Origin of the sequence: Mitsuaria sp. BK037, from assembly GCF_014193045.1 — a bacterium.
Lineage (GTDB): Bacteria > Pseudomonadota > Gammaproteobacteria > Burkholderiales > Burkholderiaceae_C > Roseateles.
The window spans coordinates 1-910072 of record NZ_JACHYS010000002.1 but is presented as its reverse complement, the minus strand read 5'-3'; the positions used below and the strand labels follow the sequence as shown (position 1 = coordinate 910072).

At 69.3% G+C, this 910072-nt stretch carries 780 protein-coding genes, 5 tRNA genes, 1 other RNA gene and 1 pseudogene (1 of these 787 cut by a window edge); 416 read left to right on the top strand and 371 right to left on the bottom strand.

Annotated elements, in window-relative coordinates; translation table 11 throughout:
* The 8 genes from tnpB (FHT37_RS25800) to FHT37_RS25795 form a co-directional block, all read right to left on the bottom strand.
* Positions 1-89, bottom strand: partial view of an IS66 family insertion sequence element accessory protein TnpB gene (gene tnpB, locus FHT37_RS25800; protein WP_221211106.1) — the beginning only. The gene continues 118 nt to the left of window position 1, outside the view; the window shows 89 of its 207 coding nt (coding positions 1-89); its start codon is at positions 87-89; its stop codon lies beyond the left edge, outside the window.
* Positions 86-451, bottom strand: coding sequence for a transposase (locus FHT37_RS16015; RefSeq protein WP_183482807.1), 366 nt, complete (start codon positions 449-451; stop codon positions 86-88). The genes tnpB (FHT37_RS25800) and FHT37_RS16015 overlap by 4 nt, the downstream gene beginning before the upstream one ends.
* A gap of 896 nt (positions 452-1347) precedes the next feature.
* The gene (locus FHT37_RS16010) at positions 1348-1632 is read right to left on the bottom strand and encodes a hypothetical protein (RefSeq protein ID WP_183482805.1); all 285 of its coding nucleotides are present in this window, start codon (positions 1630-1632) and stop codon (positions 1348-1350) included.
* 203 nt (positions 1633-1835) lie between these two features.
* Positions 1836-2036, bottom strand: a complete 201-nt coding sequence (locus FHT37_RS16005) for a hypothetical protein (RefSeq protein ID WP_183482804.1) — start codon at positions 2034-2036, stop codon at positions 1836-1838.
* The gene (locus FHT37_RS16000; protein ID WP_183482802.1) at positions 2008-2454 is read right to left on the bottom strand and encodes a two-component system response regulator; all 447 of its coding nucleotides are present in this window, start codon (positions 2452-2454) and stop codon (positions 2008-2010) included. Before FHT37_RS16000 ends, FHT37_RS16005 begins: the two co-directional genes overlap by 29 nt.
* Positions 2455-2650: 196 nt before the next feature.
* Positions 2651-3085 (bottom strand): hypothetical protein, encoded by a 435-nt coding sequence (locus tag FHT37_RS15995; protein WP_183482800.1) that lies wholly within the window; start codon positions 3083-3085, stop codon positions 2651-2653.
* Between the two features lie 348 nt (positions 3086-3433).
* Positions 3434-3928 carry a methyl-accepting chemotaxis protein gene (locus FHT37_RS25455; RefSeq protein WP_255489698.1) on the bottom strand — a complete coding sequence of 165 codons (495 nt, stop codon included), beginning with the start codon at positions 3926-3928 and terminating at the stop codon, positions 3434-3436.
* A 34-nt stretch (positions 3929-3962) separates the two neighbouring features.
* Complete coding sequence (locus FHT37_RS25795; RefSeq protein WP_409072711.1) at positions 3963-4166, bottom strand: HAMP domain-containing protein; 204 nt, start codon at positions 4164-4166, stop codon at positions 3963-3965.
* Between the two features lie 244 nt (positions 4167-4410).
* On the opposite strand from FHT37_RS25795, the gene FHT37_RS15980 reads away from it, so the two are divergent.
* On the top strand, positions 4411-4938 hold the full coding sequence (locus FHT37_RS15980; RefSeq protein ID WP_183482794.1) for a hypothetical protein: 528 nt from the start codon (positions 4411-4413) through the stop codon (positions 4936-4938).
* Positions 4935-5867 (top strand): PHB depolymerase family esterase, encoded by a 933-nt coding sequence (locus tag FHT37_RS15975; protein WP_183482792.1) that lies wholly within the window; start codon positions 4935-4937, stop codon positions 5865-5867. The genes FHT37_RS15980 and FHT37_RS15975 overlap by 4 nt, the downstream gene beginning before the upstream one ends.
* Before the next feature lie 425 nt (positions 5868-6292).
* On the opposite strand, the gene FHT37_RS25790 is transcribed toward FHT37_RS15975, so the two are convergent.
* The 3 genes from FHT37_RS25790 to FHT37_RS15960 all read right to left on the bottom strand — a co-directional run bounded on the left by FHT37_RS25790 (position 6293) and on the right by FHT37_RS15960 (position 8596).
* Positions 6293-6763, bottom strand: coding sequence for a universal stress protein (locus tag FHT37_RS25790; protein ID WP_183482790.1), 471 nt, complete (start codon positions 6761-6763; stop codon positions 6293-6295).
* Positions 6764-6947: 184 nt separating this feature from the next.
* The gene (locus tag FHT37_RS15965) at positions 6948-7169 is read right to left on the bottom strand and encodes a hypothetical protein (protein ID WP_147241321.1); all 222 of its coding nucleotides are present in this window, start codon (positions 7167-7169) and stop codon (positions 6948-6950) included.
* A 119-nt stretch (positions 7170-7288) separates the two neighbouring features.
* Positions 7289-8596: a sodium:proton antiporter gene (locus FHT37_RS15960; RefSeq protein WP_183482788.1), complete on the bottom strand. Its 1308-nt coding sequence runs from the start codon at positions 8594-8596 to the stop codon at positions 7289-7291.
* Positions 8597-8979: 383 nt separating this feature from the next.
* Between FHT37_RS15960 and FHT37_RS15955 the strand changes: the two genes are divergently transcribed.
* Positions 8980-9726, top strand: coding sequence for a Crp/Fnr family transcriptional regulator (locus FHT37_RS15955; protein WP_147241325.1), 747 nt, complete (start codon positions 8980-8982; stop codon positions 9724-9726).
* Positions 9727-10310: 584 nt separating this feature from the next.
* The gene (locus FHT37_RS15950) at positions 10311-10652 is read left to right on the top strand and encodes a hypothetical protein (protein ID WP_183482786.1); all 342 of its coding nucleotides are present in this window, start codon (positions 10311-10313) and stop codon (positions 10650-10652) included.
* Between the two features lie 102 nt (positions 10653-10754).
* Here FHT37_RS15950 and FHT37_RS15945 read toward each other — a convergent pair whose 3' ends face one another.
* From FHT37_RS15945 to FHT37_RS15935, 3 genes are read right to left on the bottom strand one after another with little or no spacing between them, the layout of a single operon-like run.
* A complete protein-coding gene (locus FHT37_RS15945; protein WP_183482784.1) occupies positions 10755-11480 on the bottom strand; it encodes a serine protease in 726 nt (241 codons plus the stop codon).
* A complete protein-coding gene (locus tag FHT37_RS15940; protein WP_183482782.1) occupies positions 11477-12253 on the bottom strand; it encodes a GGDEF domain-containing protein in 777 nt (258 codons plus the stop codon). Before FHT37_RS15940 ends, FHT37_RS15945 begins: the two co-directional genes overlap by 4 nt.
* Positions 12243-12539: a CrpP-related protein gene (locus FHT37_RS15935; RefSeq protein ID WP_183482780.1), complete on the bottom strand. Its 297-nt coding sequence runs from the start codon at positions 12537-12539 to the stop codon at positions 12243-12245. Before FHT37_RS15935 ends, FHT37_RS15940 begins: the two co-directional genes overlap by 11 nt.
* Positions 12540-12752: 213 nt before the next feature.
* On the opposite strand from FHT37_RS15935, the gene FHT37_RS15930 reads away from it, so the two are divergent.
* Both FHT37_RS15930 and FHT37_RS15925 read left to right on the top strand, forming a co-directional pair.
* The gene (locus tag FHT37_RS15930; RefSeq protein WP_183482778.1) at positions 12753-12986 is read left to right on the top strand and encodes a hypothetical protein; all 234 of its coding nucleotides are present in this window, start codon (positions 12753-12755) and stop codon (positions 12984-12986) included.
* Positions 12987-13373: 387 nt separating this feature from the next.
* Entirely contained in the window at positions 13374-13622 is a 249-nt protein-coding gene (locus FHT37_RS15925) for a hypothetical protein (RefSeq protein WP_183482776.1), read from the top strand.
* 611 nt (positions 13623-14233) lie between these two features.
* Here FHT37_RS15925 and FHT37_RS15920 read toward each other — a convergent pair.
* The 4 genes from FHT37_RS15920 to FHT37_RS15905 all read right to left on the bottom strand — a co-directional run bounded on the left by FHT37_RS15920 (position 14234) and on the right by FHT37_RS15905 (position 16436).
* Positions 14234-14584: an RNA-binding protein gene (locus tag FHT37_RS15920; RefSeq protein ID WP_183482774.1), complete on the bottom strand. Its 351-nt coding sequence runs from the start codon at positions 14582-14584 to the stop codon at positions 14234-14236.
* A 125-nt stretch (positions 14585-14709) separates the two neighbouring features.
* Positions 14710-14919, bottom strand: coding sequence for a hypothetical protein (locus FHT37_RS15915; protein ID WP_183482772.1), 210 nt, complete (start codon positions 14917-14919; stop codon positions 14710-14712).
* A 138-nt stretch (positions 14920-15057) separates the two neighbouring features.
* On the bottom strand, positions 15058-16041 hold the full coding sequence (locus FHT37_RS15910; protein ID WP_183482770.1) for a PHB depolymerase family esterase: 984 nt from the start codon (positions 16039-16041) through the stop codon (positions 15058-15060).
* Between the two features lie 161 nt (positions 16042-16202).
* Positions 16203-16436 carry a hypothetical protein gene (locus tag FHT37_RS15905; RefSeq protein ID WP_183482768.1) on the bottom strand — a complete coding sequence of 78 codons (234 nt, stop codon included), beginning with the start codon at positions 16434-16436 and terminating at the stop codon, positions 16203-16205.
* A 240-nt stretch (positions 16437-16676) separates the two neighbouring features.
* Between FHT37_RS15905 and trhA the strand changes: the two genes are divergently transcribed.
* The 3 genes from trhA (at position 16677) to FHT37_RS15890 (ending at position 19777) form a co-directional block, all read left to right on the top strand.
* The gene (trhA, locus tag FHT37_RS15900; RefSeq protein WP_183482766.1) at positions 16677-17291 is read left to right on the top strand and encodes a PAQR family membrane homeostasis protein TrhA; all 615 of its coding nucleotides are present in this window, start codon (positions 16677-16679) and stop codon (positions 17289-17291) included.
* A gap of 100 nt (positions 17292-17391) precedes the next feature.
* Entirely contained in the window at positions 17392-17634 is a 243-nt protein-coding gene (locus tag FHT37_RS15895) for a hypothetical protein (protein WP_183482764.1), read from the top strand.
* 640 nt (positions 17635-18274) lie between these two features.
* A complete protein-coding gene (locus FHT37_RS15890) occupies positions 18275-19777 on the top strand; it encodes an ATP-binding protein (protein WP_183482762.1) in 1503 nt (500 codons plus the stop codon).
* 302 nt (positions 19778-20079) lie between these two features.
* On the opposite strand, the gene FHT37_RS15885 is transcribed toward FHT37_RS15890, so the two are convergent.
* The 5 genes from FHT37_RS15885 to FHT37_RS15865 all read right to left on the bottom strand — a co-directional run bounded on the left by FHT37_RS15885 (position 20080) and on the right by FHT37_RS15865 (position 28090).
* The gene (locus FHT37_RS15885; RefSeq protein ID WP_183482760.1) at positions 20080-22308 is read right to left on the bottom strand and encodes a response regulator; all 2229 of its coding nucleotides are present in this window, start codon (positions 22306-22308) and stop codon (positions 20080-20082) included.
* A gap of 246 nt (positions 22309-22554) precedes the next feature.
* Complete coding sequence (locus FHT37_RS15880; RefSeq protein WP_183482758.1) at positions 22555-24729, bottom strand: bifunctional diguanylate cyclase/phosphodiesterase; 2175 nt, start codon at positions 24727-24729, stop codon at positions 22555-22557.
* Positions 24730-24752: 23 nt separating this feature from the next.
* Positions 24753-25361 carry a response regulator gene (locus tag FHT37_RS15875; RefSeq protein WP_183482756.1) on the bottom strand — a complete coding sequence of 203 codons (609 nt, stop codon included), beginning with the start codon at positions 25359-25361 and terminating at the stop codon, positions 24753-24755.
* A 304-nt stretch (positions 25362-25665) separates the two neighbouring features.
* Complete coding sequence (locus tag FHT37_RS15870) at positions 25666-25902, bottom strand: hypothetical protein (RefSeq protein WP_183482754.1); 237 nt, start codon at positions 25900-25902, stop codon at positions 25666-25668.
* A gap of 61 nt (positions 25903-25963) precedes the next feature.
* On the bottom strand, positions 25964-28090 hold the full coding sequence (locus FHT37_RS15865) for a PAS domain S-box protein (protein ID WP_183482752.1): 2127 nt from the start codon (positions 28088-28090) through the stop codon (positions 25964-25966).
* A 330-nt stretch (positions 28091-28420) separates the two neighbouring features.
* On the opposite strand from FHT37_RS15865, the gene FHT37_RS15860 reads away from it, so the two are divergent.
* Entirely contained in the window at positions 28421-28909 is a 489-nt protein-coding gene (locus FHT37_RS15860; protein ID WP_183482750.1) for a response regulator, read from the top strand.
* Between the two features lie 412 nt (positions 28910-29321).
* Here FHT37_RS15860 and FHT37_RS15855 read toward each other — a convergent pair.
* Positions 29322-30689 (bottom strand): annotated as a pseudogene (locus tag FHT37_RS15855) (IS3 family transposase).
* A 58-nt stretch (positions 30690-30747) separates the two neighbouring features.
* Here FHT37_RS15855 and tnpA point away from each other — a divergent pair.
* The 4 genes from tnpA (at position 30748) to FHT37_RS15835 (ending at position 33501) form a co-directional block, all read left to right on the top strand.
* Complete coding sequence (gene tnpA / locus FHT37_RS15850; protein ID WP_183482748.1) at positions 30748-31092, top strand: IS66-like element accessory protein TnpA; 345 nt, start codon at positions 30748-30750, stop codon at positions 31090-31092.
* 5 nt (positions 31093-31097) lie between these two features.
* Positions 31098-31421, top strand: a complete 324-nt coding sequence (gene tnpB / locus FHT37_RS15845; protein ID WP_310739751.1) for an IS66 family insertion sequence element accessory protein TnpB — start codon at positions 31098-31100, stop codon at positions 31419-31421.
* Between the two features lie 115 nt (positions 31422-31536).
* Positions 31537-33006 (top strand): IS66 family transposase, encoded by a 1470-nt coding sequence (gene tnpC, locus FHT37_RS15840; protein WP_221211134.1) that lies wholly within the window; start codon positions 31537-31539, stop codon positions 33004-33006.
* 105 nt (positions 33007-33111) lie between these two features.
* Positions 33112-33501 carry a hypothetical protein gene (locus tag FHT37_RS15835; RefSeq protein ID WP_183482742.1) on the top strand — a complete coding sequence of 130 codons (390 nt, stop codon included), beginning with the start codon at positions 33112-33114 and terminating at the stop codon, positions 33499-33501.
* Between the two features lie 186 nt (positions 33502-33687).
* Here FHT37_RS15835 and FHT37_RS15830 read toward each other — a convergent pair whose 3' ends face one another.
* Together FHT37_RS15830 and FHT37_RS15825 are read right to left on the bottom strand one after the other, a co-directional pair.
* Positions 33688-35307 (bottom strand): TniQ family protein, encoded by a 1620-nt coding sequence (locus FHT37_RS15830; protein ID WP_183482740.1) that lies wholly within the window; start codon positions 35305-35307, stop codon positions 33688-33690.
* A 119-nt stretch (positions 35308-35426) separates the two neighbouring features.
* Positions 35427-36533 carry a tyrosine-type recombinase/integrase gene (locus tag FHT37_RS15825; protein ID WP_183482738.1) on the bottom strand — a complete coding sequence of 369 codons (1107 nt, stop codon included), beginning with the start codon at positions 36531-36533 and terminating at the stop codon, positions 35427-35429.
* Between the two features lie 107 nt (positions 36534-36640).
* On the opposite strand from FHT37_RS15825, the gene FHT37_RS15820 reads away from it, so the two are divergent.
* On the top strand, positions 36641-37600 hold the full coding sequence (locus tag FHT37_RS15820) for a DNA-binding protein (RefSeq protein WP_183482736.1): 960 nt from the start codon (positions 36641-36643) through the stop codon (positions 37598-37600).
* A 129-nt stretch (positions 37601-37729) separates the two neighbouring features.
* Positions 37730-42061 carry a hypothetical protein gene (locus FHT37_RS15815; protein ID WP_183482734.1) on the top strand — a complete coding sequence of 1444 codons (4332 nt, stop codon included), beginning with the start codon at positions 37730-37732 and terminating at the stop codon, positions 42059-42061.
* Positions 42062-42250: 189 nt separating this feature from the next.
* On the opposite strand, the gene FHT37_RS15810 is transcribed toward FHT37_RS15815, so the two are convergent.
* From FHT37_RS15810 to FHT37_RS15795, 4 genes are read right to left on the bottom strand one after another with little or no spacing between them, the layout of a single operon-like run.
* Positions 42251-43975 carry a TnsD family Tn7-like transposition protein gene (locus FHT37_RS15810; protein ID WP_183482732.1) on the bottom strand — a complete coding sequence of 575 codons (1725 nt, stop codon included), beginning with the start codon at positions 43973-43975 and terminating at the stop codon, positions 42251-42253.
* Positions 43976-43980: 5 nt separating this feature from the next.
* On the bottom strand, positions 43981-45564 hold the full coding sequence (locus FHT37_RS15805; RefSeq protein ID WP_183482730.1) for an AAA family ATPase: 1584 nt from the start codon (positions 45562-45564) through the stop codon (positions 43981-43983).
* Complete coding sequence (locus FHT37_RS15800; RefSeq protein ID WP_183482728.1) at positions 45561-47774, bottom strand: DDE-type integrase/transposase/recombinase; 2214 nt, start codon at positions 47772-47774, stop codon at positions 45561-45563. Before FHT37_RS15800 ends, FHT37_RS15805 begins: the two co-directional genes overlap by 4 nt.
* Complete coding sequence (locus tag FHT37_RS15795) at positions 47752-48546, bottom strand: hypothetical protein (protein WP_183482726.1); 795 nt, start codon at positions 48544-48546, stop codon at positions 47752-47754. The genes FHT37_RS15800 and FHT37_RS15795 overlap by 23 nt, the downstream gene beginning before the upstream one ends.
* A 220-nt stretch (positions 48547-48766) precedes the next feature.
* On the opposite strand from FHT37_RS15795, the gene FHT37_RS15790 reads away from it, so the two are divergent.
* Positions 48767-49261, top strand: coding sequence for a DUF488 family protein (locus FHT37_RS15790; protein WP_183482724.1), 495 nt, complete (start codon positions 48767-48769; stop codon positions 49259-49261).
* Here the strand turns inward: FHT37_RS15790 and FHT37_RS15785 are convergent.
* The 5 genes from FHT37_RS15785 to FHT37_RS15765 all read right to left on the bottom strand — a co-directional run bounded on the left by FHT37_RS15785 (position 49218) and on the right by FHT37_RS15765 (position 56081).
* A complete protein-coding gene (locus FHT37_RS15785; protein WP_183482722.1) occupies positions 49218-50042 on the bottom strand; it encodes a hypothetical protein in 825 nt (274 codons plus the stop codon). The two genes, FHT37_RS15790 and FHT37_RS15785, sit on opposite strands and share 44 nt — an antisense overlap.
* A gap of 49 nt (positions 50043-50091) precedes the next feature.
* Complete coding sequence (locus tag FHT37_RS15780; RefSeq protein WP_183482720.1) at positions 50092-51717, bottom strand: restriction endonuclease subunit S; 1626 nt, start codon at positions 51715-51717, stop codon at positions 50092-50094.
* Complete coding sequence (locus FHT37_RS15775) at positions 51714-53183, bottom strand: class I SAM-dependent DNA methyltransferase (protein ID WP_183482718.1); 1470 nt, start codon at positions 53181-53183, stop codon at positions 51714-51716. Before FHT37_RS15775 ends, FHT37_RS15780 begins: the two co-directional genes overlap by 4 nt.
* Before the next feature lie 77 nt (positions 53184-53260).
* Positions 53261-55648, bottom strand: a complete 2388-nt coding sequence (gene hsdR / locus FHT37_RS15770; RefSeq protein WP_183482716.1) for an EcoAI/FtnUII family type I restriction enzme subunit R — start codon at positions 55646-55648, stop codon at positions 53261-53263.
* Positions 55649-55706: 58 nt separating this feature from the next.
* Positions 55707-56081 (bottom strand): helix-turn-helix domain-containing protein, encoded by a 375-nt coding sequence (locus FHT37_RS15765; protein ID WP_183482714.1) that lies wholly within the window; start codon positions 56079-56081, stop codon positions 55707-55709.
* A 360-nt stretch (positions 56082-56441) separates the two neighbouring features.
* Between FHT37_RS15765 and FHT37_RS15760 the strand changes: the two genes are divergently transcribed.
* Positions 56442-57368 (top strand): MHFG family PEP-CTERM protein, encoded by a 927-nt coding sequence (locus FHT37_RS15760; protein WP_183482712.1) that lies wholly within the window; start codon positions 56442-56444, stop codon positions 57366-57368.
* A gap of 38 nt (positions 57369-57406) precedes the next feature.
* Entirely contained in the window at positions 57407-57802 is a 396-nt protein-coding gene (arr, locus tag FHT37_RS15755; RefSeq protein WP_091727691.1) for an NAD(+)--rifampin ADP-ribosyltransferase, read from the top strand.
* A 58-nt stretch (positions 57803-57860) separates the two neighbouring features.
* Here arr and FHT37_RS15750 read toward each other — a convergent pair whose 3' ends face one another.
* Positions 57861-59300, bottom strand: a complete 1440-nt coding sequence (locus FHT37_RS15750) for a chloride channel protein (protein ID WP_183482710.1) — start codon at positions 59298-59300, stop codon at positions 57861-57863.
* An 84-nt stretch (positions 59301-59384) separates the two neighbouring features.
* Entirely contained in the window at positions 59385-60443 is a 1059-nt protein-coding gene (locus FHT37_RS15745; protein ID WP_183482708.1) for a glucokinase, read from the bottom strand.
* Between the two features lie 239 nt (positions 60444-60682).
* On the opposite strand from FHT37_RS15745, the gene FHT37_RS15740 reads away from it, so the two are divergent.
* The 14 genes from FHT37_RS15740 to FHT37_RS15675 all read left to right on the top strand — a co-directional run bounded on the left by FHT37_RS15740 (position 60683) and on the right by FHT37_RS15675 (position 86013).
* A complete protein-coding gene (locus FHT37_RS15740; RefSeq protein WP_147240070.1) occupies positions 60683-61978 on the top strand; it encodes a sugar MFS transporter in 1296 nt (431 codons plus the stop codon).
* Entirely contained in the window at positions 61975-63174 is a 1200-nt protein-coding gene (locus tag FHT37_RS15735) for a LacI family DNA-binding transcriptional regulator (protein ID WP_183482706.1), read from the top strand. Before FHT37_RS15740 ends, FHT37_RS15735 begins: the two co-directional genes overlap by 4 nt.
* Before the next feature lie 7 nt (positions 63175-63181).
* On the top strand, positions 63182-65443 hold the full coding sequence (locus FHT37_RS15730; RefSeq protein WP_183482704.1) for a glycoside hydrolase family 2 protein: 2262 nt from the start codon (positions 63182-63184) through the stop codon (positions 65441-65443).
* A gap of 24 nt (positions 65444-65467) precedes the next feature.
* Positions 65468-67156, top strand: a complete 1689-nt coding sequence (locus FHT37_RS15725) for an alpha-L-fucosidase (protein WP_091727667.1) — start codon at positions 65468-65470, stop codon at positions 67154-67156.
* A gap of 48 nt (positions 67157-67204) precedes the next feature.
* Positions 67205-68284 carry a glycosyl hydrolase family 18 protein gene (locus FHT37_RS15720; RefSeq protein ID WP_183482702.1) on the top strand — a complete coding sequence of 360 codons (1080 nt, stop codon included), beginning with the start codon at positions 67205-67207 and terminating at the stop codon, positions 68282-68284.
* An 11-nt stretch (positions 68285-68295) separates the two neighbouring features.
* Entirely contained in the window at positions 68296-70737 is a 2442-nt protein-coding gene (locus FHT37_RS15715) for a family 20 glycosylhydrolase (RefSeq protein WP_221211104.1), read from the top strand.
* 16 nt (positions 70738-70753) lie between these two features.
* Positions 70754-73429 carry a glycoside hydrolase family 2 protein gene (locus FHT37_RS15710; RefSeq protein ID WP_183482700.1) on the top strand — a complete coding sequence of 892 codons (2676 nt, stop codon included), beginning with the start codon at positions 70754-70756 and terminating at the stop codon, positions 73427-73429.
* 183 nt (positions 73430-73612) lie between these two features.
* On the top strand, positions 73613-76285 hold the full coding sequence (locus FHT37_RS15705) for a TonB-dependent receptor (RefSeq protein WP_183482698.1): 2673 nt from the start codon (positions 73613-73615) through the stop codon (positions 76283-76285).
* 73 nt (positions 76286-76358) lie between these two features.
* Positions 76359-77735 carry an alpha-L-fucosidase gene (locus tag FHT37_RS15700; protein WP_183482697.1) on the top strand — a complete coding sequence of 459 codons (1377 nt, stop codon included), beginning with the start codon at positions 76359-76361 and terminating at the stop codon, positions 77733-77735.
* Entirely contained in the window at positions 77732-78433 is a 702-nt protein-coding gene (locus FHT37_RS15695) for a copper homeostasis protein CutC (protein WP_183482695.1), read from the top strand. The genes FHT37_RS15700 and FHT37_RS15695 overlap by 4 nt, the downstream gene beginning before the upstream one ends.
* Positions 78434-78441: 8 nt before the next feature.
* Positions 78442-79506 (top strand): sialidase family protein, encoded by a 1065-nt coding sequence (locus FHT37_RS15690; RefSeq protein ID WP_221211103.1) that lies wholly within the window; start codon positions 78442-78444, stop codon positions 79504-79506.
* 118 nt (positions 79507-79624) lie between these two features.
* Positions 79625-82204, top strand: coding sequence for a glycoside hydrolase family 3 C-terminal domain-containing protein (locus tag FHT37_RS15685; protein WP_221211102.1), 2580 nt, complete (start codon positions 79625-79627; stop codon positions 82202-82204).
* Positions 82201-83685: a glycoside hydrolase family 125 protein gene (locus tag FHT37_RS15680; protein WP_221211101.1), complete on the top strand. Its 1485-nt coding sequence runs from the start codon at positions 82201-82203 to the stop codon at positions 83683-83685. Before FHT37_RS15685 ends, FHT37_RS15680 begins: the two co-directional genes overlap by 4 nt.
* Positions 83686-83688: 3 nt before the next feature.
* A complete protein-coding gene (locus tag FHT37_RS15675) occupies positions 83689-86013 on the top strand; it encodes a GH92 family glycosyl hydrolase (RefSeq protein WP_183482692.1) in 2325 nt (774 codons plus the stop codon).
* Between the two features lie 3 nt (positions 86014-86016).
* On the opposite strand, the gene FHT37_RS15670 is transcribed toward FHT37_RS15675, so the two are convergent.
* Both FHT37_RS15670 and FHT37_RS15665 read right to left on the bottom strand, forming a co-directional pair.
* Positions 86017-87276, bottom strand: coding sequence for a sugar MFS transporter (locus FHT37_RS15670; protein ID WP_183482690.1), 1260 nt, complete (start codon positions 87274-87276; stop codon positions 86017-86019).
* A gap of 137 nt (positions 87277-87413) precedes the next feature.
* Positions 87414-88403 carry a LacI family DNA-binding transcriptional regulator gene (locus FHT37_RS15665; RefSeq protein WP_183482688.1) on the bottom strand — a complete coding sequence of 330 codons (990 nt, stop codon included), beginning with the start codon at positions 88401-88403 and terminating at the stop codon, positions 87414-87416.
* 306 nt (positions 88404-88709) lie between these two features.
* Between FHT37_RS15665 and FHT37_RS15660 the strand changes: the two genes are divergently transcribed.
* The gene (locus FHT37_RS15660) at positions 88710-89417 is read left to right on the top strand and encodes a bifunctional 2-polyprenyl-6-hydroxyphenol methylase/3-demethylubiquinol 3-O-methyltransferase UbiG (RefSeq protein WP_183482686.1); all 708 of its coding nucleotides are present in this window, start codon (positions 88710-88712) and stop codon (positions 89415-89417) included.
* Between the two features lie 181 nt (positions 89418-89598).
* Here FHT37_RS15660 and FHT37_RS15655 read toward each other — a convergent pair whose 3' ends face one another.
* From FHT37_RS15655 to FHT37_RS15555, 21 genes are all read right to left on the bottom strand, one after another.
* Positions 89599-90105 carry a hypothetical protein gene (locus FHT37_RS15655; protein WP_183482684.1) on the bottom strand — a complete coding sequence of 169 codons (507 nt, stop codon included), beginning with the start codon at positions 90103-90105 and terminating at the stop codon, positions 89599-89601.
* Between the two features lie 138 nt (positions 90106-90243).
* Positions 90244-91626 carry a glycoside hydrolase family 5 protein gene (locus tag FHT37_RS15650; RefSeq protein WP_183482682.1) on the bottom strand — a complete coding sequence of 461 codons (1383 nt, stop codon included), beginning with the start codon at positions 91624-91626 and terminating at the stop codon, positions 90244-90246.
* A 122-nt stretch (positions 91627-91748) separates the two neighbouring features.
* On the bottom strand, positions 91749-93209 hold the full coding sequence (locus tag FHT37_RS15645; protein ID WP_091727621.1) for an MFS transporter: 1461 nt from the start codon (positions 93207-93209) through the stop codon (positions 91749-91751).
* An 8-nt stretch (positions 93210-93217) separates the two neighbouring features.
* On the bottom strand, positions 93218-94621 hold the full coding sequence (locus FHT37_RS15640) for a GH1 family beta-glucosidase (protein WP_221211100.1): 1404 nt from the start codon (positions 94619-94621) through the stop codon (positions 93218-93220).
* 51 nt (positions 94622-94672) lie between these two features.
* Positions 94673-96010, bottom strand: coding sequence for a GDSL-type esterase/lipase family protein (locus FHT37_RS15635; RefSeq protein ID WP_183482678.1), 1338 nt, complete (start codon positions 96008-96010; stop codon positions 94673-94675).
* Between the two features lie 44 nt (positions 96011-96054).
* Positions 96055-98607, bottom strand: a complete 2553-nt coding sequence (locus FHT37_RS15630; RefSeq protein WP_255489682.1) for a glycosyl hydrolase family 95 catalytic domain-containing protein — start codon at positions 98605-98607, stop codon at positions 96055-96057.
* Positions 98604-100883, bottom strand: coding sequence for an exo-alpha-sialidase (locus FHT37_RS15625; protein ID WP_183482675.1), 2280 nt, complete (start codon positions 100881-100883; stop codon positions 98604-98606). Before FHT37_RS15625 ends, FHT37_RS15630 begins: the two co-directional genes overlap by 4 nt.
* A gap of 16 nt (positions 100884-100899) precedes the next feature.
* On the bottom strand, positions 100900-102600 hold the full coding sequence (locus tag FHT37_RS15620; RefSeq protein WP_091727605.1) for a DUF5597 domain-containing protein: 1701 nt from the start codon (positions 102598-102600) through the stop codon (positions 100900-100902).
* 81 nt (positions 102601-102681) lie between these two features.
* The gene (locus FHT37_RS15615; protein ID WP_183482673.1) at positions 102682-105720 is read right to left on the bottom strand and encodes a TonB-dependent receptor; all 3039 of its coding nucleotides are present in this window, start codon (positions 105718-105720) and stop codon (positions 102682-102684) included.
* Between the two features lie 148 nt (positions 105721-105868).
* Positions 105869-107185, bottom strand: a complete 1317-nt coding sequence (xylA, locus tag FHT37_RS15610) for a xylose isomerase (RefSeq protein ID WP_183482672.1) — start codon at positions 107183-107185, stop codon at positions 105869-105871.
* Positions 107186-107286: 101 nt separating this feature from the next.
* Complete coding sequence (gene xylB, locus FHT37_RS15605; protein WP_183482671.1) at positions 107287-108771, bottom strand: xylulokinase; 1485 nt, start codon at positions 108769-108771, stop codon at positions 107287-107289.
* Positions 108768-110030, bottom strand: a complete 1263-nt coding sequence (locus tag FHT37_RS15600; protein ID WP_183482669.1) for an ROK family transcriptional regulator — start codon at positions 110028-110030, stop codon at positions 108768-108770. The genes xylB and FHT37_RS15600 overlap by 4 nt, the downstream gene beginning before the upstream one ends.
* A gap of 164 nt (positions 110031-110194) precedes the next feature.
* Positions 110195-112030 carry a glycoside hydrolase family 9 protein gene (locus FHT37_RS15595; protein ID WP_255489679.1) on the bottom strand — a complete coding sequence of 612 codons (1836 nt, stop codon included), beginning with the start codon at positions 112028-112030 and terminating at the stop codon, positions 110195-110197.
* Positions 112030-114300, bottom strand: a complete 2271-nt coding sequence (gene yicI, locus FHT37_RS15590; protein WP_183482667.1) for an alpha-xylosidase — start codon at positions 114298-114300, stop codon at positions 112030-112032. The genes FHT37_RS15595 and yicI overlap by 1 nt, the downstream gene beginning before the upstream one ends.
* A gap of 100 nt (positions 114301-114400) precedes the next feature.
* Complete coding sequence (locus FHT37_RS15585; protein WP_255489678.1) at positions 114401-115987, bottom strand: GH39 family glycosyl hydrolase; 1587 nt, start codon at positions 115985-115987, stop codon at positions 114401-114403.
* A 22-nt stretch (positions 115988-116009) separates the two neighbouring features.
* Complete coding sequence (locus FHT37_RS15580) at positions 116010-117650, bottom strand: family 43 glycosylhydrolase (RefSeq protein WP_183482665.1); 1641 nt, start codon at positions 117648-117650, stop codon at positions 116010-116012.
* A gap of 182 nt (positions 117651-117832) precedes the next feature.
* On the bottom strand, positions 117833-119866 hold the full coding sequence (locus FHT37_RS15575) for an autotransporter (RefSeq protein ID WP_255489675.1): 2034 nt from the start codon (positions 119864-119866) through the stop codon (positions 117833-117835).
* Positions 119867-120050: 184 nt separating this feature from the next.
* Positions 120051-121103: a LacI family DNA-binding transcriptional regulator gene (locus FHT37_RS15570; protein WP_183482663.1), complete on the bottom strand. Its 1053-nt coding sequence runs from the start codon at positions 121101-121103 to the stop codon at positions 120051-120053.
* Positions 121100-122287, bottom strand: a complete 1188-nt coding sequence (gene galK, locus FHT37_RS15565; RefSeq protein WP_183482661.1) for a galactokinase — start codon at positions 122285-122287, stop codon at positions 121100-121102. Before galK ends, FHT37_RS15570 begins: the two co-directional genes overlap by 4 nt.
* A gap of 94 nt (positions 122288-122381) precedes the next feature.
* Positions 122382-123461 carry a UDP-glucose--hexose-1-phosphate uridylyltransferase gene (locus FHT37_RS15560; RefSeq protein ID WP_091727573.1) on the bottom strand — a complete coding sequence of 360 codons (1080 nt, stop codon included), beginning with the start codon at positions 123459-123461 and terminating at the stop codon, positions 122382-122384.
* A gap of 93 nt (positions 123462-123554) precedes the next feature.
* A complete protein-coding gene (locus tag FHT37_RS15555) occupies positions 123555-125600 on the bottom strand; it encodes a beta-galactosidase (RefSeq protein WP_255489673.1) in 2046 nt (681 codons plus the stop codon).
* Positions 125601-125886: 286 nt separating this feature from the next.
* Here FHT37_RS15555 and FHT37_RS15550 point away from each other — a divergent pair, with 286 nt between their 5' ends.
* The 5 genes from FHT37_RS15550 to malG are packed head-to-tail and all read left to right on the top strand — an operon-like array spanning position 125887 to position 133319.
* Positions 125887-128451 carry a beta-galactosidase gene (locus FHT37_RS15550; protein ID WP_183482659.1) on the top strand — a complete coding sequence of 855 codons (2565 nt, stop codon included), beginning with the start codon at positions 125887-125889 and terminating at the stop codon, positions 128449-128451.
* 3 nt (positions 128452-128454) lie between these two features.
* Positions 128455-129642, top strand: coding sequence for an ABC transporter ATP-binding protein (locus FHT37_RS15545; protein ID WP_183482657.1), 1188 nt, complete (start codon positions 128455-128457; stop codon positions 129640-129642).
* Entirely contained in the window at positions 129627-130868 is a 1242-nt protein-coding gene (gene malE, locus FHT37_RS15540; protein WP_183482655.1) for a maltose/maltodextrin ABC transporter substrate-binding protein MalE, read from the top strand. Before FHT37_RS15545 ends, malE begins: the two co-directional genes overlap by 16 nt.
* Positions 130868-132409: a maltose ABC transporter permease MalF gene (gene malF, locus FHT37_RS15535; RefSeq protein WP_091727556.1), complete on the top strand. Its 1542-nt coding sequence runs from the start codon at positions 130868-130870 to the stop codon at positions 132407-132409. Before malE ends, malF begins: the two co-directional genes overlap by 1 nt.
* Positions 132410-132440: 31 nt before the next feature.
* On the top strand, positions 132441-133319 hold the full coding sequence (gene malG / locus FHT37_RS15530) for a maltose ABC transporter permease MalG (RefSeq protein WP_254783458.1): 879 nt from the start codon (positions 132441-132443) through the stop codon (positions 133317-133319).
* Between the two features lie 9 nt (positions 133320-133328).
* Here the strand turns inward: malG and FHT37_RS15525 are convergent, their stop codons facing one another.
* The 6 genes from FHT37_RS15525 to FHT37_RS15500 form a co-directional block, all read right to left on the bottom strand.
* Positions 133329-134381, bottom strand: coding sequence for a glycosyl hydrolase 53 family protein (locus tag FHT37_RS15525; RefSeq protein WP_254783457.1), 1053 nt, complete (start codon positions 134379-134381; stop codon positions 133329-133331).
* A 140-nt stretch (positions 134382-134521) separates the two neighbouring features.
* The gene (locus FHT37_RS15520) at positions 134522-137209 is read right to left on the bottom strand and encodes a TonB-dependent receptor (protein ID WP_091727549.1); all 2688 of its coding nucleotides are present in this window, start codon (positions 137207-137209) and stop codon (positions 134522-134524) included.
* Positions 137210-137325: 116 nt separating this feature from the next.
* Positions 137326-138663 (bottom strand): glycosyl hydrolase 53 family protein, encoded by a 1338-nt coding sequence (locus FHT37_RS15515; protein ID WP_183482653.1) that lies wholly within the window; start codon positions 138661-138663, stop codon positions 137326-137328.
* Positions 138664-138866: 203 nt separating this feature from the next.
* Positions 138867-140120 (bottom strand): DEAD/DEAH box helicase, encoded by a 1254-nt coding sequence (locus tag FHT37_RS15510; protein ID WP_183482651.1) that lies wholly within the window; start codon positions 140118-140120, stop codon positions 138867-138869.
* Positions 140117-141553: an ATP-dependent RNA helicase DbpA gene (dbpA, locus tag FHT37_RS15505; RefSeq protein ID WP_091727538.1), complete on the bottom strand. Its 1437-nt coding sequence runs from the start codon at positions 141551-141553 to the stop codon at positions 140117-140119. Before dbpA ends, FHT37_RS15510 begins: the two co-directional genes overlap by 4 nt.
* Before the next feature lie 100 nt (positions 141554-141653).
* Positions 141654-142163 (bottom strand): DUF6265 family protein, encoded by a 510-nt coding sequence (locus tag FHT37_RS15500; RefSeq protein ID WP_091727534.1) that lies wholly within the window; start codon positions 142161-142163, stop codon positions 141654-141656.
* Between the two features lie 114 nt (positions 142164-142277).
* Between FHT37_RS15500 and FHT37_RS15495 the strand changes: the two genes are divergently transcribed.
* A complete protein-coding gene (locus FHT37_RS15495) occupies positions 142278-143219 on the top strand; it encodes a LysR family transcriptional regulator (RefSeq protein ID WP_091727530.1) in 942 nt (313 codons plus the stop codon).
* A gap of 15 nt (positions 143220-143234) precedes the next feature.
* On the opposite strand, the gene FHT37_RS15490 is transcribed toward FHT37_RS15495, so the two are convergent.
* Together FHT37_RS15490 and FHT37_RS15485 are read right to left on the bottom strand one after the other, a co-directional pair.
* Positions 143235-145106, bottom strand: a complete 1872-nt coding sequence (locus tag FHT37_RS15490) for a DUF885 family protein (protein ID WP_255489672.1) — start codon at positions 145104-145106, stop codon at positions 143235-143237.
* A gap of 86 nt (positions 145107-145192) precedes the next feature.
* Positions 145193-146323 carry an NAD(P)/FAD-dependent oxidoreductase gene (locus tag FHT37_RS15485; RefSeq protein ID WP_409072714.1) on the bottom strand — a complete coding sequence of 377 codons (1131 nt, stop codon included), beginning with the start codon at positions 146321-146323 and terminating at the stop codon, positions 145193-145195.
* A gap of 252 nt (positions 146324-146575) precedes the next feature.
* On the opposite strand from FHT37_RS15485, the gene FHT37_RS15480 reads away from it, so the two are divergent.
* Complete coding sequence (locus FHT37_RS15480) at positions 146576-147604, top strand: amidohydrolase family protein (protein WP_091727526.1); 1029 nt, start codon at positions 146576-146578, stop codon at positions 147602-147604.
* 76 nt (positions 147605-147680) lie between these two features.
* Positions 147681-148364 carry a YitT family protein gene (locus FHT37_RS15475; protein WP_091727523.1) on the top strand — a complete coding sequence of 228 codons (684 nt, stop codon included), beginning with the start codon at positions 147681-147683 and terminating at the stop codon, positions 148362-148364.
* Positions 148365-148373: 9 nt separating this feature from the next.
* On the opposite strand, the gene FHT37_RS15470 is transcribed toward FHT37_RS15475, so the two are convergent.
* The 3 genes from FHT37_RS15470 to FHT37_RS15460 form a co-directional block, all read right to left on the bottom strand.
* Positions 148374-150290 (bottom strand): reverse transcriptase family protein, encoded by a 1917-nt coding sequence (locus FHT37_RS15470; protein WP_183482646.1) that lies wholly within the window; start codon positions 150288-150290, stop codon positions 148374-148376.
* Positions 150291-150609: 319 nt separating this feature from the next.
* Positions 150610-152391: an SWIM zinc finger family protein gene (locus FHT37_RS15465; protein WP_310739747.1), complete on the bottom strand. Its 1782-nt coding sequence runs from the start codon at positions 152389-152391 to the stop codon at positions 150610-150612.
* Positions 152343-155585 (bottom strand): hypothetical protein, encoded by a 3243-nt coding sequence (locus tag FHT37_RS15460; RefSeq protein ID WP_183482644.1) that lies wholly within the window; start codon positions 155583-155585, stop codon positions 152343-152345. The genes FHT37_RS15465 and FHT37_RS15460 overlap by 49 nt, the downstream gene beginning before the upstream one ends.
* Before the next feature lie 150 nt (positions 155586-155735).
* Between FHT37_RS15460 and FHT37_RS15455 the strand changes: the two genes are divergently transcribed.
* Positions 155736-156278, top strand: coding sequence for a hypothetical protein (locus tag FHT37_RS15455; protein WP_091727512.1), 543 nt, complete (start codon positions 155736-155738; stop codon positions 156276-156278).
* Between the two features lie 43 nt (positions 156279-156321).
* Here the strand turns inward: FHT37_RS15455 and FHT37_RS15450 are convergent, their stop codons facing one another.
* Both FHT37_RS15450 and FHT37_RS15445 read right to left on the bottom strand, forming a co-directional pair.
* Entirely contained in the window at positions 156322-156558 is a 237-nt protein-coding gene (locus FHT37_RS15450) for a 4-oxalocrotonate tautomerase family protein (RefSeq protein WP_091727508.1), read from the bottom strand.
* Between the two features lie 10 nt (positions 156559-156568).
* Positions 156569-157315 (bottom strand): SDR family NAD(P)-dependent oxidoreductase, encoded by a 747-nt coding sequence (locus tag FHT37_RS15445; protein ID WP_183482642.1) that lies wholly within the window; start codon positions 157313-157315, stop codon positions 156569-156571.
* Between the two features lie 131 nt (positions 157316-157446).
* Here FHT37_RS15445 and FHT37_RS15440 point away from each other — a divergent pair, with 131 nt between their 5' ends.
* Complete coding sequence (locus FHT37_RS15440; protein WP_183482640.1) at positions 157447-158349, top strand: LysR family transcriptional regulator; 903 nt, start codon at positions 157447-157449, stop codon at positions 158347-158349.
* A gap of 31 nt (positions 158350-158380) precedes the next feature.
* Here the strand turns inward: FHT37_RS15440 and FHT37_RS15435 are convergent, their stop codons facing one another.
* From FHT37_RS15435 to FHT37_RS15420, 4 genes are all read right to left on the bottom strand, one after another.
* On the bottom strand, positions 158381-158899 hold the full coding sequence (locus FHT37_RS15435) for a hypothetical protein (RefSeq protein WP_183482638.1): 519 nt from the start codon (positions 158897-158899) through the stop codon (positions 158381-158383).
* A 44-nt stretch (positions 158900-158943) separates the two neighbouring features.
* Entirely contained in the window at positions 158944-159669 is a 726-nt protein-coding gene (locus FHT37_RS15430) for a hypothetical protein (RefSeq protein WP_183482636.1), read from the bottom strand.
* A 175-nt stretch (positions 159670-159844) separates the two neighbouring features.
* Positions 159845-160741, bottom strand: a complete 897-nt coding sequence (locus tag FHT37_RS15425) for a hypothetical protein (RefSeq protein ID WP_183482634.1) — start codon at positions 160739-160741, stop codon at positions 159845-159847.
* A gap of 110 nt (positions 160742-160851) precedes the next feature.
* Positions 160852-161511 carry a peroxiredoxin gene (locus tag FHT37_RS15420; protein ID WP_091727483.1) on the bottom strand — a complete coding sequence of 220 codons (660 nt, stop codon included), beginning with the start codon at positions 161509-161511 and terminating at the stop codon, positions 160852-160854.
* Between the two features lie 344 nt (positions 161512-161855).
* Between FHT37_RS15420 and katG the strand changes: the two genes are divergently transcribed.
* Positions 161856-164051 carry a catalase/peroxidase HPI gene (gene katG, locus FHT37_RS15415; RefSeq protein WP_183482632.1) on the top strand — a complete coding sequence of 732 codons (2196 nt, stop codon included), beginning with the start codon at positions 161856-161858 and terminating at the stop codon, positions 164049-164051.
* A gap of 162 nt (positions 164052-164213) precedes the next feature.
* Complete coding sequence (locus FHT37_RS15410; protein ID WP_183482618.1) at positions 164214-164786, top strand: CAP domain-containing protein; 573 nt, start codon at positions 164214-164216, stop codon at positions 164784-164786.
* Positions 164787-164811: 25 nt separating this feature from the next.
* Here the strand turns inward: FHT37_RS15410 and FHT37_RS15405 are convergent, their stop codons facing one another.
* Positions 164812-165474 (bottom strand): PQQ-binding-like beta-propeller repeat protein, encoded by a 663-nt coding sequence (locus tag FHT37_RS15405; protein ID WP_183483045.1) that lies wholly within the window; start codon positions 165472-165474, stop codon positions 164812-164814.
* A 90-nt stretch (positions 165475-165564) separates the two neighbouring features.
* The gene (locus FHT37_RS15400; RefSeq protein ID WP_183482617.1) at positions 165565-166785 is read right to left on the bottom strand and encodes a helix-turn-helix domain-containing protein; all 1221 of its coding nucleotides are present in this window, start codon (positions 166783-166785) and stop codon (positions 165565-165567) included.
* A gap of 42 nt (positions 166786-166827) precedes the next feature.
* On the opposite strand from FHT37_RS15400, the gene FHT37_RS15395 reads away from it, so the two are divergent.
* Complete coding sequence (locus tag FHT37_RS15395; RefSeq protein ID WP_091727472.1) at positions 166828-167070, top strand: glutaredoxin domain-containing protein; 243 nt, start codon at positions 166828-166830, stop codon at positions 167068-167070.
* 71 nt (positions 167071-167141) lie between these two features.
* On the opposite strand, the gene FHT37_RS15390 is transcribed toward FHT37_RS15395, so the two are convergent.
* The gene (locus FHT37_RS15390) at positions 167142-167747 is read right to left on the bottom strand and encodes a chalcone isomerase family protein (protein ID WP_183482615.1); all 606 of its coding nucleotides are present in this window, start codon (positions 167745-167747) and stop codon (positions 167142-167144) included.
* Positions 167748-168134: 387 nt separating this feature from the next.
* Between FHT37_RS15390 and FHT37_RS15385 the strand changes: the two genes are divergently transcribed.
* The gene (locus FHT37_RS15385) at positions 168135-169163 is read left to right on the top strand and encodes a transporter (RefSeq protein WP_183482613.1); all 1029 of its coding nucleotides are present in this window, start codon (positions 168135-168137) and stop codon (positions 169161-169163) included.
* Between the two features lie 36 nt (positions 169164-169199).
* Here the strand turns inward: FHT37_RS15385 and FHT37_RS15380 are convergent, their stop codons facing one another.
* Together FHT37_RS15380 and FHT37_RS15375 are read right to left on the bottom strand one after the other, a co-directional pair.
* On the bottom strand, positions 169200-169583 hold the full coding sequence (locus FHT37_RS15380) for a VOC family protein (RefSeq protein WP_091727460.1): 384 nt from the start codon (positions 169581-169583) through the stop codon (positions 169200-169202).
* 8 nt (positions 169584-169591) lie between these two features.
* A complete protein-coding gene (locus FHT37_RS15375) occupies positions 169592-170050 on the bottom strand; it encodes a hypothetical protein (RefSeq protein WP_183482611.1) in 459 nt (152 codons plus the stop codon).
* Between the two features lie 325 nt (positions 170051-170375).
* Here FHT37_RS15375 and FHT37_RS15370 point away from each other — a divergent pair, with 325 nt between their 5' ends.
* From FHT37_RS15370 to FHT37_RS15350, 5 genes are all read left to right on the top strand, one after another.
* On the top strand, positions 170376-171815 hold the full coding sequence (locus FHT37_RS15370; RefSeq protein WP_183482609.1) for an efflux transporter outer membrane subunit: 1440 nt from the start codon (positions 170376-170378) through the stop codon (positions 171813-171815).
* Between the two features lie 25 nt (positions 171816-171840).
* On the top strand, positions 171841-173046 hold the full coding sequence (locus FHT37_RS15365; RefSeq protein ID WP_183482607.1) for an efflux RND transporter periplasmic adaptor subunit: 1206 nt from the start codon (positions 171841-171843) through the stop codon (positions 173044-173046).
* 2 nt (positions 173047-173048) lie between these two features.
* A complete protein-coding gene (locus FHT37_RS15360; RefSeq protein WP_183482605.1) occupies positions 173049-175004 on the top strand; it encodes a MacB family efflux pump subunit in 1956 nt (651 codons plus the stop codon).
* Positions 175005-175111: 107 nt separating this feature from the next.
* Positions 175112-176017, top strand: coding sequence for an SDR family NAD(P)-dependent oxidoreductase (locus tag FHT37_RS15355; protein WP_183482603.1), 906 nt, complete (start codon positions 175112-175114; stop codon positions 176015-176017).
* A gap of 61 nt (positions 176018-176078) precedes the next feature.
* Positions 176079-177134 (top strand): nitronate monooxygenase family protein, encoded by a 1056-nt coding sequence (locus FHT37_RS15350; protein ID WP_183482601.1) that lies wholly within the window; start codon positions 176079-176081, stop codon positions 177132-177134.
* A gap of 12 nt (positions 177135-177146) precedes the next feature.
* Here FHT37_RS15350 and FHT37_RS15345 read toward each other — a convergent pair whose 3' ends face one another.
* Positions 177147-178142, bottom strand: a complete 996-nt coding sequence (locus FHT37_RS15345; RefSeq protein WP_183482599.1) for an aldo/keto reductase family oxidoreductase — start codon at positions 178140-178142, stop codon at positions 177147-177149.
* Positions 178143-178481: 339 nt separating this feature from the next.
* Here FHT37_RS15345 and FHT37_RS15340 point away from each other — a divergent pair, with 339 nt between their 5' ends.
* The 4 genes from FHT37_RS15340 to FHT37_RS15325 all read left to right on the top strand — a co-directional run bounded on the left by FHT37_RS15340 (position 178482) and on the right by FHT37_RS15325 (position 186502).
* Entirely contained in the window at positions 178482-181484 is a 3003-nt protein-coding gene (locus FHT37_RS15340; RefSeq protein WP_183482597.1) for a two-component regulator propeller domain-containing protein, read from the top strand.
* 228 nt (positions 181485-181712) lie between these two features.
* A complete protein-coding gene (locus FHT37_RS15335) occupies positions 181713-181949 on the top strand; it encodes a hypothetical protein (protein ID WP_183482594.1) in 237 nt (78 codons plus the stop codon).
* Between the two features lie 262 nt (positions 181950-182211).
* Positions 182212-183756 (top strand): methyl-accepting chemotaxis protein, encoded by a 1545-nt coding sequence (locus tag FHT37_RS25700; protein ID WP_183482592.1) that lies wholly within the window; start codon positions 182212-182214, stop codon positions 183754-183756.
* A 73-nt stretch (positions 183757-183829) separates the two neighbouring features.
* A complete protein-coding gene (locus FHT37_RS15325) occupies positions 183830-186502 on the top strand; it encodes a 2-oxoglutarate dehydrogenase E1 component (protein WP_183482590.1) in 2673 nt (890 codons plus the stop codon).
* Positions 186503-186536: 34 nt separating this feature from the next.
* On the opposite strand, the gene FHT37_RS15320 is transcribed toward FHT37_RS15325, so the two are convergent.
* The 3 genes from FHT37_RS15320 to FHT37_RS15310 form a co-directional block, all read right to left on the bottom strand.
* Positions 186537-187439 carry an NAD(P)-dependent oxidoreductase gene (locus FHT37_RS15320; RefSeq protein WP_183482588.1) on the bottom strand — a complete coding sequence of 301 codons (903 nt, stop codon included), beginning with the start codon at positions 187437-187439 and terminating at the stop codon, positions 186537-186539.
* A gap of 56 nt (positions 187440-187495) precedes the next feature.
* Positions 187496-188632, bottom strand: coding sequence for a PilT/PilU family type 4a pilus ATPase (locus FHT37_RS15315; protein WP_147241816.1), 1137 nt, complete (start codon positions 188630-188632; stop codon positions 187496-187498).
* Positions 188633-188709: 77 nt separating this feature from the next.
* Entirely contained in the window at positions 188710-189753 is a 1044-nt protein-coding gene (locus FHT37_RS15310; RefSeq protein WP_091731552.1) for a type IV pilus twitching motility protein PilT, read from the bottom strand.
* 25 nt (positions 189754-189778) lie between these two features.
* On the opposite strand from FHT37_RS15310, the gene FHT37_RS15305 reads away from it, so the two are divergent.
* The 10 genes from FHT37_RS15305 to ylqF all read left to right on the top strand — a co-directional run bounded on the left by FHT37_RS15305 (position 189779) and on the right by ylqF (position 200313).
* Positions 189779-190492, top strand: a complete 714-nt coding sequence (locus tag FHT37_RS15305; RefSeq protein ID WP_183482586.1) for a YggS family pyridoxal phosphate-dependent enzyme — start codon at positions 189779-189781, stop codon at positions 190490-190492.
* Positions 190493-192028: a diguanylate cyclase gene (locus FHT37_RS15300; protein ID WP_183482584.1), complete on the top strand. Its 1536-nt coding sequence runs from the start codon at positions 190493-190495 to the stop codon at positions 192026-192028.
* A gap of 370 nt (positions 192029-192398) precedes the next feature.
* Positions 192399-193961 (top strand): methyl-accepting chemotaxis protein, encoded by a 1563-nt coding sequence (locus FHT37_RS15295; protein WP_183482582.1) that lies wholly within the window; start codon positions 192399-192401, stop codon positions 193959-193961.
* A 76-nt stretch (positions 193962-194037) separates the two neighbouring features.
* Complete coding sequence (locus tag FHT37_RS15290; RefSeq protein ID WP_091727391.1) at positions 194038-194376, top strand: energy transducer TonB; 339 nt, start codon at positions 194038-194040, stop codon at positions 194374-194376.
* A 78-nt stretch (positions 194377-194454) separates the two neighbouring features.
* The gene (locus FHT37_RS15285; RefSeq protein ID WP_183482580.1) at positions 194455-194979 is read left to right on the top strand and encodes a hypothetical protein; all 525 of its coding nucleotides are present in this window, start codon (positions 194455-194457) and stop codon (positions 194977-194979) included.
* 385 nt (positions 194980-195364) lie between these two features.
* Positions 195365-195745 carry a hypothetical protein gene (locus FHT37_RS15280; RefSeq protein ID WP_183482578.1) on the top strand — a complete coding sequence of 127 codons (381 nt, stop codon included), beginning with the start codon at positions 195365-195367 and terminating at the stop codon, positions 195743-195745.
* Between the two features lie 10 nt (positions 195746-195755).
* Entirely contained in the window at positions 195756-197186 is a 1431-nt protein-coding gene (locus FHT37_RS15275; RefSeq protein ID WP_183482576.1) for a TolC family protein, read from the top strand.
* 25 nt (positions 197187-197211) lie between these two features.
* The gene (locus FHT37_RS15270) at positions 197212-198633 is read left to right on the top strand and encodes a multicopper oxidase family protein (RefSeq protein WP_183482574.1); all 1422 of its coding nucleotides are present in this window, start codon (positions 197212-197214) and stop codon (positions 198631-198633) included.
* A gap of 104 nt (positions 198634-198737) precedes the next feature.
* Entirely contained in the window at positions 198738-199145 is a 408-nt protein-coding gene (locus tag FHT37_RS15265) for a copper-binding protein (RefSeq protein ID WP_183482572.1), read from the top strand.
* A gap of 148 nt (positions 199146-199293) precedes the next feature.
* Positions 199294-200313, top strand: a complete 1020-nt coding sequence (ylqF, locus tag FHT37_RS15260) for a ribosome biogenesis GTPase YlqF (RefSeq protein ID WP_183482570.1) — start codon at positions 199294-199296, stop codon at positions 200311-200313.
* Here ylqF and FHT37_RS15255 read toward each other — a convergent pair.
* Entirely contained in the window at positions 200307-200924 is a 618-nt protein-coding gene (locus FHT37_RS15255; RefSeq protein ID WP_254783452.1) for a trimeric intracellular cation channel family protein, read from the bottom strand. The two genes, ylqF and FHT37_RS15255, sit on opposite strands and share 7 nt — an antisense overlap.
* Before the next feature lie 128 nt (positions 200925-201052).
* On the opposite strand from FHT37_RS15255, the gene htpG reads away from it, so the two are divergent.
* A complete protein-coding gene (gene htpG / locus FHT37_RS15250; protein ID WP_147241429.1) occupies positions 201053-202945 on the top strand; it encodes a molecular chaperone HtpG in 1893 nt (630 codons plus the stop codon).
* A 26-nt stretch (positions 202946-202971) separates the two neighbouring features.
* Here the strand turns inward: htpG and FHT37_RS15245 are convergent, their stop codons facing one another.
* From FHT37_RS15245 to FHT37_RS15235, 3 genes are all read right to left on the bottom strand, one after another.
* Positions 202972-203970, bottom strand: a complete 999-nt coding sequence (locus FHT37_RS15245; RefSeq protein WP_091727366.1) for a serine/threonine protein kinase — start codon at positions 203968-203970, stop codon at positions 202972-202974.
* Between the two features lie 74 nt (positions 203971-204044).
* The gene (locus FHT37_RS15240; RefSeq protein WP_183482568.1) at positions 204045-204959 is read right to left on the bottom strand and encodes a DUF2726 domain-containing protein; all 915 of its coding nucleotides are present in this window, start codon (positions 204957-204959) and stop codon (positions 204045-204047) included.
* A gap of 188 nt (positions 204960-205147) precedes the next feature.
* On the bottom strand, positions 205148-205912 hold the full coding sequence (locus FHT37_RS15235) for a GNAT family N-acetyltransferase (RefSeq protein WP_255488858.1): 765 nt from the start codon (positions 205910-205912) through the stop codon (positions 205148-205150).
* 290 nt (positions 205913-206202) lie between these two features.
* Between FHT37_RS15235 and rplM the strand changes: the two genes are divergently transcribed.
* The 3 genes from rplM (at position 206203) to erpA (ending at position 207610) form a co-directional block, all read left to right on the top strand.
* On the top strand, positions 206203-206631 hold the full coding sequence (gene rplM / locus FHT37_RS15230) for a 50S ribosomal protein L13 (RefSeq protein WP_067065533.1): 429 nt from the start codon (positions 206203-206205) through the stop codon (positions 206629-206631).
* 9 nt (positions 206632-206640) lie between these two features.
* Complete coding sequence (rpsI, locus tag FHT37_RS15225) at positions 206641-207033, top strand: 30S ribosomal protein S9 (protein WP_091727356.1); 393 nt, start codon at positions 206641-206643, stop codon at positions 207031-207033.
* 202 nt (positions 207034-207235) lie between these two features.
* A complete protein-coding gene (gene erpA, locus FHT37_RS15220) occupies positions 207236-207610 on the top strand; it encodes an iron-sulfur cluster insertion protein ErpA (RefSeq protein ID WP_091727353.1) in 375 nt (124 codons plus the stop codon).
* A gap of 81 nt (positions 207611-207691) precedes the next feature.
* Here the strand turns inward: erpA and FHT37_RS15215 are convergent, their stop codons facing one another.
* Positions 207692-208822 carry an anhydro-N-acetylmuramic acid kinase gene (locus tag FHT37_RS15215; RefSeq protein WP_183482566.1) on the bottom strand — a complete coding sequence of 377 codons (1131 nt, stop codon included), beginning with the start codon at positions 208820-208822 and terminating at the stop codon, positions 207692-207694.
* A 34-nt stretch (positions 208823-208856) separates the two neighbouring features.
* Positions 208857-210242: a M23 family metallopeptidase gene (locus tag FHT37_RS15210; protein ID WP_091727345.1), complete on the bottom strand. Its 1386-nt coding sequence runs from the start codon at positions 210240-210242 to the stop codon at positions 208857-208859.
* 379 nt (positions 210243-210621) lie between these two features.
* On the opposite strand from FHT37_RS15210, the gene tyrS reads away from it, so the two are divergent.
* On the top strand, positions 210622-211800 hold the full coding sequence (tyrS, locus tag FHT37_RS15205; protein ID WP_404932665.1) for a tyrosine--tRNA ligase: 1179 nt from the start codon (positions 210622-210624) through the stop codon (positions 211798-211800).
* Positions 211801-211980: 180 nt separating this feature from the next.
* On the opposite strand, the gene FHT37_RS15200 is transcribed toward tyrS, so the two are convergent.
* Both FHT37_RS15200 and FHT37_RS15195 read right to left on the bottom strand, forming a co-directional pair.
* Entirely contained in the window at positions 211981-215451 is a 3471-nt protein-coding gene (locus tag FHT37_RS15200; RefSeq protein ID WP_183482564.1) for a S41 family peptidase, read from the bottom strand.
* 108 nt (positions 215452-215559) lie between these two features.
* Positions 215560-216459: a 5'-nucleotidase gene (locus tag FHT37_RS15195; protein WP_183482562.1), complete on the bottom strand. Its 900-nt coding sequence runs from the start codon at positions 216457-216459 to the stop codon at positions 215560-215562.
* Positions 216460-216668: 209 nt separating this feature from the next.
* Between FHT37_RS15195 and FHT37_RS15190 the strand changes: the two genes are divergently transcribed.
* Together FHT37_RS15190 and FHT37_RS15185 are read left to right on the top strand one after the other, a co-directional pair.
* Positions 216669-218894, top strand: coding sequence for a TonB-dependent receptor (locus tag FHT37_RS15190; protein WP_183482560.1), 2226 nt, complete (start codon positions 216669-216671; stop codon positions 218892-218894).
* A complete protein-coding gene (locus FHT37_RS15185) occupies positions 218894-220171 on the top strand; it encodes a histidine-type phosphatase (protein WP_183482558.1) in 1278 nt (425 codons plus the stop codon). Before FHT37_RS15190 ends, FHT37_RS15185 begins: the two co-directional genes overlap by 1 nt.
* Positions 220172-220265: 94 nt before the next feature.
* On the opposite strand, the gene gspF is transcribed toward FHT37_RS15185, so the two are convergent.
* The 11 genes from gspF to gspG form a co-directional block, all read right to left on the bottom strand.
* Positions 220266-221477 (bottom strand): type II secretion system inner membrane protein GspF, encoded by a 1212-nt coding sequence (gene gspF, locus FHT37_RS15180; protein WP_183482556.1) that lies wholly within the window; start codon positions 221475-221477, stop codon positions 220266-220268.
* Between the two features lie 77 nt (positions 221478-221554).
* Positions 221555-222988 carry a type II secretion system ATPase GspE gene (gene gspE, locus FHT37_RS15175; protein WP_091727319.1) on the bottom strand — a complete coding sequence of 478 codons (1434 nt, stop codon included), beginning with the start codon at positions 222986-222988 and terminating at the stop codon, positions 221555-221557.
* Positions 222989-223001: 13 nt separating this feature from the next.
* On the bottom strand, positions 223002-225284 hold the full coding sequence (gene gspD, locus FHT37_RS15170) for a type II secretion system secretin GspD (protein ID WP_255489669.1): 2283 nt from the start codon (positions 225282-225284) through the stop codon (positions 223002-223004).
* Positions 225285-225286: 2 nt separating this feature from the next.
* Complete coding sequence (gene gspN, locus FHT37_RS15165; protein WP_183482552.1) at positions 225287-226147, bottom strand: type II secretion system protein N; 861 nt, start codon at positions 226145-226147, stop codon at positions 225287-225289.
* 3 nt (positions 226148-226150) lie between these two features.
* Positions 226151-226648, bottom strand: a complete 498-nt coding sequence (gene gspM / locus FHT37_RS15160) for a type II secretion system protein GspM (protein ID WP_183482550.1) — start codon at positions 226646-226648, stop codon at positions 226151-226153.
* The gene (gspL, locus tag FHT37_RS15155; RefSeq protein WP_091727302.1) at positions 226645-227868 is read right to left on the bottom strand and encodes a type II secretion system protein GspL; all 1224 of its coding nucleotides are present in this window, start codon (positions 227866-227868) and stop codon (positions 226645-226647) included. The genes gspM and gspL overlap by 4 nt, the downstream gene beginning before the upstream one ends.
* 164 nt (positions 227869-228032) lie before the next feature.
* Entirely contained in the window at positions 228033-229037 is a 1005-nt protein-coding gene (gene gspK, locus FHT37_RS15150; RefSeq protein ID WP_091727298.1) for a type II secretion system minor pseudopilin GspK, read from the bottom strand.
* Entirely contained in the window at positions 229034-229711 is a 678-nt protein-coding gene (locus FHT37_RS15145; RefSeq protein WP_183482548.1) for a prepilin-type N-terminal cleavage/methylation domain-containing protein, read from the bottom strand. The genes gspK and FHT37_RS15145 overlap by 4 nt, the downstream gene beginning before the upstream one ends.
* Entirely contained in the window at positions 229711-230118 is a 408-nt protein-coding gene (gene gspI, locus FHT37_RS15140; protein ID WP_183482546.1) for a type II secretion system minor pseudopilin GspI, read from the bottom strand. The genes FHT37_RS15145 and gspI overlap by 1 nt, the downstream gene beginning before the upstream one ends.
* The gene (locus tag FHT37_RS15135) at positions 230115-230597 is read right to left on the bottom strand and encodes a type II secretion system protein (RefSeq protein WP_091727289.1); all 483 of its coding nucleotides are present in this window, start codon (positions 230595-230597) and stop codon (positions 230115-230117) included. Before FHT37_RS15135 ends, gspI begins: the two co-directional genes overlap by 4 nt.
* Before the next feature lie 64 nt (positions 230598-230661).
* Positions 230662-231093, bottom strand: coding sequence for a type II secretion system major pseudopilin GspG (gene gspG / locus FHT37_RS15130; protein WP_091727285.1), 432 nt, complete (start codon positions 231091-231093; stop codon positions 230662-230664).
* Positions 231094-231154: 61 nt separating this feature from the next.
* On the opposite strand from gspG, the gene FHT37_RS15125 reads away from it, so the two are divergent.
* Positions 231155-231772: a hypothetical protein gene (locus FHT37_RS15125; RefSeq protein ID WP_183482544.1), complete on the top strand. Its 618-nt coding sequence runs from the start codon at positions 231155-231157 to the stop codon at positions 231770-231772.
* Between the two features lie 25 nt (positions 231773-231797).
* Here the strand turns inward: FHT37_RS15125 and FHT37_RS15120 are convergent, their stop codons facing one another.
* Both FHT37_RS15120 and ilvA read right to left on the bottom strand, forming a co-directional pair.
* The gene (locus FHT37_RS15120; RefSeq protein ID WP_091727278.1) at positions 231798-232916 is read right to left on the bottom strand and encodes a nicotinate-nucleotide--dimethylbenzimidazole phosphoribosyltransferase; all 1119 of its coding nucleotides are present in this window, start codon (positions 232914-232916) and stop codon (positions 231798-231800) included.
* A 158-nt stretch (positions 232917-233074) separates the two neighbouring features.
* On the bottom strand, positions 233075-234661 hold the full coding sequence (ilvA, locus tag FHT37_RS15115) for a threonine ammonia-lyase, biosynthetic (RefSeq protein WP_183482542.1): 1587 nt from the start codon (positions 234659-234661) through the stop codon (positions 233075-233077).
* 457 nt (positions 234662-235118) lie between these two features.
* Between ilvA and FHT37_RS15110 the strand changes: the two genes are divergently transcribed.
* Positions 235119-235541 (top strand): OsmC family protein, encoded by a 423-nt coding sequence (locus FHT37_RS15110; protein WP_091727272.1) that lies wholly within the window; start codon positions 235119-235121, stop codon positions 235539-235541.
* A 62-nt stretch (positions 235542-235603) separates the two neighbouring features.
* Here the strand turns inward: FHT37_RS15110 and coq7 are convergent, their stop codons facing one another.
* Positions 235604-236221 carry a 2-polyprenyl-3-methyl-6-methoxy-1,4-benzoquinone monooxygenase gene (gene coq7 / locus FHT37_RS15105; RefSeq protein WP_091727266.1) on the bottom strand — a complete coding sequence of 206 codons (618 nt, stop codon included), beginning with the start codon at positions 236219-236221 and terminating at the stop codon, positions 235604-235606.
* A 314-nt stretch (positions 236222-236535) separates the two neighbouring features.
* Between coq7 and FHT37_RS15100 the strand changes: the two genes are divergently transcribed.
* The 7 genes from FHT37_RS15100 (at position 236536) to FHT37_RS15070 (ending at position 244494) form a co-directional block, all read left to right on the top strand.
* Entirely contained in the window at positions 236536-237597 is a 1062-nt protein-coding gene (locus tag FHT37_RS15100) for a porin (protein WP_091727262.1), read from the top strand.
* 298 nt (positions 237598-237895) lie between these two features.
* Positions 237896-238957, top strand: coding sequence for a porin (locus FHT37_RS15095; RefSeq protein ID WP_091727259.1), 1062 nt, complete (start codon positions 237896-237898; stop codon positions 238955-238957).
* A gap of 246 nt (positions 238958-239203) precedes the next feature.
* Positions 239204-240181 (top strand): ABC transporter permease, encoded by a 978-nt coding sequence (locus FHT37_RS15090; protein ID WP_091727255.1) that lies wholly within the window; start codon positions 239204-239206, stop codon positions 240179-240181.
* A 1-nt stretch (position 240182) separates the two neighbouring features.
* A complete protein-coding gene (locus FHT37_RS15085) occupies positions 240183-241415 on the top strand; it encodes a M20 aminoacylase family protein (protein WP_183482540.1) in 1233 nt (410 codons plus the stop codon).
* A gap of 58 nt (positions 241416-241473) precedes the next feature.
* A complete protein-coding gene (locus FHT37_RS15080) occupies positions 241474-242436 on the top strand; it encodes an ABC transporter permease (protein ID WP_091727247.1) in 963 nt (320 codons plus the stop codon).
* Between the two features lie 19 nt (positions 242437-242455).
* The gene (locus FHT37_RS15075; RefSeq protein ID WP_183482537.1) at positions 242456-243451 is read left to right on the top strand and encodes an ABC transporter ATP-binding protein; all 996 of its coding nucleotides are present in this window, start codon (positions 242456-242458) and stop codon (positions 243449-243451) included.
* Positions 243452-243477: 26 nt separating this feature from the next.
* Positions 243478-244494: an ABC transporter ATP-binding protein gene (locus FHT37_RS15070; protein WP_255489667.1), complete on the top strand. Its 1017-nt coding sequence runs from the start codon at positions 243478-243480 to the stop codon at positions 244492-244494.
* A gap of 248 nt (positions 244495-244742) precedes the next feature.
* Here the strand turns inward: FHT37_RS15070 and lptM are convergent, their stop codons facing one another.
* Positions 244743-244880 carry an LPS translocon maturation chaperone LptM gene (gene lptM / locus FHT37_RS25785; RefSeq protein ID WP_147239798.1) on the bottom strand — a complete coding sequence of 46 codons (138 nt, stop codon included), beginning with the start codon at positions 244878-244880 and terminating at the stop codon, positions 244743-244745.
* Between the two features lie 117 nt (positions 244881-244997).
* On the opposite strand from lptM, the gene cyaY reads away from it, so the two are divergent.
* Complete coding sequence (gene cyaY / locus FHT37_RS15065) at positions 244998-245345, top strand: iron donor protein CyaY (protein WP_404932647.1); 348 nt, start codon at positions 244998-245000, stop codon at positions 245343-245345.
* A gap of 122 nt (positions 245346-245467) precedes the next feature.
* Here cyaY and FHT37_RS15060 read toward each other — a convergent pair whose 3' ends face one another.
* On the bottom strand, positions 245468-247909 hold the full coding sequence (locus FHT37_RS15060; RefSeq protein ID WP_091727244.1) for a penicillin-binding protein 1A: 2442 nt from the start codon (positions 247907-247909) through the stop codon (positions 245468-245470).
* 441 nt (positions 247910-248350) lie between these two features.
* Here FHT37_RS15060 and FHT37_RS15055 point away from each other — a divergent pair, with 441 nt between their 5' ends.
* From FHT37_RS15055 to FHT37_RS15000, 12 genes are all read left to right on the top strand, one after another.
* Positions 248351-249430 carry a pilus assembly protein PilM gene (locus tag FHT37_RS15055; RefSeq protein WP_091731533.1) on the top strand — a complete coding sequence of 360 codons (1080 nt, stop codon included), beginning with the start codon at positions 248351-248353 and terminating at the stop codon, positions 249428-249430.
* Positions 249427-250035, top strand: coding sequence for a PilN domain-containing protein (locus tag FHT37_RS15050; protein WP_183482535.1), 609 nt, complete (start codon positions 249427-249429; stop codon positions 250033-250035). The genes FHT37_RS15055 and FHT37_RS15050 overlap by 4 nt, the downstream gene beginning before the upstream one ends.
* A 7-nt stretch (positions 250036-250042) precedes the next feature.
* The gene (locus FHT37_RS15045) at positions 250043-250750 is read left to right on the top strand and encodes a type 4a pilus biogenesis protein PilO (protein WP_183482532.1); all 708 of its coding nucleotides are present in this window, start codon (positions 250043-250045) and stop codon (positions 250748-250750) included.
* Positions 250750-251301 (top strand): pilus assembly protein PilP, encoded by a 552-nt coding sequence (locus FHT37_RS15040; RefSeq protein ID WP_147239785.1) that lies wholly within the window; start codon positions 250750-250752, stop codon positions 251299-251301. Before FHT37_RS15045 ends, FHT37_RS15040 begins: the two co-directional genes overlap by 1 nt.
* A gap of 26 nt (positions 251302-251327) precedes the next feature.
* Positions 251328-253520, top strand: coding sequence for a type IV pilus secretin PilQ (gene pilQ, locus FHT37_RS15035; protein ID WP_183483039.1), 2193 nt, complete (start codon positions 251328-251330; stop codon positions 253518-253520).
* Between the two features lie 167 nt (positions 253521-253687).
* A complete protein-coding gene (locus FHT37_RS15030; protein ID WP_183482530.1) occupies positions 253688-255967 on the top strand; it encodes a hypothetical protein in 2280 nt (759 codons plus the stop codon).
* Complete coding sequence (locus FHT37_RS15025; protein ID WP_183483038.1) at positions 255964-256569, top strand: shikimate kinase; 606 nt, start codon at positions 255964-255966, stop codon at positions 256567-256569. Before FHT37_RS15030 ends, FHT37_RS15025 begins: the two co-directional genes overlap by 4 nt.
* Positions 256550-257692 (top strand): 3-dehydroquinate synthase, encoded by a 1143-nt coding sequence (gene aroB / locus FHT37_RS15020; protein ID WP_183482528.1) that lies wholly within the window; start codon positions 256550-256552, stop codon positions 257690-257692. The genes FHT37_RS15025 and aroB overlap by 20 nt, the downstream gene beginning before the upstream one ends.
* A gap of 22 nt (positions 257693-257714) precedes the next feature.
* Positions 257715-258848, top strand: coding sequence for a deoxyguanosinetriphosphate triphosphohydrolase (locus FHT37_RS15015; RefSeq protein WP_183483036.1), 1134 nt, complete (start codon positions 257715-257717; stop codon positions 258846-258848).
* Positions 258849-258850: 2 nt separating this feature from the next.
* Complete coding sequence (locus FHT37_RS15010; protein WP_310739746.1) at positions 258851-259636, top strand: transposase; 786 nt, start codon at positions 258851-258853, stop codon at positions 259634-259636.
* Between the two features lie 147 nt (positions 259637-259783).
* On the top strand, positions 259784-264604 hold the full coding sequence (locus tag FHT37_RS15005) for a glutamate synthase-related protein (RefSeq protein WP_183482526.1): 4821 nt from the start codon (positions 259784-259786) through the stop codon (positions 264602-264604).
* 50 nt (positions 264605-264654) lie between these two features.
* The gene (locus FHT37_RS15000; protein WP_091727211.1) at positions 264655-266130 is read left to right on the top strand and encodes a glutamate synthase subunit beta; all 1476 of its coding nucleotides are present in this window, start codon (positions 264655-264657) and stop codon (positions 266128-266130) included.
* A 137-nt stretch (positions 266131-266267) separates the two neighbouring features.
* Here FHT37_RS15000 and FHT37_RS14995 read toward each other — a convergent pair whose 3' ends face one another.
* From FHT37_RS14995 to FHT37_RS14970, 6 genes are read right to left on the bottom strand one after another with little or no spacing between them, the layout of a single operon-like run.
* Positions 266268-270125, bottom strand: coding sequence for a pilus assembly protein (locus FHT37_RS14995; RefSeq protein WP_183482524.1), 3858 nt, complete (start codon positions 270123-270125; stop codon positions 266268-266270).
* A gap of 13 nt (positions 270126-270138) precedes the next feature.
* Complete coding sequence (locus tag FHT37_RS14990) at positions 270139-270744, bottom strand: hypothetical protein (protein WP_091727204.1); 606 nt, start codon at positions 270742-270744, stop codon at positions 270139-270141.
* Positions 270745-270788: 44 nt separating this feature from the next.
* Positions 270789-272000, bottom strand: a complete 1212-nt coding sequence (locus FHT37_RS14985) for a PilW family protein (protein WP_175538346.1) — start codon at positions 271998-272000, stop codon at positions 270789-270791.
* 2 nt (positions 272001-272002) lie between these two features.
* The gene (locus FHT37_RS14980; protein ID WP_091727198.1) at positions 272003-272410 is read right to left on the bottom strand and encodes a prepilin-type N-terminal cleavage/methylation domain-containing protein; all 408 of its coding nucleotides are present in this window, start codon (positions 272408-272410) and stop codon (positions 272003-272005) included.
* Positions 272407-273042 (bottom strand): GspH/FimT family pseudopilin, encoded by a 636-nt coding sequence (locus FHT37_RS14975; protein WP_147239778.1) that lies wholly within the window; start codon positions 273040-273042, stop codon positions 272407-272409. Before FHT37_RS14975 ends, FHT37_RS14980 begins: the two co-directional genes overlap by 4 nt.
* A complete protein-coding gene (locus FHT37_RS14970) occupies positions 273036-273494 on the bottom strand; it encodes a type IV pilin protein (protein WP_091727192.1) in 459 nt (152 codons plus the stop codon). Before FHT37_RS14970 ends, FHT37_RS14975 begins: the two co-directional genes overlap by 7 nt.
* A gap of 379 nt (positions 273495-273873) precedes the next feature.
* On the opposite strand from FHT37_RS14970, the gene FHT37_RS14965 reads away from it, so the two are divergent.
* From FHT37_RS14965 to FHT37_RS14940, 6 genes are all read left to right on the top strand, one after another.
* Positions 273874-274716, top strand: coding sequence for an ABC transporter ATP-binding protein (locus FHT37_RS14965; RefSeq protein ID WP_183482518.1), 843 nt, complete (start codon positions 273874-273876; stop codon positions 274714-274716).
* Positions 274713-275492 carry a lipid asymmetry maintenance ABC transporter permease subunit MlaE gene (gene mlaE, locus FHT37_RS14960; protein WP_183482516.1) on the top strand — a complete coding sequence of 260 codons (780 nt, stop codon included), beginning with the start codon at positions 274713-274715 and terminating at the stop codon, positions 275490-275492. The genes FHT37_RS14965 and mlaE overlap by 4 nt, the downstream gene beginning before the upstream one ends.
* A 61-nt stretch (positions 275493-275553) precedes the next feature.
* Positions 275554-276042: an outer membrane lipid asymmetry maintenance protein MlaD gene (mlaD, locus tag FHT37_RS14955; RefSeq protein WP_091727179.1), complete on the top strand. Its 489-nt coding sequence runs from the start codon at positions 275554-275556 to the stop codon at positions 276040-276042.
* Positions 276039-277100 carry a VacJ family lipoprotein gene (locus tag FHT37_RS14950; RefSeq protein WP_091727174.1) on the top strand — a complete coding sequence of 354 codons (1062 nt, stop codon included), beginning with the start codon at positions 276039-276041 and terminating at the stop codon, positions 277098-277100. The genes mlaD and FHT37_RS14950 overlap by 4 nt, the downstream gene beginning before the upstream one ends.
* Before the next feature lie 104 nt (positions 277101-277204).
* Positions 277205-277849, top strand: a complete 645-nt coding sequence (locus FHT37_RS14945) for a phospholipid-binding protein MlaC (protein ID WP_183482514.1) — start codon at positions 277205-277207, stop codon at positions 277847-277849.
* A 4-nt stretch (positions 277850-277853) separates the two neighbouring features.
* A complete protein-coding gene (locus FHT37_RS14940) occupies positions 277854-278168 on the top strand; it encodes an STAS domain-containing protein (protein WP_091727166.1) in 315 nt (104 codons plus the stop codon).
* Between the two features lie 102 nt (positions 278169-278270).
* Here FHT37_RS14940 and FHT37_RS14935 read toward each other — a convergent pair whose 3' ends face one another.
* A complete protein-coding gene (locus FHT37_RS14935; protein ID WP_183483032.1) occupies positions 278271-279131 on the bottom strand; it encodes a MurR/RpiR family transcriptional regulator in 861 nt (286 codons plus the stop codon).
* Between the two features lie 10 nt (positions 279132-279141).
* Positions 279142-280587 carry a glucose-6-phosphate dehydrogenase gene (gene zwf, locus FHT37_RS14930; protein ID WP_183482512.1) on the bottom strand — a complete coding sequence of 482 codons (1446 nt, stop codon included), beginning with the start codon at positions 280585-280587 and terminating at the stop codon, positions 279142-279144.
* A gap of 228 nt (positions 280588-280815) precedes the next feature.
* Here zwf and tal point away from each other — a divergent pair, with 228 nt between their 5' ends.
* From tal to FHT37_RS14915, 3 genes are read left to right on the top strand one after another with little or no spacing between them, the layout of a single operon-like run.
* Entirely contained in the window at positions 280816-281766 is a 951-nt protein-coding gene (tal, locus tag FHT37_RS14925; RefSeq protein WP_091727162.1) for a transaldolase, read from the top strand.
* Positions 281763-283391 (top strand): glucose-6-phosphate isomerase, encoded by a 1629-nt coding sequence (pgi, locus tag FHT37_RS14920; protein ID WP_183482510.1) that lies wholly within the window; start codon positions 281763-281765, stop codon positions 283389-283391. Before tal ends, pgi begins: the two co-directional genes overlap by 4 nt.
* A 34-nt stretch (positions 283392-283425) precedes the next feature.
* Entirely contained in the window at positions 283426-284046 is a 621-nt protein-coding gene (locus tag FHT37_RS14915) for an HAD family hydrolase (protein ID WP_147240033.1), read from the top strand.
* 37 nt (positions 284047-284083) lie between these two features.
* Here FHT37_RS14915 and FHT37_RS14910 read toward each other — a convergent pair whose 3' ends face one another.
* The 9 genes from FHT37_RS14910 to FHT37_RS14870 form a co-directional block, all read right to left on the bottom strand.
* Positions 284084-284293: a DNA gyrase inhibitor YacG gene (locus tag FHT37_RS14910; RefSeq protein ID WP_091727156.1), complete on the bottom strand. Its 210-nt coding sequence runs from the start codon at positions 284291-284293 to the stop codon at positions 284084-284086.
* A 13-nt stretch (positions 284294-284306) separates the two neighbouring features.
* A complete protein-coding gene (zapD, locus tag FHT37_RS14905) occupies positions 284307-285062 on the bottom strand; it encodes a cell division protein ZapD (protein WP_091731524.1) in 756 nt (251 codons plus the stop codon).
* A gap of 76 nt (positions 285063-285138) precedes the next feature.
* A complete protein-coding gene (coaE, locus tag FHT37_RS14900) occupies positions 285139-285732 on the bottom strand; it encodes a dephospho-CoA kinase (RefSeq protein ID WP_091727154.1) in 594 nt (197 codons plus the stop codon).
* 20 nt (positions 285733-285752) lie between these two features.
* On the bottom strand, positions 285753-286694 hold the full coding sequence (locus FHT37_RS14895) for an A24 family peptidase (protein ID WP_255489737.1): 942 nt from the start codon (positions 286692-286694) through the stop codon (positions 285753-285755).
* Between the two features lie 3 nt (positions 286695-286697).
* Positions 286698-287936, bottom strand: a complete 1239-nt coding sequence (locus FHT37_RS14890; protein WP_147240031.1) for a type II secretion system F family protein — start codon at positions 287934-287936, stop codon at positions 286698-286700.
* 125 nt (positions 287937-288061) lie between these two features.
* Entirely contained in the window at positions 288062-289795 is a 1734-nt protein-coding gene (gene pilB, locus FHT37_RS14885) for a type IV-A pilus assembly ATPase PilB (RefSeq protein WP_091727150.1), read from the bottom strand.
* A gap of 173 nt (positions 289796-289968) precedes the next feature.
* Positions 289969-292794: an autotransporter outer membrane beta-barrel domain-containing protein gene (locus tag FHT37_RS14880; RefSeq protein WP_183482508.1), complete on the bottom strand. Its 2826-nt coding sequence runs from the start codon at positions 292792-292794 to the stop codon at positions 289969-289971.
* Between the two features lie 272 nt (positions 292795-293066).
* Positions 293067-293143: transfer RNA gene (locus FHT37_RS14875), tRNA-Pro, on the bottom strand.
* A 26-nt stretch (positions 293144-293169) separates the two neighbouring features.
* Positions 293170-294099 (bottom strand): polyprenyl synthetase family protein, encoded by a 930-nt coding sequence (locus tag FHT37_RS14870; RefSeq protein WP_091727143.1) that lies wholly within the window; start codon positions 294097-294099, stop codon positions 293170-293172.
* A 366-nt stretch (positions 294100-294465) separates the two neighbouring features.
* Here FHT37_RS14870 and rplU point away from each other — a divergent pair, with 366 nt between their 5' ends.
* The 4 genes from rplU to proB all read left to right on the top strand — a co-directional run bounded on the left by rplU (position 294466) and on the right by proB (position 297756).
* Positions 294466-294777, top strand: coding sequence for a 50S ribosomal protein L21 (gene rplU / locus FHT37_RS14865; RefSeq protein ID WP_067065598.1), 312 nt, complete (start codon positions 294466-294468; stop codon positions 294775-294777).
* Between the two features lie 37 nt (positions 294778-294814).
* A complete protein-coding gene (rpmA, locus tag FHT37_RS14860) occupies positions 294815-295072 on the top strand; it encodes a 50S ribosomal protein L27 (protein WP_091727137.1) in 258 nt (85 codons plus the stop codon).
* Between the two features lie 230 nt (positions 295073-295302).
* Positions 295303-296547: an Obg family GTPase CgtA gene (gene cgtA, locus FHT37_RS14855; protein WP_175538345.1), complete on the top strand. Its 1245-nt coding sequence runs from the start codon at positions 295303-295305 to the stop codon at positions 296545-296547.
* Between the two features lie 63 nt (positions 296548-296610).
* Positions 296611-297756 carry a glutamate 5-kinase gene (gene proB / locus FHT37_RS14850; RefSeq protein ID WP_091727132.1) on the top strand — a complete coding sequence of 382 codons (1146 nt, stop codon included), beginning with the start codon at positions 296611-296613 and terminating at the stop codon, positions 297754-297756.
* Positions 297757-297854: 98 nt separating this feature from the next.
* Here proB and FHT37_RS14845 read toward each other — a convergent pair whose 3' ends face one another.
* Positions 297855-298565 carry an RNA pyrophosphohydrolase gene (locus FHT37_RS14845; protein WP_255489666.1) on the bottom strand — a complete coding sequence of 237 codons (711 nt, stop codon included), beginning with the start codon at positions 298563-298565 and terminating at the stop codon, positions 297855-297857.
* Positions 298566-298699: 134 nt separating this feature from the next.
* Between FHT37_RS14845 and FHT37_RS14840 the strand changes: the two genes are divergently transcribed.
* The 3 genes from FHT37_RS14840 (at position 298700) to FHT37_RS14830 (ending at position 302259) form a co-directional block, all read left to right on the top strand.
* Positions 298700-300442: a proline--tRNA ligase gene (locus FHT37_RS14840; RefSeq protein WP_183482506.1), complete on the top strand. Its 1743-nt coding sequence runs from the start codon at positions 298700-298702 to the stop codon at positions 300440-300442.
* Positions 300439-301539, top strand: coding sequence for a DUF418 domain-containing protein (locus FHT37_RS25695; protein WP_183482504.1), 1101 nt, complete (start codon positions 300439-300441; stop codon positions 301537-301539). The genes FHT37_RS14840 and FHT37_RS25695 overlap by 4 nt, the downstream gene beginning before the upstream one ends.
* A 78-nt stretch (positions 301540-301617) precedes the next feature.
* A complete protein-coding gene (locus FHT37_RS14830) occupies positions 301618-302259 on the top strand; it encodes a lytic transglycosylase domain-containing protein (protein ID WP_254783449.1) in 642 nt (213 codons plus the stop codon).
* 91 nt (positions 302260-302350) lie between these two features.
* Here the strand turns inward: FHT37_RS14830 and FHT37_RS14825 are convergent, their stop codons facing one another.
* The 6 genes from FHT37_RS14825 to hemA form a co-directional block, all read right to left on the bottom strand.
* Positions 302351-302944, bottom strand: coding sequence for a UbiX family flavin prenyltransferase (locus tag FHT37_RS14825; protein ID WP_175538343.1), 594 nt, complete (start codon positions 302942-302944; stop codon positions 302351-302353).
* Complete coding sequence (grxD, locus tag FHT37_RS14820; protein WP_091727119.1) at positions 302944-303258, bottom strand: Grx4 family monothiol glutaredoxin; 315 nt, start codon at positions 303256-303258, stop codon at positions 302944-302946. The genes FHT37_RS14825 and grxD overlap by 1 nt, the downstream gene beginning before the upstream one ends.
* 149 nt (positions 303259-303407) lie before the next feature.
* Positions 303408-304025, bottom strand: a complete 618-nt coding sequence (locus FHT37_RS14815) for a hypothetical protein (RefSeq protein WP_091727117.1) — start codon at positions 304023-304025, stop codon at positions 303408-303410.
* A 212-nt stretch (positions 304026-304237) separates the two neighbouring features.
* Positions 304238-305119: a peptide chain release factor N(5)-glutamine methyltransferase gene (prmC, locus tag FHT37_RS14810; RefSeq protein ID WP_183482502.1), complete on the bottom strand. Its 882-nt coding sequence runs from the start codon at positions 305117-305119 to the stop codon at positions 304238-304240.
* Complete coding sequence (gene prfA / locus FHT37_RS14805) at positions 305116-306207, bottom strand: peptide chain release factor 1 (RefSeq protein ID WP_183482500.1); 1092 nt, start codon at positions 306205-306207, stop codon at positions 305116-305118. Before prfA ends, prmC begins: the two co-directional genes overlap by 4 nt.
* A gap of 131 nt (positions 306208-306338) precedes the next feature.
* Positions 306339-307667 carry a glutamyl-tRNA reductase gene (hemA, locus tag FHT37_RS14800; protein WP_183482498.1) on the bottom strand — a complete coding sequence of 443 codons (1329 nt, stop codon included), beginning with the start codon at positions 307665-307667 and terminating at the stop codon, positions 306339-306341.
* 130 nt (positions 307668-307797) lie between these two features.
* Between hemA and FHT37_RS14795 the strand changes: the two genes are divergently transcribed.
* Positions 307798-308070, top strand: coding sequence for a hypothetical protein (locus FHT37_RS14795; RefSeq protein WP_091727104.1), 273 nt, complete (start codon positions 307798-307800; stop codon positions 308068-308070).
* A gap of 15 nt (positions 308071-308085) precedes the next feature.
* Here FHT37_RS14795 and miaB read toward each other — a convergent pair whose 3' ends face one another.
* The 3 genes from miaB to FHT37_RS14780 form a co-directional block, all read right to left on the bottom strand.
* The gene (miaB, locus tag FHT37_RS14790) at positions 308086-309426 is read right to left on the bottom strand and encodes a tRNA (N6-isopentenyl adenosine(37)-C2)-methylthiotransferase MiaB (protein ID WP_147240005.1); all 1341 of its coding nucleotides are present in this window, start codon (positions 309424-309426) and stop codon (positions 308086-308088) included.
* Positions 309427-309480: 54 nt separating this feature from the next.
* Complete coding sequence (locus tag FHT37_RS14785; protein ID WP_183482496.1) at positions 309481-309996, bottom strand: hypothetical protein; 516 nt, start codon at positions 309994-309996, stop codon at positions 309481-309483.
* Positions 309997-310063: 67 nt separating this feature from the next.
* The gene (locus tag FHT37_RS14780) at positions 310064-310888 is read right to left on the bottom strand and encodes a hypothetical protein (protein WP_255489665.1); all 825 of its coding nucleotides are present in this window, start codon (positions 310886-310888) and stop codon (positions 310064-310066) included.
* Between the two features lie 485 nt (positions 310889-311373).
* On the opposite strand from FHT37_RS14780, the gene FHT37_RS25425 reads away from it, so the two are divergent.
* Positions 311374-312828 carry a polysaccharide lyase family 1 protein gene (locus FHT37_RS25425; protein WP_255489664.1) on the top strand — a complete coding sequence of 485 codons (1455 nt, stop codon included), beginning with the start codon at positions 311374-311376 and terminating at the stop codon, positions 312826-312828.
* 167 nt (positions 312829-312995) lie between these two features.
* Here the strand turns inward: FHT37_RS25425 and FHT37_RS14770 are convergent.
* Positions 312996-313072 (bottom strand) — tRNA-Met (locus FHT37_RS14770).
* A 99-nt stretch (positions 313073-313171) separates the two neighbouring features.
* Here FHT37_RS14770 and ftsY point away from each other — a divergent pair.
* Positions 313172-314464 carry a signal recognition particle-docking protein FtsY gene (gene ftsY / locus FHT37_RS14765; protein ID WP_183482494.1) on the top strand — a complete coding sequence of 431 codons (1293 nt, stop codon included), beginning with the start codon at positions 313172-313174 and terminating at the stop codon, positions 314462-314464.
* A gap of 85 nt (positions 314465-314549) precedes the next feature.
* On the opposite strand, the gene ffh is transcribed toward ftsY, so the two are convergent.
* Entirely contained in the window at positions 314550-315944 is a 1395-nt protein-coding gene (ffh, locus tag FHT37_RS14760) for a signal recognition particle protein (RefSeq protein ID WP_183482492.1), read from the bottom strand.
* Positions 315945-315990: 46 nt separating this feature from the next.
* Between ffh and FHT37_RS14755 the strand changes: the two genes are divergently transcribed.
* The 7 genes from FHT37_RS14755 to FHT37_RS14725 all read left to right on the top strand — a co-directional run bounded on the left by FHT37_RS14755 (position 315991) and on the right by FHT37_RS14725 (position 326403).
* A complete protein-coding gene (locus tag FHT37_RS14755) occupies positions 315991-316824 on the top strand; it encodes an inner membrane protein YpjD (protein WP_183482490.1) in 834 nt (277 codons plus the stop codon).
* Positions 316825-316870: 46 nt separating this feature from the next.
* Positions 316871-317161 (top strand): PP0621 family protein, encoded by a 291-nt coding sequence (locus tag FHT37_RS14750; RefSeq protein ID WP_183482481.1) that lies wholly within the window; start codon positions 316871-316873, stop codon positions 317159-317161.
* A 12-nt stretch (positions 317162-317173) separates the two neighbouring features.
* Complete coding sequence (locus tag FHT37_RS14745) at positions 317174-318910, top strand: PAS domain-containing sensor histidine kinase (RefSeq protein WP_183482479.1); 1737 nt, start codon at positions 317174-317176, stop codon at positions 318908-318910.
* Entirely contained in the window at positions 318900-320582 is a 1683-nt protein-coding gene (locus FHT37_RS14740) for a sigma-54 dependent transcriptional regulator (protein ID WP_183482477.1), read from the top strand. Before FHT37_RS14745 ends, FHT37_RS14740 begins: the two co-directional genes overlap by 11 nt.
* A 559-nt stretch (positions 320583-321141) precedes the next feature.
* Positions 321142-324069, top strand: a complete 2928-nt coding sequence (locus tag FHT37_RS14735) for a ribonucleoside-diphosphate reductase subunit alpha (protein ID WP_183482475.1) — start codon at positions 321142-321144, stop codon at positions 324067-324069.
* Between the two features lie 315 nt (positions 324070-324384).
* Positions 324385-325557, top strand: a complete 1173-nt coding sequence (locus FHT37_RS14730) for a ribonucleotide-diphosphate reductase subunit beta (protein ID WP_183482473.1) — start codon at positions 324385-324387, stop codon at positions 325555-325557.
* 222 nt (positions 325558-325779) lie between these two features.
* The gene (locus FHT37_RS14725) at positions 325780-326403 is read left to right on the top strand and encodes a histone (RefSeq protein ID WP_091727062.1); all 624 of its coding nucleotides are present in this window, start codon (positions 325780-325782) and stop codon (positions 326401-326403) included.
* Positions 326404-326572: 169 nt separating this feature from the next.
* Here FHT37_RS14725 and FHT37_RS14720 read toward each other — a convergent pair whose 3' ends face one another.
* The 11 genes from FHT37_RS14720 to FHT37_RS14670 form a co-directional block, all read right to left on the bottom strand.
* Positions 326573-328075 (bottom strand): zinc-ribbon and DUF3426 domain-containing protein, encoded by a 1503-nt coding sequence (locus FHT37_RS14720; protein ID WP_183482471.1) that lies wholly within the window; start codon positions 328073-328075, stop codon positions 326573-326575.
* 188 nt (positions 328076-328263) lie between these two features.
* Entirely contained in the window at positions 328264-329160 is an 897-nt protein-coding gene (gene prmA / locus FHT37_RS14715; protein ID WP_091731503.1) for a 50S ribosomal protein L11 methyltransferase, read from the bottom strand.
* Positions 329161-329328: 168 nt separating this feature from the next.
* Positions 329329-330678, bottom strand: coding sequence for an acetyl-CoA carboxylase biotin carboxylase subunit (accC, locus tag FHT37_RS14710; protein WP_091727054.1), 1350 nt, complete (start codon positions 330676-330678; stop codon positions 329329-329331).
* 11 nt (positions 330679-330689) lie between these two features.
* A complete protein-coding gene (gene accB / locus FHT37_RS14705; RefSeq protein WP_183482469.1) occupies positions 330690-331160 on the bottom strand; it encodes an acetyl-CoA carboxylase biotin carboxyl carrier protein in 471 nt (156 codons plus the stop codon).
* Positions 331161-331233: 73 nt separating this feature from the next.
* Positions 331234-331686: a type II 3-dehydroquinate dehydratase gene (gene aroQ / locus FHT37_RS14700; RefSeq protein ID WP_091727046.1), complete on the bottom strand. Its 453-nt coding sequence runs from the start codon at positions 331684-331686 to the stop codon at positions 331234-331236.
* Between the two features lie 167 nt (positions 331687-331853).
* Positions 331854-332414, bottom strand: coding sequence for a TlpA disulfide reductase family protein (locus tag FHT37_RS14695; RefSeq protein ID WP_183482467.1), 561 nt, complete (start codon positions 332412-332414; stop codon positions 331854-331856).
* Positions 332415-333011: a hypothetical protein gene (locus FHT37_RS14690; protein WP_091727039.1), complete on the bottom strand. Its 597-nt coding sequence runs from the start codon at positions 333009-333011 to the stop codon at positions 332415-332417.
* 50 nt (positions 333012-333061) lie between these two features.
* On the bottom strand, positions 333062-333808 hold the full coding sequence (locus FHT37_RS14685) for a transglycosylase domain-containing protein (RefSeq protein ID WP_183482465.1): 747 nt from the start codon (positions 333806-333808) through the stop codon (positions 333062-333064).
* 36 nt (positions 333809-333844) lie between these two features.
* Positions 333845-334762: a shikimate dehydrogenase gene (gene aroE / locus FHT37_RS14680; RefSeq protein WP_183482463.1), complete on the bottom strand. Its 918-nt coding sequence runs from the start codon at positions 334760-334762 to the stop codon at positions 333845-333847.
* A gap of 53 nt (positions 334763-334815) precedes the next feature.
* A complete protein-coding gene (locus tag FHT37_RS14675; RefSeq protein WP_091731498.1) occupies positions 334816-335673 on the bottom strand; it encodes a TonB family protein in 858 nt (285 codons plus the stop codon).
* 20 nt (positions 335674-335693) lie between these two features.
* The gene (locus FHT37_RS14670) at positions 335694-337757 is read right to left on the bottom strand and encodes a ribonuclease catalytic domain-containing protein (protein ID WP_183482461.1); all 2064 of its coding nucleotides are present in this window, start codon (positions 337755-337757) and stop codon (positions 335694-335696) included.
* Between the two features lie 198 nt (positions 337758-337955).
* On the opposite strand from FHT37_RS14670, the gene lplT reads away from it, so the two are divergent.
* Positions 337956-339194 carry a lysophospholipid transporter LplT gene (gene lplT, locus FHT37_RS14665; RefSeq protein WP_183482459.1) on the top strand — a complete coding sequence of 413 codons (1239 nt, stop codon included), beginning with the start codon at positions 337956-337958 and terminating at the stop codon, positions 339192-339194.
* A 162-nt stretch (positions 339195-339356) separates the two neighbouring features.
* Here the strand turns inward: lplT and FHT37_RS14660 are convergent, their stop codons facing one another.
* Complete coding sequence (locus tag FHT37_RS14660) at positions 339357-340757, bottom strand: glycosyltransferase family 1 protein (protein WP_310739745.1); 1401 nt, start codon at positions 340755-340757, stop codon at positions 339357-339359.
* Between the two features lie 43 nt (positions 340758-340800).
* On the opposite strand from FHT37_RS14660, the gene FHT37_RS14655 reads away from it, so the two are divergent.
* A complete protein-coding gene (locus FHT37_RS14655; protein ID WP_091727019.1) occupies positions 340801-341442 on the top strand; it encodes a hypothetical protein in 642 nt (213 codons plus the stop codon).
* A gap of 88 nt (positions 341443-341530) precedes the next feature.
* The gene (locus tag FHT37_RS14650) at positions 341531-342427 is read left to right on the top strand and encodes an alpha/beta fold hydrolase (protein WP_147239835.1); all 897 of its coding nucleotides are present in this window, start codon (positions 341531-341533) and stop codon (positions 342425-342427) included.
* 18 nt (positions 342428-342445) lie between these two features.
* Here the strand turns inward: FHT37_RS14650 and FHT37_RS14645 are convergent, their stop codons facing one another.
* Complete coding sequence (locus FHT37_RS14645; protein WP_255489662.1) at positions 342446-344116, bottom strand: aminotransferase class III-fold pyridoxal phosphate-dependent enzyme; 1671 nt, start codon at positions 344114-344116, stop codon at positions 342446-342448.
* Between the two features lie 79 nt (positions 344117-344195).
* On the opposite strand from FHT37_RS14645, the gene asd reads away from it, so the two are divergent.
* Complete coding sequence (gene asd, locus FHT37_RS14640) at positions 344196-345089, top strand: archaetidylserine decarboxylase (RefSeq protein WP_183482457.1); 894 nt, start codon at positions 344196-344198, stop codon at positions 345087-345089.
* Positions 345076-346116: a transporter gene (locus FHT37_RS14635; protein WP_255489661.1), complete on the top strand. Its 1041-nt coding sequence runs from the start codon at positions 345076-345078 to the stop codon at positions 346114-346116. The genes asd and FHT37_RS14635 overlap by 14 nt, the downstream gene beginning before the upstream one ends.
* A gap of 32 nt (positions 346117-346148) precedes the next feature.
* Here FHT37_RS14635 and FHT37_RS14630 read toward each other — a convergent pair whose 3' ends face one another.
* Positions 346149-346769, bottom strand: a complete 621-nt coding sequence (locus tag FHT37_RS14630) for a YqiA/YcfP family alpha/beta fold hydrolase (protein ID WP_183482455.1) — start codon at positions 346767-346769, stop codon at positions 346149-346151.
* 258 nt (positions 346770-347027) lie between these two features.
* On the opposite strand from FHT37_RS14630, the gene FHT37_RS14625 reads away from it, so the two are divergent.
* Positions 347028-349784, top strand: coding sequence for a zinc-dependent metalloprotease (locus tag FHT37_RS14625; RefSeq protein WP_183482452.1), 2757 nt, complete (start codon positions 347028-347030; stop codon positions 349782-349784).
* Between the two features lie 147 nt (positions 349785-349931).
* Here FHT37_RS14625 and FHT37_RS14620 read toward each other — a convergent pair whose 3' ends face one another.
* The 4 genes from FHT37_RS14620 to FHT37_RS14605 all read right to left on the bottom strand — a co-directional run bounded on the left by FHT37_RS14620 (position 349932) and on the right by FHT37_RS14605 (position 354968).
* Positions 349932-351011, bottom strand: coding sequence for an AI-2E family transporter (locus tag FHT37_RS14620; RefSeq protein WP_183482450.1), 1080 nt, complete (start codon positions 351009-351011; stop codon positions 349932-349934).
* A gap of 148 nt (positions 351012-351159) precedes the next feature.
* Positions 351160-352524: a UDP-N-acetylmuramate:L-alanyl-gamma-D-glutamyl-meso-diaminopimelate ligase gene (mpl, locus tag FHT37_RS14615; protein WP_091726979.1), complete on the bottom strand. Its 1365-nt coding sequence runs from the start codon at positions 352522-352524 to the stop codon at positions 351160-351162.
* 122 nt (positions 352525-352646) lie between these two features.
* On the bottom strand, positions 352647-353933 hold the full coding sequence (hemL, locus tag FHT37_RS14610; protein ID WP_183482448.1) for a glutamate-1-semialdehyde 2,1-aminomutase: 1287 nt from the start codon (positions 353931-353933) through the stop codon (positions 352647-352649).
* Between the two features lie 75 nt (positions 353934-354008).
* Entirely contained in the window at positions 354009-354968 is a 960-nt protein-coding gene (locus FHT37_RS14605; RefSeq protein ID WP_404932646.1) for a hydroxymethylpyrimidine/phosphomethylpyrimidine kinase, read from the bottom strand.
* Positions 354969-355101: 133 nt separating this feature from the next.
* Here FHT37_RS14605 and FHT37_RS14600 point away from each other — a divergent pair, with 133 nt between their 5' ends.
* From FHT37_RS14600 to FHT37_RS14550, 11 genes are all read left to right on the top strand, one after another.
* Positions 355102-355293, top strand: a complete 192-nt coding sequence (locus FHT37_RS14600; RefSeq protein ID WP_084452486.1) for a rubredoxin — start codon at positions 355102-355104, stop codon at positions 355291-355293.
* Positions 355294-355388: 95 nt separating this feature from the next.
* Entirely contained in the window at positions 355389-355784 is a 396-nt protein-coding gene (locus FHT37_RS14595) for a PleD family two-component system response regulator (protein ID WP_091726969.1), read from the top strand.
* A 122-nt stretch (positions 355785-355906) separates the two neighbouring features.
* The gene (locus FHT37_RS14590; protein ID WP_088406380.1) at positions 355907-356272 is read left to right on the top strand and encodes a response regulator transcription factor; all 366 of its coding nucleotides are present in this window, start codon (positions 355907-355909) and stop codon (positions 356270-356272) included.
* Positions 356273-356276: 4 nt separating this feature from the next.
* Positions 356277-356795, top strand: a complete 519-nt coding sequence (locus FHT37_RS14585; RefSeq protein ID WP_091726964.1) for a chemotaxis protein CheW — start codon at positions 356277-356279, stop codon at positions 356793-356795.
* A 61-nt stretch (positions 356796-356856) separates the two neighbouring features.
* The gene (locus FHT37_RS14580) at positions 356857-359121 is read left to right on the top strand and encodes a methyl-accepting chemotaxis protein (RefSeq protein ID WP_091726960.1); all 2265 of its coding nucleotides are present in this window, start codon (positions 356857-356859) and stop codon (positions 359119-359121) included.
* Between the two features lie 84 nt (positions 359122-359205).
* Complete coding sequence (locus FHT37_RS14575) at positions 359206-366054, top strand: Hpt domain-containing protein (protein WP_183482446.1); 6849 nt, start codon at positions 359206-359208, stop codon at positions 366052-366054.
* A gap of 65 nt (positions 366055-366119) precedes the next feature.
* Positions 366120-367178, top strand: a complete 1059-nt coding sequence (locus FHT37_RS14570; RefSeq protein ID WP_183482444.1) for a GGDEF domain-containing protein — start codon at positions 366120-366122, stop codon at positions 367176-367178.
* Between the two features lie 4 nt (positions 367179-367182).
* The gene (locus FHT37_RS14565) at positions 367183-368241 is read left to right on the top strand and encodes a hypothetical protein (RefSeq protein ID WP_221211098.1); all 1059 of its coding nucleotides are present in this window, start codon (positions 367183-367185) and stop codon (positions 368239-368241) included.
* Between the two features lie 418 nt (positions 368242-368659).
* Positions 368660-370084, top strand: a complete 1425-nt coding sequence (locus tag FHT37_RS14560; protein WP_183482443.1) for a CHASE3 domain-containing protein — start codon at positions 368660-368662, stop codon at positions 370082-370084.
* Positions 370065-370703 carry a response regulator transcription factor gene (locus tag FHT37_RS14555; protein ID WP_091726945.1) on the top strand — a complete coding sequence of 213 codons (639 nt, stop codon included), beginning with the start codon at positions 370065-370067 and terminating at the stop codon, positions 370701-370703. The genes FHT37_RS14560 and FHT37_RS14555 overlap by 20 nt, the downstream gene beginning before the upstream one ends.
* Before the next feature lie 155 nt (positions 370704-370858).
* Positions 370859-371743 carry a response regulator gene (locus FHT37_RS14550; RefSeq protein ID WP_175538339.1) on the top strand — a complete coding sequence of 295 codons (885 nt, stop codon included), beginning with the start codon at positions 370859-370861 and terminating at the stop codon, positions 371741-371743.
* A gap of 16 nt (positions 371744-371759) precedes the next feature.
* Here the strand turns inward: FHT37_RS14550 and FHT37_RS14545 are convergent, their stop codons facing one another.
* Positions 371760-373286, bottom strand: a complete 1527-nt coding sequence (locus tag FHT37_RS14545; RefSeq protein ID WP_183482442.1) for a deoxyribodipyrimidine photo-lyase — start codon at positions 373284-373286, stop codon at positions 371760-371762.
* Between the two features lie 35 nt (positions 373287-373321).
* On the opposite strand from FHT37_RS14545, the gene FHT37_RS14540 reads away from it, so the two are divergent.
* From FHT37_RS14540 to FHT37_RS14510, 7 genes are all read left to right on the top strand, one after another.
* On the top strand, positions 373322-373900 hold the full coding sequence (locus tag FHT37_RS14540; protein WP_091726932.1) for a YqgE/AlgH family protein: 579 nt from the start codon (positions 373322-373324) through the stop codon (positions 373898-373900).
* A 76-nt stretch (positions 373901-373976) separates the two neighbouring features.
* Complete coding sequence (ruvX, locus tag FHT37_RS14535; RefSeq protein ID WP_183482439.1) at positions 373977-374402, top strand: Holliday junction resolvase RuvX; 426 nt, start codon at positions 373977-373979, stop codon at positions 374400-374402.
* Positions 374399-374911: a bifunctional pyr operon transcriptional regulator/uracil phosphoribosyltransferase PyrR gene (pyrR, locus tag FHT37_RS14530; protein ID WP_183482437.1), complete on the top strand. Its 513-nt coding sequence runs from the start codon at positions 374399-374401 to the stop codon at positions 374909-374911. The genes ruvX and pyrR overlap by 4 nt, the downstream gene beginning before the upstream one ends.
* 4 nt (positions 374912-374915) lie before the next feature.
* Complete coding sequence (locus FHT37_RS14525; RefSeq protein ID WP_091726920.1) at positions 374916-375878, top strand: aspartate carbamoyltransferase catalytic subunit; 963 nt, start codon at positions 374916-374918, stop codon at positions 375876-375878.
* Entirely contained in the window at positions 375875-377203 is a 1329-nt protein-coding gene (locus FHT37_RS14520; protein ID WP_183482434.1) for a dihydroorotase, read from the top strand. The genes FHT37_RS14525 and FHT37_RS14520 overlap by 4 nt, the downstream gene beginning before the upstream one ends.
* Positions 377203-377940 carry a 1-acyl-sn-glycerol-3-phosphate acyltransferase gene (locus FHT37_RS14515; protein WP_183482431.1) on the top strand — a complete coding sequence of 246 codons (738 nt, stop codon included), beginning with the start codon at positions 377203-377205 and terminating at the stop codon, positions 377938-377940. The genes FHT37_RS14520 and FHT37_RS14515 overlap by 1 nt, the downstream gene beginning before the upstream one ends.
* Positions 377941-378172: 232 nt before the next feature.
* Complete coding sequence (locus tag FHT37_RS14510; RefSeq protein ID WP_183482428.1) at positions 378173-379045, top strand: ribose-phosphate diphosphokinase; 873 nt, start codon at positions 378173-378175, stop codon at positions 379043-379045.
* A gap of 38 nt (positions 379046-379083) precedes the next feature.
* Here FHT37_RS14510 and gpmA read toward each other — a convergent pair whose 3' ends face one another.
* The gene (gene gpmA, locus FHT37_RS14505; RefSeq protein ID WP_183482425.1) at positions 379084-379827 is read right to left on the bottom strand and encodes a 2,3-diphosphoglycerate-dependent phosphoglycerate mutase; all 744 of its coding nucleotides are present in this window, start codon (positions 379825-379827) and stop codon (positions 379084-379086) included.
* A gap of 206 nt (positions 379828-380033) precedes the next feature.
* Here gpmA and FHT37_RS14500 point away from each other — a divergent pair, with 206 nt between their 5' ends.
* The 8 genes from FHT37_RS14500 (at position 380034) to FHT37_RS14465 (ending at position 386921) form a co-directional block, all read left to right on the top strand.
* A complete protein-coding gene (locus FHT37_RS14500) occupies positions 380034-381242 on the top strand; it encodes a porin (protein ID WP_183482421.1) in 1209 nt (402 codons plus the stop codon).
* A gap of 29 nt (positions 381243-381271) precedes the next feature.
* Entirely contained in the window at positions 381272-381688 is a 417-nt protein-coding gene (locus tag FHT37_RS14495) for a hypothetical protein (RefSeq protein ID WP_255489660.1), read from the top strand.
* Positions 381689-381797: 109 nt separating this feature from the next.
* A complete protein-coding gene (locus FHT37_RS25690) occupies positions 381798-383312 on the top strand; it encodes a methyl-accepting chemotaxis protein (RefSeq protein ID WP_183482415.1) in 1515 nt (504 codons plus the stop codon).
* A gap of 72 nt (positions 383313-383384) precedes the next feature.
* A complete protein-coding gene (locus FHT37_RS14485; RefSeq protein ID WP_091726892.1) occupies positions 383385-383804 on the top strand; it encodes a rhodanese-like domain-containing protein in 420 nt (139 codons plus the stop codon).
* 72 nt (positions 383805-383876) lie between these two features.
* Positions 383877-384134, top strand: a complete 258-nt coding sequence (gene grxC, locus FHT37_RS14480; RefSeq protein ID WP_091726888.1) for a glutaredoxin 3 — start codon at positions 383877-383879, stop codon at positions 384132-384134.
* Positions 384135-384254: 120 nt separating this feature from the next.
* Positions 384255-384725, top strand: coding sequence for a protein-export chaperone SecB (gene secB / locus FHT37_RS14475; protein WP_091726883.1), 471 nt, complete (start codon positions 384255-384257; stop codon positions 384723-384725).
* 110 nt (positions 384726-384835) lie between these two features.
* On the top strand, positions 384836-385846 hold the full coding sequence (locus FHT37_RS14470; RefSeq protein WP_183483018.1) for an NAD(P)H-dependent glycerol-3-phosphate dehydrogenase: 1011 nt from the start codon (positions 384836-384838) through the stop codon (positions 385844-385846).
* A 130-nt stretch (positions 385847-385976) separates the two neighbouring features.
* A complete protein-coding gene (locus FHT37_RS14465) occupies positions 385977-386921 on the top strand; it encodes a tripartite tricarboxylate transporter substrate binding protein (protein WP_255489732.1) in 945 nt (314 codons plus the stop codon).
* A gap of 9 nt (positions 386922-386930) precedes the next feature.
* On the opposite strand, the gene FHT37_RS14460 is transcribed toward FHT37_RS14465, so the two are convergent.
* Complete coding sequence (locus FHT37_RS14460) at positions 386931-387401, bottom strand: tRNA (cytidine(34)-2'-O)-methyltransferase (protein WP_091726872.1); 471 nt, start codon at positions 387399-387401, stop codon at positions 386931-386933.
* A 32-nt stretch (positions 387402-387433) separates the two neighbouring features.
* Positions 387434-387925: a ComF family protein gene (locus tag FHT37_RS25415; RefSeq protein ID WP_255489659.1), complete on the bottom strand. Its 492-nt coding sequence runs from the start codon at positions 387923-387925 to the stop codon at positions 387434-387436.
* Positions 387926-388366: 441 nt separating this feature from the next.
* Here FHT37_RS25415 and FHT37_RS14450 point away from each other — a divergent pair, with 441 nt between their 5' ends.
* The 7 genes from FHT37_RS14450 to FHT37_RS14425 all read left to right on the top strand — a co-directional run bounded on the left by FHT37_RS14450 (position 388367) and on the right by FHT37_RS14425 (position 394465).
* Complete coding sequence (locus tag FHT37_RS14450; RefSeq protein ID WP_254783443.1) at positions 388367-389284, top strand: biotin synthase; 918 nt, start codon at positions 388367-388369, stop codon at positions 389282-389284.
* 290 nt (positions 389285-389574) lie between these two features.
* Positions 389575-390759, top strand: a complete 1185-nt coding sequence (coxB, locus tag FHT37_RS14445; RefSeq protein ID WP_183482408.1) for a cytochrome c oxidase subunit II — start codon at positions 389575-389577, stop codon at positions 390757-390759.
* A gap of 85 nt (positions 390760-390844) precedes the next feature.
* Positions 390845-392476, top strand: a complete 1632-nt coding sequence (gene ctaD / locus FHT37_RS14440) for a cytochrome c oxidase subunit I (RefSeq protein ID WP_091726864.1) — start codon at positions 390845-390847, stop codon at positions 392474-392476.
* A gap of 25 nt (positions 392477-392501) precedes the next feature.
* The gene (locus FHT37_RS25135) at positions 392502-392621 is read left to right on the top strand and encodes a cytochrome oxidase small assembly protein (RefSeq protein WP_217648442.1); all 120 of its coding nucleotides are present in this window, start codon (positions 392502-392504) and stop codon (positions 392619-392621) included.
* A gap of 31 nt (positions 392622-392652) precedes the next feature.
* Positions 392653-393273, top strand: coding sequence for a cytochrome c oxidase assembly protein (locus FHT37_RS14435; protein WP_183482404.1), 621 nt, complete (start codon positions 392653-392655; stop codon positions 393271-393273).
* 30 nt (positions 393274-393303) lie between these two features.
* Entirely contained in the window at positions 393304-393555 is a 252-nt protein-coding gene (locus FHT37_RS14430; RefSeq protein ID WP_183482401.1) for a DUF2970 domain-containing protein, read from the top strand.
* Between the two features lie 25 nt (positions 393556-393580).
* The gene (locus FHT37_RS14425; protein ID WP_091726853.1) at positions 393581-394465 is read left to right on the top strand and encodes a cytochrome c oxidase subunit 3; all 885 of its coding nucleotides are present in this window, start codon (positions 393581-393583) and stop codon (positions 394463-394465) included.
* 84 nt (positions 394466-394549) lie between these two features.
* On the opposite strand, the gene FHT37_RS14420 is transcribed toward FHT37_RS14425, so the two are convergent.
* Entirely contained in the window at positions 394550-394759 is a 210-nt protein-coding gene (locus FHT37_RS14420) for a DUF2909 domain-containing protein (protein WP_091726850.1), read from the bottom strand.
* Between FHT37_RS14420 and FHT37_RS14415 the strand changes: the two genes are divergently transcribed.
* Genes FHT37_RS14415 through FHT37_RS14395 form a run of 5 tightly spaced genes read left to right on the top strand, consistent with a single transcriptional unit; the run spans position 394725 to position 399175 of the window.
* On the top strand, positions 394725-395618 hold the full coding sequence (locus FHT37_RS14415) for an SURF1 family protein (protein WP_255489658.1): 894 nt from the start codon (positions 394725-394727) through the stop codon (positions 395616-395618). The genes FHT37_RS14420 and FHT37_RS14415 overlap by 35 nt on opposite strands.
* The gene (locus tag FHT37_RS14410) at positions 395611-396369 is read left to right on the top strand and encodes a hypothetical protein (RefSeq protein ID WP_255489657.1); all 759 of its coding nucleotides are present in this window, start codon (positions 395611-395613) and stop codon (positions 396367-396369) included. The genes FHT37_RS14415 and FHT37_RS14410 overlap by 8 nt, the downstream gene beginning before the upstream one ends.
* Before the next feature lie 27 nt (positions 396370-396396).
* Positions 396397-397605 carry a heme A synthase gene (locus tag FHT37_RS14405; protein WP_183482398.1) on the top strand — a complete coding sequence of 403 codons (1209 nt, stop codon included), beginning with the start codon at positions 396397-396399 and terminating at the stop codon, positions 397603-397605.
* Positions 397602-398510 carry a heme o synthase gene (gene cyoE / locus FHT37_RS14400; RefSeq protein WP_183482395.1) on the top strand — a complete coding sequence of 303 codons (909 nt, stop codon included), beginning with the start codon at positions 397602-397604 and terminating at the stop codon, positions 398508-398510. Before FHT37_RS14405 ends, cyoE begins: the two co-directional genes overlap by 4 nt.
* Positions 398511-398557: 47 nt before the next feature.
* The gene (locus FHT37_RS14395; RefSeq protein ID WP_183482392.1) at positions 398558-399175 is read left to right on the top strand and encodes an SCO family protein; all 618 of its coding nucleotides are present in this window, start codon (positions 398558-398560) and stop codon (positions 399173-399175) included.
* Positions 399176-399274: 99 nt separating this feature from the next.
* On the opposite strand, the gene rpoH is transcribed toward FHT37_RS14395, so the two are convergent.
* From rpoH to ychF, 3 genes are all read right to left on the bottom strand, one after another.
* Complete coding sequence (rpoH, locus tag FHT37_RS14390; RefSeq protein WP_091726835.1) at positions 399275-400189, bottom strand: RNA polymerase sigma factor RpoH; 915 nt, start codon at positions 400187-400189, stop codon at positions 399275-399277.
* 158 nt (positions 400190-400347) lie between these two features.
* A complete protein-coding gene (locus FHT37_RS14385) occupies positions 400348-403113 on the bottom strand; it encodes a CHASE domain-containing protein (protein WP_183482389.1) in 2766 nt (921 codons plus the stop codon).
* Between the two features lie 113 nt (positions 403114-403226).
* Positions 403227-404321, bottom strand: a complete 1095-nt coding sequence (ychF, locus tag FHT37_RS14380) for a redox-regulated ATPase YchF (protein WP_091726829.1) — start codon at positions 404319-404321, stop codon at positions 403227-403229.
* 147 nt (positions 404322-404468) lie between these two features.
* On the opposite strand from ychF, the gene FHT37_RS14375 reads away from it, so the two are divergent.
* The 7 genes from FHT37_RS14375 to FHT37_RS14345 all read left to right on the top strand — a co-directional run bounded on the left by FHT37_RS14375 (position 404469) and on the right by FHT37_RS14345 (position 411325).
* On the top strand, positions 404469-405578 hold the full coding sequence (locus FHT37_RS14375) for an FAD-dependent monooxygenase (protein ID WP_183482387.1): 1110 nt from the start codon (positions 404469-404471) through the stop codon (positions 405576-405578).
* Between the two features lie 40 nt (positions 405579-405618).
* The gene (locus tag FHT37_RS14370) at positions 405619-406398 is read left to right on the top strand and encodes a DsbC family protein (RefSeq protein WP_147241596.1); all 780 of its coding nucleotides are present in this window, start codon (positions 405619-405621) and stop codon (positions 406396-406398) included.
* A 4-nt stretch (positions 406399-406402) separates the two neighbouring features.
* Entirely contained in the window at positions 406403-406870 is a 468-nt protein-coding gene (locus FHT37_RS14365; RefSeq protein WP_183482384.1) for a DUF3429 domain-containing protein, read from the top strand.
* A gap of 75 nt (positions 406871-406945) precedes the next feature.
* Positions 406946-408712: a M61 family metallopeptidase gene (locus tag FHT37_RS14360; RefSeq protein ID WP_183482381.1), complete on the top strand. Its 1767-nt coding sequence runs from the start codon at positions 406946-406948 to the stop codon at positions 408710-408712.
* Positions 408697-409854, top strand: a complete 1158-nt coding sequence (locus FHT37_RS14355; RefSeq protein ID WP_183482376.1) for a DUF3108 domain-containing protein — start codon at positions 408697-408699, stop codon at positions 409852-409854. Before FHT37_RS14360 ends, FHT37_RS14355 begins: the two co-directional genes overlap by 16 nt.
* 60 nt (positions 409855-409914) lie before the next feature.
* Positions 409915-410724 (top strand): enoyl-CoA hydratase, encoded by an 810-nt coding sequence (locus FHT37_RS14350; protein ID WP_091726808.1) that lies wholly within the window; start codon positions 409915-409917, stop codon positions 410722-410724.
* A gap of 265 nt (positions 410725-410989) precedes the next feature.
* Positions 410990-411325, top strand: coding sequence for a DUF4148 domain-containing protein (locus tag FHT37_RS14345; RefSeq protein WP_183482374.1), 336 nt, complete (start codon positions 410990-410992; stop codon positions 411323-411325).
* Positions 411326-411497: 172 nt separating this feature from the next.
* On the opposite strand, the gene lysS is transcribed toward FHT37_RS14345, so the two are convergent.
* The gene (gene lysS / locus FHT37_RS14340; protein ID WP_183482371.1) at positions 411498-413039 is read right to left on the bottom strand and encodes a lysine--tRNA ligase; all 1542 of its coding nucleotides are present in this window, start codon (positions 413037-413039) and stop codon (positions 411498-411500) included.
* A 52-nt stretch (positions 413040-413091) separates the two neighbouring features.
* On the opposite strand from lysS, the gene FHT37_RS14335 reads away from it, so the two are divergent.
* From FHT37_RS14335 to FHT37_RS14265, 15 genes are all read left to right on the top strand, one after another.
* Positions 413092-414156 carry a Gfo/Idh/MocA family protein gene (locus FHT37_RS14335; protein WP_183482367.1) on the top strand — a complete coding sequence of 355 codons (1065 nt, stop codon included), beginning with the start codon at positions 413092-413094 and terminating at the stop codon, positions 414154-414156.
* 1 nt (position 414157) lies between these two features.
* Positions 414158-414754 carry an acyltransferase gene (locus tag FHT37_RS14330; protein ID WP_183482363.1) on the top strand — a complete coding sequence of 199 codons (597 nt, stop codon included), beginning with the start codon at positions 414158-414160 and terminating at the stop codon, positions 414752-414754.
* Positions 414751-415854: a DegT/DnrJ/EryC1/StrS aminotransferase family protein gene (locus tag FHT37_RS14325; RefSeq protein WP_183482359.1), complete on the top strand. Its 1104-nt coding sequence runs from the start codon at positions 414751-414753 to the stop codon at positions 415852-415854. Before FHT37_RS14330 ends, FHT37_RS14325 begins: the two co-directional genes overlap by 4 nt.
* A gap of 71 nt (positions 415855-415925) precedes the next feature.
* A complete protein-coding gene (locus tag FHT37_RS14320) occupies positions 415926-416486 on the top strand; it encodes a DapH/DapD/GlmU-related protein (protein WP_091726783.1) in 561 nt (186 codons plus the stop codon).
* Entirely contained in the window at positions 416483-417736 is a 1254-nt protein-coding gene (locus FHT37_RS14315) for a DegT/DnrJ/EryC1/StrS family aminotransferase (RefSeq protein WP_183482356.1), read from the top strand. Before FHT37_RS14320 ends, FHT37_RS14315 begins: the two co-directional genes overlap by 4 nt.
* Entirely contained in the window at positions 417733-419037 is a 1305-nt protein-coding gene (locus FHT37_RS14310) for a lipopolysaccharide biosynthesis protein (RefSeq protein ID WP_091726776.1), read from the top strand. The genes FHT37_RS14315 and FHT37_RS14310 overlap by 4 nt, the downstream gene beginning before the upstream one ends.
* Positions 419034-420170, top strand: coding sequence for a glycosyltransferase (locus tag FHT37_RS14305; RefSeq protein ID WP_183482353.1), 1137 nt, complete (start codon positions 419034-419036; stop codon positions 420168-420170). The genes FHT37_RS14310 and FHT37_RS14305 overlap by 4 nt, the downstream gene beginning before the upstream one ends.
* Before the next feature lie 37 nt (positions 420171-420207).
* A complete protein-coding gene (locus tag FHT37_RS14300) occupies positions 420208-421440 on the top strand; it encodes a glycosyltransferase family 4 protein (RefSeq protein WP_183482350.1) in 1233 nt (410 codons plus the stop codon).
* A gap of 21 nt (positions 421441-421461) precedes the next feature.
* Entirely contained in the window at positions 421462-422187 is a 726-nt protein-coding gene (locus FHT37_RS14295) for a class I SAM-dependent methyltransferase (RefSeq protein ID WP_091726767.1), read from the top strand.
* Entirely contained in the window at positions 422184-423362 is a 1179-nt protein-coding gene (locus tag FHT37_RS14290) for a DegT/DnrJ/EryC1/StrS aminotransferase family protein (protein WP_091726763.1), read from the top strand. Before FHT37_RS14295 ends, FHT37_RS14290 begins: the two co-directional genes overlap by 4 nt.
* A 34-nt stretch (positions 423363-423396) precedes the next feature.
* On the top strand, positions 423397-423990 hold the full coding sequence (locus FHT37_RS14285) for a sugar transferase (protein WP_091726760.1): 594 nt from the start codon (positions 423397-423399) through the stop codon (positions 423988-423990).
* Positions 423991-424024: 34 nt separating this feature from the next.
* Positions 424025-425905: a nucleoside-diphosphate sugar epimerase/dehydratase gene (locus tag FHT37_RS14280; protein ID WP_183482347.1), complete on the top strand. Its 1881-nt coding sequence runs from the start codon at positions 424025-424027 to the stop codon at positions 425903-425905.
* Between the two features lie 98 nt (positions 425906-426003).
* The gene (locus tag FHT37_RS14275) at positions 426004-426171 is read left to right on the top strand and encodes a hypothetical protein (protein WP_221211097.1); all 168 of its coding nucleotides are present in this window, start codon (positions 426004-426006) and stop codon (positions 426169-426171) included.
* Positions 426172-426209: 38 nt separating this feature from the next.
* On the top strand, positions 426210-427517 hold the full coding sequence (locus tag FHT37_RS14270) for a class I SAM-dependent methyltransferase (protein WP_221211096.1): 1308 nt from the start codon (positions 426210-426212) through the stop codon (positions 427515-427517).
* A gap of 19 nt (positions 427518-427536) precedes the next feature.
* Complete coding sequence (locus FHT37_RS14265; RefSeq protein ID WP_091726745.1) at positions 427537-428931, top strand: hypothetical protein; 1395 nt, start codon at positions 427537-427539, stop codon at positions 428929-428931.
* A 32-nt stretch (positions 428932-428963) separates the two neighbouring features.
* On the opposite strand, the gene FHT37_RS14260 is transcribed toward FHT37_RS14265, so the two are convergent.
* From FHT37_RS14260 to FHT37_RS14190, 15 genes are all read right to left on the bottom strand, one after another.
* Positions 428964-429773, bottom strand: a complete 810-nt coding sequence (locus FHT37_RS14260) for a glycosyltransferase (protein WP_091726742.1) — start codon at positions 429771-429773, stop codon at positions 428964-428966.
* 7 nt (positions 429774-429780) lie between these two features.
* Positions 429781-430710, bottom strand: a complete 930-nt coding sequence (locus FHT37_RS14255; RefSeq protein WP_091726738.1) for a glycosyltransferase family 2 protein — start codon at positions 430708-430710, stop codon at positions 429781-429783.
* Entirely contained in the window at positions 430697-431995 is a 1299-nt protein-coding gene (locus tag FHT37_RS14250; protein ID WP_091726734.1) for a hypothetical protein, read from the bottom strand. The genes FHT37_RS14255 and FHT37_RS14250 overlap by 14 nt, the downstream gene beginning before the upstream one ends.
* A complete protein-coding gene (locus tag FHT37_RS14245) occupies positions 431992-432777 on the bottom strand; it encodes a glycosyltransferase family 2 protein (RefSeq protein WP_091726729.1) in 786 nt (261 codons plus the stop codon). The genes FHT37_RS14250 and FHT37_RS14245 overlap by 4 nt, the downstream gene beginning before the upstream one ends.
* A gap of 26 nt (positions 432778-432803) precedes the next feature.
* Positions 432804-434051 carry a glycosyltransferase gene (locus FHT37_RS14240; protein WP_183482338.1) on the bottom strand — a complete coding sequence of 416 codons (1248 nt, stop codon included), beginning with the start codon at positions 434049-434051 and terminating at the stop codon, positions 432804-432806.
* Entirely contained in the window at positions 434048-435055 is a 1008-nt protein-coding gene (locus tag FHT37_RS14235) for a glycosyltransferase (protein ID WP_091726722.1), read from the bottom strand. The genes FHT37_RS14240 and FHT37_RS14235 overlap by 4 nt, the downstream gene beginning before the upstream one ends.
* The gene (locus tag FHT37_RS14230; RefSeq protein WP_175538336.1) at positions 435052-436362 is read right to left on the bottom strand and encodes a flippase; all 1311 of its coding nucleotides are present in this window, start codon (positions 436360-436362) and stop codon (positions 435052-435054) included. The genes FHT37_RS14235 and FHT37_RS14230 overlap by 4 nt, the downstream gene beginning before the upstream one ends.
* Before the next feature lie 61 nt (positions 436363-436423).
* Complete coding sequence (locus tag FHT37_RS14225) at positions 436424-436831, bottom strand: hypothetical protein (protein WP_091726715.1); 408 nt, start codon at positions 436829-436831, stop codon at positions 436424-436426.
* Positions 436821-437729, bottom strand: a complete 909-nt coding sequence (locus tag FHT37_RS14220) for an NAD(P)-dependent oxidoreductase (RefSeq protein ID WP_183482335.1) — start codon at positions 437727-437729, stop codon at positions 436821-436823. The genes FHT37_RS14225 and FHT37_RS14220 overlap by 11 nt, the downstream gene beginning before the upstream one ends.
* A gap of 19 nt (positions 437730-437748) precedes the next feature.
* Positions 437749-438822 (bottom strand): CDP-glucose 4,6-dehydratase, encoded by a 1074-nt coding sequence (rfbG, locus tag FHT37_RS14215; protein ID WP_183482332.1) that lies wholly within the window; start codon positions 438820-438822, stop codon positions 437749-437751.
* Positions 438819-439592 (bottom strand): glucose-1-phosphate cytidylyltransferase, encoded by a 774-nt coding sequence (gene rfbF / locus FHT37_RS14210; protein WP_091726703.1) that lies wholly within the window; start codon positions 439590-439592, stop codon positions 438819-438821. Before rfbF ends, rfbG begins: the two co-directional genes overlap by 4 nt.
* A gap of 63 nt (positions 439593-439655) precedes the next feature.
* The gene (gmd, locus tag FHT37_RS14205; RefSeq protein WP_091726700.1) at positions 439656-440780 is read right to left on the bottom strand and encodes a GDP-mannose 4,6-dehydratase; all 1125 of its coding nucleotides are present in this window, start codon (positions 440778-440780) and stop codon (positions 439656-439658) included.
* Positions 440781-440804: 24 nt separating this feature from the next.
* Complete coding sequence (locus FHT37_RS14200; protein WP_091726697.1) at positions 440805-441731, bottom strand: GDP-L-fucose synthase; 927 nt, start codon at positions 441729-441731, stop codon at positions 440805-440807.
* A 131-nt stretch (positions 441732-441862) separates the two neighbouring features.
* Positions 441863-442984: a Wzz/FepE/Etk N-terminal domain-containing protein gene (locus FHT37_RS14195; protein WP_091726693.1), complete on the bottom strand. Its 1122-nt coding sequence runs from the start codon at positions 442982-442984 to the stop codon at positions 441863-441865.
* 24 nt (positions 442985-443008) lie between these two features.
* A complete protein-coding gene (locus tag FHT37_RS14190) occupies positions 443009-445006 on the bottom strand; it encodes an SLBB domain-containing protein (protein WP_175538335.1) in 1998 nt (665 codons plus the stop codon).
* A 184-nt stretch (positions 445007-445190) separates the two neighbouring features.
* On the opposite strand from FHT37_RS14190, the gene FHT37_RS14185 reads away from it, so the two are divergent.
* Both FHT37_RS14185 and FHT37_RS14180 read left to right on the top strand, forming a co-directional pair.
* On the top strand, positions 445191-446315 hold the full coding sequence (locus tag FHT37_RS14185; protein ID WP_183483010.1) for a glycosyltransferase: 1125 nt from the start codon (positions 445191-445193) through the stop codon (positions 446313-446315).
* A 107-nt stretch (positions 446316-446422) separates the two neighbouring features.
* Entirely contained in the window at positions 446423-447961 is a 1539-nt protein-coding gene (locus FHT37_RS14180) for a DEAD/DEAH box helicase (RefSeq protein ID WP_183482329.1), read from the top strand.
* Between the two features lie 125 nt (positions 447962-448086).
* On the opposite strand, the gene FHT37_RS14175 is transcribed toward FHT37_RS14180, so the two are convergent.
* Together FHT37_RS14175 and FHT37_RS14170 are read right to left on the bottom strand one after the other, a co-directional pair.
* Positions 448087-448878 carry an SAM-dependent methyltransferase gene (locus tag FHT37_RS14175; RefSeq protein ID WP_183482324.1) on the bottom strand — a complete coding sequence of 264 codons (792 nt, stop codon included), beginning with the start codon at positions 448876-448878 and terminating at the stop codon, positions 448087-448089.
* Positions 448879-448915: 37 nt separating this feature from the next.
* A complete protein-coding gene (locus FHT37_RS14170; protein ID WP_183482321.1) occupies positions 448916-449518 on the bottom strand; it encodes a Maf family nucleotide pyrophosphatase in 603 nt (200 codons plus the stop codon).
* A gap of 50 nt (positions 449519-449568) precedes the next feature.
* Between FHT37_RS14170 and FHT37_RS14165 the strand changes: the two genes are divergently transcribed.
* The 24 genes from FHT37_RS14165 to FHT37_RS14050 all read left to right on the top strand — a co-directional run bounded on the left by FHT37_RS14165 (position 449569) and on the right by FHT37_RS14050 (position 475252).
* A complete protein-coding gene (locus tag FHT37_RS14165) occupies positions 449569-450129 on the top strand; it encodes a DUF177 domain-containing protein (RefSeq protein ID WP_183482318.1) in 561 nt (186 codons plus the stop codon).
* A gap of 276 nt (positions 450130-450405) precedes the next feature.
* A complete protein-coding gene (gene rpmF / locus FHT37_RS14160; RefSeq protein ID WP_091726670.1) occupies positions 450406-450591 on the top strand; it encodes a 50S ribosomal protein L32 in 186 nt (61 codons plus the stop codon).
* A gap of 246 nt (positions 450592-450837) precedes the next feature.
* Positions 450838-451971, top strand: coding sequence for a phosphate acyltransferase PlsX (plsX, locus tag FHT37_RS14155; protein ID WP_147239911.1), 1134 nt, complete (start codon positions 450838-450840; stop codon positions 451969-451971).
* Positions 451968-452957 carry a beta-ketoacyl-ACP synthase III gene (locus FHT37_RS14150; protein ID WP_183482315.1) on the top strand — a complete coding sequence of 330 codons (990 nt, stop codon included), beginning with the start codon at positions 451968-451970 and terminating at the stop codon, positions 452955-452957. The genes plsX and FHT37_RS14150 overlap by 4 nt, the downstream gene beginning before the upstream one ends.
* 171 nt (positions 452958-453128) lie before the next feature.
* On the top strand, positions 453129-454070 hold the full coding sequence (fabD, locus tag FHT37_RS14145; protein ID WP_183482312.1) for an ACP S-malonyltransferase: 942 nt from the start codon (positions 453129-453131) through the stop codon (positions 454068-454070).
* A 41-nt stretch (positions 454071-454111) separates the two neighbouring features.
* The gene (fabG, locus tag FHT37_RS14140; protein WP_183482309.1) at positions 454112-454849 is read left to right on the top strand and encodes a 3-oxoacyl-ACP reductase FabG; all 738 of its coding nucleotides are present in this window, start codon (positions 454112-454114) and stop codon (positions 454847-454849) included.
* Between the two features lie 183 nt (positions 454850-455032).
* On the top strand, positions 455033-455272 hold the full coding sequence (gene acpP, locus FHT37_RS14135) for an acyl carrier protein (RefSeq protein ID WP_058936430.1): 240 nt from the start codon (positions 455033-455035) through the stop codon (positions 455270-455272).
* 9 nt (positions 455273-455281) lie between these two features.
* On the top strand, positions 455282-456529 hold the full coding sequence (gene fabF / locus FHT37_RS14130; protein WP_091726647.1) for a beta-ketoacyl-ACP synthase II: 1248 nt from the start codon (positions 455282-455284) through the stop codon (positions 456527-456529).
* A gap of 29 nt (positions 456530-456558) precedes the next feature.
* Positions 456559-457038, top strand: a complete 480-nt coding sequence (locus tag FHT37_RS14125; protein WP_183482306.1) for a hypothetical protein — start codon at positions 456559-456561, stop codon at positions 457036-457038.
* Between the two features lie 69 nt (positions 457039-457107).
* Positions 457108-458622 (top strand): DegQ family serine endoprotease, encoded by a 1515-nt coding sequence (locus tag FHT37_RS14120; protein ID WP_255489656.1) that lies wholly within the window; start codon positions 457108-457110, stop codon positions 458620-458622.
* A gap of 543 nt (positions 458623-459165) precedes the next feature.
* A complete protein-coding gene (lepA, locus tag FHT37_RS14115; protein WP_091726633.1) occupies positions 459166-460974 on the top strand; it encodes a translation elongation factor 4 in 1809 nt (602 codons plus the stop codon).
* Positions 460971-461951, top strand: coding sequence for a signal peptidase I (gene lepB / locus FHT37_RS14110; RefSeq protein ID WP_183482303.1), 981 nt, complete (start codon positions 460971-460973; stop codon positions 461949-461951). Before lepA ends, lepB begins: the two co-directional genes overlap by 4 nt.
* Positions 461952-462010: 59 nt before the next feature.
* Positions 462011-462367, top strand: a complete 357-nt coding sequence (locus FHT37_RS14105) for a DUF4845 domain-containing protein (RefSeq protein WP_091726626.1) — start codon at positions 462011-462013, stop codon at positions 462365-462367.
* 26 nt (positions 462368-462393) lie between these two features.
* On the top strand, positions 462394-463101 hold the full coding sequence (gene rnc / locus FHT37_RS14100) for a ribonuclease III (protein WP_091726622.1): 708 nt from the start codon (positions 462394-462396) through the stop codon (positions 463099-463101).
* A gap of 265 nt (positions 463102-463366) precedes the next feature.
* The gene (gene era, locus FHT37_RS14095) at positions 463367-464290 is read left to right on the top strand and encodes a GTPase Era (protein ID WP_091726617.1); all 924 of its coding nucleotides are present in this window, start codon (positions 463367-463369) and stop codon (positions 464288-464290) included.
* Positions 464291-464322: 32 nt separating this feature from the next.
* A complete protein-coding gene (gene recO / locus FHT37_RS14090; RefSeq protein ID WP_091726612.1) occupies positions 464323-465099 on the top strand; it encodes a DNA repair protein RecO in 777 nt (258 codons plus the stop codon).
* Positions 465096-465878: a pyridoxine 5'-phosphate synthase gene (locus tag FHT37_RS14085; RefSeq protein WP_183482296.1), complete on the top strand. Its 783-nt coding sequence runs from the start codon at positions 465096-465098 to the stop codon at positions 465876-465878. The genes recO and FHT37_RS14085 overlap by 4 nt, the downstream gene beginning before the upstream one ends.
* Before the next feature lie 70 nt (positions 465879-465948).
* Complete coding sequence (acpS, locus tag FHT37_RS14080) at positions 465949-466344, top strand: holo-ACP synthase (protein ID WP_183482293.1); 396 nt, start codon at positions 465949-465951, stop codon at positions 466342-466344.
* 90 nt (positions 466345-466434) lie between these two features.
* Positions 466435-467520, top strand: a complete 1086-nt coding sequence (gene nagZ / locus FHT37_RS14075) for a beta-N-acetylhexosaminidase (protein ID WP_183482290.1) — start codon at positions 466435-466437, stop codon at positions 467518-467520.
* Between the two features lie 83 nt (positions 467521-467603).
* The gene (locus tag FHT37_RS14070) at positions 467604-469013 is read left to right on the top strand and encodes an SWIM zinc finger family protein (RefSeq protein WP_183482287.1); all 1410 of its coding nucleotides are present in this window, start codon (positions 467604-467606) and stop codon (positions 469011-469013) included.
* The gene (locus FHT37_RS14065; RefSeq protein WP_183482284.1) at positions 469010-470578 is read left to right on the top strand and encodes a DUF5691 domain-containing protein; all 1569 of its coding nucleotides are present in this window, start codon (positions 469010-469012) and stop codon (positions 470576-470578) included. Before FHT37_RS14070 ends, FHT37_RS14065 begins: the two co-directional genes overlap by 4 nt.
* The gene (locus tag FHT37_RS14060) at positions 470575-471681 is read left to right on the top strand and encodes an AAA family ATPase (protein WP_091726592.1); all 1107 of its coding nucleotides are present in this window, start codon (positions 470575-470577) and stop codon (positions 471679-471681) included. Before FHT37_RS14065 ends, FHT37_RS14060 begins: the two co-directional genes overlap by 4 nt.
* Before the next feature lie 20 nt (positions 471682-471701).
* On the top strand, positions 471702-474071 hold the full coding sequence (locus FHT37_RS14055; protein WP_183482281.1) for a DUF5682 family protein: 2370 nt from the start codon (positions 471702-471704) through the stop codon (positions 474069-474071).
* Positions 474068-475252, top strand: coding sequence for a VWA domain-containing protein (locus tag FHT37_RS14050; RefSeq protein ID WP_147241043.1), 1185 nt, complete (start codon positions 474068-474070; stop codon positions 475250-475252). Before FHT37_RS14055 ends, FHT37_RS14050 begins: the two co-directional genes overlap by 4 nt.
* Before the next feature lie 30 nt (positions 475253-475282).
* Here the strand turns inward: FHT37_RS14050 and FHT37_RS14045 are convergent, their stop codons facing one another.
* The 3 genes from FHT37_RS14045 to FHT37_RS14035 are packed head-to-tail and all read right to left on the bottom strand — an operon-like array spanning position 475283 to position 476917.
* Positions 475283-475918, bottom strand: coding sequence for a DJ-1/PfpI family protein (locus FHT37_RS14045; protein WP_183482278.1), 636 nt, complete (start codon positions 475916-475918; stop codon positions 475283-475285).
* A 49-nt stretch (positions 475919-475967) separates the two neighbouring features.
* Entirely contained in the window at positions 475968-476408 is a 441-nt protein-coding gene (locus tag FHT37_RS14040; protein WP_183482273.1) for a GNAT family N-acetyltransferase, read from the bottom strand.
* A complete protein-coding gene (locus FHT37_RS14035) occupies positions 476405-476917 on the bottom strand; it encodes a GNAT family N-acetyltransferase (RefSeq protein ID WP_183482270.1) in 513 nt (170 codons plus the stop codon). The genes FHT37_RS14040 and FHT37_RS14035 overlap by 4 nt, the downstream gene beginning before the upstream one ends.
* 106 nt (positions 476918-477023) lie before the next feature.
* Here FHT37_RS14035 and FHT37_RS14030 point away from each other — a divergent pair, with 106 nt between their 5' ends.
* Complete coding sequence (locus tag FHT37_RS14030; protein WP_183482267.1) at positions 477024-477566, top strand: demethoxyubiquinone hydroxylase family protein; 543 nt, start codon at positions 477024-477026, stop codon at positions 477564-477566.
* Between the two features lie 145 nt (positions 477567-477711).
* Here the strand turns inward: FHT37_RS14030 and FHT37_RS14025 are convergent, their stop codons facing one another.
* The gene (locus FHT37_RS14025) at positions 477712-478515 is read right to left on the bottom strand and encodes a TlpA disulfide reductase family protein (protein ID WP_183482264.1); all 804 of its coding nucleotides are present in this window, start codon (positions 478513-478515) and stop codon (positions 477712-477714) included.
* A gap of 35 nt (positions 478516-478550) precedes the next feature.
* Positions 478551-478964, bottom strand: a complete 414-nt coding sequence (locus tag FHT37_RS14020) for a VOC family protein (RefSeq protein WP_183482261.1) — start codon at positions 478962-478964, stop codon at positions 478551-478553.
* Positions 478965-479064: 100 nt separating this feature from the next.
* On the opposite strand from FHT37_RS14020, the gene FHT37_RS14015 reads away from it, so the two are divergent.
* The 5 genes from FHT37_RS14015 to FHT37_RS13995 all read left to right on the top strand — a co-directional run bounded on the left by FHT37_RS14015 (position 479065) and on the right by FHT37_RS13995 (position 483425).
* Positions 479065-479712, top strand: a complete 648-nt coding sequence (locus FHT37_RS14015) for a LysE family translocator (RefSeq protein WP_297383098.1) — start codon at positions 479065-479067, stop codon at positions 479710-479712.
* Positions 479713-479725: 13 nt separating this feature from the next.
* Positions 479726-480133, top strand: a complete 408-nt coding sequence (locus FHT37_RS14010; RefSeq protein ID WP_183482254.1) for a VOC family protein — start codon at positions 479726-479728, stop codon at positions 480131-480133.
* A gap of 49 nt (positions 480134-480182) precedes the next feature.
* Positions 480183-480758 (top strand): putative glycolipid-binding domain-containing protein, encoded by a 576-nt coding sequence (locus FHT37_RS14005; RefSeq protein ID WP_183482251.1) that lies wholly within the window; start codon positions 480183-480185, stop codon positions 480756-480758.
* Between the two features lie 83 nt (positions 480759-480841).
* Positions 480842-481180 (top strand): nuclear transport factor 2 family protein, encoded by a 339-nt coding sequence (locus FHT37_RS14000; protein WP_183482248.1) that lies wholly within the window; start codon positions 480842-480844, stop codon positions 481178-481180.
* 172 nt (positions 481181-481352) lie between these two features.
* Positions 481353-483425, top strand: coding sequence for a TerD family protein (locus FHT37_RS13995; protein ID WP_183482245.1), 2073 nt, complete (start codon positions 481353-481355; stop codon positions 483423-483425).
* A 34-nt stretch (positions 483426-483459) separates the two neighbouring features.
* Here the strand turns inward: FHT37_RS13995 and FHT37_RS13990 are convergent, their stop codons facing one another.
* Positions 483460-484701: an MFS transporter gene (locus FHT37_RS13990; RefSeq protein WP_183482242.1), complete on the bottom strand. Its 1242-nt coding sequence runs from the start codon at positions 484699-484701 to the stop codon at positions 483460-483462.
* A 148-nt stretch (positions 484702-484849) separates the two neighbouring features.
* Here FHT37_RS13990 and FHT37_RS13985 point away from each other — a divergent pair, with 148 nt between their 5' ends.
* Both FHT37_RS13985 and FHT37_RS13980 read left to right on the top strand, forming a co-directional pair.
* On the top strand, positions 484850-485812 hold the full coding sequence (locus FHT37_RS13985) for a LysR family transcriptional regulator (protein ID WP_183482239.1): 963 nt from the start codon (positions 484850-484852) through the stop codon (positions 485810-485812).
* Positions 485813-485939: 127 nt separating this feature from the next.
* Positions 485940-486146, top strand: coding sequence for a hypothetical protein (locus FHT37_RS13980; protein ID WP_091726538.1), 207 nt, complete (start codon positions 485940-485942; stop codon positions 486144-486146).
* 75 nt (positions 486147-486221) lie between these two features.
* Here FHT37_RS13980 and FHT37_RS13975 read toward each other — a convergent pair whose 3' ends face one another.
* The 3 genes from FHT37_RS13975 to FHT37_RS13965 all read right to left on the bottom strand — a co-directional run bounded on the left by FHT37_RS13975 (position 486222) and on the right by FHT37_RS13965 (position 492150).
* On the bottom strand, positions 486222-487247 hold the full coding sequence (locus FHT37_RS13975; protein ID WP_183482235.1) for a hypothetical protein: 1026 nt from the start codon (positions 487245-487247) through the stop codon (positions 486222-486224).
* Positions 487248-487276: 29 nt separating this feature from the next.
* Positions 487277-488800 (bottom strand): oligopeptide:H+ symporter, encoded by a 1524-nt coding sequence (locus FHT37_RS13970; protein ID WP_183483006.1) that lies wholly within the window; start codon positions 488798-488800, stop codon positions 487277-487279.
* Between the two features lie 284 nt (positions 488801-489084).
* Entirely contained in the window at positions 489085-492150 is a 3066-nt protein-coding gene (locus tag FHT37_RS13965) for an Rne/Rng family ribonuclease (protein ID WP_183482232.1), read from the bottom strand.
* 854 nt (positions 492151-493004) lie between these two features.
* Between FHT37_RS13965 and FHT37_RS13960 the strand changes: the two genes are divergently transcribed.
* The 5 genes from FHT37_RS13960 (at position 493005) to FHT37_RS13940 (ending at position 497251) form a co-directional block, all read left to right on the top strand.
* Positions 493005-493973, top strand: a complete 969-nt coding sequence (locus FHT37_RS13960) for an RluA family pseudouridine synthase (RefSeq protein ID WP_183483004.1) — start codon at positions 493005-493007, stop codon at positions 493971-493973.
* Positions 493974-494006: 33 nt separating this feature from the next.
* A complete protein-coding gene (locus FHT37_RS13955) occupies positions 494007-494663 on the top strand; it encodes an HAD family hydrolase (RefSeq protein ID WP_091726530.1) in 657 nt (218 codons plus the stop codon).
* Between the two features lie 36 nt (positions 494664-494699).
* Positions 494700-495086 (top strand): Rieske 2Fe-2S domain-containing protein, encoded by a 387-nt coding sequence (locus FHT37_RS13950; protein ID WP_091726528.1) that lies wholly within the window; start codon positions 494700-494702, stop codon positions 495084-495086.
* Positions 495087-496169 carry a S49 family peptidase gene (locus tag FHT37_RS13945; RefSeq protein WP_409072710.1) on the top strand — a complete coding sequence of 361 codons (1083 nt, stop codon included), beginning with the start codon at positions 495087-495089 and terminating at the stop codon, positions 496167-496169. It begins immediately after the preceding gene.
* A 146-nt stretch (positions 496170-496315) separates the two neighbouring features.
* Positions 496316-497251 carry a ChaN family lipoprotein gene (locus FHT37_RS13940; RefSeq protein ID WP_183482229.1) on the top strand — a complete coding sequence of 312 codons (936 nt, stop codon included), beginning with the start codon at positions 496316-496318 and terminating at the stop codon, positions 497249-497251.
* Positions 497252-497283: 32 nt separating this feature from the next.
* Here the strand turns inward: FHT37_RS13940 and FHT37_RS13935 are convergent, their stop codons facing one another.
* The 5 genes from FHT37_RS13935 to FHT37_RS13915 form a co-directional block, all read right to left on the bottom strand.
* Positions 497284-498102 (bottom strand): DeoR/GlpR family DNA-binding transcription regulator, encoded by an 819-nt coding sequence (locus FHT37_RS13935; protein ID WP_183482226.1) that lies wholly within the window; start codon positions 498100-498102, stop codon positions 497284-497286.
* A 96-nt stretch (positions 498103-498198) separates the two neighbouring features.
* Positions 498199-499209: a BadF/BadG/BcrA/BcrD ATPase family protein gene (locus tag FHT37_RS13930; RefSeq protein WP_255489645.1), complete on the bottom strand. Its 1011-nt coding sequence runs from the start codon at positions 499207-499209 to the stop codon at positions 498199-498201.
* 6 nt (positions 499210-499215) lie between these two features.
* Positions 499216-500385 (bottom strand): SIS domain-containing protein, encoded by a 1170-nt coding sequence (locus FHT37_RS13925; RefSeq protein WP_183482223.1) that lies wholly within the window; start codon positions 500383-500385, stop codon positions 499216-499218.
* Positions 500386-500422: 37 nt separating this feature from the next.
* Positions 500423-501772 carry a D-tagatose-bisphosphate aldolase, class II, non-catalytic subunit gene (locus FHT37_RS13920; protein ID WP_409072709.1) on the bottom strand — a complete coding sequence of 450 codons (1350 nt, stop codon included), beginning with the start codon at positions 501770-501772 and terminating at the stop codon, positions 500423-500425.
* Between the two features lie 73 nt (positions 501773-501845).
* Positions 501846-502727 carry a DMT family transporter gene (locus FHT37_RS13915; protein WP_091726514.1) on the bottom strand — a complete coding sequence of 294 codons (882 nt, stop codon included), beginning with the start codon at positions 502725-502727 and terminating at the stop codon, positions 501846-501848.
* A 289-nt stretch (positions 502728-503016) separates the two neighbouring features.
* On the opposite strand from FHT37_RS13915, the gene FHT37_RS13910 reads away from it, so the two are divergent.
* From FHT37_RS13910 to FHT37_RS13895, 4 genes are all read left to right on the top strand, one after another.
* Entirely contained in the window at positions 503017-505881 is a 2865-nt protein-coding gene (locus FHT37_RS13910) for a TonB-dependent receptor (RefSeq protein WP_221211095.1), read from the top strand.
* A gap of 76 nt (positions 505882-505957) precedes the next feature.
* Positions 505958-506773 (top strand): endo alpha-1,4 polygalactosaminidase, encoded by an 816-nt coding sequence (locus FHT37_RS13905; RefSeq protein ID WP_255489644.1) that lies wholly within the window; start codon positions 505958-505960, stop codon positions 506771-506773.
* Between the two features lie 24 nt (positions 506774-506797).
* Positions 506798-507952 (top strand): amidohydrolase family protein, encoded by a 1155-nt coding sequence (locus FHT37_RS13900; RefSeq protein WP_221211094.1) that lies wholly within the window; start codon positions 506798-506800, stop codon positions 507950-507952.
* Positions 507949-510783 carry an alpha-galactosidase gene (locus tag FHT37_RS13895; protein ID WP_221211093.1) on the top strand — a complete coding sequence of 945 codons (2835 nt, stop codon included), beginning with the start codon at positions 507949-507951 and terminating at the stop codon, positions 510781-510783. The genes FHT37_RS13900 and FHT37_RS13895 overlap by 4 nt, the downstream gene beginning before the upstream one ends.
* Positions 510784-510817: 34 nt before the next feature.
* Here FHT37_RS13895 and FHT37_RS13890 read toward each other — a convergent pair whose 3' ends face one another.
* Positions 510818-511537 carry an SH3 domain-containing protein gene (locus FHT37_RS13890; RefSeq protein WP_183482220.1) on the bottom strand — a complete coding sequence of 240 codons (720 nt, stop codon included), beginning with the start codon at positions 511535-511537 and terminating at the stop codon, positions 510818-510820.
* Between the two features lie 37 nt (positions 511538-511574).
* Positions 511575-512441: a CsgG/HfaB family protein gene (locus FHT37_RS13885; protein ID WP_183482217.1), complete on the bottom strand. Its 867-nt coding sequence runs from the start codon at positions 512439-512441 to the stop codon at positions 511575-511577.
* Positions 512442-512618: 177 nt separating this feature from the next.
* Here FHT37_RS13885 and FHT37_RS13880 point away from each other — a divergent pair, with 177 nt between their 5' ends.
* Positions 512619-513881, top strand: a complete 1263-nt coding sequence (locus FHT37_RS13880; protein WP_183482214.1) for an MFS transporter — start codon at positions 512619-512621, stop codon at positions 513879-513881.
* A 61-nt stretch (positions 513882-513942) separates the two neighbouring features.
* Here the strand turns inward: FHT37_RS13880 and FHT37_RS13875 are convergent, their stop codons facing one another.
* The 12 genes from FHT37_RS13875 to FHT37_RS13820 form a co-directional block, all read right to left on the bottom strand.
* Positions 513943-514794, bottom strand: a complete 852-nt coding sequence (locus FHT37_RS13875) for a class I SAM-dependent methyltransferase (protein WP_183482211.1) — start codon at positions 514792-514794, stop codon at positions 513943-513945.
* A 102-nt stretch (positions 514795-514896) separates the two neighbouring features.
* A complete protein-coding gene (locus tag FHT37_RS13870) occupies positions 514897-515442 on the bottom strand; it encodes a DUF2867 domain-containing protein (RefSeq protein ID WP_183482208.1) in 546 nt (181 codons plus the stop codon).
* Positions 515443-515483: 41 nt separating this feature from the next.
* The gene (locus FHT37_RS13865) at positions 515484-516635 is read right to left on the bottom strand and encodes a carbohydrate-binding protein (protein WP_183482205.1); all 1152 of its coding nucleotides are present in this window, start codon (positions 516633-516635) and stop codon (positions 515484-515486) included.
* Between the two features lie 254 nt (positions 516636-516889).
* Complete coding sequence (locus tag FHT37_RS13860; RefSeq protein ID WP_091726485.1) at positions 516890-518008, bottom strand: ABC transporter substrate-binding protein; 1119 nt, start codon at positions 518006-518008, stop codon at positions 516890-516892.
* A gap of 125 nt (positions 518009-518133) precedes the next feature.
* On the bottom strand, positions 518134-519984 hold the full coding sequence (locus FHT37_RS13855; protein WP_183482202.1) for a bifunctional diguanylate cyclase/phosphodiesterase: 1851 nt from the start codon (positions 519982-519984) through the stop codon (positions 518134-518136).
* The gene (locus FHT37_RS13850) at positions 519981-520556 is read right to left on the bottom strand and encodes a YfiR family protein (protein WP_183482199.1); all 576 of its coding nucleotides are present in this window, start codon (positions 520554-520556) and stop codon (positions 519981-519983) included. The genes FHT37_RS13855 and FHT37_RS13850 overlap by 4 nt, the downstream gene beginning before the upstream one ends.
* A gap of 10 nt (positions 520557-520566) precedes the next feature.
* Positions 520567-522531, bottom strand: coding sequence for a TonB-dependent siderophore receptor (locus FHT37_RS13845; RefSeq protein WP_183482196.1), 1965 nt, complete (start codon positions 522529-522531; stop codon positions 520567-520569).
* 205 nt (positions 522532-522736) lie between these two features.
* Positions 522737-523855: an ABC transporter substrate-binding protein gene (locus FHT37_RS13840; protein ID WP_183482193.1), complete on the bottom strand. Its 1119-nt coding sequence runs from the start codon at positions 523853-523855 to the stop codon at positions 522737-522739.
* A gap of 124 nt (positions 523856-523979) precedes the next feature.
* Positions 523980-524756 (bottom strand): arsenical resistance protein ArsH, encoded by a 777-nt coding sequence (arsH, locus tag FHT37_RS13835; protein ID WP_183482190.1) that lies wholly within the window; start codon positions 524754-524756, stop codon positions 523980-523982.
* A gap of 140 nt (positions 524757-524896) precedes the next feature.
* Entirely contained in the window at positions 524897-525400 is a 504-nt protein-coding gene (locus FHT37_RS13830; protein WP_183482172.1) for an arsenate reductase ArsC, read from the bottom strand.
* A gap of 45 nt (positions 525401-525445) precedes the next feature.
* Positions 525446-525772 carry a helix-turn-helix transcriptional regulator gene (locus FHT37_RS13825; RefSeq protein WP_183482169.1) on the bottom strand — a complete coding sequence of 109 codons (327 nt, stop codon included), beginning with the start codon at positions 525770-525772 and terminating at the stop codon, positions 525446-525448.
* Positions 525773-525852: 80 nt separating this feature from the next.
* Positions 525853-526728 carry an alpha/beta fold hydrolase gene (locus FHT37_RS13820; RefSeq protein ID WP_183482166.1) on the bottom strand — a complete coding sequence of 292 codons (876 nt, stop codon included), beginning with the start codon at positions 526726-526728 and terminating at the stop codon, positions 525853-525855.
* A gap of 94 nt (positions 526729-526822) precedes the next feature.
* On the opposite strand from FHT37_RS13820, the gene FHT37_RS13815 reads away from it, so the two are divergent.
* The 4 genes from FHT37_RS13815 (at position 526823) to FHT37_RS13800 (ending at position 529241) form a co-directional block, all read left to right on the top strand.
* Positions 526823-526999: a hypothetical protein gene (locus FHT37_RS13815; protein ID WP_175538331.1), complete on the top strand. Its 177-nt coding sequence runs from the start codon at positions 526823-526825 to the stop codon at positions 526997-526999.
* A 68-nt stretch (positions 527000-527067) separates the two neighbouring features.
* Entirely contained in the window at positions 527068-528030 is a 963-nt protein-coding gene (locus tag FHT37_RS13810) for a hypothetical protein (RefSeq protein ID WP_183482162.1), read from the top strand.
* A 13-nt stretch (positions 528031-528043) separates the two neighbouring features.
* Positions 528044-528712, top strand: a complete 669-nt coding sequence (locus FHT37_RS13805; protein ID WP_183482159.1) for an SH3 domain-containing protein — start codon at positions 528044-528046, stop codon at positions 528710-528712.
* 25 nt (positions 528713-528737) lie between these two features.
* The gene (locus FHT37_RS13800) at positions 528738-529241 is read left to right on the top strand and encodes a GNAT family N-acetyltransferase (RefSeq protein ID WP_183482157.1); all 504 of its coding nucleotides are present in this window, start codon (positions 528738-528740) and stop codon (positions 529239-529241) included.
* Between the two features lie 31 nt (positions 529242-529272).
* Here FHT37_RS13800 and FHT37_RS13795 read toward each other — a convergent pair whose 3' ends face one another.
* The gene (locus FHT37_RS13795) at positions 529273-530145 is read right to left on the bottom strand and encodes an NmrA/HSCARG family protein (RefSeq protein WP_183482154.1); all 873 of its coding nucleotides are present in this window, start codon (positions 530143-530145) and stop codon (positions 529273-529275) included.
* A gap of 113 nt (positions 530146-530258) precedes the next feature.
* Here FHT37_RS13795 and FHT37_RS13790 point away from each other — a divergent pair, with 113 nt between their 5' ends.
* From FHT37_RS13790 to FHT37_RS13775, 4 genes are all read left to right on the top strand, one after another.
* Complete coding sequence (locus tag FHT37_RS13790; protein WP_183482151.1) at positions 530259-531137, top strand: LysR family transcriptional regulator; 879 nt, start codon at positions 530259-530261, stop codon at positions 531135-531137.
* A 274-nt stretch (positions 531138-531411) separates the two neighbouring features.
* Positions 531412-532023 carry a YdeI family protein gene (locus FHT37_RS13785; RefSeq protein ID WP_183482148.1) on the top strand — a complete coding sequence of 204 codons (612 nt, stop codon included), beginning with the start codon at positions 531412-531414 and terminating at the stop codon, positions 532021-532023.
* A 46-nt stretch (positions 532024-532069) separates the two neighbouring features.
* Positions 532070-532666 carry a 2OG-Fe(II) oxygenase gene (locus FHT37_RS13780; protein WP_255489641.1) on the top strand — a complete coding sequence of 199 codons (597 nt, stop codon included), beginning with the start codon at positions 532070-532072 and terminating at the stop codon, positions 532664-532666.
* A 93-nt stretch (positions 532667-532759) separates the two neighbouring features.
* On the top strand, positions 532760-532990 hold the full coding sequence (locus tag FHT37_RS13775) for a DUF3606 domain-containing protein (RefSeq protein ID WP_183482145.1): 231 nt from the start codon (positions 532760-532762) through the stop codon (positions 532988-532990).
* A gap of 77 nt (positions 532991-533067) precedes the next feature.
* Here FHT37_RS13775 and FHT37_RS13770 read toward each other — a convergent pair whose 3' ends face one another.
* From FHT37_RS13770 to FHT37_RS13760, 3 genes are all read right to left on the bottom strand, one after another.
* Entirely contained in the window at positions 533068-533982 is a 915-nt protein-coding gene (locus FHT37_RS13770; protein ID WP_183482142.1) for a hypothetical protein, read from the bottom strand.
* Positions 533982-534368 (bottom strand): response regulator, encoded by a 387-nt coding sequence (locus FHT37_RS13765; protein ID WP_183482139.1) that lies wholly within the window; start codon positions 534366-534368, stop codon positions 533982-533984. Before FHT37_RS13765 ends, FHT37_RS13770 begins: the two co-directional genes overlap by 1 nt.
* Positions 534369-534497: 129 nt before the next feature.
* Entirely contained in the window at positions 534498-534953 is a 456-nt protein-coding gene (locus FHT37_RS13760) for a RidA family protein (RefSeq protein WP_147239949.1), read from the bottom strand.
* A gap of 164 nt (positions 534954-535117) precedes the next feature.
* On the opposite strand from FHT37_RS13760, the gene FHT37_RS13755 reads away from it, so the two are divergent.
* Entirely contained in the window at positions 535118-535618 is a 501-nt protein-coding gene (locus tag FHT37_RS13755) for an endonuclease V (RefSeq protein ID WP_183482136.1), read from the top strand.
* Between the two features lie 39 nt (positions 535619-535657).
* On the opposite strand, the gene FHT37_RS13750 is transcribed toward FHT37_RS13755, so the two are convergent.
* On the bottom strand, positions 535658-537157 hold the full coding sequence (locus FHT37_RS13750; RefSeq protein WP_091726412.1) for an efflux transporter outer membrane subunit: 1500 nt from the start codon (positions 537155-537157) through the stop codon (positions 535658-535660).
* 104 nt (positions 537158-537261) lie between these two features.
* On the opposite strand from FHT37_RS13750, the gene FHT37_RS13745 reads away from it, so the two are divergent.
* The 7 genes from FHT37_RS13745 (at position 537262) to FHT37_RS13715 (ending at position 545257) form a co-directional block, all read left to right on the top strand.
* The gene (locus FHT37_RS13745) at positions 537262-537879 is read left to right on the top strand and encodes a TetR/AcrR family transcriptional regulator (RefSeq protein WP_091726409.1); all 618 of its coding nucleotides are present in this window, start codon (positions 537262-537264) and stop codon (positions 537877-537879) included.
* A gap of 86 nt (positions 537880-537965) precedes the next feature.
* A complete protein-coding gene (locus FHT37_RS13740) occupies positions 537966-539081 on the top strand; it encodes an efflux RND transporter periplasmic adaptor subunit (RefSeq protein WP_091726406.1) in 1116 nt (371 codons plus the stop codon).
* Positions 539078-542191, top strand: coding sequence for an efflux RND transporter permease subunit (locus tag FHT37_RS13735; protein WP_091726401.1), 3114 nt, complete (start codon positions 539078-539080; stop codon positions 542189-542191). The genes FHT37_RS13740 and FHT37_RS13735 overlap by 4 nt, the downstream gene beginning before the upstream one ends.
* The gene (locus FHT37_RS13730) at positions 542184-542990 is read left to right on the top strand and encodes an oxidoreductase (protein ID WP_183482133.1); all 807 of its coding nucleotides are present in this window, start codon (positions 542184-542186) and stop codon (positions 542988-542990) included. Before FHT37_RS13735 ends, FHT37_RS13730 begins: the two co-directional genes overlap by 8 nt.
* A 54-nt stretch (positions 542991-543044) precedes the next feature.
* Positions 543045-543353 (top strand): hypothetical protein, encoded by a 309-nt coding sequence (locus FHT37_RS13725; RefSeq protein WP_183482130.1) that lies wholly within the window; start codon positions 543045-543047, stop codon positions 543351-543353.
* Positions 543354-543603: 250 nt separating this feature from the next.
* Positions 543604-544812, top strand: coding sequence for a C2 family cysteine protease (locus FHT37_RS13720; protein ID WP_183482126.1), 1209 nt, complete (start codon positions 543604-543606; stop codon positions 544810-544812).
* A 127-nt stretch (positions 544813-544939) separates the two neighbouring features.
* A complete protein-coding gene (locus FHT37_RS13715; protein WP_183482122.1) occupies positions 544940-545257 on the top strand; it encodes a protease inhibitor I42 family protein in 318 nt (105 codons plus the stop codon).
* A 375-nt stretch (positions 545258-545632) separates the two neighbouring features.
* On the opposite strand, the gene FHT37_RS13710 is transcribed toward FHT37_RS13715, so the two are convergent.
* From FHT37_RS13710 to FHT37_RS13675, 8 genes are all read right to left on the bottom strand, one after another.
* A complete protein-coding gene (locus tag FHT37_RS13710; RefSeq protein WP_183482119.1) occupies positions 545633-547333 on the bottom strand; it encodes a hypothetical protein in 1701 nt (566 codons plus the stop codon).
* Positions 547334-547354: 21 nt separating this feature from the next.
* Positions 547355-548641, bottom strand: coding sequence for an HlyD family efflux transporter periplasmic adaptor subunit (locus tag FHT37_RS25685; protein ID WP_183482116.1), 1287 nt, complete (start codon positions 548639-548641; stop codon positions 547355-547357).
* A gap of 26 nt (positions 548642-548667) precedes the next feature.
* On the bottom strand, positions 548668-548985 hold the full coding sequence (locus tag FHT37_RS13700; protein ID WP_183482113.1) for a hypothetical protein: 318 nt from the start codon (positions 548983-548985) through the stop codon (positions 548668-548670).
* Positions 548985-549296, bottom strand: coding sequence for a hypothetical protein (locus FHT37_RS13695; RefSeq protein ID WP_183482110.1), 312 nt, complete (start codon positions 549294-549296; stop codon positions 548985-548987). Before FHT37_RS13695 ends, FHT37_RS13700 begins: the two co-directional genes overlap by 1 nt.
* Before the next feature lie 59 nt (positions 549297-549355).
* Positions 549356-549628, bottom strand: a complete 273-nt coding sequence (locus FHT37_RS13690; protein ID WP_183482107.1) for a hypothetical protein — start codon at positions 549626-549628, stop codon at positions 549356-549358.
* Between the two features lie 2 nt (positions 549629-549630).
* Complete coding sequence (locus FHT37_RS13685) at positions 549631-549894, bottom strand: hypothetical protein (RefSeq protein WP_183482104.1); 264 nt, start codon at positions 549892-549894, stop codon at positions 549631-549633.
* A gap of 218 nt (positions 549895-550112) precedes the next feature.
* Positions 550113-551648 carry an ankyrin repeat domain-containing protein gene (locus FHT37_RS13680; protein WP_183482101.1) on the bottom strand — a complete coding sequence of 512 codons (1536 nt, stop codon included), beginning with the start codon at positions 551646-551648 and terminating at the stop codon, positions 550113-550115.
* An 866-nt stretch (positions 551649-552514) separates the two neighbouring features.
* Positions 552515-553291, bottom strand: coding sequence for an alpha/beta fold hydrolase (locus FHT37_RS13675; RefSeq protein ID WP_183482097.1), 777 nt, complete (start codon positions 553289-553291; stop codon positions 552515-552517).
* Positions 553292-553417: 126 nt separating this feature from the next.
* Between FHT37_RS13675 and FHT37_RS13670 the strand changes: the two genes are divergently transcribed.
* The gene (locus tag FHT37_RS13670; protein WP_183482094.1) at positions 553418-554323 is read left to right on the top strand and encodes a LysR family transcriptional regulator; all 906 of its coding nucleotides are present in this window, start codon (positions 553418-553420) and stop codon (positions 554321-554323) included.
* 93 nt (positions 554324-554416) lie between these two features.
* The gene (locus tag FHT37_RS13665; protein WP_183482091.1) at positions 554417-555301 is read left to right on the top strand and encodes a hypothetical protein; all 885 of its coding nucleotides are present in this window, start codon (positions 554417-554419) and stop codon (positions 555299-555301) included.
* 18 nt (positions 555302-555319) lie between these two features.
* Here FHT37_RS13665 and FHT37_RS13660 read toward each other — a convergent pair whose 3' ends face one another.
* The 9 genes from FHT37_RS13660 to hemP form a co-directional block, all read right to left on the bottom strand.
* The gene (locus FHT37_RS13660; RefSeq protein WP_183482088.1) at positions 555320-558904 is read right to left on the bottom strand and encodes a hypothetical protein; all 3585 of its coding nucleotides are present in this window, start codon (positions 558902-558904) and stop codon (positions 555320-555322) included.
* A gap of 164 nt (positions 558905-559068) precedes the next feature.
* The gene (locus FHT37_RS13655) at positions 559069-560523 is read right to left on the bottom strand and encodes a DUF2325 domain-containing protein (protein WP_255489639.1); all 1455 of its coding nucleotides are present in this window, start codon (positions 560521-560523) and stop codon (positions 559069-559071) included.
* Between the two features lie 12 nt (positions 560524-560535).
* Complete coding sequence (locus FHT37_RS25680; RefSeq protein WP_183482085.1) at positions 560536-561378, bottom strand: energy transducer TonB; 843 nt, start codon at positions 561376-561378, stop codon at positions 560536-560538.
* Positions 561375-562163, bottom strand: coding sequence for an ATP-binding cassette domain-containing protein (locus FHT37_RS13645; protein WP_183482082.1), 789 nt, complete (start codon positions 562161-562163; stop codon positions 561375-561377). Before FHT37_RS13645 ends, FHT37_RS25680 begins: the two co-directional genes overlap by 4 nt.
* Positions 562163-563236, bottom strand: a complete 1074-nt coding sequence (locus tag FHT37_RS13640; RefSeq protein ID WP_183482079.1) for an iron ABC transporter permease — start codon at positions 563234-563236, stop codon at positions 562163-562165. Before FHT37_RS13640 ends, FHT37_RS13645 begins: the two co-directional genes overlap by 1 nt.
* A gap of 22 nt (positions 563237-563258) precedes the next feature.
* Complete coding sequence (locus tag FHT37_RS13635; RefSeq protein WP_183482076.1) at positions 563259-564140, bottom strand: hemin ABC transporter substrate-binding protein; 882 nt, start codon at positions 564138-564140, stop codon at positions 563259-563261.
* Positions 564134-565228, bottom strand: a complete 1095-nt coding sequence (locus FHT37_RS13630; protein WP_091726343.1) for a hemin-degrading factor — start codon at positions 565226-565228, stop codon at positions 564134-564136. The genes FHT37_RS13635 and FHT37_RS13630 overlap by 7 nt, the downstream gene beginning before the upstream one ends.
* 15 nt (positions 565229-565243) lie before the next feature.
* On the bottom strand, positions 565244-567469 hold the full coding sequence (locus FHT37_RS13625) for a TonB-dependent hemoglobin/transferrin/lactoferrin family receptor (protein ID WP_183482073.1): 2226 nt from the start codon (positions 567467-567469) through the stop codon (positions 565244-565246).
* Between the two features lie 148 nt (positions 567470-567617).
* On the bottom strand, positions 567618-567842 hold the full coding sequence (gene hemP / locus FHT37_RS13620) for a hemin uptake protein HemP (RefSeq protein ID WP_183482070.1): 225 nt from the start codon (positions 567840-567842) through the stop codon (positions 567618-567620).
* Between the two features lie 202 nt (positions 567843-568044).
* Here hemP and bfr point away from each other — a divergent pair, with 202 nt between their 5' ends.
* Positions 568045-568521 (top strand): bacterioferritin, encoded by a 477-nt coding sequence (gene bfr / locus FHT37_RS13615; protein WP_067068504.1) that lies wholly within the window; start codon positions 568045-568047, stop codon positions 568519-568521.
* Positions 568522-568750: 229 nt separating this feature from the next.
* Positions 568751-568990 carry a bacterioferritin-associated ferredoxin gene (locus FHT37_RS13610; protein WP_091726330.1) on the top strand — a complete coding sequence of 80 codons (240 nt, stop codon included), beginning with the start codon at positions 568751-568753 and terminating at the stop codon, positions 568988-568990.
* Between the two features lie 141 nt (positions 568991-569131).
* Here the strand turns inward: FHT37_RS13610 and FHT37_RS13605 are convergent, their stop codons facing one another.
* Entirely contained in the window at positions 569132-569404 is a 273-nt protein-coding gene (locus tag FHT37_RS13605; RefSeq protein ID WP_091726326.1) for a hypothetical protein, read from the bottom strand.
* Between the two features lie 188 nt (positions 569405-569592).
* On the opposite strand from FHT37_RS13605, the gene FHT37_RS13600 reads away from it, so the two are divergent.
* The 3 genes from FHT37_RS13600 to FHT37_RS13590 all read left to right on the top strand — a co-directional run bounded on the left by FHT37_RS13600 (position 569593) and on the right by FHT37_RS13590 (position 573621).
* Complete coding sequence (locus tag FHT37_RS13600; protein ID WP_183482067.1) at positions 569593-571224, top strand: gamma-glutamyltransferase family protein; 1632 nt, start codon at positions 569593-569595, stop codon at positions 571222-571224.
* Positions 571225-571604: 380 nt separating this feature from the next.
* Positions 571605-572999 carry an MFS transporter gene (locus FHT37_RS13595; protein ID WP_183482064.1) on the top strand — a complete coding sequence of 465 codons (1395 nt, stop codon included), beginning with the start codon at positions 571605-571607 and terminating at the stop codon, positions 572997-572999.
* A 7-nt stretch (positions 573000-573006) separates the two neighbouring features.
* Positions 573007-573621: a GNAT family N-acetyltransferase gene (locus FHT37_RS13590; RefSeq protein ID WP_183482061.1), complete on the top strand. Its 615-nt coding sequence runs from the start codon at positions 573007-573009 to the stop codon at positions 573619-573621.
* 58 nt (positions 573622-573679) lie between these two features.
* On the opposite strand, the gene ugpQ is transcribed toward FHT37_RS13590, so the two are convergent.
* The 5 genes from ugpQ to ugpB all read right to left on the bottom strand — a co-directional run bounded on the left by ugpQ (position 573680) and on the right by ugpB (position 578731).
* Positions 573680-574456: a glycerophosphodiester phosphodiesterase gene (gene ugpQ / locus FHT37_RS13585; RefSeq protein ID WP_183482058.1), complete on the bottom strand. Its 777-nt coding sequence runs from the start codon at positions 574454-574456 to the stop codon at positions 573680-573682.
* 81 nt (positions 574457-574537) lie between these two features.
* Positions 574538-575623, bottom strand: a complete 1086-nt coding sequence (locus tag FHT37_RS13580; protein WP_091726304.1) for a sn-glycerol-3-phosphate import ATP-binding protein UgpC — start codon at positions 575621-575623, stop codon at positions 574538-574540.
* Between the two features lie 20 nt (positions 575624-575643).
* Positions 575644-576492, bottom strand: coding sequence for a sn-glycerol-3-phosphate ABC transporter permease UgpE (ugpE, locus tag FHT37_RS13575; RefSeq protein WP_091726300.1), 849 nt, complete (start codon positions 576490-576492; stop codon positions 575644-575646).
* 1 nt (position 576493) lies between these two features.
* Positions 576494-577381 carry a sn-glycerol-3-phosphate ABC transporter permease UgpA gene (gene ugpA / locus FHT37_RS13570; RefSeq protein ID WP_183482055.1) on the bottom strand — a complete coding sequence of 296 codons (888 nt, stop codon included), beginning with the start codon at positions 577379-577381 and terminating at the stop codon, positions 576494-576496.
* 27 nt (positions 577382-577408) lie between these two features.
* Entirely contained in the window at positions 577409-578731 is a 1323-nt protein-coding gene (gene ugpB / locus FHT37_RS13565) for a sn-glycerol-3-phosphate ABC transporter substrate-binding protein UgpB (protein ID WP_183482052.1), read from the bottom strand.
* Between the two features lie 409 nt (positions 578732-579140).
* Between ugpB and FHT37_RS13560 the strand changes: the two genes are divergently transcribed.
* A complete protein-coding gene (locus FHT37_RS13560; protein ID WP_409072713.1) occupies positions 579141-583043 on the top strand; it encodes a DUF3683 domain-containing protein in 3903 nt (1300 codons plus the stop codon).
* Between the two features lie 216 nt (positions 583044-583259).
* Here the strand turns inward: FHT37_RS13560 and FHT37_RS13555 are convergent, their stop codons facing one another.
* The 4 genes from FHT37_RS13555 to FHT37_RS13540 form a co-directional block, all read right to left on the bottom strand.
* A complete protein-coding gene (locus FHT37_RS13555) occupies positions 583260-585194 on the bottom strand; it encodes a Cache 3/Cache 2 fusion domain-containing protein (protein WP_183482046.1) in 1935 nt (644 codons plus the stop codon).
* 280 nt (positions 585195-585474) lie between these two features.
* Complete coding sequence (locus FHT37_RS13550) at positions 585475-586512, bottom strand: tripartite tricarboxylate transporter substrate binding protein (RefSeq protein WP_183482043.1); 1038 nt, start codon at positions 586510-586512, stop codon at positions 585475-585477.
* 73 nt (positions 586513-586585) lie between these two features.
* On the bottom strand, positions 586586-587101 hold the full coding sequence (locus FHT37_RS13545) for a hypothetical protein (protein WP_183482040.1): 516 nt from the start codon (positions 587099-587101) through the stop codon (positions 586586-586588).
* 432 nt (positions 587102-587533) lie between these two features.
* Positions 587534-589570, bottom strand: a complete 2037-nt coding sequence (locus FHT37_RS13540) for a M13 family metallopeptidase (RefSeq protein WP_183482037.1) — start codon at positions 589568-589570, stop codon at positions 587534-587536.
* A 412-nt stretch (positions 589571-589982) separates the two neighbouring features.
* Between FHT37_RS13540 and FHT37_RS13535 the strand changes: the two genes are divergently transcribed.
* The 3 genes from FHT37_RS13535 to ubiE all read left to right on the top strand — a co-directional run bounded on the left by FHT37_RS13535 (position 589983) and on the right by ubiE (position 593240).
* Positions 589983-591791, top strand: a complete 1809-nt coding sequence (locus tag FHT37_RS13535; RefSeq protein WP_183482034.1) for a S8 family peptidase — start codon at positions 589983-589985, stop codon at positions 591789-591791.
* Positions 591792-592003: 212 nt separating this feature from the next.
* Positions 592004-592438 carry a gamma-butyrobetaine hydroxylase-like domain-containing protein gene (locus FHT37_RS13530; RefSeq protein ID WP_091726263.1) on the top strand — a complete coding sequence of 145 codons (435 nt, stop codon included), beginning with the start codon at positions 592004-592006 and terminating at the stop codon, positions 592436-592438.
* Positions 592439-592508: 70 nt separating this feature from the next.
* Positions 592509-593240, top strand: a complete 732-nt coding sequence (gene ubiE, locus FHT37_RS13525; protein WP_183482032.1) for a bifunctional demethylmenaquinone methyltransferase/2-methoxy-6-polyprenyl-1,4-benzoquinol methylase UbiE — start codon at positions 592509-592511, stop codon at positions 593238-593240.
* Between the two features lie 116 nt (positions 593241-593356).
* Here ubiE and FHT37_RS13520 read toward each other — a convergent pair whose 3' ends face one another.
* Positions 593357-593611, bottom strand: coding sequence for a hypothetical protein (locus FHT37_RS13520; protein WP_091726258.1), 255 nt, complete (start codon positions 593609-593611; stop codon positions 593357-593359).
* 63 nt (positions 593612-593674) lie between these two features.
* A complete protein-coding gene (locus FHT37_RS13515; protein ID WP_091726253.1) occupies positions 593675-594739 on the bottom strand; it encodes a flavodoxin family protein in 1065 nt (354 codons plus the stop codon).
* A gap of 360 nt (positions 594740-595099) precedes the next feature.
* Here FHT37_RS13515 and FHT37_RS13510 point away from each other — a divergent pair, with 360 nt between their 5' ends.
* A complete protein-coding gene (locus FHT37_RS13510; protein WP_183482029.1) occupies positions 595100-595819 on the top strand; it encodes a PEP-CTERM sorting domain-containing protein in 720 nt (239 codons plus the stop codon).
* 22 nt (positions 595820-595841) lie between these two features.
* Positions 595842-598316 carry a CehA/McbA family metallohydrolase gene (locus tag FHT37_RS13505; protein ID WP_183482026.1) on the top strand — a complete coding sequence of 825 codons (2475 nt, stop codon included), beginning with the start codon at positions 595842-595844 and terminating at the stop codon, positions 598314-598316.
* Positions 598317-598464: 148 nt separating this feature from the next.
* Here FHT37_RS13505 and FHT37_RS13500 read toward each other — a convergent pair whose 3' ends face one another.
* The 6 genes from FHT37_RS13500 to FHT37_RS13475 form a co-directional block, all read right to left on the bottom strand.
* Positions 598465-599985: a TolC family protein gene (locus FHT37_RS13500; protein WP_183482986.1), complete on the bottom strand. Its 1521-nt coding sequence runs from the start codon at positions 599983-599985 to the stop codon at positions 598465-598467.
* Positions 599986-599993: 8 nt separating this feature from the next.
* Positions 599994-600878: an HlyD family secretion protein gene (locus tag FHT37_RS13495; RefSeq protein WP_091726242.1), complete on the bottom strand. Its 885-nt coding sequence runs from the start codon at positions 600876-600878 to the stop codon at positions 599994-599996.
* 128 nt (positions 600879-601006) lie between these two features.
* Positions 601007-601225: a DUF1656 domain-containing protein gene (locus FHT37_RS13490; protein WP_183482023.1), complete on the bottom strand. Its 219-nt coding sequence runs from the start codon at positions 601223-601225 to the stop codon at positions 601007-601009.
* Positions 601222-603435 (bottom strand): FUSC family protein, encoded by a 2214-nt coding sequence (locus tag FHT37_RS13485; RefSeq protein WP_183482020.1) that lies wholly within the window; start codon positions 603433-603435, stop codon positions 601222-601224. Before FHT37_RS13485 ends, FHT37_RS13490 begins: the two co-directional genes overlap by 4 nt.
* 25 nt (positions 603436-603460) lie before the next feature.
* The gene (locus FHT37_RS13480; protein ID WP_255488841.1) at positions 603461-603967 is read right to left on the bottom strand and encodes a MarR family winged helix-turn-helix transcriptional regulator; all 507 of its coding nucleotides are present in this window, start codon (positions 603965-603967) and stop codon (positions 603461-603463) included.
* A gap of 202 nt (positions 603968-604169) precedes the next feature.
* Positions 604170-605528 (bottom strand): MFS transporter, encoded by a 1359-nt coding sequence (locus FHT37_RS13475; protein WP_091726230.1) that lies wholly within the window; start codon positions 605526-605528, stop codon positions 604170-604172.
* A gap of 214 nt (positions 605529-605742) precedes the next feature.
* Here FHT37_RS13475 and cyoA point away from each other — a divergent pair, with 214 nt between their 5' ends.
* The 7 genes from cyoA (at position 605743) to FHT37_RS13440 (ending at position 612699) form a co-directional block, all read left to right on the top strand.
* Entirely contained in the window at positions 605743-606819 is a 1077-nt protein-coding gene (cyoA, locus tag FHT37_RS13470) for a ubiquinol oxidase subunit II (protein ID WP_183482017.1), read from the top strand.
* A 67-nt stretch (positions 606820-606886) separates the two neighbouring features.
* Positions 606887-608881 (top strand): cytochrome o ubiquinol oxidase subunit I, encoded by a 1995-nt coding sequence (cyoB, locus tag FHT37_RS13465; RefSeq protein ID WP_091726221.1) that lies wholly within the window; start codon positions 606887-606889, stop codon positions 608879-608881.
* A gap of 38 nt (positions 608882-608919) precedes the next feature.
* Positions 608920-609528 carry a cytochrome o ubiquinol oxidase subunit III gene (gene cyoC, locus FHT37_RS13460; RefSeq protein ID WP_147241099.1) on the top strand — a complete coding sequence of 203 codons (609 nt, stop codon included), beginning with the start codon at positions 608920-608922 and terminating at the stop codon, positions 609526-609528.
* Positions 609525-609941 (top strand): cytochrome o ubiquinol oxidase subunit IV, encoded by a 417-nt coding sequence (gene cyoD, locus FHT37_RS13455; protein WP_147241100.1) that lies wholly within the window; start codon positions 609525-609527, stop codon positions 609939-609941. Before cyoC ends, cyoD begins: the two co-directional genes overlap by 4 nt.
* Entirely contained in the window at positions 609941-610717 is a 777-nt protein-coding gene (locus tag FHT37_RS13450) for an SURF1 family protein (protein ID WP_183482014.1), read from the top strand. The genes cyoD and FHT37_RS13450 overlap by 1 nt, the downstream gene beginning before the upstream one ends.
* Before the next feature lie 10 nt (positions 610718-610727).
* The gene (locus FHT37_RS13445) at positions 610728-612140 is read left to right on the top strand and encodes an ATP-binding protein (protein ID WP_091726205.1); all 1413 of its coding nucleotides are present in this window, start codon (positions 610728-610730) and stop codon (positions 612138-612140) included.
* On the top strand, positions 612127-612699 hold the full coding sequence (locus FHT37_RS13440) for a response regulator transcription factor (protein WP_091731416.1): 573 nt from the start codon (positions 612127-612129) through the stop codon (positions 612697-612699). Before FHT37_RS13445 ends, FHT37_RS13440 begins: the two co-directional genes overlap by 14 nt.
* A gap of 87 nt (positions 612700-612786) precedes the next feature.
* Here the strand turns inward: FHT37_RS13440 and FHT37_RS13435 are convergent, their stop codons facing one another.
* From FHT37_RS13435 to FHT37_RS13390, 10 genes are all read right to left on the bottom strand, one after another.
* Positions 612787-613254, bottom strand: coding sequence for a glycine zipper 2TM domain-containing protein (locus FHT37_RS13435; RefSeq protein ID WP_091726202.1), 468 nt, complete (start codon positions 613252-613254; stop codon positions 612787-612789).
* A gap of 264 nt (positions 613255-613518) precedes the next feature.
* Entirely contained in the window at positions 613519-614079 is a 561-nt protein-coding gene (locus FHT37_RS13430) for an HNH endonuclease (protein WP_091726197.1), read from the bottom strand.
* Positions 614080-614292: 213 nt separating this feature from the next.
* Positions 614293-615045 (bottom strand): response regulator transcription factor, encoded by a 753-nt coding sequence (locus FHT37_RS13425; RefSeq protein WP_221211091.1) that lies wholly within the window; start codon positions 615043-615045, stop codon positions 614293-614295.
* Positions 615046-615087: 42 nt separating this feature from the next.
* Positions 615088-618072, bottom strand: a complete 2985-nt coding sequence (locus FHT37_RS13420) for a response regulator (protein ID WP_183482008.1) — start codon at positions 618070-618072, stop codon at positions 615088-615090.
* Complete coding sequence (gene cheB, locus FHT37_RS13415; RefSeq protein ID WP_183482005.1) at positions 618069-619217, bottom strand: chemotaxis-specific protein-glutamate methyltransferase CheB; 1149 nt, start codon at positions 619215-619217, stop codon at positions 618069-618071. The genes FHT37_RS13420 and cheB overlap by 4 nt, the downstream gene beginning before the upstream one ends.
* Positions 619214-621475: a hybrid sensor histidine kinase/response regulator gene (locus FHT37_RS13410; RefSeq protein ID WP_183482002.1), complete on the bottom strand. Its 2262-nt coding sequence runs from the start codon at positions 621473-621475 to the stop codon at positions 619214-619216. Before FHT37_RS13410 ends, cheB begins: the two co-directional genes overlap by 4 nt.
* Positions 621476-621511: 36 nt before the next feature.
* On the bottom strand, positions 621512-622972 hold the full coding sequence (locus FHT37_RS13405; protein WP_183481999.1) for a CHASE3 domain-containing protein: 1461 nt from the start codon (positions 622970-622972) through the stop codon (positions 621512-621514).
* 16 nt (positions 622973-622988) lie between these two features.
* Positions 622989-623564, bottom strand: coding sequence for a chemotaxis protein CheW (locus FHT37_RS13400; RefSeq protein WP_175538326.1), 576 nt, complete (start codon positions 623562-623564; stop codon positions 622989-622991).
* Entirely contained in the window at positions 623561-624928 is a 1368-nt protein-coding gene (locus tag FHT37_RS13395; protein ID WP_183481996.1) for a protein-glutamate O-methyltransferase CheR, read from the bottom strand. The genes FHT37_RS13400 and FHT37_RS13395 overlap by 4 nt, the downstream gene beginning before the upstream one ends.
* Entirely contained in the window at positions 624925-625455 is a 531-nt protein-coding gene (locus tag FHT37_RS13390; RefSeq protein ID WP_255489638.1) for a chemotaxis protein CheW, read from the bottom strand. Before FHT37_RS13390 ends, FHT37_RS13395 begins: the two co-directional genes overlap by 4 nt.
* 282 nt (positions 625456-625737) lie before the next feature.
* Here FHT37_RS13390 and FHT37_RS25395 point away from each other — a divergent pair, with 282 nt between their 5' ends.
* From FHT37_RS25395 to FHT37_RS13355, 7 genes are all read left to right on the top strand, one after another.
* Positions 625738-626478, top strand: a complete 741-nt coding sequence (locus FHT37_RS25395) for a TetR/AcrR family transcriptional regulator (RefSeq protein WP_254783436.1) — start codon at positions 625738-625740, stop codon at positions 626476-626478.
* Positions 626479-626529: 51 nt separating this feature from the next.
* Positions 626530-628320 carry an acyl-CoA dehydrogenase C-terminal domain-containing protein gene (locus tag FHT37_RS13380; RefSeq protein WP_091726165.1) on the top strand — a complete coding sequence of 597 codons (1791 nt, stop codon included), beginning with the start codon at positions 626530-626532 and terminating at the stop codon, positions 628318-628320.
* A gap of 165 nt (positions 628321-628485) precedes the next feature.
* Positions 628486-628941, top strand: a complete 456-nt coding sequence (locus FHT37_RS13375) for a DUF2147 domain-containing protein (RefSeq protein WP_183481990.1) — start codon at positions 628486-628488, stop codon at positions 628939-628941.
* A 51-nt stretch (positions 628942-628992) separates the two neighbouring features.
* Positions 628993-631389 (top strand): 3-hydroxyacyl-CoA dehydrogenase/enoyl-CoA hydratase family protein, encoded by a 2397-nt coding sequence (locus FHT37_RS13370; protein ID WP_183481987.1) that lies wholly within the window; start codon positions 628993-628995, stop codon positions 631387-631389.
* Between the two features lie 26 nt (positions 631390-631415).
* Positions 631416-632630: an acetyl-CoA C-acyltransferase gene (locus tag FHT37_RS13365; RefSeq protein ID WP_091726153.1), complete on the top strand. Its 1215-nt coding sequence runs from the start codon at positions 631416-631418 to the stop codon at positions 632628-632630.
* A gap of 180 nt (positions 632631-632810) precedes the next feature.
* Entirely contained in the window at positions 632811-633662 is an 852-nt protein-coding gene (locus FHT37_RS13360; protein WP_183481984.1) for an alpha/beta fold hydrolase, read from the top strand.
* Positions 633663-633695: 33 nt separating this feature from the next.
* Positions 633696-634457 carry an enoyl-CoA hydratase gene (locus tag FHT37_RS13355; protein WP_091726146.1) on the top strand — a complete coding sequence of 254 codons (762 nt, stop codon included), beginning with the start codon at positions 633696-633698 and terminating at the stop codon, positions 634455-634457.
* 78 nt (positions 634458-634535) lie between these two features.
* Here the strand turns inward: FHT37_RS13355 and FHT37_RS13350 are convergent, their stop codons facing one another.
* Both FHT37_RS13350 and FHT37_RS13345 read right to left on the bottom strand, forming a co-directional pair.
* Complete coding sequence (locus tag FHT37_RS13350; RefSeq protein ID WP_099859466.1) at positions 634536-635876, bottom strand: dicarboxylate/amino acid:cation symporter; 1341 nt, start codon at positions 635874-635876, stop codon at positions 634536-634538.
* A 171-nt stretch (positions 635877-636047) separates the two neighbouring features.
* A complete protein-coding gene (locus FHT37_RS13345; RefSeq protein WP_091731404.1) occupies positions 636048-636503 on the bottom strand; it encodes an acyl-CoA thioesterase in 456 nt (151 codons plus the stop codon).
* Between the two features lie 109 nt (positions 636504-636612).
* On the opposite strand from FHT37_RS13345, the gene FHT37_RS13340 reads away from it, so the two are divergent.
* The 8 genes from FHT37_RS13340 to pyrC all read left to right on the top strand — a co-directional run bounded on the left by FHT37_RS13340 (position 636613) and on the right by pyrC (position 644608).
* On the top strand, positions 636613-638469 hold the full coding sequence (locus tag FHT37_RS13340) for an ABC transporter ATP-binding protein/permease (protein ID WP_183481981.1): 1857 nt from the start codon (positions 636613-636615) through the stop codon (positions 638467-638469).
* An 11-nt stretch (positions 638470-638480) separates the two neighbouring features.
* Complete coding sequence (locus tag FHT37_RS13335; RefSeq protein WP_091726131.1) at positions 638481-639410, top strand: LysR substrate-binding domain-containing protein; 930 nt, start codon at positions 638481-638483, stop codon at positions 639408-639410.
* A 151-nt stretch (positions 639411-639561) separates the two neighbouring features.
* Complete coding sequence (locus FHT37_RS13330; RefSeq protein ID WP_091726127.1) at positions 639562-640455, top strand: amino acid ABC transporter substrate-binding protein; 894 nt, start codon at positions 639562-639564, stop codon at positions 640453-640455.
* Positions 640456-640576: 121 nt separating this feature from the next.
* Positions 640577-641311, top strand: a complete 735-nt coding sequence (locus tag FHT37_RS13325; RefSeq protein ID WP_091726123.1) for an amino acid ABC transporter permease — start codon at positions 640577-640579, stop codon at positions 641309-641311.
* A 1-nt stretch (position 641312) separates the two neighbouring features.
* Positions 641313-641978 (top strand): amino acid ABC transporter permease, encoded by a 666-nt coding sequence (locus FHT37_RS13320; protein WP_091726120.1) that lies wholly within the window; start codon positions 641313-641315, stop codon positions 641976-641978.
* A 10-nt stretch (positions 641979-641988) separates the two neighbouring features.
* On the top strand, positions 641989-642723 hold the full coding sequence (locus FHT37_RS13315; RefSeq protein ID WP_091726117.1) for an amino acid ABC transporter ATP-binding protein: 735 nt from the start codon (positions 641989-641991) through the stop codon (positions 642721-642723).
* A 296-nt stretch (positions 642724-643019) separates the two neighbouring features.
* Positions 643020-643493: a hypothetical protein gene (locus FHT37_RS13310; RefSeq protein ID WP_183481978.1), complete on the top strand. Its 474-nt coding sequence runs from the start codon at positions 643020-643022 to the stop codon at positions 643491-643493.
* An 80-nt stretch (positions 643494-643573) separates the two neighbouring features.
* The gene (pyrC, locus tag FHT37_RS13305) at positions 643574-644608 is read left to right on the top strand and encodes a dihydroorotase (RefSeq protein ID WP_091726109.1); all 1035 of its coding nucleotides are present in this window, start codon (positions 643574-643576) and stop codon (positions 644606-644608) included.
* Positions 644609-644672: 64 nt separating this feature from the next.
* Here the strand turns inward: pyrC and tehA are convergent, their stop codons facing one another.
* From tehA to FHT37_RS13290, 3 genes are all read right to left on the bottom strand, one after another.
* Entirely contained in the window at positions 644673-645653 is a 981-nt protein-coding gene (gene tehA, locus FHT37_RS13300) for a dicarboxylate transporter/tellurite-resistance protein TehA (RefSeq protein ID WP_183481975.1), read from the bottom strand.
* Positions 645654-645722: 69 nt separating this feature from the next.
* A complete protein-coding gene (locus FHT37_RS13295) occupies positions 645723-647351 on the bottom strand; it encodes a 2Fe-2S iron-sulfur cluster-binding protein (RefSeq protein ID WP_183481972.1) in 1629 nt (542 codons plus the stop codon).
* Between the two features lie 28 nt (positions 647352-647379).
* Positions 647380-647931 (bottom strand): carboxymuconolactone decarboxylase family protein, encoded by a 552-nt coding sequence (locus FHT37_RS13290; RefSeq protein ID WP_147241208.1) that lies wholly within the window; start codon positions 647929-647931, stop codon positions 647380-647382.
* A gap of 102 nt (positions 647932-648033) precedes the next feature.
* On the opposite strand from FHT37_RS13290, the gene FHT37_RS13285 reads away from it, so the two are divergent.
* Positions 648034-648930 (top strand): LysR family transcriptional regulator, encoded by an 897-nt coding sequence (locus tag FHT37_RS13285; RefSeq protein WP_183481970.1) that lies wholly within the window; start codon positions 648034-648036, stop codon positions 648928-648930.
* Between the two features lie 111 nt (positions 648931-649041).
* Here the strand turns inward: FHT37_RS13285 and FHT37_RS13280 are convergent, their stop codons facing one another.
* From FHT37_RS13280 to FHT37_RS13270, 3 genes are all read right to left on the bottom strand, one after another.
* Positions 649042-649590 carry a hypothetical protein gene (locus FHT37_RS13280; protein ID WP_183481967.1) on the bottom strand — a complete coding sequence of 183 codons (549 nt, stop codon included), beginning with the start codon at positions 649588-649590 and terminating at the stop codon, positions 649042-649044.
* Between the two features lie 17 nt (positions 649591-649607).
* Positions 649608-650024, bottom strand: a complete 417-nt coding sequence (locus FHT37_RS13275) for a hypothetical protein (protein ID WP_183481963.1) — start codon at positions 650022-650024, stop codon at positions 649608-649610.
* Between the two features lie 690 nt (positions 650025-650714).
* Complete coding sequence (locus FHT37_RS13270; protein ID WP_183481960.1) at positions 650715-653327, bottom strand: AAA family ATPase; 2613 nt, start codon at positions 653325-653327, stop codon at positions 650715-650717.
* 1276 nt (positions 653328-654603) lie between these two features.
* Between FHT37_RS13270 and FHT37_RS13265 the strand changes: the two genes are divergently transcribed.
* The gene (locus FHT37_RS13265; RefSeq protein WP_091726074.1) at positions 654604-655059 is read left to right on the top strand and encodes a hypothetical protein; all 456 of its coding nucleotides are present in this window, start codon (positions 654604-654606) and stop codon (positions 655057-655059) included.
* Between the two features lie 536 nt (positions 655060-655595).
* On the opposite strand, the gene FHT37_RS13260 is transcribed toward FHT37_RS13265, so the two are convergent.
* Positions 655596-658403, bottom strand: a complete 2808-nt coding sequence (locus tag FHT37_RS13260) for a TonB-dependent receptor (protein WP_183481957.1) — start codon at positions 658401-658403, stop codon at positions 655596-655598.
* A gap of 473 nt (positions 658404-658876) precedes the next feature.
* On the opposite strand from FHT37_RS13260, the gene FHT37_RS13255 reads away from it, so the two are divergent.
* From FHT37_RS13255 to FHT37_RS13245, 3 genes are all read left to right on the top strand, one after another.
* The gene (locus FHT37_RS13255; RefSeq protein WP_183481954.1) at positions 658877-660097 is read left to right on the top strand and encodes a cyanophycinase; all 1221 of its coding nucleotides are present in this window, start codon (positions 658877-658879) and stop codon (positions 660095-660097) included.
* Positions 660098-660295: 198 nt separating this feature from the next.
* Complete coding sequence (locus FHT37_RS13250) at positions 660296-661660, top strand: serine protease (protein ID WP_183481951.1); 1365 nt, start codon at positions 660296-660298, stop codon at positions 661658-661660.
* Positions 661648-662667 carry an FHA domain-containing protein gene (locus tag FHT37_RS13245; RefSeq protein ID WP_091726062.1) on the top strand — a complete coding sequence of 340 codons (1020 nt, stop codon included), beginning with the start codon at positions 661648-661650 and terminating at the stop codon, positions 662665-662667. Before FHT37_RS13250 ends, FHT37_RS13245 begins: the two co-directional genes overlap by 13 nt.
* A gap of 12 nt (positions 662668-662679) precedes the next feature.
* On the opposite strand, the gene FHT37_RS13240 is transcribed toward FHT37_RS13245, so the two are convergent.
* The 4 genes from FHT37_RS13240 to FHT37_RS13225 form a co-directional block, all read right to left on the bottom strand.
* Positions 662680-663777, bottom strand: coding sequence for an acyltransferase (locus FHT37_RS13240; protein WP_183481948.1), 1098 nt, complete (start codon positions 663775-663777; stop codon positions 662680-662682).
* A 129-nt stretch (positions 663778-663906) separates the two neighbouring features.
* Entirely contained in the window at positions 663907-664374 is a 468-nt protein-coding gene (locus tag FHT37_RS13235; protein ID WP_183481945.1) for a GNAT family N-acetyltransferase, read from the bottom strand.
* 87 nt (positions 664375-664461) lie between these two features.
* An RNA gene (gene rnpB / locus FHT37_RS13230) (RNase P RNA component class A) lies at positions 664462-664797 on the bottom strand.
* A gap of 153 nt (positions 664798-664950) precedes the next feature.
* Entirely contained in the window at positions 664951-665925 is a 975-nt protein-coding gene (locus FHT37_RS13225) for a Gfo/Idh/MocA family protein (RefSeq protein ID WP_183481942.1), read from the bottom strand.
* A 207-nt stretch (positions 665926-666132) separates the two neighbouring features.
* On the opposite strand from FHT37_RS13225, the gene FHT37_RS13220 reads away from it, so the two are divergent.
* From FHT37_RS13220 to FHT37_RS25675, 3 genes are all read left to right on the top strand, one after another.
* On the top strand, positions 666133-667350 hold the full coding sequence (locus tag FHT37_RS13220) for a multidrug effflux MFS transporter (RefSeq protein WP_091726045.1): 1218 nt from the start codon (positions 666133-666135) through the stop codon (positions 667348-667350).
* A gap of 130 nt (positions 667351-667480) precedes the next feature.
* Positions 667481-668446: a carbonic anhydrase gene (locus FHT37_RS13215; protein WP_183481939.1), complete on the top strand. Its 966-nt coding sequence runs from the start codon at positions 667481-667483 to the stop codon at positions 668444-668446.
* 256 nt (positions 668447-668702) lie between these two features.
* Complete coding sequence (locus tag FHT37_RS25675; protein ID WP_183481936.1) at positions 668703-670523, top strand: methyl-accepting chemotaxis protein; 1821 nt, start codon at positions 668703-668705, stop codon at positions 670521-670523.
* Between the two features lie 120 nt (positions 670524-670643).
* Here the strand turns inward: FHT37_RS25675 and FHT37_RS13205 are convergent, their stop codons facing one another.
* Positions 670644-671252, bottom strand: a complete 609-nt coding sequence (locus tag FHT37_RS13205) for a TetR/AcrR family transcriptional regulator (RefSeq protein WP_221211114.1) — start codon at positions 671250-671252, stop codon at positions 670644-670646.
* Positions 671253-671533: 281 nt separating this feature from the next.
* Here FHT37_RS13205 and FHT37_RS13200 point away from each other — a divergent pair, with 281 nt between their 5' ends.
* From FHT37_RS13200 to FHT37_RS13105, 20 genes are all read left to right on the top strand, one after another.
* Entirely contained in the window at positions 671534-672643 is a 1110-nt protein-coding gene (locus FHT37_RS13200; RefSeq protein WP_183482984.1) for an MBL fold metallo-hydrolase, read from the top strand.
* Positions 672644-673017: 374 nt separating this feature from the next.
* Positions 673018-673458: a division/cell wall cluster transcriptional repressor MraZ gene (mraZ, locus tag FHT37_RS13195; RefSeq protein WP_233218122.1), complete on the top strand. Its 441-nt coding sequence runs from the start codon at positions 673018-673020 to the stop codon at positions 673456-673458.
* Positions 673459-673463: 5 nt separating this feature from the next.
* On the top strand, positions 673464-674471 hold the full coding sequence (gene rsmH, locus FHT37_RS13190) for a 16S rRNA (cytosine(1402)-N(4))-methyltransferase RsmH (protein WP_091726030.1): 1008 nt from the start codon (positions 673464-673466) through the stop codon (positions 674469-674471).
* Complete coding sequence (gene ftsL / locus FHT37_RS13185) at positions 674468-674788, top strand: cell division protein FtsL (protein ID WP_221211089.1); 321 nt, start codon at positions 674468-674470, stop codon at positions 674786-674788. Before rsmH ends, ftsL begins: the two co-directional genes overlap by 4 nt.
* Positions 674788-676593 (top strand): penicillin-binding protein 2, encoded by a 1806-nt coding sequence (locus FHT37_RS13180; RefSeq protein ID WP_183482982.1) that lies wholly within the window; start codon positions 674788-674790, stop codon positions 676591-676593. Before ftsL ends, FHT37_RS13180 begins: the two co-directional genes overlap by 1 nt.
* Before the next feature lie 13 nt (positions 676594-676606).
* Entirely contained in the window at positions 676607-678118 is a 1512-nt protein-coding gene (locus FHT37_RS13175; protein WP_183481930.1) for a UDP-N-acetylmuramoyl-L-alanyl-D-glutamate--2,6-diaminopimelate ligase, read from the top strand.
* Positions 678119-678174: 56 nt separating this feature from the next.
* Positions 678175-679611, top strand: a complete 1437-nt coding sequence (murF, locus tag FHT37_RS13170; RefSeq protein ID WP_183482980.1) for a UDP-N-acetylmuramoyl-tripeptide--D-alanyl-D-alanine ligase — start codon at positions 678175-678177, stop codon at positions 679609-679611.
* Positions 679601-680779, top strand: a complete 1179-nt coding sequence (mraY, locus tag FHT37_RS13165; protein WP_091726023.1) for a phospho-N-acetylmuramoyl-pentapeptide-transferase — start codon at positions 679601-679603, stop codon at positions 680777-680779. The genes murF and mraY overlap by 11 nt, the downstream gene beginning before the upstream one ends.
* Positions 680780-680795: 16 nt before the next feature.
* On the top strand, positions 680796-682739 hold the full coding sequence (murD, locus tag FHT37_RS13160; protein WP_255489636.1) for a UDP-N-acetylmuramoyl-L-alanine--D-glutamate ligase: 1944 nt from the start codon (positions 680796-680798) through the stop codon (positions 682737-682739).
* A complete protein-coding gene (ftsW, locus tag FHT37_RS13155) occupies positions 682736-684013 on the top strand; it encodes a putative lipid II flippase FtsW (protein WP_183481927.1) in 1278 nt (425 codons plus the stop codon). Before murD ends, ftsW begins: the two co-directional genes overlap by 4 nt.
* Positions 684010-685128 (top strand): undecaprenyldiphospho-muramoylpentapeptide beta-N-acetylglucosaminyltransferase, encoded by a 1119-nt coding sequence (gene murG, locus FHT37_RS13150; protein ID WP_183481924.1) that lies wholly within the window; start codon positions 684010-684012, stop codon positions 685126-685128. Before ftsW ends, murG begins: the two co-directional genes overlap by 4 nt.
* Positions 685125-686555, top strand: coding sequence for a UDP-N-acetylmuramate--L-alanine ligase (gene murC, locus FHT37_RS13145; RefSeq protein WP_183481921.1), 1431 nt, complete (start codon positions 685125-685127; stop codon positions 686553-686555). Before murG ends, murC begins: the two co-directional genes overlap by 4 nt.
* The gene (locus tag FHT37_RS13140) at positions 686552-687559 is read left to right on the top strand and encodes a D-alanine--D-alanine ligase (protein ID WP_183481918.1); all 1008 of its coding nucleotides are present in this window, start codon (positions 686552-686554) and stop codon (positions 687557-687559) included. The genes murC and FHT37_RS13140 overlap by 4 nt, the downstream gene beginning before the upstream one ends.
* Positions 687560-687604: 45 nt before the next feature.
* Entirely contained in the window at positions 687605-688441 is an 837-nt protein-coding gene (locus FHT37_RS13135; RefSeq protein WP_183481915.1) for a cell division protein FtsQ/DivIB, read from the top strand.
* Positions 688442-688449: 8 nt separating this feature from the next.
* Positions 688450-689679: a cell division protein FtsA gene (ftsA, locus tag FHT37_RS13130; protein ID WP_091726001.1), complete on the top strand. Its 1230-nt coding sequence runs from the start codon at positions 688450-688452 to the stop codon at positions 689677-689679.
* Positions 689680-689802: 123 nt separating this feature from the next.
* Positions 689803-691038 (top strand): cell division protein FtsZ, encoded by a 1236-nt coding sequence (gene ftsZ, locus FHT37_RS13125; RefSeq protein ID WP_091725997.1) that lies wholly within the window; start codon positions 689803-689805, stop codon positions 691036-691038.
* A gap of 315 nt (positions 691039-691353) precedes the next feature.
* The gene (locus FHT37_RS13120) at positions 691354-693513 is read left to right on the top strand and encodes a sensor histidine kinase (RefSeq protein ID WP_175538320.1); all 2160 of its coding nucleotides are present in this window, start codon (positions 691354-691356) and stop codon (positions 693511-693513) included.
* A 24-nt stretch (positions 693514-693537) separates the two neighbouring features.
* Complete coding sequence (lpxC, locus tag FHT37_RS13115) at positions 693538-694473, top strand: UDP-3-O-acyl-N-acetylglucosamine deacetylase (RefSeq protein ID WP_091725987.1); 936 nt, start codon at positions 693538-693540, stop codon at positions 694471-694473.
* Positions 694474-694492: 19 nt separating this feature from the next.
* On the top strand, positions 694493-694678 hold the full coding sequence (locus tag FHT37_RS13110) for a hypothetical protein (RefSeq protein WP_091725981.1): 186 nt from the start codon (positions 694493-694495) through the stop codon (positions 694676-694678).
* Between the two features lie 292 nt (positions 694679-694970).
* Positions 694971-696959, top strand: a complete 1989-nt coding sequence (locus FHT37_RS13105) for a serine protease (RefSeq protein ID WP_183481912.1) — start codon at positions 694971-694973, stop codon at positions 696957-696959.
* A 33-nt stretch (positions 696960-696992) separates the two neighbouring features.
* On the opposite strand, the gene FHT37_RS13100 is transcribed toward FHT37_RS13105, so the two are convergent.
* The 5 genes from FHT37_RS13100 to FHT37_RS13080 are packed head-to-tail and all read right to left on the bottom strand — an operon-like array spanning position 696993 to position 702431.
* Entirely contained in the window at positions 696993-698780 is a 1788-nt protein-coding gene (locus FHT37_RS13100) for an ABC transporter ATP-binding protein (protein WP_255489634.1), read from the bottom strand.
* Entirely contained in the window at positions 698767-700518 is a 1752-nt protein-coding gene (locus tag FHT37_RS13095; RefSeq protein ID WP_183481906.1) for an ABC transporter ATP-binding protein, read from the bottom strand. The genes FHT37_RS13100 and FHT37_RS13095 overlap by 14 nt, the downstream gene beginning before the upstream one ends.
* 40 nt (positions 700519-700558) lie before the next feature.
* A complete protein-coding gene (locus FHT37_RS13090) occupies positions 700559-701470 on the bottom strand; it encodes an anti-sigma factor (protein ID WP_183481903.1) in 912 nt (303 codons plus the stop codon).
* A gap of 10 nt (positions 701471-701480) precedes the next feature.
* A complete protein-coding gene (locus FHT37_RS13085) occupies positions 701481-702014 on the bottom strand; it encodes a sigma-70 family RNA polymerase sigma factor (protein ID WP_091725960.1) in 534 nt (177 codons plus the stop codon).
* A gap of 39 nt (positions 702015-702053) precedes the next feature.
* Positions 702054-702431 carry a hypothetical protein gene (locus tag FHT37_RS13080; protein WP_183481900.1) on the bottom strand — a complete coding sequence of 126 codons (378 nt, stop codon included), beginning with the start codon at positions 702429-702431 and terminating at the stop codon, positions 702054-702056.
* A gap of 176 nt (positions 702432-702607) precedes the next feature.
* Between FHT37_RS13080 and FHT37_RS13075 the strand changes: the two genes are divergently transcribed.
* Both FHT37_RS13075 and FHT37_RS13070 read left to right on the top strand, forming a co-directional pair.
* On the top strand, positions 702608-702946 hold the full coding sequence (locus FHT37_RS13075; RefSeq protein WP_147240253.1) for a DUF805 domain-containing protein: 339 nt from the start codon (positions 702608-702610) through the stop codon (positions 702944-702946).
* A gap of 84 nt (positions 702947-703030) precedes the next feature.
* Entirely contained in the window at positions 703031-703537 is a 507-nt protein-coding gene (locus tag FHT37_RS13070) for a cupin domain-containing protein (RefSeq protein WP_183481897.1), read from the top strand.
* Positions 703538-703553: 16 nt separating this feature from the next.
* On the opposite strand, the gene ruvC is transcribed toward FHT37_RS13070, so the two are convergent.
* The 10 genes from ruvC to FHT37_RS13020 form a co-directional block, all read right to left on the bottom strand.
* Entirely contained in the window at positions 703554-704102 is a 549-nt protein-coding gene (gene ruvC, locus FHT37_RS13065; protein ID WP_091725944.1) for a crossover junction endodeoxyribonuclease RuvC, read from the bottom strand.
* Positions 704103-704113: 11 nt separating this feature from the next.
* Positions 704114-705100, bottom strand: a complete 987-nt coding sequence (locus FHT37_RS13060; RefSeq protein WP_183481893.1) for a phosphatidate cytidylyltransferase — start codon at positions 705098-705100, stop codon at positions 704114-704116.
* Positions 705097-705726 (bottom strand): 1-acyl-sn-glycerol-3-phosphate acyltransferase, encoded by a 630-nt coding sequence (locus FHT37_RS13055; RefSeq protein WP_091725938.1) that lies wholly within the window; start codon positions 705724-705726, stop codon positions 705097-705099. Before FHT37_RS13055 ends, FHT37_RS13060 begins: the two co-directional genes overlap by 4 nt.
* 9 nt (positions 705727-705735) lie before the next feature.
* The gene (locus tag FHT37_RS13050; protein WP_183481889.1) at positions 705736-707367 is read right to left on the bottom strand and encodes a GMC family oxidoreductase; all 1632 of its coding nucleotides are present in this window, start codon (positions 707365-707367) and stop codon (positions 705736-705738) included.
* A complete protein-coding gene (locus FHT37_RS13045; protein ID WP_183481886.1) occupies positions 707364-708773 on the bottom strand; it encodes a coniferyl aldehyde dehydrogenase in 1410 nt (469 codons plus the stop codon). Before FHT37_RS13045 ends, FHT37_RS13050 begins: the two co-directional genes overlap by 4 nt.
* A 210-nt stretch (positions 708774-708983) precedes the next feature.
* A complete protein-coding gene (locus tag FHT37_RS13040) occupies positions 708984-709508 on the bottom strand; it encodes a porin family protein (RefSeq protein WP_091725925.1) in 525 nt (174 codons plus the stop codon).
* A 367-nt stretch (positions 709509-709875) separates the two neighbouring features.
* Positions 709876-711456, bottom strand: coding sequence for a bifunctional phosphoribosylaminoimidazolecarboxamide formyltransferase/IMP cyclohydrolase (gene purH / locus FHT37_RS13035; RefSeq protein WP_091731371.1), 1581 nt, complete (start codon positions 711454-711456; stop codon positions 709876-709878).
* 116 nt (positions 711457-711572) lie between these two features.
* Positions 711573-711806 (bottom strand): helix-turn-helix domain-containing protein, encoded by a 234-nt coding sequence (locus tag FHT37_RS13030; RefSeq protein WP_091725921.1) that lies wholly within the window; start codon positions 711804-711806, stop codon positions 711573-711575.
* Entirely contained in the window at positions 711803-712897 is a 1095-nt protein-coding gene (gene dusB, locus FHT37_RS13025) for a tRNA dihydrouridine synthase DusB (protein ID WP_091725917.1), read from the bottom strand. The genes FHT37_RS13030 and dusB overlap by 4 nt, the downstream gene beginning before the upstream one ends.
* Before the next feature lie 86 nt (positions 712898-712983).
* Positions 712984-713886: an ABC transporter substrate-binding protein gene (locus FHT37_RS13020; RefSeq protein ID WP_183481883.1), complete on the bottom strand. Its 903-nt coding sequence runs from the start codon at positions 713884-713886 to the stop codon at positions 712984-712986.
* Between the two features lie 21 nt (positions 713887-713907).
* On the opposite strand from FHT37_RS13020, the gene FHT37_RS13015 reads away from it, so the two are divergent.
* Together FHT37_RS13015 and FHT37_RS13010 are read left to right on the top strand one after the other, a co-directional pair.
* Positions 713908-714390, top strand: a complete 483-nt coding sequence (locus tag FHT37_RS13015) for a YqaA family protein (RefSeq protein WP_091725908.1) — start codon at positions 713908-713910, stop codon at positions 714388-714390.
* Between the two features lie 86 nt (positions 714391-714476).
* The gene (locus tag FHT37_RS13010) at positions 714477-715973 is read left to right on the top strand and encodes a carboxypeptidase M32 (RefSeq protein WP_183481880.1); all 1497 of its coding nucleotides are present in this window, start codon (positions 714477-714479) and stop codon (positions 715971-715973) included.
* Positions 715974-716107: 134 nt separating this feature from the next.
* Here FHT37_RS13010 and FHT37_RS13005 read toward each other — a convergent pair whose 3' ends face one another.
* A complete protein-coding gene (locus FHT37_RS13005) occupies positions 716108-716737 on the bottom strand; it encodes a PEP-CTERM sorting domain-containing protein (protein ID WP_091725900.1) in 630 nt (209 codons plus the stop codon).
* A 155-nt stretch (positions 716738-716892) separates the two neighbouring features.
* The gene (locus FHT37_RS13000) at positions 716893-717525 is read right to left on the bottom strand and encodes a phasin family protein (protein ID WP_091725896.1); all 633 of its coding nucleotides are present in this window, start codon (positions 717523-717525) and stop codon (positions 716893-716895) included.
* A gap of 150 nt (positions 717526-717675) precedes the next feature.
* On the opposite strand from FHT37_RS13000, the gene FHT37_RS12995 reads away from it, so the two are divergent.
* On the top strand, positions 717676-718761 hold the full coding sequence (locus tag FHT37_RS12995; protein WP_183481877.1) for a zf-TFIIB domain-containing protein: 1086 nt from the start codon (positions 717676-717678) through the stop codon (positions 718759-718761).
* 9 nt (positions 718762-718770) lie between these two features.
* Here the strand turns inward: FHT37_RS12995 and FHT37_RS12990 are convergent, their stop codons facing one another.
* Positions 718771-719748: a hypothetical protein gene (locus FHT37_RS12990; protein WP_091725887.1), complete on the bottom strand. Its 978-nt coding sequence runs from the start codon at positions 719746-719748 to the stop codon at positions 718771-718773.
* 245 nt (positions 719749-719993) lie between these two features.
* Positions 719994-721034: a zinc-binding alcohol dehydrogenase family protein gene (locus FHT37_RS12985; RefSeq protein WP_183481874.1), complete on the bottom strand. Its 1041-nt coding sequence runs from the start codon at positions 721032-721034 to the stop codon at positions 719994-719996.
* A 150-nt stretch (positions 721035-721184) separates the two neighbouring features.
* On the opposite strand from FHT37_RS12985, the gene FHT37_RS12980 reads away from it, so the two are divergent.
* A complete protein-coding gene (locus tag FHT37_RS12980; RefSeq protein WP_183481871.1) occupies positions 721185-722123 on the top strand; it encodes a LysR family transcriptional regulator in 939 nt (312 codons plus the stop codon).
* Between the two features lie 10 nt (positions 722124-722133).
* Here FHT37_RS12980 and FHT37_RS12975 read toward each other — a convergent pair whose 3' ends face one another.
* The 3 genes from FHT37_RS12975 to FHT37_RS12965 all read right to left on the bottom strand — a co-directional run bounded on the left by FHT37_RS12975 (position 722134) and on the right by FHT37_RS12965 (position 725226).
* The gene (locus FHT37_RS12975; protein ID WP_183481868.1) at positions 722134-722625 is read right to left on the bottom strand and encodes a copper chaperone PCu(A)C; all 492 of its coding nucleotides are present in this window, start codon (positions 722623-722625) and stop codon (positions 722134-722136) included.
* A 52-nt stretch (positions 722626-722677) separates the two neighbouring features.
* Positions 722678-723589, bottom strand: a complete 912-nt coding sequence (locus FHT37_RS12970) for a class D beta-lactamase (protein WP_183481865.1) — start codon at positions 723587-723589, stop codon at positions 722678-722680.
* Between the two features lie 152 nt (positions 723590-723741).
* Positions 723742-725226, bottom strand: a complete 1485-nt coding sequence (locus FHT37_RS12965) for a hypothetical protein (protein WP_183481862.1) — start codon at positions 725224-725226, stop codon at positions 723742-723744.
* A gap of 181 nt (positions 725227-725407) precedes the next feature.
* Here FHT37_RS12965 and FHT37_RS12960 point away from each other — a divergent pair, with 181 nt between their 5' ends.
* Entirely contained in the window at positions 725408-726448 is a 1041-nt protein-coding gene (locus FHT37_RS12960) for a hypothetical protein (protein ID WP_175538319.1), read from the top strand.
* A 156-nt stretch (positions 726449-726604) separates the two neighbouring features.
* Here FHT37_RS12960 and FHT37_RS12955 read toward each other — a convergent pair whose 3' ends face one another.
* A complete protein-coding gene (locus FHT37_RS12955; RefSeq protein WP_141225321.1) occupies positions 726605-727414 on the bottom strand; it encodes an alpha/beta hydrolase in 810 nt (269 codons plus the stop codon).
* 259 nt (positions 727415-727673) lie between these two features.
* Between FHT37_RS12955 and FHT37_RS12950 the strand changes: the two genes are divergently transcribed.
* Both FHT37_RS12950 and FHT37_RS12945 read left to right on the top strand, forming a co-directional pair.
* Positions 727674-727952, top strand: a complete 279-nt coding sequence (locus FHT37_RS12950) for an AbrB/MazE/SpoVT family DNA-binding domain-containing protein (RefSeq protein WP_147242549.1) — start codon at positions 727674-727676, stop codon at positions 727950-727952.
* A complete protein-coding gene (locus FHT37_RS12945) occupies positions 727949-728383 on the top strand; it encodes a type II toxin-antitoxin system VapC family toxin (RefSeq protein ID WP_147242550.1) in 435 nt (144 codons plus the stop codon). Before FHT37_RS12950 ends, FHT37_RS12945 begins: the two co-directional genes overlap by 4 nt.
* Position 728384: 1 nt before the next feature.
* Here FHT37_RS12945 and FHT37_RS12940 read toward each other — a convergent pair whose 3' ends face one another.
* The 5 genes from FHT37_RS12940 to FHT37_RS12920 form a co-directional block, all read right to left on the bottom strand.
* A complete protein-coding gene (locus FHT37_RS12940) occupies positions 728385-731684 on the bottom strand; it encodes an error-prone DNA polymerase (protein WP_183481859.1) in 3300 nt (1099 codons plus the stop codon).
* A 13-nt stretch (positions 731685-731697) separates the two neighbouring features.
* On the bottom strand, positions 731698-733185 hold the full coding sequence (locus tag FHT37_RS12935) for a DNA polymerase Y family protein (protein ID WP_183481856.1): 1488 nt from the start codon (positions 733183-733185) through the stop codon (positions 731698-731700).
* Positions 733133-733996 (bottom strand): translesion DNA synthesis-associated protein ImuA, encoded by an 864-nt coding sequence (gene imuA / locus FHT37_RS12930; protein ID WP_183481854.1) that lies wholly within the window; start codon positions 733994-733996, stop codon positions 733133-733135. Before imuA ends, FHT37_RS12935 begins: the two co-directional genes overlap by 53 nt.
* 136 nt (positions 733997-734132) lie before the next feature.
* Positions 734133-735437, bottom strand: a complete 1305-nt coding sequence (locus FHT37_RS12925) for a HAMP domain-containing sensor histidine kinase (protein WP_183481851.1) — start codon at positions 735435-735437, stop codon at positions 734133-734135.
* 7 nt (positions 735438-735444) lie between these two features.
* Positions 735445-736128 (bottom strand): response regulator transcription factor, encoded by a 684-nt coding sequence (locus tag FHT37_RS12920; protein ID WP_091725845.1) that lies wholly within the window; start codon positions 736126-736128, stop codon positions 735445-735447.
* 344 nt (positions 736129-736472) lie between these two features.
* Between FHT37_RS12920 and FHT37_RS12915 the strand changes: the two genes are divergently transcribed.
* Complete coding sequence (locus FHT37_RS12915) at positions 736473-737063, top strand: GNAT family N-acetyltransferase (RefSeq protein WP_183481848.1); 591 nt, start codon at positions 736473-736475, stop codon at positions 737061-737063.
* Positions 737064-737108: 45 nt separating this feature from the next.
* Here FHT37_RS12915 and FHT37_RS12910 read toward each other — a convergent pair whose 3' ends face one another.
* Complete coding sequence (locus tag FHT37_RS12910) at positions 737109-737765, bottom strand: Crp/Fnr family transcriptional regulator (RefSeq protein WP_404932661.1); 657 nt, start codon at positions 737763-737765, stop codon at positions 737109-737111.
* Positions 737766-738092: 327 nt separating this feature from the next.
* Here FHT37_RS12910 and FHT37_RS12905 point away from each other — a divergent pair, with 327 nt between their 5' ends.
* The 9 genes from FHT37_RS12905 (at position 738093) to FHT37_RS12865 (ending at position 747986) form a co-directional block, all read left to right on the top strand.
* Positions 738093-740039: an AMP-binding protein gene (locus FHT37_RS12905; protein WP_183482977.1), complete on the top strand. Its 1947-nt coding sequence runs from the start codon at positions 738093-738095 to the stop codon at positions 740037-740039.
* Positions 740039-740947 (top strand): ABC transporter ATP-binding protein, encoded by a 909-nt coding sequence (locus tag FHT37_RS12900; protein WP_091725836.1) that lies wholly within the window; start codon positions 740039-740041, stop codon positions 740945-740947. Before FHT37_RS12905 ends, FHT37_RS12900 begins: the two co-directional genes overlap by 1 nt.
* Positions 740948-740971: 24 nt before the next feature.
* On the top strand, positions 740972-741901 hold the full coding sequence (locus FHT37_RS12895; protein ID WP_091725832.1) for a branched-chain amino acid ABC transporter permease: 930 nt from the start codon (positions 740972-740974) through the stop codon (positions 741899-741901).
* 30 nt (positions 741902-741931) lie between these two features.
* The gene (locus FHT37_RS12890; protein ID WP_147242214.1) at positions 741932-742996 is read left to right on the top strand and encodes a branched-chain amino acid ABC transporter permease; all 1065 of its coding nucleotides are present in this window, start codon (positions 741932-741934) and stop codon (positions 742994-742996) included.
* Between the two features lie 99 nt (positions 742997-743095).
* Positions 743096-744439 carry an ABC transporter substrate-binding protein gene (locus tag FHT37_RS12885; protein ID WP_183481845.1) on the top strand — a complete coding sequence of 448 codons (1344 nt, stop codon included), beginning with the start codon at positions 743096-743098 and terminating at the stop codon, positions 744437-744439.
* 14 nt (positions 744440-744453) lie between these two features.
* Positions 744454-745260 carry an ABC transporter ATP-binding protein gene (locus FHT37_RS12880; RefSeq protein ID WP_091725821.1) on the top strand — a complete coding sequence of 269 codons (807 nt, stop codon included), beginning with the start codon at positions 744454-744456 and terminating at the stop codon, positions 745258-745260.
* Positions 745261-745307: 47 nt separating this feature from the next.
* Positions 745308-745598 carry a hypothetical protein gene (locus tag FHT37_RS12875; protein ID WP_147242213.1) on the top strand — a complete coding sequence of 97 codons (291 nt, stop codon included), beginning with the start codon at positions 745308-745310 and terminating at the stop codon, positions 745596-745598.
* Positions 745583-746881 (top strand): phenylacetate--CoA ligase family protein, encoded by a 1299-nt coding sequence (locus FHT37_RS12870; protein ID WP_409072708.1) that lies wholly within the window; start codon positions 745583-745585, stop codon positions 746879-746881. The genes FHT37_RS12875 and FHT37_RS12870 overlap by 16 nt, the downstream gene beginning before the upstream one ends.
* Before the next feature lie 139 nt (positions 746882-747020).
* Positions 747021-747986 carry a tripartite tricarboxylate transporter substrate-binding protein gene (locus FHT37_RS12865; protein ID WP_183481842.1) on the top strand — a complete coding sequence of 322 codons (966 nt, stop codon included), beginning with the start codon at positions 747021-747023 and terminating at the stop codon, positions 747984-747986.
* A gap of 75 nt (positions 747987-748061) precedes the next feature.
* Here the strand turns inward: FHT37_RS12865 and FHT37_RS12860 are convergent, their stop codons facing one another.
* The 3 genes from FHT37_RS12860 to FHT37_RS12850 are packed head-to-tail and all read right to left on the bottom strand — an operon-like array spanning position 748062 to position 749917.
* Positions 748062-748445 (bottom strand): VOC family protein, encoded by a 384-nt coding sequence (locus FHT37_RS12860; protein ID WP_091725807.1) that lies wholly within the window; start codon positions 748443-748445, stop codon positions 748062-748064.
* A 51-nt stretch (positions 748446-748496) separates the two neighbouring features.
* Positions 748497-748934, bottom strand: a complete 438-nt coding sequence (gene dtd, locus FHT37_RS12855) for a D-aminoacyl-tRNA deacylase (RefSeq protein WP_183481839.1) — start codon at positions 748932-748934, stop codon at positions 748497-748499.
* Positions 748931-749917 (bottom strand): cation diffusion facilitator family transporter, encoded by a 987-nt coding sequence (locus tag FHT37_RS12850; protein WP_183481836.1) that lies wholly within the window; start codon positions 749915-749917, stop codon positions 748931-748933. The genes dtd and FHT37_RS12850 overlap by 4 nt, the downstream gene beginning before the upstream one ends.
* 113 nt (positions 749918-750030) lie before the next feature.
* Here FHT37_RS12850 and argB point away from each other — a divergent pair, with 113 nt between their 5' ends.
* The 12 genes from argB to tatC all read left to right on the top strand — a co-directional run bounded on the left by argB (position 750031) and on the right by tatC (position 757450).
* On the top strand, positions 750031-750945 hold the full coding sequence (argB, locus tag FHT37_RS12845; RefSeq protein ID WP_091725796.1) for an acetylglutamate kinase: 915 nt from the start codon (positions 750031-750033) through the stop codon (positions 750943-750945).
* Positions 750946-751081: 136 nt separating this feature from the next.
* Entirely contained in the window at positions 751082-751870 is a 789-nt protein-coding gene (locus FHT37_RS12840) for a response regulator transcription factor (RefSeq protein WP_310732152.1), read from the top strand.
* Positions 751871-751983: 113 nt separating this feature from the next.
* Positions 751984-752622, top strand: coding sequence for a nucleoid occlusion factor SlmA (slmA, locus tag FHT37_RS12835; RefSeq protein WP_091725790.1), 639 nt, complete (start codon positions 751984-751986; stop codon positions 752620-752622).
* 56 nt (positions 752623-752678) lie between these two features.
* Positions 752679-753632 (top strand): ATP-binding protein, encoded by a 954-nt coding sequence (locus FHT37_RS12830; RefSeq protein ID WP_183481833.1) that lies wholly within the window; start codon positions 752679-752681, stop codon positions 753630-753632.
* Complete coding sequence (locus FHT37_RS12825) at positions 753625-754107, top strand: NUDIX domain-containing protein (protein WP_091725781.1); 483 nt, start codon at positions 753625-753627, stop codon at positions 754105-754107. The genes FHT37_RS12830 and FHT37_RS12825 overlap by 8 nt, the downstream gene beginning before the upstream one ends.
* A gap of 46 nt (positions 754108-754153) precedes the next feature.
* Positions 754154-754546 carry a phosphoribosyl-AMP cyclohydrolase gene (gene hisI / locus FHT37_RS12820; RefSeq protein WP_183481830.1) on the top strand — a complete coding sequence of 131 codons (393 nt, stop codon included), beginning with the start codon at positions 754154-754156 and terminating at the stop codon, positions 754544-754546.
* Positions 754547-754551: 5 nt separating this feature from the next.
* Positions 754552-754920, top strand: a complete 369-nt coding sequence (locus FHT37_RS12815) for a phosphoribosyl-ATP diphosphatase (RefSeq protein ID WP_183481827.1) — start codon at positions 754552-754554, stop codon at positions 754918-754920.
* Positions 754917-755318, top strand: a complete 402-nt coding sequence (locus FHT37_RS12810) for a hypothetical protein (protein ID WP_091725769.1) — start codon at positions 754917-754919, stop codon at positions 755316-755318. Before FHT37_RS12815 ends, FHT37_RS12810 begins: the two co-directional genes overlap by 4 nt.
* Before the next feature lie 75 nt (positions 755319-755393).
* Positions 755394-755741, top strand: coding sequence for a histidine triad nucleotide-binding protein (locus FHT37_RS12805; RefSeq protein ID WP_091725766.1), 348 nt, complete (start codon positions 755394-755396; stop codon positions 755739-755741).
* A gap of 190 nt (positions 755742-755931) precedes the next feature.
* A complete protein-coding gene (tatA, locus tag FHT37_RS12800) occupies positions 755932-756162 on the top strand; it encodes a Sec-independent protein translocase subunit TatA (RefSeq protein ID WP_091725763.1) in 231 nt (76 codons plus the stop codon).
* An 11-nt stretch (positions 756163-756173) separates the two neighbouring features.
* Positions 756174-756659 (top strand): Sec-independent protein translocase protein TatB, encoded by a 486-nt coding sequence (gene tatB / locus FHT37_RS12795; RefSeq protein WP_091725760.1) that lies wholly within the window; start codon positions 756174-756176, stop codon positions 756657-756659.
* The gene (gene tatC / locus FHT37_RS12790; RefSeq protein ID WP_091725756.1) at positions 756656-757450 is read left to right on the top strand and encodes a twin-arginine translocase subunit TatC; all 795 of its coding nucleotides are present in this window, start codon (positions 756656-756658) and stop codon (positions 757448-757450) included. The genes tatB and tatC overlap by 4 nt, the downstream gene beginning before the upstream one ends.
* A 113-nt stretch (positions 757451-757563) precedes the next feature.
* Here tatC and FHT37_RS12785 read toward each other — a convergent pair whose 3' ends face one another.
* The gene (locus FHT37_RS12785) at positions 757564-759009 is read right to left on the bottom strand and encodes a S41 family peptidase (RefSeq protein WP_147241654.1); all 1446 of its coding nucleotides are present in this window, start codon (positions 759007-759009) and stop codon (positions 757564-757566) included.
* Between the two features lie 322 nt (positions 759010-759331).
* On the opposite strand from FHT37_RS12785, the gene FHT37_RS12780 reads away from it, so the two are divergent.
* Both FHT37_RS12780 and FHT37_RS12775 read left to right on the top strand, forming a co-directional pair.
* The gene (locus FHT37_RS12780; protein WP_091725747.1) at positions 759332-759673 is read left to right on the top strand and encodes a cupin domain-containing protein; all 342 of its coding nucleotides are present in this window, start codon (positions 759332-759334) and stop codon (positions 759671-759673) included.
* A gap of 399 nt (positions 759674-760072) precedes the next feature.
* The gene (locus tag FHT37_RS12775; RefSeq protein WP_183481824.1) at positions 760073-760768 is read left to right on the top strand and encodes a hypothetical protein; all 696 of its coding nucleotides are present in this window, start codon (positions 760073-760075) and stop codon (positions 760766-760768) included.
* 109 nt (positions 760769-760877) lie between these two features.
* Here the strand turns inward: FHT37_RS12775 and FHT37_RS12770 are convergent.
* From FHT37_RS12770 to FHT37_RS12755, 4 genes are all read right to left on the bottom strand, one after another.
* Positions 760878-760952 (bottom strand) — tRNA-Arg (locus FHT37_RS12770).
* 125 nt (positions 760953-761077) lie between these two features.
* Positions 761078-765430 (bottom strand): translocation/assembly module TamB domain-containing protein, encoded by a 4353-nt coding sequence (locus FHT37_RS12765; protein ID WP_183481821.1) that lies wholly within the window; start codon positions 765428-765430, stop codon positions 761078-761080.
* Between the two features lie 4 nt (positions 765431-765434).
* Positions 765435-767366 (bottom strand): autotransporter assembly complex family protein, encoded by a 1932-nt coding sequence (locus FHT37_RS12760; RefSeq protein WP_183481818.1) that lies wholly within the window; start codon positions 767364-767366, stop codon positions 765435-765437.
* Positions 767363-768556, bottom strand: a complete 1194-nt coding sequence (locus FHT37_RS12755; protein WP_091725736.1) for a VWA domain-containing protein — start codon at positions 768554-768556, stop codon at positions 767363-767365. The genes FHT37_RS12760 and FHT37_RS12755 overlap by 4 nt, the downstream gene beginning before the upstream one ends.
* Positions 768557-768688: 132 nt before the next feature.
* On the opposite strand from FHT37_RS12755, the gene FHT37_RS12750 reads away from it, so the two are divergent.
* The gene (locus FHT37_RS12750) at positions 768689-769981 is read left to right on the top strand and encodes an EAL domain-containing protein (RefSeq protein WP_255489631.1); all 1293 of its coding nucleotides are present in this window, start codon (positions 768689-768691) and stop codon (positions 769979-769981) included.
* Between the two features lie 30 nt (positions 769982-770011).
* Here FHT37_RS12750 and FHT37_RS12745 read toward each other — a convergent pair whose 3' ends face one another.
* Positions 770012-770869 carry a non-reducing end alpha-L-arabinofuranosidase family hydrolase gene (locus FHT37_RS12745; protein ID WP_310739750.1) on the bottom strand — a complete coding sequence of 286 codons (858 nt, stop codon included), beginning with the start codon at positions 770867-770869 and terminating at the stop codon, positions 770012-770014.
* 20 nt (positions 770870-770889) lie between these two features.
* On the opposite strand from FHT37_RS12745, the gene FHT37_RS25380 reads away from it, so the two are divergent.
* Positions 770890-771024, top strand: a complete 135-nt coding sequence (locus FHT37_RS25380; RefSeq protein ID WP_255489747.1) for a hypothetical protein — start codon at positions 770890-770892, stop codon at positions 771022-771024.
* A 258-nt stretch (positions 771025-771282) separates the two neighbouring features.
* On the opposite strand, the gene FHT37_RS12740 is transcribed toward FHT37_RS25380, so the two are convergent.
* The gene (locus tag FHT37_RS12740) at positions 771283-772500 is read right to left on the bottom strand and encodes a hypothetical protein (protein WP_183481812.1); all 1218 of its coding nucleotides are present in this window, start codon (positions 772498-772500) and stop codon (positions 771283-771285) included.
* A 17-nt stretch (positions 772501-772517) separates the two neighbouring features.
* Between FHT37_RS12740 and FHT37_RS12735 the strand changes: the two genes are divergently transcribed.
* Entirely contained in the window at positions 772518-772811 is a 294-nt protein-coding gene (locus FHT37_RS12735) for a hypothetical protein (protein WP_183481809.1), read from the top strand.
* 253 nt (positions 772812-773064) lie between these two features.
* Here FHT37_RS12735 and FHT37_RS12730 read toward each other — a convergent pair whose 3' ends face one another.
* From FHT37_RS12730 to FHT37_RS12715, 4 genes are read right to left on the bottom strand one after another with little or no spacing between them, the layout of a single operon-like run.
* The gene (locus tag FHT37_RS12730; protein ID WP_255489630.1) at positions 773065-775245 is read right to left on the bottom strand and encodes a S9 family peptidase; all 2181 of its coding nucleotides are present in this window, start codon (positions 775243-775245) and stop codon (positions 773065-773067) included.
* Complete coding sequence (locus FHT37_RS12725) at positions 775245-775853, bottom strand: GNAT family N-acetyltransferase (protein ID WP_091725728.1); 609 nt, start codon at positions 775851-775853, stop codon at positions 775245-775247. The genes FHT37_RS12730 and FHT37_RS12725 overlap by 1 nt, the downstream gene beginning before the upstream one ends.
* Before the next feature lie 49 nt (positions 775854-775902).
* Positions 775903-776127: a hypothetical protein gene (locus FHT37_RS12720; protein ID WP_183481806.1), complete on the bottom strand. Its 225-nt coding sequence runs from the start codon at positions 776125-776127 to the stop codon at positions 775903-775905.
* 10 nt (positions 776128-776137) lie between these two features.
* Entirely contained in the window at positions 776138-776980 is an 843-nt protein-coding gene (locus FHT37_RS12715; protein WP_099861416.1) for a MoxR family ATPase, read from the bottom strand.
* Between the two features lie 99 nt (positions 776981-777079).
* On the opposite strand from FHT37_RS12715, the gene FHT37_RS12710 reads away from it, so the two are divergent.
* The 7 genes from FHT37_RS12710 to FHT37_RS12680 all read left to right on the top strand — a co-directional run bounded on the left by FHT37_RS12710 (position 777080) and on the right by FHT37_RS12680 (position 783658).
* Positions 777080-777781, top strand: a complete 702-nt coding sequence (locus tag FHT37_RS12710; RefSeq protein WP_409072712.1) for a c-type cytochrome — start codon at positions 777080-777082, stop codon at positions 777779-777781.
* A gap of 146 nt (positions 777782-777927) precedes the next feature.
* Positions 777928-779154 carry an HD-GYP domain-containing protein gene (locus FHT37_RS12705; protein WP_183481803.1) on the top strand — a complete coding sequence of 409 codons (1227 nt, stop codon included), beginning with the start codon at positions 777928-777930 and terminating at the stop codon, positions 779152-779154.
* 168 nt (positions 779155-779322) lie between these two features.
* Positions 779323-780219 carry an SDH family Clp fold serine proteinase gene (locus FHT37_RS12700; protein WP_183481800.1) on the top strand — a complete coding sequence of 299 codons (897 nt, stop codon included), beginning with the start codon at positions 779323-779325 and terminating at the stop codon, positions 780217-780219.
* Entirely contained in the window at positions 780212-780454 is a 243-nt protein-coding gene (locus tag FHT37_RS12695) for a hypothetical protein (protein ID WP_141225318.1), read from the top strand. The genes FHT37_RS12700 and FHT37_RS12695 overlap by 8 nt, the downstream gene beginning before the upstream one ends.
* A 52-nt stretch (positions 780455-780506) precedes the next feature.
* Positions 780507-782105 carry an ABC transporter substrate-binding protein gene (locus FHT37_RS12690; protein WP_255489628.1) on the top strand — a complete coding sequence of 533 codons (1599 nt, stop codon included), beginning with the start codon at positions 780507-780509 and terminating at the stop codon, positions 782103-782105.
* A gap of 70 nt (positions 782106-782175) precedes the next feature.
* A complete protein-coding gene (locus FHT37_RS12685; RefSeq protein ID WP_183481797.1) occupies positions 782176-783105 on the top strand; it encodes an urease accessory protein UreD in 930 nt (309 codons plus the stop codon).
* A gap of 148 nt (positions 783106-783253) precedes the next feature.
* Complete coding sequence (locus FHT37_RS12680; protein ID WP_091725702.1) at positions 783254-783658, top strand: GFA family protein; 405 nt, start codon at positions 783254-783256, stop codon at positions 783656-783658.
* A gap of 124 nt (positions 783659-783782) precedes the next feature.
* On the opposite strand, the gene mdoH is transcribed toward FHT37_RS12680, so the two are convergent.
* The 5 genes from mdoH to FHT37_RS12655 form a co-directional block, all read right to left on the bottom strand.
* Positions 783783-785951: a glucans biosynthesis glucosyltransferase MdoH gene (mdoH, locus tag FHT37_RS12675; protein ID WP_183481794.1), complete on the bottom strand. Its 2169-nt coding sequence runs from the start codon at positions 785949-785951 to the stop codon at positions 783783-783785.
* Positions 785952-785962: 11 nt separating this feature from the next.
* Entirely contained in the window at positions 785963-787552 is a 1590-nt protein-coding gene (locus FHT37_RS12670) for a glucan biosynthesis protein G (protein WP_183481791.1), read from the bottom strand.
* 164 nt (positions 787553-787716) lie between these two features.
* A complete protein-coding gene (locus FHT37_RS12665) occupies positions 787717-789078 on the bottom strand; it encodes a sigma 54-interacting transcriptional regulator (protein ID WP_183481788.1) in 1362 nt (453 codons plus the stop codon).
* Positions 789079-789112: 34 nt separating this feature from the next.
* Positions 789113-789718 carry a hypothetical protein gene (locus FHT37_RS12660; RefSeq protein WP_141225317.1) on the bottom strand — a complete coding sequence of 202 codons (606 nt, stop codon included), beginning with the start codon at positions 789716-789718 and terminating at the stop codon, positions 789113-789115.
* Positions 789676-791136, bottom strand: coding sequence for an ATP-binding protein (locus FHT37_RS12655; protein WP_183481785.1), 1461 nt, complete (start codon positions 791134-791136; stop codon positions 789676-789678). The genes FHT37_RS12660 and FHT37_RS12655 overlap by 43 nt, the downstream gene beginning before the upstream one ends.
* Before the next feature lie 77 nt (positions 791137-791213).
* On the opposite strand from FHT37_RS12655, the gene FHT37_RS12650 reads away from it, so the two are divergent.
* From FHT37_RS12650 to FHT37_RS12610, 9 genes are all read left to right on the top strand, one after another.
* Positions 791214-792104, top strand: a complete 891-nt coding sequence (locus FHT37_RS12650; RefSeq protein WP_091725683.1) for a LysR substrate-binding domain-containing protein — start codon at positions 791214-791216, stop codon at positions 792102-792104.
* A gap of 134 nt (positions 792105-792238) precedes the next feature.
* The gene (locus FHT37_RS12645; RefSeq protein WP_183481783.1) at positions 792239-793435 is read left to right on the top strand and encodes a CaiB/BaiF CoA-transferase family protein; all 1197 of its coding nucleotides are present in this window, start codon (positions 792239-792241) and stop codon (positions 793433-793435) included.
* Between the two features lie 9 nt (positions 793436-793444).
* Entirely contained in the window at positions 793445-794476 is a 1032-nt protein-coding gene (locus FHT37_RS12640) for a hydroxymethylglutaryl-CoA lyase (RefSeq protein ID WP_183481780.1), read from the top strand.
* A 97-nt stretch (positions 794477-794573) separates the two neighbouring features.
* Complete coding sequence (locus tag FHT37_RS12635; RefSeq protein WP_183481777.1) at positions 794574-795551, top strand: tripartite tricarboxylate transporter substrate binding protein; 978 nt, start codon at positions 794574-794576, stop codon at positions 795549-795551.
* A gap of 353 nt (positions 795552-795904) precedes the next feature.
* Positions 795905-796657 (top strand): hypothetical protein, encoded by a 753-nt coding sequence (locus FHT37_RS12630; protein WP_221211086.1) that lies wholly within the window; start codon positions 795905-795907, stop codon positions 796655-796657.
* A 40-nt stretch (positions 796658-796697) separates the two neighbouring features.
* Positions 796698-797186: a CS1 type fimbrial major subunit gene (locus FHT37_RS12625; protein WP_183481775.1), complete on the top strand. Its 489-nt coding sequence runs from the start codon at positions 796698-796700 to the stop codon at positions 797184-797186.
* A 42-nt stretch (positions 797187-797228) separates the two neighbouring features.
* The gene (locus tag FHT37_RS12620) at positions 797229-799733 is read left to right on the top strand and encodes a CS1-pili formation C-terminal domain-containing protein (RefSeq protein ID WP_183481772.1); all 2505 of its coding nucleotides are present in this window, start codon (positions 797229-797231) and stop codon (positions 799731-799733) included.
* A 77-nt stretch (positions 799734-799810) separates the two neighbouring features.
* Complete coding sequence (locus FHT37_RS12615; RefSeq protein WP_183481770.1) at positions 799811-801010, top strand: hypothetical protein; 1200 nt, start codon at positions 799811-799813, stop codon at positions 801008-801010.
* Positions 801011-801016: 6 nt separating this feature from the next.
* Positions 801017-802234 (top strand): hypothetical protein, encoded by a 1218-nt coding sequence (locus tag FHT37_RS12610; protein ID WP_183481767.1) that lies wholly within the window; start codon positions 801017-801019, stop codon positions 802232-802234.
* A 37-nt stretch (positions 802235-802271) separates the two neighbouring features.
* On the opposite strand, the gene urtE is transcribed toward FHT37_RS12610, so the two are convergent.
* From urtE to urtA, 5 genes are all read right to left on the bottom strand, one after another.
* Positions 802272-802976: an urea ABC transporter ATP-binding subunit UrtE gene (urtE, locus tag FHT37_RS12605; protein WP_091731352.1), complete on the bottom strand. Its 705-nt coding sequence runs from the start codon at positions 802974-802976 to the stop codon at positions 802272-802274.
* A gap of 52 nt (positions 802977-803028) precedes the next feature.
* Positions 803029-803865, bottom strand: a complete 837-nt coding sequence (urtD, locus tag FHT37_RS12600) for an urea ABC transporter ATP-binding protein UrtD (RefSeq protein ID WP_147241720.1) — start codon at positions 803863-803865, stop codon at positions 803029-803031.
* Positions 803862-805154 (bottom strand): urea ABC transporter permease subunit UrtC, encoded by a 1293-nt coding sequence (urtC, locus tag FHT37_RS12595; protein ID WP_255489627.1) that lies wholly within the window; start codon positions 805152-805154, stop codon positions 803862-803864. Before urtC ends, urtD begins: the two co-directional genes overlap by 4 nt.
* Positions 805155-806762, bottom strand: a complete 1608-nt coding sequence (urtB, locus tag FHT37_RS12590) for an urea ABC transporter permease subunit UrtB (RefSeq protein WP_183481764.1) — start codon at positions 806760-806762, stop codon at positions 805155-805157.
* 92 nt (positions 806763-806854) lie between these two features.
* Positions 806855-808141, bottom strand: coding sequence for an urea ABC transporter substrate-binding protein (urtA, locus tag FHT37_RS12585; RefSeq protein WP_183481761.1), 1287 nt, complete (start codon positions 808139-808141; stop codon positions 806855-806857).
* Between the two features lie 310 nt (positions 808142-808451).
* Between urtA and FHT37_RS12580 the strand changes: the two genes are divergently transcribed.
* The 3 genes from FHT37_RS12580 (at position 808452) to FHT37_RS12570 (ending at position 810717) form a co-directional block, all read left to right on the top strand.
* Positions 808452-809453, top strand: a complete 1002-nt coding sequence (locus FHT37_RS12580; protein WP_183481756.1) for a hypothetical protein — start codon at positions 808452-808454, stop codon at positions 809451-809453.
* Positions 809454-809587: 134 nt separating this feature from the next.
* Positions 809588-809932, top strand: a complete 345-nt coding sequence (locus FHT37_RS12575) for a TA system antitoxin ParD family protein (RefSeq protein ID WP_091725648.1) — start codon at positions 809588-809590, stop codon at positions 809930-809932.
* A 2-nt stretch (positions 809933-809934) separates the two neighbouring features.
* Positions 809935-810717 (top strand): hypothetical protein, encoded by a 783-nt coding sequence (locus FHT37_RS12570; RefSeq protein ID WP_091725643.1) that lies wholly within the window; start codon positions 809935-809937, stop codon positions 810715-810717.
* A gap of 14 nt (positions 810718-810731) precedes the next feature.
* Here FHT37_RS12570 and FHT37_RS12565 read toward each other — a convergent pair whose 3' ends face one another.
* Both FHT37_RS12565 and FHT37_RS12560 read right to left on the bottom strand, forming a co-directional pair.
* Positions 810732-811793: a response regulator gene (locus tag FHT37_RS12565; RefSeq protein ID WP_091725638.1), complete on the bottom strand. Its 1062-nt coding sequence runs from the start codon at positions 811791-811793 to the stop codon at positions 810732-810734.
* Positions 811790-815347, bottom strand: a complete 3558-nt coding sequence (locus FHT37_RS12560; protein ID WP_183481753.1) for an ATP-binding protein — start codon at positions 815345-815347, stop codon at positions 811790-811792. The genes FHT37_RS12565 and FHT37_RS12560 overlap by 4 nt, the downstream gene beginning before the upstream one ends.
* Positions 815348-815457: 110 nt before the next feature.
* Between FHT37_RS12560 and ureA the strand changes: the two genes are divergently transcribed.
* From ureA to ureG, 7 genes are read left to right on the top strand one after another with little or no spacing between them, the layout of a single operon-like run.
* Positions 815458-815760, top strand: coding sequence for an urease subunit gamma (gene ureA, locus FHT37_RS12555; RefSeq protein ID WP_091725629.1), 303 nt, complete (start codon positions 815458-815460; stop codon positions 815758-815760).
* Positions 815761-815769: 9 nt separating this feature from the next.
* Positions 815770-816360: a HupE/UreJ family protein gene (locus FHT37_RS12550; protein ID WP_091725624.1), complete on the top strand. Its 591-nt coding sequence runs from the start codon at positions 815770-815772 to the stop codon at positions 816358-816360.
* Positions 816357-816662 carry an urease subunit beta gene (locus tag FHT37_RS12545; protein WP_091725620.1) on the top strand — a complete coding sequence of 102 codons (306 nt, stop codon included), beginning with the start codon at positions 816357-816359 and terminating at the stop codon, positions 816660-816662. Before FHT37_RS12550 ends, FHT37_RS12545 begins: the two co-directional genes overlap by 4 nt.
* The gene (gene ureC, locus FHT37_RS12540) at positions 816662-818380 is read left to right on the top strand and encodes an urease subunit alpha (protein WP_091725617.1); all 1719 of its coding nucleotides are present in this window, start codon (positions 816662-816664) and stop codon (positions 818378-818380) included. Before FHT37_RS12545 ends, ureC begins: the two co-directional genes overlap by 1 nt.
* Positions 818381-819034 carry an urease accessory protein UreE gene (gene ureE / locus FHT37_RS12535; protein WP_183481750.1) on the top strand — a complete coding sequence of 218 codons (654 nt, stop codon included), beginning with the start codon at positions 818381-818383 and terminating at the stop codon, positions 819032-819034.
* On the top strand, positions 819006-819719 hold the full coding sequence (locus tag FHT37_RS12530; RefSeq protein WP_183481747.1) for an urease accessory protein UreF: 714 nt from the start codon (positions 819006-819008) through the stop codon (positions 819717-819719). The genes ureE and FHT37_RS12530 overlap by 29 nt, the downstream gene beginning before the upstream one ends.
* Positions 819716-820384 (top strand): urease accessory protein UreG, encoded by a 669-nt coding sequence (ureG, locus tag FHT37_RS12525; RefSeq protein WP_091725606.1) that lies wholly within the window; start codon positions 819716-819718, stop codon positions 820382-820384. Before FHT37_RS12530 ends, ureG begins: the two co-directional genes overlap by 4 nt.
* Before the next feature lie 170 nt (positions 820385-820554).
* Here ureG and FHT37_RS12520 read toward each other — a convergent pair whose 3' ends face one another.
* From FHT37_RS12520 to FHT37_RS12505, 4 genes are all read right to left on the bottom strand, one after another.
* Positions 820555-822114 carry a tripartite tricarboxylate transporter permease gene (locus FHT37_RS12520; protein WP_091725603.1) on the bottom strand — a complete coding sequence of 520 codons (1560 nt, stop codon included), beginning with the start codon at positions 822112-822114 and terminating at the stop codon, positions 820555-820557.
* A gap of 10 nt (positions 822115-822124) precedes the next feature.
* Complete coding sequence (locus tag FHT37_RS12515; RefSeq protein WP_091725600.1) at positions 822125-822550, bottom strand: tripartite tricarboxylate transporter TctB family protein; 426 nt, start codon at positions 822548-822550, stop codon at positions 822125-822127.
* 196 nt (positions 822551-822746) lie between these two features.
* Positions 822747-824189, bottom strand: coding sequence for a methyl-accepting chemotaxis protein (locus FHT37_RS12510; RefSeq protein ID WP_183481744.1), 1443 nt, complete (start codon positions 824187-824189; stop codon positions 822747-822749).
* A 140-nt stretch (positions 824190-824329) separates the two neighbouring features.
* Positions 824330-825262 (bottom strand): LysR family transcriptional regulator, encoded by a 933-nt coding sequence (locus FHT37_RS12505; protein WP_183481741.1) that lies wholly within the window; start codon positions 825260-825262, stop codon positions 824330-824332.
* Between the two features lie 91 nt (positions 825263-825353).
* On the opposite strand from FHT37_RS12505, the gene FHT37_RS12500 reads away from it, so the two are divergent.
* Positions 825354-826214 carry an NAD(P)H-dependent oxidoreductase gene (locus FHT37_RS12500; RefSeq protein ID WP_183481738.1) on the top strand — a complete coding sequence of 287 codons (861 nt, stop codon included), beginning with the start codon at positions 825354-825356 and terminating at the stop codon, positions 826212-826214.
* Positions 826215-826221: 7 nt separating this feature from the next.
* On the opposite strand, the gene FHT37_RS12495 is transcribed toward FHT37_RS12500, so the two are convergent.
* The 3 genes from FHT37_RS12495 to FHT37_RS12485 all read right to left on the bottom strand — a co-directional run bounded on the left by FHT37_RS12495 (position 826222) and on the right by FHT37_RS12485 (position 828053).
* On the bottom strand, positions 826222-827088 hold the full coding sequence (locus FHT37_RS12495) for a cyanophycinase (protein WP_183481735.1): 867 nt from the start codon (positions 827086-827088) through the stop codon (positions 826222-826224).
* A gap of 3 nt (positions 827089-827091) precedes the next feature.
* Positions 827092-827181 (bottom strand) — tRNA-Ser (locus FHT37_RS12490).
* 41 nt (positions 827182-827222) lie between these two features.
* Positions 827223-828053, bottom strand: coding sequence for a symmetrical bis(5'-nucleosyl)-tetraphosphatase (locus FHT37_RS12485; protein ID WP_091725586.1), 831 nt, complete (start codon positions 828051-828053; stop codon positions 827223-827225).
* 99 nt (positions 828054-828152) lie between these two features.
* Between FHT37_RS12485 and FHT37_RS12480 the strand changes: the two genes are divergently transcribed.
* The 4 genes from FHT37_RS12480 (at position 828153) to FHT37_RS12465 (ending at position 832921) form a co-directional block, all read left to right on the top strand.
* A complete protein-coding gene (locus tag FHT37_RS12480; RefSeq protein ID WP_183481732.1) occupies positions 828153-829454 on the top strand; it encodes a hemolysin family protein in 1302 nt (433 codons plus the stop codon).
* Entirely contained in the window at positions 829451-830194 is a 744-nt protein-coding gene (locus tag FHT37_RS12475; protein WP_091725581.1) for a SapC family protein, read from the top strand. Before FHT37_RS12480 ends, FHT37_RS12475 begins: the two co-directional genes overlap by 4 nt.
* A gap of 159 nt (positions 830195-830353) precedes the next feature.
* Positions 830354-831733 carry a lyase family protein gene (locus FHT37_RS12470; protein WP_183481729.1) on the top strand — a complete coding sequence of 460 codons (1380 nt, stop codon included), beginning with the start codon at positions 830354-830356 and terminating at the stop codon, positions 831731-831733.
* A gap of 432 nt (positions 831734-832165) precedes the next feature.
* Positions 832166-832921: an N-acyl amino acid synthase FeeM domain-containing protein gene (locus FHT37_RS12465; protein WP_091725574.1), complete on the top strand. Its 756-nt coding sequence runs from the start codon at positions 832166-832168 to the stop codon at positions 832919-832921.
* Positions 832922-832933: 12 nt separating this feature from the next.
* Here FHT37_RS12465 and egtD read toward each other — a convergent pair whose 3' ends face one another.
* Both egtD and egtB read right to left on the bottom strand, forming a co-directional pair.
* Positions 832934-833848, bottom strand: coding sequence for an L-histidine N(alpha)-methyltransferase (egtD, locus tag FHT37_RS12460; RefSeq protein ID WP_183481727.1), 915 nt, complete (start codon positions 833846-833848; stop codon positions 832934-832936).
* Positions 833845-835125, bottom strand: a complete 1281-nt coding sequence (gene egtB / locus FHT37_RS12455) for an ergothioneine biosynthesis protein EgtB (RefSeq protein ID WP_183481724.1) — start codon at positions 835123-835125, stop codon at positions 833845-833847. The genes egtD and egtB overlap by 4 nt, the downstream gene beginning before the upstream one ends.
* Positions 835126-835378: 253 nt before the next feature.
* On the opposite strand from egtB, the gene FHT37_RS12450 reads away from it, so the two are divergent.
* Complete coding sequence (locus FHT37_RS12450) at positions 835379-836233, top strand: helix-turn-helix transcriptional regulator (protein WP_183481720.1); 855 nt, start codon at positions 835379-835381, stop codon at positions 836231-836233.
* Here the strand turns inward: FHT37_RS12450 and FHT37_RS12445 are convergent.
* Together FHT37_RS12445 and FHT37_RS12440 are read right to left on the bottom strand one after the other, a co-directional pair.
* Positions 836205-836594, bottom strand: a complete 390-nt coding sequence (locus FHT37_RS12445; protein WP_221211085.1) for a VanZ family protein — start codon at positions 836592-836594, stop codon at positions 836205-836207. The genes FHT37_RS12450 and FHT37_RS12445 overlap by 29 nt on opposite strands.
* A gap of 79 nt (positions 836595-836673) precedes the next feature.
* The gene (locus FHT37_RS12440) at positions 836674-837465 is read right to left on the bottom strand and encodes a siderophore-interacting protein (RefSeq protein ID WP_183481716.1); all 792 of its coding nucleotides are present in this window, start codon (positions 837463-837465) and stop codon (positions 836674-836676) included.
* 58 nt (positions 837466-837523) lie between these two features.
* On the opposite strand from FHT37_RS12440, the gene FHT37_RS12435 reads away from it, so the two are divergent.
* From FHT37_RS12435 to FHT37_RS12425, 3 genes are all read left to right on the top strand, one after another.
* The gene (locus tag FHT37_RS12435; protein WP_183481713.1) at positions 837524-837979 is read left to right on the top strand and encodes a MarR family winged helix-turn-helix transcriptional regulator; all 456 of its coding nucleotides are present in this window, start codon (positions 837524-837526) and stop codon (positions 837977-837979) included.
* A gap of 91 nt (positions 837980-838070) precedes the next feature.
* Positions 838071-838146, top strand: a tRNA-Thr gene (locus tag FHT37_RS12430).
* Positions 838147-838355: 209 nt separating this feature from the next.
* Positions 838356-839714, top strand: a complete 1359-nt coding sequence (locus FHT37_RS12425; protein ID WP_183481710.1) for an amino acid deaminase — start codon at positions 838356-838358, stop codon at positions 839712-839714.
* Positions 839715-839800: 86 nt separating this feature from the next.
* Here the strand turns inward: FHT37_RS12425 and FHT37_RS12420 are convergent, their stop codons facing one another.
* The 3 genes from FHT37_RS12420 to prfB form a co-directional block, all read right to left on the bottom strand.
* The gene (locus FHT37_RS12420) at positions 839801-840820 is read right to left on the bottom strand and encodes a class 1 fructose-bisphosphatase (RefSeq protein ID WP_091725551.1); all 1020 of its coding nucleotides are present in this window, start codon (positions 840818-840820) and stop codon (positions 839801-839803) included.
* Between the two features lie 73 nt (positions 840821-840893).
* Positions 840894-843632: an aminopeptidase N gene (gene pepN / locus FHT37_RS12415; protein ID WP_183481706.1), complete on the bottom strand. Its 2739-nt coding sequence runs from the start codon at positions 843630-843632 to the stop codon at positions 840894-840896.
* 75 nt (positions 843633-843707) lie between these two features.
* Positions 843708-844812 (bottom strand): peptide chain release factor 2 gene (prfB, locus tag FHT37_RS12410; protein WP_141225315.1). Its coding sequence is split into 2 segments (ribosomal slippage): positions 843708-844730 and positions 844732-844812, totalling 1104 coding nucleotides; the frame shifts between segments, so codons are not numbered across the junction.
* 188 nt (positions 844813-845000) lie between these two features.
* Here prfB and FHT37_RS12405 point away from each other — a divergent pair.
* Positions 845001-845267, top strand: a complete 267-nt coding sequence (locus FHT37_RS12405) for a sodium/substrate symporter small subunit (RefSeq protein ID WP_254783426.1) — start codon at positions 845001-845003, stop codon at positions 845265-845267.
* Between the two features lie 39 nt (positions 845268-845306).
* Here FHT37_RS12405 and FHT37_RS12400 read toward each other — a convergent pair whose 3' ends face one another.
* Entirely contained in the window at positions 845307-846197 is an 891-nt protein-coding gene (locus FHT37_RS12400; RefSeq protein ID WP_091725540.1) for a plasmid replication/partition related protein, read from the bottom strand.
* A gap of 241 nt (positions 846198-846438) precedes the next feature.
* Between FHT37_RS12400 and FHT37_RS12395 the strand changes: the two genes are divergently transcribed.
* A complete protein-coding gene (locus FHT37_RS12395; protein ID WP_183481703.1) occupies positions 846439-846945 on the top strand; it encodes a thioesterase family protein in 507 nt (168 codons plus the stop codon).
* Between the two features lie 17 nt (positions 846946-846962).
* On the opposite strand, the gene FHT37_RS12390 is transcribed toward FHT37_RS12395, so the two are convergent.
* On the bottom strand, positions 846963-847925 hold the full coding sequence (locus tag FHT37_RS12390) for an alpha/beta fold hydrolase (RefSeq protein WP_255489625.1): 963 nt from the start codon (positions 847923-847925) through the stop codon (positions 846963-846965).
* A gap of 78 nt (positions 847926-848003) precedes the next feature.
* Between FHT37_RS12390 and FHT37_RS12385 the strand changes: the two genes are divergently transcribed.
* On the top strand, positions 848004-848498 hold the full coding sequence (locus FHT37_RS12385; protein ID WP_091725532.1) for a GNAT family N-acetyltransferase: 495 nt from the start codon (positions 848004-848006) through the stop codon (positions 848496-848498).
* A gap of 12 nt (positions 848499-848510) precedes the next feature.
* Here FHT37_RS12385 and arsC read toward each other — a convergent pair whose 3' ends face one another.
* Positions 848511-848861 (bottom strand): arsenate reductase (glutaredoxin), encoded by a 351-nt coding sequence (gene arsC / locus FHT37_RS12380; RefSeq protein WP_183481700.1) that lies wholly within the window; start codon positions 848859-848861, stop codon positions 848511-848513.
* A 205-nt stretch (positions 848862-849066) separates the two neighbouring features.
* Between arsC and FHT37_RS12375 the strand changes: the two genes are divergently transcribed.
* Positions 849067-850773, top strand: a complete 1707-nt coding sequence (locus FHT37_RS12375) for an acyl-CoA synthetase (protein ID WP_183481697.1) — start codon at positions 849067-849069, stop codon at positions 850771-850773.
* Between the two features lie 98 nt (positions 850774-850871).
* Here the strand turns inward: FHT37_RS12375 and FHT37_RS12370 are convergent, their stop codons facing one another.
* The 4 genes from FHT37_RS12370 to FHT37_RS12355 form a co-directional block, all read right to left on the bottom strand.
* On the bottom strand, positions 850872-851735 hold the full coding sequence (locus FHT37_RS12370; RefSeq protein ID WP_183481694.1) for a hypothetical protein: 864 nt from the start codon (positions 851733-851735) through the stop codon (positions 850872-850874).
* 119 nt (positions 851736-851854) lie between these two features.
* Positions 851855-852583, bottom strand: a complete 729-nt coding sequence (locus FHT37_RS12365) for a hypothetical protein (protein ID WP_183481691.1) — start codon at positions 852581-852583, stop codon at positions 851855-851857.
* Entirely contained in the window at positions 852570-852809 is a 240-nt protein-coding gene (locus FHT37_RS12360) for a helix-turn-helix transcriptional regulator (RefSeq protein WP_183481689.1), read from the bottom strand. Before FHT37_RS12360 ends, FHT37_RS12365 begins: the two co-directional genes overlap by 14 nt.
* Before the next feature lie 7 nt (positions 852810-852816).
* Positions 852817-853368, bottom strand: a complete 552-nt coding sequence (locus FHT37_RS12355) for a DUF2975 domain-containing protein (protein WP_091725507.1) — start codon at positions 853366-853368, stop codon at positions 852817-852819.
* 223 nt (positions 853369-853591) lie between these two features.
* On the opposite strand from FHT37_RS12355, the gene FHT37_RS12350 reads away from it, so the two are divergent.
* A complete protein-coding gene (locus tag FHT37_RS12350) occupies positions 853592-854650 on the top strand; it encodes an aldo/keto reductase (RefSeq protein WP_091725504.1) in 1059 nt (352 codons plus the stop codon).
* Between the two features lie 30 nt (positions 854651-854680).
* Here FHT37_RS12350 and FHT37_RS12345 read toward each other — a convergent pair whose 3' ends face one another.
* Entirely contained in the window at positions 854681-855793 is a 1113-nt protein-coding gene (locus FHT37_RS12345; RefSeq protein WP_183481686.1) for a DNA alkylation repair protein, read from the bottom strand.
* 200 nt (positions 855794-855993) lie between these two features.
* On the opposite strand from FHT37_RS12345, the gene FHT37_RS12340 reads away from it, so the two are divergent.
* From FHT37_RS12340 to FHT37_RS12330, 3 genes are read left to right on the top strand one after another with little or no spacing between them, the layout of a single operon-like run.
* Positions 855994-856497 carry an aminoacyl-tRNA deacylase gene (locus tag FHT37_RS12340; protein ID WP_183481683.1) on the top strand — a complete coding sequence of 168 codons (504 nt, stop codon included), beginning with the start codon at positions 855994-855996 and terminating at the stop codon, positions 856495-856497.
* 6 nt (positions 856498-856503) lie between these two features.
* Positions 856504-857220, top strand: coding sequence for a glycerol-3-phosphate 1-O-acyltransferase PlsY (gene plsY / locus FHT37_RS12335; RefSeq protein ID WP_183481680.1), 717 nt, complete (start codon positions 856504-856506; stop codon positions 857218-857220).
* Complete coding sequence (locus FHT37_RS12330; RefSeq protein WP_091725488.1) at positions 857217-857567, top strand: RidA family protein; 351 nt, start codon at positions 857217-857219, stop codon at positions 857565-857567. Before plsY ends, FHT37_RS12330 begins: the two co-directional genes overlap by 4 nt.
* An 81-nt stretch (positions 857568-857648) precedes the next feature.
* Here the strand turns inward: FHT37_RS12330 and FHT37_RS12325 are convergent, their stop codons facing one another.
* The 4 genes from FHT37_RS12325 to FHT37_RS12310 all read right to left on the bottom strand — a co-directional run bounded on the left by FHT37_RS12325 (position 857649) and on the right by FHT37_RS12310 (position 861742).
* On the bottom strand, positions 857649-858299 hold the full coding sequence (locus FHT37_RS12325; RefSeq protein ID WP_091725483.1) for an L-threonylcarbamoyladenylate synthase: 651 nt from the start codon (positions 858297-858299) through the stop codon (positions 857649-857651).
* Positions 858300-858340: 41 nt separating this feature from the next.
* The gene (locus FHT37_RS12320) at positions 858341-859207 is read right to left on the bottom strand and encodes a 3',5'-nucleoside bisphosphate phosphatase (protein ID WP_091731333.1); all 867 of its coding nucleotides are present in this window, start codon (positions 859205-859207) and stop codon (positions 858341-858343) included.
* Positions 859208-859296: 89 nt separating this feature from the next.
* A complete protein-coding gene (locus tag FHT37_RS12315; RefSeq protein WP_183481676.1) occupies positions 859297-861135 on the bottom strand; it encodes a bifunctional diguanylate cyclase/phosphodiesterase in 1839 nt (612 codons plus the stop codon).
* Between the two features lie 145 nt (positions 861136-861280).
* Positions 861281-861742, bottom strand: a complete 462-nt coding sequence (locus tag FHT37_RS12310) for a host attachment protein (protein ID WP_091725475.1) — start codon at positions 861740-861742, stop codon at positions 861281-861283.
* A gap of 177 nt (positions 861743-861919) precedes the next feature.
* Between FHT37_RS12310 and trxC the strand changes: the two genes are divergently transcribed.
* The gene (gene trxC, locus FHT37_RS12305; RefSeq protein WP_175538311.1) at positions 861920-862378 is read left to right on the top strand and encodes a thioredoxin TrxC; all 459 of its coding nucleotides are present in this window, start codon (positions 861920-861922) and stop codon (positions 862376-862378) included.
* Between the two features lie 28 nt (positions 862379-862406).
* Here trxC and recJ read toward each other — a convergent pair whose 3' ends face one another.
* Both recJ and FHT37_RS12295 read right to left on the bottom strand, forming a co-directional pair.
* A complete protein-coding gene (gene recJ / locus FHT37_RS12300) occupies positions 862407-864155 on the bottom strand; it encodes a single-stranded-DNA-specific exonuclease RecJ (protein WP_183481673.1) in 1749 nt (582 codons plus the stop codon).
* Complete coding sequence (locus FHT37_RS12295) at positions 864152-865084, bottom strand: hypothetical protein (RefSeq protein ID WP_183481670.1); 933 nt, start codon at positions 865082-865084, stop codon at positions 864152-864154. The genes recJ and FHT37_RS12295 overlap by 4 nt, the downstream gene beginning before the upstream one ends.
* Here FHT37_RS12295 and FHT37_RS12290 point away from each other — a divergent pair.
* Together FHT37_RS12290 and ppk1 are read left to right on the top strand one after the other, a co-directional pair.
* Positions 865083-866039: a UDP-2,3-diacylglucosamine diphosphatase gene (locus FHT37_RS12290; protein WP_404932608.1), complete on the top strand. Its 957-nt coding sequence runs from the start codon at positions 865083-865085 to the stop codon at positions 866037-866039. The two genes, FHT37_RS12295 and FHT37_RS12290, sit on opposite strands and share 2 nt — an antisense overlap.
* 154 nt (positions 866040-866193) lie before the next feature.
* A complete protein-coding gene (gene ppk1 / locus FHT37_RS12285; RefSeq protein ID WP_183481667.1) occupies positions 866194-868254 on the top strand; it encodes a polyphosphate kinase 1 in 2061 nt (686 codons plus the stop codon).
* Positions 868255-868481: 227 nt separating this feature from the next.
* Here the strand turns inward: ppk1 and FHT37_RS12280 are convergent, their stop codons facing one another.
* Positions 868482-869996, bottom strand: a complete 1515-nt coding sequence (locus FHT37_RS12280; RefSeq protein WP_091725460.1) for a Ppx/GppA phosphatase family protein — start codon at positions 869994-869996, stop codon at positions 868482-868484.
* A 168-nt stretch (positions 869997-870164) separates the two neighbouring features.
* Between FHT37_RS12280 and FHT37_RS12275 the strand changes: the two genes are divergently transcribed.
* The gene (locus tag FHT37_RS12275; RefSeq protein WP_183481664.1) at positions 870165-871091 is read left to right on the top strand and encodes a dienelactone hydrolase family protein; all 927 of its coding nucleotides are present in this window, start codon (positions 870165-870167) and stop codon (positions 871089-871091) included.
* Between the two features lie 89 nt (positions 871092-871180).
* Entirely contained in the window at positions 871181-871957 is a 777-nt protein-coding gene (locus tag FHT37_RS12270; protein WP_183481661.1) for a ZIP family metal transporter, read from the top strand.
* A gap of 59 nt (positions 871958-872016) precedes the next feature.
* Here FHT37_RS12270 and FHT37_RS12265 read toward each other — a convergent pair whose 3' ends face one another.
* From FHT37_RS12265 to FHT37_RS12250, 4 genes are all read right to left on the bottom strand, one after another.
* Positions 872017-872475 (bottom strand): universal stress protein, encoded by a 459-nt coding sequence (locus FHT37_RS12265; RefSeq protein ID WP_183481659.1) that lies wholly within the window; start codon positions 872473-872475, stop codon positions 872017-872019.
* Between the two features lie 131 nt (positions 872476-872606).
* Positions 872607-873515 carry a sulfurtransferase gene (locus tag FHT37_RS12260; RefSeq protein ID WP_147241006.1) on the bottom strand — a complete coding sequence of 303 codons (909 nt, stop codon included), beginning with the start codon at positions 873513-873515 and terminating at the stop codon, positions 872607-872609.
* Between the two features lie 6 nt (positions 873516-873521).
* Entirely contained in the window at positions 873522-874418 is an 897-nt protein-coding gene (locus tag FHT37_RS12255) for a DMT family transporter (RefSeq protein WP_183481656.1), read from the bottom strand.
* A 128-nt stretch (positions 874419-874546) separates the two neighbouring features.
* Positions 874547-875665 carry an aromatic ring-hydroxylating dioxygenase subunit alpha gene (locus FHT37_RS12250; protein ID WP_183481652.1) on the bottom strand — a complete coding sequence of 373 codons (1119 nt, stop codon included), beginning with the start codon at positions 875663-875665 and terminating at the stop codon, positions 874547-874549.
* Between the two features lie 390 nt (positions 875666-876055).
* Here FHT37_RS12250 and xseB point away from each other — a divergent pair, with 390 nt between their 5' ends.
* From xseB to dxs, 3 genes are read left to right on the top strand one after another with little or no spacing between them, the layout of a single operon-like run.
* Positions 876056-876316 carry an exodeoxyribonuclease VII small subunit gene (gene xseB, locus FHT37_RS12245; protein WP_091725443.1) on the top strand — a complete coding sequence of 87 codons (261 nt, stop codon included), beginning with the start codon at positions 876056-876058 and terminating at the stop codon, positions 876314-876316.
* Entirely contained in the window at positions 876317-877204 is an 888-nt protein-coding gene (locus FHT37_RS12240) for a polyprenyl synthetase family protein (protein ID WP_091725440.1), read from the top strand. It abuts the gene before it with no gap.
* Between the two features lie 23 nt (positions 877205-877227).
* Positions 877228-879186 carry a 1-deoxy-D-xylulose-5-phosphate synthase gene (gene dxs, locus FHT37_RS12235; protein ID WP_183481649.1) on the top strand — a complete coding sequence of 653 codons (1959 nt, stop codon included), beginning with the start codon at positions 877228-877230 and terminating at the stop codon, positions 879184-879186.
* An 81-nt stretch (positions 879187-879267) separates the two neighbouring features.
* On the opposite strand, the gene FHT37_RS12230 is transcribed toward dxs, so the two are convergent.
* Entirely contained in the window at positions 879268-880206 is a 939-nt protein-coding gene (locus FHT37_RS12230) for a LysR family transcriptional regulator (protein WP_183481646.1), read from the bottom strand.
* 121 nt (positions 880207-880327) lie between these two features.
* Here FHT37_RS12230 and lysA point away from each other — a divergent pair, with 121 nt between their 5' ends.
* The 3 genes from lysA to ahpF all read left to right on the top strand — a co-directional run bounded on the left by lysA (position 880328) and on the right by ahpF (position 884116).
* Entirely contained in the window at positions 880328-881590 is a 1263-nt protein-coding gene (lysA, locus tag FHT37_RS12225) for a diaminopimelate decarboxylase (RefSeq protein WP_183481644.1), read from the top strand.
* Between the two features lie 202 nt (positions 881591-881792).
* The gene (gene ahpC, locus FHT37_RS12220) at positions 881793-882356 is read left to right on the top strand and encodes an alkyl hydroperoxide reductase subunit C (RefSeq protein ID WP_091725431.1); all 564 of its coding nucleotides are present in this window, start codon (positions 881793-881795) and stop codon (positions 882354-882356) included.
* A gap of 206 nt (positions 882357-882562) precedes the next feature.
* A complete protein-coding gene (gene ahpF, locus FHT37_RS12215) occupies positions 882563-884116 on the top strand; it encodes an alkyl hydroperoxide reductase subunit F (protein ID WP_183481641.1) in 1554 nt (517 codons plus the stop codon).
* Positions 884117-884195: 79 nt separating this feature from the next.
* On the opposite strand, the gene rarD is transcribed toward ahpF, so the two are convergent.
* Positions 884196-885101: an EamA family transporter RarD gene (rarD, locus tag FHT37_RS12210; RefSeq protein WP_183481639.1), complete on the bottom strand. Its 906-nt coding sequence runs from the start codon at positions 885099-885101 to the stop codon at positions 884196-884198.
* Between the two features lie 133 nt (positions 885102-885234).
* On the opposite strand from rarD, the gene FHT37_RS12205 reads away from it, so the two are divergent.
* Positions 885235-885504 (top strand): MoaD/ThiS family protein, encoded by a 270-nt coding sequence (locus FHT37_RS12205; RefSeq protein WP_183481636.1) that lies wholly within the window; start codon positions 885235-885237, stop codon positions 885502-885504.
* A gap of 87 nt (positions 885505-885591) precedes the next feature.
* Positions 885592-886674, top strand: a complete 1083-nt coding sequence (locus tag FHT37_RS12200) for an exo-alpha-sialidase (protein WP_183481633.1) — start codon at positions 885592-885594, stop codon at positions 886672-886674.
* A 34-nt stretch (positions 886675-886708) separates the two neighbouring features.
* Here FHT37_RS12200 and FHT37_RS12195 read toward each other — a convergent pair whose 3' ends face one another.
* Both FHT37_RS12195 and FHT37_RS12190 read right to left on the bottom strand, forming a co-directional pair.
* Entirely contained in the window at positions 886709-887437 is a 729-nt protein-coding gene (locus FHT37_RS12195) for a pseudouridine synthase (protein ID WP_183481630.1), read from the bottom strand.
* Between the two features lie 291 nt (positions 887438-887728).
* Positions 887729-888199, bottom strand: a complete 471-nt coding sequence (locus FHT37_RS12190) for a YchJ family protein (protein WP_183481627.1) — start codon at positions 888197-888199, stop codon at positions 887729-887731.
* Positions 888200-888279: 80 nt separating this feature from the next.
* Between FHT37_RS12190 and FHT37_RS12185 the strand changes: the two genes are divergently transcribed.
* From FHT37_RS12185 to FHT37_RS12175, 3 genes are all read left to right on the top strand, one after another.
* Positions 888280-890712 (top strand): UvrD-helicase domain-containing protein, encoded by a 2433-nt coding sequence (locus FHT37_RS12185; protein WP_091725413.1) that lies wholly within the window; start codon positions 888280-888282, stop codon positions 890710-890712.
* A gap of 150 nt (positions 890713-890862) precedes the next feature.
* Positions 890863-891183 carry a helix-turn-helix domain-containing protein gene (locus FHT37_RS12180; RefSeq protein WP_147242296.1) on the top strand — a complete coding sequence of 107 codons (321 nt, stop codon included), beginning with the start codon at positions 890863-890865 and terminating at the stop codon, positions 891181-891183.
* 59 nt (positions 891184-891242) lie between these two features.
* A complete protein-coding gene (locus FHT37_RS12175; protein WP_183481625.1) occupies positions 891243-892484 on the top strand; it encodes a HipA domain-containing protein in 1242 nt (413 codons plus the stop codon).
* A 1-nt stretch (position 892485) separates the two neighbouring features.
* Here FHT37_RS12175 and FHT37_RS12170 read toward each other — a convergent pair whose 3' ends face one another.
* The 4 genes from FHT37_RS12170 to FHT37_RS12155 form a co-directional block, all read right to left on the bottom strand.
* Positions 892486-894705 (bottom strand): PhoX family phosphatase, encoded by a 2220-nt coding sequence (locus tag FHT37_RS12170; RefSeq protein ID WP_183481622.1) that lies wholly within the window; start codon positions 894703-894705, stop codon positions 892486-892488.
* 125 nt (positions 894706-894830) lie between these two features.
* Positions 894831-895667, bottom strand: coding sequence for a BPSS1780 family membrane protein (locus FHT37_RS12165; protein WP_091725401.1), 837 nt, complete (start codon positions 895665-895667; stop codon positions 894831-894833).
* Positions 895664-896647, bottom strand: a complete 984-nt coding sequence (locus tag FHT37_RS12160) for a homoserine kinase (protein ID WP_091725398.1) — start codon at positions 896645-896647, stop codon at positions 895664-895666. Before FHT37_RS12160 ends, FHT37_RS12165 begins: the two co-directional genes overlap by 4 nt.
* A gap of 55 nt (positions 896648-896702) precedes the next feature.
* Complete coding sequence (locus FHT37_RS12155; RefSeq protein WP_183481619.1) at positions 896703-897047, bottom strand: hypothetical protein; 345 nt, start codon at positions 897045-897047, stop codon at positions 896703-896705.
* A gap of 114 nt (positions 897048-897161) precedes the next feature.
* Here FHT37_RS12155 and polA point away from each other — a divergent pair, with 114 nt between their 5' ends.
* From polA to FHT37_RS12105, 10 genes are all read left to right on the top strand, one after another.
* Positions 897162-899939 carry a DNA polymerase I gene (gene polA / locus FHT37_RS12150; RefSeq protein WP_183481616.1) on the top strand — a complete coding sequence of 926 codons (2778 nt, stop codon included), beginning with the start codon at positions 897162-897164 and terminating at the stop codon, positions 899937-899939.
* Between the two features lie 253 nt (positions 899940-900192).
* Positions 900193-901461, top strand: a complete 1269-nt coding sequence (locus FHT37_RS12145; protein WP_183481613.1) for a lipoprotein-releasing ABC transporter permease subunit — start codon at positions 900193-900195, stop codon at positions 901459-901461.
* A 10-nt stretch (positions 901462-901471) separates the two neighbouring features.
* On the top strand, positions 901472-902203 hold the full coding sequence (locus FHT37_RS12140; protein WP_255489623.1) for an ABC transporter ATP-binding protein: 732 nt from the start codon (positions 901472-901474) through the stop codon (positions 902201-902203).
* A 106-nt stretch (positions 902204-902309) separates the two neighbouring features.
* Positions 902310-903200: a formyltetrahydrofolate deformylase gene (gene purU, locus FHT37_RS12135; protein WP_091731323.1), complete on the top strand. Its 891-nt coding sequence runs from the start codon at positions 902310-902312 to the stop codon at positions 903198-903200.
* A gap of 44 nt (positions 903201-903244) precedes the next feature.
* A complete protein-coding gene (locus FHT37_RS12130; RefSeq protein WP_183481605.1) occupies positions 903245-904072 on the top strand; it encodes a TatD family hydrolase in 828 nt (275 codons plus the stop codon).
* The gene (locus FHT37_RS12125; RefSeq protein WP_091731318.1) at positions 904065-904592 is read left to right on the top strand and encodes a DNA-deoxyinosine glycosylase; all 528 of its coding nucleotides are present in this window, start codon (positions 904065-904067) and stop codon (positions 904590-904592) included. The genes FHT37_RS12130 and FHT37_RS12125 overlap by 8 nt, the downstream gene beginning before the upstream one ends.
* A 43-nt stretch (positions 904593-904635) precedes the next feature.
* Positions 904636-905472, top strand: a complete 837-nt coding sequence (locus FHT37_RS12120) for a spermidine synthase (RefSeq protein WP_310739744.1) — start codon at positions 904636-904638, stop codon at positions 905470-905472.
* Positions 905473-905549: 77 nt separating this feature from the next.
* Positions 905550-907388 (top strand): GspE/PulE family protein, encoded by a 1839-nt coding sequence (locus FHT37_RS12115; protein WP_183482961.1) that lies wholly within the window; start codon positions 905550-905552, stop codon positions 907386-907388.
* A 204-nt stretch (positions 907389-907592) separates the two neighbouring features.
* Complete coding sequence (locus FHT37_RS12110) at positions 907593-908060, top strand: tripartite tricarboxylate transporter TctB family protein (RefSeq protein ID WP_147241798.1); 468 nt, start codon at positions 907593-907595, stop codon at positions 908058-908060.
* Between the two features lie 10 nt (positions 908061-908070).
* Complete coding sequence (locus FHT37_RS12105; protein ID WP_091725382.1) at positions 908071-909579, top strand: tripartite tricarboxylate transporter permease; 1509 nt, start codon at positions 908071-908073, stop codon at positions 909577-909579.
* The last annotated feature ends 493 nt before the right edge of the window (positions 909580-910072 follow it).

The following is a 910072-nucleotide window of genomic DNA, read 5'->3' as shown; positions in this document are numbered from 1 at the left end:
ACCTGAACTACGCGAGCCAGAGCGGTCTCGGTACCGGCGCGCATGTCCAGTGGCGTCGTCGCGAGCCACACGGCGTCGATGCGGATCAACGCAGCAGCTCGCGCATCCAGGCCGCACACGCATCGGCAGCGCCGGCCGGCCACGTCAGCGCGATGGTGGTCGAGCCGCGGCGGACCTCGATGCGGATGGGCTCACCACCCGGCTCGGACGGTGCGGACGCCGCTGGCATCGGCAGCGCGATGAAGTCCACGGGCTTGCCGCGAACGGTCACGACATCGACAGGAGGCCGAGCCCTCTCATGGACCCAGCGCCGCAGCAGGTTGGCGTTGATGCCGTGAGCCATGGCCACGGCGGCCATCGAGACGCCCGGCTGCTGCGAAGCTTGCACTGCCTGCGCCTTGAACTCGGTGCTGTGGACTCGCCGACGGCGGCCTGGCGCTGCTTGGTTCATAGTGCGTATGTACCCATCAAGTCGTTGATGGACACGAGCATCCTAGGGCTGTCTCAGCGGATCAACATGACTTCGCTGGCCGCTTACGACCTGCCAGCCGAAGAGCGGCTGCGAGAGCGACGAACCCGCGCGGCTCCGGTCGCGCAGGCGCTGTACAGGTGGTTGCTGGAGTTCAGGCCGAAGGTAAAGTCGCAATCCAACGTTGCCAGAGCGGCTAGATGCACTTCTAGCTTGCTGGGAGCGGACGGTCGGACCATCGACGCGCTGAGGTTACTCAAGAACGTTGGCGCCGTTCTCCTACTGGACGAATTCACTCGATGCGATGGTTCTGCTCGGTCGGGCGCCAAACCATCCAAATCTGTTCCTGCGTGCTCTTCGTTTCTCTTCTCACAAAGAGCGTGCTGCAACGGCTGCACCGCCACACTGTGTCGACAAAGCGTGGATTTCGTCGCCGGGCACCTACAAGGGTCAGGCTCGGTTCCCAGTTGCGCCTGGGATAAACCACCACTTGAGCGCAAACCTCACATTCCAACATGCCTGCTTACGGCTAAATTCAAGGCCCACTCCGTGCAAACAGCGTACCCGCAGTCAGTCCGCCGAAGCGCCATGCCCGTCGGGTTGCGTTCCTCGACCGGGCCGATGTCTCAGGACGGACGCTTTTCTTGCAGAGACGGGGAGTTGAACGCTTTGGGCGAAACTGGACTTCCTTGGAGCGCGCCAAGCGTGCCGGTCAAATCCGCCAAGCGCCCGCAACCGTTGGCGCGAGGCGAACCTCTGTAGCTCAAGCCGAGCTTCTTGCCCGTATCACCATAACGCCGCGGTCCGCGCTGCGGGCGCATATAGGCAAACGGAACTAACACCGCAGTGCAAGCGACGATGGTAGGGCGGTCTCGTTTTCACGAGTTCTGCTCGTGCATCCAGTCCTGGAGCGGCACGAACGTCTCGCCGCAGTTGGTGTCGAACGTGATCCAGCCGCCGCATCGGCAGCTCAGATCAAGCAGGTGCTGGACCTCCCCGGGGCTGAGATTCAAAGGCGCGCCACCCCCATCGGCGGCATGCAACGCGTGCCACACGTCGACTTCGGTGCCTTGCATCCACACGGCGCGGTAACTGCGCTGCGAGATTAGGGAAATGAAAGAGGCCAGATCGCGCTGATCCGACGAAAGGTTCTCAAGAGCCACGCGGTTTCTCCTCAGGCGACAACTTTGCGCGTTCGCAACAGTAGCTACGATCCTGCCAGATTCATCCAGGCACTCGGCTTGCGGATCCTCAATGCGAGCATTCTTTGGCTGACGCTGATACCGGTGGGCTCGACTGCTCGCCGCTCTTCGTTCACGCAGACGCAGTCTCGACGAACGAACTGCTCTCACGCCTCATCCAGCGTTCATTCGGTGGCGGTTCCTTCTGAGAGAAGATGCAGCATGGTGACTCGCATCTCCTCGGCAAAGATCTCCGCGTCGCGCAGCTCGCGCATCACGTCATTCGCGGTGCGCTGGTCGTTCCTAGCCACTGCCGTGGCAAGTGTTCGATCCAGCCGCTGACGGTGTGCTTCGGCATCATTCCAGGTGCGAAGCGCTTGAAGCAAGGTCGGCGCCATAAGCCGAGTGAGCAATGCCGGTGCCGGACAGCATCGGCTGGCGCGCCTTACGGAGGGCGTCAATCAGGACTTCGGCGCCAACGGGCTTAACGAGGTTGAAGTCATAAAGCGTCGGCTCGTAGCTCGTCTCGTCTCCTTTGCGAATGCTGCCGGTGAGCGAGATCAAGATCATCTTCCACGGCATGCGGCGGGCGGCGATCGCGACTTGGGAGGCTTCGCCCGCGGCCAAATGCGGCTCCATGATCAGCGCGTCAAAGCGCTCGCAGCGGAGTATTTCGGTGGCCGTGTCGATTCGGTCCACCCAGACGGCGCGCCAGCCGGCCAGCTCAAGCAGCAGCGCGACGGCCTCTGCGGCGTCGGGATAGTCGTCCAGTATGAGGACCGATGGGCGGCTCGGGCTTAGCACGCGCAAATGCTAGAGCTCCTCAGCCTTTCTTCAATATGGAACTCCTTACAGTACCGATCCCGTACGCCGAGCCACTGAGGTCCCGATGGGGCCCGTACCGGCCGCCCGGACGGCGACGCAGCTACGAGGCCAAGCGGCGCCACAGTTCTTGAACGGCAGGCGCGACGGCTCCAATGCCGCCCAAGCACCATCAAGGCTATGGCCCGTACATGGTGTCTGTCGAACACACGGCTTTCCGCAGGTCGACCGGTGCCGGCGGTGGCGGCGGCAGCGCGGATGCCCACTTCATGGTCGTCGGAATCGAGGCCTCGCGGCCCATGGCGATCGTGCTCTCGATTTCTTCGCAAACCTCCGCCGGCAACTCGCGGAGCGCCCACGTCTGGCGCAGCGACACCTTCTCGTTCTTGATTACCTCCCGCTCGAAGCCGATCACCGTCCAGTAGCCGCCGTCCGAAAAGATCACCGCAGCGTCCCACAGGGGCAACAGCGAATTCTTGGTCCGGTCCCCGTTCAAGCCGGACACCGCTACCAAGCGCGCCACGCGCAGCGTCCGGCGCGACGCTGGGTCGAACTCCTCGCGCAGGCGAAACCGGCCGCCTTTGGTCAGGTTGCCGTGCTGCGCGGCCGGCACCTTGCGGCCGCGTCGGAAAGGGGTGGCTCCGTCCTCCCGACATCAAACTGTGCAACGGCAACGCACAGCTCAAGGTCATACCGTGAGCTCTGGGGGCATCCCGCCAGCTTCCGAGGGCTTGAAGCAAAGATGTCGCCGCCGGGAGGCAGTTGCTAGTCTCTTGCTCCATGGCAACGTGCAGGCCATTCTTCGCGCCAGCTGAAAAGTCGCGACGGAAGCTGACAGCCGTCGGGCCTGCGCTTCGAGACTTCCAGCCGCGGCGGCACTTTCCTCAACCAGTGCGGCGTTCCGCTGTGTGACTTGGTCCATCTGCGCGATGGCCTGATTGATCTGCTCAATGCCCCGGCGCTATTCCTGTGCAGCGTTCGCGATTTCGTTGACACGGTCGTTGACCTGGGCGATCTCGTCGTCGATCTGACGCATCGTTGCGCCGCTCTGAGCGACTTCGCGCTGGCCGACCTCGACTGCGGCTGCCGAACTGGCGAGCAGCCCCTTAATCTCGCGCGCCGCGCCGGCGCTGCGCTGCGCAAGGCTTCTCACCTTGGCTGCGACGACGGCGAAACCGCGGCCTAGCTCGCCGGCCCTCGCCGCCTCTACCGCTGCGTTCAGCGCCAGGATGTTGGTCTGAAACGCGATGCCGTCGATGACGCCGATGATGTCTCCGATTCGGCAGCTGTGAACTGTGATCTCCTCCATCATGGCGACGACGCGGCTGGACGCCTCCCCGCCATGGCGCGCCGTGATGGAAGCCTTCGAGGCCAGTTGCGTCGCTGCGCCGGCGCTGGCAGCGGCGTTGCTCACGGTGCCGGTGATCCGCTCCATTGCGCCGGCGGTCTCCTGCAAGCTGCCGGCCTGCTGTTCAGTACAGCCGGAAAGGTCAAGGTTCCCCGGCGGCAGTCTGGGTCGACGCCGTGGTCACCGAGTCGACCCCCGATCGCACTCCCCGTACGAGCGTGCGCAGGCTGGCGAGCATTCCACGCAGCGTGCGCTGTAGCCCGCCAAGCTCGTCGCTCCGGTCGACGGACACCTCTCGAGTCAGATCACCGGCGGCAAGCGAGGGACGGCCTCTACGCTGCAACATTGGCTTGGCATGAGCACCTGCGAGGGCGTCGCATGAAGCGCTGCCCCGACGGCAAGCGGCGGCGCAACCGGTAATCGCCACCGGTTACGAGGAACCGTAGAAAGAACTTCCCGATCAGGAGGCCCTCGCAGACCGACGTCCTAGGAGAATGCAGCGGTGAGGCGAGAGTTCCGGTCAGGGGCGCCGTATGCCTTTGCTCTGAGGCGGTGTAAATCGCGCCGTTTCAACGCATAAGGAATCTCTCATGAACTCCACTACTCAGGACCATCTCGTGACCGGCCTGTTCCCGGATCGCGCCAGCGCGGAGTCGGCCTACGGATCTATCAGCGAGCGCGGGTACGACCCCAAGGACGTCGACCTCGTCATGTCGGAAGACACCCGCAAGCATCATTTCAGCGATGGCGATGTTGAGACAGAACTCGGCAACAAGGCCGCTGAGGGGGCCGGCGTCGGAGGCGCCATCGGCGGTACTGTGGGCGCCATCGCCGCTGCGGTTGCCGCAGTGGGCACCACCCTCGTACTCCCCGGGCTGGGACTGGTCGTCGCAGGGCCTCTTGCGGCGGCGGCAGCGGGGGCTGGCGCGGGGGCAGCGGGGGGCGGTCTCCTGGGCGCGCTGATCGGCTGGAGCATGCCGGAAGAGCGGGTGAAGCAGTATGAGGAAGGCGTGCGCAACGGTGGCATCCTCATGGGACTGCGAGCGAAGAACGAGACAGACGCTGAGCACTTCGAGCGCAGCTGGACCGCGGCCGACGGCCAACACGTGTTCCGATGATCGTTCGCCTGCATGTCGCCGCTGATCTCAGTGATCAGGTCGCGTCGATGTCACCGACGGCGCAAGAGCTGACGGACGATCGACACCTTCTCGCGGCCACCTTCATACATGGTCGCATCTCCGTCAGCTACAAGCTGTACGTGCCGCCCGGCGATCCTGGCTCGCCACGTCCGTTGCTGCTCATGCTGCACGGCTGCATGCAGGACCCCGATGACTTCGCCGCCGGAACTCGCATGAACGAAGTAGCCCGCCGCCATGGCTGGCTTGTTCTTTACCCCAAACAGACGACATCAATTCACCCGCAGGGCTGCTGGAGCTGGTTCAAGACCAGTCACCAGCAGCGCGGTCGCGGCGAGCCAGCATTGCTGGTGGCATTGACACGGCACGTCATGCACGTATACGGCGCCGACGAACGCCATGTGCATGTGGCGGGCCTGTCCGCGGGCGGAGCGATGGCCGCTGTGCTGGCACGGACCTATCCGGAACTCTTCGCCTCCATGGGCGTGCACTCGGGAGTCCCCTTCGGCGTCGCCGCACACGCGTCCGAAGCCTTGTCTGTCATGCGAAACGGACCGGTCACTCGAGGCACGAAGTCCGCTGCGAGTTCGCCGCACAGCATTCCAGCGATCGTTTTTCTCGGCTCGCGGGACATGATTGTCCACCCGCTCAACGGCGAGCAGGTCTATGCCGACGCGACACGCGGCCTGTCGGGCGTGGAGCTAGTCGAGCATGGCCACGAAGGTGGACGGGCCTACGCGCGAAAGACGCGCATCGGAACCGACGGTCGATCGCACGCAGAACTTTGGTTGATCGACGGGGCCGGACATGCATGGTCCGGCGGGGAACCCAGCGGTACTCACACGGATTGGCAAGGACCGGATGCGGCAAGTCAAATGATCTGCTTCTTCTCCGCGCATCCGCGCGGCTAGTTGCCTTGCGGCCCGTTAGCGCCATCGATTTCATCGCTGCCGGCCATCGAAGGCGCGCCAGCACCGTCGCCATCCTCCACTTCTGCGACCTCCACGTTGACGCACTGAAGGCCCTCCTGCGTGCCGAAGATCAAACGGGCAGGTCAACTTGTCTCTGCGCCTCATAACCTCGCTCGTCGTGTACTTACTCGGCGGCATTGCCCATGTCGATGGCTCCAAGGCTGGGCCCTGGCGCTGGTCTAGCGAGGGGTGGCAGGAATGGCTTGCCGCCGTCCTTGAACAGGATGCGTCGCCCACGCGCGATTGCCGGGCCCGACCGCTTGCGATTCGCCCGCCTCTCAAGGCGGATGTCACACGAGGTATAGCCTGGAGCGCATGGACGAGCCGGGTTGCCAGCGACATCTCCACCGGCGTGCCGATGGGAGCTATCTGGTACTCCGGGGTGACGCCTCATGAGGAGGTATCGATCGCACGAACAGTACGGGTACAGCGCTGTCCCGCAGCACCAACTGGGCGTCCCCGCCAAGCAGCAGTTTGCTGGGATTGCGCCGGCCATGCGTTCCCAAAACGATCAGACCACAATGCTGGGCGACGGCCTGCGCAACGATGATGGACGAAGCGTTGGATTCAACCGTCTCATGCATGAAAAAGGAGACCTGGACACCCTGCCGCTGAGCTTCCAATGCTGCTTTGGCGAGCAGCTCCTGCCCGTAGTCTCGAAGGCTTTGCCGGTGCTCCTGGAAGTCTCCAGCCGTCTGGAGGAACAGTGGTTCGACATCGATCACGTTCAAGAGAACGAGGCGTGCCTTCATCGCGCCGGCCAACCGTAGGGCACACGCGAGTCCGGCGTCTGATGATCGGCTCCCGTCAATCGGAACGAGGATCGCCTCACACATGGCAAGCCTTCGACTTCTTCTCGCGTTTGCGACGGGAATCTTTCGGGATCAGTTTCGCGCTGTCCTTTGGGACGTGGGCCGGCCTTCCGCCATCGGTGGTGAATGCATCTTCAGCTGCCTCGTCCGACGAGAGGGGAGGATTCGGCGGAGCAGCCCGTGGTTGATTGTTCACGGTCGCCTCGCTTTAGGTGGTGCGCCGGATGCAGGTGACAAGCGCGGCAAGTATCGATAGGCCCGAGGCCTTTTGGCTCCTGTACTCAGCCCAAACGTCGGCGACGAACGTTGCCTGGCTCAAGACGACTGCGACCAGCCAGAGTGATATGCCCCAACCGATGGCCCCCTCGGCGATGAGCACGGCACCCAGCACTCCGAGCGGGACAACAGAAAAGAGGAGAAGAGCGTTCATGAGGGATGCTCCGTGATTAGCGACCGACAATCACAGCGTCCTCCTTCTGAGCGGTGATGTCTGTGTGGTAACAAACACGGCAGAGCCATCGAATACACGTCGTTCGGCGGGTCCTCTGGTCACGGTGCGCCGACGTGGTGCGTTGTCATCGCGCGCGTGGAAAGACCATGAAGCGTGATGGAAAAGGCGACCGTCCAGAGCGTCACGCCAGCAAGCAATGCAGCTACGTCGCCAGGTACGCCCTGGCTCAGCACGTACAGCAAGTAGTACACGGAGCCCACCCCGCGAATCCCGAACCATCCCAACATGATGTGCTGCCGCCAGGTAAGCTGCTCTCCGACAATCGCCACAGCGACTGAAACGGGCCGCAGAAGGAGCAGAATCAATGCGATGGCGCCGAGGATCAGCGGCGACAGCGGCACGAAAGGCAGCATGGCGCCGACCAAGATGATGAGGCCCATCTCGGCAACCTTCTCGAGTTGATCGTTGAAACGCCCAACAGATTCCTTCATTGTCGCGCTCGCGTGATGAGAGTGCGTCGCAACGGCCTCATAGGGATGTCCCGAGACGTCGGCATGCCCGCCGAGGGCTTGTTCCCGTCGGCGCGGCTGCTCAGCGCCCCTTCCGAACGCGATGCCCGCAGCCAGAACAGCAAGAAAGCCGGAGGCTGACACATACAGTGCCGCGCCGTAAGCGACGCCGATGAGCCCCAGTCCGATGAAGGCGTCCAGGCCAATGGCCTGCCGATACCGGCTCCGCAGAAACACCACGGCCCAGCCCATGAGGGCGCCAAAACTTCCCCCGATTGCGACGCCGGCCACCGGCGTCCAGATCAGATCGACGGCTGTCCACTGAAGCCAATCAAAATGCCAAATCGCTCGGTCGCCGGTAGCCCGCAGTACGGCCAGGCCAAGAATCACAAAGGGAAGCGCTGCGGCATCATTGAGCGCCCCCTCAGCGGCCAGACTGAAGCCGACGCGCTCCGGGTCTTTTCCCGCGTCGGTATGCACGCTGGACGCCAGCACGGGATCGGTCGGAGCGAGGATGGCCCCCAGCAGAATCGCCGCCCCGAGCGGCATCTGCAGAAGGACCACGCCCACAATCGCGGTCAGTCCCACCATGACCGCTAACGACAGGAACGCCAGTCTTAAAGGGAGCCGCCAAAGGCGATCGAAGAACGGTACACCCAGCCTTAGCCCGACCGCAAAAAGCGATATCGCCAAGCCCAGCTCCGCCGATCGGAGGAGCAGCTCGGAACGGGAGAACGGATCGGGGCGGAATATATCGAGTACACCCGGGCCGAGCACCCAGCCGATACCCAGATAGATCATGGCGCTGGTCAGTTGCATGCGGCCAAGAAGGGTGCCCAGGAGCACCATGCCCAGAAGCAACGCTCCGAAGAGCAGCATCCATGCCGCAAAACTCATACAAGTTCTTCCGAAGCCATTAAATCTGTTGCAAGAGGACGCTCTGGATCTATGGCTGGCTCACATTGAGAGACGTGCTCGGCTTGGGTGTGGCGACGCCGGCCAGTGCAGGGGGAGGGCAACCTCGTTTGCTCGGGCTTTTTGGCTTCGTCGCTGCAGTGGTGATGCACGGACATTGCGGATGTCGTTCGAGGAAGCTATATGGTGCGGAGGCGGCTCGGTTAGGCTCAGGCCGCAACAACCGCGCCCGCTGCTGCTCTAGCCTGCGCCGTTCCCGTGGAGGCGTCGGTGCGACAACGAACCTAGCCGCAGGACGTCGATCCAGCCTCTTCTTCGTGTACCGGCTGTCGTCGGATCTCCAACCAACATTCGAAGGCTCGCCGATGGTGTCGACAGAACTTGCGCGCCAGAACGAACTCCTTGCCGCACTTTCGGAGGAAGAGTTGTCGCGATGGCTTCCAAATCTGGAAGCGGTGCAGGCGCCGCTCGGTCAGGTGATCTACGAATCGGGAGGTCACCTGTCCCACGTCTACTTCCCTACGACGTCCATCGTGTCTCTTCTTTACGTACTCGAGGACGGCGGCTCCGCGGAAATCTCCGTTGTGGGTTATGAGGGCGTGCTGGGTGTGTCGCTCTTTATGGGCGGTCAGACTACTCCCAGCCGCGGCGTGGTGCAAAGCGCGGGGGAACTGCTGCGGCTACGATCCGACTTCATGCTCGCGGAATTCAACCGAGCGGGGAACGTGATGCACCTTCTGCTCCGCTATACGCAGGCTCTGCTCACGCAGATGTCCCAGACAGCGGTCTGCAATCGGCATCACTCCTTGGATCAGCAGCTTTGCCGCTGGCTGCTCCTGAGCCTGGACCGGCTCCACGGCAACGATCTTGTCATGACGCAGGACCTCATCGCCAACATGCTCGGGGTGCGGAGAGAGGGCGTCACCCAGGCGGCAGGCAATCTTCAAGATGCTGGGCTGATAAGTTACCGCCGTGGACATATCCGGGTGCTCGACCGTGCCGGTCTCGAGCAACGCACCTGTGAGTGCTACGCAGTGGTGAAAGCCGAGTACGTCCGCCTGCTGAAACCCGGCTCGGGTAATTCGGTGCAACAGGTAAGCGCCCCTCGATAGTCGGCCTAGTCGGCGCCTGGCTGGTCGAACAACAATGGCCGCGGCAATCTATGGTGAAAAGACGTCGGATCAGCGCTGGGAACCGCTGGAAGAAGGCCTCCTCCTGTTTCGGCTCACCAATGGCCCCGGACAGCCGGAGGAATTCGGATGGCCGGGCCTACGCCGAATCGAACGCCTCGCCAGAGAACGAAGCCTGAGCCCCGTTCGATGCTGTGCTCCCTTTCGACGCACACGTTAGGAAGGCTGCCGTTCAAGAGTTCGCCCGCCACCGGTTCCCACATGCGAACCGGCGTGCTTCTCGAGCGCCAAGATCAGGCGTGCTGCATGCGACTGCCCTCGGTCCAGCGCCGCAGCTCCGGTTAGGTGGTGCTCAGCCCCATAACCCGCGACGCGGGGGACGCGCTTCCGGTACTGAACGCTTGTGGGGCCGCAGGCATTTCAAGCACGCCGGTCGGCAAGTTCTCCATGCGTTTACGCGTTAGCGGGCTCCCTTACCCGGTCGAACTGGGCTCACGTCGTAATCTGCGCGGAGTCGGACTTGCCAGAGGACAGCGGGGCATCCCGCCCCACATCAAGGCGCCATCATGAACAGCAGTACGTCGGCTTCCGAGTCCACCCGTCCTACGACCTCGAAGCCTGAGAACGAGAACGACGATCCCGTCGGTGATCCGATTGCGAACCAATCGCCGGAGGGCGTTCGCACCGGCGACGCATCGGACGAATCGAACTCCGGCGCCGAGCGAACCGGCAATGACGGCAAGAAGCGTTCGACGCAAGAGGACACAGAGGGCAAGCCGCACGAGCTGCCTGAAGGCAGCGACGTGCCTCCCGACGACGATGCCACTGCGCGTCCTGTACCAGATGCGGCCGGTCAGGCGCGGCGTGGAATCTCAGATGCGGATCTGCCGCAGTCCGCGCGCGGCTGACCGGCGCTGCCGCAACGCATCTCCTCTTCCAGCCAAGCCAGGGTGAGGAAAACCGGTTCCCTTGTGCATCGCGCGTGCACATGCCGATATGGCCATCTGCGGTCAGCCGGTCGTGAGCACGCGCAGGATGTCCGGATACCAGCTGCAGTTCAGTCCAAGGGTCTCGTCAAAGGCCGCCTCCCTGTTTCGCCCTTCTAGACGAGCGGAGTGGATGCCCAGCAGCCGCCAGGGAAACCCCGGCTGGGACGCATCCCGCGTCACGACCGGGGCTCCGCTGAGACCTCGATGCGTCCGCGCGTCCGTCAGGAAATATCCCTCTCCGCCGAAGCGCCAGCCGTAGGGGGACGCCACGATGCCGGATCGAGCCACCGGTAGGTGATGCAATTCATCGTGAAACCCCATGGGGAACCCGACGATCAGCACCGGCGTACCCAAGCCGATGTCCCGTTCCAGCTCCGGCATCTCTTCGGAGGGAAAGGCGTGCCAGACCGCCTTGTCCGGCATCTGTTCCCGTCGGAGCTTGAGAGTCGCGACGTCGACGTCTCCCGCCGCGTCCCTTCCCTGTCTCCACGCTGCGGTGCCCGCGTCATACAGAGGAAGGGCAGCACTGGCGACTGTCGCCAGATTGTTGCCGTCCGTATGGAAATCAACCTGTATCAGATCGGGATAGTGACCGCTCGACGGATCGATGAACACGTGCCGGCAGGTGACCAGAAAGACCTCCTCGCCGCGTTGCTGCAGGAAGCCCGTGGCGCGCGTCAAGGCTCGACCACCCTGCGAGGTGCTAAGCCGGACCACAGCGAGCAGCAGCGGATCAACGGACTTCATCGCGGGCCGTAGAGGCGGGCGCTAGGCATCGGCCCTCCTCTTTCGCCACCCCGTGTTGTCGTACGCGCGGCCAGCTTGACCAGGTACATGGCTGCGTCTGCTTTCCTCACGAGGTCCTCTGCCTGGTCACCGTCGGCCGGAAAGTTGCTGGCGCCGATGCTCACGCCTTGCGTCAGGACGGTGCCAGCCACGGTCCACGGCCGAGCAACGGCCGCGACGATCTTGGAGATCAGTCGTCCGACGCCGTCGCTTGGAACGTTCTCCGCAATGATGACGAACTCGTCGCCGCCGATGCGGCAAACGGTGTCACTTGCTCTCAGCGTCGCCTTGAGGACGCCGGCCACGTGCAGCAGCAACCGGTCGCCGACTTCATGCCCGAGTTGATCGTTGGTCTTCTTGAAGTCATTGAGGTCCAGGAAGAGAACTGCCAGGGGCGTCGAGTTCCGCTTGGCGAGTTCGAGCTCGTGGGTCAACCTGTCCCAAAGGACAATGCGGTTGGGCAGCTGGGTCAATGGATCGGTCTCGGCAACCCGCACGGCCTGCTCAAGCGCGGCGTGCGCGGAGTCGGCTTCTCTTACGGCGCGCAGGTTCTGATCATGGAGTTCTGTGTACAGGCGCTCGTTCTCGAGCACCATCCAGTACAAGGCTCCCAGCCGCTCCTCGCTGCGTGCCTGGTTGATCTGGGTCAGAAGCTTCTCGAGCGTGTGCTCGGCCTCCCTGATCTCGCGCTCGACCTGCGCAAGGCGCAGAACTGACTCGGCTTCAGTGCTCATCACTCTCTTCCCGACTAGAAGGATGGGAATTCGTCTGGTTGTCAGCTTGGGACTGCACATCGTGCCCCTGCTGCCAGGCGTCTTTTCGCCTTTGCCAAAGGTCCGGGCACTCTCCCGTTGCCGAAGGGCGATTCAACTGTTCGTCCATGGGATTCACATCACGCTCTTCACCTCGCGCGGCGGCCTTGGCTCCTTGACGTTGGAGTTCGGCGCGCTCGGCGGTGGGGAGGCCGTCCTTCTGATCGCGTCCGGCGGCGTGCCGCTTCGGTTTGGACCTGCGCTTCATGGTCGCCTCCCTCTCCGGTAGAGCCATGCCGTGAAACCCAGCAAGTGACGATCCACGCCTAGGCCGGGATCAGAAACATATTTCCCGCCGGCTCGCCATCCGTGATTGAATGCTCAGCACTGACATGCGCGCGGCGTCGCGTCGGCCAGCTTGCGTGGCCGCCAGCAACGACGACCAGGTCGCTCCGCCAGGGAGCTCTTTCGAAAGCGCGACATGTTCGTCAAAGCCGGACTTGCCCACATTGGCGGGCTGCAGATTTCGTCCTTCGATGTCATCTACGTCTGCCCGTCCCATTCCGAGCTGGGAACACTGATCTTCAGGCGGCGTCACGCCCCACCGAGGCGAGCGCTCTTCATTGACCTGCCCAACGATCCGAAGCACGGAACGATCGAGCGGATCCGTGACGTGCTGGACCCACTGCGGCATTCCGAGGATTGGCTGCCATGATCGGATTCGATCATCGGCGGCCGCGGTCAAGTCATGGCCTGTTGCCCCATCGCCCGCCTGATCGAAGCATCGCCCCACCCCTCGCCGTGCCGCCGGGAATGCCGTGAGGAAGGCGCTGAGGAACCAACTCACGACTGTCGACTTCAAGCACACGGTACCTTTCAGCGGCCGCGTCATCAGGGTATGTGCCGACTTTGGCGCGAGCGGGAATTTCCTGAGTTGGAGCGCCACCTTCTACATCGCGCCTCAGTTCTTCGAGATGACGGGATGCGTTCAAAGAGCTCAAGGCGAGACCGAATCCCAGACCGTCGTGTCGTCGATCGGTCAGGCGCTGAACGCAAGGTTCCGCTGATCCCGCACACCGACGCCACAAACAGGGAGCAACCGATGCGACTCTTCAAGTCCGTGGATTTCCGGCACGAGTGTCGGGTGAGCGCCTCCGCCACAGGGCTGGCGAAGGCGTGCGTTGACTTCAGCGCGAGCGGAGCACTGCTGGTTTGGAATGCAACGATCAATCGCTCCGAGCGGGTTTTCGAACTGGAAGGTTCCACCTACCGCGCAGACGACGAGTCCGAGCGCGAGGCCGTGATACGGGCGGTCTCGATGGCAATCGATGCGGCAATCGCGGCCGCTTGAAAGCGCTCGGAGTACGTGCTTTTCCGTGCCTTTCCCAAGGCGGCTCGGAATCTGAGCATGGCCGGGGTCGCGGCATGCCCGGGGGCCGCGTATCTCGTTCAACAAGGAAGTCGGATGACCATCCCACCGCCTCCACGGTCCGTCCTGGTGGTCGACGACCTACCTGACATGTCGACGTCTCTTGGCTTCTTGGTCGCAGGGCTCGGATTCAGCGTGCGGACCGCGTTATCGGTGAAGCAAGTGCGCTGCTTGACCCAGGACGTCCCGCCTGACGCCGTGATTTCGCACATCTAGATGCCAGGCCTCGGAGGTAGCGGACTCGCTCAGGCGATCCGAGGGGCGCGGGCAGCAGCGCGCTGCTGATCGGAATCTCAGGATCAGCACCGAGCCCGCGCGACGCTGCCGACCTCTTCGATCACACGCTGCTCAAGCCCGTGTCGAAAGAAGCCCTGGGGGTACTGCTGCCATAGAAGGCTCTTCGGCCTCAAAACGGACGTCTGACCCTGCATCGATATTGGTTCCGACGTCTCGGTGCCCGGTCTACTGCTCGCAGGCGGTGCATTCACGGGTGGATGAAATGGACTGCAGCATGCCGTGCTCGAGGCAGCGCCTCAGTAGCGGCCGCCGCCAAATCCCCCCGTCCCATACCCGACGTCGGACCGCTTAGTCGCGCGGAACTCTCCCTGCGGGCGCAGTTCCCCTCGCTTCTCCGCGTCGCGAGGGCGTGCCAAGCTGACCACGATCGAGCGCCCGTGCACCGACACGCCGTGCAGCCCGGCGATAGCGGCTTCCGCACCTTCGGAGGACTTCATTTCCACAAATCCAAAGCCCTTTGAGTTGCCGGTGTCGCGATCCATCATCACCTTGGCTGAGGAGACGTCACCGAACTCCGCAAAGTTGCTCCGAAGGGTGGAATCGGTCACCGAGTAGGGCAGGTTGCCCACGTAGATCTTGTTGCTCATGCGATGAGCCTTTCTTCATTCTTGGTTGGCGTGCCGCTGGGATCGATGTCCCCGTCGTGTTGGTGACATGCGGTTGGCCGGGCTGGAAGCTGCCTGCGAGGCAGGGGAAGGTTCGGGGCAGCGATTCAGCAGACCTGCTGGCTGTCGCCGATGGACTCGAGCCAGCCTTGGGTCACTGCGAAGAGCCGGGCGGCATGACGGGACGCAAATGTCCTGTCGAAACGGAAGACCCGGCAATACGTGCCGTTGCCGTCGGCACGTCTGATCGCGAAGGCGGCGCTGAAGCGGCCGCAGTCGGTCGGGTGTGTCGCGGGCGAGACGACGTACTTGCCCATGGGAATGGCGCTGTTTGGAATCTTGTTCGATCAATTGATAGGCCGGAGACCGGCCAGGCGCGGCAAGGGGCCGCATGGGGTGGGTGTGAAAGTGAGCGCGGTCTGAATGCCCGAGAGCAGCATTTTCAGACCGCGGGCTCAGTGCGATGCAGGGTGGCGCATGAAGAAACACAGCATCTGCTCGGACGCCGCAGGGCCCTGCCAGTCGGCCTGCGAGCCTTGTGGATCACCGCCGGACCAGGCGTGACCAGCGCCTTCGATCAGCCATAACTCGGCGTTGGTGTGGCCGTCCGGGGCGACGTGAGTGCGGCGCGTGTAGGCGCGCCCACCTTCGCGGCCGTTCTCGAATCGATGCTCGCCAGGGCGCCCCGAGACGGCATTCTCATAGATTCGCACCCCGTTACTAGGGTGGACGGTCATGTCCCTCGTGCCGTGGAAGACGATGGTTGGAGGCGCGCCGTGCCTCAGCGGACGACCGGCGCATGCCTCTTGATCCACGCGCCCATATCGCTTGAGCGAGGTCGCGCCGCTCGCGTCGTCGACGGCACCGTAGGGAAGCCCAGAATGAACGCCCACGGAGGCGAACAAGTCCGGATACGTCTGGCCCAATACTGCAGCCATGGCGCCTCCCGCCGAAAGGCCTGCGACATGCACGCGCTGTTCGTCGATCCGATGCTGCGCGATGACATGGCGAGTCAGGCTTGCAAGCAGTGCGGGCTCGCCGCGGCCGCGCTGCTGGTGGCTGTACATGTACCAACTCCACCCCGCCTGCTCACCAGGGCGCTCGGGCTTCTCGGGGTACAACACCATCCAGCCCAACCGGCCGGCCGCTGCGTTCATCTGACTACTCAAGGCGAAGTCTTGGAGTCCCTGTTCGCCGGCGTGCAGCATCACAAGCAGCGGTCGAGCGGTGCACACGTCTCCCGGGGGGGTATACAACCTGTAGTTCATGGTCGTCCGGCCATGCAAATGGGTGCCGGAGACGAAACGCTCCGAGCGCTCCAGGCGCTCGTGCCGTGGATGGTCAAGGCCAGCGAGCACTGCGACGGCATCAACGTCGGCAAGACGTGCCGGATCGCGCGGCCCAGAAACGTGGGCGGCGCGTAGGGGTTCTGTGGTCATGTGATGTATGTCCTGGTTGGCCGTGCCGGCCCCGCACTTGAGTGGCGCGGGTGCGGCTCACAGCCATGTTTGGAGCGACGGGCGGTCCGTACCAGCGGGCGGCTGGCCTGATGGAAGCGTCCTGGTGACCGAGCACGCTGACCCCGCTATCGCGGAGACGCTCACGGAAGCCAGCCGTCGTGGAGTTGCCCGGGGTCGAGTTCATCGCGAATGCGCTCGACCGTACCGTGCTGGGGATAGAGGGGAAGCTCGATAAACAAGGACCGCTGAGGCGGGGTATGTCGCCTTCGGAAGATCAGCGTTCCGAGTTCGGAGCGATGAGGGCAGATGTAGATCACGTCGAATGACGCGAGGTCGACTTCGCGGATAGTGGCGAGTCCTGCCTTGACAAACATTCTGCGTCCTTCGGTCGAGCTCTGCAGGAGAGCGGAGGTCGTCTACGGCGACCAAGTGCTCGCTGACGCGAAGGTCGGACTACCGAGGGGCGCAAATGTCAGTGCCGACTATTGAAACACGGATTCGCTCGTCGCGCGATTTATCTTTTAGGGCAGAAATGCCGGCTCTAGTGGTGAACAGAGAACTTGGTGTCACACGTGGTGTATAGGCTGCGGATAGAGAACGAATTCCTAGGGGCGATGTACCACGGTGAGCGTCTGAACGCTGCAACCCACTTTGCCGCCTTGCTCGCGGCGTTGCCGGCGACGGTCTGGCTGGTTGTTCAAGCGCTGGACACGGGCAACCTGCGCCGCGTCCTGGCCGCAAGCGTCTTCGGCGCGACGCTGGTCGCCGTCTTTGCAGCATCGACTTTGTGCCACAGCACCCGGGGGCGCACGCAGCAATTCTGGGCACGAGCTGACCACTGCGCGATCTTCCTGCTGATCGCTGGTACCGCAACGCCGTTTGTGCTTCTGACGGCGAGCGGTTCGGCAGATTGGGTGCTGCTTGCCTTCATGTGGGCTGTGGCGCTTGCCGGATCGGCGCTATCGCTTTTTGGCCGACGAGAGCGACCCATGCTCGGGTTGTATCTCGCGAGCGGATGGATAGCGACCATCGCAAGCGTTCCCGCGCTAGTGCAGGTCGCGCACGGCTCACTGGGTCTGTTCCTGGTGGGCGCCGGCCTTTACACCGCAGGCACATACTTCTTCGCCAATCCCAGCCGAAAGCGGCACGCCCACGGAGTTTGGCACGTCTTCGTCGTCGCTGGAGCCGGTGCGCACTTCGGCGCCGTCATGGCTTGCGTTCTACCTTAGTCTGAGTCCAGCGGGGATCTGCACTTCAGCTTCGTGTCCCACATCAAGGTTGAGGCCGTGTACGCTCTATCAACGAGTAGTTCAGCAAGAAGGCCAAGCGATGGCACCGCAGAAGCGAGTTGAGATTCGAATTTCCCGGCCCCCTGGCTACGACGATGTTCACCCGGACCTCGTCGCAGAAGATGCCATGCGTGAAGGTTGGCCCTACGAGGTGCTGCAGGACGAGGGCGCGGACCTGCTGGTCGCCGTCGACCGCGTCGAAGGGTACGAGCGCGCAACAATGCGGGAGCTCGCAGCGGACGCCATTAAGGCCACTTGGCAGAAGTATTGGCGACTGGCCTGAGCAACCAGGGAGGTCGACAACTTTGGATGACTGGGAAGCTGATGTCGAGGCAGAGCCTCTTGAGAACGGGATGTTCGTACCCGTCCTAGTACTCACCCCGCCGCCAGAGGTCGGGCCGCCGATTCGTCGGCCCCTAGAGGGCGAGTTCGCTCATCCGGAACTCGCCAAGATGTGCGCGGTGGACGCTTTCATCGAAATGTTCCAAGGACGTAAGTCGGAGGACTAGAGAGCTCGCCAAAGACTGGCTCCGGCCACTTCTTGGAATGTAGGCGGCCAGCCATTTCGTCTTGGAATCGCCGGGGTTCAGGGCCGACGCCGTGGCGGCGTGCATAGGGCGGATCATGTCGATGACAGCGGTGCCGATGTCGCGCGGCATCAACGCCAATCTGTTGCGGCGGTGAGGGCCTTCTGACGGAGTGACCTGATCCGCTCATCGTTGACAGCCACCATCCACTTGGAGGTCGCTGTGTGGCGCATGCGTGAACGGGAGTTCCCGACCAGGAGTTGACGTTGGTCAGGGTCCGCTTCTAGCCACGTCGCCAACCTGACGCACGTTCAAAGTTGCGTGCTCAAATGTGGGTAGAGACGGATCGTCAACGATCCGCATTCATTCGTTAGAGCGCAGTAGCGCCTAGCCGCAGTGCTGCTTGACGGCCCGCAACACGTGATCCGCCTTGCGAATCGCCGCTTCTGCGAACTCGTGGGGCGAGACAGTCTGGTTGGTAAAGCGTGCCTAGCCGCATTTCCGTCCCTTCGCCGTTCGAAGTTGCTGGGCATCCTTGATCGAGCCTTCGCGACGGGAGAGCCGTTTGTTGCGGAAGAATATCCGCTTCGGATCCGTGGCGACGGCGCCCCCGAGGGGCAGCAGCGCTACTTCAAGTTCAACATTCAGCCATTGCGCGCCCTGAGCGGCTCGGTCTACGGGATGATGGCGATGGCAGTCGATGTCACGGAACTTGTCAACGGTCGCCGCGCGGTCGAGCGCGTTAACATCGAACGCGCAAGCCTTCTCGAGGAACTGCAGCGTACGAGCAGCGCCAAGGACGAGTTCCTGGCGATGCTTGGACACGAGCTGCGCAATCCCCTAGCTCCCATCGTCACCGCCTTGCAATTGATGAAGATGCGCGGTGATGTCGCGAGCTCCAAGGAGCAGGCGGTCATTCAACGCCAGGTGGACCACCTGGTGCGCCTGGTCGACGACCTGCTCGACGTGTCGCGCATTACTCGGGGGAAGGTCGATCTGCGCAAGGAGACAGTATCCATCTCGCAAGTAGCGGTGAAGGCCGTAGAAATGGCGAGCATGCTGCTCGAACAGCGGCGCCATCACCTGACCATCGACGTGCCAGCAGTTGGCCTTGTCTGGCACGGAGACGCAACGCGGCTGGCCCAGGTGATCGCCAACCTCCTGACGAACGCGGCGCGCTATACCGAGCCGGGAGGCAATATTCGCTTGCGTGCACGGCGGGAAGGCGACGAGATCGTCATCACCGTGATCGACAACGGGCGCGGCATGGAGCCTGAACTCCTTGCTCGCGCCTTCGAGCTGTTCTTCCAAGGGCAGCAACGGCTCGACCGTGCAGAAGGTGGGTTGGGTATTGGACTAGCACTGGTTAAGAACTTGGTCGAACTGCATGGGGGGACAGTCACGGCGCGCAGCGAGGGTCTTGGCAAAGGATGCGAAGTTCTCGTGAGGCTTCCCATCGAACTGCCCGATTCGGATGCAGTCGCGGAGCGACCGTCCTTGATGGCCGATGACGCCGGCGGAAGTGGTCAGAGTCGTAGGATCCTCATCGTCGACGACAACGTGGATGCGGCGGACTCGCTCGCCGCGGTGCTCGAGTCGCGCGGGCACGAAGTGAAGGTGGTGTATGACCCGATGGCCGCAATTCACCTTGCGGCCCAGTTCGTGCCTCATTGGGCACTGCTCGACATCGGATTGCCGGTGATGGATGGCTACGAACTCGTCGCGCAACTTCGAGAGTCGCTTCCGGCGGACGGTTCTCAGTTCGTCGCGCTTACGGGCTATGGGCAGTCATGTGACCGTGAGCGTAGCGCCTCGGCCGGATTTCATCATCATCTTGTGAAGCCGGTGGGCCTTGATGAACTCCTGCATCTTATTGAGGGCGGGTCCACTGCGCCGTGAGGACAGTCTGAGCCCGACACTGGGCACCTGAGTACCGACGCCCTTGGCCGCGCAGCTAGGTCGCCATGCTGCGGCTCATGAGGGATCGGTTCGTCAACGAAGTATGTTGATCCAACAATATTCGTCTCCATCGCCCAGTTCTTCGGCTCAGCCCCCTCGAGCCAGGCCTCGCGCGAAGGAAGGACTGCGCAGCGTACGTGGCCGCGACTTCTTGCCCGCACCTGCACTGCGGCACTGCGCACGCCAGCGTGGCGGACATGCCGGTGCAGCAGACATTTGAAATCGATCTTTCCTGGCGAACTTCAGTGGTCTAGAACCTCCCGCAACTTGGCCGCGAGGTCGTCAAACGAAAACGGCTTCGAGATGAGCTGGACACCCTTGTCCAGCCGGCCGTTGTGAACGATGGCGTTGCGAGCATAGCCGGTGGTGAAGAGCGCCTTGATCCCAGGCCACAACCGCTGGGCATGCGCCACAATGTCGGCGCCGGTCATTCCGCCCGGCAGAACAACGTCGGTAAATACCAAGTCGACCCTGCCTTCCTTCAATTGATCCAATGCCGACGGTCCGTCAACGGCTTCGAGGACGCGATACCCGAGTTCCCGCAGAACGCCCGCGGCGTGCTCGCGCACGTCGGGATCATCTTCGACGAGCAGAATGCTCTCTCCCGGGGCGAGCGTCGTCACGGGCTTTTCCTGCGCCGCGGCCGGAGCCCCTGCCGCGCGATGACGCGGCAGATAAATCTTCACGGTGGTTCCCGAACCGAGTTCGGAATAGAGCTTCACGTGGCCACGCGACTGCTTGGCGAAGCCGTATACCTGGCTCAAACCAAGACCTGTCCCCTTGTCGACAGGCTTCGTGGTGAAGAAGGGCTCAAACGCCCGGGCGAGGGTATGAGCGTCCATTCCCATGCCGGAGTCCGTCACAGCGATTTGTACATAGTCGCCCGCCGTCACTTCGGCGTGACGTGAAGCGTAGGCCTCGTCCAGCCGTACATTGGCCGTCTCGATGGTCAAGTTGCCGCCTTCCGGCATCGCGTCGCGGGCATTCACGGCAAGGTTGACCAGCGCGCTCTGAAGCTCGTTCGGATCGGCCTCCACGGTCCACAGCGTGTCGGCCAAAACGGTGTTCATGGCAACGGACTCCCCGAGCGATTGCCCGAGCAACTCGCAGGCGCGCTGAACCATTTCGTTGACATTGATAGGCTTGGGGTCAAGCGGCTGACGCCGTGCAAATGCGAGGAGACGATGAGTGGAGGCCGCCGCGCGCCTTGCGGCCGACATGGCCGACGTTGCCGCGCGGCGCTGCACGGTCAGATCCAGCGGCAAGGTGCGCATGAGCAGCTCCATGCCGCCGATGATGACCTGCAGGAAGTTGTTGAAGTCATGGGCGATGCCGCCAGTGAGCTGCCCCAGCGCTTCCATCTTCTGGGCCTGGCGTAGCGCGTCTGCGTGCTGAACCAGTTCCTCCGTGCGCTGGGCCACTTGTTCCTCCAGATGGGTGTTCAGCTGCCGCAAGGCTGCCTCCGCGCGGCGGCGCTCCTCGACTTCGCGCTGCATGGCCTCAAGAAGCCTGACGTTGTCGATCGCGACGGCGGCCTCGCCGGCCAAGCCCGCGAGATTCTGCTCAGACCCAGCGGTGAACACACCTGGTCTGGAATGGCCGAAGAAGAGGCCCCCCAACACCTCGCCGGACCTGGAGACGACCGGGACTGCCAAGTAGCTCCGCACCGGCAGATGCCCTTTCGGCATCCCGCGTTGAGGCGCATTGTGGCCGTAACGAGGGTCGAGCGTGATGTCATCAGACCGGACGATGCTCTCCCCCATGAAGGTCGGCGCGAACACCGATGTGTTGCGTGGCATCGGGAATTTTGAAAACGCCTCGCGCGGCACCCCTGAGAGGGTATAGAGCGTGTAGCTCTTCCCGTCCTGGTTGATGACGTTGTAGAAGAAGGCGCCGAACTCCGCTCCGCAGAGGGCGACGCCCACATCGGTCACGGCCTGCACCAGCTTCTCCAGATCGCTTTCCCGCGCCAGCGCCGCGCTGGCCCGGTTCAGCAGCTCGAGTGCCCGGGTCTGCTCCATCAGCGCCAGTTCCGTCTGGCGATGCTCGGTGCGATCGCGCAGCACCTTGACAAACCCACCGGACGGATCTTGCTCGTAGAGAAGGCTCGTTTCGCCAATGCCCCAGATGCGCTGGCCGTCTTTGCGCGTGCGCCATCCCTCGGCGCCGGCGGTCCCTTTGACTGCAGCCTCCGCGATCTCCGCCAAGAACGCGGACGCACCGCCCACTTCTTCCGGAAAGATCCGGCCGAGTGATTGACCAAGCATTTCCTCCTCGGACCAGCCCAGCAGTGCCGTTGCCCCCTCGCTCCAGCCGGTAACAAGGCCACTGACGTCGAGCGTGACGATGGCTGTGGCCGTCGCCCTATTTAGGACGCGCCGATAGCGATCGGCAAGGTCGCCCGCGCTATTCGCGGCGTCGCGAAGCAACAAGCCGTGCGTCAGCGGCACTGATCCTTTGGACTTGCTCATAGGGTTCGCTCGTTTGAGGCATAGGCGGCCGGGCAAATCATCCGACAGCGGACGGTGACGATGTCAGCAGGCATTTTCGCCACATCAGTCGACAGAGCGCACCTCGCGGCATCAGGGCAGAACGAGGGTGCGCCTAGCTTGGCCAGCCGCCGATTTTCTTCAAGGTGCGGCCTCACGCCAAGGTCCAAGGCCCTGCCACTCGCTTCGACGGCTTTCCGATGTCTTCTTGCGATCGTGCCTGGCTACCTAGGACGCGAGTGCTCCGGTATCGTCGATGATCGACGGGGCAAAGTCGCGCGCGTGGCTTGAGGTGTCGTCGAGCATCCAGTCGAGCAATTGCGACGCCGGCATGGGTCGGGCGAACAGGTAGCCCTGCAGTTCGTCGCAGCCCAGGGCCAGCAGCACGTTCCGCTGGCCCTGGGTCTCGACGCCTTCGGCCACAACCTTTAGGCCAAGCGCATGCGCCAACTGGACCACCGCGTCCACGATCGCTTGAGCGTCCCGACTGCTCTCAAGGTCCGTGACGAATCCGCGATCGATCTTGAGCTGCTTGGCCGGCAGTTGACGCAAGTAGCTCAAGCTGCAGTAGCCGGTCCCGAAATCGTCGATGGACAGAAATATTCCGATGTTGGCCAGCCCTTCAAAAACGCGCTGTGCAGCCTTGACGTCTTCCATGGCGACCGATTCAGTGATCTCGCAGAGCAGTCGGGCCGGATCGATGCCGTTGCGCTTCAGGGCGCGTTCGAGTCGGCTGACCAGATCCGGGTCCCGGAGCTGCTGTGCCGACAGGTTGATGGCCACACGGATATGGATGCCGCGCTCGCTCCATTCACGCATCTGGCGGCATGCCTCCTCAATGACCCAGTGTCCGATCTGCGCGATGGAGCCGAAGCGCTCCGCCAGCGGGATGAACTCGGCCGGGCCAAGCAGGCCTTTCTGCGGGTGCTGCCAGCGCAGCAGCGCCTCAACGCTGTGGATCTGCCCTCCGTTACCCGCCACCTTGGGCTGATAGTAGAGCCTCAGCTCGCCCCGACGCGCCGCGTGCTTGAGCTCCGACTGGAGGGTCAATTGGGCATGGGCGTTCACGTCCATGTGCTCCTCGAACACCGCGAAGCCGTTCCCGCCGGCACGCTTTGCGCCATACATCGCCGAATCGGCGTGCGCGATCAGCTTGTCTCGCTCGCCGTGACCCGGTGTCGCGGCGATGCCAATGGACGCAGAAATTTCAATGGTCTGCCCGCCTAGGTCAAACGGGGCTCTGAGCGACTCGCATAGCCGCCCGGCCAAGGCTGTGCAGTCCGAGACGGAGTCCACGTCCTCCATGAGCAATAGGAACTCGTCGCCACCTACCCGAGCCACCGTATCCCCGGTCCGAGCGCCCTGACACAGCCGTGCGGCCACCTCCTTGAGCACCAAGTCACCACAGTTGTGGCCGAAAGAATCGTTGACCGGCTTGAAGCCGTCCAGATCGATGAAGAGCACGGCCAGAGCGGATCGCTCCCGGCTGCCCGGACGATCGCCCCGGCGCTGATGCACGGCAAATGCCCGTGCCAGCCGGTCTTCGAAGAGCTTGCGGTTCGGGAGATCGGTCAACGGATCTAGAAATGCCCGTCGACGCAACTCGTCGTTGGCGCTTTGGAGGCGACTGTTCATCTGGCTCAGTGAAGCAGTGAGCGAGACGGTTTTGTCCTGCATCCTCGCATCGAGTAGCGATACCACCCAGGTGCTCAAGAGGAGGATGAGCGATGCCAGGACAACGAGCACGCCAAGGCGGTTGCCGGCAACCGCGCCAGCGCTCAAGCAGACGGAGTCCAGCGGGAAGCGGGCCGCGGCCATGGCGGTGTAATGCATGCCGCTGATCGCAAGCCCCATGACAACGGCCGCCAGCACTTGCGCCAGAGCCCCGCGCATCCCGCTGAGGCAGGCAAGCAGGGAGAAAATGGTGAGTGCCGCCGCCGAAGCCAATACCGCGATGACGACGGACGCCGCCACAAGCAGGTAATCCCAGTCGATGCCGGGCGCCATGTCCAGGGCTGCCATCCCGGTGTAGTGCATCGCACAGATGCCCGCCCCCATGGCAGCGGCGCCCGAGCCCAGCCGCGCTCGAGTGAGGCGTCCTCGCCCGGCGATGCCCAGTGCCATCCCGGACACGGCGACGGCCGCGACCCAGGACAAGAAGGTCTGCAGCGCGGTATAGCCCACGGTCACTGGCAGGCTGAAGGCGAGCATGCCGACAAAGTGCATCGACCAGATCCCTGTTCCCATCACGATGGCTCCGCCTGCCCGCCAAGCGCCGGCCGCGACTCGGTCGGGGCTCCGTACACGCCGAGCCAGGTCGAGCGCGACGTAGGAGGCAAAGCAGGCAATCACGACGGAGAGAACGACAACCCACAGGTCGTATCGCTTGTCCAGGTAACTCATCGTGGCCTCCCTTGGCGAGATGGTTATGGAGACGGCCTCAACGGAAGCAGGCGCTGCACCGCGGCTCGAAGTCCTTCGTTCGAGAACGGCTTGGCCAGCGTGTCGTGCGCGCCCTTCTCGCGTGCCTTGCGCAAACAGTCGTCGGATTCGCCTGAGATCACCAGCACGCGCAGCGAGGGACGCGGCGAGCCGTCGCGAAGGAACTGCAGGACACCAAATCCGTCCAGCCCGGGCATCCTCAGGTCCAGCGTCATCAGTGCAGGTGAGAAGCTGTGCAGGAGAGAACCGGCTTGGAAGCCATCGGAGGCAATCAGCGTTTCGTAACCTGCTGTACGCAGCACACGCTGGATCGATCGCGCCATCGACGGCTCATCATCGACGATCAGCACCCGGTTGAGGACGGGCGATGGCTCTATGGTGCCCTCTGGGTCAGGAAGCCCATGACGAGCGGCAAAGTCCTTCAGATCGGAGACCTTGATTCGGTAGTCGCCGCGGCCGGGCAGGCGGTAAGCCTGCAGTTCACCTCGTTCCACCCATCGGATGACGGTGCGAAAGCTCACGCCGCAGCGCACTCCAGCCTCCCTGGCTGTCAGAACGGCAGGCACGTTCGATTCGGGCGCTTGTACAGACATGTCGGCCTCCTTTAGCGTTCATGGGGGTCTCGCGATCTCCCCCGGACAAACGGGCGAGCGTCCAACGACGTCTGCGGGCCACGGTCGACGGCGACCAGGACGAAAGACGACGCCATTGCGTCACATCGGTTCCGTTTGTCACGTGAGTCACAATGCAGGCGATTAAGCGCCCACTGCTTCGCGGTGCAAAGTAACTACGTCACGGATACGCGATGTGCCAGTGGAGGCGATGCGGGAGGCCGTTCGGCTCACACGCTCAGAGAGCCGCGGCCAGTGCGGTGGTAGCGGCGATGCCAGATCGCGATCAGCGCGAAAGCCCGCCGCGGTCGGTATGAAAATGGCCGATCTCGGTCCACTCTTGGAGCTCGCCTGGGACGGCAAAGGCCTGGGAAACCGCGTGCGCGGCCTTCTGCGGCGAGCCAAACGAATCTCCCCAGGGCATGTCGTTATGCATGACACGCCAGCGCCCGTTGAAGCGCTCCTTGATCTTGAAGGTCCCTTGAGGGCACTGAAACAGGTATGACACCGTGTCGAGTTCCATCTTCGCCTCCATGAAGTCTTGTCTGCTCTAAACGGAGTTGGACGGGCCGGTTGCTTGAAACTCAGCCTTGGGACGGGTCCGCAACCTGAGGTTTAACGGGCACCCAGACACGAAAGCGCGTGCCCTTCCCGGGGGTGCTCTCGACCTCGATGCGGCCGGCGTGTTTCTGCACGATCGAGTAGGACAGGGACAGCCCCAGCCCCGTGCCTTTGCCCACCGGCTTGGTGGTGAAGAAGGGCTCGAAGATGCGGCGCCGGACCTCCTCGCTCATGCCGGTGCCGGTGTCCTCGACCTGGACCCATACCCAGTCGCCTTCGCCTCGCGTCGTCAGGCGGATCTCGCCGCGCTGCGGGATCGCATGCGCGGCATTGACGATTAGGTTCATGAAAACCTGGTTCAGCTGCGCCGCGATGCAGCGCACCGGCGGCAGCGCGCCATAGTCCTTGCGCACCTCGGCCTTGTACTTGACCTCGTTCATGACGACGTTGAGCGTCGAGTCCAGGCCGGCGTTGAGGTCAGCGTCCTGCCACTCGGCGTGATCCACGCGCGAGAAGTCCTTCAAATCCTGGACGATCTTCTTGACTCGCACCAGGCCGTCCTCGCTCTCGTCGAGCAGCTGCGGCAGGTCTTCTTTGACGAAGGCCAGGTCGATGCGGCGGTCGAGTTCCTTCAGCGCCGCCCGCACGGGCTCAGGCAACTCGACGATGGCCGACTGCATCGCGTCGAGCAGTCCGAACATCGGCTCAACGTAGCCGCGCAGCGTGCCCAGGTTGGAGCTGACGAAGCCGATCGGGTTGTTGATCTCGTGCGCCACGCCGGCGGCGAGCTGGCCGATCGACGCCATCTTCTCGGCCTGCAGCAGTTGATTCTGTGCCTCCTCGAGCCGCGTGTTGGTGAGCTTGATGCGCTCGTAGTTCTCGGCCAGCGCCTGCTGCACCCGGCGCTCCTCGGTGCGGTCTTGGAGCAGCCACCAGATGCGCGCGAGCCGGTCTTGCGGATTGGCAACGTACGCGATCATCTGGATCCACAAGCGCTTCCCGCTCATGGACTGCATCTCCATCTCGTGGTGCAGCGATTTGCCACGGGACAGGACCGGATAAGCAACTTCATCCAACGCCTGGAAGTCCTCGTCGCTGCAAAAGAACGTCCGGGTTGGCGTGCCGCTGGCGGGCGTTTCTCCCAGCTCGAAGATCTCGGCGAACTTTCGATTGCCCCGCACGATCCGGTGGTGCAGCGTGGTGACGATGCCCACCGAGGCGTTCTCGAGGAACGCCTCCAGCTCGTGATGCGTCTGCAGCAGCTCGGCCGTGCGCTCGCTCACCAGCTCTTCGAGTTCGGCTCGGTGGCGGCGCAGTTCCTCCTCGGCGCGACGCCGCTGAGTGACGTCCTGCAGGGTCTCGATGGCCCCCACCACGGTCCCTTGTGCGTCCAGCAGCGGGGCGGCGGTGAAGAACAGCCAGCGTCCCCCGTCGGCCATCCTCGGAAAGAAGGCTTCGACCTCATAGGCGTCGTCGATGGTCTCCGAGCGTCGGCAGCGCCCCTCGTAAAGCGGAACGCATTGCACTTCTATCGTGCCGTCGATGATGAGATCGGCCAGCAGGGGGCGCGCTTCAGAATAAAAGGCAGTCCAGGCGTCGCGGCGCCCCATCATGTCGAAGGCGTCGATGCCCGTCAGCTTGCTACAGGCCGCGTTCCAGTGCGTTACGCGATGCTCGGCGTCCAGCACGAAACTGGCGACGGGGTTGTTCTCGATGATCTGGTGAAGCACCCGACCCACGTTGAGCAAGCTGGTCTGCACGTGCCGGCTATCGCTCAGGTCCTGCACGGTCAGAACGTTCAGGCGACGCCCCTGCACGACGTATGGTCGCGCGGTGACTTCCAGCGCGCGAATCGATCCGCTTCCGGTCTCTGCCTCAACCTCGATGGCGGGCGGCAGCGTTTCGTGCGCGATCGCGTGCAGACCGTATTGGCGCAGCGCTTCGCGCTGCTCCGGCACCGCCCAGGCTTCGAACGGCATCGCCAACAGTGCGCCTGTCTCATAGCCGAGCAGGCGCAGCATCGCGGCATTGGCGTGAACGATGCGGTGCTCGTCGTGAACCAGTAGCGGTGTCGTGACTGCCCCCCAGGCTGCCACCAAGTAGGAGGGAAGGCCTTCGTCCGCCAACTGCGCGAGATCGCGTGCAGTCATGGCTTGAGGCCACCGCATTGGCCGCGCGCGTTAACGCGGTTTGAACTGCAAATGGCCACAGCCCCACAGGCGGCGCAGCAGCGCTCGAGCGCAGTCTCGTTGGTCATCGTTCTCTCCCTGATGTGACCTTTGAGCGAGGCTTCTAGTCTATGGGCGCACGGCCCCGTCAGCAAACTAGTTCACGACGAACCCGCAAATGCCACTGATCGGGAGGTAGCGCCCCTGAAAACGAGCCTTGGATTCCAGGCTCTCGTCGGAGCTAGCCCTGATCAACGAACCACGAAGGAGGTGCGAGAAATGCGCTAGCGATATAGCGTTCTGAGGAACATGATGCAACGGAAAGCGCACGCGAGCGCCGCCGACGTCAAAGCAGGGGATGAGTCGCAGCGCCCGATCTGCTACCTTGAAGGCATGGCCAGCCGCACTTCACCCAAGCTCGAGGGCCGTGTCCTCTACATCGAGGATAACGCGACCAACATTCTTCTATTGCAAAGTTGGGCTGAGAAGTTCCAAGGATTTGAGTTGCTCGTTGCTGAGACCGGCGAGATGGGCCTGCTCGCTTATGAGCGGGAACGCCCGGATGCCGTCATCGTCGACCTATATCTACCGGACATGCCCGGGAGCGAAGTGCTGCGACAATTGCGGCGCCTGTCGGACGGGCGCCCCGTTCCCATCGCCGTGCTTACGGCACATACGTCCGCTGAATACGTGCAAGAGTCGATCAGGGGCGGCGCCGTCGCATATTGGACGAAGCCGGTGGATCTAGTCCGCCTTGAGCACGATCTCAGCGACCTTCTGATGTCGCGGCAGGGCGTCTAGGGCTGAGAGCGAAGAAGTACGCAGAAACTGCCTGCCGACACCGAGCACGTTGACAGCGCGAGTAAGTGCGGTCGGTGCCGACTCGAATCACCGCAGCAGCTCGCGCCTTCAGACGATACGCTCCGACGCCGCGCTGAGAGCGCCAGTTCGCTGTGATTGAGGCTGCGCCTCGCCTGAGCTTGACGTGGATGTCCCGCGGCGCCGCAGGTGCCTTGATTGCTACAGAAGGACGTGCGTCGTCCGTTGCGGGGCATCCTTTTGTGACCGCGATGGCGTCCGCACGGCTGCTTCAGGGCAGCGAGAGCAGGAGACCGAATGTCCGCTCAGGGTTGGACTGGTCTGCCGCGGGCGGCGGGTCGACGGACCGCAATCAGCCTGAAGCCGCCGGCCGCTCAAGGACGACGCGGCTGACCTACGCGCTGGCAGCAAGCTCTCGGTACTCGACGGGGCTAAGTCCCCGAAGGCCGCCCCGTATTCGGTCGTGGTTGTAGTACCGGATGTACCCGCGTAGTCCGGCCTCGAGCTCATCCAGGCTGCTGAACTTGTTGACGTGGAAGTATTCAGACTTCAGCGTCCCGAAGAAGCTCTCGACCACGGCGTTGTCCAAGCAGTTCCCCTTGCGCGACATGCTCTGCGTGACGGTATTGGCGATGAGACGCTGGCGGTACTGCTCCATCTGATATTGCCAGCCCTGATCGGAATGCAAGATCGGGCGGTCACCCGGGCGGAGCTTCGCAAACGCCCGATTCAGCATGGCGCCGACCATCGTGAACAAGGGGCTTCGCGAGGTAGCGTAGGCGACGATTTCGCCGTTGAACAGGTCCACGACAGGCGACAGGTAGAGCTTCTTGCCATCCACCTTGAATTCGGTCACGTCAGTCGCCCACTTCTGGTTCGGCCCTGACGCCCTGAAGTTGCGCTCAAGAAGGTTCGGCGCCGCCTTGCCCACCGCCGCGATAGGACCGGTACTTCTTCGGTCGGACGATGGACTTCAGCTGCAGTTCGTCCATGAGCCTCTGCACGGTCTTGTGATTGATGACGGTGCCAAGCCGGCGCAGGGCCGCCGTGATTCGACGATAGCCGTACCTTCCCTTGTGTTGGTCGAAGACGGACTTGATGAGGACCTTGGTGGCGGCGTACTTGTCTCCAGCCACAAGTGCCGCCCGCTGGTAGTAGAAAGTGCTTCTCGGCAAGCCCGATGCACGAAGGAGCGCAGGCAGGGGGAACTTCGGCCTCAGCTCAATCACAACTTGCGCCTTCTGTCTGGCGCTGATGTCGCTTGAGATTGAACCAAGGCCTTCAATTTTTTTAGGTAGGCGTTCTCCGCGCGAAGGACCTCCAGCTCGTCGAGCAATGCTTGTCGGCTCGGTTCCTCCTGGCCGGTGTCCTCGGGTGGCGGTACGGCCGGGACCTCCGGCATCCTGTTAGCCCTGCGTGCGGCGTGATGTGGCATCAGACCAGCGATTCCATCCCTGCTGTACGCGCGCTCCCACTCAGCGATGCTGTTGCAGCGGCGGACGTTGAAGATTGCCCCAGCCTGTCGACACGACAGTCCGTCGGCCTTCATCCGCTGAAGGACGTCGAGCTTGAATCTTAGGTCGTAGGTCTGGCGCCGCTTCTGTTGGATGCCAGCGATGCCGAGCGCCTCGTAGCCAGCAACCCATTTGCGAAGCGACGCGACATCGACGCCGTGAAGCGCGGCTGTCTTCTTAAGGCCGAGCTCGCCGGATCGGTAGGTCTCAACAGCGTCCAGCTTCTGCTGCTCTGTGTATTTGTTCAAGTTGGGGTCTCCGTGGAGTCCAACTTTCTGGGGTCAGTTCACCAGTTAGGTGGACACCATGTCAGACGCCAAGCCGGCCAGTCGCCGGCGACACGATGCAGACCTGAAGCGCCAAGTCATTGCCGCATGTGCGGCACCTGGCGCATCCGAGGCCCAGGTGGCGATGAGCTACGGCCTCAACGCCAACCTCGTGCACAAGTGGCGGCGCCTGGTTGGGCATGATGGCGAGGCCGCTGGCTCCCCTGCGTTCGTCCCTGTGTCTGTGGTCACAGAAGTGCCCGCGTGCGAGCCGCCGCAGTCCATCGAACTGGAGCTGCAGCGCGGCTCGGTCCATGTACGGGTTCGTTGGCCGATGGCGGGCGCTGCGTCCTGCGCCGCCTGGCTGCGCGAGATGCTGCGTTGATCCGGGTGGATGCGGTGTGGCTGGCGGTCGAGCCGCTGGACATGCGAGCCGGCACTGAGGCTGCTCTGCGGCGCGTGGTAGCCGTCTTCGGCGCCGCCCGGCCCCACCACGCCTACCTATTCGCCAACCGCCGTGCCAACCGCATGAAGGTGCTCGTGCATGACGGCATCGGGGTGTGGCTCGCCGCTCGCCGCCTCAATGCGGGCCGCTTCGTCTGGCCCCGCGATGTGGCCGGCACGCTGAGCCTGAGCCGCACTCAGTTCGACGCCCTCGTGCTTGGCCTGCCCTGGCAGCACGTTGGCGAGGCCGGCGTCATCACGCTGCTGTAGCTCCGCGTCCATTGCGGCATCTGCCGATGGGCAGCGATGCCGACGGCGGGCAGCATCACCATTCGTGATCGCCGACGACCTCGACACACTCGATGCCCAGCAACTACGCGACGCTCTGCGTGCCGCGCGCGCTGAGGCTGCCTTCAAGCAGGCCGTCATCGACAAGCTCACGCACGAGAACGCCATCCTCAAGCGGCTGAAGTTCGCTGAGCGGTTCAGCCCCGAGCAGAAGAGCCTGCCGGACGAGACACTGGACGGCGACCTGGCGGCCGTTGCTGCCGAGATTGAGGCGCTGCAGCCAGAGCGTGCCGCTGGCGAGCGGCAGCAGCCCCGGCGCGAGAAGCTGCCGCCGCACCTGCCGCGCCGCGACGTGCACCATGAACCGGAGAACACTGCCTGCGGCTGCGGGCAGGCCATGCAGCGCATCGGCGAGGACGTGGCTGAGAAACTTGACTACCAACCTGGCGTCTTCACCGTCGAGCGCCACATCCGCGGCAAGTGGGTGTGCAAGTGCTGCGAGCGGATCGTGCAGGCGCCGGTCGCCCCGCACATCATCGACAGGGGCCAGCCGACGACTGGCCTGCTGGCCCAGGTGCTGGTCGCCAAGTACCTCGACCACCTCCCGCTGTACCGGCAGGAGGCCATCTTCGAGCGCGCCGGCCATGCCATCGCCCGCTCCACGCTGGCGCAGTGGGTCGGCGAGTGCGGTGTGCAGTTGGAGCCGCTGGTGGACGCGCTGGCCGCGGAACTGCTGCGCCAGCCGGTGCTGCATTCCGACGAGACGCCGGTGGCGATGCTCAAGCCCGGCCACGGCAAGACACACCGCGCCTACCTGTGGAGCTACTGCAGCACGCAGTTCAGCCCGCTGCAGGCCGTCGTCTTCGACTTCGCCGACAGCCGCGGCGGCCAGCACGCTCGCGACTTCCTGGGCCTGCCCGGGACGCCAAGCAAGCCGGCTTGGCGGGGCAAGCTTGTCTGTGACGACTTCGCCGGCTACAAGGCTTGCTTCGAGCTGGGCGTGACCGAGGTCGGCTGCATGGCGCACGCCCGGCGCAAGTTCCACGAACTCTGGGCCAACCACGGCAGCCAAGTCGGCGAGCAGGCGCTGAAGTTCTTCGGCCAGCTCTACCAGGTGGAGCGAGCAGCGGTCAACGCCGACAGCCGGGCCAGGCTTGACGCCCGCCAAGCAGCCCGGCCGCTGACCGATGCACTGCACCAGTGGCTGCGGCAGCAGCGCCAGCGCGTGCCGGATGGCTCAGCCACCGCCAGGGCCATCGACTACAGCCTCAAGCGCTGGGCGGCGTTGACCCGCTACCTGGATGACGGGGACCTGCCCATCGACAACAACTGGGTGGAGAACCGCATCCGGCCTATTGCGCTGGGGCGGCAGAACTGGCTCTTCGCGGGCAGTTTGCGCGCTGGCAAGCGCGCCGCAGCCGTGATGAGCCTCATCCACTCGGCCAAGCTCAACGGCCTTGATCCCTACGCCTACCTGCGCGATGTGCTGGAGCGGCTGCCGATGCACCCGGCGAGCCAGATTGCCGAACTGCTGCCTCACCAATGGGCGTCCACCCGAGACGTCTGAGGTCCATCTACCGACTGACGTAGCATTGCACCCTGCGCGGAGCAAATTACCCCGCAGTCAGGCGTCATCGCCGGCGATCGACGAAGTTCAAATCTGACTGCGCTCATGACATACCAACCGGCCTTCCCCGCTGCCCTCCAGCCGGCAGCACTGACATTGCTGGAAGCAATGGCCGCCTCGGAGCTTGCCCCTGTGCATCAGGGATTCAAGGTCACCGTGCAAGGCGAGCTACTCTCCGCTCCCGCCCGTCTTTACTGCTCGCCAGGCGACCTGCGGGCATTGATCGAACAGGCCACTGGCGACCACCGCACTCTCGCGCTGTGCCTCGGCACCCGGCATTGGAATGGATATGTACGAGAGGAGTGCTTGCGTCAACTCGGCGCGACGGATCGCCCTTGGGCCGCCCCGTTCTTGGTGCAGCTCCTGGGCGAATATGTCATCGAGCTTGTCGAGGTGATTGCTGCAGCCACCCGCAGGAGACGGTCCAAAACTTAGTTGACTTCGCACGGGAGAACCCAAAGTTCATGGCGCTCACCAGGCAGAGGGCTACAAGCTATTGGGATTGCTACTTCCGGCGTCGCTTCCGGTCGCTACAAACTTACCCCGCCATCGCAACCCTGAACGCCATCGACGCGTTGGTTCAAGCCGCGTATGCGCAGTCAAGATGGGTTCGCCGGGCCCTTACGACTCGGGCGCATCGGACGAGCCGCATAGGTGCAGTCGATCCAGTTCCGCACGAATCTTGGTGAGCACGCGCCGGACTCGATTGGTCCTCATCCAGCGAGCGATGTTGCATGGGAACGGCGCGACCCCACTTGCAAGCGCGAGCGGCACCGCCCAGGCCACGCGGCGAGTCTCCAGTTCGTCGATGCTTTCCCTGATCATCGGACGAATTTGGGGATTACGGACGGAGAACTGGTACAGCTTGGCGCGGGACCAACCTAGCCTGGCCGCAATCGCCTGCAGGGTAACGGGTTGCGGCTCGCCGGGTTGACTGAGCAGGTCGAAGCGGGCGCTCTCAACCGCAGCTACATGCATCGCGTCAGATCGAGCTTGATCGGTCTTTCGCCGCTCTTCGATCAGGTCTTGCAACCATGCCCGGTCGCGCACGAGCGCCCGCCGCGCTGCGGCGTTGTTGACGAGCTCCCACCTGTCAAACTCCTGCATCTCCGCCAATTTAGCCAGCAGCTTGCGTCGATCGTCCAGTACCGGGTGCTCTCGCGGACCCCGTCGATATTGCCCGGGGCGTGCAGGAAAATGGTCCTCGAACCACTGCCAATCATTGCGCCGCATGCGCTGATACAGATCATGATGATCGCGTTGAAGGAGCCTTTGCAGGGAAGCGCCGGGCAATAGCGTCTGCGCCAGTTCGTTGACGAGGCGTCGGTCCTCCTTGGAGGACGTGCGCGAACTCATCTGCTTGGCGGGATGACGATACTGGCGTACGGTGTTGTCTAGGTCTCCGTCAACAACCGCCATGAGCGCACACAGCTGTGGCGCTTGGACGAGTTCAAAACGCTGACGTCGCACTGATGGGCTCTGCTCCAAAGGCGCGGGGGCCCTCCAGTCTTTCAAGATCCAACGGGCGCCCGTGGCGCCGTAGGTGTCCGTTAACAGCGCTATAGGGGACTTGTTGTAGCGATCCCGAACGATCTGGCGGACGCGCCGGCTGAGCACTTCGGCGTCGAAGCTGAGTCCGGCGTGGGTTAGCGCCTGCACTGAGATCTCGCCCAGCCGCAGCCAAGCGTCCCCATGGGTGATGAAAGAAGGCGATGTCGGCGAATCGCCTAGAGCGAAGCCGCAGCGGCAGAAGAATGGCAGAGGCTCCGGTTCGCCGCTCGCGCCAAAGTGCCGACCGCAGCCTCGACAGGCGTGCAGCAATTCACGTTGATGGAAGGAGCAGTAGCGCATCAACGGCAACTGATGCGCACGCCGAAAGTATGTCAGACCGTAGCGCTCGCGATCCTCGTCCACGCAGGCCGGGCACCATCGCAACGTGTTGGTGCGCAGCGGTTTCCATCCCCAGCTTGTAGGTGAAGACGCTAGAGCAAGGCAGGACTTCGCGCCAAAGGTTTGCCAATATGGCCAGGTAGTCAGCCGTGCCATCGCAGCTTCCGGGCGCCACCCTATGGCGGCCAGGATTCTGCTGGGTACGGCGGTCGGCGCGAACAGATTGGTCATTGCCGGAAACGGATCGATGCGGCAATCAGTGAGCAGTCGCCGCGCCAAAATTCGGAACGAGTCGAACCCGTTGAGGATGGCACTGCGGTACAGATAGCTGCAGAGCAGTTCATCAGGCAAAGGAGACTCGCGTCGAGCAAGGACGCTGAAGTTCTGCTCATGCGCGCAGGTCAGCGAAGAGGGAGGTCTTGCTGAGTTCACGACACCCTTTCGACGAGGCACCGATGCCGTCCCATGGCTCAGCGGCGAGGTGTATCCAACAGCCGAGCTGCGAATGAGGTCACGCCGACGGGGCGGAAGTAGCCGAGCAACGCTGCTGTCGAACGATGCCCGGTCATGGCCATGGTCTCGCCTAGTGAGGCACCTTGCAGCGCCGCCTCGCTGACGAAGCCAGATCGAAGGGAGTGGGCGGTGAACGCTGCAGTCAGCCCGGCTTGCTTGCTGCGCTTGCGCACCACGTCACGGACGGCTGCTGCCGCGAGGGGCTCCCCGACGCGGCTTCCTCGGCGCACGCGCCGAAAGATCGGCCCGGCGGTAATGCGACTGGCCACCAGCCAGTCGTTGAGTGCGGCGGCGGCGCGGCCCACCACCGGCTTGTGATTCTCGGGCCGATCCTGGCCTTGGGGGTTGCCCTTGGAGTGTCGCAACTCGAAGACGTAGCTGCCGCCGGGTTGGCGGCGAGTGTTTTCTAGCGTCGCGGCAGTCAGCTCCGACCGGCGGCGACCACCGCTAGCGAATGCGAACAGCAGCAGGGCGCGGTCGCGCAGCCCGGTGAGTGAGTCGTCGCAGGTGGCCAGCAACGCTTCCAGCGGATCGCGGGTCAGCGCCGCGGCCTTGTGTGGCAGCGCGCCGCGCTTGGCATAGGCACGCCGCGTGCGCGCCATCAGGTCGCGCACGCGCGGCTGCTCGCAAGGGTTCTCGAGAGCCTGCACGCGGTGTACCTTGGACAACACCGCGACGCGGTGCACGAGCGTGCTTAGCGCCGGAGCACCCAGACGCGCCTTGAAGTGAGCTTGCACAAGTGCCTGGTCGACGGCAGGCGGAAGCTCGTGCACCAGGCGACCGTCGCGGTCTAGGCGCTGCGCGTGGTCGACGATGAACTGCACGACGGTCGTCGCCGCCACCGGCGGCGTCAGCACGCGGCCGTAGCGCAGCTGGAACCAGGCCGCCCAATAGCGCAGCGCCGAGCGGTAACTGCGCGCCGTGTTGTCGCTGTGGCCCTGGCGCAGCAGGGCGTGCTCGGCGGCCTCGGCTGCAGCGTCCAACGCCGCCGGATCAAGCGCTACATGCACGTCGGCCGCTGTGGACAAAACCACGGCGGGCACCCGTAATTGGTTGATTCCCATATGTGCGCTGTAGGATGTATAACGCTGACGGCTTGCTAATTGCGATAACGATCTCTTATCGAGGGTAAAGCTAGGCGAGCGGCCTCGCGAAAACAAGGAGTGCCCCGGTGCCCAAAGGCGTGACGTCCCAGGAGGTTTGGTCCGCGTGTGACGCGCTGCTGGTGCAGGGCGACCGTCCGACCATCGAACGCGTCCGCCAGAAGATGGGCCGGGGCTCGCCCAACACCGTGGGACCCATGCTCGACACGTGGTTCAAGGGTCTGGGCGCACGTCTGGCCGACCCGCAGGCGTTCTCGCTCGCGGCGGATCTGCCCGAGCCCGTGCTGGAGCTGGCGCGCCAACTGTGGGAGACCGCCTCGGCGCAGGCGCGCGGGGACTTCGACGCGCGATTGCAGCAGGGCCTGGCGCAGGCGCATGAGCAACGGGACGCCGCGATGACGTCCGAGCGCACCGCCCAAGCCCAGGCGCAGGAACTGCGCCAAACACTGGCGGAACTGCGGGAACAGAACGACGCACAGCGGGAGCAGCACGCGGTCGCACGTGCGCAGCTGCTTGATGCGCAACACCAGGCGGGCGAGCTGCGCGAGCGCGTCGACCGCGCCCACGAGCAGCTTGAGCGGCAACTCGCCGACAGTGCGCAGTCGCTGCGCGAGGCCCAGGACCACGCTCAAGCGAATCAACGACGCCTGGCGCAGGATTTGGACGCCGAGCGCCAGCACCGCCTCAAGACGGAGCGGCGGGCAGAGGCGCTGGACGCGACGCTGCAGGAGGTCCGCGAGCAAGCGCACGCGGCCGACCTAGCCAATGCCGAGTGCCTGGCCCGCCTGCAATCGCAGCACGAGGAGCGCGAGCAAGCGCTGGGACGTCTGCAAAGCGACCGGGATCAGCTCTCCGCGCAACTGGCGAGCGCCCTGGCTGGGCAGGGCGCGGCGCAGCGCGACGCGCATGCGCTGACCCAGCAGCTGGCTTTGGCGGAGCGCTTGTTGGCCGCCCTCAAGCCCAGCCGCGCACCGCGCGCGCGAACCAAGAGCGATGCGAAGGGGACGCTGGGCAGGCATGCGAAGTGAGGGGCGGACGACGCGGGAGGCCCATCGGGCGCCGGCGACCGGCGACGACCTGAGGCGACCGGCGGCAGTGTGTCGACGCCTTCGCTGCTCGGCTCGACAATCGAGCTCCCTCGAGGCTTGATCGCTCACATGGTTGCAACGATTTCCCTGGATCGCCGTTTCTCTGAGTTGCGCGATGACGCGACCTCCACCCCTTCCAGGCTTCGAAACGGGCGACTGTCGAGCGAGTCTCTGACTTGGACGGATCTGCTGCTCAAGCGCCGTGTGGTCATCCTCGCGGAGGCCGGCAGCGGCAAGACCACCGAACTCGTCGCGCAAGCGAAACTGCAGGTCGCCGCGGGCAAGACCTCGTTCTACGCCACCGTGCAAGACGTGGGTCGCGACGGGCTGGAGCGCGCGCTGCGTCCCGCCGATCGACCCCGTTTGCAGACCTGGCGCTCCGGCGGCGACCCCGCATGGTTCTTCATCGACGCCATCGACGAGGCCAAGCTCGACAACATCGGTTTGGGGCGTGCATTGCGCCAGCTGGCTGAAGGAATCATGGGCGCAGAAGCGCGCGCGCACATCGTGCTGTCAGGACGGCACACCGATTGGGAGTTCGCACGCGACGCGCGCCGCTTCGATGACGAGCTGCCGCTGCCTTCCGCGGACGTTCAGGCGCCGCCGCCGTCCCTGGAAGCGCTGGTCCGTCAGCAGCTGCGCAACGAGAAGGCACCGGAGCTCCCGCCGCCAGAGACCTCGATCGTGGTCGTCATGGCCGCGCTGGACAGCGACCAAGTGCGTAGGTATGCGACCGGAAAAGGCGTTCCCGACGTCCAAGCGCTGATTGAGGCCATCGACAGCGGGAATCTGTGGGCCTTTGCGAAGCGACCCCTCGACCTCGACTGGATCGTCCGCTACTGGCGGCAGCATGGGCGGCTCGGCAGCCTGGCGTCGATGATCGACGAGAGCCTCAACGAGCGCAGCCGCGAGGTGGATCCGGACCGTGCCCGCCGCGGCACGCTAGACCATTCGCGTGCCAGGCAGGCGCTGGAGCGGGTGGGAGCGGCCATGGTGTTCGGGCGTAGACACCTGCTCGCGATACCGGACATGGAAGCGTCCGCCGATGCGCAGCAGGGAACGATCCTGCTGGAAGACGTCCTTCCCGACTGGTCACCGGAGGAACGACTCCAGTTGCTGATCCGTCCGGCGTTTGACCCGGCCACATTCGGCCGCGCGCGGCTGCACAACGACAACGAGGGTGTCGTTCGGGCCTACCTGGCCGCGCGATGGCTGCTGCGCCTGCGCAACGCCAACCTGTCCCAGCGTCGACTGCATGACTTGCTGTTCGCCCGCACCTACGGCGTCGCCCTGGTCAAGCCCTCCATGCAGGAGACGGCCGCCTGGTTGAGCTTGTGGGATGACAGCGTGGCGACGGAAGTCCTGGGACGGGCGCCCTACCTGCTTTTCACCGCAGGTGACCCGGCCAGCCTGCCCGCGTCGGTCCGCAGGACGGCGCTGCTGACACTGGTCGATCGGATGAAGCAGGACGAAGAGACGCCGCTGCTCGATCTGGCGCTCGTGACGCGGTTCGCGCAGCCTGACATCGTGCCGACGTTGCGCGAGATCTGGGCCGCCAACCATCAGGACGAAGAGATCCGGCTGTTCGTTCTGCGCTTGATCTGGGTGGGCAAGCTGCATGGGTGCCTCGACCTGGTCCAGGAGGTCGCCTTCGGGCGATACCCGGACAGGTACACGACCATCATCTCGGGACGCGCGTTGCTGGGCAGCGGTGACGAACGGCTGCTTCAAGCCTACGCGGAATACATCAAACGCGACTGCGCCTCGATCGAGACGACGGCGGTCTGGGAAGCCGTCGAGGAGCTGTTTCCCGGGAAGATCGGTGTCGAGGACCTGTTGAACATCCTGGCCTCGATCAAGCTGGGTGATGACGAGGGGGGCGGCTTCAATCTGGACTGGCAGGGCAAGACGCTGGTGAACAGGCTGGGGACCACCGCAGAGCTGGATCGCCTGATCGCAGGCCTGCTGAAGCAGTTGGCCCAGCAGCCCACTCCCGACATCAGCGATTTCTCGTCGCCCGAGGCGCAATATGCCCCCGCGCTCGCCGCTGCGGCGCTGCGTTCGTTGGAGCTGTCCCCGGACGACCGCGTGTCGCCGGCCGTCCTGGACGCGCTGTTGCGCCTGAGCGATCGCCGCCTGAGCTATCACCATCACAAAACGGATGGCCTGAGCGATGCGATCGAGGTCGTGAACCGCTCACAGGATCGACGGCGCCTGGCGTTTTGGCATGCGACCGACCGGTTGGCCCAGCACGAGTACCTGCACGGGAAACCGCTGGAGCATTCCTTCCAACTGCAGGCCCTGGGCTGGGGCCCCACGCTGGCGCTTCCCGACGTCGAGTGGCTGCTGGCGGATGCGCCCCAACGCGCAAGCGCATCCGAAAGGCGGCTTGCCATCAACGCCGCCTTGGCGCTGTGGTTTCACGAGGGCAATCAGGACGACCACCTTCGAGAACGCATCAAAGCGGTCGCGGCTGCCGATCCGTCGATGGAGGAGGCCTTCACCGCGTGGCTGACGCCACACGTGCAGTCCGAGGAAGCGCTCCAGGCCGAGCGGGAGATTGCAGAACTCACCCGCAAAGGCGATGAGGCGCAGGCGGAGCGGGAGCAGTCCTGGTTCGATTTCATTTCCGGGCTCCGGGCCGATCCCGGCCAGCTCGGGACGTTGACACCCACCACTGCTGAAGGGGGCGTCGATCAACGCATCTACAACCTCTGGCGTTTGCTGAGTCAAGCAACGCGCGGCACGTCCGGCTACGCCATCGACAGCGTAGCGCCGATTGCGGCAGTCGTCGGCGACGAGGTCGCCGCGGCGTTGTTGGCGGGCCTCTCCCGGATCTGGCGGGAATGGACGCCCACGTTGCTCAGCGACCGCCAGCCGGGAGAACGCAATCTGGTTGCGACCATCGATTGCATGTGTATCGCCGGGGTCTCGCTGGAAGCGTCCAATCGGCCGAACTGGGCGGCGAAACTGACGCTCGAGGAGGCCGTGCGCGCCGCACAGTTCGCGACGTTGGAGATCAACGGTTTTCCGAATTGTCTCTTTGACCTGGCCACGGTCTGGCCCGAACCTGTCGCGCAGGTGTTGGCCAAGGAGGCGATCGCCGACCTCGATGATCCCGCGCCCGGCGTGCAACACCAGATCCTGGAGTACCTTGACCGTAGCCCTCAACCCGTCGCTGTCTTGATGTGGCGGCATCTGTACCCCGCTGTGCAGACGCGACCGGGGCTCGGCGCGCTCGCTCTGCGGCCGCTCTTGCCCACCCTGGTTCGGGGCGTGCCTGAGGGCGAAAAGCCGCAGCTCTGTCTGCTTGCCATTGACCGGTTCAACAGCGTCCAGGATCCGCAGATCAGCGCTCAGTACCTGGGGGTGGCATATGCGATCGACGCCGCCCGTGCCACGGATGCACTGACGGCGAAGTTGGATTTGCTTGGCGAGCGGGACAAGACGCTGCTGGTGGAGCGCGTCCTGCCGCACATCTTCGGTTCACACTGGTACGGGATTCCGGCACACGCCGCGTCCATGGACCTGCCGACCCTTGAGCGGCTGGTCACGCTGGCGTTTCGCATCGTCAAGCCAGAAGAGGACCGGGATCGCGCCAACAAGGGGGTGTATTCCCCCGACGAGCGCGACATCGCTGAAGCCGCCCGATCGTCAGCACTCGACACCTTGGTCAAGACCCCGGGGCAGGCGACCTTCGATGCGATTAGCAGGATGGCTGCACAGCATCAGCTGCCCTTCGCGGCAGAGCGGCTGCGAGCGATGGCTCATGGCCGTGCTGCGGCGGATGCAGAAGACACGCCTTGGCGGGCCACCGAGGTCGCGGCATTCGAGGAGACGGCTGAGCGCAAACCGGCCACCGGCAAGCAACTTCAGGCCACCGCCATGCTGCGTTTGGCCGACATGCAGCACGACCTCATTCACGGCGACTTCCAGCAAGGCAAAACACTCAGCGCGCTGCCCGACGAGCGCGCAGTTCAAAACTGGGTGGCGGACCGTTTGCGCCAGCTGCAGGGGACGGCCTACTCGATTGAACGTGAGCCCCACGTGGCGGACGAGAAGGAACCGGATCTGCGTTTCCGTTCGCGGGTCAGTGATGTAAGCGTCGCCACCGAGATCAAGGTCGCCGAAAGCTGGTCGTTGGCCGAGTTGGAGGACGCTTTGACGAAGCAGCTGTGCGGGCAATACCTGCGTGCCCAGGACGGTCGAGAAGGGATTCTGCTGCTGGTGAATCAGAAGCTCAGGCCCAAAGGGTGGCAGCTGCCAGACGGGACGTTCATCGATTTTGCTCAGCTTGTGGAAAGACTCCGCGTCATGGCCGAATCCATCCGAGGTTCGTCCATGAACGGGCCGCAGCCTGAAATCTGCGTGATCGACGTTTCAAGCTGCGCCGGTCCGTAGGGATGCCGAGATTGATCCAACGCGACCACAGGTTAGGCTTTTGCGCCTGGCCCATATCTCGCTTCGGGAACAGTTGGTACGCCTGGTGCGGCATGTCTGCGGGTCGAATGGGTCAAGAGCTGTCTCGTCGTGAGTCAGTGCCCGTGGAAAAACCAGCCGAAGTCGTTCGCAGAGGCCAGACGGTGCGGCTCAGCCTCGACGCGCGTGGCGCGCGGCGCAGGCCATCAGCAACGGCAGCTTCGCGGCGTGCCTGCGAGCCGAACTGTGAGGGAGCACCAATCCCACCAGTTGAGTGACCGTCAACTTGACCGCAGCGCCCGCATCCAGCGTACGAATGCTGCGCTCCAGTGCCGCGGCCAGGTCCGCATCGCGCTGCGACCAGTCCACGCGGGCCGGGCGATGCTGTGCGGTTGTGCCCGAAGGCTTGTGTGCCTGCAACCAGTCTCGGTCGTTGCGATAGAGCCAGGCATAGGTGGCTTGCGCCGCCTGCCGAGTGCGCTTAGGCCCCCAGTCTGGATGGGTTCTGGTCAGGGATAGCCAGGTGCGTCGATATCGCTGCAGCGCCAGATGCCTGCCTGCGGCCTCGCGCGCGCACTGGAGCGCGGGTCGTTCCGCGAGCGCACGATAGGCAGTACTCGCCGACACGCGGCTGCGGCGAGCCGCTTGGGCGACTGGGATTCCCTGGGCAAGTAGCTCGAGCAGTTCAGCCTTGGCCGATTGCAGCGCTCTGCGCGGCCGGGCAGACACCGGGAGTCCGGCGGCTCGCCGATGGGCGACGATGGCATGCACGCTCCAGTGGCAGCACACGGCAGCCGTGCGGCATGAAAGGACCAGGTCCAAAGCGGCTGAGGGAATCTCCGCCCGTGGAGCGTCTGTCGTCGCACACGTTGCCGTGATCGGACGTTGCGTGGGCTGCGACACGCTTGATACCTCCAGCGCGCTGGACGCACTCGCGTCGGCGAGCGCGAGGGCGTCATCCGCCTGCGCCCAGCGCCTGGTCAACCGCTGCCAGCTTCCGAACAGCACGCTCATCACCAACAAGTGACATAGCGGGGCGTGAAAACGCTCACGTCGCACAAGAAGCCCTTGAACCCAGGGCATGCGACCGTCGGAACGCACGGCTAGGCGGCCGCCCGGGGCGAGTTCGGGCAAAGTCGCGAACGCCTCAAGAAGCGCTTCGATCAGCGGCTCGCAGGCCGGGGCTCCGCCGCGTCTGGTCCATCCTCGGCGCGTGAGTTCGGCGACATAGACCCTCCGTGCGATCGCAGGCGCGAAGCTCGGCCCGGTCCAGCGCATGGTCTGTTCAGACAGTTTGGCCAGGTGATAGTGCGATTGAGAATGGGCCAGCGCCGGGGCTAGCGCAGCCATGAAATTGCCGGGCAGTGGCAGCCGGGCCGCATGACCCTGCCGCGCTTGCCGCAGCCATTCCGTCAGGGGAGTGCCATGGCGAGCGCAGACGTGAACCCCGGGCAAATGATGGCATCGGTGCCAGTACGCGACGTTCCACGTTGCCATGCTCGCTGCATCGCACGCCGCACAGGACCTCCAAGGCGGCGACGCGCCGACGCCATGCGCAAGCACTCCCAACCGGGCCTTAAGCATCGCGTTGACACCGGAGATGGCGGTGTCGCGCAACGCCGGCCAGCGCGATGCGGGCAAGAACGTCCTGAAGTGCGGAAAGAGGGTGTGGAGCTCCAGCAGGCCGCCAGCGCCCAAGGTGCTGTGGCCCGGAAGTAGTCGCTGTGCCAGGGTACCCAGCCGACCCGGCAGATCGACGCTGATGCGTGCGTGTCGCTGCCCCAACACAACCGCCATGCTCGCACGGGCGTCGCCAAGCGCGTTCAGCGCGATGATTCGTGCCACCCAGGAACAGATCAACTCGTCGGGGAGCGGACTGACCAGGCAAGCCAGCATCGCGTTCAGTGGAGCAGGCGCATCAGCGACAAGGGGTCTTCAGTGGGAAGGGACTCGCTCCGCGACGTAGCTGATGGTCGCTCATGCGTGGCAATCCCAGTGCGATCGCTGCCACTCGCAACACTCGCGTCGCGCGTCCTCGCTCTCCCCGTCACACCCTTTTGTTCCCTCTTTACCTTTGCGGCCGCTGGAGAAGCTCCCTTCGAGCAGGCCGTTGCTCCAAAGGCGGCGCGCTTCGTTGGGACGTCCTCGTCATCGAGTTCTGAATTGTCCGCAGGGGCGCCATTCGGATTGATGTGCATCGCCTCCAGAAGCGAGGTCAACTCCTTGCGGAAGATCAAGTCTTCGAACGCCTGCAAATCGGCGGGGTTCTGGCTGATGAGCGCCCGGACGGCCGGCCGCAGCAAGGCCATCTCGTAGTTCATTGCGTGCTCGAACTCCTGCCTAGACAGGCTCTCGGAGCCGCCGATGGCATGTCTTTGCGCGCAGGTGAACGCCAGCGAAGCGAAAGCGGGATTGCCGCCGCTGGCTTGATGCCAAGCGCGGCGCAGTTCGTCGTCGAGTGACGCGACGTGTCGCGTGTATTGGTATGGGGCGTGGACATCTTGAAATTCGACGAGTTCCGCCGAGCCCTGCGCCATCATGCCCAGCAGTTGAGCGCCGCCGGAGGTGAGTTTGCGCAGGTTGCGCGAATTCGTTTCGAGCAGTGCGCCGGCGGCCGGCGTGGCGGCAATCACCAGGCCAATGCCAGAAATCTCCATGAGCAGCGAGAAGAGGTTCAAGGCGATGACGACACTCGGGCCGCGGGCCGCGCGCAGATTTTGGAAGTCATCGACGATGAGCATTCCCAGATTGATCGCCGAGCAAACCTTGAACAGCTGCAGCACCATGGCACCGACGGTTCTATGGCGTCGGGCTTGGGCGCCGTATAGGTCTTGATTCAATGCGAAGTCGACCTGCTCGAAGAAGCGGATGCAGAACGTCCGCAGCGTCGCGTCAAAGGGCACTTGAACCCGGATCGCTGGAATCTGGACAAACTCCGATGGCATTCCATCGACCGTGCTCTTGTGACGGATGACCACAGCCAAACGTTGCATCAGTGCGTTGAGCAAGGAGGTCTTGCCGGTCCCGGTGGCGCCAAACAAGCCATAACCCGGCGCAGTTTGTCGCCAGCCCAATCGGAACTTGGCCACGTCGGACAGTTCGACTGGCCGATCAAGGGGGCCGAGTTGGTCGACGGTACAGGCGGCGATCTGATGGCGTCGACGCAGATCATCTGCGCTCGCAATGCCGCGCCCCGCGTAGGACTCCTTCAGGTTGGTGATGATGGCGCTTGCCGCCTCGCGATAGGCGGGTCGACCATACAGGATGTCGCCGATGGTGCCTAGCTCACCCTGCCGGATCAACTCGGAGAGTCGGCGGGTTCTGGAATCGGGTTTGGGCGGCTCATGCTGGAGGTCAAGCAGCAGATCGTCCTTACTCCCGCGCCAGATCGGAAGAGCCTCTATCAGCTTGTTGTTCTTGAACCGAGCGCCAGGATAGGAGTGGTATTTCGCCGGGATCTCCTCGTACCGAATCATGGTGCTCATTTGCGAGTCCTTCCAAGTCTGCGTACCAGCGCATCCATCTCGTCCTGAGCCGCTGCTGCCAGCGTCGCCTTGCGCGGGGGCGGCGAGATGCCTGTCGATGAGGCCTTTGCGCGCGGCGCATTCCTTCCAGAACTCACCATCAGTTCATCGTCGAGCTCGCTCGAAGCGGCAGCGCTGCACGCACGGAGCTCGACATCGGACACGGCCGTCTTCGGCGCAGCCCGCGCTTTCGGGGAACTGAGCCTCTCATCGTCTTTGCTCAGCACCCTGCGCAGAGCGTTGCGTCGGGCTGCCGCAGCGTCAACGGCGTGGGCAGCGCCGAGCTCCTCGCGTTCTTCGATCGATCGCTGCGCCACGATTGCCATGCCGGCGCTGTCCAGCACCCACTCCGGCCACTGCGCATCACTGGTGACCATCCAGAGCTTGGTCGGCGAGGTGTCGTCCACCTTGGCCGATATCGTGCCATCCGTGGTGCGGGCCGCTGAGCGGGGCCGCCCCGATTGAGATATACGCAGTGCGGCATGGTTGTTCGGGAAGAAGCGAAGTTTCTCCCAGACGAGAACTCCGTTCTTCATCTTGACCTGCACCGTACGTAGCGTCAGACGGTCGTAGGTGAGGCGATCCAATACGCTGCGATCGCCGCCAGAAATGTTTTCCAAGCCCCAAACATAGGCGGCATGCGGTGTCGCGGCAACCCCGTTCTGGGACAATTCGACAACACGCTCCTTGAGTCCGTGGTGGATCGAATGGTTGTAGTCGTCCACGATGTCCAAGAGCTCTCGATAGACCTCGCGCAGCGACAGGCAGGCGACGAGTTGCGCGGCGCGCATAGAGCCCTTCAGTTTAGGGAGCGTCGTGAACTTCTCGTATAGGCCTTTGAGACCCTTCGCCTTCATCTTCGCCTTGAGGGTCCGGTTCAAGCGCTCAATGATGGCTTTACCGTCCGGCGTAAACGGCGGCAAAACCACGTAGTTCGTCTTCAGGTCTCGCACCGCGAGGGCCACGGTGGCTTCGGCAATCATGTCCGGGCCTCGATCGACAGCGATCTGCGCGGGGATCACGGCTGGAGGCCAGGTTTGGTCGTCGACGTTGACGCCGAGCAGCTTGAATCGAGGCAGCCGGGAGGTGAACGCGATGCGCAGGGTCTTCCGGACCCCTTCGGCCGAAGGCGCTCTTAGCGAGACATACACCGACACGACGTATCGAGACCAGCGGTCTACAAGGATGTAGATTGTGAGCCGTTTGAGAATCTTGCGCGGGTCCTTTCGGTCCACGATCACGATCTGCCCCCCGGTGGCATCTAGTTCATACACGTCGCCTGGACCAAGCGCGTGCAGCGCGCGTTGAGACCGCGCCCGGTCCAACGCGGGCACCGCGGCGCGTAGCGCTGCGCTGAGGCTGTCTCGTGTTCGAAGTCGATAGGCAACCATGCGTTGGGTTACCGGGTCCGTCGTCTCACCCCGCATGTAGCTTGCATACTGCTCGGGATAGCGGCGCCTAAACTCCGTGCGGATGTACGCCTTCGTGATCTCCTCGATGGAGCGCTTTCCATCCCTGATGCAACGCTCCGCGGCGCGCTCCATGTCGTCGATGTCGGCCTCAATCGGCGCCCAGTTGGACGGCTTCTCTGATCCAGTGGTGAGGGGGCGACGACCTCGCCGGCGAGGCCGATCCTCTTGCGGCCTCCCTTGTAAAGAGTCTTCGAGGGCTGAAAGGGGTTTTGGCCCTCGGCGCAAGGGGAGGACGCCGTAACGCACTCCGCCGAAGTACCAGAATCGAAGCAGCAGTCGTGACACTAGGCTCCTTGGGAGTGCCAGCGTTTTTGCACGGAGAGCGATTCGCGATGTGAAGGTACGCCCCAAGTTCTCCTCACGCTCGAACGCATCGAGCAGCGGTTGAATCACCTCCATGGATGCGGAGACCTCCGCATCCTCATCGGTCCCTGGATCCGGACAGTTCGCCAACTCCGGTGGCAGACTGAGTGTGCCGAAGCGCGCCTGCTTCGATTCGATGAGGTGCAGCAGTCTCGCTCTTGGCCAGGGCTGCGGTCGTGGCGCGTTGACCGCCTGTTCCGCTGATTTCACTCGCATCAGAAAGATCGTCGAGTTAAAGACGTGGGTGATGCGATAAAAGGACGCCTCAGTCTCGCCGGACACTTCGACGACGCGCAACGCACGCACCGATCGGTCATCGCTCGGAGTGAAGTCCATGACGATCCCCCGTGAGCAGTTCGACCGGCGCGCGTAGCGAGAGCTCCTTGGTGAAGTCAACGTCAATGCGACCCGTCCACACCGCGTGGCGAAAAATCGACGTGGCCCTTCCCAAGGACCCTCCAGTTCGCCTCACGACAGCCTCCAGGCACTCTTTGAGGGTAAGGCCGCCGCGATGCACCTCGAGAAACTTGGAGGGAAACTCGTCGTCCCCCGACCGATCAGGATCGAAACGCTCACGAATCCAGGCTCGGGCGAACAGCAAAGAATCGAGAAGCGTTGCGTCCTGTAGCGGGGCCAACGGCACGATCCGCCACGTCACGCCGTGCCGCTTGCACAACTCTTGGATCACGTCGAGCTCAGAAAACGCGCCTGGTCCGGCATCACTGCTCGATAACGTGCGTCCCTGGAAGCGGGTAGATCCATCTTGAGCGGACTCCCGAAGCAAGAAATCGAGCGTGTAGGGCTCGGGCCGAAGGCCCTTGGCTTGGTGAACGAGTCCGAACTCGGCGCAGATCGCGAGACTTTCGGCGATATCGAGGAACGGGAAGCACTGTTCGATCGATCGCACTGCGCTCCGCCGTTCTTGGAGGAAGAAGTAAGCCAGGTGCGCTGCGGATGGCAGATCCACACGGCGGCCGGTCAGAGAGCACTCGAAGTTGCGCGCGCTGCCCTTGTTTGAACGCGTCCGGAAGTCCTCCCAGCCTCGGTAGGTGCTGCGGGAGCCGCATCCGAAACCTCGCTCAACTCGAGCGGCGATGTGGGGCAACATTGACACCGATTTGTCTGGCCATTCCATAGGACACAGGCTAGGCAAAGATTCTGAGATTTTCAGGAATATTTGTCCGCCAACGCTTCTGTTCCGTGCCATTAATGTCTGAGACGTGCCAATAGAGTCCGAGACAACCGCGACTCGCGGTGGAGACACCGCTGGCGCGTCGCGCAGCCATCTCCGGTACGCTCTTGGACCTACCTGCTTTTGAGAATTGATCTTGGCTACTCAGTCCCGGCGCGCTGCCCTTTTCACCTTCGGCTACGAAGGCCTGCCTATTGAGGCGTTCATCGAACGTCTCAAGCAGGCGCGCGTACAGCTGATCGTGGACGTGCGTGAGCTGCCGCTGTCGCGCAAAAAGGGTTTCTCGAAGACGGCCTTTCGTGAGGCGCTGGCGACTGCTGGCATCGCCTACGAGCACCGCCCGGCGTTGGGCTGTCCTAAGCCAGTGAGGGACCGCTACAAGGCGGATGGTGATTGGCAGGTCTACACCCGCGGGTTCCTGGCTCACCTTGCCACACAGCAAGCCGAAATCGCGGACTTGGCTAGGGCGACGCAGGCGCAGACGGCTTGCCTGGTTTGCTTCGAGGCAGATTTCGGCTTTTGCCACCGCACCTACGTAGCCCGCGCCGCACATCAGGCCGGTGGGCCGGCCGTGCAGCATCTGACCGCTAGAACAGTGGTTGCTGACGCGCCAGCACTTCTGGCAGCCTAGGCGGGTAGAGCACGCTGACGATCAACCACTGCTTGGGAAAGCGGTGGATGGTGCCCATCAGGAACAGCACGTCCTTATCGCCGAATTCGGTCACGAACTTCTGGCGGAACGCCGCTTGCCAGTCTTCACGGCGATGCACGTTCCAGTACAGCGCGCCGGCTTCCCAGTCCACCACCTTGTGCCTGTACTCGACCGGACCGGCTTCGGTCTGGCATTCGTAGCGGTAGTGGAAGTCGAAAGGAAGCTTCTTCAGCGTCTTCAACGTTCGCTGGTCTTCATCGGCATCGAACAGGTTGCCCTGTTGCTGCTCTTGCAACAGCTTCGCCTTCTCGTCCTCGGTCCATTCCGGGTTGTCTACGGGCGTGATGTCTAGGCCCAGCAGCCGACCCGGCCGCACGAGGCCCAGCGTCACACCATCTGCATCTCGCGCAGCATCGAGCGCCGAGAACGAGTCGAACACCGGCACGCCCTTGATCACTTCCCGCCGCGCGATCCAGTGGTCGCGGGTTGGCAGAGGCTCGCCTTCCAGTTGGATGGTGTCGACAGAGACCCGGTGGCTCTCTGGCCGGGCATCGTCCTGCGCCCTGCGAACCCGCGCGCTGACCCACTGCCACTTCTTGAACTGCTGATCATCCTCCACCAACCGGAACGGCACGGGGAACAGGCGGACCAGCCGCCCGTCCTCGGCCATGCCCGCCACGCACGAAGTCTCGACGTAGCGTGCGCTGGGCGAGGGATAGGTCTTGCAGAGTATGAGGATGCGTTGGTGGTCTGTTGCCACTTGAGTCTCCCGTGTGTGCCGTGGCGCGCGGCTTGGTTGAACGGGCTGGTTAGGCCAAGGCGGCCTCCACCAGCGTCTCGGCAAGTTGCGACTGTTTGGCACGCACGTTGGCGATGCGGGGCTTTAACTGATCGCAGAAGGCCAACATCGCGTGAGCAACGCGTACGACGCGTTCCTGCTCGGCTGGTGGCGGCACAGGCGCCTTGGCAGCGCGAATGAGGCCCACGTTAAGGGTCGGTTGCGCAAGGGTTCGCGTATCGCCGAGAAACTGCCGTCGCATCAGCCCGCTGCGTAGAAGCAGCAGTACATAGTCCTTGTTGACACCAGGTGCGGGCACGATGCGACAGATGGCGCGGGCGATGTTCGCCCCAGCCCAGCTCGCTGGTGCGACCCCCAACTTGCCGACGCTTCCGACAACACCCATGAGAATCTCGCCGCCGACCAAGCGCGTTCGCCTGAACTTAGCGTCGACGTCATGCGCGATGGTTTTTTCGGGCAGGTGGCCTGGGGACTGAATACTGAGGTCGGCGATGCGAACGAAGGGAACCCCACCATCCACCTCTGCACCGGGTACCAGTACACCGTAGGCGATGGGCCGCTCGGGATCGATCAGCTCGTTGAACGGGCGGTACATCCAGCCCGCCGCCAGCCGGGGAAGACCCGGCTCGTTATCAACCGGCGGTGCAAGTGGCGTGGCCTGACCCGTCAGCCTTCCCGTGACAGCCAACTGAAGTATCGAGGCTTCCAGCGCATCGATGCTGGCCTCTGTAGTGAAGAGCGACTTGAACTGTTCCGCCAACCGCTGCCAGACGGCCAGGCTCTCGCCGGCTGCGGGCGCTTGGATGAGGCTGTCCAGCAGCGCCTGCACCAGCCGGGCGTGTGCGGCTTCGGCGCTCTGCTGCAGTGCTTCCAGGCGATCGCACAGGGCCATCAGTTCATCGACCCTCGCAACGATACGGCGCTGCTCGGCAAGCGGTGGGAGCGGGATCTTGAACGCAGCAAGCTTGGCAACGCTAAGCCCTTCCCGGGAAACCCCAACCTGCTCGGCCATCACAGCGTCTTGCACGAGATCTGAAACCAAGACCTTGTGCAGATAGGGCTGCAGCTCAGACAGGGCCGGACGCACAATCACGACATGCTGACTTACGTTGCCGCCCTCGAAGTTCGAAGGGACCATCGCACAGCGGCCAATCGATGCACCGGTGATATTGAAGAGCAAGTCGCCCCCGACAACATGCGTACCCGCCATGCCGTTGTGGATGGTCGATGGAATGCGTGCAACGTCATCCAGCCGTAGGCCGTTGTTCCAGACATTCTGGGATCGAAGGAACATCACGCCGTCCGGCGTGTAGACCTGCTTGCCACCGAGGGGAGTGCTGCCAGCCCCCAACTTCGTGGTCAGATCGTCAAGCCGGACGTGAACCCATCCGGTGGGCAGTTCATAACCAGATGGATCGCTTGGAGGCATTGCCTTGCCGCGATTTTTGCCCTTTTGGCCTAGAGCAGTTTTGACGGCGGCGATCTGTGCAACCAGCGCCTTTGCGGAACCGTCGGCGGCCTCTTGCAGCACCAGCTTTCCCGTGACCGCGAGGTCAAGAATGAGGCGTCGCAGCTGCGCGATCCCTCCCGGCGCACCAGCCAGCAGCGAAAGTTGATCCAACACTGCAGCCGTCATGCCCGCCCCTCCAAGGCCAGACCCAGCGAGGCTTTTAGCTGCTCACGCAGCTTGTCGATCTCTGCTTGCATCTGTCGGTACTCAGCCAAGAGCTCGTCAGGGTTGTGGCCCAGCTGTTGGTCCCGATGCGGGTTCTTGATATCTAGGCTCCAGCCGCGCGCTTGAATGTCGGTCACTGGCACTTTCCAGGCGAACTCGTTCTCCACGCGCGCGGCGAAGCCGTCCACCTCGCTACCCCACCAGGCTTCCTCGATGGCGAACTCCTCGATGCGCATAGGTCGCGTCTTGCTGTAGTTCTTGACCCCGTCGGGATAGGGGTGCTCGTAGAACCAGACATTCTTGGTTGGCCGGCCCTTGGTGAAGAAGAGCAGGTTGGTCTTGATGCCGGTGTACGGGTTGAACACACCCTTTGGCAGGCGGATCACGGTGTGCAGGTCAAACTCCGTCAGCAGTTTCTCTTTGATGCGGCTTTTGATGCCATCACCGAACAGGAAGCCGTCAGGCAGCACCACCGCAGCGCGCCCGCCATCCTTGAGCAGGTGCATGATCAGCACGAGGAAGAGGTCGGCCGTCTCCCGCGTACGCCACGCTGCGGGGAAGTTGGTCTCGATGCCGTCTTCTTCCATGCCACCGAAAGGCGGGTTGGCGATGATGCAGTCCACCCGGTCGCGCGGCCCCCAACTGATCAACGGCTTGCTCAGCGTGTTGTCGTGCTTAATGTTGCTGGGCACCTCGATTCCGTGCAGCACCATGTTGGTAGTAGCCAGCAGGTGGGGTAGGGGCTTCTTCTCGAAGCCGTAGATGCTGGCCTGCAGCGTGCGCTCGTCCTCGGGCGTCTTCACGTAGTGGCGCCGCTTGTGCTCGATGCTGCACGTCAGAAAGCCGCCGGTGCCGCAGGCCGGGTCCAACACCTTCTCGTCGAGCTTGGGGTCGACCATGCGCACCATGAATTCGGTGACGGGCCGAGGCGTGTAGAACTCGCCCGCGTTGCCGGCGCTCTGCAGGTCGCGCAACAGTTGCTCGTACATGTCTCCGAAGGCATGGCGCTCCTGTGCCTTGTTGAAGTCGATGGCAGCCTGAATCTTGTTGAGCACCTGGCGGATCAGCTGGCCGCTCTTCATGTAGTTGTAGGCGTCCTCGAAGACCGCGCGAACCACGTAGGCCATGGGCGTCGTGCTGTGGATCTGCAGGTTCTGCAGGCCGGGGAAGAGCTCGTTGTCGATGAAGCTCTTCAGCTCCTCACCAGTGATGCCCTCAGGGTCAGCAGCCCAGTTGCGCCAACGGTACTGCTCGGGCAGGGGGCTGTTGTAGCTGTCGTTGAGCAGTTCCCACTCCTGCTCACGGTCGTCGAGGATCTTGAGGAACAGCATCCAGACGAGCTGGCCGATGCGTTGGGCGTCGCCGTCGACGCCCACGTCCTTGCGCATGATGTCTTGAATGGACTTGATCGATGTACTGATGGACATTGGTTCTGCTGGGTGTCACGAGAGCCCGAGGCGCCGCTGTGGCTGCCGGGCGATGTAGTCGCTGTGGGTTGTGTGGGTCAGGCCTTGCGCAGGTCGTACAGCTGGTCTTCCAGTTCGGCCAGCGCCTGGGTGTAGCCCGCCTTGCCGCCGAAGACCTTGACCAGTTCCAGCGGCGCGCCGATCTTGTTGAACGGTGGCAGCTGAAGGATCTTCAAGTCTTCGATGGGCTCGATGCCGGTGTCGGCGTACTTGTCCAACAGCGCTTCCAGTACCTGCCGTGCGGCGCCTTCGTACTTGGCGAAGTAGTTGCGCTTCTTGACGTTCTCGGCCCGCTCGCGGCGAGACAGCGGCGGCTGGTCGAACGCGACGTGGCAGATCAGGTCGAAGGCATCCAGCGGCTTGCCGAGCTTGGCCTCGACCTCTTCTTGCAGCGCTTCCCAGAGCACGCCCTTGGAGGCCAACTCATCGATGACGGCCTTCTTTTGGTCGGCATCGGTCCAGCGTCGCAGGAAGGCATCGAGTGAGCTGAACGACTTGCCGACGCACTGGCGGGTGTAGTCGCGCAGCGACTCGGTGATCAGCTTGCCGTCTGCGCCGTAGTACTGCACGCGCTCCGACACGATGTGGACCTGCACGTTGTCGCCGATGACATAGCGCTTGCGGCTAGGGCCCTCGTCCTCGCCAGCGTCGCGGCCATCACCGCCGCCCGGCGGCTCGCCACCGGACCCTGCGCCGCCTTCGCCGCTCGGGAGCAGCTCTTCGTCAGGAGGAACGGGTGACTCGTCACCCTTGGGTTCGTAGATCTGGACCGGGTCGCCATCAAAGGCCGGGTCGGCGAACAGCTCCGTCGCCCGCTTGAAGTCCATGATCGTGAACCAAAATTTGTTGAAGTCCTCGTTGATCCGGGTGCCGCGGCCGATGATCTGCTTGAACTCAGTCATCGACTTGATGTGCTGGTCCAGCACAACGAGCTTGCAGGTCTGCGCATCAACGCCTGTGGTCATTAGCTTGCTGGTGACGGCGATGATGGGGTAGCGGCTCTCGGGGTTGATGAAGCTGTCCAGCTCCGCCTTGCCCTCAGCGTCGTCGCCAGTGATGCGCATGACGTATTTGCGGTTCTCTCGCACCCGGTCAGGGTTGAGGTTCACCAGGGTCTGGCGCATGCGCTCCGCGTGCGAGATGTCGTCGCAGAAGACGATGGTCTTGGTGTATGGATCGGACGCCTTCAGGAATTGGGTGATCTTGGCGGCCACGGCCAGCGTGCGCATCTCCAGGACCAGTTCGCGGTCCATGTCCTTGAGGTTGTAGATGCGGTCCTCGATGGGCTCGCCGTTCTTGTCCAGCATGCCCTTGGGTGGGCGCCAGCCCTGCAGGTCCTTGTCGAAGTCGATGCGCACGACCTTGTATGGCGCCAGGAAGCCGTCGTCGATGCCTTGGCGCAGGCTGTAGGTGTAGACGGGATCGCCGAAGTAAAACGTGCTGGAGACGTCCTTGGTCTCCTTGGGCGTGGCGGTCAGGCCGACTTGGGTGGCGCTGCTGAAGTACTCCAGGATGTCGCGCCAGGCCGAGTCCTCGGCCGCGCTGCCGCGGTGGCATTCGTCGATCACCACGAGATCGAAGAAGTCCGGCGAGAACTGCTTGTAGATGTTCTTCTCTTCCTCGGCGCCAGTCACGGCCTGGTAGAGCGACAGGTAGATCTCGTAGCTGGTGTCGATCTTGCGGCCGGTGATCTTGGTCATCGCCCCGCCGAACGGCTTGAAATCGTTGTTCTTGGTCTGGTCGACGAGGATGTTGCGGTCGGCGAGGAACAGGATGCGCTTCTTCTGTCTGCTCTTCCACAGGCGCCAGATGATCTGGAAGGCGGTGTAGGTCTTCCCGGTGCCCGTAGCCATCACCAGCAGCACGCGCTGCTGGCCGCGAGCCACGGCCTCGACGGTGCGGTTGATCGCGTTGACCTGGTAGTAGCGCGGCGCGCGGCCGGAACCGTCGTCGTAGTAGGGCACTTGTGACTTCTCGACGGCATCGCCTTCAAGGCCGCGCCACAAGCAAAATCGTGCCCACAGATCAGCTGGCATCGGGAACTCATTAAGGCCCAGATGAGTTTCGACCAGACCGCCGGTTCCGCTGCGGTCATGGAATACGAAGCCGTCGCCGTTGCTGGTGAACACGAACGGAACATCCAACGCCTCGGCGTAGTCAAGCGCCTGCTGCATGCCGTCACCGGGTAGGCAGTTGTTGTCCTTGGCCTCTACGACCGCGATGGGGACGTTGGCCTGGTGGTAGAGGACATAGTCGGCGCGGCGCGCCTCGCCGCGCGTGTGCAGCTTGCCTCGGACGATGACGCGGCCTTTGGTGAAGGTCACCTCTTCGCGGATCTGCCGCAGTACATCCCAGCCAGCGCTGACGATGGCCGGCGTGATGAATTTGGTCCGGATGTCCTGCTCGCTGAGCTTCTTCTTGTCCATCAAACGGTTCCTCCCTCAAGGGGGCGCGTGGCGCCTCCGCTTTCATTGAGACTGTTCTCTACGCTGCTTGCTCGACAGTGCTGAACGCGTCGTATAGCCGCCAGGCCAAAGACAACCGCTCGTCGGTCGACAGCTTCTCGCGGTTTGTCTTTACCTGGCGTTCCACCTCTTGGAATGCCCGGCGAAACCGCTCACGGTCTACTCCGCTCGGTGCCTGCCGCAGGCCGGTGAGCACGTACCGCACATCGACGCCAGCACCCTCCAGCGCGACCAGCGTCTCAGCGGCCGGCGACGACTGGCCAGCCTCGTACTTGACGAAGCTCACGCGCGGCGCGCCGATGGCGTCCGCCAAAGCCTGTTGGGTGAGACCGAGCCGCGTCCGCTCTTCGAGCAGGCGCAGGCCGATATGTTGACGGACCTGGGGGTTCCGCATAGCGTGCGACGTTAATTGTTCTTATCAAAGAAAGGTGTGCAGTTTAAAGCGCCACACGGCGAGGCATGCGGCAGCCACACGATGGTGGTCGACTGATCTCTGAGACGGGTTGCCGCTGCACGTCTTGCGAGAACGAGATGGGGAGGACTTGACACAAGCTGCTCGTTCTGTGGCTCGCGTATGACCGCCGGCGACCTCGAAACCTGGCGCGACGAAGTCCCGGACGTCGAAGGGCTGGCCTGACCCTGGCGCATCGACGCCCCGGCGCAAGTCCTGCCCCCCGGGCATCTGACTTGCCAAACCGTTGTCGGTTTCCACTCCGACAAGGTCCACGGGGCCGCCACCCTGCCGATGCACCGCTTGTTGACCAGACTGGCCGCGATGGCCATGGGCGCGGCGATCGCCCATTCCGTGGCGGCCGCCACCGCCACCGGACCGACCGCCTGTTCCTGGGACAGGCCGGGGCACGACAGCTTCATGGGCGACGTCCCTGCGGCGGTCGATCGATATACGGACATCGCGCCCGCAGTGCGCGAGCGGCTCAAGGCCCGGATGCGCGCGCACGAGTACGACGACGTGGTCGAGATCTCGCGCGATCGCATCGTGGGCCGCGCCGATTACGAGCCCGACATTCGCGGCATGCATTTCGGCGAGGGCCGCGTGTGTGGCACCGTCAGCCGCGCCGGTTGGAGCGAGGGTCAGCGTGAACGCGCGCTCGTCTACTGCGAGGGCTCGGCTTGCGTGATGGTTCCGACGGTGTGTCGCAATGTCAGCCGCATCGAGCGCGTGCCGGGCAGCGGTGGCGGTGGCGCCAGGCCGCCGGGTGATGAAGAACTGGTCTTCGATCCACCCGGCGCCGGTGTGCCCGCACCGGTGCCTGGGGACTCGCCGACGCCGCTGTCGACCTTGCCGCCGTCTCCGCTGACCGGCGTGCCCGCGACGCCGCCGGGCTCGTTCGTGAGCCCGCCGCGGGTATCCATCGGGCCGCCGCCAACGGGCTCACCGCCGACGGCGATTCCCCCGCCGCCGCTCTTCGTGCTGCCGCCGGCCGTGACGGAGCTGCCACCCACCGTCGCGCCGCCGTTGGCGGTCCCGCCCGTGGTGCCGGTGCCGGAGCCATCGACATCGGCCATGGTCATCGCGGGTCTTGGTCTGCTCATCGCGTCGCTCAGGCGCTCATGCAGGGCGCGGTCGCGTTGCCGAGCTCCGCGCGGCGTCGACGAGCGCGCCGGGCTGCGTAAGATGCCGACCGCGCACGACGTCCTGTCGCGCCCCATTCGGTGTTGAGCGCTGCGTTGAACGCCGATTCCCCGCACGGAGCACACATGCAGGCACTCGATCAGGGGCCCTTCTTCCATGGCACCAAAGCCGACCTCCGGTCCGGCGATCTGCTCAAGCCAGGCTTCACGTCCAACTACAAGCCGAGCCTGGTGATGAACCACATCTACTTCACGGCGATCGCCAAAGGCGCCGGACTCGCTGCCGAGATCGCCAAGGGGAACGGCCGACCGCGGGTCTACATCGTCGAGCCCCTCGGCGACTTCGAGAACGATCCGAACGTGACGGACAAGAAGTTCCCCGGTAATCCGACGCGCTCGTATCGGAGCACGCACGCCCTGAAGGTCGTGGGCGAGCTGGAGGACTGGGAGAAGTACGACACCGAGTTCATCGAGACGCTTCGCGCTCGCGTTGAAGCCGGCATGGGCGAGATCATCAACTGAATGGCCGCCCGCTCGCCGGCGTGGCCGCGAGCGCGATGAGCTCGTGACCGAAGCGTGCCTAGGCGCGGGAGGGCGGACTGGTGGGTTCCGCGGTGTCGGCTGGCAGTCGCGCGAGTTGTGCCTGAGCCAGGCGGTGATAGATCGGCACGCTGATCCAGCGCGACACCAGACTCGCCAGCAAGGCAGCGGCCATCAGGCTCAGCACCATGGAGTGGCCGTCGACCATCTCCATCACGATGATGAAGGCGGTGACCGGCGCCTGGGTCACGGCGGCGAGAAACGCCGTCATGCCGATGGCGATCAATGCGGCAGCGCCTTCGGTGGTGGCGGTGAGTTGCGCGATGTCGCTGCCGATGCCGGCGCCAATGGCCAGTGACGGCGCGAAGATGCCCCCCGGCACCCCCGACCAGACCGCCAACCAGGTGGCCACGATCCGCAAGGTCACGTAGAGCACCGGCAGGTCGAGATGCCCTTCGACCAGCCCGCGGGTGTATTCGTAGCCGCTGCCGTCAGTGGCGCCTTGGCTCACCAGACCCAGCAGCGCGATTGCCAGCCCGCAGGCGAAGGCGAAACGCACCGGGAACCGGGCGCGCCATCGGCTGAATCGATCGTTGCCGCCAAGCAGGCTGCGCTGCAGCAAGCGCGAGAACACGCCGCCCGCCAGGCCGCAGCCGATCGCGGTCAGCAAACCTGGAAGCAGATGCGACCAGGTCAGGTGGTCCACACGGAGGCGGCCAAAATAGCTCGCGTTGCCGAAGACCGAGACTGCCATCAGGCCCGACAGCACGATGGCCGCGATGATGAGGCCGCTGCTGCGCTGTTCGAGCTTGCGCGTCAGTTCTTCGATCGCGAACATCACGCCAGCCAGCGGGGCATTGAAGGCGGCCGCTATCCCCGCAGCCCCACCGGCCACCAGAAGGCCGTCATGGTTCAGCGCGGAGCGTCGCGGCAGCCACCGCTGCGCGTGTTGCATCACGCCTGCGGCAATCTGCACCGAAGGGCCTTCCCGGCCAATCGCCAGGCCGCCGAGCAAGCCGCCAGAGACGAGCAGGAGCTTGGCGATGCTCAGGCGCAGCGACACGAAGAGTCCCCGCTGACTCGCCGGCACGCGGGTCGACAGTGCGGCCATCACCTGAGGGATGCCCGAGCCGGCGGCGCCAGGCGCGAAACGGCGGGTCACCCAGACGAGCGCCGCCGTGCAACAAGGCGTCCAGATCAATGGTGCCCAAGCCGACCAGCTGCGCATCGCGGCGAATGCCGAGATGGCCTGGTCGCTGACCCACGTGAACAGCACAACCGCCAGGCCCGCAGCGATGGCGAAGGCGAGCACCACGGCCCGGGACAGCCACTGGCGCCAGTCGGAGAGATCCTCGCGTACGGCCGAGATGAAATCCGGCTCGTGATGCTCGTGGGACAGCGGCCGCGCATCATGCGGGCCTTCCAGTGGCTTCGGCTCGGGTCCGGGCGAGGAAGAAGGGCGTGTCGGTTCGTCGGCCATCGGGCGAGTATCTCGCGCGTCCCGTTGACGCCTGCGATCCGGTTTCGCGGGCGCCACTCCAGCAGCGGATCGGGACGCCGCGGCTCACTCGCGCCGCAGTTCCCGCTCCAGCCAGCACGCCGCCCCCAGCACGCCCAGGTCGCCGTGGTCGATCAGGTGGACCGGCACGCGCTCGAGGAACGGCGCCAGCACGCCCTTGTTGAGGAAGCGCTTCTTGAAATCGCTCTGCTGCAGGAAGGACTCGATCCGCGGAAGGATGCCGCCCGCGAGCAGGATCCCGCCGTGCGCGCCATAGAGCGCCGCCAGGTCCGCCGCGAAGCTGCCCAGCAGGGCGCAGAAGGTGCTCAGCGCCTCGATCGCGGCCTCCGAGCGCTGCTCCAGCGCCGCGCCCGTCACCGCGGCCGGCGTGTCCAGCACGGGTGACTCGCCGCGCAGCGTCGAGATGGCCCGGTACAGCTTGAGCAGCCCCGGCCCGGACAGCGCGTTCTCCACCGGCACGTGGTCGCGGTCGCCCGCGAGCAGGCGCAGGATGTCGATCTCGCGCGCGGTGCCCGGGGCGAGCGACACATGCGCCGCCTCCGTCGGCAGGACCTGCGGCCCCGCGCTGCCCGGCAGCACCGCGGCGCAGCCCAGGCCCGTGCCCGGCCCCATGACGACGATCGTGCCGGAGGCCAGCCCTCTCGCGCTGCCGTCGCCCGTCATCAGCGGCCGCATGTCCCACGGCTTGACGTAGGGCACTGCGTGCGCCAGCGCCTCGAAGTCGTTGATCACGGTGAGCCGCTCGATGCCCAGCCGCTGCCGCAGCGCGGAGACCGACACCGGCCACGGAAGGTTGCGGTTCACGACCTGGTCCTCCTGCACGTAGCCGGCGCAGGCCAGCACGCAGGCCTGGATCGACACCTCGGCCCCCCAGGGCGTATCGGCCAGCCGGGCGACGAAGTCCGCCAGCAGCTCTCCCAGCCCCGGCCATTGCGCGCAGGCGAAGACCTCGCCGTGCAGCAGTTCCACCGGGCTGTCGCCGGACGCGGCCTGCACGGTGCGGCCCAGCCCGACGCGCGCGTGGGTGCCCCCCACGTCCGCCGCGAGAAAGAAGACGTCAGGGCCGGACGCGCCGGGTTCGAACGAAGGCAGGGAAGAGCGCATTCGAAAGAGTTTCAAGCGCAAATGACACTGTTGTCAATCAATGTCTGCATTGGACAGATCGGGCCGTCCAGGCTCGGTGTTTTCCCTCGTCGATCAGCGCTTGAATCTCAGCGGGAATCGATTTTCCCCTGTGGTGGAGGCCTGTTTAGCGCGAGTGCGCAACTGAGACAGTGCCGGGACTCGATTGACAACAGTGTCATCAAGAAAGATAAACAAGTCTGCTCACCTCGGAGGCCTGCATGTCCATCGCCGGAACCGTTTCCCCGCCCGCCCATCGAGCGCCGCTCGGTCCGGTGGCGATCATTGGCCTGCTGTTCTTCATCATGGGCTTCTTCACCTGGATCAACGGACCGTTGATCGCCTTCGTGAAGCTGGCCTTCGATCTGGACGACGTGAACGCCTTCCTCGTGCCGATGGCGTTCTACCTGTCCTACTTCTTCCTGGCGCTGCCGTCGGCGGCGGTGTTCAGGCGCACCGGCATGAAGCGCGGCATGGCCATCGGCCTGCTGGTCATCGCCGCGGGCGCGGTGGTCTTCGGCCAGTTCGTGTCGATGCGCCTGTATCCCGGCGCGCTGACCGGGCTGTTCGTGATCGGCGCGGGCCTGTCGCTGCTGCAGACCGCCGCCAATCCCTACATCAGCATCGTCGGCCCGATCGAAAGCGCCGCCCAGCGCATCGCCTGGATGGGCATCTGCAACAAGGTGGCCGGCATCCTCGCGCCGCTGCTGCTGGGCGCGGTGGTGCTGTCCGACGTCGGTGGCCTGGCGGAGAGCCTCAAGACGGCCGACGCCACCACGCGCGACATCCTGCTGAACACCTTCGCGCAGAAGATCCACACGCCCTACATGATCATGGCCGGCGTGCTGGCCGTCCTGGCCGTGGGCATCCTGCGCTCGCCGCTGCCGGACATCCGCGCCGCCGAGGCCAACCGCGGCGAGGCCGCCGCCACTGGCGCCAGGCGCGGCGTGTTCGCCTTCCCGCACCTGTGGCTGGGCGTGCTCTGCCTCTTCGTCTACGTCGGCGTGGAAGTAATGGCCGGCGACGCGATCGGCACCTACGGCGCGGGCTTCAACCTGCCGGCCGACCAGACCAAGTTCTTCACCTCGTTCACGCTGGTGGCGATGCTGCTGGGCTACGTGGCCGGCCTGGTCCTGATCCCGAAGTACATCTCGCAGCAGCGCTACCTGGCGGTGTCCGCGTCGCTGGGCGTCGTGCTCTCGCTGTGCGCCTGGACCACGCAGGGCTATGTGTCGGTGGCCTTCGTCGCCGCGCTGGGATTCGCCAACGCCATGATGTGGCCCGCCATCTTCCCGCTCGCGATCCGCGCGCTGGGCGAGGCCACCGAGCGCGGCGCCGCGCTGCTGATCATGGGCATCGCCGGCGGCGCGATCATTCCGCAGGCCTTCGCGGTGCTCAAGCAGCACTACGACTTCCAGTTCGTGTTCCTGGCCCTGATGGCGCCCTGCTATCTGTACATCCTCTACTACGGCCTGGCTGGTTATCGCGTCGGCCTGCGCGAGGGGGAGGCCGAATGAAGCCGTCTCCCAAGACCAAGGCCGCCGCGACCGCGCCGGCCAAGGCCGTCAAGGCAACCCGGACCGTCAAGGCGTCCCGGCCCGGCAAGGCCGCCGAGATCACCGAAACCGTCGACCCCGCGCCCATCGACGCCGGCGGCGAGCCCCGGGCTGTCGCGCCCGCGCGTGCCTCGATCCGCGATGTGGCCGAGGCCGCGGGCGTGTCGCTCAAGACCGTGTCCCGCGTGATCAACGAGGACGCGGCCGTGCGTCCGGAGATGCGCGAGCGCGTGCGCCAGGCCATCGCCGCGCTGAACTACCAGTCCGATCCGCTGGCGCGCAGCCTGCGCGGCACGCATTCCTTCGCCCTGGGCCTGGTCTACAGCAACCCGAACGCGCATTACCTGGTCAGCCTGCAGAACGGCGTGCTGTCGGCCTGCCGCGAGCAGGGCTACGGCCTGCAGATCCATCCCTGCAGCACGCCGGCCCACGGCTCCATCGAGGAACTGCTGGCCCTGGTGCGGCGCTCGCGCCTGGCGGGCCTGGTGCTGGCGCCGCCGATGTCGGAGCAGCGCGATCTGGTCCAGGCGCTGGCGGCGCACGGCGTGGCGGTGATCCGCATCGTTTCGGCCGGCGACGACCCGCGCGACATGCAGGACTGCGTGCGCGTGGACGACCGCCGCGCCGCCCATGCCGTCACCGAGCACCTCATCCAGCTGGGCCACAGCCGCATCAGCTTCCTCTGGGGCGAGGGCTACTACGAGTCCAGCGTCCAGCGCTATGCCGGCTACATGGACGCGATGCGCGACTACGGCGTGGAGGTCGATCCACAGCTGGTGCTGGAGGGCGAGTTCAACTTCAACTCCGGCTTCCGCCGCGCTCGCAAGCTGCTGGCGATGAGCGCGCCGCCGACGGCCGTGTTCGGCAGCAACGACGAGATCGCGGCCGGCGTGCTGGCGGCGGCCCGCTCGGTCGGCTTCGATGTGCCGAGCGACCTGGCCATCGCCGGCTTCGAGGACAGCCCGTTCTCGCAGCTCACCTGGCCGCCGCTGACGACCGCGCGGCAGGACACGGTCGAGATCGGCCGCCGCGCCGCGCTGCGGCTGATCGAGCGCGTGCGCCACGCCCAGTCGGGCCGGCCGCTGGACCTGGGCGCCGAGCAGTTCACGCCCGAGCTCGTGGTGCGGGGCTCCGCCGCGCCCCCGCGCCGCCGCTGAGACCGTCATGCGACGCCACCCCCTCCTGCGCGCGATGACGGCTCGACTGTCCCGGTTGGCCGTGCTGGCGAGTCTCGCGCTGCCGCTGGCCGTCATGCCGGCGCTGGCCGAAGCCGCCACGCGCATCGACGTCAACGACGGCTGGCAGTTCCGCACCGATCCGAAGGACGAGGGCGTGGCCGCCGGCTGGACCGCTGCCGTTCCGGCGAACACGCGCAGCGTGAGCGTGCCCCACACCTGGAATGCCGACACCGAGTCGGACGTCGACTTCGAGGGCACCGGCTGGTACTTCCGCCGGCTCGACCTGACGCTGCCGCTCGCGCCGGATGCGCATGTCGAGCTGAACTTTGGCGCCGCGTTCTATCGCAGCCGCGTCTGGCTCAACGGCGTGGAGGTCGGTCAGCACGAGGGCGGCCACACCGCCCATGCCTTCGACATCACCCGGCTGCTGCGGCGCGGCCAGCCGAATCTGCTGGTGGTCGCCGTGGACAACCGGCCGACCGCGAGCAGCATTCCCGGCCACGCGATGCGCCTGGCGGGCAGCGGCAGCGTCTGGTACGACTGGTGGCATTTCGGCGGCCTGGTGCGCGACGTGTGGCTGAGCGTCGGTGATGGCGCGCTGGTGCGCCGTCAGACACTGCGCGCCACGCTGAGCGGTGCCCTGGCCGGCCGCGCCATCGGCGAGGCGCCCGCGCAGGTCGATGCCCGCGTCGAACTGGAGAACGCGAGCCCCCGCGCGCGCCGCCTGCAGGTGGTCACCGCCGCCTTCGCGCCGGACGGCGCGAAGGCGGCCTCCGCGCGCCAGCCGCTGCAACTGCCGGCCGGAGGCAAGGGCAGCGCGGACCTGCGCCTGTCCATCGCGCGGCCTCGGCTGTGGAACATCGGCGACGGCCAGCTCTACCGCGTGGTCACCGAGCTGCAGGACGAGCAAGGCCAGGTGCTGGACACGCGCACCGACACGCTGGGCCTGCGCCGCATCGAGCTGCGCGACCGCAAGCTCTGGGTCAACGATCGTCCGGTGCGGCTGACTGGCCTGACGCGCCACGAGGACACGCCCTGGGAAGGCCTGGCCGAGACCCGCGGCAGCATCCTGCATGACTGGGACGACCTGCGCGCGCTGCACACGACGCTGACGCGGCCGGTGCACTATCCGCAGCCGCCCGCGGTGCTCGACTACGCCGATCGCCACGGCATCCTGCTGGTGCCGGAGATCCCGGTGTGGCAGTTCAGCGAGGCCCAGCTGAAGGACCCGCGCGTGCAGGCCCTGGCCGAGCGGATGCTGGGCGAGATGATCGCCGCGGACGGCAACCACGCCAGCATCTTCGCGTGGAGCGTCTGCAACGAGAGCGACACGCGCCTGCCCGGCGGCCTGGACTATGTGCGACGCATGAAGGCGGCGGTCCGCCGGCTCGACCCCACACGCTTCTTCACCTTCGCGGACTCCGACGTGAGCATCGCGCCCTGGCGCGACAACGCCGCGCTGCACGAGGCCGACTTCCTCATGGCCAACGCCTACTTCGGCAGCTGGAGCGGCGCCGCCGAGCAGGTCGAGCCCTGGCTGGACTTCATCCAGAAGACCTATCCGGAGAAGGCGCTGGTCATCTCCGAGTACGGCTTCGTCGGCCCCTTCGCGCCGAACGCCGCCGAGGCCGACCGCCAGCGCATCGCCAACCTGCGCCAGCAGCTCGACGCCTTCGCCCGGCGCGACTTTGTCGCGGGCGCGATCTTCTGGATCTACCAGGACTACAAGTCGCATCGCAACCTGGCCGCCGGCGAGACCGCCGGCTACGTGGACCACGGCGTGGTCGACGAGCATCGCCAGCGCAAGCCCTCGTATGCCGCCTACCAGCAGCGCAACGCGCCGCTGACGGCCCGCCTGGGCTGGGCCTGGGAAGGCGAGGGGCTGTCGGGCTTCCAGGCCGTGCTGCAGGCCAATGGCGCGGCGCAGCTGCCTTCCTATCCGCTGCTGGGCTACCGGGCCGAGTGGCGCATGACGGATCGCGACGGCCGGCTGATCGGGCAGGGCGCGCAAGGCCTGCCGGACCTCGCCGCCCCGTTCACGCTGCAAGGCCGGTGGCCGGCGGAGAAGGGCCTGCCGGCCGCGACGCTGCGACTGCGTGTGCTCGCACCTGATGGCGCGCTCGCGCTCGAGAGCCGGCTGGAGCAGGCCGCGCTGCGTCTGGGCGCCGCGCCGTTCCCCGCCGAGGCCAAGCCAGCCCCCGCCAGCCCCGCCCCCATCCCCGATGCCGCCGCGCCGGTGGATCGCTGAACTCCCACAGGAAGTCCTCGCCGTATGTCCACCTTCCGCCACCGCTGCCTGAGCGCCATGACCGTCGCGAGCGTCCTGACCACGATGGCCGCCTTCGGGCCGGCCTGCGTGCACGCGCAGACGGCCACGGTGGCGCCGGCCGCCGACCCGACCGCGCCCACCGCGGCCACGCGCTCGCCGGCCGAGATCGACGCCATCTGGCGCCAGTCGGTCAGCAAGTTCGATGGCGAGCGCGCCCGCGTGCTGCGCCAGGTGCAGGCCGGTGTCGCGGCCGGCCCCTTCCGCGCGGACTGGACCTCGCTGCAGGGCTACAAGACGCCGCAGTGGTACGCGGACGCGAAGTTCGGCATCTTCGTGCACTGGGGCGTGTTCTCGCTGCCGGCCTTCGGCAACGAGTGGTACTCGCGGGAGATGTACCAGGCGGGCAGCAAGCCCCATGAGCACCACCTGGCGACCTACGGCTCGCCGGCCGTCTTCGGCTACAAGGACCTGATCGCCCGCTTCAAGGCCGAGCGCTTCGATCCCAAGGCCTGGGCGCGGCTGTTCGCGCAAGCCGGCGCCCGCTACGTGGTGCCGGTGGCGGAGCACCACGACGGCTTCGCGATGTACCGCTCGCGCCTGAGCGACTGGACGGCCGCCACCATGGGCCCCAAGCGCGACGTGCTGGGCGAACTGGCCCAGGCCATCCGTGCCGAAGGCATGCGCTTCGGCACCTCGTCGCACCGCGCCGAGCACGACTGGTTCTTCGACGGCGGCCGCCGCATCGCCTCCGACGTCAACGATCCGCGCTATGCCGCGCTCTATGGCCCGGCGCAGCTGCGCGAACTGCATGGCAAGGACGACGGCGACCTGCCGCATGACTGGACCTATGTGTCCCAGGCCTGGCTGGACGACTGGCTCGCCCGTACCGCCGAACTGGTCGACACCTACAAGCCGGACCTGATGTATTTCGACTGGTGGATCGGCCACGCGAGCATGCGGGCGCACACGATGCCCAGCTTCGCCGCGTACTACTACAACCAGGGCGCGCGCCGCGGCGAGGCCACCGTCATCGACTTCAAGCTCGACGCCTTCCCGCAGGGCGCCGGCACCTACGACGTCGAGCGCGGCCAGATGGTCGGCATCCAGCCGCAGACCTGGCAGACCGACACGTCCATCAGCAACGCCTCCTGGGGCTACATCGACGGCGACACCTACAAGCCGGCGGGCCAACTGCTGCATCAGCTGATCGACGTGGTGTCCAAGAACGGCAACCTGCTGCTCAACATCGGCCCGCGCGGCGACGGCAGCATCCCCGAGCCGGCGCGCGACATCCTGCTGGAGATGGGCGACTGGCTCAAGCTCAATGGCGAAGCCATCTACGGCAGCCGGCCCTGGACCCGCTTCGGCGAAGGCCCCACGGAAGTGGTCGGCGGCACCTTCCAGGACCGCAACGCCAAGCCCTACACGCCCGAGGATTTCCGCTTCACCACGCAGGGCCCGGTGCTCTACGCCATCGGCCTTGGCTGGCCGGCCGCGCGCGACGACGGACGGCAGGAGCTGCTGATCCGCTCGCTGGCGCCGAGCGCGCTGGCGGCGCCCGTCAAGCGCGTCACGCTGCTCGCGGACCGCAGCGACATCCCCTTCACGCAAGACGCCGCGGGCCTGCACCTGCGCGTGCCCAAGGACCCCGTGGGCCGTCATGCCTACGTCTTCAAGATCGAGTCGCGCTGAGCAGCGCCTGCCCGCGACACCCCTGTACATCCAACCACCGATCCCTCCATGTCTGAATCCCCCTTCCTCCGGTGCCTGCGGCTCTGTGCCGCGCCCTTGCTGCTGCTCCTGGCGGGCCTCGCGCAGCAAGCCCTGGCCGCGCCGCGCGCGCTCTTCTACATGATGGAGACCCAGAAGTCGGTCAACGCCTTCGTCGCCCACGCCGACAAGGTCGACCTGCTGGTGCCGACCTGGTACGGCGTCGACGCGGCCGGCCTGGTCAACGGCGCGCCCAATCCCTTCGTGCTGTCGCTCGCGAAGAGCAAGGGCGTGCCGGTGATGCCCATCGTGTCGATGACGACCACCCGCGAGGGCTTCCACAAGCTGCTGCATGACGAGCAGGCGCAGGCGCGCATGAACGCGTCGCTGCTGCGCGCCGCCAAGGAGCACGGCTTCATCGGCTTCCAGTACGACTTCGAGAACATCGCCTGGACCGATCGCGACGCCTTCACGCGCATGGCCAAGGGCACCGCTGATGCGCTGCACAAGGCGGGCCTGCAGCTGAGCGTCGCCGTCGTGCCCAACGCGCCAGGCGCGTCGGGCCGCGGTCCCTTCTCCAAGTGGATGTGGGAGTTCTGGCGCGGCGCCTACGACCTGGAGGCGCTGGGCAAGGTCACCGACCTGGTGTCGCTGATGACCTATGACCAGCACACCCGCTGGACCGCGCCCGGTCCGGTGGATGGCTATCCGTGGATGAAGGAGCACCTGGACTACGCGCTCAAGGTGGTGCCCAAGCACAAGCTCTCGCTGGGCATCGCGCTGTACGGCTACCGCTGGTCGACCGGCAACCCGGTGCGCGAGGACGGCAAGGAGGCGCCGAACATCGTCGGCGACTACATCGATGCCGACGAGTCCATCCCGCTGGCCGCCACCTACGGCGCCACCATCCGCTGGGACGAGGTCGATCGCACCTCCTACTACTGGTTCGAGCGCGACCAGATGCGCGAATGGGTGTTCATGCCCGACGCGCGCGGCTTCCGCGAGCGTTATGCGCTGGTCAAGGCCGCGGGCATCGACGGCTTCAGCGCCTGGGTGATCGGCGCGGAAGACCCGGCCGTCTGGGACGAACTGCCGCTGTCGCGGCGCTGAGGACCCGGCCGATGCGAACCCGCCGTCCCGCCAACGCGACCGTGCCGCGCACGCCGCCGCTGTCGTCCACGCCGCGCCTGCTGCGTGCGCTGCGGCTGGTGCTCGCGCTGGCCGCAGTCGGTGCCGCGCATGCCGGCACCGAGGCGCCCGCCGTGTCCTTGCCGATGACGGCGGAGGTGCTGCCACTGGTGCCGCTGCCGGCGCAGCTCACGCGCGGCGAGGGCGCGTTGCGCCTGGCGCCGGGCGCGGTCATCGCGGTGCCGGCGGGCGACCGCGGAGCGCGCCGCGCGGCGAGCTTCCTCGCCGCCATGGCCTGGCGCGACCACCACCTGCGCCTGCAGGTGCGGGAGGGTTCCAGCGGCGCGATCGTGCTGCGCCGCGACGCCCGCATCGACGCCGATCCCAAGGGCGCCTACGAGCTGACGGTGACGCCCGCGGGCGTCACGCTGCAAGCGCGCGACGATGCCGGTCTCCTGTATGCGGGCGTGAGCTTGTGGCAGCTGTTCGATGCCAACGCCAAGGCCAGCGCTAATGCGGATGACGCGCGCGGCGGCGTCGACGTGCCGGTGCTGCGCATCGTCGACCAGCCGCGTTTCGGCTGGCGTGGCCTGATGCTGGACGTCGTGCGCCACTTCGCGCCGCTGGACGAGCTCAAGGCCCTGGTCGATCAGATGGCGCTGCACAAGCTCAACGTGTTGCACCTGCACCTGAGCGACGACCAGGGCTGGCGCCTGGAGATCAAGCGCTATCCCGACCTGACCCGCATCGGAGGCTGGCGCACGCCGCCCGGCGGCGAGCCGGCCCGCTACGGCGGCTTCTACACGCAGGCGCAGATGCGTGAGCTGGTGACCTATGCCGCCGAGCGCCAGATCACCGTCGTGCCGGAGCTGGACATGCCCGGCCACGCGCAGGCCGCGGTCGCCGCGTATCCGCGCCTGGGCGTGGACATCGGCGACGGTCCGGGCCGCAATCCGCGCCCCGCCGTGGCGGTCGACTACGGCGTGAACCCCTATCTCTACAACGCCGATGAATCCACCCTGCGCTTCATCGAACAGGTGATGGACGAGGTGATGGCGGTGTTCCCGTCGCCCTTCATCCACGTCGGCGGCGACGAGGCGATCAAGGACCAGTGGAAGGCCTCGCCGAGCGTGCAGGCCCGCATCCGCGCGCTGGGCCTGGCCAACGAGGAAGCGCTGCAGAGCTGGTTCATCGGCCGCATCGGGCGCTACCTGGAGAGCCGCGGCCGCCGGCTGATCGGCTGGGACGAGATCCTGGAAGGCGGTCTGCCCGCGGGCGCGTCCGTCATGTCCTGGCGCGGCACCGAGGGCGCCGTCGCGGCCGCCAACCTGGGCCACGACGTGGTGCTGGCGCCGGCGGGCTCGCTCTACCTCGACAACCTGCAGAGCGCGCGCGACGACGAGCCGGAAGGGCGCCTGGCCCAGTTGCCCATCGAGAAGGTCCATGCCTTCGAGGCCATGCCCGCCGGCCTGGACGCCGACCGCGCCAAGCACGTGCTGGGCCTGGAGGCGGCGCTGTGGACCGAGTACATGCCGTCGCGCCGGCACCGCGAGCACGCGATCTTTCCCCGTCTGGCCGCCGTGGCGGAGGTGGCCTGGTCGCCGGCCGCGCTGCGCGATTGGCGCGGCTTCGTGCCCCGCCTGGCGCTGCAGCGGGCACGCTATCTGCGCCAGGGCGTGAACGCCGCCGACAGCGCCTTCGCGGTGCAGTTCGACATCGACGGCGGCCCGGCCGGGATGCTCGCCGCCGGCCAGGCGCCGGTGCGGCTGGGCAATCAACTTGGCTACGGGCAGATCCGCTACACGCTGGACGGCTCCGACCCGGGCCCCGCGTCGCCGGGCCTGGGCGCCGATGGTCAGCCGCTGATCGTCACGCTGCCCGCGCGCGTGCGCGCGACCGCCTTCGATGCCGCGGGCCGACCGCTCGCCGCCGTGCGCGAGCAGCGCTTCGATACCGCGACGTTGCTGACCCGCGCCAGCAACCAGCTGCAGGCCTGCCCGTCCGGCGAGATGGGCCTGCGCGTGCCGCTGCGGACCGAGGCGACCGATTGGGCCCCCGTCTTCAACGTCAATCTGCTCGATGCCTGCTGGATCTATCCGCGCGCGCGCCTGGACGGCGTGCAGGGCATCGCGGTCGATGCCGGCCGGCTGGCCCGCAACTACGGTCTGGCGCAGGACGCGGTCAAGGTCGTCCAGCACCCGGCGCGCACGCCGGCGGGCGAGCTCGAGGTGCGGCAGGGCGATTGCACCGGGCCGCTGCTCGCGTCGCTGCCGCTGCCTGCCGGCAGCGCGCCGCAGGCCTTCACGCTGAAGGCGCCGCTGCCACCGCTGACCGGCGTGCAGGACCTGTGCCTGCGCTTCACCGCGCCCATCCATGGCCCGCTGTACGCGATCGACGCGGCGCGCCTGCTGGCCGCCGAGCCCGCCCGGCCCTGATCGAGGACGCCCCAAGATGCCTCCCATCCCCTTCCTCACCGGCTGCCGCCGCGCACTGCGCGGACTGGGCGTGGCCGCGCTGCTGGGCAGCGCGGCGCCCTGGGCGCTGGCGCAGCTGCACACGCAGCCGCTGAACAGCGGCTGGCAGTTCCGCCTCGCGGATCCCGAGGCCGCCAAGGCGCACCCCGAGGCCGCGGACTGGCGCGGCGCCACCGTGCCCGGCACGGTGCAGACGGACCTGCTGGACGCGCGCCTGATCCCCGATCCCTTCCACGGCGAGAACGAAGCCCGGCTGCAATGGATCGGCCTGTCGGACTGGGAGTACCGGCTGTCCTTCGACGTCGATGCCGCGACGCTGTCGCGCGAGCAGGTGGAACTGGTCTTCGACGGCCTGGACACCTTCGCGCAGGTCAGCCTCAACGGGCAGGCTCTGGCCGCCACGGACAACATGTTCCGCCGCTGGCGTCTGCCGGCCAAGGCGCTGCTCAAGCCGGGCCGCAACACGCTGCTCGTGCGGCTGCAATCGCCGATCAGGAAGATGCAGCCCTGGCTGCTGAAGCAGCCCTACGCGCTGCCGGGCGCCTATGACTCGCAGTTCGGCGACGAGCCCAAGGGCGTGGCCACCGCCACCTATGTCCGCAAGGCGCAGTACCAGTACGGCTGGGACTGGGGCCCCCGTTTCGTGACCCTGGGCATCTGGCAGCCGGTCCGCCTGGAGAGCTGGGATCACCTGCGCATCGAGGACTTCCACGTGCGCCAGCCGCGCGTGGATGAAGGCGTGGCGCAGCTCGCGGCCGAGCTGGAGGTGCAGGCCGGCCGCCGCGGGAGCGCCCGGCTGCAGGTCGAGGTGACGCCGCCCGAGGGCGCGCCCTTCACGCTGACCCGCGACGTGGTGCTGGACCCGGGCCGCAACGCGCTGAGCGTCCCGGTGCGCATCGAGCGGCCCCGGCGCTGGTTCCCGGCCGGCTATGGCGAGCAGCCGATGTACCGCTTCCGCGCCAGCCTGACGCAGGACGGCGTCGAGCTGGCCCATGCCGAGCGCCGCACCGGCCTGCGCAGTGTCGAGCTGCGGCGCGAGAAGGACGCCTGGGGCCGGAGCTTCGCCTTCGTCATCAACGGCATTCCCGTGTTCGCCAAGGGCGCGAACATGATCCCGCTGGACAGCTTCCCCAATCGCGTCACGCGCGAGCGCCAGCGGGCGCTGCTGCTCAGCGCCAGGCGCGCCAACATGAACATGCTGCGCCTGTGGGGCGGCGGCTATTACGAGAGCGATGCGTTCTACGAAGAGGCCGATGCGCTGGGCCTGCTGATCTGGCAGGACTTCATGTTCGGCGGCGCCATCCTGCCGGCCGACACCGCCTTCCAGGAGAACGTCCGCCAGGAAGCCATCGAGCAGGTGCGCCGGCTGCGCGACCACCCGAGCATCGTGCTCTGGTGCGGCGGCAACGAGGTGCAGGCCGACTGGGAGACCTGGGACGCCACGCTGGCCTTCAAGAACAAGCTGTCCCCCGACGAGCGCGAGCGCCTGTGGAGCGCCAACCTCAAGCTCTTCGGCGAGGTGCTGCGCGGCGTCGTCCAGCGCGAGGCGCCCGACGTGCCCTACTGGGCCACCTCGCCGGGCGTCGACCTGGAGGGACCGTCCGGCCAGATGGACGATGGCGACATGCATTTCTGGCGCGTGTGGGGCGGCTCCGCGCCGGTCGAGACCTTCCTCGACACCACGCCGCGCTTCATGTCGGAGTACGGCCTGCAGTCCTACCCCGAGATGCGCACCATCGCCCGCTTCGCCGGTCCGCAGGACCTGCGGCTGGACTCGCCGGTGATGCGCGCGCATCAGAAATTCGGCGTGGCCGCGGGACCCGACGTGGGCAACGATCGCCTGCTCTTCTACATCCGCAAGGGCTATGGCGAGCCCAAGGACTTCGCGTCCTTCGTCTACCTCAGCCAGGTCATGCAGGCCGAGGGCATCGAGCTGGCCGCCAGCCATCTGCGCAGCCGGCGTCCGCGGTCCATGGGCTCGCTCTACTGGCAGCTCAACGACGTGTGGCCGGGCGCGTCCTGGTCCAGCGTGGATGTCTCCGGCCGCTGGAAGGCGCTGCAGTTCCATGCGCGCCGCTTCTACGCGGACACGACGGTGACGGCGCTGCGCCGCGCCGGCGAGACCGAGATCGCGGTGGTGTCCGACAGGACCCAGCCCCAGGACGCCGAGCTGCGCCTGCGCGTGTCGGACCTGGACGGCCGCGTGCTGCGTTCGGAGCGCGCGACCGTGACCGCGCGGCCGCTGGCCGTCACGCCGGTCTGGCACCGCGCCGATGCCGAGCTGCTGCAAGGCGCGGATCCGGCGCGCACCGTGGCCGAGGTCGAACTGCTGGTGCAGGGCCGCGCGGTGGCCCGCCAGACCGTGTACTTCGTGCCCGCCCGCGACCTGAAGCTGGCCGATCCGGGCTTCCAGACGCGCCTGGAGCGGGATCCCGCCGGCGGTGCCGACGCGTGGCGGCTCGCGATCAAGACCCAGTCCTTCGCCCGTGCGGTGTGGATCGATTTCGGACCGCTGGAGGTCGAGCTGGCGGACAACGCGCTCGACATCCGCGCCGGCGAGGAAGTGCTGATTCCGTTGCGCGCCACGGCCTCGCCGGGCGACTTGCAGGCCCACCTGAATCTTCGTTCCCTGGCGGATTCGACAGTCCGCTGAATGGACCGCGGCGGCGCACGGCTGTGCCACCGCGGGACCGACGCCAGGGAACAGATCGTCCGCCCAAAAAGCGGATCGACCTCGATGTGCAGTAGCTAATTTGAAACCCAGGGACAAGAGCAATTCCAAGACGCGGTATCGACCGCCCCTCCATTCACGGCCCTCACCAAGAAGACTGCGACCATGAAACCGAATCGACTCCTCCTGAAATCCACCCTGGTCACCGCCATCGCCGCGATCTACGGACCGGCCGCGTTCGCGCAGGCGGCCCCGCCGCCGAGCCCCGCCGCCTCCGCCCCGGACGCCGCGCCGGACGCCTCGCGCGATGCCAAGGCCAAGGCGCTCGACACGGTCAACGTGACCGGCTACCGCGCCAGCCTGCAGCGCGCGATGAACATCAAGCGCAACGCGGACTCCATCGTCGACGCGATCAGCGCCGAGGACATCGGCAAGTTCCCCGACACCAATGCGGCGGAATCGCTCGCCCACCTGCCCGGCGTGGCGGTGGACCGGCTGTACGGCGAAGGCGAGAAGGTCAGCATCAACGGCACCGACCCGGCGCTCAACCGCGTGCTGGTGAACGGCCAGACCATCGCTTCGGGTGACTGGGGCGGCAATCCCAGCGACACCAGCGGCCGCACCTTCAACTACACGCTGCTGTCGCCCGAGATCATCGGGACGATGGAGGTCTACAAGTCGCCCGAGGCCCGCATCGACGAGGGCAGCATCGGCGGCACCGTGATCATCCACACCCGCAAGCCGCTGGACCTGCCGGCCAACACGCTGCGCGGCTCGCTGGGCTACAGCTACAACGACCGCTCCAAGGACGGCAATCCGCGCGGCTCGGTGCTGTACAGCTGGAAGAACGAGAGCAACGACTTCGGCGCGCTGATCGCCGCCTCGCATGACAAGCAGACGCTGTCGCAGGCCGGCATCGAGTTCTTCGGCTACACCACCGGCAACGGCATCAGCCCGACGGCGCAGATCTCCGGCAGCGGCGATCCGCAGACCGCGCGCATGCCGGTGGCCATCGACAGCGACTTCTTCCAGCAGACCCGCCAGCGCGACAGCCTGCAGGGCGCGCTGCAATGGAAGCCCGATACCCGCAACGAGTTCAACCTGACCGGCATCTATGTCCACGGCCAGTACAACAACTACAGCGAGGCGCGTTATGCCTGCCCCGGCTGCGGCGACATCGACAAGATCACCAAGGCCACGGTCAACAACGGCCTGATCACCGCGGCGACCGTGACGGCCGGCGCCGGCAATGGCAACCAGCCCTATGCCGAACTGGACGCGAACTACCGCGAGTCCACCGTCGTCACCAAGAGCCTGAACCTGCAGCACGAGTACAAGGCCGACGACTGGAAGCTCTCCAGCCAGGTCGGCTACACCTCGGCTTCCGGCGGCAAGTCGCCGGAATACCTGATGAAGTATTTGCTGAAGTCGGGCGGCTACTCCTTCAACTACGGTCCCAAGCAGGCCGGCATCGTCTACGACGACGGCAGCCGTTCCAACTGGGGCCTGCCGGGCGCGCCGGCGGGGTCCGCGCCGGGCGCGCAGATCGACGGCAAGTACCAGGCCGGCGGCATCTACTACGCCGAGAGCAGCGACCGCGAACGCTATGGCCAGGTCGACCTGTCCCACAAGCTGGACCTGGGGCCCATCAACGAAGTGATGGTCGGCGCCAAGTTCATCAAGCACGACAACGGTGTCAACGCGCGCGGCAATCGCATCAACACCACCAGCGACATCACGCTGGACCAGTTCGGCAACTCGAATGCGCCGTCCGGGCTGTACGACGGCCTGGACGTCAGCGGCGACATCCGCAACTGGCCCACCGCCGATCTGGGACAGGTCAAGAGCTATCTGCTGAATCAGCCGCAAGGGCCGTTCAACATCGATTACGGCTCGACCTTCAGCGTGCGCGAGACCACGTCGAATCTCTACACCCAGTTCAACTACGACGTCGGCGGCCTGCGCGGCAACTTCGGCCTGCGCTACGTGCACACCAAGGACGACTCGAACTACTACCTCTCCAACGACGGCGGCACGACCTACGCGCCGACCACGACGGACACCAGCTACAACAAGCTGCTGCCCAGCTTCAACGCCGCCTACGACCTGGATTCGAGCAAGGTGCTGCGCTTCTCGGTCGCGAAGGTGCTGGCGCGGCCGCGCTACTCGGACCTCGCGGGCGCGACCAACCTGGACCTGGTCAAGGGCACCGGCAGCGGCGGCAATCCCGGCCTGAAGCCCTACGAGTCGACCAACTTCGACCTGGCCGGCGAGTGGTATTTCGCGCCGCAGAGCATGGTGGGCGCCGAGTTCTTCTACCGCGACGTCAGCAACTACGTCGTGAACGTGACGAACGACCGCGTCATCAACAACCGGACCTTCTCGATCAGCTCGCCGGTGAACGCCAGCTCGGCCAAGGTCAAGGGCCTGTCGCTGATGTACCAGCAGAACCTGGGCTACGGTTTCGGCCTGCAGGGCAACTACACCTATGCCAAGGCGGACACCGGCGAAGGCCTGAACCTGCCCTACCTGTCGAAGAACACGGTCAACATCATTCCGTACTTCGAATACGCGGGCTTCACCGCGCGCCTGGTCTACAGCTGGCGCTCGCAGTACTTCACGCAGATCGGCCGCCTGAACTCGCAGGACTTCACCGACCAGTACAAGCAGCTGGACCTGTCGGCCTCGTACGAGATCACGAAGAAGATCGGCATCAGCCTGAGCGCGACCAACCTGCTGGACCAGACCTACTACCAGTTCAGCGGCAACAAGGACGCGCCCACCGGCTTCTACAAGAACGGCCGGACCATCATGCTGGGCATGAACTTCAAGCTCTGAGCGTGACGTGACCGGGGCCGGCCGGCTCGCGCGAGCCGGCCGGCCCTTTCCTGTGACCGTGATGGATCCCGAGATGTACCGATCGTTGATCAAGAGGCTGCCGGCGCTTGGCGTGGCGCTGGGCATGGCCACGATGGCGGCGCCCTGGACGGCCGCATGCGCCGCGGACTCGTTCTCGGCGACGACCCCGTCGCCGCAGCAGGTGGCTTGGCAGAACCGCGGCTTCGGCGTGCTGGTGCACTTCGGCACCAACACCTTCCTGGACCGCGAATGGGGCGACGGCAAGGCGCCGACCGCCGTGTTCAATCCCGACCGCGTCGATCCCGGCCAGTGGGCGCGCGCGGCCAAGTCGGCGGGCGCCAATTACCTGGTGCTGGTGGCCAAGCACCACGACGGCTTCGCGCTGTGGCCGACGCAGCAGAGCGATTACTCGGTCAAGTCCAGCCCGTGGCTGAACGGCCAGGGCGACCTGGTCCGCATGACCGCGGAGGCGGTGAAGCGCGAAGGCATGGGCATGGGCGTCTATCTGTCGCCCTGGGACCGGCACGAGCCCCGCTACGCCGATTCCAAGGCCTATGACGTCTTCTACACCGGCCAGCTGGTCGAGCTGGCCTCCGGCTACGGCCCGCTGGTCGAGTGGTGGCTGGACGGCGCGGGCAGCGACGGGCATGTCTACGACTTCGAGCATTACGTGGCGAAGCTGCGCACCTATCAGCCCAATGCCGTGGTGTTCGCCGACACCGCGCTGTTCGAGTACGGCGACATCCGCTGGGTCGGCAACGAGGTCGGCGTCATCGAGGGCGAGAACTGGAACGTCATCGACCGCCATGGCCAGTTGCGCTGGCGGCCGGTGGAGGTCGACACGCCGCTGCACAAGGACTTCTGGTTCTGGAATTCGAAGCCGGAATTCGCCGCGTCGCTGAAGACGGTGGACGAGCTGATGCGCAACTACGAGGACAGCGTGGGCCGCGGCGGTCAGCTGGTGCTGGGCATCGCGCCCGACCGGCACGGCCTGCTGCCCGACGCGGACGTGACGCGTCTGGCCGAGTTCGGACAGGCCCTGGAGCGGCGCTACGGGAACGCCGCCAATGTGGCGGCGACGCACGTCAAGACCGATGCGCGCGCGCAGGCCGCGCTGGACAACGACGACGACACCTTCTGGACCGTCACCGAGGCCAACCGCGGCGTGCTGGAGGTGGACCTCGGCAAGACCGTGACGATCGACCGCGCGCTGACCATAGAGCGCCTGGAGGATGGCCAGCATGTGCGCGGCTACCGGATCGAGGCCTGGGACGGCGGCCGCTGGGTCACGCTGGCGCAGGCGCAGGCGGTCGGGCACATGAAGATCGACCGCTTCGCGCCGGTGAGCGCGCGCCGCGTGCGGCTGCGCATCACCAACAGCGTCGGCGTCGCGGCCATCCGCGAGTTCAAGCTGTTCGCCGCTCCATGACCGGCGCGCCCCTGTTCATCGAGGTCATCGCCTTGACGGCCCGGGACGCCTGCGAGGCCGAGGCCGCCGGCGCGGACCGCATCGAGCTGGTGTCTGACATCGCGCAGGGCGGGCTCACGCCCAGCGCGCAGGTGGTGGACGAGGTGGTGCGGCAGTGCCGTCTGCCGGTGATGGTCATGGTGCGGCCCCACGCCCGGTCCTTCTGCTACGACGAGGCCGACATGCGCCAGGTGCGCGAGGGCGTGGCGATGGTGCGCGACGCCGGCGCGCATGGCCTGGTCTTCGGCGCGCTGACGGCCAACGGCGACATCGATCGTGCGGCCCTGGATCAGGTGCTCGGATGGGCCGATGGCCTGCCGCTGACCTTCCATCGGGCCTTTGACGACGCGCGCGATCCGGTGCGCGCCTTCAGCGAGCTGAGCGCCTATCGCGGCGCGGTGACGCAGCTGCTGAGCTCGGGGGCCGCGTCGACCGCGGAGGAGGGCGCCGAACTGCTCGCCCAACTCGTGACGCGCTGGCGTCTGGGCGAGGGCGTCGAGCCGCTGGTGGGCGCGGGCGTGCACGCGGGCAACCTGGCCGCGCTGCATCGCCGCATCGGCGCGCGGCAGTACCACGTGGGCAGCGGCGCGCGCACCGGCGGCAGTTTCGCGTCCGGCATCGACGCCGCGCGCATCGCCGCGCTGCGGCAGGCGCTATGACGCGGCGAGTGCCCGGTCTGTCCCGAAGGCGGCTGCTGGGCGCGGCGCTGGCGGGCGCGGCCGGGCCGCGCGCCTGGGGCGCGGAGCTCGAACTCCACAAACGCTTCATCGACGACCAACCGGCCACGCCGCAGGTGCATGCGTCCACGCTCGTGGAACTGCCGGACGGCAGCCTGATGGCCGCCTGGTTCGGCGGCACCGCGGAGCGCGCGCCCGATGTGCGCATCTGGTGCTCGCGCCTGCGGGCCGGTGCCTGGAGCGCGCCTCGCGCGATCGCGGACGGCGTGCAGCCGGACGGCAGTCCGCTGCCCACCTGGAACCCGGTCCTGTTCCAGGCCAGCGCCGCGCGCGGCGGCACGCTGCTGCTCTTCTACAAGGTCGGCCCCGATCCACGGCAGTGGTGGGGCGAGCTGATCAGCTCGGACGATGGCGGCGACCACTGGTCCCCGCCGCGCCGGCTGCCTGACGGCGTGCTGGGTCCGATCCGCAGCAAGCCGCTGATGCTCGCGGACGGCACGCTGCTGTGCCCGTCCAGCACCGAGGACGAAGCGGGCCGCTGGCGCCTGCACATGGAGCGCAGCCGGGACATGGGCCAAAGCTGGCTGCCCAACGTGCCGGTGGCCGATCCGAAGGGCTACGGGCTGATCCAGCCCAGCTTGGTCGTTCGGCCCGATGGCAGCGTGCTGGCCTTCGCGCGCAGCCGGGCGAACCGCATCGCCGTCACGCGCTCGCGCGATGGCGGACGCAGCTGGTCGGCCGCTGCGCTGACCTCGCTGCCCAATCCCAATGCGGGCATCGAGGCGCTGGGCCTGGCCGATGGCCGCATCCTGATGGTCTTCAACCCGCGCGAGCAGGGAAACGACTGGTGGGTCGGCCGCGACCGGCTGGACCTGGCGCTGTCCGGCGACGGCGGACACACGTGGCGCACCGTCGCGACGCTGGAGGACGAGCCGGGCCAGGAGTTCTCCTACCCGGCCGCGATCCAGACACGAGATGGTCTCGTGCATCTCACCTACACCTACCAACGGAGCCACATCCGGCATGTGCAACTGGACCCGCGCCGCCTGGGCTGACGCCGTCAGGCGGGCGCTTTCCCTTTCACCGGCGGCGCCGAAGCGCCGCGGGGGGTGCGGCATGCACGTGATGCCGTGGCTGTGTTTCGCGGCCTTGCTGCCGGCATCGATGGCATCGATGGCAACGGCCGCCGAGCCGGCGCCGTCAGCGCGGACATCGGCGACGGTGCCGCCCTATCTCGACGCCCGCCTGGGCGACGCCGAGCGCGCCGCCGATCTGGTGAGCCGGCTCAGCCTGGCCGAGAAGATCGCCCAGTTGCAGGACGGCGCGCCCGCCATCGAGCGTCTGGGCGTGCCGGCCTATGGCTGGTGGAGCGAAGGCCTGCATGGCCTGGCGCGCAACGGCCGGGCCACCGTCTTCCCGCAGGCCATCGGCCTGGCCGCGAGCTGGGACGCGCCGCTGCTGCACGCGGTGGGCGGCGTGATCGCCGCGCAGGCGCGGGCCAAGTCCGCGCCGCCGCCGCCGGGCGTGTCGCGCGACTCCGCCCGCTACGGCGGCCTGACGATCTGGTCGCCCAACATCAACCTGTTCCGCGATCCGCGCTGGGGCCGCGGGCAGGAGACCTATGGCGAGGATCCGGTCCTCACCGCGCGCCTGGGCGTGGCTTTCGTGCAAGGGCTGCAAGGCCCCGACGAGCGCCGCCCGCTGGTGATCGCCACCCCCAAGCATTTCGCCGTGCACAGCGGGCCGGAGAAGGATCGCCACGCCTTCAACGTCAACCCGTCCGCCCACGACCTGGAGGACAGCTATCTGCCGGCCTTTCGGGCCACGGTGACGCAGGCGCACGCCGGCTCGGTCATGTGCGCCTACAACGCGCTGGATGGCACGCCCGCCTGCGCGAACACGGCGTTGCTGCAGGACCGGCTGCGCCGGGACTGGGGCTTCCGGGGCTTCGTCGTGACCGACTGCGACGCGGTCGAGGACATGACGCTCTTCCACAAGACCACGCCCGATGACGCGGAGGCCTCGGCGCGGGCGCTGCAGGCGGGCACCGACCTGAACTGCGGCCGCAGCTTCGCCGCGCTGGGCCGCGCGGTGGCGAGCGGCCGCGTCAGCGAGGCCGACGTGGATCGCGCGCTGCGGCGTCTCTTCGAGGCCCGCCTGCGGCTGGGCCTGTTCTCGCCCGCGAGCGCCGCGCCGTCCATCGACTGGGCCGCGGGTCGCGCGCTCGCGCTGCGCGCCGCGCGCGAGTCCATGGTCCTGTTGAAGAACAACGGCGTGCTGCCGCTGTCGCCGCGCAGCCGCGTGGCCGTCGTTGGTCCGACCGCCGAGCTGCTCGAGGACCTGCACGCCAACTACCACGGCGTGGCGGCCGATCCGGTCACGCCACTGGCCGGTCTGCGCCAGGCGCTTGGGCCCTCGCGCGTGGTCGCCGCCCAGGGCTCTGCGCTGGCCGAGGGCGTGCCGGTGGCCGTCCCGCAGGCGGCACTGCGCACGCCGCAGGGAAGGCCCGGCCTGCGCCGCGAGGTCTTCGCCAACGCGACCCTCGCCGGCCACCCTGTCGCAGCCAGCGACGATGCGACCTTGAACCTCGACTTCAACCGGGCGCCGCCCGCGGCGGGCTTGCCACCGCGCGGGTACTCGGTGCGCTGGTCGGGGCAGTTCCTGCCGCCGGCACCCGGAGAGTACCGGCTGGGCCTGCGCGTGGAGCGCTGCTTCGATTGCGACGGGCATGACCGCGTTCGTCTCTACCTCGACGGCAAGCTGCTGCAGGACGGCGACGGCGACCAGGCCCCCGCCACCATCAAGGTCACGGACCATCGCCCGCGGACCTTGCGCGTGGAATGGCTGCATACAGGCGAGGACCAGGGCCTGTCGCTGCGATGGCAGGCGCCCGCCGATGTGCAACTGGCGCAGGCGGTGGCGGCCGCGCGCCAGGCCGATGCCATCGTGGCCTTCGTCGGCCTGTCGCCCGATCTGGAAGGCGAGCAGCTGCAGCTGGAGGTGCCCGGGTTCGATGGCGGGGACCGCAGCTCGCTGGACCTGCCCGCGGCGCAGGAGCGCCTGCTCCAGGCGGTGCAGGCGACCGGCAAGCCGCTGGTCGTGGTGCTGCAGTCGGGCAGCGCGGTGGCGCTGCGCTGGGCCGCAGAGCACGCGGACGCGGTGCTGGCCGCCTGGTATCCGGGCGAGGCCGGCGGGCAGGCGATCGCGGAGACGCTGCTGGGGATCAACAACCCGGCAGGGCGCTTGCCGGTAACCTTCTACCGCTCGGCGCGGGACCTTCCGCCCTTCGCCGACTACGGCATGCAGGGCCGCACCTATCGCTACTTCAAGGGCTCGCCGCTGTGGGCCTTCGGGCATGGGCTGAGCTACACCCGGTTCGCCTACCAGGCGCCGCGCGTGTCGAGCGCGGTGCTGAACGCGGGTGAGGCGCTCACGGTCGAGGTCGAGGTGGCCAACGCCGGCGATCGCGATGGCGACGAAGTGGCGCAGGTCTACCTCGAGCCCGAGACCCCGCTGGCCGTGGCGCCGGCGCACGCGCTGGTGGCCTTCCAGCGCGTGCCGCTGAAGGCCGGCGAGCGCCGCACGCTGCGATTCGAGCTCGATGCCCGCGCGCTCAGCCAGGTCGACGCGTCGGGCGTGCGCGCGGTGCTGCCGGGCCGCTACCGCCTCGCGGTGGGCGGCGGCCAGCCCGGCCATGCCGAGGTGCTGCGCGCCAGCTTCGAGATCCAGGGCCGCCAGGAGCTGCCGCGATGAAGGGGCCGGACATGATCGATTCGCCGGCGCGGCGCGCGCTGCTTGGGTTCGGCCTGGCCGGTGGACTGAGCGGTCTGGGCATGACCCGCGCGCTGGCGGCCGATCGTCCCCCTGGTTCGGATGCGCGCTTCGCCAGCTCGCGGCCTCCGCCCGCTCAGCGCCGCTTCATCAGCCCCGCTGTCGATGCCGCCATCGCGGACCTGCAGCGCCGCATCGGCGATCCGGAGCTGGCCTGGATGTTCGGCAACTGCCTGCCCAACACGCTGGACACCACGGTGACCGAGGGCATCGTCGACGGCAAGCCCGACACCTTCGTCATCACCGGCGACATCGATGCGATGTGGCTGCGCGACTCGTCGGCCCAGGTGTGGCCCTACCTGCCCTTCGCGCGTGGGGACGATGCGCTGCGGCGGCTGATCCGCGGCGTCATCCATCGCCATGCGCGCTGTCTGCTGATCGACCCCTACGCCAACGCCTTCCTTGAAGATCCCCAGGCGCGCACGAAGCTCAAGTGGGCCATCGGCGACCTGACCGAGATGCGGCCCGGCGTCTCCGAGCGCAAGTGGGAGCTGGACTCGCTGTGCTGGCCCATCCGCCTGGCCCATGGCTATTGGCGCGCCACCGGCGACACCGCGCCCTTCGATGCCCAATGGGCCGAGGCGATGCGCGCGGTGCTGCGCACGATGCGCGAGCAGCAGCGCAAGACCGGTCCCGGTCCCTACCGCTTCCAGCGCAAGGCCGAGGCGGCCACCGAGACACTGGTCCTCGATGGCTACGGCCATCCGGGCCGGCCGGTGGGGCTGATCCATTCGATGTTCCGGCCGTCGGACGACGCCTGCGTCTTCCCGTTCCTGGTGCCGGCCAACCTGTTCGCCGTCGTGTCGCTGCGCCAGCTCGCGGCGATGGCGGACGCAGTGCTGCACGACGCCGCGCTGGCGAGCGAGGCCAAGGCCCTGGCCGACGAGGTCGCGGCCGCGTTGCGCCGCCACGCGCGGCTGCGCACGCCGGCGGGCGAGGTCTGGGCCTATGAGGTCGACGGCTTCGGCAACCAGTTCTTCATGGACGACGCCAACGCGCCCAGCCTGCTCAGCCTGCCCTACCTGGGCGTCTGCGCGGTCGACGATGCGCTCTACCGCCGCACGCGCGCGCGGGTCTGGAGCCCGGACAACCCGTACTTCTTCCGCGGCCGCGTGGCCGAGGGCACCGGCGGGCCGCACGAGGGCCTGCGCATGATCTGGCCGATGTCCCTCACGATGAAGGCGCTGACCGCGCCCGCCACGGCCGCCGGCGACGCGGAGATCCGCCAGTGCCTGCGCTGGCTGCAGGCCAGCCATGCGGGCACCGGCTTCATGCATGAGGCCTTCGACCAGGACGACGCCGCGCATTTCACCCGCCCCTGGTTTGCCTGGGCCAATGGCCTGTTCGGCGAACTGATCCTGAACCTGGCGCGGCATCGGCCCGCGCTGCTGCAATCGAGCTGATCCATGACCTCACGCCGCGACCTGCTCAAGATGGCGCTCGCCACCGGCCTGCCGCTGACCGGCTGCGCCGGCCCCGCGCGCCAGGCCCTGTCCCCGGGTGTTCCCGCGGACGAGCGCCTCACCCGCCACGTCGACGTGTTCATCGGCACCGGCGATCACGGTCACACCACGCCGGCCGCCACGCGGCCCTTCGGCATGGTGCAGCTGGGCGCCGACACCTACAACGCGGACTGGGACGCCTGCTCGGGCTACCACGACAAGGACCGCTCGATCATGGGCTTCTCCCACACGCACCTCAGCGGCACCGGCATCGGTGACCTGCTGGACGTGCTGGTGATGCCCTGCGTCGGCGAGGTGCGGCGGCAGCCCGGACCGCCTGGAAATCCGGAGCTGGGCTGGCGCGCGCCGTTCACGCATCAGGACCAGTCCGCCGAGCCCGGCTACTACCGCGTCGCGCTGCGCGATCGCGACGTCACCGTCGAGCTCACCGCCACCGAGCGCGTCGGTCTTCATCGCTACCGCTTCGGCCCGCACACGCGCAGCCATCTGACGGTGGACCTGCGTCATGGCATGCAGGACAAGCCGGGCGTTCCCACGCGCGTGCCCTGGGCCGAGCTGGAGGTGGTCGGCGACGACACGCTGCTCGGCGGCCGCGCGGTCGACCAGTGGGCGCAGGGCCGGCAGGTCTACTTCGCGATGCAGTTCTCGCGTCCCTTCGAGCGCTTCGAGGTGTTCAACGGCAACGGCGCGGACGGCGCGGCCACGCGTGTCTCGCGCGGGACGCAGCTGCTGGCGGCGCTGCACTGGCGCTCGGAGGCGGGCGAGCCGCTGCTGGTCAAGTGCGGCATCTCCTACGTCAGCGCGGAGGGTGCGCTGCGCAATCTGCGCGAAGAACTGCCCGGCTGGGACTTCGAGCAGGTGCGCGCGTCGGCGAGCGCGGCCTGGGAGCGCGAGCTCGCCGCGCTGCGGCTGCGGACCTTCGACGAGCGGCATCAGCGCATGCTCTACACCGCGCTGTATCACAGCCTGCTCGCGCCGACCCTGTTCAGCGACGTGGACGGCCAGTACCGCGGCATGGACCTGCGCGTGCATCAGCTGTCGCCCGGCGAGCGCAACTACACGCAGTACTCGCTGTGGGACACCTACCGCAGCCTGCATCCGCTGCTGACGATGCTCACGCCGGCGCGCGTGCCGGACCTGGTCAACAGCCTCATCCGCATGGCGGAGCAGAGCGATCAAGGCGTGCCGGTGTGGCCGCTGCACGGCCGGGAGACCGGCTGCATGATCGGCTACCACTCGGCGGTGGTGCTGGCCGAGGCCCAGGCCAAGGGCTTCGCCGGCATCGACTTCCAGCGCGCCTGGCCGCTGTGGCGCCAGCGCGCGATGGACGACGCGTACCGCGGTCTGCCCGATTACCGCCGGCTGGGTTTCATCCCGTCCGACCGCGAGGAGGAGGCGGCCAGCAAGACCCTCGAGTACGCCTACGACGACTGGGCGCTGGCCCGCCTCGCGCGGGGCGTCGGCGCCGAGGCGGACGCGGAGTTGCTGCGCCAGCGCTCGCTGAACTATCGCCATGTCTTCGATCCGGCGCTGCGCTTCGTGCGGCCGCGCCTGGCCGACGGCCGCTGGGCCGAGCCCTTCGATCCGCGGGCGCTGGGCCATTCGGATCGCTGGCGCGACTTCACCGAGTCCAATGCCTGGCAGGCCACCTTCCTCAACCAGCACGACGTGGCCGGCTACATGGCGCTCTTCGGCGGCGAGGCGGCCTTCGTCGCCCAGCTCGATGCGCTGTTCACCACGAGCTCGGAGCAACTGCCCGGCGCGCCGCCCGACATCTCGGGGCTGATCGGCCAATACGCCCATGGCAACGAGCCCAGCCACCACATCGCCTATCTCTACGCCTACGCTGGCCAGCCCTGGAAGACGCAGGCGCGCGTGCGGCAGATCATGGACACGCTCTACAGCGACCGGCCCGACGGCCTGTCCGGCAACGAGGATTGCGGGCAGATGTCGGCCTGGCTGGTGCTCAGCGCGCTGGGGCTGTACCCGGTGGATCCGGTCAGCGCGCGCTATGTCTTCGGCAGTCCACTGGTGGAGCGCGCCGAGCTCGCATTGCCGGGCGGCAGGACGCTGGAAATCGAGGCGCGCGGCAACGGCCCCGACCGGATCTACGTGCAGTCGGTGACCTGGCGGGGGCAGCCGCACACGCGCAGCTGGATCGACCACGCCAGCCTGATGCAGGGCGGCCGGCTGGTGTTCACGATGGGGGCCGAGCCCAATCCCGGCTTCGGCGCGGCGCCGGCATCGCGGCCGCCCGCGGCCGTCTGAACATCACTGCTTCACATACATCGAGGCGTAGCGTGCCCCGAAGTAGAGGATGAACGCATAGCAGGCGGCCGGCAGCAGGAAGGACAGCTGCACGCCCAGGTGGTCGGCCAGCGCGCCCTGCGCGAAGGGCACGATGGCGCCACCGACGATGGCCATGCACAGGATGCCCGAGCCCTGGCCGGTGTGCCGGCCCAGGCCGTGGATGGCCATGCTGAAGACGGTGGGGAACATGATGGAGTTGCACAGGCCCACGGCCAGGATGGCCCACATCGCCACGCTGCCGTGGCCGAAGGTGGCGGTCAGCACCAGCGCGATCGCCACCAGGGCGTTGAAGGCCAGCGTCCGGCCCGGGCTCACCGAGCGCATCACGACGAAGCCGATGAAGCGCCCGACCATGGCGCCGGCCCAATACAGGCTGACGTAGCGCGCGGCGTCGGCATGCGCCAGGCCGGCGATGTTGCCTTCGCCCAGGAAGTTGATGAGGAAGCTGCCGATGCTCACCTCCGCGCCGACGTACAGGAAGATGCCGATCGCGCCCAGCACCAGATGGCGGTGCGCCCAGGCCGAGCCGTGGCCTTCGCCGTCCAGGGCGAGGTCCTCGCCGTCCTCGATGCGCGGCAGCCTGGCCTTCAGGAAGAACAGCGCGAGCAGCGCGAGCGCGGCGGCCAGCGCGAGATAGGGGCCGCGCACGGTGGATGCCGCGCCGGCCGCGGCGCCGGAGATGGACAGGATCAGCAGGCCGCCGGCGGCGGGACCGATGGTGGTGCCCAGCGAGTTGAAGGCCTGGGTAAGGTTGAGGCGGCTCGAGGCCGTGCGGGCCGGACCGAGCACGGTCACGTACGGATTGGCGGCGACCTGCAGGACCGTGATGCCCGAGGCCAGCACGAAGAAGGCCAGCAGGAACAGGCCATAGCCGCCGAAGGAGGCCGGGTAGAACAGCGCGCAGCCCACGGCCGCGATCAGCAGGCCCGCCACCGCGCCCCGCTGGTAACCCAGGCGCCGGATCAGCGCGCCCGCGGGCAGCGAGACGATGAAGTAGGCGCCGAAGAAGCAGAACTGCACCATCATCGCCTGCACGTAGCTCAGCGTGTAGATGGCCTTGAGGTGGGGGATGAGGATGTCGTTCAGCGAGGTGATCAGCCCCCACATGAAGAACAGCACCGTGACGATGACCAGCGCGCCGCTGTGGCCGCTGTCACTGGTGGCGGGTCCGGCGGCCGCGCCCGATGCGGCCGCGGCGGGGCGGGGGGATACGTGTTCCATGTTGTCTCCGTCTCGTGATGGGATCGCCGTGACGCTTTCGCTGCGTCGCTGCGTCGAAGCGTCAGGGGGTCAAGGCCTTGCGGTGTCACGCCGCGAGGCCGGCCCGCAGTGGCTCGGGGGACGCGGGAGGCAGGGCGCTAGTCGTCGCAGCTGCTTTCACGCACGACCAGGTCGACCGGCAGGACGAGTTCCTCGATGGGGTCCTCGGGCTTGAGCCGCAGCAGCAGGTCGACGCCGGCGGCGCCGAGCGCCTCCTTGTCCACCCGCAGCGTGCTGAGCGGCGGCACGCTGGTGGCGGCGCCGCTGATGTCGTCGAAGCCGACAATGGCGATGTCCTGCGGCACCTTGATGCCCTGGCCGCGGCAATGCGCCATCGCCACGAGGGCCGTGCTGTCGTTGTAGCAAAGCACGGCGTCGGGCGGCTTGGGCAGGCTGAGCAGGCGCTGCATCGCCTCGACGACGCCGCTGTCGCCGTCGCCCAGTTGAGGAACGATGACCTCGAGGTCGGGATCGGCCAGCGTCCTGGACTCGAAGAGCGCACGACGGAAACCGCGGTTGCGCTGCTCGATGCTGAAGTGCGCCAGCGACCCGGACAGCATCGCGATGCGCCGGCGGCCGCTGCGCAGCAGATGCCGGGTGGCGAGGTAGCCACCCATCGCGTTGTCCGGATTGACCGAGGTGAAGCCCCGCTGCTGCATGTCGATCAGCACCATGGGCTTGCCGGTCTGCTTCAGCGCAGCGAGCACTTCGGGTTCGAAGAAGCCGGCGCACAGCAGGGCGTCGGGCTGATGCAGCCGGATCTGCTCCATCACCGGCGCGGCGGGACCGACCACGTTGAAGGACAGGGCGATGCCCTCGCGCCGGCAGGCTTCCTCGGCGCCATGCAGGACCGGCGAGAAGAAGGGGCTGGAGGCCAGCGTGTTGTGCTGGCTGTGCAGCAGGAAGGCGATGCGCCGGATGCGCACCTTGCGCAGCTGGGAGAAGTCGTAGCCCATCCGCTGGGCGGCGTCCTGGACCTTGAGGCGGGTGGCATCGGTCATGCCCGCCTGGTTCTTGAGCGCGCGCGAAATGGTGCCGGACGACAGACCGGTCGCCTGCGCGATGTCTCGGATCGTGACTTGGCTCATGGACGCGTGAACATTTACTAAACACCTCGTGAAGAACGGTCTCTAAGACGAGCTTGCCCGCCAGTCGTTCTGTCATCGGGGTTTCGTTATAGATCGGCCCTGCCGCGAGGGTCAATCGGAACGGTTGTCCAGCGCTGTCTTTATCTGGATTTACTAAACAAGACAGACGCGTCTAAACGGAACCGGGGATGGGCCTTGCCTCAATCATCGGAACGCGCGTCGGGCGCGACCCCGGGTCAGAATGACGCTCGCGTCCGAATGGTCGGACGCGATTGGCCGGAACGCCCCGCCACTGCGACCAACAACATGGACGCCACCCGCGAACCCCACTTCACTGGCACCGGCCCGGGTAGCCAAACCCACGACGGCTGCTCCGTCGAGCTCTACCGCCGCGCCAGGTACGCCGGCGAGATCGATCACCTGCGCTCGCACTTCCTCGCGGGTACTTCAGTCCTTGACCTTGGTTGCGGCACCGGCTTGCTCGCCCATCGACTCCTGGACTTCGGCTGCACCGTGACCGGGGTCGACAACTCCGCGGAGATGCTGGCCCACGTCTCCGACCGCGTGCGCCGCATCCACGCCGACATCGAGCGGCTCGATCTCGGCGAGCGCTTCGATGTCGTGCTCCTGCCCAGCGGCCTCATCAATCACGCCGATGCCACCGTCCGGCGCGCCTTCATCGCCGCCGCCGCCCGCCATGTCGCGCCGCACGGCCAATTGATCCTTCAATGCCAGGACGCCCACTGGCTGCGCACCGCCGCCCTCGGACCGCTGAGCCGATCGAGCGAGCTGTCGATCGACGTCACCGCATTGGCGCGCGCCACCGTCGATGGCATCGAACAAGTCCGCATGACGCTGCGCTATGTCATGGGCGATGACGCGTGGACGCACGCCTTCGCGTTGGTGCCGCTCGACGAAGCGGAGATCGCGGCGTTGCTGCGCGATCACGGGTTCGATGCACCAGTGGCCCTCGACGACGCGCGTCGCTGGTTCGCCGCGAAACCGCGGCGCTGACCGGGCGTTCCCCGGCCTCCCGCGATTCACCGCAACAGCCGTTCGATGGACGGCGATTCCGCTTGAAATGTTCAGCGAGTCGACCTCTGAGCCGGGCGTGGTGCGATGGCTGATTGCGAGCCGGCGGCCTCAGCCGCGGCGGTCCGAGCCGGAGCTCGATGCATGCGCCAGCTCGTGTCGCTCATCCCGCGTCGCGTCGCTCGCCGCGACGCAAGGCGCCGTCGGCGAGGCGGTCGCGATAGTCCTCGATCGCCATCGAGCCGCAGCGGTCCTGGCCGTCCTCGGTCCAGCGCAGCACCGCGCGGTGCTCGCTCTGCTCGATCGTGCAAGGGCCGCGAGGCACCTGCACCGCGTCCTCGACGGTGGCCTGCAGGGTCATCGGGCGCTCGACGAAACCCTCGCAGGGCGCGGACAGCTCCGGCCCGCCGGCCGATGCCGTCGGGGCCGCATCGCCGCCCGGCGGCAACTCGCTGCCGGGCTTCAGCGTCCAGTCCTTCGCGTCGCGCAGGGTCGTGTGCGGCTCGGCGATCTTGGTCGCCCCGCCGACGGCGATGGGATCGCTCGCCGGGAAGGTGTCCTCGACGGCGCTGTCCAGCAGCTCCTGGTAGGTCGGCAGCTTCTCGCTGGGGTGCTTGGCTTCACCGGCGAGGCGCTGGGCTTCCTTCTTCAACTGATCGTCTTGCGGCATGGCGTGCGGGGGAGAGTCGTTGCGGGGAGCGGCGCGTCCTCGGGACGCGCTGCCGGGCGGCTGGCGCTCGCCGCCCCTGGCCCTGCGGCAAGCGGGATTCCCATGCGTAGGCAAGTGGAAGCGCCGCCGCGCGCACCCTCACTTCGCCGCGTCGACGATGCCGCTGACGATCGACGGATAGACCACCGCGCCGGTGTTGCGGTCGAACAGCCCCATGCTGTGGTTGTCGTTCGGATAACCCGCGTCCCAGTAGACCGGCACCGCGCCACGCGTCCACGCCGCGCGCGCCACGTAGCGGTCCCACGCCGTGCGATACGTCTCCGCGCCGGCGTACTCGGTGCGGCGGATCGCGCCGAACTCACCCAGGATCACCGGGATGCCCTGGTCGACGAAGCGCGTCTTCATCTTCTGGAACTGGCCGTCGATGTAGGCCTCGTTCGCCCAGGTCTCCGTGTTGGCCGCGCTGGTCGCACCCGCGCCCCATTGCCAGATGCTGCTGTTCTGGTTCAACGTGAAGTTGTAGGGGTCGTAGAAGTGCACTTCCATCATCAACCGGCGGCCCACCGAGTCACTCGGCATCGTCGCGAAATTCACCGTGTGGTCGATGTTGGTGTTGAAGCCCTGCACGATCAGGTGGCGCGCCAGGTTGTTGCCGCCGGTCGCGCGCACCGCGTTCACGAAGGTCTGGTTGAAGCTGTTCTGCACCGTGTAGTACTCGACCGTCGGCGTGCCGTAGTCGCCGTCGACCATCACCTCGTTGGTGCCCGCGAACAGCAGCGTGTCGTCGTAGCCCTTGAAGTTGTTGGCGATCTGCGTCCAGAACTTGGTGATGCGCGCATTGACCGCCGACTGCTGGGCATAGGTCGGCTGCATCCAGCCGCCATCCCAGTGGATGTTGATCATCGTGTACAGGCCGGCGTTGCGCGCGTAGTTGACGACCTGCGTCACGCGCGCCATCCAGGTCGCGCTGATGTTGTCGTTGGCATCGGCGTACTGCTTCCAGGACACCGGGATCCGCACCGTCTTGAAGCCGGCCGCCTTCACCGCGTTGAACATCGACTGCGTCACCGCCGGATTGCCCCACGCGGTCTCGCCGCCAATGGCCTCCAGCGAGTTGCCCAGGTTCCAGCCCGCGCCCATCAGCTTGGACAGCTGCAGGCTGGTCAGGTCCCGCATGCCGGGCACGGTGAGCACGAAGTTCTGCGTCGACTTCGCGCCGCAGCTGTTGGTGTAGGTCGCCACCGCGGTGCAGCTGGCCTTCGCGGTCAGGCCCAGCTCGCGCGTGTTGGCCGATGCGCCGCAGCCGGTCCAGGACCACGACCCGCCGCTGGTCGGCTGCGGTCCGAGCGTCAGCGTGCCGCCGGCGGCCACCGTCGCCGACGAGGTGTTGCTCCAGGCGCCGCTGCCGACCCTGACGTAGGGCTTGATCGCCGTCGGCGAGCAGCTCTGCGCGCCCGCCTCCAGTCCGCTCGTCAGGCCGGTCGCCGCCATCAGCAGCGCGGCCAGGGTTCTTGTCTTCATCGTCTTGTCTCCGTGAGTTTGTGATGGGCATGCGCGCGGTCGCGCGCATGGTCCGGCGAGGACTCTGGAAAACTCGATAGACAGCAGAGGGACAGCGGGCGCCGGCACCGGCCGGCGCGCCTTCAGACGGCGCCGCGTTGGGCCTCGAGGCGGGCGCGGATCTCGGCCATGCCGCGCTCGGTCAACTCGAAGCGCGACACCGAGATCAGCGCCAGCAGCAGGCCCAGCACCGGGATGGCCGACAGCAGGATGCGGATCATGAAGATCGCGTGGTCGCTCTGCACCGGCAGCTTCGAATCGAAGCCGGTGAACTGCAGGATCCAGCCCGACGCGCCCACGCCCAGCGCGATGCCGACCTTGGAGATCCACGACTGGCAGGCCGCGAACGAGCCCTCGCGGCGCTGGCCGGTCTGCAGCTCGTCGTAGTCGATGACGTCGGCCACCGTCGAGCCGTAGAGCGTCCAGAAGCCCGCGCCGGTGAAGGCGACGAAACCGCAGGCCAGCAGCTGCAGCGCGGGGCGCTCGGGGTCGTAGAGCCACCAGTCGCCGATGAAGGCGCAGATCGCCAGCGACAGCACCAGCGCCAGCGCCGCGCGCTTGCCGTGGCGCCGCGCGATGTAGTTGAAGAACGGGATGCCGAGGAAGCCGAACACCATGCCCGCCACGCCCATCGCGGTGTTCCACTTGGTCGCCAGCGCGATGTCGCCCTTGCAGACGTAGTAGACGGTGGCGTAGTAGCCCAGCGCCGACACCATCGCCGTGCCGATGCCGTAGGCCAGCATCATGCCCAGGATGTGCCGGAACGGCCGGCAGCGCAGCGTGCGCCACAGCGTGTCGGCGAAGGGGATGTGCGTCTGCGAATGCGCGACCAGCTTCTCGTAGTAGCGCTCCCGCACCGTCATGAACATCACGATGGACACCGCCACCATCACCGCGCCCAGCAGCGCGCAGTAGGTCTGCGCGCCGCGCAGGATGTCGGGCTTGCCGTCGGCGTCGTGGAACCAGGCCAGCGTCGTGAACTGCGCGGCGAAGAACATCGCCAGCTCGGGCGCCTTCTGGATCGCGTTCTTGATCGACATCACGTTGGTGCGCTCGTGATAGTCGGGCGTCATCTCCGAGCCCAGGCTCAGCCACGGCATGTTGAAGCAGCTCATCACCGGCACGTAGATGGCGGTGGAGATGACCATGAACATGAAGTACTGCATGTCCGTCCACCCGCGGCCGACGGCGAACATCAGCGGCAGGCCGATGCCCGCCAGCACGCCGCCGACCAGGATGAAGGGCCGGCGCCGGCCGTAGCGGGTGCGGGTGTTGTCGGAGATCCAGCCGAAGATCGCATCCGACGCGGCGTCGATGAAGATCTTGATCATCTGCGCCGTCGAGATCAGGCCCGGCGCGACGCCCAGGAACACGTTGAAGACGTGGAAGGCCAGCGACGCGTAGAGCCAGTGGCCCCACAGGTCGATCATCGAGCCGAGCCCGTAGCCGACCTTCTGCGGCATTGGCACGCGGTCGGCGGGACGGATCACGTGCGGCGCCGGCGCGGTGCCGGAGTCGGAGGAGGTCAGGCTGGTGGCGCTCATGGCGGGCCTCAGAGGATGCGGCGTTCCTGGACGATGCGGGCGTAATACCGCGCCGAGAGCTTGGGCGTGCGGAGCAGCGTGCCGTAGTCGCAATGCACGATGCCGAAGCGCCGCTGGTAGCCGTCCTCCCATTCGAAGTTGTCGATGAAGGACCAGAGGAAATAACCGTTCACCGGCACGCCGTCGCCGATCGCGCGGTGCAGTTCGCGCAGGTGGCCGCGCACGAAGTCGCGCCGGTGCAGGTCGTGGCATTCGCCGTCGGTCACCGGCTCGTCGTCGTAGCCGCAGCCGTTCTCGGTGATGTAGATCGAGCGGTGGCCGTAGAGCTCGGTCACCATCCGCGGCGCCCAGTACATCGACTGCGGCACCAGGTGCAGCCAGGGCGGATCGGCGCGCGGGTAGTTCTTCGGCAGCGCGAGCTGCTCGTAGCCCTGTTCGTTGTCGGCCGCGCGCACGTAGTGGCCGGTGTAGATGTTCAGGCCGAGGAAGTCGGTGGGCTGGCTGATCAGGTCGAAGTCGCCGGGCAGCACCTTGGGCGCGGCGGCGCCGACGCGCTTCAGGTAGGACTCGGGATAGTGGCCGGCGTGGATCGCGCCCAGGATGTGGGCATTGCGGTCGCGGAACCAGGCGGTCGCGGCGGCGATGTCCTCGGGGCTTTCGCTGACCGGCACGCTGACGTCGCAGTTGTCGGTCAGGCCGACCTGGGCGCCCGGGCCGCCGTGCTGGCGCACCGCGCGCACCGCGTGGCCATGGGCCACGATCGCATGGTGGTAGGTCTGGTTGACGACGGCTTCCGGCTCGCGGCGGCCCGGCGCCTTGGTGCCGAAGCCGTAGGCCAGCATCGTGAAGCAGCGGATCTCGTTGAGCGTGATCCAGTGCTTGACCTCATCGGCGAAGGCCTTCACGACGACCTCGGCATAACGCGCGAAGGCGTCGACGGTCTCGCGCGAGGTCCAGCCGCCGCGCTCCTCCAGCGCCATCGGCAGGTCCCAATGGAACAGCGTGACCCAGGGCGTGATGCCGTGCTTGCGCATGCTCGCGAAGAGGCGGCGGTAGAAGGCGATGCCTTCCTCGTTCACCGCGCCGGTGCCGTCGGGAATGATGCGTGGCCAGGCGATGGACATGCGGTAGTCCTTCAGGCCCAGCGAGGCCATCAGCGCGAAGTCCTCGTCGAAGCGGTGGTAGTGGTCGACGGCCACGTCCAGCGTGTCGCCGCCATGGACGGCGCCGGGCTGGCGGCTGAAGCGGTCCCAGTTGGACTCGCCCTTGCCGCCTTCGAAGGCGGCGCCCTCGATCTGCGGCGCGGAGGCGGAGACGCCGAACACGAAGCTGGCCGGGAAGGGCGAGGCGTAACCGAAGGCCGGCAGCGGCGTCAGCGGGAACAGCGGCGAGGGAGCGGTGGTGGAACTCAAGGGACTGCTCATGGGTCAGGGTGGATCGGGGCCGGCGCGGACAGGGCCGGCTCAGCGGGAGACTTCAAGGAGACGCAGCAGCGTCGGGTTCATCGCTTCCGCCCAGAGGCGGTAGCCGCGTTCGGAGGGGTGCAGCCAATCGGGCATCACCTCGGCCGACAGCGTGCCGTCGGGATTCGTCAGTGAGGCGCCGATGTCGAGGAAGTGGACGACCTCGCCGTCCGCGAAGCCGCGGATCAGCGCATTGATCTCGTTGTTGAGGCGGCGACCGCGGCCGTCGGGCTTGGGATCGCGCGGGAAGATCGCCAGCAGCAGGATCTTGCTGGCGGGCTGGCGCATGCGGATCTCGTCGATCAGGCGGCGGATGCCGGCGGCCGTGGCCGTCGGCTCGTCCTGCCGGTCGCCGGTGTTGTTGGTGCCGATCATCAGCACGGTGACCTTGGGCGCGATGCCGTCGATCTCGCCATGCTGCAGGCGCCACAGCACGTTCTCGGTGTGGTCGCCGCCGAAGCCCAGGTCCAGCGCGTCGTAGCGCGCGTAGTGCTCGGCCCAGACCGCCTTGCCGGCATCCTCCCAGCCCTGGGTGATGGAGTCGCCGATGAACACCACCGACGGGTTCTTGCCCGCTTCGCGCATCGCGCGGATCGCGGCCAGCTTCTGCTCGTGGCGCGGCATCCACCAGTCCAGCGACCAGGACTGCAGCAGCGGCGAGGGCGTGACCGACTCGGTGCGGTAGTTCGGGCAGACCGCGTTGGGCTGGCCGCGTCGCAGCACGCGCACGTTGGCGATCGACAGCTCGCCGCGGCCGCCGGTCTCGACCGAGAACGGCAGCGTCACGCGGCTGAAGTCGTCGCCGTCGCGATGGAAGCACGACAGCGCGAAGGACAGCCGCTGCCACCCCTGGCCTTCGAGCGCGCGGCCCGGCAGCAGGAAATTGACCTTGCGCTCGCAGCCGTCGCCGCAGGCCAGCTTGAACGAGAGCCCACCCTGGCTCAGGTCCTTGACGTTGATGTCGAACTCCAGCGTGCCGTGCGCGAGGTAAGGCCGCAGGTCGACGGGCGTGTCGCCGGTCACGCGCAGGCTCGCATACCAGGTGTCCTGCCAGCTCATCGTGACCGCGTCGCGCGCGCCGTCCTTGCCGCTGCGCCGGGCCGAGATCCGGGTGTTCGGGGACTCGGGCTTGGGCGCCGGGGGCGAGTCGGCGCGATCGCCGGTCAGCGGTGCGCTGCGCTCGAAGTCGCCGATCGTCAGCTGGTAGCCCTTCATCGGCTGGCCGACGAAGACGCGCAGTTCGTCGGAGGGCGCGGGCGGCGCGTCGGCGGCCTGCGCGCCGGTGGTCGCGCAGGTGAGGGCGGCGGACGCGGACAGGAGGATCGGGCTCAACTTCATGGTGTCGGGGGGCGGGAGGGGCGAAACGATCGAGGACATCGGGGTCATCGCACCGGCCGGAGCCGGGCGTCGAGGCGGCGCGTCGCGCCGGGTTCGAGCTGCAGCGTCGTGCGGTGCGTGCCGGCGCGCACGGTCACGCGCCGCGTGCCGGTGAAGCCATCCGCCGAGGCCGCCGGCGCGCGCAGCGTGACCGCGCTGAGCCGGCCCTTGGACCAGGCGAGGTCGACCTCGACGCCACCGCGCGCGCGCAGTCCGCTGACGCTGCCCTCCGGCCAGGCCGCGGGCAGCGCGGGCAGCAGCTGGAGCTCGCCGGCATGCGACTGCAGCAGCATCTCGATGACCGCGGCGGTGTAGCCGAAGTTGCCGTCGATCTGGAACGGCGGATGCGCGTCGAGCAGGTTGGGATAGGTGCCGCCGGCGTTGTTGGACTCGGTGCCCGGACCGGCCTGCTGCGCGGCGCGCGCGCCCGGCGTGGCCAGCAGGCCGCGCAGCATGCGGTAGGCGTGATCGCCATCGCCCAGGCGCGCCCAGAAGGCCATCTTCCAGGCCATCGACCAGCCGGTGCCCGCATCGCCGCGCGCCTGCAGCGTGCGACGCGCCGCGGCGGCCAGCGCGGGCGTGCGCGCCGGCGAGATCTGCCGTCCCGGGAAGAGCGCGAACAGGTGCGACACATGGCGGTGGGTGTCGCCCGGTGTGTCGAGCACGGGATCGCGCTTCTCGTCCAGCCACTCGAGCAACTGGCCCCAGCTGCCGACCTTCGGCCCGGCGAGGCGGTCGCGCAGCGCGGCGACGTGATCGCGCCAGGCGCGCTCGGTGCCGAGCGCATCGGCGGCAGCCACGGCGTTGTTGAACAGGTCCCACAGGATCTGCTGGTCGTAGCTGACGCCGTCCTCGACCGGGCCGTGCTCCGGCGACCAGCCCATCGGCGCGACCAGTCGGCCGTCGGGCAGCGGCTTGAGCTGGTCTTCCCAGAACGCGACGACTTCCTTCATCAGCGGCAGCGTGACCTCGCGCAACTGGCGCTGGTCGCCGCCGAAGGCGTAATGCTCCCAGAAGTGCTGCAGGTACCAGGCATTGCCGGTCTTGTTCCAGAGGTAGCCCATGCCGCCGAACGGGTTGGACTCGGTGCGCACGGTCCAGCCGCGCACCGGGCGGCCTTGCGCGGTGAGGAAGCGTTCCTCGGGCGGCCGGGCCTCGCCGGCGAAGGCGCCGATGGGAATCGGCTCGCTGGAAGCGGCCGCGCTTGCCGCCCCGCTGGCGCTCGCCGCGTCACGGGCCTGCGCGAGCGCGGCGGCCTCGGCCACCGCGCGCCGGTACATCGGGATCTGGCTCTGGACGAAGGCGAGGAAGGGCCGCGCCATCTCCGCCAGGTTGGCCGTCTCCGCCGGCCAGTAGTTCATCTGGACATTGATGTTGGTGTGGTAGTCCGAGCTCCACGGCGGCGTGAGGCTGTCGTTCCACAGGCCCTGCAGGTTGGCCGGCAGCGAGTCCCGCGAGCTGGCGATCAGCAGGTAGCGACCGTACTGCGCGTGCAGCGCCTCCAGCTCCGGGTCGCCGCCTTCGGCGGTGTAGCGTCGCAGGCGCTCGCCGGTCGGCAGCGCGCGACGCTCGTCGTCGCTGCGGCCGAGGTCGAGCGCGACCCGCGCGAAGAAGCGCTGGTGGTCGGCGACATGGCGCGCGCGCAGCGTCGTCCAGGGCTGCGCGGACGCGGCCGTCACCTGCGCGGCGACGCGCGGCAGCGGATCGACGCCGCTGTCGAAGGCCTTGGCCGCGTCGGGCAGGTAGCTGGTGCCGGCGCCGAGCACGATGGTCAAGGCGTCACAGCCTTGGAAGACCAGCCGGCCGCCCTCGACGCGCAGCAGGCCGCCCTCGGCGATGACGCGCGCCTGCGCCGCGTAGCGCATGCCGTTGGGAAGCGCGCCGGTGGATGTCAGGCGCGCGCCGTCCTCGGTGCCGGCGCCGTGTGCGAGCACGCGCGCGCCGTGGCGATCGGTCAAGGCGAGGCTGCCGCTGTACTGACCGCCGCGATCGGCGCTCAGGCGCAGCACGATGGCCTGCGCCGGATGGCTGGCGAGGACCTCGCGCGTGAAGCGCGTGCCGCCGTGGGTGTAGCTGACGCGGTGCAGCGCGTCGCCGATGTCGAGCTCGCGCCGGTAGCCGCTGGCCGCCGCGGGCTCGGCGTCGTGACCGGGCAGCGTCAGCACCAGGTCGCCGAAGGGCTGGTAGGCGCCCATGGTGCGGCTGTCGCCGATCCACAAGGTGTTCTCGTTGAACTGGATCCGGTCGCGCGCCAGCCCGCCGAACAACATCGCGCCGAGGCGACCGTTGCCGATGGGCAGCGCCTGGCGCTCCCAGCCTTCCGGCGTGTCCGGCGCGGGCGCGCGCTCGAACAGGCGAAGCTCCGAGGCCATCGCCTCGGCGGGAGCGAGCGCGCTAAGGAGCATCACGCCCGCGACGCCGCCCGCCGCGCCACCCAGCACACCACCCCAAGGCGCCGCGATCGCGGCGAGGGTCGTCGCCGCGATCACCAGCAGCCGGGCGAGCGGGCCCGTGGCCGGCGTGATCCGATGGGCGGCGCTCGGGCCGTGCATGCTCATGAGCCCGCCCTCGGCTTGCCGACGACGATGCCGCGTCCATGCGGCGCGAGGAAGACGGTGCCGTGCTCCAGCGGATCGGCGGCCATCGACAGCAGGCGGCCGTAGCGATGCAGGTCGTCCCCGATGCGGATGAAGCTCCGGCCTTCGTCGTCGCTGCGGAACAGCCCCTCGACCGGCGAGGCGCCGCCGACCGACACGCGGCCCCACACATAGATCGCGTGGTAGGGGGCGCCCGCGGCCGCCTTGCCCAGCGCCATCATCCAGGCCTCGGCGACCGGCTTGACCGGCTGCAAGGGCTGGTCGGCCGCGGGCAGGTGGAAGAGGCCGTTGGGCAGCGCGAACCACAGGTCGCGCCCACGGCCCGGCGCGCACAGCATCTGCGCGTACTGCCAGTCGCCGAGCTGAGGCAGGCCGTTGACGGCGGGCTGGAAACGCTGGCCGCCATCGACGCTCATCAGCACGCGTCCCTGCGCGCGGTCGAGCAGGTAGAAGACGCCTTCCACCGCGCGGTCCGCGACCGGCGCGAGCAGCGGGCTGCGCTCCGAGGGCCAGCCCTCGCAGAGCGACCAGCTGCGGCCCTTGTCCTTGGACCACATCGCCGGCTGGCGCTCCGGCGCCCACACCAGGAAACCGCCCTTGGCGCTGACGGCCACCAGACCGGTCGGCGCGCGATGGCCTTGCGCGTTCTTCGCGTCGCGCGGCGAGGGGCCGAAGGCGCGCCAGCTCACGCCGCCATCGACGGAGACGTAGCCGCCGGTCGGCGCGTGGTCGGAGGTGCGCGCCAGCACGCGCGGCTCCAGCTCGGCCGCGTCGACGGAGCGGTTGGTCTCGTTGCTCGGCGCGAACAGGCCGGTCGAGGGATTCTTCGCCAGGTCGTCCCAGGCCGCGCCGGACACGTCGCCCATCGCCGCCAGCAGCGTCGCGCCGCCGGACGGGCTCTTGATCTCCAGCGTCGCGGTCTCCTCAAGGTTCTCGACCTCGAAGCGCCACGCCACCGTGCCGGCCGGAGAACGCGTCGCCGCGGCCAGCGAGTCGGTCATCCACACGCCGTAGCCGGTGCCGTAGACCGCGCGGCCGCCGTCCTGTGGATCGAGCTTCACGTCGGCGATCCAGTGCCCCATCGGATCGGGGCGGCGCGTCGCGCGCTTGTAGTTGGCGAGCCAGGGGCGGGACTCGATGTCGTGCTTGGAGCGGGCGCCGATCGCGGTCCAACTCCTGCCGCCGTCCTCGCTGAGGAAGAGGTCGTCGCCATCGACCCAACGCTCGATCGTCGACACGATCAGGCGGCCGGGCCGCTGGCGGTCGACGTCCAGCCCCGAGTAGCCGAAGCCCTTCAGCCCTTCGCCGGGCTTGACGGGCGTGATCTCCGTCCAGACGGCCTTGCCGCCGCGCAGCTCGCGCTTCCACACGGCGCCGCGCGACGCGTAGCTCGGATTGACGGGCTGCGGCGCGTCGCTGCCGGCGAAGCTCACGTAGAGCACGCCATCGGGCCCGATCGCCGCGCGCTGCGGCGCCATCGCGGGCGTGCCGGGCTCGCGGGCGAAGCTGCGGCCGCCGTCTTCGGAGACATACAGCCCCGCCTGATCGTGGCTGCCGACGTAGAGCCGCGAGGCCGCCTTGCCCGCCGCGCCGCTTGCCGGGTCGATCAGCACCAGCGAGACATGCTTCGCCGGGAAGGCCAGCGGCTGGAAGCTGCGGCCGCGGTCGGTGCTCTTGAGCAGGCCGTCCTGCGAGCTGCCGAGGTAGAGCACCTCGCCCACCCAGGGGTCGACCTGCAGCCGCTCGCCGCTGCCGCGGCCGGGCGAGTTGCCGCCGATCTTCAGTTTCAGTTCGTGCTGGGTCCAGGTGCGGCCGCGGTCGCTGGACGCGAGCAGCGCGCCATCGCGCACGTCCTTGCCGAGGTAAAGCCCGCAGGCGAGGTAGACGCGGTCGGCATCGTTGGGATCGACCGCGACGCTCAGCACGCCCATCAGGTCGGCGTCGGCCTTGTCGAGGTGGTCCAGCAGCGGCCACCAGCGCCGCGCCTTGGGATCGAAGCGGTAGGCGCCGCCGATGTCGGTGCGGCAGTACAGCAGGCCGGCCTCGCGCGGATGGAAGACGAAGCCGTCGACGAAGCCGCCGCCGCCAAAAGGCACGCTGCGCCAGTCGTAGGGGACGGCGCCGGTGCCGCCGGCGACGGTCGCGGCGAGCGCGCCCGACAGCGCGGGCACGGCGGGCAGGGCCCCGCTGACAGCGGCCAGGCCGGCGGTGCGGGCGATGAAGCGGCGGCGTTGCATGCGCGGTTCCTCAGGATCAGTAGCGGCCGAGCTTGACGCGCAGCACCGTGGGCGTCGCCGGCAGGTTGAGGCCCCAGTCGACCTGGTCGCCGTTCCAGTTGCGCGAGGTGGTCCAGCGGCCGTCCGGGCCGAAGCGGCCTTCCTGCGCGTGGATCAGCATCGTGCCCAGCCCCTTGAACGACGCATCGCCCTCGAAGCGCACGCGGGCGCGCTGGCCGGTCACGATGAATTCGTCGTCGCCGATCTGCGCGATGGCGACGCCGCCGGACGGCTTCGCGGCCGAGGGCGGGACCTCGTCCTTCAGCTGCGGCCAGCTGCGCTCGCCGAATTGCCATTCGCCGAAGCTGACCTTGGCGGTCCAGCCCTTGAGCGCGACGGTCTGCGGCTGGCGGTCGTCGCCTTCGGCCACGCCGTGCGTGCGGCCTTCCAGCGACCATTGCGCCCACTGCGAGGCCATCGGCGCGAAGCTGCCGTAGACGGCGGCGATCGGCGCGGTCATGCGGCGGTCGGTGTAGGGCGAGCCCAGCGGGTAGTTGCTGTAGTCGGCGTAGTCGACGCCGAAGGGCGCGACGCCGATCGCGCCACGGCCCAGGATCGCGTAGTGGTAGCGGGCGTAGGTCTCGGCGTTGCCGATCTCCGGCACCCACAGCGCGTTGTCGCGCCGCTGGAACTGGCCCAGGATGGCCTCGACCTTGGCCGACTCCGGCATGTAGATGTCGGGGCCGACGATGTCGATCTTCGGCGCGGCGGCCTTGTAGATGCCGATCACGTCGTGGGTCGGGCCGCCGCTGGCGAAGTCCGACTTCCACGGCGCCATCGGTGCCAGCGGGTCGCGCAGCGCGTTGTTGACGAACATCGGCAGGTCGTAGACCTGGCGGCCGGCCGCGGCGATCTCGCCGATGTAGCGCGCGATCGCCCAGCTGTGGAAGTACTGCTCGGCGTAGTCGCCATAGACGGCGGACCAGGCGCCCTTTGCCTTGTCAGCCTTGCCGGCCTTGCCGTGGAGCGCGGGGTCGGGCTTCTGCAGCCGCAGCACCTCGGCCGGCACCTCGGCGGCGAAGGCGCGATTCGCGGCGGCGCCGTGGTCGCGCGCCAGGCCGTAGGTGCCGACCTCGTTCTGCACCTGCACCATGATCACGGTGCGCTGCGCTTCGTCCACCTGCTTCAGGTGGGTCATCAGCGCGACGAAGGCGCGCTTGTCCGCCGCCAGCGTTTCGGCACCGAAGGGTGACAGGCAGTAGCTCGGCTTGCCCTGCGCATCGAGCATGCGCGGGAAGCGGGTGTTGTTCAGCTTGACCCAGGCCGGCGCGTACTGCGGGCTGGTGTTCTTCCAGGTCGCGAACCACAGCAGCGCGACCCGCACGCCGCGTTCGCGCGCCTGCGCGAGCAGGGCGTCCACGAAGGAAAAATCGAAACGGCCCTCGACGGGCTCGACCTGCTCCCAGGCCACCGGCACGACGACGGTGTTGGCCTTGGCATCGGCCACCGCCGGCCACACCTGCTGGAGCGCCTCGACCGAGTTGCTCGAGTTGTGCACCTGCGCGCCCAGCACCAGGAAGGGCTTGCCGTCCACCAGCAGCGCATGACGGCCCTCGCGCTCGACCAGCCGCGGCAGCTCCGCGGCGGCGGCGGCGCCGGCGAGGGCGGCGGTCAGGGCCGCGAGCGTCGCCAGCACGGCGGCGCGGACACGGTGGGCGGGGCGGGAGCGGGGCGTCATCCGGGACAGTCCTTTCCTTGACGGCCCCGGCCGGGCGCGCGGGCGCCGCAGCCGGGGCGGAGGGAACGAGGCGTCAGGGCCTCAGAAGCTCATCCGGGCGGTGAGCGTGTAGCGGCGGCCGGTGTCGAACCAGGCGCGGCCCATGGTGCCGATGTGCTGCTGCATCAGCTGCTTGTAGGTCGCGTTGGTCAGGTTCTGCGCCTCGAGACCGAAGGTCACGTGGTCGTTGAACTTGTAGTACACGCCCGCATCCAGCTGGCCGTAGGCATCGGCCCACACCGGCAGGCCCCAGGCCACGTTGCGCTGGCCGTTGGTGCTGCTGTCGGGGTTGGTGTCGGTGCCGTCGCCGCCCTGCGTGCCGTTGACGTTGACCGCCTGCAGATACTTCGAGCGCCAGCTGTAGGCCAGGCGCGCGGAGATGTCGCCGCGGTCGTACAGCAGCGCCAGGTTGTAGGCGTTCTTCGACAGGTTCTGCAGCGGCAGGTTGCCGAAGGTGCGGCCGTCGGTGTCGCAACCGTTCAGGTTGAGGTTGAGGTTGGACGCCGAGTTGCCGCCCGAGCAGTAGGCGCTGCCCACCGGGTCGTACAGCTTGGTCTTGCTGTCGACGTAGGTGTAGTTGGCCTGGATGCCGAAGCCCGCCAGCCAGCCCGGCAGCTTGTCGAAGTAGGTCTGGAAGGCGAGCTCGAAACCGGTCGCGCGGCCCTTGGCGCCGTTGATCGGGCCGGTGGTGATGAAGTTCTGCAGCGCGCCGGTGGCGTCGGGGATCTGCTTGACGAAGGTCTGGTTGAGGATGATGTCCTTGAGCTGCTTGTGGAAGGCCGCGAAGGTCAGCGAGCCGGTGCGGTCGAAGTACCACTCGGCCGTGATGTCGCCCTGCGTCGACTTGATCGGCTTGAGCATCGGGTTGCCCGAGGCCGTGCCGGTCTGCGTCACGTTGCTCACCACCGTCTGGCCGTTGACCGTCGTCGAGGTGAAGTCCTGCGACATCGTCGTGTAGGCCTGCAGCTGGCTGAAGTCGGGCCGCGAGATGCCCTTGCCCAGCGCGAAGCGGAACTGCAGCTTCTCGCTGGCCTTCATCCGCAGGTTCAGGCTGGGCAGCGCGTCGGTGTAGCTGTTGTTGAAGGTGCCGGCTTCCGAGAAGTTCGGGATCACCGGCACCGGCACGCCGGTGGCGCCGCTGGGCACCTGCTTGCTGGTGAAGACCGTGTAGCCGTCGGCGCGCGATTCGGTGCGCACCACGCGCAGGCCGATGTTGCCGTCCACCGGGTACTTCCAGTCGTCCATGCCGAAGCGCAGCTGCGCGAAGGCGGCCTGCGTGCGCTCGCGCTGCTTGTTGGTGCCGGAGGGGTCGGTGCCGAAGGAGGCCGGCGTCCACGGCGCGCAGGCCGAAGTGTCGCCGCCATGCTGCTCGGCGCACAGGATGTCGTGGTACTTGTGCAGCGCGGCGTAGCTGTCCGGATACCCCGAGGTGGTGGAGACCGTCGGGAAGATCAGCGACGGCACCGAGGCCTTGCCGCTGAAGAAGTTGTTGAAGTTGTGGACGTAGGTATCGGCGCTGAAGCGCGGATCGTTCAGGAAGGCCAGGTGGTTGATGTCCCAGCCGATCTGCCAGGGCTGGGAGATGGGCGACCAGTTGTAGCCCGGCACCGTGTTGGTGGTGGTGGCGTCGCGCTCGGTGAAGCGCACGCCGAAGCGCAGGTCCTGCAGGAAGCCCTCGTCCTTGAACTTGTAGCGGGCATCGCCCTTCCAGGCCTTCTCGGTGGCCTTGGACTTGTCCTTGTGCTCCATCGTGAAGGCCCAGTAGTAGTTGGCCGGATCGACCAGCGCCGCGCGTTGCGCATCGCTGAAGATCAGTTGCGGCCGACCGCTGCGCAGGTCGATGGTCTCCTCGGGCATCTGCACGCCGGTGGCGACGGTGGAGTCGAAGCTGTCGGTGGTCGCGCGGATGTACTGCAGGTCCGACGAGAAGGACCACTGGTCATTGGCGCGCCAGTTCAGCTTCCAGGCCAGGTCCTGGGTCTCGGAGTTGCGGTAGGCGCTGCGGGTGTCGGCGCCGAAGTTGATGCCCGAGCCATCGCTGTTGCTCAGCGTGCCGTAGAGCAGCTGGCCGTTCTTGCCGAACTCGCCGTTGGCGACCTGCAGCTTGTACGGGTCGGACTGGGCGAAGATGGCGCGCTCGTCCCACTGCATCCGGTACTTGCTGCGGAAGTAGGTCAGGCTGGAGTCGACGTCGTCCTTCTTCCACTGCAGCGCGCCGTACAGGCCCTGGCGCTTGCGGTCGAATTCCAGCGTGCGCCACTGCGAGCCCTTGGGGATCCACAGCGTCGTGTTGGGATCCTGGCCGACCACCGCGTCGGTGCGCGGGTAGTAGGGCTCGACCTGGAAGGCGTCGGTGCGGGTGCCGCTGCGCGAGCTGGCGATGTTGACCAGCGCGCCGAACTCGCCCAGGTCGGTCTTCCAGCGGTTGCTCACCATGCCGGAGACGCTCGGCGAGGATTTCTCCTTCAGGTCCGAGTAGGTGGTCTGCAGCGACAACGCTGTCTTGAGGCCGTCAAAGTCGAACGGCATCGCGGTGCGCAAGTTGACCAGGCCACCGATCGAACCTTCGATCTGCTCGGCGGAGGGGTTCTTGTAGACGTCGACCGCGGCCATCAACTCGGGCGGCACGTCCTCGAAGTTGAGCGAGCGGCCGCCGTTGGCGGAGAACGAATCGCGGCCGTTCATCTCGGAGCGGACATAGGTCAGGCCGCGGATGCTGATGCCGGAGCCTTCGACCGAGAAGTGCTCCGGGTCGCCCTTGGCCATGGTGCGGTCCATGGTGACGCCGACGATGCGCTGCAGCACCTCGGTGACCGAGCGGTCGGGCAGCTTGCCGATGTCGTCGGCGACGATGGAATCGACGATCTCGTCGGAGTTCTGCTTGATCTTCTGGGCCGAGCTCAGCGCGGCGCGCTTGCCCGAGACGACGACGGTCTCGATCTGGGCTTCGGGCTTGGGGTCCGGCTTGGGGGCGGGCGCCGGCGCCGTCTGGGCGAAGGCGATGCCGGCGGCCAGGCCACCGAGGAGGACGGCTGCCTGCGCGGCGGCGACGGATACGGCGGTCCGTTGGCGATTGCTCATGATGTCTCCAGTCTGTTAGGTGCGGGTCCGCTCTGATGGCGTGACCTCGGGCGGGGAGGCGTACTGCTCGGGCTCGGGAACGGGAAGGACGGTCGGGATCGGGGATCGGCGGGGACCGCTGGACAACGCGGTCCGCCGCGGCCGGCGCTCAGCCGGCGAAACGGTTGACGAGGTTCTCCAGGTACTCCTGCCGGCCGGATCGCGGCGCGACATCGGTGTTGCGGGCCAGCACGCGATCGGCGAGCTGGTCCAGGGACACGCGGCCATCGAGGATCTCGCGCGCCGCCGGCGTGTCCCAGCCGGCATAACGCTGCGAGACATGGGCGGCCAGGCGGCCGTCGACGATCATCTGCTCGGCCACCAGCAGCGCGCGGGCGCAGACGTCCATGCCGCCGACGTGGCCGTGGAAGAGGTCCTCGGCGTCGATGGACTGGCGGCGCACCTTGGCGTCGAAGTTGAAGCCGCCGCTGCCCAGGCCGCCGGCCTGCAGGATGTGATAGATCGCCAGCGCCAGCTCGGGCACGTTGTTGGGGAACTGGTCGGTGTCCCAGCCCAGCTGCGGGTCGCCGCGGTTCATGTCGATGCTGCCCAGGATGCCCAGCGCCGCGGCGGTGGCGATCTCGTGCTCGAAGCTGTGGCCCGACAGCGTGGCGTGGTTGGCCTCGATGTTGACCTTGACTTCCTTCTCCAGGCCGTAGCGGGTCAGGAAGCCGTAGACGGTGGCGCTGTCGAAGTCGTACTGGTGCTTGGAGGGCTCGCGCGGCTTGGGCTCGAGCAGGATGGTGCCCTTGAAGCCCTTGCGGTGCTTGTACTCGACGACCATGTTGAGGAAACGACCCATCTGGTCGAGCTCGCGGCCCATGTCGGTGTTGAGCAGGGTTTCATAGCCTTCGCGGCCGCCCCACAGCACGTAGTTCTCGCCGCCCAGGCGCATCGTCGCGTCCATCGCGTCGCGCACCTGCAGCGCGGCCAGACCGAAGAGCTCCGGATCCGGGTTGGTCGCGGCGCCGGCCATGAAGCGGCGGTGGCTGAACAGGTTGGCGGTGCCCCACAGCAGCTTCATGCCGGTGCGCTGCTGGTGCTCGCCCAGCACGTCGACCAGGCGCAGCAGGTTGTCGTGGCTTTCCTTGGGCGTGGCGCCCTCGGGGGCGACGTCGCGGTCGTGGAAGCAGTAGTAGGGCGCGCCCAGCTTCTCGAAGAACTCGAAGGCGGCATCGGCCTTCTGGCGGGCCAGCTCCATCGGCGAGCCGCCCTGGAACCAGGGGCGCTCGAAGGTGCCGCCGCCGAACGGATCCAGGCCGTTCCAGCAGAAGCTGTGCCAGTAGCAGACCGCGAAGCGCAGGTGCTCGGCCATGGTCTTGCCCAGGACGATGCGGTCCTTGTCGTAGTGGCGGAAGGCCAGGGCCTCGTCGGTGGCGGGGCCTTGGTAGCGGATCGGCGCGATGTGGGAGAAGTAGCTGTTCATGGGACTGACTGCGGAGCGGTTCGTTGCGGGGCCGGGGCCGGGCCATGGCTGGCCGGGCGCGCGGGCGGATTCATTGATTCAAGGCGACGGCGCGTCCGGACTCAAGGCCGGAGCGACGGCAGGGCGCGCAAGGGCGCGTAGAGCGATCGGAAGACGGCGAGCCGTCGGGCGAGCACGTCCCGCCGCGCGGGCGAGGGCGTGCAACGGTCGGTGATGGGGGGTGGCGGGCAGGATTCGTCGACGCCGGCGCCCGCGGCCATGCGGCCCAGGCGCGCGGCGCCGAGCGCGCCACCGGCGTCGGCGTCGGCATGGCGGACGATCTCGACGCCCAGTGCGTCGGCCATCAGCTGCGCCCAGAAGCGGCTGCGCGCGCCGCCGCCGACGATGGAGAGCTGCGCCACGTCGGTGCCGGCCGCGCGCAGCGCCGCCAGCCCATCGGCCATGCCGAAGGCCACGCCCTCGAGCACCGCGTAGCCGGCATGCGCGCGGCGCGTCTCGTGCGTCAGGCCGTGGAAGGCGCCGGTCGCGAACGGGTCGTTGTGGGGCGTGCGCTCGCCTGCCAGGTAGGGCAGGAAGACCGGCGCGGCGGCGAGTTCGTCCTCGCCCAGCGCTTCGATCTCCTCGAGCAGTTCAGCCTCCGTCGTGCCGCTGAGCTGGCAGAACCAGCGCAGCGCGCTGGCGGCCGTCAGCATCACGCTCATCTGGTGCCAGCGCTGCGGCAGCGCATGGCAGAAGGCATGCACCGCGGAGGCGGGGTTCGGACGGAAGCGGTCGTTGACGACGAACAGCACGCCCGAGGTGCCCATTGACACGAAGCCGCTGCCCGGCGCGGTGGCGCCGATGCCGATCGCGCTGGCCGCGTTGTCGCCGGCGCCGCCCGCCACGACCACGTCGCGGGCGACGCCCCAGGCGTCAGCCAGTTCGGCGCGCAGCACGCCGGAGGGCGCATTGCTCTCGACCAGCCGCGGCATGTGCGCGCGCGTCAGGCCGGTGGCGGCGAGCAGTTCATCGGACCAGTCGCGGCGCGCCACGTCCAGCCACAGCGTGCCGGCGGCGTCGGACGGATCGCTGACCTTCTCGCCGGTCAGCAGCAGCCGCAGGTAGTCCTTGGGCAGCAGCACGCTGCGGACGCGGTCGAACAGTTCAGGCTCATGCTTGCGCACCCACAGCAGCTTGGGCGCGGTGAAGCCGGGCATCGCGAGATTGCCGGCGATGGCGTGCAGGTGGGGCGCGGCGGCGGTGAGTTCGTCGCACTCGGCGTGGCTGCGGCCGTCGTTCCAGAGGATGGCCGGGCGCAGCACGCGGTCCTGGCCGTCGAGCAGCACGGCGCCGTGCATCTGGCCCGACAGGCCGATGCCGCGCAGCCGCGCGAAGGCGGCCGGCGCGCTGCCGCGCAGCTGCTCGATCGCGCGGGTGGTGGCGGTGGACCAGTCGGCCGGGTCCTGTTCCGACCACAGCGGCGCGGGCCGCGACACGGTCAGCGGTGCGGCCGCGCGGCCCACCACGGCGCCGCTGCCATCGATCAGCAGCAGCTTGAGCTCGGAGGTGCCGAGGTCGATGCCGAGGAAGGTGTCGTCGCGGTTCACAGTGCGGCTTCCTGGTCCTGGCCTTCGCCGTCGGCCGGGGCCGTGGCGTTGGCGCGCCCGACGCCGATGGTCGGCAGCTGCGGGCGGGTGACGCGATGACGGGCCAGCGCCGCGGCGCCAGCGGCCACCGCGTCGGCGCCGAAGCGCGAAGTGCGGACCGGCGTCGGCGAGAGGCCGGCGGCGGTGGCGTAGTCGTTGAGCGTGGTCAGCGCCGGATCGAGGAAGGCGTCGCCCAACTCGACGACGCTGCCGCCGAGCACGATGCAGGCCGGGTCGTAGGCGGTCGCCAGGTTCTGGAGCAGCACGCCCAGGTAGCGGCCGGCCGATTCGACCGCCTTGGCGGTCTTGCGGTCGCCATCGACCAGGCGGCCGCGGATGTCCGGCAGGGAGTGCGGGCCGAGTTCGGCCGCTTCGTCCGGACGCAGCATCGCGCGCATGCCGATCAGCGCCTCGGCGCAGCCGCGCCGGCCGCAGGAGCAGAGCGGACCGTCGATCTGCAGGATCATGTGGCCGATCTCGCCGGCAAAGCCGCGCGCGCCGGTCAGCAGCCGGTCGCCGACGATCACGCCGGCGCCGACGCCCTGGTTGATCGAGAGGTACAGCAGCGGATCGGCGGGCGCGCCGGCGTTGAATTCCATCTCGCCGAGCGCGGCGACGTCGGCCTCGTTCTGCAGGTAGAGCGGGATGCCGGAGAGTGGGCCGCCATCGAGCTTCTCGCTGAGCAGCTGGCCGACGGCCAGGTCGTGCCAGCCCAGGTTGGGCGCGAAGTTCAGCACGCCGCGCGCTTCGTCGACGCCGCCGGGCAGGCCGACGCCGATGCCGATGATGCGCTGCGACGGATCGAGCTGCGCCCGCACCTTCAGCAGCACCGTGGCCAGCACGCCCAGGCAGGCCTTGGCGCTGCGGCTGGCGCCGTAGGCGGACACCGCGCGGGCGCGCACCGCGCCGGTCAGCGTGGTGGCGACCACGCGCACGCCGTCGATGCCGACCTCGGCGCCCAGCATCAGCAGGCGGTCCGGGCTGATGAACAGCGGGGTGGGGCGCCGACCCAGGTCACCGGTGGCCACGACGCTGCTTTCCATCAGCCAGCCCTCGGCGATCAGCTCGCGCACCAGGCTGGTGATCGTCGACTTGGTCAGGCCCACCTCGAGCGCCAGGTCCGCCCGGGACAGGCCGGGATGCACGCACAGGTGGCGCACCAGGGCCATCCGGTTGATGGACTTCAACAGCTGTTGGCCACCACTGGCGTCGGGTTGCATGCGCGTTGTCTCCTTGTCTGTCTTGTAGAGGTCCACGCGTATCGCGTATCGCGTGTCCATGGCATTGATATTAGTTGGGGCGCCGAACGAATAAAGAGCAGGAAAACACCTAGGGCCCGAAAACATCGATGCGGCGGGGCGACGAGCCCCTCCGCATCGGCCCCTCAGCGTGGCGCGCCCAGGGCCGCCGCCACGTAGACCAGTGGCGCATTCCAGTTGATGGCCACTTCGTTGCTGGCGTAGCTGCAGAAGTGGTCCAGGTAGGACAACGCCGGCAGCGGCGAGGGGTACGGCACCGGGCAGCCCTTGAGGTCCTGCTGGCCGGCATTGGCCCCGCCGACGACGAAGCCCGGCACCGGCGCGACCACGCCGTCGGCCTCCGAGGGCCGGTGATGCGGATGCATCGGCGAGCGGGTGCCGAAGCCGGTCACCATCGACAGGCCCGTCGGATTGCGGCCCATCACGTAGTCGAGCAGGCCCTGCGCCGCCTGGCGGTAGGCGCTGACGGCCGGTCCGGCGCGCCGGCCGGCGCGCGCATCGCTGTCGGCCGCGGGCGGGCGGGCGGCGTCCAGGCGATCGGCCTGCAGCAGCACCATGGCCTGGTTCAGCGCATTGGAGTTGCTGCCCCAGTTGAAGTCCTTCTCCTCGAGCGCCACGCCCCAGGCGGAGGACTTCCCCTTGGCGACCAGCGCATCGGCCAGCTCGCGGACGCGGCGCTCGATCAGCGCGCGGTCCGCGGCGGGACCCAGCCGGTCACGGTGCGCCGCGAGCGACATCCAGGCCAGCCCGCGCACGTCGCCCCAGGACGGCACCGTCATCGTGGTCTGCGCCGGCTTCATCGCGGCGTAGAAGGCCTCGTCGCCGGTGGTGATGTAGAGCTCGGCGGCGGCCCAGGCGAACTCGTCGTCCAGTGTCGGATCGCCGTAGTCGCCGGTGTGGATGTCCGGCGGCTGGCGGTAGATCGCATCGGGATGCGCCTGCGCCCAGCCCCAGGCGGCGCGCGCGGCGGCCAGCATGCGCGCGGACAGTCCCGGGCGCTGCTGCTCGAAGTCCTTGAACACGCGGCTGCCGACGGCCATCACCGCGGCGAAGTCCAGCGCCGCGGCGGTGCTCTTCTGCACGACGACGCGATCGCCGGACGTCGTGGCCGCGTCCGGCATCACGACGCCGTCGAAGCCCGGATTGGTCAGCTTGTGATAGACGCCGCCATCGTCCGGATCCTGCATGGTCAGCATCCAGTCGAGGTTCCAGAGCGCCTCGTTGAGCACGTCAGGCAGCCCGTTGCCGCTTTCGGGCAGGCCCACCTTCAGCGCCCGCATCCGGTCAGGCATCTGCTCGTAGCTGGCCAGCAGCGTGTAGACGGTGATGCCGGAGTTGACGATGTACTTGTTGTAGTCGCCGGCGTCGTACCAGCCCTTGGGGCTGCTGATGACGTCGCCGGTCTTGCGCTTCGGTCCGGCGGCCGAGGCATGGATCAACACGCGCGTGTCCGGATGGCCGGCGGGGCGGGCGAAGGGGCCGGCCAGGTCTGGCGTCAGCGCGATGCCGGCCCGGTTGAAGTAGAACGCGCGGATCGCGCCGGCGGCCAGGGCGTCGTAGGCGCCGGGGGCGATGGTGAACGGATCCGAGTCGGGCAGGCCCGCGACCCGCAGCCGGTAGCGACCGGGCTTGGTCACCGCGCTGAAGTCGGCGATCCGGACCTGGCTGCGCGACGGCGCCCACAGCGCGGCGGCGCCCAGCGGCCCGGTCCAGGCGGACCGGCCGCTGTCGTCATCGATCAGCTGGAAGCGCTTGGCCGCGCCGGCGGGCACGGTGGCCCGCTTGGCGGCGGTCGGCAGGTAGCCGACCTGGTTCACTTCGATGCGAGGCGTGGCAGCGGCGGCGCTCGTGTCCGGCGTGGCGGGCGTCTTCGTGGCGTCGCCGGCCTGCGCGTACACGGCGGTGGCGCCCATGCCGACGATCGCCAGGCCCGCCAGCACGGCCAGGGTCCGGGTGCGCATCACTGCGCGCTCCAGTCGAGCGACGAGCCGGCCTGCACCGGGCTGCGCACGCCGTCGACCTCGATCGCCCAGTCCTGCAGCGCGCCCTCGACGATACGGACGCGATAGCCCTCGCCGTCGCGAGTCACCGTGCCGCGGGCCGCGATCGTGCCGTCCACCGCGGCGACCACGAAGGGCGCCGTCGCGCCCTTGTCCAGCGCGAAGACCCGCAGCACCACGCCGCGCGCGTAGTCGTAGTCCGGGCGTTCGGTCTCCTGTCCCCAGGGCAGCACGGTGTTCGGCGCGACGTAGAGCGGCAGGCTCATGAAGTCGTGCGTCTCCCGGCGCCAGCGGCCGCCGTCGACGACCTCGCCGCTGAGCAGGTGGGTCCAGCGGCCCGCCGGCAGGTAGACGTCGACCTCGCCGCTGTCGGTGAACACCGGCGCCACCAGCAGCGCGTCGCCCAGGTGGAACTGGCGGTCCAGGGTCGCGCAGGCCGGATCGTCCGGGAACTCCAGCACCGGCGCGCGCATCGTCGGCACCCCGGTCTCGCTCGCGGCGATCGCGGTCGCGTAGAGGTAGGGCATCAGCTGGTGCTTCAGGCGGGTGAAGCGTTGCAGCACCACGCAGCTTTCCTCGTCGACCAGCCACGGCACGCGGTAGAAGCTGCTGCCGTGCAGCCGGCTGTGCGAGGACAGCAGGCCGAACTGGATCCAGCGCTTGTAGACGGCCGGCGGCGGATTGCCTTCGAAGCCGCCGATGTCGTGGCTCCAGAACGCGAAGCCGCAGGACGTCAGCGACAGGCCGCCGCGCAGGCTCTCCGCCATCGATTCGAAGTTGGACCAGCAGTCGCCGCCCCAGTGCACCGGGAAGCGCTGGCCCGAGGCGTAGGTCGAGCGTGCGAAGACGACCGCGTCGCTGCCCTGCACCTCCTGCAGCAGCTCGAAGACGGCCTCGTTGTATTGCAGCGCGTAGAGGTTGTGCATCTCGACCGGATCGGAGCCGTCGAAGTACACGACGTCCTTGTCGGGGATGCGCTCGCCGAAGTCGGTCTTGAAGCAGTCCACGCCCATCGCCAGCAGCCGGCGCAGGTGGCCCTGGTACCAGGCCTTGGCGGCGGGGTTGGTGAAGTCGACGATGGCCATGCCGGGCTGCCAGAGGTCGGTCTGCCAGGTCAGGCCGTTGGCGCGCTTGATGAAGTAGCCCTCGCGCACACCCTCGGCGAAGAGCGGCGAGCGCTGCGCGACGTAGGGGTTGATCCAGAGGCTGATCTTCAGGCCCTTGGCGCGCAGGCGGGCCAGCATGCCCTCGGGATCGGGGAAGCCGCGGCGGTCCCATTCGAAGTCGCACCACTGGAACTCGCGCATCCAGAAGCAGTCGAAGTGGAAGACGCTGAGCGGCAACTCGCGACGCGCCATCTCGTCGATGAAGTGGGTGGCGGTGGCCTCGTCGTACTGGGTGGTGAACGAGGTCGTCATCCACAGCCCGAAGGTCCAGGCCGGCGGCAGCGGCGCGCGGCCGGTCAGCTCGGTCAGGCGCGCGACGGCGGCCTTGGGCGTGGGGCCGGCGACGACGCAGTAGTCCAGGGTCTCGCCTTCGCGGCTGAACTGCACGCGCGAGGTCTTCTCGGACGCGACCTCGAAGGACACCGGGCCCGCCTCGTTGACCAGCACGCCGTAGCCGCGGCTGCTCAGGTAGAAGGGCACGCTCTTGTAGGCCTGCTCGCAGGCGGTGCCGCCGTCCTTGTTGGTGTTCTCGACGGTCTGGCCGTTCTTGACCCAGGGCGTGAAGCGCTCGCCCAGGCCGTAGACGTACTCGCCCACCGCCAGCGTCAGCTGCTCATGGACGTAGTTGGCCTTGCCGGCCCATTGCAGGTAGCCGAGCGAGCGCCAGTCGCTGCGCGTGAGCACCTTGTCGCCCTCGCGGAAGGTCAGGCCGTAGCCCTCGCCCTTCTTGACGTCGACCGACAGCGGGCCGGAGGTGACGGTGACGAGCTTGTCGGTCTCGGTGACCTGCAGCGCCGGCGAGGTCGCGCCGACCATGGGCACGTGCAGGCGCGGCGCCTGCGAGGCGCTGAAGTGCTCGACGCTGACGCGGATCACGCCCGGCAGCGGCGAGCGCAGCGTGACGGTCAGCGTCGGGCCCTGCAGCGTGTCGCCGCGGTGCTTGATGGGGCGCGTGGTGACCAGCAGCACCACGCGGTCGTCGTGGACGTCCACGGCATAGGTCTCGGTGGCGTAATGGGCCGAGACGCCAGGCTGCAGCAGCCATTGCCCGTCGGTGAACTTCATGGGGATCCTTCTCGTCTTCCTGTCGGTGCCTCGTCATGGCGGCCGTCGGCGGCCGCCGGTCTGCATGCGAGCGGCGCCAGCGCGGCGCCGCTTCATCGTTTCATCGCGCGGCCGGCTCCAGCGTCACCAGCACCACGTCATGCGAGCGCATCGGCACCGTCTCGCGATGGCGGCCGTCGCGCCCGACGCGCACGGTGCGCACGCGCTCCGGCTTGTCGGTGGTCAGCGCCTGCAGCTTCGCCAGCTGCTCGGCGGACAGGTTGCCCGGTTTGCCGAGTTTCAGCCAGGCGGTGTACGCGTCGTTGGCCTCGAAGCCGACGCGGTACTGGCGCAGCGTGTAGACGCCGGGCTTGAGGCCCTGCCAGCGCAGCGTGGCGGGGGCGAGCTTCGTGGCCGGGAGCACCTGGGTGAAATAAGGCCGGTTGCTGGTCTGCTGGTCCGGCAGCCGCCAGTCCCAGACCAGCGCGGCGACCTTGCCATCGTCGACCGCGGCAAGCGCGCTGCTGTCCTTGAGCGGCACGTCGCGGCCGGTCAGCTGCTTCAGGTACTTGTAGGCGAAGTAGGCCGGCTTGCGCACGCCTTCGCGCGTCAGCAGGCCGAAGCCGCCGTGGAAGGGGGTGGGCGGCGGACCGGGCTCCTCGAACAGGTCGCTGTAGGTCCAGTAGCTCATCGCCTGGGCGTAGCCCCGCGTCAGGCGCAGCTTCTCCAGGATGTAGGGCGCGCTGAGGTAGGCGTCGTGGACGGGATCGCGCGGGTTGTAGCTGGCGCTCCACTCGGTGATGTAGAGCGGCAGGCCGGGGAAGGGCGAGGCTTCGATCTCGCCGCGCACGCGTTTCACGTCGCCGATGATCGTGTCCGGCGAGCGCGACAGCTTGTTGTCGTCCTGGCCGAATTCGTCGAGGAAGCCGCCGTCCACGCCATAGGTGTGGGTGGTGACGAAGTCGACGGGGACGTTCTTCTCCTTGCAGAAGGCCAGGAAGGGCACGACCCAGGCGGCGCCCGCGGTCGCCGGACCGCCGACCTTCAGCTGCGGATCGACCGCCTTCAGCGCCCGGGCGCTGCGGGCGTAGAGGTCGAAGTAGGCGGTCTGGTCGGCGCGTTCCCAGAAGCCATCGAGGTTGGGCTCGTTCCAGACCTCGAAGGGCCATTGGCGGACTTCCTCGGCGCCGTAGCGCGCGATGAGGTGGCGCGCGAAGGCGTCGACCAGCGCGACCCAGGGCTCGGCCTGCGGATGCGAGGTGTTGCCCTTCCAGTAGAAGATCGTCAGCGGCGAGGTGGCCATCGCCTCCGGCGTGAAGCCGAGTTCGACGAAGGGCTTGATGCCCTTGGCCAGCAGGCCGTCGTAGAGCGTGTCGATGCGGCTGAAGTCGAACTGCAGGCGGCCGTCGGGCCCCTTGGTCACGGTCTTCAGCGCGTCGTGGAAGATCGCGTGGAAGCGGATGGTGCGGAAGCCGAGCTCGTCCACGGCGGTCTTCAGCTGGGCCTGGCTGTCGTCGCGGATCAGGGTGCCGGGGAAGTCGGCGCCGACGGCGTAGTCGAAGCTGCGGTCCACCGGGCCGGCGGCCTGGCGCAGGTCGACGTCGATGGCGCGGCCGGGCTTGGCGGCCGGTCCGGCGCTCCAGGCGGCCATCGGGGCCAGCGCGAGCGTCAGCGCGGCCATCTTGCGTCTCGAGAGGGTGAGCGACATGGGTTGAAGTCCGGAAGAAGGTTCAGGCGGGAAGCCCGCGGTAGCGGAAGCGGCGGAAGCGCACCTCGCCCTGGCCGGCGCTGAACAGCGCCAGCTTCAGGCTCAGGAAGCCGCCGAAGACGTTGTGATGGAAGCCCGAGACCTCCATCTGCCAAGGGTGTTGCGTCCAGTCCTTGCCGTCGGGCGAGGTGTGGAAGGTGACGACGTTCTCGCGGTTCGTGAGCCGCAGGTGCAGCACGCGCGGCCCGGTGGTCGCTGGCAGCTTGTGCCGCATCCAGCCGATCTCCTGGCTGTAGTTGTAGGTGAGCATCTCCTGCGCGTTCGCGCCGATGCCGGCGAAGCCGCGGCCGTCGTAGAAGAGCGCCAGGCCGCCGTGGGCGTCGCCGGGGATCTCCATCTCGACGCTGGCCTCGTAGCTGCGGTCGCCGACCAGGCAGGTCAGCGGCGAGCAGTCGGCCAGCGAGGTCCCCTTGGCCTTCAGGACCAGGCTGCGGTCGCGTCGCGAGACGCGTTCGCCGTCCTTCGCGTCGGGCGCGAAGAGCGTCCATTGGACGCCCATGCGGTCGGTGCTGAAGTCGTCGGAGAGGTCGAAGCCGGCCTGCGAGGGCCGGCCGCCGCGTGGCTTGGGCAGCGGCCGCGCGAGCGTGCCGCCGCGGGCCTTCAGCCAGTCGTCCTTCGTCCATTCGACCGGCTCGAGCAGCGTCTGGCGGCCCAGCGTGCGCATGCCGTTCTCATAGCCGTGATAGACCATCCACCAGTCGCCGGCGGGGCCTTCGACCACGCTGGCGTGGCCGCGGGACCACCAGGGTTCGTCGGCGCTCTGGGTGCGGACGATGGGGTTGTGGGGCGAGTCCTCCCACGGCCCGTGGATCGAGCGCGAGCGGGCCAGCGTCACCATGTGGCTGGTCGGCGGGCCGGAGGTGCCGCCGACGGCGGCGATCAGGTAGAACCACTCGCCGCGGCGGAAGATCTTCGGGCCCTCGGGGGCGAACATCTCCACCACCCAGTCCTTGGGGTACTGCCAGGGCGTGTAGGCGGGCTCGAGCTGGCCGATGGTGGACAGGCCGTCGTCGCTGAGGCGGATGCGGCGCACGCCGTTGACGAAGAGGTAGCGCTTGCCGTCCTCGCCGACGGCGTGGCCGGGGTCGATGCAGTCGCCCAGGTGGAGGTCCACCGGATCGCTCCAGGGGCCGCGGATGTTGTCGGCGTGGATCACGTAGATCTTGGAGCCGTTCTCCTGCATCGCGGGGATGTAGATGAAGTAGCGGCCGTCGTGCTTGACCAGGTCCATCGCCCAGACGGCGCCGATCGGCTGCTTCAGCGCGGCGGTGATGGGGGTCCAGTTCACCAGGTCGGTCGAGTGCCAGATCACGACGCCCGGGTAGGAGGTGAACGAGGAGAAGGTCAGGTAGTAGTCGCTGCCGTCCTTGAGCAGCGTGGGGTCGGGGCGATCGCCCGGCACGATGGGGTTGCGGTAGGTGCCGTTGCCCAGATCGGCCTTGCGCTGGCCTTCGCGGCCGATGCCGAAGGACGGCGGGCGCGAAGAGGCGCCGGCGGTGGCGGGCGCGGAGCCGGTCGCGGCGGGGGCCGAGGCCGCGAGTCCGGCGCCAGCGATCGACGCGAACGCCGCACGGACGGCGCCGCGCCTGGTGAGAGTCGACATTCCTTTTGTCTCCTTGCCGGCGGTCGCCCTGCGGGGCGATCTGGTTCAGGCCAGCTTGGAGAAGGATGTTAGTTCGCGCGCTGCACTAATTAACTAGAGCTAACCCTGTGCCGGGGTGGCATCGCTCGAGGCCAGCGGCCGCAGCAGGGAAGGGGTCTGCCAGGGCAGCTCCGTTGGCCTGATCACTGCACCGTGACGAAGAAACCTGTGCCGTCCTGCCCGCCGACCACGGTCGCGCCGTTGCTGACGATGGCATTGAACGCACCGCTGATACCGCCAGCCGCGCTGATCAACACCAGCTTCTGTCCCTTCGCGACGTTGCCGCTGAAGTTCAGCGTCAGCGTGCCGCCCAGCACGGCCGCGCCGGCGACGCCGAGGTGGTCATGGTCGACGCCCGGCGTGGCACCGGCCACCGCGAGCGTCAGTTGACCCGCCGCGCCCTGCTGGAAGCTGCCGCCCACCGTGAGTTCGCGTTGCCCGCTGACCAGCGCCAGCGCCGCGTTGTTGACGACATTGCCGGTACCCATCGCATTCGCGCTCCCGGCCAGCGTGGTCCCGCCGCTGAGCGTCGTCGCGCCGCTGTAGCTGTTGTTGCGCAGCGTGAGCGCGGCGGCGCCGCTGTGCGTGAGGCTCCCGCCACCGCTGATGTTGGACAGCGTGATCGCGGTCGTCGTGTTCTGGACGATGAGCTGGCCGTCGTTGACGATGGCGTTGCTCGCCGCGCCGTTCGGCGACTCGGCCGTCAGCAGGCTGGCGTCGCCGCTGTAGGTGGCCTGCAGCACTGTCGACTTGCCACTGGTCGCATTGACGGTGATGTAGCGCAGCGGCACCGGCGTGCCGGTGCCCAGGCGCAGGATCGCGTTGGCACCGATGGTCGTGGTGCCGTTGTAGTTCTGCGGCTGCGCGAAGGTCACGTCGTTGCCCGCCGTGGCCATGATCCGGACGTTGCCCGAGCCCACCGAGCCATCCCGGTGCGGGCCGCCCCCGCCGCCGGTGATGCCGACATGCAGCGTCACCGGTCCGTTGTAGTTGAACGCGAGCGTGCCGCCCCGCAGGTTGATGTAGGCGTTCTTCCTGCCCAGCGGCGGGTCGACCTCCGCGGGCGAGGGCGCCGACGGCAGGAAGAAGTTGGCGTGCGTGCCGTCGCCCCACTGGACCGTGCCGGCGCCGCGTTCGATGTTGATGCCGCGGTAGCTGGCGTCGTTGCCGTTGGGGGAATTGGCGCCGCCGCGGTAGATCGTCTTGGCGAAGTTCAGCTCAGGGTCGCTCAGGCCCGGATTGACCAGGTTGGGCACGTTGTGCGGGCTGTTGTCGGTGTGGCTGTAGACGCCGGACATCACGATCGTCGACGGACCGATCGCATGGAAGTTGATGTCGTTGCCGAAGGCCGCCTCGTAGATGTTCTGCGTCACCGTGACGACGCTGCCCGGCGGGCTCCAGACTAGCCAGGAGCCCTCGTTGAGGACCGCCTTCGCATTCGACAGCGAGGCGGCGACATGGTTGCTGCCGAAGTCCTGCCCCGCGGCCAGCGACAGCACGCCCGAATACGAACTCACGCCGCCCGACGAGTTGCCGCCCCAGACGCCGGGCGCCTGCACGATGCTGCCGCTGCCGCTCACCTGGCCCAGCAGCACGAACTGCGCGCTGCTGATGACGATGGTCCCGTTGTTGAGGATGTTGTTGAGATTGATCTCGCCGTTGATGGTGCTCGCGCTGTTCTTGCTGTCCGAGGTGGCGATGACGTTGGGCGAGCTGTCGGCGCTGGTGTTGGTGCCGATCTGGAAGGTGACGCCCGGATCGATGGTCAGCACCGGCGGGTTGGTGCCGGCGATGGTGAGCGCGTAGCCGGCGCCGGGGTAGGTGGTCTTGGTGACGACCTGGACCTGCCGCGCGACGGGCAGCGTGAAGGTGCTGGTCCGCGTGATCACCAGCGTGCTGGTGGCGGCGGTGGACAGGCGCAGCGTCCCTTGGCCGCTGATGGCGCCGGTGTAGGTCGTCGTGCCCGAAGGCAGCTTGATCACCGAGTCGCCGGTGAGCGTGATGTCGCGGTTGGCGAGCACATCCGCGGTGATGTCGGCTGCCGCGCTCACGGCACTGGTGTCGTCCACCGCCGACGCGGCGCCGTCGGAGCCACCGCCGCCGCAGGCGGACGTGAGGACGGCGCAGCCGACGATCAGGAATTCGCGCCGGCTGGCGCCTTGGAGGACTGAACTCAAGCGGGCTCCCGGGTCGGCGCTGCGAAGTGCTGGGCATTCTGTCGCAAGGCCGCCGCGGAGATATCACCAATCCGTCACGAGTGGCAACTGGCCCGCGAAAACCCGATCGGCGCCGTGACGTGGCCGACGCGCGGCGCCGTCGAGAGAGTGCCGAGGGGGCGCCGCGAAACCTCAGTCGGCGCGCTCAGTCCGCGCGACCCGTGCCGCCGGAGGCACCGCCGTGATGCGGCTTCGCCGTCGACGCCCGCACGACCAGCCGCGGCGGCTCGGTCACCCGCATCGGCGGCGCATGGTCCGGCGACGCATCGATCTCCGACTGCAGCAGCTGCACCGCCAGCGTCGCCGCTTCCGCCGTGGGCATCGCCACGGTGCTCAGGGCCGGGCGCATCTGGTGCGCCAGCTGGATGTCGGTGACGCCGATCACCGACAGGTCCCGCGGCACCTCCAGGCTCAGCTCCGCCGCCGCCTGCAGCACGCCCAGCGCGGGCAGGTCGTTGGTCGCGAACACCGCCGTCAGCCCGGGCTCGCCCGCCAGCAGGCTGTGCGCGGCGTTGCGGCCGTCGTCGATGGTGTCGTGGCCGTAGCGCAGGCAGCTCGCCGGCAAGGCGGCGCCGGCCTGCGCCATCGTGTCGAGGAAGCCGCGCAGCCGCCAGCGGTGGTTGCCGGTGGGCTCGCTGCCGCAGACCGCGCCGATGCGCCGGTGGCCCAGGCGCAGCAGGTGCTCCGCCGCGAGCACGCCGGCCTGGTACAGGTCCACCGCGACGCAGGGCAGCGGCGGCGGCTCCTGCGGCCGCTCCCACATGCACAGCACCACCGGCACGCCGCGGCGGCGCAGGTTCTGCAGCGCATCGAGCTGCACGAAGTCCGCGTTCATGACGATCACGCCCTGCGCCAGCGCGCCGCCGATCGCGTCGAGGTAGGCCCGTTCCTGCGCGGGGTCCTCGTTGGTGTTGCACACCAGCAGGAAGTAGCCCAGCTTGCGCGCCGCGCGCTCGACCTCGAGCGCGAACTCCGGATAGAAGGGGTTGGCGATGCTGCTGACGAGCAGCGCCATCGTGTGGGGCTTGCCCTCCACCAGCGCGCGCGCCATCAGGTTGGGGCGGTAGCCCAGCTGCTCGACCGCGGCGAGCACGCGCCGGCGCGTCTCCTCGCCGACCTTGCCGCGGTTGCGCAGCACGTTGGAGACGGTGGCCGCGGTGACGCCCGCGGCCCGCGCCACTTCGACGAGGGTGGTCATCCCGCGACTGTAGCCGCAGCCGCCTCGGCGCCCGGGCCCGCCTCGCACAGGTAGACCAGCGCCGGTTCCCCCTCGGGCGAGCGGTAGCCGTCCTCCAGCGCCCGGACCGCCGCGGGCACCAGCGCCTGGGGCAGCAGCGCGATCACGCAGCCGCCGAAGCCCCCGCCGGTCATGCGCGCGCCGCCCGCGTCGCCGATGACGTCCTGCAGCAGCGCCGCGAGCTGGTCGACGGCGGGCACGGTGATCTCGAAGTCGTCGCGCATCGAGGCGTGCGAGGCCTTCATCAACTGGCCCAGCTGCCGCATGTCGCCCGCGCGCAGCGCGCGGGTGGCGGCGATCACGCGCTCGTTCTCGGTGACGATGTGGCGGCCGCGGCGGAAGGTCTTGTCGTCCAGGCCGGCGGCCTCCAGCTGCGCCAGCGTGGCATCGCGCAGCGCCTTCGCGCCGACGCCCGCGGCGGCCGCCTCGCACTGGCGGCGACGCTCGTTGTAGGCGCTGTCCACCAGGCCGCGGCGCACCCGCGAGTGCGCGATCAGCAGCGCCGTGCCGGCGGGCAGCGGCACCGGCTCGGTGTCGAGCGAGCGGCAGTCGATCAGCAGCGCATGCCCGGCGCGGCCTTCCGCGCTGGCGAGCTGGTCCATGATCCCGCACTGGCAGCCGACGAAGCGGTTCTCGGCCTGCTGCGCCAGGCGCGCCAGGCGCTTGCCGTCGAGCGTCGTGTCGCCCGCCAGGCGCTGCGCCGCGCGCAGCAGCCCCAGCGCCAGCGAGGCGGAGCTGCTCAGCCCCGCGCCCATCGGCACGTCGCCGGCGATGACGAGGTTCATGCCGGCCAGCGCCGGCAGCTCGGCCGCGAGCTGCGCCAGCGTGCCGCGCACATGGTCGCGCCAGCCGCCGCCGGGGAAATGCGGGGGCTCGGCGCTGAGCGCGAAGCGGTCCTCGGCCTGCTGCTCGTCGAGCGCCAGCGCGTCCACCTGGCCGTCATCGCGCGGTCCGGCGGCGACCCAGGTGTCGCGGTCGATGGCCACCGGCAGCACGAAGCCATCGTTGTAATCGGTGTGTTCGCCGATCAGGTTGACCCGGCCGGGCGCGCGCGCGAGCACCGTCGGCGCAGCGCCGTGGCGCTCGGTGAAGGCACGCACGACGGCGAGCGCGGTGGGCGGGAGGTCGGTCGGGGCAGAGGTCATGGCAGGCGGTGGCAAGCGGGGACGCCGATCGATCGAGGGGACTCGGTCATCAGCGCCGGGTTGAAAGGGGCGGTCGTCGCGGCGCCGGGCAGGCTCAGCGCTGGCGGTAGTGGGTGGACGGCTGCTCGCGCAGCCGCGCGGCGGCCTGCTCGGGCGTGAGGTCGCGCTGCGCCTCCGCCAGCAGCTCGAAGCCGACCATGAACTTGCGCACCGTCGCGCTGCGCAGCAGCGGCGGATGGAAGTGCGCATGCAGCTGCCAGTGCGGCGACGCCTCGGCCTGGGCGCCGGTGGGCGCGCCATGCCAGCCCATCGAGTAGGGGAAGCTGCACTGGAACAGGTTGTCGTAGCGGATCGTCAGCGCGCGCACGATGGCCGCCAGGCTGGCCTGCTGCGACGCGCTCAGCTGGTCCATCCGCTGCACGGCGAAACGCGGCAGCAGCAGCGTCTCGAACGGCCATTCGGCCCAATAGGGCACCAGCGCGAGCCAGTCGTCGTTCTGCACGACCACGCGCTCGCCGCCGGCCTCCGCGCGCGCCACCGCCAGCAGCATCGGCTCGCCCTGGGCGGCCAGCCAGTCGCGCTGCAGGCGGTCCTCGCGCGCCGGCAGGTCGGGCACGAAGTCGCTGGCCCAGACCTGACCATGCGGATGCGGGTTGGAGCAGCCCATCATCGCGCCCTTGTTCTCGAAGACCTGCACCCAGCGCCAGCGCTCGCCCAGCTCGCGCGTCTGCGCGGCCCAGCAGGCGACGACCTCGCGCAGCGCGGCCTCGTCGAGCTCGGGCAGGCTGCGGCCATGGTCCGGCGAGAAGCAGATCACCCGGCTCGTGCCGCGGGCCGGTTCGGCCTGGAACAGGCCCGCCGCCGCCGCCGGGGCGCCGCCCGCGTCTGGCGCCGGCACATCGGCCATCAGCGCGGGGAAGTCGTTCTCGAAGACGAAGGTGCCGGTGTAGGACGGGTTGACCTCGCCGTTGATGCGGGTGTTGCCGGCGCACAGGTAGCAGCCCGGGTCATGCGAGGCGCGGACTTCCAGGTCGGGGCTTTCGGTCTGGCCCTGCCACGGGCGCAGGCTGCGCTGTGGCGACACCAGCACCCATTTGCCGGCCAGCGGATTGAAACGGCGATGCGAGTGGCGATTGCGGTCGAAGGCCGCGGAGACTTCGGAAGAGGTGACCATCTGGAGGCGGGCGAGGGCGGTGGGACGTGGATCGCAGGGGCGTGGGACCGGTGCGCCGGGTGCGCGAAGGGACGGACGATAGCGCGACCTGGCTCAATCGGACAGATGCCAGATGCCGACACCGCCGGGCGGCAGTGTCGCGCCGCCGAGCAAGGGGATCGCGCCCGGCGGCACGGGCACCACGGCCGGCTGCGGTCCGCGGTGGATCGCGAAAAGCCATTGGCCACGGCGGCGCAGACGCAGCCCGGGCGCCAGCGCCTCGGGCGCGAGCGGCGACAGGCCGGCCTCGCGGGCCGCGGCATCGACCCAGCGCAGCAGCAGGTCCGTGTCGACGTGACCGGCGTGCAGGTGGAAGCGTCCGCGCGCGAGCCAGGCCGGCGCGCCGTCCTCGTAGCGGGCCAGGACCCGGACGTCCTGCGCGCCCGCGGCGTCGCTTGCATCGAATTCGATCAGGTCGCGCCATTGCACCCCGACGCCGTGCCCATGCTCGCCGGCATCGATCGCCAGCGTGCGGCCGGGGCGCATCGATTCCACGGCGCGCACGCGCACCGGCAGCCATTCGCGCAGCGGTCCTGGCGGCAGCGGCTCGGCGATGGCGAGCCGGTCGGTCTTGCTGCCGGTGCGCGGTCCGGCGACGACGACCGCCGTGCTCGCGCGCAGCCGCTCGACCAGCGCCTCGTCCAGGTGCAGCGTGCCCGGCAGCACGACGAGGGCGTAGCCCGCGAGCGACGCGTCGGGCGCGACGATGTCGACGTCCAGGCCGAGCCGGCGCAGCGCGCCGTAGTACGCCAGCATCGGGCCGAAGCCCGCCATGTCCTTGCCCTGCGGCTGGATCTGCGCCATCCACAGCGATGGGTAGTCCATCACCAGCGCGACCGCCGCCGGCCGCATCGCCAGCGACGCCGCATCGCCGGCGGCGAGCAGCCGCCCGATCTCGGCGCTGACCTGCGCGGCTTCGCGGCCGCCGTCGTCCAGCGCGCCGTCGGGGCGGTTCAGTCCCGAATGCATCTGCTCCTGGCCGAAAGGCAGCTGGCGCCAGCGGAAGTAGGACACCAGCTCCGCGCCGTGCGCGAAGGCCTCCCAGGTCCACGCGCGGACCATGCCGGGCAGCGGCAGCGCGTTCCAGTCGGCCCAGTTCACCGGCCCGGCCTGCTGTTCCATCACCCACATCCGGCCGCGGCCGATGCCGCGGTACAGGTCGTGATGGAAGGCGGTCATGTCCGGATGGCCGGTGCGCGCCCATTGCTGACGCTCGGCCTCGGTGAGGAAGGTCGCGGCCGTGTCGACGTGGCCGAGCGGATAACTGTCCCAGGCGGCGATGTCCAGGTCGGCGCCGCAGGCGTGGTGGTCGAACTCGGCGAACAGGCCCATGAAGTTGTGCAGCACCGGCCGGCCGGGCGCGTGCGCGCGGATCAATTCGACCTGCAGCCGGTTGTAGCGCACCACCTCGTCGGAGGCGAAGCGGCGGAAGTCCAGCGCATGCGCGGGCAGCGGGCTCGTCGGCTGGCCGACCGGGAAGCCGACCTGCTCGAAGCTCAGGAACTGCAGGCCCCAGAAGGCGGTGCCCCAGGCCTCGTTCATGCGCTCGACGGTCTCGTAGCGCGCCCGCAGCCAGCGCCGGAACGCGGCCAGCGCGGCCGGCGAGTAGGACAGGGTGGTGTCGTGGCAGCCGTACTCGTTGTCGGTCTGCCAGGCGACGACGGCCGGATGCCCGCCGTAGCGACGGGCCATCGCGGTGACGATGCGCCGCGTGGCCTCGGCCAGCGACGGGCTCGAGAAGCAGTAATGCCGGCGCGCGCCGAAGGGCTTCACGCGGCCGTCGGCGCCCATGGGCAGCACGTCGGGATGGGCCTCGACCAGCCACTGCGGCGGCGCCGCGGTCGGCGTGCCCAGCACCACCGACAGGCCCTCGCCGGCGAGCACGTCGATCGCCTCATCCAGCCAGGCCCAGTCGAACTGCCCCGGGGCCGGCTCCATGCGGGACCAGGCGAATTCGGCGATGCGGACCGTGTCCAGGCCGAGCGCGCGCATCGCGCGGGCGTCCTCGCGCCAGCGCGCCTTCGGCCACTGCTCGGGGTAGTAGCACACGCCCAGGCGCAGCGGCGCCGGCGGATCGGACGGGAAGGAGATCGGGGGCATGAAGCGGGCGGGTGTCGGCCGAACGATCGCGAGGATGCGTCAGCGTCGGTTAATCGATTAATCTGATTGGAGCAACCTGCGGGGGCGATGTCAATCGGAATGCCCAGCATCGGCGCCGATGGAGCGCGGCCGCGGACGCGTTGGCGCTCCGACAGCGTCGAAGCCAAGGGCGCTCCGCGTAGAATGCGGCCACTTCTTCGGACTTACCCGTATTGCCCCCTGGGGTCGCCCTTGGTCTACTGACTCGGATTAAACGATTAACTGCCTCTTCGGGCAGCACAACGACGTGAGCGAGACAACCCCGCCGGCGCCGGTGGCGCTACAGGTGCCCCCGACGGTGCCGACGCCCGAGACCGGCTTCCTGAACCTGGGCCTGTACCCGCATCCCACCCGCAGCCTCGAGGTCAACAGCCGCTACCTGGTGCTGGACGGCCGGCCCTGGATGCCGGTGATGGGCGAGTTCCACTACAGCCGCTATCCCGAGAACGAATGGGAGGCCGAGCTCGCCAAGATCAAGGCGGGCGGGGTGGACGTCGTCGCCAGCTACGTGATCTGGAACCACCACGAGGCGGTGCAAGGGCGCTGGCGCTGGGACGGCCAGCGCGACCTGGCGCGCTTCATCGACCTCGCGGCCGAGGCCGGCCTGTTCGTCTACCTGCGTCCCGGTCCGTGGGTGCATGCCGAGGTGAGGCTGGGCGGCTTTCCCGACTGGCTCGCCGCCCGCTGCGAGCCGCGCAGCAACGATCCCGCCTACCTCGCCCACGTGCGCCGGCTCTACGGCGAGATCGCGGCGCAGGCGCGCGGCCGGTTGTGGTGCGACGGCGGGCCGGTGATCGGGCTGCAGCTGGAGAACGAATACGGCGGCACCGGTCCGGGCCGCGGCGCCGAGCACATCGCCGCGCTGAAGCAGCTGGCGATCGACGTCGGGCTCACCGTGCCGATCTACACCGTCACCGGCTGGCCGACGCTGGACATCCCGCCGCGCGAGGTGCTGCCGGTGTCGGGCGCCTACGCCGACGGGTTCTGGCAGGGCTCGCGCGAAGCGCTGCCGCCGTCGGGCGTGTTCCTGTTCAACACCCGTCGCGTGATCGGCGAGATGGGCAATGTCGACGGCACGCCGGCCGCGGGGTTGATCGATACGGCGCATTACCCGTTCTGCCTGGCCGAGGCCGGCGGCGGCATGGCGCAGAGCTACCACCGCCGACCGGTCGTGGGCGCCGACGACGTGCATGCGACGACGCTGGTCCAGTTGGGGTCGGGCGCCAACCTGTACGGCTATTACATGTATCACGGCGGCACCAACCCGGTCTGCGAGACGGGGCCGCTCAACGAGACCCAGGCGACCGGGTATCCCAACGACGTGCCGCAGTGGGGCTACGACTTCCAGGCGCCGCTGGGCCAGTACGGCCAGGTCCGGCCGTCGTGGGGGCGCCTGCGCGCGCTGCATCAGCTGATGCGCGACTTCGGCGCGACGCTCGCGCCGTGCGAGGCGGTGCTGCCGGTGGACGGGCCCTTCGATCCGGCCGATCGCGCGTTGCCGCGCATCGCGCTGCGGGCGGCGGGCGCGTCGGTGGCGGAGGTGGAGGGCTTCGTGTTCGTCAACCACCATGTGCGCCACCACCCGCTGCCGGCGCGGCGGGACCTGGCCATCGAGCTGCGCACGGCCGACGGCGGAGCGCTGCGCCTGCCCAGCGAGGGCGGCGTGGCGCTGCGTCCGGGCGCGGCCTTCATCTGGCCGGTCGGACATCGCTTGGGCGCGGCGCGCCTGCGCCAGGCGACGGTGCAGCCGATGGCGCGCTGGACCGAGGCCGATGGAGAAGTGGTTTGGACGGGCTTCAGCCTCGAGGGCATCGCGGCGGAGCTGGTGTTCGATGCCCAGGGGCTGGCCACGATCGAGGTGCGCGGCGGGCATGTCGAGCGCCGCGGCGAGGTCTGGGTCGTGCGGCTGGATTCGTGCGAAGGGCCTCGGCTGGTGTCGCTGCGCGATACCGCGGGACGGATGCATCGCGTGCTGGTGCTGTCCGAGGCCGCCGCGGCGGCGACGGCGAAGGTTCGGATCGGCGGGCGCGAGCGGTTGATGTGGTCCAGCCATCCGGCGACGGTGGGCGTGGGTGCGGATGGGGAATTCATCGGCATGGACGCCGGCGTCGAGGAAGCGGCCTGGGTGCGCGTGTTCCCGGCGGACGGGCTCGGTGGCGGGCGCGAGGAACTGGCGGTCGAATGGGCGGTGTGGTCGATTGCGGCAGGGTTGAGCGGGGCGGGAGGGCGCTGGCCCTCACCCTCGCCCTCTCCCGCGATCGCGGGAGAGGGAATGACCGAGGCGGCTTCCGGCAATCGCAATGGCAACGGCCATGGCAATGGCAATGGCAATGGCGATCGGGATGGCGAGGCGCGTCTCGCGGTCGCGCTGATGCAGGCGGCGGGCGAGCCGCCGGCGCTGCGCTGGGGGCCGCATGTGCCTTGGCGCGACGGGCCGGTGCCGCTGGTGCCCGACGAAACCGCGCGTGCGGTCGAGGCCCATTGGGCGATCGTGCCGTCGGACGGGCTGCCGCGCGGCCGGGTCTGGCTGACGCTGGAGCTGGTCGGCGATGTCGCGCGGCTCGAGGTGGACGGCGTCGTCGTCGACGACCGCTTCTGCGATGGCAGTCCGTGGACGATCGCGATCGATCGCTGGCGTCGCGCCGACGGCGCATGGCCGTCGATCACGCTGGCGGTGCTGCCCATCGCGGCGGACCTGCCGGTGTTCCTCGAGCCGGAGGCTCGCGCGCTCGGCGCCGGTGCGGCGCTGCGCCGGGCCACGCTCCGCGTCGAACGGCGGCTCGTCATCGACCTGGGCGTGGGGGAGCGCTGAACCATGGCCTCGGTGCAACTGGAGCAGGTCGGCAAGACCTATATCGAGGGCGGTGTGCCCACGGTGCACGACGTGACGCTGGACATCGCCGAAGGTGAGTTCTGCGTGTTCGTCGGCCCGTCGGGCTGCGGCAAGTCCACGCTGCTGCGCATGATCGCGGGGCTCGAGACGATCAGCAGCGGCGAGCTGCGCATCGGCGGCCGCCGCGTCAACGAGAAGGCGCCCGGCGAGCGCGATGTCGCCATGGTGTTCCAGAGCTATGCGCTCTATCCGCACCTGGACGTCGGGGAGAACCTCGGCTTCGGCCTGCGCCTGGCGCGCGTGCCCAAGGCCGACGCGCAGCGCCGCATCGAGGAGGTCGCGAAGCTGCTGCAGATCGACCACCTGCTGCGGCGCAAGCCGCGTGAACTGTCCGGCGGCCAGCGCCAGCGCGTCGCCATCGGGCGCGCGCTGGTGCGCCAGCCCGGCGTGTTCCTGTTCGACGAGCCGCTGTCCAACCTGGATGCCGCGCTGCGCCAGCAGACGCGGCTGGAGATCGCGCGGCTGCATCGCAGCCAGGGCCGGGCCAGCTCGATCTACGTGACCCACGACCAGGTCGAGGCGATGACGCTCGCGGACCGCATGGTGTTGCTGCAGCCACCGCCGCCCGGGGCCTTGCTGCCGCAGCCCAGCGTCGCGCAATGCGGCGCGCCGCTGACGCTGTACCGGCGGCCGCGCAACCTGTTCGTCGCGGGCTTCCTGGGCTCGCCGCGGATGAACTTCCTGCCCGCGACCCTGGTCGAGCGCCGCGACGACGGCGTGGTGGCCGCGCTCGCCGACGGCACGCGCCTGACGCTGCCGGTGCGCGCCGACGGCGTGAACGACGGCGACACCGTCACGCTGGGCGTGCGGGCCGAGCACCTGCGCCCGGTCCCGGACGCGCGTGCTGGTGGCGCCGCACGGGACGCTCGCCTGAGCGAGCCGATCCGCACGCAGGTCCAGTGGCTGGAGCACCTGGGCGACCAGAGCCTGGCCTACCTGGCGGGGCCTGGCGGCGCGCTGGTGTCCCGGCTGCCCGAGGGCCACGGCGCGCCCGCGATCGGCGAGGCCTTCCCGGTGGCGGCCTTGCGCGACGAGGTGCACGTCTTCGATCCGCGCGGCGAAGCGCTGCCGCGGCTGCACGAGGAGGCGGACGCATGCGCGGCCCGATGAATCCGCGGCGGCGCCAGGCGCTGCTGGCCGGTGCCGGCCTCGGTGCGAGCGGACTGGCGACGTGGAGCGGCGCCGCGCGTGCGGCGCTGTTGCCGGACCGCGAGCCGCTGCGGGTCTGGATCAACGGCGACAAGGGCTACGAGGGCGTGGCCCGGATCGGCGAGCGCTTCACGCGCGACACCGGCGTGGCGCTGCGCGTCGAGCATCCGGAGAACGGCGTCTCCAAGTTCGAGCAGGCCGCCGCCGCCGGCAAGGGCCCCGACGTGTGGATCTGGCCGCATGACCGCGCCGGCGGCTGGGCCGCGTCCGGGCTGATCCGGCCGGTGGCGCCGTCGCGCCAGTTGCGCGAAGCGGTCGCGCCGATGGCGTGGTCGCCGTGGCGCATGGGCGGCCGCACTTGGGGCTATCCGATCGCGATCGAATCGGTCGCGCTGATCGTCAACCTGGATCTCGTGCCGCGCGCGCCGCGCAGCTGGGACGAGGTCTTCGAGATCGACCGCCGCCTGCGCCCGCAGGGCCGGCGCGCGATCATGTGGCCCTACAACGAGTTCTATTACACCTACGCGCTGATGTCGGCCGGCGGCGGTTATGCCTTCCGCCGTCGCGAGGACGGCAGCTGGGACGCGAGCGACAACGGCATCGACACCGAGGGCACGCGCGCCGGGATGTCGCTGCTCAAGCGCCTGGTCGACGAGGGCCTGGTGCCGCGCACGGCGACCTATGCCGAGAGCGAAGCCGCGATCAACGAGGGCCGCGTGGCCATGACCATCAACGGCCCCTGGGGCTGGAACAACCTCCAGAAGAGCGGCCTGCGCGTCGCGGCGGCACCGCTGCCGTCGCTGCGCGGGCGGCCCGGACGGCCGATGACCGGCGTGCTGGGCGCGATGCTGTGCGCGTCGAGCCGGCAGCCGCTGCTGGCCACCGAGTTCATCGAGCGCTACCTGCTCAGCCTCGACGGGCTGCGCGCGATGCAGGCCCATGTGCCGCTGGGCGTGCCGGCCAACACGGCGCTGCTGGGCGAGTTGCGCGGCGACGCGCTGGTCGAGGGCACTGCCGCGGCCGCCGCCTTGGGCGAACCCATGCCCAACGTGCCCGAGATGGCGCGCTTCTGGACCGCGATGAACGCCGCGGTGCAGAGCATCACGCAAGGCCGCGAGACGGTGGCCGACGGCCTCGCCCGCGCCTCGCGGCGCGTGGCGGGGCAGGTGTCGAAGGAGGCGTCGTGATGCGCGCGCTCGCCCTCGGGCTGCATGCCCTGAATCTCGCCGCGGTGGCCGGGCTGCTGTTCCTGTGCCAGCAGCTGCTGCGCGCGCACGACGCGCTCGCCGCCATGGCGGTGCTCGGCGTCGCGGGCCTGCTGGTGCTGCTGCAGTTCAGCAAGCGCCTGCAGGCCTGGCGCTACGTGATGCCCGGCGTGTCGGCGGTGCTGGTCTTCATCGTGCTGCCGATGGCCTTCACGCTGGGCATCGCCTTCACCAACTACAGCTCGGCCCACCTGCTGTCCTTCGAGCGCGCGACCGACGCGCTGCTGCAGCGCACCGACAGCGAGGGGCTGGGCATGGACCTGAGCCTGCTGCGCGAGGGCGAGGGCGCCACGGCCCGCTACCAGGCGCGCCTGCGCGACGATGACGGCAAGGACTGGCTCAGCGCGCGCTTCACGCTGCCCGCGCCCGGCGCGCCGGCCACCGGCACGACGGTGATGCTCGGCGCGCTCGAGGACGGCCAGCCGCTGCCCGGCGAACCGCTGCCGCCGCGCGCGCTCGTCGAGCTGCTACCGCAACTGCGCACGCTGGTCCTGCGCACGCCGGACGACCGCCCATGGCGCCTGTCCAGCCTGCATCGCATCACCGACCAGGCGCAACGCTACGCGCCGATCGACGCCGACCGGCTGCGCGACCTGCGCGACGGCAGCATCGTCACGGCGGACCACGCCGCGGGCGTGTGGCGCGATGCGTCCGGCCAGGCGCTGGAGCCCGGCTTCCGCACGACGGTGGGATTCGCCAATTACGCCCGCATCTTCGGCGACAGCAGCTTCTTCGAGCCCTTCGTGCGCGTGTTCGTCTGGACCGTCAGCTTCGCGTCGCTGAACACGCTGCTGACCTTCGCGCTGGGCCTGTTCTTCGCCGTGGCGCTGAGCTGGCCCGCGCTCAAGGGCCGGGGCGCGTACCGCGTGGCGCTGTTCCTGCCCTACGCGGTGCCGGCCTTCATCTCGATCCCGGTCTTCCGCGGCCTGTTCAACGAGAACCTGGGCGAGATCAACCTGGTGCTGGACCTGCTCTTCGGCGTGCGACCGGGCTGGTTCAGCGACGCGACGCTGGCGCGCGCGATGGTGCTGACGGTCAACACCTGGCTGGGCTACCCGTACATGATGATCCTGGCGATGGGCCTGCTGAAGGCCATCCCCGAGGACCTGTACGAGGCCTCGGCGCTGGCCGGCGCGGGCCCGGTGACCAATCTGCTGCGGATCACGTTGCCGCTGATCGCGCGGCCGATGGCGCCGCTGCTGGTGGCCTCGTTCGCGGCCAACTTCAACAACCTGACGCTGATCGCGCTGCTGACCGAAGGCGCGCCGGACTACCTCGACACCCAGGTCCCCGTCGGCGCGACCGACCTGCTGGCGTCCTACACCTACCGCATCGCGTTCAACGACGGCGGTCAGAACTACGCGCTCGCCTGCGCCATCTCCTCGATCGTGTTCGTGATCGTGGCGCTGCTGGCCTACGTCAACCTGCGCTGCTTCGGCGGCGCGAAAGCGACCCGGCGCTGAGCCGGGCGGGAGCTTCGTCATGGCGATGGTGATGACCTCTTCGCAGCGCTGGCGCGTCTGGGCGCTGCATGCGGTGCTGATCGCCTTCGTGGTGCTCAGCCTGCTGCCGCTGCTGATGATCGTGTCGATCTCGCTGCGGCCTGGCAACTTCGCCGGCGGCAGCCTGATCCCGAAGGCCATCAGCTTCGAGCACTGGCGCCTGGCGCTGGGCTTGCCGGTGGTCGATGCCCAGGGCCAGGTGACGCCACCGCCGTTCCCGGTGCTGCAGTGGATCTTCAACTCGCTGAAGGTGGCGCTGGTGAGCGCGGCGGCCTGCCTGGCGCTGTCGGTGACCAGCGCCTATGCGTTCGCTCGGATGCGCTTCCGCGGCCGGGACGGCACGCTGACGGCGATGCTGCTGCTGCAGATGTTCCCGTCGGTGCTGGCGCTGGTGGCGATCTACGCGATCTTCGACCGGCTCGGCGACTGGGTGCCGTGGCTGGGCCTCAACAGCCACTGGAGCCTGGCGCTGGCCTACACCGGTGCGGTGGCGCAGCACATCTGGCTGGTCAAGGGCTACTTCGAGAGCATCCCGCCCGACCTCGAGGAAGCCGCCGCGGTCGACGGCGCGAGCCGCTGGCAGTCCTTCGTGCTGGTGCTGCTGCCGCTGGCCAAGCCGGTGCTGGCGGTCGTGTTCGTGCTGGCCTTCCTGGGCGCGATGATCGAATACCCGGTCGCCTCGGTGCTGCTGCACGACGAGCAGCAGCTGACGCTGGCGGTGGGATCGCGGCTGTTCCTGTTCAACCAGCGCTACCTCTGGGGCGACTTCGCCGCCACGGCCCTGCTCGCGGGCTTGCCACTGACGCTGATGTTCCTGCTGATGCAGCGCTGGCTCGTCGCGGGCCTGACCGCGGGGGGCGTCAAGTCATGAGGCGGGGGATCAGAAGGGATCCATCGCGCTGGTGAAGCGCCCGGAGCCATCGAGCGCGCCCCAGGTGTAGCCCTGCCAGCCGGGATAGGCCTGCGGCTCCCAGTACAGGACGCCCAGGCCGTTGGCGCCCAGCGCGGACACGCGCGTGAGCAGGTCCGCGATCATGGCCTTGGACGCGGCCGCCTGCTGCCAGTCCATGCCGGTCTCCGCCACGATCACCGGCTTGCCGTAGCGTGACACCATGTCGGCCATGTTGGTCGACAGCGCCGCGTTGCGGCTGCTCCAGTTGCTGGACGTCGGATAGTGGGACATGCCGATCACGTCGTAGCGCGCGCCGTTGGCCTTCATGCCGTCGAAGAACCAGCGGAACACCGCGTTGTCGTGGCCGTTGGCCAGGTGCAGGATCACCTTGGCCGAGGGGAACACCGCCTTCACCGCGTCGTTGCCGTTGTTGATCAGCTTGACCAGGTTGGCGAAGCTCGATCCCGAGGCTTGCCCGTCGGGCCACAGCATGCCGCTGTTGATCTCGTTGCCGACCTGCACGTAGTCGACGGTCACGCCGTTGGTCTTGAGGTAGCTCAGGATGCCCTGCGTGTGCGCGTAGACGTCGCTCATCAACTGCGTGAACGAGTGGCTGGCCCAGCTGGCGGGCTTGGTCTGCTGGCCGGGGTCGGCCCACGAGTCGCTGTAGTGGAAGGTCAGCATGACCTTCTGCCCCTGGGCGATCGCGCGTTTGGCCTTGTAGAGCGTGTCGGCGCCGTCGCACCAGCCGCCGTTCGGGTTGACCCAGACGCGCAGCCGGATCGTGTTGATGCCCAGGTCCTTGAGCAGCTTGAACGGATCGGTCTTGGTGCCGGCGGCGTTGTAGAAGCTGTAGCCGGCCGATTCCTGCTGGCTGACCCAGCTCACGTCGGCGCCCTTGACCAGCGTCGCCGCCGCCGCGGGCAACGCGGTGAGCGCGGCGGCCAGGCCCAGTCCGGCGCCGATGGCTGCCCGGCGCGTGAGGCCTCCCGTGGCGCGGGCGGCCGCCGTCATCGTGGTCTTCATCGTCTTCGTCGTCATTCCCCTGTCTCCTTGGTGGTTGTGGTGGAGGGAACTCGGAGCGGTCCGACCCGGCGTCACCGCTGACGCGCCGGGTGGGCAGGCGCGGATCGGGCCGCAAATGAAAAGGCCCGGCGCTCAGGCCGGGCCGGGGGCGGGGCTTACAGCTCCGCGCGCAGGCTGATCGCGAAGCGGCGATCGTCGGTGTAGGTGCCGCGCGGCAGGCCGTAGTCGCTGAACACGCTGCGGCGCACCGTCCGCGTCAGGTTGTTGCCTTCGAGCGCGATGCGCAGCCGGGGCGTGATCGCGTAGCTCAGGTAGGCGTCGACCATGCCGTAGCCCTTCATCGTCACCGGCGTCAGCGCGGTCACGCCGTCGTTGCTGGGGAAGCTCAGCCGCGAGCCGACGGTGTAGTCGCTGCGCCAGTTGTAGGCCAGCCGCGCGGAGAAGTCGCCTAGGTCGTACATCGCCACCAGGTTGGCGCTGCGCTTGGACAGCCCCTCCAGCGGCGCGCTGCGGCCGTCGATGGGGCTCGGGGCGGCGCTGTCCACCAGCGTGAAGTTGGCCTGCAGGCCCAGCCCGCGCAGCAGTCCGGGCAGCTTGTTGAAGAAGCCGGTGTAGCCGACCTCCAGGCCGCGGATGCGGCCGTCGCGGCCGTTGCTCGGTGTGGTCAGCGTGTAGCTGGTGCCGTTGATCGTGGTCTGCGTGCTGGTGGTCTGGATGAAGCCCGACACGTCCTTGTAGAAGGCCGCGCCGTAGACCGAGTCGCTCTTGGACAGGTAGTACTCCAGCGTCGCGTCGACCTGGCTGGCGCGCAGCTTGTCGAGCTCCGGATTGCCCTGGTAGCCGGTCCGGTCGTTGACGTTGAGGCTCAGGCTGGGCGTGAGCTGGTCGAAGTTGGGCCGCGTGACCACGCGCGACAGCGCCAGCCGCGCCAGCAGGTCGCGCGTGAGCTCGAGCTTGAGGTTGAGCGAGGGCAGGAAGTCGGTGTCGGTCTTGGACAGGTCCACGCGACCGCCGCTGGTGGCGGTGTAGCCGCGCTGGGTGCGCGTGGTGACGGCGCGCACGCCGACGTTGCCGGTCAGCGGCAGGCCCCCGAGCGTGGTGTCCAGGTCGCCGGCGACATAGACGGCCGCGGCGCGCTCGCGGAACTCGAAGCTCTGCGCCGGATCGAGCTCGGGCACCGTCAGGTTGAAGGTGCTGCGCACGGCTTGCGCGTCGCGCAGCCAGCGCGTGTCGGTGACGGTCAGCCACTGGCGCGGGATGTTGCCGGCGCCGGCGTCCTTGAGCAGGTTGTCGTAGGGCAGCAGGCCCACCGCCGGGATCTGCGACAGGTTGAACATCCAGATGTCGTCGATCGTGTTGATCTCGGCGCTGCTGGCGCGGCGGTCGTTGAGCCGCACGCCGGCGTGCAGCGTGGTCAGCGCGCCGAAGTCGACCGGCTTGTCGCCATCCAGGCGCCAGGCGGTTTCCTTGCCGGTGTTGCGGGTGCGGAAGTACAGCGCCTTGTCGGCCCAGTAGTTGGCCGGGTTGTCGAGCTGCGCGGTGGGCGAGAAGGCCGACGGCAGCTTGGTGCCCAGGTCGAAGCTGTAGCTGACCGGGTCGTTGGCGAAGGTGCCCAGGCGCACCTCCTGGTAGAAGCGGTCGAAGGTGCTGCGGGTGTGGCTGAGGTCGCTGCGCAGCGTGGCGTCGCCGACCTTCCACTTGCCGGCCAGCGCGAGCTGGTCGATCTTGGTGTTCTCGTCGGCCACCGAGCCCGAGGTGCTCATGCTCGCGCCCCAGAAGCTGCCCGAGACGAACCGGCCGTTGGCGTCGGTCTGGATCGCGCCGTTCGGCCAGAGCTGGCCCTGGTTGGCGGTGTTGCTCCAGTTGGCCCAGAACGGCGAGGCGTAATGGCCGTAGACGTCGGTGCGGCTCTTGAGCTGCGTGTGGTTGAAGTCCAGCGTGTATTCGCTGCGGCCGTCGGGGCGCCACTGCAGCGAGGCGCTGGCGGCCTTGCGGTCGCGCTCGCCGAATTCGTAGGCCAGCCACTGGCCCAGCGGCGCGACGGTGCCCGAGCCGTCGGCCAGTTGCGCCGGGTTGTCGAGCTCCTGCGTGTCGGAGCGGTAATCGCGCTTCTGCGCCGACACGCTGAGCAGCGCGCCGAACTCGCCGGCGTCGGTGCGCCAGCGGTTGGACACCAGCAGCGAGCCTTCGCCGTTGTTCTTGTCGGCGAGCTCGGCCCGCGTGGCCTTGACCGAGCCGGCCAGCTTGAAGCCAGCGAAGTCGAACGGGCGGCGGGTGCGCAGGTCGATGACGCCGCCGATGCCGCCCTCGATCAGGCTGGCGGTCGGGGTCTTGTAGACGTCGGCGCCGGCGAGCAGCTCGGCGGGCACGTCCTGGAAGGCCAGTCCGCGCTCCTTGCCGGCGGTGAAGATGACGCGGCCGTTGAGCAGCGTCTGCGTCTGCTGCAGGCCGCGCACCTGGACGCGGTCGCCCTCGCCGCGGTTGCGCGAGATCTGCACGCCGGTGATGCGCTGCAGCGCCTCGGCGACGTTGGCGTCGGGCAGCTTGCCGATGTCGTCCGCGACGATGGAGTCGACGACCTGGTCCGCGTTGCGCTTGATGTCCTGGGCCTTGATCAGGCTGGAGCGCTGGCCCTGCACGACCACGGTGTCGAGGGCGCTGCCGGCGGCGGACGCCGGCGCGGCCTGCGCGCGGGCGTCGGCCGGCAGCAGCAGCGCGGCGCAGGCCAGCGCGACGGGCGCCAGCAGGAAGACGGAGGTGCTGGCGGCGCGGAGGGCGGGACGGGCGGCGGGGCGGATGCCGCGGGCGCGGGCGTCAGGCGTGGCGAGGGTGGACAGGGTCATGATGTCTCCGTCGTTGGACGTGTCGTGTTGTTGTCGAGGGCCGCGTCGCGGGCTGCCTCGTGGCGTCGTGGGGTCGTGGGGTCTTGGGATCGTGGGACGTCGGTCAGGGGAGGGCGTCAGCGACAGGGCGCCGCGTCGCGCATCGCGGTCAGCGAGGGCAGCGCCCGGCCCCGGTCGTCGAACAGCGTCTGGTTGGCCCAGCCGTTGCCGTCGCCGGTGCGCCAACCCGCGCCGGGCACCGCGAGCCAGGCGGGCTCCCAGTAGAAGACGCCCAGGCCCTGCGGCACCGCGGCCACCGCGCGGACCACGTCGCGCAGCATCCGCGCCTGGCCCTCGGGCGTGGCGGGATAACCGGAGCGGCGCGCGCCTTCCTCGTTGAAGACCGCGCCGCCGCCGCCGGGGTTGTCCAGCTGGTGGCCGTACGCGGTTTCGACCACCACCAGCGGTTTGCGGTAGCGGTCCGACAGCAGGCGCAGGTTGTCGCGCAGCGCGTCGTAGGGGTCGTGGTGATACGGGTACCAGCTCAGGCCGATGACGTCGTAGTCGAGCTTGGCGGCCTCGAACCCGTCGTAGACCCGGCGGAAGGTCTCGGCGCTCTTGCCGTCGCCCTGGTGCGCCAGGTGCAGCATCACCGGCAGGCGGCCGCCGCGCAGCGCGTCGGTGGCCCGGACGCCGCGGATGCCGGCCCGCAGCAGCGCGATGAAGGCCGCGTCGCCGCCGACCTGCTCGTCGGGCGTCTGCTGCCACGTCTTGCCGTCGGGCCAGAGCATGCCGCCGTTGATCTCGTTGCCGACCTGGATCATGTCCGGGTCGGTCCCCTGGTCGTGGAGGGCCTTCAGCACCTCGGAGGTATAACGTTCAACCTCCTGTGCCAGCGCCGCGCCATGCAGGCGGGTCCAGGCGGCGGGTTTCGCCTGTTTGCCGGGGTCGGTCCAGTGGTCGCTGTAGTGGATGTCCAGCAGCCATTTCATGCCTTGCGCCTTCAGCCGCCGGGCCAGCCGGAGCGTGACGGCCAGGCCGTTGTCGCCGCCGCCGACGGGCTCGCCGTGGCGCGAGACGATGCGGCCGTCCTCGATCACGTCGTGGGCGTTGACCGGCGTGTGCCACAGCCGCAAGCGGCCCCAGTTCATGCCGGCCGCGCGCAGGATCTGCAGCGCGGAGCCCGGCCGGCCGTCGGCCGTCGAGAACTTCCCGCCGCCACGCTCGACGGTCTCCAGCGTGGAGATGTCGACGCCGAGGATGAAGTCCTTGCGGTGAGAGGTCTTGATCGCGCCGTCCGCGTCGGCGTCGCAGCGGGGGACGGACGGAGCGGCCGGCGCGGACGCTGGTTCGGCGGCAGGCGCGCCAGCGGACGCGGAGGCGACGGCTGATCCGGCGGCGCAGAGCGCGGCACCGGAGAGCACCAGGTTGCGTCGGGTGACGCCAGGACGGGGCAACGGGCGCGGCAGGATCACGGCTGTCTCACTCGCCGGGACGCCTGGCGGCGCCTCGGCCTTGTTGTCGGTGCCAGCTATCTTGCTGGTCAGGTTAATCGCTTAACCTTGCGACTAGTGTCGTCGATTGCCGCAGGGCGGGGGTGAGGGGTTTCCCGATCCCGCGCGGGCCTGACGCGCCGACGTCACACACCGGCCTAACGCATCGGCCTAACGCATCGGCCTCAGGCGCCGCGCTTCACCGTGGCCGCCGCCGCCGCCGCCGCCCGGAGCTTGTCCTTCTTGCTGGGCCGCCGGCCCTTGACGCCGCCGGTCGCCGCGTCCGGCGTCGCGGTCTCGGTCGGCTCGAAGCCGGCGATGCGCTCGCGGGCGACGCGGCGTCCCTGGCGCTTCTCGATCAGGCGGAAGTGCGCTTCCGTGGCGGCGCTGATGAAGCTCACTGCCAGGCCGTTCTCGCCGGCGCGCGCGGTGCGGCCGATGCGGTGCGTGTAGTCCGCGGCGGCGCGCGGCAGGTCGTAGTTCACGACGACCGGCAGCCGCGCGATGTCGATGCCGCGCGCACCGAGATCGGTCGCCACCAGCACCCGCAGCCGGCCCGCCTTGAAGTCGGCCAGCGTGCGCGTGCGCGCGCCCTGGCTCGCGTCGCCATGGAAGGCGGCGGCCTCCAGGCCGGCCCGGCGCAGCTTGTCGGCCACGTGGTCGCAGGCATAACGCGTGGCGACGAAGACCAGCACGCGCGACCAGTCGCCGCGTTCGATCATGTGGCGCAGCAGCGGCGTGCGCCGCGCGGCATCGACCTCGACGGCATGCTCCTCGATCTGCCCCTCGGTGGCCGGCTCGCCGCTGACCTCGACGCGCACCGGGTCGTGCAGCAGCTGGGTCGTCAGCGCCTGCACCGCGTCCGGGAAGGTGGCGGAGAACAGCAGGTTCTGCCGCCGGCGCGGCAGCAGCGCCAGCACCTGCGCCAGTTCGTCGGCGAAGCCGGCGTCGAGCAGGCGGTCGGCCTCGTCGAGCACCAGGCAGTCGACGTCGCCCAGCTTCAGCGCGTTCTTCGCGACCACGTCGAGCAGCCGGCCCGGCGTCGCCACGACGATGTCCGCGCCGCCGCGCAGCGCCATCATCTGCGGATTTATCGACACGCCGCCATACAGCACGGAGACCTTGACCGGCTCGCGCAGGAAGCGCCCGACCTGGATCAGGGTCTCGCCGACCTGCGCGGCGAGCTCGCGCGTGGGCACGAGCTCCAGCACCTGCGCGCGGCGCAGCGCCGGCCGCACGCCGGCATCGAGGCGCTGCAGCACCGGGAAGACATACGCGGCCGTCTTGCCGGAGCCGGTGGCGGCGCTGCCCAGCAGGTCGCGACCGGCCAGGATCGGCGCGATGGCCGCGGCCTGGATGGGGGTGGGGCGGTCGAAGCCCAGTTCATCGGCGGCGCGCAGCAGCGCGGGCGACAGCCCGAGGTCGGCGAAGTCGCTCACAGGCGCCTCACCTTCACCGACTTGCCCTTCACCTTGCCGGCATTGAGCCCGCGCAGCGCCTGGTCCGCCAGCTCGGGCGCGATGGCCACGTAGGTGGAGAACTCGTTGACGTTGATCTTGCCGATGCTGGCGCCGTCCAGGCCCAGGTCCTTGGTCAGCGCGCCCAGCACGTCGCCGGGGCGGATCTTCTCCTTGCGGCCGCCGAGGATCTGCAGCGTCACCATCGGCGGCCGCAGCGGCGGGCCGCCGGCCGTGGCGGTCAGCTCGGACAGCGGGGACCAGGAACTGACGCTGCCTTGCATCTGGTCGATGCGGCCGACGCGGCCCATCTCGTCCAGGCTGGCGAGGCTGAAGGCCCAGCCCGCTTCGTCGGCGCGGCCGGTGCGACCGATGCGATGCACATGCACCTCGGGATCGGGCGTGATGTCGACGTTGATCACCGCCTCGAGCTGCGCGATGTCCAGGCCGCGCGCGGCCACGTCGGTGGCGACCAGCACGCTGCAGCTGCGGTTGGCGAAGCGCACCAGCACCTGGTCGCGCTCGCGCTGTTCCAGGTCCCCATGCAGCTCCAGCGCCACGATGCCCTGCGCCTGCAGCACGGCGACGAGGTCGCGGCACTGCTGCTTGGTGTTGCAGAAGGCCAGCGTGCTGGCCGGGCGGAAGTGGTTGAGCAGCAGGCCGACGGCATGCAGCCGCTCGGCCTCGGTCACCTCGTAGAAGCGCTGGCGGATCTTGTTGGCCGCATGGCGCTCGGTCAGCGTCACCGTCTTGGGGTCGCGCATGAAGCGGCCCGCCAGTGCGGCCACGTCGTCGGGATAGGTGGCCGAGAACAGCAGCGTCTGGCGCTGCTTCGGGCAATGGGCGACGACCTGGGCGATGTCCTCGGCGAAGCCCATGTCCAGCATGCGATCGGCTTCGTCCAGCACCAGCGTGTTCAGCGCCTCCAGCGACAGCGTCTCGCGCTGCAGGTGGTCGAGGATGCGGCCCGGCGTGCCCACGACGATATGGGCGCCATGCGCCAGGCTGGCGAGCTGCGTGCGGATCGGCACGCCGCCGCACAGGGTCAGCGTCTTGATGTTGTCCTCGGCACGGGCCAGGCGGCGGATCTCCTGCGTGACCTGGTCGGCGAGCTCGCGCGTCGGGCACAGCACCAGGGCCTGGACGGCGAAGCGGCGCGGATTCAGGTTGGCCAGCAGCGGCAGCGAGAACGCCGCGGTCTTGCCGCTGCCGGTCTTGGCCTGCGCGATCAGGTCGTGGCCGCCCAGCGTCAGCGGCAGGCTTTCCGCCTGGATCGGCGTCATCGAGAGGTAGCCCAGCTGGCGCAGGTTGGCCAGCATGGCGGGGGGCAGGGGGAGGCGGTCGAAGGCGGTCGCGTCGGACGCGGGCGTCGGCGCTGCCGGGGCGGCGGAGCCGGTGGGATCGGTGCGGGTCATGCGCGATTGTCGGCGATCCGCGCCGCCGGCCCCGGGCCCGCCTGCCGGCGAATCGACGATGAAGTCGCGTTTCGGGCCCGCTCGGCGGGGCCGTCCGCCGTCAGGGCGCGGGCTTGGCCGCCTCGCAGGCCACGCGCCGCATCGGGAAGTCGATGCCGCGCGTCGTGCCGTTGCGCTGGCCCTCGATGCGGGCGGCGAGCCCCGTGTCGCCGACGGCGCGGTAGATCACGCGCTGGGGGAAATCGTGGGCCGGGTTCTCGAAGGTCACGGCGCGTTCGCCGATCGAGGTGGCCACGAAGGTCGCCTCCTTCTGCCGCGACGGCTGCGCGATGAAGACCGGCTGGCCCTCGGCGTTGAGCCGGATCTGCATGAACTCGTGCTCGACGGTGCGGCCGTTCCTGACCGTGCGGCCGATGCCCAGCATCGTGCCGCCGGCCAGCGGCAGCCAGTGCTCCACCGAGCCCGCTTCGCCCTTCTCTGCGGCCCAACAGCCGGCCAGCCAGCCGAGCCGCTCCAGCTGGACGTCCTCGGCATGGGCGTTGGCGGGGGCGAGGGCGGAGGCAAGGGCGGCAAGCGGCAAGGCAATCACGGCGGCGAGGCGAGGGCGCATGGCGTGGGCTCCGGGGGACGATGCGCGAATCTACCGCCGGCGCCGCGCTGGCGCCAGCCGGCGGCGAAAGAGAATGCGCCCGATCTCGCCAACAGCAATCAAGGTGACTCGACGATGGACCGATTCGATGCGCTGCTCGCCTTCGCCCGCGTGGTGGAGGCCGGCAGCTTCACCAAGGCGGCGCAGACGCTGCACCTGAGCAAGACCACCGTGACGCAGCTGGTGCAGCAGCTCGAGGCGCGCCTGCGGGTGAAGCTGCTGCATCGCACGACGCGGCAGGTCCGGGTGACGCCGGACGGCGCCGCGTATTACGAGCGCGTGGTGCGCGTGCTGGCCGACCTGGACGACGCGGACACGGCGCTGTCCAGCGCCACCACGTCGCCGCGCGGCCGGCTGCGGGTCGACGTGCCGACGCCCTTCGCGCGGCTGGTCCTGATGCCGGCGCTGCCGGAGTTCCATGCGCGTCATCCGGAGATCCAGCTCGACATGGGCGTCAGCGACCGCATCGTCGATGTCATTGGCGACAACGTCGACGCGGTGCTGCGCGGCGGCGAGGTCACGGTGCCGTCGCTGATCGCGCGACGCATCGGCGAGCTGCCGCTGGGCGTGTATGCCGCGCCGTCCTACCTGGACGCGACCGGCGTGCCCGCGCATCCCCGCGACATCGAGGCGGACCCGCAGCGCATCGTCGGCTTCCTGCGCGCGAGCACGGGACGCATCGCGCCGATCCAGATGCGGCGCGGGGAGGAATCGGTGGAGGTGCGCGGCCGCTACGTCGTCGCGGCCGACGATGGCAATGCCTACCTGGCGGCCGGGCTTGCGGGCATGGGCGTGCTCTGGCTGCCGCGCTACATGGCCGGGCCGCATGCGGCGCGCGGCGAGCTCGTGCCGCTGCTCGAGGACTGGACGATGGACCCGATGCCGATGTATCTCGCCTATCCGCCCAACCGCAACGTCAGCGCCAAGCTGCGCGTGTTCATCGACTGGGTCGACGAGTTGATGCGACGGCATGCGCCGGCGATCGTGCCGGCGGCGTCAGGGCCAGGCGAGGGTTGATGCGCGCGTCGGGAGTCAGGGCGCCGCGGTCGTCGAGGAGCTCCCGGCCACGCGGCGCGTGCCGACCCAGTCGTCGACCACCTGCTCGAGTACCGTCAGCGGCACGTCGCCGGTCAGCAGCACCGTGTTGTGGAACTGCTTGATGTCGAAGCGCTCGCCGAGCTGCTGGCGGGCGCGCTCGCGCAGCGCCTCGATGCGCAGCCGGCCCAGCATGTAGGCGCAGGCCTGGCCCGGCCAGGTGACGTAGCGGTCGACCTCCTGCGGGGTGATGCCGTAGTCGATGGCCTGCTGGCGGGTCCACTTCATCGCATGCAGGCCGGTGTCGACCACCAGCCGGCGGGCGCGGAACAGCGCCCCGTACAGCTGGCCGAGGTGGCCGACCGGATCGCCGTCATACCAGCCGTTCTCGACCGCCAGTTGCTCGGCGTACAGCGCCCAGCCCTCGACGTAGGCCGAGCCGGCCGAGAACGCGGCGCGACGGCGGAAGTAGGGCAGGTCCCTGGCCTCCATCTGGATCGCGAGCTGGAAGTGGTGGCCCGGGATGGCCTCGTGGTGCACGAGGGTCCGCATGTCCGCGATGTCGTAGGTGGGGCCGGCCAGCGGCGCCCAGAACACGCCCGGCTGGGAGCCGTCCGGCGCCGGGGTCGTGTAGTGGGCGGCGGCGGTGGGCTCGGTCAGCGCGGGCTCGCGGCGCACCTCGACGGGCGCCTTCGGCATGACGTCGAACAGCAGCCGCGCGCGTGCCTGCGCGTCGCGCAGGTAGGTGGTGTAGCGGTCCAGCAGCTGGACCTGCGGGGCGGCGTCCTTGGGCTGGCGGTCGGCGTCCATCTTGCGATAGCGCTGCTCGATGCTGCCCTCGGCGTAGCCCAGCTGGCGCAGCAGGCCGTCCATCTCGGCTTCGATGCGGGCGACCTGCTTCAGGCCGATCGCGTGGATCTCGGCCGGCGAGAGCTCGGTGGTGGTGTTGGCGCGCAGCCGCGCGGCGTAGAACCGGTCGCCATCGGGCAGGCGCCAGACGCCGGCGTCATCGGTGGTCCGCGGCAGCTGCGCGCGCAGCAGCGCGAGGCCGCGGCGCCACGCCGGCATGATGGAGCTCGCGACGATGGCCTCGGCCCGCGCGCGGGCGCGCTGGCGGGCGGCGGCGTCCATGTCGGGCAGGGTCGCCATGCGCTCCGCCAGCGACACCACCAGCGGGTTGTCCGCCGGCTTCGGCGCGACGAACTGCTCGACCTGGCCGACGGCGGTCGCGGTGATGAAGCGCGGCATCAGCATGCCCTTGGCCTGCGCGGCGCGGGCGCGGACGATGCCCTGGTCCATCAGCGCGGCCAGGCCGTCCATGCGCTGGAGGTAGCTGCGCACGTCGGCCGCGTGGCGCATCGGGTGTTCCTGCACGAGGAAGGTGATCGGGCCGACATGCACGCCGTCCATGTGCTCGAAGACGTAAGGGTGGTCGAGGAACTCGCCCTCGGCGACGTTCTGCCGCATCGTCCAGGCCATCAGCGCGGCGGAGGTGCGCTGCGTCGGCGACAGCGCGTCGCGCGGGAAGCGCGCCAGTTCGGCCAGGGCGCGGCGGTCGCGGGCGATGTCCGCGAGCTCGTCCTCGCGCGAGAGCGAATCCCACTGCCCGTCGAGGCGGGCCTGGACCTCGCCCTGGAAGTACTGCATGCGGGTGGCGTGCTCCGGCGCATGCCGCATGCGCTCGGCGGCGACGCGTTCGGCCCAGGCGTCGAAGCCGGCGGCGCTGAAGTCGTTCGAGGCGCTCGAGGTGGCGGCCGGTGCGGCCAGGGCCTGCATCGCCGGCGCGGCCAGCACGCCGCCCAGTCCGGCCGCGAGCAAGGTGCGGCGGCGCACGGCGGGCGCGGCGCCGGATCGGATCGTCTTGGTCATGTGATCTCCCTGGTCGACGAAGCGTCGATTGGAACGGCCGGCAGGGTAACCGGCTATTCGTCACTCCCGGGTGTCAGGGCGTGTCTCTAAACGTACTGCGCCGCCGCATGCGCCGACGCCCAGGCCCACTGGAAGTTGAAGCCGCCCAGGTGGCCGGTGACGTCCAGGACCTCGCCGATGAAGTACAGCCCCGGCGACTTGAGCGATTCCATGGTCTTGGACGACACCTCCTTGGTGTCGACGCCGCCCAGCGTCACCTCCGCGGTGCGGTAGCCCTCGGTGCCCGCCGGCACCACCTGCCAGGCCGACAGGCGCTGCGCGATCTGCTCCAGCTCCGCGTGGGCGTACTGCTTGATCGGCTTGGAGACGAACCACTGCTCCGCGATCAACGTCGCCATCTTCTTGGTGAACAGCTCGGCCAGCAGCGTCCTGAGCTCGGCATTGGGCCGGTCGTTGCGCTGCTGCGCCAGCCAGGCAGGAACGTCCAGGTCGGGCAGCAGGTTGATCTCCACCGCCTGGCCCGGCAGCCAGTAGGACGAGATCTGCAGGATCGCCGGGCCGCTCAGGCCGCGGTGCGTGAAAAGGATGTTCTCGCGGAAGCTCTTGCCGTTGCAGCTCACCAGGCAGTCGACCGAGGTGCCGCTGAGCTCGTTGCACAGGTCCTTGAGCTGGTCGGTGATGGTGAACGGCACCAGCCCGGCCCGCGTCGGCAGCAGCTGGTGACCGAACTGGCGGGCCACCTGGTAGCCGAAGCCGGTGGCGCCCATGGTCGGGATCGACAGGCCGCCGGTGGCGATCACCAGCGACTGGCATTGCATCGGCCCCGCCGAGGTCTCGAGCCGGTAGCCGGTTTCCGTCTTCTCGATCCGGTCGACCGAGGTCTCCAGCATCGGCGTGATGCCGACGGCCTCGCACTCGGCCAGCAGCATGCGCAGGATGTCGATCGACTTGTTGTCGCAGAACAGCTGGCCCAGCTTCTTCTCGTGGTGCGGGATCTGATGCTTGTTGACCAGCGCGATGAAATCCCACTGGGTGTAGCGCGCCAGCGCCGACTTGCAGAAGTGGGGGTTCTGCGAGAGGAAATTGGCCGGCTCGGTATAGAGGTTGGTGAAGTTGCAGTTGCCGCCGCCGGACATCAGGATCTTCTTGCCGGCCTTGTTGGCGTGATCCACCAGCAGCACGCGGCGGCCGCGCTGCCCGGCCAGCGCAGCGCACATCAACCCCGCGGCACCCGCGCCAATGATCACGACATCGGTGTCCCGCACGTCCTGCACACACTTCCCTTCGACCTGTGAATCGCTGCCCGGCGGCGCGCGGAGGGCGCATCGCGGCGGGCGCGGGAGCTTAACGCATCCGGCTCCCCGCTCTCGCGCCGCCATGCCGGATCTGAATAGCAGCTAGTCCTGGCCATACCTAGGACGATGGAGCCGGGCTGTCCACAATCCGCCGCAGCCGATAGAAAGACCCCCATGATCATCGACGTCCACGGACACTACACGACGGCCCCGGCGGCGCTGGGCGCCTGGCGCGACCTGCAGGTCGCGGCGCTCAAGGACCCCGCGAAGGCGCCGAGCGCGAGCGCGCTGAAGATCTCCGACGACGAGTTGCGCGAGTCCATCGAGACCAACCAGCTCAAGAAGATGAAGGAGCGCGGCTCGGACCTGACCATCTTCAGCCCGCGCGCCAGCTTCATGGCGCACCACATCGGCGACTTCCAGACCTCGTCCACCTGGGCGGCGATCTGCAACGAGCTCTGCGCGCGGGTGGCGGCGATGTTCCCGGATCACTTCGTCGGCGCCGCGATGCTGCCGCAGAGTCCCGGCGTCGATCCCGCGAGCTGCCTGCCGGAGCTGGAGAAATGCGTCCGCGACTACGGCTTCGTCGGCCTCAACCTGAATCCCGATCCCTCCGGCGGCCACTGGACCAGCCCGCCGCTCACCGATCGCCATTGGTATCCGCTCTACGAGAAGATGGTCGAGCTGGACGTGCCCGCGATGATCCACGTCAGCACCAGCTGCAACGCCTGCTTCCACACGACCGGCGCCCATTACCTGAACGCCGACACGACCGCCTTCATGCAGTGCCTGACCGGCGACCTGTTCAAGGACTTCCCGACGCTGAAGTTCCTGATCCCGCACGGCGGCGGTGCGGTGCCCTACCACTGGGGGCGCTTCCGCGGGCTGGCGCAGGAGCTCAAGAAGCCGCTGCTCGACGAGCACCTCCTGGACAACATCTTTTTCGACACCTGCGTCTATCACCAGCCTGGCATCGACCTGCTGACGAAGGTGATCCCGGTGAAGAACGTGCTCTTTGCGTCCGAGATGATCGGCGCGGTGCGCGGCATCGACCCCGAGACCGGGCACTCCTACGACGACACCAAGCGCTACATCGAGGCCACGCCGCACCTGAGCGACGCCGAGCGGCACCTGGTCTACGAGGGCAATGCGCGCCGCGTGTTCCCGCGGCTGGACGCGCGGCTGAAGGCGCAGGGGCGCTGAGACGCGCCCAGGGACAAGCGCCAGCCGCCCCGCCTGCTGCGACACTCCCGGGCATGCTTTCTGCTTCGTGCCTGGGATGAGCGCCACGCCCAACGACCCCGCCCCGCCGCCCGCCGCCGCACCCGCCGCCGCACCCGCCGCCGTCGAGCCGCTCGCCGACCTGGCGATCCGCTCGCACACGCCCTTCGAGGATGCGCAGGCGATCTTCACCGGGACGCTGTTCGTGTCGCTGGCGCTGATCCTGTTCGCGCAGGTCGGGCTGCTGACCGGCGGCACCGCGGGCGCGGCCTTCGTGCTGCACTACGCCACCGGCGTCAGCCTGGGCAAGCTGTTCTTCCTGATCAACCTGCCGTTCTACTGGTTCGCCTGGACCCGCATGGGCCGCGAGTTCACGCTCAAGACCTTCGTCTCGATCGCGCTGCTGTCGGTGATGACCGAGTTCTCGCCCAAGCTCTTCGCCATCGACCGCATCCATCCGGCCTATGCCGCCATCCTGGGCGGCGCGCTGCTGGGCTCGGGCTGCCTGTTCCTGGCGCGACATCGCGCCAGCCTCGGCGGCGCGACCATCGTGTCGCTCTACCTGCAGAAGGCCAAGGGCTGGCGCGCCGGCAAGGTGCAGATGGCCATGGACTGCGCCATCGTGCTGCTCGCGCTGACGGTGGTCGATCCGGAGCGCGTCGCCTACTCGGTGCTCGCGGCGGTGGTGATGAATCTCTTCATCGCGGTCAACCACAAGCCCGGCCGCTATGCCGTGCTGTGATCCCCGCGCTCAGCGCCGGAACAGCAGCGCGTTGACCAGCACCAGCAGGCCGATGCCGAGCCAGAACTCCCACCAGCCGCGGTCGCGCGACTTGATGCGCAGCAGCAGGTGGATGACGCCGGCGTACAGGATCAGCTCCGACTTGAGCCCGGCAGCGATGCCGAGCAGCAGCGCGAACTGTTTGACGTAGAGGAGCCAGGGCCGATCAGCCCCGGCCGCGCCCGGCGCGGCGCCCACCGAGCGGCGGGCGGCGCGCTGCGCCTCGTGGTCCGCCAGGCGCTGGGCCTGCTCGGCCCGGCGCTGATCGGCGCGGCTCGGCGCGGGCGGCTTGCCACCACGGCGCGCGGTGCGCTCGTCATTGAGTCGCGCCTGCCGCGCCGCCTTGATCTGGCCCGCGGTCTGCTGCAGCACCGGTTCCGGAGGCTCCGCCGGTTGCCACCAGGCACCGCGCGCGAGCACGGGCGCCTCGCCGGCCGCGGCCTTCTGGCGGAACAGCGCGCCGAAGGCGGAGCGCCGCTTCGCCGCGCCGCCGGGCAAGGCCAGGGCCTGCTTCAGCAGCGGCGCGCCTTGCTCGCGGTCCACCATCGCGACGAAGCGCCCGTAGCCGACGAGCACCTCGCGCGTGGCCGGCTGCCCCTGCCAGGTCGCCGCCTCGACGCCCTCCCGCGACGCCTTGTGCAGCGCCGCGCGCAGCTTGCGGCGTTCCTCGCGCGAGACGGAGGGCTTGTCGTTGACGACCACGCCGGTGACCTCCTGCCGGGAGCCAGCGCGCATCACGCGCTGCTTGTCCGGATGCGGCGTGAAGCCTTCGTCCTTCAGCACGTGGCGCACCTGCCGCAGCAGCGTGCCGACCTGGCCCGCGCCCTCGCCGGAGGCCGAGAACGTCAGGTCGTCGGCGTAGCGGGTGTAGGCGAAGCCCAGCTTGTCGGCGATGCCCTGCAGCCGGCGGTCCATCCTGCGGCACAGCACGTTGGTGAGCATCGGGCTGGTCGGCGCGCCCTGCGGCAGCACGCGGTCGCGCCCCTTGCCGCCGACGAAGAAGCGCTCGCCGTCGACCTCCAGTTCGTCGCAGGGGTTCTCGCTGCACAGCAGCGCCAGCATCGTGGCGACCCGCTCGTCGTAGCCCAGGCCGCGGAACACGCCCTTGATGCGCGGGAAGGTGATGGTCGGGAAGAAGTCCTGGATGTCGAGGTTGATCACCACCTCGCGCCCCGCATGCGGCGTGGCGTTGGTGACGATGCTGCGCCCCGGCAGGAAGCCGTGCGCGGCGGCATGGCTGGGCACCTTGGCGAGCACCTGGTCCAGCACCCAGTACTGCGCGCGCTTGAGCCGCGGCATCGGCGCCGAGATGGTCCGCTGCCCCCCGGTCTTCTTCGGCAGCAGGAAACGGCGGTAGTGGGACGTGCGTGCGACCTCACGATGGAAGCACAGGAACTTGAGCTCGGGCAGCGTCAGGCCCATCGCGCCGGCCAGCGCTAGCGGCGTGGCGAGGGCGGGAAGCCCGTCGGCCAGCGGCCGGGCCGGCGCACCGGCGGCAGCGGGCCGCAGGCCGCCGGACACGCCCTCGCCCAGGTAGCCGGCGTCGGTCTTGCGCGCCTCGTGCCAGCGCAGCGCGCGCTCGTGGCGGCGCTGCTCGCGGGCCTGCGCGGTCGCCTCTCGCTTCGCGCGGGCCTGCGCCAGGCGCTCCTCGCGCATCCGCTTGAGCGCCGCTTCGGGATCGCCGTGGCTGCGCAGCTCTTGCTGCATGTCGTCCAGCGCCTTCATCAGCTCGAGCTCGCGCTGGATCAGCGCGGCCTCGATCGAGGGCTTGCCTTCGCCCGCGGGCCAGAAGCCCAGGCGCTGCATTTCCTCGAGGACAAAGGCGTCCTTGGACGAGGCGCGGATGCGCTCGATGATCTCGGCGCGGGTGGGGACGCGGTCGCTCATGCGGCGCCTCCTGGGAGCGGCGCCGGCGAGGCGGCGGACAAGCGGTGGAAGAAGGGGAGGAAGGGGAGTGCAGCGCGCTTCTCGTCGAAGAGCCTGGAAGGCTTGAGGGACGGGCGCTGTCCACTCGACGCCGCGCGCACCACCGTCGCACGATTCGCTTCAGGGAAGCCCCATGGGAATCTGCGACGGTGGTGCTGCGCGGCACAGTGAAGACGGCGCCCGTGACGCATGGAACGGCAGGTGGCAAGGACGGCGAAACACCGTCCGGGTTGCAAGAGCCTGCGCGCTGCACTCGAAATCAGTTTAACCACAAGCCTCGTCATGCCGCCTCCGGTGTGGTGCCAGGTGTTGCGGCCGCGGCGGCGTCCGGCACCGCCGGCGACCATTCGGCCAGCCGCGGCTGCGCGAGCTGGCGCAGGGCCAGCAGGTGCGCGCAGGGGCCGCGACGCAGGCGGTTCTGACGATGGAAATTGCAATCGCATTGCCCGTCGACCAGCTGCTGGTCGGCGTTCAGGACCAGGCGCGGCGTATGGCTGCGGTCCTTGAGCCGGACCTCGCCGTCGATGACCAGGCGCTGTCCCTGCGGCGTGATGTCGCGCAGCTTGACGCGCTTCTCGTGGATTAGTGCCAGCGCGGTCGATTCCTCGGGGCTGGAGAAGCGCAGCGTCGCCAGCGGCAGCGGCTCGCGCGTGAGCTCGCGCCAGGCGTAGCGGCCGGTGGGCAGGTCGAAGACGGCGCGGCCGGCCTGCACCCACAGGCCGAGCGCCGCGTCGACATCGCCGCGGGGCAGCTGCGTCCGCGAGGCCAGCTCGGCCGACGAGGCCATCCATTGCGACTGCAGCGCCGCGGCCACCGACAGCGTCGTCGCCTCGGCGACCTCGTGCCGCGGCTGCAGCAGGTGGAAGCGGCCGGCATCGGACCAGTCGTTGGCGGTCCAGCCGGACAGGCCCAGCGTGACGGTGATGTCGCCCAGCTCGATGACCCAGAAGCTGGGCATGCCCGATCCCAGCAGGTGTACGTGCACCCGCGTGGCCAGCGCGATCAGCCGCTCCAGCGTCAGCAGCCGGCGGCGGCCCCAGACGCGGATCGTCTGCGGCGCGGTCAGCGGCGCGCCGACGATGGCGCTGCGGCGCGCGGTGAAGACCTGGTTCCAGGGCTCGAGCACCATCCGCGCCGGCCCGTCCGGCGACAGCTCGAAGCGCAGCGAGCGCGGCCCCGCGCGCTCCTTGCGCTGGCGCAGCGCGGCGCACAGGTTGTGCAGGTCCATCGGATGCAGTTCGACGACGGTGGCCGGCAGCGTCATCGCGCTGGACACCTGCAGGAAGCCGCGGACCCAGCTGTCGGGCAGGTCGATCTTCTCCTCGCGGAAGGCCGGGTCGTCGCCGGTGGCGACGGTGAAGCCGGCGGGATCGAGCTGCAGCCGCGTCGCCTTGTAGTCGCGGATCTTCTGGAACTCGTCGTGCAGGCTGGCCGAGTAGTCGATGTTGGTCGTGCCGCAGGCCATCTCGCCGGTGCGGTCGAACACGTCATGCCGCACGCTGACCGCGCAGTAGGTCGATTCGTCCTGGCTGAAGGCCTCGAACAGCAGGCGCTCCGGATGCACGGTGATGACGGGGTCCAGCACGTACCAGGCGTCGCGGTGATTCCAGAACAGCCAGTTGAAATAGGCCTGCTGCGCCTTGTAGAAGGGCGCGAGCACGCGTTGCTTGCTCGCGCGCAGCGTGCGCAGCTCGGTGTTCAGCGTCTCGCTGGACTGCTTGAGCTCGGCCGAGCGCGACATGAAGCGCGCCAGCAGCGATTGCTCGTTCTCCGCCAGCCACTGCCGGTAGACGGACTTGTCGCGGCCGCGATAGCGCTGGTCGCTGACGACGACGGCATGCAGCGCCGACATCGCTTCCCGGAACGCCAGGTGCGCGTGCGACGCGCTGCGCAGCAGGCCGTCGAAGGCGGTCGGCGGCCGCAGCGTGTCCGGCGCGAAGTGGAAGGACTGCGACGCCGCGGTGTCGTCGACGGTCGTGCTGCCGTAGTACTTGTAGCGGAACTGCATCGTCGTCAGGCCGGGTCGGCGGTGGTCGTGGTGGCGCCGGCGGGCGAGTGCCACCTCAGGAAGGGCAGCGCGATGCCGGGATGCCGCGCGGCGATGTCGCGCAGGCCGGCGATGTACTGCGGCTTGTCGGTGAGGCTGGCGGTCACGACCTGGCGCGCGAAGATCTCCGCCACCACCTCGGCGGTCTCCGGCGCCGCGATCTGCGCGCGCAGGAAGGCGGTGACGCGGGACTTGGCGGCGCGGCCGCGATGGACCTGGCTCAGCACCGTGAGGAAGTAGGGCGTCAGCGCGCGCAGCTGCCTCGCCAGCCGGGGCGCGTCATCGGTCGGCAGCTCCAGCAGCCATTGCGTCACGAAGAGCTGCACCTGCGTGCCGGGGTGCTGGCTCAGGCGCGTGAGGCACAGCGACGCGTCGGCGGCGCTCATGCGGCGCACCAGTCGCGCGCGGCCCAGCGCCTGCACCCAGGCCTGCGGATGGTCCACCCACGCGATCAGCAGTTCGACGGCGAGGGACTCGTCCGGCAGGCGCTCGCCGAAGAGCGTCCGCGTGTACGAGATCGCATCGTCGAAGCTCGATTCGGCCAGCGGCAGCAGCTGCTCGGACTGCTCGTGCGACGGCACCGGCGGCAGGCGGGTGTCGAGCGCCCGCATCGCCCAGGCGCGCACGCCGGCATCGGCATGGCGGACCAGCGTGGCGAGCTGGCGCGGCGAGAAGTCGTCCGAGGTCAGCGTGGTGAGCGCCCAGGCACCGTAGCGCTGCGCGCCGGTGCTGCGCGCCTGCAGCGCGCGCCAGCTGCCGGCGGCGTCGCGGGCCGGCGCGTGCGGCGCGAGATCCTGCGTCAGCCAGCGCAGCGCGTCGGCATGGGCGCCTTCGCCGCTTTCCGTCTGGAACAGCGAGCGATGCAGGCGGTCGGCGACCTGACGGGCGAAGTCGGCGTCCTCGCGCGCCACGCGCAGCAGCGCCGGTGCGATCGCGGCGCGAATGCCGGCATGGGCATGGGTCGCGAGGTCGCCGATCAGCTCGACCTGGCGGCGCAGCACCTCGTCGGGCAGCGCCGCCAGCAGGCGCACGCCACCGGCGCGACGCTCGGGATCCTCCGCGGTGATCAGCCGCGTCATCAGCGCCGGCGGCAGCAGCGCGACCCCGGCGGGATGCAGCAGCAGCCAGCTCACGCCCACGCGCACGACGGCCGTCGACGGATGGTCCAGCAGCGGCAGCAGCGCGCCGAGCCGCGGCATCACCGCCTCCGACGCGGCCGGCGCCAGCGGGCCGGCCAGCAGTTGCTCGATGAGCGTCGCGCCCTCGTCCAGGCCGGGGTCGGCGGCATCGACGGCCAGCAGCGCGGCCAGCAGCTCCTCGATCAGCGGCTGCGGCGGCGCAAGCAGCGCCAGGCCGTGGCCCTGCTTGCGGGCGCGCTCCTGCCCGCTGAGCAGCAGCGCGACGACCAGGTCGGCATGGCCGGCGAAGCGGCCCGGGTCGCCGGCGATGTGCAGCAGCGCGTAGTCCCGCGCGCCGGCGTGGGCACTCGCGGCCAGCAGCTTCAGCCAGGGCACCTGCGCGGCGGCGTCACCGGATTCGATGTGCGCGCGCGCCGCGGCGAAGCCGGTCTCCGCGGCGGTCGCATAGGGGCTGCGCAGCAGGGTTTCCAGCACCGCCGGCGCTTGCTGCTGCATGAATTCGGCATGGTCCTGCAGCGCCCGCGCGACGACGGCCTGCACCAGCGCGCTGCGGCTCGCCATCGCCAGGCGCAGCAGCGCCTCGGGATGCGCGTCCCACATCGCGCGCAGGCCCTCGGGCCGCTGCGGGAGCGCGCGCGTCACGTCGAGGGGCTCCCGCGTCCACACGCGCCGCGTCCGCGCGCCGGTGCCCAGCGTTGGCAGCGCCGGCAGCAGCAGGCGCGACACCAGCAGCCAATGCGCGCCGGCGGGGAAGTGGCGCTCGGTGCGCGTCGTCTGCAGGCGATGCCATTCGATGTGGGTCTCGGTGACGGCGGCGGGCACCTCGTCGTCGCGCAGGCCCAGCAGCAATTCGACCGCCAGCACCGGCGCATGCGGATGCCCGATCGCCGCCAGCCGCCGCAGGCCGCGCCAGCCGCGCAGGCGCAGGTACTCGCGCGTGCGGCGGCCGTAGGCGCGCGCCGGCTTGCGCTTGCTGCCGGCGCTGCGGACGATCCACTCGCCGGTGGACGGGTCCAGGTAGTGGCGCGTCGTCAGGCCGCCCTGGGCGGGACGGGTGTTCTCGAAGCGCGCATGCAGCAGGCCGAGGACCTCCGCGTCGCGGCGCAGCTCCGCGGTCTTGTAGACGTAGCGCAGCGCCTGGAAGGCCTCGGCCTGCAGGGGCAGCGCGCGCAGCAGGCTCAACACCTTCGCGCGCACGTCGGGGCGGACCAGGGCGAGGTCGTACCAGTCCTGCAGCAGGTCGGGCCAGTCGAGGCGGCGGGCCTCGAGCGCGTCGAGCAGCGCGAGCACCAGCGCCGGGCCTTCGGCCGGCAGCGCCAGCTCCGCGGACCACTGGCTCGCGGCGACCTCGAGGTGCGACTGCAGCGCGTCGGGCGCCAGCAGCATCAGCCGGGCCTGGTGGGCATACCGTTTCGTGGCCGGGCTGCGGCCGCGCTCGGACAGCACGGCCATGGCCTCGGCCGCACCGGGATCGCCGAGCCGGCCGATCGCGGCGGCCAGGCAGAGGTCGAGCAGGTCGGAGCCGCTCTCCAGCAGCTCGACCAGCCGCGGCACCAGTGACTGGAGCGCGCGTTGCGCGGCGGGATCGGCGTCGCCGCGGTCGCTGCATTCGGCGACGCGCCAGGCGGCGCGAGCGCGGCGATCGTCGGGCTCGAGCGTCCAGCGCGCCGGCGCGAAACGGGCCACGAGCGCGGCGATGGCCGGCGGGACGGGGCCGGCAGGGGCGCCCGAAGGTGTGGAGGCCGTGGGAACGGAGGGGGTGGAAAGCGGGGCCGCGGCGATCTCCGGCTCGACACCGAGCGCCTCGAAGCCGTCGCGCCGCAGCAGCGTCTCGCCCGCGGCGAGCCGGCGGCGCAGGAAGTCCAGCGCGCGGCGCTGCGCCTCGGCCAGGGTGCAGGGCGTGGCGGTCAGCGACGACTCGCCGCTGTCCTGGCGGACGTTGACGACGTAGCGGGCCGCGTCATCGCTGCCAGTGCGGCCGGCGGGCCGGTCGAGCTCGACCAGTTCCACCGTGCAACGGCGCTCGCGCGGATGGACGCGGATCAGCGTCGCGGATGCGATCTTCCTCAAGTGCTTCTCCCCCTGCGACGGGCGATTCTAGGGGGGCGATGCCGACCTAGGGATGGGCCCTTTCGGGGGGGCTGCCTAGTCTGGCTCACGGCTTCTTCACGGCCCGATCCCGGGCGGTGGCCGCGATGCGGGATGCGCAGGGAGACGACCATGCCGACACGCCAGCTGATGGTGACGCAGATCAAGTGCCTGGACGACACGAGCGAGGGCGACGGCGGCGACTCGCCCTATGTGCTGGTGTTCATGGCCCATCGCAACGTGCCGGGCGGCAAGCTGATCCGCGTGCGCGATCCCGATTGGGACAACCACTTCCTGAAGGGCCGCATCGTCAACACGCGGCAGATCGTCGACGAGGCCGAGGCCGGCGGCGCCTTCGTCTTCGCCTGGCTGCTGGAGGAGGACTGGGACCCGGACCTGGGCAGCGGCGGCGTGCTGCAGCTGATGCTGCAGTCGATCTGGAACGTCTATGGCCAGAGCGGCTGGTCCAACCTGACGGCGGCGCAGCTGCGCTCGATCGTGGGGCCCAAGCTGTCCAGCCTCGTGTCCAGTTCGCTGTCCAACGACGAGTACCTCGGCTGGCACAGCTTCGTCGTGCCGACGGTGACGACGGAAACCGCGCTGTCGCCGCTGAACTACGGCGGCGACGGCGGCAGCTACAAGCTGACCTTCACGGTGAGGATCAAGGGCGGCTGAGCGCCCGGTCCTCCCGTGCCGCGCCGCGTTTTCCAGGGCCTCCCTAGCCCGGCGTCCCGGACTGCCGCCGGCGGAACTCCGCCGTCGGCAGTCCGCCGACGCCCCAGTTCTCGAGCTCCACCTCGTCGATGACGACGAAGGTCATGTGGCGCGGCTTGCCCATCACCTCGAAGAGCAGGTCGCTGACGCCCTGGATCAGGGCGGCCTTCTGCTCGGGCGTGGTGGCGCTGGCGCCGGGGGCGGTGCCCTCGCGGGTCACCTTGATGTTGACGTAGGGCATGGGGGTCCTTTCAGCGGCCGGCGTGCTGGCCGCCGTCGACGTTGAGCAGCTCGCCGGTGACGAAGCCGGCGCGCTCCAGGTACATCACCGCGTCGACGACCTCGCTGATCTCGCCCATGCGGCCCATCGGGTGCAGGGCGGCCAGGAACTCATGGGTCTGCGGTGCATGCATGGGGGTCTTGATGACGCCGGGACGCACCGCGTTCACGCGCACGCCGCTCTTCGCGTATTCGATCGCGAGCGAGCGCGTCGCCGCATCGAGGCCGCCCTTGGTGAGACTGGCCAGGCCGGCCGGCACGCCGGCGATCGGCTGGTCGACCAGCGTGGTCGTGATCTGCACGATGTGGCCGTGCCGCTGCAACAGCATCTGCGGCAGCGCCAGCTGCGTGAGGTGGAAGAAGCCGGCCACGTTGACGTCGAACGCGGCCTGGTAGTCCGCGAGCGTGTACTCGGTGAAGGGCTTGGCCAGGAAGATGCCGGCGTTGTTGATCAGCGTGTCGATGCGGCCGAAGCGGTCGAGCGCCGTCTGGACGATGCGCTGGGCGACGGCACGGTCGCCGATGTGGCCGGGCACGGCGATCACGCCGGCGTCGTCGCCCGGCTGGATGTTGCGGGAGTTGGCGATGACCGCATAACCCTGGGCGCGGTAGGCGGCGACGAGGCCGGCGCCGATGCCTTGCGAGGCGCCCGTGATGAGGGCGACCCGCTGCGTGGCGGCGGTGGCGGTGGCGGTGGCGGTGCTGGAAGCGGTGGACATGGAAGGCTCCTGTTCATGCGGGATCCGGAGGATCCGGGGTCGTCGGGGACGCCGCGGCGATCGGGGATCGGGAGGCGTTGGACGAAGCGTAGGAGCCGGCCTGCGCCAGCGGTAGCCGCTATCCTGTCTCAATGGCTGATCAAAAACGCACAGGCCCTCGCCGGGGCGTGGACTGGGAGGACATGCGGGTGTTCCTCGCGCTCGGGCGGCACGGCAGCCTGTCGGCGGCGGCGCGGGCGCTCTCGGTCAATCACGCGACGATCGCGCGCCGCATCCAGTCGCTGGAGGATCGCCTCGGCGACAAGCTCGTCGACCGCCGGCCCGACGGTTATGCGCTGACACCGGCGGGCCGGCTGGCGCTGGCCGCCGCGAGCGAGATGGAAGCCGCCGCGCTGACGCTCGCCCGCGAGGGCGACGAGGACGACGCGGTGCGCGGGCTGGTGCGGGTCAATGCGCCACCGGCGCTGTCGCAGGGCTTCCTGATCGATCGGCTCGCGCGGCTCTCCGCGGTGCATCCGGGGCTGGACCTGGACCTCGCCACCGACCTGCGCCCGGTCAGCCTGGACCGTCACCGCGCCGACATCGCGGTGCGCCTGATGCGACCGCGCGACGGCGACTTCATCGCCAAGCCGCTGGGCACCATGGGTTTCGGCTTCTACGGCACGCCGGCGATCTGCGCGGCGGTCGAGGGCGGCGCGGCGCCGGTGTTCGTCGGCTTCGACGAGGAGAACGCGGACATGCCCGACGCCACCTGGCTCGCGCAGCACTTTCCGCGCAGGCGGGTGGCCTTCCGCGCCAACAACCACATGTCGCAGGCGATCGCGGCGCGGACCGGCGCCGGCCTGGCGCTGCTGCCGCACTACATCGGACGCCAGGTGCCGGGCTTGCGCGAATGCGCGCAGACGCCGACCCGCGAGGCGCGCGAGATGTGGCTGCTGATCCGCGGCCAGGACCGCAAGGCCCGTGCGATCCGGACGGTCGCGGACCACCTGCAGCAGGTCTTCGAGGAAGAGCGGGCGCTGTTCGTGCCTTGAGGGCGCGGCCTTGAACAGCCTGCGGCCGACCTTAGGTCGTGAAGACGAAGCGGCTGCCCTTGCGCATCGGGCCGAGGAAGTTCATGTCCGGGAAGATCCGCCGCTGGATCCAGAAGACGTAGCAGATCATGGCGATCGAGAGTGCCACGCCAACCAGGCCGCCGGTGGTGATCGGGAACAGCTGGGCCACGTTGCGGCCCACCGTGACGATCGACAGGAACAGGTAGCCGGTGTAGGCGCCGGCGTAGGGCTTGCGGAAGCCCCAGGCGAACAGCAGCGGGATGCTGGTCAACGCGAGGCCGAGCCACATCGAGACCTGCCAGCCGACCGCCAGCACGATCAGCGCCTGCAGCACCATCAGCCCAACCAGGATGTTGACGTGCAGGCTCATCTCGGCGCGCGCCTGCGGGTCATGCCGGGCGGCCAGCCAGGCCGCGAGCCGGCTGTCCTTCATGCCCTGTCCGGACAGCTGCCGGAACACCTCGGACTTGCCCACGCCCTGCGCGAGCAGCGCTTCGGCCCGCGCCTGGATCTCCTTCTTGTCCGCCATGTCTTCTCCTTGTTCGAATCGCTCCCGACGCGCGGGATTCTGGCTCAGCCGGATCGGCCCACGCGCCGGCCGGTGCGTGGCCGCTTCATCTCGCGCTTGTACTGCTCCTTGAGCTCGGCGGCCTGGCGCAGCTGCGCGTCAGTCAGGCGCTCCTGCTCGCGGTTCCGGCTGAACTTGCCCGGCGCGATGAGTTGGGGGTTGAGGTCCTCGGCCAGCAGCGCGTAGGCCCGCGCCTCGACCGGAGACAAACCCAGGTCTTCGCCGCGCGTGGCGAGCACGAGCGTGGGGAAGCGGTCGCCGGCGCGGACGTCGCCGCGCAGGCCCTCGAGCAGCGGGGCGCGCATGTCCTGCGGCGGGTCGAAATCGACCAGGCGGAAGTAGGCCATCGAGACACCTCGCTCGCCGCCACGCAGCGCGCGCTCGGCCAGCGGCAGGCGCTGGGCCCGCATCTCGTCGGTGATGGACTGGCAGCGGCGCACGCGGTCGTCGAAATGCGCGATCGCGTGGGCGACGTCCGCCGGGTTGGACTTGGGATCGGCGCGAACGGTCTCCAGGGTCTCTCGCACCTGGGTCGCGCCCTCGCAGCGGGACAACACCTCCGTCGCATCGCCGGCTTGCGCGGCGGAGCCGCCCTGCAGCGCGGCAAGCACGATCTGGCCGTAGTCCTCGATGACGGCGGAGGCGCCGACAGCGGGCCCGATCGCGGCTGGCCGCGTCGTGCCGGCCGCTGGTGGACCCGAGGCGCCGGGTGAGAACGGTCGGGACGCCAAGGGCGGGGAGGCGGACGAGGCCGTCAGCTCGGCGGAGGCAGCCCTCGGCGAGGGGACGGCAAGCGCGACACGGTCATCGTCGGCGGGATGAAGCCCGAAGGCCACGAGGGTTGCCGCGCCTGTGAGCACGGCAGCAGCGAGGATCCAGCGCAGGAAGGGCATCGGGGAATGTCGTCTAGCCGTGACGGTGTCCGTGCTGCGGCTTCATGTCCTTGGCCCACGTCGCGGCCAGCGTTTCGGCCTGACGCTGTTCCTCGTCGGTCAGCGGCTTGCCAGCCCCGCTGGCGCGATCCGGGTCGAAGAAACTGATCGCGCCCATCTTGTCGAAAGCGATCTCATAGGCCCGCGACTCGACCCTGGACAGGCCGAAGAGCTCCCTGTGCTGCGCCAGCATCAGCGCGGCGACGCCATCTCCGTCGAGGAAGTCCGCGCGCAAGGCCGCGGCCAGCGGTTGGCGCATGGCCTCCGGCGGGGCGTAGTGGACGGCGGCGCCATAGATCGTCGCGACGCCCTTCACGCCCCCCAGCACGGCGCGCGCCGAGAGTTCCAGCTCCCGGCCCATCAGGTCGGGCGGGATCGACTGGCATGAGCGCTCCTGTCTGTCGAGCGCGGCGATGGTGCGGTCGGCGCCTTCAGCGGCCACGCGTCCTTCCTGCTTCAGCTCCTCGAGTGCATCGCGCGTCTGCGGGACGGTGCTGCACAGGACGAGCAGCTTCGCGGCCTCGCCGGCCTGCTGCGGCGTGCCGCCATTGAGCGCGGTGATCACGATCTGGCCGTAGTCGCGCAGGGCGGCGGAGGCACCGATGGCGGCCTCCCTCGCCGCGCCGGCCACGGCCGGCGTGCCGGGGGCCGGTGCAGTTCCACGGGATGGGGTGGCGATCGGCGGCGGCGCGGCGGACGTCCGCTCCGCATGCGCGGGGACGGACAGGGTCACGCGCTCGCCCTCCGGCGCGAGGGACCAGGCCAACACGGCGGCGGCGAGCACCAGCCCGGCGATGGCCGAGGCACGGCGGGTGAACAACATCGAGGACTCCATGGGCCATGCGGTCGCGCGCCGCATGAAGCCGCGCATGTTATCGACGCCTCCATGGAAAAAGGCCGGTTCTCCCCCATCGGAGGGTCCGGCCTTCACTCGAGCGCAACGCGCGGCGTGGTGTCGTCACGCGCGCCGGGCGCACTGCCTCACTTGGGCTGCTTGACGATGCGCAGGTAGGGCTTGGGCGCCTTCCAGCCCTCGGGGTAGATCGTCTTGGCTTCGTCGTCGGACACCGAGCCCGCGATGATCACGTCGTCCCCGTGCTTCCAGTTCACCGGCGTGGCGACGCGGTGCTTGGCGGTGAGCTGGATGGAATCGAGCACGCGCAGGATCTCGTCGAAGTTGCGGCCCGTGGTCATCGGGTAGGTCAGCGTCAGCTTGATCTTCTTGTCCGGGCCGACGATGAAGACCGAGCGCACCGTCGCGTTGGTCGCCGCGGTGCGGCCCTCCGAGGTGCCCGGCTCCTCGGCCGGCAGCATGTTGTAGAGCTTGGCCACCGCCAGGTCGGTGTCGCCGATCATCGGGTACTTCACCGCGGCGCCCTGCGTCTCCTCGATGTCGGCGGCCCACTTCGAGTGGTTCTCGACCGGATCGATCGACAGCCCGATCAGCTTGGCATTGCGCTTGGTGAATTCGGGCTCGATCTTCGCCATGTAGCCCAGCTCGGTCGTGCACACCGGCGTGAAGTCCTTCGGGTGCGAGAACAGGATGGCCCAGCTGTCGCCGATCCAGTCGTGGAAGTTGATCTCCCCGTGCGTGGTCTTGGCGGTGAAGTTCGGGGCGGTGTCGTTGATGCGCAGAGACATGATGGGCTCCAAGGTGAAGGGTCCATCGCCGCGGACGGCGACGGTCGATCGTGCGGGACCGGGCGATTCTCGTCGTCCCACCGGCACCGGCCGGCGGCAGGGCGACATTCTTGTCCTCCCTTTCGACGACGGGGAGAGTCTGCCCAATGGCCTTGCTCGGCCAGCGACTTTACTCATGCGCGGACCGGATGAGGGCCCGCGCCGCCGGCCGGCCACGCCGAAAAAGCTATCGGCCCGATAAACACCGGCTGTTGCCGCCGTCGCCGGCCGAGTCCTAGACTCGTCCGCGCTCGCACTCTGCGGACAAGCGGACGGTTCCCCAAGGCTCAACTCAGGAGGCAGACATGTCAGGCGATTCCAAGTGCCCATTCTCGAGCGGCACCCACCACCATGCGGTGGCCGGGACCAAAGGCAACCGCGACTGGTGGCCCGAGCAACTCAACCTCTCCATCCTTTCCCTGCATTCGCCCAAGTCCAATCCGATGGGCGAGGAATTCAAGTACGCGCGGGAGTTCCAGACCCTGGACCTCGACGCGGTGGTCCAGGACCTGCATGCGCTGATGACCGACTCGCAGGACTGGTGGCCCGCCGACTACGGCCACTACGGCCCCTTCTTCATCCGCATGGCCTGGCACTCGGCCGGCACCTACCGCGTGCAGGACGGCCGCGGCGGCGCGGGCACCGGCGCGCAGCGCTTCGCGCCGCTGAACAGCTGGCCCGACAACGGCAACCTCGACAAGGCCCGGCGCCTGCTCTGGCCGGTCAAGCAGAAGTACGGCCGCAAGCTGTCGTGGGCCGACCTGATGATCCTGGCGGGCAACGTCGCGCTGGAGTCGATGGGCTTCAAGACCTTCGGTTTCGCGGGCGGCCGCGCCGACATCTGGGAGCCGGAGACCGACACCTTCTGGGGCCCGGAGACCACCTGGCTCGGCGACGAGCGTTATGCCGGCGACCGCGACCTGGCCAATCCGCTGGCGGCGGTGCAGATGGGCCTGATCTACGTGAATCCGGAAGGGCCGAACGGCAAGCCCGATCCGGCAGCCTCCGCGCGCGACATCCGCGAGACCTTCCGCCGCATGGCGATGAACGACGAGGAGACGGTCGCGCTGGTCGCCGGCGGCCATACCTTCGGCAAGGCGCACGGCGCGGGCGAGGCGCATCACGTCGGCGCGATGCCGGAGGGCGCCGGGCTCGAGGAGCAGGGCCTGGGCTGGAAGAACCAGCTCGGCGAGGGCATGGGCGTGTACACGATCACCAGCGGCATCGAGGGCGCCTGGACGCCGACGCCGACGACCTGGGACAACAGCTATTTCGAGACCTTGTTTGGCTACGAATGGGAGCTGACGAAGAGCCCGGCCGGGGCGCACCAGTGGACGCCCAAGGGCGGCGCCGGCGCCGGCACCGTGCCCGACGCGCATGACAAAACCAAGCGCCACGCGCCGATGATGACGACGGCCGACCTGGCGCTGCGCGTCGACCCAGCCTACGAGAAGATCTCGCGCCGCTTCATGCAGAACCCGGCCGAGCTGGCCGACGCCTTCGCGCGCGCCTGGTTCAAGCTGACGCACCGCGACATGGGGCCGACGTCGCGCTACCTCGGCAAGCTGGTGCCGCAGGAGCAGCTGATCTGGCAGGACCCGGTGCCCCCGGTCAGCCATCCGCTGGTGGACGACCAGGACGTCACCGCGCTCAAGGCGAAGCTGCTGGCCAGCGGCCTGAGCATCTCGCAGCTGGTGACGACGGCCTGGGCCTCGGCCTCGACCTTCCGTGGCGGCGACAAGCGCGGCGGCGCCAATGGCGCGCGGATCCGGCTCGCGCCGCAGAAGGAATGGCCGGTGAACCAGCCCAGCGAGCTCGAGAAGGTGCTGTCCAAGCTGGAAGCGGTGCGCAAGGAGTTCAACAGCTCGGCGGCCGGCGGCAAGCAGATCTCGCTGGCCGACCTGATCGTGCTGGGCGGATCGGCTGGTGTCGAGGCGGCGGCGAAGCAGGCGGGGCATGCGGTCGTCGTGCCGTTCTCGCCGGGGCGCACCGATGCGTCGCAGGACCAGACGGACGTCGAGTCCTTCGGCGTGCTGGAGCCCGCGGCTGACGCCTTCCGCAACTACATCCGCAAGGACCTGGTGCCGCATGCGGCCGAGCTGCTGGTCGACAAGGCCCAGCTGCTCACGCTGAGCGCGCCGGAGATGACCGCGCTGATCGGCGGCATGCGGGTGCTGGGCACCAACTTCGGCCATACCCGGCATGGGGTCTTCACGACGCGTCCGGAAACGCTGAGCAACGACTTCTTCGTCAACCTGCTGGACATGCGGACGAAATGGCAGAAGTCGACCACCGACGAAGGCGTGCTGGAGGGCCGCGACCGCGGGACCGGCGCGCTGAAGTGGACCGGCACGGCGGCGGACCTGGTGTTCGGCTCGAACTCCCAGCTGCGCGCGCTGGCCGAGGTGTACGCGTCCAGTGACGGGGAGAAGGTCTTCGTCAACGACTTCGTCAAGGCCTGGACGAAGGTGATGAACCTGGACCGCTACGACCTGCTGTGAGCGCTGCCGGGCGCCGCTGCGCAGCGGCGTCCGGAGATCGCGGCGCAATGACCACGCTGGCCCGGCCCGGTACGTTTCGTTCCAGCTTTCTTTCGGGCTGTTTCATAAGATGCCGCGATGGACGTCCCTGAGAAGCCGGTCCGCCGGCCATTGCCCCTTTCGATGATTGCCGCCGCCTTGCTGGCGCTGGGACTGAGCGCCTGCGGCGGTGGCGGCGGTGACGCCGATACCGGCACGCCGGGCTCGACCCCCACGCCCACCCCGTCGACGCCGACGCCCACCCCCGTGGCCGGCACCTGCGACCTGCCCAACTTCAAGCAGGACCTGCTCGACCGCATCAACGCGCTGCGCGCCTCGGGCGCCAGCTGCGGCACGTCGGGGAACTTCCCCGCCGTCGCGCCGGTCGTCTGGAACGACAAGCTGACGCAGGCCGCCGACGCGCACGCGCTGGACATGGCCAACAAGAACTACTTCAGCCACGACAGCCAGGACGGCCGCAAGTTCTCCGACCGGATCACCGCCGCCGGCTACACCTGGGTCGCGGCCGGCGAGAACATCGCCGCCGGCCAGGCGACGGTCGAGGCGGTCATGAGCTCCTGGCGCAACAGCCCGGGCCACTGCGCCAACCTGATGTCGGCCAACTTCGCCGACGTGGGCGTCGCCTGCCGGCCCGCGGCTTCCTCGGCCAACACCTACAGCAAGTACTGGGTCATGGACCTGGGCAAGGCACGCTGAGGCGACAGCCCGGGCGCCGCGCCTGTCAGGCGCGCGGCGGACGCCGCACGGCGCGCAGCTTGCCGCTGCCGCCGCCACCGCAATAGAACAGGCCGGCGCCGTCGGACTCCAGGCCGCTGACGCCCTGGTGGGCGGGCATCGCGAGCCGCTCCTTCACCGTGCCGTCGACGGGATCGACGCGTCGAAGCTCGCTCTCGTCGCCTTCCCAGGTGGCATGCCAGAGTTCGCCATCGACCCAGGTGACACCGGTGACGAAGCGGTTGGACTCGATCCTGCGCCGCACCGCGCCGGTCTCGGGATCGATCTGCACGATCGTGCGGTCGCGGTACTGGCCCACCCACAGGCTGCCTTCGGCCCAGGTGAGTCCGGAATCGCTGCCTTGACCCGATGGCGCCGGGATCGACCCGAGCACGCGCCCGCTGGCGGGGTCGATCTTGTGGATGCGCGCATCGGCGATCTGGTACAGGTGGCGGCCATCGAAGGCGGTGCCGGCGTCGGCGGCGCAGGGCAGCGTGCGCTGGACCTCGCCGCTGGCCGGATCGATCGCCAGCAACCCCAGCGCCGTCGCGGCCCAGACGCGGTCGCCGTCGTGGCTGACGCCGTGGACGGCGGGCGCGCCGGGGTAGGGGCCGTACTCGCGCACGACCTCGGCGGGACGGGCCTCGGGCAGGCCGCCGTTGGAGGCCATGCGGGCCTCGGCATGGGGATCGCAGGCTGTGGAAGTGGTCGAGGACATCGGGTTCTCCTTCGCGGCGACCGTCGCCGCATGGACTGCAATCTATCCAGACGGCGGCAGCGCGGGGAGTAACAAGATCGTCGCGAATCCGCTCATCGGCGGCGCCAGCCAGCGCCGGGCACGCGTGAGTCCGAGCGCCCGCACCCGTCCGTCGGCCTCCAGGTCCGCCAGCGCGCGCTGCACCGTCCGCTGACTCGCGCCCAGGGCCAGCGCGAGGGCCGAGGTCGACCAGGCGTTGCCGTCCGCGAGCAGCGCCAGCAAGGCGGCGGACTCGCCCTCGATCGGCGGCACCAGCACCGTCACCGACCGGCCCGCCTCGGCCCGCAGCGCGAAGCCATCGGGGGTCGCTTCGATGCGGGCCGCCGGCGCGAGCAGCGCGCGCAGCCGGCCGAGTTCCACGCGCAGGCGCGCGCGATGGGTCTCGTCCGGATGGCGCGCCCGGAAGGCGCGCAGGATCAGCGCGGCGCGCGAGGCGCCTGCCGGGCCGGCCTCGGCCAGCGCGCGCGCCAGGCTGAACAGCACCGGCCGGCGCGCCAGGTCCACGGCCAGGCCGGCACCGCGGATCGCTCGCCGGCAGGCGTCGACGACGAACGCGGGCGACTGCAGCAGCGCCTCGACCTCGGCGAGCCGCAGGGGACGTTCCGTGCCCGCGTCGATGCGCCGGGCCACCGGCTGGTCGAGCAGGGCCCGCATCGCTTCGGCCTCCGCCATCAGCGCCGGCACGCCGGAGCGCCGCGCGGCGATCGCAGCCGCGTCGAGTGCCGCCACGGCCTCCCCGCTGCGCAGCGAGCGCAGCGCGAGCTCGGCGGTCGTCAATCCCGCCATGGCCGCCAGCAGCGGCGGCGACCGCGTGGGCTCCTCGATGGGCAGCGCGCGCCTGGCCTCGTCGAGCCGTCCCAGCAGGATCAGGCGCCGCGCCGCGATCCATCGGCCCAGCAAGGCGTTGGCGCGGTCATCGTGGGCCTCCAGGACCTCGGCCGCCTGCAGCAGCGCACGCGCGGGCTCGCCCAGGTCGCGCATCGCGAGGGCGACTTCCGCTTCGGCCACGACGCAACGCGCGCGGGCCACGGCCTCCTTCGGACCGAAGCCCTTGGCGGCGCGCCGCAGCAGGTCGCGGGCGCGTGGATGCTCGCCGAGCTGCGCCATCGCGATGCCGCGCAGCGCGAGCGCGGACGGGTCCTCGCGCAAGGCCACCCGCTGCAGCGCGCCGAGCGCATCCCCGGCGGCGAGACAGCGCGCGGCGGCGTTGATCAGGGCGTCCATGGGCGCGGAGCTTAAGCGCGACGGCGCATACACTCCGGCCCCATGGAACTCAAGATCGTCGTCTACTCCAAGTCCGCCTGCCCGCAATGCGACACGGCGAAGATGCTGCTCAAGTCGCGCGGGATGGCATTCCAGGAAATCCTGATCGACGACGAGGCCGAGCGCATGGCCTTCTACGAGAAGTGCGGCCCGTCGGTGCGGCAGATGCCGCAGGTCTTCATCAACGACCAGCGCGTCGGCGGTGTCACCGGCCTGCAGGCGGCGCTGAAGCAGCTCGGCCGCTGAGCGCGTCGCGCCAGCGCTGAAACACGACGACGGGCCAGAGGCCCGTCGTCATCGGGGTTCCCGCCCGGCGCTCACTTCGCCGGCGCGATGCCTAGCAGTCCGTCCCGCGTGCTGCCGCGCACCTTCGGGCCGATCCAGACCTTCATCATCATCGGGAAGAAGCTCTCGCCCTGGATGGTGTCGCCGACCTTCTGGCCGTTGACGTTGAACTCGGTGGTCTGCTTCGCCGGGTCGTAGTCGATCGTGACCAGGTCGCCCTTGAGCAGCTTGGCGCGATTGCCGAAGACCACGCCCAGCTGCGAGGTCTGGATGATGTTCTTCGCGAACTCGTCCGCCGCGTTCTGGCGGATGCGGTCGAGCATCGCGTTGGCCAGGTCGCGCGAGGACACGTCCCGCATCATGTAGAAGGTGATGCGCTTGGCCCCCTTCTCGGCCACCGCCGCTTCCATCGTGGTCTGCTTGCGCGGCAGGTAGAAGGCCACCGCCGTCGACCGCGTCGACAGGATGCTCGACGTGGCCGCGCCGTTGAGCTGCAGCACCTGGTTGTGCAGCGTGGCCGTGTCCTGGAACTTGTAGCCCTCCACCTCGACCTCCGCGGCGGCGACCCAGGTCGATGCCGCGATCAGGCCGATGGACAGGGCGTTCCGGGCGGAACGGGCAAGAGCGGTACGAAGCATGGGAAGTCTCCTCCAGGCGTGGCGCGTCGTGTTGTCAGGGGAATCCGCGAGCCGGCCGGACGCGGTGGCGAAACGGGCCCGCACTCGGGGCGTCGCGAGTTTGAGCCGATGGTGACGGCGATCGCGGGCGCTGTGCGGACCGGATTAAAGCGCGCGGCGGTGTGGCGCGTCAGCCCCGGAAACTGGGGCCGTGCCTCTAATCCGGTGGTCCACGTGACGTTTGGCACGCGAGCCGCGGGCATCCGCTGGCACGATGCGCGCCGCTTCATCGACGCCGCCACGCGCGGGCACGGCACCAGTCGCAGTCCGCCTGCAGACCGGTGGTTCGACACGATGCAGGCGCCCGAACACCGCAGACCTTATTCCAAGCACCCCGGAGGGATCCCCGTGTCCATCGACCGTCTTTGCCTGATGCCGCGCGCGCTCGTCGCCGTGGCCGTCGCCTCGCTCGCCGCCGCGGGCGCCGCCCACGCCACCGAGAACAGCCAGGTGCGTGCCCTGCTGGGCGCGCCGTCGTACGAGATCTCGACGCCGCAGTTCCCCGGTCTCTATGCGCAGTTCTGGTACCAGCACTACGAGGCCGACAAGCTGCGCGACGCCGATGGCAAGACGCCGACCCAGGCGCTGACGATCCCGGGTGTCGGCACGCTGCCGCTGACGGTGAACGGCTCGATCAAGGCCGACGTCTTCGTGCCGCGCCTGACCTGGGTCACCGAGAAGATCGTGATGGACGGCCGCCTGGGCTTCTCCGCCGCCTTCCCGCTGGTCCGCCAGACCAATGACTTCACGCTGACCACGGTGCTGCCGGCCGGCGTGCCTGCCAATGTCGCCGCGGCCGTCAACCAGCAGCTGGCCGCCGCGGGCGGCGCGCTGTCGGGCAAGCGCAGCGGCATGGCTGATCCGGAGCTGGCGGCCTACCTCGACTGGCAGCAGGACGAATCGCGCGTGGCGCTGGGCATCGCGTTCAACCCGCCGATGGGCTCTTACGACGCGGACCGTCCGGTCAATCCGGGCGCCGGCAAGTACTGGACCTTCAAGCCCCTGCTGGTGGCCTCGCGCGTGTGGGAGAACGGCTTCGCCGTCGGCCTGCGCGCGACCTACTCCTTCAACACCCGCAATGACGACACCGGCGTTCGCTCCGGCCAGTACCTGCATGCGGACTGGTCCGGCACCTACCAGCTGAACGACCAGTGGAAGTTCGGCGTGCAGGGCTACGTGCTCAAGCAGTTCACCGCCGACCGCGGCGGCGACGCCGGCGCCAACAAGGTCCAGGCGCTGTCCGCCGGCCCGCTGATCGCCTACCTGGCGGAAAGCGGCGACTGGGGCGTCGACTTCAAGGTGATGAAGGAGTTCTCGGTGCGCAATCGCCCAGAGGGCACAGTCACCTGGCTGCGACTGAACTACCGGCTGAACTGAGCGCCGGCGTCCGCGCCGCGATGGCGCGGACGGCGCTCAACGCTCGTAAAGCTCGAGCGGCAATCCGTCCGGGTCGGCGAAGAAGGTGAAGCGCTTGCCGGTGAGCTCGTCGACGCGCACCGCCTCGACGCTCACGCCCCGCGCTTCGAGCTCGGCCTTGCCGCGCTCGACGTCGTCCACCTCGAAGGCCAGATGGCGCAGCCCCTGGGCCTCCGGATAGGACGGCCGCGGCGGCGCGCCGGGAAAGCTGAACAGCTCGATCTGCGAGCCGTCCGGCAGCGCCAGGTCCAGCTTGTGGGAGCGCCGCGCCTCGCGGTAGGTCTCCGCGATCACGCGCAGGCCCAGGACCTCGGTGTAGAAGCGGCGCGAGCGCTCGTAGTCGGCGCAGATGATCGCGGCATGGTGGATGCGCAGCAGCATGGGTGGGCTCATCGCGGATCGGCGCTCGCGACCCGCTCGCGTGAACCGGCGACGAAGCGGTAGTCCACCGCCGGCGTCGGGGGGGCGTCGCCGGCCTCCAGCGCGTAGGCGTGCAGGTGCACGGATTCTCCACCGGCATCGAACTGGCAGTGGCCCGCGAAGCGCGCGCCCTTGGCGACCCGGCGCTCGACGTCGTCCGCGTCGTCATGCACCTCGGCATTGATCCACACGTAGTCCAGCCCGTTCGGGCCGCGCTCGATCGAGGTCGAACGCACCGGCTGCCCATGCAGCATCGGACGCAGCAACGCGATGCAGCGATCGTGCTGGGTGGCTTCATGGGCGCTCATCGCCGGCTTGCCCGGGACGCGGTCAGCACCGCAGGCGCTCAGCAGGGCGCCCAGGACCGCCACCGCGATCGCGGCGCGGACCGCGGTCGCAGGGCGCTGGATCGAGGAAAGGTCAGTCACGGCAACTCCTGGTTCGCCTCGCAGGGCGAAGTCGACAGCCTAGCCCTGTCACGTCAAGCGCGTGTGAATGGGGTTTATGCGCGCGATGCGCACCGCCCCTGATCTCGGGGACGACGGAACTCACCCCCCGACAGCGCCGGTCCCATCGGCGATGTGCGACGGGTCCTGTGTCCACATGCATCAGTTCTGACATCGCGATTTACCGCCGCGTAAATCCGCGCGCCGGTCGCTGATGCATGATGCGCGGCACCGTTGACGCCACCGGCCCGCGCCCCTCGCGCCGGCGGCCGTCCCCGTTCCGTCCAGTCCGTCCGTCCGCTTGCCGATGACCCGACTCCCGTCTCCGGGGCCACGATCCGCCCGCCCGTCTGCCTCGCGCCGTCCTTCATCCCGCTTCCCGTTCCTGACGCCGATCGCCGCGCTGGTGCTGGCCGGCTGCGTCAACCTCGCGCCGGACTACCGCCGGCCCGACGCCGCCGTGCCGTCGCGGGGCACCGCCGCCACACCGGCTGCGACCGACGCCGCCGCGCTCGACTGGCATGCGGTGTTCCTGGACGAGCGCCTGCGCGGCGTCGTCGACCTGGCCGTGCGCGAGAACCGCGACCTGCGCGTGGCCGCGCTGCAGGTCGACCAGGCGCGCGCCGCCTTCCGCCAGACCGAGGCGCAGCGGCTGCCGACGCTGACCGCCTCGGCCGGCGCCAGTCGCGGCGGCAGCGCTGGGCAGGTGACGCAGCAGGTGTCGCTGCAACTGGCGCTGGCCAGCTATGAACTCGATGTCTTCAGCCGCGTCCGCAACCTGAGCGCGTCGGCGGAGCAGTCGCTGCTGGCCGCCGACGAGACGCGGCGCAGCGTGCAGATCAGCCTGGTGGCCGAAAGCGCGAGCGCCTGGCTCACCTGGGCCGCGGACCTCGAGCGCCAGCGGCTGGCCCAGCAGACGCTGGAGAGCCAGGAGCGCTCCTTCGCGCTGACGCAGCGCCGGCATGCGGCCGGCGCCGTCTCGGGCCTGGTGCTCGCGCAGGCCCGCACGGCGCTGGACAGCGCGCGGGCCGACGTGGCCGCGTGGCCGGCGACGATCGCCCAGGACCGGCATGCGCTGGAACTGCTGCTCGGCGCGAGCTTGCCCGCAGCGCTCGAGCCGCAAGCGACCGATGCGCTCGCCACGGTCAGCCTGCTGGTGGACCTGCCCGGCGGCGTGCCGTCGTCGGTGCTGCAGCGCCGGCCCGACGTGCAGGCCGCCGAGCACGCGCTGATCGCCCGCCATGCCGACATCGGCGCCGCGCGCGCCGCGCTGTTCCCGACCATCAGCCTGACCGCGAGCGCCGGCACCGGCAGCAGCGCCTTGTCGGGCCTGTTCAAGGCGGGCAGCGGGAGCTGGAGCCTCGGCCCGTCGGCCTCGCTGCCGATCTTCGACGGCGGCGCGCGCGACGCGGCGCTGCGCCAGGCCGAGGTCGGCCGCGACATCGCGCTGGCCAGCTACGACAAGGCCATCCAGACCGCGTTCCGCGAGGTGGCGGACGCGCTCGCCGTGCGCGCGACGCTGGCCGACCGGCTGGCGCTGCAGCAGTCGCTGCTCGCGTCCGCCGAGCGGCAGCTGCGCCTGGCGGAAACGCAGTACCGCGCCGGCAGCACGACGCAGCTGGACCTGCTCGACGCGCAGCGCTCGCTGGTGGCCGCGCAGCAGGCGCTGGTGACGTTGCGGCTGAGCGAGCAGCTCAACCGCCTCACGCTCTACAAGGTGCTGGGTGGTGGCTGGCAGCGCCCGTGAATGACCAGGGATTGAGGGAGATCCGATGAAGCAGTGGATGAAGCCAGGCCGGCTGGTGGCGGTCGCGGCGGGCGTGGTGGTGATGGCGCTGATCGTGAAGGCGGTTTGGTTCAGCCCGCCGCCGCCGCCGCAGGTGACCTCGGCGGCGGTCGAGCGCGGCGACCTGGAGGTCAGCGTGCTGGCCACCGGCACGATCAACGCCTACAAGCTGGTGAGCGTCGGCGCGCGCGCGACCGGCGAGGTCAAGCGGCTGGCGGTGGCGCTGGGCGACAAGGTCAAGGAAGGGCAGCTGATCGCCGAGATCGACGCGCTGACGCAGCAGAACGCGCTGCGCGATGCGCAGGCCTCGCTGCGCAGCGCCGAGGCGCTGCTCGGCGCCCGGCAGGCGACGCTGGTCCAGGCGGAGCTGGCCGCGAAGCGGCAGCGCGAACTGGCCGCCGGTGACGCCGGCGCCCGCGCCGACCTCGAGGCCGCCGAGGCCACGCTGAACACCGCGCGCGCCGATGTCGAGTCGCAGCGCGCGATGGTGGCGCAGGCGCGGATCAACGTGGACACCGCGCAGCTGAACCTCGGCTACGCCCGCGTGCTGGCGCCGATGGACGGCACCGTCGTCGCGATCGTGACCGAACAGGGCCAGACGGTGAACGCGGCGCAGACGGCGCCGACGATCATCAAGCTCGCGCGCCTGGACACGATGACGATCAAGGCCCGCATCTCCGAGGCCGACGTGCCGCGCGTGAAGCCCGGCATGCCGGTCCACTTCTCGCTGCTGGGCGAGCCGGATCGCCGCATCCAGGCGACGCTGCGCGCGGTCGAGCCCGGCGACACCACGCTGGCGGACAGCTCGGCGACGACCTCGACTTCCAGCTCCACGTCCGGCACGACCAACGCGATCTACTACAACGGCATCTTCGACGTGCCCAATCCGGACGGCACGCTGCGCATCAACATGACCGCGCAGGCGACCATCGTGCTGGCGCAGGCGAAGGCGGCGCTGACGATCCCGGTGGCGGCGCTCGGCGCGCGCGAGGGCAGCGGCGGCGATCGCCACAAGGTCCGCGTGCTCGGCGCCGACGGCCGCATCGAGGATCGCGTCGTCCGCGTCGGCCTGAACAATCGCGTGCGCGCGCAGGTGCTGGACGGCCTGAAGGAAGGCGAGCGCGTCGTGACCGCCGAGGCGGCGCCGCCCGGCGCGGCGAGCGACGGTCGTCGTCCGCCGCCGCGGATGTGAGCATGGCGGCCCTGCTCGAACTGCGCGGCCTGGTCCGCGAATACCCGGCCGGCGAAGGCACCGTCGCCGTCCTGCGCGATGTCGACCTGACGATCGAGGCCGGCGAGATGGTCGCCATCATCGGTCCGTCGGGCTCCGGCAAATCGACGCTGATGAACATCCTCGGCTGCCTGGACCGGCCCACGCGCGGCAGCTACCGCGTCGCGGGCCAGGAGACCGGCGCGATGGGGCCGGACGAGCTCGCCCGCCTGCGGCGCGAGCACTTCGGTTTCATCTTCCAGCGCTACCAGCTGCTGGGCGACCTGGACGCGGTCGGCAACGTCGAGATCCCGTCGATCTACGCCGGCGCGGGCACCGCGCATCGGCATGCGCGCGCCCGCTCGCTGCTGGCGCGGCTGGGCCTGGCCGAGCGCCTGCATCACCGGCCCGGCCAGCTGTCCGGCGGCCAGCAGCAGCGCGTGTCGATCGCGCGGGCGCTGATGAACGGCGGCGACGTGATCCTGGCCGACGAGCCCACCGGTGCGCTCGACCAGGCCAGCGGGCGCGAGGTCATGACCATCCTCGAGGAACTGCATGCCGACGGCCACACAGTGATCCTGGTGACGCACGACGCGCAGGTGGCGGCGCATGCGCAGCGGGTGATCGAGATCAGCGACGGCGTCATCGTCGCCGACCGGCGCCGGCCGGACGCGGCGCCGCCGGCGGTGCTGGCCAAGCCCGATCCGGCGCCGCCCGGCGCGGCCTGGGCGGCGGTGCTGGGGCGCGTGGCGGAGGCCACCGGCATGGCGCTCAAGGCGATGCTGGCGCACCGCCTGCGCACGCTACTGACGATGCTGGGCATCATCATCGGCATCGCCTCGGTGGTGTCGGTCGTCGGGCTGGGGCAGGGCACACGCGAGAAGGTGCTGGCCGACATCAGCGCGATGGGCACCAACACCATCGACGTCATGCCGGGCGAGGGTTTCGGTGACCGGCGGGCCGGCGCCATCCGGACGCTGCGGGCCGGCGACGCCGACGCGCTGGCGCAGCTCGACTACGTGGACAGCGTGACGCCGTCGGTCGCCGTGGCCGCGGGGCTGCGCTACCGCAGCGTCGACGTGAGCGCGAGCGTCACCGGCGTCGGCGAGCAGTTCTTCCGCGTGCGCGGCTACACGATGGCGCAGGGCCGGGCCTTCGACGCGGCGGCGGTGCGCGCCCGGGCGCAGGACGCGGTGATCGACGAGAACGCGCGCAAGACGCTGTTCCCGAATGGCGAGCCGGCGCTGGGCGAGGTCATCCTGCTGGGCAACGTGCCGGTGCGCATCGTCGGCGTGACGGCGAAGAAGGCCAGCGCCTTCGGCAACGACGACGCGATCAACGTCTGGGTGCCCTACACGACGGCGATGAGCCGCATGACCGGCCAGGACTACCTGCGCAGCATCACCGTGCGGGTCAGCGACGCGGTGCCCAACGCGGCGGCGGAGCAGGGCATCCGCACCCTGCTGGCGCAGCGCCATGGCGCGACCGACTTCTTCCTGTTCAACACCGACAGCATCCGGCAGACGGTGGAACAGACGACGGCGACGATCACGCTGCTGATCTCGTCGATCGCGCTGATCTCGCTGCTGGTCGGCGGCATCGGGGTGATGAACATCATGCTGGTGTCGGTGACCGAGCGCACCGGCGAGATCGGCGTGCGCATGGCCGTCGGCGCGCGCCAGAGCGACATCCTGCGCCAGTTCCTGATCGAGGCCGTGCTGGTCTGCCTGATCGGTGGCGGGCTGGGCGTGTCGCTGGCGGTCGGCGCCAGCCTGCTGTTCAACCACTTCGCCGCGGGGATGGGCTTCCGGATGATCGTCTCGATGACGGCGATCGCCGGCGCCTTCGCGGTGTCCTCGCTGATCGGGGTGATCTTCGGTTTCCTGCCCGCGCGCAGCGCCGCGCGCCTGGATCCGGTGGAGGCGCTGGCTCGACCCTGAGAGGGGTTCCCCGGGCTGTCGCGCGACAGCCCCTTCTGCTGACAGGACTTGACGCGCGGCCCATCGAGGGCCGCGTATCGTTTCCGCTCACAGCAACGGGAGACGACATGAGCACTGAACGGATCGATCGGCCGCTGGCCGGCCGCGTGGCCGTGGTGACCGGCGGGAGCCGGGGCGCGGGCCGGGGCATCGCGCTGGAACTGGGCGCCGCCGGCGCGACGGTCTACGTCACCGGCCGCAGCACCCGCGCGGAACCGGTGACGCAATACGGCCGCATCCAGGCGCTGTCGGGCCTGGACCGCATTCCCGGCACCGTCGATGACACCGCCGACGAGCTCACCGCGCTGGGCGGGCGCGGCATCGCCGCCCGCTGCGACCACACCGACGAAGCGCAGGTGCACGCGCTGTTCGAGCGGGTGCAGGCGGAGCAGGGCCGGCTGGACCTGCTGGTCAACAACGCGTGGGGCGGCCACGAGGTCTTCAGCGGCGTCTTTGACGCGCCGTTCTGGGAGCGCTCGATGGACGAGTGGGATGCGATGCTGGACCGGGGTGCGCGCAATCACCTGCTGGCCAGCCGCGCCGCGGCGCCGCTGATGATCGCGCGCGGCAGCGGCCTGATCGTCATCACCACCTTCTGGGACCGGGACCGCTTCCTCAAGGGCAACCTGGTCTACGACCTGGCCAAGGCGACGATGACGCGGCTGGCGAGCGCGATGGCGCAGGACCTGAAGCCGCATGGCGTGGCGTCGGTGGCGGTGTCGCCGGGTTGGATGAGGACCGAGTTCGTGCTCGCCGGCCATCACACCGACGAGGCGCACTGGCGCGAGCGCCCCGAGCTCGCGGGCACCGAGTCGCCGCGGTATGTCGGCCGCGCGGTCGTCGCGCTGGCGGCGGACCCGGCGGTGATGGCACGCAGCGGCCGGGTCTGGCGCGTCGGCGACCTGGCCGCCGAGTACGGCTTCACCGACATCGACGGCCGCCGCATTCCGCCCTTCGAGTTGGACGCGGGCTGACAGGGGCATTGCGCTTGCGCGATCATCGCGGCTCGTTCCGTCGAGTCCAGGATCCGCCGCCATGCCCACCTCCAGCGCGCCCTTCGCCCCGTTCTTCCTCGGCACCCGCCTGCCGCTGATCCAGGCGCCGATGGCCGGCGTGCAGGACGCGCGGCTGGCGATCGCGGTCAGCAACGCCGGCGGGCTGGGCTCGCTGCCCGCGGCGATGCTGGCGCCGGACGCCCTGCGCAAGGAGCTCCAGGCGCTGCGCGACGGCACCGACAAGCCGTTCAACGTCAACTTCTTCGCCCACACGCCGCCGTCGCCGGATGAGGCGCGCGAGAGGCACTGGCGCGATCGCCTCGGCCCGTACTACGCCGAGTTCGGCATCGACGCCGCGCAGATCCCGGCGGGACCGGGCCGGCAGCCCTTCACCGCGGAAATCGCCGACCTGGTCGAGCCCTTCAAGCCGCCGGTCGTGAGCTTCCATTTCGGCTTGCCGGCGCCGGAACTGGTCGCGCGCGTGAAGGGGTGGGGCAGCCTGGTGCTGGGCAGCGCCACCACGGTCGACGAGGCGCGCTGGCTCGAGGCCCACGGCGTGGACGGCGTGATCGCGCAGGGCTGGGAGGCCGGGGGCCATCGCGGCCATTTCCTCAGCGACGACCTGACGCGCCAGCCCGGCACGATGGCGCTGCTGCCGCAGATCGTGCGCGCGGTGCAGGTGCCGGTCATCGCGGCGGGCGGCATCGCCGACGCCCGCGGCATCCGCGCCGCGCTGGCGCTGGGGGCGTCGGCGGTGCAGCTGGGCACGGCCTTCCTGCTGTGCGAGGAAGCGACCACCAGCGCCGTCCACCGCGCGGTGCTGCGCGATCCCGCGCATCACCACACGGCGGTCACCAACCTCTTCACCGGCCGTCCGGCGCGCGGCGTCGTCAACCGCGTGATGCGCGAGGTCGGGCCGCTGAACGAGGCGGCGCCGCGCTTCCCGCTGGCCACCGCGAGCATCGCGCCGCTGCGCGCGAAGGCGGAGGCGCAGGGCAGTGGCGACTTCTCGCCGCTGTGGGCCGGACAGAACTTCGCGGCGCTGCGCGAGATCGGCGCCGCCGCGCTGGTGACGGAGCTCAGCGCCGCTTTCTGACCCTGGCCGCGCTCAAGGCAGCGGCGCGCCGCGGGCCGCTTCGTAGAGCGCGTACCACTCGCCGCGGCTGAGCTGCACCCGCAGCGCATCGCCGCAGGCGCGGATGCGATCCGGGTTGGCGCTGCCGATGACGGGCTGGATGCGCGCCGGGTGCTTCATCAGCCAGGCGAGCAGGATGCCTTCGGTGCTGACCTCGTGCCGCTGGGCCAGTTGCCGCACGAGCGCGCGTGCCGCCTCATCGGCCGGGTCCTGCGCGGTGTCGCCGCTGAAGCGGCCGCGGGCCAGCGCGCTCCAGGCCTGCAGCTGGATGCCGTGCTGCTGGCAATGCTCCATCGTGCCGGCCCAGGCCAGCGCGCCGGGGCGGCTGCCAGCCTGGCGGTCGTTGAAACAGGTGGCCGCGTCCAGCGGCTCCAGATGGCCCAGGCCCAGCTCCAGCTGGTTGACGACCAGCGGCTGTGCCAGCGCGTGGCCCAGCCAGGCCATCTGGCCGGCGTTCATGTTGGACACGCCGAAATGCGCGACCTTGCCCGCCGCGCGCAGGCGCTGGAAGGCCTCGGCGATCTCGTCGGGCTGCATCAGCGGATCGGGGCGGTGCAGCAGCAGGATGTCCAGGCGCTCGGTGCCCAGGCGCTGGAGGCTGGCCTCGACTGCCTCGACGATGTAGCCGCCGGACAGGTCGTAGCGCTTGGGGCCCTCGTCGTCGGCGAAGCGGATGCCGCACTTGCTCTGCAGCACGAGGCGGTCGCGCAGCGAAGGCTGGCGCTTGAACAGCGCGCCGAAGACCGACTCGGCCTTGCCGAAGGTGTAGATGTCGGCGTGGTCGAACAGGGTGACGCCGATCTCCATCGCCGCCTCGACGGCGGCCTGCGCGTGGTCGACATCCGCGTCGCTCCACGGTTGCCGGTCCCAGCCGCCGCCCAGGCCCATGCAGCCGTAGGCGAGGGGGCTGGCGGTCGGGAGGTGCTGCTGCAGCGGAAGGGCGGGGATCGCGGGGTTCACGGAGCTCATGGCGGGACCTGCGTCGTGGCGGAAACGGACATCGCGCCCGGGAGGGCGCGATGCGGTGGAGGCGCCTTCGTCAGGCGCGCGGTGCGGGATTGTGACGCGACGGGCGGGCGAGGCGTTTCAGCGCGGTTTCATCGCCCGGCGCCGGGACGGGGCTGGCTCGCGTCATGCCCGGCAAGGCTTCACGCCCACCGCCCTCTGCCTTACGCGCCGGCGTGGCCCGTCCGTCAGCAACAGTCACAATCGGCGATTCCGCCCATGACAGTCGACCGGTCCGCCCCCACCGCCTTCGCCGAGCGCGCGCTTGCCGCGCGTGCTGCGTCCATCACGCCTGCCACGTTCTTGCGACGCGCGTTCGCGGCGATGGCCATGCTGTTGGCGGCCGCCTTGGTCCCGGCGACGGCGGCACCGGTCGCGGCGGCGCGTGGCGCGAGCGCGCCGGCCGGCGCCGCCAGCGCGATCACCCCCGGCGACCTGGCGGATCCGGTCCGCGAGGTGAGCCAGTACAAGGTCGATCTCTGGCAGACCGAGCAGGGCCTGCCGCTCAACACCGTCCAGGCGCTGCTGCAATCGCGCGACGGCGGCCTGTGGATCGGCACCGCCGGCGGCCTGGCCCGTTTCGACGGCCGGCGCTTCATCAGCTTCGACGCCGCGCAGGCGCCGGACGTCGCCTCGCAGCCCGTCTTCGCGCTGCTGGAGGACCGCCAGGGCCGGTTGTGGATCGGGCACCCCGGCGGCGTCACGGTCTACGCGCAGGGGCGCTTCAGCGCGGCGATCTTGAAGGCACAGGCCGGCGGCCGGCGGATCTGGTCGCTCGCCGAAGACAAGTCCGGCGCGATCTGGGCCGCCGGCGACGGCGCGCTGGTCCGCTGGAAGGACGGCGCGGTCAAGACCTTCGGCGCCGCCGATGGCCTGCCCGCCGCGCGGCTGCGCACCGTCGCCTTCGACACGGCGGGCACGCTCTGGATCGCGACCACCGGCGCCGGCCTGTTCGCGATGACGACGGACGGCAAGTTCCATGTCTTCGACGCGTCGACCGGCTTCCCGCATCCGCAGGTGCGCTTCGTGCTGCCGGATCCGGCCGGCGGCGTCTGGGCCGCGACCGCCGGCGGCGGGCTGGTGCGCCTGCATGCGGTCGATCGCCCGGACATGCGCGTCTACACCACCGCCGACGGCCTGCCCAGCGACCACCTCACCGCGCTGGCCCGCGACCTCCGCGGCGACCTGTGGATCGGCAGCTGGGGCGCCGGCGTCAGCCGCCTCCATGACGGACGCTTCAGCACCATCTCCGCCGGGCCGGGGCCGGCCGGCGGGCTCGCCGGCGGCCAGGTCTGGTCGCTGATGGCGGACCGCGAGGGCAGCGTCTGGGTCGGCACCTGGGTCGACGGCCTGAACCGGCTGCGCAGCCGCGCCTTCACCGCGATCGGCACGCCGGAGGGCCTGAGCCACGACAACGTCCGCTCCGTCGTCGCCGCGCACGACGGCGCGATCTGGGCCGCGACCGCCGGCGGCGGCATCAACCGCCTGCGGGACGGCCGCATCACGACGTTGCGCCAGGCCGACGGCCTGCCCACCGACGAGGTCTCGACCATGCACGAGGCGCGCGACGGGACGCTGTGGATCGGCACCTACACCGCCGGTGTCGCGCGGCGGCTGCCCGATGGCCGGATCGAGCGCTTCGGCCCGGACAGCGGGCTGCCCGGCGTCGAGGTGCGGTCCCTCTACGAGGACCGCGACGGCACGGTGTGGGTGGGCACGCGCTCGGCGCTGGCGCGCTTCAACGGCCGCGGCTTCGAGCAGGTCCGCGCGCCCGGACTGCCCGACGAGGGCGTCGCCGCGATCCTGCAGGACCGCGCCGGCACGCTCTGGTTCGGCACCACCGGCCAGGGCCTGGTGCGCTGGCGCGACGGCAAGGCGCGGCACTTCAGCACCGCCGACGGCCTGCTGTCCGACTGGGTCATCGCGCTCAAGGAGGACGCGCGCGGCGCGCTCTGGATCGGCACGAACGGCGAGGGCATCAACCGCCTCAAGGACGGGAAGATCGGCGCGGTGCGCCCGGCCGACGGCCTGTGGGACGGGCTGTCGCAGGTGCTCCTCGAGGACCGCGCCGGCAACTTCTGGATCACCTGCAACCGCGGTTTCTACCGCGTCGCCCGCGACGACCTGGACGGCCTGATCGACGGCCGGCTCAAGCAGGTCCGCTCGGTCGGCTTCGGCCCGGGCGACGCGCTGCGCGCCACCAGCTTCGCCGGCAACCTGCAGGCCGCCGGCGCGATCGACGCGGCCGGACGCGCCTGGCTGCCGTCGTCGTCGGGGCTGGTCGTCGTGGATCCGGCGCGCCTGCCCGGCGGCGGCGAGCCCCCGGCCGTGCGCATCGAGCAGATCAAGGTCGACGGCGCGCCAGTGCCGCTGGACGGCCGCCCGCTGGACCTGCCGCCCGGCCCGGTGGCGTTGTCGGTGAGCCTGGCCGCCTCCACGCTGCGCGAGGCCGATCGGGTGCGCTTCCGCTTCTGGATGGAAGGCCTGTCGCGCGGCTGGACCGACGTGGGCCAGGACCGCGAACTGACCTTCCCGGCGCTGTCGCACGGCGAGTACCGGCTGCGGCTGGCCGCCTCGGCGGATGGCCAGCGCTGGCGCGAGGCGCAGGCGCCGCTGCCCGTCACCGTGCGGCCGCGCTTCCACGAGACCGGCTGGTTCCATCTCCTGGTGGGTCTGGCGGCGATCGGCGGCTTCGCCGGCGCCGTGATGCTGCGGATGCGCCAGCTGCGCCGTCGTCAGGTCGAGATGGAACGCCTGGTGGCCCAGCGCACCGAGGAACTGCGCCAGGCCAATGAGCATCTGAAGCAGCTGTCCTTCCTCGACGCCGTCACCGGCCTGCCCAACCGCCGCCGCTTCAACGAGGCGGCCGACGAGGAATGGCGCCGCGCGCGCCGCGCCGGCACCTCCCTGGCGCTGGTACTGGCGGATGTCGACGCCTTCAAGCCCTACAACGACCAGCTGGGCCACCTCAAGGGCGACGAGTGCCTGGCGGCGGTCGGCGCGGTGCTGGGGGCCTCGATCGGGCGGGCGGGCGACCTCGCGGCGCGTTATGGCGGCGAGGAATTCGTCGTGCTGCTGCCCGGCGCCGACCGCGACGCGGCGCAGCGGGTGGCCGAGCACATCCGCGCCGCCATCGAGTCGCTGGCGATCGCGCACCCGGCCTCGCCGGTGGGGCCGGTGATCACCGTCAGCCTGGGCGTCGCCGCCTGCGTGCCGGACGACGAACGTGGGCTGGAGAGCCTCATCGCCGAGGCCGACGACGCGCTCTACGCCGCCAAGCGCGACGGGCGCAACTGCGTGCGCTGAGGCGTCCGCGGGGGCGGCGCCGGGGCAACGACTGGCGCCCGGGCAGGCGCGTCGACAGCCGATGCGTCCTCTGCCAGGGGGATGCGGCCCTGTTCGGCCGCAAGGATTTCATTCCCGTGAAGCGAGCAAGGGTGTACAACCACGGACACCGCGTCAACCGTGTCCGTGCGCGCCTCCCCTCGCGCCCGTCGACCCGGCATCCCAGCGTCCGTCCGACCGTTGCCGACCATGACGACCACGCCTTCCGTCCGCCAGCACAGAGGCCGCACCTATGTTCTCGACGCGCTCGGGCAGGGCGCCGGGCCGTGGCGGGGACGCTTCGTCGTCAAGGGCGAAGAGGACGGCCGGCCGGGCGTCACCGCCTGGCATGAGCTGGAGGACGAATTTCCGTCCCCCGACGAGGCCGTCGCCCACGCCGACCGGGTGGCCTGCCAGTACATCGCCACCTTTGCGGAACAAGCGTGAGCAAACACGCGAGTCGCCCACTCCGCCAAGCCGCGTGCCCGGCCCCAATTCGGCGCGTGCGGCGCCTGTGGCGGGGGCATGCGCGCCGCGCCGGCCCTTCCTGACGAATCGAAGCGCGCAATGACGCGGGCCGCCGGCCCGTGGGCATCCTGCTTGCCCACGCCGCTCCGCCCATGGGTCCGGGGCCGGTTCATCCGGTCGCTTGCCGGCCCGCGCATTGCCCCGTCCAGGACTGACCGTGGGCTTTCAGGGAGAAAAGAACATGCCGACGTTGTCCAACTTCAAGATCGGAACGCGGCTGGCCGCCGCGTTCGCGATCGTGATCGCCTTGCTGCTGCTGGTGCTGGCTGTCGCCGTTTCGGTGCTCAATCGCACCAGCGGCACCATGGACCGGGTGGTCGATGACCGCTACGCCCAGATCGCCGTGAGCGACGACATCAAGAATGTCGGCGACCGCGGCGTGATCGTGATCGGCCGGCTGCTGATGGCCACCGATCCCGCGCAGGCCAAGCGCTACATGGACGAGTACGCCCTCGTCCGCGCCGCCAACACCGAGAACTTCGCGCGCTTCGAGAAGATGCTCAATACCGACGAGGCCAAGGCGATCTTCGCCGAGCAGTCGGAGGCCCGCAAAGCCTACGGGGCGGCGGTGCGCAAGCTCTTCGACCTGATCGCCGCGGGCCAGCGCGAGGAGGCCATGGCCGTCTACCAGGGCGACATGGCGCAGCTGCAGGTGCGCTATTACGCGCTGATCGACAAGATGGTCGAGTACCAGTCCAAGGCCATGGCCGACGACGTCGCCCGGGCCAAGGCGGACGCGCAGCGCTCCAAGCTCTGGATGAGCGTGGTGGCCGCGATCGCCGTGCTGCTGGGCGTGGTCACCGCCTACAGCATCACCCGCTCGATCACGCAGCGCATCCACGGCGCCATCGCGCTGGCGGAGGACGTCGCCAAGGGCGATCTCACGCCCCGCGAGCTGCCGCAGAGCAGCGACGAGATCGGCCGCCTGATCGCCGCGCTGCAGCACATGGTGCGCAGCCTGCACCGGATCGTCTCCGAGGTGCGACAGGGCGCGGACACGATCTCGGCCGCCGCCCGCGAGGTGGCGCAGGGCAACGCCGACCTGTCGGCGCGCACCGAGGCCCAGGCCAGCGCGCTGCAGCAGACGGCGTCCGCGATGGAGCAGCTCACCGCCGCGGTGCGCATGAGCGCCGACAACGCCGACCAGGCCAATGCCAGCGCCGCGTCCGCGTCGCAGGTGGCGAGCGCGGGCGGCAAGGCGGTGGGCGAGGTGGTCGCGACGATGAGCTCGATCTCCGCGTCCTCGCAGCGCATCGGCGAGATCATCGGCACGATCGACGGCATCGCCTTCCAGACCAACATCCTGGCGCTGAACGCCGCGGTCGAGGCCGCCCGGGCCGGCGAGCACGGCCGCGGCTTCGCGGTCGTCGCCTCGGAGGTCCGGGCGCTGGCGCAGCGCTCGGCCGGTGCCGCGCGCGAGATCAAGGACCTGATCGTCGCGTCCACCGAGCAGGTCGGCGCCGGCAGCCGGCTGGTCGAGCAGGCCGGCGCCACCATGACCCAGGTCGTCACCGGCATCCAGCAGGTCAGCGGCGTGGTCGCCGAGATCAGCGCCTCCAGCCGCGAGCAGAGCATGGGCATCGAGCAGGTCAACATGGCCATCATGCAGATGGACGACACCACGCAGAAGAACGCGGCGATGGTCGAGCAGAGCACCGCCTCGGCCAAGGCGCTGGAGGACGAGGCCGCCCATCTGAACAACGCGGTCCGCGCCTTCGTGCTGTAGCGCCGGCGCGCCCCGTGCCCGCGGCACTGTCATCGCCGCGCCGTCTTCGTCGACTCACCAGGGAGCGACCCGCATGAACGACAGGATCCAGGAGGGCGCGACGGCGCCCGCATCCCTTTCCCCCGCACCGTCCGCTTCGTCGCCGGTCTCGCCGCCCGCCGCGGCGCGCTGGCGCCCCGAGGTGCTGGCCTTCATCGAGGCGCACCGCCGCGACGGCCACCGCAGCGCGCGGCTCGACCCGCTGGGCGTGTCGAGGCCCGCCGATCCGGGGCTGCTCGATCCGCAGTGCTTCGGCCTGCAGCCCGGCGAATGGCTGTCGCCGGCCGGCGCGCCGCTGTGGAGCGCGCGCACCGTCGGTGACCTGGACCGCGCGCTCAAGGCCATCTACTGCGGCGGCCTGGCCTTGGACGCCAGCGCGGTGCGCGACGCGTCGCGGCGCGACTGGCTGCATCACGAGATGGAGGCCTCGCCGCCGGTGCCGGGCGGCGCCGCGGAGCGGCTCGCGCTGCTGGACCGGCTGATCCGCGCGCAGGGCTGGGAGGAGCATGTCGCCCAGGCCTTCCCGCATGCGAAGCGCTTCTCGCTGGAAGGCAACGAGACGCTGATCCCGCTGCTGGACGCGCTCTGCGCCGAGGCGGCCGACCACGGCGTGCGGCGGATCTTCCTGGGCATGCCGCACCGCGGGCGGGTCAACGTGCTGGTCAACCTGATGGGCTTCCCGCCGGCGCGGGTGCTGGACCACTTCGATCCGAAGTCGCCGCATCCGGAGCGCCACACCGACCTGGTCTATCACCTGGGCGGCGAGCGCGAGCTGGACACGCCGCGCGGCCGCCTGACGCTGACGCTGGCGCACAACCCGTCCCATCTGCAGAGCGTGCATCCGGTGCTGACCGGCCTGGCGCGCGCCTGCCAGGACGCGCTCAGCCGCGAGCGCGCCGACCAGGACGGCCGGCGCCTGGTGCTGCCGCTGATGCTGCATGGCGACGCCGCCTTCGCGGGGCAGGGCGTGGTGATGGAGACGCTGATGCTGGGCGGCAAGCCGGGTTACACCGTCGGCGGCACGGTGCACGTGATCATCAACAACCAGGTCGGCTTCACCGAGCCCAACCCGATGAGCGCCTGGCCCGCGCAGTACTGCACCGACGTCACCCGCATGATCGATGCGCCGGTCCTGCGCGTGAACGCGGACGAGCCCGAGCAGGCGCTGCGGGCCGCCGCGATCGCGATGGCCTGGCGCGCGCGCTTCGGTTCCGACATCGTCATCGACCTGATCGGCTACCGCCGGCTCGGCCATTCGGAAAGCGACGTGCCGGCGCTGACGCGGCCGCGCATCCATGCGCTGACGCAGTCGCACCCGACCATCGTCGATCGCTACGCCGCGGCGCTGCGCGCCGATCGCGTCGTGCCGCCCGACACCGACCTGGCCTCGCACGTGACGCGTAGCCGGGTGCGGGCCCACCAGGCCTTCTCCGATCCCGCGCTGCCGGCCGAGGACGAGACGCCGTCGCCGCTGCGCCGGCCGGGCACGGTGCCGGCCCTGGACGCGGCCGGCGTGCAGGCGCTGATCGACCCGATGACGAGCCTGCCCGACGGCTTCGAGCCGCATGCGATGGTGCGCACGCTGGTCGACCACTGGCGCCGCATGGCCGGGCTGGCCGAGCCGCCGCTGCGGGCCGACTGGTGCTTCGCCGAGAACCTGGCCTACGCCACCATCCTGCGCGGCGGACTGAACGTGCGGGTCTCCGGCATGGACGTGCGCCGCGGCACCTTCCTGCACCGCCAGGCGGTCTGGACCTCGCAGGAGGCTGGCGGTGCGGGCGGCGCGCGCGACGGCACGGCCGCGGAGTTCGTGCCGCTGCGCCAGGTGGCGGCCGGCGACGGCCCCAGCGGCCGCTTCGACATCCACAACTCGCCGCTGTCCGAGGAGGCGGTGCTGGGCTTCGAGTACGGCTACAGCGTCGGCGCCGCACGCACGCTGACGGTGTGGGAAGCGCAGTTCGGCGACTTCGTCAACGGCGCCCAGGTCTTCGTCGACCAGTACATCAGCTCGGGCGAGGAGAAGTGGGGCGACACCTCCTCGCTGGCGGTGCTGCTGCCGCATGGCAACGAGGGCATCGGGCCGGACCACTCGAGCGGCTACCTGAGCCGCTTCCTGCAGCTGTGCGGCGAGGACAACCTGCGCGTGGCCTGCCCGTCGACGGCGGCGCAGTGGTTCCACCTGCTGCGCCGGCAGGCCTTCGACACGCTGCGCAAGCCGCTGATCGTGATGTCGCCCAAGGGCACGCTCTATTGGGAGAAGGCCTCGCACGCCGGGATTGACGAGCTGACCGGGGGCAGCTTCCAGACGGTCATCGACGACACGACGGTCGAGGACCCGCGCCAGGTCGAGCGCCTGCTGCTGTGCAGCGGCAAGGTCTATTACGACCTGGACCGCGGGCGACGCTCGGTCGCGCGGGCGGACCTGGCGGTGGCGCGGATCGAGCAGTTCTATCCATTCCCGGCGCAGGCGCTGGAGGCCTTGCTGGCGCGGTATCCGGCGCTGGTGGAAATCACCTGGGTGCAGGAGGAGCACCGGCAGCAGGGCGCCTGGTCCTTCATCCGCGAGCAGATGGATGAGCTGCTGCCACCGCACGCGCGGTTGCGCTGCGTGGCGCGGCGGCCGAACGGCTCGGGCGCCACCTCCTCGCACGCCATCCATCAGCTGGAGCAGGTGGAACTGGTCGCCCGCGCGCTCGGCGAAGCCTAGGCGCGCCGCGCCCGCAGCCGGCGCCGGGCGCGCGTCAGCGCAGGCGCTTGATCAGGCTGGAGGTGTCGAGGCGGCCGCCGCCCTTGGCCTGCACGTCGGCATAGAACTGGTCCACCAGGGCGGTCAGCGGCAGGCGCGCACCGTTGCGGCGCGCCTCGTCGAGCACCAGCCCGAGGTCCTTGCGCATCCAGTCCACGGCGAAGCCGAAGTCGAACTTGTCCTCGACCATGGTCTTGCCGCGGTTGTCCATCTGCCAGCTCTGGGCGGCGCCCTTGCCGATGACCTCGAGCACCAGCGGCATCGGCAGGCCGCTCTTCTGGCCGAAGGCGATCGCCTCGGACAGGCCCTGGACGATGCCGGCGATGCAGATCTGGTTGACCATCTTCGCGAGCTGCCCGGCGCCGGCCTCGCCCACGCGGGTCACGGCCTTGGCGAAGTGCATCGCGACCGGCTGGATGCGTCCGAAGACGGCCTCGTCACCGCCGCACATGACGGTCAGCGCGCCGTTCACCGCGCCGGCCTGGCCGCCGGAGACCGGGGCGTCGATGAAGTGCAGGCCCTGTCGCATCGCTTCGGCCGCGAGCTCGCGGGCGACTTCGGCCGAGGCGGTGGTGTGGTCGACGAGGACCGCGCCGGGCTTCATGCCGGCGAAGGCGCCGTCGGCGCCCAGCACGACGGAGCGCAGGTCGGCGTCGTTGCCGACGCAGCAGAAGACGATGTCGGCGCCCTGGGCCGCCTCACGCGGCGTCGCGGCCGACTGCCCGCCGAACTCGGCGACCCAGGCCTGTGCCTTGGCGGGCGTCCGGTTGTAGGCGACGACCCCATGCCCGGCCTTGGCGAGATGGCCCGCCATCGGGAAGCCCATGACGCCGAGGCCGAGGAAGGCGACGCGCAGGGGAGGGAGGGAGTCGTAGGAACGCTGGCCGATGCTGCTCATGGAGGAACCTGTCGGTGGGTGGATGAAGACCCGCCGATTGTGTCCCTCCCGCGCGCTCAGACGATGGTCAGGTGTTCGGTGCCCGACGCCAGGTCGCCGCTGCGCGCCCGCTCGCTGTTGAGCTTGATCTGCAGCCGCAGGTCGTTGACCGAGTCGGCATTGCGCAGCGCGTCCTCGTAGGTGACCTTGCCGAATTCATAGAGGTCGAACAGCGCCTGGTCGAAGGTCTGCATGCCGAGCTCGCGCGAGCGCTTCATGATTTCCTTGATCTCGCCCACCTCGCCCTTGAAGATCAGGTCGCTGATCAGCGGCGTGTTCAGCAGGATCTCGACCGCGGCGATCCGGCCCTTGCCCTCCTGGCGCGGCAGCAGCCGCTGCGAGACCAGTGCCTTCAGGTTGAGCGACAGGTCCATCAGCAGTTGGGCGCGGCGCTCTTCGGGGAAGAAGTTGATGATCCGGTCCAGCGCCTGGTTGGCGCTGTTGGCGTGCAGCGTGGCCATGCACAGGTGGCCGGTCTCGGCGAAGGCGACGGCGTGCTCCATCGTCTCGCGGTCACGGATCTCGCCCATCAGGATCACGTCCGGCGCCTGGCGCAGCGTGTTCTTCAGCGCCTGCTCCCAGCCTTCGGTGTCCAGGCCGACCTCGCGCTGGCTGACGATGCAGTTCTTGTGCGGATGGACGAACTCGACCGGGTCCTCGATCGTGATGATGTGGCCGTAGGTGGTCTCGTTGCGGTGGTCGACCATCGCCGCCAGCGTCGTGCTCTTGCCCGAGCCGGTGGCGCCCACCAGGATCACCAGGCCGCGCTTGGTCTGGGTGACGTCCTTCAGGACCACGGGCAGGTCCAGCGACTCGATCGTCGGCAGGGTCTGGGGGATGGTCCGCAGCACCAGCGCCACGTGGCCCTGCTGGATGTAGGCGTTGACGCGGAAGCGGCCGATGCCCTGCGGCGAGATCGCGAAGTTGCACTCCTTGGTGCGCTCGAAATCGGCCGCCTGCTTGTCGTTCATGATGGCCCGCGCCAGCTGCAGCGTGTGCTGGCCGGTCAGCGGCTGGGGCGACACCTTGGTCACCTTGCCGTCGACCTTGACCGCGGGCGGGAACTCCGCCGTCAGGAACAGGTCGGAGCCCTTGCGCGACACCATCAGGCGCAGCAGGTCGTTGATGAACTTGGTGGCCTGATCGCGTTCCATGGCGAGGTCCTGTCCTTATGCCGGGGCGCCGTCGCTCAATCGCCCGGGTCCCGGTCGTGTTTGTCGTTGGGGGCGGGTCAGCCGGGGAAGTTCTCGGGGAACTTGGCCTTCAGCCGGGCCTCGGCCGGGCTGATCATGTTGCGGCGGACCAGGTCGGTGAGGTTCTGGTCCAGCGTCTGCATGCCCAGGTTGTTGCCGGTCTGGATCGAGGAGTACATCTGCGCGATCTTGTTCTCGCGGATCAGGTTCCGGATCGCCGAGGTGCCCAGCATGATCTCGTGCGCCGCCAGCCGGCCGTTGCCGTCCTTGGTCTTGCACAGCGTCTGCGAGATCACCGCCTGCAGCGATTCCGACAGCATCGCGCGGACCATTTCCTTCTCCGCCGCGGGGAACACGTCCACGATCCGGTCCACAGTCTTGGCGGCCGAGGAGGTGTGCAGCGTGCCGAAGACCAGGTGGCCCGTCTCCGCGGCGGTCAGCGCCAGGCGGATGGTTTCCAGGTCGCGCATTTCGCCCACCAGGATGCAGTCCGGGTCCTCCCGCAGCGCCGAGCGCAGCGCGTTGGAGAAGCTCATCGTGTGCGGGCCCACCTCGCGCTGGTTGACCAGGCACTTCTTGGACTCGTGCACGAACTCGATCGGGTCCTCGACGGTCAGGATGTGGCCGTACTCGTTCTCGTTGAGGTGGTTGATCATCGCGGCCAGCGTCGTCGACTTGCCCGAGCCGGTCGGGCCGGTGACCAGCACCATGCCGCGCGGCTTCATCGCCAGGTCCGCGAAGACCTTGGGGCAGTTGAGCTGCTCCAGCGTCAGGATCTTGCTCGGGATGGTCCGGAACACGGCGCCGGCGCCGCGGTTCTGGTTGAACGCGTTGACGCGGAAGCGCGCCAGGCCCTGGATCTCGAACGAGAAGTCGCACTCCAGCGTCTCCTCGTAGGTCTTGCGCTGGGCGTCGCTCATGATGTCGTAGACCATGTCGTGCACCTGGCGGTGCTCGAGGGCCTCGACGTTGATGCGGCGCACGTCGCCATGGACGCGGATCATGGGGGGCAGACCAGCGGACAAGTGAAGGTCGGAGGCCTTGTTCTTGACCGAGAATGCCAGCAGTTGGGTGATGTCCATGGGATAGGGAAAAGCGTTGGCGATTATGGCGACGATCTCCGAGAACATACAACAGCTCCATGGCCGCATTGAGAGGGCTTGCCTGCAGGCGTCGCGGCCCGTGCACAGCGTCACGCTGCTGGTGGTAACAAAGACTTTCCCGGCTTCGGATGTGAGAGAAGCGTTCGAGGCCGGCGAGTGCCGCTTCGGTGAGAACTACGTGCAGGAGGCCGTCGACAAGATCGACGCGCTGGCCGACCTGCGCGAGCGCGTCGAGTGGCACCTGATCGGGCCGCTGCAGAGCAACAAGACGCGGGTGGTGGCGGAGCGCTTCGACTGGGTGCACAGCGTCGACCGGCTCAAGATCGCCCAGCGGCTGGCCGAGCAGCGACCGGCGGCGCTCCCGCCGCTGGACGTCTGCCTGCAGGTCAACATCAGCGGCGAGGCGTCCAAGAGCGGCCTGGCGCCGGGTGAAGTGGCCGAGGTGGCGCGCGCGGTCGCCGCGCTGCCGAGGCTGCGACTGCGCGGCCTGATGGCGATCCCGGAGCCGGCCGCCACGCTGGAGGCGCAGCGGGTCCCGCACCGGGCGCTGGCCGGGCTACTGGCCGCGCTCAACCGGGACCTCGGGCTGAGCCTGGACACCCTGAGCATGGGCATGAGCGCCGACATGGACGCCGCGATCCTGGAAGGCGCCACGATGGTGCGCGTGGGCTCGGCGATCTTCGGCGCGCGGACCCGTCCGACCCCTCCGGGGGGCTGAATGGAGCCGCTGCAGCGCCTGGCCGACCTGATGCCCGACACGCCGGGCAGCCTGTCGGCCCGGGCGCTGTGGCGCGAGGGCAGGGCGGTTGAACGACGCTGGTTGCTGGGCGGCTGGCTGGCGACCGTCATCGCCTGCGTCGTGCTGGGCCTGCTCACGGTGCGCGAGGGCTGGTCCGGGATTCCCGTCGACCTGGGCGGCGCGGCCGCCTTCCTGACCTTCTACCCGCCGATCCCGCTGTGTCTGTGGTGGACGCTGTGCTTCGGCTGGCGCTGGGGCGCGGTGCCCGCCTGGGCGGCCACCTTCGTGCTGGCGGTCGACGCCGGCATGGCGCCGGGCTGGGCGGCGGTCTTTGCCTGCGCCAACCCGCTCGGGCTGGGCGTGCTGGCGCTGGGCTACCGGGCCGTCGGCGCGGCGCGCGGGCTGCGCAGCCTCAGAGCCTGGCTGTTCTTCGTGCCGCTGTGTTTCGTCGGCGCGGTGTTCAGCTCCGCCGGCGCGCTGATCTGGAATTTCAACCACGACCTCGCCGCCGAGCGCCAGCTGCCGATCTGGCAGGGCTGGTGGCTGGGCGCCTTCCTGCAGAGCGTGCTGCTCGGCGGGCCGCTGATGGCGCTGAGCTGGCCGCGGCTTTCGCGCTGGATCGCGCGCCGGCGGGCGCTGTTCACGCCGCCGCCCAGCGGCCGCCGCGCGATGGGCCTGGGCCTGCTGTTCGCGATCGTGCTGGCGGTGCAGGGGTATGGGCTGGTGAGCCTGGGCCTGGGCTCGCTGCAGCTGCGCGCCGCGCTGGCGAGCGGCGATTGGCGCCGGCTGGAGGAAGCGTCGCGGGTGATGCTCAGCACCGCCTGGGTGTTCTTCTGGGTGTTCACGCTGATCGTGCTTTTCGTGGCGCAGTTCGGGTACCAGGCGCTGTCGCGCTGGCTGCGCTCGACCGAGGCGCTGGTGACGCAGCTCGCCAAGGTCAACGCGGAACTCGAGCAGCGCTCGCGCACCGACGGCCTCACCGGGCTGGCCAACCGGATGGCGACCGAGGAGGGCCTGCGCGCGCTGCTGCGCACGGTGCGGCGCTACCGCACGCCGTCCGCGCTGCTGATGTTGGACATCGACCACTTCAAGCAGGTCAACGACCACCATGGCCATGCCGCCGGCGACGCGGTGATCCGCGCCCTGGCGCAGGTGCTGAAGGACGCCTCGCGGGAGGTCGACCTGCCGGGGCGCTTCGGCGGCGAGGAGTTCGTCATCGGGCTCGCCCACACCGACCTGGCCGGCGCGCGCCGCTTCGCCGAGCGCCTGCGCGAGCGCATCGCCGCGACGCCGGTGGCGCTCGACGCGAAGGACGACGGCGCGGCGTCAATCTCGTACACCGTCAGCATCGGGGTGACCTTGCTGCGGGGCGACGACGCCGGCGTCGAGGACCCGCTGCGTCGCGCCGACGCCGCGATGTACCGCGCCAAGCAGGGCGGGCGCAACCGTGTCGAGCTGGATGGCGAGGACGTGGCGGCCGCGCCGTCGACGTCCTCCGCGCCCGACAAGCCCTGACCCTCATGCCGCTGCCGGAGACCGGCAAGCCCTGACCCTTCGATGCGACGAGGGGCGCCGGCCGCGAGGCGGTTACGGCGCGGATACGGGCGCGACGCGGGCGACTCGCGAAGGAATGTGCAGGAATCATGAAACCGCGCCGAGCGCCGCATTAGGGCTTCTACCGAGCCGGTGAAAACGCCGTTTGCATTCAGTTGCAAGTGCCGCGTCAGAATTCACGGGCCCTCGGAACCGGCATCGATGCCCCGGATCAAGTCCAACGATGATCGCGCCGAATCCGATGGTCGGACCGCAGCGACGACGCCACGAGCGCCGACGTGCCCGCGCTGTCCGGCCAATCAACAACAACTGAATCGTTGCGAGGGAATCGATGTCGTTTCTATCCCGCCTGCGCATCGGCCAGCGCCTGACGCTGAGCTATGCGCTGCTGATCCTGCTGCTGATCGTGATCGGCGCTTTCGGCGCCCACAACGCCAGCCGCCTCTCCCATGACCTGAGCACGACGGCCGACTCCAGCCTCGTGAAGATCGCCCTGGCCAACACGCTGGAGAGCGACGTCAACGTCATCGCGCGTGCCTCCCGTGACCTGCTGCTGCTGGACACGGCCAATGCGATCAAGCGCCAGAAGAACGACATCGCCGCCGCGCTCGAGGAGGGCCAGAAGCAGCTGGCCGAGCTCGAGGCCAAGGTCGCCGATGTCAAGGAAGACAAGGCAGTCGTGGCCAAGGTGCGCGAGCACCAGACCCGGTTCGCCGCCGCGGTGTCCAAGTTCCTGGCGGTGCAGCAGGACGGCAGCCCGGACGAGGCCCGCGAGGCCCTGATCAAGGACGTGCGTCCGGCCCAGAAGGATTACCAGGACACGCTCAAGAGCCTGGTCGAGCTGCAGTTCGCCGGTGGCCGCGCGCTGGCCGAAGGCGGCGCGAAGCTGGCCAACCAGTCCATCGTCATCACCGGCCTGCTGGTCGTGATCGCCGTGGTCATCGGGGGTGTCGGCGGCCTGACGATCGCGCGGTCGATCATCGTGCCGGCGCGCAAGGCCAAGGACGCGGCGCAGGCGATCAGCTCGGGCGACCTGTCACAGCACATCGACGTGCAGGGTTCCGACGAGCTGGCGCAGATGCTGCACGCGATGCGCGACATGCAGACGGCGCTGTCGGGCGTGGTGGCCAGCGTGAGCGCCGCGGCGGGCGAGGTCGCGCAGAACTCCAACGAGATCGCCGGCAGCAACGTCGACCTGTCGGACCGCACCGCGCGGTCCGCCGAGAGCCTGCAGAACACCGCCGCGTCGGTGGAGCAGATCGCCTCCAACCTGAACGGCGCCAGCGAGCTGACCCGCAAGGCCGCCAGCATCGCCAGCAAGGCGCGCCAGTCGGCCTCGGCCGGCGGCACGGTGGTGAGCCAGGTCGTCTCGACGATGGAAGAGATCAGCGCGAGCTCGCGCAAGATCGGCGACATCATCGGCGTCATCGACGGCATCGCCTTCCAGACCAACATCCTGGCGCTGAACGCAGCGGTGGAAGCGGCCCGTGCCGGCGAGCACGGCAAGGGCTTCGCGGTGGTCGCGTCGGAAGTGCGGGCGCTGGCCTCGCGCTCGGCGCAGGCGGCCAAGGAGATCAAGGTCCTGATCCAGGAATCGTCCGTCAAGGTCGAGAACGGCACGGCGCTAGTCAACAACGCCGGCGCGACGATCCGCTCGGTGGTGGACGAGGTCAACAACATGGGCCAGCTGATCGAGGAGATCTCGCATTCGGCCCAGGAGCAGGCGGCCGGCGTCGGCGTCGTGAACAACGCGATGAACGAGCTGGACCGCGCGACGCAGCAGAACACCACGCTGGTCGACGAACTGACCCGCTCCACCGACTCGCTGCGCGACAGCAGCTCGCGCCTGGTGCAGGCCGTGGGCTTCTTCAGCACGGCCCGCTCCGCGACCTGACGTCCCGGCTGCGCGAGTCGCCCCAGTTCCTACCGGAAATCCCGCTTTCCTCACCCAAGACGTACGAGGTCCCAAGATGAGCAAGAATCTGATCCCCACCGTTTCCCGCAGCCTGCTGGGCCTGGCCGCCGCGCTGGTGCTGGCCGCCGGCGCCCATGCCACGCCGAAGATCGTCAAGAAGGTGCCGCCGGAGTTCCCGGCCGAAGCCGCCCGCCAGTCGATCTCGCAGGGCTCGGTGCGCGCCAAGATGAACATCGAGCCGGACGGCAAGGTCTCGGGCGTCGAGATCCTGGAGGCCGAGCCGCGCAAGGTCTTCGACAAGGCCGTCACCCGCGCGCTGATGGACTGGAAGTTCGAGCCCAGCGGCCAGAAGGAGACGCACGAGGTCAAGCTGGTCTTCAAGAACGAGGACTGAGCCGGGAGGTCGGGAGGCCCTGTGGCGGCCAGGGCCGAGGTGAGTGTCCGGGCCTCGCCTCGCCTACACTCCGGCCCCATGTCCCGCTTGAACGCCACCGGTCCGCGCCGGCTCCTCTGGAGCCGCTGGCTGGTGCTGGCCGTCCTGGCCCTGACCCTGCCGCTGCAGGGGGCGCTCGCGGCCACGATGGGCATCGGCATGGCGCTGATGTCCGCGCACGGCGGCGGCGCCGTCGCGACGATGCCCACCGATTGCCATGAGATGGCCGGCATGGACATGAGCGCCATGCACATGGGCGCGATGGGCCACGATTGGATCGGCATGGGCGGCATGGGCGGCATGACGCACGGCGGCCATGACGGGGCCTCGACGGACCTGTCGCCGACGGACGCCGCTGCGCCGCACGACGACGGCGGAGACGCCGCCACCGATCACCACTGCGGCATCTGCCTGCAGTGCTGCATCGGCGCCGCGATGCCGATCGCGCCGCTGATGCTCGCCGCGCAGGACCTGCGCGACGCCACCCCCACGCTCCGCGCCATCGACGCGCCCGAGCAGACGCCGCAGCCGCTCGAGCGGCCGCCAAAAACCTTCCTCGCCTGAACGCCGGCGCTCGTCCTGGACGAGCCGCCGTGAGCGTCGCCATCGTGCCGGGTTCCGTCTGACGACGGCCAGGCCGGCGGCCTGCACCGACCCTCACCCCCACCCTCTCCCGCAAGCGGGAGAGGGAGTCCGATCCGATCCCTCGCCCCGCTGGTGGCGCCAAGGAAGAGGTTCGATCCGATCCCTTGCTCCGCTGGTGGCGCCAGGGAAGAGGTCTGATCCGCTCCCTTGCTCCGATGTGGCGCCAGAGAGAGGGTCTGATTCACTCTCGCGCCGCTGGTGCGGGAGATCGGTCTGACTGACTCCCTCTCCCCGCTGGCGGGGAGAGGGCAGGGGTGAGGGGTCTGGGCAGTCCTCCCTGCTCCCGATCCTTCGCGAGGAAGCCATGTCTTCTCGATTGCTCTGCCTGCTGGCCGTGGCCGCGACCCTCGGGTCTGCCGCGGCCGCGCCTCCCGATCCCGCCGACCCTCGGGCGACCACGCCCGCGCCGATCGTCAAGCCGCCCGCGCCCGCCTCCGGCGCCGCTGTCGCCGACCCCGGTGTCGGCGACTGGCGCCAGGCCAACCGCCGTGTCCACGAGGCCGGCGGCTGGCGCGCGCTGCTGCGCGAAAGCCAAGCAGCGAACGCACCCGCCCCGGCGCCAGCGTCGCCCGCCCGACCGGCAGCTGCCTCCTCCCTCCCGGCGAGCGCCGCGTCTGCGGCCAGCGCCGCCCCGGTCCCCGCCAGCGCCACCTCGGCCCCGGCCGGCGACCATCACCACCATTGAGGAGCCCCCGATGTCCTCGACGATGACCTCCCTGCGCCTGACCCTGCCCGTGCTGCTGGCGCTGGGCCTTTCGGCCTGCGCGTCGCTCTCGCCGGAGCAGGCGGCCGAGCCGGTCCAGCGGCAGAGCCGCGACTGGCTGGGCAGCGACCTGCCGCTGCAGCGCACCGACGACCAGCGCGCCGCCGCCCGCGCGCGCACCGACGCCCTGCTGGCCCGGCCGCTCGATGCCCAGGGCGCGGTGCAACTCGCGCTGCTGAACCACCGCGGCCTGCAGGCCAGCCTTTACGGCCTGGGCATGGCCGACGCCGAGCGCGTGCAGACGCTGCTCTGGCCGAACCCGGTCCTGAGCCTGGGCCGCCTCGTGCGCGGCGACGAACGCGAGATCGAGCGCGGTCTCGAGTTCAACCTGCTGAGCCTGCTCGGCCGCGGTGCCCGCCAGGACGCCGCCGCCCAGGCCCTGGCCCGCGAGCAGGCGCGCGTCGCGCAGCAGCTGCTCGACGTCGCCTCCCAGGCGCGTCGCAGCTGGGTCCAGGCCGTCGCCGCGCAGGAGCGCCTGCGGCAGGCGCGCACGGTGCTGGACTCCGCGTCCGCCGGCGCGGAACTCGCGCTGCGGATGCGCCAGGCCGGCAATGTCAGCGCCCTGCGGCTCGCCCGCGAGCGCGCGGTGCTGGCCGAAGCCCAGCTCGCGCTGGAGCAGGCCGAGCTGCAGGCGACCGGTGACCGCGAGGCGCTGATCCGCGCGATCGGCCTGTGGGGCGACGACGTGGCGACGCTGACGCTGCCGGAGCGCCTGCCCGACGTGCCGACCGACTTCCGCGCCGCCGACGACCTCGAGCGGCAGGCGGTGGCGCAGCGGCTCGACATCCAGGCCGCGAAGCGCGACTCGGAGCAGCTCGCCGCGCAGCTGGGCCTGACGCGCCGGACCGGCCGGATCAACGTGCTCGAACTCGGCCTGCAGCGCAACAGCAGCAACGAGGAACCCACCCAGCGGGGCGTCGAGCTCAGCGTCGAGCTGCCGCTCTTCGACTGGGGCCAGGCGCGCGTGGCCGGTGCCCGCGAGGCCTACGGGCAGTCGCTCGAGCGGACCGCGCAGGTGGCGATCGACGCGCGTTCCGAAGTCCGCGTCGCGCGGGCCCGCGCGGAGACCGCCTGGCGCATCGCCCGGCGTCATCACGACGAGGTGCTGCCGCTGGCCCGGCAGGTCTCCGACGAAACCCTGCTGCGCTACAACGGCATGCTGGTCGGCGTCATGGACCTGCTCGCCGACGCGCGGGCCCAGGCCCGCGCCGTCGCCGCCGCGCTCGACGCGCGGCGCGACTACTGGCTCGCCGAATCGATGCTGTCGCAGAGCCTGCTCGGCCCCGTGCGCGACGGCGCCACGGCCGCTTCCCCGACTCCGACCGCCGCGGCGTCCGAAGCCGCCGGCGCCGCCGCGCATTGAGCGCGCGGTCCTGAAAGGATTCCCGATGATTTCCCGACGCAACCTGTTCGCCCGCGCCGCCGCGGGTGCGGCGCTCGGCGCGGCCGGTGCGGTCAACGCGAGCGGTGTCTCGCGCGTCGCGATGGCGGCGCTGCCCGAGCCCGCCCAGCGCGACACGCCCGACACCGCGCCGCCGCTGACGCCGCCGGACGGCCGGCCCTACAACCCCGTCGTCACCCTCAACGGCTGGACGCTGCCCTGGCGCATGCGCGACGGCGTCAAGGAATTCCACCTCGTCGCCGAGCCGGTCCTGCGCGAACTCGCGCCGGGCTGCACCGCCCACCTGTGGGGCTACAACGGCCAGTCGCCCGGTCCCACCATCGAGGTCGTCGAAGGCGACCGCGTGCGCATCTACGTCACCAACAAGCTGCCCGAGCACACCAGCGTCCACTGGCATGGCCAGCGCCTGCCCAACGGCATGGACGGCGTCTCCGGGCTCACGCAGCCGGCGATCAAGCCGGGCGAGACCTTCGTCTACGAGTTCGTCGCCCGCCGGCCCGGCACCTTCATGTACCACCCGCATGCGGACGAAATGACGCAGATGGCGATGGGCATGATGGGCTTCTGGGTCACCCATCCGAAGGCGCGGCATCCGCAGATCGCCGAGGTGCAGCGCGACTTCTGCTTCCTGCTCTCGAGCTACGACATCGATCCCGGCAGCTACACGCCGCGCACGATGACGATGACCGACTTCAACCTGTGGACCTGGAACAGCCGCGTCTTCCCGGGCATCGACACGCTCAACGTGCGCCAGGGCGACCGCGTGCGGGTGCGGGTCGGCAACCTCACCATGACCAACCACCCCATCCACCTGCACGGGCACGAGTTCGAGGTCACCGGCACCGATGGCGGTCCGGTGCCCAGGTCCGCGCGCTGGCCCGAGGTCACCACCGACGTCGCGGTGGGCCAGATGCGGCAGATCGAATTCATCGCCGACGAGCCCGGCGACTGGGCCATCCACTGCCACAAGAGCCACCACACGATGAACGCCATGGGCCATGAGGTCGATACGCTGATCGGCGTCGACCACCGCGGGCTGGCCGCGCGCATCAACAAGGTCATCCCCGACTACATGGCGATGGGCGAGCGCGGCATGGCCGACATGGCCGAGATGGAGATGCCGCTGCCGGAGAACACCGTCCCGATGATGGCCGGGCGGGGGCCGCATGGCGCGCTCGAGATGGGCGGCATGTTCAGCGTGCTCAAGGTCCGCAAGGACCAGAAGCCCGGCGACTACCGCGATCCGGGCTGGTACGCCGCGCCGCGCGGCACGGTCGCGCGCGCGGTCGATGCCCCGCCCGGAGCGCAGTCAGCTCCTGCGCCGAGGACCGCTGCGCCCTCGTCGGCGCCCGCGCCCGAACCGCTGCGCGTGCGCAAGCCCGATGGCCACGGCCATCAGGGCCATTGACCCATTGCTCATCACAACATCGGCGCGCGATCCGCGATCCGCGATCCGCGACCTGCGATCCGCGCGCCGCTGACATCGATTCAAACGCTCATCAGGAGATCACCATGAACCGTTTCCCCGCCTTCCTTGCCGCCATCGCGCTGACCTTGATCGCTGCGGCCTCGCTGGCGCGCGCCCAGCATCAGGGGCACGAGGGCCATGAAGGCCACGGCCAGCCGGCGGCGGCCGCCGCGCCGGCCGCGAGTGCCGACGCCACGGCGTCGTCGCAGGACTGGATTGCTGCCGAGGTCCGTCGTGTCGACGCGGCGCAGCAGAAGTTGACGCTCAAGCATGGCGAGATCCGTCATCTGGACATGCCGGGCATGACGATGCCCTTCAAGCTGGCGCCTGGCGTGCTGAGTGCTGCGCAGCTGACGGCGATGAAGGCTGGCGACAAGGTCGAGGTGCGCATCGAGTCGCGCGACGGCGCCCCGACGATCATTGAGCTTCGCCCGGCGCCGGCCCCGAACTGAGGCACGACTTCGGCGCCCCCCTCGGTGGTTCGGGGACGGCAGGGCGCGGGGTCTTGGCGCTTGCCGCCAAGGCCCTGCGCCCTGGCGGCCAAGCGCTCGCCCGCGGCAGGTGGAACGCCCCCCACCAGATCACCGACAATCCCGCCCCATGGCGATTCAATGGTTTCCCGGGCACATGCACAAGACCCGGGGCGCGATCCGCGAGCGCATGAAGAGCGGCATCGACGTGGTCATCGAGATGCTCGATGCCCGCGTGCCCGCGAGCAGTGCCAATCCGCTGATCGCGCAACTGACGGCTGGCCGGCCGGCGCTGAAGCTGCTCAACAAGCAGGATCTGGCGGATCCGACCCGCACGGCCGAGTGGCTGGCCTTCTACCGCTCCCGTCCGGACACGCAAGCGGTGGCCATCCACCAGGGCCAGCCCGGCCTGGCCAAGCTGATGGCGGCCGAGTGCCGTGCGCTGGCGCCGCACCGGGGCGGGCTGGACAAGCCGCTGCGGGTGCTGATCTGCGGCATTCCCAACGTCGGCAAGTCGACGCTGATCAACACGATTGTGGGCAAGCGTGCCGCCGCCACCGGCGACGAACCGGGCATCACCAAGATCGAGCAGAAGATCCTGCTCGACAAGGGTGTCTACCTCTTCGACACCCCGGGCATGCTGTGGCCCAAGATCCGCGTGCCCGAGGCTGGCATCAACCTGGCCGCCAGCGGCGCGGTCGGCCGCAATGCCTTCGAGGAGGAGGTCGTGGCGCTGGACCTGCTGGGTTATCTGCGCCGGCACTATCCGCAGTCGCTCAAGAGCCGTTACCAGCTTGAGCCGGACGCCAGCCTGCTGGACGGCGAGGTGCTGGCCTTGATCGGCAAGCGGCGCGGCGCGGTGCTCTCCGGTGGCCGCATCAACACGCAGAAGGCGGCCGAGATCCTGCTGTACGACCTGCGCCAGGGGCAGCTTGGTCGGATCACGCTGGAGACGCCGGCCGAATTCGCCGAATGGACCGCGGCGGCCGAGGCCGCCGAAGCGGCCAAGCTGGCGGAGAAGGAAGCCCGCGCCGCGCTGGCCAAGCGCGGCACGCGTGACGCGGACGCGTCCGGCGACGAGGACGAGGACGAGGACGAGGACCCGGACGACGACCTCGACGAAGACGACGGCGGCGACCGCCGTCAGTGAAGCTGCAGCATCTGCAGCGCCGGCAGCTGCCAACCGAAGTACAGCGCCGCCAGGCGTAGCGCGGCCACCCCGACCATCCCCAGCACGAAGGCCCAGCGCATCGGCAAGCCCATCGCCTTGAGCGCGAAGTACAGCGCGATGCCGCCGATCGCCGCCGTCGCATAGATGTCCTTGCGCAGCAGCAGCGGCGCCTGGCCGCTCAGCAGGTCGCGCAGCACGCCGCCCCCGCAGGCGGTCAGCGTGCCCATCAGCAGCGCGGGCATCGGCCTCACGCCGTGTTCCTCGGCGATCTCCGTGCCGCAGAGCGCGAACAGCGCCAGGCCCAAGGCGTCCGCGATCTTGAGCACCGCGATCGCATGCCCCGGGAAGGGGCCGACCACCAGCGCCGCCAGCGCGCTGGCCACGATCACCAGCAGGTAGCGGGTGTCCTTCATCCAGAACACCGGATGCCGGTTCAGCAGCAGGTCGCGCAGCGTGCCGCCCCCCACCGCCGTCATCGCCGCGATGACCAGCAGCCCGAACAGGTCCAGCCCGGCCTGCATCGCGGCCAGCGCTCCGCTCACGGCAAACACCGCCACGCCCAGCAAATCGAACCAGTAGATCATCGGCATAGGGCCGGGAGTGTAGAGGCGGCCCCTTGAAATCGGCGCCGCCGCGCCCATGTGCCCCGCCGCGATAATCCGCCCCCAATCGGGGTGGCGCTCCCACCCGTTTCTCTCATCCACCCTTCTTTCGAACGATGGACAAGCAAACTCATTCCTTCCAGGCCGAGGTCAAGCAGATCCTGCATCTGGTGACGCACTCGCTCTACTCGAACAAGGAAATTTTCCTGCGCGAGCTGGTCAGCAACGCCTCCGACGCCTGCGACAAGCTGCGCTTCGAGGCCCTGGATCATCCCCAGTTCCTGGAAGACCAGCCCAACCTCGAGGTCCGCGTCTCCTTCGACGCCGAGGCCCGCACCGTCACCATCAGCGACAACGGCATCGGCCTGTCCGCGGAAGAAGCGATCGCGCACCTGGGCACGATCGCCAAGAGCGGCACCCGTGAGTTCATGGCCAAGCTCGAGGGCGACCAGAAGAAGGATGCGCACTTGATCGGCCAGTTTGGCGTGGGGTTCTACTCCGGCTTCATCGTCGCGGACCGCATCACCGTCGAGTCTCGCCGTGCCGGCCTGCCGGCCGACCAGGGCGTGCGCTGGAGCTCCGAAGGCACCGGCGATTTCGAGGTCGAGACCATCACCAAGCCGGGCCGCGGCACCGATGTGATCCTCCATCTACGCGAGGGCGAGGATGAATTCCTCAAGACCTGGCGCCTGAAGTCGACGATCGCGAAGTATTCCGACCACATCTCGCTGCCCATCCTGATGCGCAAGGAGGAGTGGGACGCGGAGAAGGCGACGCAGGTCCTCAAGGACGAGTGGGAGCCGGTGAACAAGGCCTCCGCGCTGTGGACCCGTTCCAAGAGCGACATCACCCAGGCCGAGTACGACGCGTTCTACCAGCAGATCAGCTACGACACCGAGCCGCCGCTGGCCTTCACCCACAACCGCGTCGAGGGCCGCAGCGAATACACGCAGCTGCTCTACATCCCGGCCAAGGCCCCCTTCGACCTGTGGAACCGCGACAAGCGCGGCGGTGTGAAGCTGTACGTCAAGCGCGTCTTCATCATGGACGACGCCGAGGCGCTGATGCCGGTCTACCTGCGCTTCGTCAAGGGCGTGATCGACTCGGCCGACCTGCCGCTGAACGTCAGCCGCGAACTGCTGCAGGAAAGCCGCGACGTGAAGGCGATCCGCGAGGGCTCGACCAAGCGCGTGCTGTCGATGCTGGAGTCGCTGGCCAACAGCGAGGACGCCGCCGAGCGCGACAAGTACGCCCGTTTCTGGACCGACTTCGGCCAGGTGCTGAAGGAAGGCGTCGGCGAGGACCATGCTAACCAGGAGCGCCTGGTCAAGCTGCTGCGCTTCGCCTCGACGCATGCCGACCAGAACGTCTCCTTCGCCGACTATGTGTCGCGCATGAAGGAGGGCCAGGAGGCCATCTACTACATCACCGCCGACAGCCTGGCCGCCGCGAAGAACAGCCCGCAGCTGGAGATCTTCCGCAAGAAGGGCATCGAGGTGCTGCTGCTGACCGAGCGCGTCGACGAGTGGATGCTGTCCCACCTCTACGAGTTCGAGGGCAAGTCGCTGCAGTCGGTCGCCAAGGGCGCGGTCGACCTGGGCCAGCTCCAGGACGAGGAAGAGAAGAAGAAGGCCGAGGAAGCCGCCGAGCAGTTCAAGCCGGTGCTGGACCGCCTGAAGACCGCGCTCGAGGGCCGCGCCAAGGACGTGCGCGTGACCACCCGCCTGGTGGACTCGCCGGCCTGCGTGGTCGTCGAGGAGGGCGACATCAGCGGCCATCTGGCCCGCATGCTCAAGCAGGCTGGCCAGACCGCGCCGACCGCGCTGCCGACGCTGGAGATCAACCCCGACCACGCGCTGGTGAAGAAGCTCGGCGCGATCGAGGGCGACGAGCCGCGCTTCGGCGACCTGGCGCAGGTGCTGTTCGACCAGGCGCTGCTGGCCGAGGGTGGCGTGCTGGAGGACCCGGCCGCCTACGTGCGCCGCGTCAACGCGCTGTTGCTGGGCTGAGCGCCGTCAGCAGCGGTCAGCAGCGGTCAGAAGCGCTCGGCGGCCACCTGCATGGCCTCGAGCTGCTCGCGCAGCTTGACGACCTGGTCGCTCCAGTAGTTGGGCGTCCCGAACCACGGGAAGGCCAGCGGGAAGGCCGGGTCGTCCCAGCGCCGCGCGAGCCAGGCGCTGTGGTGGATCATGCGCTGCGTGCGCAGCGCCTCCACCAGGCGCAGTTCGCGCCAGTCGAATTCGCGCACGCTCTCGTAGCCGTCCAACAGCGCGTCGCGCTGGATCCGCGCCGCTTCCGGATCGCCGGACAGCAGCATCCACAGGTCCTGCACCGCCGGCCCCTGGGCGGCGTCGTCGAGGTCGACGAAGTGCGGGCCGCGGTCCGGCGTCCACAGGATGTTGCCGGGATGGCAATCGCCGTGCAGCCGCAGCGAGCGCCGGTCCGGCAGGCTGTCGAAGGCGGCGTCGATCGCGTCGATGCAGCGCGCCGCGGCATCGTGCCAGTGGGCCGAGAGCTCCGGCGGCAGGGTGTCGTGGGCGCGCAGCCAGTCGCGGGCATCGCGCGCCGGCGCGGCGCTGTTCCAGGCGAGCCGCGCCTGGAAGGGCTGGGCCTGGCCGACGTCGTGCATGCGCGCGAGGAAACGGCCGATCCAGCGCAGCACCTCCGGGTCCTCGAGTTCCGGCGCACGGCCGCCCTGGCGCGGCGTGACCGCGAAGCGCTGGTCCTGGAAATGGCCCAGGGTGCCGGTGGCGCCGTCGATGGTCAGCGTCAGCGGCGCGACCACCGGGACCTCGGCCGCGGCCAGCGCCTGCGCGAAGGCGTGTTCCTCCAGGATCTGCGCATCGGTCCAGCGGCCGGGCCGGTAGAACTTCGCGACCACCGCCGCGCCGTCCTCCAGGTGGGCCAGCAGCACGCGGTTCTCGTAGGAGTTCAGCTGCAGCAGGCGGCCGTCGGGGCGCAGGCCCGCGTGCTCGAGGGCATCGAGCATCAGCTCGGGCGTCAGGAGGCCGAACCCGGCCGTCGTGTCAGTCATGGAGTCGCGGAGGCAACGAAAACGGCGCCGGAGCGCCGTCGTGTGTCCTCGAGGAAGCGGAGCAGGCGCGTAGCTTAGCGCCGCCCGTAACGCGGCGAATCGACGACAACGCCGCCGATGTCGGCGTCCGGCGATTCGCCGGGCAGGGGCGGGAAGTCGTGGCCGAACTGGGACTCCCGGCCGAGCTGCGAGTCGCGGAAGCCGCTGGCCTCGTGCGCGCCGGCGCGCGGCCGGTAGCCGCGGGTGCGGGGTTCGGCGGGCGGCAGCGGGGCCATGGCGGCGGACATCGGCGGCAGGGGCGCATGCATCGACTCGCCGCCGCCGAAGGCGTCATAACGGCTGTCGGGCGCGAAGAAGGAATCGCTGAAGACGGGCGAGTCGTTCCACAGCGTGTTGCGCGCGGCCGGGGCCACCGGTGCCGCGCGCCGCGTCGCGGCGGCGCTCGCGACCGGCGCATGCACGCTGGCGCGCGGCATCGGCGCCATGCTGGCGCGGCTGCCCTGGTTGCTGTAGGGCACGAGCAGCTGCAGCTCGGTCGCGCTGGGGAGCTGGTCGACCGAGGTGCGGAGGTAGCGGATCCGGCACGCGGCCAGCACGGCCTGCTTGATCTGCAGGCTGCGGGACGAGCCGGGGCGGTCGGTTTCCAGGTCGATGGCGGCCAGCACGCGGCCGTTGGGGCTGCAGATGGCGAAGTTCACGCTGATGCCGCCCAGCAGCTCATACCAGTAGCGGACGTCGCGGGCCTCGGTCGGCTGGCAGAAGCGCACCACCGGCAGCTTGCACATCACGACGTGGTGGGGGAGTGCTTCGCGCAGCAGGCGGAAGACGCGGCGTTCATCCGCGCTGAAGACCGGGCGCGGGCTCAGCGACCACTCGGTGGGCAGCGGCTTGCGCTCGCGCCGGGGGCGCCGCAGCAGCAGCGCGGCGAGCAGTCCTAGGACCGCCAGCGCCGACAGTCCCGCGATGATCCACGGAAGCAGGTTCTGCATATCCCAACGAACTGGACGGACCGGACGGATGGCGCGACGAGGCGCCGAGGGTCGCTCGGAGGTGGCAAGGACAGCGCGCAACGGACCGGCGAATCGGGCGAATGTAGCGGAAAGGCGTTACAAAATGCATCCGGATTCCCCCCTGGAATCGGGTGGGGCGCCGTGGAATGCCGTCGTCGTCCGTGCGATCAGCGTTTCGATCCGGGGCCGGCGGGGCGGTCGTCCGACCGGTCCCGGACCTTGCGGATGCGGGATTTCACCTCGGCCACGCCATCCAGGAAATCGCCGACGGTGCGCATGTGGCGCTTGAACTGGAAGTCCCATTCGGCCATGTGGCGCTCCAGGGCCTCGTCCACGTGCGAGGACACCGAGTCCGGCGGCAGCCGAAGCCAGGCTTCGGATTCGCCGCCGTCGCGCTCGACGGTCGCGCCGGCGTTGCGGGCGATCTTCAGCATCGGGGCGTTTTCGCTGAGGGCGTGGATGAACAGGGTGTCGATGCCGCGGTTGCGGGCGTGCAGCGCGGCGCGCTCGAACAGCCGGCCGCCGAAACCCTTGCCTCGCGCCGTGGTGGCGACCGAGACGCCGAACTCGGCCATCGCCGGCCGGCCCTTGATCTGCGGCGCCGGGGCGTAGGCCAGGTGGGCCACCGCGATCAGCTGCAGCCGGCGGTTGAAGATGCCCAGGACCTCGTCCCGGACGAAATCCAGCCCGGCCACGTACTTTTGGATCTGCTCGTCGCGCGCGGGGTAGCCGAAGCGCAGGTAGCGGTCGCGTTCCCCCAAGGAAAGCAGGTGCTGCAGGATGCGCTTGCGGTGGCGCCGCCCCAGCGAGCGGATCGGCACCCAGCTGGTCCAGCGCGCCAGCATCGCGCGGGGGTGCCAGCGCGAGCGGGGTGCCTCGTCCGGCACGGGGCCGGGCGTCGGGGTGGGCCGGGGATCGGGCGGGGTGGTCATGGCGCGGTGGCGGATGGGGTCGGATGCTAGCGGGGAAAGCGGGCGGCGGGTCGTTCCCTGCCGAATGCGTGTCGGAACCGGCATGGCGGGGCGCCGTCGCGGCGCTTGCGCCGGACCGGCGGGCGCGTGGATTTGGCCTTTCGGGCGTGTTCTGCTAGACTCGCCGGCTTTCCCGTTTCCAAGGCAGCGGGGGAACGTCCGTGAGAGGCCGCGCGATTCACATCGCCGACAAGCGTGCACCGAACGTACGGGGGCAGATCGCCCGAAGTTTCGCCTTTTGAAAGAATCTCATGAAGACCTTCAGCGCCAAGCCGGCCGAAGTGACGCACGAGTGGTTTGTGATTGACGCCACCGACAAGGTGCTCGGACGTGTTGCCAGCGAAGTGGCACTCCGTTTGCGCGGCAAGCACAAGGCCATCTACACGCCTCACGTCGACACCGGTGACTTCATCGTCATCATCAACGCCGAGAAGCTGCGTGTCACCGGCAACAAGGCCACGGACAAGGTGTATTACCGTCACTCGGGCTTCCCGGGCGGCATCTACGCCACCAAGTTCAAGGACATGCAAGCCAAGCATCCGGGCCGCGCCCTGGAGAAGGCCGTCAAGGGCATGCTGCCCAAGGGTCCGCTGGGCTACGCGATGATCAAGAAGCTGAAGGTGTACGCGGGCGACACGCATCCGCACACCGCCCAGCAGCCCAAGGCGCTGGAAATCTAAGGAGCCGTGATGATCGGAAACTGGAACTACGGTACCGGCCGTCGCAAGTCGTCGGTGGCGCGTGTCTTCATCAAGAAGGGCACTGGCCAAATCACGGTGAACGGCCGCTCGATCGAGCAGTACTTCGGCCGTCAGACCTCGATCATGATTTCGCGCCAGCCCCTGCTGCTGACGAACAATGGCGAGGCCTTCGACATCAAGATCAACGTGCACGGCGGCGGCGAGTCCGGCCAGGCCGGTGCTGTCCGTCTGGGCATCACCCGCGCGCTGATCGACTACGACGCAGCCCTGAAGCCCGAACTGAGCCGCGCCGGCTTCGTCACGCGTGACGCGCGTGAAGTCGAGCGTAAGAAGGTCGGTCTGCACGGCGCCCGTCGCCGGAAGCAGTTCAGCAAGCGCTGATCGACTTCCGTTCGCTGGTGGAATCCGGGTTGGGATTTCGTCAGCGACGCAAGCTCCAGAACAAGGCCGCTGTTTTCAGCGGCCTTGTTTTTTTATCCGGTGGGCTGCACCTCCCGCCGAAGGGGCTATCCCCAAGTGCCTGCCCATGCGGCGGGTGCTTTGAGATAATTCCCGCCATTCCTCCGACACAACAGGATCCACGATGAGCGCAGTCCTCGAAACCCAAACCACCGGCATGGGCGACATGCCGGCTCCGCTGGTCTTCACCGACAGCGCGGCTGAAAAGGTGCGCGAACTGGTGCTGGAAGAAGGCAACCCCGACCTGAAGCTGCGGGTGTTCGTCCAGGGCGGCGGCTGCTCCGGCTTCCAGTACGGCTTCACCTTCGACGAGGCCGTCAACGACGACGACACGCAGATGGCCAAGAACGGCGTGACGCTGTTGATCGACGCGATGAGCCTGCAATACCTGGTCGGCGCCGAGATCGACTACAAGGAAGATCTGCAAGGCGCCCAGTTCGTGATCAAGAACCCGAACGCGCAGACGACCTGCGGTTGCGGTTCGAGCTTCTCCGTCTGATCGGCCGGCACCGCCCAACTGCCCGACGCGTGTCGGGCGCCATGACCAAGACCGCCTTCGGGCGGTCTTGTCGTTTCTGGCTCACGCCGGGGTGTAGCTGCCCAGGACGCGGAGTCCGGTGCCACCGGTCGCGGCGGGCAGGTTGCCCGGGAGCCCGCGCACATGGCGCATCGCCAGCCAGGCGAACGCGGCGCCTTCGACCTGCATCGGCGGCAGGCCACGACGATCGGTGGTTGCTACCGTCATGCCGGGCAGCAGCGCGCGCAGCCGTCCAAGCAGCGCCTCGTTGAACGCGCCACCGCCGCAGACCAGCAATTCGCGCCAGGCGCCCGGAGCGTGAGCCGCCAGGCTGTCGGTCACGCCGCGCGCGCTCAACTCGAGCAGCGTGGCCTGCACGTCCACCGCGGAGACCTGCGGCGCATGCGCCGTGATGCGCTCATCCAACCATCCCAAGTGGAAGAGGTCCCGTCCCGTGCTGCGCGGTGGCGCCTGATGGAAGTAGGGCTCGGCGAGCAGCGCGGCGAGCAGTCCGGCATGCACCTGTCCCTGGGCCGCCCATTGGCCGCCTGCGTCATAGCTCGCGCCTTGATGCTGATGGATCCAGCCGTCCATCAGGCAGTTGCCAGGGCCGCAATCGAACCCACCGCTGCGACCGTCGGCCCACAGCAGGCTGACATTGCTGATGCCGCCGACGTTCAGGACGGCGACGTCCTCACCCGGCTGGGCCAATGCCGCACGATGGAAGGCCGGCACCAGCGGCGCGCCCTGGCCGCCGACGGCCAGGTCCCGGCTGCGCAGGTCGTGGACCACGGCGATGCCGGTGAGCTCGGCCAGCAATGACGCATTCAGCACCTGCAGGGTGAAGCCTGTGCCGTCGAATTCGCCGGGGCGATGCCGGACGGTCTGGCCATGCGCGCCGAGCGCGCGAATGTCCTGCGGGACCCGACGCTGCGCATTCAGCAGCGCGCGGCACACCTGCGCATAGGCGCGAGCGACGGCATTGCCGGCGAGGGCGGCGCGTTGCAGTTCGTTGTCGCCGGGGCTGTTCAGCGCCAGCAGTTCGGCACGCAATTCGGCGCCGAAGGGCTGGTATTCATGGGCGAGGGCCTGGACGCTGCCATCGGCCTCGACGCGCAACAGGACGGCATCGACGCCGTCCAGCGAGGTGCCGGACATCAGTCCGATGTAGAACTCGGCGCCGGCCATCGTCATCGCCGCAGCGTGGAGGTCGCGAGCGACCGCCGGCTTATTCGCCGACGACGCCCTCGTGGATGGACGAGGCCGCGTCGAGCGCGATCTTGGCGCTGGCGACCTGGGCCTTGAACGCGGCCTTGGCGGTCGCGGGCAGCGTGACGGCTTCCGACGAGCGCGCGATCACGCGCGGATCCTGCTGCTTGCCGTTCACGCGGAATTCGAAATGCAGGTGCGGGCCGGTGGCCCAGCCGGTCGAGCCGACGGCGCCGATCTTCTGGCCCTGGTCGACCTTCTGGCCCTTCTTGACGTCGATGCGGCTCAGGTGCGCGTAGACCGTCATGCGGTTGCCGCTGTGCTTGAGCTGCACCACGTTGCCGAAGCCGTTCTGCCAGCCGGCGAACTCGACATTGCCGTCGCCGACGCTGCGCACCGGGGTGCCGGTGGGGGCGCCGTAATCGATGCCCTGGTGCTGGCGCCAGGTCTGCAGGATCGGATGGAAGCGCATCGCGAAACCGGAGGTCACGCGGGAGAACTCCATCGGGCTCGCCAGGAACGAGCGGCGCTTGCTCTCGCCGTCGAAGCCGTAGTAGTTGCTTTTGCCGCTGGCCGGATCCCGGAACAGCACCGACTGGTAGCTCTTGCCGTTGTTGACGAACTCTGCGGCCAGCAGGCGGCCGGCGCGGTTGCCCCAGGTGATGGGCTCGCCGTCGGCGGTCAGGGTTTCGTAGACCAGCGAGAAGCGGTCGCCCTTGCGCAGTTCGCGGTGGAAGTCGATGTCGCCGGAGAACATGTCCGCCAGCTGGGTGGCGATCGCGTCGGGCACGTTGGCCTCGTCGGTCGCGGCGAACAGCGAGGACTGGATCGAGCCGCTGCCCAGGCGGGTCTGGGTCTCGAACGGCACGGTCTCCAGCTTCGAGACGAACTTGTCGCCTTCGCGGGTGATGCTCAGGCGGGTGAAGTGGGTGTCCTGCTGCTCGCTGGCCTCGGCGGCGTAGCGGGCGACGAGGGACTGGACCTCGCCGCTGGCGGTCGCGACGACCTGCACGCGCTTGCCGACGCGGCCGGTCAGCAGCTTTTTGGCGGTCTCGTCGCTGCGCAGGAAGGCGGCGGCGGCGACGTCGGCCGCGCCCATGCGCTTGAGCAGCGAGTCGGCGGTGTCGGCGGCGCGGGTGATGTCGCTGCGGGACAGGCCGGGATCGAACGCGGCCAGTTCGGCCAGTTGCTCGTCCAGCGACTGCAGCGGGATGGATTCCGAAACGATGCGCTGCGGCAGGTCCGCTGCGTCAGGGGCCATCGGGGCGACGCCGAAGGCGGTCACCGCGAAGCAGCTCAGGACACCGACGACGGTGCCGGTCAGGGTGCGCGGGTGCTTGGCCGCGAAGGATTCGGCGCGAGCGAGCGTGCGCTGCACGCGCTGCCATTCGTCAGTCCAATTCATCACGCGCCGAAGACCTTCTTTCTGGAGCCTGAGGAGTGCCGCCCGTCGCCACGCCGCAGGGCGTGACCCGGAGGGCCCGGGCCGGCGATTCGACGTGCCGGCCAGCGAAGGACGCCGGGGGCGTCCTGATGCTGCGGGGAGCGTCCACTAGAATCGCCGTCTTGCGTTGCAGCGTCCCATCGGGCATGAGATTTGCCCTCTTGGCGCCCCGCAAAAACAGCCGGCAGTATACCGGCGCGCCCGGGTTGCAAGTGCTAGAAAACCCGATAAATCAAGACTTTACGTAAGCCCGTGCGGGCTCCGAAGTGCCATGTCTGACATTCGAACCCAGTCCTCGCCGGCCGCTGAATTTCCGATCACCGACCGGGTCCGTCATGCGATGCAGCAATCGCTGCGGGGCTGCGAGGAACTGCTGCCGCAGGACGAATGGCTGAAGAAGCTGGCCCGTTCCGAGGCCACCGGCCAGCCGCTGCGGATCAAGCTGGGCCTGGACCCGACGGCGCCGGACATCCACGTCGGCCACACGGTGGTGCTGAACAAGATGCGCCAGCTGCAGGACCTGGGGCACCAGGTGATCTTCCTGATCGGCGACTTCACTTCGATGATCGGCGACCCGTCGGGTCGCAACGCCACGCGCCCACCGCTGACGCCGGAGCAGATCAAGCACAACGCCGAGACCTACTACAAGCAGGCCAGCCTGGTGCTGGATCCGGCGCGCACCGAGATCCGCTACAACAGCGAATGGTCCGACCCGCTGGGGGCGCGCGGCCTGATCCAGTTGGCGGCCAAGTACACGGTGGCCCGCATGATGGAGCGCGACGACTTCACCAAGCGCTACGCGGCCGGCACGCCGATCTCGGTGCATGAATTCCTCTACCCGCTGATGCAGGGTTACGACTCGGTGGCGCTGAAGGCCGACCTGGAACTGGGCGGCACCGACCAGAAGTTCAACCTGCTGATGGGCCGGCACCTGCAGGCCGAGTATGGCCAGGAGCCGCAGTGCATCCTCACCATGCCGCTGCTGGAGGGCCTGGACGGCGTCGAGAAGATGTCCAAGTCCAAGAACAACTACGTGGGCATCACCGAGCCGGCCAACAGCATGTTCGCCAAGATCCTGTCGATCAGCGACCTGCAGATGTGGAAGTGGTTCGACCTGCTGAGCTTCAAGTCGATCGAGGAGATCGCGGCGCTGAAGCGCGAGATCGAGGGCGGCCGCAACCCGAAGGAGGCGAAGGTGATGCTCGCCAAGGAGATCACCGCGCGATTCCACAGCGCGCAGGCGGCGGAGGACGCGGAGGCGGACTTCAACAACCGGGCCCGCGGCGGCATTCCGGACGACATCCCCGAGCTGACGCTGAGCGGCGCGCCGATGGGCATTGCCGCGCTGCTGAAGGCGGCCAACCTGGTGCCGTCCAACGGCGAGGGCAACCGCAAGATCGAGCAGGGTGGCGTCAAGATCGATGGCGTCACCATCAGCGACAAGGCCTTGAAGGTCGAGGCCGGCACGATGGTGCTGCAGGTCGGCAAGCGCCAGTTCGCGCGCGTGACGCTCACCTGATCTGACCTGACCGACTCACGCCATGCAAAACGGGAGGCCGAGGCCTCCCGTTCTGCTTGGAGTCAGCGAGTGCCTCCGGGCCCGGAACAGGGTGGGAGGTTCGCGGACGCGAGGCCTCCTACCCTGTGATGGGCCGCGCTGGCTGACGCGCAGTCGCGCAGCGCCGGTTGCCCATACGCCTCACTGCTTGATCGGCCGCAGATAAGGCCCCGGCTTCGGCGTCTTGACGGGATCCTTCGCGATCGCATCCTTGAGCCAGGCGATCGCCGCATCCAGCTGCGCATCCTGCCCATTGGCGGTCGCGCGCGGCGGATTGTCGACCTCGATGTCCGGCGTCACGCCCTTGCCCTCGACGAGGAACTGGCCGTCGACGGTGATCTGTCCGTTCTCCGCAGCGCGCATCAGCCCGTTGTCCATCAACCGGTTCTGGTCGGACAGCCACACCCCGGCGCCCGAGGTCGTCTTGCCGATGACCGGTCCCAGGCCCAGGCGCTTGAAGCCTTCGGAGAAGGTTTCGCCGTCGGAGTAGGTTTCCTCGTTGGCCAGCACGACGACCTTGCCGCGGAACACCTGCTGCATGTTGGGATAGGGCTTGCTGCCGTAAGGCGAGCGCGGTTGCCAGAAGGCCCAGGCGCGGCGCAGCAGCGTCTGCAGGATCCAGCTGTCGATGTTGCCGCCGTTGTTGTGGCGGACGTCGATGATGAGCCCCTCGCGCTCGCTCTGCGCGTAGAACTCGCGGGCGAAGTCGCCGATGTCGTCGCGAGTCATCGCGCGCAGGTGCAGGTAGCCGATCTTGCCGTTGCTGGCGGTGTCGACGATCCGGGCGCGGCCGTAGCGCCAGTCGTTGATGCGCAGCTGGCCTTCGCGGCGCAGGTCGACCGGCGTGACGACGACGGGGCGCTCCTTGCCGGAGGGCTCGCGCACCTGCAGCAGCACCTGCTTGCCGGCCTGGCCGCGCATCAGTTCGCTGGGATCGGGGGCCTGGGTCGCGTCGCGGCCGTTGATCTGCGTGATCACGCTGCCCACCGGGATGTTCAGCCCCGGCGCGGCCAGCGGGCCGGCGTCGGCCGGCAGTTCCGGATCGCCGCTGAAGATGCGGGCGATCTTCCAGCCCTTGGCGTCGCGCTCGAGTTGCGCGCCCAGCCCGGCGAAACCGGGTTCCTCGGCACCCTTGCGCAGCTCGCCCGGCGCCACCTGGCTGTGCAGCAGGCTCAGCTCGCCCACCATCTGCGCCATGACCTCGGCCAGCTCGCTGCGCTCGGTGACGCGTTCCACCAGCGGCGCGTACTTGGCGCGCATCGCGGTCCAGTCCACGCCGTGCATGTCCTTGTCGTAGAAGAAGTCGCGCTGCATGCGCCAGGCGTCATTGAACATCTGGCGCCATTCGGCCTTGGGATCGACGGCGATCTGCCAGTCGGTCCAGCGCACGCGCGACTTGTCCAGGTCGCCGGGGATCTTCGGTCCGGCGTCGACGATCAGGATCTCCGGCGCGGCGCCCGGCGCCGCGGGGCGGCGGATCAGCAGCTTCTTGCCGTCGGCGCTCAGGTCGAAGGCGCCGACCTGTTCGGCGAAGGTCTCGACCTTGGTTTCGCCGGGACCGATCGGCAGCTGGCGCAGCGTGGTGCCCTCGTGCAGGTACAGGCGCTTGGAGTCCACGGCCAGGCCGCTGTAGTTGCCGGCGGCGATGGGCACTTCGAACAGGCGCAGCGACAGGCCGGGGATCTGGATCTCGGGCTTGCCCTTGGCCGCGGGCTTCTCTTCCTTCACCGCGGCGGCCTTGGCCTGGTCGACCTTCTGCTTCGATTCCTTGTTGTCGGGCTTGTCCTTCTCCTGCTCGCGGACCTCGGCCTCCTCCTTGGCCTTCAGGCCCTGGAGCTCATCCGGCTGCGCGAACGGGAAGCGCAGGCCTGGCTGCAGCGCCAGCGCGTAGACCTTCCAGCCCTTGTCGAAGAACGGGCCCATGTTGCGGTCGCCCCAGGGGCCGGGGTTGCCGGTCACGTCGAAGCTGCGGCGCGACAGGAAGTAGAGCCACTGGCCATCGGGGCTGAAGGCCGGCGCGGTCGCGGCGTAGCGGTCGCTGCCGAGCTGGTGGACCTTGCCGTCGGCGACGGTCAGCAGCATCAGCTGCTCGCGATAGGGGTTGCTGGTGGCGCGGACGAAGGCCAGCGCCTTGCCGTCGGCGGACCAGGACAGCGAGGCCGCGCCGTCGCCGAGCGTGTCGCGGTCGACCTCGCGGGTCGCGGCGGCGCGGCTGGGGTTCTTGAGGTCGGTGAGGAAGAGGCGGCCTTCCTTGTCGGTGTGGGCGATCCAGCGGCCGTCGGGCGAGGGCGACAGGCTGCGGCGCATCGCGGTGGCGCCTTCGGTGACCTGCCGCGGCTGGCCGGCGCCGTTGGCGGCCAGGCGCCAGATCTCGAGTTCGCCGCTGTAGTCGCACAGCGCGAAGACGTCGCGGCTGTCGCTGCTGAAGGCGGTGTCGCGGCAGCGGCCGGCGTCGCCGAGGCTAGCGGGCACCGGCAGTTCGGCGCGGCGCAGCGGGCCGACGCCTTGCGTGGCCAGGCGGCCGCGCGCGGTCAGCACGACCTGCTCGCCATTGGGCGACAGCGAGACCGCGGTCAGGAAGTCCTGCGGGCGGCTGACCCAGCGCTTGCGCTGCTGGTCGAAGTCGCCGCCCAGGGCGATGGACAGCTTCTGCTCGGCGGCGCTGCCGTTCAGGTCGAGGCGGTAGAGGTCCGCGCCGACGGCGAAGACCGCCTGCGCGCCGTCCAGGCTCGCATGGCGGATGTCCCATCCCTTGAGGCGGGTGTGCTGGCGCGGGTCGGAGCCATCGGCCTTGACCGACCAGAGGTTGAAGGTGCCGTCGCGGTCGGACAGGAACGCCACGCGCGCGTTGCCGCCGGCGTCGACGTAGGGCATGGGCCGGCGGTCGTTGGCGCCTTCGGGGACCAGCGGCCGGGCCTCGGCGCTGCCGGCGAGGTCCATCACCCACAGCCGGGCCAGGGCGCCGCCGCGGTACTGGCGGGCGTTGTCGCCGCGCAGGCCGTTGCGGGTGAAGTACAGGGTCTTGCCGTCGGCGCTGAGCGCGCCGTCGCTGGCCTGGCCGACCGGCAGCGCGCGGTGCTTGCCGGTGGCGATGTCGACCAGGTGCAGCTGGGTGCCGGGCTCGCCGCGCTCGGTGTTGCCGGTGTAGAGCACCTCGTTCTGCGCGGTGATGCCCCAGACGCGCACCGCGCCGGTGTCCCAGGTCAGGCGGCGGGGCACGCCGCCGCCGGCCGGCATGACGAAGACGTCGCTCGCGCTTTCCTGCTGGCCGGTGAACGCGATCCAGCGGCCGTCGGCGGACAGGGCGGGATAGGTCTCGACGCCGCCATGGGTGGTCAGGCGCTGGGCGGTGCCGCCGGCGGCGGAGGCCTGCCACAGGTCGCCCTCGGCCACGAAGACCAGCCGGTCGCCGCGCAGCGCGGGCTGGCGGTAGAAGCCCAGCGCCGGATCGACGAGCGCCGCACGGGCGGCCGCGCCGCGGGCGACGGCGTCGGCGGCGCCGAGGGCGGCAGCCGAGGTCGCGGCCGAGGTGGCGGTGGATTCTGCGGCGATGGCCAGGGTGGCCATCGAGCAGGCCGAGGCGATGGCCAGGCGGCGGAGCGTGATGCGCATCGAGGTCTTCCTTGTGGGAGTCCGGGGACGGAGCGTTGGAACGAGAAGGGAACCGGCCGGACGGCAGCCGGAAGTCATGCGGCGCGGATTCTGGCGCCGGGCGGGGCGTCAGCGGTTCGTCACCCCCATGGCCACATGCCCTGCGGGCACGTGGGGCACGGCGTTCTGGACGTGGCCATGCTGGTCGTCGAAGAAGAAGTCGGGCTCGAACTCGCGCAGGAATTCGCCCTTGGCCAGGCCGCCGAGGAACATCGCCTCGTCGACCTCGACGTCCCAGTCCATCAGCGTGCGGATGGCGCGCTCATGGGCGGGGGCGCTGCGGGCGGTGACCAGCGCGGTGCGCAGGCGCATCGGCGCGGCGGGCGCGGCCTGCAGGCGCTGCAGCGCGTGCAGGACTTCCTTGAACGGACCGGCGGGCAAGGGCGTCAGCTTGCGTTCGCGTTCATGGGCCTGGAAGGCGTCCAGGCCATCGCGCTGGTAGATCTGTTCGGCCTCGTCGGAGAACAGCACGGCATCGCCGTCGAAGGCGATGCGCAGCTCATCGGGATAGGCGGCCGAGGCGCGCGCCGACTGCGGGAAGACGCGTGCCGCGGCCACGCCGGCGGCGAGGGCGGAGCGCACGTCGTCCTCGTTGGCGGAGAGGAACAGGTCGGCCTTGAGCGGGCGCAGGTAGCGCCAGGGGCTCTGCCCGCGGGTGAAGACGCCGCGCTCGATGGTCAGTCCGTAATGCTGCGCGGAGCGGAACACGCGCATGCCGGAGATCGGATCGTTGCGGGACAGGACAACGACCTCGACGCGGGGCGTCTCGCCCAGGGCGTTGAAGGCGAGCAGCTTGCGCGCCAGCGAGAAGGCGGTGCCGGGCTTGGCCGGCTCGTCCAGGCGCTGCTGCTGCAGCCGCATGTAGGCGCGGTCGTCGCTGTTCTCGAAGAGCTGGTTCTCCTCTTCGAAGTCGAACAGCGCGCGGGAGGAAAGGGCCACCACCAGGCGGCCGTCGAGGGAGGCGGGCATGGGTGGGGATGATAGGGGTCCCGGGGGCCGCCGCCGGATCGGACATGGCGGCGTGAGGCCGTCGTGATCAGGCGTTGACGCGGCATTGAGGGCGCAATGAATCAGACACTTCTTGTCGATTTGGTGATCCGAGACAGCCGCCCGACTGTCATCGACCGGACATCCGGGCGCCCCAGCATCGCCGGCTTTTCATCCGCCAGACGCTCTCCATGCCGCTCGTCCGCCCCGCCCGCCTGTCCGCCCCCCTGTCTGCGCGCCGATTGATCGCCGCCGCCGCGGTGCTGAGTTGCCTGCCGTCCGCCCATGCCGACGACGACAAGCGGGTGCAGACGCTGGACGTCGTCAGCGTCACCGGCAATTCGGTGAACACGCTCGCACCCAGCGCCGCGCCGCTCAATGCCAGCCAGCCGACCTCGGTGATCGATGAGCGCTTCATCCGCGACGCGCTGCGCTTCAACGCCAACTTCGACGACATCGTCAAGTACGCGCCCAGCATGACGGTGAGCTCGCCGGAAGGCCCCGGCCTGGGCAAGAGCGAAGGCATCAGCCTGCGCGGCTTCCAGGACGGCCAGTTCAACATCACCTTCGACGGCATCCCGTTCGGCGACGCGAGCGACCTGCATCACACCACCTCGGCCTACTTCAGCAACCACGTGCTGGGCCAGGCGCAGATCGACCGCGGTCCCGGCGGCGGCGCGTCGATCGGCAACGCCACCTTCGGCGGCACCATCGCACTGCGCACGCGCGATCCGGCCAGCGTCGACGGCATCACGCCGTACTTCACCCTGGGCAGCTGGAACACCCGCGCGGCCGGGCTGTCGGTGGACCACAACTTCGGCGATACCGGCGTCTTCGCGGAGGTCTCCAAGGAGTCCAGCGACACCTTCCTGTCGCACACGCGCGATGACCGCAAGCACCTGTTCCTGAAGACCGTCAGCGCGCTGGGCGACGATACGACCTTGACCTTCGTCACCAGCGTCAACCGCGAACGCCAGAACACGGCGCAAGGCGCGACGCTCGACCAGATCGCGCAGCACGGCTGGCGCTTCGGCCTGGGCGACGACCCGTCGCTGCAGACCTATGCCGGCTACAACGGCGCGAGCTACCGGTCCAGCTTCACCTACCTCGGCGTGACCTCGACGCTGGGCGGCTGGACGGTAGACAACAAGGTCTACTTCAACGACTTCGACCACGCGTCGGACAAGACCAGCGATCCCACCGACACCGATCCGTCCCACAACGGCGTGCAGTTCTACGACGCGGCGGGAAAGAAGACCACCAAGGTCGCGACCGACGTCCCCGGCAAGCGGGCCGACAACGGCTTCCATGCCTACGGCGACGTGCTGCGCCTGGCGCGCGAAGCGGGGCCGGGGCGCTTGCAGGTCGGCGCCTGGGTGGAGCGCAACGACGACGCGCGCTGGCAGACGCCGGTCGACTTCACCACGGGCGCCGCCACCGGCACGAAGTACGGCTATGCCGACAACTACCGGCTGAAGGACACGACCGACACCTTCCAGCCCTACGTGCAGTACGACTGGAAGGCGGCCGAGGGCGTGACGGTGAGCCCGGGCCTGCGCTACTCGAGCGTGCGCCGCGGCATCGATGCCGAGCTCAACAAGTCGACGCCGCCGGCGCCGCTCAAGGCCAGCGCGACCTACGACGCCTGGCTGCCCTCGATCAGCGTGCACGACCAGCTGAGCCACGACTGGTCCGCCTACGCGCAGGTCGCCAAGGGCTTCCTGGCGCCGCCGGTCAACGTGATCCAGCTCAACGGCGCGCGCGGGTTGGATCCGGAGCTGACGACGAACTACCAGCTGGGCACCGCCTATGCGACGCGCGAGTTCAACTTCGGCGCGGACGTCTATCGCGTCGACTTCGGCAACTACATCAGCCAGACGACGATCGACAGCGGCGCGGGCAGCGAGAGCGTGTACGTCAACGCGGGCGGCGCGGTCTACAAGGGCATCGAGGTCGAGGGCACCTATGCCTTCACGCGCCAGCTCAGCCTGTACGCCAACGCCAGCCTCAACCACGCGACCTACAAGGGCGGGTCGGTGCGCGTCGCCGGCACGCCGCGGGCGACCGCGGCCGTCGGCCTGATCTATGGCGACAAGCAAGGGCTGTTCGGTTCGCTGATGACCAAGATGGTCGGCGCGCAATACGGCGTCGACAACACGACCGATGCCAAGGGCAACACCGTCTTCGCCAACAGTCAGCGCCTGGGGGGCTACAGCAGCGTGGACGCCGCGCTCGGCTATCGCGCGGACCAGGGGCCCTGGGGCACGAAGGGCTTCTCCGTCAGCCTCGACGTCAACAACCTGTTCAACGCGAGGAAGCTCACCGCGTTCGCCGGCAACCAGTCGGTGAGCGGCGCGCCGCTGTACTTCGGCCTGCCGGGCCGGGGCGCGTTCGTCGACATGGCGGTGAAGTTCTGATGGGCGCGCGCGTCGCGAGCTCGGTCGCCGCCGCGGCGGCCTTGATGCTGACGATGCCGACGGCGCGGGCGCAGGCGCAGGCGCAGGACGCCGGAACGCCGGTCTTGCGACCCGCGCAGACGCCGGTGCTGCGCATCATGCTGATGCGGCACGGCGTGCGCTCGCCGACCAAGTCGCCCGAGGCGCTCGCGCCCTTCGCCACCGAGCCCTGGGCGCGGTGGCCGGTCGCGCCGGGACAGTTGACGCCGCATGGCATCGCGGCGATGAAGGCCCTGGGCGGCTGGTGGCGAACCGAGCTCGGCCTCGATCGGCTCGCGGCGAGATGTCCGGCATCGGCCGGTGCCGGGGCGCCGTTGCTCGTGATCTCGGACAGCACGCCCAGGAACCACGCGAGCGCGAGGGCGCTGATGGAGGGCCTGCTGCCCGGTTGCCCGGAGGTCGGCCATTTCGGCCTGCCGGCGGGGCAGCACGATCCGCTCTTCCAGGGCAGCGCTGGGTCGGACGAGGAGGTCTCCCCCGACGCGGTCAAGCGCCGGGACCGCATTCCCAAGGACGGGCTGGACGAACTCCAGGCCGTGCTCATCGGCGGCGCTCGCGAAGCGGATCGGCAAGCGGCCCGTGCGTCGGGGCACCAGCTGCTGGTCGACCAGGCGGATCCGCGCAAGCCGATGGGGACGCTGGCGGAGAACCTGATGCTGGAGTACGTCGAGGGCCTGCCGGCGCCGGCCTGGGGACGCCTGGACGAGTCCGGCATCGGTCGGATCGTTGAACTGCACAACGCGGCGTTCGCGGAGCAGTGGAAGGACGATCCGGGCGCGGCGCGGCGGCGCGCCTCCGATCTGCTGGCGCGGATCTCTGCGGCGCTGCGCGCGGGCAACGCGCGACCGCTCGCGGGCGATGCGCAGGGGGCGGGCGCCGGCACGGTGTTCCTGGTCGGGCACGACACCAACCTGGCGGCGGTGGCCGGGCTGCTGGGCCTGGACTGGCATGACCCGGCACGGCCGGATGACTATCCGCCAGGCGGCGCGCTGGTCTTCGATCTTGTCGCCGGGGCGGCCAGTGCCGAGGTGCGGCTGGGCATCGCGATGCCGACCTTGAGCGCGCTGCGCCGCGGCCGCTTCGATGCGCCGGGCGACATGGCCGTGAAGCCGGTGGCGGTACCCGGGTGTGGCGGCGCTTCGGGGTGCCCGCTGGGTCGATTCGCCGACCTCGTCGATCAGGTGATCGACACGGCGGCGGTCCCGGCGGCCGAGCTGGTCCGGCCGTTCGTCCGTTAGCGGTCGGAAGCGGCCGACGCGGCAAAGCAGCCGAAGCAGCAGAAGCGGCCGAGGCCGCTGCTTGCCGCTGGACGAAGCGCCGCGCCGCGCCCGGCTACTGCGCCGCCAGCTTGTTCATGTCCATGATCGGCAGCAGCACCGACAGCACGATCAGCATGACCACGCCGCCCATGACCACGATCAGCAGCGGCTCCAGCAGCGTGGCCAGCGTCATCGCGCGGCGCTTGACCTCGTTGCCGAGCTGGCGCGCGGCGCGCTGCAGCATGTCGGGCAACTGGCCGGTCTGCTCGCCCAGGCGCGCGAACATCGACAGCAGCCCCGGGAAGCGCTTCTTGCCGGCGAGCGCCGCGCCCAGCGGCGCGCCCTCGCGGACCTGCGCCAGCGCGTCCAGCGCGTCGGCGCGCATCGCCTGGTTGGACAGCGTCTCGGCCGCCGCCTGCAGCGCCTTCAGGATGGGCACGCCGGCGCCGGCCAGCATCGCCAGCGTTCCCGAGAACCGCGCCGCGTTGTAGCCGCGCGAGAGCCGGCCCAGCAGCGGCAGGTTCAGCCATGCCGCGTCGAAACGCTGCCGCGGACCTTCGCGCTTGAGGATCTGGCGCGCGCCGAAGAACACCGCCGCCAGCACCGCCACGATCGCCAGGCCCCAGGTCCGCATCAGGTCGGACAGGCCCATCATGATCCGCGTCAGCAGCGGCAGCGTCTGCTTGGTCTGCGTGAAGACCGCCGCCACCTGCGGCACGACGTAGGTCAGCAGGAAGCTCACCGCCAGCACCGCGATGATGCAGACGATCACCGGATAGGCCAGCGCGCCGAACAGCTCCGAGCGCAGCCGCTGCTGCTCCTCGAGGTCGTCCGCCAGGCTCTCCAGCACCGGGCCCAGCGCGCCGCTCTGCTCGCCGGCGGCGACCACCGCGCGGTAGACGTCGTCGAACTCGCGCGGCGCGATCGCCAGCGCCCGCGCGAAGGACGAGCCCGCGTTGACCTCGGACTTCAGCTGCGACATCAGCTCGCGCTGGCGCGGATCCTCGGCCTCGTCGGCCAGCGCCGACAGCGAGCGCTCCAGCGGCAGACCCGCCGAGACCAAGCCCGCCAGCTGCCGCGTCCACACCGTCAGCCCCGCCGCCTTGAAGGCGCGCCGCGCGAAGCGCGACTGCTTGCCGGCCGGTGCCGCCACCGGCTTCACGTCCATCGGCACCAGCCCCTGCGCGCGCAGCTGCGTGCGCGCGGCTTTCGCGGTGTCGGCCTCCAGCAGGCCCTGCTGGGACTTGCCGGACGCGTCGAGGGCGTCGTACTTGAAGGCGGGCATCGCTGGGAACCTCGTGATTGACTGCGTCGTGCGGCGTCGGGGGTAGCGTCAGGGCGCGCGGTCTTGATCGGCCGCGCTCACTCGCGCGTGACCCGCAGCACTTCCTCTTCGGACGTCACGCCCGCGGCCACCAGCCGGTCGCCGTCCTCGCGCATCGAGCGCAGGCCGTTGGCGCGCGCCGCGGCCAGCAGCTCGGACTCCGCCGCCTGGTTGTGGATCAGGCCGCGGATGGTGTCGTCGCAGACCATCAGCTCGTACACGCCGGTGCGGCCCTTGTAGCCGCTGCTGGCGCAGGCCGGGCAGCCGACCGGGTGGTAGCGCGCGCCGCCCTCGGGCAGCGGCTCCGGCGACTTGCACACCGGGCAGAGCTTGCGCACCAGCCGCTGCGCCAGCACGCCCAGCAGCGACGAGCTCAGCAGGAAGGGCTCCACGCCCATGTCGGTCAGGCGCGTCACCGCGCTGACCGCGTCGTTGGTGTGCAGCGTCGCCAGCACCAGGTGACCGGTCAGCGAGGCCTGGATCGCGATCTGCGCCGTCTCGTAATCGCGGATCTCGCCGATCATGATCACGTCCGGGTCCTGGCGCAGGATGGCCCGCAGCGCCTTGGCGAAGGTCAGGTCGATGCGCGCGTTGACCTGCGTCTGGCCGATGCCGGGCAGCTCGTATTCGATCGGGTCCTCGACGGTCAGCACGTTGGTCGTCGAGGTGTCCACCGTCTGCAGCGCCGCGTACAGCGTCGTCGTCTTGCCCGAGCCCGTCGGGCCGGTGACGAGCACGATGCCGTGCGGCTGCTGCGCCAGGCGCTGGAAGCGCTCCAGCCGCTCGCCGTCCATGCCCAGCGCCGCCAGTGTGAAGCGCGACTCCGACTTGTCCAGCAGGCGCAGCACCGCGCGCTCGCCGTGCGCCGACGGCAGCGTGCTCACGCGCACGTCGATCGCGCGACCGCCGATGCGCAGCGAGATGCGGCCGTCCTGCGGCAGGCGCTTCTCGGCGATGTCGAGCTCCGCCATGATCTTCAGCCGCGAGATCAGCGCCGCATGCAGCGCGCGGTTCGGGCGCACCACCTCGCGCAGCGTGCCGTCGACGCGGAAGCGCACCGAGCTTTCGCGCTCGTAGGGCTCGATGTGGATGTCGCTGGCGCCGTTGTTGGCGGCCTGAGTCAGCAGCGCATTGAGCATGCGGATGATGGGCGCGTCATCGGCGGTCTCGAGCAGGTCCTCGACCGCCGGCAAGTCCTGCATCAGGCGCGACAGGTCGACGGCGCTCTCGACCTCGCCCACCACCAGCGCGGCGCTGTCCTCGCCGCCCGCGTAGGCCGCCTGGACGCGCTGCGACAGCTCGGCCACGCTCAGGCATTCGATGCGCGAGGGCGCGTACACGCGCTGCAGTTCCGACAGCACCGGCAGCGACAGCGCCGGCGTGGCCCACAGGGTGCGCTGCTGGCCGTCGTCCTCGAGCAGCACCTGCTGCGACTTCGCGACGGCGTAGGGAAGGGGATGGCGGCTGGCCATGGCGGCTCCCGGCTCAGCGGCCCTGCGGCGCGCTGGCCGGCGCGGCGGGGCCCGGCACCGGCGACGAGGCCGGATAGACCGGCAGCGGCAGCTGGGCCGGCGGCGTCGATCCCGGCGCCGAGGCCGGCTTTTCCGGCAGCATCGGCGCGCCGGTCTCGGGCAGGACCAGGCTGGACTTGGGCTGCGATTCCTGCTGGTAGGCGCGGATCGCCTCGTAGCGGTCCATGGTCAGCGCGCTGGCGCTCTCGGCCGTGCGCAGCACCACCGGGCGCAGGAAGATCATCAGGTTGGACTTGACCCGCTTGCGGCTCTGGTTCTTGAACAGGTTGCCCAGCAGGGGGATGTCGCCCAAACCGGGCACCTTGTCCTCGGCGTCGGTGTATTCGTCCTTCAGCAGGCCGCCCAGCACCAGCACCTGGCCGTCCTCCAGCGTCACCGAGGTCTCCACCGCGCTCTTGTCGAAGGTCGGCCCCTGCGTCGCCGAGTTCACGCTCGCCACCACGCTGGAATTCTCCTGGTAGGCCTTCATGCGCACCGTGCCGTTCTCGCCGACGGTGGCGCGGACCTTCAGCCGCAAGCCGACGTCGCGGCGCTCGAAGGTCTGGAACGGACTGGTCGTGGTGCCCGAGGTGGTCGTCGAGTTGCCGGTCAGCACCGGCACGTTGCTGCCGATCAGCAGGTCGGCTTCCTCGTTGTCCTGCACGATCAGCGAGGGCGTGGACAGCACGTTGGTGCCGGCCACCGAGCCCAGCACGTTGGCGATGGCGCCCAGCGTGTAGAGGCTGCCGACCTTCTTGATGATGCCCACGTTCAGGCCGGTGGGGATCTGGCCGCTCTGGATCGCCGTGCTGACGCCCGAGGTGCCGCCCGCGGTGGCCGCGGTCAGGTTGAGGATGTTGGCGTAGCCGGTGCCGAAGTTGGTGCCGATCGCGCCCTCGCCGAAGAGCTGCTGGAACTGCACGCCGAACTGGCCCGCCTTGGTCGCGTCGACTTTCACGATCAGCGCCTCGACATAGACCTGTGCGCGGCGCGTGTCCAGTTGCTCGACGACGGCGCGGATCTGGCGGTACATCGGCTCGGGCGCCGTGATGATCAGCGAGTTGGTCGCCGGGTCCGCCTGCACGAAGCCGCCGGTGTTGACCTGCGCCGTCTGGCTGACCTGCGTCGACGCGCCGCCGCTGCTCGAGGAGCCGCTGCTGCCGGAGCTCGTCGAGCTGCCGCCGAAGGACGAGCTGTTGCCCGCGAAACCGCCGCTGGTGCCGGCGCTGCCGGTCTGCGCACCGGCGAAGCTGCCGGTGCCGCTGCCCGAGTTGCTGTTCGATCCGCCGCCGGCGCCCGGGCCGGCATTGTTCGTGTAGGCCGCGCGCAGCACCGTGGCCAGGCGCACCGCGTCCGCGTTCTTCAGGTAGATCACCCGGATGCTGCCGCCGGTGTCGGTGCTGGGCTGGTCGAGCTTGGCGATCATCGCGCGCAGCTGCATCAGCTTGGCCGGGTTGGACGCGCGCACGATCAGCGCGTTGCTGCGCGGATCGGCCATGACGCTGCTGCTGCCGCCGCCGGCCGCGCCCTGCGGCGTCACCACGCCCTGCGCGCCGCCGACGCCGTCGGAGAGCCGCTGCACCAGCTGCACGATGTCCGAGGCCACCGCGTTGCGCAGCGGGATCACCTCGATGTCGGTGTTGGAGGGCTGGTCCAGCGCCGCGACGATGCGGCTGATGCGCTGCAGGTTCTCTGCGTAATCGGTGATCACCAGGCTGTTGTTGCCCGGGTTGGCGTTGATCGTGTTGTTGGGCGTGATCAGCGGACGCAGCACCGCCACGAGGTTGTTGGCGTTCTCGTGGTTGAGCTTGAAGATCTGCGTCATGACCTGGTCGCCGCGGGCGCGCGACTCGCCGGCGATGGTCACCGCGCCGGTCTGCAGCTTGGCCTCGGCCTCGGGCACGAGCTTGAGCAGCCCGCCGGACTCCACCATCGAGAAGCCCATGCCGCGCAGCGCCGCCAGGTAGCTCAGGTAGGCCTCCTGCACCGGCACCGGCTGCTCGGCGGTCAGCGTCATCGTGCCCTTGACCCGGGGATCGACCAGGATCGGCTTGCCCAGCGCGGCGGACATCGCGCGCGAGACCGCCTCGATGTCGGTGTTGACGAAGTTCAGCGTGACCGGCGTGCTCGCGCGCACGGCCGGCTGTCGGCGGTTCTGCTGCTGATTCGACTGTGCGCCGGCCTGCAGGGGCAGGCTGCCCGCGATCAGGCTGATCGCCATGCCCAGCGCCGTCGGTCGCATCATGTGCTTGTTCATGCTCATCCCACCGAGATGATCGAGCGCGCGCCCTCGCGGCGCCCGATGATGTTCAACAAATTGGCCAAGGCGGCCTCGCTGCCCGGGGCGGCCGTCGCCTCGCCCCGGAACTGCGCCCGCTTCGCGCCCAGGCTGCCCTGGCCGCTCAGTTGCAGCGGCCCCTGGATCGTCGTGAGGATCAGCTGCGGCGTCTGCCCGCCGCCCACCAGGCCCATCCGGTAGCTGCCCAGCGGCGCCACCTGCGCCAGGCGCGAGGAGAAGTCGCGCAGCTCGACCTGGGCCACGCCGCTCACGTTGACCGCGGCCCCGCGCCCCTCGAAGACGAAGCCCTGCGCGCTGATGGCGATGACGCCGTCCGGCGCCAGCGTGTTCCAGGGCGTGCCCAGGCCCGACAGCCAGCCGGCCGGCCAGCGGATCCACGGCTGCTCCGGCGTCGCGTCGGGCAGCCGCACGGTGAGGCGGTCCAGGCCGAAGCTCGCCGTCAGCGGCGCGGCCGGCTTGATGCAGCAGGACTGGTCCAGCGTCAGGCGCAGGCCCGGTCCGCCGTCGATCCAGCCGGGCCGCATCCTCCAGCCCAGGCGCTGCGGCAGCTCGCTGGCGTCGCGGCTGCCGGGACCAGGGCTCAGGATCAGCCGGGCGCTGCCGTTCCACAGCGTGCCGCGCGCGTCGGCCAGCACCAGGCGCTGATGGGTCGCCGAGGACACGGCCGAGGCCAGCCAGGCCGCCGGCGCCCAGGCGACGACCGCCGTCACCAGGCCCAGCACCGCGCCGAATTCGGCCCAGCGGAAGGCGCGGACGAAACCGGTGGTCGAGGCGGCGTTGGCCGTCGAGGTCGTGAGCCGGGCGCTCGATCGTCGGGCCATCGCTCAGTTCCCCGCCGCGGCGGGCAGCAGCAGCGTCAGGCGGCCGCTGTAGCCCTGCGGTCCGGATTGCAGCTCGGCCTCCTGCGGTCTGGCGCGCGCGCCCTGGCGCGCCTCGCCGATCCACATCGCCAGCGCGCCGCCGGGCACCCCGCGCAGGCGCAACTGCGCCTGGGTGCCGGTGATCGTCAATTCGGCGGCCGGGCCCAGCCGGGCGGTCGCGGCGCGCAGGGCCGCCACCGACTGCTCGGCCGAGACCGGCACCGCCTGCTTCAGCGTCTGCGTCTGCATCGCCATCGCGCGCATCTGCTGCAGCTCGCGGTCGAGCCGGTCCAGCTCGCCGGGCGCCTTGCGCAGCGTGCCCCAGGCCGGCGCGAGCGCGACCAGCCACAGCAGCAGCAGGCCGATGAAGGCCGCGGCCAGGCGCGCGATCAGGCGCTCGCGCGGCGCGGCCGCCTGCCAGCGGGCCTCGAGGTCGCGGCGCATCGTCGTGAAGCTGTTCATCGGTTCTCGGGTCGCAGGCTGAGTTGGAGCGCGTCGCCGTCCTCGGCGACCCGCAGCGCGGGATCGCGGCCGAGCCGCTCGCGCAGCTGCGCGCGCTGCGGCGCGCCCAGGCCGGTCAACTGCAGCCGGCCGGGTTCGAAGCGCAGGCCCGGCAGCGGCGGCTCGCCCGGCGGCGTGGCGCGGGCCACGGCGGCGAGGAGGTCTTCCAGGTCACCCGGGCCGACCTGCCCGGCGCCGCCGCGCAGCGCCTCGGTCTCGCGCACCATCTGCGCGCGGGCGTCGCGGACCACGCGCACCTGCGGGAAGCTCTGTCGCAGCAGCGCCTCCTGCTCGGCCTTGCGCGCGTCGATGGCGCGGCCCTGTTGCCAGGCCATCGCGTTCAGGCCGATGACCTGCACCGCGACCAGGCCGACGACGCCCCAGCGGAAGGGCCGCCAGGCCGGCGTCTGCAGCGTCTGCCAGGCCTGGTACAGGCGCTGCCAGCCGCGCTGGCGCGGCGTGAGGTCGAACTGCAGCAGGTTGACCGGCGCCTGGCGCGCAGCCCAGGCGCGGTCGGTGTCGCTCAGCACCCGCACCGGACGGCCCAGCCACTGCTCGGCCTCGGCCGCGGCGGCGGGGCTGGCGCTGACCGGGGCCTGCTGCCACCAGTCCTCGCCCAGCCAGTTGCGCAGGCCGCCGCTGTCCAGCGGGAAGGTCGCCACGCCGTCGGCGCGCGAGACCCGCAGCCGCGCGCGCCCGTCGGCACCAGCGTGGACGTAGCCGCCATCGGCGCTGCCCGAGACCGGCTGCGGCCAGGACAGCGGCAGCAGCGACTCGACCAGCAGCCCGGCCGCCTCGATCGCCTGCAGGTGCGCGCGCAGCGGCTCGCGGGCGGTCACGGCGACCCAGTGGGTGCGGCCGTCGGCGTCGGGGCTGTCCAGCAGCGCGAAGTGCAGCCGCTCGGGATCCTCGAGCAGCTGGTCCTCCATCACGCCGACGACGGCGCCGCGCAGCTTCGCGCCCTTGACCTTGGGCAGCTGCGCCGGCAGCCAGCTGAGCTGGTCGTCGCCGATCAGCGCCATCACGCGGTCGGCGCGCGGCAAGGCGGACAGCGGCGCGCGCTCGCCGTGCCCCCGGGCGTGGGCGGGCGCTTGCGCGTCGTGGCTGAACCAGTATTCGTAGTCTTGCGCGGGGCCGCCCTGGGGCGGGTGGGCCGGCAGCAGGATGAGCAGGGTACTCATGAGATCGCGGATTCTAGGAGGGCTTGCATGACGCTTCGGCGCCGCCGGCCCCCGAAGAAGCCCGTAGTTGAGCCTTTACATGTCCGTGCATCCCGTCCCTCGTGTGTCCAGTCGTGTCGGCGTCGACGCCGGAGGCCCTGCGGCCGCGTCGCGTGTCGACGGGTTCAAGGCGTGGCCCCGTAGCCGGCGGCGGTGCCGGGCAGCGTGGACAGCCGTTGCAGGCGTTCGCGGTCGAGCACGACCATCTCGAGGTTGCGGCGCTCGACCAGCGAGCGCTGCGCCAGCACGCGGTCGTCCATGCGCAGCTGGCCCTCGACGAAGAAGAAGTCGCTGGTGAAGGCGGTGCGCTCGGCGCTGAGCGCCGGCTCCTGCGGCACGAAGGGCTTGAGGTCCTCGAAGCTCCGGAAGGGCTTGACCTGGCGCTGGCGCACGATGCGGTCCGCCGAGCCGGTGTCGGTGAACAGCACCGCGGCGAGCACCTCGCGCGGCGCGGTGTTCACGTTGACCGGGGTGCGCTTGGGCAGGATCACCACCAGCGTGCTCAGGCGCCGGATCTGCTCCTCGTTCAGGCCGAGCCAGCGCAGCTGCGCCAGCCGCGTGGGCAGCAGCGGCACCTCGCCGGACGGCGCGCTGGCGGGCACCGCCGCGTAGTTCATGCTGAGCCGCAGTTGCTCGACCAGGTTGGTGCTCAGCCCGGCGGCCTGGAAGAGTTGGGCCGCGGCGCGCACCTCCTCGGGCTTGTTGTCGACCAGGTTGCGCAGGTTGAAGCGCGATTGCGCGTCCTCGATGTGGCCGGACAGAAAGGCGTCCGGCCCGGCGTCGGCGGAGTTGTTCTCGTCCTGCGACAGGAAGCTGGACAGGCGCGCCTCGGCCAGCGGCACCGACCAGACCTCGGTGAGGTCGTCCGAGGCCGGCTTGCCGTCGCGCGCGTTCATGTTGTTGCGCTTGTCCTCGCGCAGGATCAGCCGCGCCCAGTCCAGCGCGCCCTGCAGCACCCAGTCCGCCTGGGCGCGGCCGCGGTCGGCGGCTTCGATCTGGATGCTGCGCGCCTGCCGCCACAGCATCGCGGCCGACAGCGTCGTCACCAGCACCACGATCAGCAGCGCGGTCAGCAGCGCGGCGCCGCGAGGCGGTTGTGCCGGACGCGATGGGGAACGGGGCCTGCTCATGAACCGTTGCTTTCCACCGCGACCTCGCGGACCAGTTCGCCGCGATAGCCGCTGCCCTCGCCGAACTGCAGCCGCATGCGCACGCCCTGCGGCACGGCGACGCGCTGCTTCGGCGCATTGGGCCCGGTCGGCGCCGAGGCGGCCGGGTCCTGCGGCACCAGCTCGCCGCTGGACTGCGCGTTGGACCAGGCGTTGCCGCGGAAGAAGAACATCTGCCAGCCGAGCACGCCGTCCAGGCCCGGCATCGCGCGCAGTTCCTCGGCGCTGAGCTGCTGGCTGCGGAACCAGGCGTCCTGCAGGTCGTCCCGGTTCACCACCGGCGCCGATTCCCAGCGCGACAGCCGGCCACCCCGCAACTGCCACGCCACCAGCTGCAGGCCGGTCTCGCGGCGGCGCGTCATGCGCAGCGTCGCGCCGTCGAAGGCCAGCGCCGACGGCACCACGCCGCTGTCCTGCACCTCGCGCAGGTCCAGTTCCCACTGCCGCATCAGCGTCTGCAGTGTCTCGGCGCGCTCCATCGCGGCCTCGTTGTGCTCGCGGCTGGTGGTCAGCGCGCTCACCGCGCGCCAGGCCATCACCGACATCACCGCCATCACGACCAGCGCGACCACGACCTCGATCAGCGTGAACCCGCGCGCCGCGCGCCGGAGGGAGGAACCGCCCGGGCGCCGCATCAGTTGCGCCCCACGATGGTGGTCAGGGTCAGCAGCGGGCGGTCGCGGTCGTCGAAGACCTGCGCCTCGACGCGCCGGAAATTGGGATTGGGGGTCGAGCGGACCGCCAGTTTGACGTTGAAGTCCCGACCCATCTGCGTGCAGCTGGCGCTGTTGTCGCCGACGCCGGGGAAGGTCTTGGTCAGGCGCATCTCGGTCAGCTCGTTCTCGGCGCACCACTGCGCCAGCGAGTTGATGGCGAGCCGGTCCGAATTCGAGGTCATCGCGCCCGCGGCCCGCAGGCCGGCCGCCAGGCACAGCGCGACGATGGTCAGCGCCACCAGGACCTCGATGAGGGTGAAGCCGGCGGCACGCGAGGCGCGCCCGAGGGGCGGCGGGGGCAGGCCGGGGCGGAGGGCGCCGCTCATGCGCCTCCCTTGGTGATCGCGAAGGGACGCAGGCCGTCGGTGGCGAGCGTGATCCGGTGATCGCCGCGGATCAGCGTGACGCGCTGCGCGCCGATGAGCGGCTCCGGTCCCAGGCGCAGCGTGCGGCCGTTGGCGGCGGCGCCCTGGATCTCGACGATGGGCGTGTCGCCCAGCCAGGGGCGCTCCAGGCCCAGTCGCCTGACCAGCGGGGCGGGCAGGCCGGTGAGGTGGTAGCGGCCGCCATCGTTGCCCGCGTCCGGCACCCAGCGCACGTCCAGCGACGCGGCGCGGGCCTCGGCCCGGGCGGTCTCGAGCACCGAGGCCAGCTGCAGCGCCTCGCGCTCGAGTTGCACGTCGGCGCGGTCCCGCACGGCGACCGCGACGGTCGCGCTGGCGATCGCCACGATGGTGATCGCCACGATCAGCTCGATCAGCGTGAAGCCGCGCTGGGACGGACGGCCGGACGGACGCGCGCGCACGGCTCGGAGCGGTCGATGACGGAGCGGGACGGTGGGGAGGTGGAACGCGCGGCGGGCCGTGCGCTCACTCCCAGGAGCCGACGTCGGCGTCGTTGCCTTCGCCGCCGGGCTTGCCGTCCGCGCCCAGGCTGTAGACGTCGACCTCGCCCTTCAGGCCGGGGTTGTCATACTGGTACGCATTGCCCCAGGGGTCCTTGGGCAGCTTCTCGATGTAGACCTTCCAGTTGGGCGCGGCCGGGCCGTTGGTCGGCTTGGCCACCAGGGCGCCCAGGCCCTGCTCGCCGCTCGGGTAGCGGCCGTTGTCCATCTTGTAGAGCTTGAGCGCCTGCATCAGCGTGTTCACGTCGGACCGGGCCGCGGTGCGGCGGGCTTCGGAGACGTGGTTCATCACCGCGGGAACGACCACCGCGCCCATGACGGCGACGATGGTGATGGCGACGATCAGTTCGATCAGCGTGAAGCCGCGCGCGCGGCGCGGAGACAGGGGTCGGCGCATGGTGTGGCAATCCTCGCGGAGCCGCCCTCGGCGGCTCATCGCGCTGCATCATAATCGTCGGATGCATGCACGATGGTTAAGCTTCGTCGTCTGGGCGCTGCTGGCGGCCAGCCTCGCGTATTGGGCGCTGATGCTCATGGCCAAGGGCCCCCAGGCGCCGGCGATGACGCGCCCCGCGATCGCCGACGGCGCGCCGGCCGACTGGACCCGCCTGTTCACCGCCGCCAAGGCCGCGGAAGCGCCGGTCGAAGCCGCTTCCTCGCGCTACCAGCTGCTGGGCGTCGTGGCGCCCTCGATGAATGCCCGCCATCCGGGCGAGGGCGTCGCGCTGATTGCCGTCGCCGGCGGCCTGCCCAAGCCGGTGCGCGTGGGGCAGGTCGTCGACGGCGACCTCAAGCTGATCGAGATCAACCGGCGGGATGTCGGGCTCGGCGCGGGGGACGCGGTCTCGGTGAGATTGAGCCTCGCGCCGGGCGCCGGCGGCGCCGAAGCCGTGCCTGGCCAGATGCTGCCGGGTCAACTGCCGCCGGGCGCGATGCCGCCGCCGCAGTTCGGCGCCCACCCGGGGCAGCCGCAGACCGGCGGACCGGGGCCCGAAGGCATCGTGCCGCCGACGGCCATCGGCGGGGCCTTGCCTCAGCCGGTACCGGGCGACGGAAGCGCCAACCCGACCAAGTAGGACGGGACACCGGCGGCTGCCGGGGTCAGTACTTGCTGCCCAGGGTCGATCGACCGGCGCCCGAGGGCAGGGCGCCCGGCGCGCTCGAACCGGTCTCGCGCAGGTCGGACGGCCGGCTGTGGATCGAGCCTTCGGGCAGGTCCTGCACTTCCGTCAGCAGCGCCGCCGCGCAGCGCACCAGCGGCCAGGCCAGCGTCGCACCGGTGCCATCGCCGCATTCCATGCCCAGTTCGAGCAGCGCCGCGGCGTGGAAGAGCTGCAGCGCCTCGTCCAGGCCGCGATGGGTGGTGCTGCGGCAGAAGACGGCGTAGTCGGTCACCGGCGGGGCGATCATCGAGGCCACCTTCAGCGCCGCGCAAGCCGGAATGCCGTCGACCAGGATCAGTTGGCGCTTGGAGGCCGCGACCAGCATCGCGCCGACCATGACCGCCAGTTCGAAACCGCCGAACGCCGCCAGCACCGCCATCGGCTCCTGCACGTCGCGGTGACGCGTCTGCGCGCCCTGCAGCACCAGCATCAAGTGGGACAGCTCCTCATGCGGCATGTCCGGGCCGGTGATGACGAAGTCCTGCACCGGCATGTCCATCAGGCGGGACAGCACCAGCGCCGAGGCCTCCAGCGATCCCTGCCCCAGGCCCGCGCACGCGATCACGTTGCCGGCCAGGTTGTCGGAGATCTCCATGCCGACGCGCACGCCCGCATGGGCCTGGTCCAGCGTCATCGCCGGGCCGGCGCGCGAATTGCGGGTGCCGTGCGCGATCTTGCGTGCGAGCAGCCGCTGCTGCGGGCTCAGCGGTTCGGCGATGCCGCAGTCGACGACCGTGACATGCATGCCCTGGTTGCGCGCGAAGACGGTGGCGGGCAACCGATGCTGCAGCGCCAGCAGCGCCTGCTCGCGCGTGCTGCGGCCGTTGGGCAGTGCGATGCCGTCGACGGCCAGGCCGTGGTCGGCGGCGAAGAGCACCAGCGTTGGATCACGGAACTTGGGCGTCTGCGTGGCCTGGATCAGGCCCAGCCGCACCGCGAGCGGTTCGAGTTCGCCCAGGCGGCCGGCCAGCGCGCAGCGGCGCTCGAGGCGCTGGCGCAGGGCGCGCTCCAGTTCCGGATTGGCCGTCGGCGAGATGAGGGACTGATGAATCGACATGGGGACCGCCATTCTCGTGCCGCGTCGCGGGGCGGCCATCGGCAATTGCCCAGCCGCGCCGCGCCTGCCCCCTGTCCGTGGGGCAGCGGGTGGCGTTGAGCCATCACCGCCGCGAGCCGAGCGCCCGGTCGATCACGGCCGCTTCACGCGCGAGCCGATCAGCGCAGGAAGAGGCGGTAGACCGGGTTGTCGGTTTCCTCGGTGTACGGATAGTTCAGCTGGTCGAGGAAGGTCTTGAACGCCTTGCCGTCGCCCTTGGGCACCTGCAGGCCGACGAGGATGCGGCCGTAGTCGGCACCCTGGTTGCGGTAATGGAAGAGGCTGATGTTCCAGTCCGGGCTCATGCTGGACAGGAAACGCATCAGCGCGCCGGGCCGCTCCGGGAAGATGAAGCGGAACAGGCGCTCGTTCTCGGCCAGCTCGGTCCGACCGCCGACCATGTGGCGCACATGTTGTTTCGCCAGTTCGTCGTCGGTGAGGTCGACCGTCGGGAAGCGGTGCTTCTCGAAGCTGCGGGCCAGCTTGTCGGCTTCCTCGCGCTTGGCGATGGAGACGCCAACGAACACGTGCGCCTCGTTCCGGTCCGAGATGCGGTAGTTGAACTCGGTGACGCTGCGGCCACCGACCAGTTCGCAGAACCGGCGGAAGCTGCCGCGCTCCTCGGGGATGGTGACGGCGAACAGCGCCTCGCGCTCCTCGCCGACCTCGGCGCGCTCGGCCACGAAGCGCAGCCGGTCGAAGTTCATGTTCGCGCCGCAGGTGATGGCGATGTAGGTTTCGCCCTTGGTCCCGTGTTGCGCCGCGTACTGCTTGATCGCGGCGACGCCCAGACCACCGGCCGGCTCGAGGATGCTGCGCGTGTCGACGAAGACGTCCTTGATCGCGGCGCAGACGGCGTCGGTGTCGACCAGGACGTAGTCGTCGACCAGCTCGCGGCAGATGCGGAAGGGTTCCTCGCCCACCAGCTTCACCGCGGTGCCGTCGGAAAACAGCCCGACGTCGCTGAGCGCGACGCGCTTGCCGGCGCGCACCGAACGCACCATCGCGTCGGAATCCTTGGTCTGGACGCCGATGATCTTGATCTCCGGCCGCACTGCCTTGATGTAGGCCGACACGCCGGCGATCAGGCCGCCACCGCCGATGGCCACGAAGATGGCGTCGATGGGCCCCGGGTGCTGGCGCAGCAGCTCCATCGCGATGGTGCCCTGGCCGGCGATGACGTCGGGGTCGTCGAAGGGATGGACGAAGCTCAGGCCTTGCTCGCGCTCCAGTTCGAGCGCGTGGCCGTAGGCGTCGGTGAAGGATTCGCCGGCCAGCACTACCTCGCCGCCCAGGGCCTGGACGGCGTCGATCTTGACCTTGGGCGTGGTCACCGGCATCACGATCACGGCCCGGCAGCCGAGTTTCTTCGCGGACAGGGCCACGCCCTGCGCGTGATTCCCGGCGGACGCGCAAATCACCCCCCGGGCCAATTGCCCAGGCGCGAGATTTGCCATCTTGTTATAGGCGCCCCGCAGTTTGAAGCTGAATACCGGCTGCTGATCCTCACGTTTCAGCCAGACCTTGTTGCCGATGCGCTTGGAGAGATTGCGGGCGGCGTCGAGGGAGGTTTCCTGCGCGACCTCATACACCTTCGCGTTAAGAATCCGTTGCAGATAACTCTGATCCGCGGGGAGTAACGCCGGGTGCTGCGCCGCTGGGCGCTTCGAAGCGGTCTTGCGCGATGCGCGGCGGGTGCCGGCCATGGAATTCCCTCCAGTTCCCCTTGACCGCGCGGGACGCGCCGACCATCGGGCGGACGATGATAGCGAGGGTTTGTCCGGGTCGCGGTGGCTCGCCAGCGGCGCGGCGCGGGCGCGCTTTCGCGATTGGAGGAGCAAGCCTTGCGGCTGGGCGGGGCCGACGAGGGACGAAAAAAAGCCCGAGGCTTGTGGCCTCGGGCTGAATCCACCATGGAGGCGGTGGAGGAGACAATCGGTGCGGGGCTGACCCCACGGGTGGGGTAGCGCTGTCGCATGCCTAGAATTCTAGGGCGATGCATGTTGCGCTGCAATATTTTTCGAGGGCTTCGACCATGGAGTCGGGCCTCTAAATGCGCAAAATCACCGCCAGAGTCGATCGCTGCAACACGGCGGGGATCGAAAAAATGGGGTCAGGGTGCCGAAGGCGCCCGACCTGGCCCATCGAACCAAGGAACGACGAATGGAATGCACGATCAACTGGATGGGCGCCGATGGCATGAGCTTCATCGCGGAAACCGGCAGCGGCCACATGATCAACATGGACGGCTCTCCGGACGGCGGTGGCCGCAATCTGGCGCCGAGGCCGATGGAAACGGTGCTGGCCGGGACGGGAGGCTGCACCGCCTATGACGTCGTGCTGATCCTGAAGCGCGGCCGCCACGACGTGCGGGGATGCCAGGTCAAGCTGAGCGCCGATCGCGCCGAGTCGGATCCCAAGGTGTTCACCAAGATCCACATGCACTTCGTCGTCACCGGCAAGGGGCTGCCCGAAGGGGCGGTCGAACGCGCCGTCCAGCTGTCCCACGAGAAATACTGCTCCGCCAGCATCATGCTGGCGAAGACGGCGGAAATCACGACATCGGTGGAGATCGTCGAGGCGTGAGCCGCTGGAGGGGTGCCTTGAGCGCCCTTCCTCCCGCCCTCTCTACTATCTAGAGAGGCGCGTCAAAGGTGGTGGGCGGTCCGCGTCATCACCTTGGCGGCCATGCGCATCAGGCCCCGCACCGGGCGCGGCAGGTCGATGCCGCCGCGGTCGCGCGCCTCTTCGGCGTGGCGCGCCTCCTCTTCCTTCATCCGCGCAACGATCGCCCGGGAACTGCGGTCGCCATCGGGCAGGCGTTCCAGATGGCTGGCGAGGTGGGCTTCCACCTGCCGTTCGGTCTCGATGACGAAGCCCAGGCTGACCTTGTCTCCGACCAGCCCCGCGACCGTCCCGATCGCGAAAGCGCCGCCGTACCAGAGCGGATTCAGCAGGCTGGGTCGATCATTGAGCGCGCGCAGTCGGTCCGCGCACCAGGCGAGATGGTCGATCTCTTCCTGGGCGGCGTGCTGGAGATGCTCGCGAAGTTGCTCGTCGCGGGTGCTCAGCGCCTGGGCGCGATAGAGCGCCTGGGCGCAGACCTCGCCAACATGGTTGACCCGCATTAGCGAAGCCGACAACCGACGCTGACCTTCGTCGAGCGCCTCGTCCGGGGCGGTCGCCTGCGGCGCCGGGCGCGACGTCGGCGCGACGCCCGCCAGCGTCTTCAGGCTTTGGTCCAGCGTGGATATCCACGCGTCCATGCGGGTGAAACTGCGCGCCGGGCGTCGGGTCTGAAATTGCATCGTGAGCGCATACCGTGGCAAATGAGCCTTCAGTTTAGAAGGGCAGCGTCAAGCGATTCCCTGGCGCTGTCTGATCCTTTGTGCGAATGCGTGATGACACATTTTTTTAACCTCATACGCGTTGCTTCGGACCAACGAAATCAGGACTTTTACGGGGTGGCTGCTGGTCAGGCGGGATCGGACCTGTTGCAATACACCACAGCTTCATTGCAGGAGCTTGGTTTGCGGACGATCTACCGACCGCGACCTCATTGAAGATCTAGGAGTCTCTAATGAAGAAATCTCTCGTCGCGCTGGCTGTGCTGGCTGGTTTCGCCGGTGCCGCTGCCGCTCAATCGTCCGTCACCCTGTTCGGCGTGATTGACCTGGCCGCCCGTTACACCAAGGCCAATGGCCAGGACACGAAGCAACTGTCGAACGACGGCAGCAGCTCCAGCCGTATCGGCGTCCGTGGCGTCGAGGACCTGGGCGGTGGCCTGAAGGCTGGCTTCTGGCTGGAAGGCGCCCTGTCCGCCGACAGCGGTACCGCCGACAGCTCGCGCTTCTGGGGCCGTCGCGCCTCGGTGAGCCTGATGGGCGACTTCGGTGAAGTCCGTCTGGGCCGCGGCAAGACCTCGACCCGCCTGGTCGTCGACGACTTCGACGTCTACACCACGACCGGTCTGGGCGACGTGACCCGCCTGTACTCGACCTTCGGCCTGAGCACCAGCCTGTACGACACGAACAACCGTGCCGACAACCTGGTCCAGTACTTCCTGCCGAGCGATCTGGGCGGCGTGTACGGCTCGTTCGACGTGGCTGCCGGTGAAGGCGCCCAAGGCAAGAAGATGTACGGCGGCCGTCTGGGCTACAAGGCGGGTGACCTGAACGTCGCCGGCGGCTACCAGACCACCGACACGCTGAACACCAAGTTCAAGCAGCTGTCGCTGGGTGCCTCGTACGACTTCAAGGTTGTGAAGGTCAGCGGCCTGTACAGCCAACTGAAGCTGTCGTCGTTCAAGCAGAACATCTACACGATCGGCGCCGTGGTGCCGGTGACGGCCGCCGGCTCGGTGACCGCCCAGTTCAGCAAGGCTTCGACGAACAGCGCCGCCGACGCGCTGATCACGGCCCCGTCCGCGACCAACGCGACGCCGATCAACGGCGCTGGTGACTCGAAGGCCTTCACGATTGGCTACCAGCACAATCTGTCGAAGCGCACGGCTCTGTACTCGACCGCCTCGTACATCAAGAACGACGGCAACGCGAACTTCCGCGTCGGCAACAACGCCGTTGCTGCTGCTCGCGGTGGCAAGTCGGGCGGCCTGGACGTCGGTATCAAGCACAGCTTCTGATCCCCGGATCAGCGCGCTGCGCAACGAAAGCCGCCTCTCGGGGCGGCTTTTTTTCGTCTGTGCCGTCCCTCCTGTACCCGGGCGCGGGGCCAGGCCTTGCGTCCGGTGATCAAGCTCTGTCGCCGCAACGCACCGTTGTTGATTTTGTGAATAGTGATCGCGGGTTTTCCCTCTGTCTGATCGTCACAAACTTGACAGGGTTTGCTCGCGTGGGCGATGTGCAACACAGCGCGTCTCCGTTTGAAGGCTTCGCTGAGAATCGATCACGGCGACCAAACCAAATCAAAGGAGACATCACATGAAGAAAGCCGCCTTGGCGCTGAGCATCCTGGCAGCCAGCACCAGCGCCGCCTGGGCCCAGTCGAGCGTCACGCTCTACGGCATCGTGGACGTCGGTCTGCGCTGGACCAGCAATGCGAACGTGGGCTCTTCCGAGAAGCAGGTGATCCCCGGCGGCATGTCGCAGAGCCGGCTCGGGGTGAACGTCACCGAGGACATGGGTGGCGGCCTGAAGGCGATCGCCAACCTGGAACACCGTCTGAACTCCGACACGGGCACCGTCGCCGCAGCCGACTTCTGGCGCCAGTCGTGGGTGGGCATCCAGTCGAGCGATTTCGGCCGCCTCACGCTGGGTCGTCAATACAACATCCTGTTCGACATCTACACGTCGACCTACGCCTCGTTCAAGTACTCGCCCTACATCGAGGCCTACAAGCCCGAGATCGGCCTGTCCATGGGCGCCCGTCAGGACAACATGGTGAAGTACCTGTTCGAGACCGGCCCGGTGCGCGGCGAAATCCAGGTCTCGGCCGGTGAAGGTAACTCGCAGAACAAGTCCTACGGCGGCATGCTGCGCTACTCGCAGGGCCCGATCGCCTTTGGCGGCGCGTACCTGCAGGTCGAAGACACCCTCGGCAAGAAGGTCAAGGGCTACACCGCGGGCGGCGGCTACACGGCCGGTCCCTGGTACGTCAACCTGTCCTGGGCGACCAACAAGTTCGATCGGGGTGGCCTGCTCGGCGCGGCCTATACCTCGGGCCTGCTGGGCAACGTGCTGAATGCGGCGGCGAACGATGTGCGCAAGCGCGACATGATCTCCGTCGGCGCGACCTATCAGCTGACTCCGCAGCTGAACCTGGGCGGCCACTATTGGTACGCGACGCAAACGCACTACAGCGCGGCGCTCGCCAACACGAAGAGCAAGGGCCACTACCTGGCCTTCGTGGCGGACTACGCCTTCTCCAAGCGCACCGACGCCTATGTCGAGCTGGACTACACCAAGCATGACGGTGCGGTCCGCTTCGCCAACGGCGCTGAAAAGCGCGGCGGCGCCATCGTCGGCATGCGCCATCGCTTCTGATCCCGGCATGCGGGCGCAACCCGCGCTCGCTGGCCACTTGGAAAACCGCCTTCGGGCGGTTTTTTCGTTGGCGCGCGACGGTGAGACGACGTCGCGTTCATGCTGCGTTAAGGAGTAACCCACTTGCCGGGCGCTGGACGCTCCTCGATGATCGTTGACTTCTGAAGCGTCTTGCCTCCGGGGTCAGGTCGTGCCAGGGCAGGCCACGAGCCGACTCGCCCAAGCCGTCGCCGGAGGCCATCGTCCATGCTGGTTTTCATTCTTCGCCGCCTGGCGCAGGCCGTTGTCGTCATGCTGACGGTGGCCTTCATCGCCTTCATGCTGTTCCAGTACGTCGGCGATCCGGTCAACAACCTGCTCGGACAGGACGCCACGCCGGAGCAGCGCGAGCAACTGCGCAAGGACCTGGGCCTCGATCAATCCTTCGCCGTGCAGTTCGCGCATTTCGCCGGCAATGCGGTGCAGGGCGAGTTCGGCGTGAGCCTGAAGCAGGGCCGCAAGGTCTCGGCGCTGATTGCCGAGCGGTTCCCCGCGACGCTCGAGTTGTCCGCCACGGCCGCGGTGATCGCGCTGGTGTTCGGCATCCCGCTGGGCGTCTACGCCGCGCTGCGGCGCGGCAGCTTCGGCTCGCAGGTGCTGATGACGCTGTCGCTGCTGGGCGTGGCCCTGCCGACCTTCCTCATCGGCATCCTGCTGATCCTGATCTTCGCGGTGCAACTGGCCTGGTTGCCAAGCTACGGCCGAGGCGAGGTCGTCATGTTCGGCGCCTGGAGCACCGGCCTGCTGACGACCGATGGCCTGCGCCACCTGTTGCTGCCGGGCATCACGCTGGCGGTGTTCCAGCTGACGCTCATCATGCGCATCGTGCGCGCCGAGATGCTGGAAGTGCTGCGCGCCGACTACATCAAGTTCGCGCGGGCCCGCGGCCTGAGCGACCGCACCATCTACTTCGGTCATGCGCTGAAGAACACGCTGGTGCCGGTGATCACGATCACCGGGCTGCAGCTGGGATCGCTGATTGCCTTTGCGATCATTACCGAGACCGTGTTTCAATGGCCCGGCATGGGCCTGCTGTTCATCCAGGCGGTGCAGTTTGCCGACATCCCGGTGATGGCGGCCTATCTGTGCCTGATCTCGCTGATCTTCGTCGTGATCAACCTTGTCGTCGATTTGCTGTACTTCGCCGTCGATCCGCGCTTGCGCGTGAGCGGCGGCGCGCATTGACATGAACGCTCCGGAGCACCTGACCGCCAGCGCGGCGGGCACCTACCAGCGGCTGTTCGAGGCGCGCGGCGAGCTCGTGGCCTTGCGCCGCGAGCTGCACACGATGCCGGAACTCGGCTTCGAGGAGCACCGCACGGCGGCCCGCATCGTGCAGGCGCTCAAGGCCTGCGGCGTCGACGAGATCCACCAGGGCCTGGGCCGCACCGGCATCGTCGCGACCATCCATGGCCAGCCGGTGCCCGGCGCGGCGCCCGATGCGAAGCCGCGCCTCTTCGGCCTGCGCGCCGACATGGACGCGCTGCCGCTGCGCGAGCAGAACGACTTCGCCTGGCGCTCGTCGACACCCGGCCTGATGCACGCCTGCGGGCACGATGGCCACTGCGCGATGCTGGTCGGAACGGCGCGCTACCTGGCGCAGACCCGGCGCTTCGCGGGCACCGCGGTGCTGGTGTTCCAGCCCGGCGAGGAAGGCTACGGCGGCGCGCGCGAGATGATCGCCGACGGCCTGTTCGAGCGCTTCCCGGTCGAGGCCATCTACGCGATGCACAACTGGCCGCATCTGCCTCCGGGCAAGATCGGCCTGAACCGCGGCGCGATGATGGCCGCGGCGGATCGGGTGACCATCACCATCCAAGGCCGCGGCGGCCATGGTGCGCATCCGCACCTGAGCGTCGATCCGGTGCTGATCGCCGGCCACGTGATCACGGCGGTGCAAAGCCTCGTGTCGCGCAACATCGCGCCGATCGAGCAGGCGGTGGTCAGCCTGTGCTCGATGCAGGCTGGCGAATCGAGCGCCTTCAGCGTGATTCCCGAGATGGCCCAGATCACCGGCACGGTCCGCAGTTTCAAGCCCGAGGTGCAGCAACTGCTCGAGGAGCGCATGACGCGGCTGGTCGAATCGGTGGCGCTGGGTTTCGGCGCGAGCGCGAAGGTCGACTACCAACGCCTGTATCCCGCCACCATCAACAGCGCGCCCGAAGCCGACTTCGCCGTGCGCGTGGCCCAGTCGCTGGTCGGTGCCGAGAACGTCGACGACAAGCTGGTGCCGAGCATGGGCTCCGAGGACTTCGCCTTCATGCTGCAGGCCCGGCCCGGCGCCTACCTGCGACTGGGGCAGGGCGGTCCTTGCGGCCTGCACCAGCCGCGCTACGACTTCAACGACGAGATCCTGCCGCTGGGCTCCGCGCTGTTCGCGGCGCTGGTGGAGCAGGGCCTGCCTCTCCCGCCGCATTGAGCGGACGCCGCGCGTTCCGCTCGCCATCGATCCGACAGCCCGCTGCCCGCATTCCCGAATGACCGCCTCACTTCCCCCTTCGCCGGCCTCCGGCGCGCCGGCTGCCCGGCCGCCCAACGCGCTCAGCCGCTTCTTGGACGGCGACGTCTGGCACTCCTTCACCCACTCGCCGACGGCGATGGTCGCCGCCTTCGTGGCCCTGTGCTGCGTGGTCTGCGCGCTCTTCGCGACCTGGATCGCGCCGCACGATCCCTTCGATCTCTCCGCGCTGGAGCTGATGGACTCGCGCCTGCCGCCGGCCTGGATCGAGGGCGGTTCCAGCAAGTACCTGCTGGGCACCGACGACCAGGGCCGCGACCTGCTCTCCGCGATCATGTACGGCGCCCGCATCTCGCTGCTGGTGGGCGTGGCGTCGGTGATCCTGTCGATGATCATCGGCGTCGGGCTGGGACTGCTGGCCGGCTTCGTCGGCGGCAAGGTCGATGCCTTCATCATGCGCATCTGCGACGTGATGCTGTCCTTCCCGTCCATCCTGATCGCGCTGCTGATCGACGGCATCGGCCGCGTGGTCTTCAAAGACGCGCACGACACGCTGGCCTTCGCCGTGCTGATCCTGGCGATCGCGCTGACCGGCTGGGTGCAGTACGCGCGCACGGTGCGGGGCTCGACGCTGGTCGAGCGCAACAAGGAATACGTCCAGGCTGCGCGCGTGATCGGCGTCAAGCCGCTGGCGATCATGTGGCGCCATGTGCTACCCAACGTCACCGGGCCGGTGCTGGTGCTGGCGACGCTGCAGGTGGCGTCCGCGATCCTGACCGAGGCGACGCTGTCCTTCCTCGGCGTCGGCGTGCCGCCGACCAGTCCGTCGCTGGGCACGTTGATCCGCATCGGCAACGACTTCCTGTTCTCCGGCGAATGGTGGATCACCATCTGGCCGAGCGCGATGCTGGTGTTGATCGCGCTGTCGGTGAACCTGCTCGGCGATTGGCTGCGCGACGCGCTCAATCCCCGCCTGCGCTGATGCTTCGATGGACGGCCCCATGACCGCAGCTCTCCTGCAAGTCCGCCACCTGCGCGTGGAATTTCCGACCCGGCGCGGCACGCTGCTGGCGCTGGACGACGTGTCCTTCGACATCGCGCCGGGCGAGGTGCTCGGCGTCGTCGGCGAGTCCGGCGCCGGGAAGTCGCTGACCGGCTCCGCGATCATCGGTTTGCTCGAACCGCCCGGGCGCATCGCCGGCGGCGAGATCCTCCTCGAGGGCAAGCGCATCGACAACCTGCCCGCCGACCAGATGCGGCGCATCCGCGGGCGACAGATCGGCGCGATCTTCCAGGACCCGCTCACTTCGCTGAACCCGCTGTACACCGTGGGTCGCCAGTTGGTGGAGACCATCACGACCCACCTGGGGCTGACGGCCAAACAGGCACGCGCCCGCGCGATCGAGTTGCTGGCCGCGACCGGCATTCCGGCGCCCGAGGCTCGGGTGGACCAGTACCCGCACCAGTTCTCCGGCGGTATGCGGCAGCGCGTAGTGATCGCCCTGGCGTTGGCGGCGGATCCGAAGCTGATCGTGGCGGACGAGCCGACGACCGCGCTGGACGTCTCCATCCAGGCGCAGATCATCGCCCTGCTCAAGCGGGTATGCCGCGAGCAGGGCGCGGCCGTGATGCTGGTCACCCACGACATGGGTGTCATCGCCGAGACCTGCGATCGCGTGGCGGTGATGTACGCCGGGCGCGTGGCCGAGATCGGTCCGGTGCAGGAGGTGATCCATCGCCCTGGTCACCCCTACACCTCGGGCCTGATGGGCTCGATCCCGGCGATGGACGAGGACCGCGAGCGGCTGGTGCAGATCGACGGCGCGATGCCTCGCCTCAATGCGATTCCGACCGGCTGCGCCTTCCATCCCCGCTGCCCGAAGGCCTTCGATCGCTGCCATCAGCAGCGCCCTGAACTGATGAAGGCCGCCGCGACCGACGCGGCCTGCTGGCTGCACGCGACTGACCTGGCCACCGTGCAGGGAGGTGTTGCATGACCGTGATGACGGAGACGTCCCACCCGATGGGCGCCAAGGCGACGACGACCGGTACCGCGCTTGTCGAGGTGCGCGAACTGGCCAAGACCTTCGACGTGTCGGCCCCGTGGCTGAACCGCGTGGTCGAGCGCAAGCCGCGGCAGTTCGTGCATGCGGTGGACGGCGTCAGCTTCACGATCGAAAAGGGCCGCACGCTCGCACTGGTCGGCGAGTCCGGATGCGGCAAGAGCACCGTCGCCCGCCTGCTGGTCGGCCTGTACACCCCGACGCAGGGCGAAGTGCGCTTCGACGGCGAGGACATCGCGACCACGCTGAAAGGCCCGAAGGCACTGGCCTTGCGACGCCGGATGCAGATGATCTTCCAGGACCCCTATGCGAGCCTGAACCCGCGCTGGAAAGTACAGGACATCGTCGCGGAGCCGCTGCGCGAGCACGGCCTGGTGCGCGATGCCGATGGACTCAAGCGCCGCGTCGGCGAGTTGCTGCAGTCCGTGGGTCTCTCGCCAGCCGACGCGGAAAAGTTCCCGCATCAGTTCTCCGGCGGGCAGCGGCAACGCATCTCGATCGCCCGGGCACTGGCCACGGAACCAGAGTTCCTCGTCTGCGACGAGCCCACCTCCGCGCTCGACGTCTCAGTCCAGGCCCAAGTCCTCAACATCATGAAAGACCTGCAGCGCAAGCAGGGACTGACCTACCTCTTCATCTCCCACAACCTCGCCGTGGTGCGGCATGTCGCGGACCAGGTCGGCGTGATGTACCTCGGCCGGCTGGTGGAACAGGCAGACAAGCGCGCACTGTTCGCCACGCCGCGCCATCCGTATACGCGCATGCTGCTGGACGCGATTCCCGACATCCACATGTCAGGACGGGCGCGGACACCCGTTCAGGGAGAAGTGCCGAATCCGCTCAATCCCCCCAGCGGGTGCAGCTTCCATCCGCGGTGCCCGCATGCGAATTCGCGCTGCAGTGCGGAGCGGCCGAAGCTGCTGGCACTCAACGGCGTTCGGGTCGCTTGCCATGCGGTGGAGGAGGGGAGGATCTGATGACCGGGGCCTACTTCGGCTGGTGAGCGGCGTGGGCAGGGCCGGGGCCGGCGACTCCCGTCGTGCCTCAGGCGCTCAACTCCCGCCGCTCGCCTGCGGCTCGCTTTGGTCAGACAGAACGCGCCCAGTCAGTCTGGACGGCACGACTTCGTCGCCGGCCCCGGCCCTGCCCACGAAGTGAGAACGAGGACTTCGGTGCGGACGGCGAGGACTTCGAGAGGGTGTGGGCGGGGCGGGGTGAAATGGCGTCAGTTCGGGGCGCTGGCGGCGGAGGCGGCAGGCTGCGCGGGAGCGGCGGCCGCCGCGGGCGGATGCTTGGCGTGCTGGGGGAGTTGCAGCGGGCGTTTCTGGCCGCAGGCCGTGAGGGCCAGGGCGGCGCACAACATCAAGGTCGTCAGGGCCTTGGGGGCGCCACGACGAGCGGGCCGGCAGGCTGCGCCTACACTTCGCGTCTTCACGTTCTTCATGGGCTCGCAGTCTAGCGAGTCCGCTTCCCGCTGCACATGACCGCCACCCCGCTGACCGACGCCGAATACGACGCACGCACCGACGCCGTACTGGCCAGCATCGAATCCACCATCGACGCCTGGCTCGACGACGACGTCATCGACGTCGACCAGCATCGGACCGGCGGGCTTCTGGAACTGCAGTTCCCGGATCGCAGCAAGATCGTCGTGAACACGCAGCCACCGCTGCACGAGCTCTGGCTCGCGTCGCGTCGCGGCGGCTACCACTTCAAATTCGTCGACGGCCACTGGCGCGATACCAAGGACGGCCAGGAATTCTTCGCCCGGCTGTCCGAGGAAGCCTCCCACCACGGCGCCAAGGCGCTGAAGTTCATCGGCGTCTGACTGCCCACCTCGGGATGCCGGCGCCGCAAGGCCCGGCAGCATGAGCACAGCCCGCATGAGCCCGACATGAAAAAGGCGCCCCGCGGGGCGCCTTCGCACTTGGGGGGGGGCGGCCAGGCCGCTCAGCGCTTGAAGAGGTCGAGGATGCTCTTCTTCTCTTCCTCGGTGCCGGACGTCGGCACGTGCTCCTCGTTGCCAAGTGCCTTCACCCCGTTGTTGTTGGTGAACTCGTCGTAGAACCACTCGCCGTTGACGTTGACCACCCCTTCGGGTGGCTGGATCTCCTGCACCGGGGTGTTGCGCAACGCGTACTGCATGAACTCGATCCACACCGGGAGCGCGAGTCCGCCGCCGGTCTCGCGGTCGCCCAGCTTGCGAGGCTGGTCGTAGCCGATCCAGACGACCGAGACGAGGTCCGGCTGGAAGCCCGCGAACCACGCGTCCATCGAATCGTTGGTGGTGCCGGTCTTGCCGTAGATGTCGGGCCGCTTGAGCGTGGCCTGCGTGCGCGCCGCCGTGCCGCTGCGCGCCACCTCCTGCAGCAGGCTGTCCATCAGGAAGGCGTTGCGCGGCTCGATCGCGCGCTGCGAATCCTCGAAGGGCTTCGCTTGCTGCTGATACAGCACGCGCCCGGCGTGGTCGGTGATGCGCTGCACCAGCTGCGGCGCGATCCGGTAGCCGCCGTTGGCGAACACCGAATACGCCTGCGCCATCTGCATCGGCGTCACCGAGCCGGCGCCCAGTGCCATCGTGAGGTAGGCGGGGTGCTTGTCCGCATCGAAACCGAAGCGCGTGATCCAGTCCTGCGCGTACTTGACGCCCACCGACTGCAGCACTCGGATGGACACCATGTTCTTGGACTTGGCCAACGCTCGCCGCAGCGGCATCGGGCCATCGAACTGGCCGTCGTAGTTCTTCGGCTCCCAAGGCTGGCTGCCCGTCGTCGTGGCGTCGAAGAAGAGCGGACCGTCATTGACGATGGTGGCGCCGTTGAAGCCCTTTTCCAGCGCCGCCGAATAGATGAACGGCTTGAAGCTCGAGCCGGGTTGTCGCCACGCCTGCGTGACGTGGTTGAACTTGTTCTTGTTGTAGTCGAAGCCACCGACCAGCGCGCGCACGCTGCCGTCCTTCGGACTGAGCGCCACCATCGCGCCCTCGACTTCCGGCAACTGGGTGATCGTCCACTCGTCCTTGTTGTTCTTGACCAGCTTGATCACACGGATCACTGCGCCGCGTCGGATGCGCGTCTTGGGATTGCCTTTCTCGGACAGGCCGGAGGTCGCTGGCTTGAGGCCATCGCCGGTGATCGTCACCGACTCACCGCTCTGCAGCGCCGCCACGACTTGCTTGGGGCTGGCTTCCAGCACCACGGCCGCTAGCAACTCGTCATTGGCGGGGTGGTCGGAAAGCGCCTCGGCAATCCGGGTGTCCAACTCCTTGGGGTCGGCCGGCAGGTCCACGTAAGCCTCGGGACCGCGATACACCTGCCGCCGCTCGTAATCCATGATCCCGCGGCGCAGCGCCCGGTAGGCGCGCTCCTGCTCGTCGGCATGCAGCGTCAGGTAGACGTTCAGGCCGCGGGTGTAGGCCTCGTCGCCGTATTGGCTGAAGATCAGCTGGCGGGCCAGCTCCGCCACGTACTCGGCGTGGCTGGCCGCTTCCTGCGGCGGGCGGATGCGCAGCTTTTCAGCCTTCGCCTGCGCGTGCTGCTCGGGCGTGATGAAGCCCATTTCCAGCATCCGATCGATGATGTATTGCTGGCGCAACACTGCCCGGCGCGGATTGTTGATCGGGTTGTAAGCAGATGGTGCTTTCGGCAACCCGGCCAGCATCGCGGCCTCGGCGATCGACAGATCCTTGAGCGGCTTGCCGAAATAGACCTCGCTGGCCGCCGCGAACCCGTAGGCCCGGTGTCCCAGGAAGATCTGGTTCATGTAGATCTCGAGGATCTTCTCCTTGGGCAGCGCGCTCTCGATCTTCAGCGCCAGCAGGATCTCGTAGATCTTGCGGGTGAAGGTCTTCTCGGTGGAGAGATAGAAGTTCCGGGCCACCTGCATCGTGATGGTGGACGCCCCCTGGCTCTTGGACTCGCTGACGTTGGCCAGGCCGGCGCGAATCACGCCCAGGTAGTCCACGCCACCGTGCTGGTAGAAGCGCGCGTCCTCGATGGCCAGGATCGCGTCCTGCATCACCTTGGGAATCTCGCGGATGTCGGAGTAGCTGCGGCGCTCCTCGCCGTACTCGGCCAGCAACTGACCCTCGCTGGAGAGCACGCGCAGCGGCAGCTTGGGGCGGTAATCCGTCAGCCCGCTGATGTCGGGCAGCTGCGGATAGGCAATCGCCAGGGCCATGCCCACCAGCAACACCACCGCGCCCGCGCCGGCCAGGATCAGCCCGACCAGCCATCCCAGTGCTCGAACGAACCAGGGACGCCGGGCTTTGTCTCCCCCCTTGGCCTTCTTGCGGGGGGAGCCGCCCTTGTCTGGCTTGGAAGCGGCGCCCTTGCCGGCATCGGAGGGGGCGTCGAAGGAGGGTTCGTTGTCGGAGGAATGCTTCGAGGGCATGGGCCGGAGTGTGCAATCTTGCGTGCCTGGCCGCGCCCTATCAGGGCCTCTACGGGTGACGATGCGGGCCGCGAGCGGCGATTATAGGAACGGCCTCGGAGCCGGCCCGACGCGTCCCGGACCACCACCCTTGACTGTTACAGGAGTTGTCGGGACTTTCGCGGACACTGCGCGGCTGCCTTTTCCTCCCCGCGAGACATCCCTCACAAGGTGGTCGAAAGGGGAATTGGGCAAAGCGGAAATCTGCCGCGAAACCGTACGGAATGGGGTGTCGAAAGCGCATTTTTCGACGCTTTACCACCCCTCGGTGGCGTGTATGTTACGCAACGCTGCGTTACTTGCTGTGACCGCTTTGCCTTGGGCTGACAAAGGCTTTGCTGATAGCATTCAAGTAACTTATTAACAAACCGGCGCATGAGCGGCGCGTTGGGGGAACGCATCATGGGGCTGTTGGATCTACTGCGCGGACGTGCGCATCCACCCATGATTGGCCTGGACATCTCATCGTCCAGTGTCAAGCTTGTGGAATTGAGTCAAAACTCGAGCGGCGAATACGTTTTGGAACGTTTCGCGACCGAGCCATTTGAAAAGGGCTGGATTACCGACGGCCAGATCGAGAAATTCGACGAGGTCGCGGACGCGGTCCGGCGGGTGGTCACCCGGAGCGGCAGCCGCACGCGGCAGGCCGCGCTGGCGATGCCGCAGAGCTCGGTGATCACCAAGAAGATCATGCTTCCCGCGGGGCTCCGCGAGGAAGAACTCGAGCTGCAGGTCGAGGCCGAAGCCAACCAGTACATCCCGTTCTCGCTGGACGAGGTGTCGCTGGACTTCTGCGTCATCGGCCCCAGCCCCACGTCGGTGGGCGACGTCGAGGTGCTGATCGCCGCGTCCCGCAAGGACCGCGTGCAGGATCGGCAGGCGCTCGCGGAGGCCGCCGGCCTCAAGCCCGTCGTGCTGGACATCGAGTCGCATGCTTCCCGCATGGCGGTGGGTCGGCTGGTCGAGACGCTGCCCAACGAGGGCAAGGACGCGCTCGTCGCGCTGTTCGAGATCGGCGCCGACACCACCTCGCTGAAGGTGCTGCGCGACGACGAAATGCTCTACGACCGTGACCAAGCCTTCGGCGGTTCGCAGCTGACGCAGCTGATCTCGCGCCAGTACGGCTTCTCGTTCGAGGAGGCCGAGCAGAAGAAGCTCAGCGGCGAAATGCCTGATGACTATGAGCCCCAGGTGCTGACGCCGTTCGTCGATTCCCTGTCCCAGGAGATCGGCCGGGCGCTGCAGTACTTCTTCACCAGCACCCCGCACCACAAGGTCCACTACGTGATGCTGGCCGGCGGCACCGCCACGCTGCCGGGCCTGAAGGAACGGGTGACCGAACTGACCGGCTTTGCCTGCATGGTGGTGAACCCGTTCGAGAACATGGTGCTCGGGTCCGCGGTGCGCGAGTCCAAGCTGCGCCGTGAAGCCCCTGCGTACCTGACGGCCTGCGGCCTCGCCATGCGGAGGTTCTTTCAGTGATTCTGATCAACCTGCTCCCGCACCGCGAGGAGAAGCGCAAGCGCCGCAAGGCCGCGTTCTTCGTCGGGCTGGGAATGTCCTTCGTCGTCGGTCTGCTGATCGCCGCGTTCATCTACCTGCTGCTGCAGCAACTGACCGCCGCCCAGGCGGAGCGCAATGACTATCTGAAGGCCGAGATCACCAAGCTCGACACGCAGATCAAGGACATCGCGACGCTGCGCGCCGAGATCGAGGCACTGCGTGCCCGCCAGCGCGCGGTGGAAAACCTGCAAAGCGATCGCAACACGCCGGTCCACCTGCTCAACGAGCTGGCCCAGTTCACGCCGGAAGGGGTGTTCCTGCAGTCGGTGCGTCAGACCAACAAGGTCGTCGTGATCGCCGGCGTGGCGGCGTCCAATGAGCGCGTGTCCGAGATGCTGCGCAATCTCAGCCGTGCTGAATGGGTCGAAGCTCCGGATCTCGTCGAGATCAAGGCCGCGCCGGTGAACCCGCGCGATCCCCGCCGCCTCTACGATTTCTCGATCAAGGTCGGCATCAAGAGCGCGAATCCCGAAGCCGCCGCGGGCGCGGCCAGCGGCGCCGGCACTGCGCCGAAGAAGTCGTGAGGACCCCATGGCAACGTTGAAAAACCTGGACCTCAACGCCTGGTTCGCGGACTTCTCCAGCCAGTTCCAGAACCTGAACATGCAGGAGCCCGGCCAGTGGCCGCCGGCGCCGCGTTACGTGTCGTTCATCGTGGTGGCGCTGCTCACCGTCGTGCTGGGCTGGTTCGCGGTGCTGTCGGATGAGCAGTCGGCGCTCGACGCCGAGCGCGAGAAGGAACCGCAGCTCAAGGAAGACTTCAACAGCAAGCTGACGCAGGCCGTGAACCTGCCGGAGCTGCGCAAGCAGAAGAGCCAGGTCGAGGAGTACGTCCTGCAGCTCGAGAAGCAGCTGCCCGGCAAGGCCGAGATGGATGCGCTGCTGTCGGACATCAACCAGGCGGGCCTGGGCCGCGGGCTCCAGTTCGAGCTGTTCCGCCCGGGCGGCATCGTCATGCGCGACTACTACGCCGAGCAGCCGATCGCGATCAAGGTGACGGGTCGCTATCACGACATCGGTTCGTTCACCGCGGACGTGTCCAACCTGTCCCGGATCGTGACGCTGCACGACATGTCGATCCTCGCGCCCGGAGCGACCGGCGGACAGAACGCGCCGCCGCGCACCGACACCAACGCGACCCTGACGATGGAAGCCACCGCGCGGACCTATCGCTACCTCGACCCCAACGAGGTCGCGGAGCAGAAGAAGGCTGCGGCGGCCGCGGAGAAGAAGAAATGATGCGCCTCGTTCGCTCTTCCGACCGCACGCGAGGCCTGCTGGGTCTCGTCCTGGTCGGTGCCGCCCTGGCGGGCTGCTCCGCTGGAACCGACGAACTGCAGCAGTGGATGGACGAGCAGCGCCAGCAGACGCGCCCGACCGTCAAGCCGCTGACGCCGCCCAAGACCTTCCAGCCACAGCGCTATGAGGCGCTCGCGGTGGTCGACCCCTTCAGCACCCAGAAGCTGACGGTCGCGCTGCGGCGCGAGGCGGCGCAGCCCAGCTCGCTGCTGGCGGCCGAGATGAAGCGCCGTCGCGAGCCGCTGGAAGCCTTCCCGCTGGACAGCATGGCCATGGTCGGCAGCGTCTCGCGCGAGGGTCGTCCCTACGCGCTGCTGCGGGTCGACAACCTGCTGTATCAAGCCCGGGTCGGTGACTACCTGGGCCAGAACTTCGGCCGCATCACCAAGATCAGCGAGACCGAAATCACGTTGCGAGAAGTCGTCCAGGACGCTGCGGGCGAATGGATTGAACGCACCAGTACTCTCCAGCTTCAGGAGCAGGGACGATGAAGAACACTGTTGTGGAGAACGCTTCGATGAGCGTCCAGACGAGGGAACGAGCCGGGCGCGCCAAGCGCTGGCAAGCATTGGCCTGCGCGATGAGCCTGGCGGTGCTGATGCCGGTGCAGGCCTGGGCCCAGAACATGATCCGGTCGATCAGTTCGACCCAGCAGGGCGGCGCCGACATCGTGCGCATCGAGCTCGCGAAACCCCTGACCGAACTGCCGCGCGGCTTCGCCGTGCAAGCGCCGCCGCGCATCGCGCTGGACCTGCCGGGCGTTTCCAACGGCATGGGCCGCAATGCGGTCGAGATCAACTCCGGCAACATGCGTTCCGCCAATGTGGCGCAAGCCGGCGATCGCAGCCGCGTCGTGCTGAACCTGCGTCAGGCGAGCACCTACCGCGCGCAGCTGCAGGACAACTCGCTGCTGATCTTCCTGGACGCAGCGCCGTCGGCCGCGACGGCCGCCGCCGCGGGCCCCGCCACGGCGACCACCGAGCCGGTGCATTTCGCGCCGAGCCAGAACTCGACCACGCAGGCCCTGCAGGACATCGACTTCCGTCGCGGCAATGATGGCGCGGGCCGCGTCGTCGTGAACCTGCCGAGCAGCCAGGTCGGCGTGGACATCCAGCAGCAAGGCCAGAACCTGGTGGTCGAGTTCCTGCGCAGCGCGCTGCCGGAACGCCTGCGCCGCAAGCTGGATGTGACCGACTTCGGCACGCCGGTGCAGACGGTGACGGCAACCCAGCAGGGTGACCGCGTGCGACTGGTCGTCACGCCCAAGGGCGTGTGGGAGCACAGCGCCTACCAGAGCGACAACCAGTTCGTGCTGGAAGTGCGGCCGCAGAAGGTCGACCCGAACAAGCTGACGCAAGGTCCGGGCTACAGCGGCGACAAGCTGAGCCTGAACTTCCAGAACATCGATGTGCGCGCGCTGCTGCAGGTCATCGCCGACTTCACCAACTTCAACGTGGTGACCAGCGACACCGTCACCGGCAACGTGACCCTGCGACTCAAGGACGTGCCTTGGGACCAGGCGCTGGACATCATCCTGCAGGCCAAGGGCCTGGGACTGCGCAAGTCAGGCAACGTGCTGTGGATCGCCCCGAAGGAAGAGCTGGCCAACAAGGAGAAGGCCGAGCTCGAGGCCAAGCAGGCCGTGGCCCAGCTGGAACCGCTGCGTACGCAGTCCTTCCAGATGAACTACACCAAGGCCGAGGAAGTGGCCAAGGGCCTGACCGGGCAGAACAACCAGGGCGGTAGCAGCACGAACACGTCGCGCATCCTGTCGCCGCGCGGCAGCGTGATCTGGGAGACCCGCACGAACCAGCTGTTCGTCAGCGACATCCCGTCCAAGCTGGAAGAGATCCAGGCGCTGATCGCCAAGATCGACGTGCCGGTGCGTCAGGTGCTGATCGAGGCCCGCATCGTCGAGGCCGACGACAAGTTCGGCCGCGCGCTGGGTGTGAAGCTGGGCGCCTCGGACCTGCGGGGCCGCCAGGGCGGCATCCCGGGCTACAACGTCGGTGGCAGCAACTACGTGACGATTGGCGGCAATTACTCCGCGGTCGGATCGCAGACCAACCAGCAGACGAGCTACAACTACAACGACTCGCAGTTCGTCAACCTGCCGGCGAATGTCTCGGGTGACGCCTTCGGTGGTGCGACGGCGGCCAACTTCGCGCTGTCGCTGTTCAGCGCCACGGCGAACCGGTTCCTGAACCTGGAAATCTCCGCGCTGGAGGCTGATGGCCGCGGCAAGGTGGTGTCGAGCCCGCGCGTTGTGACTGCGGACCAGACCAAGGCGCTGATCGAGCAGGGCGAGGAGATCCCGTACCAGCAGTCAACGTCCAGTGGCGCGACTTCGATCACCTTCAAGAAGGCCGTGCTGAAGCTGGAAGTCACGCCGCAGATCACGCCGGAAGGGAACGTCATCCTGACGGTGGACGTGAACAAGGACAGCCGCGGCACGCTGACCCCCCAAGGCTACGCGATCAACAACAAGCATGTGCAGACGCTGGTGCTGGTCGAGAACGGCGGCACGGTGGTGATCGGCGGCATCTACACGCAGGAAGACCTCGAGACCGAGAACAAGGTCCCGTACCTGGGCGATATCCCGCTGCTGGGCAACCTGTTCAAGAACAAGTCGCGCAGCTCGGCGAAGACGGAACTGCTGATCTTCATCACGCCGAAGGTGGTGAGCGATCGCGTCACGGCCACGCGCTGATCGCGGCGGCGCCTCGGGCGCCGCTTCGCTGCAACGGCCGTCATGAACCAAAGGGCGTTCGCGTGAGAAATGCCGCCACAAGAGCCGGAAAGGGCCGGCGGCGCGAGCGCATATCAGAGAGGATGCCGCGGCCAGAACAAATGCTGCGGACGCAGGAGTAGCAAGACATGAAGCGAATCGAACGAGTGGCCGGCGCCGGCAACGGGATGACGCGCGGCGCCGCCCGCCTGATGCTGACGGCCACGATGGTGGCCGTGCTGGCCGCTTGCGGCGGCGGTGGTGGCGGCGGTGATGCCGGCACCCCGGTGGTGGGCGGTGGCGGCACGGGCGGCGGTGGCACCACGCCGGTCACCACGCCGACGATGACCTTGGCTTTGTCCTCGTCGACGGTGACCGCGAACGCGCCGGCCACGGTGACCGCTTCGCTGCGGACCGCCACTGGCGCTCCGATCCCGGGTACGGTCGTGACGTTCGCCACCACCGGCAATCTGGGCAAGTTCGAGCCGGCCTCGGCACTGACCAATGACAGCGGCGACGCGACGGTGACCCTGTCTCCGGCCAGCGCCACCAGCACCGGTGCCGACACGATTACCGCGACGGCAAGCGTCAACGCGGCCAGTGTGACGGCGAGCGCCGGCTTCCAGCTGGCGGCGACCAACGTCACGATCACCTCGCTGACGTCGGACTTGGCCTTGCCTGCGCTCCCGCCCAATGGGGAAACCACGCTGACCGTGGCGCTGTCCTCCTCCGCCATCGGCACGCCGGTGAATGTGGCGCTGACATCGGCCTGCGTCATCGCCGGTCGCGGCACCTTGACGCCTGCCAGCAACGTGACGACGAGCACCGGCGTGGCGACCTTCCGCTTCCGCGACAACAGCTGCGGCAGTTTCCAGAACACTGACACCTATCAAGCGACCATCGCCGGCAGTGCTGCCACGCAGTCCTTGTCGCTGAATCTGGGCAAGCCCTCGGCCCAGAGCATCCAGTCCACCAGCAACGCGACCCAGACGATCTACCTGAAGGGGTCGGGCTACACCGAGTTCGCGAACGTGACCTTCCGACTGGTGGACGCGAGCGGCAACGGCGTGCCGAACCAGCCGATCGACCTGACCGCCAACATCTGGTCCGGTGGTCTGACGCTGGATGGTGCAACGCAGACGACGATCACCAAGAACACCGACAACAACGGCGACGTGGTGGTCCGGGTCAATTCCGGCACGGTGCCGACGCCGGTCCGGGTGTCCGCGACCCTCAAGGGCACGTCGATCTCCACCGTGTCCAGCGCCCTGTCCATCGCGGTCGGTCTGCCTTCGCAACTGAACTTCTCGCTGGCTCAGGGGACGATCAACATCGAAGGCGGCAGCCGTGACGGCACGGCAAACACCTATTCGATCATCGCGTCCGACCGCCTGGGCAACCCGGTGCCGGACGGCACGGCGATCAACTTCGTGTCGGAAGCCGGCCAGGTGGTGAACACGGTGTTCACCGCCAAGGACGCCAGCGGCATCTCTCGCGCCACGTCGAACTTTGTCTCATCTGAACCGCGTCCGGCTGACGGACGGGTCACAGTGCTGGCCTACGCGCTGGGTGAAGAGTCCTTCATCGACCAGAACGGCAACAACGTCTACGACGCCGGCGAGCAGTTCCAGAATCTCGGTTCGGTGTTCCTGGACCGCCTGTACAACAACCACTACAGCAACACCGATCAGTTCATCAAGCAGAACGACAGCACCGGAACCAACGTCTGCTCGAATGATCCGAACAACGTGCTGACGCAACCGGCCACCTCGCTGTTCAAGTTCTCCGCCTACACGCCGTATGTGCCGAACACCTGCGATGCGGGCCAGGGCAAGGCTTATGTCCGTCGTGCGGTGGAGACGGTCTTCTCGTCCTCGACGGCTGGCATCGTCTGGGGTCTGAAGGCGCCGGACAACCTGCGCGGTACCTGCCCGGACAAGCGTGAACTGATCGACTTCGGCGCCTTTGGAGAGGAGCCCAAGGGCAGTGGTCTGTACGGCTACTACCGCGACGCGAATAACGTCGTGCAGCGTTCGACCTGGCTGGGCTATTCCCAGGACGAAGCGGCTCGTCCCAACCTCCGTCAGGTGGCTCCGGTGGGTACGGGCGTCGTCTATTCGGGCGGCGCGTCGAGCCTGTCGCTGTTCTTCTTTGTCAGCGACAACAATCCGGTGGCCTTCAATCCGATGCCGGCAGGAACCAAGGTCACGGCGACCGGCAGCGATGGTCTGACGGTCACGGTCCAGGCCGGTGCCACCACGCCGAGCACGTCGTATCCCACGGGCGCATCGATCGATGTCAAGTTCGCGGACACCACTGCCTCCGGCACTGTGTACATCACGGTCACCTCGCCCAGCGGTTCTGGGGTGACGTTTGCGCAGAACGTGGCCAAGGCCGCCGTTCCTGGGACTCCCGCGGCGTGCGACTGACGTTGAGCCTGGTCGGCATGCCCGGCGGTGGCAAATCCACCGTCGGCCGACTGCTGGCCAGACAGCTCGACATGCCTTTCGTCGATTCCGACGCCGAGATCGAAAAGGATCTCGGCGGCGAGTCGATCAAGGACTACTTCGCCCGTCAGGGCGAAGCGTCGTTTCGGGACCTCGAATCGCGTGTGATCGCGCGCTTGCTCGAGGGCGCGGGAACGGACCGCGAAATGATCCTGGCCACCGGCGGCGGCGCGGTGCTGCGCGAGATCAATCGCGAACGGCTCAAGGCGAATTCGACAGTCGTGTACCTTCGCTCGTCGCCTGAAGAACTCTTCCGGCGGCTGAAGCACGACACCCAGCGGCCGCTGCTGCAAGTGGCCAATCCGCTGGCGAAGCTGCGCGACCTCTATGGCCAGCGCGATCCCCTCTACCGCCGCTGCGCGCACTTCGTGCTCGAGTCGAGCCGCCCCTCGGTGCATGGGCTGGCCAACATGATCCTGATGCAGCTGGAACTCGCGGGTCTGATCGATCCGGCCCGGGTGGCGGCGACCGTGGGGGCAAGCGAGGCCCCGTACACTTCCGGGAATGACCGCTCCGCTTCCTGATTCCACGTCTTCCGCGGCGTCGGCCGCCGGCGCGACCACGGTCGCCATCGATCTCGGCGATCGCCGCTACGACATCCAGATCGGCCCCGGACTCTTCGACGACGCGTCGACCTGGTCCGGCCTGCCGCGCGCGGCCGTGGCGCTGATCGTCACCAATGACACCGTCGCGCCGCTCTACCTCGAACGCCTGAAGCGCCAGCTGGCGCCGCATTACAAGCAGGTCGAGTCGGTCATCCTGCCGGACGGGGAGCAGCACAAGAACTGGGCCTCGCTGGACCGGGTCATCGATCACCTGCTCGCCGGTGCGGCCGATCGCAAGACGGTGCTGTACGCACTGGGCGGCGGCGTGATCGGCGACCTGACCGGCTTCGCAGCCGCCATCTACATGCGCGGTGTGCCCTTCGTGCAGGTGCCGACCACCTTGCTGGCGCAGGTCGATTCGTCGGTGGGCGGCAAGACCGCGATCAACCACCCGCGCGGCAAGAACATGGTCGGTGCGTTCTACCAGCCGGTGCGTGTCGTGGCCGATCTCGACACGCTGGATACGCTGCCCGATCGCGAGTTGTCCGCCGGGTTGGCGGAGATCATCAAGTACGGACCGATCGCCGATGCGACCTTCCTCGACTGGATCGAGCGCCACCTCGACGACCTGCTCGCACGCGACAAGTCAGCGCTGGCTCACGCGGTCAGGCGCAGCTGCGAGATCAAGGCCTGGGTCGTCGGCCAGGATGAGCGCGAGAGCGGGCTGCGCGCGATCCTGAACTTCGGCCACACCTTCGGCCATGCGATCGAGACCGGCCTCGGCTACGGCGAGTGGCTCCACGGCGAAGGGGTGGGCTGCGGCATGGTGCTGGCGTCCGAGTTGTCGGCGCGACTGGGCTTGATGCCGCCAGCATTCGTCGAACGGATGACGCGCCTGATCGAGCGCGCCCGGCTGCCGGTGAAGGCGCCGCGGATGCCGATCGAGCGCTGGCTCGAGCTGATGCGCGTCGACAAGAAGAACGAGGGCGGCGAGATCCGTTTCGTCGTCATCGAGTCCCTGGGCAAGGCCGGCCTGCGGGGCGCCCCCGATGCGCTGGTGGCCGGGGTGATCGAGGCCCACACCGAGCCCGGACAACGCTGAGAAGCCCGAACCCACGATGACGATGCTGCGCGCGCCCTATGCCTCCGATCCCGCGCGCAGCCGCGGTCGCCGTCATCCCGAGGCGCCGGCGCCGACCCGCAGCGAATTCCAGCGTGATCGCGACCGCATCGTCCACAGCACCGCCTTCCGTCGGCTGGTCTACAAGACGCAGGTCTTCCTCAACCATGAAGGCGACCTGTTCCGCACCCGGCTGACCCATTCGCTGGAGGTGGCGCAGCTGGGGCGTTCGATCGGGCGCAGCCTGGGCCTGGACGAGGACCTCATCGAGACCGTCGCCCTGGCGCACGACCTGGGCCACACGCCCTTCGGTCACGCGGGCCAGGATGTGCTGAACGACTGCATGAAGGCGCATGGCGGCTTCGAGCACAACCTGCAGTCGCTGCGCGTGGTCGACAAGCTGGAGCAGCGGTATCCCGCTTTCGACGGGCTGAACCTCAGCTTCGAGAGCCGCGAGGGCATCCTCAAGCATTGCAGCCGCCGCGACGCGGAACGGATCGAGCAGCGTGAACCCGGCGGCGTCGCCGCGCGCTTCCTCCATGGCGGCCAGCCGAGCCTGGAGGCGCAACTCTGCAATCTGGCCGACGAGGTCGCCTACAACGCGCACGATGTCGACGACGGCGTGCGCTCGGGGCTGGTGACCCTGGAGCAGCTCGAAGAGGTGGCGCTGGTACATCGCTATCTGCGGGAGACGCTGTCGGCTTATCCGGACCTGACCGGCAAGCGACTGCTCGCCGAGACCATCCGCCGGATGCTGTCCCAGCAGGTCTACGACGTCATCGACGCCACGCGCAGCGCCATCGAGGCCGCCGCGCCGGCCGACGCCGAGGACGCCCGCACCAAGGGCCCGCTGGTGCGCTTCAGCCCCGACATGCGTCAGGCCAGCACCGAGCTCAAGCGCTTCCTCTTCAAGAACCTCTATCGCCATCCGGCGGTCCAGGCGCAGCGCGACCGCGCGGAGCAGGTGCTGCGAGAGCTGTTCCAGATCTACCTCACCGATCCCGGCCGGCTGCCGGCGGATTTCGCGGATGGCGAGGACCACGCGCGCGCCTGCGCCGACTACATCGCCGGCATGACCGACCGGTTCGCGCTCAGGGAGCATGAGCGGCTCACCGGCAAGCGCCTCATCGCGGCCTGATCATGTCGGCGAATGCCGCCTCCGGCGGCTGCGAATGCTCGATCGACAGCCGGCGCCATAATTGGGGACAGACTTCCGTTCCCACCATGGCAAGACTCCCTCGGCTGGCGCTGGCCGGCCATCTGCATCACCTGATCCACCGCGGTCACAACCTGCAGCCGATCGTCGTCGACGACGAAGATCGCAAGGCCTTGCTGGCGGCGCTGCAGGACAGCGCCGCGACGCACAAGGTGGCGATCCACGCCTACGTCGTGATGCCGAATCACCTGCACCTGTTGGCCACGCCTTCCACGGCGGACGGTCTGAGCCGCATGATGCAGGCGCTCGGGCGGCGTTACGTGAGCGCCTTCAACCTCCGCCACGGCCGTGTGGGCACCTTGTGGGAAGGCCGTTTCCGCGCGGCGCCGCTGGAGGCGGACACCCACCTGCTCGCGGTCATGCGCAGCATTGAGCTGAACCCGGGACGCGCGGGGCTGGGCGATCCCGGCGACTACCCGTGGTCCTCCGCCGCGCACCATCTCGGCCACCGGCGCGACCCTCTGATCAGCGACCCGCCCGGCTTCTGGGCCCTGGGCAACACTCCATTCGAGCGCGAACTGGCTTGGCGTCGGTGGTTGGAGGAGGGCGAAACCGAAACCGAGCGCCAGAAGCTGATCGACTCCGCGCTGAAAGGGTGGCCGCTCGGATCGGCACGCTTCCTGCAAATGCTGGGCGAATTGAGCGAGCGCCCGATGAGTCCGCGCCCCCGCGGTCGGCCTCGCAAGGTGAAGCCGGGGGAGGCAACATGATCATTTCCTATCTGTCCCCATTTAATAGGCTCGCGCCCGCAACGCATCCTGCAATTCGATACTGACCCCATTTAGTTGTGCTTGTGCCATGCCGGCACGCGCCTTAACCTGCGCGGGTTTCGTTTTCGAGAGTTCAGGAGGCCACCGATGTCGGCAGCTCAAGATCCGCGCGCAGCGCAATCGTCGTCCCCCGCCACGACCGCCGACGCGGTTTCCGCCACGCTGCCGACGGCCGGCCCGTCCGCGACCGAGATCCGCGAGCTGGCCGCCCATGGCCTGTACAACGGCGCCAACGAGAAGGACGCCTGCGGCCTGGGCTTCGTGGCCCACATCAAGGGCCAGAAGGCCCACCACATCGTCCAGCAGGGCCTGAAGATCCTGGAGAACCTGGACCATCGCGGTGCGGTCGGCGCGGACAAGCTGATGGGTGACGGCGCCGGCATCCTGATCCAGATCCCCGACGAGTTCTATCGCGCCGAGATGGCCCGGCAGGGCGTCACGCTGCCCCCGCCGGGCGAATACGGCGTCGGCATGATCTTCCTGCCCAAGGAGCACGCCTCGCGCCTCGCTTGCGAGCAGGAACTCGCCCGTGCGATCAAGGCCGAGGGCCAGGTGCTGCTGGGCTGGCGGGACGTGCCGGTGGACCGCGACATGCCGATGTCGCCGACCGTGCGCGAGAAGGAACCGATCATTCGCCAGATCTTCATCGGCCGCGGCCCGGACATCATCGTCCCCGACGCGCTCGAGCGGAAGCTGTACGTGATCCGCAAGACGGCCTCCAGCGCGATCCAGGCGCTCCATCTGACGCACAGCCGCGAGTACTACGTGCCGTCGATGAGCTGCCGCACTGTCATCTACAAGGGTCTGCTGCTGGCCGACCAGGTGGGCAAGTACTACCGCGACCTGGCCGATCCGCGCGTCGTTTCCGCGATCGCGCTGGTGCACCAGCGCTTCTCGACCAACACCTTCCCCGAGTGGCCGCTGGCCCACCCGTACCGGATGGTGGCCCACAACGGCGAGATCAACACCGTCAAGGGCAACTTCAACTGGATGCGCGCCCGCGAAGGCGTCATGAAGTCGCCGGTGCTGGGTGACGACCTGAAGAAGCTGTACCCGATCAGCTTCGAACACCAGTCCGACACGGCCACCTTCGACAACGCCATCGAGCTGCTGACGATGTCGGGCTACCCGCTCGCGCACGCCGCGATGATGATGATTCCCGAGGCCTGGGAGCAGCACGAGTGGATGGACGAACGCCGTCGCGCGTTCTACGAGTACCACGCCGCGATGATGGAGCCGTGGGACGGCCCCGCCGCCATGGTCTTCACCGACGGTCGCCAGGTCTGCGCCGCGCTGGACCGCAACGGCCTGCGTCCGGCCCGCTACTGGGTCACCGATGACGACCTCGTCGTGCTGGCCTCCGAATCCGGCGTGCTCCCCATCCCGGAATCGCGGGTGGTCCAGAAGTGGCGCCTGCAGCCCGGCAAGATGTTCCTGATCGATCTGGAGCAGGGCCGCATCATCGACGACGAGGAACTGAAGACGCAGTACGCGAACGCGCGTCCCTACCGCCAGTGGATCGAGAACGTGCGGGTCAAGCTCGACGAGATCCCCGCGCCGGAAGCGGCCGCGCCGGTGTTCCCCGCTTCGCTGCTGGACCGCCAGCAGGCCTTCGGCTTCACCCAGGAAGACGTGAAGTTCCTGCTCGCGCCGATGGCCGCGAACGGCGAGGAAGGCATCGGCTCGATGGGCAACGACAGCCCGCTGGCCGTGCTGTCCGACAAGAACAAGCCGCTCTACAACTACTTCAAGCAGCTGTTCGCGCAGGTCACCAACCCGCCGATCGACCCGATCCGCGAAGCGATCGTGATGTCGCTGAACAGCTTCATCGGTCCCAAGCCCAACCTGCTGGACATCAACGCGGTGAACCCGCCGATGCGCCTGGAGGTGACGCAGCCGGTGCTGGACTTCGCATCGATGGCTCGTCTGCGTGCGATCGAGCACCACACCAACGGCAAGTTCAAGCCTTACGAGCTCGACATCACCTACCCGCTGGACTGGGGCCGCGAGGGCGTGGAGGCGCAGCTGGCCTCGCTGTGCGCTGAAACCGTGGACGCCATCAAGGGCGGCCACAACATCCTCATCATCACGGACCGTCACCTGAGCGCGAACCGGGTCGCCATCCCGGCGCTGCTGGCGCTGTCGGCGGTGCATCACCACCTGGTCCGCGAAGGCCTGCGCACCACCTGCGGCCTGGTCGTCGAGACCGGCACGGCACGCGAGGTCCACCATTTCGCGGTGCTCGCGGGCTTCGGCGCCGAAGCGGTCCATCCCTACCTCGCCCTGGAGACGCTGCAGGCGATGAGCGCGGAGCTGCCGGCGGCGCTGTCGGCCGACAAGGCGATCTACAACTACATCAAGGCGGTGGGCAAGGGACTGTCGAAGATCATGTCCAAGATGGGCATCTCGACCTACATGTCCTATTGCGGCGCGCAGATCTTCGAGGCCATCGGCCTGAAGTCCGACTTCGTCGCGAAGTACTTCCGCGGCACGCCGACGCAGGTCGGCGGCATCGGCGTGTTCGAGGTCGCCGAGGAAGCGCTGCGGCTGCATCGCGCCGCCTTTGGCGACGACCCGGTGCTGGAGCACATGCTGGACGCCGGCGGCGAATACGCGTGGCGCACCCGCGGCGAGGAGCACATGTGGACCCCCGACGCGATCGCCAAGCTGCAGCACAGCACGCGATCGGGCAAGTTCGACACGTACAAGGAATACGCCCAGCTGATCAACGACCAGAGCCGCCGCCACATGACGCTGCGCGGCCTGTTCGAGTTCAAGTTCGACCCGACCCAGGCGATCCCGCTCGAGGAGGTCGAGCCGGCCGCCGAGATCGTCAAGCGCTTCGCCACCGGTGCGATGTCGCTGGGCTCGATCTCGACCGAGGCGCACGCGACGCTGGCCGTCGCGATGAACCGCATCGGCGGCAAGAGCAACACCGGCGAGGGCGGCGAAGACCCGGCGCGGTATCGCAATGAGCTCAAGGGCATCAAGATCACGGCCGGCACGAAGATGTCGGACGTCGTCGGCAGCAAGGTCGTCGAGGTCGATTACGAACTGCAGGACGGCGACTCGATGCGCTCGCGCATCAAGCAGGTCGCGTCGGGCCGCTTCGGCGTCACGACCGAGTACCTGGTCAGCGCCGACCAGATTCAGATCAAGATGGCCCAGGGCGCCAAGCCCGGCGAGGGCGGTCAACTGCCCGGCGGCAAGGTCACCGACTACATCGGCTTCCTGCGCCATTCGGTGCCGGGCGTGGGCCTGATCTCGCCGCCGCCGCACCACGACATCTATTCGATCGAGGACCTGGCGCAGCTGATCCACGACCTGAAGAACGTCAACCAGCGCGCCGACGTCTCGGTCAAGCTGGTCTCGGAAGTCGGCGTGGGCACGATCGCGGCGGGCGTGGCCAAGGCCAAGGCCGACCACATCGTGATCGCCGGCCATGACGGCGGCACCGGCGCGTCGCCGTGGTCGTCGATCAAGCATGCCGGCACGCCGTGGGAACTGGGCCTGGCCGAAGCGCAGCAGACGCTGGTGCTGAACCGCCTGCGCGGCCGCGTCCGCGTGCAGGCCGACGGCCAGATGAAGACCGGCCGCGACGTCGTCATCGGCGCGCTGCTGGGCGCCGACGAGTTCGGCTTCGCGACCGCGCCGCTGGTGGTCGAGGGCTGCATCATGATGCGCAAGTGCCACCTGAATACCTGCCCGGTCGGCGTCGCGACGCAGGATCCGGTGCTGCGCAAGAAGTTCAGCGGCAAGCCCGAGCATGTCGTCAACTACTTCTTCTTCGTGGCCGAGGAAGCGCGCCAAATCATGGCGCAGCTGGGCATCCGCAAGTTCGATGAGCTGATCGGCCGCGCCGACCTGCTCGACACGAAGAAGGGCATCAGCCACTGGAAGGCCAAGGGCCTGGACTTCACCCGCGTCTTCCATCGCCCGGAACTGCCGGCCGACGTGGCCCGCCTGCACAACGATCACCAGGACCACGGCCTGGACCGCGCGCTGGACGTCAAGCTGATCGAGAAGTGCCTGCCCGCCTTCGAGAAAGGCGAGAAGGTGCGCTTCATGCAGGAAGTGACCAACGTTCGCCGGACGGTGGGCGCGATGCTGTCGGGCGAACTGATCCGCCGTCGTCCGGAAGGGCTGGAGGACCAGACCATCTTCATCCAGATGGAAGGCACGGGTGGCCAGAGCTTCGGTGCCTTCCTGGCGCCGGGCATCACCTTCTACCTGATCGGCGACGCCAACGACTACACCGGCAAGGGCCTGTCCGGCGGCCGTGTGGTGGTGCGCCCGTCGATCGACTTCCGGGGTGACGCGACGAAGAACATCATCGTCGGCAACACCGTGCTGTACGGCGCGACCAAGGGCGAGGCCTTCTTCCGCGGCGTCGCGGGCGAGCGCTTCGCGGTGCGGCTGTCCGGCGCAACCGCGGTCGTCGAGGGCACGGGCGACCACGGCTGCGAGTACATGACCGGCGGCACCGTCGCCGTTCTCGGCAAGACCGGTCGCAACTTCGCCGCCGGCATGAGCGGTGGCGTCGCGTACGTCTACGACGAGGATGGCCAGTTCGCCAAGCGCTGCAACACGGCGATGGTCTCGCTGGACAAGCTGCTGCCCGCGCACGAGCAGGAAGCCACGATGGACAGGGCGATCTGGCACAAGCTCGGCGATGGCGAGGCCCGCACCGACGAGGCGATCCTCAAGAAGCTGATCGAGGATCACCACCGCTGGACCGGCAGCCAGCGCGCCCGCGACATCCTGGACCACTGGGCCGAGTCGCGCGCCAAGTTCGTGAAGGTGTTCCCGACGGAGTACCGCCGCGCGCTGGGCGAGCTGGGTGCCGCCAAGGAAGCCGCCGCCACGATCGCCCACGCCAAGGCGCCCGCCGCCAAGGCCAAGGTCTGATCCGTCGCATCGAAGTCGCAAGAGATTCAGGAATTCAGGAGCGAGCCGCCATGGGAAAAGTCACCGGCTTCATGGAGTACGAACGTCTGGAAGAGGGCTATGAGCCCGTCGAGGCGCGTCTCAAGAACTACAAGGAATTCGTCATCGGCCTGAACGTCGAGCAGGCGAAGCAGCAGGGCGCCAGATGCATGGACTGCGGAACGCCGTTCTGCAACAGCGGCTGCCCGGTCAACAACATCATTCCGGACTTCAACGACTTGGTGTACCGGGGAGGCGATGCTGACTGGAAGAGCGCCATCGCGGTGCTGCACTCGACCAACAACTTCCCCGAGTTCACCGGCCGCATCTGCCCCGCCCCCTGCGAGGCCGCCTGCACGCTCAACGTCAATGACGACGCGGTGGGCATCAAGTCGATCGAGCACGCGATCATCGACCGCGCCTGGGCCGAGGGCTGGGTACCGCCCAGACCTGCGAAGGTCAAGACCGGCAAGACGGTGGCGGTCGTGGGTTCCGGCCCGGCCGGCCTGGCCGCGGCGCAGCAGCTGGCGCGCGCGGGCCACAGCGTCACCGTGTTCGAGAAGAACGATCGTGTCGGCGGCCTGCTGCGCTACGGCATCCCCGACTTCAAGATGGAGAAGAGCCACATCGACCGTCGCGTCCAGCAGATGGAAGCGGAGGGCGTGGTGTTCCGCACCGGCGTCATGGTGGCCCACCTGCCCGAGGGATCCAAGGTCACCAACTGGGCCAAGGATGTGGTCACGGCCGATGAACTGACCGAGAAGTTCGATGCCGTGCTGCTCGCCGGCGGTGCCGAGCAATCGCGCGACTTGCCGGTGCCGGGCCGCGACCTGGCTGGCGTGCATTTCGCGATGGAGTTCCTGCCGCAGCAGAACAAGGTGAATGCCGGCGACAAGCTCAAGAACCAGCTGCGCGCCGACGGCAAGCACGTCATCGTGATCGGCGGTGGCGACACCGGCAGCGACTGCGTCGGCACCAGCAACCGTCACGGCGCCAAGAGCGTCACCCAGTTCGAGCTGATGCCGCAGCCGCCGGAGGTCGAGGACCGGCCGCTGACCTGGCCCTACTGGCCGATCAAGCTGCGCACCTCGTCCAGCCACGAGGAAGGCTGCGAGCGCGAGTTCGCGATCGCGACCAAGGAATTCCTCGGCGAGAAGGGCAAGGTCACCGGCGTGAAGACGGTGCGCGTGGAGTGGTCCAACGGCAAGATGGTCGAGGTTCCGGGCAGCGAGCAGGTCCTGAAGGCGGACCTGGTGCTGCTGGCGATGGGTTTCGTCAGCCCGGTCGCGTCGATCATCGATGCCTTTGGCGTCACCAAGGATGCCCGCGGCAACGCCAAGGCGACCACCGATTTCAACGGCGGCTACAAGACGAACGCGGCGAAGGTGTTCGTGGCCGGCGACATGCGCCGCGGCCAGTCGCTGGTGGTCTGGGCCATCCGCGAAGGCCGGCAGGCGGCACGCTCGGTCGATGAGTTCCTGATGGGGGACAGCGCGTTGCCGCGTTGATCAGCCGGATCCAGAAAGCGAAAACCCGCTGTCGTGAGACAGCGGGTTTTTTCATGCCCACGGAGCCGTAGCGAGCGGCTGGCAAGACGAAAAAAAGCCCGGCGGGTGCCGCCGGGCTTCGGTTGTGGAGCGGGCGATCAGAGCGCGCCGTTCGTGCTGTTGCGCAGCGGGATTTCGCGCCAGTTCAGGATCTTGGCGCCGACCGCCGAGCCCTGGTTGGGCTTGCTTCGGCACAGCGGATCGCCCGGGGGGCAGACGTTGCACGTCGGATCCTTCGCATCGCAGGTCGTCTTGGGCGACGAGGGAGTCGACCCGCTGAGGACCAGGTCCACGCCCTCGTCCGTCTTCACGAACAGCATGTCCGTGACGGCGAAGCCCGGATCCAGGTAGGCCGCGTTGTTGGCGAACTGCGTCTGACCGCTGGAAAGATCGATCAGGTAGACACGGCTGACACCACCGGGGTTGCAGGCATCGGCCGTCGACGGCAGCGTCGCGGAGAAGGCGGCGAAGCTCAGGTAGTAGGTCGGGTCATTCAGCACGCGGTAGCCCGAAGGCAGATCGAAGTACCAGCCCGATTTCACCTTGTAGTCGATGCTCGCCTTCTGCGTCAGGTCCGTGAGCTGCACCAGGTTGGCCGAGGTGATCGGGAACACGTTGTTGGTCGGCGCGTCGCCCGAATTGCTGAACTTGGCGACCGTGCCGTCGACGACGCCGTACAGACGCTGCAGCTGCGTGCTGTTGATGTCGTTGGCATTGAGCATCTTGCCGGTGCCGAAGGCCAGGAACCGACGGTAGGTGTTGGTATCGCCGATGGGCACGACCGCCGTGGTGATCGGCTGCGGCGTGTTGTTCGGACCGACCGCGCGAGCCACCTTCACCAGGTTGGGATAGCCATTGCTGCCGGAGCGCAGGTCCGCACGCCAGACATTGCCGCGCAGGTCGCCGCCGTAGACCGACTCGACCACCAGCGTCGACAGGTCGGGATAGAACGGCGTCAGCTGGTTCAGACCGGCTGGATCGCCGGCAGAGGCGTCGTCGGACAGCGCGTCCGCGCTGATCGTCGTGATGATCGCGCCGGTCTTCGGGTTGAGCACGTAGATGCGGGCCTTGCCGGAAGCATTGTTGTGGCCGGTCGGAACCAGCACCACCCAGCCGTGCGTGGCCGTCTTGGTGATCACGGGTTCGCCGAACAGCATGCCCATGTCCGGCGCGGTGAACTCCCACAGCACCTTGCGCACCGCGTCGTCTTCGCTGGTGACGTCCGACAGGTCGGTCAGGTCCAGCGCGTAGACGCTGCGCCCGCCCTTGCCCAGGCCGCCGACGACGATCGTGTGCCAATCGGCGGCACCGCGCTGGCCATCGACATAGCCGAAGTCCACATCCATCGCCGTCGGACGGGCGTCGACGAAGAAGCGGTGGTTGAAGTTGGGATTGCCCAGGATGGCCAGGCCGTCGCTGCCCGGTGTGGCCGGGTTGCTGGGGCCGGCGAACAGCGCGCCCGGGATGTAGGCGAAGATCTCGCGGCCGGCCGTGCTGCCGGTCAGCGAGCCATCGATCACGTGCACCATGCCCGCGTTCGTGCCCACCACCAGGTAGTTCGGACGCTTCTTGGTGGCGACAGCCGCCTTGTACGCCGCGTAGCCAGGGTTGGCACCTTCCGACAGGTTCATCGACGGTTGAGCGACCACGGTGACCTTGGAGTTGACGATGTCGCCTACCAGTGACGAGCGGGTGCGGTACTTGCCGGTGCCCTCGTTCGACTGGTCCCCGCGCAGGTAGTTCACATACTCGTCGGTGGTGTCGGTGGTGTTGTAGCTGGTGACCAGGCCGGCCTGCTGAGCGGAGCCCACGCTGGAGGTCTTCTGGAAGCGCACCGCCCTCTTGGTGTCGGTGTTGTAGGTCACCACTCGACGGTCGTCCTTCCAGCCCGTGCCGGCGAGTTGAGCCGCCAGCTTGGTGGAGAAGCGCCAGGCCTCGACCTGCGTGGTGGCGGTGCTGCCGTTGGCGGCGCTGAGCGTGCTGGCAATGACCTCGCCGGTCCACTGCTTGGCGTCGTACTGAGTGGCGTAGCTGGCCACGCCGGCGGCCGTGATCTGCTGCGAGGCGGTGCTGAAGGCGGTCGAGTACGCCTTCATCCGCGAGGCGATGCTCGCGAATGCGTTGGACAGGCCGCTCACCATCTGGTCCGCCTTGGCGGCCGTGAAGTAGGTGTCGGGGCGCAGTTGACCGCCGACGGTGTCGCTGCTGTCGCCGGTGTGCCACCAGCCTTGCGTCAGGTCCGTCGTGCGGGTCAGCGGGTTGAAGTCCGTCGGCAGGTTGGCGCCACCGTAGCGCGTGGCCAGGTAGTACTGGTTGTTGGACTTGTAGGCGCCGAACTCGAGCACGTCCAGCCAGTACGTCTGCACGGTCTGCATGCCGGCCGAGTTCTTGTCCGATTCCGCGTCCGGGCGGATGTCGGTCGAGTTGGCCCAGTACGCCATGCCCGCGATCAGCGCGCCGTTGTTGTTGCAGCAGCCGTTATAGCCCTGGACATTGCCCAGCGAGGCATTGACGCCGCTGAGCTTGCCCACGCGGTTGGTCCATTCGACGGCATCGAAGGCCTTGTCGTCGGTCACTTCGGTCGGCTTGGTCGGCTCTGAGGAGCCGGTCGCGCCCGGCAGGTTGCGGTCCGCGTGGGTGTTGACGTCGCCGATGCCCAGGATGAAGTTCTTCTGGCAGGAATACTCCATCGGGTCGCCCCAGTTGGAGATCACCGGGAAACCGTCGGCCTGCGCGGCCCGCGTGGTCTTGCTGCTGGGGGCTGAGTAGCTGGCGACGTTGCCGAGATTGCGGTAGTAGCGCAACGCGGCGTAATAGAGTTCGCCGACCGGGTCGTAGGTCTTGTACGAACCCGAGGCGCCGAACTTGTTCAGGTAGTTCATCACCCCGCTGTAACTGACGTTGACCCCGTAGTAGGCGGCCATGTCCGCCACGTCGTTGATGTTCGCGCTCGCGTCGACGTTGGGGTTGTCCACCATGATGCCGGTGTTCGGATCCCATTCGCGTTGCGCGTTCGCGACGGGATCGCCGCCCGGCACCGGTTTGGTCGGACCGACGTACTTCTGGCGCGAGCGCAGAACGCCGCCATCGCGGCCCAGGGTGGCGTCATTGAGATAGCCGAACGCGCTGAACCGGATCTGGCTGGCGTAGTCCTGAATCAGACCCTCCGGCTTGTAGATCGTGTTGTTGGCGTAAGGCTTGCAGTTCTGTTCCAGGTAGCTGTTGTTCGCTGAGCTCAGCGTGTTGTCGCAGACGCGGACGCGGATGTCGATCAAATACGACACGCCGCCATTCCACGAGGACGACGTGGGATCGAAGGCCGTGGGGTTGCCGCTGTTGTTGTCTCCGCTGTTGGAGATGCGCATGCTCACGCCAAGGCCCTGGATACGCATCTTCAGGCCGTTCCAGGCGTTGCCGTTCTGATCCACCAGTGGCGTGGCGCCGGCGACGATGGTCTGCGAGGTGATGGAGCGGTCGGGGAAGTTGCCGGTGTTGCCCTGGCCGCTGGCATAGGCCTTCTGCAGGACGGTGGCCGTCGTCGTGTCGACCACCCGCGACCCACCGGTCAGCGCCCACCGGAACGGGTCGATGGTCTGCATGGTGGCGTAGTTCAGGAAGTTGCCGCTCCACTTCTTGCTGCAGACGTGGCTTGCCGCCTTGGCCGTCGGCGCGAAGTGGTCCACCGGGATCGCGGTTGTGGACTTCCTGTAGTCGTAACACTTGTTGGGGTCGAAGTACCCGAGGTAGGTCGACGCCGGGTTGTAGGTCGCGTCGGTGTGGGCGTTGCTCACGGCGGTCGGATATTCCACCGACAGTGCCAGGGCCAGGTTGCCCGGCACCGCGACGGAGGCGAACACCGGTTTGTCGGCCAGCACGGTCTGCGCATTGGCGATCGACATCGCGGCCAACAAGGCCGCGGCGCCGCTCAGGCGCAAGGAAAGACGAGAGGGGAACATCGAGGGCCTCTGATCAGTTCAAGGTGGTGAACGTACTCTGATAGAACGAGTACGCGTTGTGCGGGCCGGTGACGCGCACGGTGATGCGATAGGTCGGTTGGGGCTGCGGCTTCGGATTGCCGGGCTTGGCCCCGAAGTTGTTGGCCCGGCCCAGCATCTGGCAGTTGGCCGGATCGAAGGCGCCGGTGTTCAAGCACAGCCGGTCGATCAGGTAATGGACGGTGACGTTGTCGCTGGCCAGCTTGATCTCGTTGGCCGAGCTGCCCAGGCCGGACAGCCCGCCGCCGGTGGTCGTGTCCAGCAGCGCCAGCGGAATGCCGGAAGCGTCGCTCGGGAGCATCGTCGCGCTGTAGTTCTGTGCCGCGTTGCTGGTCCAGCGCGCCGAGGTCAGCGCCAGGGCGCCGCCAGGGGACAGGGCCGTGCTGGCGAGGCGGATGGCGCGTTCGCTCTGGTTGGTCATCTCGCGCTTGAAGCCGAAGTAACCGACGCTGGCCAGCGTCACGTTCATCGATTTCATCGCGGCGGCGGCGCCGATCAGAAGCACGGCGAGGGTGATCAGCGCGATCACCATGATCACGCCGCGCTGGCGCTTGGGGAGGGTCGGGGCGGTGGAACGCATGGGAGGCCTCGGGATGGGGACGGCGGCGGACGGGGACGGTCCGCTCAAGGCGGCACCGGACGCGCGGGAGCCGTCAGGATGGCGTTGCGCACCGGCACCGTCAGTTCGATGAGGCGGTAATGGCGAAGCTGCTCGGCCTCGGGGAGCTTGATCGTCGTCTGCATCGCCGCCGGCAAGGCGGAGAACATGGTGAAGGTTCCGGGCGAGACGTATTCCTTGTCGCGCTCGATCCGGTCCCCGCGCACCAGCATCGAGATGCTCACGGCCACGATGTCGGCGCCCAGTGCCGGGGTCGCGGTCAGTCCGGCGGCGTTGTAGGGAGCGGCGGACGGATTGACCCAGCTCGTGATCACGCCGTTGCCCGCGGGCGCCACCCCGAAGCGCACGCGGAAGTCGATCACGTTGTCGGCCAGCGGCACCGGGAGGTCGGCATTGGGGATGTTGTTCATCTGCAGCATGTCGTAGGCGACCAGTTGCCGCTTGTCATTGATGCCGATCAGCTGGAAATGGGGCTGGTTGCCATTGATGTTGCCGAGGTTGGTCACGCTCAAGGGACTGGACACGCCGTAGCTGACCAGGTTGTTGGTCCCGACCGCGGCCGCGTAGTAGGGGCCGTCGAGCGGCACGCCCGGGGCGGCGGAGCCGACGAAGTTCGGCGCCACCTGGGTGATCAGGCAGCGGCGCGAGAGCTCGGTGAGCATCAGCAGGTCGCCGCCGCGAAGGCCCAGCGTGTTGTTCATGTTGAAGGCGTTCACCTGCACGGTGCCGGTGACCACTTCCTGGGGCGCTTCGCTCATGCCCGCGGAGGTGGTCATGATCTGGATGACGTCGGACGGACCGTTGCCGAACTTCGCGTCGAATCCGAGTCCCGCATAGACAACGATGGGCATCGCCGCCACGGCCCCCGGAACGTTCTGGAACGGGGCGGGGAAAGCCGACTGGCGCGGCAGGATCGGCGCGCCATTGCGCGCGACATCGAGCGGGCAGCCGAAGCTCAGGGCCTGGTTCTGGAACAGGCCGGAACCGATGCTGCGCAGCTGGCGGTCCAGGTCGTAGGACAGGTAGCCGCTGTTCTGGGCCAGGTCGGAAGTGGTGGCGCTCTGGCGCTTCGACTTGTCGAAGGCGTTCATCATGATGCCGAGCGCGGCCATGAGCACCAGGCCGATCGTCATCGAGATCAGCAGCTCGACCAGGGTGAAGCCGAAGGCCGCGCGCATGGCGCCACGGCGGAGGAGGGGACGGCGATGCATCGTCATGGTCAGTTCAATCGCACGTCGGTGTAGTACGTACGCGCATCGCCGGCAGGCGTCTTCCACGTGATCGTGATGCGCTTGGTGTTCGCGAGCGTCCCGACCGGCGCATCGGCAACATCGCCCTTCGCGCCGACGAGGCCGGAGGCCGAGACGCGCGCCTGCCATGCAGCGATGGTGGGCGGCAGGCTCGTGTTGTAGAGCCACATGTCGTTGGCCATTTCCGAGGCCAGGGTGGCCGCACGCTGGTTTTCATCGGCGCCGGAACTGGCCTGCGAGGCACGGGCCATCAGCGCGACCAGGCCCACGATGCCGATCGTCATGACCAGCATCGCGACCATCAATTCGATCAGCGTCATGCCTCGGGCGCGCGCCCGGGAAGGGCGCCGCGCGCGACTTGGTGAGAAGGTGTTCATTCGGTGGCCGCCTTGTTGACGGCTTCACAGCCGTCGGGTTCGGAGTCCGACAGCAGACGCTCGCGGTCGCACAGACGCACCGTCCCGCCCAGGGTCACCCAGACGGACAGCTTCTTCTGATTGGCGGCTGTCGAACTGGAGTCGATCCAGTAGATCGAGTTGCCATCGGCATTGACGTTGCAGGAGGCGCCGGCCACCGGGGCGTTGAGCATCACGGGCCGCCCGTTGGGGCCGAAGCAGACTGCCGTCGGTCCGGTGATGGTGATGTTGGAGGTCGCATCCGTCACCGAACCGCACTGGAGCGGCTGCGTGGGCGCGGGTTGGGTGATCAACGGGTTCGCGATCAGCTGGACCACCCAGAATCGGCCCGTGGCCGACGCAGCCGAGTTCAGCGCGCAGCTGGAATCGTCGGTGCGGTAGAAGACCACCGGCTGGTAGGAGTTGATCGCCTGGGCCTGCGCGTTGCGCAAGCTGGTGGAGAGCGAGCTGCCGGCTGTCCGGATCTGGGCATTGGTGGCCCAGGATCTCATCGTCGGCGCGGCCAGGGCCGTCGTCAGGCCGATGATCGCCAGCACGATCATCAGCTCGATCAACGAGAACCCGCGTGACGCGCGGCCCTTCGTCCTCAGCATGCTTCACCCTTCACCATCACCCACCGGCTGGTGCAGGTGTTCCAGCCCGTGGGCGCGCCGGTGGTCTGGCGCTTGTCCGCCTGGTCGACGGTGAAGACGAAATCCTTCAGCAGCGTTTCGGTGCTCGTGGCCTTCAGCGTGTAGGAGCTGGCGCCTGGCGCGTCGCAGCCGATCGTGAACTTGCCGTTCTTGCGCGGCGTCGAGCACGGCGGCGTGGCCGAACCGCTGGCCGCATAGGTGCGGAAGTTCTGGTAGTAGGCTTCCATGTCGGCCCGCATCATCGTCAAGCCGGTGGCCGCGTCGGCGAGGGCGCCGCGCATGTAGTACGACCGGTAGCTCGGCAGCGCGATCGCCGCCAGGATGCCCACGATCGCCACCACGATCATCAACTCGATCAGCGTGAAGCCACGCGACGTGGACCGGCGAGCCGGCGACGAAAAGTTCCCGAACATAAGCGCTCCTGTTTGCTGAAATTATCGGCAGCCGCCCCTGGAAGGCGAGGCCGCTCGTCGTGCCTCGGATTCCGCCCGTCTCGCGGCGGCCTTGGACTGTGACGTCCGTCACGGTTTGGCGCCCGTCGACGCCTTGTGCAAGCGTCGCCGGGCGTCTCGCGCACCGGCCCCGCCCACCGGCAAGCCACGCACGCGGGCCCATTGTGACCAGCGGTTACGCGTCGCGAAGCCCTCGATCCCGGCGTCAATCCCCCTTCATCGGGCTGTCGCATATCGCCACCCCGCCCCAGGTGTCCTCCGGCATCAATTCGGGCTTTACCCTATGATCCCGGCTCCCGGACGCCTGCCGCCCGGCATCGTCCCGGATCTATTCCAAGAAATGGCATTCACCGATCCCTCTTCCTCCCCTGACGCCCGCCCGCTGATCGAGGTGAAGGGCGTGACTGTCGGTTATGGCGACCGGGTCATCCTGAAGGACGTCAACGTCACCCTGCCGCGCGGCAAGGTGATGGCGCTGATCGGATCCTCCGGCGGCGGCAAGACGACGCTGCTGCGGCTGTTGACCCGACAACTGCGCCCGCAGTCCGGGCAAGTGCTGTTCGACGGGCAGGACCTGGCGCCGATGGACCAGACCCAGCTCTACGCCCAGCGCCGGCGCATGGGCATGCTGTTCCAGTTCGGCGCTCTGTTCACCGACCTCAGCGTGTTCGAGAACGTCGCCTTCCCGTTGCGCGAGCACACCCGCCTGCCCGAGCCGATGATCCGCGACCTGGTCCTGATGAAGCTCAACGCGGTCGGCCTGCGCGGCGCCCGTGACCTGATGCCCAACGAGGTCTCCGGCGGCATGGCGCGCCGGGTCGCGCTGGCGCGTGCCATCGCGCTGGATCCCGACCTGGTGCTCTACGACGAGCCCTTCGCGGGCCTGGATCCGATCTCGCTGGGCGTCACCGCCCGCCTGATCCGCGACCTGAACGACGCGCTCGGCCTGACCAGCGTCATCGTCTCGCACGACATCCATGAAACCTTCGGCATCGCCGACCACGTGGTGATGGTCGCCAACGGCGGCGTCGTCGCCCAGGGCACGCCGGAGGAGCTGCGTCACAGCCAGGATCCGCTGGTGCACCAGTTCGTCAACGCCGAGTCCGACGGTCCGGTGCGCTTCCATCAGCCCGCCAAGCCGGTGCGCGAAGACTTCGGGCTGCCCCAGGAGATCTCCGCATGATCGGCCTCGCGACCTCCATCGGGCGCGGCCTGCGCCTGAAGCTCGGCGACTGGGGCTGGTCGGCGCGGCTGCTCGGCGCCCTGCTGCTGCACCTGGGCGCGTGCCTGCGCCGCTTCGCGCTGGTGCGCGAGCAGATCTATTTCCTCGGCAACCGCTCGCTGTCCATCATCGGCGTGTCCGGGCTGTTCGTCGGTTTCGTGCTGGCGCTGCAGGGCTACTACACCCTGCAGCGTTACGGCTCGGCCGAGGCCGTCGGCCTGCTGGTCGCCCTCAGCCTGGTGCGCGAACTGGGACCGGTGGTGGCGGCCCTGCTGTTCGCCGGCCGGGCCGGCACCTCGCTGACCGCCGAGATCGGCCTGATGAAGGCCGGTGAGCAGCTCAGCGCCATGGAGATGATGGCGGTCGACCCGGTGCAGCGCGTGCTGGCGCCGCGCTTCTGGGCCGGCTTCATCGCGATGCCCTTGCTGGCGGCGGTGTTCTCGGCCGTCGGCATCATCGGCGGCTGGCTGGTCGCCGTGCCGCTGATCGGCATCGATGCCGGTTCGTTCTGGTCGCAGATGCAAGGCGGCGTCGACGTGTTCAAGGACGTCGGCAACGGCTTCGTGAAGAGCGTCGTGTTTGGCGTGACCGTCAGTTTCGTCGCGCTGCTGCAGGGATATGCCTGCAAACCCACCCCCGAAGGCGTGTCGCAGGCGACGACGCGCACCGTGGTGTTGTCCTCGCTGGCCGTGCTGGGCCTGGACTTCATCCTGACCGCCATGATGTTCTCGATCTGACGCGCGGCGCGCGGACCATCGAGCCGACAACTGAAATCAAGAGTTCTTCTGGAGTTGCCTGATGCAATCCTCTCGTTATGACGCGCTGGTCGGGTTCTTCGTGCTGCTGGGCGGCGCGGCCCTGCTGTTCCTGGCCCTGAAGGCGGGCAACCTGCTGACGCTCAACTTCCAGGACACCTACACCGTCACCGCCAAGTTCGACAACATCGGCGGCCTCAAGCCGGGCGCGGCGGTCAAGAGCGCCGGCGTCGTGGTCGGCCGCGTGGGCAGCATCGCCTTCGACGACAAGAGCTTCCAGGCCCGCGTGATCCTGAACATGAACCAGGGCGTCGCGTTCCCCAAGGACAGCTCGGCCAAGATCCTCACCTCCGGCCTGCTGGGCGAGCAGTACATCGGACTGGAGCCGGGTGCGGAAGAAAAGAACCTCGCCGCGGGCGACATCATCACGCAGACGCAGTCGGCGGTGGTGCTGGAGAACCTGATCGGCCAGTTCCTCTATAACAAGGCGGCCGATGCCTCCGCGGCGCCGGCCTCGGGAGAGAAACAATGACCACCACCACGACCGGTCCCGCGCTCGGAGCGCGACGGACCGACCTCGCGGCCGCGCTGCTGAGCGCGGCGCTCCTGGGCGCCGCGGCGCCCGCGATGGCCCAGTTCCAGGCCGACCCGGCGATCGCGCCGCCACTGGACGTGACGCTGGCGACGCCGCTGGCCCTGTCGGCCCCCGTGCCGGCCGAACTGAGACAAGCCGCCGCCGACGTCGATGCCGCGGACAAGGCGGCGGTGAGCGCCGCGGACGAAGCATCGGCGCAAGGCCAGGATCAAGCCGCCTCGGCCCCGTCGGGTTCGGCCGCCGAGCCGGCTGCGGCGGGGCAGGCCGGTGCGGCCGCAGCCGCGGCGGATGCGCCGGCGCCGGGTCCGCGCGTGCGCAACCGCCTGGATCCCTGGGAAAGCTGGAACCGCAAGGTCTTCAACTTCAACGAGAAGCTGGACGAGCACGTGCTGCGCCCGGTCGCCACGGCCTATTCGGATCTCGTGCCGCAACCCGCGCGCCAGGCGGTCGACAACTTCTTCGGCAACTTCTCGGACGCCTGGTCGGCGGTCAACCTGTTCCTGCAGGGGCGCTTCAAGAACGGCGCGTCGCAGACGATGCGTGTCGCGGTGAACTCGGTGTTCGGCATCGCCGGCCTGATCGACATCGCCACGCCGGCGGGCCTGGAGAAGACCTCCGAGGACCTCGGTCGCACGCTCGGCTACTGGGGCGTCAAGACCGGGCCCTACATCGTGTGGCCGCTGCTGGGCCCGTCCTCGCTGCGGGACTCGGTGGCGCTGCCGGTCAACGCCTACTATTCGCCGGCCTATCTCTTCGATGACGGCGAATACAAGTTCGCGATCACCGCGCTGCAGGTGATCAACACCCGTGCCAACCTGCTGCGGGTGACCGACATGCTGGATGGCATCGCGCTGGACAAGTACACCTTCGTCCGCGACGCCTACCTGCAGCGTCGCAACATCAAGTCCCACAAGGAACAGCAGGAAGACGATGACGACGACTACGAAGTCATCACCCCGGACGAGAAGCCGGTCAACCCGCAGGGCGACCGCTGATCCTGGCAACAACCGGTAACGCCCGCGGGGGTGGCCGGTGAACCGGCACCGGACCTGCCACGTTGTGGGCCGGTCCGTGTCATGAAGAGAGAGAAAGGACAAGCATGAATGCCACCAAACGACTGCTGCTGAACGCGATCGTGTCGATCGCCGCGCTGAGCCCGCTGGCCTCGTTCGCCGCGGACAACTCGACGCCGGATCAACTGATCCGCCAGCTGTCCATCGAGACGCTGGACGCCGTCAAGAGCGACAAGGCGATCCAGGCCGGCGACGTCAGCAAGGTCATGGAGCTGGTCAACACCAAGGTGATGCCGCACGTGGATTTCCAGCGCATCACCTCGTCGGCCGTGGGCCGCTTCTGGCGCCAGGCCACGCCCGAGCAGAAGCAGCGCCTGCAGGACGAGTTCAAGACCCTGCTGGTGCGCACCTATGCCGGCGCGCTGACCCAGGTGAAGGACCAGACCATCGCGATGAAGCCGATGCGCGCCGCGCCGGAGGACACCGAGGTGGTCGTGCGCACCGAGATCCGGGGCAAGGGCGATCCCATCCAGCTCGACTACCGCGTCGAGAAGACCGACGGCGGCTGGAAGATCTATGACGTGAACGTGCTGGGCATCTGGTTGGCCGACCAGTACCGCAACAGCTTCGCGCAGGAGATCAATGCCAAGGGCATCGACGGCCTGATCAAGTCGCTGGCCGAGCGCAACGCCCGCCCCGCGCCGGCCGCCTCCGCCGCCAAGAAGGGCTGAGGCGATGCTCAAGCTGCCGTCGCGGCTGCGCCTGGACAACGCGCCCGAGGAATGGGCGCGGCTCGAGGGCGCGCTGCGCGCCGAACTGGCGCAGGTCGGCAATGCGGCCGGTCGCGGCATCACGCTGGACGCGAGCGGCCTGAACGACTTCGACTCCGCCGCGCTCAGCCTGCTGCTCAGCGCGCTGCGCCTGTGCGGCCAGGACGGCTGGCAGCTGACGCTGCAGCAGGCGCCGCGCGAGTTGCGTGAACTGGCCCGGGTCTACGCGCTGGAGCATCTGTTCTGGCCTGACGTCGCGGCGCCCGCCGAGATGGCATGACGAGCCAGCACCAATGACGACGGGCCGCGATCAGCGGCCCGTCGGCTTTCTGGGTGGCCGCTTTCGGCGCCGGGCGCCGGGCGCCGGGTGCGGACCGGCCGCCTACTGCGCGTAGCGCTTGGTCCGCAGGTTGCGCTTGATCTCCTGCAGCATCGGCCGCAGGTTCTCGCCCAGGCGCAGCGCGACGCCGGTGGTCAGCACGTCCACCACGATCAGGTGCAGCAGCCGCGACACCATCGGGCTGTAGCGGTCGTAGTCCTCGGGGTGGTCGACGGCCAGCAGCACCTGACCGGGCAGCTGTCCCATCTGCGCCAGCGGGGAGCCACTGGCGGTGATGATGATGGTCGTCGCGCCCTTCTTGCGGGCGATCTCGGCGGCGTCCATCAGGTCGCGGCTGCGGCCCGAGTTGGAGATGACTACCGCGCAGTCGCCGCTGTCCAGCATGGTCGCGCTCATCAGCTGGACGTGGCCGTCACTGCACGCGAAGGTGTTCACCCCCAGGCGGAAGAACTTGTGCTGCGCGTCCTGCGCCACGATGCCGGAGTTGCCGACGCCGTAGAACTCGATGCGGCGGTGCTGGCGCGCGGCCTCGGACAGCGCCGTGATGGCGCGCTCGAAGGCATGGCTCGCCGCGTCGTTGCGGTAATGGAGCAGCGCTGCCACCGCGTTGTCCACCACCTTGACGATCAGGTCGCCGGGCTTGTCGTCCTCGTCGACGGCGCGGTGCACGAAGGGCACGCCCTCGTTGACGCTGCCGGCCAGCTTCAGCTTGAAGTCGGCCAGCCCGTCGTAGCCCACGCTGCGGCAGAAGCGCACGACGGTGGGCTTGCTTACGTGCGAGCGGTCGGCGAGCTCGCTGACGGGCAGGTTCGCGAACGAGCGCGGATCCGCCAGCAGCAGCTTGGCGACCCGCTGCTCCGCCGGCGGCAGTGCCGGCAGCGCGGCCTTGATGCGTTCGAGCATGCTCATCGCGTCAGCATTCCTCGATCCACGAGTGGCCGTCGCGCGCCACCAGCGCGCTCGAGGCCGGCGGGCCCCAGCTGCCGGCGACGTAGGTGCGCGGGCCGGTGCTGTCCTGCTTCCAGAAGTTGAGGATGGGCTCGACCCAGCGCCAGGCCTGCTCCTGCTCGTCGCTGCGCACGAACAGGTTCAGGCGCCCGGCGATCGCGTCCAGCAGCAGCCGCTCGTAGGCGCCCACGCGGGTGTGGGCGAAGGCCTTGTCGAAGTCCAGGTCCAGCGAGACCGGGCTCAGCGCCTCGTTGCTGGAGCCGCCCTTGTTGGCCATCAGCTGCAGCTCCAGGCCGTCCTCGGGCTGCAGCTTGATGATCAGACGGTTGGGGCAGCTGCCGCCCGGGAAGATCGGATGCGGCACCGGACGGAAGTTGATGACGATCTGCGCGTCGCGCGCCGCCAGGCGCTTGCCGGTGCGCAGGTAGAAGGGCACGCCAGCCCAGCGCCAGTTCTGGATCTCGGTCTTGAGCGCGACGAAGGTCTCGGTATGGCTGTCGGCGGGGATCTTGCCCTCGTCGAGGTAGCCCGGCACCTGCCTGCCATCGACATTGCCGGCGCGGTACTGGCCGCGCACCACGTCGCGTGCGACGCTCTCGGCGGTGAAGGGCTTGAGCGCGCGCAGCACCTTGAGCTTCTCGTCGCGGATGGCGTCGGCGTCGTTGGAGGAGGGCGCCTCCATCGCGATCATCGTCAGCAGCTGCAGCGCGTGGTTCTGGATCATGTCGCGCAGCGCGCCGGTGCCGTCGTAGAACGGCCCGCGGGTGCCGACGCCCAGGCCTTCGGCCAGCGTGATCTGGATGTTGGCGATGCTCTCGCGGCGCCACAGCGGCTCGAACAGCGCGTTGCCGAAGCGCAGCGCCATCAGGTTCTGCACCGAGGGCTTGCCCAGGTAGTGGTCGATGCGGAAGGCCTGCGTCTCGGTGAACACCGACCGCACCACGCGGTTGATCTCCTGCGCGCTCGCCAGGTCATGGCCCAGCGGCTTTTCCAGCACGACGCGCACCTTGTCGCCGTTCAGGCCGGCGGCGCCGAGCTGCTGGCAGATCTGGGTGAACAGGTGCGGGCTGGTGGCCAGGTAGAAGACCACGGTGTCGGCATTGCGCTCGCCCAGCCACTCCTTGAGGCGCGCGTAATGGTCCGGCTGCGAGAGGTCCATGCGGCGGTAATGCACCAGCTCGGAGAAGCGGGCGAACTCCTCGTCGTTGGGCCGCTTGCCGGCCTCGACTTCCTGGAAGCGCTCCTTGAGCCACTCGCGGTAGCGCTCATCGGACTGGTCGTCGCGCGCGACGGCCAGGATGCGGCCGCCCTCGGGCAGCTTGCCGTGCCGGAACGCCTGGAAGAGCGCGGGCATCAGCTTGCGCCAGGTCAGGTCACCGGTGCCACCAAAAAAGACGAGATCGAAGGACATGAGCGCGGCGCCCGCATCCGGGCGTAAGAGTTGTTGGCGATGTCTTGATGTAACGGAGTTACCGGAATTATGATGCCCCAGTTTCTTGGGCCGGTCAACGTGCGCGGAGCCTCCGGGCAGCGGACCACAAGCAGTTCTAATAGGGGGTTTCCCCGTCTGCGTCGAGGGGCAAAGCCCATACCCCGACGCGCTCCGTCCCGTTCCCGACCCTCCCAGGCGTCCACGCACATGAACCAGCTCGAACAACTCAAGGCTTTCACCACCGTCGTCGCCGATACCGGCAACTTCAAGCAACTGGCCCAGTTCACTCCGCGTGACGCGACGACCAATCCGTCGCTGATCCTCAAGGCGGTGCAGTCGCCCGACTATGCCCACCTGCTCGAGGACACCGTCGCCGCCAACAAGACCGACGCGCTGGACCTGGTGGTCGACAAGGTGCTGGTCGCCTTCGGCCTGGAGATCCTGAAGGTCGTGCCGGGCCGTGTGTCGACCGAGGTGGACGCGCGCCTGAGCTTCGACACCGTCGCGACGCTGGCCCGCGCGCGCCGCCTGATCCAGATGTACGAGGACGCCGGCATCGGCCGCGAGCGCGTGCTGATCAAGATCGCCTCGACCTGGGAAGGCATCCAGGCCGCGCGCGAGCTCGAGCTCGAAGGCATCCGCACCAACCTGACGCTGCTGTTCTCCTTCTGCCAGGCGGTGGCCTGCGGCGAGAACGGCATCCAGCTGATCTCGCCCTTCGTCGGCCGGATCTACGACTGGTACAAGAAGTCCGCCGGCGCGAACTGGGACGAAGCGGCCAACGCCGGCGCGAACGATCCCGGCGTGAAGTCGGTGACGGCGATCTACAACTACTTCAAGAAGCAGGGCATCAAGACCGAGGTCATGGGCGCGAGCTTCCGCAACGTCGGCCAGATCCAGGCGCTGGCCGGCTGCGACCTGCTGACCATCAGCCCCGACCTGCTGGCCCAGCTGCAGGCCAGCGAGGCCCCGCTGACGCACGCGCTGGACGCGGACGCGGCCAAGGCGCTGGATTTGCCCAAGGTCTCCTTCAACGAAGCGGCGTTCCGCTTCGCCCTCAACCAGGACGCCATGGCCACCGAGAAGCTGGCCGAAGGCATCCGCCTGTTTGCCGCCGACGCCGGCAAGCTGGACCAGATGATCGAAAGCCTGCGATGACCGAGTCCCCGCGTTGCGACCGCAGCCCGACCTGGGCAGCCCTGCAAAGCCATTTCCAGCAATCCGGCCGCGCGTTCGACGTGCGCCAGGCCTTCGCGGCCGACCCCGGCCGCTTCGCGGCCTGGTCGCTGCAGGCGCCGGAGGTGTTCGCGGACCTGTCGAAGAACCGCATCGACGCCCGCACGCTGGAACTGCTGCTGCAGCTGGCCCGGGACGTGAAGCTCAAGTCGCAGCGCGAGGCGCTCTTCAACGGCGACCCCATCAACGCGACCGAGGGTCGCGCGGTGCTGCACACGGCGCTGCGCGCGCCGGCCGGCCAGGGGCCGTTCTCGGACGAGGTGCAGGCCTCGCTCGATCGCATGCTCGCCTTCGCCGATCGGGTGCGTGACCAAGCCAGCAGCGGCATCACCGATGTCGTGCATATCGGCATCGGCGGCTCGGACCTCGGTCCGGCGATGGTGGTGCAGGCCTTGCAGTCGTATGTGCCGGCGGGGCTGAAGCTGCATTTCGTCTCCAACGTGGACGGGCACGACCTGGCCCCGGTGCTGCGCGGTCTCGATCCGAAGACGACGCAGTTCATCGTCGCGTCCAAGACCTTCACGACGCAGGAGACGCTGGCCAACGCGATGGCCGCCAAGGCCTGGTTCCTGAACAGCGGCGGCACCGACATCGCGCGGCATTTCGCCGCGACGACCAGCAACGCCAAGGCCGCGGCCGAGTTCGGCATCGATACGACTTTCGGTTTCTGGGACTGGGTCGGCGGCCGCTACTCGCTGTGGTCGGTGATCGGCCTGCCGATCGCGATCGCGGTGGGCTCGGCCAACTTCCGCGCGTTGCTGGCCGGCGCGCATGCGATGGACCAGCACTTCCGCAGCGCGCCGCTCGAGAAGAATCTCCCCGTGCTGCTGGGCCTGCTGGACGTCTGGTACCGCAATTTCCATGGCTTCAGCAGCCGCTCGGTGGCGCCGTATCACCAGGGCCTGCGCCGGCTGCCGGCCTATCTGCAGCAGCTGGAGATGGAAAGCAACGGCAAGGGCGTCGACCGCGCCGGCGATCCGCTGAGCTTCGGCACCAGCCCCGTGGTCTGGGGCGAGGCCGGCACCAATGGCCAGCATGCCTACTTCCAGATGCTGCACCAGGGCACCGACGTGATCCCAGTCGAGTTCATCGCGGTGAAGACGCCCAACTTCGGTGACCACGTGCGGGGTGAACTGCTGGACAAGCTCAAGGACCAGCACGTCAAGCTGCTCGCGAACTGCCTGGCGCAGTCGCAGGCGCTGATGCAGGGCAAGACCGCCGAGGCCGCGCGCGCCGAGTCGGCACCCACCGCGTCCAAGGCTCTGGATCCCGAGGTGCTCGCCCGCCATCGCAGCTTCCCGGGCAACCGTCCGAGCACGACGCTGCTGCTGGACGCGCTGACGCCGTCGTCGCTGGGCGCGCTGATCGCGCTGTACGAGCATCGTGTGTTTGTCAGCGGCGCGATCTGGAACATCAACAGCTTCGACCAGTGGGGCGTCGAACTCGGCAAGGCGCTGTGCAACAGCCTGCTGCCGCGCTTGACCTCCGGCGACGCGACGGGCCTGGACGGCTCGACCGCCGGGCTGCTCGCCAAGGTGCGCGGCTGATCCCCTTCTCCCTCAGCAGTAAAGATCCCCACAGATGAAGATCGTGTTCGACTTCGGCGCGGTGCTGTTCCACTGGCATCCGCCGAGTTTCCTGGCCCGCGTCTGGGCCCATCGCGTTCCCGATGAGATCGAGGGCGCCGAGGTCGCCAAGCATTTCTTCCAGGCCTACAGCGGCGACTGGGGCGCCTTCGACCAGGGGCTGATCGACGCGCCGACGACCGCCGACCGCATCCACGCCCGCACCGGCTGGCCGCGCGAGGAGATCGTGGCGGTGATGGACGCCGTGCCGTCGGAACTCAAGCTGATCGAGGGCACGGCCGCGTTGATCCGCGACCTGAAGGCGCAGGGGCACACGCTGCACTTCCTGTCCAACATGCCGGAGCCGTACGCGGACTATCTCGAGCAGACCTTCCCGCTGAAGGACTGGTTCGTGTCGGGCGTGTTCTCGGGCCGGGTGAAGGAGTCCAAACCGTCGAAGGCCATCTTCGATCTGGCGCTCGAGCAGTTCGGCGCGAAGGCGGACGAGGTGCTCTTCCTCGACGACCATCCGGCCAACATCGCCGCGGCGAAGGCACTCGGGTGGCACACCCACCTGTTCACGACGCCCGAGCTTGCTCGCCAGGACCTTGTGCGGCGGGAGTTGCTCCCCGCTTGAGACGCGCAATGAAGAACCGGCCCGAGGGCCGGTTCTTTCATTTGGAGGCGTCGTCCTCGTCGACGGTCGTCGGGGGCGCGGCCACCCGGAAGGACTCGTCGGACCAGTGGCCCAGGTCGATCTGCCGGCAGCGCTCGCTGCAGAACGGGCGCCAGAGGTTGTCCGGCGAGAACAGGCTGTCGCCGCCACAGGTCGGGCAGGGGACGATGCGCGGCGCCGGGGTGGCGGGAATGAATCGCTCGGTCATGACGGTACGGCTGTCAGGAACACAGGGTGAGTTCGAAGGTGGCGTCGACCGGCGCGGGTTTCAAGCGCCCGTCCTCGTCCTGGCGCATCAGGCGGATCGAGACCATCAGACGGTGGCCGCTGATTTCCGGAATCAGTCCCAAGCTGGGGTCAATGCGCATGCGCAGCAGCTGGAAGCTGCGACCCGGCGGCAGGCTCTGCTGGTACTGGCCGCCGTGCGCCGCCACCTTGTGCGGCGAGCCACTGTCCCGCAGCAAGCCCAGCAGGACGTTGAGCGCCTCGGCCATCGGCATCAGCGTCTGGGCCCACTGCATGAGGTCATTGCGCCGGCGCACCGGCAGCAGTTGCTGCCAGGCGTAGTAGGCCGGCAGGTCGAATTCGCAGGTGCCGCCCGGGATGGAGATCCGGCTCCGGATGCTCATCAGCCATTCGTTCGTGGTGAGCGCATGGCCCGCCTTGCCCGGCAACTGGTTGAGCTTGTCGAACGCGGCGTCGATCCGGCCGACCACCTCGTCCAGCACCGCTTCCGAGACCGCGGGATTGCCGCGGTAGCCGTTGAACTGCGTGCGGTGGCGTTCCAGCTCCTTGAGCAGGTCGGCCTTCAGGTCGGCGCGCGAGGCGACATCCATGACCTCGAAGATGGTGGCCAACGCGAAGTGGTGATCCATCGCGGTGTCGCGCGCCATCAGCTGACCGAGCCGATCGAACAGGTGTTCGAGTCTGAGCATCGTGCGGATGCTCTCGTTGAACGGATATTCGTAGAGGACCAAGTCGACCATCCCTTTGCGGCAAGGGGCCATTGTTCCACAGTGCGCCGATGCATCACCCTGGCCGGGTGAGGGGTGGTCAGAACAGGGGACTGGTCAGCAGTTGGCCGACTTCTTCTCGCAGTTGCGACAGGGTCAGGCCGTCGTTGTGGATCACCGCATCGGCGGCGGCGCGACGCTGCGCCCGCGTCGCCTGCTGGGCGAGGATGGCCCGCACGGCGCCCTCGCTCAGGCCGGACCGGGCCATCACCCGGGCGATCTGGGTGGACTCGTCGCAGTCGACCACCAGCACGCGGTCCACGAGGCGTCGCCAGCGGCCCGACTCGACCAGCAAGGGCACGTCGAAGACGACCCGCTGGCCGGGCACGGCGAGCGCGGCCTGCCGCGCCGTCTCGGCGCCGATCATCGGATGGAGGATGCCTTCGAGCGCCTGTTTGGCAGCGGGATCGCGGAAGGCCAGGTCGCGCATCGCGGCGCGGTCCAGCGCGCCATCGCTGGCAACGAACGGTCGGCCGAACCAGGCTTCGATCGCCGCCATCGCGCCCCCGCCCGGGGCCGTCAATGCGCGCGAGATGGCGTCGGTGTCGACCAGCAGCGCGCCGCCAAGTTCCACCAGCGCGGCCGCGACGGTGCTTTTGCCGCTGCCGATGCCGCCGGTGAGTCCGATGCGCATGGGAGGCCCGGCGGACGGGATCAGATCGCCTGCAGACCGAGCCAGGCGGTGACTTCGGCGGTGCCGATCAGCAGCACCGCGAGCCCGCCGCCCGCCAGGAACGGGCCGAACGGGACATAGCGGCCCTCGCGCAAGCCGCCGCGCAGCTTGAGCGCGATGCCGACCACCGCACCGATCAGCGAGGCGAACAGCGCGACCGGCAGCACCATCTGCCAACCCAGCCACGCGCCCAGGGCGGCCAGCAGCTTGAAGTCGCCGTAGCCCATGCCTTCCTTGCCGGTGGCCAGCTTGAAGATCCAGTAGATCGACCAGAGCGACAGGTAGCCGGCCAGCGCGCCGATCAGCGCGTTAGGCAGGGACACCGGGATCCAGCCCGCATGCGCGGCGACCAGTCCGGCCCACAGCAAGGGCTGGTTGATGCTGTCCGGCAGCAGCGTCGTGTCCCAGTCGATCCCCGCCAGCGCCACCAGCGCCGCCGCGAAGCCGCAATAGAGCAAGGCGCTCGGTTGCGGGCCCAGGCGCCAGGCGATACCGGCGAACAGCAGGCCGGTCAGCAGTTCGACGAAGGGATACCGCGGCGAGATCGGCGCCTTGCAGGCGGCGCACTTCCCGCCCAGACGCAGCCAGCCCAGCAGCGGCAGGTTCTCGTGCCAGCGCAGGGCGTGACCGCAATGCGGGCAACGGGAGGCCGGCCGGATCAACGAGAACGCGGGCTGGCCGTCCAGGGCTTCCCGCAAGGGGACGACGGAGGCGGCCAGTTGCCTGGCCTTGGCCTCATCCAGCCCCGCGTGAGTGCGCAGGTCGTCTTCCTGGGCCAGTTGGTCCGCGCAATCGGACAGCCAGGTCCGATGCAGCATCACCGGCGTCCGGTAGATGACCACGTTCAGGAAGCTGCCGACGCACAGGCCGATCAGGCCGAGGTAAGCGGGCGACAGCAGCGCTTCCAGCAGGCTCTGGTCCAGCACTTACACCACCGCGCCGAGCTTGAAGATCGGCAGGTACATCGAGATCACGATGCCGCCGATCAGCGTGCCCAGGAACACGATGATGATGGGTTCCATCAGGCTGGACAGCGCCTTCACCGCGTCGTCCACTTCTTCTTCGTAGAAGTCGGCGGCCTTGCCGAGCATGTGGTCCAGCGAGCCGGACTCCTCGCCGATCGAGGACATCTGCAGGACCATGATCGGGAAGATGCCGGTCGTCTGCATCGAGGTCGTCAGCGACGCGCCGGTGGACACGTCACGCTGGATCTTCTCGGTCGCCTCGACGAACACCGCGTTGCCGGAGGCGCCGCCCACCGAGTCCAGCGCTTCCACCAGCGGCACGCCGGCGGCGAACATCGTTGCCAGCGTGCGCGTCCATCGCGCCACCGCCGACTTGTAGATCAGTTGGCCGAAGACGGGGATCTTCAGCAGCAGCCGGTCCATGAACTTCTGCATCTTCTCCGAGCGTTTCCAGCTCTGGAAGAAGAAGTAAAGGCCGCCGCCGATGACGCCGAAGATCAGCCACCAGTAGGCGACGAAGATCTCGGACATGGCCATCACGAACAGCGTCGGCGCGGGCAGGTCGGCGCCGAAGGACTTGAACACGTCCTTGAAGGCCGGGATCACGAAGATCATGATGACTGCTGTCACGACGAAGGCCACCACCAGCACCGCGATCGGGTAGGTCAACGCCGACTTGATCTTGCCCTTCAGCGCGACGGTCTTTTCCTGGTAGATGGCCAGGCGGTCCAGCAGCGCTTCGAGAATACCGCCCTGCTCGCCGGCCTCGACCAGGTTGCAGTACAGCGCGTCGAAGTAGAGCGGATGCTTGCGGAAGGCCGCCGACAGCGAGGTGCCGGTCTCGACGTCCTGGCGGATGTCGGTCAGCAGCTTGGTCAGGCGGGGGTTGGGACTGCCCCGGGCGACGATGTCGAAGGCCTGCAGCAGCGGCACGCCGGCGCGCATCATCGTCGCCAGCTGGCGCGTGAAGACGGCGATGTCCTTCTGCTTGATGGACTTGCCGCCCGAGCTGCGCCGCTTCTTGACCTTGGTGACCAGGATGCCCTGGCGCCGCAACGAGGCGCTGATGACGGCTTCGCCGCCAGCGCGCATCTCGCCGCGCACGATCTTGCCGTTGCGGTCCTTGCCTTCCCACTCGAAGACGAATTCCTTGATGTTCTTGCTGGTCGCGCTCTTGCCGCTTGCGGTGGTCGTCGCCATATCACCTCCTGCCGTCGCGCCAGGGGACTGGCGCTCCCAATCTTTGATTCGTTCGAACGGTCCCGGTGGCCAGACGCCAGACGCGCGAACGCGGCGTCCGAGGACGCCGCGTCAGGTCGCCGGTGTCATTCGTTGGTGGCCGCCAGCACCTCTTCCAGTGTCGTGACGCCCGCCCGGACCTTGACCAGCCCGGACTGCCGCAAGTCCCGCACGCCATCCGCGCGGGCCTGCTCGGCGATGTCCATGGCCGTTCCCTCGGACAGGATGATCCGCTGAATCGCCTCGCTGATGGGCATCACTTGGTAAAGACCGACACGGCCTCGATAACCATTGTTGCAATTCGAGCAGCCAACGGCGCGATAGGGCTTCCAGCTGCCGTCGAGTTCCTCTTCGGCGAACCCGGCGCGGACCAGCGCCTCGCGGGGGTACTCGGCCGGCGCCTTGCAGTTTTCGCACAGCCGCCGGGCCAGGCGCTGGGCGGTGATCAGCAGGACGCTAGAGGCGATGTTGAACGGGGCCACGCCCATGTTCAGCAGACGCGTGAGGGTGGTGGGCGCGTCGTTCGTGTGCAGCGTCGACATCACCATGTGGCCGGTCTGCGCCGCCTTGATGGCGATGTCGGCCGTTTCCAGGTCGCGGATCTCACCGACCATGATGATGTCGGGATCCTGGCGCAGGAAGGCCTTGAGCGCCGCGGAGAAGGTCAGTCCCGCCTTGTCGTTGACGTTGACCTGGTTGATGCCGGGCAGGTTGATTTCCGCCGGGTCCTCGACGGTCGAGATGTTGGTGCCGGGCTGGTTCAGGATGTTCAGGCAGGTGTACAGCGACACCGTCTTGCCGGAGCCGGTCGGCCCGGTGACCAGGATCATCCCGTAGGGGCGGTGGATGCACTGCAGCAACCGCTCCTTCTCGATCTTCTCGTAGCCCAGCGCCTCGATGCCCAGCTTCGCCGACGACGGGTCCAGGATCCGGATCACGATCTTTTCACCGAACAGCGTCGGCAGCGTCGAGACCCGGAAGTCGATGGCCTTGGAGCCGAACTTCAGCTTCATCCGGCCGTCCTGCGGGACACGGCGTTCGGAGATGTCCAGCCGCGAGATGACCTTGATGCGCGAGGACAGCTTGTCCTTGATCGCGATCGGCGGCTGGGTGATCTCGCGCAGTTCGCCGTCGACGCGGAAGCGCACGCGGTAGTGGTACTCGAACGGCTCGAAGTGGAGGTCCGATGCCCGCATGTTGATGGCGTCGACCAGCATCTTCTGCAGGAAGCGCACGACCGGCGCGTCCTCCACGTCGGTGATGTCCTGCGACTCTTCCGGCGGCGGGGCGTCTTCCTCGGCGATGTCGAAGTCGAAGTCCTCGCCGGAGATCGCCTCCAGCGCCTCGGCCGTCGACGCGGCCGTGATGCCCAGCAGCTTCGCGAGCTTGTCGTGCTCGACGATGATCCATTCGGGGGTCAGCTGGGTCGCGAACTTGATGCGTTCGACCGCCTCCTGCTCCGTCGGATCGGCGCCGCCGATGAAGAGCCGGTTGCCCCGCCGTGCCAGCACGACGACCTGGTACTGGGTGGCCAGCTTGGCGTCGATGATGTTCTGCGGGAGCTTGTGCGCGTCGACCGCGTTCAGGTCCAGCAGCGGCAGCGCCAGCGCGTGCGAGAGCGTATGGGCCAGGTCCGAGGGCGACACGGTCCCCGATGCCATGACCGCGTTGACGAAGCTGGTCTTCTTCTCCCGCGCCAGCTTGACCAGGTCCTCGGCGGCCTGCGGCTTGAGCTTGCCGGCATGCACCAGCACGCGGGCAACGCCGGACAGGGCGGACTGAGGGGGTTCGGCCAATGTGGTGTCCACGGATATCGCCATCGGTTGGGTCTTGCCTGATGCCCGGCGCTGGCGCCGGAACGACCTCTCACTTTACCCCCTTGAACGAAGGGGTGACGCCGGGGATGCCCCGGGCATTCACTGAAGTCAGACGCTCCGTGCAATTTCGGCGTTGGGCACTGGAAATTGAGCGGGAAATGTGCGAAGCGGGAAGGCTACCAGCGGAGTTTCAGCCCCACGCTGCCCTGCAGCGACGAGTTGAAACGCGACTCGCCGCCGATGGCCGCGACGTGTCCCATTTCGCCGTAGGCGCTGGCCGTCGGCGAAAGGGTCAGCGTGAAGCCGGCGGCGAGCTCTGCGGCACTGGCGCCGGTGCCGGCGGCGAGGTCGGTCGTCCATGCCGGTCCGACGAACCGCGTGAGGTCGTGTCCGCCGCTCGTGCGGTACAGATTGACGCGCGCGTAGGGTTGCAGGCGGCCGGCACCGGTGGCGACGTCACCCTTGAGACGCAGGCCCAGCCGGCCCGTCCATCGGCCCTGCGGTTGTTGCTGCACGGTGGCGCCGCTGATTTGTGCGTCGTCGAAGCGGCTCGCCTGATAGATCACCTGCGCTTGGGGCTCGAGGCTCCATCCGGCAGCGACGGGTTGCGACTTGCCGGCTTCGAGGGAGACCGTGACGCCACGGGCGCGGGCGGTCGAGTTGGTGTCGTCCTCCGGACGCATGCTGTAGCGATGGCGGCCGAACTGGAGCACGCCATCGGCATAGAAGCCATTCGGACCGCTCCAGGTCGCGTAGCCACCGAGATGGCGCGACTGCAGGCCGGTGCTGCCGGCCCGCTCCTGGCTGCCCCCGAGTTGGCCGTCCACGTCGGTCCGACCGTCCATCAGGCCGAGGAAGACGCCCGCGCGCCAGGCGCCGTTCACCAGCAGGTCAGTGCCGGCCTGCAGGCCGGAGACGTGTCCCTGACTCCGCGGGGCGATGTCGCCGGCCTGGCGGATGTCGAGGTCGCTGTAGACGGCGCGAGCCCAGGCGCGACGACCGGCGTCGCCGGTGTCGTCGCCCATGCGCCGGTGCAGGTTGCCCAGCATGGCCAGGTCCGCCTGGCGCAGTTGCGCCGGCAATGCGGCAAAGAGCGCCGCATCGGTCCGGTAGGTCGAGCGCAGATACCAGTCTTCGCCGGCGCCAGTCGCATCGGCCGCCCGGAGCCTGTACCTGTACGCGCCGGCGTCCACATGACCGCCGTCCAGCGTGAAGGCGTCCTTGCTGGTCTGGGCCGTCGTCGTGGCCCCGTTGATCGCCTCGACGATCCGGATGCCGTCTCCGGTGGTCGGGGCGCCCAGGCCGCCGACGTTGGTGATCCGCAGCGTGGTGCTGCCGCTCACCGTGCCGCCATCGACCACGATGCGGTCGGTCTGCGAGTCGGAGCCGCCCAGCGCGGTGTGCAGTTGCACCGTGCCGCCCTGGCCGACCCAGTTGCCCGCGACGGTCAGGGTGCGGGGGGTGAAGACCTGCTCGGGGTCGGGGGTGGCGATGTGGCCGGCGAGATCGAGTCCGCTCAACGTGGAGTTGGCGGTCATCGTCCATTGGCTGGTGCCGTCGACGGTGAGATGGGCTCCCGCGATGCTGCCGGCGAGACGCGACGACTCGAGCAGGCGGGCGTTCAGGACACTGGAGGCATCGGCGGCGAGGTTGCCGTTCAAGGTGCTGCGACTTGCCGTTGCGGTGAACGTGCTGCCGTTGACGGCGCTGATCACGTTGCTTCCCGCGATGGCGGTGGCCGTGCTGTCGTTCAGGGTCAGCGCGCCGCCGGCGGCGCCCTCGGCGCGAACGAGGTCGCCCGACGCGTTGGTAATGACGAAGCGGTCGAAGCGGGCCTGCTGGGAAGCGCCCGGCGCGAAACCGATGGCGGTGCCCGCCGCGCTGATCGTGCCACCGCCGGTGGCTGCGATCGCGGCGTTGTCGGCGACGAGCAGCGCGCCGAAGCTGGTGGCGTCGTTCGTGGCGACATGCAGCGCTCCCGTCGCGTTGATGGCGCCGCCCAGGTCGGCCAGCAGACCGGCCGCGTAGGACTCCGGGTTGCCGGCCGGAACATCTGCCCGCGTGACGCCGGTGACATTGATCGTCACCGCGCCGGCCAGGTTCACCTGCGACCCGATGTCTCTTGCCGAGACGCCTTGCCCATTGACGCCGCTGACATCGATCGTGGTGGTCGAGGAAGCGCCGGCATTCACGATGCCCGCGGTCACCGTCCGGATGCCGGATCCATTGAGGCTGCTGACGGTGATCGTGGTCGGGCCGTTGTAGGTGATGGTTCCCGCCGTCTTCACTTTCAGGCCCGAGGCCTGGAGGCCGCTGGTGCTGAGGTTCGCTGCGCCGTTCAGCGTGACCGTTCCGCCGGTGTCGGCGACAACGGCGTCGGACCTCGAATCGCCCGCGGTGCTGACGGTCACATCGCCGTTGACGATCAATGTCCCGCCAATGGCGCGCAGGCCCGGCGAGTAGGCGCTGCCGCGGCCCATGGTGATCTGGGTCATGCCATTGAGCGCGATCGTGCTGCCGGCGTCCTGGACCAGGGCGCCGTGGTTGCCCGAACCGTTGGGCAGCGTGATCGTCAACGGCCCGTCGACCGTGATGGTCGCGCCGCCATCAGCGACGAGACCCTGATTGCCGCTGCCGGTGGGCGCGCGACTGATGGTGGCGCCTCCCCGCAAGTTGACCTGCGAGCCGGCGCCGGTCGCGTAGGCGCCGGAACGGCCGTTGCTCGACAGGGTCACGGTGGTGGCGGTCGCGGCATTGATCACGCCGCCGCCAACCGAGGACAGGGCGCCCATGCCGGAAGCGGCGCCGGCGCTCGAGTAGCTACCGCTGGCGGTGCAAGTCGCGCCGTCGCTCGCTTGCAGCCAGGCGCCGGCCGTGCCGGTGCATGCCGCGAAGGCCTCGTGGGGGGTGAATGCCGCAGCGATCAGCGCTGCGACAAGCATGCGGGAGGGGGCGCTGGCATCGGGGCCGGGCAACGAGAAGGAAGGGCGGGAGCCTTGCATGATCAGATCCTTGGCAGTGCGGACGGCGCTGCCGGCTGACCCTGGATATGCGCCCGTCGCAGGCCGTTGCCGCAGGGCGAATGTAGGGAGCGGACGGGGGCGTGTCCTGTCCGATTCCCAACGGTGCGATGTTGGTGCTGTCTTCGGTAGCAGGGGCCCGGGATCTGCCGCGGAACCCGGTGCGAGGCGGCGCAGGGTGCTGAATGCGTCGACGCGGAGCGCCGAAAAGGAAAAAGCCCAAGTGGTCGATCCACTTGGGCTTCTTTGAATCCTGGTCGGGGTGAGAGGATTCGAACCTCCGGCCTCTACGTCCCGAACGTAGCGCTCTACCAGGCTAAGCTACACCCCGTTTTGGTCATTCGATCGAGAGTTTGTTCAAGAACTTCTCTCCACCGACTGAGCCGCAAATTCTAGCAGGCTTTCTTTCCACTTGGAAAGAGGGAGCGCCGACAAATGTTGTCGCGCCTGTGCGACTTCCGCGCGGGCGGCCTCGCGGGTCGCCTCCAGTGCGCCGGTGCGGCGCACGATCGCGACGATGTCCTGCAGCCGTTCCACCTCGCCATGCTCGATCGCGTGGCGGATCAGGGCGCGGTCGTCGTCGGTCCCGCGTTCCATGGCGATCAGCAGTGGCAGCGTGGGCTTGCCTTCGCGCAGGTCGTCCCCGACGTTCTTGCCCAGTGAATCGCTGGTGCCCTCATAGTCCAGCGCATCGTCGATCAGCTGGAAGGCGGTGCCCAGCGAGCGGCCGTATCCGGCGCAGGCTTCCTCCAGGGTGGGGGGCGCATCGGCGAGCACCGCGCCCAGGCGCGCGCTGGCCTCGAACAGCTTGGCCGTCTTGTAGCGGATGACGCGCAGATAGCTGTCGACCGCAACGTCCGGGTCATGCATGTTCATGAGCTGCAGGACTTCGCCTTCGGCGATGACGTTGGTCGCATCGGCCAGCACCTCGAGCACGCGCATGCGATTCACCGACACCATCATCTGGAAGGCGCGCGAATACAGGAAGTCGCCCACCAGCACGCTGGCCGCGTTGCCGAACAGCGCGTTGGCCGTCTGCTTGCCGCGGCGCAGCGCGGACTCGTCGACGACATCGTCGTGAAGCAGGGTCGCGGTGTGGATGAATTCGACGACCGCCGCGAGCTCGCGGCTGGCGGGGGAGTCGGCGCCCAGCGCGTTGGCGAACATCAGCACCAGCTTGGGCCGCATCCGCTTGCCGCCAGCGTGAATGATGTACGCGGAAATCTGGTTGATCAGCGCGACGTCCGATCGAAGCCGCTGCGCGATCACGGCATCGACTTCGTTCATCTGCGCATTCAGCGCCTCGAGGACCTCGGCAACAGGGGTAGAGGCAATGGGTTGCACTCTGGACTCACGGTGAGGGGAAGCGCGGATTATAGGAAGGCCCGCGCGAGGCGCTGGCCGAGCCACGCGCTCTTGCGCACCCGCGCGGCTGGGCAGCGCCGTGACGACCCGTGGCGGAGTGCGCATCCGGACGCTCCGCCGGCCGCGAAGCCCGATGGCTGCGGGCTTGGGCGCGTCTCAGGGTTTGCATCAACAGGGGTGCCTGTGCTACATTCTCGGGCTCCGCATCTCCATGCGGTGTTTTTTCTTGGGCGGTCGGCAGGGTGCCTCATGGCGCTTCGTGGATCGCTCGCATGTGAAAGGGCTGATATGTACGCGGTCATAAAAACCGGTGGCAAGCAATACAAGGTTGCTGCTGGCGAAAAGATCAAGGTAGAACAGATTGCTGCGGAAGTTGGCCAAGAGATCGTGATTGACCAGGTGCTGGCCGTCGGAAACGGCGCGGACCTCAAGATCGGGACTCCCTTGGTTGCTGGCGCCAGCGTCAAGGCCACCGTGGTGGCTCATGGCAAGCACGACAAGGTGCGCATCTTCAAGCTGCGTCGTCGCAAGCACTACAAGAAGAGCCAAGGCCATCGCCAGACGTTCACCGAGCTGGAAATCAGCGCGGTCAACGGCTGATCCTCGACTCACTCGCAATCTGATCAAGGAGTAATCCATGGCACAGAAAAAGGGCGGCGGCTCGACACGAAACGGCCGCGACTCGAAGCCGAAGATGCTTGGCGTCAAGGTGTACGGCGGCCAGACCGTCTCGGCAGGCTCGATCATCGTCCGCCAGCGCGGCACGAAGTTCCACGCCGGCACCAACGTGGGCATGGGCAAGGACCACACGCTGTTCGCGCTGATCGACGGCACGGTGTCCTTCACCGTCAAGGGCGAAAACAGCCGCTCCACCGTCGTCGTCACGGCGGCCTGAGCGCGTTGATGTCCTGACGCCGCGGGCGGAAGACCTGGTCTTCCGCTTCCGGCGGACCCAGAGCCCCGGATTCGTCCGGGGCTTTGTTTTTTCGGGGCCCGTGACTGAGGATTCCCGCGCCGACCGCGAGTTCCGGCGAAACCTGACTCGCTCCGATTCAAAGCATGTCCTCGCGCGGGAGCGCGGGGGCCTGAATTACGATAGCCCCGCTCCGGGACTGAAGGCCATCCATGAAGTTCGTTGACGAAGCCACCATCGATATCGCCGCCGGCAACGGCGGTGCGGGCTGCGCCAGTTTCCGCCGCGAGAAGTTCATTCCCTTCGGCGGTCCGGACGGGGGCGACGGCGGCCGCGGCGGCAGCGTCTATGCGGTGGCCGATCGCAACCTCAACACGTTGATCGACTACCGCTATGCGCGGCGCCACGAGGCGCGCAATGGCGAAGCGGGCCGGGGTTCGGACCAGTTCGGCGCCGCCGCGGAGGACATCATGCTGAAGGTGCCGGTCGGCACCATCGTGCGGGACCTCGAGACCGATGAGATCATCGCCGAGCTGCTCGAGCCCGATGTGCCGGTGCTGCTGGCCAAGGGCGGCGACGGCGGCTTCGGCAACCTGCATTTCAAGACCTCGACCAACCGCGCGCCGCGTCAGAAGACGCCCGGCTGGCCGGGCGAGGTCAAGAAGATCAAGATGGAACTGCGCGTGCTGGCCGACGTCGGCCTGCTCGGCCAGCCCAACGCCGGCAAGTCGACGCTGATCGCGGCCGTCTCGAATGCTCGCCCCAAGATCGCCGATTACCCCTTCACCACGCTGTATCCCAACCTGGGCGTGGTGCGCGTCGGGCCGGAGAAGAGCTTCGTCATCGCCGACATCCCGGGCCTGATCGAGGGCGCCGCTGAAGGCGCCGGCCTGGGTCACCAGTTCCTGCGCCACCTGCAGCGCACGCGCGTGCTGCTGCATGTGGTCGACCTGGCGCCGTTCAATCCCGACGTGGACCCGGTCGCGGAGGCCAAGGCCATCGTCAAGGAACTGAAGAAGTACGACGAGGCGCTGTACGAGAAGCCGCGGTGGCTGGTGCTCAACAAGCTGGACATGGTGCCGGCCGAGGAGCGCGCCGCCCGCGTGAAGGATTTCGTCAAGCGCTACAAGTGGAAGGGACCGGTGTTCGAGATCTCCGCGCTGACGCGCGAGGGCTGCGAGCCCTTGATCCGCGCCATCTACGACCACGTCGCCGCGATCCAGGCGCCGCCGGTCGAGGATCCGGATGCGCGCTTCGACGAGCCGACGATCGATCCGCCCAAGGCCTTCCAGGAAACGCGCAAGACGCGCGCCGCCAAGGCCAAGGTGATCAAGGCGGCGAAGGCGGAGTCCGCCGGGGCGACGCCCGCGAAGACGCCGCGCGGCAAGAAGGCCGACAAGGCTGAGAAGGCGGAGAAGCCGCCCGAACGCGATCCGCGCTTCGACCCGCTGCCCTGAACGCGTCTCCGGCATCGCCCTGACTTCCGGCTTCGGTCCACGACTCCCTCATCCTCCCATCGCATGAGCAACGGCAACCTGAACGGCGAATTGACTGGTGTCCTGCGGGACGCGCGACGGATCGTCGTGAAGGTGGGCTCCAGTCTGGTGACCAACGAGGGGCGAGGCGTGGACGCCGAGGCCATCGGCAACTGGTGCCGCCAATTGGCGGAACTGGCCCGCGAGGGCCGCGAGGTGGTGATGGTCTCCAGCGGCGCGATCGCCGAAGGCATGAAGCGCCTGGGCTGGGCCAGCCGGCCGAAGGAGCTGCACGAGTTGCAGGCCGCCGCCGCTGTCGGCCAGATGGGCCTGGCGCAGATGTACGAAACCAAGCTGCGCGAACAGGGCCTCACCAGCGCGCAGGTGCTGCTGACGCATGCCGATCTGGCCGATCGCGAGCGCTACCTGAACGCGCGCTCGACCTTGCTGGCGCTGCTGCAGCATCGCGTGCTGCCGGTCATCAACGAGAACGATACGGTCGTCAACGACGAGATCAAGTTCGGTGACAACGACACGCTGGGCGCGCTGGTGGCGAACCTGGTCGAGGCGGACGCCCTGGTGATCCTGACGGACCAGAAGGGCCTGTATTCCGCCGATCCGCGCAAGGACCCGAACGCGCGCTTCATCGATCGCGCGACCGCTGGCAGACCCGAGCTGGAAGAGATGGCCGGCGGCGCGGGATCGAGCATCGGGCGGGGCGGGATGATCACCAAGATCCTGGCGGCCAAGCGCGCGGCGAGCAGCGGCGCCAACACCGTGATCGCCTGGGGCCGGGAGCCCGACGTGCTGCTGCGGCTGGCGCACGGCGAGTCGATCGGCACGGCCCTGATGGCGTCGACCGCCAAGCTGGCGGCTCGCAAGCAGTGGATGGTCGACCATCTGCAGTTGCGAGGGAAGGTGGTCGTCGATGCCGGCGCGGCAATCAAGCTGCGCGACGAAGGCAAGAGCCTGCTGCCGATCGGCGTGCAGGAGGTGTCCGGCGAGTTCCATCGCGGCGACGTCATCGCGGTCATCGACCTGGCGGGCAAGGAATTGGCGCGCGGCCTGACCAACTACGGCAGCGCCGAGGCGCGGCTGATCGCGCGCAAGCCGTCCTTCGACATCGAGCGGGTGCTGGGTTACGCCGCCGAGCCCGAGCTGATCCACCGCGACAACCTCGTGCTGCGCTGATTGATCGGCGCGAGCATCCAACCACGACCCAGAAGAAAGGCGCCCGAGGGCGCCTTTGTCTTGCCCGCTCCGCCGCCTCCAGGGCGGCGCCGGTCCGATCAGTCCTTCGCCGGCTCCACCGAACCCGTTTGGGGGGCGGCAACCGGCGAGGCGGCATCGCGACGCTCGCGGGCTTCCTGGGAATGACCATCCGCGGCGTGCGCGGCGACTTCCTGCTCGTGAGGCCGAGGGTCGACGCGGTCGTGCCGGTGATGATCCTGCTCGTTGGGCCCGCCATGCCGATCACCGCGCGGTGGCGGCCGCATGCCCGCCCGCAGATAGCGATTGTGATGGTTGAGCCGCGGCAGGAAGCGCGCGAGTTCGGTCAACGCCATCTGGTAGACGCCGCGCTTGAACTCGATCACCGCTTCCAGCGGCACCCAATACTCGTTCCAGCGCCAGGCATCGAACTCGGGGTGGTCGGTCGCGCGCAGATTCATGTCGCTGTCGCGACCGGTCATCTGGAGCAGGAACCAGATCTGTTTCTGCCCGCGATAGTGGCCGCGCGCGTCGCGCCGGATGAAGTGATCGGGAACCTCGTAGCGCAGCCAGTCGCGGGTGCGCGCGATGATGCGCACGTGGTCTGCGGTGAGGCCCACTTCCTCATGCAGCTCTCTGAACATCGCCTGCTCGGGCGTTTCGCCATGCTTGATGCCCCCTTGGGGGAACTGCCAAGAATGGGTGCGTATGCGCTTGCCCCAGAACACCTCGTTCTTGTGGTTGAGCAGGATGATGCCGACGTTGGGCCGGAAGCCTTCACGGTCGAGCATAATCAACCTCAAATCATTCGTTGGATTGATTATTGCACCGGGCCCGAGCCCCGGCGCGATCATCGCTAACCCTCGGTGGTGAACGGTTTTTCCGCGGCGGCACGGCTGACCGCGGACTTTTATTTTCTGCGCCCATGAAAGCCTCCCAGTTCTTCGTCTCCACGCTCAAGGAAGCCCCCGCCGACGCGGAAATCGTCAGCCACAAGCTCATGATGCGGGCCGGCATGATCAAGCGCCTGGGCGCCGGCATCTACAACTACATGCCGATGGGCCTGCGGGTGATCCGCAAGGTCGAGCACATCATCCGCACCGAGATGAATCGCGCCGGCGCGGTCGAGCTGCTGATGCCGGTCGTGCAGCCGGCGGAGCTCTGGCAGGAGACCGGCCGCTTCGACAAGATGGGCCCCGAGCTGCTGCGGGTGAAGGATCGCCACGGCCGTGACTTCATCATCCAGCCGACGTCGGAGGAGGTCATCACCGACATCGCCCGCCAGGAGCTGCGCAGCTACAAGCAGCTGCCGAAGAACTTCTATCACATCCAGACGAAGTTCCGCGACGAGCGCCGGCCCCGCTTCGGCATCATGCGCGGGCGCGAGTTCACGATGAAGGACGCGTACTCGTTCGACCGTGACAAGGACGCGGCCGGCCGCAGCTACGACAACATGTACGCGGCCTACTGCCGGATCTTCGATCGCCTGGGCCTGCAATACCGCGCCGTGGCGGCGGACACCGGCGCGATCGGCGGCGACCGCTCGCATGAATTCCAGGTCATCGCCGAGACCGGCGAGGACGCGATCATCTACTGCCCGACCAGCGACTACGCCGCCAACATCGAGCTGGCCGAGGCGCTGTCGTTGATCGCGACGCGGGGTGCCGCGACGCAGGCGCTGACGAAGACGCCGACGCCCGGCAAGGCGACCTGCGCCGATGTGGCCGAGCTGCTGAAGCTGCCGCTGTCGCAGACGGTGAAGTCGCTGGTGCTGGCGACCGACGAACTCGATGAACACGGCACGATCGTCAAGTCGCAGGTCTGGCTGCTGCTGGTGCGCGGCGACCACGACCTGAACGAAGTGAAGGCCGGCAAGCTGGAAGGCCTGAAGGGCGGCTTCCGCTTCGCGACCGCCGCGGAGATCGACGCCCACTTCGGCTGCAAGCCCGGCTACCTGGGCCCGATCGGCCTGAAGCAGCCGGTCAAGGTCATCGCGGACCGCACGGTCGCGAACATGTCCGATTTCGTCTGCGGCGCCAACGAGGCCGACTTCCACTTCACCGGCGCCAACTGGGACCGCGACCTGCCCGAACCCGACCTGGTCGCCGACATCCGCAATGTCGTCGAAGGCGACCCGTCGCCGGACGGCAAGGGCGTGCTGGCGATCCAGCGCGGCATCGAGGTCGGCCACGTCTTCTATCTGGGCACGAAGTACTCGGCCGCGATGAACGCGACCTACCTGGACGAGAACGGCAAGCCGCAGCTGATGGAGATGGGCTGCTACGGCATCGGCGTGACCCGCATCCTGGGCGCGGCGATCGAGCAGAACCACGACGAGCGCGGCATCGTCTGGCCGGCGTCGATCGCCCCCTTCACCGTGGTGATCTGCCCGATCGGCATGGACCGCAACGAGGATGTGAAGGCCGCCGCGACGAAGCTCTACGACGAGTTGCTGGACCTGGGCATCGACGTGCTGCTGGACGATCGCGGCGAGCGCCCCGGCGCGATGTTCGCCGACTGGGAACTCGTCGGCGTGCCGCAGCGGGTCGTGATCTCCGATCGCGGCCTGAAGGAAGGCCAGGTCGAGGTCCAGGGCCGTCGCGATGCCGCCGCCACCAAGCTGGCGCTGGCCGAGGTGGTCGCCCACCTGAAGCAACGCCTGGCGTGAGTCCGGCTCGTCCGCCGCAGCGCGTCGCGGCGGTGGACGCGCTCCGCGCGCTGGCGCTGCTGCCGGTGGTCGCGATCAACTGGGTCGGTTATCCGGCGCTGCCCGACGCCGGCCCGCTGAGCCCGCCCGCCAGCGACGAAGGCCTGGTGGCCCAGGCGCTGTCCTGGCTGCTGCATGCGCTGGTGGCGGGCAAGGGCATCGCGCTGCTGGCGTTCCTCTTCGGCTACAGCCAGGGGCTGTCGCAGACGCGCGGGGTGGACGCCCTGCTCAAGCGCCGCCGCCGGCTGGCCAAGATGCTGACGCTGGGCCTGCTGCACGGCTGCCTGCTCTACATGGGCGACATCCTGACGCTGTATGCCGTGGCCGGCTCGCTGCTCGCGGTCTGGGCCGGCCACTCGATGGCCAAGCTGAAGCTGCGGATCCGGGTGCTCATCGCCCTGAACTTGGCGGTGATCGGTTTCACGGTGGTGCTGGCGAATCTGCCGCTGGCCGGCGAACCCTCGGTGCCATTGATGGCGCCGGCGCCTTGGGCGGAGTGGACGCTGCGCAATGCCGGCCACTTCACCGCGACGACGATCGCCTTCATGACGCTGGGCATCCCGGTGCCGCTGCTCCTGATGACGGGCGGCTTGATGGCGGCGCGGCTGCGCCTGTTCTCCCATCCACGCTGGGATCCCGCGCTGCGGCGCTGGTCGCGTCGCTGGCTGTGGCCGGCGGTGGCGGTGAACATCGCGTTCACCTCGCTGCTCTGGCCGGGCCTGCGCGATGGCGACAGCTTCGTCACAGGGCGTTACGCGATCTTCTATCTCTACCCGACGATGCTGCTGCTCAGTGCCGCGGTGCCGGCCCTGGTCTTGCGGATGCGGCGCGATCCTCGCCTGCTGGAAGCGCTCGCGCCGCTGGGCCGGCACACGCTGACGCTCTATCTGTTCAGCTCGGTGCTGAGCTTTGCGCTGTTCAGCGGCGCGGGGCTGTCATGGCAACCAGGCACCTTGGTCACCGCGGGCCTGGCGCTGGCGTACTGGGTGGGCGGACTGCTGCTCGCGCGGGCGCGCGGACCGCGACCTTTGCCGCTGGAACGCTGGCTGTCGCGCTGACGGCGCCGGCCAGCGCCGTTACGATGCCGCGCCTCTCCCTTTCCGATGTCGATCGCCGCCGATCCTCTTTCCGTTGACGTGACCGCTTTCCGCTCCCCGACGATCTCCCCGAGTTCCCGCCGCGCGCTGCTGCTTGCGGGCGCGGCCGCCTGCCTGCCGCGACCGGCGTTCGCCGGCGCCCAGCAGGAAGAGCCGCTGGCCGACGCCGTGCGCTCGGCGCTGTCGGCGGCGATCGCCTCGGACGCTCCGCCCAAGCCCCGTTTCGACGCCATCGAGCCGCGCCTGGCCTACCTGCGCTGGCTGGGGGAGATGAGCGAGCGCATGAAGCGCAAGAAGAGCGAAACGCAGACGCGGATCGAGTTCCTGGAGACGCTCTGGTACGAGAGCGCGCGCGCGGGCCTGGAGCCGGCGCTGGTGCTGGGCCTGGTGCAGGTGGAGAGCGGCTTCCGCAAGTACGCGATCAGCGTGGCGGGCGCGCGCGGCTACATGCAGGTGATGCCGTTCTGGACGCGCTCGATCGGTGACGGGCAGGTGTCCAGGCTGTTCCACATGCAGACCAACCTGCGCTTCGGCTGCGTGATCCTGCGCCACTACCTCGACATCGAGAAGGGCAACCTGTTCCTCGCGCTGGGGCGCTACAACGGCAGCCGCGGTCGGGCCGAGTATCCCAACCTGGTGATGGGCGCGCGCAAGGCCTGGCTGATGCCGGGGCAGAGCTGAGGCCCCGGCGCAGGTGCGCGCTCACGGGTGATCACACGGGCGCTCACACCGGACCACCGCCGGGTGCCGTCGTTGCCCGGCGGCCTCGGAGTCAGGCGTGGGAACGCAATCCCTGCCAGGCCTGCGGCGCGGCGCCCGGCAACTGCGCCAGTTCAAGCACGCGTTCGACCGTTTCCGCGACCATCTCTTCGATCGAGGTCGGCTTCAGGTAAAGCGCCGGCAGCGGCGGGAAGACGATGCCGCCCATCTCGGTCACCGCCGTCATGTTGCGCAGGTGGGCAAGGTTCAGCGGCGTCTCGCGCACCATCAGGATCAGCCGGCGGCGCTCCTTGAGCGTGACGTCGGCGGCGCGGCTCATGAGGTTGTCCGACAGCCCGTGCGCGACCGCGGCGAGCGTGCGCATCGAGCAGGGCGCGATCACCATCGCGGCGGTCGGGAAGCTGCCGCTGGCGACGCAGGCGCCGATGTCGCCGGGCGCGTAGGCGACGTCCGCCTCGCGCTCGAGCGCATCGCGCGCGAGCCCCAGTTCATGGTGGGCGTTCAGCACGCCGGCGGGGCTCAGGATGAGGTGGGTTTCCGCCCCGATCGCGCGGGCGCGGCGCAGCAGCTGCAGCCCGTAGGCCGCGCCCGTCGCGCCGGTGATACCGACGATCAGGCGTGGACGCTGCGCCGCGGCGGCCGTCATCAGGCCTTGGCCAGCAGCTGCTGCAGCTCGCCGCTCTCGTACATCTCCATCATGATGTCGGAGCCGCCGACGAACTCGCCGTCGATGTAGAGCTGCGGGATGGTGGGCCAGTTCGCGTATTCTTTGATGCCCTGGCGCACGCCCTCGTCCTCGAGGACGTTGAAGGTCTTCAGCTCGCTGGCGCCGCTGGCCTTCAGGATCTGGATCGCGCGGCCGGAGAAGCCGCACATCGGGAACTGGGCGGTGCCCTTCATGAAGAGCATGACCCGGTTGCCTTTGACCAGGTCGTCGATGCGTTGCTGAACGTCGCTCATGGCGGAATCCTCTGAAAGCTGATGCGGGAAGACGTGTGCGGGAGCGCGCCGGGACGGCACGGCGGGCCGCGCGATCCGGCGATTATCGGGCAGCGGACATGCCCGCGCTCGGCGGAGCCCAAGGGCTGTCGATCCGCCGGCGGTGACGCTCAGAAGCTGTAGCTGACGCCGAACTGGACGACCGGCCGGTAGCGCAGGTCCTGCGACAGGTCGGCTTGCGGCGCGCTGTTGCCCAGGCGCAGCGCCGAGGCACCGCCACCGACCACGCCCAGGTCAGCGCTGAAGCCCCAACCGCCCCGCAGCGAGTAGCTGGTGTAGCCGACGCCGACATAGGACAGCGAGAGGTTGGGCTCGCGATCCGGGCCGGTGAGCAGGCTGAGGCTGCGGCTGCCCGCCGACAGCGACGGCGTCAGCGCCGCGCCGCGGCCGAGCGCCAGGCCGGAGCTGCTCTGCAGCAGCGACATCGGGCCCAGCATCAGCCCGCCGGTGGCCCGCAGGCCGCCACGCGTGCCGGCGCCCAGGCCGGAACCGGTCAGGTAATAGTCCGCCAGCAGGTTGGCGCTCAGCAGGCGGCTGCCGCGGCGGGCGTCGAAGGAGAGGGCGTCGTCGTCCTGGCTCTGGCTCACCTGCAGGCGGGCCTGCCAAGCGGTGAAGGCTTTGCGGTCGGGCTTCAACTGCAGGCCTTGTTGGGCCCAGGCGGCACCGGCCATGCAGACACTGCCGGCCAGGACCACGGCAAGGCGCAAGAGCAAGGGGGCGGCGCGCATGACAGGTCTCCCAGACTGACGACAACACCCGTTTCGAAATGGTTCAAAACGGGCACCAAGTCAGACCATGCTACGCCCCACCGAGTTACCGCGCCAGATCGAGTTGCGGGGGTTTCCCGGCACTGTTGCGGATTCCCGGCGCGGGTTCCCGCAGTGTGGAAACAGCGTGTGAAGTTGGGTGCAAATGGTTGAGATCCGAACGCGGTGCGCGCTCAGCCGGGCCAGCGGCCGCCAGTGGCGCGGGGCTGGCCGCCCAGGTCGCGGCGGCTCTCGACCTCGAGGAAGCCGCGCCCGCGCAGCATCGCGGCGACGGCGTCGGCCTGGTCGAAGCCATGCTCCAGCAGCAGCCACCCGTCGGTGCGCAGCCACGCCGGGGCCCCCTCGATCAGGTGGCGAAGGTCGGCCAGGCCATCCCCTTCGGGGGTGAGCGCCGTGCGGGGTTCGTGCTTCAGGGCGTCCAGGTGGTGGTCGTCCCCCGCCACGTAGGGCGGGTTGCTGACGATCAGGTCGAAGGGGACCTGACCCGCCAGGGGCTCGAACCAGCTTCCCAGGTGACCGTCGACCTGCAAGCCCAGTCGCTGCGCGTTATCCAGCGCCACCGCCAGCGCGCCCGGGCTGAAGTCGACCATGCGGACATCGGCGTCCGGCCGCTGCGACTTGATCGACAGCGCGATCGCGCCGGTGCCGGTGCCCAGGTCCACGACGCGCGGGGGACGCGGCCCCTCCAGGCGCTCCAGCGCCCACTGGACCAGCAGCTCGGTGTCGGGACGGGGGATCAAGGTGTCCGGCGTGACGCGTAGCGTCAGGCCGAAGAACTCCTTCTCGCCGGTGAGGTAGGCCAGCGGCACGCCATCCAGGCGGCGCGCCAGCCAGTGGTGGAAGCGCTCCGCCGTCACGGCGTCGAGCAGGTCCGTGTCATGGCCGATCAGCCAAGCGCGAGAGACCCCGAGCAGCGCTTGCAGCAGGTACTGCGCCTCGGCGCGCGGCAGGCCGGCGGCGATCGCGGCCCGCTCGGCGTCGACGACGGTCAGCGCGGAGCCGCCGCCCGGTCGAGCGCCCGGGTCGGCGTCGGCGTGGCCATTGCGGATGCTCATGTCGCCCCGCCTTCCAGCGCGGCAAGCTGCTCGGCCGCCTGCGCCTGCTGCAGGCCCTGGAGGATGTCGCGAAGGTCGCCATCCATGATCGCGCCCAGCTTGTACAGCGTCAGGTTGATCCGGTGGTCGGTCAGGCGTCCCTGGGGGAAGTTGTAGGTGCGGATGCGATCGCTGCGGTCGCCGCTGCCGATCAGGCTCTTGCGCTGGGCCGCCTCCTTGGCGGCGCGCTCGCTGCGGTCCTTCTCGCGCAGCCGCGCGGCGAGCACCGCCATCGCCTTGGCCTTGTTGCGGTGCTGGCTGCGGTCGTCCTGGCATTCGGCGACCAGGCCGGTGGGCAGATGGGTGATGCGGATCGCGCTGTCGGTCTTGTTGACGTGCTGCCCGCCGGCGCCGCTGGCGCGGAAGGTGTCGATGCGCAGGTCGGCGGGATTGAGCTGGATTTCCTCCGCCTCGTCGGGCTCGGCCATGACGGCGACCGTGCAGGCGCTGGTGTGGATGCGGCCCTGCGACTCGGTCGCCGGCACGCGCTGCACGCGATGGCCGCCGGATTCGAACTTCAGCTGCCCGTAGACGCCGTCGCCATCGAGCCGCAGCACGATTTCCTTGTAGCCGCCCAGGTCCGATTCATTGGCCGACAGCACCTCGCAGCGCCAGCCCTGGGCTTCGGCGAAGCGCGTGTACATGCGGGTCAGGTCGCCGGCGAAGAGCGCCGATTCGTCGCCGCCGGTCCCGGCGCGGATCTCGAGGAAGGCCGGCCGATCGTCGTCGGGGTCCTTGGGGATCAGTGCCAGCTGCAGCTCCTGGTCGAGCTGCTCGAGGTCCGCCTGGGCCGCGCCGATCTCCTCGCGCGCCATCTCGGCCATGTCCGCGTCGCCGCTGTCGAGCAACTCGCGCGCCGCGGCCAGGTCCTGCTCGCGCTGGACGTAGCGGCGGTAGCGCTCGACCAGCGAGGACACCTCCGCCTGCTCGCGCGTCAGCGCGCGGTAGCGCTTCATGTCCGCGGCGACGCTGCCGTCGGCGAGGGTGGTGTCGAGTTCCGCCAGCCGGTAGCCGAGGCGGTCGAACTGCTGGCGCAGGGCGTCTTTCATGGGGAATCCGGAGGGAGTGCGGCCTCTCGAAGGGGGAGCGGACGGAGCGGGCGGCGGGGGAAACACTGCGCGGCGGTGGCCGCGGGCGGAACGGGCACCGGGCGCATCGCCGGTGCCGGCGGCGATCGCCGCTACGAGTCCGCTTCGTCGCCGAGCGCGTCGGCGCGCAGGCCGGGCGTCTTCGCGCTGCCGCGCAGGAACAGCCGCGACACGGTCTGCGCCATCTGCAGGCGCTGCTCACCGTCGCTGCCGTTGAGCTCGGCCATCGCGCCGTGCAGCATCTTTTGCGTCAGGCCGCGCGCGAGCGCATCCAGCACGCTGTCGATGTCCTCGCCTCTGGCCAGCAGCTTGCGGGCGCGCTGGAGTTCGGCCTGGCGCCAGCTGTCGGCCTGCTGATGCAGGGCCTGGATCAGCGGCACCGTGTGGCGCTGGCCCAGCCAGTGGACGAAGCTCTGCACGCCGGTCTCGATGATGGCCTCGGCCTGCTGGACGGCGGCCTGGCGCTTCTCGCCGGCGGTCTGGACCAGCTTGGACAGGTCGTCGACGGTGTAGAGATAGACGTCGTCCAGTTGAGCGACTTCCTGCTCGATGTCGCGCGGCACGGCCAGGTCGACCATGAACATCGGCTTGTGGCGGCGCTTCTTCAGCGCGCGCTCGACGGCGCCCAGCCCGATCAGCGGCAGGCTGGAGGCGGTGCAGGAGATCACCGCGTCGAATTCGTGCAGGCGGTCGGGCAGGTCGGCGAGGCGGAAGGCCTCGGCGCCCAGGTGGCTGGCGAGCTTCTCGCCGCGCTCCAGCGTCCGGTTCGCGACCGAGATCGACTTCGGGCCCTTGGCCGCGAAATGGGTGCCGACCAGCTCGATCATCTCGCCCGCGCCGACCAGCAGCACGCGGATGTCGGCGAGGTGCTCGAACAACTGGGCGGCCAACCGGACCGACGCGGCGGCCATGCTGATCGAGTGGCTGCCGATCTCGGTGGAGCTGCGCACTTCCTTGGCGACCGAGAAGCTGCGCTGGAAGAGCTGGTGCAGCGTCGTGCCGAGGGTGCCGGCCTGGTCGGCCTCGCGCACGGCCAGCTTGAGCTGGCCCAGGATCTGTGGCTCGCCCAGCACCATCGAGTCCAGCCCGCTGGCGACCCGGAAGGCGTGCCGGGCCGCGGCGCCGTCCTCGACGACATAGGCGTGGTCCATCAGCGTCGCGCTGCCGACGCCGCCCACCTGCGCCAGCCAGTCCACCGCGGGGCGGACCATGTCGGCGTCGCCGGCGACGTAGAGTTCGGTGCGGTTGCAGGTGGAGAGGATGGCGGCTTCCGCCGCGGTGGCCCGGCGGCGCTGCGGCGCGCCGACCTGGTCCTGGAAGCGCAGCAGCGTCGGCGCCAGTTGCTCGAGCGTGAACGCGAAACGTCCGCGCAGGTCGAGGGGCGCGGACGTGTGGTTCAGGCCGAGGGCGAAGACGGACATGGCGGCGATTATAAAATTCCGCCCCGACCCGTGCATCGCACCGGCCTTGGCGGCGCGCTCATCGCCCCGGGATGCGTCAAGAATGGCGCTTTCGTCACACCTTTTCCCCTCGCCCGGAGCGAACCGACCCGTGGACCCACTCGACGCCGTCTGGCATTTCGGCAACCTGTTCCTGCCCGCCTGGGGCGTGGCCGCGCTGATGGCGCTGGCGCTCAAGCTGATCTGGCGGGAGACCGTCGCCGGCATGCGCTGGCGCACGCTGGCCGTCTGGGGCGGACTGGGCGGGACGATGGGCATCGCCGCCGCCCTGATGCTGACCGGGCGCGACGGCACCATGGCCGGCTACGGCCTGATGCTGCTGGGCGTCACCGCCGCCCAGTGGGGCGTCAGCTACAAGCGCTGAGGCTGAGCGGGCCGCTCAGCCGGCCAGGTCGGCGGTGATCGGCACCTCGCCGCGCAGCGAGTGCGCGAAGGCCTCGGTGATGCGCATCGGGATGATCTGGTGCATCAGCCGCTCATGGCCCTTGAAGTTGACGATGCGGTTGCACTCGGTGCGGCCCATCAGCTCGGTGGCGTCCTTGCGCGCATGGCCGGACACCAGCACCGGCACCGTCTTGCCCACCAGGCTGTCGTTGTAACGGATCGCGGTGGCCTCGATCTCGGCCTGCAGTTCCTGCAGGCGGCGCACCTTCACCTCGTGGGGCGTGTCGTCCGCCAGGTTGGCGGCCGGCGTGCCGGGGCGCGGGCTGAAGATGAAGCTGAACGAGGCGTCGAAACCGATGTCGCGCACCAGCTGCATGGTCTTGGCGTGGTCCTCGTCGGTCTCGCCGGGGAAGCCGACGATGAAGTCCGAGGCGACGCGGATGTCCGGCCGCACCGCGCGCAGCTTGCGCACGATGCTCTTGAACTGCAGCGTGGTGTAGCCGCGCTTCATCGCCATCAGGATGCGGTCCGAGCCGTGCTGCACCGGCAGGTGGACGTGGTTCACCAGCTGCGGGATCTTGCCGTAGGCGTCGATCAGACGCTGGCTGAACTCGTTGGGATGGCTGGTCGTGTAGCGGATGCGCTCGATGCCGGGAATCTCGGCCACGTACTCCAGCAGCAGCGCGAAGTCGGCGATCTCGTCGGAGTCGCCCATCTTGCCTCGGTAGGCATTCACGTTCTGCCCCAGCAGCGTCACTTCCTTGACGCCCTGGTCCGCCAGGCCGGCGACTTCCTCCAGCACGTCCTCGAAGGGCCGGCTGACCTCCTCGCCGCGGGTGTAGGGCACCACGCAGTAGGAGCAGTACTTGGAGCAGCCTTCCATGATGGACACGAAGGCGGAAGCGCCCTCCACGCGGGCCGGCGGCAGGTGGTCGAACTTCTCGATTTCGGGGAAGGAGATGTCCACCTGGGGCCGCAGCTGCTCCTGGCGCTGGGCCAGCATCTGCGGCAGGCGGTGCAGCGTCTGCGGGCCGAAGACGACGTCGACATAGGGCGCGCGCTCGATGATCGCGGCGCCTTCCTGGCTGGCGACGCAGCCGCCGACGCCGATCATCACGCCCTTGGCCTTCAGGTGCTTGATGCGGCCCAGGTCGGAGAACACCTTCTCCTGCGCCTTCTCGCGGACCGAGCAGGTGTTGAACAGCACCAGGTCGGCCTGCTCGACGTCGGTGGTGGGCTCGTAGCCCTCGGCGGCGCGCAGCACGTCGGCCATCTTGTCCGAGTCGTACTCGTTCATCTGGCAGCCGAAGGTCTTGATGAAGACTTTCTTGCTCATGGGGAGCTCCGGGAGACATCGGCGCGACCCGCGGGGCGGGCCGGCGTTCAGGGATCAGGGCTTGCGCCAGACCTGGCTGGCCTGGTCGAAGACCAGCTGGGAGGCTTGCTGCGGGGTGGTCGGCCAGGACTTGTTGGCCAGCTCGACCTCGTTCAGCACCCAGACGTCCATGAGCAGGCCATTGATGTCGGTGGTGTAGAGGACGGTCAGCTTCTGGTCGTACAGCGAGCCCGGCGTGGCGACCTGGTCGACCGCGTTGCGGATGCGGGCGCCGGGCGCGAGCCGGGCGGCCTTGCCGTTGAGCTTCACGTCCGGCGTGACGCCGATGACCAGTTCGCCGCGCAGCGCGCGCTGCGGGAAATAGCGGTGGCCGGGGACGATCTGCGCGTGGGCGGTCGATGGCGCGGTGAACGCGCCGATGCCGGCGACGGTCGAGAGGACCGCGAAGGCGGCGGCAGTTGCGGCGGCGGCGGTGCTGGCGGCCGACGTCGTCAGCAGGCGACGACGGGGCAGGGCGGGCGGGGCACAGCGGTACATGGTGTAGATCCAGTGGCTGCGGAAAATTCGCAAGGGCGCGAGTTTAACGGGACGAGCGCGGCGGGGCGCGCCGCCGCCCGCGCGGCCTTGGGCCCGGGCGTCAGAGCTGGCGGGTGGCGTCACCCTGCGCCAGCGGTGCCGGCGCGGGCTCGGGCAGCACGTAGACGACACCGGCGCCATGGCCAAGCACCGGCGCGACGACGCGGTCGAAGAACTCGCCGGTGACGACCACGCAGCCCAGCGAGATCCGGTTGTCGTCCGGAGAGGGCGAGGCCAGGCGCTCGGCGCGGCGCTCGCGCGCCGGGCTGGGGCGCAGGCGATGGATGGCGAAGGCGGCGTCGTAGTCGACCCAGATGACGGTCTCGCCCTTCAGGTTGGGGCCGGGCTGGCTGTCGTAGCGCCCGGCGGGCGTGGTGCGCAGGTCCGCGGGGATGCCGGTGGCGACCATGTCGCCGACACCCGGGGCGACGCGATCGCCGCGGGCCAGGCCCAGCAGCGCCGGCGCGGCGCCGGCCAGGCGGCCATCGGCGAGGAAGACGAAAAGCTTGGCGGCCTTCTTGTCGACCACCGCGAAGGGCAGCCCCTTCGCGTCGGCGCGCTCGAAGGCGGCCCGTGCCATGGCGCGGGCCTCGGGCGAAGCGGGCTCGCCGCGGAAGTCGACGACGAGCGCCGAGGAAGGCCGGGCGACCGTCGGCGCCGGGACGGGCGTGGCCGGGGACAGCGGTGCCAGCGTCACGGAGGTGGTCGTCGCCACGGCGGGTGTCGGCGCCGCGAGGGCCCCGCCGAGCGTGGGTTCGGCCCGCGCCGCGGGAGCGCTGACCATCAAGGTGATCGCCACGGCGGACATTGCCAGCAGCGAGGCGGCAGCGACCACCCGCTCGCGCGCGGCGCTTCCCCAGTGACCCAACGACCCGATCGACTTCATACCACCCCGTTGTGCTTCTGGCGGACCGTCTGGTCGGCGCCGGCGAAGGGCCGGGCGGGTCCGCTGGGAGCGGATATTAAGGAGCCGTCGGCGGTTTCAACTGTCGATCCCTGCGCGGAAACGCCGGGACTTTCCCGGGAATTTGTAAGACGGGCGAAGAGCGGCAGGAATTGGCGTACGACAAGGGCGCCAAAGGAACTTCGGCTTATCCGTAACGCCGGCTTGGTAAATGTAAAACGCCTTTCCGAAAACTGGCGATCTCGTTAGTCTGCGCCCGTTGTCGACATGGCCGCGCCTGCGCGCTGGCGTGTCGGCGCTGGCCGCTGCCCACGGTCACCGTCCCCGAAGCGGACCCTGCTGGTCCGCGGCGCGCGAGGCGGGCGAATCGGCAGTTGGGTTTCCCGAGCAATTTTTCGATTCACCGGTGACCGGTGAGGGCGGAGCCATGCCCGCGCCGGATCGCTCCAACGATCTCGGAGACATTCATGAAGAACATCCGTACTGACGCGTCCGTCGAACTGGTCGCGTCCCAGCCGCCATTGCCTGGCGTTTTGCGCGCGCCGCGCCCGCGCCAGGGGCTGGCCGCCATGGCCGTCGTGGTGGGGGCCGTGGCCCCGATGGGCGCCGCGCACGCCGTGGACTGGCCCTCCGGCTTCTCCAAGTGCGCCGACGAGGGCGGCAGCTGCAAGGTCGGCACGACCGCGCGCCAGGTCTCCTTCGGCGTGAAGGACAAGTGGGTCATCAAGACGCTCAGCGGCACGGTGCCTTGCACCTCGGCCACCTTCGGCGGCGCCGACCCGAACCCGGGCATTGCCGAAAAATGCGCCGTCGGCCCCGCCGCCTCGCCCGCGCCGGCGCCTTCACCGGCGCCTTCCCCCGCCCCGGCGCCATCGCCCGCACCGGCCCCCGCGCCCGCACCCGCCGGGCACAGCGGCGGCTATGCCGGGACGGTGACGGGCGGTGGCTCGGCGACGCCGGTGACGGTCACCACCGCGGCCCAGATGCAGGCGGCCATCAACGCCTACAGCGGCAGCGGCGGGCTGGTGATCCGGTATGCCGGGACCTTCGACTTCGGCACGATCACCGATACCTGCGCGCAATGGCAGAGGCCGGCCGGCGCGATCGTCGAGATCAAGAACAAGAGCAACGTCACGATCGAGGGCGTCAACGGATCGGCCGCGAACTTCGGGCTGGCGATCAAGGCGGCGGCCAGCAACATCATCATCCGCAACATGACGATCGGCCTGTTGCCCGGGAAGATCGACGCGATCGGCATCGAGGGCCAGAGCGGCGGGGTGCCGAGCAACATCTGGATCGACCACAACACGCTCTTCAGCTCGACGAAGGACTGCGCCGGCGCCGGTGACCTCGAGTTCGACGGCCTGATCGACAGCAAGGCGGGCGCGCATCACATCACCTACTCGTACAACTACATCCACGACCACCAGAAGGTCGGGCTGATCGGCTCCAGCGACAGCGATGCCAGCGACCGCTACATCACCTTCCACCACAACGTGTACAGCAACGTGGTGTCGCGGCTGCCGCTGCAGCGCGCGGGCTACACGCACCTCTACAACAACCTGTATTCGAACGTGCTCACGTCGGGGGCCAACATCCGGATGGGCGGGTACTCGCTGATCGAGGGCAACTACTTCGAGAACGCGCAGAACCCGGTGACCTCGCGGGACAGCTCGTCCATCGGCTACTGGGAGCTGCGCAACAACAACGTGAAGAGCCCGGCGGACTTCGCGACCTACGGCATCAAGTGGGTGGCGAGCGGCTCCAGCCCCTCGCGCGACGCGACCGACTGGACGACGACGGCGAACTTCCCGGTTGGCATCCCGTATGCGTACACGGTGCAGGACCCGGCCTGCGTGAAGCAGCGGCTGCTCAATGTGGCGGGGGCCGGGAAGGGGCTGGCGACGCTGAGCTGCAATTAAGCGGAGCGCGCGCCCACGCAATGATGCGTGAAGGCGCTGCGACAAGCGTCAGGCATCGATAGATGCGCGATCGACCGCTTGACCTGCTCGAATGCAGGCCTTGAGCGATAAGCGAAGGCTCAAACGGAAAACCCCAGCAGGACTTGCGTCTTGCTGGGGTTTGTATTTGGTGGCGCTTCAGGGATTCGAACCCCGGACCTGCGGATTATGATTCCGTCGCTCTAACCGGCTGAGCTAAAGCGCCTTGCGAAGAACGCGACTATAGCAAAGTTTTCGAAGACAATGCAAGCCCCCGCCGAGCACGGCGACAAACGTTCGGCGCGCGAGTCCTCTCGACCCCTCCATGTTCAGCTTCCTCAAGAAAAAACTGGGCTTCGGATCCTCCGAACCCACGCCAGCGCCCGCTCCCGAAGCGGTCCCTGCGCCCCCTCCCGCCATCCCGGCCCCGCCGGTCGCCGTCGAGCCCGTTTCGGCTCCGGCACCGCAAGCCCCGTCCCCGGCTCCGCAGACCGCGCCCGTCCTCGCTCCGCCTTCGACGACCGCACCCGCGCCGGTACCCAATCCCAGCCCGAACGCTTCCGTCTCGGCCCCTTCGACTGTCGTCGCGCCCGCGCCGGTTGCGTCGCCGCCCGTCGTGCATGCGCCCGCGCCCGCGCCGGTCGTCGCAGTGCCCACGCCTGTGCCGGCCACCGCCCCCGTCGCAGCCGCGGCACCAGTGCCCGTGGCCGAGCCCGCGCCGCGCAAGTCCTGGATGGACAAGCTGCGCCAGGGCCTGCGCAAGACCGGCTCGAGCATCGCCCAGGTCTTCACCGGCACGCAGATCGACGACGCGCTTTATGAAGAACTCGAGGCCGCGCTGCTGATGGCGGACGCAGGCGTCAAGGCGACCGAGTTCCTGCTCGAGGACCTGAAGCGTCGCGTCAAGGACGCCAAGGCCACCGAGCCCGCCGTCGTGCGTCAACTGCTCGTCGACGCGCTGACCGAGCTGCTGCAGCCGCTGCAGCGCCAGTTGGTGATCGGCGAGCAGTCGCCGATGGTGATGATGGTCGTGGGCGTCAATGGCGCCGGCAAGACGACCAGCATCGGCAAGCTGACGCGCCATCTGGCCGATGCCGAGGCCAATGTGTTGCTGGCCGCCGCGGACACCTTCCGTGCCGCCGCGCGCGAGCAGCTGGCCGTCTGGGCGGATCGCAACCGGGTGCAGATCGTCAGCCAGGAGGGGGGGGATCCGTCGGCGGTCACGTATGACGCGGTGGTCGCGGGCAAGGCGCGCGGCTGTGACGTCGTCATCGCCGACACCGCCGGCCGTCTGCCGACGCAGCTCCATCTGATGGAGGAGCTGAAGAAGATCAAGCGCGTGATCGGCAAGGCGCAGGAGACCGCGCCGCACGAGGTCCTGCTGGTCGTGGACGGCAATACCGGCCAGAACGCGCTCACGCAGGTGAAGGCCTTCGACGACGCGCTGGGCCTCACCGGCCTGATCGTCACCAAGCTGGACGGCACGGCCAAGGGCGGCGTGCTCGCGGCGATCGCGCGCGAGCGCCCGATCCCGGTCTACTTCATTGGCGTCGGCGAGAAGCTCGAGGACCTGCAGACCTTCGACGCACGCGAGTTCGCGCAGGCCCTGCTCGAATAAAACCCGAAGTCCTCGGTCGCAGATCCGTCGAAGGACGACGTGCGACCCCCGGAATGCAAAGAGCTCCCAAGGGAGCTCTTTGCATTTACATCGGGAAGCCGCCGCCCCCGCCGCCCATGAGGTTCTTGAGGCCGCCCATCTTCTTCATCATCTTCATCAGGCCGCCGCCCTTCATCTTCTTCATCATCCCCTGCATCTGATCGAATTGATTGAGCAGGCGGTTGACCTCCTGGATCTGCACGCCGGCGCCCGCGGCGATGCGGCGCTTGCGGCTGGCCTTGGACTTGCCGTCCATCAGCAGCGACGGCTGGCGGCGCTCCTTGGCGGTCATCGCGTTGAGGATGCCCTCCATGCGCTTCATGTCGCGCTCGGCCTTGTCCATGTCGGGCTGGCCGGCCTTGGCGGTCATCTGGGTGGGCAGCTTGTCCATGAGCCCCGACAGCCCGCCCATCTTCTTCATCTGCGAGATCTGGGCGAGGAAGTCGTTCAGGTCGAAGCCGTCGCCGGACTTGAGCTTCTCGGCCAGCTTCTGCGCGGCCTCGACGTCCACGCCCTTCTGCACTTCCTCGACCAGCGCGACGATGTCGCCCATGCCGAGCACGCGGCCCGCGTGGCGGTCGGCGTCGAAGACCTCGAGCCCGTCGATCTTCTCGGACACGCCGGCGAACTTGATCGGCGCGCCGGTGATCTGCCGCACCGACAGCGCCGCGCCGCCGCGCGAGTCGCCATCCAGCTTGGTCAGCACGATGCCGGTCAGCGGCAGCGCCTCCTTGAAGGCCTTGGCCGTGTTGATCGCATCCTGACCCTGCATCGCGTCGACCACGAACAGCGTCTCCACCGGCTTGAGCGTCGCGTGCAGGTCGCGGATCTCGGCCATCAGTGCTTCGTCGATCGCCAGGCGGCCGGCGGTGTCGACCAGCAGCACATCGAAGAAGTGGCGCTTCGCATGGTCCAGCGCCGCCAGGGCGATGTCATGCGGCTTCTGGTCCGGCGCCGACGGGAACCATTCGGCGCCCGCCTGCTTCGTCACCGTCTTGAGCTGCTCGATCGCGGCGGGGCGGTACACGTCCGCCGAGACCGTCAGCACCTTCTTCTTGCGCTTCTCGGTCAGGTGCTTGGCGAGCTTGGCGGTGGTCGTCGTCTTGCCGGCGCCCTGCAGGCCGGCCATCAGGATGATGGCGGGCGGCTGCGCGGCCAGGTTGATGTCGGCGACACCTTCGCCCATCGTCGCGGCCAGTTCCTTGTGGACGACCGAGACCAGCACCTGCCCCGGATTCAGCGAGGCGACCACCTCCTGGCCGAGCGCCTTCTCCTTCACGCGGGCGATGAAGTCGCGCACCACGGGCAGCGCGACGTCGGCCTCCAGCAGCGCCATGCGCACCTCGCGCAGCATGTCCTGCACATTGGACTCGGTGATGCGGGCCTGGCCGCGCATCGTCTTCACGAGCCGGCTCAGTCGATCGGTCAGGGTGGAAGCCATCGTATTGGCGCCCGCGGAAGCGGGCGCTCGTCATTACACTTTGCGGATGATTTTATCGTCCGCCTCCGCCGAGCCCAGCGGCCTGCTCCTGGCCGCCCTCAGCGCCGCCGGCGCGGTGGCCTATGCCGTTGCCGCCGCCTTCGCGCATCTGCGGCCCCGCACCTGGCGCTCGGTGCTGGTGCTGGCCTGGCTGCTGCACCTGGCCGCGCTGGTCGTGGACATCGGCGGCATCGGCGCCGCGCCGGTCAACGGCAGCCACGCGGCGCGCTTCGGCTTCGCGCCCTCGCTGTCGATGACGATCTGGCTGGTGACCGGCGTCTACCTGGTCGAGAGTCGCTTCCTGCCGCTGCCCTCGGCCCAGCGCCTGCTCAGCGTGCTGGGCCTGCTGGTGATGCTGGTGGCCTGGATGTTCCCGGGCGAATACCGACCGCAGGCGGGCTCGCCGCTGGCGCCGCTGCACTGGGCGATGGGCTTGGCGTCCTACGGCCTGTGCGGCGTCGCGGTGATGCATGCGGTCATGCTGAACCGCGCCGAGCGCCAGATGCGCGCCCAGAAGGGGCAGGGCGCGCCGGCGCTCGGCACGCCGCTGCTGCGCCTGGAGCGCCTGACCTTCCAGTTCGTCGGTGCCGGCGTGGTCGTGCTGTCGATCGCGCTGCTGCTGGGCGTGGCCTTCACGCCGCAATGGCGCTGGGATCACAAGACGCTGTTCGCCGTGATGGGCTGGGTCGTGCTGACCGGCCTGCTGACGGGACGCCGGGTGTTCGGCTGGCGCGGCCGGCGCGCGACGCGCTGGCTCTACTTCGGCGCCGCGCTGTTGCTGCTGTCCTATGCCGGCTCGCGCTTCGTGCTCGAGGTCGTGCTGCAGCGTCCGCCCGTCTGATGCCGACCCCGTCGACCTCCTCCCCGAAGCTTCCACCGCGCCCATCGTGATCAAGCTGCTTTTCTGGATCGTCCTGCTGGCGGTGATCGCCTTCGTGATCGGCTTCAAGCGCGGCCGGCCGACGCGGCGCGACAACGCCCGGCCCGCGCCGCCGCCTGCGCCGCGCCTGCCCGAGCACATGGTGAGCTGCGCCGAGTGCGGCATGCATCTCCCGGCGAGCGATGCGCTGCCCGGTCGCGGCGGCCAGTTCTGCAGCGCCGCCCACCGCGCGGCGCATGAGCATCGCCTGGAAGCCGCCGAGGCGGCGCGCGGCCGGCGCGACGACGCCGCGACCTGAGCACCGGACCGCATGACCACCTCCGAGACCGTCGGCGCCATCAGCGCCAGCACCATCCAGCGCCTGTATCGCGCCTTCATGGGTGCGCGCGCGGCGCTGGGGCTGGCGCTGCTGGCGACGCAGTCGCTGGCCGGCCTGATGGGGGCCAAGCCCACTGGCTGGACGACGCTGATCTCGCTGATCTACGGCACGCAGGCGGTGCTGGCGTGGATGCTGCCGCGCTGGTTCGGCGGCGGCGACGCGCCACCGAAGGAGCGCGCCGGCCTGAGCACGCGGCAGTTCATGGTCAGCATCGGCGCCGACCTGGTGCTGTTCACGCTGCTGCAGGTGCGCGATCCCAGCGGCCCCTACGGCGCGCTGTTCTTCATGCCGGCGCTGATGGCCGGCGCGCTGCAGCCGCGGCTGCGCGCGCTGGGCTGCGCCGCCTTGCCCAGCCTGGTGCTGCTGTCGATGTCGGGCTGGGCGGTGCTGAACGAGCAGGACGGCGCGCTGCGCATCAGCCAGGCCGGGCTGCTGGGCTGCGGCCTGTTCGTGGTCACGCTGCTGGCCAACGAGATCGCGTCACGCCTGGCGCGCGAGGAGCGCGCCGCGCGCGGCAGCCTCGAGTACGCCCGCCAGCAGGCCGACCTGAACCGCCTCGTCATCGAGGAGATGGAGGAGGGTGTCGCCGTCGTCGACCGCCGCGGCCTGGTGCGCACCGCCAATCCGGCGGCGCGGGCGCTGCTCGCGGAAGGCGCCTCGCTGCGCTCGGGGGCGTTCCGGCTGGACACCACGCCAGCCTGGAAGCCGCTGCTGCGGGCGGTCGAGAAGGCCTTCGCCGGCGAGCTCTGGCCGGAGGCCGGCCGGGATCTGCTGCTGGACTTCGGCCGCGGCTCGCAGCGCTCGTTGCGGGTGCGCATGCGCTTCACGCTGCGGCCGCTGGACGGCGACGACCTGTGCGTGCTCTTCCTCGAGGACAACCGCCTGCTCGAAGCCCGCAATCGCCAGGAGAAGCTGGCGGCGATGGGGCGCGTGTCCGCCGGCATCGCGCACGAGATCCGCAATCCGCTGACCGCGATCGCGCAGGCCAACGCGCTGCTGTCGGAGGACCTCGCGCAGGACCCCAAGGGCGAGCAGCTCACCCGCATGGTGGCGTCCAACGTCGAGCGGCTCAAGCGCCTGGTCGACGACGTGATGGAGGTCGCGCCCGGCATCGCGCCGGTGGCGCTGACGCTGGCCGTCGCGCCGCTGGTGCGCGAGTACTGCGCCGACTGGGCCACCACCCAGCGGCTGCCTGGCGGCGAGGCCAGCCCGCTGCGCGTCGAGATCGAGCGCGACGGCCTGCTCGTCAGCTTCGAGCCCGAGCACTTGCGCCGCGTCCTGATCAACCTGCTGGACAACGGCCTGCGCCACGCGCGCCCCGGTCCGGGCGCGCTGCGCGTGCAGCTGGGCGAGGACCGCGAGTGGGTGCGGCTGTCGGTGTTCAGCCGCGCCGAGCCCATCCCGGCCGAGGTCGAAAGACATTTGTTCGAGCCCTTCTTCTCCACGCGCAGCCGGGGCTCGGGCCTGGGCCTGTACATTTGCCGCGAGCTGTGCGAACGCTACGGCGCCCGCATCGAATACCACCGCCGCGACACCGGACCGAACGCCGAGGCGAACGAGTTCCGCGTGCTGCTGTCGCGGCCGGCTTCGCCAGGCGCCGCGCTTGCCTCGGTCCCGTCCGCGGGACCGGATTCCCATTTCCCCGATACCGAACTCCATGAGCGCTGATCCCCGCCTGCTGGTCGTCGACGACGAGCCCGACCTGCGCACCCTCTACGAGATGACGCTGCTGCGCGAGGGCTTCTCGCTGGACAGCGCCGGTACCGTCGAGGACGCGCTGGAGCTGCTGGGCACGCGCCGCTACGACGCGGTCATCACCGACATGCGGCTGCCCGATGGCAGCGGCCTGGACATCCTGCGCTGGCTGGAGCAGCAGGGGCGCAGCGAGCGCGCGCTGGTCATCACCGCCTACGGCTCGGCCGAGAACGCGGTCGAGGCGCTCAAGGCCGGGGCCTACGACTACCTGACCAAGCCGGTGGACCTGCGCCAGTTCCGGATGGTGGTCGCGTCGGCGCTCGGCCGGACGCCGAAGATGGAAGGGCCGGTGCCCAAGCCGTTCTCGTCCGCGCCGGCGGCGGCGTCGGGCCCGGGGTGGAGTGCGCCGTCGAACGCGTCGTCGAACCCGGCATTCAACCCGCCATCGAACGCGGCCTCGAGCGCGATGTCCGTCGCCGCCGCGCCGGATGCCTTCGCGCCGACCGCGCCCGGCGCCTTCGATGTGCTGGGCTCGGTCGAGGCCCCCCGGCCGGCGCCGACCGAAGCGCGCAAGCCGGCCCGCGCCGTGCCGCCGCTGACCGGCTCGACCACGGCGCTGGAGCGGCTGGTCGGCGACTCGGCGCCGATGCGCCAGGTGCGCGAGCTGATCGAGAAGGTCGCGCGCAGCATGGCGCCGGTGCTGCTCAACGGCGAGTCCGGCACCGGCAAGGAGCTGGTGGCGCGTGCGATCCATGACGTCAGCGCGCGCCGTCCCCAGCCCTTCATCGCGGTGAACTGCGGCGCGATCCCGGAGCAGTTGCTGGAAGCGGAGTTCTTCGGTTATCGCAAGGGCGCCTTCACCGGCGCGAGCGAGGACCGCGAGGGCTTCTTCCAGGCGGCGCAGGGCGGCACGCTGTTCCTCGACGAGATCGGCGACCTGCCGCTGGCGATGCAGTCCAAGCTGCTGCGCGCGTTGCAGGAGCGCTCGGTGCGGCCGGTGGGCGCGGTGGCGGAAATGCCGGTCAACGTCCGGCTGCTCAGCGCGACCCACAAGGACCTGGCCGCGGAGGTGGCCGGCGGCCGCTTCCGCCAGGACTTGTATTACCGGCTCAACGTGATCCAGATCCGCGTCCCGCCGCTGCGCGAGCGCATGGAGGACCTGGCGCCGATCAGCGCGCGCATCCTGCAGCGCATCGCCGCCGACGCCGGGGTGGCGCCGGTGCCCGCGCTGACGCCGGCGGCGCTGGCGACGCTGTCGCGCTACAGCTTCCCGGGCAACGTGCGCGAGCTCGAGAACCTGCTGCATCGCGCGCTCGCGCTGTCCAGCGGCGACGGCATCGACCTGGCCGACCTCGGCCTGCCCGACAGCGTGCTGGGCCTGGATGACGCGCCGGCGGAGACCGCCGAGGTGGCCGCGGAGCCGCCGCTGGGCGCCGCTCTGCCCGCCGAGGCGCGTGGCGGTGCGCCGCTGCCGGCGGACCTCGCCACCTATCTGGACGAGGTCGAGAAGCAGATCCTGCTGCGGGCGCTCGAGCAGCACCGCAACAACCGCACCGCGGCCGGCGCCAGCCTGGGCCTGTCGCTGCGGCAGATGCGCTACCGCATGGCGCGGCTGGAAATCTCGGTCGGCGGCGACGAGTCCTGACCGGTTCGCATCCCAGCGGAACTGCGCGCAATGCGACCATGACCCCACCGCCGGTGGCCCCTCCGGGAAGGTCCTAGGGCGGGGTTGTCCTAACGGGTGGGGACAGCGGCGCGGCGTGTCATCGAAGCGCCATCGACGCCTGCTCAGCAACCATCGGCCCTCGCGCCCGATTCCCGGCTGCAACCCGCGCCAATCCTGGGCTTGCGGACACGATGCGCGAATCCATCGGGGCTGTGCGGGGTCAGGTCTTCCCGCTAGACCAGCGGGTGGTGAACGTCAAGGGCGATGACGCTACCGCTAGTTCCTTGAAGGTGCCGTGACCACTAGATATAGTGTTTTGCATGCTATCCTGCTGACTTCGCAAACACGGCGATGAATGCTCCCTCAGACGTCTTGCCCGCGCTGCCGACCCCTTGGTCGGAGGACCGGGAATCCCAAGTCCGGGCGCATCAGCAGCACCGCCGACATCACCTGACCCCCTGATCGCCGGGCCCTTCGGACAAGCCGGGCCGGGCGAAGCTTTTTTGTTTTTCCAGACACCAGAACAGACGAGGATCCCATGCAGACTGTCGCCGCCACACCGACCGCTGAAACGGGCCTGGCCCAGGCTCCGCGCGAGTCCGCCGCCGCTTCGGCCAGCTTCCCGCAGCACCAGATCATCCGCCGCAACGGCGCGGTGGTGCACTTCGAGCCGAGCAAGGTGGCCGTGGCGATGATGAAGGCCTTCCTCGCGGTGCACGGCACCAGCGGTGCGGCGTCCGCCAGCGTGCGCGAAACCGTCGACGCGCTGACCGATTCGGTGACGCGCGCGCTGCTGCGCTCGCGCCCGGCCGGCGGCACCTTCCACATCGAGGACGTGCAGGACCACGTCGAGCTGGCGCTGATGCGCGGCGGCCACCATGAAGTGGCGCGCGCCTACGTGCTGTACCGCGAGCGCCGCACCCAGGAGCGCGCCGCCCAGGGCGAGCAGCGCCAGGCCGCGGTGCTGGAGTCCGGCATCTCGGTGGTCGAGAACGGCGTGCGGGTGCCGCTCGACCTGAACAAGCTGGCGGCGCTGATCTCGTCGAGCTGCGAGAACCTGGGCGCCGACGTCAAGCCGGATCCGATCCTGGCCGAGACCAAGCGCAACCTGTACGACGGCGTTCCGATGGACGAGGTCTACAAGGCCGCCATCCTGGCCGCGCGCACGCTGATCGAGAAGGACCCGGGCTACACCCGGGCCACCGCCCGCCTGCTGCTGCACACGATCCGCAAGGAGATCCTGGGCCGCGAGGTCACGCAGGCCGAGATGGCCACCGCGTACGCCGACTACTTCCCCGGCTTCATCAAGAAGGGCGTGCAGGCGGAGCTGCTGGACGAGAAGCTGCAGCAGTACGACCTGGCCAAGCTGGGCGCCGCGCTGAAGGCTGAGCGTGACCTGCAGTTCGACTACCTGGGCCTGCAGACGCTGTTCGACCGCTACTTCCTGCATGTGGACGGCACCCGCATCGAGATGCCGCAGGCCTTCTTCATGCGCGTGGCCATGGGCCTGGCGCTGAACGAGATCGACCGCGAAGCCCGAGCCATCGAGTTCTACGAAGTCCTGTCGACCTTCGACTTCATGAGCTCCACGCCGACGCTGTTCAACTCGGGCACGCGCCGCTCGCAGCTGTCGAGCTGCTACCTGACGACGGTGGCCGACGACCTGGACGGCATCTATGAAGCGCTGAAGGAAAACGCGCTGCTGTCCAAGTTCGCTGGCGGCCTGGGCAACGACTGGACGCCGGTGCGCGCGCTGGGCTCGCACATCAAGGGCACGAACGGCAAGTCGCAAGGCGTCGTCCCGTTCCTGAAGGTGGTCAACGACACCGCCGTCGCGGTGAACCAGGGCGGCAAGCGCAAGGGCGCCGTCTGCGCCTACCTGGAGACGTGGCACCTGGACATCGAGGAATTCCTCGAGCTGCGCAAGAACACCGGTGACGACCGGCGCCGCACCCACGACATGAACACGGCGAACTGGATTCCCGACCTGTTCATGAAGCGCGTCATCGAAGGCGGCGACTGGACGCTGTTCAGCCCGTCCACCTGCCCGGACCTGCACGACCTGTTCGGCAAGGAATTCGAGGTCGCCTACACGGCCTATGAAGCCAAGGTCGACCGCGGCGAGCTCAAGCTGCACAAGCGCATGCCGGCCCGCGACCTCTGGCGCAAGATGCTGACGATGCTGTTCGAGACGGGCCATCCCTGGATCACGTTCAAGGACGCCTGCAACGTGCGCTCGCCGCAGCAGCATGTGGGCGTCGTGCACTCGTCCAACCTGTGCACCGAGATCACGCTGAACACCAACGACAACGAGATCGCGGTCTGCAACCTGGGCTCGGTCAACCTGTCGCAGCATCTGAAGGACGGCAAGATCGACCAGGAGAAGCTGAAGAAGACGGTGTCGACGGCGATGCGCATGCTCGACAACGTCATCGACATCAACTACTACGCGGTCAAGAAGGCGCGCGACTCCAACCTGCGCCACCGTCCGGTGGGCCTGGGCATCATGGGCTTCCAGGATGCGCTGTACCAGCTGCGCGTGCCCTACGCCTCCGACGCCGCGGTCGAGTTCGCCGACCGCTCGATGGAAGCCGTCTGCTATCACGCCTACTGGGCTTCGACCGAGCTGGCCGCCGAGCGTGGCCGCTACAGCAGCTACCGCGGCTCGCTGTGGGATCGCGGCATCCTGCCGATCGACTCGCTGAACCTGCTGGCCGAAGCCCGCGGCGGTTACGTCGACGTGGACCGCTCGTCGTCGCTGGACTGGGACGCGCTGCGCGCCAAGATCGCCCGTGACGGCATGCGCAACAGCAACTGCGTGGCGATCGCGCCGACCGCGACGATCTCCAACATCATCGGCGTCGACGCGTCGATCGAGCCCTGCTTCGGCAACCTGTCGGTGAAGTCCAACCTGTCGGGCGAGTTCACCGTGGTGAACGAGCACCTGGTCCGCGACCTCAAGAAGCTGGGCCTGTGGGACGACGTGATGGTCATGGACCTCAAGCACTTCGACGGCTCGCTGCGCCGCATCGACCGCGTGCCCGAGGAACTCAAGCACCTGTACGCCACCGCGTTCGAAGTGGATCCGGTGTGGCTGGTGGAAGCCGCCGCGCGCCGCCAGAAGTGGATCGACCAGGCGCAGAGCCTGAACATCTACATGGCCGGTGCCTCGGGCAAGCGCCTGGACGAGACCTACAAGCTGGCGTGGCAGCGTGGCCTGAAGACCACCTACTACCTCCGCACGATGGGCGCGACGCATGCCGAGAAGAGCACCGTGCAGAACGCCGGCCAGCTCAACGCGGTGAGCAGCGGCATCGGTAGCCTGAGCGCCGCGCCGGTCGCGGCGGCACCGGTCGCGGTCGCGCCGATCGAGACTTCGGTCTCGCCGGATCTGGGCGCCGTGTCGCCGGCGACGGACGTCAAGTTCTGCGCCATCGACGACCCCGGTTGCGAGGCCTGCCAGTAATCGAAACAGGAGGTGTCGGCGTCATGCGTCGACACCTCCGACGCTCGCGATGCGAGTGTTCATCGATGTTCGCGGCGATCGGCGATTTTTCCGCCCGGCCTCGCGAGCGATCGATGAACGCTTGATCGGACGTCCGCTCCGGCTCCTGCCGCGTGTCGAGATCGCGCGGCATCGCACTCATCAGGAGATGCGACGCACGTGGTCCGACGCGTCGAATGCGATGCGGACCAGCAACAGCGAAGCGGCGTCAAAGTCAAGAAGTCCTTTGTGTTTGAACACAACACTCCGATAATCCGCGACCATAGGAAGACCACCATGCTGGTTTGGGAAGAAGACCGTCAACCTTCGAGCAACGCGCCGCAGTCGGGCGCATCGATCCACGCAGCGACGCACGCCGTCGCGCGTGATGCCGCCGCCTCCGCGGCGGGTTCGGTGTCCTCTTCTGCCTCGTCGATCGCCAACGCGAGCGAGCGCCGTGTGAACGTCGCCGACAAACGCATCATCAACGGCCAGACCGACGTCAACCAGCTGGTTCCGTTCAAGTACAAGTGGGCGTGGGAGAAGTACCTCGCCACCTGCGCGAATCACTGGATGCCGCAGGAAGTGAACATGTCCCGCGACATCGCGCTGTGGAAGGACCCGAACGGTCTGACCGACGATGAACGCAGAATCATCAAGCGCAACCTCGGCTTCTTCGTGACCGCCGATTCGCTGGCCGCCAACAACATCGTGCTGGGCACCTACCGCCACATCACGGCCCCCGAAGCCCGCCAGTTCCTGCTGCGCCAGGCCTTCGAGGAAGCGATCCACACCCACGCCTACCAATACATCGTCGAGTCGCTGGGCCTGGACGAGAGCGAGATCTTCAACGCCTATCACGAGGTGCAGTCGATCCGCGACAAGGACGAATTCCTGATCCCGTTCATCGACGCGATCATGGATCCCAACTTCGTCACCGGCACCCCGGAGAACGACCAGACGCTGCTCAAGTCGCTGATCGTCTTCGCCTGCCTGATGGAAGGCCTGTTCTTCTACGTCGGCTTCACGCAGATCCTGGCGCTGGGCCGCCAGAACAAGATGACCGGTGCCGCCGAGCAGTACCAGTACATCCTGCGCGACGAGTCGATGCACTGCAACTTCGGCATCGACCTGATCAACCAGATCAAGCTCGAGAACCCGCACCTGTGGACGCCTGAATTCCGCGCGGAGATCAAGGCGCTGTTCCAGAAGGCCGTGGAGCTCGAGTACCGCTACGCCGAGGACACGATGCCGCGCGGCGTGCTGGGCCTGAACGCGGCCATGTTCAAGGGCTACCTGCGCTACATCGCGAATCGTCGCGCGACGCAGATCGGCCTGGAAGCGCTCTTCCCGAACGAGGAAAACCCGTTCCCCTGGATGAGCGAAATGATTGACCTGAAGAAGGAACGCAACTTCTTCGAAACGCGAGTGATCGAATACCAATCGGGCGGCGCGCTGTCCTGGGACTGATGAAGTCCGAGGCGGAGTGACCCTCGAGCATTGTTTGTTGAAGAAGAGATCAAGCTTGGCGATGCGCCGACCGACCGACATAGAAGCGGCGGAGACGCACCGCAACCCGATTCACCGCACCGCGGAGCGCAACTCCCGCGCGTCGTGGGCGGTGAATACCTGCACTGCATCAACCGGTTGATGACGGGCAGGGCTATTTCCACTTGATCAAGGAGAACTGAAATGGCAACTGCGAAGAAGGCCGCTCCGGCCAAGAAGGCGGCTCCGGCCAAGAAGGCCGCTGCGAAGAAGGCTCCGGCCGCGAAGAAGGCGGCTCCGGCCAAGAAGGCCGCGCCGGCGAAGAAGGCCGCTCCGGCCAAGAAGGCTGCGCCGGCGAAGAAGGCCGCTGCTGCGAAGAAGGCGGCGCCGGCGAAGAAGGCCGCTCCGGCCAAGAAGGCGGCTGCTGCGAAGAAGGCGGCACCGGCGAAGAAGGTTGCGGCCAAGAAGGCCGCTCCGGCCAAGAAGGTCGCTGCCAAGAAGGCTGCGCCGGCCAAGAAGGCCTCCGCCGCCAAGAAGCCGCCGATCAAGGCCACTGCCAAGGCTGCGAAGCCCGCCGCGAAGAAGGCTGCGCCTGCCAAGAAGGCCGCTGCTGCGAAGAAGGCTGCCCCCAAGGCCGCCGCCAAGCCTGCTGCGAAGCCGGCCGCCAAGAAGGCTGCTGCTCCGAAGAAGGCCGCTGCACCGAAGAAGGCTGCCGCCAAGCCTGCCGCTGCCCCCGCTGCCAAGCCTGCCGCTGCGCCGGCCCCGGCTGCGAAGACCGCGCTGAGCCCGCAAGCCGCCTGGCCCTTCCCGACCGGCAACAAGCCCTGAGCTTGAACGATGACCGGACCTTCGGGTCCGGTTCGTCGAGCCCTCCGAACCCGGCGCAGGCCGGGTTTTTTCTTTGCGGCCTCCCATTGGGGTCGCCAAAGAAGAAGGGCGCCTGCGCGGCGCCCATCAGAGGGAGAAGGATCGTTCGGGCGGTGGCCCGTGTCCCCGGTCAGGGGTAGAAGAGCTCGACCGAGTAGCCGCTGATCTTCTGCGCGCCGCTGTCGAAGACCAGCTGCAGCTGCTGGTCGGCGCCGGCCGGCAGCGCGACGCGGCCGGCCTGCATCTCGGTCGGCGAGAGCATGCGGCGCACGACCAGCACGCCACTCGCGTCGGTCAGGCTCAGGTCCACCCACGGCTGCGCCACTTCCCAATTGCTGCGATTGCGCAGGCTGATGCTGAAGCGGTAGTGGTTGGCGGCGCCGGCCGGATTGAGGCTGCTGCTTTCGACGCTCAAGGCCTCGATGTGCTGCCAGGGCTTGATCTCCTGGCCCAGCGCCTGCGCCACCGAAACCAGCGCCGGCTTGGCCGTCGGGTACTGCGCCGCGATCGCCTCGCGGGCATGCCAGAGCAACTGGCCCATCAGCCCGAGCGCCAGGATCGTCGCGGCGCTGCCCAGCGCCAGGCGCACGCCGGGGCGATTCCAGCGTCGTGCCGACTCGGCCTGGCGCATGAAGCTCGGCAACTGGTCGGGCATCACGCTCGGTGAGCCCTGCGCGGACATCGCGTCCGCACTGGCGGTCGACGCGGCCGCGCGGGCGGCCAGGAGTTCGGACTCCGCCGCCAGCACCGTCATCGTGGTTTCGGGGCTCTCCGTCGGTCGCGGCGCGGCGGCCCGGCGGCGCTTGAACGGATTCCAGAACCGGCGCTTCCTCGCGGCCTTGGCCGCGCGCTTGGCCTCGGCGATGGCGTCTTCGTCGGGCGCCATCATCGACGACGAGGGTTCGAGCGACGGCCCCAGGTCCGGCTCCGGCGCCGGTTCATTCGCGCGCAGCTGCGCCGCGGTGGCCGGGCTCAGCGCCAGCGTCACGTCAGGGCGCTCGTCGTCGTCGATCATCGGCGGCGGCAGCTCATCCTCCTCGAACCGCATGCCCTTGGGTTCGGGCAGGTGCGATCGCGGATCAGGCGCGGCGGGCGCCTCGAGGAAGGGTTCCCGACGGGCTTCGTGCGGACGCTCGTCGACGCCGGTCGCGTTGAAGCGCGCGTCGACGATGTCGTCCATCGGCTCGTCGTCGGCCATGCGGCGCGGCGGCGCGAAGGGATTGAGCGACTCGTCGTCGGCGGCGATCCAGCCGCTGTCGCGCGGTGGTTGGTGGTGAGCCGGTGGCTCCGGTGCGAAGACGGGCTCCGGCGCGAAGATCGGCGCGGGCGGGGCCACTGGCCTCGACGGTGGCAAGGGTGCGGGCTGGCTCGGCGGGAAGTCGTCGCGATAGGCTGGCGCGGTCGGTGTCGGCGCGGGCTGTGGCGGGCGCCGGTCGACCGGCGCGGGCTCTGCCGGGGGGCTCAGCGGCGGCCAGGGCGGCGGGCTGTCGCGCTCGAGATCGAACAGCTGCTCGCGGGCATCGAAGACCTCGGCGCAGCGGCCGCAGCGGACCCAGCCTTCGGAGACGCGCAGCTGGTCCTGCACCACCCGGAAGATGGTGCCGCAGGTCGTGCAGCGGGTCGCGAGATTCATGGGCGCGATGATGCCACGAAGCAGGGTCAGTCCTTGACGCGAACACCCCCCGGTTGACACACCGTCACCACGGGCGCGCGACCCGCGATGCGGCTGTTCATCGGCCCGGGCGAGGCAATGGAAGTGCCCGCGGGCGATGGGTCGGGAGGGCTGGCGTGCGTGCGGCGAGTGGTCCTTCGAGCGATGGATCAGGCAGGGCGACGCGCCGTCATCAGGATCCAGCCGTCCTCGCTGTCGGCGACCTCGAGGGCCACGTGCGGCGCGTAAGCGGCCTTCAATTCATCGGCCTGGCGCTCGAGGATGCCGGCCAGCACCAGGTGCGCGCCCGGGCGCAGGTGGTTGCACAGCAGCGGCGCCAGCAGCTTCAGCGGCGTGGCCAGGATGTTGGCCAGCACCACCGGGTACTCGCCGTTCGCGGCATCGGGCATCGCGGCGTTCAGCGTCACGCCGTTGTCCTTGGCGTTGTGCGTCGAGGCGATCAGCGCGGCCGGGTCGATGTCGACGGCGTCGATGGACTTCGCGCCGAACAAGCCAGCCGCAATCGCCAGGATGCCGGAGCCGCAGCCGTAGTCGAGCACGCGATCCCAGTGGGCGGCCTCGGCGCCGTGGCGCGCGATCCAGCGCAGGCACATGCGTGTCGTCGGATGGGTGCCGGTGCCGAATGCCAAGCCCGGGTCGAGCCGCATGACCTGCCGCGCCTGCGCCGGCGCCTCGTGCCAGGACGGGACGATCCAGAACTCCGGCGTGATCTCCACCGGCGCGAATTGCGATTGCGTCAGCCGCACCCAGTCCTGCTGCGCGACGGTCTGGATCGCCTGCACGTGGACGTCGGTGGCCCAGTCCTGCGCCAGGATCAGCGTCGCGGCCTCGGTGGCCTCGGCTTCCTCGGCGAACAGCGCCTTCACCACCGAGCGCTCCCAGCCCGCGCGCGGCGCGGGCATGCCGGGCTCGCCGAACAGCGCGCGCTCCGCGGGCGTGTCGGCGTCGGCGTCCTCGACGGAGACGGCCAGCGAGTCGATCTCCATCAGCGCGTCGCTGACGGTCTCGACATCCTCCTCGCGGCAGATCAGCACGAGCTCGTGCAGCAGGAGATCGTTGGCGTGGTCTTCGCCGTGGTTTTCGCTCATGGCGGCTCCGGGACTTCGGGGGACTTCTGAAATGGAGAAGCCCTCAAGGCGGACCAGCGTCCACGCTTGAGGGCCTGCGCATTGTCGCTCAGCGGCGGTCGGCGCTGATCGGGCAGCGCCTTCGGGTCAGCGCTTGTGGGCGGCCATCCACTGCTCGAGGTAGTGGATGTCGGTGCCGCCTTCGATGAACTTGGCGTCAGCCATCAACTCGCGGTGCAGCGGGATGTTGGTCTGGATGCCTTCGACGACGGTCTCCGACAGCGCGATGCGCATGCGGGCCAGGGCCTGCTCGCGGGTGTCGCCGTGGACGATGATCTTGCCGATCATCGAGTCGTAGTTCGGCGGCACGAAGTAGTTGGTGTACGCATGCGAGTCCACGCGCACGCCGGGACCGCCTGGCGGGTGCCACATCGTGATGCGGCCCGGCGACGGGATGAACTTGACCGGGTCCTCGGCGTTGATGCGGCACTCGATCGAATGACCGCGCATCGTGATGTTGCGCTGGGTGAAGGGCAGCTTCTCGCCGGCGGCGATGCGGATCTGCATCTGCACGATGTCCACGCCGGTCACCAGTTCGGTCACCGGGTGCTCGACCTGCACGCGGGTGTTCATCTCGATGAAGTAGAACTCGCCGTTCTCGTACAGGAACTCGAAGGTGCCCGCGCCGCGGTAACCCATCTTCTTGCAGGCCGCGGCGCAGCGGTCGCCGACGCGCTCGATCAGGCGGCGCGGAATGCCGGGCGCTGGCGCTTCCTCGATGATCTTCTGGTGGCGGCGCTGCATCGAGCAGTCGCGCTCGCCCAGCCAGACGGCGTTCTTGTGGCCGTCGGCCAGCACCTGGATCTCCACGTGGCGCGGATGCTCCAGGAACTTCTCCATGTAGACCTGCGGATTGCCGAAGGCCGCGGCCGCCTCGGCCTTGGTCATCTGCACCGCGTTGACCAGCGCCGCCTCGGTGTGGACCACCCGCATGCCGCGGCCGCCACCGCCGCCGGCGGCCTTGATGATCACCGGATAGCCGATCGCGCGGGCGATGCGGACGATCTCCTTGGGATCGTCGGGCAGGGCGCCCTCGGAGCCGGGCACGCAGGGCACGCCGGCCTTGATCATGGCCTGCTTGGCCGAGACCTTGTCGCCCATGGTCCGGATGTTGTCCGGGGTCGGGCCGATGAAGGTGAAGCCGCTGCGCTCGACGCGCTCGGCGAAGTCCGCGTTCTCGGACAGGAAGCCGTAGCCGGGGTGGATCGCCTCGGCGTCGGTGACCTCCGCCGTCGCGATGATGGCCGGCATCGACAGGTAGCTCTGCGCGGACGGCGCGGGGCCGATGCAGACGGCCTCGTCGGCCAGCTTCACGTACTTCGCGTCGCGGTCCGCTTCCGAATACACGACGACCGACTTCACGCCCAGTTCGCGGCAAGCGCGCTGGATACGCAAGGCGATCTCGCCGCGATTCGCGATGAGGATCTTCTTGAACATCTCGGACCGCCTTACTCGATGACGATCAGCGATTGGCCGAATTCCACCGGCTGGCCGTTCTCGATCAGGATCTTCGTGATCGTGCCGGTCTTGTCGGCTTCGATCTCGTTCATGATCTTCATGGCCTCGATGATGCAGATCGGGTCGCCTTCCTTGACCTGCTGGCCGACCTCGGCGAACGGCTTGGCGTTCGGGCTGGAGGCGCGGTAGAAGGTGCCGACCATCGGCGACTTGACGATGTGGCCGGTTTCCGCGGCCGGGGCCGGCGCGGCCACAGGTGCGGCGGCGGCGACCGGTGCGGCGGCCTGCGCTGCCGGCGCGGCGACCATCTGCGGCGCCTGCATCATGGGCATGGCCGCCACGACGGGCTGGCCATCGGACTTGACGATGCGCACCTTGCCATCGGCCTCGGTGATTTCAAGTTCAGAGATGTTCGACTCGGAGACGAGGTCGATCAGGGTCTTGAGCTTGCGCAAATCCATATGAACTCTCCAACGGGGATCGGTTGTGATCTTCGGGTTGTCTTCCGGTCCGGCGGCAGGCGGACCGCGGCGCTCAGGGGGACGAGGCCGGCCGGCTCAATTGCTGGATCGCGAACTGCAGCGCCAACCGGTAGCCGGCCGGACCCAGTCCGCAGATCACGCCTTCCGCGACCGGCGACACGTAGCTGTGGTGACGGAACGGTTCGCGCTTGTGGATGTTGGACAGATGCACTTCAATCACCGGCAGCGCCACCGCCGCCAGCGCATCGCGGATCGCGACGCTGGTGTGGGTGTAGGCCGCCGGATTGATGATGATGAAGCGCGTGCCGTCGCGTCCGGCTGCTTGAATGCGGTCTACCAGGCCACCTTCGTGGTTGCTTTGATAGCTCTCCAGAGCTACGCCGGCTTCCTGCGCGATCCGGCGAAGATCTGCGTCGATCTCCGCCAAAGTGGTCGCGCCGTAGACCCCAGGCTCTCGGGTGCCGAGCAGGTTGAGGTTGGGGCCGTGTAGTACCAGGACTTGCATTCAGCGACCGGTCCCGCCAATTAGAGCGAAGACACTAGAAGCGTAAAAGGGTGGACTTTACGCCTTTTGGGTTCAGATCCCGGCAGCAAGCCAAAAATAAAAGGCTTGACCAGCTTCAGGCCGCCCGCTATGGCCGAGCAGGCCTTGACGGGGCTTCGGTCGAGGCGTCAGGACTTCATCGCGCGGGCCATCTCGCGCAGTTCTTCCAGGTGGGTGGCTCCCAACTTGCGCCAGATCGGCTCGCCTTGCGCGCTGAAGGCGACGGTAAACGGCAGGCCTCCCTTGGCATTGCCCAGGGTCTTGGACAGATCGGTGCCGGTGAGTCCGGCGAGGGCGACCGGGAACTTCAACGGAAGTTTCTCGAGGAAGCCCCGCACGGGCGTAGGCGCGTCGACGGCCAGACCGAGCACCTGCCACCCTTTGGAGGCGAACTCGTCGTGAAACTGATTGATTTCCGGCAGTTCCTTGACGCAAGGCGCGCACCAGGTGGCCCAGAAGTTCAGCAGCAGCGGCTTGCCACGCAGGCGGGCGGCGGGCTGGTAGGTCTGCTGGTCGAGCGTGTCGAAGCTGGCGTTCCAGAACGCCGCGGCTTCCGCCGAGAGCGGTCCCGACGGCGCTGCGCCGCCCCCACCGCCGGCCTGCCTTTCATGATGAAGCGCGAGGTAGGCCCCCGCGCCGGCAGCCACCACGCCAGCGGCGCCCAGCCCCAGAACAGCGCGTCGTTGCATTCAATCTTCCTTCCCGTTCAGCAGTTGGCGCAGCGCGGCGAGGTCGCCGCGTTCGGTCCGGCCGCGCGCGTCGGGCTTGAGCGCGCCGCGCAGGTCGTCGTGATCCAGGATGGTCAGCGCGATCGCCACCCGCTCGTTCAGCGCGCGGCAAGGCACATCCAGGACGAGCTGGTCGACGGTTTCGCCCTTGGCATTGCGGGATTGGCCGACGTCATAGTCCACGCCCTGGTTCAGCAGCGCGATCTCCGCCGATTTGCTGTCATCGCAATACAACTGCAGATGGATGTGGGACAGCCGGGTGGCGGTGCCGCGCCAGACGGCGCCGCTCAGGTGGGGGCGGAACTCGGCCAGCCGCTCCATCCAGGTGGCGGCCAGTTCGCGCAGGGCCAGCAGCTCGGCCGGCTGCGTGTCGGCGCAGAAGATGTCCAGATACTCGCGTACCTGGTCTTCCAGTTCATCGTTGCTGGGCAGCGCGGTGCGCGGCGGCAGGCCGAGCACCTTCAGCGCGCGCGACTTGGCGGGGCCGTATTCCAGGCCTTCCTCCACCACCAGGCGGGCGGCGGCGGCGGCGATCTCGGTCGTCAATTCGGGTGTCATGGCGCCCTTTCGGCGGCTCGGCCCTGGGCGGGCGATCCCTGGCCCAAGCGTCAGGGGATGTCGACCGCGCCCATCCGGGCCTCGATGGTGCCAGCCCGCCCGATCACATACGGCGAACCTGGGCGTTTCTCGAACCGCTTCGGCGCCGGCAGCATCACCGCCAGGCGCGCCGCCTGGTTGGGGCCCAGCCGGGCGGCGTCGACGCGGTAGTAGTGACGGGCGGCGGCCTGGGCGCCGAACACGCCCTCGCCCCACTCGACGTTGTTCAGGTAGATCTCCAGAATGCGCTGCTTGTCGAGCAGCGCTTCCAGCATCAGCGTCAGCACAAGTTCCTGGCCCTTGCGCAGCAAGTTGCGCTCCGAGTTCAGGAACAGGTTCTTGGCCAACTGCTGCGAGATCGTCGAGCCGCCGATGACCTTGGGGACCGGCGCCGGCTTGTTCGGATTCGTCTTGGCCAGGCGGGCGGCGCGCTGGTCGGCCAGTTCCTGCGCGCGCTGGTTCTTGTCCCAGGCCTTTTCGAGCGCGTCCCAGTCCACGCCGCCGTGCTCGTTGAAGCCGGCGTCCTCGCTGGCGATCACGGCCCGCTTGAGGTGCTTGCTGATCAGGGAGCCGTCGACCCATTGCTGGGCCCAGAGGATCTGGTGCTTCTCGCGCAGCAGGCGCAGCGCTTCGGAACGCTGGAAGGTCGTCGACTGCGGCGACACCACCGCCATCAGCGCAATGCGGGCGGCGAAGAACAGCTGCAGGCACAGGACGCTGACGAGCAGCATGCCGGCGAATCGCCAGAACTGTTTCATGGAGCGGTCCTCAATGGATCCTCGATCGGGTGGGTCTCAAGGGGCGGCGAGTCGACGGCGCAGCTCGGCCAGCACCGCCGCGCTGTCCGGGCGCACGCCGCGCCAGAGGAGGAAGGCCTCGGCCGCCTGCTCGACCAGCATGCCCAGGCCATCGCGGCTCGCGCCGCCAGCGCCCGCCTGGCCGGCAGCCCAGTCCAGGAAGGGGGCGGCGGAAGCGCCATACATCATGTCGACGGCCAGGCCGCCGACGGCCAGCACCGGTGCGCCGGGATCCGGCAAGGGCAGGCCCGCCCCGCTGAGCGAGGCGCTGGTGCCGTTGATCAGCACGTCGTGCCGGCCGTCCGGTGCGGGGGCGTCGAGCCCGCCCGCGCTCAGGCGCACGCCGTGGTCGTCGGCCCAGGCGCGGTGGCTGGCCGCGAGCGCCAGCGCCTTGTCGGCGCTGCGGTTGACGATGCGGATCTCCGCGGGCCGGCCGCCGATCAGGCTGCCGAGCACGCCGGCGGAAGCCCCGCCCGCGCCGATCAGCAGCACGCGCTGGCCGCGCAGCGGGCGCGCGGCGTTGCGCTCGATGTCGGCCACCAGGCCGGCGCCGTCCGTGTTGTCGCCGAGCCAGCCGCCCTCGGTGTCGAAGCGCAGCGTGTTGACCGCGCCGGCGAGCGCGGCGCGCGGCGTGCGGCGGGCCGCGAGCCGGAAGGCGTCGAACTTGAAGGGCACCGTCACGTTGCAGCCGCGCGCGCCGCTGGCGACGAAGTCGCGGATCGCGGCCTCGAACCCGTCGAGCGGGCAGAGCAGGCGCTCGTAGACCAGCGACTGGCCGGTCTGCGCGGCGAAGGCGGCGTGGATCTCCGGCGAACGGCTGTGCGCCACCGGATTGCCAGCGACGGCGTATCGGTCCGGCCCGGCGGTGGTGGCAGTCGTGGCGGTCGCGGCGGCGGAAGTCGGATCAGCGCTCATGACGTCTATATAAGAAGGGACGCGGCCGCGCGGTCCGGCCGCGGCGGGCGCCGTCAGGACGGCTGCCCGCTGAGGGTCGTTTCCAGGTTCTCGTCGCGGGTGAAGCGGAAGCGCGAGGTGATCACCAGCAGTTCCGCGCCTTGGCGCATCTGCGTCGTGAAGTTGCCGAACGGCGCGCTGGCCCGGACGATGGCCACCGCCCGACGGTCCAGCACCGCGTTGCCGGAGCTCTGCACGATGTCGGTCTCCACCACGCGGCCGCGGGCGTCCACATGGATGTTCATCGTCAGTTCGCCGTAGAGCTTGCGGCCCTGGTAGGTCGGGAAGTCGCGGGTGCCGCGGCTCTCGATGCGGCGGCGCAGCTGGTCGTAGTACTGGGCGTAGACGACCTCGCGCGTGGCCGGGCTGACGTAGCGCTTCTTCGGCCGCGCGTTCTCCTCGTTGACGCGCTTCTCGATCTCGGCGAGCAGGTGCACCAGCTGGCGGCGGCGCTCGGCCTGCTCGCGCGCCTCGGGCGTGCCCTTGTCGCGCTGCGGGTCGGGCGGCGGCAGCAGCGCAAGCTCGCGTCGCACCCGGGTGAGCAGCTGTTCCTGGGCCACCTGCAGCTGCTGGATCTGGCTGTGCTGGACCTCGGTGCTGTCGCCGGTCTCGGCCTTGGGCGAGGGCGGCAGCGGCGACGTGGCGCGCAGGTCCGCCGCCATCTCGCCGCCGCCGGCCAGGTTGGCCTGTGCCAGCGCCTGCGCCTTGACCGGCGCCTCCTGGCCGCGGGCGTTGACCAGCACCACCTCCAGCGGCGTGTCCTGGAACAGGCGGTCGAACTGGTCGGGCGCGACGAACTTGAGCGTCCCCAGGCCCAGGTGCACCCCGGCCGAGACGATCAGCGCGTACTGCAGGAGGCTGAGCTTGGGCATCGTGAACATGCGGAAGCGGATCAGGAGGCGGCGGGGGCGGGCGTCGCCGCGCCGTCCGTGCCCTTGGTCGTGTCGGCGCCATCCGCGCCTTCGTCGTTGACGTCGATCGCCAGCGTCAGCACGCCGCTGGGCTCCTCGTCCTCCTCGGCTTCCGCGTCGCCGGACGGGGCGGCCTCGGCATCCAGGCGCTCGACCAGGTTGGCGTGCACCTCCAGCGTCAGCTCGTCCAGGCCGGTGATGCGGACCTTGACGTGGCTGTTGCGCGGCAGCGATTCGCAGCCCAGCGCGCGGAACACCAGCGGCAGCTCGTCGGCGCGGACCAGGCCGTCCTTGAGGACCGCGGCGGTCAGCTCGGTGATGCCCTGCTGCTGCAGATAGCGCAGCGTCCAGTAGCGCTCGATGCCGGACTGGAAGCCGTTGTAGGCGCTGTAGGCGGCGTCGAAGCCCGAGATGATCGAGAACAGCGCCGCGTCCTTGGGCTTGAACGGCGCCGCCAGCGCGGCGGTCTTGCCGTGACGGGCGCAGGCGATGATCTGCCACTGGTTCACGAGGTCGACATAACGGCGCAGCGGCGACGTCGCCCAGGTGTACTGCGCCACGCCCATGCCGGCGTGCGGCGCGGGCTTGGTGCCCATGCGGACCTTCATGCCCGGCGCCAGGCTGGCCTGGCTGCGGTAGATGCCGGGCACGCCGCAGTCGGCGAGGATGCCGCCCCAGCTGGAGTTGGCCAGGATCATGGCCTCGGCCACGATCAGGTCCAGCGCAGTGCCGCGCTGGCGCACCGAGATGCTGACCTGCTCGGCGCCCACCGGTTCGTGCTCGCCGTTGCCCTCCAGGCGGAAGTTGTAGTCGGGCCGGTTGAAGGTCTCGGGCTTGCCGCGCACCACCTCGCGCTTGGCCTTGAGGTCCTTGGCCAGGCGGTAGGCGAAGGCCAGTTCCGGCGCGAAGTCGTAGTCGGCCGGCGCCGCGCCGGTCAGCGTGGCGTCGGTGATGACGTGGTCCAGCTTGTCGTGGCGCAGGTTGGCGGCGATGGGCACGCGCTCGAGCCGGGTCTCGCGGGCGGTGATCTCCAGCGTCGCCTCGTCCATCGTCAGGTAGATGCTGACGGCGGGGCAGTCGCGGCCTTCGATCAGCGTGTAGGCCTGGACCACGTCGTCGGGCAGCATGGTGAGCTTCCAGCCCGGCATGTAGACGGTGGAGAAACGCTCGCGGGCGACCTTGTCCACCGGCGAGTCCGGCTGGATCGCCAGGCCCGGCGCGGCGATGTGCACGCCGAAGACCACCGTGCCGGTGCCCAGGCCCTGGACGGACAGCGCGTCGTCGATCTCGGTGGTGGCGGAGTCGTCGATCGAGAACGCGCGCACGCCGGCCAGCGGCAGCTCGTCCTTGATCTGCGGCGCGGACAGCGCGGGGAAGCTGGTGCCTTTGGGGAAGTGCTCGAAGAGGAAGCGCTTCCAGTGGAACTGGTAGGGGCTGGCGATCGCGCCGGCGTCCTTGAGCAGGTCCAGCGGCGCCTTGTGGCTGCGCCTGGCGGCCTCGACGACGGCCTTGTACTCCGGGCCGTTCTTGTCCGGGCGGAAGAGGATCTTGTAGATCTGGTCGCCGATCGGCGCCGGGCATTGGCCCGCGGCGAGCTCGTCGGCCCACTGCTCGATCTGCGCCGCGACCTGCTTCTTGCGTTCGATGCCCAGCAACGCGGCCTTGACGATCTCGGCCGGCGCCTTCTTGAACAGGCCCTTGCCCATCCGGCGGAAATAGTGCGGCGCCTCGAACAGGCGGAACAGCGCGCCGGTCTGCTGGCCGAGCGTCGCTTTCTCGTCGAAGTAGTCGCGGGCCAGGTCGGCGAAGCCGAATTCGCCCTCGGGCGCGAACTCCCAGGCCAGGTCGAGGTCGATCTCGGCGGCCAGGCGCTGGCCCTCCGCGATCAGCTCGGCCGGCGCGGGCTTGTCGAACTTGAGCAGCACATGGGCGGTCTTCACTTTGACGCGCTTGCCCGAATCGAGCTCGATCTGCATCGAGGATTCGGCTTCGGACAGGATGCGGCCGGCGAGGAATTTTCCGGCGTCTTCGAACAGGGCAAACATAGCGGCGGGATTGTCGCTGATCGTGGAGGGGGTGCCGGACGGGTCCGCGCGGCGGGCGTGTCAATTCGTTCCGGGTGGCGACCCGGCGGATGCGGACGCGCCGCGGGGGTTGTCCGCAGGCTGTCGCGGCGATGTCAATCGCGTGTCAACGGTCGGTCACGGCGCCTTCGCATACTCGCCGCGCACTGGCCACCCCACATGCCCCCACGATTCCACACCCTCATTGCCGCGCAGTTCCTTTCCGCGCTCGCCGACAACGCGCTCCTCATCGTCGGCATCGCGCTGCTGCGCGAGATGGGACAGCCGGCCTGGTGGGCGCCGCTGCTGAAGCTGTGCTTCACGCTCGCCTACGTCGGGCTGGCGCCGGTGGTGGGATTGATCGCCGATGCCTGGCCCAAGGTGGCGCTGATGAGCTGGATGAATGGGCTGAAGGCGCTGGGGGTCGGCGCGATGGCGCTGGGCCTGGATCCGCTGCTGGCGTTCGGCATCGTCGGCACGGCCGCGGCCTGCTACGCGCCGGCCAAGTACGGCCTCATCACGGAGATCGTTCCGCCGACGCGCCTGGTGGCGGCCAACGGGTGGATCGAGGTGTCGGTGGTGTGCTCGGTGCTGCTGGGCACGCTGGTCGGCGGCCTGCTGGTCAGTCCGTGGTGGATGGCGGCGATGGGGGGATGGGGCGTGACGCGTCCGCTGATCGCGTCGTTGTACGCGCTGCTGGGTGTGTATGCGCTGGCGGCGCTGCTGCAGCTGCGCGTGCCCGAGAGCGGCATCGTCTATCCCCGGCCGCCACGCCGCGCACTGGACATCGTGCGTGATTTCCGGATCTCCAACCGCGCCCTGTGGCGCGACCGGCTGGGTGGTCGCTTGTCGCTATCGATGACGACGCTGTTCTGGGGTGCGGGTGCGACCTTGCAGCTGGCGGTCCTGCAATGGGCGCAGGACGTGCTGGGTCTGCGTTTGAACCAGGGCGCGTACCTGCAGGCCACGGTGGCGATTGGGGTTGTGGTGGGCGCGGGCCTGGCGGGCCGATGGATTGCGCTGCAGCACTCGTTGCGGGTGATGCCGCTGGGTCTGATGCTGGGTGGTTTGATGCTGGGCACGCCGTGGGTGACGTCGCTGGGCTGGGCGCTGCCGGCGATGGTGCTGGTGGGTGCGGTGGGTGGTGCGATGGTGGTCCCGATGAATGCCTTGCTGCAGCACCGTGGCGTGCAGATCCTGAGCGCTGGCCGTTCGATTGCGGTGCAGGGCTTCAACGAGAACCTGAGCATCCTGCTGATGCTGGGTTGCTACACCGCGCTGCAGGCGATGGGAGTTCCGCTGGTCTGGTTGATGAGCGCGCTGGGCGCTTTCGTCTTCGCCTGCGTGCTGATCCTGATGATCCGCCGTCGCGTCCGTGATGGTGTGGCGCCGACCTCTTCGAACCGCTCTCTGGTGTGAGGTGAAGGGAGCCCGGGGCCGGCAGCGGTGCCCGCTTCCCAAACTGACCAGGCACGTTCTGTCTGACCAAAGCGAGCCGAAGGTGAGCGGCGGGAGTTGAGTGCCGAAAGCGGGCGCCGCTGCCGGCCCCGGGCTTCCTTCACCTGCGCTTGTCCGCTGCCGTCAATGGGCCCTAGCCTCGATCCCCGACAGCTGCGACCCTGCCCGCAGCGCGACCGAGGTGCCGTCGATGGCGGAGGCGTAGACCTGTTCGATCCCTTGCACGATGCCTTCCCAGTCGAGGGATTCCGCGCTCGCTCGTGCAGCGATGCGCATTGCACGCAGGCGAGGCAGGTCCTCGAGCAGTGCCAGCGTCCGAGCCTGGAATGCCGCTGGTTCATTGAACGGCGCGAGTCCGCCGTTCACGCCGTCGCGCACGAGCAGGGCTGCCGCGGCGTACTGGTAGGCCATGACGGGCAAGCCGCTGGCGAGTGCTTCGGGCGTGACGTTGCCGTAGGTTTCGGTGATGCTGGGGAAGGCGAAGAGGTCGCCGCTGGCGTAGCAGGCGGCGAGTTGTTCCCCGTGCTGCATGCCGGCGAACACGACGTTGGAGGAGGGTGGCAGCGCGTATTCGAAGTCGGCGCGCGCGGGCCCATCGCCGACGAGCACGAGCCGGGCGCGCGGATGGCGCTGGCGGATGGTGGGCCAGAGGTCGACCAGGAGCTGGAGGTTCTTCTCGGCGGCCAGCCGGCCGACGTGGAGCAGGACCGGGTCGCCAGGCGCTGCGCCCCAGTGCTCCCGCAGCGCTTCGCTGCGGCGCGAGGGATGGAAGAGGTGGGTGTCGACGCCGCGGGCGATGACGCTCACGTGCCGGAATCCCTGCGCCATGAGTTCGCCCGCGAGCGCCGCGTTCGGCACCATCGTCGCGTGGCAGCGGTTGTGGAATTTCCGGAGATAGGCCAGCAGCGGCCGCCGCAGCCAGCCGATGCCGTAATGCTGGGCATAGGCATGGAAGTTGGTGCGGAACTCCGACACCACCGGCAGTTTGAGATGGCGGGCGGCCTGCAGCGCCGACCAGCCCATCGGGCCTTCGGTGGCGATGTGGACGACGTCGGGCCGCTTGCTGGCCCAGAGGTTGACCAGGGTGCGCTTGGACACCACGCCCATGCGCAGGTGCGGGTAGCGCGGCACGGCCAGACCGCGCATGAGGATCTCGTCGACGGGCGACTCGCCGGCCGCGGGCGCACCCGCTGGCGCCTGACGCGGCCGCAGCAGCTGCACCGCGTGATCGCGCGCCTGCAGCCCGCCGACGACGCAGGCGATGCTGCGCGCCACGCCGTTGACCTCGGGCGGATAGGTCTCCGTCACCACCGCGACGCGGAAATGCCGCTGGCGCGTGGGAAGTTCGTCGACTTCGAGTTCGATCGGCGGGGTCGTCATGGCGCGGATGATGGGCGGCCAACGCAACAGTTCTGTGACGGCGCCGATCGTCACGCGCCTGACACGCCCGATGGACACAGTCGCCACGCGTCCGTCATCGACGTGCCATCGTGCCATCACGGCACTGCCATCGAGTGACGGCACGCTCCACGGCTCATCTCATGGTCATCTCACGGACGAGGCCCGCATGAAGGACTTTCTGGCACTTCTGAATGAACAGCGCTGGGACGACCACCGCTACTACCACCACTGCCGCATCAACCAGTCGCTGCATCTGCTCAGCGCCTGCTGCTTCGTGGTCGCCTACGGGCTGCTGCTGGTCGATCCGGCCTGGTCGGCGCTGCTGGCCTGGGGCGTCTCGATGACCAGCCGACAGGCCGGTCACTTCTTCTTCGAGCCCAAGGGCTATGACCACGTGAACCAGGCGACGCACGAGCACAAGGAAGAGATCAAGGTCGGCTACAACCTGCGCCGCAAGGTCGTGCTGATGGGGTTGTGGGCGCTGTCGCCGGTCGCGCTGTGGCTGCAGCCGGGCCTGTTCGGCCTGTTCGAGCCGGCCACCGGCTTCGGCGACTACCTGCACCAGCTGGGCCTGCTCTGGTTCTGGCTGGGCGTGGGCGGCCTGGTGTTCCGCGTGCTGCAGCTGGCGGTGATCCGCGACTTGCGCACCGGTCTGGCCTGGGCGACGAAGATCATCACCGACCCCTTCCACGACATCCAGCTCTACCACCGCGCCCCGTTGCAATTGCTGCGCGGAGAGCGGCTCGATCCCGCGCTGTGGCCGCGCGCCGATGGGCACAATGCCGGCAACGGCGAGCAGACGGCCTGATCCGACGGGATGGCGCGACGCGATCCCGGGCGACGGGATCGCGATCGACGCGGGGACAGGCGGCCGCCGGCCAGATGGAGTGTTCCGCATGTCCGCAGTTGAACGGCGCCTTCGGGCGCCGAAGTCATTGGCGTGGGTCGTCACGGTCGCCGCCGTGCTGGCCGGCTGCGCCAGCCCGATGCCCAACACCGGCAACCAGCGCGTCACCGGGGGGCCGATCGTGTTCACCCATGTCGGCCATGGCGAGCCGACGGTCGTCCTGCAATCGGGACTGGGCGACGGCCGCGATCCCTGGGCGGCGGTGCTGAACGCGCTGCGCGCCGACTACAGCGTCTTCGCCTACGACCGCCCCGGCTACGGCGACAGCACCGCCACGCCGCCGACGCCGCGCAACCCCTGCGGCATCGCGACCGAGCTGCATGGCCTGCTCCAGAGCGCCGGCATCAAGCCGCCCTATGTGCTGGTGGGCCACTCGATCGGCGGGCTTTACCAGTACGCGTTCTCGAGGCTGTATCCGGACGAGGTCGCCGGCATCGTGCTGGTCGACGCGACCCATCCGCTGCACCTGCGCAAGATGCAGGTGGAGGTGCCGGTGATGGCCAACATGCTGGACAGCATGAGCCGGCGGGTCTTCCGCGGGATGATGCAGGCCGAATTCCTGCAGCAGCAGGACTGCATCGACACGCTGTGGCAGAAGCCGCGGCCGGATGTGCCGGTGCGGGTGCTGACGCGCACGGTGTATTCGCCGATGGAGGTGGCCAGCGGGTTCGAGTCCATGGTGCATGGCCTGGAGCCGAACTGGCTGCCGCTGGTCGGCGGCAAGGAGATCCAGCCGGTGGCGGGGTCAGGGCATTACATCCAGCGCGACAAGCCCGAGGTGGTGGCCGAGGCGATCGAGGCGGTCGTCCGGGAAGCGCGTGAGCGCGGTCATCCGTCGCCACCGGGCATGGCCCTGCGTTCCCCCGCAGCGGCGGCGTCCCGCTGAACGTGGCGCGCGCGGGCCTCAGCCGCGCAGGCCCAGCGTCTCCATCAGCAGGCGCCGCTTGATCGCCCGGTTGCTCGGCAGCGCCGGGCTGCTCCACCAGCCGCCGTCGCGCATCGCGCGGGCGGCGGCCAGGATGCGGCGCTGGACTTCGTCGAAGTCCGCGTCGCTGAAGTCCAGGCTGAAGATCATCCGCCCCGTGCCCACCCAGCTCAGCGCCAGGCCCTGCTCGCGCAGGAAGTACTGCAGCATCCAGTTGTAGCGCGAGGGCTCGGTGTAATAGAGCGTCCAGACCGAGGACATGTTGGCCGCGCGCAGCGGCAGCCGCTCGGCCTCGAGCGCCGCGTTGAGCCGCTCGCGCCGCGCGTCCTGCTGCGTCTCCTGCGCGTCGATCTGATGCAGGCGCTCGGGGTCCTCGAGCGCGTCCAGGAATACCGACATCGCGCCCATCACATGCGGATGCGTGTTGAAGGTGCCGCGGGCGAAGCAGATGTCGGCCGGGCGCTCGTCGCGGTAGCGCTTCATCCACGCCGCGCGGCCGCAGACCACGCCCACCGGCAGCCCGCCGCCCAGCGTCTTGCCGTAGGTGACCAGGTCGGCCTGCACGCCGAAGTAGCTCTGCGCGCCGCCCGCGCCGAGGCGGAAACCCATGAACACCTCGTCGAAGATCAGCGCGATGCCGCGCTCGGTGCAGACCTCGCGCAGCTCGCGCAGCCAGGCGGCGTAGGCGGCCTTGTCGTAGGACGCGCGGCGGGAGCTGTCGACCAGCGAGCCGTCGCCCGGCGCCGGCTTGTTCGGATGCAGCGCCTGCAGCGGATTCACCAGCACGCAGGCGATGTCGCGCCGGGTGCGCAGCACCTGCAGGCTGCGCGCGTGCATGTCGCGCAGCGTGTAGGTGCGCTCGGCCGGCAGCGGGTTGCCGGGACCGGGCTGGGCTTCGTCCCACCAGCCGTGGTACGCGCCGCAGAAACGCACCAGGTGCGTCTTCCCCGTGTGATAGCGGGCCAGCCGCACCGCCTGCATCACGGCCTCGGTGCCCGACATGTGGAAGGACAGCTGGTCCATGCGCGCATGCGCGAGGATGCGCCGCACGTTGTCCTCGACCAGCGGGTGGTAGACGCCCAGCACCGGGCCGAGCGCCTCCACCCGCCGCGCGCCTTCTGCGATGCAGCGCTGGTAGAACGCGTAGCCGAAGAGGTTGACCCCGTAGCTGCCGGCCAGGTCGATGAAGCGTTCGCCGTCGAGGTCGGTGAGCCAGTGGCCGTCGCTCGCGACCATCACCGGCCCGAGCGGCAGCTCGCGCTGCACCAGCGGGCTGAACGGCGGCGGCACGCGGTAGTTGCTGGTGAACTGGAGGTCCGGCAGCGAGGGCTTCATCGCCTGCGTCGCAGCGATGCTGCGCGCATGGCGCGTCTTGAGCGTGCGCGACAGCGCCGTGAAGCTGGCGCGTCGCGTCGCCACGATGGCGTCCGGCGCGTCGTCGGCGTTGAAGAAGCGCTGGTCGTCGAAGCGCCGCGTCGGCATCAGCCGTGCCAGCCGCACGGCCATCCGCGAATGGCCCGCCAGCGACGGGTGCTTCGCCCGCGAGAGCTGCAGCCGGCGCCAGCCGGTCGGCGCGTAGTACAGGGCCACGAGCCCGGCCGCGGCGGCGGCGACCGGCAGCAGGTCGAAGGTGAAGAACATCGTGGACATGGGCATGGACCTCCGGAGCCTCGTTCTGCTGTCACACAGCATTGGCAAATTGCGGAGATATGTATCCGACGGAATTGACATGTCCATGAAATCGGCGCGCTGGATCGACCGTCTGACCCAGCAGGAAGACCTCAATTTCCTCCTGACCAACCGCGTGCCGCGCCTGGCGCTGACGCGCTTCATGGGCTGGTACAGCCGGATCGAGTCGCCGGCGCTGACGCGCCTGAGCGTCGCGGTGTGGCGGCTGTTCACCGACCTGGACCTGAGCGAGGCGCAGGCGCCCGTTCGCGGCTACCGCTCGCTGCGCGAGGTCTTCACGCGGCGGCTCCAGCCGGGGCGCCGGCCGATCGATCCGGCGCCGGGCACCATCGTCAGCCCCTGCGACGCGATCGTCGGCGCGCACGGGCCGGTCGAGCGCGGCATGGCGCTGCAGGCCAAGGGCATGGACTACCGCATCGCCGATCTCTTCGGCGACGCCACCCGGGCCGCGCCCTACCTCCACGGCACCTACCTGACGCTGCGGCTGACCTCGGCGATGTACCACCGCTTCCATGCGCCGGCCGACCTGCGCATCCATCGCGTCACCCACATCGCCGGCGACACCTGGAACGTCAACCCGATCGCGCTCAAGCGCGTCGAGCGGCTGTTCTGCCGCAACGTGCGCGCGGCCATCGAGTGCACGCTGCCGGACGGCACGCCGATCGCGCTGGTGCCGGTGGCGGCCATCCTCGTGGCCAGCCTGCGCCTGCATGCGCTGGACCTGACGTTGCGGCCGGACCATCCGGGCCCGCACCGCTTCGAGCTCGGCCACGATCACGCCCGCGGCGAGGAGATGGGCTGGTTCGAACAGGGCTCGACCATCCTCGTGTTCCTCCCGCCGGGCGTGAAGCTGTCGCCCAGCTTGCAGCCGGGCCAGCGGATCCGCATGGGCGAGGCGATCGCGCGTCTACCATCCGCCGATGGCGATGAATGAGACGATGCCGTCCCCGCTGGGACTGGCGGCCCCGTACGGCGGCGATGAACACGGGTTGATCTGCGGCTTCTGGATCCATCCCGAGCGCCCCACCGAGGCGCTGCCGACGCTGGCCCAGGCGCAGGCCCGGCTGGCGCAGCCCGAGGGCGGTTTCCTCTGGCTGCACCTGAACCTCGCGCATGCGGGCGCGCTGCCCTGGCTGCGCCGCAACGCGGCGCTGGCCGAGAGCTTCGACGAGGCCCAGCAGCAGGGCTCGCGCTCTTCGCGCATCGAGCGCGTCGGCGAGCACCTGTTCGCGGTGCTCAACGACGTGACCTTCGATTTCGCCTTCGACGTGGGCGATGTGTCGACGCTGTGGATGCAGGCCAGCGAGCACCTGGTGCTGAGCGTGCGCCGCGCGCCGCTGCGCTCGGTGGACCGGCTGCGCATGGCGATCAAACGCGGCGACCGGCCGCGGTCGAGCGTGGCGCTGCTCGACCACCTGCTGCGCGACCAGGCCGACGAGCTGCAGCGCATCGTGCGCCAGGCCACCGAGCGGGTCGACGACATCGAGGATGCGCTGCTCGCCGGCCGGCATGCGGGTCATGAATCCGAAGTGGCGGCGCTGCGTCGACTGATGGTGCGGCTGCAGCGGCTGCTCGCGCCGGAGCCGAGCGCGCTGCTGCGGATGCTGTCCAACCCGCCGGACTGGGTCGCCGAGCAGGACAAGCAGCAGCTGCAGCAGGCGAGCGAGGAATTCGCGCTGGTGCTGCGCGACATCCAGGCGCTGCAGGAGCGCATCCGCGCGGTGCAGGACGAGACCTCGGCGCGGGTCGCCCAGGAGAACAACCAGACGCTGTACGTGCTGACGATGGTCACCGTGCTGGCCCTGCCGATCAACCTGATCAGCGGCCTGTTCGGCATGAACGTCGGCGGGTTGCCGCTGCTGGAGCACAAGCACGGCTTCTGGGTCGTGGTCGGGCTGATCGTCGTGCTGACGGGGCTCGTGACCGTGCTGCTGCTGAAGGCGACCGGAAGGCGGAAGTAGGCGGAAGGTAGGCGAGCCGACGGCGCGGCCCTTCAGAGGCCGAGGAACTCGGCCAGTTCGTCGAGGTGGTCGTCGAAGTCGGCCAGGCCGTGGTCGCTGCCCTCCAGCAGCTTGATCCGGCAGCCCTGGTAGCGCGCGTGCATCTCGCGCCAGTCGAGCACCTCGTCGCCCTTGGCGATCACCGCCATCAGGCGCTCCGGATGTGCCAGCGTGCCGGCGTCGAGCTCGCGCAGCTCATCGACGAACTCGCTGCGGAAGAAGAAATGCTCGTCCGGGTTCTGCCAGCAGGTCTGCTCGCCGATGTGGTTGGCGAGGTCGCGGGCCGGGTTCACCGCCGGGTTCAGCAGCGCCGTGCGGGCGCCGGTGCGTTGCGCCACCCAGGTCGCGTAGAAGCCGCCCAGCGAGCTGCCCATCACCGCCATCGTGTCGCGCGGCCAGTCGCGGATCAGCGCGTCCACCAGCGCCATCGCCTCGCGCGGCGAGGGCGGCAGTTGGGGGCAGGCGAACACCAGGTCCGGTCGATGGGTGGCGGTCCACTCGGCCATGCGGCGCGCCTTCGCCGAGCGCGGCGACGAGCGGAAGCCGTGCAGGTAGAGCAGGTGGGTGCGGCGCGCCGGCGCGGGGGCCTCCGGCGGGGGGGAGGGGAGGGTCATGGGCGGGCAGTGTAGGGGTGTCCCTCTCCGTCGGGTGGGCGGGTCACTTCCGGCACGGGGGAATGGCTGGGCGATCATCGCCACCGTCGCGGCCGGCGAGGGCCGCGCGCTCGTTAGTGCGCATTGACGCAGGGGCTCCGGCCCCGGCACATTGCCCGTTCCGTCGGGGCGACTGCGGCCAGAAGACCGCAGCGCCCGAATTCTTCTCAACAGGGCCCGGCCGGCCGACCCCGGACGGACCCCCGACCACACAGATCCATGATCCACAGGGACACGATCCAGCTGACGGCCATCGCGGCCGCGGCGCTGCTGCTGACCGCCTGCGCCACGACCGGCACGACCGGCGCCTCCTCGTCCTCCGCCGCGCCGGCCGCCCAGGCCGCGTCCGCGCCGGCGGGCGCCGCCTCGGGTGCGCCCGGCCAGCCCGGCGCCAGCTCGCCGATGACGGCACCGCGTCCCGCCGCCGATCCCACCGCACCCAAGCCCTTCGCCGAGGTCAGCCGCGACGCCAAGCGCGACGACGGCCTGTTCCCGATCCTGCGCAAGGACGAGAAGGTCTGGCTCGAGATCCCGCGCGCGATGCTGAACAAGCCCTTCCTGTTCACCATCAACATCTCCAGCTCCATCGGCGAGCGTGGCTTCTACGCCAGCCAGATGGGCCCGGAGATCATGGCCGAGTGGCGCCGCATCGGGAACACGATCCAGCTGGTGGCGCTGAACACCGAGTTCCGCGCCGAAGGCGGCGGCAAGCGCGCCGGCGAAGAGGCGTTCTCGCCCAGCCTGCTGGCCGCGGGTCCGGTCGCCAGCGCGGATCATCCCGAGCGCAAGGCCTTCCTGGTCGACGCCGGCCTGCTGCTGAGCGACATCCCCGGCATGTCCACCCGGCTGGAGATGGCCTACCGGCTGCCCTACAACGTCGATCGCGGCAACTCCTACTTCGAACTGACCCGCGCCGACGAGAAGCTGACGACGCTGAACGCCAAGGTCCACTACTTCACGCCGCGCATCCCGGCGCCGCCGCTGGTGGCCCCGCCGGTGCCGGTGCCGACGCCGCCGCAGGCGACGCCGGATCCGCGCTCGATGTTCATGGGCTTTGTCTACAACTTCCGCGCGCTGCCGGAGGAGAAGATGTCGCCGCGTCGCGCCGACGGCCGGCTGGGTCACTTCACCGAGACCTTCACCGACCTGAGCGACGACCTCAAGGCCAACCCGCGCGTGCACTACATCAACCGCTGGCGCCTGGAGAAGAAGGACCCGGCGGCCGCGCTGTCCGAGCCGGTGGAGCCGATCACCTACTGGATGGACAAGAACATCCCGCCGAAGTACCGCGCGGCGGTCGAGGCCGGCATCCTGGAATGGAACAAGGCCTTCGAGAAGATCGGCTTCAAGGACGCGGTCGTGGCCAAGCAGCAGCCCGATGACGCGGACTGGGACAACATGGACGCCTCGCATGCGTCGATCCGCTGGTTCGTCGGCTCGGACGTGGGCTTCGCCATCGGGCCGAGCCATGTCGATCCGCGCACCGGCGAGATCCTGGACGCCGACATCGGCATGAGCGACGTCTTCGCCCGTGGCGGCCGGGCCTTCATCAGCGAGGACGCGCCGCGCGGCCTGGCCGGTGCGCCGGTGTCGACGCTGGCCGAGGAAGCGCAGGCGCTGGCCGCGTTGAACCACGGCTGGCGCGAAGGCCGCAACGCGACCTACTGCACCTACGCGCACGACGCCGCGGCCGAGATGGACTTCGCGCTGGACGTGCTGGAAGCGCGCGGCGACATCGCGCCCGACAGCCCCGAGGCCGACGCCTTCATCCAGGCGCGGATCAAGGACGTGATCATGCATGAGGTGGGCCACACGCTCGGCCTGAAGCACAACTTCAAGGCCTCGACGCAGGTGACGCAGGCGCAGCTCAAGGACAAGGCCTGGACCGATGCGCACGGGCTGTCGGCCTCGGTCATGGACTACAACGCCTACAACATCCCGCTGCAGGGCGAGGCGCCCACCACGTACAACAACACGACGCTGGGGGCCTACGACTACTGGGCGATCGAGTACGCCTACAAGCAGGTGCCCAAGGAGCAGGAGGAGAGCGAGCTCAAGCGCATCGCCTCGCAGAACACGCAGCCTGGCCACGCCTACGCGGACGACACCGATGCCGGCGGCTTCGGCCCGTTCGACGGCATGGATCCGACGATCAACCGCTTCGACCTCGGCGACGACCCGATGGCCTATTTCCGCAAGCGGCTGAAGCTGACGCAGGAGCTGTGGGCCCGGGTGCAGAACCGCGCGCCGGAGGCGACCGATGATCCGCTGCGCCAGCGTCGTCAGTTGGCCAACGGCTTCAGCCAGCTGGCGCGCGCGTCGGACCTGGTGGGCAAGTACGTCGGCGGCATGTACACGCACCGCGACGTGCCGGGGGCTTCGGTCGCGGCGATGCGTCCGGTCGATCCGGCCAAGCAGCGCGAGGCGCTGCGCTTCCTGGCGCAGGGCATCTTCAGCGCCGACAGCTTCCGCTTCAAGCCGGAGTTCCTGACCTCGATCACGACGGACTACGTCGAGTTCAACCGGGCGGGCTTCGTCAACATCCCGGCGGCGGTGGCGCGCGTGCAGCTGGGGTCGCTGGACCGCCTGCTGCAGGCGCAGACGGCGATCCGCCTGATGGAGCTGCCGGCCTACGTGCCGGTGTCGCAGCGCAAGGGGCTGATCTCGATCGGCGAGGTCTACGGCACGCTGCAGTCCTCGATCTGGAGCGAGCTCAAGACCGGCGGCGACATCGACCCGCTGCGTCGCAACCTGCAGCGCGAGTACCTGCGCCGCATCCAGGCGAACCTGACGAAGAGCGGCGCGGCCTCGGGCCAGTTCGCCGATGCCTACGCGGTGCTGCGCCTGCACGCGGTGCAGCTGCAGAGCGAGCTGCGCGCGGCGCAGGGCAAGGGCTCGCTCGAGACCCGCGCCCACCTGGCCGAGAGCCTGGACTTCCTCAGCACGGTGCTGAAGGCGACGATGGTGCGCACCTGAGCGCCGGCGCGGTCCATTGACCGCGCCTGTCCATCAGCGCGAAGGCCGGCGAAAGCCGGCCTTTTTCATGGCGATGCGCTGCAGCGCTCGTGGGCGCAGGCCAGGTTTGTCAGGGCTCGCCTCTGCGTGCGCGGGCCGCCGCCGTGCTCAGTGCTGATCACCGACCGGATACCGCCGCTCCGCCGCGACGATGTCCCAGACCGCGATGAACATCGCCGCGATCAGCGGGCCGATGACGAAGCCGTTGATGCCGAACACCGCCATGCCGCCCAGCGTCGACAGCAGCACGACGTAGTCCGGCATCTTCGTGTCCTTGCCCACCAGCAGCGGCCGCAGCAGGTTGTCCACCAGGCCGATCACGATGGTGCCGAACAGCAGCAGGCCGACCCCCGACGCGATGTGGCCGGTCGCCAGCAAATAAATCGCCACCGGCGCCCACACCAGCGCCGCACCCACCGCCGGCAGCAGCGACAGGAAGGCCATCAGCACCGCCCACAGCACCGGCGCGTGGATGCCCAGCGCCCAGAACGCGAAACCGCCCAGCGCGCCCTGCAGCGCCGCGACCGCGATGTTGCCCTTGACCGTCGCGCGGATCACCGTCCGGAACTTCTCGCCGAGCTGGCGCTTGTAGGAGTCCTGCAGCGGCAGCGCGTCGCGGATGCGCGCCGACAGCTGCTCGCCGTCGCGCAGCAGGAAATAGAGCAGGTAGAGCATCACGAAGAAGCTCACCAGGAAGTCGAAGGTGTCCTGGCCGAAACCCAGCGCCTTGGTCGCCATGAACTGGCTGCCCTGGTTCAGCGCGCTGCCCAGCTTCTCCTGCAGGTTGGCCAGGTCGTGCAGCCCCAGCCGCTCCAGCACGTCCAGCAGCCACGACGGCAATGCCGCGTAGACCTGCGCCACGTAGGTGTTGAAGTTGAACTGGCCCGACTTGACCATCTCGAAGACCACCGCCGCCTCGCGCACCAGCGCGCCCATCACGTAGGTCAGCGGCAGCACCACCAGCAGCAGGATCACCAGGATGGTCAGCCCCGAGGACAGCCCCGGCCGGCGCGTCTTGCGCAGCAACTTGCGATAGAGCGGCTGGAACACGATGGCCAGCGCCACCCCCCACAGCAGCGCGCTCAGCATCGGCCACAGGATCCAGCCGAACGCCACCGTCACCAGCGCCAGCAGGCACAGGAAGGATCGGTTCTGCAGCGCGGGCACCAGCTTGCCAGGACCACTCATCGTGTCGTCGCTCCTCGCGTGAATTGAGGTCAATCGGGACTGTCGGTCGATCGGGGTCCGCTCCGGACCCCGGGATCGGCGGCGGATCGAACCGTTGTCGATCGCTCGCCAGGGCGCGCGTCGCCGCGCGCGGCGCAGGATCGCCGGTTTACTTCAGCGCGTCCAGCAGCTTTTCGTGGATGCCCCCGAAGCCGCCGTTGCTCATGCACAGCACATGGTCGCCAGGCCGCGCCGCGCGCCGGACCATCGCCACCAGTTCCTCGACGTCCGCGCCCACCAGGCCCTGCTCGCCCAGCGGCGCCAGCGCCTCGCGCGCGTCCCAGCTCAGGCCGTCCTGGTTGCAGAAGCTCAGGTCGGCTTCCTCCAGCGCCCAGGGCAGCTGCGCCTTCATCGTGCCCAGCTTCATCGTGTTGGAGCGCGGCTCGAAGACCGCCAGGATGCGTTCCTGCGGTGCGATGCGCCGGCGCAGGCCGTCGATGGTGGTGTGGATCGCCGTCGGATGGTGCGCGAAGTCGTCGTAGACCTTCACCCCGCCGGCTTCGCCGCGCAGCTCCAGCCGGCGCCGAACGTTCCTGAAACCGCCCAGCGCCTCGGCCGCCCGCTCGGGATCGACGCCGACATGCTCCGCCGCGGCGATCGCCGCCAACGCGTTGAGCTGGTTGTGCTCGCCCAGCAGCTCCCAGGTGACGTGGCCCACCTTCAGGCTGCCGCGCAGCACGTCGAAGGACTGCGGCTCGCCACGGGCGCGCAGCGCGCCGGGTTCCTCCTTGCGCGCGCCGAAGCGCTGGACCTCGCTCCAGCAGCCGCGCGACAGCACCCGCTGCAGCGCGTCCTCGCGCGCGTTCACCACCAGCCGGCCCGACGGCGGCACCGTGCGCACCAGGTGATGGAACTGGGTTTCGATGGCGGCCAAGTCCGGGAAGATGTCCGCGTGGTCGTGCTCGAGGTTGTTCAGGATCGCCGTGCGCGGCCGGTAGTGGACGAACTTGCTGCGCTTGTCGAAGAAGGCGGTGTCGTACTCGTCGGCCTCGATCACGAAGTACTTCCCGCCCCCCAGGCGAGCCGACACGCCGAAGTTCTGCGGCACGCCGCCGATCAGGAAGCCGGGCGCCAGGCCCGCGGATTCCAGGATCCAGGTCAGCATCGAGGTCGTGGACGTCTTGCCGTGCGTCCCGGCCACCGCCATCACATGCTTGCCTTGCAGCACGTGCTCAGCCAGCCACTGCGGCCCGCTGGTGTAGGGCAGCCCGGCATCGAGGATCGCCTCCATCAGCGGGAAGCGCCCCTCGGAGGAGCGCGTCACCACGTTGCCGATGACGAACAGGTCCGGCTTGAGCGCCAGTTGCTCCGCGCCGAAGCCTTGGATCAGCTCGATGCCCAAGGCTTCCAGCTGCGTCGACATCGGCGGATAGACATTGGCGTCGCAGCCGGTCACCGTATGGCCCGCCTCGCGCGCGAGCGCCGCCAGGCCGCCCATGAAGGTGCCGCAGATGCCCAGGATGTGGATATGCATGTCTGTCTCTCAGCTGCTGTACCAACCGGTAAGCAAGCGTAATGCCTGTCGCGGATTGAAAAGAGTGCGACAAACCGGGCCCGGGAATTGCCACGCCGGCCTCACCGGGGCATCGCCGCCCCTCAACGCAGCGCGCGGCGGGCGGCCTCCAGCGTCGCATCGATGTCCGCGTCGGTGTGCGCGGCGGACACGAAACCGGCTTCGTACAGCGCCGGCGCCAGGTACACGCCGGCGTCCAGCATCGCGTGGAAGAAGCGGTTGAAGCGCTCCTTGTCCGTCGTCATCACGGTCGTGTAGTTCTGCGGCAGCTCCGCGAGCAGGAAGAAGCCGAACATGCCGCCTTCGCTGTCCGCGCTGAAGGGCACGCCGTTTTCGGCCGCCACCATCTTCAGGCCGTCCACCAGCCGGCGCGTGCGCGTCGACAGGGCGTCGAAGAAACCGGGCTTCTTGATCTCGCGCAGCGTCGCCAGGCCGCAGGCCGTGGCCACCGGGTTGCCCGACAGCGTGCCCGCCTGGTACACGCCGCCCAGCGGGGCCAGGTGACGCATGATTTCGCGGCTCGCGCCGAAGGCCGCCAGCGGCATGCCGCCGCCGATCACCTTGCCGAACACGCTGATGTCGGGCACGAAGCCAGGGATCAGGTCGGCATAGACGCCCTGCGCGCTGCGCAGCCCGACGCGGAAGCCGGTCATCACCTCGTCAAGCACCAGCAGGGCGCCGTGCTGGCGGCACAGCTCGCGCATCCGGGTCATGAAGGGCACGCTGGCGCGCACGAAATTCATGTTGCCGGCGATCAGCTCGACGATCACGCAGGCCAGCTCCGCGCCGTGCAGCGCGAACGCTTCCTCGAGTTGCGCGACGTTGTTGTATTCCAGCACGATGGTGTGCTGCGCCGTGGCCTCGGGCACGCCGGCCGAGGTCGGATGGCCGAAGGTCGCCAGGCCGGAGCCCGCCTTCACCAGCAGCGCGTCGGTGTGGCCGTGGTAGCAACCCTCGAACTTGATGAACTTGCTGCGCTGCGTCGCGCCGCGCGCCAGCCGGATGGCGCTCATCGTTGCCTCGGTGCCCGAGCTCACCAGCCGGATCTGCTCGCAGCTGGGCACCAGCGCCAGGATCTCCTCGGCCAGCTCGACCTCGCGCTCGGTCGGCGCGCCGAAGGAGAAGCCCTCCAGCACGGCCTTCTGGACCGCCTCGACGACCGCTGGATGGCCATGGCCCAGGATCATCGGGCCCCAGGAGCCGATGTAGTCGATGTAACGCCTGCCATCGGCGTCCACGATGTGGGCGCCTTCGCCGCGGGTGATGAAGCGCGGCGTGCCGCCGACCGCGCGGAAGGCGCGCACCGGCGAGTTCACCCCGCCGGGAATGACGCGCTGGGCGCGGGCGAACAGAGTCTCGTTCTGGCTCATATCGGAATTCCGGTACTGCTGAGGCGCATCAATGCAGGAAAAGACGGAGGGCGCCGCGCGGGCGCCCTCGGGGACTCAATGGATCCGGCGGGGGCCGCGGCTGGGCGGCTCGTCGATCGTCATCTCGTCGGTGGCGGGCACGGTCTCGGCGCCTTCCTCGCCCTCCTCGCCGGGCGGCAGCGCCCAGAAGAAGCGGTCGGGCACCACGTTGCCCATGCCGGGGCGGAAGCCCGCCTCCAGCGACTGGTCGAGGAAGGCGAGCGCCTCGCCCACCGCGTCGTGCGGCTCCGAGCCGACCGACAGCAGGGCGGCCAGCGCGGCCGACAGCGTGTCCCCGGCGCCGACGAAGCTGGCCTCGAAACGCTCGAATTTCTCGCCGGTGATCGCGCCCTGGGAATTCGCCAGGACGTTGTCGATGTACTGGTTGGGCAGCTGGATGCCGGTCACCAGCACGTGCGCGGCGCCGTGCTGCTGCGCCGCGACCGCCAGTTCGCGCGGCGAGGCCGGGCGGTCCGCGTCCCAGTCCGGCAACAGGCAGTCGATCAGCGTCTTCTGGTTGCCCACCAGCACCAGCGTCTGCGGCAGCACCAGCTCGCGGAACGCGTCCAGGTAGCTCTGCTGCTGTTCCTCGTCCAGCCAGGAGATGCTCGGCAGGTAGGCCACCAGCGGCACGTCGGGGTAGTCGGAGAGGACCTCGGCGACCGAGGAGACGCCCTCGGCGCTGCCCAGGAAGCCGACCTTCCAGGCGGCGACGGGCACGTCCTCGAGGATCGAGCGGGCCTGCTCGACGATGCAGTCGCCGTCCAGCGTCTGGTGGTCGAAGACCTCGGCCGTGTCGCGCATCACGATGGCGGTCACCACCGGCAGCGCATGCGCGCCCATGGCGGCGATCGTCGCCACGTCGCCGGCGCTGCCGCCCGCGCCGCTGGGGTCCGACGCATTGAAGCTCATCACGCAGGCCGGCGGCGGCGAGTCCTGGTCATCGATCGCGGCGGCGTCCTGGGGGTCTGGTTGGTGCGGGTCTGGGCGGCTCATGGATGGTTGGCGCGAAGCCGTGAACTGATGCGCATAACGTGAAGAAGGACCGCTATCGACTGTTGTTTCATCGGTACTTCCGCCCCCCGGGTCAGCCCGGGGGCGTGGCTACAATCTTTCGATCATTGTAGTGATGCAAAGTCAACCCATCGTGAGCGAAGCAAGGACCTGGATGTGCCTGATCTGCGGCTGGATCTACGACGAGGCCGCGGGCGACCCTGAGCACGGCATCGCCGCCGGCACGCGCTGGGAGGATGTCGACATGAACTGGACCTGTCCCGAATGCGGTGCCCGCAAGGAGGACTTTGAAATGGTCCAGATCTGACCCGCGCATCGCCCTTCGATGAAGCCATCCGGTCGCGCCTGTCGCGCGCCTGAAATTTCCCTGACAACCATCGTCTGAACAATACGGAGAAGAGCTTGGATTCCAGCGCAAGCCCCCGCACGGCGACCAAGGTGCTGGTCATCGACGACAGCAACACGATCCGCCGCAGCGCCGAGATCTTCCTGAAACAGGGCGGGCACGAAGTCGTGCTGGCCGAGGACGGCTTCGATGCGCTGGCCAAGCTGAGCGATTACCAGCCCGACCTCGTGTTCTGCGACATCCTGATGCCGCGCCTGGATGGCTACCAGACCTGCGCCATCATCAAGCGCAATCCGCAGTTCGCGTCGGTGCCGGTGATCATGCTGTCGTCCAAGGACGGCCTGTTCGACAAGGCGCGAGGCCGCATGGTGGGCTCGCAGGACTACCTGACGAAGCCCTTCACGAAGGACCAACTGCTGCAGGCGGTGCAACAGCACTGCCGGGCGGGCTGACCGGCCGGACGGCGCCCCGCATTCCACGACCCATTCCACCGACATCCAACGACGCTCACCCCAGGCTCGACCGACGCACTGCCCGACGCGGATCGACGCGAGCCGAGAGAGAGGGAGATCCCATGCCCATCCACAAGATCCTGCTGGTCGACGATTCGAAGACCGAACTGCACGCGCTGAGCGACCTGCTGACCAAGCGCGGCTTCACCGTCCGCACCGCCGAGAACGGCGAGGAGGCGATGAAGCGCCTGGCCGAGGAAAAGCCCGACCTGATCCTCATGGACGTGGTGATGCCCGGCCAGAACGGCTTCCAGCTGACCCGCGCCATCACCCGCGACGAGCGCTACGCCGACGTGCCGGTGATCATGTGCACCAGCAAGAACCAGGAGACCGACAAGGTCTGGGGCATGCGCCAGGGCGCGCGTGACTACGTCGTCAAGCCGGTCAAGGCGGACGAGCTGCTGGCCAAGATCAAGGCGCTGGGCTGACACCATGGCCAACAAGCAAGCGCTGCGCGAACTTCAACAACGGCTGGCGCAGCGCATGCAGGCGGCGCGCGAGGCGCCCCAGGCCGCGAACTGGCTGGCGGTCGAGTGCGCGGGCCTGGGCCTGCTGCTTCCGCTCAAGCAATCCGGCGAAATTTTCACGCCAGTCCCACTTCAGGCGGTGCCGTACACGCAGCCTTGGATGCTGGGTGTGGCCAACTTGCGCGGCGGGCTGCACACGGTGGTGGACCTGGCGGCCTTCCTGGGTCTGCGCGGTCCGATCCCGATGACGTCGGCCCACCGGCTGGTGTCGATCAATCCCGACCTGGGCATCAACTGCGCGCTGCTGGTGGACCAGCTGCTGGGGCTGCGCGGCGACGAACAACTGCAGGCCGAGCCCGATGCGCCCGGCCATCCCGATTTCGCTCCTGCCCGCATGCGCGACGGGCAGGGCCGGCGCTGGCAAGTGCTGGACCTGGATGCGCTGACGCAGCATCCGCAATTCCTGCGCATTGTTTTGAACTGATAGCCAGACGACGGTCCCGTCACAGGCGCCGATTCGACGAACGAGATCAAACGAGGGTGAGATGAGCTTCCTGGACAAGATCAAGAACAAGGGCAAGAACGAGGGCAACGACGACTTCGACGACGGTCCGCGGACCGACGCGTCGGGCTCGTCGGCGCCGGAGGACACGACGGACTTCCAGCCTTCGATCATCACCGCGGCGCAGCCCACGCCGGAGTTCCAGGACACGTCCGCGGGCTACCAGCCCTCGGCGTCCGCCCCGGAAAGCCCGACCCCGATGCCGGAGGTCCTGAAGCAGCCCGAGCAGCGCCGCACCGGCCTGCTGACGGCGCTGACGGCCGCGGGCGTGCTCTTCACCGCCGGCACCGTCTCGATGGCGCTGATCAACGGCAACCGCTCGGCGGCGCAGGTGCGCGGCGCCGGTCAGGCCGCGACGCAGTCGCAGCGTCTGGCCAAGGCGGTCTCGACCGCGCTGCTGGGCAACAAGAACGCCTTCCCGGAAATGAAGGAAGCGGCCGACATCCTGACCAGCGTGACCACCTCGCTGCGCGACGGCAGCGGTGAACTGGCCAAGGCGCCGGGCTCGGTCGATGCGCTGCTCGAAAAGATCAGCCCGATGGTGGCGCGCGCCGACAAGAACACCAAGGTGATGCTGGCCCAGGAAAAGGTGCTGACGCAGGTGGGCGCCGCGCTGCGCGCGATCAACCGCCAGTCGTCGGACCTGCTGGAAAGCGCCGAGGCGGTGGCTTCGCTGTCGCTGCAGAGCTCGGCCCCGACCGGCGAAGTCGCCGCGGTCGGCCAGCTGGTGATGCTGACGCAGCGGATCGGCAAGTCCGCCAACGAATTCCTGACGCAGGAAGGCGTGAGCCCCGAGGCCGTGTTCCTGCTGGGCAAGGACCTGAACGCGTTCCGCGAGATCGCCCAGGCGCTGCTCAACGGCAACCCCGAACTGCGCCTGAACGGCGCCAAGGACCCGCAGGTGCGTGAGCGCCTGAAGGTGCTGCTGACCCAGTACGACCAGACCCGCTCGCAGGCGACGGCCATCCTGTCCAACCTGCAGGGCCTGGTGTCGGCGCGGGAAGCGCAGACGGCCATCCTCAATGACTCGGAAGTGCTGCGCAAAGACCTGGACGACCTGGGCCAGGGCCTGGAGTCCGCCGGCGGCATGAACCCGCTGCTGCTGCTGGCCATGGCGGCCTCGCTGGCGATGCTGGTGATCGGCGCGGTCGGTTTCCTGCGGCTGTACGTGTCCGACCAGGCGCGCCGCGCGCAGATGGCGGAAGAACAGCGCCGCGAGGCCGAGGCGCAGGAGCAGGAAGCCAAGCGCGTCAACGACGCCAACCAGGCCGCGATTCTGCGTCTGATGAACGAACTGCAGACGGTCGCGGAAGGCGACCTGACGCACCAGGCGACGGTGACGGAGGACATCACCGGCGCGATCGCCGACTCGGTGAACTACACCGTGGAAGAACTGCGCTCGCTGGTGCACCAGGTGCAGACGACGGCGGTCCGGGTGACGGACACGACCGCGCAGGTCGACCAGACCTCGACCGAGCTGCTGGCCGCCTCGACCGAACAGCTGCACGAGATCCGCGCCACCGGCGAGGCCGTGCTGCAGATGGCGCACCGGATCAACGACGTGTCCGCGCAGGCGCAACAGACCGCCGACGTGGCCCGCCAGTCCCGGGAAGCCGCCGAGCAGGGTCTGCAGGCGATGCAGAACAACATCGGCGGTATGAACCAGATCCGCGACCAGATCCAGGAAACCTCCAAGCGCATCAAGCGGCTGGGCGAGTCCTCGCAGGAAATCGGCGAGATCACCGAGCTGATCTCGGACATTACCGAACAGACCAACGTGCTGGCGCTGAACGCGGCCATCCAGGCGGCGTCCGCCGGTGAAGCCGGTCGCGGCTTCTCGGTGGTGGCGGAAGAAGTGCAGCGGCTGGCGGAACGCTCCGCCGACGCGACGCGCCGGATCGCGGCGCTGGTCAAGACCATTCAGACCGACACCCACGACGCCGTGGCCGCCATGGAGCGCTCCACGCTGGGGGTGGTCGAGGGCACGAAGCTGTCCGACGCGGCCGGCCGCGCGCTGGAAGACATCGACTCGGTGTCGCGTCGCCTGGACGAGCTGATCGGCCAGATCTCGACGGTCGCGCAGAACGAAGCGCGCGCCGCCAACGAGGTCGGCGCCAACATCCAGCACATCTTCGCGGTGACCGAGCAGACCTCCGACGGTACGCGTTCGACCGCCCAGATGGTGCATGAGCTGTCGCGGTCGGCCGAGGCGCTGAAGCAGTCGGTGGCCCGGTTCAAGGTGACCTGACCGGCATCGGCCGACTGCCCCGCCCGGTAGAACAGGGATAGAGCCCCGCACCGCGTCGACATAAAAGAGAGAACAAGAGCGAGCATGGACCTTACGCGCGAATCCGAGTTCCCCGCCGACCTGAGCCCCTTGGCCTGGGTCCAGGAGGAACTGCGCCGCACGCTGGAATCGGTGCACAAGGCCCTTCGCCGCGTGCTGCGCGATGCCGATGCGCGAGCGACGACCCTGGGCGGCGACGGCCAGCCCAGCCCGGCGCTGCAAGGCGCGGCCCAGCAGATGCACCAGGCCGCCGGCGTGCTGGCGGTGGTCAGCCTGCCGGCCGCCGCGCACCTGCTGCGCGCCGCCGAGGCGACGCTGTTCCGCCTGGCGGAGAACCCCGCCGGCGTGACCATCGCCGAGATCGAGGCGGTCGAGCGCGCGGACTTCGCGGTGCTCGCCTTCATCGCCAAGACGCTGGCCGGCGGTCAGCCGAGCTCGCTGGCGCTGTTCCCCGCTTACCAGACGCTGCAGGAACTCAACGGCGCGGGCCGCATCCACCCGGCCGACCTGTGGACCGAGGAATTCCGCTGGCGCGAACTGCCGCTGGACCGCAACGTCCGCGCGCTGAGCGCCGAGCAGATGCGCGCGCCCTTCGAGGCGCTGCTGCTCAAGCAGATGCGCGCCCCGGCGCCGGGCCAGGGCCAGCTGCTGAGCGACCTGTGCGCCGGCCTGGCGCTGACGCAGACGCAGACGAACGCGCGCACGCTCTGGATGCTGGCCGCGGGCCAGTTCGAGGCCCAGTCGCGCGGGCTGCTGCCGGTGGACACGCTGGTCAAGCGCCTGGGCTCGCGCCTGCTGGCGCAGCTGCGCGCCGGCAGCGATGCCGCGCCGTCCGAGCGCCTGGCCAAGGACCTGCTGTTCTTCTGCGCCGCCGCCAAGCATGCCGAGCCGGGCAGCGCCCCGCGCCTGACCGCGGTCCAGCAGGCCTACGGCCTGATCGAGGCCGACCAGGTCGACTACCGCGACGACACGCTGGGCCGCATCGATCCGAACTGGGTCGCCGCCGCCAAGCGCCGCGTCGCCGCCGCGAAGGAATCCTGGGCCTCCGCCGCCGAGGGCGAAACCCATCGCCTGGGCGGCCTGGACGAGCAGTTCGCCCACGTCGCCGAATCGCTGCAGAAGCTGTTCCCCAGCGGCGAGGTGCTCGGCGACACGCTGCGCCGCGCCGTCGTCACGACGCTGCGTTCGGGCCGCGCGCCCGAGCCGGCGCTGGCGATGGAGATCGCCACGTCCATGCTCTACCTGGAAGCGGCCCTCGAGGACGAGGCCTTCGACCAGCCCGAGCAGGCCGAACGCGTCAAGAGCCTGGCCCGCCGCATCGAGTCGGTCGGCCACGGCGAAGCGCCGCTGGCGCTCGAGAGCTGGATGGAGGAGCTGTACCGCCGCGTCGCCGACCGGCAGACGCTCGGCTCCGTCGTCCATGAACTGCGCGCCAGCCTCTCCGAGGTCGAACGCCAGTGCGACGAATACTTCCGCGACCCGTCCAAGCGCGACCTGCTGATCCCGGTGCCGGGCCAGCTGCAGGCGATGCGCGGCGTGTTCAGCGTGCTGGGCCTGTCGCAGGCCGCGCAGGCCACGCTGAAGATGCGCGACCAAGTCGACGAACTGGCCAACACCGAGGTCGATCCCTCGCTGCCCGGACCGCGCGCGCAATTCGACCGGCTCGCCCACAACCTGGGCGCGCTGGGTTTCCTGATCGACATGCTGAGCGTCCAGCCGCAGCTGGCCAAGCGCATGTTCCGCTTCGAGGACGACACCGGGCTGCTGCAGTCGCTGGTCGGCCGCGAGAGCGAACAGCACGCCCACGCGCAGGAACTGGCCGCCGCCGAAGCCGCGGCCCAGCCGCAGTTGATCGACCAGCTCCAGGCGACCGCCCAGGCGGTCGCGCAGGGCGATCGTTCGACCGAGGACCTGGCGCGCGACCTGGAACGCATCTCCCACGAAGCCCGCGCCGCCGACGATCTCGGCCTGGCGCAGGCCGCGCAGCAGGCGCAGCAGCAGTTGCTCTCGTCCGGCGGTGACGCCGCGGGCAGCCAGGCCGCCGAATCGCTGCAGCAGTTCATCGAAGCCGCCGCGCCGGTCGCCCCGCCCGCGCCGGCGCCGAGCGCCCCGATCCCGCAGGCCGAGGCCGCCATCGACGAGGAGATGCTGGGCATCTTCCTGGAAGAGGCCGCCGAGGTCGTGGCGACCGCCCGCGACGCGCTGACCGCGCTCGCGCGCAGCGCCAGCGACAAGGAACAGCTGACGACGGTGCGTCGCGCCTTCCATACGCTCAAGGGCAGCTCGCGCATGGTCGGGCTGAACGAGTTCGGCGAAGCCGGCTGGGCCTTCGAACAGCTCTACAACCATCGCCTGTCGGAGCATCCGCAGGCCGATTCGGACCTGCTGCGCGCCAGCAACGAGGCGCTGGACGGCTTCCAGGCCTGGGCCACCGCGATCGGCGAAGGCCGGCCGCACGGCTATCACAGCGCGCCGTTCCGCGCCGTCGCCGACGCACTGCGTCTGGAGAACCGCTACACCCCGCTGCAGCTGTCCGCCGCGGCGCCGGTCCTGGCGGTGCCCGAGTTGGTCGAGGTGGCCGAGGTGGTGGAAGCCCCCGAGGTCATCGAGGTCGCCGAGCTGCCGGAAGTCGCCGAGGTCCCGGCCCCCGCGCCGGCGCCGGAGATCGATCTGGCCGGTCTGCAGGCCCTGCCGGAACTGTCGCTGGCGGACGAGGTGGCGACGCCCGCGCCCGCGACGCCGCCCGCGGCCGACGAACTGGCCGCGCTGGACCTGCTTGCCACGCTGGACGCGGAACATGCCGCGGCCGGCTCGGTGCTGCCGTCGCTGGACCTGCCGGCGCTGGACCTGCCGGGCCTGGACGTGCCGCCGCTGCCGGTGGCCGACCTGGACGTGGTGACCGCGACCGAACCGACGCCCGTCGCGATCGACGCGCTGTCGCCGGAATTCCCGGCGGACGTGCCCGAACTGACCCAGGCGGTGCCCGAGCTGGACGCCGCCATCGACCTGGACGCGCTGTCCGCCGTCGAACTGCCCGCGCTGACCGCGGAGCCGCCGGTGCTGGACACGACGATGTCGCTGCCGACGGTGGCGGACGTGGTCGAACCGTCCGCGCTGCTGGAGCCCGCCGCGGTGGAAGCCGCCGCGGCCCAGCCACCGGCCTTCCAGGACGAACCGACGCTGTCGCTCGAACCCACGCTGACGCCCGCCGACGAGGCGACCGTCACGATGGAACTGCCCGACGGCTGGCCGGCCGACGCGCCGCTGGTCGAGATCGAGGCGACGACGCCGATGCCGCTGGACGCGCTGCCGGCCGAACCCGCCGCCGACGAGCCGGCGCTGGACCTGCTGGATCTGTCCGACCTCAACACCGAGCCGGTCGCCGCGATCGATGCGCCGTCCGCCGCGGACCTGTCGCTGACGCTGGACCTCGGCCAGGAACTGGTGTCCGCGCCGGTGGAGGCCCCGGTGGCCCCGGTGGCCGCCGACGACGCCGTGCTCGACCTGAGCGACGCGGCCGCCAATGCCGCCGATGCCGCTGTCGAGGCGACCGCGCCCGAAGGCCTGTCGCCGCGCACCCTGTCCGACCTGGATCTGCCGGACCTGGACCTGCCCGACCTGGGCGCGGCGCCGGCACACGCCGCGCCGGCGCTGAGCCTGGTGGGCGGCACCGCCGTCACGCCACCGACCGCCGAGGTCGAGGCCGAGGCGCAGCCGGACGAGGCCGTCGAGGACAGCGACGAGGGCGTCAAGGTCATCGGGCCGCTGCGCATCAGCATCGCGCTGTTCAACATCTTCCTGAACGAGGCCGACGAGCGTTCGCGCCGCCTGCAGGTGGAGCTGAGCGAGTGGGCGCTGCTGCCCCAGTCGCCGCTGCCGCAGGACGCGGAAGCCCTGGCGCACGGCCTGGCCGGCAGCGCCGCGACGGTGGGCTTCGAGGACCTGTCCACGCTGGCCCGTTGCCTGGAGCACGCGCTGGCGCGGGCCCAGGGCCATCAGGTCGCCGACCCGACGCTGTTCCAGCGCGCCGCCGACGAGATCCGCCGCCTGTTGCACCAGTTCGCCGCCGGTTTCCTGAAGGAAGCCGATGCCGGCCTGCTGGCGGAACTGCAGGCCTTCGAGCCGGGCGCCGTGCTGCCCGACAGCCATGCCGACAGCGACGAGGGCCTGCTGGCCATGTCGCTCGAGGAGGTGTCGACGGCCGCGCTGCCGGCCCACCTGCTGGTGGACCACACGGCCGAGCCGGCCCTGCCGACCTCGCATTACGCCTTCCACCAGGCCGCCGAGGCGACCGCCGACGATTTCGACTTCAGCCAGCCCGACCAGATCGAGCCGGAACTGATGCCGATCTTCGAGGAGGAAGCCGAGGACCTGCTGGGCGAGCTGCACGGCGCGCTGCGCGAGTGGGCGACCCAGCCGGCCGACACCGGCCGCGCCGCCGCCTGCATGCGGGTGCTGCACACCTTCAAGGGCGGTGCCCGCCTGGCCGGCGCGATGCGCCTGGGCGAGCAGGCCCACCGCCTGGAGTCCCAGATCGAGCACCTGCTGGCCGACGGCGAACCGGGCTACGAGCAACTGCTCGCGCTGCAGGACGCCGGCGACAGCCTGGAACACAGCTTCAAGACGCTGCAGCGCACCTGGCGCGACCCGGCACCGGTGGTGCCCGCGCCGATGGCGCCATCCGCCCCGGCCGCGCCGGTCGCCGACCTGCCCGCGCCGATCCCGCCCGCCGTCGCGGTCGAGACCATCCAGGCGCCGGCCGAAGGCTCCGACGCGATCCCGGCACCGGCTCCCCAGCTGGCGCCGATCGAGCCGGTGGCCGACGTGGTTGCCGAAGCGGTCGCTCAGCCGGTCGCCGAACCGGTGGCGCTGGCGCCGCTGGAGGCCGAGCCTGTCGTGGAGGCTGCCGCGCCGGTCGAGGCGCCTGTCGCCGAGCCTGCGGTGGCGACGCCGCCGGCCGACATCGAGATCGACTGGGCCCACTTCAGCGAGATCGCCGACCTGGGCCAGCCGCTGGAAAGCGCCCCGGTGGCCCCGGCCGCCCAGGTGCGTGTCCGTGGCGCGCTGCTGGAGCGCATGGCCGCGCTGTCCGGTGAAGTCTCCATCCGCCGCGCGCGCCTGGAGTCCGAACTGGGCCAGATGCGCACCTCGCTGTCCGACCTGGACGACAACCTGGAGCGTCTGCGCACGCAGCTGCGCGAACTGGAACTGCAGGCCGAGGCCCGCATCGCCGCCCGCCAGGAAGCCGCCCAGGCGACCGGCAAGGACTTCGACCCGCTCGAGTTCGACCGCTACACCCGCTTCCAGGAACTGACCCGGATGCTGGCCGAGTCGGTCAACGACGTGGCCACGGTCCAGCGCGGCCTGCAGCGCAACGTCGCGGCCGGTGAAGACGAACTGGCCGGCCAGTCCCGGCTGACCCGCGAGCTGCAGGATGACCTGCTGCGCACGCGGATGGTCGAGTTCGACAGCAGCCTGGGCGAGCGCCTGCACCGGGTGGTCCGCCAGGCCGCCCGCGAAAGCGGCAAGCAGGCCCAGCTCGAGATCCGCGGTGGCGGCGTCGAACTGGACCGCGCGGTGCTGGAGCGCCTGACCGGCGCCTTCGAGCACCTGCTGCGCAACAGCGTCGTGCACGGCATCGAGACGCCGGATGTCCGCCAGCAGGCGGGCAAGGCGCCGGTGGGCCGCATCGTGCTGAACCTGCACCAGGAAGGCAACGAGATCCAGGTCCGCTTCAGCGATGACGGCGCCGGCCTGAATCTGGCGCGCATCCGCGCCCGCGGCGAGAGCCAGGGCCTGATCCAGCCGGGTCAGGACCTGAACGACGCCCAGCTGATGGACCTGATCTACGAGCCGGGTTTCTCCACCGCCGAATCGCTGACCGAGATGGCGGGCCGCGGCGTCGGCATGGACGTGGTCCGCTCCGAAGTGAACACGCTCGGCGGCTACGTGCTGACGCAGTCCTCGCCGGGGCAGGGCGCCAGCTTCGAGCTGCGCGTGCCGCTGACGACGGCGCTGACGCAGGTCGTCGTGCTGCGCTACGGCGACCGCAAGGTCGCGGTGCCGGCCAGCCTGATGCTGTCGGTGCAGCGCCTGCCGGTCGAGACGGTCGAGCAGGCCTATGTCGACGGCGCGCTGATGGCCGCCGGCGAACGCATGCCCTTCTACTGGCTGGGCGGCCTGATGCACCACAGCGACCGCGGCGTCGCCCATGGCAAGACCCTGCCGGTGGCGCTGGTGCACAGCGCCCAGCAGCGCCTGGCGCTGCACGTCGACGAAGTGCTGGGCAACCAGGAAGTCGTCGTCAAGAACCTGGGCCCGCAGCTGATGCAGGTCCCGGGCCTGGCGGGCATCAGCCTGCTGGCCTCGGGCGATGTGGCGCTGATCTACAACCCGGTGGCGCTGGCCAACCGCTACGGCCATGCCGCGCAGCAGCGCGTGCACGACGCCGAGGCGGCCGCGCGCCAGGTGGTGGTCGAGGCGGCCACCGAGCAGCTCGCGCCGCTGGTGATGGTGGTCGACGACTCGCTGACCGTGCGCCGCGTCACCCAGCGCCTGCTGGAGCGCGAGGGCTACCGCGTGCTGCTGGCCAAGGACGGCCTGGATGCGATGGAGCGCCTGGCCGGCGAGGAATTGCCGCAACTGGTGCTGTCGGACATCGAGATGCCGCGCATGGACGGCTTCGACCTGGTCCGCAACCTGCGTGCCGACGCGCGTCTGGCGGGGCTGCCCGTGATCATGATCACGTCGCGCATCGCTCAGAAACACCGCGACTATGCACAACGGCTCGGAGTCGAGGATTACCTGGGCAAGCCCTATGACGAGGAGCACCTGCTCGGCCTGATCGCCCGATACACTTCGCACCATTCCGCCGGAAAGCCGGCGAGGGCGTAGCGTCCGGGCCCCCGGACCATCGGTGGTTGCCGGCGCCTGGATCCTCCCTCCACGCTGCAAACACCATGTCCGGGGTAGTCGACCATCTTGCCGAGCTGACGGGTTTCCGTGACCGCGACGTCATGGACGTCACCCTGGTCACCGCGCTGCGTGACCTGCTCAATGGCCCTGCGGCCGCCGTGGCGATCTATCGCTGCGTCGGCGAGCCCGGCCAGCAGCGCTGGCTGACGCGCGCCCGGCTGCACGCCGGCGACGCCGTCGCCACCGCCGACTCGCTCTGGGTCGATCCCGAGACCCTCCCCCGGCTGGCCGAGCATCCGCGCCGCCTCGAATGCCTGACGCAGCGCAGCGTGTTGCAGCAGCGCGAAAACAACGAGTGGGTGACGCTGTTCCCGCTGGCGACCGAACGCGACGTGGTCGGCGTGCTGGAGCTGCACACCGCGCGCCGGCTCAAGACCGAGGCGCAGCGCATGGTCAGCAGCGTGCTGCGGATCTATCACAACTTCCAGGGCCTGCTGGACTACAGCGAGCGCGACACGCTGACCGGCCTGCTGAACCGCAAGACCTTCGACGAGAGCTTCCTGAAGGCTGTCTCGGAGCTGCCGCTGCGGATCCAGGCCGAGGAGGCCAAGCCCGAGGAGCCCGGTCAGGACCGCCGCCATGCCGCGGTGCATCCGCGCTACTGGATCGGCGTGATCGACATCGACCACTTCAAGTCGATCAACGACCGCTTCGGTCACCTGATCGGCGACGAGGTCCTGCTGCTGCTGTCGCGGCTGATGCGCAGCAGCTTCCGCTTCAACGACCTGCTCTATCGCTTCGGCGGCGAGGAGTTCGTCGTGCTGATGCGTTGCGAGGACGAACCCGACGCCGCGCACGCTTTCGAGCGCTTCCGCCTCAACACCGCCCAGTACGCTTTCCCGCAGGTCGGCCGCATCACGGTCAGCATCGGCTTCACGCAGATCCGCAGCGGCGACTCGCCGGCCGCGGCCTTCGAGCGCGCCGACAAGGCGGTCTACCACGCCAAGGGCGCCGGCCGGAACCAGGTGCAGAGCCACGCGACGCTGGTCGCGCAAGGCCGCATGACCGAGGCCAGCCACCTCAGCGACGTCGAACTCTTCTGATCCCGTGAACAGGACCTGGCGCTGGACCGCGCTCGCCGCCTCGGCGGCGACGGCGGTCGCGGCCCTGCTGATCGGCTGCGCGACGCCGCCGCCGGTGGCCGGTCCCGACCTGCCGGCCCTGCCCGGCACGCAGGCGGCCGAGGACGGCAGCCATCACTGGCAGGACTTCGACTGGAGCGATCCCGCCCGCGAACGCGCGGTCCCGGTGCGCGTCTACTGGCCCCGCGGCGAGCCACCGGCGGGTGGGTGGCCGGTCGTGGTCTTCTCGCACGGCATGGGCGGCTCGCGCCGCGGCTACAGCTACCTCGGTAGCTATTGGGCGGCGCACGGCATCGTCGCGATGCATGTGCAGCACATCGGCAGCGACCGCCGGCTCTGGGCCGGCGGCTTCGGCTGGTCGAACTCGCTGACGCTGGTGCGGCGCCTGCAGCATGCGGCGCAGCCGGAGGAGGCCATCGAGCGAACGCAGGACATCCGCTTCGCCCTGGACCAGTTGCTGGCCGGACCGCTGGGGCCGCGGCTGGATGCGACGCGCCTGGCGATCGCCGGGCATTCCTACGGCGCCAACACCAGCCTGCTGATCGCCGGCGCGAAGGTGCCGGCGCCCGCCGGCCTGACCGGTGGCGCGGCGCCGTCGTCGTCGTTGTCCTCGCTGGCCGATCCGCGCTTCAAGGCCGCGATCCTGATCTCCGCGCCGCCGTTCTACGGGGAGGGCGATCCGGCGCCCATCCTGTCCGGCATCGCCATCCCCACGCTGCACATCAGCGCCACCGCCGACGAGATCACCATTCCCGGCTACTACAGCGGACCGTCGGACCGGGTGGCGCTGTTCGACGCGATCGGCGGGCCGCGCAAGGCGCTGGCGATGTTCAGCGGCGGTTCGCACAGCATCTTCACCGACCGGATGAACACCGGCGGCTTCGAGCTCAACCCGAAGGTCAAGGCCGCGACGCGCGAGCTCAGCCTGGCCTACCTGCGGCTGGTGCTCGACGGCGAGGCGGCGCCGCTGCGCGACTGGCAGCAGCGCCATGGCGCGCTGCTGTCGCGTTGGCAGGCCCCCTGACAGGCGGGGTGGGGTGCCCCCGCGAGGGGCGGTGGGACAAGTCCTGACCCCGGCGCGCGGCACCCGCCGGTCGCGTGAAAGTGCTCACCTTCGGCCCGCCTGCTGCCCGCGGACGTGGCTTTCCCGGCACGCGGCGCGTGAGCAGGGACTTGCTTTTCCTGCGCCGCACCTCTAGCGTTAGGCCCACGTGAGCAGGCGCCAGGGAGCGTCCGCGCGAACAAGCCCTCCCACCGAAGGGCGAAATCCATGCGAGACAGAAGCGAAAGCGGCCCGACCGGCGCAAGCGGAGCGAAAGACGTCCGATGCGCCTGACACCCGGGGCCCGACTGCAGTGGGGTGGACGCCGGCGAGCTTGTCATCGCTGGAACGCGGCGTCCGCAGGGTTGTACGAACACGGGCCCGGAGGCCCGGACCATCCATGCGCTTGCTGACCTTTCCGGTGGCTGCGGGCCTGTTGCTGGCCGGCTGCGTCGCCTTCGTGGCCACCGCCTATGGCGGTTACCGCAGCCTGGGCGAGCTGACGCGTCAGGAGGCGGGGCGCGCCCACGCCTTGCGCACGCAGCAGCAGCTGTCCGACCTGAACGGCCTGCTGATCGACCTGGAGACCGGCACGCGCGGTTTCCTGATCACCGGCGACGCGGCCTTCCTGCAGCCCTACGAGCGCGCCCAGCGCGACCTGGACGCGAACTACGCCCAGCTCAAGGACGCGCTGGCGGTCAGCGGCGACCGCCAGGACCAGGCCTTCGCGCGGCTGGACCGTTTCATCGCCGAGCGCCGCCGCCAGGTCGAGGACCAGGTCGCGAAGCGCTGGAAGCTGGGCGCCGAGGCGCTGAACGACCGCCAGGCCTATGTCGCCGGCAAGCAGCTGATGGACGAGATCCGCGGCGAGCTGGCGCGGCTGAAGTCGGTGCAGCAACGCCGGATCGATGGCATCGAATCGGCGGTGGCGCTGCAGACCAAGGAAACCACGCTGCTGGCGCAGGTGCTGCCGCTCGTCGGGGGCCTGCTGATGGCCGCGGCGATGGCGGCGCTGTGGGTCGAGCGCGAACGGCGCGACCGGGCCGAACGCGCGCTGCGCGACAGCCATGCGCGGCTGGAGGGGGCCGTCGCCGAGCGCACCCGTGAACTGAGCGAGGCGCTGACCCGCATCCAGAGCTTCGCCGCCGAACTGGACCGCAGCGTGGAGGCGGAGCGGCGCCGGCTCGCGCGCGAGGTCCACGACCAGCTCGGCCAGCTCGGCACGGCGGCGAAGATGCTGGCGCTGTCGATGGCGCGCAAGATCGCGCCGGCCAAGGAGCCGATGCACGACGAGATGCTGGCCATCGCCGACGAGGTCATCGGCGCCGCGCGCCGCATCGCCAACACGCTGCGGCCGCCGCTGCTGGACGACTTCGGCTTCGGCGCGGCGGTCCAGCACTATGCGCAGGGCCTGCAGCGGCAGAGCGAGCTGGTCGTCGACCTGGACCTGGCGCCGGACGAGGCGCTCAGCAGCGAGCAGCACAACCAGCTCTTCCGCCTGCTGCAGGAGGCCGCGACCAACGTGCTGAGGCATGCGCAGGCGCACCAGCTGACGATCGAGTCCCGCATCGAGGACGGGGAATACCGCCTGCGCATCGAGGACGACGGCATCGGCCCGGGCCAGGTGCGGGCGGATGCGTCGGGCCTGAGGAACATGCGGGAGCGCGCCGTGCTGGCAGGCGGTGAACTGGTCTTCGGGCCGGCGCCGCGACGTGGCACGCGGATCGACGTCCGCGTGCCGCTGGCCGGCGGCGCGGACGAGGGGGACAGCACCGGGGCGACCCGGGAGAACGAGGAGGGTTGGGATGAGGTTTCTGATCGTTGACGACCATCCGATCATGCGGCTCGGGGTCAAGCAGTTGATCCAGGGCCACTGGCCATCGGCGGTGCTGGACGAGGCATCGACCATCGCCGAGGCACTGCAGCTGGGCCAGGCCAACAAGCCGGATGCGCTGGTGCTGGACCTGTCACTGCCCGACGCCAGCGGGACCGAGGGCGCCAGCCGCATGCTGCGGGCGCTCAAGGGCGTGCCGGTGCTGGTGCTGAGCCTCAACGCGGAGTCCGCCTACGCGGCGCGGCTGCTGCAGATGGGCGTGTCCGGCTACCTGCCCAAGGACAAGGCGACCGACGAGCTGGTCGTCGCGCTGCAGCGCCTGCTGCAGGGCGGGCGCTACGTCACGGCCGCGATGGCGGACCACCTGCTGGGGCTGCTCAGCGGCGCGACGCCGGGCCAGTTGCCGCATGAGCAGCTGTCGGCGCAGGAACACCGGGTGATGCTGCTGATCGCCGCGGGCAAGACGCCGGCGGAGATCGCCGAGACCATGCACCTGTCGGCCAAGACGGTCGGCACCTACCGCGCGCGCATCCTCGAGAAGACCGGCTGGCGCAACAACACCGAGCTCACCAAGTACTGCGTCCAGCACGGGCTGACGGACATCCAGTGAGCGGCCGGGCGCTGTAGGGGATCGCCCGACAAATCCTGCGGACAGGCCCCGACACCAGCATGCGCGGGGCGCTGCTGATGCCGGCGCCGGGCCTCGCGCAAGATGCCGGACAGGCGGTGACAACCAGTCGCCGCCGCGATCCGGAGCATCCCTTCATGGACATTTTTCTCGTCGAGGACTCGTCGGCCATCCGCCGGCTCCTGGCACGGCGGCTCGAGGACATGGCCGGCGTGCGCGTCGTCGGCGAGGCGGACTCCGCGCCGCAGGCGATCGCGCTGATCGACTGGCTGCAGCCCGACACCGTGCTGCTGGACATGACCCTGCTGGTGGGCACCGGCGTCGACGTGCTGCGGGCGCTGCGCCACAAGGGCTTCCAGGGCCGGATCCTGATGCTCACCCATCACGCGATGGACGCCTACCGCGACATGTGCATGCAGGCGGGGGCGGACGGCTTCTACGACAAGGGCAGCGGCCTGGAGTCGCTGTTCGGCGACCTCGACGAGCTGCTGCAGAGCGAGCGCGCGGCCGGCCGGCAGACGCGGCCCTCGCCGCTGCTGCGCGACACGGCCACCGGGCTGCTCGGCCAGGTGGCGCTGCTGGAGCGCCTGGACCAGGTGCTGCGCATGGTCAATGCCGAGTCCGGCCGGGTGGCCGTCACGGTGGTGGTGCTCAAGGGCCTGGAGGCGCTGCTGCGCAGCCAGGGCGTGCAGGCGGCGGCACCGGTGCTGGTGGAGGTCGGCCGGCGGCTGTCGTCCTGCGCCGGTCCGGTCGACCTGCTGGCGCGGCATGCCAACGAGCAGTTCGCGCTGGTGGTGTCGCGCGCCGGATCGGTGCAGGAGGCGGAAGCGATGGGCGAGCGCATCCGCGATGCGCTGGCGCAGCCCTTCGACCTGGGCGGCCATCCGGTGCGGCTCGACAGCCATGTCGGCGTGGCGCTGCATCCCCGCGACGCCATCACCGCGCGCGGCCTGCTGATCCTGGCGGAAGCCCGCGCGCACGGCCTGCGCCTGCCCCAGAAGGGCAGCGCGGTGGTGCATTGACGGTGCGCGCCGGAACCTAGTCCGGCGCGAAGCCGCGGTCCTTGACCACGGCGTAGCGCGCCATCGTCGCCATGCGCGCGGTCTCGTGGCGCACGATCGGCTCGGGATAGTCGCGGCCCAGCACGACGCCGCAGGCGGCCAGTTCCGCCGGCTTGGCGAGCCAGGGCGCGTGGATCAGCGCCGGCGGCAGCCGCGACAGTTGCGGCAGGTAGCGCTGGATGAATTTCCCGTCGGGGTCGAACTTCTCGCTCTGGCTGACCGGATTGAAGATGCGGAAGTAGGGCTGGGCGTCGCAGCCGCTGGAGGCGGCCCATTGCCAGCCGCCGTTGTTGGCGGCGAGATCGAAGTCGATCAGTTTCTCGGCGAAGTAGGCCTCGCCGCGGCGCCAGTCGATGCCCAGGTCCTTGATCAGGAAGCTGGCCGTGACCATGCGCAGCCGGTTGTGCATGTAGCCGGTCTGGTTGATCTGGTGCATCGCCGCGTCGACCAGCGGGTAGCCGGTACGGCCCTGGCACCAGGCCTCGAAGTCGGCATCGGCCTCCGGACCCTCGGCCCAGGCGATGCGGTCGTACTCGGGCCGGAAGGCGCGCCCCGCCACGCGCGGATGGTGGTGCAGGACCTGGTGATAGAAGTCCCGCCAGATCAGTTCCGACAGCCAGGTCTGCGCCCCCGCGCTGGCGCCGCTGCCCGCGTAGCCACGCCGCCAGGCCTCGCGCGCGAGCACGCGGATCGAGATCGTGCCGAAGCGCAGGTGGGTGCTCAGGTAGCTCGGGCCCTTGACGGCGGGAAAGTCGCGGGTCTCGCCGTAGCGGTCGATGCGCTCGAGGAACTCGTCGAACAGCCGCCGCGCGCCCGCGCTGCCGCCCGAGAGCGCCGCGCTCAGCCCGGCGGGCTCGAAGCCGATGTCGGCCAGCGCGGGCACGCTCCGGCGCGCCGCCACCTCGGGGCCGGTCGCCAGGTGCGAGGCGTGGCGCTCAACCGGATAGCTGCTGAGGAAGAAGGGTGTGATCTCGCGCAGCCAGGCGTTCTTGTAGGGCGTGAAGACGCCGTAAGGCTTGCCGGCGCCGGTCAGCAGCTCGGAGCGCTCGAAGATCACATGGTCCTTGAAGCTCTCGACCTGCACGCCGCGCGCCAGCAGGGTCTCGCCGACGGCGGCGTCGCGGCGCAGCGCGTCGGGCTCGTCGTCGTGGTTGAAGTACAGCGCCTGCACGCCCAGCTCGGCGGCCAGCGCCGGGATCTGCTCGCGCGGCGCGCCGTGGCGCACGATCAGGCCGGCGCCGGGGGCCAGCGCGGCGAGGTCCGCATCCAGCACGCCCAGCGCGTCGAGGATGAATTGCACGCGCCGGTCGGCCCGCGGCAGCGGGTCCAGGATGTCGGTGTCCAGCACGAAGGCGCAGTAGACCCGGCGGTGCCGCCGCAGCGCGTGGTACAGCGCCGCATGGTCGTCGGCCCGCAGGTCGCGGCGGAACCACACCAGGGCGCTGTCCGCGCCGTCCGTCGGCGCGGGGGGCCGGGAAGCGGGGGAAGAGGACGTTCGCGTCATGGGGACGGAGTGTCGGTGAAATAGAATCCGCCCCTATGTCCAAGGAACGCATCGACCTGACCAACCAGTTCCTGATCGCCATGCCGGGCATGGTGGACGAAACCTTTGCCGGCTCCGTCGTCTACCTGTGCGAGCACAACGAGAAGGGCGCGCTGGGACTGGTCATCAACAAGCCGATCTCGCTGACCCTGGGCAATCTGTTCGAGAAGGTCGAGCTCGAGCTGAACGACGAGGACATGGCCGCGCGGCCGGTCTTCTTCGGCGGCCCGGTCCAGACGGAGCGCGGCTTCGTGCTGCACGAGCCGCTGGACGAGCAGGGCAACCACTACAACGCGACGCTGGCCGTGCCCGGCGGGCTCGAGATGACCACCAGCCGCGACGTGCTGGAGGCGCTGTCCAGCGGTGCCGGCCCCAAGCGGGTGCTGGTCACGCTGGGCTACAGCGGCTGGGCGGCGGGGCAGCTCGAGGAGGAGCTCGGCCGCAACGGCTGGATCACCGTCGACGCCACGCCCGAGATCATCTTCGACACGCCCATCGAGGAGCGCTACGACAAGGCGCTGGCGCTGCTGGGCATCGATCCGCGCATGCTCAGCCAGGAGGCCGGGCACGCATGAGAACCGTGAGCCCCCCAGTCGCTTCGCTCCTGCCCCCGAGGGGCGCTGCCCGCCTTGGGGCGGCCCGGCGGCGGGCATGACCGGTCGCGTCGCCATGAGCACGGCCGCGTCTCCTGCGTCTTTCGTTTCCCCCCTCGGTTTTGATTTCGGTACCAAACGCCTCGGCGTGGCGACCGGCAACCGGATGCTGGGCAGCGCGCGGGGCTTGCGGACGATCACCGAGCAGGGCGATGCGCGCTGGGCCGCGATCGCGGCGCTGATCCAGGAGTGGCAGCCCGATGCGCTGGTCATCGGCGTGCCGCGTCATCCGGACGGCGCCCCGCATGAAATGACCGCCCGCGCGCTCAAGTTCGCGGGCCAGCTGCGTGGCCGCTACCGGCTGCCGGTGGTCGAAGTCGACGAACGCTACACCAGCGCCGAAGCCCAGTCCCAGGGCGCGCGCGACCTCGATGCCGCGAGCGCGGCATTGATCCTCGAACAATTCTTCCGGGAACACCCATGAGCACATTGCACCTCGATGCGGAAGCGCTCTACGCCGACCTCGCGCGCGGCGTCCAGCGCCTGCTGCAACCCGACTGCGCGCTGGTCGGCATCTGGTCGGGCGGCGCCTGGCTGGCCGAGCGCCTCCAGCAGGACCTGAAGCTGCCGGGCCAGCACGGCGTCATCTCCAGCGCGCTGCACCGCGACGACTTCGGCAGCAAGGGCATGAACGCCAGCGCCGATCACACCAAGCTGCCCTTCGAGGTCGAGGGCCGCCACATCCTGCTCATCGACGACGTGCTCTACACCGGCCGCACCACCCGCGCCGTCATCAACGAGCTGTTCGACTTCGGCCGGCCCGCGAGCGTGACGCTGGCGGTGCTGGTCGACCGCGGCGGCCGTGAGCTGCCGATCGAGCCGGCGTTCTCCGCCGCGCGCGTCGCCCTGGCGCCGCACCAGCGGCTGAGCCTGGTCAAAAGCCAGGATCCTGGCGACCACGGCCGCTTCAGCTTCGACGTGAAGGAGGACTGATCCCATGCTGAGCAAACGCAATCCGCAGCTGAACAAGCATGGCGAGCTGATCCACCTGCTGTCCACCGAGGGCCTGCCCAAGGCCGTGCTGCACCAGATCCTGGACACGGCCGGCACCTTCCTGTCGGTCAACGACCGCGAGGTCAAGAAGGTGCCGCTGCTGCGCGGCAAGTCGGTCTTCAACCTGTTCTTCGAGAACAGCACCCGCACCCGCACCACCTTCGAGATCGCCGCCAAGCGCCTGTCCGCCGACGTCATCAACCTGGACATCGCGCGCTCGAGCACGGCCAAGGGCGAGACCCTGCTGGACACGGTGGCCAACCTCTCGGCGATGCATGCCGACATGTTCGTCGTGCGCCACAGCGAGTCCGGCGCGCCCTACCTGATCGCGCAGCACTGCGCGCCGCATGTCCACGTCGTCAATGCCGGCGACGGCCGCCACGCGCATCCGACGCAGGGCCTGCTGGACATGTACACGATCCGTCACTACAAGAAGGACTTCACCAACCTCACGGTGGCGATCGTCGGCGACATCGTGCATTCGCGGGTCGCGCGCAGCGACATCCATGCGCTCACCACGCTGGGCGTGCCGGAAATCCGCGCCGTCGGCCCCAAGACCCTGGTGCCGGGCGACCTCAAGGACATGGGCGTGCGCGTCTGCCACGATATGGCCGAGGGCGTGAAGGATGCCGACGTCATCATCATGCTGCGCCTGCAGAACGAGCGCATGAGCGGCGCGATGCTGCCCAGCGCCGGCGAGTACTTCAAGAGTTTCGGCCTCACGCCGGAGAAGCTGGCGCTGGCCAAGCCGGATGCGATCGTCATGCATCCGGGCCCGATCAACCGCGGCGTCGAGATCTCGTCCACCGTCGCCGACGGCCAGCACAGCGTGATCCTGCCGCAGGTGACCTTCGGCATCGCGGTCCGCATGGCGGTCATGTCCATCCTCGCCGGGAACGAAGCATGAAGATCCTCATCCAGAACGGCCGCCTGCTCGACCCCGCCTCGGGCCTGGACCAGCGCGGCGACCTCGCGATCGCGTCGGGCCGCATCGTCGGCCTGGGCCAGGTCGGCGACTTCAGCGCGGACCGTGTCATCGATGCCGACGGCCTGGTCGTCGCACCGGGCCTGGTGGACCTGGCCGCGCGGCTGCGCGAGCCCGGCCACGAGCATGAAGGCATGCTCGAGAGCGAGCTCGCCGCCGCGGCCGCCGGCGGCGTCACCAGCCTCGTCTGCCCGCCCGACACCGACCCGGCGCTGGACGAGCCGGGCCTGGTGGACATGCTCAAGTTCCGCGCCCGCAAGCTCAGCCGCTGCCGCCTCTTCCCGCTGGGCGCGCTCACCCGCGGCCTGGACGGCGAGGCGCTGACCGAGATGGCCGAGCTCACCGAGTCCGGCTGTGTCGGCTTCTCGCAGGCCTACCGCCCGATCCGCAACACGCTCACCGTCCAGCGGGCCATGCAGTACGCCGCCAGCTTCGGCTACACGCTGTGGCTGCATCCGCAGGATCCGTGGCTCAGCGGCGGCGTCGCCGCCAGCGGCCCGGTCGCGACGCGCCTGGGCCTCTCGGGCGAGCCGGTCGCGGCCGAGACCATCGCGCTGCACACCATCCTCGAGCTGGTCCGCGTGACCGGCTGCCGCGTCCACCTGTGCCGTCTGAGCAGCGCCGCCGGCGTCGAGCTGCTGCGCCAGGCCAAGCGCGACGGCCTGCCGGTCACGGCGGACGTCTCCATCAACTCGCTGCACCTGAGCGACGTCGACATCGGCTACTTCAACCCCTCCATGCGGCTCACCCCGCCGCTGCGCCAGCAGCGCGACCGCGCCGCGCTGCGCGCCGCGCTGGCCGACGGCACGATCGACGCGCTGGTCAGCGACCACAACCCGGTCGCCGCCGACGAAAAGACCTTGCCCTTCGCCGAGGCCACACCCGGCGCCACCGGCCTGGAACTGCTGCTCAGCCTGGCGCTGCGCTGGGGCCAGGACGAGGGCCTCTCGCTGGCGCGGACGCTCGACACCATCACCGGCCGTCCGGTCAAGGTCCTGGGCGGCGCGCTGGGCTCGCTGGCGGCAAGCGCTGGCCGGCTGGTCGAGGGCGGTGTGGGCGACGTCGTCGTCTTCGACGCCGAGGCCAGCGGCGCGGTCACGCCGGAGCGGCTGGTCAGCCAGGGCAAGCACACCCCGTTCTCCTTCGACATCACCGGCTTCGAGCTGCCGGGCCGCGTGCGCTACACGCTGGTGGCCGGCACGGTCGCCTACGAATCGCTGGTCACCGACGTCGAGCGGACGGCCTGATGCGTGCCCTGGTCGGCGTCTGGCGGGCGCTGCGGATGCTGGCGCACATCGCGCACGGGGTCTTCCTCGTGCAGGTGCGCTGGTCCGGTTTCGACACGTCGACGAAGCAGCGTTATGTCGGCTGGTGGTCGGGCAAATTGCTGCGGGTGCTGGGGGTGCGGCTGGAGTCGCCGGGCCCGCAGGCGCCGGCGCCGCGCCTGATCACCGCGAATCACATCTCGTGGCTGGACATCGCGGCGATGCACGCGGTGATGCCGGAGGTGCGCTTCGTCTCCAAGGCGGACATCGCGACCTGGCCGCTGGTGGGATCGCTGGCGACGGCGGTCGGCACGCTCTACATCGAGCGCGCCAGCAAGCGCGACGCGCTGCGCGTCGTGCACAAGACGGCCGAGGCGCTGGCCGCCGGCGAGACGGTGGCGGTCTTCCCCGAGGGCACGACCGGCCCGGGCTACCCGCTGCTGCCGCTGCACGGCAACCTGTTGCAGGCAGCGATCAGCACGCACACCCCGCTGCAGCCGGTGGTGCTGCGCTGGCACCAGCCCGGCCAGCCATACAGCGAGGCCGCGCAATACATCGGCCAGATGACCTTGATGGAAAGCCTGTGGCGCATCTTGACCGCCAAGGACCTGGCGGTCGAAGTCCGCTCACTGCCCGCGATGCCGACGGAAGGCCTCGACCGCCGCCACCTCGCTGAAGCTCTGGCCGAAACGATCTCAACCGCACTCCCCAGGCCCTGAGTCCTGGGTCGTTCGGGGACGGCAAGGCGTGGGGTTTTGGCGCTTGACGCCAAGGCCCCACGCCTTGGCGGCCAAGCGCGCTGGAGATGGCAGGTAGTCGGCCTCACCCCCAGCTTCAGCCCCCAGCCGCGCCAAGGAGCGCCTGCTCCCGCCCCATCGCCGGCACCTCCAATCGCCCATCAGCGGGAATGCCGCATGCCCTCCGGGCGCGGTTTGATGCGAGGATCCGCCGATGCTGCTGTGCTTCGACGACGAACAGGACCTGGCCACGCGGCTGGCCAGGGAGTTGGGCCGCCCGATGGGGGTCATCACGCGACATCGTTTCCCGGATGGGGAGACGCGGGTGGTGCTGCCCAAGCCGTTGCCGAGTGACGTCATCGTGCTGCGCGGGATGCAGCATCAGCCCAACGACCGTCTGGTCGAGCTGCTGATCGCCGCGCCGGCCGCGCGGGGCTGGGGCGTGCGGCATCTGATGCTGGTCGCGCCTTATCTGGCCTACATGCGGCAGGACATGGAGTTCACGCCGGGCGAGGCGGTCAGCCAGCGTCACATCGCGGCGCTGCTGTCGACGCAGTTTGACCGCGTGGTGACTGTCGACCCGCACCTGCACCGGATCGCCAGCCTGGATGAGGTGATGCCACGCGGGCGTGGCGTTGCGCTGTCGGCGGCGGCGCAGCTCGGGCGCTTCATCGCCGTGCAGGTGCCGGGCGCGGTGCTGGTCGGACCGGATGAGGAGTCGGGGCAGTGGGTCGCCGAGGCGGCGCGTGCCGGCAAGCTCGAGCATGCGATCGGCCGCAAGGTGCGCTTCGGCGACACGCAGGTGCAGCTGGCGTTTCCCGAGCTGGATGTGCGTGGGCGCTCGGTCGTGCTGCTGGACGACATGGCCTCGACCGGCCGGACGCTGATCGGCGCGGCGCGCGAGGCGCTCGAGCGCGGCGCGGCCAGCGTGGATGTCGCCGTGACGCATGCGCTGTTCAACGGCGATGCTTTGCCGGCGCTGCGCGCGGCCGGCGTGCGTCACATCTGGAGCAGCAACGCGGTCCCGCACGAGACCAACGCGGTCTGCATCGCGGAGCTGCTCGCGACCGCGCTGCGCCGCAAATAGAGGGCCGCCGGGCGGCCGGCGGCCTCAGGCCTGGAAGTTCAGGCCTTGCCCTGGTTGGCCACCGCCGCGGCCGCCTTGGCCGCAGCCTCGGCGTCGCCGAGGTAATAGCTCTTGATGGGCTTCAGGTCCTTGTCCAGCTCGTACACCAGCGGGATGCCGTTGGGAATATTCACGCCAACGATGTCTTCGTCGGCGATGCCGTCCAAATACTTCACGAGGGCCCGGATCGAGTTGCCGTGGGCCGCGATCAGCACGCGCTGGCCCGACAGAATGGCGGGTGCGATCTGTTCGTTCCAGTAGGGCAGCACGCGGGCCACGGTGTCCTTGAGGCACTCGGTCAGCGGAATGTCCGACGGCTGCAGGCCGGCATAGCGGATGTCGCCGCGCTCGCTGCGCGGGTCCGAGGCTTCCAGCGCCGGCGGCGGGGTGTCATAGCTGCGGCGCCAGACCAGCACCTGCTCGTCGCCGTACTGCTTGGCCATGTCCGCCTTGTTCAGCCCCTGAAGGCCGCCGTAATGGCGTTCGTTCAGGCGCCAGCTGTGCCGCACCGGCAGCCACTGGCGGTCCATCTGGTCCAGGCAATGCCACAGGGTCCAGATGGCGCGCTTGAGCACGGAGGTGTGGGCCACGTCGAAGTCGACGCCCGCTTCCTTCAGCAGACGGCCCGCCTGCTTGGCCTGCTCCACCCCGGTGGGCGTCAGATCCACGTCGGTCCAGCCGGTGAAGCGGTTCTCGAGATTCCAGGTCGATTCGCCATGGCGAATCAGCACGAGCTTGTACATGGGTCTTGGGTTTCGTGAGGTTTGGCCGGGTTCCGGCAGGCCCGGCGGATTCTAGAGGCAGCCCTCCAGGGCCCCCGTCTCAAGAAGCCTTCCGGAGCGCCGACAACTGCTTTCGCACCGGGCGAAAGGCGTATCGGGCGCCCAAGTTTGGTTCGAAAAAAGAACACGCCCACGTTGGGCATTCACGCTGTACAGGAGTACTTGCAATGATGGTGGTGAAGAGCTTGCGACTGGCGCCGGTGGCGCTGGCGCTGCTGGCATTTGGCGCGCAGGCGCAGGGCCAGTCGGAATCGATGTTCTCGTTCTCCGGCTTCGGCACGGTCGGCCTGACGGGCACGACCAGGAATGGCGCCGAGTACGTCATCCCGGGCCAGGTCCATGGCGCCGACAAGTCGCTGAGCGGCGAAGTCGATTCGAAGCTGGGCCTGCAGGGCACGGCCAAGTTCAATGCGCAGTTTTCCGCGACCGCGCAGGTGCTGACCAAGCAGACCGGCAAGGGCAACTGGACGCCGCAGGTCGAGTGGGCCTTCGCCAAGTGGCAGGCCACGCCGGGCCTGGCGATCCGCGCCGGCCGCATGGGCGCGCCGTTCTTCGCGGTGTCCGACTTCCGCGACGTCGGTTATGCCAACACCTGGCTGCGTCCGCCGATCGACGTCTACGGCCAGGTGCCGGTGAGCCACTTCGACGGCGTCGACGTCAACTGGAGCACGCAGGTCGCCGGCAAGAGCGTCTCGCTGCAGGTCTTCGGCGGCGAAAGCTCGTCCTACGTGCGCCAGACCAAGCTCGAGCTCAAGAAGATGGTCGGCGTGAACGCCACCGTCGAGCTGGCCGACGGCCTGAACCTGCGCGTGGGCCATGCGCAGGGCAAGCTGACCGCGCACAGCGCCACGGTGAGCTCGCTGGTCGGCGCGCTGCGCCAGACGCCGTTCGCCTCGGTCGGCAACGAGATCGACCCGACCGACAAGGATGCGAGTTTCTCCGGCGTGGGCCTGAGCTATGACGAAGGCCAGTGGGTCGTCGCCGCCGAGTACACCAAGCGCCGCAACGATTCCTTCGTGCCGGACACCACCGGCTGGTACACGACGGTCGGCTACCGCGTCGGCAAGTTCACGCCGTACGCGACGCTGTCGCAGCAGAAGACCGACAGCAGCAACGTCAACAACACGATCCCGGGCACGGTGGTCGTGGGTGGCCTGCCGCTGCGCGCCGTCGTCGACGCGGTCACCGCCGCGCAGAGCACGCCGCAGAAGACCATCGCCGTCGGCGTGCGCTGGGATGCCTGGCGCAACGTCGCGGTGAAGGCCCAGTACGACAGCATCAAGACCACCGGCGCCGGCCAGTTCTACAACGTCCAGCCGGGCTTCAACAACGAGCGCGTCGGCGTCTACAGCGTCGCCGTCGACTTCGTGTTCTGAGCGGAGCACAGACCCTCATGCAGTTCAACATGATCAAGCCCCTCATCGGCGCCGCGATGCTGGTCGCCGCCGTGGCCGCACAGGCGCAGGTCGCCGTCGTGGTCAATCCGAAGAGCCCGGTCGCCTCGATGAGCGCCGACCAGGTCGCGAGCATCTTCCTGGGCAAGTCCAACCAGCTGCCCAGCGGCGGCGCCGCCCAGGCGGTGGATTTGCCGGAAAGCGCCGCGGCGCGCGAGCACTTCTATTCGAAGGCCACCGGCAAGTCCTCGGCCCAGGTGAAGGCCGCCTGGTCGCGCCTGGTGTTCTCGGGCAAGGGCACGCCGCCCAAGGAGCTGGGCAGCTCGGCCGACGTGAAGAAGTTCGTCGTGGCCAATGCCGATGCGATCGGCTACATCGAGAAGTCGGCCGTCGACGGCTCGGTGAAGGTGGTGCTGAGCGTCGATTGACGCCGGCGGCGGGCGGCCTCGGCCGCCCGCCCGCCTCGCCGTCGTGGGAGGGCGGGGCGCCATCGACCCGGGGAGGTCGTTGGAGACACAGGATGAATTGGAGTCAGGCATGAACTTGAAGACCCGTATCGCGATGCTGCCGGTGCTGGCGGCGATCGTCTTCGCGGTGGGCATCGCGGTGGTGCTGTTCTTTTCGTCGCGGACCTCGGGCGCCATCCACGCGCTGGGCGAGGCCGACTATCCGTATCTGGTGGCCACCAACCAGGTGGCCGCGCAGCTCGAGGCGCTGGGTGGGACGATCCAGTCCGCCGTCGCCGAGGGCGAGAAGAAGCGCCTGGACGAGGCCGCCGAGCGCGCCACCGCGATGCGCAAGGTGATCGCCTCGATCAAGGCCATCCCGGGGCGCGCCGATGCCGGCGCCCGGCTGGAGAGCGGCTTCGAGGCCTACTACGCCGCCTCGGTCGAGACCGCGCAGCTGTTCCTCGGCATCAAGCAGGGCGACCAGGCGGGCGCCATTCCCAAGATGCAGGCCGCGCAGAAGGCGCTGGAGCAGACGCTGGGCGACGCCCGCGCCGATGCCAGGACCACCTTTGACGGGACGCTGGCGCGCGCGGAGCAGGGTGTCGGCTCGGGCCTGTGGGCGACGGTGCTGAGCGGCCTGATCGTGGTCGTCTGTCTGGGCGCGGGATCGTGGCTGCTGATCGCCAGCGTGTGGCGTCAGCTCGGCGGCGAGCCCGAATATGCCCGTGACGTGATGCGCCAGATGGCCGGCGGCGACCTGTCGCAAACCATCGTGGTGGCGCCGGGCGCCGAGTCCAGCCTGCTGGCGGCGGTGCGCGACATGTCGCAGGGCCTGTCGGCGATCGTGAGCGACGTGCGCAGCGGCACCGACTCGATGACGGTGGCCTCGCGCGAGATCGCGGCCGGCAACCAGGACCTGTCGGTGCGCACCGAGAAGCAGGCCGGCTCGCTGGAGCAGACGGCCTCCAACATGCAGCAGCTGACCGAGACCGTGCGCCAGAGCGCCGACGCGGCCAGCCAGGCCAACCAGCTCGCGGGCAGCGCCGCCACCGTCGCGAAGAAGGGCGGCGAGGTGGTGGGCCAGGTGGTCTCGACGATGGACGAGATCAGCGCGAGCTCGCGCAAGATCGGCGACATCATCGGCGTCATCGACGGCATCGCCTTCCAGACCAACATCCTGGCGCTGAACGCCGCGGTCGAGGCCGCGCGCGCCGGCGAGCAGGGGCGCGGTTTCGCGGTGGTGGCCGGCGAGGTGCGCTCGCTGGCGCAGCGCAGCGCGGAAGCCGCGCGCGAGATCAAGACCCTGATCGGCGCGAGCGTGGCGCGGGTCGAGTCGGGCTCGCGCCTGGTGCAGGACGCCGGCGCGACGATGGAGGAGATCGTGGCCAGCGTGCAGCGGGTCTCGGACATCATCAGCGAGATCACCGCAGCGTCCGCCGAGCAGAGCCAGGGCATCGGCCATGTCAACGAGTCGGTGGTGCAGCTGGACCAGATGACGCAGCAGAACGCGGCGCTGGTGGAGCAGGCGGCCGCGGCGGCCAACAGCCTGGAACAGCAGGCGCGGGCGCTGCAGTCGGCAGTCTCGACCTTCAAGCTGGCCTGAGCGCCGGGGGCCGCTGCGGCCCCCGGCCTTCCTATAATCCGCAGCTTTTGGATTCATCCCACGGGCCCCGCCTTGAAGTTCCTGATCGAAAACTGGTATCTCGTGCTGGCCGCGCTCACCTCGGGCGGCCTGCTGCTGTGGCCCTCGCTGCGCGGCAAGGCGGGCGGCGTGGCGACCGCCGAGGCGGTGCGCCTGGTCAACCGCGAGAAGGGCGTGCTGATCGATGTCAGCGAGCCCGCCGAGTACGCGGCCGGCCATGCCAACGGCGCCCGCAACGTGCCGCTGTCGACGCTCACTGGCACCGAACTGCCGGCCAAGCAACTGCCCAGCAACAAGGCCCTGCCGGTGGTGCTGATGTGCAAGACCGGCGCACGCGCGCAGCGCGCCGCTGGCATCCTGCAGAAACAGGGCTACGCGAACGCGGTCGCGGTCCAGGGCGGTCTGGCCGCCTGGCGCGAAGCGAGTTTGCCCGTCGAGAAGTCCGCGGCCTGATCGCCCTGGCAGCCGCACCGGCACCCGGTTTGCCGGACCACCGGACGCTCGATTCGACTTTGGAGATTGGCGATGGCCGCCGTGAAGATGTATACGACCCTGGTCTGCCCGTACTGCGTGCGGGCCAAGTCCCTGCTCAAGCAGCGGGGCGTGGATCAGATCGAGGAAGTGCGGGTGGACCTGGATCCGTCACAGCGCGATTCGATGATCCAGCTGACGGGGCGCCGCACGGTGCCGCAGATCTTCATTGGCGACACCCATGTCGGTGGGTGCGACGACCTGATCGCGCTGGACCAGCGCGGCGGTCTGCAGCCGCTGCTGCAGGCCTGAGGCCCGTCCGGGACGCCGCCTGGCGGCCTCCGGAATTCCCTCACCGGGCGGTCATGAGCGCTCGGTCATAATGCCCGCCACGGCTCGCCGCTGGCGGGCCTTTTCATTTGGATGACCCCCATGGCCGACGACAACAACGCTCCCGTGTTCCAGATCCAGCGCATGTACCTGAAGGACCTGTCGCTGGAGCAGCCCAACGCCCCGGCGATCCTGCTGGAGCAGGCCCAGCCGCAGGTCGACATCAAGCTCTCGCTGGCCGCCGAGCCGGTGGCCGAGGGCCTCTTCGAGGTCAGCGTCACCGCCACCGTCACGACCACGGTGCAGGACAAGACCCTGTTCCTGATCGAGGCCAAGCAGGCCGGCATCTTCGAGATCCGCAACCTGCCGCAGGACCAGCTCGAAGGCATCCTGGCCATCGTCTGCCCGCAGATGATCTACCCCTACCTGCGCGCGATCGTCTCCGACGTCTGCACGCGCGCCGGCTTCCCGCCGGTGATGCTGACGGAAGTGAACTTCCAGGCCATGTTCGAGGCCCAGCAAGCCCAGATGGCCGCCGCCGGCCAGTCCAACGGCGAAGCCATCCCGAACTGATCCCCGGGGCCCATGAGCACGCCGGCCCCGCGGACCTGTCCGCCGGCCGGCGTGTTGCATTGCGGGCGCTTCCTCCTCGTTCTCCCTGACCGACCATGACTGCTCCGCGCATGAAGATCAGCGTGCTCGGCGCCGGTGCCTGGGGCACGGCGCTGGCGATCGCCGCGAGCGCGCGTCACGACCTGCGGCTGTGGGCGCGTGACGCCGGCGCCATCGCCGCGATGCGCGCCGCCGGCCGCAACGACCGCTACCTGCCGGATGCGGCGCTGCCCGCGACGCTCGGCTTGACCGACGACCTCGAGGCCGCGCTGGCGCACGGCCGTGACGGCCTGATCGTGATCGCGACGCCGATGTCGGGCTTGCGCGGCATGCTGGCGCGGCTGCCCGATGGCGCGCGCGCGCTGTGGCTGTGCAAGGGCTTCGAGGCCGGCACCGGCCTGCTCGGCCACGAGATCGCCCGCGAGGTCGCGCCGCGGCTGGCCACCGGCGTCCTGTCGGGTCCCAGCTTCGCGCAGGAAGTGGCGGCCGGGCAGCCGACGGCGCTGGTGTCCGCCTCGGGCGATGCCGCGCTGGCGCAGCTGGGCGTGTCGGCCTTCCACAGCGAGCGGCTGCGCGTGTACTCGTCGGCCGATCCGGTCGGCGTCGAGGTGGGCGGCGCGGTCAAGAACGTGATGGCGATCGCCGTGGGCATCGCCGATGGCCTGCGGCTGGTTGCGCAGGCGCAGGGCGGGCAGGGGCCGGGACTCAACGCCCGCGCCGCGCTGATCACGCGCGGTCTGGCGGAGATGCAGCGGCTCGCGCTCGCGCTGGGCGCGCAGCCGGAGACGCTGCTCGGGCTCGCTGGCCTGGGCGACCTGGTGCTGACGGCCACCGGCGATCTGTCGCGCAACCGTCGCGTCGGCCTGCTGCTGGCCGAGGGCCTGGACCTGCCCGGCATCCTCGCCAAGCTGGGCCATGTCGCCGAGGGCGTCTACAGCGCGCCGACGGTGCTGGCGCGGGCGCGCGGGGCTGGCGTCGACATGCCGATCACCGCGGCGGTCGTCGAGGTGCTCGAAGGCCGGCTGACGCCGAACGAGGCCCTGGACGCGCTGATGGGCCGCCAGGCCAAGTCCGAATGGTGAGGCGCGCTGGGTGGGACATGGCGGTGCGGCGCATGAGGACCATGGCATGAGCGGGCTCATGAAGCGGCGCGACCTGCTTGCCGCCGCGGCGGCGGCGACCACGACGGCGGCGGGCACCGGCCTTGGCCTGATGCCGACTGGCGCGATCGCCGCCGGGACTGCCGGCAATGCCGGCTCATGGCCGTCGCGACCGATCCGTCTCGTCGTTCCCTTCCCGGGTGGCAGCTCGCCGGACCTGGTGGCCCGCTACCTCGCCGAGCCGCTCGCGCACATGCTCGGCCAGCCGGTGGTCGTCGACAACAAGCCGGGCGCGGGCGGCAACATCGGCACCGGCGCGGTCGCGAAGGCCGCGCCCGACGGTCACACGCTGCTCTTCACCATCCAGGGACCGTTGATCACCGCGCCGCTGCTGGCGAAGTCGCTGCCCTACGACCCGCAGCGAGAGCTGCGCTCGGTGAGCTTCATCGCCAGTTCGCCGAACGTGCTGGTCGTGCCGCCGTCGCTGGGTGTGGAGACGCTCGCGCAGTTCGTCGCGCTGGCCAGGCGGCGCGCCGGCGAGCTCAACTACGGCAGCGTCGGCAACGGCAGCGCCGCGCATCTGGCGATGACCTCGTTCATTGCTCGTGCTGGCCTGGCGATGGTCCACGTGCCGTATGCCGGGTTCCCGCAGGTCGTCAGCGCGATGCTCGCGGGCCAGATCCACGCCGGCTTCATGGTGCCCGCCATCGCGATGCCGCAGGTGCGGGCCGGCAAGCTGAAGGCGCTGGCGGTGACCAGCGCCGGCCGCTTCGGCGCGCTCGCGGAGCTGCCGACCGTGGCCGAATCCGGCTATCCCGGCTTCGAGGCCACCTCGTGGCAGGCGCTGCTGGCGCCGGCCGGCACACCAGAGGCGATCGTGCGGCGGCTGTCGGACGAGGTGGTCCGCATCGTCCGCGGCGAGGCCTTCCGGCGCGAGCTGCTACCGCTGTTCTTCAGCGCCGCCGGCACCTCGCCGGAAGGGCTGGACAGCCTGATGCGCGACGAGCGTCAGCGCTGGGGCGCCTTGATCAAGCAGTTGAAGCTCGAGCGCGAGTGAGCGCCTGGCTCAGACGCCGTCCGCGTAGCCGTTCTGCCGCCAGCCTTCGAAGACCGCCACCGCCACCGCGTTGCTGAGGTTCAGGCTGCGCTGGCCTTCGCGCATCGGTAGCCGCACGCGCTGCTCGAGCGGGAAACCATCGCGCAGCGCCGGCGGCAGGCCGGAGGTCTCGCAGCCGAAGACCAGCCAGTCGCCCGGCTTCAACGCGACCGTCGGCAGCAGGCGGCTGCCGCGCGTGGTGAACGCGAACAGGCGCGTCGGGTCCGGCTGTTCCGTCGCCAGGAAGCGCGCCCAGTCCGCGTGCCGCAGAACCGGCGCGTACTCGTGATAGTCCAGGCCGGCGCGCTGCAGCAGCCGGTCCTCCATCGAAAAGCCCAGCGGCTCGATCAGGTGCAGCCGGCAGCCGGTGTTGGCCGCGAGCCGGATCACGTTGCCGGTGTTGGGCGGGATCTCCGGATGGACCAGCACGATGTTGAACATGGGGCGAGGCTCTTTCGCTCTTTCGTTGAGGACTACGGCGTGCGCGCGACCACCCAGGCCTGGACGTCCGCCGCGCCGGCGCGGCGCAGCGCGAGCGCGGCCTCGTGCAGCGTGGCGCCGCTGGTCATGACGTCGTCGACGATCGCGACCCGCAGCCCGCGCACCGGCTTGAGCACCACGAACGCGCCGCGCAGGTTGCGCCGGCGCTCGTCCAGCGGCAGCCGCGCCTGCTGGGGGGTGTCGCGCAGGCGCAGCAGCGTCCGGGCGCAAAGGCGCGATTGTCGCTCGACCTCGCTCGTCCCCTGCGGCCACGCGAGCCGCCGGGCGATCTCGTGCGCCTGGTTGTAGCCGCGCTCGCGCAGCCGCTCCGCCGACAGCGGCACCGGCAGGATCAGATCGGGCGCGTCGATGCCGGCGCGCGCGAGCGCGAGCGACAGCCGTCCGGCCAGCAGCGGCGCCACTTCGAGCTGCTCGCCGAACTTGAGCGCCAGCAGCAGCCGGTCCCAGGGGAAGGCGTAATCCATGGCCGCCACGCAGCGCGACAACGGCGGCGGCCTGCGCGCGCAAGCGCCGCAGCGCAGCGAACGGGGATCGGGCCCGCCGGCCGCCGCGGCCCCCGCCGGCAGCCGCAGGGCGCAGAGCGCGCAGCGCGGGTGGGCATCGGGGGGATGCAGCGCGTCGCAATCCCCGCAGGTGCCACCGCGACACCAGCAGCGGCACAGCGCGCATTGGCCAGGCCATTGCCACGGGCCATCGCGGCGCGCCCCGAGCGCCTTGGGCGCCTTGATCGCCTTAGGCGCCACGAGTGCCTTGAGCGCTTCAATTGCCTTGAGTGCCCTCATCCCCATGACCGCCGCGAGCGCCCGGCCGGCGCGCGCGATCCGCGCGATACCGCACGCCATCGGGGATCGCGTCAAAGGCCGGCGCCGGATCGGGTCAAGCATGCCCACCTACAATCGCGCCCCATGACTGGAGATGAGGCTTTGCCGCCGGGCACACAGCAGATCGATGCGGGCGCGGCGCAACGGCAGCGTCGTCGCCTGGCCGCGTCCGAGGACGCGCCCTGGCTGCACCAGGAGGTCGCCACGCGCATGCTGGACCGGCTGCCGGTGATCCGCCTGCAACCCACCGCCGTGCTGCAGAGCCGCCCTTCCATCGGCGGCGGCGACGCGGGCCTGCGCCAGCACTATCCGCAAGCGACGCAGCTCTGGCTCGAACCCGATGCCGACGTCCGCGCGTTGCTGCAGCAGCGCCTCAAGCGCGGCTTCATGCAATCGGTGATGGACAAGCTGCGCGGCGGCGCGCCGACGGAGCTGGTCGCGGAGCCGCCCGCGGCCGCGGCGCAGCTGGCGTGGTCCAACATGGAACTGCATGCCGAGGCCGACAAGCCGGCGCTGATGAAGCGCTGGCAGGCCGGCCTGGCGGTCGAGGGCTGCCTGATGTTCTCGTGCCTGGGGCCGGACAGCTTCATCGAGCTGCGTCCGGTCTTCGCGCGCGAGGGCTGGGGCGTCCCGGCGCCGGACTGGGTCGACATGCACGACCTGGGCGACATGCTGGTGCACGCCGGCTTCGCCGATCCGGTGATGGACCAGGAGCACCTGCGCCTGACCTGGGGCTCGCCCGAGGACCTGCTGCGCGATCTGCGCGCACTCGGCGGCAACCTCGCACCGGCCCGCGCGCGCGGTCTGCGCACGAAGGCCTGGCGCGCGCGGCTGCTGCGCGCGCTCGAGTCGCTGCGCGGCGCCGACGGCCGGCTGTCGCTGAGCATCGAGCTGGTCTACGGTCATGCGTTCAAGCCCCAGCCGAAGGTGAAGGTCGCGGCCACCACCGAGGTGTCGCTCGAGCAGATGCGGGCCATGGTCCGCGGCGCGGGCAAACACTGACCCCCATCGCGCGCGGCCTCGGCTAGGGCTCGCGTGACGGTGTCGCGACAGAGGGCGAGGGCCCCTCTGTCTGAGGGTAATCCTGGGCCGTTCGGCCCTCTGGGGGCGGTCATAGTGCGCCAGAGGGGTGGGCTAGAATCCGCGCCCGACTGGAGTACGTCTGCTGGCCCCGTAGGTTTCCGCCACCGCTTGGCGCCGAAGCCCGCGCTACAAGCGGGCTCGAGCGCCGAAGCCGCCTGGAGGAGACCCGGGTGACAAGAGCTTGAGAAAGACTGGATAAAGAGACGACCATGACGATTGAACACAGTTGTGTGCAACTGGGGCGCCGCTGCAGCCAGCTCGCGTTCGGCCTGACGGCCGCGCTGGCCAGCCAGGTCGCCTTGGCGGTCAACGACCTCCCCGGAGGTCCGGCCGTCAACCAGCTGAACCTGCATCCGCCGGTCACCAAGATCGCGCATGAGCAGATGTGGCTCCACAACATGATGCTGATCCTGTGCCTGGCGATCTTCATCGCCGTGTTCGGGGTCATGTTCTATTCGATCTTCAAGCACCGGAAGTCCAAGGGCGCGGTGTCCGCGAACTTCCACGAGAGCGTGAAGGTCGAGATCGCCTGGACCATCGTGCCCTTCATCATCGTCATCCTGATGGCGCTGCCCGCGACCAAGGTCGTCGTGGCGATGAAGGACACCACCAACTCCGACCTCACCATCAAGGCCACCGGCTACCAGTGGAAGTGGGGCTACGACTACCTCAAGGGCGAGGGCGAGGGCATCGGCTTCGTCTCGACGCTGGACGCCTCGCACCGCGCACTGTCGGACTCCGGCCACCCCGGCTCGGTCGACAACTACCTGCTCAAGGTGGACAACCCGCTGGTGGTGCCGGTGGGCAAGAAGGTCCGCATCATCACCACGGCCGACGACGTGATCCACGCCTGGATGGTGCCGGCCTTCGGCGTCAAGCAGGACGCGATCCCCGGCTACGTGCGCGACACCTGGTTCAAGGCCGAGCAGACCGGCGACTTCTACGGCCAGTGCGCCGAGCTCTGCGGCAAGGAGCACGCCTACATGCCGATCCACGTCAAGGTGCTCAGCGCCAAGGACTATTCCGCGTGGGTCGACGGCGAGATGAAGAAGATCGCCGCCAAGGCCGACGACCCCAGCAAGGTCTGGACGATGGACGAGCTGATGGCCCGCGGCCAGAAGCTGTTCGACGCCAACTGCGCGGTCTGCCACAAGGCCGACGGCAAGGGCGCGGGCCAGTTCCCGGCGCTGGACGGCTCGGCCATCGTCAAGGCCGAGGACCACGCCGCGCAGCTGCACCTGGTGCTCAACGGCAAGGGCCAGATGCCGGCCTGGAAGGGCGTGCTGAAGGACAGCGAGATCGCCGCCGTCGTGACCTACACGAAGAACGCCTGGTCCAACAAGACCGGCCAGTTGATCCAGCCCGCGGAAGTCGTGGCCGAGCGCGCCAAGTGAGGCGCGCCGCCTGATCCACCGACCGCAGGAACGCGTTTGAATGCCAGCCCGCCCCACGGGGACGGGCAGCCACCGAGGATTTGACATGAGTGCAGTGCTCGACCACCCGACCGGTCATGCCCATGACCATGACGATCACCACGACCACCATGCCCCGACGGGCTGGCGGCGCTGGGTCTTCGCGACCAACCACAAGGACATCGGCACGCTGTACCTGCTGTTCAGCTTCACGATGCTGATGATCGGCGGCACCCTGGCGCTGTGCATCCGCGCCGAGCTGTTCCAGCCGGGCCTGCAGTTCTTCAATCCGGAACTGTTCAACCAGTTCACGACGATGCACGGCCTGATCATGGTGTTCGGCGCGATCATGCCGGCCTTCGTCGGCTTCGCGAACTGGATGATCCCGCTGCAGATCGGCGCGTCCGACATGGCCTTCGCGCGGATGAACAACTTCAGCTTCTGGCTGATGATCCCCGCGGCCCTCATGCTGGTGGGCTCGTTCTTCATGCCCGGCGGCGCGCCCGCCGCGGGTTGGACGCTCTACGCGCCGCTGACGCTGCAGATGGGCCCGTCGATGGACGCCGGCATCTTCGCGATGCACATCCTGGGCGCGTCCTCGATCATGGGCTCGATCAACATCATCGTGACCATCCTCAACATGCGGGCCCCCGGCATGACGCTGATGAAGATGCCGATGTTCGCGTGGACCTGGCTGATCACCGCCTACCTGCTGATCGCGGTGATGCCGGTGCTGGCCGGCGCGATCACGATGACGCTGACGGACCGCCACTTCGGCACCAGCTTCTTCACGCCCTCGGGCGGCGGCGACCCGGTGATGTACCAGCACATCTTCTGGTTCTTCGGCCACCCCGAGGTCTACATCATGATCCTGCCGGCCTTCGGCATCGTGAGCCAGATCGTCCCGGCCTTCGCGCGCAAGCGGCTGTTCGGCTACGCCTCGATGGTGTACGCGACCGCCTCGATCGCGATCCTGTCCTTCATCGTGTGGGCGCACCACATGTTCGCCACCGGCATGCCGGTGACGGGCCAGCTGTTCTTCATGTACGCGACCATGCTGATCGCGGTGCCCACCGGCGTGAAGATCTTCAACTGGCTGGCGACGATGTGGCGCGGCTCGATGACCTTCGAAACCCCGATGCTGTGGGCCGTGGGCTTCATCTTCGTGTTCACGATGGGCGGCTTCACCGGCCTGATCTGCGCGATGGCGCCGATCGACATCCAGATCCAGGACACCTACTACGTCGTGGCCCACTTCCACTACGTGCTGGTGGCGGGCTCGCTGTATGCGCTGTTCGCCGGCGTCTACTACTGGGGGCCGAAGTGGACCGGCGTCATGTACTCGGAGACGCGCGGCAAGATCCACTTCTGGGGCTCGCTGATCACCTTCAACGTGACCTTCTTCCCGATGCACTTCCTGGGCCTGGCCGGCATGCCCCGTCGTTATGCCGACTACCCGATGCAGTTCGCCGACTTCAACGCGCTGGCCTCCATCGGCGCCTTCGGCTTCGGGCTGATGCAGGTCTACTTCTTCGTGTTCGTCGTGATCCCGATGATGCGGGGCAAGGGCGCCAAGGCGCCGCAGAAGCCCTGGGAAGCGGCCGAGGGCCTGGAGTGGGAAGTGCCGTCGCCGGCGCCGTTCCACACCTTCGAGACGCCGCCCAAGCTGGATGTCACCGCGACCCGGATCATCGGCTGAGCGCCGCGAAGGAGGAGTGGCAGCGATGGCCCCGACGCCCGAGCAACGCAAGAGCAACCTGCGCCTGGCGCTGATCCTGGCCAGCGTGGCCGCCGTCTTCGCGATCGGCTTCGTGGCCAAGATCGCGTTGTACGGCGCGACCTGAACGCGCCGGCCCCGATCGCCCCGAGATCGCCATGAGCAGCCCGCCCGCCAGCAAGCTCGCCGCCTGGATCCGCCGGGAGAACCTGCGGATGACCGGCAAGCTGCTGGTCGTGGTGGCGGTGATGTCGTGCTTCGGTTATGCGCTGGTGCCGATGTACCGCGCGATCTGCACGGCGCTGGGCATCAACGTGCTGTCGCTGTCCGAGCGCCAGCATGCGGTGCGCGCCGAGGACGTGAAGAACACGCAGATCGACTACAGCCGCCAGATCACGATCGAGTTCGACGCCAACGCCCGCGGCCCGTGGGACTTCAAGCCGGCCAAGCGCCACCTGACGGTCCACCCGGGCGAGCTGACGACGGTGATGTACACCTTCCAGAACATCCAGCAGCGGACCATGTCGGCGCAGGCGATCCCGAGCTACGCGCCCAAGCAGGCGACGCCCTACTTCAACAAGTTGGAGTGCTTCTGCTTCAACGAATACACGCTCAAGCCGGGCGAGCACAAGGAATGGCCGGTGGTGTTCGTCATCGACCCCAAGATCCCGAAGGACGTGCGCACGATCACGCTGTCGTACACCTTCTTCGAGGTGGCGGGGAAGGGCAAGGCGCAGGCGGCGGCGCCGGTGGATCCGAAGGGACGGCCGGGCGCCTGAGCGCCTGAACGCCGGACGGTGGAAACGACGATGGCCGACGAGCTCAAGCCGGGCGAGGATCTGAAGCGGGCGATGCAGCGCCGCGGATCCTTCCTGGGCACGCTGCGGGCGGTGGCCTGGTCCTTCTTCGGCGTGAGGAAGGGCTCGGACTACGAGAAGGATGTGTCGCAGCTCAATCCGCTGCACGTGATCGTGGCGGGGGTGCTCGCGGCGGTCCTGTTCGTGCTGGGATTGATCCTGCTGGTCCGCTGGGTGGTAAGCAGCGGTGCGGCAATGAACTGAGAACTGAGTTCGAGGAGAAGAACGCATGTCGGCAACGACGACTCATGGCAATCAGCCTTATTACTTCGTGCCCGGCCCGTCCCGGCACCCGGCGATGGCCGCCTTCGGCCTGTTCTGGGTGATCCTGGGCGCGGGGCAGTGGGTCAACGGCCACGACTGGGGCAAGTGGTCGCTGCTGTTCGGCCTGCTGTGGTGGGCCTTCACGCTGAAGCAGTGGTTCGGCGACGCGATCCACGAGAGCGAGAGCGGCCAGTACAGCGACCGGATCGACCTGTCCTTCCGCTGGAGCATGGGCTGGTTCATCTTCTCGGAGGTGATGTTCTTCGCGGCGTTCTTCGGGGCGCTGTTCTGGTCGCGCGGCTACAGCATCCCGACGCTGGGCAGCCTGGACAACGCGCTGCTGTGGCCCGACTTCAACGGCCTGTGGCCCAGCGTGGCGGCCGGCGCGACGGCCTCGCCGGCGGGCACGGTGGATCCGTTCTCGACGATGGGCCCGTGGCCGATCCCCACGATCAACACCGCGCTGCTGCTGACCTCCGGCGTGACGCTGACGATCGCCCACCATGCGCTGATCGCCGGCCAGCGCGCCAAGACGATCGGCTGGATGTGGGCGACGGTGCTGCTGGGTTTCGTGTTCCTGTGCTTCCAGGGTTACGAGTACTGGCATGCGTACCAGGAGCTGAACCTGAAGCTGAGCTCGGGCATCTTCGGCTCGACCTTCTTCATGCTGACCGGCTTCCACGGCTTCCACGTGTTCGTGGGCATGCTGATGCTGCTGTTCATCACGCTGCGGCTGATGAAGGGCCACTTCACGCCGGAGCGCCACTTCGGCTTCGAGGGCGCGGCCTGGTACTGGCACTTCGTGGACGTGGTCTGGCTGGGCTTGTACGTCATCGTCTACTGGATGTGATCGCGCGGACCGGCGCGGTCCGCCGCTGAACGACAAAGCGCCGCTCGAAGCGGCGCTTTGTGTTTTCGACCGGTCACTTGCCGGTCACTTGCCCAGGGGCAGCCCGGTCGGATGGATCCAGCCCATCCAGGCGCTGAAGAGGATGAACAGGAACAGCGCCACCGACAGTCCGACGCGCACCGCCAGCGCGCGGGCCATGGTGGCCTTGCCCTTCTGCTTGCGCAGCATCAGGACGCCGGCGGAGAACAGCGCGCCCAGGATGCCGATGAACGCGATGAGGACGATGACTTTCATGGCGGACGATTATTCCCACCGCGACCCGACCCAGCCATCGGGCCGGCCCCGAAGGCGGCATGGCGTCGTGGTGATCGCGACGCTGGCCGGCGTGGCGGCGGCGCTCGCGCTCGGCATCTGGCAACTCGATCGCGCCGACCAGAAAAAGGCGATGCAACGGGCGATCGACGAACGCGGCCGGGAGGCGGCACTGGCGACCGCCGCGCTGCCGTCCGCGGCCGAGCCGCCCGCGCCGGGGCTCGAGCATCGCCGCGCCGACCTTGCCGGGCGCTGGGACGTGGCGCACACGGTCTACCTCGACAACCGGGTGATGGACGGCCACACCGGCTTCTACGTCGTGACGCCGCTGAAACTGGCCGGCCGCGACGAGGCCATCCTGGTCCAGCGCGGCTGGGCGCCCCGCAATGCCGCGCGGCGCGAGGCGCTGCCGCCGGTGGCCACGCCCACGGGCGATGTGCGGATCGCCGGCCGGCTGGCGCTGTCGGCATCGCGCGCCTATGCGCTGGGGCAGGACGCGCAAGGGGGGCCGATCCGGCAGAATGTCGACCTCGCGGCCTTCCAGGCCGAGACGGGCCTGCGGCTGCTGCCGCTGGTGCTGCTCCAGACGGAGCCGGACGCGGCGACGGGCGCCGCGCCGGGCGCAGGCGGCGTGAACGGTGCAGATGGCGCGGACGGCCTGCGCCGCCACTGGCCACCGCCGGCCGTCGACGTCCACAAGCATTACGGGTACGCGTTTCAATGGTTTGCGCTCGCGGCGCTGATCCTGGGTCTTTATGTCTGGTTCCAAGTCCTCGCTCCCCATCGGGCTGGCCGAGCCGCCCGCGCCGACGAATCCGCCGACGAGCAGCGCCATGCGTGACGAGCGCAATGACGGGCGCAATGACGGCCACGGCGGTCACGACGGCCGCGCGCACGGCCAGGACGCGGCCCCCGCGCCGGTCGACACGCCGCTGCCGCCGGACGGCCCGGTGACGCTGGCGGTGCACTCGGTGCCGATGCCCGACCTCGACCCTCCCAAGCGCTCGCGCTGGACGCTGTGGCTGGTGCTGCTGGTCTGCGCGGCGCCGGTGGTCGCGTCCTACTTCAGCTTCTACGTGCTGGACCTGCGCGGCCGTGCCTACGGCGACCTGATCCAGCCCACGCGCGACCTGCCGGCCTCGCTGGCGCTGACCGACCTGAAGGGCGCGCCGGTGGCTGCCGCCTCGCTCCACGGCCAGTGGCTGCTGACCTACGTGCCGGACCGCGCCTGCGACGAGGGCTGCGAGCGCATGCTGTTCATGCAGCGCCAGCTGCGCGAGATGCTCGGCAAGGACCGCGACCGGCTCGACAAGCTGGTGCTGGTGCCGGACGACGTCGCGCTGACGCCGGCGCAGATCGACGCGCTCACGGCGCATGGCGCGCCGGCGACGGTGCTGCGCGCCCCGCGCGCGGGGATCGAGGCCTGGCTGATGGCCGCGCCCGGGCACCGGATGGGCGAGCACCTGTTCCTGGTCGACCCGATGGGGCGCTGGATGCTGCGCACGCCGGCGACGCCGGAACCGTCCGCGGTGAAGAAGGACCTGGAGCGCCTGATGCGCGCCAACGCCGGCTGGGACAAGCCGGGCCGCTGACGATCGCAAGGAACAGGACCCGCGCGCATGAACGGATTGGCGATCGGTTTCGATTTCGAGCCGCTGCTGGAGCTGCTGGCGATGGCCGCGCTCGTTGGCGCGGTGCCGCTGCTGGCGTGGCAATGGCGCCACCGCGGCGACACGGCCGCGCGGCGGCTGCGCGCGCTGACGGTGCTGGCGACCTTCCTGACCTTCGACCTGATCCTGATCGGCGCGCTGACGCGGCTGACCGATTCCGGCCTGGGCTGCCCGGACTGGCCGGGCTGCTACGGCAGCGCCTCGCCGATCGGGGCGAAGGCCGAGATCCTCGCCGCGCAGACGGCGATGCCCACCGGCCCGGTGACGCACGGCAAGGCCTGGATGGAGATGCTGCACCGCTACATGGCGGGCGGAGTCGGCTTCCTGCTGGTCGTGCTGGCCGGGCTGAGCTGGTGGGTCTGGCGGCGCGGCCGCCGCACCGGCGAGGCCACGCCCTCGCCCTGGTGGGCGACGCTGTCGCTCGCGTGGGTGCTGGTGCAGGGGCTCTTCGGCGCCTGGACTGTGACCATGAAGCTGTTCCCGGCGATCGTCACCCTGCACCTGCTGCTGGCGCTGGGCCTGCTGATGCTGCTGGCCTGGCAGGCCGAGTCCTACGCGCCCAAGCCGCTGCGCTGGCCGGCCGGCCTGCGGCGGGCGGTGCTGGCCTTCACCGGTCTGGCGATCGCGCAGGTGGCGCTGGGCGGCTGGGTCAGCACGAACTATGCGGTGCTGGCCTGCCAGGATTTCCCGACCTGCCAGGGGCAATGGCTGCCGCCGACCGACTTCCAGCACGGCTTCACGCTGTGGCGGGAACTGGGCCGCGGCGCCCATGGCGACTGGCTGCCCTTCGAGGCGCTGACCGCCATCCACCTGGCGCATCGCGCTGGCGCGATGGTGGTGTTCGCGGCGCTGCTGGCGCTGGCCTGGGCGCTGTGGCGCCAGGACGGGCAGCGCGGCCCGGGCGGCCAGGGCGCCGGCGGCGAAGGCCGCCGCTGGGCGCGCCGCCTGCTGGCGGTGGGCGGATGGCAGCTGGCCTCCGGGCTGTCCAACGTGGTGCTGGGCTGGCCGCTGGTGGCCGCGCTCGCCCATACCGGCGGCGCCGCGGCGCTGCTGCTGATGTGCGCGATCCTGCTGGCGCGGCTGCGTGCCGGCAGATCGTCGACCGTGATCGAGCCGGCGGCGCAGCGCGCCGGCCTCCTGACGATGGGTTCGAAATGAGTTCCGCGACGCAGGCCGCCATGCCCTCCCGCTGGTGGCAGTTCTACCAACTGACCAAGCCCAAGGTCGTGCAGCTGATCGTGTTCTGCGCGGTCATCGGCATGGCGCTGGCGATCCCCGGACTGCCGCAGGGCGACGAGTGGGTGCGGCTGATCGCCGGCACGGCCGGCATCTGGCTGGTGGCGGGCGCCGCGGCGGCCTTCAACTGCCTGATCGAGCAGCACATCGACGCCAAGATGAAGCGCACCGCCTGGCGCCCGACCGCGCGCGGCGAGCTCAGCCGCAACCAGACGCTGCTGTTCTCGGGCGGGCTGTGCGCGCTGGGCTCGGCCATCCTGTACCTGCTGGTGAACCCGCTGACGATGTGGCTGACCTTCGCCACCTTCGTCGGCTACGCGATCGTCTACACCGTCATCCTCAAGCCGATGACGCCGCAGAACATCGTGATCGGCGGCGCCTCGGGCGCGATGCCGCCGGTGCTGGGCTGGGCCGCGATGCGCGGCGAGCTCGGCGCCGAGGCCTGGCTGATGTGCCTGATCATCTTCCTGTGGACGCCGCCGCACTTCTGGGCGCTGGCGCTGTACCGCAGCGAGGACTACCGCAAGGCCGGCCTGCCGATGCTGCCGGTGACGCACGGCAACGCCTTCACGCGGTTGCAGATCTTCCTCTACACCTGGATCCTGTTCGCGGCGACGCTGCTGCCCTTCCTCACCGGCATGAGCGGCTGGCTCTACCTGGCCGCGGCGATCGTGCTCGGCCTGATGTTCTGCCATCACGCGTTCAAGCTCTGGAAGGCCTATTCGGAGGCGCTGGCGCGCAAGACCTTCCTGTTCTCGATCCTGCACCTGTCGCTGCTGTTCGGCGCGCTGCTGCTGGATCACTACCTCAGTCCCTGGCTCGGCTGAGCCGCGGACGCGCGCGCTGGCGACCTTCCTACGGATCGGATGTGCTGATGATCTCGCGACGTTTTCTCGGACTGGGCGCGCTCGGCGCGGTGGGCGCGGCGCTGCTGGCGGGCTGCGACAAGCTGGGTTTCTCCTCGGCGCCCAAGGCCAGCTTCCAGGGCGTGGACCTGACCGGCGCGGCCTATGCGCGCGGTTTCAGCCTGCCGGACCAGAACGGCCGCACCCGCACCCTCGAGGACTTCAAGGGCAAGGTGGTGGTCGTGTTCTTCGGCTTCACCCAGTGCCCCGACGTCTGCCCGACGACGCTGGCCGAACTGGCCCAGGTGAAGAAGGCGCTGGGCGCCGACGGCGACAAGGTGCAGGGCGTGTTCATCACCGTCGACCCCGAGCGGGACAAGCCGGAACTGCTCAAGGCCTACCTGGAGAGCTTCGACCCGGGCTTCGTCGCGCTGCGCGGCTCGCCCGAGCAGCTCAAGGAAGTGGCCAAGGAGTTCAAGATCTACTACGCCAAGGTCCCCGGCAAGACGCCCGACAGCTACACGATGGACCACACGGCCGCGAGCTTCCTGTTCGACCCGCAGGGGCGGGTGCGGGTGTTCTCCCGGTATGGCGCGGGGGCGACGGCGCTGATGTCGGACATCAAGGCGCTGATCGCCGGCCAGTGAGCGCGACCCCGCAATGAAGAAGGCCCCGCATCGCGGGGCCTTTCTCGTGGTGCTGGCGACGGTCGCCAGCGGGCCGCCGTCAGAAGGGCTCAGGAGGGCTCAGGCGGTCTCGGCGACCATCGCCTTGCGCATCTTCTTCATCGCCGCGACCTCGATCTGGCGGATGCGCTCGGCGGACACGCCGTATTCGGCGGCCAGCTCATGCAGCGTCATGCCGCCCGAGCCGTCGTCGTTCACCTTCAGCCAGCGCTCCTCGACGATGCGGCGGCTGCGCGGATCCAGCACCTCCAGCGCCTGCTGCAGGCCGTCGCTGGCCAGGCGGTCGCGGGAGCGCGACTCGATCACGCGGGTCGGCTCCTGCGTGTCGTCCGCCAGGTAGGCGATCGGCGCGAAGGTCTCGCCGTCGTCGTCGGTCTGCGGCTCCAGGGCCACGTCGCCGCCGGACAGGCGCGTCTCCATCTCCAGCACGTCCTCGCGCTTGACGTTGAGCTCCTCCGCCACGCGGGCGATCTCGCTTTCGGTCAGCGACGCGCGCTGCTGGTTCTCGGCACCTTCCTTCAGCGCGTGCTTCATCGAGCGCAGGTTGAAGAACAGCTTGCGCTGCGCCTTGGTCGTCGCGACCTTGACCATGCGCCAGTTCTTCAGGATGTACTCGTGGATCTCGGCCTTGATCCAGTGCATGGCGTACGACACCAGGCGCACGTTCTGGTCCGGGTCGAAGCGCTTGACCGCCTTCATCAGGCCGACGTTGCCTTCCTGGATCAGGTCGCCCTGCGGCAGCCCGTAGCCCAGGTACTGGCGCGAGATCGACACCACCAGGCGCAGGTGCGACAGCACCAGCCGGCCGGCCGCCTCCACGTCGCCCTTTTCCTTCAGGCGCGTGGCGTAGTCCTTTTCTTCCTCGGCCGTCAGCAGCGGGACGCGGTTGATCGCCGTGATGTACGCATCCAGGTTGCCGAGCGACGGCACCAGGGACCAGGGATCGCGCACCTTCAATGCAAGGCTGTTGGACATGTGTTCGTTTCTCCTGTCTCGGGCCGGTCTTCCGGCTCGATGGCTGGGGATATTAGCACTCATGGGCGGCGAGTGCTAAAGCTCCCAAAAACAGGTCAGTCCGGGAAGGGCTACCTGCCTAAATCAGTGTGAACTTGCCGTCTTAGGACCGACTTAAGTTATTGATTTGCCGAAGAAACCGGCAGCAGGAAGCTGAAAGTGGCCCCCTTGTCCGGCGCGCTGTCCACCTGGAGCTGGCTATCCATCAGCGCGAGCAGGCGCTGCGTGATGACCAGCCCGATCCCGGTGCCCTCGATGGCGCCGACCTCCCGGCCCAGGCGGTTGAACGGTTGGAAGAGCTGCGTCTTCTGGGCATCGCTCAGGCCGGGGCCGGTGTCGGCGACGCTCAGTTCGACCATCGAGTCCCCCACCCGCCGGGCGCGGAGCCACACCCGCCCGCCGGGACGGTTGTACTTGACCGCGTTGCTGAGCAGGTTGGTCAGCACCTGCTTGAGCCGGGTGGCGTCGGCGCGCAGCTCGCAGGCGTCGGAGTCCAGCTCGACCTCGATCGACACCCCCAGCCGCCGCCGCTGCGACTCGACCATCGCCAGGCTGTCCGCCGCGATCGGCTCCAGGTCGAGGTGCTCGATCCGCACGCGCAACTGGCCGGCGTCGAGCCGCGACAGGTCCAGCGTGTCGTCGATCATCTGCAGCAGGTGCCAGCCCGATTGCTGGATCTGCGCCAGCCAGCCGCGCTGCCGGGGGCTGAGGATGGGGTCGTGGTCGGCCTCGAGCAGCTGGGCGAATCCCAGCATCGCGTTCAGCGGCGTGCGCAGCTCGTGGCTCATGCGCGAGAGGAACTCATTCTTGGCGCGGTTGGCGGCGAGCTCGGCCTCGTGCACGCGCTCCAGTTCCGCCAGCCGCAGCTGCTCGCCGATGTCCTCGACGACGCCCAGCAGCCGGTAGGGCTGGCCCTGGGCATCGCGCAGCAGGCTGACGGTGGCGCGCACCGTGATGACCTGCCCCTGGGCGCCGATGTAGCGCTTGATGCGGCTGTAGCGGCCAAGTTCGCTGCGGATCAGCGCCATGCCCAGCCGGCTGTCCTCCGCCCGGTCGTCAGGGTGGGTGATCGCCATCACCGAGCGCGCCTTCAGTTGCTCGACGCTCATGCCAAGCAGCTGGCAGAAATAGGGGTTGATCTCCTGCGGCCGCGCCTGGAGGTCGCAGGACACCACGCCGATGGGCGCATGCTCGACGATGGTCCGGAAGCGCTCCTCGCTGTCGCGCAGCCGCAGCCGGGCTTCTTCGACGCGACGCGCCACGCGGGCCGTGGTGCCGGTGATGGTGAGCAGCAGCAGGCCGAGCAGCGCGGTGCCGGTGAGGCCTGCGATCGCGAAGGGCAGGGCGGTGCTGCCCTCGAGCGCCGGCAGGCCGGTGGGGCTGTAGACGACCAGGCGCCAGGCCCGGCCGGCGAAGTCCAGTTCGCGCGACTGGCTCGGCAGCGCGGCGGGCAGTTGCAGGCAGCGCGCGTCGCCGGCCAGCAGCGGGCGCTGGCCGCCGGGCGTGGCATCGAGCAGGCAGTAGTCGAGCCGGCTGGCGCGGGCCGGCAGGGCGCCGCGCAGCAGCGCTTCCGGGCGCAACGTGGCGAAGGCCACGCCCAGCGGACGCCGCGGACGCCCGGTCGCGTCGCGCGGCTCGGTCGAACCGCCCTCGTACAGCGCGCGGTAGACCACCACGCCCATCAGGGTCACGCCGACGTCCTGCGACAGCGGGAAGCTCTCGGTGGCCGCCGGCTGACCGGTGGCGATGGCGCGGTCCTGCGCCGCGCGCGCCTGCGGGATGCTGCGGATGTTGGCGCCCATCGCCGCGCGGTTGCGGGCATACGGCGCGATCAGGCGGATGGGCAGCAGCTGGTCGCGGTCGGGCGGCAGGTCGCCGGGCCGGCGGCGCTCGAAGACGCGGTAGTTGAGGTAGCCATCGGCTTGCGCCGCGCGCTCGAACGCCGGCACCTCCTGCGGCCGCAGCAGCGGCGCCCAGCCGACCGCATGCACCGCGCCGCCGGCGCGGGCGCGCTCGGCATGGGCGCGCTCGAAGTCGGCGCGGCTGATGTCCGGGGCCACCAGCAGCAGGCTGTGGTTGGCCTCCAGCGCCGTCAGCGGCATGGACAGCGTGTCGGCCAGCGTGTTCAGCGCGTTGGTCGCCTCGAGCTCGAAGGCCTGGCGGCGGCGGCCTTCCTCGTTGTCGGCGACGTGCCGGGTGGCGGCGAACAGCAGCGCGCAGGTGACGACCAGCGGCAGCGCCACGCTGAGCCGGCGCGGCGCCCAGTGCCGGCGCGGCAGGCCGAACAGCGCCAGCGACACCGGCGCCCCGATCAGCACCCCGATCGCATCGCCGACCCACCAGCCCACCCAGTGCGACGCGACCTGCGACGGTCCGATCGCGCTGGTGAGCCACAGCGCCGCGACGCCGATGCTCGGCGCGACGAGGCAGGCGACGCCGGCGGTCGCGGCAAGGAAGCGCAGCAGCTCGGCGGGCTCGCACAGCGGCGGATGGGGGCCGGTCCAGCGCCGGGCCAGCGCCGCGCCCAGCCAGGCCTGCAGCGCGCCGCCGACGGCAACCAGCAGGGGCTGCAGCAGGTCGAGGTGGCCACGTTCCATGCCGATGGTCAGGCTGACGGCCGCGCCGCCCAGCGCGATGCCCGGCAGCACGGCCGGTCCCCAGCGCAGCGCCGCGGCGACCGCGAGGCCCGCGGCGGGATAGATGGGCGAGACGAAGTCGGGCGGCAGGATCAGCCGCAGCGCCAGCACGCCGAGGACGGCGTAGGCCAGCGCGAGGGCGGCATTCAGCGCCGCGAGCCGCGCCAGCGAGCGCCGCGGCGGCGAATCCTCCGGCGCATGAGGACCGGGAGCGGCGGCGACGTTCGTGGAAGAAGGCGCTTCGGTCATGGGCACCAGCGTAGCGCCGCTGTGCGCATGCCGACACGCAGACTTGCCCGCTGCCGGGAGCCTGTCACGCGAATCCCCGGCACCCCACCGAAGCGAGGGGGCGGGGAGGTCGGTCAGACGTTGAACAGGAAGTTCAGCACGTCGCCATCCTTGACCACGTACTCCTTGCCTTCCGCGCGCATCTTGCCCGCGTCCTTGGCGCCCTGTTCGCCCTTGAACTGGATGTAGTCGTCGAAGCCGATCGTCTGCGCGCGGATGAAGCCGCGCTCGAAGTCGGTGTGGATCACGCCCGCGGCCTGCGGCGCGGTGTCGCCGACGTGGATGGTCCAGGCCCGCACTTCCTTCACGCCGGCCGTGAAGTAGGTCTGCAGGCCCAGCAGCTTGAAGCCCGCACGGATCAGGCGGTTCAGGCCCGGCTCGTCCTGGCCCATCTCGGCCAGGAACAGCGCGCGGTCCTCGTCCTCCATCTCCGACAGCTCGGCCTCGGTCTTGGCGCAGATCGCCACCACCGGGCCGTTCTGCGCCGCCGCGTATTCCTTCAGGCGGTCGAGGAAGGGGTTGTTCTCGAAACCGTCCTCCGCCACGTTGCCCACGAACATCGCCGGCTTGGCCGTGATCAGGCACAGCGGCTTGAGCACCACCAGCTCTTCCTTGCTGAAGTCGATCGTGCGCACCGGCTTGCCCTCGTTCAGCGCCGCCTCGCACTTCTTGAGCACTTCCACCAGGCGGGCCGCGTCCTTGTCGCCGCCGGCCTTGGCCAGCTTCTGCGCGCGCTGCAGGCCCTTTTCCACCGTGCCCAGGTCCGCCAGGCACAGCTCGGTCTGGATCACCTCGATGTCCGAGATCGGATCGACCTTGCCGTTGACGTGGATCACGTTGGGATCCTCGAAGCAGCGCACCACGTTGACGATCGCGTCGGTCTCGCGGATGTGCGAGAGGAACTGGTTGCCCAGGCCTTCGCCCTTGGACGCGCCCGCCACCAGGCCCGCGATGTCCACGAACTCGACGATCGCCGGCACGATGCGCTCGGGCTTGACGATCTCGGCCAGCTTCTGCAGGCGCGGGTCCGGCAGCTCGACGATGCCGACGTTGGGCTCGATCGTGCAGAAGGGATAGTTCTCGGCGGCGATGCCGGCCTTGGTCAGCGCGTTGAAGAGGGTGGACTTGCCGACGTTGGGCAGGCCCACGATGCCGCATTTGAGGCTCATGGTTGGCTTTCGGGGGAAATGCTGTTCGGGCCTGCGGCGACGCGCGCGGGCGAAACTGCCATTTTAGTCAAGCCGCCAGTCCGCGGCCGACGCCCGCTCAGCCATTGCCGGCGATCGGGGCCGTCCCGCTGCCTACAATCCCGGCCCATGGAAAAGTTCGACGTCCTGGTTCGCGGCAGTGGCTGCGTCGGCCGCAGCCTGGCGCTGGCGCTGGGCGCCCGCGGCCTGCGCGTGGCGCTGCTGGCCCGGCCGACCGCCCCGCGGTCCTCCGCCGATGTGCGCGCCTATGCGCTGAATGCGGCGTCGGTCGCGCTGCTCAGCCGCCTGCGCGTCTGGGAAGGCCTGGCCGAGGACGCCCGTACCCCCGTCCACGACATGCGCATCCACGGCGACCGCGCGGGCGCCGAGCTGCACTTCAGCGCCTGGCAGCAGGGCGCCGGCGAGCTCGCCCACATCGTCGACGCGGCCGCGCTGGAGGACCAGCTCGATGCCGCGCTGCGCTTCGCTCCGCACGTGCAGCGCGTCACCGAGGCGGTGCCCGCCGCGCTACAGGCGCTGTGCGAAGGCCGCGACACCGGGGCCGCCGAGGAATTCGGCGTCCATTACGAGCGCCACGACTACGGCCACCTGGGCGTCGCCGCCCGGCTGGTCGCCAGCAAGCCGCACCAGGGCCAGGCCTGGCAGTGGTTCCGCTCGCCGGACGTGCTGGCGCTGCTGCCCTTCGACCGGCCCGAACCGGGCCACGGCTATGGCCTGGTCTGGTCGCTGCCGCACGAGGAGGCCCGCCGCCTGCTCGCCGCGGGCCCGGCCGAATTCGAATCCGCCCTGCTGGAAGCCACCGGCGGCGCCGCGGGCACGCTGCGCCTGGCCGGTGACCGCCAGGCCTGGCCGCTGCAGCTGTGCCGGGCCGACCGGCTGTGCGGGCCGGGCTGGGTGCTGCTCGGCGATGCCGCGCATCTCGTCCATCCGCTGGCCGGCCAGGGCCTGAACCTGGGCCTGGCCGATGTCGAGGCGCTGGTCGACGTGATCGCCCGGCGTGAATCCTGGCGCAGCCTCGGCGACGAGAAGCTGCTGCGCCGCTACGCCCGGGCCCGCGTCGCGCCGACCTGGGCGATGGGCGAGCTCACCGACGGCCTGCTGCGCGGCTTCGCCAGCCAGGCGCCGGTGATCGCCCGGCTCCGCAACGAGGGCCTGCGCCTGGTCGACCGCGCCGGCCCGCTCAAGAAGTGGCTCACCGCCCGCGCGCTCGGCCATTGACACGCCCGCGCCGCCTCCCGACCGTCTTCGAAAGTCCCCCATGAAGTTCACGACCTTCCCGATCTCCCGCCAGTCGCTGGCACTGGCCGCGGCGCTCGCGGTGCTCGGCCTGACCGGCTGTTCGGCCCAGGCCAACGAGGACACCATCCGCAAGAACCTCGCCGCGGCGATGCCCAAGGAGATCAAGATCGACGAGGTCCGCCCCAGCCCGATCGCCGGGCTGTGGGAGGTGCGCATCGGCAACGAGATCCGCTACAGCGACGCGAGCGGCCAGTACCTGATCGAGGGCGACATCCTCGACCTCAAGAACCGCCGCAACGTGACGCAGGAGCGCCTGGAGAAGCTCTCGTCGGTCGACTTCGCCACGCTGCCGCTCAAGGACGCGATCGTCTGGAAGAAGGGCGACGGCAAGCGCCGCATCGCCGTCTTCGCCGATCCGAACTGCGGCTACTGCAAGCGCTTCGAGAAGTCGCTGCAGGAGGTGGACAACATCACCGTCTACACCTTCGTGATCCCGATCCTGGGCGGCGACTCGCCCGAGAAGTCGCGGGCCGCCTGGTGCGCCAAGGACAACACGCTGGCCTGGCGCAACTGGATGATCGACGGCTACGCGCTGCCCAAGGCCGAGGCCGCGTGCGACGTCGCCGCGATCGACCGCAACCTGGCGCTGAGCCAGAAGATCCGCGTGACCGGCACGCCGGCGATCCTCTTCGAGGACGGCACCCGCGCGCCGGGCGCGCTCAGCCCGCAGCAGCTCGAGAAGCGCCTGCAGGCCGTCCAGGCCCCGGACAAGGCCGACAAGACCCCGAAGAAATCCTGATCCGATGAACGACCGCACCGCCCACACCGCCCCGGCCCACGCCGGCTCGGCCGCCGTCAACCCGATCGCCTTGCGGCTCGGCTACGCCGGGCTCATCCCCTTCGTCCTGGGCGCGGCGCTGGTCTGGCTGGTGCGCGCGGACGCCCATCCCTACGTCACCGACGGCCTGTCGCGTTACGCGGCCATCGTGATCAGCTTCCTCGGCGCCATCCACTGGGGTCTGGGCTTCCGCCAGACCATCCCGTCGCCGGCGCCCTTCATCTGGGGCGTGGTGCCGGCGCTGCTGGCCTGGATCGCCTCGACGATGCCGCCCTACGCCGGGCTGGTGATCGAGGGCTTCCTGCTGATCGGCTGTTATGTCGCCGACCGCAAGCTCTATCCCTCGCTGGGCGCGTCGGCCTGGCTGACGCTGCGTTTCCGGCTGAGCGCGATCGCCGCGCTGAGCTGCTTCATCGCCGCGCAGGGCACCTGAAAACCCTGAGCGGCGCCTGAACGAGAACCGCCCAGCCGCATGTCGCGGCGGGCCCAGGCTTGGTAGGCTGTTCCCATGACCGCAAGCCCCACGATCCACTACCGCATCGCCGTCGCCGACCCGCATGCGCACCGTTTCGAGGTCACCCTCACCGTGCCGGCGCCCGAGCCGCGCCAGGCCCTCAGCCTGCCGGTCTGGATTCCGGGCAGCTATCTGGTGCGAGAGTTCTCCCGCCACCTCGGCGCCGTCAGCGCGCGTCAGGGCAACCGCGAGGTCCTCGTCACGCAGACCGCGAAGAACCGCTGGGAATTCGACTGCGCCGGCCGTGGCGCGCTGGTCGTCAGCTACCCGGTGTACGCCTTCGACACCTCGGTGCGCGCCGCCTTCCTGGACGCGCATCGCGGCTTCTTCAACGCGACCAGCCTGTGCCTGCGCGCGCATGGCAAGGACCAGCTGCCGCACCGCGTCGAGCTGAGCGGCCTGCCGGCGGGCTGGGAGGTCGCGACGGCGATGACGCCCATCGAGGGCGCGCCGCTGCAGTTCGAGGCCGCCGACTACGACGAACTGGCCGACCACCCCTTCGAACTGGGACCGTTCTGGCGCGGCGAGTTCATCGCCGGCGGCGTGCCGCATGAGTTCGTCGTCGCCGGCGCGCTGCCCGTTTTCGACGGCGAGCGGCTGCTGCGCGATGCGCAGAAGCTCTGCGAGGCCCAGATCGCCTTCTGGCACTGCGGCAAGGGCAAGCCGCCGATGTCGCGCTACGTCTTCCTGCTCAACTGCACCGACGACGGCTACGGCGGCCTGGAGCACCGCGCCAGCACCGCGCTGATCGCCTCGCGGCGCGACCTGCCGCGGCTGGGGCAGGTCGAGGTGTCCGACGGCTACGTCAAGCTGCTGGGCCTGATCAGCCACGAGTACTTCCACACCTGGAACGTCAAGCGGCTGCGCCCCGACGTGTTCGAGCGCTACGACTACGAGCAGGAGAACTACACCGAGCTGCTGTGGTTCTTCGAGGGCTTCACCTCCTATTACGACGACCTCTTCCTGGTGCGCACCGGCCTGATCGACGAGGCCCGCTACCTGAAGCTGATCGCGCAGACCTTCACCCAGGTGCTGGGCGCGCCGGGGCGCAAGCACCACAGCGTGGCGCGCTCCAGCTTCGAGGCCTGGACCAAGTACTACCGCCAGGACGAGAACACGCCCAACGCGGTGGTCAGCTACTACGCCAAGGGCGCGATGGTGGCGCTGGCGCTGGACCTGTCGCTGCGCGGCGCGGAGAAGAGCGACAAGCCGGCGTCGCTGGACGACCTGATGCGCGGCCTGTGGAAGGACACCGGCGGCGGTCCGGTCGACGAGGCGCGCATCCTGGGCAAGCTCGCGGACCTGGGCGGCGAGGCGATCGCGCAGACGCTGTCGACCTGGGTGCATGGCACCGACGACCTGCCGCTGCCGCAACTGCTCGAGCGCATGGGCGTGCGCTGGTGCCTGGACAAGCCGACGCTGGCGCAGCGGCTCGGGCTGCGGGTGTCGGAGAGCGACGGCGTCGTGACGGTCAAGCAGGTGCTGCTGGACAGCGCCGCGCTGGCCGCCGGGCTGAGCGCCGGGGACGAGATCGTCGCCTGCAACGACTGGCGCGTGCGCAAGCTCGATGACCTGCCGCTGACGCTCAACCACGTCGATCCGCAGCGCCTGGAGCTGCTGGTGGCGCGCGACCAGCGCATGCTGTCGCTCGCCCTGACGCTGCCCACGCAGGACAGCGCCGCGCGGCCGGTCTGCCTGGGCCTGCTGGAGAAGGCGCCGGCACGGGCGCAAAGCCTGCGGCGCGCATGGCTGGGCGGCTGAACGCCGCTTCCGGCGACGTCGGCAGAGGGCCGCGCCTGCGCCGCGGCACCGCCGCGCTGGGCGGGCTGACGGCGGCCGTGCTGGCCGCCCACCTCTGGCTGCTGAGCGGCGCCCGCGAGCTCCACGAGCGCTGGATGCCGGACACGCCGGAGCCGGACCGGATCGAAGCGGTCTTCGTCCAGGAACTGAAACCGGCCGCGCCGCCGCCGCCGGCCACCCCGGAGAAGGCCGGCCCGCCGGGCACGCCCCGACGGATCGTCCCGTCCATTCCCTCGCTGGGCGAGGGCCCGGCGCCGCTGCCGCCCGATCCCGTCGCCAGCGAGCCGCCGCCGGAGCTGCAGGCCCTGGCGATGCCGCCGGCCCTGGCGGTGTCCGATGCGGTCGGCGAGTGGACGCCCGGCATCGAGTGGCCGCTGTCGACCGAACTCGACTACCGCCTGACCGGCGACTACCGCGGCGCGGTCCACGGCGACGCGCGCGTGCAATGGCTGCGGGACGGCTCGCATTACCAGGTCCACCTCGAGGCCTGGATCGGCCCGAGGATCGCGCCGCTGATGTCGCGCCGGCTGAGCAGCGACGGCGAGATCACGCCGCTGGGCCTGCTGCCGCGGCGCTTCGACGAGGTCACCGGCGGACTGGCCGGCGGCAACCGGCAACTGACGCTGCGCTTCGAGGACGGCGGCGTGCGCATGGCCGACGGCCGCCGGGAACCGATGCCCGATGGCACGCAGGACGCGGCCAGCCAGTTCGTGCAGTTCACCTGGCTGTTCCTCACCGGCCGGCAGGCGGCGCAGGGCGACCTGTTGATCCAGCAGTCGCTGGCGCTGCCGCGCAATCTCCACCTGTGGCGTTACCGGGTGACCGGCCTGGAGGAGGTCGCGACGCCGCTGGGGCCGATCCCGGCCTGGCATGTGGACTCGGACATGGACGACACCCGCGGCGACATGCAGGCCGAGTTCTGGCTGGCGCCGTCGCTGCAGTACCTGCCGGTGCGGGTGCGACTCTGGCAGAACCGCGCGAAGGACCCGCGCACGCACATCGACCTGGTGCTGAAGGCGCCGCCGAAGCAGGCCTTGGCTCCCGCGACGGCCGCGCCCGCCGCCAGCGCCGCGGTGGAGGCGGCGTCCACGGCGGGTCGGTGAAGGCGCGCTCCCGGACCAGCGCCCTATAGTTGCCGCCATTCCAAGTTGAAGGAGACCTCCATGATTCAAGCCCTGACCGGCGTCGCGTTCGAGAACATTCTGGTCGAGGTGGCCGGCACCGGCGACCGCAAGACCGGCGTGATCCGGCTGCATCGCCCCAAGCAGCTGAACGCGCTGAGCGATCCGCTGATGGACGAGCTGGGCCGCGCGCTGCTGGCCTTCGACGCGGACGACGGCATCGGCTGCATCGTGTTGACCGGCAGCGAGCGCGCCTTCGCCGCGGGTGCGGACATCCCGACGATGGCGCCGCACACCTTCATGTCGGCGTTCAAGAGCGGGCTGATCTCTAAGAACTGGGAGACCATCCTGCAGGTGCGCAAGCCGGTGATCGGCGCGGTGGCGGGCTTCGCGCTGGGCGGCGGCTGCGAGCTGGCGATGATGTGCGACTTCATCATCGCGGCGGACACGGCGCGCTTCGGCCAGCCGGAGATCAAGCTGGGCATCATCCCGGGCGCCGGCGGCACGCAGCGCCTGCCGCGCGCCGTCAGCAAGAGCAAGGCCATGGACATGCTGCTGACCGCGCGGATGATGGACGCGGCCGAGGCGGAGCGCGCCGGGCTGGTGTCGCGCGTCGTGCCCGCCGAGCAGCTGATGGCCGAGGCGCTGACGGCGGCGGAGACGATCAACGGCTTCAGCGGGCCGTCGACGATGCTGATCAAGGAGCTGGTGAACCTGGCCTACCAGGGGGGGCTGAAGGAAGGCGTCGCGATCGAGCGCCGCCACTTCCATGCGCTGTTCGGCAGCGACGATCAGCGCGAGGGCATGGAAGCTTTCCTGGCCAAGCGGGCGCCGGTCTTCAAGCACAGCTGAAGGGGAAGGGCTTGCACAGGCTGCTGGCCCTCACCCCTTCCCTCTCCCGCAAGCAAGCGGGAGAGGGGGACATACCGGCAGCGGTGCGCTTCTTCCCCCAATCGGCCGTGGAGGGTCCCCATCATTGCGGACCCCGATTGAAACAATCCTTGATCCCGATCGGTGTACGGTTCGCACACCAGCGCAGGATTGTTGACGATCCTTGAATGGATCTTTCCAGAATACCTAGTGTTTCCCCTGAGGTCTGGCGCCTAGAGTTCAGCCCATGGACGACGCGGAGTGCGGAGTCCGGTGCCACGAACCGATAGGAACCGCCATGAACACGCTGACCAAGACCGCCCTGATCGCCGCCGCTTTCCTGAGCGCCAGCGCCACCTTCGCCGCCGAACCGGTGGAAAAGACCCGTGCCGAAGTCATCGCCGAACTGCAAGCCGCCCGCGATTCCGGCGAAGTCGCCGCGCTGAGCGCCGAGCAGGCTGGCGTCGGTGCCCTGAACAACGGCATCAACGCCCCGACGGCCACCCAACTGGCCGCCAAGGCCTCCGCCCAGAAGACCGCCGCCAAGAAGGGCGCGTCGAACGAAGGCAACGCCGCCAAGTAAGGCGTGCCGCTTCCCCCTCGACACTGCCGGGCGCACCGGCCGGCCAGGGGGAGGCCAAAAGGAAAAGGGACACCTCACGGTGTCCCTTTCTGCTTTGGGGCCTTCTTTTCTTACTCCCTCTCCCGCTTGCGGGAGAGGGCAGGGGTGAGGGCCAGCAGCCGTCCGCCTTCGCTCACCCCTCGCGCCGCAGCGCCGGGAACAGGATCACGTCGCGGATCGACGGGCTGTCGGTGATCAGCATCATCAGCCGGTCGATGCCGATGCCGCAGCCGCCGGTGGGGGGCATGCCGTACTCCAGCGCGCGGATGAAGTCCGCGTCGAAGAACATCGCCTCCTCGTCGCCGGCGTCCTTGTTGGCGACCTGCGCCTGGAAGCGCGCGGCCTGGTCCTCGGCGTCGTTCAACTCGGAGAAGCCGTTGGCGTACTCGCGACCGGTGATGAACAGCTCGAAGCGCTCGGTGATCGTCGGATCCGCGTCCGAGGCGCGCGCCAGCGGTGAGACCTCCACCGGGTAGTCGACGATGAAGGTCGGCTCCCAGAGCTTCTCCTCCACCGCCGCCTCGAACAGCGCGAACTGCAGCGCCGACAGTCCCCAGTGCGCCGGCGCCTCTTCGCCCAGCGCCTTCAGCCTGGCGCGCAGCACCTGGGCGTCATCGGCCTCGGCCTCGCTCACGCCGGCGTGCACGATCAGCGACTGGCGCACCGACAGCCGCGTGAACGGCTTCTCCAGATCCACCGGCTTGCCGGCGTAGCTCACCACCGCGCTGCCGGTCGCGGCGCGCGCTGCGTGGCGGATCACTTCCTCGGTGAAGCTCATGACCTCCTGGTGGGTCCAGTAGGCCGCGTAGAACTCCATCATCGTGAACTCGGGGTTGTGCCGGACGCTGATCCCCTCGTTGCGGAAGTTGCGGTTGATCTCGAACACGCGCTCGAACCCGCCCACCACCAGGCGCTTCAGGTAGAGCTCCGGCGCGATGCGCAGGTACATCTCCTGGTCCAGCGCGTTGTGATGCGTGATGAAGGGCTTGGCGTTCGCGCCGCCCGGGATCGGGTGCAGCATCGGCGTCTCGACCTCCAGGAAGCCGTTCTCCACCATGTACGAGCGGATCGACGACACCGCCTTGGAGCGCGCCACGAAGCGCTCGCGCGCCTTGCCGTCGGAGATCAGGTCGGCATAGCGCTGGCGGTACTTCTGCTCCTGGTCGGCCATGCCGTGGAACTTGTCCGGCAGCGGGCGCAGCGACTTGGTCAGCAGCCGCAGCGTCGTGACCTTGACCGACAGCTCGCCGGTGCGGGTGCGGAAGAGCGTGCCCTCGGCGCCCAGGATGTCGCCCAGGTCGAAGTGCTTGAAGTCGTTGTAGACCTCCTCGCCCAGCGCGTCCTTCGAGAGGAACAGCTGGATCGCACCGGTGGCGTCCTGCAGCGTGGCGAAGCTGGCCTTGCCCATGATGCGCTTGAGCATCATGCGGCCGGCCACCGTCACGGCGACCGCCTGCGGCTCGAGCTCCTCATTGGCGAGCTCGCCGTACTGCGCCTGCAGCGGCTGGGCGCGGTGCTGGGGTTTGAAGTCGTTGGGGAAGGCCGCGACGCCCCGGGCTTTGGCCTTCTCGCGGATGGCGGCGAGTTTCTCGCGGCGTTCGGCGATCAGCTTGTTGTCGTCTTGCGCGGGCGCCGCTTGGTCGGCGCCGGTGTGGGGGGCTTGGGGCTGGCTCATCGTGGACCTGGAAAAAGCTGGGCGCGATTTTAGGCTCTTAAAATCGCGCGCCATGCCTCAGTTCCCCATCCTGGACCGCCCGGTCCGTGTCGCCCTCGTCGGTTGCGGCCGCATCTCGAAGAACCACGTCGAGGCGCTGACCCGCCACGCGGGTCGCGCCGAACTGGTCGCCGTCTGCGACACCCGCCCCGAGGCCGTCCAGGCCGCGCTGACCCAGACCGGCCTGCCGCCGGAGCGCGGTTTCGCCTCGCTGGACGCGCTGCTGGCGGGCTCGGACGCCGACCTGATCGTCCTGTCCACGCCCAGCGGCCTGCACGCGCAGCAGGCCATCGCCTGCGCCCAGGCCGGCCGCCACGTGCTCAGCGAGAAGCCGATGGCGACCAAGTTCGAGGAAGGCCAGGCCATGGTCCGGGCCTGCCGCGACGCCGGGGTCAAGCTCTTCGTCGTCAAGCAGAACCGCCTCAACGCGACGGTGCAGCTGGTCAAGCAGGCGCTGGACCAGGGCCGCTTCGGCCGCATCTTCATGAGCACGGTCAACGTGTTCTGGACCCGCCCGCAGAGCTATTACGACGCCGCCCGCTGGCGCGGCCGCTGGGACATGGACGGCGGCGCCTTCATGAACCAGGCCAGCCACTACGTGGACCTGCTGGACTGGCTGGTCGGCCCGGTCGACAACGTGCATGCCTACACGGCCACGCTGGACCGCGACATCGAGGCCGAGGACACCGGCGTGCTGGCGCTGCGCCTGCGCCACGGCGGCCTGGCCAGCATCAACGTGACGATGCTGACTTATCCGCAGAACCTGGAAGGCTCGATCACGATCCTGGGCGAGAAGGGCACGGTCAAGATCGGCGGCACGGCGGTCAACAAGATCGAGCACTGGGCCTTCGACACGCCCCACCCCGACGACGAACTGGTGAAGAACGCCAGCTACGAGACCGCCAGCGTCTACGGCTTCGGCCACGCGGCCTACTACGACAACGTCATCCAGACGCTGCGCGGCGAGGCGCAGGCGCAGGTCGACGGCTACGAGGGCCTGCGCTCGCTGGAGCTGCTGATCGCCGCCTACCGCAGCGCGCGCGACGGCCAGCGCGTCGGCCTGCCGCTGGTGTTCTGACATGGGCTGGTGGAAGCACGACAGCGCCATCGTCGACGACGGCGCGCAGCTCGGCGACGGCACCAAGGTCTGGCACTTCAGCCATGTCTGCGCCGGCGCGCGCATCGGCGAGGGCTGCTCGCTGGGGCAGGGCGTCTATGTCGGCAACGACGTGGCCATCGGCCGCAACGTGAAGATCCAGAACAACGTGTCGGTCTATGACGCGGTGACGCTGGAGGACGACGTCTTCTGCGGCCCGTCGATGGTCTTCACCAATGTGTACAACCCGCGCTCGGCGGTGCCGCGCAAGAACGAATACCGCCACACGCTGGTGAAGCGCGGCGCGACGCTGGGCGCCAACTGCACCGTCGTCTGCGGCGCGACGATCGGCGAGTACGCTTTCATCGGCGCCGGCGCGGTCGTCAAGGGCGACGTGACGCCGTATGCGCTGATGGTGGGCGTGCCGGCGCGCCAGATCGGCTGGATGAGCCGCCATGGCGAGAAGCTGGACCTGCCCGTGGAAGGCCAGGGCCGCGCGGCCTGTCCGGCGAGCGGCGATCTCTACGAACTCAACGGCCGGGCGCTGCGCCTGGTGGATCCCACGGAGCCCCAGGCATGAGCCTTCCCTTCATCGACCTCAAGGCGCAGTACGCCGCCCTGAAGACCACCATCGACGCGCGCATCCAGCGTGTGCTCGACCACGGCCAGTACATCATGGGCCCCGAGGTCCAGGAGCTGGAAACGGCCCTGGCCGCCTACGCCGGCACGCGCCACTGCATCACCGTGGCCAGCGGCACCGAGGCGCTGCTGATCGCGCTGATGGCGCTGGACCTGCAGCCCGGCGACGAAGTCATCACCACGCCCTTCACCTTCGCCGCGACGGCCGAGACCATCGTGCTGCTGGGCGGCGTGCCGGTGTTCGTCGACATCGAGCCGGACAGCTGCAACCTGGACGCCGCGCTGATCGAGGCCGCCATCACGCCGCGCACGAAGGCGATCATGCCGGTCAGCCTGTACGGCCAGGTGTGCGACATGGACGCGATCAACGCGATCGCGGCGCGGCACGGGAACATCCCGGTCATCGAGGACGCGGCGCAGAGCTTCGGCGCGACGTACAAGGGCCGCAGGAGCTGCGGCCTCTCGACCTGGGGCGCGACCAGCTTCTTCCCGAGCAAGCCGCTGGGCTGCTACGGCGACGGCGGCGCGCTGTTCACCGACGACGACGCGCTGGCGCAGGCCGCGCGCGAAATCCGCGTCCACGGCCAGAGCCAGCGCTACACGCACACGCGGGTGGGCGTCGGCGGGCGCATGGACACCCTGCAGTGCGCGGTGGTGCTGGGCAAGCTGGAACGCTTCGACTGGGAGATCGAGCGGCGCCTGGCCATCGGCGAGCGCTACCAGCAGCTGATCGGCGAGCTGCCGCTGCAGCGCCTGGCCGTGCGCGAGGACCGCGATTGCGTCTGGGCGCAGTTCACCGTGCAGGTGGACGAGCGCGAGGCGGTGGTCCAGGCGCTCAAGCAGGCCGGCATCCCGACCGCGATCCACTATCCCAAGCCGCTGCACCGCCAGCCCGCCTACGAGCAGCGCTGCCGCATCGCGACGCCGCTGACGCATGCCGAGGCCGCGGCGCGGCGCGTGATGAGCCTGCCGATGAGCGCCGACCTCACCGAGGCCCAGCAGGACGAGGTCGTCGCCGCGCTGCGCGCCGCGCTGGCCTGAGCGCCGCGCGCGCCCGGGCCGTCACCGATCTCATCCCTTCCGATCAACCCCTGGACAAGGCCACCAACGCGATGCTGCTGGGCTACACGCTGGATGCGGTGCGCGCGCGGATCCGCGCGCGCGTCGCGGCGTGCCTGGGGCTGCGCGTCGGCACACGGGCCCAGATCCATCCCGGCGCGCGGGTGCGCTGCGGCGCGGGCAGCGCGCTCGGCGCGGGATCCATCCTGTACCGCGACGTCCAGCTGCTGGCCAGCGGCCCCGGCAGTTTCCGCATCGGCGTGCGCAGCCACATCGCGCCGGGCGGCTACCTGCTGATCGGCCAGCAGCGGCTCACCATCGGCGACGACGTCGCCATCGGTCCCGGCCTGATGCTGTTCTGCGAGTCCAACGCGGTCACCGCCACCGGCCTCTTCCGCGAGCACTACCAGCGCGCCGACATCCGTATCGGCAGCAACGTGTTCCTCGGCGCCCGCGTGACGGTGCTGCCCGGCAGCGTGATCGAGGACGGCGCGGTGGTCGCCGCGCACGCCGTGGTGCGCGGCCACCTCCCCGGCGGCTGGGTCTACGGCGGCGTGCCGGCCCGGCCGCTCCACCGGGTCGACGGCGCGCGTCCGCCGTCGTCGTCCTCATGAAGGGTCATGTCGCCGGCGCGCTGCGCTGGCGCGACCTGCCGGCGGCGCTGTGGCACTGGCTGCGGCGCGGCACCGCCAGCCTCGAGGACTTCCGCGTCGCCTTCGCGCGCAGCCTGGGCCTGGACCCGGCGGTCGACGGCGAGGTGCGCCTGTTCGGCAGCGGCCGCGCGGCGCTGCACGCCTTCACCGCGTCGCTGGATCTGCCGCCCGGCTCGGAAGTGCTGCTGCCGGGCTACACCTGCGTGGTCGTGCCCAATGTCTTCATGCATCTGGGGCTGGCGGTCCGCTACGTCGACATCGCGCGCGACGACTTCAATCCCACGCCCGATGCGATCTCCGACGCCATCAGCGACGAGACCCGGCTGGTCGTGGTGCCGCACAACTTCGGCCTGGTCACCGAGGGTCTGGACGAGCTGCGCATGCAGCACCCCGACGTCGTCTTCGTCGAGGACGCGGCCCACGCCTGGGGCAGCACCGACGCGGTGGGCCGTCCCGTCGGCACGCTGGGCCATGCGGCCTTCTTCAGCTTCGAGTACTCCAAGCCGCTGACCACCGGCATCGGTGGCGCGCTGGTCATCCATCACCCGCCGTCGCGGGAGCGCTTCGCGACGCGCCTGCCGGCGCTGCGGGCGCCGTCGACCGGCACCATCCTGCGGCAGCTGCTGACGCTGTGCTGGCACCGCTTGACGATGAGCCTGCCGCGCCCGGCGCTGAGCGCGCTGACCGCGCTGCTGCGCGCGCCATCGCGGATGCTGGGCGTGGTGGCGAAGACGCCCGACAGCGAGGTCGCCGGCGACACGCAGCCCGACTACCGCGCCGGCCTGCATCCGCTGAGCGCCGCGGTCGGATGGACGCAGGCGCGTCGCTTCGACGCGATCCATGCGCTGCGCCGCGCGCAGGCCGCGGACTTCGACGCGTTGCTGACGAATCTGCCGGGCTGGGAATGGCCGGTGCGCGCGCCCGGCGCCGTGCTGCTGCGCTACCCGCTGCTGCTGCCCGATGCGGCGTCCCGCGACGCCGCCGTGGTGGCGCTCGAGGCGGCGGGCATCGTCGGCGGCACCTGGTTCGACGATGTCGTCCATCCGCGCGGCAGCCGCCGCTTCGGCTACACCGCGGGCGACTGCCCGCAGGGCGAGCGCGCGGCCCGCACCGTGCTCAACCTGCCGCTGGGCCTGCATGCGCGGCTGAGCGCCTCGCAGCGGGCTGCGGTGCGTGCGATCGCGGAGCGTCACGGAGGCCAGCTCCGATGACCGTCCGCCGCCGCTTCGCCCAGCTCGCCGGCGCGTCCATGCTGACGCAGGCGATCCCGATGCTGATCGCGCCGCTGCTGACGCGCTGGTACGGCGCCGAGGCGCTCGGGCATTGGGCGCTGTTCGTCGCGCTGGCCGCCAACCTCGCCACCATCGCCAACGCGCGCTACGAATTCGCGATCGTCCTGCCGCGTCGCGACGGCGAGGCGGCGCTGGTGCTGCAGCTGGCGCTGTGGATCGCCCTGGCCATGGGGCTGCTGACGGCCGCCGGCGCCGGCCTCTGGCACCTGCTGATGGCCCAGCATGCGCGGCTGGGCGGCCGCTGGGTGTCGCTCGCGCAACTGGATCCGTGGCTGCTGATGCTGGCGCCGGTGGTCGCGCTGGCCGGCATGCAGCAGGCGCTGAGCCTGTGGAACAACCGCCAGGCCCGCATCGACGTGATCGCGCAGGCGCGCGTGCTGCAGCAGGGTGTGATGGCCGCGGCCCAGGCGCTGGCGGCGCTGGGCGGCTTCGCCGGCGTGGCGGCGCTGGTGCTGTCGCAGAGCCTGGCCGCGCTGCTGGCGCCGCTGTGGCTGCTGCATCGCGGCGCGCGCTGGCGCCGCGCGACGCGGCTGGACCAGGCCGGCAAGTCCTGGCATTGGCGCCACCTGCGCCGGCTGGCCTGGCGCTACAAGCAGTTCCCGCTGCTCAACAGCCCGCATGCCTTCGTCAACGCGGCGCAGGAGACGCTGGTGCTGGCGATGATCGCCGCCTGGGCCGACGCCGCCACGGCCGGCTACTACGCGCTGATGGTGCGGCTGGTGAAGGCGCCGGCGACGCTGGTCGGCGGCGCGCTGTCCGAGGCGCTGCTGGGCGAGCTCGCCCGCGACTGGCAACGCGGCGTCGACCTGCGTCCGCGCCTGCTGCGCGGCATCCGGCTGCTGGCGATGGTCGCGCTGCCCGGCATGGCGGTGCTGATCGCCGTCGGCCCGGCGCTGTTCGGCTGGCTGCTGGGCGAGGACTGGACCACCGCGGGCGAGTACGGCCGCTGGATCGCGCCCTACGTCGCCGCGCATTTCATCGCCGCGCCGCTGACCGTCACGCCGATGGTCACCGGCCGGCAGCGCGGCGCGCTGGCCTTCAGTCTGGTCGGCAACGCGCTGTACGTGCTGCCGGTCGCGCTGGTGCTGAGCGCCGGCGGCGCGCTGACGACGGCGCTCGGCGCCATCGCGGTGCTGCTGCCGATCTATTTCGCGATCTACCTGGCGTGGCTGGTGCGCGGCTCGGCGCCGCGGCCCGTCGCCCATGGAGTGCCTGCATGAGACTGGTCCTGATCGGGGACGGCGAGAGTCCCCACCTGCTGAAATGGGCGCGCGCGCTGTCGCAGCGCCGCGAAATCGAGCTGTGGGCCGCGTCCACCCGCGGCTTCGCGCCCGAGTTCCATTTCCTGATCCCCGAGGACCGCCGCCTCGCGCTCAACACCGATCCCGCGCATGGCGGCGGCAACATCGCGGTGCTCAAGCAGCTGCCGGCGCTGGGGGCGTGGCTCAAGAAGGTCGATGCCGACTGGCTGCATGCGCATTACCTGACCTCGCACGGCACGCTGGCCTGGGCCGCGCGCCGCGGCTGGAAGCTGCGCGCGCGGATCGCCGGCTCGGCCTGGGGCAGCGACATCCTGGTCGCGCCCGGCCAGGGCTGGGCCTACCGCTGGCTGACGACGCAGGTGCTCAAGGCCTGCGCGGTGACGACCTCCGATTCCGAATTCATGAGCGCCCGCATGCGCGAGCTGGGCGCGGCCGAGGTGATGACCTTCCCCTTCGGCCTGGAGCAGCTGCCCAAGCAGAACGTGCGCAAGCAGCCCTGGCTGTTCTACGCCAACCGCGGCCTGGAGCCGATCTACCGCCCGCACCGCGTGATCGAGGTCTTCGCCGCGATCGCGGCGAAGCAGCCCGAGGCGCGCCTGGTCGTCGCCAACGACGGCTCGCTGCGCGGCGCGCTGGAGGCGCAGGTGCGCGCGCTGGGCCTGGCGGAGCGGGTCGAGTTCACCGGGCGGCTGGACGCCACCTCGCAAGGGCGCCGCTATGCGCCGGCGCGCTGGTTCCTGAGCCTGCCGGAGAGCGATTCAGTGTCGGTGTCGGTGCTGGAGGCGATGGCGCACGAGTGCCTGCCGCTGCTGTCCGACCTGCCGGCCAACCACGAACTGCTGGGCACCGCCGGCAGCCTGGCGCTGGGGCAGCCCGACACGCTGCTCGGCCGCCATGGCCTGATCCTGAAGGACGACGAGGACCTGGGCGCGCTGCCCGACCGCCTGCGGATGCTGGTCGGCCAGGCCGACGTGGCCGGCCAGGCGGTCGACGCCGACCGACTGGGCGCGGCCAACCGCGCCTGGGTGGCGGCGCATGCGATGTTCGGTCCCGCCGTCGCCCGCTTCGTCGACCGCCTGCAACGCGCCTGAGGCGCCCGACCCGCGAGAGCCTTTCCCCGACGTCCCCATGAAGCTGCTGCTGATCAACCACTACGCCGGCTCGCCGAAACACGGCATGGAGTTCCGCCCGTTCTACCTGGCCCGCGAATGGGTCCGGGCGGGGCACCAGGCGCTGATCCTGGGCGCGTCCTACTCGCACGTGCGCACGACCCAGCCCGAGCCCGGCATGGCCGCGATGAGCGGCGTGAACTACCTCTTCTACGACACGCCCGAGTACCAGGGCAACGGCATGGGCCGGGTCAAGAACATCTGGTCCTTCTGCCGCCAGGTCTGGAAGGACGCCGACATCCTGGCGCGCGAATTCGCGCCGGACGTGGTCATCGCCTCCAGCACCTATCCGATGGACGTGTGGGTGGCGCGCCGCGTGGCCAAGCTCGCGAAGGCCAAGCTGGTCTACGAGGTCCACGACCTGTGGCCGCTGTCGCCGATCGAGCTGTCGGGCATGTCGAAGTGGCACCCGTTCGCGATGCTCTGCCAGAAGGCCGAGAACGACGCCTACCGCGATGCCGACGTCGTCGTCTCGATGCTGCCCAAGGTCCACGCGCACATGGCCGCGCACGGGCTCGACCTGAAGAAGCTGCACATCGTGCCCAACGGCATCACGCTGGATGAATGGTCGGAGCACGGCGAGCCGCTCGAGCCCGCGATCCAGGCGCACCTGGACGCCGAGCGCGCGGCCGGTCGCACCGTCGTCGGATATGCCGGCTCGATGGGCGAGCCCAACGCCCTGGATGTACTGCTGGACGCGGCGAAGCTGCTGAAGGAGCGCGCCGACCCGGCCGCGAAGGCGCTGAGCGTCGTGCTGGTCGGCGGCGGCCATCTGCGCGAGCACCTCGAGGCGCGCGTGCGCGACGAGGCGATCGGGAACGTCGCGATGTTCCCGGCGATCCCGAAGGCGCAGATCCCGTCGCTGCTGAAGGGGTTCGACATCGCCTACATCGGCTGGCAGCGCACGCCGATCTACCGCTTCGGCATCGCGCCCAACAAGCTGATGGACTACCTGATGGCGCAGCGGCCGGTGCTGCACTCGGTGGAGGCCGGCAACGATCCGGTGGCCGAGGCCGGCGCCGGGCTGACGGTGCCGCCGCAGGACCCGAAGGCCGTCGCCGACGGCCTGCTGACGCTGGCCGCGGTGCCGGCCGGGGAGCGCGCCGAGATGGGGCGCCGCGGTCGCGAGTTCGTGCTGGCGAATCACACCTACCCGGTGCTGGCGCAGCGCTTCATCGACGCGGTGTCCTGAGCTGCCGCGAGGACCTTTGCCATGACCCAGGACCGAGAACTCGAGGCCATCGCCCAGCGCTACGCCCGCCGCGACCAGCGGCTGGCCGGCCTGGAGCGCTACAGCCTGCTGCGTCCCGAGGTCTGGCAGATGCTGCACGAGCGCCAGGCGGCGATGCTGCGGCTGCTGGCGGCGCACCGCGCGGCGATGCCCGAGGCCGATGCGCCGGTGAGCGGCTGGCGGATGACCGAGGTGGGCTGCGGCGCGGGCGGCAACCTGATGGACATGCTGCGGCTGGGCCTGCTGCCGCAGCATCTGACCGGCATCGAGCTGCTGCCCGAGCGCCTGGAGGCGGCCCGCGCCGCGTTGCCGCAGCAGGTGCGGCTGCTGGCGGGCGATGCGTCGCAGGCCGAGGTCGAGCCGGGCAGCCAGGACCTGGTGCTGCAGTCGACGGTGTTCTCGTCCATCCTGGACGATGCGCTGCAGCAGCGCCTGGCGCAGGCGATGTGGCGCTGGCTGCGGCCGGGCGGGGCGGTGCTCTGGTACGACTTCATCGTCGACAATCCGCGCAATCCCGACGTCCGGGGCGTGCCGCTCAAGCGCGTGCGCGCGCTGTTCCCCGAGGGCCGGACGACGGTGCGCCGCGTCACGCTGGCTCCCCCGATCGCGCGCGCCGCCTGCCGGCTGCACCCCGGCGCCTACCGCGTCCTCAACACGATGCCCTTCCTGCGCAGCCACGTGCTGGCGCTGATCACCAAGACACCATGAGCCAGAACCCCGACCAGAAGCTCCCCTTCCTGCCGTTCGCGCTGCCCGAGCTGGGCGACGAGGAGATCGCGGAAGTCGTCGACACGCTCCGGAGCGGCTGGATCACGACCGGCCCGAAGGCCAGGCGCTTCGAGCAGGCCTTCGCCGAGTTCCTCAACGAACCGCAGATCGAGTGCATCGCCGTCAACTCCGCGACGGCGGGGCTGCACCTGGCGCTCGAGGCGCTGGGCATCGGACCTGGCGACGAGGTCATCACCACCACGCACACCTTCACCGCCACCGCCGAGGTGGTGCGCTACATGGGCGCGGACGTGAAGCTGGTGGACATCGATCCGAAGACGATGAACATCGCGCTCGACCAGATCGAGGCCGCGATCACGCCGCGCACCAAGGCGATCATCCCGGTCCACTACGCCGGCCTGGCGGTGGACATGCTGACGCTGCTGGACATCGCGCGCCGGCATGGGCTGAAGGTCGTCGAGGACGCGGCGCACGCGCTGCCCACGACGCTGGAGAAGGAGTTGATCGGCACGATGGGCAGCAATGCGACGGTGTTCAGCTTCTACGCCAACAAGACGATGACCACGGGCGAGGGCGGCATGCTGGTGACCCGCGACGCGGAGCTGGCCAAGCGCGCCCGCGTGATGCGGCTGCACGGCATCAACCGCGACGCCTTCGACCGCTTCACCGCCAAGGTGCCGAGCTGGTACTACGAGATCGTCGCGCCCGGCTTCAAGTACAACCTGACCGACATCGCCGCGGCGATGGGCCTGCACCAGCTCAAGCGGCTGCCGGCCTTCCAGCGGCGCCGCGAGCAGATCGCCGCGCGCTACTTCGAGGCGCTGGCCGACCTGCCGCTGATCCTGCCGCCGCAGGCGCCGGAGGGCGACGTCCACAGCTGGCACCTTTACGTGCTGCGCCTGACCGAGGATGCGCCGATCGGCCGCGACGAATTCATCGAGCGCCTGTTCGAGCAGGGCATCGGCTGCAGCGTGCACTACGTGCCGCTGCACCAGCACCCGTACTGGAAGGAGCGCTACGGCCTGACGCCGGAGATGTTCCCCGAGTCGCAGAAGGCCTACGAGCGCACGGTGACGATCCCGCTGTACACGGCGATGACCGACGAGCAGGTCGAGCGCGTGATCGCCGCGGTGCGCCGCGCGCTGGGCGCCTGAGCGGACCGGACGGGACACGGAGCGGGGACGGCCGATGGCCAAGCGACTCTTCGACATCGTCTGCGCCGGCATCGGCCTGCTGCTGCTGAGCCCGCTGCTGCTGGCGGTGGCGGTGTGGGTCAAGCTGGACTCGCCGGGGCCGGTGATGTTCCGGCAGGAGCGGGTGGGGCGCTTCGGCGCGACCTTCCGCATCCACAAGTTCCGCACGATGCGCGTGGACGCGCCACGGCTCGGCCCGCAGATCACCATCGGCGACGACGCGCGCATCACCCGCAGCGGACGCTGGCTGCGCGCGAGCAAGGTCGACGAGCTGCCCCAGCTGTGGGACGTGCTGCGCGGCGCGATGAGCCTGGTGGGCCCGCGGCCCGAGGTGCCGCGCTACGTGGCGCTGTATCCGGCGGAGCTGCGCGAGCTGGTGCTGTCGGTGCGGCCGGGGATCACCGATCCGGCCTCGCTGAGCTTCCGCAACGAGAGCGAGCTGCTGGCGCGGGCGGAGGATCCCGAGCGCGAGTATGTCGAGGTGGTCATGCCGATGAAGCTGCGCCTGGCGGCGGACTACGTGCGCAACGCCAGCCTGGGCGGCGACATCCGGTTGATCCTGGCGACGCTGGGCGCGATCAAGGCCTGAGCACCGGGCACCGGGCACGGAACAAGAGAACACGATGAACTGGTTGTCCCTCGATGCCTTCCTGACGCGCATCCGGCCCTACCGCGAGGCGCTGGCGCTCGCGCTCGACATGGTGGCGGTGGCGCTGGCCTGGCAGGCGACGTATCTGTTCCGGCTGGGCTTCGAGCGCTGGTTCGAAGCCAGGCCGGGTTACGACCACTGGGTGATGCTGGGCATCGTCGCGCTGTACGGGGTGCTGCTGCGGCTGTTCCACGTGCCCAAGGGCATGTGGCGCTTCAGCGGCTTCGGCGAGGTCAAGCGGCTGGCGGCGGTGTGCATCACCGCGGGCCTGGTGGCGGCGGTGGCGGTGCTGATGGCGCAGTTGACCAAGGTGCCGCGGGCGGTGCTGGCGCTGCATCCGGTGTTCACGCTGATGGCGCTGGCGACGATGCGCATGGGCTACCGCATGCTCTACGAGCACATGCGCAGCCGCATCAGCGGCAGCGCGCAGGAGCAGCGCCGGGCGCTGGTGATGGGCGCCGGGGACGCGGGCCGGCTGCTGGTGGCGGGCATCCAGCACCAGCAGGGCTGGGTGGTGGTGGGCTACCTGGACGATGCGGCGGAGAAGCGCGGCGCGCGCGTGGCCGGCGTGCCGGTGATCGGCACCCTGGAGGACGCGGGCCGGCTGGCGGAGATGCATGGCATCACGCATGTGATCGTGGCGATGCCGGCGGCGACGACGGCGCAGCGCCGGCGCGCGCTGGACCTGGCGGGCAAGACGGGGCTGGCGGTGCTGACGGTGCCGAGCAGCCAGGAGCTGCTGGCGGGCCGCGCGGTGAACCAGGTGCGGGACATCGAGCCCGAGGACCTGCTGGGGCGCGAGCCGGTGCAGCTCGACGAGGGCGGCATCAGCGAGTGCATCGGCGGCAAGACGGTGCTGATCACCGGGGCGGGCGGGTCGATCGGCTCGGAGCTGTGCCGGCAGGTGGCGCGGTACGGGCCGTCGAGGATCGTGCTGTACGAGCTGAGCGAGTTCGCGCTGTACCGGATCGAGCAGGAGCTGTCGGAGAAGTTCCCGCATATCCCGCTGGTGCGGCTGATCGGGGATGTGAAGGACCTGGAGCACCTGCGGTTCACGTTCGGGAAGTACCGGCCGCAGATCGTGTTCCATGCGGCGGCCTACAAGCATGTGCCGCTGATGGAGGAGGAGAACGCGTGGGCCGCGCTGAGGAACAACACGCTGGGGACGTATCACGCGTGCACGGCGGCGGCTGAATCAGGGGCCGAGCGGTTTGTGCTGATCTCGACGGACAAGGCGGTGAATCCGACGAATGTGATGGGGGCGACGAAGCGGGCGGCGGAACTCGTCATCAGTCACATGGCGGGGCAGGGGCACGCGACGAAGCTCATGGCGGTGAGATTCGGGAACGTGCTCGGGTCCAGCGGGAGCGTGATTCCGAAGTTCAAGGAGCAGATCGCGAAGGGCGGGCCGGTGACGGTGACGCATCCGGAGATCACGCGGTACTTCATGACGATTCCGGAAGCGGCGCGGCTGGTGGTTCAAGCCGGCGCTATCGGGGAGTCGGGGCAGGTGTTCGTGCTCGATATGGGGGAGCCGGTGAGGATCGTGGATCTGGCGAAGACGATGATTCGGATGTCTGGCCATGGTGCAGCCGATATCCGGATCACCTTCACCGGCCTGCGTCCTGGCGAGAAGCTCTACGAGGAATTGCTCAGCGACAGCGACCGCACCTTGCCCACGCCTTTCGACCGCCTGTTGTTGGCTCGACTGGACGATTCGTCCAGCAGGACTGGCGTCGAGGGCTTGCTTGCCGCCGCCCGGACGCCGGGGCCGCGTGCCGATCCCGAGGCGCACCGGCTCTTGCGCGACGTACTCGGTTCAGAATTCGTCGGAGCCTCGCACCGGGCGGAATGACAATGATGTGAAAATCCTCCCCTCTCAAACACAAGCGACGGCGCCGAGCTTGGCGTGAAAAGTCAGGGGATTGCATGAATGCTCGACATCTCAGTGCGGTGGCACTGATCCTGTGTGTGCCCTTGAGCGCAAACGCCTACGTGGACCCAGGCTCCGGCATGCTGATCTGGCAGGGGTTGATCGCCCTGGTCGGTGCGCTGATCGTGTTCGTGCGCAATCCGCTGGCGTCGGTGAAACGCCTGATCGCGCGCTTCAAACGCAAATGAGGGATCCGGCTGCTCGCCTGGTGATGGAGGCGGATCGCGTGATGCGAGAACTCCGAGAGCCTTTGGGTGCCCACCATTTCCTTCGTTCCGATCTGGCCCGGCGCTGGCGCGAGCGGGGCGACATCGTCGATTTCGAGATCGTCGACGAGCGCAGGGTGGTCGCGCGGCGCGTGCCCTTTATCAGCTTGCCGACGGAATGGTGTGATCTGCAGTTGTTCGAGGCGGCCGAGCTGACCTTGCGCCTGCAGCAAGAGGCGGTCGAAGCCGGCTACGACCTGAAGGACGCGTCCGCCTGGAACGTGATCTTTGACGACGGCCGTCCCGTGTTCTGCGACCTGCTCTCCTTCGACCCTCTGAGGGAACGCAGATGGTGGGCGGCCGGGCAGTTCGCGCGGCACTTCATCCTGCCGTTGCTGCTGTCCCGGCAGCGCGGCCTGCGCGCCCACAAGGCCTTCCAGGCCTGGCGGGACGGTGTACCGCATGAGGTCGCGCGCGACATGCTAGGGGCCAGCCGGTTCCTTGGGCGCTACTGGCCGTTGATGGCCGGTGCCTCTGCCTTGGCGCCCACCGCTCCCGGACCCGTCGAGCCGGTCACCGGGTGGGACTCGACAGCGGAGGATGTCAACCCGGCGGCGATCCGGCGCTTCCGCGAGGGGCTGAATCAATCGCTGTCTTGGATGTTGCGGGGCGTGGATCCGCGCCGGAGCGCCGGTCCCGCCACCACCTGGACACATTACACCGACGAACGCGGCCATTACAGCGAGCTCGACCTGGAGGCCAAGCGGACGCGGCTGACGCAGTGGTTGGCCATGCAGGCTCGGGGGTGGGTGCTGGACTTCGGATGCAACTCGGGCGAGTTCTCGCGCTTGGCGGCGGCGACCGGGGCGCGCGTGATCGCGGTAGACGCCGACCACGGCGCCGTGCAAACAGGGGCGAAGCAGGACAGCGTCCGCATCCACTGGGTCGTGGCGCCGATGGATGACTTGCGCGGCGGCTATGGGTGGGCCGGCGTGGAACACGCCGGCCTGCCGGAGCGCCTGCGCAACAGGGCCGACATGACGCTCATGCTGGCTCTGCTGCATCACCTGGTCATCGGGGCGGCCATCCCGCTGCCGATGGTGGCTGCTTTCGCCGCATCCTGCACGCGGGACGCGCTAGTGGTCGAACTGATCGACCCGACGGATCCCCAAATCGTCCTTATGCGGGCGCAGCGGCGGCGCCAAGATGCGTTCCCCGCGGTGGAGGTCCAGTTGCAGGCCTTTCTCGACGCCGGATTCGTGGCACAAGAGCGGGTGTCGCTGCCCTCCGGGCACCGCGAGTTGGTCCTGCTGAGGCGGGCCCGCTGAGGCGCCGATCTTTCCGAAAATGAAGCATCGGCTGCAGATCCTGGCCGCCCTGGTCTGGCTGTCCGCGCTCGCGGAAGTCGGCATGCGCGACCGTTATCACGACATGCTCGCGCAGGTCGACAATTTCGCATGGCTGGCGGTCTTTCCGCTCCTGGTGGCCGGCGACCTGCTGCTCACCGCGACCTTACGGCGATTCAGGCCGCGCTCAACGGACGGCCCCCGCACGGGTCTTCCGGTCCGGCACTTCCTGCTGGCAGTGGGGCTCTGGTTATGGACGGTGCCGGGGAACGGCCCCAAGCTGACCCACTTCGTCGAGGCGCTGGCCGCATCCGCGGCTGTTTGGGCCCTCCTGGGGTTCTGCGACCACCGCTGGGGCGAATCGCTGGCACGCTGGGCCGCGTCCCGGGGACCGGTGGCGCTGACCGTGGCGGCCATCGCCTTCGTCGCCGTGCCTCCGGTCGCGGTGACCCTCCGTTCCGATCAGCTCACGTGGCCAGACATCGGCAATCGGTCCGGCGCCTCCCTGGCTGCGCAGGCGCGGCAAAACGACGACGGTGGGCCGTTGCTGGTCCTCCTGCTGGATGAGTTGAGCTTCAAGGCCTCGGGACCCGTGGTCCGGGCCCTGGAGGCTCAGGGGTTGGTCGTCTCAAGCCGCGCCGTGACGGCGGTTGGCGATGCCACGGCCAAGGTGATTCCCGCCATGTGGCTACGACGGCCCTTTTCGGAGGCGCGGCCCTGCGGTCCGACGGCGATATGCAGCGGTCTCGATCTGCTGGAGTTTTCAAATGTGAAGGCGAGCTGGCCCGATATCGATGTGGTCGGCTTCTACCACCCCTACTGCGCGATGCAAGGGCTACGCTGGTGCAGGCGCGAGGCGCCGCCATCCGTGTTCAGCGATACCCGCCGTGTCGGCTGCGCGCTGGGTCGAAGGCTGCACATCCCGCTGGCGGCGTCCTGCCTGCGGGCGCAGAACACGCCTTGGCTGGATTTGGTCCGTCGCGTGGAATCGTCTTACTGGGAGGCGCCGTTCTGGCGCGATGGCGGCGTCCTATTTGCCCATCTCCCCGTCCCGCACCCGCCGGCGGCGGGGCCCGAGGCCTCCCTGGCCGAGCACTATGCGGCCGGCGTCGACCACGCGGCCGCGATCGTGGCGCGATCCGCCCGGCAGTTGGCGGCGCGCGCGGGCGGTTCCGGGCCCCGGATCGTCATCACCTCCGACCACCCGTTGCGGGTGCGCGAATGGTGCTCTAACGGGACCTATTCGGCGGCGCGCTGTTCAGGCGCCGAGCTGTTGCGGGACAGCTCGGTGCCGCTGATCGTCGCGGTTGTAGGCCGTCCGGTCGACCTGTCGGCGTATCGTTCGAACGACCAACTGTTCGACTTGGTCAGCGCGCTCCGCGCGCGGGCGCCTTGACGCATACCGACGATCCACGAGGGCCTAGGGTGTCAGGCCGGCAGTTGGCACCGTACCGCGCGGTTGCGCTGCCGGCGTGTGGGGTCGATCAGCCAGCCCCACTTGTTGAAGTACTTGATCGCGGACACGACGTGGTATTTCAGTAGACGGCTGTTGCGATACGAGCCCTTGGCATAGGCGTGCGTCACATGCACCTCGGGTTCGAAGCGGGTCTCTCCCCGGTCCCCCAGCCGGCGCACCAGGTCGACGTCCTCCATGTACATGAAGTAGCGCTCATCGAACCCGTTGATCGCGATCAGGTCGCGCGAGCGGATCAGCAGCATGCAGCCCGACAGGCTGGGCACGTTGCTCGGGCGGTCAAGGGGCAGGTCGCGCAATTCATAGCCGCGATTCAGGCGCTCCCGCCAAGTCTGGGAGGGAAGGAAACGACGGGCGAACAGGTCGGCGGGTGTCGGCAGCAATTTGCATAGGTGTTGCGGCGTGCCATCGGGATAAAGCACGCGGGGCATCAGGGCGGACACCTGCGGTGACGCCGCCAAGGCTTTCAGCAGCACGGGAAGCACGCAGGGGTCGAATTCGATGTCGGGATTCAGCAGCAGGTGCGCTCCATCGCCCGAAAGCTGGCGGATGGCCAAGTTGTGCCCAGCACCGAAGCCGAGGTTACGTCCCACGTGGTGGTAGCGCACCCGCTCATGTCGGAACCAGTCGCTCTTCAGGGGCTGGGGCGAGTTGTCCACCACGTGCAGCACGCCGTCGCTGTGCCCCGCGAGAAAGGACCCAATGGCCTTCTCGAACAGCGACGGGGCGTTGTTGTAGAGAACTAGCGAGGCAGTCAGTTGCATGCGTGGATCACATCAGGAGAAAGAAGACGACATTGCGCACCAAGCCCACCTTGTCGAAGCCTTCGCGCCACGCGCGCCACTGACGCAGCGGCCTCGGCAACTGACCGAGCGAGGCATAGGTCTGCACGAGCGCGCGTTGCGGATGGTCCGCGGGCAGGCGCAGGGCCAGCGCCTCCGCCTGCGTGCGAGTCTGCCGAAGGCGCGACCGGTAGGCGGCTCGTCCGTGACGGGCCTGTCCCAGCAGGTCCATCAGCCCGCCGCGCCGGGCACCGACTTGGTTGCCACCGTGCTGCCGGTAGGCGATGCCCGGCTTGCGCAGATGCGCCACCCGACCGAGCGCGCGCGCCAATAACATCAGCCACCAGTCGTGCATCGCGACCTCGGCGGGGATCGGCAAGCCGATCTTGAGCAGCGACCGATTAATGATCATTGAGCAGCCCGGGGCGACATTCTGCGTGAGCAGTTGCGCCAATGTGGGCACCCGGCGCGAACCCTGTCCCTGCATCTCCAGGAACGAGGGGTGCAACCGCCTGAGCGACGCGTCGACGACCTCAAGGTCGCAGTAGACCGCGATGGGCGTCTGACTGCCGCACTCCGTTTCCAGCCGGCGCATCTCCGTGACGGCGTCCTGGACCTTGTGGGGCAACCAGACATCGTCCTGGTCCGCCGGCATGGCATAGGGCGCATCGGTTGCGGCCAGGCAGGCCGAGAAGTTGCCGATCACGCGCAAGTTGCCCAGCCCATCTTCGACGACCTTCAACGCCCGTCCTCGCTGCTCGCACCAGCGGCGCACGAGGGCTAAGGATCCATCGGTGGAGCCGTCGTCGCGGACGACGAGCCGCCAGTCTTGGAAGGTCTGCTGCTCCAGGCTCTCGAGCAATTCGGGCAGGTAGGTCTCGCCGTTGTAGAGGCCGAGTGCGATGTCAACGGAGTGCATGGTCGCGTGACGGGCGGACCGAGCGGCCCACCAGATAGAACAGATGTGCCGGGATGAGCACGAGGATCGAGGCGAGCAGGATGCTCGACAGCGTGGACAGCGCGTAGTCGAAGTCGCCACTGACGCTGACCAGCGAGAAGTACAGCAGGAAGGCCGTCAGTCCCGCGAAGAAACCGCGGTGCGCGCGCTGGTAGACGTGGGCTTGCAGCCAGCCCACGGCCAGCCCCAGCAGGCCCGAATACACGACGCCCCACCAGCCGAAAAAGTGGAAGCCGAACACGTTGTGGCGCGGATTCGGGCCCGCGAGGTAGTCCAGACCGGGGAAGATGATCTCCGTGAACTGCAGCCCCATGTTCTTGTAAATCCAATCGCCCGGGATGACGCGGAAGGTACTGAGCGCGCCCCCGAACAGCCCGACAACTGGGTTGTCGCCTTGGATGTAGCGCATCGTGTCGTCGACATAAGCGTAGATGTAGATGTCGCCGAAGCTCACCAGCCGGAATGCCAAGTTCACCAGCACCTGTTCGAAGTCGCCTTGCGACTGCACGGCCAGGACGATGAAGGAGAACACCGCGGCTGCGGCGAACGCGATGCCACCGAGCCGGCTTCCCATGAAGCTCGTTTGAGACCGGTCGGAGGAGACCAGCACGCGGACCAGGAAGTAGACCTGCAGGATGCTGAGCAGCGCGCCCTTGGATCCCGAGAACGCGATGTACACCAGCAGCCAGACCACGACCCCCAGCGTCATCCAGGTCGCGCGCGACCGGAACTTCGTCCAGAGCAGCAGGCCGGAAAAGCTAAGTATGAAGAAGGCGCCTGTCTCGAAGCGTTCGATGATCCCGAGCCCTCCCGAGCCGGCGAAGGCGCCGAGCCGCGAGGCATTGAACAGCGGGATGCCGGTCAGCCCCCACTTGACCGCGGTGGCCGAGAAGTGCACGAGCAACGCAAAGAAGACCACCCAGTTCACGAGCGCGTATGGCGGATTGAAGGCCGGCGCGCAAAGGCCGGCGTTCATCCGTTTCACGTATAACAGCGCCGCGTACAGCGCCGCCTGCGAGGCCATGTAGTACTGCAGGTGCTCCGCGCGGATATCGCCGTTGATCCACATGAAGCTGACCAGTGTGAAACCGAACCAGTCGGCCAGTATCACCAGAAACAGCGGGTCGAAGAGGTTGACCGCGAGTCGTCGCGCCAGCCAGTAGTGCAGCGGGGCGAAGAGCAGGAGCAGCGCGAGATAGGTCTCGAGCTGGTCCGAGATGGTGACGAGGTAGAGCAGCGGGCTCATGGGCGCGTCAGCCGGTTCCGTACCTTCACCAGCAGGTTGCGGACGCGCTTGACCAAGCCGTACGGCCAGCCGAGGTGCCGGTCGATCAGCGCCAGTCGCATCGACTCGAACTTCTCGTCGGGCCGGCTGGACGCCCCGGCGTCCTCGAACAGGGAGACAGCAAGCGGCATGTGCCGGAACGGCACGCCCGCGCCCCAGAGCTCGATGTTGTACTTGTAGTCGGCCAGCAGGCCGGCATCGAGGTCGTAGGGCTTGGACCGGAAGACTCCGGCGGGATAGAAGATCGCTTGGTGACAGATGTTCTGCTGCATCAGCCGGTAGGCACTCATCTCGCCGCAATAGGCCCGGCCCGAGGACTTCAGGATGACGTCCCCGTAGAAGACCGCGTCGGCGTCGTCGAGGCGCGCGGCGACGCGTTCCAGGATGTCCGGTGCGGTCAGTGTGTCGTCGGCGCCGAGAAAGAGCAGCCAGCGTCCCCTGGCGAGCGCCAGGGCCTTGTTCATCGCGTCGTAGATGCCCCTGTCGGACTCGCTGACCCAGGTGGTGATGTGCGTCTCGTGCCGCCGCAGGATGTCCAGCGTTCCATCGGTGGAGCGGCCATCCACGACGATGTACTCCATGTCCGCGAAGGTCTGGGCGGCGACGCTACGGATCGTGGCGTCGAGCGTTGCCGCGCCGTTGCGCACCACCGTGGCGATCGTGATCAGCGGGCGATCGCCCCCGGCGGGGGCGTGATGCGGCGAGGCGGCCGGGCGGGCCGGTGCGTCGGTGGCAGTGTTCATGAGACTGGTCGTGTCCGAGGAGCCGCTTACCGGGGGACGGCGTCGCGGTAGAGATCCAGGTATTGTCGTGCGACGGCGTCGTAGGACCAGAGACGTTCAGCGCGCGCGCGCGCCTGGACGGACATCACGCCTCGTCGCGCGTCGTCGCGGAGTACCGCAAGCATCGCGTCGGCCAGGTCCCCGCTGTCGAAAGGGCGGGCCAGCAGGCCGCTCTCGCCGTGGGCGACCACGTCGCGCAGTCCGGTCGCGTCGAAGGCGACGACCGGGCAGCCGCAGGCCTGTGCTTCCGAGCCCGTCTGCCCGAAAGACTCCTGGCGCGAGGGCACAACCAGCAGGTCGGCCGCGCTGTAGAGCGCGGACAGCGTGAAGTCGTCGGACACATGTCCCATCCAGTGCAACGGCAGCCCCAACCGCGGAGGGTCCGACGGCTCGCTCTGTCCAAACAGCACGGCCTCAACGCCCGGCTGTTCGCGGGCCACCTTGGCCAGCGCGGGCTGCAGAAGGTCCCAGCCCTTGTAGGAGAGCTGGGTGCCGCGGATGGCCCCGAATAGGACCAACAGCTTTTCGGCTGGCAGGTTAAGCAGTCGGCGCGCGGCCGCACGGTCCATCGGCTTGAACCGGGACAGGTCCAGCGGATTGGGAATGACCGACACGGGCCATGCGCCCATCAGCGTGCTGTCGGCCACGCATTGCGCCAGCCACCGGCTGGGCGTGACGATGCGCATCGGCGTCCGCCAATGCGCCCGTTTGCGCCGCCATGTCCAACGGTCGACGTCGAAACGGCCGGTTGTCAGGGCGGGGTCGTAGCCGTGGCGCCACCGTGCCCCGGGGCCGTCCTCGGCGAGGTGCTCTGCGCCGCAGAAGGCCCACATGTCGTGCAGGGTCCAGACAACGGGTTTGCGGATGCGACCGATGGTTTCGATGGACAGGAAACCCGCGCAAATCCAGTGCAGATGCACCAAGTCCGTCGGCTCCGCATTGATCGCGGCGGCCCCGATGCGACCCGACCAGCCGGTCGATCGCGGCATGGCGTCGGGCGGAGCGCCCAGCCGCAGCGGGAGCGCATCGAGCGTGGGCGAGAGCACTGCGGCGAGCCGCGAACTCAGCCGGGGACTGGCGCCGCGCACGGTCGTGTCGTCGTTGGTCTTGTCGGCTACTACCATGCGCGAGAAGGCCTCTTGCCGACCCCCAAGTGCCTGATGCAGGCGGTAGGCCGCGCGGGCCGCCCCGCCGAGCCGGTCGCCGGAATAGTGGGTGACGCGCAGTACGCTCATGATGGACGCGTGCTCCTGCCGCGGAGCAGCCGGTAGATCGTCTTCAGCCGAGCAAACGCGCCCGAACGCACCAGCCAATCCGCCCACCTCAGCTTGAGCGCATGGCGGTCGTGGAAAGCCGGGTAGAGCGCCTCGATGTCGAGGATCGACATCCCCGCGGCACGCATAGGCAGGAGGAAGCGCAACGATGCGATCTTGCGATGGAAGGCGCGCTCGAAGCGCAGGTTTGCCCGCTGGGCGCGGCCCGCCGGCAGATGCCGTCGATAGACGGCGATCTCGTAGGGGATCTGCCGGTAATACACGTCCAGCAAGTTGTAGCTCTTGGCCGCCATGCGCAACGCGACCAGCGCGAAGCCGGGGATCATGATCTTCGGTGCCCGTCCGCCAAGGTGCCGCTCGTCGAGCAGTGAAAACCAGTAGCAGCCGTAGCCGTGCGCAGTGCCGAACAGCGCCTCAAAGTGGGCCGCCTGCAGATGCGCCGAACGCACCAGCACCGCGCCGAACATACCCTTGTCCCGCAAGTCGTCGAAAGCTTGGAAGACGTCGTTGTAGGTCCGAGGCGGCAGCTGGAAATGGTTGCCAACTACCCGGTCCTCCGCATCAATGAGGATGCCGTTGAAGATGGCCAGGTCGGGCGCCTCCTGGTCGATCAGCGTCAGCAGCCGCGATGCCTCGCCGTCCAGGAAATGGTCGTCGTCACCAAGGAAGTAGAGATAGTCTCCGCTCGCCATGTTGCGGACGGCATACATGCTGGCGTCGATGGGCAGACGTCGGGGCTGCTTCAGATAACGCACGCTCAGCCCGGGAGGCGCTTCGGCCAGCAGGGCGTGCAATGCGCCGTAGTCCTCTTCCGAGGCGTTGTCGGAAATGCAGACCTCGACGCGCCGGCGGTCCCAGCCGGCGGCGTAGATCGAACGCAGCGCCGCGCACAGGAGGGCGCAGCGATTGAGCGTCGGGATGCAGATGCTCAGCGTCGGCGGTATTGGTGTCGTCGGGCCATTCATGAACGAAGCGTCTTCAGAATGCGCAGCGATCCGCACTGGAGGCGGAACAGGTCTGGGGCCAGCAGGGCGTTGACCAGAAAGGCTTGCACGAATTGCGCGCCGACGGTAGCGATGGCCGCGCCGTATGCGCCGTAACGCGGCGTAAGGATCAGGTTGAGGACGAGGGCGGTCAATGCGCCGCTCAGTGCTTGGTGGAGCGCGAGCCTCGAACGGCCCTCGTTGATCAGCCAGACGCTCTGCATCACACCCAGGCAGACGGGGATGAAGGTCAGCGCGTGCAGGGCCAGCAGCGGTGCTGAGGCCGCGTACTGTGGACCGTAGAGCAGACCGACGAACAGCCGTGCGCCCAGGATGTTCACGACCACCACGGAAAGTGACAGCGCCCACATCCCGGCGAAGGCCTTGAGCAGCGTGCGGCGATGAGCGTCGCTGCCGGCGGCCCGCTGGCGGGAGACGATGGGCGCGATGCTGCTGCCCAGGGCCATCGGGATGAAATACCACATCTCCGACAGCGTGGCCGCGACACCATAGAAGCCCACCTCGGCCGTGCCGGCCGACTCGCGGAGGAACACGATGCTGACTCGCATGTACAGCAGGATCGACAGGCCCGACAGCAGCAGCGGCCACGACTGTGCCAGCAGTGCGCGCGCCAGTGCGCCGTCCCATTCCCAGCGCCGTTCGGTCCGGTAGCCGGCATAGGCGATGACAAGGGCGATGGCGGCGAGCCCGGTCTCTAGGGCGTTGGCCGCAGCGAAGGCCGGAAGACTGGCGCCGAGCTGGATCAGCAGCACCTTGAACACTGCCGTCGCCAAGTAGGACGAGATCTTGGCGACGACAGTACGGCGGCTCTGGATCCGGCTCTGGAACCACAGGTCGATCACGTCGGACACCTGGAACAGGATCGCTAGTCCGGCCAGGAGCACAACGACCGAGACCGTCATGTCCTCGCGCTGGAACAGCACGATCCAGGCGCCCAGCGCCAGATAGGAGATTCCCGCCGCGATGAGCCGCAGACGCAGCGCCGTCCCCAGGACGCGGCCGGCCTGCGCAGGCGAGGCCGCGATGTCGCGCACGATCAAGTTGTCAAGGCCTAGCAGCGACACCGCCTGGAACATGGAGATAAAGGCGATCGCATAGGCCAGGACGCCGTAGCGCTCCGGACCGAGATAGCGGGCCACCCAGGCGCTGACGAAGATGGCGACCAGGAACCGCGTCAGCTTGTCCCCCAGGAGCCAGGCGACGTTCGAGCTAAAGGCCCGGGCTTCGGGCCGGTGCTTGAGGAAGGCGGGGAGACGGATCCCGTTCATGAGAGGGGCGCGTGTGCGGCGCGCTGCAGGCGTCGCGGGCGTGCCGGCGCATGACGACGCTTCACAGCTCGATCGGCGGATGGGCGACGGTGTCGACCGGGTCATAGCGTCGGTCGGTGTAGGCCATCAGAAGGTAGTCGCGACCATCGACGCCGATCAGGGAGTGCGCCACCCGCGGGTTGATCCGAACCGTGCGTGGCACATCGTCGCTAAGCAGCAGCGAGGCCGACTCCCCAGTGTCGACGTGGCGCAGGTTCAGCTTCACCTGGCCTTCCAGCAGGGTGAACCATTCCGTGGCGACATCGTGGTAGTGGTTCGCGCGCGCCTTGCCCTGATCGCCGCGAATCACGTAGATCTCACCGAATTCGACCGGCAAGTCGGGCTCGAGGCCGGTCATCGTCTTCAGGAAGAAGCCGCGTTCGTCGACCAGCTTTCGCCGCTCGATGATTTGATAGAGATCAGTGCTCATGGAGTGCCAGAACGGTCTTGTCGACGGCGATCTGGAGGTCGGTAAAGGTCAGCTCGCCCAGCAGCGTGCTCAGCAGAGCATTGTCGGCCACGCATCGCATCGGGTCATGCGTGCGGTAGGGCAGGGCGCCGAACCTTAGCTTCGGTGCTAGCCCCTGGCGTTCCAGCGCCGCGGCCACGTAGCCGATGAACGTTTTCAGGCTGATGCCCTCGCCCGTTCCGACGTTGAGCGTGCGCAGACCCGACGCCGTGTCGGCTGGGACGTCAACTAGGCGGTGCAGCAGAGCGATGAGGTCAGGTGCGAACATGAAGTCGCGCAGTTGCTCGCCGCCGGTCAGGGGGATCTCCTCGCCGGCGCGCGCCTTGCTGGCAATGAACGGAATGAGCCGCTCCGCTGGTTCCCCGGGGCCGAAGACGTTGAACAGGCGAAGGAAGGTCAGCGGCAAAGCGTCGCCATACTGTTTCAGACTGTGGAACAACGTCGTCTTGGAGATCGCGTAAGGCGACTTCGGCTCCAACGTGGCCGACTCGCTCAGTCGCTGCATCGAATCCGCGTATTCATAGGCCGTGCCGAACAGGAAGGTCTGAGCGGCGAGACCCTCCTCGACCAGCGCGTCCACGAGATGGAGCGCGCCGACTGTGTTGACGGCCAGGAGGTCCGATAAGGTGCTCTGGTCGCGCGTCACGCCCAGCGAGGCGAAATTCAACACGTGGGTGGGGCGTACCTCGCGCACCGCCGCGCGCACGCTGTCCTTGTCGCGGAGGTCGACCGCGAGTCCCGGTACCGGGGCCTGCCTCCGGCCGCCCAGGGCAACGATCTCGGTGCCGGGCGCGGCGGCGCCCAGGAACGCACGCCCCAGAAATCCGTTGGCGCCGGTGAGAAGGAGGCGTCGTGTCATTGCGGGTCCTGGTCTCGAATCAATCGTCACGCTGGAAGGCTTCGATCTGGGCCAGCGTGCAGGCGCGCATGTCCTGCTCCGACAGCCACGCGCGATGCCAGTCGATGATGCGCGCCAGCGCGGTCTCCAGCGTCCAGCGCGGCGCCCATTGCAGTCGCTGTCGCGCCTTGGAGATGTCCAGCTTCAGGAAGCTGGCCTCGTGCGGGTGGTCGCCAGGCTGGAGGGTCCAGCTCGCGCCCTCGCCCCAGGCATCGCACAGGCGCTCAACGATCCAATGCACCGGGCGGGTGTCGTCATCGCGCGGCCCGAAATTCCAGCCTTCGGCATCGGCCTGCCCATGCGTGTACAGCCGTTCGGCCAGCAGCAGGTAGCCAGACAGTGGCTCCAGCACATGCTGCCAGGGACGGATCGCGTGCGGGTTGCGGATCAGCACCGGCTTGCCCGATTGCAGCGCGCCCAGGATGTCCGGGATCAGCCGGTCCAGCGCCCAGTCGCCGCCTCCGATCACGTTGCCCGCACGGGCCGTCGCCATGGCGATGCCAGCCTCCTTCAGGAAGGACTTGCGGTAGGCCGAGGCGACCAGTTCTACGCAGCCCTTGCTGTTGGAATAGGGATCGTGGCCGCCCATGGGCTCGTCCTCGCGATAGCCCCACACCCACTCGCGGTTCTCGTAGCACTTGTCCGTCGTGACGTTGACGATGGCCTTGACCGAACCCACATGACGGGCAGCCTCGAGGACATGTACCGAGCCCATTACGTTGGTCGCGTAGGTCTCAATCGGCTGCTGGTAGGAGAGACGCACCAGGGGCTGGGCCGCCATGTGCAGGACGATCTCGGGCCGAAACTCCTCCATCTGCGCTTTCACCGCGGTGAAGTCCCGGATGTCGGCGATGCGATGCTCCATGCCTTCGGCCACGCGAGCGACATTGAACATCGCCGGCTCCGTCGGCGGATTCAGCGACACGCCGCGTACCACGGCCTTCATCGATTGCAGCCACAGGGAGAGCCAACTGCCCTTGAATCCGGTGTGTCCGGTCAGGAGGACCCGCTTGTCCTTCCAGAAGGTCGGCGAGGTCCGTTGCGTCGAGCTCATGACCACATCTTCCAGGGCGCATTGCCAGATGCCCACAGGGACTCCAGCAGATGCTTGTCACGCAGCGTGTCCATCGGCTGCCAGAAGCCGGTGTGCTCGTACGCCATCAACTGGCCGGTCTCGGCCAAGGTGTTCAGCGGCTCCTGTTCCCAAGTCGTCGCGTCGCCCTCGATGTGGTCGAGGACCGTGGGCGACAGCACGAAGAAGCCGCCGTTGATCATTGCGCCGTCGCCCTTGGGCTTCTCCTTGAAGCTCATGACCTGGTGCTGGCGGATGTCCAGCGCGCCAAAGCGGCCGGGCGGATAGGTCGCCGTCAGCGTGGCGGCTTTGCCGTGCGACTTGTGGAATGCGATCGTGGCGGAGATGTCGATGTCGCCCACGCCGTCGCCGTAGGTGAAGCAGAACGCCTCTTCGTCCTTCACGTAGTCGGCCACGCGCCGCAGGCGTCCGCCGGTCATGGAGTCGTCGCCGGTGTCCACCAGCGTGACGTTCCAGGGCTCGGCACGCTTGTGATGCACTTCCATGCGGTTGTGACGCATGTCGAAGGTGACATCGGACATGTGAAGGAAATAGTTGGCGAAGTACTCCTTGATGACGTAGCCCTTGTATCCGCAGCAGATCACGAAGTCGTTCACGCCATGGTGGGAATACATCTTCAGGATGTGCCACAGGATTGGCTTGCCGCCGATCTCCACCATGGGCTTTGGCCGCGTGGCGGTTTCCTCGCTCAGCCGGGTACCCAAGCCGCCGGCCAGAATCACTGCTTTCATCGGAAGATCCTCAGCATCGAAGCATCGTGCGCGCCGGCGACCACCTCGGACGCCGGCGGGCGTTCATTCGTTGTAGTCGTAGGCCTGGAAGCCGGCGGCCTTGACCAGACTGTCGCGCTTGGCGGACTGGTAGTCGGCCTCGACCATCTCGGCAACAAGCTCGCGCAGCGTGGTCTTGGGCGTCCAGCCCAGCTTCTCCTTGGCCTTGGTCGGGTCGCCCAGCAGCGTCTCGACTTCCGTCGGACGGTAGTAGCGCGGGTCGACCTTGACGATCACGTCACCGACCTTGCAGAACGCGCGTTCGGCGTCGGCCACGCTCGTCACGGTGCCGATCTCCTGGTCGCCTTCGCCGGAGAACGTGATGCCGATGCCCAGTTCGTTGCAGGCGAACTCGACGAACTGGCGCACCGAGTACTGCACGCCGGTGGCGATCACGAAGTCCTCGGGCTTGTCCTGCTGCAGCATCATCCACTGCATCTCGACGTAGTCCTTGGCGTGGCCCCAGTCGCGCAGCGCGCTCATGTTGCCCAGGTACAGGCAGTCCTGCAGGCCAAGCGCAATGCGGGCGATTGCCCGGGTGATCTTGCGAGTCACGAAGGTCTCGCCGCGCAGCGGGCTCTCGTGGTTGAACAGCACGCCGTTGCAGGCGTACATGCCGTAGGCCTCGCGGTAGTTCACCGTGATCCAGTAGGCATACATCTTGGCCACCGCATAGGGGCTGCGCGGGTAGAAGGGCGTGGTTTCCTTCTGCGGGATCTCCTGCACCAGTCCATACAACTCGGAGGTACTGGCTTGGTAAAAGCGGGTCTTCTTCTCGAGGCCCAGAATGCGGATTGCTTCCAGGATGCGCAGCGTGCCGATGCCGTCAGCATTGGCGGTGTACTCCGGCGTCTCGAAGCTGACGGCCACGTGGCTCATCGCGGCGAGGTTGTAGATCTCGTCGGGCTGCACCTGTTGAATGATGCGGATCAGGTTGGTGCTGTCGGTCAGGTCGCCGTAGTGCAGCTTGAAGCGCTGGTTATTGACGTGCGGGTCCTGATACAGGTGATCGACGCGGTCGGTGTTGAACAGACTGGCGCGGCGCTTGATGCCGTGCACTTCATAGCCCTTGTCCAGCAGCAGTTCCGCCAGGTAGGCGCCGTCCTGGCCCGTGATGCCCGTGATCAGGGCGACTTTGCGTTGCGACATGGAGAGATCTCTGGATGAGGTGGATCAGGCGCGGAAAGGAGCGCTGTCGTAGGCGAGACGGATGCCGTCGCGCAGCGAGGTGCGGGCACGCCAGCCGAGCGCGGCGAGCTTGCTGACATCCAGGAGCTTGCGCGGCGTACCGTCGGGCTTGGTGCTGTCGAAGACGATGCGGCCCTCGAAGCCGACGATGTCCATGACCGTCTCCGCGAGCTCGCGGATCGTCACGTCCTCGCCGGTGCCGACATTGAGCAACGGGCCGGCATAGCCCTGCTTCATCAGGTAGACGCAGGCGTCGGCGAGGTCGTCGACATACAGGAACTCGCGCCGTGGTGTGCCCGAACCCCAGACCACGTATTCCGAATCCCCGCGCAACTTGGCCTCGTGCGCCTTGCGTAGCAGCGCTGGAAGCACGTGGCTGTTGGCGAGGTCGTAGTTGTCGTTGGGGCCGTACAAATTGGTCGGCATCACGCTGATGTACTCGCGGCCGTACTGGCGGTTGTAGCTCTCGGCCAGCTTGATGCCGGCGATCTTGGCGATCGCGTAGGGCTCGTTTGTCTGCTCCAGCGGGCCGGTGAGGAGGTATTCCTCCTTGATCGGCTGAGCGCAGTCGCGCGGGTAGATGCAACTCGAGCCGAGGAACATGAGGCGCTGCACGCCGGCCAGGTGTGCGCCATGGATCAGGTTGGCCTCGATCATGAGGTTCTGATACAGGAAGTCCGCGCGGTACTGGTTGTTGGCCTGGATGCCGCCGACCTTCGCCGCGGCGATGAAGACGTAGTCCGGCTGCTCGGTGGCGAGGAACTCGGTGACGGCGGTCTGGCTCAACAGATCGAGCTGGTCGCGCGAGCGGGTGATGATGCGCTGGTAGCCCTCGGCATTCAATTGGCGGACCAGCGCGCTGCCCACCATGCCGCGGTGACCGGTCACGAAGATCTTTGCGTTCGGGTTCATGCGTTGTCGAGCTATGGCAAGGCCGCGACGATGTGCGTCGCGGCTCTGCGGGTTGTCTGCGAAGTCGCGGCGCGCATGGGCGGCTCGCGATCGGTTCTCTTTCGGAAGGGATCGGCTCCGGCGAATCGCCTTCAGGCTGTGGCGCGCCCCGCCCTACGCAGCCAGGACCCCAGAATCCAGATCGACAGCAGGATGAAGGTGCCGACCGCTGCGCCGAGCGCCAGCGCCGCCCGCTTCGGCTTGCTCTTGTACTCCGGTGGCGTGGCCACGTCGACCACCTGGATCACGCTGCCTTCCCGGCTTTCATCGAGTCGAGCCAGTTCGAACTGCTTGGAATACATCTCAAACAGGGCCTCCTGGTATTTGAACTCGCGGTAGCGGCCCAGATAGTCTGAATCATTGGCGCCCGCTGCGTTGCTCTCGAGCTGCGCCAATTGGCCGCGCAGAGCCGACAGCATCGTCAACTGCTGCTGCACCTCAGGCGACGTGTCGGCAAGGGTGCGTCGCATCGTCTGCAGGCGGACCTCCGCGGTGGTGGCTTCGGCCTTGATGCGAGCGTAGGTTTCCGCGGCTGTCCGTGGCTCGGCCTTCATGGCGTTGGCATTGAAGCCGCCCGACTGCAGCGTCTTCTGGGCCTGTGCTAGGCGCTCGTTCGTGCGCTTGAGTTCCGTCTCGAAGAAGACACGGCGCTGCTGCGCCTCCGTCAGCGCGAGTTCGCCGATTAGGCGGCGGAGTTCGGCGACGTACTGGTTGGCGATGTCCGCCGCCAGCTTCGGCTCGTGTGCGTCGACTTCGAGCGTTATCAGCCCGTCCTTCTTGCCCAGCGAGATGGTTGTGCTCTGCTCCAGCCGGCGACGCGCCAGGAAGCGGTATTTGGCCTCATAGAGCTCCATGAGCTTGAAGCGTTCAACCAGACGCTCCTCGACGTTGACGCTGCGCAGTAATGCGATGTACTGGTCCGCGGGGGTCTTGCCGCCCAGTGAGCCGCCAGAGATGCCGGCCAGTGCGCCGAGCGAGGCCATGGCCGCCGTGGCGGCGCTCTGCTGCTGCTGAGGGGGCAGGAACACCGTCTGCGCGGTGAAGGTCGGGCTCATCAAAAACGAGATGCCCAGCATCACGGCTCCCGCGCCGACCGAGCCGCCGATCAGCAGCTTCCAGCGTTGCGCGAGGATCGCGATCAGGTCGACGGGGCCGAAGCCCGCGTTGCCGGCGGGCGCGCCGGCCGGCGCCGTCGCCAGGTGTGGGGTGCTCACAGAAAATTTCTCCTCAACCAGGCGTCAGTTCTTGATCGTCTGCAACGCTGCAATGCCCAAGCCGAAGTTGGCCAGGATCTGCGTCCAGTCCTTCGCGTCCTGGATGAACGTCGTCTTGTTCATTTCCTCCGGAACGAAGACCGTGTCTCCCGGCAGTGCGGACAGGCTCGCCAGGCCGGAGCCGAAGCCCAGCCAGCCACTGCTCGACTGGCGCGCGCTCACGACCGTGCCGTTGGCGCGGATCACGAAGGCGCCGCCCGCGTCGGCGCCACGGGTCGGGCCACCCGCGAGCTTCATGACGTCGTCTACCGACGCCCCATCGCGCAGGAGGAAACTGCCCGAATTGAAGACGCTTCCGAACACCCCCACCGTCGTCGGCTTCGCCGGGATGAGCAAGCGATCGCCATCTTCAACGGTCAACGAGGGCAGTTGCCGCGCATCGGACTCCAGTTGCAGAACCACGCGGCCCGTCGGGCGCACGGCCCGCAGCCGCGCCACCAGTCGTTCGCTGCCAGCGGCGCGCTGCGCATTGCCCGCTGCTTCATCAGCCGTCGTCGCACGCTGCGTGCTGGCGTATTTGGTGAACTCCGTCTCCAGGTCGCGCAGCGCACGGTCGTAGTTCTCCTGCTGAGACTGCCGCACGCTCTCGCGCGAGAAGTCCGTGCCGAAGACATACGCCTGGGGCGTCAGTCCGCCAGCCGCGGCGATCGCGTCCTGCAGGGTGCTCGTCGGCGGCAGCACGTATTCACCGGGGCGGGACACTTCGCCTTCCACCGTCACGCGCTTGTACTGCTTGGCCAGCGGCAGCGCCGTGTTGACGCTGCTGAACACGCGGATCACATCGCCGTTGGACGCCGCGGCCTTCGCCTGCGCAGGCAGAGGCAGCTCCCGCACGCGGCGGTCATTGCGATCGCTCAACTGCTCGATCGAGATGCGCGAGCGGTCCGCCACCGCGCTGAAGCCACCAGCCATCGCCAGCACGTCGTCGATCGTCTCGCCGGGCTTCAGTTCGACGATGCTCTGCTTGTTCACGCTCCCCAGCACCGCGACCTGCGGGCCGATCGGGCCGATATGGATCACGTCCTCGGCCTGCAGCGCGCGGTCGCTGGCCTTGTCGCCCTTGAGCAGCAGGTCATACGCATCGAAGTTGGCGACGACCTGGCCGTTGCGGCGCAGTTCGATCTGGCGGAAGCTGCCGGCCGCCGACGGGCCGCCAGCGCGGATCAGGCCGTTGACGATCGTCGCCAGGCTGCTGACCGTGTAGGCGCCCGGCTTCGCGGTGAAGCCGGTCACATAGATGCGGATCGTGCGCAGCTTGCCCAGCGAGGTGCTGACCTGGAAGTTCTTGAACACCTGCGCGATGCGGGCACGCACCACGTCGTTCAGGTCGCCGTAGCGCACGCCAGCCACCAGCACCGGGCCGACACGCGGGATCGTGACGCGGCCGGCGCGGTCGACGGTCAGGCGCAGGTCGGCGTCCACCGAGCCCCAGGCGGTGACCTGGATTTCGTCGCCGATGCCGATCAGGTAGTCCGAGGGCGCCTGGCGCGGGCCGTCGGTGTCCGAGCCCATGCGGGCATCGAGCATCAGGTCGGCACCCAGGCGCCGAACGATGTTGTCGGTGGAGATCGTCGTCGCCTTCCCGACAGCGCCGGTCTGCGTCTGCGTCACCGTGCCGATTTCAGTCAGGCCTGACTCGGAGCGGCGCAGCTGTTCCAGCGTGAGCGGATCCGTCAGGTCCAGGCCCAGCAGCTTGTTGACGTAGATCTCGAACTCGCCGGGCACGTACTTGGGCGCGCGCGGCATGGCCGATTGCGCCTGCTGCTGCTGTTGCTGCTGCGTCGACGCGTCCTGCGTGCCGCGCGTCGTGGAGTTCAGTCGGACCGGGCCGCTGACATCGCTGCTGTTCTCGGACGAGGTCTGGCCACTTCCCATCGACTGCGCGAGGGCCGGACCCGCCATCAGGCAGGCCATCAACAGCGCCAGCGCGGGCTTTTGGAAAGTCTGGAGGGATCGAGTCATCGTCGACACCGGCGAAGAGGCGCGTTGGGCGCGAAGTTCCATGCGTGATCTCGTCTCTGAAAGGGAGAGCCGCCCCGATGTGCCTTGTGACAAGGGGTGTCGGGGCGGCCAGCGCGGCATTCTATGGCAGCGCTGTTGCGCCAAAACCGCCGGGGACCGGAAGCTGATCGTTACACTGCCGGCCATGTTGTATTTGCTCATCCCGTTCGCACTGGCGGCGGCGATCACGTTGTATGTCGTGCATTCGTCGACCGTGCACGGGCATCTGTCTGCGGACCACGACCTTTCCGGCCCCCAGAAGTTTCACGCCCGCCCTGTGCCGCGCATTGGTGGCCTCGGCATCTTTGTCGGTCTGGTCGGCATGGTCGCGCTGGCCTGGTTCCTCAAGCATCCCCAAGCCAAGACCGGCCTGCTCCTGCTCCTGGCCGGCCTGCCGGCCTTTGGCGCCGGGTTGATCGAGGACTTCACCAAGAAGGTTTCCCCGCGCGAGCGCCTGATCGCCACCGCGATCTCCGCAGCGCTCGGCTGCTGGCTCCTCCAGGCGACCATCAACCGCACCGACATCCCCGGCCTGGACTTCATCGTCGGCACCACCGTGGGCGCGGTGCTGATCACCGTCTTCGTGGTCGCGGGCGTCGCCAACTCGGTCAACATCATCGACGGCTTCAACGGGCTGTCCTCGATGTGCGTCAGCCTCATGCTGTTGTCGCTGGCCTATGTCGCCTACCAGGTGGGCGACACCGAGCTCGCCCTCTGGGCGCTGGCCGGCGTCGGCGCCATCCTTGGCTTCTTCGTCTGGAACTACCCCGCCGGGCTCATCTTCCTGGGTGACGGCGGCGCGTACTTCATGGGCTTCTACCTGGCGGAGATCGCCATCCTGCTGATCCACCGCCATCCGCAGGTCTCGCCGCTGTTCGCGCTGATGGTGTGCATCTACCCGGTGTTCGAGACGGTGTTCTCCATCTACCGCCGCCGCTTCCTGCGCAACACCAGCCCCGGCGATCCGGACGGCATCCATCTGCACTCGCTCATCTATCGCCGCCTGATGCGCTGGGCGATTGGCGCACGCGACGCGCGCCTGATGACGCGCCGCAACTCGATGACCGCGCCCTACCTGTGGACGCTGTGCCTCTCGTCGCTGGCGCCGGCGCTGCTGTTCTGGGATTCCACCCCGGCGATCGCCGCCTGCATGGTGCTGTTCGGCGTCGCCTACGTCGCGCTGTACTGGCGCATCGTGCGTTTCCGCACCCCGAAGTGGATGGTGTTCCGCGGCGATCAGCGCAAGCTGACCGACCGTTCGATGCCCTGATCCGGCAGGCCGATCCTGCACGCCGCGGCCCGCTTCATGCGGTGCTGCACGCGCCGGGATCGGTGGTTTCCCGGGGCTTTCGGGGGCTTGGAGGATAATCCGCGCCCATGACCGAATCCACCCCGACGCCAAGCCCCCGTTTCGACACGCTGCCGCTGGACCCCAAGCTGCTGCGTGCCGTGGCCGACCAGGGCTACGCGACGATGACGCCCATCCAGGCCAAGGCGATCCCGATCGTCCTGTCCGGCAAAGACGTGATGGGCGCCGCTCAGACCGGCACCGGCAAGACCGCCGCGTTCTCCATCCCGCTGCTGCAGCGCATGCTCAAGCACGAGAACGCCTCGATGTCGCCCGCCCGCCATCCGGTGCGCGCCCTCGTGCTGGCCCCGACCCGCGAGCTGGCCGACCAGGTCGCCAACAACGTCAAGGCCTACGCCAAGCACACGCAGCTGCGCGTGGCCTGCGTCTTCGGCGGCATCGACATGAAGCCCCAGACGCTGCAGCTCAAGGCCGGCGTCGAGGTGCTGATCGCCACGCCGGGCCGCCTGCTGGACCACATCGAAGCCAAGAATGCGGTGCTCAACCACGTCGAGTACGTGGTGCTCGACGAAGCGGACCGCATGCTGGACATCGGCTTCCTGCCCGACCTGCAGCGCATCCTGAGCTACCTGCCCAAGACGCGCCAGACGCTGCTGTTCTCGGCGACCTTCTCGCCGGAGATCAAGAAGCTCGCGCAGAGCTACCTGCAGGAGCCGGAGCTGGTCGAGGTCGCGCGGCCGAACGCCACGGCGTCCACCGTCGAGCAGCGCTTCTTCAGCGTCGATGACGACGACAAGCGCGCCGCGGTCAAGCAGCTGCTGCGCCAGCGCGAGATCACGCAGTCGATCGTGTTCGTCAACTCCAAGCTGGGCGCCGCGCGCCTGGCCCGCGCCTTCGAGCGCGACGGCCTGAAGACCGCCGCGCTGCACGGCGACAAATCGCAGGACGAGCGGCTGAAGTCGCTGGAGGCGTTCAAGCGTGGCGAGGTCGAACTGCTGGTGGCCACCGACGTCGCCGCCCGCGGCCTGGACATCGCCGACCTGCCGGCCGTCTTCAACTTCGACGTGCCCTTCAACGCCGAGGACTACGTGCACCGCATCGGCCGCACCGGCCGTGCCGGCGCCTCGGGCCTGGCCTTCACGCTGGTCACCAAGGCGGACGCCCGCCTGGTCGGCGAGATCGAGAAGCTGATCAAGCGCAAGCTGGACCTGGAGCCGATCGAACTCGAAGGCGAGCGTCGCCGCTTCGACCGCGGCGACCGTGGCGACCGCGGCGAGCGGTCCGACCGGGGCGAGCGTGGCGGTGACCGCGGTGGTGATCGCGAAGACCGCGGCGAGCGCCGCGACTTCCGCCGGGAGCGCGAGGACCGCCGCGACGAGGCCTACGGCTCGCACGCCTCGGCGCCGCGCGCGCCGCAGCGCCAGGCCTACGATCCGCTGTTCGACAAGCCCTACGAAGTCAGCGAACGCGCCGAGGCGCCGTCCTGGGAGAAGGGGGGCGCGCAGGCGCCGCGCAGCGGTCTGTCGGCCAACATCAAGCCGAAGAAGAAGGTGGCGGCGCTGTTCGGCGCCAAGAAGCCGCCGGTCACCGCGGACAGCGAGTCCTGAGCGGCGAACGGGCCCGGGCTCGAGCCTGAGGCTCATGGCCCTGAATGACGAAGGCCGGACCGCCGCGAGGCGTCCGGCCTTTGTTCATGGCGCCTTCGGTCAGCGCCTTCGGTCCGTGCGCTCAATCAGTGCGAGCCCAGTATCGAGAACACCGCCGGCACCTTGTCGGCCAGCGCCTTCGGCGCCTTGCGCCACTGCGCCACCGTGGCGGTGTGGGTCCAGGCGTCCTTCAGGCTGAGGCCGCAGCTCACCGATAGCGCGGTCGTCGGCTTCAGCGTCGCCAGCAGCGCCTGCAGCAATGCGCCGTTGCGATAGGGCGTCTCGATCATCAGCTGGGTCTGCTGGTCCCGGGCGGAGGCCGCTTCCAGCGACTTGATGCGGGTCGCGCGCTCCGCCGCGTCGACCGGCAGGTAACCGACGAAGGCGAAGCTCTGGCCGTTCAGGCCGCTGGCGGCCACCGCCATCAGCAGCGAGCTCGGTCCCGTCAGCGGGACGACCTCCACGCCAGCGGCATGCGCCACCGCGACCAGCCGTGCGCCGGGGTCCGCCACCGCGGGCATGCCGGCCTCGGAGATCAGCCCCAGGTCGTGGCCGTCCAGCGCCGGTTGCAGCAGCGCCGCCCAGGCCTTGTCCTCGGCGGCCGCGCCCACTGCGGCGTTCGCCGCCGGAGCGCGACCCTTCGGCGGACGAGGCAGTTCCTCGATCCGCTGCTCCTGCAGCGGCACCGCCAGCGCATGGATCGCGCCGACGCGCTTGAGGAAGGCGCGTGTGGTCTTGGCGTTCTCCGCCGCCCAGTGGGTGATCGCCGCCGCGCGGGCGAGCACCGCGTCGGGCAGCACCTCGCGGAGGTCGACCTCCTGGCCGTCCATGCCGAAGTCGAGGGTGTTGGGAACGAGGAAGAGGCGGCCGCGGGTCATCGGGAGTCTTTGCAATCAGGGTCGGGAAGCGAGGTGTTCAGGTCAGCAGGCCCAGTACGTCGAGCCCACCCTGGCGGAGCAATGCCGCGGTGCGGATCAGCGGCAGGCCGATCAGCGCGGTGGGGTCGTCGGAATCGATGGCCTCGAGCAGCGCGATGCCCAGCCCCTCGGCCTTGGCGCTGCCGGCGCAGTCGTAAGGTTGCTCGGCGCGGAGGTAGCGCTCGATGTCGGCATCGCTCAGGTCGCGGAAGCGCACGCGCACCGCCGCCAGGTCCTCGCCGACGAAGCCGGTCGCCGCGCAGACCACCGCGACCGCCGTCTGGAACACGACGGTGCGGCCGCGCATGGCCTGCAACTGCTCGACCGCCCGCTCATGCGTGCCGGGCTTGCCGATCGGCTGGCCCGCCAGGTCCGCGACCTGGTCGGAGCCGATCACCAGCGCCTGCGGAAAGCGCGCGGCCACGGCCTGCGCCTTGGCCAGCGCCAGCCGGCGCGCGAGCGCCTCGGGCGATTCGCCGGCGCGAGGGGCTTCGTCGACTTCGGGCGCCGCGGTCTCGAAGGGCAGCCGCAGGCGCTCCAGCAGTTCGCGCCGGTAGCGGGAGGTGGAGCCGAGGATCAGCGGGCGGGGAAGGGCGGTCATGGGGCGGGATTCTCCCACCCGGGTAGAGCCGGCTCGTACACTTGCGCCCCATGAAACCGCGTTCGTTCGATCCCCTGAAGCTCGATGTCGAGACCTTCGCCCGGGAGGGTGCCTCGCTCGAGGGCGAGTGGCCCGCCACCAGCCTGCCGCGCCTGGCTGAATCGGCCGCGCCCGAGTCCGATCCCGCCCACTGGCCCCCCGTTCGGTGGACCACCCGGGGGGAGACCCGCACGCCCAAGGGCGGCGAGCCGCAGATCTGGCTGGAGCTCGGCGCCGAGGCGCAGGTCGCGCTGACCTGCCAGCGCTGCCTGAAGCCGGTGCGCGAGGACCTGGCGGTCTCGCGCTGGTTCCGCTTCGTCAAGGACGAGGACATGGCCGCTGAACTGGACATGGATTCGGACGATGACGTGCTCGCGCTGGCGCGCCACCTCAACCTGCGCGAGCTGGTCGAGGACGAGCTGCTGCTGGAGCTGCCGGTGGTCCCGCGTCACGACGAGTGCCCGGAGCCGCTGCCGCATGCCAATGTCGAGGAGGACGAGGCGCCGGAAGAGGAGCGCCCGAACCCGTTCGCCGCGCTGGCCGCCCTCAAGAAGGGTGGCGGCAAGGCTTGAGGCGCGGGACGGGGCGGCTCCGCGCGACCTTGTGCTCGCGAAGCGGCCGCCGATCATGCGACGGGTTCACCGCCCGGATTGCCGCCCGGATGCCCGCTGTGCTATAGTTTCCGGCTTTCCCGGTTCGAAATGGCCGTCCATGTGGGCGGCCCGCCGGGACCGAGGCGTCGGTAGCGGAGCATCCTCGTGGGATCCGCGGCACAGCTCGAGTTCTCTCGAGAGCCCGAGCAAGCCTCGAACCACCGAAGCCAGCCGAAGCCTTTAGGAGAATCAATCATGGCCGTTCAGCAAAACAAGAAGTCCCCGTCGAAGCGTGGCATGCACCGCTCGCACAACGCCCTGGGCACCCCGGGCACCGCGATCGAGCCGACCACCGGTGAAGTGCATCTGCGCCACCACATCAGCCCCAACGGCTTCTATCGTGGCCGCAAGGTGCTGAAGACCAAGGCCGACGCCGCCTGATCGACGCGATCAGCCGGTCAGGAAGCCGCCGCAAGGCGCCTTCCGCCTGGTCCTCACGACAAGAAGAAAGCCCGGTTCAGCGCCTCGCGTTGCCGGGCTTTCGCATTTCCGTCGTCTTCTCACCTTCTTCGCGCGCACCCGGAATGCCCGGGATGCGTGCGCCGGCTGGGGCCGGCTGTCGCGCACGCTTCTTGCGAGGTCGCTACAGTCGCAGCTTCGACCGGTGATTCTTCTCCTCAGGTTTCGATGACCGCACTTCCCGCCACCCGCTCATCGCCCTCCGCCGAGCCGCTCCGTCTGGCGGTGGACTGCATGGGCGGCGATCACGGCCCCGCCGTGACGCTCCCGGCCTGCCGGGCCTTCCTCGCCGCGCATCCGCAAGCGGAGCTGCTGCTGGTCGGCCTGCCCGAGGCGCTCCAGGAAGCGGCCGCCTGGCCGCGCGTGCGCATCGTCCCCGCCAGCGAGGTCGTCAGCATGGACGACCCGATCGAGGTCGCGCTGCGCCGCAAGAAGGATTCGTCGATGCGGGTGGCGCTCTCGCAGCTCAAGCCGGGCAAGGACGGCACGCCCGCGCTCGCGCAGGCCTGCGTCTCGGCCGGCAACACCGGCGCGCTGATGGCGGTCGCCAAGTACCTGCTCAAGACGCTCGAAGGCATCGACCGGCCGGCCATCGCCACCGTCATGCCCAACCAGGTGGGCGGCTTCACCACCGTGCTGGACCTCGGCGCCAACGTCGACTGCGGTCCCGAGCACCTGCTGCAGTTCGCCGTCATGGGCAGCGCGCTGGTGTCGGCGGTGGACGGCAAGGAGAACCCGAGCGTCGGCCTGCTGAACATCGGCGAGGAAATGATCAAGGGCAACGAGACCATCAAGCGCGCCGGCGAACTGCTGCGCGAGGTCGCCGCCCATGACCAGCTCAACTTCCACGGCAACGTCGAGGGCAACGACATCTTCAAGGGCACGACCGACGTCGTCGTCTGCGACGGCTTCGTCGGCAACGTCGCGCTGAAGACGGCCGAAGGGCTGGCCAGCATGATCTCCAGCTTCATCAAGGCGGAGTTCACCCGGACCCCCTGGACCAAGCTCATCGCGCTGCTGGCGATGCCGGTGCTGCAGCGCTTCAAGAATCGCGTCGACCACCGCCGCTTCAACGGCGCGGCGCTGCTGGGCCTGCGCGGACTGGTCTTCAAGAGCCACGGCTCGGCCGATGCCTTCGCTTTCGAGCAGGCGCTGAACCGGGCGTATGATGCGGCCCGCAACCGGCTCCTAGACCGGGTTCACGATCGCATCGTCGCGACGCTGCAGGCGCTCCCCGCGCCGGCCAATGAGGAGGGCGTCGATGCTGGAGACCAGGCGGCCGCCGCCGCCCACGCTGCATGACCACTGCTTCCAAGCGCCATACCCGCATCCTCGGCACGGGCAGCTACCTGCCCGCCAACCGCGTCACCAACGCGGCCCTCGCGGAACGCCTCGCCCGCGACGGGATCGAGACCTCCCATGAATGGATCGTCGAGCGCACCGGCATTCACGCCCGTCACTTCGCCGACCCGCAGGTCACCGCCAGCGACCTCGCGCTGCCCGCGTCGCTCGCGGCGCTCGAAGCGGCCGGCGTCCGCGCCGATGAGATCGACCTGATCATCGTCGCCACGTCCACGCCGGACATGGTGTTCCCGTCCACCGCCTGCCTGCTGCAACAGAAGCTCGGCATCCACGGCTGCGCCGCCTTCGACGTGCAGGCCGTGTGCTCCGGCTTCGTGTATGCGCTGACCGTCGCCGACGCGATGATCAAGAGCGGCGCCGCGACCAAGGCGCTGGTGGTCGGCGCGGAAGTGTTCTCGCGCATCCTCGACTTCAAGGACCGCACCACCTGCGTGCTGTTCGGCGACGGCGCCGGCGCCGTGGTCGTCGGCGCCAGCGACGAGCCCGGCATCCTCGCGAGCGAACTCCATGCCGACGGCCGCCATGCCGACATCCTCTGCACCCCGGGCACCGTGTCCGGCGGCGAGGTGCTGGGCCATCCGCTGCTGAAGATGGACGGCCAGGCGGTGTTCAAGCTGGCCGTGGGCGTGCTCGAGAAGGTGGCCCGCTCGGTCCTGGACAAGGCTGGCCGCACCGATGCCGACATCGACTGGCTGATCCCCCACCAGGCCAACATCCGGATCATGCAGGGCACGGCCAAGAAGCTGAAGATGTCGCTGGACAAGCTGATCGCGACCGTCGACGAACACGGCAACACCTCCGCCGCCTCGATCCCGCTGGCCTTCGACGTCGCGGTGCGCGCCGGCAAGATCAAGCGCGGCGACACGGTGATGCTGGAAGGCGTGGGCGGTGGTTTCACCTGGGGCGCGGTGCTGCTGGATTACTGATGCCTGCTTGAAGCCGGCTTGTCCGGCCCCGTCCGACGTGTCGCCTTGAACGCGACACCGGCCGCTCCACGGTCGCGTCGACGTGCGACGCGCGCGGTTGCCGGTCCCCGCGCCGTTCCCTTGTGCTCCCTCTCTGCCCCCTCTGATTCGTTAGCTTCGGACCCAACCGCCATGAGCAAGAACTTCGCATTCGTCTTCCCCGGCCAGGGCTCCCAATCGGTGGGCATGCTGGACGCCTGGGGCGATCACCCGGAAGTCGTCCGCACGCTGGCCGAGGCCTCCGCCGCGCTGGGCGAGGACATCGGCGCGCTGATCAAGAACGGTCCCAAGGAACAGCTGGACCTGACCACCAACACGCAGCCGGTGATGCTGACCGCCGGCGTCGCCAACTATCGCGCCTGGATCGCCGAGACCGGCCTGGTGCCCTCGGCCGCCGCCGGCCACTCGCTGGGCGAGTACACGGCGCTGGTGGCCGCCGGCGCGCTGAGCCTGTCCGACGCGCTGCCGCTGGTGCGTTTCCGCGCGCAGGCGATGCAGGAAGCCGTGCCGGTCGGCACCGGCGCGATGTCCGCGATCCTGGGCCTGGACGCCGCCGTGGTGCGCGAGGTCTGCCAGCAGGTCGCCGCCGCATCGGGCGAGGTCGTCGAGGCGGTCAACTTCAACGACCCGAAGCAGACGGTGATCGCCGGCTCCAAGGCGGGCGTGGAGAAGGCCAATGAGGCGCTCAAGGCCGCGGGCGCCAAGCGCGCGCTGCCGCTGCCGGTGTCCGCGCCGTTCCACTCCAGCCTGATGAAGCCGGCCGCCGACCGCCTGCGGGAGAAGCTCGCCGTGGTCGCCTTCCAGCCGGCCGCCTTCCCGGTGATCAACAACATCGACGTCGCCGTGACCGACGACATCGAGGCGCTGCGCGACGCGCTCTTCCGCCAGGCCTTCGGCCCGGTGCGCTGGGTCGAGGTGGTGCAGGCGCTCAAGGCGCGCGGCCTGAGCACCGTCATCGAATGCGGCCCGGGCAAGGTGCTGGCCGGCATGGCCAAGCGCATCGATGCCGAACTGGCCAGCGCCACCGTGCTCGACCCGGCCTCGCTGGTCGAGGCCAAGGCCCTGCTGGCCTGAGGCCTGAACCCCTTTTCCCCGAATCCCTTCCGAGGTTCCCCATGTCCGACAACAAGCAAGTGGCGCTGGTGACCGGCGCCAGCCGCGGCATCGGCCGCGCGATCGCGCTGACGCTGGCCCAGAAGGGCTTCGTCGTGATCGGCACCGCGACCAGCGAGTCCGGCGCGCAGGCCATCACCGAGGCGCTGGCGCCGCACGGCGGTCGCGGCGCGGTGCTCAACGTCAATGACGGCGCGGCCGTCGATGCGCTGATCGACGCCATCGTCAAGCAGGACGGCGGCATCCAGGTGCTGGTCAACAACGCCGGCATCACGAAGGACATGCTCGCCATGCGCCTCAAGGACGAGGACTGGGACGCCGTCCTGGACACCAACCTGAAGGCCGTCTTCCGCGCCAGCCGCGCGGTGATGCGGCCGATGATGAAGCAGCGCTACGGCCGCATCGTCAACATCACCTCGGTGGTGGGCGCCTCCGGCAATGCCGGCCAGGCCAACTACGCGGCCGCCAAGGCCGGCGTGGCGGGCATGACGCGTGCCCTCGCACGGGAACTGGGCAGCCGCTCGATCACGGTGAACTGCGTCGCCCCCGGCTTCATCGCCACCGACATGACCGACGTGCTGCCCGAGGCGCAGAAGGCCGCGCTGCTGGCGCAGATTCCGGCGGGCCGCCTGGGCGACCCGGCCGAGATCGCGCATGCCGTCGCCTTCCTGGCGTCGCCCGAGGCGGGCTACATCACCGGCGTCGAGCTGCATGTCAACGGCGGCATGTACATGAATTGAGGTGGAAGCCGCCCCTCGCGGGCGGGCCACCCACCGGATTCACCCGGCCGGTGTGGGGCTGATAGAGTGCGAGCGCGCGCCGTATCCATCGAGGAAGGCGCGCCTCGGGAGGTCCGAACTAGGGGCGCCACTCTAAGGCCTTAGAATCCCGGGTTGTTCTAGCAAACCCCTCCTGGAGGAGTCATGAGCGATATCGAAGCACGTGTCAAGAAAATCATCGCCGAGCAACTCGGCGTGCCCGAAGCCGATGTGACCAATGAAAAGGCCTTCGTCGCCGATCTGGGCGCTGATTCTCTGGACACCGTGGAACTGGTGATGGCCCTCGAAGACGAGTTCGGCATCGAGATCCCGGACGAAGAGGCCGAGAAGATCACCACCGTTCAACTGGCGATCGACTACGCGGTCAAGCACCAGAAGGCGTAAGCAAGCAGCATGAGCCGTCGTCGCGTCGTCGTCACCGGTCTCGGCCTGATCTCGCCCGTGGGCAACACGGTCGAGCAGGGCTGGGCCAACATCGTGGCTGGCAAGTCCGGCATCGACACCATCACCCGTTTCGATGCCAGCCCCCTGGCCTGCCATTTCGCTGGCGAGGTCAAGGACTTCAAGGTGGATGACTACATCCCCGCGAAGGAAGCCCGGCACATGGACACGTTCATCCATTACGGGCTGGCGGCGTCGCTGCAGGCGATCCGCGACTCGGGTCTGCCCACCGGCGACGCGCTCAGCCCCGAACTGGCGGAGCGCATCGGCGTGCTGGTCGGCTCGGGCATCGGCGGCCTGCCGATGATCGAGGAGACCCACGCGGAACTGACCAATCGCGGCCCGCGCCGCATCAGTCCGTTCTTCGTGCCGGCGTCGATCATCAACATGATCTCGGGCCACGTCTCGATCCAGTGCGGGTTCAAGGGCCCGAACCTGGCGATCGTGACGGCGTGCACGACGGGGCTGCACAGCATCGGCCAGGCCGGCCGCATGATCGAGGCGGGTGACGCCGACGTCATGGTCGCCGGCGGCTCGGAGTCGACGGTGTCGCCGCTGGGCGTCGGCGGTTTCGCCGCGGCCCGCGCGCTGTCCACCCGCAACGACGACCCGAAGACCGCGTCCCGTCCCTGGGACAAGGATCGCGACGGCTTCGTGCTGGGCGAGGGCGCCGGTGTGCTGGTGCTCGAGGAGTACGAGCACGCCAAGAAGCGCGGCGCGAAGATCTACGCGGAACTGGTGGGCTTCGGCATGAGCGCCGACGCGTACCACATGACCGCGCCCGACGTGGACGGCCCGACGCGCTCGATGCGCAACGCGCTGCGCAACGCGGGCCTGAACGCGGACCAGATCCAGTACATGAACGCGCACGGCACGTCCACGCCGCTGGGCGACGCCAACGAGACCAACGCGATCAAGCAGGCCTTCGGCGCGTATGCGAAGAACGGCCTGGTGGTGTCGTCGACGAAGTCGATGACCGGCCACCTGCTGGGCGGCGCGGGCGGCATCGAGTCCGTCTTCACCGTCAAGGCGATCCACGACCAGGTCGCTCCGCCGACGATCAACATCTTCAACCAGGATCCCGAGTGCGACCTGGACTATTGCGCCAATGAGGCGCGGAAGATGCCGATCGAGTACGCCGCGAAGAACAACTTCGGCTTCGGCGGCACGAACGGCACGCTGATCTTCAAGCGGGTCTGATCCAGGACCCTCGACACGGGCGGCGACCGATGACGCCGGACCGATCGACACCACGCCGGGCTGCTGCCCGGCGTTTTTCATTGCCGCGCGATGCGCGCTGGGAGCGCCTGCAGCGCGCCGTGCTCGCTGCAGGTGCCGCCGCGGTCGTGGCCGCCGTGCTGCGGCAGGCGGGTTTCTTCGCGCAGGCGTCCGACCTCGTGATGCTGCTTGGCCCCCTGGGCATCGCGCTCGTGGCCGCGGCGCTGCCGGTGCGCGCGCATGCGCCCGACGTCCTGCGGTGGGACGGCGCGCAATGGTGGTGGCTGCGGGCGGGCGAGCCGCTTGCCGTCACGCCGGACGTCTTCATCGACATCGAACGGTGGATGCTGCTGCGGCTGAACCCCGCTGGGGCGGCCGATGGCGCCACCCGCCGGGGCCGGCAGCCGGTGCGCTGGGTCGCCGCTTCGCGCGGCGCGCTCGGCGCCCAATGGACGCTGCTGCGGCTTCACCTGTTCCTCGCTCGAGGCTGACTCATGCCCGTTTCGAAATGCGGGCATGATGTGAGCCTTTCGACCCTGCATCGCCACCTGCGAGTGTTCATGCCCAACTCCGATCGTTCCCGCACCCCTTCACGTCTTGCCCTGGCGATCGCCAGCGCCGCCCTGATGAGCGGGTCGCTGGGCGTCAGCGCCCAGACCACGACGAAACCCGCGCCCCCCGCCGCCGTGCCAGTCGCCACGCCCGACCTGGCGCGCGCGCTGCCCGACTTCAGCGCCCTGGTGGAACAGGCCGGGCCGGCCGTCGTCAACATCCGGACCTCGGAGAAGGTCAAGGCCGCGAATCCGCAGGTCGATGAACAGATGCGCGAACTGCTGCGCCGTTTCGGCATCCCGGTGCCGCCGCAGCGCCGGACGCCGCCCGGCGCCACGCCCGCGCCGGCCCCGGACGACGACGAGGATGACGATGCGCCGCAGCGTCGCGGCCTCGGTTCGGGCTTCGTGATCGGGGCCGACGGCTTCGTGATGACCAATGCGCATGTCGTCGACGACGCCGACGAGGTCATGGTCACGCTGACCGACAAGCGGGAGTTCAAGGCCAAGGTCGTGGGCCTGGATCGCCGCACCGACGTCGCCGTGCTGAAGATCGAGGCGAGCAACCTGCCGCTGCTGCGGATGGGGGATGTCGGCAAGCTCAAGGTCGGCGAATGGGTCATGGCCATCGGCTCGCCTTTCGGCTTCGACAACACGGTGACGGCCGGCATCGTCAGCGCCAAGGCGCGCGACACCGGTGACCTGCTGCCGCTGATCCAGACCGACGTCGCCATCAACCCCGGCAACTCCGGGGGGCCGCTGCTGAACCTGCGTGGCGAGGTGGTGGGCATCAACTCGCAGATCTACAGCCAGTCGGGCGGGTTCATGGGGATCTCGTTCGCGATCCCGATCGACGAGGCGATGCGCGTGGCCGATCAGCTCCGCGCCAGCGGACGGGTGACGCGCGGCATGCTGGGCGTGTATCCGGATGACGTCAGCAAGGAGGTCGCCGAGGCCATCGGCCTGGGCAAGCCGCAGGGCGCGCTGATCAGTCGCATCACGCCGGCGGGTCCCGGCGAGAAGGCCGGTCTCCAACTGGGCGACGTGATCACCAAGTTCGACGGGAAGACCGTGGAGAAGGCGGTCGACCTGCGCCGGCTTGCCGCCGCGACCAAGCCGGGCACGAAGGTGCCGCTGCAGGTGTTCCGCCGCGGTGCCTACAAGGACCTCGTCGCGACGCTCGATGCGCTGCCGGATGACCGCACGCCCGCCGCGCCGGAGGCTGAAACACCGGCCGCCACCGGCGCGCAGGCCTGGGGCCTGACCGTCAGCGAGCTCAGCGAAGCGCAGCGCAAGGAACTGAAGGTGGACGGCGGCCTGCGCATCGACACGGCCGAGGGGCCGGCGGCACGCGCAGGCCTGAAGGCCGGCGACGTGATCCTCTCGACCAACAACGCCGAGGTGAAGACCATCAAGCAATTCCAGGCGGCGCTGGCGAAGGTCGAAAAGGGGAAATCGCTGCAGATGCTCGTCCGCCGGGGCGAGGTCGCCACCTATGTCGTGCTCAAGCCGGGCAAGGGGTGAGCGCGCTCAGCGTCAACCCAGCGCCGGCCTGGGGCTTTCCGCAATGCGGAATCCCAGGCCGGTGATTCGTGATGAGCGGCACGTCCGGCCGTCGGTTGGTGCTTGCTAACGGCTGTGACCAAGGCGAGGCATTGGTGCCTCGCTCCGCTACAATCCGGGCGCGTTCGGGCAGCTTTGTCGCTGTTCCGACGGTGAATCGGAAGGCTCCATTTTGATGGGCTCAGCGATCCACAGGATGCCCCCAAGTTTTGTGGATAACCTGTGCATGAAATCGCTGTTGGCGAAGGGCAACGCGCGAGAAGCTCGCATCCATGCGGTTTCCAGGGCGGGGCTTTTGGCTACAATGAAAGCCCAACAAGCAGTTGCCATACGTTTTGTTGGAAGGCGCGTCACCGTTTCGACGTGCCTTTTTTTTATGTCCCGTTCAGGTCCTGAGAAGGACCGTGCAACACCGCCCGACCGACCGTCCGCAGCGTCGTCTCAGCGTGCCCCGCTCGAGGGTCGCTGGCGTGGCGGGCGAGTTCGCGGTCTCCGTCCGAGTCCATGAACCACATCCGCAATTTCTCGATCATTGCCCACATCGACCACGGCAAGAGCACGCTGGCCGACCGGATCATCCAGCGCTGCGGAGGTCTGTCCGACCGGGAGATGGAAGCGCAGGTGCTGGACTCGATGGACATCGAGCGCGAGCGCGGCATCACGATCAAGGCCCAGACCGCCGCGCTGCAGTACAAGGCGCGCGACGGGCAGGTCTACAACCTGAACCTGATCGACACCCCCGGCCACGTGGACTTCTCCTATGAGGTGAGCCGCTCGCTGTCCGCCTGCGAGGGCGCGCTGCTGGTGGTGGACGCGAGCCAGGGCGTCGAGGCCCAGACGGTGGCGAACTGCTACACCGCGCTGGAGCTGGGCGTGGAGGTGATCCCGGTCCTGAACAAGATGGACCTGCCGCAGGCCAATCCGGACGGCGCCAAGGCGGAGATCGAGGACGTCATCGGCATCGACGCGACCGACGCGATCCCGTGCTCGGCCAAGACCGGCATGGGCATCGACGACATCCTCGAGGCCGTCATCGCCCGCATGCCGCCGCCCAAGGGCGTGGTCGAGGCGCCGCTGCGCGCGATGATCATCGACTCGTGGTTCGACAACTACGTCGGCGTCGTGATGCTGGTGCGCGTCGTCGACGGCACGCTGAAGAAGGGCGAGCGCATCCGGATGATGGCCACCAACGCCGTCTACCCGGCCGAGCACCTGGGCGTGTTCACGCCGAAGTCGGAGAACCGCGACCAGCTCAGCGCCGGCCAGGTGGGCTTCATCATCGCCGGCATCAAGGAACTGGCCGCGGCGAAGGTGGGCGACACCATCACGCTGGAAAAGAAGCTGCCCAACAACCTCGGCCCCGCTGCCGAGGCGCTGCCCGGCTTCAAGGAGATCCAGCCCCAGGTCTTCGCCGGCCTGTACCCCACCGAGGCGAGCGAGTACGACCAGCTGCGCGACGCGCTGGAAAAGCTCAAGCTGAACGACGCCTCGCTGCGCTTCGAGCCGGAAGTCTCGCAGGCGCTGGGCTTCGGCTTCCGCTGCGGCTTCCTGGGCCTGCTGCACATGGAGATCGTGCAGGAGCGCCTGGAGCGCGAATTCGACCAGGACCTGATCACCACCGCGCCGAGCGTGGTGTACGAAGTCCAGTTGGGCGACGGCGAGGTGATCGAGGTTGAGAACCCGTCCAAAATGCCCGAGCAGAGCAAGATCGGCGAGATCCGCGAGCCGATCGTGACGGTCCACCTGTACATGCCGCAGGAATACGTCGGCCCGGTGATGACGCTGGCCAACCAGAAGCGCGGCGTGCAGCTGAACATGGCGTACCACGGCCGTCAGGTCATGCTGACCTACGAGATCCCGCTGGCCGAGATCGTGCTGGACTTCTTCGACAAGCTGAAGTCGGTCTCGCGCGGCTACGCGTCGATGGACTACGAGTTCAAGGAATACCGCGCCTCCGACGTCGTCAAGGTCGACATGCTGATCAACGGCGACCGGATCGACGCGCTGTCGCTGATCGTGCACCGCTCGCAGTCCCAGTTCCGCGGCCGCCAGGTGGCCGCGAAGATGCGCGAGATCATCCCGCGCCAGATGTACGACGTGGCCATCCAGGCGGCGATCGGCGCCAACATCATCTCGCGCGAGAACATCAAGGCGCTGCGCAAGAACGTGCTGGCAAAATGCTACGGCGGTGACATCACCCGCAAGCGCAAGCTGCTGGAGAAGCAGAAGGCCGGCAAGAAGCGCATGAAGCAAATCGGTTCGGTGGAGGTGCCGCAAGAAGCCTTCCTGGCCATCCTCCAAGTCGAAGAATGAAAGCCATGAGCGCATTGACCGGGCTGCTGTACGCCGCCCTGATCGCCTACCTGGGCGGCTGGTACACGGGCTACTGGAACGGCAACTTCTCGCTGCTGCTGCTGATCCTCACCACGGTGACGCTGGCCTACTGGCTGGCCGAGCGCTTCCACTTCGAGCCCGCGCGCCGTCGCGCCGCGGTCCGCCTGGGCGAGAGCGACGCGGCGCGTCGCGCCTCGCTGGCCGCGCAGGGCATCCAGCGCGTCGACGGCGACGTGGAAGGCGCCCGCGAGGAACTGCTGCGCCAGCCCTGGTGGCTGGACTGGACCGCCGGCCTGTTCCCGGTGATCCTGATCGTGTTCCTGCTGCGCTCGTTCATGTTCGAGCCGTTCAAGATTCCCTCGGGCTCGATGGTGCCGACGCTGCTGATCGGCGACCTGATCCTGGTGAACAAGTACCACTACGGCATCCGTCTGCCGGTGATCAACAAGAAGATCATCAGCAACAACGATGTCCAGCGTGGCGACGTGGTGGTGTTCCGCTTCCCGCAGAACCCCAGCGTCGACTACATCAAGCGCGCCGTCGGCCTGCCCGGCGACGAGATCGCCTACCTCAACCAGAAGCTGTACCTCAACGGCAAGCTGGTGGAGACCGTCTCGCAGGGCGAGTACTTCGACGAGGATCCCGGCTCGATGCGTTTCCGTCCGCGCTTCACCGAGAAGCTGGGCGCGGTCGAGCACCAGATCCTGGTCGCCCCGGAGTCGCCGGGCGTCATCCGCAAGCAGTGGGACTTCCCGTACAGCGAGAACTGCACCTACACGGCCGAGGGCGTGACCTGCAAGGTGCCGGCCGGTCATTACTTCATGATGGGCGACAACCGCGACAACTCCCAGGATTCCCGCTTCTGGGGATTCGTGCCGGATGAGAACATCGTCGGCCGCGCCTTCGTGGTGTGGATGAATTTCGGCAACCTGAAGCGCATCGGCAGCATCCGCTGAGGCGGCGCCGGCGACGATCGACTACTTTGTTCCAACGACTATTTGCGGAGCGACGCGTGATGAGGGCACGGAAGATTCAACGAGGCATCAGCCTGCTGGGACTGCTGTTCTGGGCGGTGATCATTGGCGGCGGATCGGTGATCGTGCTGCGGGTGGTGCCGACCGTGATGGAGTACTACACGATCCAGCGCGCGATCGACAAGATCGCCAAGGATGGCCCGTCCACCGTGGCGGCGGCGCGCGACTCGTTCGAGCGCACCAAGCAGATCGAATACTCGATCGTCAGCATCGAGCCCAAGGACCTGAACATCACCAAGGTCGACGACAAGGTGAAGATCAGCTTCGCGTACGACAAGGAAGTGCCCCTGTTCGGCCCGGCCTTCCTGCTGATCAAGTACAAAGGCGAGTCGCACTGACCCGCCCGCACGGCACACCTCCGCCCATGACTCCGCAAGCGCTCGACGCCCTCCAGCAACGCCTTGGCTACCGCTTCACGCAAGCGGGACTGCTGCAGCGCGCGTTGACGCACCGCAGCTTCGGCCAGCAGCACAACGAGCGCCTGGAATTCCTCGGCGACGCGGTGCTGAACCTGGCGGTGTCGGCGCTCTTGTACGAGCGTTTCGCCGGGTCGGATGAAGGCGACTTGACCCGCATCCGCGCGCACCTGGTGCGCGAGGACAGCCTGCATCGCCTGGCGCTGCAGCTGCAGATGCCGGAGGCGCTGCGGATGAGCGAGGGCGAGGCCCGCGGCGGTGGCGGCCAGCGGCCGTCCATCCTGGCCGACGCGCTGGAAGCGGTCATCGGCGCCGCCTTCCAGGACGGCGGCTACGAGGCCGCCCGCGAGATCGTCCGCCGCCTGCTGGGCGAGACGATCGCCGCCAGCGGCATCGACCAATGGGCCAAGGACGCGAAAACCGCGCTGCAGGAATGGCTGCAGGCCCGCAAGCTGGCGGTGCCGGCCTACCGCATCGTCGAGACGCGGGGCCAGGCGCACGCGCAGACCTTCACCGTCGAGTGCGAAGTGGCCGCGCTGACGCTGTCGCGCCGCGGCGAGGGCCGCTCGCGCCGGATCGCCGAGCAGGAGGCGGCCCGGCAGGTGCTCGATGAACTGCTGGCCGGCGACCGGCCCGGCACCGGCCTGCGCGACTGACGCGGAGCCCGCGATGAACGCACCGAGACCCCCGAGGACGCCGCCGACGGCGTCCTCGTCCGATTCCCTTTCTGTTTCCGAATCCGTTTCCGATTCGCCGCCCGAATCGACGTCCGCCTCCCCGGCCGGCGCCCCCCTTCCCAAGGACCCCGCTCTGAACGCCCCGCACGCCCCCGACACCCCGCTGGACCCCAACGCCGCCGCCGCTCCCGAAGGCGGCGATGACCGGGACGAGGACCTCGATGAGGACCTCGACGACGACGGGTTGCCCGAGGTGCAGGGCGGCATCGGCGCGCCGCCGTACGAAGGCGACCAGCGCTGCGGCCTGATCGCGATCGTCGGCCGGCCCAACGTCGGCAAGTCCACGCTGCTGAACGCGCTGGTCGGGCAGAAGGTTTCGATCACCTCGAAGAAGGCGCAGACCACGCGCCATCGCATCACCGGCGTGCGCACCGTCGACGAGGCGCAGTTCGTCTTCGTCGACACCCCCGGCTTCCAGACCAAGCACAGCACCGCGCTCAACCGCAACCTGAACCGGACGGTGCAGGGCGTGCTGGCGGACGTGGACCTGGTGCTGTTCGTGGTCGAGGCCGGCCGCTTCGGCCTGGACGATGCCAAGGTGCTGTCGCTGCTGCCGCAGGACAAGCCGGTGGTGCTGATCGCCAACAAGCTGGATGCGGTGCACCGCCGCGCCGAGCTGATGCCCTGGCTCAAGAGCATGCAGGAGCGCCGCAACTTCAGCGAGTTCGTGCCGCTGTCGGCGAAGAAGGACTCCGACGTCCAGCGCCTGTTCCAGATCCTGAAGCCCTACCTCCCGAACCAGGAATGGTTCTACGAGGAGGACGCGCTGACCGACCGCAGCGAGAAGTTCCTGGCCGCCGAGATGATCCGCGAGAAGCTCTTCCGCCTGACCGGCGACGAGCTGCCCTACGAGGCGACGGTGATCATCGACCGCTGGGAGGAAGAGGGCAACCTGCGCCGCATCGCCGCGACCATCGTGGTCGAGCGCGACGCCCAGAAGGGCATGGTCATCGGCCAGGGCGGCGAGCGCCTCAAGCGCATCGGCTCCGAGGCCCGCCAGGAGCTCGAGACGCTGATGGACGCGCGCGTGTTCCTGGAGCTGTGGGTGAAGGTCCGCTCCGGCTGGGCCGACAGCGAAGAGCACCTCAGAAGCTACGGCTACGAGTGAGCGCGCCGCGCGCTCGCTGACGGTCCGCGCCCATGGCCACCCGCGCGCCGAAGCCGCCCGCCACGCAGGCGGCTTTTGTCCTGCACCACTACGACTGGAGCGAGACCAGCCTGGTGCTGGACCTGTTCAGCCGCGAGCATGGGCGGCTGGCGGTCGTCGCCAAGGGCGCCAAGCGGCCCTATTCGCAGCTGAGATCGGTGCTGCTGCCCTTCCTGCGCCTGCAGGTGACGCTGTCCAAGCCCTCGAAGATGAACGAGGACGGCGCGGCCGAGGTGCAGTCGTTGCGCGGCGCCGAGTGGGTCGGCGGACAGACGCTGCCCAGCGGTGCGGCGCTGTTCAGCGGCTACTACGTCAACGAGCTGCTGCTGAAATTCCTGCCGCGGCAGGATCCGCAGCCGGGCCTGTTCGACGCCTACGCGGCGCTGCTGCCGCGCCTGGCCTCGGTGGACGATGCACAGGCGGCGCTGCGCGCCTTCGAGCTGACGCTGCTGGCCACCTGCGGCCTGCTGCCCGACCTGAGCGTGCTGGCCACGACGCAGGCGCCGCTCGATCCGGAGCGTCCCTACATGCTGGCGCCGGAGTCCGGCGTGATCGTGCCCACGCATGACGCGCCGCAGCTCACCGGCATGGCCTTCATCCAGATCCAGGCGGCGCTGCTGCATGGCAGCCAGGCGGCGCTGCAGCAGGCCTGCGAACTCGCCGGACCGACCCTGAAGCCGCTGCTGCGCGGCCTGCTTCACTATCATCTGGGCCATCGTCCTCTGCGGACGCGGCAGGTGCTGCTCGACGTCCAGAAGCTGCTCACATGAATCCGCTGATCGCTCCCGAATCCGGTCGCCATGACGCGCGCTGCGCGCTCTCGGTCAACGTCAACAAGGTCGCGCTGCTGCGCAACACGCGGCACCTGGGCATCCCCAGCGTGACGCGCGCGGCGCAGCGGTGCCTGGAGGCCGGCGCGCAGGGCATCACGGTGCATCCGCGGCCCGACGAGCGCCACATCCGCGCGCACGATGTGCGCGAGCTCGCCGCGCTGATGAAGGCCTGGCCGCAGGCCGAATACAACATCGAGGGCAACCCGACGCAGAACCTGATGGACTTCATCCGCGAAGTCCGTCCGCACCAGGCGACCTTCGTTCCCGACAGCGAGGACCAGTTCACCTCCGACCACGGCTGGAACCTGCCGGCCGATGCTGAGCGGCTGCGTCCGATGATCGCCGAATGCCGGTCGCTGGGCGTGCGGGTGAGCCTGTTCATGGACCCGCTGCCCGAAGCGATGGCCCACGTGGCGGCGCTGGGCGCGGAGCGCATCGAGCTCTACACCGAGACCTGGGCGAGCGCCTTTGGCACGCCACGCGAGGCCGAGGTCGTGGCCGGTTTCGCCGCCGCGGCGCGCGCGGCGCTGGCGCAGGGCCTGGGCATCAACGCGGGCCACGACCTGAACCGCGACAACCTGACGCGCTTCCTGCGCGAGGTGCCGGGCGTGGCCGAGGTCTCGATCGGCCACGCGCTGATCGCGGATGCGCTCGAGCTCGGTTATGCCGAGACGGTGCGGGACTACCAGCGCTGCATCCAGCGCGCCTACGTCTGATTGCATTTGCGCACGCAAGCACCACGCAGCAGGCACGAGACGCGCACCGGGCGCGCATGAAAGGGTCGCGATGATCTACGGCATCGGCACGGACGTCTGCGACATCCGGCGCATCCGCAGCACTTTCGAACGGCGCGGGGAGCGCTTCGCCGGGAAGGTGCTGGGCCCGCACGAGATCGAGGTGTTCCGCGAGCGGTATGCCAAGGTCCCGGCGCGGGGCATCGCCTACCTGGCGACGCGGTTCTCGGCGAAGGAGGCGTTCTCGAAGGCGATCGGGCTGGGCATGCGCATGCCGATGACCTGGCGCGCCTGCGAGATCGTCAAGGCGCGCAGCGGCAAGCCGGAGGTCCGGCTGCACGACGGCCTGGCCGAGTGGTTCGAGGCCAAGGGCCTGAGAGCCCACGTCAGCGTCAGCGACGAGACGGACTACGCCACCGCGTTCGTCGTCGTCGAGACGCGGGACTGAGCCGCGCCGGCGACGCCGCCTTCGCCGCGGCCGCGACGATCAGAAACCATGCGGGCGCGACGACGCCTGTTCAACGAGAGAGACAGACCAATGACCGATTCCCTGCATTCGCCGGTGATCCTCGACATCGCGGGCACCACGCTGACCGCCGACGACCGTCGCCGGCTGGCGCATCCGCTGACCGGCGGGATGATCCTGTTCGCGCGCCACTTCGAGAGCCGCGCCCAGCTGACGGCGCTGTGTGCCGAGGCCAAGTCGCTGCGGCCGGACCTGCTGATCGCCGTCGACCAGGAAGGCGGCCGCGTGCAGCGCTTCCGCACCGATGGCTTCACGGCCTTGCCGGCGATGCGCACGCTCGGCGAGCTGTGGATGGACGACGCGATGCGCGCCGTGCAGGCCGCGACGGCTACCGGCCTGGTGCTGGCGCTGGAGCTGCGGGCCTGCGGCGTGGACATGAGCTTCACGCCGGTGCTCGACCTGGACCACCAGGACGCCTCGCGGCAGTCGGTGAGTCCGGTGATCGGCTCGCGCAGCTTCCACGCCGATCCGCGGGTGGTGAGCCTGCTGGCGCAAAGCCTCATGCAGGGCCTGGCGCTGGCCGGCATGGGCAGCTGCGGCAAGCACTTCCCGGGGCACGGCGCGGTGAGCGTCGATTCGCATGTGGGCGTGCCGGTGGACACGCGCTCGCTGAAGGCCATCCTGGCGGAGGACGTGCGGCCCTTCGAGTGGCTGAGCCTGAGCCTGTCGGCGGTGATGCCGGCGCACGTGATCTACCGCAAGGTGGACAGCCGGCCGGCGGGCTTCAGCCGCCGCTGGCTGCAGGACATCCTGCGCGACCGGCTGGGCTTCGCCGGTGCGGTGTTCAGCGACGACCTGGGCATGGCGGCGGCACGCGTCATCGAAGGCCGGCCGGTCGGGTACACCGAGGCCGCGCTGGCGGCGCTGGGCGCGGGCTGCGACCTGGTGCTGCTGTGCAACCAGAGCCTGGAGCAGGGCGGCCGCGCGATCGATGAGCTGCTGGACGGCCTGACCGTGGCGCAGTCGACCGGGGCCTGGATGCCGGCGATCGACAGCGAGGCGCGCCGCGCGGCGCTGGTGCCGCAGTCCGCGCCGCTGACCTGGGATGAGCTGATGCTCGCGCCGAGGTATCTGGAGGCGTTGGCGCGGCTGCCGTGAGGCAGTGCGGCCTTGGGGCCGCGACGGCCAGCTAGACTCCGCCCCAACTGACCGGACAACGATCAATCAGGGAGCGGGCCAGCATGACGCTGACCATGGAGGGAGTGCTGGCGCTGGCGCCGGACGAGGCATCGGCGAAGGCCGCGCGCGGACTGACCTCGCCGGCCAAGTGGCCCTTGCTCGGCGCCGATGACGCCGCCGTCTGGGGCGAGTGCCAGGGCAGCGGCTCCAAGCCGTACCAGACGCAGGTCGACCTGAGCGGTCCCGCCTTCCGCTGCTCCTGCCCCAGCCGCAAGTTCCCCTGCAAGCACGGCCTCGCGCTGTTGATGCTGCGCGCGCAGGACGCGTCGAGGTTCAACAGCGGCGAGCCGCCCGCCTGGGTCGCCGAATGGCTGGCCTCGCGTGGCGAGCGGGCGCAGAAGAAGGACGAGCGCGACCAGAAGGCCGCCGACCGCGCCGCCGAGCGCGCAGTCCAGCTCGCCGACGGCGTCGATCCCGCGCAGGCCGCCTCCGCGCTTGCCGATCCGGAGGGCGCGACGAAGCGCGAAGGGCAGCGCTGGCGTCGCATTGAAGAGGCCGCCGGCGAACTGCAACGCTGGCTCGGCGATCAGATCGGCCGCGGCCTCGGCGCGCTCGACGACGCCGCGATCCGCGGCTGGCGCACGATGGCCGCCCGCATGGTCGATGCGCAGGCGCCCGGGCTCGGGCAGCGGCTCACCGCGGCCGCCGATGGCTGGCGCGCCGGCGCGGACTGGCCCGAGCGCATGCTCGCGCGCCTGGGCCTGCTGCAGCTGGCTTGCGAGGCGATCGGCCGGCGCGAGGCGCTGCCGGCCGCCGTCCAGGCGGATCTGCGCACCGTCTGCGGCTGGCCGCTCGACCAGGCGGAGGTGCTCGCCACGGGCGAGCGCCTGACCGATCGCTGGACCGTCATCGGCGTCATCGTCGAGGAACGCGATGCGCGCCTCAACGAACGCCGCGTCTGGCTGCACGGCGCGCGCTCCGGCCGCCGCGCCTGGCTGCTCGATCACACGCATGGCGGACGCGGCTTCGAGGGGCTGTGGCTGCCGGGTTCCGGCAAGGACCTCACGCTGGTCTTCTATCCCGGCGGCGCGCCGCTGCGCGCGCTGGTCGCGGACGAGGCGCCATCGACGGAGCCGGCCTCCACCGAAGCCGCCGCGGGCGTGACCCCGCAGGCCTGGAGCGCCGAATGGGAGCGCGTCGCGCAGCGCATCGCCGCGCATCCGTTCGCGTCCCTGCATCCCGTGGTGCTCGCCAACGCGACGCCCGTCGCCTCCGACGCAGGGCCGCATCTGACCGCCGAGGGCCGCGCCGTGCCGCTGCGTCTGGGCGATGAGGACTGGTGGTCGCTGATGGCGGTCTCCGGCGCGCATCCGCTCGACGTCATGGGCGAATGGGACGGCGTGCGCCTGAGTCCCTTGACCGCATGGGCCGCCGGATCGGCGCGGCCCCTCTGGACGCGGAGCGCCGCATGAGCGCCTGGACGCCGCTGCTACCGATCGCGATGGTCGGCACCGAACGCCAGCCGGGACCGCTGCCCGAATGGTCCGGCGAAATCGGCCAACTCGCGTCGCAAGCCGCGCTGGCTGCGGACGGCCCGTCGAACCAGGTGCTGCGCGCGATGGCGGTCATCGCGGCCTGCGAGGCCGCCGGTCTGCAGGACCGCGCCTGGGCCGCCGCGCCGCCGGAACCGGCCGCGGCGGACCGCCAGCCGGTGGTCCCCGACAGGCAGGGCGAACACCTGCGGTCCTTGCTGCGCTGGGCGCTCAGCGAAGCGCCGACCCGGCTCCAACAGCAGCTCTTCGCGGACCTGGCCGCCGCCGGGCTGCGCCTGCCCGAGACGCTCCTGCCGCAGGCGCTCGAACTCGGCCGGCGCTCGGTGGCGCTGCGGGCGCCGCTGCTGCCGGTGCTCGGCGAACGCGGCCTGTGGCTTGCCCGCCAGCGCGAGGAGTGGCGCTATGCGGCCGGTGTCGGAGGCGAGGCCCTTGACGACTCGCAGTGGACCGAGGGCACGCTCGAGCAGCGCCGCGCCTTCCTTGCCCGCGAGCGCGCGGCTGATGCCGCCGCCGGCCGCGCCCGGCTTGAAGCCGCCTTGGCCGAACTGCCCTCGAAGGAGCGCGCCGATCTCGCGTCGCAGCTCGCCATCGGGCTGTCCATCGACGACGAAGCGCTGCTAGACCGCCTGCGCGCCGACCGCAGCCGCGAGGTGCGCGACGTCGCGCTCGGCCTGCTGCTGCGCCTGCCCGGCGCGGCGCATCCGCGACGCGCCATCGATCGCCTCGCACCGCTGCTGCGCAGCGAGCGTGCGCTGCTGCGCCAGCACTGGGTCATCGACGCGCCGGCCGCTGCCGGCAGCGATTGGGCCGCCGATCAACTCATCGCCGAACGCCCTCAGCAGGAGAAGCTCGGCGAGCGCGGCTGGTGGCTGTTCCAGCTGGTGCGTCAGGTGCCGCTGGCCTGGTGGACCGAAACGACCGGCATGACGCCCGCCGAGCTGCTCGGCTGGGCGCGCAAGACCGACTGGTCCGAGGCGCTGCAGCGCGGCTGGTTCGACGTGCTCGGCGCCACGCGCGAAATCGACTGGTGCGAGGCCTTCCTCGACCACGCCTTCGGCGACCTCGGCGCCGGCATCGAGTCGCACCGCGCGGCGCAGGTGCTGGGCTGGCTGCCGCAGGCCCGCCGCGAGCGCTACTGGCTGCGCCATCTGCAGCAGGGCACGCTGCCCTTGTCCGCGCTGATCGCGGCGGCAAGCGGTGGCGAGACGCTGGGCCCGCTGCTGTCGCAGGCGCTGACCGAGCAACTGCTCACGCGCGCCCGCGCCGGCACGCTCAAGGACGACTACACCGTGCGCGCGATGCTGGCCGACTTCGGCGCCGTCGTGCATCCCGACTGCCTGTCCGCCTACGGCTCGATCGCCGACCAGCGCGCGGCCGGCGAGACCGCCGCCTATGCGGACATGCTGCAGGCCGTCGTGCAGACGGCCGCGCTGCGCCGCGCCCTGATCGCTCTTCAACCGGATCCGACCCCGAGGACCCCATGACGACCACGCCCGACACTTCCGCCGCCTCGCAGGTCCTGCGCCGCCACGCGGAGCACCAGTACGCCGAGGAGCTCGCCGAGCTCAAGCGCCAGGACACGCGCCCGCGTCCCGAGAACTGGGCGATGTCGCCCTGGGCGGTGCTGCGTTACCTGATGGGCGGCACGCTGGAGAACGGCTTCGAAGTCAGCGCCAAGTACATCGGCGACGAGCGCCTGATGGAGATCGCCGTCGCGACGCTCGCCACCGATCGCGCGCTGCTGCTCTACGGCGTGCCGGGCACGGCGAAGTCGTGGGTCTCGGAGCATCTGTCGGCGGCGGTCAGCGGCGACTCGACGCTGCTGATCCAGGGCACCGCCGGCACCGGCGAGGAACAGCTGCGCTACGGCTGGAACTACGCGCAGCTGCTGGCCAACGGCCCGAGCGAGGCGGCGCTGGTGCCGAGTCCGCTCATGAAGGCGATGCGGGCCGGCAAGATCGCGCGCATCGAGGAGCTGACGCGCATCCCGGCCGACGTGCAGGACAGCCTGATCACGGTGCTGTCGGAGAAGACTCTGCCGATTCCGGAGCTCGGCGGCGAGGTGCAGGCCACGCGCGGCTTCAGCGTGATCGCCACGGCCAACAACCGCGACAAGGGCGTGAACGAGCTGTCGGCCGCGCTCAAGCGGCGCTTCAACACGGTGGTGCTGCCGGTGCCGGCGAGCGAGGACGCGGAGGTGTCCATCGTCGTCAAGCGCGTCGCGGAGCTGGGCGCCGCGCTGCAGCTGCCGGCCGAGCCGCCGGCGCTGAAGGAAGTGCGCCGCATCGTGCAGATCTTCCGCGAGCTGCGCAACGGCCGCACCGAGGACGGCAAGACGCAGCTGAAGTCGCCCAGCGGCACGCTGTCGACGGCGGAGGCGATCTCGGTGATCAACAGCGGCATGGCGCTGGCGGGCCACTTCGGCGACGGCGTGATGCGCCCGCGCGATGTGGCCTCGGGCCTGCTCGGCGCGATCGTCAAGGACCCGGTGCAGGACCAGGTCGTGTGGACCGAGTACCTCGAGACCGTCGTCAAGGAACGCGCCGACTGGAAGGACCTGTATCGCGCCTGCCGCGAGCAGTCCTGAACGCGGAGCCGCGAGAGGCCATGAGCGATCCGGTCCATTACTTCGGTGTCCGGCACCACGGGCCCGGCTGCGCGCGCAGCCTGCTGGCCGCGTTCGAGGCATTGAAGCCGGACTGCGTGCTGATCGAGGGACCGCCCGAGGCGGACAGCCTCGTCGCGGCGGTGCTCGAGGCCGACATGACGCCGCCGGTGGCGCTGCTCACGCATGGCGTCGAGGACGCGAGCCGCGCGGTGTACCACCCGTTCGCGAGCTTCTCGCCTGAATGGCAGGCCCTGCGCTGGGCGGCCGGGGCCGGCGTGCCGGCGCGGTTCATCGACCTGCCGGTGGGCGTGTCGCTGGCGCTCGAGCAGGCGGGTCAGCTGAACTCGGAAGACGACAAGCCGGACGAGGACCAGCCGGATGACGAGCAAGCGGGGGCGCAGCAAGTCGGGGCACAACAAGCGGGGGATCAGCAGGCGCAACCCGTCTCCGCCGAGACGCCCGATCCCGCGCCGTCGCGCCGTGGTGACCCGCTGGACTGGTTCGCGCGCGCGGCGGGCTACGCCGATGGCGAGGCGTGGTGGAACCACATGGTCGAGGAGCGCGGCGACGGCGAGGATCTCTTTGCCGCGATCGGCGAGGCGATGACCACGCTGCGCGCCGAATCCGGCGACGACGAGACGCTCGATCCGAAGACGCCGCGCGCGCGCCGCGAGGTGCTGCGCGAGGCGCACATGCGGCAGTGCATCCGCGCCGCGCGCAAGGAGGGCTTCGAGCGCATCGCGGTGGTCTGCGGCGCGTGGCACCTCGGCGGCCTGCAGGCGGACATCACGATGAAGGCGGACCAGGCGCTGCTCAAGGGCCTGCCCAAGCTGAAGGTCAGCAGCACCTGGGTGCCGTGGACCTATCGCCACCTGGCGCGTGAGAGCGGCTACGGCGCCGGCATCCATTCGCCGGGCTGGTACGAGCACCTGTGGCTGAGCGGCCTCGATGGCGAGCGGCGGCCGCGCGCGATCGGCTGGCTGGCGCGCGTCGCGCGGCTGATGCGCGAGCGCGACCTGGACTGCTCTTCCGCCCACCTGATCGAGGCCAGCCGGCTGGCCGACACGCTGGCCGCGCTGCGTCAGCGTCCGGCGCCGGGCCTGGACGAGTTGCACGAGGCCACGCGCGCCGTGATGACGCTGGGCGACGAGGCCGTGCTCGGCTTCATCCGCGACGAACTGGTCATCGGCGACCGACTCGGCCAGGTGCCGGCCGGCGTGCCGACGGTACCGCTGCAGCGGGATCTCGAGCAGATGCAGAAGTCGCTGCGGATGAAGCCCGAGGCGACGCAGAAGACGCTGGACCTGGACCTGCGCCAGCCCAACGACCTGGCGCGCAGCCATCTGCTGCACCGGCTGCGGCTGATCGATCTGCCGTGGGGCGAGATCGCGCGCACGGGCAAGTCCTCGCGCGGCACCTTCCACGAGCTGTGGTCGCTGCAGTGGCAGCCGGAATTCGCGCTGCGCCTGATCGAGGCCAGCCGCTGGGGCCAGTCGGTCGCGCAGGCGGCGACGGCGGCGGTGGCCGAGCGCTGCGGCGGCGAACGCACGCTGGGCGCGCTGGCCGAGCTCGTGGACCGCGTGCTGCTGGCCGATCTGCCGCAGGCGGTGATCGTCGCGTCGCGCGCGCTGCAGGATCACGCCGCGGTGACCGGGGATGCCGATCAGCTGCTGGCGGCGTTGCCGCCGCTCGCCAATGTCTTCCGCTACGGCAACGTGCGGCAGACCGACGCGGCGATGGTGGGTCATGTCTTCGACGGTCTGGTCACGCGGGCGGCGATCAGCCTGCCGCTGGCGGGCGATTCGCTCGACGACGCGGCGGCCGCGCAGTGCCGCGATCGCGTGCTGGGCGCGCAATCGGCGATCCGCCTGCGCGATCCGGGGCGGCAGACCGAGCCCTCCACGCAATGGCGAGCCGCGATCGCGCAACTCGCGGCGCGTGAAGGCGCGCATGCCTTGCTGCGGGGACTGTGTACGCGGCTGCTGCTGGACGACGGCCTGATCACGGCGGAGGACGCCGGCACGGCGATCTCGCTGCATCTGTCGCGCGCGGCCGAGCCGGGCAAGGCGGCGGCGTGGCTGGATGGCTTCCTCAACCGCAACGCGGTGGTGCTGCTGCATCACGATGGCGTCTGGCCTTTGGTCGATGCGTGGCTGAGCGGGCTCGACGAGGAGCACTTCATCCGCGTGCTGCCGCTGGTGCGGCGGACCTTCGCGCATTTCGACGCGGCCGAGCGCCGCGACCTGGGTCAGCGCGCGGCGCGCAAGGGCGGCGGCACGGCGATGGTCCCGGCGCGGGCGGAATGGGACGAGGCGCGCGCGGCATTGCCTCTGCCGCTGCTGCGCGCGATGTTGGGAGTGGACGCATGAGCGGCTCGGATGAGAGGAACGACGCGGATCGCCTGCGCCGCTGGCGGCTGGTGCTCGGCGGCGAGGCGCAGGACAGCTGCGGCGCGCTGAACGGCGACGCGGCGGAGATGGACCAGGCGCTGAGCGCGCTCTACGACGACCACGGCGGTCTGGGCGATGACCGGCGGGGGGGCCGGGGCAACTCCGCGCCGCGCGTGGCGCGCTGGCTGGGCGACATCCGCAAGTACTTTCCGAGCACGGTGGTGCAGGTGATGCAGAAGGACGCGCTGGAGCGTCTGAACCTGCGCGACATGCTGCTGCAGCCGGAGATGCTGCAGGGCGTGCAGCCGGACGTGCACCTGGTGGCCAACTTGATGGCGCTGTCGCGGGTGATTCCGGCGGGCACGAAGGAGACGGCGCGCCGCGTGGTGCGCCAGGTCGTCGACGAGTTGATGAAGCGGCTCGAGGAGCCGATGCGCGCGGCGGTGACGGGCGCCTTGGACCGCAGCCAGCGCAACCGCCGGCCGCGGCTGGCGGAGATCGACTGGCACCGCACCATCCGCGCCAACCTGCGGCATTGGCAGCCGACGCATCGCACGGTGATCCCGGAGACGCTGCATGGCTTCGGCCGCAAGGCGCGGCGGCCGCAGCGCGAGGTGGTGCTGTGCATCGACCAGAGCGGGTCGATGGCGAACTCGGTCGTGTACTCGAGCATCTTTGGCGCCGTGCTGGCGTCGCTGCCGGCGGTGAGCACGAAGCTGGTGGTCTTCGACACGGCGGTCGTCGACATGACCGAGCAGCTGGACGATCCGGTGGATCTGCTGTTCGGTGTCCAGCTGGGTGGCGGCACGGACATCAACGGCGCGGTGGCGTATTGCCAGTCGCTGATCCGCGAGCCGCGCAACACGATCTTCGTGCTGATTTCGGATCTCTATGAAGGCGGCGTGGAGCCGCAGCTGCTGCGCCGCGCGGCGTCGCTGGTCGAGAGCGGCGTGCAGTGCGTGGCGCTGCTGGCGCTCAGCGACGAAGGCGCGCCGGCCTATGACCGCGCGCTCGCGGCCAAGCTGGCGGCGCTGGGCGTGCCGTCGTTCGCGTGCACGCCGGATGCGTTCCCGGGCCTGATGGCGGCGGCGATCCGCCGGGACGACATCGGCGCCTGGGCGGCCGGGCAGGGGATCGTGACGGCGGCGAAGGGCGGTTGAAACGCGGTTGAAGCAACCGGGCCGCGACGCTCAGCGTCCTTCGCCCTGTGCCATCTTCGCGAACCAGGCCGACTGGCCGGTCTTGTTCAGCTGGTACCAGGCCTCGAGCGTCTGGTGCTCGTAGACGTCGAGCGTCTCGAAGATGGCGCGCGCGAAGTCCAGCGCCGACATGCCGCCGGCGGTGATCAGCCCGCGGTCGATGACGACGGGCTCGTCGACGTAGCGGTCGCTGCCGCCGTATTCCGGCACGCCCTTCAGGTAGGCCAGCGCGTTGCTGGTGTGCTGGCGGTCGTCGAGCACGCCGAGCCGCGCCAGGCCCGCCGTGGCGCCGCAGATCGCGGCCACGCGCTTGCCGGCATCGAGGAACTCCTTGGCCTTCTTCGCTGCTTCCAGGTGCTCGCCCTTGTCCCAGCCGGCGCCGCCGGGAAGGATCAGCAGCTCGCTGTCGTCGGGAAACAGCGTCGAGAGCCGGATGTCCGGCATCACCGACAGCCCGCCCATCGATCGCGCCAGGTTGGCGCCCGCGGCGGCGACGGTCTTCACCTGCCAGGTGCCTGGCGATTTCTGGAATTCCGGCGTGTTGATGCCGGCGACCGCATAAGCGGCCTCCCAGTCGGCGAAGCCCTCGAAGAGGTAGAGATGGACGGTGCGGGATGGAGCGTTCATGCCGCAAGGGCGGCAAGGTGCGTGCCCGCGGCTCGGCGTCCAGGGGAGATCAGACGCCGGTTTTCTTCACCATGAAGCACTTGGAGCCCGCCGCGCCGTGGCCGGGGATCTCCAGCTGCATCGTGTAGCCGAGGCGCTCGTAGAAAGGGCGCGCCTGGAAGCTGAAGGTGCTCAGGTAGAAGGTGTCGCAGCCGCGCTCGATGGCGCGCTGCTCGAAGGCGCGGACGACGGCGCTGCCGACGCCCGCGTGCCGATGCGCGGCGTCGACCCAGAGCCGCTGGAGTTCGCAGCACCGCCCGAGCGTGCGCCCGACCGCGCCGGCGATCATTCGTCCGCCGCCGTCGTAGGCGGCGCTCGAGATCGGCTGCTGTCCGTCGAAGGCACCGCGATCGCCGAAGGCATCGTTGTACTGATCCAGGCCGGCGTCGACGAGCGCCTCCAGCCCGGGCTTGGGAACGTCGAACGTGGTGATGGTGAAGGGCGTGGTCATGCGCGGGCCTCGAGGGTGAGCGGCTTGGCGAGACGGACCATGAGGGTCTGCGTCAACTCGTTGGGCGCACGCTCGACTTGCACGAAGCCGTTGCGCGCGTAGAGCGCGATCAACGGCGCGTTCGTCGATGAGGTCCAGGTGCAGCACTGGGGCAGGCCATGCCCTCGGAACCACGACTCGGCGCGCGCGAGCAGTTGCTGCGCGACGCCGAGCCGCCGTGCCTGCGGCACGACGTAGGTCGTGGAGACGAGGCCGAAGGGCGTGTCGTCCGGGCCCGCTTCAATCCGATAGATCGTGTGCCCGACGATCGCGCCGGTTGCATCCTCGGCGATCACCACTTCAGCGGCGCGCCCGTCCAGATGCCACCGTACGCGATCGCGCAGCCAGTCCATCGAGTACATGCCGCCGCCGGCCTCCTCGCCTTCGACCTCGACGAGCGTCGCCCGCATGCGCTGCGCGATCAGGTCGATGGCGGCGGTGTCGTCGAGCGCGATGGTGCGGAGTTGCATGGGGACATACGAGATGAAGGGTCGGAGGATGTTACGTGCCGACGCGACGAGGACCGCCGGGAAAGCGCGGAGACACCCGTCGAGTCGCGCGCCGATACTTGCGGCCATGGACCTCACAGCCTCCTTGCGCAGCGGCGAATCGCTGGGCGACCGCCTTCTGAAGGTGAACCATGCTGGCGAGCATGGCGCCGTCCACATCTATGCGGGCCAGATCCTGGCCGCGCGATGGACCGCAGCGTCGATGCTGCCCGCCTTGCGTGAATTCAAGGCGCATGAAGAGCAGCATCGCGGGATCTTCTGGACAGAGCTGAAGCGGCGTGGCCGCCCTCGCTGTCGGAGCTACTGGCTCTGCGCGGCGGGCAGTCTGTTGCTAGGGGCCGTCACGGGCCTGCTCGGACGCAAGGCCATCGCTGCGACGACGGTGGCGGTCGAGCGCGTCGTGCTTTTTCATCTCGACGAGCAGGTCCGAGTGCTGCAAGGCCACGATGACGCTGCTGTGGCCGCAATCTCCAAGATCGTCGCGGACGAGCGGGAGCATTTGAGCGCCTTCGCCGAAGACGCCGACCGGCCTAGCGCATGGACACCGCTCCTGACGGTCATCGTGTCCGCATCCACGCGGACCGTGATCTGGCTCGGCTTGCGGCTGTGAGTTTGAAGGCCTCGATGGACCGCTTCCCATTGCTGCCGGCGCCGATCGCGTTGCTGTCGCGACTGGGGTTCGAGCCGCTCCAATCGAACTCGCCGAGACCGTGGACATCGAAACGACCGATCGTCTCTACCAGCGACTGCACGGCTCAGCGCAGCCGCGTCAGCATCGCCTGAAGGGCAGGCTCCGACAACTCGCCGGTGCGCTTGGCCACCAGGCGGCCGGATGCATCGAAGAGCAGCGTCGTCGGGTAACCCGCCTGCTGGAAGGTCGCGCTCGCCTGGCGCCGTTCATCGATGGCGACGTTGTCCATCGTGAGGCGCTGAGCGCCCAGCCACTTCGCGACATGGGGCGCGTCCTCGCCCTGGTTGATGAACACGAAGCGCACGTCGGGGCGATCGCGCTGCGCCTGCGCGAGCATCGGCATCTCGCGCACGCAGGGCCCGCACCAAGTCGCCCACAGGTTGACCAGCACCGGCTTGCCGCCGTGCGTGGCGAGGTCCAGGCGCTCGCCGTTCAACTGCGTGAACTGGAGCGCCGGCAGCGGCGCGGAAGCGGGCTGCAGCGCGAGCTGGATCTGCCCCGCGACGATCAGCGCCGTCCCGATCGCCAGCGGCACCGTCGCCGGCACGCGCAAGCCCGGCGCGTTCCTCAACCGGAAGGTCGCGTACATCCACATCGCGATGATCCCGATCTCGGGCGACCAGCCGCCATCACGGAGGTTGAGGACGCTGAGCGGATGCTCGACGTAGAGCTCCTTGTATTGATAGAGGAAGCCCAGCCGCGCGAACAGCAATGCGACGAGCAGGCATCGCCAGAGCAGCGGCCCGGCATCCAGCTGCCGCCGGCGGGCAAGCACCGTGGCCACGGCGCTCGACACCGCGACCGCGATGCACAGATGGACGAAGGTCCACGGCAGGACCAGGGGGCCGATCGCGACGGCATCGCTCATCGCGTCCCTCCGGGACATTGCGGGCCGCTCATCGATCAGGTGGCGAAGATGCCGTCCGTCGACGCGAAGCCCTTGATCTCGATCGGGTTGCCCGAGGGGTCGAGGAAGAACATCGTCGCCTGCTCGCCCGGCTGGCCGGCGAAGCGGACGCTGGGCTTGAGCACGAACTCGATGCCGCGCGCCTCCAGCTGGTCCGCGAGCGCGCGCCACTCGGGCATCCGCAGGATCACGCCCAGGTGCGGCATCGGGACCAGGTGATCGCCGACCTTGCCGGTGTTGCCGGTCTTGAACGGCTCGCCCAGGTGCAGCGAGATCTGGTGGCCGAAGAAGTCGAAGTCGACCCAGGTGTCGGTGCTGCGGCCTTCCTCGCAGCCGAGCACGTCGCCATAGAAGGCGCGGGCATCGTCGAGGTCGCGCACGTGATAGGCCAGGTGGAACAGCGATCGCATGGGGCACTCCCGCTCGAGGGTCAATCGATCGGGCGATCCTAGCTGCGAGAACGCCGCCGTTAACATCGCCGCTTCCTGTGTCGTGCGCTGGGAGTTCGTCGTGGATGTGACCGCTTGGTTGGGCTTTGTCAGCGTGGCGCTGTTCGTCACCTTCACGCCGGGACCGGCCGTGCTGATGGCGATCTCGAACTCGCTCAGCGTCGGGCCGCGGCGCGCGATGGTCGGCTCGCTGGGCAATGCGATCGGGCTGCTGGCGGTGTCCGCCGCGACGACGGCCGGGCTGGGCGTGCTGCTCAGCACCTCGGCCAAGGCCTTCCTCGTCGTCAAGCTGCTGGGCGCCTGCTACCTGATCTGGCTCGGCATCAAGCAATGGCGCCAGGGCGAGCGCATGGCCTCGATCGCGGACGGCGACGCGGCCGCGGCCGAAACGGCGGGGCTCTCGCGCCGGGCGCTGTTCCTGCGCGGCATCCTGGTCGCGCTCACGAATCCCAAGGCGATCCTGTTCTTCACCGCGCTGTTTCCGCAATTCATGAATCACCCGGAGACGGCGATGCGCGACTTCGTCGTGCTGACGGTGACCTTCTCGCTGTGCGCCGTGCTGGCGCATGGCTTCTACGTCGTGCTGGCCCGCGCGCTGCGCCGCGGCCTGGCCTCGCCTCGCCGCGTGAGGATCATGAACCGCAGCTTCGGCGCGTGCTTCGTGGCGCTGGGCGTGAGCCTTCTCGGCTGGCGCGGGCGGACGCAGTAAGCGCGGCACCGCCATGTTTTCCCACGTGTTCATCGGCGTCGGCGATTTCGACCAGGCGCTCGCGTTCTACACGCCGCTGATGGCGGCGCTCGAGCTGCCGCAGCGCTTCTGCGACCCCTCGCGGCCCTGGGCCGGCTGGCAGTCGGTGCCGGGGCCGCGACCGCTGTTCCTCATCGGGCGTCCTTTCGACGGCATGGCGCACGCGGCGGGCAACGGCCAGATGACGGCCTTCATGGCCGACTCGCGCGCGATGGTCGATGCCGCCCATGCGGCGGCGCTCGCGCACGGCGGCCGCTGCGAAGGTCCGCCAGGCCTGCGGCCCGAGTATCACGAGCACTACTACGGCGCCTACTTCCGCGATCCCGACGGGAACAAGCTGTGCGTGGCCTGCCATTCGCCGCCGGCGCCCTCGCAGGATTGACCCGAGCGGCTCTCGCACGTCGATTGCCCTGCCAGGGACAGGAGCCGACATGTTGCCCATCCCCCGCACCGTTTGCTGGATCCCGAGCTGGAGCGCTTCGCATCCGGACGTCGGCATCGAACATCTGCGCCTCTCGGAGGGGCAGGCCGACGGGCTGGTCGTTGCGATCGACGACGAGCGCGGACCGTTCCGCCTCCATTACCGCTTGAACTGGGACGCGCAGTGGTGCCTGCGTGATGCGGCGCTGTCGCTGATCGTCGGGGAGGGTGTCGCCGCACGCACGATGGGCCTCGCCACCGATGGGCAGGGGCACTGGACCGACGACCGCGGCGCGGCGCTCCCCGCGCTGGAGGGCTGCCTCGACATCGACATCTGGCCCACGCCGTTCACCAACAGCTTCCCGATCCGGCGCGTGTCCCTGGCGGTCGGCGAGCGGCGCGAGTTCCGCATGGCGTGGGTCGATGGCACGGCGTTGACCGTCCGCCCTCAGGCTCAGGCCTATACGCGGCTCGATGAGCGGCGCTATCGCTTCGAGTCGCTGGATGGGTCCGGCTTCACCGCGGACCTGGAGGTCGACGAGCACGGCCTGGTGGTGGATTACCCGGGACTGTTCCGCCGCGTGTGAGCCAGCCGCTTCGCGCCACAATGCGCCGCGATCCGGGCCGGCCCTGGCGCCGGCCTTCCTTGCCTTCCGTCCGACACGACCCCATGAGCCTGCGAGCCACCTTCATCGACTACCTGCGCCGCTACGAAGCGAAGGACCTGGACGGCATCGCCGCGATGCTCGCGCCCGAGGTGACGCTGCGCGACTGGAACCTGTCGGTGAAGGGCCGCGACGCCGCGGTCGCCGAGACGCGCAAGAACTTCGAAGCCGCGGCGTCGATCCGCATCGAGGTGCTGCGCGTGCTCGAAGGCGACCGCTCCGTCGCCGGCGAGCTGCGCATCGTCGTCGACGGGCACATCGAGCTGTTCGTGGTCGACGTGCTGGACTTTGACGACGAAGGCCGCATCACCGCGATCCGGGCCTACCTCGGTCGCGGAGACTGATCGGGCCCGCGAGAGGCGGTATTGGCGAAGGGGCGGGCACCCGTGATAAGGTCGCGGCGCGGCTATGGGGGTTCTTCCTTCTCTTCCACTGATCTAGAGCCTCCGCTTTCCGCCCTTCGCCTGCCGTCCGGCAGGCGTTGTTTTTTCCGGAGCGCCCGGGGAGGGGACGACCTTGCACGCCATCTTTGTCCGCCGTCGATCGAAGCTGCATGTGGCCGCCGGCGGAGGGGCGGCGACGTCCACGCAGCTCGCCACGCTTCAGAAGGAGTTGACGGGGCTGGGCTACGTCATGTCCCAAGCGCTGTCCGCGCGCCTTGCCACGCTCGATGCGTCGCGGCTCGCGTCGGTGTCGCGCGATCTCCTTCGCGAGCTCCACCAGCTCACCGGCGCGCATCAGGCGCACCGGCCGTTCTATCCCGGCTTCCCTGACCAGGTGATGGCGGCGTCGGACGCGGAGCTGTTTCTCAACGCGATCCATCACTACCTCACGCACAGCCGCTTGCCGGATGACGAGCCGCGCCGTGAAGCGGCCCTCGAAGGCCAGCGGCCGCGCGTGCTCGATCTGGGCAGTCCGGAGGAGTTCGAACGGATCTTCACCCAGCTGGCGGGCGCGCCCACGTCGCTGTCGCAGCAGGATCGCGAGGATGTGACCTGGTTCATCCGCCAGTACCGCGAGGGCATCTTCCGCCTCTTGCCCGCGAAGTTCCCCTTCAAGGAAAACCTCGCGCTGGTGGCCGCCATGCTGCTGCGGGAAGTGCCGGGTGAGCGCGCCAACGCCTTCCTGCTGGCGCAGTGCGGGACTGCCACCGACCTGCTGCGCGTCGCGGTCTCGCTCTTCGAAGGCGACGCGTCGCTGGCGGCGCCAACCCGCTTCGGCCGCATGGGGCGCGCCTGGCGCAAGCTGATCCTCCAGGCCCTGGAGGGCATGCACCGTCCGGTCGAGGACATGATGCGCTGGCGTGAGCCCTGGAAGCGATTGGGCGAGCGGCTGCATCCCGGCGAGTTCGCCGAGCGCTTCCCGCAGGCGCACGAGGCCTTCCAGCAATTGCGCAACGACACGGCGCCTCCGAACTGGGCCAGCGGCGTCGAACGCGCGCTCGCGACGGGCGATGTCGCCACCGCCGCGGCCCGGTTGGCGGAGCGCCCCGGCGAGTACGCGCGCAAGCTCGACGTCCTGCTGCGCTCGCCTGCCGCCACGCCGGAACTGGCGGCCCGCTTCGCGGCCCTCGCGCCGCGCGTGTCGACGCCCGTGCTGCTTCAGGTCATGACGCACTTCCGGCATCGCGCGGCACCGCCGGCAATCCGCGCGTTCACGCCCAAAGGCGAGATGTCGAAGATCTTCTCGATCGCGGACCGGAGGCCTGCCGTGCCGCAGGCGCTGGCCGCCACCATCGTCGACGCCTGCGAGCAAGCGCTGCTGGCGCGGTTCGCCGAGCTGGCGCCACTCGGCCCGAGCTACATCGATCCGGCGCTGCGCACCTACATGATCCCGTTGGCGCAGCGCAGCGCCTCCAAGTCGCTGCGCACGCTCGCGCGCGGGAGCCGCGTGCCCTTGCCCATGGGGGAAACCTTGCGCTTCTTCCTGTGGTGGAAGAACGGCCGGGGCCGCACCGACATCGACCTGTCCGCGGCCATGTTCGACAGCGAATACCGGCTCGTCGAGGCCCTCGGCTTCTACAACTTGCGCGGGACGGGGGGCTACGGCGTGCACAGCGGCGACATCGTCGACGCGCCACAGGGCGCGGCGGAGTTCATCGACCTGGATCTCCCGAAGGTGCATCAGCGGGGCGCGCGTTTCGTCGTGATGTGCATCAACAGCTACACGGCCCAGGCCTATTGCGACCTGCCGGAATGCTTCGCCGGTTGGATGTCGCGGCGTCATCCCGGCTCGGGCGAGGCCTTCGATGCCCGGACGGTGGTCGACAAGATCGACATCAGCGCCAACACGAAGATCTGTCTGCCACTGATCCTGGATCTCGAACGCCACGAGATGCTCTGGGCGGATCTGGCGCTGACCGAGCATCCCCATTGGCACAACGCGGTGCCGGGCAATCACGGCCGCATCTCGCAGATGCTGCGCGCGATGCACGAGACCATCCGGCCCGACCTGTACACGCTGTTCGACCTGCACGTCCGGGCTCGCGGAGAACCGGTGCAGCAGCGCGAACAGGCCCGCACGATCTTCAGCGTCGATGAAGGCATCGTGCCGCTGGCCCTCGACGAGATCCGCGCCGCCTTCCTCTGACGAGAGACGCGGGGTGCTTGCCCCGCCAGGCGCCTCACTCGTCAGCCGTGAGCCGCACGACCAGCGCCGCGGCGCTCGCGACCGTCGCCAGGCCGGTCACGCCCAGCCAGCCCCAGTGCGCCAGCAGCAGGCTGCCGAGCGCGGCGCCGGTCGCCATGCCGATGAACATGCCGGTGAACAGCAGCGCGTTCAGGCGGCTGCGCGCGGCCGGGTCCAGGCTGTAGACGATGGTCTGGTGCGCGACCAGCGCCGCCTGCACGCCGAAGTCGAAGACGACGGCCAACACCACCAGCACGGCGATCGCCGCACCACGGTCCAGCCAGGCGGTGACCGACATCGCCGCGAACGACAGCACCACCAGCAGGGCGCCGAGCCGCGTCACCACGCCGGGACCGCGGCGGTCGGCAATGCGGCCGGCCAGCGGCGCGGCCAGCGCGCCCGCCGCGCCGGCCAGTCCGAAAGCGCCCGAGACCGCGCTGCCCAGGCCGAAGCGTGCGTGCAGCATCACCGCCAGCGTCGACCAGAACGCGCTGAAGGCGACGGCCAGCAAGCCCTGCGCGATCGCGGCGCGGCGCAGCGTCGGCCAGGCGCGCCACAGGCCGCCCAGCGAGCGCAGCAGGCCGCCATACGTCGCGCGCATCGCCGGCGGCGAGGACGGCAGCCAGCGCCAGCTCGCCAGGCCCGCGACGGTCAGGGCCAGCGCCGCCAGGCCATAGACCCAGCGCCAGCCCAGCAGGTCCGCGATGACGCCGCTCATCACGCGCGACAGCAGGATGCCCAGCAGCAGCCCGGTCATCACCTGGCCGACGATGCGCCCCCGGTGCTCGGCCGGGCTCAGCGCCGCGGCCATCGGCACGACGTCCTGCGCCAGCGTCGCCGTCAGTCCGAGCAGCGCGCTGGCGACCAGGAAGGGCGCGAAGCCCGGTGCGAAGCCGCTCATCAGCAGGGTCGCGATCAGCAGCACGAACTTGGTGAGGATCACGCGGCGGCGGTCGAAGCGGTCGCCCAGCGGCGTCAACAGCAGGATGCCGGCGGCGTAGCCGAGCTGGGTGAGCATCGGCACCGCGCCGATGCCACCGGTGGAGGCGTGCAGATCCTCGGCCAGCGGGGCCAGGATCGGCTGGCTGTAGTAGAGCGACGCGGCGCCCAGGCCGGCCGATGCGGCCAGCAGGACGATCAGCGGCGCGGAGGGCGTTGCGCCGGCATCCGGCGGCGAGGCGGTCGAGGTCGTTGTCACGGTGGGTGTCGAGGTCGAAGTCAGCGGCAGGGCGGACATGGCAACTCCGGAAGGGTAACGAGGAAGCGGGAATCGGTGGGCGGCGGCGCGCCGGCACCGGGATGCCTCGCATTCTTCGGATGGGCGCCCGCCCGCGGAACCGGCCCCGCACGCACAGCGGCCATACGCCCGGCGTATAAAGCGCCCCATGAAAGACCTTGTCCGGGACGGCGGCCAGGACCGCCTCGCACTGCTGCAGACCTTCCTCCGTGTCGCGGAGGCGGGCAGTTTCTCCGCGGCGGCGCTGCAGCTCGCGACCACCCAGCCGACGGTCAGCCGCCGGGTGCAGATGCTCGAATCGCTGCTCGGCGCGCGGCTGGTGGAGCGCTCGACGCGCGGCCTGCGCCTGACCGAGGAGGGCGAGCGCTGCGCCGCGCAGGCGCAGGAACTGATCGATGGCTGGCAGACGCTGGCCGAGGAGATCGACGGCGGCGAGGAGCTCTCCGGCACGCTGCGGCTGCGGGTGCCGCATGCCTTCGGGCAGAGCCAGCTGATCGAGCCGCTGGCCGCCTTCCTGAAGCGCCATCCGCGGGTGTCCGTCGAATGGATGCTGCAGGACCAGTTGCCGGACTTCAGCCGGGAGAACGTCGATTGCTCCCTGCTCGTGGGCGAGATCAGCCAGCCTAATCTGATCGCCACGCAGCTGGCGGAAGTCCCGCGGGTGCTGGTGGCCGCGCCGTTGCTCGCGAAGAAGCTGCCCAAGGGCCTGGACCGGAAGACACCGGAGGAGATCGCGGCGCTGCTCGGCGCGCAGCCCTGGCTGGCGCTGCTGGCCTTCTACCGGGACGGCATCGACCTGCGCGCGGCGACGGGCGACGCGAGCCTGCACATCGGCTTCCGGCCCCGGCTGGGCACGGACAGCCTGTTCGCCTTGATCGAGTCAGCGCGGCGCGGCCTGGGCCTGGCGCTGGTCTCGCAATGGGCGGTCATCGACGACCTTGCTCAAGGACGCCTGGTGCGGCTGCTGCCGGACTGGTGCGCGACGCCGCTGCCGATCTCGCTCGTGTATCCGTCGCGCCGCCTGCAGCCGGCCCGGCTGCGCGCGTTCCAGCAAGTGATGCGCGAGGTCATCCCGACCTTGCCCGGCATGCGCGAACTGCGCCGGCGGTGAGGCAGCAGCGTCCCTCCAGGGGCGCGCCTTCAACGACGCATGGATGGGCCAGTGAAACCGAATCCGCTTCCGCCTAGATTGCCTCGCTCGTGAGATCCCTTCCGTTCCCCTTGCCAGGAGCCATGCAATGAACGTTGAGACGACGAGGACCTTGATCAACGCCGGCGTGAGCGCGCAAGAAGCGCTCGCGATTTCTCAGGCGATCCATCTGGAGGTTGCGAACGCGAAAGCCGACATGTCGGTGAAGCTCTTCGAGAGCGAGCGATGGCTTTGCTTGGCGCTAATGGCGACCTTCCTGTTGTCGCTGTTCTGGGCTGCCGCTCTCGATCGCTGACGCGCTCAAGAAAAAGGACCGCCCTCGGGCGGTCCTGGTCACGGCGCCGCCGGGCCCCCGGCGCGCATCAGGCGCTCAGCTCTTGCTGGCGGGCTTGGCCGGCGTGGCCTTCTCGACCTTCTTCTTCACAGCGGGCAAGGCCTTGCCGGTGCTGGCCATGTTCATCTGCGTGTCCATGCGCAGCAGCTTGCCCTGCGGTCCCGCCATGTCCATGCCCATCGTCATCGACATCGTGCTGCGCAGCATCAGACGGTCGGCCAGGCGCACGTCCATCTTGCCGCTGCCGGTCGCGGTCATCGAGCCCTTCACCTCGGCCGGCGCGGATGCGGCCGGCGCCGGGGGAGTGGCCTCCGTCGCGCTGGAGGCGGCGGCAGAGGTGGCGGCCGCCGACGCCGGCGCGGACACCGGCAGCGCGACGTCCATGGCCATCGTCACCGCGACATCGAACGACGCCACGCCCTGGCGCACGCCGGTCAGGGTGTAGCGGCCCACCACCTTGCCCAGCTGCTTGGACGCGCCCATCGGCAGGTTCATCTCGACCGGCACCTCGATCGATTCGCCGACCTTCAGCGTCACGCCGTTGAACTTGCGCATCCAGTCGAAGCTCTGGTTGAAGAGCTGCTCCTGCAGCTCCTTGCTCAGCGCCTGGGACGCGGCCGTGGCAGGCAGCTGCATGTCGATCTGCTCGAACTGGTCGTCCTTCAGCCGCGCGTTGAAGCGGAAGGTCATCGGCGGCGGCAGCGGCTGAAGCTGACCGGACGCATTGCGCATCTCGGTCTTGAGCGTCGCCATCTCCGCATCCAGGGTGTAGCCGCCATCGGCCGCCTTGGCCGAGGTCGACAGCGTCTGGCGCATCGCCATGGTCATCGTCAACGGCATGGCGGCCTTCAGCTGCTCGGCCTCGGCGCGCGCCTGCTCGGGCGCGTCCGCCGGCAGCCGCATGGACATGTTCATGCGGGTGTCCATGGTCAGGTCGACCTGTTGCCGCGTCGACGGCAGCGGCACCAGGTTGAGCTTGACACTGGTCTGCGCCAGCGCCGCCGGCGTCGCGATCGCGGCATGGAGGGCCAGCGCGGTGGCCAGCGAGAGAAGTCGATTCATCGTTGTCGCTTCCTTGAGGAGGTGGAGCCTCAGCCCCGGTAGTTGTCCTGCATGCGGTAGCCACGCGCGTAGAGCGCGAACAGCAGCGCCGCCAGCAGCGCGAAGCCGGCGAAGAAGAACATCTGGAAGGCCGTCACGCTGGTGCCGGTCGACTGGATGTAGGCCGTCACCGTCGCACCCTTGACACTCGAATTCGCCAGCAGCACCCACAAGTTGCCGATGGTCACCGACAGGTTCCAGAAGCTGGTGATCACGCCCTTCATCGCCAGCGGCGCCTGGCTGTAGGCGAACTCCAGGCCGGTCGCCGACACCAGCACCTCGCCCAGCGTCAGCAGCGCGTAGGGCAGCACCTGCCAGGTGATGTCGACCGCGTGGCCACCGTCGATCCACAGCTGCAGCCCGCCCACCACGATCCAGGCCAGGCCGGCGAACGCGATGCCCGCGCCCATGCGGCGCAGCGCCGTCACCTTCAGGCCCAGGCGGGCCAGCAGCGGGTACAGCACCAGGTTGTTGAACGGGATCAGGATCATGACCAGGGCCGGATTGAGCGCCTGCATCATCGAGGACTTGAACCACTCCGGCTTGGCCATCTGGTCGGCCTGCAGCACCCAGGTCGACGCCTTCTGGTCGAACAGGGACCAGAAGGGCGTGACCAGCGCGAACAGCACCAGCAGGCGCAGCACCTGGCGCACGCCTTCGACGGCCTCGGCCGGATGCACCGCGCGGGCGCGTTCCAGCTGCATCCAGGCGCCGATGCCGCCGAAGCCCATGACCAGCACCAGGGCCGAGCAGAAGGCGATCACGAAGCCCAGGTTGGGCGTCAGGGCCAGCGCCCCGATCGCCAGCACCACGCCCAGGCCGGCCACGATCAGGCCGCCGCGCCCCTGGCCCGGTGCCTGCGTCAGCAGCGCCGTGCGCACCACCTTCAGGAAGCCATGGGGATCGCGGTGCGACTGGCCCGCCGGCACATGCGTGTACTTGCGGCGGCCGCTCCAGAAGATCAGGGTGGCCAGGAACATCAGCGCGCCCGGGATGCCGAACGCGACGCTGGCGCCGAACCTGTCCAGGAAGATCGGCATCAGCAGCGAGGCGAAGAAGGAGCCGAAGTTGATGATCCAGTAGAAGGCGTCGAAGACCTTCTGCGCCAGCGTGCGGTTGCTCTTGTCGAACTGGTCGCCGATGAAGGAGCTGACCAGCGGCTTGATGCCGCCCGAACCCAGCGCGATCAGGAACAGGCCGAAGTAGAAGCCGCGCAGGTTGTTCTCGAAGATCGCCAGGCAGGCGTGGCCGGCGCAGTACACCAGGCTCAGCCAGAAGATGGTGTTGTACTTGCCGAAGAAGCGGTCGGACAACCAGCCGCCCAGCAGCGGGAAGAAATAGACGCCGATCACGAAGGTGTGGAACACCTCCTTGGCCTCGCCCTTGCGCAGCGGTTCAGGAATGGCCAGCAGCAGGCTGGTCATCAGGAACACCGTCAGGATGTTGCGCATCCCGTAGAAGCTGAAGCGCTCGCAGCCCTCGTTGGCGATGATGTAGGGGATCTGCGGCGGCATCTTGGGCGCGGCCTGCGCGGCGCTGCCGGCGGTGCCGCCCGGGGCAGCGATGGTGGAGGTGTTCAAGGGAAGTCTCCGTCGTGTCGTCGGGCGCTTGTGACGCCCCAAAAGGAAAGCCGCCGGGGGTAACTCGGCGGCTCCTGCGAAATCAACTCGTGCCTCGATGACACCCTCTCCCCGCGGACGGGGAGAGGGAGGGGTGAGGGGTCTTCAGGTGCACCTGCGGAGACCGGCCCTCACCCCTTCCCTCTCCCGCAAGCGGGAGAGGGAGTTCATGCGGGCGATCAGGCCTCGAAGGGCAGCTTGAACTGGCTGAGGTCCTTGCGGGTCTCGACCAGCACCAGCGGGCCGTCGTCGACCACCACGACCGGTGCCGGCTCGCGGCCCAGCGGTGCCGGGGCAGGCTCGGCGGCGATCGCGGCCTGGGCGGCGGCGATCTTGTCGGCATCGCTGTTGACCCAGACCAGGCCGGCGCCATCGGCGACGGCGCTGAGCTCGGTCATCGGCAGCTCGAAGCGCGGCACGACCGGGGCGGCGGCGGCCGGAGCCGGCGCGGCGGCCACCGGTGCGGGCGCGGCGGCTTGCGCCGGCGCCTGCTTCGGCGATTCGCCCAGTTCCAGCTGCTTCGGCGCGGCACCCGCGTCCAGCACGATGCCGTCCAGCGCGGCCACGGCCGGCGAAGCGACCTCGCCTTCCGCGATCAGGCCATTCGCACCCTCGCCGCCTTCGGCGGGAGCGCCTTCGCCTTCGCGGCGGTCGCGACGATAGCGGTCGCGACCCCGGCCACGGCGGCGGCCTTCACCGCGGCCTTCGCCTTCGGCGCCTTCAACGGCTTCGGCGGGGGTTTCGCCCTCGACCACCGGCGCGGCGGCGGACTCGGCGCCCTCGGCGAACGAGGCCTCGCCCGCTTCCGGCGCCTGGCCTTCGACCAGCGTGCCTTCGACCTGCTCCGCGCCCTCGATGCCTTCGGCGCCACGCTCACCGCGGTTGCCGCGACGGCGACGGCGACGGCCTTGACGCTCTTCGCCGGCCTCGCCCAGCGGCGTCTCCAGCGGCTGGGTGTCGGCGAAAGCGATCGGCGACTCGGTGTTGGCGGCCTCGGTGCCGGCCAGCGGCGCGAGTTGCTCCTGCGTCACCTCGGCGGCGCGCTCCTCGCGGCGGCGGCGGCCTTCGCCACGCTCGCCACGATCACCGCGCTCGCCCCGTTCCGGACGATCGCCACGCTCCGCGCGTTCCTGGCGCGGTGCGCCTTCGACGGCCTGCTCCGGCTTGTCGGCGCGCTCGTTGCGACGGTTGCGCTCACCGCGCTCACCGCGTTCGGCACGGTCGCCGCGCTCGCCACGCTCGCCACGCTCCGGACGCTCGCCGCGGCCTTCCTGCTGCGGCTTGCCTTCGCCGCGCGGCTTGCCGTCACGGGCCTTCTGCTCGTTGCGGTCACTACGGTCACCACGCTCGGCACGGTCGCCGCGTTCACCACGCTCGCCACGGCGGTTGCGGTCGCCGCGCTCGCCACGGGCGTTGCGGTCACGATCGCCGCGCTCGCCGCGTTCCTTCTTGGCCGGCTCGGTGGCCTTCGCTTCCGCAGCGGGCGCCGGGGCCGGCGCGGGCGCGCCGCCGAACAGGTTCTTGATCCAGCCGAAGAAACCACCGCCCGCCGCGACCGGCGCCGCGGGAGCCGCCGGTGCGGGCGCCGCGACCACCGGTTCCGCCGCCTTGGGCGCGGGTGCCGGCGCGGGCATCGGTGCCGGCTGCTCCGGCATCAGGCCCTTGATCACCGGCTCCTGCTTGTTCTTCTTCTCGGCGCCGCGGCGGGTGATGCCCACCTCTTCCTGCGGCTCCTCGATCATCGTGTAGCTCGCCTGCAGGTTCTCCAGGCGCGGATCGTCGTGGCGCAGGCGCTCGAGCTTGTAGTTCGGCGTCTCCAGATGCTTGTTGGGCACCAGCAGCACGGTCACGCGCTGCTTGAGCTCGATCTTGGTGATCTCGGTGCGCTTCTCGTTGAGCAGGAAGCTGGTCACTTCCACCGGGACCTGCACGTGCACGGCCGCGGTGTTGTCCTTCATGGACTCTTCCTGGACCATGCGCAGGATCTGCAGCGCCGACGATTCGGTGTCGCGGATGTGGCCGGTGCCGTTGCAGCGCGGGCAGGTGATGTGGCTGCCTTCGCTCAGCGCCGGACGCAGGCGCTGGCGGCTCAGCTCCAGCAGGCCGAACTTGCTGATCGAGCTGAACTGCACGCGGGCGCGGTCCTGGCGCAGCGCGTCGCGCAGGCGCTGTTCGACCTCGCGGCGGTTCTTGGACTCCTCCATGTCGATGAAGTCCACGACGATCAGACCGCCCAGGTCCCGCAGACGCATCTGGCGCGCGATCTCGTCGGCGGCTTCCAGGTTGGTGCGGGTGGCGGTTTCCTCGATGTCGCCGCCGCGGGTGGCGCGCGCCGAGTTCACGTCCACCGAGACCAGCGCCTCGGTGTGGTCGATCACGATGGCGCCGCCCGAGGGCAGGTTCACCGTGCGGCTGAAGGCCGTCTCGATCTGGTGCTCGATCTGGAAGCGGCTGAACAGCGGCGCGTCGTCACGGTAGCGCTTGACCTTGTGTGCCGTCTCCGGCATCACGTGGGTCATGAACTGATGGGCCTGCTCGAAGATGTCGTCGGTGTCGATCAGGATCTCGCCGATGTCGGCGGTGAAGTAGTCGCGGATCGCGCGGATCACCAGCGACGACTCCTGATAGATCAGGAACGCGCCCTTGCCGCCCTGGGCCGCCTCGTCGATGGCAGTCCACAGCTTGAGCATGTAGTTCAGGTCCCACTGCAGCTCGGCGGCGGAACGGCCGATGCCCGCGGTGCGCGCGATCAGCGACATCCCCTTGGGATATTCGAGCTGGTCCAGCGCTTCCTTGAGTTCCTCACGGTCCTCGCCCTCGATGCGGCGCGAGACGCCGCCACCGCGCGGGTTGTTGGGCATCAGCACCAGGTAGCGACCGGCCAGCGACACGAAGGTCGTCAGCGCCGCGCCCTTGTTGCCGCGCTCTTCCTTCTCGACCTGGACCAGCAGTTCCTGGCCTTCCTTGATCACGTCCTGGATCTTGGCCGAGCGCACGTCGGCGCCGTCCCGGAAGTACTGGCGCGAGATCTCCTTGAAGGGCAGGAAGCCGTGGCGGTCCTCGCCGTAGTCCACGAAGCAGGCTTCCAGCGACGGCTCGACGCGCGTCACCACCGCCTTGTAGATGTTGCCCTTGCGCTGCTCGCGGCCTTCGATTTCAGTCTCGAAGTCCAGCAGCTTCTGGCCATCGACGATGGCCAGGCGACGCTCTTCCTGCTGCGTCGCGTTGATCAGCATGCGTTTCATCAGTTCTCCTCCACGCCAGGGCCAAGCCGCTGGCGCGCATCTTCAAGTGAACCGCTGCCGGCTATTCACCGGCGGGCGATTCGACCGATGCACGAGAAACGCGAAAGAACCAATGAAAGGATCGCCCTGGACTGCAATTGAACGGCGCGTTGACCGTTCAGCGCTGCAGCGTTGGCGCGTGCACCGCAGGCCCCGGGTCGTCTGTTCCGGTCCGCCTGCGCGCCGCTTCAGGCGCGACCCGACCACGGCCGGAGCCCGGCGTGTGGACGAAGCCAACACGCGCTCGCAGGCGGCGGGGGGTGGGAAAGACCGAGGAAAACATCCGGAAACGGGGCCTGGGTGCTGACGTCAGCGCCGGGACTTGCGCCCCCTCGCTGACGTCGTGAAACCTTGTTGTGCTGCCCGCGCCGCCTGCCGACATCCGAGGATGCGGTCGACCGCGTGAGCAATGGTTCTGACGACGTTGCTCTGCCATCCGGCCCTCGTGACTGCCCGCTCGCTTTGGGAAGCGGACTCGACGCGATGACCTGATGTTGCATCACCAAAAGTAATGAGCAGCCTACTCACAATGGCCGCTCAATGCCACGTTCTCGTCGGACTCGAACGCTCACGTCCGAGTAAAATGAGAAAAATCAAATACTTACAACGCAAACGTGGCAAGCAGCATTATAGGGGCTAAAGCCCGCAAGGCCGCCCCAGGGACTGCCCGCAGTGCCACGAGGGGGGTGAGCCCCGTCAAACCGGGACGCGCCAAGGGCGCTCCGCCCCCGGTCACCCGTCCCGCGGCGCGAGCCACCACGGCCCCGGTGCCGCCGGCGCCGGCCGTGTCGGAGTCGGCTTCGGCCCCCGCGCAGGTGCGGCTGCTGACGGTGGACGACGGCTCCGCCGGTCAGCGCCTGGACAACTTCCTGATCCGCGAGCTCAAGGGCGCGCCCAAGACGCTGGTCTACCGGATCATCCGGTCCGGCGAGGTGCGCATCAACAAGGGCCGCTGCTCGGCCGATTCGCGACTGGAAGTGGGCGACGTCGTCCGCGTGCCGCCGGTGCGGCTGGCGGAGAAACCCGCCGAGCCCGCCATCCCCGCCCGCGAATTCCCCATCGTCTTCGAGGACGAGCACCTGATCGTCGTCGACAAGCCCGCCGGCGTCGCGGTGCATGGTGGCTCGGGCGTCAGCTTCGGCGTGATCGAGCAGCTGCGTCGCGCGCGGCCGCAGGCGAAGTTCCTGGAGCTGGTGCACCGGCTCGACAAGGAAACCTCCGGCCTGCTGATGATCGCCAAGAAGCGCAGCGCGCTGACGCACCTGCAGGACCAGTTGCGCGACCGCGAAACCGGCAAGACCTACGCGGCGCTGGTGAGCGGCGCCTGGGCGAAGTCCAGGAAGGTGGTGGACGTCCCGCTGCTCAAGTTCGTCGGCAGCGACGGCGAGCGCTGGGTGCGGGCGGTCCCCAACGCGGGCGATCCGCAGGCGGACCAGGCCAAGCGCTCGATCAGCCTGGTGAAGGTGATGGAGGCCCTCCCGGGTCGGACGCCGGACGACGCCGGCTACAGCCTGCTGGACGTGACCATCAAGACCGGGCGCACGCACCAGATCCGGGTGCACCTGGCCCACGAGGGCCATCCGATCGTCGGCGATCCGAAATACGGCGACTTCGAAGCCAACCGCGCGCTCGCGCGGGGCGCGCTGCGCTTCGACCGGATGTTCCTGCACGCGCGCCAGCTGCGCGTCACGCATCCCGCCACCGGCGAGACCTTGACCTTGAACGCGCCGCTGCCGCCCGAGTGCGAGACACTCCTGGCCGCGCTGCGCCGCCCGGCGCCCTGACGACCCGCCCCTGACGACCCGCCCCTTGACGCCATGCCTCAACGCTTCGACCTGATCGTCTTCGACTGGGACGGCACCCTGTTCGACTCCACCGCGCTGATCGTGCGCTGCATGCAGGCGGCCGCCGCCGACCTGGGCCTGGAGCCGCCCTCGCGCGAGCGCGCCGCCTACGTCATCGGCATGGGCCTGATCGAGGCGCTGGAATATGCGCTGCCGGGGCTGGACCGGACGCGTTATCCGGAGCTCGGTCAGCGTTATCGCCATCACTACTTCGCGTCCGCCCACGAGGTGACGCTGTTCGACGGCGTGCCCGGGCTGCTGCGGGACCTCAAGGCGCGCCACCACTGGCTGGCGGTGGCGACCGGCAAGAGCCGCCGGGGCCTGGACGAGGCGCTGGCCGCGGTCGAGATGACGACGCTGTTCGACGGCACCCGCACCGCCGACGAGACCGCCGGCAAACCCAACCCGCAGATGCTGCTGGAGCTGATGCGCGAGTTCGGCGCCGATCCCGAGCGCACGCTGATGATCGGCGACACGACCCACGACCTGCAGCTGGCGCGCAACGCGGGCTGCCCGGCGATCGCGGTGACCTACGGCGCCCATGCGCACGAGTCGCTGCGGGACTTCGAGCCGCTGCTGGTCGCGCACGACGTGCCGACGCTGCGCGACTGGCTGCTGGCCCATGCCTGAGGGCCCATGCCTGATTCCCCCGACCGTTCCCTCCCCATGCCCCCCGAGCAAGACCCGTCCCCCGTGCCGCTGTGCGCCTCCGCCGAGCTGGAGGAGCGCGGCCGCGCGCACACCTTCGACGTGCTGCACTTCCGCCAGCCCGCGTCGGCCTTCACGCTGCGCTTCGACGGCGAGGTCGTCGGCTACCTCAACCGCTGTGCCCACGTGCCCACCGAGATGGACTGGCAGGAAGGCGAGTTCCTGGACAGCCGGAAGGAATACATCATCTGCAGCATCCATGGCGCCGTGTACCACCCGCGAGACGGGCGCTGCGTCACCGGCATGTGCGGCCGCATCGGCCTGACCAAGCTCGACGTGCGCGAGCGCGACGGCCAGGTCTTCTGGTATCCCTCCCGCGACACGCGGCCAGCCTTCGAGGATTGAATGAGCCAAGACAACGACTCCGACCTGCCGCGCCCGATTCCCGACGCGACGCCGCGGCCCGAGGACATGCTGAAGCCGGCGCCCACCCCGGCGTCCGCTCCCGCAACCGCATCGGCCGCGCCGGCCGCGCCAGCCTCGGCGGCGTCCGCGACCGGCCTGCCCGGGCGTTATGAACACGTGATCGAGCAGTTCGCCCATGACTACCTACGTGACCGCCGCAGCGACCGGCGCTGGAAGACCTTCTTCCGCTTGATCTGGGTGACGCTGTTCCTGCTGCTGGTCTGGTCCATGTTCTCGACCCGGCACCACGGCGGCGCGACCACCGGCCCGCACACCGCGCTGGTGGAGGTGCGCGGCGAGATCGCGCCGGACACCGAGGCCAGCGCCGAGCTGATCAACGCCGCGCTGAAGGCCGCGTTCGAGGACCAGGGCTCGGAGGCGGTGGTGCTGCGCATCAACTCGCCCGGCGGCAGTCCGGTGCAGGCGGGCATCGTCAACGACGAGCTCAAGCGCCTGAAGGCGCTGCACAACAAGAAGGTCTACGCGGTGGTCGAGGAGATCTGCGCCTCGGGCGCGTACTACATCGCGGCGGGCGCCGATGAGATCTATGTCGACAAGGCCTCGGTGGTGGGCTCGATCGGCGTGCTGATGGACGGCTTCGGCTTCACCGAGGTGATGAAGAAGGTCGGCGTCGAGCGCCGGTTGATGACCGCGGGCGAGAACAAGGGGATGCTGGATCCGTTCTCGCCGGTCACGCCCAAGCAGCAGGCCTATGCGCAGGCGATGCTGGACCAGATCCACCAGCAGTTCATCGCCGTCGTGCGCGAGGGCCGCGGCGCGCGCCTGAAGGAAACGCCGGAGATGTTCTCGGGCCTGTTCTGGAACGGCGAGCAGGCGATCAAGCTGGGCCTGGCCGACGGCACCGGCAACCTGGACTACGTCGCCCGCGAGGTGGTGAAGGCCGAGGAGGTCGTCGACTACACGCCGCGCGACAACGTCGCCGAACGCATCGCCAAGCGCTTCGGCGCCGCGATGGGCGAGGGCGCGGTGAAGGCGATGCGGTCGGTGATGACGATCCGTTGAACGGCCGGCGCACCGACGCACCCATGCGCTGAACGCGGGAGCTGGTCCGGCCCCGCGCGGCGGCGACAATCCGCCGCTGACCCTCCGCCCGACCCAGCCATCGCTCGGCAGGCCTGTTCCCGTTTCCCTGTCTTCCAGGATCGACCATGAACATCGCCTTCCGTAGCGCCGCGCTGTCGCTGGTCCCGCTGCTGCTCGCAGCCTGCGCGTCTTCGACGACAGCCACGGCCACGGCACGCTCGGCGGCCTCCGCCTCCGCCTCCGCCTCCGCCTCCGCCTCCGCCGCCTCGGTGGACTTGCGCTCGGCGCCGACCGTCTCGGCGCCGGCCGCCCGGTCCGAACCACCATTCGTCCTGCTCGGCGAGCTCCACGACAACCCCGACCACCACCGCGCCCGCGCCGAGCAGCTGCGCCGCCTGATCGCGCAGGAGCCGCGCACGGTCGTGGTGTTCGAGCAGTTCTCGCGCAGCGAGGATGCGGCGGTCGCGCGCGCGCGCCAGGCGGCGCCCGGCGACGTGAATGCCGTCATCGACGCCGCGAAGCTCGACCGCAAGAGTTGGCGCTGGCCCCTGCACCAGCCGCTGTTCGAGGCCGTCTTGCAGTCCGGCGCCGAAGTCCGCGGCGGCAACATCGATCGCGACCAGGTCCGCCGCATCGTCCGTGAAGGCGACGCGGCTTGGCCCGCCGACCTGCTCGCGCTGCGCGAGCGCACCGCGTGGAGCGGCGCACAGCAGGACGCGCTGCGCCAGGACATCCAGGACGGCCACTGCGGCGCGATGCCCGAGGCGATGCTGCCCGGCATGGTGCAAGCCCAGCGGGCCCGCGATGCGGCGATGGCGCGGGCGATGCTCGACGCCCGGGAGGCGGGCGCGAAGCGGGTGGTGCTGATCGCCGGCAACGGCCATGTGCGGCGCGACCTCGCGGTGCCCGTCTACCTGCAGGCGGCCGGCGTGCCGTCGACGGACATCGACGCCATCGCCTACCTCGAGCCCGGCAGCGCCGCGCCCGCCGGCGGCTACGACCGCGTCGAGCGCGCGCCCGCGCCGTCGCGCGAGGATCCCTGCGCGCAGTTCAAGCGCTGATCGGGCCCGCGGGCCGCGCGACGCCGGGCCGTTCAGGCCAGCACGACCTCGACGCCGCGGCGCCGCAGCTCGCCGACGATGGCCTCGTCGGCGTCCTTGTCGGTGATCAGCAGGTCGAGCTGCTCGACGGGCGCGATCACCGACAGGTTGCGCTTCATCAGCTTGGACGCATCCGCGACCGCGACCACCTGGCGCGCGATCTTCATCATCTGCGCGTTCAGCTGCGCCTCCAGCAGGTGCGGTGTCATGACGCCGATCTCCGGATCCAGGCTGTCCACGCCGAGGAAGAGCCGATCCGCGTAGAGGCTCTGCAGCGCGGTCACCGCCTGCGGGCCCGACAGCGAGTACGAATTCGGCCGCAGCAGCCCGCCCGGCATGATCACGTTCACGCCGGGCACCGTCGCCAGCAGCATCGCGATGTTCAGCGCATTCGTGATCACGTTCAGCGACTGCAGCCGCAGGCCGCGGATCTGCTTGGCGATCTCCTCGGTGGTCGAGCCCGAGTCCAGCATCACCGTCTCGCCGTCGCGGATCAGCTTCGCGGCCTCGATGGCGATGCGCACCTTCTGCTCGTGATGCAGCTTCTGCTTGACGCTGATGGGCACCTCCTCGGTGTCGCGATGCGCCAGCGCGCCACCGTGCGTGCGCAGCAGCGCGCCGCCGGCGGCAAGCGCGTTGAGGTCGCTGCGGATGGTGACCACCGAGATGCCGAAACGCTCGGCCAGTTCCTCCACCGTGACCCGCCCCTGCGCCTGCACCTGGTCGCGGATCAGCTGGCGCCGCTCGTCGATCAGCAGCGAGGCGTCGCGCTTGTCGGCGGACGTGGGACTCGGGGCGCGGGTGGTGGACATGAGGATCCGGAAGACGTGAACTTTCGAATGATATCGAGGTCGCTGCGTTCGGAAGCCACCGAGAGGGCGCCGAAGCGGCGGCCGGACGGCGCTCGCTCAGCGCGCCAGCGCGGCAACGGCGTGCGTGTCCGGCTCCAGGCGCGCCCCGGCCAACCGCGCCGCATACATCGCCGCGCCCAGCTCCGGTCCGAACTTCGGTGCCACGAGCACCGCATTCGGCAGCGACTTGGCCATCGCCGCGCGCAGCGCGCCGGTGACCGCACCGCCGGCCTCGAAGACCCCGCCGGTGTACGACACCTCGACCGCTGCTTCAGCCGGGAGATCCAGCTGCCGCGCCACGCCGGCCGCGAGCAACGCCAGTTCCTCCCCCGCGCGTGCCAGCAAGGTCGCGGCCCGCGCATCGCCCTCGGCCGCCGCAGCCGAGACCAGCCGCGCCAACTGCGCGAGCCGGCTGCGCGCCGCGGCGCCGTTGACCGCCGCGCAGACATCGAGGTCGTGCGCCAGTCCGAAATGCCGCCGCACCAGCGCGAGCAAGGGCCCCGGCGCCGCGCGCCCATCGGCCATGCGCGAGAACAGCGCCAGGCCCTCGCGCGCCAGCCAGTAGGCCGAGCCCTCGTCGCCGAAGACCTCGCCCCAGCCGCCGCTGCGCGCGCCGCGGCCCCGCCACTCGCCATAGGCGATGGAGCCGGTGCCCGCGACCAGGCTGATGCCGTCGCGCCCGCCGAGCGAGCCCGCCCAGCTGCACACCATGTCGTTGCCGACCCGCGCGAGCGGCAGGTCCGCGAGCAACGCGTCGAAGGCCGGCAGCAGCGCGCTGTCCTCGCCATGCGCCGGCAGCCCGGCGAAGGCCGAGCGCACCGACGCGCGCCCGAGGCCCGCCTGCCGCAGCGTCTGGGCGATGCCTTCGTGCAGCAGCGCGCGCAGCGCGTCGAAACCGATCTCCAGGTAGTAGCTGGTCGTCGACACATGCCGCGCCAGCAGGCGGCCGTCGCCGGCCAGCAGCAGGAAGCTGGTCTTCGTGCCGCCGCCGTCGATGCCGAGGTAGACCGCGTCGCGGTCAGCCGCGCGCGGGTGCTCGTCGGCGATCGTCGATGTCATCGCGCTCATCGGGAGTCAGCCCTGCGGATGCGGGTGGATGGTGACGCCGCTGACCACGCGGGTCACGGTGCCGGATGCGCTGGGATTGTCCGGCGTGATGCCCAGCTTGAGCGAGGCCAGCAGCGCCAGGCACTGGCCGAAGACCAGCGCCACCGGCGCCAGCGCCAGGTCCAGCACGTTGGCCGGCAGGTCCAGCAGCACGTCGTCCTCGGACAGTGCGTCGGTGCCGTTGAGCGCCGCGGTGCTCAGCGCGACGACGCGGCCGCGGCCCTGGCGACGCAGCTCGCGCAGCAGGTCCTGATCGTAGCGGCAGGTGTAGCTGTCGTTGGACATCAGGATCAGCACCAGCGTGCGCTCGTTCAACACCGTCTTGGGCCCATGCCGGAAGCCCAGCGGCGAATCCGCCAGCGCCACCAGCCGGCCGTCGGTCAGCTCCAGGATCTTCAGCGCCGCCTCGTGGGCCAGGCCCTTGAGCCCGTTGCTGCCCAGCACGACGACGCGCTCGAAGGGTTGCTCGCTGAGCGCCACCAGGCGATCCGCCTCGCTGGCCAGCAGCCGCGTGGCCGCGTCGCCCAGCGCCTGCGGCGTGGGCAGCGGCAGCCCGAAGGCCCAGGCGGCGGCGAGCAGCATGCCGGTGAAGCTGGACGTCATCGCGAAGGCGCGGTCGTGGGTCTCGTCCGGCAGCAGCAGCACCTGGGCGCGCGCATGCGCGTCGAGCCGCCGCGCCAGCGTGCCCTCGGCCGCGCAGGTGACGGCCAGGTGGTGGCATTCATCGACCGTGGCATCGGCCAGGTCGACCGCGGCCAGGCTCTCGGGGCTGTTGCCCGAGCGCGCGAACGACACCAGCAGCGTCGGCACGCCGGGCTGCAGGCATTGGGCGGGGCTCGAGACGATGTCGGTGGTGGCGATCGCCTCGACGCGGATGCCGGGCCGCGCGCCCAGCTGCTGCAGCAGCGCCGGGGCCAGGCACTGCCCGATGAAGGCCGAGCTGCCGGCGCCGGTGAGCACGATGCGCAGGTCGGGCCGCGCCAGCAGCGGCTGCAGGAAGGCGTCGAGCGCCTCGCGCCGGGACGCCACCAGCGCATGCACGGCGCGCCACACCTCGGGTTGCTGGGCGATCTCTCGGGCGGTGTGGGCCGCGCCGCGGCGGTCGAGGTCGGCGGGGGCGAAGTGGAGCAGGCTCATCGTGGCAGGTCGGGTTCTGGAGGAGGGCGCCCGGCGCTCAGGCGGCGCAGGCGGCAAGGTAGGGACGCAGCGACTGCGCCGCGCCGTCGCGCAGCAGCTCCGCCGGACGGTTGCGCAGGCGGCCGTCGCGGATCGCGTCGTACTGGCGCGGCAGGAACTGGCTCAGCAGCGTCAGCGGCGGTGGGGAGTGCTCCAGCCGGTCCAGCAGCGCCGCGCAGGCGGCCTGGACCTTGGGATGCGCCCAGTAGTAGCGGATGCGGTCGCTCAGGCTGTAGGCCAGGTCCACCTGCAGGCGCGCGGGGTCCTGGTAGTAGGGGCGCCAGTGCTCGGGCTCGGCGCGCATCACGCCGAGCACCGTGCCGATGAGGCCGTCCTCATTGGCGTCGCGACCGCCGCGGCCCAGCCACTCGTGCTCCACGGCGGCCAGCGCCCACAGCGTCTCGCGCAGCGCGAAGGTGGCACCGGGCCCGACCTTGAGGATCGCGAAATGATCGCGCGCCAGTTGCGCCAGCCGCTGCGGCGTCTGGTAGTCGGTCGAGTGCGCCTCGAAAACCAGGCCCGGCTGCGATTCGATGAAGGCGCTCAGCGCGCGGGCCTTCTCCGGCCGGTAGTCGATGACCTTGTGGTGGTCGAACTCCACCCCCGGCTGCACCACCATCGCGATCACCCGCGCCCAGGCCGCGTCCAGGCCGGCCGCGGTGAAGGCCTCGCGGTGCAGCGCCAGCGTCGCGCCGGCCGCCTCGGGCGAGGTCACCGCCAGCTCGTCCAGGTCCTCGTGCGCGCCGCCCGGCACCGGCACCTCGGTGCCGATGACGTAGACCGGCGGCTCGCCGCGGTCGGGCGCCTCGCGCCAGGCCTGCTCGGCCGCCAGGCACAGCCGCACCGCGCGGGCCGCGATCTCGGGCTCGGGCAGCGGCACCGGGTCGTCGGCGCAGGACATGGAGCAGTCCAGGTGGATCTTGCGGAAGCCCGCCGCGACGTACTGCGCCACCATCACCTCGGCCTTGGCCATCGCCTGCGCCGCGGGCAAGCGGCGCCAGGCGTTGGGCCCGAGGTGGTCGCCGCCCAGCACGAGCAGCTCCGGCGCCAGGCCCTCGATGCGGGCCAGCGATTCGACGAAGCGGCGGAAGTCGATCGGCGTCATGCCGGTGTAGCCGCCGTCCTGGTTGACCTGGTTGGAGGTCGCCTCGATCAGCGCCGGCCGGCCGAGCGCGGCGCACTCGCGCAGCGTCGCCGCCAGCACGACCGGATGCGCCGAGCACATCGAGGGGATGCCGACGGCGGGGCCGTCGGTGGCGGCGGAGATCGCGGCGGGGAGGGTGGCGGAGATCGCGCTGGCGGACGCCGACTGCCGGTGGCGCCGCACGAGATCGAGCATGAGCTTCAAGGGAGGTCCTTCCGAGGGGGCATTGCGTGGGGACGTGGTGTGGCTGGGGCGTGGCGGGGCCGGGACCCGGCGGTCAGGCCTTGGCCTCGCCTTCGGGTTGGAGCGCCAGCAGCAGCGCGGCGAGCAGCGCCAGCGCCACGCCGGCGAGCTTGGTGCCGCCGGGCGCGCTGCCGCTCATCGCCATCGAGGCCAGCGCCGTCAGCAGCGGCGCGCCGGCGTTGACCAGCGGCGAGACCACCAGCGCCTGACCGTGGCGGAAGGCGTAGACCAGGGTCAGCGCGCCGATCGCGTTCAGCACCTGGATGGCGGCCGCCAGGCCGGGGCCGTCCCAGCCCCAGGGGATGGGGCGCGAGAAGTCGGTCATCCACAGCGCGGCCGGGATGCACAGCAGCGCGCTGACGGTCATGTAGAAGAAGACGCTCTCGGCGCTGGCGGCGTTGTTGGCGGTCTTCAGGAAATAGGCCTGCAGGCCCCAGGCCGCCATCACCACCAGCGCCAGCGCGAACCAGGCGCCCAGCGGCTGGCCCTGCTGGCCGGGCTGGAAGTCGAACAGCGGCAGCGCGCACAGCGCCAGCACGATGCCGGCCACGCCGAGCTTGCCGGTGCGCTCGCGCAGCAGTCCGAAGGACAGCGCGATCGTCACCGCCGGCGACAGCGACACGATCGGGAAGATCAGATAGGCCGGGCCGCTTTCCACCGCGCGGAACAGCAGCATCTGCCCGCCAGCGCCGAGCAAGCCCACCGTGAGACCCTGCACCACCGCGCGCCGGTCGCGCTGCAGCCGCCAGCCGGCGCGCGCCAGCACGATCAGCGCCGGCGGGACCATGGTCAGCGCCCACACGACGTAGACCAGCGTGTCCGGAAAGCCGCGCGCCGAGGACAGGCCGGTCAGCGCGCCCCAGGCGCCCCAGAACAGGGTGGTGATCAGCGCGTAGGTCAGCCAGGGTCGTTGCATGAATCGCTTTCGTCTCGCTCGAAGGATTGAGCTTTCGAACGAAAGAATAGTGCAGCGAAATTGAAAACACAACGGAAGAAGGGCCGGCGCGGCCTGAAAGGCGCGATTTCGAGGGAAAACCCGTGGATATCGAGGTCGCAGCGGGGAGGCATGGCGCCACTACGCCGGCCAAATTCTTTCGTCAAAGTGATAAGCGAAAGACAAAACGTCGGTAAAAACGATATGCGAAATCATTCGAAAGACTGCGTAGACTTGCCGCAAGCCGCCAGCCAACACAAGGAACCCTGAGATGCGAGCTCCCCAGTCCACCCTCCTGATCGCCCGATTCGCGCCGCGGCCCGTTGCCGCCGCCGCGGCGATCGCCGCGCTGGCCGCCATGGGCGCGGCCCAGGCGCAGGTGCAGCCACCGGCGCCGGCGGCGTCGGAAGCCAAGGCCGACGCCAAGGCCAGGGACGCCGACCAGACGCTCGAGCGCGTCGAGGTCACCGGCACCCGCGCCAGCCTGCAGCGCTCGCTCAACCTCAAGCGCAGTGCCTCGGGCGTGCAGGACAGCATCAGCGCGACCGAGCTGGGCCGCTTCCCGGACGACAACGTGGCCGACTCGCTGAGCCACATCACCGGCGTGTCGATCTCGCGCACCGCCGGCGGCGAGGGGCAGAAGGTCAGCGTGCGCGGCCTGGGGCCGGAATACACGCTGACGACCTTCAACAACCGCATCCTGGCCACCGACGGCGAGGGCCGCGATTTCGCCTTCGACGTGCTGCCGTCGGACATCATCAGCGGCGCCGACGTGGTGAAGTCGGCGCAGGCCTCGGTGATGGAAGGCGCGATCGGCGGCCTGGTCAACCTGCGCTCCGCCAGCCCCTTCGACCAGCCCGGCCAGCACGCCCTGCTGCGCGTCGAGGGCGACCGCAACCTGATGTCCAGGCTCAACGGCGGCAAGCTCTCGGCCACCTACAGCAACACCTTCGGCAAGGAACTGGGCGTGCTGGTCGGCCTGGTCTACGCCGACCGCAAGGTCCGCACCGACACCGCCGGCAACGACGGCGGCTGGACCCGCAACCCGATCGCCGACCCGGCCGCCAACTGGACCGGCAATGCCTGGGGCGGCAACATCGATCCGAACGGCAATGGCGTGCTCGACCCCGACGAGGAAGGCCTGATCGGCCCTGGCCAGTTCCGCGTCGGCACCATCCAGGAGCAGAAGAAGCGCACCGCGCTGTCGGGCAAGCTCGAGTGGCGGCCCAGCGAGCAGTTGAAGGTCACCGTCGACGGCATCAGGACGCGGCTGGACTCGCCGCAGGTCGGCTACCAGCAGTCCTTCTACACGCTGTTCGCGCCGGGCCGCTGGTCCAACATGCAGATCCGCAACGGCGTCGTCACCGGCTTCACGATGGACAACCCGGACCCGGAGCAGCGGCTCAATCCGGAGCTGCTGAACCTGACCACCCATCGCGTCGTCGACAGCGCCTTGTACGGCGTCAACGCCGAGTGGAAGGCGACCGAGACGCTGAAGTTCAGCGGCGATCTGTACCAGTCGACCTCCAAGCGCCATTCGGGCGGGCAGGACACCTACACGGTGCTGCGCATGAACCAGCCCAATGTGACGACGGTGCAGCTGACCGGCTCGCAGGTGCCCAGCATCAGCACGACCTTCGCCGACGGCCGCGACCTGATCAACGGCCTGGCCGGCGGCCAGTTCGGCGCCAGCGACTTCAACACCCACTACCTGGGCCTGAGCGGCGACAACATCGACGACAAGATCCGCGGCCTGACGCTGAACGGCGCGTGGTCGGTGGACCGCTTCAACGTCGACCAGATCCAGTTCGGCGTGCAGAGCACCCGGCGCGACAAGCACCGCGACCTGGTCGACAACGCGATCAACGGCGGCGAGAACTACTACTCCGGCGCCAACGCGATCAACGTCGGCCAGCTCGGCGGCAACGTGCTGGACCAGCACCTGAGCCCGCCCAACTTCATGAACGGCGTCAGCGGCAGCTTCCCGCGCAGCTTCCTGGGCTTCGACGTGCCCAACTACCTCGCGGCGCTGCAGGCCTACAACGGCAAGCCGCGCCCGGACGGCGGCAGCTACGACTTCAGCCTGGCCGCGCCGGTGTGGAACCCGCTGCAGAGCTACCGCGTGCGCGAGAAGACCACTTCCTTCTTCATCGAGGCCGACCTCTCCGGCGAGCGCTGGAACGCGGACATCGGCGTGCGCCTGGTCAAGACCAAGACCTCGGCCAGGGCCTGGGACGCCAAGATCGAGAGCCTGACCGAGAACGGCCCCTTCAACTACACCGCGGTCTATGCCGCGCCGACACAGATCGGGCAGGACGCCTCGTACACCTTCGGCCTGCCGTCGGCCAACTTCGTCTGGCACTTCACCGACCAGCTGCAGCTGCGCCTGGGCGCGGCCAAGACGATGGCGCGGCCCTCGGTCGAGCAGCTCGCACCCACCAGCACCACGGCCAGCGTGGCCTGGGGCGACTTCACCCAGGTCTTCGGCGGCAACGCCGACCTCAAGCCCTACAGCGCCAAGCAGTACGACGCCTCGCTGGAGTGGTACTACGCCCGCAACTCGGCGCTGACCTTCGCGGTGTTCCAGAAGGACATCAAGAACCAGATCACCACCAGCTGGCAGACCGGCGTGGACATCGGCGTGCCGGGCCATCTCTTCAATGTGATGAAGCCGATCAACGGCGACAAGGCCAAGGTGCGCGGCATGGAGATCGGCTTCCAGCACCTGTGGGACAACGGCCTGGGCGTGCGGGCGCAGTACACGCGCAACCGCTCGGACAGCTGGGTCGGTGGCGAGAAGCGGCCGCTGGAGGGCATCGCGCCGGCGACCTCCTCGCTGAGCCTGCTGTACGAGAAGGGCCCGTGGAGCCTGAGCGCGACGGCCGACCACACCGACGACTTCGTCTCGGCGATCAACGTGATCGGCCCTGGCTTCAACGAGCGCGCCAAGGCGATCACCTGGGTGACCGCGCAGGCGTCCTACGAGTTCAACAAGTGGCTGAAGCTCTCGATCGAGGGCCGCAACCTGACCGACGCCAAGCAGGAGTACACGCTGGGCAACGGCTCCATCACGCTGCCGCAGGGCTACAACCGCTGGGGCCGGGCGTTCACCATCGGCGCGAGCATCAAGTTCTGACGCCGGCTTCCCGGAGAGGACGTTGGGGGTTCCACAACACCCGGGCCGGCACACGGCCCGACCCACAGGAGAACTCATGAAACGATCGCTGATCCGTTCGATGGCCACCGGCCTCGTCGTCGCCGCCGCCGCGCTCGCCGCCACCACCGGTGCCCAGGCGCAGTCGTGGTGGAAGCCCGGCGTCGCGACGACCTGGCAGTGGCAGCTGAGCGGCACGCTCAACACCGGCTACAACGTGGCCGTGTACGACATCGACCTGTTCGACACCTCCGCGCAGACGATCGCGCAGCTGAAGGCGCAGGGCCGCAAGGTGCTGTGCTACTTCTCGGCGGGCAGCTCGGAGAACTGGCGGCCCGACTTCAACCGCTTCAACGCCGCCGACATGGGCAACGCGCTGGACGGCTGGGAAGGCGAGAAGTGGCTGGACACGCGCTCGGCCAACGTGCGCGCGGTGATGCTGAGCCGGCTGGACCTGGCCGTGTCCAAGGGCTGCGATGGCGTCGAGCCGGACAACGTGGACGGCTACACCAACGGCACCGGCTTCCCGCTGACGGCGGCCACGCAGCTCGACTACAACAAGTACCTCGCCAACGCGGCGCATGGCCGCGGCCTGGCGATCGCGCTGAAGAACGATGTCGACCAGCTGGCGCAGCTCGAGCCCTACTTCGACATGGCGGTCAACGAGCAGTGCAACCAGTACGACGAGTGCGGCGGCTACACGGTCTTCACCAACAAGAACAAGCCCGTGTTCAACGCCGAGTACGCGTCCAAATACCGCAAGAACACGAACGGCGCGCGCGACAAGCTCTGCTCCAAGATGCGGGCCGCGAAGATCCGCACGCTGGTGCTGCCGCTGGACCTCAACGACGCCTATCGCTACAGCTGCGATTGATCGCCTGAACCTGCATTTCCCACGATGACCGACACGACGAGAACTCCCTCCCGCGCCGCGCCGCCGGCCTGGCTGGCCGCCAGCCTGATGGCGGCGGCGATGGTCGCCTCGATGGGCGCCGTCCCTGGTGCCCAGGCGGCGGCCGCTGCGGGCGAGGACCGCTACACGATGGCGGACTTCGCCAAGGTGCCCAAGATCGACGCGCACGTCCATCTGCACAACGCCGATCCGGCGTTCGTCGATGCCGCGCGGCGGCTCGGCTTCCAGGTGCTGACGATCAACGTTGACTACCCCGACTTCCCGCCGCTGGACGAGCAGCAGCGGGTGGCGGTCGCGCTGCGCCAGGCGCGGCCGGCGGCGGTGGCCTGGGCGGTGAGCTTCTCGTCGGACACGTCCGACCGGGCGGGCTGGCTCGATGCGACGAAGCAGCGCATCGATGCCGGCCTGCGCGCCGGCGCGGTCGGGGTGAAGGTGTGGAAGAACATCGGCATGAGCCTGCGCGACCCGCAGGGCCAGCTGGTGATGATCGACGACGCCCGCTTCCAGCCGCTGTTCAGCTGGTTCGAGGAACGCGGCATCCCCATGCTCGGCCACCAGGGCGAGCCGCACAACTGCTGGCTGCCGCTGGACCAGATGACGGTCCTCAACGATCGCGACTACTTCGCGCATCACCCGCAGTACCACATGGCGCTGCACCCGGAGATGCCCGGCTGGGAGGACCAGATGGCCGCGCGCGACCGCATGGTGGCGGCGCATCCGAAGCTGAAGTTCATCGGCATGCACATGGCCTCGCTGGAGCGGAGCGTCGACGAACTGGCGGCCTTCCTGGACCGCTTCCCGCTGGCGAAGGTGGACCTGGCCGCGCGCATCGGCCAGCTGCAGTACCAGAGCCAGCGCGACCGGGAGAAGGTGCGCCGCTTCATGATCCAGTACCAGGACCGCCTGATGTATGGCACCGATGTCTCGCAGCCGCCGCAACAATCGGGCGCCGAGCTGCTAAAGGAAGTCGAGCCGGTGTGGCGCATGCACTGGCGCTACTTCAACACGGAGGAGACGTTCAAGGTGTCCGATCTCGAGCAACCGGTGCAGGGCCTGGGCCTGCCCAAGGCCGTCGTGGACAAGCTGTACCACCTCAACGCGGCGCGCAGCTTCCCGACCGCGTGGAAGGCCGCCCGATGACCGGCCGCCGCGCCTTCCTCCAGTGGCTGGGCGCCGCGCCCGTGGCCACCGTCGCACCGCGTGTGGCGTTCGCCGCGACGGCGGGCGCCGCCGCGTCGGCCCGCGCCGCGGACCTCGGACGCGGACACGTGCGTCTGCAGGATGAGCGGCTGTCGCTGCACTTCGACGACCGGATGCGCAGCCGTCTCGTGCGCCTGGGCGGCCCGCGGCCGCTGGCGCTCACCGGCTTCGATGCGGGCGAGTCGATCGTGATCGTCGATGGCCAGGGGCTGGCAGGAGATCCGGCCACGCCAGGCGGAGCGGCGCCGGCGGCCGGTGCCACGCCGGCGGGCGGTGCGGGCGCCGCTGCCGTGAAGACGAGGACGCTCGACCGCTTCGCGCTCGCGAGCGCCGTTCCGAGCAGCGGTGCGACACCGTTCGGCGCGGGCCAGCGACTCGTGCTGACCGGCCGTGCCGAGGGAGCGGCCGTCGCGAAGACAGTCACGGTGACGCTGCTGGACGAGCACCCCGGCGTCGCGCTGATGGCGGTCGCTTTCGTCAACCGCTCGGACAGGCCGCTGACGGTGCAGGGCTGGACGGTGGCCGCGCACCGGCTGCTGGCCGCGCCCCGGCATGCGGGCGGGTGGTGGACCTACTCGGGCGCGACGCACACCGACCGGCGCGACTGGATGCAGCCGGTCAAGCGTGGCTTCCAGCAGCGCAACTTCCTCGGCATGGATTCGTCCGACTACGGCGGCGGCACGCCGCTGGTGGACGTGTGGCGGCGCGACCTGGGCGTGGCGATCGGCCACCTGGACACGCTGCCGCGCCTGGTCTCGTTGCCGGTGAAGGCGGTGGGCGAGCAGGTCGACATCGCGATGCGCGGCGACGAGCCGCGCACGCTCGCGCCGGGCGAGACGCTCGCGCTGCCGCTGGCTTTCATCGCCGTGCATGAGGGCGACTGCTTCGTCCCGCTGGACCGCTACCGGCGGTTGATGAACGCGCAGGGCCTGGCCGCCCCCGAGCCGCCGCGCAGCGCGCATGAATCGGTCTGGTGCGCGTGGGGCTACGAGCGCGACTTCTCGCTCGACCGCGTGCGCGCGACGCTGCCCAAGGCGCAGGAACTCGGCCTGAAGTGGGCGGTGCTGGACGACGGCTGGCAGCGCCATACGGGGGACTGGTTCGACATCGACCTCAAGAAATTCCCGCGCGGCGAGGAGGACATGAAGGCGTTGGTGGCTGACATCCACGCGCGCGGCATGAAGGCGCGGCTGTGGATCGCGCCGCTGGCGGTGGCGCCGGGCAGCGACGAGCTGCACGAACACGCGGACCTGCTGCTGCTCGACCAGAACGGCGCGCCGCAGATGATCACGTGGTGGAACTGCCTCTACCTGTGTCCGGGCGCGAAGGAGACACGCGAGCGCACGGCGACGATGTTCCGCAAGATCATCCAGGACTGGGGCTTCGACGGGGTGAAGGTCGATGGCCAGCATCTCAACGGCGTGGCGCCGTGCTTCAACCCGAAGCACCGGCATGCGAAGCCGGAGGATTCGGTCGAACAGATGGCCGATTTCTACCGCGCGATGTTCGAGGCCGCGCATGCGGTGAATCCGGAAGCGGTGGTCGAGGTCTGCCCCTGCGGCACGAGCTACGCCTTCCACAACATGCCGTGGATCGACCAGGCGCCAGCGTCGGACCCGCTGTCGAGCTGGCAGGTGCGGCACAAGGGCAAGGCGCTGAAGGCGCAGATGGGACGCTGGTCGGCCTACGCGGGCGACCACGTCGAGCTGTCGACCGGCGGCATGGATTTCGCGTCGGCCGTCGGCGTGGGCGCGGTGGTGTCGACCAAATTCACCTGGCCGGAGGATCCCAAGCCCAAGGACTCCTTCCTGCTGACGCCGGAGCGCGAGTCACATTGGCGCAAGTGGATCGCGGCGCACAACGCGAAGGGCCTGTCGGATGGCGTGTATCGCGGCGAGCTCTACGACATCGCCTTCGACAAGCCGGAGACCCATGTGGTCGAGAAGAACGGGGTGATGCATTACGCGTTCTATGCGCCGAGCTTCGACGGCACGGTGACGCTGCGCGGCCTGGGGCCGGGGACGTGGCGCGTGCGCGATTACGTGAATGGCGTGGACCTTGGCCGCGTCGACGCCGCGAGGCCGACGCTGAAGGCGGCGTTCCGCGAGCACCTGCTGATCGAGGCGGTGCTGGAGACGGCGGTCGAGCGCCCGCTGGCACGCGCGGCGCGCCTGCCGTCGCGGCTGATCGGGCGGGACGGCTTCGCGCTGGCCTCGGCCTGGGAGGACGCGCCGGCGATGTTCTTCGCCCATGACTGGCGCGGTCGGCCGCTGGCCGGGACGCAGTCGACGCGGGTGCAGCTGATGCATGCCGACGGCGCGCTGCACCTGCGCTTCAGCAGTCGCTACAACGCGCTCAGCACCTTCGATCGCGAGCTGTCCTCGACGGAGATCTGGCCGCTGTGGCAGCGCGACGTGGTGGAGGTCTTCCTGCAGGCGCCACAGGACGCCGGGTCGGACCGCTACCGCGAGGTGGAGGTGTCACCCAACGGCTTGGTGATGGACCTGGAGGTGCGCGGCGCCGGGCGCCGGCGCCTGGTCGGCGAGAGCCGGGCGCGCACGGCGGTCGATGCTGTCCATCGCATCTGGACGGCGGAGCTCGTGGTGCCGATGCAGCGCGGCCCGCAGCCGCTCGACGGGTGGTGCATCAACCTGTTCCGCATCGAGGGGAACAAGGAGACGCGGCAGTTCAGCGCGTGGAATCCGACGGGCAGCGAAAAGCCCAACTTCCACGTGCCGGCGGCGTTTGGACAGCTGCGGCTCGAGGCTTAGCGGGATGGCGCCCCCGACTCATCGGGGGGCGGCCTCAGGGCGCGGGGTCCCCGCCCGCCAGGCCGTCGCAGCTGGTTTCCTGGATCCCGCAGAGGCGGTCGACCCAGGCCCGGAAGCGGCCCGGCGGCAAGCCGGCGCGCGCCGCGGCATCGATCTTCAGCGAGCTTCGATCCTTGGCGGCGAAGCGTTGGTCCGCGAACTCCACCTGGGCCCACTTGCCCTTGCAGTCGGCGAGTCGTCCGGCCTCGATGACGACGTCGTTGTCGAAGGTCTCGTTGTCGCCGATGCGCAGGACGACGGGCGCCTTCGGGCTCGGCCGCGCGCGGCCGACGTCGGCCTGTGACTTCACGGTCAGCTTGCTGCCGCTGACCCAGCCTTCGCCCGAGAACATCGGACGCGCGGGGCGGTCGGTCAAGGCCTCGTTGTCGCGGGCGTTGCGGATCAGGAACCAGCCGCTGCGCGCGCCGACGACGTCGACTTCGACCCGCACGCCGTAGTTCATCGAGGGTTCGACAAAGGTGGGCGGCAGCTTGCCGAGGACCTTGGCGGTGGCATTCGGCGCGCTGCGGACGTTGAGTCCGGCGGGATCGGTCTCGGCGACGAAGGCGCCGAAGCTGCAGGTGCTGGCAGGCGGCTCGGCGGTCGTCGTCGCGGGCAGGGCTGGGTCGCCCGTGCCCGCGCAGCTCGCCAGCGTGGCGAAGCCGGCGGTCGCGAGCAGCAGCGCGGCGTTGCGCAGGCGGTGATCAGTAGCCATCGACGAGGACATAGTGAAGGCCCTCGCGGGCGTCGACTCAAGCGCCCGCCGCCACCTTCTTGCCGGACTCCCCCGCCTTCTTCATCGGCACCGGATCGGGCAGCTCCTTGGCCTGCAGCATGCGGGCCTGGACGACGAGCTGGTTGTGCGCATCCAGGAAGGCGGCGGCGATGACCTTGCCCTCGTTGCTGTTGGCCCAGCCCGCGCCGGCCGCCCCGCCGAGCTTGCCCAGCACCAGGCCGCCCATGCCCAGGTCGGTGACGCGGACCGAGCCGGTCGCGGCCGCGACCTGCTCGGTGGTCTCGTTGTCGGTGAGCAGCAGCGCCACCTGCGCTTCCTTGAGCTTGATGTGCTCGGCCGCGCCGACGAACTTGTTGAGCACCGGAATCATCCCGAGGATGCCGCCCACCTGCCGGCCCGCATCCTGCTCGCTGAAGGTCAGGCTGGGGATCAGCGTGTACTGCGCCTCGTAGCCCTTGCCCTTGTGGACCGTGCTGCCCTGCTGGCGCAGGATGCCGCTGTCCTTGAGCTCCTGCTCCCGGATCGTGGCCTTCAGCCCGGAGTTGCGGTCGACGACGCGGAAGCAGCCGCTCTGCTGCGCCAGCAGCCGCACCAGCGGCAGCGGCGAATTCGGCAGCCCGTTGGGCGCGCTGATGGTGTAGCCGTTGGGGTTCTCCATCAGCGACAGCGTCGCCACCGGCGCCTCGCACTTCATCAGTTCGCGGTTGGCCTTGTTCGCGCCCGCCGGACCGGCCGAGCCGGTGATCTCCGAGCTGCCGTCCCCCAGCGTCGCGCCCTGCTTGCCGCAGGCGGCGAGCAGGGCCAGCGCCACGCCGGCGGCGACAAGGCCGCCCACCCGGGGCAGGGAAGGGCCGAAGGAAACGAGGGAGCGCGCGATTGCCATGCCGATCTCCTGAATGCAAGGGCTGCGATTGCCAGAAACGGGCGGGACCATAGCGGCCCCCACCGATGGGTGGTCGCGTCGCTGAATGTCGTGTCCTGACGGCGTCTTTACGGCTGGTTACCGCGCCGCGGCGAGAATCCGCCCCTTCGGTCCGAGCGACCGCCCAAGAACCCGACCATGAACGACAAGTCCCCGAGCCGCGCCATCGCGTGGCTGGTGTGCGCCCTGGTGGCCGCGTCGCTGTACGGCAACTACTACGTCTACGACTCGATCGGCCCCGTCGCCGACGCGCTGCAAAGCCAGCGCGGCTTCAGCGACCAGCAGATCGGCCTGCTCAACGCGATCTACAGCCTGCCCAACGTCGTGCTGATCCTCGTCGGCGGCGTGCTGGTGGACCGCTTCGGCGCCGCGCGCATGACGCTGTGGACCGCCGCCGTCTGCCTGCTCGGCGCGCTGCTCACCGCGCTGAGCCCCGGCTTCGCCGGCATGGCCGCCGGCCGGCTGCTGTTCGGCATCGGCGCCGAGACCTTCGGCATCGCCACGCTGGCGGCGCTCGCGCAGTACTTCGTCGGCGGCAAGGTGGCGTTCTCGATGGGACTGGCCCTGTCCATCGGCCGGCTCGGCTCCTTCTCGTCCGACATGTCGCCGACCTGGTTCCCCCACGCCTACGCCCAGGGCTGGCAGCCGCCGCTGCTGATCGCGGCGGCGATGGCGGCCGCCTCCTTCGGTGGCGCGCTGCTGTACTGGTGGCTCGACCGACGCGTCGCCGCCGCCGACAAGGGCGCCGCGCAGCAGCAGGCGCAACCCTTCGCCTGGCGCGACCTGCTGCACTTCGGCAAGGCCTACTGGTTCCTGCTCGCGCTGTGCGTGCTCTGGTACTCGGTGATCCTGGCCTTCCGCAGCACCTTCGCGATCAAGTACTTCCAGCATGCGCATGGCCTGGATCTCGCGGCCGCCGGTGCGATGAACAGCTACGTGTTCCTCGCCGCCGTCTTCGCGACGCCGGCCTTCGGCTGGCTGTGCGACCGGGTCGGCCGCTACGCGCCCTTCCTGGCCTTCGGCGCGGTGCTGCTGCCGGTCGCGATGGCGCTGATGGCGCTGACCACCACCAGCCTGTGGGTGTCGACCGCGCTCATCGGGGTCAGCTTCTCGCTGGTGCCGGCGGTGATGTGGCCGCTGGCCAGCCGACTGGTGTCGCCGTCGCGCTTCGGCACGGCGATCGGGCTGATGTGGGTGGCGCAGAACGCGGGCATCGCCGGGGCCAACCTGGTGGCCGGCTGGCTCAACGACCGCGCCGGCGCCAGCGCGCAGAACCCCGCCGGTTATGAATCGATGATGCTGTTCTTCGGCCTGGCCAGCGTCAGCGGCGCGATCTTCGCGCTGGTCCTGTGGCTCACCGCCGGCCGTCGCTCGCAGGAGCAGGTGGCGACGGCCGGTTGAGTTGGCGCGAGCCGCGTGGAGCGCCGTCGCGGTCCGTCGAGCCGACGAGCGCCAGCGCTGATCAGGGTTCGAGCACGTACAGCGATGCCATCGTCGCCAGCTGCTCCGGCGTCATCGCCGCGTAATGCGGCTGCAGCGGCAGCGACTTCGCGAGCTGGCGCGTCGGCTCGTGGACCATGTGTTCCTCGACCGTGACCCGATAACCGGCCTCGGCGAAGAGCGCCGGGTACTCGTGGTAGCGCAGGCGGTTCTCGCCTTCGCGCGTCAGGCGGTTGACCCACGCATGCTTGCGCTCGGGCCAGGTGAGGAAATTGATCTTGGTGATCGACTTGTCCGAGTGCTCCAGATGGTCGGAGTGGTCCACCAGGTGCACCATCCGGCCGCGGGCCGAGAGCTTGGGCCACAGCGCCTTGAAGAGCTGGACCAGGTCGCCCGGCGGGATGTGCTCGAGCACCGTGCGCGAGGTCACGAGGTCGATCGAGCCGTCGGCGAGCTCGTTCACGTCGAACGGGGCGAGGTAGGTCAGCGGCAGGTCGGCGCGCGTCTGGATCGCGCGCAACCGCGCCTCGTCGGGACAGGCCTGGCGCAGGAACGCCAGCGTCGCGGCGAAGCTGACCTCGTCCAGATGGACGTTGAGGTCGGACATGTAGACCCGCTGGGCGCCCTGCAGGCATTGCAGGACGGGGATGGTGGGGAACCAGCCGGTGCCGATCTCCAGCACGGTGGCGCCTTCGATCGCGCCGCCGGAGCGCTCCAGGCCCCGACGCATCTGCGTCCAGGCCTCGATGGTGCTGCGCAGGTTGTCCTCGTCGGGCTGGTAGCCGAACAGCTGGCGCTTCGCGCGTCGAAGGCCCTGCCCGAACGGCAATCGCGCCAGGACCGCTTGCCGACCTACCTTGAATCGCCAGTCCATCTGCTGCCCCTGTGCCGGTTGCGCCGGTTGCGCCGATGGAGGCGGATTCTGGCCTGTCCGCCTGCGCGACTGACGGGGAGAGACCCCAGGGCCGGGTGGGCCTCAGTCGCCCCCGTCCCGCGTGCCGTCCCTCGCTCCGAACCGCCGCGCCGCCGCCGCCAGGTGCGAGCGCACCACCAGCACATGCCCCGGCAGGATCAGCGCGAGGTAACACCGTCCGAGCCGGTTGTGGCAGTGCACGACCGTGGTGACGACGGCCTCCCGGCGCGTCGATCCGTCGACTTGGCGGATCAGGATCGACAGCTTGAAGTCCAGGTGCCGGTCCTGCTCGCCGAAGATCGCCTCCCGAGGCGAGGCCTCGAGCACCCGGAAGATGTCGACATGGGCGACGCCGATCTCGTCGAGGTGCCGGCGCATCGCCGCCGAGGTCTTCAGTCCGAAGGGCCGGACCGCGGCGTCGCGGATCGCCAGCAGCGCGCGGAACCAGGACGGTGGGTCGGCCAGCGCCGCGCGGGCGAGCGCCATCGCGTCGTCGGGCGCGCCGTCCGACAGCGTGATGGCGAAGGCGTCGGCCAGGTTCGCGCCGCCATAGGTCGGCGCGAGCCGGCTGTCGAGCGGTGGGAGCACGCGGCGGACGGGGGAGGACATCCGCCGCATTCCATCACGACTTCACCTCGCGACTTCAGCGATCACGATGTCGTGATCTTCACGTAGCGCAGATTCCACCCTGGCCCATTGGCCTTCACCGCGATCTGCTGCTGCCCGGCGGGCAAGGTCACGCGGTGCGAGACCGTCGTCCAGTTCTGCCAGCCGCCGGTCGAGGGCACGCCCACCGCGCCGTACACCGGCGCGCCGCCGGCCATCTCCAGCTGCAGACTGCCGCCGCCGTTCAGGCTGGCGACGCGGTACTCGACGGTGTAGGTGCCGCCCTGCGGCAGGTTGAGGTTCCACACCGCCCAGTCGCCGGCTTCGATCCAGCCCAGGTTCTGGCCGCCCTCGCTCGAGGCCTCCAGCTGCATGCCCGACTGCAGCGCGAAGTCCGAGGCCTGCAGCGTCGTCGTGAAGGCCGGCGTGCCGCCGTCCTTGCGGTAGACGCGCACGTAGTCGACGTACATCCGCGCGGGCAGCCGGCTCTCGTCGATGTTCCATTGCGGCCAGTTGCCGCCGACCGCCAGGTTCAGCAGCAGGAAGAAGTCGCGATGGAATTCCTCGGTGCTGTTGACGCTGTTGGTGATGTCGACGACGTGGTACTCGCGCCCATCGACGAACCAGCGGATGAAGCGCTCGTCCCACTCCACCGCGTACACGTGATAGTCCGCGACGTTGGTGGCGGTGTGCCCGCCGTAGGACGCATGGCCGCCGTCCGGCCCCTGCCAGTGGATGGTGCCGTGGATGTCGGGATCGGCGTTGACGTGTTCCATGATGTCGATCTCGCCGGAGGCCGGCCAGCCCACCGAGGTGATGTTGCTGCCCAGCATCCAGAAGGCCGGCCACATGCCCGAGCTCGACGGCGACTTGATGCGCGCTTCGACGCGCCCGTACTTGAAGCTGGCCAGGCCCTGCGTCGTCATGCGCGCGGAGGTGTAGCGCATGCCGCCGAAGTCCTCGCGCCGGGCGGTGATGACGAGCTGGCCGTTCTCGACGCTCGCGTTCTCGCGGCGGTAGTACTGGAGCTCGTTGTTGCCCCAGCCGCCCGAGCCGGTGCCGGTCTCGAAGCGCCAGTGGGGGCCGATGCCGTTCGTGAACTCGTCCTGCCAGACGAGTTGCCAGTTCTGGGCCTGCGCCGCCAGGCCCGTCAAGGCAAGCGCGGCCGCGGCCAGCGATCGAATCCAGCGTGTCATTGGGATCTCCTCGGAACCAGTGGAGGAGACGCGCGCGAGGTCACGGCGTCTCCGGATCCCGGTCCGGCGGACCGGGCGTCGACGCCCGAATGCAGCGGTAAGCCTGAAGGGCCGCTGGCGCGCGATGGCGCGCCGCGGCCTCTGGGTCCCAACTATCTGAAAGCGCTTTCAGAATGTCTCGCGGGAAAACCCGCAGGCGCAGCGCGCGTTGGTGACAAGCGGTTGCCGCGGCGACGCGCGCGCGGCCTGGACGATCAGCGCCGGACCTTGCCGTCCTCGGTCAGGATGGTCATGTCTACGTAGCGCGAGCCGGCGTGGCGCTGGCTGGAGAAGTTGATGTAGAAGCCGCCCAGGTTGAGCTCGTTCTGGGCTTCCAGGCCGCTGATGACGCTGTCGGGCGTCGGGTTGTTACCGGCGCGGCGCAGGCCTTCCACCATGGTCTTGGCGGCGATGAAGCCTTCCATGCCGGTGTAGCCCAGTTCCTTGTTGGCGGCCTTGCAGCGCTGGATGTATTCGCCGGCCACCGGCGTGAGGCCGGAGAACGGGAAGGGCACGACCTGCGACACCACCACCCCGCGCGCGTCCTTGCCCAGCTCGGCCGCCAGCGCCTGCGCGCCGACGAAGGAGAGGTTGTAGAAGTTGCCCAGGAAACCGGCTTTGCGCGAGGCGCGGATGAAGGCGGCGCAGGACTTGTAGGCGGCAATCTGGACCACGCACTCCGGCTGGCCGGCCATGATCGAGCCCAGCGCGCCGCTGACGTCCACCGAGTTGCGTTCCACCGTGCCCTGCGACACCGGCGCCAGGTTGTGCTGCTTGAGCGCCGCCGTGACGCCGGCCAGGCCCGACTGGCCGTAGCTGTCGTTCTGCAGGAACACCGCGACGCGCTTGATGCCCACCGCCATCAGCTGCTTGACGATCTCGGCCGCCTCGTCGTTGTAGGACGCACGGATGTGGAAGAGGTGACGGTTGAAGGGCGTGCGCAGCGCCTCGGCGCCGGTGAAGGGCGCCACCAGCGGCACCTTGGCGGCCGTCAGCAGCGGCACCGCGGCCAGCGTGGTGGGCGTGCCGACGTAGCCGAACAGCGCCGTGACGCCGTCCTCGATCAGACGCCGGGTGTTGGCCGCGCAGCGCTCGGGCTCGTAGCCGTCGTCCAGGCTGCGCAACTCGATGCGCCGGCCGTTCACCCCGCCCCGCTGGTTGACCTGGTCGAACACCAGCATCGCGCCTTCCTTGAACTGCTCGCCCAGTTCGCGGGCCGGGCCGCTGAAGGGCGCCGACTGGCCCAGCAGGATGCGGGTGCTGTCAGCGAAGGCCGGCAGGCTGCCGGCGCCTGCGAGCGCGGCGAAGTTCTGGAGCAGGTGACGGCGGTTCATGGGCGTGGCACTTCCTGGCACTTCTGAAAAGGGCAGGATCTTCCGTGATGCCGCCGACAGAAGATGTGCGTACTTGTCACAACTCCGGATTTTCCAGATTGACCGTGGACAAATTCACGACGGTTTCAATCCGCGGCGGGTTCCGCGGGCGACACCGGCCGCACCAGGCCCCCGGCGAGCAAGGCCTCGACCTGCGCCGGCGGGACCGGCTTGCAGAAGCCGAAGCCCTGCATCAGGTCGCAGCCCATGGCGATCAGCGCCGCCTCGTCGGCGTCGAGCTCGACCCCTTCCGCGACCACCGACATGCGCATCGCATGGGCCACCCGCACCATCGACTCCACCAGCATGCGCGAGTCGTCGTTGGCCGCCAGCCCGTGCACGAAGAGCCGGTCGATCTTGATCTTGCGGCAGCGCAGCCGGCGCAGGTAGGCCAGCGAGCTGTAGCCGGTGCCGAAGTCGTCGATCGCCAGGCCGTAGCCCAGTCCCTGCAGGGTGAAGACGAAGGAATCGGGCTTGTCGATGTCCTCGAAGCTCAGGCTCTCGGTGAGCTCGAACTCCACCTCGCCCGGGCCGAGCTGCAGCGCCTTGAGCTGCTGCAGGAATCGCTCGCGGTGCTGCGGCTTGCGGCACTGCTCCCAGGACAGGTTGATGGCCACCGGCGGGCAGCCCAGGCCCTTGGCCTTCCAGCCGTCGAGGTCGCGGCGCAGCTGGCCGAGCATCGCCAGGCCCAGCTCCACGATCAGGCCGGAGGATTCCGCCACCGGGATGAAGTCCGCCGGCGAGACCCAGCCGCGCTCCGGATGGCGCCAGCGCGCCAGCGCCTCGAAGCCGCGGATGCGGCGCGTGGCGTCGTACTGCGGCTGGTAGGCGAGCTGGAACTCGCCCTGCATCAGGCCCTCGCGCAGGTCGTTCTCGAGCGCGAGGCGCGACTGCAGCGCCTCGCCCAGCTGCGGCGTGAACAGCTGGAAGGTGTCCTTGCCCATCTGCTTGGCCTGGCGCATCGCCGCGTCGGCGCAGCGCATCGCATCGCTGGCGTCGTCGGCCTGGTCGGGCAGCAGCACGGCGCCGGTGCTGGCATGCAGGTGCAGCCAGTGGCCGTCGAAGAACAGCGGCTGGGCCAGGCCCGCCTGCAGGCGCTGCGCGTAGGCCTGCAGCGCGGCCGCGTCGGGGCGTGGGGAGAGCAGCACCGCGAATTCGTCGGCCGACAGCCGCGCGGCCGCGTCGCCGGGCCGGCAGAGCTGGCGCAGGCGCTGGCCGGTCGCCTGTAGCGCCGCGTCGCCGGCGGCGTGGCCGAACTGGTCGTTGATCTGGGTGAAGTTGTCCAGGTCCAGCAGCAGCAGCGCCGCGCCGCCGTCCTGGCGCAGCGCCTTCTCCAGCAGCCTTCGCAGGTGCTCGCGGTTGGGCAGGTCGGTGAGCGCGTCGAAGCGGGCGAGGTAGCGGGTGCGGCGTTCCGCCTCCTGCATCTGCGCGCGCAGCCGCTTGGACAGCAGCCAGGCCAGGCCGGCGGTCGCCGCCAGCGTGCCCAGCGTCGCGCCGATGAACTGCGCCAGGTCCCACCACATCGGCAGCCGGCTGGCCTCGACGGACAGCGTGCCCACCGCCTGGCCGTCGGCCATCACCGGCACCTCCAGCGCCACCTGTCCGACCCAGGCCTCCAGGCGCGAGCGCTGCGCGGCCGGCCGGGTATAGACCGCGGAGGGCTGGCCGTCGCGCTTGAGCAGCCGCGCCCGCAGCGTGGCGGGATTCTGGCGCAGCGCCTGCAGGATCTCGCCGGCCTCGTCGCGGCTGTCGAAGACCAGCGCGGCGGAGGCCGTCTGCGCCACGATGCCGGCCTGGGTGCGCAGGTCCTCGAGCTGGCGCTGCTGCAACCGCCAGTACTGCATCACGCTGAGCAGCAGGGCGAAGGTGAGCAGCGCGGCCAGCGACACGGCCAGCTCGCGCCAGCGTTCCAGCGCGTCGAGGATCTTGGCGTTCATGGCGAAGTGGCGGGGTGACGCACGTAGCGCGCCAGGCGCAGCAGCTTCGCGCTGATGGCCAGGCCGGCGCGCCGGACGGCGTCGAGGTCGACGTCGAAGACGATACGCCCGTCCTCGATCTGGAGGTTGAGCATGGCGCCCTGGTCCAGCATGCCGGCCTGGTCGGACAGCACCAGCACGGGCTGGCGGTCGAGCAGGGCGCGCCAGGCGGGTTTGGGCTCGGACAGGTAGAGCAGGTGGCAGCCGGCGAGCTGGTCCGGGCGGGCGAGGCGGCGCACCTCGATCGCCAGGTGCCGGATCGAGCGCCCGGTCAGCCCCTGCAGGGCCGTCTCGAGGCCGCTGTCGCCAGCGGTGCACAGCTGCAGCGCGCGGCCGTGTTCCCGCTCCGCGGGCCAGTTGACGAACATCAGCGCGCGGTAGACCACCTCGGCCTTCAGGCCGTCCGGTCCGGCGGCCTGCGCCGCGACCGGGCGCAGCGGTGCCGCCGCTGCGAGCGCGAGCAGCAGCAGCGCCGCCATGCGCCAGGGGCGCAGGTCGGTCGGTCGTCGAAGCAGGCGAGCGCGCATCGGCATCGTCGGCGGCTCAGAAGGCGGTGCGCCACGCCAGGCGCCAGGCGCGGCGCGATTGCGGGATCGCGCTCAGCGCGGCGTCGGGGGATGAGGGATCGAGGTTGTCGCGGTCCAGCAGGTTGTCCACCTGCAACGCCAGGCTCTGGCGCGCGTCGATGCGGTAGCTCAGCTGGGCGTTGACGAAGCAGGCGGGCGGCACCTTCACGCGTCCCAGCCGCGTGCCCAGCGCGGTCCACTCGACGCCGAGCTGCCAGGCCCGCCAGGGCGGCGTGATCGCATGGCCCTTGACCATCCAGGTGGGCGCGTTGCTCAGGCGCCGGCCCTGCTCGTCGCGGGCGTCCATCCAGGAGGCGCTGGCGCGCCACAGCCAGCCGCCCTCGACGCGCTGCTCCACGCCCAGGTCCAGGCCGCGCAGACGCACGCGGCCGCGGTTGACGTACTGCACCACGGCGTCGGGGTCGTCGCTGAGCGGCACCTGTTCGATCAGGCGGTTCAGGCGGGTGTCGTAGAGGTTGGCGCTGAGCGCCTGGCCCGAGGCGAGCAGGTATTCCCAGGCGAGCTCGGCGGAGCCGAGCCGCTCGGGCTTGAGCCCCGGATTGGCCAGCTGCGTCTGGCCGCCGTCGTCGTAATAGCGCTCGTAGAGGTTGGGCGAGCGGAAGGAGCGCGCCCACATCAGCTTCAGGGTCTGGCGTTCGTCCGGCCGGAAGACCAGCACCGTGCGCGGCGACAGCGCCGGCGAGAAGCCGCGCGCGTGGTCCAGCCGCAGGCCGGTCGTCAGCTGCCAGTGCTGCGACAAACGCCACTGGTCCTGCACGGACAGCGCGGCGGAATCCTGGGAGACATCGCTGTCGAGCCGCGACTCGTAGGGCGCCACTTGGTAGTTGCGCTGGATGCCGTAGGGCGAGGTGCGGATCTCCGCGCCGGCCATCAGCTCATGGTTGAGCAGGCCGCGCCAGAGCACGCGTGCGTCGAGCGTGAGCCACTGGGCATAGGCCTCGTCGCGGTCGACGACGTCCGGCGACTGGCCGAAGACGTAGCGGCCGCGGAAGTCGTACTGCGACAGCCCCAGGCGCAGGCTGCGCCGCAGGTCGTCCTGCCAGCCCTCGTCGTAGGCGGCCTCGACCATCAGCTGGCGGTCGGTGTAGCGGGTGCCGGACACGCCGGGCAGGGTGCCGTAGGGGGCGGTCGGCGCGTCCTTGTCGCGCTGCACCGCGGCCATCGACAGCTTCCAGCGGCCGAGCCGGTACTTGGCCAGCACGGCGGCCTGGCGCTCGCCGTCCAGGCCGCGGATCCAGCCGTCGGCGGTACCGAGTTCCGGGAGGAAGAGCGTCTCGCCGGCGGTGCGCTGCAGGTTCAGTCCGATGAAGAGGTCGCCGCCCGCGGCGTCGGTGGCGCCGTAATGCATTTCGACCCGGCGCTGCCCGCGCGAGCCGGCGCTGCCGAGCACCGACAGGCCCGGCGCGTCGGCGCCGTCCAGCGTGACGACGTTCACGACGCCCAGCAGCGCGTTGCTGCCGTAGATCGACGACCCCGGCCCCTGGACCAGCTCCACCCGCTTGGCCCATTCCGCGACGACGGGGAATTCCAGCTGCGGCAGGCCCTGGTCGTAGATGGCGTCGTTGACGCGCTGGCCGTCGATGGCCATGAGCACGCGGGAGTTGTAGTCGCCGGGCCGGTTGAACCCGCGCACGCCGAGGTTGCTGTAGCTGCGCGTGTTGCCGAGGTAGACGCCGGGCAGGCGGCTGAGCATGTCGCCGATGGTCTGGTGGCCCAGCGCGGCGGACTCCTGGCGGGTGATCACGCTGACTGCGGCGGGCGCGTCCATCAGGCTCTGGGCGTAACGCGACGGGCCTTGCACCTCGCGCCGGAGCAGCGCCTCGAGCTGGTCCTCGTCTTCCGCGCCCGGCGCCGCATGGGCGCCCGCGTGCGTGAGCAGGCCCAGCAGGCCGCATGCGGCCGATGCGATCAGGTACTTCACGAGGCAACGCCGTGCGGCGGCAACGGCGGTGGTGGTGGTGGGGAGGTCGCGAAGCTTAGCGACGGAGGGCGGAAAGCGCGCTGTCAGACTTCACGGAAGCGACATGAACGGCGGGGACGGTTGCACTGTTCGGAAGCCGGACCTCGGTCGAGCGTCGCCGCCGCTCGCCGCGAAGGCCCATGGCGTGACGCGAGCTCCGCGGTGCTCAACGCACCAGCCGGCCGCCGACGCCGAGCACGGCGAAGTCCACGTAGCGCGACGGCGCCTGGCCCTTGCCGAAGGTCAGGCGGTGGCCGCCGACGTCGGTCTCGAAGCCGCGTTCCAGCGTCTCGGTGAGGGCGGCCGCGCCGGGGGCGCTGCGCTCCAGGGCGCGCACCAGCGCCTTGGCGGCGATGAAGCCCTCCAGCGAGCGCGAGGACAGTTCCGGATCCTTGGCGTTCTGGCTCAGGCGCAGGTAGTCGCGCACCACCTCGCGGTCCAGGCGGTCGTCGGTCGGCAGCACCAGCGAGAAGGCGAAGCCGCGCGCGCGCTCGGGTCCGAGCTTCTTGAGCAGCGCCTGCACGTCGATGATGGACATGCCGTACAGCCCGGCGCGTCCGCCGGCGGCCTGGTAGCGGCTGGTGAACTCGATCGCGGCGGCGGTCGTGGCGGCGAGGAAGATCACGTCCGGCGTCTGCTTGACCATCTCGTCCACCGCCTTGCCGACCTCGGTGGTGTTGCGCGCGTAACCCGACTGGGCGACCAGCGTGAGGCCGTGGGTCTTGGCCGAGGCCTGCGCGCCGGCCAGCGCGTCGCGCCCGAGGCCGTCGTCCTGGTAGACGACCGCGACGCGGGTGCGGCCCATCTCGCCGAGCTGGCGGAACAGGCGTTCGACTTCCTCGCGGTAGCTCGCCTTGACCGGATACATGCCGCGCGCCGTGAGGATGCTGGTCGCGCCGGAGATCGCGCCGACCATGGAGACGTGGGTCTTCTCGAGCACGCCGTCCTGCTTGAGCGCTTCCAGGTTGGAGGTGCCGACGGTGCCGATCAGCGCCGTCGGAGCGTCCTGGGCGATCATTTCCTTGACCAGCCGCACCGTTTCCTCGGGCTTCTGCGCGTCGTCGCGGGTAACGAACTTGATGCGCTGGCCGCGGACGCCGCCGCGGGCGTTGACCTCGTCGATCCACAGCTTGGCGCCGGCGCGGATGGCCTTGCCGGTGACGGCCTGCGGTCCGCTGAACGGGGCGACCTGGCCCACGACGATGTCGGCATGGACCGCCGGCGCGGCGGCCAGGCAGAGGAGGGCCAGCAGGCGGCGGGCAGCGCGAGGGAGGGCGAGGGTCATGGTCGTGACGGCGGGCGTGCGGGGTCCCGCATTGTCGTCAATGCGGCCGCGGGAGTCATAACGGCTGGGCGAGGGGAGGACGCGCAGTGCTCAAGGACCGGTCGCGACCCCGGCCGCCGTCCCGTCAAGCGCAGCCGCAGCGGCTAGCTCCCGCTCCCGGCGAGCAGCCGGTCGCCGCCGCGAGATCGACGCGCTTGGCCAGCGCCGCGGCGCTCTCCTTGCGCTCGCTGTAGCGGTCCAGCAGGTAGGGGCCCAGGTCGCGGGTCAGGAGCGTGAACTTGAAGAGCTCCTCCATCACATCGACCACCCGGTCGTAGAACGCGGACGGCTTCATGCGTCCCGCCTCGGTGAACTCGGCGAAGGCCTTGGCGACCGACGACTGGTTCGGGATGGTGAGCATGCGCATCCAGCGGCCCAGCACCCGCATCTGGTTCACCGCATTGAAGGACTGCGATCCGCCCGACACCTGCATCACCGCCAGCGTCTTGCCCTGCGTCGGACGCACCGATCCCGTCGACAACGGGATCCAGTCGATCTGCGACTTCATGATCCCGGTCATCGCTCCGTGGCGTTCCGGCGAGCACCAGACCATGCCCTCGGACCAGGCGGCGAGCGCGCGCAGCTCCTGCACCTTCGGATGCGACTCGGGAGCGTCGTCCGGCAGCGGCAGGCCGGCCGGATTGAAGATCCGCACCTCCGCGCCCATCGCCTCGAGCAGGCGGGCGGCCTCGAAGGTCAGCAGCCGGCTGTAGGAACGCTCGCGCAGCGAGCCGTACAGCATCAGGATGCGCGGCCGATGCCGCGACGGCGCCGCCACGGTCAGGCGGTCCTGGCTGGGCACGTCGAACAGCGCGCCATCCAGCGCGGGGAAGTCGGCATCGGGGAAGAGGGTGTCAGACATGGGGCGCGGGTGTCGAGGTGGGGGAAGGGGTGTCGCGGAGCTCGCCGGGAGGCGGGGACAGGCAGCGGTCCACGGCCACGGCGAGGACCGCGCCGATGCGAAGGCCCTCCGCGAGCAGTCGGCGACGCAGGTCCATCGCGTCAGCTCCGCGAGATGGCGGCCAGCGCCTGCTGCAGTTCGGCCCGTCCCATCGTCGCCAGCGGCAGTTGCAGCAGCTGCAGCATGCGGTAGCCGATGGCCTGCCGCGTCAGCTCGAACGCGCGGCGCTTGCCTGGCTCGCCCCCCTCGGCATCGGACGGATCCGGGTATCCCCAGTGCACCTTGACCGGTTGACCGGTGCCGCCGAAGAAGACCGGACACTGCTCGGCCGCGGCGCTGTCGCACACGGTGATGACGATGGACAGCGGCGTCGCGTCCGTTGAGGTGAACTCGTCCCAGCTCTTGCTGCGGCAGCCCGCGGTGTCGACGCCGGCGGCCTGCAGCGCCTCGAGGGCGAGTGGGTTGACGCGGCCGCTGGGCGCGCTGCCGGCGCTGAAGGCCCGCACGTCCTTGCCGAGGTGCTTTGCCCAGTGATTGAGCATGCCCTCGCCGAGCACGCTGCGCGCGGAGTTGTGGGTGCAGAGGATCAGCACATGGACAGTCATGGTTCAGCGGCTTCCGGGAGGTGAGGGCGACAACGGCGTGGGCATTCAGCAACCGCAGCCGGACGGGGCCGACGGCAGGGCGCAGGACGCGCCCTGGCAGCAGTTCTCGGTGAGGTAGCCCAGCAGCTCGTTCATGCGGGCGTAGGCGGCGCGGTAGATGAGGTTGCGGCTGGAGCGCTCCTGCGTCACCAGCCCCGACCCCACCAGCTCCTTGAGGTGGAACGACAGCGTCGCGGCCGGCACGCCCAGCCCCTCCTGGATCGCACCGGGCGTCAGGCCGCCGTCGCCGACAACGACCAGCGCGCGATAGATCTGCAGGCGCAGCGGTTGGGCCAGGGCGCCCAGCGCGCGGACGACGTCGTCTTGTTCCATTTTTCGAGAATAGTCGAAATGATGACGGCGAGCAATGCCCCCGATCCCTCGGGGTAGGAAATCACGGGCAAGCGCCGTGGCTAGGCACTGCCCGAAGCGACCCGTCCGAGGAAGTCGCGCAGCAGCGGTACGACCTCGTCGAGATGCGTTTCCAGCAGCCAGTGGCCGCCGTCGAGCAGATGCAGCTCGGCGTCCGGCAGGTCGCGCAGGTAGGCCCTCGCGGACTGCTCCGGCATGTAATGGTCGTGCGGGCCCCAGACGATCAGCGTGGGCGGACGGTGCTCGCGCAGGTACTGGCGATGCTTCGGGAACCAGGCGCGGTTGTCCTTGAGACCCGCGATCAGGTCGATGGCGATCTTGCGGCGCTGGGGCGTCATCAGCGACCAGTGCAACTGCCACAGGTCCGGGGTAATGCGCTCGACCAGCGGTGCGTCGACCGCGTTCAGGAATTCCTCCTTGAAGACCGGCTCCTGGATCGCTTCCGCCAGCTTGGCGCGCATCTCGTCGGCGGGGAGCGTCCAGGTCGATTCGATCTCCGCGTACTTCGGGCCGAGCGCATCTTCATAAGGGATGTCGCCGTTCTGGATGACCAGCGCTACGACGCGCTCCGGCGCGCGGATCGCCAGCCGGGTGCCGATCGGCGAGCCGAAGTCGTGGAGGTAGAGCACGTAGCGCTCGAGCCGCAGCGTCCGCACGAATTCGTCGAGGAAGGCGGCGTAGCCGTCGAAGCTGTAGTCGAAGGACTCGGGCGTCGCGCTGTAGCCGGCGCCCGGGTAATCGGGCGCGATGAGCCGCCAGCGATCCGCCAGCCGCGGCATGAGGTTGCGGAACTCGTAGGACGAGCAGGGGTAGCCATGCGGCAACAGCAGGACCGGCGCCTGCGCCGGTCCTGCCTCGCGATAGAAGGTGTCCACGTCGCCAACCTGGATGCGACGGTGTCGCACGCGTGTGTCCATGGGGAACTCCTGTCTTGCTGCTGGATCGGGTACCGTAGCGGGTCGTCCCCGACGACACCACCGAAATCCCTGGACGAAGTGCTGGATCTCTCGGATGACGCCGCTGCGCGCCACCACCGGTTCGCTCGATACCGAACTCGTCACCGGCCCGCCGCCGACCGGGTCGATGTCGCAACTGGCCGGACGCGGGCAGCGCATCTTCCCTGACCTCGCTCGCCGACACCGGCGCTTTCCGAGCCTTCGCGCGACATCGCACATGACCTTTGTCTAATGCGTCGGTGCGGCCGCATTCGCAGAATTCCCGCCACTGGTCATCCGGACCGTTTCGGTACTGCCGCCATGAGCCTCGCCCAGACCCTCATCGACCCCGACCTGGACCAACTGGCCGCCACCTTCGCCGCCAGCGCCGTCCAGGACGCTTCCGCCGCCTTGCGAGCCTGGGAGGACGGCCTCGCGCAGCTGGACGCCCCGATGCGCGAGGCCGCTCACCGCCTCGCCGAGGCTCGTCTGGCCTGGCCCGCGCGCCTCGCGCTCAATGCAACCCCGGAAGGCTCTGTCGTGCTGCGCCAGTGGGCCGCTGATCGCCAACAGCGGCCGGCGCTGCCCCGGCTGCCCTTCCTGTCTCAACGCGCGGCCTACCAGTACTGCGCCAGCCTCGTGCAGCAACGCGGCTCCCGTCAGGCCGCCAATGCGCTTCGCCAGGGGCGACTGCTCGTTCTCGGCCTGCGCCGCGACACCAGCACGCTGGTCAACAAGGGCCGCGGCAGCTATGACGATCACATCGTCGTGCTCAATGGCTGGCAACGGCGTGGCAGCGTCGCCTTCTTCCCTGGCAATACCGAACCCTCGGCCCAATACGCGCATCGCGCCCAGCTCAAGGCCGGCAAGCCGATCGATGATCGCTACAAGGGCGTCGCGTTCAAGAAGGCCTCCCTGGTGGCAGGCGAAGACGTCAATGCCGACGGTCTCAAGGATGCGGGGCGGCTGCGTGCCGGCACCTACTTCTTCAAGGAGAAGCCCGACGGCTTCCTGGACGCCCGCGCCTTCAGGTCGACGGAAAACCAGACCGTGGAGCGCGACACCGACGGCGACGGCCGCTTCCTGCTCAACGACGCGGCCCGCATCGATTCGAAGCTCGTGGGTCGGACGATGTACATCCATTGGGGTGGCGCTGACAATGTCCCCGTCGTGAATACCTGGTCCGCCGGTTGCCAGACGATTCCCAGGAACCATTACGGCAGCTTCCTTTCGGCCGTCGGCCGCAACCCTTCCTTCTTCTACGTGCTGATCGATGGCCAATGACCGGACCCTGTCCTTGCTGCCGAGCCGAACGCTGATCCTGGCGATCGGTCTCGGGATCGGTGGAGCGGCCCTGGCTTCCGGCGGTCCGCCGGAACCGGCCAGCTGCGACTTCGCCGCCTTCGTCGAGGAGACCGATCCCGCCGGGCTCAACGTGCGCGCGGAACCGTCGAGTGCCGCGCCGGTGCTGGGCAAGCTGCCGCCCGTCTGGACCGATGGCTCCGGCATGCGCGCGCGCGTGCTGGTGAAAGTCACCGCAAGCTCGAACGGCTGGTTCCGCATCCGCGACGCCTTCGACGATGAAGCCTTGACGGGCCAACCGGCGCGGCCGGTCTACGAAGGCGAGGGCTGGGTCAGCGGACGCAAGCTCATCGTGAAGTCGCAGGCCAACGCCGGCCGCACCCGCCCCGATTCCAAGGCGCCCGTCGCCGTCCAGCTCAAGGACGGCCTGGTCTTCGACGGCAGCAGCACGATGACGGCGGGTCGTCTCGTCGATTGCCGCGGCAGCTGGGTGCAGGTGGATTACGACGAATCCCGCTTCTCCGCCGAGATGCGGCCCTACCTGCAGGTTTCGCCCGCCGCGCGTGCCGGCCAACCCAAGGGCCGCTTCCGTGCCTGGCTGGATCAGATCTGCGGCATCCAGGAGACCACCTGCGACGGGTCGTCGTCGCTCGACGCGAAGTAGCGCACGGCGCGGGCTCCCACCCATCATGACTCCCATCCTCACGCTCACCCGCGTGACGCCCGCTGACGCCGCGCTCCTCGACAGGCTCTGGCAGTTCTACGAACTCGAGTCGTCGTTCTGGTCCGGCGAGGACATCGACGAGACGGGTCGATTCACCTCGCTGGACGACTTCCTCGAGCGCCTGGGCACGCCCGACCCGTTCGACTGGGCCTACCTGATCCGCCATGAAGGCCAGCTCGCCGGCCTGCTGCTGGTCGGCCACCAGAACCTGCGCGGCCAGTCGATCATGGAGTTCTGCGACCTGTATGTGCTGCCCAGGTTCCGCGGTCGCGGCCTCGCCTCCGAGGTGGTCCGCCAGGTGGTGCTGGCCTCGGACCACCCGTGGCTGATCTGCGTGTTCCGGGCGGATGCGCAGGCGCTGCGCTTCTGGCGTCGCGCGTTCGAGCGCCTGCCGTTCGCCTCGGTCCACGAGGAGTCGCCTTCAGAGGATCCCGACCTGCACGAGTTCATCGTCATGCCGCCCGCGTGACGGTGCGCGCGCGGCGGCACGGCCTGCCTCGTCAGGCCTTCTTCAACTGCTCGGCGACGAAGGCCTGATACGTGCGCATCGGTCGGCCGAGGATCGCTTCCAACTGCTGCACGGCGCCGTCGGCCGGGATCTGGCCGACCTGCTGGATGCGCTCCATCATGAGCCGCAGGTCATAGGCCATCCAGGGCGGGACATGGTTCTGGACCAGTTGCGCTTCAAAGGCACCGACGTCATCGCCGCCGTAGTGGATCTGGCGGCCCAGCGCCTGGCTCCAGACGGCCGTCGCTGATTCCCCGGTGAACAGTTCCCGGCCGGCGACGTCGAGGGCGACCGCGGGCAGCGGTCCTTCCGCGCGGTCGCGGCGCAGCAGTTCCGCCACGGCGATGTCGGCGATGTCGCGCGCGTCGACCATCGCGACGCCGGTGGCGCCGATGGGCATCGGGAACACGCCGTAGCCCTCGATGACCGGCTGGATGCCGATGTCGTTCTGCATGAAGTACGCCGGACGCAGGACCGTCGCGGGCAGGCTCAGCCGGTCGATCATCCGTTCCACCGTGTGCTTGCTGGTGAAGTGCGGCACCTCCGGATATTTGTCGGCGTTGATGACCGACAGATAGACGATGCGCCGGATGCCGGCCTCGCGCGCCACGTTCAGCGCCTGCAGCGACTGGGTGAGCTCGTCGGCCACCAGTGCGTTGAGCAGGAACAGGGTGCGCACGCCGGTCATCGCCGCCCGCAGGGAGGCGACGTCGGTGAGGTCGCCGACGACGGCCTGGACGCCTTCAGGCAGCGACGCCTTGCCGGGTTGACGGACCAGGGCGCGGACCTGGGCGCCTTGCTCGGCCAGGCCGCGAACGACGAGGGAACCGATGGTTCCGGTGGAACCGATGACGAGGATGCTCATTTGAAACTCCGTTTGAAGAAGGGGTGTGTCGGGGTGACGGACGAAAGATAGGCCGTTGCAGGCGATGAACACAGCCGCCAGAATCGAGACATCCCGTCTCGGATCCGGAACACATGGACCTCAATGCCCTGATGGACTTCAACCTGGTGGCCACCCACGGCGGCTTCGGGCGCGCCAGTCGCGCCAGCCGCCGCTCGAAGGCCACGCTGTCGCGCCGTGTGGCGGATCTGGAAGAGCAGCTCGGCGTGCGGCTGATCGAGCGCAGCGCCAAGGGACTGGAGCTGACCGACGCTGGCCGGCAGTTGCTCGGCCGGACCGCGGGTCCGATGGGGGAGGTGCTGGACGCGATCACCGCGACCCGGGAGGGCGACGGGCAGGTGGCCGGCCGGCTGCGGGTGGCCGCCCCGGTGCTCTTCTCGCAGCTCGCGATGGGGCGCCATTGCGCCGAGTTCCGCCAGCGCTATCCGGGCGTCACGGTCGAGGTGGTGGCGGAGGATCGGGTGGTGGACCTGGTCGAAGAGCAATTCGACGTGGCGATCCGTCCGAGCCCCCGACCGGATACGACGCTCGTGGGCAGGAGCTTCGCCAAGGACCGGCTCGTCGTGGTGGCGGCGCCGTCGATCGCGAAGCCGCGGCGAAGCAGGACGCCGGTGCGGGTGCCTGCCGTGGTCAATGCCTTTCGCGACGGCGAGACCTGGCCCCTGGACGGCACCGGCCTGACGCTGGAGCCGGTGCCCGTGTTGCGCCTGTCATCCATGCTGATGCTGCGCGACGCGGCAATCGCCGGGGCCGGCGTCGCGCAGGTGCCGCAATCGATCGTGTGGGACCAGCTCGCGAAGGGCGCGCTGGTGCAATGGGGCGCGACGGGCGGCAAGGAGGTGGATCTGTGGGTGCTCCACACCTCGCGACGACTGGCCAGCCCGAAGGTCAAGGCCTTCGTGGATTTCATGTCATCCCGCTATCCCGATGGCCAGCTGGTGCTGGCCGGTTAGACGGCGCGGGGCAAGGGCTTCGCCGGCAAGCGAGAATTCGCCGGCCGCATCGACGGCACCCGAGCGCCAACCTGTCGCGATCCTCGCGAATGACGGCGCCCAGTCAAAGTCCGGAAGTATTCAGAAATGATGGAATGGATCCCGATCGTCCTGGTGACGTTCAAGCTGCTCGTGTTCGGCACCGGCATGTTCTTCGCCATCAAGTGGCATTACGACAAAGAGAAGAAGAACCGGAAGAAGTGATGAGAGCGGCGCTCTAGCACCCTGTCGCGCGATGCCCACCAATCCCTCCGCTCCAGCGTCAGTCCTCTTCAAGACGGCCAAGGCCTTCGAGACTTGGCTGAAGAAGCACCACGCCAGCTCCGACGGCCTCTGGCTGATGATCGCCAAGCGCGGCGCCGACGAACCCAGCGTCACCTATGCCGAGGCGGTGGAGATCGCCCTGTGCTGGGGCTGGATCGACGGGCAGAAGCGCGGACTCGACGATCAGCACTTCCTCCAGCGCTTCACGCCCCGGCGAGACCGTAGCGTCTGGTCCAAGGTCAATGTCGACAAGGTCGCCAAGCTCATCGAGGCCGGCCGCATGCAGGTGCCCGGACTTGCCCAGGTCGAGGCAGCCAAGGCCAACGGCCGCTGGGCACAGGCCTACGACAGCCCGCGCGTGGCGACGGAGCCCGAGGACCTGCTGGCCGCGTTGAACGCCGAGCCGAAAGCCAAGGCGTTCTACGCGACGATCAATGCCGCGAATCGTTATGCAGTGCTGTGGCGCATCCAGACCGCCGTGAAGCCCGAGACCCGTGCCAGGCGCATCGCGCAGCTGGTCGACATGCTGGCGCGGGGCGAGACGGTTCATATCTTCAAGCCCAAGATCAAGCCGAAGGAATGATGGGACAACTGATCGCGTTGATCCCCGGAAGCAGGTTCCCCCAGATATGAAGATCCATTCCCACAGCGATCGTGCATTCAGCGTAAAGGACTTTCTCTCCAGATCGGAGTGCTCGGAACTCGTCGCGCTCGCGGAAGCGAACAGCTTCGTTCCAGCAGCCGTTCGTACCGATCACGGCGAGCGATTCATGCAATCGGTCCGCAACAACGACAAGACGCTTGTCGAGCATCCGCAATGGGTTGGGCGATTGTGGAGAAGCCTCGACGCGTTGCCTTTGCCGGATATTGGCGCAGAACGCGCCGTCGGATTACCGAGGGCCTTGCGCTTCTACAGATATTCGCCGGGGCAGCGTTTCAAGATGCACAAGGACGGACCGTGGCGGGAGGATGGGCTGGTGAGCAAGTTGACCCTGCTCGTCTATCTCAACGACGACTTCGCGGGTGGCGCGACGGATTTCAGGAATTTTGTCGTGACCCCCGAAGCTGGGATGGCGCTGCTGTTTGTTCACGACACATGGCACGAGGGGCAAGCGGTCATTGAAGGGCACAAATACGTGCTGCGGTCCGATGTCTTGTATGCCGGAGCGGACCTTTCTCCCTCACCCTTCCGTCCAATGAATGCCTCCAGCGAGGGGCAGTCCTGACGATCTGCCGCTGAACGACACCCGCACCACCGCGGGAACGCAGCATGCCGCTCAGCCTGCGAGCGGGCCCGCGTCGTGGCCCGGGAGCAGGCCATGTCCGAAGAAGCAAGTTTCGCCTCGCCCTCCGGTGAACTCGGGCCACTCGTCGATGTCGGCGACCCGGGGCAGGTGGACGCGTGGGCCAGGAAGCTCGATGTGTCGCCGCAGCAGATCCGGGAGGCCGTCGCCGCCGTCGGGACCTCGGCCGCCAACGTCGAGGAGTACCTCAAGGGCACTCGCGCGACCACGAATGCGGACAGGACGTCCAGTGCCGGGACGAACTGAGGTCGCGAGCGACTGCCGGTCCCGCTGCGGTCGCGCCGAAGGCGAGCGCTGAGCTCGGGGGCTGCCGCATCGCGTAGTCAGCGCCGCGGCGTGGGGTCCTGCGCGCTCCGTGGCGAATTGCATCCCACCTTCGAGAGCTGGTGTCGCTGCAGGGCTGCGTGCCACGCCGGGCTGCAGGCCACCGCTTCCGTCGCGGCGAGCAGCCGGTCCGTCACCCGCTCATCGGGCACCCGGATGACCACGCGGCGCACGATGACCTGCGGTTCCGGGAACGACCGCCACTTGAAGGGCTGAAAACATCCCGCGAGCTCGCCGCTGCCGGCCAGCTCGGAGCGGCTCATCACCACGAAGTCCACCCGTCCCAGGCAGAGCTTCTTCAGGTTGGACACGTGGTCAGGCGCATCCTCCCGCTTGATCTTCCGCGCCTCGACATACGGCCCGAGCACGCGATAGATGTGCCCGGCAATCGCGCCGAAGCGCATGCCGACGAGGTCCTCCAGCGAAGACATCGGCAGCGGGCGCAGGCTCACCAGCACGTTCTCGTCCACCAGCAGCGGCACCGACCATTTGCCGGCCCTGGCTTCCTCCGACAGGAACTCGGGCGCGAGGAACACGGCGAGTCCCTGAAACCGCGGGCCTTCGAGCCTCAACTCCAGGCGCTTGCGCGGCACGGTCTCCAGCGTCAATGGCACCGGCAGCCTGGACGCGTCTCGCAGCAGCCGGACGAAAGTCGGCGCCAGACCGCTCTCGGCGGCCTCGCCCGCCTGGACGAAGGGCGGCTGGGAGTAGCTGTTCAGGACGACGTAGCCGGTGCCGGGATCCTGGGCGATCGCCGTCGCCGGCATCAACAGCGCGGCGAGGAGCAGACCGACGGCGGAGGGGGCTCCCCAGCGGCTCGGCGCTTGGGGCGTCGCGAAGGGACTTGCCGAGGCGATCCGGCCGTCCGTCCGGGCGGACGGGTCGGCGTCAGCTGCGGAGCCCCGGCGCAGCATCACGGCCTCCGCTCGGCATCTCGCGACAGCAAGGTGCTCAGCTCCCGCTCGAGGTGGCTGAAGTCCACCGGCTTGAGCCAATAGGCGGCGGCGCCCGCCTCCAGCGCGCGGCGCCGGTCGGTCTCCGCGGAGAAAGCCGTCACCATGGCCACCGGCACCCGGCTGTCCGAGGGCAGGGAACGCAGCCGGCGCAGGACCTCGAGGCCATCGCAGTCCGGCAGCTGCATGTCCAGCAGCATGACGTCCGGGCGGAAGCGCTGGAATCGCTCGACGCCATCGGATCCCGTTTCCGCCACCTCGAAGTGCAGGCCGGGGAACCGGGTCGCCCACTGCTGCATCACCAGGATGTTGACGGGGTTGTCCTCGATGTAGAGGACCTTCCCCACCAGGTCAGTCTTGGAAGAGTGTCGCGCCTCCATCGCCATTCCTCACCTTCAGCGCAGTTCGCGGCGGCAATGGCAGGCATGCGGCAATCCCGGTGCCGGGCCTCGGTACCCGGCCGTCGTCGCGGCTCCTCAGGCGAGGGACAGGTCCACGCGGAAGGCGATCTCGATGAGTTGCTCGCGGAAGGCGAGGCGGGACACGCCGATGAGGTTGCTCGCGACGGCTGGCGTCGGTCCGTAGACCCGGCGCCGAACCTCGCCCGCGACCGCGAAGGCCGCATCCACGTCCAGCACGAAGAGCGTCTCCTCGACGACCTGGTCGAAGGTGGCGCCGAAGTGGGACAGCAGCCGGCGGGCGTTTTCGTAGGTCGTCTGCATCTGCAGCGCCATGTTGGAGAAGTCCTTGGGTCGGCCGTGCTCGTCCAGGGGCGCGGGCCCGACCAGGGCGCCGGCGGCATCGTGGCTGAGCTGCCCGGACACATGGATGATGTTGCCGACCTTCACCGCCTGCGCGTAGCCATAGGCCTGTTCCCAGGGCACGCCGAGGTTGGCGACTTCCTTCACTGCGGTGCCTGCTTTGTCGGACATGACGTTGACTCCATCTGGATTCGGGGGGATGAAGAGGCCATGCTGCCGCGCCAGGCACGCGCGCGCCAGCCCACTTGGAGAGAGGGGAACTCGCTCGAAATGGGCGGATGCCCGCGGGCGTTGCCATGCAGGCCGGCGCGCAGTGCACGCTGATAATTCCGCGCATGAAACTCGTTGTCGCAGTTCATTTCGATGGTGCCCAGGCGAATGCCGCGGCGGTGGCTTTCGACGCCTGGGATGCGGCGGAGCCGATTAAGACCTATGTCTCGCCCATCGCGCCGGTCGAGAAGGCCGTCCGGCGTGCCGTCGACCTGAGGGAAGTCAGCTGCGTGATGCAGCTGCTGCGCGAGCACAGCCTTACTCCCGAGCTCCTCCTGATCGACGGCTTCGTCCATCTGGATACCGATGAAACGCCGGGCGTGGGCGGGCATCTGCATGAGGCGCTCGGCGGTGCGATCCCGGTCGTCGGCGTGTCGAAGAAGAGCCTGCCGGGCTTGTCGGCGCAGTCGGAGGTTCTGCGGGAAGACGAAGCGCCGCCTTTGGTGGTGACCTGCGCGGGGATCGACATTGGCGCGGCGAAGGTGCGGCTGCGGTCAATGCACGGCCGGAAGCGGGTGCCGACGCTCATGAAGCTCGCGGCACGTCTCGCGAAGAACAAGGAGTGAGGCCGGGCGGCTCGGCCGCCCGATGCCGATGTCACGCCTTCATTCGCGGCTGGGCTTCCACATCGAAGCGCTTTGCTGGTCGCGGGGGATCGTCTCCGCGTCCGGACTCCACCCGCCACCGAGCGCCTTGAAGGCGCCGACGGCGGCGCGCGCCGAGCCGGTGCGTGCCTGGACCTGCGCATCGGAGGCGCGGAGCAGGTTCTCGTCGGCCTGCAGCACTTCAATGAGGCTGACGACGCCCTTCTGATAGGCGGCGAAGGAGGCCCCGCGAGCGCGCCGAAGGGCATCCACGCCCTGGGCGAGCACCGCCGCCTGCGCTTCGCGCTTCACCAGGGCGGTGAGGGCGTTCTCGACGTCCTCGCCCGCCTGCAGCACGGCCAGGCGGTACGCGGCGAGCATCTCGGCCTCCTGGCCCCGCGCCAGACGGATCTGCGCGTCGATGCGGCCGAAGTCGAACAGCCGCCAGCGCAGGCCGACGACGCCGGCCGCCTGGCTCGCGCCGCCGCTGAAGAGCTGGCCCGCCGACACCGACGTCGCATTGCCGATCAGGCCGCTCAGCGAGAGCTTGGGGTAGTACTCGGCCATGGCCGCGCCGATGCGCGCGTTCGAGGCGGCCAGATGCCGCTCGGCGACGATCAGGTCGGGGCGCCGCTGAAGCAGGTCGGCCGGGGCGCCGATGCCGGCGATGCCCGGCGCGATGGGCACCTCCGCGTCCGCGAGCCTGGCCGCATCGGTGCCCGCCGGGCTCCCGAGCATCACGTCCAGCGCGTTCCTGGCCGCGTCCAAGCCCTGCTCGAGTTCAGGAATGGTGGCCTGCGCCTGCGCCAGTGCGCCTTCGGCCTGGCTGACCTGCAAGTCGGCCGCCAATCCCTTCCCATTCAGCAGACGGACGGTGGACAGCAGGTCCTCGCGCGTGCGGACCTGGTCCCGGGCGATCGCCAGGCGCGCCTGCAGTCCGCGCAGGGCGATGTAGAGATCGGCCGTCTGGGCGGCCACGGCCAGCCGCGCCGCGACGGCGCCGGCCTGCGAAGCCTGGTATTCCGCGATCGCGGCTTCCCGCTCACGGCGCAGGCCGCCGAAGATGTCCAGTTCCCAGCTCGCGTTGCCATTCAGCTCGTAAGCGCTGCCGTGGCGATCGAATCCCGGTCGCGAATCGAGGATGCGCCCGAGCGGGGTTTCGACGGACTGGTAGGCGCGCGCCGCCTGACCGCTGACGCTGCCGATGGGCAGCAGTGCGGCGTTGGCGGCGCCCACGCCCGCTTGCGCCTGGGTGACACGCGCTGCCGCGCGGGCGAGGTCCAGGTTCTGCGCCAGCGCCAGCGTGACGACCCGCGTCAGCTGCGGGTCGCCGAAGCCTTCCCACCAGCGCACCAGGTCGGCGTCCGCCGCCGCCTGTCGCTGGTCCAGCTGGGATTGCCCATGGAAGCGCTCCGGCAGGACGGGCCGGGGCTGGACGTAATCGGGACCGACGGCACATCCGGCCAGGCCGGCCGCCATCAGCGATGCAACAAGGGATGCGGCGGCGAGGCTGCGCGACATGGGGGACCTCTCAAGAGCTGGATGTGATCTGAATGTTTCGAGTGACTATATTACCAAATGGTCACTCGTTGTCCATTCGGGTCGGCTCGCGTAAGCTTTCCGTGATGAAACCGACTAGCAGTTCCCCAACCCCCTCGCGCGGCCCCGTCGACCACGAGGTCCGCGACCAGGTCGTCGCCGCGGCCACCGAGCACTTCAGCCGCTATGGCTACGAGAAGACGACGGTGTCCGACCTCGCCAAGGCCATCGGCTTCTCCAAGGCCTACATCTACAAGTTCTTCGAGTCCAAGCAGGCCATCGGCGAAATGATCTGCGCCCAGTGCATCGCGGAGATCGAGGCCTCGGTCGCAGCCTCGCTGGCGGACGCGGCATCGCCGCCAGACAAGATCCGCCGCCTGTTCAAGGCCTTCACCGAGGCCAGCCTGCGGCTGCTCTTCCAGGACCGCAAGCTCTATGAGATCGCCGCCTCGGCCGCCACGGAGCAATGGGCCGTGGTCGCCGCCTATGACCAGCGCGTGCAGCAGCTGCTCCGCGACGTGCTCCAGGAAGGCCGCGCCAGCGGCGACTTCGAGCGCAAGACCCCGCTCGACGAGACGGTCATGGCCATCTACCTGGCCCTGCGTCCCTGCTTCAACCCGCTCATGCTCCAGCACAGCCTGCATCTGGCGGAGGAAGCGCCGGCGCATCTCTCGAGCCTCGTTCTGAGAAGCCTGTCACCCTGAGCCTGCGTTTTTTCTTCGAGTGACCGTTGACTAAATTGGTCACTAGTTCCAGAATGAAAGCCTGATCACTCGTCATTGGGGCTTTCATGCGCCGGCGCCGCCTTCCCGTTTCCACGCTTCTTCTCAGCCTGCCGGTCCTGCTCGCGGCCTGTGGCGAGAAGCCCGTCGCAGATCCCCGGACCGAGGCGCCGCTGGTGCGCGTGGCCACGGTGCAGACCGCGGCGCCCGCGACCCGGTCGTTCACCGGCACCATCGGCGCCCGGGTCCAGAGCGATCTGGGTTTCCGCGTTCCCGGCAAGGTGCTGGAGCGGCTGGTGGACGCCGGGCAGACCGTCAAGCGCGGCCAGGCGCTGATGCGCATCGATCCCGAGGACCTGAAGCTGGCCGCCCATGCGCAGCAGGAGGCGGTGGCGGCGGCGCGGGCGCGGGCCCGGCAGGCCTCCGAGGACGAGGCGCGCTATCGCGATCTGCGCGGCACCGGCGCCATCTCCGTGTCCGCGTATGACCAGGTCAAGGCGGCGGCCGACGCCGCGCAGGCCCAGCTCAGCGCGGCCGAGGCCCAGGCCGATGTCGCCCGCAACGCCAGCCGCTATGCGGTGCTGCTGGCCGATGGCGACGGCGTCGTCATGGAGACGCTGGCGGAACCGGGCCAGGTCGTCGCGGCGGGACAGCCCGTGCTGCGCCTGGCACACGCGGGACGGCGCGAGGCGATCGTGCAGTTGCCCGAAACGCTGCGCCCGGCCCTGGGCTCCAGCGCCCAGGCGACGCTTTTCGGCCGCGGCGGCGACGCATCGCCCGCCAAGCTGCGGCAGCTCTCGAACGCGGCGGATCGGCTGACCCGCACCTTCGAGGCCCGCTACGTGCTGGAGGGCGAGCTCGCCAGCGCGCCGCTCGGCGCCACGGTCACCGTGCAGATCCCGGAAGGGCCGGCGTCGCCGGCCGCCGGCGCCTACGTGCCGCTGGGCGCGCTGTTCGACGCCGGCAAGGGGCCGGGCGTGTGGGTCGTGCAGGGGGAGCCGGCCAAGGTGTCCTGGCGGCCGGTCGCGGTCCAGCGCCTGGACGAGGAAGGCGCGCACATCGGCGGCCAGATCAAGCAGGGTGACCGGATCGTCACGCTCGGCGCGCATCTGCTGCGCGAGGGCGAGCAGGTCCGCGTCGGCTCCGGCGCGGCGGTGGCGTCCACAGCGGGAGCCCGTCCGTGAGCGAAGGCCGATTCAACCTGTCGGCCCTCGCCGTGCGCGAACGGGCCATCACGCTGTTCCTGATCCTGTTGATCTCGCTGGCGGGCGTGGTCTCGTTCTTCAAGCTGGGGCGCGCCGAGGATCCCTCCTTCACCATCAAGGTGATGACCATCATCACGGCCTGGCCCGGCGCGACCGCGCAGGAGATGCAGGACCAGGTGACCGAGAAGATCGAGAAGCGTCTGCAGGAGTTGCGCTGGTACGACCGCAGCGAGACCTACACCCGCCCGGGACTGGCCTTCACGACGCTCACGCTGCAGGACAGCACGCCGCCCTCCGCGGTGCAGGAGGAGTTCTACCAGGCCCGCAAGAAGATCGGCGACGAGGCGCGCAACCTGCCGCCCGGCGTGATGGGCCCCTTCATCAACGACGAGTATTCGGACGTCACCTTCGCGCTGTACGCGCTCAAGGCCAAGGGCGAGGAGCCGCGCCTGCTGGTGCGCGACGCCGAGACGCTGCGCCAGCGGCTGCTGCACGTGCCGGGCGTCAAGAAGGTCAACATCGTCGGCGAGCAGTCCGAACGCATCGAGGTGCAGTTCTCGCAGGAGCGCCTCGCGACCCTGGGCCTCTCGCCGCAGGAGGTCTTCGCCGCGCTCAACAACCAGAACGCGCTGACGCCGTCCGGCTCGGTGGAGACGCGCGGGCCGCAGGTGTCCATCCGCCTGGACGGCGCCTTCGACGAGCTGCAGAAGATCCGCGACACGCCGCTGGTGGCGCAGGGGCGCACGCTGAAGCTGTCCGACATCGCCACGGTCAAGCGCAGCTACGAGGACCCCGCGACCTTCCTGATCCGCAACGGCGGCGAGCCCGCGCTGCTGCTGGGCGTCGTCATGCGCGAGGGATGGAACGGGCTGGACCTGGGCAAGGCGCTGGACCAGGAGGTCGGCGCGATCAACGCCGGCCTGCCCCTGGGCCAGGCCCTGACCAAGGTGACCGACCAAGCCGTCAACATCGATGCCTCGGTCGACGAGTTCATGGTCAAGTTCTTCGCCGCGCTGATGGTGGTCATGCTGGTGTGCTTCGTCAGCATGGGCTGGCGAGTGGGCCTGGTGGTCGCCGCGGCGGTGCCGCTGACGCTGGCGGTGGTCTTCGTCGTGATGCTGGCCACCGGCAAGAACTTCGACCGCATCACGCTGGGCTCGCTGATCCTGGCGCTGGGCCTGCTGGTGGACGACGCCATCATCGCCATCGAGACCATGGTGGTGAAGATGGAGGAGGGCTACAGCCGCGTCGCGGCCTCCGCCTACGCCTGGAGCCACACCGCCGCGCCCATGCTCTCGGGCACGCTGGTCACCGCCGTGGGCTTCATGCCCAACGGCTTCGCGCGGTCCTCGGCCGGCGAATACACCGGCAACATGTTCTGGATCGTCGGCATCGCGCTGATCGCGTCATGGGTGGTGGCGGTGGTCTTCACGCCCTACCTCGGCGTGAAGATGCTGCCGGAGCTCAAGCGCGTCGAGGGCGGGCATGACGCGCTCTACGGCACGCCGAACTACCAGCGCTTCCGCCGCATGCTGGGCTGGGTCATCGCGCGCAAGTGGCTGGTCGCCGGCTCGGTCGTCGGATTGTTCGTGCTGTCGGTGCTGGGCATGGGCGCGGTGAAGAAGCAGTTCTTCCCGGTCTCGGATCGCCCGGAGGTCCTGGTCGAGGTGCAGATGCCTTATGGCTCGTCGATCGCCCAGACCAGCGGCGCCGCCGCGAAGGTCGAGGCCTGGCTGGCCAAGCAGGGCGAGGCCAAGATCGTCACGTCCTACATCGGCCAGGGTGCGCCGCGCTTCTACTTCTCGATGGGCGCGGAGCTCCCCGATCCCTCGTTCGCGAAGATCGTCATCCGGACGGACAGCCAGGACGAGCGCGAGGCGCTGAAGCTGCGCCTGCGCCGGGCCATCGCCGACGGCCTCGCGCCCGAGGCCCAACTGCGCGTGACGCAACTCGTCTTCGGCCCCTACTCGCCGTATCCGGTGGCCTACCGCGTCAGCGGTCCCGACCCCGAGGTGCTGCGCGGGATCGCCGCCGAAGTGAAGCAGGTGATGAATGCCAGTCCCCTGATGCGCACGGTGAATACGGACTGGAACTCGCGCGTCCCGGCGCTGCATTTCAGCTTGCAGCAGGACCGCCTGCAGGCCGTCGGCCTCAGCTCCAGCGCGGTGGCGCAGCAACTGCAGTTCCTGCTCAACGGCGTGCCGGTCACGGTCGTGCGGCAGGACATCCGCAGCGTGCAGGTCATCGCCCGCGCCGCCGGCGATTTCCGGCTCGACCCGGCCAAGCTCGGCGACTTCACGCTGACCGGCGCGAACGGGCAGCGCATCCCGCTGTCCCAGCTGGGCGAGATCGAGGTCCGTCCCGAAGAGGCCGTCATGCGCCGGCGCGACCGCGTGCCGACCATCACGGTCCGGGGCGACATCGCTGAAGGCTTGCAGCCTCCGGACGTGTCGACGGCCATTTCGCATCAGCTGCAGCCGTTGATCGCGAAGCTGCCCAGCGGCTATCGCATCGAGCAGGCCGGCTCGATCGAGGAGTCGGGCAAGGCGACGACGGCGATGCTGCCGCTGTTCCCGATCATGGTGGCGCTCACGCTGCTCATCATCGTGCTGCAGGTGCGCTCGCTGTCCGCGATGGTGATGGTCTTCCTCACCAGTCCGCTGGGCCTCATCGGCGTCGTGCCCACGCTGCTGCTGTTCCAGAAGCCATTCGGCATCAATGCGCTGGTGGGGCTGATCGCGCTGTCGGGGATCCTCATGCGCAACACGCTGATCCTGATCGGGCAGATCCACCACAACGAGCAGGCCGGCCTGACGCCCTTCCACGCGGTGGTCGAGGCCACGGTGCAGCGCGCCCGCCCGGTGATCCTGACGGCGCTGGCCGCCATCCTGGCCTTCATTCCGCTGACCCATTCGGTGTTCTGGGGAACGCTGGCCTACACGCTGATCGGCGGGACCCTGGCGGGGACCGCGATGACGCTGGTCTTCCTGCCCGCCATGTACGCCATCTGGTTCAAGCTCAAGCCGGGCGATGCCACGGTCGAGTCCACGTCTCCTCTCTTTCCCGCTGCAAAGGACGCCCATGTCTGATTCCCAAGTTGTCGTGATCACCGGCGTGTCGTCGGGCATCGGTCGCGCAAGCGCTGAACTCTTCGCCAAGCGCGGCTGCAAGGTCTTCGGCACCGTGCGCAATGTCGCCAAGGCCTCGCCCATCGCGGGCGTGACCCTGGTGGAGATGGACGTCCGCGACAGCGCGTCGGTGGAGGAGGGGATCCTGGCGGTCCTGAACCAGACCGGCCGCATCGACGTGCTGGTCAACAGCGCCGGCGTGACGCTGCTCGGGGCGGTCGAGGAGACCTCGGTGGAAGAGGCACAAGCGCTCTTCGACACCAACGTGTTCGGCGTGCTTCGCACCACGCAGGCGGTGCTGCCGTCGATGCGCAAGCGCCGCGCGGGCAGGATCGTGAACGTCAGCTCCGTGGTGGGCTTCCTGCCGTCGCCGTACATGGGCGCGTACTCGGCGTCCAAGCACGCCGTCGAGGGCCTGTCCGAGACGATGGACCACGAGCTGCGCGCCTTCGGCATCCGCGTCGCGCTGGTCGAGCCGTCGTTCACGCGGACCAACCTGGACCTGAACGCACCGCAGGCGGCCTCGGCCATTTCTGCCTATGACGCGGAGCGCAAGCTCGTGGTCGCCGCGATCGAGAAGAGCGTCAGGAAGGCGCCGGAGCCGGACGGCGTGGCGCGGACCATCGTCGACGCGGCGCTCGGTCCGTGGCGGATGCGGACCACGCCCAAGGGCGAGGCCACGCTGCTGAAACGGCTGCGCCGCTTCATGCCGGCGGGTCCCGTCGATGCGGGACTGCGAAAGAACTTCGGACTGTCCTGATGCCCCGGACGCCGTGCGCGTCCGGTCTTTTCGTTCCTTGATGAGGAGGTTCCCATGCGCCTGGTCACTGCTTCAGCCGCCGTGCTGCTCTCACTTGTGCCCCTGCTGGCGATGTCCCAACCCAAGACGGAGCCAGCGCCTCCCAAGGTCGCCAAGAGCTGCCGCAACGTCAGCGCGGAGATCCGCTCGGGCGCGCCGCTGACCCGCGAGGCGGTGGTCGCCGAGATGGTGCGCGCTCGCGCGGAAGGCGAGATGGACTACCACATCAGCTCCACACCGCCTGCGGGCGCGCGACCCCTTTGCGAATCGTCGCCGGCGGCGTTGGCCGCATCGGCGCCTGCCGCGAGCGCTACCGCCCGTTGACGATCGAGGTGCGCTCGATCGGCGACGAGCCAGCGTGATCTCCCTCCGCGCCGTCTGTCCGACCTCGCATCAGCAAGGTTGAGGATGGCGCGCCCCTGAGCGCGGCGCCGCCCCCTAGATGTCAAGTTGAGGGGCCTCCCGGTGACGCCTAGATTGGCAGTCGAGTGGCGAGTCGTGGCCGGATCCTCCGGTCACGAAGCCCGCCGCTTTCGACGCTGCTTCTGGTGCGTCAATGAACAGGGAGACTTCAATGAATGAGCCGAAAGTTGGCCTGGCGAATCCCTACGCGGTTGCTGAACTCGCGTTGGGCAGGAACGTGCGCTGGAGTGCGGTCACGGATCGAGATGCCTTCGTGAAGAAGACGCTCGGTGCGTCGGTCGAGGAGCTGTGCAAGCCGGTCCCCGGCAACCTCCTCGTGAGCGGCCTGGCCGACTCTCAGGGATCGCTCGCCGGCGTCCAGGAGATGAAGCCCGACCAACGGGCCAAGGCCCTGGGGTCGATGGCCAAGGGCAGCCCGATGGAGGCGGTGCTGTCGAAGCTGTCTCCGGACGCCCTGCAACGTGTGGTCGGCGCGTTGGCCGGCGGGGACAAGGGCAGCGCGCCGTCGGCCACCGCGGCCAAGGGCGTCACGGCGCCCGGATACACGCCGCCAGGGGCGGTCTGGGCCGATCCCGGCGACTTCTTCGAAGAGGCTGCCGAGTACTTCGACCCGGTCCAGGGCGCGCTGGGCGACTGCTACTTCATCGCCGCGCTGTCGGCGGTGGCGTGGTCGCGTCCCTACGTGATCATGCAGCGCTCGCGCGCCACCGGCGCCGCGGCGGCGAGCTTCGTCGATCGCATCGACTTCTATTCCGGCGGCCTGAAGACGATGGAGGTGTCGGAGCGCGTGCCGCTCGTGACGAGCACGAATGCCTGGATCTATGCGCGCTCGTCCGAAGCCGGCGAGATCTGGCCGGCGGTCTACGAGAAGGCCTTCGCGAAGTGGAAGACCAATGACGCGACCGACGAGCCGAACTACGGGCCGATCGCCGGCGGCTGGCCGGTGCAGGCAACGACGGAGTTGACCAATCTGACGGGCGTCACCAAGACCTGCTCGGCGCTCAGCGAGGACGACATCTGGACGGCGGTGCGGTCCAACTGCCTGTCGTATCGCACCTTCAATCCGATGACTGCCTGGACCTTCTGCCAGACGCCATCGCCGGTGGAATACAGCGGCACGGGCATCGTCGGTTATCACGCCTACACGATCCTCGGCTGGGCCTACGTCAACAACACGAAGTACATCGTGCTTCGCAATCCGTGGGGACACAACAGCCCGGTCATCAACAGCCTCCCGGGCAACTGGTCGGCGTATGACACGAGCTTCTGGCGCTCGGTGCCCTTGAATGCCGGCGGCGTCTTCGCGATACCCGCGGGCACCTTCAAGAAGTACTACTGGCAGTTCGGCTGGGCGAGCTGAGCGCACGGAGCGCATGGCTCCAAAAGCGGGTCCCGTGACGGCCTCCGCGCTTGGCTCCATCCAGGCGCGGAGTCCGTTGTCGTCGCGCCGATTCGCCGACCGGCGTTGACATCGGAAAGGCGCCAGGATGGTTCCAGTGCTGAGCGTGGGCGACAACGGCAAGACGATTGACCTGCGAGTCGGTCATTCGGTACTGCTGCGCCTGCCTGAGAACCCGAGCACGGGATACGGCTGGACCCTCGATGCCGATTCCCGTCTGGTGGAGGTCGGCGAGAAGCGCTATGTCCATTCGTCGGAGACGGTTGGCAGCGGCGGCGAGTCGCAATGGTCGATCAAGGCTATGGCACCAGGCACGACGATGCTGAGGCTCAAGCACTGGCGGGAATGGGAAGGGGAGGGGGCGGTGACGGAGCGATATGAAGTCGGACTGGTGATTTCGGCTTAGCGCTGGCTATGAGTGACTGGTACTGCTCTTGGCGAAATGGCGCTCTCGGCCCACAGCGGGCACTCGAAACACCGAGCAGCTCGCCGAATAGCGGCCGTTCAACGTTTGAGGTGGGCGACTCGCTGGTGGCGCGCTGCAACACAGCCGCTGATGCGCCAGCCCAAAACTTCCTTCATGCGGAAACGGCGGGCATCGGAACGAACGGTAGATGACTTCGGCGTGTGGACAGCCTACGGACTCAGCCGCGCTCCAAACTCAGCACTCGCGGAGCCTCGCGCGCGGCGAATTCCTTGAGTCCCAGTTGAAGTTTTGCCGGGAGCGGCACAGATGAGTTGAATCGAACGCGCTATGACGATTCCTCGCCACTGTGATTGATTAGAAGATCGGCAAGGTGTAGGTGAAGATCATCGCTCCCGGTGTCCCCTGCAGGTATGGCCTCACGGCATGAGCACCCACCGCAGCTTCGGTCGTCAGCTCGAAGGATAGGCCTTCGAACCTGCCCCAGCCGATGAAATCGATCTTATAGGCGCCGCCAATCTGCGTGAAGCCGGCACCGGTGCTGGCCGGGTGCGCGATGTTGATCTCGTTCACGAGCGCCTCCATCGCATTCCCCGCCAACGTTCTCGCGAAGGCCGGTTTGTACGACGCCGCGCTGAGCTGTCTCATCGTCACGGCCGCTCCCGTATGAGTGCCGCCCAGTTGCTGAATCATGTGCGGGTGCGCACGCAACGTCGCCTCCGCCAACCGCACTGATTCCTGGAATCGAATCGCGGCCTCCTCGGCGACCGACGCCGGCGGCACCGTCGGCATCGGTTCCATCGACACGTTCGGTGCTGCAGGAATGTGAATGGGCAGGCTACTCGCGTGCGACTTGGATCCGAGCGCACCCATGTTTTTTAGGAGCAGCGCCGACGCGCTCTTCTCGGCCTTCGTTCCCACGCCGGGCAACACTGTCGAGTAAAGCTTCGACGGATCGCCGCGGAACGCCATCCCGCCCTCGACAATGCCGCCGGCCAAGGCAAACCGATGCGACACACCGACGTCGCCGCCGCTGATGACCATGCCCGTAGTGCCGAACACCAGCTGCGCCGGTGATGCCGTCAGGTCGAAGACGTAGTCGAGCTGACCGCTCATGCGAACCGTCTCAGTGCTGTCCGCGCCGCTGATGGCGAGCGTAAAGCCCGACAGGAACTGCGTGCCACCGGCAGCCATGCCCATCGCACCACCCAACGGCAGCAGCACGCCTCCGGAGCCGTAACTGGCAATGCCCGACGCCGTCGCCACGAACGCTCCCGTCGCCATGTGGCCGAGCCCTGTCAGCACCGCCGAATGCTGAACCTCCAGCGGGTGATCGCGCAACTGGTTGACCTGAAACCCGAGCTTGTATTCGTCACTGCTCGCCACCGCCACCGCCTTTGAGGCGATCTCGTGCATGTCGACCTCGGTCGGCCCGACGACTTTCCCCTTGCCCTCCATGACGTTCAGGATCGCGACGTAACTCTGGTCCAGCTCCGCCTGGATCTCGTTGGCGACGCTCGATTGATTGGCGTCGCTCCTCATGGGCGGAGCGCACGACGTTCGGTTCTGATTGCAGTGGCGGACATCGTTCTCGGCAAGGAGATGCGGAGAGGAGAGGAGACCCTTCTGCCGTGGCGCCGTGAGCGGCGCCACACTCCACCAGCGCACGGGTGGTCCTGAATCCGCGAACGGATCGGCACTGGGCGCTCCTGTGAACGGGTCGGGATTCTCGATGCCGGCGCGAAGGCCGGAGTAGACGTCGATCTCCCGGCCGGCAAAGTCGAAGAGAGGCCGGTGTGGCACACGCTGAGCCGTGTCTGGCGGCGCCATGAGGGCCTCGAGGTGGTTCGTCGAGTGAGGAACGTCCTTCTCTGGCAGCTTGGATCCAGCCGGGCCGATGTTGTCGCCGTAATAGCCGGCGTTACCGGTGTAATCACCGTCCTTGCCGAAATTGATCCCGTAGATGTAGTCGAGAATGGCGCCGAAGTCGCTGGCGTTCGGACCGCTACCGTTGGAGGGTCCGTTGCCTGGTACTAGAGGGGTTTCGCTGGGCGGCATGGAGCGTTCCTCACTGCCACATCAAATGATCGTCACATCCGTGTATTCCGGGTCGAGCCAGTAGTTGAGCGGCAGGATGTAGTTGCCGGCGCCGTCAACGTTGTCGACCTTGACGATTACTTCCCAGCGGCCGCTGCCGGCGAGCCCGCGCGCCGCAATGACCTTTCCTGTCACCGATATAGGCGGTTTCCCGGCGCCCAACGTCGACGTTAGGGTCGCCGTGGCCCCGATCGCGATGAAATCGTGGGAGGCGAGAGTCGCTACGAGGTGCACGATACGGTGATTCTCAACGCGCAGTACCGGCTCGCCGGCGCTCACCGCGTCGCCCGGATGCTTGTAGATGCCGGTGACGACGCCCTGGAACGGGCAGATCAGGAACGAGCGCAGCAACGCCACCTGCAGCTGGTAGACGTCGTTGTCGATGGAGGCGAGCTCGTTCTTGAAGATCTGCTCGAGATGCGGCATGTTCTGTTCGAACATGTACGACTCGAAACGCTGATCCATGAGGCTGATCTGCGCGCGGTTTTCTTTCGCCCGTGACTCGAGATGCGGGATCCGGTACTCGTAATCAACATGGGTCGTCGACTGCGCTCCGGCGGCCCGCCCCCAGTTATCCGACGGTTCAAAATTGGAACCCACCGTAAGTGCGCTGTTGCTCGGATTTCTCGACTTGAAGCGCAGGTCCAAGTTGGTTGGCGGCAGCGGCATCGCGAAGGGGATTGTGGTGTTCGCCGGCACCATCCTAGGCACACTATGCTGAGTAAAGAGCGAGGTCCGATTGCCACCGCCGCTGCTGCTCGTGCTCGATTCCATAGAGCTACTCGTCGCTTTCACGACGCCGACTCGATCGTCTTCCTCGTATGCCTCCGAAAGCGCCACCATCTGCTGATTGGCGAGATCGCTCAGCATTTCAAGCCGATTCACCTTGGACGTCGGTGAGGTCCGCCAGTAGTACGCTCGCATAGTCGAAATGATGGCGGGCGCATTGGCGTGCTTGGCGAAGTAGATGTTTTGGCGGGTATTGATGGCGCTGTCGAGCGCGGTCTTGCGGTCTTCGTTTCTCAGCGTCGCCAGCGCGAATTTCTTGACCAGATCGATGATGCCCGCCGAGTCAGCCTTCAGGCGTGATCCGTCGCCCGCGACCGTGCCATACCCTCTTAACAAGTCGCAGAGCTTCTGGTATTGGATGTCCCGTACGTCCTCGCCCAATTCAGCCTGGCGCGTGTCGAGAATGCCGCCGACCTCGAAGCAGAGGAAGGCGACGTGGGCAGCTTGAACATTCAGCGAAACGACCTTTGCAGTGCCCACAGTCGATCGTCCTCTTTGAACCTGGCTCAGTAGATCAGGCAGTGCACGAGCGAATCTGTCGTGCACTCGGCATAAACACCGCAAATGTCCTCCACCGGCACGGAGAGACATTCACCCGGCGCGATCGTGCCCAGGTCGGTCTCGTTCCCTGCGGCTACGCGAATCCCGATCGTCACCGGCTCGCCGGCTTGGTCGTTGGCAATGTGGAGAACGAATGGTTTGCCGAACGTCAGATTCGTCGTGAGCCCCGCCGAGCCCCAGAGATACCTGGTGCCGCGCACTTTGACCGAATACGACGGGGCATTCCAGAAGTTGTTTGGCTCACCGAGTTTCAACACATCCATCACCGGTCATCCCCGCGGTTTGGTGACTTCGCTTTGGCCGTTGAGGGCGCCGCCTGCGACGCAGGCAGCGTCGCAACAGCATCGGGTACATCGACGATGGGTGCCTCAGACGTTCGGCTCAAGTACACACTTAGGCGCCGCGGCGACGTCAGGGAGATGGACAGGTTCGACGACACGTCAACCTCGAGCGTGGCGCCGGTCACCATAAACTTGAGATCGTTCTCCTCGGAGTCCGCCTCTAGTTCAGCTTGCACTGCGGCCAGGAACTCCGTTAGGCCGAGCGTGGGCTTGGATTCGAGAGGCTTCGCCATGTCCAGTTTCTCCCGAAGCACACCACTCGCGTGGCAAAAATGTCCTCGATCGTTGGTCTCTAGACGTTGCCACCGCCTTGCACGCTGAACAGGCCGTCATTGCCGGTGCACTTCACGGTCACACCGTAGACAACATGCAGCTGATTCGGTACAGCGATGCGTCGTTCCTTCGTCATGTCGGTGACGGTGAATTGCCCAGGCCCGATGGGGTCGGCCATAATCCACTGAGCGCCCTTGTCCTCAAAATTCGGATAGGTCACGTTGACACCGATCTGATTGCCAGCGCTGAGGATAAAGGGCCCGTCGGCCGGCACAAGATGGTTGAAGGCCATGGTCAATCCGTTTTGGTCTCGTTGATCGGTTCGAGATAGGTGCCGCTGGCATGTACTGCATGCTTGAGCACTGCTCTCAGCCTCTCGTGCGGGTGTAGTGCCTGCAACTCTGTCGGCACTTCGACTTCGTGGATTTTCTGACCTTCGAGCGCCCGCAGTTCTACCTGCATCCCTGGGCTGGTATGCACGTCGCCGACGGAGATCCGGCTTGCGTGCGTCGCCGCAATGATCTTTCCAGTGGGATCTGTGACGACATGCATTCGCATGATGTTTCTCCCTCGAAGTGACGAATCGCCCACTTCCTTCATTCTGGCGGAGAAGCCTACCGGGTCCGAACTTGGACCGCAAGCAAGAAGCTTCCAAAGCGTGTTCGCAAGTTAGGGGGTAGGGGCAGGTACTCGCTGACTAGCGATGCTGCGTAGAACACGCTAGAAAAGAGCGCGGTCTCATAAGCCGACCGTGGCGAATGTCGGCTCTTGGCCGCTCAGCGCCATCGGCGCGCGGCCAGATCCAGCGTGAAGGATCGTGTGTTGATCGTCGAGATCTCTTCATCGCCCACCTGCGACAGCACCTTACCTCCGATCACGGCGATTTCACCATTTCCAACCAGAACGGCACGGTGCTTGTGAATCCATCCTGGACCTTCGCCGGAGACTGAGATGTGTTCAATGCGCCAGTCGTCGATGCTCAGCGCGAAAACCGGCGTCGTCCCATAGACGCGGCTGCCTTGGTAGCCCAGTGAGCCGATCACGATGATGCGGTCGCCCACGAGAGTCGCCGTATGGAAGTCAGTCGGTGGGAACAGGGATTCCGGATAGCCAATGATCTCCAGGCGGCCATCGGGATGGTGGACGAAAACGTCGTTGTAAATGCAGAAGTCGGGGTCGTAGCCATCCTCATGCTCGCCAGCGACTTGCACGACGCGTCCGTCCGGCAGCAGTGTGAGTGACTGACCTATGCGGTTCGCGCACCAAACTGGCCGGGTGCGGTCGAATGTGTCCGCGCCAAAGTGATTGGCGGCTTGGTAGCCGGTCAGCCCCGAACGCACCATCGCGACCCAGAAAGGAACCTGCATCGCCTGCGCATTACGCTGACCGAAACGACGCGTGCGATCACGCTCAAATTCGGCCAAGCCCAGTCCTTCGAACGGATCGCTTGCAGTTCCGACCGTTGCCTCCAGGAATAGGCGCTGCTGCTCGTAACGCAAGGCGGAGGGATCGGCTCCAGCTTCCAGCAAGCGGATCGCCATCGCGGGAGATTCGACGCAGCCGAGCGCAGGAAAGCCGACTTGCTCGTGGTTCGGATCGGCACCGACGGACAGCAAAAAGTCCACCATCGCATGGTCGTCTGCTTCTACCGCGTCGAGGAGCGAGGTGCTCCCGCCATGGTCGGTCGCATCCACTACCGCACCTCGCTCGAGCAGCCAACGGACGACGTCCGTCCGCCCGGACATCACCGCATGAAAGATCGGAGGTCGACCGACGTGATCGGTTGGCTCGCGCACTGCTCCAGCTTCTAGGAGCATCTCGGCTACATCGAGTCGCCCCAGTGCAAGTGCGAGCACAAATGGCGTTCGCGACCAACGATCCTTTTCCTCCAGCTCATTCGGAGAATGAGCCGCACGGACTCGAACATCCTCAAGCGTGCCAAACGCTACTTCGCGGCACAGCGGCGTCCAAGCCAGCAGGTCTTCGGGTGCTCCGATCTCCAGCAAGGCTCGAATGGCGTCGAAACGGCATTGCCGCGACAGAACGCTCAGAGCTGATTCGCCATGCGACGACTGACCATCGAGACGCGCGCCGTGCGCGGCCAGCAACCGAAGTAGGTCTGGCATCTCGTCGTCGCGAGTCGCGCCGCATCCGACTGTCACCGTCTGCATCGCATCGTAGCCATGCTCGTCACGAAAGCTCGCCACGTCGGCGCCCGCACCGATCGCAGCTTGGATCTCGGCAAGCGTGCCGGCGCGCAGTAGTTCTCGGAGGGACGGGCTTGGATTTGAATGAGTCGGAAGATTCGACATTGCCTGGATGTCAGCGCTGCGGCCCTCGAGCATACCGTTCGGAGACGTTTTACCAGGTGCTCCGTGGGCTCCGCTGCGCCGAGCGGTGAAGCCCTCTGACTTTCGGGACAGCACGCAGTGCCGATGCGTCGGTTTTCACCACAATGCAACGCGGAAGATCAAACTGTCATCAGACCGCATCTCGATCGGACGTCCACCAGCCGGCTTCGCCGCCTGGCGGCCGCCGCTCTTGTTCGTTATGCGGCCTGCCCCCAACCGCCGAGGCCAACCAGCCGGTGCTTCTGGAGATTGCTATGCACGAAGGCTCATGTCACTGTGGCGCGGTCCGACTGACGCTGCCGTCAACTCCCACGGTCGCTACGGACTGCAATTGCTCAGCGTGCCGTCGCATTGGCGGGCCATGGGTGTACTTCGAGTTCGGTACCGTGAGGATCGAAGCGCATCCAGAAGCCACCGCCGAGTACATCTGGGGCGACAGAACGCTTCGCAGGATTCACTGCAAGACATGTGGCTGCGTCACGCATTGGGAGCCGCTGGAGCCCATTGCGGGAGCCAGGCATGGAGTGAACCTAGGGAACTTCGATCCCAAACTCATCGCCTCTGTGCGCGTTCGTCGCTTCGACGGAGCGGACACCTGGAAATTCATCGACGAGTAGGCCTGCAGGGCCGTCTAGCCCTTCGCTCCACCCGACCTGCCACAGCGGGCTGGTGAACTCACACGTTGAACGTCCACTCTGTATAAGAAAGGTAATCCTCTTCCTGATCGCCTGTCTGCTGGTCGCGGCGATCCTGGCCTTCGCGCATCAAGCGCCTCTTCGATCTTGTGCTGCATCGCTACCCACCGACCCGCCAGGCAGCCCGACTCGTCAAGGCGAAACGGCGGCCGTCGCGGCGAGGATCGCCGCCGCCACGTCAGCCGGACGCGACAGGTGCGGCGCATGGCTGGCCGGCAGCGTCATCACGGTCGCTTGAATCTTCTTGGCCAGGGCGCGCTGAAGATCGGGCTGGAGCATGTGGTCCTGCTCGCTGATGACGTACCAAGAGGGTTTCGTCTTCCAGGCCGCGACGGACACCTTGGTTTCGAAGTTCTTCCCTTGGGTGAGATGCTGCGTGGCGGCGATGACCTTGGTGCGGTCCTCGGGGAGGTCCTGGGCCAGGTACTTGGAGACGCCCTCCGGCGTGAGGGCAAGGAAGCCATCCTTGTCCGCGACGAGCGTGGTGAGTCCAGGAGGCGTGGGGTAGTCCTTGTTCAGCTCGGCAATCGACTGGTTCTCGGACGGGGCGTAGGCCGCGACATAGACCAGCGCCTTCACGTTTTCCTGTTGTCCCGCCTCGGTGATGACGACGCCTCCGTAGGACCAACCGACCAGGACCACGGGACCCGTTTCCCTGTTGAGGACGCGGCGCGTGGCGGCCACATCGTCCGCCAGCGAAGTCAGGGGATTCTGGGCGGTCACCACTTTCAGGCCCTTTGCCTGGAGGAGCGGGATGACCTGGCTCCAGGTGGAGCCATCCGAGAACGCGCCATGGACGAGCACGACGGTAGGTTTGACCGTCCCGACCTTTGCCGTCGTAGCGGCAGTGGATGCGAGCGCGGACGCGCCAAGGGCGGTTGCGAGGATGGCGGTCTTGACCACGGACATGAGTTTTCCTTCGGTGAACTGGATGAAATCAGGGGGCTGGCATCGATCGATGGACGCAACTCTAGATATGAGCCGTCAATGATTAAATGGCGCCCGCGACTCATCACATAGTCCGGAGCGTTTCAAATGGATCGACTGGGTGCCATGCAGGTCTTCGTCAGGACGGTGGAACTTGGTTCCATGTCCGCGGCCGCGGCCGAACTCGACCTGTCATCTCAGTTGGCTGGCCGGCAGGTGCGGGCGCTGGAGAGCAGCTTGGGCATCAAGCTGCTGAACCGCACCACCCGGCGACAAAGCCTGACCGATGGCGGACGACTCTTCTATGAGCGGGCAAAGAACATCCTGGCCGAAATGGAAGCGGCACAAGCGCAGATCGACGAGTCCAGAGCGCTTCCCAGTGGACGTCTGCGCATCAGTGCGCCCATCACCTTTGGAAGCAGGGCGCTGGCGCCTCGACTGGCGGAGTTCATGAGCCGATTTCCGGACGTGTCGGTGGAACTCAGCCTCACGAATCGAACCGTGGATCTCGTGGATGAGGGCTTCGACGTCGCTTTTCGGACCGGCGATCTGCCCGACAGTGGATTGATGGCCAAGCGCCTGGCGCCTCATCAACTGGTCTTGTGTGCTTCGCCCGCCTATCTGAAGAAGCGGGGCCATCCCCGGACGCTGGAGGACCTCCGCAGGCACGAGTGCCTGGTGTTCGCGCACACCTCCTTGCGAACCGAGTGGTCCTTCGAAGGCCCTGAAGGCGTCGTCAGGGTTCCCATCAAGGGCAAGTTCCTGACGGACAGCGGTGAGGCCCTTCGTGCCGCGGCAGTGGCAGGCGTCGGCGTCATCCTGCAACCCACTGAATTGCTGGCCGAGGACATCCAATCCGGTCTGCTGACCAGGATCCTCAAGAAGTACCAACCGATCCCACGGCCGCTGCACATCCTTTACGTGCCCGACCGCCGAATGACGCCAAAGCTTCGCTCGTTCCTGGACTTCGCGTCTGACACGTTTGGATCGAGCGGCAGAGCGCATCCCGTGTAGCCCGGCGTCCGGCCGGCTCGGGATTGCCGCGAGATCCACGGCGGCACCCAATCGCCCGATCGCCCCCCGCGAGCGATACGATCCGCGCCAGCCATGAAATTCCTCCTCTTCCTGATCGCCTGTCTGCTGGTGCCGGCTGTTTTGACCATCGCGCATCAAGCGTGGCTGTTGCGGCAGGAACTCCGGGCCCCGGTGCAAGCAGGTGGAACGACGGTGGAGTGCCGCGCCAGCCCGCTTTATGGATTCCTCGGCGGCGCGTGGACCATGTTCTTCGGCGGCATCCTCTGGTCCTTGCATCGGTCGTCGCCGACGGGGCTGGGCGAGGGGGAGGCGTTGTTTGGCGCACTGGCGGCACTGGCGGTGCTGCTCATCTGGCTGTACCTCATCACCAAGGTCACCGCCAACGAACTGGGTGTGCGCCAGCGCGGCATCCTCGGCTGGTGGCGATCCGCCGCCTGGACACAGATCGTCAAGGTGGATCACACCTCCCAGCCGCGCGGATGGTTTCGGCTGCACACCGCCAGCGGGCGCGTGATCCGGGTGGACCCCGGCCTGACGAACATGCCGCAACTGTCGACCATGATCCTGACCCACACGCTCGTGCACATCATTGAGCCCGACACGCTCGAAATCCTGAGACGGAGCGCGCTGGGCGAGAAGATCGGCAACGAACAGCTCAACCAGCGGCTCTATGTGCGGTCGGCTCCGATGCTGCGTCTTGCTGGCGGGCTGGCGTTCGTCGGCTTGGTGTGCGGCGTTGCAGGCTGGTACGGCTTCGCGCACGAGGACCAGGCGCAGAGATGGGCAAGCCTTTCGGTCATTCAAGGCGTGCGCCAGGCAGCGATGTCGCTGGGGCTGACTTTCATCCTCTGGAGCTTGTGCTTTGCCGCGGGTGCCGCCGTGATGGCCATCAAGCGCGCGCGGCAGCGCAGGCGCGATGCCGCCGCCAGTCCCGGCGGCACGGCGCAGATTCAGTAGCGTGGGATTCGCTCCGGCTCAAGCCGGCGGCGGCGGCGCGGGATTGCGCGACGGGTATTCGGCGATCTGCAATTGCGCGTCCGCCCCCTGCGTGCGTCCTGCCTTGATGACGACGTTGATCCCGTCGATGGCCGAAGACCTGCCGCGCTCGAAGAGGTTCATCGTCGAGCGCCGCCACGTGGACGGCTCGTTCAGCAGCTGATCGCGGTCGGCCTTCACCGACTGGGCCATCGCGTCGTTGCCGGTCACGCTGGCGACGTCCTTGAGCATGTACAGCGTCTCGAAGTGCCCAGAGGCCTGCGGCATCATCGTGTCGTGGATGTTGTAGTGCGCGAAGTTGCTGGTCTGCAGCGCCTGGGCCTGCTCGAGGAAGCGGTCGAGGTCGCGGTGGGCGAGGTCCCGGCCCTGGGTCTGCTTCTGCCCCTCGGTCCAGCCGCTCAGCGTTTCCAGGTAGCGCTGGATCCACTGCTCGCGATTGAGCTCGACCTCGGCCATCAAGGGCTGCGGTGAGTTGTAGAAGCGGTCGTGGTCCGCATCGATGGTGCCGGCGAAGTCGAGCACCGTCACCGACACCTTCTCGTAGGACTGGCCGAATTCGCGGGTGCCGGAAAGGAGCATCGGCCCTTTCACGCCGGTGATCCCGGTGGATTCCGGCGGCGCAGCCGCGGGAGACGGCGCCGGAGCATGGGCCGATGCATGGGCCGGTTCCGCGTGCTGGGCATGCGGCGGACGCGGGTAGTTGTTCGGGTCGCCCACGTTGGCCGTGAGGCTGGCCGTGGCGCGGAATTTGTGATGCGCGATCGACACCTGTTCATTGAGCACGCGCACGTTGCCCGAATGGTCCGCATAGAGCTGCTGCTGCCGCTCGGTCGACAGCTGCACCGAGGCATTCGGCCCGAAGGTGGCATTGCGCCGGCCCGGGCGCGGGTCACCCACGCTGAGGCCGGCGGACGCCGACAACTCCAGCACGCTGCTCGAGGTGTCCTGCGTCATGTCGGAAATGATCAGCTTCCCGTTGCGCGCCAGCAGGGCGGCGACCGCGTCGTCGAAGGGCTGTCCGCGTTCGTCCCGCAGCGTGTCCCATTGGGCGAGGTCGCGCACCACGTTCTTCAGGTGCTCGATCATCTCGGGCAGCCGCCCTGGCTCGCGACGGATGCGCATGATGGCGCCATCGACCTGCGTGCTGTTGTAGCCGCCCTTCAGGCCACCGGAGAGGCGCAAGCCCAGCACGTCCTCGGCGAGCTTGAAGGTCGGGCCCGCGCTCAGCCCCACCTCGCCCCCGGTCTGCCGGATCGAGCCGGCGGTGATCTGCAGGCCCTGCATGGGATGGAAGATGTCGATGAAGGCTTCGCGCTTGACCTGGGCGCTCGCCACGGGCGTGATCAGCGGATGGCCCGCCGCCGGCGTTGAGATCGACATGTTCGACAGCAAGCCCGCTCCGATGACGCCACCGTCGCTGGCGCGCAGCCGGGTGCGCAGGTCCCAGCCGTCGAGCTTGGCGCACAGATCGTCGACGAAGCGCTGTCGAGCATCGGTCGCCGGAGACAGCAAGCGATGGGCCGCCGACAGGCCTTCATTCGCCCGGGCCACCAACGCGGCCGTCTGCGCCTCGTCCTGCGTCGCGGGCCGCGGGGAGCGGGCCGAGACGGCCTGCAGCATGGCGGCCGCGCGCATCGCCATGGCCAGCAGCGACCCGGCGGGCGGCATGGGCACCGGCGCGCCCTGCAGGGCCTCGCGAGCCTGCGCCCGGATTGACGCCATCTCGGCGCTGGTCGGCGTGTGCGTCGGAGGCAGGTCGGGGTGCGCCTGCATGAAGGCACCGAGCGCGCGGCCGAGGGCGATCTCGGGCGATGGGGCCTCTCGCCGCGCGAAGGCCTGGTCGATGAGCTGGCCACCGGCCTGCTCCAGCGCATGGGCGGCGGCGACCAGGTGCTCGCGCACCTGCACCGACGGCGTGCGCACGCCAACGGAAGCCCCCACCGTGTCGAGCCGCTCCAGCACGCCGGCACGCAGCGGCGTCTTCTTGCCCAGCGGATTCAGGGTGGGCGGGTCCAGCTCCTGTCGCTGGCGCGTGGTACCCCGCTCGAGGTCCGCCGCGGACGCACCGCCCAGGCCGAGCATCTGCTGGATCCGGCTCGCCATTCCAGCCTCGGGCGCCTGCGCCCGGTCGATCCATTGCGTGACCATCTTGGTCAGGCGCTTGTTGACGCGGCCGTAGTGCGAGTCCGATGCATTGGAGACGAAGCCCATGCGCACCGCGCGCAGTGCCGCCAGATCGCGCTGGCTGATCAACGCGTCCGCGCCCGATTCGGCGCTGGCCATGGCCGCGCGTTTGGCGCCTTCGAGCCACGCTCGCACGGGTTCCGAGGATTCCTGGCGCTGTGCCAGATCGGCGCGCCAGAAGGCCCGCACATCGAGCGACTGCGGCGCCACCTCCGCGATCGTGGCCTGGTCGCGCGCCGCGAGCATCAGGACCTCGGTGCCGCGGTGCACGCCGCTCATCAGGCGGAACAGCGCCTGCACGTCGGCCTCGGCCTGCGCAGCCCCATCAATCCCGGCGGTCGATATCCAGCTCAAGGTGGGCGCGTCCATCAACGCCCGCAGCGCGTCGGCACCGCGCGCGGCGTCGCCGCCCGTCACATGCGCCAGCATGCGGGACGTGGCCTCGACCATCGACGACCGCGACATCGCCTCCTTCAGCGGCTGATTGGGCAACCGATGCGCCAGCGCCCTCAGCTGGGCGGTGAGCGCGGGGGTGGGCTCGGTGGCCATGAAGCCAGGCGGATGCGCCTGCATCAACGCCACCAGGCGATGTTCGGCCGCATTCAGTGCCGCGTCGTGATACTCCTGGATGTGCTGCGCGCCTTCGGCCGCCGCCTGCATCGCCGGCCGCTGACGTTTCACCTCCTCGAGCGCCGGTCGGTGCCCGGGACCGGCCGCACCGAGCTGTTGGTCGACGCGATCGAGCTCGCCGACGGCGAAGTCCAGCCGTACTCGCGTCGCCGTGTGCATGCGGGCTGCCGCTCCGAGATTGCGCAGCTGCGCCGAAGACAGCACCGCATCGAGATCGGCGGCCGCCGCGCGCAGTGCGTCGTGCGTGTCTCCTCCCGGCGCGGCCCGATGCTTGTGGGCCGCGGCATCGAAGGCGTCCTTGGCGGCATCCAGCCGTTCGCTGAAACCGGGGTCGACCGGCGCGCGCACCACCTCCGCCGCGCGGCTGTGGTGGACGGGGTGCATGCCACCACTCGACTGATGCGCCCCCAGCGGCACCGGGGTGCCGTTCTTCTCGCCGGTGAGAAAGCTGGACATCGGCGCCGGAAAGGCCGAAGGGATCAGCCCCGCCGGCGAATGAGCGGCCACGCGACGACGCAACTTCGAGCTGCCTGGCCGGTCCATGTTCGACGGCGCATCGGCCATGGCCCGTCCTGACACCTTCAGCACCTCGGCCTGATCGGGCTCGCGCTGCGCGCGTGAGCGCAGGGGATGGTCGGCGTCGCCCAGCAGCTTCGGGGCCGCGGGCTGCTCGGGGTGTTCCCGCGTGCGCTCGGTGCCCGGCACGACGAGGGTGGCGCTCAGCGGGCGCGCGTTGAGCCATTCAGGCATGGGTGCTCCTTGACGGAGCAACAGTAGGCGGCTTGCCTGCCCGACGCCGGGCGGCAGCGAAGGCGAGGTGCCTATTGCGAAGTGGGCTGATTCATCCTGCCGCGGAGCGCCGGCGGGAGGTTGGGGCAGCGGGCCGTCGGGCGGCTACATGGCTCAGGTCGGACTCAGTCTTGATGACCCGACTGAACGACCGTCGCTTCCGCGTGGTCCGTTTGACCCAGTGACCCGAGCGCGCGGCGCAGGCCGCTCGCGCTCGGCTTGTCCACGAAGACGCACTGCTTGTTGTGCCGCTTGCAATGGTCCTTCACGCGCCAGTACGCGTCGTGGCTGATGCAGCCGGTCTGGCAGATCACCAGGTCCGCGGCGGCGAGGCTCGCGTCGAGCTTGGACACCGCGTCCTCCTCCCCGCCGTCGTGATGCAGGAAACGGCCGCCGGTGCGCTCGATCAACTGGCGGTAGATCGGCACCACCGCCGGCCGTCCGCCGACGCACAGCACCGAGCGCTCATCCAGCGACGGCAGCGTCGACGTCGTGACGTCGTGCGCTTCCTGGATCGGTTGCTGGAACTGCCGCTCCGCCAGCGCGAGCGCCTGCTGCAGCTCGTCCGCGCGCCGTTGCTCGCGCTCGGCCTGCTGGCGGGCGGTCAGCAGCGCTCGCTCCAGCTGATGGATGCGCTCCTGCTGCGTCTGCAGGTGCTTGGCCTGTTCGTGCCGATGCCGCAGTCCCGGGATGCTGTCCTCGAGCTGCTGCAGCTCCTCGCGCAGCCCCGCTGCCAGGGTGTCGCGCGCCATCAGCTCGCCGCGCAGGCGCAGGCATTCGGCCTGCGAGGCTTCGAGCTCGCGTGCCCGCTCGGCCAGCAGGCGCGTGCTGCGGGACTGGGCCTGCGCCAGCTCGCGCGTGAGGACCGCGTGCTCGTCCTGCAGTTCGTCGAGCCGCTGCAGGTCCGCGCGATTCGCGGCGCCGACCTGGTGCTGGAGCATGTGGATGTCGCGCAGGATCTGCTCCTGCAGCGCGGCGTCGCAGCGCGCATGCGTCAGCGCACCCCACAGCGCGCCACCGACATCGTTGCCCTGCTGCGCGGCATGCCACCAGCGCGTCAGCGCCTCCGCGGTCTTGTGCTGCGACGACTGCCGTAGCGCGATGGCGAAGCGCTGGTCCAGTTCCTTCTGAAGCATCTCGGACACCGGCCCGCGCCGCGCGCACTCGTTGATCGCGCCGCAGTGCATCTCGTAGTCGTTGCTCAGGGCCTGACCGCCGAGCAGCTTGCCCAGCTTGCGGCGCAGCACCGGCATCGGCAGGCACACGCCGATCACCGGGCACAGGGCCTGCGACGGCAGTTCCCACAGGCGCCGACGGCGCGAGCCGCGCGGCACCGGCGTGTCCTCGGCATTCGGCGCCGCGGTCGACGCGGGAGCCTCGCCGCGTGCCAGCGCCTGCGCGAGCGGAAGCCCCGCCACCGCGGCGGGCACGGCCTCGCCTTCCTGCATGAAGACGCCGGCGCCAGTCACCGGGCTGCGGGTCGCCATCGGCAACGGGGCGTCGCCCGGCGCCCCGCCGAGGCCGGCGTCGGCGCGGGCCAGCAGGCTCAACAACGAAGGGGAAGTGGACTTGTCGCACATGGCGAGGACTCCTTACTGCAAGGGGGCGGCCTGGAGCGCGAAGCGCACCGGGTATTCGATCCAGCTCGCCAGGCGTTGGTCGCCGCGGCGGGCCGGGGTGTACGGGCAGGACTCGGCGACGCGACGCGCCGCTTCGTCGAGCAGGCGCCAGCCGCTGCCGCCAGCGATGACGACCTCGGCCGCGCGCCCCTCTGGATCGACCTTCACGCGCAGTCGGACCAGGCCCTGGATGCCGCGATCGCGCAGCAGTGCTGGGTAGTGGCGGGCCGTCTGGCGCTCGCTGCACAAGCGGTGATCGGCGGGCAGCGTGGCGGGGAGGTCGGTGGCAGTCGGTGAGGGTGGCTGCACCACGGCGGGCAGCGGCGCCACGGCCGTGGTCGTTGTCGCCGCCGCGGCTTGGCGCGCGGGCATGGCGTTCGTCTCGACAGCGACCGCGGCGCCGGCGGCAGTGTTGGTTGCGGTGCTGGTGGCGCTGGTGATGCCGGTGGTCGCCACGCCGCTGGCCACAGGGGTATCCAAGCGCGATGAGGTTTGCGGAGCGGGTAGGGGAGTCGCAGCGATCTCGACGAGCGGCGGCGGCAGATCGGGAACCGGCGGTGCATCGAGCGCGGAGCGCGGCAAGGCGATCGGCGCGATCGTGGTCGCCGATGGCGCCATCGACGTGGCGGTGGGCGTCGGAGTGAACGGGAGCAGCCTCGCGCTGATGCCCATCGGCGCCATCGAGACCGGCGCGGAGCGCTGCGGTGCGAGGGCGCTGGCGAGCGCGAGCAGCATCGCCGCGTGGACCGCCGCGGTCATCGCCCAGCCGCTCCAGCGCGGCGCGAGTCCGTGCAGGTGCAGGGCGGACGCGGTCACGCGCGTGCTCCCGTCGGATGGCCCAGCAGCGGCAGGATCGCGAGCCCATGGTCGTCGGCCAGCAGGCGCAGCCGCGTGTCGTAGAGCTGCTCCAGCAGCGGCAGCGTCGACGGCAGCGCGTCGCAGTCGGCCAGCATGCGGCCGGCCTTCAGCAGCCAGAGCCGGTCGAAATGGTTCAGCGCCAGGTTGAGGTCGTGCAGCACCGCGACCAGCGCATGGCCGCGCGCCGCGGCGAAGTCGGACATCGCGGCCATCAGCGAGACGCTCAGGCCGGGGTCGAGCGCGGCGACCGGCTCGTCGACGAGCAGCAGCCCGTCGCGCGCATCCCAGGCCTGCGCGAAGACGCGCGCCAGCTGCACGCGCGCCTGCTCGCCGCCGGACAGGGTGTCGAAGCGGCGGCCGTGCAGGTGCTCGGCCTGGGCGTGCGCCAGGGCCTCGCGCACGATCCGGTCCTGGTGGCCATCGCCCTGGCGCGCCACGCGACCCAGCGCGACGACCAGCTCCACCGGTAGCCCGAAGGCGACGCCATGCTGCTGCGGCAGCACCGCGCGGCGTCGCGCAAGGTCGGTCGGGGACCACGTGGCCAGCGGCCGTCCGTCGAAATGCAGCAGGCCGGCCGAGGGACGCAGTTCCCGCGCGATCAGGCGCAGCAGCGTCGACTTGCCGGCGCCGCTCGGACCGAGGATCGCGATGCGTTCGCCGGGCTCGACGCGCACCGTCACCGGCCCGATCGCCGTGCCGCCGAGCGTCACGCGGACGTCCTGCAAGGTCAGCAGCGAAGCCATCACGCGCTCCCCATGCGACGCACCGCGCCGCGCAGCAGGACCAGGAACCACGGTGCGCCGATGAGCGCGCTGAACACGCCCACCGGGATCTCCGCCGGCACCGCGAGCGTGCGCGCGAAGCTGTCCGCGACCACCAGCAGCAAGGCGCCGGCCAGCATGGCGTTGGGCAGCACCCGGCGCTGGTCCGCGCCGACGAGCTGACGCGCCAGATGAGGCGCCATCAGGCCGATGAAGCCGATGCTCCCGCACCAGGCCACCGCGAGCGCCGACAGCAGCGCGACCATGCCGATGCATTGCCAGCGCAGCCGCTCGACGTCGATGCCGACATGCGCGGCCGCGGCCTCGCCGAGCGCGAGGGCATTCAGCCGCGAGGCGACGCGCAGCGCGAGCGCGCCCAGCACCAGCAGCGCGCCGCCCATCACGGCGGCCATGATCCAGTTCGCGCCGGCCAGCGATCCCAGCGTCCAGAAGTTGATCGCGCGCAGCTGCTCGTCGTTGGCGATGAAGCTGCACAGGCCGACGATCGCGAAGGTCATCGCCTGCAGCGCCAGCCCGCACAGCAGCAGCGCCGCGATCGACCCGGGCGCCAGCCAGCGCGACAGCCGGTCCAGCGCGAAGCACACCGCCAGCGCGCCGCAGAAGCCCACCAGCGGCAGCAACCACAGGCGCACCTCGGCCGGTAGCGCGGCGTGCAGGCCGGCGAAGACGGTGAGCGTCAGGGCGACCGCCGCCGCGGCGCCGCTCGTGACGCCGAGCAGGCTGGGCTCGGCCATCGGATTGCGGAACAGCGCCTGGCTCAGCGCGCCGGCCAAGCCGAGCGCCGCGCCCACCGCCAGCGTGAGGCCCAGGCGCGGCAGTCGCAGCTGCCACAGCACGTGCGCGCCACCGGTCTTGGGCGCGTCGCTCCAGGGACCGTTCAGCCAATCGGCGGCCGAGATCGGCACCGCGCCGAACTGCACCGCCGCGAGGACCGCCAGCACCAGCGTGAGCGCGAGCAGCACCGGTCGCGACCAAGCGCGGCGGACCGGCGCCACGGCGACCGGCGACGGCAGGGCGGATCCGACGGTGCTCATCGCGTCGTCCGTCGATCGACGTTCACGCCGGCTGGCCCGTGCCCGCCGGCGCATGCAGGCCCCGCGCCAAGGCCGCCAGCGCCTGAGGCGCGCGCGGTCCGAAGCCGAGCAGCGCCATCGTCTCGAGGACGAGGACGCGTCGATGCTGGCCCGCCGGGGTCTGGGCCAGTCCAGGCAGCTTCAGCAGCCCGTCGACACCACCGCTGGCTTCCACGCCTTGCGTGGTCGCCAGGATCACGTCCGGCGCTGCCGCGATGGCCGCCTCGGGCGAGAGCATCTTGTAGCCCTGCGTGTCGCCCAGCGCGTTGACCGCGCCGGCGTAGCCGATCATGGCGTCCGCGGCCGTCGCGGCGCCGGCGATGCGCGCCTGGTTCGCCGCGTTCGACAGCACGAAGAGCACGCGCGGCGCGCGGTGTCCGGCGGCGAGCTGGGTGACCTGCGCGCGGCTGGCCGTCCACTCGGTCTGCAGCTGCTGGGACAGCGCCGCCGCCTGTTGCGGGCGGCCCAGCAAGTCGCCCAGGCGCCGGGTGCGCTCGAGCACGCCGTCGAAGCGGTGCTCCGCGCGCAGCACGTGCAGCGGCACCTGGGCCGCCTCCAGCTGGCGCAGCACCGCGGGCGGCCCGGCCTCCTCGGTCGCGACGATCATCGTCGGGGCCAGCGACAGCAGCCCCTCGGCCGCGAGCGTGCGCGCATAGCCGACATTGGGCAGCTTCGTCGCCGCAGCCGGATACAGCGAGGTGCTGTCGACGCCGACGAGCTCGGCCTGCGCGCCCAGCGCGTAGATCAGCTCGGTCAGCGCGCCGCCGACGCTGATGACGCGCCGCGGCGCGGCCAGCGCCGGACCGCCGATCGTCAGCAGCGCCGCGGCCGGCACCAACGAGAGCAGGTCGCGGCGGCTCAGCATGGCACCGCCTCCGGCGCGCCTTCGACCAGGCTCTCCAGGAGGTTGCGCCAGTCGCAGCGCTCGGCCTGTCCCGGCTTGCGTTCGCCGAACAGCATCGCGATGGTGCGGCCCTCGGCATCGAACAGCTCCAGCGAGCACACCAGGCCGTCCACCGTCGGCTTGCGCACCAGCCAGGCCGCGGCGATGTGGTCCTCGCGCAGGTGCAGGTTGAAGCCCGGGTCCAGCACGTTGATCCACGGTCCCATCATCGCGACCTTGTTCACCGGGCCGCTGTGGATCTGGATCATCCCGGGATTGCCGACGAAGACCATGAGCGAGACGCCTTCCTGCGCCGCGCGGCTGAGCAGCTCCTGGGCGCTGGACGGCGCCACCGGCTGGGCGAAGCGCGGCTCCGCCAGGCGCAATGCCTGCGTGCGGCTCAGGCCGTGGCGCCGGAGCAGGCCGAAGAAATCGTGGGTGTCGCGCAGCGAGGCCCACTCCGCGCGGAAGGCGGCGACGTCGACGCGGGCATCGGGCGTCGGCGTCGGTTCCCGCCAGGCCTCGCCGGGCTCGAAGCCGGGCTGTTGATCCTCGGCCAGGAAGCGCGCGACGAGCGCCTCGTAGGCGGCCAGGTCGCTCTCGGGCTTCATGAAGACCTTGTGGATCGCCTGCCCCGCCGCGTCGAAGAACTGCAGGCTGCGTTGCACCGCGCCGTCGGACAGGCGCTCCGCCACCGCGAAGCCGTGGCGCCAGTGGCTGTAGAAGACGCGCAGGTCGATCGCGCCGCCCAGCACCAGGCCGACCAGGCGCTGCGGCCCCTGCGCGCTGACCTCGCGATAGACGCCGACCTTCTCGTGCACGCAGGACTCGTTGCGGGTCAGCGCCATGACGGGGCCCAGCGGCTCGAGCGCGGCGACGAGGTCCTGCCAGTCGGCGCGCAGCCGGCGCGCGCGCAGCGGGGACTCGTCCTCGGCGAACGAGCCGGCGTGGGCCGCGAGCAGCTCGCCTTCGGAAATGCTCAGGGCGCTGGCGATGTCGCGGTGGCGGGCTTTGCGCTCATGGCGCGCCGTGGCGAAGGCCTGGCGCAGGGCGGTGAAGCTGGCATGCATGGGAAGAGCTCCTGATCAGAAATCGGCGCGCAGCGACACCTGCACGGCGCGGCCCGGGGCGGTGAAGGCGTCGACGACGGCCAGGCCGGCCGCGTTGCCGGCCGCGCCCTGGACGTCGCTCCAGCGCCAGTACTTCTTGTCGAAAAGGTTGGTCACGTAGGCGGCCAGCGTCCAGGTCGGCGAGAGGCGGTAGCTGCCGCCCGCGTCGACGACGTCGTACTTCGACGGCGCGTACTGGGTCATGCGCGGCGCCACGTAGATGTCGGACGGCTTCTTGCCCGAGCTGTGGACCCAACTGGCGTTGGCCGTCCACGGGCCCGATTCGTAGCGCACGCCGAGCTGGCCGCGCAGCGGCTGGACGCTGTTGAGCGGGCGTCGCTCGCCATTGAAGTCGCTGTGGCCGCGCGACTTCGCCACGGCGGCGTTGAGGCTCAGCCCCGGACGCAGGTCCCAGACCGCGCGCGCCTCGACGCCCTTGATGCGCGCCCGCGCGAGGTTCACGTACTGGAAGATCGCCGGGTCGGCCGGAGTCAGCGAGCCGCTGACCTGCTCCTGCGAGATGAAGTCGCGGTAGCGGTTGTCGTAGGCGCTCAGCTGCCAGCGCAGGACCTGCTCGAAGCGCCCGCGCAGGCCGAGCTCCCAGCTGGTCGAGTGCTCGGCCTTCAGGCCGGGATTGGCGATGGAGCGGTAGCCCTGCAGCGGGTTTTCGAATCCGCTGTTGACCTGGTCCGGCGCCGGCGCGCGGAAGCCCTGCGCCCACTGCACATACGGCTGCAGCGCCGGCACCGCGCGCCAGATCACGCCGACGCGCGGCGTCACCGCGTGGTCGCTGAGCGGGGCCGCGTTGCCGCTGTAGCCGGCCGACTTCGGCTTGAGCTTGTAATGCTCCAGGCGCAGCGCCGGAATGACGCTGAAGTCGCCCGCCTCGATCTCGTCCTGCACGAAGGCGCCGGCCAGCGTGTAGGTCGTGTCGGGGAAGGGCTTGCTGGGGAAGGTCTCGCCCGCGGGCGGCACGGTGCCATCGCGCACGCCCTCGATCGTGTTGCGGCTCACGTCGACGCCGTAGCTCAGCCGCTGACTGGCGAGCTGCGTCTGCGCCTGCGCGCTCAGGCCGACCAGGCGCTCCTTGTAGGTGCCCAGCCGGGTGCGGTCGGCGGCGCCGTTGCGGTCTTCGAAGGAGGACTGCCGCGTTTCGCTGTCCTGCACGTACAGGTGGGTGGTCGCCTGCTGCAGCCAGGTCGCGTTGAGGTCCTCGTAGCGGTGTTCGATCGAGGCGCGGGTGCGCTCCGACCGGTCGCGCGCGGTGAGGCCCAGCACCGCCGTGGCCGGCAGCGTGCCGCTGGCCGGCGGCGCGGTGATGGCGCTGAGCACGTCGGTGTCGACCTTGCGCTCGCGATGCTCCAGCGTGCCGCTCAGCCGGTGGTTCGCGTTGACCCGATAACCGACCTTGGCCATCACGCTGTTGCTGTCGACGTCGGCGGGATTGGGGCGGGTCCGGTTGGCGTTGCGCGCGTCGTTGTCGCCTTCGTTCTTCGTCTCGTGACCGCGGCGGACGCTGGCCTGCACCAGGCTGCTCCAGTCGCCGCTGCCGAAGGCGACCGCGGCGCTCGCCTGCCGGGAGTTGTCGACGCTCGCCGCGCCCAGGCGCGCGAAGCCGGCGAAGGTCTTGCCGTTCACCAGCAGGTCCTCCGGCGACAGGGTGCGCAGGCTCAGCGCGCCGGCCAGGCCGTCGCTGCCGTAGGAAGTCGAGGTCGGGCCGCGCAGGACCTCGACGCTCGACAGGCTGTTCAGGTCGACGAAGTCGGCCCGGCCGCTCGCGAACGCGCCGAACGCGTAGCCCTGCGGCAGCCGGATGCCGTCGACCATCATCAGCACCCGGTTGCCCTCCAGGCCGCGGATGTTGAGGCCCTCGTTGCCCGGCCGGCCGGTGGATGCGCCGGCGGCGGTGAAGCGCGGCGCCGTCGCCTTGACGTCGAGATCGACTTCGTCGGACAGCAGGTCCTTGAGGTCGCGCGCATCGCGGCGCTCGAGCTGCTTGCGGTTCTTCACCGTGACCGTGTTGGGCACCGCGTCGATCGAGCGTTCGGTGCGGGTCGCGGAGACGGTCAGCTCGCCGAGCGGCTGGGGGGACTCGGCGGTCGGCGGGTTCGTGGAAGCCGGCGTCTGGGCGAAAGCCAGCGGGAAAGCCAGCGGAAATGCCAACGACAGGGCGAGCGCGACGGGCGTCGGGCGCAGGTGCATGGTGTCGAAATCCTTGTAGTTCTTGGATCTCGCACGGGCTGGCGCGGCGCGGGCTGGTGCGGGCGGTCCTCTCGGACGGCCGGTTCGGGACAGGGGAACGGGAACGCGAGCGGCGGGGCGGTCCTCGTCCGGCCGCCGCTCAGCGGGGTCACTTGGTCAGGATCAGCTTGCCCAGCGACGTCACGCGCAGGCGGTAGAGCTGGCCGGCGTGCTCGATCTCGACCTCGCGGTCATTGCCCATCAGCGCCTGGCTGCTGATGCGCCGGCGCTGGACCAGCGGAGCCGCTTCACGCGGCGAACCTGCGGCGACCCGGGCGCCATCCAGCGCAACGGCTTGCAGGGCTTCGATCTGGGAGAGGTGATGGGCATTCATGCGAAGCATCTTAATGAGAACCATTCGCAATAGCAACCGAGAATCGCGGCGATGGCTTTTTTCTTGATCGATGGCGACTCGCCGGAGCGAGGAACGTGCTGCGAATACTTCGCATGCAGAGCGGACGGGGCGGGTCTTGTCCCCATTCGTCGTAGGGATGAGGACAATGCGCGCCATTCCGTACGATTTCCAGGAGAAGAACATGAAGGGCGATGCCAAGGTCATCGAGTACTTGAACGCGCAGCTGAAGAACGAGCTCACCGCGATCAACCAGTACTTCCTGCATTACCGGATGCTCAAGAGCTGGGGCTTCGAGAAGCTGGCCAAGCACGAGTACGCCGAGTCCATCGAGGAGATGAAGCACGCCGACAAGCTGATGGATCGCATCCTGATGCTGGAAGGCCTGCCGAACCTGCAGGACCTGGGCAAGCTGTACATCGGCGAGAACGCCGTCGAAGTCCAGCACTGCGACCTGAAGATCGAGATGGGCAGCCATCCGCTGCTGAAGGAAGCCATCGCCTATTGCGAGTCCGTGCGCGACTACGTGTCGCGCGAGGTCCTCGAGGAGATCCTGTCCGACACGGAGGAGCACATCGATCATCTGGAAACCCAGATCGAGCTCATCGCCCAGGTCGGCGAGCAGAACTGGCTGCAAAGCCAGATGGGCGACGCCAGCTGAACGCCAGCCACGCCCATCCTGGGGCCCAGCCGTCGCCAGGGACCCCGAAGCCCCGCTTGCCGGGGCTTTTTTCGTCCGCGCGTCGGCGCAAGGCGGGGTGATGGAGGCGCCGTGTCGCAGTTCACCGACATTGGCCGGACGCCGCGCAGGGGCTCTGTGACCTAATTGAGAGGAATTCGCGTTTGCGTTAGTATCGCGGCCATTCCAGGTTCGTTCCTGTTTCGCCGCCATGATCGTCTGCCTCTGCCACCGAGTTTCCGACCGCGACATCCGCCGTACCGTGGCCGATGGCGTGCACAACTTCGAGGTGCTTCAGGACGAGACCCAGGTGGCGTCGGCCTGCGGCAGCTGCCACGACTGCGCCCGCGAGATCTTCGATGAAGCCCGGCGCGCCTGCGCCGCCGCGCACGGCGTGACCTGCGCGAGCAGCGCCCGCGTCATCCCAATCGCCCAGATGGCTGCGGCCTGATCCAGCGTCGGCACGCGGCCTCAGGCCGCTTCCGGCCAGGCGCCGGACAAAGCAAAACCGCAGACCGGTCACCCGGTGCTGCGGTTTCTTTTTTTGGAATCGCCGAGGACGTCGCCAGCGACGTCCTCACGCCATCACCGCTTACTTGGCGGCGGAAGCGCCTTCAGCGGGCTTCTCGGCCTTCTTGTGGGTCTTGTGCGTCGCCTTCTCGCCGGTGGCCTTCTCGCCGGCGGCCTTGTGGTGCTTGGCGGTCTTGTGCTCGGCCTTGGCATCGGAGGCCGGGGCGGTCGTCGCGGCCGGAGCGGCCTGGGTCGCGGGCGCGGCCGGGGTGGTGGTGCCTTGGGCCATCGCGGCGCCGGCGATCAGCAGGGCGGGAATCAGGGCCAGGGTCTTGACGGTCTTGAAGGCTTGCATCTGGTTTACTCCAGCAGGTTGAACAAGGTGAGCGAACAACGACGCCGCATGTGTGTGTGTTGACATGGGTTCGCAGCTTTGCAATGGGTTACGCAATCCGCACGGGTCCTTCACGCGTCAGGTCTTGCGCGCTGTCGGCGGCGACGGCCATCGGGCAAGATGCCCCGCACCCCTACAGGAGACATCCCATGACCGCCCCCGCCCATGCCTTCGACTGGACCCGCGGCTACTCGAGCCAGCGCAGCCCGGTCTTCGCGCGCAACGTCGTGTCGACGTCCCACCCGCTGGCCGCGCAGGCGGGACTGCGCATCCTGGGGCAGGGCGGCAACGCGGTCGACGCGGCGATCGCCACGGCCGCCTGCATGACGCTCGTCGAGCCTTGCAGCAACGGGCTCGGGTCCGACGCCTTCGCCATCGTGTGGGACGGCCGGTCGCTGCAGGGACTGAACGCCTCCGGCATCGCGCCGCAGGCCTGGACCCCCGACTACTTCGACCGCAAGCACGGCGCCGGCAGCGCGATGCCGCGCCGCGGCTGGGATGCAGTGACCGTGCCCGGCGCGGTGGCCGGCTGGGTCGCGCTGAGCGAGCGCTACGGCAAGCTGCCTTTCGCCGACCTCATGGCGCCGGCCATCGAGATCGCCGAGCGCGGCTATGCCGTGCCGGTGATCGTGCAAAGCAAGTGGCGCATGGCTTCCGAAGTGGCGGACCTGGTCGCGCAGCCCGGCTTCGCCGAGGCCTTCCTGCCGCGCGGACGGGCGCCCGAGGTGGGCGAGCTGTTCCGCTTCCCCGGCGCGGCGCGCACGCTGCGCCTGATCGCCGCGACCAAGGGCGAGGCCTTCTACCGGGGCGAGGTCGCCGAGGCCACCGCCGCCTTCGCGCGCGAGACCGGCGGGGCGATCACCGCCGCGGACTTCGCGGCCTACGCGCCGCAGTGGGTCGACACCATCTCGATGGACTACGCCGGCCACACGCTGCATGAGATCCCGCCCAACGGGCAGGGCATCGCGGCGCTGATCGCGCTGGGCATCCTGAAGCAGTTCGACATCGGCGCCTTGCCGGTGGACTCGACCGCGTCGCAGCACCTGCAGATCGAGGCGATGAAGCTGGCCTTCGCCGATGTCTACCGCCATGTCGGCGATCCGCGCACGATGAAGGTCCAGGTCGCCGAGCTGCTGGATCCGGGCTACCTGGCGAGCCGCGCCAAGCTCATCGACATGAAGCGCGCGCAGGACTTCCAGGCCGGCAATCCGGTCAAGGGCGGCACCATCTACCTGACCGCCGCGGACGAGAGCGGCATGATGGTCAGCTTCATCCAGAGCAACTACATGGGATTCGGCTCAGGCGTCGTGGTGCCGGGCTACGGGCTGTCGCTGCAGAACCGCGGCCACGGCTTCACCCGCGAGGCTGGGCATGCCAACGTCGTCGCGCCGGGCAAGCGGCCGTTCCACACCATCATCCCGGCCTTCCTGATGAAGGACGGCCAACCGCAGATGAGCTACGGCGTGATGGGCGGCAACATGCAGCCGCAGGGCCACCTGCAGACGCTGGTGCGGATGCTCGACTACCGCCAGCATCCGCAGGCCGCCTGCGACGCGCCGCGCTGGCGCTTCAACGAGGGCCTGTCGATCAACGTGGAGCCCTCGATGGCGCCGCAGACCATCGACGGCCTGCGCGCGCTCGGCCACCAGATCGGCGACATCCACGACAGCTACCAGGACTTCGGCGCCGGGCAGTTCATCTGGCGCCTGGGCGATCCGGCGGTGGAGGGTTACGTCGCCGCGAGCGACCCGCGTCGCGACGGCGCCGCCGCGGGCTGGTGAGCGGGGACGGCCGAGGCGGCCGGGCCGGCGGTCGGCGCCCGGGTTCCCCTGTCTTTCCTCACTTGTGGCGGCCGGAAGGGCGCTGATAGCATCGGCGCCTTCTTCCTCCCCGGAAGCTCTCACGCCACGATCCCCGATCGGAGCCGACCCCATGACCAAGCTGCTGGACCGCACCAAACACGACGCCCGGGCGTCGGTGCGCGCGCTTGGGCCATCCGGCTGGGCGCGACGACCGTAGGCGTCTGGACGACGCCCGCCGGCCTGCCACGGCCGGTTCCCAGGTCCCAGGCTTTTCGCGACGGCGACGCCCACCGCGTCCCGCTCGCCCGATCCGCGCCCGGCGCACGACGCCCCGCGCGGACCGCATCCGGAGTGTCAACATGCTGCCGATCAAGGCATCCACGTGGGTCGACCGTCTGCTCGACCGCTTCCTCGATCTCCTGCGCCTGCCCGCCGGCGATCTGCTGCGCAACCTCGTCTACCGGCGTCTGTGGACGTCGATCCTGATCAGCTCGCTGGGCGGGCAGATCACACTGCTGGCGCTGCCGCTGACCGCGGCGGTGCTGCTGCATGCCTCGCCCACGCAGATGGGCGTGCTGACCGCCATGGAGCTGGCGCCCTTCGTGCTCTTCTCGCTGCCCGCCGGCGTCTGGCTGGACCGGGTGCGCAAGCTGCCGGTCTACATCGTGGGCGAGCTCACGCTGGCCGTCGCCGTGGGCAGCGTGCCGGTGGCCCACTGGATGGGCTGGCTGGGCATGCCGTGGCTGTACTTCGTCGGTTTCCTGCTCGGCACGGTCTACACGATCGCGGGCAGCGCCTCGCAGATCGTGCTGACGCAGGTGGTGAGCCGCGACCGCCTCGTCGAGGCGCATGCGAAGAACGCGCTGGCCTCGTCCGGCGCCGAGGTCGCGGGCCCCGGCGTCGCGGGGGCGCTGATCAAGCTCGTCGGTGCGCCGCTGGCGCTGGCGGTGGATGCGCTGCTGCTGGTGGCGTCCGCGCTCATCCTGCGCGGGGTGAAGGTCACCGAGACGCTGCATCGCCTGGACGGCGCCGACTTCTGGCGCGACCTGAAGGCCGGCGTCGCGTTCGTGCGCGGCAAGCGCATGCTGGTCGCGCTGGCCTGCGCGGTGGGCGGCTGGCAGATGTTCAACCAGGCCGCGCAGGTGGTGCAGATCCTCTTCGCGACGCGGGTGCTGGGACTGTCGGCGCAGAGCGTGGGCCTGTCCTACATCGCGCTGGGCGCGGGCACGGTGCTGGCGAGCGCGCTGGGCCACCGCATCAGCGCGCGCTTCGGCCCCGGCCCCAGCCTGATCGGCGGCTTCGCGATGTGCGGCATCGGCTGGGCGGCGCTGTGCGTCGCGCCGGCCAACGCGGTCGGCGTCGCGGCCTTCGCCTTCACGCTGTTCATGTTCGGCGTCGGCGCGGTGCTCATCTTCATCAACTTCCTGTCGCTGAGACAGGCGGTGACGCCCGCTCCGCTGCTCGGCCGGATGACCAGCACCATGCGCTGGCTGATCCTCATCCCCGCCGGTCCCGGCGCGCTGATCGGCGGCTGGCTCGGCGAGCATGTCAGCCTGCGCGCCGCGCTGGCCTTCGCGGGCGTCGGTGCGTTGCTGCTGGCGGTGCTGGCCTGGCAGGTCCAGGCGATCCGCCTGGTGAAGGTGCTGCCCAAGGTCGAGGGCGAGGATCCGCCGCTGGGCGCCGAGGCCATGCCCGGCGTGACGCCGGCCCCGACCGCGGGCACCGCGCAGCTGCAACCCGCCAACGGCAACTGAGGTCCCCATGCGCGTTCAAACCGCCCCCGATCCGCTCCTGGTCGAGGTCCCCGAGCGGATCGACACCGCCCGGCTCGTGCTGCTGTCGCCGCGTGCCGGGCTCGGCCCCGCGCTGAACCGCGCGGTGCTCGAGGCCCAGGAGCATCTGAAGCCCTGGATGCCGTGGGCGCACGAGACGCCCACCGTCGAGCAGTCGGAGGGCGTCGCGCGGCGCATGCAGGCGCAGTTCCTGCAACGCGAGCACCTGGGCTACTACCTGCACGAGCGCGGCGCCGACGGGCGGCCCGGGCGCCTGATCGGCGGGGCGGGGCTGCATTCGCCGGACTGGCAGGTGCGCCGCTTTGAACTGGGCTACTGGATCGTGCCCTCGCACACGGGGCGGGGACTGGTGGTCGAGGTCGTGGCCGCGCTGGTGCGCCTGGGCTTCGAGCAACTGCGGGCGCGCCGCCTGGAGATCCGCACCGACTCGCGCAACGCGGCCAGCCGCGCGGTGGCCGAGCGCTGCGGCTTCACGCTCGAAGGCGTGCTGCGGCGCGACGCGCTCGACGTCGAGGGCCAGCCCTGCGACAGCTGCGTCTACGGCATGACGGACCTCGCCGACCTGCGCCAGCCCGCGCGCTGACCGGCTGACAGTCCTGGCGGCCTGTGACGGCCTGGCGCCTTGGCGGCTTCGCGGACCGTCAGGCGGTCGGGCTGAAGCGGTCCACCGCGTCGGTGATGATGCCGTCCACGCCGTTGGCGATCAGCCATTGCGCGGCCGCGGCATCGTTGACGGTGTAGACCAGCGCCTTCATCTCGGCCTCGCGCAGCCGCGCGACCAGCGCTTGGTCCATCAGCGCGTAATGCGTGATCACCGCGCGGCAGCCCAGCGATTGGGCCAGCTGCAGCCAGCCGTCGCCGTCGAGCTTGTCGAGCAGCAGCCCGCGCGGCACCTGCGGCGCCGATTCGCGGGCGCCGCGCAGCGCCTCAGGCTGGAAGCTGCTGAACAGCACCGACACCGGCGCCGTCTCCTCCCACAGCCGCAGGACCTCCCGACCGACGATCTCGCCGGTGCGGAACTCGTCGCCGGGCGTGGGCTTGATCTCGATATTCAGCGCATGCTGGTTGCGGCGCACGAAGGCCGCGACGCTCTCCAGGCTGGCGGGCGGCTCGCCGGCGAAGGCGCGGCTGTGCCAGCGTCCGGCGTCCAGTCGCGACAGCTCGCTCCAGTTCCGGTCGGCGGCGCGGCCGCGCGCGGTCGTCGTGCGGTCCAGCGTCGCGTCGTGCAGCAGGAAGGGCACGTCGTCGGCGCTCAGCTTCACGTCGCACTCGAAGGCGCGATAACCATGCCGCGCGCCTTCCCGGAACGCGGCCAGCGTGTTCTCGGGCGCGAGCTTGCCGGCCCCCCGGTGGGCCACCCAGAAGGGCAGCGACCAGGGCCAGCTGGGTTCGTCGAGGGCATGCGTCGAGACCGTCATGTCGTTCTCCCTGATCGCTGTCGCGGATCGTTTGTCTGTGGCCGCCGGCCGCGGTGGAGGGCGCGTCGATGGCGCCGCGCGTCAGTCGACGCGCTGCCCGGTCGCCGGGTCGAACCAGTGCAGCCGCTCGCCGGGCGCCTGCAGCAGCACCTCGTCGCCGGGCCGCGGCGGCGTGTCGGTGCCATCGATGCGCAGCGTGAAGGCGGCCTCGCCGAGCCGGCCGTAGACCAGGCGCTCGGCGCCCAGCATCTCGACCATCTCCACCTTCAGCGGCCAGGCGGTGGCGTCGGCGGCGACAGCCTGGCCGTCGTGAGGCAGCGCATGCTCCGGCCGCAGGCCCAGGGTCAGCTCGCCCTCGCGCGGCGCCGCCAGCGGCAGGTGCAGCGAGGTGCCGCCGACATGGAAGCGCCGGCCCTCGACGCGGCCCTTGAGCAGGTTCATCGCCGGCGAGCCGATGAAGCTCGCCACGAAGGTCGTCGCCGGACGGCCGTAGACCTCCTCCGGCGTGCCGAACTGCTCCATGCGCCCGCCGTTCATGACGACGATGCGCTGCGCCAGCGTCATCGCCTCGACCTGGTCGTGGGTGACGAAGAGCGAGGTCACGCCCAGCTCGCGGTGCAGCTTCTGGATCTCCAGCCGGGTCTGCACGCGCAGCTTGGCATCGAGGTTGGACAGCGGCTCGTCGAAGAGGAAGACCTGCGGGTCGCGCACGATCGCGCGGCCCATCGCCACGCGCTGGCGCTGGCCGCCGGACAGCTCGCGCGGCCGGCGCTGCAGCAGGTGCGACAGCTCCAGGATGCCGGCCGCCTTGTCCACGCGGGCGCGGATCTGCTCGGGCGGCAGCTTGCGGATCTTCAGGCCGTAGGCCATGTTCTCGAAGACGCTCATGTGCGGGTAGAGCGCGTAGTTCTGGAACACCATCGCGATGTCGCGATCGGCCGGCTCGATCTCGTTGACGACGCGGTCGCCGATGGCGATCTCGCCGCCGCTGATCTCCTCCAGCCCGGCGACCATGCGCAGCAGCGTGGACTTGCCGCAGCCCGATGGCCCGACGATGACGACGAACTCGCCATCCGCGATCTCGGCGTTGACGCCGTGGATGACCGGGTTGGCCTTGGCGCCGGAGCCGTATTGCTTGACGACCTTGCGCAGGGAAATGCTTGCCATCGATGTCTCTTCTCGTGTCTTTACTTCTCGGCGTCGACCAGGCCCTTGACGAACCAGCGCTGCATCAGCACCACCACCAGCGCGGGCGGGATCATCGCCAGCATGGCGGTGGCCATGATCACGTTCCAGTCGTTGGCGGCATCGCCGCCGCTGATCATCCGCTTGATGCCGATGACCACGGGGTACATCTGCTCGTCCGTTGTCACCAGCAGCGGCCACAGGTACTGGTTCCAGCCGTAGATGAACTGGATGACGAAGAGCGCCGCGATGCTGGTGCGCGACAGCGGCAGCAGCACGTCGCGGAAGAACTTCATCGGCCCGGCGCCGTCGATGCGGGAGGCCTCGACCAGTTCGTCGGGCACGGTCAGGAAGAACTGCCGGAACAGGAAGGTCGCCGTCGCCGAGGCGATCAGCGGCACCGTCAGGCCGGCGTAGGTGTTGAGCATCTTCAGGTCGGAGACGACCTGGTAGGTCGGCCCGATGCGCACCTCCACCGGCAGCATCAGCGTGACGAAGATGGCCCAGAAGAAGAAATTGCGCGCCGGGAAGCGGAAGTAGACGATCGCGAACGCGGACAGCAGCGAGATCGCGATCTTGCCCACCGCGATGACCATCGCGGAGACGAAGCTGATCCACATCATCTGCCCGACCGGCGCCTTGGAGCCGGCGCCGCTGCTGCCGAACAGCGCGGCCGAGTAGTTGTCCACCAGGTGCGCGCCCGGGGTGAGCGACATCGGGGACTGGACGATCTCCGCGGCGGTCTGCGTCGAGGCGACGAAGGCGATGTACAGCGGGAAGGCGACGATCAGGACGCCGAGCACCAGGATCAGGTGGGACAGCAGCGTGAGGGCGGGGCGGCGCTCGACCATGTCAGTACTGCACCTTCTTTTCGACGAAACGGAACTGGATGACGGTCAGCGCGATGACGATGGCCATCAGCACCACGCTCTGCGCGGCCGAGCCGCCCAGGTCCAGCGCCTTGAAGCCGTCGTAGTAGACCTTGTAGACCAGGATGGCGGTGTCCTTGCCGGGGCCGCCCTGGGTGGCGGCGTCGATGATGCCGAAGGTGTCGAAGAACGCGTAGACGACGTTGATCACCAGCAGGAAGAACGAGGTCGGCGACAGCAGCGGGAAGGTGATGGTCCAGAAGCGGCGCCACGGGCCGGCGCCGTCGATCGCGGCGGCCTCGATCAGCGACTTGGGAATCGACTGCAGCCCCGCCAGGAAGAACAGGAAGTTGTAGGAGACCTGCTTCCAGACCGCCGCCATCACCACCAGCGCCATCGCGTGGTCGGCGTCGAGCAGGTGATTCCACTGGATGCCCATCCGCTGCAGGCCGTAGGCCACGACGCCGATGGACGGCGCGAACATGAACAGCCACAGCACGCCGGCGATCGCCGGGGCGACCGCGTAGGGCCAGATCAGCAGCGTCTTGTAGACCGGCGCGGCGCGCACCACGCGGTTGGCCATCGTGGCCAGCAGCAGCGACACGGCCAGCCCCAGCACCGCCACCAGCAGCGAGAACATCGCCGTCGTCTTGAACGAGGTGAGGTAGCTGGCGTCGTTGAACAGCTGGCGGAAGTTGTCCAGGCCGACCCATTCGGTGGACAGGCCGAAGGCGTCCTGCTGCTGCAGGCTCTGCACCAGCGCCTGGCTGGCGGGCCAGAAGAAGAACACGCCGATCACCGCGGCCTGCGGCGCGAGCAGCAGCCAGGGCAGCCAGCGTGATCGGAAGACCACGCGCTTCTGCTGGGACATCAGGTCTCTTTCAGGTCGTCAGGGGATTCAGAGCTTGGCCGACTTCTGGAAGCGCTCCAGCAGTTCGTTGCCGCGCTTGACGGCGGCGTCCAGGCCGTCCTTGGGCTGCTTCCTGCCGGCCCAGACCTGCTCCATCTCCTCGTCGATGATGGTGCGGATCTGCGCGAAGTTGCCCAGCCGCACCCCGCGCGACTTGTCGGTCGTCTTGCGGATCATCTGCTGCACGGCCACGTCGGTGCCGGGGTTCTGCTTGTAGAAGCCGCTCTGCTCGGTCAGCTCGTAGGCCGCCTTGGTCACCGGCAGGTAGCCGGTGCGCTTGTGGCTCTCGGACGCGACCTCGGCCTTGGAGAGGTATTGGAAGAACGCGGCCACGCCCTTGTACTCGGCCGGCTTCTTGCCCGCCATCACCCACAGGCTGGCGCCGCCGATCACCGTGTTCTGCGGCGCGCCCGGCACGTCGGGGTAGTAGGGCAGCGGCGCGATGCCGGAGGCGAACTTGGCGTTCTTCTTGATGTTGGCGTAGAGGCCCGAGGAGCCGGTCATCATCGCGCACTCGCCCGAATAGAAGGTCGCGTCGGCCGTGTTGCCGCGGCCCTTGTAGACGAACAGGCCCTGCTTGGCCATGTTGGCCAGGTTCTCGATGTGACGCACGTGCAGCGGCGAGTTGAACGCCAGCCGCGCGTCCAGGCCGCCGAAGCCGTTGTTCTTGGTCGCGTACTCGACGTTGTGCCAGGCGGAGAAGCTCTCCAGCTGCGTCCAGCTCACCCAGCTGGTGGTGAACGGGCACTTGTGGCCGGCGGCCTTGAGCTTGGCCGCGGCGATGGCGACCTCGGGCCAGGAGCTCGGCGGCTTGTTGGGGTCCAGGCCGGCGGCCTTGAACGCGTCCTTGTTGTAGTGGAAGACGGTGGTCGAGCTGTTGAAGGGGAAGCTCAGCATCTGGCCGTTCGGCGCCGTGTAGTAACCGGCGACGGCGGGGACGTAGGCGGCGTTGTCGAACTTGGCGCCGGCCTGCTGCATCACCTGGCCGACCGGCACGATCGCGCCCCTGCTGGCCATCATCGTGGCGGTGCCGACCTCGAAGACCTGCAGGATGTGCGGCGCGTTGCCGGCGCGGAAGGCGGCGATGGCGCCGGCCATCGATTCGTCGTAGCTGCCCTTGTAGGTCGGGACGATCCTGTAGTCCTTCTGGCTGGCGTTGAAGTCCTTGGCCAGGTCGTTGACCCAGTCGCCGAGGGCGCCGCCCATCGAGTGCCACCACTGGATCTCGGTCTGGGCCGAGGCGGTGAAGGGGGTCATCAGCGCGACGGCCGCGACGGATGCGGCCAGCAGGGAAGTCTTGAGGGGCTTCATGGGTCTCCGATGCTCGGGGAGGGTGGTTCTGCGGTCCCGGGGCGGACATCGTCGGGTGGACGAGCCACCGGGGGCCGGCGAGCTTATCGGCGCATTGTGACACTGGCGAACCATCCATCGCAGGGTGCGAAGTCAGGCTTCCCTAGAGTCCCTCGCCGGGGATGGCCCTCTGGCGCTGCGGTAGGATTCCGCCCATTGCCCGAACCGGGCCGGCCGCCGATCGCGGCCATCGCGAACGCCCCTTCCAACCCCGTGTCCAGCGGGCGCGGGGACCACAAGTCCGGGGCGCCGTCCGGCACCGGGCCTCATGCTTTCCCCCAGCCTGGCATCGGCCCCTGTCCCAGGGCGCCGGCCTGCCGCAACCCCGGTGCGCGAGCACCTGGCCGCCATGAACGCACCGCATCTGCTGATGCCCGCCGACCCCGCGATGGCCGGCGACGTGACCCCGACGCCCACGCCCGCCGCCCGGCTGCGCGAGATTCCGTACAACTACACGTCCTTCTCCGATCGCGAAATCGTCCTTCGCCTGCTCGGCGCCCGCGCGTGGGAGCTGCTGGACCAGTTGCGCGGCGAGCGCCAGACCGGGCGCTCCGCGCGCATGCTGTACGAGGTGCTGGGCGACATCTGGGTGGTGCAGCGCAACCCCTACCTGCAGGACGACCTGCTGGACAACCCCAAGCGCCGGGAGGCGCTGATCGGCGCGCTGCGCCATCGCCTGGGCGAGGTGCAGCGCCGCCGCCATCCCGAGGACGATGCCAAGCGCGACGCCTGGGTGGGCGAGCTGCTGACCGCGGCCGAAGCGGCGGTGGGCGCGTTCTCCCACCAGTTCGAGCAGGTGGCCGAGCTGCGCAAGCGCGCGGTCAAGGTCTTCGCGAAGACCACGGCGAAGGACAACATCAAGTTCGATGGCCTGTCGCGCGTCTCGCACGTGACCGACGCGACCGACTGGCGCGTCGAGTACCCCTTCGTCGTGCTGACGCCCGACACCGAGGCCGAGATGGCCGCGCTGGTGGCGGGCTGCTTCGAGCTCGGCCTGACGGTGATCCCGCGTGGCGGCGGCACCGGCTACACCGGCGGCGCGGTGCCGCTGGTCTGGAACAGCGCGGTGATCAACACCGAGAAGCTCGAGGCCATGCGCGGCGTCGAGATGAAGGCGCTGCCGGGTCTGGACCGCGAGGTCCCCACCATTTGGACCGAGGCCGGCGTCGTCACGCAGCGCGTGTCCGACCTGGCCGAGCTGCACGGCTTCGTGTTCGCGGTCGACCCGACCTCGGCGGAAGCCTCGTGCATCGGCGGCAACATCGCGATGAACGCCGGCGGCAAGAAGGCCGTCCTGTGGGGCACGGCGCTGGACAACCTCGCCTCGTGGCGCATGGTCACGCCGGACGCGAAGTGGCTGGAGGTGGTGCGCGTCAACCACAACCTCGGCAAGATCCACGACGTCGAGGTCGCGAGCTTCGACCTCCACTACTACGACGCGACCGGCAAGACGCTGGAGCGCACCGAGCGCCTGGACATCCCCGGTCGCACCTTCCGCAAGGAAGGCCTGGGCAAGGACGTCACCGACAAGTTCCTGGCCGGCCTGCCCGGCATCCAGAAGGAAGGCTGCGACGGTCTGATCACCAGCGCGCGCTGGATCGTGCACCGCATGCCGGCGCACGTGCGCACGGTCTGCCTGGAGTTCTTCGGCAATCCGAAGGAGTGCGTGCCGTCCATCGTCGACATCAAGGACTTCATGTTCGGCGAGATGAAGAAGCCGAACGGCGCGATCCTCGCGGGCCTGGAGCATCTGGACGACCGCTACCTGAAGGCGGTCGGCTACGCGACCAAGAGCAAACGCGGCGGGCTGCCGAAGATGGTGCTGATCGGCGACATCGTCGGCGACGACGCCGATGAAGTCGCGCGCGCCACCAGCGAGGTCGTGCGCCTGGCCAATGGCCGCTCGGGCGAGGGCTTCGTGGCGGTCAGCGCCGATGCGCGCAAGAAGTTCTGGCTGGACCGCAAGCGCACGGCGGCGATCTCGAAGCACACGAACGCGTTCAAGGTGAACGAGGACGTGGTGATCCCGCTGCCCCGCATGGGCGAGTACACGCTGGGCATCGAGCGCATCAACATCGAGCTGTCGCTGCGCAACAAGCTGGCGCTGGTGGAGGCGCTGCGCGCCTTCTTCGCCGCCGGCAACCTGCCGCTGGGCAAGAGCGACGACGCCGGCGAGATCCCCAGCGCCGAGCTGCTCGAGGACCGCGTTCAGCAGGCGCTGGCGCTGCTGGACGAGGTCGGCGCGCAGTGGCGCACCTGGATGCAGGAGCTCGACGTCGAACGTGACGGCGAGCGCTCGTTCTTCGAGCAGCTGCAGGACTACACGCTGCGCGCGAGCTGGAAGCGGCAGATCCTCAAGCCGCTGCAGGACGTGTTCGCGGGCGCCTCCTTCGCGCCGATCCTGGCCGAGTGCAAGCGCATCCACAAGGAGGTGCTGCGCGGCCGGGTGTGGGTGGCGCTGCACATGCATGCCGGCGACGGCAACGTGCACACCAACATCCCGGTGAACTCCGACAACTACGAGATGCTGCAGACCGCGCACGAGGCGGTGGCGCGGATCATGACGCTGGCGCGCTCGCTGGACGGCGTGATCTCGGGCGAGCACGGCATCGGCATCACCAAGCTGGAGTTCCTCAACGACGAGGAGCTGGCGGGCTTCGCCGGCTACAAGGCCAAGGTCGACCCGGAAGGGCGCTTCAACAAGGGCAAGCTGCTGCGGCCCGGCACCGGCGGCCATGGCAGCCAGCACACCTTCGCCGACCTGACCAATGCCTACACGCCCAGCTTCGGGCTGATGGGGCACGAGTCGCTGATCATGCAGCAGAGCGACATCGGCGCCATCAGCGAGTCCATCAAGGACTGCCTGCGCTGCGGCAAGTGCAAGCCGGTCTGCGCGACGCATGTGCCGCGCGCCAACCTGCTCTACAGCCCGCGCAACAAGATCCTGGCGACCTCGCTGCTGGTCGAGGCCTTCCTCTACGAGGAGCAGACGCGCCGCGGTGTGTCGATCAAGCATTGGGAGGAATTCGAGGACGTCGCGGACCACTGCACGGTGTGCCACAAGTGCGTGAATCCGTGCCCGGTGAAGATCGACTTCGGCGATGTCACGATGAACATGCGCAACCTGCTGCGCAAGATGGGCAAGAAGAGCTTCAGGCCCGGCAACGCGGCCGCGATGCTGATGCTCAACGCGACCAATCCGGAGACGATCAAGGTCGCGCGCGCGGCGATGGTCGGTGTCGGCTTCAAGGCGCAGCGCCTGGCCAACAGCCTGCTCAAGCGCGTCGCGCGCAAGCAGACCGGCGCGCCGCCGGCCACGGTCGGCACCGCGCCCGTCAAGGAGCAGGTGATCCACTTCATCAACAAGAAGCTGCCGGGCGGATTGCCGAAGAAGACGGCGCGCGCGCTGCTCGACATCGAGGACAAGAACTACGTCCCGATCATCCGCAACCCGCAGAAGGCCTCGGCGGACGCGGAGGCGGTCTTCTACTTCCCGGGCTGCGGCTCGGAGCGGCTGTTCAGCCAGGTCGGCCTGGCGACGCAGGCGATGCTCTGGCATGCGGGCGTGCAGACGGTGCTGCCGCCGGGCTACCTGTGCTGCGGGTATCCGCAGCGCGGGTCCGGGCAGTTCGACAAGGCCGAGAAGATCATCACCGACAACCGGGTGCTGTTCCATCGCGTGGCCAACACGCTGAACTACCTCGACATCAAGACGGTGGTGGTCAGCTGCGGCACCTGCTATGACCAGCTGCAGGGCTACAAGTTCGAGGAGATCTTCCCGGGCTGCCGCATCGTCGACATCCATGAATACCTGCTGGAGAAGGGCATCCAGCTCGATTCGAAGCAGGCGTATCTGTATCACGACCCCTGCCACTCGCCGATGAAGCTGCAGGAGCCGATGAAGACGGTGAAGGCGCTGGTCGGGCCGGAGGTGATGAAGAGCGAGCGCTGCTGCGGCGAGAGCGGCACGCTGGGGGTCACCCGGCCGGATGTGTCGACGCAGGTGCGCTTCCGCAAGGAAGAGGAACTGCGCAAGGCCGAGGCGCAGCTGCGCTCGGCGGGGAAGGTGGGGGCGCAGGAGAACCTGAAGATCCTGACCAGCTGCCCGTCGTGCCTGCAGGGCCTGAGCCGCTATGGCGGTGATCTGCAGAACGGGCTGCTCGAGGCGGACTACATCGTGGTCGAGATGGCCCGCAAGATCCTGGGCGAGAACTGGATGCCGGAGTACGTGGCCAAGGCCAACAACGGCGGGATCGAGCGCGTGCTGGTCTGACGCGGCTGGCGCGGTGGGACACGCCCCTCACCCCAACCCTCTCCCCGCAAGCGGGGAGAGGGAGAAGTTGCCACCGCGGCTTGCAGCCAGCGCGCTCGCCCGATGACTCCCTCTCCCGCAAGCGGGCGAGGGTGTTCTACCGAGCAGGCGCCGCTGATGCATTACCCCCTCTCCCGCTTGCGGGAGAGGGCAGGGGTGAGGGCCAGCAGCCGTGGATCAGACCCGGAACTGGCCGACCTGCTCCACCAGCCGATGCGCCTGCTCCAGCAGGCTCTCGGCGGCGGCCGTGCTTTCCTCGACCAGCGCGGCGTTCTGCTGCGTGCCCTGGTCCAGCTGCGCCACGGCGCCGTTGATGCGCGTCACGCCCTGCGACTGCTCGCGGGCCGCGGTGGAGATCTCGCCAATGATGTCGGTCACGCGCTTGACGCTGGCCACGATGTCCCGCATCGCCTCGCCCGTGTCGCCCACCAGCTTGGCGCCGGACTCGACCCGCTCGCCGCTGGCCGTGATCAGCGCCTTGATCTGCTTGGCGGCCTCCGCGCTGCGCTGCGCCAGCTGACGCACCTCCGCGGCCACGACCGCGAAACCGCGGCCCTGCTCGCCGGCGCGCGCCGCCTCTACGGCGGCATTCAGCGCCAGGATGTTGGTCTGGAACGCGATCGAGTCGATCGTGCCGATGATGTCGCCGATCTGGCGGCTGGCCGTGCTGATCTCGTCCATCGTGGTCACCACCTGCGCGACCACGTTGCCACCGCGCTGGGCCGCGCGGTCGGACTCGCCGACCAGCTGATGCGCCTGCGCGGCCGACGCCGCCGTCTGGCTCATGGAACTGGCGAGCTCCTCGAGCGCCGACGCGGTTTCCTGCAGATGGCTGGCCGACTGCTCGGTCCGCGAGGACAGGTCGCGGCTACCGGCGGCGACTTCGGCGGAAGCCGTGCCGATGGAATCGCTGGCCTGGCGCACCTCGTTGATCGTGCGCGACAGCTGCAGCCGCATGCGCTCGACGCCCGCGGCGAGCGCGCCCAGGTCATCCTGCTGGCGCACGAGGACCGGCCGCGTCAGGTCGCCATTGGCGACCGCGCCGACGGCCTCGTTCAGGTCGGCCAGCGGCTGGCCCACCCAGCGACCCAGCATCCAGGTCACGCCCAGGCCGAGCAGCACCACCGTCGCCAGCATCAGGCCCCAGAGCACCCACAGCGTGGTGTTGTGCGCTGCCAGCGCCTGCGCGCGCGAGGCTTCGGCGATCACCCACCAGCCGGTGGCCTGCGACTTGCGCGCCACCGCGAACGCGTCCTGGTAGCTGTCGCCGTAGACCGCCTGGACCTCCTCCAGCACGCCGTCGGCGTCCTCGGTCACCGTCTTGACGTAGCGCTCGGCCTGGTCGGCCGACATCAGCTCCGACAGCTTCTTGCCCTGGGCGCGCGGATGCGCGCGCAGCAGCGCGTCGGCCGGCGTCTTGCCCGGATCGAGCAGGTACATCCCGCCGCTGCCGTAGAGCTTGACCGCGTCGGCCATCTTGACCAGTTCCTGGTGCAGCCCGCGCATGTCGAAGCCGATGTACAGGATGCCGACGACCTTGCCGCCCGCGTCCTTGATCGGCGAGTAGCGCGTCATGTAGGGCACCTTGAACAGCGTCGCCGGCCCGACATAGGTCTCGCCGGCCGCGAGCTTGGCGTAGGCTGCGCCGGCGCGGTCCAGCGTCGTGCCGACCGCGCGCGAGCCGTCTTCCTTCTTCACCGAGGTGGTGATGCGGATGAAGTCGTCCGTGCCCTTGCGCGCGAAGATCGTCGCGTTGCCGCCGGTCAGGCGCGTGAAGCGGTCCACCGCGTCGAAGTTGCCATTGAGCTTCTGGCCGTTGAAGGCCAGCTCGCCGTCGCCTTCCAGCGTGAAGGCCCCACCGGCGAAGTCGCCCGCCAGCACGTCGTACAGCCGGTTGGCCGAGTCGCGCGCGGTGCGGTCCAGCGCGTCGGCGACGCGGGCGACCGACGAGGCCTCGGCCGACATGTAGTCCAGCGTGCGCTGCTGCGCCTGGTTGGTCAGCACCCAGGACAGGGCGCCGCAGATGACGATCAGCAGCGCCGCGATCGCGACGCTCGACCAGATGGAAACGCGACGGGCCACCGTCGCGCGAACGGCGTTGTTGTTGTTCATGACAGGACGGCCGCGTCGCCGCGGGCGGGAGTGAGGGGAGGTCTCCTGGCGCGTCGTTGTCGTTTTGTCTTTGCGCCCGGTCAAACTTTATTCCGCTTGGGCCGTGCCGCGCAGCTTTCGAAGCCCGCACTTCAAGGGAAAACCCGCAGCTATTCGATCCCCCCGTGAAGTAATGCGCGGCCGTCTTCCGAGGGGAGGACAGCGCTATCGCCCGCGCGACGGCGACCGACCGGGCGGTCGGCTTTTCCTGAAGATCGCCCCGCAGCGGCGCCGGCCGCCCTCACTCGGCGGAGATGCCGCGGCTGCGGATCAGCGCATGCCACTTCTGGGTCTCGGCCTGGATGAAGCGCGCGAGGGACGCCGCGTCGCCGGGCGCGACCTCCAGGCCGAAATCTTCGAGCCGGGCCTTCAGGTCGGGCTGGGCCAGCGCCTTCGCCAGCTCCGCGCCCAGGCGCGAGACGATCGCCTCCGGCGTGCCCTTGGGCACGAACAGGCCCTGCCAGGCGCTGACCTCCACGCCGCTGATGCCGGTCTCGTCGAAGCTGGGCACGTCGGGCAGCGCGGCGATGCGCCGCGGCGCGAGCACCGCCAGCGCCTTGAGCTTGCCGGCGCGCAGGTGGGGCAGCGCGGCGGCGGTGTCCAGGATGCCCATCGGCACCACGCCGGCGATCAGGTCCTGGGTCGAGAAGGCCGTGCCGCGATAGGGCACGTGGACGATGTAGCTGTGGGTGCGGTCCTTCAGCAGCTCCATCGCCAGGTGGTGCGGGCTGCCGACGCCGGGCGACGCGTAGCTGTACTTGCCGGGCTTGGCCTTGATGGTCTCGAGCCACTGCTTCGCGCTGGTGAAGCCGGCGCCCGGGTTCACCACCAGCAGCAGCGGGAAGCGGGCCATGAAGCCGACCGGCGCGAAGTCCGACGGCGCGTAGGGCAGCTTCCTGTAGAGCGCGCTGTTGAAGACCATCGCGCCGTTGTCGCCGGTCAGGATCGTGTAGCCGTCGGGCGGCGACTTCGCGGCGTTGTCGGTGCCGATGATGCCGGCCGCGCCGGGCTTGTTGTCGATGACCAGGGTCTGGCCGAGCGCCTTGCCCAGCACCGGCGCGAGCTGGCGGGCGAGGAAGTCCGAACCGCCGCCCGCCGGGTAGGCCACGACCCAGCGCACCGGCCGGCTCGGCCAGCTGTCCGCGCGCGCCGCGCCGGGCCAGCCGAGCGCCGCGGCGCTGGCGCCGAGGGCACCGGTGATCAGCAGGGAGCGGCGCACGGCATCTGTGGCCGCATCGGTGGTCGCATCGGTGGCCGCATCGGTCTGATGGGTGGGCATGAAGGAGCTCTCCGGGTGGCGATGGCGGCCATCCTAGCCAGCCCCGCGAGCGCCCCCTTGGGGGACAACCCCATCAGCGCCCGTCGACCGCGGCCGCACTCGCCGCGATGTCGGCGGCGCCAGCGGCGGGCGGGGCCAGTTCCATCATCGCCACGCGCTGGTTCATGTCGCTGCCGCTGTCCTGGTTGCGGAACGCGATTTGCATCACGTAGAGCGTGTCGCGCTCGGCGCCCTGGCAGGCCAGGCTGCGCACCGCGCGACGCACGGCGGCCGCGTAGACCCAGGGGCCGCGGGACTGGTGGACGTCCGAGATGGTGCTGCCGTTGAGGCGGAAGCTCACCGTGGCCAGGCCTTCCTTGCCTTCGATGTACTGCTGCCGGGCCAGCCGGTCGAACAGCGCCTGGTCGACGCCGGGGCAGGTGGCGCGCACGTCGGTGCGCGGGATCTCGCCGGGGCGCCGGCCGGAGATCTCCACGCGCTGCAGGTCGTCGGGCGCGGCCTGCGCGGCGCCGGTGGCCAGCACGGCGAGGAGCGCGGCGAACGCGGCGCGGGCGAGGGTCGTGTGGGAGGGGCGGGTGGTCGCTTGCATGTCGTGCTCCTGAAGACGGGGGGACCGTCGTGGCGCGCTTCCTGGCGTCCATGCGATCGGTCTTTTTTCAGCGTAGGCAGCGCGGGCAGCGCCACCAAGCGGCGGGCGACCAAGCGTTGAAGGCGAGGGCTGGAGCGCCGCTTTGCCGCGACGAAACGCAGGCCGGCGCGATGAGCCGCGAATCGACTTTCCCCCGTATCCATCGGGTCAAAAGTCATGCTGGCCTCGGTCATCGATCGGCATATTGATCGGCATATCGATCGATGTGACACGCGCGTGGCAAGACCTGTCCCCACGCCCCGGCCCCGGCGATCCATGACTTCCGCCGACCCGTCCCGGAAGACAGGGGTCCCGAATGGCACGGGGCCCGCCACGCCTCACGGCGCGCGGGCCCCGCGACCACGACCCGGCGGGCCGCGGCGGACCTGCCGGTCACCAGACCTTGATCGGATCCGCGGCGACCATCGCATCGCCCGGCTTGCAGTCGAAGGCCTTGGCGAACTCCGGCATGTTGGACATCGGCGCGAGCACGCGGTACTTGCCCGGCGAATGCGGATCGGTGCGCAGCTGGTTCAGCAGCGCGGCTTCGCGCGACTTGTTGCGCCACACCAGCGCGTTGGACAGGAAGAAGCGCTGCTCGGGCGTGAAGCCGTCGATCTTGTCGGTCTTGCCGCTGCGACGCAGCGCGTTCTGCAGCGCGTCGAAGGCGATCGGCATGCCGGCCATGTCGGAGATGTTCTCGCCCAGCGTCAGCCGCCCGTTGATTGGCGTGCCCTTCACCGGCTCGTAGCGGCCGTAGAGCGCCACCACCCGGTCCGCGAGCGCCTGGTAGTGCTCCGCGTCCGAGGCGGTCCACCAGTCCCGCAGGCTGCCGATGCTGTCGAACTGGCGGCCGCGATCGTCGAAGTGGTGGACGATCTCGTGGCCGATCACCATGCCGATGCCGCCGTAGTTCACCGCGTCGTCGGCCTTGGCGTCGAAGAAGGGCGGCTGCAGGATGCCGGCCGGGAAGGTGATCTCGTTGAGGCCGCCCGCCTGCGCGTTGACGATGTGGGGCGACATCGTCCAGCGGGTGCGGTCGCTCGGGCGGTCCAGGTCCTTGATCTGCTCGCCGTGGAACCAGGCCGCCGCGCGCAGCTGGTTACCGGCGAAGTCCTTCGGATCCAGCGCCAGGCCCTCGAACCGGGGCCAGGTCGGCGGCGCGCCGATCTTGGGCTGCATCGCCTCGAGTTTCTCCAGCGCCTTGAGCTTGGTTTCCGGGCTCATCCAGCTCAGGCTCTGGATCCGCGTCTTCATCGCCGCCTTCACGTCGCCGATCAGCAGCGTCGCGCGGCGCTGCGCCTCGGGCGAGAAGGCCTTGGACACGAACAGCTCGCCCAGCGCCAGCCCCAGCGGGCTGCCGCCGGTGCGGCCGCCGATCATCAGGATGACCTCCTCGTCGCGCGGCGCGTGCTGCTCGAGCCCGTTGATGGCGACGCCGCGGTAGTCGAAATCGGCGTCCGCGAAGGCCTGGGGCAGGCGCGCGGCGCTGTTCTCGAGCACCCGCACCCGCAGGTAGGTCTGCCAGGTCGCCAGCGGGATGTGCTCGGCCATCAGCGCGACGCGGGTCATGAAGGTCGGCTGCGCCACGATCAGGCGCTCCACGCCGCCGGCGCGGGTGTCGCTGCGGGTCAGCGCCTTCAGGTAGGCCTCCCAGGCCAGGCCCGGCGCCTTCTCGGCCAGCTCCGGCGTCGTCATCGGGTTGTAGACCTTGAGCGGATCGCGCAGCTGCGCGCGCGGCACCGTGGCCTCGGCCAGCTGGGACTCGAAGCCCATCAGCGCGTCCAGCACCGCCGGCGTCGCCTCGAAGCCGGCCGAGGCCAGCAGCCGCTGCGCATACAGCCGGTAGGCGGCGCGCAGCTTCTTGGCGATGTCGGTGTCCTTGAAGTAGTCGTCGCGGTCGGGCAGGCCCAGGCCCGCCTGGCTCAGCGTCAGCACGTTGACCCGGGTGTTCTTGACGTCCGCCCGGACGAAGCTGCCCACCGGCGCGGCGATGCCGACGCGGCCCAGCTGCGCCAGCAGGTAGGGCAGGTCCTGCGCCGACTTCATCGACGCGATGCGGTCCAGCAGCGGCTTCACCGGTTTCAGGCCCTGGGCCTCGATCGCGGCCAGGTCCATGCCGCTGGCGTAATAGGCGGCGACCTGCTTCAGGCCCGGCGTCTTCTGCAGCGCCGGCTGGGCGACCAGTTCCGCGAGCGCCTGGCTCAGCAGCCGGTCGTTGGCCACGCGCAGCGCGTCGAAGCTGCCGATGCGGGTGCGGTTGGCCGGCAGCTCGGTGCGGTCGACCCAGGGGCCGTTCACGTAGTCATAGAAATCGGCGCAGGGCGAGACCTCGGTGGAGAAGCTCGCGACATCCAGCGCGCGGGCCGGCAGGGCGCTCAAGGCCAGGGCGGCGCCGGCCGCGACGGCGATCAGGCGTAGTGGAAACATGGTTATTTGTCACCAATGTGTGGCGAAAACGACAAGCCGCACAGGCTAAACGAGCCCCTTTTGCCCCGCCATCGGCGCCGTCCCGCGGATGGCTTTCGGCATCCCGGGCACGCCGTTCGCGCAGCCTCGCAAACTGCGCGCAAACCTTACGAATCAGTCCTTTAGCTGTAAGAAAGGGGCGATTGACGGATCAAAGTGAGCATTTCGACACAAAACGGTTATAGGGGTATTCCTTCCTGTTAACTGTTGCAGGGGGGGCGGTTGTCGCCCGATCAGCTTCCTACACTGCGCCGCACACCGCTCGGATTGGGCCGATCGGCGTGCCCCGCCAGAGGTGCCAACGCGCCAGGGCGTCGGGCTTGGCGGACGTCGGGGAACCTGGCGTCGTTGGAAAACTCTGGAGATGACAAGCATGTTGCGATTGAACAAGCTCAGCTGCGCGCTGGCTCTGGGTCTCGTCACGATGGGCGCGGCCCAGGCGGGCGTGTCGTCGGTGGATGTGGACAAGGCCCCGCGGGAACTGAGCAGCCAGACCGACCGGCTGATCGTGAAATACAAGGACGGCAGCACCGTCGTGCAAGGGCGCCTGGGCGCCGCCGTCCAGGCGCAGCCGCTGGCCAGCGACGCCATCGGCGCCCGCACCGAGCGCCTGCAGCAGCTGGCCGCGCCGCTGGGCACCCGGCTGTCGCTGGTGCGTCAGATGGGCACCGGCGCCCACGTGTTCCGGCTGGACCGCCGGATGAGCATCGAGCAGCTGCGTGAACTCGGCGAGCGCATCAAGGCGCAGGACGCCAACGTCGAGTACGTCGAGCCCGACCGCAAGATGTACGCGATGTTCACGCCCAACGACACGAGCTACAACTCGCAGTGGGACCTGTTCGACAGCGTCGGCGGCATCCGTGCCCCCGCCGCCTGGGACCAGGCCACCGGCACCGGCGTCGTGGTGGCGGTCATCGACACCGGCTACCGGCCGCATGCGGACCTGTCCGGCCAGATCGTCGCGGGCTACGACATGATCTCGGACACCGCCGTCTCGGTGGACGGCAACGGCCGCGACAACGACCCCAGCGACCCCGGCGACTACAGCGCCGCCAACGAGTGCCAGGCCGGCGATCCAGCCTCGACCTCGAGCTGGCACGGCACCCACGTGGCCGGCACGATCGCGGCCAAGACCAACAACGCGCTGGGCGTGGCGGGCATCGCCTTCAACGCCAAGGTCCAGCCGGTCCGTGTGCTGGGCAAGTGCGGCGGCTACACCTCCGACATCGCCGACGGCATCACCTGGGCCTCGGGCGGCAGCGTGTCCGGCCTGCCGGCCAACGCGACGCCGGCCAAGGTGCTGAACCTGTCGCTGGGCGGCGGCGGCGCCTGCGGTACCACGACCCAGACGGCCATCAACGGCGCCCGTTCGCGCGGCGCCAGCGTGATCGTCGCGGCGGGCAACGAGAACCAGAACGCCTCCAACTCCAACCCGGCGAACTGCTCCGGCGTGGTGGCGGTGGCGGCCACCGACCGCTACGGCGCCCGCGCGTACTACTCGAACTACGGCTCGATCGTGGCGCTGGCGGCCCCTGGCGGCGACGTGCGCTCCAGCGCCAGCAACGGCATCCTGTCGACGCTGAACGCCGGAACCAGCACGCCGGGCGCGGACAGCTACGCGTACTACCAGGGCACCTCGATGGCCACGCCGCACGTGGCCGGCGTCGCGGCGCTGATGTACAGCGCCAAGCCCACGGCCACGCCGGACGAGATCACGGCCGCGCTCAAGAGCAGCGCCCGCGCCTTCCCGGGCACCTGCAGCCAGTGCGGCAGCGGCCTGCTGGACGCCAACGCGGCGGTCACCGCGATCAAGGGCGGCGGTGGTGGCGGCGGCACGGTCGCCGAGGTCGAGCCCAACGACAGCCGCACCGCGCCGCAGACGATCAGCGCCCCGGCCACGGTGACCGGCAGCCTGTCGACCTCCGACACCAATGACTACTTCAAGATCACGCTCCCGGCCGGCAAGACCCTGAGCGCGAGCTTGACGCCGGCCAGCGGCAAGGACTTCGACCTGTACCTGCAAAGCAGCACCGGCTCGCAGCTCCGTGCCAGCGAGAACGCCGCCGGCGCGGTCGACAGCTTCACCTACACGAACAGCGGATCGACCTCGATCACCGTGTACGTGCGGGTCCTCTACTACTCGGGCACCAGCGGGACCTACTCGCTGGGCCTGAGCTGGTAAGGAGCCGCCAACCAGGTTTGCCACTCTCCTCGTTTGGTAAGCCGGGTGCCTCGGGCCCGAACGGGGCTCCCGTTGAATCCCGCCGGTGCAAGCCGGCGGGATTTTTTTCATTCCCCCGGCGGGGAGGAGGGGCGGCCGCTCCCCCGGAAGGGGCCGCTACACTGCGGGGCTTGACCTCCCGCGCGCTCGCCGCGCCGCACCGCGCTTTCCCCATGGCCGGCCTCGACTCCACCACCCCGCTCCCCACCGACATCGTCGTGCACCAGCAGTCCAAGGTGCTGGAACTCGCTTTCAGCGACGGCGCGCGCTTCCGCATCCCGTTCGAGCTGATGCGGGTGTACAGCCCGTCGGCGGAGGTCCAGGGCCACGGCCCCGGCCAGGAGACGCTGCAGACCGGCAAGCGCGAGGTGTCCATCGTCGCGGTGCAGCAGGTGGGCCATTACGCGCTGCAGCCGCTGTTCTCCGACGGCCATGAGAGCGGCCTGTTCACCTGGGCCTATCTCTATGAGCTGGGTCGCGACCAGGACCGCCTGATGCGCGAGTACGAAGACAAGCTGGCCGCCGCGGGCCTGGACCGCGACGCGCCGATGCCGGCGAAGGCGGCCGGTGGCCATTCGCATGGCGGCGGCGCTTGCGCCAGCCATTGACCGGCGTCGACGACCGGCCGACCGCCTTGTCGCCATCGCCCCGACGCCCCCCATTCAGCAGGACATCCCCATGAGCTCCACCCATTTCGGCTTCGAGACCGTCGACGAGACCGCCAAGGCCCGGCGCGTGCGCGGCGTGTTCGACTCGGTCGCTTCGCGCTACGACGTCATGAACGACCTGATGTCGATGGGCCTGCACCGCGCCTGGAAGCGCTACACGCTGGCCGTGGCCAACCTCAAGCCGGGCGACCGCGTGCTGGACATCGCCGGCGGCACCGGCGACATGGCGCGGCTGTTCGCGAAGAAGGTCGGCGAGCGCGGCATGGTCGTGCACACCGACATCAACGAGGCGATGCTGCGCACCGGCCGCGAGCGTCTGATCGACGAGGGCCTGGTGCTGCCCACCAACCTTTGCGACGCCGAGGCGCTGCCCTACAAGGACGGCTCCTTCGACCTGGTCTGCGTGGCCTTCGGCCTGCGCAACATGACCCACAAGGACAAAGCGCTGGCCGAGATGAACCGCGTGCTGCGTCCCGGCGGCCGGCTGCTGGTGCTGGAGTTCTCGCAGGTGGCTGAGCCGCTGCGCAAGCCTTACGACTGGTACTCCTTCAAGGTGCTGCCGCGCATCGGGTCGCTGATCGCCGGCGATGCGGACAGCTACCGCTACCTCGCCGAGTCCATCCGCATGCACCCGCCGCAGGCCGAGCTCAAGGCGCTGATGAAGAGCGTCGGTTTCGGCCATGTCGACGTGCACAACCTGACCGGGGGCGTCGTGGCCCTGCATGCCGGCATCAAGTGCTGACCTGGCCTGGCCCGGCGCTGCGGCGCCATCGCCATCGCCATCGCCATGAAGAGGGCCCCAATAGGGGCCCTTTGCTTTTGGGCTGCCGCCCCGGAGGGCGCCGAGCAGCGCGGGCGTCAGCAGGGCGACTTCCACTCCCTCAATTCGGTGGCGAGGATGGGATGTCCGTCCTCCTCCGCGCGGCGGGCGAGCTCGTCGACGTTGCGGTCGTTGACGTATTCATGACCGACGCCCTTCACGAGCTGGCCGTAGACGCTGTCGAGGTCGTCGGCATCGATTTCGGCATCGGTGGTGGGAAAGGGTGGCACGTCGGCCGGCAGTTCGGGCCGGAGTTGCTGCGTCGATCGGGAGGGCGAGTGGGAAGCGGCCATCGGAGTGCTCCTTGAGTCCAAGAGGTCGTGGAAGGGGAGGTCGTGCGGAATGGCAAGCCGCCGTCATTTCGGGCGGACGGCCTTGCGATTGGAACGGGGCAGCTTTCCCTCCCGCAACTGCTTGACCGCGTCGCCGACGAGGTCGGCCACCAGCCGGACCTCGCGCTGCAGGGCCTCGTCGCGGTCCAGCGCCTCGTGGCTGTCGTAGTAGGGCGCGTAGTAGCCGAGGTAGCGGTCCAGCCGGGACAGGTCGCCGGCGTCCACCAGGCCCATCCAGTCGAGCCAGTCGCCCAGGTTGCGGCGCTGCGCCTCGACGCCGGCCACGTCGCCGTGGACGACCAGGCCGTAAACCCGCCCCTCGAGGTGCTTCGGGTAGTGCCAGCCGCGGGCCTCGATCGCCTTGGCCTCCTCGACACGCTTGCCGTGGGTGGAGGTCGGGTCCGGGTTGCCGCCGTCGGCGCAGACCAGGCGGTCGATCATCAGCTTCAGCGCGCTGGGTGACTGATACCAATAGGTGGGGGTGAAGAGGATCACCCCATGGGCGGAGACCCAGCGCTCGTAGATCTCGTTCATCCAGTCGCTGGACTGGCCCAGCGCATGGTTCGGATAACAGCTGCAGGGCCAGTGGCACAGCGGCATCGCGGTGGAGACGCAGCCCTTGCAGGGATGGATCTCGCGCCCGTATTCCGACGTCATCAGGCTGAGGTCCAGCACGTCGACGATGAGGTCGCGGCGGCCGAGCTGTTCCTTCGCGAGCTGCGTCAGGCGCCAGGTCTTGGACATCTCGCCGGGGCAGGAGCCATCGTTGCGGTCGCTGCCGCAGACCAGCAGCACCCGCGAACGAGTGGCCGGATCGGCCCAGCGCTGCTGGGCCTGCTTCAGCCGTTGGTGGGTGTCGAGCCACTCGACCGAGGCCTCGTAGTCAGGATCCTGGAAACCGTTGCCGGCGCGCCGGGTGATCGGCGCCTTGCGGCCATCCTTCATCGCCTGCCAGGCGATGGTCTCCAGTCGCGCGATGGCCTCATGCTCGACGCGGTAGGCCGGATCCATGAACCGCCGCATGAAGCGCTCGTGGAATTGCTCGCGGGTCAATTCCGCCGGCTGCTGGCCTTTGCGGATCTCGGTCATCGACGGTCCTGGAGTGACGATGCGCCCAGTATTCGAGGCCCTGCGCCGACCGGTCGTCGGACGAGCGCGGGTTGTCAGGCGGGCCTCGTCCTACGCGGTGCCCACCTTGGGGCGAGCTGCACCGGCCCCGGACAAGGCCGCGTGACCCGCACCGCGACCGTGCGGGCACCCCCCTCGAATGCGGGGTGCGGCATTCCCTCCTCCGGGCTTCCCCGCAACCTGCTTGTCACCAAGCGACCCTACGCTCCGCCCGTTCCATTGCTGCGCCAAGTCAAGCGCACAAGCTCACATTTGCTGACAAAGTTTTGCCGTAAACGTTTGCGCAAACATTTGTTTTAACTATTGACGTCGAGGGTCGCCATGCATCTGAAATCCATCCTGCTCGCCGCCGGGCTGCTGCTCGCCGGGGTGGCCCAGGCCGACACCGTCGCGCTGTGGGGCTTCAATCCCGACCGCACCGGCACGCCGACCACCAAGCCGACCTACACCGACCATGGCGGCGCGTTCTTCAGCACGGTGGGCAACGTCACCACCACCTTCGCCAGCCAGTCGGGCTCGTCCGACACCACCGCGGGCAGCTCCGCGCTGAACAGCTCGGGCTATGCGGCGCAGGGCACCGGCGACCGGACGACCGGCGTGCAGTTCTCGGTCGACACCTCCGGCTTCCAGGACATCGTCCTGACCTTCGACCAGCGCAACAGCGGCACCGCGTCCGCCTGGACGGCGCTGCGCTACACCATCGACGGCGAGAACTGGGTCGAGGCGACCACCTTCCGCATGGTGCGCGACAGCGTCTTCGTGAAGGGCCTGGGCTTCGACTTCTCCGACATCGCCGGCGTCGACGACAACGCCAACTTCGCGGTGCAGCTGGTCAGCATGTTCGCGCCCAACACGCAGGCGTATGCCGGCACCAGCAGCAACTACGGCACCGCCGGGACCATCCGCTACGACATGGTCCAGTTCGCCGGCTCGCTGATCCCCGAAGTCGTGCCGGAAGTTCCGGAGCCCGCCTCGATTGCGCTGACCCTGGCCGCCCTGGGCGCGATGGGCGTCGTGGTCCGCCGCCGCAAGCAAGCCTGATCAAGACCAAGGAGCCTTCCCCATGAGAGTCCGTGCCCTGATTGCCCTGACCGGTCGCGCCGCGCTGCGCGTCACCACGCTGAGCGCGATGGCCGTCGTGCTGACCGCCTGCGGCGGCGGTCTCAACGGCGGCGACAAGTCGTCCGCGCAGCCGCAAGCCGCGGCGCCGGATGACCGCGCGACCGCGCAGGTCGCCGATCCGGCGGCCAAGTACCCCGACCACCACGAGTTCGACGCCGCCCTCGACGTGCCCTTCACCGGCGCCGAGGCCACCGGCGCGCGCGCCTTCAAGGTCCACCTGGACTACGTCGGCGCGCCCGCGGGCACGCTGCTGGCCTATCGCGTCGAGCTGCGCGCCCCGGGCGGCGCGCTGGTCAAGCGCTGGAGCGGTGTCGAGTCCTATGCCGGCGACGTGCGCACGGTCACGCTGGACTGGGCCGGCCGCGGCGACGCGGGCCTGGCCGATGGCGTCTACACCGCGACGCTGACCGCGCTCAGCGCCAAGGCGGGCACGGCGCTGAAGGCCAGCGGCGCGGACGCGCAGTTCGCGGAGATCCTGGCCGCGCAGCAGTCGGGCGACAGCCACGGCCATGCGGTCGAGCAGAGCTGGAACTTCGCCGTCGGCAAGCCGGCCAAGGTCGCGATGGGCACGCTGCGTCCGCTGGCGATGGGCGCCACCGGCGAGGCCGACCAGCGCGTGCGCGCGCAGTCGGCGGCGGTGGGCGCGGGCTCCTGGCCCTACACCATCTACTACGGCAGCTTCCACGGCCAGACCAACGACTCCGACGGCGGCGGCGCGATCGGCAGCTGCAACTCGTCGCAGCCGGCGCAGAGCGGCGCCTACGGCCCCGACGTCGCCTTCCCGTATGCGAAGGACGCCGGGCTGGACATCTTCGCCAACACCGACCACAACCACTACTACGACGGCTCGTCCAGCACCAACACCAGCGGCAGCGCCACCGCGGCCAAGGCGCGCTACCAGCGCGGCCTGCAGATCGCGGCGGATGTCACCGCGGCCAACCCCGGCTTCCTGGCGATGTACGGCATGGAGTGGGGCGTCATCAGCAACGGCGGCCACCTGAACATCTTCAACAGCAACGAGCTGTTCTCGTGGGAGTACAACGCGCAGAACGAGCTCTTCGGCGATCGCTACATCGCCAAGAACGACTACGCGACGCTGTACTCGGTGATGCGCGCGCAGGGCCTGGTGGGGCAGTTCAACCATCCGGACTCGAGCGGCCAGTTCATCATCAACGGCACCGACATGGCCTACAGCGCCGACGGTGACGAGGTGATGGTGATGGCGGAGGTGATGAACACCTCGGCCTTCTCGTCCAACACGAGCGAGAGCGAGACCTCGCGCAGCTCCTACGAGGGCTCGTGGAAGAAGCTGCTGGAGCGAGGTTTCCACGTGGCGCCGGCGACCAACCAGGACAACCACTGCGCCAACTGGGGCAAGTCCTACACCAACCGGACCGCCGTGCTGATCCCGACCGGCACCGCGCTGAGCAAGGCCGCGCTGGTCGACGCGCTGAAGGCGCGCCGCGTCTTCGCGACGATGGACAAGCAGTCGCAGCTGATCTTCAGCGCCAACGGCCGGATCATGGGCGAGCGCTTCGACAACGCGGGCGCGCTGGCGCTCAATGTCGGCTTCTACAACCCGAGCGGCCGCACGGTGGTGTCGACCGAGATCTGGGAAGGCGTGCCGGGCCGCAACGGCACGGTCACGCTGCTGGGCAGCAACCCGACGGCGACCATCACGCCGGCCAACGGCAAGCACTTCTACTACGCCAAGGTCACGCAGGACGACGGCAAGGTGCTGTGGTCCGCGCCGATCTGGGTCAACCAGGGCGTCAGCGGCGGCGACACCACGCCGCCCTCGGTGACCGCGGCGGTGAACGGCACCAGCGGCACGATCACCTTCTCCGCCACGGCGAGCGACAACGTCGGCGTGACGCAGGTGGAGTTCTGGCTGGACGGCGCGCTGCGCGAGGTCGACGCCACGGCGCCGTATTCGATCGCGGTCAACTCGACGCAGCTGACCAACGGCACGCACAGCCTGGTGGCCAAGGCCTATGACGCGGCGGGCAACACGACGACCTCCGCGCCGGTGAGCTTCAACGTCAACAACGTGGTCGACGCGGCGGACGAGGTGGAGCCCAACAACACGATCTCCGCGGCCAACGCGGTCGGCAGCCGCAACCAGCTGACCGGCTTCATCGGCAGCGCCAGCGACGTCGACTTCTTCAAGGTCACGCTGGCTGCGAACCAGCGGCTGCGCGTCGACATGACCGGGCCGACCTCGTCGAGCATCGATTACGACCTGTACGTGGTGAGGTCGACGGGCACGGGCCTGGCGCGCTCGGAGGCGGTGGGCAGCACCGAGTCGCTGACGTACCAGAACGGCACGAGCGCGCAGACGGTCTACATCAAGGTGATGTCGTATGCCGGCTCGAGCACCACGTCCCCGTACAAGCTGACCATCAGCTACCCCTGAAGCCGCGACGGGCGCACCGCCCGTCCGCCTTCCCGCCTTGAAGAGAGCAGCCGCACGCAGCGCTGCTCTCTTTTTCTTTCTCCCTCTCCCGCTTGCGGGAGAGGGCAGGGGTGAGGGCCAGCAGCCGACGAAGTGCAGCCGCCGCCCGCTACTGCACGCTGGTCGACTCCTCCACTTCCCACCCGCCGCCCAGCGCCAGGAACAGCTGGACCTGCTCGTCGATCAACGCGGCCTCCGACGCCGCCAGCGCCGCATCGCTTGCGGCCAGCGCGCGCTCCGCGTCCAACGCCTCCAGATAGCCGACCTTGCCGCCCTGGTACAGCCGCCGCGCCTGCCCCGCCACCGTCGCCGCCTCGTCGCGCGAAGCCTGCAGCGCCGCGCGCCGGTCCAGTTCTCGCGCGTACTGATTGAGCGCCGTCTCGGTCTCCCGCAACGCATTCAACACGACGCCATCGAATCTGGCCGCCGCCTGCCGCGTGCCCGCCTCGGCCTGCGCGATGCGCGCATCGGCGACGCCGTTGCTCGGCATCGTCCACGAGATCAGCGGCCCGAGGCTCCAGCTCAGCGTGTCGCTCCTGCCGAACCCGGCCAGCGTGCCTGCCGAGCCCGCCGACACGCCCAGCGTGATCTTCGGATACCGGTCCGCGATCGCCACGCCGATGCGCGCCGTCGCCGCATGCAGCTCCCGCTCGGCCTGGCGGATGTCGGGTCGCCGGCGCAGCAGCGCGGCGCCATCCCCGACCGGGATCGTGCCGGCGACGCGCGGCGCGAGGTGGCATTCGGCCAGCCCGCGCGGGAAGTCGGCCGGCAGCTCGCCGGTCAACGTGGCCAGCCGATACAGCGCCGACTGCCGCTGCGCCAGCAGCGGCGGCAACGCCGCCTGCAGCTGCTGGAGCTGGCTGCGCGCACGCGCCGCGTCGATGTCGCCGACCCGGCCCGCGCGCTGCAGCCGCTCGGTGACCGACACGGCCTCGCGCTGCAGGTCCACCGAGTGCCGCGCCGACGCCAGTCGCTGCCCCGTCGCGCAGGCCTCGGCATACGCGCGCGCCGTGCCGGCGGCCACGTTCACCTTCACGAGGTCCAGCGCCGCGGCGGCCGCTTCGGTGCTGGCGTGCGAGGACTCGATGGCGCGCCGGATCTGGCCGAAGAGATCGAGCTGGTACGACAGCCCGACGCCCGCGCTGTAGCGGAAGGTGTCTGGCGGCACGTAGTCCTTCTTCAGCATCGAGAGGCCCGACGGATGGCCGAAGCTGGGCCCGCCGTTGACGCTGATCGCGGGCCGCGCGCCGCCGCGCGCCTCGGACTCGAGGGCCTGGACCCGCTCGAGGTTGGCCGCTGCCTGTCGCAGGTCGGTGTTGCGCGCGAGCGCCTGCTCGACCAGCGCGTCGAGCGTCTGGTCGTGGAAGAGCCGCCACCAGTGCGGCGGCAGTGGCGCGTTGTCGAATGGCGCGGGCTTCGCTCCCGCCCCGCCGCCGTCCTGACCCTGACCCGGATCGGAGACCTCGCCGGCCCCGGCGGCCAGCGCGGCGCGTTGCTGCTCAAGGAAAGGCGCCGCTGCTGCGGGCTTCATGACGACGGCCTCCGCGGGCACCCGATAGTCCGGCCCCTTCGGCGCGGTCGAGCACGCCGCGAGCGCCGCCGCGGCCAGGATCACCAGCGCGTGCTTCATCGGACCGCTCACGATTTCGCTCCCCCAAGCACCTGCACCGTGACCGTCTGCCCGGCGACGAGCCGCTCGCCCTGCGGCAGCGGATCGAGCTTGACCCGCACCGGCACGCGCTGCGGTAGGCGGACCCAGTTGAAGGTCGGATTGACGCTGGGCAGTAGGTTCGCGCTGGTGCTGCGGTCGCGATCGGCGATGCCGGCCGAGAGGCTTTCCACGCGCCCCGTCAGCGCGCGGCTCGCGCCCATCGGCTTGACCTCGACGGCATCGCCGATGTGGATGCGCGCGAGCTTGGTCTCTTCGAAGTAGCCCTCGACGTAGAGCGAGTCCGCGTCGACCAGCGCGAGCACCGGATGCCCGGCGCTGGCGTAGGCGCCCTGGCGCAGGTCGAAGTTGGTGATCGTGCCGGAGGAGGGCGCGCGGATCTCGGCGCGCGCGAGGTTGAGCCGCGCCGCGTCCACCGCGACCTCGGCCTGCGCGACGGCGGCGCGCGCCTGCTCGGCGCGGCTGCGCGTCTGCTCGCGCGACTCCTGCGAGACCAGGCTGCCCAGGCCGCTGTTGCGCTCGGCCTCGCGCAGCGACTGCGCGAGCGCGACCTTCTGTGCGGCGAGCTGCGCCTGCGCCTGGCGCAGCGCGAGCTCGTACCGCGCGCGGTCGACCTCGAACAGCAGCGCGCCAGCGGCGACGCGCTGGTTGTCCTGCACCGGCACGGCGGTGACGAGGCCGGAGACGTCCGGCGCGATCTGCACGACGTTGGCGCGCACGCGGCCGTCGCGGGTCCAGGGCTGGAGCTCGTAGCGGTCCCAGAGCTGCTGGGCCGCCCACAGCGCGCCGCCGACGGCGGCCAGCGTGACGGCCATCGAGATCACGCGTCGCAAGGGAAAGGAGGAAGGCTTCATGTCGTCGGGGTCGGCCAGGCCGGCATCGTTGATTGGGAAAGGCCACGCCGCGGTGAGGCGATGCGCGACAGGGCGGTTTCAGCGGAGTCCGGACCGGTGGGCCCTGCGGCTCCTTGCTGCGGGCGTCGTCACCCGGGGCCGTGCAGCACGCGCAGCGAGGCGTTGCTCAAGCCCCAGAGGAGCAGCAGGTAGATCGCCAAGTCGAACAGCGCGGGATGCCAGATCCAGCGGTAGGCACCGACCCAGGCCAGCAGCCGCCGCACGGCGGAGAGCGCGATCAGCGCGAGCGCCGCGAGCGGCATCAGCCACGGCAGGTAGAGCCCGAAGAAATTCACGGCGCCGGTCATGGCCGGTCCTCCTTGTCGTTGTCCACGGCGCGCGGCGGCAGCGCCGGCACTGGCGCATCCGGGAAGAGGTTGCGACGCAGGCCCATCAGCGCGCCGGCCGCGGGATGCGCCTCGGGGGGCAGGTCGCCGGCGCCGGCGTAGGCCTCGAGCAATCCGGCGAGCGCGGCGTCCAGGCGCTCCAGCAGCGATGCCGGCGGTGCGTCGAGTCCGTCGAGCGCGCCGGGCCGGCCGTCGATGCGGGCGCGCAGCCAGTCGCCGATCGCGCTCAGCAGCGGCCCCAGCGGACGCTGCGCCAGGGCGGGCAGTTGGCCGCGCACGCTTTGCAGCGCGACGAGGTCCGCGCCGATGCGCAGGTCGCGCAGCGCGTCGTCGGTGGGCACGCCGGGCACCGAGCCGCCCGACTGCGCGACGCGCGGCGCCAGCAGCGCGATGCGGTCGACCATGCGCAGCAGGTAGGCCTGCCCGCGGCCCGCCGGGCGCGGCAGGCGGGCGAGGTCGTCGAGCTCCCGCCAGGTCGCGCGCTGGATGCGCCGGGAGCTCCAGTCCGCGCCGACCGACCGCATCAGCCGCGTGACGCGCGCCGCGACGAAGATGCCGGCCAGCTGGCCCGACATCGAGTTCAGGTAGCTGGTGAGATCCGCCTGCGCGGTGTCGTGCATGACCAGCGTGCCCATGACGCCGAACAGGAAGGGCAGCGCCGCGCCGACGGTCGCCGGGCGGCCGATGAAGGCGCCCAGGAGGAGGAAGACCGGCGCGCACACCGCCATCAGCGTCCACATGTCCTGCACCAGCGGCAGCAGCACCAGCACGTAGAGCGCGCCGAAGGGCATCGACCAGAGCGTCCAGGCGAGGAAGCCGTTGATGGCCGGCACCGGATCGTCCATGGACGCGAAGAAGCAGCAGAAGATCGCGGCCATCATCGCGGCCGCCGCGCCCATCGGCCAGCCGGTGAGGATCCAGAAGGCGCAGCACACGAGGATCGCGATCAGCGCGGCCGCGCCGGACCACAGCGCCATGCCCAGGTCCAGGTGCAGCTTGGGCCCGTCCGGCGCGGACGCGGGCCGCGCGGGCATCGGCGCGCCGGACAGGCCGCGGTCGATGTCGGCGCGCAGGTGGACGCAGTGCAGCCAGCCGTCGAGCAGCTCGCCGAGCCGCTGCGCCAGCGCGACGCGGAGCAGCCGCGCCCAGGGATCGCCGGCCAGGCGGTCGCGCGCGTCCGCGCCGGTCAGCGCGTCAAGCTGCGCTCGCAACGCGGGCAAGCGCGCCTCGGCCTGACCGGCGGGCAGCGTCAGCCAGGGACTGAGGCGGTCCAGCAGCGCGCGCACGTCGTCCGGCAGGCCGCCATGCGCTTCGAGCGCCCGCAGACGATCCTCCACGCCGGCCAGCAGCGGCGTCAGCGCGGCCACGTGGTCCTGCATCGCATGGACCGCGTCGGCGGTCCAGCGCAGGTGGCTGGTGTCGAAGGGGATGTGGGTCGACAGCACCCGCAGCTGCGAGATGTCGCCGGCGACACGGCGCCGGTCGGCGCCGCCATCGCGGCGCGCGGCGATGTCGGTCAGCCAGGCGCGGGTGTCGCCCAGCGTGCGATCCAGCAGCCCCAGCACCGAGCCCGCCAGGCTGTTGGGCAGCACCAGGCTGTGCACCAGCGTGGCCGACAGCACGCCCAGGCCGATCTCCTCGAGGCGGGCGACGGCGGTGTCGAAGATCGTCAGCGGTGTGTCCACCGCCGGGAAACCGATCAGCGCCACGGTGTAGCCCGCCAGCATGAAGGCATAGGCGCGCGGCGTGCGGTCGCGCAGCGACAGCACCAGGCAGCCCGCCACCCACAGCGCCAGGGCCAGGCTCAGCAGTTCCGGCGCATTGGCCAGGCTCGGGACCAGCAGCACCGCGGCCATGCCGCCGACCAGCGTGCCCGCGACGCGGAACACACCCTTGGAGCGCACCGCGCCCGCCATCGGATGGGCCACGATGTAGGCCGTCATCAGCGCCCAGAACGGCCGCGGCTGGCCGGCCCAGCTCGCCAGGAAGACCGCCAGCATCGCCGCGGCGAAGGCCTTGATCGAGAAGATCCATTCGGCGCGCGTGAAGCGGGGCCGCAGCGCGGCCGGCAGCTTCGGCGGCGCGGGCAACCGGATCGCAGGCAGCCGCAGTGTGGGCAGCCGCAGCGTGGGTAGCCGGATCGCGGGAAAGGAGAGAGCGGGGAATTTCATGGTCTGTGAGGCGCGACGGGCACCCTCACTTGCGCCGCGGCGGCACGGCCGGCGTCGGCGCGCCGACGCGCTCCGCCAGCGTGGAGAAGACGCGGAGCGCGGCCTCGACGTCGGCGTCCGCGATGCCTTCGTAGAGCTCATTGCGCAGGTCGCGCAGCGTGACCTCGATCTGCTCGCAGGCGTCCGCGCCCAGCGCCGTCAGGTGCAGCGTCCTGGCGCGACGGTCGTCGGGATCCTCGTGGCGCTCGATGTAGCCGCCGGTAATCAACTGGTCCACCGAGCGCGTCAGCGACGGCCCCTCGATGCCCAGCAGCGTCGCCAGTTCGCCCTGGCGCATGCCGTCGCCCTGACGGCCGATCATCACCAGCGGCCAGGCCAGCGCCTGCGACAGGCCCACGTGCGCCATCGCCAGGTTGGCGCGGGCGCGGTACGCCCGCTCCAGCACCGGCAGCATCATCCCGACCGTCATCAGCGCCGCTTCCCGCGCGGTGCGCGTCAGCGAGCGGGCCGGCTTGTCCTTGGAGGTGTTCATGCCGGCGAGTTTAAATAGTTAGCTTGCTATCTATTTCGGTGGGGTTATTGGGCGAATGGCGGAAGCCGGGAGCGGCTGGCAGGACGAGGCACCGTCTCGAGGCAGAAAGCAGAACGGCCGGTCTTGTCGACCGGCCGTTGTTATTTCGCGTCGCGGGCTGTCAAGCCCATGTCACGGGTTCGGGGCTCATCGGCCCCGGGGATCAGTCCTTGTCCTTCATCTGGAGCATGCGGTTGGTGCGCAGCGCCACCAGGGTGACGATCGCGCCCGACAGCAGGTAGGCGGTCACCGCCCACAGGCCGAACTTCGCCGACAGCCCCAGCGCCACCAGCGGGGCGAAGGCCGCGCCGATGATCCAGGCCAGGTCGGAGGTCAGCGCCGCGCCGGTGTAGCGGAAGTGGGGCAGGAAGTTGGACGTCACCGCCCCCGAGGACTGGCCGTAGGACAGGCCCAGCAGCACGAAGCCGACCAGGATGAAGATGTTCTGGCCCATCGCGCCGCTGTCCAGGAGGATGGGCGTGAACAGGCTGAAGATCCCGATCGTCGTGGCCAGGGTGCCCAGCGTGCTGCGCCGGCCGATGCGGTCCGCGATCATCCCGGAGATCGGCATCGCCGCCGCCGCCAGCAGCGCCCCGATGACCTGCACGGTCAGGAACTGGGTGACGTTCTGGTCGCCGTACAGCAGCACCCAGGACAGCGGGAACACGGTGACGATGTGGAACAGCGCATAGCTGGCCAGCGCCGCGAACGCGCCGATGAACAGCGTGGTGCCCTGCTGGGCGAAGAGCTCGTCGGTGTCGCAGGGGTCGAGCTCGTGCTCCTCCATGTTCTTCTCGTACTCGTGCGTCACCACCAGGCGCAGCCGCGCGAACAGCGCCACGACGTTGATCGCGAAGGCCGCGAAGAAGGGATAGCGCCAGCCCCAGCTCAGGAAGTCGATCGGATCCAGGCTGCTCCACAGGTAGGCATAGAGCGCGGCCGCGATCAGGAAGCCGATCGGCGCGCCGAGCTGCCCCAGCATCGCGTACCAGCCGCGGCGGCCTTCCGGCGCGTTCAGCGCCAGCAGCGAGGGCAGGCCGTCCCAGGACCCGCCCAGTGCCAGGCCTTGTCCGATCCGGCAGGCGGCCAGCAGGGCGATGGCCGCACCGCCCCAGGTGTTGAAGCCGGGCAGCACCGCGATCGTGCAGGTGGAGATGCCCAGCAGGAACAGCGCCACCGTCAGCTTCACGCTGCGGCCGAAGCGCCGCTGGATGTCCATCCCCACCAGCGTGCCGATCGGCCGCACCACGAAGGCCAGCGCCAGCAGCGCGAAGGCGTACAGCGTGCCCTCCAGCCGCTCCATGTGGGGGAAGAAGATGGACGGGAAGACCAGCACCGAGGCGATCCCGTAGACGAAGAAATCGAAGTACTCGGACGCGCGCCCGATCACCACGCCGACGGCGATGTCGCCGGGGGCGATCGCGTCCTGCTCCTCCTGCGTGGCGACCCCGCTGCCTCGCGGCAGCGGCTGGCCCACGGTCGAGAGGTGTTGCCCGGCTGTCGAAAGGGTGCTGCTGTTCATACGTCTCCTACCTGGGACAAAATGTCCAATAGTTGGTTTGAGTCAATCGGGCAAAATCTGCGCCCGGCGTGCAACGGTCGACAAGTGTCGTTTTCCCCTTTATCGCTTTCCCTCCAGAGGAAACCCCAGGTTTCGGACGGCGGGAACCCACTGCCAGGTGCGGTGGTCAAAGGGGGCTCCGCGTGAACTACGCCTGCTGGTCTGCTGAAGTCCCATGTACCTCAAAGCCTCTCCAAAAACAAGTCTCGCCCGCCCACTCGCCCGTCTCGGGCTGCTGGCCCTGGCGCTGCCCCTGTCCGCCTGCAACATGGTCGTGATGAAGCCGTCCGGCGACATCGCGAACCAGCAGGCGCAGCTCATCGTCGCCTCGACGCTGCTGATGCTGTTGATCATCGTCCCGGTGATCATCCTGACGCTGGTCTTCGCGTTCCGCTACCGGGCGTCCAACACGCAGGCGACCTACTCGCCAGAGTGGGACCACTCGACGCGCCTGGAGCTGATCATCTGGGGCGCGCCGCTGCTGATCATCATCGCGCTGGGCGCGATGACCTGGATCAGCACCCACAAGCTCGATCCCTTCCGCCCGCTGGAGCGGCTGGACGCGCAGCGTCCGGTCCCCGCCGGCGTGCAGCCGCTGACCGTCGAGGTCGTGGCGCTGGACTGGAAGTGGCTGTTCATCTATCCCGAGCAGGGCATCGCCACCGTCAACGAACTGGCCGCGCCGGTGGACCGCCCGATCCACTTCAAGATCAGCTCGTCGACCGTGATGAACGCGTTCTACGTGCCCGCCATGGCCGGCATGATCTACGCGATGCCCGGCATGCAGAGCCAGCTGCACGCGGTGATCAACAAGCCCGGCGTGTATGACGGCTTCTCGGCCAACTTCAGCGGCGATGGCTTCTCGCACATGCGCTTCAAGTTCCACGGCCTGTCCAACGACGAGTTCTCCGCCTGGGTCGAGCGCAACAAGGCCGACGGCGTCGCGCTGACCAAGGAGCTGTACCTGGACCTGGAGAAGCCGTCCGAGCGCCAGCCGGTGCGCCGCTTCGCCAGCGTCGCGCCGGGCCTGTTCGACGCGGTCGTGAACCGCTGCGTCGACGGCACCAAGATGTGCATGGGCCAGATGATGGCCATCGACGCCGCGGGCGGCGGCGGCAAGGGCGCGATCGACGGCCTGGCCAGCAAGCCCTGGAGCAACGAGCAGAAGCGGATCTTCGTGGCCGCGCTGTGCACGCCTGACAACGCGGGGCAGTACGCGTCGCAATGGCAGGCCTCGGCCACCCGTAATTGATTGGCGTCCCCCGGCGCGACCGCGATGAATCGCCGCGCCGGGACCGCAAGCACTACCGAGATCCAAGATGATTGACGCTCAAAAGCTCATCTTCGGACGCCTCAGCCTAGAGGCGCTTCCGCTCCACGAGCCGATCCTGGTCGGCACCTTCGCGATGGTCGTCCTGGGCGGCCTCTTCGTCCTCGCGATGATGACGAAGTACAAGCTCTGGGGCCCCTTCTGGCGGGACTGGGTGACCAGCATCGACCACAAGAAGATCGGCATCATGTACATCGTGCTGGGCCTGGTCATGCTGCTGCGTGGCTTCGCCGACGCGCTCATGATGCGCGCCCAGCAGGCGATCGCCTTCGGCGATCAGCTCGGCTTCCTCCCGCCGCATCACTACGACCAGGTCTTCACCGCCCACGGCGTGATCATGATCTTCTTCGTGGCGATGCCGCTGATCACCGGCTTCATGAACTACGTGGTGCCGCTGCAGATCGGCGCGCGTGACGTGGCCTTCCCGTTCCTGAACAACTTCAGCTTCTGGATGACCACCGGCGGCGCGGTGCTGGTGATGGCCTCGCTGTTCGTCGGCGAGTTCGCGCGCACCGGCTGGCTGGCGTATCCGCCGCTGTCGGGCCTGCTCGCGAGTCCGGGCGTGGGGGTGGACTACTACATCTGGTCGCTGCAGGTGGCCGGGGTGGGCACGACGCTCTCGGGCATCAACCTGATCGCCACCATCATCAAGATGCGGGCGCCGGGCATGACCATGATGAAGATGCCGGTCTTCACCTGGACCTCGCTGTGCTCGAACATCCTGATCGTGGCCTCGTTCCCGATCCTGACCGCGGCCCTGGCGCTGCTGTCGCTGGACCGTTACGCCGGCACCAACTTCTTCACGACGGACCTGGGCGGCAACGCCATGATGTACGTCAACCTGATCTGGATCTGGGGTCACCCCGAGGTCTACATCCTGGTGCTGCCGGCCTTCGGCATCTTCTCGGAGGTCGTGTCGACCTTCAGCCAGAAGAAGCTGTTCGGCTACGCCTCGATGGTCTACGCGACGGTCGTGATCACGATCCTGTCCTACCTCGTGTGGCTGCACCACTTCTTCACGATGGGCTCGGGCGCCAGCGTGAACTCGTTCTTCGGCATCACGACGATGATCATCTCGATCCCGACGGGCGCGAAGATCTTCAACTGGCTGTTCACGATGTACCGCGGCCGCATCAAGTTCGAGGTCCCGATGTACTGGACCGTGGGCTTCATGGTCACCTTCGTGATCGGCGGCATGACGGGCGTGCTGCTGGCGGTGCCGCCGGCCGACTTCGTGCTGCACAACTCGCTGTTCCTGATCGCGCACTTCCACAACGTGATCATCGGTGGCGTGCTGTTCGGCCTGCTGGCGGGCATCTCGTACTGGTTCCCCAAGGCCTTCGGCTTCAAGCTGGACCCGTTCTGGGGCAAGGCCTCGTTCTGGTTCTGGCAGATCGGCTTCTTCGTCGCCTTCATGCCGCTGTACGTGCTGGGCCTGATGGGCGTGACGCGCCGCATGAGCCACTTCGACGATCCCTCGCTGCAGATCTGGTTCCAGGTCGCCGCCTTCGGCGCGCTGCTGATCGCCGCCGGCATCGGCTGCTTCCTGATCCAGCTGGTGGTGTCCTTCCTCAAGCGCGAGCAGCTGCGTGACGTCGACGGCGACCCGTGGAACGGCCGCACGCTGGAGTGGTCGACCTCGTCGCCCCCGCCGCAGTACAACTTCGCGTTCACGCCGGTGGTCCACGACCACGACGCCTGGCACGACATGAAGACCCGCGGCCACCAGCGCCCGGTCGGCGGCTTCAAGGAGATCCACATGCCGAAGAACACCGGCGCGGGCGTGATCCTGGCCGGCCTGTCGACGCTGTTCGGTTTCGCCCTGATCTGGCACATGTGGCTGGTGGCGGGTGTCGCCTTCGCGGTGACCGTGATCGCCGCGATCGTCCACACCTTCAACTACAAGCGCGACTACTACATCCCCGCCGATGAAGTGGCCAGCACGGAGGACGCCCGCACGAAGGTGCTGGCCGCCCAGGCCTGATTCCGCAGCGAGCGATATCCAACATGCAAGCAACGACCATGACGAACAACACCGGCGCGCCGGTGTTCTACGACAACGGCGACCACCATCCGCAGCACGGCACGCTCCTCGGGTTCTGGATCTACCTGATGAGCGACTGCCTGATCTTCGCGGTGCTGTTCGCGACGTATGCGGTCCTGGGCCGCAGCTACGCCGCCGGCCCGTCGGGCGCCGACCTCTTCGACCTGCCGCTGGTGGCGCTCAACACCGGCTTCCTGCTGCTCTCGTCGATCACCTATGGCTTCGCCATGATCAAGATGCTGGGCAACAAGAAGTCCGGCACGCTGGCCTGGCTGGCGATCACCGGCGTGCTGGGCCTGTGCTTCCTGGCGGTGGAGCTCTATGAGTTCGCGCACCTGATCCATGAAGGCGCGGGTCCGCAGCGCAGCGCGTTCCTGTCCTCGTTCTTCACGCTGGTGGGCACCCACGGCCTGCACGTCACCTTCGGCTGCATCTGGCTGGTGACGCTGATGGTCCAGGTGTCCAGGTTCGGCCTGACCAAGGAGAACAAGCGCCGCCTGATCTGCCTGTCGATGTTCTGGCACTTCCTGGACGTGATCTGGATCGGTGTCTTCACCTTCGTTTACCTGATGGGAGTGCTGCCGTGAGCGCCGACCACAACCACAAGCATGATTCGCACGGCCACGGCCACGACCAGGGCCACGGCGGTCACGACCATGACCACGACGACGTCGGCTACCACGCCACCGTCAAGGGCTACCTGATCGGCTTCCTGCTGTCGGTGATCCTGACGGCCATCCCCTTCTTCCTGGTGATGACCAAGTCGATCGCCTCGTCGCAGGCGATGGGCATCGTGCTGCTGATCTTCGCGGCGGTGCAGATCGTCGTGCACATGGTCTATTTCCTGCACATGAACTCGAAGGTCGAGGGCGGCTGGTCGATGCTGTCGCTGATCTTCACGATTGCCGTCGTGGTGATCATGCTGGCCGGCTCGATCTGGGTGATGTTCCACCTGAACAGCAACATGATGCCGGTCCACGACATGCGCAACATGCCCTGATGACCGCCGTTCATCCGGAACCGCCGCGGCCGCGCCGCAGCACCGCCTTCTGGGCGCTGCTGCTGGGCGCGGCCCTTTTGTTTGCGGCCTTCCTCGCGCTGGGCGCCTGGCAGCTGCAGCGGCTGGCGTGGAAGGAGGACCTGATCGCGCGGCTGGACAAGCGCCTGGCCGCCGAGCCGGAACGCGCGCCCGGCGCCGACCGCTGGGACGCGATCACGAAGGCCGGCGACGAGTACCGCAAGGTCGTGCTCAACGGCACCTTCGACCATTCGCGCGAGACCCTGGTCGGCGCGAGCACCGAGCTGGGCACCGGCTACTGGGTGCTGACGCCGCTGCGCACCGTGCGCGGCGACTGGGTGCTGGTCAACCGCGGCTTCGTGCCGCCGGAATTCAAGACGCGCGCGTCGCGTACCGCGTCGGAGACGCAGGGCGAGGACCGCGTCGTCGGGCTGCTGCGGCTGAGCGAGCCCGGCGGCAGCCTGCTGCGCAAGAACGACCCAGCGCAGGAGCGCTGGTACTCGCGCGATGTCGAGGCGATCGCCCAGGCGCGCCGGATCGTCGAGGGTCCCGTGGCGCCGTACTTCGTCGACGCCGCCGCGGCGGACGACCGCACGCGCTGGCCGAGCGGCGGGCTGACGGTGGTGCGCTTCAACAACCATCACCTGCAGTACGCGCTGACCTGGTTCGCGATGGCGGCGATGACCGCCGGCATCGGCGTCTGGCTGTGGCGGGTCGAGCGCCGCCGCGCGCTCGGCCTGGACGCGGCCGCTGACTGAGGCCGCGACCATGCCGCTGAGCCGTCCCGATCCGGACGACGACCACCCCGACGACAGTCGCTACCTGGACGGCGCCGCCGGGGCGCTGGGCATCGAGGAATCCTCCGGCGAGGGCCGCGCGCTGCAGGCCGGCCGCAACAACCTGCAGCAGCTGGTGCAGCTGCGCTGGCTGGCGGCGGCGGGGCAGTTCGGCACCGTGCTCTCGGTGCACTACGCCTTGCACATCCGGCTGCCGATGCCGGAGATGCTGACGCTGCTGGCGGTGCTGGTGCTCTTCAACCTGGCCTGCTGGCTGCGCACCCGCTGGGTGCCCAGCGTGCGCAACGCCGAGCTCTTCGCCGGCCTGCTGGTCGACATCGCGGTGCTGAGCGGCCAGCTCTACTACAGCGGCGGCGTCACCAACCCCTTCATCTTCCTGTTCCTGCTGCAGATCGCGGTGGGTGCGGTGTTGCTGCCCTCGCGCTACATCTGGTTCACCGTCGCGGTGACGGGGGGCTGCTTCGTCGCGCTGACGCAGTGGCACCTGCCGCTGCTGGTGCCCGACATGGAAGGGCTGTCGCTGCCGACGCACTACATCGGCGGCCTGCTGATCTGCTTCGCGATCAACGCCTCGCTGCTGGTGATCTTCATCCAGCGCATCGGGCGCAACCTGCGCCAGCGCGACGCGCGCCTGGCCGACCTGCGCCAGCGCGCGGCCGAGGAAGAGCACATCGTGCGCATGGGCCTGCTGGCCTCGGGCGCCGCGCATGAATTGGGCACGCCGCTGGCGACGCTGTCGGTGATCCTCGGGGACTGGTCGCGGATGGCGCCCTTCGCCGGCGATCCCGAGCTGCGCGAGGAGATCGAGGAGATGCAGGTCCAGCTGCGGCGCTGCAAGGCGATCGTCAGCGGGATCCTGATGTCGGCGGGCGAGCTGCGCGGCGAGGCGCCGGTGGTGACGACGCTGCAGGCCTTCCTCGACGACCTGGTGACGCACTGGCGCGCGACGCGGCCGCACCACGGCCTGGACTACCTGCCGGACGCCGGCCTGCCGAAGGTGCGCATCGTGTCGGACGTCGGCCTCAAGCAGATGATCGACAACGTGCTCGACAACGCGCTCGAGGCCGCGCCGGGCCAGCCGGTGTCGCTGCGCGCGCTGGTCGAGGACGGTCAGCTGGTGCTGCGCGTCACCGATCGAGGCGCTGGTTTCCTGCCGGAGATGCTGGAGCGTTTCGGCAAACCGTATCAATCGAGCAAGGGCCGGGCGGGCGGCGGGCTGGGGCTGTTCCTGGCGCTGAACGTCGTGCGCTCGCTGGGCGGGCGCCTGCAGGCGCGCAACCGGCTGGCGGAGGAGGGCGGCGGCGCGGAGGTCGAGATCCGCATGCCCCTGTCCGCGCTCGAGCCTCTAGGACTGCCTGACAATGCCGCTCATGACGCCGGATGACCTTGCCGCCGATACCGACCGCCTGCTGTTGATCGTCGAGGACGACGACGCCTTCGCGCGCACGCTGTCGCGTTCGTTCGAGCGCCGCGGCTACCAGGTGCTGCGGGCGACGACGGTGGAGCAGGTGCAGAAGCTGCTGGCCGAGCGTGGTCCCGAGGAGGCGCCGGAGTACGCGGTCGTCGACCTGAAGCTCGCCGGGGGCGGCTCCGGGTTGGCGTGCGTGCAGACGCTGCACGAGCACGATGCCGAGATGGTGATCGTGGTGCTGACCGGCTACGCGAGCATCGCCACGGCGGTGGAGGCGATCAAGCTGGGCGCGCGGCACTACCTGGCCAAGCCGGCGAACACCGATGACATCGAGGCCGCCTTCGCGCGCGCCCAGGGCGATGCCGAGGTCGAGGTCACCGAGCGCGCGACCACCTCCATCAAGACGCTGGAGTGGGAGCACATCCACGAGACGCTGGCGGCGACGGACTTCAACATCTCGGAGACCGCGCGACGGCTGGGCATGCACCGGCGCACGCTGGCGAGAAAGCTGGAGAAGCAGCGGGTGAAGTGAGGCGCGGCGACGCGCGCCCCGACCATCGCGGCGCTGAAACGACGCAGGGGCCGCAAGGGCCCCTGATCGCCGACGAGCTCAGCGCGCTCAGTACGTGCGGGTCGCCGCCGGCGCGCGCACCACGCGGGCCTTGCCGCCGGTGGTGACGATGATCACCGGCTCGCCGGAGACCCAGTTCTCGTTGCCCTGCGCCTGGACGATCGCGCGGCGCTCGCCGTTGCGCAGCTGCAGCAGGATCTCGACCGCCTGTTCCTTGGTCACGCCGCGTTCGACCGCGTTGCCGAGCGCCGCGCCGGCCACCGCGCCAAGCACGCCGACGATCACGCCCTCGCGGCTGCCGCCGACGCTGCCGCCGGCCACGCCGCCGACGACCGCGCCCGTCACCGCGCCAGCGCCGCTCTGCGAGCCGTCCACCGTCACCGGCCGCACCGACAGCACCGTCGCATCCTGCACCTGCGACAGGCGCTGCGCGTCACCGCGCTGGATCACGTCCGGGTTCGTCGTCGAACATGCGGCCAGGGCGGCCACCAGGGTGGCAATCAGCAGCTTCTTCATCTCGTCTCTCCAAATCGATGTGCCGGCCAACGACGACCGGTGACATTCCGTTGACCGCGCAACAAGTCTTTACCTCGGCGCCCTCGGGCTTCGCGCGCAGCAATGGCGCGTGGGTCCACTCTACCGGTGCCGCCTTTGAAGGCTCTTAAGCGCGGCATAACACCAGCATCGTCAGCGCGGGAAAGGCACTCCGCCGCTCACGACCGCCCATGGCCGAAGACCGCGGGACCCCGTCGATCGCCGTCCATCACCGCCCCGCCCGCGTCACGATGCGTACAGCCGCGACGACCTGGGCACGCTCGCCAGCAGGAACTCCATCTGGTCGGCCAGGATGCGCCGGCCGCGCAGGATCATGTCCTCGTGCAGGCTGGGCACGTAAGGCAGGTAGAGCAGCGCCATGCGCGCCTCCTCGGGCGTGCGGTTGCCCTTGCGGCCATTGCAGGCGCGGCAGGCGGTGATGCAGTTCATCCACGAATCCCGCCCGTTGCGCGACACCGGCTGGATGTGCTCGCGGGTCAGCAGGTCGGCGTGGAAGCGGTGGCCGCAGTAGGCGCAGACATGCCGGTCACGCGCGAACAGCTTGAAATTGGACAGCGCCGGCGCCTGGCGCCAGGCGCGGCTGGGAATGGCGCCGCGCACGGCCACGATCGGGTGCAGTTCGATGCGGGATTGCAGGCCGGACAGCCGCTGGTAGCCACCGCGCAGCACGTGGAAGGGCTCGCCCAGCGTCCACGCGATCGCGTCGCTGGCATAGAGCACCGCTGCTTCCTTGGTCGAGATCCAGGCCTGCGGGCGGCCCGAGATGTCCAGCTGCAGAACGTCCACGGTCGTTGACCTCCAGCGACAAAGGGTAATCCAGTCGCAGGGGGCAACTCAAGTGCCGGACGCGCAGGGAAGCGCCGCCAGGAACGATATTCAGGCTGTTCGCCCAACATAGGCGCCCGATTGCCGAGGTTCAAGCCGCCGACCGACCTCGATCGAGGGGCTCGTCCGGGCCAGGCGCCGCGTCGCACCGCGGTCAAGCGGTGCGCAGCGTCCTCACGGCAGGCGGCCGAGCGCGCGCAGCTCCGCGAGCGTGACCAGTCCCCCAGCCGACAGCGCGTCGTCAGGCAGCTGCGCGCGGCCCAGGCGCAGCGCCGATCCCTGGAGCTCCGCACGCGAAGCCAGCGGCGGGGCGTCCTCGCCGTCGATCTGGGCGATGCAGAGGCGGCCGCCGTCCGAGGTGCCGAGCCAGCCCACCAGGTCGCCGCCATCCAGGCCGGTGATCAAGCGCGCCGCCAGCGGTTGCAGCGCCTCGGCGCTGCCGGCGAGCACATGCACGACGAGGTCGGAGCCGTCCCGCACCGCCAGCCGCACCATCTGGTCGAGGCGCTCGTGCAGGGCCGCCGCATCGAACGGGCGAGGCGGCGGCACCTCCGGCTGTCCGGTCAGCTGCCGCAGCATGAGCTCGAGTTCCTCCGCCTTGTCGAAGAAGCCGTCGGCGCCGGCGGCCAGCACCGCGGCGCGATAGGCCTCGGTCTGGTGGGACAGCACATGCACCTGGCCGCGGTAGCCCTGCTTGCGCAGCGCCTTGAGCACCGCGATGCCCGAGCCGCCCTGCGCGAGCGACAGATCCAGCAGCACCGCGTCCGGCTGCAGGTAGCCGATCAGCGTCAGCGCGGTCGCCTCGTCGGCCGCCTCGCCGACGACGCGCAGCCCGGGCACCGTGTCGAGCCGCTGCAGCAGCTGCCGGCGGATGGTGAAGGAGTCCTCGACGAGGACCACGGTCAATGGTGTCGCATTCGCTTGCATCGTGCTGTCGCGTTTCCCTCGTGTTTCCCTCGTCAGGGAGTGTCAATCGTCCAAGGGGTCGAGGTCGCCCCAGCTGGTGCGGCTGATCGCGCGTTTCACCTCGTCCATGAAATGGCCCCGCGGCCCGGCCGGCGTGCGCGCGCCCGGTGGCGCCGGCACCGGCGCGCCGCCGGCCGCGGCCGCGGCGGCCGTCTCGCGGTTGACGGTGGCGCGCTGCACATGGCGGTTGAGCAGCTCGCGGTCGCGCGGCGTGAGCTGCGACGCCGCCACCACGATCACCGGGATCGCCGCGGTCAGCGGATCGCGCTGCAGCGCCTCGACGACGCCGATGCCGTCGACCTCCGCCATCAGCAGGTCCAGCACGATCAGGTCGGGCACGTGGCGCCGGGCCAGTTCGATGCCTTCCTTGCCGCCGGTGGCGCGCAGCACCGAGAAGCCGGGCTGCGACAGGTGGGCGCTCAGCGACTGCAGGTCGCCGGGCGCGTCGCTGATCGCCAGCACCAGGAACTTGCGCGTCGCGGTCGGCTTGAAGCCGAGCATCTCCAGCTCCTTGCTCAGCGCCTTGCGCGACACCGGCTTGTGCAGCACCGCGGAGGCGCCCAGCGACAGCGCCACTTCCTGCCCCGCGTCCACCGACACGACGACCACCGGGATGTGTGCCCACCCCGGCAGGTTCTTCAGCCGCGACAGCAGCTCCCAGCCGTCCAGCCCCGGCAGGTTCACCTCCAGCGTGATCAGCTCGGGCCGCAGGTGCGGGGCGAGCTCCAGCGCCGCCTCGGCCGAGGCGACATGCCGCACCCGGAAGCCCGCCGCCTTGAGCTGCGTCTGCATCAGCGCCGCGGCCTGCTCGTTGTGCTCGATCACGAGCGCCAGCGGACGCTCGCCGGTCTCGTCGGGCAGGATGACGTCGGGGATCACCGGCTCGCGCCATGGCAGCCAGCAGGTGAAGCAGCTGCCCTTGTCGGGCTGGCTGCTCACCGCCACCGCGCCGTCGTGCAGCTGCACCAGGCGCGCCACCGTCGCCAGGCCCAGGCCGGTGCCCTCCACCTTGTGGGTCAGCACGTTGCGGATCTGGTTGAAGGGCTGGAACAGCTTGTCCAGGCCGTCCGGCGGGATGCCGATGCCGTTGTCGGTGACGCTGATCTGGACGAACTCGGCGTGCTCGCTGTCGGGCAGCTCCGAGCGCCGGCCGTTGGGGAAGCCCGGCAGCGCCTCGCGCGCCCGCGCCCGGGAAACCCGCCGCGCCTCGAGCCGGATGCTGCCGCCCTTGGGCGTGAACTTGGCCGCGTTGGACAGCAGGTTGTAGATGATCTGCCGCAGCCGGCGGCGGTCCACGCACAGCCGCTGGTGGCCGCCGACGCCGAAGAAGCTCATCTCGATGCGGTTGAGCCGGGCCCGTTCCTGCACGATCGCGAGCGCGTCGCGCAGCAGCTCGTCGAGCTCGACCGGCTCGATGTCCAGGTCGACGCGGCCGGCCTCGATCTTGGCCATGTCCAGCAGGTCGTTGACCAGCGAGAGCAGGTGCTGCCCGGCGTTGTGGATGTGGCCGCAGAACTCGGCCTGGCGATCGCTGACCGGGCCGGCCGCGCCGTCGCGCATCAGCTGGGCGAAACCGATCACCGCGTTCAGCGGCGTGCGCAGCTCGTGCGACATCGTCGACAGGAAGGCGGTCTTGGCGCTGCTGGCGCGGCTGAGCTCGGCATTGAGCTGCTCCAGCGCGTCGTTGCGCTGCTGCAGCGCGGCCAGCAGCTCGGCGCGGCTGTCGGCCAGCTCGCGCGCGGCGCGCGCCTCGGCCGCTTCCATCGCGCTGTTGTGCAGCTCGGCGTGGACGCGCCGGGCCTCGTCCTCGAACTGCTTGCGACGCAGCTGCGCGCGCAGCCGGGCCTTGAGCAGCTCGACCTCGCCGTTGGCCTTGACGACGTAATCGTCGGCGCCGGCCTCCAGGCCGGCCAGCATCGACGCGCGACCCTCGAAGGCGGTGAGCAGCAGCACCGGGATGTCGCGCAGCGAGGGCGCCGACTTGATGCGCCGGCAGGTCTCCAGCCCGCCGATGCCCGGCATCTGCACGTCCAGCAGCACCGCGTCCACCGCCTGCACCGCGAGCAGCTCCAGCGCCTGCTCGCCGCTGGCCGCGGCGATGACGTCGTAGCCGTCGTCGCGCAGCAGCGCGCCGAGCTCGGCCAGCACGTTGGCGCTGTCGTCCACCAGCAGCAGCCGCTTGGGGCCCAGCAGGCTGGCGCCCTGCTCGGGCAGGCTGGCCTTGGCGCTGCGCAGCATCGCGGCCACGCGCGCCAGGATCAGGTCGACGTCGTCCTGCTTGCGGGCGAAGGCGTCGGCGCCGGCCTCCAGCGCGCGCAGCTCGGCCTCGGGGCCCTCGTCGGCGGTCAGCAGCAGGCAGGGCGTGTGGCGCAGCGCCGGATCCAGGCGCAGCCGGCGGATCACCGCCGCGCCGTCGATGCCGGGCATGTGCTGGTCGACGATCACCGCGTTGGGTCGCAGCGCGGCGGCCTGGCGCAGGCCCTCCTCGCCGTGCGCGGCGGTGTGGATGTCGTAGCCGTGTGGCTCCAGCGCGTCGCGCAGCGCCTCGCGGAAGGTCTCGCTGTCGTCGATCAGCAGCACCGAGGCCGGTTGCGGCATGGGGGTCGCCTGGCGGGCCTGGCGCTGGCGGACCAGCTCCCGCGCCCGGTCGATGACGTAGAGGCGGTCATAGGGCTTGCCGACGTATTCGTCGGCGCCATGGGCCAGGCCGCGCAGCCGGTCGCTGGCCTGCGAGGCGTTGGACAGGATCAGCACGACGCAGTCGCCGCCCTGCGGCGCGGCGCGCAGCTCGGGCAGCCAGGCGGCGCCGTCGCCGTCGGGCAGCAGGTTGTCCAGCAGCACCAGCGCGGGCACGCCCTGGGCCAGCGCGGCGCGGGCCTGGGCCAGCGTGGCGCACTCGACGCAGTCGAAGCCGGCGTCCTCGAGCGCCTCGCGCAGGTCCATCCGCACCGTGAGGCTGTCCTCGACGATGAAGGTTCTCTTGTTCATTTGTGGGCTCCTCCCCAGGCCATGCCGCTCAATCCCATCAGGGCGGGGCCGATGTCGGACAGCGGCAGGATGCGCTCGGCGGCGCCCAGCTGGGCGGCTTCGCGCGGCATGCCGTAGACCATGGAACTGGCTTCGTCCTGCGCCAGCGTCGCGCCTCCCGCGCGGCGGATCTCGAGCAGGCCCTGCGCGCCGTCGCGGCCCATGCCGGTCAGCAGCGCGGCGGCGGTGCCCGGGCCGTTCTCGGCGGCCAGCGATTCGAACAGCACGTCCACCGACGGCCGGCACGAGTGGCGCGGCGGCGCGTGACTGAGTTCGAGCACGCCGGCGCGCAGCACCAGGTGGACGTCGGGCGGCGCCAGCACCACCTGGCCGGCCAGGTCGCGCAGGCGCTCGCCGCCCTGGGCGTAGCGCACGCGATGCGGCGTCTGCGCGTCCAGCCATTCGGCGAAGCCGCGGCTGAACACCGCATTGATGTGCATCACGATCAGCACCGGCAGCGGCGCCGGCGCCGGCATCGACTGCAGCACCTTCATCAGCGCGCCCGGGCCGCCGGTCGACGCGCCCAGTGCGAGCAGCGCGCGCGCCGGCGCCGGTGCCTGGGCGGCCGGCCCGGCGACGGGGCGCCCGCCCAGGCGAGCGCGCACATGGGTGATGACGCGGATCCGCGCCACCAGCCGCAGCAGCGTCACGTAGCGGCGCTCCCACTCGCCCGCGGGCGCGTTCGCGTCCGGCTTCTCCAGCACTTCGACGGCGCCGGCGGCCAGCGCCTCGTAGGTGCGCAGCAGCTCGCCGCGATTGGTCGACGACGAGACGATGAGGATGGGCGTCGGGCAGTGGGCCATGATGGCCTCGGTCGCCGCCTGGCCGTCCATGCCGGGCAGCATCATGTCCATCGACACGACGTCCGGCCGCAGCCGCTGGCACAGCGCCACGGCCTGCGCGCCGTCGTGGGCCTCGCCGACGACCTCGATGTCGCCGTGCGCGGCGAGCACCTCGCGGATGTGCGCCAGCACCGTGATCGAGTCCTCCACGACCAGCACCCGCAGCGGCCGGGCCGGTCCGGCGCCGGCCAGCGGCGCTGCGCCGCCCAGTCCGCCGATGCCGCCGATGCCGCCACCGCCGCCAACGCCTCCTGATGCGCTCATGCGGCGGGCTCCTCGACGGCCGCGTCGTCGTCGACCGTGCCGGCCGAGCGCGCCATCAGCTGCGCGACCTGCGCCAGGAACTCGTTCTGCGCGAACTCGCCCTTGACGATGTAGCCGTCGGCGCCCACCGCCTTGCCACGGGCCAGGTCCTCGGGCGCGTTGCGCGAGGTCACCAGCACCGCCGGGATGTGGCGCAGCGCCGCGTCGCCGCGGATGCGGGCGACGAACTCGAAGCCGTCCATGCCCGGCATCTCCACGTCCACCAGGATGAGCGCGTAGCGCTCGCGCTGCGCCGCCTCCAGGCCGTCCTCGGCGGACGCGGCCATGTGCACGCGGTAGCCGGCGGCCTCGAGGATGCTCTGCTCGAGCATGCGGGTGGTCAGCGAGTCGTCGATGACCAGGATGGTGCCGGTGCGCGGCGGCGCCGGCACCGGCCGTGGCCGCGCCTGGCGCGCCGCGGCGATCAGGCCCTCGGCGGCGAGCACCGGCACCGGCTGCTGGGCAGCGTCCAGCGCCAGGCCGGCGATCAAGGGCGACGGCGGCAGCAGGGCCGGTGGCGGCCGCAGCACGACGCTGGTGACGCCGTCCAGCGCGTCCACGCCCAGCGCCGCGCGCTGTCCACCGGCGCGCAGCACCAGCGCCGAGCGCGGCGCCGCCGCGGTGGCCTGGCCCGGCTGCAAGGCGTCGGCCAGCGGGAGGTGAGGCAGCAGCTCGTCGCCGACGATCAGGTGCGCGCCATTGAGCACCGGCCGCTGCAGCACGCACTCGACCGCGTCCAGCGGCACCCAGGCGGCGACCGCGCCGGCGCTGACGCGGATCGCGCGCAGCGCGGCCAGTTGCAGCGGCACGCAGAGCTCGACGGTCGTGCCTTCGCCGCGCCGGCTGCTCAGGGTCAGGCGTCCGCCGAGGCGGTCGGCCGTGTCGCGCACCAGGTCCATGCCGACGCCGCGGCCGGCCAGCGCGTCCACGCGCCGCGCGGTGCTGAGGCCGCCGCGCAGCAGGCGCTCGATCAGCGCGTCGTCATCGAGCCGCGCCGCGCCGGGGATGCCCTTGTCGATGGCGGTGCGCCGCACCGCCTCGAGGTCGAGTCCGGCCCCGTCGTCGGCGCAGCAGAACAGCACCTCGCGGCCGCGGCGCTCGATCCGCAACTCGATCCGGCCCTGCGGCGGCTTGCCGGCGGCGATGCGCTCGGCCGGCAGCTCGATGCCGTGCGCGACGGCGTTGCGCACCATCTGCACCAGCGCGCCGGAGACGGCATTCAGCAGCGCCGCTTCCAGCTTGACGTCGCCGCCGTGGCCGGTGAGCCGGGCCTGCTTGTCCTGGGAGCGCGCGGCGTCGCGCGCGGTCCGCTGCAGCGGCGCGAAGAGCTGCGCGGCGGGCAGCAGCCGCAGCTGCTCGGCGCCATCGCGCAGCGCGACCAGCTCGCGCGCGAGCTGGCGCGCGCCGCGCTCGATCTGGTCCTCGATCCGCGCCAGCGGGCCGGCCAGGGCCTCCTGCTGGCCCTGCAGGCCGGCGCGCAGCTCCCGCAGCAGCGCCGCGGCGCGCTCGATCGGCGCGAGGTGCCCCTGCGTGCGCGCGATGTCGGCGAGCAGGCCGTCCAGCTCCTCCGGCATCAACTGGGGAATGGTCAGGATGGCGCCGATCGGATCCGGGTCCCCGGCGTCGGCCGGATCGACGGCCGCGTCGACGGGAAGGCCTGCGAGGCCGACATCGCCGCCGCTCGCGCCGGCGTCAGTGTCGGCCGACGGACCGGCCATGCCCCCGTGCTCGGCGGGCACCGCGCCCGCACCCGCACCCGCACCCACGCCCGAGCCCCCGCCGAAGCTGGGACTGGGGTCCCCGCTTGAGCGCGAGCCAGCACCAGCACTGCCGCCGGGGCCGCCACCGGCACCGGCACTTCCACCAGCGCCAGCGGGCCGGGGCGGCGTCGTCGCGCCGGCTGCCGTCGGCGCGTCCAGCGCGGTGATCGCGTCGCCGGCGGCGTCGATCAGCGCCAGCAGCGCGTCGAGGTCGGCGCGGCCGGGGGCCTCGGCACGGTCGCGCAGCGGCGTCAGCAGGTCCTCGATCGCGTGCGCCTGCGCCGCGATGCCGGGCTGTCGCACCACGCTGGCGGCGCCCTTGAGCGTGTGGGCCAGTCGCAGCAAACGCGGCGGCAGGTCGGGCGCCGGCGCCTGCTCGGCGGCGAGCACGGCCTCGCTCATCTGCCGCAGCAGATCGCGGGCTTCGATGCGGAAGAAGCGGTAGGGGTCCTTGGCCACGGCGCGCGGGGTGTCCGGTTCTTGAAGGGGGCGGGCTCAGGTCGGCTGGGCCTGCACCAGGCGCAGCAGGTCGCGGGACATCTCCGCCAGCTCGGTGGCCGTCTGCGAGGTCTGCCCGGAGCTGGCCTCGGTCTCCCGCGAGGCCTGCGCGGTGTTGGACAGCGCGACATTGAGCTGCTCGACCGCGGTGGCCTGCTGCTTCGTGGACAGCTCGATCTCGCGCGCCGCGTCGGTCGTGGTCACGACCTGGCCGGCGATCTTGGCGAAGGTGGCGGCCACGTCGTCGAACTGGCGCGCGCCGGCGTCGACCGCCTTGGAGCCGGTCTCCGTCGCCATCACCGTGGTGTTGACCGCGCCGCGCACGTCGTCGATCTGCAGGCGGATCTCCTTGGTCGACGCGGTCATGCGGTCGGCCAGCTTGCGGATCTCGTCCGCGACGACGCTGAAGCGCCGGCCCGCGTCGCCGGCCACGGTGGCCTCGATGGTGGCGTTGATCGCCAGGATGTTGGTCTGCTCGGCCAGCTCGCCGACCAGGTCCATCACCACCCCGATCTGCTGCGACTTGCGGCCCAGGTCCAGCATGTGGTCGACCACCAGGTCGATCTGCCGGCGCATCGCGGCGATGGTTTCGCGCGCCGCCTGCAGGGTGCCGTCGCCGCCACGGGCCAGTCCAGCCGTCTGCTCGGCGATGACCACGACGCGCTGCGCACTGTCGGCGATCTGGCGCGAGGTGGCCAGCAGCTCGGAGATGGTGGTGGAGATCTCCGTCATCGAGGTGGCCGTCTCGCGGGCGCCGGCGGCCTGCTGGTTCGCGGCCGCCTGCAGCTCCGCCGAGGAGCGCTGCACATGCTTGACCGCCGTGCCCACCTGGCCGCTGAGCGCGCGGTTGAGCGTCAGCGCCGCCGCCAGCACCAGCAGCGCGCCGGCGACGGTGCCCCAGACGATAGCCATGCGCACGCCGCTGGCGGCGGACTCGACTTCCTGTGCGCGCTGGCGCAGCAGGTCGTTCTCCTCCTCCTCCATCTGGGAGATCACCGCGCGCAGTTCATCCATGCGGCGCTTGCCCTCGCCCACGCCCTGGACGCGCATGGCCGCCTCCGTGGTGGACGTGCGGCGCGACTCGATGCGCTCCTTGTGCAGCTGCATCAGGCCCTCGATCATGGCCGTGGCCTGGTTCAGCCGGGCCTGCTGCCCGGGGTTGTCGCGGATCAGCGGCCGGAGCTCGGCCAACTGGCGCGGCAGGTTGGCGACGGCGTGGCGATAGGGCTCCAGATAGGGATCCTCGCCGCTGAGCAGGTAGCCGCGCTGGCTGGTCTCTGCGTCCTTCATCAGGCTCATCAGCGCCTCGACGTGGGTCAGCGCCGCATGGGTGCGGGTGACCTGGTAGCTGGTCTGCGTCAGCAGGTCGACGCCGCGATAGGCCAGGGTCCCGATGAGCAGCAGCAGCGCGAAGGACAGCGCGAAACCCATCGACAGCTTTCTTCCGAAGGTCCACATGGCACGGTGCTCCCTGTCATCGGCCGGCGGCGCCGGCGCTTGTCGTTGTGGTGAAGGATCCCGCCGACGGCTCGCCGAGCTGGCTGCCGGCGACGGCGGCGATCAGGCCTTCCAGCTCGATCAGCGGGCGCAGCGCGCCGCCGCAGCGGACCGCCCAGCCGGTGCCGGCCGCGTCGCTCTGCTGCAGGCGATCGCCAGGCGTCAGGCGCCATTGGCCGTCGAAACCCTCGAAGGCGAGCGCCAGCGGCGCGGCGCGCGCGATGGCCCACCAGCGCACCGCCGTCGCGGCCCCGCGGCCGATCAGCGCGCGCAGGTCGTAGAGCGGCAAGACCTGCCCCTGGTGCCCGGCGAGCCCGAGCAGCCCGGGTGCGGTGGCGGGGTAGGGCGCGGCGGGCATGGCGGGCTGCAGTCCGGCCAGATCGGCCAAGTTCAGGGCAAACGGGTCGCCGGCAATCCGGATGCCCAGCACGTCCAGGACGGCGTCGTCATCGCCCAGCCGTCGCGGCTCGGCGAAGGAGCGGTCGAAGGCCGCCCGCCATTCGTCGAGCTGGCCCTCCAGCGGGTCGGAGCGGTCGGAGCGGTCGAGCGTCATGCGCGGGCCTCCTGGATCTCGTCGCGGCACAGGCGCCGCAGGTCGTCGCGTTCGAAGCCGCCGCCGAAACGCCGCAGCCGCTCGGGCGATTCGTCGTCCAGCAGCGCCAGCGCCCGCCTCAGTTCGCGCCGCGCGGCGACGATCTCGCCGCGACGCCGGGCCAGCAGGCCCAGGCGCAGGTGCGGCAGGGCGAAGGCGGCGTCCTTGGCGGCGGCGCGCTGGTGATGCCATTCCGCGGCGGGGAGCTGGCCGCGCTCCTCCATCGCCAGCCCTTGCAGGAACAGCACCTCGGCCTGCAGCGCGGCCGGTGTCTGCGGCGCGATCAGCCGGGCGCAGGCGCGCAGGCCGTCCTCGATCTGGCCGGCCTCGACCAGCAGCAGGGCCTCGTCGAGCAAGGCCTGGTCGGCGCGGTGGGCGGACGCGGCCTCGAACGCCGGCGCGTGCGCCAGCGAGGCCGTCGCCGGCTCCGGCGCGGGGGCTGGCCAGGGAAAGGGCCAGGCGGGCGCCACGTCCGCGCCTTCGCGGCGATAGAAGAAGCAGCCATGCGCCTGGCGCAGCGTCAGCCCGGCGGCCTGCGCCTCGGACTGGCCGCGCAGTGTCTCCGCATGGCCCAGGAAAAGCACGCCCCCCGGTGCCAGCGCGCCGACCAGGTGCTGGATCGCCTGGCGCAGCGCCGTGGGCGCCAGGTACATCAGCACGTTGCGGCAGAAGATGATGTCGAAGCGGTCCGGTGTCCAGAAGGCGGCGTCGGGCTGCCCCAGCTGGCGGGGCTCGAAGCGGACCCGCTCGCGGATCGCGGGCAGCGGCGTCCAGACGCCCGGTTCGACGGCGCGGAACCACAGCTCGCGCAGCTCCGGCGGCGTCGCGCGCAGGCTCCATTCGCCGTAGCGGGCGGCGGCCGCGCGCGCCAGCGCCGCCGGGTTCACGTCGACGGCCAGCACCTGCCAGTCGACGCCCTGCGCCGTCAGGCCGGCGCGATGCAGCGTGATGGCCAGGGTGTAGGCCTCCTCGCCGCTCGCGCAGCCGGCCGAGAGCGCCCGCAGGCCGGTGGACGTCGCGCGGCGCACCATCGACGGCAGCAGGTCCACGCGCAGCGCGTCGAACTGCTCCGGGTGGCGGAAGAAGAAGGTCTCGCCGACCGTCAGCTCGGCGGCGAGCGCATCGAGCCGGGCGCGCGTCGGCGCCTGCTCCATCTGGTCCAGGAAGCGCGCCGGACCGCCCGGCCCGGCCACCCGCGCCAGCGCGGCGGCGAGCCTGTCGTCCTGGCGGTCGTCGAACTGCAGGCCCAGGCGGGCGGAGAGCAACGTCCGCAGGCGCGGCAGCAGCGAGATCAGGGCGGCATCGGACGGCGACGGCCGCGTCATGAGGCCGCTCCCCGATGGCTGGCGGCATCGCCGCCGTCCGCGGCGGAGAGGGCCGCGGTCGGCGGCAGGTCGTCCGGAAACAGCCGGGCCTGGTCGAGCACGGCGATCAGTTCATCGTCGCGCTCGGCCAGCGCGCTGACGGCACCATGGTCGCGGTCGCGCAGCAGCGGGGGCAGGGCGCGGAGTTGCTCCGCCGCGAAGGTCTGCAGGCCCAGCACCTCGGCGACCGCCAGCGCCACTCGGCGTTCGCCGGCGCGGACGACGACATAGCGGCGCACCGCCGCGGCGTCGGCCGGCGCGGGAGCTGCGCCGGACTCGGTCAGTCCCAGCAGGCCGGCCAGGTCGACGACCGGCAGCCAGTCGCCGCGGATGCGCGCGAGCCCCTGGACATGAACGGCCGGCGACTTCAGCGGCCGCAGTGGCTGCGGCCGCAGGGTCTCCTCGACGGCATCCAGCGGCAGGCCACACAGCCGGGATTGCACCCGGCACACCAGAACCCGGAACATGCCATTCAATGGCTTGTGCATTCTTCTGGCTCCCTGTTTGCGCCAGTCTATGCCGGCGTCGGGCGGACAGGCGTTGCCGAAGGTCACTGGCCGGCGCGCCCGCGAGTCACCCAGCGTCGCAGAGAAGTCCACGCCTCGAGTTCGGGTAAACCCTCGGACATCGCCCGACCCCAGCCTGCCAACTCGGGTCTGCAGCCTGGCTTTTTTAGGTCTGCACCACTAAAAAGGGGTGGGCAAGGATTGCCTTTCCGACCCGGAACTGCTCAAAATAGAACGATCGTTCGTTTTATTATTCCGGGCATCGTGTCCACCTCCCCCGTCACCGCCGCCAAGCCCGCCGCCGCCGTCGCGCGCCGTGGCGCCCGTTCGCTCCAGAAAGGCCAGCAGACGCGCGCCGCGATCCTGGACGCGGCGCTCGGGCTGGCCTCGCACATGGGGCTGGAAGGCCTGTCCATCGGCGCGCTGGCCGATGTGACGAAGATGAGCAAGTCCGGCGTCTTCGCGCATTTCGGCTCGCGCGAGGAACTGCAGATCGCGGTGGTGCGCGAGTACCACGCCAAGTTCGAGGAAGAAGTCTTCTACACCGCGATCCGCCAGCCGCGCGGCCTGCCGCGCCTGCGCGCGCTGTTCGAGCGCTGGGTGCATCGCACCTCGGTGGAAGTCGACTCGGGCTGCATCTACATCAGCGGCGCGGTGGAATTCGACGACAGGCCCGGCCCGGTGCGCGACGCGCTGGTCGGCATGGTGCGCGACTGGCACGCCGCGATCCGCAAGGCCATCCTGCTGGCGCAGGAGGTCGGCCACCTGGTGCCCGAGGCCGATCCGGACCAGGTGCTTTTCGAGATGCACGGCCTGATCCTGTCGCTGCATCACGACGCGCGCTTCCTGCGCAGCCCCGGCGCGCTCGCCCGCGCCCGCACGGGCCTGGAGCGCATCCTCGACAGCTTCGCCACGCCGGCCGGCCGCAAGGCCGATGCCCAGACGCGGCAGACGCCTCCTCACTCCGCCTCCGCGAGCCCGGCCCCGAGTCGCAAGCGCGCCTGAGCGGGGCGAGTCCCTTTCGATCCCTTCACAGAACCATTCAGGAGAGTCCTCATGCCTCAGTACACCCCGCCCCTGCGCGACATGAAGTTCGTGCTGCACGAGCTGCTGCACGCGGTCGACGAGCTGAAGCTGCTGCCCGCGCATGCCGAGGTCGACGAGGACACGATCAACGCGGTCCTGGAAGAGGGCGGCAAGTTCGCCGCGGAAGTGCTGACCCCGATCAACCTGTCGGGCGACCAGGAAGGCTGCACGCTGGACAAGTCGACCCATGAGGTGAAGGCGCCCAAGGGCTTCAAGGAAGCCTACGCGCAGTACGTGGAGGGCGGCTGGCCCGCGCTGTCGTGCGACCCGGCCTATGGCGGCCAGGGCCTGCCGGTGCTGCTCAACCAGTGCATGTACGAGATGATGAACTCGGCCAACCAGGCCTGGACGATGTACCCGGGCCTGAGCCACGGCGCCTACGAGGCGCTGCATGCGCACGGCACCGACGAGCAGAAGGCCACCTACCTGCCCAAGCTGACCTCGGGCGTGTGGACCGGCACGATGTGCCTGACCGAGCCGCACTGCGGCACCGACCTGGGCCTGCTGCGCTCCAAGGCCGAGCCGCAGGGCGACGGCACCTACAAGATCACCGGCCAGAAGATCTTCATCTCCGCCGGCGAGCACGACCTGGCCGAGAACATCGTCCACCTGGTGCTGGCGCGCCTGCCGGACGCGCCGGCCGGCTCCAAGGGCATCTCGCTGTTCATCGTGCCCAAGTTCAAGGTCAACGCCGACGGCTCGCTGGGCGAGCGCAACCCGGTCTACTGCGGCGGCCTGGAGCACAAGATGGGCATCCACGGCAACGCCACCGCGCAGATCGTGCTGGACGGCGCCGTCGGCACGCTGGTGGGCCAGCCCAACAAGGGCCTGCAGGCGATGTTCGTGATGATGAACGCCGCCCGCCTGGGCGTGGGCAACCAGTCGCTGGGCCTGACCGAGGTCGCGTACCAGAACGCCGTCGCCTACGCCAAGGACCGCATCCAGATGCGCGCGCTGTCGGGCCCGAAGGCGCCGGACAAGCCGGCCGATCCGATCATCGTCCACCCCGACGTCCGCAAGATGCTGCTGACCGCCCGCGCCTACGCCGAAGGCGGCCGCGCGCTGTCGGCCTACGTGGCGCTGCAGCTGGACAAGGCCCTGTCCAGCGACGACGCCGACGAGGCCAAGGCCTGCGAGGACGAGGTCGCGCTGCTGACGCCCATCATCAAGGCCTTCATCACGGACAACGGCTGGATCGCCACCTCGCACTGCATGCAGGTCTTCGGCGGCCACGGCTACATCCACGAGTGGGGCATGGAGCAGTTCGTCCGCGACGCCCGCATCAACATGATCTACGAGGGCACGAACACCGTGCAGTCGCTGGACCTGCTGGGCCGCAAGATCCTGGGCAACAACGGCGCGACGCTGAAGAAGTTCGGCAAGAAGATCGCCGAGTTCGTCGAGGAAGAGGGCACCAGCGAGGCGATGCAGGAGTTCATCAACCCGCTGGCCGACATCGGCGACAAGGTCACCAAGCTGACCACCGAGATCGGCATGAAGGCCTTCCAGAACCCCGATGAAGTCGGTGCCGCCGCGGTGGACTACCTGCGCGTCGTCGGCCACCTGTGCTTCGCCTACATGTGGGCGCGCATGGCCAAGCTGGCGCTGGAGAAGAAGGACTCGGGCGATCCGTTCTACACCGCCAAGCTGGCGACGGCGCGCTTCTACTTCGCCAAGCTGCTGCCGGAAACCGCGAGCCTGATCCGCACCGCCCGCGCCGGCCTGAACCCGCTGATGGAAATGGACGAGGCGCTGTTCTGAACGACAGCGTCGCGGGCGCCTCCTCGAGCGGGGCGCCCGCGTCCCCCTACGGCGGACCGGGTTCCGCCCGGCGCGATTGACGCGCCGCGACCCGGGCCCGCAACATCGCGCATCGACGCGTCCGGCACAGGGCGCGGCTGTACAGAAGAAACGGAGAGAGACACGATGAAACCGCTGTTCGCCACTGCCGTCGCCCTGGGCCTCGGACTGTCCGCCAACCTGGCGCTGGCCCAGGCCGCGACCACGCCGGTGGGCGTGTGGAAGACGATCGACGACGAGACCAAGCAGGAGCGCTCCACCGTGCGCATCAGCGAGGTCGGCGGCGTGCTCACCGGCAAGATCGAGAAGATCACCGATCCCACCAAGCAGACCGCCAAGTGCGACGAATGCACCGACGAGCGCAAGGGCCAGCCCATCCTGGGCCTGACCATCCTGCGCAACGTCAAGAAGAACGGCAACGACGCCGAGCTCTGGGACGGCGGCGACATCCTCGATCCGGGTAACGGCAAGGTCTATCGCGTCCGCCTGCGTCCGATCGACGGCGGCAAGAAGCTCGAGGTCCGCGGCTTCGTCGGCATGCCGCTGCTGGGCCGCACCCAGACCTGGATCCGCGTCGAATAAGCGACGCCAGAACCCCATCCCTACATCCCAGTGATGTCCATTGGAGAAACCATGAGTCGATTCCAAGTTCGCAAGGTCGCCGTGCTCGGCGCCGGCGTGATGGGCGCGCAGATCGCCGCCCATCTGGTCAACGTGAAGGTGCCGGTCGTGCTGTTCGACCTGCCTGCCAAGGAAGGCCCGAAGAACGGCATCGTCACCAAGGCCGTCGAGGGCCTGAAGAAGCTCAAGCCGGCGCCGCTGGGCGTGCCCGAGAACGCCGCGCTGATCCAGCAGGCCAACTACGAGGAGCACCTGGAGCTGCTCAAGGACTGCGACCTGATCATCGAGGCCATCGCCGAGCGCATGGACTGGAAGCTGGATCTCTACACGAAGATCGCTCCGTTCGTCGCGCCGCACGCGATCGTCGCGTCCAACACCTCGGGCCTGTCGATCACCAAGCTGTCGGAAGTCCTGCCGGAGTCGATCAAGCCGCGCTTCTGCGGCATCCACTTCTTCAACCCGCCCCGGTACATGTACCTGGTCGAGCTGATCAACACGCCGACGACGAATCCCGAAGTCATCGACCAGCTCGAGAGCTTCGTGACCTCGGCCGTCGGCAAGGGCGTCGTGCGCGCCAACGACACGCCCAACTTCGTCGCCAACCGCGTCGGCATCGCCGGCATGATGGCCACGATGATCGAGGCCGAGAAGTTCGGCCTGTCCGTCGACGTCGTCGACGACCTGACCGGCAAGAAGCTGGGCCGCGCCTCGTCGGGCACCTTCCGCACCGCGGACGTGGTCGGCCTGGACACGATGGCGCACGTCGTCAAGACGATGCAGGACAACCTGAAGGACGACCCCTTCTACTCGACCTACGCCACGCCCAAGGTGCTGGCGGGCCTGATCGAGAAGGGCGCGCTGGGCCAGAAGGCCGGCGCCGGCTTCTACAAGAAGGTCGGCAAGGACATCCAGCGCCTGGACTTCGCCACCGGTGAATACGTCGCTGGCGGCGGCAAGGCCGACGAGATCGTCGCGCGCATGCTGAAGAAGCAGCCCGCCGACCGCATCAAGCTGCTGAAGGAATCGAGCAACCCGCAGGCGCAGTTCCTGTGGTCCATCCTGCGCGACTCGTTCCAGTACGTGGCCGTGCACCTGAACACCGTCGCCGACACCGCGCGCGAGATCGACTTCGCCATGCGCTGGGGCTTCGGCTCGCAGCAGGGCCCGTTCGAGCTCTGGCAGGCCGCGGGCTGGAAGCAGGTCGCCGAGTGGGTGCAGGCCGACATCGACGCCGGCAAGACGCTGTCGAGCGCGCCGCTGCCCAAGTGGGTCTTCGAGGGCCCGGTCGCCGAGAACGGCGGCGTGCATTCGAAGGACGGCTCGTGGAGCGCCAAGGAAGGCAAGTTCAAGCCGCGCGCCAAGCTGCCGGTCTACGAGCGCCAGGCCTTCCCCGAATCGCTGGTCGGCGAGGGCGCGGTGGAGCCGCTGAAGGCGGGCACCGAGGAGTTCAAGAACGACGAGGTCCGCGTCTGGTCGCTGGACGGTGAAGTGCTGATCGCCTCGATCAACTGCAAGCTGCACCTGATCAGCCCGACGGTCACCGAGGGCCTGCTCAAGGCGGTCGAGATCGCCGAGGCCAAGTACAAGGGCCTGGTCATCTGGTCGCCGGACGATGTGTTCTCCGCCGGCGCCAACCTGGAAGCGCTGATGCCGGTCTTCATGAGCAAGGGTGCCAAGGGCATCGCGCCGGAAGAGAAGAAGCTGCAGGACATGATGCTGCGCGTGCGCTACGCCAACGTGCCGGTCGTGGCCGCGATGCGCGGCCTGGCGCTGGGCGGCGGCTGCGAGCTGGCGGTGCACTGCGCCCGCCGCGTCGCGCACATGGAGTCGTATGTCGGCCTGGTGGAAGTGGGCGTCGGCCTGATCCCGGGCGGCGGTGGCCTGACCTACATCGCGCGCCGCGCGGCGGAGATGGCCTCGGCCGGCAACGCCAACGCGGACATCTTCGCCTTCCTGAAGGACGGCTTCACCAACGCCGCGATGGCCAAGGTGGCGACCTCCGCGCTGGAAGCGCAGAAGCTGGGTTACCTGCTGGACAGCGACGTCATCGTCCCCAACAAGGATGAGCTGCTGTTCGTCGCCACGGCGCAGGCCAAGGCGATGGCGGACTCCGGCTACCGCGCGCCGCTCAAGGCCAAGTTCCCGGTCGCGGGCCGTTCCGGCATCGCCACCGTGAAGTCCTCGCTGGCCAACATGCGTGACGGCGGCTTCATCAGCGCGCACGACTTCCACCTGGCCTCGCTGATCGCGGACGTGGTCTGCGGCGGTGAAGTCGAAGCCGGCTCGCTGGTGACCGAGGAATACCTGATGTCGCTGGAGCGCAAGCACTTCTGCTCGCTGCTGGAGCACCCGAAGACCCAGGAGCGAATCATGGGCATGCTGCAGACCGGCAAGCCCGTGCGCAACTGATCCGAGCGGCACACAAGGAATCAATCATGAGCAAGCAAGTTCAAGACGCCTACATCTGCGCCGCCACCCGTCTGCCGATCGGCAAGTCGGGCCGGGGCTACTTCAAGAACACCCGTCCGGACGAGATGCTGTCCCGCGTGATCCAGGCCGCGATGGCCCAGGTCCCGGGCCTGGACCCGTCGGTCATCGAAGACGCGATCATCGGCTGCTCCTTCCCGGAAGGGGAGCAGGGCATGAACATCGCCCGCGTGGCGGCGGTGCTGTCGGGCCTGCCGAACACGGTCGGCGGCGTGACGGTGAACCGCTACTGCGCGTCGGGCATCACCGCGCTGGCGATGGCGGCGGACCGCATCCGCGTCGGCGAGAGCGAAGTGATGATCGCCGGCGGCGTGGAGTCGATGTCGATGGTGCCGATGGGCGGCAACAAGCCCTCATTCCCGCCCGCGATCTTCGAGCGCGACGAGAACATCGGCCTGGCCTACGGCATGGGCCTGACCGCCGAGAAGGTCGCCGACAAGTGGAAGGTGAGCCGGCAGGCGCAGGACGAGTTCGCGCTCGAATCGCATCGCCGCGCGCTGGCCGCGATCGAAGGGGGCTTCTTCAAGGACGAGATCACCCCATTCGAGATCAAGGACCGCCAGCCCGACCTGAACGGCGATGGCGTGATCGTCAAGTCGCGCACGGTCGACATCGATGAAGGCCCGCGCAAGGACACGTCGATGGAGGGCCTGGCCAAGCTCAAGCCGGTGTTCGCCGCCAAGGGCAGCGTCACGGCGGGCAACAGCTCGCAGACCTCGGACGGCGCGGGCGCGCTGATCGTGGCGTCGGAGGCGGCGGTCAAGCGCTTCGGCCTGACGCCGCTGGCGCGCTTCGTGTCCTTCGCGGTGCGCGGCGTGCCGCCGGAGATCATGGGCATCGGCCCGATCGAGGCGATCCCGGCCGCGCTGAAGCTGGCCGGCATCAAGGCCGAGGACCTGGGCTGGGTCGAGCTGAACGAGGCCTTCGCGGCGCAGTCGCTGGCGGTGCTGAATGACTTGGACGCGAAGGGCATCGTGCTGGACCGCACCAAGGTGAACCCCAACGGCGGCGCGATCGCCCTGGGTCACCCGCTGGGCGCGACCGGTGCGATCCGCGCGGCGTCGGTGATCCACGGCCTGCGCCGCACCGGTGCGAAGTACGGCATGGTCACGATGTGCGTTGGCGCCGGCCAAGGCGCGGCGGGCATCATCGAGCGTCTGTAAAAAGCGCGTCGGCCACCGCAGTCCGCTCGTCCTCGGGCAGCGAGTGCGGGTGGGGCCGGAATGATGCGGGGGGTTCCCGGAGGGACGCCCCCCGCGTCGTGGAGAGCCCGCGCCTGGCCCCACGCGGTTGGGCATCCTTCGCAGGCGCCCGCCAGCGTCTTCATCGATCGGGAGACCGCGATGATCAGTTTCCGAGCAGATGACGGTTTCGAACTCCAAGGCCACCTCTACGGCGACCCAGCGACTGCCAAGGCCGGCTTGCTGATCGCCCCCGCCATGGGCGTCGAGCAGCGCTACTACGCCGCCTTCGCGCGCTGGATGGCGTCGCAGGGCTGGCTGGTGCTGAGCTTCGATTACCGCGGCATGGGCGCCTCGCGGCCCGAGTCGATGAAGCGCTCGCTGCGCGGCCTCGACGCCGACATCCGCACCTGGGCCGAGCATGACGCCGCTGCGGCGCTCTCGCATCTCAACAAGCTGCTGGGCGACGACCGCGAGATCCACTGGCTGGGCCACAGCCTGGGCGGCCAGATCCTGGGCCTGCTGCCCAACCGCTCGCGCGTCTCCCGCGCGGTGACGGTGGGCTGCGGCAGCGGCTACTGGCGCGAGAACTCGATCGGCCTGCGCCGCTACGTCTGGTGGCTCTGGTACGTCATCGTCCCGCTCGCGCTGCCCCTCTTCGGCTACTTCCCCGGCCGCAAGCTGCGCAAGGTCGGCGACCTCCCTCGCGGGGTGATGGCGCAGTGGCGCCGCTGGTGCCTGGACCGCGAATACATGATGGGCGAGGGCGGCGACGCGCTGCGCGCGCAGTACGCCTCGCTGTCGGTGCCGATGCTCTCGCTCGCCTTCACCGACGACGAGTTCATGTCCCGCCGCAACACCGAGTCACTGCACGGCTTCTACGCCGGCGCGCATCCCGAGCTGCGCCGCATCGCGCCCAAGGACATCGGCGAGCGCCGCATCGGCCATTTCGGTTTCTTCCGCGATCGATTCGAGCGCAGCTTGTGGCCGCAGGTCAGCGGCTGGCTGGCATGATCGCGGCCATTCATTGAACGAGGAGAGTGCTCCATGAGCATCAAGACCGCCATCGTCAACGGCGTGCAGACCATCGAGATCGCACGTCCCGAGAAGAAGAACGCGCTGACCCGCGCGATGTACCAGGAGATGGCCGACGCGCTGGTCGCGGCCAACGCCGAGAACAGCGTGCGCGCGGTGCTGATCCAGGGCCAGCCGCAGATCTTCACGTCGGGCAACGACATCGAGGACTTCATGGGCAGCCCGCCGCGGGACGAGGACGCGCCGGTGTTCCAGTTCATGCGCGCGATGATCGGCTGTGACAAGCCCATCGTGGCCGCGGTGAACGGCGCGGCGATCGGCATCGGCACGACGCTGCTGCTGCATTGCGACTTCGTCTACGTGGCCGACGACGCGCGCCTGGCGATGCCCTTTGTGAGCCTGGGCCTGGTGCCCGAATTCGGTTCCAGCCTGCTCGTGCCCAAGCTGATGGGCCCGCGCCGCGCGGCCGAGAAGATCCTGCTGGGCGACCCGTTCACCGGCGAGCAGGCGGTGGAATGCGGCATCGCGAACGCGGTGCTGCCGGCCGGCGAAGTGGTCGCGCAGGCGCGCCGCGTGGCCGAGCGCTTCAACAAGCTGCCGCCGAGCGCCGTGCGCGAGAGCAAGCAGCTGATGCGCCGCGCGACCAAGGAGCAACTGCTGGAGACCATCCAGGCCGAGGCCGAGATCTTCGGTGCGCGTCTACGCAGCCCCGAGGCGATGGAAGCCTTCCAGGCCTTCTTCCAGAAGCGCCAGCCGGACTTCTCGAAGTTCTGATCGAGAGCGGCAGCCAGGCCGCTCCAGACGACACAACGGGCGCCGCGGCGCCCGTTGTCGTTCATGCACCGAGTCCGCTCACGCCGTCTCGGCCGGCCCGGCCACGCGGATCGGCAGGTCGTCCGGGTCGATGGTCTTGCCCGACAGCGCCAGGTCCAGCGCATCGTGGTCCAGCGCGCGCTCCCACTTCGAGACCACGATCGTCGCCACCGCATTGCCGATGAAGTTGGTCAGCGAGCGGCATTCCGACATGAAGCGGTCCACGCCCAGGATCAGCGCCATGCCGGCCACCGGCACCTCCGGCACCACCGACAGCGTCGCCGCCAGCGTGATGAAGCCCGCGCCGGTCACGCCCGCCGCGCCCTTGGAGCTCAGCATCGCCACCAGCAGCAGCGTGATCTGGTGACCCAGCGTCAGCTCGGTGTTGGTCGCCTGCGCGATGAACAGCGCCGCCAGCGTCATGTAGATGTTGGTCCCGTCCAGGTTGAACGAGTAGCCCGTCGGCACGACCAGTCCCACCACCGTCTTCTCGCAGCCGGCCTTCTCCATCTTCTCCATCAGCGACGGCAGCGCCGACTCCGACGACGAGGTGCCCAGCACCAGCAGCAGCTCCGCCTTCAGGTAGCGGATCAACTTGATGATCGAGAAACCGCACAGCCGCGCGACGATGCCCAGGATCACCAGCACGAACAGCAGCGCCGTCACGTAGAAGCTGCCCACCAGCATGCCCAGGTTGAGCAGCGAGGCCAGCCCGTACTTGCCGATGGTGAACGCCATCGCGCCCAGCGCGCCGATCGGCGCCGCCTTCATCAGGATGTGCACCATCCGGAACACCGGCGCGGTCAGCGCCTCGAAGAAGTTCAGCACCGGCTTGCCGCGATCGCCCACCAGCGCCAGCGCGATGCCGAACAGCACCGCCACGAACAGCGTCTGCAGGATGTTGCCGTCCGCCAGCGCGCCCACCAGCGACTTCGGGATCACGTCCATCAGGAAGCCGACCAGCGTCAGGTCATGCGTCTTCTCGACGTAGCGGTGCACTTCCTTCTGGTCCAGGTCCGCGACGTTGACGTTCATGCCGTGGCCCGGCTGCACCACGTTCGCCACCACCAGGCCGACGATCAGCGCCAGCGTCGAGAAGAACAGGAAGTAGGCCATCGCCTTGCCGAACACCCGGCCGACGCGGCTGAGCTGCGTCATGCCCGCGATGCCGGTCACGATGGTCAGGAAGATCACCGGCGCGATGATCATCTTCACCAGCTTGATGAAGGCATCGCCCAGCGGCTGCAGGGTGACGGCGAACTTCGGCTCGAAGTGACCGAGCAGGATGCCGATCACGATCGCCACGACGACCTGCAGGTAGAGATGGCGGTACCACGGCACGGAGACGACCGGCGTGGCGGAGGCGGAAGGGGACAGCATGGGGACGGCTCCGGTTGAAGGCGCCGCTGGCGCCGTCACCGGCGTGGCTCGGCACCCAGGCGGCGCAGTATCCCACCCGCATCCCGGAGCCGGCTGCGGAATCTACGTACAAACCCTGGTGGCTGGACGCCCATTCGCACGGGCCCTCGCGGGCCGGCTCGCCGCGTCCGCCTAGGCCTCGCCGATCACCCGCGACTTGCCTTCGCGATCGATCGCGACGTAGGTCAGGTTGGCCTCGGTCACCTTGACCACATGCGGATTGGCGGGGTTGCGCTCGGCGAAGACCTCGACATGCACCGTGATCGAGGTGCGGCCGATGCGGGTGACCTGTGCATAGAAGCTCAGCAGGTCGCCCACCGACACCGGCTGCTTGAAGATGAACTCGTTGACCGCCACCGTCGCGATCCGCCCGCGCGAGATGCGCGCCGGCAGCACCGACCCGGCGAGGTCGACCTGCGCCATGATCCAGCCGCCGAAGATGTCGCCGTTGCCATTGGCGTCGGCAGGCATCGGCATCACGCGCATCACCAGTTCGCGGGGGCCGATCGTCTCCGGGGAGAGCAGGCTGGACGTCGAGGCGGGCGCGGTCGGCGCCGCGGGGGCATTGGGGGCGGTGGAGTCGCTCATGATCGGCAAACGGTGACAATGGCCGGCATTGTCGTCCAGCATGTCCGGCCCCGCCAGCGCAGGCGCCGGACCCGAGGCCCGACCCCACGACAGTCCAGCCCCTTCGTCCATGCGCCGCTCCACGCTCGCCGGCACCTCCGCGCCGACCCCCGTCCCTTCGTCCTCCACCGCGCCCGAGTCCCGGGGCGACTGGCACACCATCGGCCGCCTGCTGCCGTATTTCTGGCGCTACCGCTGGCGCGTCGGCCTCGCGCTGGCCTTCATGATCGGCGCCAAGCTGGCCAATGTCGGCGTGCCGGTGCTGCTCAAGCAACTGGTGGACAGCCTCGACCTGCGGCCCGGCAGCGCGCAGGCGCTGATGGTCGTGCCGGTGGGGTTGCTGCTGGCTTACGGGATGCTGCGCCTGTGCACCTCGCTGTTCACCGAGGCGCGCGAGCTGATCTTCGCCAAGGCGACGGAGGGCGCCTCGCGCAGCATCTCGCTGCAGGTCTTCCGCCATCTGCATGACCTGAGCCTGCGCTTCCACCTCGAGCGCCAGACCGGCGGCATGACCCGCGACATCGAGCGCGGCACGCGCGCCGTGCATGCGCTGATCTCCTACTCGCTCTACAGCATCTTCCCGACGCTGGTCGAGGTGGTGCTGGTGCTCAGCCTGCTGGCGCTGAAGTTCGACGTGCTCTTCGCCTGGATCACCGGCGCGGCGCTGGTGTTCTACATCGGCTTCACCATCGTGGTCACCGAGTGGCGCACCAAGTTCCGCCGCCAACTCAACGAGCTGGACTCGCACGCGCACAGCAAGGCGATCGACTCGCTGCTGAACTACGAGACGGTGAAGTACTTCAACAACGAGGACTTCGAGGCCGCCCGCTACGACCAGAGCCTGGAGCGGCTGCGCCGCGCGCAGCTGAAGTCGCAGACGACGCTGTCGCTGCTCAACAGCGGCCAGCAGGTGATCATCGCGGTGGCGCTGGTGGCGATGCTGTGGCGCGCGACGCAAGGCGTCGTCGCCGGGCAGATGAGCCTGGGCGACCTGGTCATGATCAACGCGTTCATGATCCAGCTCTACATCCCGCTGAACTTCCTGGGCGTGATCTACCGCGAGATCAAGCAGAGCCTGACCGACCTGGACAAGATGTTCGGCCTGCTGGCCCGGGAGCGCGAGGTCGCGGACGCCCCCGGCGCCCAGCCGCTGCGGGTGGCCGGCGCGTCGGTGCGCTTCGAGGACGTGCACTTCGCCTACGAGCCGCAGCGGCCCATCCTCAAGGGCGTCAGCCTGGAGATCCCGGCGGGGAAGAAGGTCGCGGTGGTCGGCCCGAGCGGCTCGGGCAAGAGCACCCTGGCGCGGCTGCTCTACCGCTTCTACGACGCGCAGTCCGGCCGCATCGCGATCGACGGCCAGTCGATCGCCGAGGTCACGCAGCACAGCCTGCGCCGGGCGATCGGCATCGTGCCGCAGGACACGGTGCTGTTCAACGACACCATCGCCTACAACATCGCCTACGGCCGCCCCGAGGCGACGATCGAAGAGATCGAGGCCGCGGCCAAGGCCGCGCACATCCACGCGTTCATCCAGGCGCTGCCGCAGGGCTACCAGACCATGGTGGGCGAGCGCGGGCTCAAGCTGTCCGGCGGCGAGAAGCAGCGCGTGGCCATCGCGCGCACGCTGCTCAAGGATCCGCCGATCCTGATCTTCGACGAGGCGACCTCGGCGCTGGACTCGCGCAACGAGCGCGCCATCCAGGCCGAGCTCGAGGCCGCCGCGCGCGACAAGACGGTGCTGGTCATCGCGCACCGGCTCTCGACGGTGGTCGATGCCCACGAGATCCTGGTGATGGAGCAGGGCGTCATCGTCGAGCGCGGCACCCATGCGGCGCTGCTGGCGCGGCGCGGCCGCTACGCGCAGATGTGGGCCCTGCAGCAGGATGGGCAGGACGCGGCGGCGACGTCGGCGGCCCCTCACGGCTAAACTCCCGCGCCGTGGAAACCAAATGGCTTGAAGACTTCGTGAGCCTGGCGGAGACGCGCAGCTTCTCCCGCTCGGCCCAGCTGCGGCATGTCACGCAGCCGGCGTTCTCGCGCCGCATCCAGGCGCTGGAGGCGTGGGCGGGCGTCGATCTGGTCGACCGTTCGTCCTATCCGACGCGTTTGACCGCGGCCGGCGAAACCCTGCTGGGCCAGGCCGTGGACCTGCTCGGCAACCTGCAGGCCACGCGCAACATGCTGCGCAGCCACCAGTCGGCGGGGCAGGACATGATCGAGTTCGCCGTGCCGCACTCGCTGTCCTTCAGCTTCTTCCCGCACTGGCTGATGGAGCTGCGCCAGCGCTTCGGCGAGGTGAAATGCCGGCTCAACGCGCTCAACGTCCATGACGCGACGCTGCAGCTGAGCGAAGGCAACTGCGACCTGCTGGTCGTCTACCACCACCCCAGCCAGCCGCTGCAGCTCGATCCCGAGCGCTACGAATCGGTCTCGCTCGGCCACGAGACCCTGGCCGCCTATGCGAAAGCTGACACAGGCGGCGCGCCGATGTTCCGGATTTCCGGACACCCGGGCCAGAAGATCCCCTTCCTCAGCTACGCGTCCGGCGCCTACCTCGGGCGATTGGTGGAGCTGATCGTCAAGGACGCCGCGCAGCCGCTCAACCTGGAATCGGTCTTCGAGACCGACATGGCCGAGAGCCTCAAGGCCATGGCGCTGGAGGGCCACGGCCTGGCCTTCCTCCCGGCGAGCTCGGTGAAGAAGGAAGTGAAGGCGCGCCGCCTGGTGCGCGCGGCCGAGCCGGGCCAGTACGAACTGAACATGGAACTGCGGATGTACCGCGAGCGCCAGGGCTCGGCGCGCCGCGTGAAACCGGTCGCGCAGGCGCTCTGGAATTTCCTGACGCACGCCGCCGCCGGGCAGGCATGAAACCTGCATATGTAAGCCGTGCAACACCTCGAGATGCGTGATACTCCCTACCCTGCAAAGCAGCCGCTCATGGTCTGCTCTGCCGGTTGGGCGGCTCACCGGTCGAGCCTCCCTCGAATCCGCTTTTGAATCCGAACAAGCAGGAGCAACTATGAAGAAGGCATTGCTAGTCCTGGCCCTTGGCGCGGCGTTGGTTGGCGTGGCGCAAGCCGACACGCTGAAGAAGATCAAGGACACAGGCAGCGTGACCATGGGCGTGCGCGAGTCCTCGGGCGCGCTGTCGTACACGCTCGGCGACGGCAAGTACGTGGGCTACCACGTCGAGATCTGCCAGCGCGTGCTGGCCGACGTGCAGAAGCACCTGGGCCTGTCCAAGCTGGACATCAAGTACCTGCCGGTGACCTCGCAGAACCGCGTGCCGCTGGTGCAGAACGGCACCGTGGACATCGAGTGCGGCTCCACCACCAACAACATGACCCGCGCCAAGGACGTGGCCTTCGCCGTCACGACCTACGTCGAGGAAGTGCGCATCGCGGTGAAGGCCGATTCGGGCATCACCTCGATCGCCCAGCTCAACGGCAAGACCGTCGCGACCACCACCGGCACCACCTCCGTCCAGCTGCTGCGCAAGCACGAGCGCGCCAACGGCGTGGACTTCAAGGAAGTGCTGGGCAAGGACCACGCCGACAGCTTCCTGCTGCTGGAGTCGGGCCGCGCCGACGCCTTCGTGATGGACGGCCAGATCCTGGCCGGCAACATCGCCAAGTCGCGCAATCCGGCGGGCTTCAAGATCGTCGGCGAAGTGCTGTCGGTCGAGCCGATCGCCATCATGATCCGCAAGGACGATCCGGCCTTCAAGAAGGCGGTGGACGACAGCATCAAGGGCCTGATGAAGTCTGGCGAGATCGCCAAGCTGTACGACAAGTGGTTCATGCAGCCGATCCCCCCGACCAACACCAAGGTGGGCCTGCCGGCGACGGCGGCGACCAAGGACGCCTGGGCGAACCCGAACGACAAGCCGGTCGAGGAATACGCCAAGAAGTAAGCACGGTTCCCTGAGCGCAAGGCGCCCCGCGGGGCGCCTTGTCGCAAGGGGGCGACCGGAGACTGGAAGGGCCGCGGCAGCGCATGCGGGCGGCCCTTCGCATTGATGGATGGAGCACGCCATGGCGAGCTGGGATTGGCAGTTGTACTGCACAGACATGGTGACCGAGGAGGTCGCGCCGAAGTGTTTCGGCGCCCCCGGTTATGAGACTTACCTGGACGCGATGATCCACGGCTGGGGCTGGACGATGTTCGTCTCGGTCCTGGGCCTGCTGGTCGCGCTGGTGGCCGGATCGCTGATCGGCATCCTGCGCACGGTGCCCAACAGGAAGCTGGCGATGTTCGGCGAGGCATGGACGGAGCTGTTCCGGAACATCCCGCTGATCGTCCAGCTCTTCATCTGGTATCACGTGATCCCGCGCCTGTTCCCGATCCTGGACCTGCCGCCCAGCGTGCTCGTCGTGATCGCGATCGGCCTGTTCACCTCGGCGCGGATCTCGGAGCAGGTCAAGGCCGGCATCCTGACGCTGCCCAAGGGCCAGCGCTACGCCGGCCAGGCGCTGGGTCTGACGCTGCCGCAGACCTATCGCCATGTGCTGCTGCCGATGGCCTTCCGCATCGTCATTCCGCCGCTGACCAGCGAGAGCATGAACATCGTCAAGAACTCGGCGGTGGCCTTCGCGGTGAGCATCCCCGACCTGGCGCAGTTCGCGCTGCAGGCGTCGGAGCAGTCGAGCTTCGTGCAGATCTTCCTGCCCGTGACGCTGCTGTACTTCATCTCGGCCTATGCGATCAACCGCCTGGCCAAGGTGATCGAGTGGTACGTGCGCGTGCCCGGCATCCTGGGGGCGAAGTGACATGACGCAACTCGACTTTTCGTTCCTGACCTGGGAGGTCCTGTCCTCCTTCGTCGCCAAGGGGCTGTGGTTCTCGATCCAGCTGACCTTCTCGGCCATGATCGGCGGCATCGTGCTGGGCACGATCCTGGCGCTGATGCGGCTCTCGGGCAAATGGTGGCTGGAGCGGCCGGCGGCGATCTACGTCGACACGCTGCGCTCGATCCCGCTGGTGATGGTGATCCTGTGGTTCTTCCTGCTGATCCCCTACATCGCGGGGCCGCTGGGCGCGGAGAAGACGGCGCTGATCACCTTCACGCTGTTCGAGGCGACCTACTACTCCGAGATCATGCGCGCGGGCATCCAGTCGGTGCCCAAGGGCCAGGTCTTCGCGGGTTACGCGCTGGGCATGAACTACAAGCAGACCATGGGCCTGGTGGTGCTGCCGCAGGCCTTCCGCAACATGCTCCCGGTGCTGCTGACGCAGACCATCGTGCTGTTCCAGGACACGTCGCTGGTCTACGCGATCGGTGCCTACGACCTGCTCAAGGGTTTCGAGGTCGCCGGCAAGAACTTCAACCGGCCGATGGAGACCTACCTGGTCGCGGCCGTCGTCTACTTCGTGATCTGCTTCAGCCTGTCCATGCTGGTCCGCCGGCTGCAGAAGAAGATCGCCATCATCCGCTGAGGTCCGCCCCATGATTGAAATCAAGAACGTCTCCAAGTGGTACGGCCCGTTCCAGGTGCTGACCGATTGCTCCACGACCATCCAGAAGGGGGAAGTGGTGGTGGTGTGCGGCCCGTCGGGGTCGGGCAAGTCCACGCTGATCAAGACGGTCAACGCGCTGGAGCCGATCCAGGCGGGCGACATCGTCGTCGACGGCACCAGCCTGACGGCGCCCAAGACCAACCTGCCCAAGCTGCGTTCGCGCGTGGGCATGGTGTTCCAGCACTTCGAGCTGTTCCCCCACCTGTCGGTGACGGAGAACCTGACGCTGGCGCAGGTGAAGGTGCTGGGCCGCAACATGGCCGACGCCAAGACCCGCGGCCTGAAGATGCTGGAGCGCGTGGGCCTGATGGCCCACAAGGACAAGTTCCCGGGCCAGCTTTCGGGCGGCCAGCAGCAGCGCGTGGCGATCGCCCGGGCGCTGTCGATGGACCCGATCGTGATGCTGTTCGACGAGCCGACCTCGGCGCTGGACCCCGAGATGGTGGGCGAGGTGCTGGACGTGATGGTCCAGCTGGCCAATGAGGGCATGACCATGATGTGCGTGACGCACGAGATGGGCTTCGCCAAGAAGGTCAGCCACCGGGTGATCTTCATGGACGCCGGCAAGATCGTCGAGGACTGCACCCGCGACGAGTTCTTCGGCAACCCGGACCAGCGCTCGCCGCGCGCCAAGGACTTCCTGGCGAAGATCCTGCAGCACTGATCGCGGGCGCCCGAGGGCGTCCCACGCACGGCCTCGAAGGCCCGCCCCGCAAGGTGCGGGCCTTCTTCATTCCGGCTGTCCACGACGCCCGCGCGATGCTCACTCGTCCACGGCATGGATGTCCAAAAGACTCCTGGTCGAGGTCAGTGACGCGCGAGCGTCGCCTCCCAACAATCGACGTCTTCGCGATCCGACTGCACTGTGCGGCGAGTCGCACGGCGCGTGGCGGCATCGTGCGGGAATTCGCTCATGGGCCGGATCGTGCTCCGATTCGAGGCGGCAGGGAGGTGTGGTTGATGAGCACATGGCACAAGGTTCAAGGGAGGCCGAAGGCGCAAGCTCGCCGCCCAGGCTGGAAATCGAAGGAGGACTTCGTGACGCGAGTCGAGCACGATGCGAAGAACGATGCGCTGCTGCAACTGGTTCGCGCCGAGTGGGCCATGTTGCGTTCAGACATTGCGACGTTTCGTGGCGATATGGTGGAGCGCCTCGGCAAGGTCGAAGGCGAGATCACCGGCATCAAGGGTCAGATCGATGGCTTGAAGGGGGAGATCCAAGGCATCAAAGGGGAAGTGGAGGGGCTGAGGGGGTCGTTGACGACCACGCAATGGGTGGTGGGCACGGCGATGGCGCTGATGGCGATCGTGACCCAGGTGCCCAGCATCATCTCGGCCTACCGTTTCCCTCCTGCCGGAAACAGCGCCATTCCTGCACCGAGTTCGTCGTCGACGGTGCCAGTCAGGCCCGCCGGCGCAGCCAGCGCGCCGTAGCCGGCCAGCCGCATGGCCCTTGGCGGCGACGACGCAGGCGCGCGAGGTCTGTCGATGACCCGGTGCGACAATCCCGCCCCATGAGCGAAACCCTAGTCCTGACCCGCCCCGACGACTGGCATGTGCACCTGCGCGACGGTGCCGCGCTGCAGAGCGTCGTTCCGTACACCGCGCGCCAGTTCGCGCGCGCGATCGCGATGCCCAACCTGAAGCCGCCGATCACGACGGCCGAGCAGGCGCAGGCCTACCGCGAGCGCATCCTCGCCGCCGTGCCCGCCGGCGTGGACTTCGAGCCGCTGATGACGCTCTACCTGACCGACCGCACGCGCCCCGAGGAGATCGCCGCCGCGAAGGCGGCCGGCGTGGTCGCGCTCAAGCTCTATCCGGCTGGCGCCACGACCAACAGCGATGCCGGCGTCACCGACATCCGCAAGACCTACGCCACGCTCGAGGCCATGCAGAAGGCCGGCCTGCTGCTGCTGGTGCATGGCGAGGTCACCGATGGCGACGTCGATGTCTTCGACCGCGAAGCCTTCTTCATCGACCGCGTGATGACGCCGCTGCGCAAGGACTTCCCCGAGCTGAAGGTGGTCTTCGAGCACATCACGACCAAGGAAGCCGCGCAGTACGTGACCGCGGCGGACCGCTTCACCGGCGCGACGGTGACGCCGCAGCACCTGCTCTACAACCGCAACGCGATCTTCATGGGCGGGCTGCGGCCGCATTACTACTGCCTGCCGGTGCTCAAGCGAGAGGAGCATCGCCTGGCGCTGATCCAGGCCGCCACTTCCGGCAGCCCGAAGTTCTTCCTCGGCACCGACAGCGCGCCGCATGCGTCGGTGATGAAGGAGAACTCGGTGTGCGGTGCCGGCTGCTTCACCGCGCTGTCCGCGCTCGAGCTCTATGCCGAGGCCTTCGAAGCCGCGGGCGCGCTCGACAAGCTCGAGGCCTTCGCCAGCTTCCATGGCGCCGACTTCTACGGCCTGCCGCGCAACACGACGCAGGTCACGCTGCGCAAGACCGAATGGACGCTGCCCGAGTCCGTCCCCTTCGGCGAAGCCGCGCAGCTCAAGCCGCTGCGTGGCGGCGAGGCGCTGCGCTGGAAGCTCGACTGAGCGCGACACCGCGGTCCACCGCGGCGTCAGGACGCGCCGCGGCGCGCTGCTGATTCACCCCGAATCAACTGGCCGCCGGCGCCACCGGCGCGGGCGCGCTGGCGGACGCCGGCTTCGGCCGCAGCGCCCACACCACCGAAGCGATCGAGAGCCCGGCGATGACCAGGTTGCTCATGGTGAACAGCACCGGCGCGAGCGTGGTGAAGACCGGGTCGTGGCCGCGCTCGGCGAAGCGCATGGTGCCGGTGGAGATCGCGGTCGCGCCGAAGGTGAATCCCCAGTACGACAGCGTGAACGGCTGGCGGATCCACGGCATCAGCCGCAGCACCATCAGCGCCTGCACGATCGCGTAGCCCAGCAGCATGCGGGCGATGAGGTCCGGCGGGCCGACGGTGACGGCCGCGTAGGCCAGCAGCGCGACCGCCGGCGGCGCCATCTGGATGCCCACCGTCGGGCGCAGCGCCGGCGGCAAGGGATCGACGGTCAGCAGGCGGCCCAGGATGATGGACTCCTGGACGATCCAGGCCAGCACGCCGGCACCGAAGAACAGCTGCCCCCAGCTCGGCCAGCCGAGCGCCGACAGCGCGATCGCGGACACCAGGTTGGCGCCGACCGTGGGCAGGTAGAGCACGGGCGTCGTCGTCTTCGGGTCGCGTCCGCCGCGCCACTGGCCGCCGTGGCGCCACAGGCCGAAGAGCAGCGAGGCCGCCGCGCCGAGCAGGATCAGCGCCGTCCCCACGCCGTGCGCATGCGGCAGCACGCCGATGCCGGCGAGCATGGTGGCCACCGGCACGAGTGCGATGAAGCAGCAGAGGATGGGATGGGCGGCCTCGGCCAGGGCCTCCTCGCGCGCGGCGATCCACTTGATCGCGAATCGGACCAGCAGCACCGCCCACACCGTCACCGCGACCGCCATGACCGACTCGCCGATCCAGGTGGGGAAGCCCCACAGTCGCGAGGCCACGCGCCAGCCGTTGCCCAGGCCGGTCAGGCCCAGCACCATGCTGAAGTAGGAGGCGGGGACCGCCCATCGGGATGCGTTCATCGGGGTGCTCCTGCGCGCGCCGCGGCCGGCGAGGTCATGGGACGAGCGCACTGTAGCCGTGAACATCGCTCAGAGCTCGAGCGTCAATTCATCGCCGTCCGCTCTCGAGACGCAGACGCACATCAACCGCTGATCCGATTTCTGCGCGTCGGTGAGCACGTCGTCGCGATGCGCGGGCGTGCCGGCGACCACGCGCGTGGCGCAGGTGCCGCAGTTGCCGATGCGGCATGAGGCCGGCACCCGCACGCCCTGCGCTTCGGCGACCTCGAGGATGGAGCGGTCCTTCGGCACGAGCAGGTCCTTGCCGCTGCGGACCAGGTGGACGACGAACTCGCGGTCGCCGGGCTTGGCGCGCTCGACGCTGAACTTCTCGGCGTGAACGCGCGCGGCGCTCACCGCGGCCTCCCGCGCGGCCGCCGACACCGCGTCGATCAGGCGCCAAGGTCCGCAGACGTAGACATGATCGGTCTCGCCCAGGCCGAGCATCAGCGCCTGGACGTCGAGGCGCTGCCCTTCGTCCTTCGCGTGGACCTTCACGCGCTCGCCGAAGGCGTCGACCAGCTCACCCAGGAACGGTGCCTGAGCCCGCGAGCGCACCGCGTAGTGCAGCTCGAAAGCCGCGCCTCTCGCGACGAGCGCATGCGCCATCGCCTTGATCGGCGTGATGCCGATGCCGCCGGCGATCAGCACCGCTCGATGCGCCGTCTCGGCGAGCGAGAAGAGCGCCCGCGGCATCGAGGCGTTGAGCCGCAGGCCGAGCCGGAAGTCCTCGTGCACGGCCATGGAGCCGCCGCGTCCCTCGGACTCGCGCTGCACGGCGATTTCGTAGGCATCGCTGCGATGCGGGCTGGACGCGATCGAGTAGCTCCGGGTCGAGTCGGTGCCATCGGCCAAGCGCACGGGCAGGTCGAGGTGGGCGCCGGCGACCACCGCCGGCAGCGGCGAGCCGTCGGCGGTCCTCAACTCGAAGGCCCTCACCGATGGCGTGAGCTGGCGCACGCCGGAGATCGTCAGCGCGAGCGGCCCGTCGCCAAGCGATGGCGGCGGCATTGACGCCGACGGCGTCTGCGAAGCGGCCAGCGCCGCCTTGGCGTCGCTCAACTGCGCTTTCAGCTTCTGCACCTGCGCGCGCAGCGGGGCGGTGAGCGACGCAACCTCGGCCTCGGTGAAACGCGGCGTGATGTGCTGCGGACAGTTCCAATCCCAACCCTCGATGCGGATCAGGAAGGCGCGCTCGACCGTCGCGCCATAGGCCGGATCACTCACCGCGGCGATGGCCGCGTCGCCCTGCGGGCTGACGCCGGCCTCGACCAGCTCCACGCGTCCGAGCAGCTTCAGCCGGCGCCGATTCGGATAGTCCACGACGATCATCGAGAGGCGGTCGTCCTTGCGCAGGTTGCCGACGCTCAGGTACTGCACATTGCCGCGGAAGTCCGCGAAGCCGATGGTCCGCGAATCCAGCACCTTGAGGAAACCCTTCGGCCCGCCGCGGTGCTGCACGTAGGGCCAGCCGGTCTCGCTGACCGTGGCCTGGAAGAAGTGGTCGGCCTCGGCGAGGAACTGCGCCTCGCGGGGCGTCAGCGCTTCGCCGCGGTCGCTCATCGTGTCGAGGAAGGCGTACTGCTCGCGGCTGCCTTTCTCCGCCTGGACCTCGCGGACCGTCGGGGTGAAGGTGATGTCCGAATAGGCGCGTCCCATGATGAGCTCCCGGTGAGGATGCGGACCTTCAGGCCGCGGTCGGCAGTTCGAGCTTGACGCTCGGGAAATCGATCTCGACCAGGCTGGCCTTGCCCAGGATGTTGGTCAGGAAGTTCATGCCGACGTGCGTGATGATCTCGACGATCTGCGCCTCGTCGACGCCGGCGGCACGCAGCTCGGTCAGCTCCAGCGCGGACACCTCGCCGCGCTTGTCCATCAAGCTGCGCGCGAATTTCAGGATCGCGGCGGAGGTGTCGTCGTCGCTGGTGCCGGCGCGGGCCGCGGCGATCTCCTCGGCCGACAGGCCGGTCTTGCGCCCGATCGCCGTGTGCGCGGAGACGCAGTACTGGCAGCCGTTCTGCTGCGCCAGCGCCAGGGCGATGCGTTCGCGGTCCAGCGGGTCCAGGCTGCCGCCGTTGGCGATGCCGTACAGGCCGAGGAAGGCCTGGAGCGCGGTGGGCGAGTTGGCGAAGACCTTCAGGAAGTTGGGGACCATGCCGAGCTGGCCCTGGATCGCGTCGAGCAGGGCTTTCTGCTCGGGCGTGGCGGTGGCGGGTTCGACGACGTGGATGCGGCTCATGGCGGTTCTCCGGTGGGTTGAGGGTGAGCGGATGGTGGCCCTCGCGCTCCGCGGAGAGAATCGGCGCGGCTGGGAAATGACTCTTTCTGGATCAGAAAAGATATGGACAAGCTCGATGCCATGGCCATCTTCGTGGCCGTCGTTCAGGAGGGCGGGTTCTCCGCGGCGGCGCGGCGGCTCGGCGTGTCCGCGCCGGTGGTGACGCGCGCGGTGAGCGAGCTCGAGGCGGCGATGAACGTGCGCCTGCTGCTGCGCACCACGCGCGTGGTCAAGGTCACCGAGGTCGGCGAGCGCTACGCGCAGGACTGCCGGCGCGTGCTCGGCGAGCTGGAGGAAATCGAGCAGGCGGCGAGTGGTTCGCACGGCGCGGTGCGCGGCAAGCTCGTCGTCAGCGCTTCAGTGATGTACGGGCGGCTCAAGCTGAACGAGGTGGTGCTGGCCTACCTGGCGCGTTATCCGGAGACCGAGGTCGAGTGCCGTTTCCTGGATCGCAATGTCAACCTGCTGAGCGAGGACGTGGACGTGGCGATCCGCATCGGTGACCTGCCGGATGCTTCCTTCCACGCGACGCCACTGGCCTCGGTGCGGCGCATCCTGTGCGCGTCGCCCGCGTACCTGAAGCAGCGCGGGACGCCGAAGCAGCTGAAGGATCTCGCGAAGCACTCGGTGATCGCGGCGCTTGGGCTGGAGCCTGGATCGGAGTGGAAATTCCGTGAGGGCGCGGGCGTGGACGCGCCGATCGTCGCCGTGCCGATACGCGCTCGACTCGCCACCAACAGCAATGACCACGCCATTGCGGCGGCGTGCGATGGGTTTGGCGTCACGCGAGTGCTGTCGTACATGGTCGAGGAGCAGATCGCTTCAGGCGCGCTCGTGGAGGTGCTCCCGAAGTGCGCGCCACCCGCCGTGCCGGTGCAGGCGCTGCAGCATCAGGGGAAGCGAGCGTCGCGCAAGGTGAGGGCGTTCATTGACCTGGCGGTGGAGAGGTTGAGGGGGTAGGGCGCCGCCGCGAGCGGGCCACGTGGACGACCGGCGGCTTGACCGGCGCGAAGCGGCGGGGCTTCCACTCGATGAAAGGCCTGGACCGAGTCCTCGGTACGCTCACTCCGGTCAAGGGGCCAGTAGTGTTCCAAGGAACGCGAGCAGCAGAAGTGCGCCCCCGGGAATCACGGCCAGCCAGTCCCAGCCGCGTACGGACGCATTGCGCTTGTGGAGTGGGCTCACCTGCGCATTCAACCTGTTCGCGCACGCCTGCACGGGAAGGAGGAATGCGAAAGCGAGCAGCGAGAGCCACCAGTACGGATCTGGAAGCTTCCAGAGCAAGGTGGCGACGATCCAACCGACGGCCAAGCTCCCGGCGGCGAGGGGCGAGCTGCCATTTTTCTCGATGTCGTAAGCGCGAATCCGGGAAAAGCACTGGTAGCAATAGAAGAGCGCGACCAGCGCTCTCAGCGCCGGTGCGATGTTGCTTTGCTCCCGGTGCCTGATGCATCTCCAGTTGCGATAGAACCAGTAGATCTCATACAGGCCGAGCGTGCAGACGCTCATGACGACGAGCTTGGACAGCGAGACGGCAAAGAACGGGGGCTCCGAGGACGCCTGTCGGGAAGGAAGGTCTGCGACTTGGAAGTCTGGAGATGCGTACGGGTTCGCGCTCATGAGTGGTCGGATGGCGATCAGGGCCGAGTGGCCCATGGTTGAAGCGCCGTCTTCAATTGGGCCCAGGCGTCGGGCCTGAAGCGCTCCTTGGCGAGTATGGCGACGCGAGGCTTCAGCGGCGAGGTCCACTTGATGGCAATGCCAGCGTCACGCACGGTAAGCGCGACGATGTTCCTGCGCTGAACCCGCACCGTCGACTTGCTGTCCGTGAAGGCTATCTCATCTGCGCCAAGCTCGACCTCCCGCCACCGGCCACGCGATGCGATTGCCCAGAGAGACAGGGCGGAGAACGAGACGGCAACGCCGGCGATGAGCACCGCTGAGTAGTTGCTCCACACGGCGAAAGCCGTCCAACAGGCAACGGGTACCAGCAGGCGTATAGCGGCCAAGGCGATGGCGGAGCGAGGAGCCTCAGCCAGAAATCGGATGGTCATGGGGAAGAGATCGTGGAGTCGGTTTCTCGCGACGCGTGGAACCCATTCAGGAAACGAGCGCCGGGCGCGGGATGATGCGTGAGCAGGCTCGCATCGGACTTCCAGATATTCCCGTATCGATGCGGTCTCCAAGCGAGATCTTCCGAATGGCCTCGGCGCGCGGAGATGACAGTGGCACTGCCGCCATGGAACGTCGACTAGTGGGCGAGTCGGACAGAGAGCCTGAACGATTGAACATGGCGCGACGAAGAGATGGAGCAAGCCGGTAAGAACTGGGAGGCCCAATCGGGCGGAACTCAGTCTGTTGTTTGCAGCAGCCTACCGACTGAGCTAGTGGATATAGCTTCGCACCGCGCTGCACTTCGCCTGGATCCCTGTACAGGAGGCCCTGATTCCAATCGCAATGTCCGGTCAATCGGGGAGGTCTAACTTGACTGTCCGGCGGTGCCTTCTGCGCCGAGGGCTCCGTCATGTCGGTAATTCTCTGCTTGGCCATGACGGGCGTGTTGCTGAAGCGTAGGAGCACTGTTGCTGCGTAGTCGAGGTGCGCGTCAGGCTGATAGCAGCCGTTCTTGGCATCCCTCATGCACCCAATGAGTTTCGCCTTCGGAACTGGGTTCTGTGTATGCAGGCGGTCTGACACCTAATGGCACCTTGCCGATGCGTCGCCCTGTAGTCAGTGCAATGAGATCAACCGCGCGTCTTGGCGACTTCCTTCACTCGCTTGTCGAGCAGATCGCGCCAGTTGGCCAGGCGCTCAATGTCCTCGCTGAGTTCGTCCGGTTCGGGCACAGGAAGCCTGCCCACCGTGGCCGCGGCGTCGTGCTCGAACTTGGAGCACTTGGTCATGCCCGCATAGATCTCGCTGTAGTCGCCATCAGTGACGGTGACGCCCTTAAGGCGCAGCGTGGCGACGCCCTCGCCGAAACGCTGCACTGCGCCATTTAGCAGCACCTCTTCGATGCAACGCTCCCAGGCTAGGCGCAGGTGGCCGTAGCACTTGGCCGTCAGTTGGCGCTGAAGCTCTTCGTCGCCCTCCTTCGCCGTCTTGCGCACGGCCACCAGCATTTGCCGAAGGCGGCCGAGTCGATCTTTTGTGCCGAGCACGTCGAAAGGCAAGTTCTCCGAATACACGCCGTACCCCTGCGCGGTGCGGCGGATGTAGTTCTTGGTGAGGGCTGTTGCCGCCTCCTGCGCCTTCTGTTCGAGAATGAGCAGGAAGTAGATGTCGTGGGTGAAGATGATGACCTGCCGCGCCAACGATTCCTTCACCAAGCGCTCTGCAACTTCCCACCGGCGGCGGTGATCTAGTGACGAGACCGGGTCGTCGAGCACGATGCCGCCTCGGCCTTTGCCCAGCCGGATCTCGGCCATAAATGACGCGATGGCAATCGCCCGCTGTTCACCCTCGCTGAGGATGGCCGCAGGCGGGCCACCGCCTGGCAACTGCAGCGTGAGCTTGAACTGCGTCCGGCCGCCGGGCGATTCGGACTTCATCGCGACCTGCAGGTGATGGACTTTGAGCAGTTTGAGTTCCTCATTGAGAGCGTTCGCAAGTTCCTGGGTCGCCGTCGTGCGCGAGAGTTCCGTGGACTTCCGCGAAATGCTTCGCGTGTCCATGCCGTCGATGCAGGATTGGAGCTTGTGGCAGTACGCGTGCTTGGTCATCGCCTCGAGGACGGCAGTCTTGACCTCACCAAGGCGGCGGCGTGCGTCGAGTTCAATCCGCTCCGCGGCCATCGCCGACTTGAGCTTCTCGTCGGCCGTGGCATCGAGCGTTTTGGCTTGGCTCAACAAACTGTCGACGACCTCCGCGAGGCCAAGCTGTGGATCGGCAGTGAACTTGGGCACGGCTTCCCAGCCCAGTTTTCCGGACGCCGCATGGACCACCGCTTGCTGCCGCGCTTTGAGAACCTCCTGAACGGCTGCACAGGCCTCGGCAACGGCCGGCGCGATTTCGGTCAGTTCCTCGACTAGGGCGTCGCGGAACATTAAATCGAGGTTCGCCTGCTTGATAGCGAGGAACGGCGCCGCGGCGGCTTCCCTTGCGTGCTTGGCCGCCTTCTCCGCAGCAGCCTGAAAGAAGGCGTCAAAGCGCAACAGCCGTGCGAGCCCCTCCGGTCCAAGGGTGTTCTGGCAAAGGGGACACGCGGCCTCGGTGGGAAGGCTTGGGAAGGCATGACCCGCATGGCTGATGGTCGAGAACGCGCGTGCGGCCTCGAAGAGCGCCTTCCACTCCTCTCCACCGGTGCCGGGCAATTGACCCGGTGTCGCCTTGAACTCCCTGGCTGCTAGTTCAGCGGCCGACTTAGCGACGTTGGATTTATGAACCAGTTCTTGGAGCGCAGTAACTCGCTCCGCGCTCACGGCGTCCGCCGCAGCCGCCGCACGTGCCTTCAGGTCTCCCAGGCGACTGGCCTTTTGGCGCAGTGCCAAAGCCTTCTGCTTCGGATCGGTTTCGGTCAAAGTCTTGTTGAGCAATTCGAGCCGTGCCACCTCAGCCTCGCTGAGCGTTGCCAGCGCTTCAATGTCCTCTGCCTTGGTCCTGGCCGGAATACCGACTAGCTTCTTGGCGACCTCGGTCTGCTCGCGCATGAGGACGGCGTAGGCCGCATCGCTCGGGGCATTGGCGGCCTTTTCGGCCGTGGCGCGGGCCTTCAGCTTGGTGCAGGCCCCAACCAGTCCCTCAAGGATGTCCAGGCCGTATGGGGCATAGGCGAAGTCGCCCTGGTTGTCGATGTAGGCGCGCGCGCAATGCGAGTCGAAGATCGAGATGTCTGATAGAGGCGCCGGCGATTCGGCCCCGACCTGCCATGGCAGATCGATTGCCTCGCCGTCGATATTCGCCTCGAACACCGCGCTCGCCGGCCCGCACTTGCTGGGCTCAAGGTTGGCGTCCGGCAGGATCGATTCGCGGCGATCGCGCGCGCGGCAGGCGTGCTTGAACACGCGCGAATAGCCGGACTTTCCGGCGCCGTTCTCGCCGTAAATGACCGTCATGCCCGTCCGTGAGATCGGCAGACACGTGCCGCTGGCCAATGCGTTGACGTTCTGCAGATCCTTGATGGCCGTCAGCAGGACCAAGCGGCTGGGATCGACCTTCGGTGCCACCTCTGTGTCCTCGAGCCGTTGCGCCTGGCGACTCTCAGGATCAGGGATGCCCACCTCGGACTTGGCCAAGGCGTAGAGATGGTCCAGATCGGCAGCACTGAGCGTGCGATCGCCATAGAGCTTAGCGATGGCATCTTGCTGCCAGCGTGCAAGGCCCTTAGACCACGCATGGATCTCTTGCAGGATCGTCACCAGCTTCCTCCTTGTCAGCGGGCCACACCGAAGATGGTATTGATTTGTAGTCTTCGGCTCGATCGGTTGCGTCCAACTGTATGGGGGCGAGGGCGCCTATGGCGCCGCCCATCCGGGGGGGTGTGGTTCGTTTGCTGCGATCGCTGATCTCGCTCAACGACTGCGAAAGCGCTCGCTGTCAATGCTGAGATCCGTTGCGACGCTGAAGGAGTCAGGGACTAACTGAGTCAAATCCCAAATGCAGTCGACCGCTTTCGGATGTCATCCTCCGCCCCGGCAAGGGTCTGGTTTCGCTGGAGGCTGTGTGAAAACTCCTCCAACGGTCCGTTCTCGGGGTCTCGACACCATTAGCGAGGCGCCGATCGCCGATCCTGCGTCGATCTGAGAGGTCGATTCTCAGCCACCTCGCAATGAGGACGCGTTTTCCCGCAGCCTCGCTGCGAGGCGAACCTGCGCTTCAAGCTGGGAGTGGGCATAGCGTGTGGACTACCTTCGAAACATGGGCCTCTTGGTCGCTTGTCGAGCCAATCGCCTTGACTCGATGGCACGAGCCAGCAAGCCAGTGGCCCAGCCGACAAGCCCTAGACAGATCAGAGCCGGCCACCAACCAACTGATGTCAAGGTCAGCAGGAGGGACAGAGCGAACAGCGGGATGCTGGCAAGCAGGGTTAGTACTGAAGACCAGAATCCAAATGCGAGTCGGGCTTCAGTTGGATGCCTGCTCCACAACAGAATGGTGCTTGCCATCTGAGCTGCAGCAACCAAGGCCATCGTCATCCCAATAGCCATCACAAGCGAAGAAGCGACGCCGTCCATCGCCCTAGGTTATCCCGCCGCGTCCGCTCCCGCTACGAAGCCACCTGCGGCTTCCGCCTGGACCGGGAGAGGTAGTCACTTACGACATCTGGTCCACCGCAGCGCAATGGGCAACGACACAGCGACAGCCAGACCAGCGAATGGCGCCCACATGAAAGGCTCATCACGCATGCCGATGTATTGACCGAGTATCGGCGGTCCCCACATGAGCGCCCCTAACGACATCAAGGCTGATAGAGCGCACAAGATGACAAGCCCCGCTGCGTTCCGCGCTCGCGCTGCGCGAAGTTCCGTGCGCTGACAGACGACGAAGATCGCCGCAGCGACGATCAAAAACGGCGCGAGCAGCCACGCGAGAACGATCATTAGCTCGATGGGTTTCAATTTGGTGCCTTATGTCCGTTGCAAGCCTATCCGCGGTAAGGTCGCTCCTCGCGGCAACATTTCACTTCAGACGGTCATGAACGTCTTGCTCGAATCAACGAACGCAGTCCCGTACTTCACGGACGTCGGTGGCACTTTGCGCGCCCTCGGCGTCGACGCATCCGAGTTTGACTGGTACGTGAGTGACATCGAGACGAACATTACCTTTGATGGCCTTCCCCAGGCCGACGGCTGGGTGACAGGTCCAGAGCTGGCTCGATGCCTCTTGTATTCCAACCTGCAGTTCATGTGGGGCGTATTCAGTGCTTTCCCGTGCGACAAGCGTGTTGAGGTGCTACGGCCGCCGGCTGCGGACGGAAATGCGCGATTCTGGCGGGATGCCAATGCCTTGACGCCGCAACTGGATGGCGCACTGTTCGAGTTGGTCTGCTGGGACAGCACTGCAACTATTCTGGTGGGCATCACGCCTGAGCAGGCGGCCCATTACATGGCGACGCACCCCGAGGCCAAACTACTCCGCGATGAGGCTTGACGACTACTCTGCAGCCACCGCCCTCAGGGCGGCCTGCGTTGTGCGCCCTTGTGCTGCCAATCTCTGGTGAGCGGCGAGTCTAGATGCGTAGACACGTCGCCGCGGCTTGGGCCGGAAGCGGACAGCAACTTGCTATCCTCAGGCGCATGTCGAGCCCGAACGTCTCTGGCGCATGGAATGAGTACCGTCGAAGGAACTGGACCGCCGGTTTGCTGTTGGTATTGGGACTGCCAGGCACCATCCTGTTGCTCGTTATCACGAAGCTGATGCTCGGTCTCTCCGGAGAGCTTGTCTTCTTCGGCGGCATCTCGCTCTGGTGTATGGCGTGGGGTTGGGCGGCCTTTCGTATTTCGCGTTGGCCGTGCCCTCGATGCAGAAGCCCTTGGCTCGCTGCTCAAGAGCCTCGCCTCGGCGCGAAGCGATGCTGCGGTAATTGTGGGCTCGCCTTGTACGAGGAACCGTAGCACCGCTGAAACGCCGGCAGACCGGTCATCGCCTCAGCCAGTCTCGACCCCCGCACCTCACGCCATTCCCGCTCACCTGAACTGATACGACGCCGCCAAGTAGAAGAACCTCCCCCGCGGATCCGTATAGCTCGGGTCATAGCCCGAAATGAAGAAGTAAGCCTGGTTCGAGAACGGCGGTGCCGTGTTGAACAGGTTCTTCACCCCCGCCCGCAGCGTGAGCGCGGTGGTCGCTTCCCAGCCGCCCGACAGGTCCCACAGCGAATACGCCTTGACCTTGTTCTTCCCCACCACCAGCCCCGTGTTGGTATCGATCGCCGAGTTCTGGTCGTCGTAGCCGCTGTAGAACGAGTTCGCGAGGTTGATGCTCCACGGACCGCGCGACCAATCGAAGTTGACCCGATGCCGCCACCGCTGCACGACGCCGTCGGTGACGAAGCGCCCGAGGTTGCTGATGTAGGGATCGCCGTCGCCGGTCTGCTTCTTCGAGCTCAGCGTCAACGTCCCCACCAGCTTGACGCCGAAGCGCCCCATCGCGGTCGCCGGCGAGCGGTACTGCAGCGTGATGTCCAGGCCGGACGCCTTCTGCTTGCCGCGGTTCTCCTTGCGCAACTCGATGAAGCAGATCTCGGAGTCGTCGGGGTCGTAGTCGCAGCCCGCAATGCCTTCGTCCTCGTTGTAGCGGTGCACCAGCGGCTCGTACTTGTCGAGGTTGGCGAGGATCACGTCGTCGCCCAGCGTGCTGATCAGGTCGCGCTTCTCGATGCGCCAGTAGTCCAGGCCGAAACTCCATGCCGGCGTCGGATCCGCGAGCATGCCGATCGAGAACTGCCGCGACTTCTCCGGTTTCAGGTTGGCATTCGAATAGGTCCGCGTCTCCCAGTTGTTGGCGCAGAAACCCAGGTCGTTGTCGTTCTCGCGCATGCACACCGGATCGGGCAGCGTCGCCGTCTCGCCGGTCTTCACCGAGCGGTACAGGTCGTTCATCGACGGCGCGCGGAAACCGGTCCCGGCCGAAGCGCGGAAGGTCAGGTTGTCCAGCGGCGCATAACGCAGGCTGACCTTCGGATTGGTCGTGGCGCCGACCTTCTGGTAATGGTCGTGGCGCAGCGCGAATTGCAACTCCCACGCCTTGGTGATCGGCGCGAGCAGTTCGCCATAGGCCGCCCACACCTTGCGGGAATTGCTGGTGAACTGCGCGTCGCCCGGCGTCGGGTCGCCGACGATCTCGTCCGAGATCAGCAGGTCGCTCGCCGCCGACGAGGACTTCTCGCGCCGCAGTTCGCCGCCCAGCGCGATCGCCAGGTCGCCGCCGCCCAGCTTGGCCAGGCTGCGGGTGAACTTGGCGTCGAGGCTGTCCATCGATCCGCGGGCGCGGCGCACTTCCTGGTTGATGTTGTTGTCCCGCAGGAAGGCCAGCCCGGCCTCGCTCGACGGACCGAAGGGATTGAGCAGGCCGTCCGCGAAGGCCTGCATCGTCTCGGTGTAGGGCAGGTAGCCGCGCACGTCGCGGTCGGACACGCGGTTGACGCTGTGGTTGTAGCCCCAGTCGTAGTCCCAGGCGCCGAGCGTGCCCGTCATGCCGACGACGATGCGGCTGCCGGTGCTGGTGAGTTCGCTCGCGCGCGGGCCGGCCTCCAGCATGCGGGTGCGCACGGTGATGAGCCGGTCGTCCGGCAGCGCGTCGCCCAGGCCGGTCGCCGCCAGCGCCGGGATCATCGAGACATCCAGGTCCGCGTCGATCCGGTTGCTGGTGCCGACGTACCAGCTCTTGCTGCGGGTGTAGGCCGCCTCGATGAAGGCCTCGTGCCGGTCGCCCAGCTTGAGCACGCCGCGGCCCAGGAAGCTGCCCTTGTCCGTCTTCGGATAGAGCTCCAGGTCGCGCATGTAGTCGTAGGTGCAGCCGTCGACGCCGCCAATGCCGTCAGGCAGGTAGAGCGAGTGCGGCGGCTGGCAGGTCGGCGCGCTCAGGTTGATCGTGCGCGTGGTGATGGGCCGGCCATTGATCGCGAAGCCCTGCGACTCGAGGTAGTCGCGCTGGTCGCCCGAGAGCCGGATGTTGCCGGGGAAGCTGGCCGAGGACAGCAGGTGCGGCAGTCGCTCCGGAATGCGGAGGTCGGAGATGAAGTCGCGCTGCGAGGTGCGCAGCGCGCCGGTCTTCTGCAGGTCCAGCACGCCCATCAGGTTGAAGCCGTCGCGCGCCAGGTCGCCATGGCCGGCGGCGATCGACGCGGTGCGCTTGCCCGCGCCACCCTCGCCGGACTTGCCCGCGTAGACGTCCAGCTGCAGGCCCTGGTAGTCCTTGCGGGTGATGAAGTTGATGACGCCGCCGATCGCATCGGTGCCGTAGATCGCGGACGCGCCATCGAGCAGCACCTCGACGCGCTCGATCGCCGCGGCCGGGATGTTGTTGAGGTCGACGCCGTTGTCGTCGCCCGGCGAGGCGAAGTTGGCCATGCGCCGGCCGTTCAGCAGCACCAACGTCGACGAGGTGCCCAGGCCGCGCAGGTTGGCCGAATTGAAGCCCATCTGGTCGCGGAAGCCGCCGGTGCCGATGCTGACGCCGTCGGTGAGGTTGTTGCTGAGCGAGGAGACCGTCGCCATCAGCTCGGCCGCGGTGGTGACGCCGGCCTTGACGATGTCGTTGCGGGTCAGCACCTGCACCGGCAGCGCCCCCTCGTCGGCGATGCGCTTGATCGCGGAACCGGTGATCTGCACCCGCTGCAGCTGTTGCGGCGGGGCGGAGGCGGCGGCCTCCGGCGCGGCGACCTGCGCCTGCGCAAGGCCGCAGAGCGCGCCCAGCGCGGCGACCGCGCAGGCTCGCGGCAGGCTCGGTGGGCACGGCGGACGTTTGGCGACACGGGGGGAAGGGACGGTCATGGCGGGCTCCCTGAGGCCGTTGGGGGATGGCTCTGACGGACCAGTCTAGGGACCGGCCCGGCACCGGCAAGGGTGATCTCCCGCGACAGTCGCGACGAAGCAACTGCGGTGTGACCAACAGTCACCTGTCGGTGGGGACGCGACGCTATCGTTGCCCTCCTGTGCTCCCCCCTTCGTCCGATCCGCCCCGTCATTGGGGCGGCTTCCTCCGGTTACGTGATGCCGCCGGTCCGCGGCGTGAGGCCTTGACGATGTTCGATCGCTGTTCCCTGCGTCGCGTAGCCGGCGCCCTCGGCCTGGTGCTGGTCCTGGCCGCGATGACGGCCCGGGCGGCCGCTCCCGGCGCGCCGACGCCCGCCAGACCGGCCGCGACCAAGCCCGCCGTCGTCGCCCCTGCGCCGGCAGCGCCCGCGGCGTCCGTTCCCCAGGCAACGCCTGGCCCTGGCGCGGATGTCCCCATTAAAGGCCACGCGATGGCGATCGGCGGCGCCCTGAAGGCGGACAACGACGAGGTCTGGAACCGGCTGATCGCGCTGGCGGGCGGGCGCGGCGCACGCTTCGTCGTCTTCGGCACGGCCGCCGAGGACCCGGAGGCCAGCGCCAAGCAGGTGGTCGAGCAGCTGCAGCGCCGCGGCGCGGTCGCGGAGGCGCTGCCGGTCGCGCCGAAGTTCTCGTGGGTCGACCTGAACAAGGTGGTGCGCGACGCCGCGCTGATCGCCAAGGTGCGCAACGCCAAGGGCATCTTCTTCACCGGCGGCTCGCAGGAACGCATCGTCGACGTGCTCTTCCCGGGCGGCCACTCGACGCCGATGCTCGATGCCATCTGGGACGTCTACCGCAAGGGCGGCGTCGTGGCCGGCACCTCGGCGGGGGCCGCGATCATGAGCACGGTGATGTTCCGCGACGCGCCCAGCGTGATCAGCATCCTCAAGGGCCAGTGGGAGGAGGGCAAGCAGATCGACCGCGGGCTGGGCTTCGTCGGGCCGGGGCTGTTCGTCGACCAGCACTTCCTCAAGCGCGGCCGCTTCGGCCGCATGGTGCCGCTGATGCTGGCCAAGGGCTACCAGCTGGGTCTGGGCGTGGACGAGAACTCCGCCGCCGTGATCCGCGGCGACGAGGTCGAGGTCCTCGGCCACAAGGGCGCCTTGCTGGTCGACCTCAGCGAGGCGAGCTCGGACCGCGCGCTCGGCGTCTTCAACCTGAAGAACGCCAGGCTCACCTACCTCGATCACGGCGACCGCATGAACCTGCGCACGCGCGGCGTGACGCCCTCGGCGCTGAAGCTGCGCGGCCAGAAGCTGGAGCCCGGCGCGCCGGACTACAAGCCCTACTACACGCTGCCGCAGTTCTACACGGACATGCTGGGCGACTCGACCATCTCGACGGCGATGTCCATCCTCATCGACAGCGTGCAGCCCGAGTTCCGCGGCCTGAGCTTCGAGGCGGCGCCCAAGGCGGGCGACGCGCTGGCCGACCTCGGCTTCCTCTTCCGCCTCTACAAGGGCCCCGGCAGCATCGGCTGGAGCACGGATGAGCTCGGCCCCGAGGACTACACCGTGGTCAACCTGTACCTGGACGTCACGCCGGTGCGCATGCCGCAACCGCTGTTCGGCCCCTGGCCCGGCGACCGGCGCCCGCGGCAGTCCGCCACTCCGGAGGAACCGCCGGCCGGCGAGCGCCCGCAGCAGCCCTGAGGCGACGCAAAGCCGCTAGCATGCGGCGTTCGCTCATTCCTGGAGTCTGCTGCGTTGTCGCGAAATCCTCTCACCCTTGGGCGGGCCCTCGCCCGGGCGGCCACGTTGCTGGTCGCGGTGGCGCTCGGCCTGCCCGCCGCGGCGCAGACGCGCCCCGCGCCGGAGGCCCAGCCGGCGCCCTCGCCGCAGCGGCCTCCCTTGTCCGCACCGCCCGTCGTCGCGCCGTCCGTCGTTGCGCCGTCCGTCGTTGCGCCGCCCGCCAGCGCCCCGCAGCCCGGCACGGCCGCGGCCAGCCAGGCGATAGCCTCGGCCCCGGTCTCCGCCAGCGCCCGCCGGCTCTATGACCGCAGCCGCGCCCAGCTGCTGCAGGTCCGCACGCTCTTCAACGGCAGCCAGGCCTCGGTGGGGTCCGGCTTCGTCGTCAGCGCGCAGGGCCACGTCATCACGAATTACCACGTGATCAGCCAGCATGCGCTCGAGCCCGAGCGCTACCGGCTGCAGTACCAGACCCCGGAAGGGGACGGCGGCGACATCGTCCTGCTCGACTTCGATGCCCGCCGCGACCTGGCGCTGCTGCGCATCGTCGCCAAGGGCGGCGATGCCAAGGCCGATCCCAAGGGCGTCGTCGCGCGCATGACGGCTACGCCGCTGGCCTTCCGCAAGGCCGACCAGCCGCTGGCCAAGGGCGAGCGCATCTACTCGATGGGCAACCCGCACGACGTCGCCTTCGCCGTGGTCGAGGGCACCTACAACGGCCTGGTCGAGCGCAGCTTCGATCCGCTGATCTACTACTCCGGCTCCATCAACCCCGGCATGAGCGGCGGCCCGGTGCTGGACGAGGACGGCGAGATCGTCGGCATCAACGTGTCGACGATGATCTTCGCGCAGCAGATGAGCTTCCTGGTGCCGGCGCAGCACGCCGCCGCGCTGCTGGCGCGCAGCCGCGACGCCGCGCCGATGAAGGGCGCGGCCTGGCCCAAGCTGCGCGAGCAGCTGATGGCCTACCAGGAGGAGCTGTCGCGCAACTTCCTGGCCCAGCCCTGGCGCACGCTGACGCACCCGCGCTACCGCTTCCCGATCCCGCAGGAGCAGTACATGCGCTGCTGGGGCAGCGGCACCTCCGCGGACGCGCAGGGCCTGCAGATGCAGCGCACGCAATGCCGGATGGAGCACGCGCTGTTCATCAGCGAGTCCCTGCAGACCGGCTACTTCGGCGTGACCGAGGAGGTCTACGACGGCAGCAAGCTGGGCGCGGTCCGCTTCTCGACGATCTATTCGGCCAGCTTCCGCAACGAGCGCCTGGGCGGTCCCGACCGCGACCGCACCGCGCCGTACTGCCGCGAGGACTTCGTCCAGCAGAAGGACGGCCCGCCGCTGCGCGCGGTCGCCTGCCTGCGCGCCTACCGCAAGCTCGACGGGCTGTTCGACCTGACGGTGCTGGTCACCAACGTCGACGCCGCGACCGAGGGCGCGCTGGGCCGCTTCGACGCCCGCGGCGTCAGCTTCGCGAATGCCACCCAGCTGACGCGTCATTACCTGCAAGGATTCGCATGGACGCGGTGATCGAGATCGTCGACCGGGACGGTCATTGCCGGGAAACCCACAAGGTGCGGGCCTGGCCGCTGCGCATCGGGCGCTCGCCCGACTGCGACCTGGTGCTGGCCGATCCGCACCTGGCCGGCGCCCATGCGCTGCTGCACTGGGACGACGCCGGGACGGATGCGGCGCCGGCCGCCTCGGGCCCGGTGCTGGAGCTGCTGCCCAGCCACAACGGCGGCTGGCTCGACGGCCACCGGATCGCCGCCGGCAGCCGCGCGGCCTGGCCGTCGTCGGCGCTCCTGCAACTGGGCACGACCCGGCTGCGGCTGCGCACCTCGCTGGACCCGCTGCCGGCGGAAAAGCCGATGAACCGCGCCGACGAGCCGGTGCGGCGCGACGCCCGGCCGTCGTGGGCGCTGCCGGCGCTGCTGGCGGTCTGGGCGCTGCTGCTGTGGGGCTCGAACTGGGCCGCCAACGACGGCAGCGCGACCTGGGTCGACACCGTCAGCGCGCTGCTGGCGCCGGTGGGCGTGGCGCTGATCTGGGCCGCGCTGTGGGCGCTGGTGACGCAGCTCTTCCGGCACTGGTTCGCGTTTGGCGCCCACCTGTGGCGGGCGCTGGTGGCGACGGTGGCGATGCAGCTCTTCGACCTGCTGCTGCCGCTGCTGGCCTACATGTTCAACCTGCCGCGGCTGCTGGCGCTGGAGACGCTGGTGATGTCGGTCGGCGCCGCGCTGCTGCTGTGGTGGCATGCGACGGTGGTGTGGCCGCGCGCGTCGCGGCGGCTGGCGGTGGGCATCGGCGCGATGTGCGTCGTCGGCCTGGTGCTGACCGTCGGCCGGCGTACCGAGCAGCAGTACTGGCTCGGTCCCAACTACATGGCCACCCTGCCGCCGCCGGCCTTGCGCGTCGCCACGCCGCAGCCGGTGGACAGCTTCATCGACGGCATGGCGCGCCTGGAGGCCCCGCTGCTGAAGCAGGCGGAAAAGCGCAACGACCAGACGGGCGGCAGCGGCGACAACGAGGAGTGACGAGCGGCGCGCTCAGGCCGCGATCGCGGGCGCGGGCACGGCCGGTGGCGAGCGCCGCCGCCGCAGCCACGCGACCACCGGCAGTTCGAGGCAGCGCCCGATCAGCCAGCCGCCGGTGACGGCCGCCAGGACCGCGATCGAGAAGACGAGCGCCTCGGGCAGCGCGTGATAGAGGCCGGCCTTGGCCATCGACGCGAGCACGATGTTGATCAGCAGGCAGTGCGCCAGGTACAGCGAGTACGAGGCCGCGCCCAGCTGGACGAGCAGCGCCGGCACGCGCACCGGCCGGCGTCGCTCCATCGCCACGAGCGTCGCGAGCACCAGCGCCGAGGCCAGCCCCAGCGCCACGCGGCCGCCGAAGGCATGCGGCCCCTGCGGCCCGAGCCGTTCATAGAGCACCGCGGCGGCGAAGGCCGCGGCCGCCAGCAGCCATTGCCCTCGCACCAGCGGCAGCGTCGCGTGGCGCGCCATCAGCCCGGTGGCGACGCCCATCAGGAACTGCAGGCAGTGCGGATCGCCGAGCTTCCAGGGCAGGGCGGCCGGCAACTGGCCGAAGGCCTGCGCGACCACCAGCGCGGCCCACAGCGCGTACAGCGCCAGGCCGCCGCGCAGGTGCAGCAGCAGCACGCAGAAGCTCAGGTAGAAGAGCACCTCGTACTGCAGCGACCAGGCCACGCCGACGTATTCCGGCGTGCCACCGCCGATCCACAGCAGCAGCGTGCCGGGGAGGTCCTCGGCGCCCAGTTCCGAGATCGGCGTGCGCCCGGTCGCCAGACGGGCCAGGATCGACGGGCCGGCGGTCATCGCCAGCACCATCCAGTAGATCGGGAACACGCGCACGAAGCGCTTCCACAGGTAGCCCGGGCAGCGCGCCGCGCCGCCGCCGAGCTCCGCGTGGTGGACGAAGGTGATGATGAAGCCGCTCAGGACGAAGAAGAAGTCGACGCCGGCATAACCGAAGTCGAACAGGCCGCCGAGCGCGACCTGGCCCGAGAACTGCGGCACCCGCATCAGGTGGGTCGCGTGCATCAGCACCACCGCCAGCGCGGCGATCGCGCGGGCGGCCTCGATCGAGGCGAGCTTGGGGGCGTGGCGGTCGGTCGGGGCCATGGGGCGGTGCTGCTGCGGGAAAACCGGGCAGCCCACACGGTATGTCGACGCCGGCCCGCGTGGCCGTCGCCCGTCCCCCAGGGCGGGGGAACTCGTCGAGGGGACTAGGTTCTAGGGGGGAGGGCGGCCTCAGGCCGACAGGCGCTTTTCCATGAAGACGGACAGCGGGTCGTCGGTGTAGTCGCCGAAGGGAGCGCGGCGGTCATAACCCAGGCGCTCGTAGAGCTTGAGCGCCTCCGGCTGGTGCACGCCGGTCTCCAGGCGCGCCAGTCCGATGCCTTGTGCCCTGAGATGGGACTCGAGCTCTTCCATCAGCACCTTGGAAATGCCGCGTCCCCGGAAATGCGGTTGGACGAACACCCGCTTGATCTCGCCGTAGGGGCCGTCGGCATCGTCGTCGACGACCTTCACCGCGGCGCAGCCGGCCAGCCATTCCGCGAGCCAGACGCCGATGAAGCGCACCTGCGGCTGGGCCAGCGCCTGGGGATCCAAGAGGTGGTTGCTTTCGCCGGGGTAGAGGGCCGCCATGTACGCGTCCGACTGCGCCAGCAGGGACCTCGCGGCGGGGCTGTGGGGGTCCAGGGGTTCGATCTGCATGCCTGCACGGTAGCAACCGATGTGCCCAACGCGCGGGAAATCCCTGAAAGCCTTTGCAAGCCAACGTTCGCTTGCAAATCGTCATAAAGGTGAAGCAAGCCGATAGGCCGGATTCTGTGCGCGGCTCCTCTTGCGATTCGCCGCGTGACCGCCATTCATCTGGGCCGGGCATCACTGCCCGGCTCGGTGCCACCTACCCGCCAGCTCTGCGAGCCGCATCAACGCTGGCCTACTTGGTGTTGCTGCGCGTAGAGATTGCCCGTTTCACCCGAAACCGGCTTGCACCGGTCCCGACTCGTCTCTGTTGCTCTGATCCTCGGCTTTCGCCGGGCAGCCGTTAGCTGCTACGCCGCTCTATGCAGTCCGGACCTTCCTCCAGTGCCGTGTTTCCACGATCGCACCAGCGGCGGTCTGGCTTACTTCACGGGGCGAGAGTTTAACCGCGTGGCCGCCTCGGCTTCGCTTTGGGCTCCCCGCATCGTTGCGAATCCTCACCATAGCTGAGCTATGGCTCCGGTTCGCGCCTAGCGGGGCATCCCAAAGCGAAACCGCTTCGGCCACGCGGTGCGTTTGGTGTCAGGACTTGCCTGCAAGGATCGCTTCGATGGTTTGCTGGACTGCGAGCGCTTCGGCGAAGCCGGGGAGGCTGTGCGAGCGGCCTTCCAGCATTGCGGCCCAGTGACCGAGCTGGTCGGTCATGCCGTTCATGCGCAGGGTCTCGGCGTCGCCCAGGCTCTGCACACGCTCGCCCTGGCGCTGCTGCGTCACGCCGAACCAGTCGCGCAACTCGATCTCGCCTTCGCTGGCGCGCCACAGCATGCGGTTGTCGTCGGCGCGCTCGCCGCCGATGCCCGCGCTGATCATGACCGGCACGCCCGCCGCGCTCAGCTCCGCCTCGACGGAGAGCTCCGAGCCGACGCTGTCCGCCGGATACACGACCTCGCTGCGCACGACGCGCGCCGGGCCCAGCACCCGCTGCAGCACGAAGATGAAATGCGACAGCACCTCGCGCGTGAAGCCGCCCTCGGCGCGCTGCGACAGCCAGGCGCCCGCGCCGGCCTGCCAGGGCCGCGGCCAGGCGGCGAAGCGCAGGTCGATGAGCACATCCCGCAGCGCTCCCAGCGGCCGCCGCGACGCCGCGCCGAAGGCCAGCTGCAACTGCGCCAGGCCGGTCGACGACGCGAGCGAATAGTTGACCGCGGCCCGGCGCCGCTCCTGCTCGATGCGCTCGATGCAGGCGCGGGCGGCGGCGAAGTCGGTGGTGAGCGGCTTCTCGCACAGCACCGGCAGCCCGGCGTCGAAGGCACGCTCGGACAGCGCGATGTGCGGCCCCGGCGGCGTGGCGATGTACAGGCCGTGCAGGCCGGGCTCGCGGATCAGCGCCTCGGCGCTGCTGGCGGCGCGCAGCATCGGGTCGTTCGCCAGCACCTGCGCCAGCACCACCGGGTTCTCGTCCCAGACCTGGGTGACGCGCAGTCGCGCATGCCCGGCCAGCCGCGCCAGCATCCGCTGGCCCATCACGCCCAGTCCCACCACCCCAATGCTCAACACGCCTGGCACCGCCGTCTCCGCCCGAAGTTCCGCAAAAGCCCCGCAGTGTAGGGGGGCCGCCACAGCGCGGGCCGCCGCCCGGCGGACCCGGGCGACTCGCGCACGCCCGTCCCCGCAAGCGGTGTGCCCGGGCGGCATGACGGCCGGTGCAACGGCCCGGGCGGGGGTATCGTCGGCGGCTTCTCGCACGCTCGCATCGCCCCACGCATGAATCCCGAAGCCAGCCAACTGTGGCGCGCGCCACGCTGGGCCCTCGCCATCCTGCTGGCCGCGCTGGCCACGGTGGGGCCCTTCTCGATCGACACCTACATCCCGGCCTTCGCCGGCATCGCCAAGGCGCTCGACGCCACGCCGATCGAGATGCAGCAGACCCTGTCCGGCTACCTGCTGGGCTTCGCGGTGATGAACCTGTTCCACGGCGCGCTGTCCGACAGCTTCGGCCGGCGGCCGGTGGTGCTGTGGGGCATGGCGGTGTTCGCGTTGTCGTCGATGGGCTGCGCGCTCGCGGGCAGCATCGGCCAGCTGGTGTTCTGGCGCACCGTGCAGGGCCTGTCCGCGGGCGCCGGCGTGGTGGTCTCGCGCGCCATCATCCGCGACATGTTCCCGCCCTCCGAGGCGCAGCGGGTGATGTCCCAGGTGACGATCTTCTTCGGCCTGGCGCCCGCGATCGCGCCGATGATCGGCGGCTTCCTCTACGTCCACGCCGACTGGCACGCGATCTTCTGGTTCCTGGTCTTCGTCGGCGCGCTGCTGTTCGCCGTCACCTGGCGCCTGATGCCCGAGACGCTGCACCGCGACCACCGCCAGCCCTTCCACGTCGGCTCGCTGCTGCGCGGCTACCGCTCGCTGGTGGGCAGCCGCCGCTTCCTGCTGCTGGCGCTGGCCAGCGGCATCCCGTTCAACGGCATGTTCCTGTACGTGCTGGCCGCGCCGGTGTTCCTGGGCGAGCACCTGGGCCTGGCGCCCACGCAGTTCTTCTGGTTCTTCCTGTTCAGCATCGGCGGGATCATGGGCGGCGCCTGGCTCAGCGGCCGCCTGGCTGGCCAGATCGCGCCGCGCAAGCAGATCCGGCGCGGCTTCTTCATCATGGGCTTCACGTCCATCGCCAACATCGTCTGCAACCTGACGCTGCCGCACAGCGTGTTCTGGGCCTTCCCGCTGATCAGCAGCTTCGCCTTCGGCTGGGCGCTGATGGTGCCGGTGGTGACGCTGCTGGTGCTGGACCAGGCGCCCGAGCGCCGCGGCATGGCGTCTTCCCTGCAGGCCTGCATCGGCAGCGCCGCCAACGGGCTGGTCGCCGGCGTGCTGGTGCCGCTGGTGATGCATTCCATGCTGACCCTGGCCCTCGCCTCGGCCGGGATGATGTGCATCGGCCTGGTCGCCTGGACCTGGGTCAAGCGCGAGGTGTCCACGCCCGCGGCGTGACGTCCGCCCGCCGGTCACCCTCAAGAAGGTCGGCGATCCTCCGAAATAGGGAGGGTGCGCCGGACCCGCGTCCGGACGCCGTCGCGCATCCCGCCGACGGCGGGCACACCGAAGTCCTGCGGAGCGATCCATGTCCCACCGTCCCGGCCTCGGCACCTGGTTGCCGGCCGTCCTGTGTCTGTCCCTGCTGTTCGGCGGCCCGGTCCTGGCCGCCGACGCGCCCGCGCCCAAGGCGGCCCCCGCCGTCGATGCGGGCGAGCCGCTGCGCGACCGCCTCGCGGAGCGCCTCAAGGACGATGCGGCCACCCTCAAGCTGAACGCGAAGAAGGCGCCCACCGACGTCCGCACGAACAATCCGGTCGACCAGCGCGCGCGCCGCGCGGCGGCCAAGCCGGCGGCGGCGGCCTCGGCCGCCCGGTCGACCACCCCCTGGGCCTACACCGGCGAAGGGGCGCCCGACCGCTGGGGCCAGCTCGAGCCCGAATTCCGCCAATGCGCGATTGGCACCCGGCAAAGCCCCATCGACCTGCGCGACACCATCAAGGTCGACCAGGAGCGCATCCGCTTCGACTACAAGTCCAGCGCCTTCTCGGTCGTGGACAACGGCCACACGGTCCAGGTGAACGTGGCGCCGGGCAACTCGCTGCAGATCATGGGCCGGCGCTACGAGCTGCAGCAGTTCCACTTCCATCGCCCCAGCGAGGAGCGCATCAACGGCCGCCAGTACGACATGGTGGCCCACCTCGTCCACAAGGATGCCGAGGGCCGGCTCGCCGTCCTGGCGGTGCTGCTGGAGCGCGGCCAGGATCAGGCGCTGATCCAGACGGTCTGGAACCACCTGCCGCTGGAGCGCGGCGACACCTACAACGCGCCGGTGCCGATCGACCTCAACCAGCTGCTGCCCGCGGAGCGCGGCTACTTCTCCTACATGGGCTCGCTGACGACGCCGCCCTGCACCGAGGGCGTGCTGTGGCTGGTGCTGCGCCAGCCGGTGCAGCTGTCGACCCAGCAGATCTCGGTGTTCTCGCACCTGTACCCGATGAACGCGCGGCCGCTGCAGGCGCAGTCTGGCCGCCTCATCAAGGAATCGAACTGAGGGCCCGCGCCCTCGATGGCTGAGCCGTGGGAGCGTTGTCTCCCGCTTGGGCCGGCGTCGTGACGAGCGTCACGGCGTCGGCCGTCTTCTTGGTGGAAACCCTTGGTTATCACTGGCGCTCACCGCACAATCCCGGCCGCCGCGCGCCAGAAGCCATCACGCGTTTGATCTAGGTCATGGACGGCGCGGCCGGAACCTCAATTGCCCTTTCCCTCCGTGGAGGGGCGCCCCATCCCCCCAGGACACCCCCGCCGTGATGAAGACCATCAAGTCGCGCCTGATCGCGATCAGCATCCTGATCGTCGTCGCCGCCGTCGCGCTCGCCACCTTCGCCAGCTACTGGGCCGTGCGCGATCACGCCCGTCGCCAGGTGCAGGCCCAGTTGACCGACCTCGCCACCGCCAACGCCAACGGCGTTGCCGCATGGGTGAAGACGCAGAAGGACGTGGTCGCCGCGATGGCGCCGGCCGCGCAGCTCGAGGACCCCCGTCCGGTGCTGACGCAGGCGCTGCAGTCCGGGCGCCTGGATCTGGCCTATGTCGGCGGTGCTGACAAGCGGATGATCTCCATCCCCGACCGCCAGCGTCCCGCCGACTACGACCCGACCGGCCGCGGCTGGTACAAGCTGGCCTCCGCGACCGACCAGCCGGTGATCACCGCGCCCTACGTGGCGGCCTCCAGCAAGAAGCTGGTCGTGACCTTCGCCAGCGCGGTGCGCGCGGGCGGCGAGCTCAAGGCGGTGACCGGCACCGACGTGGCGCTGGACGACATCGTCGCGACGATGAAGTCGATCAAGCCGACCGCCAGCGGCTTCGCGATGCTGCTGGACAAGCAGGGCACCGTGATCGCCCACCCGGACGCGGCGCTGACGCTCAAGCCGGTGAAGGACCTGTCGGCGGCGATCGACGGCGCGCTGCTGACGACCGCGCACGGCGACGAGCCGACGCTGGCCGAGGTGGGGGAGCATCGCTTCTTCCTGAAGGCCGTGGATGTGCCGGGCACCGACTGGGTGCTGGTGGCCGCGGCCGAGCGCAACGAGGCGCTGGCGGCGCTGTCGGACGTGCTGCGCAACGCGGGCCTGACGATGCTGGTGGTGACGGCGGTGGCGGCGCTGGTGGCGGCCGCGGCCGTCGGCGCGCTGCTGAGCGGCCTGGCCGGCATCAAGCGCGCGATGAACGACATCGGCGCCGGCGAGGGCGACCTCAGCCAGCGCCTGCAGGTGCGCGGCGAGGACGAGATCGCCGACATCTCCCGTGGCTTCAACCAGTTCGTCCACAAGATCGAGCAGGTGATGCTGCAGGTGCGCGAGACCAGCCAGTCGATCGCGGTCGCCTCGCGCCAGATCGCCGCCGGCAACCACGACCTGAGCCAGCGCACCGAGGAGACGGCCAGCAACCTGCAGGAGACGGCCAGCTCCATGGAGGAGCTCAACAGCACCGTCGCCAACAGCGCCGCCAATGCCGACCAGGCGCGCCAGCTGGCCGACACCGCCAGCTGCGTCGCGCGCCAGGGCGGCGAGGCGATGGGGCAGGTGGTCTCGACGATGCAGGAGATCAGCACGAGCTCGCGCCAGATCGGCGACATCATCGGCGTCATCGACGGCATCGCGTTCCAGACCAACATCCTGGCGCTGAACGCGGCGGTGGAGGCGGCGCGCGCTGGCGAGCAGGGCCGCGGCTTCGCCGTCGTGGCCGGCGAGGTGCGGGCGCTGGCGCAGCGTTCGGCCGGCGCGGCCAAGGAGATCAAGTCGCTGATCACCGCCAGCGTCGAGCGTGTCGAGACCGGCACGCGGCAGGTCTCGACCGCCGGCGAGACGATGAACGAGGTGGTGGGCAGCGTGCAGCGCGTGGCGCAGATGATCGGCGAGATCAGCCACACCGCGCAGGAGCAGAGCCACGGCATCGGGCAGGTCAACGTGGCGGTGGCGCAGCTCGACCAGGTCACGCAGCAGAACGCGTCGCTGGTCGAGGAATCGGCCGCCGCCGCCGAGAGCCTCAAGGACCAGGCCCAGAAGCTGGCCGACGTGGTCGGCACCTTCCGCCTGAGCGCCGGCCAGTCCGGACCTACGGACTTCTGACCCGCCCGCCAGCGTCGCCCACAAGCCCAGGCCCCACCCCGAGGAACTCCCTCTCCCCGCCGGGCGGGGAGAGGGTAGGAGTGAGGGGTCTCCCCGGCGAACGCCCAGAAGGGGGGAACTTCAGCCCCCCGCTTCCACCGCGTAGAAGCACAGGAACATGTCAGCCGCCGAATCCGCGACCCGACGCTGCTGCGTCGCGTCCAACGGGAGCTGCCCCATGGTGATCTGCGGCCAGAACGCGAAGCCCTTGACCAGCGCCTGCAGCTGCGCCGCGGCGAAGGCCGGGTCGCCGGCCTTCAAGCGCCCGTCGGCCATCGCTGCGCGGATCCACACGGTCAATCCCTCTTCGCGCCCCCCCAGCCGACACAGCATGTCCCGCGCCCGCTGCGGTGCGTGGATCGCCTCGGCGATCAGCACCCGCGCCAGGTCGAGGAACTGCGGGTCACCGCTCATCGCCAGCTTCTGGTCGATCAGCATCAGCAACTGCTCGCGCAGTGGGCGGTCGGCGCGATAAGCCAACGTGACCTGCGCCTCCGTTGCCGCCCAGAGGCGCTCCAGGATCGCGTCGAACAGCGCGTCCTTGCCGCTGAAGTGGTTGTAGACGGTGCGCTTGGACACCTGCGCCCGGCCCGCGATGCGGTCCATGTTCGCGACCTCGAAGCCATGCTCGCGGAACTCCGCGATCGCCGCGTCGACGATCGCCTGGCGCTTGCGGTCGGTCAGGCGCATCCGCTCGGCGTCGCCGCCCACCACCTCGTCGGCAGGCGGCTCGACGGCGGGGCTGGGAGCAGGGAGTGGGGCGTCGGCAGTCATGGGGCGCAATCTTACACCGGGGAGTTTACTTTTCCGGCCCGCCTGCCTACACTCGCCAAAACTACACTGTGTAGTGCAAGTTTCAGATGAACCTCATCCCCGTCCTCCGTTCGCTGCTGCCGCTGTCGCTCACCGCGCTGAGCGGCATCGTCGCCGTCCTGATTGTTGGAGCCCTCGCCATGACCGCTTCCCGTGTGATGTCCTCGCCCACCCCGGTGCCCTCGAACGGGCCGTCCACCCCCGCGCCGGAGGGAGGCCAACCCTCCCGCGAGCAGTCGCCCCAATGGGCGGAGGGCCGGTTCCGCAATCCGGCGGTCGAGCCCGAGCAGGGCTTCTGGAAGATGCTCGGGATCTTCTGGGATGTCATGTTCCACAAGCCCGCCGGCACCGTGCCGGACCGGCCGATCGAGGTGCAGGCGCTGACGAAGGACCAACTGCTGGCCGCGCCCGACCGGACGCTGTTCCGGCTGGGCCATTCGACGGTGCTGCTGAAGCTGCGCGGCCGCTTCTGGCTCACCGACCCGGTCTTCTCGGAACGCGCGTCGCCGTTCTCGTGGATGGGGCCCAAGCGCTTCCACGCGCCGCCGATCGCGCTCGACGAGCTGCCTGAGATCGAGGCGGTGATCCTCTCGCACGACCATTACGACCACCTCGACCACGACACCGTGCTGGCGCTGGCGCCCAAGGTCCGCCGCTTCCTGACGCCGCTGGGCGTGGGGCAGCGTCTGATCGACTGGGGCGTGCCTGCAGCCAAGGTGCAGCAGTTCGATTGGTGGCAGGGGACGTCGATCGCCGGCGTGCAATTGACGGCCACTCCGGCGCAGCATTTCTCCGGCCGCGGGCTGAACGACCGCAACTCGACGCTGTGGGCCTCGTGGGTGCTGATCGATGGCGACCTGCGGGTGTTCTTCAGCGGCGACACGGGCTACTTCGACGGCTTCAAGGCGATCGGCGAGCGCTTCGGCCCGTTCGACCTGACCCTGATGGAGACTGGCGCCTACGACCCGCGCTGGCCCTACGTGCACATGCAGCCGGAGCAGACGATGCAGGCGCACATCGATCTGAAGGGGCAGCGGCTGCTGCCCATCCACAACGGCACCTTCGACCTGGCGATGCACCGCTGGCAGGACCCGTTCGAGCGCATCAGCGCGCTGGCGCGGCTGCGCAAGGTGGAGCTGGTGACGCCGGTGATCGGCGCGCCGCTGGCGATCGAGCAGCCGGGGTCGACGCCGGCCTGGTGGCAGGGCAGCGTGGTCGACGCGGCCGCTGCCACCCCGTCCCCCGCCGCGTCTTCGGCGATGCCGTGATCCCAGCGCTGCGGCGCGCTCCGACTGAACGAAAGCCCGGCCAGTGCCGGGCTTTTTCCTTTCTCCCACTTTGTCCCCCTTCCGGCGGCCGCCGGACGGCGGGGCTGCCCCGATTTCCCACCGACCGGGGGAGCCAGCGCCTTGCCGCGACGATGCCGGCGGCCGCGGTTTCAAGCGGGTACGACTGCCGATTTCAGTTGATCCATCACTTCCACACCGTTTGTTAAGTCCTTCATTTAGAACGACTTTTATTTTGCGCAATGGCATGAGAATGCTGGCTAAGTAATTGATTTAATTGGGAAAAACGCCAAATTTCCTTGACCGGCGCCGGTCTCGCCATTAAAGTGGGAGAAAGTGCAATTCAGTGGGGCAAAGTGGCGAATGTCGTGTTTCAGGGGGCGAGTGCCTTGGCGTTGGACGCCAAGGGGCGCTTGACCGTCCCTGCGCGGCACCGCGAGGTCCTGCAGGCGCTGTGCGGCGGCCAGCTGACGCTCACCAAGCACCCGGAAGGCTGCCTGATGGTCTTCCCCCGTCCCGCCTGGGAGCAGTTCCGCGACAAGGTCGCCGCGCTGCCGATGTCCGCCGCCGGCTGGAAGCGCGTCTTCCTCGGCAACGCGCAGGATGTCGAGATCGATGCCGCCGCCCGCGTGCTGATCGCGCCGGAACTGCGCGCCTCGGCCGGCCTGCAGAAGGACACCATGCTGCTGGGCATGGGCAGCCACTTCGAGCTCTGGGATGCCCAGGCCTATGCCGCGCACGAGGCCGCCATCATGCAGTCCGAGATGCCGGCCGTGCTCCAGGACTTCAGCTTCTGAGCCTCATGAGCGAGCAGTCCACCCCCGCCGCCTTCACCCACACGACCGTGCTGCTGCACGAGACGGTCGACGGCGCGTTCACGACCCCCGCTGGCATCTACGTCGACGGCACCTTCGGCCGCGGCGGCCATTCGCGGCTGCTGCTGTCGCGGCTCGGGGAGGAGGGGCGCCTGATCGCGATCGACCGCGACCCCGAGGCGGTCGCGGCCGCGACCTCCGGACCAACGCGGGTCGACGACCCGCGTTTCCACATTTGCCACAGCGCGTTCGCCGACATGGCCGCGCAACTCGACGCGCTGGGCGTCGGCCTGGTCGACGGCATCCTGCTGGACCTGGGCGTCTCCAGCCCGCAGATCGACAACCCGGAGCGCGGCTTCAGCTTCCGCTTCGACGGCCCGCTCGACATGCGCATGGACACGACGCGCGGCGAAAGCGCCGCGGACTTCATCGCCCGGGCGGAGGTGTCCCAACTCGCACAGGTGATCCGCGACTATGGCGAAGAACGGTTTGCTCTCCCGATTGCAAAGGCGCTTGTGGCTCGCCGGGAAGGCGGGCGTCCTGTCCGGACAACCGCCGAGCTTTCCCAAGTCGTGGCTGGTGCGGTCAAAACCCGCGAGCCGGGCAAGGACCCTTCAACGCGCACATTTCAGGCTCTACGGATATTCGTCAACGCCGAGCTTGAGGAACTGCAGCAGGGATTGAACGCGGCGCTCGCGCGGCTCAAGCCGGGCGGCCGGCTGGCGGTGATCAGCTTCCACTCGCTGGAAGACCGCATCGTCAAGAACTTCATCGCCTCGCACAGCAAGGAGGAGTTCGACCGCCGCGCCCCCTTCGCCGCGCCCAGGCCGCAACCGCTGCGCGCCATCGCCCGCGTCATGCCCAGCGAGGCCGAGGTGCAGGGCAACCCGCGCGCGCGCTCCGCGATCCTGCGCGTGGCCGAGCGCACCGAGGCGCCGATCCCGGCGCCGGTGCCCGAGTCCACCGGCAAGCAGAAGAAGGGAGGCCGTCGATGATCGGCCGCCTGAACCTGCTGCTGCTGGTCGCGGTGATGGTCTCCGGCATCTACATGGTGCGCAGCGCCTACGAGTCGCGCCGGCTGTTCACCGAACTGGACCGCGCGCAGACCGAGGGCCGCCGGCTGGAGGCCGACTACCAGAAGCTGATGGCCGACCGCCAGGCGCAGGCGACCAACCTGCGCGTGGAGCAGGTCGCTCGGGAGCGGCTGAAGATGCGGCCGATCTCGCCCGCGATCACCTTCAATCCGGACGCACCGGCGATCGAAGCCAGCGGTGTGCGGGGCGTGCGTGCCCCGCAGGGAGCGGCGCGGTGATCGGCAGACTTGGCAAGAAACTCGGCCAGGGCGCGCGCGGCGCGGCCCGCAACGCGCCCACGCGCGGCGTCAGCTATTCCAGCAGCCCGCTGCTGGCGTCCAAGACGCCGCCGTGGCGCTCGCGTTTCCTGGTCGCGCTGGTGGGCCTGGCGTTCACCGGCTTGCTGGCGCGCGCCGCCTACATCCAGCTGATCGGCGAGGACTTCTTCCAGCGCCAGGGCGAGGCCCGCTACGCCCACAAGATGGAGCTGCCGGCCAGCCGCGGCAAGATCAGCGACCGCAGCGGGCAGGTGCTCGCCGCCAGCGTCGCGGTGCCGTCGATCTGGGCCTTTCCCAAGGAGGTCGATACCGATCCCGAGAAGCGCCGCCAGCTCGCCAAGATCCTGGACATGTCGCGCGCCGAGCTCGACAAGCGGCTGGATCCGAACAGCCGCTTCGTCTTCCTGCGTCGCCAGGCCGACGACGAGACCGCGCGCAAGATCAAGGAGCTCGGCCTCAAGGGCGTGTTCCAGGACCGCGAGTACAAGCGCCAGTATCCCGAGGGCGAGGCCGCCGCGCACATCGTCGGCTTCACCAACATCGAGGAAAAGGGCCAGGAGGGCATCGAGCTGGCCTTCCAGAAGGACCTGCAGGGGCGCGACGGCTCGCGCTCGGTCGTGCGCGACCGGCTGGGGCGCGTCGTCGAGGACATCGGCGAGCGCGTGCCCGAGACCAACGGCAAGGACATCGAGCTGTCGATCGACGCCAAGGTGCAGTTCTTCGCCTACCAGCGCGTGCGCGACGCGGTGGCCGAGAACAAGGCCAAGGCCGGCTCGGTGGTGGTGCTGGACGTGCATACCGGCGAGATCCTCGCGCTGGCCAACTACCCCAGCTACGACCCCGGCCACCGCCAGAATCTGTCCGGCGAGCAACTGCGCAACCGCGCGCTGACCGACGTCTTCGAGCCCGGCTCGACGATGAAGCCGTTCACCGCCGGCCTGGCGCTGGAGACCGGCCGCGTGCGTCCCGACACGCTGCTGAGCACCGGCCCGCGCAGCGTGGTGATCTCGGGCTGGTCCCCCACCGACGCGCACCCGCACGGCGACCTGACCGTGCAGCAGGTGATCCAGAAGTCCAGCAACATCGGCGCGGCGCGGCTGGCGCTGATGATGCAACCGCGCGAGATGCACGAGATGTTCACCGCGATCGGCCTGGGCCAGCGCCCGCAGATCGATTTTCCCGGCGCGGTGACCGGCAAGCTGCGGCCGTGGAAGAGCTGGCGTCCGATCGAGCAGGCGACGATGAGCTACGGCTACGGCCTGTCGGCCTCGCTGCTGCAGCTGGCGCGCGCGTACACGGTGTTCGCGCGCGACGGTGACATCATCCCGATCACGATGACCAAGCATCCGGCGGACCAGCCGGTGGTGGGCATCAAGGTCTTCAGCCCCAAGGTCGCCGCGGAGATCCGCGGCATGCTGCAGATGGCGGCCGGCCCGGGCGGCACCGCGCCGCAGGCGATGGTCCAGGGCTACAGCGTCGGCGGCAAGTCCGGCACCGCCCACAAGCAGGAAGGCAAGGGCTATGCGAGCCACAAATACCGTTCCTGGTTCGTGGGCATCGCACCGATTTCCAAGCCGCGCATCATCGTGGCGGTGATGGTCGACGAGCCGAAGAACGGCCAGTACTTCGGCGGCGCCGTCGCCGGACCGGTGTTCAGCCAGGTGGTGGCCCAGACGCTGCGCCTGCTGGGCGAGCCGCCCGACCTGGACGTCAAGCCGCAGATCGTGGCGCAGCAACGGCTGCAAGCCGTCGACGAGAGTTTCTGAGCGGGCACGAACCATGTTGATGCACCTGAAATCCCCTGAAGCCGCCGCCCGCTGGCTCCTGGAATGGACGCCCAGCGGCCAGCTGCGCACGGACAGCCGCGCCGTCGGCGCCGGCGACGCGTTCATCGCCTGGCCCGGCTACGCGAAGGACGCCCGCCAGTTCGTCGCCGGCGCGCTGGCCGCGGGCGCGGCGACCGCGCTGGTCGAGCATGCGGGCGCGGCCGAGTACGGTTTCACCGACGCGCGCATCGCGTCGCTGCCCGACCTCAAGGCCAACTGCGGCCGCATCGCCTCGGCCTTCTACGGCGAGCCCAGCCAGCGGCTGAGCGTGCTGGCCGTGACCGGCACCAATGGCAAGACCTCCAGCGCCTGGTGGATCGCGCAGGCGCTGACGCTGCTGGGCGCGCGCTGCGGCGTGATCGGCACGCTGGGCGTGGGCCAGCCGCCGGTGCCGGGCGCGACGACGAATGCTTCGATCGAGGCCACCGGCCTGACCACGCCCGATCCGGTGCGGCTGCAGGAAGCCTTCAAGCGCATGGCCGACGACGGCTTCGGCGCCTGCGCGATCGAGGCCTCGTCGATCGGCATCGAGGAACACCGGCTGACCGGCACCCACATCCAGGTCGCGCTGTTCACCAACTTCACGCAGGACCACCTGGACTACCACGGCGGCATGGATGCCTACTGGGCAGCCAAGCGCAAGCTCTTCGCGTGGGAGGGCCTGAAGGCCGCGGTGCTGAACCTGGACGATCCCAAGGGTGCCGAACTGGCGGCCGAGCTGGGCGCCGCGGGCCGGCTGGACGTCTGGACCTACGGCCTGGACCGCGCCGACGCGCGCCTGAGCGCCACCGAGCTGCGCCATGACGCGCACGGGCTGGCCTTCACGCTGCGCGAGGGCGCCGCGTCGGTGCCGGTGCAGACCGGCCTGATCGGCGACTACAACGTGTCCAACCTGCTGGGCGTCATCGCCGGCCTGCGCGCGCTGGGCCATGGCCTGGACGACATCGCCCGCGTGGCGGCGCTGGTCACGCCGGTGCCGGGCCGCATGCAGCGGGTGGGCAGCGGCCGCGAGCTGCCGCAGGTGGTGGTCGACTACGCCCACACGCCGGACGCGCTCGAGAAGGCGCTGGGCGCGCTGCAGCCGCTGGCCGCGGCGCGCGGCGGCGAGCTACGCGTGGTCTTCGGCTGCGGCGGTGACCGCGATCCGGGCAAGCGTCCGCTGATGGGCGCGATCGCGGCGAAGCTGGCGGCGCAGGTCGTGCTGACCAGCGACAACCCGCGCACCGAGGATCCGCTGAAGATCCTGGCCGACATCGAGGCCGGCCTGCCGGCGGATGCGGCGCGCGAGGTGATCGCGGACCGCGCCGTGGCGATCGCGCGCGCGGTGGACCAGGCGGGCGCGCGCGACGTCGTGCTGATCGCCGGCAAGGGCCACGAGGACTACCAGGAGATCCACGGCGAGCGCCGCGCGTTCTCCGATGTGCAGGCCGCGCGGGCCGCGCTGATCGAAAGGGCGGGGCTGTGAGCGACGCCACCACGACCATCGCCTCGACCGCGCCCGGCGCGCCGGCGGTGCCCTTCATGACGCTGGGCCGCGCCTTCGCGCTGCTGTCGCCGCTGCTGCCGGCGACCACGCTGGTCGGTGACCCGGCCACGCCGCTGCTGCGCGTGCACACCGACACCCGCACGCTGCGTGCCGGCGACCTGTTCGTCGCGCTGCGTGGCGAGCGCTTCGATGCCAACGACTTCCTGGCCCAGGCCAAGGCCAGCGGCGCCGCCGCGGCCCTGGCCGAGCGCGGCCTGGCCGAGGCCGGCCTGGACGGGCTGCTGGTGCCCGACGCGAAGGCGGCGCTGGGCCTGCTGTCGCAGGCCTGGCGCGAGCAGCAGCACCTGCCCGTCATCGCGGTCACCGGCAGCAACGGCAAGACCACGGTGACGCAGATGATCGCGTCCATCCTGCGCGCCTGGCTGGGCGACGCGGCGATGCTCGCGACCGAGGGCAACTTCAACAACGAGATCGGCGTGCCGCTGACGCTGCTGCGCCTGCGCCAGAACGAGGTCGTGTGGCATCGCGCCGCGGTCGTCGAGCTCGGCATGAACCACCCGGGCGAGATCGCGCCGCTGGCCGCGATGACGCAGCCCACGGTGGCGCTGGTCAACAACGCGCAGCGCGAGCACCAGGAGTTCATGCACACGGTCGAGGCCGTCGCGCGCGAGAACGGCGCGGTGATCGGCGCGCTGGGCACCGCCGGCGTGGCGGTGTTCCCGGCCGAGGATCCCTGCGCGCCGGTGTGGCAGGAACAGGCCGCCGGCCGCGGCACGCTCAGCTTCGCCCTGCAGGGCCAGGCCGACGTGATGGGCCGCGCGCAGTGGGTCGCGCCGACCGAGGCGAGCGCCGCCACCGGCGCCGCCGGTCACTGGGCGATCGAGATCCTGACGCCGGCCGGCACCGTGCCGGTGGCCCTGGCGATGGCCGGCCAGCACAACCTGCGCAACGCGCTGGCCGCCGCGGCCTGCGCGCTGGCGGCCGGCGCGCCGCTGGCGGCGATCCGCGAGGGACTGCAGGCCTTCAAGGCGGTCAAGGGCCGCTCCGCGCTGCAGACGGCGGTGTGGCAGGGCCGCCGCGTCACGCTCATCGACGACAGCTACAACGCCAACCCCGACAGCGTGCGCGCCGCCATCGACGTGCTGGCCGAACTGCCGGGCGCGTCCTGGCTGATCCTCGGCGACATGGGCGAGGTCGGCGAGCAGGGCCCGGCCTTCCACCAGGAGGTCGGCGCGCATGCGGCGGACCAGGGCCTGTCGGCGCTGTGGACCGCCGGAGCCGCGGCGCGGGATGCCGCGTCCGCCTACGGCGCGGGTGCCCGCGCGTTCGACAGCGTCGCCGAGCTGATCGGCGCGCTGAAGGACGCGCCGCAAGTACAGAACATCCTCGTGAAGGGCTCGCGCTTCATGAAGATGGAACAGATCGTGGCCGCCTTGCAGTCCGGCGGCCCAGGAGACCCCCATGCTGCTTAGTCTGGCCCAGTGGCTGCAGACCTATTTCCCTGAACTGGGGTTCCTGCGCGTCTTCCAGTACATCACCTTCCGCGCGGTGATGGCGGCGCTGACGGCGCTGCTGATCGGCCTGGCCTTCGGCCCGTGGGTGATCCGCCGCCTGACCGAACTCAAGATCGGCCAGCCGATCCGCGAGTACGGCGTGCAGCAGCACCTGGCCAAGAGCGGCACCCCGACCATGGGCGGCGTGCTGGTGCTGATCGGCATCGGCATCTCGACGCTGCTGTGGTTCGACTGGTCCAACCGCTTCGTCTGGGTGGTGATGCTGGTGACCATGGGCTTCGGCCTGATCGGCTGGGTCGACGACTACCGCAAGGTCGTCAACAAGGACCCCGAGGGCATGCGCTCGCGGGAGAAGTTCCTGTGGCAGTCGATCATCGGCCTGATCGCCGCGATCTACCTGGCCTTCAGCGTCTCGGAGACCAGCTTCCTCGGCGTCGTGCAGCTGTTCTTCCGCTGGGTCACCAGCGGCTTCTCGACCGAGCTTCCGCCCAAGGCCGACCTGATGCTGCCGTTCTTCAAGTCGATCAGCTATCCGCTGGGCGTGTTCGGCTTCATCGGCCTGTCCTACCTCGTGATCGTGGGCACCAGCAATGCGGTGAACTTCACCGACGGCCTGGACGGCCTGGCCATCATGCCGGTGGTGATGGTGGGCTCGGCGCTGGGCGTCTTCGCGTACGTGACCGGCTCGTCGGTCTACAGCCGCTACCTGCTCTTCCCCTACATTCCGGGCGCCGGCGAGCTGCTGATCTTCTGCGCCGCGCTCGCGGGCGCTGGCCTGGCCTTCCTGTGGTTCAACGCGCATCCGGCGCAGGTCTTCATGGGCGACGTCGGCGCGCTGGCGCTGGGCGGCGGCCTGGGCACGCTGGCCGTGATCACGCGCCAGGAGATCGTGCTGGGCATCATGGGCGGCGTCTTCGTCGCCGAGGTGCTGTCGGTGATGCTTCAGGTGACCTGGTTCAAGTACACGAAGAAGAAGTACGGCGAGGGCCGGCGCATCTTCAAGATGGCGCCGCTGCACCACCACTTCGAGAAGTCGGGCTGGAAGGAGACGCAGGTCGTCATCCGGTTCTGGATCATCACGATGCTGCTGTGCCTGGTGGGCCTGGCCAGCCTGAAGCTGCGCTGATCGGGACGCGACGACGATGACCCCGATCCGCTTCCCCACCCTCTACCAGGACCGGCACGCGTTCGTGCTGGGCCTGGGTGATTCCGGGCTCGCGATGGCGGCCTGGGCCGCGCGCCTGGGCGCGCGCGTGACGGTGTGGGATAGCCGCGAGCAGCCGCCGCAGCTCGCTGCGCTGCGCGAGCGGCTGCCCGAGGCGGCCTTCGTGCATGGCGAGTTCACGCCGGAGCTGCTGGCCTCGATCGATCACAGCTGGGTGCTGCTGAAGAGCCCCGGCCTGTCGCCGCTGGATGCGCGGCTCAAGCCGCTGCTGGCACGCGCCGAGGAGATCGGCCTGCGCGTGCGCGGCGAACTGGAGCTGTTCGCGCAGGCACTGGCCGAGCTCAAGACGCTGTACCGCTACGAGCCGGGCGTGCTCGCGATCACCGGCACCAACGGTAAGACGACGACCACCAGCATGACCGCGCTGCTGGTCGAGCGTGCCGGCCGCCGCGTGGCGATGGCCGGCAACATCGGCCCGACGCTGCTGGGCACGTTGAGCGACGCGCTCGACAAGGAGCCGATGCCGCAGCCGAAGGAGGCCGAGATCGAGGCCGTCGTCGACCTGGCGGTCGAGGCGGTGAGCGCAGCCCCGGGCTCGGACGCGGCCGAGGTGCCGAACGCCGAGGCGCTGCTGGCGCCGGTCGATGCGTCCTCCGAAGCCTCCACGGAAACACCGGCCGAGGCATCCGAGGAGGCGCTGCTCGAAGCGCCGATCGAAGCGACGGCCGATGCGCCGGTCGAAATGCCAATCGAGGCGCCGACGGAAGCGCCCGTCGAGACGCTGGCCGCACAGGCCCCGGCCGACGAGCGCAGCGCGCTCGAGACCGTGGCCGAGCTGCTCGACGAGCAGCCGCTGCCGATCAAGCCGCCGCCGCCCAAGCCGGCGGAATTCGAGGTGCTGCCGCAGGTCTGGGTGCTGGAGCTGTCGAGCTTCCAACTGGACGGCGTGAAGGGCTTCGAGCCCAGCGCCGGCGCGGTGCTCAACATCACGCAGGACCACCTGGACTGGCACGGCGACATGCCGGCCTACGCGCGGGCCAAGGGCCGCATCTTCGGCGAGCACGGCGTGCTGGTGATCAACCGCGACGATCCCGAGGTCGAAGCGTTGGTGCCCGCGCCGGTCGTGGTGAAGCAGGGCCGGGGCCGACCCGCCAAGACCGTCGAGCGCGAGGTGGTCCGCTTCGGCCTGGACGCGCCGCGCCGCCCGGGCGACTTCGGCCTGCTGGTCGAGAACGGCATGGCCTGGCTGGTGCGCGCCCGCGAGCAGGAAGAGGAACTCAAGGGCCTGAAGCGCCGCAAGGACGACGAGGACGAGCTGCTGATCCAGCGCCTGATGCCGGCCGACGCGCTGCGCGTGCGCGGCCGTCACAACGCCGCGAACGCGCTGGCGGCGCTGGCGCTGGCCTCGTCGATCGGCTGCCCGCTGGCGCCGATGCTGCACGGCCTGCGCGAATACCGCGGCGAGCCGCACCGCGTCGAGTTCGTCACCGCGATCAAGGGCGTGGACTTCTACGACGACTCCAAGGGCACCAACGTCGGCGCGACCGTCGCGGCGGTGATGGGCCTGGGCGCCGACCGCGCGCCGGCCAAGCTGGTGATGATCCTGGGCGGCGACGGCAAGGGGCAGGACTTCTCCCCACTGGCCAGCCCGATCGCGCTGCATGCGCGCGCGGTGGCGCTGATCGGGCGCGACGCGCCGCAGATCGAGGCGGCGCTCCAGGACAGCGGCGTGCTCATGCATCGCCATGAGTCGCTCGAGGCGGCGACGCACTGGGCGCTCGCGCAGGCGCAGTCCGGCGACAGCGTCCTGCTGAGCCCGGCCTGTGCCAGCCTGGACATGTTCCGCAACTACGCCCACCGCGCCGAGGTGTTCATCGCCACCGTGCGCGAGCTGGCCGAAGACGAGGGCTTCGTCGGATGAGCGCCGCGACCGTCCTCGAGCAGCTCAACGAGCGCATCCGCGCGCTGCTGTCGCGCCGCCCGGCGACCGCCGGCGGCGCTGGCGGCGTCGACGTGCCGGTGCGCGACTGGGTCTCCACTTCCGCCGGCCAGCCCACCCGCATCCTCGGCTTCGACCTGACGCTGGTCTGGGTCGTGCTGGCGCTGCTGGCGCTGGGCTTGCTGATGGTCTATTCGGCGTCGATCGCGCTGCCGGACAACCCCAAGTTCGCGAAGTACGCGCCGATGCACTTCTTCGTGCGGCAGAGCCTGTTCATCGCGATCGGCCTGCTGGCGGGATGGATCACGGTGATGGTGCCGGTGAGCTTCTGGGAGCGCCACGCGCCCAAGATCTTCGTCATCGCGCTGGCGCTGCTGATGATCGTGCTGATCCCGCATGTGGGCAAAGGCGTCAACGGCGCGCGCCGCTGGCTGCCGCTGGGCGTCATGAACTTCCAGCCCTCCGAGCTGGCCAAGCTGGCCATCGCGATGTACGCGGCCAACTACATGGTCCGCAAGATGGAGGTGAAGGAGAACTTCGTGCGCGCCGTGTGGCCGATGGCCGCCGCGCTGGCCTTCACCGGCATGCTGCTGCTGGCCGAGCCGGACATGGGCGCCTTCATGGTGATCGCGGCGATCGCGATGGGCATCCTGTTCCTGGGCGGCGTCAACGGCCGCATGTTCTTCCTCAGCGTGGCGGTGCTGATCGGCGCCTTCGTGCTGATGATCACCTTCAGCGACTTCCGCCGCGAGCGCATCTTTGCCTATCTGAACCCGTGGGACGAGAAGTACGCGCAGGGCAAGGCCTACCAGCTGACGCATTCGCTGATCGCCTTCGGCCGCGGCGAGTTCTTCGGCCAGGGCCTGGGATCCAGCCTCGAGAAGCTGCACTACCTGCCCGAGGCCCACACCGACTTCCTGCTCGCCGTCATCGGCGAGGAGCTCGGCTTCATCGGCGTGGCGATCGTGATCTTCGCGTTCTTCTGGCTGTCGCGCCGGCTGTTCCACATCGGCCGGCAGGCGGTGGCCCTGGACCGCGTCTTCGCGGGCCTGTATGCGCAGGGCATCGGCATCTGGATGGGCGGCCAGGCCTTCATCAACATGGGCGTGAACCTGGGCGCGCTGCCGACCAAGGGCCTGACGCTGCCGCTGATGAGCTACGGCGGCTCGGCCACCGTCCTGAACTGCATTGCATTGGCGATCTGCGTGCGAATCGATATCGAGAACCGACAGTTGATGCGAGGGGGGAGGGCATGAGTACTCGCCACCTCGTCGTGATGGCCGCTGGAACGGGCGGGCATGTGATCCCGGGGCTCGCGGTCGCGGCCGAGATGCAGCGCCGCGGCTGGACCGTCTCCTGGCTCGGCACCGAGGCCGGCATGGAGAACAAGCTGGTGCCGCCGTCGGGTCTGCCGATGGACCGGTTGTCCTTCGCCGGCCTGCGCGGCAAGGGCCTGAAGCACTCGCTGCTGGGCGTCGTGCGGCTGTTCAAGGCGCTGGGTCAGAGCGCGCACATCTTCAGCGCGCGCCAGGCCGATGCGGTGCTGGGCATGGGCGGCTACGTCTGCTTCCCCGGCGGCCTGATGGCCTGGGTGATGCGTCGCCCGCTGATGCTGGTGAATGCCGATGCGGCGCTGCTGCTGTCCAACAAGGCGCTGGCGCCGGTGGCGCGCAAGATCGCCTTCGGCTTTGACGGCCTGGCCGCCGCGCAGCAGAAGAAGAGCGTCGTCACCGGCAACCCGGTGCGCGCCGAGATCGAGGACCTGCCCGCGCCCGAGCGGCGTTTCGCCGACCGCAACGGACCGCTGAAGGTGCTGGTCGTGGGCGGCTCGCTGGGCGCGCGCGCGATCAACGACGTGCTGCCGCAGACGCTCGCGCTGTGGGACGAGCACCAGCGCCCGATGGTCACGCACCAGACGGGCGGGGCCAACTTCCCGCTGGTGCAGGCGGCCTACGCCAAGGCCGGGGTGCAGGCCGAGGTCGTGCCCTTCATCACCGACATGGCCACGCGCCTGGCCGAGGCCGACGTGGTGATCTGCCGCGCCGGCGCGGTGACGGTGTCCGAGCTGTGCGCCGCCGGCGTCGCCAGCATCCTGGTCCCGCTGGTCGTCAGCACGACCTCGCACCAGCGCGACAACGCGCAGTACATGGCGCAGCATGGCGCCGGCACGCACCTGCCGCAGGGCGAGCTGAGCGCGCAATCGCTCTTCGACCTGCTGCAGCAGCCGCGCGAGCACTGGCTGGCGATGGCCTCGAAGGCGCGCTCGCTGGCGCGTCCGCGCGCGGCCTCGCGCGTGGCCGATGAACTCGAGGCGCTGGTCGCCGCCAAGGGCGCCCGCTCCGGCGGCGCCGGGAACGGAGCGCGCGCATGAAGCACGCCATCCAGCACATCCATTTCACCGGCATCGGCGGCGCCGGCATGAGCGGCATCGCCGAGCTGCTGGCCGCGCAGGGCTATCGCGTCACCGGCTCCGACCAGGGCGAGAGCGACACCACGCGCCGGCTGCGCGCGCTGGGCGTCGACGTGCAGATCGGCCATGCGGCCCAGCATGTGGGCGACGCGCAGGTGCTGGTCAAGTCCAGCGCCATCAAGGCCGACAACCCGGAGCTGATGGCCGCCCACCAGCACGGCATCCCCGTCCTGCTGCGCGCCCAGATGCTGGCCGAACTGATGCGGCCGCGCCTGGGCATCGCGGTGGCCGGCACCCATGGCAAGACGACGACGACCTCGCTGCTGACCACGGTGATGCTGCAGGCCGGGCTCGATCCGAGCTACGCGATCGGCGGCCAGTTGCTGGCGGCGGGCGCGAACGCGGCGCTGGGCAGCGGGCCGCACATGGTGGTCGAGGCCGACGAATCGGACGCGTCCTTCCTGCACCTGCTGCCGCAGCTGGCGATCGTCACCAACATCGACGCGGACCACATGGACACCTACGGGCACGACATGGCCCATCTGCGTCAGGCCTTCGTCGACTTCCTGCACCTGATGCCGTTCTGGGGCGCCGCGGTGCTGTGCGGCGACGACGCCGGCGTGCGCAGCATCGTGCCGATGGTGTCGCGCCCGGTGGTCCTGTACGGACTGGGCGAGGACAACGCGGTGCGCGCGACCGAGGTGAGCGCCGAGGCCGGCGGCGGCATGCGCTTCACCGCGCTGCGCCGCGACCGCCAGGGCCGCGACCTGCCCGCGCTGGACGTGCGGCTGCGCCTGAACGGGCAGCACAACGTGCTGAACGCGCTGTCGGTGATCGCGATGGCGATGGAACTGGGCCTGGACGATGCCGCGCTGCTGCAGGGCCTGGCGACCTTCGGTGGCGTGGGCCGGCGCTTCCAGTCCTATGGCGAGCTGCCGGTGGCGGCGGCCGATGGCGTCGCGGGCACCGCGCTGCTGATCGACGACTACGGCCATCACCCGGTGGAGATGCAGGCGGTGCTGCAGGCCGCGCGCGGCGCCTACCCGGGCCGCCGCCTGCTGCTGGCCTTCCAGCCGCATCGCTACACCCGCACCCGCGATTGCTTCGAGGCCTTCGCCGAGGTGCTGTCGCAGGCCGATGGCGTGCTGCTGACCGAGATCTATGCCGCCAGCGAGTCCCCGCTGCCCGGCATCAGCGGCGAAAGCCTGGCGCGCGCGGTGTCGGACCGCGGCACCGTGGCCGGCTTCGTCGGCGACTGGCAGGGACTGCCGCAGGCGATCGCCCACCAGGCGCGCGCCGGCGATGTGGTGATCGTGATGGGGGCCGGCTCGATCGCCGCCGTTCCCGCGCGCACCGTTGAACTCATGACGAAGGGAGGCCGCGCATGACCGCAGCCCTCGACACCCACTCGACGCTCTCTCAGCAGCTGGCCATCGGCCGCATCGACGCCAAGGCGCTCGGCAAGGTGGCCGTGCTCTTCGGCGGCGACTCGGCCGAGCGCGAGGTCTCGCTGATGTCGGGCAGCGGCGTGCTGGCCGCGCTGCAGTCCGAAGGCGTCGATGCGCATGCCTTCGATCCGGGCGAGCGCAACCTGCTCGAGCTCAAGGCCGAAGGCTTCCAGCGCGCCTTCATCGCGCTGCACGGCCGCCACGGCGAGGACGGCACGGTGCAGGGCGCGCTCGAGCTGATGGGCATTCCCTACACCGGCTCCGGCGTGATGGCCTCGGCCATCGCGATGGACAAGATCACGACCAAGCGCGTCTGGCTGGCCGACCAGCTGTCCACGCCGCGCTGGGTGAGCCTGCGGCGCGACGAGTTGCAGCGCGAGCGCGTGCGCACCGTGCCGGACGAACTCGGCCTGCCGGTCTTCGTCAAGCCGCCGCACGAGGGCTCGTCGATCGGCGCGACCAAGGTGATGGGGTATTCGGACATGCAGGCGGCGGTCGAGCTCGCGGCCAGGTACGACGCCGAGGTGCTGTGCGAGGAGTTCGTCGACGGCGCCGAACTGACCTGCCCGGTGCTGGGCGAGGGCGCCAGCGCCATCGCGCTGCCGGTCATCGAGATCCGGGCCGAGGGCGGCAACTACGACTACCAGAACAAGTACTTCACCGACACCACGCAATACCTCGTCGGCCAGTTGCCGCCCGAGGAGCAGGCCCGGGTGCAGCAGCTGGTGCTGGCCGCCTACCGCTCGCTCGGCGCGCGCGGCTGGGGGCGGGTCGACGTGATGCGACGCAGGTCCGACGGCCAGCTCTTCCTGCTCGAGATCAACACCTCGCCGGGCATGACCTCCCACTCGCTGGTGCCCAAGGCGGCCGCGGCCGTCGGCATCTCCTATCCCAAGCTGTGCCTGTACCTGCTGTCGCAGGCGCGGCTGGACAGCCAGGCCTGAACGCCGGCTGACAGGACACCCCCGAGCCACCGCCACCCCCCCCCCATGGGCGCCACCTTCACCCACACCGCCAGCCCGCTGCCGCCGGACATCCGAGTGATGAACGGGGTGGCCGGCCTGCTGCTGCTCGCCGTGGCGCTGGCCGCGGCGGCGGTGGGGGGGCATTGGCTGGCGCGGCAGCCGGCGTTCTCGATCAAGTCCATCACCGTCGAGGGCGACGTGAGCCGCAACAGCAGCGCGTCGCTGCGGGCGAACGCGCTGCCGCGGCTGTCGGGCAACTTCCTGACGATGAACCTGCAGCAGGCGCGCGCCGCCTTCGAGGCCGTGCCCTGGGTGCGTCATGCGACGGTGCGCCGCGTCTGGCCGCTGCACCTCGTCGTGGCGCTCGAGGAGCACCGCCCCGCCGCCTATTGGGAAACCAAGGCCGAGAACGCCGATGCCGACAGCGATGCGGTCGTCGATACCCGGCTGGTCAACAGTTTCGGCGAGGTCTTCGAGGCGAATCTGGGCGATGTCGAGGACGAGGACCTGCCGACCCTGGCCGGGCCGGCCAAATCGTCGGCGGCGATGCTGGCGATGTGGCGCCAGCTCGATCCCATGACCCACGGGAAACTGGATGAAGGGGTGGCCCGGCTGGATTTGTCGGGTCGCGGTTCCTGGAAGGCCACGCTGGAAAAGGGAGCGGTCGTTGAACTCGGCCGGGGCAGCGAGGCTGAAGTCGTGGCCCGGTTTGGCCAGTTCATCGCCAGCATTCCGCAGATCACCGCCCGCTACCGCACCTCGCTGGTATCGGCGGACCTCCGCCACGAATCCGGATATGCGGTCCGGCTCGCCGGCGTGACGACGGTTACCACTGCGCCCAAGGGCGCCAAGAAGAATTGAGGACAGGCATGGCCAAGGAATACAAGGATTTGGTCGTCGGGTTGGACATCGGCACCGCCAAGATCATGGCGGTGGTGGCCGAGGTGATGGGGGACGGCCAATTGCGCATCGCCGGCCTGGGCGTGGCGCCCAGCCATGGCCTGAAACGCGGCGTCGTGGTGAATATCGATGCCACTGTCCAGTCCATCCAGCAGGCGCTGAAAGAGGCCGAAATGATGGCCGACTGCCGGATTTCGAGGGTTTACACCGGGATTACCGGCAGCCATATCCGCGGCCAGAACTCGACCGGCATGGTCATCGTGCGCGACAAGGAAGTGACGCCGGTGGATGTCGCCCGGGTGGTGGAAACCGCCAAGGCCATCAATATCCCGAACGACCAGCGCCTGTTGCTGGTGGAACCGCAGGAATTCGTCATCGACGGCCACGAGGTCAAGGAGCCGATCGGCATGAGCGGCGGCCGGCTGGAGGTCAAGGTCCATATCGTGACCGGCGCCCAGAGCGCGGCGGAAAACATCGTCAAGTGCGTCCGCCGCTGCGGGCTGGAGGTCGAGCAGCTCGTGCTGAACCCGAGCGCCTCCAGTTTGGCTGCACTCACTTCCGACGAGCGGGACCTGGGCGTGGCGCTGGTCGACATCGGCGCCGGCACCACCGACGTGGCGATCTTCACCGGCGGCTCGATCCGCCATACCGCGGTGATTCCGATTGCCGGTGACCTGATTACCAGCGATATCGCGATGGCGCTGCGCACCCCGACCAAGGATGCGGAGGAAATCAAGGTCGAGCATGGCGTGGCCAAGCAATTGCTGGCCGATCCCGCCGACCAGGTCGAAGTCCCGGGTTTGGGCGACCGGGCGCCGCGCATGCTGTCCAAACAGGCACTGGCCGGGGTGATCGAACCGCGCGTGGAGGAAATCTTCTCCCTCGTGCATCAGGTCATCCGGGATTCCGGCTACGAGGAACTGCTGTCCTCGGGCATCGTGCTGTCGGGCGGTTCATCGGTCATGCCGGGCATGGTCGAACTGGCCGAGGACATTTTCCTGAAACCGGTGCGTCGCGGGAATCCGACTTACGGCGGCGCGCTGTTCGACATGGTCGCCAATCCCCGTTCGGCGACCGTGATGGGTTTGTTGGAGGAAGCGCGGCTCTCGCGCACACGGGGATTCAAGGCGGCGCAGCAGGCGGGTTCGGTGAAGACCCTGTTCGGCCGCGCGAAAGACTGGTTCCTGGGAAATTTCTAAGAAGCCGGAACTCATCGGCTCACGCTTTCTTTACGACGTTCGAGGGTTTTGCCCCCTAAAAAAGGGCCGATCCCACTTCTATTTTGCTGATGGCAACTGCACAATATGGACAGGAGGTTTGATATGGCGATCGAGATGATCGAAGAGTTTGATCAGGGCACCCAGATCAAGGTGATCGGCGTGGGCGGCGGCGGCGGCAACGCGGTCGAGCACATGATCAGCCAAGGTGTCCAGGGCGTGGAATTCATCGTGGCCAACACGGATGCCCAAGCCCTGAATCGCTCCAAGGCCGATCAACTCCTGCAACTGGGCCATACCGGCTTGGGCGCCGGCGCGAAACCCGAGGTCGGCAAATCGGCCGCCGAGGAAGCGGAAGCCCGCATCCGCGAATCCATCACCGGCGCGCACATGCTGTTCATCACCGCCGGCATGGGCGGCGGCACCGGCACCGGCGCGGCGCCGGTGATCGCGCGCGTGGCCAAGGAGATGGGCATCCTGACCGTCGGCGTGGTCACCAAGCCGTTCGAGTTCGAAGGCAACCGCCGTGGCAAGGCCGCGGACCTGGGCCTGCAGGAGCTCGAGGCGAATGTCGATTCGCTGATCGTCGTGCTCAACGACAAGCTGCTGGAAGTGCTGGGCGACGACGTCACGCAGGACCAGGCCTTCGCGCACGCCAACGACGTGCTGAAGAACGCGGTCGGCGGCATCTCCGACATCATCCACATGCCGGGTCTGGTCAACGTCGACTTCGAAGACGTGAAGACCGTGATGAGCGAGCCGGGCAAGGCGATGATGGGCACGGCCGTCGCGGCCGGTCCGGACCGCGCGACCAAGGCCGCCGAAGGCGCCGTGGCCTGCCCGCTGCTCGAAGGCATCGATCTGTCCGGCGCGCGTGGCGTGCTGGTGCTGATCGCGGCGAGCCGCAACAACTTCAAGCTGGCCGAGAGCCGCAACGCGATGACCGCGATCAAGCGCTATGCCGCTGAAGACGCGCACATCATCTACGGCACCGCCTACGACGAATCGCTGGGCGACCAGTTGCGCGTCACCGTGATCGCGACCGGCCTGAGCCAGCGTTCCGCGGCGCGCCAGCAACCGCAGCTCGTCGTCCAGCAGCCGCAGCTGCGCACCGGCACCGACAACATGCCGGTGCTGACGCAGCCGGTGGTGATGCCGGGCAGCGCCGCCGCGCAGGGCGCGCCGGCCGCCGCGCCGATGACGGCTTCGGACTTCGGCGGCATGAGCGTGCCGAGCGTCTGGCGCCACGGCCGCACCGCCGCCGCGAAGGTGGAGGCGCTGTCGTCCAACGGCATGGACGAGATCGAGATCCCGGCCTTCCTGCGCAAGCAGGCGGACTGAGACCGACCTCTTTCTCGAACGCCATCAGCTTGAAGGCCATGTCCCCTCGCGGGGGCATGGCCTCTTTTGCTTTTCGGAAGGCGGAACGACGGCGTCGCTGCGCCCCCATCCTTCGGGGGGAGGCTGTTGCAATTGAATGCTCGTGCCGCTGCGTGAACTTCGGCACACTGGCGCCCGATCACAAGACAGAGCGAATGCATGGTCCAGGGCGAGGATGGAATGTCGGCGGCGAGTGGGCCGGTCGCGCGGGTGCGGCAGGCATGGATGTCGCGTTCCTCGAAGCCGTCGATCCTGGCGTCGTCCATGGCGTCGTCCATGGCGCCGTTCCTCTTGCTCATGGTCTTCGCGCTGATGCTCGCGGCGCCGGTCACTGCGTGGTCTCAAGGGCGTGGCGCGAGTGGCGGTCAGATCGGTCCACCGGGCGATGCCGACAGCGGGACGCGAGCCGCACCGGGCGGCCCGGCCTCGAACGGGACGGCCTCGAGCTCGATGCCGCTCACCGGGGCGACGCGTGACACGCATGCCACGCGGGCGTCGCCCCTGGGGCCGGCGCGACCGGTGCCCGACAGCGGGCCGGCCGCTGGCGCCCAGCGCGCGACCGAGGCCGAGGTCGCGACCAGCGAGTGGACCCAGGACCAACTGAAGGCCTGGTGGCGCGCGCTGCGCGTGATGGACGGCCAGGACGGCGCTCTGCCGCAGGCGCTGCTGCCGCCGTCGGACCCCGCCGCCTGGCAACCGGTGCGGCTGCCTGAATTCCAGCAGCGCGAGGCGACCACCACCACCGGCGCCGCCCCGCGCTTCCAGATGCGCTGGTACCGCCTGCGCTACGCGGCGCCTAACGGGCGCTGGCCCACCAGCGTCGCGCTGTACATGCCGCGCCTGGTGGCGCTGGCCGCAGCGGTGCTGGTCAAGACCGACGACGGCTGGCGACCGGTCTTCGACAACCAGTCCGGCGCGCGCGAGCAATGGGTGCGGCCCTTGTGGGTGGTGCTGCCGGCGGCGCTGACCGAGATCCAGCAGGCGCGCGAGATCGAGGTCGTCATCGCCGTGCCGGTGATGCAGGCCGGTTATTACTCGGTGTCCAGCGTCTGGCTGGGCGCGCGCGAGGACCTGGAGCCGCGCCACGATCGCCGCTGGGTGCTGCAGATCGGCGTGCCGCAGGCCACCGGGCTGACGCTGGTGACGCTGGGGCTGTTCGCGCTGCTGCTCTGGTTCAAGCGTCGCGAGGATTCCTCCTACCTGCTGTTCTCGCTGGCCACCGTCGCCTGGCTGGTCCGCAACCTGCATTACCACCTGGATCTGCCGCGCACCCGCGACGCGCTCGAGTGGTTCTGGTGGGTGACCCATGCCTCGATGTCGTGGGTGATGCTGCTGACCTTCCTCTTCGCGCTGCGCTTCGCGCGGCAGCGCTTCGCGCGCTTCGAACGCGGCATGGCGCTGTTCGTGCTGGTGTCCAGCCTGGCGTCGATGCCGCTGTGGGGGCGCGGCTTCGACGCCCTGGTGCTGCTGCACATCTGCAATGCGGTGGTGGGCCTGGCGGGCACCGCCTTCGTGGCGAGCGTCGCCTGGCGCCAGGGCACGCGCGAGCTGCGGGTGATGGCGGCGGCGCTGGTGATCGGGGTGGCGCTTGGCGTGCACGACCTCGGCCTGCTGGCGGGCTGGTGGTGGCCGGAGCATGTCTACCTGATGCCGTTCGCGACGCTGGTGATCCTGGCCAGCTTCCTGTATGCGGTGCAGTACCGCTACATCGAGGCGCTGCGCCAGGTCGAGCGCGCCAACGAGGACCTGGCGCAGCGGCTGGAGGAGCGCAGCGTCGAGCTGCGCGCGCAGCACGACAAGCTGCGCGAGGTCGAGCGCCAGCAGGCGCTGCTGCTGGAGCGGCAGCGGATCATGCAGGACATGCACGACGGGCTGGGGTCCTCGCTGCTGTCGGCGATGGTCGCGGTGGAGCAGGGCACGATGCCGCAGGAGCAGGTGGTGGACGTGCTGCGCGAATGCGTGGATGACCTGCGGCTGGTGATCGATTCGCTGGAGCCGGTCGGCCACGACCTGGTGTCGCTGCTGGCGACGATGCGCTACCGGCTGGGCAAGCGGCTGCAGCTGGGCGGCCTCAAGCTGGAATGGGACGTGCACGACCTGCCGCCGCTGGAATGGCTGGAGCCGCCCGACGCGCTGCATGTGCTTCGCCTGATGCAGGAGGCGCTGACCAACGCGCTCAAGCATGCGCGGGCGTCGCGGGTGCGGGTGGTCACGCGCGACCTGGGCAGGCGCGTGGAGATCCGGGTCGAGGACGACGGCGAGGGCTTCGACGTCGGCACGATTTCACAGGGGCGCGGCCTGCGTGGCTTGCAGCGCCGGGCGAAGGTGCTGGGCGGGTCCCTGCGGGTGGACAGCAGCCTGGGGCACGGCACGGTGGTGACGCTGCGCTTGCCGGTGGCGCGCGCGGACCATGAGGCCGTCGTCCAGCAGGGTTGACCCCGATTTGGGAGAATGCCGCCCATGCTCAAGCAACGCACCATCAAATCGCTGACCCGCGCGGTCGGGGTCGGCATCCACAGCGGCCAGAAGGTGGAGATCACCTTGCGGCCCGCGGCGCCTGGCACCGGCATCGTGTTCCGTCGGGTGGACCTGGCCCAGCCGGTCGACATCCCGGTCAACACGCACAGCGTCTGCGACACGCGCATGGCCACGACGATCAGCCCCGGCGGCGATCCCGGCCAGCCCAAGGTGCAGACGATCGAGCACCTGCTGTCGGCTTGCGCGGGCCTGGGCATCGACAACCTGCTGATCGACATCAACGCCGACGAGGTGCCGGTGCTGGACGGGTCGGCGGCGAGCTACGTCTTCCTGCTGCAGAGCGCGGGCATCGAGTTGCAGAACGCGCCCAAGCAGTTCCTGCGGGTGAAGAAGCCGGTGGAGGTGCGCAAGGGCGAGGGCAAGAGCCTGATGTGGGCGAAGCTGGTGCCGCATCACGGCTACACGCTGAGCTTCCAGATCGAGTTCGACAACCCGGCGGTGTCGGCGACGGGCCAGCATTACGTGTTCGACATGGGCAGCGGCCAGTACAAGCGCGAGATCGCGCGGGCGCGCACCTTCGGCATGACCAAGGACATCGAGCTGATGCGCTCGCGGGGGCTGACGCTGGGCGGCAGCATGGACAACGCGATCGTGGTGGACGACTACCGCGTGCTCAATGCCGAGGGCCTGCGCTACGACGACGAGTTCGTGAAGCACAAGATCCTGGACGCGATCGGCGACATGCAGGTGGTGGGGCATCCGCTGCTGGCGGCGTACACGTCGTTCAAGGGCGGCCATGCGCTGAACAACCTGCTGCTGCGCGAGCTGCTGGCGGACGCGGAGGCGTACGAGATCGTGACCTTCGAGGATGAGCGCGACGCGCCGGCGGGGTTCGCTGAGTTGGCGCCGGCGTGGTGAGCGCACCGGACCCGCTCGCATGCTGATCGTCCGCACCGTCATCGCGCTGCTGCTCGTGGCGGGGCTGCTGTGTTTCGCGCTCTATATCGCCACCAAGCGCCCGGTCTGGCGCCGCCGCGCGATCCTGCTGATCAAGTGGACCGTGATCGCGGGCATCGGCGCGTTCTCGGTGCTGATCCTGGAGCGGTTGATCCTGCTGGTGTGAGCGGATCGCTTATCGAAGCAGGTCCGCCACTTGGATCAATGTCTTGATGGCGTTGAGAGCGACAAGCAGAATCCGTCCTGCCCTTTGTGGCCATTCAAATCTTCCAGCCCTTCGGGGATTCATCTGGGAACCTGCCCTTCGAGGCCTTTGGAAGCCCGGTCGAGAGACCGGGCTTCTGTCGTCAGGACTCCGGCTTCATCCTTCTTCACCCGCTCGACACCACCGGGCAGCTTGTCGACCTCAGCATCCCCCAGCGGCCGGGCCTTCCTCCGGTCGCCATACGGGGGGATGTATGAAAAGGGCACTGGCGGCAATGGTCCGCTTCGGCGGTGTTGGCATTCTTTGCCTGCAGTTCTGCGCTGGCGCCCTCGCGGCGCCGCTGGAGCCCGACATCCAGCGCCAGGTGCGCGAGGCCACCTTCGAGGTCGTCGTGCCCAAGCCGGCCGAGGAGTCCATCCGCTACGACAAGCCCTGGCACGAGCTGCTGCCCTATCAGATGCGCGCCGACAAGTACGTGTCGGTCGGCACCGCCTTCGCCATCGGCGACCACCAATTCGTCACCGCCATGCATGTGCTGATCGCCTCGTTCGGCGATTCGCGCGGCGAGCCGATGCTGCGCGACGCGGCCGGCAAGCTCTATCCGATCGCCCAGGTCACCAAGGGCTCCGTCGACCAGGACTTCGCGGTGTTTACGCTGGCGAATCCGCCGGACAGCGTCGCCGCGCTGCCGCTCAATGAGAAGCCGGTCCTCAACGGGACGGTCTATGCCGTCGGCAACGCGCTCGGCGAGGGCGTCGTCATGCGGGAAGGGAACTACACCTCCGACACGCCGGAGGAGGACAGCGGCCGCTGGTCGTGGATGCGCTTCTCCGCGCCGATCTCCGGCGGCAACAGCGGCGGACCGCTGGTCGACGCCTCGGGCCGCGTGATCGGCATCGTGCGGGCGATGCGCACCACCGAGAACACGCTCAACATCGCCGTCCCCATCGCGCTCGTGAAGCGCGCGCCCGACGGCGTGGTGAGCGCGGACACGCGCGGCGTCACCGGCTTCGCCGTCTTCGACAAGACGCGGTCGGCACGCTTCAAGGTCGACATCCCCGCGCCCAAGCGCTTCGCCGAGCTGTCGCAGGCCTACATGAAAGCGGCCGACGAGTTCAATGCCGCCCAGCTGCGGGACCTGCTCGCCGAGAACGCCAACGACACCTTTCCTCGCGGCAATGGCAGCGACCGGCTGCTGCACGGCTTCTACGAGCGCAGCGCGCCCGGCGTCGTCGTGCAGAACGGCAACGGCGACTGGGTGATCACGCAGCCGCACTACACGCGGCTCGATCTCGGGCACGAGGGCTGGCAGGATTCGGCCGAGTTCAAGGGCTACCTGGTGTTCCACCGACACCGGCCCGAGGGCATCGATCCGGCCAAGTGGTATGCCGATCCCCGCATGGTCAGAGACCTGGTCCTCAAGGCGTCGCCGGGCACCATCCACGTCAACGCGGAGACGATCAAGGTGGCCTCCTTGGGCAACCCGACCGAGGACACCCGCTTCACCGATGTCTGGGGCCGGGTCTGGCAGGTGCGGCTCTGGCACGTCACGACCTGGTTCGGCAGCGACTGGATGATGGCGTTCGACCTGCCGGTGCCGGATGGCTCGGTCGGTTTCGAGGCCCGGGCGGGCGCGCTGGGCCTGGCCGGGCAGATCGACCGGATGAAGCGGATGACCGGCTTCTTCGCGGCCTCCTACGAAGGCAAGCTGTCCGACTGGAACCGCTTCCTGCAGCAGGGGCCCCTGCTGCCGAAGCCGCTGGCGGAGCCGGTGCTGAAGGTCGACTATGGACGCAGCTTCGCGTTCGACGACCGTCGTCTGGCGTTCACCTACGGGCCCGAACTGCAGAAGATCGAACCGGGTGGTCGGCTGCGGCTGGACCTCGCCTTCCAGCACGCGCCAGCGGGGGATGAACTCCGCATCGCCGGCGTCGTGGCCTACAACCCCGACGAGAAGACCGAGATCGATGTGTTCCGGCACGGGACGCCCGCCGAGTCCGGCAGCGAGGCGGTGAAGCGCGAGTGGAGCAAGCGCCTGCGCCACGCGCATCCCTATGACGGCGTCGCGGTGAGCGCGAACGACCGGCAGATCATCAGCGCGATCCCCGGCGTCGCGGACGCACAGCCCGCGCCGGAGGTGCTCTACACCTTCCAGTACCGGGCGGAGACCGGCACGTCGCAGGACCAGATGAAGGCCAAGCTCGACCTGCTGATGCAGGCGGCGAAGGTCAGCGAGCATTGATCAGCGGGCGGGCGGCATCCGGCCCCGTCCCGCTCACTCCTCCAGCGCCTGCAGCTGCACCAGGCGCTGGTAGATGCCGCCCTCGATCGCCATCAGCGCCTCGTGCGTGCCGCGTTCGGACAGGCGGCCGTGGTTGAGCACCACGATCTGGTCGGCATCGCGGATCGTCGACAGGCGGTGCGCGATCGCGATCACCGTCACGCGGCCGCGCAGCGCGCGCAGAGCCTCGCCGACCTGCGCCTCGGTCGCGCTGTCGATGTTGGCCGTCGCCTCGTCGAGCAGCAGGATGCGCGGATTCCCGGCCAGCGCGCGCGCCAGCGCGATCAGCTGCTTCTGTCCGGTGGACACCGCCAGCCCCCCGTCGCCGAGCCGGCTGTCGTAAGCCTGCGGCAGCGCGCTCAGGAAGTCGTGCGCCCGCGCCGCGCGAGCCGCCGCCTCGAGCTGCTCGTCGGGGATCGCCCGGCCCATGCGGATGTTGTCGCACACGCTGCCGGCGATCAGGTAGGGCTCCTGCGGCACCAGGCCCAGCGCCTCGTGGAAGGTCTCGTCCGGCAGCTGGGCCAGCGGCTGGCCGTCGATCAGGATGCGGCCCTGCTGCGGTTGATAGAAGCGCAGCAGCAGCGCCAGCAGCGTCGACTTGCCCGAGCCCGTGTGGCCCGCGATGCCGACGAAGCTGCCGGCGGGGATGTCCAGGTCCAGGTCGCGCAGCACCGGTTGCTCCGGCGTGTAGGCGAAGTGCAGGTGCTCGAAGCGGATCGCGCCGGCGCCGACCACCAGGTCCGGTCGGTGCGAGCGCGGCTCGGACGGCTCGCGCAGCAGCGCCCGCACCCGCGACGCCGCCACCAGCGCCTGCTGCAGCTGGCTGAACTGCATCGTGATCTGGATCAGCGGCTCGACGACCCGGGCGATGTAGGCCAGGAAGGCGTAGAGCAGGCCGACCTCCATCCCCGACAGCTCGCGCTGCCCGAAGCCGTAGATCACCGTCACGATCAGCAGCACGTTGAGCAGGTCCAGCGCCGGCCTCAGCAGCCAGGCGTTGGCGCGCAGTTCCTGCACGCGCGCCTGCAGCTGAGCCTGGTTGGCCGTCTCGTAGCGCGCGGCGAAGCGCTGCGCGGCGCCGGCCGACTGCAGCATCGCCATGCCGGCCATGCTCTCGGCCATCTGCGCGTTGAGCTCGGCCCGCAGCGCCCGCGCCTTCTGCACCGGGCCGCTGCTGGCGCGCTGGTAGAGCCAGATGATCCCGGAGCTCGCCGGCACCAGCGCCAGCACGATCAGCATCAGCCGCCAGTCCAGCCAGGCCATCGCGACCAGCGCGCCGGCCACGACGATGGTCGAGTCCAGCATCACGAACAGCACCTGCCGGTACAGGTTGTTGACCGCGTCCGTGTCGTTGGTGATGCGGCTCAGCAGCTGGCCGGTGATGCTGCGGTCGAAGAAGGCCATCGGCTGCGCCAGCACATGGGCGTAGACCTGCTCGCGCAGGCGCAGCACCGAGCGCTGCGCGACCGCCGCCATGCGCCGCAGCTGCGCGTAGCGCAGCAGACTCGCGGCCCAGCCGGCCAGCAGCATCGCGCCCAGCAGCAGCGCCATCGGGCCGAGCGAGAAATCGCGCGGCAGCACGTGGGCGTCGATGAAGTGCTTGCCGAGGATGGGCCCGATGGCCTCGAGCGCGGCCGCCACGACCAGCCAGCCCAGGCCCTTGGCCAGGCCGCGGCGCTCCGGTGCGGCGGCCTGCGCGAGCAGCGCCAGCGCCTCGCGCGGCGAGTGGCGGTCGGGCTGCGTCTTGCCGTCCGTGCCGGACGCGGTCTCAGGCGGCGTCAAGGCTGGCCTCCAGTTGTTGATAACGCCATTGGCCGGCGTACCAGCCGCCCAGGGCGATGAGGTCCTCATGCCGGCCGCGCTCGACGATCCGGCCCTGCTTCAGCACGACGATCTCGTCGGCCTCCATCACCGCCGACAGCCGGTGGCTGACGATCGCCAGGCTGCGCTCCGGATGGCGCTCCCGCAGCTCGCGCCAGTGGTCCAGGATCTGCGTCTCGGTGCCGCTGTCCACGGCCGACAGCGCGTCGTCCAGCAGCAGCACCGGCGCCTGCGCCAGCAGCGCCCGCGCGATCGCGACGCGCTGGCGCTGGCCGCCGGACAGCGTCACGCCGCGCTCGCCGACCAGCGTGTCGTAGCCCTGCGGCAGGCGCGCGATGTCGTCATGGACGGCGGCCAGCTCGGCCACCGCCAGGATCTGCTCGCGCGTCGCGTCCGGGCGCGCGAGCGCGATGTTGTCCGCCACCGAGGCCGAGAACAGGAAGGGCTCCTGCGGCACCCAGGCCAGCCCGCGCCGCAGCGCGTCGAGCCGGATCTCCGGCGCGGGCACGCCGCCCAGGCGCACCGCGCCGGCATCGGGTTCGTACTGACGGAGCAGCAGCCGCAGCAGCGTCGACTTGCCCGAGCCCGTCGCGCCGACGATGCCCAGCGTGCGGCCCGGCGGCAGCGTCAGCGTGATGTCCTCGAGCGCTGGCTGCGCCATGCCGGGATAGCGGAAGGACACGCGGTCCCAGGCGATGTCCGCCTGCGCGGGCAGCTCGCGCGTGCCGGTGTCGACGAGGCCGGCCGGTGCGTCGAGCACCGGCTGCAGCCGCGACCACGCGGCGCGGCCGCGCTCCAGCAGCGACAGCACCCAGCCCGCCGCGAACATCGGCCAGATCAGCTGGCCCAGGTACATCGTGAAGGCGGTCAGCTGGCCGATGGTGATCAGGTTTGTGCCGACCAGCCACGCGCCCACGCCCAGCGCGATCACCGTGGCCGCGCCCAGCGACAGGCCGACGGCGGGTTCGAACATCGCCTCCCAGCGCTGCGCCTGGTAGGCGGCCGCGCCGGCGTCACGCGCGAGCTCGCCGAACTGCGCGCGGCTGCGCCGCACGAGGCCCAGCGCCCGCACGGTGCGCACGCCGGCGAGGCTGTCCTGCACCTGCTGGTTCAGCGCGGAGAAGCGCGTCAGCGAATCGGACCAGGCGACGTGGACCTGCGTCGAGATGCGCCAGAACGCATAGGCCATGAAGGGGAAGGGCACCAGCGCGGCCAGGCCCAGGCGCCAGTCGACGCCGATCGTCATCATCCCGAGCACCAGGATCAGCGTCAGCGAGCCGTCGAAGGCGGCGAGCAGCGCCTCGCCGGCGGCCATCTCGATGGCGTCGACGTCGTTGGTGGCGAGCGCCATCAGATCGCCGGTGCGCTGGGCGTGGAAGAAGGCCGGACCCTGGCGCGTCAGTTGGGCGTAGAGGCGGGTGCGCAGCTGCCGGCCGAGTTCATAGGCGGTGCGGAACAGCGCCAGGCGCCAGCCCACGCGCAGCAGGTAGATCGCCAGGCCGGCGAGCACCAGCAGGCTCAACTGGGCGATCAGGTCCCAGCCGGCGAGGCGGTGCGCGACGAGCGCGTCCACGACATGGCCCACCTGACGCGGGATCCAGACCGTCAGGACGGCGATGGTGCTGAGCATCAGCGCGCTGGCGGCATAGGGCCGCCAATGGCCGCGTATGTGGCCGGCGATCAGGCGTGTGAGCGACATGGCGGCGCATTGTGCCCGCCGGACTTTTCATGCCGAAAGGTCAGGGCGATGAGGCCGCGCGGGCAATCATGCCCATGCGGGCATGGACCAGGTCGGCGAGCACGCGCAGGCGTCTCTCGTCGAAGTTGCCGCTGAGCGCGTAGGCCAGCTTGCCGTCGATCCAGTACAAGCTGCGCGTCGTGCTGCCGCCCTCGGTGCGCTGCGTCAGGCGGAAGGCGACCGGGGCTTCCGGTGATGCCGCGCCGGTGCTGACGTACAGCGTGAAGCGCTCGCCGGCGTCGTTCTCGTACATGAACTGCGCGCGGGCCAGCGCGCCGCCGACGGAGGGGTCGTCGCTCGCGGGCAGCAGGCGGCCGCCGACCAGCTTCCAGCCGTAATCGCGCAGCACCGGGGTGTACAGCTGCGCGCCCAGGCGCTTGCTCAGCCACTGGACGAGGTGGTCCGCCTGGTCGGCACCGACCTCGACGGGGTGGCGCTTTTCCGGCTGGTAGACGGCGTGGGCGATGGCGGCGTCGCGGACGTATTCGGGGACGGTTGGATCGCGGCCCGCCGCACGCGCGGCGGCTTGGGCGGCGGCCTGCGCGGCGGCCTGCTGCTTGCCCTGCCACCAGCCGTGACCGCCCCAGCCGCCCGCGGCACCCGCGCCCAGGCCCAGCGCCAACAGCAGCGCGGCGGCCCAGGCGCGCGGCCAGGGGGAGGGCGAGGCGACGACGGCGGCCGTGGCCGGCGGGTGCAGCGCGGCGCTCAGGCGCGAGGGCACCGGTTCGTCGAGCCAGTCGCGATGCAGCGCCTGCAGGGCTTCGCGTTGCTCGCGCCAGGCCAGTACCCGCTGTGCGGCGCGCGGCTGGCGCAGCAGCCGGTCGGCGACTTCGGCGGCGTGGGAGGGCTCGAGTTGCCCGTCCACGTAGGCGTGGAGCGTGGCGTCGTCGAGTTCGTGGCCGTCGTGCGTCATGGCGGGGCGCTCATTTCACCACTCGCAGCGGGGGGCGGGCCGGCGCGACGCCGTCCATCGACTGCCGCAGCCGCTCCCGCGCGCGGGACAGCCGCGACATCACCGTGCCTACCGGCACTTCCAGCACCTGGGCGGCGGCCTGGTAGCTGAGTTCCTCGACACAGACCAGCAGCAGGATCTCGCGCGAGGCGGCGGGCAGCGCGGCCAGCGCCCGCTCGAGGTCCAGGCGCAGGGCCACCTGCTGCTGCGGTTCATGGACCAGCGGCTGCGGCGTGTCCTCGTCGTCCAGCGAGTCGTGCAGGGCCTCGCGGGCATCGCGGCGCTGGTTCAGGTAGAGGCGATGCATCAGCGTCAGCAGCCAGTTGCGCAGCGCATCCAGGCGCGTCGGGCCGGGCTCGGCATGGAACAGCGCGCCCTTGCGGGCCGCGCGCTCGAGCGTGTCCTGGAGCAGGTCGTCCGCCCGCGCCGCGTCGCCGCACAGCAGCCGCGCGTGGCGGCGCAGGCGCGGCAGTAGCGGCAAGGCTTCGTCGAGGACGAGGGGCATGGGACGGACGGCCTGCGGTCGGGGAAACAGGGGAGCGGTTTATGGCTTCGCCGTGTGCCAGACCTGGTTGATGCCGTCGCCACTGCGGTCGCCGGGCTTGGCGTCCTTGACCCAGAAGTACAGCGGCTTGCCCTTGTAGGCCCACTGCTTGGAGCCGTCGTCGCGCGTGATGATGGACCAGTCGCCGCTGGCCTTGTCCTCGGCGCGAGCCATCAGCGGCGGCCAGTTGGTGGCGCAGGGCCCGTTGCAGACGCTCTTGCCGGAGCCGGCGGCGTCCTTGTCGAAGGTGTAGAGCGTCATGTCGTTGGCGCCGACCAGCGCGCCGTCCTTGGCCATCGCGGGAGCGGTCTGCGCGGTGGCGAGGCCGGCGGCGGCCATCAGCAGCGCGGCGGCGGTGAGCTTGAGGGTCTTCGTCATGCGGGGTCTCCTGGGTTGGGATCAGGTGGGGGTATTGCATGAACACGGCAGGAAGGCCGGTTATTCCAACTGACTTTCGTCCTCCCTGCGAGGGATCGCCATGGTGGCGGGAGGCCATTACGATCCGCCCCGACCCCGATCCGGGGCGACATGTTCACACGAGAGAGGGGGATGCCATGACATTCGGAGAATCGATCCAGATCTGCCTGCGCAAGTACGCCGACTTCAACGGGACCGCCAGCCGGTCCGAATACTGGTGGTTCGCGCTGTTCCTCGTCCTGGTCTCGCTGGGGCTGGGCGTCTTCTCCGACGTGCTGAGCCTGATCTTCTCGCTGGCGATGCTGGTGCCCTCGCTGGCCGCCGCCTCGCGCCGCCTGCACGACATCGACCGCAGCGGCTGGTGGCAGCTGATCAGCCTGATCCCGATCATCGGCTTCTTCGTCGTGCTGTACTGGCTGGTGCAGCCGACCGCGCCGAATCGCTATGGCAGCGCGTCGGGTGTGCCGGTGGTGTGATGACGGACCGGTCGGCACGCGATAGCCTGCGGTTCCGGGTTCAAGTGAACCCCACACTCCCGTCGCCGCGCAAGGAGACCCCGCATGACCGACCGCGCCCAGGCGCTCGCCGCCCAACTGATCCGCAATTTCCATGAAGTCGAGCTGACCGCGTTCAAGCGGGAGCCGCTGTACGAGTCGCGCTTCGCGCGGCTGGCGCGCGGCACCGCCGCGAGCAAGCTCGGCGCGTCCTACGACATCGTCGAGCCGGGCAAGACCACCTGCCCCTACCACCTGCATCACGCGCAGGAGGAAATGTTCATCGTGCTGGAAGGCTCCGGCACGCTGCGCGTGGCCGGCGAGCGGCTGCCGATCAAGGCCGGCGACGTGATCTTCATCCCCGCCGGTCCCGAGTACCCGCACCACATCATCAACACCTCGGACGCGCCGATCAAATACCTGTCCATCAGCACGATGGAGCAGCCCGAGATCTGCGTCTATCCCGACTCCAACAAATTCATGGCCGAGGCCGGCATCGGTGGCGACCGCCCGTTCGAGGCGCTGCGCAAGGTCGGCGAGGGCGACCTCGACTACTGGCACGACGAGCCCTGAAGCGCCGCCCTGGGCCTCAGTAGGTGCGCGAGCCCTTGAACTGCGCGTGCTGGCGCCGCTGCAGCGTGGTCTGGCGGCTCATCGCGTCGAAGGACACCCGCGCATGCGCGTCCATGATCGCGATGCCCAGCGCGTCGGCCGCGTCCTTGCCCGGCTCGCCGGGCAGCGCCAGCAGCCGCGCCACCATCGCCTGCACCTGCGCCTTGGCCGCGCCGCCGTGACCGGTGATGGCCTTCTTCATCTGCACCGCGGTGTACTCTGACACATGCAGGTCGCAGGACACCAGCGCCGTCAGCGCCGCGCCGCGCGCCTGGCCCAGCAGCAGCGTCGACTGCGGGTTGACGTTGACGAAGATGATCTCCACCGCCGCGCAGGTCGGCTGGTAGCGCGACACCACCTCGCGGATGCCGTCGTAGAGGATCTTGAGCCGGCCGGGCAGGTCGCCGGTCGGCAGCGCGTTGGTCTTGATCGTGCCGCTGGCCACGTAGGCCAGGCGCGGCCCGTCCGCGTCGATCACGCCGAAGCCGGTCGTCTGCAGGCCGGGGTCGATGCCCAGGATGCGCATGGCGGATCTCCTCAGGTCGCGGCGCGGAAGTACCACCGCACCGAATGGAAGAACACCGGCGCCGCGAAGCACATGACCGCGATGCGGTCCAGCAGCCCCACCGCGCCGGTGATCGCGCTGCGGTTGCCCCAGGCATGGATGCCGGCGTCGCGCTTGAGCGCCTGCATCACGAAGACGCCGAAGCTGCCGCACCCGGCCGCGATGAAGGCCGCGATCGCCGCCTGGCCGGCCTTGAAGGGCGTGATCCAGTAAAGCAGCGCGCCGGCGACGGCGGCCGTGAACGCGCCGATCCACCAGGCCTTCATCGTGAACGAGCGGCTGATGCGGCGCGCCACCGGCCGCGCGCGGAAGCGGCTGGTCGCGACCGCCTGGGCGATCTGCCCGCAGGCCACCACCGCCACCAGGAAGAACAGCAGGAAGGCGCCGCGCCCCTGGTACTTGGGGATGTCCAGCAGCAGCAGCGCCGGCGCGTGCGACAGCCCGTAGACGCAGACCATGATGCCCCATTGGATCTTGGCGTTGCGCTCGAGGAAGCGGCCGGGATCGTCCGCCAGCGCGCTGGCCACCGGGATCGCCAGGAAGCCGTAGACCGGGATCAGCACCGAGAACAGGTCGAAGTGGCGCGTGCCCACCAGCACGTACTGCAGCGGCAGGATCACGAAGAAGGCCATGATCAGCCCGCGGTGGTCGGCCCGGCGGGTGTGCAGCAGGGTGATGAACTCGCGGAAGGCGAGGAAGGAGAACACGCCGAACAGCAGCGTCGCGCCGACCGGTCCCGACACCCAGGCGGCCCAGAACAGGCAGGCGCCGACCCAGACCATGTTGAGTTCATGCCGGAACCGCGCCCAGCGCGCCTGCCAGGCTTCCTGCTCCTGCTCGGGCCGCTCGCGCAGCGACCACAGCACCGAGCCGATGCTCACCAGCAGCAGCGCGCCGAACAGCACGACGAACAGGAAGGCGACCTGCTCGCCGGTGTTCAATGACTTGAGCCACCTCATTCCTTCCACCCTCCCGGACGCAGCGCCATCACGGCGGCGCGGGCGCGTTCCAGGAACGCGCGCTTGTCCTCGCCGGGCTCGATGCGGATCGGCGCGCCGAAGGTGACGGTGCAGAGGATGGGCACCGGCACGACCTCGCCCTTGGGCATGACGCGCTGGACGTTGTCGATCCAGGTCGGGATCAGCTGCACCTCGGGGAACTGCTCGGAGAGGTGATAGAGGCCGGCCTTGAAGGCCTGCGGCGCGCCCTTGTTGGAGCGCGTGCCCTCCGGGAAGATGACCAGCGAGTCGCCGCCCTGCAGTGCGTCGACCAGCGGCTCGAGCGGGTCCTCGTCCGGCGTGGCGCGGGTGCGGCTGACGTAGACGGCGTTGAACACGGCGGTGGTGAGCCAGGTCTTGAGCGCGGAGCTCGTCCAGTAGTCGCGCGCGGCAATCGGGCGGGTACGCGCGCGCAGTTCGCCGGGCAGCGAGGCCCAGATCAGCACCCAGTCGAAATGGCTCTGATGGTTGGCGAAGTAGATGCGTTGTTCCGACGTCGGCGGGCAGCCTTTCCAGTGTCCCTGGGCGCCGGTGATCAGGCGCGCCAGCCAGGACAGGAACAGGCCGGTGATTTCGGCAAGGACCATGGGGCGCGATTATCCCTGCTGGATCATCGCGGCCGCCTTCTCGGCGATCGCCACCACCGGCGCGTTGGTGTTGCCGCTGACGACGCTGGGCATGATCGACGCGTCCACCACGCGCAGCCCGTCCAGGCCGCGCACCCGCAGCCGCTCGTCCACCACCGCCAGCGCGTCCGCGCCCATGCGGCAGGTGCCCACCGGGTGATAGACGGTGTCGACGCGCGCGCGCAGCAGCGCTTCGATCGCCTGGTCGCCATCGCGGCCAGTGCCGTTGCCATGGTCGCCGACGTTGGCGCTCCACAGCTCGCGCCGCCACAGCGCCCGCATCGCCGGCGCGCGCATCAGGTCGCGCGTCAGCTTGTAGCCCTCGATCAGCTCGCGCACGTCCTCGGGGTGGTCGAGGAAGGCCGGATCGATGCGTGGCGCGACCAGCGGGTCGGCGCTCGCCAGCGTCAGGGCGCCGCGGCTGCGCGGACGCAGCAGGCATACATGGCAGGACATCCCATGGCCCAGGTGCAGCCGCCGCGCATGGTCCTCCACCAGCGCCACCACCAGGTGCAGCTGCACGTTGGGTGCCGGCAGGCCGGGGCGCGTCGAGAGGAACCCGCCGCATTCGGCGAAGTTGCTGGTGACGAGGCCGCGCCGCTCGCGGCGGTAACGCCGGGCCTGCTGCAGGAAGGACCAGCCGCCGCGCAGCGACAGCCCGGCCAGTTCGAGCCGGTCCGAGGCGTAGCCGAAGACGAAGTCCGGGTGGTCGTGCAGGTTGCGACCGACGCCCGGCAGGTGGTGCGCCACCGGCAGGCCCAGCGCCTGCAGTGCGGCGCCGTCGCCGACGCCCGAGCACATCAGCAGCTGCGGCGACTGCAGCGCCCCCGCGCAGACGAGCACCTCGCGCGCCGCGCGCAGCGTCCGACGCTGGCCGCCTTGTAGCACCTCCACGCCGATCGCGCGCCGGCCTTCCAGCAGCAGCTTCAGCGCGCGTACGCCGGTCTCCACGCGCAGGTTGGGGCGCTGGCCGAGGATCGGATGCAGGTAGCCGCGGGCGACGCTCCAGCGCTCGCCCTCGTGCTGCGTGACCTGGTAGACGCCCAGGCCCACCATGTCGTCGCCGTTGAAGTCCTCGCGCACCGGATGGCCGCATTCACGCGCGGCGGCTAGCCAGGCCGCGTGCATCGGGCTGTCGGTGCGCAGGTCGCCGACGCGCAGCGGGCCGTCCTGCCCGTGCCACGGCGCGCCGAAACGCGCGTTGCGCTCGGCCTTCACGAAGTACGGCAGCAGCTCGTCGTAACCCCAGCCCGGATTGCCCGCCGCCGCCCAGGCGTCGTAGTCGCTGCGATGTCCGCGCGTGTAGACCATCGCATTGATCGCCGAGGAGCCGCCCAATGCCTTGCCGCGCGGCTGGTAGCCGCGCCGCCCGTTCAGGCCGGCCTGCGGCACGGTCTCGAAGCCCCAGTTGTTGAGCCTGGCCGCGACCTGCAGCACGCCGGCGAAGGGCGTGCGCGTGATCCAGCCGTCGCCGCGGCCGCCGGCTTCCAGCAGCAGCACGCGGCAGGCGGGGTCCTCGCTGAGCCGGCTGGCCAGCACCGCGCCCGCGGAGCCGCCGCCGACGATCACGATGTCGGCGTCGACGCGGTCCGCAGCGCTCATGCGATCTTCTTCAGCAGGCCGAGCAGGCGGTCGAAGGTCCGGCCATAGGGCGGATGGAACAACCGGGTGCCGGCGAAGCGCGCCTGCAGGAAGACCGGCTTGAGCTTGCTGAAGGTGTTGAAGCCCCACACGCCGTGGTACGCGCCCATGCCGCTGGCGCCGACGCCGCCGAAGGGCTGCTCCTCCTGGCCCAGGTGCCAGATGCAGTCGTTGACGGTGACGCCGCCGGCCACGGTGCGGGCCAGCACGTCCTTTCGCGCGGCCCGGTCCTCGCCGAACCAGTAGAGCGCCAGCGGGCGGTCGCCGGCGTTGACCTGCGCGATCGCCTCGGACACGTGGCCGTAGGGCACGATGGGCAGCAGCGGGCCGAAGATCTCCTCGCGCATCACCGTCATGTCGGGCGTCGTGCCCAGCAGCAGCGTGGGCACGAGGCGACGATCGGCCGGTGCCTCGTCGTGCGTCGGACGCAGCGTCGCGCCGCGGGCGCGGGCGTCGTCCAGTAGGCCGCGAAGCCGCGCATGGTGGCGCGGGCTGACGATGGCGGTGTAGTCGGGGTTGCCGTCGATGCGCGGATAGAAGCGCCGCACCGCCGCCACGATCGCGTCGGCCAGCGGCTGCACCAGCTCCTTGGGCGCCAGCACGTAGTCCGGCGCGACGCAGGTCTGGCCGGCGTTGAGCAGCTTGCCGAAGGCGATCCGCTCGGCGGCCAGCGCGAGGTCGGCGCTGCGGTCGACGATCGCGGGCGACTTGCCACCCAGCTCCAGCGTGACCGGCGTCAGGCGCTGCGCCGCGGCCTGCGCCACCAGCCGGCCCACCGGCGTCGAGCCGGTGAAGAACAGGTGATCGAAGGGCAGGTGGGTGAAGGCCTTGCCGACCTCGGCGTCGCCGGTGACGACCGTCATCTCGTCGGGCGCGAAGTGCTGGGCGACGAGCCGCGCCATCAGCTCGGAGGTCGCGGGCGTCAGCTCCGAGGGCTTGATCATCACGCGGTTGCCCGCGGCCAGCGCGGCGAGCGCCGGCGCCATCGCCAGGTAGTACGGATAGTTCCAGGGCGCGACGATGCCGACCACGCCGAGCGGCTGCGGCATCAGGCGGTTGGACGCGGGCAGGAAGTGCAGCGCGGTCGGCGCGCGCCGCACGGCCATCCAGCGCTTGAGGTGCCGGATCGCGTGGCGCGCGCCGGACTCGACGGTGAAGAGGTCGGCCAGCAGGCTCTCATGCCGCGAGCGGTGGCCGAAGTCCCGGGACATCGCCTCGGCCAGGTCCTGCGCATGTGTGGCGGTCATGCGCCGCAGCCGCTCCAGCCGGTCGCGACGCTGCGCGAGCGAGGGCAGGCGTTCACGGTCGAAGGCCGCGCGCTGCTGCTCCAGGATCAGGTGCAGGCGCTCGTGCAGGGCTTGGTCCATCGCGTGTCTCCGCCGGATGCTTGGAATGAGCCGAAGGCTATGCGCATTCGCGTGGCGGGCCAAGCGCGTCGACCCTGGACTAGAGGGGCGCGACTAGCCGTGGCGGATCCGGTGCGTGCCGGCGCGCCAAAAGAAAAAGCCCGGCCGGAGCCGGGCTTTCAATTCGGGCCGATGAAGGCCCGGTCGGATCGCGCGAGGCGATCGCGACGATCAGAAACGGTAGCCCACGCTCAGCGTGAAGCCGTCGGCCTTGATGCCGTCCTTCTTGTAATAGCGCATGTAGTCGACAGCGCCGTAGATCGACTTGTCGAAGTTGTACTTCGCGCCCAGGCCGTAGGCAAAGCTGCCGCCGCTGTCGGAGATGGAGCCGTCTTCGTCAGAAGCCTTGATCTTGCTGTGGGCGTAGCCCAGGCGGCCGAAGACTTCGAACTGGTCGAAGGCGTACTTCGGGGTCACGAACAGGCCGTAGCTGTGCGGGATCTTGATCTTGGCGCCGCCGACGGTGTCGTCCGACACGCCGAAGGCCAGCATGCCTTCGATGGCGACGTTCGGGTGCACGTCGTAGCCGACGATGCCGCGGATGGCGCCCGGCTTGGCCGACAGGCCGCCGTCAGCCTTCACCTTGACGAAGGTGTAGCCCAGTTCGCCGTACAGCGGGGCTTGGGTCTGGGTCTGTGCTTGAGCGGCGCCGGCGGCCAGCAGGGCGGCGGCGACGATGGCGGAAATCTTGGTCATTCGAATACTTCTCTCTAAAGAAAAATCGCATCTCGGCGATGCGGGGCGAAAGGTATCAACGCCGCACTTGGCCGGTCAATGCAAGAGGTCACGCTGCGGTAAAAAAGTGCATATGGAGTTGCAGGCTCGCGACGCAAATGAGTGGGTGCCTAGGCCCCGTATCCCCAATCAGAGTGGGTCCGCTCTGCAGAACGTACATGCATTGATGCGGTCTTAACGGCAGAGATGTGTCAGGGATGCGCCGCCAGCGAGGGCACCGGTAACGGCGACGCGCCAAGCAAAAGGCCCGGCGCGAGGGCCGGGCCTGAAGCGGAGCGGAGCGCGCGCGGGGCGGGCAAGACCCGGCCCCCGGCGCAGGCGCAGGCGCTCAATGGCGGAAGTGGCGTACGCCGGTGAAGACCATCGCGATGCCGCGCTCGTTGGCCGCGGCGATGACTTCGTCGTCGCGCATCGAGCCGCCCGGCTGGATCACGCAGGAGGCGCCCGCGTCGGCCAGCACGTCCAGGCCGTCGCGGAACGGGAAGAACGCATCGCTGGCCACCGCCGAGCCGGCCAGCGCCAGGCCGGCGTTCTCCGCCTTGATCGACGCGATGCGCGCCGAGTCGATGCGGCTCATCTGGCCCGCGCCCACGCCCAGCGTCATGCCATTGCCGCAGAACACGATCGCGTTGCTCTTGACGTACTGCGCGACAGTCCACGCGAACATCAGGTCATCGAGCTGCTGCGCCGTCGGCTGCAGCGTGGTGACGACCTTCAGGTCGGCCTTGGACAGGAAGTGGTTGTCGGCGGTCTGCACCAGCAGGCCCGAACCGACGCGCTTGACGTCCTGCGCGTTGCGGCCCTGGTCCCAGGGGCGCGCGCCGCCCGGCGGCAGCGCGATCTCGAGCAGGCGCACGTTGACCTTGCCCTTGAAGATCTCGCGCGCCTCGGCGCTGAAGGACGGCGCCATCAGCACCTCGACGAACTGCTTGGACACCAGCTCGGCCGCGGCGCGGTCCACCTCGCGGTTGAACGCGATGATGCCGCCGAAGGCGCTGGTCGGATCGGTCTTGAAGGCCTTCGCGTAGGCATCGGCGGCGCTCGCCGCGACGGCCACGCCGCAGGGATTCGCGTGCTTGACGATCACGCAGGCCGGCGTGTCGAAGCTCTTCACGCACTCCCAGGCGGCGTCCGCGTCGGCGATGTTGTTGTAGCTGAGCTCCTTGCCCTGCAACTGCTTGCCGGTCACCAGCGAGCCGGGCGCCGGATACAGGTCGCGGTAGAGCGCGGCGGTCTGGTGCGAGTTCTCGCCGTAGCGCAGGTCCTGCACCTTCACGAAGCTGCTGTTCATCTGCGCCGGGTACTCGGCCAGCGAGCCGTCGTCCAGGCGCGCGCTCAGGTAGTTGCTGATGGCCGCGTCGTACTGCGCGATGCGGTTGAACGCGGCCACCGACGCGGCGAAGCGCGTCTTGTCGCTGGTCTTGCCGTGGGCCTTGAGTTCCTCGAGCACCTGCGCGTACTGCGACGCGTCGGTCAGCACCGTCACGTCCTTCCAGTTCTTGGCCGCGCTGCGGACCATGGCCGGGCCGCCGATGTCGATGTTCTCGATCGCGTCCTCCAGCGTGCAGCCGGGCTTGGCGACGGTGGACTCGAAGGGATAGAGATTCACCGCCAGGATGTCGATGGTGTCGATGCCGTGCTGCTGGATCGCGGCGACGTGCTCGGGCAGGTCGCGGCGCGCCAGCAGGCCGCCATGGATCTTCGGATGCAGCGTCTTGACGCGGCCGTCCAGCATCTCGGGGAAGCCGGTGTGCTGGGCGACCTCGGTCACCGGCAGGCCGGCGTCGGCCAGCAGCTTGGCGGTGCCGCCGGTGGACAGCAGGCGCACGTTCAGCGCATGCAGCGCCTGGGCGAATTCGACGATGCCGGTCTTGTCGGAGACCGAGATCAGGGCGGTGAGTTGGGCCATGAACATTCCTTCGATGCGGGGATTCGGGTATTTGCCAAGCGGAGCGCGGAGAACCGGCTTGGCCGGGCTCCTGCGCTCGCCCCTTGAGGGGCCGGCGGAAGCCGGTAGGGATGGTCTTAGATCAACTTATGCTCGACGAGCTTGCGGCGCAGGGTGTTGCGGTTGATGCCCAGCCACTCGGCGGCCTTGCTCTGGTTGCCGTCGCTGTGCTGCATGACGACCTCCAGCAGCGGTTTCTCGACGAGCCGGATCAGCATCTCGTGCATCGAGTGCGGCGCCTCGCCGCCGAGGTCGCGGAAGTAGGCCTCCAGGTTTTCGCGGATGCAGGAGTCGATCGGTTTGGGCGTCATGCCGTGAGCCTTCTTTCTTGGTCTTCGTCTTGGTGTTGTCCGTCGTTCGCGGCGTCATCGGCGGCCGGCACGTAGGGCAGGCGCTCGTGGTGGGCCGCCAGCGCATCGAGCCAGTCGGTGAGCGCGCGGACCTGGTCGTCGCAGGTCTCGAGCGCGTTCATGCGGCGCCGGAAGTCTTCGCCGCCGGGCAGCGCCCGCACCGCCCAGCCGATGTGCTTGCGCGCGCTGCGCATGCCGGTGAGCTCGCCGTACAGCGCGTAGTGGTCGTGCAGGTGCTCGACCAGCCAGCGCTTGGCGTCGGCGACGCGGGGCGCGGGCAGTTCCTCGCCGGTGGCCAGGAAGTGCGCGATCTCCGCGAAGATCCAGGGCCGCCCCTGCGCCGCGCGGCCGACCATGATCGCGTCGGCGCCGGTGGCGGCCAGCACTTCGCGGGCCTTGCGCGGGGTGTCGATGTCGCCGTTGGCAACGACCGGGATGCGCAGCGCGGCCTTGACCGCGGCGATGGTGTCGTATTCGGCGTGGCCGGTGTAGCCCTGCTCGCGGGTGCGGCCGTGCACGGTCACCATCGCGATGCCGGCGGACTCCGCCGCCCGGGCCAGCGCCACTGCGTTCTTCTCGGCCTGGCACCAGCCGGTGCGCATCTTCAGCGTCACCGGCACGCCGCGCGGCGCGCAGGCGGCGACCACGGCCTCCACGATCTGCAGCGCCAGCGCCTCGTCCTGCATCAGCGCCGAGCCCGCCCACTTGTTGCAGACCTTCTTGGCGGGGCAGCCCATGTTGATGTCGATGATCTGCGCGCCGCGGTCGATGTTGTAGGCGGCGGCCTCGGCCATCATGGCCGCGTCGGTGCCGGCGATCTGCACCGAGATCGGCGCCGGCTCGCCCTCATGGTTGGCGCGGCGGGAGGTCTTCAGGCTGTTCCACAGGTCCTTGCGCGAGGTCACCATCTCGCTGACCGCGTAGCCCGCGCCCAGCTTCTTGCACAGGACGCGGAAGGGCCGGTCGGTCACGCCCGCCATCGGGGCGACGAACAGACGGTTCGGCAGGACGAAGGAACCCAGCGTGAGCGTGCCGGGCAGCGGCGTGGACATCGGGAGCGGTGCGGAGGCTGCACAAAAAAGAGGCAGAAGTATACCGCTCCGGCTTCCCCTCCCGATCCCTCCGGCGGGTGGGGCCGTCAGGGCGACGGCTGCTTGCGCCAGAGCACGAAGCCCTGCTCGACCAGCCGGTTCATCACCCGTTCCTGCGACAGCTTGTAGACCGCGCGGGCGAGGCGGCCGCGCAGCTCGGGGGTGTTGCAGCGCGAGCGGTGGGACAGCGTCAGGTACAGGCCCTCGCGCGCGATCGCCGGCAGCAGCGGCTGGATCGCCGGCCCGCCGTTGCGCGCGACATAGGCCTCGGCCGGCGTGTCCTCGTAGATCAGGTAGTCGGCGCGGCCGCGCTGCAGCATCTGGATCGCCTGCTCGATGCTGGCGACCTGGCTGATCTTGAGCGACTGGCGCGCGTAGTTGTCGAACTCGACGCCGAAGCTGTTGTTGATGACCGTGACGCCCAGCTTGGGCGCGAGGTCGCTCCAGCGCTTGTACGCCACCGGTGCGGCGCTGCGGGTCCAGATCACGCTGCGCGTCTCGCGGAAAGCCGGGTGGAAGTAGTCCATGTACTCGGTGCGCGGCAGCGTGAAGAAGGCGCCCGCGATCAGGTCGATGCGACCGGCGCGCATCTCCTCCTGCACCCGGCCCCAGGGGCCGACGTAGCGGGTCTCGACCGGGATGCCGATCTCGGCCGCGAGCCACTGCATCAGGTCGGCATTGGCGCCGACCAGCTTCTGCTCGTCGGCCGGGTCGCGCCACAGGTAGGGCGGGTACTGCGGGTTGCCCGAGGCCACCAGCAGCGGACAGCCCGGGATGGGCGGCAGCGGGTTGGCCGGACCGGGCGCCGCGCTTGCCTGTGCGGAAGCGGACGGCGGGGCGGTCTGCGCCCGCGCGGTCGCGGCCGGGGACAGGCGGCCGTCGTGCCCCGGACCCACGAGGGCCAGGCCGATCAGCGCGAACGACGAGACGGCAAGGCGGCGCAAGGACATGGTCTTCAGATAATCCCACGCATGGAAGCTTGGCTGCAACACATGATTCACCTGATGCTGGAGACCCTGGCTCTCCCGCAGGTGGGCCTGGGCGCGGTGTTCGTCGTGGCGCTGGTGTCGGCGACGCTCCTGCCGATGGGGTCGGAACCGGTGGTGCTGCTGCTGGTGCATGCGAAGCCGGAGCTCTTCTGGCCGGCGATCCTCGTGGCCACGGTCGGCAACACCCTCGGCGGCGCGATCACCTGGTGGATGGGCTACGGCGCGGAGCGCGCCTACGAGGCGGCCGTGCATCACTCGCCGCGCGACCAGCGGGTGCTCGGCTGGCTGCGACGCTTCGGCGCGAAGACCTGCCTGATGAGCTGGCTGCCCATCGTCGGCGACCCGCTGTGCGCGCTGGCGGGCTGGCTGCGTCTGCCGTTCTGGCCCTGCGTCGGCTACATGGCGATCGGCAAGTTCGCGCGCTACCTGCTGATGACCTCGGTGGGTGTCGCGATGCTGGACTGAGCGCGGCGCCGCGCCCGGTCGGACGTGACTGGAGGGACCCTGCGCCGACGCTTGCACAATGCGGGGCACCGACAGGAGACCCCGCCATGAGCACCCCCCGCACCCCGGCCTATGACGCCTTGTGCCAGCGCCACCAGCGCATCCACCGTCTGTCCCACCTGCAGTCGATCGCGTCCTGGGACCAGTCCGCCTTCATGCCGTCGCGCGGCGCGCAGGCCCGCGCCGAGGCGCTGGCCGAGATGGACGGCCTGCTGCACCAGCTGGGCACCGACCCGGCGCTGAAACAGCTGCTAGACGAGGCGGCGCAGGAGCCGCTGGACGATGTCCAACGTGCCTCGCTGCGCGAGATGCGCCGCGTCTGGCGCTCGGCCAACGCGGTGCCGCAGCGGCTGGTCGAGGCCCGCTCGCTGGCCAACTCGCACTGCGAGCATCAATGGCGCCAGCAACGCCCGGCCAACGACTGGGCCGGCTACGTCGAGAACCTGCGCCCGGTGGTGCGTTACGCGCGGGAGGAGGCGCAGTACCTCGCCGACGACGCGGGCCTGAGCCGCTACGACGCGCTGCTCGACCAGTTCGAGCCCGGCATGCGCTCGGCGGAGGTGGACTGCGTCTTCGGCGACCTGCGCCAGTGGTTGCCGGGACTGATCGGGCAGGTCATGGAGCGCCAGGCGCGCGACAACGTCATCCACCCGCAGGGCCCGTTCCCGGCGGCCGCGCAGCGGGCGCTCGGACTGGACGCGATGAAGCTGCTGGGCTTCGACTTCGAGGCCGGCCGGCTGGACGAGAGCGCCCATCCGTTCTGCGGCGGTGTGCCCGAGGACGTGCGCATGACCACGCGCTACCGCGACGACAGCTTCCTGCAGAGCCTGACCGGCACCATCCACGAGACCGGCCACGGCCGCTACGAGCAGAACCTGCCGCGCGAGTGGCTGGGGCTGCCGGTGGCCCGGGCGCGTTCGATGGGCCTGCACGAGAGCCAGAGCCTGTCCTTCGAGATGCAGCTGGCCGCGCATCCCGGCTTCGCCGGCCTGCTGCAGCCGCTGGTGGAGCGCCACCTGGGCCATCAGCGCGGATTCGCCGCGGACAACCTGCACAAGCTGATGACGCGCGTGGCGCCGGGCTACATCCGCGTCGACGCCGATGAGGTGACCTATCCGGCCCATGTGATCCTGCGCTACGAGATCGAGCGCCCGCTGATCGAGGGCGAGATCGAGGTCGAGGACATCCCCGCGCTGTGGGACCGCAAGATGCAGGAGCTGCTGGGCCTGGACACGCGCGGCAACTACAAGGACGGTTGCATGCAGGACGTGCACTGGGGCTGCGGCCTCTTCGGCTACTTCCCCTGCTACACGCTGGGCGCGATGTACGCGGCGCAGTGGTTCGCGACGATGCGCCGCGAGCGGCCGACGCTCGACGAGGACATCGCGCGCGGCGAGCTCGCGCCGGTCTTCGACTGGCTCAAGGACCGCATCTGGTCGCAGGGCAGCCGCTGGGAGACGCCGGAGCTGGTGCGACGCGCCAGCGGCGAGGCGCTGGCGCCGGCGCACTTCCGCCGCCACCTGGAGACGCGCTACCTGGGCTGAGGTGCCGGGCGCGCGCCATCGCGCCGCCCAAGAGAAAGGGCACCCCGTGGGGTGCCCTTGTCTCCATGCGCGTCCGCGGTCTCTACCCCACGTCGCGCTCCCAACGAGTCGTCGAGGACCCGCTTGTCCTGGTGTCAGGCCTTGCCGCCCTTGCGGCGGCGGGCGACGAAGCCCATCGCGCCCAGGCCGGCCAGCATCAGCGCCAGGCTGTGCGGCTCCGGCACGGCGGAGGCGTTGCCGCCGGCGCTCAGCGTCGACACCACCACGTTGTCCAGCGAGGTGCCGTAGGAGTCGCTGCGGCCGGTCGCGCCGAAGCGCAGCGTCATCGGGCTGCCGGTGCCGGTGAAGGTGGTGCTGAAGGTCTGCCAGGTGGTGTCGGTGTTGTTGCCGACCTTGCCGCTCAGGTCGCCGATCTGCCAGGTCAGGCCGTTGCTCACCGCGCCCTGGTTGTCCGGGCGGTTGGTGTAGGCGAAGCTCAGCGTGTACGAGGCGCCGGCCACCGTGTTCAGCGTCTGGCTGATCCAGCTGTTGGTGGTGGTGTCCAGCTCGGTGAAGTTGCTGCCGTTGAAGGCCGAGCCGGCGACGTTGTTGCGGATTTCCAGCCCGTGCGGGCCTACGGTCCAGCCGACGACGCTGTTGACGATGGCATAGCTGCCATTGCCGATCACGGTCGACTCGAAGCTGCCGTTGTTGACCAGGTTGACGGGCGCGGCCAACGCGAACAGCGGAGCGGCGAGGAGGGAGGCTGCAATCAGACGCTTCATGGCGGCGGGACTCGGAAGTTCGACAAGGGGCGCGCAGGAGGTCTGCGCTTGTGTCGAATTGTTCGAGACCGCCCGCCGCCTGCCATCCCCCTGTGCGCTGGGGATGCCGAAACGATTCGTGACGTTTCGCACGCCACGCGCGCCGCTTCAAGGGGTCAGGTGGTGCGTGCGCGAGGCTTGGCCGCCTTGGCCGCCTTGGTCGACTTGGCCGCCTGGACGGTCCGGGCCTTGGGCGCCTTGGTCTTGGGCGATTCGGTTTTCGGGGATTCGGACTTGGCGGATTCGGCCTTGCGCGATTTGGCCGGTTTGGCCGGTTGGGCCTTCGCGCCCGGCGCTGCCTGGGCGCGCAGCATCGCGACCTCGGCGGCCAGCGCCTCGACGCGGGCCTGCAGCCGGGCGACCTCTTCCGCCGCCGGCATGCCCAGCCGGGCGAGCGCGCGCGCGACGCGGTCCTCGAAGATCGATTCCAGCTTGTCCCAGTGCTGGCCGGCGCGGCTGCCGACCTCGCCGGCCAGGTCGCTCATCCGGCGCGCGGCGCTGTCGAGCTTCTCCCCGGCGCCGCGCATCGGGTCCTGGGCCTTGGCGCTGTCGCCGGACAGCTTGTCCAGCATCGCGCCGCCCTGGTCCTGCGCCTTGGCGAAGGCGGCCAGGCCCGCCGACCAGATCTGCTGCGCCGAGGCCTTGACCTGCTCCGCGAACGGCGTGTCCGCGACCTTCGCCGAGGCGGCGTCCTTGCGGCGGCCTTTCGCCGGCTTCGGGGCGGCCGTCTTCTGTTGCTTCTTGACCATGGGCGTTCCTTGTCGTCGCGGGGCGGCGGCGCTGACCTCCGCCGCTCGTCGAGAACCGGACTATAGGGCGCGTGCCGCGCGTCACGATGACGCGCCCGACGTGCGCAACCCCCCATCGGGGCGAACGGCGCATGGACCAGAATCCCGGCCATGTCCTTGCCGATCACCACGCCGGGCCGCCGCCCGGGCGACGACTTCCCCGACACCGTGCCGGAGGCGCCCCCGCCGCTGCCGCCGTTGGCGATGGACCCCGACCTGCCGCTGCGCAAGGGCGCGCTGGTCGACTGCCCGCAGTGCCGGGCCCCGATGCGCCACCTGAGCCTGCCCGGGCATCACGCGCCGGCGACGGTCGACATCGACCACTGCGGCCCTTGCGGACTGGTGTGGTTCGACGCGCGCGAGTCGGTGCACCTGTCCCCGGCCGCCTGGATCCAGCTGCTGCGCGACCTGCACCGGCTGCGCCAGGCGGACGTGCCGCACGCGCCGAGCCGGGCCTGCCCGCTCTGCGCGAAGGCGCTGAAGGAGGTCCGCAATCTCACGCGCTACGGGCGCTTCCCGGTGCTGGAGTGCGGTGGTTGCGGCGGCCACCTGCACAGCCAGGCCGGCATGTTGGCCGAGCGCGGCTTGGTGCGGCCGCTGCTGCCCGCCGAGCGCGGCGCGCTGCAGGCGGAGCGGCGCCAGCTGTCCTGCCTGAGCTGCGGTGGCCCGGCCGACGGCAAGGGCGAGGACTGCCCGTGGTGCCGGAGCCCGCTGGTGATGATCGACATGCCGCGCCTGACGAACGCGCTGCGCCGGCGCTCGCCCTCGGAGCCGCTGCTGATGCCCAGCGGCGGCAAGCCGGTCGGCTGGGCCTGCCGCGGCTGCGGCGCACCGATGGATCCGACGCGCGAGACGCGCTGCGGGCATTGCCATCACGCGGTGGTGGTGCCGTCGCTGGAGGAACTCGGGCCCTTGCTCGATGCGCTTGAGCACGACGGGCGCGTCGCCGAGGACGAGGTGGAGCAGGAACGCCGCCGCCGGCTGGCCTCCTATGTCACTCCCAGCGATCCGGCGGGCGGCAAGCATGGCCACTTCTGGCGAGGCGACTACGAGAAACGCTACGACCGGGAGAACGCCCGCCGCGACCGCGGAGGCGCCCGCGAATGGCCGAGCTCCGGATGGCCCGAATCCAGCGGCGGCTCGCCGCCGACGCTGGTGGAGATCGCGCTGCGGATCGCCGCGCTGCTGCTGCGCTGAGCGGGCCGCTCAGAGTTCCAGCAGCCCGATCGGCTTGGTGCAGGCCGGCGGTGTGCCGCCACCGCGCACGACGAAGGGCAGCTCGCCCCACGGACCGGAGTCGCGCGGGCAGCCGTTGCGCAGCGTGCCGCCGGGGCAGGCGCAGCCCTTGGTCTTGACCAGCTTGTCCAGCGTCTGCGACTGCTGCGGATTGAGCTTGGGCAGGTCGTGGCGGAAGACCAGCTGCAGCGCCGTCGTCGGCGCCGGCGCGTCCAGCGTCGGCACCGGGCCCAGCAGCGTGGCCATAGCCTGGGTCTCCTTCAGCGCCGCCGCGGGCTTCATGCCCTTGGCTCGCCGCAGGTAGTTCAAGGCCACCTCCATCGCCGCGTAGCCGCGCGCGGCCGAGGCGGTGAAGGGCTTGCGGAAGGCCGCGCCGTAGGTGTTGGCCACCTGGTCCCAGCGGCCGCGGTCGACCGTCAGCACCGGGCACAGCACCGCGTCCACGCGCTCGGACAGCGTCGCGTCGAAGTCCATCCAGCACGAGGTCCGCGCGCTGATCCGCAGCCCGGTCTGGCGGCGCAGGTCGGCGGCGATCTTCTCGCCGGCATTGAGCTCGATGCGGCCCAGCTGCAGCTGCAGGTCCTGGTCCTTGACCCGCTCGGCATTGCTGGAGATGAAGGGGATGCCGGCCGCCTTCAGCGCGTCGGCGCCGGCGTTGATCTCGCACCAGTTGCCCAGCACCAGGTCCACCTTGGCCTTGATGAATTCCTGGGAGATCGCATCGGCCTTGCGGGCGTCGCAGCCGCTGTCCTTGATGACCAGCTTGGGCGCCGCGTCGCCGGGCCAGGTCTTGAGCGCGAGCGTCATGCCCAGTTGCAACTCCTCGGCCTGCGCCGTGCTCGGGTAGCTGCCCGGCAGGATCACGCCGATGGTGGCGGCGGTGGCCGAGGCGCCGGCGCACAGAAGGGCCGCCGGCAGGACGGCGGCCAGGACCTTGCGGATGTTCATGACGATCCCTCGCTCTGCATGGCCGTGGTCGGCCGTTGTTGATTCGCCGGACGCGTCGTGGCGTCCGAGGCCGCAGGTATCGCCTGCGCGAGGCCGTCGCGCACTGGAGGTTTTCCCGAGCCGCGTGCCAATGAAAACGCCCCGGCGGGCCGGGGCGGTAAGACGTCACAACTGTGACGAGAAGTGCGGCATGCGCGCAACGCGGGCCTCGCGGGCCCGACGTTCAGGTCGCGCTCAGGCCCCGTTCAGGCGGGCCAGCCCTGCAGCACCAGCTTGCCGCGCTGGCGCTGGCTCTCCTGCAGCGCATGGGCGCGCCGGAGGTGCTCGGCGGAGATCGGACCGACGACGTCGGCCAGCGTCGTGCGCAGTTGCCCCGCGTCGACCAGCGCCGCGACCTCGGCCAGCAGCCGGCCCTGGGCGGCGATGTCGTGCGTCGCATGCATGCTGCGCGTGAACATCAGTTCCCAGTGCAGCGACAGCGACTTGCCCTTCAGCGCCATCACGTCGATGTCGCCCGGACCGAAGTCATCGATCAGCGCCAGCTTGCCCTGCGGTTCGAGGGCCTCGACCAGGCCTGGGAAGTGCTGCGGCGTGTGGGTCAGGCTGGTGACGTAGCGCAGCGGCGGCGCGCCGTCGCGCTGCAGGGCGGCGATTTGCGGCGCGATCGGCTCGCGGTGGTTGATCACGTGATGCGCGCCCAGCGAGCGCAGCCAGCGGCCGCCTTCGCCCTCCGGCTCGGAGCTGGTGCCGATGACGGTCAGGTGGGTCTGGCGTCGTGCCAGCTGGACCAGGATGGAGCCGACGCCCCCCGCCGCGCCGGTGACCAGCAGGCTGACCGGACGGTCCGCCTGCTGCTGCACCTGCAGGCGGTCGAACAGCAGTTCCCAGGCGGTGATCGCGGTCAGCGGCAGCGCGGCCGCCTCGGCGTCGCTCACCGTCGTGGGCGCGCGGGCCGCGATGCGGTGGTCGACGCACTGGAACTGCGCATTGCTGCCGGGGCGGGTGATGTCGCCGGCGTACCAGACCCGGTCGCCGACGGCGAAGCCGCTGACCTCCGGACCGATCGCGCGCACCGTGCCGACCGCGTCCCAGCCCAGGATCACCGGCGTCGTGCCGTCGGCGCTGGCGCGGCGCACCCGGATCTTGGTGTCCACCGGATTGACGGCGACCGCGGCGACCTCGACCAGCAGGTCCTTCGCTCCGGGGGCGGGCAGGGGCAGGTCCAGGTCGAGCAGCGACTCGGACGCGGTAATGGGCAATGACTGGAAGTAGCCGACGGCTTTCATGAGACGACTCCTTTTAAGGATTGGGAGACAGGAAGAGGGGATGACGATCCGCAGGGGACGGATGGTGCGCGCTTGGGCAGAATCAATGAAGTCCGCTGAATTGCTATCAGTTTCAAGCCTGGATTGAAGATCCCCAGAGGAGGACGGCCCATGGACATCGAAAACACCGCCGAGCTGCGCCTGCTGATCGAGTGCGCGCGGGGCGGCAGCCTGACGGCGGCGTCGCGCGAGATGGGCATCACGCCGGCGGCGGCCAGCGCGATGCTGAAGAAGCTGGAGGCGCGGCTGGGCGTGCGGCTGGCCGAGCGCAGCACGCGGGCCCTGCGGCTGACCATGGCCGGCGAGCGGTTGCGGGACTATGCGCAGCGGGCGCTGGAGCTGCTCGACGAGGGCCTGGCGCTGGTGTCCGAGGGCGAGGGCCCGGCGGGCAAGGGCCGCGGCAACCAGGCGGCCCTGCGCGGGCGCATCCGCCTGAGCGCGTCCAGCGACCTGACGCGGCGGGTGCTGCTGCCGCTGCTGGACAGCTTCCTCGACCGCCACCCGGGCGTCGAGCTGCAGCTCAGCGTCGGCGACGCGCTGCAGGACGTGGTGCGCGACGAGGTGGACCTGGCGCTGCGGTATGGCGAGCTGGCCGACTCGCGGCTGGTGGCGCGCAAGCTCCATGACGGACGCCGGCTGCTGGTCGCGTCGCCGGACTATCTGAAGCGGGAGGGACGGCCCACCCATCCCGGCGAGCTGACGCAGCACGAATGCATCCGCTTCAAGATCGGCGACCGGCTGGAGCGCGAGTGGCGCTTCTGGCGCCGCGACGCGATGCAGGCGGCGCCGGTGGAGGTGTCGGTGCAGGGCCGGCGCACCGCCGACGACGGCGGCATCGCCCACCAGTGGGCCCTCGAAGGGCGGGGGCTCACCTACAAGAGCGACCTCGACATCCGCGACAGCCTGGCCAGCGGCGCGCTGGTGGAGGTGCTGCCCGAGTGGGTCGGCCGTCCGATGCCGCTGCATGCGCTGATGCCCAGCCAGCGCTTCCTGCCCTTGCGGCTCAAGGCGCTGGTGGATCACCTCGCGGAGGGGCTGCGGCGCCCCTGAGGTCGCGCGTTCAGTGCTTGTGGTCGCCGTGGCCCGCGTGCGGGTCCTTGGCGTCGGGGGCGGTGACCGGGCCGGTCCGGGCCGGCGCCTGGACGGTGACGGTCGAGCGCGACTTGTCAGCGCCCTCGAACACCAACGTCAGCGGCACCGCGTCGCCGGTCTTGAGCGGGCCCTTCAGCTCCATCAGCATCACGTGATAACCGCCCGGCTTGAGGTCCACCGGCTTGCCGGCCGGCACCGCCAGCGCGCTGACCGGTCGCATGCGCATGACGTTGCCGTCCATCGCCATCTCGTGCACCTCGGCCACGCCGGCGACCGGCGAGCTGATCGAGACCAGCTTCGTGTCCGTCGGCGACTTGATCTGCATGAAGGCGCCGGTGGACTTCTGCTGCGGCACCGTGGCGCGGACCCAGGCGTCGCTGACGACGACCTGGGCCTGGGCCAGTCCGGCGACCAGCAGCAGGGGGAGGACGGCGGCACGGGCAAGAGCGGGGGACTTCATCGGGGGGCGTCCAATCGGGGTTGTCGACGATCGGGCGAGTATCGGCGATCGCTCACGGCCTGGCGGGCTCCAGCGCGCCGAGCGCGCGCAGCACGCGCTTGGCGATCTCCTCGCGGCGCGGGGCGAAAGCCGCATCGGTCATGTCCAGGTTGAGCGCGAAGTAGACCGGCCGCGGGTCGCGGTCCTGCTCGACCCAGCCGACGAACCAGCCGATCGGCCGCGGCCGGGCGTCATCGGCCCAGCCGGTCTTGGCGTACATCCGCCAGCCGGGGCCCTGCTCGCGCAGCAGGACCTTGCGAGCGATGTCGTAGGTCCGGTCGGACAGCGGCAGCGCGCGGTCATGCACGCGGCGCAGGAATTCCACCTGGCCGACGGCGGAGATGCGCAGGTCGCCGTCGAGCCAGAAGCGATCGCCGACCGGGCCCGCGATCGCGTTGCCGTAGCGGAAGTCGCGCAGGAACTGCTGCACCGTCGGCTGGCCGACCTGGCGGGCCAGCGACTGGAACACCCACACCGCCGAGACCCGGTAGGCCGAGGCCAGCGTCTGGTCGCGGTTCCAGTCAGCGATCCGCCGCTCGGTGCCGTCCCATTTGAAGGGTTGCGTCTCGTCGACCGCGGCGCCGGTCTCCAGCGCGATCAGCGACATCGGGATCTTGAAGGTCGAGGCGGGCAGGAAGGTCTCGAAGGCGCGCACGCTGTCCGAGGCGATCCAGCGATGCGCGCGGGTGTCGAGCACGGCGATCGTGCCCGTGGTGCCGAGCTCGGCGAAATGGCGCTGCAGCTCCGGGCGGGTCTCCCAACGCTCGCGCTGGTCGGCGGGGACGACGGCCACGGCGGCGGGTGCGGAGGACGTGGCGGACGGAGCCGGGGCGGGCGTCGCGCCGCCCTGTGCGAACGAGGCGCGGCAGGCGGTGAGCGCGAGGCAGACGAGCAGGGCGCCGGTCGACAGACGGGACAGGGTCATGGAGGAACTCCGTGCGGTGATCGAGGCCGCCAGTGTCCGGAGTCCGCCGCGCGGCGCCGCGTCGAAGTGCGGTTACGGGCGTTGCGCCGGCGACCTTCGACCTCGACGCGGTCGATCCCACGCTGCGCGGCGCCGCGGTGGATCGCCGCGGCTCAGGCGCGGCGGGTGCGCGGCATCAGCGTCTCGGCCTCGTCGAGGTAGCGGCGCCGCGCGTCCTCGTCGCGCAGCTTGCGGGCCTGCAGCCGGGCCTGGCGCACCAGGTCGGTGGCGGTGAAGGCGTCGCCTTCGTCGAGCGCATGGCGAGCCCACAGCAACAGGAAGGCGCAGCGCTGGTCGGCGGGGATCTGCGAGTGGCGCGCGCGGCAGGAGGCCCAGCGCTGGGCCGCGAGCTCGTTGAAGGAGACCGCCGGCAGCGGCAGGCCCTGCGCCGAAGCGAGGCGCTGGAGCGCGGCGAAGTCCAGCCGGCCCAGCGCCGCCAGTCGCAGCAGGAAGATGGTGTTCAGCAACGAACTGCGTCCGAGCTGCCAGCGCGCGCACAGCGCGTCGCTCAGCAGCAGCCAGCGCAGCGCGTCCTCGATGCCGGGGCCCGCGGCGGGCAGCAGGCCGGCCTCGACGAGCTGGCCCAGCGTGTTGGACAAATTGGCGGCGCAGACCTGCAGCGCGTCGGGCAGGCCGGCCAGCGAGGCGGCGCGCAGCGCGTCGCCCAGGCTGGCCAGCGACTGCGTCGCCAGCGCCGCGTCGCCGCGGGCCAGGGCGAGCTCGCGCAGCACGATGCCGCGCAGGTTGCCGTGGTCGCAGCGCAGGGTGGAGTCGCTGGCGAGCGCCTCGGGCTCGACCTCGTCGAGCTTGTCCAGCGCCGGCGCGGCCTGGCCGAGGCTGCCGTACCAGTGCCAGGCCGCCAGGATCGCGACGCGGGCGCGCAGTTGCCGGCGTTCCAGCCTGGGCAGGCGGCCGTGGTTGAGGGCCTGGCCGAGTTCGCGCAGCTCGTCCTGCAGCGCGGCCCAGTCGCCCAGGCGGCGCGCGATGCGGGCGCGGCGCAGGCCGAGGGCGGCGGCCGCGGCGTCGTCGCCCTCCGGCACGTGCGGCGCGGCTTGCTGGAGCGCGAGCCGGGCGGGGTAGAGCTCGCCGCGGTCGAGCAGGTAGTCGGCGCGCGCCAGCGCCTCGGCGTAGGCCAGCGGCAGCAGCGGCGCGGCGGCCGGCGCGCGCACCGGGCGCTGCTGGCCGAGCCAGCGCGCGAGGGCTTCGCCGGCGGCGGGCTCGCCATCGATCTCAACTTGGCAGCGCGCCAGCAGTGGGGCGTTCAGCCAGAACGGGCCGCTGCTGCGGGCGCTGGCCTCGATCAGCGCGGCCAGCGGGCCGTCGTCCAGCAACGCCAGCGCGCGCCAGACCTGGGTGCGGTGCAGCTCGGCCATGCCGGCGATGCGCTCGCGCAGCTCGGCGCGCGAGCAGGGGCTGTCGACGCGGGCCAGGCCCTGCTCGTGCGCCTGCAGCAGCGCGGCCAGCAGGCGCGGCAGCAGGCGGTTGCGGAGTTCGGGCAGGCCGTCGATGCGCAGGCCGTGCGGCAGCAGCTGGAGGCGATGCGCGACGCTGTCGGCGACGGGTGCGGAGGAAACGGAGGCAACGGTGGCAACGGTCATGGGTGACGCATTCTGCGCGGGCCGCGCGGTCGGTGTGACGGCATCGGCGTAACGCGCGTTACGGCGCCGGGTTACGGCACGGGGTTACGGCACCGGTCATGGGCGCCGTCTCCAAAGGGGCGTCCCCGATCTCAGGTCCGTCCTTTGCCAGCAGACCTCATCACCACTCGAGGGGATTGCGATGGTCGCGAACGAAGCCTGGTATGCGGGCGAGAGCAGCGTCGGCGGAGCCTACCCCGCCCGGGGGACGGTCTCGGCGGTGTCGTGGGGCGCGGTGCTGGCCGGTGCGGCCGCGGCGGCGGCGCTGTCGCTGATCCTGCTGCTGCTCGGCGTCGGGCTGGGCCTGGCCGCCGTGTCGCCCTGGGGCGGCGATGGCGCCAGCGCCGGCACGCTCGGCGCGGCGGGCATCGCGTGGCTCGCCTTCACGCAATTGGCGGCGTCGGGGCTTGGGGGCTACCTGGCCGGACGGCTGCGGGTGCGCTGGCGCGGCACCGATGCCGACGAGGTCCACTTCCGCGATACCGCCCACGGCCTGCTGTCCTGGGCGGTGGCGACGCTGTTCACCGCGGCCACGCTGACGGCGTCGGTGGGGGCGATCGCGGGACTGGGCGTGAAGGGCGCGGCGACAGCAGCCGGCGTCGCGACGGCCGGCGCGGCGGCGACAGCGACGACGGCGACCGCGGGGACATCGCCCGAGACCGACGGTACCCTGGCCGAGCGCGGCGCGGAGGGCCGGGCGGGCTCGGATCCGCTGGCTCGCGACGATCTCGGCTATTACGTGGACACGCTGCTGCGGCCCTCGCTCACCGCGACCGCCGGCGCTGCGCCGGCCGGGGCCAATCCGGCGACGCTGCGCGGCTGGCCGGACGCGTCGATGGCGCATGCGGACGAGCAGTCGTCCGCCGCGCTGCGACGCCTCGTGGTACGGGCGCTGCGTCATGAGGGCCGCCTGTCCTCGGACGACACGCGCGCCGCCTCGCAGCTGGTGGCGCAGCGGACCGGCCTGACGCAGGCCGAGGCCGAACGGCGCGTGACCGAGACGCTGCAGCGCGCCCGCGCCGAGGCGCAGGCGCTGGAAACGCGCGCCCGCGAAGCCGCGGATGCCGCGCGCAAGGCGACGCTGGCGGCGGCGCTGTGGATGTTCGTGGCGCTGCTGATCGGCGCCTTCACCGCGAGCCTGCTGGCCACCATCGGCGGCCGGCAGCGCGACCTCATCGATTGAACCAAGGAGAGCTCGCATGCGATCGCTGTTGCTGTACCTGCTGGGCGTGCCGATTCCGATCATCATCTTGATCGCCTTGATTCGGTAGCGCGTGGGGCGGCAGGGCGCCTCCCGGCGCCTGCCGCTCGCAGAGCGCTGCTCAGCGCTCGGCGCCGATCAGTTCAGCGACTGGACGGCGCGCGCGGGTTTCGCCTCGGTGGCGTCGCCATAGGGGCGCCACGCGCCGGGCGCATGGGCGAGCCGGTCGGCGACCACCTTCAGCACCGCGGGATTCCACACCAGGCCGCAGTGGCTGCCGTCGACCTCGACGTTCTCGATCATCGGATGGTCCTCGCGCTGCACGCAGGCCTGCCAGGCGACGACGCCGTCGCTGCGGCTGTAGATGGCCGTGGTCGGCACCTGGGGCGCGGCCAGGAGGCGCGCCTTGAAGTCCTCGTCCAGCACCGGCAGCGCGCCGTTGATCCAGCGGTAGAGCAGGCTGACGTTGGTCTGCGCCGCCTCGCCGGTGATCGGCGTGCCGATCGTGATGACCTGCCGGACGGGCAGCGCGATGCGCTTGGCGATCTCGCGCGCGTAGATGCCGCCCAGGCTCCAGCCGACCAGCGAGACCGCCTGCGGCTGGTCGGCGACCAGCGCCTCGATGTCGGCGGCGAGGGCGTCGAGCCAGCGGTCGATGTTCCCCACCGGCCCGGTGTTCAGGCCGCGGCCCCAGTCGCGCGCCGCGTAGCCGAGGCCGTGGCAGAAGCCCACCAGCGGAGCGATCGACTGCGCATCGGCCGCCAGGCCGGGGAACACGATGACGGGATGGCCGTCGCCGGGCGGATGACCGCTGCGGTCCATCAGGCGGCAGCTGGCGTATTCCATCGCGGCACGCAGCGGCTCGATGCCGAGCAGCGCCCAGGAGGGCGACGGGATGAGCGGCGCCGCGACGGGCAGCGCGCGGGCACGGACGGCGATCTTTTTCATGATGTCGGGGCCGGCCAGGCCATCGGGACGGGCGGGGTCGGCATGAGGGCCATTGAGCCGATCTTTCCGCAAGGACCGACCCCTTGGGTACCCCCCGGAGGACGCATTGCGCCGTCGGACGAAACCTACAGCCGAGGGATCCGCAGGGGGAGGCTGCGCGTTCTCTCCCACCGTTGACGGAAGTCAGGGGGAGAGGCGGTTTTTCGATGGCGTGCGGGGCTAGTCTTCCGGGTCCATCAACGCACGAGAGAGGTTGTTCATGAGCATCGTGATGATCGATTTGCTGCCGATGACGGTGTCTCAGCGTCGCACGGTCAAGCTTGAACGGTTGGTGCTCGATCACCTGAAAGTCCGGCCAGGCGGAAAGATCGAGGTCGACCTGCTGCCCAACGGCTGCTGCGTTCTTCGAGGTGGACGGACCGGCGATATTCGAGACCTTCTTGGCATCCTTGCGGGAGTGCCGCGGGGGCGCCCCGGGGCGGTATCGATCGACGAGATGAATGAGACCATCGCGAACGGATGGGCCGGAGAGCCATGAAGGTGACTGTTGATACCAACGTGCTGGTCCGGATCGCCGTCATGGACGACCTGGATCAGGCTCGTGCCGCAATGCGCTTGCTGGGTGACGCAGAGCTCGTGGTTGTTCCGGTGTCGTGTCTCTGCGAGTTCGCCTGGGTGCTTGGACGCTCGTACAAATTCGAAGCGGGCGAGATTGCCCAGGCGATACGAGCGCTTGTGGAGAAGCCCTGTGTCAAGGTCAACCTGTTTGCCGTTACCGCAGGGCTGGCGGTGCTCGACCTCGGGGGCGATTTCGCCGATGGGGCGATCGCCTGTGAAGGGCGTCTTTCGGGTGGCGAGGTGTTCATGACGTTCGACAGGGCTGCCTTCAAGAAGCTCAAGTTGCTTGGGGAGAAGGTAGCGTCGCCACGTGATGTGGTTTCCGTCGACGCGTCGGTGGCGTTCCAGTGATCTAGTGAAAATCCCGGCTCTCCGTTCTCAAGCGTCCCAGCATCGGGGTCAGGTCTTCCATGTGGCCGGCGATCAGGTTGCGGACCTCCCCGCTGCGCTGCCACTTGCCCTTCACCGCCATCAGCCGCGAATGCAGCATGACCTGGCGCTGCCGCTGCCACAGCGCGCGGTGCACGATGACCTGGATGTCCCCGGTCTCGTCCTCCAGAGAGATGAAGATCGTCCCCTTGGCCGTCGCCGGCTGCTGCTTGACCGTCACGATCCCGCAGCCGCGCGCCGGGCGGCCATCCGGCAACTCGTTCAGCTCCTGTGCCGACATCCAGCGCTGCTCGCGCAGCATCGGCCGCAGCAGCGACAGCGGATGCCGCCGCAGCGTCAGGCCCAGCGACGCGTAGTCGAAGACGATCTCCTCGCCCTCCGGCGCCTGCGGCAGCGCCAGGAAGTCCTCCTGCACCGGTGCCGTCGACAGCAGCGGGGGCGGCGCATGCTGCGCGGCCGCGTCCCACATCTGCTGGCGCCGATGGCCGCTCAGGCTGGTCAGCGCGTCGCCCGCCGCCAGCATCGTCATCTGCTGCTGGTTCAGGCCGGTGCGGCGCGCCAGGTCTTCCGCGTCGTTGAACGGGCCGCGTCTGCGCTCGAGGCAGATCGCCGCCGCCGAGGCCTGCTGCAGGCCCTTCACCAGCCGCAGTCCCAGCCGCACCGCCACCGGCGCCGCGTCGATCGCCAGCGCTTCGTCCGACTCCAGATAGGGGTCGCCGTCCTCGTCCTGCGCGATGCCGTCCTGGTCCAGCGGCCGCGCATCGAGCGCCTCGGCGTCCTTGCCGCGACGCGTGGGTCGGATCACGCGGCCATCGGCACGCTCCAGCGTGCAGTCCCAGTCGCTGTGCATCACGTCCGGCGGCCGCACCTCGACGCCGCTGCGCCGGGCGTCCTGCACCAGCTGGCTCGGTGAATAGAAGCCCAGCGGCTGCGCGTTCAGCATCCCCGCCAGGAATTCCGCCGTCCGGTGCTTCTTGAGCCAGCTGCTCGTGTAGACCAGCAGCGCGAACGACGCGGCGTGCGACTCCGGGAAGCCGTACTCCGAGAAGCCCTTGATCTGCTCGAAGATCTGCTCCGCGAAGGACACCGGGTAGTCGCGCGCGCGCATCCCCTCGATCAGCTTCTCGCGGTATTTCCCCAGGTCGCCCTTGCGCTTCCAGGCCGCCATCGAGCGCCGCAGCTCGTCGGCCTCGCCGCCGGTGAAGCCAGCCGCGATCATCGCGATCTGCATCACCTGTTCCTGGAACACCGGCACCCCCAGCGTGCGGTCCAGCACCGATTCCAATCCGCTCGGATAGACCACCGGCTCCAGCCCCTGTCGCCGCTGCAGGTAGGGATGCACCATCCCGCCCTGGATCGGACCGGGCCGCACGATCGCCACCTCGATCACCAGGTCGTAGAACTTCTCGGGCTTGAGCCGCGGCAGCATGCTGCGCTGCGCCCGGCTCTCGATCTGGAACACGCCGATCGTCTCGGCGCGCTGGATCATCTTGTAGGTGGCCTGGTCCTCGGCCGGAATGTCCTTGACCTCGAAGGGAGCCCGCTGGCGCTTGCCGATGAAGTCCAGCGTCTTGCGGATCGCCGTCAGCATGCCCAGCCCCAGCACGTCGACCTTGAGCAGTCCGACCGCGTCGAGGTCGTCCTTGTCCCACTCGATCACGGTGCGGTCCGGCATCGACGCGTTCTCCACCGGCACCATGCGCGTCAGCGGTCCTTGCGTCAGCACGAAGCCGCCCGGATGCTGCGACAGGTGACGCGGGAAGCCGAGCAGCTCCGAGGTGATCTCCACCAGTTGCCGCACCGCCAGGTCATTCGCGTCCAGGCCCGATTCGCGCAGCCGCTCCGCGTCGATGGTCTGGCCGTCCCACCACTGGTGGTTGCCGCACAGCGTGTCCAGGGTCTCCGGCTCGAAACCCAGCGCCTTGCCGACGTCGCGCAGCGCGCTCTTGACCCGGTACGAGATCACCACCGCCGCCAGCGCCGCGCGCTCGCGCGTGTACTTGCGGTAGAGGTACTGGATGACCTCCTCGCGGCGCTCGTGCTCGAAGTCGATGTCGATGTCGGGCGGCTCGTTGCGCTCCTTGCTGATGAAGCGCTCGAACAGCACCTGCATCCGCTGCGGATCGACCTCGGTCACGTGGGTGCAGTAGCAGACGATGGAATTGGCCGCGCTGCCGCGCCCCTGGCACAGGATGCCCTGCGAGCGCGCGAAGTGGACGATGTCGGCAACGGTGAGGAAGTAATGCTCGTAGCGCAGCTCCTCGATCAGCGCGAGCTCGCGTTCGATCTGCTCGCTGACCGCCGGAGGAATGCCGTCGGGCCAGCGCCGGCCCGCGCCTTCGTAAGTCAGGCGGCGCAGGTGGCTGGCCGGCGTCTCGCCGTCGGGCACGACCTCCGAGGGGTAGTGGTAGCGCAGTTCGTCGAGCTTGAACTCGCAGCGGGCGGCCACGCGCAGGGTCTCGGCCAGCAGTTCGGCGGGGAAGGCCAGCCCGAGCCGGCCCCGCGCTCGCAGGTGGCGCTCGGCGTTGCGGTCCAGCGCCTGGCCGCACTCGGTCAGCGGCCGACCCAGCCGGGTCGCGGTCAACACGTCCTGCAGCGGTTTGCGGCTGCGCACATGCATGGTGACGTCGCCGACGGCCACCAGCGGGATCTCGGTCAGCGCGGCCGCCTCGCGCAGTCGCAGCAGACGGCTTTCGTCGTCGAGCTCGCGGGTCTGGGTCACGCCCAGCCAGCAGCGGCCGGTGAAGCGCGACAGCAGCCAGCGCGACATCGCCAGCAGCGGCGCGGCCGCCGCATGCCGGTCCGCGCAGGCGATGACGACGCAGTCATCCAGTGCCTGGGGGCCGATGTCGTCGATCGTGCAGCGGTAGCTGCCCTTGTCGGCCGAGCGCCGCAGCCGCGAGATCAGCTGGCACAGGTTGCCGTAGCCGTTCAGGTTGCAGGCCAGCGCCACCAGCGTGAAGGGGGCCGCCTCGTCCGGACCGGCGCCGTCGCGCGGGTCGATGCGGAACTGGCTGCCCACGAGCAGCTTCAGCCCATGCTGCTTGGCGGCCACGTGCGCGCGCACGATGCCGGCCATCGAGCATTCATCGGTGATCGCGAGCGCGCTGTAGCCGAGTTCCTTGGCGCGCTCGACCAGCTCCTCGGGCCAGCTGGCGCCCTTGAGGAAGCTGAAGTTGCTGAGGCAGCGCAGTTCGGCGTAGTCCGGCAGCGCAGGTAGCGCGGGCAGTGCGGCGGCGGGCAGGGCAGGCGGGGCCGTCATCGCTCGACCTCGTTCAGGCGTAGACGCCGTGCAGGAACCAGGCGCTGCCGCCATCGTCCAGCGGTTGCCGGAAGATGGCGACGACGCCCGCGTTGTCGTTGACCGCGATCCAGTAGTCGCGCACGACGTTGCGGTGGCCGACGGCCACCATCGCCGCGTCGTCCTGCGGCACGAGCGCGGTGAAGGGCGGCGCGGTCTGGTCCCGGGCTCCGGCTCCAGCTCCGGTCCCAGTCCCGGCCGCCGCGTCCGCTGGCGCTCGCGCCGGCAGGCGGTCCCACCAGCCGCCCTCGATGCGGTCGGGACCGACCAGCAGCGTCAGCGCGCCCTGGTAATGCGGCCGGTGTTCGCGCAGCGCCAGGCGCAGCGGCGGCTCCAGCAGGAAGCCGGGTTCGGGCATGGACGGCGCGGGCCGCGTCGCCAGGCGGCGGCGCCCCGTGCCGGAGGCGCCGGCGCGCTGGCCGTCGGTGGCGGGCTGCCAGCGCGTCATCCATTCGAGCCGGTGATCGTCGCCAGGCGCCGGCTGCATCACCCGCTCCGGGCCCAGGCGCGCGGCGATGCGCTCCAGCGTCAGGTAGAGCGTCTCGCCGGTGCGCACCGTGTCGGGCAGCAGCGAGGCGCTGTCCTCGGTCAGGGCCTGGACGCCGATCGCCTCCAGCCGCAGTTCGCCCACCGGCGCCAGCAGCTTCGTCTTGGCCAGGTGCTCGGCCATCAGCCGGCAGAAGTGCTCGAGCGCGCGGATCGGCTCGGCGGTGCGGATCGTCAGCGATCCGCCATCGCCCGCGTCCTTGGCGCGCATCGAGTCGTGCACCCAGTGCAGCGTCACGCCGGTCGCGCCGGCATGGCGCGCCGCCAGCCAGCCGCACAGCCGCATCAGCAGCGGCCTCGCGCCCAGCAGCAGCGCCGGCGCGTGGTCCACGCGGCCGGGCAGCTCGATGCGGGCGTGGAAATCCTCCGGCAGCACTTCCCAGCGATGCGCCTCCGGACGCAGCCCGTAGGCCTGGTCCAGCATCGCCAGCAGCGCCGCCCCGAAGCGCCGGCTGATGCCGCCGCGCGGCAAGGCCCGCAACTGGCCCAGCGTGTTGATGCCGGCACGGCTCAGCGGCTCGGCATGTTCGGCGCCGGCGCTCAGCGCCTGCAGCGGGAGCGGATCCAGCACCGCCTGCAGCAGCCGGCCACCCAGGTCCGGCACGCCGCAGCGCGCCAGCACCAGCGCGGCGGTGGCTGTCGGCGCCCAGCCGATGCCGACGGCGCCCAGGTCCGGCGCCTCGTCGGCGATGCGCGCCTGGAGCGCGCCCCGACCGCGGAACAAGCGCAGGCTGGCCTCGACCTCCATGACGACGGCGTCCTCCATCAGCGCCACGCGCGGCGTGAACTGCAGGCACCACACGGCCAGTCCCGCCTGCGCCTCCGGACAGATCCCCCAGGGATGGTCCGGCGGCGCGGCCGGATCAGCGGACGGCGCCGGCGGACGAGGCGGCAGGATCAGGGCGACCCACAACATCGGTCAGCTCCGGGAACAGGGCGAGCGGCTGCGGCGCGCGCGAGGATTCGGACAAGGCGGACGCTGCGGCGGGCGCGGCTTCGGTCGCGGCGGGCATGACCGGCGCGAGTGGCGCGATCGGCGCGACAGGGCGCATCGTGCTGGGCCGCATCACCCGGGGCGTCAGCACCCGCTCGAGCCCGCCCGGGATGGACGTCAGCCGCAGCGGCGTCTCGTGGGCGGGGCCCTTGCGCTTGAGGATCAGGACGTCCAGCGCCCAGTCGACGTCGATCGTCACCTGCAGCCGCAGCGGCGCCGGCGAGGGATCGTGGCGCGCGGCCAGCGGCCGGAACAGGAACACCGGCCCCTCGAAGGACTGCGCCAGCACCTGCAGCCGCCGCAGCTGTTCCGGCGCGGCCTGCGGCATCCAGGCCAGCACCGCGCCGGCGGCGTTGGACTTGATCAGCTGCTCGGCGCACCAGAGCCGCTCCGAGGGCGCGCGCGCGTCGATCCAGACCAGGTGGCGCTCGTCCAGTCCCAGGTGCATCAGGCCGGGCAGGTGCGGGCGCTTGGGCGGGCCGACCATCGCCACCGCGGCGCCGTCGGCGACCACGCGCCGCAGCGCCGGGCCGGCCAGCCGCCATTCGGCCAGCGAGAACTGCGGCAGCAGCAGTTCGGTCAGTTGGCGGCCGGGCCAGCCGCCGCCGGGCAGTTCCGCGTCCAGCGCGTCGAAGCCGCTGGGCCAGACGGTGTCGGTGCCGCGGCCCAGCGCGTCGCCGCGCCAGACGGCCTCGGCCACGGCGGGGGGAAGGGGCAAGGGCAGGGCGGACATGGCGGGGCGGTCGGCGGAACGATCAGCGGGACGGTCGGCGGAAGAGACGACAACGCCGGTCGTGACACCGGCGTTGGGAGCTGTATGTGCATACAGTATAGGTGGGACGGCCGACCCGTCCAGCGGATGTCGCGCTTCAAGTGGGGAGAATGTCCCGCTCCCTGGACGCCTGCCCGAAGCTCAGCGCGAAGCGCGTCCCGCCGTTGGCGGGCGCCTCCAGGCTGACGGTCCAGCCCAGGTGCTCGGCCACGCGCTTGACGATGGCCAGGCCCAGCCCGGCGCTGCCGGCGCCGGCTGGGTCCACCTGCATGAAGCGGTCGAAGATGCGGTCGCGCACGGCCGGCGGGATGCCGATGCCGGTGTCCTCGATGACGACGCGGCCGGCCTCGAGCCGGATGTCGACGCGGCCTTCCTCGGTGAACTGGCAGGCGTTGCGGATCAGGTTGCCCAGCGCGATCGCCGCGAGCTCGGGCCGCGCCGGCACTTCCAGGGCGGCATCGGCGGGAGCGGCATGCAGCGTCATCTCGACGGCCTTGCCCTTGAGCAGCGGCCGGCAGCGCTCCATCTCCTGGCGCAGCAGCGGCAGCACCGCGGTCGGCGGCGCGCCGATGCTGGCCGGATCGCGCGACAGCAGCAGCATCGCGACCACGCGCTCGCTGGTGTCGGCGGCGGTGCGGCGGATGCGCTCGGCCAGCTCGACCATGTCGTCGCGGCCGTGCAGGCGCGCCTTCAGGACCTCGGCGGCGCCCAGCATCACCGCCAGCGGGGTGCGCAGCTCATGGCTGACATCGCCGGTGAACCAGCGCTCGCGGTCCAGGTAGCGCTGCTGGGCCTCGGTCTTGGCGGCGAAGGCGCGCGAGAGCACGCCCAGTTCGTCGGTGGAATCCTGCAGCGGGTACTCGCGCGGCGCGGCGCCGGTTTCCACGGCGCGTGCCAGCGCGGTCACCGGCGCGACGATGCGGCTCGCGGTCAGCTGCGCCAGGAACAGCGCCAGCCCCAGGCAGCAGACGAAAGCCAGGCCGAGCAGGCCGTAGACGCCCGCCTCGATCTTGGCGAAGTCCTCGTCGCGGTCGGTCAGCACGAAGACCGGGCCGAGGTCGTCCCGGACCAGCGCGCTGACCAGCTGGCCGTCCTGCGGCAGCGTGTACTTGCCGGGCGGCTTCCCGCGCAGCGGGGCCGGGATCTCCGTGCCGCGGTAGAGCGTGACGCTGGGCGGCAGATCGGGCTCCAGGCCCTGCCGCTCGCGGGCGATCAGCTCATCGGCGGTGCGGCTCAGGCGCTGGTCGATCAGGCGGTCCTCGATGCTCGAGGCGATGCGCACCGCCGCCACGGCGAAGGCGCCGCAGACCAGCAGGGTCAGCAGCAGGAAGGCCGCGGCGACGCGCGTGCGCAGCGTCGTCGGCGCGGCGGTGGAGCGCAGGCGCCAGGGGGCGCGGGTCACGCGGGGCTCAGCCCGCATCGGGCGACACCAGCCGGTATCCGATGCCCGGATGGGTCTTCAGCAGCGGGACGGGGAAGGGCTTGTCCAACGCCGAGCGCAGCGCGTGGATGTGGGTGCGCAGCGCATCGCTGTCGGGCGGGTCGTTGCCCCAGACCTCGCGTTCCAGGTCCTCGCGGCGGACCAGCTTGGGGGCCTCGCGCAGCAGGGCCGAGAGCAGCTTGTAGCCGGTGGGCGTGAGCTGCAGCGGCTTGCCGGCGCGGGTGGCTTCCAGCGTGTCGGGGTCGAAGCTGACGTCGGCGTAGCTCACCGCCGAGCTCAGGTTCAGCCCGTGGGAGCGCCGCATCAGCGCCTTGAGGCGGATCTCCAGCTCGACCAGCGAGAAGGGCTTGACCAGGTAGTCGTCGGCGCCGCTCTCGAAGCCGGTGACCTTGTCGGCGATGGTGTCGCGCGCGGTCAGCATCAGGATGGGGGTCGGCCGGCGGAAGTCCTTGCGCAGGCGGCGGGCCACGTCCAGCCCGTCCAGGCCGGGCAGGGTCAGGTCCAGCACGATCGCGTCGTAGGAGCCGGCGGCGGCCTGCGCCAGCCCGCCCAGGCCGTTGCGGGCCACGTCCAGCTCGTAGCCCATCGGCTCGAGGTAGGCGAACAGGTTGGCGACGATGTCCGGGTTGTCTTCGATGACCAGCAGCTTCATGACGAGGCTCACGTTCCTGCGGCGCCGGGCGCCGCGTCGTCCTGGGGAGGGAGCCCGGAGGGGGGAAGTCCCCCGCCGGGCCCGCGGATGCCGGGAATGCTATGCGAGTCGGCCCGCGCCGACCTGTCGCTGGGCTGTCGCCCGGCGCGGCCGGGGTAACGGCCCCGGGAGCGGCCTTGGGATCGGCACAAGCAGCGGGCGATCTGCGCGCAAGGGGCCAAAACTTCCAGGGTTCCAACGCCTTCGTCACCTTTCGTGACGCAAGTCCCGCTGCGGTCACCGACCGAGCGGTCGGGAGATGACTTGAAATGCGGCGCAGGCGCATAATTTGCGGGTTAACCCCTATGCTTGCCCCCCTCTTCTCCATCCCGGCCGTCGAGCGGCTCACCCACACGCCCCGGCTGACCCTGCGTCCGCCCGCGGCGGCGGACGCCCGGACCTTCCGCGACCTGCTGTGCGACCCGGCGAATCGTCGATTCGAATCCGGCGGTCCCGCCATGTCCGAGCGGCTGGAGCAATGGCGCGGGCTGTGGGCGCGCGACGGACTGGGGCCGTGGGCGGTCGCGCTGCGCGAGCAGCCCTCGCTCGGGGCGATCGGCTTCGGCGGCCTGAGCCGGGGGCGGATCTGCGGCGCGCCGGCGCTGCTGCTGGAGTTCCACTTCCTGTCCGACCACTGGGGCCAGGGGTATGCGGCGGAGATGTCGCTGGCGGCGCTGGCGCTGGCCTTCGACAGCCTGCATGCGACCTCGGTGCAGGCGCTGCTGGCGCCGGGCAACACCGCGGCGCGCAAGACGCTGGAGCGGGTCGGGCTGCGGCTGACCGGCTCGGTCGCCGAGCATCCGGGCGAGGCGGCCAGCCTGCTCTACGAGATCAACGCCGCGCAGTACGCCGCGCACCCGCCGGCGCAGCCCGAGGCGACGCCGTTCGGCGCCTGAGGCCGGCCGGCCCCGCGCCCGCGGACCGACGCCGCCCCGACACCGCTACTGCTGCGGATACACCCGCAGCCCCGCCAGGTCCAGCACCCGCAGTCCGCCGTACTCGACTGCGATGAGCCGCTGCGCCTGCAGGTGGCGCAGGGCCTCGTTGACGCGCTGGCGCGAGAGCCCCACCAGGTGCCCCAGTTCCTGCTGCGTGATGCGCAGCAGCCCGTTCACACCGGGGTACAGCTGCGGATGGAACAGCGCCGCCAGGTTGCGGGCGACGCGCAGGTCGGGATCGCTCTGGCGGTCGATCTCGCGCGCGGCGATGAACTGGCCCAGCCGCTCGTTGAGCTGGTTCAGCACGTAGCGGTTGAAGGCCAGGCTGGTCTCCAGCAGCTCATGGAAGCTGTCCAGCGGCAGGCCGGCGACGACGCTGCGGCGCAGCGCCTGGATGTTGTAGCGGTAGGCCTCGCGCTTGAGCAGGGTGCCCTCGCCGAACCAGCCGCCCGGCGGCACGCCGGTGAAGGTGACCTGGCGCGCCGCCGCCTCGTCGTTGCTCATCTTGAGCAGGCCGTCGATGACGCCGAACCAGAAATTGGCTTCGCGCCCGATGCGGCAGATGCGCTCGCCGACCTCCACCTCCGCCACCTGGATGCTGGCGGAGACTCGCTCGCGCAGTTCCGGCTCGATCGCCTTCAGCCAGGGGATGGCGCCCATCTCCTGCGCACTCGCGGCCCGCGCCCGCAGCCGCAGCGGCTGCGTCGGCACGGCTCCCGACAGGGACGGGTGCAGGGGCGGCGGGGACGGCGAACCCAGCGCGGCGCGGACAGCGGTGTCGGTGATCGAGGCCATCCCCCGTTCATCGCGCCGGCGCATGACAACAGCCTGACGCGCCCCCCTGGGGAAAACGCTGCCCCGAACTCTCCCTAGGAATGTCGTCGCAACGACAACACGGCGTCAATGAGCCGGCCTACAGTCCATTCACCCCGCGGCATGAGCGCCTCCACCAGAGACGGCGACAGCGGGGACCACAAGGAGACGACGGTGGACCAGACCTTCCCCCGCTTGCTGCTCGCCCATGCACGGCAGCGCCCCGGCGCGCCGGCGCTGCGCGAGAAGGAGCTCGGCATCTGGCAGACGCTGGACTGGGCCGGGCTCGCGGCGCTGGTGCGTGATCTCGCGCACGGCTTCGCCGCCGCCGGCATGGCGCGCGGCCAGCATCTGGTGGTCATCGGCGAGAACCGGCCGCGGCTGTACGCGGCCATGCTCGCCGCGCAGTCGCTGGGCGCGATCCCGGTGCCGCTGTACCAGGACGCGGTGGCCGCCGAGTTCGTCTACCCGCTGCAGAACGCCGAGGTCGCCTTCGCCGTCGTCGAGGACCAGGAGCAGGTCGACAAGCTGCTCGAGATCCGCGACCAGTGCCCGGCGCTGCGCCGCGTCTGGTTCGACGATCCGCGCGGCCTGCGCCATTACGCGGCCGACGGCCTGGGCTCGATCGACGGCCTGTGCGACGACGGCCGCGCCCATGCGATGCGCCATCCCGGCTGGTTCGAGCGCGAGGTCGAGGCCGGCCGCGCCGAGGACGTGGCGGCGATGTTCTTCACCTCCGGCACCACCGGCCACCCGAAGGGCGTGGTCCACACCCATGCGACCTTGATCGACCGCGCGCAGGCGGGCGCGCGCTTCGACCGCCTCACCCACGACGAGGAGGTGCTGGCCTACCTGCCGTGCGCCTGGATCGGCCAGAACATCTTCAGCTATGCGCAGTGGCTGGCCTGCGGCTACGTCGTCAACTGTCCCGAGTCGGCCAGCACCGTCAGCATCGACCTCAAGGAGATCGGCCCGACCTACTACTTCGCGCCGCCGCGCGTCTTCGAGGGCCTGCTCACCAGCGTGATGATCCGCATGGAGGACGCCGGCGCGCTCAAGCGCTGGCTCTTCGCCCGCTGCATGGCGCTGGCCCGTCGCGTCGGGCCCGCGCTGATGGACGGCCAGTCGGTCGGCGGCTGGGAGCGCTTCAAGTACCGGCTCGGCGACCTCGCCGTCTACGGACCGCTGCGCAACGCGCTGGGCTTCTCGCGGGTGCGCGTGGCCTACACCGCCGGCGAGGCCATCGGCCCCGACCTGTTCAGCTTCTACCGCTCCATCGGCATCAACCTCAAGCAGCTCTACGGCTCGACCGAGACCGCGGTCTTCGTCTGCCTGCAGCCCGACCACGAGGCCAGGTCCGACACCGTCGGCGTGCCCATCGACGGCGTGGAGATCAAGCTCGCCGAGAGCGGCGAGATCCTGGTGCGCTCGCCGGGCCTGCTCAAGGGCTACTACAAGAACCCCGAAGCGACGGCTGAGGTGCTGGGCGCCGACGGCTGGTACCGCACCGGCGACGCGGGTTTCCTCGATGCCGGCGGCCACCTGAAGATCATCGACCGCGCCAAGGATGTCGGCCGGCTGCGCGGCGGCGCGCATGACGGCGCGATGTTCGCGCCCAAGTACGTCGAGAACAAGCTCAAGTTCTTCGCCTTCGTGAAGGAGGCGGTGGCCTTCGGCGATGGCCGCGACCGCGTCTGCGCCTTCGTCAACATCGACTTCGAGGCCGTCGGCAACTGGGCCGAGCGCCGCAACCTGCCCTACGCCGGCTACACCGACCTGGCCGGCAAGCCCGAGGTCTACGCGCTGATCCGCGACTGCGTGGAGAAGGTCAACGCCGACCTCGCGCAGGACGAGCGTCTGGCCGGCAGCCAGATCACCCGCTTCCTCGTGCTGCACAAGGAGCTGGATGCCGACGACGGCGAGCTCACCCGCACGCGCAAGGTCCGCCGCGGCGCGATCGCCGACAAGTACCAGGTGCTGATCGAGGCGCTCTACGACGGCCGGCCCTCGCAGTACATCGAGACGGCGGTCCGCTTCGAGGACGGCCGCAGCGGCAGTGTCGCCGCCGACCTGCGCATCGAGGAGGCCCGCACCTTCTCGCCCACCCGGAGGGCCGCCTGATGAGCGCCATCGCCACCGCGCCGGGCTCGGCGCTGTTCCAGGATGCCCAGGCCGCCGCGGCCGTCGCCGATCCGGGCGCGCCCGCCGCGAGCGAGTCGCCCGCCGCGCAGCGCCGTGTCGGCGAGGTGATCCTGGAAGTCAGCAACATCACGCTGTCCTTCGGCGGCGTGAAGGCGCTCAACGACATCAGCTTCGACGTCCGCGAGCACGAGATCCGCGCCATCATCGGCCCCAACGGCGCGGGCAAGAGCTCGATGCTGAACTGCATCAACGGCGTCTACCAGCCGCAGCAGGGCCGGGTGCTGTTCCGTGGCGAGGACGTTCGCCGGCTGAGCCCGCGCACGCGGCTGCGCCGCATGGCCGAGATGGGCGTGGCGCGCACCTTCCAGAACCTGGCGCTGTTCAAGGGCATGAGCGTGCTGGACAACATCATGAGCGGCCGCAACCTGCGCATGCGCACCGGCCTGTTCGCACAGGCCTTTCGCAATCCGTGGTGGAGCCCGGCGGAGCGCGAGGAGATCGCGCACCGCGAGCACGTCGAGCGCATCATCGATTTCCTCGAGATCCAGCCGTATCGCAAGACGCCGGTGGGCCGGCTGCCCTACGGGCTGCAGAAGCGCGTCGACCTGGGCCGCGCGCTGGCGATGGAGCCCAAGGTGCTGCTGCTGGACGAGCCGATGGCCGGCATGAACGTCGAGGAGAAGCAGGACATGTGCCGCTTCATCCTGGACGTCAACGACGAGTTCGGCACCACCATCGTGCTGATCGAGCACGACATGGGCGTGGTGATGGACATCAGCGACCGCGTGGTGGTGCTGGACTACGGCCGCAAGATCGGCGATGGCCGGCCCGACGAGGTCCGCGCCAACGAGGACGTGATCCGCGCCTACCTCGGCGCCTCGCATTGACGGCAGGACGCAGGAGCGATCGACATGGGCTTCTTCCTCGAAACGCTGATCGGCGGCCTGATGACGGGCATGCTGTATTCGCTGGTGGCGCTGGGCTTCGTGCTCATCTTCAAGGCCAGCGGCGTCTTCAACTTCGCGCAGGGCGCGATGGTGCTGTTCGCGGCGCTGGCGATGGCGCGTTTTGCCGAATGGATCCCGCGCTGGACCGGCTTGAGCGGCAAGCTCGCGGTCAACCTGCTGGCCTTCCTCGTGGCGATGGCGCTGATGGTGGCCGTCGCCTGGCTGATCCAGAAGCTGGTGCTGTCGCGCCTGGTCAACCAGGAGGGCATCACGCTGCTGATGGCCACGCTGGGCATCACCTACTTCCTGGACGGCTTCGGGCAGACGCTGTTCGGCTCGGACATCTACAAGATCGACGTCGGCCTGCCCAAGGATCCGGTCTTCCTCATGGAGCAGAGCTTCCAGGGCGGCGTGATGGTCAACCAGGAGGACCTGGCGGCCGCGCTGATCGCCGCGGTACTGGTCGCCGCGCTGTCGCTGTTCTTCCGCTTCACCGGCACCGGCCGCGCGCTGCGCGCGGTGGCGGACGACCACCAGGCGGCGCAGTCGATCGGCATCCCGCTGTCGCGCATCTGGGTGATCGTGTGGAGCGTGGCGGGCTTCGTCGCGCTGGTGGCCGGCATCATCTGGGGCTCCAAGCTGGGCGTGCAGTTCTCGCTCTCGCTGGTGGCGCTCAAGGCGCTGCCGGTGGTGATCCTGGGCGGGCTGACCTCGGTGCCGGGCGCCATCATCGGCGGGCTGATCATCGGCGTCGGCGAGAAGCTGTCGGAGATCTACATCGGCCCGTCGCTGGGCGGCGGCATCGAGATCTGGTTCGCCTACGTGCTGGCGCTGGTCTTCCTGCTGGTGCGGCCGCAGGGCCTCTTCGGCGAGAAGATCATCGACCGCGTCTGAACGGCCCGAACGCCTGAAACGGAGAACGACATGCTCTATCGCGAGAACGGCCAGTTCAAGACGAGCTACGGCGCGGACCAGCAGATCTTCCCGATCGCGCAGGACCGCGTGGCCATGGGGCTGCTGCTGGCGCTGGCGGTCATCGTGGTGCCGGGACTCGCGAGCGAGTACCTGCTGCGCGCGATTCTCATCCCCTTCCTGATCCTGTCGCTGGCGGCGCTGGGCCTGAACATCCTGGTCGGCTACTGCGGGCAGATCTCGCTGGGCACCGGCGGCTTCATGGCGGTGGGGGCCTACGCGGCCTTCAACTTCCTGGCGCGGGTGGACGGCATGCCGGTGGTCGCCGCCATCCTGCTGGGCGGGCTGTGCGCCACGGTGGTGGGCGTGCTCTTCGGCATCCCGTCGCTGCGCATCCGCGGCCTGTACCTGGCGGTGGCGACGCTGGCCGCGCAGTTCTTCTGCGACTGGGCCTTCCTGCGCATCAAGTGGCTGACCAACGATTCGCCCTCGGGCTCCGTCGGCGTGTCGGGGCTGTCGGTGCTGGGGCTGCCGGTGGAGACGCCGGTGCAGAAATACCTGTTCTGCCTGGCCTTCGTGCTGGTGTTCGGCCTGATCGCCAAGAACCTGGTGCGCGGGCACATCGGCCGCAGCTGGATGGCAATGCGCGACATGGACGTCGCCGCCGCCGTCATCGGCATCCGCCCGATGGCGGCCAAGCTCAGCGCCTTCGCGGTCAGCAGCTTCATCGTCGGCGTGGCCGGCGCGCTGTGGGCCTTCATCCATCTGGGCTCGTGGGAGCCGGCGGCGTTCTCCATCGACCGCAGCTTCCAGCTGCTGTTCATGGTCATCATCGGCGGTCTGGGCTCGATCGCCGGCGCCTTCTTCGGCGCGGCCTTCCTGGTCGTGCTGCCCATCGTGCTGGACAACCTGCCGTACTGGTTCGGCATCCCGATCGACACGGCGCTGGCCTCGCACCTGACCACGATGATCTTCGGCGCGCTGATCGTGTTCTTCCTGATCGTCGAGCCGCACGGCCTCGCGCGGCTCTGGCAGATCGCCAAGGAGAAGCTGCGCCTGTGGCCTTTCCCACATTGAAAGCCGCATTGATTCCGCATTGATTCCGCAGTTCCCCGCAGTCCTTCCGGTTCCGACACATTCAACAAGGCATCACGAGTGCCACCAGGAGACAGACCGATGAAGCCACACAAGACCTCGACGATCGCGGCGCGCGCCGCGCTGATGCTGGCCGCCGCGGCCAGCCTGCTGGGCGGCTCGGGCGCCGCGCTGGCGCAGGCCAAGGAGCAGTTCATCCCGCTGCTGGTCTACCGCACCGGCCCGTATGCGCCCAACGGCACGCCCTGGGCCAACGGCAAGCAGGACTACCTGAAGCTGATCAACGCGCGCGACGGTGGCATCAACGGCGTGAAGATCACCTTCGAGGAATGCGAGACCGGCTACGCCACCGACAAGGGCGTCGAGTGCTACGAGCGGCTCAAGGGCAAGGGCGCATCGCTGTTCGATCCGCAGGCCACCGGCATCACCTTCGCGCTGACCGACAAGGTGCCCACCGACAAGATCCCGCTGGTGACGCTGGGCTACGGGCTGTCGGCCTCGCAGGACGGCAATGTCTTCAAGTGGAATTTCCCGATGATGGGCAGCTACTGGACCGCCGCCGACATGCTGATCCAGCACCTGGCGAAGAAGGAGGGCGGCTTCGACAAGCTCAAGGGCAAGAAGATCGCGCTGGTCTATCACGACTCGCCCTTCGGCAAGGAGCCCATCCCGCTGCTGGAGGAGCGGCAGAAGATGCATGGCTTCGAGCTGGTGAAGATCCCGGTGACGGCGCCCGGCGTCGAGCAGAAGTCGGCCTGGCTGCAGGTGCGCCAGCAGCGTCCGGACTACGTGCTGCTGTGGGGCTGGGGCGTGATGAACTCGACCGCGCTGAAGGAAGCCCAGGCCACCGGCTACCCGCGCGAGAAGATGTACGGCGTGTGGTGGGCCGGCGCCGAGCCCGACGTCAAGGACGTGGGCGAAGGCGCCAAGGGCTACAACGCGCTGGCACTGAACGGCTCGGGCCAGCAGGCCAGGGTCATGCAGGACATCCTCAAGCATGTCCATGAGAAGGGCCAGGGCAGCGGGCCCAAGGAGGAGGTCGGCTCGGTGCTGTACACGCGCGGGATGATCATCTCGATGCTCAGCGTCGAGGCGATCCGCCGCGCGCAGGAGCGCTTCGGCAAGGGCAAGGTCATGACCGGCGAGCAGGTGCGCTGGGGCCTGGAGAACCTGTCCATCGACCAGAAGCGGCTCGACGCGCTCGGCCTGGGCAACCTGATCCGGCCGATCTCCACCTCCTGCCAGGACCACATGGGCTCCACCTGGGCGCGCGTCCACACCTGGGACGGCAGCAAGTGGAACTTCTCCTCCGACTGGCTGCAGGCCGACGAGCAGATCATCAAGCCGATGGTCAAGGCGGCGGCGGACAAGTACGCCAGCGACAAGAAGGTCACCCGCCGCACCCCGGCGGACTGCCAGAGCTGAGCCCGGAGCGCGCCATGACCAATGTCCTTCTGAACGTCAACGGCATCGAGGTCATCTACAACCACGTGATCCTCGTGCTGAAGGGGGTCTCGATGCAGGTGCCGGAAGGACGCATCGTGGCGCTGCTCGGCGGCAACGGCGCCGGCAAGACCACGACGCTGCGCGCGGTGAGCAACCTGCTCGCCGGCGAGCGCGGCGAGGTGACCAAGGGCTCCATCGAACTGCGCGGTGAGCGCATCGAGCGCCTGTCCACCTCCGCCATGGTCGACCGCGGCGTCATCCAGGTGATGGAAGGCCGTCACTGCTTCGCGCACCTGACGATCGAGGAGAACCTGCTGACCGGCGCCTACACCCGCAAGGACGGCAAGGCCGCGGTGGCCGAGACCCTCGAGAAGGTCTACGCCTACTTCCCGCGCCTGAAGACGCGGCGCGGCTCGCAGGCGGCCTACACCTCCGGCGGCGAGCAGCAGATGTGCGCGATCGGGCGCGCGCTGATGGCCAATCCCAAGATGGTGCTGCTGGACGAGCCCTCGATGGGCCTGGCGCCGCAGATCGTCGAGGAGGTCTTCGAGATCGTCCGCGACCTCAACCAGAAGGAGCGCACCACCTTCCTGCTGGCCGAGCAGAACACCAGCATGGCGCTGCGCTACGCCGATTACGGCTACATCCTCGAGAACGGCCGCGTCGTCATGGACGGCGAGGCCCAGGCGCTGCGGGACAACGAGGACGTGCGCGAGTTCTACCTCGGCATGGGCGGCACCGACCGCAAGAGCTTCCGCGACGTCAAGAGCTACAAGCGCCGCAAGCGCTGGCTGGCCTGAGGCCCGCCGCCGCGCGCCCTGACCGGAGATCCAAGGGAGAGCAGTTCATGGACAACGACTTCTTCGCGCCACCGCCGTTCAAGGTCGAGGAGGCGCTCGTGCAGCTCCGCCGCGCGCTGCGCGACCTGCGCCAGCTCACCGAGCGCGGCGACAGCTGGAGCTTCGAGGGCAGCGAGGTCCTCCGGCTGTCGGCCGGGGACGGCCAGATCAGCGCGCAACTGGCGAAGAAGCCGATGCGCAGCCCCGACTGGGAGACCCGCGCCTGCCGCAGCGCCGCCGACGTGCGCAAGCTCCAGGACGACCTCAAGCGCCGGCTCGCGCAATGGGCGGACGAGTGATGGCCGCGGAGTTCTACGACACCCTCGAGGCCCGCGATCCCGCGCTCCGCGAGGCCGCCCTGATGGCGGCGCTGCCGCACCAGGTCGCCAACGCGCGGCAGCACACCGAGGCCTTCGCCGCGCTGCTGGCCGAGGTCGAGCCCGACCAGGTCCGCAGCCGCGCCGCGCTGGCCCGGCTGCCGGTGACGCGCAAGTCGGAACTGCTGGCGCGCCAGCAGGCGGTGCGCGCCGACGGCGGACGCGGCGCCTTCGAGCCCTTCGGCGGTTTCTCCACCATCGGCTGGCGCGGCCTGAAGCGCGACACCGGCGCGCGCCGCGTGTTCCAGTCGCCCGGCACGATCTACGAGCCCGAAGGCCTGGGCCGCGACTACTGGCGCGTCGGACGCGCGCTGCACGCGGCCGGGCTGCGCGCCGGCGACCTGGTCCACAACTCCTTCAGCTACCACCTCACCCCCGCCGGCGCCATGATGGAAGGCGGCGCCGAGGCGCTGGGCTGCACCGTCTTCGCCGGCGGCGTCGGCAACACCGAGCTGCAACTGCAGGCGATGGCTGAGCTGCGGCCCCACGCCTACGTCGGCACGCCCAGCTTCCTGAAGATCCTGCTCGACAAGGCGGCCGAGCAGGGCCAGCCGCTGTCGGTGCGCAAGGCGCTCGTCAGCGGCGAGGCCTTCCCCGCCGCGCTGCGCGACTGGTGCGTGGAGCGCGGCGTGACCGGCTTCCAGTGCTACGCCACCGCCGACCTGGGCCTGATCGCCTACGAGACCTCGGCCCGCCAGGGCCTGGTCGTGGACGAAGGCGTCATCGTCGAGATCGTCCGCCCCGGCACCGGCGACCCCGTGCCCGAGGGCGAGGTCGGCGAGGTCGTCGTCACCACCCTCAACCCGGATTACCCGCTGATCCGCTTTGGCACCGGCGACCTGTCGGCGGTGCTGCCGGGCAGTTGCCCGACCGGGCGCACCAACCTGCGCATCAAGGGCTGGATGGGGCGCGCCGACCAGAGCGCCAAGGTGCGGGGCATGTTCGTGCATGCCGGCCAGGTCGCCGAGGTGCTGCGGCGCTTCCCGCAGGCGCGGCGCGGGCGGCTGGTCGTCGAGGGGGAGATGGCGCAGGACCGGATGACGCTGCGGGTGGAGACGGCCGGCGCCGTCCCCGAGGGCCTGGCGGACCAGCTGGCCGTCGCCTTGCGCGAGGTGACCAAGCTGCGGGGCGAGGTGGCTTTCGTCGCCGAGGGCGCGCTGCCCAACGACGGAAAAGTCATCGAGGACCTGCGCAAGTTCGACTGATTTCCCGCTATTTCGCGGCAGATGCCCGGGTCCCAGGCCCAGCGGGAGGCCGGCTTACGTAGTTTCCGAAGGTTGCAGGGAAGGGCGGCGACCTAGCATCCGCGCCATCACCCACACCTCCATCGAGGAAGAGACAGCCATGAAGAAGACCTTGCTCGCCTGTGTCGCGTTGCTGAGCGTCGGCGCCGCCTGGGCCGAATATCCCGACAAGCCGGTGACCATCGTCGTTCCGTTCGCCGCCGGCGGCCCGACCGACAAGGTCGCCCGCGACCTGGCCGAGGCGCTGCGCAAGCCGCTGAACGCGACCATCGTGATCGAGAACGTCGGCGGCGCCGGCGGCACGCTGGGCGCCACCAAGGTGTCCAAGGCCGCGCCGGACGGCTACACCCTGCTGCTGCACCACATCGGCATGTCGACCGCGCCGGCCCTGTACCGCAACCTGCAGTACAAGACCCTGGACGACTTCGAGTACCTCGGCCTGATCAACGAAGTGCCGATGACGCTGATCTCGCGCCCGAACCTGCCGGCCAACAACTACGCCGAGCTGCAGAAGTGGCTTCACGCCAACCAGGGCAAGATCAACCTGGCCAACGCGGGCCTGGGATCGGCCTCGCACCTGTGCGGCCTGCTCTACATGAGCACGATCAAGATCGACATGACCACCGTCCCCTACAAGGGCACCGGCCCCGCCATGACCGACCTGATCGGCGGCCAGGTCGACATCATGTGCGACCAGACCACCAACACCACCTCGCAGATCGACGGCGGCAAGGTCAAGGCCTTCGCGGTCTCCACGCCCAAGCGCCTGGGCGGCTCGCTGGCCAAGCTGCCGACGCTGGACGAATCCGGCGTGAAGGGCTTCAACGTGTCGATCTGGCACGGCATGTACGCGCCCAAGGGCACGCCCAAGGCGGTGCTGGACAAGATCAACACCGCGCTGAAGACGGCGCTCAAGGACGCCGACTTCCACAAGCGCGAGGAAGCGCTGGGCGCGGTGATCGTGACCGACAACCGCGTGAACCCGGCCGAGCACAAGAAGTTCGTCGAGGCCGAGATCCACAAGTGGACCCCGGTCATCAAGGCGGCCGGCCAGTACGCTGACTGATTGCCGATTGATCGCCGGCTGATCGCCCCGCAAGCCCGCCTCCTGGCGGGCTTTTTCATTGCGGCGGGCGCCGGGTCACGCCGGCGAGCGGCACACCACCGACAGCTTGTTGCCGTCCAGGTCGCGGAAGTAGGCCGCGTAGAAGTTGGGCCCGTAGCTCTCGCGCAGGCCGGGACGGCCTTCATCCCGGCCGCCGCCGGCCAGCGCCGCCGCGTGGACCGCGTCGACCTGGGCCCGCGTCGAGGCGGCCAGTCCCAGCATCGTGCCGTTGCCGGCGGTCGCGTCCAGGCCGTTGAAGGGCTGCACGATCCACAGCTGGGTCTCGCCGCCCTCGGGGCCGTAGCCGACCATCTCGTCGTCCGCGTAGCCGGGCTTGAGGCCCAGCGGCGCGAGCACCGCGTCGTAGAAGGCCTTGGCCGCGCGGCGGTCGTTGCTGCCCAAGGTCACGTAGCTGATCATCGTTGGCTCCCCTTCATCGGGTGGTCGTTCAAGTCGTCGCTCGGAGGTCTGTCACATCCGCATCGGAATGGTCACCGGCCCGTCGTTGACCAGGCTGACCTGCATGTCGGCGCCGAATTCGCCAGTGTGCACGACCGGATGCTGCGCCTGGGCCGAGCGCACCAGGTGGTCGTAAAGCCGGCGGCCGAGCTCGGCGGGCGCGGCGCCGGTGAAGCTCGGCCGGTTCCCGCCGGAGGTGTCCGCCGCCAGCGTGAACTGCGAGACGACCAGCAGCCCGCCGCCCACGTCCTGCAGGCTGCGGTTCATCTTGCCGGCCTCGTCGCTGAAGATGCGCAGCTTCAGGATCTTCTGCAGCAGCTTGTCGGCCACCGCCTCGTTGTCCTGCGGCTCGGCGCAGACCAGCAGCAGCAGGCCCGGCCCGATGCGTCCGGTGCAGCGGTCGCCGACATCGACCCGGGCTTCCTTCACGCGTTGGAGCAGCGCGATCATGCCTGTCCTTCCTTGGGGGTGGGTGGGGTGAGCGGGGAGGGAGCGCCGGGGGCGTCCTTCGGGGTGTCCTCCTGCGCCTGGGCCTGGACCTGGGCCTCCTGCGCGGCCTGCTCGGCGAAGCGCGTCTCGACATTCACCGGCAGCAGCTGGATGCTGGCGCGGATGCCGGGCAGCGCGCGCATCAGCGCCTGCTCGACCTCGCCGCGCAGCTTCGCGGCCTCGCCCAGCGTCCAGCGCGCCGGCACGTGCAGGTGGAAATCGACATAGCGGCGCTGACCCGCGACGCGAGTGGCGACATGGTCGAAGCGCAGCTCAGGCGACGCGAAGCCCTTCAGCACGGCGGAGATCGCCTGCTGGTCCTCGGGCTCGAGCGCCATGTCCATCAGCCCGGCGGTGGAGCGCCACATCAGGTGCATCGCCTCGCGCAGGATGTTCAGCGCCACCAGGATGGCCAGCACCGGATCCAGCCAGGTCCAGCCGGTGAGCAGCACGCCGACCAGCCCGGCCACGACGCCGACCGAGGTCCAGACATCGGTGAAGAGGTGGCGCGCGTCGGCTTCCAGCGCGATCGAGCGGTGCTCCCGCGCCGCCCGCAGCATCTTCCAGGCCAGCGCGCCGTTGATCGCGGTGCTCACCAGCGACAGCACCATGCCGACGCCCAGCGCCTCCAGCGGCTGCGGCGTGCGCAGCCGCTCGATCGCGGCCCAGCCGATCCCCAGCGCGGCCACCAGGATCAGCGCGCCCTCGAAGGCGCTGGAGAAATACTCCGCCTTGTGATGGCCGAAGGGGTGGTCCTCGTCGGGCGGGCGACGGGCGATGGTCACCATCGCCAGGCCGAAGAGCGCGCCGGCCAGGTTCACCCCCGATTCGAGGGCGTCCGACAGCAGGCCCACCGAGCCCGTCCACCACCAGGCGGCCGTCTTCAGGGCGATGGTCAGCACTGCCACGAGGACCGAGAGCTTCAGGTATTGCTGCACTTGCATGGCGCCGATTTTGCCGGTCCTAGAATGGCGCCCGTTCGACTTGCGCGCCCTCCCTGGAGGGCTCCCACCACCACCCCTTTCGCCACCCCCTTCCGCCTCATCCGGACAGCACCATGAGCAACACCCCGCCCGTCCACGACGCCGACCTCAGCCACATCCCGCCGCGCGACAAGGCGGAGCTGCTGTCCCAGGCGCTGCCCTACATCCGCAAGTACCACGGCAAGACCATCGTCATCAAGTACGGCGGCAACGCGATGACCGATCCGGCGCTGCAGCAGGACTTCGCCGAGGACGTGGTGCTGCTCAAGCTGGTCGGCCTGAACCCGGTGGTGGTGCACGGCGGCGGTCCGCAGATCGAGGACGCGCTCAACAAGCTCGGCAAGAAGGGCCACTTCATCCAGGGCATGCGCGTCACCGACGAGGAGACGATGAGCGTCGTCGAATGGGTGCTGGCCGGCGAGGTGCAGCAGGACATCGTCGGCCTGATCAACGTCGCCGGCGGCAAGGCCGTGGGCCTGACCGGCCGCGATGGCGGCATGATCCGCGCCAAGAAGCTCAAGCTGATCGACAAGGACGATCCGGCCAAGGAGCACGACGTGGGCTCGGTCGGCGACATCGTCGCGATCGACCCCAGCGTCGTGAAGGCGCTGCAGGACGACCAGTTCATCCCGGTGATCAGCCCGATCGGCTTCGGCGAGAGCAACGAGAGCTACAACATCAACGCCGACGTCGTCGCCGGCAAGCTGGCCGAGGTGCTCAAGGCCGAGAAGCTGGTGCTGCTGACCAACACCCCCGGCGTGCTCGACAAGCAGGGGAAGCTGCTGACCGACCTGTCGGCCCGCGAGATCGATGAACTCTTCGCCGACGGCACGCTGTCCGGCGGCATGCTGCCCAAGATCGCCTCGGCGCTGGACGCGGCCCGCAGCGGCGTCAAGGCGGTGCACATCATCGACGGCCGCGTGCCCCACGCGATGCTGCTGGAGATCCTCTCCGAGCAGGCCTACGGCACGATGATCCGCTCGCATTGAGTTGAGTTCGTGCCCCGGGGGCGTCCCCGGCGCTCCCCCAGAGGGGCGGAATTCCCCACCGAGCCCCCTCCGAACGAGGGGGCTCGGTCGTTTCCGGGAGCGTGCTTTGCCCTCGCGTAACGCTCAGGAGTCGGGGATGGTCGAAGGTCATACCACTGCAAGCTGGGGATTGCCGCTGAAAGACGCGACATCCCAGAATGCGCCCCGCAGCGGCTCCATAGCCGTGAGGGATTGCATGTCACTGTTCAGCGTCTTGATCGTCGAAGATCAGCTTCGCTTCCGCGAAGCGTTCGCCCATGCCCTGGAAAAAGCGCCGGACATCCGTCTGGTGGGCATGGCCACCGATCTCCAGCAGGGGCGGAAGATGTTCGACCAGACGCGTCCCGACGTGTTGCTGGTCGACCTCGACCTGCCCGGCGGCAGCGGGATCGAACTGATCCGCCATGCCGCGCATGTCGCGCCGGAGTGCGAGGTGATGGTCATCTCGGTCTTCGGCGACGAGCAGCATGTGCTCTCGAGCATCGAGGCCGGCGCGACCGGCTACCTGCTCAAGGACTCGCTGGCGCTGGACCTGCCCGGCCAGCTGCGCTCGCTGCGCGCGGGCGGCAGCCCGATCTCGCCGGTGATCGCGCGCCGCCTGCTGCTGCGCCTGGCGCCGCAGGGCGCGGGCGCCCATCCGCGCGGCTTCGGCGAGTCGGCCCCGATGCCACTGGTCGACGAGCAGGTCGTGGCGCTGTCCGAGCAGGAATCGCGGGTGCTGCACCTGGCCGCCAAGGGCTTCACCTTCGACGAGATCGCGCAGTTCATGAATGTGTCGCCGCACACGATCATGACTTACGTGAAACGCACCTACCGCAAGCTGCAGGTGCGCTCCAAGGTCGAGGCCATCTACGAGGCGCGGCGCTTGGGCTGGCTGCGCGACTGACCGGAGCGGGGCCGCGCCTGCGGCCGTCGACCGCCGGCCCGTACGGCGTCCGGCATCGGCGTCAAGGCGGTGTTCGGGCTGTGCCAGAATCGCCGCACACTTCGGCCCCTCCCATGCACACCAGCCCCCCGGATACCTCGGACTCCGCCGCCGCCAAGCCGGCCGAGCTGCCACGCAAGCGGCTCAAGCCGGGGGAGCGCCGGGTGCAGATCCTGCAGACGCTGGCCAGCATGCTGGAGCAGCCGGGCGCCGAGCGGGTCACCACCGCCGCGCTGGCCGCGCGGCTGGAAGTCAGCGAGGCCGCCCTCTACCGGCATTTCGCCAGCAAGGCCCAGATGTTCGAGGGCCTCATCGAGTTCATCGAGACCAGCATCTTCTCGCTGCTCAACCAGATCGCCGAGCGCGAGACGGATGGCCTGGCCCAGGCGCAGCGCATCGTCGCGGTGCTGCTGCAGTTCGGCGAACGCAACCCGGGCATGGCCCGCGTGATGGTCGGCGACGCGCTGGTCTACGAGAACGAGCGCCTGGTCGCGCGCATGAACCAGTTCTTCGACAAGGTCGAGTCCTCGCTGCGCCAGGCGCTGCGCACCGCGGCCGAGGCCTCGGGCTCGAGCACCCCGACGGTCGAGGCCCAGGCGCAGGCCTCGGTGCTGGTGAGCTTCATCATCGGCCGGCTGCAGCGGTATGCGCGCTCCGGCTTCAAGCGGCTTCCCACCGAACAGTTGGATGCCGCAATGCGAATGCTCGCCTGAGTCCGGCCGCCGCCCAGCGCCCGCCGACCGGGGGCGCGGCCCCTACACTCGGCCCCATGTCCGACGCCCTTGATGCCCTGCTGCGGCGCGCCGACGCGCTGCTGAGCCGCCTGGAGGCCGTGCTGCCCCAGCCCCTGACGCCGCTCGACTGGGAGGCGGCGGTCGCCTTCCGCTACCGCAAGCGCGGCGCGAGCGCGCGGCTCGAGCCGGTGCGCCACCTGTCGACGATCCGCCTGGACGACCTCAAGGAAGTCGAGCCCCAGAAGGAGCGGCTGCTGCGCAACACCCGCCAGTTCGTGCAGGGCCAGCCCGCCAACAACGTGCTGCTGACCGGCGCACGCGGCACCGGCAAGAGCTCGCTGATCAAGGCCTGCCTGAACGAATTCGCCGGCCAGGGGCTGCGCCTGATCGAGGTCGACAAGGCCGACCTGGTCGACCTGCCGGACCTGGCCGACCTGGTCGCCGACCGGCCGGAGCGCTTCGTGATCTTCTGCGACGACCTCAGCTTCGACGAGGGCGAGGCCGGCTACAAGGCGCTGAAGTCGATGCTGGACGGCTCGGTCGCCGCCGCCACCGACAACCTGCTGATCTACGCGACCAGCAACCGCCGCCATCTGCTGCCCGAGCAGATGAAGGACAACCTCGGCTACACCCACTCGGAGCGCGACGGCAACGTCGAGGTGCATCCGGGCGAGGCGGTGGAGGAAAAGATTTCGCTGAGCGAGCGCTTCGGGCTGTGGATCAGCTTCTACAGCTTCAGTCAGCAGGAGTACCTGGCGATCGTCGCCCAGTGGCTGTCGCACTTCGGTCTGGACGCCGCCCGCATCGAGGCGGCACGCCAGCCGGCGCTGGTCTGGGCGCTGGAGCGCGGTTCGCGCTCGGGCCGCGTCGCCTACCAGTTCGCCCGCGACCTGGCCGGCCGCGGCGGTGCCGATGAAGGCATGGCGCCGGTCGCGTCCGTCGCTGCGACCGCGGACCGCGACGCACCGGAGGGCCTCGACCATGTCTGAGCCGCAACAGGCCAATCCGCACAGCCCGTCCGCCGCCACCGACCGTGTGCCGGTGGACGTTGCCGTCGGCGTGCTGGTGCGCCGCGAGGCGGGCGGCCGGGAGACCGAGTTCCTGCTGACCTCGCGCCCCGAGGGCAAGGTCTACGCCGGCTACTGGGAGTTCCCGGGCGGCAAGCTCGAGGCGGGCGAGACGGTGGAACAGGCGCTGCGCCGCGAGTTGCACGAGGAACTCGGCATCACCATCGGCGCGGCCCATCCCTGGAAGATCGAGCTGATGGAGTACCCGCATGCCAAGGTGCGGCTGCACTTCTGCAAGGTCTACGAATGGACCGGCGAATTCGAGATGCGCGAAGGCCAGGCCATGAGCTGGCAGCACCTGCCGGTGCAGGTCCAGCCGGTGCTGCCGGGCACGATCCCGGTGCTGCAGTGGTTCGCGGCGGAGCGCTTCCATGTCGGGCTCACCCATGTCGTCTGAGGGCGCGCGACCGGCGGCGTCGGCAGGGCCGGACTACACTGCCGCGATGGACTGGCTCGATCAGATCAAGTGGGACCGCGACGGCCTGGTGCCCGTCATCGCGCAGGAGCAGGGCTCCGGCGACATCCTGATGTTCGCGTGGATGAACCGCGAGGCGCTGGCCCGCACCGCCGAACGCGGCGAGGCGGTGTACTGGAGCCGCTCGCGCCAGAAGCTGTGGCACAAGGGCGAGGAGTCCGGCCATGTGCAGCAGGTCCACGGCATCCGCCTGGATTGCGACAACGACGTGGTGCTGCTGACCATCACCCAGCACGGCCACAAGCCTGGCATCGCCTGCCACACCGGCCGCCACAGCTGCTTCTTCCAGAAGCTCGAGCAGGGTCGCTGGACCACCGTCGAGCCGGTCCTCAAGGACCCGGCCACCATCTACAAGGCCTGAGCGCGATGAGCACCGACAACACCGCCGCCGGCGCGTCCCTCTCGCGGGACGTGCTCGCGCACCTCGGCGACGTGGTCGCGCAGCGCCGCGCCGAGGGCGATCCCGACAAGAGTTATGTCGCGAAGCTCTTCGCCAAGGGCCTGGACCAGATCCTCAAGAAGGTGGGCGAGGAAGCGACCGAGGTCGTGATCGCCGCCAAGGACGGCGCGCCCGACAAGTTGGTGTACGAGGTCGCCGACCTGTGGTTCCACTCGATCGTGGCGCTGGCCGCGCTCGACGTGCGGCCCGAGCGGGTGCTGGCCGAGCTCGCCCGCCGCGAAGGCCTGTCCGGCCTTGAGGAATTCGCCAGCAGACAAGCACAGGAGCGCCCATGACCGAGTCGTTCGATCCGCCACCGCCGTCCGTCGCCCTGGATCCCCAGCGCGAGGCCAGCCTGCGCACCGTCGGCATCATCAGCTACGTGCTGCACGCGATCGTCGCCATCGGCGCACTGCTGCCCGGCGTGCAGGCCAGCATCGTGCTGCTGATCGTCGCGGTGATCGTCGACCTGGTGAAGCGCGACGAGGCCGTCGGCACCTGGCAGGCCACCCACTTCTCCTGGCGCCTGCGCAGCGTGCTGTGGTGCGGGATCCTGTACGTGGTGACGATCCCGCTGTGGCTGCTGTTCATCATCCCGGGCTGGATCGCCTGGTGCCTGATCTCGATCTGGTTCCTGTACCGCATCGTGCGCGGCTGGCTGGCGATGAACGACCGCCGGCCGATGCCGACCTGAGGCAGCGCCTCGCCGCCTCGCCCTCCGCCTGATTCCGGTTCGCCGCAATTCCCGACCGCCGCTCCCGCCGCCACCATGAGCCACGACCCCAACTGCATCTTCTGCAAGATCGTCCAGGGCCAGATTCCCGCCAGGAAGGTCTACGAGGACGACGACCTGATCGGTTTCCACGACATCCACCCGTGGGCGCCGGTGCATTTCCTGCTGATCCCCAAGCAGCACATCGCCAGCATGGCCGACCTGCAGCCCGAGCATGCGCCGCTGCTGGGCAAGATGTCGGTGCTGGTGCCGCGGCTGATGAAGGAACTGGGCGTCACCAACGGCTTCCGCACCGTGGTCAACACCGGGGCGGACGGCGGTCAGGAGGTGTTCCACCTCCACATGCATGCGATCGGCGGGCCTCGCCCCTGGTCGAAGGGCTGAACGCCCCACGTTTCGCCCGCAACCGCCCCGGAAAGCCAGCGCCGGCCGCTCGATATACGAGGGGTTGCGTTCGCCCAGCGGGTAGGGTGAGGCGCATAAGCCGCTGATGCGGGCAGGGAGGGGCGCAGATCGCCGGTATGGCTGTCATGAGCGCCCCTTAGAATTTCGACTTCCGACTCTGGAGAATGTCATGGGTAGTTTGAGCATCTGGCACTGGCTGATCGTGCTGGTGGTCGTCATCGCCGTGTTCGGCACCAAGAAGCTGCGCAACGTGGGCGGCGACCTGGGCGCCGCGGTCAAGGGCTTCAAGGACGGCATGAAGGACGGCACCTCGTCCGACGCGCCGCCGCAGCAGGTGGCCAACACCAACAAGGCGGCCGATCCGAACACCGTCGACGTCGACGCCAAGACCCGTAGCTGAGCACGACCCGCATGGTCGATTTCGGCTTCGACAAGCTGATCCTGATCGGCGCGGTGGCGCTGGTCGTGCTCGGCCCTGAGCGCCTGCCGCGCGTGGCCCGCACGGTGGGCACGCTGCTGGGCAAGGCGCAGCGCTACGTCGCCGACGTGAAGGCGGAAGTGAACCGGTCCATCGAACTGGAGGAACTCCAGAAGATGAAGGGCCAGTTCGAGACCGCCGTCAGCGACGTGCACGCCAGCGTCCAGGAGCAGGTGGATTCCGCCAACCAGGCGCTGCAGTCGACCTGGTCCGACCTGTCCGTCGACGGCACGTCGGCGGATGGCTCGATCGGCGGCTACGCGTCACCGGTCCCGGTCTACGCGCATCCGAAGAAGAACTGGCGCCTGAAGCGGGGCGCCACGCCGCTCTGGTACAAGCAGCGGCTGGGCGTGAAACGCCATGCCCAATCCGGCGCGGCCCGCGTGGCGCGCTTCCGTCCTCCTCGCCGAGCCTCATGAGCAGCCCCCAAGAAGACGAACTGGCCGGCACCGAACAGCCCTTTGTGTCCCACCTCATGGAGCTGCGCGACCGGTTGATCCGGGCGCTGCTGGCGATCGGGGTGGCCTTCGGCCTGCTGTGCGCCTGGCCCGGTCCCGGCGGCCTGTTCGACCTGCTGGCCGTGCCGCTGGTGTCGCACCTGCCGCAGGGCAGTTCGATGATCGCGACCAACGTGCTGTCGCCCTTCCTCGTGCCGTTGAAGATCACGCTGCTGGCGGCCTTCCTGTTGGCGCTGCCGGTGGTGCTGTACCAGGTCTGGGCCTTCGTCGCGCCGGGGCTGTACTCGCACGAGAAGCGGCTGGTGATGCCGCTGGTGGTGTCCAGCACGCTGCTGTTCTTCGCGGGGGTGGCGTTCTGCTACTTCTTCGTGTTCGGCAAGGTCTTCACCTTCATCCAGAGCTTCGCGCCCAAGAGCATCACCGCCGCGCCGGACATCGAGGCCTACCTGGGCTTCGTGATGAACATGTTCATCGCCTTCGGCGCCGCCTTTGAAGTGCCGGTGGTCGTCGTGGTGCTGGCCCGCATGGGCATCGTCACGGTGGCGCAGCTCAAGCAGTTCCGGGGCTACTTCATCGTGCTGGCCTTCGTCATCGCGGCCGTGATCACGCCGCCGGACATCGTCTCGCAGCTCGCGCTCGCGATTCCGATGTGCCTGCTGTACGAAGTGGGCCTGTGGGCCGCCGGCGCCTTTGCCCGCTACACGCGCGCGCCGGACGATACCGAGGAACACAAGGGCACGACGGCCGGTTGAGACGGCACTAGCGCTCAGCCAGGCCCCCCCAAACAAGAACGCCCGGTGCGATGCACCGGGCGTTTTTCATTGGGGGTCGGGAAAGTGGCTCGTCGGCCTCCGGCCGATGTCGCTCACTCCGTCTTGGCTTCCGCCTTGCGTTCCTGGGCCACCTTGGAAACCGCGACCGGCTTGCCCTGCAGCTGGTTCAGCGCCTGGCGCAGCGGGAAGTCCTCGCTGCTGCCGAACTCGGGCAGCGGCTTGGGCGGCTCGGCGCGCTTGGCGTAGTCGGCCTCCAGCTTCTGGCGGCGCTCCTCGCGGATCTTCTCGAGTTCCTTCGAGCGCGCCTCTTCCGTCTTCTCGTCGGCGCCGTGCAGGTGCTTCTCGAGGTCGGCCTCGCGCATGCGCAGCTCGGCGAAGACGTTGCCCTCGGCGGTCTCGTCCAGCGGGATGTCCGGCACGATGCCCTTGGCCTGGATCGAGCGGCCGCTCGGCGTGTAGTAGCGGGCGGTGGTGAGCTTGACCGCGGTGTCCGGGCCGAGCTGGCGCACCGTCTGCACCGAGCCCTTGCCGAAGGTCTGCAGGCCCATCACCGTCGCGCGCTTGTGGTCCTGCAGCGCGCCGGCGACGATCTCGCTGGCCGAGGCGGAGCCTTCATTGACCAGCACCACCAGGGGCACGCTCTTGAGCGCCTCGGGCAGGCGGCGCAGCGGGTCGCCGGAGCCGCGGCGGGCGTAGAAGTCGGGATCGGCGCGATAGCTGGCCTTGGATTCGGCGAGCTGGCCGTTGGTCGACACCACTTCCACGCCCTTGGGCAGGAAGGCCGCGGAGATGGCGACGGCGCCCTCGAGCAGGCCGCCCGGGTCGTTGCGCAGGTCCAGCACGACGCCCTTGATCTTGGGGTCCTGCTTGTAGAGGTCGGCGAGCTTCTGGGTGAAGTCCTCGACGGTGCGGTCCTGGAACTGACTGACGCGGATCCAGGCGTAGCCCGGCTCCACCATCTTGGCGCGCACGCTCTGGACGCGGATTTCCTCGCGCGTGATCGTGATCGGGAAGGTGCGGCTCTCCGACTTGCGGTAGATCGACAGCGTGACCTTGGTGGCGGGTTCGCCGCGCATCTTCTTGACCGCCTGGTCGAGCGTCAGGCCGCGGACCGCGGTGTCGTCGATCTTGCTGATCAGGTCGCCGCTCTTGAGGCCGGCGCGGAAGGCGGGGCTGCCTTCGATCGGCGAGACGATCTTGACCAGGCCGTCCTCCATGCCGATCTCGATGCCGACACCGACGAACTTGCCGGAGGTGCTTTCGCGGAATTCCTTGAAGCTCTTCTTGTCGAAGAACTGGGAGTGGGGGTCCAGGCCGCTGACCATGCCGGAAATGGCATCGTTGATCAGCTTCTTCTCGTCGACGGATTCGACGTAGTCGGACTTCACGATCCCGAAGACGGCGGCGAGCTGCTGCAGTTCCTCGAGCGGAAGGGGGCTGGTCGTGCTGCGCGCATTGGCCTGCAGCTGCATCGTCGTCATGACCCCGGCCATCGCTCCCAACGCGACCCAGCCCGCGACTTTCAGTTTGGCGCCCATGATGAAAAACCTTGAATCAGTACAGCCTGGCTGCTTGGCGCCGCTTGTTCGTCCCCGTTGCGCGGGACGGAACAAAGGCGTTCCCAGTATATGCGTCGGGCAAAAAGGCGGCCCGGCATGAAAAGTCGGTTTACCCCGCTTTTACGCGTACCGCGCGCAATCCTGGCGCTTTGCCGATCCCGTTCGTCACGGGGGGCGATGACTTCCGGCAGGGCAGGGCCGCGCCGGGGGTGCGCGTCGCGCCGGTCGGTGCCATGATGGCCCGATCGCCAGCCGCGGCGCGTACCCGCGCCGCCGTCGTCAGCCTTTCAGGAGCAGAGCCATGGCCTTGCCGCATGCCGCCCCCGCCCAGCCGATCGATGTCGCGCCGCTTGGCGCCGCCTTGTCCGGGACGCCGTCCTCCGCGCTGTTCAAGTCGGAGGGCCTGGAGGTGATGCGGGTGGTGCTGCCGCGGGGCAAGTCGCTGCCGCCGCACAAGGTGGACGGGGAGATTACGCTCCATTGCCTGGAAGGCGAGCTCGAACTGAGCGTGCTACGCGACGGCGCCGAGCAGCGCCAGCGCCTGCGCGCGGGGCAGCTCTGTTATCTGGAGGGCGGGGTGGTGCACGGCGTGACCGGCGTCGTGGACGCGTCGGCGCTGGTGACGATCGTGCTGAAGCGCTGAATCGTTGGTGCGGCGCGAGACCCATGCGAGACCGGCGCGGGGCGTCTGTGGTCCCTCCGGCGGTCAGCCGCTTGTCGGGCCACTCGCACCAGGCCACTCGCGCTCTTGCGGATCGGCTTGAGCTGGCCGAAGTCCTGCATCACGAGCTGAGCAAAACAACTGCGCCCCATGAAGAGAAGCCATGTTTCGTTCATCCTGGTGGCCTGCGCAGCCGCATTGGGCCTTTGGGCATATCGCGGTGACGGTGACCCAGTTAGTCTGCGCGCGCCATCGCTCGGAGGAACTGCAGCGATAACGGAAATGGCTTCTCCAGCGTCTCATCCGAGGGCAACGGATATGTCCCCCGCACGTCTGCCGACTCCAACACAGCCGCCGGGTGTGGGGGCGCTCGCAAGAGGTATGTCCAGCCCTGATCCGCTGGCATTTGTCACCGAGCAGCAAGCCCTATCGGGACCTGGCTCTTTCGCCAACTCGGATCAGGTGACCTTCCAGTGCCGAGAGGCGAACCGGGTCGCTCGAAGCAGCCTGCCGGACATTGCCGCCCAGCGGGCCAATAAGCTTGGAAAGGATCCTGCGGCGTTCCAAGCGCGGTTCATTGAGGCGCAACAATTGGTCCAGAGTCGCTGCAGCAGTTTTCGTCTTGAGGTCCCCGCAGACCGCGCTCGCGAAGACGATGTCTATGCGAAGAGCTACAACAAGGCACGTGCCGATCTTTTCAATATCAATGCGAAGACCGGCGAAGCGCTAGTTGAACTCGCCAAACAAGGGCAACTCGCATCGGCAGCAGTGGTATTGGCCGGCCTTCCGCGGTTTCAAGGTGAAGACTTCAGAGCTCCCGAGGACGCGGAAATATTCCGTCGCGCAGTATTGCTTGCCTCCTTCAACGCCACGTCGCTGGAGGCGGAGCGCTCCAACGATCTTCGAACCTTCACCGCCTGCTTGCAGACCGGAATATGCGACGGAAGCTTTGAGAGCTATGCGCTTTCAAAGTGGCCGGAAGGTTCGCCTCAGCGAGAAAAGGCGCTAGTGCTCTCAAAGAGGATGGAGGCCGCGTTCCGTTCCAACTCCGTATCCGCGTGGACCTCAAAACCGTAAAGCCATCGGGCCGGTCTGGGAGTACGGGGCGAGTGGGGCACTGACTCCTGGCGAATGTGGGGTCAGGCGGAGTGTCAGGGTTTGCGAGAAACCGCGTGGACAAACCCGATGGTCCCTCCGCCGGGAATCGAACCCAGATTTGCCGCTTAGGAGGCGGCCGTTCTATCCATTGAACTACGGAGAGCCCACGCAGCGCCCGGGCGGGCGGCTGCGCGAAAGCGGCGGATTCTCGCATGGAAGGAGCGCCTGGCACGCGGCCGCTCGGCCTCGGCCGCGCCACGGGTCTGCTACAGGCCTGCTACAGCCCCGCTACTCCCACTTCCACTGCCAGATCACGTCCAGCCCCTGCTGGTATTCGCTGGCCTGCGCCCGCAGCGTGAAGCGCTGCGCGAGCTTGTAGATGACCTGCCAGGAGCCGGTGGTCGCATTCAACCCGCGCTCGTAGGCGACGAAGACGTTGCGGCTCACCTGCTTGCCCAGCCGCACGACGGTGCCCCGCGCGTCGTCGCCCTCGCCGCTGAAGGACAGCTCGTCCAGGCCGATGTTGTGGATCAGCTTGTCGCTGGCGCTCTCGCCGTCGCCGCTGATCAGCGCCATCGCGGCGCGCTGCATCAGCGCGGTGTCGCTGCGGCCGAGGTTGTCCGGCGAGCGGCCCAGCACCAGCCAGGACAGCTTGTTGGTCTCGCTCATGTCGGGCTCGGAGTAGAGCCGGATCCGCGGGCTGTTGGCCGTGCCGGTCACGGTCACGCCCACGCGCACGTCCTCGTTCTCCATGCCGGGGCGGATCGCCAGCACGTCCAGCCGCGGGTTGTCCAGCGGCCCGACGAAACTGAACACGCCGCGCTCCACCACCAGCTTCTGGCCGTAGGCGTTGAAGGTGCCGCCTTCGCTGCGGACCTCGCCGGTCATCTGCGGTCTGGGCTGGCCGTCCTGCGCCACATGCAGCAAACCGCGCAGGCGCGTGTCGATGCCGTAGCCCTTGAGCTGCAACCGCCGGCCGAGGTCCAGGTCGAGGTCCAGCTTGAGCCGCATCGGCTTGCCGCTGCCGTCGACCGCCTTGGGCGGCGCGCTCTGGCGCACGACCTGCACGTCGCTGTCGAGCTGCGGCGCGTCGCCACGGGAGAAGTCGAAGAGGCCCTCGACGACGACGAACTGGCCCTTCAGGTCCAGCAGCTGCGCGCTGGCCTTGAGCTGCGCGGCGCCGGTGGCGACGACGCGTCGGTCCACGCGCTGCAGCAGCGCGAAGGTGTCCGCCTTCAGCGAGAGCTCGGCGCTGGGCTGGGCGCCGAAGCGCAGCGTGCCGTCCATGTTCACCGTGCCGTTGCCGGCCCGGGCGCTGAACTTCTCCAGCCTGGCCTCGCGGCCGCTCATGGTCAGCGCCAGCTCGCCCTGCTGCATGTCCACGCCCATCAGCGGATTGCGCAGCGAGAGCTTCTGCGCGCCGGCCTGGCCGCGGATCTCGGGCGCGCCCAGCGTGCCGCCGAAGCTCAGCGTCGCCGCGAGGCTGCCGCCCAGGCGCCAGCCGGCGGGCAGCCACGGGCCCCAGTTGCCCATGTTGTCGACCTTGGCCTCGATGCCGCCTTCGAGCTTGGCGCCTGGCGTCGGCAGGGCATGCGCGTTGGCGGCGCGGAAGGTCAGGGCGCCGCCGACGGCGCCCATGTTCTCGCCGGCCACGCCCTGCACCAGGTGCCACACGCCCTGGTCGGCGATCACGCCCAGGCGCAGGTCGGTCAGGCCCAGGCGCTGGGTGCTGACTTCGTCGGTGACGGTCAGGTCGCCGCGGGTGCGCTCGATCATTGCGTCCACCGTCAGGCCGCGCGCGTCGCGACGCGACTTGAAGCGGCCTTCGATCTGGAGGTCGCCGCCCCAGCCGAAGTCCGGCTGCAGCTTGTTCAGCACCGGCGCCGCGGCCAGCGGCTCCAGCGCGGCCTGCACGTCCCATTCGCCCGAGGGCAGGTCGGACCGCGACGAGCTCTGCCAGTTCATCCGGTCCCAGCGCAGGCCGGCGCCGAGCAGCTCCATCCGCCCCGGCGCCAGCGCCGCCTGCCGCGGATCGAGGCCGCGGTCGAGCCGCAGCGCCAGTGCCAGCGGCCCGGCCTTGAGCAGCGGCGTCGGCTGCTGGCTGGCTTCCAGCGCGAGCGCCAGGTTGCGGGCCTGCCAGTTCGCGCCCTGGCGCCAGGCCTGCAGCGGATCGGTGTCCAGCGCGCCCTCCAGCGCGAGCCGGGCGCGAGCGCCCTGCGGGTCCAGCGGCACGGTCTGGGCGAGGGTGCCGCCCGCGCCGCTCGCGGCCTGCGCGCGCGCGACCACCTTGGTCGCGGTGGGCTGCGTCAGCACCGGCGGCAGCGGGACCTGGCCCTGCGTGGTCAGGGTCAGGCGATGCTGGGCCCAACTGCCCGACAGCTCGAGTTGCAGGTCGTCCAGTCGCGTGCTCTGCTGCGGCAGGCGCAACTGGCGGAGTTGCGTCGTCCAGGCGAGGCGCGCGTCCTTCAGGCTGGACAGCGACCACTGGCCCGAGGCGGCGTCGAGCTGCAGCGCCGGCCGGCTGCCGGAATTCGCCGGCAGGCCCGGCACGCCGGACAGGCCCAGGCCCTGCAGCTGCCACTTGCCGTCGCTGCCGTACTGCGCCTGGCGGGCGCCGGGCTGGATCAGCACGACGCTGGCCTGCGCCTGGGCGCTGCCGACGATCGTCGCCTGCGGGAAGCGGGCGCGCAGCATCGGCTGCAGGCTGGCGAGCTTCGGCGCGTTCAGCTCGATCGAGAGGTCGACCTGTTCGCGACGGGCCGAGGCGTTGATGCGGCTGCGCGCCTGCAGCGTGGCGTCCGCCAGTTTCAGGTCGGCGAGCAGGTCCGGCGCGGCCGCGCCGTTGCGGCTGTAGCGGAGTTGGCCGCTCAGCGGCAGGCCTTGCCACTGGCTGGGCTTCAGGTCGAACTCGGCCTTGCCTTGCGGCCAGAGGCTGCCGCGCACCGATTGCAGCGTCGCCTGCAGGCGGCCGTTGAGCGCCTGCGGCAGCGCGCCGTCAGCCAGCGGCTCCGCGCTCAGGCGGCGCGGATCCAGCCCCTGCACCGAAGCCTCCAGCCGCGTCTTCCAGCCCTCGGCGAGGGAAAGCGCCTCGTTGAGGGTGAACTCGCCTTCGGCCTTCAGCGTCGCCGGGCCGGAGCGGGCCTGCAGCCGCTGCAGCGCGACGGATCGCTGCCGGAGCTCGGCCGCCAGCGTCACCTCCAGCGGCGCTTGCAGCTTGCCCTGGCCCAGCACGCCGGCCAGGTCGCCCTCGACCGTCAGGACCGGGTCGGCGCCCCGCGCGGCCAGGCTTGCCGGGGTACCCAGCTTCAATTCGCCGCGGGCCTGGACCAGCGGCCATCGTGCATCGATCTGGCGGCTGTCCAGGCCGGTCAGGCGCAGCGTCAGCGCGCTGCCGCCCGACTGGCTGGTCTGGCCGACGGCCTGCAGTCGACCGCCGCCGGCCAACTGCGCATCGAGCCGCGGCAGGCGCAGCCGGGTCCAGTTCGACGGGTCCAGCAACAGGTCCAGCTGCAGCGCGCGCAGCGGCAGGCGGTCCTGGTCGAGACGGCCGGCCGCGCCGTTGTCCAGGTCGGCCTTGACGCTCAGCGACCGGTCGGCGTTCGGCGTCATCGTGACCAGGCCGGTCAGGCCGGTGCGCGGCACGCCGTCGGTGCCGGGCAGCAGCGCGGCCAGGTCCAGGTCCTGCGCCCGTGCCTGCAGCTGGGCGACGGGGAAGGGCGCGAAGGCCTGCAGCCGCGCCTGCACCTGCAGCCGCTGCTTCGCCGCCTCGAGCGAGCCCCTCAGCGTCAGGTCCGCGAGCGGTCCGTCCAGCTGGAACGGTGCCGTCCACGGCAACTCGCCGGCGGGCTGGCTCAGCGTCCAGCGGCTGGCGAGCTTCAGGTCGTCGCGCGTCGCGATGCGGGCCTCGCCGGCCAGGGTCAGTCCTTGCCAGGCCAGCGACCTGACCGTCAGCGCGTGCTGCTCGCCGCCGTCGCTGCCTAGCGCCGCACTGCCGCGCAGGCCGCGCAGGGGCTGGTCCAAACCGGGCGCGAAGAGCTCGCCGATCTCGAGGTCGGCGATCGTGATGGCCACCGGCGACAGCAGGCTCAGCGGCGGCTTCGCCGGCTCGGTCGACGCGCTGGGCGCCATCTGCACCCGCAGCCGCGCGACGGCCAGCCGGTCCGCCCGGACCTCGCCCCACAGCAGCGGCGACCGGTTCCAGGCCAGCCGCACATTGCGCCACTGCAGCTGCTCCAGGACGATGCGGTCCTCGGTGCCGGGCAACACCAGCTCGGCGCGGTCGACGTCGAAGTCGCCCAGCAGGCGACCGCGCGCCTGCTGCAGCGTCAGCCCCGGCACCTTCGCGAGCACGTAGGCCGTGCCGCCTTCGGTCTTCAGCGCCCAGACCAGCGCGAGCAGCAGCAGGCCCACCAGCACCGGCACGGCCAGCAGCACCCACAGCAGCCCGCGGCCGCGGCGCCGACGGCGCAGCCGTCGGGCCGTGTCGCCGTTGTCGGTCGGGCCGGGAGGGCCGCCGCCCGGCGACACCGTGGCGGCGTCCGTGGCCGATGCGTCGGCGCCAGAGCCATCAGGCACAGGCGCGGCAGCGGGCGTCGTGCCGGAGGGCGCGGGCGGCGGGAGGTCGTCGCGGGGATCGCTCATCGGATTACAGGCTGATCGCCACGCTGAAGTGCAGGCGCCACTTGTCCACCAGGTTGCCCTTGGCGAAGTCGAAGCGCAGCACGCCGACCGGGCTGCGGTAGCGCAGGCCGGTGCCGTAGGCCCAGGCGGGGTGATAGTCGCCCCAGTTCTGCGCGGCCTGGCCGGCGTCGAGGAAGAGCGCGCCCATCAGCTGCGGGATGCGCGGCGTGAGGGGATGCGAGACCTCGACGCTGCCGTTGAGCAGCACGCGGCCGCCGGTCTGCGCGCCGGTGGAGTTGACCGGTCCGAGGTCGTTGTAGCCGTAGCCGCGCACGCTGTCGTCGCCGCCGGTGCGGAAGCGCAGCGCCTCGGGCAGGCCCAGCTTGCCCTTGGCCAGGATCTGGCCGCCTTCCAGCCGGGTCGAGAACAGCCAGCGGCCCGACAGCGGCGTGTACCAGAACACCTTGCCGGTGGCGCGCGCGAACGGCCCGTTCTTCTCCGACGAGCTGTCGGCCCAGCCGCCGCCCACCGTCATCGTCGCGCTCCAGCCCTTGGTCGGCAGCACCCGCGAGTCCAGCCGGCGCCAGGTCATCTGCTGGTTCAGCGAGACCGCGCCGGCCACCGTCGTCGGGATGTCGGGCTTGTGCTCCCAGGCCCGCAGCACCTCGATGTAGGTCAGACGGTCCTCCGGCTCGGTCTCCTTGGCGTAGCCGAGCCGGGTGCTCAGGTTGAGGTTGACCTGGTCGTTGTCGTCGATGCGCTCGACCTTCACCAGCGCCAGGCTGCGCTGCATGTTGGGCTGCGGGTGCGAGCTGATCTCGGTGTCCAGCGCCTGGCGCACGCGCGAGAGCTCGAGCTTGCTGCGCTCGCGGATGTTCAGGCCGAAGGGCTTGCGGTGCGTGTATTCGATGCTGGTGCTCGGGCCGTCGACGGTCCGGTAACCGACGCCCAGCGTCACCTGCTGGCGCGCCGCCTCGCGGATCTTGACGGTGACCGGCACCTCCACCGTCTCCGCGCCGGGCGGTGGCGTGACGCTCTCGGGCTGGATCTCGACGCTGGCGCTGTCGAACAGCTGCGTGCCCAGCAGCCGCTCCTGGAAGTCGAGCAGCAGCTTCTCGTTGTAGGGCTGATGCAGCTTGTAGCCGGCCAGGCGACGCACGCTGTCTTCGGGCTGGTGCTTCAGGCCCTCGACCGTCAACTCGCCCAGCGTGAACAGCGGCCCGGTCTCCAGCGTCACGGCGATGTCGACCTGGTTGTCGTCGGCCTGCACGACGGCCTCGCTGTGCGTCATCCGCGCCAGCGGATACCCCTGCGCGCGGGCGCGGGTCAGCAGCGCGTTCTTGGCGGCCGCCCAGTCGCCCTGGCTGAAGCCGGTCTGCGGCTGCAGCAGCCAGCTCTGGGTCAGCGTGCGTTCGAGCGCGCCGGCGAGCTTGTCGCCGCGCTCCGCGGCGATCTTGAGCGGTCCCTCGATGCGCAGGTCCATCTGGCGCACCAGCGCGCGCGGGCCGGTCTCGACGATCAGGCGCAGGTTGCGCACGCCGTCGTTCAGGTCGCCCACTTCCTCGGTCCTGACCTTGGCGTTGAAGTAGCCGGCGGTCTCCAGCAGCTTGGTCGCCTGCTCGGGCGCGACGGCGGCGAGCCGGCGCAGCTCGGCGGCGGTCAGGCGCATGTCCTCGGGCGTGTCGCGGAAGCGCGCCAGGTCCAGGTGCTGCATCAGCAGCGCGCGCAGTTCCGGCGGCGCCTCCACGGTCAGCTCGTAGGCGGAGATCCGGCGCCGCGTGACGTTGGGATTGGCCTCGTCCGGCTCCTCGGTGGCGGCGACCTTGAGTTCGGCCTTGCGGTCGGTGGGCAGCAGCGAGCAGCCGCCCAGCATCGCGCCCGCCGCGCCGATCGCCACGATCGGCAGCAGGCGCCGCAGAAGCCGGAGGAACGAGGGCGTCGGTAGCGTCGCCGTCATCGGTTGAGCACGCGCATCGCCTGTTCGAGGCCGCCCATCGTGAGCGGCATCATGCGTTGCTGCATCAGCTGCTGGATCAGCGAGATGCTCTGGCGGTACTGCCAGACCCCGGCCGGCTCGGGGTTGATCCAGACGTGCCTGGTGAAGTGGCTGGTCAGCCGCTGCAGCCATTCGGCGCCGGCTTCCTCGTTGTTGTATTCGACGCTGCCGCCGGGCTGCAGGATCTCGTAAGGGCTCATCGTGGCGTCGCCGACGAAGATCAGCTTGTAGTCGCGGTTGTACTTGTGGATCAGGTCCCAGGTGGAGGTCTTCTCGCTGAAGCGCCGGCGGTTGTTCTTCCAGACGAAGTCGTAGACGCAGTTGTGGAAGTAGAAGAACTCCAGGTGCTTGAACTCGCTCTTGACCGCGGAGAAGAGTTCCTCGACGCGATGCACGTGCTCGTCCATCGTGCCGCCGACGTCCATCAGCAGCAGCAGCTTCACCTTGTTGTGGCGCTCCGGGATCATGCGGATGTCCAGCATGCCGGCGTTGGCGGCGGTCTTGTGGATGGTGTCGTCCAGGTCGAGCTCCAGCTCCGAGCCCTCGCGCGCGAAGCGGCGCAGCCGCCGCAGCGCGACCTTGATGTTGCGGGTGCCCAGCTCGATGCCGTCGTCGTAGTCCTTGTAGGCGCGCTGCTCCCAGACCTTGACCGCGCTGCGCTGGCCGCCCGGGCCGCCGATGCGGACCCCGCGCGGGTTGACGCCGCCGTTGCCGAAGGGGCTGGTGCCGCCGGTGCCGATCCAGCGGCTGCCGCCTTCATGGCGCTCCTGCTGTTCCTCCAGGCGCTGGCGCAGCGTGTCCATCAGCTCGTCCCAGTCCAGGGCCTTGAGCTGGGCGAGCTGCTCGGGCGTGAGCTCGCGTTCGAGCTGCTTCGTGAGCCATTCCTGGGGCAGCGCCTTGAACAGGTCGCCCATCAGTTCCACGCCCTTGAAGTAGGCGGCGAAGGCGCGGTCGAACTTGTCGAACAGGGCCTCGTCCTTGACCAGCGCGGTGCGGGCGAGCGCGTAGAACTTGTCGACCGTCGGGCCGCTGCCGCCCTCGGCGCGGTCGTCGAGCACGCCGGCCTTCATGGCTTCGAGCAGGGTCAGGTACTCCTTGACGGAGACGGGCAGCTTGGCGGCGCGCAGCGTGTAGAAGAACTGGATCAGCATGGGCCTCCCCCTGAACTCCGGGGCATCCGGGCATTATCCATGCCGGTTGACCGGTCCGCGGGCGTAGCATCGGCGGCACGCACGGGTCCGCGGCCGCGGGACCGCGGAGCTTCCAACGTTGGGATCGGGTGCATGGATCACGGTCAAGGCCACGGCGACGACAACGCCGAAGTCGAGGCGATGCTGCAGGCGCTGTACGGCGCGGTGCGCGAGGAGCGCGGCCGCTGGGTCGGCAGCTACGAGAACTACCGGCTGACCAGCGCGTTCCAGCCGGTCTACGGCTATCCGCACCGCCGGCCGGTCGGTTATGAAGGCCTGATCCGCGTCGAGGACGACCGCGGCCGGCCCATCACGCCGGTCACCGCCTTCGAGGGTGTCGGCAATTTCGACCAGCAGGTCTGGCTGGACCGCCTGTGCCGGCTGCTGCACGTCCACAACTTCGTCGCGCAGCGGCAGCCGGACTGCTGGCTGTTCCTGAACATCCACCCGGCCGTCTTCAACCATGCCGCGCTGCAGGTGCGGATGCTGGCGCGGGCGGTGGAGGTGGTGCATCAGCTGGGCCTGCCCACGCATCGGCTAGTGTTCGAGGTGACCGAGGACGTGATGGCGCGCGACGACTCCTTCGAGGACGCGGTCGAGGCGGCGCGCGCGACCGGCTGCCTGCTGGCGCTGGACGACTTCGGCGTCGGCCATTCCAACTTCGACCGCATCTGGCGCATCCGTCCGGAGATCGTCAAGCTGGACCGTTCGCTGCTGGTGCGCGCGCGCGGGTCGCGGCGCATGGCGCGGGCGCTGTCGCAGATGGTGGCGCTGCTGCATGACTGCGGCTCGCTGGTGCTGCTGGAGGGCATCGAGACCACCGAGGACGCGCAGATCGCGATGGATGCGGACGTGGACCTGGTGCAGGGCTTCGCCTTCGGGCATCCGGCGCCGTTCCTGCGCGACGAGGAGGGCGTGTCCGCGCTCGAGGACGTCTGGGGCCTGTTCAACGAGCGCCAGGCGCGGCGGCAGCGGGAACACCAGGACCGGCTGACGCCGTTCCGCAGCGCGCTCGCGCTGGCGCTGGGACCGCTGCAGCAGGGCCGGTCGCTGGCCGAGGCGTGCCAGGCCTTCCTGCGGCTCGAAGGCGCGCAGATGTGCTACCTGCTCGACGAGGAAGGTCGCGAGCTCGGCCCGCGCGCGGTGCCGGCCACCGGGCCGGCCGGGATCGATCCGCGCTTCCTCCCGATGGCGCGCGCCGGCGACGCGCGCTGGGCGCGCCGTCCCTATTTCCGCCGCGCGGTCGAGACGGTCGGCGAGATCCAGGTCACCCGCCCCTACCTGAGCCTGCACGGCGCCCGGATGTGCGTGACGGTCTCGGTGGCGTACCGGCAGGACGGCCGGTTGCGGGTGCTGTGCGGGGACGTCGACTGGAACGAGGCGTGAGCGGCGCGGCGCCGCGTTGCGGAGGCCGGTTCATCGCGCCTTGAGCACGCCCAGCCGATACGGCAGCCGGTCGTAGTCCGCCGTCGACGTTGCCGACGCCGGGTCGACGCCTTGATACAGGTACTGCATGTTGCAGGCGTTGATGGTCAAGGTCTCGTCGTGGCCGGCGCGGATCATTTCGCCGTGGCTGATGTCGTTGGTCCAGCGCGGGCCGTCGAACGACACATTCGCGGCGCCCGCGAACGGGGCCGACTGCTTGTCCGCCAGCGCCGTCCACGGGCCATCGAGGCTGGTCGATGTCCAGGCGCGGAAGTAGCGCGGCCCGTAGGCCTCGACCAGCAGCAGGTACTGGTTGGTGCCTTCCACCTTGTAGACGTTGCTCGCTTCGAACAGGCGCGGCGCCTCGTCCGACATCACCGTCTCGTAGCCCGAGAAGTTGGGAAAGTTGCCGATGGGGGTCTTGGAGCGATACAGCTTGCCGTTGTCCGCGGAGAAGAACAGGTGGCAGTTCTCGCTGTCGCAGATGACCCAGTAGTCGAGCGCCTTGGGCGGTCCGCCGCTGAGCAGGGGCTGGGGCGCGGTCCAGCCGTCGGGATTGGCGATGTCGGTGTTGGTGGAGTACTTGGCGCCCCACTGCGAGATCAGGTACCACTTCTTGTGCGGCCGGAAGTAGAAGACCTGCGGCGCGACGGCGTCGCCCACCGGCTTGCCGGCCAGCGGCACCTGCACCGCGCTGGCGGCCTTGGAGAAGTCGCTGAAGTTCAGATAGACGGCGCTCCAGGCGTTCCTGGACGTATCGAAGACCGTGGCGAAGACGTGATAGAGATCGTTGTAGCGGACGATCGTCGGATCCTTGATGGACACGAAGCTGGCCGACTGCGGCGCGATCAGGGGCTGCGTGGAGGTCCATGAGAACGAGGACGGCAGGGCGCAGGGAGCGGGCGCCGGCGCAGACGGGGGTGCTGGTGCGGGAGCAGGATCAGGCACCGGAGCAGGAGCAGGTGCAGGTGCGGGAGCAGGCGCTGGTGCAGGTGCGGGAGTAGGTGCTGGTGCTGGTGCTGGTGCTGGTGCTGGTGCTGGTGCTGGTGCCGGAGTGGGCGAAGCCGCGGGAGCGGGGACTGGGCTGTTGGCGGTCGGCGGATTGGTCGGGTTGCCGTCGCTGCCACCACCACAGGCCGTCAGCAGGAAGGGCACCAGCGCCCAGCCCCTGACGAACGCCGACAGGATCCGGGTGGTGCGGGGCGGTTCAACCTTGCATGCGCGAGAAATCATGGCGGCGGGGCGGTTGATCGAGAGAAGGGTCAGTTCGTCTTCCCGACGAAGGTCGTCACGCCATACGTGATCGGCGCGGTGAACCGGCCCTGCGCCACCGGGATCGATGCCGGCACCTGCTTGGACGCCGACCCGAGCGACAGGTTGCCGTCCGTGCCGATGGCGCCCAGGGCCGTGTCGGCCGTCACGTAGGCCGACACGGCGCTGCCGTCGGCGCCGGGGACGGCGAAGGTGCGTGTCGTCGCGGCGCCCGCGTTGATGGCGACGACGGCGAACTCGCCGGTGGCGGGGTTCTTGAAGGCGGTGATGAGGAGTCCCCCAGCACTGCCGTCGACGCCGATCCGCACCCACCCCGGGCGCACGAAGCGCGAATAGTTGCCCAGGGCGAAGAGCCGCTTGGTCAGCTGGAAGTCGCCCTTCTTGCCGATCAGTCCCTCGTTGTCGTCGTTGATGCCGTTGAGCCACCAGTAGTGCCAGGCGGTGACGTTGCCCGAGACGATCGCCTCGTTGATCCAGCCGCCCACGTTCAGCGCATTGGCGATGGAAGGATCGAAGGCCTCGAAGGAGGACTGCTCGGTCTCCCACAGCGGCTTGTTCAGCGGCTGGTACTTGCCGACGCCGCCGTACTGGTGGGTGGCGTAGATGCCGACGTAGCTGCGGGCCGTGGGGTCGGCGTCGATGGCCGAGGCATAGCTCCAGAGCTTGTCCCAGGACGCCGATTCGGGCGCCAGGATCCGGGGCGGCGAGGGCAGGTTCAGCGCGGCGACCGCCGCCCCGAGCCGGCCGACGAAGGCGGCCATGTCGGGGAAGCTGTACAGGCACATGTCGTAGAGGCCCTTGGTGTCGAAGTCCGGCTCGTTCTGGGCGGAGATCGCGTACAGCGGAGTGCCGACGTTGCCGTTGAAGTTGGTCACGAACGACGCGAGGGTGGTGGCCCAGGTGGCATAGGCGTCGCTGCGCAAGGAGCCGGAATTGAGGTCGCCCGTCGTCTTCAGGCTCGCCGGCGGCGACCAGGGGGAAGCCCACACCTTGGCGCCCCGCGCGATGGCGAGCTTCGCGTTGTTCCAGGTGGAGAAGGTGCCACCGTCACGATTGATGCCCATGCGCAGCAGCGACAGCCCGATGCCGGAGGACGTGCTGAAGTACAGGTCCGCCTGCGCGCCGGTCAACGGGCCATGCCAGGCATCGGAGGCGCCGAAGCCGTCCATGGTCTGGTGAAGCTCGGTCCACTTGAGGGTGAAGTCCACCGCGGAGGCTGGCGCTGGTGCTGGCGCTGGTGCTGGTGCTGGTGCTGGAGCTGGAGCTGGAGCTGGAGCTGGAGCTGGAGCTGGAGTTGGCGCGGGAGCAGGTGCCGGAGCCGGAGCTGGTGCGGGAGCAGGTGCCGGAGGCGGCGCTGGTGCCGGTGCCGTGGAAGGTCCGGGTGCGGGGGAGCGGGAGGTCGACGGTGTCGGGGCGGCGCTGTCGCTCCCCCCGCCGCCGCACGCCGCCAGCGTGGAAGCAACCAGGAGGCTCAACAGGGCGAATTGCGAGGACGCGCGGCCAGCGCTTGCGGACATGACGAATCAGGCGGGGAAGACGAGACGCGCGGATTCTTGCGGACACGTCGCGTTCGTCCCACCGTGGGCGTCACGATCACCGGCGCGATCGTTTCATTGCCATGGCCCCGCAGCGACATCGGCGAGGACTCCCCAACGCGCGCGAAGGCCGCGCGAAGCGGCTTGCCGTCGAGCAGCGGATGAGGCTGCTCACGCCATCAAAACGAATTGGTGATGATTTGGTTGGATCCGGCTGGCGCGGGCGCGACACGTCTCTTACGCTCTCTTGCGTCTTGCACGTGGCGCGGCCGCCTCGCCACCAGTCAGCGAGGCCTTTCGGGGCTGGTCATGCCGCTTCAGCCAGTCGAAGAACTCCCCATACCAGAGCTTCGAATTGCGCGGCTTCATGACCCAGTGGTTCTCGTCCGGGAACCACACCAGCCGGGCGGCGATGCCCTGCGCCTTCAGCGTGTTGTAGTAGGCCAGGCCCTGCGCGTCGGGCACGCGGTAGTCGAGCTGGCCGTGGATGACCAGCGTCGGCGTGTTGAAGTGCTGCGCGTAGCCGATGGGACTTTGCGACGCGACCTTGGCCGGATCCTTCCAGTAGGCCGTGCCCAGCTCCTTCGCATGCCACAGGTAGGCGTCGTTGGCGAACATCGCCGTCCAGTCGTAGCAGCCGGCATGGCAGACGTAGGCCTGGTAGCGGCCGGCCGGTACATGGCCGTTCATCCACGCGACCATGTAGCCGCCGTAGCTGCCGCCCGTGGCGAAGACCCGCTTCGGGTCGGCCCAGGGCTGCTGGAGCAGCAGGTCGGTCGCGCGCTCGACGTCCTCCAGCTCGAGCTCGCCCCAGCGGCCGGTGATCGAGTCGGCGAAGCGATTGCCGAAGCTCGACGAGCCGTGGTAGTTCACGCAGGCGACCACGTAGCCTGCCGCCGCCATCGCCTGGTGGTTCCAGCGCCAGTGCCAGCTGTCGCCCATCGCGGTGTGCGGGCCGCCGTGGATCAGGTGCATCAGCGGCGCCTTGGTCTTGCGGCGCGGGTCGAATCCGGGCGGGTAGTAGAGCCACATCTGCACCGGCTCGCCGAGCGCGCCCTCGTACCAGCGCTCCTCGACCGCGCCGAAGGCCAGCGTCGACAGCGCCGCGTCGTTGAAGGACTCGATCCGGTGCAGCACCTGTTCCGCGGCATCGCCTTCCCGGTCGACGACGGACAGCCGCGGCGGGAAGCTCGCGCTGTCATGCAGGACGACCAGGGTGCCGGCCTCCAGCGCGAAGGCGCCGACATGGCCGCCCTCGCACAGCGGGAAGGCGTGCAGCGTCTTGACGTCGAAGCGGTAGAGGTGGCGGCGGCCGCGCTCCTCGGCGCAGAAGAGCACGCCCAGGTCATCCTCGTCCCAGCGCAGCGGCGCGGCGACTTCCTGGTCCCAGTCCTCGGACAGCACCGCCCAGTGGCCATGGGTGTCCAGCACCGCCAGCTGCTGCGGCATCGTGTGCTTCAGCCCCTGGTGACAGGCGACGAACGCGATGTGGTGCCCCGCATGGCTGTACACCGGCGCGACCAGGTCCCAGGCCGGCTCATGCAGCAGCACCTGGACCCGGCCGGAGCGCACCTCGACCTCGGCCAGCGCATTGCGGTGCTCCAGCGTCTTGGGCGTGTTGGGATCGAAGCTGAAGACGATGCGGCGGCCGTCGGGCGAGATGTCGAAGCTGTCGGCATCCGGCTCGGCGCGGCTCAGTTCGTAGTCGGTGCCTTCGAAGAGGTCGCGCACCTGGCCGCTGTCGAGGTCGACGACATGCAGGTGCGGCACGCGGCCCATCGGCAGCGCATGGTCCCAGAAGCGGTAGAAGCCTTCCTCGGTGACATAGGCCGAGTCCTTGCGATCCTTCTCGGCCTGGCGGCGCTGGGCCTGCGCGGCCTGGCCCTTGAGCGTGGGATCGACCCAGGACACGAAGGCCAGGCGCCGGCCGTCCGGGAACCACTTGAAGGCCTCGACGCCGAACGGCATCTTCGTCACGCGGCGCGCCTCGCCGCCGTCGGGCGGGATCACGTACAGCTGCGGGGAATCGTCCTTGTCGCCCTGCTGGTCTCGGCGCGCGACGAAGGCGACGAGGTCGCCCTGCGGGCTCCAGCGCGGCTGGCCGTCCTTCTCGCCGGCGGAGGTCAGCGGACGCGCATCGCCACCCAGCGTGGACAGCAGCCACAGCGAGGTCGCGCCCTGGTTCTTCTCCATGTCGAAGCGCGTCACCGGCACCACGGCCTGGGCGCCGTCCGGCGACAGGCTGGGCGCGCCCAGTCGCGCCAGCGACCACAGCGCGTCGACGTCCAGGGCCTTGAGCGCCATCGTCGCGCGGGCGCGCTTCGTTGTGGCCCGCTTGGCGCGCTTGGTGGTCTCGCCCTTGGCCGTGTCTCGCTTGGCGATGTCCCGCTTGGCGGTGTTTTTCTTGGACGTGGCCATCAGGCGCTCCGGGGCTTGTCGAGTTGCCATTGCAGGTGGTTGCGGACCGTCGGCCATTCGGCCGCGGTGATGCTGTAGACGCAGGTGTCGCGCAGCGTGCCGTCGGGCATGCGCAGGTGCGAGCGCAGGATGCCGTCGAGCTGCGCGCCCAGCCGCTCGATCGCGCGGCGGCTCTGCGTGTTCAGGCGATGGGTGCGGAACTCCACCGCGATGCAGTCCAGGGTCTCGAACGCATGCTGGAGCAGCAGCAGCTTGCACTGCGTGTTCAGCGCGCTGCGCTGGCAGGAGGCGCGCGTCCAGGTGGAGCCGATCTCGACGCGGCGGTTGGCCGCATCGATGTTCATGTAGGTCGTCATGCCGGCGGCCCGGCCCTGCGCGTCGAAGACGGCGAAGGGATTCATCGTGCCGGCGTCGCGCAGGCCCAGCCGGCGCTCGATCTCGGCGGCCATGCGCTCGGGCGCCGGCACGGTCGTGTACCAGAGCTTCCACAGCGCGCCGTCGTCGGCGGCCTCGGCGAGCGCCTCGCGGTGCGCGGGCGACAGCGGCTCGAGCCGCGCGTGCGGGCCGGCCAGGGTGACCGGCGCGGTGAAGGGAGTGGATGCGGTCATGCGATCGGGCCGACCCCGCGGCCGGCGGTGGAGGGAAGGAGAGGGGCGCTCAGCCCTTGCCGCCGAGCAGCAGCCGGCGCAGCAGCCAGCGGCAGCCGCCCATGCCGGCGAGGATGGTGAGCAGGCCCAGGATCTGCGTCGTGCCCCAGCCGGGCGCGCCGATGAATTCCCAGCCCAGCGCGCGGCCGACCAGCAGGCCGATCACGCCGCCGACCACGAAGCCCAGCGCGTCCGCCAGCGCGGCGCGCCAGGCGGCGTTGAAGTTCTGGCTCATCGCGGCGGCCTCAGCGGTTGCGGCTCTGCATGTAGACGAGCTTCTCGAACAGGGTCAGGTCCTGCTCGTTCTTCAGCAGCGCGCCCACCAGCGGCGGGATCGCGACCTTGTCGTCCTGCGTCTGCAGCGCCTCGGCCGGGATGTCCTCGGCCAACAGCAGCTTGAGCCAGTCGATCAGCTCGGAGGTCGAGGGCTTCTTCTTCAGCCCCGGCAGCTTGCGCACGTCGTAGAAGGTCTTCAGCGCCGCCGCCAGCAGCTCCTTCTTGAGGCCCGGGAAGTGGACGTCGACGATGGCCTGCATCGTGTCGGCCTCGGGGAACTTGATGTAGTGGAAGAAGCAGCGCCGCAGGAAGGCGTCCGGCAGTTCCTTCTCGTTGTTGGAGGTGATGAAGACCAGCGGCCGGTGCTTGGCGCGCACCCACTCGCGGGTCTCGTAGACGTAGAACTCCATCCGGTCGAGCTCGCGCAGCAGGTCGTTGGGGAACTCGATGTCGGCCTTGTCGATCTCGTCGATCAGCAGCGCCACCGGCGTGTCCGAGGCGAAGGCCTGCCACAGCGTGCCCTGGACGATGTAGTTGGAGATGTCGCGCACCTTGTCGTCGCCGAGCTGGCTGTCGCGCAGGCGGGAGACGGCGTCGTACTCGTACAGGCCCTGCTGCGCCTTGGTCGTGCTCTTCACATGCCACTGCAGCAGCGGCAGTCCCAGGGACTTGGCGACCTCCTCGGCCAGCAGCGTCTTGCCGGTGCCCGGTTCGCCCTTGACCAGCAGCGGCCGCTTCAAGGTGATGGCCGCGTTGACCGCCAGCATCAGATCCGGCGTGGCGACATAGTCCTGGGAACCTTTGAATTTCATGAGGGGTTTCTCTAGCGCAGCGGTGAAAACCAGTATATAGGGCCCCCCCTATAATCGCGCCGCCCCAAATCCTCGAAGATCGGGACCATGAGAAGACAACTGCAGATCTCCCTCGCGTTGATGCTGGCCGGAAGTGCGTTTGTTGTATCCGCTCAGTCCAACGCCCCTTCGTCGCCCGCGCCGGGACAAGCGCCGGCAGCGACCCCACCCGCCGCGGCAACACCTGGCCCCCAGGCGCCGGTGCAGGCCAAGGTGGCCATGTGCATCGGTTGCCACGGCATCCCGGGTTACCAGGCCACCTTCCCCGAGGTCCACAAGGTCCCGATGATCGCGGGCCAGAACGCCAAGTACATCGCCTCGGCGCTGACCGCCTACGCCAAGGGTGACCGCAAGCATCCGACGATGCGCGGCATCGCGCTGCCACTGGGCGACAAGGACATCGTCGAGATCTCCGAGTACTACGCCGGCCTGGCCCAGGTCGAGGCGGTGCCGGCCACGGTCGAGGCGCCCGCCGACGTGAAGAAGCTGCTCGACAAGGGCGCCTGCGCCAGCTGTCATGGCGCCAACTTCAGCAAGCCCATCGACGGCACCTATCCGAAGATCGCCGGCCAGCACGCCGACTACCTGTACGTCGCGCTCAAGTCCTACCAGATCCAGGGCAAGCCCTATCACGGCCGCAGCAACGCGGTGATGGCGGGCCAGGTCAAGCAGTTCACCCACGCGGAACTCAAGACGCTGTCCCAGTACCTGGCCAGCTTGCCGTCCGAACTCCGTACAGTCCCGCAGTCCCGGTTCCGCTGAACCGTGGCACGCTGAGGCCGGGCTCCCGGCCGCGGCGCGAAGACAATCACGAACCGCCCCGAGGGGCGGTTTTTTTCATGGTCGCCTGACTGTGCGAGCGCCGGGGAGGGCGCCATACTGTGTTGTCCTGGACGAAAACGCCAGTCATGCTGAAGAAGATTCCGACGTCGGATGTCAAGCTGGGCATGTTCCTGCAGGGGATGGAGGGCTCGTGGTTGTCCCATCCATTCTGGAAGACCAAGTTCGTCCTGACGGACCCCGAGGACCTGAAGGCCTTGAAGGCGAGCGGCGTGCCTTTCTGCTGGATCGACGCCTCCAAGGGGCTGGACGTGGCGCCCCCGGCGGCGGCCCAAGGCGCGGCGCCGGCCGCGCCCGAGGCTCCGGCGGTGGTGCAGGCCGCGCCCCGGCTGGAGCTCGGGACCGCGCCGGCGTCGATGGGCGAGGAGCTCGAGCGCGCGTCGCAGGTCATGCAGCGCTCCAAGCGCGCGGTGATGAACCTGTTCGGCGAGGCCCGGCTGGGCAAGGCGATCGACGCCGAGCAATGCCTGCCCCTGGTGGCCGAGGTGGCCAGTTCGGTGGAGCGCAATCCGTCGGCGCTGATCAGCCTGGCGCGGCTCAAGACCAAGGACGACTACACCTACATGCATTCGGTGGCGGTGTGCGCGCTGATGGTGTCGCTGTCCCGCCAGATGGGCCTGGACGAGGCGCAGACCCGCGAGGCCGGCCTGGCCGGGCTGCTGCACGACGTCGGCAAGATGGCGATGCCGCTGAACGTGCTGAACAAGCCGGGCGCGCTGACCGATGCCGAGTTCGCGATCATGCGCGACCATCCGACGCGCGGCCACGAGATGCTCAAGGAGGGCACCTCGGTGCCCGAGGCGGCGCTGGACGTGGCGCTGCGCCACCACGAGAAGATGGACGGCAGCGGTTACCCCGGCAAGCTCGCGGGCGAGCAGATCAGCCTGCTCTCGCGCATGGGCGCGGTGTGCGACGTCTACGACGCGATCACCTCGAACCGGCCCTACAAGAACGCCTGGGATCCGGCGTCCTCGCTGGCGCGGATGGCGCAATGGACCGGCCACTTCGATCCGCGCGTGTTCCAGGCCTTCGTCAAGTGCGTGGGCATCTACCCGGTCGGCACGCTGGTGAAGCTGCAGTCGGGCAAGCTCGCCGTGGTGCTGGAGCAGAACGCGACCGCGCTGACGGCGCCGCGGGTGCGGGTGTTCTATTCGACCAAGTCGCAGATGCCGATCCCGACGCAGGTCCTGGACCTGTCCTCGCCCGGGGCGACGGACCGCATCATCGGCCGCGAGGATCCGGCCACCTGGGGCTTCCAGAAGCTCGATGAACTCTGGCAGACGCCGGCGGGGTGAGCGTCGGCGCAGGCGCCAACGGCATGTTTCGGTGGGCGGGCCAGACTCGATTGAGTGGCGGGCTCCGAGTTTCGAGGCGAAGGTCTCCTAGTCGGGGTCATGGTCCTTCCGAACGCGCCGCTCGAAGATGCGGACCTCGCGCCGATGTCTGGCGCTGGAGGGCATCCGATGGCAGTGAGTTGGAAGGATGAAGCGGACGGCGTGGAGGACGATGTCACCGGGCCGGCGGAAGAGCGCGCGGAACCGGTGTCGCCCCTCACGCCGCCCTATGACGTGGTGTCCTACACCGGTGAGGTATCGGTTGCCGGCTATGAACGACTGAGCACCCTGGTTGAGACCGGGAAGACGCACGACGATGTGCTGCTCGTGCTCGAGACGGCCGGCGGTGACCCGGATGCTGCGTTTCGAATCGCACGGGCATTGAGCCACCACTATCGGCAGATGCATGTGCTGATCCCCCGCTATTGCAAGAGTGCGGGGACGCTGATTGCGTTGGGTGCCTCGGCGCTTTACATGGACGACAGGAGCGAACTGGGCCCGCTTGACGTTCAGGTCTTTCGTGGCGACGAGCTGGGTGTGACGAGTTCAAGCCTTGAGCAACTGACGGCGGCCAACATCCTCTTGGCCCAGTTCATGACGGCCTTCCAGGTGTCCTTGCTGGACCTGTCCGAACGTGGCCTCTCCACACGCGTGGCGTCCGAGATTGCCGCGGACATCGCGGCGAAGCTGCTGCGGCCAATGGCGGAGCAGGTGAACCCGCAACGATTGGCCGAGATGCATCGTGCAATGACGATCGCGCATGCCTATGGCCGGCGTCTTGCAGAACGAGGGCGCAACGTCGAGCCGGGCGGTCTGGCCGAGCTGGTTGCTGGCTATCCGTCCCACTCCTTTGTCATCGATCGGAAAGAGGCGCGGCGACTGCTGCGCAACGTCTGGCCCGTGGACGAGGGACTTCGGGCCATCGTGGACCGATGCCGCACTCGCCCACTTGACGACCACGACGGTGGCCCCGTCGTCTCGGTTCATGGTTTCCCATTTGCATTCGAGGGGTGCATCCATGTATGAACGACTCAATCCACTTGATCTGCTGATCCACAGCAAGCGGGAAATGCTCAAACAGATCCTCACCTTGTATCCCGGCCTTTTCGACCTGGATCGCAAGCCGGGGTCGCCGCTCGCCGCGCGGCGGCAGGAGGAGCGGTGGGCCTCATATTCGCAGGAAGGGGCCAGCCCCTGGAGTGCGCGACGCGCTGTTGCGGCAATCCGAGAACCGTCCGGAAAGACCCCGACCACCCGCTGACCCCGGCCTGCCTACACTCGGCCGACATTCACAGAGTCGTCGGGAGACCGGGATGACGCGCATGCTCATGCTGCTGGCGCTGTGCGCCGGCGTGGTCGGTGGGGCGGTCGGCGCGGCGTCGACCGCCGCGGCGCAGACGCTGCGCTGGGCCAGCCAGGGCGATGCCCAGACCATGGACCCGCACTCGCAGAACGAGAGCCTGACCAACGGGATGAACTCGCAGGTCTACGAGCGCCTCACCGCCCGCGACAAGCAGCTCAACATCGTGCCGGGTCTTGCCACCGAATGGACGCAGATCGGCCCGCTCGTCTGGCGCTTCAAGCTGCGGCCCAACGTCCGGTTCCACGATGGCTCGGCCTTCACCGCGGACGATGTCGTCTTCTCGCTGCAGCGCGCCAAGGCACCGACCTCCCAGCTCGCGGTCTACGCCAACGCGGTCGGCACCGCCCGCAAGATCGATGAGCTCACCGTCGAGATCACCCAGCCGCGCTTCAATCCGATCTTCCTGCAGCACCTGGACCTGCTGTTCATCATGAGCAAGTCCTGGAGCGAGCAGCACAAGGTCACGCGCCCGCTCAGCTTCAAGGACAACGAGGAAAGCCACGCCAGCTTCAACGCCAACGGCACCGGCCCCTTCATGCTGGTGCGCCGTCAGCCCGGCATCCGCACCGTCTACAAGCGCAACCCGAACTGGTGGGGCCGCTTCGAGGGCAACGTGCAGGAGGTCCAGTTCACGCCGATCTCCAACGACGCGACGCGGCTGGCCGCGCTGGTGTCGGGCGAGATCGACCTGCTGCTGGACCCCGCGCCGCGCGACGTCCCGCGGCTGCGCGCCACGCCCGGCGTGCAGGTGCTGGAGGGGCTCGAGAACCGCCTCGTCTTCATCGGCATGGACCAGGCGCGCGACACGCTGGTGTACGGCCGCGCGCCGGGCGGCAGAAACCCGTTCCAGGACCTGCGCGTGCGCCGCGCGATGTACCAGGCCATCGACATCGAAGCCATCCACAAGCGCCTGATGAACGGGCTGTCGCAACCCACCGGCGGCCTCACGCCGTCGCCGCTGGGGGCCTATGACGATCCGGCGCTCGAGACGCGCCTGCCGTTCGACCTCGCCGCCGCCCGCAAGGGCATGGCCGACGCCGGCTATCCCGACGGTTTCGAGGTCACGCTGGACTGCCCCAACAACCGCTACGTCAACGACGAGGGCATCTGCCTGGCGCTCGCCTCGATGTGGGCGCAGATCAAGCTCAAGGTGAAGGTCAACGCGATGCCGCGGGTGCTCTATTTCCCCAAGCTGGAGCGCTACGAGACCAGCCTCTACCTGATGGGCTGGGGCGGCGCGATCACCGATGCCGAGACCATCCTCACGCCGGTCTACCGCAGTGACGACAAGGCCTCCGGCGCCGGCTTCTACAACTACGGCCGCTCGCGGAATCCGAAGTTCGACCAGCTCGCGGCCGCGTCCTCGGCCGAGGCCGATCCGGTCAAGCGCGAGGCGCTCATCAAGGCGGCGCTGCAGGAGTACCGCGAGCAGCTGCACGTGCTGCCGCTGCATCGCCAGGCCGCGCCCTGGGCGCTGCGCCAGGGCGTGAAGGCGGTGCATCGCGCCGACAACTGGCTGGACTACGCCTGGATCACGGTGCCGAAGTGAGCCTTGCCCAGCGGCGCGGCGTCGATGGCGCGGATGCGCCTAACATCCGCCGCCTGCCTCCTGCGCCGTCATGACCGCGACCTTCGATCCCTCATTCCCGTCGACCTCCTCTTCGCCGAGCCCGGCCAGCCCGGCTTCGTTCGCGACGACGGCCGCCCCGGCCCAGCGGCAGTGGCTGGCCCGCCTGGGCGCCGACTACCGCCTCGAGCGAGGACGTTGCGTCGTCAGCCATGAGCACGATGGGCCGCTGCGCCTGCTCAAGAGCCTCTACCCGGAAGGCGACGCGATCTGCCACAGCGTGCTCGTCCATCCGCCCAGCGGGCTGGTCGGCGGCGACACCCTGGACATCGCGGTGACGGTCGGCGAGGGCGCCCATGCGCTGGTGACCACGCCCGGCGCCACGCGCTTCTACCGCAGCCCGGACGGCGCGCCTGCCTCGCAGCGTGTGCGGGCGACGCTGGGCGTGGGCGCGCGCCTGGAATGGCTGCCGCTCGAGGCGATCGCCTACCCCGGCTGCGAAGCGGTCAACGAGGCGCGCTTCACGCTGGCGCCGACGGCCGAATTGCTGGCCTGGGACATCACCGCGCTCGGGCTGCCCGGCGCAGGGCAGCCGTTCTCGAGTGGCCGCTTCCTGCAGCACCTGGAGATCCCCGGCGTGTGGCTGGAGCGCGGCCGGCTGGACGCGGTCGACGCGCTGCTGATGGACGGCGAGCTCGGCCTGGCCGGGCAGCGTTGCCTGGGCACCCTGGTCTTCGCCAGCGGCGCCGCGCTGGATCGCGATCGCCGTGAACGCGCGCTGGACGCGGTGCGCGCGTTGATCGACGCCGATCCGCTGCGCGCGAGCGCCGGCGCGACCGCCGCGCAGGACGGCGTGCTGGTGGTGCGGGTGCTGGGACCGGTGGTCGAGCCGGTCGCGCTGCTGCTGCGGCGTTGCTGGGCCGCCTGGCGTCACGCCTTGTGGGACCTGGACGGCACCACGCCCCGCTTGTGGGCGATGTAGCCGGGCCCTCGCCGCGCGGGCCGCATCCCTCGGAGAGGGGACGGCGATTCATGTCGGTGTGGCAACGATGTCTCAGATTGGTAGCCAGCGCCCTGGCGCTGCGCTTAGCATGGCCGCTCCACGTCCGGTCTCCAGGGGAGGTGATCGCATGGCTTCACGTACCGCTTCGTGCAGTTGCGGCCAATTGAAGATCGTGGTGCAGGGTGAGCCGTTGGGAACCGGCCTCTGCCACTGCCTGGCGTGCCAGCGCCGCACGGGCAGTGTCTTCGCGGCGCTGGCGGCCTTTGCCGAACCTTATGAGGTCATCGGCATCGCGACCGAATTCGTGCGCGCCGGCGACCGGGGCGCCCGATTCCGATTCCATTTCTGCCCGGTGTGCGGCAGCACCGTCTTCCACACGGAGGAGGGGGTCGAGGGATCGGTCGGCGTGGCGGTGGGGGGATTCGGGGATCCGGATTTCCCGCCGCCGCAGGACTCGGTCTACACCTGCCGCATGCATGGCTGGGTCCGGCTGCCGCAGGACGTCCGCGCCTACGACCGCGATCCGATGTAGCGCCGCGGCGTTGACCGCATCGATCCCGGGCACCCCGCCTCCGCCATGACTCTTCGGCGAGGCGCCCGGGCCGATGGGGCGGGACTCAACGGCGGGTGGCGGCTTCCGGCGGCCTCAAGCAGCCTCAGGCGGCCAGGCGCAGGTCGGGACGGACGACGCGTGTCTCCGCCACGGGGCGCAGCGGCTGCGCCAGTCGCAGCAGGTGGCCCGGTTCGCTCAGGAAGCGCATGCGCTCGGCGTTGCTCATCGCGTCGAGGGCACCAGGCTGTGCGCTCAACTGCTCCAGGCGCTGGCGACGCACCTGCGCGCGCATGCCCTGGCCCACGTCGCGGCGGCCCATCGCCTCGGCCGCCAGCGCGGTCAGGCGGCGGCTGGCGAGCAGGTCGGCGAAGCCGGGAAGGTGGCGTTCCTGGCGGCCATAGGCCCAGGCGTTACGCAGCACGGTCGGGGTCTGGCTCTCTTCGGGGATCAGCAGCAGGCCGGCGCGGCGCATGCGCTCGCCCAGGCGGGCGCGGCTGGACAGCACGGTGATCGGCGCGGCCAGCAGCAGCGGCAGCGCGATCGGCGCGATCCAGATCAGCGTCGACGGGCTCAGCGCGCCGATCGCCGCGGCGATCACCGCAGTGATCGCGCTGATGCGGCCGTAGGCGGCGAAGGCCTCGCGCCAGGACACGTCCTCGGCGGCCCGCGGCGGCGACTTCCAGTCCAGCGAGATGCCGGTCAACGCGACCACGCAGAAGATCGAATGGGCGACCATGCGCAGCGGCGCCTGCAGCAGCGACATGCCGGCCTCGGTGGCGCAGGAGGCCAGCAGCTTCAGCGTGCCGCCGTACTGCGACTGCTCGCCGCGCAGGATCAGCGCGGCCACCGACAGCAGGCGCGGCAGCACCAGCATGCCGATCGTGCCTAGCCACAGCGCGGCCACGCCCGGGGCCAGCGAACCGTCTTCCATGAAGGGCTGGAAGGCCTCGTTGCCGCCGACGTTCCACAGCAGCACGCCCAGGCCCACGTACAGCAGCCACAGCGGCGCGGCGAGGTAGGACAGCGCGCCGGTGACCAGCATCGCGCGGTGCACGCCGTGCAGGCCGGGCTCGGCGATCAGACCGGCGTTCTGGATGTTGCCCTGGCACCAGCGGCGGTCGCGCTGCAGCTCGGCCAGCAGGTGCGGCGGCTGCTGTTCATACGAACCCGGCAGGTCCGCCACCAGCCACACCTGGTAGCCGGCGCGACGCATCAGCGCGGCCTCGACGAAGTCGTGCGACATGATCTCCTTGCCGCGCAGCGGGGCCAGGGCGCAGTGCTTCATGAAGGGCTCGACGCGGATGATCGCGTTGTGGCCCCAGTAGTGCGCCTCGCCCAGCTGCCAGAACTGCATGCCGGCGGCGAACAGGCGCCCCGTCACGCGGCTCGCGAACTGCTGCGCGCGGGCATGCGGCGTGTCGTGGCCGCAGACCTGGTTGGCGGCCTGCAGGATGCCGGCGCGCGGGTTCTTTTCCATCAGGCGCACCAGGCCCAGCAGGCAGTCACCGCTCATGACGCTGTCGGCGTCCAGCACCACCATGTAGCGGTAGTTGCGGCCCCAGCGGCGGCAGAAGTCGGCCACGTTGCCGGCCTTCTTCTTCACGCGGCGCTGACGCCAGCGGTAGTGGATGCGACCGCGGCCGGCGAACTGCGCGCGCAGCTCGGCCCAGGCGGCCAGCTCCTGCGTGCGGCATTCCGGATCGGAGCTGTCGGACAGGATGTAGACGTCGAACAGCCGCAGCGCGCCGGCCGCCGCGAGCGACTCGCAGCTGGCGCGCAGGCCGGCGAAGACGGTGGTGACGTCCTCGTTGCAGATCGGCATGACCAGCGCGGTGCGGGCGTCGGCGCCCAGCGGCTCGTTGCCGGCGTCCTTGATCGAGATGGCGTGACGGTCGCCGCGCAGCATCACCCAGAAGCCCATCACCGCGGTGACGCAGCCGGCGCTGACCCAGGCGAAGAGCAGGGCGAACAGCGCCAGGTGCACGCACTGCAGCGCGAAGGCCCAAGGGTCGCTGGCCCAGCCGTTGTGGGTCTGCCAGAGCACGCCGGTGGCCAGCGCGGTGGCGCCGGCGATGGACAGCTTGAGCGCGTTGCGCCGGTTCCGGGCCGCGGTTTCCCAGGCCTGAGGCGGCTCGGAGGCCGGCAGCGACTCGACCGGCGGCGTGCGCTGGCCCCAGGGCCGCGGCACCATCGCGCCGCGCTTGATGGCCGGCGCGCTCGGGCCGACCGGACCGGGGGCCGAGGCGGCGGGATGCAGGGCGGAATGCGTCATGTCGGGCTCCTTCACTGGGGAGGAAGAATCAGGCTCCAGGTCTCGGTGAGGACCTGCTGCTTCGTCTGGAGGAAGCCGCGCAGCTCGGTCGACTGACCGGGGCGCAACTGCTTGATGCGGACGGCCATGCGCCAGCCGCCGGTGACCGGATTCGGATAGGCGTTGACCTCGGTCACCTCGCCGTTGGCGTTGGTGCTGGCGATGGCCTTGACCTCGGCGCCGGGCTGCAGCGCGGCCAGCGACGGGCCTTCGAAGTCGACGATGAACTGCTGCTCGTTCTTGTCGAGCTTGGCGTAGCTGTAGCCGGTGCGGGTCTGCACCGCCCAGGCGCCGGGCGGACGCTGCTGCTGCTCGCCCTGCAGGTGCAGGCGGTACGAGTAGTCCAGCGGCTGGCCCGGGGCCGGCTGCTTCGCCGGGACCCAGTAGGCGACGATGTTGTCGTGGGTCTCGTCGGGCGTGTGCAGCGACATCAGCTCGACCCGGCCCGGCCCCCAGTCGCTGGTGGGCTCGACCCAGGCGGAGGGCCGCATCTCGTAGCGGGCCTCGGTGTCCTCGTAGCTGGAGAAGCGGCGGTCGCGCTGCATCAGGCCGAAGCCCTTCACGCCCGGCAGCGTGAACGAGGTGGTCAGCGTGCCATTGGGATTGATCAGCGGGCGCCAGATCCACTCGCCGCTGCTGCTGGCCACCATCAGGCCGTCGCTGTCGTGGACTTCGGGCCGGAAGTCGCCCTTCTGCGGCTGGTTCTCGCCGAACAGGTACATCGAGGTCAGCGGCGCCAGCGCCAGCGTCGCCACCGGGGCGCGCACGAACAGGCGCACGCGGGTCTCGACGACGGTCTCGGCGCCGGGCTTGATGACGAAGGTGTAGGCACCGCTGGCGCGGGGCGAGTCCATCAGCGCATGCACGGTCAGCGTCTTGGCGTCGGCGCCGGGGCGCTCGATCCAGAACTCGCTGAAGCGCGGGAATTCCTCGCCCTTGCCGCCCACCGTGTCGATGGCCAGGCCGCGTGCCGACAGCCCGTAATGCTGGTTGGCGCCCAGCACGCGGAAGTAGCTCGCGCCCAGGAAGACGGCGAGCTCGTCCTTGTACTTGTCGTTGTTGAGGTGGTAATGCGCGCGGAAGCCGGCGTAACCGACATCGCCCCACTTGCCCGGCGAGAGCTGGCTGTTCTTGCCGTAGTCGAAGTCCTCGCGCTTGAACGGGACCGCCCGGGCCTGGCCGCCGACGATCTCGTTGATGCGCACGGCCTGGGTCTGGTAGTGGCCCAGGTGGAAGAACATCAGCTCGAAGGGCAGCCGCTCCTGGCGCCACAGCGCGCGATCCGGCTTGAAGCGGATGTCGCGCATCTGGTCGTAGTTGAGCTGCTTGAGCTCGGCCGGCAGGTTGTCCGGCGGCGCGACGTAGGGCTTGGCCGCCAGCCCCTTGGCGCGTTCGGCGATCTCGTCGAAGCCGAAGGCCTGGGCGGCGGACGCCGCGGCCAGCAGGCCGGCGCCGACGGCCAGCCCGATGAACGATCCGATCCACCGACGTTGGTCAGCCTGGCGGCGAGCGCTGGTCGCCGGGATGCGGGCCTGAGGGGTGAGGGCGTGAATAGTTCGCATGTGGCGGGCCTTTCTGCAAGGCCCGTGCCACCGGCGATTTCTCTTTCAGATCAACAACTTACGCGTTTTGTGCGCTGCCGCACCGTGAATTTTCTGTCGCCGGGCGGCGACGCTGACGGTGGGTTTTTCTGCAAGTTGTTGATTTTGAATGAATTTTCTTGTCGCTATTCGGCGACAGGTCCTTCGGACCGGAACATCGAGGGCTCCAGTCCGTTGCGCTGCAGCAAGCGGTAGAACTCGGTCCGGTTGCGGTCGGCGAGCCGCGCGGCATCGGCGACGTTGCCGTCGGTGAGCTTGAGCAGGCCGACCAGGTACTCCCGCTCGAAACGCTGTCGCGCTTCCGCGTAAGGAAGTACTTCGACGCTGGGCGAGCGCAGCGCGCGCTGCACCAGCGAGAGCGGGATCAGCGGCGAGGTCGCCAGCGCGCTCACCTGCTCGACGACGTTGTGGAGCTGGCGCACGTTGCCCGGCCAGGAGGCCATCGTGAGCGCCTTGAGCGCGTCGGGCGCGAAGCCGTTGAGGCGCTTGTCGTACTTCAGCGCGAGCTTCTGCAGGAAGTGCTGCGCGAGCAGCGGGATGTCCTCGCGGCGCTCGGCCAGGCTGGGCAGCGTCAGGCTGACGACGTTGAGCCGGTAATAGAGGTCCTCGCGGAATTGGCCTTCGGCGAGCGCGGCCTCCAGGTCGCGGTGGGTGGCCGACAGGATGCGCACGTCGATCGGCACCGATGCGCTGGCGCCGACCGGGCGCACCTGGTGTTCCTGCAGCACGCGCAGCAGCTTGACCTGCAGCGGCAGCGGCATGTCGCCGATCTCGTCGAGCAGCAGCGTGCCGCCGTCGGCGGCCTGGAAGAGACCGCGGTGGTTGGCCAGCGCGCCGGTGAAGGCGCCCTTGACGTGGCCGAACAGTTCCGACTCGAGCAGCGGCTCCGGGATCGCGCCGCAGTTGACGGCGACGAAGGGCCGCTTGGCGCGCGGGCTGGCGGCATGGATCGCGCGGGCCAGCAGCTCCTTGCCGGAGCCGCTCTCGCCGCGGATCAGCACCGGGGCCTGCGAGGCCGCGACCAGGCGCGCCTCGGCCAGCACCTCGGCCATCACGTTGGAGCGGCTGACGATGGACTCGCGCCAGGCCTGGTCGGGGCTGTCGTCCTGGTGGACCGCGGTGAGGGTCAGGGCTTGCGCGATGGTGTCCAGCAGGGCGCGACCGTCGAAGGGCTTGGTCAGGTAGGTGTAGACGCCCTGCGCGGTGGCGGCGACCGCGTCCGGGATGGTGCCGTGCGCGGTCAGCAGGATCACCGGCAGCGCGGGGTGGCGCTCGCGGATGGTGTTGAACAGCGCCAGGCCGTCCATGCCAGGCAGCTGCACGTCGCTGAGCACCAGCGCGGGGCGTTGCACGTCCATCTGCGCCAGCGCGGCCTCGGCGCTGGCCACGGCGGTGACGTCGTAGCCGGCCGCTTCCAGCCGCATCGACAGCAGCTTCAGCAGGTCGGCGTCGTCGTCGACGATGAGGAGTCTCGCGCCTGCGCTCATGCGCTTGCCTCCGAGGAGCGGCCCTGCTCTTCGCTCATGGCTTGTCGAGCGCCGAGCGCGGCCCGCCGAGGCTGCGTTCGATCGCCTTGAGCGCCTCGAGCTTGCGGTTGGCTTCGTCGAGCCGCCGTTGCAGGTCGTCGCGGACCTGCTTGGTTTTCTCGAGCTCGCCTTCCATGCGCCGCTGCTCGGCGACGCGGTCGGCGAGGAACTGGGCGATGGGGCGCCACTCGTTGGCCTCCGGCCGGGCGTCGCGCAGCACCTGGTCGAGCAGGGTCTGGGCGCGGAAGGTTTCGCCGTTGTTGTGGCTGAACATCAGCGCCAGCGCCAGCTGCACCGCGTTGCCGGGCGGCAGCGTGGCATCGTCGCGCGGCGCGACTTCCTGGCCCAGCTCGAGCGGGCTGAGCTGGCGCAGGCGGTCGTTGGCATTGAGCACGATGCGCGCCGCGTTGTCGGTGGGCGCCACGACGGGCACCTGCACCGGCACCTCGACGCGGACCTCCTTGACGATGGTGCGGGGCGGCTGCTGCGCGCAGCCCGCCGCGAGCAGGGCCACCGCCACCGCGGCGACGGCGGCAAGCGGGACGGGTGGCCGCGCGGTCAGGCGGTGAGGGACTTCAGGGACCGTGGCGTGTGGGCGCATGGCAGCGTGATTCTGAAATGTGCGCCCTGGTCGGCGGGCAGCAGGTCGATGTGACCGCCATGGGCGGCGATGTATTCGGTGACGATGGACAGGCCGATGCCGGTGCCCTTGAGGGCATCGTCGGGCTGGCGCTCGCCGCGATAGAAGGGCTCGAAGATGCGGGCCTGGTCCGCCGGCGCGACGCCCGGGCCGTCGTCGCGCAAGTCGATGGTGAGCTGGCCGCCCTGGCGCGCGAGGTCGATGTCGACGTGGCCGCCGGGCGGGGCGAAGCGTATCGCATTGGAGAGCAGGTTGCCGACCGCGGCCGCGATCTTGGCCGGGTCGACCTCCGCTTCGAGCGGGCCGCCGGACAGGCGCACTTGCAATCCGCGTGCCTGCCACTGCAGGCGCTGGTGGTCGATCGTGCCCTGGATCAGGGACACCAGCTCGGTGCGCTGCGGCTTGAGGTCGCGGGCCTCGAAGGCCGCGGCATTGAAGCGCAGCAGGTCCTCGATCTGGCGCTGCAGCACGGCGGTGTTGTCGCGCAGGATGCGGGCGACCTCCTTCTGCTTGTCGTTCAGCGGCCCGGCGACCTCGTCCTCGAGCAGCGCGGTGCCCTCGCGCAGCGCCGCCAGCGGCGTCTTGAGCTCATGCGAGACATGCCGCAGGAAACGCGCCTTGTCGGCATCGAGCTCGGCCAGCCGCAGGCGCAGCCAGTCCAGCCGCTGGCCCAGCGAGCGCAGGTCGGCCGGGCCGGGGATCTCGATGCGGTCGTCCAGGCGGTTCTCGCCCAGGCCGGCGATGGCGCGCTCCAGGCGGCGCAGCGGGCGGGTCAGGAAGATGCCGAACACCAGCGACAGCAGCGCCGCCACGGCGATCGCGCCGAGGACCTGCTGACCGAGCAGCACGCGGCCGTTCTCGAGCTTGTCCTGCAGCACGCGGTTGCTGGTCTCGGCATGGCGGCGGACGTCCTCGGCCAGGCCGCCGGTCAGGCCGCCGAGCTCGCGGAAACGCGTCATCAGCTCGGTCTCGCGCCTGCGCGCGTTGGCGGGGAGGGCGCGCGGGCTGTCCATCAGCGCGCGGATCTCGTCGAGCTTGGCTTTCCACGCCTCCAGCGGCGCCGGCGTCAGCCCCTGCGCGCGCAGCAGGCCCAGCACATGCTCGGCATCGTCGGCATCCTCCTCGAAGCGCCTGCGCAGCGCCTGGTCCTCCAGCACCGCGTACTGGCGCGCGGCGCGCTCCATGCTGACGCCGCGATCGCCCAGCTGCTGCACCTGACCGCTCATGCGGGCGGCTCGCACGACGGCCTCGCGGCTCTGCATCGTCAGCCGCTCCAGCGTCAGCAGCCCGCCCAGCGACGCGGCGGCGAGCAGGCCCGCGATCGACAGGAAGCCGATCAGCAGCATCTGGCGGAAGGACATGCGGTGGAGGCTGAACATCGGCCGGCATGTTAGCGGCGGCCCCGCGCTCCCCGCGCCGGCCGGGGCGGCGGATACGGATGGATACTCCGGCGGCCATGAACCTGCATCGCGTCGATCTCGTCTCGCTGTCGCTCTTCGCCCTGGTGGCGCGCACCGGCAGCATCAGCCGGGCCGCGGCGCTGGCCGCGCTGGCGGTCGGCGCGGCCAGCAAGCGGCTGAGCGACCTGGAACACGCGCTGGGCACGACGCTGCTGGAGCGGCACTCGCGCGGCGTCTCCCTGACCGAGGCCGGGCTGGCGCTGCAGCGCCATGCGCAGCGCATCCTCAGCGACGTGGACCAGATGACGGCCGACCTGTCGGACTACGCGTCGGGCCTGACCGGCGTGGTGCGGCTGTGGGCCAACACCTCGGCGGTGACGCAGTTCCTGCCGGCGCAGGTCTCGGGTTTCGTGCGCGACAACCCGCGCATCCGCATCGAGCTGGAGGAGGCGGACAGCCACGAGATCGTGGTGGCCGTGCTCGATGGCCGCGCCGACCTGGGCATCTTCGCGGACCGCACGCCGGCGCTCGGGCTGCATGTCCTGAACTACCGCCAGGACCGGCTGGTGCTGGTGGCGCCGGCCGGCCATCCGCTGGCCCGCCGCAAGGCGGTGCGCTGGGCGCAGGCGGTCGAGTACGACTTCGTGACGCTGGCCAAGGCCACCTCGCTGCACAAGCGGCTGGAGATGGAGACCGAAACCCTGGGCCGGCGCCTGAAGAACCGCATCCAGGTCCGCAGCTTCGACGCGATGTGCCGGATGGTGGCGGCGGGCATGGGCATCGCGGTGCTGCCGGACGTGGCGGTCGAGCCGCTGCTCAAGCCGCTGGACCTGCGCCGCGTCGCGCTCGACGAGCCCTGGTCCGATCGCCGGCTGCTGATCGGCGTGCGTGACCTCGACGGCTTGCCGCGCCATGTGCGCGTGTTCATCGACCATCTCTGTTCCTGAGACCCTCGCCCCGAGGGTGAACCCCGATCCGCTTTCGCGACCCGCGAAAGCAGCCGCCGCGACTCCCGCCTTCCGCTCAGCGGCGTGCTTTCCCAGAATGCGCCTCCGTCACCAGGACCAGGAGGGCACGAGCCATGGAAGGACTGCAGGCGCTGCAAGGATTGCGCGTCGTCGAGATGGGCCAGTTGATCGCCGGCCCGTTCGCCGGCAAGACGCTGGGCGATTTCGGCGCCGACGTGGTGAAGATCGAGGCCCCCGGCAGCGGCGACCCGCTGCGCAACTGGCGAATGATCCAGGACGGCACCTCGGTGTGGTGGCAGGTCCAGTCGCGCAACAAGCGCTCGATCGCGCTCGACCTGCGCCAGGCGGACGGCCAGGACATCGCCCGGCAGCTGATCGCCGAGGCCGACGTGCTGATCGAAAACTTCCGCCCCGGCACGCTCGAGGGCTGGGGCATGTCCTACGAGGACCTCGCGAAGACCAACCCCGGCCTGATCATGTTGCGCATCAGCGGCTACGGCCAGACCGGCCCGTACCGCGACCTGCCCGGCTTCGGGATGATCGGCGAGGCGATGGGCGGCCTGCGCCACCTGACCGGCGAACCCGGCCGCGTGCCGGTGCGCTGCGGCATCTCGATCGGCGACACGCTGGCCGCGCTGCACGGCACGATCGGGGTCCTGACGGCGCTGTACCACCGCAAGGTCAATGGCGGCCGCGGCCAGGTCATCGACGTGGCCCTGACCGAGGCGGTCCTCAACGTGATGGAGAGCCTGATCCCCGAGTACAGCGCCTTCGGCGCCGTGCGCGGCCCGGCGGGCTCGGCGCTGCCGGGCATCGCGCCGTCCAATGCCTATGCCTGCGCCGATGGCGTCGTGCTGATCGCCGGCAATGGCGATTCGATCTTCAAGCGGCTGATGCAGGTGATCGGCCGCGAGGATCTGGCCCGGGACGAGACGCTGGCCAACAACGCCGGCCGCGTCGCGCGCGTCGAGGAGATCGACGCCGCGATCGGCGCCTGGGCAGCGACGCGCACCGTCGAGCAGGTGCTGGCGCCGCTGGCCGAGGCCAGCGTGCCCGCGGGCCGCGTCTACACCGCCAAGGACATCGTCGAGGACCCGCACTTCCGGGCCCGCGACATGATCCTGCGCCAGCCCACCCGCGACGGTCATGAGATCGACGTGCCGGGCATCGTGCCCAAGCTGATGGGCACGCCCGGCGCGGTGCGCCGCGCCGCGCCGCGGCTGGGCGGCGACACCGACGAGGTGCTGCGCGAGATCGGCCTCACCGCCGAGCAGATCGCCGCATTGCGTGAGCGCAAGATCGTTTCCTGAGGGCCCCCCATGACCGCTTCCAACGCTTCCGCCTCCACCGGCATTGGTGCGTCGCGCTCACCGTCCGATGTCTGGACCGGCGCCGGGCGCCGCGTCTTCATGCAGGACGTCGGCACCCGCGACGGCCTGCAGGCCGAGACCGTCTTCGTGCCAACGGCCGACAAGATCGCGCTGGTCGACGCGCTGTCCGAGGCGGGCCTGGCCAAGATCGAGGTCACCGCCTTCGTCTCGCCCAAGGCCATCCCGGTGCTCGCCGACGCGTCCGAGGTGATGCGCGGCATCACCCGGCGGCCGGGCGTGGTCTACACGGTGCTGGTGCCCAACGTCCGCGGCGCCGAGCGCGCGATCGAGGCGCGCGCCGACGAACTCAACCTGGTGATGTCCGCCAGCGAGAGCCACAACCTGGCCAACCTGCGCATGACGCGCGCGCAGTCCTTCGCCGGGCTGGCCGAGGTCGCCGCGATGGCGCATCGGGCCGGGACGGCGGTGAACGTGTCGCTGTCCTGCGCCTTCGGTTGTCCGATGGAGGGCGACGTGCCGATCCAGACGGTGCTGGGCTGGTGCGGCCATTTCATCGAGCAGCTCGGCGCGCGCGGCGTGACGCTGTGCGACACCACCGGCATGGCCTATCCGACGCAGGTCGTCGCGCTGGTGCGGGCCTTCCGCGAGCGCTGGCCCGCCACCGAGTTGACGCTGCACTTCCACAACACGCGCGGCATGGGTCTGGCCAACGTGATCGCCGCGATGGACGCGGGCGCGGACCGCTTCGACGCGTCGCTGGGCGGGCTGGGCGGCTGCCCCTACGCGCCGGGCGCGACCGGCAACGTCTGCACCGAGGAGATCGTGCATGCGCTGCAGTGCATGGGCTGCGACACCGGCGTGGACCTGCCGCGCCTGATCGCCGCGGCCAGGCGCCTGCCGGCGCTGATCGGCCACGCGGTGCCGAGCCAGATCGTCAGCGCCGGGCGCCGGCTCGACCTGCATCCGCGGCCTCGCGACTTCGAGGCGATCCGCGAGCGCGCGCTGGCCCGCGACGCCTGACGACGCGGTGGCGTTGGGGCGCGCGCCCGCGCGTTCCTGAGCTTCTTTCGATCCCAACGACAACGCCGCCACGAGCGGCCCTTTCTGGAGACAAGCCATGAACCCGACCCGCCGCCGCGTCACCGCGGTTGCCATCGCCGCCGCGCTGCTGGTGCCCTTGCAGGCCGCGCAGGCCCAGGCGCCGTATCCCAACAAGCCGATCACGATGCTGGTCGGCGCCGCGCCAGGCGGCACGACGGACATCGCCGCGCGCATGCTCGCCGAGCCGCTGGGCAAGGCGCTGGGCCAGACGGTGGTCGTCGACAACCGCTCGGGTGCGAGCGGCGCGCTCGCGGCCGTCGCGACCAAGCGCGCGGAGCCGGACGGCTACACGATCCTGATGCAGTACTCCGGCTATCACGTGATCACGCCGCACATCCAGAAGGCCGCCTGGGACCTGAAGGACCTGCGTCCCGTGGCCAACGTGCTGACCGCGCCGCAGCTGATCGTCGTGCGCGAGGGCGTGCCGGTGAAGACCGTGGCCGAGCTGATCGCCCACGCGAAGAAGAACCCCGGCAAGCTGTCCTTCGCCTCGTCGGGCAATGGGTCGCTGCAGCACGTGACCGGCGTGATGCTGGAACAGCAGGCCGGCATCCAGATGATCCACGTCCCCTACAAGGGCACCGGCCCGGCGCTGCAGGACCTGTTGGGCGGCCAGGTCGACCTCACCTTCGGCACGCCGCCGCCGTTCATGCCCTTCATCGCGTCGGGCAAGCTGCGCGCGGTGGCCGTGACCGGCAAGGAGCGCCTGAGCTCGCTGCCCGACGTGCCGACCGCCACGCAGGCCGGGCTGCCTCAGCTGGACGCCGGGTCGTGGTTCGCCGTGTTCGCGCCGGCGAAGACGCCGCAGGCGGTCGTCGACAAGCTGACTGCGGAGATCCAGAAGATCATGGCCACGCCCGAGTTCAAGAAGAAGGCCGCCGAGCTGGGCGCGACGGCGGACTACATGAATCCGCAGCAGTTGCAGGCGCACAGCGACGCCGAGTTCCAGCGCTGGGGCAAGGTGATCGGCTCGGCCAAGATCCAGGCGGACTGAGCGGCGCGCCGCCCGTCGCGGGCGGTCAGCGCGCGGCGCCGTGCCGCGCGCCCCCGGGGCCGGTCCATCGACCGCCCCGGAACGTCCAGGCGGGCCCTGGACCTTCGACAGCCGGCCATCCCGGGAGGGATGGGCCGGCTTCGCGCTTGTGGGGTTCCGCGAATCCCTGGCGCCTGATCGCCGTCCACCCCCGCGCGGGAGCGCCGGGTGGGCCGCGAATTGACCGAATCGATATTCCCATGACATCGGGCGGGAACTGCATTTCGCGTGACCGGAACTGATGCGCCCGTTGGCAGAAAACAAGATGCCGCGTTCGTGCGTGGCGCCCCTGCATTCCCCGTATGGAGTTTCACATGCCCTTTCTCCGAGGCTTTCTCAGATGCGTCGCCATGGCGGGCGCATTCGTGGCGATTCATGCCGCCGCGGCGCCGGTGATCAATATCGGATCGATGTTCGACTATCTGGGGTCGGACCGCAGCACGATACTGAAGCAGATTCGAAACACCGGGGATTCGACCGCATTCGTCAAGGTTTCCGTCAGCGAGATCGTTTACGGCGAATCCGGTGAAACCGAAGAGCGGCCCCTCGATACCCAGGGCCTCAGCGCCGGCGGGGGCGTGGGGCTGATCGCCAGCCCGATGCGGTTGATCGTCCCCGCGGGCGGCGTGCAGGCGACACGGCTGCTGTTCCGAGGGGAACGCGATGTCGAGCGTCACTACCGCGTGCGCATCATTCCGGTGCTGCCCGATGCCGGCGACGAGTTCGCGCTGGAGGAGGGCGAGCGCCAGAAATACCAGGAGGGTTTGCGGGCCGGTGTCAGCGTGCTGACCGGATATGGCGCGATCACGATCGTGCGGCCCGCTGAAAGCCGCTTCGATACCCGCATCGAACAGACCGCCGAGCGATTTTCCGTGCGCAATCTGGGCAATAGCACCATCGTGCTGGACGGATTGATGCAATGCGATGCCGCTCAAAAGGAATGCGCCGCGCCGATGGTGCGGCATGTCCGGCCCGGAGGCGACGTCGAGTTCGACAAACAGGCCGGACCCGTCGTCATTTTCAACTTGGTGGAGGGAAACAAACAGAGCGCGATCACGATCAAGTAGTCATTTGAATCATCCGATATCCAATCCTTTCCAATTCAATATGTTCAAGTCCATTCGATTCCTCAAGACCGCCATCGCCGCCGGCGTTTTCGCCGCAGCTTCCACCGCCGCGATGGCGGAAACCAAGGACCTGACGATCTCGGTCGTCGCCGAAATCCCGACCGCGTCGTTCTACGTCACCCCTTCGGCGGGCTGGAACGCGTCGGAAGTCCAGAACTTCGGCTACAGCAACGGCAGCCTGCAGGCCATGAGCCGCTCGCTGGAGATGAAGAGCACGATCGGCGCGATCCGGGCCTTCCTGCTGAACACGGCCGAGATGACGGGCACCGGCGCCAACAAGGTGGCGCTCGACGTGACCGTGAACGGTCAGAAGCTGGCCGTCGGCGCGGGCCAGTCGATCGAGGTGCTGGCCAAGGCGCCCGCCGCCACCGGCCAACGCGTCCCGCTGGTCCTGACCCCGACCACCGCTACGCCCGCACCGGGCATCTACACCGGCCAGGTGGCCATGGTGTTCGACTCCGTCATCTGATGGCACGAGGGCGCTCCGGCGCCCTTTTTTCCCCGCCTTGTCATGAAGCAATCCAAAAGACTGATCTGGCCGTTCGCGGTGTCCATGGCCCTGGCCGGGGAAGGTCCGGCGGCAGCACCGAACTTCCAGGAGCTGCCGCTGACCGCCCAGAGCAGGAGCCTGCCCAGCGACTTCAAGGACTACTTCTTCGATGTGCCGCTGGCGATGCGGGTGGAGATCGACGGCCAGTTCCTGTCGGACGCCATGGGCGTGCTGACGGAGGCCGGACGGGTCCAGTTGATCGAATGGATGCGGGAGTCCGGCGACAGCCCCCAGGACGCGGCGCGATGGCTCCAGTTCCTGCGGGAACCGCGCGCGCTGGGCGCCTGTGGCGGCGATTGCGGTGATGTCGTCGCGCTCCACTACAACCTGCAGACCTCCACCTTGTCGATCGTGACCGCCCAGGCCGAGCGTGCCGGGACGGTCGATCGATACCACCGCCTGCCCGACGGCGGCAGTCGTGGACTGCTGCTGCGCAATGCGTTGAACGTGGCCGGCGGCGAACGCCAGAGCCTCGCGGCGCGCTACACCGTCGATGCGATCGGCAGCATCGGTCAATGGACCGGCATCGGCACCGTGCTGGGCTCGCAGAGCGCCCTGGCGGACGGCGAGCGTCGCCACCTCGTCTCGCGGCTGTACCTGCAGCGGGAAACGCACGGTCATTTCATCCGGGCCGGGTTCTTCGTCCCGGACTACCAGGGTCGCCTGCGCGCGCCGCGTGCGCCTGACGCCTTCCCCGACACGACCGCCGGCGTGATGGTCGGCACTTCGGATGCGCTGGAGATCGCGCAGGCCTCGCCGAGCATGGCGCCGCTGCATGTCACCGCCAACCGCCAAGGCGTGGTGGAAGTCTTCCGCGACGGGCTGCTGCTCTACACCCAGCCGGTGGAGGCGGGCCTGCAGACAATCAACACGACCTCGCTGCCCGCCGGGGTCTACGAGGTGGAAGTGCGGCTGGTCGAGGACGGCCAGCTGTCCTCGACCCGCACCGAGCTGATCTACAAGCCGACCACCTGGGGCGACACCGGACGACGCTGGCGTTATGCGCTGTTCGGTGGGCAGGAGCGTGCCGTGTTCGGCAAGTCCGGCCGGGACGCCGACGACCTGACCGCCGGCGGGGCGGTGAATTACCTGGCGCATGCACAACTGGTGCTGGGCGCGTCGATCCAGCAGACGGGCGATCGCCGGACGGCGAGCGCCTCGGCGGACTGGGCGGTCACCGACGCCGCCAAGCTGTTCATCAGCGGATTCCATTCCAGCGAGCGTGGCTTCGGCTTCGACCTTCAATCGATGCTCCTGTACCGCGGCGGCAGCCTGGCCGTCAGCCACAACGAGGCGCGGGAGGCGTCGTCCCGTCTCCTCGCGGCGAGCTCGCGAGAGCGGCTGGCCAGCAGCTCGATCGCCTGGTCCCACCAGTGGTCGACCCGCACCCAGCTCAGCGGCTACCTGACACACACCCAAGGCCGGACGCGGGGCACCGGCATCGACCTGGGGCTGACCCACCAGCGCAAGCTGTTCGGCTCGGACGCCCACCTCCGGTTCTCGGCCTTCGATCGACCGCTGGGCAGCCTCGGCCGGCGGGACCGCGGCCTGAACCTCACCTTGACCATGGCCCTGGGCGATAGCCGGCGCAGCTACAGCATGAGCGCCGGCACCCGCAGCGACGCGCAGGGCGGACGGGATCACCATGCCAGCCTGGGCGTCCGCCAGAGCCTGGACCATCCCGCGCTGAGGCAGGTCGGTCTCACCGCCTCGATGGACCGCCATGGCCTTGGCTTGAACGGCACGGCGCTGTTGCGTCACGAGCTCGTCGAGGGCGACCTCTTCGCGCAGCGCTCCTCCTTGAACGGGGCGTGGAGCGGCGGCGCCAACCTGAACAGCGCGGTGGCCATCGGCGCTGGCGGCGTGGCGGTCTCCGGCGACCAGCAGGCCGCCTGGGCCGACGCCGGCATGATCATCGACGTCGACACCGACCTGCCCGAAGCCAGCCTGTGGGCACAGGACGTGCACGGTGCCGGCCTGCAGCTTCACGCCGGACGGAACTTCGTCCCCGTGACGGCCTATCGGGCCGGCAAGCTGCACCTGGAGTTCGACGCGGTCGCGGCGCCCTCCGCGGTCGTGCAGCCCTCGCTGCTGCCGTATCACCTGAACAAGGGCGGCGTCGGTCACCAGACCGTGCGGGTGCTGAAGACCGTGACGGTCATCGGCCGCCTGGTCGACCATCAACAGCAGCCGATCCGCGGCGGGCGCGTCACCAACCATGCCGGCCACGCGGTGACCGAGGCCGACGGCCTCTTCGCGCTCGAGATGAGCGAGCGCAATCCGCAGCTCGTCGTCAAGCATGCCGACCTGGGCGAATGCCTCGCGGAGCTCGCGCCCGATCGCGCCCAGCGCGAGGGCGATGTCCTGCTGCTGGGGGATGTCTCGTGTCTGGTCGAGGCGGAGCTTCCTTCCGAGAAGCAGGCGCCGACGCGTGCCGCCGCGCTCCGTGGCCGGAGCCCGCTATGAGCTGTCGCTGGATCCTCTGCCGGTTGAAACGTGCGCTCGAGCGTTGCTCCGCGGGCCGAATGGCGATATGCGCGGCGATGCTGATCGTGAGCGGCTCGGCGCTCGCCGCGGACGTTCGGTTCACCGCAGAGTTCAAGCCCTCGGTGCTGACTCCGGAGAAACGATCATTCGTCAACACGACGCCGATTTCCGGCTACTGCACCATCTTCCCCGCGGAATGCGGAAATGGTCGGTTCACGGTCGCCTTGCCATTGGGAACGATCCGGTTCGCCGACCTCGCGCCGAAAGCGTCTCCCCGTGAATCCGTCTATTTCCGGTTCCCCAGCGAGTACGTCGACGTGGCGGTTCGTCATGTGCTCACCGGTGAGCCCGCGACCGTCAGGTTCCGGGTAAGCGTGTATTCGTCGACCTACCGGGTTGATGGTCTGAATGGGGTGGCCGGCGATGCGCTGAGCGCGCATTCGACGCTGTGGGAGCACGGGACACGATGGGTGAGTGCCCCGGATCCGTGTACCTACCAGGGCGTCGCGACCTATGGCTGGGACTACTACATCTTCGCGTGGGGTACACCGCCCTCGACCCGAGGCACGCCCTGCGTGAAGAGACCGGCGCGCACCATCGCCGCCACGGAGAACTTCCGGCTGTCCGATCACTCGATCGCCTATGAGCTGGTCACGCCCAGCCCGTTCGCGATGAAGAATGGCGCCTACAAGGGCACGCACGTCCTCCACCTGGGCCCGCAGGGCGACTTCGACTTCGGAGACAAGGCGATCATCGTCCGCTCCAGCGTCGAACTGGAATTCGAGCTTACCGTCGAGCACCAGTTCCTGATCTCCATGCCCGAAGCCGCGAAGCGAGCGGTCCTGGAGCCCCCTCGCGGTTGGACGGAATGGTTGGCCGGCGGACAGGCGCCGACCAGGCTCAGCCGCGACCTGACCTTCTTCCTGAGCCTGAGCGCGCCGCTCAAGGTGAGCCTGAGTTGCGCTTCGAGCGACGGCCGGCAATGCCATCTTGAGAACGGCATGGGCGGCCGCGTTCCGTATTCCGTGGCGCTGAGCATGCCGGGCGTCGTCACCAATGACGCGCAGCCCGTTTCGCGACTGGAAATGACCACCGGCCAAACGCGATGGCTGGGGCCGGCCAATGGATCCATTGCCAACGCCAGATCCAGGATCCACGTGGAGGCGGGGGAGCAGAGCGTCGCGGAAATGATCAAGCACCCCGGCAGCAAGTACGCCGACGTCTTCACGCTGACCTTCGACGCACAGACCGACTGACCGACCATGAACAGATTCCTGACCGCCATCGCCGCCCTCCTGGCGCTCCTGGTCCTGCCGTGCGCCCACGCGGCGGACGTGAAGATCACTGCCGCGTTCAAGCCCTCGATCCTCGATCCGACGCGGTCGAGCTTCGTCAACACCACGCCCCAGAGCGGGTTCTGCGTCATCGTCCCGTCGCAATGCGGGCCTGGCGACTTCAGCATCAACCTCCCGCTGGGCGACGTGAGTTTCCGGCCGCTCCAGCCCAATGCGGCCGACGTCGATTCGGTGCATTTCCGCTTTCCCAGCGACTTCATCACGGTGCCGGTGACCCATCAAGCGACGGGTCATGTCGCCGAGGTCAAGTTCCGGATCGTGTCTTACGCCGGGCGATACAACATCCGGAACATCGCACCCAACGACCACAGCAACCTCTGGGCGGGCGGCTCGTGGGTGAACGGCGCCGGGCCCTGCAGCTCCACGGGCATGGCCTACTTCAGCACGTACCAGTTCTACTTCAGGTGGTGGACGCCGCCCGCGGCCGCGACCCAGCCCTGCGTGAAGAAGCCGACCCGGACCATTCCGACCGGTGACTTCTGGCTGGAGGGCGGTCGTCACTCGGTGAGCTACGCGCTGGTCACGCCCAATCCGCTGGGCATGCGCAACGGCGTCTACCGGGGAAAGCTGACGCTGGTGAATGGCCGGGGCGGGCACTTCGATTTCGGAGCGCAGGCCATCATCAATGAGGTCTACGTCAACCTGACGTTCGAGCTGACCGTCGAGCATGAGTTCCAGCTCACCATGCCCGATGCCGCGAAACGAGCCGTGCTGGAACCGCCGCGCGGCTGGACGGAATGGCTGGCGGGCGGCGCGGCGCCGCCCCGGCTCAGCCGCGACCTGCCCTTCGTGATCAGCCTCAGCGCGCCGGTGAAGCTCAGCCTGAGCTGCGCCTCCACCGACGGCCAGCGGTGCCGGCTGGACGATGGCGCGGGCAGCCGCGCGCCGTACTCGGTGGCGCTGAGCATGCCGGGGATCGTCACCGACAGCGGCCAGCCGGTGTCACGGTTGGAGATCACCACCGATCAGCCACGGGCATTGAGGCCGGCTCTCGGGTACGCGGTGAACGCGAAGTCGAAGATCCATGTGGAAGCAGGAGAGCAGAGCGTCGCCGACATGGCCAGGCGCCCGGGCAGCAAGTACGCCGACGTCTTCACGCTGACCTTCGACGCCCAGATCGACTGAGCGTCGCGCCACGCGGCCCGCGTCCACCGGGCCAGCGTCAGATCGCCACCAGCCCCCGGATCTCCGGCGTCTGCATGTCCGCGTTGCTCCCGCGCGCGATCACGCTGCCGCGCTCCAGCACCAGGAACTCGTCGGCCAGCTCGGCGGCGAAGTCGTAGTACTGCTCGCACAGCAGGATCGCGACCGGATGGCCGTCCAGGCCTTCGTCGGCCAGCCGCCGGATCACCCGCCCGATGTCCTTGATGATGCTCGGCTGGATGCCCTCGGTGGGCTCGTCCAGGATCAGCAGCCGCGGCGACGCCGCCAGCGCCCGCGCGATCGCGAGCTGCTGCTGCTGACCGCCCGACAGGTCGCCGCCGCGGCGCTTGAGCATCTGCTTGAGCACCGGGAACAGCGCGTACAGGTGTTCCGGCACCGGCGTGCCGCCGGGCTTGCTCGCCAGGCCCATGCGCAGGTTCTCCTCGACGGTCAGCCGGGCGAAGATCTCCCGCCCCTGAGGCACGTAGCCGATGCCCGCGCGGGCGCGCTGGTAGGGCGTGGCGTGCGAGATGTCCCGGCCCGCCAGCGACACGCTGCCGGCACGGATCGGCACCAGGCCCATCAAGCTCTTGAGCAGGCTGGTCTTGCCCACGCCATTGCGGCCGAGCAGCACCGTGATGCGTCCCGGTGTCGCGCTCACCGACACATCGCGCAGGATGTGCGAGCCGCCGTAGTACTGGTGGAGGCCGCGCGCCTCGAGCATCGGCGCGGGCGCCGCGTCGTCGGCGGACACCGCCATGGTCCGGTCTTGAAGCTCAACGTCCAAGGTACACCTCGATCACGCGTTCATCCGCCTGCACCTGTGCCAGCGTGCCCTCGGCGAGCACCGACCCCTCCGCCAGCACCGTCACCTTCTCCGCGATGCGGTCGACGAAGCCCATGTCGTGCTCCACGACGATGAGGCTGTGCCGTCCCTTCAGCGTCAGGATCAGCTCGGCGGTGCGCTCGGTTTCCTGGTCGGTCATGCCGGCCACCGGCTCGTCCAGCAGCAGCAGCTTGGGGTCCTGAACCAGCAGCATGCCGATCTCCAGCCATTGCTTCTGGCCGTGGCTCAGCAGCCCGGCGGCGCGCGTCATCTGGTCCTGCAGGCGGATCAGCGTCAGCACCTCGGCGAGCCGGTCCTTCTGCGCGCCGCTGAGCACGCCCCACAGCGAGGCGCGCAGCGCCCGCGATCCCTGCAGCGCGAGCTCCAGGTTCTCGTACACGCTGAGCGCCTCGAAGACCGTCGGCCGCTGGAACTTGCGACCGATGCCCAGTTGCGCGATCTCGGCCTCGCTGTGGCGCAGCAGGTCGATGGTGCCGCCGAAGAAGACGGTGCCGCGGTCCGGCCGCGTCTTGCCGGTGATGATGTCCATCATCGTGGTCTTGCCCGCGCCGTTGGGGCCGATGATGCAGCGCAGCTCGCCGGGTGCGATGTCCAGCGACAGGCCGTTGATCGCGCGGAAGCCGTCGAAGCTGACGTGCACGTCTTCCAGGTACAGGATGCGGCCATGCGCCAGGTCCAGTTCGCCGGGCCGCACCACGCGGCCGTAGCCGGGGCCGCTGGCGGCGCGCAGGCGCTCGCCGCCTTGCTCGAGCAGGTCGGGGCTCATGCTGTGGCCTCCCCGGTCTTGCCGGCGGACTTCGCGCCGAACTTGCGCTTGAGCAGACCCGCGATGCCATCGGGCATGAAGAGCGTGACCGCGACGAAGAGCGCGCCCAGCAGGTAGAGCCAGTACTCCGGCGCGAACTGCGTCAGCCAGCTCTTCGCCCCGTTGACCGCGAAGGCGCCGGCGATCGGGCCGGCGAGCGTGCCGCGGCCGCCGACCGCCGCCCACACGGCGATCTCGATCGAGTTGGCGACGCTCATCTCGCCGGGATTGATGATGCCGACCTGCGGCACGTACAGCGCGCCGGCCAGGCCGCAGATCAGCGCCGACAGCACCCAGGCGGCCAGCTTGTAGGGCAGCGGCGAGTAGCCGCAGAACATCAGCCGCGACTCGGCGTCGCGCACCGCGCTGAGCACGCGGCCGAACTTGGCGCGCGTCAGCCAGCGCAGGCCGAGGTAGCAGCTGGCCAGCGCGACGGCGCTCAGCACGAACAGCGTCATCCGCATGCCCGGCGTCGTGATGGACAGGCCCAGCAGCCGCTTGAAATCGGTGAAGCCGTTGTTGCCGCCGAAGCCGGTCTCGTTGCGGAAGAAGAGCAGCATCGCCGCGTAGGTCATCGCCTGCGTGATGATCGAGAAGTACACGCCCTTGATGCGCGAGCGGAAGGCGAAGAAGCCGAAGACGAAGGCGATGCCGCCGGGCACCAGGAGGACCAGCAGCATCGTCGCGAGGAAGCTGTCGCTGAGCGCCCAGTGCCAGGGCAGCTCCTTCCAGTCGAGGAAGACCATGAAGTCGGGCAGCGCGCTGCGGTACTGGCCGTCGGTGCCGATCTGACGCATCAGGTACATGCCCATCGCATAACCGCCCAGCGCGAAGTACAGGCCGTGTCCCAGCGACAGGATGCCGGCGAAGCCCCAGATCAGGTCCATCGCCAGCGCGCACATCGCGTAGCAGCAGAACTTGCCGAGCAGGCTGATCCAGTAGCCGTCCACATGCAGCGGATGGTCGGCGGGGACCAGCAGGTTGAGCGCCGGCAGCAGCGCGCAGGCCACGGTCATGGCGGCCAGCACGGCCAGCCAGCCGGCGCGGCCGAGCAGCGCGGGACGTTGCGGCAGCTGCAAGGGCGACGCGGGTCCGGTCGATGCACCCGAGGGCGGAATGGCCCCGGGCGTGGCGCCTGATGCCGCGACCGGGGGCGCCTCGGCGACGGGCAGGGCCGTCGCCGGGTCGTGCGCGGCGGGGTTGGTGGAGGAGGGCAGGCTCATGGCGAGGGCGGCGGGATCGGCGCGCATTCAGGTCTCCTGGGCGCGGCCCTTGACCGCGAACAGGCCTTGGGGGCGCTTCTGGATGAAGACGATGATGAAGAGCAGCACGGCGATCTTGGCCAGCACCGCGCCGACGACGCCTTCGAGCGCCTTGTTGGCCAGGCCCAGTCCGAGCGCCGCGAGCACGGTGCCCGCCAGCTGGCCGACACCGCCGAGCACGACCACCATGAAGGCGTCGACGATGTAGCTCTGGCCCAGGTCCGGGCCGACGTTGCCGACCTGGCTCAGCGCGCAGCCGGCCAGGCCCGCCAGGCCCGAGCCGAGCGCGAAGGCATAGGTGTCCACGCGCGCGGTGGGCACGCCCATGCAGGAGGCGATCGGCCGGTTCTGGGTGACGGCGCGGACGAAGAGCCCCAGCCGCGTGCGCGCGATCAGCAGCGACATGCCGCCCAGCACCACCAGCGCGAAGCCGATGATCACGAGCCGGTTGGTCGGCAGGGCCAGGCCGGGCAGCAGCGCGAGCGAGCCGCCCATCCAGGACGGGCTTTCGACCGCGACGTTCTGCGCGCCGAAGAGCGAGCGCACCGCCTGCATCAGCACCAGGCTCAGGCCCCAGGTGGCCAGCAGCGTTTCGAGCGGGCGGCCGTAGAGCCAGCGGATCACGGTGCGTTCCAGCGCGGCGCCGACCAGCGCCGAGGCGAGGAAGGCGGCCGGCATCGCGACGAGCAGGTAGGCGTCGAACCAGGCCGGTGCCCAGTGGCGGAAGGCCACCTGCACCAGGTAGGTCGCGTAGGCGCCGATCATCATCAGCTCCCCATGCGCCATGTTGATCACGCCCATCAGGCCGTAGGTGATGGCCAGGCCCAGCGCGACCAGCAGCAGGATGCTGGCCAGGCTGATGCCGGTGAACAGGGCGCCCAGGCGCTCGCCCCAGGCCAGCCGGTCCTCGACGGCGCGCAGCGAGCGCTGCAGCGCGCGCTTCACCTCGGGATGCTGCTCCTCGGCGAGCCGCTGGTTCAGCAGCAGGCGGGTTTCGGGGCTGCGGGATTCGCCGAGCTGCTTCGCGGCGTCCAGTCGCTTGCCGTCGTCGGGGCTCGCGGCGAGCGCGGCGGCGCGGGCCAGTGTCAGAGCGTCCAGGACGGTGCTGTCGCGTTCCTTGGCGATCGCGACGTCGAGCAGGGCGACGCGTGATTCATCGCCACCGGCGTCGAGCAAGGCCTTCGCGGCGGCGAGGCGCTCGGAGCGGTCCGCGCTCGACAGCCGCAGCGCGGCCAGCGCGCCATCGAGCGCGCCGCGCAGGCGGTTGTTGAGCATCACGTCCTCGAGGGAGGACGCGGCCTCGGCGGCCAGTGTCACCGCCGCGCCGGTCGCGGCATCGACGACGCCGGCCTCGGAGGCGATCAGCACGCGCTGGTCGGGACCGAGCTTGAGGCGTTCATCCGCCAGCGCCTGCAGCAGCGGGGCGGTCCGGTCGTCCGGCGTCGCGACGAGACGGCCGATCGCGGCGATGCGGTCGTCGGTCTCGCCCTGCGCGACGGCCAGCGCCTGGGGTTGCGTCAGCGCATGGGCCGCCGGGGCGAACGCCAGGAAGGCCGCTGACAGGCAAGCGGCCAGCCAGCGAAGGAACAGGTTCATCGGGCGCTCCGATCCATGGACTGCACAGGACGCTGGCCCTCACCCCTCCCTCTCCCGCAAGCGGGAGAGGGCCGGGGGGAGGGCCTTCTCGCTCACTTCTTCACCGGCTCATCCGGCTTGCCCTCGTTGCCCGCGATGTACGGGCTCCACGGCTTGGCCTTGACCGGCGCGGGCGTCTTCCACACCACGTTGAACTGGCCATCCGCGCGGATCTCGCCGATGAACACCGACTTGTGCAGATGGTGGTTCTTCTCATCCATCTTGGATGTGATGCCCGACGGCGCCGTGAAGGTTTGCCCGCCCATCGCGGCGATCACCTTGTCGACGTCGGTCGACTTGGCCTTCTCCACCGCCTGCTTCCACATGTTGATGCCGATGTAGGTCGCCTCCATCGGATCGTTGGTCAGCGGCTTGTCCTTGTGGCCCGGGATGTTCTTCGCCTTCGCATACGCCGCCCACTTCTTGATGAAGGCATCGTTGGTCGGGTTCTTGATCGACATGAAGTAGTTCCACGCCGCCAGATGTCCCACCAGCGGCTTGGTATCCACGCCGCGCAGTTCCTCCTCGCCCACCGAGAACGCCACCACCGGCACGTCCTTGGCCTTCAGCCCGGCGTTGCCGAGCTCCTTGTAGAACGGCACGTTGGAGTCGCCGTTGATCGTCGACACCACCGCCGTCTTCCCGCCGGCCGAGAACTTCTTGATGTCGGCGACGATGGTCTGGTAATCGCTGTGGCCGAACGGGGTGTACTTCTCGTCGATGTCGCTGTCCTTCACGCCCTTGCTCTTCAGGTAGGCACGCAGGATCTTGTTGGTGGTGCGGGGGTAGACGTAGTCGGTGCCCAGCAGCGCCCAGCGCTTGGCGCCGCCACCGTCCTTGGACATCAGGTAGTCGACGGCCGGAATCGCCTGCTGATTGGGCGCGGCGCCGGTGTAGAAGACGTTCTTGCTGAGCTCCTCGCCCTCGTACTGCACCGGGTAGAAGAGCAGCCCGTTGAGCTCCTCGACCACCGGCAGCACCGACTTGCGCGACACCGAGGTCCAGCAGCCGAAGATCACCGAGACCTTGTCCTGCGTGAGCAGCTGACGGGTCTTCTCGGCGAAGAGCGGCCAGTTGGACGCGGGGTCGACGACCACCGGCTCGAGCTTCTTGCCCAGCACGCCGCCCTTGGCGTTGATCTCGTCGATGGCCATCAGGACGGTGTCCTTGAGCACGGTCTCGGAGATCGCCATCGTGCCGGACAGGCTGTGCAGCACGCCGACCTTGATGGTGTCGGCGGCGAAGGCGGGCAGGGCGGCGAGGTTCAGGCCGGCGAGCGCGCCGGCGACGGCCAGGGTCTTGAGCGTGAAGCGGCGGGGGGCTTTCGGATGCGAGGACATGGGGAGCTCCGGTGGATGAAGAGGACGTCGGCGGACTTCACAGGACTTCGGGAAGTGACCGGATGCTAGGAAGCCGGGCCTGCGGGGCATATACGGCACATGGCGTATGCGGGGCGCGTGCGTGGGGGTGGCGGGCGGTGACCGCTCGTAACACCTCGAAGAAACGTGCGTGCACCATCGGGAAACCCCTGCCGTTGAGGCAACATCCGGCCCCTCCCCGGAGCGCGGCCGAGGGCCGCAGGCGCAGGGGTTGGTCCCCGACTCCGGACAACAGGAAAGAAACAGGAGCAGAACGATGACTGCGATGGCGATGAGTTCGACCCCCTTGCCGGCCCGGCGGCCGGACCGCGCGATGGCGCGATGGCTGCTGGCGGCGCTGATGCTGCTGGCGACGATGCTGACGGGCGGCTCCGCCTGGGCGCGCGACGATGGCGATTGGCAGATCCTGAATGCGCGCTACGGGACGCCCCAGCACAACATCGACGTCACCGGCCAGCTGAAGGAACTGGCGCGGCGCGACGACCGCGTGCGGGTGACCAACGGGCTCTTCGGCGACGACCCGGACGTGGGGCGCTCGAAGGTGCTGCGCATCTACGCGCGCAACCGCGATGGCGACACCCGCGTGTTCGAGTTCCGCGAGGGCAACATCATCGACGGCAACGACTTCACCGGCTGGCGCGGCGGCGATTGGGGCCAGGGCGGCGGCAGCGGTGGCTGGGACGGTCCCGGTGGCCATGACGACGGCGCCTACGCCATCCTGGGCGCGCGCTACGGCGTTCCCGAAGCCAGCATCGACGTCACCGGCCGCCTGCGCGAACTGGCGCGCCGCGACGCGAAGGTGCGGGTGACCAATGACCTGTTCCGCGACGACCCGGCGGTCGGCCGCACGAAGATGCTGCGCATCTATGCCCGCGACCGCAGCGGCCAGGTGCGCACCTTCGACTACCGCGAGGGCGCCTGGATCGACGGCGGCCAGTTCACCGGCTGGGGCCGTGGCGACTGGGGCCAGGGCGGCTGGAACGGCGGCTGGGACGGCCGGCCGGGCGCCGGTGGTGGCGACTACGGTCCGCCGAGCCAGCGCCTGACGATCGTGCGGGCCACCTACGGCAGCGGCGGCCGCTACGTCGACGTGACCGAGCGCCTGCGCAACATCAGCCGCGGCGGCCGCCTCGACGTGCAGGCCGACAACGACCTGGCGGGCGGCGACCCGGCCTACGGCGAGTCCAAGGTCCTGACCGTGTACTACGTGATCGGCCGCGGCCGCGAGCAGACGGCCGTGATCCGCGAGGGCGACCGCCTGCGCCTGCCCTGAAGACGGAGGCGATCCAGGATCGCCTGATCGATGAAGGACGAAGGCCCCGCAAGGGGCCTTCGTTGCTTTTGCTCCGTGGACCCCCAAAGTGTGGCAGAGTGCATCTTCTGAGTGCAAACTGCTACGGAGGTGCGATGAGTTCGAATTCGATCCGGATCAGCAATCAGCTGTTCCGAGATGCCCAGGAGACCGGCGAGTACGTGGCCCGTTCCGCCGCGCAGCAGGTCGAGTTCTGGGCGCGCATCGGCCAGGCGCTGGAGAACTCCGGCGTCCGCTCGCAATTGCTGCTGGAGCTGTTGCGGGGCGATCACGGCACGCAGGCCATGGCGCGTATCGAGGACGACCTGCGGGCCGCCAAACGGATCGAGCAGGCACGGGACATCGAGGCGATCAAGTCCGGAGCGTCCCAGCCCTCGGAGTCGATCTGGTTCACCGAAGAGCGGGCCAAGAATGCGAGGGCCCTGGACTCACCCTACTGACCATGACGACGCAACCGCGACTGCCCGACGAAGAAGCTGCTCTCGAGGGGCGCTTGCTCGATCGGGTGCTCACCAGCCTGCCGGCTGGCGTCATCCTGGTGGGAGGTCAGGCGCTGGGCTTCTGGATGAAGCGCTACGGGATATCGACGCACGGCGCGGCGATCACCGCTGACGCTGACGTGATCGGGGATGTCTCGGATGCCCACGAACTGGCCAGGCGGCTGGGCGCCCGCGTGGAGTTGCCCCGAAAGACGGCACGGACCTCTCTGGTCGCCCAGGTCAGGATCCCGGCCCCTGCCAGGAAGGAAGGCAATGTCGACATCCTCCATCTGCTGTTCGCCACGGGCGGATTGGAGAAATGCGGTGTTTTCACTCGGCGGGTCATTGCCGGATGTCTGAGCTTTGAGATCGCCGAGGGACAGCTCCTGCGGGTGATGAGCCCTTTCGACGTGCTGGAGTCGCGCATCCACAACCTCGCGGGGCTCCGGGACAGCAAGGGATCGCACGTCGAAACCCAGGCGCGCTGGGCCGTGCAGGTTGCCAAGGCGGCGCTGTTCTCGCAGGCGTGCGGAAACGCCGAGTTCGCGGCCCGCCTCGGGGCGGAGATTCAACGCATCTTCCAACTCTCCAAGAGCTCTGCGGGACGCCGGGCCCATCGCCAGTACGGCATCGACATCCTCGAGGCCATCGATGCCGACCTGCTCGAAGCCATGGTGCCCGCCTGCGCGGTCCAGCTGGATCCGGTCCGGCGGCTTCAGGAGGAACGGGCGACCGGCCGCGCGTGAGCGCCGCGGGCGCCTCATACCTCCCACTGCGGATGCATCTCCCTGACCCGCGTCAGCGCCATCGCGGCCGCCGCGGTGCGGGTCTCCACGCCGAGCTTGGCGTGGATGCGCTCCAGGTGCTTCTTCACCGTCGCCGGGCTGGCGCCCAGGATCTCGCCGATGTCGCGGTTGATCTTGCCCTTGACGACCCAGTACAGCACCTCGGCCTCGCGCGCGGTGAGGCTGAAGGCCAGGCCCAGCGAGCGGATCACCGCGGCGTCCGAGACCTCGCGCATGACGATCAGCCAGTCGCCGCCCGCAGCGCCTGATGCGGCGCCGACGCCGGCCGCCGCTTCCGGACCCGCGCCGTTCGGCTCCTCGCCGCCGATGCAGTGGTGCAGCCGGAAGCTCAGCCGCCGCGCGCCGAGCTCGGCGCACAGGCGCGGCGGCTCCTGCGGCGGCGCACCGTCGCCCGGCGATTGGCGCGCCATCTCGTCGAGCGTCTTGCGCAGCCACGCCAGCACCGGCGCGGGCGTCTGCGGCGCGACCGTGCCGAAGTAGAGCTGCAGCAGCTCGCGGGCCAGCGGCGTCTGCCACAGCAGCCGGCCCGACGACGCCCGCACCGCGATGCTCGCGTAGCCGAAGGCGTCCAGCGCCTGCCGCGTCTGGCGGGCCTGGCGCGCGCCCTGCAGGTGCACCTGCATGCGCGCCAGCACCGCGCGCGGATCCAGCGGCTTGGTCACGTAGTCGACACCGCCCGCCTGCAGCGCGGCGACGAGGTGCTCGGTCTCCGTCAGCCCCGTCATGAAGACGATCGGGATGTGCGCCGTCGAGGGATCGGCCTTCAGCCGCCGCGCGACCTCGAAACCGTCCATGCCCGGCATCATCGCGTCCAGCAGCACGATGTCCGGCCGCCCCTGCCGGGCGCAGGCGAGCGCCGCCTCGCCGTTCGTCGCCGCCAGCACCGTGTAGCCGTGCTCATCCAGCGCGTCATGCAGCAGCGACAGGTTGTCGGGCACGTCGTCGACCATCAGGACGCGATCGCCCTGCTGCTGGTCGAGCAGCGTCGTGACGGCGGAAGGAAGCGCGGAGTTCATCTCGGGTCACCCAACTCGGTCGGTCTCGGGAGGTCCTCGCCGCGCGGCAGGCCGCGCAGCATCGCCTCGAACTGGAATTGGCGCGCCAGCGCCCGCTGCGCGTCGCAGAAGCCACGCCAGGCCGGATCGGCCGCCTCGATCGCGTCGAGCTGCTGCAGCACGCCGCGGTAGTAGCCCAGCTGCAGCGCCTCGCGCAGCCCGGCCAGGCGGGCCGGCGGCGGCACCGCGACCGGCGTGGCGGCCGATGTCGCGGTCGATGTGGCCGTCGATGTCGCGGTCGACGTGGCGGCGGCCCCTGCCGGCGCGGACGGCGCCACGCTCCGGTCCGGCGCCGCCCGCCACGCCAGCGACAGCCGTTCGGTCAGCCAGTCCAGCAGCAGTTCATGGCGCACCGGCTTGAGGATGAAGTCGCGTGCGGCGATGCCGGCGTCATTGTCCTGGCCGCGTTCGAACGCGTTGGCCGAGACCACCGCCACGGCGGGCGCCTGCACGCCCAGGTCGCCCAGCATGCGCCGCAGCCGCCGGATCGTCTCCCAGCCGTCGATGCCCGGCATCGCCAGGTCCATCAGCACCGCGTCGGGCACCCAGCCGGCGGCGACCAGGTCCAGCGCGTCGTGACCGCTGCAAGCCTCGCGGACGGTGAAGCCCAGCGGCTCCAGCAGTTCGATCAGCAAGTGGCGATCATCCGATTCGTTGTCGACCACCAGCACCCGCGGCGACGCGCCGTCCAGGCCGATGCGCTCCTTGGCGACGCGTCGCATGCGCGGCGTGTCCCAGATGCGGCCGTGCAGCTCCGGCAGGAACAGCCGCACCCGGAAGGTCGAGCCCTGGCCCGGCGTGCTGGTCGCGGACATCTCGCCGCCCATCAGCTCGGTCAGCATCTTCGCGATGGTCAGCCCCAATCCCGCGCCCGGCGCGCCACCGGTGCCGCGGGTTCCGCGCGCGAAGGGCTCGAAGATGCGCGCCAGCTCCGCGGCGTCCATGCCGGGGCCGGTGTCTGCGATCTCCAGCGTCGCCATCTCGCGGCCGTGCCGCACCCGCAGCGTGACCTCGCCCGCGGCGGTGAACTTGATCGCGTTGCCCAGCAGGTTGATGAGGATCTGCCGCAGCCGCTGCTCGTCGGCACGCACCCAGCCGGGCAGCGCGCCCTGCGGCTCGAAGCGGAAGCGCAGCCCCTTGGCCGCGGCCTGCGGCTCGAACATGTCGGCCAGCTCGCGCAGCAGCTCGTCGAAGCGGACCGGCCCCGGCTCCAGGCTCAGCCGGCCGGCCTCGATGCGGGCGATGTCCAGCGTGCCGTCGATCAGCTGCATCAGGTGCTCGCCGCCGCGCTTGATGACCTGCACCGCCTGGCGCCGCTGCGGCGGCAGGGCCGCGTCCGCCGCCATCAGCTGGGCGTAGCCCAGGATGCTGTTCAGCGGCGTGCGCAGCTCATGGCTGATGGTGCTGATGTAGCGGCTCTTGGCCTGGTTGGCCGCCTCGGCCGCGGCCTGCGCGCGCTCGGCCTGCAGCCGCGCGCCCTGCAGCGCCTCGTCGGTGCGGCGGTGCGAATCGATCTCGCGCATCAGCGCCTGCGTCTGGCGCTTGGATTCCTCCTGCGCGACCTCGCGGCTCTGGTGCGCGAGCACCAGCCACCAGGCCACCGTGCCGGCCACCAGCAGCAGCGCGAAGAAGGCCTTCAGCAGGCCCGCGCGCACGCTCGCGCGCAGGGCGTCCTGCGCCGCGGCATCGATCAGCGGCACCTGCGGCAGCTGCTGCAGCTGCTGGTGATAGAGCAGGCCGAAGAGCGTCGCCAGCAGCGGCGTGATGACCAGCATCAGCAGCAGGTAGTGGCCCAGCCCGGTGTCGATGTAGGCCCAGCCGCGGCGCGGCAGCACCCGGCGCAGCGCGCTCGACCACTGCGCCGAGAGGCTGGCGTGCGGCTTGCACAGGTCGCCGCAGCGGGCATCCAGCGTGCAGCACAGCGAGCAGATAGCGCCGCGATACGCCGGGCAGTGGGCCATGTCGGGGCCCTCGTAGTCGCGCTCGCAGATCACGCAGCGCCGCACGGCCTCGGTGCCGGCCGCCTGGATCTCGGCCGCCGGGCGGGCGAGGTAGTAGCGGCCCCTGGTCGCCCAGGCGATCAGCGGTGCGCTCGCGAGCGCCGTCACCATCGCGATCGCCGCCGACCAAGCCTGCGCCAGCGTGCCCATCAGCCCGAGGTGCGCCGCCACCGAGAGCACCGAGGCCAGCGCCATCGCGCCCACGCCGACCGGGTTCACGTCGTAGAGATGGGCGCGCTTGAACTCGATGCCCGGCGGCGACAGTCCCAGCGGCTTGTTGATCACCAGGTCCGCGACGACGGCCATGATCCACGCGATCGCGACGTTGGCGTACAGGCCCAGCACATGGCCCAACGCCTCGAAGACGTTCATCGACATCAGCATGAACGCGATCAGCGTGTTGAACACGACCCAGACGACGCGTCCCGGATGGCTGTGGGTCAGCCGCGAGAAGAAGTTGCTCCACGCCAGCGAGCCCGCGTAGGCATTGGTGACGTTGATCTTGAGCTGCGAGACGACGACGAACAGCGCCGTCGCCGCGACCGCCCAGCCGTACTGCGGGAAGACGTACTCGTAGGCGGCGAGGTACATCTGGTTGGGGTCGACCGCGCGTTCCGCCGGCACCGCATGGCTGACCGCGAGGTAGGCCAGCAGCGCGCCGCCCAGCATCTTCAGCACGCCCAGCACGATCCAGCCCGGGCCGCCGGCCAGCACCGCCGCCCACCAGCCCAGCCGGTTCGCGGCGGTCTGGCGCGGCATGAAGCGCAGGTAGTCGGCCTGCTCGCCCATCTGCGTGATCAGCGCCACGCCGACGGTCAGCGCCGCACCGAAGGCGTGCGCGTCGAAGGCCGCGGTGCCCGATTGCGACCCAATCTGGGTCGTGATGCCGTCGAATGCACCAGGATGAAGCCACCCCACCCAGGCGAAGGGCAGCACCAGCAGTGCCAGCCACAGCGGCTGCGTCCACAGCTGCAGCCGGCTGATGGCGGAGATGCCGTGGGTGACCAGCGGGATCACGGCCAGCGCGCACAGCAGGTAGCCCCACTGCGGCGGGATGTCCAGCGCCAGCTCCAGCGCGTAGGCCATCACCGCCGCCTCCAGCGCGAAGAAGATGAAGGTGAAGCTCGCGTAGATCAGCGAGGTCAGCGTCGAGCCGATGTAGCCGAAGCCGGCGCCACGCGTCAGCAGGTCCATGTCGACGCCATGCCGCGCCGCGTAGACGCTGATCGGCAGGCCGGCCAGGAAGATGATCAGGCCGGTGGCCAGGATGGCCAGCGCCGCGTTGGTCCAGCCGTACTGCAGCAGCAGCGTCGCGCCGACCGCCTCCAGGATCAGGAAGGACGCCGCCCCGAAGGCGGTGTTGGCCACGCGCCAGCTCGTCCAGCGCCGGAAGCGCTGCGGCGTGTAGCGCAGCGCGTAGTCCTCCAGCGTCTCGCGGGCGACCCAGGCGTTGTAGTCCCGCCGCAGCTTGATGATGTGCTGCGGGGCGTCCTGGGGGGCGGGCGGTGTGTCCATGGGGCGGGGCAGGGCGGGAAATGCATGAACCGTGCCCGCACCGGCATGGGGCTTGCTAGCGGTGGACCGGCATCCAAGAATGGCGCGTCGCCGCCCACCCGCTCAAGGCCATGGAACTCACGCCCCGAGAGAAAGACAAGCTGCTGATCTTCACCGCCGCCTTGCTCGCCGAGCGGCGCAAGGCCAAGGGCCTGAAGCTCAACTACCCCGAAGCCGTGGCCTACCTCAGCGCCGCCGTGATGGAGGGCGCCCGCGAGGGCCGGACCGTCGCGCAGATGATGAAGGCCGGCCGCGAGCTGCTCACCCGCGACGACGTCATGGACGGCGTGGCCGAGATGATCCCCGACATCCAGGTCGAGGCCACCTTCCCCGACGGCACCAAGCTCGTCACCGTCCATCAACCGATTCCCTGAGGACCTCCCATGATCCGACGCCTCCTCGTCGCGACGGCCGTTGCCGCGCTGCCCGCCGTGGCCGCCGCCCATGCCGGCGACGCCGCCCATGACCATGGCCTGACGGCCGGGTTCATGCACCCGTTCACCGGCCTGGACCACCTCGCCGCGATGCTGGCCGTGGGGCTGTGGAGCGCGCTCACGCAGACCGGCCGGCGCATGCTGGCCGCGCCCTTCGCCTTCGCCGGGCTGCTGCTGGTCGGCGCGCTGGCGGGCCTGGGGCTGGGGGCGCAGGGCCTCGCGGTGCCGGGCGTGGAGCCGATGGTCGCCGCCTCGGTGCTGGTGCTGGGGCTGGTCGCCGCGGCGCGCTGGCGGCTGGGCGCCACGGCATCGGCCGCGCTGGTCGGGGCGTTCGCCGTCTTCCACGGCCTGGCGCATGGCGCCGAGCTCGGCGGCGGCGCGGCGCTCGTGGGCATGGTGCTCGCGACGGCGCTGCTGCATGCGGGCGGCCTGGCGCTGGGGCTGAAGCTGCGCGCGCTGGCGCCGGTCTGGTCGCGCGCGGCCGGCGGCGCGATCGCGCTGCTGGGCCTGGGCCTGCTGACCCGGCTGGTGATCGCATGATCCCCGGCGAACTGCTGACCGACGCCGGCGAGCTCGAGCTCAATCCGGGCCGCCGCACGCTGGTGCTGACCGTGGTCAACGCGGCGGATCGTCCCATCCAGGTCGGCTCGCATTACCACTTCGCCGAGACCAACGCCGCCTTGAGCTTCGACCGCGAGGCCGCGCGCGGCATGCGCCTGAACATCGCGTCCGGCACCGCCGTGCGCTTCGAGCCCGGCCAGCAACGCACCGTCGAGCTGGTCGACATCGCCGGCCTGCGCGAGATCTGGGGATTCCGCGGCCTGATCCAGGGAGCGCTGTGATGGCCCGCATCGGCAAACGCGCCTATGCCGAGATGTTCGGCCCGACCGTGGGCGATCGCGTCCGGCTCGCCGACACGGCGCTCGTCATCGAGGTCGAGGACGACCTGACGTTGCGCGCCGGCGGCTACGGCGAGGAAGTGAAGTTCGGCGGCGGCAAGACCATCCGCGACGGCATGGCGCAGTCGCAGCGCACCCGCGCGCAGGGCGCCGTCGACACGGTGCTGACCAATGCGCTGATCCTGGACCACTGGGGCATCGTCAAGGCCGACATCGGCCTGAAGGACCACCGCATCGTCGCCATCGGCAAGGCCGGCAATCCGGACACGCAGCCGGGCGTGGACATCGTCATCGGTCCCGGCACCGAGGTCATCGCCTGCGAGGGCGCGATCGTCACTGCCGGCGCGATCGACTCCCACATCCACTTCATCTGCCCGCAGCAGATCGAGGAGGCGCTGGCCAGCGGCGTGACGACGATGCTGGGCGGCGGCACCGGTCCGGCGACCGGCACCTTCGCCACCACCTGCACGCCGGGGCCGTGGCACATCGAGCGCATGCTGCAGGCGGCCGATGCCTTCCCGATGAACCTGGGCTTCCTCGGCAAGGGCAACGCGAGCCGGCCGGAAGCGCTGGTCGAGCAGATCGAGGCCGGCGCGATCGGCCTGAAGTTGCACGAGGACTGGGGCACCACGCCGGCGGCGATCTCCAATTGCCTGGACGTGGCCGAGGTAACCGACACGCAGGTCGCGATCCACACCGACACGCTCAACGAGAGCGGCTTTGTCGAGGACACGGTCGCGGCCTTCAAGGGCCGCACCATCCACACCTTCCACACCGAAGGGGCGGGCGGCGGCCACGCGCCCGACATCCTGAAGGTGGTGGGCGAGGCCAACGTGCTGCCCAGCTCCACCAACCCGACGCGGCCCTACACGATCAACACGCTCGACGAGCACGTCGACATGCTGATGGTCTGCCACCACCTGGACCCGGCGATCGCCGAGGACCTGGCCTTCGCCGAAAGCCGCATCCGCAAGGAGACCATCGCGGCCGAGGACATCCTGCATGACCTCGGCGCGATCAGCATGTTCAGCTCCGACTCGCAGGCCATGGGCCGCGTGGGCGAGGTGATCCTGCGCTGCTGGCAGACCGCGCACAAGATGAAGCAGCAGCGCGGGCAGCTGCCCGGCGATTCCGAGCGCCACGACAACGGCCGCGTGAAGCGCTATGTGGCCAAGCTCGCGATCAATCCGGCGATCGCGCACGGCATCAGTCACGAGGTCGGCAGCATCGAGGTCGGCAAATGGGCCGACCTGGTGATCTGGAAGCCGGCCTTCTTCGGCGTCAAGCCCTCGCTGATCCTCAAGGGCGGCGTGATCGCGCTGGCTGCGATGGGCGATCCCAACGCCTCGATCCCGACGCCGCAGCCGGTGCACTACCGGCCGATGTTCGGCAGCTTTGGCGGCTCGCTGGCGCGGGCCTCGCTGAGCTTCGTGTCGCAGGCCGCGATCGCGGGCGGCGTGGCCGCGCGCTATGGGCTCGCGAAGACGGCGGTGGCGGTGAAGGGCATCCGCGGCGTGGGCAAGAAGGACATGGTCCACAATGCCTACGCCCCGCGGATGGAGGTCGATCCCCAGACCTACGCGGTGCGCGCCGACGGCCTGCTGCTGCACTGCGAGCCCGCCTCGGTGCTTCCGATGGCGCAGCGCTACTTCCTATTCTGAATGATCCAAGTCTCCAAACTGCTGGCGCAGGGCGCCGGTCTCGCGCCGGTGCTGCTCAAGCGCGCGGCGACCGTCACGCTCGACTGGGACACGCGCCAGAAGAGCCGCTTCCAGGCCACCGACAACCAGGGCCGCGAGCTCGGCGTCTTCCTGCCGCGCGGCACCGCGGTGCGCGGCGGCGACGTGCTGGTGGCCGAGGACGGCTCGCTGGTGCGCGTGATCGCCGCGCCGCAGCCGCTGCTGCGCATCACCGCGTGCGCGTCGCACGGCTCGCCGTTCGACCTGGTCCGCGCGGCGTATCACCTGGGCAACCGCCATGTGCAAATCGAGCTCCAGCCCGATCACCTCAAGATCGAGCCGGACCATGTGCTGGCCGACATGCTGCGCGCGATGCACCTGATCGTGAACGCGGTGGAGGAGGGCTTCGAGCCTGAAGGCGGCGCCTATGCGGCCGGTGGCCACGGGCACTCCCACGGCCACGGCCATGGACATGACCACGGCCATAGGCACGACCATGCACACGAGCACGAGCACGGCCATGCGCATGAGCACAGCCATGCCCCAGCGCCCGCGGCCGCGCCGAAGAAGACCATCGCCATCCAGTCGGCCACGACGCCGCACGTGCATGGCCCGGGTTGTGGACACGACCACTGATCCCGTCCCGCCGCTGCTGCGGCTGGTCTGGCTCGCGTCGCCGGCGTTGCCGATCGGGGCGTTCTCCTACTCCGAGGGGCTGGAGGCGGCGGTCGAGCACGGCCACGTGCATGACGACGCGAGCGCCGGCGCCTGGTTGAGCCAGCAGCTGCGGCTGCTCGCGCGCGGCGACCTGGCGGCCATCGCCGAAGGCATCGTCGCCTGGCGCGCCGGCGACGAACCGGCGCTGCGCGCGCTGGCCCGCTGGCTGCGCACCACGCGCGACGGCGCCGAGGCCCGGCTGCAGAGCGAGCAGATGGGACAGTCCCTGCTCGTCTGGCTGCGTGGTCAGCCGATGGCCACGGCGGCGCAGCTGGCGCTGCTGGTCGACTGCGGTGAGGGGCGGCCCGCCCACCATGCCTTCGTCATGGCGCTCGCGCTGTCGACGATCGACGTGCCTGTCGACCAGGCGCTGCACGCGCAGGCCTTCGGCTGGGCCGAGAACCAGGTGCAGGCCGCGCTGAAGGCCGTGCCGCTGGGCCAGACCGCCGGCCAGCGCGTGCTGGGGCGCCTGGCGGCCGAGATCCCCGCCGCGGTGGCCGAGGCCGTCGCCACGCCGCCCGCGCGGCGTCAGCTCTTCGCGCCGATGCTGTCCATCCTCGCGGCGCGCCACGAAACCCAGTACTCCCGACTGTTCCGATCATGAGCACCACCACGCCCCACGCCTCGCCGCTGCATCACGTTCCCGGTCGCACCAAGACGCTGCCGCCGCTGCGGGTGGGCATCGGCGGTCCGGTCGGCTCCGGCAAGACGACGCTGCTGGAGATGCTGTGCAAGGCGATGCGGGACCGCTGGGACCTGGTCGCCATCACCAACGACATCTACACCAAGGAAGACCAGCGCCTGCTGACCGTCAGCGGCGCGCTGCCCGCCGAGCGGATCATGGGCGTGGAGACCGGCGGCTGCCCGCACACGGCGATCCGCGAGGACGCGTCGATCAACCTCGAGGCGATCGACCGCATGCTGGCGCAGTTCCCGGACGCGGACGTCGTCTTCATCGAGTCCGGCGGCGACAACCTGGCCGCGACCTTCAGCCCGGAGCTGAGCGACCTGACGATCTACGTCATCGATGTCGCCGCCGGCGAGAAGATCCCGCGCAAGGGCGGTCCCGGCATCACGAAGAGCGACCTGTTCGTGATCAACAAGACCGACCTCGCGCCGCATGTCGGCGCCAACCTCGAGGTCATGGAGGCGGACACGAAACGCATGCGCCCGACGCGGCCCTTCGTGATGACCAACCTCAAGACGCTGAGCGGGCTCGACGAGGTGGTCGCATTCATCGAGCGCAAGGGGATGCTCGGCAGTCGCTGATCCGGCGCCGCGATGCGGCTCGACGGCGGCGTGTCGCCCCGCAAGGTCTGAGCCCCCGCGGCCGTCTGCCGCCGGCGACAAAAAAGCCGCCGCCCGCGATCGCGGGCGACGGCCGAAAGGGACCGAGCCGGACTCGCACCCACCCGAGGGCCGAGCCGATGGGGGTGGACTCAGGCCACCTGCGGCGTCACCCCGCCGCCGTCCTTGCCTTGGGCATCGTCGTCGTCATGACCGCCCGCCGCGGGCTTGGCGCCCTTGCGATTGGCCAGGAGGAAGGCGATGAACTGCCAGGCGATGAAGATCGCGATGATCCCCAGCAGCGTCGCGCTGATCGGGCGCTGCACGAAGACGTCGAACTTGCCGCGGCTGATCAGCATCGCGCGCCGGAAGTTCTCCTCCAGCATCGGGCCCAGGATGAAGCCCAGCATCAAGGGCGCCGGGTCCATGTCCAGCCGCATGAAGATGTAGCCCGCCAGGCCGAAGGCCGCGGTGACGAAGATGTCGTCCAGGTTGTTGTTGACGCTGAAGGTGCCGATGCAGCAGAAGAACAGGATCGACGGGAACAGCACGTTGTACGGGATCTTGAAGACCGACAGCCAGTAGCGCACCAGCGGCACGTTCAGCACGACCAGGAACACGTTGCCCACCCACATCGAGGCGACCAGGCCCCAGAAGATGTCGGGGTGCCCGCCGATCATGTTGGGCCCCGGCTGGATGCCCTTGATGATGAACGCGGCCATCATCAGCGCCATCACCGGGTTCTCCGGGATGCCGATGCTCATCAGCGGGATGAAGCTGGTGCGCGCGGCCGACTCGTCCGCCGCGGCTTGGCCGGCCACGCCCTCGATGGCGCCGTCGCCGATCTCGTGGCGGTACTTGCTGACCTTCTTGTCCACCGCGTAGGCGGCGAACTGCGCGATCGTCGGGCCGCCGCCGGGCAGGATGCCCAGCACCGAGCCCACCACGCTACCGCGCAGCGCGCTGGGGATGATGCGCTTGAACTCGGCCCAGGTCGGCATCAGGTGGATCTTGCCGTTGAAGGGCGTGCGCTCGTTCTTCGCGTCCAGATTCTTCGAGATCTCCGCGATGCCGAAGCAGCCCAGCGCGATGCTGACCAGGCCCACGCCTTCGGCCAGGAAGGGCATGTCGAAGGTGTAGCGCTCCATGCCGGAGTTGACGTCGGTGCCGATCTGGCCGAACAGCACGCCGATCAGGCACATCGCCAAGCCGTTGAGCAGGCTGCCCGTGGTCACGAAGCTCACGCACAGGAAGCCCAGCAGCATCAGCGCGCAGTAGTCGGCCGGGCCGAAGAGGAAGGCCACCTCGCCCAGCGTCGGCGCCAGGCAGGCCAGCACGACGATGGCGACGGTGCCGCCGATGAAGCTCGAGATGCCCGCGGTGAAGAGCGCCAGACCGGTCTTGCCCTTCAAGGTCATCTGGTAGCCGTCGATGCAGGCCACGATGGAGCTGGCGTGCGGGATCTTCATCGTGATCGCGCTGACGCTGTCGCCGTACTGCGCGCCGTAGTAGATGCCGGCCAGCATGATCAGCGCGCCGTTGACCGGGATCGAATAGGTCAGCGGCAGCAGCACGCTGATGGTGGCCAGCGGGCCCAGGCCCGGCAGCAGGCCGACCAGGGTGCCCACCACGCAGCCGATCGCGCAGAACATCAGGTTCTGCCAGGTCAGCGCGTGCTCGAAGCCGAAGGCGAGGTTGTGCAGGATGTCCATGGCCGGGTCCTTACAGCAGCGGCAGGTTGAGGCCGAGGAACTTCTGGAAGATGAAGGCGATCGCCAGCAGGCCGATCGAGATCACCACGTTGCGCTTCCACGAGTAGTTGCTGCCCGCGGCCGTGGCGATGAACACCATGACCACGATGCCGGCCGACATGTTGAGGAAGCGCGAGACCAGCGAGAACGCGCACAGCGCCGCCAGGATCAGGCCGATGTTGCGGACCTTGAAGTCCAGGCCGGGCCCGCCCGCGACGACGCCGCGCACGATGGTGGCCAGCGCCACCAGGCCCAGCAGGACGCTGATCATCAGCGGGAACAGCCCGGGACCGGCATGGTCCATGCGGCCGATGGGATAACGCAGCGCGCCCAGTCCGAAGAACAGGGCCACCGCGGCGAGGAACAAGCCTCTCGCGAGCGATCGATTGAGGGTCATGAGGCACACCGGGGAGGTCCGAGATGTGCCCATGGTTCCGGTCGCGCCGGTCCGTGTCGTACGCGTTTCTGCGCAGCGACCGGTCCATGAAGGGATCCCGACAGCTTCGGGACAGCTTCAGGTTAAGAGAACGTTTGTCGAGCGTTTGGCGTGCGTTCCGGTGCGGCCGGCGACGCCCCGGGATGTCGTTGCGGCGTCACGCGGGATAGCCCTGACTCCGGCCCAGGTCGAAGGCGCCGACGACCCGGTTGAGCTGGCTGGCGTGGTCGTCGAGCGTGGTCGCCGCGGAGGCCGACTCGACCACCAGCGCGGCGTTGCGCTGCGTCATCTCGTCGAGCTGCGTGACCGCGGCGTCGATGCGGCCGAAGTCGCGGCGCTGTTCGCCGGCGGCATCGGCGATGTCGTTGATCAGCGCGCCCACGCGCTGCACCGAGGCCACGATGTCGGCCATCGTGCGGCCCGCCTCCTGCACCAGCGTCGCGCCGCTGCCCACCTGCTCGGTGGAGGCGCCGATCAGGGTCTTGATCTCCTTGGCCGCCTGCGCGGAACGCTGCGCGAGCGTGCGGACCTCCGCCGCCACCACCGCGAAGCCGCGGCCCTGCTCGCCGGCGCGCGCGGCCTCGACCGCAGCGTTCAGCGCCAGGATGTTGGTCTGGAAGGCCAGGCCGTCGATGACGCCGATGATGTCGGCGATGCGGCCGGAAGCGCGGTGGATCTCCTCCATCGTCGACACGACGCGGGTGACCGCGCTGCCGCCGGCATCGGCGACCCGCATCGCCTGGTCGGAGAGCTCGCGGGCCTGCTGCGCGGCCTCGGCGGTATGACGCACCGTGGCCGCGAGTTGCTGCACCGAAGCGGCGGTTTCCTGCAGGCTGGCGGCCGCCTGCTCGGTGCGGCCCGAGAGGTCGGTGTTGCCGGCGGCGATCTGCGTCGAGGCGCTGCCGATGTGCTGCGCCGCTTCCCGCACGCGCGCCATCGCCGCGTTCAGGCGCTGCAGCGAGTCCTTGATCTTGAGTCCCGCCGGCGTGCTCGCCTTCACATGCGCGACGTCGAGCGCGAGACGGTCGTCGCGGCTGCCCAGCGCGCGGACCAGGTCGTGCAGCTCCAGCCCTTCCTTGGTGTTGCGCCGCATGTGCGCGGCCATCACCAGCTCGATGCCGGTCTGCGCGACGACGTAGGCCGCATGCAGCACGATGCGGCCGAAGTCGGGTTCGCTCAGGCAGTAGGTGCCGAAACCGGCGGCGAGCAGGCGGTCGAAGAGCAGGTGGTGGACGGCGAAGAGCGCCGCCCCCAGCACCAGCACCTTCCAGTCGCGGTACATCAGCAGGTAGGCCAGCGTGACGAAGACGCCGAAGTGCAGCTCCACCATGCCGCCGCCGAGGTGGATGTGCAGCATCACCATCAGCGCCTGCGCGGTGGTGAGCGTCATGCGCGTGGCGGTGGCGCCCGGTGCCGCCGCGTAGGCCAGCCCGGCCACGGCCAGCAGCGCGGTGCCGAGGCCCGTCGCCAGCCCGAACTGCGCATAGCGCCAGCCCAGCCCCAGCGCGAGCAGCCAGCTGACCGCCAGGATCAGCAGCATCGCGCGATCGCAGGCAGCGTAGATCTTGCGGAAGCCGGTCAGTCCGGAAGGATGTCCCATCGTTGCTCTCCCTCGAAGCGTGGCGGCGGCTTCTATCGAGGTGACGACCGTTCTGACCACGCGGGGCGCATGTTCGTTTCAGGATGTGTCGGCCGGCTTGGTGAAAACGCCAAGGCGCAACAGGTCCCGCGCGACGGAATTCACGACGGGCCGGCGTCCGTGCCCGCGCGCGCGCGGGGCCCGGCGATCGCGAACACCTGATCGCGCAGCCAGCGCTGCGCCGCGTGGCCGTGGTTGCGCTCGTGCCAGACCATGGCGATGTCGAAGCCGTCGATCGGCAGCGGCGGCGGCAGCACCTGCAGGCCGGCGGCCTGACCCTTGACCAGGCGCTCGGGCACCAGGGCGACCAGGTCGGAGCGGCCGACGATGTCGGGTACGAACAGGAAGGACGCCGCCGAGAGCACGACCTGACGCGTCAGCCCGAGCCCCGCGAGCGCCTGGTCCACCGGCGTGCTGAAGGCGCCACCGGCCGGCGAGACGACCACCTGCTCCAGTTTGGAGAAGGCCTTGGCCGTGAGCCGGCCGCTGACGGCGGGATGGCCGCGCCGCGCGATGAGCACGTAGCGCTCATGGAAGAGCGGGCGCAGCCGCAGGCTGTCCGCGGCCTCGATCGGCTGCATCAGGCCCAGGTCGACGTCGCCGCGCGCCATCTGGGCGGCATGCTGGTGCGGGTCCAGGTGCCGGACGGCGATGCGCACGCCCGGTGCTTCCCGTCGCAGCCGCAGCACCAGCGGCCGCAGGACCGAGGCCTGCAGGTAGTCCGAGGCGGCGATGGTCACCGTCAGTTCGGCGCTGCCCGGCTCGAAGTGCAGGTGCGAGCTCGCGACCCCGCGCACCTGGTCCAGCGCCTGGCGCAGCGGTTCGAACAGCGACAAGGCCTTCGCGGTGGGCGTCATGCCGCGCTGCGCCGGGAGCAGCAGCGGGTCCTCGAAGACATCGCGCAGCCGGCTGAGCTGCGCGCTGACCGCGGGCTGGCTGAGGCCCAGCCGGGCGGCGGCCTTGGTGACATTGCGCTCGGTCAGCAGTGCCTCGAGCGTCACGAGCAGGTTGAGGTCGAGCCGGCTGGTATCCATGCTTTGGATAGTAGGGCAGAGAAGACGTGATTTCACGGATGGGGCCGCGCTCGTCAGACTGACGCTCATTCCCGATCTTCTGGAGTCCGACATGACCACTACGCCCAACAGAGACCATCCCGTCGCCACCGGCGCTGCGGCAGCCGCCGCTTCCGCTTCCACCGCCGCCTCCGCCGCAGGTCGCAAGACCGTGCTGATCGTCCACGCGCATCCCGAGCCGACCTCGCTGACACGCACGCTGGTGGGCGTCGCGGCGGAAACGCTGGGCTCGGCCGGGCATGCCGTGCTGCAGTCCGATCTCTACGCGATGGGCTGGCGTGCCGTCTACGGCGGGGCCGACTTCCCCGTGCGCGCCGACGCGACGCGCTTGAATTTCGTGCGCGAATCCGGCCATGCCTTCGAGCACGGCCATCAGCCGGCCGATGTCGTCGAGGAACAGCGCAAGCTGCTGGCCGCCGACCTGGTGATCCTGCAGTTCCCGCTGTGGTGGTTCGGCATGCCGGCCATCATGAAGGGCTGGATCGACCGCGTCTGGGCCTACGGCCTGGCCTATGGCCGCCACGGGCAGGGCAACCGCTTCCGTTACGGCGAAGGCGGCCTCGCGGGCCGGCGTGCGATGGTTTCGGTGACGACCGGCGGGCCGGCGGCGGACTACTCGCCGCGCGGCATCAACGGTCCGATCGATCAACTGCTGTTCCCGATCACCCACGGCACGCTGTTCTATCCCGGCATGTCGGTGCTGAAGACGCATGCGGTACACGGCGTGGGCCGGATGACGGCGGAAGACGTCGAGGCGGCGAAGGCGGCGTGGCGCCTGCGCCTTGCGGGCGTCTTCGATGAAGCGCCGATTGCCTTCCGCGCCCAGAACGGCGGCGACTACCCGGATGGGCATCAGCTGCGCGATGACGTGGCGCCGGGACGCGTGGGCTTCGAGGCCCACATTGCCGGCTGAGGCGAACTCAGCCGATCAGCGGAGCGGGCGAGGCGATTGCGCGGAGCAGTCGCTGCAGATGCGGTGGCGTGGCCGGGTCGTTGAATCGCAGTGCGGTGCCGGATGGCAACAGGAAGAAGCCGAGTTGCTCGAAGGCGATGACGGAGGACGGCTCGCGCCGGTCGGTCATTCGGGAGCCGTCGATGACCGTCACGGCGCCCGCGCCGACGACGCGCAAGTCGTGGCCGGGACGGACGATCAGCGCGGTGTCCTCGTCGATGCCCACGCCGGTGCGGCGCGGGTCGAGCGAGACCAGTTGCAGCAGCCGCGCATGGCGCTTGCGCTGCGCGAAGTGCTGGTCGATCACGAGGGCCGGCATCAGTCCAAGCGCGGCGTGCAGCGGCTGCGAGGGGCCGGCGAACTGCTCATTGAGGTCGCCCACCGGCATGTGGGCGCCGAGCGCCGAGGCGCCCGCGCTGGTGCCGGCGATCGCGAGTTCGCCGGTGCGGTGGCGTTCTCGGATGAGCGCGTGCAGGGGGGTGTCGCCGATGACGTCGAGCAGGCGCTCCTGGTCGCCGCCCGTCATGAACAGCAGGTCGGCCGACCGCAAGGCCTGCAGCGCGTCGTCCGCGCCCGCGGCCTCGCGGTCGCGCGGATCGAGCCAGGCCGGCACGGCGCCCAGCGCCCGGAAGGCGGGCTCGTACTGGGACCAGAGCAGGTCGGGCTCGCCGCTGGCGGTGCTCAGCACGACAACCCGGAGCGGCCCGCCGCCCGCATGAGAGGCGGCGCAAGCCGCGACCAGCTCGCGCAGCACGATGCCGGGCGTCAGCCGGTCCTCGTTGCCGCCGATCAAGGCGAGCAGGGCGGGGGGGCTGGCGGTCGTGAGGGCGTTCATGGGTGGCGGAGACGGTGAGATTCGAACTCACGGAGGGCGCGAACCCTCGGCGGTTTTCAAGACCGCTGCCTTAAACCACTCGGCCACGTCTCCTTGGAGAAGGCGCGCATTGTATGCGTGCCGTCGGCCTTCGTTCAGTCCGCCCCTGGCTTCCTCGCCTGCGCGCAGGGCACCTGGATGATCTCCAGCACCTGGCCGTCGGCCACGCGGGCGGCCGTCAGTTCGCCGCCCCACACGCAGCCGGTGTCCAGCGCCAGCAGGTCCGGCCGCTGCACCAGGCCCAGCGTGGACCAGTGCCCGAAGGCCACCGGGTCACCCGCCGTGCGCCGCTCCGGCACGTCGAACCAGGGCATGAAGCCTTCCGGCGCCGTGCCCAGGCCCTCCTTGGTCTTGAAGTCCAGGCGGCCCTTCGCATTGCAGAAGCGGATCCGCGTCAGCACGTTGATGATGAAACGCAGCCGCGGCGCGCCCGTCAGCTCGTCGCTCCAGCGGTCGGGCTCGTTGCCGTACATCTGCGGCAGGAAGTCCGCCAGTTCCGGGCCGCGCAGCAGCGTGTGCACTTCCTCCGCCAGGGACAGGACCTGCGCGGCGTCCCATTGCGGCACCACGCCCGCATGCACCATCAGCCAGCCCTGCGCCCGCGCCGCCAGCCGCTGCCGGCGCAGCCACTCCAGCAGCGCCTCGCGGTCCGGCGCCTGCAGGATCGCGTCCAGCGTGTCCCCCTTGTGCGGGGCGCGCACGCCGGCGGCAGTCGCGAGCAGGTGCAGGTCGTGATTGCCCAGCAGGCAGTGCGCCGCGTCGCCCAGCGATTGCAGGCGGCGCAGCGTCGTCAGGGAATCGGGGCCGCGGTTGACCAGGTCGCCCAGGAGGTGGAGGCGGTCGCGGGACGGGGAGAAGTCGATCTTTTCCAGCAGCCGGGCAAGCGCGTCGCAGCAGCCCTGGAGATCGCCGATGAGGTAATGCATACGGGGATTTTGCGGTGTCGGCGTCACGCCGGCTCTGCTACCCTTGCCGACCTTGTGTTTTGGGCGCGACTCGGGGTTTTCACCCGGTCCGCGCTGTCAATGGATACCGCCCTAGTTCTCTTCCTGATACTGCTCAACGGATTGTTCGCCATGTCGGAGATGGCCCTCACGGCCGCCCGCAAGGCACGCTTGCAAGTGATGGTGGAGAGTGGCGAGGGAGGCGCGCAGGCCGCGATGGACCTGCACGAGAACCCCACCAAGTTCCTGTCCACCGTCCAGATCGGGATCACCTCCATCGGCGTGCTCAACGGCATCGTCGGCGAGGCGGCCTTCTCCGGGCCGCTGGCCGAGGTGCTGCGCGCCCACACCCCGCTCAGCGAGCGCGCCGCCGACATCACCGCCACCGGCCTGGTCGTGCTGGTGCTGACCTTCGTGACCATCATCTTCGGCGAGCTGGTGCCCAAGCGCCTGGGCCAGATGTTCCCGGAGAACGTCGCGCGCCTGGTCGCGCCGCCGATGGAGATCATGTCGCTGATCACGCGGCCCTTCGTCAAGCTGCTGAGCTTCTGCACCGAGTTCACGCTGAAGCTGCTGGGCATGGGCGGGCGCGCCAATCGCTTGGTGACCGAGGAGGAGATCGCCGCCAGCCTCGAGGAAGGCCGCGACGCCGGCGTGATCGAGGAACACGAGCACCAGATGGTGCGCAACGTGTTCCGGCTGGACGAGCGCCAGATCGGCTCGATGATGATCCCGCGCGCCGAGATCGCCTGGCTGGATGCGACCGATCGCGCCGAGCAGGTGCTGCAGATCCTGCGCGCGCACGGCTACAGCCGCTACCCGGTCTGCCGCGGCGGCCTGCACGACGTGGTCGGCACGGTGAGCGCGCAGAGCCTGCTGGCCCGCGTGCTGGCCGGCGAGATGCTGGACCTGTCCACCGGCCTGGAGCCGCCCGTGTTCGTGCCCGAGACGCTGTCCGGCATGGAGCTGCTCGCGCACATGCGCGGCACCGACACGCCGCTGGCCTTCGTCGTCGACGAGTACGGCGAGGTGCAGGGCGTGGTCGCGATGCGCGACGTGCTGGAGGCGATCGCGGGCGAGTTCAACTCGTCCGACGGCGAGGACGCCTGGGCGGTCCAGCGCGAGGACGGCAGCTGGCTGATGGACGGCCTGATCCCCGTCACCGAGCTGAAGGACCGGCTGGACTTGAAGGAACTGCCCGAGGAGGACCGTGGGCGCTACAACACCCTGGCCGGCATGGTGATGCTGCTGCTGGGGCGCTTGCCGCGCACGGCCGATGTGGTGGAGTGGGACGCGTGGAGATTCGAGGTGGTCGACCTCGACGGCAAGCGTGTGGACAAGGTGCTGGTCTCGCGACTGGCGGACGATGGAGTGAATCAATGAGCAACCCCCCGATGTATGAAAACCTGGTCCCTGTGGACCGGGTGCAGCACAAGAGCACGCGCATGAAGATCGGCGCGCCGGTGCTGGACCGCGTGACCCAGCTGAACTCGCTGTTCGTCGCCGTGGCCGAGTTCGCCGATGCGAGCCTCGAGTACCCGGTGGTGTTCGTGCGCGTCGGCCAGGCCGCGGAAGGCCAGCGTCCGGCGATCGCGCCGCTGGCCGTGTTCGGCCTGAAGCAGGGCAGCAACCTGTTCGTCAAGGACGGCCAGTGGACCGGCCGCTACGTGCCGGCCTACGTGCGCCGCTGGCCCTTCGCGATGGCCCGCATCGAGGAGAACGGCAGCGACATGGCGCTGTGCCTGGACATGGGCTCCGGCGCGTTCTCCGAGACCGACGGCGAGCCGCTGTTCAAGGAGGACGGCGAGGCCTCCGAGCTGCTGCTCAACGCCAAGCAGTTCTGCGAGGACTTCGAGCGCGAGGCCGAGCGCACCCGCCAGGCCTGCGAACTGCTGCAGGACCTGGACCTGCTGCAGGACATGCGCTTCGAGGCGCAGCTGCCCAGCGGCGAGAAGCTCGATGTCGACGGTTTCATGACCATCAACGAGAAGGCCCTGGCCGAACTGCCCGACGCGAAGATCGTCGAGCTGCATCGCAACGGCCTGCTGGAGGTCATCACGATGCATCGCCTGTCGCTGCGCCTGATGAGCCGTCTGGCGCAGATGTACGTGCCGGCCAACTGAGCGCCTGGGGGGGTGCCTCACCCCCGCCCGCTCCCCGCAAGCGGGGAGCGGGAGTGAAAAAAGGAGGGGCGATCACCGGCCGAGACAAACCCCAAGCGGGTTTGCTTGAGTACGGCGTACGCAGGAGCCTCGATAGCATCCTCGACCGAGAGGACGTAGATGCTGTTCGAGGCTTTTTTGTCGTCCACCGCGATGGAATCGGTGTTCTCGCCGACCGCGGTGGTCCAGTCGATGATGGATGTGGAGGCCGCGCTCGCGCGGGCCGCGGCCCGCGTGGGCATGATCCCGGCGCCGGCGGCGCAGGCGATCGCCAGCCTGTGCCGCGCCGAGCTCTATGACGTGCCGGCGCTCGTGGCGGCGGCGCCCCGCAGCGGCAACCTGGCCTTGCCGGTGGTGCAGCGGCTGCGCGAGACGGTCGCGCTGTTCGACCCGTCCGCCGCGGTCTACGTGCATCGCGGCGCCTCCGCGCAGGATCTGGTCGATACCGCGATGGTGCTGCGCACCCGCGAGGCGCTGCGCCTGATCGACGACGACCTGCAGCAGCTCTGCGCCCGGCTGCTCGAGCTGGCCGAGCGGCACGCCGCCGTGCCGCTGCTGGGCCGCACGATGATGCAGCCGGCGCAGGTGATCAGCCTGCGCTTCAAGTTGATGAACTGGCTGATGCCGCTGCTGCGCAGCGCCGAGCGGCTGCGCGAGCAGGGCCAGGCCTCGCTGCTGCTGCAGCTGGGCGGCGCTGTCGGCACGCTGGACGCGATGGGCGACCGCGCCGAGGACATGCTGGCGGCCGTGGCCGCCGAGCTGTCGCTGCCGCTGCCCGACATGTGCTGGCACACGCAGCGCGACCGCTGGTTGCGCCTGGGCATGGAGGCGGGCCTGCTGTGCGGCAACCTCGGCAAGCTGGCGCAGGACTTCGCGCTGATGGCGCAAGCCGAGGTCGACGAGCTCAACGAGCCGCCCGGCGAGGGCTATGGCGCCTGCCTGTCGATGCCGCACAAGAAGAATCCGGTGGCCGCGCTGCAGGCGCTGGCGGCCGTCCAGCGCGCGCCGCAGCGCGTCGCCAGCCTGATGGGCTGCATGACGCCCGAACACGAGCGCGGCCTGGGGCAGCACCCGGCGGAACTCGCCGAATGGAGCGGCCTGATGGGCGGCGCCCACCTGGCGGTGCAGGCGCTCAACCGCGCGCTGGCCGAGCCGGTGCTGCGGATCGACCGGATGCGCGCGCACGTGCTCGAGCGCCAGGGACTGGTCGCGAGCGAGCGCCTGGAACACCTGCTCATGCCGCGATTGGGCCGGCAGCGCACCGGGGCCATCGTCCGCGACCTGATCAGCCGGGTGCGCTTGGGGCAGGGGACGCTGGAGCAGCTACTGCTCGCGGCGATCGACGTCGGCGACCTGCCGCCGACGGCGCTGTCGTCCGAGGAACTGGCGGCGATGTTCGATCTGGAGGCGATCGCGGCCCAGGCGGATGGGCGCGTCGACGCGCTGATGGCCGACGCCCGACGGCGCGTGGAGACCCTGGCAGCGACGCCCTGGATCTGACGCAACGCGATACGAACTTCCGGGCCGCTCAGCGAGCGCGTCGCGCGCGAAGCGACAAATATCCCCATGCCGTCCAAGGGTTTCGGCAAAAAATTCTGGGCGTTTTGTCCCCTGAATTCGGCATCTGAACGAATCGCATCTGGTTACACCTGCAACAAAACCGCGGCCGGGAGGCCCGCCGGCAGGTCCCCGGGGATTCCGCAATATCGAACGGCGATGAGGGCTGACGCCGGTTTGCGGCGGGGTGCCCGGGATGTAACCGAATTCCCTCAAATGCGGGGTTTCGCCCTGGCAAGGGATTGACCCCGACCCGAACCCGGGACAGACCCGTAAGGTCAGGTACGCATTTGTTATCTATCGTAGCGCCCGGCAGTAATTACTTTGAGTGGGCCATAGACTCGCCCTTGATAACCAAGCAGTCTGGAGTTGGGAATGAGCGACGAATCTCACCTGTCGAGCATCGAACTGGAAGCGCCCGCAAGCCCTTTGCAGGCGCTGCAATCCGTTCGCGCGGAGATTCCCTTCGTTCGGTCCGACTCGGTGGAACTCGTCACGCGCGAGACGGCCTATGGCCGCATCGAAATTCGCGCGCTGATGGAAGGCGCTGGTCATTCCCTGCTGGAGCGTCGCTACGCGTCACGGGGTTACAGGCTGAGCCGTTCCGCGGACGTGACGCTGGGCGCTTATTGGGAAGGCCGGCTGGTGTCGACGCTGGGATTGCGGCGGGACAGCGGCAACCTCGCCGCGGACCAGAGCTTCCCGCAGGAAATGGCCGGCATGCGTCAGCAAGGCTGGCAGCTGTGCGAATTCACCCGCCTGGCCGCGGATCCGGAAGGCCCGTCCAAGCTGGTGCTGGCCAGCCTGTTCCACCTGGCCTACCTGCATGCGGCCCACCATTGGGGCGCCGAGTTCCTGGTGATCGAGGTCAATCCGCGGCACAAGGCCTTCTATCGCCGCATGCTGGATTTCCAGCCGCACGGCGAGGAGCGCCTGCACCGCAGCGTCGGCGCGCCGGCGGTGCTGATGAGCCTGTCGCTCGCCTACGGCGCGAGCAAGGTCCGCGAGTACGGCGGCACGCTGAACGAGGACGAAGGGCGCTCCCGCACCCTCTTCCCCTATTTCTTCTCGACGGACGACGAGCCTGAGCTGCTGAGCAAGCTCGCGGACGTCTACGGCTACGACGCGTGAGCGTCGCCCGCCTCAGGCCTGCAGCCAGTGCAGGCTGAACCAGCGCTGATCGTCGGTCCAGTGGGCTGACGGGCGGAAGCCCGCTTCCCGTGCCAGTGCCTGGAAGCTCTCGACGCTGTACTTGTAGGAGTTCTCCGTGTGCAGGCTTTCGCCGGGCACCAGCGTGTAGCGCCGTCCCTGCAGCTGCAGCTGCTGTTCACCGCGAGGCAGCAGGTGCATCTCGATGCGGTGCTTGCGCGGGTCGTAGAACGCGTAATGGTCGAAGCCGGCGGGGTCGCACTCCAGGCCCAGCGCCCGCTGCGCATGCCGCAGCAGGTTGAGGTTGAAGCGCGCGGTCACGCCCTGGGCGTCGTTGTAGGCCGCATGCAGGCGCGCCGGCTCCTTGATCAGGTCGACGCCGATCAGCAGCGCGCCGCCGTCGAGTTCCTCGCGCAGCAGGCGCAGGAACTCGAGCGCCTCGCGCGGATCGAAGTTGCCGATGCTCGAGCCCGGGAAGAAGCCGATGCGCCGGCCCTCGGGGGGCGCATCGGGCAGCACGTGGGGGCGGGTGAAGTCGGCCACCACCGGCAGGATGCGCAACGCGGGCTGCTCGCGTTGCAGCGCCTCGCAGGCCGCCAGCAGGTGCGGGCCGGAGATGTCCACCGGCACGAAGCTGTGCAGCCGCGTCGCGCGCTCCAGCAGCAGGCGCACCTTCACGAGCGCGCCGGCGCCGTACTCGATCACCTGGGCGTCCGGGCCCATGCGGTCGGCGATGTCGCCGGCATGGCGGCGCAGCAGCGCCAGTTCGGTGCGGGTGGGGTAGTACTCGGGCAGCTCGCAGATCTGCTCGAAGAGCGTCGAGCCCTGTGCGTCGTAGAAGTACTTGGGAGAGATCGTGTGCTCGGGGCCGGCAAGCGCGGCGTGAAGGTCCTCGGCGAAGCTGCTCATGCGTGGGTCTCCGCGCGCGGGCGCGCATCGCGGGCCAGTCGCAGCCCGGTGAACTGCCAGCGCGCGGCCGGCGGGAAGAAGTTGCGGTAGGTCGGTCGCGTATGGCCGGGCGGGGTGGCGACGCTGCCGCCGCGCAGCACCAGCTGGCCGACCATGAACTTGCCGTTGTATTCCGAGGCGGCCCCCTCCAGCGGCTGGAAGCCCGGGTAGGGGTGGTAGGCGGAGCGGGTCCACTGCCAGGCCTGGTCGTGCAGCTGCGCGATGCCGGGCAGCGCGGACGCGGCCTCCCACTCCTGCTCGCTGGGCAGGCGCGCGCCGGCCCATTCGGCGTAGGCGGCGGCCTCGTAGAAGCTGAGCTGCATCACCGGCGCGGCGGGATCCAGCGGCCGCAGGCCATGCAGGCCGAAGACGGCCCAGCGGGAGGTGGCATCGCTCGCGCGCGCGTCGCCATCGCCATCGCCATCGCCCGCGTCGACCCAGTACAGCGGCGCCCGCCACGCCTGGGCCTGCACCGTGGCCCAGCCGTCGGACAGCCACCAGCGCGGCTCGCGATAGCCGCCGTCGTCGATGAAGCGCTGGAACTCGCCGCAGGTGACGAGCCGGCTCGCGATCTCGAAGGGCTCGAGCCAGACGCGATGCCGCGGTCCTTCGTTGTCGAAGGCAAAGCCTGCCCCCGGGGCCTGCGCGTCATGGCCGATCTCGACGAGTCCGCCCTCATGCCGCAGCCAGGCGCTCGCGCCGGTGGTCGCCGGCGACGGCGGGCTGTCCAGCAGCGCGGGCCGCCACGGATGGCAGGACAGCAGATGCAGCGCATCGGTGAGCAGCAGCTCCTGATGCTGCTGCTCGTGATGGAGGCCGAGTTCCAGCGTCGGCGCGATCGCGGCCCAGCGCGTGTCGTCGCAGCGCGCGATCAACTGGCGGATGTGCAGGTCGACGTGCTGCCGATAGGCGCGGACCTGGTCGAGCGACGGCCGCGTCAGCAGGCCGCGTTGCGGCCGCGGATGGCGCGGGCCCAGGCCTTCGTAATACGAGTTGAAGAGGTAGTGGTAGCTGTCGTCGAGCGGCTGGTAGCCCGGCAGGTGAGGGCGCAGCAGCAGGGCCTCGAAGAACCAGCTCGTGTGGGCCTGGTGCCATTTGGCGGGACTGGCGTCCGGCATCGATTGGGCGGCCTGGTCCTCGGCGGACAGCGGCTCCGCCAGCGTCAGCGTGTGACGCCGCACCGCCTCGTAACGGCGCGCGAGGTCGCGCCGCGCGGGCGGCAGATCGTGATCCGACATGCAAGCAACTCCTGTCGGCCCGGGGGAGGATGGGCCGAGCGACAACGGTAGCCGATTTGCCATCTCCCCATCCGGCGCGAGCCGCGGCCCGGGTGCCGGAGGGACGGCTCAGCTGCCACCCGATGTCAGCAAGGGCAAGGCGGGTACCCGCGACGCGGCGGCATCGTGCGCCGTTCGTCGTGCGCCATTCATCGGGACGTCACGCCGCGCGGGCACGCTGGCGTCGCCCCGGCTCACGCATCCCTCCATGTCCATGACGCCGCCTTCGCTGTCCTCGACGATCGCTCCGCCCTCGCTGGCGACCGTTTCAATGCCGCCCGCCGTCCTGGCCGATGGCGACGCGCTGCCGCTGTCGTGGCTGCAGGATCGCCTGCTCGCGGAGCGGCTGCTCGAGGCGGTGTGGAGCGCGCGGCAGCCGACGACGCCGGCCCAGTTCTTCGTCTGGAGCCAGAGCCGGCTGCAAGTCTTGCTGCCGCATCGCCTGCTGGTGTGCGTCGGGGATCAGCCGCCATCGCCCCGGCTGGCCGCGCAGCTTTTTCACCTGAAGCCGATCGGGGACGTGCTGCAGACGCAGCTGGAGTCGCCCGAACATGGGCTCTGGCTGCACCTCATCCGGCGCTGGGGCGACGGCCGGCGGCCGCTGCGGCTCCAACTGGAGCGGGAGGCGCCTTCGGCGCTGTTCCAGCCGCTGCTGGAAGCCGGGCTGCGCGAGCTCGCGCTGCATGGCGTCGTCGGCGATGGCGAGCGACCGCAGGGGCTGTTCCTGCTGGCCGGCGACGGCTGGGACGAGGACCACCTGCGTCGACTGGAGCTGCTCACGCCGGCACTGCACGCGGCCTGGCGGCGGGCGCGGCTGCAATCGCGGGGTCAGGCCTCGCCGCGCCGCGCGGGCGCGCTGGTGACGCCGCGCGAGCAGCAGATCGTCGAGGGCCTGCGCGCCGGCCTGAGCAACGAGGGGATCGCGATCCAGCTGGGCATCAGCATGTTCACGGTCAAGAACCATGTGCGCAAGATCCTGCGCAAGCTCGGTGCCAACAACCGCGCGCAGGCGGTCGCGATCGCGATGTCGCGCCGGGATTTCAGCGAGCCTGAAGCGCCCGCGGCGTGATGACGCGCACCAGCAGCGCATGCAGCGCCACGCCGATCGAGGCACCGATCATGTCGGCCAGCACGTCGCGGGCCTCGGCGTCGCGGCCGGGGATCTGCGACTGCACCAGTTCGATCAGCACGCCGTAGGCGAGCAGCACGGCCAGCACGATCCAGCGCCGGCGCGGCCCCGCCGCGAAGCACTGCATGCCGATGAACGCCAGCGTGCCGAAGGCGGCGAAGTGATTGGCCTTGTCCCAGCCGAGGTCGGCGACGCGGGGCGGGTGCGGCGAGAACGCGAGCCAGCTCGCGCCCGCCACCACGGCGAGGAAGAGGAGGCGCCAGGCAGAGCGCCAGCGCGGGTCATGCAGGACTTCAGACATCAAGGCGGCCCGCCTCCGGGTTCGGGCGGGAGGCAGTGTGCCATGGGCCTGTGAAGCCGATGTGAGGTCGCGCCGCGCCTCACTCGAGGTGCTCGTGGTGATGGCTGGTGCCGCGCTTCCAGTACGCCGCCGCGCGGATCGCATGCCGGTCGTGGCCCTTGTCCTCGACCAGGATGCGGCGCAGCGCGGCCATCGCCGCGGCCTCGCCGGCGCACCAGGCGTAGCCTTCGCCCGGCGGCAGCTCGAGCGCCCGGGCCGCGGCCAGCAGCGCGTCGTCGCCGTCGACCCAGCGCAGGTCCAGCGCGGCCCGGGTCTCGAAGACCCGGCGATCGCTGGCCGGCACGTTCAGCAGCACGATGACGCGTGCGCCGTCCGGCAGCTCCTCGAGTCGGCGCGCGACGGCGGGCAGGGCGGTTTCATCGCCGGCCAGCAGGTGCCAGGCGAAATCGGTGGGGATGATGAACGAGCCGCGCGGCCCGCCGACCGTCAGCGTGTGACCCGGCTGCGCCTGCGCGGCCCAGGCGGCTGCGGGCCCGTCGCCATGCTGGGCGAATTCGATGACCAGCTCGCGCGCGGCGGTATCGAACCGGCGCGGGGTGTAGTCCCGCATGACCGGGCCCTCGGCCGAGGCGGCGTCGAAGAACAGCTTCACGTGATCGTCGAAGGAGGCGCTGACGAAGTCGCCGAGCGACTCGCCGGACAAGGTCACGCGACGGAAGTTGGGCGTGATGTCGTCGACCCGCCGGACCGTGAGCTCGCGGCGCTTGAGTTCATGGCGCACGCGCTGGACGCGGCTGGTGGGCGTCTCGCGGCCGGCGTCGGCGGGCAGCGGGGCAGGGGTGACGGGCGCGTGGGTGGTGTCAGGCTTCATTGCCGATCCTGGATATTTCGTTGACAATGTCATCCATCTTGCGTTGGATCGATTGACAATGTCAACTAACACCACTGGCCGCAGGGACAAGGGCGACGACGTGCTCGAGCTCATCCATTCGGTGATGCACCGCTACCGCGCGCTGCAGTACCGCTTCCTGCGCGACGGCCCGCAGGACCTCACGCACATGGAGGGCAAGGTGCTGTTCTTCTTCGACCGCCACCCGGGCGGGACGCAGAGCGACCTGGCGCAGCACAGCGGCAAGGACAAGGCGCAGCTTGCGCGACTGATCAAGGGGCTGCGGGACAAGGGGCTGCTCGAAGCCGAGACCGACGAGGTCGACCGCCGTCAGGTGCGGCTGCGCGTGAGCGAGTCTGGACAAGCCGTGCAGCGCGAATTGCGGCGCCAGGCGCGGCGGGTCTCGGTGCAGGCCCTGGCGGGTTTGAGCGCCGAAGAGCAGGACCAGCTCGCCGCGCTGCTGAAGCGGGTGCAGGTGAATCTGGGCGAGGAATGACGCCTCACGCCGGCGCGGGGAGTGATGCGGCGAATGCTTGTCGACCTCGAAAATCTCGCTTATACTCTTTGACTCTGTTGTTCGCGACAGCGCCGGTGTAGCTCAGTTGGTAGAGCAGCGCATTCGTAATGCGAAGGTCGGGAGTTCGACTCTCTTCACCGGCACCAATCTGAAAAGCCGCTTGGATGTCCAAGCGGCTTTTTCTTTGGGCGCGGCACAGGCGCGACAAGGCCTGCCCCCGCTGCCGGCGGGCTGTTCTGGCAGCGGCGCCGGATGCGCTCGCGCGGCTGAACTCGCGGTCGTCGACCCGGTGATCGCAGGGGCGGGCTCGACGCGCGGCCGACGTGCCCGCGCGTCGGTGGCAACATCCCACGCCATGACCGCACATCCCCACGACGACCAGGCCGGCCGCCCGCCGGTGACGCTCCACCTGACCGCGCTGGAGGCCGAGCCGCTGCCCGGCACCCTGAAGGGCCTGCCGGCGGCGGCCGAGGGCGTTCCAATGCGCGCGCTGGGCGGATTGGCGCTGTCCCTGCTCGACGGCGACCTGCCGCTGCCGGCCGCGGTGCTGAAGGAATCGGCGCTGGACCACAACGCGCGCTGGATGCGCGAGTTCACCGCGCGCGCCGGCGTGAGCCTGGCGCCGCACGGCAAGACGACGATGGCGCCGCAGCTGTTCCAGCGCCAGTTCGATGAAGGCGCCTGGGGCATGACGGCGGCGACGGCGGCGCACGTCCGCACCTACCGCCGCTTCGGCGTGCCGCGGGTGATCCTGGCCAACCAGCTGGTGGGCAAGGCCGACCTGGAACTGGTGCTGCGTGAACTCGAGGCCGATCCGGCCTTCGATTTCTACCTGCTGGTCGACTCGGCGGCGGGACTCGATCTGCTGCACCGGGCGGCGCGCGAGCGCGGCCTGAAACGGCCGCTGCAGGTGCTGCTGGAAGTCGGCACGCCGGGCGGGCGCACCGGCGTGCGCTCGACGGCTGAGGGCGTGGCGCTCGCCCGCCTGATCTGCGATGCGTCGCCGGTGATCGCGCTGCGCGGCGTGGAAGCCTTCGAAGGCGTCCACAGCGGCACGGAGACGGCACGCGTCGAGCTGGGCGCGCTGACGATGATCGAGACGGTGGCCGAATTGACCCGGCTGGGCTGCGCCGAAGGCTGGTTCGCGCCGGGCGAGGTGCTGCTGACCGCCGGCGGATCGGCGTTCTTCGACATGGCGGCCAAGACCCTGGCGGCGGTCGAAGCCGGCGGCAGCGGCCACGCCCTGCGCGTGGTGCTGCGCAGCGGCTGCTACCTCAGCCACGACAGCCTTCAGTACGAGCGCATGCAGGACCGTATGAAGCAGCGCGCTGGCGCGCTGTGGGGCGATGGACCGGGCCTGCGCAATGCGATCGAGGTCTGGGCCTACGTGCAGTCGGTGCCCGAGCCGGGCCGCGCGATCTGCACCGCGGGCCGCCGCGACCTGAGCTACGACGCCTGCCTGCCGCAGCCGCTGTGGTGGTATCGCCAGGGCGTCCATGAGGCGCCGCAGGCGACACCGCCCGGGTGGTCCGTCTCCAAGCTCAATGACCAGCACGCCTACGTCGACGCGAGCGACGGCGCCTTGCCGCTGCGGGTCGGCGACCTGATCGCCTTCGGCATCGGCCATCCCTGCACGACCTTCGACAAGTGGCCGCTGCTCTACACCGTGGACGACAGCTATCGCGTCACCGGCGGGGTGCGGACCTTCTTCTGAAATGAGGAAGGGCGGTCTCACGACCGCCCTTCGCGTTGTCCCGGCGCTCCCCGGGGAACAGCGGTTCAGGCCGTCCCCGGTGCGGATCACTTGGCCTTCTCGGCCTCCAGGTGATATTGCGTCACACGCTCGACCTCGTTCTTCGAGCCCAGCACCACCGACACGCGCTCGTGGAGCTTGGTGGGGGTCAGGTCCAGGATGCGCTGGCGGGCGTTGGTGGCCGCGCCGCCGGCCTGCTCGACGAGGAAGGCCATCGGGTTGGCCTCGTACATCAGGCGCAGCTTGCCGGCCTTGTTGGGCTCGCGCTTGTCCCAGGGATACATGAAGATCCCGCCGCGCGTCAGGATGCGATGCACGTCCGCCACCATCGAGGCGATCCAGCGCATGTTGAAGTCCTTGCCGCGCGGACCGGTCGTGCCGGCCAGGCATTCGTCGATGTAGCGCTTCACCGGCTCGTCCCAGTGGCGCATGTTGGACATGTTGATCGCGAATTCCTTGGTGTCCGCGGGGATCTTCACGTCGTCGGCGGTCAGCACCCACGAGCCCTGCTCGCGGTCCAGCGTGAACATCGCCACGCCGTCGCCCACCGTCAGCACCAGCGTCGTCTGCGGGCCATACACGCAGTAGCCGGCCGCCGCCTGCGCGGAACCGGGCTGCAGGAAGTCGTCCTCGCTGACGCCCTTGCTGCCCTCGGGCTTCTTCAGCACCGAGAAGATGGTGCCGATCGACACGTTCACATCGATGTTGCTGGAGCCGTCCAGCGGATCGAACATCAGCAGGTACTCGCCCTGCGGATAGCGGTTGGGCACGAGGTAGATGCTGTCCATCTCCTCGGACGCCATCGCGGCCAGGTGGCCGCCCCACTCGTTGGCCTCGATCAGCACCTCGTTGGCGATGATGTCCAGCTTCTTCTGGACCTCGCCCTGGACGTTCTCCGACCCGGCCGTGCCCAGCACGTCACCGAGCGCGCCCTTGTTGACGCTGATGGCGATGCGCTTGCAGGCGCGCGCGACCACCTCGATCAGCAGCCGCAGCTGCTGGGGGATGTGGCCGTGCGCCCGTTGCTGCTCGACCAGGTATTGGGTCAGGCTGACGCGTTGACTCATGAAAAGACTCCGATGGTTGCAAATCTCGTGCGCCGCGCAGCGGCCCGACGCGCGGACCGCTCCGCACGCGGAATCAGGATTGCGCGGCGACCTCCGTCGGCGCGGCCGCCTCGGCTGGCGCCGGACGCGGATCCAGCGCCAACGCGCGCTGGACGATCTCGCGCACGTCGTTGGACAGGTCGGGCTTGGCCGCCACGCGGGCAATCGCCTCGCGCGCCGCGCTGCGGTAGGGCTCGGCCAGCGCGGTCCAGCGGTCCATGACGCGGGCCAGGCGGCCCGCCACCTGCGGGTTGATCGCGTCCAGCGCCAGCACCTGGTCGGCCCAGAACACATAACCCGCCGCGTCCTTGCGATGGAACGCCGCCGGGTTGAACATGGCCAGCGAGAAGATCAGGCTGCGCGCGCGGTTCGGATTCTTCAGCGTGAAATCCGGATGCTTCATCAGCTGCTTCACCCGCGCGAAGGTCCTGCCGTCGCGCTCGGCCGCGCGGCCCTGCAGCGCGAACCACTTGTCGATGACCAGCGCCTCGCCCTTGAACTGGGCGTGGAAGCGCGCGAGCGCGCTGTCGGCCAGCTCGGCGTGCGCGTTCACGAGCGCCGACAGCGCGCCCATGCGGTCCGTCATGTTGGTGGCGTCCTTGAAGCGCTGGTAGGCGCGGCCCGGCCAGACGCCGTCACCGCTGCGGGTCGCGTTGAGCACCAGCATCGCCAGGGACAGGTTCACCAGCGCGCGCTTGCCGCTCTGCACCGGGTCGGGGCTGTAGCCGGCCGTGACCTGATGCGCGTCATGGGCCCAGGCCCAGTCGGCCTGCAGGGCCGAGGCCAGCTGCGCCTGCGCCGCCTCGACGGCCGCATGCACCGCCTGCGGGTCGACCACGTCGAGCTGCTCGGCGATGTAGGCCTCGTCGGGCAGCTGCAGCGCCAGCGCCTTGAACGCCGGGTCCAGTTCCGGATGGCGCAGCACCGCGCGCATCGCGTCCAGGTAGGCCGCGTCCAGCACCAGCGGCTGGCCGGCGCGCACGGCGCCCAGGATGCGGTTCAGCGCCAGGCGCTGGCTGGCTTCCCAGCGGTTGAAGGCGTCGCTGTCGTGCTTGAGCAGCACCAGCAGTTCCGCGTCGCCCAGACCGTCGTCCAGCACCACCGGCGCCGAGAAGCCGCGCAGCAGCGAGGGCACCGGCTCGGACGGCACGTTGACGAAGACGAAGCTCTGCTCGGCCTGGTCCAGCACCAGCACGCGCTCCGTCTCGGTCGAGCCCGCGGCGCCGTCCTCGCCCTGCAGCATCAGCGGCAGCGCCTGGCCGTCGCGGGCCAGCAGGCCCAGCGCGACCGGGATCACCTGCGGCAGCTTGCCGTCCTGGCCCGGGGTCGCGGGCGTGGACTGCTGCAGCGTCAGCGTGAAGGTCTGGGCGGCCGCGTCGTAGGCGCCGCGCGCGCGCAGGCGCGGCGTGCCGGCCTGCGAGTACCAGCGCTTGAACGCGTCCAGGCGGGTGGACAGCGCCGAGCCCGGATTCGCGTCCGCGATCGCCTGCGCGAAGTCGTCGCAGGTCACGGCCTGGCCGTCATGGCGCTCGAAGTACAGCGCCATGCCCTTGGCGAAACCGTCGCGGCCGACCAGCGTCTGGTACATGCGCACCACCTCCGAGCCCTTCTCGTAGACGGTGGCGGTGTAGAAGTTGTTGATCTCGACGTACTCGTCGGGGCGCACCGGGTGCGCCATCGCGCCGGCGTCCTCGGGGAACTGGCGGGCGCGCAGCGCGCGCACGTCCTCGATGCGGCAGACCGCGCGCGCGCTCGGCGTGGCGGCCATGTCCTGGCTGAACTCCTGGTCGCGGAAGACGGTCAGGCCTTCCTTGAGCGACAGCTGGAACCAGTCGCGGCAGGTGACGCGGTTGCCGGTCCAGTTGTGGAAGTACTCGTGCGCGACGATGGACTCGATGCGGGCGAAGTCCGCGTCGGTTGCTGTGGCCGGTGAGGCCAGCAGCGCCGCGGTGTTGAAGATGTTCAGGCCCTTGTTCTCCATCGCGCCCATGTTGAAGTCGGACACGCCGACGACCATGAAGCGCTCCAGATCCAGCGGCAGCTGGAAGCGGGCCTCGTCCCACACGACCGAGGCGATCAGCGAGTTCATCGCGTGTTCGGTCTTCTCCAGGTCGCCCTGGCGGACGTAGACCTGCAGCAGGTGGTCCTTGCCGCCGCGGGTGCGGATGCGCTGCTCGCGCGCGACCAGGTCGCCGGCCACCAGCGCGAAGAGGTAGCTGGGCTTGGGGAAGGGGTCATGCCACTTGGCCAGGTGGCGGCCGTTGTCGAGCGAGGCCGTCTCGACCAGGTTGCCGTTGGACAGCAGCACCGGGTACCGGGCCTTGTCGGCGCGGATGGTGACCGTGTAGACCGCCATCACGTCGGGGCGGTCCAGGAAGTAGGTGATGCGGCGGAAGCCCTCGGCCTCGCACTGCGTGAAGAAGCTGCCGCCCGAGGTGTACAGGCCCGACAGCGCGGTGTTCTTCTCCGGCGCGCAGGTGTTGCGGATCTCCAGCGTGAAGTCCGCGTCGGGCACGTTGTCGATGATCAGCTCATGGCCTTCCTGGCGGAAGGACACGCTCTCGCCGTCGATCAGCACGCGCAGCAGGTTGAGTTCCTCACCATGCAGGCGCAGCGGGCCGTGCGGCACCGCGGCGTTGCGTTCCAGGCGCATCTTGCTGGCGACCAGCGTCTTGGCCGGGTCGAGGTCGAAGCACAGGTCGACGGTGCGGATCCAGAAGATCGGCGCGACGTAGTCGGCGCGGCGGATCAGGGTGGCGGTGCCTTCACGCATGGCGGGCTTCCTTGTAGGAATGAAGAAGCCCCGGGCTCAAGGGTCGTGCGCCGGGGCTGTTGTCTCGTGTTGCTCTTAAACGCCTTGCTTCAGCGAGGCGGTGATGAATGCGTCGAGGTCGCCATCCAGCACTTTCTGGGTGTTGGAGATCTCGACGTTGGTGCGCAGGTCCTTGATGCGGCTCTGGTCCAGCACGTACGAGCGGATCTGGTGGCCCCAGCCCACGTCGGTCTTGCTGTCCTCGAGCTTCTGCTGTTCGGCCATGCGCTTCTTCATCTCGTGGTCGTACAGGCGCGAGCGCAGGCGGCGCCAGGCGACGTCGCGGTTGCTGTGCTGGCTGCGGCTGTCCTGGCACTGCACCACGATGCCGGTCGGGATGTGGGTCAGGCGCACCGCCGAGTCGGTCTTGTTGATGTGCTGGCCGCCGGCGCCGCTGGCGCGGTAGGTGTCGGTGCGCACGTCGGCGGGGTTGATGTCGATCTCGATCGAGTCGTCGATCTCGGGATAGACGAACAGCGAGGCGAAGCTGGTGTGGCGGCCGCCGGAGGAGTCGAACGGGCTCTTGCGCACCAGGCGGTGCACGCCGGACTCGGTGCGCAGCAGGCCGAAGGCGTACTCGCCTTCCACCTTGATGGTGGCGCTCTTGATGCCGGCGATCTCGTCGGGGGTTTCTTCCTCGACCTCGGCCTTGAAGCCCTTGCGCTCGCAGTACTTCAGGTATTGGCGCAGCAGCATGCCGGCCCAGTCACAGGCTTCGGTGCCGCCGGCGCCGGCCTGGATGTCGATGAAGCAGTTGCTGGGGTCGGCCGGGTTGTTGAACATCCGGCGGAACTCGAGTTCCTCGACCAGCTCGGTCAGCTTGGCGGATTCCGCTTCGATGGTCTGCAGGCCGGTGACGTCGTTGTCGTCCTTGGACATCTCGAACAGCTCGAGGTTGTCGGAGAGATTCGACGTCAGGTGATTGATGGTTTCGACGACCTTGTCGAGGGCGCGCTTTTCCTTGCCGAGTTCCTGGGCCCGCTTGGGTTCGTTCCAGACGTTGGGGTTCTCCAGGGCGGCGTTGACTTCATTCAACCGCAGCGCTTTGCGGTCGTAGTCAAAGGTACCCCCTTAGCGCGGCGGTCCGCGCTTGCAGATCGGCCAGCGTGGTGCCGATCGCATTGATTTGCTCGATGTCCATGATTCGTTCGAGTGAAAGAGCCCCCGACAGGGGGCCCGAAGCCGGGTATTTTCTCATGCTGAAGCAGGAGGCCTCCCTAAGATGGCGGAATGCTTCCCCATCCCCCTGTCCCCGATGCGGGTTCCCCCTCCGGTGCGTTCCGCGCCCGGCGTCGGCGCGTGCGGCGCGGCAACTGGCGCTTGACGCTCATGCTGCTGCTGGTGTGGGCGTTGGTGACCTTCGGCGTGGCCTACTTCGCCCGGGCCTTGAGCTTTGACTTCTTCGGCTGGCCGTTCAGCTTCTGGGTCGGGTCGCAGGGGGCGCTGATCGTCTACGTGGCGATCGTGGTCATCTACGCGACCGTCATGAACCGCCGCGAGGCGGCGGCCGGGGTCCAGGACCCTGTGCCGTACTCGGAAGAGGTCGACGCCAAGCGGCCCGAGCGCGAACCCTCGGGTCCGATCACCGGCTTCTGAGCCGCTTCAGGGGAGCTTCAGGATCGCGCCACGGGCGCGTCAGAACGGCGACGGATCCGCGGATTCCTGCTTCGCGGCGGCGAGCTGCGCCTGCAGCTCGGCGACCTGCGCGCGCAGCTTCACGTTCTCGTCCTGGAGCGCGCTGACCTGGGCGCGCAGCAGCGCGACGGCGGGATCGGCCTCGAGCTCGCCGTCCGCGTTGGTCGGCACATCCAGCAGCGCGACGGCCACTTCCGCCACGGCGTCGCCGGCGGCCTTCTTGCCGACCTTCGATTCACGCACGCGCTTGGCGGCCTGGCGCAGTTCCTTCTTGCCGCCCGCTGCGGCGGCCGCCTGCTCCTCGGCGGGCAGGTCGGCGATGACGGCGGCGGCGCTGATGGAGACCTCGCCCGAGCGGACGGCGGCGACGAGCTCCGGCGCGGCCGCCTTCTGGATCTTCTCGATCTGCGTCACCGTGGCGCTGCTGATGCGCGCGGCGCGGGCGATGGCCTCGCGGCTCTTGAGCGGGGGCGCGTCCGGGACCGGCGCGCCGGTGGCGCTGGCGGGCGCTTCGGCCTCGGCGGCGGAGGCCTCGGGGCTGGGGTCGTTGAGCACGGCCAGGCGGCGCGCTTCCATGATTTCCTTCTTGCGCAGCGCGAGCACGCCGCGCTGGAAGTCGGAGACGCTGCGGCGGCCCAGGTGCTGGTCGATCATCCACAGGTGCACGTCTTCCATCGACTTGAAGCGCGTGTTCTGCACCGTCTGGAAGGGGAGGCCGTGCTTGGTGCAGATGCTGTGGCGGTTGTGGCCGTCGACGAGGATGTCGCCCCACAGCACCAGCGCATCGCGGCAGCCCTCGGCCAGGATGCTGCGCTCGAGCGCGGCGTACTCGTCCTCGGTGAGGGGATCGATGTAGGCCTTGAGTTCTTCGGTGACGATGATGTTTTCCATGGGACGACGGCAGCAGCGGGGAGCGGAGCAGGACAGGGCGAAGGGGCGCGACAGGCGGGCGGCCCGTTCGGTGGGCCGCACGGGCGCAGGTCGCGCAGGCGACGGACGTCGCCGGAAAAGGGCGGCATTCTGCCCAATCCGCGCGGCTAAGCTGACGCACCCCGACCACGCGTGTCGGATTTCGATGATTTCCGGGAAGTTCCCCGCGATGACCGCGACCTCTTCAAGCCTCCTCGCCAGCGTGAGTCCGAGCCCCGATGCGCTCGCTACCGGATGGGACTACCCGTCCCCGCACTGCCTGTCGGTGAGCCCGCGGCCCGAGGACATCGACGGCCTGAACCACACCAACAACGCGGTGTATGTGCGGTGGTGCGAGCAGGTGGGGTGGTCGCACTCGGTGGCGCTGGGGCTGGACATCGACGACTACCGGCGGCTGGACCGCGCGATGGCGATCCGCCACGGCGGCTACGACTACCTGCTGCCGTCCTTCGAGGGCGAGGCGCTGGTGCTGGGCACCTGGCTCACCGGCGGCGACGGCAGGCTGGCGATGGAGCGTCGCTTCCAACTGCGTCGCGTGAGCGATGGGCAGACGCTGATGCGCGGCCGCTGGGAGCTGGTGTGCATCGACATCTCCGCCGGTCGGCCCCGGCGCATGCCGCCGGAGTTTGTCGCGGCGTATCAAGCGGCGGTAGTTGGGGCTCCGTCTGACTCGGGGACGTCTGTCTCCGGTGGGGAACAGCTGGCGTGAAGGACTGCGGGGGGGCGCTACCCCAGGAATTCTTCGACGGCGCGCGCCAGCGCCTCGGGCTGGTCGTGGTGCATCATGTGCGCCGCCTGCTGCAGCGTGACGCGCCGCAGGTCCTTGACGACGGCCAGGCGCGCCTCGAAGTCCTCGCGCGGATAGCGGTCGCCCCACCACTGCGAGAGCTGGGTCTCGCTGCCCTCGACCCACAGCGTCGGCGCCGTGATCGCGGACCAGCAGGCCAGCGCCTCGGCCTTGCGGTACAGCACCGGATTGGTCCGCTTGTGCGCCGGGTCGCCGAGGATGTGCCAGCGGCCGTCGACGCCGCGCCGCGACCAATGCGGCGCCAGCCACGCCGCCTTGTCGGCGCTCAGCCGCGGGTTGGTCTTCATCAGCCGCTGCGCCACGCCCTCGACGCTGTCGTAACTCTTGAGGCTCGGGGTCTCCTTGAGTTCGTCGAGCCAGCTCGCGAGCCGCGCCGGCGCCATCTCGGGCGTGGTGTCCGGCAGGCCGAAGCCCTCCAGGTTCACCAGCTTGCGCAGCCGCCCGGGCCGCACGCCGGCATAGCTCATCGCGATGTTGCCGCCCATGCTGTGGCCGAGCAGGTCGACCGGCGCCCCGGGGCTGAGCGCGTCGAGCAAGGCGTCCAGGTCGCCGAGGTAGTCGGGGAACCAGTAGGCGTCGCCCGGAGTGCCGTCGGTGAGGCCGAAGCCGCGCCAGTCGATGGCCACGACGCTGCGGTCCTCGCGGAAGGCGTCGACCATGAACTGGAACGACGCGCCGACGTCCATCCAGCCGTGGACCATCACGAGCAGCGGGCGCGTGCCGTCATGCTCGGGGCCCCAGCGCAGCACGTGGTGGCGCAGGCCGCGCAGCGTCAGGAAGGCGCTGCGATGCGGGCGGCGGACGATGTACGCGGCGTTGTGCGCGGCGTTGTGCGCGGTGCTGTCCGCGACGCCCGTGGCGGGACTCATGTCGGTGCTCATGGACGGCGACTGTAGTGTGAGGAACGGCGGCCGGCTTTCGCCATGGAGACAATGCGCCGACTTCATCTACGAGCCACCATGACCGCCACGCCCGATCCCTACACCCTGCGTCCCGCCCGGCCCGCCGACGTCCCCGCCATCGTCGGCCTGATCGGCGAGCTCGCCGATTTCGAGAGCCTGTCCCATCTGATGGAGGTCACGCCGGAGAAGCTGCATCCGCATCTCTTCGGCGAGCGGCCCGTCGCCGAGGCCCTGGTCGCCGAGCACGAGAGCGGCGCCATCGTCGCCTTCGCGCTGACCTTCGTGAATTTCTCGACCTTCCTGGCCAAGCCCGGGCTCTACCTCGAGGACCTCTACGTCCAGCCCGCCCATCGCGGCGCGCGACTCGGCACGCGCATGCTGACCCGCCTGGCGCAGGTCGCGATCGAGCGCGGCTACGGCCGCTTCGAATGGTGCGTGCTCGATTGGAACGAGAACGCCATCCGCTTCTACGAGAAGATGGGCGCGACGATCATGCCGGACTGGCGCCTGTGCCGCCTCACCGGTGACGCGCTCGCGCGCTTCAAGGGCTGAGGCTTCGCGCGCTCACGGCCACCAGCTGTCGAGCTGTTCCGGCGGTCGGGCGATCAGCGCGCGATCGCCGTCCACGACGATGGGGCGCTGCAGCAGCCGCGGGTGGTCCGCCACCGCCTGCAGCAACTGGTCGTCGCTGAGCGCGGGCTCGGACAGGCCGAGCTCGCGGTACGCGTCCTCGCCCTCGCGCAGCATCGCGCGCGCTGGCACGCCCAGCTGGCGCTGCAGCGTCCGCAGCTCGCCCAGCGACAAGGGCGTGGCCAGGTAGTCGACGATCTCGGGGCGAAGGCCGCGCGATTCGAGCCGGGCCAGCGCCTCGCGCGACTTCGAGCAGCGGGGGTTGTGCAGGATCTTCACGGTCATCCGGCGGAGTGTAGGCGGCGCCTTCACGCGATCGCGCCTTCGCCTTCATGCGCGCATCGAGGATCGATCCGCGCTTTCTCCGTGCACCGTGCGAGGGCGCGCTGGCAAGGGCCGGCACCGTCCTGGCGCTACGGGCTTTCCATGACGATCCGTGCCCGCTCGCTCGCTAGCATCCACGCTCTTGTTCCAGTCCCGGAGAGTCGCGATGTCCGACGCCTACGCGCTGATCCACGGCGCGTTCCGCTGGCAGGTGCCTGAGCGTCTGTCCATCGCCGAACTCTGCTGCGGCCGCTGGGCCCGCGAGACGCCCGACGCGCCGGCCATCCTCTTCGACAGCGACAGCGGTTGCCGCGCGCAGTACTCCTTCGGCCAGCTGCAGCGCGCGGCGAATCGGCTGTCCAACGCGCTGCGGCGCCTCGGCGTGCAGGCCGGCGACCGCGTGGCGCTGGTGCTGCCGCAGCGTTTCGAGACGGCGGTCGCGCACATCGCGATCAACCAGCTCGGCGCGGTGGCGATGCCGCTGTCCATGCTCTTCGGCCCCGATGCGCTGGCCTACCGGCTGCAGGACAGCGAGGCCAGCGTCGCGATCGTCGAGAGCGGGGCGCTCGCCGCGGTGCGCGCGGTGCGTGCGCAATGCCCGGCGCTGCGCCAGGTCCTGCTGGTCGGCGAGTCCGAGCCGCAGGACGGCGAAGCCGGCTGGATGGCCGCGCTGCAGGCCGAGGACGCGCGCTTCGCCGCGCGGGACAACGCGGCCGAGGATCCCGCGATCCTCATCTACACCAGCGGCACGACCGGCGCGCCCAAGGGCGCCTTGCTGCCGCAGCGCGCGCTGCTGGGCAACCTGACCGGCTTCATCGCGAGCCAGAACTGGTTCGGCTTCGATCCCCATGACCCGCGGGTGCGCAGCGAGGCGGTGTTCTGGAGCCCCGCCGACTGGGCCTGGACCGGTGGGCTGATGGACGCGCTGCTGCCGTCGCTGTGCTTCGGCCGGCCCATCCTCGGTTACCAGGGCCGCTTCTCGCCGGAGAAGGCCTTCGAGCTGATGCAGCACTACCGTGTCAGCCACACCTTCCTGTTCCCGACGGCGCTGAAGGCCATGATGAAGGCGGTGCCCCATCCCGCCGAGCACTACACGCTGCGCCTGGAGGCCGTGATGAGCGCCGGCGAGGCCGTCGGCGACGCGGTCTTCGACTGGGTCCGGCGCGAACTGGGCGTGACGGTCAACGAGATGTTCGGCCAGACCGAGATCAACTACGTCGTGGGCAACTGCGCGCGGCTGTGGCCGGCCAAGCCCGGCAGCATGGGCCGCGCGTATCCCGGTCACCGCGTCGCGGTCATCGACGACGACGGCAAGGTCTGCCCACCCGGGCAGATCGGCGAAGTGGCGGTGCATCGCCGGGACGGGCATGGCGACCTCGATCCGATCTTCTTCCTCGGCTACTGGCGCAACGAGGCCGCGACGGCGGCGAAGTTCACCGGCGATCCGCTGGACAGCTGGTGCCGCACCGGCGACCTCGCGCGCACTGACGAGGACGGCTACCTCTGGTACCAGGGCCGCGCCGACGACCAGTTCAAGGTCGCGGGCTACCGCATCGGCCCCGGCGAGATCGAGAACTGCCTGGTGCGCCACGAGGCGGTGGCCAATGCCGCGGTCGTGCCCAAGCCCGATGCCGAGCGCGGCGCGCTGGTGAAGGCCTTCGTCGTGCTGGCGCCGGGGCGGCAGCCGTCGGCTGCGTTGACCGGCGAGCTGCAGGACTTCGTCCGGCAACGGCTCGCGCCCTACGAGTACCCCAAGGAGATCGAGTTCCTCGACAGCCTGCCGATGACCACCACCGGCAAGGTGCAGCGCCGCGTGCTGCGGCAGCTCGAGGCGGATCGCGCCGCCGATCGCGCCGCCGATCGCGCCGCCTGAGCGGCGCCCCTCGTCGAGGGCTCAGTCGCCGCGCGACGCGACGCACCTCGCACGCCTTGCGCGCCTCGCCGTTGCAGAGAGGCGCGGCGAGCCTTCGCTCAACTCGCGCGCGGATTGCGCAGCTTGACGTACAGCTTGGTGTTGGTGCCCGGCGGCGTCTGCAGCAGCGCGGCGTCGGGCCATTGCTCCTGCCCGGTCAGCACGGTGCAGGCGCGCGAGGGCTTGCCCTTGGGCGTCTCCGGTTCGCGCTGCTGAGCGTCCGCCGGCAAGGGCAGGCGCCAGCGCTGCGCGCCCTCGGACCAGTCCAGTTGCCACTGCGGCGCATCGCTGCAGGCGATCACGCCGTCGATCTGCGGGAACATCCAGCGCACGTACCAGGGCAGTAGCTCGGTGCGCAGCCGCTGGCCGACGGTGACGATGCGCCGCACCGTGGCCATGTCCAGCATCTCCGGCGGCGTGGCCAGGTCGATGCTCAGGCGCACGCCGAGCTCGCCCTTGGGCACGTTGGTGCCGAAGTCCATGTCCTTGGCCTGGCGCTCGCTGAAGGTCGGCAGGTCGAAGCGGCCCTTGTCGTCGATGGGGATGGGGATGTAGTCGTCGTCGCTCATCAGCGCGAGCTTGGTGCCGGCGGGCGGCGGCTTGCTGGCGTCCTTCGCGTCCGTCAGCACGAAGCGGCTGACGAAGAGCCCTTCGCCTTCGGTGCGCAGCTTCGACAGCAGTTCGTTCAGACGCTTGTAGGGGAAGGAGGCGCCGCGCTTGACGTCGCTCTGGACGGTCGGCAGCGCGACCGCCGCCGAGGCCGGGGCGGCCGCCGGCCGCGCGTCGTCCGCGCTGGCGGGGGCGGTGGGCGCGGTGGCCCCGGCGGGCGCCGCCATGGCCGCCGGGCCGCAGCCCGCGGCGAACACGCCGGTCACGAGGAGCGCGGCCGCGAGTCGCGCGCGCTGGAACTGCTGGGGTTTCACGGTTCTCTCTCCCTGGTCGCTGTGAGCGGTCCGCGCTGAACGGCGCGCGGTCAAGTTGCGTTGACGACGGTTGTCCCTCATCGGGGTGGCAGCCGCGCGGTGTCCGGGCGGAGCGGGGCTCAGCGCCGGCACTTGCCGCGCGCCTCGGCGAGCAGCCAGAAGGGCGCGCTGAGCAGCCCCATGCCGCCGCCGGCGTATTCGCCCTTGAGGCAATCGCCGCTGGCGCCCTTCATCATTTCGTTGCCCAGCTTGGTCGAGGCGTCGATCCGGTCGGGCGCACGGCTGGCCTCGTCGGCCCGTTCGGCCAGCAGCGGCTGGCCCTGCGCGGACTGGCGGATCGCGCGGCGCGTCGCCGTGCCGTCCATGAGCTCGCGGCCGCTGGGGCCGGAGGCGCCCGATGCGGGCGTCGGCGCGGCGATGACCACGGTGGCGCGCGGCGTTTCGTCGACGCGCTCGAGCCCAGGCGCGGGCGATGCCGCGCGCGGACTCGCCGCGGGCGATTGCGGCGCCTTCGCCGTGCCGCCGGTCGGTGCGTCAGCTGCGGCGGCGCGGCGGACCGCGGGGTTGCCTTCGGCGCGCTGCGTCGTCGCCTTCGCCGGCGGCCGCGGGACCAGCGGCGGCAACTGGATCGTCACCATCCGGATCGACGAGCGCCGCTGCGTGCTGTGCGCCTCGCCACGGTGCCAGGCGTGCTGCAGCCAGGCGACCAGCGCGACGTGAAGCAGGAGGACCGCGCCCAGCGCCATCGCGCGGAACCGGCGGGAGGTGTTCCGCGTCGCGGCGCGCGTCGCCCCATGCGCCGCTGCATCGGTCGCGCCATGTGCGGCCTCGGCCCTATGCGTTGCCATCACCGTCTCCATCCGGTTCCTCGCCGGGTTCCCAGGCGAGCAGGTCGCCCGGCTGGCATTGCAGCACCGCGCAGATCCGCGACAGGGTGTCGAAGCGCACGCCACGCACCTTGCCGGACTTCAGCAGCGACAGGTTGGCCTCGGTGATGCCGATGGCCTCGGCCAGCTCCTTCGAGCGCATCTTGCGCTGCGCGAGCATGACGTCGAGTCGGACGACGATGGGCATGGGGCGCTCAGATGAACTCGGCGTTCTCTTGCGCCATGCGCTGCGCCTCGCGCATCACCTGGCCCATCGCGACGAAGACCAGCCCGCACAGCAGCACGACGAAATGCGAGCTGCCCAGCTGGAACGACAGGTAGCGCTGGCCCGGCGGGTTGCCCAGCGTCAGCGCGAGCACCGTGGCCGTGTCGGTGAGCGGCATCGCCACCGCGATCGCCACCACCGACTGCCCCATGCGGCGCAGCAGCCGCGTCGCGGCGTCGGTGAAGACCTCGCCGCGCAGGTAGCCGCCGAACAGGCGCCACAGGCACCACAGGGCATACAGCGTCAGCAGGGCCAGCGGCAGGTTCACCGCCAGCGCCGCGCCGCGCGAGATCACGTCGAACTGCAGCGCGTGCGACAGGTCCCACTCCTTGCGCGCGGTGCGCTCGATCATGGCCGGGTGGGTCCAGAACACCGCATGGAAGCCGACCACCGTCGCCATCGCGATCAGCGCCATCGCGCGCACGCAGTGGGCGATCCAGCGAATGCGCTGCAGGCCGGCGGGGATTGGGGAAGGGCGCATGGCGAGGCGGTGGCATTACCGTGGTGTGGCAAGAAATTACTGTAAAACAATAATTTCCAGTCGGCAACCGTGAGGGAGAGCCCATTGCGGCCATGTGGCGCACGGGGAGACGGAGGCGGTGCACATGCGGGCGAGCAGGGAACCGGCGCTCCGCCCGCGTCGGGCACACTGGCCGCCTGCCGCGGCGACGGAGCCACGCGGCACCTCACGGAGCACGGACAAGATGGAGCGCATCACCCTCGGACAGTCGGACCTGTCGGTCACCCGCATCGGCCTGGGCACGATGACCTTCGGCGAACAGGTCGACGAGGCCGGCAGCCACGCGCTGCTGGACCGCGCGGTGGCCGCGGGCATCAACCTGCTGGACCTGGCCGAGATGTACCCGGTGCCGGCGCGCGCCGAGACCTTCGGCAGGACGGAGGAGATCGTCGGCCGCTGGCTGCAGGCGCGGCCGGGACTGCGCGAGCGTCTGGTCATCGCGACCAAGGTCGCCGGCCCCTCGCGCGGTTATGACTGGATCCGCGACGGCAGCCAGGACCTGACCGGCGCGCAGATCATTCAGGCCTGCGAGGACAGTCTGCGGCGGCTGCGCATCGACACCATCGACCTGTTCCAGATCCACTGGCCCGCGCGGCACGTGCCGATGTTCGGAGGCGTCTACTTCGAGCCGTCCAAGGACAAGCCGGTGGCGTCGATGCTGGAGCAGTTGCAGGCGCTGGACCAGCTGCGACGCGCGGGCAAGATCCGCCACGTCGGCCTGTCCAACGAGACCGCCTACGGCGTCGGTGAATTCGTGCATCTGGCGCAGGTCCATGGCCTGCCGCGCATCGTCAGCGTGCAGAACCCCTACAGCCTGGTGAACCGCGTCGTCGAGAACGGCCTGGACGAGGCGCTCTACCGCCACCAGGTCGGCCTGCTGGCGTATTCGCCGCTGGGCTTCGGCACGCTCACCGGCAAGTACGACGCGCATGGGCTGGGCGATCCCGCCAGGCCGGGCCGGCTGGCGATCTTCGACAGCATGAAGAAGCAGCGCTGGGCGCGGCCCGAGACGCTCGAAGCCGCGCGCCGCTACAACGCGCTCGCGGCGGAACTGGGCATGACGCCGGCGACGCTGGCGATGGCCTGGGTCACTTCGCGCTGGCAGACCGGCAGCGCGCTGATCGGCATCACGAACGCGGCGCAGCTCGATGAGAACCTCGCGGCGCTCGGCCGCCCGCTCGATGCCGAGGTCCACGCGCGCATCGACCGCATCCGCTGGGAGATCCGCGACCCGGCGCAGTGAACGCGCGGCGGTCGACCGGACGCCGCGCGCTCAAGGCGCCAGCAGCTCGAAGGTGCCCTCGGCCAGTCGCTGGCCGTTGACCAGAATCTCGACGCGATGCGTGCCCGGGTAATGCGTGCGGGTCGTGAAGTCGCGCAGCGCGCGCTGGATGCGGATCGGCGTCGAGGCGCCGGCCGCCAGCTCCACCGTCTTGAGCTTGAAGACCTTCGGCGAGGCGCGCCCGTTCTTCTTGACGTAGTGGATCGCGTAGTCCACGACCAGCCGCTGCGTGACGTCGGCGCTGGAGCGCAGCTCGAAGGCGATCTCGATCGCGCCGCCGATCGCCAGGCGCGCCGGTGCGATCGCCAGTTGCTCGACGGCCGCCCGCGCGCCGTCGCTGGCGCCGATCAGCTTCAGCGCCCGCGCGTCGCCTTGCTTGATGCGTGAGCGCAGTGCGTGCTTGACGATCCAGGCGCTGCGCGCGTCGTCCAGGTCCCAGTCGGCGACATGGGCGAAGACCCAGTCCGCATGGTCCTTCGTGATGTCGTTGAGGTGGTTGGCGACGGAGCGCCGCACGTAGAGTGCGTCGTCGGCGCGCAGTGCCCGCAGGATCTCCGCCGCGGGCGTGGGATCGGCCACCAGCGCGTCCAGGCGGAAGGACCACGGCAGCCGCGGCCGGCAGCCCTCGCTGGCCAGCCGGCGCACATGCTCGTCGCCATCGGCGGTCCAGCGCGCCATCGTCCGTAGCGTGCCGGCGAGGTCCTGGCGCAGGAAGGGGCGGATCGCGAATTCGGCGGTGCCGTGCGGCGTCAGGCGCTGGAGCGCCGCGAGCGACGCGGCCGGATCGTGCAGGCCGAAGCTCGCGACGAAGTCGCACAGGCCCATGTTCATGAAGGAGCTGCCGGCGCGCGGCGCGGCGGCGACCACCGCGTCGAGCTGGGCACCGAAGCTGCCGGGCAGCGCGGCGTCCAGCGCCTGGGCCACGCGGTGCACGCGCTGCATGATGGACAGCGCGTCCAGGCCGTCCGTGGCCACCGCCAGGAAGCGCTTGTGCTGGAAGCCGGGCGCGGTGTCGGTGAAGACCTCGGCCAGCGCGTGCAACGTCGCCGGGGAGATCAGGTCCTTGAGGTTGTAGCTCGCGGTGGCATCCGTGGAAGCGGTCATGGCGGTCCGGATCGTGGCAGTCGGTGATGCCCGCGCGGCAGCGGGCGCTGTTCATTGCGGGCGCACGTTACGCGCGCGCATTGCCACGCGCTGTCAGCAGCAAAGCATCGGGGGGAAGGCGACGCCGACGCCGATGCCGATGCCGGCGCAGCAAGCTCGTACAAGCGGGCCTTCGCCGCCAGCCCCGACAATCCGCGCCCATGAGCAAGAAATCCGTCCACGTCAGCGAGACGCTCGCGACACAGATGCTGCGGCAGCACGGGGTCGCGTTTGGCGAGCATGTCTACGACTACGTCGATCACGGCGGCACCGGCGAGTCCTCCAAGCAGCTCGGCGTGCCTGAGCACGAGGTGGTCAAGACGCTGGTGATGCAGGACGAGAAGGCGCAGCCGCTGATCGTGCTGATGCATGGCGACTGCACCGTCAGCCTCAAGGAACTCGCGCGGCAGATCCCCTGCAAGAAGGTCGAGCCCTGCAAGCCGGACGTCGCCCAGCGCCACAGCGGTTACCTGGTCGGCGGCACCTCGCCGTTCGGCACCCGCAAGGCGATGCCGGTGTTCGTCGAGGCCAGCGTGCTCGCGTTGCCGCACATCCTGATCAACGGCGGGCGGCGCGGTTATCTGGTCAGCATCGAACCCCGGGTTTTGACGGAGCTGCTGGCGGCCCGCCCGGTCGAGTGCGCGCTGAAGTCCGGGGCAGAATAGCGCCCCATGCAAAGTGTCCTGTTCCCCTTGTTGGCCGTCGTGGCTGGGTACCTGATCGGTTCGCTGTCCTTCGCGGTGATCGTCAGCCGGCTGATGGGCCTGTCCGATCCGCGCAGCTACGGCAGCGGCAATCCGGGCGCGACCAACGTGCTGCGCTCGGGCAACAAGGCCGCGGCCATCCTCACGCTGGTCTTCGACGCGCTCAAGGGCTACGTGCCGGTGCTGCTGGTGCTGAAGTTCGGCGCGCCGTATGGGCTGGAGGAGGGCACCGCCGCGCTGGTCGGCCTGGCCGCCTTCATCGGCCACCTGTGGCCGGTGTTCTTCAAGTTCGTGGGCGGCAAGGGCGTTGCCACCGCGGCGGGCGTGCTGCTCGCCCTCAACCCCTGGCTGGGCCTGGCGGTGCTGGGCGTGTGGATCGCGATGGCGGTGGTGTTCCGCTATTCGTCGCTGGCGTCGCTGAGCGCCGCGGTGGCCGCGCCGCTGCTGCAGATGCTGGTCTGGGACGTCGGTCCCGAGCTGCCGGCCATCGCGCTGATGAGCCTGCTGCTGGTCTGGCGCCATGCGGCCAACATCAAGAAGCTGATGGCGGGCACCGAGAGCAAGCTCGGCCAGAAGGCCGCGCCGGCGGCCGCCGCGCCGGCCGTGAAGTCCCATCGCCACGAGCAGTCGCGCGAGAAGCGCGATCACAAGTCTTCCCACAAACCCAAGCAGCACAGCAAATGAGCAGCATCGAACGCTTCGACGTCGGCCCGCGTCTCTCCGAGATGGCCATCCACAACGGCGTGGTCTACCTGGCCGGCCAGGTGCCGTCGGACGCCAGCGCCGACATCCAGGGCCAGACCGAGCAGGTCCTGGCGATGATCGACCAGTTGCTGGCTCGCGCCGGCAGCGACAAGACCAAGATCCTGCGCGCGCAGCTGTACATCGCCGACGTCAAGGACCTGGCGGGCATGAACGCCGCCTGGGACGCCTGGGTGCCGGCCGGCCACACGCCGCCGCGCGCCACGGTCGAGGCCAAGCTGGCCAAGCCCGAGTGGAAGATCGAGATCGTGATCACCGCCGCGGTCTGAGCCGCGACGGTGCGGAACGCACCTCCCAATGCAAAACGCCGGCTTCGCGCCGGCGTTTTGCTTGGCGCGATTGAAGCGCCGTCAGTCCTCGGCCTCCGCCTCCTCGAGTTCCAGCCCCAGGCAGGCCGGATCGCCGCAGCCGCGGCGCACCAGCACCGGCGGTTCCGCGGTGAGGTCGACGACGGTGGTCGGCTTCATCGGGCAGGCGCCCGCGTCGATGATCAGCTGGATCTGCTTGTCGTAGCGCGCGGTGATCTGCTCCGGATCGTTGAGCGGCTCGTGCTCCCCAGGCGGGATCAGCGTGGTCGCCAGCAGCGGCCCGCCCACCAGCGCGAGCAGCTCCTGCGTGACGCGGTGGTCCGGCACTCGCAGGCCGATGGTGCGGCGCGAGGGATGCGACAGCCGCCGCGGCACTTCCTTCGTCGCCTCCAGGATGAAGGTGAAGGGGCCCGGCGTGGCCGTCTTGATCATCCGGTACTGCTTGTTGTCGACGCGCGCGTAGCTGCCCAGCTCGCTGAGGTCGCGGCACAGCAGCGTCATGTGGTGCTTGTCGTCGACGCCGCGGATGCGGCGCAGCGCCTCGGCGGCGGCCTTGTCGTCGAGCTGGCACACCAGCGCGTAGCTCGAGTCCGTCGGGATCGCGCCGATGCCGCCCTGGCTCAGGATCTGCGCCGCCTGGCGCAGGAAGCGGGCCTGCGGGTTGTCGGGGTGCACTTCAAAGATCTGGGCCATGGTCCTCGCCTGGGGCAATCGGTGTGCGGGCCGGGCCGGTATCAGGCCGGCCAGTGGATGCGGTACTCGAGCGCATTCCACACCGGCTTGAGTTTGCCCGAGAGGTGCTGCTCGAGCCGGCCCAGGTCGACGCGGCTTTCCTCCGGACTGTGGAAGTCCGAGCCGCGCGAGGCGAGCAGGTCGAATTCGAGCGCGGTGTCGGCGTACTGGACCATCTCCGCCGCCGTGTGGCTGCCGGTGACGACCTCGATGCCGCGGCCGCCATGGGCCATGAACTCGGTGATCAGCGCATATTCCTCGGTCGGCGTGAAGCCGTAGCGCCCTGGATGCGCGATGACCGCGATGCCGCCGGCGTCGACGATCCAGCCCACCGCGTCGCGCAGCGCCGCCCAGCGGTGCGGCACGTAGCCGGGCTTGCCCTCGGTCAGGAAGCGGCGGAAGACCTCCGGCACGTCGCCGCACTGGCCGGTCTCGACCAGGAAGCGCGCGAAGTGCGTGCGCGAGATCAGCTCCGGATTGCCGGCGTGCCGGAGCGCGCCCTCGTAGGCGCCATGGATGCCGACCTTCGCCAGCCCCTCCGACATCTCCCGCGCCCGCGCGCCGCGACCGCCGCGCGTGGCGCGCAGGCCCTCGACGATGCGGGGATCGTGGTGGTCGAAGCCCAGGCCGACGATGTGCACCACCTTGCCGGCGAAGGTCACCGAGATCTCCACGCCGGTCAGGTAGGCCAGCCCCAGCGCGCGCGCGGCCTCCAGCGCCTGCTGCTGGCCGCCGACCTCGTCATGGTCGGTCAGCGCCCAGAGCTCGACCCCGTTGGCCTTGGCGCGCGCGGCCAGCGCCTGCGGCGACAGCGTGCCGTCGGAGACGGTCGAGTGGCAGTGCAGGTCCGCGTTGGTCTGCGGGTGCAGCGCGATCCGGGCCGGCACGTGCGCGGGCGCGAAACCTGGCGCGGGCGTCGGATCGGCGGGAAGGGCGGTGGTCGCGAGGGGCGGGGTGTTCACCCGGCCGATTCTAGGAGCGGCGCCATGTCCGGGATGGCAGCACTGGAACGGCGGCGGTCGACGAAGTAGCGGCTCGGGCCGGTGCCGCACTTGGCGACGTGCTTGGGTTCGGTCAGCGCGGCGGACAGCGCGCGGACGCTGTCGAAGGCGCCGGGCTGCACCTGGATCACGCCGGCGCTGAGCGTGGGCAGCGGGTTGAAGGACTCCTGGTTCTGCCGGTTCAGCGTGACGTAGCCGCCCAGCGCCTGGTGCTCGGCGGAGAAGAAGGGACGGATCTGGCGGTCGAACTCGCGGCAGACGCGGGTGATGCGCGCGGTCCAGTCGGGCGAGCCCAGCACCATCACGAAGTCGTCCCCGCCGATGTGGCCGACGAAGTCCAGCACCGGATCGGCGGCGGTCTGCAGGATCTGGGCGCAGAGCTTGATGATGTCGTCGCCGGCCGCGTAGCCGTAGACGTCGTTGAAAGGCTTGAAGTGGTCGATGTCCCAGGCGACGACGACGAACTCCCGGCCCTCGTGCAGCAGCGCGTCCAGGTGCTGGTCGGTGGGCACGTTGCCGGGCAGCAGCGTCAGCGGGTTGGCGTAGCGCGCGCTGTGGACCTGCAGGTCGGAGACGGCCTTGAGCAGGTCGGTGCTGCGGCCGGTGCCGAAATACTCGCCGCCGCGGGTGACGATGAAGCCGTCCACCATCAGGCGGTCGTCCAGGCTGGAGATCGCGTCGCTCATCTCGCGCAGCGAGGTGCCGGCGTCGAAGATCAGCGGCTGCGCATCCATCAGCGCGGTGCAGGAGCGCTTCTCGTGGATGTCCATGAAGTAGCGCTCGGCGCTGCGCTTGAGCACCTGCAGCGAGCGCAGGATGCCGATGGGCCGGTTGGCCTCGTCCAGCACCGGCATCGAGAACAGCTGCTCGTCGCGCTGGAACATGTCGGCGACGGCCTGGCAGTTGAGCTTGGGCGTGACGGTGTGGCTGCGCCGGGCCAGTTGCGCGGCGGTGGTGATGGCGTCGGGCGGCAGCCGCATCCAGTCGGCGTTGCGGCGCCGGTGCTCGGGGGCCAGCAGCGCGTCGACCTCGGCCCGCAACGCGGCCCGGGGCGCGGCGCTCGGGCGTGCGAGCAGGTAGCCCTGGCAGACCGGCACGCCCAGGCGACGCAGCACGGTCAGGTCGCTGAGCTGCTCCAGGCCTTCGGCCACGACGGTGCAGCCGGAGCTGGCCGCCATCTCCAGGATCGAGCGGACGAACTGCTGCTTGAGCGGCTCCTGCGCGATGCCGTCGATGAAGTGGCGGTCGATCTTGACGAAGTCGGGACGGATGTCCATCCAGCGCTTCAGGCTGGCGAAGCCCTCGCCCAGGTCGTCCAGCGCGACGACGAATCCCAGCTCGCGCAGGCTGCGCATGCTGTCCTGCAGCCGTTCGGGCTCGAGGATGGGGCGGGTCTCGGTCAGCTCGATGACCACGCGCGACGCCGGCAGGTCGAGCTGCGCGAACTCGCGGGCGATCAGCGCGCCGCGGTCGCTGGTGGCCAGCAACGTGTCGGCGGTCAGGTTGAGGAAGAGCTGGCCGGGCAGCTTGAGTTCCTTGAAGCGGCGCAGCGCGCGGCGCACCACCAGCCGTTCCAGCTCCACCAGCCGGCCGAGCCGGGCCGCGGCCTCGAACAGCACGAGTGGCGAATGCAGCGGCGTGTCCGCCGGCCCGCGCGTCAGCGCTTCGTAGCCGAGGATCTGGGCCCGCTCCACTTCGACGAGCGGTTGGAAATGGATGTCCAGCGCGCCGTCGCGGATCAAGGCGGACAGGGCGATGCTCAACGGGTCGGGCGGCTGCAGGTGGGTGGTGGGCATGGGGAGGACCGCGGCGAGCGGGGCGTCGCGCGGTGTCCCCATTCTGGGCGGCCTCTATGTCATCGCTTTGACAAACAGTTACAGCATGACCTGCGCGTGAAATCCGCCGCGATCGCGGCCTGTCCGGCGCCCGATTCCTGATCGCTCAAGGCCGTTGCTTGCTGAAGTCGCGCTCGGGGAAGAGCCGGGTGGTCAGCTCGCCCAGGCTCTCGTGGACGACGTCGACGTTGGTCTCGTCGATCACCAGCTTGGCGACCTGCGGGCTGAGCGCCTTGCGCAGCAACCCGAGGAAGCGCGGCGCGGCGACGATGCGCAGCTGCGTCACCTCGCCGTTGTTGAAGCCGTCGTCCAGCGTCCGCGCCACGCGGGTGGCGAAGCCGATGGCCTCCTGGTGCAGCTCGTCCACGCCGGCCGAGGAGGTCACGTTGTTGCCGCGCCGGCCTTCGGCGTCGCGGCGCAGGTCGGCCTTGTCCGCGTGCGCCGCGGCATCGGTGAGCGTGGTGACGTCTTCCAGGTCGCCGCCTTCCTCCGGCAGCTTGAGCAGGCGGGCCACGCCCTCGTCCGCCACCAGCACCCACAGCTTGCCGTCGTCCTTGTATGCAGCCATCTCGATTCCTTCAACAGAGTTCCCGTTGAGCGAGTGGCGGCAAATGCCGTACCTTGGACCGCCCCGTCCGGCGGAGGCGCGCCCGCGCGCGAGGGCACATGATTTGCCCCCTGGAAGAGGCGCTGGGGCCTCTTCACCGCCTTACCGCGCCCCGCCGGCGCTTCACCCGAGACCGCCATGGACACCGACACGCCTGCCGCCGCGACCCACCTGCACATCGTCTGCCCGTCGTGCGCGGCGAAGAATCGCGTGCCGCGCGAGCGGCTGGCCGAGTCGCCCGACTGCGGCCGCTGCGGCACGCCGCTGATGCTGCCCAGGCCGGCGGACCTCAAGCCGGAGGTCTTCGACCGGTTCATCGCGGGCACCGAGTTGCCGGTCGTCGTGGACTGCTGGGCCGACTGGTGCGGGCCCTGCAAGATGATGGCGCCGCAGTTCGAGCAGGCCGCGGCGATGCTGCCGGAACTGCGCTTCGTCAAGCTCGACACCGAGGCCGCGCCGCAGCAGAGCGCGCGCTACGGCATCCGCAGCATTCCGACGCTGCTGCTGTTCCTCGATGGACAGGAGATCGCGCGGCAGGCCGGCGCCATGCCGGCCGCGGCGATCGTCGACTGGGTGCGGCGGGAGCTCGGGGCCTAGCCCTTCTTTCTCGGTCGCCCTTCTCCGCTCAGTCCGCCATCGCCTCCACCACCATCTGCACGCGCTGCTGCCCCTGGTACTCGTCGAGGCTGAGCCGGTAGGCGAGGGTGACCTGCTCCGGTAGCTGCTCGGTCCGGCCGAACCAGATCGCGTCGCGCAGCATCGCGCCCTGGCGCAGCCGCAGCTTCAAGTGGCGATCGCCAACCAGGCGTTGGTGCACCACCTGCACGCGGTCGCAGAACAGCGGTGCCTCGAAGGCCTGGCCCCAGACCTGCGCCTCGAGCTCCTGCACCGTCTCGGCGCAGAACGCCTCCGGCGGCAAGGGACCGTCGGTGCGCAGCGTGCGGGTCAATGCGGACTCGTCCAGCCACTCGCGCGCGACCGCCTCGAAGGCGGCGGCGAAAGCCTCGACACCGCCCGGCGCGAGCGTGCAGCCGGCCGCCATCGCGTGGCCGCCGAACTTGCGCAGCAGCTCCGGATGGCGCTTGGACACCAGGTCCAGCGCGTCGCGCAGGTGGAAGCCGGGGATCGATCGTCCCGAGCCCTTGAGCTGTCCGTCGGCGCCCTCGGCGAAGACGAACACCGGCCGGTGCAGCCGGTCCTTGATCCGCGAGGCGACGATGCCAACGACGCCTTCATGGAAGTCCGCGTCGAAGAGCGCGAGCGCCGGCGGCGGCGCGCCGTTCAGGCGCGGGTCGGTCATCAACCGTTCCAGCAGCGCGAGCGCCTGCTCCTGCATGCCGGCCTCGATCTCGCGGCGCTCGCGGTTGATGCGGTCCAGCTCGCGGCCGAGCTCCAGCGCCTGGCCGGTGTCGTCGGTCGTCAGGCAGGTGATGCCCAGCGTCATGTCCTCGAGCCGGCCCGCCGCATTGATGCGGGGTCCGAGCGCGAAGCCCAGGTCGAAGCTGTTGGCCCGCGTCGCGTCTCGACCGGCCGCGGTGAACAGCGCCTGCACGCCGGGTTGCATGCGGCCCGCGCGCATGCGGCGCAGGCCCTGCGCGACCAGCCGCCGGTTGTTGGCGTCGAGCCGCACCACGTCGGCCACGGTCCCGAGCGCGACGAGGTCCAGCAGGCCGTCCAGCCGCGGCGGCGGGCCGTCGCCGAAGGCGCCGCGCCGGCGCAATTCGCCGCGCAGCACGGTCAGCACGTAGAACGCGACGCCCACGCCCGCGAGGCTCTTGCTCGGGAAGGGACAGCCTGGCTGGTTGGGGTTCACGAGCGCGTCGGCGTCGGGGATGGTGGGCGCGCCGTCGGGGCCGACCGCGGGCAGGTGATGGTCGGTGACCAGCACCTTCAGGCCGAGCGCGCGCGCGAAGGCGACGCCGGCGTGGCTCGCGATGCCGTTGTCGACGGTCACCAGCAGCTGGGGTTCCTGCTTGAGCGCGAGCTCCACGATGGTCGGCGTCAGGCCGTAGCCGTGGACCGCGCGGTCGGGCACCACGTAGCCGAGGGTGCCCGGCCGTGCGCCGAGAAGCGCCAGCCCGCGCAGCATCACCGCGCAGGCCGTGGCGCCGTCGCAGTCGTAATCGGCCACGATGCACACGCGCTCGCCCGACGTGATCGCGTCGGCCAGCAGCGTGGCGGCCTTGTCGATGCCCAGCAGGCCCTGAGGGCCTTCGGGCGGCAGCAGGTGTTTCAGGTCCGGGTCGAGCTCGTCGTGCGACAGCACGCCGCGCGCGGCGAAGAGTCGCGCCAACAGCGGCGAGAAGCCGGCCTGCTGCAGCGCATGGGCGGAGTCCGGCGGGACGTCGCGGATCAGGAGGCGGGGGCTGCTCACAGGTTCTCCAGCGCGTTGGCGACGCTGAGCCGGGGCGGGGCGAAGCGCTCCTTGAGCCGCTGCCAGCTGCCCGCGTCCTTGCGCGTCCAGGTGCGGGCCAGGCGCTCGCCGCCCAGTGTCAGCGAGACGCGGCGGCCCTCGCGCACGGCGGCCAGCGCCTGCGCGATGGGGCCGGCGTCGAGGGCCTTCCAGGCCTCGCTCCAGGCGTAGAGGTCGCCGCTGGTCATCGGGCCGCGCAGGCGGTCGTCGACCACCAGGTCCGCCGGCGGCGCGGTGCCGCGATCGCGGCCGCAGCCGCTGATCCACACCGCGTTCAGCGGGCGTTGCCGGCGCTCCTCGCGGGCCTGGTTGAGCGGGTGCTCATGCAGCAGCATCTGGACCTCGTTGAGCAGCGTGCGCAGGCGGCGCGCCCGCGGGTACCAGGTCTCGACGCCGCGATTCAGGACGCGGTCGACGCTGGCGGCCTCGAGACCGTCCAGGTCGTCATGCGCGACCGCCCATTCGCCCAGCGACAGCCAGGCGCTGCGCCAGCCCTGGTCGGCGGGGAACAGCGCGGTGGCGAGCGCTTCGAGGAAGGCGCGCGATTCATCCTCGGACAGGTCCAGCGTGGCGGGGCCCAGCGCGGTCACCCCTTCGGTGCCGACGGCGAAGTGGGCGGGCGTCAGCAACGCCCAGGCGGCGTCGCCGGGCTCGTGGCCGGCCGCGCGCAGGCGCCAGGCGGCCAGCGGCGGGTGGTCGTCGGTGATGCCGCGGGCGTGCGCCAGGAAGCGTTCGTGGGGAGGGATCGGGGTGGTCTCGTCGGCGTCGCCGACCTCGCCGGCCGGTGCCAGCAGCCCGAGCAGGCGGCTCAGGTTGGGCAACTCCAGCTCGCGCAGGGCCCCCTCGAAATGAGGATCCAGCGCACTGGCGAAGGGGATCATCAGGTGCATGGCGGCGGATTATCGGCGTTCCCCCGGAAGGCCCCCCGTCGGGCGGTCATCAAGCTTTCATCCGGCCCCGGCAACCTGTGGGGCCATGCTGACCGACACGCTCATGGCCGCCGCTGTCTCGCAAGAACCGCCTGGGGCCGAGGCGGAAGAGGGCGGCTCGATCCGGGTGCGCACGGTGTGGATCTCCGACCTGCACCTGGGCACGCCCGGCTGCCAGGCGCGGGCCCTGCTGGACTTCCTGCGTGAGGTCGAGTGCGAGCAGCTCTTCCTGGTTGGCGACATCGTCGATGGCTGGCAGCTGCGCCGCAGCTGGTACTGGCCGCAGGCCCACAACGACGTGGTGCAGAAGCTGCTGCGCAAGGCCCGCAAGGGCACCCGGGTGATCTACGTGCCGGGCAACCATGACGAATTCGCGCGCAAGTACCTGCAGCACAGCTTCGGCGGCATCGAGGTGGCGCACGAGTGGATCCACGAGACCGCCGACGGCCGCAAGTTCTGGATCACCCACGGCGATCTCTTCGACGGCGTCATCCAGCATGCCAAGTGGCTGGCCTACGTCGGCGACAGCCTCTATGAATTCACGCTCAAGCTGAACCGCCACCTCAACTCGATGCGCGCGCGCCTGGGGCTGCCGTACTGGAGCCTGAGCAAGTACCTGAAGCTCAAGGTCAAGCGCGCCGTCTCCTTCATCAGCGAGTTCGAGGAAGCGCTGGCGCGCGAGGCCCGCAAGCGCGGCGTCAACGGCGTGATCTGCGGCCATATCCACCACGCCGAGTTGCGCGACATCGACGGCATCACCTACGCCAACGACGGCGACTGGGTCGAGAGCCTCACGGCGCTGGTCGAGCATGCGGACGGGCACCTGGAAATCCTGGACTGGGCGGAGCGGCAGCGCTCCGGCGCCGAGCAGGACGCGGCGCAGGCGCTCGCCGCCGCCATGCGCCAACCCGCCTGAGGGGGCCCCTCTTCGGGCGACCCGGCCCCCCGCATCACCAACTCCGGGCCGCGCCAGACGACTCGCGGCGTCGGTCATCGGGGCTGCGCCTCGTCTGCAGACTGGCTCCAAAGAGGGTCACTGGCTTGTCATACCAGCTTCATAGAATGAGTTCATGACTTTGCCCGATGTCCCGCTGCTCAACCGCGAAAACGCGATCCTCGAGTTCAACCGGCGTGTCCTGGCGCAGGCCCAGCGCGTCGACGTGCCGCTGCTGGAGCGGCTGCGCTACATCTGCATCGTGTCCAGCAACCTCGACGAGTTCTTCGAGGTGCGCTTCGCCGACATGCTCGATGCGCAGCGGGACGGCAGCGGCCTGGTGACGCCGCGCGACGTGGAGCGCGTGGGGCGCGCGGCCCATGACCTGATTGACCAGCAATACGCGATCTTCAACGACCAGGTCATGCCCGCGCTGCGCGAGCACAACATCCAGATCCTCAACCACGCCGACCGCACCGACGAGATCCGCGCGTGGGTCAGCAGGTTCTTCGAGCGGGAAGTGCGGCCGCTGCTGGTGCCGGTGGGCCTGGACCCGGCGCATCCGTTCCCGCAGGTGGCCAACAAGTCGCTGCACTTCATCGCGCGGCTGTCGGGCAAGGACGCGCTCGGACGCGACAACCGCATTGCCATCGTCAAGGTCCCGCGCGTGCTGCCGCGCGTGATCAAGGTGCCGGCGGCGATCAGCGGCGGCAAGCAGAGCTTCGTCCTGCTCACCAGCGTCATCCGCGCCCACCTCGAGGAGCTGTTCCCCGGCCGGCATGTCGAGGCGTTCTCGCAGTTCCGCGTCACGCGGGATTCGGACCTGGAGGTCGACGAGGAAGAGATCGCCAACCTGCGGCATGCGCTGCGCTCGGGCCTCACGACGCGTCACTTCGGGCGCGCGGTGCGGCTCGAGGTGGTCAACACCTGCCCCGAGGAACTCTCGCGCTTCCTGCTGGAGCAATTCGACCTGCCGGAGGCGGCGCTGTACCGGGTCAACGGGCCGGTCAACCTGGTGCGCCTGAACGAGCTGATCGACCAGACGGATGCCGAGGACCTGCGTTTCCGGCCCTATGAACCGAGTTGGCCGACCGGGCGGCTGCCACGGGGCAAGTCGATCCTGGACAAGCTGCGGACCAAGGGCGACGTGATGCTGCATCACCCGTTCGAGAGCTTCGAGCCGGTGGTGCAGCTGCTGCGCGAGGCGGTCGAGGATCCGGACGTCCTGGCCATCAAGCAGACGATCTACCGCACCGGCAGCCAGTCGGTGCTGGCGGACCTGCTGATCGAGGCGGCGCGTCGCGGCAAGGAGGTCCTCGCGGTCGTCGAGCTGAAGGCGCGCTTCGACGAGGAGGCCAACATCAACTGGGCGGAGCGGCTGGAGGCGGTCGGCGCGCAGGTGGTGTACGGCATCGTCGGCCTGAAGACGCATGCCAAGCTGATGCTGATCACGCGCCGGGAGGGCGGCAAGCTGCGGCGTTACGGCCACTTGTCGACTGGCAACTACAACCCGAAGACGGCGCGTTTCTACACGGACCTCGGCTACCTGACGGCCGATGCCGAGATGACGGCGGACATGGATCTGGTGTTCCGCCAGTTGGCGTCGCTGTCGAAGTTCAAGGCGCCGAAGAAGCTGCTGCTCGCGCCGTTCAACCTGCACCGGACGATGGTCGAGCTGCTGTCGCAGGTGGAGGCGGCGGCGGGGCGCGGCGAGCCGGCGCGGGTGGTTCTGAAGATCAATGCGTTGACGGATGCGGAGCTCATCAACGGGATCGTGCGGGCGGGCCGCGCGGGCGCGAAGGTGGACCTGATCGTGCGTGGCGCGTGCATGTTGCCGCCGGGCCTGCCGGGCGAGACGGACAACATCCTGGTGCGCTCGGTGGTGGGCCGCTTCCTCGAGCACTCGCGGATCTTTTATTTCCGCTGGGGCAGGGAGGAGCAGGAGGCCTTGTACCTGTCGAGCGCGGACTGGATGGCGCGCAACATGTTGCGTCGCATCGAGGTGGCCTGGCCGATCACTGATCCGAAGCTGCGCCAGCGCGTCATCGACGAGGGCCTGACCCCCTACCTGCACGACAGTCTGGACGCGTGGCAACTGGGCCCGGACGGCACCTCGCAGCGCATTGGCACCGAGGATTCGCCGCAGCACGTCAGCGCGCAACAGGCCCTGATGCGCCTGTACCACGAGGATCCCTGACCAAGTCCCCGCGAGGTTCACGCCACCCCCCACGCCGTCCACCTCTGTTCCTGGACGGGCATGGCCTGGGCCGGCGACTCGTGTCGGGCTGGATGACTGACTTGGACGCCGTCTGTCTGAGCGTCGCGAACCGCAGGTGAGCAGAGCGAGTTGGCGTCCGCCCGACGCGAGTCGCCGGCCCAGGCCATGCCTGTCGCGCTCACCCGCCTGCAGTCAGCGCATTGGCCTCAAGCCTCCAACGCCAACTGCACGCGCCCGACCTTGCCCCACGCGTCCAGTTCTTCGCGCAGCAGGTAATGCGCCCGCGGATGTGCTTCGGCCCAGCCCTTGCGCATTTCGATGATGACGTTCATCCCTTCGCGCCGCAGCTTGATGGCTGTCGCGTCGACCTCGCTGCGCGCGTGGCATTTGATGGCGGCGAGTCGCAACGCCAGCAGCTGCCAGATCATGGGTTCTTCCTGGAGCTGTTCTTCGAGCTTGCGGAGTCCTCCCCGCTGACCGAGCGCCAGGTCTCCGAGGCGCCGGAGCTGATTTTGGGAGAAGCCTGGCGCGTCGACGTGGGAGAGCAGGTAGGCGCTGTGGCGATGGTGGTCATGGTGGGAGACCATCATGCCGATCTCGTGCAGCGCAGCGGCCCAGCCGAGTTCGCGACGATGTTCTTCCTCGGCTTTCGGCGCGAGTTGCGCATGAAGGCGCTGGGCGATCTGCTGGACGCGGCCGGCCTGATCGCGGTCGACGGCGAAGCGGCGCTGGAGTTCGGCGACGGACTGTTCGCGCATGTCGCGCCCGGCGGCGAGCAGGCGGGGGTCGAGGCGCTCGGCGAGGTCGAAGATGACGCCCTGGCGCAGCGCGCCCTTGGCGGGGTGGAGGCGCTCGATGTCGAAGTGGGTGAGCAGCGTGTAGAGGATGCAGAGTCCGCCGCCGACGACGGCGCGCCGGTCGTCCTTGAGGCCGGGCAGCTTGAGCGCGTCGATGCGCCCGGCGAGCAGGCACTGCTCGATGCACCAGCGCAGGCCGTCGAGGGTGATGGAGCCGTCGGGGCTGACGTTGTTGGCCGCGAGGATCTGGGCCACCGCGCCGACGGTGCCCGACGAGCCCAGGGCCTGCTTCCAGCGCGGCTGCGCGGCCTGGCGGGAGAACTGGGTGATGGCTTCCTCGAGCTCGGCGCCTGCGGCGACCTGCGCGGCGCGGAAGGCCTCGGCGGTGAAGCGGCCGTCGGGGAAGAAGCGCATCGAGAGGCTGACGCTGCCGATCTGGAAGGATTCGGCGGCGAGCGGCTGCGGCCCGCGGCCCAGGATCATCTCGGTGGATCGGCCGCCGATGTCGATGACCAGGCGGGGGTCTTCCGCGGTCTGCAGCCGCGCCACGCCCGCGTAGATCAGGCGCGCTTCCTCGCGGCCCGAGATGACTTCGATCGGATGGCCCAGCACCTCCTGCGCCCGCGCCAGGAAGGCGTTGCGGTTGCGCGCCTCACGCAGCGTCTGCGTCGCCACCGCGCGCACCTGGCGGCCGGGCAGGTCGGCGAGCCGTTCGGCGAAGCGCCGCAGGCAATCCAGGCCGCGCTGGGCTGCCTCTTCGGTCAGCATGCTCATCGCATCCAGGCCCGCGCCCAGCCGCACCGTTTCCTTCAGGTAGTCCAGCCGGCGGTAGTGCCCGTGCTGCAACTGGGCCAGCTCAAGCCGGAAGCTGTTGGAGCCCATGTCGATGGCGGCCAGGATCGGAGGAACTTGCGCTTGCGTCATGGGGCGCGATTGTCGCGGTCTTTGGCCCGCCCGCCGGGAACCAAGTGCTTTCATCGTGCTGTCGCGACGCCGTGGTCCGGAGCCCGGCGGCGGACCGGGATAGCATCCGGCGTTCCGTCCGGAACCTTCGGATCCATTCCACCCCGCATTCCCCACGAGGAGCTGCAGATGACGAATTCCGATTCCCGCGCCGATGCCGCCGGCCTGTCCCCTGAACTCGCCGACGCGATCCGCGACGACATCGACACGCTGGCGCCGGGCCGGGGTTTCAGTCGCCGGGCCTTCGTCGGTACCGCGGTGGGCAGCGGCTTCGCCGCGGCGGTGCTGCCGGTGACGGCGCAGACGGTCACCACCGACGCGCAGGGCCTGGATGCCGGTCCGGTCAGCATCCCGGTCGGCGACTTCAAGATGCCGGCCTATGTCGCGCAGCCGGCGGGCAAGAAGCAGGAGCCGGTGGTGCTGGTGGTCAGCGAGATCTTCGGCGTGCACGAGCACATCGCCGATGTCGCGCGCCGCTTCGCCAAGCTGGGCTACCTGGCAGTCGCGCCCGACCTGTTCGCGCGTCAAGGCGATGCGAAGGTCTATTCGGACATCGCCAAGCTGCAGACCGAGATCATCCAACGCACACCTGACGCGCAGGTCCTGAACGACCTGGACGCGGCGGTGGCCTGGGCGAAGGGAATGGGCGGCAACACCTCCAAGCTGGGGATCACCGGCTTTTGCTGGGGCGGCCGGATCGTCTGGCTGTACGCCGCCCACAGCCGCGAGCTGAAGGCCGGCGTGGCGTGGTACGGCCGCCTGCAAGGCCAGACCAATGCGATGACGCCCAAGCACCCGATCGACGTCGCGGCCCAGCTGCACGCCCCGGTGCTGGGCTTGTACGGTGCGCAGGACAACGGCATCCCGGTCTCGACCGTCGCCGCGATGCAGGAGGCGCTCAAACAAGGCAGCGCGGCGGCCAAGGCCAGCGAGTTTGTCGTCTACCCTGACGCCGGCCACGCCTTCCATGCCGATTACCGCCCCAGCTACCGGCCCGATCCCGCCAAGGACGGATGGGCGCGCTGCCAGGCCTGGTTCAAGCAGCACGGGGTGTGAACGTCCCCGGCGCAAGGGGGGCTTGACGACTCTGAGACAATTTTCGGAACCCCATCCGGCGCACCCCACGTGGTGCGCCTTTTTTATCCATGACCCTGACCTACATCCTGCTGGTGACCTTCGCTGGCGGTCTGGCCTCCGTGACGATCGCGGCGATGCTGACGGTCGGCCTGCTGAGCCGCATCGTGAAGCACCTGGTGAGCCTGTCCACCGGCGTGCTCCTGTCGACCGCACTGCTGCATGTGCTGCCGGAGGCCTTCGAGAGCGGTGCCGATCCGCACAACCTCTTCCTGGCGCTGCTGGGCGGGCTGATGTTCTTCTTCCTGCTGGAGAAGGCCGAGCTCTACCGCCACACCCACCACCACGAGGGGGACGGGCACCACCACCATCACCACTTCGACCGGGAACAGGCCGGGCGGGGTGGGTTGTCGGTGCTGGTGGGGGATTCGATCCACAACTTCTGCGACGGGATCATCATCGCGGCCGCGTTCCTCGCGGATCATCATCTGGGCTGGGTCACCGCGATGGCGATCGTGGCGCATGAGATCCCGCAGGAGGTCGGCGACTACATCGTGCTGCTGAACGCGGGGTTCTCGCGCAAGAAGGCGCTGTTCTTCAATGCGGTGTCCGGCATGGCGGCGGTGGTCGGCGGGCTGGTCGGCTACTACATCGTCGGGCCGTGGCAGCAGCTGTTCCCCTACCTGCTGGTGGCGGCGTCCAGCAGTTTCATCTATGTCTCGGTCGCCGACCTGATCCCGCAGCTCCAGCGCCGGTTGCCCTGGAAGGACACCGCGCTGCAGCTCCTGTGGCTGGGCGTGGGCATCGTCTTCGTGCTGATCGTCGTGGGCGGGAAGCACTCCCACTGAAGCCGGCCGGCAGCGCCCGGGAGGGCGCTGCGGTCATGTGATGGCCAGGGGGCGGGCGCCTACGGGGACGGCGACGCTCCCTCGCCGTGCACCACCAGTACCGGGAAGGCGCAGTGGGTCAGCACCTTCTGCGTCTCGCTGCCGAGCAGCAGCGCCTGCAGCCCGCGCCGGCCGTGCGTGGCCATCACCAGCAGGTCCGCATCGACGCGCTTGGCGTGCTCGATGATGGCTTCCCAGGGATGCAGCGCCTCCACGCTGTGGGCCTCGATCTCCAGGCCCTGGCCGCGTGCCAGCGCCAGCACCTGTCCGAGGCGTTCCTGCGCGATGCGCTCCTGGGCGTCGAAGAACTCCTGCGGCGGCGTCGGTTGCATCTCCGACACGGCGCTGTAGGGGAAGGGTTCCTTGACGCTGATGGCGAACAGCTTGGCGCCGTGGAACTTCGCGAGCTTGACGGCGGTATCGATCGCCTTGGCGGTGATGTCGGAGCCGTCGGTGGGGATCAGGATGCGCTGGAACATGGCGAGCCTCCTTCAAACGAGCGGGTGGGCTGGGTGGGCCGGCCCCCACCGAGGTGGGGTCAGGGCTTGCCGTCGCAGTCTGAGCTTCCCATGGTGCTCGCACCATGCGCGTTGTCAATAAGGGCCGTCCGTCAGCCTTTCGCCAGCGGGAAACGCGGGTTGGCGCTCCATTCGCTCCAGGAGCCGGGATAGAGCCGGCTGCCGGACAGTCCGGCATGGTGCATCGCCAGCAGGTTGTGGCAGGCCGTCACGCCCGACCCGCACTGGTGCACGGTCGCGTCCGCCCCTTGGGGGCCGAGCAGCGCCGCGAACTCCTCGCGCAGCAGCGCCGGCGCCTTGAACCGGCCGTCGGCGCTCAGGTTGGACTTGAAGAAGCGGTTCGTCGCGCCCGGGATGTGGCCGGCCTGGGCATCGAGCGGCTCGACTTCGCCGCGAAAGCGCTCACCGGCACGGGCATCGATCAGCCGGACCTTGCCGAGCTGGCCGAGCAGCTCCTGCGCGCTGAGCGGTTCCTCGAGCGGAGCGCCCGGCGTGAAGGCGCCGGCCGTGGCGGTGGGCAGGTCGGTGCTCACCGCGCCCCCCGCCTGTTGCCAGGCCGCGAAGCCCCCGTCCAGCACCGCGACGTCCGCATGGCCCAGCCAGCGCAGCATCCACCAGACCCGCGCGCCGTACATGCCGTCGGCCGCGTCGTAGGCCACCAGGGTTCGGCCCGAACGCAGGCCCAGTTCCCCCAGCAGGGCGGCGAAGGCGGCCCGGTCCGGCAGCGGATGGCGGCCGCGGAAAACGCCGAAGGCGTCCTGCTTCGGGCCGCTGAGGTCGCGGTCCAGGTGGAGGTAGAAGGCGCCAGGAATGTGGCCGGCGGCGTAGGCGCGCTCGCCGGCCGAGGTGTCGGTCAGGTCGAAGCGGACATCGACGACCAGCGGCGGTGCGTCGGACGCCAGCAGCGCCTGCAACTGCCCGACGGAGATCAGGCCATCAAGGCGGGGGGGAGTGGGGGCGGAGACTGCGGAGCTGGTCGGGGTCGTCGCGGAGGTCGTCATGGCGCTTCAGGATTCCTGGACCGAGTGCTGGGCGTCCTTGGGGGTGTTCCGGGCGCGCAACAGCGTCGCCCCCAGGCCCGCGCCCACGATCAGCAGGATGCCGATCCAGGAGGCCAGGCCCAGCCGGTCGCCGAAAAGGAGCACACCATACAACGCCGAGAACACGATGCCCAGGTATTGGAGCGACGCGTTCACCAGCGGCTTGCCGGTGCCGTAGGCGCGCGTCATCAGCAGCTGGGCCGCCGTGGCCAGCACGCCGACGGCCAGCAGCAGCGCCGCGCCGGTCCAGGTGTGGCCATGCCAGCCGCCGTGCGAGGCGATGGTCGTCAGGGCGCCCGCGACCACGCCGCCCATCGAGAAGTAGAAGACGATGCGGTACTCGGGCTCGCCGGCGCGGCCCAGCGACGTCACCTGCAGGTAGGCCATCGCCGACAGCATGCCGGACGCCAGGCCCGCCAGGCCGTGCCAGACCTGCTGGTCCTCCATCGCCGGCTGCAGCACCAGGCCGACGCCGAGGAAGCCCAGCAGCACCGTGATGATCAGCCGGGGATCGACCTTGGCCGCGCCCATCAGCACCGCCCCGCCGATCAGGAACAGCGCCATCCACACCGACGACATGTAGTTGAGCGTCATCGCGGTGGCCAGCGGCAGCTTGCTGATCGCGAAGAACCACAGCGACAGCGCGATCACGCCCGACAGGCTGCGCCAGAAGTGCATCGCCGGCACGCTGGTCTTCAGCGACAGCCCCTTGACCCGCGTCATCGCGAACAGGAACAGCGTGCCGACCAGGCCGCGGTACATGACGATCTCGCCGGCGCCGTAGTAGGCCGAGGCCAGCTTGACGCAGACGCCCATGGTGGCGAACAGCAAGGTCGCCAACACCATCAGAAGGGGTGCAGACATGCGGGGGATTCTCGCGCCGAAGGCCGGCCCGCCCTGTTGTGGGGACCCGCAAAAGCGAACGCCCCGCAAGAGCGGGGCGTTGTGCGCACCGGAGGGCGATGCGGCTGGGAACGGGGGCGGGGACCGGATCAGCGCTTCATCAGCGCCCGGTACCACTCGTGGAAGTGCTTCATGCCGTCCTCCATCGGCGTCTGGTACGGGCCGACCTCGTTGTCGCCCCGCTCCATCAGCGCCTTGCGGCCGGCGTCCATGCGCAGCGCGATCTCGTCGTCCTCGACACAGGTTTCCATGTAGGCCGCCTGCTGGGCTTCGACGAAGTCACGCTCGAAGGCGACGATTTCCTCGGGGTAATAGAACTCCACGATGTTGGTGGTCTTCTGCGCGCCCTTGGGGAACAGCGTCGAGACCACCAGCACGTTGGGGTACCACTCCACCATGATGTTGGGGTAGTAGGTCAGCCAGATCGCGCCCTGGTCGGGCGACTGCCCGCCCGAGAAGCCCAGCACCTGCTCATGCCACTTGGCGTAGACCGCGGAGCCCGGCTTTTCCAGCGCCTTGTTGACGCCGACCGTCTGCACCGAATAGTCGCGACCGAACTCCCACGCCAGTTCGTCGCAGGCGACGAACTGGCCCAGCCCCGGGTGGAACGGGCCGACGTGGTAGTCCTCCAGGTAGACCTCGATGAAGGTCTTCCAGTTGTAGTCGCATTCGTGGACATGGACCTTGTCGAGCTGGTAGCCGCTGAAGTCCAGCGCGCCACGCGGGCCCAGCCGGGCCAGGTCGGCGGCGATGTCGCGGCCGTTGTCCTCGAACAGCAGGCCGTTCCACTCCCGGATCTTGTAGCGGTTCAGGTGCAGGCAGGGGTCCTGCTTGAAGTGGGGCGCGCCGACGAGCTCGCCCTTGAGGTCGTAGGTCCAGCGGTGCAGCGGGCAGACGATGTGGCTGCGCGTGTTGCCACGGCCGCGCAGCATCACCGCCTGGCGGTGGCGGCAGACGTTGGAGATCAGCTCCAGGCCCTGCGGGCCGCGCACGATCGCCCGACCTTCGCCTTCCTGCGGCAGGGCGTAGTAGTCGCCGACCTCGGGCACGGCCAGCGCATGGCCGAGGTAGCGGGGACCGTGCTGGAAGATCAGTTCCTGTTCGCGGCGGAACAGGTCCTCGTCGAAGTAGGAGGTGACAGGCAGCTGGAGGTGGCTGGGGGCCGTGCTGCGTTCAAGCGGGCTGAGAGGGATGCTCAGGTCGGACATGATCCAAGAGGGTCTCCAAGACACCAATGTCAACCGTGACCGGCCGCCCCCCAGATTGGACGGGCCGGCATGTGGGACTGAGTGAAACAACGCCGGACGCTGCCGGAGCTCGGGGGCGATGGCCGCGCGGCGCCGCGAGCGAACGCGGTTGGGGCCCCGGCCGGGAAGTCGCCCCGATGACTGCCGGGCCCTTTGGGGGACAACGGAGCAGGCAAAGGAACCGGTGATTGTACCCGGACCGCCCCTTCAGGGGGAGGCAGGAGGCCGACGAAGCGGTCCGTCACCCGGAAACACCCGCTGACGCCTGTGGCGCTCGATTCACATCCCCCGACAGTCGGACCCCAGGCGGGGGAGTGCCGGTGCTTACAATCGGCCTTTTCGCGTTTTGAAATGAGCAAGCCTTCCGCCAGCGCCAAGTCGGCGCCGCCCACGTCCCAGGAGCAGGAGCCCGCCAGTTATGAATTGGCGGTCGAGGAGTTGGAACGTCTGGTGCAGGCCATGGAGGCCGGTCAACTGCCGCTGGACCAGTTACTGGCCAGTTACCAGCGGGGGGCCGCATTGCTCAACTACTGCCGCGCGCGGCTCCAGGCCGTCGAACAACAAGTACAGGTCATCGAAGGTGGCGGCGCGCAGGCTTGGGGAGAAGAGTAATTGGATGCCGGTGTCTTCGAACGTTGGGTGAAGCAGTCGCTTGAGGAAGTCGAGCAGGCGCTGGAGGCCTGGGTGCCCGCGGGCGCCCCGGCCGGCCTCGGTGAGGCCATGCGCTACGCGGTGCTGGGCGCCGGCAAGCGCCTGCGTCCGCTGCTGGTGCTGGCCGCGGCGGAAGCCGTCGGCGGGCAGCGCGAGGCGGCGTTGCGCGCGGCCTGCGCGGTGGAACTGATCCATGCCTATTCGCTGGCGCACGACGACATGCCCTGCATGGACAACGACGTGCTGCGCCGCGGCAAGCCGACGCTGCACGTGCAGTACGGCGAGGCGCAGGCCATGCTGGCCGGCGACGCGATGCAGGCGCTGGCCTTCGACGTGCTGACGCCGGACGAGGGCCTCCCGCCCGCGCTGCAGGCCAAGCTCTGCCGCCTGCTGGCGCGCGCCAGCGGCTATGACGGCATGGCCGGCGGCCAGGCGATCGACCTGGCCAGCATCGGCAAGCCGCTGGACGAGGCCGCGCTGCGCGACATGCACCGGCGCAAGACCGGCGTCCTGCTGCAGGCCAGCGTCCTGATGGGCGCGGCGAGCGGCGACCTGCCCCCCGCCGCCTGGGAGGCGCTGAGCCGCTACGGCGCCGCGATCGGCCTGGCCTTCCAGGTGGTCGACGACATCCTGGACGTCACCCAGGACAGCGACGTGCTCGGCAAGACCGCCGGCAAGGACCAGGACAACAACAAGCCGACCTACGTCAGCGTGCTGGGCCTGGAGCCCGCCCGCGCCTATGCGCTGCGCCTGCGCGACGAGGCCCATCAGGCCCTCGCCGCCAGCGGCCTGGCCGACACCGCCTGGCTCAGCCTGCTGGCTGACAAGGTGGTCGAGCGCGACAACTGAACCGGCGAGAGAGAGGCCAGGCCATGAGCGAGAACACCACCACCGCGACGGCTTCGCAGACGCTGCTCGGCGCGATCGACAGCCCCGCGGACCTGCGGCGCCTGTCGCGCAGCCAGTTGCCGCAACTGGCGGACGAGGTCCGCGCGCACATCCTGAACAGCGTGTCCAAGACCGGCGGCCACCTGTCGTCGAACCTCGGCACCGTCGAGATGACGATCGCGCTGCATTACGTCTACGACACGCCGCGCGACCGGCTGGTGTGGGACGTGGGTCACCAGACCTATCCGCACAAGATCCTCACCGGCCGCCGTGACGCGATGGCCACGCTGCGCCAGCAAGGCGGCATTTCCGGTTTCCCGCGCCGCGACGAGAGCGAGTACGACACCTTCGGCACGGCGCACTCGAGCACCTCGATCTCGGCCGCGCACGGCATGGCGATGGGCGCCAAGCTCAAGGGTGAATCGCGCCGCGTGGTCGCGATCATCGGCGACGGCGCGATGACCGCCGGCATGGCCTTCGAGGCGCTGAACAACGCCGGCGTCGCCCATGGCGGCCTGCTGGGCGACGTGCTGGTGATCCTGAACGACAACGACATGTCGATCAGCCCTCCGGTGGGCGCGCTCAACAAGTACTTCACCCGGCTGATGAGCGGCAAGTTCTACGCCGCCGCGCGCGAGGGCGCGAAGTCGGTGCTCAAGCACACGCCGCTGTATGAATTCGCGCGCCGCTTCGAGGAGCACACCAAGGGCATGTTCGTGCCCGGCACGATCTTCGAGGAATTCGGCTTCAACTACGTCGGCCCGATCGACGGCCACGACCTGGACGCGCTGATCCCCACGCTGGAGAACCTGCGCGACAAGAAGGGTCCGCAGTTCCTGCACCTGGTCACGCGCAAGGGCCAGGGCTACAAGCTGGCCGAGGCCGACCCGGTCAAGTACCACGGCCCCACGCCCTTCAACCCGGCCGAAGGCATCAAGCCGTCCACCACGCCGGCGAAGAAGACCTTCACGCAGGTCTTCGGCGACTGGCTCTGCGACATGGCCGAGGCCGATCCGACGCTGGTCGGCATCACGCCGGCGATGCGCGAGGGCTCGGGCATGGTCGAGTTCCACAAGCGCTTCCCGACGCGCTACTACGACGTCGGCATCGCCGAGCAGCACGCGATCACCTTCGCCGGTGGCCTGGCCTGTGAGGGCCTGCGGCCGGTGGTGGCGATCTACTCGACCTTCCTGCAGCGCGGCTACGACCAACTGGTCCACGACGTGGCGCTGCAGAACCTGCCGGTGCTGTTCGCGCTCGACCGCGCTGGCCTGGTCGGCGCCGACGGCGCGACGCATGCCGGCAACTACGACATCGCCTTCACGCGCTGCATTCCGAACATGAGCGTGATCACGCCGTCGGATGAGAACGAGTGCCGCCAGGCCTTGTACACCGGTCACCTGCACGACGGCCCGGTGACGGTCCGCTACCCGCGCGGTGCCGGCATCGGCGCCGAGATCAAGAAGGACATGGTCGCCTTGCCCTGGGGCAAGGGCGAGATGCGTCGTCAGTCGTCGCTGCCGCAGACCGCCGGCCGCGCCGCGCCGCGCGTGGCGATCCTGGCTTTCGGCACGCTGCTGCACCCGGCGCTGAAGGCGGCCGAGGCGCTGGACGCGAGCGTCGCCAACATGCGCTTCGTGAAGCCGCTGGACGTCCAGCTCGTCAAGGAACTGGCCCGCACGCACGATGCCCTGGTGACCGTCGAGGACGGTTGCGTCATGGGCGGTGCCGGCAGCGCGGTGCTGGAAGCGCTGCAGGCGGAAGGCCTGGCGGTGCCGGTGCTGCAGCTGGGTCTCCCCGACGAGTACGTGGAGCACGGCGAGCCCGGCAAGCTGATGGCTCAGTGCGGCCTGGACGCGGCGGGCATCGAGCAGTCGATCCGCGCGCGCTTCCTGTCGGTGCCAGCAGCCGCGCCGGTGCTGCGGTCCGTCGCCAATCAGTGATCCGCCGCTGAGGCGGCCCGGTCCTTCGAGTGGACCGGCTGACCCGCCCTGAACCACCCCTGAACGGCGCTGGCCTCGCGGTCAGCGCCGTTGTCGTTTGGCGCCGTCTGCGGCCTGCGCGGCGATGGCGGGCGCGAGGGCGCGCTTCACCGCGTCGATGAAATCCTGAGCCAGCGCGTGGCCGGGACGGTGCAGCGCCCACAGGGCCTGGATGCGGAAGGGCACCGACACCGACAGCGGTCGGATGTGCAGTCCCGGTCCGGCGCAGGCGCGCGCCGTCAACGGATTCACGAGCGCGATCCCCAGGTTCTCCTGGACCAGCGCGCACACGGCGATCGCGCTGTGCGTCTCCAGTTGCAGGCGGCGCTGGACGCCGGCAGCCGCGAAGATCGCGTCGAACTGGCGGCGATAGGGATCCTCCGACGACAGGCTGACGAAGCGCTCACCGTCGAAGTCCCGCGGCGTCAGCACCGCGCGTTCGAGCAGGCGATGGCCCGCCGGCAGCACGCAGACCTCGTCGAGTTCCGCCAGCGTCTCGCTGCGCGTGCCGGGCACGGTCGCGGAGACCTCGCTCAGGCCGATGTCGAAGCGCTGCGCCGCCATCCATTCCTCGAGCAGCGGGGACTCCTGCGGCGTCAGCGTCAAGCCGGCCTGCGGATGGCGGCCCGCCCAGTCGGCGCTCGCGGCGGGGAGCAGCGCATGCGCCAGCGCCGGGAGCGTCAGCACCTGCAGCCGTTCGTCCTCGGCCCGTCCCAGCGCCTGCGCGCGCGCCACCACCTGGTCCAGGCCCTGATAGGCGCGCTGGACCTCGTCGAACAGCGCCATCGCCCGCGCGGTGGGCCGCAGTCGACCGGGCGCGCGGTCGAAGAGGACGTAACCCAGCAGCGACTCCATGCGCGCCAGGTCGCGGCTCACCGTGGGTTGGGAGGTGAAGAGCAGTTGCGCCGCGCCGGTGACGCTGCCGGCGGTCATGACGGCGCGGAAGACTTCGATATGACGATGCGTGATCGGGAGCGGCATCGGCCCAGCATATCAGTCCATATCAGGAATGAATCCGACAAGGAAAACAAAGCATTTGATTGAATGATCCGAGGCGACGATGCTTGCGGCAGTCTGAATACACCCCAAAAGGAACGCCGAGATGCCGCAAGTCCTCACCCCCGCCCGCGAACAACAGCTGCGCGCGCTCGCCGTCCGCCATGGCACGCCGCTTTGGGTGTACGACGCGGCGGTCATCCGTGAGCGCATCGCCGCGCTGAAGGGCTTCGACACCGTCCGCTTCGCGCAGAAGGCCTGCTCCAACACCCACATCCTGCGGCTGATGCGGGAGCAGGGCGTGAAGGTGGATTCGGTGTCGCGGGGCGAGGTGCTACGCGCGCTGGCCGCCGGCTACACCGTGGGCACCGGCGCGGACGCGGTCCACTCCGACATCGTGTTCACCGCCGACCTGCTGGATCGCGAGACGCTCGCGACCGTCGTGGCGCATCGCGTCCCGGTCAATGCCGGCTCGATCGACATGCTGGAGCAGCTCGGCGAAGTCTCGCCCGGTCACCCGGTGTGGCTGCGCCTGAATCCGGGCTTCGGCCATGGTCACAGCAACAAGACGAATACTGGCGGCGAGCACAGCAAGCACGGCATCTGGCATGAGCAACTGGGCGAGGCACTGGCCGTCATCGCGCGGCGCGGGCTCACGCTGATCGGCCTGCACATGCACATCGGCTCCGGGGTGGATTACGCGCATCTGGGTCGCGTGTGCGGCGCCATGGTCGAGCTGGTGCGGGTCGTCCAGGGCGCCGGCCAGGACCTGCAGGCGATCTCCGCCGGAGGCGGGCTTTCCATCCCCTATCAGGCGGGTGGCGAGCCGATCGATACCGCCCATTACTTCAGCCTTTGGGATGCCGCCCGCAAGGAAGCCGAAAGCGTCATCGGCCATCGCCTGGCGCTCGAACTGGAACCGGGCCGCTACCTGGTCGCCGAATCGGGGGTGCTGCTCGCCGAGGTGCGCGCCGTGAAGGCCCAGGGCCGCCAGCACTTCCTGCTGGTGGATGCCGGCTTCAATGAACTGATGCGCCCGGCGATGTACGGCAGCTACCACGCGATGAGCCTGCTCGCCGCGGATGGCCAGGACCGGCCGGTGCGACCGACGGTCGTCGCCGGACCGCTGTGCGAGTCGGGTGACGTCTTCACCCAGGCCGAGGGCGGGGTGGTGCTGGCGCGGGAATTGCCGCAAGCGCGGATCGGCGACCTGCTGGTCATCCACGACACCGGCGCGTACGGCGCGTCGATGTCCAGCAACTACAACAGCCGGCCGCTGATCGCCGAGGTGCTGGTGGACGGGGACTCCGACCGCCTGATCCGCCGCCGCCAGACGGTTGAGGAACTGCTGGCGCTCGAGGCGCTGTAAGCCCTTCGGTCGATCGGATCGGCAGACGCGGCCACTGCCGCGTGACCGCCGTATGACGCTTTTGCTATCGCACAAAGCTGTTTTGATAGTTTGGCTCAATAGGGATTGGCAATAGGCTGCATTGGGGAATTCAACCCCGTCGATAGCAGCGGCCCCCTATCATTCCGTCCATCCCATCAACCCTGACTCGAGAGACCAAGCAATGTCCCTGATCAACACCCAAGTCCAACCCTTCAAGGCCCAAGCGTTCCACAACGGCAAGTTCATCGAGGTCACGGAAGAGTCGCTCAAGGGCAAGTGGTCCGTGCTGATCTTCATGCCGGCCGCCTTCACCTTCAACTGCCCGACCGAAGTCGAAGACGCCGCCGACAACTATGGCGAGTTCCAGAAGCTGGGCGCCGAGGTCTACATCGTCACCACCGACACGCACTTCTCGCACAAGGTGTGGCACGAGACCTCGCCGGCCGTCGGCAAGGCCAAGTTCCCGCTGGTCGGCGACCCGACCCACGCGCTGACCAACGCCTTCGGCGTGCACATCCCGGAAGAAGGCCTGGCGCTGCGCGGCACCTTCGTGATCAACCCGGAAGGCGTGATCAAGACCCTGGAAGTGCATGACAACGCCATCGCCCGCGACGTCAAGGAGACGCTGCGCAAGCTGAAGGCCGCCCAGTACGTCGCCAAGAACCCGGGCCAGGTCTGCCCGGCCAAGTGGAACGAAGGCGACAAGACCATCGCCCCGTCGCTGGACCTGGTCGGCAAGATCTGAGGATCTCGCCCACAGGGGTGAAGCGTCCTTCCAAGGAAGGACCTTCCCCCGACCGGTGACCCGGATGAGGACTTTCCTCTCCCCCTCACTGCAGAAGCGTCGCTCGTGGACCCCGTCGGTCCGCGGGACGGCGTTCGGCCGCCCCTTCAACCTGCAAGGGGGGCCAGTTCTCGAAGTCGCTTGAAGCAATTTGAAAGGAAGCAACGATGTTGGACGACAACCTGAAGGCGCAGCTCAAGGCCTACCTGGAGCGGGTGACGCTGCCGTTCGAGATCGAAGCCTCCTTGAGCGACTCCGCGAGCTCCGCCGAGCTGAAGCAACTGCTTCAGGACATCGCCGCGATGTCCGACAAGATCACGCTGCGCCTGGACGGCAACGATGCGCGCAAGCCCTCGTTCAGCCTCAAGCGCACGGGCACCGAGCAGAGCCTGCGCTTCGCCGGCATCCCGCTGGGCCATGAGTTCACCTCGCTGGTGCTGGCGCTGCTGTGGACCGGCGGCCACCCGCCCAAGGTCGAGCAATCGGTGATCGACCAGATCCAGGGCCTGGACGGCGACTACGCCTTCGAGGTCTACATGTCCCTGACCTGCCACAACTGCCCGGACGTCGTGCAGGCGCTGTCGCTGATGTCGGTGCTGAATCCGCGCATCAAGACGGTGATCGTCGACGGCGCGCTGTTCCAGGACGAGGTCAATGCCCGCGAGATCATGGCTGTCCCGACGGTCTACCTGAACGGCCAGGAGTTCGGCTCGGGCCGCATGACGGTCGAGGAGATCGCCGCGAAGCTGGACACCGGTGCGGCGGCCAAGGACGCCGCCAAGCTGTCGGCCAAGGACCCGTACGACGTGCTGATCGTCGGCGGCGGCCCCGCTGGCGCCGCGGCGGCGGTGTATGCCGCCCGCAAGGGCATCCGTACCGGTATCGCGGCCGAGCGCTTCGGCGGCCAGGTCAACGACACGCTGGCGATCGAAAACTACATCTCCGTGCTGTCGACCGACGGCCCGAAGTTCTCGATGGCGCTGGAGTCGCACGTCAAGGATTACGGCGTCGACGTGATGAACCTGCAGCGCGCCGACAAGCTGGTGCCGGCGACGACGCCGGGCGGCCTGGTCGAGGTGCAGCTGGCCAATGGCGGGTCGCTCAAGAGCAGGACGGTCATCATTTCCACGGGCGCCCGCTGGCGCAATGTCAACGTGCCCGGCGAGCAGGAATACAAGAACAAGGGCGTGGCCTACTGCCCGCACTGTGACGGTCCGCTGTTCAAGGGCAAGCGGGTGGCGGTGATCGGCGGCGGCAACTCCGGCGTCGAGGCGGCGATCGACCTGGCCGGCATCGTGTCCCACGTGACGCTGCTGGAATTCGGCGACGCGCTGCGCGCCGATGCGGTGCTGGTCAAGAAGCTGGAAAGCCTGCCCAACGTGGTGATCCTGACGCAGGCGCAGACGACCGAGTTCACCGGCACGGCCGGCAAGCTCGACGGCCTGAACTACACCGATCGCGCCACCGGCGAAGCCCGGCGCATCGAACTGGAAGGCGTGTTCGTGCAGATCGGCCTGGTGCCCAACACCGAATGGCTGCGCGGCACGGTGGAGCTGTCCAAGCACGGCGAGATCATCGTCGACGCCAAGGGCCAGACCTCGGTGCCGGGCGTGTTCGCGGCGGGTGATGCGACGACGGTGCCGTACAAGCAGATCATCATCGCCGCCGGCGACGGCGCGAAGGCCGCGCTCAGCGCGTTCGATCATCTGATCCGCAACTGACGAGCGAACCGCTGTCTCTCTGCTGACGCCCCTGAAGGGGCGTCAGTCGTTTGAGGGTGAGCCAGCCAGCGGCCGTGGCCTAGCGCCGACTCCGCCACAGGCTCTCCGCGCTGTAGACCGCGAGCGCCGACCAGATCAGCACGAAGCCCACCAGCCGCGCGCCCGCGAGCGGCTCGTGATAGAGCCACACGCCCAGCAGGAACTGGATCGTCGGCGACAGGTATTGCACCAGTCCGAGGGTCGTCAGCGTGATGCGCCGCGCGCCGGCGGCGAACAGCAGCAGCGGGATGGCGGTGAGCGGTCCGGCCAGCAGCAGCCAGGCCGCCTGGCCGGCATCGCCGCTGGCAAAGGCGCTGCTGCCCTGCACCGTCCAGTAGATCAGCGCCCCGGCGGCGAAGGGCGACAGGATCAGCGTCTCCAGCGTCAGCCCCTCCAGCGCGCCCAGCTGCGCCGTCTTGCGCATCAGCCCGTAGAAACCGAAGCTCAGCGCGAGCACCAGCGCAATCCACGGCAGCCGCCCTGCGGTCACCGTCAGCCAGACCACGCCGGCCGCGGCCAGGCCGATCGCCAGCCATTGCACCGGCCGCAGCCGCTCGCGCAGGAACACGAATCCCAACATCACGTTGACCAGCGGGTTGATGAAGTAGCCCAGGCTGGCCTCGACCACATGGCCGTGCTGCACCGCCCACACGTACACCAGCCAGTTGCTCGACAGCAGCAGCGCCGACAGCGCGCAGGTCGCGAGCAGCCGCGGCGATCGCAGCACCGGTCGCAGCCATGCCCAGCGCCGCAGGCCGGCCAGCACCAGCGCCACGAACACCAGCGACCAGACCGTCCGATGCGCGATGACCTCGAGCGCGTTCACCTCGCTCAGGCGCTTGAAGTACAGCGGGAACAGGCCCCAGGCGATGTAGGCGAGCGCGGCGTAGAGCATGCCGGTGCGGGCATGGGCGCGGTCGGTGAGGGTCGAGGTGTCGTTGGTCATGGCGGGCTGGCCGGGAGGGCCCGCGATTCTGCCCAAGCCCACCGGCCCGCGTTGTCGAAGGGACGAGCGCCCGTTCGTCGTCCCTGGTCGCCCCTCTTTTCTTGCGGCCCGCTTCGTCGCAGGATCGCCGACCATGGCCCACGTCGAATTCACCGCCCAACTGCACCGCTACGTCGATACGCCGAAGCTGGACTGCGACGCCCGCACGCTGGGTGAGGCACTCGCCCGGGCCTTCGACCGGAATCCGCGCCTGCGCGGCTACATCCTGGACGACCAGGGCCATCTGCGCACCCACGTGGCCGTCTTCATCGACGGCCACCGCGCTCAGGACCGCCGCGGGCTGACGGACGCGCTGACCGCGCAGTCCAAGGTCTATGTGCTGCAGGCCCTGTCCGGGGGATAGCCCCAGGAGCCGCGGACGCGGCGCTGTCGAGAACCGCGCCGCTCGAACGTCGTCAGGGGTGACGCCAGCCATTGCAAGGAGACACCGATGATCACCACCGCCTGGGCCGCCACGCGCAAGGGCCTGTTCGAACTTCGGCACGACCCCGCCTTGGGCGGTTGGTCGATCGGTCGCCACAGCTTCGTGGGGGATCCCGTCAGCATGGTGTTGCCTCCGCCGGCAGGAGGAGGGCGAATGTTCGCGGCGCTGAACCTCGGCCATTTCGGCTGCAAGCTGCAGGCGTCCGACGACGGCGGCGCCGCCTGGCGGGAACTGGCCGCGCCGGCCTTTCCCGAGCAGCCCGAGGGCGCCGAGGGGCCGGCCTGGAAGCTGCAGCAGATCTGGGCGCTGGAGCGCGGCGGCGACGGCCGGCTCTGGGCCGGCACGATCCCGGGCGCGCTGTTCGTCAGCGACGACCAGGGCGAAACCTGGCGACTGATCGACGCGCTCTGGCACATGCCCGAGCGGCTGGGCTGGTTCGGCGGCGGCTACGACGCGCCGGGCATCCATTCGATCCACGTCGATCCGCGCGATCCCGCGCGGCTGCTGCTGGGCATCTCCTGCGGCGGCGCCTGGCGCAGCGAGGACGGCGGCGCGACCTGGCGCATCAGCGCCAAGGGCATGCGGGCCGACTTCATGCCGCCGGAGCAGCAGGGCGAGGAGAACACGCAGGATCCGCATCGCATCGTCGCCAGCGCGGCGGACCCGGACGTGCTCTGGTGCCAGCACCACAACGGGGTGTGGCGCTCGGTGGACGGGGGCGCGCATTGGGGGGAGATCAAGCCGCCGCTGTCCGGCTTCGGCTTCGCGGTCGCCGCCCATGCGGGCGATGCCGACACCGCGTGGTTCGTGCCCGGCGTGAAGGACGAGAAGCGGTTGCCGGTGGATGGCGCGCTGGTGGTCAATCGCACGCGCGATGGCGGAAAGACCTTCGAGACGCTGCGGCAAGGCTTGCCGCAATCGCATTGCTACGACCTGATCTACCGCCACGGGCTGGCCGCGCATGACGACGGGCAGCGGCTGCTGATGGGCAGCACGACCGGCAACCTCTGGGCAACCGAGGACGCCGGCGACCGCTGGCAGCTGGTGTCGGCGCACCTGCCGCCGATCTACGCGGTGCGCTTCGGCTGATCGGGGGAGTCAGCGCCCGGCGCCGGGGCGCCTCTCAGAGGAACGGTGCCCACTCCGGGCCGGGCTTGGCTTCCAGTTGGAGCGTCTGGCCGCTGACCGGGTGCCTCAGCGTCAGCCGCTGCGCATGCAGCCACAGCCGCTGCAGGCCGAAGTGGGCCGCCAGCGCCCGGTTCAGCGGCCCCTTGCCGTGGTTGGCATCGCCGACGATCGGATGCGCGAGGTGCTTCAGGTGGCGCCGGATCTGGTGGCGCCGGCCCTGGACCGGCTCGCAGGCCATCAGCGCCAGGCGCGTGGTGGGGAAGCGGGCGTCGGTGGCGACCGGCAGCTCGAGGCGGTGCTCGCAGGACCAGGCGGTCTGCGCCTCCAGGTGCGGCTGGCCCGCGGACGGCAGTTCCGGATCGCGCGCGAGCGGGTGGTCGATGACGCCAGCGTCGCCGGCTGGCCAGCCGCGCACCAGCGCGAGGTAGCGCTTGCTCGTGAGGCGTTCCGCGAGCGCCTGGCCCAGCGCGCTGGCCACCTCGGCGCTGAGCGCGAAGACGAGCACGCCCGAGGTGCCTCGATCGAGCCGGTGCGCCGGCCACACCGGTCGGCCGAGCTGGTCGCGCAGCCGCTGCAGCGCGGCGTCCTCCTCGTGCGCGTCGATCGCGGTGCGATGCACCAGCAGCCCGGCGGGTTTGTCGATCACCGCGAGGTGGTCGTCCAGATGGAGGAGCCGCAGCGGCGCGGTGGGCGGCGAGGGGAGGGGGGAATCAGGGGATGTCATGGCTGAAGGGGACGGCACGCGCACGCATGGAGCCGTTTTTGCCCGCTGTTCCCCGTTTCGGGGGAGCGGCTGGCAACAGGCGGCTTGGCCAAAATCCTGTCACGCCGCCTGCCCATCATCGCAGCAGGCATCCCGCGTCGCCGGCCCCGGTGGCGCGCTTCCATCCGGTCAGCAGCAGCCAGCAGGAGTCCACCATGCCCCAGGAGTTTCACGTCGGTCACCGTTCCCTCCTGGACCGGTTGCTGCTGGCGCTGGGCGGCGTGGTACGTCGCGCGCCGGCGGTCCGGGTCGTCAGTCGATCTGCCCGTCCAGGTAGAGCCAGGCGCCGTGCACCCGCACGAAACGGCTGATCTCGTGCATCCGGTGCGCGCGGCCGCCGACCTTGCTGCGCGCGACGAACTCCACCGTCTCGTGATCCGCGTCCTGGCGGCTGTGCCGCCGCACTTCCAGGCCCAGCCACTTCAGGTCGCGCTCGCCGCGCTCCAGGGTCTCGGGCCGCGTGTCCGGGTGCCAGGTCGCCAGCAGGTACTCGATCAGGTCGAGCGTGTAGGCGGTGTAACGCGAGCGCATCAGCGCCTGCGCATCCGGCGCGGTGAGCGCGCCGGTCTCGGCGAAGGTGCGGTGCAGCGCGCCGCAGCAGGCGTCGTAGCCGCGGCCGCTGCCGCAGGGGCACGGGATCGCGGCGATCCCAGCGGTGGCCGGATTGACGGCCGCGCTGTTGGCCACGCCGGTGGCCGCGGTCTTGGTCTTTTCGGGCTTCATGGGGGCGGCATCATGCCAGCCTCCGGGCCGGACCGGCCTCCTGTCACCGGCCGGTGCGGCCTGGAACTTAGAATGGCTGGATGAATTCCCAGGATTTCGGCGACGGCCGGCCGACCCCGCCGCAAGACGACCTGTTCACGCCGCGCGTGCCGCGCGGGCTGCTGGACAACCTCAACCCCGAACAGTACGCCGCGGTGACGCTGGGCCAGGAGCCCGCGCTGATCCTGGCGGGCGCCGGCTCGGGCAAGACCCGCGTGCTGACCACGCGCATCGCCTGGCTGATGAGCCAGGGCTACACCACGCCCGCCGGCGTGATGGCGGTGACCTTCACCAACAAGGCCGCCAAGGAGATGGTCACCCGCCTGTCCGCGATGCTGCCGGTGAACGTGCGCGGCATGTGGATCGGCACCTTCCACGGCCTGTGCAACCGCTTCCTGCGCGCGCACTGGAAGCTGGCCGGCCTGCCGCAGGGCTTCCAGATCCTGGACGCGGGCGACACCGTCTCCGCCATCAAGCGCGTGATCAAGGCGATGAACCTGGACGAGGAGCGCTTCGTTCCGAAGCAGGTGTCGTGGTTCATCGCCGGCGCCAAGGAGGACGGCCTGCGGCCCAAGGACATCGACCTGCGCGACGAGCAGACCCGCAAGCTGGTGGACATCTACCAGGCCTACCAGGACCAGTGCACCCGCGAAGGCGTGGTCGACTTCGCCGAGCTGATGCTGCGCTCCTACGAGCTGATGCGCGACAACCAGGCGGTGCGCGAGCATTACCAGCGCCGCTTCCAGTACGTCCTGGTCGACGAGTTCCAGGACACCAACAAGCTGCAGTACGCCTGGCTGAAGATGTTCGCGCCGCCGGGGCGCGGGCAGGGCGTGTTCGCCGTTGGCGACGACGACCAGAGCATCTACGCCTTCCGCGGCGCGCGGGTCGGCAACATGGCCGACTTCGAGCGCGAGTACCGCGTGCGCCAGGTCGTCAAGCTGGAGCAGAACTACCGCAGCTTCGGCAACATCCTGGACGCCGCCAACGCGCTGATCAGCAACAACAGCCGGCGCCTGGGCAAGAACCTGCGCACCGAGGCCGGCCCCGGCGAGCCGGTGCGCGTCCACGAGGCCAGCAGCGACTTCGCCGAGGCCCAGTGGCTGCTCGAGGAAGCGCAGGCGCTGCATCGCCAGGGCCTGCCGCGCAGCGAGATCGCGGTGCTCTACCGCAGCAACGCGCAGTCGCGGGTGATCGAGTCGGCGCTGTTCAACGCGGGCATCCCGTACCGCGTCTATGGCGGCCTGCGCTTCTTCGAGCGCGCCGAGGTCAAGCACGCGCTGGCCTACCTGCGTTTGCTCGAGAACCCGAACGACGACACCAGCTTCCTGCGCGTCGTGAACTTCCCGGCGCGCGGCATCGGCGCGCGCACCATCGAGCAGCTGCAGGACGCCGCGCGGCCGAGCGGGCGCTCGCTGGTGCAGAGCGTGGGCGCCGTCGGCGGCCGCGGCGGCGCGAGCCTGGGCAACTTCGTCGCGCTGATCGACGCGCTGCGCGAGGCCACCACCGGCCTGACGCTGCGCGAGATCATCGAGCACGTCATCGAGCATTCCGGCCTGGCCGAGTTCTATCGCGCCGAGAAGGAAGGCGAGGAGCGGCTGGAGAACCTGGGCGAACTGGTCAACGCCGCCGAGGCCTTCGTGACGCAGGAGGGCTTCGGCAAGGACGCGGTGGCGCTGCCGGTGGACGAGCATTCCCCGGGCGCGATCGCCGACGGGCTGCCGGCCGCCGTGGCGCCGGCGGCGCCGGCCACGCCCGACGCCGAGACCGGCGAGATCATCTCGCCGCTGGCGGCCTTCCTGACGCATGCCTCGCTGGAGGCGGGCGACAACCAGGCCCAGGCCGGGCAGGACGCGATCCAGCTGATGACGGTCCACTCGGCCAAGGGCCTGGAGTTCGACGCGGTGTTCATCACCGGCCTGGAGGAGGGCCTGTTCCCGCATGAGAACTCGCTGTCCGACGCGGATGGCCTCGAGGAAGAGCGCCGGCTGATGTACGTGGCCATCACCCGCGCGCGGCAGCGGCTGTACATCAGCTTCTGCCAGACGCGCATGCTGCACGGCCAGACCCGCTACAACATCAAGAGCCGCTTCATGGAGGAGCTGCCCGAGGAAACGCTGAAGTGGCTGACGCCCCGCAACCAGGGCTTCGGTTCGGGCTTCGCGCGGGACTACCAGCAGGCCTGGCAGCGCGGCTCGGGACTGAAGTCCATGGTGGGGGCGGGCCGCGTCGATCCGGGCGGTTTCCCGCAGGCGCCGGTGCCCAGCGCGATGAAGCAGTCCGCCGCCGAGAAGACCGGCGACGAGCACGGCGGCCTGCGCGTGGGCAAGGGCGTGTTCCACACCAAGTTCGGCGAGGGCGTGCTGCTGACGCTCGAGGGCAGCGGGCCCGACGCGCGGGCGCAGGTCAACTTCGGCCGCCATGGCACGAAGTGGCTGGCGCTCAGCGTGGCCAAGCTGACGCCGATCGATTGAACGGGGGCGTCCGGCGGCCGGCATGCCCTGCGGGATGCCGTGCTGGCCGGATGAGCGCAGAATGCGCGGGGCATCAAAGATTCCAGCAAACAGGAATCACGATTGCCGGGAGGGAGATCCGATGACTGTGTTTTTGATTCTGGAATCTCCATGCGTACTGTCGTACCGATCGATCCCCCGGACGATCCGATGATTGAAGACGCGGTCGCGCTCGGCAATGCCGTGCGCGCCGCGCGGACCACGGCGCGCCTGCCGCTGGTCGAAGCCGCCGAGGCGCTGGGCATGTCGCGCCAGACGCTGATCAATATCGAGACCGGCCAAGGCGGCGTGAGCCTGTCCACCGTGCTCAAGGCCGCCAGAGCGCTGGGCGTGAGCCTCTTCGCCGTGCCCTCGCAGCAGCGGGAAGTCGTGCGGCGCGCGATCCGCACCGCGCGCGACTCGAAGTTCTCCGACCTCGACGAGAGCGCATGAGCCCGACGGCTGCTGGCCCTCACCCCTTCCCTCTCCCGCAAGCGGGAGAGGGAGTCGGCATGCGGCGGGCTGGGCTGGAGGTCTGGCTCGACGAGCATGAGGTCGGGTGGCTGCGCCCGGTCGGGGCGGACGAGCCGGGCTCGCCGCAAGGCTTGTCCTTCGCCTACCTGGCGCGCTGGACCGCCGAGGTCCTGGCGTATCCGCTGGCGCCGTCGCTGCCTCTGCCGGCGCGCGGCGGGCCGGGCAGCGAGTCGCAGGACGACGCCGTGCTGCGCTGCTTCGACCGCCTGCTGCCGGATGGGGCGCTCCGGCGCGCCACCTTCTCGGCGCTCGGCCTGGCGGCGGACGACCGGGTCGGCGCGCTGCGGCGGCTCGGGCACGACCTGGCGGGCGCGGTCCGATTGGTCGACACGCAGCGCGAGCGCAGCGCCGGTCCATCGCAGCGGCTCATCGCGCGCGAGGAGCTGTCCGAACGCCTGCGCCACCCGGACGCGTCGCCGCTGGCCGCGTGGGACGGGCAGGTGCGCGGCGCGCTGCCGGGGTGCCGCGACAAGCTCGGGGTGTACGTCGAGCCGGATGGCGGCTGGTACCTCGTCGATGGGCCGCAGATGGCGTCGACGCATGTGCTCAAGCCGGCGCCGCCTGACGAGCCCGATCGGCCGTTCAACGAATATTTCTGCATGCGTCTGGCCGCGCGCGCGGGCCTGGACGTCGCCGCCGTGCAGCTGCACCGGGTGCCGGAGCCGCTCCTGCTGGTCGAGCGCTTCGACCGCCAGCGGCTGGACGACGGCCGGGTGCGACGGCTGCACGCGATCGACGCCCGGCAGGCGCTGGACCAGCCGGCGGCGTCCTTGCCGACGCTGTTTTCGCTGCTGCGGCACAGCCCGACGCCGCTGGTCGACAGCCGCTCGCTGCTGCGCTGGGTCGTGTTCCGTCAGCTCATCGGCAGCGGCCCGGCCTCGCTGGACAACGTGTGCTTCCTCGTCGACCACGGCGGGCTGCGCCTGGCGCCGGCGCACGGGCTCACCGGCGGGGCGCCGGACGCCCAGGCCTTCGGCGCCGACGAGTGGGCCGCGCTCGCCCGCGACGCCGACATCGCCCCGCGCGCGCTCGCGCTGGAGCTCAAACGAATGAGCGAGGCCCTGCGCGTGCATGCGCAGGGCCTCGCGGAAGAGATGACGCGGGAGTTCGCCGGGGAACCGGCCGGGGACCTGTCGCGATCGGCGATCGACAGCGTCCTGGCCGTGGTGCAAGCGCAGGGCGACCGCCAGGCCGCCCTCGCGCCGGACATCGCGCGCTAGCTCAGATGCCGATCTCGCCGCCGTCCTTGCGGGTGATCACGACCGTCGCGGAGCGGGGGCGCTTCTTCACCGTCGGGTCGGCCTGGTTGGCCGGCCAGTAGCTGCCGAAGGTCTTGGCCGCCCAGTCCGGCGTCGTTTCCTCGCCCGGATGCTGCACGTTGAAGAACAGCGTCTTGTGGTCCGGCGTCATCGCGATGCCGGTGATCTCGCACTCCTTCGGGCCGACCAGGAAGCGGCGCAGCGTGTCGGCCGAGGCCTTGGCGCCGGCGCGGGTCTGCGTGCCGCCCGCGGCCGTGGCCACGCCGCCGTCGCCGACCTTGCCCGGCAGCGCCGCCAGCATCATGCAGTTGGTCACGTCGGTGTAGGCGCCGTCGTCGGTCTGGATCCACAGCATGCCGCGCTTGTCGAAGTACAGGCCGTCGGGGCTGGAGAAGTCGTTGACATCGGTGAGCGAGGACAGGTTGATGTCTGCGGCCGCATCGGCCTGCGCGCCGAACAGGTAGACGTCCCAGGTCATCTTGGTCACGTCGGCCGCGTCTTCCTTCCAGCGGATGATGTGGCCGTTCGGGTTGCCCTTCTGCGAGCTGGCGCCCTTCAGGTCCTCGTAGTAGCGCGGGTTCGCGGCGTCCGGCTTGAGCTGGCTGCCAGTCGGCGTCGCGGTGTTGGCCACGCGGTTGCTGTTGTTGGTCAGGGTCATGTAGACCTCGCCGTTGGTCGGATGCACCGCGCCCCATTCCGGCCGGTCCATCTTCGTGGCGCCGACGACGTCGCCCGCCAGGCGCGCGTTGATCAGCACGTCGCCCTGGTCGGCGAAGGCGTAGGTCGCGTTGGTCCCGTCCAGGCCGTTCTTGCCGAAGCTCAGTTCCACCCAGGTGCCGGTGCCGTCCGCATTGAACTTGGCGACGTACAGCGTGCCTTCGTCCAGGTACTTGGCGCCGGCGGCCATGCCCTTGCCGATGTCGGCCGCGTCCCAGTTGGCCTTGGAGACGAACTTGTAGATGTACTCGTTGCGCGAGTCGTCGCCCATGTAGATCACGATCGGCTTGCCGGCGACGGCTTCCGCCGGCCAGGCGCCTTCATGGTTGAAGCGGCCCAGCGCGGTGCGCTTGGCCGGCGTCGAGTCCGGCGCGAACGGGTCGATCTCCACCACCCAGCCGAAGGTGTTGATCGTGTTGCGGTAGTCGGCCGCGGCGGAGGCGCCGGTCACCGACGAGTTCCAGCGCGCAAACAGGTCGGCCGTGCCCGCGGTGTCCCACAGGTAGGGGCTCTTGCGGTTTTGCGGCAGGCCGTAGCGGTTGAGGCTGGACACCTCCTTGGCGCCGCCCGCCCGCAGCGCGTCATCGCCGGCGGCCCGGCTGATCACGTTGAGGTAGTTCTCCTCGCAGGTCAGGTAGGTCCCCCACGGCGTGTAGCCATTGGCGCAGTTGTTGTTGGTGCCGCGGGTCTGCACGCCGGTCGGGCTGAACAGCGTCTGCAGCAGCAGGTGGCCCTTGGCCGGGCCGGTGATGTCCATCGTCGTGGCCGAGGTCACGCGGCGGTTGTAGCGCGAGCCGCGCACCATCGTCGTGTTGGCGCCGTCGCGCTTGACCTCGACGACGCTGACGCCGTGCGCGTAGATCTCCTTCTCGACCTCGGTGGCGTTGCGCGTGGCGCCCGCGGCGCGGCCGGCGGGGTGCAGGCCGTAGGGCGCGACGACGTACTCGTGGTTCACCGCCAGCAGGCCGCGGTCCGAGCGCTTGGCGTCGAAGGCGCCGGCGTCGCTCATGCCGAACCAGTACATGCCGTCGTGGCCGTCACCGATGCGGCGGTTGTAGGAGTCGGCGGCCTCGGAGCCGTCGTCCTTCCAGGACTCGTCGCCGAAGTGCATCGGATCGCCCAGCGCGTGCAGGATGCTGACGTTGTAGCCCTCGGGCACCGTCACCAGGTCGTTCTTGTTCTTGGCGACCGCGGTGAAGCCGATCTTCAGCGCGGCCGGAGCGGGTGCCGGGGCGGGCGCAGGAGCCGGGGTGCTGTCATCGTCGCTGCCGCAGGCGCTCAGGAGCGAGCCGCCGAGCAGCGCCGCCGCGGTGGTACTGATGCCACCCTTCAGGGCGACGCGGCGCGACAGGCGCGCGGCGAGGATGTCGTCGAAATGGGGATTGGCGGACGGGTTGAGGACGGCATCCTCGTCGTACTCGTTGACGTCGGACTGGCTGGCCACGAGGTCGTGCTGCTTGCTCATTCTTGAAGGCTCCGCTGCAAATGAAAAGGCGGGCGGATTCTGCGAAGAGCAAGTGACGATGCTGTGAAATCGTCGTGAGGACGCTGTCCGGGGGAACGCGCGGGCGCAGGGCGCCCGGCGGGGGGTCAGCCGGGCGTGCCCGGGGTACCGGGAGACTCCGGCAGGTCGCGGGGCGCGCCGAACATGAAGCAGTCGATGAACACGAAATACATGGAGCAGAACTGGGCCGTGGCCAGCGCCATCACCAGCGGCACCGCCAGCACCTGCGCCAGGCCGGGCTGTCCCAGCAGCACGGCGAACAGGGTCAGCACGATCAGGCCGGCGAAGCTCAGCCCGATCCAGGCCACGCCGAACAGCGCATAGGCGCCCTTGTTGCGCCACAGGCCCAGCACCGACGAGAACAGCGACTGCATGACGCCCTGGCCGCCCCAGTGGATCAGCGCCGGGGCCAGGGTGAAGGGCACCAGCACCGCCATCAGCAGGACCATGCGCAGCAGCCCGCCGAAGAAGAGCATCGGATTGGCGGCCATGGCGGCCTCGATCGCGGCGTCGCTCTGGCCGCTCTGGCGCATCTCGAGCAGCGTCAGCAGCGCGCCGCCGTCCACCAGCAGCGACAGCGCGCCGGCGGCCATCAGGGACAGCGCGCAGGCCAGGCCCAGCAGCAGCTGGGCGCGGCGCCGCTCGGGCGTGAGCCGCAGCGGCTGCAGGAACACCGAGGCGGTGGGCGTCTGCGCCTGCAGCACCTGGTGGGCGGCCAGCATGAAGCCCAGCGACATCAGCGGCAGCGAGCCCGCCGACAGCACCTGCCCGATCAGCGGCACGAAGTTGATGGCGATGTTGAACAGCGCGAACAGGCCGAACAGGCCGATCAGCGCGATCGGCTTGCGCTGCAGCACCTTCAGTCCATGGCGCACCCACAGCAGGCCGTTGCGCGGCGGGACCGATTGGAGGTGCAGGATCATGGGAGGGACTCCAGCGCATGCCACGGCTTGGCGATGCGCTCGCGCAGGACGCGCTCGAAATGGGTGGGATCGTGGGGCTTGAGCAGGCTGGCCTCGCGGGGCAAATGGAAGTCCCACAGGCGGGAGATCCAGAAGCGCAGCGCGGCGGCGCGCAGCAGGCCCGGCAGCAGGCGGTGCTCGGCGCCGCTCAGCGGGCGCACCGACTCGTAGGCCTTGACGAAGGCGGTGGCGCGCTGCTCGTCCAGGCGGCCGCTGTCCAGGTCGATGCACCAGTCGTTCAGGCAGACGCACAGGTCGAACAGGAAGATGTCGACGCCGGCGAAGTAGAAGTCGAAGAAGCCGCTGAGCATCTCCCGGCCGGGCAGGCCGTCGAACATGACGTTGTCGCGGAACAGGTCGGCATGGATGGGGCCGCGCGGCAGCGCCGCGGCGCTGGGCGCGAGCTGTTCCTGGAAGGCGAGCTCGGCCTTGAGCAGCGCGGCCTGGTCCGGCGCCAGGTGCGGCAGCACCAGCGGCACGGTCTCGCGCCACCAGGGCAGGCCGCGCAGGTTGTCCTGGTGCAGCGGGAAATCCTGGCCGGCCAGGTGCATCCGGGCCAGGCCGGCGCCGACCTGCTCGCAGTGGAACTGGTCCGGCGCGAGCTGGTGGCCGCCGCGCAGCTTGTCCACGACCGCGGCCGGCTTGCCGGCGATCGTGTGCAGGATGCGGTCCTGCGCGTCGGGCTGCGGCGCGGGCACCGGCACCCCCTTGCGCGCCAGGTGCCGCATCAGCTCCAGGTAGAAGGGCAACTGCTCGAAGCTCAGGCGCTCGAAGATCGTCAGCACGTACTCGTGCGACTCGCCACCGCGGACGGTGGTGACGAAGTAGTTGGTGTTCTCGATGCCGGCGGTGATGCCCTTGAGCGCCTGCAGCTCGCCCAGGGCCAGGGTGTCCAGCAGCGCTTGCGCCTGCTCGGTCGAGACGTCGGTGAATACGGCCATGAAGGGGGAAAGGGAACGGACCGGGGGCCGACCCGCGCGGGTCGCGCCGGGGCGGTCAGAAATTGAAGAGGCGCCAGACCCGCGAGCCCGCGTTGCCGCGGTCGGCGCCCTGGCGGGTGGGGATGTCGCGACCGCCGTCGCCGAGCAGGATCTCGTACTCGGGCGCCTTGCTGTCCTTGTTCTTGACCACGACCTTTTGGGTCAGGCCCCGCACCCGGGTCTCCTCGATGCGGACCTTGTCGTCTTCGTTGACGAGCTGCTCGACCTTCACCTCGGGCACGTCGCGGAACTTCACCGTTTCGGCGGGCGCCGGGGCCGGGGGCGGCGCGTCGGCCGCGTGGACCTGGAGCGCGGTGGCGGCCAGGAGGGCGAACAGGGCGGCGTGGCGGGTGGTTTTCATGGTGGCGCCGATTCTATGCCCGCCTCCTCGAAAACCCTGTTCCCCCGGGCGAGGGGCCGCGTCAGGCGCAGGCTGCTGACACGGCGGATGGCGCGCGCCTGCAACAATGGCGGGATGAGCAAACCTCTGATGCTGCTGGTCGACGGTTCCAGCTACCTCTATCGCGCCTATCACGCCATGCCCGACCTGCGCGGGCCCGAGGGCCAGCCCACCGGCGCCATCCACGGCATGGTGGCGATGCTGAAGAAGCTGCGCGACGACTACGGCGCCGAGCACGCCGCCTGCGTCTTCGACGCCTCCGGCCCGACCTTCCGCGACGAGTGGTACCCCGAGTACAAGGCCCAGCGCGCCCCGATGCCCGACGACCTGCGGGCGCAGATCGACCCGATCCATGAGGTGGTGAAGCTGCTGGGCTGGCCGGTGCTGACCGTGCCCGGCATCGAGGCGGACGACTGCATCGGCACGCTGTCGCGGGTGGCGGCGCAGGCGGGGCACCAGGTGGTGATCTCGACCGGCGACAAGGACCTGGCGCAGCTGGTGACGCCGGATGTCTCGCTGATCAACACGATGAGCAACGAGAAGCTGGACGAGGCCGGCGTCGTGGCCAAGTTCGGCGTCCCGCCGGACCGGATCATCGACTACCTGACGCTGATGGGCGACACGGTCGACAACGTGCCCGGCGTCGAGAAGGTCGGTCCCAAGACCGCGGCCAAGTGGATCGGCGAGCATGGCTCGCTGGACGGCGTCATCGCCAACGCCGACAAGATCAAGGGCGTGGCCGGCGACAACCTGCGCAAGGCGCTGGACTGGCTGCCGATGGGCCGCAAGCTGGTGACTGTCAAGGTCGATTGCGACCTGTGCCTGCACGTGACCGGCTGGCCGGCGCTGGAGGCGCTCGCCTTCAATCCGGTCGACGAGGCGGGGCTGCTGGAGTTCTACGCGCGCAACGGCTTCAAGACCTGGAAGCGCGACCTGGAAGCCCGTCTCGGCGGCGAGGCGCCCAAGCGCGTCGCGCCGGAGGCGGACCTGGGCGGCGCGACTGCGCCCGACGCGTTCGCGCAGCATGCCCATCCGGCGATCCCCGTGGACAAGCGCTACGAGACCATCGTCGACCTGTCGCGCCTGGACGCCTGGATCGAGCAGCTGAACGCGGCCGAGCTGGCCGCCTTCGACACCGAGACCGATTCGCTCGACCCGATGCAGGCGCGCATCGTCGGCATCAGCTTCAGCGTCAAGCCGGGCGAGGCGGCCTACATCCCGCTGCGCCACGAAGGCCCCGACGCGCCCGAGCAGCTGCCGATGGACGAGGTGCTCGCCCGCCTGAAGCCGTGGTTCGAGGATCCGCTGAAGAAGAAGGTCGCCCAGAACGTCAAGTACGACACCCACGTGCTGGCCAACCACGGCATCGCGGTGCAGGGCACGGCCTACGACACGATGCTCGAGAGCTATGTGCTGGAGGCGCATCGCAGCCACGGCCTGGAGGCGCTGGCCGACCGCGTGCTGGGTCGCAAAGGGCTGAGCTACGAGGACCTGTGCGGCAAGGGCGCGCACCAGATCCCGTTCGCGCAGGTCGAGGTGGCGAAGGCGTCGGAGTACTCCTGCGAGGACTCCGAGATGTGCCTGCACGTGCACCAGACGCTGCTGCCGCGGCTGGAGGCGGACGCGGGACTGAAGTTCATCTACGAGCAGGTCGAGATGCCGGTGTCGGCGCTGCTGGCGCGCATCGAGCGCACCGGCGTGCTGATCGACGCCGCCAGGCTGCAGGCGCAGAGCGCCGACCTGGGCCAGCGCATGGTGGCCGCCGAGCAGGCGGCCTACGAGATCGCCGGCCAGCCCTTCAACATCGGCTCGCCCAAGCAGATCGGCGAGATCCTGTTCAACCGCCTGGGCCTGCCGGTGGTCAAGCGCACCGCCACTGGCGCGCCGTCCACCGACGAGGAGGTGCTGGAGAAGCTGTCGGCGGACTTCCCGCTGCCGGCCAAGATCCTCGAGTACCGCGCGCTGTCCAAGCTCAAGAGCACCTACACCGACAAGCTGCCGCTGATGGTCAACGCGAAGACGGGCCGGGTACACACGACCTACTCGCAGGCGGTGGCGGTGACGGGCCGGCTGTCCAGCAACGAGCCCAACCTGCAGAACATCCCCATCCGCACGGCGGACGGCCGCCGCGTGCGCGAGGCCTTCATCGCGCCGCCGGGCCATGTGATCGTGTCGGCGGACTACTCGCAGATCGAGCTGCGGATCATGGCGCACATGAGCGAGGACCCCGGCCTGCTCAAGGCTTTCCAGGAGGGCCAGGACGTGCACCGGGCGACGGCCGCGGAGGTCTTCGGCGGCGGGCTGGACGGGGTCACGCCGGAGCAGCGCCGTTATGCCAAGACGATCAACTTCGGCCTGATCTACGGCATGGGCGCGTTCGGTCTGGCGCAGTCGCTGGGCATCGAGCAGAAGGCGGCGAAGGATTACATCGACCGCTACTTCACCCGTTTCGCCGGCGTGCGCCAGTACATGGACGACACCAAGCAATTCGCCAAGGCGAAGGGCTATGTGGAGACGGTCTTCGGTCGCCGGCTGTGGCTGCCGGAGATCAATTCGGGCAACGCACCGCGGCGCAGCGGCGCCGAGCGCCAGGCCATCAACGCGCCGATGCAGGGCACGGCGGCTGACTTGATCAAGCTGGCGATGATCGCGGTGCAGCAGGCGCTGGACGAGCAGGGGAAGAAGACGCGCATCGTGATGCAGGTGCATGACGAGCTGGTCTTCGAGGTGCCGAACGAGGAGCTGGACTGGGTGAAGTCCGAGGTGCCGACGCTGATGGCTGGCGTTGCCGCGCTGAAGGTGCCGCTGCTGGCCGAAGTGGGTGTCGGCGCCAACTGGGACGAGGCGCACTGACGAAGAGCGCAGACGACGCAGGGGGTGCGACTCGGTGCATCGCGGGTTGCGGGACAGGCCCGAGGCCGTTGGTGCTGCGAGCTTCCAGAACTGACTGGGGCGCCGTCTGTCCGAGCAAAGCGAACCGCAGGTGAGCGGAGCGAGTTGGCGCCCTGCGAGCGGCGCCGACGGCCTCGGGCCTGTTCCGCAAGCCGTCGCTCATCAGCCTCCCCTAAGCGCTCAGCCGAAAGGGAGCGGTTAGCATCCACCCCCTATGAATTGGCCCTATGAGTTGCAGATCGGCTGGCGCTACACGCGAGCTGGGCGAGGGGGGCGCCGCAACCGCTTCATCTCCTTCATTTCTGGCGTGTCGATGTTTGGCATCGCGCTGGGTGTTGCCGCGTTGATCATCGTCCTCTCCGTGATGAACGGCTTCCAGAAGGAGGTGCGTTCGCGGATGTTGTCGGTGATCGCGCACGTGGAGTTGCTGAACGACAGCGGCGAGGGTTTGCCGGACTGGCGCGCCGTCGCCGATGCGGCGAAGAAGAATCCCGAGGTGGTTGCCGCCGCGCCGTTCGTCGCGGGCCAGGCGTTGATTGCGCGCGGTTCCGACATGCGCGGGACGATCGTGCGTGGCATCGACCCGGCCTTCGAGCCGGGGGTGACGCCGATCGCGGCGGAGCTGGCGAAGGAGGGTTTGCTGGCGCGCCTGGTGCCTGGCCAGTGGAACGTGATCCTGGGCGTGGAACTCGCGCGTCAATTGGGCGTGCAGCGGGGCGACAAGATCACGCTGGCGATTCCTTCGGGCCAGGTGACGCCGCTGGGCGTGCAGCCGACGCTGCGCCAGTTCACGCTGGTGGGTGTCTTCGAGGCGGGTCACTACGAGTACGACAGCGGCCTGGCGCTGATCCATGTGGCCGACGCCGCCAAGGTCTTCCGCACCGGCACGCCCAGCGGCGTGCAACTGAAGCTGCGCGACGTCCAGCAGGCGCGCGAGGTCGGCGCCCAGTTGCAGCGCCAGATGCTGCAGGACGGCCGCGCCATCTACGTGCGCGACTGGACCCGCACCAACGCGAACTGGTACGACGCGGTCCAGGTCGAGAAGCGGATGATGGGCATCATCCTGACCCTGATCGTGGCGGTCGCGGCCTTCAACCTGGTGTCGACGCTGGTGATGACGGTGACCGACAAGCAGGCTGACATCGCGATCCTGCGCACGCTGGGCGCGAGTCCGCGCTCGATCATGGGCGTGTTCATGATCCAGGGCGCGCTGGCCGGCGTGATCGGCACGCTGGGCGGCCTGGGCCTGGGCCTGGTGGTCGCGCACAACCTGGACGTGATCGTCCCCTTCATCGAGCGGCTGCTGCACACCACCTTCCTGCCGGCCAGCATCTACGTGATCAGCCACATGCCGAGCGATCCGCAGTGGTCGGACATCGTGCCGATCACCGTGACCTCGCTGATCCTGGCGTTCGTCGCGACGCTGTACCCGAGCTGGCGTGCCAGCCGCGTCCAACCGGCGGAGGCGCTGCGTTATGAATGAGGGGAAGGACATGAAGCCGGCAGTGGCCGCCGCCGCGCGGATTCCCGCCGGGCAGGTGGTGCTGCAGGGCCTGGGCCTGGGCAAGCGCTTCGTCGAGGGACCGCTCGACGTGCAGGTCTTCCACGGCCTGGATCTCACGGTGAAGGCCGGCGAGACGCTGGCGGTGCTGGGCGCGTCGGGCTCCGGCAAGAGCACGCTGCTGCACCTGCTCGGCGGGCTGGACAAGCCGTCCGCCGGCCGGGTCGAGCTGATGGGACGGGACCTGGGCTCGCTCGGCGAGCAGGCGCGCGGCGAGTGGCGCAACCAGCACCTGGGATTCATCTACCAATTCCACCACCTGCTGCCGGAATTCAGCGCGCTGGACAACGTCGCGATGCCGCTGCGCATCCGCCGGGTGCCGCAGGAGCAGGCGCGGGAGCAGGCGGCCCGGGTGCTGTCGCGCGTCGGCCTGGGCGCGCGGGTGCAGCACCGGCCCGGCGAACTGTCCGGCGGCGAGCGCCAGCGCGTGGCCATCGCCCGCGCGCTGGTCACCGGCCCGGCCTGCGTGCTGGCCGACGAGCCCACCGGCAACCTGGACCGCAGCACCGCGGCGACGGTCTTCGACCTGATGCTGGAGATGGCCCGTGAGCTGGGCACCGCCTTCGTGATGGTCACGCACGACCAGGACCTGGCGATGCGCTGCGAGCACCAGCGCCGCCTGGTGGGCGGCGCGCTGCAGCCGCTGCAGCCGACGACAACCTGAGCCGGGCGACGCAGCCCGGCATCGAGGCTGGGTTGCCCGATCGCGAGGCATGCGGCCCGGGGCCGCCCCGGGCCGCGGCGGCCGCTGGATTACGATGCGCGGCATCATGACCGCCTCGACGCATTCCCCTGACGCCCCGTCCACCCGCTTCATCCTGAAGCTCAGTTGCCCCGACCAGGCCGGCATCGTCCACGCCGTCACCGGCGTCCTGCTGGAGCAGGGCGCCAACATCCTGACCTCGGCCCAGCACGGCGACGCCGACCACCGCCGCTTCTTCATGCGGATCGAGTTCGAGTGCGCCACGCCCCGTCCCGCCGCCGCCCTGCGCGAGGCCTTCGCCCCGCTGGCCGGCCGGCTGGCGATGGACTGGGAACTGGTCGACGCGCAGCGCAAGACGCGCGTGCTGCTGCTGGTGTCCAAGCTCGGACACTGCCTGAACGACCTGCTGTTCCGCGTGCAGACCGGCCACCTGGCGATCGAGATCCCGGCCATCGTCTCCAACCATCGCGACTTCTATCAGCTGGCCGCCTCGCACGACATCCCCTTCCACCACCTGCCGCTGCTGCACGCGACCGACGAGCAGAAGCAGGCCCAGGAGCGCAAGATCCGCGATCTGATCGAGGAGCAGCAGATCGACCTGGTCGTGCTGGCGCGCTACATGCAGATCCTGTCGCCGGAGATGTGCCGCTTCCTGGAAGGCCGGGCGATCAACATCCATCACAGCTTCCTGCCCAGCTTCAAGGGCGCGCGCCCGTACCACCAGGCCCATGAGCGCGGCGTCAAGCTGATCGGCGCGACCGCGCACTACGTGACCTCCGACCTCGACGAGGGCCCGATCATCGAGCAGGACGTGGCCCGCATCGACCACTCGATGACGCCGGACCAGCTGGTGGCCATCGGCCGCGACACCGAATGCGTGACGCTCGCCCGAGCGATCCAGTGGCATGCCGAACACCGCGTGCTGCTCAACGGCCACCGCACGGTGGTCTTCCGCTGAGCGGTCCCCGGACCGCGCCGCCGTCGGTGGAGCCCCGCGGACCCATGTGGACCGACACCCATTGCCACCTCGACGCGTCGGAGTTCGACGCGGATCGTGACGCCGTCGTGGCGCGCGCCCGCGCGGCCGGGGTGTCGCAGATCGTGATCCCGGCGGTGGTCGCCGGCAACTTCGAGCGGGTGAGGGCGTTGGCGCACGCGCAGGGGTTCAGCTACGCGCTCGGGATCCATCCGCTCTACGTGATGCAGGCGCGCGAGGACGACCTCGGGCGGCTCGACCGGATGCTCGCCGAGTGCCGCGACGATCCGCGGCTGGTCGGCATCGGCGAGATCGGGCTGGACTTCTTCGTCAAGGACCTGGACGAGGCCAGGCAGCGGTTCTTCTACCTGGAGCAGCTGAAGCTCGCGAAGCGCCACGGGCTGCCGGTCATCCTGCATGTGCGCCGCAGCGCGGACCCGCTGCTTGCCGGCTTGCGCCGCATCGGCCTGGAGACCGGCGGCATCGGCCATGCCTTCAACGGCAGCCGGCAGCAGGCGGACGCCTTCCTCGCGCTGGGCTTCAAGCTGGGCTTCGGCGGCACGGTGACCTTCGACCGCTCGCTGCAGATCCGCCGCCTGGCGGCCGAGCTGCCGGAAGAGGCGCTCGTCGTCGAGACCGACGCGCCCGACATCCCGCCGCACTGGCTGTATCGCACCGCCGAGGAGCGCGCCGCCGGCGCGAGCTCGCGCAACGAGCCGGGCGAGCTGCCGCGCATCGGTGCGTGCCTGGCCGGGTTGCGCGGCTGGACGCCAGAGCAGGCCGCCGCGATCACCACGCGCAATGCGCACGCCGCGCTGCCGCGGCTGGCCGCGCTCCTGCCATCCAATGGCTGACGCGGGCGCCGCCTTCGACGCGACACGCTGGCAGGGCCTGGCGCCGGTGCATGCGCCCGACGCCGAATGGCTGCTGCTGGGCAGCTTTCCCGGCGTGGCCTCGCTGCGCGCGCAGCAGTACTACGGCCATCCGCGCAACCAGTTCTGGCGCCTGGTCGGCGAGGTCTTCGGCGTCGACCTCGTCGCCATGGGCTACGCGGAACGCCTGGCCGCGCTGCGCGCGCATCGCATCGCCGTCTGGGACGTCATCACCGAGACCGAGCGCGCCGGCAGCCTCGACAGCGCGATCCGCAATCCCTTCGCCAGCGACCTGGGGCGACTGATCGCGCAACTGCCGGCGCTGCGCACGATCGGCTTCAATGGCGGCACCGCGTTGCGTTTCGGGCTCCGGCAGCTCGGCCCGCTTGCAGCCCGTTACCGCGTCCTGGGGCTGCCCAGCTCCAGCCCCGCCTACACGATGCCCTACGATGACAAGCTTCGCGCCTGGCGGGAACTCGCCGGGCCTTCGAACGACACCTGAGCACAGCGCGGGCCCCCGAGGACCCGGCATGGGAACGACAGCCGTGAGCAAGCACCGGGACTCGAAGAACAACAAGGGCGGCAGAAAGACCGAGTGGGTCGAGGCGACGCTGAGCGAATTCGACGGCGTGCGCTTCCTGCATCTGGACTCGATCTGGGTCCAGGGCGCGATGCGGGTCAAGAAGCCGGAGAAGCTGGAGCTGGAATACGTCCAGCGCATGATGGCCTGGATGCTCTGGCGCGACACCCGCGAGATGACCCAGGGCCAGGCGGTGCAGCTGGGCCTGGGCGCCGGCGCGCTGACGCGCTTCTGCCGCAAGCAGCTGAAGATGAAGACCACCGCGGTCGAGATCAACCCGACCGTCATCAGCGCCAACCGGCACTGGTTCCACCTGCCCGACGACGACGAGCGGCTGCGGGTGCTCAACGAGGACGCCGGCCAGTGGGTGGCCGACGCGGCGAACTGGGGCATGGCGCAGGTGCTGAACGTCGACCTCTACGACCACGAGGCGGCGGCGCCGGTGCTGGACGATGAAGCCTTCTACGCGGACTGCCGTCGCGTGCTGGCCGACGGCGGGCTCATGACGGTGAACCTGTTCGGCCGCAGCGCCAGCTTCGCGCGCAGCGCGGCGCGGATCGCCAAGGTGTTCGGCACCGACCAGGTCTGGCACCTGACGCCGACCCGTGAGGGCAACACCATCGTCGTGGCCGCGCGCGGCGTCGAGGTGCCGACCCGCGAGGTGATCGAGCAGCGCGCCGACCACATCGAGGCCAGACACGAGCTGCCGGCGCGCAAATGGCTGAAGCTGGTGCGGCCGCTGCCGATGAACGTGATCCAGCAACTCCACGCGGCTTCCGCCGCCGCGGACTCCGGCGAGTGACCATGAAGCACACCCCGTCGACCAGCGCCAAGGACAAGGGCGCGCCGGCCGCCAGCCCGGCGCCATCCACCGCGCCAATGACTGCGACAACAAGCGCGCCAACGAGCGTGCCGCGCCCGCCGGCGAGCGCCCCCGGGCCCGCCAAGCCCAAGGCCGCCGAGGGCGGCGGCCAGCGCCTCGAGTGGCGCCAGCTGCTGCACTGGCTCGCGGAGGATGGCGTCATCGACGCCGAGCAGGTCCAGCGCACCGAGGCCCGCTTCGGCGCGAGCCACAGCGCGCAGCATCCGCTGATCCGGCTGGGCAACGCCGGCCTGACCCGCGCGGCCAACGGCCGGCCGCTGGACATCGAGGCGCTCACCGAATGGCTGGCCGGCCGCCTGAAGCTGCCGTATGTCCGCATCGACCCGCTCAAGGTCGACGTGGGCCGCGTCGCCGACGTGATGTCCGCCAGCTACGCCGAGGCCCGGCGCTGCCTGCCCATCCTGGTCGGCCTGACTGACGTGACCATCGCCACCGCGGAGCCGCTGGAGGCCGGCTGGGTGCCGCAGATCGAGTCCCACACCCGCAAGCGGGTGAAGCTGGTCCTGGCCAATCCGCAGGAGATCTCGCGCTTCACGACCGAGTTCTTCACGCTGGCCCGGTCGGTGCGCGCGGCGACGAAGAGCGGGGAGGTCAACCAGCCGGCCAGCTTCGAGCAACTGGTCGAGCTGGGCCGCAGCAACCGCCAGCTCGACGCCAACGACCAGGGCGTGGTGCAGGTGGTGGACTGGCTCTGGCAGTACGCCTTCGACCAGCGCGCCAGCGACATCCACCTGGAACCGCGCCGCGAGATGGGCGTGATCCGCTTCCGCATCGACGGCGTGCTGCACACCGTCTACCAGCTGCCGCCCTCGGTGATGAGCGCGATGACCGCGCGCATCAAGCTGCTCGGCCGCATGGACGTGGTGGAGAAGCGCCGCCCGCTCGACGGCCGCATCAAGACGCGCAATCCGGCCGGCGAGGAAGTGGAAATGCGGCTGTCGACCCTGCCCACCGCCTTCGGCGAAAAGATGGTGATGCGGATCTTCGACCCCGACACGGCGGTCAAGGATTTGGCCCAGCTCGGGTTCTCCGGCCACGACGCCGAGCGCTGGACCCGCCTGACGGCGCGTCCGCACGGGATCATCCTGGTCACCGGCCCGACGGGCAGCGGCAAGACCTCGACGCTGTATTCGACGCTCAAGCGCCTGGCCACCGAGGAGGTCAACGTCTGCACCGTCGAGGACCCGATCGAGATGATCGAGCCGGCGTTCAACCAGTCGCAGGTGCAGCCCGCCATCGATTTCAATTTCGCCGAGGGCCTGCGCGCGCTGATGCGCCAGGATCCGGACATCATCATGGTCGGCGAGATCCGCGACCTGGAGACCGCCGAGATGGCGATCCAGGCCTCGCTGACCGGCCACCTGGTGTTCTCGACGCTGCACACCAACGATTCCGCGTCGGCCATCACCCGGATGGTGGACCTGGGCGTGCCGAACTACCTGATCGACGCGACGGTGATCGGCGTGCTGGCCCAGCGCCTGGTGCGGACCCTGTGCCCCAGCTGCAAGGCGCCGGATCCCGAGGTCACGCGGGAGTCGCTCAACGAGATGCTCAAGCCGTGGCGCCTGAACGGCGGCGTCAAGCCGTACCGGCCGGTCGGCTGCCTGGATTGCCGCAACACCGGCTACCGCGGCCGCGCCGGCCTGTACGAGCTGCTGCTGATGTCCGACAGCGTGCGCAAGCATCTGCACCCCAATACCGACATGTCGGCGCTGCGCCGGCAGGCGCTCCAGGAAGGCCTGCGCCCGCTGCGCCTGGCCGGCGCCATGAAGGTCGCTGAAGGCCTCACCACGATGGAAGAGGTCCTGCGCAGCACGCCCACCTGGGAAAACTGAGCGGCGGACGTCGCGCGGACGCCCCTCGCTCATGGGGCGGGTAAGTCCCCGCAGACAGCGCGCGGGCCCCATGCCTACGGGGGTGTGAAGCTCCCCGCATGGGCGGGGCGAGGGGCGGTGTGGTCCATTACGTGATAACCACAGAGCCTGGAGGGGGCTCGATTCCTAGAATCGCCGCCATTCATGCCGCTAGAGGTTCCCTCGATGAAGATCAAGAGTCAACGCGACTTCTGGTCAGGGCTGATGTTCGTGGTCGTTGGCGTCGCGTTCGCGTGGGGCTCGGCAGTGAACTACAGCTTTGGCTCCTCGGCCCGCCCCGGGCCCGCCTACTTCCCGTTCGGATTGGGCATCCTGCTCGCGCTGCTTGGCGCGGTGGTGCTGTTCAAGGCGCTGACGATCGAGTCGGAGGGCGGCCAGCCGGTCGGCGCCTTCGCCTGGAAGCCGCTGCTGATCGTGGTGGGCTCGATCGTGCTGTTCGGCTTCGCGCTGCCGCGGCTGGGCATGGTCGTCACGCTGCCGCTGCTCATCACCTGCGTCTCCTTCGCCAGCGATGAATTCCACTGGCGCGACGCGCTGCTCAGCAGCGTGGTCCTGACCATCGGCAGCTGGGGCATCTTTGTTTGGGGTCTGAACCTGGTGATCCCTGTCTGGCCCACCTTCCTGGGCGGCTGAGGAGACCCACATGGATCTGATCAACAACCTGATACTGGGGTTCGGCACCGCGTTCACGCTGCAGAACCTGCTTTATGCCTTCGGCGGCGCGGTGCTGGGCACGCTGATCGGCGTGCTGCCCGGCCTCGGCCCGGTCGCGACGATCGCGATGCTGCTGCCCTCGATCTATTCGCTGGACGCGACGCCGGCGCTGATCATGCTTGCCGGCATCTACTACGGCGCGCAGTACGGCGGCTCCACCACCGCGATCCTGATCAACGTGCCCGGCGAATCGTCGTCCGTGGTGACCGCGATCGACGGCTACCAGATGGCCCGCCAGGGCCGGGCGGGCGCCGCGCTGGCGGCCGCCGGCCTGGGGTCGTTTTTCGCCGGCTGCGTGGGCACGGTCGTCATCGCGGCCTTCGCCCCGCCGCTGACCGAGCTGGCCTTCAAGTTCGGTCCCGCCGAGTACTTCTCGCTGATGGTGCTGGGCTTGATCGGCGCGGTCGTGCTGGCTTCGGGGTCGCTGGTCAAGGCGATCGCGATGATCCTGCTGGGCCTGCTGCTCGGACAGATCAACACCGACGTCATTTCCGGCACGCCGCGCTTCTCGTTCGACATCCCCGAGCTGACCGACGGCATCAACTTCGTCGTGATCGCGATGGGCATCTTCGGCTTCGGCGAGATCATCGCGAACCTGGGCCAGCCGGCCGAGCATCGCGAGGTCTTCACCAAGAGCGTGAAGGGCCTGTGGCCGACCAAGCAGGACTTCCACGACGCCTGGCCGGCGGTGCTGCGCGGCACCACGCTGGGCTCGGTGCTGGGCGTGCTGCCCGGTGGCGGCGCGCTGCTGTCCTCGTTCGCGGCCTACACGCTGGAGAAGAAGCTCTCCAAGCACCCGGAGAAGTTCGGCAAGGGCGCCATCCAGGGTGTAGCGGGTCCGGAGTCGGCGAACAACGCCGGCGCGCAGACCTCCTTCATCCCCATGCTGACGCTGGGTATCCCGCCCAACGCGGTGATGGCGCTGATGGTGGGCGCGATGACCATCAAGGGCATCCAGCCCGGCCCGCAGGTCATGACCAGCAACCCGGAACTGTTCTGGGGGCTGATTGCCTCGATGTGGGTCGGCAACCTGATGCTGGTGATCCTGAACCTGCCGCTGATCGGCATCTGGATCAAGCTGCTGACGGTGCCCTACCGCTTCCTGTTCCCGGCCATCGTCGTGTTCTGCTGCATCGGCACCTACACGCTGAACAACAACAACTTCGACGTGTTCATGACGGCGGCCTTCGCGGTGGTGGGCTACATCTTCTACAAGCTGAGCTGCGAACCCGCGCCGCTGCTGCTGGGCTTCATCCTCGGCCCGATGATGGAGGAGAACCTGCGCCGCGCGCTGCTGCTGTCGCGGGGCGACTGGAGCACCTTCCTGTCCCGGCCGTTGTCCGCCGGCTTGCTGATCGCGGCGGCGCTGATGGTGGTCGTCGTGATGCTGCCTTCCATCAAGAACAAGCGCGAGGAAGCGTTCCAGGACGCGGACTGAGTTCCGCTTCCGACATTGCCTCCTTGGAAAGACCCGCTTCGGCGGGTCTTTTTCATTGAGCGGTGAGGGCTCGGCACGGTGCGACAAGGACTTGGCGGCGATTCGTGCGAGGCGCGGCCAGTCGTCAACAACTTTCCTTTGTAGTCCTTGTGAGCCGTTCTTTTGCTGTGCTACAGTCGCGGTCTTCGCTGCACAGACATCTGTCTCGCAGCGAATCCCCCGGAGGAACTGCTGGGGATGTCGGATGAATGGCCGGGCTTGTCCCGGTTTTCATTTGGTGGCGAGATTCTCGCAGTCGACGCTGAAAATAATTTCGCAGACTGCTTGACGGATTCAAAAAGAATCGTTCATAATCTCGCTTCTGCGCTGCTGACGACAAATCAGCGACGCGACGGAGCTGGCGAAAGCGGCTTCGATGTTCTTTAAGAATTTACAGCCGATAAGCGTGGGCGTCTGAACGAGCGACCTGAGAAGGTTAAATCTTTAGACGCTC

What these genes read in the sequence shown, in the direction of transcription:
- cyaY (WP_404932647.1), top strand. Translation starts at nt 244,998, where the DNA reads ATGACCGCCACCCCGCTGACCGACGCCGAATACGACGCACGCACCGAC.
- FHT37_RS15435 (WP_183482638.1), bottom strand. Translation starts at nt 158,899, where the DNA reads ATGGCGGACAAGAAGGAGATCCAGGCGCGGGCCGAAGCGCTGCTCGCG.
- FHT37_RS14430 (WP_183482401.1), top strand. Translation starts at nt 393,304, where the DNA reads ATGGCCGACGAGCTCAAGCCGGGCGAGGATCTGAAGCGGGCGATGCAG.
- FHT37_RS14360 (WP_183482381.1), top strand. Translation starts at nt 406,946, where the DNA reads ATGACCGCAAGCCCCACGATCCACTACCGCATCGCCGTCGCCGACCCG.
- pilB (WP_091727150.1), bottom strand. Translation starts at nt 289,795, where the DNA reads ATGGCGATATCCGTGGACACCACATTGGCCGAACCCCCTCAGTCCGCC.
- FHT37_RS14320 (WP_091726783.1), top strand. Translation starts at nt 415,926, where the DNA reads ATGCTGCTGGGCTACACGCTGGATGCGGTGCGCGCGCGGATCCGCGCG.
- FHT37_RS13055 (WP_091725938.1), bottom strand. Translation starts at nt 705,726, where the DNA reads ATGGTCCTTGCCGAAATCACCGGCCTGTTCCTGTCCTGGCTGGCGCGC.
- malE (WP_183482655.1), top strand. Translation starts at nt 129,627, where the DNA reads ATGCGCGGCCCGATGAATCCGCGGCGGCGCCAGGCGCTGCTGGCCGGT.
- FHT37_RS13030 (WP_091725921.1), bottom strand. Translation starts at nt 711,806, where the DNA reads ATGACGCCCAAACCGATCGACTCCTGCATCCGCGAAAACCTGGAGGCC.
- FHT37_RS13905 (WP_255489644.1), top strand. Translation starts at nt 505,958, where the DNA reads ATGAAACGATCGCTGATCCGTTCGATGGCCACCGGCCTCGTCGTCGCC.
- asd (WP_183482457.1), top strand. Translation starts at nt 344,196, where the DNA reads ATGTCCATGAAATCGGCGCGCTGGATCGACCGTCTGACCCAGCAGGAA.
- FHT37_RS13665 (WP_183482091.1), top strand. Translation starts at nt 554,417, where the DNA reads ATGAAATTCCTCCTCTTCCTGATCGCCTGTCTGCTGGTGCCGGCTGTT.
- FHT37_RS13245 (WP_091726062.1), top strand. Translation starts at nt 661,648, where the DNA reads ATGGACGCGGTGATCGAGATCGTCGACCGGGACGGTCATTGCCGGGAA.
- FHT37_RS13285 (WP_183481970.1), top strand. Translation starts at nt 648,034, where the DNA reads ATGGACAAGCTCGATGCCATGGCCATCTTCGTGGCCGTCGTTCAGGAG.
- FHT37_RS14495 (WP_255489660.1), top strand. Translation starts at nt 381,272, where the DNA reads ATGATCAAGCCCCTCATCGGCGCCGCGATGCTGGTCGCCGCCGTGGCC.
- FHT37_RS14180 (WP_183482329.1), top strand. Translation starts at nt 446,423, where the DNA reads ATGACCGAATCCACCCCGACGCCAAGCCCCCGTTTCGACACGCTGCCG.
- grxD (WP_091727119.1), bottom strand. Translation starts at nt 303,258, where the DNA reads ATGAGCGACGTTCAGCAACGCATCGACGACCTGGTCAAAGGCAACCGG.
- FHT37_RS14560 (WP_183482443.1), top strand. Translation starts at nt 368,660, where the DNA reads ATGCGCTTGCTGACCTTTCCGGTGGCTGCGGGCCTGTTGCTGGCCGGC.
- FHT37_RS15195 (WP_183482562.1), bottom strand. Translation starts at nt 216,459, where the DNA reads ATGCCCGCCTCCCTCGACGGCCGCCTGGTGGTGGCCCTTTCCTCCCGC.
- FHT37_RS12530 (WP_183481747.1), top strand. Translation starts at nt 819,006, where the DNA reads ATGGCCCGGGTTGTGGACACGACCACTGATCCCGTCCCGCCGCTGCTG.
- FHT37_RS12275 (WP_183481664.1), top strand. Translation starts at nt 870,165, where the DNA reads ATGACGAATTCCGATTCCCGCGCCGATGCCGCCGGCCTGTCCCCTGAA.
- pepN (WP_183481706.1), bottom strand. Translation starts at nt 843,632, where the DNA reads ATGCGTGAAGGCACCGCCACCCTGATCCGCCGCGCCGACTACGTCGCG.
- FHT37_RS15570 (WP_183482663.1), bottom strand. Translation starts at nt 121,103, where the DNA reads ATGACCACCCTCGTCGAAGTGGCGCGGGCCGCGGGCGTCACCGCGGCC.
- FHT37_RS15210 (WP_091727345.1), bottom strand. Translation starts at nt 210,242, where the DNA reads ATGAATTGGACTGACGAATGGCAGCGCGTGCAGCGCACGCTCGCTCGC.
- FHT37_RS14465 (WP_255489732.1), top strand. Translation starts at nt 385,977, where the DNA reads ATGCCGACTGGCGCGATCGCCGCCGGGACTGCCGGCAATGCCGGCTCA.
- FHT37_RS12810 (WP_091725769.1), top strand. Translation starts at nt 754,917, where the DNA reads ATGACCGAGTCGTTCGATCCGCCACCGCCGTCCGTCGCCCTGGATCCC.
- FHT37_RS14305 (WP_183482353.1), top strand. Translation starts at nt 419,034, where the DNA reads ATGAGACTGGTCCTGATCGGGGACGGCGAGAGTCCCCACCTGCTGAAA.
- FHT37_RS15800 (WP_183482728.1), bottom strand. Translation starts at nt 47,774, where the DNA reads ATGGACTTCACTCCGAGCGATGACCGATCGGTGCGTGCGTTGCGCGTC.
- lepA (WP_091726633.1), top strand. Translation starts at nt 459,166, where the DNA reads ATGAACCACATCCGCAATTTCTCGATCATTGCCCACATCGACCACGGC.
- FHT37_RS15715 (WP_221211104.1), top strand. Translation starts at nt 68,296, where the DNA reads ATGCGAACCCGCCGTCCCGCCAACGCGACCGTGCCGCGCACGCCGCCG.
- urtD (WP_147241720.1), bottom strand. Translation starts at nt 803,865, where the DNA reads ATGAGCCCCGACCTGCTCGAGCAAGGCGGCGAGCGCCTGCGCGCCGCC.
- FHT37_RS14605 (WP_404932646.1), bottom strand. Translation starts at nt 354,968, where the DNA reads ATGAGCCGCCCAGACCCGCACCAACCAGACCCCCAGGACGCCGCCGCG.
- FHT37_RS14085 (WP_183482296.1), top strand. Translation starts at nt 465,096, where the DNA reads ATGAATCCGCTGATCGCTCCCGAATCCGGTCGCCATGACGCGCGCTGC.
- FHT37_RS12875 (WP_147242213.1), top strand. Translation starts at nt 745,308, where the DNA reads ATGGACAACGACTTCTTCGCGCCACCGCCGTTCAAGGTCGAGGAGGCG.
- FHT37_RS12955 (WP_141225321.1), bottom strand. Translation starts at nt 727,414, where the DNA reads ATGAAAAAGATCGCCGTCCGTGCCCGCGCGCTGCCCGTCGCGGCGCCG.
- FHT37_RS15110 (WP_091727272.1), top strand. Translation starts at nt 235,119, where the DNA reads ATGGAATGCACGATCAACTGGATGGGCGCCGATGGCATGAGCTTCATC.
- FHT37_RS12970 (WP_183481865.1), bottom strand. Translation starts at nt 723,589, where the DNA reads ATGACCCTGTCCCGTCTGTCGACCGGCGCCCTGCTCGTCTGCCTCGCG.
- FHT37_RS12205 (WP_183481636.1), top strand. Translation starts at nt 885,235, where the DNA reads ATGGCCCACGTCGAATTCACCGCCCAACTGCACCGCTACGTCGATACG.
- ugpE (WP_091726300.1), bottom strand. Translation starts at nt 576,492, where the DNA reads ATGGTCGAGCGCCGCCCCGCCCTCACGCTGCTGTCCCACCTGATCCTG.
- FHT37_RS14355 (WP_183482376.1), top strand. Translation starts at nt 408,697, where the DNA reads ATGGCTGGGCGGCTGAACGCCGCTTCCGGCGACGTCGGCAGAGGGCCG.
- FHT37_RS15960 (WP_183482788.1), bottom strand. Translation starts at nt 8,596, where the DNA reads ATGAGTTTTGCGGCATGGATGCTGCTCTTCGGAGCGTTGCTTCTGGGC.
- lplT (WP_183482459.1), top strand. Translation starts at nt 337,956, where the DNA reads ATGCCCCCACGATTCCACACCCTCATTGCCGCGCAGTTCCTTTCCGCG.
- ctaD (WP_091726864.1), top strand. Translation starts at nt 390,845, where the DNA reads ATGAGTGCAGTGCTCGACCACCCGACCGGTCATGCCCATGACCATGAC.
- FHT37_RS12115 (WP_183482961.1), top strand. Translation starts at nt 905,550, where the DNA reads ATGACTGCGACAACAAGCGCGCCAACGAGCGTGCCGCGCCCGCCGGCG.
- FHT37_RS13330 (WP_091726127.1), top strand. Translation starts at nt 639,562, where the DNA reads ATGAAGAAGGCATTGCTAGTCCTGGCCCTTGGCGCGGCGTTGGTTGGC.
- FHT37_RS14510 (WP_183482428.1), top strand. Translation starts at nt 378,173, where the DNA reads ATGCTGCTGTGCTTCGACGACGAACAGGACCTGGCCACGCGGCTGGCC.
- pyrR (WP_183482437.1), top strand. Translation starts at nt 374,399, where the DNA reads ATGAGCACATTGCACCTCGATGCGGAAGCGCTCTACGCCGACCTCGCG.
- secB (WP_091726883.1), top strand. Translation starts at nt 384,255, where the DNA reads ATGGCCGACGACAACAACGCTCCCGTGTTCCAGATCCAGCGCATGTAC.
- FHT37_RS12645 (WP_183481783.1), top strand. Translation starts at nt 792,239, where the DNA reads ATGGAAGGACTGCAGGCGCTGCAAGGATTGCGCGTCGTCGAGATGGGC.
- aroB (WP_183482528.1), top strand. Translation starts at nt 256,550, where the DNA reads ATGACCGCTCCGCTTCCTGATTCCACGTCTTCCGCGGCGTCGGCCGCC.
- FHT37_RS13755 (WP_183482136.1), top strand. Translation starts at nt 535,118, where the DNA reads ATGAAACTCGTTGTCGCAGTTCATTTCGATGGTGCCCAGGCGAATGCC.
- urtA (WP_183481761.1), bottom strand. Translation starts at nt 808,141, where the DNA reads ATGTCCTCGCATCCGAAAGCCCCCCGCCGCTTCACGCTCAAGACCCTG.
- FHT37_RS14165 (WP_183482318.1), top strand. Translation starts at nt 449,569, where the DNA reads ATGAAACCGCGTTCGTTCGATCCCCTGAAGCTCGATGTCGAGACCTTC.
- FHT37_RS13265 (WP_091726074.1), top strand. Translation starts at nt 654,604, where the DNA reads ATGAACGTCTTGCTCGAATCAACGAACGCAGTCCCGTACTTCACGGAC.
- FHT37_RS15030 (WP_183482530.1), top strand. Translation starts at nt 253,688, where the DNA reads ATGAAGCGAATCGAACGAGTGGCCGGCGCCGGCAACGGGATGACGCGC.
- FHT37_RS12255 (WP_183481656.1), bottom strand. Translation starts at nt 874,418, where the DNA reads ATGTCTGCACCCCTTCTGATGGTGTTGGCGACCTTGCTGTTCGCCACC.
- FHT37_RS15775 (WP_183482718.1), bottom strand. Translation starts at nt 53,183, where the DNA reads ATGTCCATCAGTACATCGATCAAGTCCATTCAAGACATCATGCGCAAG.
- FHT37_RS15805 (WP_183482730.1), bottom strand. Translation starts at nt 45,564, where the DNA reads ATGAGCACCATGATTCGGTACGAGGAGATCCCGGCGAAATACCACTCC.
- FHT37_RS14815 (WP_091727117.1), bottom strand. Translation starts at nt 304,025, where the DNA reads ATGCGCGCCGCCCCCTTGCTCTTGCGCCTTGCCGTGGTCCTGGCCGGC.
- FHT37_RS15920 (WP_183482774.1), bottom strand. Translation starts at nt 14,584, where the DNA reads ATGAGCAACAAGATCTACGTGGGCAACCTGCCCTACTCGGTGACCGAT.
- FHT37_RS13175 (WP_183481930.1), top strand. Translation starts at nt 676,607, where the DNA reads ATGTTGATGCACCTGAAATCCCCTGAAGCCGCCGCCCGCTGGCTCCTG.
- FHT37_RS15040 (WP_147239785.1), top strand. Translation starts at nt 250,750, where the DNA reads ATGCGCCTCGTTCGCTCTTCCGACCGCACGCGAGGCCTGCTGGGTCTC.
- FHT37_RS12730 (WP_255489630.1), bottom strand. Translation starts at nt 775,245, where the DNA reads ATGGCCACGTCCAAGAAAAACACCGCCAAGCGGGACATCGCCAAGCGA.
- ureG (WP_091725606.1), top strand. Translation starts at nt 819,716, where the DNA reads ATGAGCACCACCACGCCCCACGCCTCGCCGCTGCATCACGTTCCCGGT.
- FHT37_RS25700 (WP_183482592.1), top strand. Translation starts at nt 182,212, where the DNA reads ATGCCGACGTTGTCCAACTTCAAGATCGGAACGCGGCTGGCCGCCGCG.
- FHT37_RS14125 (WP_183482306.1), top strand. Translation starts at nt 456,559, where the DNA reads ATGACGCCGGACCGATCGACACCACGCCGGGCTGCTGCCCGGCGTTTT.
- FHT37_RS13510 (WP_183482029.1), top strand. Translation starts at nt 595,100, where the DNA reads ATGCATCTGAAATCCATCCTGCTCGCCGCCGGGCTGCTGCTCGCCGGG.
- FHT37_RS14345 (WP_183482374.1), top strand. Translation starts at nt 410,990, where the DNA reads ATGGACGACGCGGAGTGCGGAGTCCGGTGCCACGAACCGATAGGAACC.
- FHT37_RS13725 (WP_183482130.1), top strand. Translation starts at nt 543,045, where the DNA reads ATGCGCCTGGTCACTGCTTCAGCCGCCGTGCTGCTCTCACTTGTGCCC.
- FHT37_RS13910 (WP_221211095.1), top strand. Translation starts at nt 503,017, where the DNA reads ATGCGAGCTCCCCAGTCCACCCTCCTGATCGCCCGATTCGCGCCGCGG.
- rpsI (WP_091727356.1), top strand. Translation starts at nt 206,641, where the DNA reads ATGATCGGAAACTGGAACTACGGTACCGGCCGTCGCAAGTCGTCGGTG.
- FHT37_RS12365 (WP_183481691.1), bottom strand. Translation starts at nt 852,583, where the DNA reads ATGGCAACGCATAGGGCCGAGGCCGCACATGGCGCGACCGATGCAGCG.
- FHT37_RS12620 (WP_183481772.1), top strand. Translation starts at nt 797,229, where the DNA reads ATGAAGCAATCCAAAAGACTGATCTGGCCGTTCGCGGTGTCCATGGCC.
- FHT37_RS15635 (WP_183482678.1), bottom strand. Translation starts at nt 96,010, where the DNA reads ATGAAGTTGAGCCCGATCCTCCTGTCCGCGTCCGCCGCCCTCACCTGC.
- FHT37_RS12500 (WP_183481738.1), top strand. Translation starts at nt 825,354, where the DNA reads ATGACCACTACGCCCAACAGAGACCATCCCGTCGCCACCGGCGCTGCG.
- FHT37_RS13700 (WP_183482113.1), bottom strand. Translation starts at nt 548,985, where the DNA reads ATGGATGTGTTGAAACTCGGTGAGCCAAACAACTTCTGGAATGCCCCG.
- FHT37_RS13970 (WP_183483006.1), bottom strand. Translation starts at nt 488,800, where the DNA reads ATGCCGCCGCAGATCCCCTACATCATCGCCAACGAGGGCTGCGAGCGC.
- FHT37_RS13815 (WP_175538331.1), top strand. Translation starts at nt 526,823, where the DNA reads ATGACGCCGCTGCGCGCCACCACCGGTTCGCTCGATACCGAACTCGTC.
- tatA (WP_091725763.1), top strand. Translation starts at nt 755,932, where the DNA reads ATGGGTAGTTTGAGCATCTGGCACTGGCTGATCGTGCTGGTGGTCGTC.
- FHT37_RS12700 (WP_183481800.1), top strand. Translation starts at nt 779,323, where the DNA reads ATGGCAGTGAGTTGGAAGGATGAAGCGGACGGCGTGGAGGACGATGTC.
- FHT37_RS15455 (WP_091727512.1), top strand. Translation starts at nt 155,736, where the DNA reads ATGCCGACACGCCAGCTGATGGTGACGCAGATCAAGTGCCTGGACGAC.
- FHT37_RS15365 (WP_183482607.1), top strand. Translation starts at nt 171,841, where the DNA reads ATGAAGCAGTGGATGAAGCCAGGCCGGCTGGTGGCGGTCGCGGCGGGC.
- fabD (WP_183482312.1), top strand. Translation starts at nt 453,129, where the DNA reads ATGAGCAAGAACTTCGCATTCGTCTTCCCCGGCCAGGGCTCCCAATCG.
- FHT37_RS12290 (WP_404932608.1), top strand. Translation starts at nt 865,083, where the DNA reads ATGGCGGCGGATTATCGGCGTTCCCCCGGAAGGCCCCCCGTCGGGCGG.
- FHT37_RS13965 (WP_183482232.1), bottom strand. Translation starts at nt 492,150, where the DNA reads ATGAAACGCATGCTGATCAACGCGACGCAGCAGGAAGAGCGTCGCCTG.
- FHT37_RS12310 (WP_091725475.1), bottom strand. Translation starts at nt 861,742, where the DNA reads ATGGCTGCATACAAGGACGACGGCAAGCTGTGGGTGCTGGTGGCGGAC.
- FHT37_RS13515 (WP_091726253.1), bottom strand. Translation starts at nt 594,739, where the DNA reads ATGACCGAGATCCGCAAAGGCCAGCAGCCGGCGGAATTGACCCGCGAG.
- FHT37_RS15865 (WP_183482752.1), bottom strand. Translation starts at nt 28,090, where the DNA reads ATGACTGCACGCGATCTCGCGCAGTTGGCGGACGAAGGCCTTCCCTCC.
- FHT37_RS14620 (WP_183482450.1), bottom strand. Translation starts at nt 351,011, where the DNA reads ATGAGTGGTCCTGGCAAGCTGGTGCCCGCGCTGCAGAACCGATCCTTC.
- hemA (WP_183482498.1), bottom strand. Translation starts at nt 307,667, where the DNA reads ATGTCCGTCTTCGCCCTCGGCCTGAACCACACGTCCGCGCCCCTCGAC.
- FHT37_RS14185 (WP_183483010.1), top strand. Translation starts at nt 445,191, where the DNA reads ATGTTGTATTTGCTCATCCCGTTCGCACTGGCGGCGGCGATCACGTTG.
- FHT37_RS13785 (WP_183482148.1), top strand. Translation starts at nt 531,412, where the DNA reads ATGCCCACCAATCCCTCCGCTCCAGCGTCAGTCCTCTTCAAGACGGCC.
- FHT37_RS14225 (WP_091726715.1), bottom strand. Translation starts at nt 436,831, where the DNA reads ATGAGCACTGATCTCTATCAAATCATCGAGCGGCGAAAGCTGGTCGAC.
- murC (WP_183481921.1), top strand. Translation starts at nt 685,125, where the DNA reads ATGAAGCACGCCATCCAGCACATCCATTTCACCGGCATCGGCGGCGCC.
- trxC (WP_175538311.1), top strand. Translation starts at nt 861,920, where the DNA reads ATGGACACCGACACGCCTGCCGCCGCGACCCACCTGCACATCGTCTGC.
- gspE (WP_091727319.1), bottom strand. Translation starts at nt 222,988, where the DNA reads ATGGCCAGCCGCCATCCCCTTCCCTACGCCGTCGCGAAGTCGCAGCAG.
- FHT37_RS12615 (WP_183481770.1), top strand. Translation starts at nt 799,811, where the DNA reads ATGCTGATCGTGAGCGGCTCGGCGCTCGCCGCGGACGTTCGGTTCACC.
- FHT37_RS14105 (WP_091726626.1), top strand. Translation starts at nt 462,011, where the DNA reads ATGAGGGCACGGAAGATTCAACGAGGCATCAGCCTGCTGGGACTGCTG.
- FHT37_RS13400 (WP_175538326.1), bottom strand. Translation starts at nt 623,564, where the DNA reads ATGACGCTCGACCGCTCCGACCGCTCCGACCCGCTGGAGGGCCAGCTC.
- FHT37_RS14405 (WP_183482398.1), top strand. Translation starts at nt 396,397, where the DNA reads ATGAACGGATTGGCGATCGGTTTCGATTTCGAGCCGCTGCTGGAGCTG.
- FHT37_RS12725 (WP_091725728.1), bottom strand. Translation starts at nt 775,853, where the DNA reads ATGACCGCATCCACTCCCTTCACCGCGCCGGTCACCCTGGCCGGCCCG.
- lptM (WP_147239798.1), bottom strand. Translation starts at nt 244,880, where the DNA reads ATGTTGTGCGCCGCCCTGGCCCTCACGGCCTGCGGCCAGAAACGCCCG.
- cyoE (WP_183482395.1), top strand. Translation starts at nt 397,602, where the DNA reads ATGAGTTCCGCGACGCAGGCCGCCATGCCCTCCCGCTGGTGGCAGTTC.
- FHT37_RS15930 (WP_183482778.1), top strand. Translation starts at nt 12,753, where the DNA reads ATGTTCGTCAAAGCCGGACTTGCCCACATTGGCGGGCTGCAGATTTCG.
- FHT37_RS15870 (WP_183482754.1), bottom strand. Translation starts at nt 25,902, where the DNA reads ATGGAACTCGACACGGTGTCATACCTGTTTCAGTGCCCTCAAGGGACC.
- FHT37_RS15215 (WP_183482566.1), bottom strand. Translation starts at nt 208,822, where the DNA reads ATGACGATGGCCGGCGCCGAGTTCTACATCGGACTGATGTCCGGCACC.
- FHT37_RS13555 (WP_183482046.1), bottom strand. Translation starts at nt 585,194, where the DNA reads ATGAACAACAACAACGCCGTTCGCGCGACGGTGGCCCGTCGCGTTTCC.
- FHT37_RS12550 (WP_091725624.1), top strand. Translation starts at nt 815,770, where the DNA reads ATGATCCGACGCCTCCTCGTCGCGACGGCCGTTGCCGCGCTGCCCGCC.
- FHT37_RS12995 (WP_183481877.1), top strand. Translation starts at nt 717,676, where the DNA reads ATGTCCTTGCCGATCACCACGCCGGGCCGCCGCCCGGGCGACGACTTC.
- FHT37_RS12570 (WP_091725643.1), top strand. Translation starts at nt 809,935, where the DNA reads ATGACGACGCAACCGCGACTGCCCGACGAAGAAGCTGCTCTCGAGGGG.
- FHT37_RS15060 (WP_091727244.1), bottom strand. Translation starts at nt 247,909, where the DNA reads ATGCCCTCGAAGCATTCCTCCGACAACGAACCCTCCTTCGACGCCCCC.
- FHT37_RS14650 (WP_147239835.1), top strand. Translation starts at nt 341,531, where the DNA reads ATGTCCGCAGTTGAACGGCGCCTTCGGGCGCCGAAGTCATTGGCGTGG.
- miaB (WP_147240005.1), bottom strand. Translation starts at nt 309,426, where the DNA reads ATGAGCAAGAAAGTCTTCATCAAGACCTTCGGCTGCCAGATGAACGAG.
- FHT37_RS13840 (WP_183482193.1), bottom strand. Translation starts at nt 523,855, where the DNA reads ATGACCCTCGCCCTCCCTCGCGCTGCCCGCCGCCTGCTGGCCCTCCTC.
- FHT37_RS15880 (WP_183482758.1), bottom strand. Translation starts at nt 24,729, where the DNA reads ATGAGTTACCTGGACAAGCGATACGACCTGTGGGTTGTCGTTCTCTCC.
- FHT37_RS13280 (WP_183481967.1), bottom strand. Translation starts at nt 649,590, where the DNA reads ATGAGCGCGAACCCGTACGCATCTCCAGACTTCCAAGTCGCAGACCTT.
- FHT37_RS12610 (WP_183481767.1), top strand. Translation starts at nt 801,017, where the DNA reads ATGAACAGATTCCTGACCGCCATCGCCGCCCTCCTGGCGCTCCTGGTC.
- egtD (WP_183481727.1), bottom strand. Translation starts at nt 833,848, where the DNA reads ATGAGCAGCTTCGCCGAGGACCTTCACGCCGCGCTTGCCGGCCCCGAG.
- FHT37_RS12425 (WP_183481710.1), top strand. Translation starts at nt 838,356, where the DNA reads ATGACCGCACATCCCCACGACGACCAGGCCGGCCGCCCGCCGGTGACG.
- ureA (WP_091725629.1), top strand. Translation starts at nt 815,458, where the DNA reads ATGGAACTCACGCCCCGAGAGAAAGACAAGCTGCTGATCTTCACCGCC.
- egtB (WP_183481724.1), bottom strand. Translation starts at nt 835,125, where the DNA reads ATGTCGGATCACGATCTGCCGCCCGCGCGGCGCGACCTCGCGCGCCGT.
- FHT37_RS12560 (WP_183481753.1), bottom strand. Translation starts at nt 815,347, where the DNA reads ATGGACACACCGCCCGCCCCCCAGGACGCCCCGCAGCACATCATCAAG.
- tatB (WP_091725760.1), top strand. Translation starts at nt 756,174, where the DNA reads ATGGTCGATTTCGGCTTCGACAAGCTGATCCTGATCGGCGCGGTGGCG.
- FHT37_RS25795 (WP_409072711.1), bottom strand. Translation starts at nt 4,166, where the DNA reads ATGTTGCAGCGTAGAGGCCGTCCCTCGCTTGCCGCCGGTGATCTGACT.
- FHT37_RS15075 (WP_183482537.1), top strand. Translation starts at nt 242,456, where the DNA reads ATGACCGCAGCTCTCCTGCAAGTCCGCCACCTGCGCGTGGAATTTCCG.
- FHT37_RS14740 (WP_183482477.1), top strand. Translation starts at nt 318,900, where the DNA reads ATGAGCGCTGATCCCCGCCTGCTGGTCGTCGACGACGAGCCCGACCTG.
- FHT37_RS15935 (WP_183482780.1), bottom strand. Translation starts at nt 12,539, where the DNA reads ATGAAGCGCAGGTCCAAACCGAAGCGGCACGCCGCCGGACGCGATCAG.
- plsX (WP_147239911.1), top strand. Translation starts at nt 450,838, where the DNA reads ATGACCGCACTTCCCGCCACCCGCTCATCGCCCTCCGCCGAGCCGCTC.
- FHT37_RS25690 (WP_183482415.1), top strand. Translation starts at nt 381,798, where the DNA reads ATGAACTTGAAGACCCGTATCGCGATGCTGCCGGTGCTGGCGGCGATC.
- FHT37_RS15975 (WP_183482792.1), top strand. Translation starts at nt 4,935, where the DNA reads ATGATCGTTCGCCTGCATGTCGCCGCTGATCTCAGTGATCAGGTCGCG.
- FHT37_RS15085 (WP_183482540.1), top strand. Translation starts at nt 240,183, where the DNA reads ATGAACGCTCCGGAGCACCTGACCGCCAGCGCGGCGGGCACCTACCAG.
- FHT37_RS13715 (WP_183482122.1), top strand. Translation starts at nt 544,940, where the DNA reads ATGGTTCCAGTGCTGAGCGTGGGCGACAACGGCAAGACGATTGACCTG.
- FHT37_RS12850 (WP_183481836.1), bottom strand. Translation starts at nt 749,917, where the DNA reads ATGCAAGTGCAGCAATACCTGAAGCTCTCGGTCCTCGTGGCAGTGCTG.
- gpmA (WP_183482425.1), bottom strand. Translation starts at nt 379,827, where the DNA reads ATGTACAAGCTCGTGCTGATTCGCCATGGCGAATCGACCTGGAATCTC.
- murF (WP_183482980.1), top strand. Translation starts at nt 678,175, where the DNA reads ATGACGCTGGGCCGCGCCTTCGCGCTGCTGTCGCCGCTGCTGCCGGCG.
- FHT37_RS12685 (WP_183481797.1), top strand. Translation starts at nt 782,176, where the DNA reads ATGACCGCGACCTTCGATCCCTCATTCCCGTCGACCTCCTCTTCGCCG.
- prmC (WP_183482502.1), bottom strand. Translation starts at nt 305,119, where the DNA reads ATGAGCATCCGCAATGGCCACGCCGACGCCGACCCGGGCGCTCGACCG.
- FHT37_RS12315 (WP_183481676.1), bottom strand. Translation starts at nt 861,135, where the DNA reads ATGCCCACCACCCACCTGCAGCCGCCCGACCCGTTGAGCATCGCCCTG.
- FHT37_RS12340 (WP_183481683.1), top strand. Translation starts at nt 855,994, where the DNA reads ATGAGCAAGAAATCCGTCCACGTCAGCGAGACGCTCGCGACACAGATG.
- ureC (WP_091725617.1), top strand. Translation starts at nt 816,662, where the DNA reads ATGGCCCGCATCGGCAAACGCGCCTATGCCGAGATGTTCGGCCCGACC.
- FHT37_RS14520 (WP_183482434.1), top strand. Translation starts at nt 375,875, where the DNA reads ATGAAGATCCTCATCCAGAACGGCCGCCTGCTCGACCCCGCCTCGGGC.
- FHT37_RS14385 (WP_183482389.1), bottom strand. Translation starts at nt 403,113, where the DNA reads ATGACCGAAGCGCCTTCTTCCACGAACGTCGCCGCCGCTCCCGGTCCT.
- FHT37_RS13810 (WP_183482162.1), top strand. Translation starts at nt 527,068, where the DNA reads ATGAGCCTCGCCCAGACCCTCATCGACCCCGACCTGGACCAACTGGCC.
- gspF (WP_183482556.1), bottom strand. Translation starts at nt 221,477, where the DNA reads ATGCCCGCCTTCAAGTACGACGCCCTCGACGCGTCCGGCAAGTCCCAG.
- FHT37_RS14880 (WP_183482508.1), bottom strand. Translation starts at nt 292,794, where the DNA reads ATGCAAGGCTCCCGCCCTTCCTTCTCGTTGCCCGGCCCCGATGCCAGC.
- FHT37_RS15095 (WP_091727259.1), top strand. Translation starts at nt 237,896, where the DNA reads ATGAAGAAAGCCGCCTTGGCGCTGAGCATCCTGGCAGCCAGCACCAGC.
- FHT37_RS12505 (WP_183481741.1), bottom strand. Translation starts at nt 825,262, where the DNA reads ATGGATACCAGCCGGCTCGACCTCAACCTGCTCGTGACGCTCGAGGCA.
- FHT37_RS12375 (WP_183481697.1), top strand. Translation starts at nt 849,067, where the DNA reads ATGTCCGACGCCTACGCGCTGATCCACGGCGCGTTCCGCTGGCAGGTG.
- FHT37_RS13085 (WP_091725960.1), bottom strand. Translation starts at nt 702,014, where the DNA reads ATGCCCCTCGTCCTCGACGAAGCCTTGCCGCTACTGCCGCGCCTGCGC.
- FHT37_RS12625 (WP_183481775.1), top strand. Translation starts at nt 796,698, where the DNA reads ATGTTCAAGTCCATTCGATTCCTCAAGACCGCCATCGCCGCCGGCGTT.
- pilQ (WP_183483039.1), top strand. Translation starts at nt 251,328, where the DNA reads ATGAGCGTCCAGACGAGGGAACGAGCCGGGCGCGCCAAGCGCTGGCAA.
- FHT37_RS15945 (WP_183482784.1), bottom strand. Translation starts at nt 11,480, where the DNA reads ATGAAGTCCGTTGATCCGCTGCTGCTCGCTGTGGTCCGGCTTAGCACC.
- FHT37_RS14065 (WP_183482284.1), top strand. Translation starts at nt 469,010, where the DNA reads ATGAGCGCCTGGACGCCGCTGCTACCGATCGCGATGGTCGGCACCGAA.
- FHT37_RS15980 (WP_183482794.1), top strand. Translation starts at nt 4,411, where the DNA reads ATGAACTCCACTACTCAGGACCATCTCGTGACCGGCCTGTTCCCGGAT.
- FHT37_RS13545 (WP_183482040.1), bottom strand. Translation starts at nt 587,101, where the DNA reads ATGCAAGCGACCACCCGCCCCTCCCACACGACCCTCGCCCGCGCCGCG.
- cyoC (WP_147241099.1), top strand. Translation starts at nt 608,920, where the DNA reads ATGACGAACAACACCGGCGCGCCGGTGTTCTACGACAACGGCGACCAC.
- cgtA (WP_175538345.1), top strand. Translation starts at nt 295,303, where the DNA reads ATGAAGTTCGTTGACGAAGCCACCATCGATATCGCCGCCGGCAACGGC.
- FHT37_RS12950 (WP_147242549.1), top strand. Translation starts at nt 727,674, where the DNA reads ATGAGCATCGTGATGATCGATTTGCTGCCGATGACGGTGTCTCAGCGT.
- FHT37_RS14890 (WP_147240031.1), bottom strand. Translation starts at nt 287,936, where the DNA reads ATGGCGACGACCACCGCAAGCGGCAAGAGCGCGACCAGCAAGAACATC.
- FHT37_RS13770 (WP_183482142.1), bottom strand. Translation starts at nt 533,982, where the DNA reads ATGCTGCGCCGGGGCTCCGCAGCTGACGCCGACCCGTCCGCCCGGACG.
- FHT37_RS13365 (WP_091726153.1), top strand. Translation starts at nt 631,416, where the DNA reads ATGAGCAAGCAAGTTCAAGACGCCTACATCTGCGCCGCCACCCGTCTG.
- FHT37_RS13655 (WP_255489639.1), bottom strand. Translation starts at nt 560,523, where the DNA reads ATGTGCGACAAGTCCACTTCCCCTTCGTTGTTGAGCCTGCTGGCCCGC.
- FHT37_RS12915 (WP_183481848.1), top strand. Translation starts at nt 736,473, where the DNA reads ATGCTTGCCCCCCTCTTCTCCATCCCGGCCGTCGAGCGGCTCACCCAC.
- ychF (WP_091726829.1), bottom strand. Translation starts at nt 404,321, where the DNA reads ATGAGCCTCAAATGCGGCATCGTGGGCCTGCCCAACGTCGGCAAGTCC.
- FHT37_RS15735 (WP_183482706.1), top strand. Translation starts at nt 61,975, where the DNA reads ATGAAGCCGTCTCCCAAGACCAAGGCCGCCGCGACCGCGCCGGCCAAG.
- FHT37_RS12175 (WP_183481625.1), top strand. Translation starts at nt 891,243, where the DNA reads ATGCGGCGGGCTGGGCTGGAGGTCTGGCTCGACGAGCATGAGGTCGGG.
- FHT37_RS15010 (WP_310739746.1), top strand. Translation starts at nt 258,851, where the DNA reads ATGTCGGCGAATGCCGCCTCCGGCGGCTGCGAATGCTCGATCGACAGC.
- FHT37_RS14915 (WP_147240033.1), top strand. Translation starts at nt 283,426, where the DNA reads ATGAAGATCGTGTTCGACTTCGGCGCGGTGCTGTTCCACTGGCATCCG.
- tehA (WP_183481975.1), bottom strand. Translation starts at nt 645,653, where the DNA reads ATGAACGCATCCCGATGGGCGGTCCCCGCCTCCTACTTCAGCATGGTG.
- argB (WP_091725796.1), top strand. Translation starts at nt 750,031, where the DNA reads ATGAGCAACACCCCGCCCGTCCACGACGCCGACCTCAGCCACATCCCG.
- FHT37_RS13310 (WP_183481978.1), top strand. Translation starts at nt 643,020, where the DNA reads ATGAGCACATGGCACAAGGTTCAAGGGAGGCCGAAGGCGCAAGCTCGC.
- FHT37_RS14055 (WP_183482281.1), top strand. Translation starts at nt 471,702, where the DNA reads ATGAGCGATCCGGTCCATTACTTCGGTGTCCGGCACCACGGGCCCGGC.
- FHT37_RS14460 (WP_091726872.1), bottom strand. Translation starts at nt 387,401, where the DNA reads ATGTTCAACATCGTGCTGGTCCATCCGGAGATCCCGCCCAACACCGGC.
- FHT37_RS15015 (WP_183483036.1), top strand. Translation starts at nt 257,715, where the DNA reads ATGCTGCGCGCGCCCTATGCCTCCGATCCCGCGCGCAGCCGCGGTCGC.
- FHT37_RS15265 (WP_183482572.1), top strand. Translation starts at nt 198,738, where the DNA reads ATGAACCGTTTCCCCGCCTTCCTTGCCGCCATCGCGCTGACCTTGATC.
- FHT37_RS15005 (WP_183482526.1), top strand. Translation starts at nt 259,784, where the DNA reads ATGTCGGCAGCTCAAGATCCGCGCGCAGCGCAATCGTCGTCCCCCGCC.
- FHT37_RS15400 (WP_183482617.1), bottom strand. Translation starts at nt 166,785, where the DNA reads ATGGACGCCCTGATCAACGCCGCCGCGCGCTGTCTCGCCGCCGGGGAT.
- FHT37_RS13215 (WP_183481939.1), top strand. Translation starts at nt 667,481, where the DNA reads ATGTCCCACCGTCCCGGCCTCGGCACCTGGTTGCCGGCCGTCCTGTGT.
- FHT37_RS14255 (WP_091726738.1), bottom strand. Translation starts at nt 430,710, where the DNA reads ATGCACTCCGTTGACATCGCACTCGGCCTCTACAACGGCGAGACCTAC.
- FHT37_RS12185 (WP_091725413.1), top strand. Translation starts at nt 888,280, where the DNA reads ATGAATTCCCAGGATTTCGGCGACGGCCGGCCGACCCCGCCGCAAGAC.
- FHT37_RS13870 (WP_183482208.1), bottom strand. Translation starts at nt 515,442, where the DNA reads ATGTCCTCCCCCGTCCGCCGCGTGCTCCCACCGCTCGACAGCCGGCTC.
- rarD (WP_183481639.1), bottom strand. Translation starts at nt 885,101, where the DNA reads ATGACCAACGACACCTCGACCCTCACCGACCGCGCCCATGCCCGCACC.
- FHT37_RS15895 (WP_183482764.1), top strand. Translation starts at nt 17,392, where the DNA reads ATGGCACCGCAGAAGCGAGTTGAGATTCGAATTTCCCGGCCCCCTGGC.
- FHT37_RS15650 (WP_183482682.1), bottom strand. Translation starts at nt 91,626, where the DNA reads ATGAAGACAAGAACCCTGGCCGCGCTGCTGATGGCGGCGACCGGCCTG.
- FHT37_RS13050 (WP_183481889.1), bottom strand. Translation starts at nt 707,367, where the DNA reads ATGAGCGCTGCGGACCGCGTCGACGCCGACATCGTGATCGTCGGCGGC.
- FHT37_RS15655 (WP_183482684.1), bottom strand. Translation starts at nt 90,105, where the DNA reads ATGCCGCAAGACGATCAGTTGAAGAAGGAAGCCCAGCGCCTCGCCGGT.
- FHT37_RS12935 (WP_183481856.1), bottom strand. Translation starts at nt 733,185, where the DNA reads ATGTTGTGGGTCGCCCTGATCCTGCCGCCTCGTCCGCCGGCGCCGTCC.
- FHT37_RS13205 (WP_221211114.1), bottom strand. Translation starts at nt 671,252, where the DNA reads ATGCGCCTGACCGACCGCAAGCGCCAGGCGATCGTCGACGCGGCGATC.
- FHT37_RS13340 (WP_183481981.1), top strand. Translation starts at nt 636,613, where the DNA reads ATGCGCCGCTCCACGCTCGCCGGCACCTCCGCGCCGACCCCCGTCCCT.
- FHT37_RS14525 (WP_091726920.1), top strand. Translation starts at nt 374,916, where the DNA reads ATGCTGAGCAAACGCAATCCGCAGCTGAACAAGCATGGCGAGCTGATC.
- FHT37_RS14545 (WP_183482442.1), bottom strand. Translation starts at nt 373,286, where the DNA reads ATGACGCGAACGTCCTCTTCCCCCGCTTCCCGGCCCCCCGCGCCGACG.
- FHT37_RS14675 (WP_091731498.1), bottom strand. Translation starts at nt 335,673, where the DNA reads ATGCCCAAGCTCAGCCTCCTGCAGTACGCGCTGATCGTCTCGGCCGGG.
- FHT37_RS14040 (WP_183482273.1), bottom strand. Translation starts at nt 476,408, where the DNA reads ATGACCACGCCCTTCACCATCACCACGTTCGACGTTCCCAAGCCCGGG.
- rplU (WP_067065598.1), top strand. Translation starts at nt 294,466, where the DNA reads ATGTACGCGGTCATAAAAACCGGTGGCAAGCAATACAAGGTTGCTGCT.
- FHT37_RS12160 (WP_091725398.1), bottom strand. Translation starts at nt 896,647, where the DNA reads ATGGCCGTATTCACCGACGTCTCGACCGAGCAGGCGCAAGCGCTGCTG.
- yicI (WP_183482667.1), bottom strand. Translation starts at nt 114,300, where the DNA reads ATGAAGTTCACCGACGGGCAATGGCTGCTGCAGCCTGGCGTCTCGGCC.
- rnc (WP_091726622.1), top strand. Translation starts at nt 462,394, where the DNA reads ATGACTCCGCAAGCGCTCGACGCCCTCCAGCAACGCCTTGGCTACCGC.
- FHT37_RS12480 (WP_183481732.1), top strand. Translation starts at nt 828,153, where the DNA reads ATGGATACCGCCCTAGTTCTCTTCCTGATACTGCTCAACGGATTGTTC.
- FHT37_RS14670 (WP_183482461.1), bottom strand. Translation starts at nt 337,757, where the DNA reads ATGTTTGCCCTGTTCGAAGACGCCGGAAAATTCCTCGCCGGCCGCATC.
- FHT37_RS13255 (WP_183481954.1), top strand. Translation starts at nt 658,877, where the DNA reads ATGGCGATCGGCGGCGCCCTGAAGGCGGACAACGACGAGGTCTGGAAC.
- dusB (WP_091725917.1), bottom strand. Translation starts at nt 712,897, where the DNA reads ATGTCCACGCCGCTGCCCGGCACGCTCACGCTGGGTTCCTTCGTCCTG.
- FHT37_RS15905 (WP_183482768.1), bottom strand. Translation starts at nt 16,436, where the DNA reads ATGTTTGTCAAGGCAGGACTCGCCACTATCCGCGAAGTCGACCTCGCG.
- FHT37_RS15925 (WP_183482776.1), top strand. Translation starts at nt 13,374, where the DNA reads ATGCGACTCTTCAAGTCCGTGGATTTCCGGCACGAGTGTCGGGTGAGC.
- FHT37_RS14590 (WP_088406380.1), top strand. Translation starts at nt 355,907, where the DNA reads ATGCCCATCCACAAGATCCTGCTGGTCGACGATTCGAAGACCGAACTG.
- mraY (WP_091726023.1), top strand. Translation starts at nt 679,601, where the DNA reads ATGCTGCTTAGTCTGGCCCAGTGGCTGCAGACCTATTTCCCTGAACTG.
- FHT37_RS12130 (WP_183481605.1), top strand. Translation starts at nt 903,245, where the DNA reads ATGTGGACCGACACCCATTGCCACCTCGACGCGTCGGAGTTCGACGCG.
- FHT37_RS14550 (WP_175538339.1), top strand. Translation starts at nt 370,859, where the DNA reads ATGGACATTTTTCTCGTCGAGGACTCGTCGGCCATCCGCCGGCTCCTG.
- FHT37_RS13435 (WP_091726202.1), bottom strand. Translation starts at nt 613,254, where the DNA reads ATGAAGAAGCTGCTGATTGCCACCCTGGTGGCCGCCCTGGCCGCATGT.
- FHT37_RS14335 (WP_183482367.1), top strand. Translation starts at nt 413,092, where the DNA reads ATGCCTCAGTTCCCCATCCTGGACCGCCCGGTCCGTGTCGCCCTCGTC.
- FHT37_RS15395 (WP_091727472.1), top strand. Translation starts at nt 166,828, where the DNA reads ATGGAACTCAAGATCGTCGTCTACTCCAAGTCCGCCTGCCCGCAATGC.
- FHT37_RS13500 (WP_183482986.1), bottom strand. Translation starts at nt 599,985, where the DNA reads ATGAAGCACGCGCTGGTGATCCTGGCCGCGGCGGCGCTCGCGGCGTGC.
- FHT37_RS14010 (WP_183482254.1), top strand. Translation starts at nt 479,726, where the DNA reads ATGTTTTCCCACGTGTTCATCGGCGTCGGCGATTTCGACCAGGCGCTC.
- FHT37_RS25135 (WP_217648442.1), top strand. Translation starts at nt 392,502, where the DNA reads ATGGCCCCGACGCCCGAGCAACGCAAGAGCAACCTGCGCCTGGCGCTG.
- FHT37_RS13040 (WP_091725925.1), bottom strand. Translation starts at nt 709,508, where the DNA reads ATGACCAAGATTTCCGCCATCGTCGCCGCCGCCCTGCTGGCCGCCGGC.
- FHT37_RS15045 (WP_183482532.1), top strand. Translation starts at nt 250,043, where the DNA reads ATGGCAACGTTGAAAAACCTGGACCTCAACGCCTGGTTCGCGGACTTC.
- FHT37_RS15420 (WP_091727483.1), bottom strand. Translation starts at nt 161,511, where the DNA reads ATGTCTCTGCGCATCAACGACACCGCCCCGAACTTCACCGCCAAGACC.
- FHT37_RS13325 (WP_091726123.1), top strand. Translation starts at nt 640,577, where the DNA reads ATGGCGAGCTGGGATTGGCAGTTGTACTGCACAGACATGGTGACCGAG.
- FHT37_RS14695 (WP_183482467.1), bottom strand. Translation starts at nt 332,414, where the DNA reads ATGCAACGACGCGCTGTTCTGGGGCTGGGCGCCGCTGGCGTGGTGGCT.
- FHT37_RS13105 (WP_183481912.1), top strand. Translation starts at nt 694,971, where the DNA reads ATGAAAAGGGCACTGGCGGCAATGGTCCGCTTCGGCGGTGTTGGCATT.
- FHT37_RS13590 (WP_183482061.1), top strand. Translation starts at nt 573,007, where the DNA reads ATGCGCGTTCAAACCGCCCCCGATCCGCTCCTGGTCGAGGTCCCCGAG.
- FHT37_RS12840 (WP_310732152.1), top strand. Translation starts at nt 751,082, where the DNA reads ATGGTCGAAGGTCATACCACTGCAAGCTGGGGATTGCCGCTGAAAGAC.
- dtd (WP_183481839.1), bottom strand. Translation starts at nt 748,934, where the DNA reads ATGATCGCGCTGCTCCAACGCGTGAAGGAAGCCCGGGTCGATGTCGGC.
- FHT37_RS12485 (WP_091725586.1), bottom strand. Translation starts at nt 828,053, where the DNA reads ATGCATTACCTCATCGGCGATCTCCAGGGCTGCTGCGACGCGCTTGCC.
- rpmF (WP_091726670.1), top strand. Translation starts at nt 450,406, where the DNA reads ATGGCCGTTCAGCAAAACAAGAAGTCCCCGTCGAAGCGTGGCATGCAC.
- FHT37_RS14070 (WP_183482287.1), top strand. Translation starts at nt 467,604, where the DNA reads ATGACGCTGACCATGGAGGGAGTGCTGGCGCTGGCGCCGGACGAGGCA.
- FHT37_RS12470 (WP_183481729.1), top strand. Translation starts at nt 830,354, where the DNA reads ATGCTGTTCGAGGCTTTTTTGTCGTCCACCGCGATGGAATCGGTGTTC.
- FHT37_RS12780 (WP_091725747.1), top strand. Translation starts at nt 759,332, where the DNA reads ATGGCCTTGCCGCATGCCGCCCCCGCCCAGCCGATCGATGTCGCGCCG.
- FHT37_RS13660 (WP_183482088.1), bottom strand. Translation starts at nt 558,904, where the DNA reads ATGCCTGAATGGCTCAACGCGCGCCCGCTGAGCGCCACCCTCGTCGTG.
- FHT37_RS14625 (WP_183482452.1), top strand. Translation starts at nt 347,028, where the DNA reads ATGATCCACAGGGACACGATCCAGCTGACGGCCATCGCGGCCGCGGCG.
- ftsL (WP_221211089.1), top strand. Translation starts at nt 674,468, where the DNA reads ATGATCGGCCGCCTGAACCTGCTGCTGCTGGTCGCGGTGATGGTCTCC.
- FHT37_RS14990 (WP_091727204.1), bottom strand. Translation starts at nt 270,744, where the DNA reads ATGCGTTCCACCGCCCCGACCCTCCCCAAGCGCCAGCGCGGCGTGATC.
- FHT37_RS15555 (WP_255489673.1), bottom strand. Translation starts at nt 125,600, where the DNA reads ATGCCCCCGATCTCCTTCCCGTCCGATCCGCCGGCGCCGCTGCGCCTG.
- FHT37_RS13110 (WP_091725981.1), top strand. Translation starts at nt 694,493, where the DNA reads ATGCTGATCGTCCGCACCGTCATCGCGCTGCTGCTCGTGGCGGGGCTG.
- FHT37_RS15125 (WP_183482544.1), top strand. Translation starts at nt 231,155, where the DNA reads ATGCATGCACGATGGTTAAGCTTCGTCGTCTGGGCGCTGCTGGCGGCC.
- FHT37_RS12670 (WP_183481791.1), bottom strand. Translation starts at nt 787,552, where the DNA reads ATGCGAACTATTCACGCCCTCACCCCTCAGGCCCGCATCCCGGCGACC.
- FHT37_RS13895 (WP_221211093.1), top strand. Translation starts at nt 507,949, where the DNA reads ATGACCGGCCGCCGCGCCTTCCTCCAGTGGCTGGGCGCCGCGCCCGTG.
- slmA (WP_091725790.1), top strand. Translation starts at nt 751,984, where the DNA reads ATGCACACCAGCCCCCCGGATACCTCGGACTCCGCCGCCGCCAAGCCG.
- FHT37_RS13630 (WP_091726343.1), bottom strand. Translation starts at nt 565,228, where the DNA reads ATGCATGCCAGCTTCACCGCCCTGCGCCAGGCCTTCGCCACGGCGCGC.
- FHT37_RS12880 (WP_091725821.1), top strand. Translation starts at nt 744,454, where the DNA reads ATGACCAATGTCCTTCTGAACGTCAACGGCATCGAGGTCATCTACAAC.
- FHT37_RS12475 (WP_091725581.1), top strand. Translation starts at nt 829,451, where the DNA reads ATGAGCAACCCCCCGATGTATGAAAACCTGGTCCCTGTGGACCGGGTG.
- FHT37_RS13775 (WP_183482145.1), top strand. Translation starts at nt 532,760, where the DNA reads ATGTCCGAAGAAGCAAGTTTCGCCTCGCCCTCCGGTGAACTCGGGCCA.
- FHT37_RS13200 (WP_183482984.1), top strand. Translation starts at nt 671,534, where the DNA reads ATGTCCTCGCCCACCCCGGTGCCCTCGAACGGGCCGTCCACCCCCGCG.
- FHT37_RS13380 (WP_091726165.1), top strand. Translation starts at nt 626,530, where the DNA reads ATGCCTCAGTACACCCCGCCCCTGCGCGACATGAAGTTCGTGCTGCAC.
- FHT37_RS15440 (WP_183482640.1), top strand. Translation starts at nt 157,447, where the DNA reads ATGGCTGATCAAAAACGCACAGGCCCTCGCCGGGGCGTGGACTGGGAG.
- FHT37_RS13395 (WP_183481996.1), bottom strand. Translation starts at nt 624,928, where the DNA reads ATGACGCGGCCGTCGCCGTCCGATGCCGCCCTGATCTCGCTGCTGCCG.
- dxs (WP_183481649.1), top strand. Translation starts at nt 877,228, where the DNA reads ATGAGCGAGAACACCACCACCGCGACGGCTTCGCAGACGCTGCTCGGC.
- malG (WP_254783458.1), top strand. Translation starts at nt 132,441, where the DNA reads ATGACCTCTTCGCAGCGCTGGCGCGTCTGGGCGCTGCATGCGGTGCTG.
- FHT37_RS13605 (WP_091726326.1), bottom strand. Translation starts at nt 569,404, where the DNA reads ATGCAAGCCTTCAAGACCGTCAAGACCCTGGCCCTGATTCCCGCCCTG.
- lysA (WP_183481644.1), top strand. Translation starts at nt 880,328, where the DNA reads ATGCCGCAAGTCCTCACCCCCGCCCGCGAACAACAGCTGCGCGCGCTC.
- FHT37_RS15405 (WP_183483045.1), bottom strand. Translation starts at nt 165,474, where the DNA reads ATGGCCTCCAACGGCGGCCTGCCCGAGGCCCGTCCCGCCGAGGTCGTG.
- FHT37_RS12830 (WP_183481833.1), top strand. Translation starts at nt 752,679, where the DNA reads ATGTCCGACGCCCTTGATGCCCTGCTGCGGCGCGCCGACGCGCTGCTG.
- FHT37_RS15235 (WP_255488858.1), bottom strand. Translation starts at nt 205,912, where the DNA reads ATGACCACCCCGCCCGATCCCCGGCCCACCCCGACGCCCGGCCCCGTG.
- FHT37_RS15915 (WP_183482772.1), bottom strand. Translation starts at nt 14,919, where the DNA reads ATGGGCAAGTACGTCGTCTCGCCCGCGACACACCCGACCGACTGCGGC.
- fabF (WP_091726647.1), top strand. Translation starts at nt 455,282, where the DNA reads ATGAGCCGTCGTCGCGTCGTCGTCACCGGTCTCGGCCTGATCTCGCCC.
- FHT37_RS12815 (WP_183481827.1), top strand. Translation starts at nt 754,552, where the DNA reads ATGAGCACCGACAACACCGCCGCCGGCGCGTCCCTCTCGCGGGACGTG.
- FHT37_RS13135 (WP_183481915.1), top strand. Translation starts at nt 687,605, where the DNA reads ATGGGCGCCACCTTCACCCACACCGCCAGCCCGCTGCCGCCGGACATC.
- FHT37_RS15720 (WP_183482702.1), top strand. Translation starts at nt 67,205, where the DNA reads ATGTCTGAATCCCCCTTCCTCCGGTGCCTGCGGCTCTGTGCCGCGCCC.
- FHT37_RS13790 (WP_183482151.1), top strand. Translation starts at nt 530,259, where the DNA reads ATGGACCTCAATGCCCTGATGGACTTCAACCTGGTGGCCACCCACGGC.
- FHT37_RS12360 (WP_183481689.1), bottom strand. Translation starts at nt 852,809, where the DNA reads ATGCCCATCGTCGTCCGACTCGACGTCATGCTCGCGCAGCGCAAGATG.
- FHT37_RS13080 (WP_183481900.1), bottom strand. Translation starts at nt 702,431, where the DNA reads ATGACGAAGACCCTCAAGCTCACCGCCGCCGCGCTGCTGATGGCCGCC.
- FHT37_RS12520 (WP_091725603.1), bottom strand. Translation starts at nt 822,114, where the DNA reads ATGGACATCCTGCACAACCTCGCCTTCGGCTTCGAGCACGCGCTGACC.
- FHT37_RS15320 (WP_183482588.1), bottom strand. Translation starts at nt 187,439, where the DNA reads ATGAGCAGCATCGGCCAGCGTTCCTACGACTCCCTCCCTCCCCTGCGC.
- nagZ (WP_183482290.1), top strand. Translation starts at nt 466,435, where the DNA reads ATGACCGATTCCCTGCATTCGCCGGTGATCCTCGACATCGCGGGCACC.
- FHT37_RS13275 (WP_183481963.1), bottom strand. Translation starts at nt 650,024, where the DNA reads ATGACCATCCGATTTCTGGCTGAGGCTCCTCGCTCCGCCATCGCCTTG.
- cyoB (WP_091726221.1), top strand. Translation starts at nt 606,887, where the DNA reads ATGATTGACGCTCAAAAGCTCATCTTCGGACGCCTCAGCCTAGAGGCG.
- FHT37_RS13720 (WP_183482126.1), top strand. Translation starts at nt 543,604, where the DNA reads ATGAATGAGCCGAAAGTTGGCCTGGCGAATCCCTACGCGGTTGCTGAA.
- FHT37_RS15710 (WP_183482700.1), top strand. Translation starts at nt 70,754, where the DNA reads ATGCCTCCCATCCCCTTCCTCACCGGCTGCCGCCGCGCACTGCGCGGA.
- FHT37_RS15795 (WP_183482726.1), bottom strand. Translation starts at nt 48,546, where the DNA reads ATGTTGCCCCACATCGCCGCTCGAGTTGAGCGAGGTTTCGGATGCGGC.
- urtC (WP_255489627.1), bottom strand. Translation starts at nt 805,154, where the DNA reads ATGCGCGCCGATCCCGCCGCCCTCGCCATGAGCCTGCCCTCCTCCACC.
- FHT37_RS12660 (WP_141225317.1), bottom strand. Translation starts at nt 789,718, where the DNA reads ATGCGCCCACACGCCACGGTCCCTGAAGTCCCTCACCGCCTGACCGCG.
- FHT37_RS15450 (WP_091727508.1), bottom strand. Translation starts at nt 156,558, where the DNA reads ATGCCCTACGTCAACATCAAGGTGACCCGCGAGGGCACCGCCCCCGGC.
- FHT37_RS15580 (WP_183482665.1), bottom strand. Translation starts at nt 117,650, where the DNA reads ATGTCGACTCTCACCAGGCGCGGCGCCGTCCGTGCGGCGTTCGCGTCG.
- ubiE (WP_183482032.1), top strand. Translation starts at nt 592,509, where the DNA reads ATGAGCTCCACCCATTTCGGCTTCGAGACCGTCGACGAGACCGCCAAG.
- FHT37_RS14570 (WP_183482444.1), top strand. Translation starts at nt 366,120, where the DNA reads ATGTCCGGGGTAGTCGACCATCTTGCCGAGCTGACGGGTTTCCGTGAC.
- FHT37_RS13020 (WP_183481883.1), bottom strand. Translation starts at nt 713,886, where the DNA reads ATGTCCTTGCGCCGCCTTGCCGTCTCGTCGTTCGCGCTGATCGGCCTG.
- acpS (WP_183482293.1), top strand. Translation starts at nt 465,949, where the DNA reads ATGATCTACGGCATCGGCACGGACGTCTGCGACATCCGGCGCATCCGC.
- ftsY (WP_183482494.1), top strand. Translation starts at nt 313,172, where the DNA reads ATGTTCAGCTTCCTCAAGAAAAAACTGGGCTTCGGATCCTCCGAACCC.
- FHT37_RS12860 (WP_091725807.1), bottom strand. Translation starts at nt 748,445, where the DNA reads ATGATCAGCTACGTGACCTTGGGCAGCAACGACCGCCGCGCGGCCAAG.
- FHT37_RS13485 (WP_183482020.1), bottom strand. Translation starts at nt 603,435, where the DNA reads ATGAAATTCCCCGCTCTCTCCTTTCCCGCGATCCGGCTACCCACGCTG.
- FHT37_RS12295 (WP_183481670.1), bottom strand. Translation starts at nt 865,084, where the DNA reads ATGCACCTGATGATCCCCTTCGCCAGTGCGCTGGATCCTCATTTCGAG.
- FHT37_RS14300 (WP_183482350.1), top strand. Translation starts at nt 420,208, where the DNA reads ATGAAGCTGCTGCTGATCAACCACTACGCCGGCTCGCCGAAACACGGC.
- ahpC (WP_091725431.1), top strand. Translation starts at nt 881,793, where the DNA reads ATGTCCCTGATCAACACCCAAGTCCAACCCTTCAAGGCCCAAGCGTTC.
- aroQ (WP_091727046.1), bottom strand. Translation starts at nt 331,686, where the DNA reads ATGCAAGTCCTGGTACTACACGGCCCCAACCTCAACCTGCTCGGCACC.
- FHT37_RS12420 (WP_091725551.1), bottom strand. Translation starts at nt 840,820, where the DNA reads ATGAGTCAACGCGTCAGCCTGACCCAATACCTGGTCGAGCAGCAACGG.
- FHT37_RS15645 (WP_091727621.1), bottom strand. Translation starts at nt 93,209, where the DNA reads ATGAGCGCCACCAGCCTGACCTCCTCCGACTCCGGCACCGCGCCGGCG.
- FHT37_RS14410 (WP_255489657.1), top strand. Translation starts at nt 395,611, where the DNA reads ATGCGTGACGAGCGCAATGACGGGCGCAATGACGGCCACGGCGGTCAC.
- ftsZ (WP_091725997.1), top strand. Translation starts at nt 689,803, where the DNA reads ATGGCGATCGAGATGATCGAAGAGTTTGATCAGGGCACCCAGATCAAG.
- FHT37_RS14190 (WP_175538335.1), bottom strand. Translation starts at nt 445,006, where the DNA reads ATGACTCGATCCCTCCAGACTTTCCAAAAGCCCGCGCTGGCGCTGTTG.
- FHT37_RS15630 (WP_255489682.1), bottom strand. Translation starts at nt 98,607, where the DNA reads ATGAGCATGCACGGCCCGAGCGCCGCCCATCGGATCACGCCGGCCACG.
- FHT37_RS13520 (WP_091726258.1), bottom strand. Translation starts at nt 593,611, where the DNA reads ATGGCCGCTTCCCACTCGCCCTCCCGATCGACGCAGCAACTCCGGCCC.
- FHT37_RS14575 (WP_183482446.1), top strand. Translation starts at nt 359,206, where the DNA reads ATGGACCTTACGCGCGAATCCGAGTTCCCCGCCGACCTGAGCCCCTTG.
- FHT37_RS13090 (WP_183481903.1), bottom strand. Translation starts at nt 701,470, where the DNA reads ATGACGCACGACGGCCACGAACTCGACGACGCCACGCTCCACGCCTAC.
- pgi (WP_183482510.1), top strand. Translation starts at nt 281,763, where the DNA reads ATGACCGAGTCCCCGCGTTGCGACCGCAGCCCGACCTGGGCAGCCCTG.
- FHT37_RS12945 (WP_147242550.1), top strand. Translation starts at nt 727,949, where the DNA reads ATGAAGGTGACTGTTGATACCAACGTGCTGGTCCGGATCGCCGTCATG.
- FHT37_RS12565 (WP_091725638.1), bottom strand. Translation starts at nt 811,793, where the DNA reads ATGAACTCCGCGCTTCCTTCCGCCGTCACGACGCTGCTCGACCAGCAG.
- FHT37_RS14995 (WP_183482524.1), bottom strand. Translation starts at nt 270,125, where the DNA reads ATGTTCCCCTCTCGTCTTTCCTTGCGCCTGAGCGGCGCCGCGGCCTTG.
- FHT37_RS13260 (WP_183481957.1), bottom strand. Translation starts at nt 658,403, where the DNA reads ATGACCGTCCCTTCCCCCCGTGTCGCCAAACGTCCGCCGTGCCCACCG.
- ilvA (WP_183482542.1), bottom strand. Translation starts at nt 234,661, where the DNA reads ATGGCCGGCACCCGCCGCGCATCGCGCAAGACCGCTTCGAAGCGCCCA.
- FHT37_RS14030 (WP_183482267.1), top strand. Translation starts at nt 477,024, where the DNA reads ATGGACCTCACAGCCTCCTTGCGCAGCGGCGAATCGCTGGGCGACCGC.
- FHT37_RS13940 (WP_183482229.1), top strand. Translation starts at nt 496,316, where the DNA reads ATGAACATCGCCTTCCGTAGCGCCGCGCTGTCGCTGGTCCCGCTGCTG.
- FHT37_RS15950 (WP_183482786.1), top strand. Translation starts at nt 10,311, where the DNA reads ATGAACAGCAGTACGTCGGCTTCCGAGTCCACCCGTCCTACGACCTCG.
- FHT37_RS25380 (WP_255489747.1), top strand. Translation starts at nt 770,890, where the DNA reads ATGAGAACGAGGACGGCAGGGCGCAGGGAGCGGGCGCCGGCGCAGACG.
- FHT37_RS15725 (WP_091727667.1), top strand. Translation starts at nt 65,468, where the DNA reads ATGTCCACCTTCCGCCACCGCTGCCTGAGCGCCATGACCGTCGCGAGC.
- FHT37_RS14315 (WP_183482356.1), top strand. Translation starts at nt 416,483, where the DNA reads ATGAAGGGTCATGTCGCCGGCGCGCTGCGCTGGCGCGACCTGCCGGCG.
- FHT37_RS14910 (WP_091727156.1), bottom strand. Translation starts at nt 284,293, where the DNA reads ATGACCGAGCGATTCATTCCCGCCACCCCGGCGCCGCGCATCGTCCCC.
- ahpF (WP_183481641.1), top strand. Translation starts at nt 882,563, where the DNA reads ATGTTGGACGACAACCTGAAGGCGCAGCTCAAGGCCTACCTGGAGCGG.
- murD (WP_255489636.1), top strand. Translation starts at nt 680,796, where the DNA reads ATGACCCCGATCCGCTTCCCCACCCTCTACCAGGACCGGCACGCGTTC.
- FHT37_RS13505 (WP_183482026.1), top strand. Translation starts at nt 595,842, where the DNA reads ATGAGAGTCCGTGCCCTGATTGCCCTGACCGGTCGCGCCGCGCTGCGC.
- FHT37_RS15090 (WP_091727255.1), top strand. Translation starts at nt 239,204, where the DNA reads ATGCTGGTTTTCATTCTTCGCCGCCTGGCGCAGGCCGTTGTCGTCATG.
- arr (WP_091727691.1), top strand. Translation starts at nt 57,407, where the DNA reads ATGCAGGCACTCGATCAGGGGCCCTTCTTCCATGGCACCAAAGCCGAC.
- FHT37_RS13740 (WP_091726406.1), top strand. Translation starts at nt 537,966, where the DNA reads ATGCGCCGGCGCCGCCTTCCCGTTTCCACGCTTCTTCTCAGCCTGCCG.
- ruvC (WP_091725944.1), bottom strand. Translation starts at nt 704,102, where the DNA reads ATGCGCATCCTGGGCATCGACCCCGGCCTGCAGACGACCGGCTTCGGC.
- FHT37_RS14500 (WP_183482421.1), top strand. Translation starts at nt 380,034, where the DNA reads ATGATGGTGGTGAAGAGCTTGCGACTGGCGCCGGTGGCGCTGGCGCTG.
- FHT37_RS13315 (WP_091726117.1), top strand. Translation starts at nt 641,989, where the DNA reads ATGATTGAAATCAAGAACGTCTCCAAGTGGTACGGCCCGTTCCAGGTG.
- FHT37_RS12200 (WP_183481633.1), top strand. Translation starts at nt 885,592, where the DNA reads ATGATCACCACCGCCTGGGCCGCCACGCGCAAGGGCCTGTTCGAACTT.
- FHT37_RS15270 (WP_183482574.1), top strand. Translation starts at nt 197,212, where the DNA reads ATGATTTCCCGACGCAACCTGTTCGCCCGCGCCGCCGCGGGTGCGGCG.
- FHT37_RS15625 (WP_183482675.1), bottom strand. Translation starts at nt 100,883, where the DNA reads ATGCAACGCCGCCGCTTCATCGCCCGCACCGCCGGCCTGGCCGCTGTC.
- FHT37_RS15500 (WP_091727534.1), bottom strand. Translation starts at nt 142,163, where the DNA reads ATGCGCCCTCGCCTCGCCGCCGTGATTGCCTTGCCGCTTGCCGCCCTT.
- FHT37_RS14685 (WP_183482465.1), bottom strand. Translation starts at nt 333,808, where the DNA reads ATGAAACAGTTCTGGCGATTCGCCGGCATGCTGCTCGTCAGCGTCCTG.
- FHT37_RS14725 (WP_091727062.1), top strand. Translation starts at nt 325,780, where the DNA reads ATGGCAACTGCGAAGAAGGCCGCTCCGGCCAAGAAGGCGGCTCCGGCC.
- FHT37_RS14975 (WP_147239778.1), bottom strand. Translation starts at nt 273,042, where the DNA reads ATGCTGAGGACGAAGGGCCGCGCGTCACGCGGGTTCTCGTTGATCGAG.
- FHT37_RS14330 (WP_183482363.1), top strand. Translation starts at nt 414,158, where the DNA reads ATGGGCTGGTGGAAGCACGACAGCGCCATCGTCGACGACGGCGCGCAG.
- FHT37_RS14150 (WP_183482315.1), top strand. Translation starts at nt 451,968, where the DNA reads ATGACCACTGCTTCCAAGCGCCATACCCGCATCCTCGGCACGGGCAGC.
- coq7 (WP_091727266.1), bottom strand. Translation starts at nt 236,221, where the DNA reads ATGGACGCGTGGATATCCACGCTGGACCAAAGCCTGAAGACGCTGGCG.
- FHT37_RS14370 (WP_147241596.1), top strand. Translation starts at nt 405,619, where the DNA reads ATGAAGTTCACGACCTTCCCGATCTCCCGCCAGTCGCTGGCACTGGCC.
- gspK (WP_091727298.1), bottom strand. Translation starts at nt 229,037, where the DNA reads ATGAGCAGGCCCCGTTCCCCATCGCGTCCGGCACAACCGCCTCGCGGC.
- FHT37_RS12110 (WP_147241798.1), top strand. Translation starts at nt 907,593, where the DNA reads ATGAAGATCAAGAGTCAACGCGACTTCTGGTCAGGGCTGATGTTCGTG.
- FHT37_RS12755 (WP_091725736.1), bottom strand. Translation starts at nt 768,556, where the DNA reads ATGCTGATCCAGTTCTTCTACACGCTGCGCGCCGCCAAGCTGCCCGTC.
- FHT37_RS12865 (WP_183481842.1), top strand. Translation starts at nt 747,021, where the DNA reads ATGAAGAAGACCTTGCTCGCCTGTGTCGCGTTGCTGAGCGTCGGCGCC.
- lepB (WP_183482303.1), top strand. Translation starts at nt 460,971, where the DNA reads ATGAAAGCCATGAGCGCATTGACCGGGCTGCTGTACGCCGCCCTGATC.
- urtB (WP_183481764.1), bottom strand. Translation starts at nt 806,762, where the DNA reads ATGAACCTGTTCCTTCGCTGGCTGGCCGCTTGCCTGTCAGCGGCCTTC.
- arsH (WP_183482190.1), bottom strand. Translation starts at nt 524,756, where the DNA reads ATGTCTGACACCCTCTTCCCCGATGCCGACTTCCCCGCGCTGGATGGC.
- plsY (WP_183481680.1), top strand. Translation starts at nt 856,504, where the DNA reads ATGCAAAGTGTCCTGTTCCCCTTGTTGGCCGTCGTGGCTGGGTACCTG.
- FHT37_RS13730 (WP_183482133.1), top strand. Translation starts at nt 542,184, where the DNA reads ATGTCTGATTCCCAAGTTGTCGTGATCACCGGCGTGTCGTCGGGCATC.
- FHT37_RS13825 (WP_183482169.1), bottom strand. Translation starts at nt 525,772, where the DNA reads ATGGAACAAGACGACGTCGTCCGCGCGCTGGGCGCCCTGGCCCAACCG.
- FHT37_RS14825 (WP_175538343.1), bottom strand. Translation starts at nt 302,944, where the DNA reads ATGACGGCCGCCGCGGCGCAGCGTCCACGCCTGATCGTCGGTATCACC.
- ruvX (WP_183482439.1), top strand. Translation starts at nt 373,977, where the DNA reads ATGACCGGTCGCGTCGCCATGAGCACGGCCGCGTCTCCTGCGTCTTTC.
- FHT37_RS15280 (WP_183482578.1), top strand. Translation starts at nt 195,365, where the DNA reads ATGTCTTCTCGATTGCTCTGCCTGCTGGCCGTGGCCGCGACCCTCGGG.
- ureE (WP_183481750.1), top strand. Translation starts at nt 818,381, where the DNA reads ATGATCCAAGTCTCCAAACTGCTGGCGCAGGGCGCCGGTCTCGCGCCG.
- FHT37_RS12325 (WP_091725483.1), bottom strand. Translation starts at nt 858,299, where the DNA reads ATGGCCCAGATCTTTGAAGTGCACCCCGACAACCCGCAGGCCCGCTTC.
- FHT37_RS14870 (WP_091727143.1), bottom strand. Translation starts at nt 294,099, where the DNA reads ATGAACGAAGTCGATGCCGTGATCGCGCAGCGGCTTCGATCGGACGTC.
- FHT37_RS15745 (WP_183482708.1), bottom strand. Translation starts at nt 60,443, where the DNA reads ATGCGCTCTTCCCTGCCTTCGTTCGAACCCGGCGCGTCCGGCCCTGAC.
- FHT37_RS12975 (WP_183481868.1), bottom strand. Translation starts at nt 722,625, where the DNA reads ATGAAGTCCCCCGCTCTTGCCCGTGCCGCCGTCCTCCCCCTGCTGCTG.
- FHT37_RS12640 (WP_183481780.1), top strand. Translation starts at nt 793,445, where the DNA reads ATGACCGCTTCCAACGCTTCCGCCTCCACCGGCATTGGTGCGTCGCGC.
- ftsA (WP_091726001.1), top strand. Translation starts at nt 688,450, where the DNA reads ATGGCCAAGGAATACAAGGATTTGGTCGTCGGGTTGGACATCGGCACC.
- FHT37_RS15815 (WP_183482734.1), top strand. Translation starts at nt 37,730, where the DNA reads ATGGTTGCAACGATTTCCCTGGATCGCCGTTTCTCTGAGTTGCGCGAT.
- FHT37_RS12260 (WP_147241006.1), bottom strand. Translation starts at nt 873,515, where the DNA reads ATGACGACCTCCGCGACGACCCCGACCAGCTCCGCAGTCTCCGCCCCC.
- FHT37_RS13600 (WP_183482067.1), top strand. Translation starts at nt 569,593, where the DNA reads ATGACCGCCCCCGCCCATGCCTTCGACTGGACCCGCGGCTACTCGAGC.
- hisI (WP_183481830.1), top strand. Translation starts at nt 754,154, where the DNA reads ATGGACTGGCTCGATCAGATCAAGTGGGACCGCGACGGCCTGGTGCCC.
- FHT37_RS15595 (WP_255489679.1), bottom strand. Translation starts at nt 112,030, where the DNA reads ATGCGCACCCGGACCCTGGCCGTGCTGGCGGGCCTGGCGATCGTCGGC.
- FHT37_RS15185 (WP_183482558.1), top strand. Translation starts at nt 218,894, where the DNA reads ATGGGCGCGCGCGTCGCGAGCTCGGTCGCCGCCGCGGCGGCCTTGATG.
- FHT37_RS12180 (WP_147242296.1), top strand. Translation starts at nt 890,863, where the DNA reads ATGCGTACTGTCGTACCGATCGATCCCCCGGACGATCCGATGATTGAA.
- FHT37_RS13045 (WP_183481886.1), bottom strand. Translation starts at nt 708,773, where the DNA reads ATGGACCAAGCCCTGCACGAGCGCCTGCACCTGATCCTGGAGCAGCAG.
- lpxC (WP_091725987.1), top strand. Translation starts at nt 693,538, where the DNA reads ATGCTCAAGCAACGCACCATCAAATCGCTGACCCGCGCGGTCGGGGTC.
- FHT37_RS14845 (WP_255489666.1), bottom strand. Translation starts at nt 298,565, where the DNA reads ATGCTCGACCGTGAAGGCTTCCGGCCCAACGTCGGCATCATCCTGCTC.
- arsC (WP_183481700.1), bottom strand. Translation starts at nt 848,861, where the DNA reads ATGACCGTGAAGATCCTGCACAACCCCCGCTGCTCGAAGTCGCGCGAG.
- FHT37_RS12445 (WP_221211085.1), bottom strand. Translation starts at nt 836,594, where the DNA reads ATGTCTGAAGTCCTGCATGACCCGCGCTGGCGCTCTGCCTGGCGCCTC.
- xseB (WP_091725443.1), top strand. Translation starts at nt 876,056, where the DNA reads ATGAGCAAGCCTTCCGCCAGCGCCAAGTCGGCGCCGCCCACGTCCCAG.
- FHT37_RS15825 (WP_183482738.1), bottom strand. Translation starts at nt 36,533, where the DNA reads ATGGGAATCAACCAATTACGGGTGCCCGCCGTGGTTTTGTCCACAGCG.
- FHT37_RS13915 (WP_091726514.1), bottom strand. Translation starts at nt 502,727, where the DNA reads ATGCAACGACCCTGGCTGACCTACGCGCTGATCACCACCCTGTTCTGG.
- FHT37_RS15835 (WP_183482742.1), top strand. Translation starts at nt 33,112, where the DNA reads ATGACATACCAACCGGCCTTCCCCGCTGCCCTCCAGCCGGCAGCACTG.
- hemP (WP_183482070.1), bottom strand. Translation starts at nt 567,842, where the DNA reads ATGAATGCCCATCACCTCTCCCAGATCGAAGCCCTGCAAGCCGTTGCG.
- FHT37_RS15695 (WP_183482695.1), top strand. Translation starts at nt 77,732, where the DNA reads ATGACCGGCGCGCCCCTGTTCATCGAGGTCATCGCCTTGACGGCCCGG.
- FHT37_RS12765 (WP_183481821.1), bottom strand. Translation starts at nt 765,430, where the DNA reads ATGAGCGATCCCCGCGACGACCTCCCGCCGCCCGCGCCCTCCGGCACG.
- FHT37_RS15360 (WP_183482605.1), top strand. Translation starts at nt 173,049, where the DNA reads ATGGCGGCCCTGCTCGAACTGCGCGGCCTGGTCCGCGAATACCCGGCC.
- FHT37_RS12385 (WP_091725532.1), top strand. Translation starts at nt 848,004, where the DNA reads ATGACCGCCACGCCCGATCCCTACACCCTGCGTCCCGCCCGGCCCGCC.
- FHT37_RS12355 (WP_091725507.1), bottom strand. Translation starts at nt 853,368, where the DNA reads ATGCGCCCTTCCCCAATCCCCGCCGGCCTGCAGCGCATTCGCTGGATC.
- FHT37_RS15585 (WP_255489678.1), bottom strand. Translation starts at nt 115,987, where the DNA reads ATGTCGCTCACCCTCTCGAGACGCAAGATGGCCGCGCTGACGCTCGCG.
- FHT37_RS13955 (WP_091726530.1), top strand. Translation starts at nt 494,007, where the DNA reads ATGCCTCAACGCTTCGACCTGATCGTCTTCGACTGGGACGGCACCCTG.
- FHT37_RS12330 (WP_091725488.1), top strand. Translation starts at nt 857,217, where the DNA reads ATGAGCAGCATCGAACGCTTCGACGTCGGCCCGCGTCTCTCCGAGATG.
- FHT37_RS14220 (WP_183482335.1), bottom strand. Translation starts at nt 437,729, where the DNA reads ATGACACGACGCCTCCTTCTCACCGGCGCCAACGGATTTCTGGGGCGT.
- FHT37_RS14045 (WP_183482278.1), bottom strand. Translation starts at nt 475,918, where the DNA reads ATGAACGCTCCATCCCGCACCGTCCATCTCTACCTCTTCGAGGGCTTC.
- FHT37_RS14245 (WP_091726729.1), bottom strand. Translation starts at nt 432,777, where the DNA reads ATGAACACTGCCACCGACGCACCGGCCCGCCCGGCCGCCTCGCCGCAT.
- FHT37_RS13625 (WP_183482073.1), bottom strand. Translation starts at nt 567,469, where the DNA reads ATGCACCTGCGCCCGACGCCCGTCGCGCTCGCCCTGTCGTTGGCATTT.
- FHT37_RS15955 (WP_147241325.1), top strand. Translation starts at nt 8,980, where the DNA reads ATGGTGTCGACAGAACTTGCGCGCCAGAACGAACTCCTTGCCGCACTT.
- malF (WP_091727556.1), top strand. Translation starts at nt 130,868, where the DNA reads ATGCGCGCGCTCGCCCTCGGGCTGCATGCCCTGAATCTCGCCGCGGTG.
- FHT37_RS14690 (WP_091727039.1), bottom strand. Translation starts at nt 333,011, where the DNA reads ATGACACCCGAATTGACGACCGAGATCGCCGCCGCCGCCGCCCGCCTG.
- FHT37_RS14935 (WP_183483032.1), bottom strand. Translation starts at nt 279,131, where the DNA reads ATGCTCGAACGCATCAAGGCCGCGCTGCCGGCACTGCCGCCGGCGGAG.
- FHT37_RS13860 (WP_091726485.1), bottom strand. Translation starts at nt 518,008, where the DNA reads ATGAACCGCCGTCACCTGCTCCAGAACTTCGCCGCGCTCGCAGGCGCC.
- FHT37_RS14120 (WP_255489656.1), top strand. Translation starts at nt 457,108, where the DNA reads ATGCCCAACTCCGATCGTTCCCGCACCCCTTCACGTCTTGCCCTGGCG.
- FHT37_RS12940 (WP_183481859.1), bottom strand. Translation starts at nt 731,684, where the DNA reads ATGACGGCCCCGCCTGCCCTGCCCGCCGCCGCACTGCCCGCGCTACCT.
- FHT37_RS13950 (WP_091726528.1), top strand. Translation starts at nt 494,700, where the DNA reads ATGCCCCCCGAGCAAGACCCGTCCCCCGTGCCGCTGTGCGCCTCCGCC.
- ftsW (WP_183481927.1), top strand. Translation starts at nt 682,736, where the DNA reads ATGAGCGCCGCGACCGTCCTCGAGCAGCTCAACGAGCGCATCCGCGCG.
- FHT37_RS13235 (WP_183481945.1), bottom strand. Translation starts at nt 664,374, where the DNA reads ATGCAGATCGAACCCCTGGACCCCCACAGCCCCGCCGCGAGGTCCCTG.
- FHT37_RS12165 (WP_091725401.1), bottom strand. Translation starts at nt 895,667, where the DNA reads ATGATCCTGCACCTCCAATCGGTCCCGCCGCGCAACGGCCTGCTGTGG.
- FHT37_RS13945 (WP_409072710.1), top strand. Translation starts at nt 495,087, where the DNA reads ATGAGCCAAGACAACGACTCCGACCTGCCGCGCCCGATTCCCGACGCG.
- FHT37_RS14000 (WP_183482248.1), top strand. Translation starts at nt 480,842, where the DNA reads ATGAGCCTGCGAGCCACCTTCATCGACTACCTGCGCCGCTACGAAGCG.
- FHT37_RS12545 (WP_091725620.1), top strand. Translation starts at nt 816,357, where the DNA reads ATGATCCCCGGCGAACTGCTGACCGACGCCGGCGAGCTCGAGCTCAAT.
- purH (WP_091731371.1), bottom strand. Translation starts at nt 711,456, where the DNA reads ATGGCCCAACTCACCGCCCTGATCTCGGTCTCCGACAAGACCGGCATC.
- FHT37_RS12665 (WP_183481788.1), bottom strand. Translation starts at nt 789,078, where the DNA reads ATGAGCGCAGGCGCGAGACTCCTCATCGTCGACGACGACGCCGACCTG.
- FHT37_RS25790 (WP_183482790.1), bottom strand. Translation starts at nt 6,763, where the DNA reads ATGTGTGAGGCGATCCTCGTTCCGATTGACGGGAGCCGATCATCAGAC.
- FHT37_RS15675 (WP_183482692.1), top strand. Translation starts at nt 83,689, where the DNA reads ATGACCTCACGCCGCGACCTGCTCAAGATGGCGCTCGCCACCGGCCTG.
- hsdR (WP_183482716.1), bottom strand. Translation starts at nt 55,648, where the DNA reads ATGGACAAGAAGAAGCTCAGCGAGCAGGACATCCGGACCAAATTCATC.
- FHT37_RS15100 (WP_091727262.1), top strand. Translation starts at nt 236,536, where the DNA reads ATGAAGAAATCTCTCGTCGCGCTGGCTGTGCTGGCTGGTTTCGCCGGT.
- FHT37_RS12980 (WP_183481871.1), top strand. Translation starts at nt 721,185, where the DNA reads ATGGACATCGAAAACACCGCCGAGCTGCGCCTGCTGATCGAGTGCGCG.
- FHT37_RS13680 (WP_183482101.1), bottom strand. Translation starts at nt 551,648, where the DNA reads ATGTCGAATCTTCCGACTCATTCAAATCCAAGCCCGTCCCTCCGAGAA.
- grxC (WP_091726888.1), top strand. Translation starts at nt 383,877, where the DNA reads ATGGCCGCCGTGAAGATGTATACGACCCTGGTCTGCCCGTACTGCGTG.
- FHT37_RS15370 (WP_183482609.1), top strand. Translation starts at nt 170,376, where the DNA reads ATGACCCGACTCCCGTCTCCGGGGCCACGATCCGCCCGCCCGTCTGCC.
- FHT37_RS13935 (WP_183482226.1), bottom strand. Translation starts at nt 498,102, where the DNA reads ATGTCCACCACCCGCGCCCCGAGTCCCACGTCCGCCGACAAGCGCGAC.
- FHT37_RS14310 (WP_091726776.1), top strand. Translation starts at nt 417,733, where the DNA reads ATGACCGTCCGCCGCCGCTTCGCCCAGCTCGCCGGCGCGTCCATGCTG.
- FHT37_RS12715 (WP_099861416.1), bottom strand. Translation starts at nt 776,980, where the DNA reads ATGAAATTCAAAGGTTCCCAGGACTATGTCGCCACGCCGGATCTGATG.
- FHT37_RS15390 (WP_183482615.1), bottom strand. Translation starts at nt 167,747, where the DNA reads ATGCTTCGTACCGCTCTTGCCCGTTCCGCCCGGAACGCCCTGTCCATC.
- FHT37_RS14435 (WP_183482404.1), top strand. Translation starts at nt 392,653, where the DNA reads ATGAGCAGCCCGCCCGCCAGCAAGCTCGCCGCCTGGATCCGCCGGGAG.
- FHT37_RS13695 (WP_183482110.1), bottom strand. Translation starts at nt 549,296, where the DNA reads ATGGCGAAGCCTCTCGAATCCAAGCCCACGCTCGGCCTAACGGAGTTC.
- FHT37_RS13645 (WP_183482082.1), bottom strand. Translation starts at nt 562,163, where the DNA reads ATGGCTTCGCTGCTGACCTTGCAGGACGTCCGCGTGACGCTCGGCGGC.
- FHT37_RS13985 (WP_183482239.1), top strand. Translation starts at nt 484,850, where the DNA reads ATGAAAGACCTTGTCCGGGACGGCGGCCAGGACCGCCTCGCACTGCTG.
- rpoH (WP_091726835.1), bottom strand. Translation starts at nt 400,189, where the DNA reads ATGTCCAACAGCCTTGCATTGAAGGTGCGCGATCCCTGGTCCCTGGTG.
- murG (WP_183481924.1), top strand. Translation starts at nt 684,010, where the DNA reads ATGAGTACTCGCCACCTCGTCGTGATGGCCGCTGGAACGGGCGGGCAT.
- FHT37_RS14555 (WP_091726945.1), top strand. Translation starts at nt 370,065, where the DNA reads ATGAGGTTTCTGATCGTTGACGACCATCCGATCATGCGGCTCGGGGTC.
- FHT37_RS13900 (WP_221211094.1), top strand. Translation starts at nt 506,798, where the DNA reads ATGACCGACACGACGAGAACTCCCTCCCGCGCCGCGCCGCCGGCCTGG.
- FHT37_RS12900 (WP_091725836.1), top strand. Translation starts at nt 740,039, where the DNA reads ATGAGCGCCATCGCCACCGCGCCGGGCTCGGCGCTGTTCCAGGATGCC.
- polA (WP_183481616.1), top strand. Translation starts at nt 897,162, where the DNA reads ATGAGCAAACCTCTGATGCTGCTGGTCGACGGTTCCAGCTACCTCTAT.
- FHT37_RS15080 (WP_091727247.1), top strand. Translation starts at nt 241,474, where the DNA reads ATGACCGCCTCACTTCCCCCTTCGCCGGCCTCCGGCGCGCCGGCTGCC.
- FHT37_RS15615 (WP_183482673.1), bottom strand. Translation starts at nt 105,720, where the DNA reads ATGAGCAATCGCCAACGGACCGCCGTATCCGTCGCCGCCGCGCAGGCA.
- FHT37_RS12405 (WP_254783426.1), top strand. Translation starts at nt 845,001, where the DNA reads ATGCTGCTGCTGGTGTGGGCGTTGGTGACCTTCGGCGTGGCCTACTTC.
- FHT37_RS12890 (WP_147242214.1), top strand. Translation starts at nt 741,932, where the DNA reads ATGCTCTATCGCGAGAACGGCCAGTTCAAGACGAGCTACGGCGCGGAC.
- FHT37_RS13580 (WP_091726304.1), bottom strand. Translation starts at nt 575,623, where the DNA reads ATGGCAAGCATTTCCCTGCGCAAGGTCGTCAAGCAATACGGCTCCGGC.
- cyoA (WP_183482017.1), top strand. Translation starts at nt 605,743, where the DNA reads ATGTACCTCAAAGCCTCTCCAAAAACAAGTCTCGCCCGCCCACTCGCC.
- FHT37_RS12230 (WP_183481646.1), bottom strand. Translation starts at nt 880,206, where the DNA reads ATGCCGCTCCCGATCACGCATCGTCATATCGAAGTCTTCCGCGCCGTC.
- FHT37_RS15910 (WP_183482770.1), bottom strand. Translation starts at nt 16,041, where the DNA reads ATGACCACAGAACCCCTACGCGCCGCCCACGTTTCTGGGCCGCGCGAT.
- FHT37_RS14290 (WP_091726763.1), top strand. Translation starts at nt 422,184, where the DNA reads ATGAGCCAGAACCCCGACCAGAAGCTCCCCTTCCTGCCGTTCGCGCTG.
- FHT37_RS13075 (WP_147240253.1), top strand. Translation starts at nt 702,608, where the DNA reads ATGACATTCGGAGAATCGATCCAGATCTGCCTGCGCAAGTACGCCGAC.
- FHT37_RS13405 (WP_183481999.1), bottom strand. Translation starts at nt 622,972, where the DNA reads ATGTGGACCTTCGGAAGAAAGCTGTCGATGGGTTTCGCGCTGTCCTTC.
- FHT37_RS13535 (WP_183482034.1), top strand. Translation starts at nt 589,983, where the DNA reads ATGTTGCGATTGAACAAGCTCAGCTGCGCGCTGGCTCTGGGTCTCGTC.
- FHT37_RS13675 (WP_183482097.1), bottom strand. Translation starts at nt 553,291, where the DNA reads ATGTCCGTGGTCAAGACCGCCATCCTCGCAACCGCCCTTGGCGCGTCC.
- FHT37_RS14365 (WP_183482384.1), top strand. Translation starts at nt 406,403, where the DNA reads ATGAACGACCGCACCGCCCACACCGCCCCGGCCCACGCCGGCTCGGCC.
- FHT37_RS12985 (WP_183481874.1), bottom strand. Translation starts at nt 721,034, where the DNA reads ATGAAAGCCGTCGGCTACTTCCAGTCATTGCCCATTACCGCGTCCGAG.
- FHT37_RS13865 (WP_183482205.1), bottom strand. Translation starts at nt 516,635, where the DNA reads ATGACACGCTGGATTCGATCGCTGGCCGCGGCCGCGCTTGCCTTGACG.
- FHT37_RS15670 (WP_183482690.1), bottom strand. Translation starts at nt 87,276, where the DNA reads ATGGAACACGTATCCCCCCGCCCCGCCGCGGCCGCATCGGGCGCGGCC.
- aroE (WP_183482463.1), bottom strand. Translation starts at nt 334,762, where the DNA reads ATGAGCGCTGATCCGACTTCCGCCGCCGCGACCGCCACGACTGCCACC.
- FHT37_RS15705 (WP_183482698.1), top strand. Translation starts at nt 73,613, where the DNA reads ATGAAACCGAATCGACTCCTCCTGAAATCCACCCTGGTCACCGCCATC.
- FHT37_RS12635 (WP_183481777.1), top strand. Translation starts at nt 794,574, where the DNA reads ATGAACCCGACCCGCCGCCGCGTCACCGCGGTTGCCATCGCCGCCGCG.
- FHT37_RS12350 (WP_091725504.1), top strand. Translation starts at nt 853,592, where the DNA reads ATGGAGCGCATCACCCTCGGACAGTCGGACCTGTCGGTCACCCGCATC.
- tnpA (WP_183482748.1), top strand. Translation starts at nt 30,748, where the DNA reads ATGTCAGACGCCAAGCCGGCCAGTCGCCGGCGACACGATGCAGACCTG.
- FHT37_RS15255 (WP_254783452.1), bottom strand. Translation starts at nt 200,924, where the DNA reads ATGCCGATGATCTACTGGTTCGATTTGCTGGGCGTGGCGGTGTTTGCC.
- FHT37_RS12650 (WP_091725683.1), top strand. Translation starts at nt 791,214, where the DNA reads ATGAACCTGCATCGCGTCGATCTCGTCTCGCTGTCGCTCTTCGCCCTG.
- ppk1 (WP_183481667.1), top strand. Translation starts at nt 866,194, where the DNA reads ATGACTTTGCCCGATGTCCCGCTGCTCAACCGCGAAAACGCGATCCTC.
- FHT37_RS14250 (WP_091726734.1), bottom strand. Translation starts at nt 431,995, where the DNA reads ATGAGCCCGCTGCTCTACCTCGTCACCATCTCGGACCAGCTCGAGACC.
- FHT37_RS14035 (WP_183482270.1), bottom strand. Translation starts at nt 476,917, where the DNA reads ATGCAACTCCGCACCATCGCGCTCGACGACACCGCCGCCATCGACCTG.
- rsmH (WP_091726030.1), top strand. Translation starts at nt 673,464, where the DNA reads ATGAGCGAGCAGTCCACCCCCGCCGCCTTCACCCACACGACCGTGCTG.
- FHT37_RS12580 (WP_183481756.1), top strand. Translation starts at nt 808,452, where the DNA reads ATGAGTTCGACCCCCTTGCCGGCCCGGCGGCCGGACCGCGCGATGGCG.
- FHT37_RS15245 (WP_091727366.1), bottom strand. Translation starts at nt 203,970, where the DNA reads ATGACTGACACGACGGCCGGGTTCGGCCTCCTGACGCCCGAGCTGATG.
- FHT37_RS13000 (WP_091725896.1), bottom strand. Translation starts at nt 717,525, where the DNA reads ATGGTCAAGAAGCAACAGAAGACGGCCGCCCCGAAGCCGGCGAAAGGC.
- FHT37_RS14515 (WP_183482431.1), top strand. Translation starts at nt 377,203, where the DNA reads ATGCGTGCCCTGGTCGGCGTCTGGCGGGCGCTGCGGATGCTGGCGCAC.
- FHT37_RS14230 (WP_175538336.1), bottom strand. Translation starts at nt 436,362, where the DNA reads ATGAACGGGATCCGTCTCCCCGCCTTCCTCAAGCACCGGCCCGAAGCC.
- FHT37_RS12155 (WP_183481619.1), bottom strand. Translation starts at nt 897,047, where the DNA reads ATGAAAACCACCCGCCACGCCGCCCTGTTCGCCCTCCTGGCCGCCACC.
- FHT37_RS15545 (WP_183482657.1), top strand. Translation starts at nt 128,455, where the DNA reads ATGGCCTCGGTGCAACTGGAGCAGGTCGGCAAGACCTATATCGAGGGC.
- FHT37_RS12400 (WP_091725540.1), bottom strand. Translation starts at nt 846,197, where the DNA reads ATGGAAAACATCATCGTCACCGAAGAACTCAAGGCCTACATCGATCCC.
- tyrS (WP_404932665.1), top strand. Translation starts at nt 210,622, where the DNA reads ATGCAGCAATCGCTGCGGGGCTGCGAGGAACTGCTGCCGCAGGACGAA.
- pyrC (WP_091726109.1), top strand. Translation starts at nt 643,574, where the DNA reads ATGAGCGAAACCCTAGTCCTGACCCGCCCCGACGACTGGCATGTGCAC.
- FHT37_RS14945 (WP_183482514.1), top strand. Translation starts at nt 277,205, where the DNA reads ATGAATGCCACCAAACGACTGCTGCTGAACGCGATCGTGTCGATCGCC.
- FHT37_RS12760 (WP_183481818.1), bottom strand. Translation starts at nt 767,366, where the DNA reads ATGACGGCGACGCTACCGACGCCCTCGTTCCTCCGGCTTCTGCGGCGC.
- accC (WP_091727054.1), bottom strand. Translation starts at nt 330,678, where the DNA reads ATGTTCAAGAAGATCCTCATCGCGAATCGCGGCGAGATCGCCTTGCGT.
- htpG (WP_147241429.1), top strand. Translation starts at nt 201,053, where the DNA reads ATGGACAAGCAAACTCATTCCTTCCAGGCCGAGGTCAAGCAGATCCTG.
- FHT37_RS14025 (WP_183482264.1), bottom strand. Translation starts at nt 478,515, where the DNA reads ATGAGCGATGCCGTCGCGATCGGCCCCCTGGTCCTGCCGTGGACCTTC.
- FHT37_RS13800 (WP_183482157.1), top strand. Translation starts at nt 528,738, where the DNA reads ATGACTCCCATCCTCACGCTCACCCGCGTGACGCCCGCTGACGCCGCG.
- FHT37_RS12920 (WP_091725845.1), bottom strand. Translation starts at nt 736,128, where the DNA reads ATGAAGCTGCTGGTCATCGAAGACAACCCGGACATCGTCGCCAACCTG.
- FHT37_RS15620 (WP_091727605.1), bottom strand. Translation starts at nt 102,600, where the DNA reads ATGACGCCCCGCTCCCGCCCCGCCCACCGTGTCCGCGCCGCCGTGCTG.
- FHT37_RS15680 (WP_221211101.1), top strand. Translation starts at nt 82,201, where the DNA reads ATGAAGGGGCCGGACATGATCGATTCGCCGGCGCGGCGCGCGCTGCTT.
- FHT37_RS13990 (WP_183482242.1), bottom strand. Translation starts at nt 484,701, where the DNA reads ATGTCCGCCCTGCCGCTGACTTCGACCTCGACACCCACCGTGACAACG.
- FHT37_RS15325 (WP_183482590.1), top strand. Translation starts at nt 183,830, where the DNA reads ATGAACGACAGGATCCAGGAGGGCGCGACGGCGCCCGCATCCCTTTCC.
- FHT37_RS13635 (WP_183482076.1), bottom strand. Translation starts at nt 564,140, where the DNA reads ATGCTGAGCCGCCGCGACCTGCTCTCGTTGGTGCCGGCCGCGGCGCTG.
- FHT37_RS13855 (WP_183482202.1), bottom strand. Translation starts at nt 519,984, where the DNA reads ATGAACGCCAAGATCCTCGACGCGCTGGAACGCTGGCGCGAGCTGGCC.
- FHT37_RS25675 (WP_183481936.1), top strand. Translation starts at nt 668,703, where the DNA reads ATGAAGACCATCAAGTCGCGCCTGATCGCGATCAGCATCCTGATCGTC.
- FHT37_RS15295 (WP_183482582.1), top strand. Translation starts at nt 192,399, where the DNA reads ATGTCGTTTCTATCCCGCCTGCGCATCGGCCAGCGCCTGACGCTGAGC.
- FHT37_RS13560 (WP_409072713.1), top strand. Translation starts at nt 579,141, where the DNA reads ATGCCCGCCGACCCCGCGATGGCCGGCGACGTGACCCCGACGCCCACG.
- FHT37_RS13640 (WP_183482079.1), bottom strand. Translation starts at nt 563,236, where the DNA reads ATGAGCACCGTCGGATCCGCCCTGCCGTCGCCGGTCGCCGTGGCGCCG.
- xylA (WP_183482672.1), bottom strand. Translation starts at nt 107,185, where the DNA reads ATGAACAGCTACTTCTCCCACATCGCGCCGATCCGCTACCAAGGCCCC.
- FHT37_RS14325 (WP_183482359.1), top strand. Translation starts at nt 414,751, where the DNA reads ATGAGCCTTCCCTTCATCGACCTCAAGGCGCAGTACGCCGCCCTGAAG.
- FHT37_RS15600 (WP_183482669.1), bottom strand. Translation starts at nt 110,030, where the DNA reads ATGCAACCCGACGCCAGTGGTGGCCAACAGCTGTTGAAGTCCATCAAC.
- FHT37_RS14735 (WP_183482475.1), top strand. Translation starts at nt 321,142, where the DNA reads ATGCAGACTGTCGCCGCCACACCGACCGCTGAAACGGGCCTGGCCCAG.
- FHT37_RS12680 (WP_091725702.1), top strand. Translation starts at nt 783,254, where the DNA reads ATGGCTTCACGTACCGCTTCGTGCAGTTGCGGCCAATTGAAGATCGTG.
- FHT37_RS13780 (WP_255489641.1), top strand. Translation starts at nt 532,070, where the DNA reads ATGAAGATCCATTCCCACAGCGATCGTGCATTCAGCGTAAAGGACTTT.
- ugpQ (WP_183482058.1), bottom strand. Translation starts at nt 574,456, where the DNA reads ATGACGGTCTCGACGCATGCCCTCGACGAACCCAGCTGGCCCTGGTCG.
- FHT37_RS15350 (WP_183482601.1), top strand. Translation starts at nt 176,079, where the DNA reads ATGCCCACCTCCAGCGCGCCCTTCGCCCCGTTCTTCCTCGGCACCCGC.
- FHT37_RS14600 (WP_084452486.1), top strand. Translation starts at nt 355,102, where the DNA reads ATGCAAAGTCAACCCATCGTGAGCGAAGCAAGGACCTGGATGTGCCTG.
- katG (WP_183482632.1), top strand. Translation starts at nt 161,856, where the DNA reads ATGTCAGGCGATTCCAAGTGCCCATTCTCGAGCGGCACCCACCACCAT.
- FHT37_RS14240 (WP_183482338.1), bottom strand. Translation starts at nt 434,051, where the DNA reads ATGAGCGTACTGCGCGTCACCCACTATTCCGGCGACCGGCTCGGCGGG.
- FHT37_RS12895 (WP_091725832.1), top strand. Translation starts at nt 740,972, where the DNA reads ATGGGCTTCTTCCTCGAAACGCTGATCGGCGGCCTGATGACGGGCATG.
- FHT37_RS14950 (WP_091727174.1), top strand. Translation starts at nt 276,039, where the DNA reads ATGACCACCACCACGACCGGTCCCGCGCTCGGAGCGCGACGGACCGAC.
- FHT37_RS25415 (WP_255489659.1), bottom strand. Translation starts at nt 387,925, where the DNA reads ATGGATTACGCCTTCCCCTGGGACCGGCTGCTGCTGGCGCTCAAGTTC.
- accB (WP_183482469.1), bottom strand. Translation starts at nt 331,160, where the DNA reads ATGGATTTGCGCAAGCTCAAGACCCTGATCGACCTCGTCTCCGAGTCG.
- FHT37_RS14235 (WP_091726722.1), bottom strand. Translation starts at nt 435,055, where the DNA reads ATGAATGGCCCGACGACACCAATACCGCCGACGCTGAGCATCTGCATC.
- FHT37_RS12265 (WP_183481659.1), bottom strand. Translation starts at nt 872,475, where the DNA reads ATGTTCCAGCGCATCCTGATCCCCACCGACGGCTCCGACATCACCGCC.
- FHT37_RS15875 (WP_183482756.1), bottom strand. Translation starts at nt 25,361, where the DNA reads ATGTCTGTACAAGCGCCCGAATCGAACGTGCCTGCCGTTCTGACAGCC.
- proB (WP_091727132.1), top strand. Translation starts at nt 296,611, where the DNA reads ATGAGCAACGGCAACCTGAACGGCGAATTGACTGGTGTCCTGCGGGAC.
- FHT37_RS12960 (WP_175538319.1), top strand. Translation starts at nt 725,408, where the DNA reads ATGGTCGCGAACGAAGCCTGGTATGCGGGCGAGAGCAGCGTCGGCGGA.
- FHT37_RS15685 (WP_221211102.1), top strand. Translation starts at nt 79,625, where the DNA reads ATGGCAACGGCCGCCGAGCCGGCGCCGTCAGCGCGGACATCGGCGACG.
- FHT37_RS14375 (WP_183482387.1), top strand. Translation starts at nt 404,469, where the DNA reads ATGGAAAAGTTCGACGTCCTGGTTCGCGGCAGTGGCTGCGTCGGCCGC.
- rfbF (WP_091726703.1), bottom strand. Translation starts at nt 439,592, where the DNA reads ATGAAAGCAGTGATTCTGGCCGGCGGCTTGGGTACCCGGCTGAGCGAG.
- FHT37_RS14580 (WP_091726960.1), top strand. Translation starts at nt 356,857, where the DNA reads ATGAGCTTCCTGGACAAGATCAAGAACAAGGGCAAGAACGAGGGCAAC.
- galK (WP_183482661.1), bottom strand. Translation starts at nt 122,287, where the DNA reads ATGACCTCTGCCCCGACCGACCTCCCGCCCACCGCGCTCGCCGTCGTG.
- FHT37_RS12105 (WP_091725382.1), top strand. Translation starts at nt 908,071, where the DNA reads ATGGATCTGATCAACAACCTGATACTGGGGTTCGGCACCGCGTTCACG.
- FHT37_RS14285 (WP_091726760.1), top strand. Translation starts at nt 423,397, where the DNA reads ATGGCCAAGCGACTCTTCGACATCGTCTGCGCCGGCATCGGCCTGCTG.
- FHT37_RS15965 (WP_147241321.1), bottom strand. Translation starts at nt 7,169, where the DNA reads ATGAACGCTCTTCTCCTCTTTTCTGTTGTCCCGCTCGGAGTGCTGGGT.
- FHT37_RS12575 (WP_091725648.1), top strand. Translation starts at nt 809,588, where the DNA reads ATGAGTTCGAATTCGATCCGGATCAGCAATCAGCTGTTCCGAGATGCC.
- FHT37_RS13540 (WP_183482037.1), bottom strand. Translation starts at nt 589,570, where the DNA reads ATGTTTCCACTACGCCTGATCGCCGTCGCGGCCGGCGCCGCCCTGGCC.
- bfr (WP_067068504.1), top strand. Translation starts at nt 568,045, where the DNA reads ATGAAGGGCGATGCCAAGGTCATCGAGTACTTGAACGCGCAGCTGAAG.
- FHT37_RS14050 (WP_147241043.1), top strand. Translation starts at nt 474,068, where the DNA reads ATGAGCGGCTCGGATGAGAGGAACGACGCGGATCGCCTGCGCCGCTGG.
- dbpA (WP_091727538.1), bottom strand. Translation starts at nt 141,553, where the DNA reads ATGACCCGCACCGATCCCACCGGCTCCGCCGCCCCGGCAGCGCCGACG.
- FHT37_RS13440 (WP_091731416.1), top strand. Translation starts at nt 612,127, where the DNA reads ATGACGCCGGATGACCTTGCCGCCGATACCGACCGCCTGCTGTTGATC.
- FHT37_RS14755 (WP_183482490.1), top strand. Translation starts at nt 315,991, where the DNA reads ATGATTTTATCGTCCGCCTCCGCCGAGCCCAGCGGCCTGCTCCTGGCC.
- FHT37_RS13355 (WP_091726146.1), top strand. Translation starts at nt 633,696, where the DNA reads ATGAGCATCAAGACCGCCATCGTCAACGGCGTGCAGACCATCGAGATC.
- FHT37_RS12775 (WP_183481824.1), top strand. Translation starts at nt 760,073, where the DNA reads ATGTCCAGCCCTGATCCGCTGGCATTTGTCACCGAGCAGCAAGCCCTA.
- FHT37_RS15860 (WP_183482750.1), top strand. Translation starts at nt 28,421, where the DNA reads ATGCAACGGAAAGCGCACGCGAGCGCCGCCGACGTCAAAGCAGGGGAT.
- FHT37_RS13480 (WP_255488841.1), bottom strand. Translation starts at nt 603,967, where the DNA reads ATGAACACCTCCAAGGACAAGCCGGCCCGCTCGCTGACGCGCACCGCG.
- FHT37_RS12825 (WP_091725781.1), top strand. Translation starts at nt 753,625, where the DNA reads ATGTCTGAGCCGCAACAGGCCAATCCGCACAGCCCGTCCGCCGCCACC.
- FHT37_RS13880 (WP_183482214.1), top strand. Translation starts at nt 512,619, where the DNA reads ATGAACGACAAGTCCCCGAGCCGCGCCATCGCGTGGCTGGTGTGCGCC.
- ffh (WP_183482492.1), bottom strand. Translation starts at nt 315,944, where the DNA reads ATGGCTTCCACCCTGACCGATCGACTGAGCCGGCTCGTGAAGACGATG.
- FHT37_RS14630 (WP_183482455.1), bottom strand. Translation starts at nt 346,769, where the DNA reads ATGACCCTCCCCTCCCCCCCGCCGGAGGCCCCCGCGCCGGCGCGCCGC.
- FHT37_RS12515 (WP_091725600.1), bottom strand. Translation starts at nt 822,550, where the DNA reads ATGACCCTCAATCGATCGCTCGCGAGAGGCTTGTTCCTCGCCGCGGTG.
- FHT37_RS12280 (WP_091725460.1), bottom strand. Translation starts at nt 869,996, where the DNA reads ATGACGCAAGCGCAAGTTCCTCCGATCCTGGCCGCCATCGACATGGGC.
- FHT37_RS12690 (WP_255489628.1), top strand. Translation starts at nt 780,507, where the DNA reads ATGACGCGCATGCTCATGCTGCTGGCGCTGTGCGCCGGCGTGGTCGGT.
- FHT37_RS12170 (WP_183481622.1), bottom strand. Translation starts at nt 894,705, where the DNA reads ATGAGCAAGCAGCACGACCTCGTGGCCAGCCAGTCCGACGTCAACGAG.
- FHT37_RS12655 (WP_183481785.1), bottom strand. Translation starts at nt 791,136, where the DNA reads ATGTTCAGCCTCCACCGCATGTCCTTCCGCCAGATGCTGCTGATCGGC.
- FHT37_RS15470 (WP_183482646.1), bottom strand. Translation starts at nt 150,290, where the DNA reads ATGAGCGACCGCGTCCCCACCCGCGCCGAGATCATCGAGCGCATCCGC.
- FHT37_RS14540 (WP_091726932.1), top strand. Translation starts at nt 373,322, where the DNA reads ATGTCCAAGGAACGCATCGACCTGACCAACCAGTTCCTGATCGCCATG.
- FHT37_RS14350 (WP_091726808.1), top strand. Translation starts at nt 409,915, where the DNA reads ATGATTCAAGCCCTGACCGGCGTCGCGTTCGAGAACATTCTGGTCGAG.
- FHT37_RS15410 (WP_183482618.1), top strand. Translation starts at nt 164,214, where the DNA reads ATGATTGCCGCCGCCTTGCTGGCGCTGGGACTGAGCGCCTGCGGCGGT.
- FHT37_RS13550 (WP_183482043.1), bottom strand. Translation starts at nt 586,512, where the DNA reads ATGCCCACCCATCAGACCGATGCGGCCACCGATGCGACCACCGATGCG.
- FHT37_RS12695 (WP_141225318.1), top strand. Translation starts at nt 780,212, where the DNA reads ATGTATGAACGACTCAATCCACTTGATCTGCTGATCCACAGCAAGCGG.
- trhA (WP_183482766.1), top strand. Translation starts at nt 16,677, where the DNA reads ATGTACCACGGTGAGCGTCTGAACGCTGCAACCCACTTTGCCGCCTTG.
- FHT37_RS15240 (WP_183482568.1), bottom strand. Translation starts at nt 204,959, where the DNA reads ATGCAGAACCTGCTTCCGTGGATCATCGCGGGACTGTCGGCGCTGGCG.
- FHT37_RS13890 (WP_183482220.1), bottom strand. Translation starts at nt 511,537, where the DNA reads ATGGCTACTGATCACCGCCTGCGCAACGCCGCGCTGCTGCTCGCGACC.
- tal (WP_091727162.1), top strand. Translation starts at nt 280,816, where the DNA reads ATGAACCAGCTCGAACAACTCAAGGCTTTCACCACCGTCGTCGCCGAT.
- FHT37_RS12910 (WP_404932661.1), bottom strand. Translation starts at nt 737,765, where the DNA reads ATGGGCGCCATCCCCTGGCTGAAGGCGATCGAGCCGGAACTGCGCGAG.
- FHT37_RS14020 (WP_183482261.1), bottom strand. Translation starts at nt 478,964, where the DNA reads ATGCGATCGCTGTTCCACCTGGCCTATCACGTGCGCGACCTCGACGAT.
- mlaE (WP_183482516.1), top strand. Translation starts at nt 274,713, where the DNA reads ATGATCGGCCTCGCGACCTCCATCGGGCGCGGCCTGCGCCTGAAGCTC.
- FHT37_RS14295 (WP_091726767.1), top strand. Translation starts at nt 421,462, where the DNA reads ATGACCCAGGACCGAGAACTCGAGGCCATCGCCCAGCGCTACGCCCGC.
- FHT37_RS14170 (WP_183482321.1), bottom strand. Translation starts at nt 449,518, where the DNA reads ATGACCGCCCTTCCCCGCCCGCTGATCCTCGGCTCCACCTCCCGCTAC.
- FHT37_RS15120 (WP_091727278.1), bottom strand. Translation starts at nt 232,916, where the DNA reads ATGTCGATTCATCAGTCCCTCATCTCGCCGACGGCCAATCCGGAACTG.
- FHT37_RS14980 (WP_091727198.1), bottom strand. Translation starts at nt 272,410, where the DNA reads ATGAACACCTTCTCACCAAGTCGCGCGCGGCGCCCTTCCCGGGCGCGC.
- FHT37_RS14645 (WP_255489662.1), bottom strand. Translation starts at nt 344,116, where the DNA reads ATGTCCACGATGTTCTTCACCTTCGACCTGCTGCCGGTCGCCGCCGCC.
- FHT37_RS13885 (WP_183482217.1), bottom strand. Translation starts at nt 512,441, where the DNA reads ATGGCAATCGCGCGCTCCCTCGTTTCCTTCGGCCCTTCCCTGCCCCGG.
- FHT37_RS15485 (WP_409072714.1), bottom strand. Translation starts at nt 146,323, where the DNA reads ATGTGCGCTGCGCTGGCCGGGCAGCGCGGCCGCCGCGTGCTGCTGGTG.
- FHT37_RS14965 (WP_183482518.1), top strand. Translation starts at nt 273,874, where the DNA reads ATGGCATTCACCGATCCCTCTTCCTCCCCTGACGCCCGCCCGCTGATC.
- FHT37_RS13820 (WP_183482166.1), bottom strand. Translation starts at nt 526,728, where the DNA reads ATGGACACACGCGTGCGACACCGTCGCATCCAGGTTGGCGACGTGGAC.
- FHT37_RS14585 (WP_091726964.1), top strand. Translation starts at nt 356,277, where the DNA reads ATGGCCAACAAGCAAGCGCTGCGCGAACTTCAACAACGGCTGGCGCAG.
- FHT37_RS13320 (WP_091726120.1), top strand. Translation starts at nt 641,313, where the DNA reads ATGACGCAACTCGACTTTTCGTTCCTGACCTGGGAGGTCCTGTCCTCC.
- acpP (WP_058936430.1), top strand. Translation starts at nt 455,033, where the DNA reads ATGAGCGATATCGAAGCACGTGTCAAGAAAATCATCGCCGAGCAACTC.
- prfA (WP_183482500.1), bottom strand. Translation starts at nt 306,207, where the DNA reads ATGAAAGACGCCCTGCGCCAGCAGTTCGACCGCCTCGGCTACCGGCTG.
- gspI (WP_183482546.1), bottom strand. Translation starts at nt 230,118, where the DNA reads ATGAGCGGCGCCCTCCGCCCCGGCCTGCCCCCGCCGCCCCTCGGGCGC.
- FHT37_RS15560 (WP_091727573.1), bottom strand. Translation starts at nt 123,461, where the DNA reads ATGGTCACCTCTTCCGAAGTCTCCGCGGCCTTCGACCGCAATCGCCAC.
- FHT37_RS13850 (WP_183482199.1), bottom strand. Translation starts at nt 520,556, where the DNA reads ATGCCGATGCGCGCTCGCCTGCTTCGACGACCGACCGACCTGCGCCCC.
- zwf (WP_183482512.1), bottom strand. Translation starts at nt 280,587, where the DNA reads ATGTCCTTCGATCTCGTCTTTTTTGGTGGCACCGGTGACCTGACCTGG.
- FHT37_RS12145 (WP_183481613.1), top strand. Translation starts at nt 900,193, where the DNA reads ATGAATTGGCCCTATGAGTTGCAGATCGGCTGGCGCTACACGCGAGCT.
- FHT37_RS13450 (WP_183482014.1), top strand. Translation starts at nt 609,941, where the DNA reads ATGACCGCCGTTCATCCGGAACCGCCGCGGCCGCGCCGCAGCACCGCC.
- FHT37_RS15660 (WP_183482686.1), top strand. Translation starts at nt 88,710, where the DNA reads ATGGACGCCACCCGCGAACCCCACTTCACTGGCACCGGCCCGGGTAGC.
- hemL (WP_183482448.1), bottom strand. Translation starts at nt 353,933, where the DNA reads ATGAGCCAGAACGAGACTCTGTTCGCCCGCGCCCAGCGCGTCATTCCC.
- FHT37_RS13490 (WP_183482023.1), bottom strand. Translation starts at nt 601,225, where the DNA reads ATGACCGGCGCCGTGAATTTCTTCGGGCTCTACCTGCCGTGGCTGATG.
- FHT37_RS12465 (WP_091725574.1), top strand. Translation starts at nt 832,166, where the DNA reads ATGAGCGACGAATCTCACCTGTCGAGCATCGAACTGGAAGCGCCCGCA.
- rfbG (WP_183482332.1), bottom strand. Translation starts at nt 438,822, where the DNA reads ATGAGCTCGACGCAACGGACCTCGCCGACCTTCTGGAAGGACAAGCGG.
- FHT37_RS15335 (WP_183482594.1), top strand. Translation starts at nt 181,713, where the DNA reads ATGACGACCACGCCTTCCGTCCGCCAGCACAGAGGCCGCACCTATGTT.
- FHT37_RS13495 (WP_091726242.1), bottom strand. Translation starts at nt 600,878, where the DNA reads ATGAAGCCTTCCTCCTTTCCCTTGCGACGCGTGATCTCGATGGCCGTC.
- FHT37_RS13425 (WP_221211091.1), bottom strand. Translation starts at nt 615,045, where the DNA reads ATGCAAGCGAATGCGACACCATTGACCGTGGTCCTCGTCGAGGACTCC.
- FHT37_RS15740 (WP_147240070.1), top strand. Translation starts at nt 60,683, where the DNA reads ATGTCCATCGCCGGAACCGTTTCCCCGCCCGCCCATCGAGCGCCGCTC.
- FHT37_RS15730 (WP_183482704.1), top strand. Translation starts at nt 63,182, where the DNA reads ATGCGACGCCACCCCCTCCTGCGCGCGATGACGGCTCGACTGTCCCGG.
- recO (WP_091726612.1), top strand. Translation starts at nt 464,323, where the DNA reads ATGGCCACCCGCGCGCCGAAGCCGCCCGCCACGCAGGCGGCTTTTGTC.
- FHT37_RS14260 (WP_091726742.1), bottom strand. Translation starts at nt 429,773, where the DNA reads ATGCAACTGACTGCCTCGCTAGTTCTCTACAACAACGCCCCGTCGCTG.
- FHT37_RS15355 (WP_183482603.1), top strand. Translation starts at nt 175,112, where the DNA reads ATGAGCACTGAACGGATCGATCGGCCGCTGGCCGGCCGCGTGGCCGTG.
- mdoH (WP_183481794.1), bottom strand. Translation starts at nt 785,951, where the DNA reads ATGACGCATTCCGCCCTGCATCCCGCCGCCTCGGCCCCCGGTCCGGTC.
- FHT37_RS14970 (WP_091727192.1), bottom strand. Translation starts at nt 273,494, where the DNA reads ATGTTCGGGAACTTTTCGTCGCCGGCTCGCCGGTCCACGTCGCGTGGC.
- FHT37_RS15300 (WP_183482584.1), top strand. Translation starts at nt 190,493, where the DNA reads ATGGAGCCGCTGCAGCGCCTGGCCGACCTGATGCCCGACACGCCGGGC.
- FHT37_RS15310 (WP_091731552.1), bottom strand. Translation starts at nt 189,753, where the DNA reads ATGGACATCACCCAACTGCTGGCATTCTCGGTCAAGAACAAGGCCTCC.
- FHT37_RS12250 (WP_183481652.1), bottom strand. Translation starts at nt 875,665, where the DNA reads ATGTCCGACCTGAGCATCCCTCTCAGCCCGCTTGAACGCAGCACGGCC.
- FHT37_RS15305 (WP_183482586.1), top strand. Translation starts at nt 189,779, where the DNA reads ATGGCGACGATCTCCGAGAACATACAACAGCTCCATGGCCGCATTGAG.
- FHT37_RS13120 (WP_175538320.1), top strand. Translation starts at nt 691,354, where the DNA reads ATGGCGCCGTTCCTCTTGCTCATGGTCTTCGCGCTGATGCTCGCGGCG.
- FHT37_RS12450 (WP_183481720.1), top strand. Translation starts at nt 835,379, where the DNA reads ATGACGCCGCCTTCGCTGTCCTCGACGATCGCTCCGCCCTCGCTGGCG.
- FHT37_RS14175 (WP_183482324.1), bottom strand. Translation starts at nt 448,878, where the DNA reads ATGACCCGCGGCCGCCTCTTCCTCGTTCCCAACACCCTCGACTTCGGC.
- FHT37_RS15525 (WP_254783457.1), bottom strand. Translation starts at nt 134,381, where the DNA reads ATGACGACGAAGACGATGAAGACCACGATGACGGCGGCCGCCCGCGCC.
- FHT37_RS13420 (WP_183482008.1), bottom strand. Translation starts at nt 618,072, where the DNA reads ATGAACAAGAGAACCTTCATCGTCGAGGACAGCCTCACGGTGCGGATG.
- FHT37_RS13690 (WP_183482107.1), bottom strand. Translation starts at nt 549,628, where the DNA reads ATGGCCTTCAACCATCTTGTGCCGGCCGACGGGCCCTTTATCCTCAGC.
- FHT37_RS15520 (WP_091727549.1), bottom strand. Translation starts at nt 137,209, where the DNA reads ATGACCCTGTCCACCCTCGCCACGCCTGACGCCCGCGCCCGCGGCATC.
- urtE (WP_091731352.1), bottom strand. Translation starts at nt 802,976, where the DNA reads ATGCTCGAGGCGCGCGGCCTCCACCAGTACTACGGCGGCTCGCACATC.
- cheB (WP_183482005.1), bottom strand. Translation starts at nt 619,217, where the DNA reads ATGAGCGCATCAGGAGGCGTTGGCGGCGGTGGCGGCATCGGCGGCATC.
- FHT37_RS12140 (WP_255489623.1), top strand. Translation starts at nt 901,472, where the DNA reads ATGAAGCCGGCAGTGGCCGCCGCCGCGCGGATTCCCGCCGGGCAGGTG.
- gspN (WP_183482552.1), bottom strand. Translation starts at nt 226,147, where the DNA reads ATGGCCCGACGATCGAGCGCCCGGCTCACGACCTCGACGGCCAACGCC.
- FHT37_RS13980 (WP_091726538.1), top strand. Translation starts at nt 485,940, where the DNA reads ATGAACGTTGAGACGACGAGGACCTTGATCAACGCCGGCGTGAGCGCG.
- FHT37_RS14635 (WP_255489661.1), top strand. Translation starts at nt 345,076, where the DNA reads ATGGCGATGAATGAGACGATGCCGTCCCCGCTGGGACTGGCGGCCCCG.
- FHT37_RS15750 (WP_183482710.1), bottom strand. Translation starts at nt 59,300, where the DNA reads ATGGCCGACGAACCGACACGCCCTTCTTCCTCGCCCGGACCCGAGCCG.
- gspM (WP_183482550.1), bottom strand. Translation starts at nt 226,648, where the DNA reads ATGAACAGCTTCACGACGATGCGCCGCGACCTCGAGGCCCGCTGGCAG.
- FHT37_RS13360 (WP_183481984.1), top strand. Translation starts at nt 632,811, where the DNA reads ATGATCAGTTTCCGAGCAGATGACGGTTTCGAACTCCAAGGCCACCTC.
- ylqF (WP_183482570.1), top strand. Translation starts at nt 199,294, where the DNA reads ATGGCGATTCAATGGTTTCCCGGGCACATGCACAAGACCCGGGGCGCG.
- FHT37_RS12705 (WP_183481803.1), top strand. Translation starts at nt 777,928, where the DNA reads ATGCTGAAGAAGATTCCGACGTCGGATGTCAAGCTGGGCATGTTCCTG.
- FHT37_RS13670 (WP_183482094.1), top strand. Translation starts at nt 553,418, where the DNA reads ATGGATCGACTGGGTGCCATGCAGGTCTTCGTCAGGACGGTGGAACTT.
- FHT37_RS13760 (WP_147239949.1), bottom strand. Translation starts at nt 534,953, where the DNA reads ATGTCCGACAAAGCAGGCACCGCAGTGAAGGAAGTCGCCAACCTCGGC.
- rplM (WP_067065533.1), top strand. Translation starts at nt 206,203, where the DNA reads ATGAAGACCTTCAGCGCCAAGCCGGCCGAAGTGACGCACGAGTGGTTT.
- FHT37_RS14265 (WP_091726745.1), top strand. Translation starts at nt 427,537, where the DNA reads ATGAAGCATCGGCTGCAGATCCTGGCCGCCCTGGTCTGGCTGTCCGCG.
- imuA (WP_183481854.1), bottom strand. Translation starts at nt 733,996, where the DNA reads ATGTCCGCCCTGCCCTTGCCCCTTCCCCCCGCCGTGGCCGAGGCCGTC.
- FHT37_RS15445 (WP_183482642.1), bottom strand. Translation starts at nt 157,315, where the DNA reads ATGTCCACCGCTTCCAGCACCGCCACCGCCACCGCCACCGCCGCCACG.
- FHT37_RS13530 (WP_091726263.1), top strand. Translation starts at nt 592,004, where the DNA reads ATGGCCGGCCTCGACTCCACCACCCCGCTCCCCACCGACATCGTCGTG.
- fabG (WP_183482309.1), top strand. Translation starts at nt 454,112, where the DNA reads ATGTCCGACAACAAGCAAGTGGCGCTGGTGACCGGCGCCAGCCGCGGC.
- FHT37_RS13060 (WP_183481893.1), bottom strand. Translation starts at nt 705,100, where the DNA reads ATGAGGTGGCTCAAGTCATTGAACACCGGCGAGCAGGTCGCCTTCCTG.
- FHT37_RS15200 (WP_183482564.1), bottom strand. Translation starts at nt 215,451, where the DNA reads ATGCGCATCACGCTCCGCCGCCTGGCCATCGCCTCGGCCTGCTCGATG.
- FHT37_RS13095 (WP_183481906.1), bottom strand. Translation starts at nt 700,518, where the DNA reads ATGTCGCTCACACGCCTGATCGCCGGCCACATACGCGGCCATTGGCGG.
- FHT37_RS13795 (WP_183482154.1), bottom strand. Translation starts at nt 530,145, where the DNA reads ATGAGCATCCTCGTCATCGGTTCCACCGGAACCATCGGTTCCCTCGTC.
- FHT37_RS12805 (WP_091725766.1), top strand. Translation starts at nt 755,394, where the DNA reads ATGAGCCACGACCCCAACTGCATCTTCTGCAAGATCGTCCAGGGCCAG.
- FHT37_RS15885 (WP_183482760.1), bottom strand. Translation starts at nt 22,308, where the DNA reads ATGAGCAAGTCCAAAGGATCAGTGCCGCTGACGCACGGCTTGTTGCTT.
- mlaD (WP_091727179.1), top strand. Translation starts at nt 275,554, where the DNA reads ATGCAATCCTCTCGTTATGACGCGCTGGTCGGGTTCTTCGTGCTGCTG.
- FHT37_RS12435 (WP_183481713.1), top strand. Translation starts at nt 837,524, where the DNA reads ATGTCAACTAACACCACTGGCCGCAGGGACAAGGGCGACGACGTGCTC.
- FHT37_RS14985 (WP_175538346.1), bottom strand. Translation starts at nt 272,000, where the DNA reads ATGACGATGCATCGCCGTCCCCTCCTCCGCCGTGGCGCCATGCGCGCG.
- FHT37_RS12750 (WP_255489631.1), top strand. Translation starts at nt 768,689, where the DNA reads ATGGATCACGGTCAAGGCCACGGCGACGACAACGCCGAAGTCGAGGCG.
- FHT37_RS12630 (WP_221211086.1), top strand. Translation starts at nt 795,905, where the DNA reads ATGCCCTTTCTCCGAGGCTTTCTCAGATGCGTCGCCATGGCGGGCGCA.
- FHT37_RS14745 (WP_183482479.1), top strand. Translation starts at nt 317,174, where the DNA reads ATGACCACCTCCGAGACCGTCGGCGCCATCAGCGCCAGCACCATCCAG.
- FHT37_RS15665 (WP_183482688.1), bottom strand. Translation starts at nt 88,403, where the DNA reads ATGAGCCAAGTCACGATCCGAGACATCGCGCAGGCGACCGGTCTGTCG.
- FHT37_RS13710 (WP_183482119.1), bottom strand. Translation starts at nt 547,333, where the DNA reads ATGCCGCCCAGCGAAACCCCTCTAGTACCAGGCAACGGACCCTCCAAC.
- FHT37_RS12195 (WP_183481630.1), bottom strand. Translation starts at nt 887,437, where the DNA reads ATGACATCCCCTGATTCCCCCCTCCCCTCGCCGCCCACCGCGCCGCTG.
- FHT37_RS12495 (WP_183481735.1), bottom strand. Translation starts at nt 827,088, where the DNA reads ATGAACGCCCTCACGACCGCCAGCCCCCCCGCCCTGCTCGCCTTGATC.
- FHT37_RS12965 (WP_183481862.1), bottom strand. Translation starts at nt 725,226, where the DNA reads ATGACCGTTGCCACCGTTGCCTCCGTTTCCTCCGCACCCGTCGCCGAC.
- FHT37_RS12190 (WP_183481627.1), bottom strand. Translation starts at nt 888,199, where the DNA reads ATGAAGCCCGAAAAGACCAAGACCGCGGCCACCGGCGTGGCCAACAGC.
- FHT37_RS15380 (WP_091727460.1), bottom strand. Translation starts at nt 169,583, where the DNA reads ATGCTGCTGCGCATCCACCATGCCGCGATCATCTGCGCCGACTACGAG.
- FHT37_RS13875 (WP_183482211.1), bottom strand. Translation starts at nt 514,794, where the DNA reads ATGGACTGGCGATTCAAGGTAGGTCGGCAAGCGGTCCTGGCGCGATTG.
- FHT37_RS15495 (WP_091727530.1), top strand. Translation starts at nt 142,278, where the DNA reads ATGGACCGATTCGATGCGCTGCTCGCCTTCGCCCGCGTGGTGGAGGCC.
- FHT37_RS15000 (WP_091727211.1), top strand. Translation starts at nt 264,655, where the DNA reads ATGGGAAAAGTCACCGGCTTCATGGAGTACGAACGTCTGGAAGAGGGC.
- FHT37_RS14415 (WP_255489658.1), top strand. Translation starts at nt 394,725, where the DNA reads ATGCCGATGAACGCGATGAGGACGATGACTTTCATGGCGGACGATTAT.
- FHT37_RS14005 (WP_183482251.1), top strand. Translation starts at nt 480,183, where the DNA reads ATGTTGCCCATCCCCCGCACCGTTTGCTGGATCCCGAGCTGGAGCGCT.
- FHT37_RS14940 (WP_091727166.1), top strand. Translation starts at nt 277,854, where the DNA reads ATGCTCAAGCTGCCGTCGCGGCTGCGCCTGGACAACGCGCCCGAGGAA.
- FHT37_RS16015 (WP_183482807.1), bottom strand. Translation starts at nt 451, where the DNA reads ATGAACCAAGCAGCGCCAGGCCGCCGTCGGCGAGTCCACAGCACCGAG.
- coaE (WP_091727154.1), bottom strand. Translation starts at nt 285,732, where the DNA reads ATGCGCATCGGACTCACCGGCGGCATCGGCAGCGGCAAAAGCACCGTC.
- FHT37_RS13745 (WP_091726409.1), top strand. Translation starts at nt 537,262, where the DNA reads ATGAAACCGACTAGCAGTTCCCCAACCCCCTCGCGCGGCCCCGTCGAC.
- FHT37_RS13390 (WP_255489638.1), bottom strand. Translation starts at nt 625,455, where the DNA reads ATGCACAAGCCATTGAATGGCATGTTCCGGGTTCTGGTGTGCCGGGTG.
- tatC (WP_091725756.1), top strand. Translation starts at nt 756,656, where the DNA reads ATGAGCAGCCCCCAAGAAGACGAACTGGCCGGCACCGAACAGCCCTTT.
- FHT37_RS13930 (WP_255489645.1), bottom strand. Translation starts at nt 499,209, where the DNA reads ATGAGCGCGATGACATCGACGATCGCCGACGAGCACCCGCGCGCGGCT.
- FHT37_RS15480 (WP_091727526.1), top strand. Translation starts at nt 146,576, where the DNA reads ATGATCATCGACGTCCACGGACACTACACGACGGCCCCGGCGGCGCTG.
- FHT37_RS13240 (WP_183481948.1), bottom strand. Translation starts at nt 663,777, where the DNA reads ATGGCCCCGACCGACCGCCACGCCCCCAAGCTCGCCTCGATCGAGGCC.
- FHT37_RS12785 (WP_147241654.1), bottom strand. Translation starts at nt 759,009, where the DNA reads ATGGGCGCCAAACTGAAAGTCGCGGGCTGGGTCGCGTTGGGAGCGATG.
- FHT37_RS15940 (WP_183482782.1), bottom strand. Translation starts at nt 12,253, where the DNA reads ATGAGCACTGAAGCCGAGTCAGTTCTGCGCCTTGCGCAGGTCGAGCGC.
- FHT37_RS15700 (WP_183482697.1), top strand. Translation starts at nt 76,359, where the DNA reads ATGTACCGATCGTTGATCAAGAGGCTGCCGGCGCTTGGCGTGGCGCTG.
- FHT37_RS15810 (WP_183482732.1), bottom strand. Translation starts at nt 43,975, where the DNA reads ATGCTGGCTTGCCTGGTCAGTCCGCTCCCCGACGAGTTGATCTGTTCC.
- gspG (WP_091727285.1), bottom strand. Translation starts at nt 231,093, where the DNA reads ATGCGCCGACCCCTGTCTCCGCGCCGCGCGCGCGGCTTCACGCTGATC.
- FHT37_RS13005 (WP_091725900.1), bottom strand. Translation starts at nt 716,737, where the DNA reads ATGAAGCGTCTGATTGCAGCCTCCCTCCTCGCCGCTCCGCTGTTCGCG.
- FHT37_RS15490 (WP_255489672.1), bottom strand. Translation starts at nt 145,106, where the DNA reads ATGACCAAGACGATCCGATCCGGCGCCGCGCCCGCCGTGCGCCGCCGC.
- FHT37_RS15315 (WP_147241816.1), bottom strand. Translation starts at nt 188,632, where the DNA reads ATGGAACGCGATCAGGCCACCAAGTTCATCAACGACCTGCTGCGCCTG.
- FHT37_RS15055 (WP_091731533.1), top strand. Translation starts at nt 248,351, where the DNA reads ATGGGGCTGTTGGATCTACTGCGCGGACGTGCGCATCCACCCATGATT.
- FHT37_RS14720 (WP_183482471.1), bottom strand. Translation starts at nt 328,075, where the DNA reads ATGAATCTCGCGACCCGCTGCACGACCTGCGGCACCATCTTCCGGGTG.
- FHT37_RS12510 (WP_183481744.1), bottom strand. Translation starts at nt 824,189, where the DNA reads ATGGGACATCCTTCCGGACTGACCGGCTTCCGCAAGATCTACGCTGCC.
- FHT37_RS15475 (WP_091727523.1), top strand. Translation starts at nt 147,681, where the DNA reads ATGAGCGCCACGCCCAACGACCCCGCCCCGCCGCCCGCCGCCGCACCC.
- FHT37_RS13475 (WP_091726230.1), bottom strand. Translation starts at nt 605,528, where the DNA reads ATGAACAGCAGCACCCTTTCGACAGCCGGGCAACACCTCTCGACCGTG.
- FHT37_RS13975 (WP_183482235.1), bottom strand. Translation starts at nt 487,247, where the DNA reads ATGAATCGACTTCTCTCGCTGGCCACCGCGCTGGCCCTCCATGCCGCG.
- FHT37_RS13685 (WP_183482104.1), bottom strand. Translation starts at nt 549,894, where the DNA reads ATGCGAATGCATGTCGTCACAGATCCCACTGGAAAGATCATTGCGGCG.
- FHT37_RS12270 (WP_183481661.1), top strand. Translation starts at nt 871,181, where the DNA reads ATGACCCTGACCTACATCCTGCTGGTGACCTTCGCTGGCGGTCTGGCC.
- FHT37_RS14280 (WP_183482347.1), top strand. Translation starts at nt 424,025, where the DNA reads ATGAACTGGTTGTCCCTCGATGCCTTCCTGACGCGCATCCGGCCCTAC.
- FHT37_RS15290 (WP_091727391.1), top strand. Translation starts at nt 194,038, where the DNA reads ATGAGCAAGAATCTGATCCCCACCGTTTCCCGCAGCCTGCTGGGCCTG.
- FHT37_RS14470 (WP_183483018.1), top strand. Translation starts at nt 384,836, where the DNA reads ATGAAGATCAGCGTGCTCGGCGCCGGTGCCTGGGGCACGGCGCTGGCG.
- FHT37_RS14420 (WP_091726850.1), bottom strand. Translation starts at nt 394,759, where the DNA reads ATGAAAGTCATCGTCCTCATCGCGTTCATCGGCATCCTGGGCGCGCTG.
- FHT37_RS15145 (WP_183482548.1), bottom strand. Translation starts at nt 229,711, where the DNA reads ATGCGGCGCCCGGGCGGTTCCTCCCTCCGGCGCGCGGCGCGCGGGTTC.
- FHT37_RS15345 (WP_183482599.1), bottom strand. Translation starts at nt 178,142, where the DNA reads ATGAGCTCCGTGAACCCCGCGATCCCCGCCCTTCCGCTGCAGCAGCAC.
- FHT37_RS13750 (WP_091726412.1), bottom strand. Translation starts at nt 537,157, where the DNA reads ATGTCGCGCAGCCTCGCCGCCGCATCCCTTGTTGCATCGCTGATGGCG.
- FHT37_RS13290 (WP_147241208.1), bottom strand. Translation starts at nt 647,931, where the DNA reads ATGAGCCGCATCCACGTCGTCGAACCCGCCACCGCCACGCCCGAGCAG.
- ugpB (WP_183482052.1), bottom strand. Translation starts at nt 578,731, where the DNA reads ATGAAGCCCCTCAAGACTTCCCTGCTGGCCGCATCCGTCGCGGCCGTC.
- FHT37_RS14060 (WP_091726592.1), top strand. Translation starts at nt 470,575, where the DNA reads ATGACGACCACGCCCGACACTTCCGCCGCCTCGCAGGTCCTGCGCCGC.
- FHT37_RS13610 (WP_091726330.1), top strand. Translation starts at nt 568,751, where the DNA reads ATGATCGTCTGCCTCTGCCACCGAGTTTCCGACCGCGACATCCGCCGT.
- FHT37_RS14840 (WP_183482506.1), top strand. Translation starts at nt 298,700, where the DNA reads ATGAAAGCCTCCCAGTTCTTCGTCTCCACGCTCAAGGAAGCCCCCGCC.
- ugpA (WP_183482055.1), bottom strand. Translation starts at nt 577,381, where the DNA reads ATGTCCCAGCAGAAGCGCGTGGTCTTCCGATCACGCTGGCTGCCCTGG.
- FHT37_RS13010 (WP_183481880.1), top strand. Translation starts at nt 714,477, where the DNA reads ATGAGCACCCCCCGCACCCCGGCCTATGACGCCTTGTGCCAGCGCCAC.
- FHT37_RS13140 (WP_183481918.1), top strand. Translation starts at nt 686,552, where the DNA reads ATGACCGCAGCCCTCGACACCCACTCGACGCTCTCTCAGCAGCTGGCC.
- FHT37_RS12440 (WP_183481716.1), bottom strand. Translation starts at nt 837,465, where the DNA reads ATGAAGCCTGACACCACCCACGCGCCCGTCACCCCTGCCCCGCTGCCC.
- FHT37_RS15765 (WP_183482714.1), bottom strand. Translation starts at nt 56,081, where the DNA reads ATGCGGAACCCCCAGGTCCGTCAACATATCGGCCTGCGCCTGCTCGAA.
- FHT37_RS12125 (WP_091731318.1), top strand. Translation starts at nt 904,065, where the DNA reads ATGGCTGACGCGGGCGCCGCCTTCGACGCGACACGCTGGCAGGGCCTG.
- FHT37_RS13070 (WP_183481897.1), top strand. Translation starts at nt 703,031, where the DNA reads ATGACCGACCGCGCCCAGGCGCTCGCCGCCCAACTGATCCGCAATTTC.
- FHT37_RS13295 (WP_183481972.1), bottom strand. Translation starts at nt 647,351, where the DNA reads ATGGGACGCGCCTATTCGGACATCACCTTCACCCCGACGGTCCGCGAG.
- FHT37_RS15275 (WP_183482576.1), top strand. Translation starts at nt 195,756, where the DNA reads ATGTCCTCGACGATGACCTCCCTGCGCCTGACCCTGCCCGTGCTGCTG.
- FHT37_RS12720 (WP_183481806.1), bottom strand. Translation starts at nt 776,127, where the DNA reads ATGAGCCAGAACTTCAACGCCGCCTGGCGCGCCGCGCTGGCGGACGCG.
- rpmA (WP_091727137.1), top strand. Translation starts at nt 294,815, where the DNA reads ATGGCACAGAAAAAGGGCGGCGGCTCGACACGAAACGGCCGCGACTCG.
- FHT37_RS14200 (WP_091726697.1), bottom strand. Translation starts at nt 441,731, where the DNA reads ATGAACCCGAACGCAAAGATCTTCGTGACCGGTCACCGCGGCATGGTG.
- gmd (WP_091726700.1), bottom strand. Translation starts at nt 440,780, where the DNA reads ATGTCGCAACGCAAAGTCGCCCTGATCACGGGCATCACGGGCCAGGAC.
- FHT37_RS14730 (WP_183482473.1), top strand. Translation starts at nt 324,385, where the DNA reads ATGCTGGTTTGGGAAGAAGACCGTCAACCTTCGAGCAACGCGCCGCAG.
- lysS (WP_183482371.1), bottom strand. Translation starts at nt 413,039, where the DNA reads ATGAGCCAGCCCCAAGCCCCCCACACCGGCGCCGACCAAGCGGCGCCC.
- coxB (WP_183482408.1), top strand. Translation starts at nt 389,575, where the DNA reads ATGACGATTGAACACAGTTGTGTGCAACTGGGGCGCCGCTGCAGCCAG.
- FHT37_RS13595 (WP_183482064.1), top strand. Translation starts at nt 571,605, where the DNA reads ATGCTGCCGATCAAGGCATCCACGTGGGTCGACCGTCTGCTCGACCGC.
- FHT37_RS14450 (WP_254783443.1), top strand. Translation starts at nt 388,367, where the DNA reads ATGACTGGAGATGAGGCTTTGCCGCCGGGCACACAGCAGATCGATGCG.
- FHT37_RS12345 (WP_183481686.1), bottom strand. Translation starts at nt 855,793, where the DNA reads ATGACCGCTTCCACGGATGCCACCGCGAGCTACAACCTCAAGGACCTG.
- FHT37_RS25425 (WP_255489664.1), top strand. Translation starts at nt 311,374, where the DNA reads ATGAAGAACATCCGTACTGACGCGTCCGTCGAACTGGTCGCGTCCCAG.
- FHT37_RS15780 (WP_183482720.1), bottom strand. Translation starts at nt 51,717, where the DNA reads ATGACGGCTGCAGTGTTGGATCAACTTTCGCTGCTGGCTGGTGCGCCG.
- FHT37_RS15070 (WP_255489667.1), top strand. Translation starts at nt 243,478, where the DNA reads ATGGGCGCCAAGGCGACGACGACCGGTACCGCGCTTGTCGAGGTGCGC.
- FHT37_RS14655 (WP_091727019.1), top strand. Translation starts at nt 340,801, where the DNA reads ATGAAGGACTTTCTGGCACTTCTGAATGAACAGCGCTGGGACGACCAC.
- FHT37_RS14780 (WP_255489665.1), bottom strand. Translation starts at nt 310,888, where the DNA reads ATGAAGTCGATCGGGTCGTTGGGTCACTGGGGAAGCGCCGCGCGCGAG.
- FHT37_RS13925 (WP_183482223.1), bottom strand. Translation starts at nt 500,385, where the DNA reads ATGAGCCTGCTCCACTTCGCCCCCGCCGACCTCGACCGCCGCGGCGCG.
- FHT37_RS13375 (WP_183481990.1), top strand. Translation starts at nt 628,486, where the DNA reads ATGAAACCGCTGTTCGCCACTGCCGTCGCCCTGGGCCTCGGACTGTCC.
- FHT37_RS13445 (WP_091726205.1), top strand. Translation starts at nt 610,728, where the DNA reads ATGCCGCTGAGCCGTCCCGATCCGGACGACGACCACCCCGACGACAGT.
- purU (WP_091731323.1), top strand. Translation starts at nt 902,310, where the DNA reads ATGACCGCCTCGACGCATTCCCCTGACGCCCCGTCCACCCGCTTCATC.
- FHT37_RS15425 (WP_183482634.1), bottom strand. Translation starts at nt 160,741, where the DNA reads ATGCGCGGCTTCATGCGGCGCGCGACCGCATGGCCCATGGAGTCCTCG.
- FHT37_RS13220 (WP_091726045.1), top strand. Translation starts at nt 666,133, where the DNA reads ATGAATCCCGAAGCCAGCCAACTGTGGCGCGCGCCACGCTGGGCCCTC.
- FHT37_RS13345 (WP_091731404.1), bottom strand. Translation starts at nt 636,503, where the DNA reads ATGAGCGACTCCACCGCCCCCAATGCCCCCGCGGCGCCGACCGCGCCC.
- mpl (WP_091726979.1), bottom strand. Translation starts at nt 352,524, where the DNA reads ATGCATATCCACATCCTGGGCATCTGCGGCACCTTCATGGGCGGCCTG.
- gspD (WP_255489669.1), bottom strand. Translation starts at nt 225,284, where the DNA reads ATGAACAAGCACATGATGCGACCGACGGCGCTGGGCATGGCGATCAGC.
- FHT37_RS12990 (WP_091725887.1), bottom strand. Translation starts at nt 719,748, where the DNA reads ATGAACATCCGCAAGGTCCTGGCCGCCGTCCTGCCGGCGGCCCTTCTG.
- FHT37_RS13350 (WP_099859466.1), bottom strand. Translation starts at nt 635,876, where the DNA reads ATGCTGTCCCCTTCCGCCTCCGCCACGCCGGTCGTCTCCGTGCCGTGG.
- FHT37_RS12390 (WP_255489625.1), bottom strand. Translation starts at nt 847,925, where the DNA reads ATGAGCACCGACATGAGTCCCGCCACGGGCGTCGCGGACAGCACCGCG.
- FHT37_RS15285 (WP_183482580.1), top strand. Translation starts at nt 194,455, where the DNA reads ATGTCCCGCTTGAACGCCACCGGTCCGCGCCGGCTCCTCTGGAGCCGC.
- FHT37_RS12885 (WP_183481845.1), top strand. Translation starts at nt 743,096, where the DNA reads ATGAAGCCACACAAGACCTCGACGATCGCGGCGCGCGCCGCGCTGATG.
- FHT37_RS13370 (WP_183481987.1), top strand. Translation starts at nt 628,993, where the DNA reads ATGAGTCGATTCCAAGTTCGCAAGGTCGCCGTGCTCGGCGCCGGCGTG.
- FHT37_RS15190 (WP_183482560.1), top strand. Translation starts at nt 216,669, where the DNA reads ATGCCGCTCGTCCGCCCCGCCCGCCTGTCCGCCCCCCTGTCTGCGCGC.
- FHT37_RS13015 (WP_091725908.1), top strand. Translation starts at nt 713,908, where the DNA reads ATGGAAGCTTGGCTGCAACACATGATTCACCTGATGCTGGAGACCCTG.
- FHT37_RS13830 (WP_183482172.1), bottom strand. Translation starts at nt 525,400, where the DNA reads ATGACTGTCCATGTGCTGATCCTCTGCACCCACAACTCCGCGCGCAGC.
- gspL (WP_091727302.1), bottom strand. Translation starts at nt 227,868, where the DNA reads ATGAGTACCCTGCTCATCCTGCTGCCGGCCCACCCGCCCCAGGGCGGC.
- FHT37_RS12870 (WP_409072708.1), top strand. Translation starts at nt 745,583, where the DNA reads ATGGGCGGACGAGTGATGGCCGCGGAGTTCTACGACACCCTCGAGGCC.
- FHT37_RS14395 (WP_183482392.1), top strand. Translation starts at nt 398,558, where the DNA reads ATGATCTCGCGACGTTTTCTCGGACTGGGCGCGCTCGGCGCGGTGGGC.
- erpA (WP_091727353.1), top strand. Translation starts at nt 207,236, where the DNA reads ATGAGCGCAGTCCTCGAAACCCAAACCACCGGCATGGGCGACATGCCG.
- FHT37_RS14425 (WP_091726853.1), top strand. Translation starts at nt 393,581, where the DNA reads ATGTCGGCAACGACGACTCATGGCAATCAGCCTTATTACTTCGTGCCC.